The sequence below is a fragment of the Hydrogenophaga sp. 5NK40-0174 genome (assembly GCF_040372165.1).
Classification (GTDB): domain Bacteria; phylum Pseudomonadota; class Gammaproteobacteria; order Burkholderiales; family Burkholderiaceae_C; genus Hydrogenophaga.
The window spans coordinates 517,856-1,237,356 of sequence record NZ_BAABWG010000001.1; the positions used below are offsets into that span (position 1 = coordinate 517,856).

At 60.5% G+C, this 719,501-nt stretch carries 655 protein-coding genes, 15 tRNA genes, 1 other RNA gene, 1 pseudogene and 4 riboswitches (1 of these 676 cut by a window edge); of the genes and pseudogenes, 343 read left to right on the plus strand and 329 right to left on the minus strand.

From position 1 onward, the window contains the following. The 6 genes from ABWV89_RS02365 to ABWV89_RS02390 form a co-directional block, all read left to right on the plus strand. Nucleotides 1-176, plus strand: partial view of a DUF6985 domain-containing protein gene (locus tag ABWV89_RS02365; RefSeq protein ID WP_353393831.1) — the final stretch only. 295 nt of this gene lie to the left of the window's left edge; the window shows 176 of its 471 coding nt (coding positions 296-471); its start codon lies off the left edge, out of view; its stop codon occupies nucleotides 174-176. Between the two features lie 53 nt (nucleotides 177-229). Continuing rightward, a complete protein-coding gene (locus ABWV89_RS02370; protein ID WP_353393833.1) occupies nucleotides 230-634 on the plus strand; it encodes a hypothetical protein in 405 nt (134 codons plus the stop codon). 89 nt (nucleotides 635-723) lie between these two features. Beyond that, nucleotides 724-1,281, plus strand: coding sequence for a hypothetical protein (locus ABWV89_RS02375; RefSeq protein ID WP_353393835.1), 558 nt, complete (start codon nucleotides 724-726; stop codon nucleotides 1,279-1,281). A gap of 56 nt (nucleotides 1,282-1,337) precedes the next feature. Further along, nucleotides 1,338-1,940: a hypothetical protein gene (locus ABWV89_RS02380; RefSeq protein ID WP_353393836.1), complete on the plus strand. Its 603-nt coding sequence runs from the start codon at nucleotides 1,338-1,340 to the stop codon at nucleotides 1,938-1,940. 554 nt (nucleotides 1,941-2,494) lie between these two features. After that, on the plus strand, nucleotides 2,495-2,893 hold the full coding sequence (locus tag ABWV89_RS02385; protein ID WP_353393838.1) for a hypothetical protein: 399 nt from the start codon (nucleotides 2,495-2,497) through the stop codon (nucleotides 2,891-2,893). 64 nt (nucleotides 2,894-2,957) lie between these two features. Further along, nucleotides 2,958-3,413 (plus strand): DUF4262 domain-containing protein, encoded by a 456-nt coding sequence (locus ABWV89_RS02390; RefSeq protein WP_353393840.1) that lies wholly within the window; start codon nucleotides 2,958-2,960, stop codon nucleotides 3,411-3,413. Nucleotides 3,414-3,555: 142 nt separating this feature from the next. Here ABWV89_RS02390 and ABWV89_RS02395 read toward each other — a convergent pair whose 3' ends face one another. From ABWV89_RS02395 to ABWV89_RS02405, 3 genes are all read right to left on the minus strand, one after another. Further along, complete coding sequence (locus ABWV89_RS02395) at nucleotides 3,556-4,146, minus strand: lysophospholipid acyltransferase family protein (protein ID WP_353393842.1); 591 nt, start codon at nucleotides 4,144-4,146, stop codon at nucleotides 3,556-3,558. A 128-nt stretch (nucleotides 4,147-4,274) separates the two neighbouring features. After that, the gene (locus ABWV89_RS02400; protein ID WP_353393844.1) at nucleotides 4,275-5,837 is read right to left on the minus strand and encodes a cryptochrome/photolyase family protein; all 1,563 of its coding nucleotides are present in this window, start codon (nucleotides 5,835-5,837) and stop codon (nucleotides 4,275-4,277) included. Further along, nucleotides 5,830-6,048: a DUF2256 domain-containing protein gene (locus ABWV89_RS02405; RefSeq protein WP_353393846.1), complete on the minus strand. Its 219-nt coding sequence runs from the start codon at nucleotides 6,046-6,048 to the stop codon at nucleotides 5,830-5,832. The genes ABWV89_RS02400 and ABWV89_RS02405 overlap by 8 nt, the downstream gene beginning before the upstream one ends. A gap of 170 nt (nucleotides 6,049-6,218) precedes the next feature. Between ABWV89_RS02405 and ABWV89_RS02410 the strand changes: the two genes are divergently transcribed. Further along, nucleotides 6,219-6,773, plus strand: a complete 555-nt coding sequence (locus ABWV89_RS02410) for a hypothetical protein (protein WP_353393848.1) — start codon at nucleotides 6,219-6,221, stop codon at nucleotides 6,771-6,773. Between the two features lie 73 nt (nucleotides 6,774-6,846). Here the strand turns inward: ABWV89_RS02410 and ABWV89_RS02415 are convergent, their stop codons facing one another. From ABWV89_RS02415 to ABWV89_RS02470, 12 genes are all read right to left on the minus strand, one after another. Next, nucleotides 6,847-7,620: a sterol desaturase family protein gene (locus ABWV89_RS02415; RefSeq protein ID WP_353393850.1), complete on the minus strand. Its 774-nt coding sequence runs from the start codon at nucleotides 7,618-7,620 to the stop codon at nucleotides 6,847-6,849. Nucleotides 7,621-7,772: 152 nt separating this feature from the next. Then, entirely contained in the window at nucleotides 7,773-8,111 is a 339-nt protein-coding gene (locus tag ABWV89_RS02420) for an ArsR/SmtB family transcription factor (RefSeq protein WP_353393852.1), read from the minus strand. A gap of 57 nt (nucleotides 8,112-8,168) precedes the next feature. Continuing rightward, entirely contained in the window at nucleotides 8,169-10,106 is a 1,938-nt protein-coding gene (locus ABWV89_RS02425) for a B12-binding domain-containing radical SAM protein (protein ID WP_353393854.1), read from the minus strand. Nucleotides 10,107-10,174: 68 nt separating this feature from the next. Continuing rightward, nucleotides 10,175-11,161 (minus strand): lipase secretion chaperone, encoded by a 987-nt coding sequence (locus tag ABWV89_RS02430; RefSeq protein WP_353393856.1) that lies wholly within the window; start codon nucleotides 11,159-11,161, stop codon nucleotides 10,175-10,177. Further along, on the minus strand, nucleotides 11,158-12,096 hold the full coding sequence (locus ABWV89_RS02435; RefSeq protein WP_353393858.1) for a lipase family alpha/beta hydrolase: 939 nt from the start codon (nucleotides 12,094-12,096) through the stop codon (nucleotides 11,158-11,160). Before ABWV89_RS02435 ends, ABWV89_RS02430 begins: the two co-directional genes overlap by 4 nt. A 193-nt stretch (nucleotides 12,097-12,289) precedes the next feature. Continuing rightward, nucleotides 12,290-13,303, minus strand: a complete 1,014-nt coding sequence (locus tag ABWV89_RS02440) for a threonine aldolase family protein (protein WP_502903144.1) — start codon at nucleotides 13,301-13,303, stop codon at nucleotides 12,290-12,292. Nucleotides 13,304-13,386: 83 nt separating this feature from the next. Further along, on the minus strand, nucleotides 13,387-16,299 hold the full coding sequence (gene gcvP / locus ABWV89_RS02445; protein WP_353393862.1) for an aminomethyl-transferring glycine dehydrogenase: 2,913 nt from the start codon (nucleotides 16,297-16,299) through the stop codon (nucleotides 13,387-13,389). A gap of 204 nt (nucleotides 16,300-16,503) precedes the next feature. Beyond that, entirely contained in the window at nucleotides 16,504-16,875 is a 372-nt protein-coding gene (gcvH, locus tag ABWV89_RS02450) for a glycine cleavage system protein GcvH (protein ID WP_353393864.1), read from the minus strand. A gap of 91 nt (nucleotides 16,876-16,966) precedes the next feature. Beyond that, entirely contained in the window at nucleotides 16,967-18,133 is a 1,167-nt protein-coding gene (gene gcvT, locus ABWV89_RS02455) for a glycine cleavage system aminomethyltransferase GcvT (protein WP_353393866.1), read from the minus strand. Nucleotides 18,134-18,201: 68 nt separating this feature from the next. After that, nucleotides 18,202-18,304: riboswitch (glycine riboswitch) on the minus strand. 22 nt (nucleotides 18,305-18,326) lie between these two features. Continuing rightward, nucleotides 18,327-18,418, minus strand: a riboswitch (glycine riboswitch). Nucleotides 18,419-18,457: 39 nt separating this feature from the next. After that, on the minus strand, nucleotides 18,458-19,774 hold the full coding sequence (locus ABWV89_RS02460; RefSeq protein WP_353393868.1) for an ABC transporter substrate-binding protein: 1,317 nt from the start codon (nucleotides 19,772-19,774) through the stop codon (nucleotides 18,458-18,460). After that, nucleotides 19,771-21,090: a TAXI family TRAP transporter solute-binding subunit gene (locus ABWV89_RS02465; RefSeq protein WP_353393870.1), complete on the minus strand. Its 1,320-nt coding sequence runs from the start codon at nucleotides 21,088-21,090 to the stop codon at nucleotides 19,771-19,773. The genes ABWV89_RS02460 and ABWV89_RS02465 overlap by 4 nt, the downstream gene beginning before the upstream one ends. A gap of 177 nt (nucleotides 21,091-21,267) precedes the next feature. Beyond that, entirely contained in the window at nucleotides 21,268-22,956 is a 1,689-nt protein-coding gene (locus tag ABWV89_RS02470) for an electron transfer flavoprotein-ubiquinone oxidoreductase (protein ID WP_353393872.1), read from the minus strand. Nucleotides 22,957-23,317: 361 nt separating this feature from the next. Here ABWV89_RS02470 and ABWV89_RS02475 point away from each other — a divergent pair, with 361 nt between their 5' ends. From ABWV89_RS02475 to ABWV89_RS02485, 3 genes are read left to right on the plus strand one after another with little or no spacing between them, the layout of a single operon-like run. Further along, nucleotides 23,318-24,100 carry an SDR family oxidoreductase gene (locus ABWV89_RS02475; RefSeq protein WP_353393874.1) on the plus strand — a complete coding sequence of 261 codons (783 nt, stop codon included), beginning with the start codon at nucleotides 23,318-23,320 and terminating at the stop codon, nucleotides 24,098-24,100. Continuing rightward, the gene (locus tag ABWV89_RS02480; protein ID WP_353393875.1) at nucleotides 24,081-25,091 is read left to right on the plus strand and encodes a DMT family transporter; all 1,011 of its coding nucleotides are present in this window, start codon (nucleotides 24,081-24,083) and stop codon (nucleotides 25,089-25,091) included. Before ABWV89_RS02475 ends, ABWV89_RS02480 begins: the two co-directional genes overlap by 20 nt. A 43-nt stretch (nucleotides 25,092-25,134) precedes the next feature. Then, nucleotides 25,135-25,587 (plus strand): acyl-CoA thioesterase, encoded by a 453-nt coding sequence (locus ABWV89_RS02485; RefSeq protein WP_353393877.1) that lies wholly within the window; start codon nucleotides 25,135-25,137, stop codon nucleotides 25,585-25,587. Nucleotides 25,588-26,236: 649 nt separating this feature from the next. On the opposite strand, the gene ABWV89_RS02490 is transcribed toward ABWV89_RS02485, so the two are convergent. Further along, complete coding sequence (locus tag ABWV89_RS02490) at nucleotides 26,237-26,842, minus strand: peroxidase-related enzyme (protein WP_353393879.1); 606 nt, start codon at nucleotides 26,840-26,842, stop codon at nucleotides 26,237-26,239. Nucleotides 26,843-27,130: 288 nt separating this feature from the next. On the opposite strand from ABWV89_RS02490, the gene pcaC reads away from it, so the two are divergent. Next, on the plus strand, nucleotides 27,131-27,508 hold the full coding sequence (pcaC, locus tag ABWV89_RS02495) for a 4-carboxymuconolactone decarboxylase (RefSeq protein ID WP_353393881.1): 378 nt from the start codon (nucleotides 27,131-27,133) through the stop codon (nucleotides 27,506-27,508). 282 nt (nucleotides 27,509-27,790) lie between these two features. On the opposite strand, the gene ABWV89_RS02500 is transcribed toward pcaC, so the two are convergent. From ABWV89_RS02500 to ABWV89_RS02525, 6 genes are all read right to left on the minus strand, one after another. Then, a complete protein-coding gene (locus ABWV89_RS02500) occupies nucleotides 27,791-28,345 on the minus strand; it encodes a LuxR C-terminal-related transcriptional regulator (protein ID WP_353393883.1) in 555 nt (184 codons plus the stop codon). 84 nt (nucleotides 28,346-28,429) lie between these two features. Further along, the gene (betA, locus tag ABWV89_RS02505) at nucleotides 28,430-30,118 is read right to left on the minus strand and encodes a choline dehydrogenase (protein WP_353393885.1); all 1,689 of its coding nucleotides are present in this window, start codon (nucleotides 30,116-30,118) and stop codon (nucleotides 28,430-28,432) included. 55 nt (nucleotides 30,119-30,173) lie between these two features. After that, nucleotides 30,174-31,667, minus strand: coding sequence for a betaine-aldehyde dehydrogenase (betB, locus tag ABWV89_RS02510; RefSeq protein ID WP_353393887.1), 1,494 nt, complete (start codon nucleotides 31,665-31,667; stop codon nucleotides 30,174-30,176). Nucleotides 31,668-31,769: 102 nt separating this feature from the next. After that, a complete protein-coding gene (gene choV, locus ABWV89_RS02515) occupies nucleotides 31,770-32,948 on the minus strand; it encodes a choline ABC transporter ATP-binding protein (protein ID WP_353393889.1) in 1,179 nt (392 codons plus the stop codon). Further along, nucleotides 32,945-33,787 (minus strand): choline ABC transporter permease subunit, encoded by an 843-nt coding sequence (gene choW / locus ABWV89_RS02520; RefSeq protein WP_353393891.1) that lies wholly within the window; start codon nucleotides 33,785-33,787, stop codon nucleotides 32,945-32,947. The genes choV and choW overlap by 4 nt, the downstream gene beginning before the upstream one ends. Before the next feature lie 145 nt (nucleotides 33,788-33,932). Continuing rightward, complete coding sequence (locus tag ABWV89_RS02525) at nucleotides 33,933-34,871, minus strand: choline ABC transporter substrate-binding protein (protein WP_353393893.1); 939 nt, start codon at nucleotides 34,869-34,871, stop codon at nucleotides 33,933-33,935. Between the two features lie 664 nt (nucleotides 34,872-35,535). On the opposite strand from ABWV89_RS02525, the gene ABWV89_RS02530 reads away from it, so the two are divergent. From ABWV89_RS02530 to ABWV89_RS02540, 3 genes are all read left to right on the plus strand, one after another. After that, a complete protein-coding gene (locus ABWV89_RS02530) occupies nucleotides 35,536-36,240 on the plus strand; it encodes a CoA transferase subunit A (RefSeq protein WP_353393895.1) in 705 nt (234 codons plus the stop codon). A 12-nt stretch (nucleotides 36,241-36,252) separates the two neighbouring features. After that, nucleotides 36,253-36,891, plus strand: coding sequence for a 3-oxoacid CoA-transferase subunit B (locus ABWV89_RS02535; RefSeq protein WP_353393897.1), 639 nt, complete (start codon nucleotides 36,253-36,255; stop codon nucleotides 36,889-36,891). 336 nt (nucleotides 36,892-37,227) lie between these two features. Continuing rightward, on the plus strand, nucleotides 37,228-37,488 hold the full coding sequence (locus ABWV89_RS02540; protein ID WP_353393899.1) for a hypothetical protein: 261 nt from the start codon (nucleotides 37,228-37,230) through the stop codon (nucleotides 37,486-37,488). Between the two features lie 76 nt (nucleotides 37,489-37,564). Here the strand turns inward: ABWV89_RS02540 and ABWV89_RS02545 are convergent, their stop codons facing one another. From ABWV89_RS02545 to ABWV89_RS02555, 3 genes are all read right to left on the minus strand, one after another. Then, entirely contained in the window at nucleotides 37,565-39,082 is a 1,518-nt protein-coding gene (locus ABWV89_RS02545) for a TolC family protein (RefSeq protein WP_353393901.1), read from the minus strand. Between the two features lie 26 nt (nucleotides 39,083-39,108). Further along, a complete protein-coding gene (locus ABWV89_RS02550) occupies nucleotides 39,109-41,295 on the minus strand; it encodes a peptidase domain-containing ABC transporter (protein WP_353393903.1) in 2,187 nt (728 codons plus the stop codon). A 73-nt stretch (nucleotides 41,296-41,368) separates the two neighbouring features. Then, on the minus strand, nucleotides 41,369-42,652 hold the full coding sequence (locus ABWV89_RS02555; RefSeq protein ID WP_353393905.1) for an HlyD family secretion protein: 1,284 nt from the start codon (nucleotides 42,650-42,652) through the stop codon (nucleotides 41,369-41,371). Between the two features lie 191 nt (nucleotides 42,653-42,843). Here ABWV89_RS02555 and ABWV89_RS02560 point away from each other — a divergent pair, with 191 nt between their 5' ends. Continuing rightward, nucleotides 42,844-43,407 (plus strand): TMEM165/GDT1 family protein, encoded by a 564-nt coding sequence (locus ABWV89_RS02560; RefSeq protein ID WP_353395137.1) that lies wholly within the window; start codon nucleotides 42,844-42,846, stop codon nucleotides 43,405-43,407. A 148-nt stretch (nucleotides 43,408-43,555) separates the two neighbouring features. On the opposite strand, the gene ABWV89_RS02565 is transcribed toward ABWV89_RS02560, so the two are convergent. Beyond that, nucleotides 43,556-43,629: transfer RNA gene (locus ABWV89_RS02565), tRNA-Gly, on the minus strand. Between the two features lie 199 nt (nucleotides 43,630-43,828). Between ABWV89_RS02565 and ABWV89_RS02570 the strand changes: the two genes are divergently transcribed. From ABWV89_RS02570 to ABWV89_RS02580, 3 genes are all read left to right on the plus strand, one after another. Then, nucleotides 43,829-44,362, plus strand: a complete 534-nt coding sequence (locus ABWV89_RS02570; RefSeq protein ID WP_353393908.1) for a tetratricopeptide repeat protein — start codon at nucleotides 43,829-43,831, stop codon at nucleotides 44,360-44,362. Nucleotides 44,363-44,436: 74 nt separating this feature from the next. Further along, nucleotides 44,437-45,852 (plus strand): histidine kinase, encoded by a 1,416-nt coding sequence (locus ABWV89_RS02575; protein WP_353393910.1) that lies wholly within the window; start codon nucleotides 44,437-44,439, stop codon nucleotides 45,850-45,852. Next, a complete protein-coding gene (locus ABWV89_RS02580; RefSeq protein ID WP_353393912.1) occupies nucleotides 45,849-46,505 on the plus strand; it encodes a response regulator in 657 nt (218 codons plus the stop codon). The genes ABWV89_RS02575 and ABWV89_RS02580 overlap by 4 nt, the downstream gene beginning before the upstream one ends. Nucleotides 46,506-46,525: 20 nt before the next feature. Here ABWV89_RS02580 and ABWV89_RS02585 read toward each other — a convergent pair whose 3' ends face one another. From ABWV89_RS02585 to gabT, 9 genes are all read right to left on the minus strand, one after another. Next, the gene (locus ABWV89_RS02585; RefSeq protein WP_353393914.1) at nucleotides 46,526-48,004 is read right to left on the minus strand and encodes an NAD-dependent succinate-semialdehyde dehydrogenase; all 1,479 of its coding nucleotides are present in this window, start codon (nucleotides 48,002-48,004) and stop codon (nucleotides 46,526-46,528) included. A gap of 106 nt (nucleotides 48,005-48,110) precedes the next feature. Continuing rightward, nucleotides 48,111-49,196 (minus strand): ABC transporter substrate-binding protein, encoded by a 1,086-nt coding sequence (locus ABWV89_RS02590; RefSeq protein WP_353393915.1) that lies wholly within the window; start codon nucleotides 49,194-49,196, stop codon nucleotides 48,111-48,113. Between the two features lie 5 nt (nucleotides 49,197-49,201). After that, nucleotides 49,202-50,158 carry an agmatinase gene (speB, locus tag ABWV89_RS02595; protein WP_502903119.1) on the minus strand — a complete coding sequence of 319 codons (957 nt, stop codon included), beginning with the start codon at nucleotides 50,156-50,158 and terminating at the stop codon, nucleotides 49,202-49,204. Then, nucleotides 50,148-50,999 (minus strand): isocitrate lyase/PEP mutase family protein, encoded by an 852-nt coding sequence (locus ABWV89_RS02600; RefSeq protein WP_353393916.1) that lies wholly within the window; start codon nucleotides 50,997-50,999, stop codon nucleotides 50,148-50,150. The genes speB and ABWV89_RS02600 overlap by 11 nt, the downstream gene beginning before the upstream one ends. Nucleotides 51,000-51,042: 43 nt before the next feature. Next, nucleotides 51,043-51,861 carry an ABC transporter permease gene (locus ABWV89_RS02605; RefSeq protein WP_353393918.1) on the minus strand — a complete coding sequence of 273 codons (819 nt, stop codon included), beginning with the start codon at nucleotides 51,859-51,861 and terminating at the stop codon, nucleotides 51,043-51,045. Between the two features lie 165 nt (nucleotides 51,862-52,026). Continuing rightward, nucleotides 52,027-53,241, minus strand: coding sequence for an ABC transporter permease (locus tag ABWV89_RS02610; protein ID WP_353393920.1), 1,215 nt, complete (start codon nucleotides 53,239-53,241; stop codon nucleotides 52,027-52,029). A 26-nt stretch (nucleotides 53,242-53,267) separates the two neighbouring features. After that, nucleotides 53,268-54,296, minus strand: coding sequence for an ABC transporter substrate-binding protein (locus tag ABWV89_RS02615; RefSeq protein ID WP_353393922.1), 1,029 nt, complete (start codon nucleotides 54,294-54,296; stop codon nucleotides 53,268-53,270). Nucleotides 54,297-54,419: 123 nt separating this feature from the next. Then, nucleotides 54,420-55,502, minus strand: coding sequence for an ABC transporter ATP-binding protein (locus tag ABWV89_RS02620; protein WP_353393924.1), 1,083 nt, complete (start codon nucleotides 55,500-55,502; stop codon nucleotides 54,420-54,422). A 221-nt stretch (nucleotides 55,503-55,723) separates the two neighbouring features. After that, nucleotides 55,724-57,022 carry a 4-aminobutyrate--2-oxoglutarate transaminase gene (gabT, locus tag ABWV89_RS02625; protein WP_353393926.1) on the minus strand — a complete coding sequence of 433 codons (1,299 nt, stop codon included), beginning with the start codon at nucleotides 57,020-57,022 and terminating at the stop codon, nucleotides 55,724-55,726. A 143-nt stretch (nucleotides 57,023-57,165) separates the two neighbouring features. Here gabT and ABWV89_RS02630 point away from each other — a divergent pair, with 143 nt between their 5' ends. Together ABWV89_RS02630 and alaS are read left to right on the plus strand one after the other, a co-directional pair. After that, the gene (locus ABWV89_RS02630) at nucleotides 57,166-58,569 is read left to right on the plus strand and encodes an aminotransferase-like domain-containing protein (protein ID WP_353393928.1); all 1,404 of its coding nucleotides are present in this window, start codon (nucleotides 57,166-57,168) and stop codon (nucleotides 58,567-58,569) included. Between the two features lie 150 nt (nucleotides 58,570-58,719). Further along, nucleotides 58,720-61,341 (plus strand): alanine--tRNA ligase, encoded by a 2,622-nt coding sequence (gene alaS / locus ABWV89_RS02635; RefSeq protein ID WP_353393930.1) that lies wholly within the window; start codon nucleotides 58,720-58,722, stop codon nucleotides 61,339-61,341. Between the two features lie 3 nt (nucleotides 61,342-61,344). Here the strand turns inward: alaS and ABWV89_RS02640 are convergent, their stop codons facing one another. From ABWV89_RS02640 to ABWV89_RS02660, 5 genes are all read right to left on the minus strand, one after another. Then, nucleotides 61,345-62,235, minus strand: coding sequence for a pseudouridine synthase (locus ABWV89_RS02640; protein ID WP_353393932.1), 891 nt, complete (start codon nucleotides 62,233-62,235; stop codon nucleotides 61,345-61,347). 82 nt (nucleotides 62,236-62,317) lie between these two features. Next, nucleotides 62,318-63,055 (minus strand): tRNA (guanosine(46)-N7)-methyltransferase TrmB, encoded by a 738-nt coding sequence (trmB, locus tag ABWV89_RS02645; RefSeq protein ID WP_353393933.1) that lies wholly within the window; start codon nucleotides 63,053-63,055, stop codon nucleotides 62,318-62,320. A gap of 104 nt (nucleotides 63,056-63,159) precedes the next feature. After that, complete coding sequence (gene gluQRS, locus ABWV89_RS02650; RefSeq protein ID WP_353393935.1) at nucleotides 63,160-64,059, minus strand: tRNA glutamyl-Q(34) synthetase GluQRS; 900 nt, start codon at nucleotides 64,057-64,059, stop codon at nucleotides 63,160-63,162. Beyond that, the gene (locus ABWV89_RS02655) at nucleotides 64,059-65,147 is read right to left on the minus strand and encodes an NAD(P)/FAD-dependent oxidoreductase (RefSeq protein ID WP_353393937.1); all 1,089 of its coding nucleotides are present in this window, start codon (nucleotides 65,145-65,147) and stop codon (nucleotides 64,059-64,061) included. The genes gluQRS and ABWV89_RS02655 overlap by 1 nt, the downstream gene beginning before the upstream one ends. 151 nt (nucleotides 65,148-65,298) lie before the next feature. Further along, nucleotides 65,299-66,291: a LysR family transcriptional regulator gene (locus tag ABWV89_RS02660; RefSeq protein ID WP_353393938.1), complete on the minus strand. Its 993-nt coding sequence runs from the start codon at nucleotides 66,289-66,291 to the stop codon at nucleotides 65,299-65,301. A 133-nt stretch (nucleotides 66,292-66,424) separates the two neighbouring features. Here ABWV89_RS02660 and ABWV89_RS02665 point away from each other — a divergent pair, with 133 nt between their 5' ends. Together ABWV89_RS02665 and ABWV89_RS02670 are read left to right on the plus strand one after the other, a co-directional pair. Next, nucleotides 66,425-67,126, plus strand: a complete 702-nt coding sequence (locus tag ABWV89_RS02665) for a pirin family protein (protein ID WP_353393940.1) — start codon at nucleotides 66,425-66,427, stop codon at nucleotides 67,124-67,126. Nucleotides 67,127-67,326: 200 nt separating this feature from the next. Further along, nucleotides 67,327-67,881 carry a flavodoxin family protein gene (locus ABWV89_RS02670; protein ID WP_353393942.1) on the plus strand — a complete coding sequence of 185 codons (555 nt, stop codon included), beginning with the start codon at nucleotides 67,327-67,329 and terminating at the stop codon, nucleotides 67,879-67,881. A gap of 6 nt (nucleotides 67,882-67,887) precedes the next feature. On the opposite strand, the gene ABWV89_RS02675 is transcribed toward ABWV89_RS02670, so the two are convergent. Continuing rightward, nucleotides 67,888-69,507, minus strand: coding sequence for a DUF4139 domain-containing protein (locus ABWV89_RS02675; protein ID WP_353393944.1), 1,620 nt, complete (start codon nucleotides 69,505-69,507; stop codon nucleotides 67,888-67,890). A 47-nt stretch (nucleotides 69,508-69,554) separates the two neighbouring features. Between ABWV89_RS02675 and ABWV89_RS02680 the strand changes: the two genes are divergently transcribed. From ABWV89_RS02680 to ABWV89_RS02690, 3 genes are all read left to right on the plus strand, one after another. Continuing rightward, nucleotides 69,555-70,280, plus strand: coding sequence for a DUF599 domain-containing protein (locus ABWV89_RS02680; protein WP_353393945.1), 726 nt, complete (start codon nucleotides 69,555-69,557; stop codon nucleotides 70,278-70,280). 57 nt (nucleotides 70,281-70,337) lie between these two features. Further along, on the plus strand, nucleotides 70,338-73,910 hold the full coding sequence (gene dnaE / locus ABWV89_RS02685; RefSeq protein ID WP_353393947.1) for a DNA polymerase III subunit alpha: 3,573 nt from the start codon (nucleotides 70,338-70,340) through the stop codon (nucleotides 73,908-73,910). Between the two features lie 107 nt (nucleotides 73,911-74,017). After that, complete coding sequence (locus tag ABWV89_RS02690) at nucleotides 74,018-76,261, plus strand: ATP-binding protein (RefSeq protein WP_353393949.1); 2,244 nt, start codon at nucleotides 74,018-74,020, stop codon at nucleotides 76,259-76,261. A 49-nt stretch (nucleotides 76,262-76,310) separates the two neighbouring features. Here the strand turns inward: ABWV89_RS02690 and tolA are convergent, their stop codons facing one another. The 10 genes from tolA to ribD all read right to left on the minus strand — a co-directional run bounded on the left by tolA (nucleotide 76,311) and on the right by ribD (nucleotide 84,354). Beyond that, nucleotides 76,311-77,252 carry a cell envelope integrity protein TolA gene (gene tolA / locus ABWV89_RS02695; RefSeq protein WP_353393951.1) on the minus strand — a complete coding sequence of 314 codons (942 nt, stop codon included), beginning with the start codon at nucleotides 77,250-77,252 and terminating at the stop codon, nucleotides 76,311-76,313. 40 nt (nucleotides 77,253-77,292) lie between these two features. Next, nucleotides 77,293-77,736 carry an ExbD/TolR family protein gene (locus ABWV89_RS02700; RefSeq protein ID WP_353393953.1) on the minus strand — a complete coding sequence of 148 codons (444 nt, stop codon included), beginning with the start codon at nucleotides 77,734-77,736 and terminating at the stop codon, nucleotides 77,293-77,295. 29 nt (nucleotides 77,737-77,765) lie between these two features. Next, nucleotides 77,766-78,479, minus strand: coding sequence for a protein TolQ (tolQ, locus tag ABWV89_RS02705; RefSeq protein ID WP_353393954.1), 714 nt, complete (start codon nucleotides 78,477-78,479; stop codon nucleotides 77,766-77,768). 53 nt (nucleotides 78,480-78,532) lie between these two features. Further along, nucleotides 78,533-79,000: a tol-pal system-associated acyl-CoA thioesterase gene (gene ybgC / locus ABWV89_RS02710; protein WP_353393956.1), complete on the minus strand. Its 468-nt coding sequence runs from the start codon at nucleotides 78,998-79,000 to the stop codon at nucleotides 78,533-78,535. Between the two features lie 17 nt (nucleotides 79,001-79,017). After that, nucleotides 79,018-80,238, minus strand: coding sequence for a pyridoxal phosphate-dependent aminotransferase (locus tag ABWV89_RS02715; protein WP_353393957.1), 1,221 nt, complete (start codon nucleotides 80,236-80,238; stop codon nucleotides 79,018-79,020). A 3-nt stretch (nucleotides 80,239-80,241) separates the two neighbouring features. Further along, nucleotides 80,242-80,742, minus strand: coding sequence for a transcription antitermination factor NusB (nusB, locus tag ABWV89_RS02720; protein WP_353393959.1), 501 nt, complete (start codon nucleotides 80,740-80,742; stop codon nucleotides 80,242-80,244). A 12-nt stretch (nucleotides 80,743-80,754) separates the two neighbouring features. After that, complete coding sequence (gene ribH / locus ABWV89_RS02725; RefSeq protein WP_353393961.1) at nucleotides 80,755-81,225, minus strand: 6,7-dimethyl-8-ribityllumazine synthase; 471 nt, start codon at nucleotides 81,223-81,225, stop codon at nucleotides 80,755-80,757. A gap of 78 nt (nucleotides 81,226-81,303) precedes the next feature. After that, nucleotides 81,304-82,428, minus strand: a complete 1,125-nt coding sequence (gene ribBA, locus ABWV89_RS02730) for a bifunctional 3,4-dihydroxy-2-butanone-4-phosphate synthase/GTP cyclohydrolase II (protein ID WP_353393964.1) — start codon at nucleotides 82,426-82,428, stop codon at nucleotides 81,304-81,306. Beyond that, nucleotides 82,425-83,072 carry a riboflavin synthase gene (locus ABWV89_RS02735; RefSeq protein WP_353393967.1) on the minus strand — a complete coding sequence of 216 codons (648 nt, stop codon included), beginning with the start codon at nucleotides 83,070-83,072 and terminating at the stop codon, nucleotides 82,425-82,427. Before ABWV89_RS02735 ends, ribBA begins: the two co-directional genes overlap by 4 nt. A 100-nt stretch (nucleotides 83,073-83,172) precedes the next feature. Further along, the gene (ribD, locus tag ABWV89_RS02740; protein ID WP_353393968.1) at nucleotides 83,173-84,354 is read right to left on the minus strand and encodes a bifunctional diaminohydroxyphosphoribosylaminopyrimidine deaminase/5-amino-6-(5-phosphoribosylamino)uracil reductase RibD; all 1,182 of its coding nucleotides are present in this window, start codon (nucleotides 84,352-84,354) and stop codon (nucleotides 83,173-83,175) included. A gap of 294 nt (nucleotides 84,355-84,648) precedes the next feature. Here ribD and ABWV89_RS02745 point away from each other — a divergent pair, with 294 nt between their 5' ends. The 8 genes from ABWV89_RS02745 to ABWV89_RS02780 all read left to right on the plus strand — a co-directional run bounded on the left by ABWV89_RS02745 (nucleotide 84,649) and on the right by ABWV89_RS02780 (nucleotide 92,304). Further along, a complete protein-coding gene (locus tag ABWV89_RS02745; protein WP_353393970.1) occupies nucleotides 84,649-85,116 on the plus strand; it encodes a GspH/FimT family pseudopilin in 468 nt (155 codons plus the stop codon). A gap of 61 nt (nucleotides 85,117-85,177) precedes the next feature. Further along, nucleotides 85,178-85,729 carry a type IV pilus modification protein PilV gene (gene pilV, locus ABWV89_RS02750; RefSeq protein ID WP_353395140.1) on the plus strand — a complete coding sequence of 184 codons (552 nt, stop codon included), beginning with the start codon at nucleotides 85,178-85,180 and terminating at the stop codon, nucleotides 85,727-85,729. 1 nt (nucleotide 85,730) lies between these two features. Then, entirely contained in the window at nucleotides 85,731-86,561 is an 831-nt protein-coding gene (locus ABWV89_RS02755; protein ID WP_353393972.1) for a PilW family protein, read from the plus strand. 21 nt (nucleotides 86,562-86,582) lie between these two features. Beyond that, the gene (locus ABWV89_RS02760) at nucleotides 86,583-87,083 is read left to right on the plus strand and encodes a pilus assembly PilX family protein (protein WP_353393974.1); all 501 of its coding nucleotides are present in this window, start codon (nucleotides 86,583-86,585) and stop codon (nucleotides 87,081-87,083) included. Between the two features lie 78 nt (nucleotides 87,084-87,161). Continuing rightward, entirely contained in the window at nucleotides 87,162-90,818 is a 3,657-nt protein-coding gene (locus tag ABWV89_RS02765) for a pilus assembly protein (protein ID WP_353393976.1), read from the plus strand. A gap of 15 nt (nucleotides 90,819-90,833) precedes the next feature. Beyond that, entirely contained in the window at nucleotides 90,834-91,157 is a 324-nt protein-coding gene (locus ABWV89_RS02770) for a hypothetical protein (protein ID WP_353393979.1), read from the plus strand. Beyond that, nucleotides 91,154-91,603, plus strand: coding sequence for a type IV pilin protein (locus ABWV89_RS02775; protein ID WP_353393982.1), 450 nt, complete (start codon nucleotides 91,154-91,156; stop codon nucleotides 91,601-91,603). The genes ABWV89_RS02770 and ABWV89_RS02775 overlap by 4 nt, the downstream gene beginning before the upstream one ends. 131 nt (nucleotides 91,604-91,734) lie before the next feature. After that, entirely contained in the window at nucleotides 91,735-92,304 is a 570-nt protein-coding gene (locus tag ABWV89_RS02780) for a GspH/FimT family pseudopilin (protein WP_353393985.1), read from the plus strand. An 11-nt stretch (nucleotides 92,305-92,315) separates the two neighbouring features. Here ABWV89_RS02780 and nrdR read toward each other — a convergent pair whose 3' ends face one another. The 9 genes from nrdR to ABWV89_RS02825 form a co-directional block, all read right to left on the minus strand. Beyond that, nucleotides 92,316-92,768, minus strand: a complete 453-nt coding sequence (gene nrdR, locus ABWV89_RS02785; RefSeq protein ID WP_353393987.1) for a transcriptional regulator NrdR — start codon at nucleotides 92,766-92,768, stop codon at nucleotides 92,316-92,318. A 59-nt stretch (nucleotides 92,769-92,827) separates the two neighbouring features. Beyond that, a complete protein-coding gene (gene glyA, locus ABWV89_RS02790) occupies nucleotides 92,828-94,072 on the minus strand; it encodes a serine hydroxymethyltransferase (RefSeq protein WP_353393989.1) in 1,245 nt (414 codons plus the stop codon). 59 nt (nucleotides 94,073-94,131) lie between these two features. Continuing rightward, a riboswitch (ZMP/ZTP riboswitch) is annotated at nucleotides 94,132-94,313 on the minus strand. A 113-nt stretch (nucleotides 94,314-94,426) separates the two neighbouring features. After that, a complete protein-coding gene (locus ABWV89_RS02795) occupies nucleotides 94,427-95,443 on the minus strand; it encodes a lytic transglycosylase domain-containing protein (RefSeq protein ID WP_353393991.1) in 1,017 nt (338 codons plus the stop codon). 613 nt (nucleotides 95,444-96,056) lie between these two features. Continuing rightward, nucleotides 96,057-96,950, minus strand: a complete 894-nt coding sequence (locus ABWV89_RS02800; protein WP_353393994.1) for a M90 family metallopeptidase — start codon at nucleotides 96,948-96,950, stop codon at nucleotides 96,057-96,059. Then, a complete protein-coding gene (locus ABWV89_RS02805; protein ID WP_353393997.1) occupies nucleotides 96,947-97,735 on the minus strand; it encodes a UDP-2,3-diacylglucosamine diphosphatase in 789 nt (262 codons plus the stop codon). The genes ABWV89_RS02800 and ABWV89_RS02805 overlap by 4 nt, the downstream gene beginning before the upstream one ends. Nucleotides 97,736-97,871: 136 nt before the next feature. Then, nucleotides 97,872-98,378 (minus strand): peptidylprolyl isomerase, encoded by a 507-nt coding sequence (locus tag ABWV89_RS02810; RefSeq protein WP_353393999.1) that lies wholly within the window; start codon nucleotides 98,376-98,378, stop codon nucleotides 97,872-97,874. 3 nt (nucleotides 98,379-98,381) lie between these two features. Next, nucleotides 98,382-99,071 (minus strand): peptidylprolyl isomerase, encoded by a 690-nt coding sequence (locus ABWV89_RS02815; protein ID WP_353394001.1) that lies wholly within the window; start codon nucleotides 99,069-99,071, stop codon nucleotides 98,382-98,384. Nucleotides 99,072-99,073: 2 nt separating this feature from the next. After that, complete coding sequence (locus ABWV89_RS02820; RefSeq protein WP_353394004.1) at nucleotides 99,074-100,597, minus strand: L,D-transpeptidase family protein; 1,524 nt, start codon at nucleotides 100,595-100,597, stop codon at nucleotides 99,074-99,076. 8 nt (nucleotides 100,598-100,605) lie between these two features. Further along, a complete protein-coding gene (locus ABWV89_RS02825; RefSeq protein WP_353394006.1) occupies nucleotides 100,606-101,613 on the minus strand; it encodes a nuclear transport factor 2 family protein in 1,008 nt (335 codons plus the stop codon). A gap of 272 nt (nucleotides 101,614-101,885) precedes the next feature. On the opposite strand from ABWV89_RS02825, the gene cysS reads away from it, so the two are divergent. From cysS to ABWV89_RS02860, 7 genes are all read left to right on the plus strand, one after another. Continuing rightward, nucleotides 101,886-103,268, plus strand: coding sequence for a cysteine--tRNA ligase (cysS, locus tag ABWV89_RS02830; RefSeq protein ID WP_353394008.1), 1,383 nt, complete (start codon nucleotides 101,886-101,888; stop codon nucleotides 103,266-103,268). After that, nucleotides 103,268-103,915 (plus strand): DNA-3-methyladenine glycosylase family protein, encoded by a 648-nt coding sequence (locus ABWV89_RS02835; protein WP_353394010.1) that lies wholly within the window; start codon nucleotides 103,268-103,270, stop codon nucleotides 103,913-103,915. The genes cysS and ABWV89_RS02835 overlap by 1 nt, the downstream gene beginning before the upstream one ends. Nucleotides 103,916-103,993: 78 nt before the next feature. Then, nucleotides 103,994-104,977, plus strand: a complete 984-nt coding sequence (locus tag ABWV89_RS02840; protein WP_353394012.1) for an acetyl-CoA carboxylase carboxyltransferase subunit alpha — start codon at nucleotides 103,994-103,996, stop codon at nucleotides 104,975-104,977. Next, nucleotides 104,934-105,953 (plus strand): tRNA lysidine(34) synthetase TilS, encoded by a 1,020-nt coding sequence (gene tilS / locus ABWV89_RS02845; RefSeq protein WP_353395141.1) that lies wholly within the window; start codon nucleotides 104,934-104,936, stop codon nucleotides 105,951-105,953. Before ABWV89_RS02840 ends, tilS begins: the two co-directional genes overlap by 44 nt. Nucleotides 105,954-106,056: 103 nt before the next feature. Then, on the plus strand, nucleotides 106,057-107,337 hold the full coding sequence (locus ABWV89_RS02850) for an aspartate kinase (protein WP_353394014.1): 1,281 nt from the start codon (nucleotides 106,057-106,059) through the stop codon (nucleotides 107,335-107,337). A gap of 53 nt (nucleotides 107,338-107,390) precedes the next feature. Further along, nucleotides 107,391-107,483, plus strand: a tRNA-Ser gene (locus tag ABWV89_RS02855). Between the two features lie 131 nt (nucleotides 107,484-107,614). Continuing rightward, complete coding sequence (locus tag ABWV89_RS02860; RefSeq protein ID WP_353394016.1) at nucleotides 107,615-108,523, plus strand: EamA family transporter; 909 nt, start codon at nucleotides 107,615-107,617, stop codon at nucleotides 108,521-108,523. 27 nt (nucleotides 108,524-108,550) lie between these two features. On the opposite strand, the gene ABWV89_RS02865 is transcribed toward ABWV89_RS02860, so the two are convergent. After that, nucleotides 108,551-109,033 carry an RNA-binding S4 domain-containing protein gene (locus tag ABWV89_RS02865; RefSeq protein WP_353394018.1) on the minus strand — a complete coding sequence of 161 codons (483 nt, stop codon included), beginning with the start codon at nucleotides 109,031-109,033 and terminating at the stop codon, nucleotides 108,551-108,553. A 26-nt stretch (nucleotides 109,034-109,059) separates the two neighbouring features. Next, entirely contained in the window at nucleotides 109,060-110,151 is a 1,092-nt protein-coding gene (gene hemH, locus ABWV89_RS02870) for a ferrochelatase (protein ID WP_353394020.1), read from the minus strand. On the opposite strand from hemH, the gene ABWV89_RS02875 reads away from it, so the two are divergent. From ABWV89_RS02875 to ABWV89_RS02895, 5 genes are all read left to right on the plus strand, one after another. Next, complete coding sequence (locus ABWV89_RS02875) at nucleotides 110,150-110,905, plus strand: HAD-IA family hydrolase (RefSeq protein WP_353394022.1); 756 nt, start codon at nucleotides 110,150-110,152, stop codon at nucleotides 110,903-110,905. The genes hemH and ABWV89_RS02875 overlap by 2 nt on opposite strands. A gap of 50 nt (nucleotides 110,906-110,955) precedes the next feature. Then, nucleotides 110,956-111,621, plus strand: a complete 666-nt coding sequence (locus tag ABWV89_RS02880) for a glutathione S-transferase family protein (RefSeq protein WP_353394025.1) — start codon at nucleotides 110,956-110,958, stop codon at nucleotides 111,619-111,621. Between the two features lie 263 nt (nucleotides 111,622-111,884). After that, a complete protein-coding gene (locus ABWV89_RS02885) occupies nucleotides 111,885-112,955 on the plus strand; it encodes an ABC transporter substrate-binding protein (protein WP_353394027.1) in 1,071 nt (356 codons plus the stop codon). A gap of 3 nt (nucleotides 112,956-112,958) precedes the next feature. Beyond that, entirely contained in the window at nucleotides 112,959-113,846 is an 888-nt protein-coding gene (locus ABWV89_RS02890) for an ABC transporter permease (protein WP_353394029.1), read from the plus strand. Then, nucleotides 113,839-114,942 (plus strand): quaternary amine ABC transporter ATP-binding protein, encoded by a 1,104-nt coding sequence (locus ABWV89_RS02895; protein ID WP_353394031.1) that lies wholly within the window; start codon nucleotides 113,839-113,841, stop codon nucleotides 114,940-114,942. Before ABWV89_RS02890 ends, ABWV89_RS02895 begins: the two co-directional genes overlap by 8 nt. A gap of 93 nt (nucleotides 114,943-115,035) precedes the next feature. On the opposite strand, the gene ABWV89_RS02900 is transcribed toward ABWV89_RS02895, so the two are convergent. From ABWV89_RS02900 to hpnD, 3 genes are all read right to left on the minus strand, one after another. Next, nucleotides 115,036-115,482 (minus strand): SH3 domain-containing protein, encoded by a 447-nt coding sequence (locus ABWV89_RS02900; protein WP_353394033.1) that lies wholly within the window; start codon nucleotides 115,480-115,482, stop codon nucleotides 115,036-115,038. Nucleotides 115,483-115,573: 91 nt separating this feature from the next. Further along, the gene (gene hpnE, locus ABWV89_RS02905) at nucleotides 115,574-116,998 is read right to left on the minus strand and encodes a hydroxysqualene dehydroxylase HpnE (RefSeq protein WP_353394035.1); all 1,425 of its coding nucleotides are present in this window, start codon (nucleotides 116,996-116,998) and stop codon (nucleotides 115,574-115,576) included. Between the two features lies 1 nt (nucleotide 116,999). Continuing rightward, the gene (gene hpnD / locus ABWV89_RS02910; protein ID WP_353394037.1) at nucleotides 117,000-117,863 is read right to left on the minus strand and encodes a presqualene diphosphate synthase HpnD; all 864 of its coding nucleotides are present in this window, start codon (nucleotides 117,861-117,863) and stop codon (nucleotides 117,000-117,002) included. Nucleotides 117,864-118,064: 201 nt separating this feature from the next. Between hpnD and ABWV89_RS02915 the strand changes: the two genes are divergently transcribed. Continuing rightward, nucleotides 118,065-118,466, plus strand: a complete 402-nt coding sequence (locus ABWV89_RS02915) for a hypothetical protein (RefSeq protein WP_353394039.1) — start codon at nucleotides 118,065-118,067, stop codon at nucleotides 118,464-118,466. 36 nt (nucleotides 118,467-118,502) lie between these two features. On the opposite strand, the gene hpnC is transcribed toward ABWV89_RS02915, so the two are convergent. Then, on the minus strand, nucleotides 118,503-119,447 hold the full coding sequence (gene hpnC / locus ABWV89_RS02920; RefSeq protein ID WP_353394041.1) for a squalene synthase HpnC: 945 nt from the start codon (nucleotides 119,445-119,447) through the stop codon (nucleotides 118,503-118,505). Between the two features lie 285 nt (nucleotides 119,448-119,732). On the opposite strand from hpnC, the gene ABWV89_RS02925 reads away from it, so the two are divergent. From ABWV89_RS02925 to ABWV89_RS02970, 10 genes are all read left to right on the plus strand, one after another. Further along, nucleotides 119,733-119,820: transfer RNA gene (locus ABWV89_RS02925), tRNA-Leu, on the plus strand. A 68-nt stretch (nucleotides 119,821-119,888) separates the two neighbouring features. Next, nucleotides 119,889-121,202, plus strand: a complete 1,314-nt coding sequence (tig, locus tag ABWV89_RS02930; protein WP_353394043.1) for a trigger factor — start codon at nucleotides 119,889-119,891, stop codon at nucleotides 121,200-121,202. A gap of 240 nt (nucleotides 121,203-121,442) precedes the next feature. Further along, entirely contained in the window at nucleotides 121,443-122,066 is a 624-nt protein-coding gene (clpP, locus tag ABWV89_RS02935; RefSeq protein ID WP_353394045.1) for an ATP-dependent Clp endopeptidase proteolytic subunit ClpP, read from the plus strand. 157 nt (nucleotides 122,067-122,223) lie between these two features. Further along, the gene (gene clpX / locus ABWV89_RS02940) at nucleotides 122,224-123,489 is read left to right on the plus strand and encodes an ATP-dependent Clp protease ATP-binding subunit ClpX (RefSeq protein WP_353394047.1); all 1,266 of its coding nucleotides are present in this window, start codon (nucleotides 122,224-122,226) and stop codon (nucleotides 123,487-123,489) included. Nucleotides 123,490-123,588: 99 nt separating this feature from the next. After that, nucleotides 123,589-126,015, plus strand: coding sequence for an endopeptidase La (lon, locus tag ABWV89_RS02945; protein ID WP_353394049.1), 2,427 nt, complete (start codon nucleotides 123,589-123,591; stop codon nucleotides 126,013-126,015). Nucleotides 126,016-126,110: 95 nt separating this feature from the next. Then, nucleotides 126,111-126,186, plus strand: a tRNA-Gly gene (locus tag ABWV89_RS02950). Between the two features lie 87 nt (nucleotides 126,187-126,273). After that, nucleotides 126,274-126,347: transfer RNA gene (locus ABWV89_RS02955), tRNA-Cys, on the plus strand. A 191-nt stretch (nucleotides 126,348-126,538) separates the two neighbouring features. Beyond that, a tRNA-Leu gene (locus ABWV89_RS02960) sits at nucleotides 126,539-126,627 on the plus strand. Nucleotides 126,628-126,675: 48 nt separating this feature from the next. Then, the gene (locus ABWV89_RS02965; protein ID WP_353394051.1) at nucleotides 126,676-127,305 is read left to right on the plus strand and encodes a DUF6806 family protein; all 630 of its coding nucleotides are present in this window, start codon (nucleotides 126,676-126,678) and stop codon (nucleotides 127,303-127,305) included. A gap of 48 nt (nucleotides 127,306-127,353) precedes the next feature. Beyond that, the gene (locus ABWV89_RS02970; protein WP_353394053.1) at nucleotides 127,354-128,670 is read left to right on the plus strand and encodes an MFS transporter; all 1,317 of its coding nucleotides are present in this window, start codon (nucleotides 127,354-127,356) and stop codon (nucleotides 128,668-128,670) included. A 34-nt stretch (nucleotides 128,671-128,704) separates the two neighbouring features. Here the strand turns inward: ABWV89_RS02970 and ABWV89_RS02975 are convergent, their stop codons facing one another. The 4 genes from ABWV89_RS02975 to ABWV89_RS02990 all read right to left on the minus strand — a co-directional run bounded on the left by ABWV89_RS02975 (nucleotide 128,705) and on the right by ABWV89_RS02990 (nucleotide 132,334). Then, a complete protein-coding gene (locus tag ABWV89_RS02975) occupies nucleotides 128,705-129,115 on the minus strand; it encodes a DUF4332 domain-containing protein (RefSeq protein ID WP_353394054.1) in 411 nt (136 codons plus the stop codon). Between the two features lie 157 nt (nucleotides 129,116-129,272). After that, on the minus strand, nucleotides 129,273-130,091 hold the full coding sequence (murI, locus tag ABWV89_RS02980) for a glutamate racemase (RefSeq protein WP_353394056.1): 819 nt from the start codon (nucleotides 130,089-130,091) through the stop codon (nucleotides 129,273-129,275). Next, on the minus strand, nucleotides 130,088-131,641 hold the full coding sequence (locus ABWV89_RS02985; RefSeq protein WP_353394058.1) for a fumarate hydratase: 1,554 nt from the start codon (nucleotides 131,639-131,641) through the stop codon (nucleotides 130,088-130,090). The genes murI and ABWV89_RS02985 overlap by 4 nt, the downstream gene beginning before the upstream one ends. Before the next feature lie 84 nt (nucleotides 131,642-131,725). After that, nucleotides 131,726-132,334: a TIGR00645 family protein gene (locus tag ABWV89_RS02990; protein WP_353394060.1), complete on the minus strand. Its 609-nt coding sequence runs from the start codon at nucleotides 132,332-132,334 to the stop codon at nucleotides 131,726-131,728. 206 nt (nucleotides 132,335-132,540) lie between these two features. On the opposite strand from ABWV89_RS02990, the gene acs reads away from it, so the two are divergent. Further along, nucleotides 132,541-134,535: an acetate--CoA ligase gene (gene acs, locus ABWV89_RS02995; RefSeq protein ID WP_353394062.1), complete on the plus strand. Its 1,995-nt coding sequence runs from the start codon at nucleotides 132,541-132,543 to the stop codon at nucleotides 134,533-134,535. A 466-nt stretch (nucleotides 134,536-135,001) separates the two neighbouring features. Here acs and ABWV89_RS03000 read toward each other — a convergent pair whose 3' ends face one another. Next, entirely contained in the window at nucleotides 135,002-135,307 is a 306-nt protein-coding gene (locus ABWV89_RS03000; protein ID WP_353394064.1) for a c-type cytochrome, read from the minus strand. A gap of 121 nt (nucleotides 135,308-135,428) precedes the next feature. Here ABWV89_RS03000 and ABWV89_RS03005 point away from each other — a divergent pair, with 121 nt between their 5' ends. From ABWV89_RS03005 to ABWV89_RS03025, 5 genes are all read left to right on the plus strand, one after another. After that, the gene (locus tag ABWV89_RS03005; RefSeq protein ID WP_353395143.1) at nucleotides 135,429-135,671 is read left to right on the plus strand and encodes a TIGR04438 family Trp-rich protein; all 243 of its coding nucleotides are present in this window, start codon (nucleotides 135,429-135,431) and stop codon (nucleotides 135,669-135,671) included. Between the two features lie 118 nt (nucleotides 135,672-135,789). Beyond that, nucleotides 135,790-137,649 carry a dihydroxy-acid dehydratase gene (ilvD, locus tag ABWV89_RS03010; protein WP_353394066.1) on the plus strand — a complete coding sequence of 620 codons (1,860 nt, stop codon included), beginning with the start codon at nucleotides 135,790-135,792 and terminating at the stop codon, nucleotides 137,647-137,649. 48 nt (nucleotides 137,650-137,697) lie between these two features. Then, on the plus strand, nucleotides 137,698-138,519 hold the full coding sequence (lgt, locus tag ABWV89_RS03015; protein ID WP_353394068.1) for a prolipoprotein diacylglyceryl transferase: 822 nt from the start codon (nucleotides 137,698-137,700) through the stop codon (nucleotides 138,517-138,519). Next, nucleotides 138,516-139,310: an enoyl-CoA hydratase/isomerase family protein gene (locus tag ABWV89_RS03020; RefSeq protein WP_353394069.1), complete on the plus strand. Its 795-nt coding sequence runs from the start codon at nucleotides 138,516-138,518 to the stop codon at nucleotides 139,308-139,310. Before lgt ends, ABWV89_RS03020 begins: the two co-directional genes overlap by 4 nt. A 30-nt stretch (nucleotides 139,311-139,340) precedes the next feature. Next, entirely contained in the window at nucleotides 139,341-140,903 is a 1,563-nt protein-coding gene (locus ABWV89_RS03025) for a malonate--CoA ligase (RefSeq protein WP_353394071.1), read from the plus strand. Between the two features lie 92 nt (nucleotides 140,904-140,995). Here ABWV89_RS03025 and ABWV89_RS03030 read toward each other — a convergent pair whose 3' ends face one another. After that, nucleotides 140,996-141,439: a universal stress protein gene (locus tag ABWV89_RS03030; RefSeq protein ID WP_353394073.1), complete on the minus strand. Its 444-nt coding sequence runs from the start codon at nucleotides 141,437-141,439 to the stop codon at nucleotides 140,996-140,998. A 112-nt stretch (nucleotides 141,440-141,551) separates the two neighbouring features. Between ABWV89_RS03030 and ABWV89_RS03035 the strand changes: the two genes are divergently transcribed. From ABWV89_RS03035 to ABWV89_RS03075, 9 genes are all read left to right on the plus strand, one after another. Further along, nucleotides 141,552-143,966 carry a heavy metal translocating P-type ATPase gene (locus tag ABWV89_RS03035; RefSeq protein WP_353394076.1) on the plus strand — a complete coding sequence of 805 codons (2,415 nt, stop codon included), beginning with the start codon at nucleotides 141,552-141,554 and terminating at the stop codon, nucleotides 143,964-143,966. 48 nt (nucleotides 143,967-144,014) lie between these two features. Continuing rightward, nucleotides 144,015-144,152, plus strand: coding sequence for a cbb3-type cytochrome oxidase assembly protein CcoS (gene ccoS, locus ABWV89_RS03040; RefSeq protein ID WP_353394079.1), 138 nt, complete (start codon nucleotides 144,015-144,017; stop codon nucleotides 144,150-144,152). Between the two features lie 69 nt (nucleotides 144,153-144,221). Beyond that, on the plus strand, nucleotides 144,222-145,667 hold the full coding sequence (gene ccoN, locus ABWV89_RS03045; protein ID WP_353394081.1) for a cytochrome-c oxidase, cbb3-type subunit I: 1,446 nt from the start codon (nucleotides 144,222-144,224) through the stop codon (nucleotides 145,665-145,667). Between the two features lie 15 nt (nucleotides 145,668-145,682). Next, nucleotides 145,683-146,372: a cytochrome-c oxidase, cbb3-type subunit II gene (gene ccoO / locus ABWV89_RS03050; protein WP_353394083.1), complete on the plus strand. Its 690-nt coding sequence runs from the start codon at nucleotides 145,683-145,685 to the stop codon at nucleotides 146,370-146,372. A gap of 12 nt (nucleotides 146,373-146,384) precedes the next feature. Continuing rightward, complete coding sequence (locus ABWV89_RS03055; protein WP_353394085.1) at nucleotides 146,385-146,522, plus strand: cbb3-type cytochrome oxidase subunit 3; 138 nt, start codon at nucleotides 146,385-146,387, stop codon at nucleotides 146,520-146,522. A gap of 26 nt (nucleotides 146,523-146,548) precedes the next feature. Continuing rightward, nucleotides 146,549-147,460, plus strand: coding sequence for a cytochrome-c oxidase, cbb3-type subunit III (ccoP, locus tag ABWV89_RS03060; protein ID WP_353394087.1), 912 nt, complete (start codon nucleotides 146,549-146,551; stop codon nucleotides 147,458-147,460). A 158-nt stretch (nucleotides 147,461-147,618) separates the two neighbouring features. Beyond that, nucleotides 147,619-148,995, plus strand: coding sequence for a cytochrome c oxidase accessory protein CcoG (gene ccoG / locus ABWV89_RS03065; protein WP_353395144.1), 1,377 nt, complete (start codon nucleotides 147,619-147,621; stop codon nucleotides 148,993-148,995). A 47-nt stretch (nucleotides 148,996-149,042) separates the two neighbouring features. After that, entirely contained in the window at nucleotides 149,043-149,312 is a 270-nt protein-coding gene (locus tag ABWV89_RS03070; RefSeq protein ID WP_353394089.1) for a nitrogen fixation protein FixH, read from the plus strand. An 83-nt stretch (nucleotides 149,313-149,395) separates the two neighbouring features. Then, nucleotides 149,396-149,707, plus strand: a complete 312-nt coding sequence (locus ABWV89_RS03075) for a hypothetical protein (protein ID WP_353394091.1) — start codon at nucleotides 149,396-149,398, stop codon at nucleotides 149,705-149,707. Nucleotides 149,708-149,734: 27 nt separating this feature from the next. Here ABWV89_RS03075 and fnr read toward each other — a convergent pair whose 3' ends face one another. Then, nucleotides 149,735-150,454, minus strand: a complete 720-nt coding sequence (fnr, locus tag ABWV89_RS03080) for a fumarate/nitrate reduction transcriptional regulator Fnr (RefSeq protein ID WP_353394093.1) — start codon at nucleotides 150,452-150,454, stop codon at nucleotides 149,735-149,737. Nucleotides 150,455-150,661: 207 nt separating this feature from the next. Here fnr and hemN point away from each other — a divergent pair, with 207 nt between their 5' ends. Next, the gene (gene hemN, locus ABWV89_RS03085) at nucleotides 150,662-152,041 is read left to right on the plus strand and encodes an oxygen-independent coproporphyrinogen III oxidase (RefSeq protein WP_353394095.1); all 1,380 of its coding nucleotides are present in this window, start codon (nucleotides 150,662-150,664) and stop codon (nucleotides 152,039-152,041) included. Between the two features lie 52 nt (nucleotides 152,042-152,093). Then, entirely contained in the window at nucleotides 152,094-152,765 is a 672-nt protein-coding gene (locus ABWV89_RS03090; RefSeq protein WP_353394097.1) for a sulfite exporter TauE/SafE family protein, read from the plus strand. 26 nt (nucleotides 152,766-152,791) lie between these two features. Here the strand turns inward: ABWV89_RS03090 and ABWV89_RS03095 are convergent, their stop codons facing one another. Then, complete coding sequence (locus ABWV89_RS03095; protein WP_353394099.1) at nucleotides 152,792-153,736, minus strand: DMT family transporter; 945 nt, start codon at nucleotides 153,734-153,736, stop codon at nucleotides 152,792-152,794. A 311-nt stretch (nucleotides 153,737-154,047) separates the two neighbouring features. Here ABWV89_RS03095 and aceA point away from each other — a divergent pair, with 311 nt between their 5' ends. The 11 genes from aceA (at nucleotide 154,048) to ABWV89_RS03150 (ending at nucleotide 164,621) form a co-directional block, all read left to right on the plus strand. Then, a complete protein-coding gene (aceA, locus tag ABWV89_RS03100) occupies nucleotides 154,048-155,367 on the plus strand; it encodes an isocitrate lyase (RefSeq protein ID WP_353394101.1) in 1,320 nt (439 codons plus the stop codon). A gap of 231 nt (nucleotides 155,368-155,598) precedes the next feature. Then, nucleotides 155,599-155,976 carry a DUF4189 domain-containing protein gene (locus ABWV89_RS03105; protein WP_353394103.1) on the plus strand — a complete coding sequence of 126 codons (378 nt, stop codon included), beginning with the start codon at nucleotides 155,599-155,601 and terminating at the stop codon, nucleotides 155,974-155,976. Between the two features lie 237 nt (nucleotides 155,977-156,213). Further along, nucleotides 156,214-158,121, plus strand: coding sequence for a threonine--tRNA ligase (gene thrS / locus ABWV89_RS03110; RefSeq protein WP_353394105.1), 1,908 nt, complete (start codon nucleotides 156,214-156,216; stop codon nucleotides 158,119-158,121). A gap of 145 nt (nucleotides 158,122-158,266) precedes the next feature. Then, the gene (infC, locus tag ABWV89_RS03115; protein ID WP_353395146.1) at nucleotides 158,267-158,887 is read left to right on the plus strand and encodes a translation initiation factor IF-3; all 621 of its coding nucleotides are present in this window, start codon (nucleotides 158,267-158,269) and stop codon (nucleotides 158,885-158,887) included. Between the two features lie 173 nt (nucleotides 158,888-159,060). Next, a complete protein-coding gene (rpmI, locus tag ABWV89_RS03120; RefSeq protein WP_353394107.1) occupies nucleotides 159,061-159,264 on the plus strand; it encodes a 50S ribosomal protein L35 in 204 nt (67 codons plus the stop codon). 25 nt (nucleotides 159,265-159,289) lie between these two features. Further along, nucleotides 159,290-159,649 (plus strand): 50S ribosomal protein L20, encoded by a 360-nt coding sequence (rplT, locus tag ABWV89_RS03125; protein ID WP_353394109.1) that lies wholly within the window; start codon nucleotides 159,290-159,292, stop codon nucleotides 159,647-159,649. Between the two features lie 120 nt (nucleotides 159,650-159,769). After that, complete coding sequence (gene pheS / locus ABWV89_RS03130; protein WP_353394111.1) at nucleotides 159,770-160,825, plus strand: phenylalanine--tRNA ligase subunit alpha; 1,056 nt, start codon at nucleotides 159,770-159,772, stop codon at nucleotides 160,823-160,825. Nucleotides 160,826-160,937: 112 nt separating this feature from the next. Continuing rightward, nucleotides 160,938-163,364: a phenylalanine--tRNA ligase subunit beta gene (gene pheT / locus ABWV89_RS03135; protein ID WP_353394113.1), complete on the plus strand. Its 2,427-nt coding sequence runs from the start codon at nucleotides 160,938-160,940 to the stop codon at nucleotides 163,362-163,364. 52 nt (nucleotides 163,365-163,416) lie between these two features. After that, on the plus strand, nucleotides 163,417-163,749 hold the full coding sequence (locus ABWV89_RS03140) for an integration host factor subunit alpha (RefSeq protein WP_353394115.1): 333 nt from the start codon (nucleotides 163,417-163,419) through the stop codon (nucleotides 163,747-163,749). Between the two features lie 217 nt (nucleotides 163,750-163,966). Continuing rightward, complete coding sequence (locus tag ABWV89_RS03145; protein WP_353394117.1) at nucleotides 163,967-164,476, plus strand: MerR family transcriptional regulator; 510 nt, start codon at nucleotides 163,967-163,969, stop codon at nucleotides 164,474-164,476. A 68-nt stretch (nucleotides 164,477-164,544) separates the two neighbouring features. Then, a tRNA-Pro gene (locus tag ABWV89_RS03150) sits at nucleotides 164,545-164,621 on the plus strand. Between the two features lie 55 nt (nucleotides 164,622-164,676). On the opposite strand, the gene ABWV89_RS03155 is transcribed toward ABWV89_RS03150, so the two are convergent. Together ABWV89_RS03155 and ABWV89_RS03160 are read right to left on the minus strand one after the other, a co-directional pair. Then, nucleotides 164,677-165,270, minus strand: coding sequence for an NUDIX hydrolase (locus tag ABWV89_RS03155; protein ID WP_353394119.1), 594 nt, complete (start codon nucleotides 165,268-165,270; stop codon nucleotides 164,677-164,679). An 81-nt stretch (nucleotides 165,271-165,351) separates the two neighbouring features. Further along, complete coding sequence (locus ABWV89_RS03160; protein WP_353394121.1) at nucleotides 165,352-166,395, minus strand: TRAP transporter substrate-binding protein; 1,044 nt, start codon at nucleotides 166,393-166,395, stop codon at nucleotides 165,352-165,354. Nucleotides 166,396-166,576: 181 nt separating this feature from the next. On the opposite strand from ABWV89_RS03160, the gene ABWV89_RS03165 reads away from it, so the two are divergent. The 5 genes from ABWV89_RS03165 (at nucleotide 166,577) to pgeF (ending at nucleotide 171,252) form a co-directional block, all read left to right on the plus strand. After that, nucleotides 166,577-168,163 (plus strand): thymidine phosphorylase family protein, encoded by a 1,587-nt coding sequence (locus ABWV89_RS03165; RefSeq protein ID WP_353394124.1) that lies wholly within the window; start codon nucleotides 166,577-166,579, stop codon nucleotides 168,161-168,163. Next, nucleotides 168,163-169,044 (plus strand): ribose-phosphate diphosphokinase, encoded by an 882-nt coding sequence (locus ABWV89_RS03170; RefSeq protein ID WP_353394126.1) that lies wholly within the window; start codon nucleotides 168,163-168,165, stop codon nucleotides 169,042-169,044. The genes ABWV89_RS03165 and ABWV89_RS03170 overlap by 1 nt, the downstream gene beginning before the upstream one ends. 164 nt (nucleotides 169,045-169,208) lie before the next feature. Beyond that, a complete protein-coding gene (locus tag ABWV89_RS03175) occupies nucleotides 169,209-169,697 on the plus strand; it encodes a DUF5666 domain-containing protein (protein ID WP_353394128.1) in 489 nt (162 codons plus the stop codon). Nucleotides 169,698-169,784: 87 nt separating this feature from the next. Beyond that, complete coding sequence (gene maiA / locus ABWV89_RS03180) at nucleotides 169,785-170,429, plus strand: maleylacetoacetate isomerase (RefSeq protein WP_353395147.1); 645 nt, start codon at nucleotides 169,785-169,787, stop codon at nucleotides 170,427-170,429. A 13-nt stretch (nucleotides 170,430-170,442) separates the two neighbouring features. Next, a complete protein-coding gene (gene pgeF / locus ABWV89_RS03185) occupies nucleotides 170,443-171,252 on the plus strand; it encodes a peptidoglycan editing factor PgeF (protein WP_353394130.1) in 810 nt (269 codons plus the stop codon). Here the strand turns inward: pgeF and ABWV89_RS03190 are convergent. Then, complete coding sequence (locus tag ABWV89_RS03190; protein WP_353394132.1) at nucleotides 171,169-171,474, minus strand: hypothetical protein; 306 nt, start codon at nucleotides 171,472-171,474, stop codon at nucleotides 171,169-171,171. The genes pgeF and ABWV89_RS03190 overlap by 84 nt on opposite strands. Before the next feature lie 137 nt (nucleotides 171,475-171,611). Between ABWV89_RS03190 and ABWV89_RS03195 the strand changes: the two genes are divergently transcribed. The 5 genes from ABWV89_RS03195 (at nucleotide 171,612) to ABWV89_RS03215 (ending at nucleotide 177,135) form a co-directional block, all read left to right on the plus strand. Further along, entirely contained in the window at nucleotides 171,612-173,369 is a 1,758-nt protein-coding gene (locus ABWV89_RS03195; protein ID WP_353394134.1) for a PHA/PHB synthase family protein, read from the plus strand. Nucleotides 173,370-173,402: 33 nt separating this feature from the next. After that, the gene (locus ABWV89_RS03200; RefSeq protein WP_353394136.1) at nucleotides 173,403-174,581 is read left to right on the plus strand and encodes an acetyl-CoA C-acetyltransferase; all 1,179 of its coding nucleotides are present in this window, start codon (nucleotides 173,403-173,405) and stop codon (nucleotides 174,579-174,581) included. A 105-nt stretch (nucleotides 174,582-174,686) separates the two neighbouring features. Next, entirely contained in the window at nucleotides 174,687-175,424 is a 738-nt protein-coding gene (phbB, locus tag ABWV89_RS03205) for an acetoacetyl-CoA reductase (protein ID WP_353394138.1), read from the plus strand. Nucleotides 175,425-175,584: 160 nt separating this feature from the next. Beyond that, nucleotides 175,585-176,610 carry a tRNA dihydrouridine(20/20a) synthase DusA gene (gene dusA / locus ABWV89_RS03210; RefSeq protein WP_353395149.1) on the plus strand — a complete coding sequence of 342 codons (1,026 nt, stop codon included), beginning with the start codon at nucleotides 175,585-175,587 and terminating at the stop codon, nucleotides 176,608-176,610. A 141-nt stretch (nucleotides 176,611-176,751) separates the two neighbouring features. After that, nucleotides 176,752-177,135 (plus strand): FKBP-type peptidyl-prolyl cis-trans isomerase, encoded by a 384-nt coding sequence (locus tag ABWV89_RS03215; protein WP_353395150.1) that lies wholly within the window; start codon nucleotides 176,752-176,754, stop codon nucleotides 177,133-177,135. 147 nt (nucleotides 177,136-177,282) lie between these two features. Here the strand turns inward: ABWV89_RS03215 and ABWV89_RS03220 are convergent, their stop codons facing one another. The 5 genes from ABWV89_RS03220 to ABWV89_RS03240 all read right to left on the minus strand — a co-directional run bounded on the left by ABWV89_RS03220 (nucleotide 177,283) and on the right by ABWV89_RS03240 (nucleotide 183,440). Beyond that, nucleotides 177,283-178,572, minus strand: a complete 1,290-nt coding sequence (locus ABWV89_RS03220; protein ID WP_353394140.1) for an NAD(P)/FAD-dependent oxidoreductase — start codon at nucleotides 178,570-178,572, stop codon at nucleotides 177,283-177,285. A gap of 136 nt (nucleotides 178,573-178,708) precedes the next feature. Then, nucleotides 178,709-179,599: a Dyp-type peroxidase gene (locus tag ABWV89_RS03225; RefSeq protein ID WP_353394142.1), complete on the minus strand. Its 891-nt coding sequence runs from the start codon at nucleotides 179,597-179,599 to the stop codon at nucleotides 178,709-178,711. A 145-nt stretch (nucleotides 179,600-179,744) separates the two neighbouring features. Continuing rightward, nucleotides 179,745-181,487 carry a bifunctional protein-serine/threonine kinase/phosphatase gene (locus ABWV89_RS03230; RefSeq protein ID WP_353394144.1) on the minus strand — a complete coding sequence of 581 codons (1,743 nt, stop codon included), beginning with the start codon at nucleotides 181,485-181,487 and terminating at the stop codon, nucleotides 179,745-179,747. Between the two features lie 120 nt (nucleotides 181,488-181,607). Next, on the minus strand, nucleotides 181,608-182,420 hold the full coding sequence (locus tag ABWV89_RS03235; RefSeq protein ID WP_353394146.1) for a formate/nitrite transporter family protein: 813 nt from the start codon (nucleotides 182,418-182,420) through the stop codon (nucleotides 181,608-181,610). Nucleotides 182,421-182,804: 384 nt separating this feature from the next. Further along, entirely contained in the window at nucleotides 182,805-183,440 is a 636-nt protein-coding gene (locus ABWV89_RS03240; RefSeq protein ID WP_353394148.1) for a GntR family transcriptional regulator, read from the minus strand. A gap of 125 nt (nucleotides 183,441-183,565) precedes the next feature. On the opposite strand from ABWV89_RS03240, the gene scpA reads away from it, so the two are divergent. From scpA to ABWV89_RS03275, 7 genes are all read left to right on the plus strand, one after another. Next, nucleotides 183,566-185,722, plus strand: a complete 2,157-nt coding sequence (scpA, locus tag ABWV89_RS03245) for a methylmalonyl-CoA mutase (protein WP_353394150.1) — start codon at nucleotides 183,566-183,568, stop codon at nucleotides 185,720-185,722. A 99-nt stretch (nucleotides 185,723-185,821) separates the two neighbouring features. Continuing rightward, nucleotides 185,822-186,829 (plus strand): methylmalonyl Co-A mutase-associated GTPase MeaB, encoded by a 1,008-nt coding sequence (gene meaB, locus ABWV89_RS03250; RefSeq protein ID WP_353394152.1) that lies wholly within the window; start codon nucleotides 185,822-185,824, stop codon nucleotides 186,827-186,829. Between the two features lie 92 nt (nucleotides 186,830-186,921). Further along, nucleotides 186,922-188,454, plus strand: a complete 1,533-nt coding sequence (locus ABWV89_RS03255) for an acyl-CoA carboxylase subunit beta (RefSeq protein ID WP_353394154.1) — start codon at nucleotides 186,922-186,924, stop codon at nucleotides 188,452-188,454. 135 nt (nucleotides 188,455-188,589) lie between these two features. Next, nucleotides 188,590-190,653 carry an acetyl-CoA carboxylase biotin carboxylase subunit gene (locus ABWV89_RS03260; RefSeq protein WP_353394156.1) on the plus strand — a complete coding sequence of 688 codons (2,064 nt, stop codon included), beginning with the start codon at nucleotides 188,590-188,592 and terminating at the stop codon, nucleotides 190,651-190,653. An 11-nt stretch (nucleotides 190,654-190,664) separates the two neighbouring features. After that, entirely contained in the window at nucleotides 190,665-191,150 is a 486-nt protein-coding gene (locus ABWV89_RS03265) for a VOC family protein (protein WP_353395151.1), read from the plus strand. 287 nt (nucleotides 191,151-191,437) lie between these two features. Beyond that, nucleotides 191,438-191,827 (plus strand): hypothetical protein, encoded by a 390-nt coding sequence (locus ABWV89_RS03270; protein ID WP_353394158.1) that lies wholly within the window; start codon nucleotides 191,438-191,440, stop codon nucleotides 191,825-191,827. A 105-nt stretch (nucleotides 191,828-191,932) separates the two neighbouring features. Further along, nucleotides 191,933-194,248, plus strand: coding sequence for a methyl-accepting chemotaxis protein (locus ABWV89_RS03275; RefSeq protein ID WP_353394160.1), 2,316 nt, complete (start codon nucleotides 191,933-191,935; stop codon nucleotides 194,246-194,248). Between the two features lie 12 nt (nucleotides 194,249-194,260). Here the strand turns inward: ABWV89_RS03275 and rsxB are convergent, their stop codons facing one another. Together rsxB and ABWV89_RS03285 are read right to left on the minus strand one after the other, a co-directional pair. Continuing rightward, on the minus strand, nucleotides 194,261-194,950 hold the full coding sequence (gene rsxB, locus ABWV89_RS03280; protein WP_353394161.1) for an electron transport complex subunit RsxB: 690 nt from the start codon (nucleotides 194,948-194,950) through the stop codon (nucleotides 194,261-194,263). Beyond that, entirely contained in the window at nucleotides 194,947-196,380 is a 1,434-nt protein-coding gene (locus tag ABWV89_RS03285) for a polyhydroxyalkanoate depolymerase (RefSeq protein WP_353394163.1), read from the minus strand. The genes rsxB and ABWV89_RS03285 overlap by 4 nt, the downstream gene beginning before the upstream one ends. A gap of 336 nt (nucleotides 196,381-196,716) precedes the next feature. Here ABWV89_RS03285 and ygiD point away from each other — a divergent pair, with 336 nt between their 5' ends. Next, nucleotides 196,717-197,550 (plus strand): 4,5-DOPA-extradiol-dioxygenase, encoded by an 834-nt coding sequence (ygiD, locus tag ABWV89_RS03290; RefSeq protein WP_353395153.1) that lies wholly within the window; start codon nucleotides 196,717-196,719, stop codon nucleotides 197,548-197,550. An 87-nt stretch (nucleotides 197,551-197,637) separates the two neighbouring features. Here ygiD and ABWV89_RS03295 read toward each other — a convergent pair whose 3' ends face one another. After that, nucleotides 197,638-198,837 carry an amino acid aminotransferase gene (locus tag ABWV89_RS03295; protein ID WP_353394164.1) on the minus strand — a complete coding sequence of 400 codons (1,200 nt, stop codon included), beginning with the start codon at nucleotides 198,835-198,837 and terminating at the stop codon, nucleotides 197,638-197,640. A gap of 115 nt (nucleotides 198,838-198,952) precedes the next feature. On the opposite strand from ABWV89_RS03295, the gene uvrB reads away from it, so the two are divergent. From uvrB to ABWV89_RS03350, 11 genes are all read left to right on the plus strand, one after another. Further along, on the plus strand, nucleotides 198,953-201,112 hold the full coding sequence (uvrB, locus tag ABWV89_RS03300; RefSeq protein ID WP_353394167.1) for an excinuclease ABC subunit UvrB: 2,160 nt from the start codon (nucleotides 198,953-198,955) through the stop codon (nucleotides 201,110-201,112). A 204-nt stretch (nucleotides 201,113-201,316) separates the two neighbouring features. Then, entirely contained in the window at nucleotides 201,317-201,859 is a 543-nt protein-coding gene (gene iscR, locus ABWV89_RS03305) for a Fe-S cluster assembly transcriptional regulator IscR (protein WP_353394169.1), read from the plus strand. Between the two features lie 94 nt (nucleotides 201,860-201,953). Continuing rightward, complete coding sequence (locus ABWV89_RS03310; protein ID WP_353394171.1) at nucleotides 201,954-203,174, plus strand: IscS subfamily cysteine desulfurase; 1,221 nt, start codon at nucleotides 201,954-201,956, stop codon at nucleotides 203,172-203,174. An 84-nt stretch (nucleotides 203,175-203,258) separates the two neighbouring features. Further along, nucleotides 203,259-203,645: a Fe-S cluster assembly scaffold IscU gene (gene iscU, locus ABWV89_RS03315; protein WP_353394173.1), complete on the plus strand. Its 387-nt coding sequence runs from the start codon at nucleotides 203,259-203,261 to the stop codon at nucleotides 203,643-203,645. A gap of 47 nt (nucleotides 203,646-203,692) precedes the next feature. Further along, on the plus strand, nucleotides 203,693-204,016 hold the full coding sequence (gene iscA / locus ABWV89_RS03320) for an iron-sulfur cluster assembly protein IscA (protein WP_353394176.1): 324 nt from the start codon (nucleotides 203,693-203,695) through the stop codon (nucleotides 204,014-204,016). 20 nt (nucleotides 204,017-204,036) lie between these two features. After that, nucleotides 204,037-204,555 carry a Fe-S protein assembly co-chaperone HscB gene (gene hscB, locus ABWV89_RS03325; protein WP_353394178.1) on the plus strand — a complete coding sequence of 173 codons (519 nt, stop codon included), beginning with the start codon at nucleotides 204,037-204,039 and terminating at the stop codon, nucleotides 204,553-204,555. A 67-nt stretch (nucleotides 204,556-204,622) separates the two neighbouring features. Then, nucleotides 204,623-206,512: a Fe-S protein assembly chaperone HscA gene (gene hscA, locus ABWV89_RS03330; RefSeq protein WP_353394180.1), complete on the plus strand. Its 1,890-nt coding sequence runs from the start codon at nucleotides 204,623-204,625 to the stop codon at nucleotides 206,510-206,512. A 43-nt stretch (nucleotides 206,513-206,555) separates the two neighbouring features. Next, complete coding sequence (gene fdx / locus ABWV89_RS03335) at nucleotides 206,556-206,894, plus strand: ISC system 2Fe-2S type ferredoxin (RefSeq protein WP_353394182.1); 339 nt, start codon at nucleotides 206,556-206,558, stop codon at nucleotides 206,892-206,894. A 230-nt stretch (nucleotides 206,895-207,124) separates the two neighbouring features. Next, complete coding sequence (gene dnaQ, locus ABWV89_RS03340; protein ID WP_353394185.1) at nucleotides 207,125-207,829, plus strand: DNA polymerase III subunit epsilon; 705 nt, start codon at nucleotides 207,125-207,127, stop codon at nucleotides 207,827-207,829. 87 nt (nucleotides 207,830-207,916) lie between these two features. Beyond that, nucleotides 207,917-207,991, plus strand: a tRNA-Val gene (locus ABWV89_RS03345). A gap of 113 nt (nucleotides 207,992-208,104) precedes the next feature. Continuing rightward, nucleotides 208,105-209,235 (plus strand): NAD(P)/FAD-dependent oxidoreductase, encoded by a 1,131-nt coding sequence (locus tag ABWV89_RS03350; protein ID WP_353394187.1) that lies wholly within the window; start codon nucleotides 208,105-208,107, stop codon nucleotides 209,233-209,235. Between the two features lie 10 nt (nucleotides 209,236-209,245). Here ABWV89_RS03350 and ABWV89_RS03355 read toward each other — a convergent pair whose 3' ends face one another. Next, nucleotides 209,246-210,337, minus strand: coding sequence for a quinone-dependent dihydroorotate dehydrogenase (locus ABWV89_RS03355; RefSeq protein ID WP_353394189.1), 1,092 nt, complete (start codon nucleotides 210,335-210,337; stop codon nucleotides 209,246-209,248). Between the two features lie 80 nt (nucleotides 210,338-210,417). Here ABWV89_RS03355 and rpiA point away from each other — a divergent pair, with 80 nt between their 5' ends. Further along, nucleotides 210,418-211,089, plus strand: coding sequence for a ribose-5-phosphate isomerase RpiA (gene rpiA / locus ABWV89_RS03360; RefSeq protein ID WP_353394192.1), 672 nt, complete (start codon nucleotides 210,418-210,420; stop codon nucleotides 211,087-211,089). Between the two features lie 94 nt (nucleotides 211,090-211,183). On the opposite strand, the gene ABWV89_RS03365 is transcribed toward rpiA, so the two are convergent. Genes ABWV89_RS03365 through ABWV89_RS03375 form a run of 3 tightly spaced genes read right to left on the minus strand, consistent with a single transcriptional unit; the run spans nucleotide 211,184 to nucleotide 214,468 of the window. Then, nucleotides 211,184-211,816 (minus strand): DUF4124 domain-containing protein, encoded by a 633-nt coding sequence (locus tag ABWV89_RS03365; RefSeq protein WP_353394194.1) that lies wholly within the window; start codon nucleotides 211,814-211,816, stop codon nucleotides 211,184-211,186. A gap of 25 nt (nucleotides 211,817-211,841) precedes the next feature. Continuing rightward, complete coding sequence (locus tag ABWV89_RS03370) at nucleotides 211,842-213,941, minus strand: M3 family metallopeptidase (RefSeq protein WP_353394196.1); 2,100 nt, start codon at nucleotides 213,939-213,941, stop codon at nucleotides 211,842-211,844. Between the two features lie 53 nt (nucleotides 213,942-213,994). Further along, entirely contained in the window at nucleotides 213,995-214,468 is a 474-nt protein-coding gene (locus ABWV89_RS03375) for a YhbY family RNA-binding protein (RefSeq protein WP_353394198.1), read from the minus strand. A 142-nt stretch (nucleotides 214,469-214,610) separates the two neighbouring features. On the opposite strand from ABWV89_RS03375, the gene ABWV89_RS03380 reads away from it, so the two are divergent. The 15 genes from ABWV89_RS03380 to ABWV89_RS03450 all read left to right on the plus strand — a co-directional run bounded on the left by ABWV89_RS03380 (nucleotide 214,611) and on the right by ABWV89_RS03450 (nucleotide 229,425). Next, a complete protein-coding gene (locus ABWV89_RS03380) occupies nucleotides 214,611-215,273 on the plus strand; it encodes an RlmE family RNA methyltransferase (protein ID WP_353395154.1) in 663 nt (220 codons plus the stop codon). Between the two features lie 184 nt (nucleotides 215,274-215,457). Then, complete coding sequence (ftsH, locus tag ABWV89_RS03385) at nucleotides 215,458-217,374, plus strand: ATP-dependent zinc metalloprotease FtsH (RefSeq protein WP_353394200.1); 1,917 nt, start codon at nucleotides 215,458-215,460, stop codon at nucleotides 217,372-217,374. A gap of 201 nt (nucleotides 217,375-217,575) precedes the next feature. Next, on the plus strand, nucleotides 217,576-218,379 hold the full coding sequence (gene folP / locus ABWV89_RS03390) for a dihydropteroate synthase (protein ID WP_353395155.1): 804 nt from the start codon (nucleotides 217,576-217,578) through the stop codon (nucleotides 218,377-218,379). Between the two features lie 246 nt (nucleotides 218,380-218,625). After that, on the plus strand, nucleotides 218,626-220,074 hold the full coding sequence (locus ABWV89_RS03395) for a lytic transglycosylase domain-containing protein (RefSeq protein WP_353394202.1): 1,449 nt from the start codon (nucleotides 218,626-218,628) through the stop codon (nucleotides 220,072-220,074). A gap of 50 nt (nucleotides 220,075-220,124) precedes the next feature. Beyond that, on the plus strand, nucleotides 220,125-220,526 hold the full coding sequence (locus ABWV89_RS03400; RefSeq protein ID WP_353394204.1) for a TrbC/VirB2 family protein: 402 nt from the start codon (nucleotides 220,125-220,127) through the stop codon (nucleotides 220,524-220,526). A 4-nt stretch (nucleotides 220,527-220,530) separates the two neighbouring features. Further along, a complete protein-coding gene (locus ABWV89_RS03405) occupies nucleotides 220,531-220,851 on the plus strand; it encodes a VirB3 family type IV secretion system protein (RefSeq protein WP_353394206.1) in 321 nt (106 codons plus the stop codon). A gap of 96 nt (nucleotides 220,852-220,947) precedes the next feature. Beyond that, the gene (locus ABWV89_RS03410; RefSeq protein ID WP_353394209.1) at nucleotides 220,948-223,422 is read left to right on the plus strand and encodes a VirB4 family type IV secretion/conjugal transfer ATPase; all 2,475 of its coding nucleotides are present in this window, start codon (nucleotides 220,948-220,950) and stop codon (nucleotides 223,420-223,422) included. Nucleotides 223,423-223,472: 50 nt separating this feature from the next. Continuing rightward, complete coding sequence (locus tag ABWV89_RS03415; protein WP_353394212.1) at nucleotides 223,473-223,901, plus strand: hypothetical protein; 429 nt, start codon at nucleotides 223,473-223,475, stop codon at nucleotides 223,899-223,901. A gap of 173 nt (nucleotides 223,902-224,074) precedes the next feature. After that, on the plus strand, nucleotides 224,075-224,641 hold the full coding sequence (locus ABWV89_RS03420) for a hypothetical protein (protein ID WP_353394214.1): 567 nt from the start codon (nucleotides 224,075-224,077) through the stop codon (nucleotides 224,639-224,641). 137 nt (nucleotides 224,642-224,778) lie between these two features. Then, nucleotides 224,779-226,161, plus strand: coding sequence for a hypothetical protein (locus ABWV89_RS03425; RefSeq protein ID WP_353394216.1), 1,383 nt, complete (start codon nucleotides 224,779-224,781; stop codon nucleotides 226,159-226,161). Then, entirely contained in the window at nucleotides 226,151-226,396 is a 246-nt protein-coding gene (locus ABWV89_RS03430; protein ID WP_353394218.1) for a hypothetical protein, read from the plus strand. The genes ABWV89_RS03425 and ABWV89_RS03430 overlap by 11 nt, the downstream gene beginning before the upstream one ends. Nucleotides 226,397-226,463: 67 nt before the next feature. Beyond that, a complete protein-coding gene (locus ABWV89_RS03435) occupies nucleotides 226,464-226,889 on the plus strand; it encodes a hypothetical protein (protein ID WP_353394220.1) in 426 nt (141 codons plus the stop codon). After that, nucleotides 226,882-227,289, plus strand: coding sequence for a hypothetical protein (locus ABWV89_RS03440; RefSeq protein WP_353394222.1), 408 nt, complete (start codon nucleotides 226,882-226,884; stop codon nucleotides 227,287-227,289). The genes ABWV89_RS03435 and ABWV89_RS03440 overlap by 8 nt, the downstream gene beginning before the upstream one ends. Nucleotides 227,290-227,443: 154 nt before the next feature. Continuing rightward, entirely contained in the window at nucleotides 227,444-228,334 is an 891-nt protein-coding gene (locus ABWV89_RS03445) for an SEL1-like repeat protein (protein ID WP_353394224.1), read from the plus strand. A gap of 2 nt (nucleotides 228,335-228,336) precedes the next feature. Next, nucleotides 228,337-229,425 carry a hypothetical protein gene (locus ABWV89_RS03450; RefSeq protein WP_353394226.1) on the plus strand — a complete coding sequence of 363 codons (1,089 nt, stop codon included), beginning with the start codon at nucleotides 228,337-228,339 and terminating at the stop codon, nucleotides 229,423-229,425. Between the two features lie 731 nt (nucleotides 229,426-230,156). Here the strand turns inward: ABWV89_RS03450 and ABWV89_RS03455 are convergent. Next, the gene (locus ABWV89_RS03455) at nucleotides 230,157-230,342 is read right to left on the minus strand and encodes a hypothetical protein (RefSeq protein ID WP_353394228.1); all 186 of its coding nucleotides are present in this window, start codon (nucleotides 230,340-230,342) and stop codon (nucleotides 230,157-230,159) included. Between the two features lie 35 nt (nucleotides 230,343-230,377). On the opposite strand from ABWV89_RS03455, the gene ABWV89_RS03460 reads away from it, so the two are divergent. The 17 genes from ABWV89_RS03460 to ABWV89_RS03540 all read left to right on the plus strand — a co-directional run bounded on the left by ABWV89_RS03460 (nucleotide 230,378) and on the right by ABWV89_RS03540 (nucleotide 247,939). Next, on the plus strand, nucleotides 230,378-230,815 hold the full coding sequence (locus ABWV89_RS03460) for a hypothetical protein (RefSeq protein WP_353394231.1): 438 nt from the start codon (nucleotides 230,378-230,380) through the stop codon (nucleotides 230,813-230,815). 32 nt (nucleotides 230,816-230,847) lie between these two features. Then, the gene (locus tag ABWV89_RS03465) at nucleotides 230,848-231,543 is read left to right on the plus strand and encodes a TrbJ/VirB5 family protein (RefSeq protein WP_353394232.1); all 696 of its coding nucleotides are present in this window, start codon (nucleotides 230,848-230,850) and stop codon (nucleotides 231,541-231,543) included. Nucleotides 231,544-231,634: 91 nt separating this feature from the next. Then, nucleotides 231,635-231,805 (plus strand): hypothetical protein, encoded by a 171-nt coding sequence (locus ABWV89_RS03470; protein ID WP_353394234.1) that lies wholly within the window; start codon nucleotides 231,635-231,637, stop codon nucleotides 231,803-231,805. Next, nucleotides 231,796-233,427: a type IV secretion system protein gene (locus ABWV89_RS03475; RefSeq protein WP_353394236.1), complete on the plus strand. Its 1,632-nt coding sequence runs from the start codon at nucleotides 231,796-231,798 to the stop codon at nucleotides 233,425-233,427. The genes ABWV89_RS03470 and ABWV89_RS03475 overlap by 10 nt, the downstream gene beginning before the upstream one ends. A 63-nt stretch (nucleotides 233,428-233,490) precedes the next feature. After that, nucleotides 233,491-234,387, plus strand: a complete 897-nt coding sequence (locus ABWV89_RS03480) for a hypothetical protein (protein WP_353394237.1) — start codon at nucleotides 233,491-233,493, stop codon at nucleotides 234,385-234,387. 125 nt (nucleotides 234,388-234,512) lie between these two features. After that, nucleotides 234,513-235,403, plus strand: coding sequence for a VirB8 family type IV secretion system protein (locus tag ABWV89_RS03485; RefSeq protein WP_353395156.1), 891 nt, complete (start codon nucleotides 234,513-234,515; stop codon nucleotides 235,401-235,403). Between the two features lie 17 nt (nucleotides 235,404-235,420). Continuing rightward, on the plus strand, nucleotides 235,421-236,335 hold the full coding sequence (locus ABWV89_RS03490; RefSeq protein ID WP_353394239.1) for a TrbG/VirB9 family P-type conjugative transfer protein: 915 nt from the start codon (nucleotides 235,421-235,423) through the stop codon (nucleotides 236,333-236,335). Continuing rightward, a complete protein-coding gene (locus ABWV89_RS03495) occupies nucleotides 236,335-237,435 on the plus strand; it encodes a TrbI/VirB10 family protein (protein WP_353394242.1) in 1,101 nt (366 codons plus the stop codon). Before ABWV89_RS03490 ends, ABWV89_RS03495 begins: the two co-directional genes overlap by 1 nt. A 64-nt stretch (nucleotides 237,436-237,499) precedes the next feature. After that, a complete protein-coding gene (virB11, locus tag ABWV89_RS03500; RefSeq protein WP_353394244.1) occupies nucleotides 237,500-238,549 on the plus strand; it encodes a P-type DNA transfer ATPase VirB11 in 1,050 nt (349 codons plus the stop codon). A gap of 46 nt (nucleotides 238,550-238,595) precedes the next feature. Then, entirely contained in the window at nucleotides 238,596-239,057 is a 462-nt protein-coding gene (locus tag ABWV89_RS03505) for a hypothetical protein (RefSeq protein WP_353394246.1), read from the plus strand. Nucleotides 239,058-239,141: 84 nt separating this feature from the next. Beyond that, the gene (locus tag ABWV89_RS03510) at nucleotides 239,142-239,606 is read left to right on the plus strand and encodes a hypothetical protein (RefSeq protein ID WP_353394248.1); all 465 of its coding nucleotides are present in this window, start codon (nucleotides 239,142-239,144) and stop codon (nucleotides 239,604-239,606) included. Between the two features lie 148 nt (nucleotides 239,607-239,754). Further along, on the plus strand, nucleotides 239,755-240,897 hold the full coding sequence (locus ABWV89_RS03515) for a lysozyme inhibitor LprI family protein (RefSeq protein WP_353394251.1): 1,143 nt from the start codon (nucleotides 239,755-239,757) through the stop codon (nucleotides 240,895-240,897). 100 nt (nucleotides 240,898-240,997) lie between these two features. Further along, nucleotides 240,998-242,932, plus strand: coding sequence for a type IV secretory system conjugative DNA transfer family protein (locus ABWV89_RS03520; RefSeq protein WP_353394253.1), 1,935 nt, complete (start codon nucleotides 240,998-241,000; stop codon nucleotides 242,930-242,932). A gap of 239 nt (nucleotides 242,933-243,171) precedes the next feature. Further along, on the plus strand, nucleotides 243,172-243,702 hold the full coding sequence (locus ABWV89_RS03525; RefSeq protein ID WP_353394255.1) for a hypothetical protein: 531 nt from the start codon (nucleotides 243,172-243,174) through the stop codon (nucleotides 243,700-243,702). Further along, nucleotides 243,692-246,055 (plus strand): hypothetical protein, encoded by a 2,364-nt coding sequence (locus ABWV89_RS03530; protein WP_353394258.1) that lies wholly within the window; start codon nucleotides 243,692-243,694, stop codon nucleotides 246,053-246,055. The genes ABWV89_RS03525 and ABWV89_RS03530 overlap by 11 nt, the downstream gene beginning before the upstream one ends. A gap of 46 nt (nucleotides 246,056-246,101) precedes the next feature. After that, nucleotides 246,102-247,442: a phosphoglucosamine mutase gene (gene glmM / locus ABWV89_RS03535; protein WP_353394260.1), complete on the plus strand. Its 1,341-nt coding sequence runs from the start codon at nucleotides 246,102-246,104 to the stop codon at nucleotides 247,440-247,442. After that, nucleotides 247,439-247,939: a GNAT family N-acetyltransferase gene (locus ABWV89_RS03540; protein ID WP_353394262.1), complete on the plus strand. Its 501-nt coding sequence runs from the start codon at nucleotides 247,439-247,441 to the stop codon at nucleotides 247,937-247,939. The genes glmM and ABWV89_RS03540 overlap by 4 nt, the downstream gene beginning before the upstream one ends. Nucleotides 247,940-247,982: 43 nt before the next feature. Here ABWV89_RS03540 and ABWV89_RS03545 read toward each other — a convergent pair whose 3' ends face one another. The 7 genes from ABWV89_RS03545 to ABWV89_RS03575 are packed head-to-tail and all read right to left on the minus strand — an operon-like array spanning nucleotide 247,983 to nucleotide 252,973. Then, complete coding sequence (locus tag ABWV89_RS03545) at nucleotides 247,983-249,188, minus strand: exo-beta-N-acetylmuramidase NamZ family protein (protein WP_353394265.1); 1,206 nt, start codon at nucleotides 249,186-249,188, stop codon at nucleotides 247,983-247,985. A gap of 15 nt (nucleotides 249,189-249,203) precedes the next feature. Then, a complete protein-coding gene (locus ABWV89_RS03550; protein ID WP_353394267.1) occupies nucleotides 249,204-249,800 on the minus strand; it encodes a DOMON-like domain-containing protein in 597 nt (198 codons plus the stop codon). Nucleotides 249,801-249,822: 22 nt separating this feature from the next. After that, nucleotides 249,823-250,437, minus strand: a complete 615-nt coding sequence (locus tag ABWV89_RS03555) for a hypothetical protein (protein ID WP_353394269.1) — start codon at nucleotides 250,435-250,437, stop codon at nucleotides 249,823-249,825. Nucleotides 250,438-250,484: 47 nt separating this feature from the next. Further along, nucleotides 250,485-251,510, minus strand: a complete 1,026-nt coding sequence (gene arsB, locus ABWV89_RS03560) for an ACR3 family arsenite efflux transporter (protein ID WP_353394270.1) — start codon at nucleotides 251,508-251,510, stop codon at nucleotides 250,485-250,487. Between the two features lie 3 nt (nucleotides 251,511-251,513). Next, nucleotides 251,514-252,029, minus strand: coding sequence for an arsenate reductase ArsC (locus ABWV89_RS03565; protein ID WP_353394273.1), 516 nt, complete (start codon nucleotides 252,027-252,029; stop codon nucleotides 251,514-251,516). A 36-nt stretch (nucleotides 252,030-252,065) separates the two neighbouring features. Next, a complete protein-coding gene (locus tag ABWV89_RS03570) occupies nucleotides 252,066-252,569 on the minus strand; it encodes an ArsI/CadI family heavy metal resistance metalloenzyme (RefSeq protein ID WP_353394275.1) in 504 nt (167 codons plus the stop codon). A gap of 56 nt (nucleotides 252,570-252,625) precedes the next feature. Further along, nucleotides 252,626-252,973 carry an ArsR/SmtB family transcription factor gene (locus ABWV89_RS03575; protein WP_353394277.1) on the minus strand — a complete coding sequence of 116 codons (348 nt, stop codon included), beginning with the start codon at nucleotides 252,971-252,973 and terminating at the stop codon, nucleotides 252,626-252,628. Nucleotides 252,974-253,216: 243 nt separating this feature from the next. Here ABWV89_RS03575 and ABWV89_RS03580 point away from each other — a divergent pair, with 243 nt between their 5' ends. Genes ABWV89_RS03580 through ABWV89_RS03600 form a run of 5 tightly spaced genes read left to right on the plus strand, consistent with a single transcriptional unit; the run spans nucleotide 253,217 to nucleotide 258,755 of the window. Further along, on the plus strand, nucleotides 253,217-254,143 hold the full coding sequence (locus tag ABWV89_RS03580) for a GNAT family N-acetyltransferase (RefSeq protein WP_502903145.1): 927 nt from the start codon (nucleotides 253,217-253,219) through the stop codon (nucleotides 254,141-254,143). 2 nt (nucleotides 254,144-254,145) lie between these two features. After that, nucleotides 254,146-255,057 carry a UDP-2,3-diacylglucosamine diphosphatase gene (locus ABWV89_RS03585; RefSeq protein ID WP_353394283.1) on the plus strand — a complete coding sequence of 304 codons (912 nt, stop codon included), beginning with the start codon at nucleotides 254,146-254,148 and terminating at the stop codon, nucleotides 255,055-255,057. A gap of 3 nt (nucleotides 255,058-255,060) precedes the next feature. Then, nucleotides 255,061-256,128, plus strand: coding sequence for a glycosyltransferase family 4 protein (locus tag ABWV89_RS03590; RefSeq protein WP_353394285.1), 1,068 nt, complete (start codon nucleotides 255,061-255,063; stop codon nucleotides 256,126-256,128). Nucleotides 256,129-256,155: 27 nt separating this feature from the next. After that, nucleotides 256,156-258,252, plus strand: coding sequence for a polyphosphate kinase 1 (ppk1, locus tag ABWV89_RS03595; RefSeq protein WP_353394287.1), 2,097 nt, complete (start codon nucleotides 256,156-256,158; stop codon nucleotides 258,250-258,252). A 20-nt stretch (nucleotides 258,253-258,272) separates the two neighbouring features. Then, nucleotides 258,273-258,755 (plus strand): SixA phosphatase family protein, encoded by a 483-nt coding sequence (locus tag ABWV89_RS03600; protein WP_353394290.1) that lies wholly within the window; start codon nucleotides 258,273-258,275, stop codon nucleotides 258,753-258,755. 46 nt (nucleotides 258,756-258,801) lie between these two features. On the opposite strand, the gene ABWV89_RS03605 is transcribed toward ABWV89_RS03600, so the two are convergent. The 3 genes from ABWV89_RS03605 to ppx all read right to left on the minus strand — a co-directional run bounded on the left by ABWV89_RS03605 (nucleotide 258,802) and on the right by ppx (nucleotide 264,638). After that, the gene (locus ABWV89_RS03605) at nucleotides 258,802-261,789 is read right to left on the minus strand and encodes an ATP-binding protein (protein WP_353394292.1); all 2,988 of its coding nucleotides are present in this window, start codon (nucleotides 261,787-261,789) and stop codon (nucleotides 258,802-258,804) included. A gap of 39 nt (nucleotides 261,790-261,828) precedes the next feature. Further along, nucleotides 261,829-263,004: a response regulator gene (locus tag ABWV89_RS03610; protein WP_353394295.1), complete on the minus strand. Its 1,176-nt coding sequence runs from the start codon at nucleotides 263,002-263,004 to the stop codon at nucleotides 261,829-261,831. 149 nt (nucleotides 263,005-263,153) lie between these two features. Continuing rightward, the gene (ppx, locus tag ABWV89_RS03615) at nucleotides 263,154-264,638 is read right to left on the minus strand and encodes an exopolyphosphatase (RefSeq protein ID WP_353394297.1); all 1,485 of its coding nucleotides are present in this window, start codon (nucleotides 264,636-264,638) and stop codon (nucleotides 263,154-263,156) included. A 232-nt stretch (nucleotides 264,639-264,870) separates the two neighbouring features. On the opposite strand from ppx, the gene pstS reads away from it, so the two are divergent. From pstS to phoR, 7 genes are all read left to right on the plus strand, one after another. Further along, nucleotides 264,871-265,908, plus strand: coding sequence for a phosphate ABC transporter substrate-binding protein PstS (gene pstS / locus ABWV89_RS03620; protein ID WP_353394299.1), 1,038 nt, complete (start codon nucleotides 264,871-264,873; stop codon nucleotides 265,906-265,908). Between the two features lie 160 nt (nucleotides 265,909-266,068). After that, nucleotides 266,069-267,076, plus strand: a complete 1,008-nt coding sequence (gene pstC / locus ABWV89_RS03625; RefSeq protein WP_502903122.1) for a phosphate ABC transporter permease subunit PstC — start codon at nucleotides 266,069-266,071, stop codon at nucleotides 267,074-267,076. A gap of 22 nt (nucleotides 267,077-267,098) precedes the next feature. After that, nucleotides 267,099-267,956, plus strand: a complete 858-nt coding sequence (gene pstA / locus ABWV89_RS03630) for a phosphate ABC transporter permease PstA (protein ID WP_353394303.1) — start codon at nucleotides 267,099-267,101, stop codon at nucleotides 267,954-267,956. Next, nucleotides 267,956-268,771: a phosphate ABC transporter ATP-binding protein PstB gene (pstB, locus tag ABWV89_RS03635; protein WP_353394305.1), complete on the plus strand. Its 816-nt coding sequence runs from the start codon at nucleotides 267,956-267,958 to the stop codon at nucleotides 268,769-268,771. The genes pstA and pstB overlap by 1 nt, the downstream gene beginning before the upstream one ends. Before the next feature lie 3 nt (nucleotides 268,772-268,774). Beyond that, on the plus strand, nucleotides 268,775-269,476 hold the full coding sequence (gene phoU, locus ABWV89_RS03640; RefSeq protein WP_353394308.1) for a phosphate signaling complex protein PhoU: 702 nt from the start codon (nucleotides 268,775-268,777) through the stop codon (nucleotides 269,474-269,476). Beyond that, nucleotides 269,473-270,195, plus strand: a complete 723-nt coding sequence (phoB, locus tag ABWV89_RS03645; RefSeq protein WP_353394311.1) for a phosphate regulon transcriptional regulator PhoB — start codon at nucleotides 269,473-269,475, stop codon at nucleotides 270,193-270,195. The genes phoU and phoB overlap by 4 nt, the downstream gene beginning before the upstream one ends. Nucleotides 270,196-270,203: 8 nt before the next feature. Continuing rightward, complete coding sequence (gene phoR, locus ABWV89_RS03650; protein WP_353394313.1) at nucleotides 270,204-271,571, plus strand: phosphate regulon sensor histidine kinase PhoR; 1,368 nt, start codon at nucleotides 270,204-270,206, stop codon at nucleotides 271,569-271,571. Between the two features lie 52 nt (nucleotides 271,572-271,623). Here phoR and ABWV89_RS03655 read toward each other — a convergent pair whose 3' ends face one another. From ABWV89_RS03655 to trxA, 4 genes are all read right to left on the minus strand, one after another. Further along, complete coding sequence (locus tag ABWV89_RS03655; RefSeq protein ID WP_353394315.1) at nucleotides 271,624-273,336, minus strand: hypothetical protein; 1,713 nt, start codon at nucleotides 273,334-273,336, stop codon at nucleotides 271,624-271,626. Nucleotides 273,337-273,556: 220 nt separating this feature from the next. After that, entirely contained in the window at nucleotides 273,557-273,814 is a 258-nt protein-coding gene (locus ABWV89_RS03660; RefSeq protein WP_353394316.1) for a type B 50S ribosomal protein L31, read from the minus strand. An 899-nt stretch (nucleotides 273,815-274,713) separates the two neighbouring features. Further along, nucleotides 274,714-275,976, minus strand: coding sequence for a transcription termination factor Rho (gene rho / locus ABWV89_RS03665; RefSeq protein WP_353394318.1), 1,263 nt, complete (start codon nucleotides 275,974-275,976; stop codon nucleotides 274,714-274,716). Nucleotides 275,977-276,183: 207 nt separating this feature from the next. Next, nucleotides 276,184-276,516, minus strand: coding sequence for a thioredoxin TrxA (gene trxA, locus ABWV89_RS03670; protein WP_353394320.1), 333 nt, complete (start codon nucleotides 276,514-276,516; stop codon nucleotides 276,184-276,186). Between the two features lie 150 nt (nucleotides 276,517-276,666). Here trxA and ABWV89_RS03675 point away from each other — a divergent pair, with 150 nt between their 5' ends. Further along, nucleotides 276,667-279,417, plus strand: coding sequence for a PD-(D/E)XK nuclease family protein (locus tag ABWV89_RS03675; protein ID WP_353394322.1), 2,751 nt, complete (start codon nucleotides 276,667-276,669; stop codon nucleotides 279,415-279,417). After that, nucleotides 279,414-282,878 (plus strand): UvrD-helicase domain-containing protein, encoded by a 3,465-nt coding sequence (locus tag ABWV89_RS03680; RefSeq protein WP_353394324.1) that lies wholly within the window; start codon nucleotides 279,414-279,416, stop codon nucleotides 282,876-282,878. The genes ABWV89_RS03675 and ABWV89_RS03680 overlap by 4 nt, the downstream gene beginning before the upstream one ends. On the opposite strand, the gene ffs is transcribed toward ABWV89_RS03680, so the two are convergent. After that, nucleotides 282,864-282,960: signal recognition particle sRNA small type (ffs, locus tag ABWV89_RS03685), an RNA gene on the minus strand. The two genes, ABWV89_RS03680 and ffs, sit on opposite strands and share 15 nt — an antisense overlap. Nucleotides 282,961-283,026: 66 nt before the next feature. Between ffs and dnaX the strand changes: the two genes are divergently transcribed. The 4 genes from dnaX (at nucleotide 283,027) to ABWV89_RS03705 (ending at nucleotide 287,329) form a co-directional block, all read left to right on the plus strand. Then, nucleotides 283,027-285,027 carry a DNA polymerase III subunit gamma/tau gene (gene dnaX, locus ABWV89_RS03690; RefSeq protein WP_353394326.1) on the plus strand — a complete coding sequence of 667 codons (2,001 nt, stop codon included), beginning with the start codon at nucleotides 283,027-283,029 and terminating at the stop codon, nucleotides 285,025-285,027. Nucleotides 285,028-285,116: 89 nt separating this feature from the next. Further along, nucleotides 285,117-285,449 (plus strand): YbaB/EbfC family nucleoid-associated protein, encoded by a 333-nt coding sequence (locus tag ABWV89_RS03695; protein WP_353394328.1) that lies wholly within the window; start codon nucleotides 285,117-285,119, stop codon nucleotides 285,447-285,449. A 33-nt stretch (nucleotides 285,450-285,482) separates the two neighbouring features. Next, the gene (recR, locus tag ABWV89_RS03700; protein WP_353394330.1) at nucleotides 285,483-286,085 is read left to right on the plus strand and encodes a recombination mediator RecR; all 603 of its coding nucleotides are present in this window, start codon (nucleotides 285,483-285,485) and stop codon (nucleotides 286,083-286,085) included. A gap of 194 nt (nucleotides 286,086-286,279) precedes the next feature. Then, nucleotides 286,280-287,329: an ABC transporter substrate-binding protein gene (locus tag ABWV89_RS03705; protein WP_353394333.1), complete on the plus strand. Its 1,050-nt coding sequence runs from the start codon at nucleotides 286,280-286,282 to the stop codon at nucleotides 287,327-287,329. A 20-nt stretch (nucleotides 287,330-287,349) separates the two neighbouring features. Here the strand turns inward: ABWV89_RS03705 and ABWV89_RS03710 are convergent, their stop codons facing one another. Together ABWV89_RS03710 and gloB are read right to left on the minus strand one after the other, a co-directional pair. Beyond that, the gene (locus ABWV89_RS03710; protein WP_353394335.1) at nucleotides 287,350-288,927 is read right to left on the minus strand and encodes a transglycosylase SLT domain-containing protein; all 1,578 of its coding nucleotides are present in this window, start codon (nucleotides 288,925-288,927) and stop codon (nucleotides 287,350-287,352) included. Further along, the gene (gloB, locus tag ABWV89_RS03715; RefSeq protein WP_353395158.1) at nucleotides 288,909-289,679 is read right to left on the minus strand and encodes a hydroxyacylglutathione hydrolase; all 771 of its coding nucleotides are present in this window, start codon (nucleotides 289,677-289,679) and stop codon (nucleotides 288,909-288,911) included. The genes ABWV89_RS03710 and gloB overlap by 19 nt, the downstream gene beginning before the upstream one ends. Nucleotides 289,680-289,817: 138 nt before the next feature. Here gloB and ABWV89_RS03720 point away from each other — a divergent pair, with 138 nt between their 5' ends. The 4 genes from ABWV89_RS03720 (at nucleotide 289,818) to ABWV89_RS03735 (ending at nucleotide 295,612) form a co-directional block, all read left to right on the plus strand. Next, nucleotides 289,818-290,681, plus strand: coding sequence for a class I SAM-dependent methyltransferase (locus ABWV89_RS03720; RefSeq protein WP_353394337.1), 864 nt, complete (start codon nucleotides 289,818-289,820; stop codon nucleotides 290,679-290,681). A gap of 96 nt (nucleotides 290,682-290,777) precedes the next feature. Continuing rightward, nucleotides 290,778-291,212 carry a ribonuclease HI gene (gene rnhA, locus ABWV89_RS03725; protein WP_353394339.1) on the plus strand — a complete coding sequence of 145 codons (435 nt, stop codon included), beginning with the start codon at nucleotides 290,778-290,780 and terminating at the stop codon, nucleotides 291,210-291,212. Nucleotides 291,213-291,301: 89 nt separating this feature from the next. Beyond that, on the plus strand, nucleotides 291,302-292,480 hold the full coding sequence (locus ABWV89_RS03730) for an efflux RND transporter periplasmic adaptor subunit (protein ID WP_353394341.1): 1,179 nt from the start codon (nucleotides 291,302-291,304) through the stop codon (nucleotides 292,478-292,480). A gap of 66 nt (nucleotides 292,481-292,546) precedes the next feature. Next, a complete protein-coding gene (locus ABWV89_RS03735) occupies nucleotides 292,547-295,612 on the plus strand; it encodes an efflux RND transporter permease subunit (RefSeq protein WP_353394343.1) in 3,066 nt (1,021 codons plus the stop codon). Here the strand turns inward: ABWV89_RS03735 and ABWV89_RS03740 are convergent. Further along, nucleotides 295,596-296,213, minus strand: coding sequence for a TetR/AcrR family transcriptional regulator (locus tag ABWV89_RS03740; RefSeq protein ID WP_353395159.1), 618 nt, complete (start codon nucleotides 296,211-296,213; stop codon nucleotides 295,596-295,598). The genes ABWV89_RS03735 and ABWV89_RS03740 overlap by 17 nt on opposite strands. A gap of 170 nt (nucleotides 296,214-296,383) precedes the next feature. Here ABWV89_RS03740 and paaI point away from each other — a divergent pair, with 170 nt between their 5' ends. From paaI to ABWV89_RS03780, 8 genes are all read left to right on the plus strand, one after another. Next, nucleotides 296,384-296,821: a hydroxyphenylacetyl-CoA thioesterase PaaI gene (gene paaI / locus ABWV89_RS03745; RefSeq protein ID WP_353394344.1), complete on the plus strand. Its 438-nt coding sequence runs from the start codon at nucleotides 296,384-296,386 to the stop codon at nucleotides 296,819-296,821. A gap of 56 nt (nucleotides 296,822-296,877) precedes the next feature. Continuing rightward, on the plus strand, nucleotides 296,878-298,191 hold the full coding sequence (gene paaK, locus ABWV89_RS03750; protein ID WP_353394347.1) for a phenylacetate--CoA ligase PaaK: 1,314 nt from the start codon (nucleotides 296,878-296,880) through the stop codon (nucleotides 298,189-298,191). 29 nt (nucleotides 298,192-298,220) lie between these two features. After that, on the plus strand, nucleotides 298,221-299,237 hold the full coding sequence (gene paaA / locus ABWV89_RS03755; protein ID WP_353394349.1) for a 1,2-phenylacetyl-CoA epoxidase subunit PaaA: 1,017 nt from the start codon (nucleotides 298,221-298,223) through the stop codon (nucleotides 299,235-299,237). Nucleotides 299,238-299,269: 32 nt separating this feature from the next. Continuing rightward, entirely contained in the window at nucleotides 299,270-299,590 is a 321-nt protein-coding gene (paaB, locus tag ABWV89_RS03760; RefSeq protein WP_353394351.1) for a 1,2-phenylacetyl-CoA epoxidase subunit PaaB, read from the plus strand. Nucleotides 299,591-299,607: 17 nt separating this feature from the next. Further along, nucleotides 299,608-300,396 carry a 1,2-phenylacetyl-CoA epoxidase subunit PaaC gene (paaC, locus tag ABWV89_RS03765; RefSeq protein WP_353394354.1) on the plus strand — a complete coding sequence of 263 codons (789 nt, stop codon included), beginning with the start codon at nucleotides 299,608-299,610 and terminating at the stop codon, nucleotides 300,394-300,396. Further along, nucleotides 300,393-300,920 (plus strand): 1,2-phenylacetyl-CoA epoxidase subunit PaaD, encoded by a 528-nt coding sequence (gene paaD / locus ABWV89_RS03770; RefSeq protein ID WP_353394356.1) that lies wholly within the window; start codon nucleotides 300,393-300,395, stop codon nucleotides 300,918-300,920. The genes paaC and paaD overlap by 4 nt, the downstream gene beginning before the upstream one ends. Before the next feature lie 26 nt (nucleotides 300,921-300,946). Then, nucleotides 300,947-302,029, plus strand: a complete 1,083-nt coding sequence (gene paaE, locus ABWV89_RS03775) for a 1,2-phenylacetyl-CoA epoxidase subunit PaaE (RefSeq protein ID WP_353395161.1) — start codon at nucleotides 300,947-300,949, stop codon at nucleotides 302,027-302,029. 99 nt (nucleotides 302,030-302,128) lie between these two features. Further along, entirely contained in the window at nucleotides 302,129-302,416 is a 288-nt protein-coding gene (locus ABWV89_RS03780; protein WP_353394358.1) for an encapsulin-associated ferritin-like protein, read from the plus strand. A gap of 140 nt (nucleotides 302,417-302,556) precedes the next feature. Here ABWV89_RS03780 and moeA read toward each other — a convergent pair whose 3' ends face one another. From moeA to ABWV89_RS03800, 4 genes are all read right to left on the minus strand, one after another. Further along, entirely contained in the window at nucleotides 302,557-303,852 is a 1,296-nt protein-coding gene (gene moeA / locus ABWV89_RS03785; RefSeq protein WP_353394360.1) for a molybdopterin molybdotransferase MoeA, read from the minus strand. Further along, on the minus strand, nucleotides 303,849-304,508 hold the full coding sequence (gene mobA, locus ABWV89_RS03790; RefSeq protein ID WP_353394362.1) for a molybdenum cofactor guanylyltransferase MobA: 660 nt from the start codon (nucleotides 304,506-304,508) through the stop codon (nucleotides 303,849-303,851). Before mobA ends, moeA begins: the two co-directional genes overlap by 4 nt. After that, nucleotides 304,508-305,647: a GTP 3',8-cyclase MoaA gene (gene moaA / locus ABWV89_RS03795; protein ID WP_353394364.1), complete on the minus strand. Its 1,140-nt coding sequence runs from the start codon at nucleotides 305,645-305,647 to the stop codon at nucleotides 304,508-304,510. Before moaA ends, mobA begins: the two co-directional genes overlap by 1 nt. 76 nt (nucleotides 305,648-305,723) lie before the next feature. Continuing rightward, on the minus strand, nucleotides 305,724-306,557 hold the full coding sequence (locus ABWV89_RS03800) for a metal-dependent hydrolase (RefSeq protein ID WP_353395162.1): 834 nt from the start codon (nucleotides 306,555-306,557) through the stop codon (nucleotides 305,724-305,726). A 144-nt stretch (nucleotides 306,558-306,701) separates the two neighbouring features. Between ABWV89_RS03800 and ABWV89_RS03805 the strand changes: the two genes are divergently transcribed. After that, nucleotides 306,702-307,334, plus strand: a complete 633-nt coding sequence (locus ABWV89_RS03805) for a TetR/AcrR family transcriptional regulator (protein ID WP_353394366.1) — start codon at nucleotides 306,702-306,704, stop codon at nucleotides 307,332-307,334. A 279-nt stretch (nucleotides 307,335-307,613) separates the two neighbouring features. Then, nucleotides 307,614-308,150, plus strand: a complete 537-nt coding sequence (gene ppa / locus ABWV89_RS03810; RefSeq protein WP_353394368.1) for an inorganic diphosphatase — start codon at nucleotides 307,614-307,616, stop codon at nucleotides 308,148-308,150. An 85-nt stretch (nucleotides 308,151-308,235) separates the two neighbouring features. Here ppa and ABWV89_RS03815 read toward each other — a convergent pair whose 3' ends face one another. The 6 genes from ABWV89_RS03815 to ABWV89_RS03840 form a co-directional block, all read right to left on the minus strand. Next, nucleotides 308,236-308,706: a bactofilin family protein gene (locus ABWV89_RS03815; RefSeq protein WP_353394369.1), complete on the minus strand. Its 471-nt coding sequence runs from the start codon at nucleotides 308,704-308,706 to the stop codon at nucleotides 308,236-308,238. A 4-nt stretch (nucleotides 308,707-308,710) separates the two neighbouring features. Next, nucleotides 308,711-309,238 (minus strand): hypothetical protein, encoded by a 528-nt coding sequence (locus ABWV89_RS03820; protein WP_353394372.1) that lies wholly within the window; start codon nucleotides 309,236-309,238, stop codon nucleotides 308,711-308,713. A gap of 48 nt (nucleotides 309,239-309,286) precedes the next feature. Then, nucleotides 309,287-309,817 carry a bactofilin family protein gene (locus ABWV89_RS03825; RefSeq protein WP_353394375.1) on the minus strand — a complete coding sequence of 177 codons (531 nt, stop codon included), beginning with the start codon at nucleotides 309,815-309,817 and terminating at the stop codon, nucleotides 309,287-309,289. A 98-nt stretch (nucleotides 309,818-309,915) separates the two neighbouring features. Next, nucleotides 309,916-310,350: a bactofilin family protein gene (locus tag ABWV89_RS03830; protein WP_353394377.1), complete on the minus strand. Its 435-nt coding sequence runs from the start codon at nucleotides 310,348-310,350 to the stop codon at nucleotides 309,916-309,918. Next, nucleotides 310,347-310,670 carry a hypothetical protein gene (locus ABWV89_RS03835; protein ID WP_353394380.1) on the minus strand — a complete coding sequence of 108 codons (324 nt, stop codon included), beginning with the start codon at nucleotides 310,668-310,670 and terminating at the stop codon, nucleotides 310,347-310,349. The genes ABWV89_RS03830 and ABWV89_RS03835 overlap by 4 nt, the downstream gene beginning before the upstream one ends. Nucleotides 310,671-310,782: 112 nt before the next feature. Continuing rightward, nucleotides 310,783-311,949, minus strand: a complete 1,167-nt coding sequence (locus ABWV89_RS03840) for a GNAT family N-acetyltransferase (RefSeq protein WP_502903124.1) — start codon at nucleotides 311,947-311,949, stop codon at nucleotides 310,783-310,785. A gap of 102 nt (nucleotides 311,950-312,051) precedes the next feature. On the opposite strand from ABWV89_RS03840, the gene ABWV89_RS03845 reads away from it, so the two are divergent. Together ABWV89_RS03845 and ABWV89_RS03850 are read left to right on the plus strand one after the other, a co-directional pair. Further along, complete coding sequence (locus tag ABWV89_RS03845) at nucleotides 312,052-313,752, plus strand: NAD+ synthase (RefSeq protein WP_353394383.1); 1,701 nt, start codon at nucleotides 312,052-312,054, stop codon at nucleotides 313,750-313,752. Beyond that, on the plus strand, nucleotides 313,749-314,639 hold the full coding sequence (locus ABWV89_RS03850) for an ion transporter (RefSeq protein ID WP_353394385.1): 891 nt from the start codon (nucleotides 313,749-313,751) through the stop codon (nucleotides 314,637-314,639). Before ABWV89_RS03845 ends, ABWV89_RS03850 begins: the two co-directional genes overlap by 4 nt. Before the next feature lie 11 nt (nucleotides 314,640-314,650). Here the strand turns inward: ABWV89_RS03850 and ABWV89_RS03855 are convergent, their stop codons facing one another. The 3 genes from ABWV89_RS03855 to ABWV89_RS03865 are packed head-to-tail and all read right to left on the minus strand — an operon-like array spanning nucleotide 314,651 to nucleotide 318,972. Next, nucleotides 314,651-315,871, minus strand: coding sequence for an efflux RND transporter periplasmic adaptor subunit (locus ABWV89_RS03855; RefSeq protein WP_353394387.1), 1,221 nt, complete (start codon nucleotides 315,869-315,871; stop codon nucleotides 314,651-314,653). A 6-nt stretch (nucleotides 315,872-315,877) separates the two neighbouring features. Further along, entirely contained in the window at nucleotides 315,878-318,235 is a 2,358-nt protein-coding gene (locus tag ABWV89_RS03860) for an ABC transporter permease (protein ID WP_353394389.1), read from the minus strand. Further along, on the minus strand, nucleotides 318,232-318,972 hold the full coding sequence (locus ABWV89_RS03865) for an ABC transporter ATP-binding protein (protein WP_353394391.1): 741 nt from the start codon (nucleotides 318,970-318,972) through the stop codon (nucleotides 318,232-318,234). Before ABWV89_RS03865 ends, ABWV89_RS03860 begins: the two co-directional genes overlap by 4 nt. Before the next feature lie 135 nt (nucleotides 318,973-319,107). Here ABWV89_RS03865 and ABWV89_RS03870 point away from each other — a divergent pair, with 135 nt between their 5' ends. Then, entirely contained in the window at nucleotides 319,108-319,446 is a 339-nt protein-coding gene (locus tag ABWV89_RS03870) for a P-II family nitrogen regulator (RefSeq protein ID WP_353394393.1), read from the plus strand. Nucleotides 319,447-319,527: 81 nt separating this feature from the next. Here ABWV89_RS03870 and ABWV89_RS03875 read toward each other — a convergent pair whose 3' ends face one another. The 3 genes from ABWV89_RS03875 to ABWV89_RS03885 are packed head-to-tail and all read right to left on the minus strand — an operon-like array spanning nucleotide 319,528 to nucleotide 321,144. Further along, a complete protein-coding gene (locus tag ABWV89_RS03875) occupies nucleotides 319,528-320,115 on the minus strand; it encodes an LOG family protein (protein ID WP_353394395.1) in 588 nt (195 codons plus the stop codon). Between the two features lie 55 nt (nucleotides 320,116-320,170). Then, a complete protein-coding gene (locus ABWV89_RS03880; protein WP_502903125.1) occupies nucleotides 320,171-320,584 on the minus strand; it encodes a diacylglycerol kinase in 414 nt (137 codons plus the stop codon). Further along, nucleotides 320,581-321,144: an RDD family protein gene (locus ABWV89_RS03885; RefSeq protein ID WP_353394397.1), complete on the minus strand. Its 564-nt coding sequence runs from the start codon at nucleotides 321,142-321,144 to the stop codon at nucleotides 320,581-320,583. Before ABWV89_RS03885 ends, ABWV89_RS03880 begins: the two co-directional genes overlap by 4 nt. A gap of 277 nt (nucleotides 321,145-321,421) precedes the next feature. Between ABWV89_RS03885 and ABWV89_RS03890 the strand changes: the two genes are divergently transcribed. From ABWV89_RS03890 to ABWV89_RS03915, 6 genes are all read left to right on the plus strand, one after another. Continuing rightward, on the plus strand, nucleotides 321,422-323,197 hold the full coding sequence (locus ABWV89_RS03890) for an acetolactate synthase 3 catalytic subunit (protein ID WP_353394398.1): 1,776 nt from the start codon (nucleotides 321,422-321,424) through the stop codon (nucleotides 323,195-323,197). A gap of 161 nt (nucleotides 323,198-323,358) precedes the next feature. Next, entirely contained in the window at nucleotides 323,359-323,850 is a 492-nt protein-coding gene (gene ilvN / locus ABWV89_RS03895) for an acetolactate synthase small subunit (RefSeq protein WP_353394399.1), read from the plus strand. A 77-nt stretch (nucleotides 323,851-323,927) separates the two neighbouring features. Then, nucleotides 323,928-324,944, plus strand: coding sequence for a ketol-acid reductoisomerase (gene ilvC / locus ABWV89_RS03900; RefSeq protein ID WP_353394401.1), 1,017 nt, complete (start codon nucleotides 323,928-323,930; stop codon nucleotides 324,942-324,944). 160 nt (nucleotides 324,945-325,104) lie between these two features. After that, complete coding sequence (gene pssA, locus ABWV89_RS03905; protein ID WP_353394403.1) at nucleotides 325,105-325,932, plus strand: CDP-diacylglycerol--serine O-phosphatidyltransferase; 828 nt, start codon at nucleotides 325,105-325,107, stop codon at nucleotides 325,930-325,932. 235 nt (nucleotides 325,933-326,167) lie between these two features. Further along, nucleotides 326,168-327,706: a 2-isopropylmalate synthase gene (locus ABWV89_RS03910; protein WP_353394404.1), complete on the plus strand. Its 1,539-nt coding sequence runs from the start codon at nucleotides 326,168-326,170 to the stop codon at nucleotides 327,704-327,706. A 238-nt stretch (nucleotides 327,707-327,944) separates the two neighbouring features. Further along, entirely contained in the window at nucleotides 327,945-329,087 is a 1,143-nt protein-coding gene (locus ABWV89_RS03915; RefSeq protein ID WP_502903126.1) for a D-alanyl-D-alanine carboxypeptidase family protein, read from the plus strand. A gap of 115 nt (nucleotides 329,088-329,202) precedes the next feature. Here the strand turns inward: ABWV89_RS03915 and ABWV89_RS03920 are convergent, their stop codons facing one another. The 5 genes from ABWV89_RS03920 to ABWV89_RS03940 all read right to left on the minus strand — a co-directional run bounded on the left by ABWV89_RS03920 (nucleotide 329,203) and on the right by ABWV89_RS03940 (nucleotide 333,008). Further along, on the minus strand, nucleotides 329,203-330,006 hold the full coding sequence (locus tag ABWV89_RS03920; RefSeq protein WP_353394405.1) for an IclR family transcriptional regulator: 804 nt from the start codon (nucleotides 330,004-330,006) through the stop codon (nucleotides 329,203-329,205). Between the two features lie 84 nt (nucleotides 330,007-330,090). After that, nucleotides 330,091-330,837 (minus strand): arginyltransferase, encoded by a 747-nt coding sequence (locus ABWV89_RS03925; protein ID WP_353394407.1) that lies wholly within the window; start codon nucleotides 330,835-330,837, stop codon nucleotides 330,091-330,093. Further along, entirely contained in the window at nucleotides 330,834-331,601 is a 768-nt protein-coding gene (gene aat / locus ABWV89_RS03930) for a leucyl/phenylalanyl-tRNA--protein transferase (RefSeq protein WP_353394408.1), read from the minus strand. Before aat ends, ABWV89_RS03925 begins: the two co-directional genes overlap by 4 nt. Before the next feature lie 93 nt (nucleotides 331,602-331,694). Beyond that, the gene (locus tag ABWV89_RS03935) at nucleotides 331,695-332,075 is read right to left on the minus strand and encodes a VanZ family protein (RefSeq protein WP_353394410.1); all 381 of its coding nucleotides are present in this window, start codon (nucleotides 332,073-332,075) and stop codon (nucleotides 331,695-331,697) included. Nucleotides 332,076-332,255: 180 nt separating this feature from the next. Next, nucleotides 332,256-333,008 (minus strand): IclR family transcriptional regulator, encoded by a 753-nt coding sequence (locus tag ABWV89_RS03940; RefSeq protein WP_353394412.1) that lies wholly within the window; start codon nucleotides 333,006-333,008, stop codon nucleotides 332,256-332,258. 389 nt (nucleotides 333,009-333,397) lie between these two features. On the opposite strand from ABWV89_RS03940, the gene ABWV89_RS03945 reads away from it, so the two are divergent. The 12 genes from ABWV89_RS03945 (at nucleotide 333,398) to ABWV89_RS04000 (ending at nucleotide 346,481) form a co-directional block, all read left to right on the plus strand. Further along, on the plus strand, nucleotides 333,398-334,966 hold the full coding sequence (locus tag ABWV89_RS03945; RefSeq protein ID WP_353395167.1) for an acetolactate synthase large subunit: 1,569 nt from the start codon (nucleotides 333,398-333,400) through the stop codon (nucleotides 334,964-334,966). 72 nt (nucleotides 334,967-335,038) lie between these two features. Continuing rightward, nucleotides 335,039-335,833 carry an SDR family NAD(P)-dependent oxidoreductase gene (locus ABWV89_RS03950; RefSeq protein WP_353394414.1) on the plus strand — a complete coding sequence of 265 codons (795 nt, stop codon included), beginning with the start codon at nucleotides 335,039-335,041 and terminating at the stop codon, nucleotides 335,831-335,833. Nucleotides 335,834-335,862: 29 nt separating this feature from the next. After that, the gene (locus ABWV89_RS03955; RefSeq protein ID WP_353394415.1) at nucleotides 335,863-336,900 is read left to right on the plus strand and encodes a WD40/YVTN/BNR-like repeat-containing protein; all 1,038 of its coding nucleotides are present in this window, start codon (nucleotides 335,863-335,865) and stop codon (nucleotides 336,898-336,900) included. A gap of 14 nt (nucleotides 336,901-336,914) precedes the next feature. Then, a complete protein-coding gene (locus ABWV89_RS03960; RefSeq protein ID WP_353394416.1) occupies nucleotides 336,915-337,397 on the plus strand; it encodes a VOC family protein in 483 nt (160 codons plus the stop codon). Between the two features lie 33 nt (nucleotides 337,398-337,430). After that, nucleotides 337,431-338,033, plus strand: a complete 603-nt coding sequence (locus tag ABWV89_RS03965) for an amino acid synthesis family protein (protein ID WP_353394417.1) — start codon at nucleotides 337,431-337,433, stop codon at nucleotides 338,031-338,033. An 8-nt stretch (nucleotides 338,034-338,041) separates the two neighbouring features. Then, nucleotides 338,042-338,890, plus strand: coding sequence for an alpha/beta fold hydrolase (locus ABWV89_RS03970; RefSeq protein ID WP_353394419.1), 849 nt, complete (start codon nucleotides 338,042-338,044; stop codon nucleotides 338,888-338,890). A gap of 8 nt (nucleotides 338,891-338,898) precedes the next feature. Then, entirely contained in the window at nucleotides 338,899-339,195 is a 297-nt protein-coding gene (locus ABWV89_RS03975; protein ID WP_353394421.1) for an NIPSNAP family protein, read from the plus strand. 23 nt (nucleotides 339,196-339,218) lie between these two features. After that, a complete protein-coding gene (locus ABWV89_RS03980; RefSeq protein ID WP_353394424.1) occupies nucleotides 339,219-340,892 on the plus strand; it encodes a bifunctional 3-(3-hydroxy-phenyl)propionate/3-hydroxycinnamic acid hydroxylase in 1,674 nt (557 codons plus the stop codon). Between the two features lie 84 nt (nucleotides 340,893-340,976). Further along, a complete protein-coding gene (locus tag ABWV89_RS03985; RefSeq protein WP_353394426.1) occupies nucleotides 340,977-342,404 on the plus strand; it encodes an NAD-dependent succinate-semialdehyde dehydrogenase in 1,428 nt (475 codons plus the stop codon). Nucleotides 342,405-342,441: 37 nt separating this feature from the next. After that, entirely contained in the window at nucleotides 342,442-343,890 is a 1,449-nt protein-coding gene (locus ABWV89_RS03990) for an NAD-dependent succinate-semialdehyde dehydrogenase (RefSeq protein WP_353394428.1), read from the plus strand. 68 nt (nucleotides 343,891-343,958) lie between these two features. Continuing rightward, complete coding sequence (locus ABWV89_RS03995; RefSeq protein ID WP_353394431.1) at nucleotides 343,959-345,422, plus strand: aldehyde dehydrogenase family protein; 1,464 nt, start codon at nucleotides 343,959-343,961, stop codon at nucleotides 345,420-345,422. 57 nt (nucleotides 345,423-345,479) lie between these two features. Beyond that, entirely contained in the window at nucleotides 345,480-346,481 is a 1,002-nt protein-coding gene (locus ABWV89_RS04000) for a helix-turn-helix domain-containing protein (RefSeq protein WP_353394433.1), read from the plus strand. On the opposite strand, the gene ABWV89_RS04005 is transcribed toward ABWV89_RS04000, so the two are convergent. Then, the gene (locus ABWV89_RS04005) at nucleotides 346,468-347,142 is read right to left on the minus strand and encodes a TorF family putative porin (RefSeq protein WP_353394435.1); all 675 of its coding nucleotides are present in this window, start codon (nucleotides 347,140-347,142) and stop codon (nucleotides 346,468-346,470) included. The genes ABWV89_RS04000 and ABWV89_RS04005 overlap by 14 nt on opposite strands. A 221-nt stretch (nucleotides 347,143-347,363) precedes the next feature. Between ABWV89_RS04005 and ABWV89_RS04010 the strand changes: the two genes are divergently transcribed. Next, nucleotides 347,364-349,028, plus strand: a complete 1,665-nt coding sequence (locus ABWV89_RS04010) for a methyl-accepting chemotaxis protein (protein ID WP_353394437.1) — start codon at nucleotides 347,364-347,366, stop codon at nucleotides 349,026-349,028. A gap of 31 nt (nucleotides 349,029-349,059) precedes the next feature. Here ABWV89_RS04010 and ABWV89_RS04015 read toward each other — a convergent pair whose 3' ends face one another. After that, a complete protein-coding gene (locus tag ABWV89_RS04015; RefSeq protein ID WP_353394439.1) occupies nucleotides 349,060-350,151 on the minus strand; it encodes an ABC transporter substrate-binding protein in 1,092 nt (363 codons plus the stop codon). A gap of 344 nt (nucleotides 350,152-350,495) precedes the next feature. Here ABWV89_RS04015 and ABWV89_RS04020 point away from each other — a divergent pair, with 344 nt between their 5' ends. From ABWV89_RS04020 to ABWV89_RS04050, 7 genes are all read left to right on the plus strand, one after another. After that, on the plus strand, nucleotides 350,496-351,968 hold the full coding sequence (locus ABWV89_RS04020; protein ID WP_502903127.1) for an APC family permease: 1,473 nt from the start codon (nucleotides 350,496-350,498) through the stop codon (nucleotides 351,966-351,968). A gap of 252 nt (nucleotides 351,969-352,220) precedes the next feature. Next, complete coding sequence (locus ABWV89_RS04025) at nucleotides 352,221-353,558, plus strand: glutamine synthetase family protein (protein WP_353394441.1); 1,338 nt, start codon at nucleotides 352,221-352,223, stop codon at nucleotides 353,556-353,558. Between the two features lie 7 nt (nucleotides 353,559-353,565). After that, nucleotides 353,566-354,312: a type 1 glutamine amidotransferase gene (locus tag ABWV89_RS04030; RefSeq protein WP_353394443.1), complete on the plus strand. Its 747-nt coding sequence runs from the start codon at nucleotides 353,566-353,568 to the stop codon at nucleotides 354,310-354,312. Between the two features lie 10 nt (nucleotides 354,313-354,322). Beyond that, on the plus strand, nucleotides 354,323-355,588 hold the full coding sequence (locus ABWV89_RS04035; protein ID WP_353394445.1) for a cytochrome P450: 1,266 nt from the start codon (nucleotides 354,323-354,325) through the stop codon (nucleotides 355,586-355,588). Between the two features lie 7 nt (nucleotides 355,589-355,595). Further along, nucleotides 355,596-356,846, plus strand: a complete 1,251-nt coding sequence (locus tag ABWV89_RS04040; RefSeq protein ID WP_353394448.1) for an NAD(P)/FAD-dependent oxidoreductase — start codon at nucleotides 355,596-355,598, stop codon at nucleotides 356,844-356,846. Beyond that, a complete protein-coding gene (locus ABWV89_RS04045) occupies nucleotides 356,843-357,163 on the plus strand; it encodes a 2Fe-2S iron-sulfur cluster-binding protein (protein ID WP_353394450.1) in 321 nt (106 codons plus the stop codon). Before ABWV89_RS04040 ends, ABWV89_RS04045 begins: the two co-directional genes overlap by 4 nt. A 161-nt stretch (nucleotides 357,164-357,324) precedes the next feature. Further along, complete coding sequence (locus ABWV89_RS04050; RefSeq protein WP_353394453.1) at nucleotides 357,325-358,029, plus strand: helix-turn-helix transcriptional regulator; 705 nt, start codon at nucleotides 357,325-357,327, stop codon at nucleotides 358,027-358,029. A 17-nt stretch (nucleotides 358,030-358,046) separates the two neighbouring features. Here the strand turns inward: ABWV89_RS04050 and ABWV89_RS04055 are convergent, their stop codons facing one another. The 3 genes from ABWV89_RS04055 to ABWV89_RS04065 are packed head-to-tail and all read right to left on the minus strand — an operon-like array spanning nucleotide 358,047 to nucleotide 360,732. After that, nucleotides 358,047-358,682 carry a nitroreductase family protein gene (locus ABWV89_RS04055; protein WP_353394456.1) on the minus strand — a complete coding sequence of 212 codons (636 nt, stop codon included), beginning with the start codon at nucleotides 358,680-358,682 and terminating at the stop codon, nucleotides 358,047-358,049. A gap of 7 nt (nucleotides 358,683-358,689) precedes the next feature. After that, the gene (locus ABWV89_RS04060; RefSeq protein ID WP_353394459.1) at nucleotides 358,690-359,235 is read right to left on the minus strand and encodes a cytochrome b; all 546 of its coding nucleotides are present in this window, start codon (nucleotides 359,233-359,235) and stop codon (nucleotides 358,690-358,692) included. A gap of 45 nt (nucleotides 359,236-359,280) precedes the next feature. Then, a complete protein-coding gene (locus ABWV89_RS04065) occupies nucleotides 359,281-360,732 on the minus strand; it encodes an aldehyde dehydrogenase family protein (protein ID WP_353394462.1) in 1,452 nt (483 codons plus the stop codon). Between the two features lie 277 nt (nucleotides 360,733-361,009). Here ABWV89_RS04065 and ABWV89_RS04070 point away from each other — a divergent pair, with 277 nt between their 5' ends. Then, nucleotides 361,010-361,981, plus strand: coding sequence for a helix-turn-helix domain-containing protein (locus tag ABWV89_RS04070; RefSeq protein ID WP_353394465.1), 972 nt, complete (start codon nucleotides 361,010-361,012; stop codon nucleotides 361,979-361,981). 330 nt (nucleotides 361,982-362,311) lie between these two features. Then, on the plus strand, nucleotides 362,312-363,565 hold the full coding sequence (locus tag ABWV89_RS04075) for an aspartate aminotransferase family protein (RefSeq protein WP_353394468.1): 1,254 nt from the start codon (nucleotides 362,312-362,314) through the stop codon (nucleotides 363,563-363,565). Between the two features lies 1 nt (nucleotide 363,566). Here the strand turns inward: ABWV89_RS04075 and ABWV89_RS04080 are convergent, their stop codons facing one another. The 8 genes from ABWV89_RS04080 to ABWV89_RS04115 form a co-directional block, all read right to left on the minus strand. Continuing rightward, nucleotides 363,567-364,718, minus strand: coding sequence for an ABC transporter substrate-binding protein (locus ABWV89_RS04080; protein WP_353394470.1), 1,152 nt, complete (start codon nucleotides 364,716-364,718; stop codon nucleotides 363,567-363,569). Then, nucleotides 364,715-365,668 (minus strand): branched-chain amino acid ABC transporter permease, encoded by a 954-nt coding sequence (locus ABWV89_RS04085; protein WP_353394473.1) that lies wholly within the window; start codon nucleotides 365,666-365,668, stop codon nucleotides 364,715-364,717. Before ABWV89_RS04085 ends, ABWV89_RS04080 begins: the two co-directional genes overlap by 4 nt. Then, nucleotides 365,665-366,531 carry a branched-chain amino acid ABC transporter permease gene (locus ABWV89_RS04090; RefSeq protein WP_353394476.1) on the minus strand — a complete coding sequence of 289 codons (867 nt, stop codon included), beginning with the start codon at nucleotides 366,529-366,531 and terminating at the stop codon, nucleotides 365,665-365,667. The genes ABWV89_RS04085 and ABWV89_RS04090 overlap by 4 nt, the downstream gene beginning before the upstream one ends. A gap of 1 nt (nucleotide 366,532) precedes the next feature. Beyond that, nucleotides 366,533-367,231, minus strand: a complete 699-nt coding sequence (locus ABWV89_RS04095; protein WP_353394479.1) for an ABC transporter ATP-binding protein — start codon at nucleotides 367,229-367,231, stop codon at nucleotides 366,533-366,535. Next, nucleotides 367,218-367,943 carry an ABC transporter ATP-binding protein gene (locus tag ABWV89_RS04100; RefSeq protein ID WP_353394482.1) on the minus strand — a complete coding sequence of 242 codons (726 nt, stop codon included), beginning with the start codon at nucleotides 367,941-367,943 and terminating at the stop codon, nucleotides 367,218-367,220. The genes ABWV89_RS04095 and ABWV89_RS04100 overlap by 14 nt, the downstream gene beginning before the upstream one ends. Nucleotides 367,944-367,952: 9 nt before the next feature. Then, on the minus strand, nucleotides 367,953-369,275 hold the full coding sequence (locus tag ABWV89_RS04105; RefSeq protein WP_353394485.1) for an ABC transporter substrate-binding protein: 1,323 nt from the start codon (nucleotides 369,273-369,275) through the stop codon (nucleotides 367,953-367,955). Nucleotides 369,276-369,376: 101 nt separating this feature from the next. Beyond that, complete coding sequence (locus ABWV89_RS04110; RefSeq protein ID WP_353394487.1) at nucleotides 369,377-370,441, minus strand: CobW family GTP-binding protein; 1,065 nt, start codon at nucleotides 370,439-370,441, stop codon at nucleotides 369,377-369,379. After that, nucleotides 370,438-372,084, minus strand: a complete 1,647-nt coding sequence (locus ABWV89_RS04115; protein ID WP_353394489.1) for an amidohydrolase — start codon at nucleotides 372,082-372,084, stop codon at nucleotides 370,438-370,440. Before ABWV89_RS04115 ends, ABWV89_RS04110 begins: the two co-directional genes overlap by 4 nt. Nucleotides 372,085-372,173: 89 nt before the next feature. Between ABWV89_RS04115 and ABWV89_RS04120 the strand changes: the two genes are divergently transcribed. Continuing rightward, nucleotides 372,174-373,307: a helix-turn-helix transcriptional regulator gene (locus ABWV89_RS04120; RefSeq protein ID WP_353394492.1), complete on the plus strand. Its 1,134-nt coding sequence runs from the start codon at nucleotides 372,174-372,176 to the stop codon at nucleotides 373,305-373,307. Between the two features lie 2 nt (nucleotides 373,308-373,309). Here ABWV89_RS04120 and ABWV89_RS04125 read toward each other — a convergent pair whose 3' ends face one another. Further along, nucleotides 373,310-374,251: a SphA family protein gene (locus ABWV89_RS04125; RefSeq protein ID WP_353394495.1), complete on the minus strand. Its 942-nt coding sequence runs from the start codon at nucleotides 374,249-374,251 to the stop codon at nucleotides 373,310-373,312. A gap of 503 nt (nucleotides 374,252-374,754) precedes the next feature. Then, nucleotides 374,755-374,830: transfer RNA gene (locus ABWV89_RS04130), tRNA-Asn, on the minus strand. A gap of 180 nt (nucleotides 374,831-375,010) precedes the next feature. On the opposite strand from ABWV89_RS04130, the gene ABWV89_RS04135 reads away from it, so the two are divergent. Next, the gene (locus tag ABWV89_RS04135) at nucleotides 375,011-376,501 is read left to right on the plus strand and encodes a methyl-accepting chemotaxis protein (RefSeq protein ID WP_353394497.1); all 1,491 of its coding nucleotides are present in this window, start codon (nucleotides 375,011-375,013) and stop codon (nucleotides 376,499-376,501) included. A 30-nt stretch (nucleotides 376,502-376,531) separates the two neighbouring features. Here the strand turns inward: ABWV89_RS04135 and ABWV89_RS04140 are convergent, their stop codons facing one another. From ABWV89_RS04140 to ABWV89_RS04175, 8 genes are all read right to left on the minus strand, one after another. Further along, the gene (locus ABWV89_RS04140) at nucleotides 376,532-377,584 is read right to left on the minus strand and encodes an NAD(P)/FAD-dependent oxidoreductase (protein WP_353394500.1); all 1,053 of its coding nucleotides are present in this window, start codon (nucleotides 377,582-377,584) and stop codon (nucleotides 376,532-376,534) included. 45 nt (nucleotides 377,585-377,629) lie between these two features. Further along, complete coding sequence (gene fdxA / locus ABWV89_RS04145) at nucleotides 377,630-377,959, minus strand: ferredoxin FdxA (RefSeq protein WP_353394503.1); 330 nt, start codon at nucleotides 377,957-377,959, stop codon at nucleotides 377,630-377,632. A gap of 155 nt (nucleotides 377,960-378,114) precedes the next feature. Continuing rightward, the gene (locus ABWV89_RS04150) at nucleotides 378,115-379,422 is read right to left on the minus strand and encodes a sulfate adenylyltransferase subunit 1 (protein WP_353394506.1); all 1,308 of its coding nucleotides are present in this window, start codon (nucleotides 379,420-379,422) and stop codon (nucleotides 378,115-378,117) included. 67 nt (nucleotides 379,423-379,489) lie between these two features. Further along, nucleotides 379,490-380,449, minus strand: a complete 960-nt coding sequence (gene cysD, locus ABWV89_RS04155; RefSeq protein WP_353394509.1) for a sulfate adenylyltransferase subunit CysD — start codon at nucleotides 380,447-380,449, stop codon at nucleotides 379,490-379,492. A 36-nt stretch (nucleotides 380,450-380,485) separates the two neighbouring features. Continuing rightward, entirely contained in the window at nucleotides 380,486-381,202 is a 717-nt protein-coding gene (locus tag ABWV89_RS04160; RefSeq protein WP_353394512.1) for a phosphoadenylyl-sulfate reductase, read from the minus strand. Nucleotides 381,203-381,256: 54 nt separating this feature from the next. Further along, entirely contained in the window at nucleotides 381,257-381,652 is a 396-nt protein-coding gene (locus tag ABWV89_RS04165; RefSeq protein WP_353394515.1) for a DUF934 domain-containing protein, read from the minus strand. 40 nt (nucleotides 381,653-381,692) lie between these two features. Further along, the gene (locus ABWV89_RS04170) at nucleotides 381,693-383,468 is read right to left on the minus strand and encodes a nitrite/sulfite reductase (RefSeq protein ID WP_353394518.1); all 1,776 of its coding nucleotides are present in this window, start codon (nucleotides 383,466-383,468) and stop codon (nucleotides 381,693-381,695) included. A gap of 16 nt (nucleotides 383,469-383,484) precedes the next feature. Next, on the minus strand, nucleotides 383,485-384,276 hold the full coding sequence (locus ABWV89_RS04175) for a sulfite exporter TauE/SafE family protein (RefSeq protein ID WP_353394521.1): 792 nt from the start codon (nucleotides 384,274-384,276) through the stop codon (nucleotides 383,485-383,487). A gap of 182 nt (nucleotides 384,277-384,458) precedes the next feature. On the opposite strand from ABWV89_RS04175, the gene ABWV89_RS04180 reads away from it, so the two are divergent. Next, nucleotides 384,459-385,265: a hypothetical protein gene (locus ABWV89_RS04180; protein WP_353394524.1), complete on the plus strand. Its 807-nt coding sequence runs from the start codon at nucleotides 384,459-384,461 to the stop codon at nucleotides 385,263-385,265. Between the two features lie 6 nt (nucleotides 385,266-385,271). On the opposite strand, the gene ABWV89_RS04185 is transcribed toward ABWV89_RS04180, so the two are convergent. Next, the gene (locus ABWV89_RS04185; RefSeq protein ID WP_353394527.1) at nucleotides 385,272-386,447 is read right to left on the minus strand and encodes an FAD-dependent oxidoreductase; all 1,176 of its coding nucleotides are present in this window, start codon (nucleotides 386,445-386,447) and stop codon (nucleotides 385,272-385,274) included. After that, nucleotides 386,444-386,722 (minus strand): oxidative damage protection protein, encoded by a 279-nt coding sequence (locus tag ABWV89_RS04190; protein WP_353394530.1) that lies wholly within the window; start codon nucleotides 386,720-386,722, stop codon nucleotides 386,444-386,446. Before ABWV89_RS04190 ends, ABWV89_RS04185 begins: the two co-directional genes overlap by 4 nt. A gap of 292 nt (nucleotides 386,723-387,014) precedes the next feature. Here ABWV89_RS04190 and ABWV89_RS04195 point away from each other — a divergent pair, with 292 nt between their 5' ends. Together ABWV89_RS04195 and ABWV89_RS04200 are read left to right on the plus strand one after the other, a co-directional pair. Then, complete coding sequence (locus ABWV89_RS04195; protein WP_353394532.1) at nucleotides 387,015-387,788, plus strand: ferredoxin--NADP reductase; 774 nt, start codon at nucleotides 387,015-387,017, stop codon at nucleotides 387,786-387,788. A gap of 123 nt (nucleotides 387,789-387,911) precedes the next feature. Further along, nucleotides 387,912-388,424: a disulfide bond formation protein B gene (locus ABWV89_RS04200; RefSeq protein WP_353394535.1), complete on the plus strand. Its 513-nt coding sequence runs from the start codon at nucleotides 387,912-387,914 to the stop codon at nucleotides 388,422-388,424. A 72-nt stretch (nucleotides 388,425-388,496) separates the two neighbouring features. Here the strand turns inward: ABWV89_RS04200 and ppk2 are convergent, their stop codons facing one another. From ppk2 to ABWV89_RS04215, 3 genes are all read right to left on the minus strand, one after another. Beyond that, nucleotides 388,497-389,726: a polyphosphate kinase 2 gene (ppk2, locus tag ABWV89_RS04205; protein WP_353394538.1), complete on the minus strand. Its 1,230-nt coding sequence runs from the start codon at nucleotides 389,724-389,726 to the stop codon at nucleotides 388,497-388,499. A gap of 116 nt (nucleotides 389,727-389,842) precedes the next feature. Continuing rightward, the gene (gene argA / locus ABWV89_RS04210; RefSeq protein ID WP_353394541.1) at nucleotides 389,843-391,183 is read right to left on the minus strand and encodes an amino-acid N-acetyltransferase; all 1,341 of its coding nucleotides are present in this window, start codon (nucleotides 391,181-391,183) and stop codon (nucleotides 389,843-389,845) included. A 117-nt stretch (nucleotides 391,184-391,300) separates the two neighbouring features. Continuing rightward, complete coding sequence (locus ABWV89_RS04215) at nucleotides 391,301-391,483, minus strand: hypothetical protein (RefSeq protein ID WP_353394544.1); 183 nt, start codon at nucleotides 391,481-391,483, stop codon at nucleotides 391,301-391,303. A gap of 429 nt (nucleotides 391,484-391,912) precedes the next feature. Here ABWV89_RS04215 and hrpA point away from each other — a divergent pair, with 429 nt between their 5' ends. Continuing rightward, nucleotides 391,913-396,085 (plus strand): ATP-dependent RNA helicase HrpA, encoded by a 4,173-nt coding sequence (gene hrpA / locus ABWV89_RS04220; RefSeq protein WP_353394547.1) that lies wholly within the window; start codon nucleotides 391,913-391,915, stop codon nucleotides 396,083-396,085. Between the two features lie 24 nt (nucleotides 396,086-396,109). Here hrpA and ABWV89_RS04225 read toward each other — a convergent pair whose 3' ends face one another. From ABWV89_RS04225 to lptF, 5 genes are read right to left on the minus strand one after another with little or no spacing between them, the layout of a single operon-like run. Then, the gene (locus tag ABWV89_RS04225) at nucleotides 396,110-397,288 is read right to left on the minus strand and encodes a pyridoxal phosphate-dependent aminotransferase (protein ID WP_353394550.1); all 1,179 of its coding nucleotides are present in this window, start codon (nucleotides 397,286-397,288) and stop codon (nucleotides 396,110-396,112) included. 5 nt (nucleotides 397,289-397,293) lie between these two features. Further along, nucleotides 397,294-398,238, minus strand: a complete 945-nt coding sequence (locus tag ABWV89_RS04230) for a CysB family HTH-type transcriptional regulator (protein ID WP_353394552.1) — start codon at nucleotides 398,236-398,238, stop codon at nucleotides 397,294-397,296. Next, a complete protein-coding gene (locus tag ABWV89_RS04235; protein ID WP_353394555.1) occupies nucleotides 398,235-398,606 on the minus strand; it encodes a sirohydrochlorin chelatase in 372 nt (123 codons plus the stop codon). Before ABWV89_RS04235 ends, ABWV89_RS04230 begins: the two co-directional genes overlap by 4 nt. Nucleotides 398,607-398,611: 5 nt before the next feature. After that, nucleotides 398,612-399,730 (minus strand): LPS export ABC transporter permease LptG, encoded by a 1,119-nt coding sequence (gene lptG / locus ABWV89_RS04240; RefSeq protein WP_353394558.1) that lies wholly within the window; start codon nucleotides 399,728-399,730, stop codon nucleotides 398,612-398,614. After that, nucleotides 399,727-401,028 (minus strand): LPS export ABC transporter permease LptF, encoded by a 1,302-nt coding sequence (lptF, locus tag ABWV89_RS04245; protein ID WP_353394561.1) that lies wholly within the window; start codon nucleotides 401,026-401,028, stop codon nucleotides 399,727-399,729. Before lptF ends, lptG begins: the two co-directional genes overlap by 4 nt. A 25-nt stretch (nucleotides 401,029-401,053) precedes the next feature. Between lptF and ABWV89_RS04250 the strand changes: the two genes are divergently transcribed. The 3 genes from ABWV89_RS04250 (at nucleotide 401,054) to ABWV89_RS04260 (ending at nucleotide 404,344) form a co-directional block, all read left to right on the plus strand. Next, the gene (locus ABWV89_RS04250) at nucleotides 401,054-402,508 is read left to right on the plus strand and encodes a leucyl aminopeptidase (protein WP_353394564.1); all 1,455 of its coding nucleotides are present in this window, start codon (nucleotides 401,054-401,056) and stop codon (nucleotides 402,506-402,508) included. Nucleotides 402,509-402,513: 5 nt separating this feature from the next. After that, nucleotides 402,514-402,957: a DNA polymerase III subunit chi gene (locus ABWV89_RS04255; protein ID WP_353394567.1), complete on the plus strand. Its 444-nt coding sequence runs from the start codon at nucleotides 402,514-402,516 to the stop codon at nucleotides 402,955-402,957. A 187-nt stretch (nucleotides 402,958-403,144) separates the two neighbouring features. Next, complete coding sequence (locus tag ABWV89_RS04260; protein ID WP_353394570.1) at nucleotides 403,145-404,344, plus strand: branched-chain amino acid ABC transporter substrate-binding protein; 1,200 nt, start codon at nucleotides 403,145-403,147, stop codon at nucleotides 404,342-404,344. 101 nt (nucleotides 404,345-404,445) lie between these two features. On the opposite strand, the gene ABWV89_RS04265 is transcribed toward ABWV89_RS04260, so the two are convergent. The 4 genes from ABWV89_RS04265 to ABWV89_RS04280 all read right to left on the minus strand — a co-directional run bounded on the left by ABWV89_RS04265 (nucleotide 404,446) and on the right by ABWV89_RS04280 (nucleotide 407,790). Next, the gene (locus tag ABWV89_RS04265) at nucleotides 404,446-406,056 is read right to left on the minus strand and encodes an FkbM family methyltransferase (RefSeq protein WP_353394573.1); all 1,611 of its coding nucleotides are present in this window, start codon (nucleotides 406,054-406,056) and stop codon (nucleotides 404,446-404,448) included. 197 nt (nucleotides 406,057-406,253) lie between these two features. Then, a tRNA-Ser gene (locus ABWV89_RS04270) sits at nucleotides 406,254-406,344 on the minus strand. A gap of 36 nt (nucleotides 406,345-406,380) precedes the next feature. After that, nucleotides 406,381-407,262 carry an SPFH domain-containing protein gene (locus ABWV89_RS04275; RefSeq protein WP_353395169.1) on the minus strand — a complete coding sequence of 294 codons (882 nt, stop codon included), beginning with the start codon at nucleotides 407,260-407,262 and terminating at the stop codon, nucleotides 406,381-406,383. A 102-nt stretch (nucleotides 407,263-407,364) separates the two neighbouring features. Further along, entirely contained in the window at nucleotides 407,365-407,790 is a 426-nt protein-coding gene (locus ABWV89_RS04280; RefSeq protein WP_353394575.1) for an NfeD family protein, read from the minus strand. A 185-nt stretch (nucleotides 407,791-407,975) separates the two neighbouring features. On the opposite strand from ABWV89_RS04280, the gene ABWV89_RS04285 reads away from it, so the two are divergent. Both ABWV89_RS04285 and ABWV89_RS04290 read left to right on the plus strand, forming a co-directional pair. Next, on the plus strand, nucleotides 407,976-410,270 hold the full coding sequence (locus ABWV89_RS04285; RefSeq protein WP_353394578.1) for an Orn/Lys/Arg family decarboxylase: 2,295 nt from the start codon (nucleotides 407,976-407,978) through the stop codon (nucleotides 410,268-410,270). Nucleotides 410,271-410,312: 42 nt separating this feature from the next. Continuing rightward, entirely contained in the window at nucleotides 410,313-410,531 is a 219-nt protein-coding gene (locus tag ABWV89_RS04290) for an HP1242/YdcH family protein (protein WP_353394581.1), read from the plus strand. Between the two features lie 120 nt (nucleotides 410,532-410,651). On the opposite strand, the gene fabI is transcribed toward ABWV89_RS04290, so the two are convergent. Further along, a complete protein-coding gene (fabI, locus tag ABWV89_RS04295; RefSeq protein ID WP_353394584.1) occupies nucleotides 410,652-411,437 on the minus strand; it encodes an enoyl-ACP reductase FabI in 786 nt (261 codons plus the stop codon). 38 nt (nucleotides 411,438-411,475) lie between these two features. On the opposite strand from fabI, the gene ABWV89_RS04300 reads away from it, so the two are divergent. From ABWV89_RS04300 to ABWV89_RS04365, 14 genes are all read left to right on the plus strand, one after another. After that, on the plus strand, nucleotides 411,476-413,320 hold the full coding sequence (locus tag ABWV89_RS04300) for an extracellular solute-binding protein (protein ID WP_502903128.1): 1,845 nt from the start codon (nucleotides 411,476-411,478) through the stop codon (nucleotides 413,318-413,320). A gap of 42 nt (nucleotides 413,321-413,362) precedes the next feature. After that, a complete protein-coding gene (locus ABWV89_RS04305) occupies nucleotides 413,363-414,388 on the plus strand; it encodes a microcin C ABC transporter permease YejB (RefSeq protein ID WP_353394587.1) in 1,026 nt (341 codons plus the stop codon). Continuing rightward, complete coding sequence (locus ABWV89_RS04310; RefSeq protein ID WP_353394590.1) at nucleotides 414,354-415,439, plus strand: ABC transporter permease; 1,086 nt, start codon at nucleotides 414,354-414,356, stop codon at nucleotides 415,437-415,439. Before ABWV89_RS04305 ends, ABWV89_RS04310 begins: the two co-directional genes overlap by 35 nt. Then, complete coding sequence (locus tag ABWV89_RS04315; RefSeq protein WP_353394593.1) at nucleotides 415,436-417,046, plus strand: ABC transporter ATP-binding protein; 1,611 nt, start codon at nucleotides 415,436-415,438, stop codon at nucleotides 417,044-417,046. Before ABWV89_RS04310 ends, ABWV89_RS04315 begins: the two co-directional genes overlap by 4 nt. A gap of 179 nt (nucleotides 417,047-417,225) precedes the next feature. Beyond that, on the plus strand, nucleotides 417,226-418,026 hold the full coding sequence (locus ABWV89_RS04320; protein WP_353394596.1) for a DUF2189 domain-containing protein: 801 nt from the start codon (nucleotides 417,226-417,228) through the stop codon (nucleotides 418,024-418,026). 28 nt (nucleotides 418,027-418,054) lie between these two features. Further along, a complete protein-coding gene (locus tag ABWV89_RS04325; protein ID WP_353394599.1) occupies nucleotides 418,055-418,276 on the plus strand; it encodes a DUF2788 domain-containing protein in 222 nt (73 codons plus the stop codon). A gap of 372 nt (nucleotides 418,277-418,648) precedes the next feature. Continuing rightward, nucleotides 418,649-419,239, plus strand: a complete 591-nt coding sequence (gene rimP, locus ABWV89_RS04330) for a ribosome maturation factor RimP (RefSeq protein WP_353394602.1) — start codon at nucleotides 418,649-418,651, stop codon at nucleotides 419,237-419,239. A 126-nt stretch (nucleotides 419,240-419,365) separates the two neighbouring features. Next, nucleotides 419,366-420,868, plus strand: coding sequence for a transcription termination factor NusA (gene nusA / locus ABWV89_RS04335; RefSeq protein ID WP_353394604.1), 1,503 nt, complete (start codon nucleotides 419,366-419,368; stop codon nucleotides 420,866-420,868). 35 nt (nucleotides 420,869-420,903) lie between these two features. Next, nucleotides 420,904-423,744 carry a translation initiation factor IF-2 gene (gene infB / locus ABWV89_RS04340; RefSeq protein ID WP_353394607.1) on the plus strand — a complete coding sequence of 947 codons (2,841 nt, stop codon included), beginning with the start codon at nucleotides 420,904-420,906 and terminating at the stop codon, nucleotides 423,742-423,744. A 21-nt stretch (nucleotides 423,745-423,765) separates the two neighbouring features. Next, nucleotides 423,766-424,455 (plus strand): signal peptidase I, encoded by a 690-nt coding sequence (gene lepB, locus ABWV89_RS04345; protein WP_353394610.1) that lies wholly within the window; start codon nucleotides 423,766-423,768, stop codon nucleotides 424,453-424,455. 6 nt (nucleotides 424,456-424,461) lie between these two features. Next, on the plus strand, nucleotides 424,462-424,833 hold the full coding sequence (gene rbfA, locus ABWV89_RS04350; protein ID WP_353394613.1) for a 30S ribosome-binding factor RbfA: 372 nt from the start codon (nucleotides 424,462-424,464) through the stop codon (nucleotides 424,831-424,833). 2 nt (nucleotides 424,834-424,835) lie between these two features. Continuing rightward, nucleotides 424,836-425,810 (plus strand): tRNA pseudouridine(55) synthase TruB, encoded by a 975-nt coding sequence (gene truB / locus ABWV89_RS04355; RefSeq protein WP_353394616.1) that lies wholly within the window; start codon nucleotides 424,836-424,838, stop codon nucleotides 425,808-425,810. A gap of 23 nt (nucleotides 425,811-425,833) precedes the next feature. Beyond that, nucleotides 425,834-427,657, plus strand: coding sequence for a translational GTPase TypA (gene typA / locus ABWV89_RS04360; RefSeq protein ID WP_353394619.1), 1,824 nt, complete (start codon nucleotides 425,834-425,836; stop codon nucleotides 427,655-427,657). Between the two features lie 67 nt (nucleotides 427,658-427,724). Then, on the plus strand, nucleotides 427,725-428,828 hold the full coding sequence (locus ABWV89_RS04365) for an enoyl-CoA hydratase/isomerase family protein (protein WP_353394621.1): 1,104 nt from the start codon (nucleotides 427,725-427,727) through the stop codon (nucleotides 428,826-428,828). A gap of 30 nt (nucleotides 428,829-428,858) precedes the next feature. Here ABWV89_RS04365 and smpB read toward each other — a convergent pair whose 3' ends face one another. Continuing rightward, the gene (gene smpB, locus ABWV89_RS04370) at nucleotides 428,859-429,347 is read right to left on the minus strand and encodes an SsrA-binding protein SmpB (RefSeq protein ID WP_353394623.1); all 489 of its coding nucleotides are present in this window, start codon (nucleotides 429,345-429,347) and stop codon (nucleotides 428,859-428,861) included. A 149-nt stretch (nucleotides 429,348-429,496) separates the two neighbouring features. Between smpB and ABWV89_RS04375 the strand changes: the two genes are divergently transcribed. Together ABWV89_RS04375 and ABWV89_RS04380 are read left to right on the plus strand one after the other, a co-directional pair. Beyond that, entirely contained in the window at nucleotides 429,497-429,940 is a 444-nt protein-coding gene (locus ABWV89_RS04375; RefSeq protein ID WP_353394625.1) for a type II toxin-antitoxin system RatA family toxin, read from the plus strand. Then, complete coding sequence (locus ABWV89_RS04380) at nucleotides 429,937-430,248, plus strand: RnfH family protein (RefSeq protein ID WP_353394627.1); 312 nt, start codon at nucleotides 429,937-429,939, stop codon at nucleotides 430,246-430,248. The genes ABWV89_RS04375 and ABWV89_RS04380 overlap by 4 nt, the downstream gene beginning before the upstream one ends. Before the next feature lie 6 nt (nucleotides 430,249-430,254). Here the strand turns inward: ABWV89_RS04380 and ABWV89_RS04385 are convergent, their stop codons facing one another. Continuing rightward, complete coding sequence (locus ABWV89_RS04385; RefSeq protein WP_353394629.1) at nucleotides 430,255-430,803, minus strand: DUF4124 domain-containing protein; 549 nt, start codon at nucleotides 430,801-430,803, stop codon at nucleotides 430,255-430,257. 151 nt (nucleotides 430,804-430,954) lie between these two features. On the opposite strand from ABWV89_RS04385, the gene guaB reads away from it, so the two are divergent. The 5 genes from guaB to ABWV89_RS04410 all read left to right on the plus strand — a co-directional run bounded on the left by guaB (nucleotide 430,955) and on the right by ABWV89_RS04410 (nucleotide 436,848). Further along, entirely contained in the window at nucleotides 430,955-432,424 is a 1,470-nt protein-coding gene (gene guaB / locus ABWV89_RS04390) for an IMP dehydrogenase (RefSeq protein ID WP_353394631.1), read from the plus strand. Between the two features lie 84 nt (nucleotides 432,425-432,508). Continuing rightward, nucleotides 432,509-434,128 carry a glutamine-hydrolyzing GMP synthase gene (gene guaA, locus ABWV89_RS04395; RefSeq protein WP_353394633.1) on the plus strand — a complete coding sequence of 540 codons (1,620 nt, stop codon included), beginning with the start codon at nucleotides 432,509-432,511 and terminating at the stop codon, nucleotides 434,126-434,128. A gap of 60 nt (nucleotides 434,129-434,188) precedes the next feature. Then, a complete protein-coding gene (locus ABWV89_RS04400; RefSeq protein ID WP_353394635.1) occupies nucleotides 434,189-434,428 on the plus strand; it encodes a hypothetical protein in 240 nt (79 codons plus the stop codon). 10 nt (nucleotides 434,429-434,438) lie between these two features. After that, on the plus strand, nucleotides 434,439-435,830 hold the full coding sequence (tadA, locus tag ABWV89_RS04405; RefSeq protein WP_353394637.1) for a tRNA adenosine(34) deaminase TadA: 1,392 nt from the start codon (nucleotides 434,439-434,441) through the stop codon (nucleotides 435,828-435,830). Between the two features lie 58 nt (nucleotides 435,831-435,888). Then, nucleotides 435,889-436,848: an LD-carboxypeptidase gene (locus ABWV89_RS04410; protein ID WP_353394639.1), complete on the plus strand. Its 960-nt coding sequence runs from the start codon at nucleotides 435,889-435,891 to the stop codon at nucleotides 436,846-436,848. Nucleotides 436,849-436,934: 86 nt separating this feature from the next. Here ABWV89_RS04410 and ABWV89_RS04415 read toward each other — a convergent pair whose 3' ends face one another. After that, nucleotides 436,935-437,288, minus strand: a complete 354-nt coding sequence (locus tag ABWV89_RS04415) for a hypothetical protein (RefSeq protein WP_353394641.1) — start codon at nucleotides 437,286-437,288, stop codon at nucleotides 436,935-436,937. A gap of 409 nt (nucleotides 437,289-437,697) precedes the next feature. Here ABWV89_RS04415 and ABWV89_RS04420 point away from each other — a divergent pair, with 409 nt between their 5' ends. Continuing rightward, nucleotides 437,698-438,642, plus strand: coding sequence for an FHA domain-containing protein (locus ABWV89_RS04420; RefSeq protein ID WP_353394643.1), 945 nt, complete (start codon nucleotides 437,698-437,700; stop codon nucleotides 438,640-438,642). Nucleotides 438,643-438,797: 155 nt separating this feature from the next. Here the strand turns inward: ABWV89_RS04420 and ABWV89_RS04425 are convergent, their stop codons facing one another. The 13 genes from ABWV89_RS04425 to mltG all read right to left on the minus strand — a co-directional run bounded on the left by ABWV89_RS04425 (nucleotide 438,798) and on the right by mltG (nucleotide 450,302). Further along, a complete protein-coding gene (locus tag ABWV89_RS04425; RefSeq protein WP_353394645.1) occupies nucleotides 438,798-439,694 on the minus strand; it encodes an EF-hand domain-containing protein in 897 nt (298 codons plus the stop codon). Nucleotides 439,695-439,848: 154 nt separating this feature from the next. After that, nucleotides 439,849-440,664 carry an ABC transporter ATP-binding protein gene (locus ABWV89_RS04430; protein WP_353394647.1) on the minus strand — a complete coding sequence of 272 codons (816 nt, stop codon included), beginning with the start codon at nucleotides 440,662-440,664 and terminating at the stop codon, nucleotides 439,849-439,851. A 6-nt stretch (nucleotides 440,665-440,670) separates the two neighbouring features. Next, on the minus strand, nucleotides 440,671-441,384 hold the full coding sequence (locus ABWV89_RS04435; protein WP_353394649.1) for an ABC transporter permease: 714 nt from the start codon (nucleotides 441,382-441,384) through the stop codon (nucleotides 440,671-440,673). 5 nt (nucleotides 441,385-441,389) lie between these two features. Continuing rightward, nucleotides 441,390-442,082, minus strand: a complete 693-nt coding sequence (locus ABWV89_RS04440) for an ABC transporter permease (RefSeq protein WP_502903148.1) — start codon at nucleotides 442,080-442,082, stop codon at nucleotides 441,390-441,392. 91 nt (nucleotides 442,083-442,173) lie between these two features. After that, on the minus strand, nucleotides 442,174-443,031 hold the full coding sequence (aotJ, locus tag ABWV89_RS04445) for an L-arginine-binding protein AotJ (protein ID WP_353394653.1): 858 nt from the start codon (nucleotides 443,029-443,031) through the stop codon (nucleotides 442,174-442,176). A gap of 215 nt (nucleotides 443,032-443,246) precedes the next feature. Continuing rightward, a complete protein-coding gene (locus ABWV89_RS04450) occupies nucleotides 443,247-444,758 on the minus strand; it encodes a tripartite tricarboxylate transporter permease (protein WP_353394655.1) in 1,512 nt (503 codons plus the stop codon). A 21-nt stretch (nucleotides 444,759-444,779) separates the two neighbouring features. Further along, nucleotides 444,780-445,334 carry a tripartite tricarboxylate transporter TctB family protein gene (locus ABWV89_RS04455; RefSeq protein ID WP_353394657.1) on the minus strand — a complete coding sequence of 185 codons (555 nt, stop codon included), beginning with the start codon at nucleotides 445,332-445,334 and terminating at the stop codon, nucleotides 444,780-444,782. A gap of 68 nt (nucleotides 445,335-445,402) precedes the next feature. After that, nucleotides 445,403-446,065 carry an ankyrin repeat domain-containing protein gene (locus ABWV89_RS04460; RefSeq protein ID WP_353394658.1) on the minus strand — a complete coding sequence of 221 codons (663 nt, stop codon included), beginning with the start codon at nucleotides 446,063-446,065 and terminating at the stop codon, nucleotides 445,403-445,405. A gap of 190 nt (nucleotides 446,066-446,255) precedes the next feature. After that, nucleotides 446,256-447,071, minus strand: a complete 816-nt coding sequence (locus tag ABWV89_RS04465) for a TatD family hydrolase (protein ID WP_353394660.1) — start codon at nucleotides 447,069-447,071, stop codon at nucleotides 446,256-446,258. Nucleotides 447,072-447,197: 126 nt separating this feature from the next. Continuing rightward, nucleotides 447,198-447,560: a PilZ domain-containing protein gene (locus ABWV89_RS04470; RefSeq protein WP_353394662.1), complete on the minus strand. Its 363-nt coding sequence runs from the start codon at nucleotides 447,558-447,560 to the stop codon at nucleotides 447,198-447,200. An 11-nt stretch (nucleotides 447,561-447,571) separates the two neighbouring features. Beyond that, nucleotides 447,572-448,624: a DNA polymerase III delta subunit-related protein gene (locus tag ABWV89_RS04475; RefSeq protein WP_353394665.1), complete on the minus strand. Its 1,053-nt coding sequence runs from the start codon at nucleotides 448,622-448,624 to the stop codon at nucleotides 447,572-447,574. Further along, nucleotides 448,624-449,301, minus strand: a complete 678-nt coding sequence (gene tmk / locus ABWV89_RS04480) for a dTMP kinase (RefSeq protein WP_353394667.1) — start codon at nucleotides 449,299-449,301, stop codon at nucleotides 448,624-448,626. The genes ABWV89_RS04475 and tmk overlap by 1 nt, the downstream gene beginning before the upstream one ends. Next, the gene (gene mltG / locus ABWV89_RS04485; RefSeq protein ID WP_353394669.1) at nucleotides 449,298-450,302 is read right to left on the minus strand and encodes an endolytic transglycosylase MltG; all 1,005 of its coding nucleotides are present in this window, start codon (nucleotides 450,300-450,302) and stop codon (nucleotides 449,298-449,300) included. Before mltG ends, tmk begins: the two co-directional genes overlap by 4 nt. Before the next feature lie 202 nt (nucleotides 450,303-450,504). On the opposite strand from mltG, the gene ygfZ reads away from it, so the two are divergent. Next, entirely contained in the window at nucleotides 450,505-451,431 is a 927-nt protein-coding gene (ygfZ, locus tag ABWV89_RS04490) for a CAF17-like 4Fe-4S cluster assembly/insertion protein YgfZ (RefSeq protein ID WP_353394672.1), read from the plus strand. Nucleotides 451,432-451,464: 33 nt separating this feature from the next. Beyond that, nucleotides 451,465-452,331, plus strand: a complete 867-nt coding sequence (locus ABWV89_RS04495; protein ID WP_353394674.1) for an NRDE family protein — start codon at nucleotides 451,465-451,467, stop codon at nucleotides 452,329-452,331. Here ABWV89_RS04495 and ABWV89_RS04500 read toward each other — a convergent pair. From ABWV89_RS04500 to ABWV89_RS04515, 4 genes are all read right to left on the minus strand, one after another. After that, nucleotides 452,318-453,175, minus strand: a complete 858-nt coding sequence (locus tag ABWV89_RS04500) for a YbgC/FadM family acyl-CoA thioesterase (protein WP_353394676.1) — start codon at nucleotides 453,173-453,175, stop codon at nucleotides 452,318-452,320. The genes ABWV89_RS04495 and ABWV89_RS04500 overlap by 14 nt on opposite strands. A 78-nt stretch (nucleotides 453,176-453,253) precedes the next feature. Further along, a complete protein-coding gene (locus ABWV89_RS04505) occupies nucleotides 453,254-454,252 on the minus strand; it encodes an alpha/beta hydrolase (protein WP_353394679.1) in 999 nt (332 codons plus the stop codon). 193 nt (nucleotides 454,253-454,445) lie between these two features. Then, nucleotides 454,446-454,958 carry a hypothetical protein gene (locus ABWV89_RS04510; protein ID WP_353394681.1) on the minus strand — a complete coding sequence of 171 codons (513 nt, stop codon included), beginning with the start codon at nucleotides 454,956-454,958 and terminating at the stop codon, nucleotides 454,446-454,448. Between the two features lie 139 nt (nucleotides 454,959-455,097). Beyond that, the gene (locus ABWV89_RS04515) at nucleotides 455,098-455,550 is read right to left on the minus strand and encodes a hypothetical protein (protein ID WP_353394683.1); all 453 of its coding nucleotides are present in this window, start codon (nucleotides 455,548-455,550) and stop codon (nucleotides 455,098-455,100) included. A gap of 212 nt (nucleotides 455,551-455,762) precedes the next feature. Here ABWV89_RS04515 and ABWV89_RS04520 point away from each other — a divergent pair. The 4 genes and pseudogenes from ABWV89_RS04520 to ABWV89_RS04535 form a co-directional block, all read left to right on the plus strand. After that, a pseudogene (locus ABWV89_RS04520) lies at nucleotides 455,763-456,290 on the plus strand (septation protein A); the annotation flags it as partial. 86 nt (nucleotides 456,291-456,376) lie between these two features. Next, nucleotides 456,377-456,688, plus strand: a complete 312-nt coding sequence (locus tag ABWV89_RS04525; protein WP_353394685.1) for a BolA family protein — start codon at nucleotides 456,377-456,379, stop codon at nucleotides 456,686-456,688. 103 nt (nucleotides 456,689-456,791) lie between these two features. Further along, nucleotides 456,792-457,571, plus strand: a complete 780-nt coding sequence (locus tag ABWV89_RS04530) for a peptidylprolyl isomerase (protein WP_353394687.1) — start codon at nucleotides 456,792-456,794, stop codon at nucleotides 457,569-457,571. Nucleotides 457,572-457,733: 162 nt separating this feature from the next. Then, on the plus strand, nucleotides 457,734-459,158 hold the full coding sequence (locus tag ABWV89_RS04535; protein WP_502903149.1) for an aspartate aminotransferase family protein: 1,425 nt from the start codon (nucleotides 457,734-457,736) through the stop codon (nucleotides 459,156-459,158). On the opposite strand, the gene ABWV89_RS04540 is transcribed toward ABWV89_RS04535, so the two are convergent. Both ABWV89_RS04540 and ABWV89_RS04545 read right to left on the minus strand, forming a co-directional pair. Next, nucleotides 459,153-459,902: an acetyltransferase domain-containing protein gene (locus ABWV89_RS04540; protein WP_353394690.1), complete on the minus strand. Its 750-nt coding sequence runs from the start codon at nucleotides 459,900-459,902 to the stop codon at nucleotides 459,153-459,155. The two genes, ABWV89_RS04535 and ABWV89_RS04540, sit on opposite strands and share 6 nt — an antisense overlap. Continuing rightward, nucleotides 459,899-460,648 (minus strand): alpha/beta fold hydrolase, encoded by a 750-nt coding sequence (locus ABWV89_RS04545; protein ID WP_353394692.1) that lies wholly within the window; start codon nucleotides 460,646-460,648, stop codon nucleotides 459,899-459,901. The genes ABWV89_RS04540 and ABWV89_RS04545 overlap by 4 nt, the downstream gene beginning before the upstream one ends. A 111-nt stretch (nucleotides 460,649-460,759) precedes the next feature. Here ABWV89_RS04545 and ABWV89_RS04550 point away from each other — a divergent pair, with 111 nt between their 5' ends. Continuing rightward, nucleotides 460,760-462,736, plus strand: a complete 1,977-nt coding sequence (locus ABWV89_RS04550; RefSeq protein WP_353394694.1) for a peptidase U32 family protein — start codon at nucleotides 460,760-460,762, stop codon at nucleotides 462,734-462,736. 12 nt (nucleotides 462,737-462,748) lie between these two features. Here the strand turns inward: ABWV89_RS04550 and ABWV89_RS04555 are convergent, their stop codons facing one another. Beyond that, a complete protein-coding gene (locus ABWV89_RS04555; protein WP_353394695.1) occupies nucleotides 462,749-463,477 on the minus strand; it encodes a hypothetical protein in 729 nt (242 codons plus the stop codon). Between the two features lie 208 nt (nucleotides 463,478-463,685). Beyond that, nucleotides 463,686-464,051 carry a hypothetical protein gene (locus ABWV89_RS04560; RefSeq protein WP_353394697.1) on the minus strand — a complete coding sequence of 122 codons (366 nt, stop codon included), beginning with the start codon at nucleotides 464,049-464,051 and terminating at the stop codon, nucleotides 463,686-463,688. A 292-nt stretch (nucleotides 464,052-464,343) separates the two neighbouring features. Between ABWV89_RS04560 and ABWV89_RS04565 the strand changes: the two genes are divergently transcribed. Then, nucleotides 464,344-464,868: an Mpo1 family 2-hydroxy fatty acid dioxygenase gene (locus ABWV89_RS04565; protein ID WP_353394699.1), complete on the plus strand. Its 525-nt coding sequence runs from the start codon at nucleotides 464,344-464,346 to the stop codon at nucleotides 464,866-464,868. Nucleotides 464,869-464,907: 39 nt separating this feature from the next. Here the strand turns inward: ABWV89_RS04565 and ABWV89_RS04570 are convergent, their stop codons facing one another. From ABWV89_RS04570 to purL, 3 genes are all read right to left on the minus strand, one after another. Then, complete coding sequence (locus ABWV89_RS04570) at nucleotides 464,908-465,456, minus strand: hemerythrin domain-containing protein (protein ID WP_353394701.1); 549 nt, start codon at nucleotides 465,454-465,456, stop codon at nucleotides 464,908-464,910. 171 nt (nucleotides 465,457-465,627) lie between these two features. Further along, nucleotides 465,628-466,596 carry a DUF808 domain-containing protein gene (locus ABWV89_RS04575; RefSeq protein ID WP_353394704.1) on the minus strand — a complete coding sequence of 323 codons (969 nt, stop codon included), beginning with the start codon at nucleotides 466,594-466,596 and terminating at the stop codon, nucleotides 465,628-465,630. Between the two features lie 91 nt (nucleotides 466,597-466,687). After that, nucleotides 466,688-470,788: a phosphoribosylformylglycinamidine synthase gene (gene purL / locus ABWV89_RS04580; RefSeq protein WP_353394706.1), complete on the minus strand. Its 4,101-nt coding sequence runs from the start codon at nucleotides 470,786-470,788 to the stop codon at nucleotides 466,688-466,690. Nucleotides 470,789-470,916: 128 nt separating this feature from the next. Between purL and map the strand changes: the two genes are divergently transcribed. Then, the gene (gene map, locus ABWV89_RS04585; RefSeq protein WP_353394708.1) at nucleotides 470,917-471,744 is read left to right on the plus strand and encodes a type I methionyl aminopeptidase; all 828 of its coding nucleotides are present in this window, start codon (nucleotides 470,917-470,919) and stop codon (nucleotides 471,742-471,744) included. Continuing rightward, the gene (locus ABWV89_RS04590) at nucleotides 471,744-474,485 is read left to right on the plus strand and encodes a [protein-PII] uridylyltransferase (RefSeq protein WP_353394711.1); all 2,742 of its coding nucleotides are present in this window, start codon (nucleotides 471,744-471,746) and stop codon (nucleotides 474,483-474,485) included. The genes map and ABWV89_RS04590 overlap by 1 nt, the downstream gene beginning before the upstream one ends. 89 nt (nucleotides 474,486-474,574) lie before the next feature. On the opposite strand, the gene ABWV89_RS04595 is transcribed toward ABWV89_RS04590, so the two are convergent. From ABWV89_RS04595 to def, 4 genes are all read right to left on the minus strand, one after another. Continuing rightward, nucleotides 474,575-477,727 carry an efflux RND transporter permease subunit gene (locus ABWV89_RS04595; protein ID WP_353394714.1) on the minus strand — a complete coding sequence of 1,051 codons (3,153 nt, stop codon included), beginning with the start codon at nucleotides 477,725-477,727 and terminating at the stop codon, nucleotides 474,575-474,577. Between the two features lie 36 nt (nucleotides 477,728-477,763). After that, nucleotides 477,764-478,936, minus strand: coding sequence for an efflux RND transporter periplasmic adaptor subunit (locus tag ABWV89_RS04600; protein WP_353394716.1), 1,173 nt, complete (start codon nucleotides 478,934-478,936; stop codon nucleotides 477,764-477,766). Continuing rightward, nucleotides 478,933-480,369 (minus strand): efflux transporter outer membrane subunit, encoded by a 1,437-nt coding sequence (locus tag ABWV89_RS04605; RefSeq protein WP_353394718.1) that lies wholly within the window; start codon nucleotides 480,367-480,369, stop codon nucleotides 478,933-478,935. The genes ABWV89_RS04600 and ABWV89_RS04605 overlap by 4 nt, the downstream gene beginning before the upstream one ends. Before the next feature lie 64 nt (nucleotides 480,370-480,433). Next, a complete protein-coding gene (gene def / locus ABWV89_RS04610) occupies nucleotides 480,434-480,979 on the minus strand; it encodes a peptide deformylase (protein ID WP_353394720.1) in 546 nt (181 codons plus the stop codon). A 153-nt stretch (nucleotides 480,980-481,132) separates the two neighbouring features. Here def and ABWV89_RS04615 point away from each other — a divergent pair, with 153 nt between their 5' ends. From ABWV89_RS04615 to ABWV89_RS04625, 3 genes are all read left to right on the plus strand, one after another. After that, the gene (locus tag ABWV89_RS04615; RefSeq protein ID WP_353394723.1) at nucleotides 481,133-481,504 is read left to right on the plus strand and encodes a hypothetical protein; all 372 of its coding nucleotides are present in this window, start codon (nucleotides 481,133-481,135) and stop codon (nucleotides 481,502-481,504) included. A 120-nt stretch (nucleotides 481,505-481,624) separates the two neighbouring features. Next, nucleotides 481,625-483,010, plus strand: a complete 1,386-nt coding sequence (locus ABWV89_RS04620; RefSeq protein ID WP_353394726.1) for a S1 family peptidase — start codon at nucleotides 481,625-481,627, stop codon at nucleotides 483,008-483,010. Then, entirely contained in the window at nucleotides 483,007-483,954 is a 948-nt protein-coding gene (locus ABWV89_RS04625) for an FHA domain-containing protein (protein WP_353394728.1), read from the plus strand. The genes ABWV89_RS04620 and ABWV89_RS04625 overlap by 4 nt, the downstream gene beginning before the upstream one ends. A 36-nt stretch (nucleotides 483,955-483,990) precedes the next feature. Here the strand turns inward: ABWV89_RS04625 and ligA are convergent, their stop codons facing one another. The 3 genes from ligA to smc form a co-directional block, all read right to left on the minus strand. After that, complete coding sequence (ligA, locus tag ABWV89_RS04630) at nucleotides 483,991-486,102, minus strand: NAD-dependent DNA ligase LigA (protein ID WP_353394730.1); 2,112 nt, start codon at nucleotides 486,100-486,102, stop codon at nucleotides 483,991-483,993. A 67-nt stretch (nucleotides 486,103-486,169) separates the two neighbouring features. Beyond that, nucleotides 486,170-487,465, minus strand: coding sequence for a cell division protein FtsZ (locus ABWV89_RS04635; protein ID WP_353394732.1), 1,296 nt, complete (start codon nucleotides 487,463-487,465; stop codon nucleotides 486,170-486,172). Between the two features lie 53 nt (nucleotides 487,466-487,518). Further along, nucleotides 487,519-491,040, minus strand: coding sequence for a chromosome segregation protein SMC (smc, locus tag ABWV89_RS04640; protein WP_353394734.1), 3,522 nt, complete (start codon nucleotides 491,038-491,040; stop codon nucleotides 487,519-487,521). Between the two features lie 146 nt (nucleotides 491,041-491,186). Between smc and dapC the strand changes: the two genes are divergently transcribed. The 6 genes from dapC (at nucleotide 491,187) to ABWV89_RS04670 (ending at nucleotide 498,611) form a co-directional block, all read left to right on the plus strand. Further along, nucleotides 491,187-492,410, plus strand: coding sequence for a succinyldiaminopimelate transaminase (gene dapC, locus ABWV89_RS04645; protein WP_353394736.1), 1,224 nt, complete (start codon nucleotides 491,187-491,189; stop codon nucleotides 492,408-492,410). A gap of 66 nt (nucleotides 492,411-492,476) precedes the next feature. Continuing rightward, the gene (dapD, locus tag ABWV89_RS04650) at nucleotides 492,477-493,301 is read left to right on the plus strand and encodes a 2,3,4,5-tetrahydropyridine-2,6-dicarboxylate N-succinyltransferase (protein ID WP_353394738.1); all 825 of its coding nucleotides are present in this window, start codon (nucleotides 492,477-492,479) and stop codon (nucleotides 493,299-493,301) included. A gap of 63 nt (nucleotides 493,302-493,364) precedes the next feature. Beyond that, entirely contained in the window at nucleotides 493,365-494,531 is a 1,167-nt protein-coding gene (locus tag ABWV89_RS04655) for a PilT/PilU family type 4a pilus ATPase (RefSeq protein WP_353394740.1), read from the plus strand. After that, complete coding sequence (gene dapE, locus ABWV89_RS04660; protein WP_353394742.1) at nucleotides 494,528-495,712, plus strand: succinyl-diaminopimelate desuccinylase; 1,185 nt, start codon at nucleotides 494,528-494,530, stop codon at nucleotides 495,710-495,712. Before ABWV89_RS04655 ends, dapE begins: the two co-directional genes overlap by 4 nt. Further along, a complete protein-coding gene (gene prmB, locus ABWV89_RS04665) occupies nucleotides 495,709-496,593 on the plus strand; it encodes a 50S ribosomal protein L3 N(5)-glutamine methyltransferase (RefSeq protein WP_353394744.1) in 885 nt (294 codons plus the stop codon). The genes dapE and prmB overlap by 4 nt, the downstream gene beginning before the upstream one ends. Continuing rightward, nucleotides 496,590-498,611: an ATP-binding cassette domain-containing protein gene (locus ABWV89_RS04670; protein WP_353394746.1), complete on the plus strand. Its 2,022-nt coding sequence runs from the start codon at nucleotides 496,590-496,592 to the stop codon at nucleotides 498,609-498,611. The genes prmB and ABWV89_RS04670 overlap by 4 nt, the downstream gene beginning before the upstream one ends. 173 nt (nucleotides 498,612-498,784) lie before the next feature. On the opposite strand, the gene ABWV89_RS04675 is transcribed toward ABWV89_RS04670, so the two are convergent. The 6 genes from ABWV89_RS04675 to tolB all read right to left on the minus strand — a co-directional run bounded on the left by ABWV89_RS04675 (nucleotide 498,785) and on the right by tolB (nucleotide 503,781). Beyond that, nucleotides 498,785-498,860, minus strand: a tRNA-Lys gene (locus ABWV89_RS04675). 44 nt (nucleotides 498,861-498,904) lie between these two features. After that, nucleotides 498,905-499,753, minus strand: a complete 849-nt coding sequence (locus ABWV89_RS04680) for a tRNA threonylcarbamoyladenosine dehydratase (protein ID WP_353394748.1) — start codon at nucleotides 499,751-499,753, stop codon at nucleotides 498,905-498,907. Next, complete coding sequence (locus ABWV89_RS04685) at nucleotides 499,746-500,861, minus strand: YeeE/YedE family protein (protein WP_353394749.1); 1,116 nt, start codon at nucleotides 500,859-500,861, stop codon at nucleotides 499,746-499,748. The genes ABWV89_RS04680 and ABWV89_RS04685 overlap by 8 nt, the downstream gene beginning before the upstream one ends. 165 nt (nucleotides 500,862-501,026) lie before the next feature. Continuing rightward, nucleotides 501,027-501,809: a tol-pal system protein YbgF gene (ybgF, locus tag ABWV89_RS04690; protein ID WP_353394752.1), complete on the minus strand. Its 783-nt coding sequence runs from the start codon at nucleotides 501,807-501,809 to the stop codon at nucleotides 501,027-501,029. A gap of 20 nt (nucleotides 501,810-501,829) precedes the next feature. Continuing rightward, a complete protein-coding gene (gene pal, locus ABWV89_RS04695; protein ID WP_502903129.1) occupies nucleotides 501,830-502,387 on the minus strand; it encodes a peptidoglycan-associated lipoprotein Pal in 558 nt (185 codons plus the stop codon). Nucleotides 502,388-502,461: 74 nt separating this feature from the next. Continuing rightward, entirely contained in the window at nucleotides 502,462-503,781 is a 1,320-nt protein-coding gene (tolB, locus tag ABWV89_RS04700; RefSeq protein ID WP_353394754.1) for a Tol-Pal system beta propeller repeat protein TolB, read from the minus strand. Between the two features lie 193 nt (nucleotides 503,782-503,974). Here tolB and msbA point away from each other — a divergent pair, with 193 nt between their 5' ends. Next, nucleotides 503,975-505,810 (plus strand): lipid A export permease/ATP-binding protein MsbA, encoded by a 1,836-nt coding sequence (gene msbA / locus ABWV89_RS04705; protein WP_353394756.1) that lies wholly within the window; start codon nucleotides 503,975-503,977, stop codon nucleotides 505,808-505,810. 144 nt (nucleotides 505,811-505,954) lie between these two features. Here the strand turns inward: msbA and ABWV89_RS04710 are convergent, their stop codons facing one another. The 10 genes from ABWV89_RS04710 to ABWV89_RS04755 form a co-directional block, all read right to left on the minus strand. Further along, nucleotides 505,955-507,037, minus strand: coding sequence for an outer membrane beta-barrel protein (locus ABWV89_RS04710; RefSeq protein ID WP_353394758.1), 1,083 nt, complete (start codon nucleotides 507,035-507,037; stop codon nucleotides 505,955-505,957). Between the two features lie 221 nt (nucleotides 507,038-507,258). Then, the gene (locus ABWV89_RS04715; protein WP_353395173.1) at nucleotides 507,259-508,800 is read right to left on the minus strand and encodes an Rne/Rng family ribonuclease; all 1,542 of its coding nucleotides are present in this window, start codon (nucleotides 508,798-508,800) and stop codon (nucleotides 507,259-507,261) included. Between the two features lie 110 nt (nucleotides 508,801-508,910). Then, complete coding sequence (locus ABWV89_RS04720; RefSeq protein ID WP_353394760.1) at nucleotides 508,911-509,531, minus strand: Maf family protein; 621 nt, start codon at nucleotides 509,529-509,531, stop codon at nucleotides 508,911-508,913. Between the two features lie 39 nt (nucleotides 509,532-509,570). Beyond that, the gene (rlmH, locus tag ABWV89_RS04725) at nucleotides 509,571-510,041 is read right to left on the minus strand and encodes a 23S rRNA (pseudouridine(1915)-N(3))-methyltransferase RlmH (RefSeq protein ID WP_353394762.1); all 471 of its coding nucleotides are present in this window, start codon (nucleotides 510,039-510,041) and stop codon (nucleotides 509,571-509,573) included. A gap of 20 nt (nucleotides 510,042-510,061) precedes the next feature. After that, nucleotides 510,062-510,649 (minus strand): ribosome silencing factor, encoded by a 588-nt coding sequence (rsfS, locus tag ABWV89_RS04730; protein ID WP_353394764.1) that lies wholly within the window; start codon nucleotides 510,647-510,649, stop codon nucleotides 510,062-510,064. After that, entirely contained in the window at nucleotides 510,646-511,299 is a 654-nt protein-coding gene (nadD, locus tag ABWV89_RS04735; RefSeq protein ID WP_353394766.1) for a nicotinate (nicotinamide) nucleotide adenylyltransferase, read from the minus strand. The genes rsfS and nadD overlap by 4 nt, the downstream gene beginning before the upstream one ends. After that, on the minus strand, nucleotides 511,296-512,210 hold the full coding sequence (hemF, locus tag ABWV89_RS04740; protein WP_353394768.1) for an oxygen-dependent coproporphyrinogen oxidase: 915 nt from the start codon (nucleotides 512,208-512,210) through the stop codon (nucleotides 511,296-511,298). The genes nadD and hemF overlap by 4 nt, the downstream gene beginning before the upstream one ends. Beyond that, nucleotides 512,207-512,788, minus strand: a complete 582-nt coding sequence (locus ABWV89_RS04745; RefSeq protein WP_353394770.1) for a 1-acyl-sn-glycerol-3-phosphate acyltransferase — start codon at nucleotides 512,786-512,788, stop codon at nucleotides 512,207-512,209. The genes hemF and ABWV89_RS04745 overlap by 4 nt, the downstream gene beginning before the upstream one ends. 91 nt (nucleotides 512,789-512,879) lie before the next feature. Continuing rightward, nucleotides 512,880-514,157: a phosphoribosylamine--glycine ligase gene (gene purD / locus ABWV89_RS04750; protein WP_353394773.1), complete on the minus strand. Its 1,278-nt coding sequence runs from the start codon at nucleotides 514,155-514,157 to the stop codon at nucleotides 512,880-512,882. Nucleotides 514,158-514,246: 89 nt separating this feature from the next. Then, entirely contained in the window at nucleotides 514,247-514,966 is a 720-nt protein-coding gene (locus ABWV89_RS04755; protein ID WP_353394775.1) for a YebC/PmpR family DNA-binding transcriptional regulator, read from the minus strand. Between the two features lie 102 nt (nucleotides 514,967-515,068). On the opposite strand from ABWV89_RS04755, the gene ABWV89_RS04760 reads away from it, so the two are divergent. The 12 genes from ABWV89_RS04760 to ABWV89_RS04815 all read left to right on the plus strand — a co-directional run bounded on the left by ABWV89_RS04760 (nucleotide 515,069) and on the right by ABWV89_RS04815 (nucleotide 527,887). Next, complete coding sequence (locus tag ABWV89_RS04760; RefSeq protein WP_353394777.1) at nucleotides 515,069-516,631, plus strand: helicase HerA-like domain-containing protein; 1,563 nt, start codon at nucleotides 515,069-515,071, stop codon at nucleotides 516,629-516,631. A gap of 18 nt (nucleotides 516,632-516,649) precedes the next feature. After that, the gene (locus ABWV89_RS04765) at nucleotides 516,650-517,156 is read left to right on the plus strand and encodes a DUF1499 domain-containing protein (protein ID WP_353394779.1); all 507 of its coding nucleotides are present in this window, start codon (nucleotides 516,650-516,652) and stop codon (nucleotides 517,154-517,156) included. A gap of 89 nt (nucleotides 517,157-517,245) precedes the next feature. Next, nucleotides 517,246-518,547, plus strand: coding sequence for a GTP cyclohydrolase II (locus ABWV89_RS04770; RefSeq protein WP_353394781.1), 1,302 nt, complete (start codon nucleotides 517,246-517,248; stop codon nucleotides 518,545-518,547). After that, nucleotides 518,544-519,791 carry a URC4/urg3 family protein gene (locus ABWV89_RS04775; protein WP_353394783.1) on the plus strand — a complete coding sequence of 416 codons (1,248 nt, stop codon included), beginning with the start codon at nucleotides 518,544-518,546 and terminating at the stop codon, nucleotides 519,789-519,791. Before ABWV89_RS04770 ends, ABWV89_RS04775 begins: the two co-directional genes overlap by 4 nt. A 74-nt stretch (nucleotides 519,792-519,865) precedes the next feature. Continuing rightward, on the plus strand, nucleotides 519,866-520,495 hold the full coding sequence (gene upp / locus ABWV89_RS04780) for a uracil phosphoribosyltransferase (RefSeq protein ID WP_353394785.1): 630 nt from the start codon (nucleotides 519,866-519,868) through the stop codon (nucleotides 520,493-520,495). A 100-nt stretch (nucleotides 520,496-520,595) separates the two neighbouring features. Continuing rightward, a complete protein-coding gene (locus tag ABWV89_RS04785) occupies nucleotides 520,596-521,600 on the plus strand; it encodes a BMP family protein (RefSeq protein WP_353394787.1) in 1,005 nt (334 codons plus the stop codon). A 93-nt stretch (nucleotides 521,601-521,693) separates the two neighbouring features. After that, nucleotides 521,694-523,238 carry an ABC transporter ATP-binding protein gene (locus tag ABWV89_RS04790; RefSeq protein ID WP_353394788.1) on the plus strand — a complete coding sequence of 515 codons (1,545 nt, stop codon included), beginning with the start codon at nucleotides 521,694-521,696 and terminating at the stop codon, nucleotides 523,236-523,238. Next, the gene (locus ABWV89_RS04795) at nucleotides 523,228-524,289 is read left to right on the plus strand and encodes an ABC transporter permease (RefSeq protein ID WP_353394790.1); all 1,062 of its coding nucleotides are present in this window, start codon (nucleotides 523,228-523,230) and stop codon (nucleotides 524,287-524,289) included. Before ABWV89_RS04790 ends, ABWV89_RS04795 begins: the two co-directional genes overlap by 11 nt. Before the next feature lie 25 nt (nucleotides 524,290-524,314). Next, nucleotides 524,315-525,229 carry an ABC transporter permease gene (locus ABWV89_RS04800; RefSeq protein WP_353394793.1) on the plus strand — a complete coding sequence of 305 codons (915 nt, stop codon included), beginning with the start codon at nucleotides 524,315-524,317 and terminating at the stop codon, nucleotides 525,227-525,229. Continuing rightward, complete coding sequence (locus ABWV89_RS04805) at nucleotides 525,229-526,503, plus strand: amidohydrolase family protein (protein ID WP_353394796.1); 1,275 nt, start codon at nucleotides 525,229-525,231, stop codon at nucleotides 526,501-526,503. Before ABWV89_RS04800 ends, ABWV89_RS04805 begins: the two co-directional genes overlap by 1 nt. An 80-nt stretch (nucleotides 526,504-526,583) precedes the next feature. Next, the gene (locus tag ABWV89_RS04810; RefSeq protein ID WP_353395174.1) at nucleotides 526,584-527,045 is read left to right on the plus strand and encodes an EVE domain-containing protein; all 462 of its coding nucleotides are present in this window, start codon (nucleotides 526,584-526,586) and stop codon (nucleotides 527,043-527,045) included. 77 nt (nucleotides 527,046-527,122) lie between these two features. Next, nucleotides 527,123-527,887 (plus strand): SGNH/GDSL hydrolase family protein, encoded by a 765-nt coding sequence (locus tag ABWV89_RS04815; RefSeq protein WP_353394799.1) that lies wholly within the window; start codon nucleotides 527,123-527,125, stop codon nucleotides 527,885-527,887. Between the two features lie 107 nt (nucleotides 527,888-527,994). Here ABWV89_RS04815 and clpA read toward each other — a convergent pair whose 3' ends face one another. The 3 genes from clpA to icd form a co-directional block, all read right to left on the minus strand. Continuing rightward, nucleotides 527,995-530,331 carry an ATP-dependent Clp protease ATP-binding subunit ClpA gene (clpA, locus tag ABWV89_RS04820; RefSeq protein ID WP_353394802.1) on the minus strand — a complete coding sequence of 779 codons (2,337 nt, stop codon included), beginning with the start codon at nucleotides 530,329-530,331 and terminating at the stop codon, nucleotides 527,995-527,997. 102 nt (nucleotides 530,332-530,433) lie between these two features. Next, nucleotides 530,434-530,790: an ATP-dependent Clp protease adapter ClpS gene (gene clpS / locus ABWV89_RS04825; protein ID WP_353394804.1), complete on the minus strand. Its 357-nt coding sequence runs from the start codon at nucleotides 530,788-530,790 to the stop codon at nucleotides 530,434-530,436. A 232-nt stretch (nucleotides 530,791-531,022) separates the two neighbouring features. Then, nucleotides 531,023-532,276: an NADP-dependent isocitrate dehydrogenase gene (gene icd / locus ABWV89_RS04830; protein WP_353394806.1), complete on the minus strand. Its 1,254-nt coding sequence runs from the start codon at nucleotides 532,274-532,276 to the stop codon at nucleotides 531,023-531,025. A 248-nt stretch (nucleotides 532,277-532,524) separates the two neighbouring features. Here icd and ABWV89_RS04835 point away from each other — a divergent pair, with 248 nt between their 5' ends. Then, nucleotides 532,525-532,992 (plus strand): DUF192 domain-containing protein, encoded by a 468-nt coding sequence (locus ABWV89_RS04835; RefSeq protein WP_502903130.1) that lies wholly within the window; start codon nucleotides 532,525-532,527, stop codon nucleotides 532,990-532,992. Nucleotides 532,993-533,077: 85 nt separating this feature from the next. Here the strand turns inward: ABWV89_RS04835 and ABWV89_RS04840 are convergent, their stop codons facing one another. Further along, entirely contained in the window at nucleotides 533,078-533,659 is a 582-nt protein-coding gene (locus ABWV89_RS04840) for a superoxide dismutase (protein WP_353394808.1), read from the minus strand. 125 nt (nucleotides 533,660-533,784) lie between these two features. Then, nucleotides 533,785-535,116 (minus strand): exodeoxyribonuclease VII large subunit, encoded by a 1,332-nt coding sequence (gene xseA, locus ABWV89_RS04845; RefSeq protein ID WP_502903131.1) that lies wholly within the window; start codon nucleotides 535,114-535,116, stop codon nucleotides 533,785-533,787. Nucleotides 535,117-535,443: 327 nt separating this feature from the next. Between xseA and ABWV89_RS04850 the strand changes: the two genes are divergently transcribed. The 6 genes from ABWV89_RS04850 to adk all read left to right on the plus strand — a co-directional run bounded on the left by ABWV89_RS04850 (nucleotide 535,444) and on the right by adk (nucleotide 539,553). Beyond that, on the plus strand, nucleotides 535,444-536,079 hold the full coding sequence (locus tag ABWV89_RS04850) for a MotA/TolQ/ExbB proton channel family protein (protein ID WP_353394812.1): 636 nt from the start codon (nucleotides 535,444-535,446) through the stop codon (nucleotides 536,077-536,079). A 52-nt stretch (nucleotides 536,080-536,131) separates the two neighbouring features. Beyond that, nucleotides 536,132-536,560 (plus strand): ExbD/TolR family protein, encoded by a 429-nt coding sequence (locus ABWV89_RS04855; protein ID WP_353394813.1) that lies wholly within the window; start codon nucleotides 536,132-536,134, stop codon nucleotides 536,558-536,560. A 24-nt stretch (nucleotides 536,561-536,584) separates the two neighbouring features. Beyond that, nucleotides 536,585-537,679 (plus strand): tetraacyldisaccharide 4'-kinase, encoded by a 1,095-nt coding sequence (lpxK, locus tag ABWV89_RS04860; RefSeq protein WP_502903150.1) that lies wholly within the window; start codon nucleotides 536,585-536,587, stop codon nucleotides 537,677-537,679. Nucleotides 537,680-537,724: 45 nt separating this feature from the next. Then, on the plus strand, nucleotides 537,725-537,931 hold the full coding sequence (locus ABWV89_RS04865; protein WP_353394819.1) for a Trm112 family protein: 207 nt from the start codon (nucleotides 537,725-537,727) through the stop codon (nucleotides 537,929-537,931). Nucleotides 537,932-537,936: 5 nt separating this feature from the next. Next, nucleotides 537,937-538,728 carry a 3-deoxy-manno-octulosonate cytidylyltransferase gene (gene kdsB / locus ABWV89_RS04870; RefSeq protein ID WP_353394821.1) on the plus strand — a complete coding sequence of 264 codons (792 nt, stop codon included), beginning with the start codon at nucleotides 537,937-537,939 and terminating at the stop codon, nucleotides 538,726-538,728. Nucleotides 538,729-538,896: 168 nt separating this feature from the next. After that, the gene (adk, locus tag ABWV89_RS04875) at nucleotides 538,897-539,553 is read left to right on the plus strand and encodes an adenylate kinase (RefSeq protein WP_353394823.1); all 657 of its coding nucleotides are present in this window, start codon (nucleotides 538,897-538,899) and stop codon (nucleotides 539,551-539,553) included. 82 nt (nucleotides 539,554-539,635) lie between these two features. Here the strand turns inward: adk and ABWV89_RS04880 are convergent, their stop codons facing one another. Next, nucleotides 539,636-540,634 carry an asparaginase gene (locus ABWV89_RS04880; protein ID WP_353394825.1) on the minus strand — a complete coding sequence of 333 codons (999 nt, stop codon included), beginning with the start codon at nucleotides 540,632-540,634 and terminating at the stop codon, nucleotides 539,636-539,638. 115 nt (nucleotides 540,635-540,749) lie between these two features. Between ABWV89_RS04880 and lexA the strand changes: the two genes are divergently transcribed. From lexA to ABWV89_RS04895, 3 genes are all read left to right on the plus strand, one after another. Further along, on the plus strand, nucleotides 540,750-541,436 hold the full coding sequence (gene lexA / locus ABWV89_RS04885) for a transcriptional repressor LexA (protein WP_353394827.1): 687 nt from the start codon (nucleotides 540,750-540,752) through the stop codon (nucleotides 541,434-541,436). A 161-nt stretch (nucleotides 541,437-541,597) separates the two neighbouring features. Next, on the plus strand, nucleotides 541,598-541,966 hold the full coding sequence (locus ABWV89_RS04890; protein WP_353394829.1) for a hypothetical protein: 369 nt from the start codon (nucleotides 541,598-541,600) through the stop codon (nucleotides 541,964-541,966). A 166-nt stretch (nucleotides 541,967-542,132) separates the two neighbouring features. Continuing rightward, complete coding sequence (locus tag ABWV89_RS04895) at nucleotides 542,133-543,140, plus strand: D-2-hydroxyacid dehydrogenase family protein (RefSeq protein WP_353394832.1); 1,008 nt, start codon at nucleotides 542,133-542,135, stop codon at nucleotides 543,138-543,140. A 160-nt stretch (nucleotides 543,141-543,300) separates the two neighbouring features. Here ABWV89_RS04895 and ABWV89_RS04900 read toward each other — a convergent pair whose 3' ends face one another. Then, the gene (locus tag ABWV89_RS04900; protein WP_353394834.1) at nucleotides 543,301-545,298 is read right to left on the minus strand and encodes a hypothetical protein; all 1,998 of its coding nucleotides are present in this window, start codon (nucleotides 545,296-545,298) and stop codon (nucleotides 543,301-543,303) included. A 136-nt stretch (nucleotides 545,299-545,434) separates the two neighbouring features. Here ABWV89_RS04900 and ABWV89_RS04905 point away from each other — a divergent pair, with 136 nt between their 5' ends. The 5 genes from ABWV89_RS04905 to ABWV89_RS04925 all read left to right on the plus strand — a co-directional run bounded on the left by ABWV89_RS04905 (nucleotide 545,435) and on the right by ABWV89_RS04925 (nucleotide 551,083). Then, complete coding sequence (locus ABWV89_RS04905) at nucleotides 545,435-546,955, plus strand: 3-hydroxyacyl-CoA dehydrogenase (RefSeq protein ID WP_353394838.1); 1,521 nt, start codon at nucleotides 545,435-545,437, stop codon at nucleotides 546,953-546,955. A 58-nt stretch (nucleotides 546,956-547,013) separates the two neighbouring features. Then, a complete protein-coding gene (locus ABWV89_RS04910; RefSeq protein ID WP_353394841.1) occupies nucleotides 547,014-547,793 on the plus strand; it encodes an oxepin-CoA hydrolase, alternative type in 780 nt (259 codons plus the stop codon). A gap of 98 nt (nucleotides 547,794-547,891) precedes the next feature. Beyond that, the gene (locus ABWV89_RS04915; protein ID WP_353394845.1) at nucleotides 547,892-548,611 is read left to right on the plus strand and encodes a Crp/Fnr family transcriptional regulator; all 720 of its coding nucleotides are present in this window, start codon (nucleotides 547,892-547,894) and stop codon (nucleotides 548,609-548,611) included. A 66-nt stretch (nucleotides 548,612-548,677) separates the two neighbouring features. Continuing rightward, nucleotides 548,678-549,769 carry a phosphotransferase gene (locus tag ABWV89_RS04920; protein ID WP_353394848.1) on the plus strand — a complete coding sequence of 364 codons (1,092 nt, stop codon included), beginning with the start codon at nucleotides 548,678-548,680 and terminating at the stop codon, nucleotides 549,767-549,769. 54 nt (nucleotides 549,770-549,823) lie between these two features. Then, a complete protein-coding gene (locus tag ABWV89_RS04925) occupies nucleotides 549,824-551,083 on the plus strand; it encodes an acyl-CoA dehydrogenase family protein (RefSeq protein ID WP_353394851.1) in 1,260 nt (419 codons plus the stop codon). A gap of 100 nt (nucleotides 551,084-551,183) precedes the next feature. Here the strand turns inward: ABWV89_RS04925 and ABWV89_RS04930 are convergent, their stop codons facing one another. Further along, nucleotides 551,184-551,849, minus strand: coding sequence for a hypothetical protein (locus ABWV89_RS04930; RefSeq protein ID WP_353394853.1), 666 nt, complete (start codon nucleotides 551,847-551,849; stop codon nucleotides 551,184-551,186). Nucleotides 551,850-552,171: 322 nt separating this feature from the next. Here ABWV89_RS04930 and ABWV89_RS04935 point away from each other — a divergent pair. Together ABWV89_RS04935 and ABWV89_RS04940 are read left to right on the plus strand one after the other, a co-directional pair. Then, a tRNA-Pro gene (locus ABWV89_RS04935) sits at nucleotides 552,172-552,248 on the plus strand. A gap of 108 nt (nucleotides 552,249-552,356) precedes the next feature. Continuing rightward, nucleotides 552,357-552,433 (plus strand) — tRNA-Arg (locus tag ABWV89_RS04940). Between the two features lie 220 nt (nucleotides 552,434-552,653). Here ABWV89_RS04940 and ABWV89_RS04945 read toward each other — a convergent pair. Next, nucleotides 552,654-553,178 carry a MarR family winged helix-turn-helix transcriptional regulator gene (locus tag ABWV89_RS04945; RefSeq protein ID WP_353394857.1) on the minus strand — a complete coding sequence of 175 codons (525 nt, stop codon included), beginning with the start codon at nucleotides 553,176-553,178 and terminating at the stop codon, nucleotides 552,654-552,656. Nucleotides 553,179-553,308: 130 nt separating this feature from the next. On the opposite strand from ABWV89_RS04945, the gene ABWV89_RS04950 reads away from it, so the two are divergent. The 11 genes from ABWV89_RS04950 (at nucleotide 553,309) to ABWV89_RS05000 (ending at nucleotide 565,641) form a co-directional block, all read left to right on the plus strand. After that, the gene (locus tag ABWV89_RS04950) at nucleotides 553,309-555,630 is read left to right on the plus strand and encodes a bifunctional salicylyl-CoA 5-hydroxylase/oxidoreductase (protein WP_353394861.1); all 2,322 of its coding nucleotides are present in this window, start codon (nucleotides 553,309-553,311) and stop codon (nucleotides 555,628-555,630) included. Between the two features lie 15 nt (nucleotides 555,631-555,645). Beyond that, nucleotides 555,646-556,425, plus strand: coding sequence for an SDR family NAD(P)-dependent oxidoreductase (locus ABWV89_RS04955; RefSeq protein WP_353394864.1), 780 nt, complete (start codon nucleotides 555,646-555,648; stop codon nucleotides 556,423-556,425). A gap of 60 nt (nucleotides 556,426-556,485) precedes the next feature. Then, a complete protein-coding gene (locus tag ABWV89_RS04960; RefSeq protein WP_353394866.1) occupies nucleotides 556,486-557,352 on the plus strand; it encodes an enoyl-CoA hydratase family protein in 867 nt (288 codons plus the stop codon). Nucleotides 557,353-557,376: 24 nt separating this feature from the next. Beyond that, nucleotides 557,377-558,543 (plus strand): acyl-CoA dehydrogenase family protein, encoded by a 1,167-nt coding sequence (locus ABWV89_RS04965; RefSeq protein WP_353394868.1) that lies wholly within the window; start codon nucleotides 557,377-557,379, stop codon nucleotides 558,541-558,543. Nucleotides 558,544-558,557: 14 nt separating this feature from the next. Then, nucleotides 558,558-560,168, plus strand: coding sequence for a benzoate-CoA ligase family protein (locus tag ABWV89_RS04970; RefSeq protein ID WP_353394870.1), 1,611 nt, complete (start codon nucleotides 558,558-558,560; stop codon nucleotides 560,166-560,168). 83 nt (nucleotides 560,169-560,251) lie between these two features. Beyond that, nucleotides 560,252-560,644 carry a RidA family protein gene (locus ABWV89_RS04975; RefSeq protein WP_353394872.1) on the plus strand — a complete coding sequence of 131 codons (393 nt, stop codon included), beginning with the start codon at nucleotides 560,252-560,254 and terminating at the stop codon, nucleotides 560,642-560,644. Between the two features lie 282 nt (nucleotides 560,645-560,926). After that, the gene (locus ABWV89_RS04980; RefSeq protein WP_353394874.1) at nucleotides 560,927-562,114 is read left to right on the plus strand and encodes an ABC transporter substrate-binding protein; all 1,188 of its coding nucleotides are present in this window, start codon (nucleotides 560,927-560,929) and stop codon (nucleotides 562,112-562,114) included. Nucleotides 562,115-562,211: 97 nt separating this feature from the next. Continuing rightward, nucleotides 562,212-563,075 (plus strand): branched-chain amino acid ABC transporter permease, encoded by an 864-nt coding sequence (locus ABWV89_RS04985; RefSeq protein ID WP_353394876.1) that lies wholly within the window; start codon nucleotides 562,212-562,214, stop codon nucleotides 563,073-563,075. 48 nt (nucleotides 563,076-563,123) lie between these two features. Further along, nucleotides 563,124-564,161: a branched-chain amino acid ABC transporter permease gene (locus ABWV89_RS04990; RefSeq protein ID WP_353394878.1), complete on the plus strand. Its 1,038-nt coding sequence runs from the start codon at nucleotides 563,124-563,126 to the stop codon at nucleotides 564,159-564,161. Continuing rightward, nucleotides 564,158-564,928, plus strand: coding sequence for an ABC transporter ATP-binding protein (locus ABWV89_RS04995; protein WP_353394880.1), 771 nt, complete (start codon nucleotides 564,158-564,160; stop codon nucleotides 564,926-564,928). Before ABWV89_RS04990 ends, ABWV89_RS04995 begins: the two co-directional genes overlap by 4 nt. Next, the gene (locus ABWV89_RS05000; RefSeq protein ID WP_353394882.1) at nucleotides 564,925-565,641 is read left to right on the plus strand and encodes an ABC transporter ATP-binding protein; all 717 of its coding nucleotides are present in this window, start codon (nucleotides 564,925-564,927) and stop codon (nucleotides 565,639-565,641) included. The genes ABWV89_RS04995 and ABWV89_RS05000 overlap by 4 nt, the downstream gene beginning before the upstream one ends. A gap of 36 nt (nucleotides 565,642-565,677) precedes the next feature. Here ABWV89_RS05000 and ABWV89_RS05005 read toward each other — a convergent pair whose 3' ends face one another. Next, nucleotides 565,678-566,454: an IclR family transcriptional regulator domain-containing protein gene (locus tag ABWV89_RS05005; RefSeq protein ID WP_353395177.1), complete on the minus strand. Its 777-nt coding sequence runs from the start codon at nucleotides 566,452-566,454 to the stop codon at nucleotides 565,678-565,680. Between the two features lie 216 nt (nucleotides 566,455-566,670). Here ABWV89_RS05005 and pobA point away from each other — a divergent pair, with 216 nt between their 5' ends. Beyond that, the gene (gene pobA / locus ABWV89_RS05010) at nucleotides 566,671-567,855 is read left to right on the plus strand and encodes a 4-hydroxybenzoate 3-monooxygenase (RefSeq protein WP_353394884.1); all 1,185 of its coding nucleotides are present in this window, start codon (nucleotides 566,671-566,673) and stop codon (nucleotides 567,853-567,855) included. Between the two features lie 94 nt (nucleotides 567,856-567,949). Further along, complete coding sequence (locus ABWV89_RS05015) at nucleotides 567,950-568,888, plus strand: CoA transferase (RefSeq protein WP_353394889.1); 939 nt, start codon at nucleotides 567,950-567,952, stop codon at nucleotides 568,886-568,888. 16 nt (nucleotides 568,889-568,904) lie between these two features. On the opposite strand, the gene ABWV89_RS05020 is transcribed toward ABWV89_RS05015, so the two are convergent. The 4 genes from ABWV89_RS05020 to ABWV89_RS05035 all read right to left on the minus strand — a co-directional run bounded on the left by ABWV89_RS05020 (nucleotide 568,905) and on the right by ABWV89_RS05035 (nucleotide 573,394). Beyond that, nucleotides 568,905-569,546: an ATPase gene (locus ABWV89_RS05020; protein ID WP_353394891.1), complete on the minus strand. Its 642-nt coding sequence runs from the start codon at nucleotides 569,544-569,546 to the stop codon at nucleotides 568,905-568,907. Continuing rightward, a complete protein-coding gene (locus ABWV89_RS05025) occupies nucleotides 569,543-569,890 on the minus strand; it encodes a TA system antitoxin ParD family protein (RefSeq protein WP_353394893.1) in 348 nt (115 codons plus the stop codon). Before ABWV89_RS05025 ends, ABWV89_RS05020 begins: the two co-directional genes overlap by 4 nt. 65 nt (nucleotides 569,891-569,955) lie before the next feature. Then, nucleotides 569,956-570,786, minus strand: a complete 831-nt coding sequence (locus tag ABWV89_RS05030; RefSeq protein WP_353394895.1) for a TraB/GumN family protein — start codon at nucleotides 570,784-570,786, stop codon at nucleotides 569,956-569,958. A gap of 247 nt (nucleotides 570,787-571,033) precedes the next feature. Further along, complete coding sequence (locus ABWV89_RS05035) at nucleotides 571,034-573,394, minus strand: YgiQ family radical SAM protein (RefSeq protein WP_353394897.1); 2,361 nt, start codon at nucleotides 573,392-573,394, stop codon at nucleotides 571,034-571,036. 371 nt (nucleotides 573,395-573,765) lie between these two features. Between ABWV89_RS05035 and ABWV89_RS05040 the strand changes: the two genes are divergently transcribed. The 10 genes from ABWV89_RS05040 (at nucleotide 573,766) to ABWV89_RS05085 (ending at nucleotide 582,790) form a co-directional block, all read left to right on the plus strand. Further along, on the plus strand, nucleotides 573,766-574,341 hold the full coding sequence (locus ABWV89_RS05040) for a bactofilin family protein (protein ID WP_353394899.1): 576 nt from the start codon (nucleotides 573,766-573,768) through the stop codon (nucleotides 574,339-574,341). A gap of 213 nt (nucleotides 574,342-574,554) precedes the next feature. Beyond that, on the plus strand, nucleotides 574,555-576,216 hold the full coding sequence (locus ABWV89_RS05045; RefSeq protein WP_353394901.1) for an ExeA family protein: 1,662 nt from the start codon (nucleotides 574,555-574,557) through the stop codon (nucleotides 576,214-576,216). A gap of 37 nt (nucleotides 576,217-576,253) precedes the next feature. Next, entirely contained in the window at nucleotides 576,254-577,003 is a 750-nt protein-coding gene (locus tag ABWV89_RS05050) for a general secretion pathway protein GspB (protein ID WP_353394903.1), read from the plus strand. 20 nt (nucleotides 577,004-577,023) lie between these two features. After that, nucleotides 577,024-577,647 (plus strand): ABC transporter ATP-binding protein, encoded by a 624-nt coding sequence (locus ABWV89_RS05055; RefSeq protein WP_353394905.1) that lies wholly within the window; start codon nucleotides 577,024-577,026, stop codon nucleotides 577,645-577,647. 145 nt (nucleotides 577,648-577,792) lie between these two features. Continuing rightward, the gene (locus ABWV89_RS05060; protein ID WP_353394907.1) at nucleotides 577,793-578,776 is read left to right on the plus strand and encodes a TRAP transporter substrate-binding protein; all 984 of its coding nucleotides are present in this window, start codon (nucleotides 577,793-577,795) and stop codon (nucleotides 578,774-578,776) included. 81 nt (nucleotides 578,777-578,857) lie between these two features. After that, the gene (locus tag ABWV89_RS05065) at nucleotides 578,858-579,394 is read left to right on the plus strand and encodes a TRAP transporter small permease (RefSeq protein WP_353394909.1); all 537 of its coding nucleotides are present in this window, start codon (nucleotides 578,858-578,860) and stop codon (nucleotides 579,392-579,394) included. After that, nucleotides 579,391-580,671: a TRAP transporter large permease gene (locus ABWV89_RS05070; RefSeq protein ID WP_353394911.1), complete on the plus strand. Its 1,281-nt coding sequence runs from the start codon at nucleotides 579,391-579,393 to the stop codon at nucleotides 580,669-580,671. The genes ABWV89_RS05065 and ABWV89_RS05070 overlap by 4 nt, the downstream gene beginning before the upstream one ends. A 178-nt stretch (nucleotides 580,672-580,849) precedes the next feature. Continuing rightward, complete coding sequence (gene fabG, locus ABWV89_RS05075; protein WP_353394913.1) at nucleotides 580,850-581,593, plus strand: 3-oxoacyl-ACP reductase FabG; 744 nt, start codon at nucleotides 580,850-580,852, stop codon at nucleotides 581,591-581,593. Nucleotides 581,594-581,597: 4 nt separating this feature from the next. Then, entirely contained in the window at nucleotides 581,598-582,206 is a 609-nt protein-coding gene (locus ABWV89_RS05080; RefSeq protein WP_353394916.1) for a chromate transporter, read from the plus strand. Further along, complete coding sequence (locus ABWV89_RS05085; protein WP_353394919.1) at nucleotides 582,203-582,790, plus strand: chromate transporter; 588 nt, start codon at nucleotides 582,203-582,205, stop codon at nucleotides 582,788-582,790. The genes ABWV89_RS05080 and ABWV89_RS05085 overlap by 4 nt, the downstream gene beginning before the upstream one ends. A gap of 67 nt (nucleotides 582,791-582,857) precedes the next feature. On the opposite strand, the gene ABWV89_RS05090 is transcribed toward ABWV89_RS05085, so the two are convergent. The 6 genes from ABWV89_RS05090 to ABWV89_RS05115 all read right to left on the minus strand — a co-directional run bounded on the left by ABWV89_RS05090 (nucleotide 582,858) and on the right by ABWV89_RS05115 (nucleotide 588,085). Then, nucleotides 582,858-584,021, minus strand: a complete 1,164-nt coding sequence (locus ABWV89_RS05090; protein ID WP_353394921.1) for an ABC transporter substrate-binding protein — start codon at nucleotides 584,019-584,021, stop codon at nucleotides 582,858-582,860. Nucleotides 584,022-584,284: 263 nt separating this feature from the next. Continuing rightward, a complete protein-coding gene (locus ABWV89_RS05095; protein WP_353394923.1) occupies nucleotides 584,285-585,421 on the minus strand; it encodes a Yip1 family protein in 1,137 nt (378 codons plus the stop codon). 47 nt (nucleotides 585,422-585,468) lie between these two features. Next, nucleotides 585,469-585,834, minus strand: coding sequence for a hypothetical protein (locus tag ABWV89_RS05100; protein WP_353394926.1), 366 nt, complete (start codon nucleotides 585,832-585,834; stop codon nucleotides 585,469-585,471). Then, nucleotides 585,827-586,573 carry an SIR2 family NAD-dependent protein deacylase gene (locus ABWV89_RS05105; RefSeq protein ID WP_353394928.1) on the minus strand — a complete coding sequence of 249 codons (747 nt, stop codon included), beginning with the start codon at nucleotides 586,571-586,573 and terminating at the stop codon, nucleotides 585,827-585,829. The genes ABWV89_RS05100 and ABWV89_RS05105 overlap by 8 nt, the downstream gene beginning before the upstream one ends. Next, nucleotides 586,570-587,325 carry a 23S rRNA (guanosine(2251)-2'-O)-methyltransferase RlmB gene (gene rlmB, locus ABWV89_RS05110; protein WP_353394930.1) on the minus strand — a complete coding sequence of 252 codons (756 nt, stop codon included), beginning with the start codon at nucleotides 587,323-587,325 and terminating at the stop codon, nucleotides 586,570-586,572. Before rlmB ends, ABWV89_RS05105 begins: the two co-directional genes overlap by 4 nt. A gap of 61 nt (nucleotides 587,326-587,386) precedes the next feature. Beyond that, nucleotides 587,387-588,085, minus strand: coding sequence for an ABC transporter ATP-binding protein (locus ABWV89_RS05115; RefSeq protein WP_353394933.1), 699 nt, complete (start codon nucleotides 588,083-588,085; stop codon nucleotides 587,387-587,389). Between ABWV89_RS05115 and ABWV89_RS05120 the strand changes: the two genes are divergently transcribed. Both ABWV89_RS05120 and mnmH read left to right on the plus strand, forming a co-directional pair. Beyond that, entirely contained in the window at nucleotides 588,084-588,776 is a 693-nt protein-coding gene (locus ABWV89_RS05120; protein WP_353394936.1) for an arylesterase, read from the plus strand. The two genes, ABWV89_RS05115 and ABWV89_RS05120, sit on opposite strands and share 2 nt — an antisense overlap. A gap of 15 nt (nucleotides 588,777-588,791) precedes the next feature. After that, nucleotides 588,792-589,877: a tRNA 2-selenouridine(34) synthase MnmH gene (gene mnmH, locus ABWV89_RS05125; RefSeq protein ID WP_353394938.1), complete on the plus strand. Its 1,086-nt coding sequence runs from the start codon at nucleotides 588,792-588,794 to the stop codon at nucleotides 589,875-589,877. Between the two features lie 42 nt (nucleotides 589,878-589,919). Here mnmH and ABWV89_RS05130 read toward each other — a convergent pair whose 3' ends face one another. From ABWV89_RS05130 to ABWV89_RS05235, 22 genes are all read right to left on the minus strand, one after another. Then, nucleotides 589,920-590,111: a hypothetical protein gene (locus ABWV89_RS05130; protein ID WP_353394940.1), complete on the minus strand. Its 192-nt coding sequence runs from the start codon at nucleotides 590,109-590,111 to the stop codon at nucleotides 589,920-589,922. Nucleotides 590,112-590,157: 46 nt separating this feature from the next. Next, the gene (locus ABWV89_RS05135; protein ID WP_353394941.1) at nucleotides 590,158-591,363 is read right to left on the minus strand and encodes a PLP-dependent transferase; all 1,206 of its coding nucleotides are present in this window, start codon (nucleotides 591,361-591,363) and stop codon (nucleotides 590,158-590,160) included. A 10-nt stretch (nucleotides 591,364-591,373) separates the two neighbouring features. Continuing rightward, the gene (locus ABWV89_RS05140; protein ID WP_353394943.1) at nucleotides 591,374-591,898 is read right to left on the minus strand and encodes a phosphoribosyltransferase; all 525 of its coding nucleotides are present in this window, start codon (nucleotides 591,896-591,898) and stop codon (nucleotides 591,374-591,376) included. Nucleotides 591,899-591,970: 72 nt separating this feature from the next. After that, entirely contained in the window at nucleotides 591,971-593,359 is a 1,389-nt protein-coding gene (locus ABWV89_RS05145; protein WP_353394945.1) for an adenylosuccinate synthase, read from the minus strand. Nucleotides 593,360-593,372: 13 nt separating this feature from the next. Continuing rightward, a complete protein-coding gene (locus tag ABWV89_RS05150; RefSeq protein ID WP_353394947.1) occupies nucleotides 593,373-594,536 on the minus strand; it encodes an ATP phosphoribosyltransferase regulatory subunit in 1,164 nt (387 codons plus the stop codon). A 112-nt stretch (nucleotides 594,537-594,648) separates the two neighbouring features. Then, a complete protein-coding gene (locus ABWV89_RS05155) occupies nucleotides 594,649-594,867 on the minus strand; it encodes a DUF2065 domain-containing protein (protein ID WP_353394949.1) in 219 nt (72 codons plus the stop codon). Between the two features lie 14 nt (nucleotides 594,868-594,881). Beyond that, complete coding sequence (hflC, locus tag ABWV89_RS05160; RefSeq protein WP_353394951.1) at nucleotides 594,882-595,772, minus strand: protease modulator HflC; 891 nt, start codon at nucleotides 595,770-595,772, stop codon at nucleotides 594,882-594,884. Nucleotides 595,773-595,793: 21 nt separating this feature from the next. Next, on the minus strand, nucleotides 595,794-597,152 hold the full coding sequence (gene hflK / locus ABWV89_RS05165; protein ID WP_502903133.1) for an FtsH protease activity modulator HflK: 1,359 nt from the start codon (nucleotides 597,150-597,152) through the stop codon (nucleotides 595,794-595,796). Between the two features lie 32 nt (nucleotides 597,153-597,184). Beyond that, entirely contained in the window at nucleotides 597,185-598,372 is a 1,188-nt protein-coding gene (gene hflX / locus ABWV89_RS05170; RefSeq protein ID WP_353395178.1) for a GTPase HflX, read from the minus strand. Nucleotides 598,373-598,470: 98 nt separating this feature from the next. Beyond that, nucleotides 598,471-598,722: an RNA chaperone Hfq gene (hfq, locus tag ABWV89_RS05175; RefSeq protein ID WP_353394955.1), complete on the minus strand. Its 252-nt coding sequence runs from the start codon at nucleotides 598,720-598,722 to the stop codon at nucleotides 598,471-598,473. A gap of 65 nt (nucleotides 598,723-598,787) precedes the next feature. Beyond that, nucleotides 598,788-600,140 carry a ribosome biogenesis GTPase Der gene (gene der / locus ABWV89_RS05180; protein ID WP_353394957.1) on the minus strand — a complete coding sequence of 451 codons (1,353 nt, stop codon included), beginning with the start codon at nucleotides 600,138-600,140 and terminating at the stop codon, nucleotides 598,788-598,790. 54 nt (nucleotides 600,141-600,194) lie between these two features. Then, complete coding sequence (bamB, locus tag ABWV89_RS05185) at nucleotides 600,195-601,325, minus strand: outer membrane protein assembly factor BamB (protein WP_353395179.1); 1,131 nt, start codon at nucleotides 601,323-601,325, stop codon at nucleotides 600,195-600,197. A gap of 8 nt (nucleotides 601,326-601,333) precedes the next feature. Beyond that, nucleotides 601,334-601,999, minus strand: a complete 666-nt coding sequence (locus tag ABWV89_RS05190; protein WP_353394959.1) for a YfgM family protein — start codon at nucleotides 601,997-601,999, stop codon at nucleotides 601,334-601,336. 69 nt (nucleotides 602,000-602,068) lie between these two features. Beyond that, nucleotides 602,069-603,364, minus strand: a complete 1,296-nt coding sequence (gene hisS / locus ABWV89_RS05195) for a histidine--tRNA ligase (RefSeq protein ID WP_353394961.1) — start codon at nucleotides 603,362-603,364, stop codon at nucleotides 602,069-602,071. Nucleotides 603,365-603,439: 75 nt separating this feature from the next. Continuing rightward, on the minus strand, nucleotides 603,440-604,720 hold the full coding sequence (ispG, locus tag ABWV89_RS05200; RefSeq protein ID WP_353395180.1) for a flavodoxin-dependent (E)-4-hydroxy-3-methylbut-2-enyl-diphosphate synthase: 1,281 nt from the start codon (nucleotides 604,718-604,720) through the stop codon (nucleotides 603,440-603,442). Between the two features lie 29 nt (nucleotides 604,721-604,749). Further along, nucleotides 604,750-605,733: a RodZ domain-containing protein gene (locus ABWV89_RS05205; RefSeq protein ID WP_353394963.1), complete on the minus strand. Its 984-nt coding sequence runs from the start codon at nucleotides 605,731-605,733 to the stop codon at nucleotides 604,750-604,752. Further along, on the minus strand, nucleotides 605,726-606,580 hold the full coding sequence (gene pilW, locus ABWV89_RS05210; protein ID WP_353394965.1) for a type IV pilus biogenesis/stability protein PilW: 855 nt from the start codon (nucleotides 606,578-606,580) through the stop codon (nucleotides 605,726-605,728). Before pilW ends, ABWV89_RS05205 begins: the two co-directional genes overlap by 8 nt. A 54-nt stretch (nucleotides 606,581-606,634) precedes the next feature. After that, nucleotides 606,635-607,771 (minus strand): dual-specificity RNA methyltransferase RlmN, encoded by a 1,137-nt coding sequence (gene rlmN / locus ABWV89_RS05215; RefSeq protein ID WP_353394967.1) that lies wholly within the window; start codon nucleotides 607,769-607,771, stop codon nucleotides 606,635-606,637. A gap of 48 nt (nucleotides 607,772-607,819) precedes the next feature. After that, complete coding sequence (ndk, locus tag ABWV89_RS05220; protein ID WP_353394968.1) at nucleotides 607,820-608,245, minus strand: nucleoside-diphosphate kinase; 426 nt, start codon at nucleotides 608,243-608,245, stop codon at nucleotides 607,820-607,822. Nucleotides 608,246-608,346: 101 nt separating this feature from the next. Then, complete coding sequence (locus ABWV89_RS05225; protein ID WP_502903134.1) at nucleotides 608,347-609,666, minus strand: pseudouridine synthase; 1,320 nt, start codon at nucleotides 609,664-609,666, stop codon at nucleotides 608,347-608,349. Then, nucleotides 609,575-610,546, minus strand: coding sequence for an SMC-Scp complex subunit ScpB (gene scpB / locus ABWV89_RS05230; protein ID WP_353394970.1), 972 nt, complete (start codon nucleotides 610,544-610,546; stop codon nucleotides 609,575-609,577). Before scpB ends, ABWV89_RS05225 begins: the two co-directional genes overlap by 92 nt. A 122-nt stretch (nucleotides 610,547-610,668) precedes the next feature. After that, a complete protein-coding gene (locus ABWV89_RS05235) occupies nucleotides 610,669-611,718 on the minus strand; it encodes an RluA family pseudouridine synthase (RefSeq protein ID WP_502903135.1) in 1,050 nt (349 codons plus the stop codon). Nucleotides 611,719-611,762: 44 nt separating this feature from the next. Between ABWV89_RS05235 and ABWV89_RS05240 the strand changes: the two genes are divergently transcribed. Continuing rightward, nucleotides 611,763-612,560: an outer membrane protein assembly factor BamD gene (locus ABWV89_RS05240; RefSeq protein ID WP_353394972.1), complete on the plus strand. Its 798-nt coding sequence runs from the start codon at nucleotides 611,763-611,765 to the stop codon at nucleotides 612,558-612,560. 173 nt (nucleotides 612,561-612,733) lie between these two features. After that, nucleotides 612,734-613,498, plus strand: coding sequence for a PP2C family protein-serine/threonine phosphatase (locus tag ABWV89_RS05245; protein ID WP_353394974.1), 765 nt, complete (start codon nucleotides 612,734-612,736; stop codon nucleotides 613,496-613,498). 61 nt (nucleotides 613,499-613,559) lie between these two features. Here ABWV89_RS05245 and zapE read toward each other — a convergent pair whose 3' ends face one another. From zapE to ABWV89_RS05285, 8 genes are all read right to left on the minus strand, one after another. Next, complete coding sequence (zapE, locus tag ABWV89_RS05250; protein ID WP_353394976.1) at nucleotides 613,560-614,657, minus strand: cell division protein ZapE; 1,098 nt, start codon at nucleotides 614,655-614,657, stop codon at nucleotides 613,560-613,562. Nucleotides 614,658-614,720: 63 nt separating this feature from the next. Then, nucleotides 614,721-616,148, minus strand: a complete 1,428-nt coding sequence (gene lpdA, locus ABWV89_RS05255; protein WP_353394979.1) for a dihydrolipoyl dehydrogenase — start codon at nucleotides 616,146-616,148, stop codon at nucleotides 614,721-614,723. A 145-nt stretch (nucleotides 616,149-616,293) separates the two neighbouring features. After that, nucleotides 616,294-617,556, minus strand: coding sequence for a 2-oxoglutarate dehydrogenase complex dihydrolipoyllysine-residue succinyltransferase (gene odhB, locus ABWV89_RS05260; protein WP_353394981.1), 1,263 nt, complete (start codon nucleotides 617,554-617,556; stop codon nucleotides 616,294-616,296). Between the two features lie 98 nt (nucleotides 617,557-617,654). Continuing rightward, a complete protein-coding gene (locus tag ABWV89_RS05265; RefSeq protein ID WP_353394983.1) occupies nucleotides 617,655-620,546 on the minus strand; it encodes a 2-oxoglutarate dehydrogenase E1 component in 2,892 nt (963 codons plus the stop codon). 256 nt (nucleotides 620,547-620,802) lie between these two features. Next, the gene (locus tag ABWV89_RS05270) at nucleotides 620,803-621,177 is read right to left on the minus strand and encodes an ArsR/SmtB family transcription factor (protein ID WP_353394985.1); all 375 of its coding nucleotides are present in this window, start codon (nucleotides 621,175-621,177) and stop codon (nucleotides 620,803-620,805) included. Nucleotides 621,178-621,338: 161 nt separating this feature from the next. Further along, nucleotides 621,339-623,243 carry a propionate--CoA ligase gene (locus ABWV89_RS05275; protein ID WP_353394987.1) on the minus strand — a complete coding sequence of 635 codons (1,905 nt, stop codon included), beginning with the start codon at nucleotides 623,241-623,243 and terminating at the stop codon, nucleotides 621,339-621,341. A 166-nt stretch (nucleotides 623,244-623,409) separates the two neighbouring features. After that, nucleotides 623,410-624,012: an isochorismatase family protein gene (locus ABWV89_RS05280; RefSeq protein WP_353394988.1), complete on the minus strand. Its 603-nt coding sequence runs from the start codon at nucleotides 624,010-624,012 to the stop codon at nucleotides 623,410-623,412. A 116-nt stretch (nucleotides 624,013-624,128) separates the two neighbouring features. Continuing rightward, nucleotides 624,129-624,929: a TetR/AcrR family transcriptional regulator gene (locus ABWV89_RS05285; protein WP_353394990.1), complete on the minus strand. Its 801-nt coding sequence runs from the start codon at nucleotides 624,927-624,929 to the stop codon at nucleotides 624,129-624,131. A 273-nt stretch (nucleotides 624,930-625,202) separates the two neighbouring features. On the opposite strand from ABWV89_RS05285, the gene ABWV89_RS05290 reads away from it, so the two are divergent. Then, on the plus strand, nucleotides 625,203-625,850 hold the full coding sequence (locus tag ABWV89_RS05290; protein WP_353394992.1) for a C40 family peptidase: 648 nt from the start codon (nucleotides 625,203-625,205) through the stop codon (nucleotides 625,848-625,850). A gap of 27 nt (nucleotides 625,851-625,877) precedes the next feature. Here ABWV89_RS05290 and ABWV89_RS05295 read toward each other — a convergent pair whose 3' ends face one another. The 7 genes from ABWV89_RS05295 to aceE form a co-directional block, all read right to left on the minus strand. Beyond that, nucleotides 625,878-626,738, minus strand: a complete 861-nt coding sequence (locus tag ABWV89_RS05295; RefSeq protein WP_353394994.1) for a 2OG-Fe(II) oxygenase — start codon at nucleotides 626,736-626,738, stop codon at nucleotides 625,878-625,880. A gap of 401 nt (nucleotides 626,739-627,139) precedes the next feature. Continuing rightward, nucleotides 627,140-628,936, minus strand: coding sequence for a sensor domain-containing diguanylate cyclase (locus ABWV89_RS05300; protein WP_353394996.1), 1,797 nt, complete (start codon nucleotides 628,934-628,936; stop codon nucleotides 627,140-627,142). A gap of 32 nt (nucleotides 628,937-628,968) precedes the next feature. After that, nucleotides 628,969-630,234: an oxygenase MpaB family protein gene (locus ABWV89_RS05305; RefSeq protein ID WP_353395000.1), complete on the minus strand. Its 1,266-nt coding sequence runs from the start codon at nucleotides 630,232-630,234 to the stop codon at nucleotides 628,969-628,971. A 134-nt stretch (nucleotides 630,235-630,368) separates the two neighbouring features. Then, nucleotides 630,369-631,217 (minus strand): carotenoid biosynthesis protein, encoded by an 849-nt coding sequence (locus tag ABWV89_RS05310; protein ID WP_353395002.1) that lies wholly within the window; start codon nucleotides 631,215-631,217, stop codon nucleotides 630,369-630,371. 141 nt (nucleotides 631,218-631,358) lie between these two features. Next, entirely contained in the window at nucleotides 631,359-633,173 is a 1,815-nt protein-coding gene (gene lpdA / locus ABWV89_RS05315) for a dihydrolipoyl dehydrogenase (RefSeq protein ID WP_353395004.1), read from the minus strand. Between the two features lie 12 nt (nucleotides 633,174-633,185). Beyond that, nucleotides 633,186-634,865 (minus strand): dihydrolipoyllysine-residue acetyltransferase, encoded by a 1,680-nt coding sequence (aceF, locus tag ABWV89_RS05320; RefSeq protein ID WP_353395005.1) that lies wholly within the window; start codon nucleotides 634,863-634,865, stop codon nucleotides 633,186-633,188. Between the two features lie 18 nt (nucleotides 634,866-634,883). Next, complete coding sequence (aceE, locus tag ABWV89_RS05325; RefSeq protein ID WP_353395006.1) at nucleotides 634,884-637,577, minus strand: pyruvate dehydrogenase (acetyl-transferring), homodimeric type; 2,694 nt, start codon at nucleotides 637,575-637,577, stop codon at nucleotides 634,884-634,886. 290 nt (nucleotides 637,578-637,867) lie between these two features. Between aceE and ABWV89_RS05330 the strand changes: the two genes are divergently transcribed. From ABWV89_RS05330 to folD, 3 genes are all read left to right on the plus strand, one after another. Further along, nucleotides 637,868-640,426, plus strand: a complete 2,559-nt coding sequence (locus tag ABWV89_RS05330) for a PAS domain S-box protein (RefSeq protein ID WP_353395007.1) — start codon at nucleotides 637,868-637,870, stop codon at nucleotides 640,424-640,426. Further along, a complete protein-coding gene (locus tag ABWV89_RS05335; protein ID WP_353395008.1) occupies nucleotides 640,423-641,049 on the plus strand; it encodes a response regulator transcription factor in 627 nt (208 codons plus the stop codon). Before ABWV89_RS05330 ends, ABWV89_RS05335 begins: the two co-directional genes overlap by 4 nt. Nucleotides 641,050-641,139: 90 nt before the next feature. Next, nucleotides 641,140-641,997: a bifunctional methylenetetrahydrofolate dehydrogenase/methenyltetrahydrofolate cyclohydrolase FolD gene (gene folD / locus ABWV89_RS05340; protein WP_353395009.1), complete on the plus strand. Its 858-nt coding sequence runs from the start codon at nucleotides 641,140-641,142 to the stop codon at nucleotides 641,995-641,997. Nucleotides 641,998-642,132: 135 nt separating this feature from the next. On the opposite strand, the gene ABWV89_RS05345 is transcribed toward folD, so the two are convergent. The 22 genes from ABWV89_RS05345 to rpsB all read right to left on the minus strand — a co-directional run bounded on the left by ABWV89_RS05345 (nucleotide 642,133) and on the right by rpsB (nucleotide 664,487). Further along, nucleotides 642,133-642,951: a prohibitin family protein gene (locus tag ABWV89_RS05345; protein WP_353395010.1), complete on the minus strand. Its 819-nt coding sequence runs from the start codon at nucleotides 642,949-642,951 to the stop codon at nucleotides 642,133-642,135. A gap of 42 nt (nucleotides 642,952-642,993) precedes the next feature. After that, nucleotides 642,994-643,431: a DUF4149 domain-containing protein gene (locus tag ABWV89_RS05350; protein WP_353395011.1), complete on the minus strand. Its 438-nt coding sequence runs from the start codon at nucleotides 643,429-643,431 to the stop codon at nucleotides 642,994-642,996. Nucleotides 643,432-643,477: 46 nt separating this feature from the next. Further along, nucleotides 643,478-643,954 carry a transcription elongation factor GreA gene (gene greA / locus ABWV89_RS05355; RefSeq protein ID WP_353395012.1) on the minus strand — a complete coding sequence of 159 codons (477 nt, stop codon included), beginning with the start codon at nucleotides 643,952-643,954 and terminating at the stop codon, nucleotides 643,478-643,480. Between the two features lie 163 nt (nucleotides 643,955-644,117). Then, the gene (gene carB, locus ABWV89_RS05360) at nucleotides 644,118-647,402 is read right to left on the minus strand and encodes a carbamoyl-phosphate synthase large subunit (RefSeq protein WP_353395014.1); all 3,285 of its coding nucleotides are present in this window, start codon (nucleotides 647,400-647,402) and stop codon (nucleotides 644,118-644,120) included. 67 nt (nucleotides 647,403-647,469) lie between these two features. Further along, nucleotides 647,470-647,832: a hypothetical protein gene (locus ABWV89_RS05365; RefSeq protein ID WP_353395015.1), complete on the minus strand. Its 363-nt coding sequence runs from the start codon at nucleotides 647,830-647,832 to the stop codon at nucleotides 647,470-647,472. A 29-nt stretch (nucleotides 647,833-647,861) separates the two neighbouring features. Continuing rightward, nucleotides 647,862-649,025 carry a glutamine-hydrolyzing carbamoyl-phosphate synthase small subunit gene (gene carA, locus ABWV89_RS05370; RefSeq protein ID WP_353395016.1) on the minus strand — a complete coding sequence of 388 codons (1,164 nt, stop codon included), beginning with the start codon at nucleotides 649,023-649,025 and terminating at the stop codon, nucleotides 647,862-647,864. Between the two features lie 236 nt (nucleotides 649,026-649,261). After that, the gene (locus ABWV89_RS05375) at nucleotides 649,262-650,035 is read right to left on the minus strand and encodes a TrmH family RNA methyltransferase (protein WP_353395017.1); all 774 of its coding nucleotides are present in this window, start codon (nucleotides 650,033-650,035) and stop codon (nucleotides 649,262-649,264) included. After that, nucleotides 650,028-650,666 (minus strand): ribonuclease HII, encoded by a 639-nt coding sequence (rnhB, locus tag ABWV89_RS05380; RefSeq protein WP_353395018.1) that lies wholly within the window; start codon nucleotides 650,664-650,666, stop codon nucleotides 650,028-650,030. The genes ABWV89_RS05375 and rnhB overlap by 8 nt, the downstream gene beginning before the upstream one ends. Next, entirely contained in the window at nucleotides 650,638-651,789 is a 1,152-nt protein-coding gene (gene lpxB, locus ABWV89_RS05385) for a lipid-A-disaccharide synthase (protein ID WP_353395019.1), read from the minus strand. Before lpxB ends, rnhB begins: the two co-directional genes overlap by 29 nt. Further along, complete coding sequence (gene lpxA, locus ABWV89_RS05390; RefSeq protein ID WP_353395020.1) at nucleotides 651,786-652,568, minus strand: acyl-ACP--UDP-N-acetylglucosamine O-acyltransferase; 783 nt, start codon at nucleotides 652,566-652,568, stop codon at nucleotides 651,786-651,788. Before lpxA ends, lpxB begins: the two co-directional genes overlap by 4 nt. 18 nt (nucleotides 652,569-652,586) lie before the next feature. Continuing rightward, complete coding sequence (gene fabZ / locus ABWV89_RS05395; protein ID WP_502903151.1) at nucleotides 652,587-653,024, minus strand: 3-hydroxyacyl-ACP dehydratase FabZ; 438 nt, start codon at nucleotides 653,022-653,024, stop codon at nucleotides 652,587-652,589. A gap of 8 nt (nucleotides 653,025-653,032) precedes the next feature. Further along, the gene (gene lpxD / locus ABWV89_RS05400) at nucleotides 653,033-654,085 is read right to left on the minus strand and encodes a UDP-3-O-(3-hydroxymyristoyl)glucosamine N-acyltransferase (protein ID WP_353395023.1); all 1,053 of its coding nucleotides are present in this window, start codon (nucleotides 654,083-654,085) and stop codon (nucleotides 653,033-653,035) included. 40 nt (nucleotides 654,086-654,125) lie between these two features. Next, nucleotides 654,126-654,644 carry an OmpH/Skp family outer membrane protein gene (locus ABWV89_RS05405; protein WP_353395024.1) on the minus strand — a complete coding sequence of 173 codons (519 nt, stop codon included), beginning with the start codon at nucleotides 654,642-654,644 and terminating at the stop codon, nucleotides 654,126-654,128. After that, on the minus strand, nucleotides 654,644-656,944 hold the full coding sequence (gene bamA / locus ABWV89_RS05410) for an outer membrane protein assembly factor BamA (RefSeq protein WP_353395025.1): 2,301 nt from the start codon (nucleotides 656,942-656,944) through the stop codon (nucleotides 654,644-654,646). The genes ABWV89_RS05405 and bamA overlap by 1 nt, the downstream gene beginning before the upstream one ends. Nucleotides 656,945-656,957: 13 nt before the next feature. Continuing rightward, nucleotides 656,958-658,334: an RIP metalloprotease RseP gene (gene rseP, locus ABWV89_RS05415; RefSeq protein WP_353395026.1), complete on the minus strand. Its 1,377-nt coding sequence runs from the start codon at nucleotides 658,332-658,334 to the stop codon at nucleotides 656,958-656,960. Nucleotides 658,335-658,382: 48 nt separating this feature from the next. Then, nucleotides 658,383-659,567: a 1-deoxy-D-xylulose-5-phosphate reductoisomerase gene (ispC, locus tag ABWV89_RS05420; RefSeq protein ID WP_353395027.1), complete on the minus strand. Its 1,185-nt coding sequence runs from the start codon at nucleotides 659,565-659,567 to the stop codon at nucleotides 658,383-658,385. A gap of 16 nt (nucleotides 659,568-659,583) precedes the next feature. Next, nucleotides 659,584-660,417 (minus strand): phosphatidate cytidylyltransferase, encoded by an 834-nt coding sequence (locus ABWV89_RS05425; protein WP_353395028.1) that lies wholly within the window; start codon nucleotides 660,415-660,417, stop codon nucleotides 659,584-659,586. Then, nucleotides 660,410-661,165 (minus strand): polyprenyl diphosphate synthase, encoded by a 756-nt coding sequence (gene uppS / locus ABWV89_RS05430; RefSeq protein WP_353395030.1) that lies wholly within the window; start codon nucleotides 661,163-661,165, stop codon nucleotides 660,410-660,412. The genes ABWV89_RS05425 and uppS overlap by 8 nt, the downstream gene beginning before the upstream one ends. A 50-nt stretch (nucleotides 661,166-661,215) precedes the next feature. Next, nucleotides 661,216-661,776, minus strand: a complete 561-nt coding sequence (frr, locus tag ABWV89_RS05435; RefSeq protein WP_353395032.1) for a ribosome recycling factor — start codon at nucleotides 661,774-661,776, stop codon at nucleotides 661,216-661,218. Nucleotides 661,777-661,823: 47 nt separating this feature from the next. After that, the gene (pyrH, locus tag ABWV89_RS05440; protein ID WP_353395033.1) at nucleotides 661,824-662,534 is read right to left on the minus strand and encodes a UMP kinase; all 711 of its coding nucleotides are present in this window, start codon (nucleotides 662,532-662,534) and stop codon (nucleotides 661,824-661,826) included. 182 nt (nucleotides 662,535-662,716) lie between these two features. Beyond that, complete coding sequence (gene tsf / locus ABWV89_RS05445) at nucleotides 662,717-663,610, minus strand: translation elongation factor Ts (RefSeq protein WP_353395034.1); 894 nt, start codon at nucleotides 663,608-663,610, stop codon at nucleotides 662,717-662,719. Between the two features lie 118 nt (nucleotides 663,611-663,728). After that, nucleotides 663,729-664,487 (minus strand): 30S ribosomal protein S2, encoded by a 759-nt coding sequence (gene rpsB / locus ABWV89_RS05450; RefSeq protein WP_353395035.1) that lies wholly within the window; start codon nucleotides 664,485-664,487, stop codon nucleotides 663,729-663,731. A gap of 322 nt (nucleotides 664,488-664,809) precedes the next feature. Between rpsB and lysM the strand changes: the two genes are divergently transcribed. Then, a complete protein-coding gene (gene lysM, locus ABWV89_RS05455; protein ID WP_353395036.1) occupies nucleotides 664,810-665,310 on the plus strand; it encodes a peptidoglycan-binding protein LysM in 501 nt (166 codons plus the stop codon). Nucleotides 665,311-665,337: 27 nt separating this feature from the next. Beyond that, entirely contained in the window at nucleotides 665,338-666,930 is a 1,593-nt protein-coding gene (locus ABWV89_RS05460) for an NAD(P)H-hydrate dehydratase (protein ID WP_353395038.1), read from the plus strand. 37 nt (nucleotides 666,931-666,967) lie between these two features. On the opposite strand, the gene ABWV89_RS05465 is transcribed toward ABWV89_RS05460, so the two are convergent. Both ABWV89_RS05465 and rnr read right to left on the minus strand, forming a co-directional pair. Further along, the gene (locus tag ABWV89_RS05465; protein WP_353395039.1) at nucleotides 666,968-667,516 is read right to left on the minus strand and encodes a YggT family protein; all 549 of its coding nucleotides are present in this window, start codon (nucleotides 667,514-667,516) and stop codon (nucleotides 666,968-666,970) included. A 110-nt stretch (nucleotides 667,517-667,626) separates the two neighbouring features. After that, nucleotides 667,627-669,852, minus strand: a complete 2,226-nt coding sequence (gene rnr / locus ABWV89_RS05470) for a ribonuclease R (protein ID WP_502903137.1) — start codon at nucleotides 669,850-669,852, stop codon at nucleotides 667,627-667,629. Nucleotides 669,853-669,926: 74 nt separating this feature from the next. Between rnr and ABWV89_RS05475 the strand changes: the two genes are divergently transcribed. Further along, nucleotides 669,927-670,011, plus strand: a tRNA-Leu gene (locus tag ABWV89_RS05475). A 195-nt stretch (nucleotides 670,012-670,206) separates the two neighbouring features. Here the strand turns inward: ABWV89_RS05475 and rimO are convergent. The 5 genes from rimO to ABWV89_RS05500 form a co-directional block, all read right to left on the minus strand. Next, nucleotides 670,207-671,583, minus strand: coding sequence for a 30S ribosomal protein S12 methylthiotransferase RimO (rimO, locus tag ABWV89_RS05480; RefSeq protein WP_353395041.1), 1,377 nt, complete (start codon nucleotides 671,581-671,583; stop codon nucleotides 670,207-670,209). A 51-nt stretch (nucleotides 671,584-671,634) separates the two neighbouring features. After that, complete coding sequence (gene phaR / locus ABWV89_RS05485; protein WP_353395042.1) at nucleotides 671,635-672,183, minus strand: polyhydroxyalkanoate synthesis repressor PhaR; 549 nt, start codon at nucleotides 672,181-672,183, stop codon at nucleotides 671,635-671,637. Between the two features lie 204 nt (nucleotides 672,184-672,387). Then, a tRNA-Val gene (locus tag ABWV89_RS05490) sits at nucleotides 672,388-672,464 on the minus strand. Nucleotides 672,465-672,542: 78 nt separating this feature from the next. Continuing rightward, nucleotides 672,543-674,879, minus strand: coding sequence for a RelA/SpoT family protein (locus ABWV89_RS05495; protein ID WP_353395043.1), 2,337 nt, complete (start codon nucleotides 674,877-674,879; stop codon nucleotides 672,543-672,545). Nucleotides 674,880-674,927: 48 nt separating this feature from the next. Continuing rightward, nucleotides 674,928-675,848, minus strand: coding sequence for an alpha/beta fold hydrolase (locus tag ABWV89_RS05500; RefSeq protein ID WP_502903152.1), 921 nt, complete (start codon nucleotides 675,846-675,848; stop codon nucleotides 674,928-674,930). 83 nt (nucleotides 675,849-675,931) lie between these two features. Between ABWV89_RS05500 and ABWV89_RS05505 the strand changes: the two genes are divergently transcribed. Continuing rightward, nucleotides 675,932-676,702, plus strand: a complete 771-nt coding sequence (locus tag ABWV89_RS05505; RefSeq protein ID WP_353395045.1) for a 3-hydroxybutyrate dehydrogenase — start codon at nucleotides 675,932-675,934, stop codon at nucleotides 676,700-676,702. A gap of 76 nt (nucleotides 676,703-676,778) precedes the next feature. Here the strand turns inward: ABWV89_RS05505 and ABWV89_RS05510 are convergent, their stop codons facing one another. After that, nucleotides 676,779-677,213, minus strand: a complete 435-nt coding sequence (locus tag ABWV89_RS05510; protein ID WP_353395046.1) for a hypothetical protein — start codon at nucleotides 677,211-677,213, stop codon at nucleotides 676,779-676,781. A gap of 168 nt (nucleotides 677,214-677,381) precedes the next feature. Here ABWV89_RS05510 and ompR point away from each other — a divergent pair, with 168 nt between their 5' ends. Both ompR and ABWV89_RS05520 read left to right on the plus strand, forming a co-directional pair. After that, on the plus strand, nucleotides 677,382-678,113 hold the full coding sequence (ompR, locus tag ABWV89_RS05515) for an osmolarity response regulator transcription factor OmpR (protein ID WP_353395048.1): 732 nt from the start codon (nucleotides 677,382-677,384) through the stop codon (nucleotides 678,111-678,113). After that, complete coding sequence (locus ABWV89_RS05520) at nucleotides 678,113-679,534, plus strand: sensor histidine kinase family protein (protein WP_353395049.1); 1,422 nt, start codon at nucleotides 678,113-678,115, stop codon at nucleotides 679,532-679,534. The genes ompR and ABWV89_RS05520 overlap by 1 nt, the downstream gene beginning before the upstream one ends. 27 nt (nucleotides 679,535-679,561) lie before the next feature. Here the strand turns inward: ABWV89_RS05520 and ispF are convergent, their stop codons facing one another. Both ispF and ispD read right to left on the minus strand, forming a co-directional pair. Further along, nucleotides 679,562-680,080, minus strand: a complete 519-nt coding sequence (gene ispF / locus ABWV89_RS05525) for a 2-C-methyl-D-erythritol 2,4-cyclodiphosphate synthase (RefSeq protein WP_353395050.1) — start codon at nucleotides 680,078-680,080, stop codon at nucleotides 679,562-679,564. Continuing rightward, the gene (gene ispD / locus ABWV89_RS05530) at nucleotides 680,077-680,787 is read right to left on the minus strand and encodes a 2-C-methyl-D-erythritol 4-phosphate cytidylyltransferase (RefSeq protein ID WP_353395051.1); all 711 of its coding nucleotides are present in this window, start codon (nucleotides 680,785-680,787) and stop codon (nucleotides 680,077-680,079) included. Before ispD ends, ispF begins: the two co-directional genes overlap by 4 nt. Nucleotides 680,788-680,948: 161 nt before the next feature. On the opposite strand from ispD, the gene mfd reads away from it, so the two are divergent. Further along, a complete protein-coding gene (mfd, locus tag ABWV89_RS05535) occupies nucleotides 680,949-684,425 on the plus strand; it encodes a transcription-repair coupling factor (protein ID WP_353395053.1) in 3,477 nt (1,158 codons plus the stop codon). 102 nt (nucleotides 684,426-684,527) lie between these two features. Continuing rightward, the gene (locus ABWV89_RS05540) at nucleotides 684,528-685,040 is read left to right on the plus strand and encodes a DUF4405 domain-containing protein (protein ID WP_353395054.1); all 513 of its coding nucleotides are present in this window, start codon (nucleotides 684,528-684,530) and stop codon (nucleotides 685,038-685,040) included. Between the two features lie 48 nt (nucleotides 685,041-685,088). Here ABWV89_RS05540 and ABWV89_RS05545 read toward each other — a convergent pair whose 3' ends face one another. Continuing rightward, entirely contained in the window at nucleotides 685,089-685,706 is a 618-nt protein-coding gene (locus tag ABWV89_RS05545; RefSeq protein WP_353395055.1) for an NAD(P)H-dependent oxidoreductase, read from the minus strand. 160 nt (nucleotides 685,707-685,866) lie between these two features. On the opposite strand from ABWV89_RS05545, the gene ABWV89_RS05550 reads away from it, so the two are divergent. Together ABWV89_RS05550 and serB are read left to right on the plus strand one after the other, a co-directional pair. Then, the gene (locus ABWV89_RS05550) at nucleotides 685,867-686,493 is read left to right on the plus strand and encodes a TetR/AcrR family transcriptional regulator (protein WP_353395057.1); all 627 of its coding nucleotides are present in this window, start codon (nucleotides 685,867-685,869) and stop codon (nucleotides 686,491-686,493) included. A gap of 8 nt (nucleotides 686,494-686,501) precedes the next feature. Further along, nucleotides 686,502-687,230, plus strand: a complete 729-nt coding sequence (gene serB / locus ABWV89_RS05555; RefSeq protein ID WP_353395058.1) for a phosphoserine phosphatase SerB — start codon at nucleotides 686,502-686,504, stop codon at nucleotides 687,228-687,230. A 10-nt stretch (nucleotides 687,231-687,240) separates the two neighbouring features. Here serB and ABWV89_RS05560 read toward each other — a convergent pair whose 3' ends face one another. Continuing rightward, the gene (locus ABWV89_RS05560; RefSeq protein WP_353395060.1) at nucleotides 687,241-687,546 is read right to left on the minus strand and encodes a hypothetical protein; all 306 of its coding nucleotides are present in this window, start codon (nucleotides 687,544-687,546) and stop codon (nucleotides 687,241-687,243) included. 85 nt (nucleotides 687,547-687,631) lie between these two features. Here ABWV89_RS05560 and ABWV89_RS05565 point away from each other — a divergent pair, with 85 nt between their 5' ends. Next, a complete protein-coding gene (locus tag ABWV89_RS05565) occupies nucleotides 687,632-688,240 on the plus strand; it encodes a 3'-5' exonuclease (RefSeq protein WP_353395061.1) in 609 nt (202 codons plus the stop codon). On the opposite strand, the gene ABWV89_RS05570 is transcribed toward ABWV89_RS05565, so the two are convergent. The 3 genes from ABWV89_RS05570 to ABWV89_RS05580 all read right to left on the minus strand — a co-directional run bounded on the left by ABWV89_RS05570 (nucleotide 688,216) and on the right by ABWV89_RS05580 (nucleotide 690,623). Further along, nucleotides 688,216-688,485: a DUF3820 family protein gene (locus ABWV89_RS05570; RefSeq protein ID WP_353395063.1), complete on the minus strand. Its 270-nt coding sequence runs from the start codon at nucleotides 688,483-688,485 to the stop codon at nucleotides 688,216-688,218. The genes ABWV89_RS05565 and ABWV89_RS05570 overlap by 25 nt on opposite strands. 18 nt (nucleotides 688,486-688,503) lie before the next feature. Further along, nucleotides 688,504-689,343, minus strand: coding sequence for an alpha/beta fold hydrolase (locus ABWV89_RS05575; protein ID WP_353395064.1), 840 nt, complete (start codon nucleotides 689,341-689,343; stop codon nucleotides 688,504-688,506). Between the two features lie 77 nt (nucleotides 689,344-689,420). Continuing rightward, a complete protein-coding gene (locus tag ABWV89_RS05580) occupies nucleotides 689,421-690,623 on the minus strand; it encodes an aminotransferase-like domain-containing protein (RefSeq protein ID WP_353395066.1) in 1,203 nt (400 codons plus the stop codon). Nucleotides 690,624-690,896: 273 nt separating this feature from the next. On the opposite strand from ABWV89_RS05580, the gene ABWV89_RS05585 reads away from it, so the two are divergent. The 3 genes from ABWV89_RS05585 to nth all read left to right on the plus strand — a co-directional run bounded on the left by ABWV89_RS05585 (nucleotide 690,897) and on the right by nth (nucleotide 693,465). Next, nucleotides 690,897-691,709, plus strand: a complete 813-nt coding sequence (locus ABWV89_RS05585) for an HDOD domain-containing protein (protein WP_353395067.1) — start codon at nucleotides 690,897-690,899, stop codon at nucleotides 691,707-691,709. 144 nt (nucleotides 691,710-691,853) lie between these two features. Continuing rightward, complete coding sequence (locus ABWV89_RS05590; RefSeq protein ID WP_353395069.1) at nucleotides 691,854-692,705, plus strand: phosphate/phosphite/phosphonate ABC transporter substrate-binding protein; 852 nt, start codon at nucleotides 691,854-691,856, stop codon at nucleotides 692,703-692,705. Between the two features lie 124 nt (nucleotides 692,706-692,829). Further along, nucleotides 692,830-693,465 (plus strand): endonuclease III, encoded by a 636-nt coding sequence (gene nth / locus ABWV89_RS05595; protein ID WP_353395070.1) that lies wholly within the window; start codon nucleotides 692,830-692,832, stop codon nucleotides 693,463-693,465. Nucleotides 693,466-693,474: 9 nt separating this feature from the next. Here nth and ABWV89_RS05600 read toward each other — a convergent pair whose 3' ends face one another. The 16 genes from ABWV89_RS05600 to ABWV89_RS05675 form a co-directional block, all read right to left on the minus strand. Further along, nucleotides 693,475-694,752 (minus strand): DUF445 domain-containing protein, encoded by a 1,278-nt coding sequence (locus tag ABWV89_RS05600; RefSeq protein WP_353395071.1) that lies wholly within the window; start codon nucleotides 694,750-694,752, stop codon nucleotides 693,475-693,477. Nucleotides 694,753-694,802: 50 nt separating this feature from the next. Continuing rightward, nucleotides 694,803-695,357, minus strand: a complete 555-nt coding sequence (locus ABWV89_RS05605) for a histidine phosphatase family protein (protein WP_353395073.1) — start codon at nucleotides 695,355-695,357, stop codon at nucleotides 694,803-694,805. A gap of 48 nt (nucleotides 695,358-695,405) precedes the next feature. Next, nucleotides 695,406-696,227: an adenosylcobinamide-GDP ribazoletransferase gene (locus tag ABWV89_RS05610; RefSeq protein ID WP_353395075.1), complete on the minus strand. Its 822-nt coding sequence runs from the start codon at nucleotides 696,225-696,227 to the stop codon at nucleotides 695,406-695,408. 14 nt (nucleotides 696,228-696,241) lie between these two features. Next, complete coding sequence (cobT, locus tag ABWV89_RS05615) at nucleotides 696,242-697,303, minus strand: nicotinate-nucleotide--dimethylbenzimidazole phosphoribosyltransferase (protein WP_353395076.1); 1,062 nt, start codon at nucleotides 697,301-697,303, stop codon at nucleotides 696,242-696,244. Then, a complete protein-coding gene (locus ABWV89_RS05620) occupies nucleotides 697,300-698,871 on the minus strand; it encodes a cobyric acid synthase (protein ID WP_353395077.1) in 1,572 nt (523 codons plus the stop codon). The genes cobT and ABWV89_RS05620 overlap by 4 nt, the downstream gene beginning before the upstream one ends. Next, on the minus strand, nucleotides 698,868-699,875 hold the full coding sequence (locus tag ABWV89_RS05625; RefSeq protein WP_353395079.1) for an aminotransferase class I/II-fold pyridoxal phosphate-dependent enzyme: 1,008 nt from the start codon (nucleotides 699,873-699,875) through the stop codon (nucleotides 698,868-698,870). The genes ABWV89_RS05620 and ABWV89_RS05625 overlap by 4 nt, the downstream gene beginning before the upstream one ends. 10 nt (nucleotides 699,876-699,885) lie before the next feature. Continuing rightward, nucleotides 699,886-700,920, minus strand: coding sequence for an adenosylcobinamide-phosphate synthase CbiB (gene cbiB, locus ABWV89_RS05630; RefSeq protein WP_353395080.1), 1,035 nt, complete (start codon nucleotides 700,918-700,920; stop codon nucleotides 699,886-699,888). A gap of 3 nt (nucleotides 700,921-700,923) precedes the next feature. Next, on the minus strand, nucleotides 700,924-701,940 hold the full coding sequence (gene bioB, locus ABWV89_RS05635; RefSeq protein WP_353395082.1) for a biotin synthase BioB: 1,017 nt from the start codon (nucleotides 701,938-701,940) through the stop codon (nucleotides 700,924-700,926). A gap of 63 nt (nucleotides 701,941-702,003) precedes the next feature. Next, nucleotides 702,004-702,636: a cob(I)yrinic acid a,c-diamide adenosyltransferase gene (cobO, locus tag ABWV89_RS05640; RefSeq protein WP_353395084.1), complete on the minus strand. Its 633-nt coding sequence runs from the start codon at nucleotides 702,634-702,636 to the stop codon at nucleotides 702,004-702,006. An 83-nt stretch (nucleotides 702,637-702,719) separates the two neighbouring features. Continuing rightward, nucleotides 702,720-703,508: an ABC transporter ATP-binding protein gene (locus ABWV89_RS05645; RefSeq protein ID WP_353395085.1), complete on the minus strand. Its 789-nt coding sequence runs from the start codon at nucleotides 703,506-703,508 to the stop codon at nucleotides 702,720-702,722. Then, nucleotides 703,505-704,533 (minus strand): FecCD family ABC transporter permease, encoded by a 1,029-nt coding sequence (locus ABWV89_RS05650; protein ID WP_502903138.1) that lies wholly within the window; start codon nucleotides 704,531-704,533, stop codon nucleotides 703,505-703,507. Before ABWV89_RS05650 ends, ABWV89_RS05645 begins: the two co-directional genes overlap by 4 nt. Continuing rightward, a complete protein-coding gene (locus ABWV89_RS05655; RefSeq protein WP_502903139.1) occupies nucleotides 704,530-705,480 on the minus strand; it encodes an ABC transporter substrate-binding protein in 951 nt (316 codons plus the stop codon). The genes ABWV89_RS05650 and ABWV89_RS05655 overlap by 4 nt, the downstream gene beginning before the upstream one ends. Further along, complete coding sequence (gene cobU / locus ABWV89_RS05660; protein ID WP_353395186.1) at nucleotides 705,477-706,043, minus strand: bifunctional adenosylcobinamide kinase/adenosylcobinamide-phosphate guanylyltransferase; 567 nt, start codon at nucleotides 706,041-706,043, stop codon at nucleotides 705,477-705,479. The genes ABWV89_RS05655 and cobU overlap by 4 nt, the downstream gene beginning before the upstream one ends. Before the next feature lie 5 nt (nucleotides 706,044-706,048). Next, complete coding sequence (locus ABWV89_RS05665) at nucleotides 706,049-706,906, minus strand: cobalamin-binding protein (protein ID WP_353395187.1); 858 nt, start codon at nucleotides 706,904-706,906, stop codon at nucleotides 706,049-706,051. A gap of 14 nt (nucleotides 706,907-706,920) precedes the next feature. Continuing rightward, on the minus strand, nucleotides 706,921-708,252 hold the full coding sequence (locus ABWV89_RS05670) for a cobyrinic acid a,c-diamide synthase CobB (protein WP_353395086.1): 1,332 nt from the start codon (nucleotides 708,250-708,252) through the stop codon (nucleotides 706,921-706,923). Between the two features lie 48 nt (nucleotides 708,253-708,300). After that, complete coding sequence (locus ABWV89_RS05675) at nucleotides 708,301-710,166, minus strand: TonB-dependent receptor domain-containing protein (protein WP_353395087.1); 1,866 nt, start codon at nucleotides 710,164-710,166, stop codon at nucleotides 708,301-708,303. Nucleotides 710,167-710,270: 104 nt separating this feature from the next. Then, a riboswitch (cobalamin riboswitch) is annotated at nucleotides 710,271-710,557 on the minus strand. A 50-nt stretch (nucleotides 710,558-710,607) separates the two neighbouring features. On the opposite strand from ABWV89_RS05675, the gene ABWV89_RS05680 reads away from it, so the two are divergent. The 3 genes from ABWV89_RS05680 (at nucleotide 710,608) to ABWV89_RS05690 (ending at nucleotide 712,652) form a co-directional block, all read left to right on the plus strand. Then, a complete protein-coding gene (locus ABWV89_RS05680; RefSeq protein ID WP_353395088.1) occupies nucleotides 710,608-710,847 on the plus strand; it encodes a coiled-coil domain-containing protein in 240 nt (79 codons plus the stop codon). Beyond that, a complete protein-coding gene (locus ABWV89_RS05685) occupies nucleotides 710,844-711,242 on the plus strand; it encodes a cell division protein ZapA (RefSeq protein WP_353395089.1) in 399 nt (132 codons plus the stop codon). Before ABWV89_RS05680 ends, ABWV89_RS05685 begins: the two co-directional genes overlap by 4 nt. 594 nt (nucleotides 711,243-711,836) lie before the next feature. Further along, a complete protein-coding gene (locus ABWV89_RS05690) occupies nucleotides 711,837-712,652 on the plus strand; it encodes a sulfite exporter TauE/SafE family protein (protein ID WP_353395090.1) in 816 nt (271 codons plus the stop codon). Nucleotides 712,653-712,738: 86 nt separating this feature from the next. On the opposite strand, the gene rraA is transcribed toward ABWV89_RS05690, so the two are convergent. Then, the gene (rraA, locus tag ABWV89_RS05695; protein ID WP_353395091.1) at nucleotides 712,739-713,248 is read right to left on the minus strand and encodes a ribonuclease E activity regulator RraA; all 510 of its coding nucleotides are present in this window, start codon (nucleotides 713,246-713,248) and stop codon (nucleotides 712,739-712,741) included. Nucleotides 713,249-713,510: 262 nt separating this feature from the next. Between rraA and ABWV89_RS05700 the strand changes: the two genes are divergently transcribed. The 4 genes from ABWV89_RS05700 to ABWV89_RS05715 all read left to right on the plus strand — a co-directional run bounded on the left by ABWV89_RS05700 (nucleotide 713,511) and on the right by ABWV89_RS05715 (nucleotide 719,182). Continuing rightward, nucleotides 713,511-714,047, plus strand: a complete 537-nt coding sequence (locus tag ABWV89_RS05700; RefSeq protein ID WP_353395092.1) for an SWIB/MDM2 domain-containing protein — start codon at nucleotides 713,511-713,513, stop codon at nucleotides 714,045-714,047. A gap of 202 nt (nucleotides 714,048-714,249) precedes the next feature. Beyond that, nucleotides 714,250-716,058, plus strand: a complete 1,809-nt coding sequence (locus tag ABWV89_RS05705; protein WP_353395093.1) for an adenylate/guanylate cyclase domain-containing protein — start codon at nucleotides 714,250-714,252, stop codon at nucleotides 716,056-716,058. Nucleotides 716,059-716,108: 50 nt separating this feature from the next. Beyond that, entirely contained in the window at nucleotides 716,109-717,188 is a 1,080-nt protein-coding gene (locus tag ABWV89_RS05710; protein WP_353395094.1) for a phosphatase PAP2 family protein, read from the plus strand. After that, nucleotides 717,185-719,182, plus strand: a complete 1,998-nt coding sequence (locus ABWV89_RS05715) for a S8 family serine peptidase (protein ID WP_353395095.1) — start codon at nucleotides 717,185-717,187, stop codon at nucleotides 719,180-719,182. The genes ABWV89_RS05710 and ABWV89_RS05715 overlap by 4 nt, the downstream gene beginning before the upstream one ends. Nucleotides 719,183-719,303: 121 nt before the next feature. On the opposite strand, the gene ABWV89_RS05720 is transcribed toward ABWV89_RS05715, so the two are convergent. After that, on the minus strand, nucleotides 719,304-719,501 hold a 198-nt coding region (locus ABWV89_RS05720), incomplete at its 5' end, for a hypothetical protein (protein WP_353395096.1).

Here is a 719,501-nt window from a genome sequence, read left to right on the forward strand (position 1 = left end):
AAATATCCGAGGCTAGGGAAGTCTGGCAACATGTCTTCCCTTCACACGTAGCAATAGAGCCGTTGCAGGGCATCTCCACCGTTGAGATCGCATACCGAGTAGGATGGGATGAAGAACACACATTGGGTGTGCGCCTGCAAAATTGGCAGTTTATTGAGCTATGCGGCAGCGTCTGAATCCAATGTTTAACAAATCGACGCAGGATGAACGGCCTTAGTCGTTAGCCACCATGAAAACCTTTCGAATTAGCCTTGCATTATTTTTACTATGGCTGCTAGCAGGCTGTAGCGAAATTGACCCAGTCGAAATTAAGGAGGGCACTGTTGGATTTTATCGCAAAAGCGATGGCACTGTTATTGCCAAAACAAAGTCTGCCGCTCTATCAAAGCAGCAAATTCAGTTTGTGCAAGGCTGGCTTAACGACAATAGAAAAGACTGGTCATCTCATATCCCAATGGCCACATATCTTCCACTCTGGTGTATGTCGATTAGCACCATAAATGAAAAGCCTTTTGATCTTTGTCGCATCGGAGACCGACTTGTCTTGCGCGGGCCGGGAAAAGAAATTGAACACCCACTCTCAGAGAGTGACAGCTTGGCCTTTTCGCAAAATATCGACGCCGCTGGTGGCTAGCGTTGTGGTCAATCCATTGCGACCTGTGGCATCCACTGGACGTCCCGCAAGCGGGCCGCCTTTTACCTGCAACGTAAGGTGCTAAATGTATGAAAAGCACTAATCTGAAAATGTTCGAAGGAAAGCTAACGAAGGTTAGGCTTGAGAGAAAGTATCCGTCCGGCATTTATTCTAATGGTTTTGTTCATTTTGTTGGTAACGAAAGCATAATTTTGCAGCAGTATCACGATTTCTATTGCGAAGGTTATTGTGTTTTAAGGGTTGAAGATATTATTGGCCTTCGCTCAAGTGAATATGAGCGATTTTTTGAAAAAATGTTTAAAGATGAAGACCTATTGTCTAAAGTTTCCGCGCCGAGCATCCCTCCCGTCGATAGCTTGATGGATCTATTGGAGTACTTTAAGGACAATGAAACTAATATTGTCGTAGAGTGTGAATTTGAGGGCGAAGAGGAAGATGTCTTTTCTTGCGGGAAGGTATCAGGGATAGAAAATGAAATAATATGGATAAAGGAGTTTAATGCGCTTGGTGAATGGGAGGATGAAGAGGTAGGCGTTGAACTGGAAAGCGTAACAAAACTCCAGTTTGATACACCTTATATAAATGTATTTGCTAAGCACTTGCCAGATATTAAAAAAAGCACATAACATGGCGCTCTAGCCGACCGCTCAAAGCGGTGGCTGAGTTTAAAAATTGGTTCGCAATGGCACGCATCGCAGTTTCAATAGACGGGGTGACGCTGGTTGCAATCTCCTGTGACGGATTTGATGTGGTTTCTGTTGGGATCGGCGGCACCAGAGTGGATCAAGAATTTGCCACTGTGCATGTGTCAAGCTCTCGATACCCAGGTAATGGCGAATCCACATATTTGATTTGGACCGAAGAAGTGCTAAGCCCAGGACAAACAGTGACTGTCACCTTCGCCGAAGCTGGACCGACTCTCGGAACTGGAAAGACCATCGACGAACTTCATCCTGGTGGTGCTGGCAGTGAGGAATCGAACACGGAAGTCGATTTCAAGCTCTCACCAGCCGTGATGCAGGAATTGCGTGCGAAACCCAAGGTTCGCTCATCTTGGCGCTTTGCGTTGTGCGGTCCCGACGACAGTCGCCATAAGAGCCAGACGACGGATGCCGAACACGGCTTCGGATTCAACGTACTTTGGAATGTTCATCGACCTGATCGAGCTAGCTTTTCGCTCCACAGCTACGATTTGGATAGTCTTGAACAACGAACGCCCATGCGAGATCATGTACGGGGTAAGCTTGAATACGGAAAGGCGGTAGAGCTTGTCGTTGCTGACTAACATGTTGCTCGTCGTGGACACGCAGCCACAGGATGCCGCTTCACGGCGCGGGCTGCGCGCCGCATAGAGCCAACATTGGGTTCCTCATTCATGAACTCCACATTCCACTTCACCTTTCAATATGACTGGCGGACAGCGCCGCAGGCATTCTGGGTGCATGTGCCTGTTCCGGGAACCTCAGGACTCTGCGAGGCGCCCGCCCCGAATCGAGTGCCCCGCAAAGGCTACCTCGTTCTGCATGTGCAGTTTGATGAGTACGAACTTCAGTTCAGTGACCCCGCGCAACTCGACCACTTTATCGAGGTGCTCTCATCCAAACCGCTCCCAACCTCTCGGCAGCTGTCTTCTCGCCGTGGCCTTCCGGTTGGACCTAATGGCCATTGGTTAAGCCGCCTTCCTGCCAAGCTGAAGGCACCACGGAAGCGCCTCCAGCTAGGCCACGCCTTGACATCGGCGCGCGTAGAGTTCCCACGACCGTGGCCCAACGATTTGCTCCCAGGGGTGCTGCGCGATAAAGCCACGCAGCACCCCTGACGCCTGGACGTTAGTTTTCAATGTTGTCCCCGACTACGCTCGCTTTGCTTGAAGAGCTGCAGGCGCTTTCACACGCCGCGTATTCAGAGGGCGGCTTGTTGTACACGTATGTTGAGGCGGCAAGCCAAGCTCACTTCCGTTTTCCCCGCGATGGCAGCCGTTCGCTATGCGACAATCAACTCCGAGAGTTGGGACGTTTTCTTCAGTCGTCGCAGGGGAGCTACGCCGCATTGGCCCCGGCTCCTTCGTTTGAGCGACTTGCCCATCAACTTTTGGCGCAGTTGAAGGCCGATCTCAATTTCGAAGAAGCGTCGTGGTTGATGGATGACGGCGGCCACAACATGGACGGCACGTTAAAGATGGCAAGAAGGTCGGACAACCGCTACTTCGCATTGGAGCTAATGTGTTCGATCGACTGAAAACCAACTTTTTGCTGCAGCGGACGGCTTCGCCGCTTGCTGAGCGCCGACGGATAGCGGACTGATGGAAGAGTACGAGCGCAACATCCTCAATCACATCGATGTACATGGGTGCAGTGTCACCTCTGTCTTTGATCCGGATGAGAAGGAGCCCCCCTTCTCGTACTCCATTGGTGTGGCCAAATCGTCCGGCGCTCCCGAGGTCATTGTCCTTGGCCTCAACTCCAAGCTGTCGCACTGGATGGTCAATGAGTACAACCGCCGGTGCCAAGCGGGTGAGAGGTTTCAACTGGGTGTGCCGTATCTCGGCTTCCTGGACGGGTTTTCGATCCAATTTGGTCAAGTCGCACGTGAGCATCGCGCTGAGTACATGCGTTCCGCTTGCTGGCTTCACGGCGGGCCAGACTTTGACGCGGTCCAACTGGTCTGGCCAAGCACGTCCGGTGTGTGGCCATGGGACGCCGAGGCCTCAGACTGGTTCCGCAGTAACCAACCTTTGCTAGCGGGCGAGGCGGCGTGACGCCCGCTGACAATTCGCATATGAACTCCCCCTCAACAGCAAGTGACTGACCGATTGTTGACCTTGGGGTAGAGCACCTGCAGTCGTATATCCAGCGTCTGTAGCGGACTCTCTTGTGGTCGGTGGATGGCATCACGCCTGATCACCCATTCTCAAACTGCGCAGCATTCTTCCCTTTGAACGGCGCATAGAACGCCTTGATGGCGCTCATGTCGGCTTCCACGTCGCCGGTGGGCTCGAACAGTGGGCCCAGGCCGCTTCGCTTGGTGGCGTAGTCCATGTAGGCCATGACGATGGGCACTTCGGCGGTGCGGGCGATGTGATAGAAGCCGGTTTTCCAATAGCGCGTTTTGCTGCGGGTGCCTTCGGGCGGCACGATGAGTTGCAGCGGGCTGTCGGCGTCCCGGATGGCTTGCGCTGAGGCGGCCACCAGGTTGTTGGCCTGGTCCCGGTTGACGGCAATGCCGCCGAGCCAGCGCATCACCGGCCCGGCCAGCCCTTTGAACAAAGTGTGCTTGCCCATCCAGTACGGGTTCAGGCGCAGGGCGAAGGCCACCATGAGGGTGTAGGGCAGGTCCCAGTTGCTGGTGTGTGGCGCGGCAATGAAGACGCTCTTGGCGGCCTCGGCAGGCAGGGCTCCTTCAATTCTCCAGCCGGTCAGCTTCAGAAACGCCACGGAGAATGTGCGCAGCAGCGTGTTGACCACAGGAGTGGTGAAGATCGTTCGGTGCATGGAGAGGAATGTCAGTGGGAGCAGGCGCGTATGCTCCGCCCTGTGGCGGTTGCTCGCTGTTTGGGGGCGCGACGGTTTGCATGCGATTGGACCGCATTATGGCTGCCCGCGCTTTGATCTGGGTCGTGTCAGGCGCCTTGCTTCTTCAGCTCTTCGGCCCGTGAAGCTATGGTTTTTTGTTGCGCTGGCGTCAGCCGCTCCAGATTCTTGAGCTGCATGCGCATGCGCGGGTTGTCTTGCAGCGTCGCCCGGTGCCGCTGCAGAAAGTCCCAATACAAGGTAGTGTAGGGGCAGGCCGAGTCGCCAGTGGATTCAGTTGGGTCGTAGCGGCACCCCTGGCAGTAGTTGCTCATGCGCTGTACATATTTGCCGCTGGCGGCGTAGGGCTTGCTGCCCAACAGGCCACCGTCGCCAAACTGGCTCATGCCCAAGGTGTTGGGCAACTCCACCCATTCCACCGCATCCACGTACACGCTGAGGTACCACTCGTGCAAGGCCTGCGGCTTGACGCCGAGCAGCAAGGCGTACAGGCCGGTCACCATCAGCCGCTGGATGTGGTGGGCGTAGCCGTGGGTCAAGGTTTGGGTGATGACCTCGCGCAGGCAGGCCATGTCGGTTTCGCCCGTCCAGTACCAATCGGGCAGGCCTTTCTGGGCGTCGAGTGCGTTGCGCTCCAGGTAGCCAGGCATTTGCGTCCAGTAGATGCCTCGCACATACTCGCGCCAGCCCAGGATCTGGCGGATGAATCCTTCCACGGCGGCGATGGGCGCCTTGTCGTGCTGGAGGGCGTCTTCTGCGGCGGCCACCACCTCGCGTGGGTTGAGCAGCTTCAGGTTGAGCGCGGGGCTCAGGTGGGAATGCCACAGCCAGGCTTCGTCGGTCCACATGGCGTCTTCAAACTGGCCGAAGAGCGGCAGGCGGTGTTTGATGAAGTCGTCCAGGGCCTGGAGGGCGTCTTCGCGCGTGACGGGCCAGGCAAAGCTGTCCAGCTGGCCAGGGTGATCGGCAAAGCGTTCTTCCACCAGCGAGATGACTTCACGCGTCAGTTCGTCGGGCGCTATTTGAAAGCGCTTGGGCACATGCTTCGGGCCGTTCTTGCCAAAGTTGTCGCGGTTGTCGGCGTCGAAGTTCCACTGGCCGCCAACGGGTTGACCATCGTCATCCATGAGGATGTTGTGTTTCTTGCGCAGCGCCCGGTACCAGTATTCCAGCCGCAACTGTTTGCGCCCCTTGGCATGGGCGGCAAACTCGCGCACCGTGCTGAAGAAATGGGTGTCGTCTCGCAGGTCCAGGGGCAGCGAATGTTCTTTGGCGACTGTCTTGATGGCCTGGAGCACGCGCCAGTCGCCGGGCGCGGTGAGCACCAGACCCTCGGGGTGGAGCGCTTCAATGGCTTTCGCCAGCTCACCGGACAAGGTGCCTGTGTTGTCTTCATCGTCCAGTTGGGTGTAGTGCAAAGGCCAGTCGCGCTTGCGCAAGGCCTCAGCGAAGTGCCGCATGGCGCTCAGGAAGACGGCGATGCGTGGTTTGGAAGACCACACATGGGTGGACTCTTCAGCCACCTCGGCCATCCAGATGTGGTCTTGACCGGGGTCGAAGCCGTCGAAGGCTGACGATTCATGGTCCAACTGGTCACCGAGCACGATGACCAAGTTCCGGCGGCGTTGTGCTGTCGGCGAGGGCTCAATCATGCTTTGCCTCAGAGACGTCCTTTTTTAGCCCCTTCTTCGCCCGGCAGGCATCAGAGCAGTATTTCACTTCATCCCAGTTCCTGGCCCATGCCTTCCGCCACGTCATGGGGCGGCCGCAGACCACGCACGGCTTGCTGGGGAGGCTGGCTTTGTTGCCTTTGAAGGGTTTGTTGCTCACACGGACAGTTGTAGCGCAATGAGAGGTTTTCATCGCATGAACAATGGGCAAAACCCTCCACGTTCTCAAAGATTTGCGGGTGTCGCAACGAGGCTGGTTGTTGGCGCTTGAGTGGCAATGTTGCCGGGAGGCAGACCTGTTGTCTTCGTCCCGCGTGAGAAAATGGCGGGCTTCAAAAACTGTCTGTTATCAGGGAAATCAAGATGAAGTTTGCATTGACGGTCGCCAGCGCGTTGCTGTTGTTGTCGGGCTGTGCGTCGGCCCCCAAGGGTTATGAGTACGCACCAGCATCGCCACAGGATCCCCAGATCACCTTTGGCGACCGCTTGGGGGGCGGCAGGGTGAGGAGCCCGGCCAGGAATTTTCTGATCAACACGGCCCTGGGTAACCGCTGCGTTGACTACAAAGGCACAGGTGTGCTGTCGAACCACTGGATGGGCGTTGGTGAGAAGACGCGTTCTTACTATGTTCCCAAAGACGCCAAGGTGTATTTGATTGGCTCCTACGTTTTCTCCACTGGTTTCAGCACGTCCTCTTGCAACGTAGGGCCGGTGTCTTTCATGCCAGAGGCCGCCAAGCATTACTCCATTGATGTGGGCGTTGAAGACCGGAAGTGCTTCATGTCGATCGTCGAGATTGGACAAGACGGCAAGCATGCGGACGCGCAAGTGGCATTGACGCCGGAAACTGCATGCGTCCAAACGCCTGCAGAGCCTCAACCCCAGTCGCAGCCTGAAAGCCCAGCGAAGTCGCAGTAAGAGCTCTGCTGGGAGCGTTCAGCTTTCGTTAGCCCTCCCTTTCATACTGCGCGTGGCGGCGGCGCACAAAGTTCTAGCCAACTTCTCGGTGCACGTCCCGCATGAGCAGCATGTCCTTCACCCGGGTGGCGCGTGCGCCTTCAAAACCCACCTGACCTTCGAAGCTGGGCGGGTTGTAGTAGGTGCCGAACAGCCAGTCCCAGAAGGGCAGATCGCTGTAATTGCGGGCGTGCACATTGGCTTCGTGGTGGAAGGCATGCATTTCCGGGCGGGGAATGAACCAGCCCAGCCACCGAGGGGTGCGGATGTTCCAGTGCTGGAACAGGCTTATGAGTGTGAGGGCGGTGGTGACGGTGGCTGCGATGGCGGGGCTCAAGCCGAGCAGCCAGACGTTCGCCGTGATGCCCAGCAGGGTTTTGACGATCACTTCATTCGGGTGTGCGTAGAAGGCACCGGGAATGTCCACCCGCGTGGGGCTGTGATGCAGCTGGTGGCCGAAGCGCCATGCCAGATCACTGGCGTGCTCCAACCGGTGCCAACCGTAGTGGAGCAGGGACGTGAGCAGCAAGCCTGGAAGCAGACCCCAGCAGCCGAGGAAACGGCCGTCCCAGAGCCGCCATTCCGTCCAGCCAGCGGCGGCGATGGTGAGGGGAACGATGGACCCCACCACGGCGGTCAGAACAAAAAAGCCCCAGCCCCAGCGCACCCACTGGGGCATGTCGGCATAAGTGCGTGCGGGTCGGCGCCGTTCCCACCACCACATGGCCACGAAGGCCAAAGGCACGATGAGGCTGAGGTAGTCCGCAACAGCGGATTGAACAGTGGCGGCGTCAAACAGGTCTGACATGGGGAGTCCTTTCAATGGAGGCAAGGTGAAATGTTGTTTGGCTTTGATCTGTGGAAGCGTGTACACATATGCATATGAATGACCAAAAAAATTTGAGCAAAAATGAGGTCAAGAACAATTGGCAGACATGATCAGAAAGCTCCAGCCAATGATCAGCGCTTCCCTGGCGGACAGCACAAAGGCCCCAGGCTCTCAAACAGGTTGACCAGGTCCTTGAGCTGGGCCAGCACGCCCTCGTTGTCGATGGCGTAGTAGGTGTGGCGGCCTTCGGCTTCACTGCGCACGAGCCGGGCGCGCTCCATGACTTGCAAATGCCGCGTCACGACAGACCGTTCCTGCGGAACCATGTCGGCCAGGCTGCCCACGTCGGCGCGCTGCTTCAGGATCAAGGCCCGTAGCAATGCCACGCGCGCAGGCTCACCCAGGGCTTTGAAAAAACCTGAGTCCAGGCGCTCCAGGCAGGTGATGGCAGCTTTTTCTGCGGGTGTCATGGGTGCATTATATGTGCATTTTCATGCACATAATATTTCCTTCGTAGGAGTAGCGTGTCAGGTGTGCCGCGCCAGCGCCTTGGCAATGCGGGTGCGCTTGACGGTGGAGCGTGGCACAGGGCAGGGCAGGTGCTCGAACCAGCGGCGCACATCGTCTTCCACGCACAGGCCGTGCATGTAGTTGTAGATGGCCTTGCGCAGGCCTTGGCCCAGCACGTCGTGGTCCACACCGTCTGGCATGGGAGTGGGGTCGACAAACGCGATGTCGTTCTTGGCAAATCTCACTTCAGGCATGGGGGCCAGGGTGATGCCATATTCGGCCGGGTTCTGGCCCACGGGTGAGTGCACGGTGCAGGCAAAGCGGTGAAAGAAACCGCTCTGGATGCAGCCGTTTTCGAACAGCTGTCGCACGTACTCCAGCGCATCCACGGTGTCTTGCAGGGTCTGGGTCGGGAAGCCGTACATCAGGTAGGCGTGCACCAGAATGCCAGCGTCGGTAAAGCCTTTGGTGACGCGCGCCACCTGTTCCACCGACACGCCTTTTTTCATGAGGTCGAGCAGGCGGTCGCTGGCCACCTCCAGCCCGCCGCTCATGGCGATGCAACCGCTGGCGGCGAGCAGCTCGGCCAGTTCGGGAGTGAAGGTCTTTTCAAATCGGATGTTGCCCCACCAGCTGATTTGCAAATCGCGGCGCAGCAGCTCTTCCGCCAATGCCTTGAGCGACTTGGGCGGCGCGGCTTCGTCGACAAAGTGAAAGCCGGTCTGGCCGGTTTCTTCCACGATGCGTTGGATGCGGTCAGCCAGGGTGCTGGCCGCGGCGGTTTCGTAGCGGCCGATGTAATCGAGCCCCACATCGCAGAAGCTGCACTTCTTCCAGTAGCAGCCGTGCGCCACGGTGAGCTTGTTCCAGCGCCCGTCGCTCCATAGTCGGTGCATGGGGTTGAGCATGTCGAGCAGGCTCAGGTAGCGGTGAATCGGCAAGCCGTCCCAGGTGGGGGTGCCGACGTTTTCAAACGGGACGTCGGGTTCGGCCAGATTCAAGAACTTCACCTTGCCTGCGTCGTCGCGAACAAAGGTGCGCTGCAAGCGCTGCGGTCCACGCTCGCCCTGCAGGTGTTCGATGATGGACAGCACCGGGCGCTCGCCAGCGTCCAGCGTCACGAAATCCACGTGGTCGAACACGCGCGGTTCTTTGAGCTCGCGCAGCTCGGTGTTCACATAGCCGCCGCCCAGCACGACTTTCACATCAGGATGCTGGGCTTTGATGGCCTGGCCCATGCGAAAGGCCGCGTAGACCGAGCCGGGGAAGGGCACGGACAGCAGCACGATCTGCGGCTGGTGTTCCGCCACAGCCGCCAGGGTGAGCTCCGCCAGCCAGTCGTCGATGAGCGAGGGTGGCGCGGCCAAGGCCTGGGCCAGTGGGTCAAAGCTCGGCTGGCTGCTGGCCAGGGATTCGGCATAGCGCACGAACTCGAAACGTTCGTCCACCGCGTCGCGAATCACATCCGCCAAATCGTTCAGATAAAGCGTGGCCAGGTGGCGCGCCTTGTCTTGCGTGCCCAGGGCACCAAAGGCCCAGCCCAGCGGGTCTTCGCCTTCGCCCAGATCAGTTTCGGCATACACATCCAGCGGTGCAAAGCGCGGCCCCTCGGGCAGCAAGCCACGCGCCGCTATGCGGTAAGCGAGGGTGGCGTCGCTGCCTTGCAGAAACCGAATCACCGGCCCGATGGTGGCGCGGTAGTGGTCGAACTGATCCAGAAACGCGTGCACGCTGCGGCTGCGTTCTGCTTCCGGCATGGCGTCGGCATTGTCGCGCACCGCGTCCAGCCCCTCACGCGTGAACAGGCGCAACACCAGCGCCAGGGCAATGTCGGCCTGTCGTGCGTCAATGCCTTGCTCGCGCAGAAAGCCGGTGAGGTAGGCGGTAGAGGGGTAGGGCGTGTTCAGCTGCGTCATCGGCGGGATGAGGCTGAGCACGCGGGGAGATGAGCTCATTCGGGGGCAAAGGCTGTGATGGCGTGGGCCGGCGGCAGTGCTTTCACTGCCCGGCCGAAGCCTTCAGTTTACAGCCCGAGCAGTGCTTTCGCGCGCATTTGCTCTTCAGGTTTGAACTGCTGCGCCATGTACTGTTCAATGGCTTGTTGCCGCTGGGCATCTGACAATTCAGCTGCTTGCGCCAGTTCCCCCAAGGCTGCTCGGGCTGCTTGCAGACGCACCTGCCAAGCGGCTTCTTCTTGGTCGAGGGCCTCTAGCCTTTGCGCGGCTGCGGTTCCCAGCGCAGCCTCTCTCTGACGAAACCTATCGGCGGCATCTGCCGATGGGTCTGCATCCAGAAGCTGGCGGGGGCTTGGCTCTGCCGGGCTGGATGGTGCGGCGTTGGTCGTCATTGCCTGAACACGATCGACCAAAGCCTGTTCTTCGTCAGCGTAAAAAGCCCTTGCCCATTGAGGCCCGAGCGCTGCTGCGCGCAGCCGCTGCAGGCGTTGCAGCTCGGCCAGCCAGGACTGCGGATTTTGCAAATCCACCCGCGTCTCTCCCACACTGGCCAGCAGCTTCACATAGGCGTCCCACTGAGTCAGCACGGTCTGTGCGCCGGCCTCGCCCAGGTCTGTGGCGGCGAGGTGCTGAACCAGTGCGCGCAACTCTTCCAGCGTGGCTTCGCCTTGGGTGGTGAGGAGCTGATCAAAGCGCTGCCTTAGCGCCAGTGAAGGGTGCAACTGCTGGCCGTCCCAGTGGCCCCAACCGCCGTCAAGCGATGCGCCGCGCAGAGAGCCGTCTTCCATCAGCCGCTGACGCACGCCTTCGACATCCACACCGGCCGCCGTCGCGCCCGACTCGCTGCCCGTGGGGCCTTCCTCAGTGGCACCGCTGCCGGCCGACAGCAACGACCATCCTTGTGGGGTGGTGTTCGATGGAGCGGTCGGCGAGTGTGAGGCTGGCTGTGATGACGGTGGACGCGATGTCCACCATATGGTCAATGCCAGACTCAGAGCCAGGGCCACGCCCGTCAGTCCGACGCGCGGCAAGGGCTGTTGAGGTGAGTCGCTCACAGGCCAGCGTTTTTCAGGCGGTTGGCCTGGGTGCGGTAGAACGAGACGGGGCTGGGCGTGAACAGGCCGCGCAGCCCGAAGGTCTGGTTCACTTCGTCCAGGTGGTTCCAGGGGTAGTTGTCGCGCAGCACCGAACCCCAGTGCGACGAGCACCGCTCCACCAGGCCGTCATTGGCTTTGCCAACGAACAGCACGCCCGTCAGGCCCAGGGCGCTGTCGGGGTCGAAGATGTTGGTGACCACCGAAGTCCCACCGGCCGAGTAGTAGCGCACGCCGTTGGCGATGGCCGGGCCTTCTCCGCAACTGCTGCCGGGAGCGCCAGCAGGAAAACGCTGGTTGAAGCGTGCCGCGCCGCTGGTGGTGAGCGATGTCATGGCGGCAACCGCATCTTGGGGCAGGGTGCTTCCGCCAGAGAAGGCGCTGATGATGCTGGCCAGGCCATTGAAAATGGCGCCCGCCACGTTGGTGGTGCCGGTCAGGTCGGTCGCGGCCTGGATGGTGTCGGCCACTGCTGATCCCTTGTGTGGCGTGCCGACGGTGGTGACCGAAGCCACCAGCGACGGGTCCACCGCTGCCACATAGCGAATCGACTGGCCGCCATGGCTGTGGCCGATCAGGTTGAACTTCTGGTAGCCATAAGCGGCTTTCAGGCGACGCAACTCCGACAGCAATTGCTCGCCCCGGACTTCGCTGGCGTTGGCCGCCGACTGCTGTGTGGCGATGACGGTGGCGCCACTTCGCCGCAGCTCGCTGGCCACGCCGTGGAAATAGTTGATGGGCCCGACCGAATCAAAGCCAAACAGGCCATGTACCAGCACGATGGGATAGCGGGTTTGGGTATAGGTATCGGCCGCGAGTGCCGGGGTGGAGGCCAGTGTGGCGGCTGCGGCGAGGCCGAGCGCCATCAGGCCTTGGCGAAGGCGATGTCGAATCATGGGGTGTGTCTCCTCGTTGTTCCACGGTCTCGACCATTCGCTTCTTTTGCCTGTTCCAAATGTCGAACCGCGAACAAATTAGAACGAACGGTCGTTCGAAAAAACAGAGGGTTTATCCGCAGTGGATCGAGCGCTTGCCAGTGCTGATGGTTGCGCTCGCACAGCAGGAGCGCCCAGGAGAGTCAGATGAAAATCAGGCCGAGCAGTTGCTTCGCAAGTCAGCCAGAAGCAGGTCAACGTCAGCCTCGGACGTGTCCCAGGAACACATGAAGCGGCAACCACCACCCGCGATGAACTGGTAGAACCGCCAGCCTTTGTCGCGCAGCGCCTTCGCGGTGGCTTCGCTCATGTGCAGAAACACCGAGTTGGCCTGCGGCGCATGGGTACAGTCCACGCCCGCAATGTCTTGCACGCCCGCATGCAGACGCTGCGCCATGGCATTGGCCCGGCCAGCGTTGCGCAACCAGACACCTTCTTCGAGCAAGCCCAGCCAGGGGGCGGAGATGAAGCGCATCTTGGAGGCGAGTTGCCCGGCTTGCTTGACGCGGTAGGCGAAGTCTTCCGAGAGCTTGCGGTCAAAAAACACCACCGCTTCGCCAACCGGCAAGCCGTTCTTGGTACCGCCAAAGCACAGCACATCCACGCCGACCTTCCAGGTGATGTCGCCCGGATGGCAGCCCAGGCTGGCCACGGCGTTGGCAAATCGCGCGCCATCCATGTGGATGCGCAGACGGTGTTCGCGCGCCTTGGCGGTCACGGCCTTGAGTTCGTCCAGGCCGTAAACCGTGCCCAGCTCGGTGGCCTGCGTGATGCTGACCACTTTCGGCTTGGGATAGTGGATGTCGCTGCGCTTGGTGACGAGTTGCTCAATGCCTTCCGGCGTGAGCTTGCCCTGGCGCGCCGCCTGACTTTCGCTCTCGGCGATCAACAGCTTGGAACCGTTCGAGAAGAACTCAGGCCCGCCGCATTCGTCGGTCTCAATGTGGGCGACGGGTGAGCAGATCACCGAGTGATAGCTTTGGCACAAAGACGCCAGCGCCAGGGAGTTGGCCGCCGTGCCGTTGAACACGAAGTACACATCGCAATCGGTGTCAAACAGCTCGCGCATGCGGTCCGAGACTTTTTGGGTCCAGACATCTTCGCCGTAAGCCGGCTGTGGCCCGCTGCTGTTCGCCTCGGCCAGCCAGTGCATGGCTTCGCCACACATGCCGGCGTAGTTGTCGCTGGCGAAGTGCTGTCGAGAAGGATTGGCCTGGCTATTGGTGGGCACGATGTGTTCTTCGTTCAAGTTCAGTCGGGTTCGCCCAGTGGCACGCAGCTGCAGAACAGGTTGCGGTCGCCGTAGACGTTGTCGATACGGCCCACGGGCGGCCAATACTTGGCGTTGGCGCGTGTCGACTGCGAAGCGGCACCCACATCACGGCCGTAGGGGTGTGGCCAGTCTGCCTTCATCAGGCTGTCTGCGGTATGCGGTGCGTTCTTCAGCGGGTTGTCGTCCTGCGGCCACTCGCCACGCTCGATGCTGCGGATCTCTTCGCGAATGGCAATCATCGCGTCGATGAAGCGGTCCAGCTCTTCCAGTGTTTCGCTTTCGGTGGGTTCCACCATCAGCGTGTTGGCCACCGGGAATGACAGCGTTGGCGCGTGGAAGCCGTAGTCCATCAAGCGCTTGGCCACGTCTTCGGCCATCACACCACTGGTTTCTTTCAGGTCGCGCAGGTCCAGAATGCACTCGTGTGCCACATGGCCGTTGGCGCTGGCGTACAGCGTGGGGTAGTGGTCGGCCAGGCGCTTGCTGATGTAGTTCGCGCTCAGAATGGCGGTTTCGGTGGCGTGTTGCAGGCCTTCGGCACCCATCATGCGGATGTACATCCAGCTGATCGGCAGCACAGCGGCGTTCCCGTAGGGAGCTGCGGAAACTGCCCCAACCTTGCCCTGGGCACCGGTACTGGCGCCTTGAGCAGCTGCTGTGGCATGGCCCGGCAGGAATGGCACCAGATCTTCCACCACACACACAGGGCCAACACCCGGGCCGCCGCCGCCGTGCGGGATGCAGAAAGTCTTGTGCAGGTTCAGGTGGCTGACGTCGCCGCCGAATTCGCCCGGCGCGGCCACGCCCACCAGTGCGTTCATGTTGGCGCCGTCCACATACACGCGGCCGCCGTACTGGTGAACCATGGCGCACAGATCTTTCACCTGCGTTTCAAACACACCGTGGGTGGACGGGTAAGTGATCATCACCGCCGCCAGTTTGTCGGCGTGTTGCTCGCACTTGGCCTTGAGGTCGACCAGGTCAACGTTGCCTTCCGCGTCGCACTTGGTGACCACCACTTGCATGCCCACCATCTGGGCAGATGCCGGATTGGTGCCGTGCGCCGATTGCGGGATCAGGCAGATGTTGCGGTGGGCCTCACCACGTGAGGCATGCCAGGCCTGGATGGCCAGCAGGCCCGCGTATTCGCCCTGAGAGCCCGCGTTGGGCTGCAGGCTGATGCCGGCATAGCCGGTGGCCTGGCACAGCCAGTCGCGCAGCTGTGCGTCCAGCTCCTGGTAGCCCTGCAGCTGATCGGCCGGGGCGAAGGGGTGCACACCGGCAAACTCTGGCCAGGTGATGGGAATCATCTCGCTGGTCGCGTTGAGCTTCATCGTGCACGAGCCCAGCGGGATCATGCTGCGGTCCAGCGCCAGGTCTTTGTCGGAGAGGGCGCGGATGTAGCGCAGCATGCCGGTTTCGCTGTGGTAGCTGTTGAACACCGGGTGCGTCATGAAGTCGCTGGTGCGGCGCAGCTCGGCCGGGATCAGTGGCTCCACGCCTTTTTCGAAGCTGTCGAAAGTCGGCAGCTCCTGGCCGTCTTTGGCAAACACCGACCACAGCAGCGCGATGTCTTCGCGGGTGGTGGTTTCGTCAAGGGAGATGGTGATGTACTCACCCCAATAGACGCGCAGGTTGGCACCCTTGGCCACGGCCTTGGCGACCAGTGCCTGCGTGTTGGTGCCCGTGTGGAGCGAGAGCGTGTCAAACGCGCTGTCGGTACGCAGCGGTGCGCCCAGCTGCTTCAGGCCAGCGGCCAGGACTGCGGTGTAGGCGGCCACGCGCTGGGCAATGCGCTTGAGGCCTTGTGGGCCGTGGTACACGGCATACATGCTGGCCACCACAGCTGGCAGCACCTGCGCCGTGCAAATGTTGGAGGTGGCCTTCTCGCGGCGGATGTGTTGCTCGCGGGTCTGCAGGGCAAGGCGATAAGCCGGTTGGCCGTGCACGTCCACGCTCACGCCCACCAGCCGGCCGGGCAGGGAACGCTTGAACGCATCCTTGCAGGCCATGTAGGCAGCGTGCGGGCCACCGGCGCCCATGGGCATGCCGAAGCGCTGAGTGGTGCCGATGACGATTTCGGCGCCGAATTCGCCAGGAGACTTCAGCAGCGTCAGGGCCAGCAGGTCGGCGGCCACGATGAACGCGGCTTGCTTGCCGTGCACTTTCTCAGCGTCGGCGCCCAGGTCGTCGATGCGGCCGCTGGTGGTGGGGTAGGCCGCGAGCACGGCAAAGTAGTCGTCGGCGTCCAGTGCCGCCAGCCATTCCGCGTGGGAGTTGGCCAGCTTCACCTCGAAGCCCATCGGCGCCGCACGTGTCTGGATGACTTCGATGACTTGAGGGTGGCAGTCGCCCGCCACCACGAACACATTGCCCTTGGACTTGACCGAGCGCTTGGCCAGCGTCATGGCTTCGGCTGCTGCCGTGGCTTCGTCCAGCATCGACGCGTTGGCGATGTCCATGCCGGTGAGGTCCGTCACCATGGTCTGGAAGTTCACCAACGCTTCCATGCGGCCCTGGGAGATTTCGGCCTGGTAGGGCGTGTAGGCCGTGTACCAGGCGGGGTTCTCCAGGATGTTGCGCAGGATGACGCCCGGCGTGTGGGTGCCGTAGTAGCCCTGGCCGATGAAGCTCTTGAAGACCTTGTTCTTTGAAGCGATGGCCTTGAGTTCAGCCAGCGCCGCTGCTTCCGTGACGGCCGGCGGCAACTGCATGCCCTGGCTGCGTGCAATCGAACGCGGCACGATGCCGTCGATCAGGGCGCGACGCGATGCTTCACCGATGACGGACAGCATCAGGGATTCATCTTCGGCGCTCACGCCAATGTGGCGGGCAACAAATTCGGAAGGGTTCTCAAGCTCGCCGAGCGGGCGAACAGACGACATCAACATGGCGATACCTTGGAGAAAGGTGAGGGCAGGTGGCGCGCGCTACCGATAGCGGATAGCACAGGCAACACATCTGGCAGGCAATTGGCAAATCAAGGACCGAGCATCACAGGCGCCAGGCAAGGCGACCGCCGGTCCGGGTTTCCCGGCCGGCCACGTCGCGCCCCCTTGAGGGGGACGCGCGCAGCGCGGCGGGGGTGGCCTCTATCAACTGTTCTTCAGGAGCTCGTCGTAAGCGGTGGCGTCCATCAGCGCGTCGACTTGCGAAGCGTCCGACAGCTTGACCTTGAAGAACCAGCCGGCGGCGAGTGGATCGGTGTTGGCCAGGGCCGGGTCGTCGCGCAGGGCTTCGTTCACTTCGACGATTTGGCCCGAGATGGGCATGTACACGTCGGCAGCGGCCTTGACGGACTCCACCACGCCGGCCACTTCCTTCTGATCAAAGGTCTTGCCCACTTCGGGCAGATCCACAAACACCACATCGCCCAGGGCGTCTTGCGCGTGGACGGTGATGCCGACCGTGGCGATATCGCCTTCAACGGTGATCCATTCGTGGTCTTCGGTGTACTTGGTGGTCATGTGGGGCTCCGGTGAAAAAGGTTGAGATGAAAACGGTGTGTTTGCTTTGCAGCTTCCCTTATCCAGGGGGAGCCTCGAAGCGGCGCGGGGGTCAACCCCGGTAGTAGTGGTTCGGCACAAACGGCATCGCCGTCACTTCCATGGGCACGACTTTGCCGCGCACGATGGCGTTGATGCGGGTACCGACGGCGGCATGCTCAGGGTTCACGTAGCCCATGGCCACTGGTTTCTCTGCGCTGGGGCCGAGCAAGCCGCTGGTGACTTCGCCGATGCTCTGGCCGTCGGTGCTTTGCAGCTCGGTGTGTTCGCGCACCGGAATGCGCTCCAGCGCCACCAGGCCGACACGCTTGCGGGGCAGGGCCTCGGTGCCGTCGAGCTGGGCCAGTACGCGCGCAGCGCCCGGGAAGCCGCCGGCGCGCTCGCCACCGGTGCGGCGAACCTTTTGCATGGCCCAGTTCAGCGCGGCTTCCACTGGTGTCGTGGTGCCGTCGATGTCATTGCCATACAGGCACAGGCCGGCTTCCAGGCGCAGCGAGTTGCGGGCGCCCAGGCCGATGGCCTCGACTTCCGGCTCGGCCAGCAATGCGCGGGCGAACGCTTCGGCGGCATCGGCCGGCAAGGAGATCTCAAAGCCGTCTTCGCCGGTGTAGCCGCTGCGGGTGACGTAGAGATCCGCACCGTTCCAGGTGGCGGGCATGCCGGTCATGAAAACGAGTTTTTCAACGCCGGGGAGCAGTTGCTGCAGGGCATCCACGGCCTTGGGGCCTTGAAGCGCCAGCAGGGCGCGGTCGAACTGTTCGGTGATGGTGCAGCGGCTGCCGATGCGCTCACGAATGTGGGCAATGTCGCCGTGCTTGCAGGCGCCGTTCACGATAACAAAGATCTCTTGACCCCCACGCTCCCCGACTGAATGTGGGTCGCTACCCCGGTTCACGAACATCAGGTCGTCGATGATGCCGCCTTCGTCGTTGAGCAACAGGCCATAGCGCTGCTTGTTCACGCCCAGGCCCATCACGTCCACCGGCATCAGGCTTTCAAACGCTGCGGCGGCATCGGGGCCGGAGAGCGTGAGCTGGCCCATATGGGAGACGTCGAACAGGCCGGCCGATGCGCGGGTGTGATGGTGTTCCTTGAGCACGCCGAGCGGATATTGCACGGGCATGGAATAGCCGGCAAACGGCACCATGCGGGCACCTAGCTCCAGATGCAGGGCGTTCAAGGGGGTGGTCAGCAGATCGGTGGCGGCGGTGTCAGACATGGGCTGGCAGTGTCCTGAATGAGGGTTGAGCAGAGGGCGTGTCTTGACGCCTGCACAAAACACTTGTGCGCTGCCCCACTGTCCGCTTTACCTGAGAGATTCACACGGGCGATACCGCATTTGCTCCTTCGGTGGGCAACGCAGGGGTTGCCTCTCTCCAGCCGGGGACACCTCCATTGACGGCGATCAACGGGGGTGTTTGCCAGTCCTTTTGCCTGAGCGTTCAGTTGCTGCGCCTTCGGCGGCCGTCGCACCAAGGCGATGGCTCTCTCCTGACAATCCCGTAGTGTAGCGGATGCCGGGTCGGGAATCCAGAGCAGCTGCTTAACGTCTGGACGTGGTGGCCCAGTTCGGATGACTGATCTTGAACCTGTCCCGGACATGGTCCATGTGCTCGCGAAGCGTGTACCAGCGATCCACATAGTCGTCCGGGAAGTCCATTCCGGTGACTTGTCGCTCGAGTGCCTCGAGGCGCTGCATCAAGGGGCGCAAGTCTTTGGTGTTGGCATCTTCGGCCTGGATCAGTTCTTCCTCCAGAAACTTCAGCTCTCCGTAAAAGTGCTGAAGGATGGCGTCCACCCGCCCCTGGAAGAACCTGGGAGCTCGCGTGAAAATAAAGGCCGTGGCGAAGGCCAGCGGCACCAGGAGAAACAGCATCAACTGTGTCCACTGGGCTGTGCGATATGGCAGGACGGACTCCAGCCAGGGCTTGTTACCCCGGAACGCTTCACTGGCAACGCCAGAAACCGGGTAATCGCTTCCCAGCGTGGTGGGGTAGTCACCCTGGCGCTCCAGAAATCCGCCCATCACATGCAGCTCGGATGCGACGTTGATCAAGGCTCGCTGAAGGGCAGGATGCAGGCCTGTTCGGGCTACCAGATGGGTCTGGGTGACCAGGGTGGGAAGGTCGGACTCGGGCAGGTTGGCCCTGAGCTCGATGGACCCTTGCGGCATCACGACAGCGCGCAGGCGTGCATCTCTGGACGAGAGGGCCGCTGCGCGGTCGATCCCCAGCACATGGGCATTGGGCAGGCGCACCAGCGTGGCGGCCGTTTGCGACGAGCCGGTGGCCACATGAATGACGGCGTCAATCTCGCCTTTGGAGAATGCGCTGATGGCGGCATTGCCAACCAGGGGCAGCAGGGTGATCTCGCCAGGCTGAATCCGAAGATGCTGCATGAGCAGCAATGCGGCTCGCTGATTGGACGAATCCTCGACCGATACAGCCAGTGTCTTCTGACGAAGGTCGTCGGCAGAGTAGATGCCCTCCCGCGCGACGACCCAGACGATTTCGTGGCCCACGACAGCCAGCGCCTCGACCTGGGATGCCTGTGTGGCGTACAGGCCTTGCGCGAAGGTCACGTCGATCTGGCTGTCTTCGTTCTTCATGGCATAGAGCGGGTCCTGTGGCCGCTCGTGCGTGACGATGCGCACTTCGATCCCCATGGCCTCCAGGCGTTGCGCGTAGGCACGGGCCAGGCGCAGGTAGCTGCTTTGAGCAGGCCCGGTACCGATGGTCACGCTCCGTGGGGGGATTGGCTCCCACCAACGAAGTGCCGTAGCGACAAAGAGAAGCAGCAGAGCGAGAAACGGCAGATACAGGAGCCACCATCTCCGGCGGTAAAGCATGAGCAGCTTCATCGGCCTCTGTACCTCCTCAGATAGGTGCGCACATACGCGACGTGCTGATGCAGCGTGAACCAGCGATGGGCCAGCTCGGGCGGGAGCTTGATGGTAGACAGTGCTCTCTCGAGCTCCTTGAGGCGCGAGTTGATGCGGCTCATTTCCAGGCCGCCCGCTTCCAGAAGATTCTCGCGCAAGTCATTTTCGATGAAGCGCAGCTCCCCGTACCAGCGGCTGATGCGGCCTTCCAGCACGAGACGGATCCAGGCAGGGATCACGGCCATCAGCAGCCCGGTGATCAGGAAAACCGGAAGCCCGATGAGCAGAACACGCTGCAAGACCTGGGCGACCTTGAAGGGCAGGTGTGCTTCCATCCAGCCCAGGCCACTGGTCATGACCGTTCGTGACTCGGGCGAGGAGGGGAAGTCGGCAAAGCGGATGCTTGGCAATTCGCCCTGGCGATGGAATACGCCTTCTCCGCTGTGGATGGTGGTGGCGATGGAGGTGATCGTGCGGATCAGGGCAGGGTCGAGATCATGGCGGGCCACCAGGTGGGTGGGGGTGGTCAGGACGGACGTATCGATGGCGGGCCTGTCGGGCCCCAGCGCATCCTGCGCGAGCAACCGGTGACTGAGGTAGTTGTTCCGCTCGACAATCGCTCCCGTTTGCTCGAGTGCGGCCAGGCGAGCCCGAGGGCGCTTGAGCAGGGACTGGATCATGGGGGCGCCGGGCGAGGCGACGGCAAAAACCGCGTCGACCAGGCCGTCATCGAGCGCTTCGACTGCGGCCTGACCCGTCAAATCCATCAAAGTCAGGTCGTTGGCCGGTACGTCGGTTTGCTTGAGCAGGCGCATGAAGAGCACTCTGTGCCCGCTGCCCTCCGGACCAATGGCGACGCGTTTTCCTGTGAGCTGGATCAGGTCGGTGATGGCCACATCCGGTGTGAACAGCCAGAGACCTTCAAAGTCCACTGTGGCCATGGTCACGACGCGCCCCTGGGCTTCCGGCGGGGCATCAAAGGCCGACCAGCCAAACCCCCCTTGTACGAAAGCCAGATCTGCCGCTGGTGGAGCGGAGCGGATGCGGTCGAGGTTTTGCTCAGACCCGGCCGAGCCCAGCACTTCGGCTTCAATGCCGCGTTCTGCCAGGGCCTGCGCATATCGGTTCGCATAGGCCTGATAGGCCCCGTCCGGGATACCTGCCGAGATCACCAGCTGGGCTTTCGGCATGGGGTAGATCTTCCACCAGACCAGCAGGCACACGCCCAGGGCCAGCAGCATCAAGGGCAAGCGAATCAGTGGCCAGCGAAGGTGGTACAGCTTGGCAAGCGTCATTTTCAGGCGGGGTCTCCCTGGTACCGATCAAGCATAGGGGTTTTTGGGCCATTGGCAAACCATATGACTACCCAATGGTTTGGAAATGGAGTGCGAAGTGCACACACAGGCGAAAAAAAGGCCGCTCAAGGCGGCCTTTGCGATCGGTAGCCAGGAACATCCCGGCCAGGGCGGACTTCACATACCGGAGTAGTTCGGGCCGCCGCCGCCTTCCGGCGTCACCCAGACGATGTTTTGCGTCGGGTCCTTGATGTCGCAGGTCTTGCAGTGCACGCAGTTCTGGGCATTGATCTGCAGGCGCTCGCCGCTGCCGGCTTCATCTTCGACGAATTCATACACACCGGCAGGACAGTAGCGGCTCTCTGGGCCGGCGTACTTGGCCAGGTTGACCTTGACCGGCACGCTCGCGTCTTTGAGCGTGAGGTGGGCTGGCTGGTCTTCTTCGTGGTTGGTGTTGGAGATGAAGACGCTGGAGAGACGGTCGAAAGTGAGTTTGCCGTCCGGCTTGGGGTAGTCGATCTTGGGCATTTCCGACGCAGGGCGCAGGTACACATGATCGGGCTTGTCGTTGTGGATCGTCCAGGGAGGGGTGGACACGCCAACTTTGGGCAGGAACCACTGTTCGATGCCGGTCATGAGCTGGCCGACCATCGGTCCCTTCTTGAACCAGTTCTTGAAGTTGCGGGTCTTCTGCAGTTCTTCGTTGAGCCAGCTGTTTTCAAAGGCTTCGGGGTAGGCGGCAAGCTCATCATGAGCGCGGCCAGCTGCCAGGGCCGGGGCAATGGCCTCGGCGCAGAGCATGCCGCTCTTGATGGCCGCATGGCTGCCCTTGATGCGAGCTGCATTCATGTAGCCGGCATCACAGCCCACGAGTGCGCCACCCGGGAACACCGTCTTGGGCAATGCCTGCGGCGAGCCGTTGTTGATGGCGCGGGCACCGTAGGACAGGCGCTTACCGCCCTCGATGTGCTTGCGGATGTCCGGATGCGTTTTCCAGCGTTGCAGCTCTTCAAACGGGCTCATCCAGGGGTTGGCATAGTTCAGGCCAATCACCATGCCCAGCGTGACCTTGTTGTCCTCCAGGTGGTAGAGGAAGCCTCCGCCAAACGTGTTCGGGTCCATGGGCCAGCCGGAGGTGTGCACCACCAGACCTGGCTTGGCCTTGTCTGCAGGGACCTCCCACAGCTCCTTGATGCCGATGGCGAAAGTCTGGGGGTCCTTGCCTTCGTCCAGCTTGAACCTGGCGATCAGCTGCTTGCCCAGGTGGCCGCGGGCCCCTTCGGCGAAGATGGTGTACTTGCCCAGCAGTTCCATGCCCAGCTGGAAGTTGCCGGTGAGCTCACCTTCCTTGCCAATGCCCATGTTGCCGGTGGCCACACCCTTGACGCGACCTTGATCGTCGTACAGCACCTCCGCCGCGGCAAAGCCCGGGAAGATCTCGACGCCCATGGCCTCGGCCTGTTCGGCCAGCCATTTGGTGACGTTGCCCAGACTGATGACGTAGTTGCCATGGTTGTGGAAGTTGCGGGGCATCAGCCACTCGGGAACACGGGAGGAGCCGTCTTCCTTGAGGACCAGAAGGTCGTCGCCTGTGACGGGCTGGTTCAGCGGGGCGCCACGCTCTTTCCAGTCAGGGAACAGCTCGGTGATGGACTTGGGGTCCATGACGGCGCCCGAGAGGATGTGGCCGCCAGCTTCGGAGCCCTTTTCCAGCACCACCACCTCGATCGACTGGCCGTTCTTCTCTGCCAGCTGCTTCAGGCGGATGGCGGTGGACAGGCCGGCAGGGCCGCCACCGACGATCACCACGTCGTATTCCATGGATTCGCGTGGGCCGTGTTCTTGCAGGATCTGTTCTGGGGTCATGGTCTCTAGCTCTCTAGCTTTGTCTGATTCGTTATTGGTTTGCCGGCTTGAGCCAGCCGCGCCAGCGCAGGGGCCGTTGTGGCTGTGCGCCTTGGAGGCCGGTCTCGTGGGTCAGCCGCCCTGGGAAAGTTTCATGTCAGGCGATTGGTGCATGTCTGACAGGTCAACTGGCGATTTTAGACGGGCTTGACGGACAATGAGTGTCACCTATGGTGGTTCGCTGCCGTAGAGGCACGTATCTAATAGATGCCTGGTCATCTGATCGACACCCGATTCCCGCCCCGCGGGCTTGTCCGGCGCATCACGGAAAGCAGACTTCAAAGAACCTCAAGGCCCGAAGGGCAGCAAAACAGGAGCAGAAATGGCATACAGCTTGGATTTGTCCGGACGCGTGGCCCTGATCACCGGGGCATCCGGCGGCCTGGGCGAACAGTTCGCGAAAACCCTGACCAAGGCAGGGGCCGCAGTGGTGCTGGCTGGTCGGCGAACAGACCGCCTGATGGCCTTGCGTGCGCACCTCGAGGCCGATGGTGGCGACGCTCACGCAGTGGCCATGGACGTGACGGACCTGGCCTCCATCAAGGCGGCCATCGCACATGCTGAAACGCAGGTCGGTCCCATCGATATTCTGGTGAACAACTCCGGGGTCAGCACCACGCAACGCCTGCAGGACGTGACGGAAGAAGATTACGACTTCGTGCTCGACACCAACACCAAGGGGACCTTTTTTGTGGCCCAGGAAGTGGCCAAACGCATGCTGGCCCGAAGCAAAGGCTCGGCTCCTGGCACCTTCGTGGGTGGCCGCATCATCAATATCGCGTCCATGGCCGGCCTCAAAGTGCTGCCGCAGATCGGCATCTATTGCATGAGCAAGGCTGCTGTGGTGCACATGACCAAGGCCATGGCGGTGGAATGGGGCAGGTTCGGCATCAACGTGAATGCCATTTGCCCCGGTTATATCGATACCGAGATCAATCACCATCATTGGCAGACCGAGCAGGGGCAAAAGCTGATCAGCATGTTGCCGCGCAAACGCGTCGGGCAGCCGGCAGACCTGGATGCAGTGCTGGTGATGCTGGCCAGCAATGAGAGCCATTTTGTGAATGGTGCCGTGATTGCGGCAGATGACGGCTTCGGCGCCTGAGGCGGCGCTGTCCGCTGCGGCGCATGCTGCGCCTGGGCCGAGCGCAGTGCTTCCTGGTCGTCATGGTTTGGGCCTTGGCATTGCGGCCGGTCTGGGGGCGGGCGCCTTCTGGGGGCTGACCTTTGTGGCGCCTCTGGTCGTGCCTGAAGCCAGGGCGCTGGATGTCATGGTCGGGCGCTACCTGTCCTGCGGGGCGTTTGCGCTGTGTGTGCTGCTGCTGCAATGGTCGCGAGGAGGGCGCAGCAAGTGCGCACCCTCTGGATTACCTGCGTCTGCACCCTGGATAGCGCTGGCCCAAAGCGTCCTGGGCTACACGGGCTATTACTGGCTGTTGTTTCTGGCTGTCGAGGCGGCTGGCGCTGCCTTGCCTGTTCTGGTCATCGGGACGTTGCCCGTGTGGATGATGGTGCTGGGCAAGCCGGCTGGTGTGCTCTGGCGGCACCTGGCGGTGGGCATGGCCCTCACGCTCGGCGGACTCGTGCTGATGCACGCCGCCACCACAGGGGCTGCACAGGCCGGGGCGGTGTCGGGGCCTGAGCCTGCCAAAGGCCTGATGTTTGCAGCTGCTGCCATGCTCAGCTGGCTGGTGTTTGGCTTCTGGAACGCCGCCTGGTTGCGGCGCCATCCGCAGCTTTCTTCCACCACATGGGCCAACTGGCAGAGCGTGGCGGCGGGGGTGGGTGCCATCGCCTCGGTGCTGGTGTGGGGCTGGCCTGACTGGGCGGGGCTGGCCGCGCGAGACCAATTCCAGGCCTACGTCTGGGTTTGCCTGATCACTGGCATCGGGTCCGGCTGGGTAGCGTCCGTCTTGTGGAATGTCGCCAGCCGACGTCTCCCCGAGAGTCTGGCCGGCCAATTGATCGTGAGTGAAACCCTGTTTGGGCTGACCTATGCATTTGTCTGGACCATGCAATGGCCGGCTTGGACTCAAGGCCTCGCCGCACTGCTGTTCGTGACCGGTATTGTGGCGTCCATCCGGGCCCATCGATGAACACCCCGACCCTGCAGAATTTTCTGGATGGAGTGCCTGAGTAGTGAAACTTGAACTGCCCAATGAGAAACGCCTGGTGCACACAATGGTGGTGCCCATCCGCTGGGGCGACATGGACGCCATGGGCCATGTGAACAACACCATTTACTTCCGCTACATGGAAATCGCCCGGCTGGACTGGTTCTTCGGCATGGGACTGCCAGTAGACCCCAAAGGCGAAGGGCCCGTGATCGTCAACGCGTTCTGCAATTTCATCCAGCAGCTGGAGTTCCCGGGTGATGTGTTGGTCAAGACTTATCTGGGTGCGATGGGTAAGACCTCGTTCGACACCTACCACGAGCTGCTACGCACGGACGATCCGGACACGGTTTATGCCAATGGCGGTGCGACTTGTGTCTGGGTGAACTTCCCCCAGCAGAAATCGGTGCCGATGTCGGAGAAGGCGAGGGGGATGATTGAGGGGGCGGGGGTGGTGCCGAGGTTGCGAGGGGAGTAGGGCACTCCAAGTGCCATTGGCCTGGTTGGCGCGTTCCTTTTGCCGCCGGCGTTTTATTGCCTGTATCGAACGGCTTTTCTTTCCCCCCTATCCCCCCAACCCCCTTTCCACCCCGCCGGGCGGAAAGGGGGAGCTCTCATTTGGCTTCTGGTCTCCGACTCGGCTTCTACGGCTCGATGCGTCGCCACCGTGGTTTGGGGTACATGCATTTCGCTGAAGCAGTCGTAGGGGCCTCGGCATTGGTTTTCACGCCCACGGCGCCCAGCTGACTTTGCCGCTTTGCGGCTTGTCAGCTGGGCGCTGGCTTCGCGCGTTGCAAGTCCCTTTGACCTGAAATGTTTCGCTCGCAGGCAACCGGCGAGCCGCGCAGCGGCAACGCTGGTTGCCTGCCGTGGGCGCACCAAGGGGAGGTGAAGTCTCTACGACAGCGGTGGAGAAACCGTGGCGAGCCAGAAGCAGTGGCAACCTCCCGCCAGTAGCCGCCCGTCCAGACCGCAGAAGCCGAATGTTTAAAGGCTCCCCTTTCCGCCCCGGCGGGGGTGGAAAGGGGCGGGGGGGATAGGGGGGGAAGAAAAGGAGGAACGAGGAAGAACCCCCTGCCGGAGGCATAGCCATAGCCATAGCCATAGCCATCAGAGGATGGTCATCCTCATTTCCCCTTCGGCAATCTCCCCATCAAATAAAACTCCTCATTCGGCTGCATCCCACTGAAACTCGCCATCCGGTTCGACAGCCCAAAAAATGCGGTAATAGCGGCAATGTCCCAGGCATCCTCATCGGTGAATCCATGGGCATGCAGCGCTTCGAAGTCAGCATCTTCAATCTCGTCGGAGTGCTGGCAGACCTTCATCGCGAAGTCGAGCATGGCCTTCTGACGGGGGCTGATGTCGGCTTTGCGGTGGTTCACCGCCACCTGGTCGGCCACCAGGGGCTTCTTTTCATAGATGCGCAGGATGGCGCCGTGGGCGACGACGCAGTACAGGCAATGGTTGGCGGCGCTGGTCGTGGTGACGATCATCTCTCGGTCGCCTTTGGTCAAACCAGATTCACGTCCGGCCGTCTCCGGCAGCATCAAGGCGTCATGGTAGGCGAAAAATGCTCGCCATTCGGCAGGGCGCCGCGCCAGGCCAAGGAACACGTTGGGGATGAAACCGGCCTTTTCCTGCACCTCCAGGATCTTGGCCTTGATGTCCTCGGGGAGGCTGTTGAGGTCTGGCTGGGGGTAGCGTGGTGCTGTGGTCGCGGCTTCGGTCATTGGCGTTGCGCTTCTTTCTTCGTTTCGTTCGATGTCTCAGTTTGTCTTTTTCGCCGGTCAGAGCGGTGGCGGGCGAGGCCAGGTGCGGCCCCGCAGGGCCGAGACCATTATGCTCAGGCCATGCTGTTGAGTGACTGGCGAGAACCCTTGTATCGGTTGCTGCTTATTTTTGCGGTTTCGGTCGGAATTTCGAGCGCATTCACCCGCACGACCGCACCTCAATCCTCCCAATCCTGAATTCCAGAACCCTGGACTCCCTGACAGAAAGAAAGAGAAAGGAACTTCAACATGGCACAGAACGAGCAATACGAAAAAGGCCTGCAAACCCGCCGCGAGGTGATGGGCGATGCCTTCGTGGACAAGGCGCTGGCCGCTACCACGCCGTTCACTCAACCCATTCAGGACCACATCTGCCGTGCAGCCTGGGGCGAAACCTGGCAGCGCGATGGCCTGGACCGCAAAACCCGCAGCCTGGTCACGGTGGCCATGCTCACCGCGCTGAGCCGCCAGAACGAACTCAAGGGCCATGTTCGAGGCGCCCTGAACAACGGAGCCACGGTGGAGGAGATTCAAGAGGTTCTTCTTCATGCCGCGGTTTACTGCGGTGTGCCGGCGGCCGTGGAGGCATTTCGCAGTGCCGCGGAAGTGGTGGAATCTGGCCGGTGAGCTTGAATACCTCTACAAAAATAAACGATGTTCAAGTAAATAAACATTGAATGAATGTTTTGAGGCTGCTGCTGCAGCTTCATTTTTCTGACTTTGATCTGAACATTGTTTAATCGAGTCTTTCGTGCCTGAAAAGATAGTCATACCTCATTTCATTCAGCCCAGCTCACTGAATTTCTATTGTTCAAATAAATAAACAGTGTTCATTTATTTGTGAAGCATGAGCGGCAAATCGAATCCTGCAGCAGAGGAATCAACGGGTGAGACCAGCCTGATGCTGGTTCAGCCTTGGAGGAGTTTGTTGACCAGGTCCGGGGTGGAATGGGCCTGGTACTTGCGCATGAGGCGAGCTCTGTAGATTTCCACCGTGCGCGGGCTGATGGAAAGAGCTTTGCCGATTTCCTTGCTGGTCAGGCCGTTCATCACCAGGGCGGCCACTTCCCGTTCGCGAGGGGTCAGCTCTGCCTTGACCTGGCGGCGTGAGCTCAGGTCTTCAAAACTCCATATGCCGGCGGCGTGGGGCTGAGTAGGGTCCAGCGCCCGGCCGGTGACGTGGCACCAGAAGGTTTCACCGCGGAAGCGCCCGTCGACGCGGCGCATGATGCGTTCATCTGCATAGGTGCCGCTGCGTCCCATGATGGGTGCAATGCGCTCGCCCATGCGCTCGTACTCATCCGCGCTGGGGTACAGGATCTGAAAGCTCTGACCGATGAGCTGGTCGGGCGTGGCGCCGAACATGTCGCACAAGGCCTGGTTGCAGTCGGTCATGATGCGCTGGCGCGAGATGGCCAGGCCAACGGGGGCGAGCTGAAATGCCAGCTGATAGTCCGTGTCCATGAAGCTTTGCCTTGGTGCAAGCGCTCAGGATGAGCACTCTTCGCCAAGTGTAAACAGGGACCGATCGACGACCGGCCCTTTGGATCAGGCGGATTGGGTGCTGCGAGCGCCTCGCGCAGGGGTATTGCCGGCCACGAAATAGGCTGCGTTTGATCGGGGCAACGGGGCTTGGCCGCGGATCCGGTCGGCGATTTTCTCGGCCATCATGATGGTCGGGGCGTTCAGGTTGCCCGTCACGATCTCCGGCATGATGGACGCATCGACCACCCGCAGGCCCTCCAGACCGTGTACGAGGCCCTCGCCGTCAACCACGGCCATCTCGCCGATGCCCATGGCGTTGGTGCCGCAGGGGTGGTAGGCCGTTTCGGCGTGCTGGCGCACATAGGCGTCCAGCTCGGCATCCGATTGGGCGGGTTCGCCCGGCGTGATCTCGCGGCCCGCATACGGCTTGAGGGCGGGCTGGCGCATGATGTCGCGGGTGATGCGGATGCCGGCGCGAAACTCGGCCCAGTCCTGTTCGGTGGACATGTAGTTGAACAGGATGCTCGGGTGCTGGTGCGGGTCTTTGGATTTGAGCAGAACCCGGCCACGACTGGGTGAACGCATCGAACCCATGTGGGCCTGGAAGCCGTGGACCTTGATCGGGTTGGTGCCGTTGTAGTTGATGGCCACCGGCAGGAAGTGGTACTGAATGTTGGGCCACTCGAACTCGTCAGACGAGCGAATGAACCCACCGGCTTCGAATTGGTTGCTGGCGCCAATGCCGCGCTGGAGGAACAGCCATTCAGCACCGATGGCCGGCTGGTTCCACCACTTCAGCGCACCGACCAGCGAGACGGGCTTGAGGCACTCGTACTGCTGGTAGATCTCCAGGTGATCCTGCAGGTTGGCACCGACCCCCGGCAGGTCCAGCACCACAGGAATGTCCAGGCCGCGCAGATGATCGGCCGGCCCCACGCCCGAGCGCTGCAGGATCTGCGGCGAGGCGATGGCCCCGGAGCACAGCAGCACCTCGCGCCGGGCAGTGGCCTTGATGGCCTGCGTTCCCCGCAGGTAGCTTACCCCTGTCGCGCGCTTGCCCGAGAACAGGATGCTGTCGGTCATGGCGTGGGTGACGATGGTCAGATTGGGGCGACCCCGCGCCTGATCCAGGTACCCGCGCGCCGTGCTGGCGCGGCGGCCCTGCGGGGTGGTCGTGCGGTCCATGGGGCCGAAGCCCTCTTGCTGGTAGCCGTTGAGGTCATCCGTGCGGGGGTAGCCGGCCTGTACACCGGCTTCCACCATGGCATGGAAGAGTTCGTTGTTGCCGTTCTTGGGCGTGGTCACGCTCACCGGTCCGCTGTCGCCGTGGTAGTCATTGGCGCCAATGTCGCGCGTCTCGGCCTTGCGGAAATAGGGCAGGCAGTCGAGGTAGCTCCAGTCTTCCAGACCGGGGCGCTTGGCCCAGCTGTCGTAATCCATCGCATTGCCGCGGATGTAGCACATGCCGTTGATGAGCGACGATCCGCCGAGTCCCTTGCCACGCCCGCATTCCATGCGGCGGTTGTCCATGTGGGGCTCGGGCTCCGTTTCGTAGGCCCAGTTGTAGCGCCGGCCCTGCAGCGGGTAGGCAAGCGCCGCGGGCATCTGCGTGCGGAAATCGAGCCGGTAGTCGGGGCCGCCTGCTTCCAGCAGCAGCACGCTCACATCGGCGTCTTCGGTCAGGCGCGTGGCCAGCACGTTGCCGGCTGAGCCTGCGCCGATGACGATGTAGTCGAATTCGGTGGAGTTCATGGGGTGGTTCGCTTCCCGTGCATATTTGTCCAGTTCAAGCCTGTCGTGTTCCGTCTCAGAACACCGAGGCGTACTCGCCCATCTCCACCTGGATGGACTTGGTGCGGGTGTAGGCGTTCAGGGTTTCAATGCCGTTCTCGCGGCCTACGCCCGACTGCTTGTAGCCGCCCACCGGCATTTCGGCCGCTGACTCACCCCAGGTGTTGATCCAGCAGATACCGGCTTGCAGCTGGTGGATCACGCGGTGCGCACGATTGAGGTTCTGCGTGACCAGACCGGCAGCCAGGCCGTAGTCGGTGTGGTTGGCGCGGCAAATGACCTCATCCTCGTCGTCGAAGGCCAGAATCGCCATGACCGGGCCGAAGATCTCGTCCTGGACGATCTTCATGTGGTCTTCGCAGGCGGTGAACACGGTGGGTTTCACATAGGCGCCTTGGGCCAGTTCACCCTCGGTGGCGCGTTCACCACCGATCAGCAGCCTGGCGCCTTCGGCCTTGCCGGTCTCGATGTAGCCCAGCACCTTGTCCATGTGGGCCAGGCTCACCAGCGGGCCGAAGTTGGTGTCGTCCGCCGTCGGGTCACCCATGCGAATGCGCTGGACGCGTTCGATCACTTTGGCTTCGAAGGCGGGTTGAACGGAGCGATGCACGAACACCCGCGTGCCATTGGTGCAGACCTGGCCCGAGCTGTAGAAATTGGCCATGAGCGCGATGTCGGCAGCGCGATCGAGATCGGCATCGGCAAACACGATCAGCGGCGACTTGCCGCCCAGCTCCATGGTCACCTCTTTCAGCGTCGAGCCCGAGGCACTGGCCATCACCTTCTTGCCGGTGACCGTGCCGCCCGTGAACGACACCTTGTCGATGCCCGGGTGCTCGGTCAGCCAGGCACCCACCGTGGCGCCCGGGCCTTGCAAGACATTGAACACGCCGTCGGGCAGGCCGGCCTCGGTGTAAATCTCGGCGAGCTTGAGCGCCGTCAGCGGCGTGACTTCGCTGGGTTTGAAGATCATCGCGTTGCCCGCCGCCAGTGCCGGAGCCGATTTCCACAGCGCGATCTGGATGGGGTAGTTCCAGGCGCCGATGCCCGCCACCACACCCAGGGGCTCGCGTCGGGTGTACACGAATGAGGATTCGCGCAAGGGCACCTGCATGCCCTCGATGGCGGTGGCCAGACCAGCGTAGTACTCGAGCACGTCAGCGCCTGTGACGATGTCCACCGCGCGGGTTTCCGAGCGCGGCTTGCCAGTGTCCAGCGTTTCCAGGTCGGCCAGTTCATCGTTGCGCTCGCGCAGGATGTCCACCGCGCGTCGCAACACGCGTGAGCGCTGCATGGCGGTGTAGCCGGCCCAGACGCGTTGCCCGGCGCGGGCACTGGCCACGGCCTTGTCCACGTCGTCGCGGGATGCGGTTTGCACGGAGGCCAGGCGTTCGCCATTGGCCGGGTTGACCGTATCGAAGGTCTCGCCGCTGGTGGCGTCCGTGGTGGCGCCGCCGATGTAGAGCTTTTGCGTTGGAAGAGGAGTAGCAGAAGATGCAGGTGAAGACATGAAAGCCTCCGTCTAAATCGTTGGTTGGTGAGTGACAGAACCAAAGGCAGTACCAAAGGCAGAAGGGCAGGTAGGCACCGGCTTGTGTGCCGGTTGCCTTGGTCAGCCCATGGCTTTGCCCAGCAAGGCGTGATAGAGCTCGCGGTCGCCCAGGATGCCCGCGGGCTGGCTACCTTTGCCGAGCACCAGCTTCTGGCCGGTCTGGTAGCGAATGTGCAGCGCTTCGCGCATGCCGATGCTCACGTCGACCATGGTGGGCAGGGGTTTGAGGCTCTCGATGGCATCACTCGGCGTCCAGTGCTGAACGGGCAGCGACTCATCGCCGCGCCGTACGCCCACCAGCGTGCCCTGGCCGTCGACCTTGAGCCAGATGTCGGCCACGTCGTCGAGGCAGACTTCGCCGTCGCGTTGTTCGCAAGCGGCCAGAGGGCGCATCAGGCTCTTGCCACTGAGCACGTTGAGCGGATTGGTGTGAGCCACAAAGGCGCGCACATAGTCATTGGCCGGGTTGAGCACGATGTCTTCAGGGCGGCTGTGCTGGACGATCTGGCCTTCCTTCATGATCACGATGCTGTTGCCCAGCTTCAGGGCTTCATCGAGGTCGTGGCTCACGAACACAATGGTTTTGTCGAGCTTGCGTTGCAGCTCCAGCAGCTCATCCTGCAGTCCCTGGCGGATCAGAGGGTCTAGCGCTGAAAACGGCTCATCCATCAGCAGGATGTCGGCGTCCATGGCCAGTGCCCGGGCCAAACCCACGCGCTGCTGCATGCCGCCGGAGAGAGCGTCCGGTCGCTCATCGCGCCATTGGCTCAGGCCCACCAGTTCAAGCTTTTCATTGATGCGCTTCTTGCGCTCGCCGCTGGGCAAGCCCTGCATCTCCAGCCCCAGGCTCACGTTCTCGGCCACTGTGAGCCAGGGCATGAGCGCGAACTTCTGGAACACCATGGCGATGCGCTGTGTGCGCATGGCTTTGAGCTGGGCGGCGGAGCAGTTGGCAATGTCAACTTGAGAGCCTTCGTGCTCGACCAGCAGCCGGCCGCGGCTGACTGTATTGAGGCCGTTGATACAGCGAAGCAGGCTGGATTTGCCCGAGCCGGACAGCCCCATGAGCACGCAGATTTCGCCGCGGTCTACTGACAGATTGGCTTTCTCCACACCGACGATGAGGCCGGTCTGTTTGAAGATCTCATTGCGGGAAAGTCCCTGGTCCAGCAGGTCGAGTGCGGGCTTGGGCGAATTGGAGAAGACGACGTCGACGTCCTGGATATCGATCAGACTCATGCCGCACCTCCCTTCAGTGGGGTGCGCTGCTTGCACACACGGTCGAGCATGATGGCCAGCAGCACGATGGCCAGGCCGGCTTCGAAGCCGACGGCGATATCGGCCGTGTTCAGGGCCCGGACCACCGGTTTTCCAAGGCCGTCGGCACCCACCAGGGCAGCGACCACCACCATGGACAGCGACAGCATGATGCACTGTGTGATGCCTGCCGAGATGCTGGGCATGGCGTATGGCAACTCAACGCGGGTGAGCAGCTGGCGGCGCGAACAGCCGAAGGCCTTGCCGGCGTCGAGCAGCTCGGCGGGCACATCGTGAATGCCCAGGTAGGTCAGGCGGATAGGGGCCGCAATAGCGAACACCACTGTGGAGATCAGGCCGGGCACCACGCCCAGACCGAACAGTGTGAGGGTGGGGATCAGATAGACGAAAGTCGGCACCGTCTGCATCAGGTCCAGAACCGGCTGCATCGCGGTGTAGAAGCGGGGTTTGTGTGCGGCGAAGATGCCCAGCGGGACACCGATGACCACACAGACCAGGGTGGCGAACAGTACCTGCGCCAAAGTCTCGATCGTCTCCTGCCAGTAACCCAGATTCAGGATGAGCAGGAACGAGAGAACGCAAAAGATGGTCAGGGACCATTTGCGCTGGATGGTGTGCGCAATGATGGCAAACAAGGCAATCAGAGCGAGGGGGTGAAACCACAGCAGGCTGTTGGTGGCCGCGTGAATGGTGGTTTCGAGGACGTCGGCAATGGTGTCGAAGACATCGGTGCCGTGCAGGGTCAGCCAGTCGACGAAGTCGGCGGTGACGTCACCCAGAGGAATTTTCTTGATGTCCATGGGAGCAGTGGTTGTGGCCCGGGAGACTTGGCGCGCTTGGGCGGGGTCGCGCTGCAATGGCCTCTTGTGCCGCGCGTGGCGGCCAAGAGCCAATTGCGCCGGCGCCTGGTGGTGTTCAGGGGCCGGCGCTCAAGAGGTGCTGGCCTTACTTGGCCAGACCTGCCTTGACCACTTCAGCCGCAGGCTTGCCGTCACGGCTGGTCACGCCATCGAGCCAGGCGTCAATGGACTGGGGGTTGGCTTTGAGCCAGGCCTTGGCTGCAGCGTCGGGCTTTTTCTTGTCGGTGAGCACGGCGCCCATGAGCTCGTTCTCCATCTCCAGCGAGAACTTCAGGTTGCCCAGCAGCTTGCCGACGTTGGGGCACTCCTGCACATAGCCCTTGCGCACATTGGTATAGATGGTGGCACCGCCCAGGTTGGGGCCAAAGACGTCGTCACCGCCTTCGAGGTACTTCATCTTGAAGCGGCTGTTCATCGGGTGCGGCTCCCAGCCCAGGAACACCACCCACTTGCCGCGGCGCTCGGCACGCTGCACTTGGGAGAGCATGCCGGCTTCGCTGGATTCAACCAGTTTGAATTTGCCCAGATCGAACTTGTTTTCGTCGATCATCCCCTGGATCAGGCGGTTGCCGTCGTTGCCAGGCTCGATGCCGTAGATCTTGCTGTCGAGCTTTTTGGCGAACTTGGCGATGTCGGCAAAGGACTTCAGGCCAGCGTCATAGGCAGCGGCGGAGACGGCCAGGGTGTACTTGGCGCCTTCAAGGTTGGCGCGAACGGTCTCTACAGAGCCGTCATCGCGGTAAGGCTTGATGTCCGCTTCCATGGTGGGCATCCAGTTGCCCAGAAACACATCCAGATCCTTGTTCTGCAGGGACTTGTACGTCACGGGAACCGAGACCATCTGCGTTTCGGTGGTGTAGCCCAGTTGCTGAAGGATCTCGCTGGTCACGGCGGTGGTCACGGTGATGTCGGTCCAGCCGACGTCTGCAAAGCGAACCTTGGCACACGACTCGGGTTCTGCAGCATGAGCGAGGGTAGCGGCGCTCAAGGTGGTGGCGAGAAGCAGCGAATGGGCAATTTTCATGGATGAACTCCTTTGGAACGAAGGGACTTCCGGTGCCGGGTGCACCGGAGCCATGGACCCAAGCAAGCCCTTCATGACACCTGCAGGGCAGGGCGATGGTCTGAGCAGGATGATGGTGAGACAGTGTGGCGCACCATGTCCTGTCTGGCAGCGTCCGCGCCGGGCGCGGGTCATGCAGCGCTTTCCTGGGGCTGGAAAGCCATTGAGAGTGGCCGCGCAAGGTAACGAGCGATCGCCAACGGGGCTGGCGAGGTGAAACCGATGGGGCCCAATGGAGAGGCCGTTGAGGCGTAAGCACGCCTGAAATGGCCGACGAGCCGGCATCAATGGCACCTGTGAGAGTGCCTGCCGTCAGTGTGATATCCGCCAGCAGCAAAGGCCGGCGGAGCCTACAAAGTTTAACATACCTTTCATTCTTCGACGTGGGGATATGTCCCGCGTGTGATGTGAGAGGTGAATTCAGGGTTGCCCTTTAGGCAATACTACGTATGCGAATACGTAGTATCGTCTGGGGTGCCTCTGTACATGCTTCGGCATCGGCTCGCGCAGGCCTGCTCTGGTTCCGGATGCGGCCTGAAGGGCACCGACTTGAAGTCCGGTGCAGAGGGTCCCGAGAGGTCTTGGGACATGTGTGCATCTCTCACCCCGACTGGAGCGCAGCAAAGTGAACAAGGTATATCCCAGCGCGGCAGCCGCCCTTGAAGGCGTCGTGGCCGACGGACAGTTGATGGCAGTAGGCGGTTTTGGCCTCTGCGGCATTCCCGAAGCCCTGATCGACGCTTTGCGCGATTCGGGTGTGAAGGACTTGACCGTCATTTCCAACAATGCAGGAGTCGATGGCTTTGGCCTGGGCAAGCTGCTGGAGACCCGGCAGATCAAGAAGATGATCTCGTCGTACGTCGGCGAGAACAAGGAGTTCGAGCGGCAGTACCTGGCCGGCGAGCTCGAACTGGAGTTCACCCCCCAGGGAACACTGGCCGAGAAACTGCGTGCCGGCGGTGCTGGCATCCCTGCATTCTTCACCAAGACCGGCGTTGGCACACTCGTGGCAGAAGGCAAAGAGTTGCGGGATTTCGATGGCGAGACCTACGTGATGGAGCGGGCCCTGGTGCCCGAGGTGGCCCTGATCAAGGCGGACATTGCAGACCGCTCGGGCAACCTGAAGTTCAACCTGACCGCGCGCAATTTCAACCCCGCAGCGGCCACGGCCGGCAAGATCTGCATTGTGGAAGTGGAGCGTGTGGTGGCCACTGGCGAAATTGCGCCGGACGATGTTCACCTGCCGGGCATTTACGTGCACCGCATCGTGCACAACCCGACGCCCGAGAAGCGCATCGAGAAGCGCACTACTCGCGACCGCAAAGTTTGATGGAGTTTGATCATGGCCTGGACCAAAGATGAAATGGCCGCACGTGCGGCGCAAGAACTGCAGGACGGTTTTTATGTGAACCTGGGCATCGGCATCCCGACGCTGGTGGCCAACTATGTGCCCGACCACATGGAAGTGTGGCTGCAGAGCGAAAACGGCATGCTCGGCATTGGCCCGTTCCCATACGAAGACGAAGTCGACGCTGACCTGATCAACGCCGGCAAGCAAACCGTGACCACCCTCAAGGGCAGCTCGATCTTCGGCAGCGATCAGTCGTTTGCCATGATCCGTGGCGGCAAGATCAACCTGTCCATCCTGGGCGCGATGCAGGTGACCGACAAGGGCGACCTGGCCAACTGGATGATTCCGGGCAAGATGGTCAAGGGCATGGGCGGCGCCATGGACCTGGTGGCGGGCGTCAAGCGCGTGATCGTCCTGATGGAGCACACGGCCAAGAAGAAGGATGGCAGCGAAGACCTCAAGATCCTGGGTGAATGCACGCTGCCGCTGACCGGAAAAGGCGTCGTTGATCGCATCATCACAGACCTGGCGGTGATGGATGTGACACCAGAGGGCCTCAAGGTGGTCGAGATGGCGCCAGGGGTGACCCGCGAAGAGCTGGACGCCAAGACCGGTGTCAGCCTGGTCTGAGCGGCCCGCTCAGATCAGCGAGTCGCGATCGCGCAAAGAAACGGCGGAACAAGCAGGCAAACCAGGTGCAAATGAGTACTTAAGAGCTGTTTTCTCCGTGCCAGAATGGGAGCCACCTTTGAGGTCGCTCCCATTTTTTTACATGTGTCTCAACGGGATTTTTCGGTACTTTGGCATACTCCAGCTGGCTCTTCATGTAGTCATTTGTGCGATTTATCACGAAATTTCGTGGCCATCAGGACAAAAGGGGGCTGAATTTGACTGGTCGAAACCTTTCATTACACGTAAACTAAGGTTATCGACTGTGAGATGTTTCACGAATTTTCCGGAGAAAACATGCGTACCTTGACCCAAGAAGAAATGAGCGAAGTGGCCGGCGGCTTCTTCTTCCGACGCTCGCGTTGCGGCGGTTCTCGTACCCGCTACCGCAGCCACTATTCCTACGAAGGGCGATCCAGGGATTGCAATCCAGAGCCAGAGTGCCAGCCCGAGCCGCCACAGTGTGAGCCCGAGCCACCAAAGACCATGCCGGATCCTCCAGCATGTGGTGAGCCACCTGTCGACGAGACCCCGGCCGAGCCACCAGTGTCTGTCTGATTCGTCAGATGCTGACTGCCAAAAGCACCTCAGTGAGGTGCTTTTTTCTTGGCCGAAACTTCCCGGCGGTGTGGTTTCAGCGATCAGGCCCGGCAGCCGGTATGGCAGAGAGCCCGGGGCTTCGCGTTATCTTCAGGCGCGTCAGGGCCGTGACCCTTCCGACAAGCGCCTGTGTGCGTTGGCGTCGCGCATCCGCCAGTGCAGCCTGGGCGTCCAGAAGCTCGGGCATGGAGCCTACACCAGCCTTGTAGCGCCCATGGGCGACTTCGTAGGTGACTTCGGCGTTGGCCAGCAGTTCGGCACTCATGCGCAACTCTTCCTGGCTGGCCCGAAGGGCTTCCTGGGCCTCCCAGAGTTGCAGCCGCAACTGCCGGCGCTGCTCCTCCCTCTGCGCCAGCACCAGTGCCAGATCCTGCTCGGCTCGGCTGACTTCAGCGTTGGCCTGTTGTGTCGACAACAGGGGAAAGCTGGCGACGACAGACGCGCTTCCGTTGGGAATGGTGGTATTGCCGGCAGCCCCCCAGTTGCGCAAATTGCCGGCGCTCGCATTGAATGTGACCTCGCCCCGGTGACTGGCCTTGACAGCATCCAGGCGAGCTTGTGCTGCATCGATGGCGGCCTGGGATGCACGCATGCGGGGTAGCTGCATGAATGCTTCTTCAGCCAATGCCACGCGCGCACTGTCGAGCTCGGGGGCTTCGTACACCCATTGCTCCCAGCCGCTGAGGGTGATCGGCTGTTCGCTCGTTCCGCCAAGCGCCTGAGCCAGTCTTGCTCGGGCGTTGCTCCAGGCGCTGGAGGCTCTGACGTGCGCCAACCGGGCCTGGGCGAAAGCGGTTTGTGCCTGCAGCCGGTCGATGCGGCTCGACACCCTGGCTTCGTGGCGTGCCCGGGCGGCTTCAGCGGTTTGTGCACTTGTCGCACGTGCCTGTGCCGCCGCCTCACGGGCAGCCTGCGCCATCACCGCTTCACCGTACAGGCTCAGCAGCTCAAGGACCTGATCATCGACAGTGGCATCCCGACTGGCTTGCGCTGATGCCATCGCGAACCGGGTGGCTCGAAGATCTGCATTGCGGCGGCCATGGTCGAGCATGACCCAGGACAAACCGACCGAAGCACCGAGTGTGCTGCCGGCGCTTCCGCTCGAATTGAAATTGCGATAGTTGTTGTAGTCGATGTTGGCCCGCCAGGCTGGCCAGCGTGCCGCGTCGCTGATGATCACCTCGGCTTCGCGCTGGCTTGTCGTTGCAAGCGCCTGCCTCAGTGCAGGGCTGGTGCACAGCAGGTGGGTCATGGCATCGGCCAGGCCGAGCGAGTGCCATGGCGGTTCCGCCCTCGTGTCACAGGCTTCGGTGCTTGGCATCCACTGGCTGGCACTTTCAACCCATTTTGCGTAGCCGTCGGGCTGGCTCTGGTCGGCCGCGCCATCGTGAGCCGGGCCACTGTTGGAGGTCAGTGCGGTGGACAGCTTGAGCAAGGGATCGCTCGTGGCCGGTTGCCTGTCTGCGAATGCAGTTGAGGTCCAGCCAAGCGCCACAGTGGTCAGCACCATGGCCAGGTGGCGGCGCCCGAAGCCTGATCTCGAGAGACTCATCCTCATCCTCATCCTCATGCTCACCGTCATGCTGGATTGGTCGGGCGTCGAAACAGCCCTTTGCGTTCGAAATACCCATCGGGCGAGCCGTCGAAGACGACGCGCCCATTGTCGAGTTCAATGACGCGGTCGGCAGCGGCCAGCGTTTCGGGTCGGTGGGCGACAACAATGCGCGTGATGGGCAGAGAGCCAACGGCATCGTTCACCATGGCTTCTGACTCGATGTCGAGCTGACTGGTGGCTTCATCCAGAATCAGGACAGTGGGGTGCTTGTACAGCGCTCTTGCCAGCATGAGTCGTTGCTTCTGTCCACCCGACAGCGCCGTGCCCATGTCGCCGATGAGTGTCTGGTACCCCATGGGCATGCGTTCGATCTCATCATGAAGCGCAGCGAGGTCGGCACAGTCCATCATCCATTCGGTGTCAGGGCGGTCGTCGAAGAATGAGATGTTGTCGGCGATGGAGCCGGCAAACAAGGTGTCGTCCTGCATGACGGTGGCCACCTGCTGGCGCCACAGGTCTACCCCGGCAGGCGTCAATGGGTTCTGATCAATGCGGATGTGTCCATCGGTGGGGGCAAAGCTTCCCAGCAGCAGGTTGACCAGGGTGGTCTTTCCGCAACCGGAACGGCCCGCAATGGCCACCCGTTCGCCAGGCCTGAACTCAAGGGAGAGGCCATCGATGACCCAGGGGGCGGCATCTCCATAGCGATAGCGGACGTTTTCCAACACGATGGCAGGGGGTGTCGGGGCGCCGTTCTTGGCGACTTTGCCTGGGCGATGAGAGGGGGTGGTCTGCCCGCTGCCGGTGGTCGGTGTGAGCACCAGGTCTGCCAGTCGTTCGGCGTGCAGACGCAGCATCTTGAGGTCGACCAGTTTGTCGATCAGGGCAATGGTCCGGGCCTCGAATTGGCCGCGGTAGGCAAGGAACGCGATCAGCATGCCGACGGTCAGCTTCGTGTCGACAATTTCTCTTGCCCCCATCCAGACGAGCAGGAGCGTAAATCCTCCTCCAAGCAGCCCCCGGGCCAATCCGTACAGGATCTGGAGTTTCTGGGTTTTCAGGCGCGCGTTGGTGGCGCCCACCAGCAGTGTCTGCCAGGTGCCTTGCCTGTGATTCTGGCGGCCAAACAACTGGATGGCCCGCATGCCTCGAATCGATTCCAGAAAGTGGGTGGACTCGTTTGCACTGCGCACCAGTGCTTCTTCATTGGCAGCGTAGAGAGGCCGGTACCAGATCAGCCGGATGGCCAGGTAGAGCACGACCGAAAGAATGGCGACCCATGCCAGGGTGGCATCGTAGACAAACATGAGCACCAGGGTGAGCACCACCAGAAGGCCGTCGAACACGGCTTCGACGAACGCGGAGGTGAGCGTGGACTGGATATTGGAGACTGATCCTGCACGTGAGACCACATCGCCCAGGTGGCGGTTCTGGAAGTACGACAAGGGCAGTCTCGTCATGTGGGCAAACACATTGGCACGCCACTGAAGACCTACGGACGTATTGATCACCATCAGCAGCCAGGAGCGGGCCAGCCCGGTGGCTTGCTGCACCAGCATGAGCAGACCGAAGCCCAGCGCGAGAGTGGTCAGCAACTGCATGTCACGCGAGACAACCACTTCATCGAGAACCCATTGCATGAACAGCGGAGAGACCAGGCTGAACACCTCCAGCGCGAGAGAGAGCAACAGCACTTGCGTCAGAGATGGCCAGAAGCCCGATACCTGGCCAATCAGGCGGCTGAGCCGCACGGGTGTTTTCTCCTCCCGTGGCGAAAACCCCGGGTTGGGCCAGAGCTCCAGGGCGACACCGGTGAAATGGCTGGAAGCTTCCTGCATGGACAGCCGGCGTGCTCCGACCGCCGGATCATGGATGTCGATATGTGTGGCGCTGGCGGATCTCAGAACCACAAAGTGGTTGAGGTCCCAATGAAGAATGGCTGGCAGTCTGAGTTGAGGCAGCTCGCTGAGTTCGAGGCGCAAGCCACGCGATCCCATTTCCTCTCGCTCGGCGATCTGGCTGAGGTTTTCCAGCGTGACACCTGTCAGGGCGATGGAGTGACGCGAGCGCAGGGTGGGCAGATCGGTGACAACGCCATGGCGGCTGAGCACCATCGCCAGGCAGGCCAGTCCGCACTCAGCGGCCTCTGTCTGCAGGATGACGGGCAGTTTGCGCCTGAGGCCAAAGGAAAGTTGGTCGGTCCAGCTCAAGGTCGGATCTCCGGCACGGGGCTTCTCATGGGTGATGCAATTGATGTTGCAGGCATGTCGTCTTTGTGTTGCATCAACTCATGCGTCGTGTGACGCTGTACAAAGGCTCGAGAACCCACTCATAGAGCTTGCGTTTTTCCTGCAGGATGTCGGCTTCCAGTTGCATGCCGGTCTGCAGCGGCCTGACGCCGCCATAGGCTTGTACTTCATGCACTTCCAGTTTGACGGTGATGGCGTACACAGGCTCTGTCGGACTGGTGCTGACGGCAGGTACGGCACTGAGTTCACTGGGGGTGACGGCACTGGTTGAGACCGACTCCACGACGCCCCGGTAAGTGCCGAATTTCTGGTACGGAAACGCCTGATACCTCAGCAGCACCTCGTCTCCTTGTTTCACAAAGCCGATGCTGCTGCTCGGTGCATAGAGCCTTGCCTGCAAAGGGCTGTTGCTGGGGACGATGGTCAGTAGTGGCACAGAACCATCGACTCGCTGTCCTTTTTCCGCTGTCACCAGGGTCGCGCGCCCATCCTCCGGTGCTGTCACCACCACGCGGCGGCGACTCTCGACTTCGGTCAGCTGCTGCTCGGCGCCGAGCATCTCCCGCTCGAGCTCGGCCATCTGATTGTCGTACCGCAAAGCCGTGGATTCGATTTGCTGCTCCAGCTGGTTGCGCTCGCGCTCGAGCGCGAGAGCTTCTCGCTCCAGCGCCCGCATGCGAGCATTCTGCTCGGCCAGCGCCATGTCCTTCTGGACCAGCTCCTCGTGGGCAATGTAGTCCTGGTCGGCCAGGCCCTTGTAGCGGTTTCTCGTGTCTCGGGCGATCGCGACCAGGGCTTTTTGCTGGTCGACCTGTGCCGACATGGCGGTCGCTTCGCCTTGCGCGGCGACCAACCGGCGGCGCAAGCGCGCCAGTTCGTCGTCCTTCGCCGAGACCTGGCGCCGCAGCTCCTGTCCCAGCGAGTCCTTGCGTTGCTCCAGCTGGCTGGCAATGTCCGCCTGCAGCTCTCGGGAATCCTCGCCCATGCGGTCACTGCTGAGCACATAGAGCACATCGCCCTTGTGCACCATCCTGCCTTCGCTGACGTGCTTTTCCGTCACAACACCAGCCTGCGGGGTGTGCACGCGCAAGACGCCGCCGGCAGGCAGCAGCTGGCCGTTGACCGTGACCCGGCGCTGCAGGCTGCCGACAAAGCCGAAAACAATCACGGCGATGGCCAGCGTCGCGGCAATCAGGCTGACCCAGGTGGCCGAAAGCCGGGGCGTCAGAACAATCTGGCCCAATACCGGGGTTCGCTGGCCAGTCATGGCCTCGCTGCGAAACAGTGGGGCGTCTGAGGAGGGGGTCGGGGCATTCATGTTGGGCAGGCCCGCGCACGGTGGCTTGGGGCAGAATCTCGCTTTCGTGCCTGAAAACGGGCACAACACACAAAAGTGTACGTTTTTTCAACGTAACGCCCTGTCTCAGAGCTCGCCAAACGTGGGATTTGCACGACTTGGCAGAGATGCCTGGACGGGGTTTGAAGTTTGGTTTGATCGTGGATCTTGGTTTGGATGCATTCCTGATATCGACGGGCCTGGTGGCGCTGGCTGAAATGGGTGACAAGACCCAGCTCCTGTCACTGGTGCTGGCAACGCGCCACCGAAGGGCATGGCCCATCGTCTGGGGCATTCTCGTGGCGACATTGCTCAACCATTCGATTGCCGGAGCCCTGGGGGCGTGGATTGACCAACATGTGGACCCGGAATGGATGCGCTGGGTGCTGGGTGCCGGTTTCCTGGCGATGGCGTTGTGGATGCTGGTGCCGGACAAGCTGGAAGAAGAGGATGCAGGGGCAGCCTCATCGGGCTGGGGTGTGTTCTGTCTGACGGTCTGGGTGTTTTTCCTGGCAGAGATGGGCGACAAGACACAGGCGGCCACCGTTGCACTGGGGGCTCAGTACGAGCCGCTGTGGGCCGTGGTGTTGGGCACGACGTTTGGCATGCTGCTCGCCAACGTGCCAGTGGTGTTCCTGGGTGAGGCGATCACGCGCCGCATTCCGATTCGTCTGATACACCTGCTCACGGCAGTGCTGTTCGCCATCATCGGGCTTTGGGTTTTGCTGGCTGCTTGAGGCTGGGCAAGCCTGGTCGAATCACACCTCATCCCATCCCATCCCATTCCATCCCATTCCATCCCATTCCATCCCATTCCATCCCATTCCATCACCCTCCCCAGAACGCCAAAGGCCTTGCGCGAAAGCGCAAGGCCTTTGTCTTATCTGGAGCGGGCGATGGGAATCGAACCCACGTCTTGAGCTTGGGAAGCTCAGGTCCTACCATTGAACGACGCCCGCTTTTGGCGCCATTGTAGCCAGCTTTTTTGCTCGGGTGATTTGCCCGTTTTGGCCAGGGCAAATCACCCTGAGGGTTGCTCGCTGTCATCTGTGCTGGTTTTGGCTCGTACCATCCGTTTGTTCGCGATTCGGCTGCCTCGGAAGAGGTGACGGGTCATGGGCAAACCTGGTAGGAAGCAGAGAAAGCGAGACAAGCGATATGACGGGAATTCGATCGATGTGGGCAGTGGGTGGAGCGTTGGGTTTGTGCCTGGCCGTCGCTGGCGTGGCGTTGCACGCAGAACCTTCGCCAACGGCAGAGACCTTGGTGGACGAGAGACCAGAGAGTGACTTGAGCTACACGGCCTGGGTCGACAGCAACAAGCGGTTCAAGTGCCTCTATGGCTACGCAGCTGACAAGACGGGCGATCATGAAGCAGCGATCCGGATTTTTGAGGACTGTATCGATCGCTGGGAAGACGTGTACTCCATGATCTGGCTGGCGCAGATTCTGGAGAACGGGCAGGGCGGACCCAATGGGGTTGAGCGGGCCACGGCGCTGATGAAGCGCGGGGCTGCGCACCCCGATACATCCGGCTATGCCACCCTGGCTCGCTACCACTACGGCATGGCTTTGCTCAGCGGGCACGGGGTGGAGAAAGATGAAACTGGGGCGCGTCGGTGGCTGGAGCGGGCCGCCAGGGAGGGGCTGCCTGAAGCGCAGGAGCAGCTCGATCGCATGGCTGAGCACTGAATCTGTCTCAGGCTGGAACGGGCAAATCGCCCGGGCAGGTGGTTTTGGTGGCGCGCGCCCACTAAGATCCCCTCATGGAGACGAGCTCGGCCAGCAGTGAATACGACCTCAAGCGCAGGCTGGTGATCGGCTTGTGCGCCGGCGCTTTGTTGTTGTTTCTGCTGTCGGTGGTGTACTGGGTGCAGCAGGTCGGGCCGCGCATGGCGTCGGAACAAGCGCAACTGGCCCGCACCATGGTCGAGCTCAAGGTCAACTACCTCAGGGATGACTTTGGCGACGAGTCTGGCCCTTTCGTCAATTACAGGTTGGACCTGGAGCTGAAATCGTTGCAAGGCATCGGCATGCTGGTGCCGTTCTGTGCATCCCTGCATGACATTCATGACCGCGTGGTGGACGATGCCTGCTATGGCGATACGGCCTGGTCGCCCCAGTGGGTTTCGAAGGCGGTTGGTCACCTGGTAGCACCTGGCACTTCACACCAGATACCCGCCTTGCGTTACCCCGGTGTGCGCGTCGGGTGGATCCGATTGCGCCCGAATGAGGCTGCCGAAGCGAGTCGCTTGTGGGGGCAGCTCGAATGGAGTCTGCTCATGGTGCTGGGCATCATGCTCATGTCTGCGGGCGTATATGCGGTGGTGCGCAGGGCATTGCAGCCAACGCAAGCGATGATGACTGCCATCGACCAGCTGGAGCAGGGCGACCTCGCTGCGCGGATGCCGCCGTCGCGCATGCGCGAGCTGCATCGCATCGGGGAGCAGTTCAACCACATGGCAGCGCGATTGCAAAAGACCATCGGCGCGCAGCGCGTGCTGGCCGACCGGTTGCTCAAGGTACGGGAAGAAGAGCGGCGCAGGTTGGCACGCGAGCTGCACGACGAGCTCGGACAGCGGCTCACATCCATCAATGCGGAGGCCACCTATGCTGGCAATGTGTCTCAGACCAAGTTGCCAGAGCTGATGCCCAGCCTGGAAGCGATCGAGCGAGTGTCGGGCGAGACCATGGCTTCCGTTCAGCGCATCTTGCAGGGCTTGCGCCCTCCCGGCCTCGATACATTTGGTCTTGACCGTTGCCTGGAGCAGTTGGGCAAGACATGGGAGGGGCAGCGCAATGGAGCTCAAGGTGTCAAGGTCGACATGCGGGTCGACGTACAGGCGCAAGACTGGAACGATACGTTGACAGTCAGTGCCTATCGCCTGGTGCAGGAGGCGCTGACGAATGCGTTTCGGCACGGGCAGGCAACTCACGTGGCGGTTGATCTGAGTGAGAGCGACACACACATTCGCCTGACCATCGTTGACAACGGCCAGGCCAGCAGCCTGCCACCCACCGATTCAGAAGGTCACGGCATTCTGGGCATGCGAGAGCGCGTGGACGCTCTGGGCGGCCGGTTCGACATGGCGGTGGTGGAGCCGCACGGACTCAAGGTGGATATCCATCTTCCGAATGCAGTGGCGCGGGCATTGCCGAACAACGGAGAAGACAACACATGATTCGAGTGGCACTGGTCGATGATCATGCCGTGGTGCGAGAGGGCTATCGGCGTCTGCTGGAAAGCAAAGGCGACATCAGCATCGTGGGCGAAGCGGGCGCAGCCGACGAAGGCTATGCACTGTGTCTGGCGCAAAAGCCCGATGTCTTGCTGCTGGATTTGAGTCTGGGCCAATCCAGCGGATTGAACCTGCTCGACCGGGTGCAGCGGCGGCTGCCTGAAACGCGGGTGCTGGTGTTCTCCATGCACCAGGACCCGATGCACGCTGTGCAGGCGCTGCGCTCAGGAGCCCTGGGCTATGTGACCAAATCGAGCCCGGCCAGTGTGCTGGCTGAGGCGGTGTATCAGGTTGCGCTGGGCAAGCGAGCCCTGAGCCCGGACATTGCAGGCGAGGTGACGCATCTGTTGCTGACCGACAGCCCGGCTGCCAGGAATGAACTCACGCCGCGCGAATTCGACGTGCTCCGCTTGCTCATGCAAGGCTTGGAAGTGGACCAGATTGCAGAGGCCTTGCACATCAGCCCGAAGACTGTGCGCAATACCCATTACCAGCTCAAGGCCCGTTTGGGTGCCAAATCGGACATCGAGCTGACCAAAATGGCGATCCAGATGGAGCTGGTGGACGTGCCGCCTGCAGCCTCAGGAGACAGCTGACGGCCAGCCCACCCGGGTGATCACTTCTCGATGTCGGCCACGCAGAGGTACTTGATCTCGATGTAGTCATCCATGCCGTAGTGTGAACCCTCGCGGCCCATGCCGGATTGCTTCACGCCGCCGAAGGGGGCGTGTTCCACCGAGATGATGCCGGTGTTCACGCCGACCATGCCGTATTCCAGTGCCTCGCCCACGCGGAAGATGCGGCCGACATCGCGGCTGAAGAAGTAGCTGGCCAGACCGAACTCGGTGTTGTTGGCTGCGTCGATGGCTTCCTTCTCGGTCTTGAACTTGAACACTGGGGCGAACGGACCAAAGGTTTCCTCTCGGGCGCAGAGCATGTCTGGCGTGGCATCGGCCACCACGGTGGGCTCGAAGAACTGGCCTTCCAGGCGCTTGCCGCCGGCCACCACGCGGCCGCCCTTGGCCACCGCATCGTCCACATGGCGCTGAACCTTTTCCAGTGCGGCTTCCTCGATCAGCGGGCCCTGGTTCACGCCGTCTTCGAAACCGTTGCCCACCTTGGCTGTCTTGACCTTGGCGGCGAACTTCTCGACGAAGGCGTCGTACACGCTTTCCTGCACGTACAGGCGGTTGGAGCAGACGCAGGTCTGGCCGGCATTGCGGTATTTGCTGGCGAAGGCGCCTTCCACGGCGCTGTCGATGTCGGCATCGTCAAACACGATGAAGGGCGCATTGCCGCCCAGCTCCAGGGACACCTTGGTGATGGTAGGGGCGCACTGGGCCATCAGGATGCGGCCCACTTCCGTGGAGCCGGTGAAGGACAGGTGGCGAATGATGTCGTTCTCGCACAGCTCCTTGCCTACCTCAATGCTGCCCGCGCCATCAGCGGTCACGATGTTGAGCACGCCAGCAGGAATACCGGCACGCAAGGCCAGCTCACCTGCGGCCAGGGCTGTCAGCGGGGTCAGTTCAGCCGGCTTGATCACCACGGGGCAGCCTGCCGCCAGGGCAGGGGCCACTTTGCGGGTGATCATGGCCAGGGGGAAGTTCCACGGCGTGATGGCGGCGCACACACCGATGGGCTGCTTGAGCACGAACAGGCGGCGGTTGTTGTCGAAAGTGGGCAGGGTTTCACCATAGACGCGCTTGGCTTCTTCGGCGAACCATTCCACAAAGCTGGCGCCATAGGCGACTTCGCCTTTGGCTTCGGCCAGCGGCTTGCCTTGTTCTGCCGTCATCATTCGGCCCAGGTCTTCCTGGTTGGCCATCAGCAGGTCAAACCACTTGCGCAGGATGTTGGCGCGTGCCTTGGCATTGGTGTTGCGCCATCCAGCCCAGGCCGCGTTGGCAGCCTCAATGGCCTGGCGGGCTTCGGTGCGGCCAAGATTGGCCACATCGGCCAGGTGCTGCCCGGTGGCCGGGTCGTGCACTGCAAACTGGCTGTTGCCTGCCACCCACTCGCCGTTGATCAGGGCACCGGTCTTGAGCAGTGTCGGGTCGTTGAGCTGGGCCAGGGGGGAAGTCTTCATGTCCATGGGAGTCTCCTTCGTTGCAGTGGGAGGATTTTATTTAACTGGTTAAACAATTGATGGCGCCCGGGCGACGAAACACTACCCGTTGCCCGGGATTGAGCGGCTTCGATTATTGGAGCATTTGAGCCATCTGTGTCTCGATTCTGGCGCCTTTGGTCACCCAGAAAGTCGGGTCGAACCCCAAGGAGCGCAGCAGGTTGCCCGGGGCAGATGGCAGGTCGCTGGGGGCCATGGACAGATCGATCAGGTGTTCGTCAGCCACGGGGCGCTTGCGCACCTTGTCGTACTCGAGGATGGCGTTGAAGTGGGTAGGCCCGTAGGCAATCTCTTTCGAGAACGCCAGCTGGGCCGTGTCGGTGGTGGCAAAGCGGATGAAGGCTTTGGCCTGTGCGACATTGGGGGACCCTTTGACCACGGCCCAGTAGTCCATGTCATAGATCGCGTCGGTCCAGACCGTCTCGAGCGTGGCACCGTCATCGACTGCAGCGGAAATGCGCCCGTTGTAGGCCGTGCTCATCACCACCTCGTTGGCCGCCAGCATCTTGGGCGGCTGCGAGCCGGACTCCCACCACACGATGTGGGGTGCGAGCTGCTTGATCTTGTTCAGGGCCCGTTGCAGCCCGGACTCGGTGCTCAGCACCTGGTAGACGTCGCGACGGTGAACGCCGTCAGCCATGAGTGCAAACTCCAGGTTGTAACGCGCGCCTTTTCGCATGGCGCGTTTGCCTGGAAACTTCTCCACGTCCCAGAAGTCGGCCCAGTTGCGGGGTTTGTCCGTTGTGTAGGTGGCGCTGTTGTAGGCCATCACGGTAGACCATACAAAGGCACCGACACCGCAGTTGTGAATTGAGCCAGGCAAAGCCATCGCCGTGTTGCCCAGCTGGCGCTTGTCCAGTTGTTCGAAAAGGCCTTCGGTGCAGCCGATGGTCAGCTCGGAAGACTCCACCTCCACCACATCCCACTGGGTCTTGCGTGCCAGAACCATCTTGCGCACGGGCGCCAGGCTGCCGTCGTACTCGACGCCCCTGGTGACGGTTTTGCTGGCTTTGGCAAACGGTTTGAGAAACGCGACCTCCTGTGCCTTGCCGTTGGCGCCGCCAAAATTGGCAACAACCAGTTCGGACGCCTGTGCATGGGCAGCAGTGAATAGCAGGGCAGAGAGGGCGGAAGAAAGGAAGGGATGAACAGACTTCATGGGTATCACCGGTAGAGGACGCCGGGCAAGACGCACAGCATTTCAAACAACAGGTTGGCACCCAGCAAGGCGGTGTTGCCCGTCGTGTCGTAGGCCGGAGAGACCTCCACCAGATCGCAACCGACCAGATTGAGGCCTCGGCAGCCGCGGACGATCTCCAGTGCCTGAGGAACGCTCAAGCCACCGACCTCCGGGGTACCAGTGCCTCCTGCATAAGCAGGATCGATGCCATCGATATCGAAGCTGAGATAGGTTGGCGTGTCTGGTCCGATGGCTTCGCGGATGCGGTCCATCAAGGGGGCCAGTGACTGCCACCAGACCTCGTGTGCCGGCACGATGGTGAAGCCTTGCTGGCGGGGCCAGTCGAAGTCTTCGGCCGAGTAGCCGCTGCCGCGCAAGCCGATTTGCCAGACCTTGTCGTTGATGAGCAAGCCTTCTTCGACGGCGCGCCGAAACGGTGTGCCATGGGCAATGCGCTCGCCGAACATGTCCGGGTTCACATCGGCATGGGCGTCCACGTGAATGAGTGCCACTGGCCCATGCGTCGCCTTCATCGCCCGCAGAATGGGCAGGGCAATGGTGTGGTCACCACCGAGCGTCAGCGGGATGCAGCCGGAAGCGATGACCGGTTGATAGTGCTGTTCGATGATGTCGACCGAACGCTGCAGGTTGTAGGTGTTGATGGGCACATCGCCCAGGTCGGCGACTTGTAGCGCATCGAATGGCGCGGCGCCTGTCGCCATGTTGTAGGGGCGGATCAGGCAGGACTCCGCGCGGATCTGGCGGGGACCGAATCGGGCACCTGGGCGGTGACTGGTACCGATGTCGAGAGGTACACCGATGAAGCCGGCGTTGAGCCCTTCAGACGTGGCCGCGCCGGGCAGCCGCATCATGGTGGCGATGCCTCCAAAGCGCGGCATCTCGTTGCCGCCCTGGGGTTGGTTGAATGCGCTATCGCTCACTTGGGTACTCCAAAAAAAACCGGCTCAACTCCGCGTCCGGAATCTGCCGGTTCGCAAAACCAAAGCTGCCCCGGGTTTGGATTTCCCTGACCGCGTCTCGCAGGGCCCCAAAGCAGGTGCGCGCGATGCTGCCGCCAGTGCTGATGCGACGAACGCCGGACGCTGCCAGGTCGTTGACCGTCAGGGTGTTGCCTGTCAATCCCATGACAACGTTGAGGGGGCAGGCGAGACTCTCAACCAGATGGCGAATGGTGGTGATGTCGTTGATGCCGGGAACGAAGAGGCAGTCGGCGCCGGCTGCACGATATCGTTGGCATCGAGCGAGACTTTCCTCAAGTGCATCCGGAATGCCTAGGAGAAAGGCATCGCATCGCGCAGTCAATGTAAACGGGAGTCCTGCTGAATCTGCTGCGGCTCGCGCTGCTTCAATGCGCTCGGCCGCCGCGTCAACAGTGAACATTGCGGTGGTGCCATTGCTACTGTCGACATCTTCTATGTTGGCACCGCATGCCCCAGCCTCGATGGTCAAGCGGATGGTGTCACCAACTTCACGGGCGGTGGATCCGTAGCCCGATTCAAGATCGGCATTGACGGGGACATCGACCGATCGAGAGATGCGGTGTATGGCTTCGAGCATGCAGTCTCGATCGACAGCGTTTGCACCGTCAGGTAAGCCAAGCGAGTATGCGATACCGGCGCTTGTCGTTCCAATGGCCTTGAATCCCTCTGCTGCAAGGATGCGGGCACTGCCCGCGTCCCACGCGTTGGGCATCACGAAAGTACCTTGCTGGTGCAAGGCTTGCATTCTCAGACCGCGTTCTATGCGCTTGGCAGTGCTCATGGTTGACGTGGGCGATGGAAGACCCAAGGAGTCCAGGGTCCGCTCACTTGCGACGGCCGCGCAGCCACTCGAGCGTCAGCATCAGTGATGTCGTGAACAGGATGAGCAACGTGGCGACAGCCGCAATGGTGGGTGAAATGTTCTCGCGGATGCCGGTGAACATCTGGCGGGGCAGGGTGACCTGATCCGGCCCGGCCAGGAAAAGCGTGACCACCACTTCGTCGAAGGAGGTCGCAAAGGCGAACAGGGCGCCGGAGATGACGCCGGGCGCGATGACCGGGAGTGTCACGCGAAAGAACGTGGTGAGTGGGCTGGCGCCAAGGCTCAGGCTGGCCTTGACCAGGTTCTGGTTGAAGCTTTGCAGTGTGGCCAGCACTGTCGTGACCACAAAAGGTGCGCCCAGGGCAGCATGCACCAGGATCAGGCCCAGGTAGCTGTCGTTCAGGCCGAGCTTGGCGAAGTACAGGTAGGTGCTCACAGCCACCACCACCACCGGCACCACCATCGGTGAAATCAGCAGACTGGTGACGAAGCCTTTGGCCAGAAACCGGGTGTGTGCCAGCCCCATGGCTGCCAGCGTGCCGAGCACGGTCGCCAGCAGCGTGGACAGCGGCGCGACGATGAAGCTGTTTTTGGTGGCGCGAATCCATTCGTCTGCATGGAACATCTCTTCGTACCAGCGAAGAGACCAGCCTTCGATCGGGTAGGCCAGGAAGGTACTGTCGCTGAACGACAGCGGCATGATGACCAGCACCGGTAGCAGCAAAAAGACCAGTACCAGCAAGCTGCCAAGGCGCAGCGCCAGCCATCCGAGCTTGTCGAAGAAACCGTAGTAAGCGGGAAAGTCAGGAAGTTTGAACATCTCGGAAACCTGCTCGGAACTGATTCAGAAGGTCATGCATCGGTCATGCATCGGCGCATACATGCGAACCAAGCACACACCGTGGATCTGGCTTTGCCAGGCCACCGGTGTGGTCCCCCTTGTCAGGGGGGGAAGACGCAAAGCGACGCAGGGGGGTACTCATCTCTATCCCAGGCTGAGTTCAGCCTTGGCCACCTTGCGGTACACGCCGTACAGAATCATGGTGGTCAGCAAAAGCACGCCGCCCAATGCGCAGGCCATGCCCCAGTTGACTTCCACGTTGGTGTATTGCGCCACGTAGTAGCTCAGCATCTGATCGCTCGGGCCGCCCAGCAGGGCAGGCGTCAGGTAGTAGCCGATGCTGGTGATGAATACCAGCAACCCACCAGCGGCGATGCCAGGGTAGGTTTGCGGCAGGTATACGCGAACGAAGGCGGCCAGTGGTGCACTGCCCAGCGAAATGGCTGCGCGCAGGTAGTTTGGCGGTACCGACTTCATCACGCTGTAGAGCGGCAGGATGGCGAATGGCAACAGGATGTGCACCATGGCGATGATCACGCCAACGCGATTGAACAGCAATTGCAGGGGCGTGTCGGTCAAGCCGATCCACATCAGGAAACGGTTGATCAGGCCGTTGTTCTGCAGCAGCACGATCCAGGCGGCAATACGCACCAGGACAGATGTCCAGAATGGAAGCAGCACCAGAATCAGCATCATGTTGGCCCGCCGCTCACTCAACATGGAGAGCCAGTAGGCCAACGGGTAGGCAAGCAACAGCGCTGACAGCGTGACCACTGCGCTCATCTGGAACGTTCGTCCCAGAATGGTACGGAAGGCGGCAGCCTCCGCAGGGACTTCCTGGATCTCTCCCTGTGCATTGCGCCGCAGGTCGATGGAGGCGAGCAGGTAGTCGGGGGTCCAGCGGGAGCTGTTCTTGGCGATGGCCTGCCAGTAAGGCAACTCGGTCCATCGCTCGTCATGTTCGATGAGTTTTTCGCGGGCCTGTTCTGGGGAGAGGTTTTCGCCCAGTGGCAGTGCGCGGTAGGTGCCCATGACCAGTGATCGGCTGCCAGCCACTTCACTGTTCAGCCGGCGGGCCAGTGCACCCGCTTCGGCCGTTTCCTGCATGGCAGACAGGTCGTCGAGGATGCCTGCAAAAGCGTCGGCAGGCGGCTGGGACCGACGGTCCCAGCCTTTGAGGGCTTGCCCGGTGCGGGGCAGGGCGTCGGCCACCTCGGGGTTTTCGACTGCCCGCACCAGCAACGAGGCCAGCGGAACCAGAAAGAACACGACCAGAAACACAAGCAGAGGCACCGTCAGCGCAATGGCCCGCGCTTTTCGGCGACGCTCAGCCCGATGTAGCTGTGCGACAAGATCCATGGTTTCGGTTCCGTTGGCCATCGTCATTACTGCGCTGCCCAGGCGGCAAAGCGCTTCTCGAGGGCCTCACCCTGATCGGACCAGAAGCCGATGTTGAACTGCAGCGCGTCCTTGCTGTTGGCCTCAGAGGTCGGCAGTTGTGACAACACCTTGGCGTCAAGCTTGGCCAGTGCCTTGTTGTTGGTCGGGCCGTAGCTGATGTTCCTCGCGTACTCGGCCTGCGCGTCTGGCGTGCTGGCCATGGCGATGAACTTCATGGCAGCCTCTTTGTTTGGCGTGCCTTTCGGAATCACCCAGTAGTCCAGGTCGTAGATGCCGCCGGTCCAGGTGATCTTGAGGTTCTTGCCTTCGCGTTGGGCGGCGTCGATACGGCCGTTGTAGGCGGTGGTCATGGTCACGTCACCGGCAACCAGGAACTGGGGAGGCTGCGCGCCGGCTTCCCACCACTGGATGCTGGGCTTGAGTTCGCTCAGTTTCTTGAATGCGCGATCAGAGCCTTCTTTGGTGCGCAGAACCTTGTAGACGTCAGCAGGCTTCACGCCATCGGCCATCAGAGCGAACTCCAGGTTGTAGCGAGCGCCCTTGCGCAGGCCGCGTTTGCCCGGGAATTTCTTGACGTCCCAGAAATCGGCCCAGGTGGTGGGCGCTGTCTTGAGCTTGTCGCCATCGTAGGCCATGACGGTTGACCACACGAACGTGCCCACGCCGCACTCATGCACAGCGGCCTTCTGGAAGTCGGCCTTGTTGCCAATCTTGCTCCAGTCGATGGTCTCGAACAGACCTTCGTCGCAACCACGGGTCACGTCGGGGCTTTCCACTTCCACCACGTCCCAGGTGATTTTCTTGGCTTCGACCATGGCCTTGATCTTGGCCTGCTCGCCGTTGTACTCGACCGAAGTGATCTTGCCGCCAGCTTTCTCAAACGGCTCCACGTAGGCTTTCTTCTGTGCAGCACCGTTGGCGCCACCAAAGTTGACCACGGTCAGGGCCTCTTCAGCCATGGCGGGCATTGCCAGGGCAGCAGCCAGGGCAACAATTGCGGGAGTGAATTTCATGGGAAGCATCTCCTAGGGGTTGAAGGAAAGGAAGGGAACGAAAAGCGAAAGTGGATGCGCGGATGAGTGCGCGTGCGGATGCAAGGCCGTTCTGTTGAACGCGGTCTCAGGTGAGTCTGGCGATCAGCGATAGACGCGCAAGTGCTCGGGCGGCAAGTGCAGGCGAACAGTCTGACCGGCACTCATGTGCGCCTGTCGCTGCAGCGGAACCTTGACGCTCAGCTCAGCCTGTCCAGGCATGTGGCAACGCAATCGAAGATGGTCGCCGAAGTAAATGACATCGTCGACGTTGGTCTCGATCTGGTTGTCCGGCTGCTCCGAGGCGTCCACCAGTGCAATGCGTTCTGGCCGTACGCTGCACTGCACGCGATCGCCCACTGACGCCTGGTTGACATTGAGCCCGGTCAAGGCAACACCGTTGCCGGCATCGACTGTGCAGTGTTCGCCATTGGCAGAGACCACTGTTGCGTCCAGTACCGAGTTGTCGCCCACAAAACTGGCCACGAACCGATTGACCGGGGCCTCGTAGAGCTGGTCCACCACGTCGATCTGCTGGATCACGCCTTCATTGAAAACAGCCACACGGTCTGACATGGTGAGCGCTTCGGACTGGTCATGGGTCACATACACAAAAGTGATTCCGAGTTGCCGGTGCAGAGCCTTGAGCTCGATCTGCATGTGTTCGCGCAGCTGTTTGTCGAGTGCGCCCAGTGGTTCGTCCATCAGGACAAGTTGCGGATCGAACACCAAGGCACGGGCGAGCGCAACGCGCTGTTGCTGGCCGCCCGAAAGTTGTGCAGGGTAGCGCTCCCCCATGGGGCCCATCTGCACCATATCGAGCGCACGCTTGACTTTGTCTTCGAGCTCGCTCTTGCCCAGCTTGCGCACGGTGAGCGGGTAGGCGATGTTCTGTGCCACCGTCATGTGCGGGAACAGCGCGTAGTTCTGGAACACCATGCCGAAGTTGCGCTTGTGCGGCGGCGTGCGGGTGATGGGCACACCGTCGAGGAAGATGTCGCCGGCAGTCGGTGATTCAAAGCCGGCCAGCATCATCAGTGTGGTGGTCTTGCCAGAGCCGGAAGGCCCCAGCAAGGACAGGAACTCACCTCTTTGAATATCAAGGTTGAGATCCCTGACAACCAGTACGTGGCCGTCGTAGGTTTTTTGCACGCCATTGAATGTGACGAGAGCGGAGTCGGATGTCATGGGCACTGCAAGCGGATCGTCTGGTAGTCGTGGGATGGGTGTTGGGTTGGCATCCTGAAGGTGCATGCAACCTGTGTGCCTGATTTCATTCACTCGCAGGTGTGAAGTTCACCTTGTTGGGTGCATGAAAGCTTTGTGTTTTGTCGCGCAGGCAAGTCCGGTGAAAAACGCGCTGATGCCATGTGCATCGGCGCGCTTCCCTCATGGCAATGCCATGCACTTCAAGCGGATTTCGCGGCTTGCAGTGCAGCGCCAATGATGGCGATGCCTTCGTCGACGATCTCGTCCGATGCCGTCAGCGGCACCAGTACGCGAATGACGTTGCCGTAGGTTCCGCAGGTGAGCAGAATGAGGCCACGCTTGGTCGCTTCTGCCGCAATGGCTCGCGTCAGTTCTGCGTCGGGCTGCAGCGGCTCGCCGTCCTTGCACATTTCCATGGCTACCATGGCACCCATGCCACGAATTTCGGCCACGCAGCGCTGCCCGGTCGTCACGGCCTTGAGCCCGTCAGTCAGGCGTTGGCCCAGTTCGCGGCTGCGCTTGAGCAGGTCTTGCTTCTCGAATGCTTCGATCACGGCCAACGCTGCCGCACACGCCATGGGGCTGCCGGCATAGGTGCCACCCAACCCGCCGGGCGCTGGTGCATCCATGATGTCGGCGCGACCAATCACGGCGGAAATCGGGAAGCCGCCGGCGAGCGATTTGGCAGATGTGATCATGTCCGGTGCCACGCCACTTTGCTCCACGGCAAACCAGGTGCCCGTACGGCCAGCGCCGGTTTGCACTTCATCGGCGATCAGCACGATGCCATGCTGGTCACAAAGGGCGCGCAGGCGCTCCCACAACTCCTTGGGCGCGACGTTGAAGCCGCCTTCACCTTGTACTGGCTCCAGAATGATGGCCGCCACGCGGCTGGCCTCAATGTCGTTCTTGAAGATCTGTTCGATGGAGTCCATGGCGTCGTCCACCGACACACCACGCAGCGTGCTGGGAAACTTGGCATGGAAAATCTCGGCAGGGAAGGGGCCGAAGCCGGTCTTGTAGGGAGCGACCTTGCCGGTCAGGCCCAGCGTCATCATGGTGCGACCGTGGTAGCCGCCGCCGAATGCGATCACGCCAGAGCGACCGGTGTGCGCACGAGCAATCTTGATCGCGTTCTCCACGGCTTCGGCGCCAGTGGTCAGAAACAGCGTTTTCTTGGCGAACTTGCCCGGGGCCAGCGTGTTCAGGCGTTCGGCCAGCTCCACATATGGCTCGTAGGCCAATACCTGGAAGCAGGTGTGGGTGTACTGGTCGAGTTGTGCTTTGACAGCTTCCATCACACCTGGATGGCGGTGGCCGGTGTTGAGCACGGCAATACCGCCCGCGAAGTCGATGTAGCGTCGGCCTTCCACGTCCCAGACCTCTGCGTTGTCGCCTTTTGCGACAAATATGTGGTGACTTTGGCCAACCCCGCGTGGGATGGCTGCTTCGCGCCGTGCCATGAGCAGGGCGTTGGTGAGTTGGGCGTCGCGTTGCATGGTGTGCTCCAGGTCAACTGAAAGTATGAATCGGCTGACTGTAGGTGCGGTGACTGCTGGGTAACATATACAGACACCGTGCAACTCGAGGTGTACTGTGTAGCTCTCGCGACCAGTACAGTTTCGTCCTCTTACACTTGGCCATGTTCACCATCAACCCGAAAAGCTCCACCCCTCTGGTGGTTCAGATCGTCGACGGGTTTCGGGAGCTGATCCAGAGCGGGCACCTGAGACCTGGCGCCAAAGCGCCGTCGATCCGGCAGTTCGCCCACGCCCACGGCGTGAGCGTCTACACGGTGGTGGATGCCTACGACCGTCTGGTGGCACTGGGGTACTTCACTTCACGCCCGCATTCGGGCTTCTTCGTTCGTCAACGGGACCAGGCCAGTCGACGCCAGGCGCCACAAGCTTCCGAGTCAGGCGACTACAGCTTTGACTCCATGTGGTACCTGCGCCGGGTCTTCGAAGCACGTGGCCTGCGCCTGAAGCCCGGCTGTGGCTGGCTGCCCGGGGAGTGGCTTTTTCACCAGGGCATGCGGCGCAGCCTTCGCAGTCTGGCGGCCGAAGACGTTGAGCTTGGAGGATATGGAGAGCCCAAGGGTTTTGCTCCCTTGCGCCAGCTGGTCCGGGATGCCCTGTCGGAGCAGGAAATCGCCGTGAGTGCTGATCAGGTGCTGCTCACACAGGGCTCCAGCCAGGCCATGGACCTGGTGGCGAGGCGTCTCATCCGCCCGGGAGACGCCGTGCTGGTGGACAACCCCGGCTACCCCAACATGTTGTTCTCATTACGCTTTCTGGGCGCCAAGCTGATTGGTGTGCCGCGCACGCCAGACGGCTATGACCTGCAGGCGCTCGAAGCACTGGTCAAGACGCATCAGCCCAAGGTGTTTTTCACTCAGCCCCGCTTGCAAAGCCCCACCGGTTCGGTAGCCAGTCTGGCCCATTTGCACCGGGTGGTCTTGCTGGCTGAACAACACGGGTTCACCGTGGTGGAGAACGACATATACGTCGACCTCGATCCAGAGCCCAGACCGTCGCTGGCCAGTCTGGACCAGCTGCAGCGCGTGGTCTATGTGGGCAGCTATTCCAAGACCATTTCACCCAACATCCGTGTCGGCTACATGGCCGCGCCGCCCGACTTGCTCGAGGACCTGGCCCAGCTCAAGATGATCTCCGGGCTCACCTCATCAGAATTCAGCGAGCGCCTGGCTTATGGCGCGCTGGTGGACGGCCGGTGGCGCAAGCATCTTCGGGGGTTGCGGGACAGGCTGGCAGAGGCGCATCAGCGTGTGGCCCAGCAGCTTGAGGGTCTGGGTTTTGAGCTGTTCAGCGAGCCGGAGGCCGGCATGTTCCTCTGGGCGCGGCACCCCGACATCCAGAACGCCACCGAACTGGCCTACAAGGCGGCGGAGCAGGACATTCTGCTGGGACCAGGGCATTTGTTCGACCCGGACCTGGAGCCCAGCCCATGGATTCGGTTCAATGTGGCTTTTACCCAGGAACCGGCTGTGATGGCCTTCCTGCGCGAGCACGGCCACACTGGCTGACCCAGCCTGATTTCAGGGCTGCAATCGGCCTTCCATGGTCAAAAAGCCAGGCCGAAATGGGCTCTGCAGGCCAGGGGGTGCACAAGTTTGCGAAAATAGGCGTTTGGCCGGTGAAAATGCCGGTACCTCATTGCCAACTTGCAGCCCAACATGACCCGTCACGCCACCGTCGCCGAAATTCGTCAGACCTTCCTGGACTTCTTTGCCGAGCGCGGCCACACCGTCGTCGCCTCCAGCCCGTTGGTGCCCGGCAATGACCCCACGCTGATGTTCACCAACTCGGGCATGGTGCAGTTCAAGGACGTGTTCCTGGGCACGGACAAGCGCCCCTATGTGCGGGCGGCGTCGGTGCAGGCTTGCCTGCGCGCTGGCGGCAAGCACAACGACCTGGAGAACGTGGGTTACACCGCGCGCCACCACACCTTCTTCGAAATGCTGGGGAACTGGTCGTTTGGCGACTACTTCAAGCGCGAGAGCCTGAAGTGGGCCTGGGAGCTGCTGACCGAGGTGTACAAGCTGCCGGCTGATCGCCTGCTGGCCACGGTCTACCACGAAGACGACGAGGCCTTCGATATCTGGACAAAAGAAATCGGCCTGCCGCCCGAGCGCGTCATCCGCATTGGCGACAACAAGGGCGGCCGTTACAAGTCCGACAACTTCTGGATGATGGCCGACACCGGCCCTTGCGGCCCTTGCTCGGAGATCTTCTACGACCACGGCCCCGAGATTCCGGGTGGCCCTCCGGGCAGCCCCGATGAAGATGGCGACCGCTTCATCGAGATCTGGAACAACGTGTTCATGCAGTTCGACATGGACGAGCAGGGCAACGTCAAGCCACTGCCAGCCCCTTGCGTGGACACCGGCATGGGCCTGGAGCGACTGGCCGCCATCTTGCAGGGCGTGCACAGCAACTACGAGATCGACATCTTCGACGCGCTCATCAAGGCCGCTGCGCGCGAGACCGGCTGCGCCGATCTGAACAACCCGTCGCTCAAGGTCATTGCCGACCACATCCGCGCCACCTCTTTCCTGGTGGTGGACGGCGTGATCCCGTCCAACGAAGGCCGCGGTTATGTACAGCGTCGCATCGTGCGCCGCGCCATCCGCCACGGCTACAAGCTGGGCCAGAAGAAGCCGTTCTTCCACAAGCTGGTGGCTGACCTGGTCAAGCTCATGGGGGATGCCTATCCGAAGCTGGCTGCGGACGCACAGCGCATCACCGACGTGCTCAAGGCGGAGGAAGAGCGCTTCTACGAAACGCTGGCCAACGGCATGGAGATTCTTGACGCCGCCATGGGTGATGGTGCCAGGGAATTGCCGGGTGATGTGGCCTTCAAGCTGCACGACACCTATGGCTTCCCGCTAGACCTCACCAACGACGTCTGCCGCGAGCGCGGCGTGACCGTGGACGCCGCCGGCTTCGATACCGCCATGGAAAAGCAAAAGGCCCAGGCCCGTGCCGCTGGCAAGTTCAAGATGGACAAGGCGCTGGACTACGCTGGCGACGCGAACACGTTCGTAGGCTACGACGACCTCGAAGCCAAGGCGAAAGTGGTGGCTCTATATGTGGACGGCACTTCGGTGGCCGAGCTCAAGGCCGGCCAGCAAGGCATTGTGGTGCTCGACACCACCCCGTTCTATGCAGAGAGCGGCGGTCAGGTGGGCGATCAAGGCCATCTGGACACCGACTCGGCCCACTTTGAAGTGGCCGACACCCTGAAGATCAAGGCCGATGTGTTCGGTCACCATGGCGAACTCACGCAAGGCACGCTGGCGGTAGGCGATGCCGTCAAGGCCAGCGTCAACGGTGGCCTGCGCGCGGCCACCGTGCGCAACCACAGTGCTACACACTTGATGCACAAGGCGCTTCGCGAAGTGCTGGGCAGCCACGTGCAGCAAAAAGGCTCGTTGGTCAACGACGAGCGCACCCGTTTCGACTTTGCGCACAACGCACCCGTCACGGCAGATGAGATCCGCCGCATCGAAGCCATCGTCAACGCCGAAATCCTGGCCAATGCGGCCACGCAGGCGCGTGTGATGGACATCGAGTCGGCCCAGAAGTCCGGCGCCATGATGCTGTTCGGCGAAAAGTACGGCGATGTGGTGCGTGTGCTCGACATCGGCTCCAGCCGCGAACTCTGCGGCGGCACGCACGTGCAGCGCACGGGCGACATCGGCTTGTTCAAGGTCGTTTCCGAAGGCGGCGTGGCCGCAGGCGTGCGACGCATCGAAGCGGTCACCGGTGAGCACGCGCTGGCCTACCTGCAGTCGCTGGAGAGCCGCGTGAGCGAAGCCGCTGGTGTGCTCAAGGCGCCAGCGACCGAGCTGACCAGCCGCATCAGCCAGACGCTGGATCAAGTCAAGGCGCTGGAAAAGGAAGTGGTGGCGCTCAAGGGCAAGCTCGCCTCCAGCCAGGGCGACGAATTGGTCACCCAGGCCGTCGACGTGAATGGCATCAAGGTTCTGGCTGCGACGCTGCAAGGTGCCGACGCCAAGACCTTGCGCGACACCATGGACAAGCTCAAGGACAAACTCAAGACGGCAGCCATCGTGCTGGCCGCCGTGGATGGCGCCAAGGTGCAGATCGCGGCGGGTGTGACGGCTGACAGTAGCGGCAAGGTCAAGGCTGGCGAGCTGGTCAACTTTGTGGCCCAGCAAGTGGGCGGCAAGGGCGGCGGCAAGCCCGACATGGCCATGGCCGGCGGCACCGATGCGGCGGCGTTGCCACAAGCGCTGGCCTCTGTGCAAGGCTGGGTGGCCGAGCGCGTCTGAGCTTCAGGCAGTGGCCGGCGATCCGTCCGGCCACGTCAGGTGCATTCCACTGCTGAATGACCTTGGGCGGCCCGTGACCGGGTCGTCGAAGGCGATCCCTTGGGCCAGCAAGCGCAGAGGGGTACTGAAGTCGTCCTCGGCCGAACTCCCTCGAGCAACCTTCGGGTAGAACTGGTCTCCCAGCAAAGGCAGTCCCAAGCCTGCCATGTGAACACGCAACTGGTGGCGCCGGCCGGTCACAGGTGTCAAGCCATACAAGGCGTGATCTCCATTCGCGGTCAGTCGTTCGATGTGTGTCTCACTGTTGGGAGGCAGTTCCGTGCGTTCGATCATGCGGAAGAACTGCGTCGGGTCTTCGCTCAAATGGCTCATCCGCGTCTGGGGGAACGCTACGGACGTATCATGTCGTGCGACGGCCTGGTAGCGTTTTTGCACGGTGCGATCCCTGAACAATGCCTGGTACGCGGCTCGGTCCTCCGGTCGCTTGGAGAGCACAACCAGCCCCGCGGTCTCGCGGTCAATGCGGTGAACGGGGCTGAGGGTGTCGATGCCGGTTTTCCGCTTGAGCCGCACGAGCAGCGTTTCCTGAACAAACCGGCCCCCGGGCAGCACGGGCAGAAAATGCGGCTTGTCTGCCACGAGCAAGACATCGTCTTCGAAAACAATGTGAGCTTCAAACGGAACCGGCGTTTCGTCCGCCAGATACCGGTAGTAGTAGACGCGCAGACCGGACCTGAAAGCCTCGGTGTCGGCGAGCGCATGACCGTCTTCACCGAGAACTTCTCCTCGCGCAAACCGCTCTTGCCATTCAGATCGGGATACGGCAGGAACGCGCTCGCTCAGGTAGTCCAGTACGGTGGCCCAGGGCTGCAGCCCTTTGGGCGGGCTGGGCATGACCACACAACTCGGCGAAACGCCGTTGCGCGTCGGGATCAGGGGATTCTTGGCAGCAAAGGCCACGCCTGTGAGACGGGGCTCAGACCCGCTTGAACACCAGATCCCAGACACCATGCCCGAGCTTGATGCCACGGTTTTCGAACTTGGTCAGGGGTCGGTAGTCGGGTTTTTCTGCATAGCCGCTGCCACCAGCTTCTGCGGTGTTGGCCAGCATGGGCTCTGCGCTGAGCACTTCCAGCATCTGCTCGGCATACGGCTCCCAGTCCGTGGCCAGATGGATGTAGCCGCCAGGCTTGAGGTGGCCCGCAAGGCGGTTCACAAATGGCGCCTGAATCAGCCGGCGCTTGTGGTGGCGACTTTTGTGCCAAGGGTCGGGGAAGAAGACGTGCACTCCGTCCAGACTTTGCTCGGGCAGCATGTTGTCCAGCACCTCCACTGCGTCATGACGGAAGATGCGGATGTTCTCAATGTTTTGCTCGCCGCACAGCTTCAGCAATGCGCCCACGCCGGGTTCATGCACCTCGCAGCAAAGGAAGTTGTCATCCGGGCGCGTCTGGGCAATGGCTGCCGTGGCGCCACCCATGCCAAAGCCAATCTCCATGATCAGCGGCGCATCGCGACCAAACAGGTCCGCGGGATTGAGCTTCCGGTTCGCGTCGTAGGCCAGCAAGAAACGTGGGCCAAATTGCTCAAACGCGCGCGTCTGACCAGGTCCCATGCGGCCCGCTCTCAGCACATAGCTCTTGATGGTGCGGCGGTAAGGTGCCTCTTCGCCAGTGGCTTCGTTGGGGGCGGGCGTTGGTTCTGGAGTGGTCATGGGCAGGGAGAATGGGCTGCGGTCCTGCAAGCAGCAAGACAGATTGTCCCCCGTAAGGGGTGCTCCCATTGTAGAAGGGGTGCTCGGCTGCGCTTGGAGCAGACTCAGGCGGCGGGGTGAATTGCTTGCCACTGAGCGACCAGCCGGCTCAGCATGTCTGGAACCGCCCCCGGTTCTGTAGACAAGCCCAGCGCCTGAGCCGCCGACGCGAGCTTCCCAGGCAAGTCGTCCACCGGCAATTCGGGCGCCCCTGTTTGTTTGCTGAGCTTGTCGCCTCGCTCGTCCAGCACGAGTGGGGTGTGCAGGTAGCTCAGCGTCGGCGCGCCCAGCGATTGCTGCAACACGATTTGACGGGCCGTGTTGTCGGCGAGATCTTCACCGCGCACCACGTGCGTGATTTCCTGCCAGGCATCGTCAACCACCACAGCCAGCTGGTAGGCCCACAGGCCGTCAGAGCGTTTGACGGTGAAGTCGCCGATCTCGGCTTCCACATCTTGCTCTTGCTTGCCCAGCCTTCGGTCTGTCCAGTGGACCACGGGCTGTCCGTCCGGAATGGCGAAACGCCAGGCCACGCCAGGTTTGTCGAACAGGGCTTGGGGTGTCAACGGGGCGGGGCGACATGTGCCTGGGTACACCGGCGCGTGGAACCGTTCCGGTAGACGCCCCAGCGCTTCGAGTTTGGCGAGAATTTGCCGGCGTGAGCAGGTGCAGGGGTAGGCGCAAGCCGATTGGCACAGCTGCGTCAGTGCCGCCTCGTATGCAGCGAAACGGGTGGACTGCCAGACCACGGGTTCATCGCTGGTCAGCCCGAAGGCAGCCAACTGAGCCAGGATGCGTTGATCTGCGCCCGGCATGATGCGCCCGGTGTCCACGTCTTCCATTCGCACCAGCCATGTGCCGCATGCTGCACGGGCGTCTAGCCAGCTGGCCAGCGCCGCCACCAGTGATCCGGCGTGCAGGGGACCGGTGGGCGAGGGCGCGAAGCGTCCCCGGTAGCGCGGCATCAGATGAGAGCCAGCGCCATCTCCAGACCAGAGACGAACGCGTTCTCCACCCGGCAGCCCAGGCACCAGTCGCCGCACAGGCCAATGCCCAGCGATTTGTCGTACAGGTAGGGCTCACCCAGTGGCATGGTGGTCTGGGCAAAGCGCCAGCGGTGCACAGTGGCGTGGCTGGGCGTGACGCGAATACCGGTGATCTCCGCAAAACCCTTGAGCAGCTTGGCCTTGACGCGCTCTTCGCCGTCTTCCAGGTGTTTGGCAGACCATGCCGGGCTGGCCTGCACTGTCCAGCGCTCCACGGCTTCGCGGCCAGGTTTGCTGTTTTCGCGGGAAACCCAGCTGATTCGGTGGTGGGTACTGCGGGCCACATTCCATTGGGGCCCGAGGCTGTACAGGCCGGGTTGCATGGCCTGCGGGTAGGCCACCATCAGTGTCCAGCAAGGAGCGACTTCCACATCGGTGAGCGCTTTGCGCATCTCGGGTGCCAAGCCTGATGCCTGGAGCAGGTCGTGGGCCTGACCGTGTGGAATGGCCAGGATGACCCGGTCAAAGCCGCCGATGACACGTTGACCGCCTTCCTTGTCCTGCGAGCGCAACTGCCATTGCTCGGGCGTGATGGCGTCGCGCTCGATCTCGGTGACCTGCTGCTCTGTCCAGACCTTGCTGGCTGGCAGGCCGTGAGCTTCTGGCTCCGCCAGCGGCTCAGCCCAGTACTCGACCAGCGACCGCATGCCCGGGGACGGCACGAAATGCGGTTCGGCGTTGGGCGGCGCGCTGGTCAGCACATGCCCCATTTCGTCCAGCACCCTGACCGTATTGGCACTCCAGGGCCGGACCAGATGAACGGCTGTCTTGAGCGCCTGGGCAAAGCGGCCGTCGCGCACCGTGAAGTACTGGGCGCCGTGGTCAAAGCCGCCAAACGGAGAGGGGCGTGTCGCCATGCGGCCGCCCACGGACGCGCTCTTCTCGAACACCGTCACATGGTGACCGGCTTGTGCCAGTGTTCTGGCGCAACTCACGCCTGCCATTCCGGCGCCGATGATGGCAACTTGAAGGGGGGAATCGGTGGTTTGGGCGTGACCAGTAGGCATGGCAGCTTGTTGTTTGTGGCGTTGTCGGTATGTCTGGACCCCGCGACTGGCGCGGCGTGTCACTTGTCTCGTGTCTCTTTTCTTGCGCACCCCTGAATGTAGCAGCCTCAGCCAATCCTGCGGGCTCTGCCTTCAGGGGCAGCCGGCGGATTCATCCCTGGTGGTGGTGTGTGAGCAGTGCTTCGCGGGTGGCCGGGCTGTTCAGATGCTGCAGCCACCACTTCAGCGCACGGCCCATCTCGGATGCGTGCCGTGGCTGGCGCCAGGCGTACGCCGCTTGCAGCAGCAGGGTGGGGCGGTCCACTTGTTTGATCACAAGTCGGCCGGCGTCAATGTAGGGCTTGGCCAGGGGCAGTGGCAGGAATCCGGCGCCCAGGCCCCGCAACTGGGCTTCCAGCTTGTGCTGCATGGTCGGCACCGTGAGGACATCCTGGCCCGGCAGAATGTTCAGGGACAGGCCTCCTCCGCGAAGGGTGGTGTCCGAGACGGCCACTACCCTGTGGTCACGCAAGGTTTCATCACACAGGGCCACTTTGGCTGCAGCCAGGGGGTGATGAGGTGCCACCACAAACACAAACGACATTTCCCCCAGCGGGGCGATCTGAAGGTCGCCAGGCAATGCCTGGTTCGCAGGTACGCCCAGTGCAAGGTCTGCCACCCCCGCGCGCAACGCCTCTACCGTACCGCTCAGAGTCTCGGCGCGGAGCCTGACACGGGTGGGTGCGCCTTCTGCATAGAAGGCCTCGCACAGTTCGAACAGCGTCGAGCGCGCGATGATGGCATCAACGGCGATGGTGATCTGGGGCTCCCATCCGGTGGCCACACGTTTGACCCGTTCTGCCACGGCGTCCAGCTCATCGAGCAAATACTGGCCAGCGCGCAGCAGCTCTTCTCCAGCGGGTGTCAGCCTCGCCTTGCGTGCGCTGCGATCGAACAGGAGCACATCGAGTGCATCTTCAATCTGGCGCACACGGTACGTCAGTGCACTCGGCACCATGCCGAGCTCCCGAGCAGCGGCGGCCATGCTGCCCAAGCGGGAGACCGCTTCGATCAGGCCCAGGTTTTCAGGGGACAGTGCTGCCCGGGAATGGGTATGTGGCAAGGCCGGCTCCTTTGTCTGTTCAATTGAATTGAATGCTGCCATCAAATAGGTTTTAGCTCAATTGAACGATGGATGCCCACAATCCATACCAAGCTCATTGTTTTGCGGCCAGTAGCGGATGTCTTGAGAGCCCGCCCTGTGTCCGGCCCTTTCATCGTTCGAAAGCCCATTCACCATGTTGCAAGTTCGACCATCCGAAGCGCGAGGCTATGCCGATCACGGTTGGCTTCGCTCGCACCACTCGTTCTCTTTTGCCGGCTACCACGATCCGCAATGGATGGGCTGGGGGAACCTGCGCGTCATCAACGAAGACTACATTGCGCCCGGCATGGGGTTTGGCACCCATGGTCATCGCGACATGGAAATCGTCACCTACGTGCTCGAGGGCAACCTGGCGCACAAGGACAGCATGGGCAACATCGAAGGCATCCCGCCCGGCGACGTTCAACGCATGAGCGCTGGCAAAGGCGTGATGCACAGCGAGTTCAACCATGCGCCAGATGGAGTCACCCATTTGCTGCAAATCTGGATAGAGCCCAACGTGCAAGGCGTGGAACCCAGCTATGAGCAGAAATCCATCCCGACAGACCAGAAACGCGGAAAGCTGCGTCTGGTGGCTTCGCCAGACGGTGCTGAAGACTCGGTGCGCATGCACGCTGACGCACGGCTGTACGCAGGACTGTTTGATGGCACAGAGTCGGCCCGCATCGAACTGGCAGCAGGTCGCAAGGCGTACGTGCACCTCGTGCGCGGAGAACTGACCGTGAACGGGCAGGCCATTCAAGGCGGCGACGCCGTCCTGGCAGAAGACGAGTCAAGCATCGAAGTGACGGAAGGCAAAGGCGCCGAAGTCCTGGTGTTTGACCTGTCGGCCTGAGCTTTGCACCTCACGACCTACCGACGAACCGCCGTGCAGACTTGTCGGCGTTCTGGTGAACAGGCTTCTTGAGCTCCCCCTCCCCATAGGTGACTCGCTGGCTGCCTTGGGCAGTGGCAGTGCAGTACCCACTTTTTCTCATCGTTTCTCTAACGGTTTCTTTTTTTGTTTGCCACTTTCACTTCACTAGGAGAATGACCATGGCCAAGACTGTAGTTGTGTATCACTCGGGTTACGGACACACCCAGCGCATCGCGCAAATCGTGGCAGAAGGCGCAGGTGCTGACCTGCTGGCCATTGATGCGGAAGGCAATCTGCCTGAAGCCGATTGGGCTGCTCTGGACGCGGCAGACGCCATCATCCTGGGCACCCCCACCTACATGGGCGGCCCGAGCTGGCAGTTCAAGAAATTTGCGGACGCTTCGTCCAAGGCCTGGTTCACCCGCGCTTGGCAAGACAAGCTGTTTGCTGGCTTCTCGGTGAGCGCCAGCCTGAACGGTGATAAAGGCATGACCCTGGCCTACTTGAATACCCTCGCATCCCAGCACGGAGGCCTGTGGGTCAGCCTGGGCCTCGCGCCGGCCAACACGCTCGCTTCGACGCGTGCCGACGTGAACAATCTGGGGGGCTCTGTGGGCCTGCTGGTACAGGCACCATCCGACGCCGGGGCCGACAAGATCCCTCAAGGCGATATTGACACCGCCCGCCAGTTTGGCGAGCGGGTGGCGTCGGTGGCCAAGTCGGCCAAAGGCTGATCGCGCCTAGCGCGTCAGCGTGGCGTCTTCGGGCCAGCTATAGACATAGCTGGCTTCGAAGCGCGCTGTCTTGCCAGGTGCCAGCGGGGTTCGCCACTCCACGACGCCTGGCAGGTCCCGCCATTTGCCCGATTGTGGCTCTGGCTGGAATTTGAGCGCGACGTCCACGTCCTCGTGTCGGCTCGAAGGCGCCGCTTCCAGCACCTGCAAATCGATGGCGTCCTTGTGGCGGTTCTCGATTTCAAACACTCGCTTGATGGATCTTTCCATGCGTGAGCCAGTCAGGCCACGTGTGCCGTCCTTGACGTCTTCTGGCAGCACCGTGACAGCCACCCGCTCATCCTGACCAAACGGCATTTCCCACAGACCTTGCTTGTCGGGATCACCCAGACGGGCAGCGCCCACATAGGCCTGATCGCGGTACAGCTGAAGCTGGCCAGCCGGCCAGATGCCGTCCGGGGCCTTTGCCTCAGCCATCAGCCATGCGCTCGCGTCGCGAGAAGGCACGGTGCGAATGAACAGCTTGCTCTGCAGCTTTCGGGTTTCCAGGGTAAGTCCGACCCGTTCCCCGTTGGAAGGTATGTCCAGTCTTTGCGGCGCCACAAACTCCGTGCGGAAGGCCGTATCGATGGCTTCGACGGTGAAATCGCGCTCAAGCTCAGCAGGCGCCGGGCTGGCTGCAGCCATGGGTTCAGCCAGAGCAGCGTCTGCGGCGGCCAGCCCTCTTTGGCGGCTCATGAAGCCCGCGGCTTCCTGTTTGAGCGGCACGGCAATGCCAATGGTCCAGGGCGAAGGGTAGGGCGCTGAAGCACCGCGGCGTGGCTGCCCTGTGGACAGTCTCAGGGCGACACCCTTCCAGTCCTCGCCTGTGGACTGCTGCACCATGGCCTGCCGTTCCAACTGGATGGAAGAAGATGCCGAGTCCAGATACGCTCTGTAGGCTGACTGCCAGGTTGGACCACTGACCTGATAGATCAGTGCCAGGTTGGAGGGTTTGCTGGCCACCGTTCGAATGGTCACCCGGCTGATCTGGCGTCGGCTGTTGCCCAGGCGGTCCCGCTCAGCCGTGAGGGGAAGGAGTCGCTCATTGATGCGCTGCTTCTCGCGTTCAATGCTGTGCATACGTCTGAACGCATTGCCGGCCTCTGCCTTGACCGTGCCCAGCATGGATGCCAGCGACCCGGATGGCGCCACGGCTTGTTGATCCTTTCCACCGCCAAGCCCACGCAGGTAAGAGACGGAAAGTTCCAGGCCTTGCTTTTCGGCGTCCAGAACGGCCAGCTCGTCTTCGAGTCGTTCGATGTCCTTGTCGAGAGGCGAGTTCAGGCAATGCCGGGCTTGCTCGCTGTCCAATCGCTCAACGGAAATCTCGCCGACCTGGACACCGGCTCCAGCTTCGACCGTCAAGGCTTGCTGGTTGATGCCGGCTGGCAGGCAGTCAAACGTCAAAGCCTGCCCACCGGCTGCCAGCGATGCCTGGCGCGTCACCTGTGCCACGCCGGGAAAGACGGTCACACCGGTGATGACGGAGTCCGTGGCGGCCCAGGCCTGGCTGGCCAGCAGCGTGCTGGCAGCGGCACCCAGCGCCATGCTGGTAGCGATCTTCCCTTTGCGGGCATCAAACATTTGCTATCCCCTGTTCATGAATTCGTTGGCACCACTATAGTTCAGCCATGGACGCCAACAGTTCCCCCGATTCGGGCTTTTACCTACTGACCCTGCTGCCGGTGGCTGACTGGCTGGCATTGGGCTTCTTTTTTGCCCTCTGGCTGGGCTACGCCTGGTTTGCCAAGGCCAAAGGCGGGCAACAGGCCTCTTTGCTGGACGTGACCAACCGCTACAGGCGCTATTGGCTTGAGCAGGCCAGCGCTCGCGATCCTCGCATGCTGGACGGCATCATCACCCAGAACCTGTCCAATACGCCGGCTTTCTTTTCGTCGACGTCGATTCTGGTCATCGGCGCCTTGCTGGCCCTGCTCGGCACCATGGACAAGGCCGCAGAGCTGGTCAAGGAGATCCCCTTTGCCCAGGCCACCACAGTGGTTGTTTTCGAGGTCAAGGTGCTGGCATTGATTTCGGTCTTCGTTTATGCCTTTTTCCGGTTTTCCTGGTGCATGCGCCAATACACCTTTGTCGCTCTCATCATCGGCTCCATGCCGCCACCGGCAGAGTTCGATTCAGGGCGTTTCGAGCGGGAGAAGTTTGTCAAGCGTGGCGCGACGCTGGTAGGGGCGGCGGCCGAGACATTCAACGACGGTCTGAGGGCCTACTACTTCTCTTTTGCGCTGCTGTGCTGGTTCATTTCCCCGCTGGCGCTGGCCGTCGGCGCAGCGGGCGTGGTGGCGGTGCTATATCGCCGGGAGTTCCATTCCGAGGTGCTTCAGGTCCTTCGCGACTGACCTGATGATGTCGGCTTTTCGCCATTTGGAAGGGCGCTGATTCCCTACAATGGTGGCATGTTTGTCCACCTCCGACTCCACACCGAATTCTCCGTTGTCGACGGCACCGTTCGTATCGGTGACGTAGTGGGCAAAGCCGCCAAGGATGGCCAGCCTGCGCTGGGCATCAGCGACCTGAACAACACCTTCGGCGGCGTCAAGTTCTACCGCAAGGTGCGCGGCAAAGGCATGAAGGCCATCATGGGGGCAGAGATCATGCTCGATGGCCTGGCGGACGATGAAGGCAGTACGCTCGCTTCACCCATGGGGCACAAGCCCCCTCCGGCACCGCGTGTGATTTTGCTGGCCCAGAACAAGCAGGGCTACCTCAATCTGTGCGAATTGCTGGCCCGCGCGTGGACCAGCAATGTGGTCCGGGATCAGCCTCTGGTCAAGAAGGCATGGCTGGAGGAGCTCAACAGCGGGCTGATCATGCTGGCGGGTGCCCATGCAGGCCCGGTGGGGCAGGCGCTGCTGGCAGGTGACGAGCAGAAGGCCACCGACGCCGCACTGGTGCTGGCTGGCATCTTTACCCATCGCTTCTACATCGAGGTGCAGCGGGCAAGCCGACCTGACGACGAGCGCCACGTGATGGCGGCTGTGCAACTGGCCGCCCGCCTCAATCTTCCGGTGGTGGCCACGCACCCGGTGCAGTTTTTACGCCCTGAGGACTACGAAGCGCACGAGGCCCGCGTTTGCATTGCCGAAGGCGAAATCCTTGGCAACAGCCGGCGTGTTCGTCGTTTTACCCGTGAGCAGTACTTCAAGTCTGCCGTGGAAATGCGCGAGCTGTTCGCCGACCTGCCGTCAGCGATCGAGAACAGTCTGGAGATTGCCAAGCGTTGCAACCTCAATCTGGTGCTCGGCAAGCCGCAGCTGCCCAATTTCCCCATTCCGCCGGTCAACGGGCAGGTCATGTCCACGGAAGAGTATTTCCGCCATGTCTCGTTTGAAGGCCTGGAAGGGCGCCTCCAGCATCTGTTCCCCGATGAGGCCAAGCGGGAAGAGCAACGCCCCCGCTACGTTGAGCGCCTGGAGTTCGAGCTCAAGACCATTCTCAACATGGGCTTCCCGGGCTACTTCCTCATCGTCTCGGACTTCATCAAGTGGGCCAAGGAAAACGGCTGCCCGGTGGGCCCGGGCCGAGGCTCCGGTGCCGGTTCGCTGGTGGCCTATGCGCTCCTGATTACCGACCTGGACCCGCTGCAGTACAACCTGCTGTTCGAGCGATTCCTGAACCCGGAGCGGGTGTCCATGCCCGACTTCGATATCGACTTCTGCCAGTCCAACCGTGATCGTGTCATCGACTACGTGAAAGAGCGCTATGGCAAGAACGCGGTGAGCCAGATCGCCACTTTCGGCACCATGGCTGCCCGTGCGGCCATCCGTGACGTCGGCCGCGTACTCGACATGTCCTATGGTTTTTGCGATGGCATCTCCAAGCTGGTGCCCAACAAGCCCGGCATGTCCGTCACTCTGCAGTATCCGCCTGAGACCAAAAAGGAAGGCGACAAGAACAACTATGCCATCGAAATGGAGCCGGCACTGGCCGAGCGCATCGAGAAGGAAGAAGACGTCAGGACCCTGATCGAGCTGGCACAAAAGCTCGAAGGCATGACCCGCAACATCGGCATGCACGCCGGTGGTGTGCTCATTGCTCCGGGAAAGCTCACCGATTTCTGCCCGCTCTACATGCAGCCGGGCAGTGAATCAGCCGTGAGCCAGTACGACAAGGACGACGTCGAAGCCATTGGTCTGGTGAAGTTCGACTTTCTGGGTCTGGCCACGCTCACCATCCTGGAGATCGCGCGCGAATTCATCATGAAGCGCCACAAAGGCCAGGAGAACTTCCGCTTTGAAGACATCCCGCTCGACGACAAGGCTGTCTACGCCTTGTTCTCCAGAGGGCAGACAGAGTCCGTTTTCCAGTTTGAAAGTCGCGGTATGCAGGGCATGCTGCGGGATGCCAAGCCATCACGCCTGGAAGACCTGATCGCGCTGAACGCCCTTTACCGTCCGGGGCCAATGGACCTGATCCCCAGCTTCGTGGCGCGAAAGCACGGACGCGAAGAAGTGGAGTACCCGCATCCGCTTGTCGAGCCCGTGCTCTCCGAGACCTACGGCATCATGGTCTATCAGGAGCAGGTGATGCAAACAGCCCAGATTCTGGGCGGGTACTCACTGGGCGGTGCCGACATGCTTCGGCGTGCCATGGGCAAGAAAAAGGTCGAAGAGATGGCGCGGCATCGCCAGATCTTCCGCGAGGGTGCGGCCAAGAACAACATCAGCGAAGAGAAAGCCGACGAGGTTTTTGACCTGATGGAGAAGTTCGCGGGCTACGGCTTCAACAAGTCGCACGCCGCCGCGTACTCGCTGCTGGCCTATCACACGGCCTGGCTGAAAGTCCACTACACCGCCGAGTTCTTCTGCGCCAACATGACGGTGGAGATGGACGACACCGACAAGCTCAAGGTGCTGGTGGAAGACGCCCAGAAAATGGGCATCGAATTCGAATCGCCCGATGTCAACCGTGGCGTGCACCGCTTCGAGCCGGTGACCGACAAGTCCATCCGCTACGGCCTGGGAGCCATCAAGGGCACGGGTCAACAAGCCATTGAAGCCATCGTCGCCGCGCGCGAAGGCAAGGGCGAAGGCCCCAATGGCGGCGATACCGGCCCGTTCACCAGCCTGTTCAATTTCTGCCTGCGGGTGGACCGCCAACGCATGAACAAGCGCACGGTTGAAGCCCTGATCAAGGCCGGCGCTTTCGACAGCATGGACCGCAACCGTGCCTCCTTGCTGGCGTCGGTGGATCTGGCCTTTGAATACGCCAGCACCACTCAGGCCAATGCCAATCAGGGCGGCCTGTTCGACATGCTGGCCGACAGTCACGGCTCCAGTACCCAGGAACCCGAGCTGGTGGAAGCCACGCCTTGGGGGGTCAAGGAACGTCTGACGCAGGAAAAGACGGCGCTGGGCTTCTACTTCTCCGGGCATCTGTTTGATGAAGTTGAGCGTGAGGTGCGCCGCTTCGCCCGCACACCGCTGTCTCATGTGAAGGACAGCAAAGATCCGGTGGTACTGGCTGGCATCGTCAGTGACTTGCGTGTCATCAACGGGCAGCGTGGCCGTGTGTGCCTGTTCCGGCTGGACGACAAGAGCGGCACCATCGATGCATCGGTCGACGAGCAACTGATGGAACAGCATCGCCAGCAGCTCAGGGATGACGAGGTCGTCATCATCCAGGGGACGGTCCGTGAAGACCGCTTCTCTGGTGGCCTTCGTTTGCGGATTCAGCAGATCTGGGACATGCCGACCGCCCGATGCCGTTTTGGCAAGTACTTGCGCGTGGCCGTCAACGGTTCGGCGCCGGACATCGATGACCTGGTCCACTCATTCCCACCCAAGCGCGAGTTGTCGGAGCAGGGGGAGCTGCTTCGGGGCCTGCCTGTCAGGCTGGCGCTCGAGAGAGCTGGCGCCCAATGCGAATTGCAGCTTGACGACCGGGCGTTGTTTTATCCATCCGATGCTGCCCTGGCCAGCTGGATGGCTCAGGCACACCAGCAAAAAGCCGAAGTGGTTTTCGACTGACCTTCCCCCGGCGCTGCCCAGCGCGCCGGGCAGCGCGTCCTTCAGGCCGGAGTGGACCCGCTGGACGGTGCTCAAGCGCATGGCTTGCTGGTCGATATTGAAGTGTCATGAAGCTTCAATACAAAGCCTGGTTGCTCATCGTCGCGGCAGTCATTTTGTTGACCTTGTTGGCCGTGGGCGTGACCAGCTTGGCCTTGTCGAAATCACTTGCCGACCTGGAGCAGGAAGAGGCCACACAGGAAGGTGACCGCGCCAAGCAGCTACTGGATCTGCAGCTACAGGATTTGGTAGCCACCGTCAAAGACTACGGCTATTGGGACGACACCGTCCTGTTTGTCGAAGGCAAGGATGACGCCTTTCTGGCCGACAACATCACAGTAGAGAACCTGACAACGTTGCGCGTGGCCGAAGTCATGGTGCTCGATCGGCGCGCTCAAGTGAGGGCTGCCGCCCATATCGTGCCCGGGCAGGGCCTGGTGATGACAGCATCCCCGCTGCGCACTTTGCTGGTGGATCAGGCCGGAGACGTACTGGCCGATGCCAGCGGAATGAAAACGACAGGGACTTATGTGCGGCAGGGCGGCGAGCTGTACATGGTGGGGGTCGTCGCCATTCGCAGTCCTGCCAAGCCCAATGGCTCGCCGGTAGGGGCATTGGTGATGGTGCGCCGTTTCGACCATGCTGAACTGCTTCGTTTCAGCCATGTGCTGATGTCCTCGGTGTCTTTGCACTTGCTGGACGAGCATGAGCACGCACAGAAGGGGGCCATGATTCCGATCAGCAGCTCCCGGGCGGAAATCCATGCTGTCATAGAGGACAGCGCCGGGCGTCCCATTGCCGAGCTGGTGCAGATCATGGACAGATCCATCGCCCAGGAGGCCTCGCGTATCGTCCTGACCACTGGCGCTGAAGTGTTGCTGGCAGGGCTGATGATTGGCGGTCTTCTGGTCCTGCTGATGGATAGATGGGTGCTACGGCGCCTGAATCGGATGCACGACCAATTGGGTCAGATCACGGCACAGGGCGCAGAGGGCGACGCTCAGATCCGTATGGGTGGTCAGGACGAGCTCACCGTGGTCGCTCAAGGCATCAATGCCTTGCTGCAGCGGGTTCGCCACGATGCGGCCGTCCAGCGCGAAGCCCATGCGCGGCAGGAAGAGCTCCAGCTTCAGCTCATGCAGAGCCAGAAGATGGAGGCGATCGGCCGCTTCACGGGAGGCATTGCCCATGACATCAACAACTCTCTGGCAGGCATCAGTGGCTGGATCCGGGTCGCCATGGAGGATCTACCTTCCGATCACCCTGGCATGGAAGCTCTGGACCGGGCACTGAAGGGCTCCAGTTATGCCGGTGGCCTGATGCGACAGTTGCTGGCATTCAGCCGCCAGACGGAGCCGCGTCTGGAGCGTCTGAGCATGAGCGACCTGATTGAACGCGCTCGCTCGCTGACCGCAGCGGGAATGCTCAAGCGCACAGAAGTCGTCGTTACCAGCGATGTCGACCCTTCGCAAGACCAGGTCATGGCAGATCCGACCCAATTGCAGCAGGTATTGATGAACTTGCTGATCAACGCCTCAGACGCGATGGCAGGTGAAGGACGCATCCACATTGTCACCGAGCGTCGCCTGTGGTCGGGCAATGATGACGTGCATTCTTTGCCTGGTGTGGCGGGGTTGCCGGTGGGCGAGTATCTGCATGTGACGGTTCGCGACGAAGGGCCGGGCATCGCACCCGAGCACCTGGACCGCGTTTTCGAACCCTTCTTCACCACCAAGGACACGGGAAGAGGCACAGGCCTTGGCTTGTCGGTGGCCCACGGCATCATGGGGCGCCATCGAGGCAGCGTCGGGGTCAGCAGTCGCTTGGGCGAGGGCAGCACGTTCCATTTGATGATCCCGGTTGCCACAGCAGTCGCGTCAGGCGAGCCTGGCGAAGTCCAGCACGCTGCCGGAGATCAGGCGCGCCGCCGGATTCTCCTTGTGGATGATGACGATTCGTTGCGGCACGCGTGGGGCAGATTGCTTGAGCGCAAAGGCTGGGACGTCGTCCGCGCACGGGACGGTGAAGAGGCCTGGCTCCACTTTCAGCATTCGACCACGCCTTGGGATGTGGTCATGTCGGACCTGGCCATGCCCCATGTGGACGGCCGAGAACTGGCCACCCGAATACTGGCGACGCCAAACCCGCCACCCATCATCATCATCAGCGGTCATGTCGACGGTCCAGAGCGTGATTCTCTGTTGCACATGGGCATGTCCATGGTGTTGTCCAAGCCCGTTGACGCCGAAGAGCTTCTTGCAGCGCTACAGAGAATTGTGCGGCAAAAGCGGGATACGTCAGGCGCCGCTTGACATGATGCCTGACGTCTGGCCGCTTGGGGACGTCGACCCCAGGAAAGCCTCAGTACTCCCTGGGCGACATCTCGATGATCAGGTCCGACGGCACAGTGCCATCAACGTCCGGTGGCAGCTTGTTGGTGCGGCGCAAAGCCCGCTCGGCGGCACTGTCCCAGTCCGCGCTGCCACTGGAACGGACCAGGCGAACGCTGGTGATGGTGCCATCGCCGCGTGTGGTCACCCGCAGCTCTGCCCTGATGTTCTGTGAGGTGTCCCCGGTATAGAGCACATTGGGACGAATGTACGAGTTGAGCTTGCCTGCATAGCCTGCCGAAGGTCCGCTGGAGCGCTGAGCTGTGCCGCGGGAAGAGGGCGCACCCGTGGCCCCGGCCTGACCCATCATGCGGGCGATCTGGTCCTGGCGGCGCTTTTCAGCTTCACGCTCACGCTTTTGCTCTGCCAGCTTCTGTTGGCGTTCTTTCTCCTTCTTGGCGGCCAGCTCCTTCTTGCGCTTCTCTTCAGCCAGGCGCTTCTCACGCTCAGCCTTTTCTTTCTTCTCGCGCTCGGCTTTCTCTCGCTTTTTCTTCTCTTCCTGGCGCTTCTTGTCTTCTGCCAGCTTGCGCTTGCGCTCTTCTTCGGCCTTTTTCTTCTTGGCTTTCTCTACCGCAATGTCCGGGTCCTGCTTCGGTTCCGGCTTCGGTTCAGGTTTTGGCTCGGGCTTTGGCTCCGGTTTGGGTTCAGGTTTGGGCTCGGGCTTCGGCTCAGGTTTCGGTTCGGGCTTGGGTGCCGGCGGCGGTGTCTTGCCGCCCTTGGGTGCAGCCTCTTGCGGCAGGGCAGCCCAGAGTTCAGCTTCCACCGCACTGGCCTTCTGCGTGTTGTTCCACTGAACGCCAAAAGTCAGTGCAATGATCAGCAATGCGTGGATGATCAGCGCCAGAACGACTGGCGTGCTCCATCGCCCTTGTCTGGGTGGATTGAAATCGGAAGCGTCCGGCTTGTGCTGCATTGTCCCTGAGGTGGCCTGTCGTGTCGGTCGGTGGTGGCGATCAGTTGGTGGTCTGGACGGACAGGCCCACACGCTCGATACCGGCGCGGCGCAAGGTATCCATGACCTTTACCACGGTCTCGTACTTGATGTTCTTGTCTGCACTGATCACCACTGGCACGGCGGTGAGCTCTTGCTCACCCGTATCGGACTGCATGCGTTGGACCATCTCGACCAGACCCTTCATGTCGGTCTCCTGGGCGGTCTTGCTCGATGAGCCTTCCTGAACCTCGATTTTCTCGTCTTTGTCCACAATGACCTGAATAAAGGTCTTGGGCTGCGCGTTGGCCTGACCCACGCTGGGCAGGTCGATCTGGCTGGGGGCGATCAGGGGGGCTGTCACCATGAAGATGATGAGCAACACCAGCATCACATCAATGAACGGGACCATGTTGATCTCGTTCTTGGTGCGCCTGACACGTCGACCGGTACTTGCTGCTGCCATGACTGTGTTTCCTGTCCAGGCGTCCGTTGTCAGTGGCCTGCGGCGCTGGCGCCACCGGCTGCGGGAGCCTGATAGCCCAGGTTGCGCTGCAGGATGTTGGAGAACTCCTCCATGAAGGTCTCCAGGCGCAAGGCCACGCGATCGATTTCGTGCGTGAAGCGGTTGTAGGCGACCACAGCAGGAATGGCGGCAAACAGGCCAATGGCCGTGGCCACCAGAGCCTCTGCAATACCGGGAGCGACTGTCTGCAAGGTCACTTGCGCCAGAGCAGCGAGGCCAGTGAAGGCATGCATGATGCCCCAGACTGTTCCGAAAAGACCCACATACGGCGCCACCGACCCCACCGTTCCCAGGAAGGAGAGGTTGGACTCCAGCGCGTCCACTTCCCGCTGGTGGCTGGCGCGCATGGCGCGGCGGGCGCCATCCATGAGCGTGGCAGCGTCGTTGATCTGGCGTTCGCGCAGCTTCTGGAATTCGCGCATGCCGCTGGCGAAGATCCGCTCCATGGGGCCTACATGACGAGCGTTCTGTGCGGCAGCCAGGTAGAGATCGTTGAGGTTGGCGCCTGACCAGAAATCGCGCTCGAAGTCTTCATTCTTGGCTTTGACGCTCTTGAGGGCAAAGACTTTGCGGAAGATGGCGGCCCAGCTAATGATGGACACGGTCACCAGCAAGGCGACGACGGCTTGCACGACCCAGCTCGCATTGAGCATGAGCTGAACGATGGAAAAGTCGTGAGACATGATGTTGGTTCTGAGTGGGAAATTCTCGAAAAGTTCAGGGCGAATGCGTCAGGTCATGTGTCCAGGCTCTCGCCAGACAAGGCTGACAGGATCTGGGCGGGTATGCGTCCCGGGCGCATGCTGTCAGCCTGAACCCAGCCAATGCGAATGCTGCCTTCGCAAAGGCAGACGGCGGCGCCTGGCTCCTCTCCTTCAGCGGGCAGCTTCCAGGCGGACTGCTCAATGGTAAGTGACGCGCGACCGGCCTCGCGAACACGCGCTGTAACCAGAAGCAAATCATCGAGCCGGGCGGGCCGATGGTAGTTCACCTGAGTGGCGCTGACGATGAACATGCCACCGACATCGTCGCGCAATTGCTGCTGACCAATGCCAAGATGACGCAGCCACTCTGTGCGGGCGCGCTCGAAGAACTTCAGGTAGTTGGCATAAAAAACAATGCCACCGGCATCGGTGTCCTCCCAGTAGACACGAACCTTCCAGGTAAAGGCGTCTGCTGTGGCTTGTTCGAGCGGGCTAGGCATGTGTCGGGCTGATGTCGTCACAGCGCCGCTTTCAGTCTGGCCACGGCTTCCTGTAAATCGGGCAGGGCAGTCGACGTGGACAGGCGGATGTAGCGGCGCGTGTCGGCTTGCCCGAAGTCGCGCCCGGGGGTGACGGCAATCTGGCAACGATCCATGATCTCGTACGCCGCAGACCAGCTTCCTCCCTGGTCGGGCTGATCGCCTTTGAGCGGGATATCCCATTTCTCGCATAACGAGCTCACATTGGCCCACGCATAGAAAGCACCATCGGGTGCGACCGGCACCTTCAGACCCAGACTTTCCAGAGCGGGAATGAAGTAGTCCCGGCGCGCCTTGAACTCGGCTCTCCGGCGCTCATACTCTGCAAGGCTGTCAGCGTCGAAGCAGGCGATGGCCGCTTGCTGTGACACCACGTTGGGGCAGATGAACAGGTTCTGCGCCAGACGCTCCAGCGCAGGGACGAGGGCCTTGGGTGCCACCATCCAGCCCAGCCGCCATCCTGTCAGGTTGAAGTACTTGGAGAAGCTGTTGATGCTGATGACTTCTTCTCCCAGGCCATCGGGCAAGCCCAGAGCCGTGTGGCCATAGTCATCCTCGTAGCTCAAGCCCAGATAGATCTCGTCAACCAGGGTGACACCGCCACGCTCGCGCACCGCACGCGCAATCCGCTCGAGCTCTTCGCGGGCGATCGAGGTCCCTGTCGGGTTGGACGGCGAGGCCAGCAACACACCGCGTGTGGCCGTGTTCCAGGCGTCGTGTACCTGTCCCGAGTTGAGCTGGAAACGCTGCTCAGGGCCGCAAGCCAGCATCCGGGCACGGCCCTCGGCCACCCGCACAAAGTGCCGGTTGCAGGGGTAGCAGGGATCGGGCATCAGGATTTCGTCGCCTTGTTCGATCAGGGCCAGGCAGGCCAGCTGCAAAGCAGCAGAGGCACCAGCGGTGACGACGATGCGCTCTGGCTCCACTTTGGCACCAAAGCGCGTGGCATACCAGCGGCTGATCGCCTCGCGCAGGGCGGGCAGACCAGTGGCCATGGTGTATTGCGTGCGCCCCATGCGGACCGCACGCTCGGCCGCCTCCTGCACCAGCGGAGGCGCCGTGAAATCGGGTTCGCCGATGTTGAGGAACAGCATGCGCTGGTCGCCATCTCGAGGCGACTGGGAACGCTCGATGGCGGCTTTGGCCTGCTCCATGACGTAGAACGGCTCGACGTCCCGGGCGCGCGCTGAAATCCTCATGGGTCAGTCCTCGTCCGTCCTGGCATCCGCTTGCGTTTCCACGGGGCGGAGTTCGCGAGCCAGTTTGTGCAATACGCCATTGACGTATTTGTGGCCATCGGTCCCTCCAAAGGACTTGGCCAGCTCGATGCTCTCGTTGAGCACCACCCGCCAGGGCACGTCGAGACAATGCTTGAATTCGTACGCGCCAATCCACATCACGGCACGCTCAACAGGAGAAATCTCGGCCAGCGGACGGTCGAGCTGCGGCTCGATCAATGCATCCAGCGCCTCGGCTTCGTCCACGCACCCGTGGAGCAAGGCGTCATAGTGGGCACTGTCTGCCTTGTGAAAACCGCTGAGGTCACGGGTAAAGACGTCGATATCCGTGGCGGCGTTGCGACCCACCAGATGCTGGTACAGCGCCTGCAGGGCGAATTCGCGTGCGCGCGTCCGGGCTGATTTGTCAGACGCCTTGCGAGGGCGCTTGCCGCCGGCAGCGGGGGCGCTTGAACTGTTGCTCATGGTCAGGGCCTCTTAACCGATGTCTTCCAGCAGGTTGGCCATTTCGATGGCCACTTGCGCCGCGTCGCGGCCTTTCTCTTCCTGGCGCGCCACAGCCTGGGCCACGTTTTCGGTGGTCAGGATGGCATTGGCGATCGGGGTATTGGTTTCCAGGGACACTTGCGTGCATCCGGCGCCCGACTCGTTGGCGACCAGCTCGAAGTGATAGGTCTCGCCTCGAATGATGCAACCCAGGGCGATCAGTGCGTCAAAGTCGTCGCGCTCGGCCATGGCCTTGAGAATCAGCGGGACCTCCAGGGCACCCGGGACGGTGACGCGGGTGATGTTTTTCTCCTGCACGCCCAGAGCCAGAAGCTCCTGGTGGCAGGCATCGTACAACGCGTTGGTGATGCCCTCGTTGAAACGGGCCTGGACAATGCCGATGACCAGCTTCTTGCCGTCGAGCAGGCGGTTGTCGCTGCTGCCTTTTTCTGCGCCAAACATGTTTGAGTCCTGTCTGAAGTTTGAATCTTGTTCCGTCCGGCATTGGCCGGTGGTTTTGCCATCCTGGAGGGGGCGCCTTCAGCTTTCAACGAAGCCAGTGACTTCCAGTCCATAGCCAGCCATGCTGGGCATGCGGCGTGGCGTACCCAGCAGCTGCATCTTGCGCACGCCACATTCCCGAAGAATCTGGGCGCCCACACCATAGGTGCGCAAATCCATGCGACCTCGGCCAGGGGCATGTGCCGCCCGTGCAGTGCCTTCGAACTGGTCGAGCAACTGATCAGCCGTTTCTCCGCAGTTGAGCAGCACTGCCACGCCTTTGCCCGTCGTCTCGAGGTACCTCAGGCTGCGCTCCAGACTCCAGCTGTGCATGGATCGGCCCACTTCCAACGCGTCCAGGACAGACAGCGGCTCGTGCACGCGCACCGGAACGCTCTCGTCTTCACCCCAGGTCCCCTTGACCAGTGCCAGATGCAGTGCGCCGCTGGGTCCATCTCGGAAAGCAACGGCGTCGAATTCACCGAAGGCGGTTTGCATGGTCCGCTTGGCAGCACGGGTGATCAGGCTTTCGGTGCGACTGCGGTACTCGATCAGATCGGCAATAGTGCCAATCTTCAGGCCGTGCTCGGCTGCAAACAACTGCAGGTCGGGCAGGCGGGCCATGGTGCCGTCATCCTTCATGATCTCGCAGATCACCGATGCCGGCGAGCAGCCAGCCATGGCGGCCAGATCACAGCCTGCCTCCGTATGGCCGGCGCGCATCAGCACGCCACCTTCAACCGCTTGCAACGGAAACACGTGGCCAGGCTGAACCAGATCAGAGGCTTTGGCCTCCGGCGCCACGGCCACTTGCACGGTACGGGCACGGTCGGCGGCAGAGATGCCCGTTGTCACGCCTTCTGCAGCTTCAATGGACACAGTGAAAGCCGTGCCCATGGAGGTGCCATTGCGTTGCACCATGGGAGGGAGCTTCAGGCGCTCGCAGGCTTCCTTGCGCAAGGTCAGGCAGATCAGACCGCGACCGAAGCGAGCCATGAAGTTGATGGCTTCCGCGCTCACATGGTCAGCCGCCAGCACCAGATCACCTTCGTTCTCCCGGTCTTCTTCATCGACCAGCACCACCATCTTTCCAGCGGCCAGGTCGGCCACAATGTCTTCCACTGGCGAAATGGCCACTGGTGTCAGCTTGTCGGGGGCGTTCATGGATTCAAGTCCTTTGAAGTCGCGCCAGGTGCCGTGAGCATCCGCTCCACGTACCGGGCGACGGTGTCGATTTCGAGGTTGACCGGCGTCTCGGCCCTGAGCTGGCCCAGCGAGGTGTTTTCAACTGTGTGAGGGATGAGGTTGATGCTGAACTCGCAGCCATCCGGCACGTCGGCGATGCGGTTGACCGTCAGGCTCACACCATTGACAGTGATCGATCCTTTGTAGGCCAGGTATTTGCCCAGCTCCACAGGCGCCAGAATGCGCAGTTCCCAGCTCTCGCCCACGCGTTCAAATGACGCCACACGGCCCACGCCATCGACGTGGCCCGAGACGATGTGTCCCCCCAGGCGGTCGTGGGCGCGCAAAGCCTTTTCCAGGTTGATGCTCGCCCCGGCCTGGTCGAGGCCGGCGGTCTTGTCCAGAGACTCCGCTGAAATGTCGATGGTGAATTGCCGGGCAGGCATATCCAGAGTGGTGACGGTCATGCAGGCGCCGTTGAGCGCAATGCTGTCGCCCAGGCCCACGTCGTCGAGGTAGCCTGGCGGCGCCTCGATGGTGAGTCGCTTGCCATGATCCAAAGAGCTGCCCAGGTCGTTGAGGGCGGCGATGCGCCCCACGCCGGTGATGATGCCGGTAAACATGGCGTTATTTTCGCAGGGTTTCGGGTGGGGCCGGTCCGGCGAGGGACTTTCTCCACAAAAAATTGCTTGTGCAGTGCCTGGATGCCGGCATGCACAGGGGTCAGGTGCTCAAAAATGCGTCATTTCCTGCAAATCGGACCTGCAGACGCAGATCTGGCCCTATCTGCGTAACGTCGGAGAACTGCATTCGGCGGGCATTGGCCAGTTTGTCCAGTGCGGGCAGCGATAGCAAGGGCAGCCCCGGCCCGAGTACCACCGGCGCCTGATAGACAAGCAGCTCGTCCACCAGGCCGGCACAAAGCAGGGCGCCGCTGAGGGTCGGGCCTGCCTCTACATGCAATTCGTTGGTCTCGCCCTCGCCACCCAGCCAGGCCATGAGGGCGTGAAGATCCACCTTGCCGTCAGGGGAGGGCAGGTCCAGGTGGCTGATCAGCTGGTTTTGTTGTGCCTGCTCTTCCGCGGGAGGGGTGCTTCCCATGCCGTTTCGGGCCGCCGCTCCGCTGGCGCTACCCACCAGTGTTACCTGGCGAGGACTTCCCTGAGCGGAGGGGCCAAACAGCCGGGCAGATGCCGGCGTGCGCCGCTGACTGTCCACCACCACCAGGTGGGGTTGGCGCGGCGTGACGAAGTCCCGCACGTCCAGCATTGGATCGTCGGCCAGCACCGTGCCCACGCCGGTCAGCACGCGGCAGGCGCGAGCTCGCCAGGCATGGCCGTCAGCGCGTGCCTCCGGGCTGGTGATCCACTGGCTTTCCCCGTCTGGCAAGGCTGTCTTGCCGTCCAGTGAGCACGCCAGCTTCATGCGCACCCATGGGCGCTTGCGTACCATCCGGCTAAAAAAGCCGATGTTGAGCTCTTTCGCGGCGATCGCGACGGGATGGGAGACCGGTAACACCTCGACATCGATGCCTGCAGATCGCAGGCGCTCGACACCACTGCCGGCAACAAGCGGGTTCGGGTCCAGTGTGGCGACCACCACCTTGGCCACACCCGCCGCTATCAGGGCGTCGCAACAGGGTGGGGTGCGGCCATGGTGGGAGCAAGGCTCCAGGGTCACGTATGCGGTAGCGCCTTGTGTGTCATGACCCAGGGCACGTGCATTGCGCAGCGCCACCACCTCGGCATGGGCGCTCCCCGCTGCCTCTGTGGCGCCTTCCCCGATCAAGGCATTGGATGCCGAGATGAGCACGCAACCCACGCGGGGGTTGGGGCTAGGGACATGCTGGGTACGCTCCGCAAACTCGATCGCTGTGGCCCAATGTTTGGGGAGTGGGGGCTTCATGATGGGCGGCAACATGGTGACTTGATTCAAAGCAAGTCTAAATCCTACCGGGCGAAACAAGCCGAATAAACACTTCATCAGGTCATTCCGCCCAGGCTTTATGTCTGCATGGTCACCCGGCCGGAGTATGAGGTCCGTTCTCCTGTTTCTAAAGAAGACAACAAAAGGAGTACCGCCCGTCTTTAGGAATCCCCCACTCGTCTCGACGACCTCGCGCTGCGACTGCGAAGCACTATATTCGCTCTTAATGCAACGCAATTCAGCATATTCGCCGCTCCAAGCGGTTGTTATTCCATGAAGAAGCAGTCCGGCTTTACAGCGATCGAGATGATGGTTTCAGTGGCGATTCTCGCCATACTGGTTGGCATTGGGATCCCGAGTCTCCGTCTTCTTATTCAGAGCATGCAGATCTCGGCTGTGACCAACGATGTCGTGAGCACGCTTCAAGTCGCTCGTAGCGAAGCCGTCAAGCGCGGAGTCCCTGTGACAGTTTGCTCAAGCAATAACCAGGCTACATGTAGTGGCGGCTGGATCGATGGATGGGTCGTTCGAGACAATGCCGCCGCCGCCAATCCGCCGTTTCGAGTTTGGCCGGCTACGCGGGCTGGAGTGGGAATTGTGGTTGGGGGCGCAGTTGAGTTCAACGCCTTGGGCGGGGTGACCAATGCGCAGTGTTTCCAGATCACCTTGGATACCCTGACACGCTTTGTTGGCGTTGGGCCTTCTGGGCGAGTTGCTTCTTCCAATGTGGCATGTCCTTAGTAATGAATCGGTACTTGTGATGAATATTAATCAACCACGTCAAGCCCTTCGGGTTGCTTTGATGCGTCGGCAAGTGTCGAAGTTTCAGGCTGGGGCGACTTTGATTGAGGTTCTGGTCGCGATTGTTGTACTTGCGTTTGGCGTCATTGGAATGGCGGGAATGCAGTTCGCGGGAATCAAATACAACCACAGCGCGTCTCTTCGAACGCAGGCAACGAGTCTTGCATACGACTTGGCGGACAGGGCTCGCGCCAACCTCGCGGCCTGTGACGCTGCTGTCTGCGCGTATGAAACACCGCTCGGAGCCGCCTTTGACGGAAACGCTGCGGAAGCGTGTGGGCTGCCGCTGATGGCCGCTGGCGGTGCGGCGGCCTTGGCTGCCACTGACGTGAACCAGTGGAAGAGTTGTGTCGAGAATGCCCTTCCAGCTGGGCAAGGGCTGGCGGCACGTCTTGCGCCGAATACTGCGTTCGTTGATCAGTGTGGGGTCACGCATGCAGGGACGGGTATCGAGGTTTTCGTCGTAGAGATCAACTGGAACGATAGTCGCCTTCAAGCAGGCGCTAACGCGCGCGACTGCGTTGTTGTTCGCACTCAAGTGAGGCCTCTCTGATATGAATAAATTCAACAACCGCATTCGCTCGGTCAGGCGACAAGCTGGTCTGACGCTTGTGGAGTTGATGATCGGTGTGGCTTTGGGCTTGCTGATCCTCTCTGCGGTCTTGTACGTATTCGCCGGTAGCGTCACGAGTTATCGTCAGCAGGATTCCCTGTCGGTGGTTCAGGAGTCTGGCCGGATTGCGCTTGAGGTTGTCAATCGCGATCTTCGGATGGCTGGCAACCCAGGCTGTGGCAACTTGGCTTTTCTCGAGCATCAAACGCCGGCGGAATTTAGCGATGCGGTATCGCTGACGCCAGCGCCTTCTGGAGCGGCGGCAACGCCTGACTCTGTGACTATTGTGAGAGGCAGCGCCGAGTTTGCTGTGGTTTCCACTTCGCCTGCGACTAACCAGGTTCAGTTGGTCAGCGCAGCCCCGTTGGGCAATATCAACCCTGGCGACAAACTGCTTCTGTCAGACTGCATCACGACGGACGTCATGACGGTTGCTGCCATCGCAGGAAACCTGGTGTCGGGATCGGCAGTGTCCAAACAGTATCCCGCTGGTGCCCGCGTGATGCGGCTGGATACGGTGACATATTCGGTTGGCGGCGGTGAACTCTTGCGCAATGGTCAGGCGATTGCCACCTCAGTTGAAAACTTGAAGTTTTACTACGGAATTTCTAACGGAGTCCAAAGGGCCGCAGCTCGCTATGACGCTGCTCCCGCCGTTGCTGAACTGAGCAACATTGTGGCCGTCAAGCTATCTTTGTCTTTGGTCGAGGGACGCCCAGCCGCACGGCAGGTTTTTTCCTCTACTGTCGCGCTACGAAATCGGGCCCCCTGAGTCGCATCAAGGTCATTTTTTATGGACATCCGAACCAAACGTTTCCATCGCATGCAGGCGCGCCGCAATGCAAGCGCGAAGCTTCGCTCTGACCAAAAAGGCGCAGTTTTGGCCATTGGACTTATTTTGCTGGCAGTGTTGACGCTTTGGGGCGTTCAGGCCATGCGAAGCAATCTTTCGCAAGAGCGCATGGCCTTTAATATGCGTGATCGAAACGTGGCCTTTCAAGCTGCTGAGGCAGCGCTTCGTGTGGGAGAGGTAAACGGACCGTTTGATTCATCCGGGGTTGCTCTTGCCGATCCTATGAATTGGGGCGCTGGAGAAGAAACCGGGACGTTGGTCGACTTCGATGGTGATCTCTCTGCAGACCCGAAATACCATGTCGGTCCACCTCAGTATGTCAGGGTGGGGATTGTCATTCCCCCGGAATACCGCCTGATTTATCCCATTGGTGCGCAGGCCCAAGGATCGCAGCCTGGAAGTATCGTGATCCTCCAGTCTGGATTTGAACCGGCCAACTGATGTTTGGCACTGTCTAGAAACCATGCTTTGTAAAGGTCGTCTTGGCTTGTGAAGAGCTGGGACCGTTGGGAGCAAGAAATGAGTTTGAAGAGAATTTGCCGTATGGCTACACGTGGGTCGACAGGTGTGGCCGTATTCGCGGCACTCGTGTTGGGAGCGCACTTACCAGCGACGGCGCAGGTGAATCCAGCGGATAAACCGTTGTTTCTCTCATCAAGCGTCGATCCGAACATCATGTTCGTGCTGGATGACTCTGGTTCAATGCACTGGGAGGTGACGCCGGATGATTACATTCGTCCGCGCTTCGTCTTCAGACCTGTTGCCGGTATGTATGGTGGCGCTGACTACGACGAATTTACAACCTCAGTTCGCTACAACGCAGCGAACGCGGACGAACGCACCACTGCGCGTGCTTACCGCTCCTTTGCGCTGAACAAGTCTTACTACAATCCAGCCGTCACCTACAGGCCCTGGGCGCGGGAAGATGGGTCCCTCTTTCCCAATGCCAACCCGACCGCCGCATTTCACCATCCAATCCGGACGGGGCTTGGTACCCGCAACCTGACAGTCAACACCACTGAAAACACCCGGTGGATCTACCGTAATCAAACCGGTGGTCTATTCTGGTCGGAGGTGGGCTCCGGTTGGCGAAATGCCACGCACTATCCTGCAGTGTACTTCCGCCATAACGGCGGGGCACTTTGGGATGCGGCCAATTACACACAAGTCAACATCATTGCTTCTACCACAAACTATACGGGGGATGGACGCGAAAACCGAACCGACTGTGTGGCGGGCAACTGCACTTATGCCCAGGAAATCCAGAACTTCGCCAACTGGTACACCTATTACCGCTCGCGAATGCTGGCAGCCCAGGCAGGTATCGGTCGTGCCTTTTCGGCACAGTCGGACTCCATGCGAGTGGGCTTTGGGGCTATCAACAAGGACAGTTCGAGTGTTGATGGTGTAAACACGGAAACAGTGATCCGAGGCGTGCGCAAGTTTGACGGAGCGGATCGTACTGCCTTCTTCAACGAGCTGTATGGCGGGGTCTGGAATCCAGCGAACACACCATTGCGGCGCGCGCTGGACGATGTCGGGCAGTATTTCAGTCGAACGGACAACCGCGGTCCATGGGGCGCGAGGCCGGGGATCAATGACTCGTCTGATCATTTGCAATGTCGCCAGAGTTTCTCGATTCTCATGACCGATGGCTACTGGAACAGCTCTCAAGCATCTACAGCTGCTGCACGACAGAACGTGGACAATACCAGCGGTCCAACCATCACGGACGCAGGTCCACCTGTCCGGTCGTTCCAGTACTCTCCAGGCACTCCTTTCTCCGATGTTACTGACAACACGCTGGCGGATGTTGCCATGTATTACTGGAACCAGGACTTGCGCCCTTCGCTGCCCAACAAGGTTCCAACGACTGACGAAAACCCCGCCTTCTGGCAGCACATGGTGACCTATGGTGTCGGACTGGGGGTCTCCGGAACGATTGATCCAGATACCGCGTTTGGCGCTATTGATGCCTCGCCAGCAGTGAACATCACCTGGCCAGACCCTGAGTCGTCGAATCCTGCGAAGATTGACGATTTGCTGCACGCTGGGGTGAACAGTCGTGGTGGGTTCTTCTCAGCAGGGGACCCTGAGACGTTTGCCAATGAGCTGACCTCAGTTCTATCCAATATCGTGGCCAGAGTGACCTCCGCTGGTACGTCCGCGGCGGCCAGCTCTTCAACCCTTCAGACGGACACGCTGATCTATAACGCTAGCTTCCGTAGCACGGACTGGTCTGGAACTGTTGAGGCGCGCAACCTTGACGCCTATGGCGCACCTGATAAATCGGCAGCCGGGCTGGCATGGGATGCCGAGCAGGTTCTGGCTGCACGTACGCCAGCGTCGCGGAACATCTATACAAGTGCCGGACCGGGAAGCCCTGTTCCGTTGCTGCCTGCTGCTCTGAGCACTGCGCAAACGACTGCGTTGGGTATCAACCCTGGCGGAGCGCCAGCTTCTGCGGCGACGGCGAGCGATCGCGTCAACTGGCTACGTGGAGCGGATCATCCTGAGCTGCGATCGCGCGTGGTGGATGGCGTCATTCGCCGCGTGGGAGACATCATCAGCTCTGACCCTCAGTTCATGTACCAACGTGATTTTGGCTACACCTTGCTGCCGGGCACGGAAGGGACGAGCTACAAGACGTTCCGCAACAGTACTGCGTACAAGTCGCGCCCTGAAGTACTGATGGTGGGGACAAACGGCGGTATGTACCATGGGTTTGAAGCTGATACGGGCGTGGAGCTTTTTGCGTACGTGCCAAGCGAACTGCTGCTTCCCGGTAGCTCGGGCACGCATGCCCAGATCAATGATCTGATGCGCACCGACTATGACCATCGCTACTATGTTGATGGTGCGTCGATCGTCTCGGATGTGTACACGGGAGGACAGTGGCGTACAGCGGCGGTGGGCACAATGGGCGCTGGAGGTCGAACGGTCTTCGCGCTCGACGTCTCCGACCCGACGAGCTTCAGTGCGTCTGACGTCATGTGGGAGTTCAAGTACGCCCCCAACACGTGTGTTGCCGATCCATCCGGCACCGGTGGAAGTACTGCATGCCGCGATATTGGGTATGGCGTGACTAACCCCAAGGTCGTGCGTATGGCCAACGGACGATGGGCTGCAGTTTTTGGAAACGGCTACAACAGCTTCGATCACCGGGCCAGGTTGATGGTCGTGGACATGCAGTCAGGCAGGCTGATGTACAACCTGCTGGTGCCTGACAACGTGGCAAACGCCGGTTCTGCGAGTGCAACGAATCCGAACGGATTGTCTCCTGTTGAAACCACTGATTGGCCGAATAACAACCTGATGATGGCCAATGCGTATGCCGGTGACCTTCTCGGCAACATGTGGCGCTTTGATTTCACCGGCACGTCTCCATCAATTCGGCGCATTTTCACGGCAGTGGATGGTTCGGACGTTAGACAGCCGATTCTGGCTCGCCCCCGGCTGGCGTTGAAGCCTGGGTCAACTTCGGAGATCGTGGTTCTCTTTGGGACGGGAAGCTATTTCCGGCTGAGCGATGACACGTCGACTCAGGTTCAGACGTTCTACGGGATCTTTGACAGCCCTTCGTCGACCGGGTCGCCTCCAAGTCGGTCAAGCTTGCTTGCGCAGACGATTACATCGAACATGAGTGCGATGACAGTTGGGAGTATCACCTATGAGCCAGGAACTCTGCGCTCCCTGTCTCAGCTTGGGTTGACCAACCAACCGGGATGGAGAGTGGATCTCCCAGTATCTGGAGAGCGTGTGGTCAGTGAGGGAGTTTTCCCCAGTGGACCATTCCAGAAGAGCATTCGATTCACAACCCTGGTCCCAGAGCTCGATCCATGTGGCTCAGGACGATCTGGATACTTGATGGATATGGACCTTTTGAGCGGTGGCCGGTCTTCTGAAGCTGCCTTTGATATCAACGGTGATGGTGAGATCGACGGTTCCGATGCGGCCTACAGCGGTTTGAAGGGTGGTAGTGGACAGAAGCCCCTCGTGATCAGGAACGGAAATGGTGGCGACAATAACCCGCCGCCGCCGCCGCCCAACCCCAATCCGAATGATCCACCTCCCTGCACGCAGGATTGCATCTACGATGAGGATGGGAACCTGATCACGTCTGGTTCGAACACAGCAGGCCCGCTCGGCCGACAATCCTGGCGTCAATTGCGATAAGCGGAAGGAACGTCAATGAACAAGGTTTACTCAATTGCGGCTATTTCGCTTTCATTGCTCATGCCATTGCAGGGCGTGGCCCAGCAACCACTGAGCCCTGAGTCTGAGATTCGAGGCCGGGTAGAACAGTGGGCGCCCGGAGTGGGGCAAGTGAAAGTCAATGGCCAGACATACCGAATGTCGAAGAGTGTTCAGGTGATCGACAAGAAGGCTGCTCCTTTGCCGCGTCATGCGGTTCGAGCGGGGAGCCGTGTAAGCATCGTGGTCTCGGACAATGTTGTCACCCACGTAGTTGTCAATCCTGGCGAAGAGCCAACATTGGATGAGTCGCACAAATGAACTGCAGTGGACAACCCTATTGCTCGAGCCGTCGAGAGGCAGGCTTCACTCTGATCGAGGTCATGATCGTAGCTGCTGTGGTCGCTATTCTGGCCGCTGTGGCCTACCCGGCATATGAGGATTCGCGAAGGCGTGCTGCCAGGGCCGATGTGCAGTCAGACTTGATGGAGCTTGCTCAGGCCAGTGAGCGGTTTTTCTCTCAAAATAACCGCTACGATCAAACGCGAGCCGGGGCAGCATATGTACTGCCTTTTACCCAAAGCCCTCGGTCAGGCGTTGGCTTGAAATACAACATCCTTTTTGTTACGGCAGCGGCTGGGCAGACCTACACGCTGCAAGCCGTACCTGTTGGAAAGCAGGTGGCAGATGTTTGCGGCACATTGACGATCAACCAGTTGGGTGTTTCGACGCCTGCGCTTGGAACAAACGGCCGACCCTGTTGGTGAGAGCCCATTGGGCTAGGCACTATTGCGTACTCAACTCCTATGGTCAAGTTTGGGTAGCGTTTCTGAGTCAACCTGCTAGGGGGTTCTGGTAGATCACGTTGGTTTTATATTTTCTTCTCAGGGAGGAGAAAATGAGAACCAAAGAAACATCTTGCGGAGGCCAGACAGGCTTCACTCTTGTCGAGGTCATGGTAGCCGTCTGTGTGCTTGCCATTTTGCTTGGCGTGGCGATACCTCGATTTGAACGTCTAATCGAAAAGGCTCGCCTCAAGTCTATTGGGGCAGATTTCCTGGTTGACTTGCAGCTGGCCAGGTCTGAAGCGATCGTTCGCGGACGACGGGTGGCACTTTGTGCTGCTGCTTCAAGCGAAGCATGTAGCCCTAAAGGTGATTGGACGTCAGGGTGGATGCTGTTCGTTGACAGCAACAACAATGGTTCCAGAGAAATAGGTGAACTCGTTCTCCGATATCACACGGCTGTGCCGCCCGGGTGGCGCGTGGCAGGCAACCGGCCTGTCTCCAGGTACATTTCTTACAATGGTTTGGGTGCCACGCGTCTTACAAGCGGGGCGTTCCAAGCAGGCACGGTGACTGTCTGCAAAATTGCTTCGAATTCAAAGGAGGCAATCAAGGTCGTGATCAACAGCGTCGGCCGTCCGAGAATGGAGCTATCTCGGTATATAGAATGCGAGGCAGGTTAGGGCGATTCGAACTATCGCTTGCCAACCCCTTCCACGAAGGTCTTGAAGTCTTCAACGTCTTCGAAGCTGCGGTAGACGCTGGCAAAGCGCACGTAGGCGACCTTGTCCAGCTTCTTGAGCTCGCGCATGACCATCTCGCCAATCTTGTTCGCTGGAATTTCCCGGTCGCCCAGGTTGAGCAGTTTCTCCTCGATACGCTCAATGGCCGCATCCACCTTTTCTGTGCTCACCGGGCGCTTTCGCAGTGCCAGACTGAAAGAGCCACGGAGCTTGGCGGGCATGTAGTCGACACGTCGCCCATCCTTTTTGACCACGGCGGGGAAACTCACCTCAGGGCGCTCGTAGGTGGTGAAGCGCTTTTCGCAGTGGCCGCACTTGCGTCGGCGACGGATGAAGTCTGCCTCTTCAGAGACACGGGTTTCGACGACCTGGGTGTCGAGGTGGCCGCAGAACGGACATTTCATGATGGGGACTCCAATCAAACAAAGAGGGGGCCAAGCCCCCTCTTTGTGATGTCAGTCAATCATTTATAAACGGGGAATCGGGCGGTCAAAGCGTTGACCTTGGCGCGAACCGCTTCGATGTTGGCCTGATCGCGAGGATTGTCCAGCACGTCGGCCACCAGGTTGGCGGTCAGGCGGGCTTCTTCGTCCTTGAAACCGCGGGTGGTCATGGCAGGAGTGCCGATACGAACACCGCTGGTCACGAACGGCTTTTCCGGGTCGTTCGGAATGGCGTTCTTGTTGATCGTCATGTGGGCGCTGCCCAGCACGGCCTCGGCTTCCTTGCCGGTGATCCCTTTGGAGCGCAAGTCCACCAGCATGACGTGGCTTTCAGTGCGGCCTGAGATGATGCGCAGACCACGCTGGGTCAGGGTCTCGGCCACGATCTGGGCATTTTTCACCACTTGCTGCTGGTAGGCCTTGAACTCGGGGCTCAGGGCTTCTTTGAAGGCAACAGCCTTGGCGGCGATGACGTGCATCAGCGGTCCACCTTGCAAGCCAGGGAAGATGGCGCTGTTGATGGCTTTCTCATGCTCGGCTTTCATCAGGATGATGCCGCCGCGCGGGCCACGCAGGCTCTTGTGGGTGGTGGAGGTCACCACATCCGCGAAAGGCACGGGGTTGGGGTAGACGCCAGCGGCAATCAAGCCAGCGTAGTGCGCCATGTCGACCATGAAGATGGCGCCGACTTCCTTGGCGATGTTGGCGAAACGCTCGAAATCGATGCGCAGGCTGTAGGCTGAGGCACCGGCCACGATCAGCTTGGGCTTGTGCTCGCGGGCCTTGGCTTCCATCGCGTCGTAGTCGATCTCTTCCTTGTCGTTGAGGCCATAGGAGACGACGTTGAACCACTTGCCGGACATGTTCAGTGGCATACCGTGGGTCAGGTGACCGCCTTCGGCCAGGCTCATGCCCATGATGGTGTCGCCCGGCTTGAGGAAGGCCAGGAAGATGGCTTCGTTGGCCGAAGCGCCGCAATGGGGTTGCACGTTGGCAGCGTCGGCGCCAAACAGTTGCTTCACGCGGTCAATGGCCAGCTGCTCGGCCACGTCCACGTGTTCGCAACCGCCGTAGTAGCGCTTGCCTGGATAGCCTTCGGCGTACTTGTTGGTCAGCTGGGTGCCCTGGGCTGCCATCACGGCAGGAGAAGCGTAGTTCTCGCTGGCGATCAGTTCGATGTGGTGTTCCTGGCGGGCGTTCTCCGCCTGGATGGCAGCAAAGATCTCGGGGTCGGTTTGCTCGATGAGGATGTTGCGATCGTACATGTTGGGTTTGGCAGTCGATGGATGTTGACCCTGCGCGAACGCCAGTCTTGACGGTCGGCAGGTGCTGCCCAGGCGAACGGCGGATCACCTCGATCGAGGCGGTGCGCTTCCCAGTGGTTGTCCTGAATTGCTCTGCTGCATTTCATGCAGCGTACGATCAGGGGGCCACGTCAGCCGTCGGGCAGGTTGGGCTGTTGAACAAGCCAAGCTGCCTGGCCTATCGCCAGTTGCGCACGGCATGCATTTTAACGGACCTGAGCCGGTTTGGGCACCGCCTGGTCGCCGTAGAAACGAAAAATCCGCGCCAGTGGTGCGCGGATGGTCTGAACAAACGCCGGTGCTATTGCCGGTCAGTCAGTATGGCGTGGCATCTGCCACGGTGGCAGTGGCTTCGGAACGCTTGGGTTGAGGGTTTGCCGGCGCTTCCGTGGCTGCTTCGACTGGCGCTACCTTGTCCGTCGCTTCAATGGACTTGGCCTCGCTGTCACCCTTGGTTTGCACGAGAGAAGCACTTGCTGCATCGGACGCATCCGAAGTTTCGGGTTGGGGCGGCGCTTTGTTTGCTTTGGCCGTGAACGACGGGAAGTAGCGCGGAATCGGCTTGCCTTGTGCCACGGCCTGTAGCCGCAAGTGCTCGGTCATGACGCGCTTGATATAGAAGCTGCCGTCGGTGGACACAGCCCCCACGTAGAGACGCAGACCACCCTCCACAGAGCCGGCTCTACGGATGCAGTCACGCAGAACCTGTACACCGACATGAAGGTTGGATACCGGGTCGAAGGCGGCGAGTTGTCCGCCGTAGCCCTCATATTTTTCCTCGTGGATCCTGGTCATGACCTGCATGAGGCCTTGCGCACCCACCGGGCTTTGGGCATAGGGATTGAAGCGGGACTCCACAGCCATCACACCGAGGATCAGGGTGGGGTCAAGCCCGACCTTTTCGCCCGCATCATAGGCTTCGGCCACCAGTACACTCAGAGGCTCTGCTGCGACCCGGTATTTTTTGCTCAGCCAGAAAGCAACCCGTGCCTGCTCGCTCGGCAACTGGGATGGCGCCGCCGCAGTGACGCGTTCGACCGCCAGCGGGTCAGAAGCAATGCCTTCTGGGCTCAGGTTGGCTTCGTCCTGACGGGCTTGCAGCCATGCCAGGATCTCCGTTTCGAGATTGCTGCGAACATCGCCGCGGACGCCAAGCGCCAAGGCAGACACCACCACAGCCGCGCCAACCACGCTCAGCGTGGTGTGACCAACTTGCATCAGGCCTGCGTAGGTGTCGGCGCAGACAGCACGCACAGAGGCTGCGAGGCGTTGAAAGAGTTGAGCAGGCAAGGCGCGCAACCTGGCGCTAGCCGTTGTGGCTTTCTTTTCCATGTCCTTGTTGGATGGGTTGGCCTTCTTGGGGTTCCAACCGCTTGGCAGTTGGCAAGAAGTGGAAGCAACATCTGAAAGCTTCGGCTGGAAATCAGGATGCTTGACCGGGTTTTCCCCTAAAGGCTGGCCCGAATGTAGTGGCAATAAAATAACCCGTCAAGCATTTGGAGTGACGATGTTATTTCTTTTTGGTATTTGATGGGTGGTATGCATTCCGGAATATGAACCGCGTTCAGCCCACTCAGTGTTCTCGCGGGCTGGGCGCTCTCGGGTTTGATGAACGACCACTGGTCGGCTCGACTTTCCACTGCCAATGGCCAGACGAACGCATCAACCAGGAGCGGGCAGTGCATAGGAAAAAACCATCGATATAGGGGTTCTTCCTGCTTGTCGCTGGCGCAGGCCGGGCGTAGACTGAAGTCATCTGCTCAGAAGAGCAGATATCTGTCGGGAAGCAATCCAGTTGCGTTCCGACCTGACGAGGAGCAATCTGTTGCTCCCAGGCGGAAAGGACATCAAGCTCCTTTCTCCCGATGACGGCAAGTGCAGATTGCCCGCCGTCCAACCCCGGTAGGCTTGCCTGCCGGGGTTTCTTGCTTTCAGGCCGTGTAGCTCAGCGTTTTTTCGGCACTGACAAGGGTTTGGTGCGGGCCAAAGGCCTGAAAAAAGCGTCGAACATTGCGTGCACCGCAGGAAACTCGATGGCAAAGGCCTCCGGTTGCACAAAGAACGCTTCGGCACAAACCGCAAAGAACTCAGCTGGAGCCTTGGCTCCATAGGGGTCGAGCCAGGGTGCCGGTTGTCCGAAGCGCTCCGCCCGTGCCACAGCTTCCTGGAAATCGTTGTATGCCCGGCTCATGGTCTGGCGCCAGTGCGCCTGCGCGGCCTCGATGGAATCAGATCCAAGGGCTTTGGTATGCAATGGTGGCGCTCCGTCCGCTCCGGACCCGAACGCCATGCCACGCATATCGATTTTATGGACAAACTCGTGGATGACGACGTTGCGGCCTGAGGAGGCCAGGTCGGCCGCTTTCGAGACCTCATCCCAGCTGAGCATGACAGGGCCTCGGTCCATGGCCTCGCCTGCGAGGGCTTCTTCATACTGATGCACAACGCCCGCGGCGTCGCGCGTCTCACGGCGGGCGAGGGCCGCGCCTGGCTGGAGCACAATGCCGACAAAATCGTCATACCACTCCAGCGCACTGGCTGAGCGAGGCGGCTTGCGACCATCCGGCATGGCGATATGAAGCAGTGGAAGGCAGGCTTGTGCAGCCACGCTCATGGCCATTTCGTCTGTTACCTCCAGGCCGTGCGCGCCGTGGAACTCTTTTTCCTGCAGAAAATGAGCGCACAGTTTGTGCAGTTTGTTCTGCTCCCTCAGGTTGAGGCTTTCCAGAAAAGGGAGGCTGGCGACGGTACGGCGCCAAAGGCTATCGGGAATGGGGGTGCCTTTTCGCCAGGCACGCGGGAGCCACGGCTCCACCCAGCGCCGTATCCGGCGAATCATGCTGGCCTGACCTTTGCCGGAATGTCCTGGCGCTCCATGGCACCACTGTTCATCACTTTGAGGACCTGCGCCCGAGGGGGGCTTGCATTGGCATCCCAGTCGCTGAGCACGACGCGCATGCGTCCACCGGGAAGAGGGTGGTCATTCGCATGGTGTGTATGACCGTGAATGAGCGTGGTGGCGTTGGCCTGCTCGAGCCAGTCGAGCGCTGCCTCATCGTTGACATCAGCCCAGGATTTTTTCTCGGCATACTGTTTGGCCTGCTGAGCCTTGCTGGCTTCACGCAATCCGCGGGCGATCGCCGCTCTTTCCGTCAGAGGCTTGGCGAGGAAGTCACTTTGCCATTGGCTCGACCGTACCTGGCGACGAAACGCTTGATATGGGACATCATCGGTGCAAAGCGCATCTCCGTGGGTGAGGACAATTCGCTGGTCGCCGAGCGTCACAATGGCTGGATCGGGCAGCCAGGTCATGTTGGCCGCCTTGGCCGCGTCCGGCCCAAGCAGAAAGTCCCTGTTCCCGGCCATGAAGTAGACGGGGATTTGCGTCGCGCACTCCCGAATGGATTCGATGCAACTGCGCAGGAAATCGTTCTTGGCAGATGCGAGGCAGTCGTCTCCTATCCAGACTTCGAACAGGTCGCCGAGGATGAAAAGCGCATCTGCTGCGCTGGACGCACCCCCTGACATCCAGGTCTTCCACAGCCCGTGAGTGTGGCCGTCTTCCTCGTGCAGGTGGATATCCGAGATCAGCGCGATCGAACGCCAGTGGCCGGGGGTGGCCAACTCATGGAAGCGCGTCTGGGCTGTGGGCGGCAATGTAGAGGAGGGATGAAGCTTGGCCGGATCCGCGTTTCAGGCAGTGACCCGGCCAGCAAGGTTCCGGCGCCTTGTTTTGGCGGCTCTGGTTCTTGGGACAGGCTCAGACAGCGACAGCTTTTTCAATGACGACGTCCTGTTTGGGGACGTCTTCATGGAAGCCACTGCGCCCGGTGACAACGCCTTCGATCTGCTTGACGATGTCGGTGCCGTCGACCACCTTGCCAAACACTGCGTAGCCCCAGCCCTGAGCAGAGGGGGCCGTGTGGTTGAGGAAGCTGTTGTTGGTCACATTGATGAAGAACTGCGCCGTGGCAGAGTGCGGGTCACCGGTGCGAGCCATCGCGACCGTGTACACATCGTTCTTGAGGCCATTGTTGGCTTCGTTGGCGATGGGCGCGTCAGTGGATTTCTGGTTCATGCCAGGCTCGAACCCGCCTCCCTGAATCATGAAACCGGGAATGACACGGTGGAAGATGGTGTTGTCGTAGTGACCCTTGTTCACGTAGGCCAGAAAGTTCTCTGTGCTCTTGGGTGCGTTTTCTGCGTCGAGCTCGAGGGTGATCACGCCGAGGCCGGCCATGTGAAGTTCAACCTTTGGGTTGGCCATGCTTTATTTCTCCTGAATGGCTTTGATGATGGTGACAGGTTCCTTGGGAACGTCACTCCTGAATGGGCCGGCAGCCCCGGTGGGGACCGTCTTGATCCGGTTGACGACATCCATGCCTTCGATGACCTTGCCAAAGACGGTGTAGCCATAGAGTTCACCTGCAGCAAGCAAGCGCGCCCGAGGGACGTTCTTGTACTCCTTGCCGCGATAGGTGAAGCTGGGTACCGGGTCGCCGGGCGGGATGGGGGTGGGGTCCAAAAATGCGTTGTCTTTGACGTTGATGAAGAACTGAGCCGTTGCCGAGTGAGGGGCTGGTGTTCTTGCCATGGCCAACGTACCAACGACGTTGCGTGGCCCGCCTGCCGCCAAGGCGGCCTGGCCTTCGTGCTTCACTGGCGCACGTGTCGGCTTCTCGTTGAGCTTGGCGTCAAAGCCACCGCCCTGGATCATGAAGCCGTCGATCACGCGGTGAAAGACTGTCCCGTCGTAGTGATTGCCCTGAACATACTGAAGGAAGTTCTCGACGGTCTTGGGTGCCTTGTCCGGGTAGAGCTCCACAACAATGTCGCCCATGGATGTCTTCAGTCGAACCTGTGGCAGGCTGTCGGCCAGAGCCGCTGCAGAGATGCCCAGGCCGGCCACCAGGCCAGCAGCCAGCTTCAGCAAAGGGCGGCGAGAGAAAGTGAGGCACATGGTCAAACAGTTCCTTCGAAAAAGATCTTCCATTCGCCGTTGCGTCGGCTCCAGTACTGACGTCGCGTGACCCCCGACCGCTCTCCATCCCGGACTTCGCCAAACGTCACGACGAAGGTATCGTCGCCGTCGTTCCAGCGCAGCACCGAAACGTCCTTGAGGGCAACCCGTTTCGAACCCTTGCGGCGCATGTCCTTCATGGTGTTGCGCCACCAGCGCCGGGTCTCTCCGCCTTCGGCAGAGAAGTCATTCGCATAGAACTGCTTGAGCTGCTCGAGCTTGCCTTCACTCTTGGCCTGCTTCCACTGCTCCAGAAGCGGCTTGATGGAGGCTTGTTGCACATCCGCTTCAGCCGGGTCGACCCATTGAAGCTCGTTGGTGATCACAACGGGAGTTGTGCGAACGGAAACTGTCTCCAGCAAGTGCTCCAGGTCCTGGTTGGACAGAACCACGCAGCCGTCAGAGGCCTGGGGCGCCCTGACGAATTGCTCCCTGGGCGTGCCATGCAGCCAGATGCCACTGCCTGTCTTGCCCCGCTGGAGGTCCAGGGCATTGGGATAGTTGATGGGGAGTGCGCCTGCACCATAAAGATCGGGCAAGCTGTTGGGGTCGAGGTTGCTGGTGATGAAGTACACCCCCAGCGGGGTGCGCTTGTCACCTTCGACCTGCTTGTTGACACCTAGCAGCCCAACTGAAATGTAGTAGTCCCCGATCAGCTTGAGTTTGGGTGCGCTCAACTCGATGTCATGCAGCTTCTTGCTTGTGCGTTTGTATGCCTTGTTTTCGAAAAGGTAGAGCCGTGACCGGGATGTATCGATGGCAATGGCATGCCGGTTCTGTGGCGACAGTGCGAGGAACTGGCTGGGAATGGCGCCCACAGGTGGGCGCTCGGCGAGGGCCTGAAGCCGGCGCTGGGATTCCTCTCTCAAGGCCATCAGCTGGAGCTTGGCTTCTGGCGTCGGTGGATTGACCAGGCCACCAACGGAGACCAGAGTGTCAACGCCGGTTCGCATGTTGAGCAAGTCTCCCAGCACCAGCTGTGCCAGCTGATAGTTGGGATGGTCGGAGGCCAGCGATTCCGCTTCGGCCAGTGCCTGCCGGAGTTCGCCTTTTCCAATCCGTTGATAGACGCCGATCAGGCGAGCTTCGGCATTTCCGATCAGTGCATCGATCTTGCCCAGGTGCTCTGCATTGAGAGAGTGCTTGATGAGCCCGGAGCTGGTGTATGGCGTGGGCAGTGCCTCTGGCGTCTCAGCCAGAGGCGCGGGTGCGGTCGTAGTCGCATGTGCGGAGTCGATCAAGGACGGCGAGGGGCTGGCCAATGCAGCCGTATCCTCGGTCGATGTCTTTCCGGTGAAATCGAGCCATTTGCCCAGGGAGGGTCCAACCTTCCAGCCGCCCGCGATGACCAGGGCCGCAACAACGACGGCGCCCGAAAAAAGGCTGGCCCGCTTGAGCCTGCTGTTGTCGTATGGCCGGAAATCACCCGCTGCGAAGCCGGCGTGGCCCCGTTGCGAGGACCGCATTCTGCCCATCAAGAGCCCGATTGCTCGCTGACGATCAGCCAGCGATTCCCGGATTTGACCATCTCAAGCGTCTTGCGGCTGTCCACAGAAAGATGGTCAGACTTGTAGGCTTGATCGAAGGAGGCAGTCGCCCGGTTGCCGCGGACATCGACTGACAGGTTGGTGACGTCGACTTCGATGCTCTGGCGCGGAACGATGCGGGAATGGCGCTGCTTCTCCCAGGCCTGGCGTGACATGCCACCTTGTGGCGTGAAGTTGGGCGCATAGGCAGACAGGTAACCCTTCATGTCCTTGGTCGACCATGCTTTGGCCCAGGCCAGGACGGCAGAGTTGATATTTGTCTCGGCGTCTGCCGCGCCAGGTTCTGTTGTTGCAGTCTCCGTTGCCGGTGCAGGGCTTGCTGCCGCCGGGGCGGGTGCCGCTGCCGGCGCCGCAGGCGCAGCGGCGACTTGCGTTCCCTGGACGGCAGCTGCGTTGCCAGCGAAGAGTCCCCGGATGAGGCTCAGTTTGGGACCAACGCCAGAGTTGTTGGCATCAATCTGGAGTGCCTTGCTGTAGGCCTGGCTGGCCAGCTTGGCATACACATCGCCCAGGTTTTCATGCGCTGTGGCATAGCTGGGGTTGGTGCGAATGGCCATCTCGAGCGCTGCACGGGCCTTGTCAAACTGGCTCTGACCTGCATAAAGCACTGCCAGATTGTTGTAGGGCTCTGGCAGCTCTGGGTAGTCTTCCGTCAGCTTGAGGAAGGTGGCGATTGCGTCGCTGGTCTTGCCAGCTTCTGTCTGGATCACGCCCCGCAAGAACCGCATCTGGGGATCGGATGGCTTGCCGGCCAGGTGTTCGTCGGCCTTTGCGAGCGCTTCATTGAGTTGGCCCGCTTTGAGCAAGCGGTTGACGTCTGCATAGCTGCCGGATTGGGCCATGACGCCGGAGGCGGACATGGCGGCCACGATGGCAGCGGCCAGGGTCAGGCGCCGGAAGGTGTTACGGGTCGGACGTTTTGCAGAATGAAACATGTTGCCTCTGAATGTCTGTGGTCTCAGTTCAGTCGGATCCATTTTGGTCAAGCGCCCCCTCCCCGAAAATGGGTCCAGCCACTTGCCCTGTCTGGCTATACTTGCCCATTGTATCTGAGGGGGTGAGGGTTTTGACTTGCCGGAGGGCTGCGGACGCAATGTGTGCAGCGATTTTGGGAGCAAAAGCGCATTCTCATGCGGCCGGAAGCGGGGCGAGTGCCCATGTCCGGCCGTTTTGTCCTCTGATTCCCCCTGACCGTATCTGTGTTCCCATGGCCTTGCATATCTACAACACCCTCTCTCGCCAGCTTGAAGCCTTCAAGCCTATCGATCCTCGGCACGTCCGCATGTACGTGTGCGGAATGACGGTGTATGACCTCTGCCATCTGGGTCATGCGCGTTCCATGCTGTCGTTCGACATTCTCCAGCGGTGGCTCAAAGCAAGCGGATACCAGGTTACATATGTGCGAAACGTTACGGACATAGACGACAAGATCATCAAGCGCGCAGCCGAAAATGGCGAGTCCATCTCTTCCCTGACCAACCGAATGATCGACGCGCTGCATGAGGATGCAGATGCACTGGGTATCGAGAGGCCGACGCACGAGCCCCGCGCGACTGAATACGTCCCCCAGATGCTCAGCCTGATTGGCAACCTCGAAGCCAAGGGATTGGCCTACGCCTCTGGCGGCGACGTGAATTTTGCTGTTCGCAAATTTCCCGGATACGGCAAACTTTCCGGCAAGTCACTGGATGACTTGAGGGCTGGCGAGCGCGTGGCTGTGGGTGCCGAAAAGCAGGATCCGCTGGATTTCGTGCTCTGGAAATCAGCCAAGGACAGCGAACCTGACGAAGCCAAATGGGACAGCCCGTATGGCAGCGGTCGCCCGGGCTGGCACATCGAGTGCTCTGCCATGAGTTGCGAGTTGCTGGGCGAGAGTTTCGACATTCACGGCGGTGGCGCTGATTTGCAGTTTCCTCACCACGAAAACGAGATCGCGCAGTCTGAAGGTGCATCGGGAAAGGCACTGGCGAAGTACTGGATGCACAACGGCTTCGTGCGACTGGACAACGAAAAGATGTCCAAGAGTCTGGGAAACTTCTTCACCATTCGCGAGGTCCTGGAGAAGTACGATGCGGAGACGGTGCGTTTCTTTGTCATTCGCACACACTATCGCAGCCCTCTCAACTACAGCGACGTGCACCTCGACGATGCCAGGACGGCACTCAAGCGGATGTACACGACGCTGGAGGCCGTGCCGCCGGAAGGTGATGAGGCGCCTGACTGGAGCGAAGGCTATGCCGCCCGGTTCAAAGCGGCCATGGACGATGACCTCGCGACGCCGGAAGCCGTTGCCGTGATGTTTGAGTTGACGGCCGAAGTCAATCGCTCAGGCAATGGCAAGCTGTCCCGCCTGCTGAAGAGCCTCGGAGCGATCCTGGGTTTGTTGCAGGATGACCCGAAGCGCTACCTCCAAGGCGGAGGCGCTGGCTCAGGTGATGATGCAGCCGCGATCGAAGCCCTGATCGAGGATCGTGCTGCGGCCAAGGCAGCCAAGGATTTCGCGAGAGCGGACGCCATTCGACAACAACTGGCAGAGCAGGGCGTCGTGCTCAAGGACAGCCCGGCTGGCACCACCTGGGAGCGCGCCTGATGGCCGCCTCTGCCTCCGGCTCCGCTCTGCTCGTGCCACCCTATTGGGAAGAGGCATGCCGGCATCTGACACGCAAGGACCGTGTACTGAAGAAGCTCATCCCGCAGCATGCAGGGGCTTCGCTTGAGTCGCATGGGGACCCGTTTGTGACGCTGGCAAGGTCAATTGTGGGCCAACAGATTTCGGTCAAGGCTGCTCAGTCGGTATGGGACCGCTTCGCGAAACTCAACAGGCGCATGACGCCGGGCTCCGTGCTCAAGCTCAAGGTTGACGACATGCGCTCGGCAGGGTTGTCGGCGCGCAAGGTGGAATATCTGGTTGACCTCGCCTTGCACTTTGCCAACAAGCAGGTGCACGTGAAAGAGTGGGGGGCCATGGAGGATGAAGCCATCATTGTTGAACTGATGGCTATCAGGGGAATTGGTCGCTGGACGGCGGAAATGTTCCTGATGTTCCATCTCATGCGCCCCAATGTGCTGCCACTGGACGACATTGGCCTGCAAAAAGGCATCAGCTTGCGCTACTTCTCTGGCGAGCCAGTGAGCCGCAGTGACGTACGCGAAGTGGCTGCCGCTTGGGCGCCCTATTGCAGCGTGGCGACCTGGTACATCTGGCGCTCTCTGGACCCGCTGCCAGTGGCGTACTGAGGCGCTGACAGAAGGGCTTTGGGCCCGGCTTTCGGCAATCTGTCAAAATACCGCCCTTGAGCCCACAGGAGTTTGACCTTGGCAAAGAAGAATTTCCTCGACTTCGAGCAGCCGATTGCGGAACTCGAAAGCAAGATTGAAGAGTTGCGGTATGTCCAGACCGAATCAGCGGTGGACATTTCCGAAGAGATTGAGCAGTTGGCCACCAAGAGCCTGCAACTCACCAAAGATATCTATGGCAACCTGACACCCTGGCAGATCACCAAGATCGCCCGTCACGCTGACCGTCCTTACACACTCGACTATGTCAACCACATCTTCACGCATTTTGTGGAGTTGCATGGCGACCGCCATTTCTCGGATGACCTGAGCATCGTGGGAGGGTTGGCGCGCTTCAACGGGCAGCCATGCATGGTGCTGGGCCATCAGAAAGGGCGCGACACGAAAGAGCGCGGTCTGCGCAACTTCGGCATGACAAAGCCCGAAGGCTATCGCAAGGCATTGCGCCTGATGAAGCTGGCCGAGAAATTCAAGCTGCCGGTGTTCACCTTCGTTGACACGCCGGGCGCCTACCCTGGCATCGACGCAGAAGAGCGTGGCCAGTCAGAAGCCATTGGTCGCAACATCTTCGAGATGGCGCAACTGGAAGTACCCATCATTTCCACCATCATCGGTGAGGGCGGCTCCGGTGGCGCGCTGGCCATCGCTGTGGCGGACCAGGTCCTGATGCTGCAGTATTCGGTGTACTCGGTCATCAGCCCTGAAGGCTGTGCTTCGATTCTGTGGAAGACGAGCGATCGCGCCAGCGACGCGGCCGAAGCGCTGGGGATCACTGCCCATCGCCTCAAGGCCCTGGGGCTGGTGGACAAGATCGTCAATGAGCCGGTGGGTGGAGCTCACCGGGATCACAAGCAGATGGCAGCGTTTCTCAAGCGCGGCCTGAATGACGCATGGCGTCAGGTCAGTGACCTCAAGCCCAAGGAACTCCTTGAGCGTCGCTATGCCCGACTCAACAGCTATGGCCGGTTCTCCGACACCAAGGCCGACAACAACAAGCGCTGATTCCCGGCTCTTTGACCTTCCCTCTGAGTGGACACGCGCCCTGCATGCCACTTTCCCACAAGGTCATGACGATTCCTGTGCTGCGATAGGGGTTGCCCTCAGCGGGGGGCCGGACTCGGTGGCCTTGTTGCTCACAGCCGTTCAATGCTGGCCTGGCCGTGTGTGTGCGATTCATGTGCACCATGGGTTGCAGGCGGCCGGAGACGAATTTGAGCAGGTGTCGACCCGGCTGTGTGATGAACTGGGCGTGGATCTGATGACTGCCCGTCTGGATGGGAAGGTTCCGCCCGGGCGAAGCACGGAGGAATGGGCCAGAACCGAACGCTATCAATGCCTGGCAGAAACCGCCCTGGCCAGGCGATTGGGTGCCGTGCTGCTGGGCCAGCATGCCGATGATCAGGCTGAAACCGTGATCCTGGCTCTGAGCCGAGGGGCAGGACTGCCTGGGTTGGCGGCCATGCCAGCGAGTTTCGAGCGCCACGGCATGAGGTTTTTCCGCCCGTGGTTGACCCTGGAGAAGCAGGCTTTCAAAGCGCACCTGGACCAGTGGGGTGTCTCCTATGCACAGGACCCGGCCAACGATGACGAGCGTCTGGTGCGAAGCCGGATCAGGTCCAGGCTTGCTCCTGCGCTCAATGAGACCTTTCCCGGCTACAAGGCCATGTTCGCCCGCTCAGCCAGACACGCTGCGCAGGCGGCGGCCTTGCATGATGAGGTGGGGAAAGAGGATCTGGCTCGCCTGGGGGTGCCTCCCCGCATTGAAGGACTGCAAGCGATGAGTGCTCCTCGGCTGGCCAATGCGTTGCGACACTGGCTGAAGTCTGTACATCACACCCAGGCTACATCGGCTCAGCTGGATGAGTTGATGGCGCAGATCCGGGTTTGCAGGACGCGCGGCCATGAAATCTCGATTCGGGTGGGAGCAGGCCGTGTTGTTCGGGTCGGGGAAGTGCTTGAATACCGCGAAACGCTATAATTAAAGGCTTTGTGTCTGATCTGAGACAGGCTCAGGTCGTGACGCAGCCCGTTTCGGGCATGTATTGGCACCTTGCCAAGCAACCCAAAGTTTCCTTCCCCAAATGGCATTGATTGTTCACAAGTACGGTGGGACCTCGATGGGGTCCACCGAACGCATTCTCAACGTGGCCAAGCGAGTCGCCAAGTGGCATCGCGCTGGACACAAGATGGTCGTGGTGCCGAGCGCCATGAGTGGCGAAACCAACCGTTTGCTGGGCTTGGCCAAAGAGCTGTCTCCTGCGCAAAAGGGGGCTGGCTATGGGCGCGAGCTCGATGCGCTGGCGGCTACCGGTGAGCAGGCTTCGTCCGCTTTGCTGTCGATCGCATTGCAAGCTGAAGGCGTCGACGCCATCAGCTTCACGGGCTGGCAAGTGCCTGTGCGCACCAACAGTTCATTCACGAAGGCCCGGATCGAGTCGATTGAGGACGCGCGTATTCACGCTGCGCTCGAAGCCGGCAAGGTGGTCATCGTGACGGGTTTTCAGGGCATTGATCCTGATGGTCACATCACGACCCTGGGCCGTGGCGGCAGTGATACCTCTGCCGTGGCAGTGGCTGCCGCCCTCAAAGCCGATGAATGCCTGATCTTCACGGATGTGGATGGGGTGTACACGACCGATCCGCGCGTGGTGCCGGAAGCGCGCCGAATGGAGCGCGTGAGCTTTGAGGAGATGCTGGAAATGGCCAGCCTCGGGTCGAAAGTGCTGCAGATCCGCTCAGTGGAGTTTGCAGGCAAGTACAAGGTGCCGTTGCGCGTGCTCTCCAGCTTCACGCCCTGGGATATCGATGTTGAAACAGAGGCCAAGTCCGGGACTCTGATCACTCTTGAGGAAAGCGAAGAGATGGAACAAGCTGTTGTTTCGGGTATTGCCTTCAACCGTGATGAGGCGAAGATTTCTGTTCTGGGCGTTCCGGACAAGCCGGGTATCGCTTTCCAGATTCTGGGTGCAGTGGCTGCCGCCAATGTGGAAGTGGATGTGATCATCCAGAACCTGTCCAAAGACGGCAAGACCGACTTCAGCTTCACAGTCCACCGCAACGATTATCAGAAGTCTCTGGACTTGCTTAAGGGCGAGGTAGCCTCTGAGCTGGGTGCAGCGGACGTGGTGGGCGACCCCCGCATTTGCAAGGTCAGCATCGTTGGCATCGGCATGCGCAGTCACGTGGGTGTGGCCAGCCGCATGTTCAAATCCCTCAGCGACGAAGGCATCAATATCCAGATGATCTCGACGTCCGAGATCAAGACTTCGGTCGTGATTGACGAGAAGTACATGGAGCTGGCGGTGCGCGCGTTGCATCGCGAATTCGACCTGGACCAGCCGACCGATAGTTTGTCGTCCTGAATTGGAAAGCCCGCGCCAAAAGCATCCAAACTTGAGGCATAATAGAGGGCTACGGAGCGATGACCGAGTGGCCGAAGGTGCTCCCCTGCTAAGGGAGTATGGGGTGTAGAGCCTCATCGAGGGTTCGAATCCCTCTCGCTCCGCCAGACGTGAAAAGCCCGATCGCAAATGCGATCGGGCTTTTTCATTGGCGTTGCTGCCTGCCGTGTCACGTGTGGTCGACCGGCGGCCGACATTTGCCCCGAGAATGACTGCTCCTTCTTGATCAGCCATTTCCATGAATCCTCCCAATCAGCGCGCGCTCTCTGGCGTCGCGTTCGCCACCCTGATCATGATTGCCCTGATGATGGGGGCAAACCATGTGGCTGCCCGCGTCGCATTTGAAGATGGCGTGACTGTTGCCACGGCAGTGGTGTTTCGCAGCGCTGCGACGGCGCTGGTGGTGCTGGGCATTGTTCGTTACTACCGTTTGCCAGTGGGTATGACGGCAGCCCAGCGAACGGGTCTGCTCAAGGTTGGCCTGCTGGTCGGGTTTCAGAGTCTGTGTCTGTATTCGGCTGTGGCCCGCATGCCAGTGGCGCTGGCGCTGCTGGCCTTCAATTCCTACCCTCTCTGGACTGCTCTTTGGGCCCGTGTGCTCTATGGGGACCGCCCCGAGGCGGCGTTGCTCCGCGCGATGCCTGTGATTCTGTTCGGTCTGGCACTGGCACTGGATGTACTGGGCGCAGCATCTGGGCTGGGCGTCGCCGGACAGTGGGGACGCATTGGAGCGGGCCTGGCATTTGCGATGTCGGCCGCCGCAGCGTTCGGCTGTGCGCTGGTGTTGACACAACATGAGACAGCGGGCCTGGATGGCCGGGTCAGAACCGCAGGCACCATGACGATGGTGGCTGTAATGGCCCTCGCAGGCGTCGTCTGGCAGGGTGGGTTTCAGCTGCCAGTGTCAGGCGCTGGCTGGTGGGGATTGCTCGGGCTTACGCTGTTGTATGGCACCGCTTTTACAGTGATGTTCACTGTGCTGCCCAGGCTGGGAGTCGTGGGCAACTCGGCCATCATGAATGTTGAGCCCATCTTTTCTCTCGTGCTGGCCTGGTTTGTGCTGGGGCAGTCCATCGCTGCGGTGCAAGTCGTTGGCGGCCTGGTGGTGGTCGGTGCCGTGATCTGGCTGGGGTTGCGGCGAGCTTGAGTGTTGACGGGGCAGGTCTGCCCAGGCTCACTCATCCACCGAGGCGCTCCATCGATCGTTCCAGTTCTTGTCGTCGCCTGAGTCGCGCCCGCGCCCGCGCCAGGCACTGAGCGTGCGTCGGTCTCTCTTGGTGGGGCGGCCCTGGTCGATGGTGTGTGCAGGCTCTGGCGCAAGTCGCCGGTTTTCGGCTTCCCTGGTGCGACGCTCAATCGATGCCGCTGTCTCTTCATACAGCAGCGCGGCCACCGGGGCGGACCCTCTCACACCCGATATGGCTTTCACCACCACCGTTTTTTCAAATGCACTGGTCTTGACCTGAAGTGTGTCGCCAACACGGGCGTCCTTTCCAGCTTTGGATCCATGGCCGTTGACCAGCACTCGACCCTTCTCGATGGCCTCAGCGCTCAGTGCGCGCGTCTTGAAGAATCGGGCAGCCCACAGCCATTTGTCGAGTCTGACGCCGCTTGCCTTTTGTACTTCAGCGTCAGCTGCAGGCTTGTGCTTCTTCATGCCATGTTTCAGCTTGGATTGCTTGTTTATTGCGCTGCACCCAGAGCTCTGGCGCGCGCTTTACTCATCTCGAGCACTTGTGGGTCAGCCTGCTCGCGAGTGGGCCAGCCACTCATGTGTGACTCCGCCAGGTCCGCCATGGCTCGAATCCAGTCGGGGTGATCGTTGAGGCAGTCAATGTACTGGAAGTCCTGGCCACCTGCATGAACGAAGGCTTCACGTGCTTCCATGTTGATTTCCTCCAGCGTTTCCAGGCAATCGCTGGTGAAACCCGGGCAAAGCACGTCTACTTTCTTGACGCCAGTCCTGGCCAGCTCGACAAGCTTGGGTTCCGTGTATGGCTCAAGCCACTTCGCCTTTCCGAATCGGCTTTGAAAGGTGATGGAGTATTGCTCCTTTTTCAGGCCCAGTTGCTCGGCGAGCAGGCGCCCGGTTTTCTGGCATTCGCAATGGTAAGGGTCGCCCAGGTGCAGGGTTCGCTCTGGCACGCCGTGGAAGCTCATGACCACGTGCTCTCCCTGCCCGTAGCGAGTCCAGTGCTCGCGTACCCGTTTGGCCAGAGCGCGTATGTAGCCAGGGTGATCGTGATAGTGATTGATGAAGCGAAACTCTGGCAGGGAGCGAATTTTGAGCGACCAATGGCTCACTGCATCGATCACGCTCGCGGTCGTGGTTCCGCTGTACTGGGGGTAGGCAGGCAACAACAGGATGCGAGTGACGTTCTTTGCCTTGAGTTCATCCAGGACGGATGCGATGGAGGGGTTGCCGTAGCGCATGGCATACCGGACCGTGACATGGTGGCCACGTTCACCCAGATAGCCGGCCAGCAACTTTGACTGGGTGTCGGTCCAGTGCTTCAGAGGGGAGCCGTTTTCGGTCCAGATGGACTTGTACTTGGCCGCCGACTTGGCAGGGCGCGTGCGCAAGATGATGCCGTGGAGAATCAGCCACCAGACCGGCCGCGGAATTTCCACGACACGTGGGTCGCCCAGAAACTCGGCCAGGTATCTGCGCAGTGCGGGCGCCGTGGGTTCGTCCGGGGTGCCCAGGTTGCACAGGACAATGGCCGTGCGCGGCGCGTGGCCATGTGAAAAAGTGGGTTCTTGCTTGAATGCCATGCGCTATTCTCCCGCAGAGATGAATCCTGTTGCTACTTCCTCTGCACATTCCCTGGATCTGGCTCGAATTCGAGGCGTGTCCATCGACCTGGACGACACGCTTTGGCCGATCTGGCCCACGATTGAGCGAGCGGAACGCGTGCTCATCGAGTGGTTGCGGGCCCATGCGCCACAGACAGCCAGGAACTTCGCCGATCAGTCGGCCGTCAGGGCCATCCGTGTGGATATGCATCGCTTGAGACCTGACCTCCAGCACGACCTGAGCGCCATGCGCCGTGAGTCCATCCGGTTGATGCTGACCCGCAGTGATGAAGACCCGGGGCTGGCCGAGGCAGCGTTTGACGTGTTTTTCGCGGCCCGGCAGGAGGTCGAGTTCTTCGATGACGCCATGCCGGGCCTGAAGCGTCTGGGCCAGCGCTTTCCCATGGTGGCTGTCTCAAACGGCAATGCAGATGTCCATCTCATCGGGATTGGTGGCCATTTCAAGGCTGCACTGAGTGCTCGATCGGTGGGCGTGGCCAAGCCGCATGCAGGGATGTTCATGGCAGCGGCGCAGGCACTCGATCTTCCTCTGGACACCGTCTTGCACGTGGGTGATGATGCGCAGCTTGATGTCGCAGGTGCAGCCAGGGCCGGCATGCAAACCGCGTGGATTCACCGCGGGGAGGGCGGCTGGGACGAGGCCGTGCATGGCCAGGCGCCTGGAGTCCATGTGTCCAGTCTGCTGCAGCTGTGCGACATTCTTGGCTGCTGACGCTCGCCAGGGAGATGGACTGCCATTTTTGGACTTGAAGCAAGGAAATCATGGGGATCAGAATCTACGGAATCTTTGCGTCGCGCGCTGTGCGGCCTCTGTGGGCAGCACAGGAGCTCGGTCTGGCATTCGAGCATGTGCCCACGCCGTACGCCAACAAGGCGACGCGAACCAGTGACTTCATGTCCCTGAATCCGAACGGTCACATTCCGGTGCTCATCGATGAAAGGGAAGACGCTTCCAGGCCCATCGTGGTCTGGGAGAGCATGGCTTGCGCCCTCTACCTGGCCCGGCATCATGGACCTCCCGACGGCAAGAGCATCACACCGGCCAGCGCCGAGGAAGATGCGCAGGCGCTGCGATGGTCGTTCTGGTCGGTCACAGAACTGGAGGCTGATGCGCTGACAGTACTGATGCACCGTTTTGTCATGCCTGAGGAGCGCCGCAAACCCGAGCTCGCTGATGCTGCGTTGGCGAGGCTCCAGGCCCCATTGGGCGTACTCGATCAGGCGCTGGGCAGGAATGCACGTGGCGGTGAGCCGGTCTATCTGGCGGGAGACCGGTTCACGGTGGCAGATGTTTGCGTGGCCAGCGTTGTCAACTGGTTGCGACCCAGCCAGGGGCTGGAAGGCTTTGAACATGCCAATGCCTGGTTGCATACATGCTTAAAACGTCCGGCTTACAAGGCGCTCAAGAATCTGGAGGCGCGGCAGTAAATTGGATTTTTTCTTTGTTGCAATGTGAAATGTCTCAGTGTCCACCTGCGATTTCGGTGACTTTGTATGATAAAAGGCTAGCCCAATCCAGCGTCCTGATGACATCGACGGTGGGATTGAGCGGCTGGTCAACATGTCTTGCAGCAGCGTTCGGTTTCTCCTCTTGTTTCTATATCAGGCTGCTGATCGCACCTCGGTGCCAACACGATGGCCGGGCGAAGCACCCGGCCTTCACAAGAAAACCTGACTAGGAGAAATCCAATATGAACCGACTTCCCCAACTGACTCTGGCAGCCTTGGCGACAGCAGTGATGCTCGCCGCATGTGGCAAGAAGGAGGAGGCAGCTCCTGCAGCAACCGAAGCTGCAGCACCGGCGGCTGACACTGCAGCTGCCGCGCCTGTTGCCTGCGGGAAAGTCACCGTGGCCAGCATGAACTGGCAGTCTGCCGAAGTACTGGCGCAGATCGACCGGCTCATCCTGAGCGAAGGCTACGGCTGCGAGGTCGAAATCGTCCCTGGCGACACCATGCCCACGCTCACTTCCATGATGGAAAAGGGCCAGCCAGATGTGGCACCTGAGGCCTGGATCAATGCGGTTCGCCAGCCTCTCGATGCTGCCGTGAAGGAAGGTCGCCTCCACTATGCGGCCGAATCCCTCAAGGATGGCGGCGTCGAAGGTATCTGGATGCCCAAGTACATTGCAGACGCCAACCCCGAGATCAAGACGATCGAGGACGCTCTGAAGCATCCCGAGCTGTTCCCGTCTGCCGAGAACAAGGACAAGGGCGCTTTGCACAATTGCCCATCTGGCTGGAACTGCCAGATCACCACTGGCAATGCCTTCAAGGCCTGGGGCGCTGCTGACAACGGATTCGTTCTGGTGGATACCGGCTCGGCGGCGGGTCTGGATGGCTCCATCGCCAAGGCCTATGAGCGCAAGGAAGGCTGGCTGGGCTATTACTGGGCCCCAACCTCGATCCTGGGCAAGTACGAGATGGTCAAGCTCGATGCTGGCGTCCCGCACAACAAGGAAGCCTGGGAGAACTGCAACTCCAAGCAGGAGTGCACCGAACCGGTCAAGAGCGACTGGGCACGTGCAGAGGTTTACACCGTGGTGACCGACCGCTTCAAGAATGAGGGTGGTGCGGCTTACGAGTACCTGGCAGCGCGTGGCTGGGGCAACGACACCGTGAACGCTCTGCTGGCGTGGATGTCCGACAACCAGGCCACGGGCGAGGACGGCGCCAAGCACTTCCTGAAAAACCAGCCGGATGTCTGGAAGGCATGGGTGTCCGCAGATGCTGCACAGAAGATCGAAGCCAGCCTGCAGTAATTCATGAGCTGGTTGCAAGACTTCCCGGCGCTCGGGGCTGAGAAACTCAGCCTCTTGCGCCGGACGATCGACGCAGGTTTTCGCCAGTTCACCAGGGAATACGGGAGTGTGCTCGAACAAGTGTTCGAGCCGCTCAAGCAGTTCCTGCTGTTCTCGGAGCGCCTGCTGACGCAAACCCCATGGCCGATCGTCATGGGCGTTATCGCACTCATTGCCTGGCTGGCCTCACGATCCTGGAAGGTCGTGGTTGGCACAGTGATCACCCTCGCAGCCATTGGTTACTTTGGCATGTGGGACGACACGATGAAGACCATCTCCATGATCTTCGTCTGTACGGTCGTGGCCATTGCGTTGGGCCTGCCTATCGGCATTGTGATGAGCCGGTCTGACCGGATGCAACGCATCGTCAATCCTGTGCTGGACGTGATGCAGACCATGCCGAGCTTCGTCTACCTGATTCCAGTGGTGATGCTGCTGGGCATTGGGCGAGTTCCCGGCCTGATTGCGGTCGTGATCTACGCCATCCCGCCTGTCATCCGGTTCACGGATCTCGGAATTCGCCTGGTGGACAAGGACTTGCTGGAGGCTGCCGATGCATTTGGCTCGTCGGCCTGGCAGAAGATGCGCCAGGTGCAGTTGCCCCTGGCGCTGCCCACCATCATGGCTGGCATCAACCAGACCATCATGCTGTCACTGGCCATGGTGGTGATTGCCTCCATGATCGGTGTCCAGGGTCTTGGCCAACCAGTGTTGCGGGCCATCACGAACCAGTATTTCACCATGGGCCTTTTCAACGGCCTGGCCATCGTGGGCATTGCGATCATCTTCGATCGCGTGTCGCAGGCCTACGGCAAACGACTGCAACGTCATCTGGAGGTGCAGCATGGCTGAAGTCATTGAAGCACCAGCAGTTGGCACAAATGCGGGCAACAGCGAATCTGGCAGCACCGGTATTCGTATCCGAGGTCTGTACAAGATCTTTGGTGCCAACCCGGAGCAGTACCTGGATGCCGTTCGTAATGGCATGTCCAAACAGGAACTGCGTGACAACCACGGTCATGTCCTGGGTCTGCGCGATATCAATATCGACATGCCTGCGGGTGGGATCCAGGTCGTCATGGGCTTGTCGGGTTCGGGTAAGAGCACGTTGATTCGCCATATCAATCGTCTGATTGACCCGACGGCGGGTGAAGTTCTGGTGGACATTGACGGCCAGCAAGCCGACGTCGTCACCATGAATGCTGAACAACTCAGGCGATTCCGGCGCGAACAAACGGCGATGGTGTTCCAGAAGTTCGCTTTGTTTCCGCACTTCACAGTGCAGGAAAACACCGAGTACGGGCTTGAGATCCAGGGTGTGCCCGCCAAGATCAGACATGAGAAAGCAGCACGCTGGATCGAGCGCGTGGGGCTCAAAGGCTACGAAGAGAGCTATCCCAATCAGCTCTCAGGTGGCATGCAGCAGCGGGTCGGTCTGGCCAGGGCACTGACCAACGATGCACCGATTCTCCTGATGGATGAGGCATTCTCTGCACTGGATCCGCTGATCCGCAGTGACATGCAAGGCGTACTGCTCGATATCCAGCAAGAGATCAGCAAGACGATTGTGTTCATTACCCACGACCTGGACGAAGCACTTCGCCTGGGTGACCAGATTGCCATCCTCCGGGATGGCGAGGTCGTGCAGCAGGGCACTGGCCAGCAGATCGTTCTCAAGCCCGCTGATGATTACATCAGCAACTTCGTCAAGGACGTGAACCGAGGCCGGGTGATTCGCTCTCGAACACTCATGCAGAAGCTTGATCCAGTCGAGGGGCCGACCATTGACCAAAGCCTGATCATTGAAGAAGCAGCTCGTGAAATGAGTGCCTCGGGGCATGAAGCAGCCAATGTCGTCAACAGCAAAGGTCGCCATGTGGGCGTGATTGCCATGTCCGACATCATTGGTGCGATGGTGCCTCCTGCGCCGGAGTCGGGTCAGGATTAGCCCCGTCTTGAAGCGTCTTGCCTGCGGGCATGAAAAAAGGGCTGCACCATCCGGTACAGCCCTTTTGTTCTGAAAGCCGATGTGCAATGGAGATCAGAAGCCCCAGAGCAGCTTGCGGGAAATCCAGCCCTTGCGGTTGTTGGCCTTTCTCACTTGAACCCAGTTGCCTTTGCGCTTGAGTGTACGGACCAGCTCGCCGTATTCGGCCGAGGACACAATGCGGTATTTGGTACCGGGGCCGCTTCTCATATTGGCCTTGTTCACTTTCACCACATGGTGCGGCGTTCTGCCGGTCAGCCGCTTTGACACCCAGCCGGTGTCACCTTCGAAGTCCTTGACCTTGATCCACCGGCCCTTGCGCTGAATGATCTGAAGCGGGTAGCCCTTGTGGAGTTGCCACTGCACCTCGTATTTGGTGCCAGGGCCTGAGCGCATGTTCAGGATCTTTCCCTTGACGCTGACCATGCTCTGTGCGGCAGCGTGACCGACGAAGCCCAGGCTGGCCAACGCGATGGCTGCGCCCAGAAAAAAACGTTTCATTGCTTGTCGGGGCAGAATGCCTGGAATCATCCGCTCGTTCTCCTATTCTGTTCGGTGGACTGAATCAGTTTGCGTGACTGTGAGTTTTGGGTCAGTCGAAAGTTCCTGACGCCTCAAGCCTACATTGTGACGCATGCGTGTCAAGGCAGGCCAGCGCTGCCGACTTCCCGCTCAGCACAGCTCCCTCCAATGTGGCAGGGTAGGGGCCTTCCACATAGTCTCCCGCCGCATACAGGCCCGGCGCAATGCAGGGGGAAGGGCGCACCAGTGCCGGCGTGCAGGCGAAGGTCGCGCGCTTCTCGATCACTGTCTTGATGTGCGTGGGGCGCACGGGCAAACCAAGGGCCTGTGTTATCTGGTCCAGCGCGGCAGTGGTGAGGGTCGAGGTGTCTGTCATGCAGTTGCTGGCGACCATGGCCCAGTGAGGGCGGCTGCTGTGGTACCCCAAGCCTGTGCGGTCGAATACGAACTGGACAGGCGTCTTTGCCGGATCCCCCGAACAGGGTAGCGCGATCATTGGGGCTGGCAATGTGGTCACTGAGGACGGCACATCGACATACACCGTACCAATGGCCGTGTGCTGCAGCCCGGCAACGGAAGAGGCCCAGGCCCCCATGGTTTCCCTTGCTGGCCTGTTGTGATCCTGTGTCAGGCTTTGAGAGACGAGTTTGTGTGCTGCACTCGCGCCTGTAGCACAGATCACATGGTCGAAAGCCGGCCAGTCTCGATGCTCACCCAGACGCGAAGCCAGTGTCCAGGTACGTTCGTGGCCGGGGGATGCGAGCAGATGAGTGATCTGCGTTGCGCCCTCGATGCGAGTGCCTCTTCCATCAAGCCATTGCAAGGCTGGTGTCGGCAACAGGCAGCCCAGACCGACCTTGGGGACCAGCAGGTCCGATGCAGCATACGCATCAAATCCCTGGCCGAGCATGGCGTCGCGCATGACCCTGAGAAAGACCTGGCCGCTGGCCTGCTGTGGAGTCAAGTTGAGAGCCGACACGCACAGTGGATCGATGAGATCCTGCATGACCTGCTGGCTGACCCGTTGGCATACTTGTGCCGCAGTTGCTTGCGGCGAACATGAGAAGTCATTGGCCCGCCATGAACGCAGTGTTGCCAGGAGTGACCACTTGTCCGAGAGTCGCCAGCTGCGGCTCGTGATGATGGCTGCGATGGCTCCCCACGGTGCTGGCCATTGGGTCGCCCAGCTTGGCGTCGTGAAGCCGCTGCCATCCGGATAGGGCAAAGACAGAGGCAGGCGCTGCAGAACGTCCGCAGGCCTGACCCCTACCGACTGCATAAGCTCCAGCGTTGCCCGGTAGGCCCCAATGAGGATGTGCTGGCCGTTGTCAAGCTCGACCATGCCCTTATCCGTATCGTCTCTGGCATCCAGTGACCTCGCTCTTCCGCCAGGCTGACGGCTCATCTCGAACAGTGAGACGTCGGCCCCTGCCAGGGTCAGTTGCACAGCTGCAGACAGGCCGGCCCAGCCGGCTCCGATGACGGCGACCCTCACGTCACAGCCGTCCAAGGGCCTGGACCTTCCAGGCCAGCCATAGCTTTTTCATCGGCGAAAGACTGACGCGCTCGTGCAGCACTCGCACGGGGTCGCGCTCAATTCTGCGCAGGAGCTGACGGTAGATGCTGGCCATCATCAAGCCCGGCTTCTGCGGTCCGCGGTCCTGCGCGGGCAGTAGCGCAATCGCCTTGTCGTAAGTCTGCTGTGCACGCTGACACTGGAACGCCATCAAGGCGGAGAAGCGGAGCTCGAAGTCGGCTTTTTCTGCAGCGTCTTCTGGGGGGCGGAGCAGTTCGTGGGCTTTGACGTTGAACTGCTGAAGCTCGGAGATGGGAAGGTACACGCGACCCCGCCTGGCATCTTCTCCCACGTCGCGCGAGATGTTGGTCAGTTGCAAGGCCAGGCCCAGGGTGTGGGCATATTGGGTTGTCGTCACTTGCGACTGCCCGAAGATGCGTGCCGCCACTTCACCCACGATGCCGGCCACCAGATGGCAGTACTGCTGCAACTGCTGAAAGTCCAGATACCGATTCTGGTCCAGGTCCATCTGGCAGCCATCGATCACAGCGAGCAGATGACGGGGCTCGATGCCGAACGCTGACGCGTGCGGCATCAATGCTTGCATGGCTGGATGCTGCGGCCTGCCCTGAAAGGCCTGAGCAACCTCGTGCCGCCACCAGGCGAGTTTGGACTGCGCGACGCCCGGATCGCTGACTTCGTCAACCACATCGTCGACCTCGCGACAGAATGCATAGAAAGCAGTGATCGCTGCGCGCCTGTCAGGTGGCAGGAAAAGGAAAGCGTAATAGAAGCTGCTGCCAGAAGCGGCAGCTCTGTCCTGGGCGTACTTTTCGGGACTCATGTTTGGTGGCTCGTTAGCCCCAGAGTGTAAACAGGCTGCGATGCAGGCATTCGCCAACAGTCTGTACACCTGCATGAGCGGATTCGGGAATAGTTGGCAAAAAGAGGCGTTTTTCCGGATGGTGCTGCCGCGTTGCCTGTGCAAAATCAGGATACAGAGCCAGACCGCTTTGGTCTTTCGATACAACCCGCTGTTTTGAACATGTCCCCTGGGCAACCCCCCATGCGCAACGATGGTACCGGCGCTTCTGCCAGTCAGGCCCAGGAAGCGCTGGGCACCTTGGCTTCATCGGTCAGTCTGCGGATTGAATCCAGCAGCGCCAACGATGCCCGGGTTGAGCGCGACCCGCATCCGGGTGAAGCACCAAATGACCCGGTGGCGGACTCCGCTGCGCGTGCGGAGCCTGCAGCATGGAAGCAAGCAGGCTTGCTGCTCCTGGCAGTGGCCACGGTCTCGCTGGCCGTTACGCTGACGGTCAAGCAGCAATGGGTGTTCGCGGCCCTGACCTGGGTGGCAGTGATCGGGGTATGGGTCTGGCTATCGACCAAGCTTCGCAGAATGGGCGCTGAGCCGCTGTTCCCTGACGACGCATCGAGGCTCTGACTCGCCTGGGTGTGTCCGCCGCAAATTGATGCGGATTTACGGGTTCGTGACCTGGCCGGCCCAGTGTCTGTAGCGCATTACCCGCCATGCCATCACGGGGTAGTCCATTGCCTTCAGTCTTGGACGCTGTGCCCAAGTCTGGCCTGCCATGGCCTCGATGTGGTCAAGTATGCGGAGCCCCCCGTGAACCACCAGGCGTAGTTCCAGGCCAGCTCTGCCAGGCAGGCGAAGCGCGAGAGGGCTGCCGCTTTCCATCCGCGAGCGTGCTTGCCTGGCCAACGCCAGTATCGCTTCGGACAAGCGGGCGCCTTGCACGCTGCCGGCTTGCACTGCGAGCAGGTCCTTGGGGTCCAGGCCTGCATGTGCAAAGGCCGGAATCGGGAGGTAGAAGCGCCCTTGCTGAGCGTCTTCGCGAACGTCTTGCCAGAAATTGATCAACTGCAGTGCGCTGCAAATCTGGTCACTTTCAGCGATGGACGCCGTATCCGTCACCCCGTACAGGTGCAGCAAGAGTCGCCCGACGGGGTTGGCTGAGAGCTCGCAGTACCGCAGCAGCTCGGCTTCGTTGCGGTATATGCGTTGCGCTGCCGTGTAGCGAACATCCTGCTCAAAAGCGCTGATCAGATCGTGCAGGGGCTGCTCTGGCAAGCGGTACCTCTGAATGATGCCTGCCAGAGGGCCAAAGACCTGCGGCCATGCACTGCCCTGATAAGTGGAGCGACCCATGCACTGGTCCAGGGCGCGCCGGTACTGGCTAAGCGCTTCCAGTCGGGTGGTGGCTGCAATCTTCCCTTCGTCGGCCATGTCGTCCGCTGTCCTGGCAAACCTGTACAGAGCCTTGATGGCGGGGCGCAGGTATGGAGGGCTGAGCAGAGACGCGACCGGAAAGTTCTCATAGTGGCCAACACCGGACGTCAGGATACCGACGGGATCCGCGTCCGGGGTGGCTGCTTCGAGCTGAGGTTCCAGCGTTTCTCTCACTTGGCGGGCAGGGCAAGGGCTGCAAAAAAAGGGCTTGGTCAGTCCAAAGTAATGTATGGGAATACTCGTGGACTGGTAAAAAGTGAGTAATTGTAACGGTATAGGTGTGGGTGCCAGGGAGGCCAAAGCCTGTTGTCGCGTGGCTTTTGACACCGGATACAATAGAAGGTTGCCGTGAGTCAGGAGTTGCTGATTCTGGCCTGTTTGTCTGCACGTTGCGCAGGGTTGATGGGGTTCCCACCGGCTCATCGCGATGACGGAGCGCTCACCAGGCCGGTCGGTACTGCGCGGGTGGCGAAATTGGTAGACGCACCAGGTTTAGGTCCTGACGCCAGTTGATGGTGTGGGGGTTCGAGTCCCCCCCCGCGCACCAGAGAGACTCACCTGAATTTTTTTCTGGGGTACGCCGGCAGGCGTTCCCTGAACCCATCGGAGTAAACAATGACCGTCAATGTCGAGACACTGGAGAAGCTTGAGCGCAAGATCACGCTCACGCTGCCTGCTGAAACCATCACCAAGGAAGTCGAGAGTCGCCTCAAGCGTCTGGCTCGCCAGGTGAAGATGGATGGTTTCCGTCCAGGCAAGGTCCCGATGAACGTGGTGGCGCAACGCTACGGTTATTCAGTCCAGTATGAAGTGATGAACGACAAGGTGGGCGAAGCTTTTGCTGTTGCGGCCAATGAAGCCAAACTGCGTGTCGCCGGCCAGCCCCGCATCACCGAGAAGGAAGACGCACCTGAAGGCCAGCTGTCCTTCGATGCCGTTTTCGAGGTCTACCCGGACGTCAAGATCGCCGATCTGTCTGATGCCGAAGTCGAGCGCGTGAGCGCCGAGGTCAATGACGCAGCCATCGATCGCACCCTCGACATCCTGCGCAAGCAGCGCCGCACCTTCGAGCAGCGTGCACAGGACCAGGCGGCTGAAGATGGCGATCGTGCAACCATTGACTTTGCCGGCAAGATCGACGGTGAAGCCTTTGATGGCGGCAAAGCCGAAGGCTTCCAGTTCCTGGTCGGCGAAGGGCAGATGCTCAAGGAGTTCGAGGACGCTGTTCGCGGCATGAAGGCGGGCGAGTCCAAGACTTTCCCTCTGGCCTTCCCCGAGGACTACCACGGCAAGGACGTGGCAGGCAAGACAGCCGATTTCCTGGTCACCGTGCAGAAAATCGAAGCGGCCAAGCTGCCTGAAGTCGATGACGAGTTTGCCAAGTCTCTCGGCGTAGAGGGCGCAACGGTTGAAGCACTGCGCGCGGACATTCGCAAGAACCTTGAGCGCGAAGTGAAGTTCCGCGTGCTCGCCCGCAACAAGCAGGCCGTCATGGACGCCCTGGTGGCCAAGGCTGAGCTTGACCTGCCCAAGTCGGTGGTTCAGGCTGAAGTCGACCGCCTCGTTGAAGGTGCCCGTGCAGACCTGAAGCAGCGCGGCATTCCTGACGCTGACAAGGCGCCCATCCCGCAAGAGATGTTCACCGAGCAAGCCGAGCGCCGTGTGCGCCTGGGCCTGGTCGTGGCTGAGCTGGTGCGTGCCAACGATCTTGGCGCCAAGCCTGAGCAACTCAAGGCACACGTTGACGATCTGGCTGCCTCCTACGAAAAGCCGGAGGAAGTTGTTCGCTGGTACCAGGGTGACAACCGCCGCATGGCAGAGGTCGAAGCCGTTGTGATCGAAAACAACGTGACCGACTTTGTACTGGGCAAGGCCAAGGTCACCGACAAGTCGGTTGATTTTGACGAGTTGATGGGTCAGCAAGGCTGATTCTCCAGCTGGGCGCACCCGGGCTTTGAGTCCTGGCTGCGTCTGCAGCGCCACTTTGGATCGAGTTGTGCTGAAACCATGCAAAAAAAGGGCGGTATACCGCCCTTTTTTGCATCAGATGACCTGTTTTTTCGCGATTTCGGCCACAGATACTGGATTCCCAATCCCACTTGCCGATAAGGGGGGATTGGGTTGGTTACAGTAGTGCCATCAACCCAATTTTCAAACGGAGATAAAAGAATGAGCGCAATGGATATCCAGGGCCTGGGCATGGTGCCCATGGTCATTGAGCAGTCAGGTCGAGGAGAGCGCGCTTACGACATCTACTCCCGATTACTCAAGGAGCGCGTGGTTTTCCTCGTTGGCCCGGTCAATGACCAGTCGGCCAACCTGGTCGTGGCGCAGATGCTGTTCCTCGAGAGCGAAAACCCGGACAAAGACATCTCCCTCTACATCAACTCTCCCGGCGGCTCGGTCAGTGCAGGCATGGCGATTTTCGACACCATGAACTTCATCAAGCCGGATGTCTCGACGCTTTGCATCGGCATGGCGGCCAGCATGGGAGCATTCCTGCTGTCGGCCGGTACCAAGGGCAAGCGCTTTGCTTTGCCCAACTCCAAGGTGATGATCCACCAGCCGCTGGGCGGAGCGCAAGGTCAGGCGACCGAGATCGAAATCCATGCCCGCGAAATCCTGAAAACCCGCGAGCAGTTGAACAAGATCCTGGCCGAGAACACCGGTCAGCCGCTGGAAAAAATCGAGCGCGACACTGAGCGCGACTACTACCTCTCTGCTGCGGAGTCTGCCGAGTACGGTCTGATCGACAAGGTGATCGACAAACGCAGCGGAGCCGAATCGAGCTGATGGGCTTGAGTACCTGACGCCCTCAGGTAATGAGAAAGCACCATTTTTTGTGTGGGCAAATGAAGGAAAGGGGTGCTTTTCCCGCGTTTGGCCCATCGATGGCATGAACTATCATTGCCTTAACCACTATTTATGAATTGTCAGAGACAGCATCCACATGGGCGACAAAAAATCAGCTTCAGGTGAAAAGGCGCTGTATTGCTCCTTTTGTGGCAAGAGCCAGCATGAAGTCAAGAAGTTGATTGCCGGTCCTTCGGTTTTCATCTGCGACGAGTGCATTGACCTGTGCAACGACATCATCCGTGACGAATTGCCAGGGCTGGAAGCCGTCAAGACCGCTGGCGAGGAGTTGCCTACGCCTGCGGAGCTCAAGTCCAACCTGGACAACTATGTGATCGGACAGGAGGCCGCCAAGCGCGCCTTGTCCGTGGCGGTCTACAACCACTACAAGCGGCTTCGCCACAAGCAGGGCGCACGGAAGGAAGATGTCGAGCTCGCCAAGAGCAACATTCTCCTCATAGGTCCCACCGGGTCGGGCAAGACTTTGTTGGCCCAGACCATGGCCCGCATGCTCAATGTGCCTTTCGTCATGGCCGATGCGACGACCCTGACGGAAGCCGGCTACGTGGGTGAGGACGTCGAGAACATTGTTGCCAAGCTGCTCCAGAGCTGCAATTACGATGTCGAGCGTGCCCAGCAGGGCATTGTCTACATCGACGAAATCGACAAGATCACCCGTAAGGCAGACAACCCGTCGATCACCCGGGACGTCTCTGGCGAGGGTGTTCAGCAAGCCTTGCTCAAACTGGTCGAGGGAACCATGGCCTCTGTGCCGCCGCAGGGCGGGCGCAAGCACCCCAACCAGGATTTCCTGCAAGTGGACACGACCAACATCCTGTTCATCTGTGGTGGTGCGTTTGCCGGGCTGGAGAAGATCATCGAGAACCGGACCGAAGCCTCTGGCATCGGTTTTGGCGCCACGGTCAAGAGCAAACAGCAACGCAGCCTGACTGAAACCTTCAAGGACGTCGAACCAGAAGACCTGGTCAAGTACGGCCTGATCCCCGAGCTGGTTGGCCGGGTGCCCGTGCTGGCAACGCTGGCCGAACTCTCGGAGGAAGCGCTGGTCGAGATCCTGACGCAGCCCAAGAACGCTGTGGTCAAGCAGTTCTCGCAGCTCTTGTCCATGGAAGGCGTCGAGCTGGAAGTCCGTCCGGCAGCGCTGAAGGCGATCGCTCGCAAGGCGTTGCTGCGCAAGACGGGCGCTCGTGGTCTGCGCTCCATTCTGGAGAACGCATTGATCGACACGATGTTCGAGCTTCCCAGCCTGAGCAATGTGGAGAAAGTGGTGGTCGACGAATCCACCATCGATGAAAACAAGGCACCGCTACTGGTTTATCAGGAAGCGGCCAAAAAAGCCTGAAGGGCGCAAGCCGATTAGCCTTTGGGTAGGTCTGAGGGCGTCAGGGTGGTTGATTTTCACTCTCTGGCCCCCAGCTACCTGTTTTGATGAGGTAAAGCAATGTCTGGTCAAACCCCCTTGCCAAGCACTCCGGTGGAATTGCCGTTGCTCCCATTGCGGGACGTGGTGGTGTTCCCCCATATGGTCATTCCGCTGTTTGTGGGCCGGCCAAAGAGCATCAAGGCGCTGGAATCTGCCATGGAGTCGGAGCGCCGGATCATGCTGGTCGCCCAGAAAGCAGCGGCGAAGGATGAGCCCACGGCCGAAGACATGTTCGAAATGGGGTGTGTCGCGACCATTCTCCAGCTGCTCAAACTTCCAGACGGAACCGTCAAGGTGCTGGTTGAAGGTGTTCAGCGTGCCAAAGTGCTGGGTATCAGCGAGAACGAACAGCATTTCCTCGCCAATGTTGCGCCGACCGATCCCGCCCGGGAGCAGCGCGAAACGCAGGCAACTGAAGTGGAAGCGCTGCGCCGCGCAGTGATGCAGCAGTTTGACCAATACGTCAAACTCAACAAGAAGATTCCATCCGAGATCCTGACCTCGATCTCCAGCATTGATGATGCTGGCCGCCTGGCAGACACGATCGCAGCGCATTTGCCGCTGAAGCTCGAGTCCAAACAGGTCGTGCTCGACCTCGATCCGGTGACCAAGCGACTGGAGAACCTCTTCGAGCAACTCGAGCGCGAAGTCGACATCCTCAACGTCGACAAAAAGATCCGCGGACGGGTCAAGCGCCAGATGGAGAAGAACCAGCGCGACTTCTATCTCAACGAGCAGGTCAAGGCGATCCAGAAAGAGCTCGGCGAAGGAGAAGAGGGCGCCGACATCGAGGAGATCGAGAAAAAGATCAAAGCTGCCCGCATGCCGGCCGATGCCCGCAAGAAGGTGGAAGCCGAGCTCAAGAAGCTCAAACTGATGTCACCCATGTCGGCCGAGGCCACGGTGGTGCGCAACTACATCGACGTGCTGGTGGGTTTGCCGTGGCGCAAGAAGACCAAGATCAAGCATGACCTTGGCCATGCCGAGGAAGTGTTGAACGCCGATCACTATGGGCTGGAGAAGGTCAAGGACCGCATTCTCGAGTACCTGGCTGTGCAACAGCGCGTTGAAAAGGTCAAAGCGCCAATCCTCTGCCTTGTCGGGCCTCCAGGCGTTGGCAAGACGTCTCTTGGCCAGTCGGTGGCGAAGGCCACCGGGCGCAAGTACGTGCGCATGGCTCTGGGAGGGATGCGTGACGAGGCCGAGATCCGTGGGCACCGTCGTACCTACATTGGTGCCATGCCCGGCAAGGTGCTTCAAAGCCTGAACAAGGTTGGCACACGCAATCCGCTTTTCCTGCTTGACGAGATCGACAAGCTGGGAACGGATTTCCGTGGCGACCCGTCCAGCGCATTGCTGGAGGTGCTGGACCCGGAGCAAAACCACACCTTCGCTGATCACTACGTGGAAGTCGACTTTGACCTTTCTGATGTGATGTTCGTGGCCACCTCCAACTCCATGAACATTCCGCCGGCATTGCTGGACCGCATGGAGGTGATTCGCCTCTCGGGTTATACCGAGGACGAGAAGACCAACATCGCAGTGCGCTACCTGTTGCCCAAGCAGCTGAAGAACAACGGCATCAAGGAGGGTGAGCTGGAAGTGAGCGAAGAGGCCGTGCGGGATGTGGTGCGCTACTACACGCGTGAGGCTGGTGTGCGTTCGCTTGAGCGTGAGCTGTCCAAGATTTGCCGCAAGGTGGTCAAAGGCCTTTTGCTGAAAAACTATGAGCCAACGGTGAAAGTCACTGCGGAGAACCTCTCGGAGTTCCTCGGCGTGCGCAAGTACACCTATGGCCGTGCTGAAGCAGAGAACCAGGTCGGTCAGGTCGTGGGTCTTGCGTGGACGGAAGTCGGTGGTGACCTGCTCACCATTGAGGCCGCGCTCATGCCCGGCAAAGGCAATGTGACGCGAACCGGCCAGCTCGGCGACGTGATGAAAGAGTCGGTCGAGGCTGCCCGTACCGTCGTGCGCAGTCGCGCCAGCGTACTGGGCATCAAGGACGAGACCTTCGAGAAGCGCGACATCCATATTCACGTGCCTGATGGAGCCACGCCGAAAGATGGCCCGAGTGCCGGCATCGCCATGACAACCTCCATGGTCTCTGCAATGACCGGAATTCCGGTCCGTGCCGACGTCGCCATGACTGGCGAGATTACCTTGAGGGGTGAGGTGACGGCTATCGGCGGACTCAAGGAAAAGTTGCTCGCTGCGCTTCGCGGTGGCATCAAGACGGTGGTGATTCCGGAAGAGAACGTCAAGGATCTGGCGGAGATTCCCGAGAACGTGAAGAGTGGGCTTGAAATCGTGCCGGTGAAATGGATCGACAAAGTGTTGGCCATTGCACTCGAGCGTCAACCCGTCCCCTTGACCGAAGAGGAAGTGGAAGCTCAGATCAAGGCTCGTCGCTCGTCGGGGCCATCCCCAGATCCGCTGACACATTAAAAAAGTCGAAATTTTTTTGGGGGACTTGAAAACACGGCTTTTTTTGTTGTAGAATTTCAGCTTCTGAGGACGACGACAAGAACTCTTCAGGAAATGCGGGAATAGCTCAGTTGGTAGAGCGCAACCTTGCCAAGGTTGAGGTCGCGAGTTCGAACCTCGTTTCCCGCTCCACACATCCGAAAAAGGGAAGCAAGCCGCTTCCCTTTTTTTCCATCGGGTGCTGCACAATATGTGCGGTAGATCGGTGAATCGCATAGCGGCGCGATAGCAAAGCGGTTATGCAACGGATTGCAAATCCGTCTAGCCCGGTTCGACTCCGGGTCGCGCCTCCAGCCTCTTGCAAGGCCCCGTTCGTCGGGGCCTTTTCTTTTGTTTCATGCGGCCAGTGGCTCTTTGCGAAAATGCTCCGGAGCATTGTGCAAAATCGGGCATGACGAACCTGCGACAATCGCACCATGACCTTCGGTGGTTGGTGGCGTGGGCAAGCTGCCCGTTCACACGCTGCTTTCACCATGCAGGTCAGGCCTCGATGGTGAAATTGGTAGACACAGCGGACTTAAAATCCGCCGGCCGTAAAAGGTCGTACCGGTTCGATTCCGGTTCGAGGCACCACGTGCGGGCTTGCGGACCCGTGCCGAGCCGCTTTCTGAGTGAGATTGCATGACACGATTCAACGCGCCATTCGAGATTCACGTGCATGGGGACGTTCCTTTGCGTGAAGACATCGCGTACGAGCAGGTGGAAGAAGCGCTCAAGCCTCTCTGGCGCTATGCCGGTGCCTCGTCACTGGCTTCGGCTGCTGGCAGCCACTATGAGGATGAGCCTGGTATCCGGATCGATGTGCAGGCCCATGTGCTTCACATGTGCTGGACGGTGACAGGCGACGATGACTTCCGCCAGGCCGTCGAAGAGACCTGCATGGGCATCAATGATCTGGCGGCCTCAGGTGCTCCGATCGAGGTGTCTTTCTACGACGCCGAGTATGACGAGGACGACGAATCCAACCCCGCAGAAGCCAGAGATGACTTCATGATGTGCTTTGTCGGGCCGACGCCCGCTGCCATCATGCAGATCCAGCGAGACCTGCTGGTTCAGGACGTGGTGGGTCTGATGGAGCGCCACTTCGAAACCACCGAACTGACCGAGGTGGTCACGGCGATCGACAACCTGTTCACTCGCCGATTCGATGACCTGGTGAACTCCATGCAACTGGGCCGCCCACCGAGAGGAGGCCATGGCGGACCACCATCTGGCCACGGGGGGCCGCGCAAGCCTCGCCACTTGCACTGATCGCAGAGCCAGCTGAGCGCTCAGGTCTTCCTTCCGGAGATTCGCGTCATGTCCTTGTTTGCCCAGGCACACCTCAATCCAGGTGTGCGAAAGCGCGAAGTGTTTGGCTGGGCCATGTACGACTTCGCGAACTCCGGCTACACCACTGTCGTGCTGACAGCTGTGTTTGCCGCGTATTTTGTCGGTGGGGTGGCGGGCAATGCCGAATGGTCAACATTCGCCTGGACTTTGGCGCTAAGTGTTTCCAGCCTGATCGTCATGCTGACCGTTCCGGTCATTGGTACATGGGCGGACCAGCATGCAAGCAAGAAGCCGGTGCTGCTCCTGACCACTGTCGGCTGCGTCCTGGCAACCGCCGCGCTGGCCTGGGTCGGGCCGGGCGATGTCGCATTGGCGCTGGTGCTGGTGGTGCTGTCCAATACCTGCTTTGCGTGGGGGGAGTCCATCATTGCGGCTTTTCTTCCGGAGCTGGCCAAGGCTGACTCAATGGGAAAAGTCAGTGGCTGGGGATGGAGCTTCGGTTACCTGGGTGGCATGCTGTCTCTTGGCTTGTGCCTGGCCTATGTCCTCAAGGCTCAGGCCAATGATGTTCCTGCCGCCGAGTTCGTCCCCGTGACCATGCTGATCACTGCGGCCGTTTTTGCACTGGCTGCCGGTGTGACATTCGCATTGCTGCGCGAGCACGCCAAACCCAGTCTGCGTCAGGACGCCCGCAAGACCGGTTTGAGGGCCTCGTTTGCGCAGTTGCTGGAGACATTTCGCCGCGCGCGTTCCTACCCCGACTTCATGTGGCTGCTGGCTTGTACGGTGGCCTACCAGGGAGGGGTGGCCGTGACCATTGCGCTGGCGGCCATTTACGCGGAGCAGGTGATCGGGTTCGAGAAGCTCGAAACCATGGTGCTGATCTTCGTGCTCAACATCGCTGCAGCCCTGGGGGCCTTTGCCTTTGGCTACTGGCAGGACAGGATCGGCCACAAGCTGGCTCTGGGCAGTACTTTGGTGGGGTGGGTCGCCACCTGCATCATCGCTGCGCTGACCACGACCAAAGGCGGCTTCTGGTGGGCGGCCGCGATCGCCGGCGTGTGCATGGGGGCCAGCCAGTCATCCGGGCGAGCCATGGCAGGCATGTTTGCTCCACCGAAGCAACTGGCCGAGTTCTACGGTTTGTGGACTTTCGCAGTGAGACTGGCCAGCATCATTGGCCCTTTGAGCTATGGTCTGATCACCTGGGCAACGGGCGGCAACCATCGCATTGCCATTGCTTCGACAGCGGTGTTGTTTGCTGCCGGTTTGCTGATTCTGCTGCCCGTGCAGATGGAGCGGGGCCGAGCCCGGGCTCTGGCGTCAGACCCTCTCCAACTGTAGGCAAATGCAGGCTGCAGGCAAGCCTGAAGCCTGCTCAGTACTCAAGCATCCGGGGCAAACCCTTGGCCTGCTGGATCCAGCCCATGACTTCAGATTCGGTAGGCGTGCGGCGCACCAGCTTCTTGGTCTCGTTGAGCGTCGCCATCGTGCGCTGCAAATTCACTGCGTTGCGGCGGCGCAGCTCCGGCACGGTGTCCACGCCTGCTGCTTCGAGAAGCTCTGCATACTCTGAGCCGATGCCATTGACGCGATAGAGGTCGACCATATTGGCAAACTTGAGGATCTGCCTTGGCGACAGGCCTGTCTTGCCGGCCAGGCTTTTGCGCAAAGCCGGGGTTCGCGTCTGTGCCAACAGTGCATCCGTGTTCTTCACGCCGACGTCGCGCAGCTTGCCTCCCACTGTGGGTCCGATTCCTTCTACATCTTCGATTGGCTTATTGGCCATGACACGGCTCCTGTTCGTTGATGGTCCGAATTCGGGTCACGGCCTGTACTTCACAGGGGCGACCACCCTGATCCAATGTACTGAATTTGAATGAGTTGCCTTGTAACAACTCGAAACGAAGCGGAGCGTCTTTTCCTGTCAGGGGCGAGCCACGGGGTTACCAGCGAAGTTGCTGTGCCGGAATGTCAAGCTGTAGCCAGCGCGAGGCTGCAGCGCTCAGCCGTTCTCCAGTGCCTGTGCTGTGCAGGGTCACCGTTGGCAGGGATGGTGACATGTCGAAGTCCGTCAAGCCCAGCACACTGCGAACGCGTCGAGCGACTGGCTGACCGTTTTCCAGAATCGTCACCCCAGGACCGCAGAGGGATGAGACCACGTCGCTGGCGAAAGGGTAGTGCGTACAGCCGAGCACCACGACGTCGACACCGTTTTCCTGCGCTGCAGACGGAGAGTGTGGGAGGCCGGCTGCATCGAGGTAGCGCTGCAGCATGGCACGCACGTCAAGGTCGCGCCCGTTCTCGATCGCATCGGCCAGCCCATTGCACGCCACACTGTGAATATGCACGTGTGGACTCGCGCTCTGGACCTGGTCACACAGCTTGCGGTATCGTTGACTGCCAACAGTACCGGCTGTGCCAAGCATCGCGATGTGCCCCGACCGGGTCAGCGCTGCTGCAGGTTTGATCGCGGGCTCTACGCCAATGAAAGGGAGATCAGGGTAGAGCAGCCGCAGCGAGTCGATCGCGTGTGCAGTGGCCGTGTTGCATGCCACCACCAGTGCATCTATGGGCGCTTCCTCTCTCAGCCTTTGCGTGATGAAGTGCGCCCGGTCACGTATGACCGACTCGGGCTTTTCACCGTATGGCGCGAAGCCCGTATCTGCCACGTAGACATATTGGGCGTCAGGCACTTCGGCCATGAGCGCCTTGAGGACGCTCAGGCCGCCGACACCGCTGTCATAGACGCCGATGGTTTTCAAGCGCCAGCGATGTTGATGCCCTTGAACTCGCCAGAGGCAATGCGCTTCTCCCACTCGGCTGGGCCGGTGATGTGAGCACTGGTGCCGCCGGCATCCACTGCCACCGTCACAGGCATGTCGACCACGTCGAATTCGTAAATGGCTTCCATGCCGAGGTCTTCGAAGCCCACCACCTTGGCTTGCTTGATGGCTTTGGAGACCAGGTAGGCGGCACCGCCCACGGCCATCAGGTAGGCGCTCTTGTGGTTCTTGATGGATTCGATGGCGACCGGGCCGCGCTCGGCCTTGCCCACCATCGCAATCAGGCCAGTCTTCTCCAGCATCATGTCGGTGAACTTGTCCATGCGGGTGGCTGTGGTGGGGCCGGCAGGTCCGACCACTTCATCACCAACGGGGTCGACAGGGCCCACGTAGTAAATGACCCGGTTGGTGAAGTCGACCGGCAGCGGCTCGCCTTTGGCCAGCATGTCCTGGATGCGCTTGTGCGCAGCATCACGGCCGGTGAGCATCTTGCCGTTGAGCAGCAGGGTCTGGCCAGGCTTCCAGCTCGCCACTTGCTCTTTGGTCAGCGTGTTCAGGTCAACGCGCTGGCTCTTTTCGGTGTCAGGCGTCCAGTCCACCTTGGGCCACAGATCCAGGCTTGGGGCATCCAGGTACACCGGGCCTTCGCCCTTGAGAACGAAGTGCGCATGGCGGGTGGCTGCGCAGTTGGGGATCATGGCCACCGGTTTGGAGGCAGCGTGCGTCGGGTACATCTTGATCTTGATGTCCAGCACGGTGGTCAGTCCGCCCAGGCCTTGCGCGCCAATGCCCAGTGCATTGACCTTTTCGTAAAGCTCCAGACGCAGCTCTTCGACCTGTGAGAGCTTCTCACCCTTGGAGGCTTTGGCCTGCAGCTCGTACATGTCGATGTCGTCCATCAGGCTTTGCTTGGCCAGCAGCACCGCTTTTTCAGCCGTGCCGCCAATGCCAATGCCCAGCATGCCAGGCGGGCACCAGCCAGCGCCCATGGTGGGAACGGTCTTAAGCACCCAGTCGACCAGAGAGTCGCTGGGGTTCATCATGATCATCTTGGATTTGTTTTCGGAGCCACCGCCCTTGGCCGCCACCGTCACGTCGATGGTGTTGCCGGGGACGATTTCGACATTGATCACCGCAGGCGTGTTGTCCTTGGTGTTCTTGCGGGCGAACAAGGGGTCGTTCACGACGCTGGCTCGCAGCACATTGTCCGGGTGGTTGTAGCCACGACGCACACCTTCGTTCACGGCGTCTTCGAGGCTGCCGGTGAAGCCGTCCAGGCGAACATCCATTCCGATCTTCAGAAAGACGTTGACGATGCCGGTGTCCTGACAGATCGGACGGTGTCCCGTCGCACTCATCTTGCTGTTCGTCAGGATCTGTGCGATCGCGTCCTTGGCTGCCGGGCTTTGTTCCCGCTCGTAGGCGCGTGCGAGGTGGGCAATATAGTCAGCAGGATGGTAGTAGCTGATGTACTGCAGCGATGCGGCAATGGAGTCGATCAGGTCTTCTTGTTTGATGGATGTTGGCATGGTGGGGCTCCGGTTTTCAGGGGCGCTTCGCTTTTGGCTGGCGCCTTGAGGTGAATCGCAAATGTGTGCCAGGGCGCCGCCCGCTTAATGCGGGGCGTCGTGTTTCTGGCCAGCAGGGTGCAGGATGCGGTCGGTGGCCGCTATCGCCATGGCACTGAGCAGGAAGGTGACGTGAATGGCGGTTTGCCACATCAGCGTCTTCTGGTCATAGTTGGCCGCATTGATGAAAGTCTTGAGGAGGTGGATTGAGCTGATGCCGATGATGGCGGTGCCCAGCTTCACTTTCAGGACCGACGCGTTCACGTGGCTCAACCACTCTGGCTGGTCCGGATGGTTTTCAAGGTTCATCCGGCTGACGAAGGTCTCGTAGCCTCCGACGATCACCATGATGAGCAGGTTGCTGATCATGACCACGTCGATCAGGCCAAGCACCACCAGCATGATGATGGTCTCGTTCAGACCAGTGACTTCGGCCTCGCTCTGGTAGCCCACAGCCTTGATGAGGATAGCCAGGGCTTCCTTGTCGCCCAGTGCGGCTTCGACCAGATGGACCAGTTCAACCCAGAAATGCAAGACGTAGATTGCCTGTGCAGCGATCAGGCCGATGTAGAGCGGAAGTTGCAGCCAGCGGCTCGCAAAAATGAGGTTGGGAAGGGCTGCAAGACTGCGGGGAGCCTTTTGTGGGGCGGTCATGGCAAAAAAAGTGTGCAAGTTGAAACGGTTGTGCCGCGCCTGCAAAGGGCGGCTGCTGTATTGTAGGAGGGCTGAAACCGTCTTTGAGGTCGGCAGGTCAATCTGACCCGGCCCGGGCCAGCCGTTGCCCAATGTAAGTGGCTCGTAAGAGCGTTTGCGCACATTCGCAAACTCAATTGTTCCGAAAACATCCGAGGAGACTACCCATGTCCGCACCATCGTCGTCGATCGAATCCACATTGGTCGAGAACCGTGTGTTTGAACCGAGCGAAGCCACTGTCAAGGCTGCTCGCATTTCGGGCATGGAGGCCTATCAGGCCATGTGCGCTGAAGCTGACAAAGACTACGAAGGGTTCTGGGCCAAGCTGGCCAAAGAGACGCTGACCTGGAGCAAACCCTTTACCAAGGTGCTGGACGAGTCCAACAAGCCCTTCTACAAGTGGTTCGAAGACGGTGAGTTGAACGCTTCGTACAACTGCCTGGACCGTCACATGGGCACGCCGGTCGAGAACAAGACCGCTATTGTTTTTGAGTCCGATGACGGCACGGTAACCAAAGTGACCTACAAGGAGCTGCTGGCCAAGGTCAGCCAGTTCGCCAACGCGCTGAAGTCCAAGGGCGTGAAAAAGGGTGACCGTGTGGTCATCTACATGCCCATGACCATCGAAGGCGTGGTGGCCATGCAGGCGTGTGCCCGCATCGGTGCTACCCACAGCGTGGTGTTTGGTGGCTTTTCCAGCAAGGCATTGCAGGAGCGCATTCATGACGCCGGCGCTGTGGCCGTGGTCACGGCCAACTACCAGATGCGTGGTGGCAAAGAGCTGCCTCTGAAGTCCATCGTCGACGAAGCGATTGGCATGGGCGGCTGCGAATCCCTCAAGTCCGTCATCGTGTTCCAGCGCACCCAGACCGAAGTCAACATGGTCGAAGGTCGCGATGTGTTCATGCACGACGCGCTGACAGGTCAGTCGACAGAATGCCCGGCGGAAATGGTTGGTGCAGAGCATCCGCTGTTCGTGCTCTATACCTCCGGCTCCACCGGCAAGCCGAAAGGTGTGCAGCACGCCACTGGTGGCTACCTGCTGTGGGCCAACCTGACCATGCAGTGGACCTTCGACATCAAGCCTGATGACGTGTTCTGGTGTACGGCTGACATCGGCTGGATCACGGGCCACACTTATGTCGCCTACGGTCCACTGGCTGCTGGCGCAACCCAGATCGTTTTCGAGGGCGTGCCAACCTTCCCGAACGCTGGCCGTTTCTGGCAAATGATCGAGCGCCACAAGTGCACGATCTTCTACACCGCACCGACCGCGATCCGTTCGCTGATCAAGGCGGCCGAGGGCGACGAGAAGGTCCACCCCAAGAACTGGGATTTGACCAGCTTGCGCATCATGGGCTCGGTCGGCGAGCCGATCAACCCCGAAGCCTGGATGTGGTACTACCGCCATGTGGGCGGCGAGCGCTGCCCGATCGTGGACACATTCTGGCAAACCGAGACGGGCGGCCACATGATCACGCCGCTGCCAGGTGCCACCCCTCTGGTGCCAGGCTCTTGCACGCTGCCATTGCCAGGCATTCAGGCTGCCATCGTCGACGAAACCGGTGGTGATGTGGCCAATGGCGCTGGCGGCATTCTGGTGGTCAAGAAGCCATGGCCTTCCATGATCCGCACCATCTGGGGCGACCCTGAGCGCTTCAAGAAGAGTTACTTCCCGGAAGAGTTGGGTGGCTACTACCTGGCCGGCGACGGCGCCGTGCGCAGCGCGGATCGCGGGTACTTCCGCATCACCGGTCGTATTGACGACGTGCTGAACGTATCCGGTCACCGCATGGGCACCATGGAAATCGAGTCCGCACTGGTCGGCAAGACCGATCTGGTGGCAGAAGCTGCCGTGGTGGGCCGTCCGGATGACGTGACCGGCGAGGCCATCGTCGCTTTCGTGGTGCTCAAGCGCGCACGGCCATCGGGTGACGAAGCCAAGGCGATTGCCAAGGAGTTGCGCGACTGGGTCGGCAAGGAAATCGGCCCGATCGCCAAGCCCAAGGAAATCCGCTTCGGCGACAACTTGCCCAAGACCCGCTCCGGCAAGATCATGCGCCGCCTGCTGCGTTCAATCGCCAAAGGTGAAGAAGTCACCCAAGACACCTCGACCTTGGAGAACCCAGCCATTCTCGATCAGTTGGCCCAGACCAACTGATCGAGAGGCCGCCGAGAGGTGGCCAGTGCGCAGCGCCGATGGCTGGGGGCAGGGGAGCACTCATATGGCGAAGCCATGTGATGTGCTCACCAGAACCCCTCATCCCGAGCATCAGTTGGCCCAGACCAACTGATCGAGAGGCCGCCGAGAGGTGGCCAGTGCGCAGCGCCGATGGCTGGGGGCAGGGGAGTACTCATATGGCGAAGCCATGTGATGTGCTCACCAGAACCCACTCGATCTGATCATCAGTTGGCCCAGACCAACTGATCGAGAGGCCGCCGATAGGTGGCCAGTGCGCAGCGCCGATGGCTGTGGGCAGGGGAGCACTCATATGGCGAAGCCATGTGATGTGCTCACGCGGAAGAGCCTCTTCAGTGCATAGAAATGTGGGCTGCTTGCGACATAGAACAAAAAAAGCCCGCCTGAATTCAGGCGGGCTTTTTCGTGGGTAAAGACCTGTTCGGAGTCACTTGAGGCTCAGCACCCATGCAGCCAGCTTCTTGGCTTCTGCCTCATTGACCTGGGCATTGGCAGGCATCGGGATGGCTCCCCATACGCCCGATCCGCCTTTGATGATCTTGGCGGCCAGCATGTCTGCGGCTTTTGCGTCGCCTGCATATTTTTTGGCCACATCCTGGTATGAAGGGCCGACCAGCTTCTTGTCAACAGCGTGGCAAGCCATGCAGTTCTTGGCCTTGGCCAGAGCCTGATCGGCCATCGCAGGTGCCGAAACTGCCGCCACAGCGGCCATAATCAGAAGAGCGCGTTTCATCGTTGTGTCCTTAAAGTTCTCAATAGACAAGCTCACAGCGCAATTCTATCGAAATGGCGTGCCGAGAAACCTGCGGTTACAGTTTCTTTCTGGCTTCATCCGAGCTTTACTGGAGAGTGTGATGTATTTGTTGTTGCTTGGCTTGGTGCTGTTGGCAATGAAGTATTTTGGCGTCGGTTTTGCTGCCGATTGGTCTTGGTGGTGGATCTGGTCCCCATTTGCGGCTGCGGCCGTGTGGTGGGTATGGGCGGATGCAACCGGCTATACCAAACGCAAGGCCATGGAAAAAATGGAAAAGCGCAAGCAGGATCGACTCGACAAGCAACGCGAGTCGCTGGGGATGCGGGTCAAGAAGCGGCGCTAGGCCGCACGCTGCGCGATAATCCTCTGCTGCTTTTCCCATTCCCTACCGTTTTCAAGCCCCATGCGGCTGACGGCGATCGCTGATAGCTGACCCGCTTCCCGCAGGGCCCCAATTTCCGATGCCCATTTATCGCTCAAAGACTTCCACTGCTGGCCGTAACATGGCCGGTGCCCGTGCGCTGTGGCGTGCCACCGGCATGAAGGATGACGACTTTGCCAAGCCGATCATCGCCATTGCCAACTCGTTCACCCAGTTCGTGCCAGGTCACGTGCACCTGAAAGATCTGGGCCAGCTGGTTGCCCGTGAGATCGAAGCTGCTGGCGGCGTCGCCAAGGAGTTCAACACCATTGCGGTGGATGACGGCATTGCCATGGGGCATGACGGAATGCTGTATTCGCTGCCGTCTCGCGACATCATCGCCGACTCGGTCGAGTACATGGTCAACGCGCACTGTGCCGACGCCTTGGTGTGCATTTCCAACTGCGACAAGATCACGCCAGGCATGCTCATGGCAGCCATGCGGCTGAACATCCCGGTGGTTTTTGTCTCGGGAGGGCCGATGGAGGCGGGCAAGACGCGTCTGGCAGACGCGACGGGCAAAACCATTGAAATCAAGAAGCTGGATCTGATCGATGCCATGGTCATGGCGGCGGATGACAAGGTGTCTGACGAAACCGTGGCCCAGGTTGAGCGATCCGCGTGCCCGACGTGTGGCTCATGTTCAGGGATGTTCACAGCCAACTCCATGAACTGCCTGACGGAGGCCCTGGGCCTTTCCTTGCCTGGCAATGGCACGGTGGTCGCGACCCACGCCGATCGCGAGCAGCTATTCAAGCGTGCGGGTCGCCTGGCAGTTGGTCTCTGCCGTCGCTATTACGAGCAGGATGATGAATCGGTTCTGCCACGGTCTGTCGGCTTCAAGGCCTTCGAGAATGCCATTGCGCTGGACATCGCCATGGGTGGGTCAACGAACACTATTCTTCACCTTCTGGCCATCGCACAGGAAGCGGAAATCGACTTCACGATGAAAGACATCGATCGCCTCTCGCGCGAGATTCCTCAGTTGTGCAAGGTGGCGCCGAACACCAACAAGTACCACATTGAGGACGTGCATCGTGCCGGCGGCATCATGGCGATTCTGGGCGAGCTTGATCGGGCAGGCAAGTTGCACACGGATGTGCCGACGGTTCATTGCAAATCCATGAAAGAAGCACTCGATCAGTGGGATATTGCGCGCCAGCCATCAGATGAAGTGAAGAACTTCTACCTGGCCGGCCCGGCCGGGGTGCCATCGCAAGTGGCCTTCAGTCAGAACACCCGTTGGCCCAGCCTGGACGACAATCGCGCCGAAGGCTGTATTCGCTCTTACGAACACGCTTTTTCCAAAGAGGGCGGATTGGCTGTTCTCCACGGAAACATCGCGCTCGATGGCTGTGTGGTGAAAACGGCAGGTGTGGATGACGAACTGCTGGTATTCGAGGGGCCTGCCCATGTGGTGGAGTCGCAGGACGAGGCGGTGGAGCACATCCTCGACGACAAGGTCAAAGCAGGGGATGTGGTCATCGTGCGCTACGAAGGCCCCAAAGGCGGTCCAGGTATGCAGGAAATGCTCTACCCGACCTCGTACATCAAGTCCAAAGGCCTTGGCAAAGCATGTGCGCTGCTCACCGATGGCCGTTTCTCTGGTGGTACTTCCGGCTTGTCGATTGGCCATTGTTCCCCTGAGGCAGCAGCCGGCGGCGCGATTGGCCTGGTGCGCGATGGCGACATGATTCGGATCGATATTCCCAATCGCACTATCGACGTCCTCGTCTCCGAGGAAGAGATGGGGCAGCGCCGTCTCGAGCAGGACAAGCTGGGGTGGAAGCCCGTCAAGGCACGCCCGCGCAAGGTGTCGGCCGCACTCAAGGCTTATGCTTTGCTGGCGACCTCTGCTGACAAGGGCGCTGTGCGCGATCTCGGCCAACTCGGCGACTGAGTGCCTGCTCAAATGTGCCTGCACTGATTGCAGGCACAATGGACCACCATGTTGATCCATCCCGAAATTGATCCGGTTGCCATTCAGCTGGGGGCTATCAAGGTCCACTGGTACGGCATCACCTATCTCGCCGCTTTCCTGTTGTTCATGCTGCTGGGCGTGCAGCGGCTCAAGCACGAGCCGTATGCGTCCATTTCCAAGCCCGCACCGTGGACGCGAAGAGACGTGGAGGACATTCTCTTCCTTGGTGTGATGGGGGTAGTGGCTGGCGGACGACTCGGCTATTGCCTTTTCTACAAGCCGGCTTTTTACCTTGCTCACCCGCTTGACGTCTTCAAGGTCTGGGATGGCGGCATGAGTTTTCATGGGGGCCTGCTGGGCGTGGGCCTGGCGATGCTCTGGTTTGCCCGCACCCGCCACCGACAGTTCCTGGCCGTGGCGGACTTTATTGCCCCCTGTGTGCCCACGGGGCTGGCCGCGGGCCGCGTCGGCAACTTCATCAACGGTGAGCTTTGGGGGCGGGTTGCGGATCCTGCCCTGCCTTGGGGCATGGTATTTCGCGGAGCAGGAGATGCGCCGCGTCACCCCTCCCAGATCTATCAGTTCCTGATGGAAGGCCTGTTGCTGTTTGTCTTGCTCTGGCTGTACGCGCGCAAGCCTCGGCAACTGGGACAAGTGACCGGTGCTTTTCTCTTCGGCTACGGCGTGTTCCGTTTCATCGCGGAGTTTTTCCGCGAGCCTGATGCACACCTGAGCTATCTGGCGCTCGGCATGACGATGGGCCAGTGGCTGTGCGTGCCCATGATTCTTGGTGGCTTCGTGTTCTGGTGGCGTGGTCGCTCGCAGCCCATGGCAGGCGCGCACGCATGAGTGGGGTCGAGCCCAAGGGACAGGGTCCATCGGTCCAGTGTGCCGTTCAGGAGCGGGTCGCCACCGTCACCATTTCAAACCCGCCTCGCTTCAACGCCATGACCCGTGCCATGTGGCGCGACCTCAAGGCGGTGTTCGAGGGCATCCAGGCAGAAGCGGGCCTCAGACTGGTGGTTCTGGCGGGTGAGGGTCAGCATTTCTGCGCCGGGGGGGACATATCGGAGTATCCCGACTTTCGGTTTGATCCGGTGCGGTTGCGTGAATTCCACGAAGACGAAGTCTGGGGTGGCCTGCAGGCCATGCTGGCTTGTGATGTGCCCATCGCCGCGACGATTCGGGGCAATTGCATGGGTGCTGGTGTCGAAATGGCCAGCTGTTGCGATGTGCGGCTGTCCGAGCGGTCTGCGCGATTTGGGGCGCCTATCGCGAAGTTGGGGTTTCCGATGGCTCCTCGCGAGGCCCAACTCGTCGCAGGCGCTCTGGGTGAAGCGACGGCAAGAGAGATGCTGCTCACGGGTGCCATTCTCGACGCACCGGAGATGGCCGGTCGCGGCTTCTTGCAACATCTGGTCGAACCAGACCGCTTTGGGGATGCAGTGGAGCAGCTGGTCAAGCAAGTGGGAGCCCTGAGTCCGCAAGCTGCCCGGTTGAACAAGCAGACGCTTCGCGCCTTGCAAGCTGGTCGCACGATGGATGACATCTTGCGCACAGCCTATGACTACGCAGCATCGGCGGAGCATCGAGAGGGTATTTCGTCCTTCCTGGAGAAGCGTCCCGCCAAGTTCGGCTGACACTTGCGCACCATTTTTTTTCTACCGGTCATGACAGAAGCTGCTCAACACAACCTGTATGCCGCATTGCGTGCTGCCTTTCCGAGTGACCTCGATTCAGTGGCGGTGGAGGTGCTTGACGGACCGGGCGAAGGGCTCCGGTACAGCTGGCAGGATCTGGACAAGGCAGCGGCAAAGCTGGCCAATCTTCTGGACTCGCTTGATCTGCCTGCGGGTGCGCGGATCGCAGTGCAAGTGGAGAAGTCTGTCGAATGCCTGATGCTCTATCTGGCGGTGCTTCGCGCAGGCTATGTCTATCTGCCGTTGAATACGGCCTACACGGCCAAGGAACTCGAGTACTTCATCGGCGACGCCGAGCCCTCGGTCCTGGTCTGTACGCCTTGCAATCATGGCTGGGCCAGCAAGCTGGCGTTCAAGGCTGGTGTTGACTGGGTGTTCACACTGGGAGGCGACCGCGATGGTTCTCTTCTCCAGCGAGCTGCCCATTGCGCTGATGAGCATGAAACTGTGCCTCGCGAAGCTGACGACCTGGCCGTCATCATCTACACCAGCGGAACAACAGGGCGTAGCAAGGGTGCCATGCTCTCGCACGGCAACATGTTGTCGAACGCGCGCATGCTGAAGGACTACTGGGCTTGGACGCCTGGCGACGTCTTGATCCATGCGCTTCCGGTTTTTCACGTGCATGGCCTGTTTGTGGCCATTCACGGCGCCTTGCTCAACGCCAGCCCCATGTTGTGGCTCAACCGTTTCGATGCCGCGAAGGTGGTGGAGGCCATGCCGAGGGCGACCGTGTTCATGGGGGTGCCTACCTTGTACACGCGCATGTTGGCGCTGCCGGCGCTGACGCGCCAGCAGGCTTCCCATATGCGCCTTTTCGTGTCGGGTTCCGCTCCATTGCTGATGGACACGTTTCGTTCCTGGAAGGAGCGCACCGGGCACACGATTCTGGAGCGCTATGGGATGAGTGAGACGGTGATGCTCACGTCCAACCCTTGTGGCCCGGACGCGCGTCACGGCGGCCTGGCTGAGCGCAGGGGCGGGACGGTGGGATTTCCGCTGCCCGGCGTATCGCTTCGAGTGGTCGATGGAGAAGGAGGCCTCTTGCCGGCAGGAGCGGTCGGCGATATCCAGGTCTCCGGGCCAAACGTATTCCAGGGGTATTGGCGCATGCCTGAGAAGACTGCGCAGGAATTCACCGTGGATGGCTTCTTCAGGACCGGAGATGTCGGGCAGGTAGATGCCGATGGCTACGTCACCATTGTCGGACGGAGCAAGGATCTCATCATCTCAGGGGGGTACAACGTGTACCCGGCAGAGATCGAACAGATTCTCAACGAACTTCAGGGCATGGCAGAGAGCGCGGTCATTGGCATCCCTCATCCGGACTTTGGAGAGGTGGGAGTGGCCCTGCTGGTGCCGCGCGAAGGCGCATCTCTGAGCCCGTCAGAGGTTCTGGCTCACTTGAAGTCCTTGTTGGCGAACTACAAGGTCCCCAAGCGCTGCTATGTGGTGGACGAACTGCCCCGCAACACCATGGGGAAGGTCCAGAAGAACCTGCTGCGCGAACAATTCAAGAGTACGTTCGCCTGAAGGCAGACTGGCTGGCTGTGCGCATCAAGCGTGAGGCGCGCAGCCCACTGGGGTCTCTGCTGACTGCCGGGTGATACCGGCAGTACCAGGATTTACCTCAACACCAGCACGGGGATGTGCGAATGGGTGAGGACATGTTGCGTTTCGCTGCCGAGCAACAGGCGCTTGATGCCTTTGCGCCCATGCGATGCCATCACGACCAGATCACTCTTGCTGCGTTTGGCGGCAGAAATGATGGCTTCTGCCACCAAATCGGATTTGACGGTCATGGGCTTGACCTTGACCTGGCGCTTCTGCCCGAGCGCTTGCACCGCGTTGACGGCTTCCTGCGCTTCAGCCACCCACTGCTGCTCGATTTTGGCCACTTCCTTTGCCTCAACGGCAACACCACCCTCAAAATAGGTTTGGGGGTACTTGGGCACGACTTTGAGTGCGACCACTTCAGCGCCTGTGAGGTCGGCCAGGTCAATGGCGTGGTCGACGGCTTTCTTGGACAGTTTGCTGCCGTCAGTGGCAACCAGAATGCGTTTGTACATGTGCTCGAACTCCTCGAAAATCGGGTTGTGTTGTTATAGCCTATCTGGCCTGGCGCGGAGTCGATTGACGTAAATCAAGTGACCATGACTGTATCCCGTTTAAGCTCCCTGCATGAGCGAAGCCGTGTCCCTGTCCTCGTCGGAGATGACAGCAGCGATGTCTTCCACGGCTGACGCCCGTGGCGCGTCCGCACGCCAGGACGACGGCATATTTGGCGCTCATCGCGGGCCGCTCAATGTCGAGGACGATTTCGCGGTTCTGGACGACCCGGTAGAGCAGGGGGATTTCACGACCTTTGCCGAGCGAGACGGGCAAGCCACGGCGGAGTCGGTGCTGGTGGTGCAGGGAATGTACTGTGCGGCTTGCGCCGATACGGTTGAATGCGCCTTACAGGGTCTGCCCGGCGTGACATCTGCGCAGGTCCATGCGGCGACGAGGCGCCTGACACTCCGGTGGGATCCCTCGGCCACGCGAATGTCCTTGCTGGCGCAAGCGGTGGGGCAGACCGGGTATCGCCTGCTGCCTCTGCACCAGGCGCTCTCGATCAGCGAGCGGCTCAAAGAAACCCGAATGGCGCTCTGGCGCCTGTTTGTGGCGGGCATCTGCGCGATGCAGGTCATGATGTATGCGCTTCCGGCCTATGTCACCAGGCCAGGCGAGATTCCTGCCGATATTGATCAGCTGCTTCGTTTTGCCAGCTGGCTGCTGAGTCTGCCCGTGGTTTTCTTTGCCAGCGGACCGTTCTTTCGCAACGCCTGGAAAGACCTGAAGCGGGTGCGCGTGGGCATGGATACGCCCGTGTCGTTGGGCATTCTGGTGAGCTTCCTGACCAGTTCTGCTGCGACTTTCGACCCCTCGGGCCCATGGGGTGGTGAGGTCTGGTTCGATTCCATGTCCATGTTCGTGTTTTTTCTGCTCGGAGGGCGCTATCTCGAGCTGAAGGCTCGGGACCGCACTGCAGGGGCCCTGGACGAACTGATGAATCGCCTGCCGGAAGCGGCTGAGCGCCAGCGCGATGACGGGCAGTTTGAAACCGTTTCCGCCCGGCGACTGTTGGTTGGTGATGTGGTCAGGGTCGCGGCTGGCATGGCATTCCCTGGTGACGGGAAGCTGCTGAGCGAAGCAGCGACGGTGGACGAAGCACTGTTGACGGGGGAGTCTGATCCGTTGTCGCGCCATCGGGGTGACGGCGTCATTGCCGGCAGTCTGAACATCGAAGGCCCGGCGCTGGTTCAACTGGAGCGACTTGGCAAGGACACGCGTTTTTCGCAGATCGTCAGCCTGATGGAGAAGGCCTCTACGGAGAAGCCACGCCTGGCCGTGCTGGCCGATCGCATTGCCGGCCCCTTCCTGGTGCTGGTGCTGTTGTCTGCTTTGGTGGCTGGTGTCTATTGGTGGCAGGAAGACCAAAGCAAGGCGCTGGCCGTAGCGGTCTCGGTCCTGATCGTCACCTGTCCCTGCGCCTTGTCACTGGCCACACCTGCCGCCATGCTTTCTGCCGCGGGTGCTTTGGCCAAACGAGGGGTACTGGTGCGCAGGCTTCAGGGCTTTGAAGTTCTGGCGGGTGCAGATACGGTGGTGTTCGACAAAACGGGCACGCTGACCCATGATCAGCTCGCCCTGGGAGAGGTTCGGGTCAGGCCAGGCGAAGACCGGGACGCGATGACACTTGTGGCCGCGGCCATGGGGGGGCATTCCCGCCACCCTGTGTCACAGGCGATTGCGCGGTCAGCGCAGGATCTGGCAGAGCCGTTGCCTTCGCTGAGCGGCATGCGGGAGGTCGCAGGGCAGGGCCTGGAGGGTCGACTGGCCGATGGCACCCGGGTTCGCCTGGGGTCTGCAGCTTTTTGCGATGCCCCCAGTGACGCGACCGACGGCATGCCGGACGGCCCCAAAGCCCATTTGTGGCTGCAGCACACCGGCTGGGTTGCCAGCTTTGGCTTGGCCGAGTGCTTGCGCAAAGGCGCTGTGACGGCGGTCAAGGCGCTGGAGAGTGAGGGCGTCAAGAGCCTGCTTCTCTCGGGGGACCGTGCCGCAGCTGCTGAGCGAATCGGCAGGGCGGTCGGCATTGATGCCGTACTGGCTGATGCTTCGCCTGAGGCCAAGCTCCAGTATCTGGAGTCTTTGCAGTCAGAGGGACGCCAAGTGGTCATGGTGGGTGACGGGCTCAACGATGGCCCGGTACTGGCACGGGCTGACGCCGCATTTGCCATGGGGCATGCGGCCGCTTTGGCCCAGGCGCAATCGGATTTCGTCGTGCAAAACGGTGACATCGCGGAAATCGCGAACACCCATTGGCTCGCAAAACGCACCATGCGTGTTGTCAAGCAAAACCTGGCATGGGCGGGCGCCTATAACGCCATCACGGTACCACTGGCACTTGCAGGCATGATGCCGCCGTGGTTGGCCGGCCTGGGCATGGCGTCGAGCTCGCTGCTGGTTGTGGTCAATGCGATGCGCCTCTCGGGTGGATCGCCTGCCGATGCACGCCCAGCCGCAGCCAAGGCCGAAGCGACTGCGCCGTGATGGATGATGTCGGCCGAAACGATTTAACTGTCTTTCAGGAGTCATGACATGGACATTCTTTTCTTGTTGATCCCTCTGTCTTTGCTGCTTGTCTTTTTGATCATCGGGGTCTTCTGGTGGGCGCTTCAATCCGGCCAGTTCGACAACGTGGAGCGAGAGGGGGAGCGCATTCTGAAGAGCGATTGACTTAAGTCAAGGCGCCTCAGGGGCACTCTGGAGACACTTCAAAGCGGTGACATTTATGAGGAGTTCTGTATGTCCGGCATAACAAAGACCGACAGTTCGGCGGTCTATAACGACAGCGTTGTTCGCTGGTTTGCCATTGCGTCCGTCGTGTACGGCGTGGTTGGCATGCTGGTGGGCGTGATCATCGCTGCTCAGCTGACTTGGCCCGAGTTGAACATGGGCATTGAGTGGATCACTTACGGTCGTCTGCGACCGCTGCATACCAATGCGGTGATCTTTGCGTTCGGTGGTAGCGTTTTGTTCGCCACCAGCTACTACGTGGTGCAACGCACCTGTCATACAAAACTGTTCCTGAACTCGCTGGCCTGGTTCACCTTCATCGGCTGGAACCTTGCCATCGTCGGCGCGGTGATCACGCTGCCGCTGGGGATCACGACCGGTAAGGAATACGCTGAACTCGAGTGGCCGATCGACTTGCTGATCACCGTCACCTGGGTGGCCTATGCCATCGTGTTCTTCGGCACCATCGGCATCCGCAAGGTTCGTCACATCTATGTGGCCAACTGGTTCTTCGGTGCCTTCATCATCGCCGTGGCCCTGCTGCACATCGTGAACAGCGCTGAGCTGCCAGTGAGCGCATGGAAGTCCTACTCGGCCTACGCCGGCGTTCAGGATGCCATGGTGCAATGGTGGTACGGCCACAATGCGGTGGGCTTCTTCCTGACTGCAGCCTTCCTGGGCATGATGTATTACTTCATCCCCAAGCAGGCCGAGCGCCCCGTGTACTCGTATCGCCTGTCGATCGTGCACTTCTGGGCCCTGATCTTCACTTACATGTGGGCAGGTCCTCACCACCTTCACTACACCGCGCTGCCAGACTGGACCCAGTCCATCGGCATGGTCTTCTCGCTCATCCTGCTGGCTCCCAGCTGGGGCGGCATGATCAACGGCATCATGACCCTCTCCGGTGCATGGCACAAGCTGCGTGATGACCCCATCCTGCGCTTCCTGATTGTTTCCCTGTCTTTCTACGGCATGTCGACCTTCGAAGGCCCGATGATGTCCATCAAGACGGTGAACGCCCTGTCTCACTACACCGACTGGACCGTTGGTCACGTGCACTCTGGTGCCCTGGGCTGGGTGGGCCTGGTGTCCATGGGCTCCCTGTACTACCTGATTCCTCGCCTGTTCGGTCAGAAGAAGATGTACTCCGTGCCCGCCATTGAACTGCACTTCTGGGTGGCCACCATCGGTATCGTGCTGTACATCGCTGCGATGTGGATCGCCGGTGTGATGCAAGGCCTGATGTGGCGCTCCATCAACCCCGATGGCAGCCTTACCTACACCTTCGTCGAGTCCGTGAAAGCCACTTTCCCGTTCTACGTGATTCGCCTGCTTGGTGGTTTGCTGTACCTCGGCGGCATGGTGCTCATGCTCTGGAACGTGATCATGACAGCACTGCAAGGCCGAGCTGAGCCGGTGCGTATTCCCGCTCCCAGCGCAGCACAGGCTTAAAGAAGGAGAACAACAATGTCTGATCATTCGACACCAAAAGGCTTTACGCACGAGCGTATCGAGACCAGCAACTTCCTGATGATTGTCCTGGTGACCCTGGTGGTTGCCATCGGCGGCATCGTGGAAATCGTTCCGCTGTTCTTCCAGAAATCCACCACCCAGCCTATCGAGGGCCTCAAGCCCTACACGGCGCTGCAGGTGGCAGGCCGGGACATCTATGTGCGTGAAGGTTGCTACAACTGCCACTCGCAGATGATTCGTCCCTTCCAGGCGGAAACCCTCCGCTACGGTCCTTACTCCGTGGCTGGCGAGTTCGTGTACGACCACCCCTTTCAGTGGGGTTCCAAGCGTACCGGTCCTGATCTGGCCCGTGTGGGTGGGCGCTACTCTGACGAGTGGCACCGCGTTCACCTGAACAACCCACGCGATGTGGTCCCTGAGTCCAACATGCCGGCTTACCCCTGGCTGGCTGGTCGCAACGTGGACGCCGAGAGCCTGCCCAAGCACATGGAAGCCCTGCGCACGCTGGGTGCCCCCTATACCGATGAAGAAATCGCCGGTGCGACGGAGGCCGCCAAGGGCAAGACAGAGCTCGACGCACTGATCGCCTACCTGCAGGTTCTGGGTACTGCGCGCAGCGCATCCACTCTGGCGGCCCAGGAAAAAACCGCTGCAGCAGATGCTGCACCCGCAGCCAGCAACTAAAGGACAACGACCATGGATATCAATGATCTTCGGAGCATCGTCACCACGGTCAGCCTGCTGACATTTGTGGGTATCGTGATCTGGGCATGGTCGAAGCGCAATCAGGCGGCATTTGATGAGGCAGCACAGCTGCCCTTCAATGAAGACTGAGACGCGACAACTACGAGAGAAATATCATGAGCGATTTCACTAGCGATTTCTGGCATTGGTTCGTCATGCTCGCCAGCCTGGTCAGCATCCTCGCCTGCGCGGTCTTGCTGTGGGTAAGCGGCACGGCAAAAGTCAAGCCGGCTGCCGACAACACCACTGGCCACGTTTGGGACGGCGACCTGCAAGAGATGAACAACCCGCTGCCCAAGTGGTGGGTCTATCTGTTCATCATTACCGTGGTTTTTGCACTGGTCTATGGTGCGATGTACCCCATGTTCGGCAAGTTCGCCGGCGCCCTGGGCTGGTCCTCGGCTGGGCAGCACGCCACTGAAGTGACGAAGATGGAAGAGAACATCGCTCCCATCTACGCCAAGTTCGACGGCATGACGCCTGAGCAGATCGCAGGAGATGCACAGGCCCAGGCCATCGGTGAGCGCCTGTTCCTGAATTACTGCGCCCAGTGCCATGGCTCCGATGCTCGCGGCAGCAAGAGCTTCCCCAACCTCGCCGATGGTGACTGGCTGGGCGGCGAAGGTGCTGATTACATTCAGGCGACCATTGCCAACGGTCGCACCGGCGTCATGCCTCCCATGGCCGCAGCCCTGGGCACTGCGGACGACGTTCGCAACGTGGCCAACTACGTGCTCAGCCTCTCTGGAAGCCCGCACGACGAAGTCGCTGCAACTGCCGGCAAGGCCAAGTTTGCCGCCTGCGCTGCCTGCCACGGCATGGACGGCAAGGGCATGCAGGCGGTGGGTGCTCCCAACCTGACCGATGACACCTGGCTCCATGGCTGGGGCGAGGATGCGGTTGTTCGGGCCATCACCGACGGTTTCAACAACAACATGCCGCCTCAGGCTGCTCTGCTCAACGAGTCTCAGATCAAGGTGCTCGGCGCCTATGTCTGGGGTCTGTCGAACAGTCCATCGGCCAACTGATACTGGCACCAAGCCCGGGGCCATCCCCGGGCTTTTTTGATATCCGTCCAGATACTCCCGAGAGTTCCAACGTGACCAACGCCAATCCAACTGCCAACGCGGACAAGACCACCGATCTCGCTGATGTGCCCAAAGGGGTGCCCGCAGACGACGAAGTCATGGTGTCGTTGTACGCCTCGCGCAAGAAGATCTATCCCCGGGCAGTGTTCGGGTTCTTCTCGAAGTGGCGATGGTTGCTGGTTTGGGCAACGCAGCTTCTGTTCTATGGCCTGCCCTGGCTGGAGTGGAATGCCCGCCAGGCAGTCCTGTTTGATCTGGAAGCCCGGCGGTTTTATCTCTTTGGTGTGGTTCTGTACCCGCAGGACTTCATCTTCCTGACAGGCCTGCTGGTCATTTCTGCACTGGCCTTGTTCCTGTTCACGGCAGTGGCGGGGCGCCTTTGGTGCGGCTACGCTTGCCCACAGACCGTCTACACCGAGATCTTTCTCTGGATCGAGAAGAAGGTGGAGGGTGATCGTTCGGCGCGCATGCGACTGGACAAGTCCGACCTCTCAGCTGGCAAGGCAGGCAAGAAGTGGCTCAAGCACGCGTTGTGGATCCTGTTTGCATTGTGGACAGGTTTCACTTTCGTCGGCTACTTCACCCCGATTCGAGAGTTGGCCAGTCTTTCCGTCGCTGGCGCGCTCGGTCCCTGGCAAACCTTCTGGATCTTCTTCTACGGTTTTGCCACCTATGGCAATGCTGGCTGGATGCGCGAGCAGGTTTGCAAATACATGTGTCCTTACGCACGCTTCCAGAGCGCGATGTTCGACAAGGACACCATGATCGTGACTTACGATGCTGCCCGTGGAGAACCGAGAGGTCCACGGTCGAAAAAGGCCGATCCCAAGGAGCTGGGTCTGGGCGCTTGCGTCGATTGCACCTTGTGTGTGCAAGTCTGTCCGACGGGTATCGATATTCGCAATGGCCTGCAATATGAGTGCATCGGTTGCGGAGCCTGCATTGACGTGTGCAACGAGGTGATGGACAAGGTCGGGTATCCGCGCGGGCTGGTTCGCTATGCCACCGAAAACGGTGTCGCCAAAGGCTGGACCACCCAGGAGATGGTCAAGCATGCCTTCCGGCCTCGCGTTCTTGTGTACACGTCCATCCTGATGGCCATCACGGCAGCCATTGTGATCGGACTGTTTGTGCGCACCCCCCTCAAGGTCAACGTGATCCGGGACCGGGGCGCGCTGGCGCGCATGGTCGAGCGAGGGCGGATTGAAAACGTGTTCCGTCTGCAGGTGATGAATGCCACGGAGACCGCACAGAACTACGTGGTGTCGGTGGAGGGCCTGCCGGACATCATGATTGCCTCCGGGAATGAAATCGAAGTTCAGCCAACGGAAGCTCGCGCGGTGGCCGTTCGGGTGCAGATTCCGCCCAATACGGCAGAGCCGGGTTCTCACCCGATTCGCTTCACTGTTCGGGCCGCCTCTGGTGATGATCCGGACGAGGTCGTTGAAAAGGCTGCCTTCCTGGTTCCCCGCTAAACTGTTTCATTGGAGTGACCCAGCATATGTCTTCCGGAGTCCTGAACATGCCTTCCCAATCAACTACCCCTGTGCCAGCCAGCACGCCGCGCCCTTGGTGGAAGGAACCCATCATGTGGCTGGTTGTTGGCGGCCCTGCCGCTGCCGTGATCGCCGGCGTGACCACCGTCATCATTGCGGCCAGCAACCCTGACCCCGTGCTGGATCGCACGGAAGCCGGTACTGCCAACATGGTGCCGGCCCATCAGGCGCGCAACCATGCGGCCTCACCGACAGTTGCGCCTGCCGGCAAGAGTGCCGGGCAAGACAGTCAATGACCAAGGTGCAGGTCCTGGGGCTCGCACCTTGAGGCCTCCGAACCTGGCACGACCATTTCACACGGATCTGAGGAGACACACACATGAAAGCGCAACGTTGGATGTGGATCGCCTGGCCAGCATTCCTCGTGGCGGGTGTACTGGAGATTCTGGTGTTTGCCATGGTGGATCCCAGTGATCTGCAGTGGTTTGGTGAGCCGCTCGAGCTGTCGCGGCAAGCCGTCTACACGATCGGCTTTTTTGTGTTCTGGGCCATCACCATGGCTTCGAGTGCCCTGACGACCTTGCTGGCCATGTCTCCGTTTGAAGTGAATCGCTGCCCAGTGCCTGCGGACGAGCGACCTCGGAATTGCGTGAAGAACGGCGGGGCAGGGGACTGCAGCAGCTGCGGCTGACGACTGGTCAGCCCGACGCAAGCCATTTCAGGAGCACTGCTGCGGGTTGACGATCTGTTTGAGGCCGTCCGTGTCCTTGATGTGGACGTAGCGCTGTTTGACGTCGATGATGCCTTCGTCCACGAACTTGGAAAAGGTGCGGCTCACTGTCTCGAGCTTCATGCCCAGATAGCTGCCGATCTCTTCTCTCGTCATGCGAAGAATGAGCTCTGATTGCGAGAAGCCCCGGGCGTGCAGGCGCTGGACCAGGTTGAGCAAGAACGCCGCCAGCCGCTCTTCGGCGCGCATGCTACCCAGAAGCAGCATGACGCTGTGGTCACGCACGATTTCGCGACTCATGATCTTGTGCACGTGGTGCTGCAGCGTCGTGAACTCACGTGAAAGCTCTTCCACCTGGTCGAAAGGCATCACGCAGACTTCAGCATCTTCAAGTGCCACGGCATCGCAGGAATGGCGGTCGCTGACGATGCCATCGAGGCCGATGATCTCGCCCGTCATTTGAAAACCGGTCACCTGGTCGCGTCCATCGGCGCTGGTGACGCAGGTTTTGAAAAAGCCGGAGCGGACCGCGTACAAGGAAGTGAACTTGTCCCCCACGCTGAACAGGGACTGGCCCCGCTTGATCCGCTTGCGTGTGGTGATCACGCTGTCGAGCTTGGTCATTTCCTCTTCGTTGAGGCCCATGGGCAAGCAGAGCTCGCGAAGGTTGCAGCTCGAACAGGCGACTTTGATGCTGGTTCCGTCCATACGTATATTCATCGTTGAGGTGGCAAGCTTAACCCAAAGACACATTGGCGGCTGCAATCCCCCTGTCTGGAAACCGCTCTCACGGCCTTTGCACCTCATCCAATGTCAGTCAGGGCAAACCCGGGGAAGGTCGCAGGGCTTGATGAAGATCAATGGGATCGTTCTCACATTGAGGCAAAGTGCCATGCCATCAATGGAGAATTCTCAGTGAGCCACGCGATTTCCGACGATTTGCTCAAGCGTTTTGACGTTCCAGGGCCTCGTTACACGTCCTACCCCACAGCAGACAGGTTTGTGGAAGCCTTTACAGAAGGCGACTACATCCAGGCGCTGGAGCAGCGGCGCGCCGGGTCCATGGCCCTGCCTTTGTCCCTGTACGTGCATATTCCGTTTTGCGAGTCGGTCTGCTACTACTGCGCCTGCAACAAGGTCATTACCAAGCACCACGACAAGGCTGCCGAGTATCTGCGTTACCTGTCGCGTGAAGTCGAGTTGCAGGTTCAGCACTTTGGCAAGGGGCACAACGTATCGCAGCTCCATCTGGGCGGCGGTACGCCGACCTTCCTCTCGGACGAGGAGCTCGAAGACCTGATGTCAATGATCCGCCGGAACTTCACCCTGGTGCCTGGCGGCGAGTATTCGGTGGAGGTTGATCCGCGCACAGTGACCGACCAGAGGCTGCAAACACTTGCCCGGCTCGGGTTCAATCGCCTGAGCTTTGGTGTGCAGGATTTTGATCCTGCGGTTCAGAAAGCCGTGCACCGCGTGCAGCCGGCCGAGCAGGTGTTCGATCTGGTCAAGGCGGCGCGTGAAATCGGCTTCGAATCCGTCAACGTCGACCTGATCTACGGCCTGCCGCTGCAAACGCCGGAGAGTTTTGCACGAACGCTGTCCCAGCTCAACGATCTGCGGCCCGACAGGGTGGCCTTGTACGCGTACGCTCATCTGCCGGCTCGATTCAAACCCCAGCGCCGGATTGCCGCCGCTGAGCTGCCCAGTCCTGCAGACAAGCTCACCATGCTGTCCAGATCGCTCGACGCCATGAGCGAAGCCGGCTACGTGTATGTCGGGATGGACCATTTCGCGCTGCCAAGCGATGCGCTGGCCGTGGCAAAAAGGCAGGGACGCCTGCACCGCAATTTTCAGGGCTACAGCACGCAGCCGGATTGTGATCTGATTGCACTGGGCGTATCGGCCATTGGGCGCATTGGTGCGACCTACAGCCAGAACGCCAAAACGCTCGATGAGTACTACGACGCGCTCAACCAGGGGCGACTTCCCATTGTGCGTGGCCTTGCACTGACCCGTGACGACTTGCTGCGCCGCTCAGTGATCATGTCTGTGATGTGCCAGGGTGAGGTGCAGTTTGAGTCGATCGAACTGGGGCATCTCATCGATTTCAAGTCCTACTTTGCGCGCGAAATCGAATCGCTGGCCGATTTTGAAGCCAATGGTCTTGTCGAAGTGGATGACAGCAGCATCCGCGTGACCGCCCAGGGCTGGTACCTGGTCAGAGCCATCGCCATGGTGTTCGACAAGTACATCCAGACCGATCTGGACCGGGCACGCTTCTCCAAGATCATCTGAGCCCGCCGGGCGATGGCCCCTAGCGGGCCCGCCGCGCTGATACAGTCCAGCTATGCAAACTTCGATGGCCATGACGGCGCTTTTCATGGGCCTGGTGGGAGGACCCCATTGCGTGGCCATGTGCGGCGCTGCTTGTGCTGGCATTGGCCATGCAGCAGGGGAGCGCAGCACCCAGGCACTGTGGCTTTTCCAGCTCAGCCGGGTGGCGGGCTACGCCTTGCTGGGTGCATTGGCTGCAGGCTCCGTGCAAGGGCTTGCCTGGCTTGGTCAGAATACCGCTGTTGTCCGACCCGTCTGGACCACTTTCCATGTCGCTGCGCTGGCCTTGGGACTGGCGCTGCTGATTCGAGGGCGCCAACCTGGCTGGATCGATGACCTCGGGCAGAGCATCTGGCGCAAAGCACGGCCGGTGCTCACCCGGATGGGGGCAGGCGCGCCCATTGTGCTGGGCGCTGCTTGGGCCTTGATGCCCTGCGGCCTGCTGTACTCAGCCTTGTTGATGGCATCCTTGTCGGCAGACGCGTTTCAAGGGGCCGGCATCATGGCTCTGTTTGCTGCGGGCACGGCAGTGTCCCTGACAGCCGGGCCCTGGCTCCTGCTCAAACTCAGGGGAGGGCGCTCAGGCGCCTGGGCCATCCGGCTGGCAGGGCTGGCCCTGGCAGGCGCCTCTGGGTGGGCTTTATGGATGGGCATCACTCAGCCTACGGGTCTGTGGTGCGCCTGAAGGCTCAAGGCCGTTGAGTCGTTTCATCACAATGGGGCCGCCAGAGGGTTGCGTGTCTTGCGGGTAGCCACCCAGAGGCCAAGCATGGCCAGCCCGAAGGCCACCCACTGAGGCAGGCTGGGGCGCTCACCCAGAAGCAGGACACCAATGGCCGCCGCCGAGACGGGCAGCATCACGGTGAAGACACCCGCCCTGGCGGCCGGTACATGCTGCAGGCCTTTCATCCAGAGCCACACCGTCCAGACGCTCGCCGCCATGCCGTAGAACAGGACCAGCAGCCAAAGTGGCGCGGCCACCGTGCCAAAGTCGAAATGCCATGCGGCGTACAGGCCCATGGGCGTGACAAGCAGCAAGCCCCAGAGATTGATGATGGCTGAGATGCGGCGAGGGGAAATGCGAGCCGTCAGGCGTTTGCCAATGACCACGTAGGAGGCTTCGCACACGACAGCAGCGAAAACAAGCAGCGGGCCGAGCCAATGCGCTTGAAAGGCATCTGCATGAGCCGGCTCCTGGCGCCCGTAGGCAAACAGGCCGATGCCCATGGCGGAGAGCGCAATCGCCGCTATGGTCTGACGCTGCAACTGTTCCTTCAGAAAAGTCCTGCTGAGAATGGCGACAACGCCGGGTAGGGCGGACATGATCAGGCCGGCAGTAACGGCAGATGTCATGGCCACGCCAAAGAGCATGAAGGTCGAGAACAGGAAATTGCCGAGAAATGACTGCAGGAACAGCAGCTGTCGCTCGCGCCTTTCCAGAGTGGGCTCGTGCTCCGGCCGCTTGATCCAGCGCGCCATGGCCAGGGCGCCGATGCCGAAGCGGAGCCAGGCAAGCAGAAACACCGGGAACACCACCAGCAGAGGCTTGGAAAGGGCCACATAGCTGCCGACCAGCGACATGCTCAGCCCGAGTGCGCCATAGGCCCACCAGGGTGGCTGATGGAGGTGGGTGGGGCTGGTGGTGGAGGCTGTCATCACAGTGGGCGATCATGCCGCATATTGGGTGGACACGCAGACGGTTTGGTTTTGTATGACAAGAATATATTTTCGATATATGAAAATCAACAATGCTGCGGTGCGAAATATTTTCTCAATACAAGAAAGATTAATTCACATTGAGAAATGTCCATTTAAGTCTATGATTTTCAATGTGAAAATATTTCTCTTATATAAGACATAAGAGCTTCACAAAGTCTTCTATAAGACTTAAAGTCTTGTCATCGGATGGCCTGGATGCCATCCCTGAGTCGATTGTCCTTTTCATTCAACTACCGGAGAGCCATTTCATGTCTCAACAACTGACCCGCGAACAGCAAATCGAAGCCCTGAAGAAAGACTGGGCAGAGAACCCACGTTGGAAGAACGTCAAGCGTGGCTACAGCGCCGAGGACGTCGTCCGCCTGCGCGGCAGCCTGCAGCCCGAGTACACGCTCGCCAAGCGTGGTGCCGAGAAGCTGTGGGAAAAGGTCAACGGTGGTGCCAAGAAGGGCTACGTGAACGCGTTCGGCGCCATCACTGCCGGTCAGGCCATGCAGCAAGCCAAGGCTGGCCTCGAAGCCGTGTACCTGTCTGGCTGGCAGGTTGCCGCAGACGGCAACACGTCGGAAACCATGTACCCCGACCAGTCGCTGTACGCCTACGACTCCGTGCCAACCATGGTTCGCCGCATCAACAACACCTTCAAGCGCGCTGACGAAATTCAGTGGGCCAAGGGTGTGAATCCTGGTGACGCCGAGTTTGTCGACTACTTCCTGCCGATCGTTGCTGACGCTGAAGCCGGTTTCGGTGGCGTTCTCAACGCTTTCGAACTGATGAAGAACATGATTGGCGCTGGTGCTGCCGGCGTTCACTTCGAAGATCAGCTCGCTGCTGTGAAGAAGTGTGGCCACATGGGCGGCAAAGTCCTGGTGCCTACCCGTGAAGCCTGCGAGAAGCTGATCGCTGCCCGTTTCGCCGCCGACGTGATGGGCGTGCCCACCATCGTTCTGGCCCGTACCGACGCAGAAGCTGCCAACCTGATCACCAGCGACTACGATGAGAATGACAAGCCATTCCTGACCGGTGAGCGCACCCAGGAAGGTTTCTACCGCGTCAAGAACGGCCTGGAGCAATCCATCTCCCGCGGTGTTGCATACGCACCTTACGCTGACCTCGTGTGGTGCGAGACCGGTGTGCCAGATATTGGCTTTGCCCGTGAATTCGCTCAGGCTGTTCACGCTGCCTGCCCAGGCAAGCTGCTGTCCTACAACTGCTCGCCATCTTTCAACTGGAAGAAGAACCTGGACGACAAGCAAATTGCCAGCTTCCAGGAAGACCTGGCTGCGCTGGGCTACAAGTACCAGTTCATCACGCTGGCCGGTATCCACGTCAACTGGTACAACACGTTCCAGTTTGCGCACGCCTACGCTCGTGGCGAGGGCATGAAGCACTACACCGAGATGGTGCAGGAGCCAGAATTCGCTGCTCGCGAGAAGGGCTACACCTTCGTGTCGCACCAGCAGGAAGTTGGCGCTGGTTACTTCGACGACGTGACCACCGTGATCCAGGGCGGCTCTTCCTCCGTGAAGGCCCTGGCCGGCTCTACCGAAGAAGAACAGTTCCATTGATGATGGAAGGGGCGTCGGTCAGCTGATGCCCCACTCCTGCATGACCTGCAGGGAAGAGGAGACAGCCTCGAGGCGATTTCGCTTCGAGGCTTTTTGTTTGTCTTCTTGTTTGTGTCAGGCGCTGCTTCCGGTGACAACGGTCTGGCAGGGTGGCAGTTATGGCTGCTGAAATGCCGCCGTACAATGATTCATTGTGTTGAATCAAAGTTGGGGATACGAAGAATGGCAAAGATGACGCGTTGGATTCGTGTGGCGACCCTGGTCGCGGCAACGGCGGCACTGAGTGCATGTGGTGGCAATGATGACCTGTATGGTGCCATTGCCTACAGCTCGGACACCGGCGTCGCAGCCGGTGCATACAACTACGAAACTTCCGTGGAAGCCGCCAATGCAGCGATGAGCAAGTGTGGAACTGGCTGCGCTCTGGTGTTGCAGTTCGATGGTGAAGACACCTGTGGCGCATTTGTCGCTTCCTCCAACGGCCAGTGGGGCGTCGGTGCCGACGACAACAAGTCCGATGCCATTGAAAAGGCCACGCGCTCCTGCGAGGGCAAGGGCGGGGTGGACTGCGAAGTTCTGGAAGACCTGCCCGCAGTCTGTCTGGGCTGAAGACGCTGCTGGAGTTGCCCCGTTCGCCGCTGCGCGGCGAATGTGGGACAATGACGGTTTTCAAGAACCCATCAAGAGCGAGAAAGGCAGCACGGGTTATGACACCGCGAACTACGGCAACCTGGATCGAGACCCCTCACGGGTCGGCTGTGTCGCGCCTGCATTGATTGGCTTTTCAAATCTTGATACAGCGCGGCCCAGGCCGCGTTTTTTGTTTCTGCTTCACTCACAACAGTCATGATCAACATCACGCTCCCAGACGGTTCACAGCGCCAGTTTCCCGCCTCTGTCACCGTTGCTGATGTCGCTGCATCCATTGGCAGCGGTCTTGCAAAGGCTGCGCTTGGCGGCAAGGTTGATGGCCATCTGGTCGACACCAGTTTTCTCATCGAAGGTGACGCGCAACTCGCCATCGTGACCGCCAAGGACCCGGAAGGCCTTGAGCTGATTCGTCACTCCACGGCTCACCTGTTGGCCTATGCCGTCAAGGAACTGTTTCCGGATGCCCAGGTCACCATTGGCCCGGTGATCGAGAACGGCTTCTACTACGACTTTTCCTACAAGCGCCCGTTCACGCCTGAAGACCTGGCGGCCATCGAAAAGAAGATGAGCGAACTGGCCGGCAAGGATGAGCCTGTGGTTCGCCGCGTGCTGCCCCGTGACGAAGCTGTGTCGTATTTCAAGGGCCTGGGCGAGAACTACAAGGCAGAGATCATTGCGAGCATTCCGTCCAATGAAGATGTTTCACTCTACCGCGAAGGTGGTTTTGAGGACCTGTGCCGTGGCCCGCACGTGCCCAGCACGGGCAAGCTCAAGCACTTCAAACTGATGAAGGTGGCGGGCGCTTATTGGCGTGGCGACCACCGCAACGAGATGCTCCAGCGCATCTACGGTACGGCCTGGGCGTCCAAAGATGAGCTCAAGCAGTATCTGCACATGCTGGAAGAGGCAGAGAAGCGAGATCACCGCAAGCTCGGCCGCGAGCTCGATCTGTTCCACCTGGACGAACACTCGCCCGGTACCGTGTTCTGGCACCCCAAGGGCTGGACGCTGTGGCAGGAGGTGGAGCAGTACATGCGCCGCGTGTACCGCGAAAACGGCTACCAGGAGGTCAAGGGACCACAGATTCTGGACAAGCACCTGTGGGAGAAAACCGGCCACTGGGACAAGTACCGCGAGAACATGTTCGTGACGGAGTCGGAAAAGCGCGACTATGCGCTCAAGCCGATGAACTGCCCGGGGCACATTCTCATCTTCAACCAGGGCATCAAGAGCTACCGCGACCTGCCGCTGCGCTATGGTGAGTTCGGGCAATGCCATCGCAACGAACCCTCTGGTGGTTTGCACGGCATCATGCGTGTGCGTGGCTTCACGCAAGACGACGGGCATATTTTTTGTACCGAGGGCCAGATTCAGGCTGAAGTGGCTTCGTTCACCAAACTGCTGCAGCAGGTCTACAAGGATTTCGGCTTCGAGAACATCATTTACAAGCTCTCGACGCGGCCCGAGAAGCGCATCGGCTCCGAAGAAAGCTGGGATCGTGCCGAAGAGGCACTGGCCGAGGGCCTGCGCGCATCAGGTTGCGAGTTCACCTACTTGCCAGGCGAGGGCGCTTTCTACGGGCCTAAGATCGAATACACGCTCAAGGACGCCCTGGGGCGCGAATGGCAGTGCGGCACGATCCAGGTCGACCCGAACTTGCCAGAGCGGCTGGACGCCGAGTTTGTGGGGGAGGATGGTGCCCGTCACCGGCCCATCATGCTGCACCGTGCCATCGTGGGCAGCCTGGAGCGATTCATTGGTATTTTGATCGAGCAATACGCTGGTGCTCTGCCTGTCTGGCTGTCTCCAGTGCAGGTTTCGGTGCTCAATATCACCGATTCACAGGCCGAATATTGCCAAGAAGTGGCCAAATCGCTGCAAAATCAAGGGCTTAGGGTTGAATTGGACCTGCGCAACGAGAAAATTACGTATAAAATACGAGAGCATGCGCTGAAAAAGGTGCCTTACATCCTTGTCGTGGGTGACAAAGAGAAGGCGGCTGGCAGCGTTGCTGTGCGTGCCAGGGGCAATCAGGACCTGGGTGTGATGTCTCTTGATGACTTCACCCAGCTGGTGGTTTCGGACCGGACCAACAAGCGTTGATCGCTGTTGACTGGCCCAACCTTCATCCCGAAATGGCGCGTGTCGGTGGGTGACTGCCGGCGTTTAACCTGAATCAACAGGCTGTGGCCTCCCGTGGGAGGCTCGCGGCCTTTTGTGTGTTTGCTGTTTCTGAATCAAAGAGGGAATCACCATCGCTACCAATTTCCGCGACCGCCGCCAACGTGAAGAGCGTGCTCATCGCCTGAACCGGGAAATCATGGCCCCTGAGGTCCGCCTCAATGGCCCCGAGAACGAACCACTGGGTATTGTCAGTCTGCAGGAAGCCCTGCGCATGGCTGGCGAACTGGATGTTGACCTTGTCCAGATCGCTGCCAATGCGACGCCGCCTGTGTGCCGATTGATGGACTACGGCAAGTTCAAGTACCAGGAACAGAAGAAGGCCGCGGAAGCCAAATCGAAGCAGAAGACCATCGACGTCAAGGAAGTCAAGTTCCGTCCGGGCACGGACGAAGGTGACTACAACATCAAGATGCGCAACATCCGGCGCTTTCTTGAGGACGGCGACAAGTGCAAGGTCACGCTTCGCTTCCGTGGTCGCGAGATCACGCACCAGGAACTCGGCCTCGCATTGCTCAACCGCATTCGCGACGAGCTGGGAGACACGGTGCTGATCGAGCAGTTTCCCAAGCTCGAAGGCCGCCAGATGGTGATGATGATCGCCCCGGCTCGCAAGAAGAGCGGTGGTGGTGGCGCTGGCAAGTCGGCCAAGAGTGCTGACGCTTCGCAGGAAACAGCATCCACATGACCGGTTCGAGCCGGTTGTTCGTGGCAACACGAACAGTCGGCGCGAGGCAAATGGCGAAAGCCTGCTGCCGTACAGACTGCTCTCGGGCGGTCTGTCTAAAAGTGGCTCGGGGCCCTCAAGTCCGCGGATGGTTCGCGGCGCCTCACGAGCACAAATCAAGAAGGAGCATTTAAATGCCCAAAATGAAAACGAAGAGCAGCGCGAAAAAGCGTTTTCGTGTTCGTCCAGGTGGAACCGTCAAGCGCGGTCAAGCCTTCAAACGTCACATCCTGACCAAGAAGACCACCAAGAACAAGCGTCACCTGCGTGGTGCAGTGAATGTGCATGAGTCCAACATGGGACAAATGGCACAGATGCTGCCGATGGCTGGCCTGTAATCACTGACGAACAAGGAGAACTCATATGCCTCGCGTCAAACGTGGTGTCACGGCTCGCGCCCGACACAAGAAAGTTCTGGCTCTGGCCAAAGGTTTCCGCGGCCGCCGCGGTAACGTCTATCGCATCGCCAAACAGGCGGTGATGAAAGCTGGTCAGTACGCCTACCGTGATCGCCGTACAAAGAAACGCGTGTTCCGCCAGTTGTGGATCGCTCGTATCAACGCCGGTGCTCGCGCTTGTGGTCTGACCTACAGCCAGTTCGCCAATGGCCTGAAGAAGGCCCAGATCGAAATCGACCGTAAGGTTCTGGCTGATCTGGCCGTCAACGACCCGGCTGCTTTTGGCAGCATCGTGGAGCAAGTCAAAGCCAAGCTGGCCGCTTGATTCACGACGCAAGGCGTGCAGATGTGCGCCTTGCCAGTCGCTCAAAGGGGTTGAAGCTTGAGAGGGAACTCCCTCGCTGGCTTCGGCCCCTTTTTTGTTTTTCCGAACCAGACAATTGACATGAACGACGAGTTGGAAGTCCTGATTGGCAATGCCACCACCGCATTCGCGGCCGCTGGCACGCCCAGTGACCTGGAGAATGCCAAAGCCCAGTTTCTGGGCAAGTCCGGCCGGATCACCGAGCTGATGAAGGGCATGGCCAGCCTGAGTGTGGACGAGAAGAAGTCCCGGGGCGCCGCCATCAACAAAGCCAAGCAGGCCATCGAAGCCGCCTTGAATGGCCGCCGTCAGGCCCTGGCCGATGAAGAGCTGGCCAAGCAACTCAAGCAGGAGGCGCTTGACGTGACCCTGCCTGGGCGCGAACGCGGCAATGGCGGCTTGCACCCGGTGAGCCTGACGCTGGAGCGCATTGAAGGCATCTTCGGCTCCATGGGGTTCGACGTGGCTGAAGGCCCCGAAATCGAGTCGGACTGGTTCAACTTCACGGCATTGAATACGCCTGCGGATCACCCCGCGCGTTCGATGCATGATACGTTTTATGTCGAAGGCGGCTCGGCCGAGGCGCCCAACCTTTTGCGCACGCACACCAGCCCCATGCAGATCCGCCACGCGGTGCAGCATGTCAAGCGGTACAAGAGCGTGATTGAAGCGGGTGAATCCATGCCCGAAATTCGCGTCATTGCGCCGGGCCGTACCTACCGGGTCGACAGTGATGCCACGCATTCGCCCATGTTTCACCAGTGCGAGGGCCTGTGGATTGGGGAGAACATCAGCTTCAAGGATCTGAAGTTCGTTTTCACCGACTTCTGCCGCACGTTTTTTGAGTCAGACGATCTGGTGCTGCGCTTCAGGCCCAGCTACTTTCCGTTCACAGAGCCGAGTGCAGAGATCGACATTCAGTTCCAGGCAGGCCCTCTGGCGGGCAAGTGGCTGGAGGTCGCCGGTTCCGGACAGGTTCACCCCAATGTGGTCCGCAACATGGGGCTCGATCCAGAGCGCTACATTGGTTTTGCGTTTGGCATGGGCCCGGATCGTTTGACGATGCTGCGTTATGGCGTCAACGACTTGCGTCTGTTTTTTGATGGCGACGTTCGATTCCTGTCACAGTTCAATTGATCGAATCGCACCACAGCCGCGTTGAACATGCGGAACACCTGATTTCTGGCCCGTTGAACCTTCCTGGAAGGGAAGGGGCCACAAACCCATACTGAACGGTTGAGTTAAGACCATGCAATTTCCCGAGTCCTGGCTACGTGCCTTCTGCAATCCGCCCTTGTCCAGTCAGGCGCTGGCGGACACCCTGACCATGGCGGGTCTGGAGGTTGAAGAACTGGAGCCTGCGGCGCCTCCGTTTACCGGTGTGGTCGTCGGTCAGATTCTCAAGGCTGAGCAACACCCCGACGCTGACCGCTTGCGTGTTTGCGCAGTGGATGTTGGTGCGGCAGAACCACTGAGCATCGTCTGCGGTGCGCCCAATGCTCGAGTGGGCATCAAGGTTCCCTGCGCGACGGTCGGCGCGCAATTGCCGCCAGGGGAGGACGGCAAGCCTTTCAAGATCAAGAAGGGCAAGCTTCGTGGCGTTGAGAGCTTCGGCATGCTTTGCTCGGCCCGAGAACTGGGTATTTCGCAGGATGCTGATGGCCTGCTGGAACTGGCTGACGATGCCGTACCTGGCAAGGATATCCGTGAACAGCTCAATCTGGACGACATGTTGTTCACGCTCAAGCTCACGCCGAACCTGGCGCATTGCCTGAGTGTTTACGGCGTGGCCCGCGAGCTTTCTGCCCTGACCGGTGCGCCGCTTCAGGACCCGTCCTTCCCGGCAGTGGCTGCAAGCATCGGCGATACGCTGGCGGTGGACGTTCAGGATGCCGATTTGTGTGGCCGCTTCTCTGGCCGCGTGGTCAAGGGTGTGAACACCCAGGTCAGGACGCCAGCCTGGATGGTGGATCGACTGGCTCGTTGCGGCCAGCGCAGCGTGTCGCCGCTGGTGGACATTTCCAATTATGTGATGTTCGAGTTCGGTCGCCCCTCGCATATTTTCGATCTGGACAAGATTCACGGTGGTCTGCAGGTTCGGTGGGGCAAGAAGGGTGAACAGCTCAAGCTCCTCAATGGCAACACCATCGAAGTGGATGAGCAGGTTGGCGTGATTGCTGACGATCGCGAAGTCGAATCGCTGGCTGGCATCATGGGGGGCGATGCCACAGCCGTTTCTGACGACACAAAGAACATCTATATCGAAGCAGCATTCTGGTGGCCAAAGGCCGTGGCAGGCCGCTCGCGCCGTTTCAACTTCTCTACCGATGCCGGTCATCGCTTCGAACGTGGCGTCGATCCGGCGCAGACGGTCGAACACATTGAGCGCATTACCCAGTTGGTGCTGGACGTCTGCGGCGGCCAGGCCGGGCCGATTGTCGATCAGACGACCGAGTTGCCAAAGGCCAAGCCTGTCAGTCTCCGGGTCGCGCGAGCCTGCAAAGTGCTGGGCATGCCGCTCACACAGGATCAATGCCTCAAGGCGCTTCAAGGGCTCGGTCTGGATGCGACGGCCGAGGGGCAGGGGGCGTCTGCTTCCGTGACGGTTGTTCCACCATCTTTCCGCTTCGACCTTGAAATCGAAGAAGACCTGATCGAGGAGGTGGCACGTGTGGTGGGTTACGACAACCTGCCGGCCACACCGCCACAGGCGCCCGTGACGGCAAAGGTCCGCAAGGAGGCGCGCCGGGGGCCTTATGCATTGCGCCGGGAGCTGGCGCATCTGGGCTACCAGGAAACCATCAACTTCAGCTTTGTCGAAGAGAAGTGGGAGCGGGATCTCGCCGGTAACGCTGATCCGGTCCGGCTGCTCAACCCGATCGCGAGCCAGATGAGCGTGATGCGCTCTTCACTTCTTGGCAGCCTGGTCGCAGCATTGAAGTACAACCTCGACCGCAAGGCGTCGCGCGTTCGTGTCTTTGAGTTGGGCCGGGTTTTTCGCAAGGACTCATCGGTCCAGGAATCGGACACTACAGTGGCGGGTTTCGATCAGCCCACGCGCGTTGCCGCACTTGCCTATGGCGCCAACGATGAGCTTCAGTGGGGCACGGCTGACCGCAAAGTCGACTTCTTTGACGTCAAAGGCGATGTCGAGGCCTTGCTCAGTCCGCGCAGGCCAGAATTCAAAGTTGGCGAGCACCCGGCCATGCATCCTGGACGATGTGCCGAAGTCTGGCTGGGGGACCGTTGCATTGGTCACGTTGGCGAGCTCCATCCCAAATGGCGCCAAGAGTATGATCTGCCCTTGGCACCCGTCATGTTCGAGCTCGACCAGGAGGTCTTGCTCGATCGCGAAGTGCCCACGTTTGAGCGTGTGAGTCGCTACCAGCCGGTGGAACGCGACCTGGCCATTGTGGTCACAGAAAGCGTGACACATGCTCAGGTCATGGAAGCAGTCAAAGCCGGTGGCGGACAGTGGTTGCGCCACGCAGTGCTGTTTGATGTCTACCGACCCAAAGCTGCTGGCGGTGGCCTGGCTGAGGACGAAAAGAGTCTGGCGGTGCGCTTGGTGCTCAACCGTGACGATGCGACGCTCACCGAAGAGGAGATCGACGCAACGGTCAAGAAGGTACTGTCGTCGCTTGGCGATTGTGTGGGTGCACGTTTGAGGGCCTGAGTGTCAGCTTGCGCCGAAAGCAAGTTGTGCAACTGGTAGGAGGATGCAAGAGATGGAATTGGCAGTCGAGAGTCTGGAAACCCCGGCGCTTACCAAAGCGCAACTGGCCGAAATGCTGTTTGAGCAGATTGGTTTGAACAAGCGCGAGTCCAAGGACATGATCGATGCGTTCTTCGACCTCATCACCGACAGTCTGGTGGACGGACAGGATGTGAAGATTTCCGGTTTTGGCAATTTTCAGATCCGGACCAAGGCGGCCAGACCAGGTCGTAACCCGCGCACCGGTGAACCGGTCAATATCGCCGCACGTCGTGTGGTGACGTTTCACGCGAGCCCCAAACTCAAAGAGCAGGTTCAGGCCGCTGTCATCGGCGGCGGGGCCTGACACTGCCGCCGGTTGCCCGCGGGAGGCGGGCCTGGGGCGTATCAGCCATTTGTGACTTGTGGTCAGACCATGAAGGCGGCTCGTCCTGGCTTCTGCATGGGTGGGGCTTTGAGTCGCGCTGTTTGCAACAAAAAGTAGAGGAAATCAGTCCGGGGGGGTGGTATTCGCCTGAACTTGGAGTAAATTCATCGGTTCAGGCTCTACTGCCTTGATTTCTATGGAAAAAGCGCTCCCACCTATTCCGGCCAAACGATATTTCACCATTGGTGAGGTAGGGGAGCTCTGTGGCGTCAAGCCTCACGTGCTGCGGTACTGGGAGCAGGAGTTCACTCAGCTGCGCCCCATGAAGCGGCGCGGAAACCGCCGCTACTACCAGCATCATGAGGTGTTGATGATCCGGCGTATCAGGGAGCTCCTGTATGAGCAGGGCTTCACGATCAGCGGTGCGAGGAACAAGCTCCAGGAAATTGCGCAAGCCGAAAAGGAAAAGGAAAAGGACAAAACCAACGGAGAGGACGATGCGTTCGACATCAGTACCTTGCCCGCAGGTGAGGTGGAGGTGATCGAACTGAACGCGGATGGTGCTTCGACTCAGGCGAATCCTCCGAGCGGCTCGCAGGCCTCCGAGGCAGCACTCGGTTCAGTGTCCCTGGTGCACCTTAGGCGCGAACTGAGCGAAATTCGTGCGTTGTTGATGGCTGGGCAATCAGACCATCCGACACGTTGAGCAGTCGGTAAATTTGTTGGTCACGCCATCATCGAGATGAAGTTTTCGCGCTATAATGTGAGGCTTGTCGGCGCGTAGCGCAGCCTGGTAGCGCACTTGCATGGGGTGCAAGGGGTCGCGAGTTCGAATCCCGCCGCGCCGACCATTGATACGAAAAAGCCCGAAGCTTGTCTGCTTCGGGCTTTTTTCATTTCAGGCGTTCAGCCTGATGGCGATGGCGATGGCGATGTGGTTCTGCGGTGGACAATGTCAAACACATGCACGCCAAACTGCCCCTTGGCGCGGTCGTCGAAATAGTGTTCCAGCGTGTGCCTGACCGTATGGAAGGCGATCTCATCCCAGGGGATTTCGTGCTGCTGGAACAGGCGGGCCTCAATGGTCTCGGGGCCAGGTGCAAGGCTCGTGTCTCGCATCCTGGCGCGGAAATACATGTGAACCTGACCGATGTCGGGCACGCTCATGAGGGTGATCAGATCGCCAAGCTCGATGTTGGCGCCGGCTTCCTCGCGGGTTTCGCGCATGGCGCCTTCCTCTGTTGACTCGCCCAGTTCCATGAAGCCTGCGGGCAGCGTCCATTTGCCCCAGCGTGGCTCAATGTTGCGCCTGCACAGCAGGACGAACTCTCCCGAATCGCCCCAGACGGGAACAGTGCCGACGACATTGAGCGGGTTCTGGTAGTGGATCGTCTCGCATTCGACGCAGATGGCACGCTCTCTTTCATCGCCGTCTGGAGGGTGACGATACTCCACTGCGGAGCCGCAACTGCGGCAGAACTTGATGGGCGCATGTGACATGAAGGAGAGTTTACGGGATGGCCCATGAAAAAGGGGCCTCAAGGGCCCCTCGATCCATCGCCTTCGGTGTTTCGAATGGCGTCACTTCTTGCCGTACTTGGCAATCAGGTCTTTGGCCGTCTTGAGCAGCTCTTCGCCCTTGAAACCTCGACGATCCATGTCCTTGACCCATTCGACCTCGACCAGGCGCGCCTTGCGGCGGAACTCCTGAGCGTCTGAGGCGGGGATGGTGTAGATGTTGTTTCCGCGCTTGACGGCGGCTTCCCGGCCGGGGGTATCCCCGCCTTGCTGCACCTGACCCAGCCAGGCAGAGGTCTCCATTCCGCTGTTCTTGTCGATGATGGCCTTGAGGTCGGCGGGCATGGAATCGTACTTGGCCTGGTTCATGGCCATGATGAAAGTCGTGGTGTAGAGGGCGCCACCTGCAGGATCGAATTCGCTGTGGTTGGGGGCGAGCTCATGGACCTTGACGGCAGGCACCACTTCCCAGGGGATGACACACCCGTCGATGACGCCCTTGGACAGGGCATCGGGGATCTGCGGCAGTGGCATGCCTACCGGCGCAGCGCCCAGGTAGCCGAGCATCTTGGTGACCTGCCGGGTGGGGCCGCGCAGTTTCATGCCCTTGAGATCATCTGCCGTTTTGATGATTTTGCTGCGCGTGTGGAACATGCCGGGTCCGTGCACTTGCAGGGCGAGCGGCTTGACGCCACGGAACTCGTCGGCCGCCATGGTCTGGGTGTACTCCCAGAAGGCACGCGACGTGGCCTCGGCATTGTTCATGATGAAAGGCAGCTCGAACACTTCGATTCGCGGGAACCGCCCTGCGGTGAGGCCTGGCAAGGTCCAAATGATGTCGGCGACGCCATCCTTGGCCTGGTCGAAAAGCTGAACGGGTGAGCCCCCGAGCTGCATGGCAGGGTAGGGCTCGAACTTGATACGCCCTTCGGACTCCTTGGTCACCTTCTCCATCCAGGCCTGGTGCATGTTCTTCCAGACGTTGGACTGGGGAGACATGAAGGTGTGGAACTTGAGTGTGACCGTCTGCTGGGCAAAGCCCACCAGGGCCGGTGCGCCAAAGGCGACTGCTGCGCCCGACTGCAGCAGGGTGCGTCTCTGAATCATTGCTTCTAACTCCTTTGTATTTCCTTGATCGGCCCGTGAGACTACGTTTGCCAGATGTTCAACCGTAACGCTTGAACGCAGGCACGTCCTCCGGTATTACCCTCGAGCCCTGTATTGTGTGGCATTTGCGCTATGAAAGCTGAAGGTGCTGGAGCTGGCCGGACAGGTGTATCGTCAGGGGATGGAGAACACAGAAATCGTCACCGGCTGTGGATCAGCTGCGCAGGAAGGAGCATCTCTTTCGCTCAAGCGCGTGGCCATCGATACCTACCGCGAAAACGTCGCCTACCTGCACAGGGATTGTGCGGTGTACAGGGCTGAGGGTTTCCAGGCCTTGTCAAAAGTGGAGGTGCGTGCCAACGGCAAACGGATTCTGGCGACCCTGAATGTGGTGGATGACACTTCCATCGTCGGGTGCCATGAGTTGGGGGTATCCGAAGATGCTTTCGAACAGCTCGAAGTGCCCAATGGACATCAGGCCTTCATTGCACAGGCCGAGCCGGCAGAGTCCATTCCCGCATTGTTTCGCAAGATCAATGGCGAGCGGCTGGGGCGGGATGATTTCGGCGCCATCGTCCGCGACATTGCGCAGCATCGCTACTCCAAGATCGAGCTGACGGCTTTTGTGGTGGCCTGCAACCGGTCCGAGCTGGACAGGGAGGAGGTGTACTTCCTCACCGATGCCATGGTGGAGAGTGGGCGTCGCCTTGATTGGCACGAATCGCTGGTCGTGGACAAGCACTGCATTGGCGGTATTCCCGGCAACCGCACGTCCATGCTCGTTGTGCCGATTGTCTCTGCGTATGGACTGGTTTTCCCCAAAACCTCATCGCGCGCCATCACTTCGCCCGCGGGCACGGCTGACACGATGGAGGTGCTCAGCCGGGTGGAGCTGCCGTTCGAAGAACTCACCCGCATCGTTCAACAGCATCGCGGCTGTCTGGCCTGGGGCGGCACAGCCGACCTTTCTCCTGCAGATGACGTCCTCATCTCGGTCGAGCGGCCTCTGTCCATTGATTCGCCCGGGCAGATGATTGCTTCCATTCTGTCCAAGAAGATCGCCGCTGGCGCTACCCATCTGGTGCTGGACATTCCGATTGGCCCGAGCGCCAAGGTGCGATCGATGCCAGAAGCTCAGCGGCTCAGGCGTCTGTTCGAGTACGTGGCAGACCGCATGCAGCTGTCCCTTGATGTCGTGATCACTGATGGTCGCCAGCCGGTGGGGCGGGGCGTTGGGCCTGTCCTCGAGGCGCGCGATGTGATGCAGGTGCTCGAGTGTGATCCCGATGCACCCAACGATCTGCGCCAGAAGTCGTTGAGACTGGCTGGCCGTCTGATCGAGTGCAGCCCTGATGTGCGTGGGGGTGACGGTTTTGCCATTGCCAGAGACATCCTGGACTCCGGCCGGGCCCTCGCTCAGATGCAGGCCATCGTCAAGGCACAAGGCGCTCAGGGTTTTGACTGGAAGCACCCGTCGCTGGGCAGGCTGACCTTGGAGGTCAAGGCTGTCTCGGATGGCGTGGTGACGAGAATCGACAACCTGCAGATGGCGCGTATCGCAAGGCTGGCAGGAGCGCCCAAGGTCAGGGAGGCGGGGGTCGACATCTTCCGGAAACTGGGCGATCCGGTGCAAGTGGGCGATGTGCTCTACCGCATTTACGCCAGCTACCCGTCAGATCTGGCGTTTGCCTCGCAAGCCAGTGAAGCAGACAGTGGATTCAGCATCGGAGTAGAGGGAGACGTACCCAAAGTGTTCGTGGAGTTTTGATGACTGAGAAAGTATTAGTCCTCTCCGATGAGGGGGCACAGGCGAGCGCGTCGCATTGCGCAGGGCTCAACGGCTGGGCGTTCGGCCGCATGGCTGTGCACAGATTCCCTGATGGCGAAGTGAAAGTGCGCCTGCCACCAAACCTTCCCGAGCATGTGGTGATCTGGCAGTCGTTGAACCAACCCAACGACAAGCTGGTCACGCTCATGCTCGCGGCCCGGACTGCGCGGCAGCTGGGCGCCAGGGAGTTGACGCTGGTGGCTCCGTACATGGCCTATATGCGGCAGGACATGGCGTTTGAGCCAGGGGAAGCTGTCAGTCAGAGGATCGTGGGGGATTGGTTGGCCAGCCTGTTCGATCGCGTCGTGACCATCGACCCGCATTTGCATCGTGTGCACGACTTGCAGGAGGCCATTCCTGTGGCCAAGGCCATTGCGCTGAGCGGAGCACCTTTGCTGGCCGGGCACATTGCTTCGCGTCTGGAAGACCCGGTGATCGTCGGCCCGGACGAAGAGTCGGCGCAATGGGTGGCTCAGGCGGCGCAATCACGTGCCTGGGCCTCGTGGGTTTGCACGAAAGTGCGCCGTGGCGACCGGGACGTGACCATCGATTTGCCCGCAGGCATTGCGGTGGCAGGTCGGGATGTGGTGCTGATGGACGACGTGGCCAGTTCCGGGCGTACGCTGGTGGTGGCTGCTTCATTGCTGCTAGCAGCTGGCGCCCGCCAGGTGGATGTTGCAGTCACGCATGCCTTGTTTGCGGGCAATGCTCTGGAGCTGTTGAAGCAGGCTGGCGTGGCCAATGTGTGGAGCACGGATGCCGTACCGCATGCGACGAATGTTGTTTCCGTCGCATCCATGGTCGCCGAATCACTGCGGTGATCCTGGTCGGGCGACGGGCTGCGTTGCGTTTGCTTGCAGTGCGCTTAAGGTGGACGTAATGTTTGGCGCCGAGACTGCCAGTTGACGGTGACAGGTCGCATTGCGTTGGGCAATGCGCACGTTGCCGTGAAGACAACCCACGCAAGGAACGCAAAGGAGAAGCCATGAATGTATCCGTCCGAACCCACTCGAAAAGCCATCGCCTGGCCCGGCTGGCTGCAGCGGTCTCACTGGTGCTGGGCATGGCAGCATGTGGTGGCTCAGGCTCGGATGAAGCGTCCATTGACGCGGACCCGAAGGATGGCGACCTGACCGGGCTGGTGACTTCCTATACCGACGCTACCCATTTCAGTGTGGAAGGGGTTCCGGTGGATGCCACGGGGGCAGCTGCGATCCCTGCCAACCTGGCGCAAGGCAGCTATGTCGAGGTGGAGGGAGCATTTGTAGACGGCACACTGGTGGCGGACTCGGTCAAGTACGACGATGACCATTGCGACGATGACGATCGAGATGATGATTGCAGCGGACACGTTGAGGACGATGAGCTGGAAGACGAGTCCGATGACGATCATGATGACGACCATGACAGCGATGACGACGACGATGACGATCACGACAGTGACGACGACGATGACAAGGAAGACGACGACTGATCGTCTCCGGGGCAAAGGCGCCGGCGGCGCCATGGGCAAAGCATGAAGGGCTCCGGGAGGAGCCCTTCTCGCGTTATGCTTGCGCGCATGAAGCTCTACAACTATTTCCGCTCATCAGCCTCTTTCCGCGTTCGCATTGCGCTCAATCTCAAAGGCCTGGACTACGAGTACGTCTCCGTGCACCTGGCCAAGGGCGAGCACAAGGACAGCGCGTTTCGGGATATCGCCGTTGAAGGCATGGTGCCGCTGCTCGAGATGCCGGACGGCACGCGCTTGTCCCAGTCCATGTCCATCATGGAGTACCTGGACGAGACCTGCCCGGGAGGCGCCCGACTGGTGCCGGCTGAAGCGCTGGACAGAGCGAGAGTCAGGGCACTGTCGCAAGTGGTGGCCTGTGAGATCCATCCGCTCAACAATCTGCGTGTCCTCCAGTACCTCAAGCGTGAGCTGAAAGTGCCGGATGAGCAGCGAGACACCTGGTACCGTCACTGGGTACGCGAGGGGCTGGAAGCGTTTGAGCGGCAATTGGCGGCGGGGCCCAGGTCGACCTATTGCTTTGGCGAGTCACCCACCATGGCAGACTGTTGCCTGGTGCCGCAGATCTTCAATGCCCGCCGGTTCGAAACGCCCCTCGACGGCTTGCCTCTGACCATGGCTGCCTTCGATGCCTGCATGTCACTGGAAGCCTTTCAGAAGGCACAACCTTCAGCTTGCCCTGACGCGGCGGAATAAGCCGCTGAGCCCGGTGAGTCAGGATTGGATCGTCCCTCAGTGGCCAGCGCCGGACGGCGTCGGCGCCTTGTTCACGACCCGGGCCGGGGGCATTTCCAGCGCTCCCTATGACACCCTGAACCTGGGGGGTCATGTGGGGGACGATGCGGCAGCAGTTCAGCACAACCGCCAAATCCTCACAGCCCGCATCCCCGCCCGGCCAGTGTTTCTGCGCCAGGTGCATGGGCTTCGTGTGAGCCGGCTGAACAAGAGTAGCGAAGACGGCCAGGAGGCGGATGCCTGTTTCAGCACAGAAATGGGGATGGCGTGCACCATCATGGTCGCCGACTGTCTGCCCGTGCTGTTCAGCGACCGCCAGGGGCGTGTGGTCGGTGCGGCGCATGCGGGCTGGCGCGGGCTGGCAGGGAACGAGGGCGTAGGCATTCTGGAGACCTGTGTCTCGGCCATGAAAGAAACCATGGGTCAGGCATCGGACGATCAAGGTCAGGGCCTTGCGTCAGGTGACTTGCTGGCATGGTTGGGGCCTTGCATTGGACCAGGTGAGTTCGAAGTGGGCGATGACGTCCGGCTGGCGATGATGGAAGCGCACCCGGCGCATGTAGATGCCTTCAAGCCCTTGCCCAGAGGGGGAAAGTGGCTATGCGATCTGCAGCAGATCGCGCGCTGGCGACTGGCCGAGATGGGTGTGACATCGGTCTCTGGCAATGATGGCAGCGATGCCTGGTGCACCGTGCGGCAGTCAGCGCGGTTCTTTTCCCACCGGCGGGACGCTGTCCGCCTCGGCAGCAGTGGGCGGATGGCTGCCTGTGTCTGGCTGGCCTGAACCTTGCTCATTCTGGGTCGCGGCACGTTCCGCGGCTTCCTTGTCGCGCAGGGTCTTGCGCCGGACCGGTGTGCGCAGCAGATAGAGCAGGATCGATATCGGCAGCAGGCCGTAGAGGACAAAGGTCATGATGGCGCCAATGACGGTGCCATTGCTGTTGGTGGCTTCAGCGACGGCCATCATGAGCACGACATAAAGCCATGCGATAACGATCAAATGCATGCGGGACGAAGGCTTCGTTTGATAAACGTCAGGTTTCTGGAAGGCATCAAGCCGACACTGAACGGAAAAGCGTTATCGTAGACAGTAGACTGGTTTCAACGCGATGATACGTCGCACGTGGAAGGACGGAGACAGACATGGACAATGCGTCAAACGCATCCGAGGCATGGCTCAACGCCACGCAGGCTTTTCAGCAGCAATGGATGCAGCAGTGGGGTCAGATGGCCCAGCAATGGGCGCCAACAGGACAGTGGGCTCCGCCGGGAATGGGGGGCAGTGCGGTTTCGCAGCTTGAGGACTGGTTTTCCAAGGCGTCGGGCGGATCCGTTCAGTTGGACCCGGCCAAGGCCATTGAGATCCAGAAAACCTATCTGAGCGAACTCGCCTCGATCTGGAACCAGGGCATCGATGTCAAGCCCCCGAAAGACCGGCGTTTCTCTGCTGACGCGTGGGCCAGCAATCCGGTGTCTGCATTTGCGGCCGCTCTGTACCTGCTCAATGCGCGCACCTTGATGTCCCTGGCCGAAGCGGTGGAAGGGGACGAGAAGACGCGCGCCCGTGTCCGCTTCGCAGTCCAGCAATGGGTGGACGCCAGCGCGCCGAGCAACTTTCTGGCGTTCAATGCGGAAGCGCAGCGCAAGGCACTGGAAACCAAGGGCGAGAGCATTGCCCAAGGGGTACAGAACCTGCTGCATGACATTCGCCAGGGCCACGTGTCCATGACCGATGAAAGCGTGTTCGAGGTGGGCAAGAACGTGGCCACCACCGAAGGCGCCGTGGTCTATGAAAACGAACTGTTTCAGCTGATCGAATACAAGCCGCTGACGGCCAAGGTTTACGAGCGCCCGTTCCTGATGGTGCCTCCGTGCATCAACAAGTTCTACATTCTGGATCTTCAGCCCGAGAATTCACTCATCCGCTATGCAGTGGAGCAGGGGCACCGCACCTTCGTGGTCAGCTGGCGCAATCCCGACGAATCGCTTGGCGACAAGACATGGGACGACTACATCGAAGGCGCTGTGATCGAGGCCATCAATGTGGTGCAGGACATCACCCGTGCGAAGGACATCAATGCGCTGGGCTTCTGTGTGGGCGGCACGATGCTGGGCACCGCACTGGCTGTACTGGCAGCACGAGGCGAGCATCCCGTGCACTGCGCAACGTTCCTCACCACGTTGCTGGACTTCACCGACACCGGCATTCTGGACGTGTTCATTGACGAGAACTTCGTGAAGTTCAGGGAGATGCAGTTTGCCGAGGGCGGCATCATGCCCGGCCGGGATCTGGCCACCACGTTCAGCTTTTTGCGCCCCAATGATCTGGTCTGGAACTATGTGGTGGGCAACTACCTCAAGGGTGAGACACCGCCACCGTTTGACTTGCTCTACTGGAACTCGGACAGCACCAACCTGCCTGGACCTTATTACGCCTGGTACCTGCGCAACACGTACCTGGAAAACAACCTCATCCAGCCAGGCAAAGCGGTCGTGTGTGGCGAGAAGGTGGATTTCACCAAGGTGAAGCTGCCGGTCTACATCTACGGGTCGCGCGAGGACCATATCGTGCCAATCGCCGCCGCTTACGCCAGCACCCATGTGCTGCCGGGCAAGAAGCGGTTTGTCATGGGCGCATCTGGCCACATTGCGGGCGTGATCAATCCGCCGGCCAAGGGCAAGCGCAGTCACTGGACGGGGCCCGCCAACAAGTTCCCGGAGACGGTGGACGAGTGGGTGGATGGTGCCAAGGAGCACCCGGGCAGCTGGTGGGACGATTGGGCCGCTTGGCTCAAGCCGCAAGCCGGAAAACAGATAGCCGCACCCAAGACGTATGGCCGCGCGAAAGCCTATGCGGCAATCGAGCCAGCCCCTGGCAGCTACGTCAAAGTCAAAGCCTGATTTTCATATCGAATTTTTCATAGGAGACCTGTAATGGAAGACATCGTGATCGTTTCGGCGGTTCGCACCGCGATTGGCAAGTTCGGCGGCAGCCTGGCCAAGGTGTCTGCGCCCGAACTGGGCAGCGTGGTGATCAAAGAGTTGCTGGAGCGCACAGGCGTCGCGCCAGATGCCGTGGGCGAAGTCATCATGGGTCAGGTGCTGGCAGCAGGTGTCGGCCAGAACCCGGCTCGCCAGGCCATGATGAAAGCGGGCATCGCCAAGGAAACGCCTGCGCTGACCATCAACGCTGTTTGCGGGTCCGGCCTCAAGGCTGTGATGCTGGCGGCTCAGGCGGTGGCCTGGGGTGATAGCGACATCGTGATCGCAGGCGGCCAGGAGAACATGAGTGCCAGCCCGCACGTGGTGCCCAATAGTCGCAACGGCCAGCGAATGGGTGACTGGAAGATGGTCGACACCATGATCGTCGATGGTCTCTGGGACGTCTACAACCAGTACCACATGGGCATCACTGCCGAGAACGTCGCCAAGGAGCATGAGATCACCCGTGGCATGCAGGACGAGCTGGCGCTCAAGAGCCAGCAAAAAGCCGGGGCTGCGCAAGAGGCTGGCAAATTCAAGGAGGAGATCGTTCCTGTCAATATCCCGCAGCGCAAGGGCGATCCGGTGGTGTTCAAGGACGATGAATTCATCAACAAGAAGACCAGCTCCGAGGCGCTTGGTGGCCTCAAACCAGCGTTCGCCAAAGACGGCACGGTGACGGCGGGCAATGCGTCTGGCATCAACGATGGTGCGGCGGCCGTGATGGTCATGAGCGCGAAGAAAGCGGCGGAACTGGGCCTCAAGCCCATGGCGCGCATTGTCTCCTTCGGCACCAGTGGCCTGGATCCGGCCACCATGGGTATGGGCCCGGTGCCGGCGACTCAAAAGGCGCTGGCACGTGCTGGCTGGACGGCTGAAGACGTGGACCTGTTTGAGCTCAATGAAGCGTTTGCAGCGCAGGCCTGTGCTGTGAACAAAGTGCTGGGCGTCGACGCATCCAAGGTCAACGTCAACGGTGGCGCCATTGCCATCGGTCACCCGATCGGTGCATCTGGTTGCCGCATTCTCGTCACCCTCTTGCACGAGATGGCGCGCCGCGACGCCAAGAAGGGCGTTGCAGCCCTCTGCATTGGCGGTGGCATGGGGGTTTCCCTCGCTATCGAGCGCTGATTGCGCATTACATTGGTCAGCAGTGCGGCGTGCAATGGCGTGCCGTGTGCTGGACCGCAGACCTGACAGTTTTTTGTTTATCCAAGGGTAAGAGGAGAGAAAATCATGACTCAACGCATCGCATATGTCACCGGTGGCATGGGTGGCATCGGTACTGCCATTTGCCAGCGCCTGCACAAAGAGGGCTTCAAGGTCATCGCTGGTTGCGGACCAACCCGCGACTTCCAGAAGTGGCTTGACGAGCAGAAGGCTCAGGGCTTTACTTTTTATGCTTCTGTCGGCAACGTGGCCGAGTGGGAGTCCACCGTGGATGCATTTGCGAAAGCCAAGGCAGAGCATGGCCCGATCGACGTTCTGGTCAACAACGCCGGTATCACCAAGGACCGGATGTTCCTGAAAATGACCAAGGAAGACTGGGATGCCGTGATGAGCACCAACCTGGACTCCATGTTCAACGTGACCAAGCAGGTTGTGCCTGACATGGTGGAAAGAGGCTGGGGCCGCATCATCAACATTTCTTCGGTCAACGGCGAAAAGGGCCAGGCTGGCCAGACCAACTATTCGGCTGCCAAGGCAGGCATGCACGGCTTTACCATGGCACTGGCGCAGGAGCTGGCCACCAAGGGAGTGACGGTCAACACCGTGAGCCCTGGCTATATTGGCACCGACATGGTTCGTGCCATTCGCCCTGACGTGCTGGAGAAAATCGTGGCCACCGTACCCGTCAAGCGACTGGGCGAACCGAGCGAAATCGCGTCCATCATTGCCTGGCTGGCCAGTGAAGAAGGCGGCTACTCCACTGGTGCCGATTTCTCGGTCAACGGTGGATTGCACATGGGCTGAAGCGGCTTTTGCCCTGCCATCCGGCACTCGGCACATACAAGGAGAACCCCGCTTTGGCGGGGTTTTTTCGTGGCGCTGGGATAATCGGGGAATGTCGACCTGTGCTGCCTCCTCTACTGCTTCCTCCGCTTTGCTGCCTGTGACCGCCACGGGGCACAGCCTGTGGCGTCTGTCCGTTGCGCCCATGATGGGCTGGACCGACAGGCACTGCCGGTTTTTTCATCGGCTGCTGACGCGCCATACCTTGCTCTATACGGAGATGGTGACCAGCAGTGCGCTCATCCATGGCGACACGGACCAGCTGTTGGCCTATAACGATGAAGAACATCCCGTGGCGTTGCAACTGGGGGGGAGCGAACCTGCTGATCTGGCCAGAGCGGCCAGGATGGGGCAGGAGCGCGGCTATGACGAGATCAACCTCAACTGCGGTTGCCCCAGTGAGCGCGTGCTCAAGGGGGCTTTTGGCGCTTGCCTGATGGGTGAAGCCGAGCTGGTGCGAGATTGCGTCAAGGCCATGGCCGACGTTGTGGATGTGCCGGTCACAGTCAAGCATCGGATCGGCATTGACAAGATCGAAAGTTATGACTTTGTGAGGGACTTCATCGGGACCGTGGCCGAGGGCGGCTGCCAGGTCTTCATCGTGCATGCACGCAACGCTTGGCTCAAGGGTTTGTCTCCCAAGGAAAACCGCGAGATTCCGCCGCTGAGGTATGAGCTGGTGCATCGCCTCAAACAGGAGTTTCCACACCTGACCATTGCCATCAATGGTGGCTTCAAGACCAACGACGACATCGCCCCTCAGCTGGAGCAGGTGGACGGCGTCATGGTGGGGCGCGAGGCTTACCACAACCCCTGGCTCATGGTGGACTGGGATCGTCGTTTCTATGGAGACACCGCCTCGCTGGTGCCGGACCGCGAAGCGATTGAGCTGGCCATGGTGGACTACATGGAGCGCGCTGCCGCCGAAGATGGGGTCAACTGGTATTCCATCGCCAGCCACATGCTGGGTCTGCGTCACGGTCTTCGTGGCGCGCGCAAGTGGCGGCAAGTGTGGAGTGACCACCGGCTCAAGCCTCTGCCGGCGCGCGAAGTCTGGGCGATGGCTCAGGCACATGTGAGCCGGAGTGCCAGTGATGGCGGCATGCATGCCGGCGCAAAAGAACAGGTTTCCGTTTCTCACAATTGATGGCCGCTGGCATGGCCTTTGGCGCGTATGCTCGTGGCCTCAACATTTGAATCCACTTTGACCTACACAATGACTTTCCCGAACACCTTTCTTCTTCGCTCTTTCGTGCTGGCATGCGGTCTCGCATCAGGCGTCAATGCCATGGCCCAGAACGCCACCTTGGATGCTGCGGCTGCCGAGCAGGGCGCCGTGGTCACGGCAAGTGGACTTGTCTACCTGCCAATGAAAGAGGGCACCGGCGCCAGCCCGGCTGCGAGTGACAAGGTTCGAGTGCACTACAAAGGCACTTTCCCGGACGGCAAGGAGTTCGACAGTTCGTACTCCCGTGGCACGCCCATCGACTTCCCGCTCAATCGCGTCATCCCTTGCTGGACAGAAGGCGTGCAGCTGATGAAGGTGGGGGGCAAGGCCAAGCTGACCTGCCCGAGTCAACTGGCCTATGGCTCTCGGGGAGCCGGCGGCGTGATCCCGCCCAATGCAACCCTGGTGTTTGAGGTTGAACTGCTGGGCGTGGCTGGCAAGTAATCGCAAGTCACGTATCGGCACTGGCAGTCGCGCCCGATCGAGGAAGCTGCCAACAGAAAAAAAGAAAGAAGAACAAGAGAAAAAGCCCTCCCTGATCAAGGTCAGCAGAGGGTTTTTCTGTTCCGGAGCCGTCGGGCTGCGGGTACTTCACTTGCCAGTGATTTTTCCCTTGAGTTTGGTGATGCCGATGAAGTCCATGACGATCTTCTCGTAGATCGGCTCAGAGGTTCCCTTGCGCATTTTTCGCATGAAGTACTTCTCGAAGGCCACTTTGGCCAGGTGTACCCATTTGCCTTCGCTGAACCAGCTCACATTGCGCGGGGGAATCTGCGGCAGGGCCACGAAGGCAGCACCGGTGTCGCCGAAATCGGCCAGGCAGACGGTGTTCCAGGTGGCATGGTGTGTGGGCTCCTTTCCATCCATGAGTTCCCGGATGTTGTGGGCGGTGGCCGTGACCATGGATTCGATCATGTAGCCGGTCTTCGGCGTCCCGCAGGGAATAGGGGTGGCTTCCACGGGCGGAATCGCCACACACACACCTACGCTGAAGATATTGCGGTACTTGGGGTTTCGCTGGTGTTCGTCAATGGTGATGAAGCCACGTGGATTGGTCAGCCCTTCGATACCAAAAACAGCATCCACACCCTTGAAGGCGGGCAACATCATCGAGTGCTTGAATGGAAGCTCGTGGTCTTGCACAGGTTTGCCGCGCTCGTCGTGCTCGGTGATGAACATCTTGCCCGCTTCGATCTTGTTGACCTTGGCGTTGCAGATCCATTTGATGTGGCGCTGTCGCATGGCCGATTCCAGCATGCCCTTGGAGTCGCCCACGCCGCCCAGGCCCAGGTGCCCGATATAGGGCTCGGAGGTGACGAAGGTCATGGGCACCTTGTCCCGGATCTTGCGCTTGCGCAGATCCGTGTCCATGATCATGGCGAACTCATAGGCGGGGCCAAAACAGGATGCACCTTGCACGGCACCGACCACGATGGGGCCTGGCTCCCGCACGAATTTGTCCCAGGCGCTCTTGGCCCCCTCGGCATGGTTCACATGGCAAATCGATTCAGTATGGCCGCCGTGCGGGCCAAGGCCTTCGATCTCATCAAACGCCAGCTTGGGGCCCGTGGCGATGACCAGGTAGTCGTAGTCCACCCGCGTGCCGTCCATGAGCTCAACCTGATTTTCTTCCGGGTGAACGCGCTTGGCCGCCTGGATGAAGGTCTCAATCCTCTTCTTGCCCAGCGCCTCGGCAATATCGACCTCAATGTCGCCACGGGTTCGCCAGTCCACGGCAACCCAGGGATTGGAAGGGACAAAGTGAAACTTGGGGCTTTCGCTGATGACAGTGACCGTATCGGACGGACCGACCAGATCTTTCATCTCATAAGCCATGGGCATGCCGCCGATGCCGGCGCCCAGAATGACGATACGGGCCATGGGGTTGAACTCCTCAGGTGTGATACGTGACGAGTTCATAATACTCCCAGGGGTTTATGGGAGCATGACAAATATCAAATTTTCACATGGGGAAAACCCGTGACTCGATCATTCCCGTCAGTGAAAAGACCACAACTCAGATGCCAAGAGCCGAAAAGTCCATCCAGCCTTCCTTGACCGGCGGGCACCATAGGTAGGCCGTGGTACGTGGCTCGGAGAAGCTGAACAGCGCGTCCACAATGCCGTCTTCCGCACCGGTCATGCGGGTGAGCAGGCGTTCAAATGGATCGAATGAAGGGGCGAAGCAGGCAAAGGCAAAGCCGCCCTCATTGCCATCGACGTATGGCATCGAACGTCGCAGCAACACGGCTGGCGGGCTGAAACTCCGGTGATTCACCCGGTTCGCGTGAGCAGAGGGCGGCGCATCAGGGATCGCTTCACCGGTATCCCGCTCCCGTCCGAACGTATGGTCCTGCTGCGATCGGGACATGGCCTCAAAACGGCTGAGCCGATGGTGCCATCGCATGGCTGTGGCAAAGCAGCTGCCGGCCAGGACACCAGCTGTCGATGGCAGCATGGCCGCTTCGGCAGCCGATTCGCCCACGAGCCGCTCGGCCTGGTTTTTGTAACCCGTCAGATCACGTCCGTCGCCGTGACGGATGGCGTCTGTGATGTACACCACTTCAAACGAAGGGGCCAGCAGCGTTTCGAGATGACGGCTTCTCAGCAAAAGCTCGCCGCGCTCGCTGCCACGCAGCCACAGCAACAGGTCGACAGGTGTTGAAGGCAGTTTGACCCGTGCGCCGTCAATGCCCCTGAACTCGCGCAAGCCTGGAATCTCCTTGCCCAGGACGCGTACCAGTGATGGCCCGATGGCCACAACCGTCTCATCCCCATCGGCTTGCGTTGCCAGGCGGCGCAGCGCCGTGGTCGGATCAGCGCCGACACGCAACTGAAGGCTCAGATAGCGTGCGTGCGAGGGAATCGGGGCGAGTATGCCGGGTTGGGCGAGGTGGGCAACGGTCATGCGCGGGCACTCCGGGGAATGGGCAACGGGCCGGACCCGGGTCAATCCGGGCCACGACTGGCTCTGCGCCATCATGCCCCGTCTGATGACGCGTGTGCGACAGTCAGTATGCTGGCTCGGTGCTTTTTCACGGAAAGCGCCCGATTCAAAGCTCGCGAACCCAGGGATGAGTGGACAAAAGCAACAGCACCAGCAGCAGAAGGGTCAGCGAGATGCCCTTCCAGAGCAGAACAGGATGCCGCTCTGCCAAAGGTGGCCGACGTGCGTGAAGCAGGCCTTCGGGCGGGTGCCGCAGCTCATGGGTGAACTCGCTGATCTCCTGGTGGCGCCGGAATGGGTCGATGTGCAGTGCTTTTCGAAAGACGCCATCGAGCCACAACGGGATGGGGCGGTTGTCGTCCACGACGCTGCGATAAGTCAGCTTGCGTTGCTCTCCACGGGTTCTGGTTTTGGCCAGGTCGAGCCCATAGGGCAGGCGGCCACTGAGCATCTCATAGCTCATGACGGCCAGGGAGAAGAGGTCTGAGGCGGCTGATCCACCGTCTCCGGTGAAGTACTCTGGCGCCGCATACTGGACGAACCCGGGGACGGGAGCGTGCTCTGGGGCAACCTGTCCCAGCCCGGCGACCCTGACAGTGCCGTAGTCGATGATCTTGACGGTACCGCTTTGATCAATCATGACATTGGCCGGGCGTATGTCCTGGTGGATCATTTCCATGCGGTGCAACGCCTGCAATCCCTTGCCGGTCTGCTCGATGATGCTTCGGACCTCTTCGAGCGACGGTGCCGGGTGGTCAGTCATCCACTGCTCAAGCGTCTGGCCTTCGATGTATTCCATGGCCACAAACAGGTGCTTGCGCTCACGGCCGCTGGTGTGAGGTTTGAGCAGGTGCAGGTTGTCCACCCTGCGGGCGATCCATTCCTCCATTTGCAGGTGCTCGAGCTCTGCCGCCTTGTCTTTCATTTCGGTTGAGGGCACCTTGATGACCACTTTCACACCAGTCTCGTCATCGGTGGCGAGAAACAGCTGACTGCGGTGCGTCTGGTGAAGTTGCCGAACAATGGTGTAGCCCTCGAAGCGCATGCGCGGCTGCAGGGTGGGAGGCATCGCCAGCATGGCCTCGGGCGGGCGTGAGCCGAGATCGCCGGCACCGGGGGCGGCCTCTACCGCGACGATCTGGATGGTCAGGTTGTCCTCGCTGCCCTGCGCATACGCCTGCTCGACCACGTGCTTTGCTGCGGCATCCAGATCCTCCGGGTGCGAGGCAATGGCCTCATGGATGAGCTTGGCGTCGACATGTTCGTAGACACCATCAGTGGCCAGGACAAAGACATCGCCCGTGGCCATGTCGACCTGGCGATGGTCGATTTCGAGTTGTGAATGGGCCCCCATGGCGCGCGCCAGATAGCTTTGGTCTCCACCAAGCCAGACGCGGTGGTCGTCGGTCAGCTGTTCCAGGCTGCGCTCGTGCAGCTTGTAAATGCGTGAGTCGCCCACATGGAACAGGTGTGCTGTGTTCTGGCGCAGCACCATCACGCTGAGAGTGCAAACATAGCCACGGTCCTTGTCGAAGCGGTACTGACTTTGCTGTGTCTGCGAGTGCAGCCAGGAGTTGGCAGCAGAGATGACCCTTTCGGCCGAGCGCTTGACACTCCAGGCTTCGGATGTGCAGTAGTAGTCGGCCAGAAAGCTGGCAACGGCAGATTCGGCGGCGACGTGACTGACTTTGCTTGAGCTGATGCCATCGGCGATGGCGATGGCGATCCCTTTGGATGTCAGCTGTGGGTCATCGGGCACACACAGACCGTGGAAATCCTGGTTCTGGAGCTTGCGTCCCTTGTCTGAATACTGGCCAACCCTGACCCTCAGTTTGTGCTGGTTGTTCATGGGTAATCACGCGAACCAATTGGGCGGAAATAGAACAGGGGTCGTGACCGGGGTGACCCTTTCACGACCCCTGGTGGGGCATGCGCCCGGCTTCGAGGCCAGGCAGATGCTCAGACCGAATCAGGCGACGGCGCGCTTGGGTGCGGTTTTGTAATGGGTGGAGTACAGGGTGGCCCCGACGAAGGTCAGTCCACCAACCAGGTTGCCCAGCACCGTCGGGATTTCGTTCCAGAAGAGATAGTCCATCACGGTGAAATGGCCGCCAAGCATCAGGCCGGACGGGAACAGGAACATGTTCACGATGGAATGTTCGAAGCCAAGGTAGAAGAACACCAGAATCGGCATCCACATGGCGATCACCTTACCCGAGACGGAAGTGGACATCATGGCTGCCACCACACCGGTGGACACCATCCAGTTGCACATCACAGCCCGGACAAACAGGGTCAGCATGCCGGCAAATCCGTGTTCGGCGTAGCCAACCGTTCGTGATTCACCGATGGTGCCGATCTTCATGCCGACCGCATTGGGGGCCTCGCTGAAGCCGTTGGTGAAAATGATCGCCATGAAGACGGCCGTGGTCATGGCGCCGGCAAAGTTGCCGATGAAGACCAGCGACCAGTTGCGCATGACGCTGCTCCAGGTGGCGCCCGGGCGTTTGTCCAACACAGCGAGCGGTGCCAGCGTGAACACACCGGTCAGCAGGTCAAATCCGAGCAGGTACAGCATGCAGAAGCCGACCGGGAACAGAAGGGCGCCGATCAGGAAGTTGCCGGTGTTGACGGCAATGGTGACGGCAAAAGCGGCGGCGAGGGCGAGAATCGCGCCTGCCATGTAGGCACGGATGAGTGTGTCGCGCGTCGACATCATGAGCTTGGACTCGCCTGCGTCGACCATTTTGGTCACGAATTCCGCTGGTGCTAGGTATGCCATGGTGCGTTTCCTTCATTGCTGGGTTGATAGCCGGTCCGTTGGTTGCGGTCCGCTTTTGGCGGAGCACATCACAGCGTTCCCTCGGTTCAAACAAAAAAGAAACGGCGGCCCCATCTCTTGAGTGGGCTCGAAGGCCATCGAAGAGCAGGGACGCCGTTGTCCTTAAATGCAGCGGTGAATGCGGGACTGCTGCATCAGCACCTGTCCGCCATTGGACCGTTGCTGACAATCAGTTCCAAGCAGATCGCGTGCCAGGCGAAAAGTCGGCTGCCGCTTGAAGGAAATGCACCGAATTGGTACCTGAGGAGATGAGCCAAAAGGCGCGCAGTGCCTTTTTGGTGCGGCGCAATATCGAAGGGGCCGGAGCATGCCCGGCAAGTGGGCTCAGGCTGCGGCTTCCAGGCCGTTGGTGAAGTGCTCACGCATGCGTTGCGCAGCCAGTGTGCTGTCGCGCCCCGCAATGGCTGCCATGATGGCCGCGTGCTCTTTCAGGGAGTCGTGCAGGCGGCCTGTCTTGAAGAGGGAGTGGTGACGGTTGAGCTTCATCACCTTTCGCAGGTCCGCCACCATTTGCTGGCGCCAGCGGTTGTCCGCCATTTCCAGCAGTCTGAGGTGAAACTGCTCGTTGATGGCAAAGAAGCGCTCTCGGTCGTCTACCGCAGCGGCCAGATCCTCGTGCATGTCCTGCAGCTCCTTGAGCTGAGCGTCGTCCGCCCGGGAGGCCACCACGCCCGCCGCATCAGACTCCAGCAGGCTGAGGAGGTGATAGACGTCGGCCAGGTCCTTCTCCGAGACTTCTGTGACATAGGCGCCGCGGCGGACCTTCATGGTGACAAGCCCCTCGGCGGCCAGGACCTTCAGGGCTTCCCTCAGCGGCGTGCGGCTGATACCGTATTCCTCGGCGATCTTGAGCTCGTCAATCCAGCTCCCTGGCTGAAGCTCGCGCTTGAAGATGCGCTGCCGGAGCAGCTCAGCAACTTCCTGATAAAGGGCGCGGGGGGCAAGGGACACAGCGGACATGCAGACGGGGTAGGGATCGGGAGAGTGGAGTCTGATTGTAAGCGACCCTGAATATTTTGCATCAATAATTATGAATGACGTAAAATGAACAGTCCTTATTTGTTGCACTTGCACACCTATTCGCCATGAGCCAAAAGCCCACCGAATTCAATCCGCCATCCATGGAAGCCTGGACCAAGCTGGCCCAGAAGTCTGCACCGGGTGGAGACGTTGACGCCCTGAACTGGCAAACCCCTGAAGGCATCACCGTCAAGCCTCTGTACACCGCGGATGATCTCAGCGGCCTGCCTTATGCCAATACATTGCCGGGCATGGAGCCGTTTGTCCGTGGCCCACAGGCCACCATGTACTCGGTTCGGCCCTGGACGATTCGCCAATACGCCGGTTTTTCCACTGCCGAAGAGTCCAACGCCTTTTATCGCAAAGCGCTGGCAGCGGGCGGGCAGGGCGTGTCGGTGGCATTCGATCTGGCCACCCACCGTGGTTACGACAGTGACCACCCGCGTGTCACGGGCGACGTGGGCAAGGCAGGCGTGGCCATCGACAGTGTCGAGGACATGAAAGTCCTGTTCGATGGCATCCCGCTCGACAAGATTTCGGTCTCCATGACCATGAACGGTGCCGTGCTGCCGGTGCTGGCTGGCTACGTGATTGCTGCTGAAGAGCAGGGCGTGACGCAGGACAAGCTCTCGGGGACCATCCAGAACGACATCCTCAAGGAGTTCATGGTCCGCAACACCTATATCTACCCGCCGGAGCCGTCGATGAAGATCATCGGCGACATCATCGAGTACACGGCGCAGAACATGCCCAAGTTCAACTCGATCTCCATCTCGGGCTATCACATGCAGGAAGCCGGCGCCAATCAGGCGCTGGAGCTGGCTTTCACCCTGGCTGACGGCAAGGAGTATGTGAAGACTGCCATGGCCAAGGGGCTGGACGTGGACGCCTTTGCGCCGCGGCTTTCCTTCTTCTGGGCGGTGGGCATGAACTTCTATCTGGAGATCGCCAAGATGCGCGCCGGCCGTCTGCTGTGGGCACGCATCATGAAGGGCTTTGACGCAAAGAACCCCAAGAGCATGATGCTTCGCACGCACAGCCAGACCTCAGGCTGGTCACTCACCGAGCAAGACCCATACAACAATGTGGTGCGCACCACCATCGAGGCCATGGCTGCCGTGTTCGGTGGCACCCAGTCGCTGCACACCAACTCGTTTGACGAAGCCATTGCGTTGCCCACCGAGTTCTCGGCCCGCATTGCCCGCAACACGCAGCTCATCATTCAGGAAGAGACCCACATCACCAATGTGGTGGACCCCTGGGCTGGCTCCTACATGATGGAGAAGCTGACCCAGGACATGGCCGACAAGGCGTGGGCCATCATTGAAGAGGTCGAGTCCATGGGCGGCATGACCAAGGCCGTGGACAGCGGCTGGGCCAAGCTGAAGATCGAAGCCAGTGCCGCAGAGAAACAGGCACGGATCGACTCCGGCAAGGACGTCATTGTGGGCGTCAACAAATACAAGCTGGCCAAGGAAGACCCGGTCGAGATCCTGGAGGTCGACAACGTCAAGGTGCGCGATTCGCAGATCGCCCGGCTCCAGAAGCTGCGTGCCGATCGTGACGACGCGGCAGTCGCGGCGGCGCTGGAAGCGCTGACCGCAGCAGCAGAATCAGGCGAGGGCAACTTGCTTGACCTCTCCATCAAAGCCACGCGCCTGCGCGCGACTGTGGGCGAAATCTCCGACGCGCTGGAAAAGGTCTTCGGGCGCCACCGCGCCGATACGCAAAAGGTGACTGGTGTGTACGCTGCCGCTTACGACTCCGCCGAAGGCTGGGAACAACTCAAGAAGGAAATCGCCGATTTCGCTGACGCCCAGGGCCGTCGCCCGCGCGTGATGATCGCCAAGCTCGGCCAGGATGGTCACGACCGAGGTGCCAAAGTGGTGGCCACGGCCTACGCAGACCTCGGTTTCGACGTCGACATGGGCCCTCTGTTCCAGACGCCCGAAGAATGCGCGCGGCAGGCCATCGAGAACGATGTGCATGCAGTCGGCGTGTCCACGCTGGCGGCAGGCCACAAGACACTGGTGCCGGCCATCATCGCCGAGCTCAAGAAGCAAGGTGCTGACGACATCATCGTGTTTGTCGGCGGAGTGGTGCCGCGTCAGGACTACGACTTTCTGTACGAAGCAGGGGTCAAAGGCGTCTACGGTCCGGGTACACCGATTCCGGCGAGTGCCAAGGACGTGCTCGAGCAGATCAAAAAGGCCATCTCTTGATTCACCCCCGCGGCGCGGCGCGCCACCCCCTCAAGGGGGCGGCACCAGCGGCCTGGCAGAGCCAGTTCCGCGGTGTCCTGGGTTGTTGACATGCTGGGTATGACCACATCAAGCACTTATCTGGACGGGATTCTTCATGGCAACGCAGCCGTGCAGCGCCGTGCCATGGCCAAGGCCATCACGCTGCTGGAATCCACCCGTGCTGACCACCGGGCCCAGGGCGACGAGTTGCTCACGGCATTGCTGCCACACACGGGCAACAGTCTGCGCCTGGGGATCAGCGGTGTACCAGGCGTGGGCAAGAGCACCTTCATCGAAGCGCTTGGCCTGCACCTGATCGGGCAAGGGCATCGCGTGGCAGTGCTTGCCGTCGACCCGACCTCGTCGGTCTCGGGCGGCTCCATTCTGGGTGACAAGACCCGCATGGAGCAGCTCTCCGTCAAGGCCGAGGCCTATATACGCCCCAGCCCCAGCAGCGGCACGCTCGGTGGCGTGGCCGAGAAAACGCGCGAAGCCATGCTGGTGTGCGAGGCGGCAGGCTATGACGTCGTCATCGTCGAGACCGTGGGTGTGGGCCAGAGCGAGACGGCCGTGCATGGCATGACCGACATGTTCTGCCTGCTGCAACTGCCCAATGCCGGCGACGACCTGCAGGCGATCAAAAAAGGCGTAATGGAACTGGCCGACCTGGTCGTCATCAACAAGGCCGATATCGACCCGGATGCCGCGACGCGTGCGCGTGCGCAGATCACTTCGTCGGTGCGGCTCCTTGGATTGCACGGCAACCCTGACCACATTCATCACGACGAGAAGATCTGGCACCCGCAAGTCATCCAGATCAGCGCACTGCGCGGTGACGGTGTGGGCAGCTTCTGGGACGCTGTTTCCAACTTCAAACAACTGCAAACCGCCAACGGCCGAGTGGCCAGCCGGCGACAACAACAAGCCAAAGCCTGGATGTGGGAACGCATCGAGGCGGGCCTCAAGGCACGCTTTCGAGAGCACCCGCAAGTGCGCTCCCAGCTGGCCAACGTTTCACAGGCCGTCATTGACGGCCACATGCCGGCGTCCACTGCGGCGCGGCAGCTGCTGGAGCTGTTTGACTGATCAGGGCATACCGCCCGGTCGCTCCACTCCATACATCCAACACGATCAACCCAACGGCATTTCAAGCCTCGCATCCATCTGGAGAGCACAACATGCAAGACATCCTGGAACAACTCGAGAAAAAGCGCGCCGCAGCCCGACTGGGCGGTGGTGAGCGCCGCATCGAAGCGCAACACAAGAAGGGCAAGCTTACCGCCCGTGAGCGCCTTGAGCTGCTGCTGGACGAGGGCAGCTTCGAAGAGTGGGACATGTTCGTCGAGCACCGCTGCACCGATTTCGGCATGGCCGAGAACAAGATCCCGGGCGACGGCGTGGTGACCGGCTACGGCATGATCAACGGCCGCCTGGTCTTCGTCTTCAGCCAGGACTTCACCGTCTTCGGTGGCGCCCTGTCCGAGGCCCATGCCGAAAAGATCTGCAAGGTGATGGACCAGGCCATGAAGGTGGGCGCACCCGTCATCGGCCTGAACGACTCCGGTGGTGCTCGCATTCAGGAGGGCGTGGCCTCTCTGGGCGGCTACGCGGAGGTGTTCCAGCGCAACGTCATGGCCTCCGGAGTTGTGCCGCAGATCAGCATGATCATGGGCCCCAGCGCGGGCGGCGCGGTGTACTCACCGGCCATGACCGATTTCATCTTCATGGTCAAGGACAGCTCCTACATGTTCGTGACCGGTCCGGAAGTGGTCAAGACTGTCACACACGAGGAGGTGACCGCAGAAGAGCTGGGTGGGGCCGTGACCCATACCAGCCGCAGTGGTGTCGCCGATCTGGCCTTTGAGAACGACGTGGAAGCGCTGCTGATGCTGCGCCGGCTGTTCAATTACCTGCCATTGAGCAACCGCGAGAAAGCGCCCGTGCGCCCCAGCGGTGATCCGATCGATCGCATGGAGATGAGCCTGGACACTCTGGTGCCAGAGAACCCCAACAAGGCCTACGACATGAAGGAGCTGATCCTCAAGACGGTCGACGATGGGGACTTCTTCGAACTGCAGCCTGACTATGCCAAGAACATCCTGATCGGCTTTGCCCGCATGGACGGCCAGACCGTTGGCATCGTGGCCAATCAACCGCTGGTGCTGGCGGGCTGCCTGGACATCAAGAGCTCCATCAAGGCCGCGCGCTTTGTGCGCTTCTGCGATGCGTTCAATATCCCGGTGGTCACTTTTGTGGACGTGCCCGGCTTCATGCCCGGCACCAGCCAGGAATATGGCGGCATCATCAAACACGGTGCCAAGCTCTTGTATGCGTATGCGGAATGCACGGTGCCCAAGATCACCGTCATTACCCGCAAGGCCTACGGCGGTGCCTATGACGTGATGGCCTCCAAGCACTTGCGTGGCGACGTCAACCTGGCCTGGCCCAACGCTGAAATTGCGGTGATGGGAGCCAAAGGTGCGGTGGAAATCATCTTCCGTGAAGAGAAGAAAGATCCGGAGAAGCTCGCCCAGCGCGAAGCCGAATACAAAGCCCGTTTTGCCAACCCGTTCGTCGCCGGTGCCCGTGGCTTCATCGATGACGTCGTCCTGCCGCACGAGACCCGCAAGCGCATCTGCCGCTCGCTGGTGATGCTCAAGGACAAGAAGATAGAGAACCCATGGCGCAAGCACGGCAATATCCCTCTGTGAACCTGCCCACCCCCGCGCCGCTTCGCGCCACCCCCTCAAGGGGGCAACACCAGCAGCCCGGCGAAGCCGGTTCTGCGGTGTTCTCGAAACTGCGGCCCTTGTGCACCCACATTTGTTGAGAAGTAGGACATCCCCATGTTCAAAAAGATTCTGATTGCGAACCGTGGCGAGATTGCTTGCCGCGTGATTGCCACCGCCCGCAAGATGGGCATCGCCACAGTGGCGGTTTACTCCGAAGCCGACAAGGAAGCGCGCCATGTGCGCCTGGCCGACGAAGGCGTGTTGCTCGGCCCGGCACCCAGCCGCGAGTCTTACCTGGTTGCTGACAAGATCATTGAAGCCGCCAAGAAAACCGGCGCTGAAGCCATTCACCCCGGCTACGGGTTCCTGTCCGAGAACGAGGCTTTCGCCGAGCGTTGCGAAAAGGAGGGCATTGCCTTCATCGGCCCCAAAGCCCATTCCATCGCCGCCATGGGCGACAAGATCGCGTCGAAGAAACTGGCCAACGAAGCCAAGGTCAACACCATTCCCGGCTACAACGACCCCATCGAGTCGGCCGAGAAAGCGGTGGATATCGCCAAAGGCATTGGTTACCCCGTCATGATCAAGGCGTCTGCCGGCGGTGGCGGCAAAGGCCTGCGCGTGGCCTTCAACGACAAGGAGGCGCTGGAGGGCTTTACCGCCTGCCAGAACGAAGCCCGCAACAGCTTCGGCGACGACCGCATCTTCATCGAGAAGTTTGTGGAGCAGCCGCGGCACATCGAGATCCAGGTGGTCGGCGACAGCCATGGCAACGTGGTCTACCTGAACGAACGCGAGTGCTCGATCCAGCGTCGCCACCAGAAGGTGATCGAAGAGGCACCATCGCCTTTCATCAGTGACGACACCCGCAAGGCCATGGGCGAGCAGGCGGTGGCACTGGCCAAGGCGGTGAAGTACGAGAGCGCCGGTACGGTGGAGTTCGTGGTCGGCAAAGACCAGGACTTCTACTTCCTGGAAATGAACACCCGCCTGCAGGTGGAGCATCCGGTCACCGAGTGCATCACCGGCCTGGACCTGGTGGAGCTGATGATCCGCGTGGCTGCTGGCGAGAAGCTGCCGCTCACGCAAGCCGACGTCAAGCGCGATGGCTGGGCCATCGAATGCCGTATCAATGCTGAAGACCCGTTCCGCAGCTTTCTGCCTTCCACGGGTCGGCTCGTTCGCTTCACCACACCGGAAGAAACCATGTGGCAGGCCGATACGGCGCATACCCATGGCGTGCGTGTGGACACGGGTGTGTTTGAAGGCGGCGAAATTCCGATGTTCTACGACTCGATGATCGCCAAGCTCATCGTGCACGGAAAAGACCGCAACGACGCCATCGCCAAGATGCGCGAAGCCCTCAACGGATTTGTCATTCGCGGCATCAACAGCAATATCCCGTTCCAGGCGGCATTGCTGGCGCACCCGAACTTCGTCTCTGGCCAGTTCAACACCGGCTTCATTGCGCAGCACTATGCCGATGGCTTCCGCGCGGAAGATGTCCCGCACTCGGACCCGGATTTTCTCATCGCTCTGGCTGCCTTCGTCAGGCGTAAATCCCGTGAGCGGGCGCTGGGCATCTCGGGGCAACTGCCCGGCTATGGTGTCAAGGTCGGCAAGGACTACACCGTGATCAGTCTGGCCACCGACGGCCAGCACAAGTACACACCTGTCCACGTAGACGAGTTCGTGGGAGAAACCGGTTACGCGTCCGTTGTCGTGGGCAAGGGCGACAACGTCAAGCGCTACAAGATCAACTCGCCATCGCGCCTGAACGACATCGTCATTCTGGGTGATTGCAATGGCGAACCATTCACCGCGCAGATGGAACGCGGATCGCCTGCCAATCCTCTGTCGCTGGTGGTGCAGCACAACGGCACCAAGCTGGAGACCATGGTGGTCTCCCCGCGCATGGCTCAGCTGCACCAGCTCATGCCGTTCAAGGCGCCGCCAGACATGAGCAAATTCGTGCTCTCACCCATGCCTGGCCTCCTGGTGGATGTGTCGGTGGAAGTGGGTCAGAAGGTGCAGGCCGGTGAGCGTGTCGCCGTGATCGAAGCCATGAAGATGGAGAACGTGCTGTTCGCCTCCGCCGATGGTGTGGTGGCCAAGGTCATGGCCAAGAAGGGTGAAAGCCTTGTCGTCGACCAGCCCATCGTGGAGTTTGAATCATGAGCAAGACCGCAATGCAGCGTCCATTCAAGGTGCTGGGTATCCAGCAAATCGCCATTGGCGGCCCGAGCAAGCAGCGCTTGCAAAAGCTGTGGGTCGAGATGCTTGGCCTGGAGCTCACCGGTACGTTCAAGAGTGAACGTGAAAACGTGGACGAGGACATCTGCGCGATTGGGCAGGGGCCCTTCAAGGTAGAGGTAGACCTCATGCAGCCCATGGACCCGGACAAGAAGCCGGCCGTGCACACCACGCCGCTGAACCATGTGGGCTTGTGGATCGACGACCTGCCCGTTGCTGTGGAGTGGCTCACTGTGCAGGGCGTGCGCTTTGCACCTGGCGGTATTCGCAGAGGCGCTGCCGGCTTCGACATCACCTTCTTGCATCCCAAGAGCAATGAAGAATTCCCCATCAGTGGGGAAGGGGTGCTGGTTGAGCTGGTACAGGCGCCACCAGAAGTCGTCGATGCGTTTGCCAGGCTGGAGGCATCGGTGATGGCGTGAAGCCCTGAATCAGTTTGCATGCCTGGGCGCACACTGCCCACGCACGAGCCCACTTCACCGGACGGGAAGTGGGTTTTTTTGTGCTGTAGGTCATTGGTACAAGGTACTGAGGAGTCCGGCAGTTCGGGGTGGAGTTGGCCCTGAATCCGTGCATTTATCGGGCTTTTGCGTCGCAACCGTGTGCCTACATTTGATCTTGCAGGATCCGGGGTTTGGCATGGGTCCTTTGTCCCAGTCAGTCCAACCCCGGGAAGTCAGGAAATCATCTGTACTTCGCGGAGGCGAACATGAATCAGCCAACTCCATTCTCGGGTCAGCAGCCATCGTCGCAACATCTACACGCCCAGTATTTGCCCACCATGCCGGGCGATCTGCATCAGGAGGCGAGTGACGGGTCCACAGACGCGCATCTCTCTCGCTGGGAGCGGGCCAGTGCTGCCTGGCAGGAGCGTCGTGTAGGAGTGCCCTGGCCTCCGGGGCTGCTCGAGGCGTTCTGCCTTCGCATGTCCAGTCACGGCATGCCTGTCAGCCAGGTGATGATGATCGGCGACCGGCAATATGCGCTCAAGCAGCTGGTGGACGCGCACAGTCTGGCCGACGACGGCCTGCGCTTGATCGCTGTGCAGCTGTTCCGCTTTTTTGAAGCACACCAGGCGGGCAGGAACTGGCGCCACTGAACTGCGGGTTAGCAGGGGGTCAAGATCCATAACCACTGGCCGATGAAAGAACAATAACCATATGTCAGATCATCGCTGAGGCAACTCACCACTCGAGTCCAATCTATGTTTTCTTTCAAGCCATTCAAGCCCGGTGTCATGCTCATGAGGCAGCTTCGTCTGCCTGTCAAGCTGGGCACTCTGGGCCTGACGCTGACCCTGCCCATGGTGGTCATCACCATCGTCCTGGTCAATCGCCTTTCTGCAGACATCGCCTTTACCGAGTCCGAGGTGGTTGGCGTGGATCTTCTGGCTGAAGCCTCGGATGTGATCCATTCAGTGCAGCGACACCGGGGCATGAGCGCCATGCTCCATGGCGGCAACACCGGTGTGGCAGACAAGCTGGAGGCCGAGCGGGATACGCTGGCCAAGGAAACGCAAGCCGTTGGCGATATGCTCAAGGCCAACCCGGCACTTGATCTTCAGGAAGAGTGGGGGTCCATCGTCTCCCAGATCAAGGTACTGGAAGAAACGGGCAGCATGACGGGCCCGCAGTCGTTCAAGCGCCATTCCGACATCGTCATCGATCTTCGCCATTTTGTGTATGCGATTGGCGAGCGTTCGCAATTGCTGTTTGATCCGGAGCCGGGCAGCTACTTCCTCATGGACATGATCGTCTCCCAGACGCCCAACTGGGCCGAACTGCTCGGCCAGGTCCGAGGCATGGGGGCTGGCTACCTTGCGAGTGGAGCCAATGATCCGGATGTTCGGGCGAAACTCCAGGCCATTGTGGCCGAGGCCGAGGTGGCGACGGCAGACGTGCGCTATCACCGGCGCTTCACGGCGAGGTATCAGGTCGACAACCCCACCGGCCCCAAGGCCGTGGAAGATGCATCCGCATTTCTCGCCATGGCCCGAAAGGTGATCAATGGCGACACCAGTGCCACAGGCGAGGCGTACTTCCAGGCAGGTACGCAAGCCATCGCCAGTGTCGGCGCCTTCGAAATCGAGGCACGCAAGCACCTGCACCAGATTCTGGATGATCGCCTTGCGAGTGACACATGGCTTCGCCAGGTGGCAGTGGTTGCCTCTGTGCTGGGTGTGGTGACGGTGGTCTACCTCATCATGAGCTTCCTGCTCAGCTTTGTGATCGATTTCCGCCAGCTGGTGGAGGTCATGCGGAAAGTCGCCTCCGGCAACCTGCAGGCCACCATCGCTTCGCGAGGCAAGGACGAGCTGGCCGAGCTGACCGGGCTGCTCGACAAGATGATCCGCAACCTCTCGGCCATGGTGGCCGACGTGAGAAGCAACTCGGCTCTGGTCGCGTTCGCAGGCAAGAGCCTGGCCAATGGCAACCGTGAGCTGTCTGACCGAACCGAGCAGCAGGCCGCCAACCTGGAGCAGACCGCAGCCAGCGTGCAAGAGCTTTCGTCGACGGTGGAGCAAAACTCCCAGACCGCCGTCGATTCGGATGGTCAGGCCTCCAAGGTTCGCGACGTTGCAGAAGGCGGCGTGGCCACCATGCGCGAAGCTGTGGAATCGGTGGAGATCATTCAGCGCCACGCCCAGCAGATGAACGAGATCATCGGCGTCATCGACAGCCTGGCTTTCCAGACCAATATCCTGGCGCTCAATGCGGCAGTGGAAGCAGCACGTGCTGGTGAACAGGGCAGAGGCTTTGCAGTGGTGGCCACTGAGGTCCGCACACTGGCTCAGCGATCCGCTGCCTCAGCCCGCGAGATTCGTGAGTTGATCGAGACTTCTTCTAAACAGGTCGGAACCAGTGTCGGCCAGATCCGTACCGCTGGCGAGAACATCAATCAGATTGTCAACGGTGTTCGGGGGGTGGCCTCGAACATGTCGCTGATCTCCGCAGCCAGTGCAGAGCAAAGCAGCAACCTGACCGAAATTTCGTCGGCTGTGCGCCAGCTCGACGAGATCACACAGCGCAATGCCCAGATGGTCGAACGCGCCGTGAACCAGGCCGTGCAGCTGGAAGACCAGGCGGCCAATCTGGCCAAGGCGGTCTCTTCATTCAAACTTCAGCAGGGCACAGCCGAAGAAGCCATGGATCTGGTCAAGCTGGCGGTGCAGATGCGCAGCGAGCGTGGTCGCGATGGCTTTCTTTCGTCCCTGACCGACCCCGATGGGCCGTTCTACGATCGTGACATGTATGTGTTTGCGCTCGACCGTTCAGGTCAGTACGTGGCCTTCGGTGGCAACCCTGCCAAGGTCGGCAGCCGGGTACAGGACATCCCCGGGGTCGACGGCGAATCGCTCTTGCAGGCCATTGTCAAGCAAAGCGAGAACGAACCCGGATGGGTGCAGTACGACATCGTCAACCCGACGACCAAGGCCGTGCAGACCAAGATGTCGTTCGTATCCAAAGTCGACGACGTGTATGTCGGCTGCGGCGTCTACAAGACTGTGGTCGCTGCCTGAAGAGCACTTCGCTCAGTGGTCGTCTGCTGAGCGTCGTGCCTTGGCTCGTTTGAGCGCTGCTTCAATGATGGCGCGCTTTCGGTCCAGCGTGGCTGGGTCGGTATGCTTGGAGTGCGATTCCAGGTTCGCCAGTTTGTCTTCGGCTTTGGCAGTCTGGCGAGCCTCATGTTCGGCCCTTTCGCGGCCCAGGCGCGTCTGGCGATCGCGGTAGCGCTCCAGCGCCTGCTGGGCGAGCGCCTCGCTCCAGCCAGCCCAGCCCGAGAGCGATGCATTGACCGGCTCAAGTGAAATGCAATCGACCGGACACACCGGAATACACAGCTCGCAACCGGTGCAATAGGGCTCCATCACGGTGTGCATCATTTTGTTGGTGCCCAGAATGGCATCCGTCGGGCAGGCCTTGATGCACAAGGTACAGCCGATGCACCACTCCTCATCAATCACGGCCAGGGTGACCGGCCCCTCATACCCACAGTCGGGGTCCAGCTCGGTGGCGGGCTGCCCGGTGATCGAGGCCAGGCGGCCGACACCTTCGGCACCGCCCGGCGGACATCGGTTGATGGTGGTGGTGCCGGACGCAATCGCCTCTGCGTAGGCGCGGCAATCAGCAAAGCCGCAGCGCTGGCATTGCGTCTGCGGCAGTGCGGCGTCTATCCGGTCTGCCAGGGACCCCGCCTTTTCAGGCGAGTGCACCTCGCTCATGACTTGCTGGCTTTTTTGGCTGCTGTGCGCTTGCGAGGAGCGGTAGACGCCTTGGTGGCGGGAGCTTTCGCGTTTGTGGATCTTCGTGCAGTGACTGCCCGTTTGCGGGCAGGAGCGGCTGCTGTGCTCGCCTTGGCCGAAGGCTGGCCTTTGCCTGCCACTTCTGCTGCCTCGTGCGAGGCAATGAAATCCTTGACCACTGGGTAGACAAACTCTCGCCAGCGGCGGCCGCTGAAGATGCCGTAGTGCCCCGCACCCTTGGCTTCGTAGTGAATCTGGTGCTTTTCGGGAATGCTGGTGCACAGATTGTGCGCCGCCTTGGTCTGGCCAGAGCCGGAAATGTCGTCCAGTTCTCCCTCGACCGTCAGCAGCCCAGCGTGCCTTATGTCGGCAGGCTTGACATGCTCTGACTTGCCCTTTTCGTTGACCACATGCCATGTGCCCATTGGCAGCCGGAAATCCTGGAAGACGGCGGCAATGGTTTCCAGGTAATAGTCGGCATCCATGTCGAGTACCGCGTTGTACTCGTCATAAAACTGACGATGTGCTTCCGCACTTTCGTTGTCACCCTTGATCAGGTCCTGGAAGTAGTCGTAGTGACTGTTCGCGTGCCGGTCGGGATTCATGGCCACAAAGCCGGAATGCTGCAGGAAACCAGGGTAAACGCGTCGGCCTGCGCCCGGGAATTTGTCCGGCACGCGGTAGATCACATTGTTCTCGAACCAGGCGTGGCTGCGCTGCGTGGCCAGATTGTTCACCGCTGTGGGAGACTTGCGTGCGTCAATCGGGCCTCCCATCATGATCATGGAAAGTGGCTCTTTTTCCTTGCGCGATGCCATCAGGGAAATGGCTGCCAGCACAGGGACGGTGGGCTGGCACACGCTCATCACGTGGCAATTGCCGTAGTTGTCCTGCAGATAGCGAATGAACTCCTGGACGTTGTTCACATAGTCGTCCAGATGGAACTCGCCTTCGCTCATGGGCACCAGACGAGCGTTCTTCCAGTCGGTGATGTAGACCTTGTGGTCCTTGAGCATGGTGCGCACGGTATCGCGCAGCAAGGTGGCGTAGTGGCCAGAGAGGGGCGCCACGATGAGGACCACGGGCTGACCCTTGAGCTTCTCCAGCGTGGCTGGATCGTCCGTGAACCGTTTGAAGCGACGCAACTCGCAGAAGGGCTTGTCCACTTCAATCCGCTCGTAGATGGCCACATCCACACCATCGACGTCCACCGTGCGAATGCCGAACTCGGGCTTTTCGTAGTCCTTGCCCAGTCGGTGCATCAGGTCATAGGCTGCAGAGATCCGCGGCGCCATGGGCAGCTGGCCGGCAGGCAGCAGCGGATTGCTGAACATCTTGGATGCCACTTCTGCCAAATCGGCAAAGGGCTCCATGATCGAACGCTGGGTTTCGTAGATCTGGTAGAGCATGGCTGGGACCGTTCCGAAATCGTTATGTTGCAGTGCAATATAGCAGTATGTCCGGGGTTGCGTCAGGGGAGAAACACCTAATCCCTACGTCAGTTGTCACCTTCGTGAAAGAATCGGGGGTAAACGCCGGGAAGCGGCGGTTCTGTTTCTCAATATGCAACAGGTTCAAGGAGGCTTGACGTGCAGCGAAGGACAGCCTTGCACATGGTACTCGGCAGTACGCTTGGCGCAATGGTGGCCAAAGCCGTCAGCGCCTCGCCAGCTCAAACCGGCCCCCAGGGACAAGACATGACCCAATCCGTCCATCCGAATCAGCGCGAGCGCCGTCAGACAGGCATGTCGTGGGAAGAATGGCCTTCCAGCCCACGCATGCCAGTGCTGTTTCTGGGCCACGGCAGCCCCATGAACGCGATCGAGGACAACGCATGGCGCCGCAGTTGGCAAGCGATGGGTCAGCGTCTGCTTGGTGCGCCGGCCAGACCACGGCTCATCCTCTGTGTGTCTGCCCATTGGATGACCATGGGGTGGCAGCTCACAGCGATGGAGCAGCCACGCACCATTCACGATTTTTACGGTTTTCCGCAGTCGTTGTTTGACCAGCAATACCCTGCGCCAGGGGCTCCAGGTCTGGCTGCCGATATCAGCGCCGGAGTCACCCAGCCGGACTCGGGTAAACCGCTGGTGCTGGATGACTTGGAGTGGGGTCTTGACCATGGCGCATGGAGCGTGCTCAAGCCGATGTTCCCTGCCGCCGACATCCCGGTGATTCAGCTCAGCATTGACCTCAACCGCCCGGCATCTGAGCATTTCGCCCTGGGTCGTCAGCTTGCGGCCCTGCGCGACAAAGGGGTATTGATCATTGGCAGCGGCAATGTGGTGCACAACCTGCGGGCCCTGCAGCGCCAGGCGGCCGACAATCAGGCCTATGACTGGGCACGGGCCTTTGATGACTGGGTGGCTTCACGCGTCGATAGCGGCAACCTGGCTGACCTGGGCAAGGCGCAACAGCAAGGGGAGACTGCCCGCTTGTCGCATCCGTCATGGGATCACTTTCTGCCACTGGCCACAGTGGCAGGCGCCATCGATGCAGACCAGGACAAGCCGCAGATGTTCAACACCGGTTTTCAGCTGGCGTCCATCTCCATGCGCTCTGTGATCTGGGGCGCTTGAGCCCCTGGCGATCCGGGCCGCGTCAGGCCAAAGAAAAAGCCGCTGCGTTGGCAGCGGCTTTTATCTGACAGGGCACCCGTCAACAGGTCAGGCCACCACGGCGGCAATGGCCTTGCAGACGTGATCGATGTTCTTGCTGTTCAAAGCGGCAACGCACATGCGACCGGTGTCGGTGCCGTAAACGCCAAACTCGCTGCGCAGGCGCACCATCTGGTCTTTGGACAGGCCTGAATAGCTGAACATGCCTCGCTGGGTGGTGATAAAGCCCATGTCCTGCGTCACGCCGGCCGCTTTCAGGCCGTCGACCAGCTTCTGGCGCATTTCCTTGATGCGTACACGCATGCCGGCCAGCTCCTTCTCCCACATGTCGCGCAAGGCTGGCGTGCTCAGCACCTTGGTGACCACGGCACCACCATGGGTGGGCGGGTTGGAGTAGTTGGTGCGAATGACAATCTTCAGTTGGGACAATACCCGGCCAGCTTCTTCTTTGTCGGCGCACAGTACGGAGAGGGCACCGACGCGTTCGCCGTAGAGACTGAAGCTCTTGGAGAAAGACGTGGCGACGAGAAAGTTCAGGCCTGCTGCCGTGAACTTGCCGATCACAGCGCCGTCTTCGGCGATGCCGTCGCCGAAACCCTGATATGCCATGTCCAGGAACGGGGTCAGCTCACCCGCCTTGATGACCTCGATGACCTGGTCCCACTGTTCGGCAGTGATGTCGTAGCCGGTCGGGTTGTGGCAGCAGGCGTGCAGTACGACCACGGTGCCTGGTGCTGCGGCCTTGAGGTCGGCCAGCATGCCTTCGAAATTCACGCCGCGCTTCTCTGCGTCGTAGTAGGCGTAGGTCTCGACGGTGAATCCGGCGCGCATGAACAGCGCGCGGTGGTTTTCCCAGCTGGGGTCGGAAATCAGGACCTTGGCGGAGGGGTTGAGGCCACGCAGGAAGTCTGCGCCGACCTTCAGGCCGCCCGTTCCGCCGACGGCCTGGATGGTGGCAACACGGCCACTGCTGACCACGTCACTGCCAGCACCGAACACAAGATCCTTCACGGCGGCGTCGTAGGCCGCAATACCGTCGATGGGCAGGTAGCCCCGGGCGGCCGGTGTTTCCATCATGGCTTCCTCGGCCGCCTTCACGCAGTCAAGCAGAGGCAGTTTGCCTGCGTCGTCGAAGTACACACCGACGCCGAGGTTGACCTTGTTGGGGTTGGTGTCAGCGGCAAATTGTTCATTCAGGCCCAGGATGGGGTCGCGGGGGGCCATTTCGACGGCGGAAAAGACAGACATGTTGATCCGGAGGAGGGAGGAGGTTAAGAGGAAGGAGGCGAAGCGGAATCCCGGGCCTGCGCCATCTGGAGAAATGGGGTAGTCTTTCGGGTTTCCCCTGAGATTTTATCGTCCCATGGCAACTTCCAAGCGCGCCCCCCGACAAAACCCAGCGCAAGCGTCTGAAGTCGACCACACCGCCGTGGCGGCGCCGGTAGATGTAGCTCCTCAGGAAGAGCCTCCTCAAGGGGAGTTTGTGGGTTTTCCCGACTCGCCGTTTGAGCTGTTCCAGCCGTTCCCACCTGCGGGCGACCAGCCCGAAGCCATTCGGCTGCTCACTGAAGGCATTGAAGACGGTGAGGTCTTTCAGACCCTGCTGGGTGTGACCGGCTCAGGCAAGACCTTCACCATGGCCAACGTGATTGCGCGACTGGGGCGCCCGGCCATCATCTTTGCCCCGAACAAAACGCTCGCCGCGCAGCTCTACAGCGAGTTTCGCGAATTCTTCCCGCGCAACGCGGTCGAGTACTTCGTCAGCTATTACGACTACTACCAGCCTGAAGCCTATGTGCCGCAGCGCGACCTGTTCATCGAAAAGGACAGCGCGATCAACGAGCACATCGAGCAGATGCGGCTGTCCTGTACCAAGAGCATTCTGGAGCGCCGCGATGTGGTCATCGTGGCCACGGTCTCTGCCATCTACGGCATTGGCCGCCCGGAGGCTTACCACCAGATGGTGCTCACCTTGCGGGAAGGCGACGAAGTAGGGCAGCGCGACCTGATCGCCCAGCTCGTGCGCATGCAATACGCCCGCAATGACCATGACTTCTCCCGTGGCTCGTTCCGGGTGCGTGGCGACACCATCGACATCTTCCCGGCCGAGCACTCCGAGATGGCGGTGCGGGTCGAGCTGTTCGACGATGAGGTCGAAACCCTCCAGTTGTTCGATCCCCTCACCGGCAGGGTCAAGCAAAAGCTCAAGCGATTTACCGTTTTCCCCAGCAGTCACTATGTGACCCCGCGCGAGCAGGTGGTCAAGGCGGTGGAGTCCATCAAGGACGAGCTGGACCAGCGCCTCAAGGAACTGGTGGGCATGGGCAAGCTCGTTGAAGCCCAGCGACTGGAGCAGCGCACCCGCTTCGATCTGGAAATGCTCAGCGAGGTGGGTCACTGCAAAGGCATCGAGAACTACTCGCGCCACCTGGCGGGCAGTCTGCCGGGCGAGCCACCGGCCACCTTGACGGACTATCTGCCGCGGGACGCCATCATGTTCCTGGACGAGAGCCACCAGATGATCGGGCAGCTCAACGCCATGTACAACGGCGACCGCCAGCGCAAGACCACCTTGGTCGAGTACGGGTTCCGTCTGCCCAGTGCGCTGGACAACCGGCCGCTCAAATTCGAGGAGTTCGAGCAGAGGATGCGCCAGTGCGTGTTTGTCTCCGCCACGCCCGCCGACTATGAGAAAAACCATGCCGGTCAGGTGGTGGAGCAGGTGGTGCGGCCCACGGGCCTGGTCGACCCGGTGGTGGAGGTGCGCCCTGCTACCCACCAGGTGGACGATGTCCTGCAGGAAATCCACAGCCGAGTGGAGCAAGGCGAACGCGTTCTGATCACGGTATTGACCAAGCGCATGGCTGAACAGCTCACCGACTACCTGGCAGAAAACGGGGTCAAGGTGCGCTACCTGCACTCGGATGTCGACACGGTTGAACGGGTCGAAATCATCCGGGACCTGCGCATCGGTACCTTTGACGTGGTGGTGGGGATCAACTTGCTGCGCGAGGGTCTGGACATCCCGGAGGTTTCGCTGGTTGCCATTCTGGACGCCGACAAGGAGGGCTTTCTCCGTGCCGAGCGCAGCCTGATACAGACCATTGGCCGTGCCGCCCGAAACCTCAACGGGAAGGCCATCCTGTATGCAGACCGCATGACCGAGTCGATGAAGAAAGCCATCGGCGAGACCGAGCGACGCCGTGCCAAACAGATGGCCTTCAACGAAGAAAACGGCATCACCCCGAAGGGGGTTGTCAAACGCATCAAGGACCTGATCGACGGGGTCTACAGCGAAAAGGCCGGGGAAGAGGCAGAGCGACTGGCCAACCAGGCACAGGCCCGCGAGCAGGCCGAGGCCCTGAGCGAGAAGGATCTGGCCAAAGAGATCAAGCGCATCGAGAAGCAAATGCTCGAGCACGCCCGAAATCTGGAGTTCGAACAGGCGGCCCGGCTGCGCGATCAGCTACACGAACTCAAGCAACGTGTGCTTGGCGCACCGGGGTCCGACGCACCTGTCTGAGCGGTACCAAACCGTTCACTTTTGACTTAGCCGACAAAAGCAGTCGGACTTTTGCTATAATCGACAAAAACAGTCGGGAACACTTCTGTCGGAGGCCACCTCACGGTGGTCGGGCGGGTGGAAAAGCAGGGCAGCATGCCGTGTCATCGCTGCCCTTCTGGTAACACGACAGTGACTATAGCCAGTCAATAAAAGGAGCTTGTAATGCGCCTCACGACCAAAGGCCGCTTTGCGGTCACCGCCATGATCGATCTGGCCCTGCGCCAGAACAATGGTCCCGTCACGCTCGCCGCGATCAGCCAGCGTCAGCAAATTTCGCTCTCCTACCTGGAGCAGCTCTTCGGCAAGTTGCGCCGCCATGAGCTGGTGGAGTCCACCCGCGGGCCGGGCGGAGGCTACTCGCTCGGACGCAAGCCCGAGAGCATCACCGTGGCTGACATCATCGTCTCGGTCGACGAGCCCATCGACGCCACCCAGTGCGGCGGCAAGGAAAACTGCCTGGGCGAAGGCAACCGTTGCATGACGCACGAGCTCTGGGCCACGCTCAACGCCAAGATGGTGGACTTCCTCGACTCGGTCACCTTGCAGTCACTGGTCGACGACCAGATCGCCAAAGGCGTAGTGGTCGAAAGCGCGCCCACCATCAAAAAGGCCATCTCCAGTGCACCGGTCGTCAAGCCGATCCGGGTGAACGCGCCGAACTCGGTGTTTGCGCTGGGCGGCATGGCCGCTGGCTCCAGCAAGTGACCGGCGACCTCTGGCGCTCTTCGGGCGCCAGATTGCTCAGCCAAGACAAAAGAACCGACAAAGACAGCCCCACAACCCTGACAGATTCATCGTCATGAGCTCCACTCCACATTTCCCTGTCTATATGGACTACAGCGCCACCAACCCCTGCGATCCGCGGGTGGTGGATGCCATGATTCCCTGGTTGCGTGAGCACTTTGGCAACCCGGCTTCCCGCAGTCATGCCTGGGGATGGGAGGCTGAAAAGGCGGTCGAGAACGCTCGTGCTCAGGTGGCCGACCTCATCGGCGCTGATCCGCGCGAAATCGTCTGGACCAGCGGTGCCACCGAATCCGACAACCTCGCCCTCAAGGGCGCGGCGCACTTCTACCAGTCCAAGGGCAAGCACCTGATCACGGTCAAAACCGAACACAAAGCCGTGCTCGACACTTGCCGCGAGCTGGAGCGCCAGGGCTTTGAAGTGACCTACATGGACGTCAAAGACGACGGCCTGCTGGACCTCGACGCTTTCAAGGCCGCTATTCGCCCAGACACCATTCTGGCCAGCGTCATGTTCGTCAACAACGAGATTGGCGTCATCCAGGACATCGCCGCCATCGGTGCCATCTGCCGAGAGAAAGGCGTGATCTTCCACGTCGACGCAGCACAGGCCACCGGGCGTGTCGATATCGACCTCAAAACCCTGCCGGTCGACCTCATGAGCCTGACTGCTCACAAGGTCTATGGCCCCAAGGGTATTGGCGCGCTGTACGTTCGCCGCAAGCCTCGTATCCGCCTGGAAGCCCAGATGCACGGCGGTGGCCACGAGCGCGGCATGCGCTCCGGCACCTTGCCCACGCACCAGTGTGTCGGCATGGGGATGGCTTACGCCATTGCCAAGGCAGAAATGCACGACGAGAACAAGCGCATCAAGGCCTTGCATGACCGCATGCTCGCCGGCCTCAAAGATGTGGAGCAGGTGTTCATCAACGGTCATGAAGACCAGCGTGTGCCACACAACCTGAACATGAGCTTCAACTACGTCGAAGGCGAATCGCTCATCATGGGCATCAAGGGCCTGGCGGTGTCGTCTGGCTCTGCCTGTACGTCGGCCAGTCTGGAGCCCAGCTACGTGTTGCGTGCCCTTGGACGCAGCGACGAACTCGCTCACAGCAGCCTGCGCATGACCATCGGCCGCTGGACCACCGAAGAAGAGATCGACTACGCCGTCAACACCATCAAGGAAAACGTGGCCAAGCTGCGCGAGCTCTCTCCCCTGTGGGAGATGTACAAGGACGGCATCGATCTCTCCACCATCCAGTGGGCTGCGCACTGATCCTGCTTGCCCAGAACACGCAGATTGAATTGATTTGACACGCGCCGGAAGCAATTGTCCCCCGGCTGGTGAAAGGAAACGAACATGGCTTACTCAGAAAAAGTCGTTGACCACTACGAAAACCCCCGCAATGTCGGCTCTTTCGACAAGGGCGACGACACCGTTGGCACCGGCATGGTGGGAGCCCCCGCCTGTGGTGACGTCATGAAGCTGCAGATCAAGGTCAACAGCGAGACCGGCGTGATCGAAGACGCACGCTTCAAGACCTACGGTTGTGGTTCTGCCATCGCTTCTTCGTCGCTCGTGACCGAATGGGTCAAGGGCAAGACGCTGGATGAGGCGGCGGGGCTCAAGAACAGCACCATCGCTGAAGAGCTGGAACTGCCGCCGGTGAAAGTGCATTGCTCCATCCTCGCTGAAGACGCCATCAAGGCCGCCATCGACGACTACCGCAAGAAGCACACCGGCTGATCGGGCGTTTGTATCTCGTTCAGCCCGGCCAACAGAAAAAAGAAACCATGTCCATCACGATTTCCGATTCAGCTGCCCGTCACGTCAACCGGTACCTTGCCAAGCGAGGCAAGGGCATTGGTGTTCGCCTTGGTGTCAAGACCACCGGATGCTCCGGCCTGGCCTACAAGATCGAATACGCGGACGAATCAGCACCGGAGGACATCGTGTTCGAGGACAACGGTGTCAAGGTGCTGGTGGACCCCAAGAGCCTGCCGTACATCGATGGCACGCAGCTGGACTTCGTGCGAGAGGGCCTCAACGAGGGCTTTCGCTTCAACAATCCCAACGAGCGTGACCGCTGTGGCTGCGGTGAGAGCTTCCGCGTCTGACGCTTCGCGGCTCCACTGACATGAACCTTCAGTCCAACGACTTCGAACTGTTTGATTTGCCTCAGGTCTTCGGCCTGGACCGGCAGCAGCTCGACGAACGCTGGAAGCAGCTGCAACGTGAAGTCCACCCCGACCGTCACACCACGGCCGATGCGCAAACCCAGCGTCAGGCCATGCAATGGTCGGTGCGCATCAATGAGGCCTATCAACGACTCAAAGATCCGCTCAAGCGCGCCACCTACCTCTGTGAGCTCAACGGGCAGGCCGTGGATGCGGAGAGCAACACCAGCATGCCGCCTGAGTTTCTGATGCAACAGATGGAGTGGCGTGAAGCGCTGGAAGAGGCGGATGGCGTTGAGCAAATGGAGTCCCTGGCAGACGAAGTGGCCGCCAGACGCCGCAGCATGCTCAATGACATGGGCAGGCTCGCTGACGATGAACACGACTTTGCCAGTCTGGCGCAGCAGGTGCGGGCAATGATGTTCGTACAGCGTTTCGCTCAGGACGTGGACAACCGGCTGGAGCAGATGGACGCCTGAAGCTCATACGGAGTGAGTGAGAGGGTGGCGCCTGCGTTCAGCAGACCCTAAAGAATTCAGAGTTTTCATGGCACTTCTGCAGATTTCCGAACCCGGACAGTCTCTCGACCCCCATCAGCGCCGCGTGGCAGTGGGCATCGATCTGGGTACGACGCACTCCCTGGTGGCTTCGGTGCGCCATGGCGTGGCCGAATGCCTGCCCGACGAACAGGGCAAGGTCATTCTGCCCAGCGTGGTTCGCTACCTCGATCCGGCGCAAGGTGGGGCAGGCCGCCAGATCGGTCATGACGCGCTCTCTGCACAAGCCCAAGACCCTGCCAACACCATCAGCTCGGTCAAACGCCTCATGGGCCGCACGCGTGCCCAGGTGGCCGATGTGGAGAAGCTCTCCTATGATGTCGTTGATGCCGATGGCATGGCTGTGGTCAAGACGGTGGCCGGCAACAAGACCCCCATGGAGGTCAGTGCCGAGATCCTGGCCACACTTCGCTTTCGAGCAGAAGACAGCTTTGACGATGACCTGTTCGGCGCCGTGATCACGGTGCCAGCCTATTTTGATGACGCACAGCGTCAGGCCACCAAGGATGCGGCCCAGCTCGCTGGCATCGAAGTGCTGCGGCTGATCAACGAACCCACTGCTGCAGCCATCGCCTATGGGCTGGACAACGGGGCGGAAGGTGTCTACGCCATTTACGATCTCGGTGGAGGCACTTTCGATGTGTCCATTCTTCGTCTGACACAAGGCGTGTTTGAGGTGCTGGCAACGGGCGGGGATTCCGCACTTGGTGGCGACGATTACGACCAGGCGCTTGCCGCCTGGGTGCTGGAGCAGGCTGGTCAGGGCGCTGGTGCGCTCGATGCATCGGACCGTGCCCGACTTCACCGCGAAGCGCGCCGGGTCAAGGAGGCGCTCTCCGGCGAAGACGTGGAGAGCGAGACCTTCGCGGTGAACTTGTCTTCCGGTACTGCCATCGGGCAAGCCGTGACGCCAGGCGAGTTCGAGTCGTGCACCAAACCCCTGACCGATCGCACCATGCGCGCTGTGCGCAAGGTGCTGCGCGATGCCGATGTGGACGCGCAGGACATCAAGGGCGTGGTTCTGGTGGGCGGCTCCACTCGCATGCCGGTGATTCGTCGCACGGTGGGTGAGTTCTTTGGCCAGACGCCGCTGACCAATCTCAACCCGGACGAAGTGGTTGCCCTGGGTGCTGCCATCCAGGCCAACGCGCTGGCCGGCAACAGTCAGGAAGGTGACCTGCTGCTGCTCGACGTCATCCCACTGTCCCTTGGCATTGAAACCATGGGAGGGCTGGTCGAACGCATCGTCCCGCGCAACAGCACCATCCCGACCGCACTGGCTCAGGACTTCACCACCTATCAGGACGGCCAGACCGCCATGTCGCTGCATGTGGTTCAAGGCGAGCGCGATCTGGTGGCTGATTGCCGCAGCCTCGCCAAATTCACACTCCGCGGCATTCCTCCCATGGCCGCCGGTGCAGCCCGCATTCGGGTGACCTTTACTGTCGATGCCGACGGCTTGCTGTCGGTTGCCGCCAAGGAGCAGATCTCGGGCGTCGAAGCCAGCATCGAAGTCAAGCCGTCCTATGGCCTGAGCGACGAGCAGATCGCCAGCATGCTGCAAGAGAGCTTTGCCACGGCGGAAGAAGACATGGCTGCTCGGGCAGTGGTGGAAGCTCGCGTGGACGGTCAGCGCATGATTGTGGCCACCCAGAGCGCACTGACGGCCGACGCCGGCCTGCTCAGCGAGAAAGAGCGGCAGAACATCGACGAACGCATGAAAGTGCTGCAGGCATTTCTCGACAATCAGGCAGCTTCAGCTGCCGAGATCGAAGCCGCCACCGAGTCACTGGCCAAAGGCACCGAGGCCTTTGCCGCCATGCGCATGAACAAGGGCATCCAGCAAGCACTCTCTGGCCGCAAGGTTGAAGAAGTCTGAGAGCCGCTGTTGACGCCACGCAATAGAACACACCATCCAGAAAATGCCCAAGATCAAGATTCTTCCCCACGCAGAGCTGCTTCCTGAAGGTGGCGTGATCGAAGCCCCCGCAGGGACGTCCATTTGCGAAGCTCTGCTCGACAACGACATCCACATCGAGCACGCATGCGAAATGAGCTGCGCCTGCACCACCTGCCACGTGGTCGTGCGCGAGGGCTTCAACAGCTTGGACGACGCCGAAGAAGAGGAAGAAGATCTGCTCGACCGAGCCTGGGGTCTGGAGCCCAATTCCCGTCTGTCCTGCCAGGCCATCCTCGCCCAGCAAGACCTGACGATCGAGATTCCGAAGTACACGATCAATCACGCAAAAGAGAACCATTGAGAATTTTGGCCCCCACGCTCCGCCGCTGACGCGGGTCGCTGCCCCCCGAGGGGGCGCGTTTCACCTTGGGGCGGACCGGCGGTGAAACTGCTGGCGTTGATTGAAACCTCGCTTGAAGTAGCGCATCAAGACCGCTAACCGATCCGGCGCAGGGCCGCCCCAAGCCGGATCAGCCCCCTCTGGGGGCAGCGACCCGCGTCAGCGGCGGAGCGTGGGGGTACACTGCTTTCATGAGACAAATCGTCCTGGACACGGAAACCACTGGCCTGTCGGCGGAAGATGGTGACCGCATCATCGAAATCGGTTGCGTAGAGCTGCTCCATCGCAAGCTCACGGGCAACAATCTGCACCACTACATCAACCCTGAGCGCAAGAGCCATGAGGACGCGCTCAAGGTGCACGGCATCAGCAACGAGTTTCTGGCGGACAAGCCCAAGTTCGCCGCGCTCGCCGATGAAATTGTGGAGTACCTTCGCGGTGCCGAGCTCATCATCCACAACGCTCCGTTCGACATTGGCTTCCTGAACAAGGAGATGGAATTGCTGGGCCTGCCGCCCATCACGTCCATCGTTGGCAATGTCATCGACAGCCTGGCCATGGCCAAGGAAATGTTCCCGGGCAAGCGCAATGGCCTCGATGCCTTGTGCGATCGTCTGGAAGTGGACAACTCTGGCCGAACGCTGCACGGCGCCTTGCTCGACGCCGAACTGCTGGCCGACGTCTACATCAACATGACGCGCGGTCAGGACGCGCTTTTGATGGACGTGCAGGAGCAGGGCGGAGAAGGCGAGCAGGTGGCGCGCGTGGATCTGCGCAGCCTTGTATTGCCGGTTCTCAAGGCCAATGAAGCCGAGGCGCTGGCCCATGAAGAAATGCTGGCTTTGCTCGACAAGGAAAGTGAAGGTGCCACGGTCTGGCGCCAACTGGGCAACTGAACAAAAACCGCCGGCCCTCTGTTCAGGAGGTGTTTTTTCAGGCTATAATCCCAGCTTCCCCGATTTTCGGTGACACAAGCGAATATCGGGCGGTTAGCTCAGTGGTAGAGCACTGCCTTCACACGGCAGGGGTCGCAGGTTCGAACCCTGCACCGCCCACCAGTCAAAGCCCCAAGCGCCAGCTTGGGGCTTTTTCTTTGGTTTGTCGCAAAGTCTTTCACGCCGGCATTCCCTGAAGGGCTCTGGCGAACAGCATTGCGGCGCACAATTTATCCATGCAAGTTCTGGAACGAGTCGATACGGTCGTGGTAGGCGCAGGTGCCGTGGGCCTGGCCGTTGCGCGCTCGCTCGCACTGCAAGGACTTGAGGTCATGGTGCTGGAGTCGCAAGCGGCGATCGGGCAGGGCGTCAGTTCGCGCAACAGCGAGGTGATCCATGCCGGCATCTACTACCCGCTTGGCTCAAAGAAGGCGAGCCTGTGCATTCGCGGCAGGCATTTGCTCTATGCCTACTGTCGCGACAGGCATGTGCCTCATCGCCGTACAGGCAAGCTGATTGTTGCCACCACCGGAGCGCAGCAAGGCGCGCTTTCTCAGCTGCAGTCCAAGGGCCAGGACAACGGTGCCGAAGGCCTGGTCATGCTGACGCGTGCGCAGGCCCGCGTTCTGGAGCCTGAACTGGCCTGCGTCGCGGCCTTGTACTCCCCGGAGACCGGCATTCTTGACGCCCACAGTTTCATGCTCGCCTTGCAGGGCGACCTCGAGCGCGATGGTGGACAGGTGGTCTGCCATACGAGAGTGGAACGGCTCACGCCGGATGAGGGGCGCGGATGGGTGGTTCACACCGCTGACGGCACTTTGCTGGGCGCACGATGGGTGATCAATGCTGCGGGGCTGGGGGCTTGCGAGTTGGCGGCTGCCACCGAAGGCCTTCACTCTGGCCGTATCCCGCAAGCACATTTTGGCAAAGGCCAGTACTTTGCCTATCCAGGCCGATCGCCGTTTTCTCACCTGATCTATCCTGTGCCAGATCCTGAAGCCCCGCCGGGCTGGCTCGGCGTGCACCTGACGCTGGACATGGCCGGGCAGGCAAGGTTTGGCCCCGACATGCACTGGACAGAGGAACCTGACGACTTGACGGTGGATGCGTCGCACGCGATCGCTTTTGAGCGCGCCGTCCGCCACTACTGGCCGGGATTGCCTCAAGGCAGCCTGGTACCCGCCTATGCGGGCATGCGCCCCAAGATCCACGGGCCAGGGCAGGCTGCACCCGATTTTCGGCTCGATGGCCCGGCGCAACACGGCCTGCCGGGCCTGGTCAACCTGATGGGCATTGAATCGCCGGGGCTGACCAGTGCACTCGCCATTGGTGAGCGGGTGGCGGCCATGGTGGCTGAGGCTGCCTGAATTAGCCGCTTCAGCGGCTTACCTGGCATTCACGCTGAATCGCTTGCGCCGATGACTTGACCAGTGCCGCGCCTTTGTAGATGAGGCCGGTATAAATCTGGACAAGGTCAGCCCCCGCGCGAATCTTGCTGACTGCGTCCGCGCCACTGAGCACGCCGCCCACGCCAATGATGGGAAAGCCCTTGCCGAGGTCATCGCGAAGGCGTTTGATCACGCGGTTGCTCGCCTCCAGCACGGGGCCGCCAGACAAGCCGCCGGCTTCATCCGCATGCGCCATGCCTGCGACAGCGTCGCGGCTCAATGTCGTGTTGGTGGCGATCACACCGAGCGCATCGTTGGCCTTTCCGTCCGCGCCCAGTCCATAGCGCCGCAAGGTCTGCGCGATCACGCCGATCTGGGCATCGTCCAGATCGGGCGCAATCTTCACAAACACCGGAATGCGCTTGCCGCTGCTGCTGATCAGGCTCTCGCGCCGCTCCATGACGGCGCCCAGCAAGGCATCCAGCGCTTCATCGCTTTGCAGCTCTCGCAGGTTCTTGGTGTTCGGGCTTGAAATATTGACCGTCACATAGTCGGCATGCGGGTAGACGCCGTCCAGGCAGGTCAGGTAGTCGCTGGTGGCTGCCTCGATGGGGGTGGCTGCATTCTTGCCAATGTTCAGGCCCAGCACCATGGGCGTGCTCTCGCCCGAGCTCCGGAATCTGGCTTTTTGCACATTGCGGATGAAACTATCCAGACCTTCGTTGTTGAAGCCAAGGCGATTGATCAGTGCATTGGCCTGCGGCAGGCGAAACATGCGTGGCTTGGGGTTGCCTGGCTGAGCCTTGGGTGTGACGGTGCCTACCTCGACAAATCCGAATCCCATCGCTGCCAGTCCGTCGATGCACCGGGCATTCTTGTCCAGGCCTGCGGCCAGTCCCACACGGTTGGGAAAGCGCACACCCGCAACAGTGACCGGATCATCGACCCGGCTTTCACTGTAAAGGCATGTCAGAGGTGTGTTCTGAAAGCGCGCGATGCTGTCCAGCGTCAATTCATGTGCATGTTCAGGGTCGAGAGTGAAGAGTGCTTTGCGGGCAAGTGCGTATGGAATGAGCGACATGGATAAACTCGGAGCGTCGGAGCTGTGTTTCTGATGTTTCTTTTGATTTTTGTTTCTGCCTAACCCGCATATTGTCGCAAATGACCCAAGACGAACTCAAAGCCCTGGTTGGCCAGGCAGCCCTGCAATACGTCACCCCTGGAGAAATCGTGGGCGTTGGCACCGGCTCCACGGTCAACAAGTTCATCGATGCCCTCGCAGGTATCAAGGACCAGATCAAAGGCGCAGTCTCCAGCTCGGAGGCGTCCACAGCGCGGCTCAAGGCTGCCGGCATTCCCGTCTTCGAGGCCGAAGCCGTTGATGCGTTGTCCGTGTACATCGACGGCGCCGACGAAATCGATCATCAGGGCTACATGATCAAAGGCGGAGGCGCTGCGCTCACCCGCGAGAAGATCGTCGCTGCGCAGTCCAGCCGCTTCGTCTGCATCGCGGACGAGTCCAAGCTGGTCAAGGCCCTCGGCGCCTTTCCGCTGCCGGTAGAAGTCATTCCCATGTCGGCGGCTCGTGTGGCCCGGCAATTCGAAGCCAAGGGTGGTAAGGCGGTGCTTCGCCTCAAGGACGGCCAGCCTCTGGTGACTGACAACGGGCAGCACATCCTGGATGTCACAGGTCTGAGCATCACCGACCCGCTCGGCTTCGAATCCGAGGTCAACCAGTGGCCAGGCGTGGTCACGGTGGGGGTCTTCGCGCACCAGAAAGCCAGCGTCTGTTTGCTGGGGACCAGCGAAGGCGTGAAAACGCTGTCATTCTGATCGGCGCACAACGAAGAAGCCGCGGTCAACCGCGGCTTCTTTTCTGGGATTAAAGGGGCTTACTCGCCTGTGCAAACAGGCTTCCCAGCTGGCGTCAGAACCGAAAGCCGCCCGGCGCCTCCGGCAGCTTGTTTTCAGCTGGCTCAGGTTCACCCTTTGGTGCCTCCGGAGCAGTGTTCGCTGTCGTGAGCGGTTCGGCTGGCAAAGGCCTGTAACTTTGCGGCAGCTCTGAATCTTTTGGGTAGCCCGCTGCCGACAAATACTTGTGCACAGTGTCCCCCGACGGAGCTGGCAGCACCTTGGATCCAATCCGGATCACCGGCGTGCTTGCTGTCCCGGCGATTTTCTTGAGCTCTGCGGCGTCTTTCTGCGTCAGAACCGACTTTTCCGAAAAAGGTATTCCTCGGGTTTGCAGAAGGTCACGAACGCTGTCGCAAGCCGTGCAGTCTTTGGTGGCAAAGAGCGTTACGGGGAAGTCGCCTGCAGCTTTTCGCAGGGTCGCTGGGAAGTTGGAAGGTACGTTGGCACGGCCTGTGGAGCCGACTACCTCTGCATTTTTCAACCCCTTGCCCTGGACCGGCGGCTTGTCCGTGAATGTGACAGTGCCATCCGGGTTCTTGATCTTGTAGATCTCGGCCTGGGCAGGCGCAACAAACAAACTGGTCGCCAAAGCCAGGGCAGAGGCCAGTGCCAGTGAAGTCTTGCGGTAGGTGTTGGCTGTTCTCATCGCGTGAAAAACTCCTTAGCCCGCATTATGCGGCGGAAGTGCTTTCAGACATGCCCTGGTGTTGCAACAGGGCGTCAATGCTCGGCTCGCGCCCCCGAAACGCCTTGAACGACTCCATGGCCGGCCGGCTGCCGCCTGCCTCCAGAATGGTGGTTCTGAATCGCGCGCCGGTATCCGGGTCGACCGTGCTGCCTGCGCCGCCCCTGGCCGCTTCCTCGAAGGCAGCGTAAGCATCCGCCGACAGCACTTCAGCCCACTTGTAGCTGTAGTAGCCGGCCGAGTAGCCACCGGCAAAGATGTGACTGAACGTATGCGCAGTGCGGTTGTAGGCGGGCGGCAGCATCACAGCCACTTCCTCGCGTACCTCGGTCAGCAGGCCCAGGATGTCCGCGCCGTCTGCTGGCGGCACCATTCGGCTGTGCAGCAGCATGTCGAACAGGCCAAACTCCACCTGGCGCAGCGTCTGCAGACCGCTTTGGAAATTGCGCGCCCGCACCATCTTGTCGAACAGTTCGCGCGGCAGCGGTTCGCCTGTCTCCACGTGGGCGGTCATGTGCTGCAGCACATCCCATTCCCAGCAGAAGTTCTCCATGAACTGGCTGGGCAGCTCCACGGCATCCCATTCCACGCCACTGATGCCCGAAACGCTGGACTCGTCCACCTGTGTGAGCATGTGGTGCAGACCGTGCCCAAATTCGTGGAAGAGGGTGGTCACGTCGTCGTGGGTGAGCAAAGGCGGCTGACGAACGCCATTTTTGACCAGCCCCTCGGCAAAGTTGCAGACCAGATGGGCCACAGGCGTTTGCAGCTTTCCTGTGTCGGGACGCAGCCAGCGGCCGCGAACATCGTCCATCCAGGCGCCACCGCGTTTGCCCTTGCGTGCAGACGGGTCCAGGTAGAACTGGCCTACCAGTTCACCCGCTTGGGTACCTGTGCGCTCGATCCGGTAGAAGCTCACCCCTTCGTGCCATACCGGCGCGGTGTCACTCTTGATCTGAACGCCAAAGAGCTTCTCTGCGATCCCGAACAGGCCGGCCAGCACCTTGGGCGCCGTGAAGTACGGCTTGACCTCCTGCTCACTGAACGCATAGCGAGCCTCTTTGAGCTTTTCGCCAATGAACGGCCAGTCCCAGGGCTGAGGGTCAGCCAGGTTCAGCTGCTGGGCGGCAAATGAGCGCATGTCGGCCAGGTCTTTTTCCGCATAAGGCCGCGCCTTGGTGGACAGGTCGCGCAAAAACTGGGCAACCTGCTCAGGCGTGTCTGCCATCTTGGGCACCAGTGACACGTCGGCGAAATGCCGATGACCCAGCAACTGGGCTTCTTCGTGGCGCAAGGCAAGCAGCTCCACCATGATGGCGGTGTTGTCGTACTGCGTGCCGTCACCCTCGGCCTGGTCGCTGGCGCGGGTCACATACGCCTTGTACATCTTCTCGCGCAAGGCACTGCTCCTGGCAAACTGCATCACCGGGAGGTAGCAAGGCATCTTCAGCGTGAGCTTGAATCCGCTTTTGCCGTCTGCTTCGGCAGCAGCCCTAGCGGCGCCCTTGACGTCTTCCGGCAGACCTTCGAGCTCGCTTTCCTCCACCAGAAGCCCAAAGGCATCCGTGGCGTCCAGTGCGTTCTCGCTGAACTTCTGCGTCAGTTCAGCCTGCCGCTCCTGCAGCTGGGCAAACCGTGTTCTGGCTTCGCCCTGCAGCTCGGCACCGCCGAGCACAAAGGCGCGCAGCGAGTTCTTCAGTGCCTGCTTTTGCTCGTCTGTCAGGGAAGAGGGGTCAATGGCCTTGTACTTGGCAAAAAGGCGCTCATCGGCGCCCAGCCGTGTCCAGTAATCTGTCACCTTGGGCAGCGCTGCGTTGTAGGCCTCCCGCAGTTCCGGAGAGTCGGCCACGCCATTGAGGTGGCTCACCGCGCCCCATGCTTCACCCAGGCGTTCGGTCGCTACGCCAAGCTCCTTGGACAATGCCGTCCAGTCCGCCGGAAAGTCCGCCGCCGTCACTTTCTCCAATGACTGGTCGGCTTGAGCCAGCAGCGCGTCAATGCCCGGCACGACATGCTCAGGCCTGATGACATCAAAAGCCGGAAGGTCGCGGATGGCAAGCAGCGGGTTGGTGTTTTCTGTGGTCATTCGGATTCGTCAGTGTCTGGCTCGGCAGGGGCGGGAAGGTGGTGAGGGCGGGGTCAGGCGTTTCCGCCTTTTTTCAGGCTTTTCTGGCGTTGCTTGGCGCGCTTGACCTGGCCACCCTTGGTCAGACGCTGGTTGCCCAGTACGCGCACCACTTTCATTTCCGGCTTCTGGCCACCGCGCTTGCTGAACTTGAGGATCTTCACATCCTTGGGGCCGCGCATGCGGTCTTCATCCAGTTCGCGCTCCTTCTCTTCCACCGGGCGCCACAGCACCAGCAATTTGCCGATGTGCTGAATCGGAGCGGCAGAGAGCGAATCGGCCAGTTGCTGCAGCATGGCTTCGCGGCCGGCGCGGTCGTCGCTGAAGACACGCACCTTGATCAGGCCGTGCGCCTTGAGCGCAGCGTCCACTTCCTTGGACACGTTGGGCGTCAGGCCATCGGCGCCGATCATCACCACCGGATTGAGGTGGTGGGCATCAGCGCGAAAGGCTTTGCGCTGGGCTGGGGTCAGTTGAATTTGAGGCATGGGACAATTATCGGTGAACGCCACCGCCAAACCCGGTGAATGGCGCTTTTTTCCACGTTTGCGGGCATGCTATCTCTGGCAAGCTTGGCAATCTTCGTATTTCTACGCATCCGTTCGATCCTTCCTATCTGGCGCCATGGGCATCAAAGTCAAGACCAACAGCAAAAAGGTCAACAAAGCCTGGCTCAACCAGCACGTGACCGACCCGTACGTGCGCCAGGCGCAGAAAGACGGCTACCGTGCTCGCGCCGCCTACAAGCTCAAGGAGATCGACGAGACCTTCGGCTTGATCAAGCCCGGCGACTGTGTGGTGGACCTGGGTTCGGCGCCTGGTGCCTGGAGCCAGTACGTGCGCCGCCGCTTCAACCCCGACGGAGCAGCCGTGGGTGCGCTCAACGGCACCATCATCTCGCTCGACCTCCTGCCCATGGAACCCATCGAGGGTGTGCATTTCATTCAGGGTGACTTCCGGGATGACGACGTCCTCGCCCAGCTTGAGGAGACGCTCAAGGCCAAGGGCATGGAGGCTGTCAACGTGGTGGTCTCCGATATGGCACCCAATCTCTCAGGCATTGCCGACGCAGATGCCGCCCGCATCAGCCACCTGGTCGAGCTCGCTGTGGATTTCGCATCGCGGCATCTGGTGCCCGATGGCGCTCTGGTGGTCAAACTGTTTCATGGCGCAGGTTACGACGACATGGTCAAGCTGTTCCGCCAGACCTTCAAGACCGTCAAGCCGCTCAAGCCCAAGTCATCCCGGGACCGGTCTTCGGAAACCTTTCTGATCGGAAAGGGACTCAAGTAGCATGACCGCATCCAGTCACTGGTTCCAGCCGGCCGCCAGCCAGCCAGGCGTCAGCTGGGCCGCCACTTACCCTTTTGGAGACAGGGCATTGATCAAATGCAAGCCTTCCATCTCTTGAAAAGCCTAAAATGACCCCAAATTGCTGGATTTCCAGCCCTTACCTACGAAATTCAAGGAGCCGCACTTGAACAACCAGTGGTTCTCCAAAATCGCCATCTGGCTCGTCATTCTCATGGCGATGTTCGTCCTCTTCCGCACTGTGGAAGGCCGGGTGAACGTTGCCGCCAGCCCGGTGGGCTATTCCGACTTCCTGTCGGATGTGCGGAACAACCGCATCAAGAGCGCCACCATCGTCGAGGGCAGCAACGGCACCGAGATCGTCGCGACCACACAGGATGGCAAGAAGATCAAGACCAGCGCGACCGAGTTGGATCGCGGTCTGGTTGGCGACCTCATCAACAGTGACGTCAAGTTCGACGTGCAGCAGCGCGAGGAAGGCTCCTTCCTCACCACCCTCCTGATCAGCTGGGGGCCCATGCTGCTGCTCATCGGCGTCTGGATCTACTTCATGCGCCAGATGCAAGGCGGCGGCAAGGGCGGGGCGTTCAGTTTCGGCAAGAGCAAGGCCCGCATGCTGGACGAGAACAACAACTCGGTCACCTTTGCTGACGTTGCTGGCTGCGACGAAGCCAAGGAAGAGGTCAAGGAGGTCGTGGACTTCCTCAAGGACCCTCAGAAGTTCCAGAAGCTCGGCGGACGCATTCCGCGCGGCCTGCTGCTGGTTGGCCCTCCAGGCACCGGTAAGACGCTGTTGGCCAAGTCCATTGCTGGCGAAGCCAAGGTGCCGTTCTTCAGCATTTCCGGCTCTGATTTCGTTGAAATGTTCGTCGGTGTGGGTGCAGCCCGTGTCCGCGACATGTTCGAGAACGCCAAGAAGAACGCTCCATGCATCATCTTCATCGACGAGATTGACGCCGTCGGCCGCCAGCGTGGCGCTGGCCTGGGTGGCGGCAACGACGAACGCGAGCAAACCCTCAACCAGATGCTGGTCGAGATGGACGGCTTTGAAACCAACCTCGGCGTGATCGTCGTGGCGGCCACCAACCGCCCCGACATTCTCGACGCCGCGCTGCTGCGTCCCGGCCGTTTCGACCGCCAGGTGTACGTCACGCTGCCCGACATTCGCGGCCGCGAGCAGATCCTCAACGTCCATATGCGCAAGGTCCCCCTGGGCACCGACGTCAATGCCAGCATCATTGCCCGGGGTACGCCCGGCATGAGTGGCGCTGACCTGGCCAACTTGTGCAACGAAGCTGCCCTCATGGCTGCGCGCCGCAATGCGCGTCTGGTCGAGATGCAGGACTTCGAAAAGGCCAAGGACAAGATCTTCATGGGCCCCGAGCGCAAGAGCATGGTCATGCCCGAAGAAGAGCGCCGCAACACCGCCTACCACGAGGCAGGCCACGCGCTCATCGGCAAGCTGTTGCCCAAGTGCGACCCGGTCCACAAGGTCACCATCATTCCGCGTGGTCGCGCTCTGGGCGTGACCATGAGCCTGCCTGAGCAAGACCGCTACAGCCAGGACAAGGAATACATGCTCAACCAGATCGCCATGCTGTTCGGCGGGCGTATCGCGGAAGAGGTGTTCATGAACCAGATGACCACTGGCGCCAGCAACGACTTCGAGCGTGCAACCCACATTGCCCGTGACATGGTCATGCGCTACGGCATGAGCGAGGCGCTGGGCCCGATGGTGTATGCAGAGAATGAAGGTGAAGTCTTCCTGGGCCGCTCGGTCACCAAGACCACCAACATCTCCGAGCAGACCATGCAACTGGTTGATGGCGAGGTGCGCAGCATCATCGACGAGCAATACACCCTGGCACGCAACCTGATCGAAGAGCATTCGGACAAGATGCACGCCATGGCCAAGGCTTTGCTCGAGTGGGAGACCATCGATGCTGAGCAGATCGACGACATCATGGCCGGCAAGCCGCCACGCCCACCGAAAGACTGGACACCGCCCAGCCCCACCGGGGACGACAGCGGTGGTGGCGGTACCCCGGCAGTGACCACCGATCCAGCACCGACCACGGCCTGATCCATGGCCTCACTCAACATCAAAACGCCTGCCTCACCGTAGGCGTTTTTTTGTTTCCAGAATGCAGGGCGCACCTGATCCCCAACCCGTTCCCGTTATCGTTCACCTCTTTACAGCTGCCTGATCTCCGTGCCCTTCCGTCATCTCTCTTCCATCTGGCAAACCACCCGTCACCGTATCGATCTCAGCGAGCCCCGCATCATGGGCATCGTCAACGTCACCCCCGATTCCTTCTCGGATGGCGGCAAATATCTGGGCGTGAAGGCAGCATTGGCCCATGCGGAGCGCCTGCTGGACGAAGGGGCACACATTCTCGACATCGGCGGCGAGTCCACCCGGCCCGGAAGTCCGCCAGTTCCGCTGGAAGCAGAGCGCGAGCGGGTGATGCCGGTGCTGGAGCAACTGCTCAAGCTGGGCGCCGCGGTGTCTCTGGATACCTACAAGGCTGAGCTCATGCAGGAGGCGCTGGACATGGGCGTCGACATCATCAACGACATATGGGCCCTGCGGCAGCCGCATGCAGCGGAAGTCATTGCACAGCATCCCAATTGCGGTGTGTGCCTCATGCACATGCACCGCAACCCCCAAACCATGCAGAGCGCACCCATGAGCGGCAACGCGGTGGGAGAAGTGGTGCGCTTTCTGCAGGAGCGCGCAGCTTCGCTGACCGGTGCGGGCGTCCAGGCCAACCGCATTGTTCTGGACCCTGGCATCGGCTTTGGCAAGACGGTGGAGCAGAACTTCGAGCTGCTGGCGCGTCAGCGCGAGCTCCGGACGCTCGGGTTTCCCGTGTTGGCGGGTTGGTCCCGCAAGTCGTCGCTGGGGGTGGTCACGGGGCGCGACAGCGCCTCATCGCGTGTTACGGCCAGTGTGGCAGCTGCATTGATCGCCGTTCAGAACGGGGCGTCCGTGGTTCGGGTCCACGACGTTCGCGCCACGGCCGATGCGCTGGCGGTGTGGGCTGCCACTCGCGGAGAGCGACAGAACGCCCAATTTCCCGCATAGTGGAAATTCGGGCGCTGATTTCCTGCCAATTTTGAGGGGGCACCCTGTCAGATCTCCCAGTGAGGTGTGACATTTCTCATAGTACATAAGTTACAATACCTCGCAAAACCCAACTGTCAGGAAAAACAGGAAATAACAGGAAGAAGGGGTGCGACATGGGAGGACGCAGAGAAGTCCAAGCCGCAGCTTCACTGTCTATTTGGTGCTTGCATACGCCTTGCACCATGGCCGCAGCCCTTGCAAATCATGCTTGATTGCCCGGATCTTGCCGTTCCGCAAGAGGTGATGCAGCACGTCGTGCACGTGGAATCCTCGCGCAACCCCTACGCCATTGGCGTGGTGGGCGGGTATCTGGCGCGCCAGCCGCGTAACCTCAATGAAGCACTGGCCACAGTCAAAATGCTTAAATCCGAGGGCTACAACTTCTCGGTAGGCATCGCGCAGGTCAATCGCTACAACCTCGCCAAATATGGCCTGCCAAGCTATGCGCAGGCCTTCGACGTCTGCTCCAACCTGCGGGCCGGTTCTCGCATTCTTCGCGAGTGCTACGACCGGGCACAGGACTGGGGCAAAGCCTTCAGCTGTTATTACTCTGGCAACTTCGTCACCGGTTTCGAGCACGGCTACGTGCAAAAGATCTTCGCCTCCATGCGCAAGGGCAGTGCACCGGCCATCGCCGCCGCACCCGCCGGCATCGAGGTCATTCCCTACAAGAACAGCAAGGGCAATGCCCGCAAGAAAGGCGCCCGGGACGATGGGGTGGCTCTGCGCGCATCCGTGCCGGCATCACCAGCGCCACAGGCATCCGCGCCGGCCCTGCCTGCCACGCCCGAGCCTGAAGTTGTCACCATGTTTGGGGGCCTGGCCGTCACCGTGCCCGGAGCCTATCCGGAGCCCTATGCGGTGCGCCAGCACCAGCCAGCCGCCGGGATTCAAAGCCCCAACGTCTCCGCAAAGGCTGGTGCCGTAGAAGACATCGACACCACTGAAGACCGCCCGGCCATTCCGGTGCCAGGCCCCGGAGCAGTCATGCCTGCACTTTCTGCCAGCCGCTCTGCGCAGGCTGCACAGCCCGGCCAGGCGCCGGCTGCCACCCTTGGCGCTGCTGCTCGAGCAGGTGCGGCGCCAGCCAAGCCCAGCAGCTCCCTGGCCGATTTGCTCGCCAAGGTTCCGGTGGAAGTCGTCGGCGTCAACGGCGATCCGCGCCAGACACGCCTGATTGGCCCTGTGCCACGGTCGGGCCACAACCCCGGCGCAGAGTCAGCCGAAGCGGCGGGCTCGGCCAGGGCGTCCGGAAGCGGTACAGCTGGCCTGCCGGCCGACCAGTTGCCTTTGCCAGACCCCAACGCTTTGCCTGCCTCGGCCTCAGCTGCCCGGTCTGAGGAGAAGGGTGCGGCGCCTGAGAAGGCCGGCGGCGTGGAAGACGTCGGCAAGCTGGTCGTCTCCAGCCGCAACGCACGCGCTTCACGCAATGCCGGGTCGGCCCAATCCCGCAAGGGAGGAAGTCTGCTGAGCACAACAGATGCCCCCACACCCCAAGCACCGGAAGCCTCGGCCCCGGTGTTCAACGAGTCTTCAGCCATGCCTGAAAAGACAGCTGTCACGGCCGTGCCCACCAGGGCGCAGCCGGACAGCTCGACCACACCGTCAGCCACCCCGCCATCAGACGGGTCTGACAAATCGTTTGTTTTCTAACCCAGCTTCACAACATTCATCTTCGAGAGAGAAAGAAAGAGAGCGTCAACATGAACTTCGGGAAACTGTCCAAATCCTCCGCATTCCGCGTCCTGTCACTGGCACTGCTGGCTTCCGCAGCCATCGCCGCTGCCCCCGAGACCTTCGCCCAGACGGTGGAGGGCTTCCAGGGAGCGTGCGAGAACGTTGAAGGTTTCTTCAAGAACTTTGAGACCATGCTGCGCGTGGCCTCGGTGTCCATCGTCACCATTGCCATCGTGTTTGCCGGCTATCAGATCGCCTTTGCCCACAAGCGCCTGACCGAAGTGGCGCCCATCCTGGTGGGCGGCCTGCTCATCGGCGGCGCTGCCACCATCGCTGGCTGGTTCGTGGAAGAGTGGACCTCTGCCGATGCCTCCTGTGCGTTCAACGACATTCACGTGCCGGGCATGGTGATCATCCGCACCGCCTGATCACATGAAGAAAGACGCCTTGTTCCGGGGGTGCACACGCCCCCCGATGATTCTCGGGGTGCCCTACATCCCGTTTCTCATCGGGGCTGGCGGGCCCTTGCTGCTCGCCATGTACTTCCACCTGGCGCTCCTCTTGCTCATCCCGTTCACCATTTTCGTGATGCGGATGATGGCCAAGAAGGACGAGATGATCTTCCGCTTGCTGGGCCTGAATCTCGTGTTCCGTTTTTTGCCCCGCAACCACGAGCTCTACGGCAAGGCCTGGGTCTTCACGCCGCACAAGTACCGCAAGGATGCGGTACGCATGCGCGGCTATGACCAATAGGTTTGCCACTACCGGTTCAGGCATTGCACCCCAGGTCTTGCCCGCCGGTCTCCGTCCGCCTTTGCTTTCACCCTGTTTTCCTGTTGAGTCGCCACCATGTTCAGTCCTGATGCCAACTACAGCAACTTCATTCCGCTGAGCACGCACGTGGACACCCACGTGATCAAAACCCGCGAGGGCGACTACATGATCACCTGGCTGCTCAGCGGTTTCCCGTTCGTTGGCCGGGAAGACTGGGAGCTGGAGCATCGTCACAAGACCTTCAACGCGCTGCTGCAAAGCCTGCGTGCGCCGGATTTCGAGAATCTCTCGTTCTGGTCGCACGACGTGCGCCGTCGCCGGCCCATCAAGGATGACGCGTCTTTCCGCGCCACATTCAGCCAGCAGCTTCACTCCAAGTATTACGAGCGCCTGTCCACTCAGCGCCTGATGCAAAACGAGTTGTACCTGACCATGATTTATCGCCCCATGGTCAGTGGCAAGAAATTCGCCGGGCTCTCGCGCGATACCGAGGTGCTCAAGCAGCAGGAAAAAACCGCACTCGACAAAATCTACGAACTCGCTGGCAACGTCGAAGCCCTGCTGGTCGACTATTCGCCGTACCGCCTCGGCCTTTACGAGAGCGTGCACGGCCAGCTGTTCTCTGAGAACCTCGAGTTCTACAGCTACCTGCTCAACCATGTGGACGAGCCGGTGCCAGTGCTGCCGTCACCCATTTACGACTACCTGCCGGTCAGCCGTCACATGTTCCAGCCGGGCAGTGGCGACTTCGCCATCCGCACCCCCGATGGCGACAACCATTACGGCGCCATGCTCAACATCAAGGAGTATGCCGACAGCTCTTACCCCGGCATTCTCAATGGCCTGAAGTACCTCGATTTCGAGTACATCGTCACCCACTCGTTCTCGCCCATGAGTCGCTTTGACTCCATGAAAGCGCTGCAGCGAACCAAGGGCGCGATGATCTCCTCGGAAGACAAGGCCGTCAGCCAGATCGTCGAGCTCGACCACGCCATGGACCAGCTGGCCTCGGGCAACTTCGTGCTGGGCCAGTACCACTTCAATCTGGCCATCTTCGCTCCCACGCAAGACGACCTGTACCTGTACGTAGCGCAGGCCCGGGCGCAGCTCTCCGGTGCCAGCTTCGTCACCGTCAAGGAAGACGTGGCCGTGGCTGCGGCTTTCTATGCGCAGTTGCCGGCCAACTGGCGCTTCCGCCCACGCCTGGCCAACCTCAGCTCGCTCAACTTCCTGGGCCTGAGCCCGCTGCACAACTTCGCCACCGGCAAGGCCAACTTCAACCCCTGGGGACCGTCCATCACGGTGCTGCAGTCCCTGAACAACCAGGCCTTCCACTTCAACTTCCACGCGACCAAGCCGCACGAATACTCCATCGGTGAAAAGGCCATTGCCAACACCATGGTGATCGGCAAGTCCGGTACCGGCAAGACTGCGCTGATCAACTTCCTGCTCGCCGAGCTGCAAAAGCTCGACCCGGAGCCCACCGTGTTCTTCTTTGACAAGGACAAAGGCGCCCAGATCTTCATCCAGGCCTGTGGTGGCCGCTACTTCACGCTGGAAAAAGGCAAGCCCACCGGTTTCAACCCGCTGCAGTGCGAAAACACACCTGAGAACGAGCAGTTCATCATCGAGCTGCTGCAAACCCTTTGTGGCAAAGACCGCTACACCGCCACCGAGCAGGAAGACCTCATTCGTGCGGTGCGGGCCATCCTCGACACGCCCATGCACTTGCGCACCATGACCAACCTGCGCAAGAGTCTGCCCAACATGGGCGAGGGCAGCCTGTACGAGGCACTCTCCTTGTGGTGTCAGGGCGGGCCGTCGGGCTGGGTGTTTGACAACCCCGTCGACAACATCGATTTCGGCAACGCCAACATCATCGGCTTCGACTACACCGAGGTCATTGAAGACGACCGCACCCGCGAGCCCATCATCGAATACCTGCTGCATCGCATGGAATCGCTCATCGATGGCCGACCGTTCATCTACGTGATGGACGAATTCTGGAAAGTGCTCGAAGGCAAGGGTGGCCTCAAAGACTTCGCCAAGAACAAGCAGAAAACCATCCGTAAGCAGAACGGCCTGGGCATCTTCGCCACGCAAAGCCCACAGGACGCCATCAACACCGACATCTCGGCAGCGCTCATCGAGCAGACCGCCACCATGATCCTGCTGCCCAACCCGAACGCCGACGAGCGCGACTATCTGGAGGGGCTCAAGCTCACGCGCGCCGAGTACGAGCTCATCGTCAAGCTGGACGAGCGCAGCCGCTGCTTCCTGGTCAAGCAAGGCCACAACGCCGTGCTGTGCCAGCTCAACCTCAACGGCATGGACGACGAACTCGCCGTGCTCTCGGGCTCCAGCGACAACGTCGAAATTCTCAACGAGCTGCTGGCGAGTCACCCCACACCCGAAGACCCGGATTCCTGGTTGCCCGAATTCCATGCGCGCCGCAAAGGCCTCAAGCGCCGCCGCGACATGCACATGGCCAACAACCACGAGTTCTTGCGTCACGCCGAGACGGCCGAAGTCCTGCCGGATGAAGGCTGACCTCACCCGAGTGATTTCCGAGAAACATGCATCAGAGAGGTAGCTTCAACATGTCCATTGCACCGACCGGTTTCCCCGCGCCCAGAAGAGCGTCTGCCTGGCTGGCCACTGCTTTGGTGGCCGTCGCTTCGCTGCTGGCCAGCGGCGGCGCCATGGCTCAGGGCAACAAATGCGATGCGCTGGCGCAGGGCAAAGGGCAGGGCGCTTTTCTCATGCCGCTGCCTTACGAGCAGGACGTCTTCAGTTTCTGCAAGTTCGGCTATCCAGCGCACTGCTGGGCCGCAACCGTTCCCCCAGCCTGGACGCCGGTGTGCTACCCGGTCAACCCTCAGTGGATTCCCTCTTACGAAGCCATTTGCGCCGCAGGTGTACGTGCCGACAAGCCCAACCGCGAATGGGAAGGCCCGGGCTCGCCCCTGCAGTACAAGGGAGACCCGAACAGCGCCAATGGTCTGGCCACTTGCGAGCACTATCAGTGACGCGGCAGCTTGAATTGTCTTTCGTCTGGTTACATCAGATTGGCCGTTGCATCGGATGGCGCTGATTCGGGCGCCTAAACTGCGGGCATGCTGAGACGTCGGCCCAACCTTTCTACACTCACGACATGCGCAAATCTCTCTTCTTTCTTTTGATCCCTATCCTGAGCTTTACCATGGGAACACAAACCGCTTGTTCGACAACCAACCAGCCAACCTTCGCTGTTCACACGGTGAGCGCGGATTTTCGTGGCGACTCGCCCGATCTGGAAGTGCTGGAGTTCCACTACGGCCAGGCGAAGAAAGGCCCAGGTGGTTTGCAACGCTCGGCCGCGCCCGGATCTGGTGGCGTGCCCAGCCCGAGCATTGGCGGTGACTTGCCCTTGCCTGACCAGGTGACGGTCAAATGGCGCGACAAGCGCACCGACAAGGTCTACGAGGAAACCGTGGACATGGCATCCCGCTTGCCTGGTGCGAAAGCGATGAATGAGACAACCGTTTATTTCCTCGTCGACCAGTTTGAGAACAAGCTGTACGTGTATCTGGTCCCTGCCACTGACTACAAAGATCGCAGTGTCGGCAGGCGTCCGGAGGGTACGGTCCCCAATGGGCCGAGCAAGACAGCGCACTTGGATGTCAAGACACTCTACCCAGACAACTCACCTCCCCGTCCACGTGGGAGGTTTTCCAAATCGCTGCTGAAACTGTGGGGTGTTTCACCCGAAGGGCTGATTGTGCCGTGACGAAGGTTTAAGGGCGAATGCCAAAGAGTTAAAGAACAAACAAGGAGGGGCTCATGGTCACGGAAGTAATACATACCCTAACGCCATCAGAAGTTGAGTCGGCGAGGCAGCAGACAAGCGCAATCGGAGCTTCACCTGTGGCTGAGCTTGATGCGAGTAGTGGCGCCCATTTTGTATTCCTGGCCCACTTTGATGGGACGAACAACGACAAGAACAACCTCGCGCTAGCCGACTCTCAGTTCAGCACCAATGTGGGCTTGATCTCCGACTTGGCGGAACCCATTGCCGAGAGTAATCCCAATTTCGGAAGCTACTATCAAGTTGGGGTTGGCGCCAATCCTGGCGAAGGAGGGTGGGCTGCAGGCGTCGATCCCAATGGCAGCATGCGAGGCACAGCGGAACGCGCCTATGACAAGTTCGCCGTCGATGCCTCTGCTTGGTTGCGAGAGCATCCTGACGCCAACCCGGAAGAGGCACTGCAAGTTGTAGCGACTGGTTTCAGCCGAGGCAGTGGTACGGCCGCCTTGTTCAGCCAATTGCTCTACGAACGTGGATTGGCAGACGCCACTTCGGGTGAAGTCCTCGTTCCTCCCGGCCGCTTGGGCTTGTCGGCTGCCATGATCTACGACCCCGTCACCACGGGTCAGCGTGGCAACGATGCGTTTTCCCCGACCTCGCAAAACATCACAGTGGTGCAAGCGCAAAACGAGTACCGCACGCCGTTTCAAGGGGTGGATCACAGTGATCACCCAGGCGTTACCGTGGTGCCTGTCATGGGCAACCATTGCGACATTGGTGGCGGCTATGACCAGGGAATCGCTGCCATGGTGGCGGAGGACTCCCTGGGCTGGCTCAAACGATCAGGTCTGGATCTGGGCGACTTGCCCGCCGACCGTCAGTTCGACGGGCAGGCAGTGGTTCACCATGAACGCGACATGCCGATCTGGGGCTCGCCGGACTATCCCGTGACGCATGAGCCCACAGATGGGCTCGACGCACCCCGGCAGTTGACGGGTGACGCCAGAGAGGCCAGCACGTCGCCATCGGGATGGCGGCAGTTTGAAGGCATGGACGGGACGGTCTATACCAAGTCGTTCACACATCCCAATACAGGTGAGCCACTGGAGGTGACGCTGGTTCAGCAGAACGGTGTCGCCGGATACGTAGAGATGTACACCAGCCGCCTGGACGACCAGGGGAGGGTAGAGGCCACAGAGCACCGAACACTCAAGTCGGCACCCGTGTGGGACATCATGGACGTGGCAGACCAGAGGATGGCACCTCGCGCGCCTGAAGGCAGAAGCCATGCAGCAGCGGGGGAGGAGGCGGCCAGGCAGACGCAACAGGCCGATGAGGCGGCCAATGAACGCGCAGAAGCCGATCCCAACGCCGATGTTGACCTGCCTCCTCACTTGCGGCCGCTGCCCATCACCCCTCAAGGGAGCAGCGCAGACAACGTAGCGCAGGCGCAGGAGCAAGACAGTCATCAGACGGTTGCAGAAGAGGCTCTTGCGCGGTAGCGGAAATCTGTGTGAGCCCGCCGCGGCTGCGGTCACGGCGGGCAAGCTGTATGCCAACGTCCGCGGAACCAAAGGCGTCTTTGCCACGGTCACGAGCAGTGGCCAGAAACCGGACACCTATGCTGTCAGCCTGGTACGCGGCCGGCTGCCCAAGGGCTGGTATCTGACCAAGGCAGATGTTCAGGTCGGCTGTGTGGTTGTCACCGGCGCCAGCCTCGGCAAGAAGCGGCCCTGAATGTCCTTCTACTTCTTCTTCTTCTTTCACGTACTTATCTTCACCGCAAACAAAGGGAGCCGATTCCATGTCCGAACGCCACAGCACCAAGAAGCTTGACCTCAACAGCTCGGCAGTCGATGCCGCTACCACCACCACCATCACCAACCGTCGCCGTTTCTTTGGCCATGTGGTGCTGGCCGGTGCGGCGAGTGCAGTGCTGGCCGCGTGTGGTGGTGGAAGCGATCCGCTGGAACCTACCGGTAGCAGTTCAGACGACAAGTTTGACTTGAAAAGCGCATTCAACCGCCTTAAGGATGGGATGCGAAGTGGAGACGTTGTTGCTCTGGTTGGCGCCGAACCGAACACCACTAGCACGAGTACGACTCACATCTGGACAGACGATGATGGAGAGCGCCTGTTGGTAACTTTTACGCAAGAAGGAGTGGTGAATGGCGCAAAGTACAACTCAAACGACAGTGCCGAACTCGAGTGGGTGGCGGGTAATGTTTAAGGAGCTGGTTGGGGCCTTTATCCTGGCGAGCTTTGTATCGTCGTCAGCACACGCCCAATGGGCCGTGTATGACGAATCTGTGCATCTAGAGGTAGAAAAGGTAAACAACATTTCAGGGATTGGAGATAGAGCAAATCTGGATGGGAGTTTCAAGGCCTACACGGAGAACAGCGACCTCAAGCTCAAGTTGCTAGAGGAGGACTTTTTCGCCCTAGATAAGGGAGGAATTGAATCCGACGACGAACTCAAGAAGTTCATCAAGACCAAGCCCACCTGCGGCGACAAGAAAGCGAACGAACGGCTTTACGAAGCTTGTATTGGGCTGCGGAACATGCGGCTGAACACGCTGCGTCAGGCCAAAGTCACTTTTGACAACGTCAAGGAGCGTCGGTCAGCTTGACCGAGAAGACCGGCGAGCGCACATGCGCGCACCCGGCTGAAACCAGCAGGCGCATGGTTCTGCATTTTTGTCAAAACTGGTCTGTATACTTTGGACCTCATTGTCGAACAGGTGATCCTCGAGTCCATGCACTGAATTCGACAGGCCTCGTTAGATGCGATCGCTTCGCTGCGGAAAGGTGGGAGAGTTGAAGGCTATCGAACTGTTGTTCATTGTCGTGTTGCTGGCTGTTACTGCTTGCACCTCACGGCAGCCGGAGTCAACGCCACTGCCGCTGCGCCCTGGCGTCAAGGCGTTTGACGCCAGCAAGGTAGCCCAACTGAGTGCCGAGCGCCGTGCAGCGCTGGAGCAGGAACTCTTCAGCGAGCTTCAGGTGTGGAACATGGGCAGCCGCCAGTACCCGGACCAAGCCGGCATTGCTGCCCGGGAACAACGCTGGCAGGCCATGGCCGATGAAGGGCTGGAGCTGGCGCACATCACACTCACCGTGCTGGAGCCGCGCACAGGCAAGGCGCACGAACTCACGCCTGCGATCAAGCGTCTGGAGGTGCTGGCAGAGCAGGGCGATGCGGGCGCCATGTGTTTGATTGACCGTTTGGTGAACGTCACGGCCGCTCAGCTCGACTGGAAGCAGTACGAAGCCACGGCCAGGAAGTGGCTGGAGCGTGGCGCGGAGCTGGGGCACCCAGAGTGTTTGATTTCTTTGGGTGGTCGAACACTACGCGGGGTTGGCTACACGAAGGACACAGCTCGCGGCCTGGAGTTGATTTTTCGGGGTCGGAAGGCCGGTTACGCGCACGGAGTTGGCAGTCTTATCCTTTTCTACAAATCAAAGGGCTTCGAGGATGACGCCAACGTGAAGCGACTGTATTGCTGGATGGTGATGGAAGACCGTTTCTACTTCCGAGACCCCATCGATGAAATCGCCCGCATGATGCGAAAGCAGTCAAATAGCCTGTACGAGCACAACAGGGAGACTTTAAGCGAGCTGGCAGCATGGGAGCCCAACTTGCAAGATTGTGTTGATCTAGGGAAGGGCGAGTGAGTATGTCAGAAACACGAAGCAGCTCGTTGCCTGCCAACTTTGATGCGATCAAAGAGGGGTGGGCTGGAGAGGTAGGGGCTTTGCAGTCTGCTTTGAGAGGGGCAACCGCTACCCAACGAGATCTGACGCGAGCAGTTCAAGATGATCCGTCACTCGCCCCCCAAGCCACAGCCGCCGCCCTGGAAGAGCTCAAAGCCGCCAAGGCCTACAACGACTTTCTGGACAAAGACAAGGAATACTGGGCCAAGGGCGACCAGTACGATCAGCAACTCAAGAACGGAGCGGGCTACGACCGTCGTACCGGCACCGTCAGAGAGCTGCCGGGTTACGACCGCTTGGCACTGGAGCACAGCCGGGACAAAAACTGGGCGCTGGCAGGCGAGTTTCAGATGTTCAAGACGGAACATGGTCTCAAGCACGTTCACCTTGCGCCCGTGAACACGCCCACCGAGACGCACCATGTCGACGGCGCTGTTGAGCGGCGCGAGACAGTGCAAGGGCACGTGCATTCGGCCAAAGAATGGGCAAAAGAATTTGCCGGCGATTATGTGGACACAGCTGCGGACATTGTGAAGAACGGCCCGCTGACGCCTGAGCAAAACCGGCTTCTGTGCAAATCCACTGTGGGTGCGGTGCTTGGCCTGGCCGGCGCGAAGATGATGCCGGCACCCGGTGGTGGCCCTGGGGCCACTGTCTTTGACGATGCAGTGGGGAACGCCATCAATGCCAGCGACCCCGCGAGCACGATTTGCGACCCGATCTATCGCGGCCGCCGCAAGGTCGATGTGCATGGTGCTGCAACGGCTGAAGATTCACCTGCTCTGGCCGCTGCCCCGGGGGAGTTCGGCAGCTTCGGCAATCTCGACACCTGGCTCGACCAGACCCTGGCAGCGGCCAGCATGCCAGGGCAGGAGGCTCAGTTTGATCGCCTGATGCAAGCGGCGGCCAACGACCCAGCCGGGCACGCACTGCTGAGCGAGGCGGTGCAGGCCGAAGACCAGCGGGAGATGTCGGCGCACCAGAGGGCGCTCACCCCGGCAGCCGCCGAGCACGGCAACGACTACAGCCATGGCGCTTTGTCTTTGGGCTGATGTGATGGCGGCAGCTCATTCCTGAGCCATCGGTCTGCCGCCGAACCCTCTGGCTAACGAAACAGGCCGCCCCTGGCGAGGCAAGGCAAGGCTCAAAAACGAGCCAAGAACGAGCCAAGAACAAGGCGTTTGACGGCCCGAAAGCGAGTATTTGCGGTCCGGAGCCCCGGATTTGACGGTTTTGCCACAGGGCTTAAGCCTTATGCATGCTGGCCTGGTCGCAGTATGTAACAAATTTGTGTATAGATTTTGGCAATTTTGACAGGGTGGGCGCGGCCTTTGCGTCTAGTCTGTGAGAAAATGCACGAACAACGAAATACTACTGCTTAGGTACCTGTTTTCAGGGCAATGGCCGTGCAGAAAGTAGGTCGTGAGATTTCGGGGTTCGCCCGGTGTGACGAGCATCGTGGCATGTGCTTTGAACCAGTGGGTGAATGCGTACGAAGGCCATGTGGGCGGCGCATCGATTCACCTGGGCGGAGGGTGCATGCCGGTTCGGCAACACAAGGTCCCCGGGTCCGAAAAATTGAAGATTTGACCAATCAACGTCGGGGAGGGCGTGGTCTCAGGCGCGGTGTGTACCGGGCCAAAAATTGCCAACTTTCATTTTTCATCGTCTTCGTCATCGTTGCCGTCACCTCGGTTTGGTTTGGCTTCGGTTGGTTTCGGATGGCCTCGTGTTGTCTTTGTGTTGAGCCTGCGTCCCTTCTTTGTTGTTTGTGCGCCAGCGCTCAGGACTCGGCAGCTCTTCGCAGGTCAAACCAAGCCAAACCAAAACAAACCAAGTTGAACGGCGCACCCGGTAGCGAAGCGAACACCAGCCGGCGAGTGCCGAAAGAGAAGATCCGCCACAGGGCGCTCGACTCCTGGTTGTCTTTATTGCTTGCATTGTTTTTCTCGTTCTTCATCTTTTTCATTCACTGACTTGTCACCGCTCAAAGGAACCGACTCCATGTCCGAACGCAACAGCGCCAAGAAGCTTGACCTCAACAGCTCGGCAGTCGATGCCGTCACCACCACCACCATCGCCAGCCGTCGCCGTTTCTTTGGCCATGTAGTGTTGGCCGGTGCGGCGAGTGCGGTGCTGGCCGCGTGTGGCGGTGGAAGCGATCCGCTGGATGTGACGGATTCGAACGATGGGACGAATGGCTATCGGTTGAAGTACACCTATGACAACTTGCCGGCCGGTGTAGGCGTTCGAAGTGCTGACGTTGAAAAAATGGTTGGGGGCCCGCCCAACGACGTTGACAAAGACTCATCGCAGGTGTGGACGAACTCCGAAGGAAGGCTCTGGGTGTCCTATGGAACGGAAGGTGAGAACAATCGCGAGGCTAAAGGTATCGAGTTCAATCCTACCAATGGGCCTACCGTCTCACGAAGCTTGTTGTGAAACCAGGTGGGGAAGCGGAAATAGGTGGGAACATGAATAAAGCTATGCACTATCTGTTCAGTCTGGCTGGTCTGGTTTATTGTTGCGCACTCGCCAGTTTGTCGTCCCCCGCGCATGCTCAGTGGGCAGTGTACGACCACGAAGCCAACCTAAAGCTCGAGCAAATCAACAATACAAGGGAGCTCGGAGGAGATAAAGCCAACCTTGGAGGAAGCTTCAAGGCCTACACCGAGAACGACGATCTCAAGCTCAAGTTGCTGGACGAAGATTTCTTTGCCCTGGAGAAAGGTGGCTTCGAGTCTGAGGAAGAGCTGAAGAAGTTCATCAAGACCAAACCCACCTGCGGAGACAAGAAAGCGAACGAACAGCTTTACGAAGCTTGTATTGGGCTGCGGAACATGCGGCTGAACACGCTGCGCCAGGCCAAGGTGATCTTCGACAACGTCAAAGAGCGCCGGTCGCAGATCAAGACGCTGATTGAAGACTCGCGTGGCGTAAATGACAGCGCCGGTCAGCTCGCCCGCTACCAGTTCGAACTGCAAGGTCTTCAGGCCTTGATGCAGACCGACGCCATGCAGCTGCAGGTGCTGATGGATGGTTACAAGCAGCGCGAGAAGATGTACGAGACGCAGCAGCAGGAAGCGAGAAACGCGCAGATTGGTGCCGGTGACGATGAGAAAGCGGCAGACGCCAAGGCGCCGGTGTTCAATCCGTTGGGACTGTTCTGAGGTAAGGCGCGCGAGTCAGAGCAAGACCACTACACAGCGTTCCGCAGCCATTAGTTCAGAACAACGATCAGGGAAAGCAAGCGTCAGCATCATGAGCAAGTTGAGGACAAAAGCGAAGACAAGCATCGAATGCAGCCCTGCTGCAGGGGCTGCCGATCGTCTTCGCGCCACAGTGGCCGCATTGATCACAGTGTTGCTGGGGCGGGAGCCTGATGCAGCCAGCCTGGCAGAGAGCACAGGCAAGGAGTTCGCATGGCTCTGACGGTTGATGATCTCGGCATTGACAAGCCGGACTGCGGTGCGCTGGCTGTGGGTGACATGTTGGCGGGTTCGATTCAGAACCTGACCAGCACGTTCATGCCCGCTCGGTACGCGAATGCCTTGTCGGACGCAGCGTTCTATTGCGAGATCCGCAATTACGTCTTGTACGACTCCATGATCGACTTCTGGATGGGAGAAGTGATCGGCCGCATTTCCACCGTGATCATGGTGTTGGCGGTGGTTTTTGTCACGCTCTGGATCGTCTGGGCGGGCATCAAGCTCGTCTCAGGTACCAGCAAAGAGCCTGCAATGATGCTGGTGGCCCAGGGTGTCAAGATTGTCGTTGTCATGACCTTGATCGTCGGTATCAGCAGTGAAACCGACACGGTGATTCATACCGCGTACCAATGGCGAGACGACATCACGGCCATTGTCACGGGTGACGACGCCAACCTGGTGGAGTTGATCGACATGAACATGGCCGTGAGCCAGATTCTCAGTCTGGTCAAAGACAACATGATCCAGGGTGGCTCGGTCGACCGTCAGGGCGGTACGTCTGACTGGCTGGCGATTGCCGGGCAGTCCGGCCCGCCGATCATGACCTCCATTCTGGTCATGATTTCCGAGGTGGCCATTGCGGTGTGCATGATGCTGGCGCCGCTGTTTCTGTTTTTCCTGCTGTTCAAATCCACTTCGCAGATGTTCTGGAGCTGGTTGAAGTTTGTGGCCGGCACGTTTGTGACGATGGCTTTCCTGTGCATCGTGGCCAAGATCGCCCTTGAGGGGACGTTCCGCTACGGCATCCTGGTGGTGCTGTCGTCCGTGCTCAACGCTGCAGCCAGCGTGGCGGGCGGCAACTCGCTGGCCGAGGGCGGGCTGATCATCCTCACCGGCGGCGCTTCGCGTGCGGACGTTGCCGCCGGGATGACGCGCCTCGGCGCCATGGGGGCTTTGTTCTCGGTTCTGATCATCGCGGTGCCGCCTGTGGTGATGCAGTTGTTTGGCTCGGCCATGGGCTATGCGCAGAGTATCTTGTCGGGCATCTACAGCCCGATGGCTGGCATGGCGGCCCGCGGCGGTGCAGGCGGCGCGGCAGGTGCCAACGGCGCGGCAGGCCCAGCAGGTGCGCCCGGCTATAGCGCGGCCCCCCAGTTGGGCATGGCAGGCATGAACGGTGCGCCGGGCGAGAGAGGCTCCGTGAACCTGGCCAGCCAGAACGCGCAATATCTGGCCAACGCCGCCAACAGCAATGTCATGTCCCAGGACGACGCCATCACGCGGCAAGCGAGCCGCTTCGATGCAGATGGCGGCCGGCGGCCTTTCCTTAACCGGCTCACAGAAAACTATGATCCGGATCGAGGAGCAGCAAGACAGCAGTTGATTGATCAAGGGATGCGAGAACAACGCCCGCAGTTGTCGTACTCTGCAACACGCTCCACAGGTGGATACGCCTCAGACAATTTTTCCCGCGTGCAAGCAAGCACGGCGGCCATTGACCAGACCAATAGCGGCACGACGGTGGGAGGCAGTGCGCCTGCAGACCGCGCGCGAACCTTGGGAAATCAACCACCGGTTGAGTCCTTCACCGGTGATAACCGCAGGGCTAAGCCACACGGTTCTTAGGCGTAGTGCTGTACATGTACCGAGCTGCTCACTACCAGAGACCGAACGCGCAGAACTAGCTAGATGAAGAACCACAAGATGAAGAACAACACAGCCAGCAACGCTATGGACAACAGTCATCAGGGAACCGAATCCATGAACCCCAGCACGAATAGCAACACCAGCCGTTCTTCTTCGATTTCGCGCCGCGCCCGCGTGGCCACGATGGCGCTGGCGGTGGCGTTGACCGGCGGCATTCTGCAGGGTTGCGCCACCCAGGCGCCGCCTCCGCCACCCCCGCCGGCCATTCCCACCAACTGGAAACCGGTGAACACGCGCGACACCACGCCGCAGGCGATTCCGTTGGCGGAAGAAGAGGCGTTGCACAAGTTCCAGATGCTGCCGACCGATGTGACGCTGCGTTCCATGCTGCAGCGCTGGGCGGATGAAAACGGTGGTGAGCTCGAGTGGCAGTACCCGAGCGACCTCACGCTGGTGCGCGACTTGCGCGATGTGAAGGAAAACAACCTGAACAAGGCGCTGCGCGTGGTGCGCAAGGTGTATGCCGACCAGTTTGTTCGGGTGCGCCTGTTCTCCAGCAAGAAGATGCTGGTGACCGAGCTGCCGGGCCGCAAGGCGGCCATGGCCAAGAAGCGCAAGGCAGAAGAAGCCGCGGAGCGCGCTGAAGAAGAACGCGAAGCGCGTGAGGCAGCGGCCGAGGAGAAGCGCCTGGAGGAAGAAGAGGCTGCCAAGGCACGCCGCGCTGCTGAAGAAGCAGAGAAGGAAAAGGCAGAGAAAGCGAAGAAGGCCGAGCAGGCTGCCGCTGCTGATGCGGCTGCTCAGCGTGAAGCCGAGCAAGCCAGGGCTGCAGCAGATGCTGCTGAAGCTGCGAAGGCGGAAGCGAACGCCGCTGCGAAGGCCAAGGCCGAAGCCGACCAGAAAGTGGCGGCCAAGCCCGCCCGCCCGCTGGAAATCTGGTGAGCGGGCCAGCCACGGCCAGGAACAGGAAAGAACAGCAAGTCCCCAAACAGAACAACAACAACTGATTCGGGCCGCATGAGCAGCCCATCTAAGTCAGGGAACAGGTGAGCCAAGTAGTGACCAAGATGCCCATTTTCAAACGCGACCTCTCAGAGGCCAATCAGGAGATCATCAAGAAATCGGTGAACTTCGAGACGGCCCAGATCACCATGGTCAAGCGCAGCGAGCGCCTGGCCTGGTGGGTGGCGGCATGCTCTCTGGTGGTGACCATTGCCCTGGTCGGCGCCATTGTGTACATGCTGCCGCTCAAGGAGAAGGTCCCCTATCTGGTGACCGTGGACCTCAAGCGAAGCACCAGCACGATTTCGCATCTGCGCGACAACGTGGCCATGACTGGTATCTACGCCAGCGAGGCACTCAACCGCAGCCATGTGGCGCGCTTTGTGCAGGCGCGTGAAGGCTATGACTGGGACACCATTCAGGAGCATGAATGGGAATTCGTGGCTGCCATGTCGAACGATCGCGTCAAGCAGTTGTTCGTCAAGCAGTTTGACGGCACGCCCAACTCGCCCGACAAGCGCTGGGGCCGGGACAAGGCCATTCGGGTCAAGGTCAACAGCATCGTGTTCCACGGGCTGAACGAAGAACAGCGCATCCGGCCCACGGGCGCCACCGTCCGGTTCGAGAAGTGGCAGTTCGACAAGCGCTCGGGTGTGAGCAAGTACATGAGCAGCCATGTGGCGACCATGCACTATGAATACAAGACCAACCTGCGCATGAATGAAAACCTGCGCCTGCGCAACCCGCTGGGCTTCCAGGTGACGACTTACAAGGTGGATGACGAGTTCAACGCGCCGACCTTCAAGCGCGAGGAAATGACGGGTGGCGTGCCTCTGATCGAGGAAAGCGACGGCCAGCTCAACCGGGGTGAGGGGTCGGACATTTCCAGCAGCACTGATGAGGCATCCGGCCAGCCGGATCTTCCCGGTGCGGCGCCGACACCGTCCACACGCTGAGCGGGGAGGGCAAAGCAATGACGAATCAGCAGCAAGGCAAGCGACTCGCGAACAACAGCAGCAGAAGCAGAAGCAACAACAACGGCAACAGCCAGGAAGTGACGATGCAAGGCAAACAGCAAGGCAACGATCAGCAACACGGGAAATCCACCGCCGGGCGCGGCATCTGGAGGGCAACGAGCAAGGCCATGACCGGCATGCTCATGGCTTTCGGCATGTTCGCCGCCGTGCCTTCCGTGCAGGCGCAATCACAAGTGCAGGAAGTGCGCGAAGTGGTGTACCGGCGCGACGCGGTGGTGCGGGTCAACACGGGCCTGGGCATCGCCACCCAGATCGAGATCAGCCCACAGGAGCAGATCAAGGACTTCGGCACCGGATTCACCGATGGCTGGGAGCTGGTGCGCCGTGACAACGTGTTCTACATCCGCCCCAAGAACGTGGATGTGGACACCAATATGTACATCCGCACCAACATGCGTTCGTACCTGATCGACCTGCGGGTCTCGGCGACGAAGTGGCGCACGCTGGACGAGGCCAAGAAGGCCGGCGTGTACTACAAGGTGCGCTTCATCTACCCGAGCGAGCAACCCGAGCAGGGGAGCCAGGCACAACAGGTCAATCAGGTGCTTTCGCCTTCGGCTGCTGCACTGGACTCACAAGGCGACTATCACCTGAACTATGACTACGCCAGCTCTCTGGGTGATGCATCCGTGATCGTTCCGCTTCGCGTGTACGACAACGGCCAGTTCACCTATATCCATTTCCCCAAGCTGGCCAATTTCCCGGCGGTTTTCGGCCGCAACGGGGAGGTGGCTGAGGAATACATCGTGAACCAGCACAGCGAAGGCGACGTGATGATCGTGCAAGGGGTCTACCCCTACATCGTCATGCGCCTCGGTGCAGACGTGGTGGCCCTTCGGAGGAACAAGTGATGATGAACAACGGAAACAACGCCATGCAAATGCCTGACCAGAACGGTGCAGCGGCGCCGCAAATGAATGACACCATGCCGCGTCTGAACAGCGGCGTTGGCCGGGGCGTCAACAAGATGGCTCTGGGCTACATCGGTGCAGTCGCCATCGGTGTGGTGGCGATGAGCATGTGGGTTGCCAATGTGGCTTTCTCCGCCGACGACAAGGAAAAGAACCGGGTGGTGTTCGAAGACGTGGAAGTGCCGAACAAGCCGGTGCTGCGTTTGCCGGAAGAGCCCATGCTGGCCGAGCCTCCCGTGCAGATGGCGGCCATCAAGCCGCCTCCAGTGCCCAAGCCAGCCGGACCGGAAAAGCCGGACGACCTGCTCATGCGTCGCATGGCGAGCCAGAACAACCTGATCCCGGAGACCGAAGGGCGCAACACCGAGAACCGTTTCTTCGAAGACGAGTTCTCGTCTGTGAAGCGTGGCGCGGTGCAAGTCATGGCCAATGCCGACATGATGCTCACCCGTGGCACCTTCATCCGCTGCGCGCTGCAGACCCGTGTGGTCTCTACCTTGCCGGGCATGACGTCCTGCGTGGTCACGGAACCCATCTACTCCACCAACGGCCGACGACTCCTGATCGACAAGGGCTCCAAGGTCACGGGCGAGTACAAGTATGTGGACGAGAACTACGACCGCATCGGCATTGTCTGGACGCGGATTCTCACCACCACCGGCCTGGATGTTCGCATTGACAGCGCTGGCACCGACACTCTGGGCGGCGCTGGCGTTCCCGGCGAGTACGACGGCCATTGGGGCGAGCGTATCGGTTCGGCCATGCTGGTGAGCTTGCTGGCCGACACCATCGATGTGGCGTCGCAGAAGATTGCCGAGAAGAATGACATCAAGGGCCAGTCGAGCACGGTGTACGGTAACGGCTACGTGGCGCAGACCTACGATCCGTGGAAGTCGCGCACGGCCGACACTGCGCAGGCAGCCGCCACCCAGATGCTGGCCCGCTCTGCCAACCGCAAGGCCACTGTGACGGTCATGAACGGTACGGTGATCAATATCTTCACCGCGCGGGACGTCGACTTCTCCACGGTGTTGCAGTGACACACCGCGCGCCAGCCAAGAACATGTACAAGGGAACCGGTCCGGGTATGAGGGAGTCAGGGGTTTGATCGAGGAAATCGCTGAACCGATCGCCAATATCTCGACCGAGTTCCTTGAGTACCAGTACCACGTGCTGGGCATCACGGAGTACCTCAACAACCCTGAGGTGACCGAGATCTGCATCAACCGGCCAGGGGAGGTGTTCCTGGAAACGGTGCATGGCTGGCAGCGGCTGGAAGTGCCGCAGCTCACCTTCGACCGGGCGCGGCAGTTCTGTACCACGGTGGTCAACGAGAGCAAGACCGGCCAGCGCATCACGTCGGTCGACCCGGTGGTCTCGCTGACCTTTCCGACCGGTCAGCGTGCGCAGTTTGTCTTGCCGCCCGCGGTGCCCGCGGACACGGCGTCCATCACCATTCGCCTCCCATCGCGCTGGACGAAAACGCTCAACCAGTACCAGGAAGACGGCTTCTTCAACGAGATCCTTGACGACACCGACGAGCTGACGGACATGGACAAGGAGTTGCTCGAGCTGAAGAAGGCTCGCGACTTCCATGGCTTTTTCAGCAAGGCGGTGCACTACAAGAAGAACATTGTGGTCAGCGGCGCCACCGGCAGCGGCAAGACGACGTTCATGAAGTCTCTGGTCACGCACATTCCGCAGGATGAGCGGCTGATCACCATTGAGGATGCGCGCGAACTGTTCATTGACCAGCCCAATGCTGTGCACCTGATCTATTCGCGTGGGGGGCAGGGGGCTGCCAACGTCACTGCCAAGGGTTGCATGGAGGCCTGTCTCCGGATGAAGCCCGACCGCATCATCCTCGCCGAGATCCGGGGTGACGAATCCTTCTACTACATCCGCAATTGCGCATCCGGTCACCCGGGCTCCATCACCAGCTGCCACGCGGGCAGCTGCGACCAGACCTGGGATCAGATGGCTCTGATGGTGAAAGCATCTCCCGAAGGCTCGGGCCTCGCGTTTCCGGAGATCAAGCGCCTGCTGCTGCTCACCATTGATGTGGTGGTGCACATCAAGGCCCATGCAGGCAAGCGGTACATCACCGGCATTGATTTTGATCCGGTGCGCAGGATGCGCCTGAGTGCCACCTGATGCGTTGGCATGCCTGCCCCAAATGGCTGGCACAAGAAAGAACCTGATGAAAATTTTGAAATCACTTTTCGTTCGTTCAGCCCTTCTGGTGGCGAGCCTGTCTGCTGTGACCCTCTCGACGGCTCTGGCCGCAGGCAAGGTGCTGACGCCCACGCCACTGCGTGGAATCTGGTTCGAGGACAGCGACATGGGCCAGCACCTGTGCCTGACCTACAAGCTGCGCCAGAACGGTGAGCATGTACCGGGTGCGATTGTTGTTTCCGACGTGCAGATCATGAAGCTCAGGGAAGCGCATGAAGACGAGATCCTGTTTGTCACCAAGGTGGAGCCTGCGACGGCTGCAGCCTGGCGCATGCAGGCGCTCAGCGACGTGTTTCCGTACGAAGCAGCCAAAGAGCTCAAGAGCTTCGGCCTCTCGACCCGCAATGGAAAGCTGTACTGGTCAACACCGGTGGTGGTGGATGGCAAGGACACCATGAACACGGACGTGTTCGTGCGCTGCATCTGAGCCAGGTTGCGCTGACTGGCTGATATCACTGACTCCGCTCACATTATGGAAGAGGCTCCGGCATTCCCTGACTCTGGTGCAGCCATGCCTGGCTCGCCAGAGATGCCTGCGCCGGTGCCCGATGTGCTGCCTGAGCCTCTGCCGGTCCTGGCCGGGATCCCGGGGCTGTTTCAGGCCCATGCGGAGGATCGTCTGGGCGCGGCGCTGATGGCGCATGAAATGGAACCGTCCATGGTGGAGCAGGTGCAGGCCTATGCGGTGCGGGTGGCCATGGAAAAGCACATGGGGCCCGGCGTGGCATGGATGGGGGTGAGCCTGGACGGCCAGCGCGTGGGCATGCGGGACACGGTGGGGGTGATGTGGGATTTTGCGGTCGGCGAGGCCTTTTCGTCGAGTGCACATGAGCACCTGAATCAAGCCATGGTGCATGCGCAGGGCAAGGCGCCCGCCGTCCCCGGCGTATCCAAACAGAGCGCCGGGCCGGCCATGCAAATGGCCTCGGGTGGGTCGGCTGGCGGCAGCAGTGGTGCCGAAGGCGGTGCGACCTGATAGCGCAATGCTGGCCGGACCGAGACTGAGGCTGGGAAGAAGACCGGGATAGCGCCAGAGATAGCGCCAGAGATGGCGCTAGAAATATCGATAGAGATCGAACTTGAAATTGAACGCCAGTTTAAAGATTGGGGAAATGAGAAAGGACATGACAGCCATGCAAGACATGACACCAACCAGGGCAGCATCCTCGCTGCGCAAAACAGCTTCACGTGCCAGCGCTTCTCTTCGTATGGGGGGCGTGGTTCTGGCGCTGGGCGTGCTGGGCGGATGCGTATCCCTGCCCGGCATGCAGGCCAATGTGGCGCCAGCCGAGCCCACGAAAGGTCTGGAGCCCCAGAAGGTCAATGTGGCGTCTGACGCCGTGACCTATCACTTCGACTTCGTCTTCGGCGATGGTGCTGGCACCGCCAGCTCCAAGCATTTCGGCGCCGGCTTCATCGTCGTGACGCAGGATGGCAAAGAGGTGCAGGCCATTGCCCACAACTTTGAATTGCCACGCAGCGCGCTCGACCGCCAGGGCTGGATGCAGTTTGGCGATCTGAACAACGATGGCTGGCAGGACTTCATGGTGCCGCATCGCATGACCAACGGCGTGACGGTCATGAGCCTGTACGAGTACGACAGCAAGGCCGAGCGTTTTGCGCCGGTTGGCAAACTCTCCGGCCTGGGTGAGATTTCTCGCGCCGCGCCCGGCTGTGTTCAGGTCACTCGCGCGCTCACAGCGGAGGGTGCTGCCGATCGCCAGAACTTCTGCTACTCGAAGCAGACAGGCCAGTGGGTGGCTCAGATCGCTCCGCTGTCGGCTGACGACGTGCTCGATGCCGATGCCGGCTGTGCAGGTGCAACCCCTGATGCCAAGGCTTGCCGCAAGTCCCGCATGGCTTTGGAGAAGACGCTCAAGGGTGAACTTCAAACCTATGGCAAGTCTTACCAGGGCGTGCTGACGGAGAGCAAGAACAAGCAGTATGCTGCGCGCTTTGTGCGCAACACCAATGTGGAGCATCGCGCATGGCTGCGCTACCGCGATGCGCGATGCAACGCCTATGTGCGCGAGCAGGGGTTTGATCGCAAGCTGTTTGACTCAGCGATCGAAGCGTGCCGCTATGACCTGTCGGTCGCTCAGCTGCACGAGTACCGTTTGCGCAATGCCCGCCTGGCAGAGACGATGGCGGCCGATGATGCCGGTGAAGAGGCGACTGCGAAGCCCGCCGCTGAAGCAGCGCCCGAGGCAGCAGCTGCAACCGCTGCTGAGCCTGCAGATGCCGACAAGGCTGTGGCCAAGCAGTAAGACCTGGACGTGAAAGCGATGGGTCACAGCGTGACAATGCGCGTCGAATCGAGGGAGAGCCTGCCGGGTACGCATGCTCTTCGCTCCAAGGAGTGACACCGTGAACGCAAAGCTCAAGTGGACCCTGGCAGTGTTCGCACTGGTGGTGGCGCTGCTGTTCGGCGCCTGGTTCAGCGGCCTGATCATGCTGTGGCGGCTGGACATGGCGACCGACGATCTGGGCCTGACGACGTATGCCCGCTACTGGTGGGCACACGGCGACAGTGCGGCCTTTGGCCGAACCATCCGCAACAGTGGACTTGTCGGCTTTGGTGTTCCGCTTCTGATCTTCGCCGCGGGCGCGCTGTGGGCGCTGATCAACCGAAAGCAGAACATCTATGGCGATGCCCGGTTTGCCACGCTGGCTGACCTGAAGAAGAAGAAAATGCTCGACCCGGACGACACCGCACTGGTGGTCGGCCGCAAGAACGGCAAGTACATCTACTTCAATGGCCAGCAGTTCGCGTTGCTGGCTGCCCCGACCCGGTCGGGCAAGGGTGTCGGCATTGTCATCCCCAACCTGCTGAGCTACCAGGGCTCTGTGGTGGTGCTGGACATCAAGCAGGAAAACTTCGACCTCACCAGTGGCTTCCGAGCCAAGTATGGGCAGGACGTTTTCCTGTTCAACCCGTTTGCCGAAGACCTGCGCACACACCGCTGGAACCCGCTGAGCTATGTCTCGGACGACCCCCATTTCCGGGTGAGCGACGTGCAGAGCATTGCCGCCATGCTGTATCCGGTGCATGAAGGCGCCAAAGACCCGTTCTGGTCCAACCAGGCTCAGAACGCTTTTGTGGCATTTGCCTTGTACGGTTTTGAGCAAGCCGAATACCTGACAAAGAACTTTGGCCCGGAAGCCGCGGAGACGCCCACGATTGGCAGCCTGTTCAGGCTGGCTTCCGGCAGGCCCGGGCAGGACTTCCGGGAGTACCTCAACGAGCTGGCCAGCTGGCCGCACCTGAGCCAGAGTGCACGGTCCGCCTTCGCCACCTTGCAAGGCCAGGCCAAGGAAACCTTTGCCTCCATCATGGGCACGTTCAAGGAGCCTTTGAACCCCTGGCTGAACCCTGTAGTGGACGCTGCCACCAGTGGCAACGATTTCGATCTGCGCGATGTGCGCAAGCGGAAGATGACGATCTATGTGGCAATTCAGCCCAACAAGCTGGCCGAAAGCCGCCTGATTCTCAATCTGTTCTTCAGTCAGCTCATCAACCAGAACGTCAAGGAGTTGCCGCAGGCCAACCCCGAGCTCAAGCACCAGTGCCTGCTGCTCATGGACGAGTTCACCAGCATCGGCCGGGTGGACATCATTGCAAGCGCAGTGAGCTTCATGGCTGGCTACAACATGCGCTTGCTGCCCATCATCCAGAGTCTGTCTCAGCTGGAGTCGACCTATGGCCCCGAGGTGGCGCGGACCCTGATCACCAACCATGCCTTGCAGATTCTCTATGCGCCACGTGAACAGCGCGACGCCAACGAATACAGTGAAATGCTGGGCTATGTGGGCGTGAAGAAGGACAGTATCAGCCGCAACCGCGGGCGCGAAAAGAGTGTGACCAAGAGCACCGCAGAAGAGCGCAGGGCGCTGATGCTGCCGCAGGAGCTCAAGGCGATGGGAGACAACAAGGAGATCCTGATGGTCGAAGGCATGGCCCACCCGGTCATGGCCGACAAGATTCGCTACTACCAGGACAAGGATTTCACAGTTCGGCTGGAGCCCAAACTGACGGTGCCCAAGCTCAAGCTGCCGGGAGGCAGCGCCTCAGCGCCGACCGGCTTTCCCAAGCGGCGAAGCACAGCCGCGCCAGCCACTGCTGGCGGCATGAACACGGGCAGGGCAGGGCTGGCCGCTGCGAGCAGCGCTGTGGCGGCTTCAGCCCGACCGGCATCAGCGCCTGCTCCGACCGCCACTGCGGCACCTCCCAAAGAGTACACGGGACTGGCGGGAATCCAGGAAGAGTTCAGTGACGTTCTGGGTAAACTGGATCGACGTTGACCCTCAGAGGTGTTAGCCAGCGCCGGCGTGGCCGGCTTCTTCAGACGCGGAGCAGCAGATTCATTCATGACCTATCTGGTCGAACAAGCTTGGACAACGAGTACTGGAGAGCGAACCATGGTGCCTGAACCGAACGATCAACGCCGCCCGCACGCGGCAGGACTCAACGACGCGCCGGGTAGTTTGAGCCTGAGCCGTCGAACCAACTCCTTTCAAGATTCCCCCAGGAGCAGTCTTTCATGACCTACCTCGTTGACCAAGCCAAAGCCCCGTCCAATTTTGTGGTGGAAGACGTTCCACCTGGGGTGAAAGACAACTGGGACTTTGAGAAGGCGCCGCTCTATTCCCCGTTGCATTTGAACCGGTGGCCCTTGGGGCCATGGACCATCGACAAACAACGTCAGGTGGCATTGGCCGGAGGAGAGACCGATGCGCGCGCTGCTGGCGAAGCGAACACCGAGGTGACGCACTGGACCACGTTTCTGATGGAGGGGCAGTCGGTTGGCATTGTTCATCAGACAGGCGTCGAGATGCTGGAGGGCGCTGACGAGAGAACGGGCAGCCAAAACAGAATTGAGCTCCTGACCAATGTGTACCTGTATTTGCCGCCTACCTTGTACCCACGCAAGGACGAGATCATTGCGATGATTGAAGAGGCCCACTATGTCAGGGACGATGGGCCAAACCTTCCCTGGGTCAAAGGTGTTCGGCTTGAATTGAAAGACGCTCGGTTAGATACCGAGTACTGGAGAGCGAAGCATGGCGCGTGAACTGAATGATCAACAGACCGCCGTCATTGACTGGCTGAACCAAGTTCGGCGGGACGGCGGTGTTGATCGCTATCCAGGCGGTTTCGAAGCCTTCAAGGCAGACTTGTTCGATCGGCTGGATGGGCTCTCCACGCGAGTTCCGGACCAAGCGGCTGATGCTGTCACGCTGTTGTACAGCGGCAATGCAGGAAATGTTCAAGGCAACTGGCAGTTGGCTGAGAGCATTGGCACGGATTCTCATGGCCGTGTTGTCACCATTGGCAATACGGATATCGGGCTTCTGCAGAATGACGATCGATTCACGTCCGCGCTGAAAGGAACCATCGGTTCTGGGCATCCGGAGTTGTTCGCGGAACTTAACGCGGGTGTCCGTCCCGACGGCAGCAAGGTCGAGAGCATCTGGGACCGGGCCAGCCGGCGTCTGGCCGAGGGAGCCACAGGCGATGTGCGCACCCTGACTTCACTGGCGGAAGATCACAAGGTGTTTGCCAGTGTGGAGTTGCCTGCACTGCTGAAGAACCCCAACGTGACGCACATCAATGGTGTTCCGCTGGAGGCCTATCAGCGCATCTATGCGTCGACCCCCGGTGATGTCTCAGCCAAGCTCAGCGAAGTGAACAAGGCTGTGCAGGCCTCCTCGCGCGGACTGATGTCGGAGATGCGATGGGCAGATGCGGGTGACCACGTCAAAGGTGCCGATCGCTATCGCGTGGACCCCGGGCAGCTGTTTGAGGGTACGCCCTACACCGAGCCACCCCGGGTGGCGGCCAATGATGTCGCGTTTGACATGGCCAAGGGACCACACCCGTACGAGTCGGCGGATCAGTTGGCGCGCATCGAGCAGGGGCAGAGTCGCCTGAAGCTGGAGGTGGATGAACTGCTCTCTCGCGAGGCAGCGCGAGCGGCTGCGGCAGGTGCCGACGATGCGCCGAGCCGCTTGAGACTCCCTAGCCCCGCTGTGCTCAAAGGTCTGGGCTACGCGGGCACGGCGTATGGCCTGTACCAGGGCTATGGCGAGTTCAAGGATGCGATCGACAGTGCCACTTCGACCCGGGATTTGCACGTCAGGGCTTATGAGTCTGGAGCAGACCTGGCAGTACGCAGTGGTGTCTCGGGTACGGCGGCTGTGGCTGGTGGTGCCGTGGGTGGATTGGGCGGGTCGGCATTGGCGCCTGGGCCGGGCACGGTTGCTGGTGCTGTCCTGGGGGGAGGTGCGGCAGCCTATGGTGCTGAAAAGGCCTATGAAGATTCGCGCTTGCAGCAATGGACCCGTGCGGTGGGGCGGGAGTTGGGGGCGCTCAGCTACGACCACATTTCACGCGAAGGCCGCTTGCTGGGGCGACTTGAGTCGCTGAAAGAAGATCTGGCCGAATCGACAGATGCTTCGGAGCGGGCAGAAATTCAGGCTGAATTGGCGGCAGTTGGGGCCGAGTTCAAGGCTGAGGTCGACAAGAACAACGCGTATTACGAGGGGCGTGGTCTGATTGAATCGCAATGGCAGGCCATGTCGACGCGGTTTCCTGACCTGGACAAGGATGACGTGGTCGATGCGTACGAGACGCGACTGGAAGCGGGTTTGAAACCTGCTGACGCTGTTCGCGCAGGTTACAGCGACGCCGTCCACGAAGAAGTGGAGGCACGAGGCTTGCCCTATGTGCCAGAAGCCAGGTACGGCGAATATTCCGACGCTGCCTTGCAAGCGGCATGGCGACGCTTCAGCTCAGAGGTGGCAGAGGGCACTCGAGAGATTGATTTGCTGAGCGTGCGGGGGCCTGAGCCCTCCAAGATCCCGTTGGTCGGCAGCATGATCAGCGAGCACCATCACGAAGCCACACTGGAACGCTTGAAAACAGAGCGTTGGCGCGACAGCGGGCATGTCTCTGCGGTGGAAGCGGAGATGCAGCGCAGGGGGTTGACTCCGCCTCGGACCGAGCGTGGGGTAGCGCCCCATACCAGCCTGGATGCCAGCCGGCCCGAAACACGACAGGTGCTGGCCGACTCTCGTGATGCAGTGGCGGCGACGGCCTGCCGAGGGGGTCTTGAGTGGGACCGTGGCCTGAGTGCCACCAGCTACCGGGTGGCTGCTTTAGCCAGGGCCAACGAGATGACGTGTCTGAATGCCTTCAAGGTCGACGGTGGCGAGATACGCTTCGCCCAAACAGATGGACCACAGCCCAAGGTGGCTTCCGTGCCTGCGACTCAGGCGGCCAATCAGGGCATGGCAGAGTCAGCAGAAGCGCTGGCGCAGGCAGATGCTCGCGACGCTGACCGGGAGGCGCAAGCCGCCGCGGAAGAGCAGCAAAGAACTGCTGCATGGCAGGCCGAGGCGGAGAGCGATCGAGCGGTGGGCTGACGGGAGTTGACGAAGGCTGAGGAGGGCTGACGCCTACAATAGGCGCATGACCCGACAATTCTTCGGTACCGACGGCATCCGCGGTACGGTGGGCCAGGCGCCCATCACCCCTGACTTCGTTCTCAAGCTGGCCCACGCGGTGGGTCGGGTGCTGCGCCGCACGGAAGAGCGTCCCAGGGTGTTGATCGGAAAGGACACGCGTATTTCCGGCTACATGCTGGAGTCTGCGCTGGAATCGGGCTTCAACTCTGCCGGTGTGGATGTGGTGTTGCTCGGTCCGGTGCCCACACCGGCTGTGGCCTATCTGACCCGTGCGCAGCGGGCAAGTCTGGGCGTGGTGATCAGTGCCAGCCACAACCCGTTCATGGACAACGGGATCAAATTCTTCAGTGCACAGGGCACGAAGTTGCCCGACGACTGGGAGCTGGCGGTGGAAGAGGCGCTGGCCCAGGACCCTGTCTGGGCGGATTCTGCTCATCTGGGCAAGACGCGGCGGCTTGATGATGCAGCCGGCCGATACATCGAATTCTGCAAGAGCACCTGCCCTTCGCCGTTCACGCTAAAGGGGATGAAGCTGGTGGTGGACAGCGCGCATGGCGCGGCCTATCACATTGCCCCGGATGTTTTTCACGAGCTGGGGGCGGAGGTGATCCGAATCGGATGCTCCCCCGACGGACTGAACATCAACGAGGGCGTGGGAGCCACGCATCCCGAGGCGTTGGTCGAAGCCGTGAAAGCGAACAAGGCTGATTACGGGGTCGCGCTTGATGGTGACGCTGACCGGCTCCAGATGGTGGACGCGGATGGTCGCCTCTACAACGGCGACGAGCTTCTCTACCTCATAGCCAAAGACCGGCTCAGCCATGGCCATGTGGTCCCGGGTGTGGTGGGGACCCTGATGACGAACATGGCGATCGAGATCGCCTTCGGTCATCTGGCCGTCCGTTTTGTCCGGGCCAAGGTGGGCGACCGCTACGTGCTGGAAGCGCTGGAGCACCATGGGTGGACGCTGGGCGGGGAGGGATCGGGGCACTTGCTGGTGCTGGACCGACACACCACCGGCGACGGATTGGTCTCGGCTTTGCAGGTGTTGCAAGCCTGTGTAGGCAGTGGCAAGCCGATGAAGCAGTTGCTCGACGGCGTGGACCTGTTTCCACAGACATTGATCAACGTGCGGCTCAAGCCTGGCCAGGACTGGCAGGCCAGCGCGGCACTCAAGGCTGCACGCGCCGAGGCGGAGAAGGCCCTGGGAGACGATGGTCGTGTGTTGATTCGCGCCAGCGGTACCGAGCCGGTGGTGCGGGTAATGGTTGAAGCGCGCGATGCCAATCTGGCACACCGTTGCGCGCAGTCCATGGCCGATGCCTTGACAGGTGAACAGGCATGAGCGGGCCAGTAGCCGACATCTCGGTCCGGGCAGTGAACTACCGCGACGCCGGGGATGCGCTGGCGCTGGTCGCTTTGCTCGACGCCTATGCCCGTGACCCGGCGGGTGGAGGCGAAGGGTTGAGTGACGAGGTCAAAACGAAGCTGGCCGGTGCACTGGCTGTGCGCCCCGAAGCATTCAGTGTGATGGCATTTGCCGGAGACGATCCGGTCGGCTTGATCAATTGCTTCGAAGGTTTTTCCACGTTTGCCTGTGCGCCTTTGGTGAACGTGCACGACGTGGTGGTGGTGCCCGGTTGGCGGGGCAAACGGATTGCCGAGCGCATGCTGGAGGCGGTAGAGCAAATGGCGCGCGAGCGTGGCGCCTGCAAGCTCACGCTGGAAGTGCTGTCACTGAACACACCTGCCAAGCGGCTGTATGAGCGGGTGGGTTTTGCCGGCTATGCGCTGGACCCGGCCAAGGGTGTGGCCGAGTTCATGCAGAAGTGGTTGCGCTGAGGCAGGCCGCTTAACGGTGCCCGTGTTCCCGCACAGGCATCGGTCAGTACAGCAGATGCGGCCGGCGGGTTTCTTCCCAGGCCTGTTCATCTGGCGCCGTGATGGCATCCAGCTGCTCGGGCCCTGCCTGAACGTCGTCCACCCATTCCCTGAGCAAAGGGCTGCCGTTGATGAGATCGATGGCGAGCCGATCGTGCTCGTATTCGTAGGGGAAGTCGCGCCAGAGCGGGTAATCTGGTAACTGAAGGCGGATGGCCCGGAAGGCCAGCGCCTGCAACCGCCAGGGTCTGAACGCACCGTGGTCGTAGTGCAAAGGGTCTTCCACATGAATCTGCAGGCCCGAACACAACTGTCCGACGTGTTTGTGGAATGTGGGCTCGAACCAGCATTCGCGCAGCACGCAGCCTTCGAGCCACTGTGGGGCCAATGAGCGCATGTCGGCCAGCAAGCGTCGGGTGTCGATGTCCGGGGCGCCGAAAAGCTCCAGCGGGCGCGTCGTGCCGCGCCCTTCAGACAGCGTGGTGCCTTCAAGCATGACGGTACCGGCGTAGGCGCGTGCCATGGACAGGTTGGGCGCGTTGGGGCTGGGGTTGATCCAGCTGCGTTCGCCCGATGGCCAGCCGAAGCCGGGCGCATCATCTGGCGCCCAGCCTTCCATGGCGATGACGCGGTAGTCGACGTTCAGGCCCAGGTGGGCAATGAACCAGTGACCGAGCTCGCCCATGGTCATGCCGTGGCGCATGGGCATGGGGCCTGCGCCGACGAAACTCTCCCAGCCTTCGCGCAGCGTGAGGCCTTCCACCGGACGGCCGGCGGGGTTGGGCCGATCGAGCACCCAGACCGACTTGCCCAGCCGTGAAGCCGCCTCGAGCACATAGCGCAATGTGGTGATGAAAGTGTAGATGCGGCAGCCGAGGTCTTGCAGATCCACCAGCAGGACATCGAAGCTGTCCAGCATGGCATCGGTGGGGCGACGCACCTCTCCGTACAGGCTGAAAACGGGAATACCCAGACGCGGATCGGTGTCATCGGGCGACTCCACCATGTTGTCCTGCTTGTCGCCGCGCAGACCATGCTGGGGGCCGAAAGCAGCCGTGAGGTTGATGTCTTGCAACGTGGCCAGAGCGTCCAGGCTGTGCGTCAATGAACGGGTGACGGAAGCGGGGTGGGCGAGCAGTGCCACGCGGCGACCTTTCAGGGGCGCGCGGAGCGAGGCGTCTTCGAGCAGGCGTTCGATGCCGAATTTCATGTCGGTGGCGAAGGTTCAGGGGCAGGGTGCAATGGACGGTGTCGTCAGCGCACGTGCCTGGGGATGGTGGAAGTCGGGCTTGTCTGCCGGATGGGCCAGGGCCCAATAGCTCAATTGTCCATCATGGTCCTCGAGCACGGCGCTGAGGTTCCATTGCAGTGACGGACCTGAGGGCACATCTGCGAATGGCACCCGTGCGGTCAGCAACAAGGTGCTCTCGCGTGGCGTGCAGGCTATGGCGGGCGCCAGCGCGGGCAAGGCCGAAGTCGTGCGTTCACGGCAGCGAGAGAAGTCATAGATGGCCCAATCGCCAGACGGGGAGAAGTTGAACTCCCGATAGGCTTCGCTGCCTGCCGCACCCACGAAAGCCTCCATGCAAGTGTGTTGCCAGAGGCCGTCCGTGAATTCTGCCTGCGGGTTGGGCTCTGGCCATTTCAAGCGGGCGATGGGCCCCTGCAGAAGGTACTCCAGCTGAAGATGGGGGCCTTCTGGCGTCTCGACCAGGGCAATGTGGACGCTGAGTCCGCCGGACCATGGGGCAGACGTGACCGGGTGCGCTTGCAGGGCCAGCGGCACCTCAGGCCAGCTGGCGGCATGGTGTGAATCCATCATGTCCGGGTCAGCGCGGACAACATCAGGGCTGGTAGCAGCTGCCGGACGGGTCGACTTCGATCCGGATGAGCTCGTTGGCGCCCCAGCCGAGCTTGTTGCCGCCCGTGAAAGTCAGGCAACCCTCGCCCGGATACAGCGCAATAATGCGGCTGGCGTCATTGCCGTAGTAGAACGGGATCCAGGCTTTGCCGGTCTCCTGCGTGTAGACCCGCTGAGGAGCGCCAATGAGGGTCTGCACGAACTGGAACTCGTGTCCGATCCTGATCTTGGAGAAGGCGGTCCCTTCTGCCGGGCGACCGACCATCTCACCCTGAAAACTCCCATCGGTGGAGTAGGGGTAGGTCTTCTCGCGGTTGAGAGGGGCGTTGTAGACGGGGGCAGCAGCGGGTGCACTGGCTGGCGCGTCCAGCGATCGCTCTTCGAGGCGGCTTTGTGCAACTGGTGCGGTCTGGCTGGTGGAAGCCGACGGATAGTCGCGGCTGATCACCGGGGCCGGGGAGTTGGCGCGCCCGGGGCGCTGGACGGAACGGTCCTCGACGGGTGCCGGCGGATCGAGCGAGACGCTTGTACAGCCGGCAAGCACGGTAAGGCTTGCCAGCAGCTGGAGGCTTGAATGCTTGAAGAATCGTGGGCTCATGTGCACATTATGGCGCGGCGAGCCCTGCGGTCCTTATTGGCCAAGCGTCAGGTGGATGCGGGAAACCAGTGGCGGGTGCGATTGACAAAGCTCACGAGCGACAACATGACGGGAACCTCGACCAGCACGCCCACCACGGTGGCCAGTGCAGCACCTGAATGCAAGCCAAACAGCGAGATCGCCACAGCCACTGCGAGCTCGAAGAAGTTTGAAGTGCCGATCAGGCATGCGGGAGCGGCTATCTGGTGCGGCAGGTGCATCCAGCGTGCAGCAATGTATCCGATGGCAAAAATGCCGTAAGTCTGTATGAGCAGTGGTATCGCTATGAGACCGATGTCCTGGGGCTGGGCCACAATGGTCTCGGCCTGGAAGCCGAACAGAAGCACCACAGTGGCGATCAGCCCGACAACTGACCAGGGCTTGAGTCTGCCCACAAATTGGTTCACCCCTTCGTCGCCTCGGCTGGACTTGAGCTTCTGCCGGGTGGCGATACCTGCGACCAGTGGGAGCACGACGTACAGCAAAGTGGAGAGCAACAGGGTTTCCCACGGAACAGTGAGGTCGGTCACGCCCAGCAGAAATGCAGCAATCGGGGCGAAGGCAAAGACCATGATGATGTCGTTGACCGAGACCTGGACCAGAGTGTAGTTGGGGTCACCCTTGGTGAGCTGACTCCAGACAAACACCATGGCGGTGCACGGGGCCACACCCAGCAGGATCATGCCGGCGATGTACTCGCTGGCCGTTTCCGGGCTGACCCAACCGGCAAAAACGTACTGGAAAAACAGGACGCCGAGCCCGGCCATGGTAAAGGGCTTGATGAGCCAGTTGATGACAACGGTGAGCAGCAAACCATGGGGGCGCTTGCCAACGTCTTTCACTGCAGCGAAGTCGATCTGGATCATCATGGGGTAAATCATGATCCAGATGAGCACGGCCACCACCAGGTTGACGTGAGCCAGCTCGAGCGATGCGATGGTGGCGAAAGTGCCGGGCATGATCAGGCCAAGGCCAACCCCGGCCAGAATGCCCAGCCCGACCCAGACGGTGAGATAGCGTTCAAACAGTCCCATGGTTCAACCCTTTCCGGCCAGTTCACGTGCGGATTGGGCCAGAGCCTCTGCCTCGAGGGCATGCTCGGGCAACTGCACAAGCAGCTCCAGCCGCTGACCGATCATTTGCAGTGTTTTCCTGAATGCGTCCAGTCGCTGCTCGTGACTGCCCTGAACGAGGGAAGGGTCGGCATAGCCCCAGTGCGCTGTGGCCGGGTGTCCGGGCCAAACCGGGCAGACCTCATTGGCGGCGTTGTCGCATACGGTGATGATCAAGTCCATGTGCGGTGCATTCTCGCCAGCAAAGGCGTCCCAGCTCTTGCTGGTGAGGTAGTTGGTTTCGATGCCCGCTGCATTCAGCGCCTCGATGGCCAGCGGATTGGGCTGCTGGTTTTCACGTGGGCTGCTGCCGGCCGAGTAGGCCTTGAAGCGACCGCTGGCCTGACGCTGAGAGAGGTGGTTCAGCACGGCTTCCGAGAGGATGCTCCGGGCAGAGTTGTGCGTGCACAAGAACAGCACGTTCAGAGGGGCGTGGCTCATGGTGGAAGGCGTAGGAAGGAAGGCTTGGGGAATGGTTCAGCAGCAGGAAGACTTGGCGCTGGAGGGCGTGGCAGGCTTGGCGCAGCAACCGGCCGCTGCCGGTGATGGTGCAGGAGCGGAGGCACAGCAAGCTGGTTGAGCGGCTGCGTCGCCGGCCACCTCCCGGTCGTTGAACGTGGGGATCTGGTCCAGGGTGAGGAAGTGCTCCCAAGGAAGCCCCTGAGGATCCTGAATCCAGTGTTTGTCGCTGCGTGCATAGCAGCAGGTGGTTTCGCCTTCGTCCAGCATGGCCAGGTCGGCCTTTTGTGCGCGTTGCTTGAGTTCGGAGAGTTGCTCGGGGGCGTCGACCTGAAAGCCCAGGTGGTCAAGACCTTCGGTTCCTGCCCGAGTGGAGATGGCAAAGTTGACGGCCGGATCGTCGAGCAGCCATTTGGCGTAGTCCTGTTCGATGCGCACAGGTTCAGCGCCAAAAAGCGCACTGTAGAAGCGGACATTGGCGTCGAGGTCTTTGACGTTGAGATGGACGTGGAGGCGGTTCATGGGGAGTCCTGTTCGATGTGAATGGTGTAGCAGAGGTGGCGGGTCTTCTTGAAAGGTCAGCAACCGCGTTTGGCTGCGCGCGGCGGCATGCAAGCCTGACCGGCACAGCAGTGCTCTGTGAGGTAGTCGAGCAGCCCGTTCATGGTGTCGAAACGGGCGCGATACAGCATGTTGCGGCCTTGAGGCTCGACATCCACGAGCTGGGCATGAGCGAGCTCCTTGAGATGAAAGGACAGGGCGCTGGGGCTGAGGTCGAGCGCAGCCGCGATTTCACCTGCGGTCATGCCTTGTGGCCCGGCGACGACCAGTGCGCGGAAGGCGCGCAGGCGCTGACGCTGAGCCAGTGCCGCCAGGCTGGCGATGGCTTGGTCTTCCAGGGCTGCGGCTTTGATCGTTCTAGGCATGGCAAGCAGGGGTATTTATTTCAATGATTCTTGAATGATTGAAATATATCAGACCGATGTTTGAAAGGCAACAGCGTGTACTGAGCTGCTCAATGACGAGGTGTTTGCGCCAGTCCCTGTCACGCAAAATTCATCAAATTGCCATGTGGTTGACACTGCAACGGTGAAAACTGCAGTCTCATGAAGACACAAGACACACATCCATCGAAACTGATTTCTCAGGCCATTCAGGACAGCCCCAGCATTCGCGAGCTGCCAACGCCCACCTTTGACCTGTCACCACAGGCGCAGGCAGTGAGCGTGATCAAGCGGATCACAGCGCTGGCGGCCGGCAACAAGAAGCCGGCTTCATCAGAATCCAAAACAGTCAGTGGCGCTCCAGCGGTCCTCCCTGCACCTGCGGTCAAGACACGCCCGCGCGACGGCTCTGTGGCAGGCATTGAAGTGCGCTGGGCCAAGCATCAGGACGAGGTGCGCGAAGCGCAGCGTTTGCGCCACCAGGTGTTTGCGGGCGAAATGGGCGCGATCCTCTCCCGTGAGCTGCCCGGGCACGATGTGGACCTGTTCGACGACTACTGCGAGCATCTTCTGGTGCGCGATACACAGACGCGCGAAGTCATTGGCACCTACAGGGTGCTGACGCCCGTCCAGGCCCGACGCGCCGGCAGTACTTATTCAGACACCGAGTTTGACTTGACGCGGCTGCGCTTCCTTCGCGACCGCATGGTTGAGCTGGGCAGGAGTTGTGTGCACAAGGACCACCGACATGGCGGTGTGGTCATGGCACTGTGGGGGGCACTGGCGGAGTTCATGCACCGCAATCAGCTGGACATCATGGTCGGCTGCGCCAGCGTACCCATGCACCATGAGGGCCCACATGGGCGTATCGATGGTGGACATGCCGCAGCGAGCATCTGGCGTCAGGTGCGAGAGAAGCACCTGGCCTCCGTCGAGTACCACGTGTTGCCGCGCTTGCCGCTGCCAGTGGATCAGCTCGATGACACACTGGATGTGGAGCCACCTGCGCTGGTCAAAGGTTACCTCCGGCTGGGCGCGAAGGTGCTGGGAGCGCCTGCCTGGGACCCGGACTTCAATACGGCGGACCTGCCGATGATGATGCGTCTGGCAGATCTGCCTGCACGTTACCGCAAGCACTTTCTGGGACTGTGACCATGATGACGCCAGCGCAAACCGTGCAAACCTGGCGCATGGGGACGGCAGGGGGCGCTGAGCCGCCGCCGGGCCCTTTTGTCCCCGGTGGCACTGCTGCCAATCCACGGCCTGATGAGCGTTGGCGCTATCGGGCCGTTTTCATATCTGACCTTCATCTCGGTACGCCCGGTTGCCAGGCGGGGGCCCTGCTGGACTTTATCAAGTACAACCCTGCCCAGACCATCTACCTGGTGGGCGACATTGTCGACGGCTGGCAGCTTCGCAGAAAGTGGTTCTGGCCGCAGGCACACAACGATGTGCTGCAAAAGCTGCTGAGGCTGGCCCGCAAGGGAACAAAGGTAGTGTTCGTGCCGGGCAATCACGACGAGTTTGCGCGCCAGTTCGACGGCCATCATTTTGGGGGCATCGAGGTGCGCAATGAAGCGACCCATGTGACGGCCAATGGTCGTCGCCTGTGGGTGGTGCACGGCGATCAGTTTGACGGCGTTGTGCAATGTGCGCCCTGGCTGGCTCATCTGGGGGATCACCTGTATGGGCTTGCGCTGCGCCTCAACCGGCATTTCAACTCTGCGCGTGCGCGCATGGGGCTGCCCTACTGGTCGCTCTCGCAGTACCTCAAGCACAAGGTCAAGAAGGCGGTGAACTATGTTTCCGACTTCGAAGTCGCGGTGGCCAAAGAGGCGCAGAACAGAGGCTACGACGGGGTGGTCTGCGGGCACATTCACCGGCCAGAAATGCGCGATATCAACGGCGTCCTGTATGTGAATGACGGCGACTGGGTGGAGAGTCTTTCCGCCGCTGCTGAGACGCATTCGGGCGAGATGCGCCTGATTCACTGGGCGCAAGAGAGCCAGCTGCCTGCGGGTGTTGGCACAGATGTTCCCGTCAGTGTGGCGGCAGGAGGGGCTTGAAGCATGCGCATTGTTCTGGTCACGGATGCCTGGATGCCGCAAGTCAACGGCGTTGTTACCACCCTGGTCGAGCTGGTCAGGCATGTTCGCTCACTCGGCCACGAAGTGACCGTGATCGAGCCCAGTGGATTCCGCACCATGCCTTGCCCGGGCTACGCCGGGATCGACCTGGCGGTATTGCCCGGCAGGCAAATGTACAGGCGACTGCGATCTCTCAAGGCAGATGCCATTCACATTGCCACCGAAGGTCCCCTGGGCTGGGCGGCGCGGCGTGAATGCAAGCGCCGAGGGCTGGCCTTTACCACCGCGTTTCACACGCGGTTTCCAGAGGTGGTCGAGGCGGCGACTGGCATTCCGGCGAGCTGGGGCTATGCCTTGCTGCGTCGCTTTCACGCTGCCAGTTCGGCAGTCATGGTGCCGACCCGTGGCATGAGCAAGTTCTTGCGTGAACGCCGCTTCGAGAGGCTGGTGGACTGGACCCATGGCGTCGATACGGATCTGTTCAGCTTTCATGAGACACCCACGGAGTATGCGAGGCTCGGGCGGCTGGCCAGGCCTGTGAGCCTGTATGTGGGCAGGGTGTCGTACGAGAAGGATGTGCAGGCGTTTCTCGAGATGGATATCCCGGGCAGCAAGGTCGTGTGTGGGGAGGGGCCGCTGAGGCGTCGTCTGCAGGACAGTTTCCCTGCGGCACATTGGCTGGGCGTACTGCCACGCCATGAGCTGGCCAAGGTCTATGCGAGCGCCGACGTGCTGGTCTTCCCTAGCCCCAACGAAACTTTCGGGCTGGTGATGGTGGAGTCCATGTCGGCTGGGACGCCCGTGGCCGCGCTGCCGGTGGAAGGACCTACGGAAGTCATTGGTGAGAGCCAGGCCGGAGCGCTGAGCACCGACTTGCATGAAGCCTGGGCGGCGGCACTCAAGTGTTCCCGGGTCCGTGCCAGGCAGCGGGCGGAGAAGTTCAGCTGGCGAGCAGCCACTCACCTGTTTCTGGCGTCTCTGGTTCCGGCCGGCCCGCAGCACCGATCAGCGGTGTTCAGTACACGGATGACAGGTAGGGCCCAGCACTGAAACGCGACTGTTGAATAGAATGGGCCAATGAGCCAGAACCCAACCAACCGCATTCCATTTCTTGATCGCGATCACAGCATTCTGGCCTTCAATGAGCGGGTCATGGACTGGGCCCGCAGAGATGATGTCCCCTTGCTCGAGCGCCTGCGCTACCTGGCCATTGTGTCGTCCAATCTTGACGAGTTTTTCGAGGTGCGCATGGCGCCGCAGCTGGCCGCCCGCAAGACCAACGAGACCCATGGGCAGTACACCGCACAAAGCTATCAGTCGCTGAGCGAGCAGGTGCACCGCATGGTGGCTGAGCAATACGTTATCTACAACGAGCAGGTATTGCCTGCGCTGGAGAAGAAGGGCATCAAGCTCATCAGCCACGGCGAGCGCAATGCCCGGCAGCGCAAATGGGTCAAGGAGACTTTTCAGCGCGAAATCCAGCCCCTGCTCATGCCGGTGGGCCTGGACCCCGCGCACCCGTTTCCCCAGGTGGCCAACAAAAGCCTGAACTTCATCGTGCGGCTCACCGGCAAGGACGCGTTCGGCCGGGAGAATGAGGTCGCCATTGTCAAGATTCCGCGCATTCTGCCCCGCTTTTACAAGCTGCCCGTGGTGCGGGGGTCCAGGCAGATTCACTTTGTTTCGATCTCGAGCCTGATCCGCTCGCACCTGTCGGACCTTTTTCCTGGCCGCCAGGTCACCGAGTTTTCGCAGTTCCGGGTGACACGTCATTCCGACCTGGCTGTGGACGAGGAAGAGGTGAAGAACCTTCGTACGGCTTTGCGCAAAGGCTTGCAAAGCCGTCACTATGGCGAAGCGCTGCGCCTGGAGGTCTCTGCAGGCTGCTCGGAGTACCTCTCAGATTTTCTGCTGCGCCAGTTTGCTTTGCCGCCGGAAGCGCTCTACCGCGTCAGCGGGCCCGTGAATCTGGTACGGCTGAACCAGCTGATCGACAATGCCGGGGCCGCTGCACTGCGGTTTGAACCTTATGAGGCTGGCTGGCCTGCGGATCTGGTGCCAGGGCAATCGTTCTTCGAGCGTTTGCAACAGGGAGATGTGTTGCTGCACCACCCGTATGAGAGCTTCGATGCCGTTCTGGCCTTTCTGAGGGAGGCGGTTGAAGACCCCAACGTGCTTGCCATCAAGCAGACCATTTACCGTACCGGTGCCAAGTCGCAAATGATGGAGTTGCTGCGCGAGGCGGTGCGTCGCGGCAAGGAAGTGACGGCCGTGGTGGAACTCAAGGCGCGGTTCGATGAGGAAGCCAACATCAGCTACGCCGAACGTCTGGAATCGGTCGGTGCACAGGTGGTGTATGGCGTGGTGGGGCTCAAGACGCACGCGAAGATGATGCTGATCACTCGGCGCGAACGAGGGCGCCTCAAGCGCTATGCCCATATGTCCACAGGCAACTACAACGCGGGTACGGCCCGGCTGTATACAGACCTGGGCTATCTGACAGCCGATGACGCGCTGACAGCCGACGTCGACAACGTGTTCCTGCACCTGGCCAGCCAGAACCGACTGACGAAGCTGGGCAAGTCGGTCATCGCGCCGTTTCACCTGCACAAACTGATGCTGGACAAGGTCGAGAAGGCGGGGGCAGCGGCAGCGGCCGGAAAACCGGTGCGCATTGTGCTGAAGATGAACTCGCTGACCGATGTGCCTTTGGCTCGCTCGCTGGCCCTGGCATCCCAGCAAGGGGTGCAGGTGGATGCGATTGTGCGTGGTGCCTGTATCCTGCCTGCCGGTGTGCCAGGCGTGACCGAGAACGTCAGGGTGCGATCGGTCATCGGGCGCTTGCTTGAGCACTCGCGCGTGTTCTTCTTTGAAGTGGATGGCAAACAGGAGCTCTGGCTGTCCAGCGCCGACTGGATGAACCGGAACATGCTTCGCCGGGTCGAACTGGCGTGGCCGGTGACGGACGCCGACCTGAGGCAGCGAATCATCGACGAATGCCTGACGCTGTACCTGCAGGACGACCGGGATTCCTGGCTGCTCCAGCCGGATGGTCGCTACGTGCGGGCCACTGAGCGCCCGGGAGGACGCGGCGCAAGAGGGCGCTCCAGGTCCAAGGCGAAGATCTCTGCCCAGGACACATTGATGGCACGGTATGGCAGCTCGCTGAGCTGAACTCAACTGAGCTGATTCCAATGGACCTGATTCTCTGGCGCCATGCGGAAGCTCAGGACCACCCGATGGGTGCTGCTGGCGATCAGGGCGACCACGCAGACATGGCACGGCGCCTGACGCCCAAAGGCGAGAAACAAGCCGCGCGAATGGCACGCTGGCTGGACGGCTTGCTGCCACAGGGTACCCGCATCATTTCGAGCCCTGCGCGCCGGGCCGAGCAGACGGTGGCTGCATTGGGGCGCAAGTACAGGCTCGACGATCAGATCCGCCCGGGGGCTTCAGCAGATGCATTGCTGGACGCCTGTCGCTGGCCTGAGTCCAGGCTGCCCGTTTTGCTGGTGGGGCATCAGCCATCCCTGGGTCAGGTGGTGGCGCGCCTGCTGGACATGGCACCCGGGGAGTGCTCGGTGCGCAAGGGCGCTGTGTGGTGGCTGCGCTATCGCGAGCGGGATGATGAGTCGACCGTGGTGGTGCGTTGCGTGATGGCACCGGACATGCTTTGATCGGCTGAGTGACAGCCACAAGCCCGGCATATTTCCTTGCTCGGCCTCAAGCCTGCTTGAGCGTTTGAAGGATGGCGTCCCGGGTGTGCTCCACCATGGTCGTCAAAGCCAGCAGGTCCGCATGAAGGAATTTGCCCGCTGCAGCCTGCATCTCCAGCTCCGAACACCGCTGGCCGAGGCGTTTGGCACCAACGTTTTCTGCGGCGCCAATGAGTGCGTGGATCGCCTTGGAGAGCTGGGCCGGTGAGGCATCGGGCGCAGTCAGGGCTTGGCCAATATGGAGCAAATGGGCTTCCTGGACACGAAGAAAATCGGTCAGCACCTCTCGGCGCAGGGTCCCGTTCTCGTCGTCGAAAGCCGCAAAGTCATCAAGGCGGCTTGTGTCGATCCAGGGCAGAAGGGAAGAGGGGAGGTTCCCATTGCTGGCTGGCATGGCAGATTTCTGCCATTTGCCGCTCAGTGCGTTGGCCAGCACATTGAGGGAAAGCGGCTTGCTCAGGTAGGCGGACATGCCTGCTTCAAGGCACTTGTTCTGATCTTCACCAAGAGACGAGGCCGACATCCCGATGATCACCGGAACCTGATCGCCCAGCACCGACCGCATGCGCCTGGCGGCTTCCAGGCCATCGAGCTTGGGCATGTGCCGGTCGATGAGCACATGGGTGTACGGCTGCATGGTCTCACCGGTTTGAGCCATGGCCAGGAGTGAGATGGCCTCGCTCGCTCTGGAGACTGACGCATGGGCGTGCCCCAGTTGCTCAATCATGGCGCCTGCCACACGGCAATTGGTCTCGTCATCATCAACAATCAGGACTCGCAGATCGCGTGTTGTGCTGTCATGATCGGCGTTCGAGGCAGACGGGGCCAGCCTCACAGGTGCCCTGGCAGCAGGCAGGTCGATGTCGAACCAGAAATGGCTTCCTTGGCCCGGCGTGCTTCTGACTTGCAACTGGCCGCCCATCATGGCGACGAGGTGGTGGCAAATGGCCAGGCCGAGACCGGAGCCACCAAACATGCGCGTGGTAGATGAATCACCCTGTGCGAACGGATGAAACAGGCGGGACATGCTCTCTGCACTGATGCCCATGCCCGTGTCGGACACCTCGAAATGCACCTGCGGCCCGCTCTGGCCATCGGCTGGTGACGTGGCCTGCACCGTCAGCGTGACGCCTCCGCTGGACGTGAACTTGACGGCGTTGTTCAGCAGGTTCAGAAGGATTTGTTTGATGCGTATGGCGTCACCCATGACAAATCCGGGCAAGCGCTCGTCGATATCAACCGTCAGGGGCAATTGCTTTTCGGCTGCCTGCAGCTCGACCATGCGCATGACGTCCTGTATGCAGGGAGCCAAGGCAAACGGATGGAGGTCCAGCTCCAGCTTTCCGGCTTCGATTCTCGAGAAATCAAGGATATCGTTTACAACGGCAAGCAACTGAACGCCAGAGGTGCGCACCACGTCCAGCATTTCGGTCTGTGTCGCATCGAGCTTTGACTGCCCCAGTAGCTCGGACATGCCAAGCACGCCGTTGAGCGGGTTGCGGATTTCGTGGCTCATCACGGCGAGGAAACCCGCTTTGGCCTCGGCCGCAGCCAGTGCGTCCGCGCGGGACGCTGTGAGCTCAGCTGTTCGAGCCTGGACACGGGCTTCGAGTGTCTTGGCTGCCCGGCGCAAGGCCTCATTCTTCTCCTGAACTTCCTGCGCGGTCTGCTGAAGCTGAACCGCACTGGCGTGCATCACGCCTGACAGGTCGTGGACTTCTTCGAAGGGCGTGCGCTCCAGGATGTCTGGCACTTCACCTGATCCCAGCCTGCTGGCCGCCTGGCTCAGGTTCCTGAACTGCCGGGAAAGGCCGTTGGCAACCAGATAGGCGATCAGGCCGCTGATGACAAGAAGAGATGCCAGCACGGTGAACGACCACCTTCGTGCATTGAGAACCTGAGCGGTGAAGTCAAGCTCCGGAGCCACCACGACGAGTCGCCAGTTGAGCCCATATTCCTGGCCAAAGGGCTGGCTCATGGCGAGCAGGCGCCGGTCATTGAGGGCCAGATCGGTCAGCCAGCTGCCTTCCTGTGCATTGAGCACTTGCATGCCACCTGCTTGCGCCGGAGCGATCGACCGCAACTGGGCCCAGGATGTCTGGACGAGCGCGTTGCGGCTTTGGTCGGGCGACAGACGGCTTCTCTTTCCTTCCTGCTCGATGGTCAGTGCTTCATCCACTGATGACGCCACGATGAGCCCCTGGCTGTCCACCAGGTAACTCACGGCGTTGTCGCTGATGGGGGTGCTGCGCACGAGCTGGTTGACCAGGTCGAGGCTGAGGTCAGTGGCGACGACACCCAGCAGCCTTCCGCTGCGAGTGTCGAAGATGGGTTGTGCCAGTGTGAGGTCGAACTGTTGTTTGACGGCGGACCTGTATACGTCCGTGAAGACGCGGTTACCCCGCGATAGTGCGAGTTGATACCAGGGGCGTTCCCGTGGGTCGTAGACACCCCCTTCAGTCAGCAGTGGTTTCGTGCGGTCTCCTGGCGTTCTGGCGAGAAAATGCTGCCTGTTGCCCTGGCCAGGCCGAATGATCCGGACCACATGACCGGCTTCTTCTCGCTCGACACCGATGAAAGTGCCATCCGGCTTGCCAAAGTACACATAGGGCACATGCCGGGCCTGTTCGGTCAATGAGAAGGCAAGCCGTTCAAAGCCCTCGTCGTCATTCAGCCAGTGCGTGCCACGGGCAGACGCCTGGTGGGGCGAGACCTGTGGGTCAGCCAGCGCATTGAGCACTGTCTGTGCCTGGCGAAGGTGGTTCAGAGCGCCCAGATCCATCCGTCTGACGGCTTGGCGCATGGTGTTTTCCGCGAGGGTCTGAATGGCCTCGGCACTGCTGTTGGACAGCGTCCAGGTCACGGCAACAGCAGGCAGCAGTGCAGCGATGAGCAGCAGGGCGACCAGGGACGGACCCAACGGCAAACGGCGCTTGGCCTTGGCGGCGATGTTGTGCGCCTGAGCTGTCTCTGAGGGGGCTGTATTCAATGGCACGGAGAGGAAAGAGCGAGGTCAGGCCGGCAACTGGAGGCGTCAGGAGGGTTGTGCAGGGGCTGTGACCCAACACACATCCAGCTTTTTGGCCTGCCCTGCGATTGTCACCAGCTCCCGTTTGACGACTTTGGTGGCGCCAGTGACCTGGCGCAGCGTATCGGCCGTCATGGTGATTGTCCCACGGTGGCGCAGCGACAGCTTCTGCAGAAGCGTCGCCTGGTTGACCGTGTGCCCGACAGGCACCGTGATCACCGCGCCCCCGGAAAGCCCGTGCAGTCTGGACAGGCCCACGGCGCCGGAATGCAGCCCGACGGCCAAGGCAGGTGGAGGGAGATCCAGCTCTGGCCATTCGCGTTTGACGAAGTCGCGGATGCCTGCCATCGAGCGACTGAGGGCGTATGCCGCTTTCAAGGCTCTGAGTTCACCCTTGATGGTGGCAGTCCCCACTGCGTGGCCTGACGAGGCGGTTTCGCTACTCGCGTTGAGCGCAGGGTCGTCCTCATCCGTCGCGAAGACAGCCACGGCTCCTTCATTGAGAAAATGCACATTGAGCGCCCCGAAGAGTGAGGCCGCATCGCCGCAAGCTTCGTGGAACCGCTTGAGCCAACGCGCCATCTGGTCGGGTGGCATGTGCTCGACGTATGCCTCGTGGTCAACCAGTCCGAACGAGGCCACACAGGCGTGGTCCAGACGCTCCGTTTCAGCGTCCTTTGTGGCACTGGCCCATTGCTCGCTGAGCGTATGTGCCAGCTGCAGCTCGTAGTTCTCGCCGAGCGTCTGTGCCTGCTCCTGCAAGGCACGTTCCATGCTGGCGCGGCTCTTGAGCTCCTGCGCAGCATTGCGCACATTCTGGCGGTTGAGCTGGGCGCGCACCGCTTCGACGATCTCGGGTCCACGAAACGGTTTGGTGATGTAATCATCGGCGCCCAATTGCATGCCTGAGCGCATGTGCTGCCGGTCATTCAGGGAGGTCAGGAGAATCACGGGGCAGAGTGTGTGGCGCATGTCGCCCCGAATGCGGGCCAGCAAGTCCAGGCCACTGGCACTGGGCAGATGAATGTCCGATATGACGAGATCCGGTGGCTGGCTGTTGAACTTGTCCCAGGCCTGTTCGGCTGTCTCTGCCGTGTCGACGCCATAGCCCTGGTGCCGCAGCACCACTGTCAGCAGCTTGAGCGTTCCGGGGTCGTCATCGACGATCAGAAGGTGTGACATGAAGCGGGCAGGGCGGAGCAAACCAGAGGTAGGCGGTTACTACATGATACGGAGGTGTACTTTTTGTGCTACCTGATTGCGCCCAATCCATGCCCAATCGTGGGGTAAGCGGGGTCAAGATGTGACCGATTACCGCCTGGTGTGGTGATTCAGCGGATATCTGCGCTGTATTGCCAGTCGGTTTTTCGCCAGGCGTTGGCTTCTTCGCTGAGCAGCCAGGCCGATTGCGGATAGCGTTTGGCCCAGCCGGACAAGGTGCCCAGCCTGAATTTGCCGCCGTCGAAGCCCAGGGTCACGGCTTCGTATTCAGGCATCTGGCGCGCATGGCACAGGATGACGGCCAGCCTGAGGCAGGCGAGCTGTTTGGCAAACAGCTCCTCGCGAAGGACGGGGCCGACTTTTTTGAGCTTTCCTCTTTGGCCGAGGACCAGCTGACTCATGCGGTGCAGTTCGGGCATGGAGAAGCCGGGGGCATCGACATTGTCCAGAATGTAGGCACCGTGGTGATACGAGCGCTCGTGTGAAATGTGGGTCCCGATTTCGTGCAGGCGGGATGCCCACTCCAACTTGCGCGAATAGCGGCCGTCTCCGGCGTCGTCCTGGGCAATTTGCACGAACAGGGCTTTCGCCACCTTGGAGACCCGGTCCGCCTGTGCAGCATCAATGGAAAATCGCTGAGCGAGCCATTGCACGGTTCGCTCGCGGACATCGCCGCCCTCGGTGTCCCGCTCAATCAGGTCGTACAGGGCTCCCTGCCGCAGGGCACCCTGCGCCGGCAGCATCTGATCGATCCCGAAGAGGTCGAATATGGCCTGCAGCACGCTCAGGCCGCCCGCGATGACAGCTTTTCGCTCCGGCTTGATGCCTTCGAGCTTCAGGCGGTCAACGTTGCCGGCCTTGATCAGCTTTTCCTGTAGCCATTCCAGGCCCGAACGGGTAATGACGCCAGCTGCCCATCCGTTGGATGCCAGCGCGTCCGCAACGGCTCCCACTGTGCCGGAAGAGCCATAGGCCACTTCCCATTCAGTGGGCGGAAACCGGTCCAGCGCTTCATCCAGCACGGCTTTGGCCGCCACTTCGGCGGTGCGAAAGGCAGAGTTCGTGAATTGCCCCTTGGGAAAGTAACGCGCGGACCAGGCCACACTGCCCAGCCGATAGCTTTCCATGGCACGGGCTTCATAGCCCTGACCCAGCATCATTTCGGTGGAGCGGCCTCCGATATCGACCACCAGACGGCGTTCTTCAGACTGCGGCAGCAGATGGGACACCCCCTGGTAGATGAGTCGAGCTTCCTCCTGCCCGGATATCACCTCGATCGGAAAGCCCAGCACAGCCTGAGCTTCACTGAGAAAATCCTCGCGGTTCCGGGCTTCGCGCAGTGTTTGTGTGGCCACGGCACGGACCTGGGCTTTCTTGAAACCATGAAGCCGCTCGGCGAAGCGGGCAAGGCAGTCCCAGCCCCGCTGCATGGCCTCCTGGCTCAGGACTTTGTTTTCGTCCAGCCCGCTGCCTTGCCGCACCGTCTCCTTGAGGTATTCCACCCGTTCCACATGACCAACCTGCACGCGGCCGATCTCCAGGCGAAAACTGTTGGATCCGAGGTCAATGGCGGCAAGAAGGGTGCCGTTTTGCATAGGGTGAGCTGTGCTGGGAGCAGCGCAGCCGCCCCGTATCGATGGAAGGGATTACCCGGATTGTGACTGATTTGCGTCCCATTCGGCCGTATGGGCCCGAAAGAAGACGGCTTGGCGCCCCAGATGTCGCATGACGAAAAAATGACAATTGTTTTGTGTCACAAGGCTGTCACATTGCCTTTTTAAAGTCCATCTTGTGATTGATTTTTCACCAAACTTCAAGAGGACATCCATGATCACGAAACGCCAAATGCTCAAGTCTGTTGCTGCAGCCGCACTGAGCACGATGGCCATGGGCGCCGCCCTGGCCGCTGACATCACCGGCGCCGGCGCCACCTTCCCATACCCTGTTTACGCCAAGTGGGCCGAGGCCTACAAAGCAGAGACCGGCACGGGCCTGAACTACCAGTCCATCGGTTCTTCCGGTGGCATCAAGCAAATCAAGGCCAAGACCGTGACTTTCGGTGCCTCCGATGCCCCTCTCGGCGGCAAAGAGCTGGACGAAATCGGTCTGGCCCAGTTCCCCGCCATCATCGGTGGCACGGTGCCTGTGTTCAACCTCGAAGGCTTCAAGCCTGGTGAGCTGCGCATCGACGGCGTCACCCTGGCCGACATGTTCCTGGGCAAGATCACCATGTGGAACGACCCCAAGCTGGCTGCCCTGAACCCAGGCAAGAAGCTGCCTGCGACGGCTGTGACCATCGTTCACCGGGCCGACGGCTCTGGCACGACCTACAACTTCACCGACTACCTCTCTTCCGTGAGCAAGGAGTGGGCCGATTCCGTGGGCACGAACAAGTCGGTCAAGTGGCCTGCTGACAGCTCCATGGGTGGCAAGGGCAACGAAGGCGTGTCCGCCAACGTCAGCCGCCTCAAGGGTGCTCTGGGCTATGTGGAGTACGCATACGCCAAGAAGAACAACATTCCTTACCTGATGCTCAAGAACGCTGACGGCAACTTCGTCTCCCCTGACGACAAGACCTTTGCTGCCGCCGCCGCTGGCGTGGACTGGAACTCTGCTCCTGGCATGGGCGCTTCCATGGTCAACGCCAAGGGTGCGCAGAGCTGGCCGATCACGACCGCTTCTTTTATCCTGATGTACAAGAAGCCTGAGAGCAAGGCGCAGTCTGACGAAGTGCTCAAGTTCTTTGACTGGGCGTTCAAGAGCGGCAAGCAACTGGCGACCGATCTGGACTACGTGCCACTGCCAGACTCCCTCGTCGGCGAAATCCGTACCAAAGTGTGGAGCACGATTGGTGCCAGCAACTGATGGCGCTTAGCTAGATAGTTGATAGCATGCGGGTAGCAGATGGCCCTTTGTTTGGCCCTGCTACCCGCTCCGTTGTTAGCGCTATTGCAAAAAACAGGTCTGAACGGCTTGGGATGAAATCCCACAAGCTGAACCAGACCACTGGAAAGTGGGCATCGCCATGAGTCTTGGAACCACCATGAATTCGCCGGCTGCAACCATTGCTCCTCAAGAGGTTGATAATCCCGGCATGGAATCCATTGCAAGACGTCAACGTATCGAGGATGCGATTTTTCATCGCGTGACTCAAGGTTTCTCCTTGCTGGTGCTCTTTGCACTGGCAGGCATTCTCGTTTCCCTTTTTGTCAATGCGTGGCCCGCGTTCCAGAAATTTGGCTTGCCGTTTGTGTGGCGAGTCGAATGGGATGTGGTCAACGAGGAGTTTGGTGCGGCGATCGCCATCGTCGGTACCCTGGTCAGCGCGGCATTGGCCATGTTGATGGCGGTTCCTCTGGCCTTCGGCATCGCACTGTTCCTCACGGAGACCTGCCCGACCTGGCTGCGCAGGCCGCTGGGTACAGCCATTGAGCTGCTCGCCGCAGTGCCATCCATCATCTTCGGCATGTTCGGCCTTTTCGTTTTCGCGCCGCTTTTTGCCGACTATGTGCAGATCCCGGCCAAAGAGCTTCTGGGGGGCATTCCAATTGTTGGCACGCTGGTCGGTGGTGCTCCGACCGGTGTCGGCATTCTCACAGCGGGCATCATCCTGGCGTTCATGGTCCTGCCATTCATCGCCGCCGTGATGCGCGATGTCTTCGAGATCGTTCCTTCCATCCTGCGCGAATCGGCCTACGGACTCGGGTGCACCACATGGGAAGTGGTGCGCAAGATCGTGTGGCCCTATACGCAAAAGGGCGTGATTGGTGGCGTCATGCTGGGCATGGGGCGTGCCTTGGGCGAGACCATGGCCGTGACCTTCGTCATCGGCAATGCAACGCGCTTGCCGAAGTCTCTTTTCTCCAATGGCACATCCATTGCCTCCCTGCTGGCCAACGAGTTTGGCGAAGCGGCCGATTTCCACCTGTCCACATTGTTTGCGCTCGGCTTCCTGCTGTTCGTGATCACGTTTGTCGTCCTGGCCTTGGCCAAGGTGATGATCAAGCGTGGCGAGCGGGCCAAGGGTGTATGAGGGAAGGGCAGAAGGTACTCAAATGACCCAGATTGACCAGTCCCTTTACAAACGCCGCCGCCGCGCCAACGCCGTGGGCCTGACACTGTCCATGGGAGCGATGGCGCTCGGCCTCTCGGTGCTGTTGTGGATCCTGTATGTTCTGTTTTCCAATGGCCTGGCGGCCGTGGACATGAACATGTTTGTTCAGGACACGCCTGCGCCTGGCACCGAAGGTGGCGGCTTGCGCAACGCGATTGTCGGTAGTTTGCTCATGGTTGCGCTGACCGTGGCGGTCAGCACGCCGATCGGTATTCTCGCAGGCGTCTACCTGTGCGAATACGGTGATCAGAGCAAGCTGGCCAGTGCCACACGCTTCGTGACGGACATCATGTTGTCCGCACCATCCATCGTGCTGGGCCTGTTCGTCTACGCCATTGCAGTGGCCACGGTCGGCAACTTCTCGGGTTATGCCGGTAGCCTTGCGCTTTCGCTTATCGCCGTGCCTGTGGTGGTGCGTACCACGGAGAACATGTTGCGCCTGGTGCCTGGCAGCCTGCGCGAGGCCGCTTTTGCGCTGGGTGCGCCGCGCTGGAAGGTCTCCACCATGGTGACATTGCGCGCCGCCAAGAGCGGTGTCATGACCGGCTTGCTGCTGGCTGTGGCACGAATCAGCGGCGAGACGGCACCCTTGCTGTTCACGGCGCTGAACAACCAGTTCTACAGCACCGACATGTCTCAGCCCATGGCCAACCTGCCTGTGGTGATCTACCAGTTCGCCATGAGCCCGTATGACAACTGGATTCGCCTGGCATGGGGCGGTGCTCTGCTGATCACCCTGACCGTGCTGGCCCTCAATATTCTTGCCCGAGTCTTCTTCCGCGAAAAGGTCAAAGTCTGATGCTTGCCGATACCGAAACCACTGTTGAATCCGCGAGGGCGGACCAGCCTGAAACGCCGCTTCGCAATGCGATCGAAGTGCGCAACCTGAATTTCTTCTACGGCGACTTCCAGGGTCTGAAGAACATCAACATGGACATTGCAGAACGCAAGGTGACCGCATTCATCGGTCCGTCCGGCTGCGGAAAGTCCACGTTGCTGCGCACGCTCAACCGCATGTACTCGCTCTACCCGGGGCAGCGGGCGGAAGGCCAGATCAGCTTCTATGGCGAGAACATTCTTGACGCCAAGCAGGATCTGAACCTGCTGCGCGCCCGCATCGGCATGGTGTTCCAGAAACCGACGCCGTTTCCGATGACCATTTATGACAACATTGCCTTTGGCGTCCGTTTGTACGAGAAGCTGAGCAAGAGCGAGATGGACGACCGGGTGGAATGGGCGTTGTCAAAAGCCGCACTCTGGGGCGAAGTCAAAGACAAGCTCAATCAGAGCGGTCTTTCACTCTCGGGTGGTCAGCAGCAGCGCCTGTGCATTGCGCGCAGTGTGGCCGTCAAGCCATCGGTGCTGCTGCTTGATGAGCCGACCTCGGCTCTGGATCCGATATCGACAGGCAAGATCGAAGAGCTGGTGCATGAGCTCAAGCAGGACTACACCATCGCCATCGTGACACACAACATGCAGCAGGCCGCCCGCTGCAGCGATTTCACGGCCTACATGTACCTGGGGGAGCTGATCGAATTTGGCTCCACGGAACAGATCTTCTTCAAGCCCACCAAGACGGCTACCGAAGACTACATCACAGGAAGGTTCGGTTGATCCATGCCAGACAAACACATATCCAGTCAGTTTGACGCCGAGCTCAATTCCATTTCCACCCATGTGCTGGAAATGGGGGGGCTGGTCGAGAGTCAATTGCATCAGGCCGTTTATGCGCTCGTGCATTTCAGCGAAGAGACTGCCGATCAGGTGCTGGAGAACGAAAAGCGCCTCAACGAGATGGAAGTACACATTGATCACGAGATCATCTCGACGATCGGGCGGCGTCAGCCGACCGCTCGTGACCTGCGCTTCCTGATGGCGATATCCCGCACGACCCAGAACCTGGAGCGCGCCGGTGACGAGGTGGCCCGTGTGGCACGCATGGTCAAGCGGCTCACCAGCGGCAACACACCACGTTCGCTGCCAGTGGCCGAACTGGGCATGGCCGCAGACTTGGCAGCGAGCATGCTGCGCAAGACGCTTGACGCGTTTGCGCGTCTGGATACGGAGATGGCCGTCTCCATCATCAAGGAAGACGACCGCATGGACAGCGAGTACGAAGGTGCTTTGCGCATGCTGATCACCTACATGATGGAAGACCCACGTGCCATTTCACCCAGCCTGAACCTTCTGTTCCTGGCCAAGGCACTGGAACGCGTGGGTGACCATGCAAAGAACATTGCCGAGCAGATCATCTTCATCGTCAAAGGCGAGGATGTTCGTCACACCCCTCTGGTCGAAGTGGAGTCTGTTGTTCGATGAGAAAGCTGCCCCGCGTCCTGGTTGTGGAAGATGAGCCGCCGATCGCCGAACTGATCGCGGTGAATTTGCGGCACAACGGCTTTGCACCCACAGTGGCGTATGACGGTGAAATGGCTCAGCGCGAAGTGGACGCCGTTCTGCCCGACCTGATCCTGCTGGACTGGATGCTGCCGGGCAAGAGCGGGGCTACTTTGGCCCGTGAATGGCGTGCCCAGGAGCGAACAAGAGGTGTGCCCATCATCATGCTGACGGCTCGCAGTGAGGAGTCAGACAAGGTGCAGGGCCTCGATGCCGGCGCGGACGACTACATCACCAAGCCGTTTTCGACCAACGAACTGCTGGCACGCATTCGCGCTGTGCTGCGCCGGCGCGCCCCTGAGATCACCAGCGAGACGGTGGAAGTCGGAGACTTGACACTGGACGCCGGCACCTATCGCGTGACATTCAAGGGCGACGAACTCAAAGTCGGACCGACGGAGTTCAAGCTGCTACTTTATTTCATGAAGCATTCCGAACGGGTCCACACCCGTGGTACGCTCCTTGACAAGGTCTGGGGAGACCATGTTTTCATCGAGGAGCGCACAGTGGATGTTCATGTCAAACGCCTGAGAGAGTCTCTGAAAGAGGCTGCCAAGATGGTCGAGACCGTGCGCGGCGCGGGTTATCGGCTCACCGCCAACATTCCTGCCGAAACTGCCAGCAACGACGCAGCCAGCTAACCGGTGGCATGATTCTCCGCGCAGTTGAGCTGCTTCTCCTGATCGTTCTGGGAGGGGTGTGGGGCTGGACCCAGGACGCCGCCGGGTGGGCTTTCGCCGGCGCCTTTGGCGGCGCTGTGGTGTGGCTGGTCCATGACAGCCTGCGAGCCAAGCGCGTGCTGGCCTGGCTTTCCAAGGGCGACCTGTCTCGTCAGCCCACTTTTTCTGGCGTGTGGGGCGACATACTGGATCGCTCGCGCAAGCTGGTCAAGAAGCTCGAGAAGAAGTCGGCCAACAGCGAGGCCAGGCTCGAGAATTTTCTAGCTGCCATCCAGGCGTCGCCGAATGGCGTCATTTTGCTGGACGCACAAGGCCGCATCGAATGGTCCAACGAAACCGCTGCTGCCCACCTGGGCATCGATCCTCAGCGCGATCTGGGCCAGTACATTCGCAACCTCTTGCGCGCGCCCGCGTTCAGCGAGTACATGAGTGAGGGGGATTTCGATCACGAAGTGCAGATTGACGGGCCTGGTTCGCGTCCGGCGCATCCGGTGCGCCTTTCTGTTCAGGTCCACCCATACGGGAAGAAACGCAAGCTGCTGCTGACCCGTGACGTGACAGCCGTGCAGCTGGCTGAAGCCATGCGCCGCGATTTTGTGGCCAATGTTTCGCACGAAATCCGAACACCTCTGACCGTACTGAGTGGTTTTGTCGAAACCATGCAGAGCATTGCGCTGGAGGAGGACGAGCGGGAAAAGTACCTGGGCATGATGAGTCAGCAGGCCAAGCGCATGCAAACCCTGGTCAGTGACTTGCTGACCTTGTCTCGCCTGGAGGGGAGTCCGTCGCCCGGCAGCGGTGACTGGAATGACGGTGATGAGCTCCTGGCACATGTGCTGCAAGAAGCTCGCGGATTGAGTGCAGCCATCGCCAGCCCGGTCCATGAGCTCGCCAGCGTGGGCGAGGCCGGTATCTGGGTGGCCGGCGCCAAGACCGAGATTCTCAGCGCCATGTCGAACCTTCTGAGCAATGCGGTGCGCTATACGCCTGCCGGAGGCCACATCGAGGCGGGGTGGCGTTTGCGCGACGATGGCTGGGCAGAGTTCTCGGTCAAGGATTCCGGACCTGGCATTGCGATGGAGCACTTGCCACGACTGACCGAGCGCTTTTATCGCATTGATCGCAGCCGCTCACGCGAGACCGGCGGCACGGGCCTTGGTCTGGCCATCGTCAAACATGTGACGCAACGCCATGGCGGCCGTCTGGATGTTGTCAGCGAACTCGGCAAGGGCGCTACCTTCACGCTGGTGTTTCCGCCGTCCCGTGTCCGGGAAAAGGGCATGGGCCAGGCACCAGCTGCTCGGGTGATGGTTCACGACGACATGGACGACCGCTAGAGGGCCCTTGCATCCGTTGATGCGGGCGGGCCAGTCACGGAGAGGGGCTGGGTCAGGGGCTGAGCCTGATGTACACGAGGATGGCTTCCTGCCGGCTATTGAGCCGGTGAACCTTGGCCCGATAAGCCCATTCAGTCAGTTCGATCCGCTCACTCAGGCTGGGCTGCTGCTCTTCGGCCACCACCAGAGCCTGGCAGTCCTGGGCATCCGGCGTCTCGATTCGACGGATGTCCATGTTGCCCTGGTAGATCAGCGAGGCCATCTGAGCCTGTGAGAGTCCGTCTGCAGCCACGCAGCTGATCTTGGGGAGGATCAACGCGACCCGGCGCGCGATGGGGCCATAGCTGCGTGCGAAGTCCAGCATCGGTAACCACAGTGTCATGAGCAGCAACCAGCACAGGGTCGCGCCAGCGGCAGGCAGGACCAGGCTCTTCCAGATCGCCTGTCGGTGGCGCCCCACACGCCAGCTCACCAGCCACAGCCAGGCTAGGGTAGCCAGAGCACCAAAGAAGAAGAGCCAGAAGGAAAAGCTGGGTGTGAAGCCTGGAGCCAGACGAGCCACGTTGGCAGCGGGTTTGGCAGGGAACCCTGTCATCATCGACATCCAGACAACCCAGATCACCAGGGCACATCCTGTAAAGAAGATCAGGGTGAACCAGTCGATGAGGGCTGAGAAACTCCGGCGCAACGTGGGCAGGGCAAACGCGGCCAGGGCAGCGAAGCCAGGCAGACCCAGCAGGAGCGCACGGTCAAAAGCGGGGTTGACGGCGCTGGTGAAGATGCTGGTCAGAGCCGTCCACAGAGGCAGAACCACATGCGCCCGAAGCAACTGCCGGCGCCACCCCCAGAGGGTCCACATGGCCAGTGGCCAGGCGGGCCACGTGAACCAGACCAACAGCCGCAACCATCGTTGCCATTCACTGAAGTCCGTCGGGAAGCGCACCGGAGGGGTGTTGATCTGGCCAGTCTGGTGGGCCAGTCCAACGCACACGGCAAGGATGCCAAGGGCCAGAACAAGGGGCGTGGCGGTGGAAGCCGTGGCTTCCCGCTGCTGCTGTTGCTGCAGTGTCAAATAGGAAAACACCAGCAGGCCGGTGCCGAGGAAGCCTGCCAGTACAGCGCCACCACCCATGGCCAGTGCGGCGGAAGAGGCCGCCCAGATGAGCATGGCCAACCAGTCGGTTCTCCCGTTGCCAGGCAAAGCGAAGCGGCTGGCCGCGAAGAGAAGGCCGGCGACGGGCGCCAAACGTGCCATTGCCGGGGTGGTCTCGTGTGACAGTTGCGCGAGACCAAGACAGGCCACCAGCGCAAGCAACCCGGCATCCGCCAATGCCCGTGCGTAGTCGGTGGGGTGCGCTTCGCCTCCGAAGGCAAACATGACCGGCTGGGCTGCCTTTTGGCGCGCCAGGTTGAAAATGGCGTACCAGGTGCCGGAGAGGGTGAGTATCAGCAGAAGCAGAAACGGCAGCCGGGCGGCCAGATCCGCCGGCAGGAAGCTGAAGACCTGGATGGACAGGGCGCCCAGCCAATACGGAAGAGCGCCTGCATCCTCCAGTGGAGCACCCAGAAAGCTCGGATGCCACCATGACGTGTTGCCCTGGGCCAGCTGGTACATGACGCCGAACGCGCTGACATCGGCGTTTTTCCAGGGCTCGCGACCGATGAAGCCAGGCAGCACGTAAGCCGCGCAGAACAGCAGCAAGGCCAGGCGCGGAAGCCGGCGAACGGCCGTCTGACTGACAATGGCGGGAGACGTGTGGTTCACGAAAAGCAGGCGAAAGGTAGGTGGGAGACGTGTTCAGAGGTGCCGGTGTGCGAAGACGCAGCTGCCACGCCGAATTGCCCCTGAGTCTACGGGGAAAGAAGATGGAATAAAAAAAGCAGCCGAAGTCCGGCTGCTTTTCTTCTCGCCGGGCGAGGCAGTTGGACCGTGATCAGTCCAGACTGCGACGCTGGCAGCGGGCATGAATCGCTTCTTCAGTGCCTTACTTGGAAGCGGTCTTGCCGTAGCGGTTGCGGAAGCGCTCCACGCGACCACCCATGCTGTCGACACTCTTCTGGGTGCCGGTGTAGAAGGGGTGGGACTCGCTGGAGGTATCCAGCTTGTACAGGGGCAGCTCGCGGCCGTCATCCATCTTGACGGTCTCTTTCGTGTTCACGCAAGAGCGGGTCACGAATTTGAATTCGTTCGAAAGGTCCACGAAGCAGACTTCGCGGTAGTTGGGGTGAATGCCTTCTTTCATGGCAAGTCCTTAAGGTCAGGTGCGGCAGCCGCGGCGAACCCATTTCGCCGTACTTGCTGCAAGTTGCAAAGCCTTGAATTATATGTTTTTTTGGGGGTGGAGGGAATGGGGTTGGAGGGGGAGGGTGGGCGACCCTCTTGGCGCCTCAAATTTCACTAGAAATCGATATGAACGACATTATTTCTGGTGTTTTGGGCTCCTTGAAACAATATTTGTTCTCAATTCATCCTTTTCTTTCCCCCCCTATCCCCCCAGCCCCCTTTCCACCCCGCCGGGCGGAAAGGGGGAGCTCTCATTTGGCTTCTGGTCGCCGACTGGGTGTCTACGGCTCGATGCGTCGCCACCGTGGTTGGGGGTACATGCATTTCGCTGAGGCTGTCGTAGGAGCCTCGGCTTTGGTCTTCAGGCCCACGGCGCCCATCTGACGTTGCCGCTTTGCGGCTTGTCAGTTGGGCGCTTGCTTCACGCGCTGCCAATCTCGTTGGCCTGCAATGTCTCGCTCGCAGGCAACCGGCGAGCCGCGCAGCGGCAATGCTGGTTGACTGCCGTGGGCGTACCAAGGGCAGGCGAAGTCTCTACGACAGCGGTGGAGAAACCGTGGCGAGCCAGAAGCAGAGGCAACCTCCCGCCAGTAGCCGCCCGTCCAGAAACCAGTAGCCGAATGTTTAAAGGCTCCCCTTTCCGCCCCGGCGGGGGTGGAAAGGGGCGGGGGGGATAGGGGGGGAGAAAAAGGTAGGTTGAAAGAGGTGGCAAGTACGCAGAGACGTGTCCGCTGCCCGTGGCACTGCTGCATAACGCAGAAACAAAAAAGGCCATCTCACCAGAGACAGCCTTTCTCAAAAGAGCTCAAACCCGAAACCAGCCTCGCAGCCGGTCAGGCAGCAACAGGTGCAAGAAGCTCAGCCCCCTCGTCGCATCATGTCAAAGAACTCTGAATTATTCTTCGTTGCCTTCATGCTCTTGAGCACCGTTTCCATGGCCTCGATTTCGTCCATGTTGTACATGAACTGACGCAGGATACGGGTCTTTTGCAGGATTTCGGGGGCCAGCAGCAGCTCTTCGCGGCGGGTGCCGGAGCGGTTGAGCTGGATGGAGGGGAAGACGCGCTTTTCGTACAGGCGGCGATCCAGGTGGATTTCGCAGTTGCCAGTGCCCTTGAATTCTTCAAAGATCACTTCGTCCATGCGGCTGCCGGTGTCGACCAGGGCCGTGGCGATGATGGTCAGCGAGCCGCCTTCTTCGACATTGCGGGCTGCACCGAAGAAGCGCTTGGGGCGCTGCAGGGCGTTGGCGTCCACACCGCCGGTGAGCACTTTGCCGGAAGAGGGCAGCACGTTGTTGTACGCGCGGGCCAGGCGGGTGATGGAGTCCAGCAGGATGACCACGTCTTTCTTGAGCTCAACCAGGCGCTTGGCGCGCTCGATCACCATTTCAGCGACGTGCACGTGGCGGGCGGCAGGCTCGTCAAAAGTGGAGGCGATCACGTCACCGCGGACAGTGCGCTGCATTTCGGTCACTTCTTCCGGGCGCTCGTCGACCAGCAACACCAGCAGCTCCACCTCGGGGTGGTTGGCGGTGATGGCGTGGCAGATGTGCTGCATCATCACCGTCTTGCCGCTCTTGGGCGGTGCCACGATCAGGGCGCGCTGGCCTTTGCCGATCGGTGAGATGATGTCGATGATGCGACCGGTGATGTTCTCGTCGCTCTTGATGTCGCGTTCCAGGCGCATCTGTTCCTTGGGGAACAGGGGCGTCAGGTTCTCGAACATGATCTTGTGCTTGTTCTGCTCCGGGGGCAGACCATTGACCTTGTCGAGCTTGTTCAGGGCGAAGTAGCGCTCACCGTCTTTGGGGATACGCACTTCGCCTTCAATCATGTCACCTGTGTGCAGGTTGAAGCGTCGAATCTGGCTCGGCGAGATGTAGATGTCGTCCGTGCTGGCCGTGAAGCTGGTGTCCATGGCGCGCAGGAAACCGAACCCGTCCGGCAGCACTTCCAGAATGCCGTCGGCGAACACCTGTTCGCCGGCCTTGGCGCGCTTCTTGATGATGGCAAACATCAGTTCCTGTTTGCGCATGCGGCCAGTGTTGTCGATTTCGAGGGCTTCGGCCTGCTTCAGGACTTCAGACACATGCAGTGCCTTGAGCTCATTAAGGTGCATGGAATTCACTCCAGATGGAGTTCACACAAGTGGTTTGATTGGGGGGTATGGCGCTGTGGTCCTGCGGGAGGACGCTGCGCGGCTGTCAGAGGGGTCGTCGGGCTTGGCTGGCCGACTCAGGCCGGATTATGACAGGATTCTGCCCGGACTTGTAACGGGGGTAAACCGCATGCACCGGATCCTGTCGATCCGGTGCGGGGACGGAGATCAGCCCAGTTGCTGGTCGATGAAGTCGGTCAGCTGGGATTTGTTGACGGCGCCAACCTTGGTAGCGGCGAGCTGACCATCCTTGAAGATCATCAGCGTAGGGATGCCGCGAATGCCGAATTTGGCTGGCACTTCACGGTTTTCGTCCACATTGATCTTGGTGACCTGCAGCTTGCCCTGGTAGTCGCCAGCGATCTCGTCGAGGACCGGCGCGATCATCTTGCAGGGGCCGCACCATTCGGCCCAGAAATCCACCAGTACCGGTGCGCTGGAATCGAGGACGTCAGCCTGGAAGCTGGTGTCGGAAACGTGTTTGATCAGGTCGCTAGCCATGAGTCATCCTAGGGGTCGAGAAAAATTCGGTTGGTGGCAAGCCTCGGGGGTGGCCGGTGGCGGCATACTCGGTAGAGAGACGCCAATGACCATCACAGCCCAGTGCTTGCGTGCTGTTGGAACGCCCATTGTGACAGAAACCGACGGAACATGATGTCGCCAGAAGATTCACCACAGTTTGATTTGCCCTTTGCCGGTGCAGCTGCTGCTGTGCCCGAGGTGACAGCTGTCCCAGGCTATCCGGTGCCAGGCAGTCTGGGGAAAGCACTGGAGCAAGCCTTTGATGTGATCTCTGCCAAGGAGGTGGAGCCGGCAAGAACGCTGGTGTTGCTTCCATACACACAGTTACTTGAGCCCGCCAGGCGGCTTTGGGCAAGCCTGCATCCAGCCGGCTTTCCTCCCAGGTTTGAGACCACCCGCAGTTGGGCAATGGCCACAGGCCCCTACGTTGCCTCGCCCACTGACTGGACGGGTGATGCCGCCCGCGATGCCCTGGTGGCCCAGACGCTGATACGGCAGTCGACCCAGCAGCGACTGAACGGGACCATGCGCGCCGCTCTTGTTGAAAGGGTACTGGAAGGCTCCAGACAACTGGCGCCTTTGGCCGCTGCCCAGGCCCCTGCCTTGCGCAGCGGCTGGTCCCAGTCGCACAAGGCGCTGGTTTCTTCTTCCATGCAGAGCCTTTACTGGGAGAGCCTGAGCGCCACTGTGGCTCTGACATGGGTCGGGCTTTCCTCGTTTGTGACCGACTGGCTCTGGATGCCACAGTCAGGTCCCGGGGTGGGCGCGGACTGTCTGCTGGTGATCCCAGGCCTGCAACATGACCCGTTGACCCTGGCTTTGGTCAAGCGTTGGGGCGAAGCCGCACTCGTGCTGCCCGGGCTTGCGCCGCGTGCTGCCGAGCTGGTGCCGGCGCAGGTTCGCGCCATTTCCTGTGCAGACGTCGACGAGGAGGCGAGGCAGGCTGCAGCCTGCGCCGTGACACACATCAACGCGGGGCGCTCACCCGTGGCGCTCGTGGCCCAGGACCGGGTGCTGACCCGGCGGGTGAGCGCGTTGCTCAGTGGTGCGGGGGTTCGGTTGCGCGACGAAACCGGCTGGAAACTGTCGACCACACACGCTGCTGCGCAGCTGATGGCCTTGTTGCGCGCCGCCCAGTCCTCGGCCAAAGTTGACGATGTGCTCGACTTTCTCAAGCTCTGTGAACCCTCTGCGCCCTGGCTGCTCGAATCCATGCCCTTGGCGAACGATAGGGTGGCTGGCGATGACCTGTCTGGTGGGGGAGCGGAGGGCTGGGTGTGTGCCCTGGAGGCGCGCGCTCGCCAGTACCAGGTGAGCCGCTGGAGCTCCCTGATCGCCCATCCGGATTTTCAGGACATGCTGCCGTCCGGCTTGATGACGGCCCTTCAGGATTTCTCAGCCCCGAAACCACTGGTTCGCTGGCTGGAGGCCATGCACCAATGGCTTGCTGCGACCGGGTGGGAAAAGCGATGGGCAGAGGATGCTGCAGGAGAGAGAGTCATGGCGAGTCTGCGGCTCGATGGCGACGGCGCCCAGGAGTGGCGGCTGACGCTGGGAGATGAGCTCTTGCCGCAGCGCATGTCACTGGGGGGCTTTACCGCCTGGGTGAGGCAGGCGCTGGAGAGTGCCACGTTCGTGCCTGGAGATGACCGGCAGGCCCAGGTGGTGGTTCTTCCCATGGCGCAGCTTCCCGGGCGTGTCTTCGCCGCTTGCGTCATGGCGGGATGCGATGAAGCCCACCTCAGCGCCAGCCCGGATCCGGTGGGCACATGGACCCAGGAGCAGCGAGAGACTTTGGGCCTGCCCGACCGGTCCGCGCTGGCCACGCAGGCGCGCGAGGCCTGGCGACACGTGCTAGGGCAGGCCTGGCTGGATGTCCTGTGGAGGACTGCCGAAGGCAGTGAGCACCTCGGACCGGCTGTATGGGTGCAGGACTTGCAGACTCAGTTGCGAGAGAGTGGCGTGCCGTCTGTCTCACCGAGTGCATGCCAGCGAATCGAAGTGTTGGCAGAGGCCGTAGAACGCCAGCCAGCGCCAGAGGCATCAGGGCTGAGGGTACCTCGTGTATCTGCGACGCACTACCAGGATTTGCGGGACTGCCCCTATCGTTATTTCGCCATTCGGTTGCTGGATCTGCAGCCGGTACAAGAGCTGGAGCAGGCGCCGGGAAAGCGGGAGTGGGGCACGGTGTTGCATGCTGTGCTGCGCCGATTTCACGAGGAGAGGCGCGATGGCTCCCTAGCGCCGGCAATTGAAGCAGCCAGGCTGGATGAGCTGCTGCTGGACGAAATGTCTCGAGCAGGGCTTGCATCAGATGGGCAGGCAGGTGAGTTCCACCCATTTGTGGCGGCATGGCCAAGGGTGAGGGATGGTTATCTTGGCTGGCTGTCCAGGACGATGAAAGAAGGTGGTGGCTCGGAGTTGGTCTTTCAGCAAGGCGAAGCCAGGTTCCAGGGACGAGCAGGCCCTTACGAACTGGTTGGTGTGATCGACCGGATCGATCGCGGGCCAGATGGGTGCCCATGGGTCATTGACTACAAGACTGGCTCACTGCAAAGCCTGCGAGAAAAGGTGGCTGATCCGACGGAGGACACCCAGACGGCGTTCTACGCCGCGCTTCTCGGGAACGAACCCAGGGTGCGAGCCGCCTACCTGTGTGTCTCAGACGCCAGAGATGAAGGGGCCAGGAAGAGGTCAACAACCATGGTCGAGCAAGCGGATGTGATGGCTGTGCGAGACGATTTGCTGACAGGTATCGCCGCTGACTTGTCGCGCATCGAGGGCGGGCACCCGCTCAAGGCCATGGGTGAAGGCTCAGTCTGCGATTACTGTCAGGCGCGGGGGCTGTGCCGGCGTGACTTCTGGGAGCAGGTGTCATGAAAGAGTCCCTGGCTTATCACGTCAACGGACGACTGTCGTCGCCTTCAGATTTCTATGCGATCGCGTGTGACCCCTCGCGCAGTGTGGCTGTGGAGGCCTGTGCGGGCGCCGGCAAGACCTGGATGCTGGTCTCGCGCATGCTCAGGGCGCTGCTTGAAGGCTGTCCGCCGCAGGATATTCTGGCCATCACATTTACCCGCAAGGCCGCGGGCGAGATGCGCGAGCGGCTGCAAGACTGGTTGGCGACGTTTTCCGAGGCAGAGCTGGAGAAATGCGAATCGGAGCTGCGAAGTAGAGGCCTGGACGCGGATCAGGCCAGGAAGCTGGCGCCTGCGTTGAAAGGGCTGCGGGCAAAGGTTCAGACCACTGGCCGGGCGGTGCAGGTTCGAACTTTTCACAGCTGGTTTGCCGCCTTGCTCAAGGCGGCGCCCCTTTCGCTGTTGCACGACCTGTCGCTGCCAGCCGATTATGAATTACTGGAAGATGAGGCGCCTGCTGTGGCCGTTGCCATGCGCCGGTTCATGGTGCGAGTGGCCTCTGACCCCGAGCTCAAGCAGGCTTTCGATGACTCGGTGATGACCTTTGGCCGCAGCGCCACGCTCGATGCCCTCGCCAAGACGCTGTCCAAGCGCGTCGAGTTTGCCCTGGCTGATCGCGAGGGGGTTGTGCAGCGGTCGGTGGGGACTTTTGCCGAGCGGTTTCCTGCTTTGGCAGGGCTGACCGAGCCGGAGCAGGCACTGATGGGTGATGCATGCCGAGAGCGTTGGCTTGCCAGAGCCCGCATCCTCGGGGCCGAGAAGAACAAGACGCCTCAGACCGCGGCCAACCAGATCGTCGATGCGTTTGAGCTGCCTGACGAAGCCGGGTACATGTCTCAGCGCCTGGCCATGCTGCGCAGTGCCGTCATGGTGGCCACGGAAGACCGGATCACCAAAAACCTCGAGAAGTTCGACGCAGCGCTTGAGGCCGAAGCGGAGTTGCAGCCGATACTTGCGGCGGTGCGCCAGCATGCGGCGTGGCGCCACCAGCAGCGCATGATGACCCTGGCACGGTCCTTGATTGATATCTATGCCCAGGTCAAGCGTGACCACGGATGGGTCGACATGAGCGATGTGGAGCTCGCGGCCAGCCGTTTGCTGACGGATCCTGAGCTGTCGGGCTGGCTTCAGCAACGATTGGACGCCCAGGTGCGGCATTTGCTCATTGACGAGTTTCAGGACACCAACCCTCTGCAGTGGCAGACCTTGTATGGCTGGTTGTCCGGGTATGCGGGTGCGGGTGCAGGCCAGCAAGCCCCAAGTGTGTTTCTCGTGGGAGATCCCAAACAGTCCATTTACCGCTTCAGGCGGGCCGAGCCACAAGTGTTCCTGGCGGCCCAGCGGTTTGTTGTCGAGGCGCTGGAGGGGGCGGTGCTCAGTTGCGACCACACAAGACGGTGTGCGAGCGGGGTGGTCGCAACGTTGAATTCCGTGATGGCGCAGGCTGAACTCGATACTGGCTATCAGGGGTTTCGTGCACACACGACGGGCAGCGAATCGGAGGGCGAAGTCCTTTGCTTTGCACCACTGGAAGCCGAAAAGGGCGACGCACACCAGGACGAAGGTGAGGCCGATGATTCGCACAGCCATGGACAGGAGTGGCGAGACAGCCTCAATGTGCCCAGGCGTGAGGTGGAAGCCTCGGTGGCGGCGTTGGAGGGCGAGCGGGTCGCAAAGTGGATTCACCAGAGGATGGTGATCGAAGGGAGGCCTCCGGAAAGCTTCATGGTGCTTTCCCGTCGGCGCAGTCGGCTCGCTGGTGTGGATGCGGCCCTGCGAGCGCTTCACATTCCCAGTGAGCAACCTGAGAAAAACGGGCTTGCCGACTTGCCCGCTGCGCAAGACGTGTTGGCGCTGCTGGATGCACTCGTTTCCCCCGGCCATGACCTTTCCCTGGCAAGAGCATTGCGTTCGCCTTTGTTCGGGTGGGACGACAGCGCTCTCACAGCTCTGGCACTGCGTGTTCAAAGCCCATCGGGCAACTCCTTCGAACCGGCCACTTCGGAGAAGGTGCGCTGGTGGGCCGCTTTGCAAAGATGGTCCCGCTCCGAAGGTGCTCCCGCCTGGGCGGTCGACTCGGCGCGACGTCTGCAGAGGTACCAGCAGTGGGCGCAGGCGCTGCCGCCACATGACGTTCTTTCGCTGATTTTTTCCGATTCGGACGTTTATGCAGCCTATGCTCGCCGCTCGGAGGCTGCCACGGTCCCCGCCATACATGCACAGCTACAGGCCATGCTTGGCGAGGCGCTGGCGTTCGAAGGTGGGCGCTACCTGAGCGTGTACCGGTTTGTGCACCAGATGCGCCAAACCAATCCCACGATGAGCTCCACCGCCCAGACGGGGGCCGTGCGCCTTCTGACGATTCACGGTGCCAAAGGCCTTGAGGCTCACACCGTGGTCCTGATGGACACAGATGCTGCGCCACCCAGGGCCAACACGATGGACGTGCTGGTGGACTGGCCCGGGGAGAGTCCGCATCCGGTCCAGCTGGTGTTTCTGGCCAGTGAAAAGCACCCGCCAGTGTGTTCGGAAGACCTTCTGGCCACGGAGCAACAGGCCAGGGGGCTGGAAGAACTCAATGCCCTCTATGTGGCACTCACGCGCGCCGAGGAGCGGCTGGTGATATCCAGCGTTCAATCCCGGCGCAAGAGTGCAACGGTACCGAGCTGGTATGCACGCCTTGCGCCACATGGTGAGCCAGCCGAGCTGGTCGACGACACTCCGATGCGGGCAGTCGGCGAGGACGGACAGGTAGCGAAGGAGAAGCTCGAGAACGAGAAGGACCCGCACCGACACCTTCTGTGGGCGCTGCCAGATCTGACAGCTGTTGTGGAAGCGGAGGCTGCCCTGATGTCGGCGGAGGAAACCGGCAAAGCGTCTCAGTCGGACGGGACTGCAGAAGCCGCAGAGCGAGAGCGAACGGCGGCTATGGGTCAGGCCCTCCATCGGGCGCTGCAGTGGGTTCCGACTCCGTCCAAAGGTTTCGAGTGGGACGAGCGACACTGGACGGCTGTTCGCCGCGAGTTTGGCGTTCAACCGGCTGACATGCCCCATGTCCGCCAGATGGCAGCTGCCATGATTGGAGGGGAGGCTGCATGGGCCTGGGACGATCAGGCGGTGGACTTCGCCGCCAACGAAATGGAGCTCAGGGATGCGGGCGCAGTGGTGCGCCTGGATCGGCTGGTCAAACGCCGCGGAACGAATGAATGGTGGGTGCTTGACTACAAGAGCGCCTTGCGGCCCGAGTCATCAGAGAGCTTGAGGGGGCAGCTGAACCGGTATCGGGTGCTGGTTCAGGTCGCCAAGCCCGGCGCTGCGGTGCGGGCAGGCTTTGTGAACGCGAAGGGGCGGCTGATAGAGCTGACCGACAGCGGTGGCGAAGAAGCCATGGCCGGCAGAAAAGAAAAGGGTGACGAGCCTTGACCCCGGCACTGACGCCACAGTTAGGGCTGCTTGGTTCCCCACCTGACCCGGTTGGCTGCTTTGCCATGCGGGAAGGCCCGTCACCCACTATTGTAGGCGATGCGGGACTCCGGTGACGGACAGTTCGCTTCCCGTAGAATCCTTTTCCATGTCCTACGTCGTTCTTGCCCGCAAGTACCGGCCCCGCATCTTCAGCGAGATGGTGGGGCAGGAGCACGTTGTGCAGGCTTTGACCAATGCGCTGGAGACCCAGCGTCTGCACCACGCCTACCTGTTCACAGGGACGCGAGGGGTGGGCAAGACCACGGTCTCGCGGATTCTGGCCAAGTCGCTCAACTGCGTGGGACCGGACGGGCAAGGTGGCATCACCGCTGAGCCTTGTGGGGTTTGCCAGGCCTGTACCGATATCGATTCGGGCCGATTTGTGGACTACACCGAGCTGGATGCCGCGTCCAACCGTGGCGTTGAAGAAGTGCAGTCTTTGCTGGAGCAGGCGGTCTACAAACCGGTGCAGGGGCGCTTCAAGGTCTTCATGATCGACGAGGTGCACATGCTCACCAACCATGCGTTCAATGCCATGTTGAAAACGCTGGAAGAGCCGCCTGAGTATCTGAAATTTGTGCTGGCGACGACGGATCCGCAAAAAGTACCAGTGACGGTGCTCTCTCGCTGCCTGCAGTTCAACTTGCGCCCCATGGCGCCAGAAACGGTCAGCGAGCATCTGCAGAGCGTTCTGCAGGCGGAGTCGGTGAACGCCGACCCGACATCTTTGCGACTGATTGCCCGCGCTGCGCGTGGCTCCATGCGAGATGCGCTGTCGCTGACCGACCAGGCGATTGCCTTTGGCGGCGGGCAGCTCCAGGATGCAACCGTGCGCCAGATGCTGGGGGCGGTGGATCGGACCTATGTCTTCCGCCTGATCGAAGCTCTGGCCGCCTCGGACGGTGCTGGAGTGGTCGGGACTGTGGATACCCTTCGGGACAATGGCCTGAATGCGGCTTCCACCCTTGAGGAACTGGTGACGGTATTGCAGCGCATGGCAGTGAGTCAGGCTGTGCCAGCTTCCCAGCGAACCGAGGACAGCTCGGACCCGGATCAGGCCGAAATCGACCGGCTGGCCGACTTGCTGCCAAGCGACGAAACGCAATTGCTCTACAGCATGTGTCTGCATGGCCGAGGCGAACTGGGGCTGGCTCCCGATGAATACGCGGCCCTGACCATGGTGTTGCTGCGTTTGCTGGCCTTCAAGCCTGCCGGCAACGTCGCCACCACGGAAAAAAAAACTCTGAAACCGGCCACTGAGCCGGTCAGAACGGCTCCGGTAGCGCCTGAAAGAGCGCCCGCGGCACTTCCCGCCAGCGCACGGCCACCGGAAAACCTGCCTTCGAATGCGCCCGCTCTTGCTCAGCGGAAGGCGCCTGTGCCGGCCGACCCGCCGCCTGCAGTGAGTGCTTCATCATCTGCTCCGCCCTGGGAAGACATGGGGTCAGACGTGATCTCCGAGGCTGAAATGGAGGATGACGCCGCCTTGATGGGGCGCCAAAACCATGGCAGTGGCCAGGTGGTGGCTGTTCCGGTTCGCCGGCACCCACCCGAGCACCCGCCTGGAGCGGCTGCCGACGCGGATCAGAGAGTCAGGTCGCTACCCGTCAGAGATGAGGCGGATAGACAGCAGCGTGCCGAGAAACGCAGTGGCCCTTCTGATAGCGGGGTGACCCGAGCGCAAAAACTTCGCCCGACGGACGAGGGCGCGTTCTGGTTTGCATTGGTCAGCGAGTTGGCAGCAGCTGAAGCCATCACGGCGCTGGTGCGGCAACTGGCTTTGCAGTCCCAGCTGGTGGCCAGGGATACCGACCAATGGCATCTGCGGATCGAGAACGGTTCATTGAACAACACCAATGCCCGGGAGCGGCTCTGTGCTGCACTGGCTGGCGCAGGTCATGCAGTGCGCCTGACGATTGAGATCGGACCTGTGCACGACAGCCCTTCGCTTCGACAGGAGGCGCAAGCTGCCGCACGGTTGGAAGAGGCCGAGCGGGTCTTCAGGGATGATCCGTTCGTTCAGCGCATGATGCGTGACTTTGGCGGCAAAATTGTGCCTGGGTCGCTCAAGGCTGCGGCTGATGGGCCTGATGGGCGCGTGGCATGAACTGACTTGCCATCCGTCCTCGTCTTCGCAGCACAAGCTTGCGATTCTTGTTTTCGTTTTCGTATCAACTGGTATCCACAAGGAAGCACATGTTCAACAAAGGACAACTCGCCGGCCTCATGAAGCAGGCCCAGGCCATGCAGGACAACCTGAAGAAAGCCCAGGACGAGCTGGCCACCATCGAGGTGGAAGGCGAGGCCGGAGCGGGCCTGGTCAAGGTACTCATGACCTGCAAACACGACGTCAAACGGGTGACCATTGACCCCAGCCTGCTCGAAGATGACAAGGACATGCTCGAAGACCTGGTTGCTGCGGCGTTCAATGCCGCCGTGCGCAAGGCAGAAGAGACTTCCAACGAAAAGATGGGCAAGCTCACGGCCGGCATGCCTGGACTGCCAGGCGGGATGAAGTTCCCATTCTGATGTTCCGGGAGACCGGGGCTGCCCGGAGGACCTATGGCCGATAACCAGTCGCTTGAGCGGCTGATTCAGGCGCTGCGGCGTTTGCCAGGTGTTGGCGTCCGGTCGGCACAGAGAATGGCTTTCCATATGCTCCAGCACGACCGGGAGGGCGCGCGCGCACTGGCTTCCGCGCTCGAAGGGGCCGTGGACCAGGTGCAGCACTGTGCGCAATGCCATACCTTCACTGAGGCTGAGGTCTGTGCCACCTGCCTCGATCCCCGCCGTGACCACAGCCAGCTCTGTGTGGTGGAAACCCCGGCAGACCAGTCGGCGCTGGAGCGCACCGGGGCTTACAAGGGTGTGTACTTTGTGCTCCAGGGCAAACTTAGCCCAATGGACAACATCGGCCCTCGGGACATCGGCCTCGACAAGCTTTTCGACCGGATCGATGGCGTGGTGGGTGCGGAGCCCATCAGAGAAGTGATTCTCGCGACGAACTTCACCGCTGAGGGCGAAACCACTGCCCACGTAATCCAGCAGGGCCTCAAACAACGTGGCGTAAAAGTCACACGGCTGGCGCGGGGAGTGCCTGTCGGCAGCGAGCTTGAATACGTCGATCTGGGCACCATTGCCCATGCCCTGGTCGATCGCCGTTGAGCTGTAGCGAATTGCGACGAAATGCCTCGGTACAAACCCGTTTGGGATAGGCCCTGATTCCCAACCGTTGACCACACCGTTAGCTTTGAGTCTGACGCATTCGGTGAATGCGTTGTCGGAGCGTGGCAGTGCCCGTGCTCCTGGCCAATAGGTCATCAACGGAAGGGGCGGATGTGCAGACCAGACGATCGGTTATGGCGGGAGGCCTGCTCGCTGCGCTTGGCGCGGTAGAGGTGGCTTCGCTTGCCTCGGCCGCATCGCGCTGGTCGCGAAACATTTCCATTGCAACCGTTGACCCCTCATCCTTCAGCGAGCTGCCTTTGGTGCTGGCACAGCGATTGGGCTTTTTCGCTGACGAAGGCCTGAGTGTCCAGCTGGTGCAGGCCCAGAGCCACGCCCATGCCGTCGGACTGCTCAGAAGAGGCCAGGTGCAGGTCATCTCCAGCCGCTTCAGCGATTTGCTTATCAACCGGGCCAACAGCGACTATCGAGGCATCGCGCGGCGAGAGTCCCTGCAGTCGTTTGTGGTGCAGGGGCGCTCCCCTTCAATGTTGCTGGGCGCCAAGGCGACGGCAGTCGGGGCCGATGGGGAAATGGACTGGCGCGGCAAGACCGTGGCCGTGGCGGCTCTGGGGTCCGATGCGCACAGGCTTGCCCGGTATCTGGTCGATCGCCAGCAGACTGTGCAGGGCAGGCGCGGACCGGCCACGCAGTACAAGGCCATAGCGAGCCCCAGCAGCGCGATGGCGGCGTTTCAGTCCGGGCAGGTGGATGCGATTTGCTACCCGGACCCGGTGGCTACGCTGTTCGAGCGCAGAGGCACCATGCGCATTCTGGCTGACCTGCGAACCACAGACGGCTGCAAGGCTGCGTTGGGGGGGCTTGTGGCCACCGGGTGCCTGATTGCAAGTGCACGAACCATTGAGGCCAGTCCTGCGGTTTGTCAGGGCCTGACCAATGGCGTCGTGCGGGCGCTCCGCTGGATTCAGACTGCCGGTCCGCTTGATGTGGTCAAGACTGTGCCAGAGAGCTATTTCGGGGGCGACCGGGGTGTCTATCTGGCGGCCTTTGTCAGGTCCCGGCAGGCCTGGTCAAATGATGGCGCCATGCCGCCAGACGCGGCGCTGACGCTGGCAAAAGTGATGGCGCGCACGGAGGTCTCTCTACCGGTGCAACGCCTGGCGCTGGACAGCACGTTCACCAACCTGTTCGCCGAAAAGGCGATGGAGCTGGTGCGCAGCTGACGGCCCAGGCCCTCCAGCCGTTACTTCACTTTGACCTTCGATGGCACACGGCGCTTGGAGGTGCTTTTCTTCCGGGATGACTTGGAGGACACACGGCGCTTGGCGCTTGACTTGGACGTCGATGCCAGGCGCACGCTCTTGGGCAGATGGACTTTGAGGCGCTGGCCGATCTTCAGGTGTGACCTGGGCGAAAGCCCATTCCAGCTCGCCAGGCTTGCCGTACTGATGCCGTGGCGGCGTGCGATGCCACTGAGTGTGTCGCCTCTGCGCACGCGGATCTGTGTGCTCTGCAGAACGCTGTCTGGCTGTAGCGAAATCGTGCCGTTGTCGGCGACATGCTCGGGGACGTCCCCGTTGTGCTTGCCATTGCGGTGAATCAGCAAGCTGGATCCACGGCGAATTCGCATGCGCGGAGGTATGTCGTTGGCCCGGCGCAGTTCCAGCTCGTCCATGCCAACGGATTTGGCCGCATCCTTGACGCTCATGGTCCTGGGAGCGACCCATGCAGTCCACGAGGCCAGTGGACCGCTGTAGTGGCGCAGGTTGTCCTGGAAGATTCCGATATTGTCCCAGGGCAGCAGAACGTGAGGTGTCCCAGCTGCCATGACGATGGGCTGCTTGATGGAGGGGTTGAGCACTCTGAAGTCCTGCTCGCTGATGTTGGCGAGCCTGGCAATGACATCGACGTCCATGTCGCGGTCAAGTGCGATCGTGTCGAAGAACGGATGGTTGCCAATGGTTGGTAGCTGGACACCATAGCGCACCGGGCTGGCCACGATGTTCTTCATGGCCTGAAGCTTGGGCACGTAATGCTGCGTCTCACGCGGCATCTCCATGGCCTGGTAGGTCAGGGGTATGTTGGCTCGCTCATTGCGCGAGAGAGCGCGGCCCACGTTGCCCGGCCCCCAGTTGTAGGCTGCCAGGGCAAGGTGCCAGTCACCAAAGCGTTCGTGCAGCTGTGTGAGGTAGTCCAGCGCCGCGTTGGTGGATGCCAGCACGTCACGGCGGTCGTCGCGGAATGCGTTCTGCTTCAGGTCGAAATGCTGACCCGTTGCAGGCATGAACTGCCACATGCCCGCAGCGCGCGCGCTGGAGACAGCCTCAGGGTTGAAGGCGCTTTCAATGAAGGGCAGCAAAGCCAGCTCCATGGGAAGCTCGCGCCGTTCAATCTCCTCGACGATGTGGAACAGATAGCGCTCGGAGCGCGCCGTCATGCGCTGCATGTAGTCGTGTCGACTGGCGTAGAACTGCTCCTTGTCACGGACGATGTCGTTTTCCAGATCCGGCATCTTGAAGCCGCGTCGGATGCGTTCCCAGACGTCCGCAGGCGGTGTCAGTGCCGTCACCTCCGGTGAGTGAATGGTTGCCGTGGTGATCTGGTTCAGCGGTCCCTTGGGGATGTCTGACTCGGATCCTCGGGTCACATTGACTCTGGGTTCGCCGACCGGTTCGGCCGGGCGTGGCGCTGGCGCATTGGGTGCAACGGTGCTACATCCCGCCAGAATGACAATGGACGCAGCGCCAAACAGGGTTCGGCAGCGCCGGATCAGCGGCCCGGGGGCCGTCAACAGAGATTTGTTCAAAATTGGTTCTTCCATTCGCGCAATGCGGTCCAGACGCTGATCTCGTCAGCGCTGGTGGCCGGCGCATGTTTTTGGGCCGACTGGATCACTTCCGCTTGTGAGGCACGAAGAAACGGGTTGATGTGTCGTTCGGTGTCTATCGTGCTGGGCACCGTCGGGATGCCCTGGGAACGCTTGCTCTTGCATTGCGCGATATAGGCTTGCAAGTCGGCATTGCCTGGCTCCACGGCCTCGGCAAAAGCCAGGTTGGCAAGCGTGTATTCGTGCGCACAGCAAACCCGGGTTTCAGCGGGCAGGGACGACAGCGCAGCCAGTGAAGCGTGCATCTGCTGAGGCGTTTCCTCGAACAGCCGGCCACAACCGCCGCTGAAGAGCGTATCACCACAGAAGACGAGCGGGCCGCTGTCGAGCTGATCGCAAAAGTAAGCAATGTGGCCGGCAGTGTGGCCCGGCACGTCCATGACCTTGAACTCGAGTCCCAGCAGCCCGATGCGCTGCCCACCCTGAACGCGGGTCAGCGGCTCGGGCATCTTCTCCAGGGCAGGCCCGAATACCTGGCAGCCCATCGCCTCGCGCAGCTCGGCCACGCCACCGGTATGGTCCCCATGATGGTGGGTGATCAAGACGGCTTCAAGGGTGAGCTTGTGCTCCTTGAGGTAGGAAATGACGCCCGCAGTTTCGCCTGGATCGACCACCAGCGCGTGGCTGGCGTCATGCAGTACCCAGATGTAGTTGTCGTTGAAAGCCGGGACCGGGTGGAGGGTCATTCCGGTTACTGGAGAAGAATGCATGCTGACGGTCAAGGGCGTGTAGAGTACGTTGGTACAGGCGAACAGCTGGGTGGTGGATTCCGTGCGCAGGCAGGAGTTCCCAACGGACATTTGGCCTGAATCCACGCTAAGCCCATGAATCCATCCATTATAGGTTTGCAGCATTGGTTCCAGACGCCGCCAGGACAGTACCTGCTCGAGTGGGAGCAGGCGCAGTTCGATGTGGCTGTGGCCGATATTTTTGGCTTCAATGCCCTGCAAATGGGCGTGCCGCAACTGGATACCTTGCAGGCCAACCGAATGCCGCACCGCTGGCTGGCGTTGCCTGAGCCACCGCCGAGCTTTGTCGGAGGAGAAGCGGATGAAGCGCATGCTTCGTCCAGGTCTCTGGGTGACGGGCGAAAGCCCGTGGCAGCACTGATGACGGACCCCGCTGCCATGCCTTTTCCTGCTGGCAGCCTGGACCTGCTCGTACTGCCCCATACCCTGGAACTCAGCGCCGATCCACACCAGGTCTTGCGCGAAGCAGAACGAGTGCTGATGCCGGAGGGGCGGCTGGTGATCTCTGGCCTGAATCCGACCAGCCTCTGGGGTTTGCGGCAAGCGCGTGGAAGATTGCTGTCAGGCCTGGGTCTGGGCGCAACGCGCGCAGGTGCGCTGTATCTGCCTGAAGCAGGCGATTTCATCGGTACTCGTCGGCTGCGTGACTGGCTCAAGCTCATGAGCTTCGATGTCGAGTCTGAGCGTTATGGTTGCTACCGGCCAGCGGTCCGGTCTGAGAAATGGCTGACCCGCTGGGCCTGGATGGACCGGATGGGTGCAAGATGGTGGCCGATCTTCGGCGCCGTGTTTTTCCTGGTGGCTGTCAAACGGGTTCGTGGCATGCACCTGCTCGGTCCGGCGTGGAAACCGAGGCCGGCACGTGCAGCAGCCCAGGTTCCCATCGCCAACAAAACGCTGGCGCCTGTCAGCGAGCCTGTACAGGCCAAGAGAGAATGACAGCAAAGGCCTGGCCAGTGACCCGGGTCGACTGGCATCGCTTTATTCTTCGATAGCAAACACAACTGAACTGAACAGAACAGAACGGACAACGAGTTGAACACAGTGGTGATGTATACCGATGGCGCCTGCAAAGGCAATCCCGGGCCTGGTGGTTGGGGCGTGCTCTTGCAATCGGGTGGGCACGAAAAAGAGTTGTGGGGCGGTGAAGCGGAGACAACCAACAACCGCATGGAGTTGATGGCGGTGATCGAAGGCCTGTCTGCGCTCAAGCGCCCTTGCCGGATTGATCTGCATCTGGACAGCCAGTATGTTCGAAAGGGCATCACGGAATGGATACATGGCTGGAAGGCCAAGGGCTGGAAAACGGCTTCGAAGCAACCGGTCAAGAATGCCGACCTGTGGCGAAGACTGGACGAGCTGGTGCACGATGGTGTACACGACATACATTGGCACTGGGTCAAGGGGCACTCCGGTCATCCCGGTAACGAGCGCGCTGACGCCCTGGCCAACCGGGGCGTGCCCCTATAGTGCATCTGCGGGCGCCCGTTGAGGCTGGCATCGCGTTTAGGACTGATCTTTGTCCGATTGTCTTGACTGATTGAAAACCGGAAGAACCCATGGCCCAGAAATCGACGCTGACATGGCTGCTCGCCGCTGGCATCGCTGTCGCAGGCGCCGTCGCATGGTGGACGCAGTCTCAGGGCCATACTGCCGGGCCACAGGGAGGCAGTGCAGCGGCCAAACGTGGTGCCTGGGGGGCTTCGGCAGTCGAGGTGGCCGAGGTTCAGGCAGAAAACCTGCGTGACGAAGCCCAGGCTGTCGGAACTTTGCGCGCGGTCAGGAGTGTCACGCTCAAGCCTGAGACGGGTGGGCGGATTGCCCATATCGGCTTCGATGACGGCGCTCCAGTGAAGAAGGGACAGTTGCTGGTGGGGCTGGACGACAGCCTGCAGCGCGCCGAGCTGCGGCAGGCACAGGCACGACTCTCCATCGCCCGGGCCAATCATGTTCGCAACCAGGAACTGGTGGCGCAGCGATTTGTGGCGCAGCGAGTGCTGGAAGAGAGCAAAGCTGCACTGGAAGTGGCTGAGGCCGAAGTGGTGCTGACGCAGGCGCGGCTGGATCGCATGCGCGTTCTCGCTCCGTTTGACGGGACCGTGGGCCTCCGGTCCATCAACCTTGGCGAGTTTGTGACCGCTGGGGCTGATCTGGTGGGACTGCAGGATACTTCCGAGCTCACGGTCGACTTTCGTTTGCCAGAGCGGTATCTGGACAAGTTGGCCGTGGGGCAACCGGTGGATGTTCGCTTTGACGCCCTGGCTGGTCAGGCGTTTGCCGCGCAAGTCAAGGCGATCGACCCTTTGCTGGACGCCGATGGCCGTGCGGTGGCTGTGCGAGCCTCTTTGCCTGCTGCTAAAAACACACCATTGCGACCAGGCATGTTTGCCCGGGTGACCGTCGTCTTCGGCGAGCAAACAGGCGTGCTGATGGTGCCTGAAGAGGCGGTGGTGCCGGACGACGGCCAGCAGTTTGTGTACCGGGTAGAAGCCTCACAAGCTGCGGATGCCACCAGTCCGACCCTGGCTCGTCGAACCGCAGTGACGCTGGGCATCCGTCAGGCGGGCAAAGTGCAGGTCACTCAAGGGCTATCCGCCGGGCAGCAAGTGGTGGTCGCTGGTCAGCAGCGGCTCAAGGGAGAAAAAGCGGAGGTGAAAGTGGTGGATCTGCAGTCCCTGACGCCGGCTCGAGATGTCGTAGAGGGGGCAGCCGCCGACAAGGACAAGGCCAAGCCATGACATTTCACCGCCATGAGATTTCGCCGCCAACACATTTCGCCCGTGTCTTGATGATGGCTCTCGGACATGCAGCTGGCTGAAATCTCCATTCGCCGTCCGGTGCTGGCCACCGTACTGTCCGTGCTGATCGTGCTGGTCGGCCTGGTCGCCTACAGCGGCCTGGCGGTGCGGGAGTATCCCAAGATCGAGGAGCCGCGCGTGACCGTCAGTACCACTTTCAGTGGTGCGTCCAGCGAGGTGGTCGAGTCCCAGGTGACCAAGACGCTGGAAGATTCACTGGCGGCCATTGAGGGCGTGGAAGTCATCACCTCCACCAGCCGCCCGGAGAGCAGTCGGATCAGCGTGGAGTTCCGGTTGGACCGCGACCCTGATGCGGCGGCGGCCGATGTGCGAGACAAGGTCAGCCGCGTGAGACAGCGCTTGCCTCAGGGCATCGACGAGCCCGTGATTGCGAAGGTCGAGGCCGATGCCTTTCCTGTGATCTGGCTCTCGCTCAGCTCGGACAGCCATGGTCCACTCGAACTCTCCGACTTTGCCAACCGGCTGGTCAAGCCGGTACTGCAAACAGCACCCGGCGCCGCAGATGTGCGCGTGTACGGCGAACGCAAGTATGCGATGCGGGTGTGGATTGACCCTGACCGACTGGCCGCCTACCGCCTGACGGTGCAGGATGTCGAAGAGGCGCTCAGGCGCTCGAATCTGGAGGTGCCGGCTGGACGGATCGAAAGCCAGTTGCGTGAGTTCAACGTCACTGCTTCGACGGACTTGAGGTCGACCGAGGACTTTCGAGCCATCACCATCCGGCGCATCAATGGTTTGCCTGTTCGACTGGTCGATGTGGCACGGGTAGAGCAGGGACCGCAGGATGAGCGAAGCAAAGTTCGCCTCGATGGGCAGGATACGGTGGCACTGGGTGTCATCAAACAGGCCACCGCCAACCCTCTGGATCTGTCGGCGGGGGTTCGCGGTTTGCTGGACAAGATCCAGAAGGACCTGCCGCCAGGGGTGACCATCCGCATTGCGAACGACACCTCTGTGTTCATCGAAGAATCCATCGAGGCGGTCTACAAGACAATCGGCGAAGCGGTGCTTCTGGTGGCCCTGGTCATCTTTGTGTTTCTGCGCACCCTGCGGGCATCCATCATTCCGCTGGTGACAATTCCGGTCAGTCTCATCGGCTCATTTGCCTTGATGGCCTTGTTTGGCTTCTCGGTCAATACACTGACCTTGCTGGCGCTGGTTCTGGCGATTGGCCTGGTCGTGGACGATGCCATCGTGGTGCTGGAGAATATCTTCCGGCACATCGAGGAAGGCATGGCTCCACTGCAGGCAGCCTTCAAGGGAGCCCGCGAAATTGCATTTGCCGTGGTCGCCATGACCCTGACGCTGGCGGCTGTCTATGCGCCCCTGGCGTTCACGCCTGGCCGCACTGGTCGACTGTTTGCCGAGTTTGCGCTGGCTCTGGCTGGTGCTGTGGTGGTTTCTGGCTTTGTCGCGCTGACGCTCTCGCCCCTGATGTGCTCCAGGCTGTTGCGGCATCAATCCCACCCAGGCCGGTTTGACCGATTCATGGAAGGCGCATTGAGCGGGCTGACCAGGTCCTATGAGCGTGCCCTTGGCGTCGTGATGCGAGGGAGGCCAGTGGTCGTGGTGTTCATGGTGATGCTGGCCGCTGGCGGCTATTGGTTGTTCAACCAGACCAAGCAGGAGCTGGCACCCAAGGAAGACAGAGGGCTGGTGCTGGTCAGTATCAACGGCCCCGACGGTGCCACGCTGGCCTATACCGAACGGTACGCCCGCGTGATCGAGCGCATAGGGCAGCAATATGAGGAACTGACCACCATCTTCAGCAGTGTGGGTAACCCGTCGGTGGCCCAGGGCCTGATGTTCATGCGGGCCAAGCCATGGGGCGAGCGGACTCGCAGCACGCAAGACATTGCTCGCGACATGATGCCCAAGGTGGCAGGCCTTCCGGGTGTGAGTGCGTTCCCGATCACACCCGCGTCGTTGGGTCAACGTTTTCGTTCACGGCCAGTGACGTACCTCATCGTTACCTCGGACAGTTACGACAACCTCTCCAAAGTGGTCAGCCAGTTCCAGGAACGACTGGAGCAAAACCCGGGCTTCCAACAAGTAGATACCGACCTTCGCCTGAACAAGCCCGAGATCCGACTTGACGTGGACCGAGAGCGCGCAGCGGACATGGGCGTCAACGTGGACGCCATTGCACGCACCGTGGAGACGCTGCTGGGCGGACGAACGGTGACGCGCTACAAGCGTGGTGGCGAGCAGTATGACGTGGTGGTACAAACCGAGAGCGACGAGCGCAACGCACCACAGGACATTGATCGCCTGTTTGTGCGGGGGCGTGGCGATGCGATGATTCCACTGGCCTCGCTTGTTCATGTCCGTGAGGTGGTTGTTCCGCGAGAGCTGAACCACTTCTCGCAACGCCGCAGCGCCGAAATCACCGCTGACTTGAGCCCGGACTTTTCTCTGGGTGAGGCACTGCAGGCCATGGATGCCATTGCGGCGGACGTATTGCCAGCCGGGTACACCACGGATCTGGGTGGACAGAGTCGCGAGTTTCGCAGCTCTTCGGGCTCGCTCGCACTGGTGTTTGGCCTGTCTCTGTTGTTCATTTTCCTGGTGCTGGCTGCGCAGTTCGAGAGCTTTGTCGACCCGCTGGTGATCATGCTCAGCGTTCCCTTGTCAATGCTGGGCGCCTTGCTGGCCATGCGTCTGACCGGCGGCACGCTCAATGTGTACAGCCAGATTGGTCTGGTGACGCTGGTCGGATTGATTACAAAGCACGGAATTTTGATTGTGGAGTTTGCCAACCAGCTGCGAGACCAGGGCGTGGACAAGCTGGAGGCGGTGAGTCGTTCAGCCTCCATGCGCCTGCGTCCGATCTTGATGACCACTGGCGCCATGGTGCTGGGGGCCATCCCGCTGGCACTGGCCTCTGGCGCAGGCGCGGAGAGTCGTCAGCAGATCGGCTGGGTCATTGTGGGCGGCATGTCGCTTGGCACGCTGCTGACCATCTTTGTGGTGCCGCCGATGTACATGATGCTGTCCCGCCCCCGCAAGCTCATGAACGAGCCAGTGGAGACCGTTACCGCTTCCGCTTGATGGCAGGCAGCCCAACGGCAGGCAGACCACCAAAGAACAGGTCGGCCACCATGGGTGCAAGCTGTTCATGGGTGACGTGTCCATCGGCGCGGACCCAGGTGAACATCCAGTTGATCATGCCGAAAAGCAGCATGGTCAAAGGCTTGGTCAGGTGGGCTTTGTCCAGCTCAGGGCGGAGCAGGGCGATGGCATCGGCGAAGCCTTCCACCACTTTGCGTTCGTGCCCGAGGATGCGCTGACGGTCGGGCTCTTGCAGAAAGCGCACGTCTTCTGTCAGGACCCGGTGGGCATCGGCGGCGCCCGCGTACTCCATGACAAAACGCTCGATCATTTCGCGTAGGGCAGCGTCCGGCTTCAATTTCATAGCTTCCACTTCCATGACCACTTGCTCCAGCACCTTGACGTGGCCCTCGGCAATGTGGACCAGCAGAGCGTATTTGTCCTTGAAGTAGTGATAGAGCGTGGGTTTGGAAAGGCCGGAAGCCGCGGCTACCTGATTCATGGACGTGCCAGGGTAGCCCTGGCTCGCAAAGAGTGCCGCAGCCTGGGCCAGGATGGCTTCGCGCTGGTCTTCGTAGTTGGCGGATCGGTTGCGGCCCATGTCAGGAGAGGTGGATGCGGAGATCATGCGAGGGACCTAGGGTTTTCCAGAGGCGCTCGCTGCTTGAGGACTCAAGCGTATCAGTTTATTATCGACCGACCGGTCGGTCAAAGACTTTTCACGGATCGTTTTACCGGTGCACCGAACACCGAAGGGACATTGCCAACACCATGACACCGCAGCAAACCGCCGAACATGTCCGCGAGCAAATGTTGGCCAACGATGCCGCCACCCGGTGGCTGGGCATCGACGTTATCGCCATTGGCCCTGGCACAGCCACTGCAACCATGACGGTTCGCAAAGAAATGCTCAATGGCCATGCGACCTGTCATGGTGGTTTGATTACCGCACTGGCCGACAGCGCGTTTGCCTTTGCGTGCAATGCCTGCAACGAGCTGACGGTGGCCTCCGGACTTTCAGTGGATTTCCTGGCGCCCGGCCGGGAAGGTGATGTGCTGACTGCCAAGGCGGTCGAGGTGAGCGCCAAAGGCCGCACTGGTGTTTACGACGTGTCGGTGCACAACCAGGATGGCGTCGCAATAGCCGTGTTTCGCGGGCGCTCCTATCGTGCCAAGGGAAGGCCGGCGGTGGGCGACAACGCTCAATGAGAAACAGAAAAAACCACAACAAGATCACCAGCAAGATCCATCGAAGGAGACAACAAATGACTGTTCGCGCGCCCGCTCCCGGCGAGCTCGAGCCGATTGAAACGGCCAGCCGGGATGAAGTTCAGGCCTTGCAAATCGAACGCCTGCGGTGGTCGCTCGCCCATGCTTACGAGAACGTGCCGCATTACCGGCAAGCCTTTGATGCCAAGGGCGTGCATCCGAATGACCTGAAGTCTCTGGACGATCTGCGGCACTTCCCGTTCACCACCAAGGCGGACTTGCGCGCGAACTATCCGTTTGGCATGTTTGCCGTGCCCAGAGAGCAGGTGGCGCGCGTGCACGCTTCGTCGGGCACCACCGGCAAGCCCACAGTGGTGGGCTACACCTTGCAGGACATCGACACCTGGGCGACGCTCGTGGCGCGCTCCATTCGGGCGTCGGGCGGGCGCGCTGGCGACATTGTTCATGTGGCCTACGGCTATGGCTTGTTCACCGGGGGGCTGGGCGCGCACTATGGCGCGGAGAAGCTCGGCTGCACGGTGATTCCGATGTCGGGCGGGCAGACCGAAAAGCAGGTCCAGCTGATCCAGGACTTCAAGCCGGACATCATCATGGTCACGCCGTCGTACATGCAGGTGATCGTTGAAGAGTTTCAACGCCAGGGCCTGGACCCGGCGGCCAGCTCGCTCAAGGTCGGCATCTTCGGTGCAGAGCCCTGGACCGAGGCCATGCGTGCCGAAATCGAAGCCAAAGCCGGCATTGATGCGGTGGATATTTACGGCCTGTCCGAGGTCATTGGCCCCGGCGTGGCCAATGAGTGCATTGAGGCCAAGGACGGCCCTGTGATCTGGGAAGACCATTTCTACCCCGAGATCATCGACCCGGAAACCGGCGAAGTGCTGCCCGATGGCGAGGAGGGCGAACTGGTGTTCACCTCCCTGACCAAGCAGGCCATGCCCATCGTCCGCTACCGAACGCGCGACCTCACGCGACTGCTGCCGCCCACGGCCCGGTCTTTCAGGCGCATGGGAAAGATCGTCGGCCGCAGCGACGACATGCTCATCATCCGCGGCGTCAATCTGTTCCCGATGCAGGTGGAAGAGATCGTGCTTTCGCACGAACACCTCTCCGGCCAATACCAGATCCAGGTCTCACGCGACGGTACCCTGGACGAAATGAGTGTTCGATGCGAACTGCAGCCCGGTGCTTCAACGGCGCCAGCCGATGTCGACAGCGTTGCCGAATGGGTGCGCCACCGCATCAAGACTTTGATTGGTGTCTCAGCCAGCGTCGACGTGCTGCCGCCCGACAGCATCGAGCGAACCCTCACCGGTAAGGCGCGGCGGGTGTTTGACATGCGCAAGCGCTGAGACATCGCATCCCAGACAGGAGAACCCCTATGTACACCCAAGCCATGGACATTCCGGGCGGCAAGCCCGCCGGCGATGACGCCCATGCCGAGCCAGCCGAGCTGCAAACGCGGTTCGATGCGCGCATCGACGACGGTGGTTTCATCGAAGCCAAAGACTGGATGCCGGAGAAATACCGCAAGACGCTGCTGCGCCAGATCAGTCAGCACGCGCACAGTGAGATCGTGGGCATGTTGCCCGAAGGGAACTGGGTCAGCCGGGCCCCGACGCTCAAACGCAAAGCCATTTTGCTGGCCAAGATCCAGGATGAGGGTGGCCACGGCCTCTACCTCTACGCCGCGGCCGAAACGCTGGGGCAAAGCCGCGACCAGATGCTCGATGCGCTTCACACCGGCAAGGCCAAGTACAGCTCCATCTTCAACTACCCCACGCTGACCTGGGCAGATGTGGGCGTGATCGGCTGGCTGGTCGATGGCGCTGCCATCATGAACCAGGTGCCCATCTGCCGCTGTTCGTACGCCCCGTATGCGCGGGCCATGGTCCGCATTTGCCGCGAGGAGAGCTTTCACCAGCGCCAGGGTTACGACAGTCTGCTGGCCATGATGCAAGGCGGCACCGAAGCGCAAAAGGCCATGGTGCAGGACGCAGTGAACCGCTGGTGGTGGCCTTGCCTGATGATGTTCGGCCCGCCGGACGACCAGTCACCCAACTCTGCGCAATCCATGCGCTGGGGCATCAAGCGCGTTTCCAACGACACCTTGCGTCAGAAATTCATTGACGCCACGGTGGAGCAGGCCAAGGTACTGGGGGTAACGCTGCCAGACCCGGACTTGCGCTGGAACGAAGAGCGCGAAGCACATGATCACGGCGCCATCGACTGGGACGAGTTCTGGCGCGTGATTGGTGGAGACGGCCCGTGCAATCGTGAACGTCTGCAAGCAAGGGTGGACGCATGGGACGACGGTGCCTGGGTGCGCGATGCCGCCATGGCCCACGCGCGCAAGCAAGAAGAGGCCGAGGCCGCCTCCATGCGCAAAGCCGCCTGACGTGAGAAGAGACAGATCAAGAGAGCCAAACGATGAGTGAACAGACAAATGACCGCAGCACCAGTGGCAGCCAGGTGGAATGGCCGCTTTGGGAAGTTTTCGTCCGCAGCAAAGCTGGACTGGATCACAAGCATTGCGGCAGCCTGCATGCAGCTGACGGCCAGATGGCCGTGAAGATGGCCCGCGAGGTATACACCCGCCGTCAGGAAGGTTGCAGTGTGTGGGTTGTGCGTGCCGATCAGATCGTGGCCAGCGACCCGGGTGACAAAGACATGTATTTCGACCCGATGGAAGACAAGGTGTACCGCCACCCCACCTTCTATCAGCTGCCCCCCGAAGTCGACCACATGTGAGCGCCGGAGCCAAGACGATGACAACACCATCCATTGCACCCAGTCGTCGCGCCGACGTCCAGTACCTGCTGCGCCTGGGCGACACCTGCCTCATCCTGGCCCAGCGCCTGGGCGAGTGGTGTGGGCACGCACCCATCCTCGAGGAGGACATTGCGCTGACCAACATGTCGCTCGACCTGGTCGGGCAGGCCCGTGCCGTGCTGACGCGGGCAGGGCAACTCAATGCCGAGGACACCGGCACTGCGTTTGATGAGGACCAGCTGGCGTTCCTGCGGGAGGAGCGTGACTATCGCAATCCTACGCTGGTTGAACTGCCGCGCGGGGATTTTGCATTCACCGTGCTTCGCAACGCGATGGTGGGCACATTGCTCAAACTGCTGTGGCAAAGGCTGCAGAGCTCAAGTGACGCAGAGCTGGCAGCCATTGCCGGCAAGGCTGTGAAAGAGGCGCGCTATCACCAGTCGCATGCGGGCGACTGGGTGGTGCGCCTGGGCGACGGCACGGACGAATCGGCACGCCGCATGCGCGATGCTGTGGCTGTGCTCTGGCCATATGCCGCAGAGCTGTTCGAAGACGATGAGGTGGACGGCGCAGCCGCACAGGCAGGGCTTGGCCCGCGCTCGAGTGATCTGCGCGAGGCGTGGGAAGCCGAGATGGGGTCCATGCTGACACAGGCCGGTTTGCAGGTGCCCGCGCCCCGCGCGTTTCGCAGCGCGGGCAAGCAAGGCGTGCATTCAGAGCACATGGGCTTCCTGCTGGCAGAGATGCAGTACCTGCAGCGTGCCTATCCTGGAGGCGCCTGGTGAACCAGGCCGCCACTGAGCGCTGCGAGCAGGCCTGGGCGGCACTGAAGTTGGTGCCCGACCCGGAAGTGCCCGCCATCTCTCTGTGTGAGCTGGGCATTGTCCGTGATGTTCAGGTGGCAGAGGATGGCGTTCTCGAGGCCATCCTCACGCCCACGTATTCTGGCTGTCCGGCGACAGAGCTGATCGAGGAGCAGGCGCTTGCTGCTCTGAACGCGGCAGGTCTGGGGCCATCACGCATTGTGTTGCGCCGCGCACCGGCCTGGACCACCGACTGGATATCAGAAGAAGGTCGGCAGAAATTGCGTGCCTATGGCATCGCTCCACCCGGTCGGACCGCCTCCATGCTTGCTGCTGGCGAGGCCCCCATTCACGTTTACGGCAGGCGCAGCGCTTCGGCCGTGCCCTGTCCTCGCTGCGGCAGCGACCGCACCGAACAGCTCTCTCCGTTTGGCTCTACGGCGTGCAAAGCGCTGCACCGATGCCTGAGTTGTCTGGAGCCTTTCGAGCACTTCAAGCCCATCTGATGGATACACAGAACCCTCAACACCGCATGAGCAGTTTGCACTTTCACCCATTGCGTGTCAGCGCCGTCCGCCCCGAGACAGCCGACTCCGTCACCATTTCATTCGAGGTGCCCGAAGACTTGCGCCAGGCCTTCACCTGGCAGCCGGGCCAGTACCTCACACTGCGCAAGCTCATTGGCGACGAAGACGTTCGACGCTCCTATTCCATCTGTGCGGGCCCGGACGAACCCGAGCTGCGCATCGGCGTGAGGAAGGTGGAGGGGGGCGTCTTCTCGACCTGGGCCAATGAAGCCCTCAAGGCCGGCGACAGCATTGAGGTCATTGAGCCACAGGGTCATTTCGTCTCACAGGCAAGTGACAAGCCAGGCCGCCACGTGGTGGGGCTCGCAGCAGGCAGCGGCATCACGCCCATCCTGTCCATCATGAAGAGTGTGCTGACGCGCGAGCCTGAAGGCCGATTCACGCTGATCTATGGCAACCGGAACACGGCCTCCACCATGTTCAAGGAAGAGATAGAGGACCTCAAGAACCGGTACATGAGCCGCCTGAGCCTGCATCACGTGTTTTCGCGGGAGCACATGGATTCCCCTTTGAGCAGCGGGCGTCTGGATCAGGACAAGCTGGCCACTTTTTTTGCGGCACTGGTTCCTTTGTCTCAGGTCGACGAAGCCTTTGTCTGCGGCCCGCACGGGTTCAATGATGATGCGCATGCAGCATTGCTGGCGGGCGGGCTGAAGGAAGACAGAATCAAGGTGGAGCGCTTCGGCGTGCCGGATGCCAAGCCGGGCCAGTTGCCAGAGCACAAGGTGCAGGCGGGTGACGCCGTGCATGCCCGCATTGCCATCATCCGCGATGGATTGCGGCGTGATGTGGACTTCACTGAATCAGACCCCAGTGTTCTCGACGCGGCATCGAGAGCCGGTCTGGATGTGCCGTATTCGTGCAAGTCGGGCGTGTGCAGCACTTGTCGCGCAAAAGTCCTGGAGGGCAAAGTGCGTATGGATCGCAACCATGCTCTGGACAAGGCTGAGGTGGCTCAGGGTTTTGTCTTGGCTTGCCAGGCCCACCCGCTCACGGAAAAGGTCGTTCTATCCTTCGATGAACGATGACCGCTCCCCCGGCTGAGGTATCACAGGGGGTATGTCGCACGTAGCTCTGCGGCAGGCTTAAGATGTGATTTCCACGAACAATTTGCACAGGAGAAGCATATGTCGAATGAGGGCTACCATGAGCCAGTGAGCGAGCTGTCCGATGAGACGCGCGACATGCATCGCGCCATCGTTTCATTGATGGAAGAGCTGGAGGCCGTGGACTGGTACCAGCAACGCGTAGACGCATGCAAGGACAAGGAGCTTGCGGCTATCCTGGCGCATAACCGCGATGAAGAAAAGGAACACGCAGCCATGGTGCTGGAGTGGATTCGTCGCAAGGATCCTGCCTTCAACAAGGAACTCAAGGACTACCTGTTCACGGACAAGCCTCTCACGCACGACTGATTCCCAAGCGCTGGGGCTGGCCCTGGCGCCAGATTGCACCAACAGAAGGCCGGAGTCCTGCACCGAGATTCAGTGCAGGACCGGGTCTTTTTTCTTGTGGAACTGGTCAGTGGAGCTGGGCGGGGAGAGGCGAACGAATGTCAGATCGCGCCGTCAAACATCATCACGTCCACTTCACCTCCGGCAACGATGTTGCCCTGGTCGTGGTGCAGCACGATCAAACCGTTGGCTTCCACCATCGAGCGCAGCACGCCTGAACCCTGGTTGCCCGTGATGCGGACAGTGAGTCCTCCATCGGGTTCGCGAGTCACCACGCCACGCTGATACTCCGTGCGACCTGGTTTCTTGCGCAAAGCCTCTGCACTGCGAGCCTTGAGGTAGACCGGCGCTGGTGCCTCGCTGCCCATCAGCTTGAGCAACGCGGGACGCACGAAAGCCAGGAACGTGACCATCACCGCCACGGGATTGCCGGGCAGACCGAAGAGAGCCGCAGAGCGACCATTCTCTTCAAGCCGGCCGACTGCCATGGGCCGTCCCGGTCGCATGGCAATGCGCCAGAATGCCACGTCACCGAGCTTCTTCATCATGGCTTTGGTGTAATCCGCCTCGCCCATGCTCACTCCACCACTGGTGATGATGGCGTCAGCGTTGGCGGCAGCAGAACGGAACGCGGCTTCCAGTGCCTTGGGTTCATCGGCGATAACACCCATGTCCAGCACATCCACATTCATCCGCTTGAGGAGCCCAAAGACGGTGTAGCGGTTGCTGTCGTACACGGCGCCCTCACGCGGTGCTTCACCCAGGCTGAGGATTTCATCGCCGGTCGAGAAGTAGGCCACTTTGACCTTGCGCCACACCTTCACTCCAGGCAAGCCCAGGCTGGCGATCAGACCCAGCGCAGCAGGGCCGATTCGGTCTCCCTTGCGCAGGGCTGGCTGGCCGGCCATGAGGTCTTCTCCCAGGCATCGGCGGTTGTCGCCCTGGCGAACCACGTCGGCGGCGAAAGAAAGCACCTCACCCTCGATCTGTGTGAACTCCACTGGAATGACGGTGTCCAGCCCTTCAGGCATGACCGCCCCTGTCATGATCTTCACGCACTCACCCGCGCCCACCGGCTCTGCATAGGCCTTGCCAGCGTAGGCGGTACCGACCACGCGCAAGCTGGTCGACTGTCCGGCCTTCAGCTCGGAGCCCCGAAAGGCGAAGCCGTCCATGGCGGAGTTGTCGTGCGGCGGCACGCTGATTGGTGAAATCACGTCTTCAGCCAGCACCCGGTCGAGTGCGTCAAACACGCCAACGTCCTCGGATGCCTGCACGGGAGAGACCAGCTTTGCGAGAAAAGCGTTGACGGTATCTGCGCGCAAGGCCTTGGGGTCGTAGCCTTGCAAGGCAGCAGCGATCTCGTCCAGACTGGGAGGGGTGGGCTTGTAGGTCATGGGTTGGGAGTCTCTGTCAGATGCGGCTTCAGGCGTGCCAGTTCTTCAAAGGTATTGGCGTTGGCAAAGGGTCCGATGCCGGATTCGAGGTTGTCTTCAAAATGGGCAAACGCCAGCCGATGCTGACGCCCCCACCCCAGAACACGGCGCTCCCCGTTGGCCAGAGCCTCGCGGGCGCTGTCCAGCAGGCGCTGGTGAATGAGGCTGAAGACGGGTTGAGGTTGTTCACGGCCTGTGGCGGCATCCTGGCTACATGCCATGGCGATGTCCGCGTTCGAGCGGGTGGCTGCTTCCAACAGGCGATCTGCCAGATCCAGCGGTAGCAGAGGTGCATCGCATGGCACGACCAGCAACCAGGGGGTCTGGCATCGCTCCAGTCCGGTGATGATGCCGGCCATTGGGCCCGGCCTGTCTGCTGCGTCGTCGGGCCACAAGGGGAGGCCAAAGGCGCCGTATTCGTTCTCGTGCCGGTTGGCGTTGATGGCGGTCGATGCAATGGCGACCTGTGCACTGAGACGATCGATCACATGGTGCACCAAGGTGCGCTTGCCAAGCAGTTGCAAGCCTTTGTCCGCACCGCCCATGCGAGAGCTCTGGCCACCAGCGAGGACCAGAGCGGTGATCAGTGCCTTGTGATCCAAATTGGATTCGCCCATCACCCGCCGATGTAGCTCATCTCGATGCGACGTCCGCTTTTGGCCGCCTGGTCGGGCGGCATGCTGGCGCGCAACTGGGAATACCGGTCGGCACGACCTTCCCAGATGGCGGCGATGGCACCGGCGAGCGCGGCGTCATCGGCACCACCACGCACCAACTCGCGCAGGTCGTACCCCTGATGAGCGAACAGGCACAGGTAAAGCTTGCCTTCGGTCGACAGCCTGGCACGGTTGCAATCGCTGCAAAACGCCTGCGTCACGCTGCTGATGACGCCCACTTCGCCCAGGGACGGGTCGTATTGGCCGTCAGCGCCCGCATAGCCCCAACGCTGCGCGGTTTCACCGGGCGCAGTCGCTTCCAGTGGCACCACAGGCATGGATTCGTTGATGTGAGCCATGACCTCGGCGCTGGGCATGACTTCGTCCATGCGCCAGCCGTTGGTGGCGCCGACGTCCATGTACTCGATGAACCGCACTACCACACCAGTCCCGCGGAAATGGCGGGCCATGGGCAGGATTTCCTGTTCGTTGGTTCCTCGCTTGACCACCATGTTGACCTTGATCGGGCCGAGTCCCGCTTCCTGGGCTGCCTCAATCCCATCGAGCACATCAGCCACCGGGAAGTCCACATCGTTCATGCGGCGAAAGATCGCGTCATTGAGACCGTCGAGACTGACGGTGACCCGGTCGAGCCCGGCATCCTTGAGCACCCGGGCCTTCTTGCGCAACAAGGAGCCGTTGGTGGTCAGTGTCAGATCGAGCTTTTGGCCTTCTGGTGTGCGCAGCGCAGCGAGTTGCTCAATCAGTATTTCGACATTCTTGCGCAGCAGCGGCTCGCCTCCGGTCAGACGGATCTTCTGCACGCCATGGGCAACGAATTGACGGGCGACACGCGTGACTTCTTCAAAGCTCAGCAAAGAGCTGTGTGGCAAGTACTGATAGTCCTTGTCGAACACTTCCTTGGGCATGCAATAACTGCAGCGGAAGTTGCAGCGGTCAGTCACGCTGATGCGAAGGTCGCGCAGGGGCCGCTTGAGCCCATCGAGGACCAGGCCTGAGGGGGCTGTTGCATGTGGCCGTACAGGTGCTCGCAGGCCTTGGCGGCTTTCATCCAGCAAGGGGATCACACGATCTGTCATTTGTCGATTATCGCCCTTGGTGGCAAGCCCACGTTGCTATCTTCGGTGAAACACAGGCTTGGGGCATGGAATGTTCTCAGGCAGAGGCACCTACGGGCTTGAGCGAGTCCGCGTTTTCTGCCAGCCAGCGGCGCGAAGGCTCATCGCTTTGCCTGGAGGGGTGGAAATCAGGCGAGAAATACGCGCGCCATCCGGCATATGTCTGCCGCAAGAGGCCCTGCTTTGAGAGCAGGTGCCTGTAGGCGCTGCGCCATGTGCTCCATTTCCACAAAGTCCCATCGCGGCGGAGGTTGTCTGCTGTCTGGCGAAAGACGTCGGCCAGAAAGAAGAAAGTGGTGCTCCGCATCCAGCGTGTTCGCCACTTGTGGTTGCCCCCGAGCGCCTGGTACAGATCGAATGCTGTGCAGCGATGCTCTGACTCCTCTGCGCTGTGCCACTCCCATAGCAAGCGCAATCGAGGCTCGCAATCTTGCAGCAAAGACGGGTGTGTGAGCAGCCAGTGAGCGAACAAGGCGGTGAAATGTTCGTTCGCGGCGGTGATGCCGAGTGTGTGGCGCGTATCCAGCATGTTCATTTGCTTGAGGCGAGCCTGGCGTCGTTCAATGCGCGCTTCCCATCCTTTGTGCAGGCCTTGCTTTTCCAGGTGCGCATTGAATTTGGCGTGGATGTGCCGGTGAGTGGCCTCTTGCCCGATGAAGCCTTTGACCTCGTCTTCGAAGCGTACGCTGGAATCGGCTGTCAATGCGGAGAAACCACTTCGTACCGAATCAATGAAAAACTGTTCACCTTTGGGGAAGCTCATCGACAAGGCATTGAACCAGGCTGTCAGAAAAGCGTCCCCATTACACCAGTGCCGCGGCAAAGGAGGTTCCAGGTCAATCAAAAGTTTTCGAATCGTCAGCTGAGACATTCGTGACATCTTTCATCTCAAGGGGTACGTGCAAGTACCGATATTTAGAGGTTGAATAGATGAAATTTTGTATGCATTTGCACATTCACGTCAGCAGAAAAACAGCAAATGCCAACTATCATGTGGAGAAGGAGTCACTGGACAATGAAAACAATATCCAGCTCCAGGGAGGTCACCGATCACCGGGCTCGCTTGCTCAAGGCAATGGCGGTCTCGGTTGGAGCAAAAGGATACGCATCTGTCACGATCGCAGACATCGTCCGTCATGCGTGCGTATCCAAGCGTACCTTCTACGAGCACTTTGAGTCAAAAGAGGCCTGCTTTCTGGCGCTGTTTCGCGCGGCCAGCCAGTCGGGCCTGCGCGTCCTGCGCGACTCTGTCGTCCCCGACAAGCCATGGCAACCTCAACTGGAGGAGGCACTGACGCGCTATTTCGAACACCTGTCATCCACGCCGGGCATGCTGCGCACCCTGCATGTCGAGGTCTTCCAGCTGGGTCATCAAGGGGAAGAGGCGCGCCGTCAGGTCATCAACGACATGGCGAATTTCATGTGTTCAACGGTCAACCGGGAGCATCCTGGTGCGCCCAAGCAGAAAACCCTGTCCCACGACATGGCCACGGCGGCGGTTGGCGCCATCAACGAGCTGGTGTTGAGGATGATCGAGCGCGACACCATGGATAGCCTGCCCACACTCACGCCACTGGCCGCCAAGGTCGTGCGGGCGCTGGTGCTGTCGGTTGATACGCCAGAGGCAGTACCGGAGAGGGCCTCATAGGCCTCGCCACTGCGATTTGTGCAGATCTCCCCAAATGGCCCTTGCGAGGGCCATTTTTGCAGCTTGAACCGCCTCGGCAAGCGGGTGTCAGGCTCATATCAGTAAAATCAGGGTTAATCCCGAGCGGTCATCCCGTCTCGGGAGGCGGCGTGTGTTGGCGCCTTGTCAAGTGCTGACGGGTGCCAGTGGGGGCCATATGGCTCCCTGAACGTCTGCCCGACGTCCGCCGATTCTCGACAGCTTTTTTCAATTCCAGTTAAACCAAGAGACGAAACAACCATGTCCCTCGACAAAGTCACCCCCGGCGACAAAGCCCCAGAAGCGTTCAACGTTGTGATCGAAATCCCGATGAACGCCGACCCGATCAAGTACGAAGTCGACAAGGACACCGGCGCCGTGTTCGTGGATCGTTTCATGGGCACAGCCATGCATTACCCCACGAACTACGGTTATGTGCCGCAAACCATTGCTGGCGACGGCGATCCGGTGGATGTGCTGGTGGTGACGCCTTTCCCGCTGATGCCTGGCGTTGTGATCCCATGCCGTGCCATCGGCATCTTGCGCATGACTGACGAAGGCGGCGAGGACGGCAAGGTGCTGGCTGTTCCCACCACCAAAATTCTGCCTTTGTACAAGGCCTGGGAAAAGCCTGAAGACGTGGAGCCCATGCGCCTGCGCGCCATCGAGCACTTCTTCGAGCACTACAAGGATCTGGAAGAGGGCAAGTGGGTCAAGGTCGAGAGCTGGGAAGGTCTTGACGCTGCTCGCAAGGAAATCGTGGACGGCATGGCTGCCTACCAGAAGTCGCTGGGCTGATCGACGTTTGCAAAGCGGACAGAAACAAAAAAACCTGCCCTATGCGGCAGGTTTTTTTTATGGGCAGAGGCGGGCGACTGAACGGTCAGTAGGCGTTGTTGCTGAAGTCGCCGTTGTTGTCGCCTGACCCACCAGAGGCAGCAGCAGGCGCTGGCAAAGGCTCTGAATCGATGTCGCCACGGTAATCGATCTTGCCGCGGACCCGCGCTCGGGGGTGCATGTCGATCAGTTCGTCGTAGCTGGCATCGCCGATGAGCGTTGCCGTGCCGGTAATCTCCAGCGCTTTGCGGGCAATGACCTGACCGATGACTTTTCCTTCAATGAAGACATAGTCGGCTTCGAGGCAGGTGTTCTCGATCACACCGGTCGGGCCGATGTGAAGTGTGCCCCCGGTCTCAAAGGTGATATTGCCCTTGAGCTGGCCGTCGACCTTGATGCCCTGGTCGCGGGAGGTGTGGAAGTTGCCGTCAAAAACGGCGCCTTCTGCGATCAGGCTGGTGATGGCCGACAGGCGTTCTGCGGGAACAAGCCGGGTAGAGGTTGGTTTTTGGCTCATGATTTCAAGGCTCCTTGCTGTGCAGCCAGATTTCGGTTTGGAGTAGTGGCTCGCCAACTGGGCTGACAGGCGCCCGGTTGGCAGTTGCGGAAGAGGGTGAAGATGTCTTGCCGGCGCCCCAGGCGCTGAATTTCAGCGCGACAGGGTCTGCCAGTGGCGTTTCTCGGGGCAGTGCTTGCTCGAGGCTTGCAATGGACGGATCGCTTCCCGGTTGCTGGGCAGTCGCCGTCTCTGGAGACGGTTGGTCGACGGGAGTCGCCGTTGCTGCCGCTGGCGCTGTATCCGAGCCTTCGGACGGGACGTCTTGTCGGGGCGATGGTGCCGAAGCAGGGGTTTGCTGCCAAGTCCACAGGCCATAGCCTGCTGCCGCAAACAACAGCAGGTACAGGCCGTACTTGGCAAAAAACCAGGCCACCCAGCGCCACGCCAGGCGGCGACGCACAACACGCCGATCTCGTCGCCAGCTGGCTTCGAGCACGGCCCGGCGCAGAGCGTCGGGATCGTGCTCTGGCGGAAAAACGACGGGACTCACTGACAACTCGCGAAGCCGGCAAACAGTTCACTGCATTGGTTGGGCGCGTCAAGCGCCTTTTTTGGCAGGGCCGCCAACGCGTTCCAGCGTGGCGTTGAGGTCGGCGCCGTTGACCTGAATGCGCCCATAGCGCACCAGACCATGAACGCTGGCAGAGTCATGAAGGGCGACTTCGCCAGGGCCGGAATCCAGCACACCTTCGGTACGGCCCATCACGGAAATCTTGTGGGCTGTGATGTCGCCCTTGACTTCGCCTGTCTCGGTCACAACCACGGAAACCTGAGTGTCCGAGGCCTGCTCCAGGTTGCCTTCGATCTGCCCGGCCACGCTGAACGGGCCTCGGAGTTTGGCGTTGCCCACAAAGTGCATCCCCTCGGCCAGCATGCTGCGCGAATGAGTGGCCTCTGTGGCGTCGATCATGGTGCCTGGGGCAGCACTGGCGCCCAGTGTCGGGATGTTCTGAGCCTGCGTGGTCGGCATGGATTTGCCCACATCGACCTCAATGGCCGAAGGCATGTCAGCGTCGCCTGATGCGTCGGCGTTCTGGTTGTCCGGTGAATCGATGTTCTCGTCGGTCATTGGCTCTGCGCTTTCCTGAGATGCAGGTGGACTGGGTGGGTTGGATTTGTGTGATTTGATGTGTCGTCGTGCTTTCATTGCTTTGGTCCTTGAGCGCTTCAGGCTTTCGGTTGCTGCACTTCTTGCAACACGGGTAGGTTACTACCCAACTTGAGCGTCTTGAACGGACCACGCAGGTCAGCACCGTCGTATAGCTGGAGTCGGCGGGCCATGAGGGTGCCGGTTGATACACCAGTTTGCGAAACGTAAGCCATGCCAAGGCATTCGAGATAGGTGTCCGACGGACCGCCTTCTTCAGCGCCCAGATGGCCAAACAGAAACAGATCGCCTTGCACCCGGATGCGGCCGCGAACTGCGCCGCCTTTCCAGACGATGAGCGGACCATTGACGCGAAGCTGCCCATGAATGTCGCCCTGAACGAGCAGGCCGCCCTCAAAGTGCAGCTCGCCATTGAGCCGCGCGCCAGGGGCGACACGGTTCACGACGCCCATGGCAATGGGGTCGATGGTCAGGGTGTCCTGCAGTGCCTTCATCGTGCGAATACCCCGGGCAGATAGGTCAATGCCAGCGCCGCTGCGATGGCGATCAGTCCAGCCATCGCAATGAGCAGGGCATAGCGCTCCATGAATCGTCGCGCCGCGCCGGGACGGGGGCGAGGGGTGCCTGGCGCGTCGTCATCGTGCCTGAGAATGATCCAGTCCTGCCAGGCCTGGCTCAAGCGAGGCGGGTGAAGCTCCATGGGAACCTCGACGCCGTGTTCGCTGAGCTGCGCAGGGCGCAGCCGCCTGCCAAGCAGGAGTGACCGGGGCTCTCCGACAATCGTGTGGGTGAAGAACGCATCTGTATCGTCCATAGGCCCAAGTGTAGCCATGTTGTAACCAGTTATTACGTTGTACATGCGTCTCGCATTGAGAAAGCATGGAGATTGTCACTTTGTAGTGACATGTATGCCTCAAGTGTTGTGCCTAGTCGCCGATATGGCGCTCCCGCATGGGAGATCTCTTTTGCAATGCTTCGAGGTACATGTCGACCCCTTCGCCCTCACGTTCCAGAAAGCGCTCGACGGCGTCAGCAAAAGCGGGGTGGGCCAGCCAGTGAGCGCTGCCGGTCATGACGGGCATGAGAGCTCTGGCCATTTTGTGCTCGCCTTGGGCGCCTCCCTCGAAACGTTTGTAACCGTTGCCCATACACCACTGCAATGGCTGGTAGTAGCAAGCCTCGAAGTGCAGGCAGCTGATGGCAGCCAGACTTCCCCAGTACCTGCCGTACGCCACGCGATTGACCGGATCGATGGCGATCAGGCTGGCTGCAACCCGTTCACCGTCAATGTCTGCGATGAACAGTACCCAGTTCTCTGGCATGGTGGTTCGCATGCGTTCGAAGAAATCCGGACTCAGGTAGGGTGGGTTGCCATGCTCCAGATAGGTTTGCCGGTAGCACCGGTAGAAGAAGGCCCAGTCGGTTTCAGTGATCTCGCTCCCCTCATGGACGGAGAAACGCACGCCGGCTTCTTCCACCTTTCGGCGCTCTTGTCGGATCTTCTTGCGCTTGGCTTGCCTGAGGCTGGAGAGGAAGTCTTCGAACGTGGCCGGAGGCGCATCGTCTTCCCAGTGGAACTGCACGGTCTGGCGTCGCATCATTCCGGCCTCCTGGCAGGCCTGAAGCTCATTCTCTGTGGCAAACAGGATGTGCAAGGAAGACAGGTTCTGGTTCTGTGCCGTCGCCAGCAGCGCTTCAATGAGAGCCTTGCGTGCCTGTTCGCATCTGGCCATCAGCCTTGGCCCGGGGACTGGAGTAAAGGGGATCGCAACAAGCCCTTTGGGGTAGTAGTCCAGGCCGTGCTGCTGATATGCGTTGGCCCAGGCCCAGTCAAACACATATTCTCCGTAGGAGTGGTGCTTGATGTAGAGCGGGGCGGCTGCTGCGAGTTCATCCCCTGCCCAGAGCGTTACATACTGGGGCGTCCAGCCGGTATCGTCACAAGCGCTTGCGCTGGCATGCATGGCGTCGAGGTACTCGTGGCGCATGAACGGGCTCCATGTTGCCTGTTGCGCCAGCAGCTCATTCCACGCATTGGCCGGAATTCCTTCCAGACCATGGTGCAGCGCGATGCCATAATCCATTTTTGTCATTGGTGGTTCCGGTTTGGCCGCGTGCCACCGCCGGCCCGGGCGCGGCAGCGAGGCCCGGGCCAGGTTCCGTTTTGCACGCCGGCCGGCAGGGCCGTTGAATCCATGACTCTCAAAATCAGTGTGGCCCAGCTCAATTTTGTGGTGGGTGACATGAAAGGCAATGCACAGCGCATTGTCACGGCCGCTCGCGAGGCACACGCCAATGGCGTCACTTTGCTGCTGACCCCGGAACTCGCGTTATGCGGCTATGCAGCAGAAGACTTGTTTCTGCGTGCTGCTTTCATCGATGCCTGTGATGATGCCCTGAAATGGGTAAGTGAGCAGACGGCAGACCTCAAAGGCCTTTACCTGGTGGTGGGTCACCCTGACCGGCCAGCCTCTCATGTGGGTTCAAGCCTGCGCAAGCGAAGCGTTTCAGTGGTCGGACTGCACAACGCCGCCTCGGTAATTCATCATGGGCGGGTCATCCACACCTATGCCAAGCGGCACTTGCCGAACTACCAGGTATTTGATGAACGGCGCTATTTTGTGCCGGGTGACCGGGAGTGCGTGTTCGAGATGGCGGTCGAAGGCGGTTCTGCCATCAAGGTAGGCTTGCTTATCTGTGAAGACGCCTGGTTCGAGGAGCCTGCCGCTGAATGCGTGTCTGCCGGAGCAGACGTCCTGGCCGTGATCAATGCTTCGCCTTTCCACGCTGGCAAAGGCAACGAGCGCGAAGAACAGATGCGTGCACGTGTCAAAGCCACTGGCAAGCCCCTGATCTATGCCCACCTGGTAGGCGGACAGGACGAGATCGTATTTGAGGGGCGGAGCTTTGCACTCGATGCTGCTGGCCAGCTGGTGGCCCGGGCGGTCAGCTTTGAGGAGTCGGTATTCGAGGTTCAGGTGGCGAATGCGCCAAGGGGCGGACTGACGATTTCCGGTGAGATTGACCGGCCGCACAGCGACGAGGCCGATCTCTGGCACGCGCTGGTCCTGGGTGTGCGCGACTACATTGGAAAGAACGGATTTCCCGGCGCGGTACTTGGCCTCTCCGGCGGCATTGACTCGGCTCTGGTGCTGGCCATTGCTGTGGACGCACTGGGCGCGGACAAGGTCAGGGTGCTGATGATGCCTTCACCCTACACGGCGGGCATATCCGTTCAGGATGCCCGCGACATGGCACAACGCGTCGGGGTGCGCTATGACGAAGTGGACATTCTTCCCGAGTTCGAGGCTTTCAAGTCATCGCTGGCGCCGTTTTTTGACGGGCTGGAAGAGGACACCACCGAGGAGAACCTGCAGGCGCGGATCAGAGGGGTGTTGCTCATGGCCTTGTCCAACAAGTTCGGTTCCATCGTGCTGACCACGGGCAACAAGAGCGAAATGGCAACGGGGTATTGCACCCTCTACGGTGACATGGCTGGCGGTTTCGCCGTGATCAAGGATGTGGCCAAAACCCAGGTGTTCCGCCTGGCCAGGTGGCGCAATCAGCACAATCCCTATCGCACGGCGGACAATCCGATTCCGGAGCGCATCATCACCCGGCCACCCAGTGCCGAGCTGCGACCGGACCAGACCGACCAGGACAGCTTGCCAGCGTATGAGGTGCTCGATGCCATCATTGAGCACTACATGGAAAACGACCGAAGCCCCGCCGAGCTGATCGGGCTGGGTTATCGGCAGGAAGATGTCGACAAGGTGGTTCGGCTGATCCGGATCAACGAATACAAGCGGCGCCAGGCGCCAGTGGGTATACGCGTGACCCACCGCAGCTTCGGCAAGGACTGGCGTTACCCGATCACGAGCAAGTGGCGTGCATGACCCACGGTGACGAGACGCACGAGCAGCGCGACCACCGACGTGCCGACTTCGGCCGGCCGCTCGATGGCTGGCGGCTCAAAGCCTACACGGTCATTTTCGAAGCAGACACCCGTGCTGGAAAGGTGTTCGACGTTTCGCTGCTGCTGGCCATCGTGGCCAGCGTCGCCGTGGTGTTTGCCGATTCGGTCGCTGATCTGCATGCGCGCTACGGTGCCGTTTTCTGGAAGCTCGAGCTGTTTTTCACAGGGCTGTTCACGCTCGAGTACCTGATCCGCCTCGCGTGTGTCCGCCATCCGTTGCACTACGCGAGGAGCTTCTTCGGCGTGGTTGACCTGCTGTCGGCATTGCCGACATACCTGGCTTTTCTCTTTCCGGGCCTGCATGCGCTGATTGATGTGCGCGTGCTGCGCCTGCTGAGGATATTTCGCATTTTCGGCCTCAGCGCCTACGTCAGCGAATACTATGGGCTGGCCATGGCGATTCGGCAAAGCGCACGCAAGATCCTGATCTTTCTGTCGTTTGTGGTGATTGTGACCATCATTCTGGGCACCGTGATGTATGTGGTGGAGGGCCCGGAGAACGGCTTCACGAGCATTCCGACCGCCATTTACTGGGCAGTTACCACGATGACGACCGTGGGGTACGGCGACATTTCGCCGGCGACGAGCGTAGGGCGCCTGATCGCGACCTTGATGATGCTCGTCGGCTGGGGAACGTTGGCGGTGCCCACAGGCATCGTGACGGTTGAAATGGGAAATGTCAGCCGTCTGAAGGACACGGCCACCACCCGAACCTGCCACGCCTGCCTGACCGAGGGACACCTCCCCGATGCCCACTTCTGTCGCAACTGTGGCGACCGGCTGCCTCCGTACAAACGTTCAGACTGACAGGTGCCATCTCAAGGCACCGTGACGCGAGTGCCACTGGCCAGATCTCTTGGCGGATGAACAATGACCACATCGCCTTCATTCAGGCCTTCTTTCACCGAACGATAGCCCTCTCCGGTAAGGCCAATGGTCACGGGCGTCAGCTCGGCCTTCCCGTTGACCAGACGGAAGACGGCTGCCGAATCACCATGCTTGAACACGGCACTTCCCGGTGCCCGAAGCGCTTCCTCGGCTTGCTCCAGAACAAAGCGCGCGTGGACACGGTAGCCCTCGCCGAGCTTTGCCCATTCGGCGCGCGGGCTGTTGATGCCGATGATGACCCAGACGCGTTGCTCCTCCACGCCCAGTGCCGAGACCTTCGTGAATGCGGCCGGCTCGATTCGTGTGATGACGCCCTGGAGGACGCCCTGTGCACCGGTCCTGAGCAACTCTGCCTGCATGCCCTCACGCAACCTGACGGCATCTGCGGACAGAACGTCGACCTGGACTTCCATGTTGGCAATGTCACCGAGCTCCAGCAGGGGGGCTCCGGTAGCGACGGGTTGGTCGCTGTCAATGTGGCGACGGATCACGACGCCGTCGATGGGGGCGTAGAGTCGGACCACGCCAGCCGACGCCTCTGCATTTGCAGATACGTCCGGCCCGGCCTGGCCAGGCTGGGTGAGCAGGGCGCTGACAGCCTCGGCCTGAGCCTTGGCCGTTGACGCACGGAAATCGGCGCTGCGCAGCGACAAGGCTGCTTGCTTCTGGGCGGTCTTCGCCTGATCGTATGCGCTGGCGGACACCATGCCCTGGTCTGCCAGTGGAGACAGTCGCTCAAGCTCTTTGCTTGCCTGAGCGGCCTGCGCCGTGGCCAGGGCCACCTCGGTCAGCGCTGCCTTCTCGGCGGCCCTGGCTGCAGCCAGCCGTGCCTGCGCTTCGGCGCGGCTGCGTGCGTCAAGCGCCACTGCCTGTACCGGTTCCAGTTCGACCAGAAGGTCGCCCTTTTTGACGGCGTCGCCTGGGGAGAGCCGAATGCGGCGCGCGTTTGCCGCGGCCGGCGCAGTGATCAGATACGGGGTCTGGAGTCTTGTCTGGCCTTGCGCCTCAAGGACCTGTCGCACGCGCCCCTTGTCAATGGTGGCGGCATCCACTTTCAGGGAAGTCGGCCACAGCGCCATGGCGATCAGGCCAAGCAGCACGGCGAACACAAGGGCATAGCGAAACCAGCGGGCGGTCTGTCTGTTTTGCATTGGGGGTCACTCGCGTGTCTTGAGTACAGCAATCAGGTCCAGTTTGTCCAGTCGGCGCAGCACCAGCCAGGCAGAAGCGGCGCTGGCCACGATCAGTACGGTGGCGGCGAAAGCGAACCCGGAGGGCCGGATCACCAGTGGTATCCGATACAGGTCGGACTGCATGCCTTCCACCAGCAGATAGCTCAGTCCGAAGCCCATGCCAAACCCCGGCAACAGAGCCAGCAAGGTCAGGGTGGCCAGTTCGCCAAGCAGCAAGCCTCTGACCTCTGCTCGGGTGTACCCCAGGATTCGAAGGCTGGCGAGATCGCGAGCGCGCTCGGAGAGGATGATACGGGCCGAGTTGTACACGACGCCTGCGGCGATGCTGGCTGCCATGAGCGTGGCGACGAACGTGAATGCCAGAATATTCTCGGCCATGGTGTCGCGAAAACTGTCGATGCTGGCCTGTCGGTCACTGACGGCCGCCACCAGTGGGCGATTTCGCAGGTCGGCTACCACTCTGGCCTGGTGGACTTCTGGCACGCGTAAATAGGCGCCTGAGAGCAAGTCCCCATCTTGGCGGATTCGGTTGAGCCAGTCACGCCGTGCGTAGGCTCCGACACCCAGGTATTCAGTCACGGTGGCTGCCAGGGGAACTTCCAGGTGTTCGCGGCGACCATCCATGAATTCGACTTCGATCATGTCTCCCGGCTTCGCGCCAATGTCGTCGGCCAGATAGTCCGTGAGCAGCAGGCCTTCTTCTGGCAGCTGCTCGGTTCTCAATCGGGTATCGAGAACCCGGCGCAGGTCGCTGCGCTCCTCAAGGCCCAGAATGGAAGTGGTGTACTCGCGATGCCCCAGGCGTAGCTTGACGGCAGTCGTTCTGAATGGCTCAGCGGCTTCAACGCCTTCGATGGACTGGAGTTCGTGAAGGGTGCGTCGGTCACGCGGATCCGAAAAATGCACGCTCAGGTCGTCACGCAAGGCCAGCCCGAACTGGACGGCAAGCATCTCTTCAATCGCGTTCTCCTGCAGGCTGGACATGACCAGAATGCCGCAGGACAGCCCCATTCCAATGATGGAGAACAGCGAGCGAAGAGGGCGACGTTCCAGGTTGCGCAGGACCATTCGTGCCGCGGCATCCAGCCAGTGGCCCAAGCCAAGGCGCTCCGACAGGGTGCGACGGAAGGTCGGTGGAGCCTCGGGACGCATGGCCTCTGCCGGAGGGAGTCGAAAGGCCCGCCACAAACCTTGTGCCGTGCCCAGTGCACCGGCGGAAACGGCAAAGGCCAGCGCCATGAGCCAGACCACGGGTGAGATCTCCCACTCGAGGTAGGGGAACCGGTAGAAAGTCATGTACATGTTGGCCATTCCATTGCCCATCCATGACCCGATGACCATCCCTGGAAGCACCCCCACACTCACCATCAGCAAGACCAGCTCGACGTAATGGAGGCTCACTTGCCAGCGCGTATAGCCAAACGCCTTGAGAACTGCAATCTGCTCGCGCTGGGTGCCGATGAGGCGGCCAATGACCACGCTGAGCAAAAAGGCCACCACAGCGAGAAAGATGGTGCTGAACAGGCGAGTCATGGTGGCCAGTTGCTTGAGCTCTTCATCCAGAAACCGGTGCGACATCTGAAGGTGACGGTCGTGGGCGCCGACGCCACCATAGGGCTTGAGCACATCATCGAGCCGGTCGATCACGGACTGGGCGCTACTGTCATGCGTCAGAGTGAGTGAAACCTGATTGAATGCGCCTTCGAGGTCAAAAGCCGTCGACAGGGCCGTCTTTTGCATCCAGAGAATCGAGAAACGCTCGAAGTCCGGAAACATGTCGCCTGAGCGGATCTGGTAGATGTATTCGGGCGAAAGCCCGATGCCACTGATGCGAAGGATTTGCCTGCGTCCGTTGAAGTTCGCTGGCAAGGTGTCGCCAGGGTGCAGGCCGTGTGCCTCGGCAAACGCCTCTCCCACCACCACTTCGTCGGGAAGAGAGGGCAAATCGCCCTCACGCAGATAAATGTTGTTGAGCGGGTCGTCGCCGGGCTCCGGCAGGGATATGGCCAAGCCTGTGACAGCATCGTCAAAGTCAGCCATGTCGATCGTGACGTAGGCGAAAACGCGCGTCAGCACGCGGTCAACGCCCGGGATCTCCCGAATCTCCTGCTCTATCGAATTGGGTGCCCGTTTGAGGTTGGCAAAGACTTGCGCAAAGTGATAACTCTCGTAGAAGCTGGCACGGGTCTGCAACAAGGCGTCCCGGTTGGTCACCGCCATGACCATGGTCGCAATTCCGCCGATCACCACCAGTGCAATCGCCAGTGACTGCCCGCGCAACTGCCAGAAGTCACGCAGCAGTTTGCGATGCAGGGCCTTCACCACTTGAGCTCCTCGGCACGCTTGGGCTGGGCGTTGCGCTGTTCGTCGACGATGGCGCCATCGCTGAGGTGAATGACCCTGTCAGCCATGTCGGCGATGCCGGCGTTGTGGGTGATGATGACCGTCAATGCGCCTGTGGCCTCGTGTATGCGCTCCAGAGCCTGGAGCACCAGCACACCTGTGCGCGAATCAAGCGCGCCGGTGGGTTCGTCGCACAACAGCACTGCCGGGCGCTTGGCGATGGCGCGAGCGATGGCCACACGTTGCTGCTCACCTCCAGACATCTGTGCCGGAAAGTGGTGCATCCTCTCTTTGAGCCCCACAATCTCCAAAGCCTCTTCAGGGGGCATCGGGCTGTCGGCAATGTCGGTGACCAGTGCGACATTCTCAAGGGCGGTCAGACTCGGAATCAGGTTGTAGAACTGAAACACGAACCCCACCGACTCACGCCTGAAGGCGGTCAAGGCATCATCACCGGCCCCGGTCAGGCGATGCCCTTGGCAGGTTACCTCGCCGCTGGTGGGGATGTCCAGGCCGCCCAGGATGTTGAGCAAGGTGGATTTGCCGCTGCCGGAAGCGCCCAAAAGCACGACAAACTCGCCGGCATGCAGATCCAGGTCGACCCCGCGCAACGCACGCACTTCGACCTCACCCATGGTGTAGGTCTTGGTCAGCCCTCTTGCGCGGAACACCACTTCCGCGTCGTCTTCAGCGACGACCACCGTTTGTGCGCTCATGAAACTACTGTACGCCTAAAGCATGACGACCCCATTTGACCGACCGCAAAAAGATGCAGCCTGGCGGCCGCGGATTCGCGACGTGATACATTCAGATCTCTATTCAATAGCCCGAGTGTCCGAGGAGTCGTTTGCATGAAGCAAATCACCGCTGTTATCAAGCCATTCAAGCTCGAAGAAGTCCGCGAAGCGCTGGCTGAGCAAGGCGTTACTGGTCTGACCGTGACGGAAGTCAAAGGGTTCGGACGCCAAAAGGGGCATACCGAGCTGTATCGGGGGGCCGAGTACGTGGTCGACTTCCTGCCCAAAGTGAAAATTGAAGTCACGGTGGCGTCTGCCGATGCCGAGCGCTGTGTGGACGCGATCGTGCGCTCCGCCCGAACCGGCAAGATCGGCGACGGCAAGATTTTTGTCACGCCAGTTGAAAAAGTCGTCCGTATCCGCACCGGAGAGGAAGACGAGTCCGCTATCTGAGTGCATGCTTCAGGCGAAAAAGCCCGGCTCACAGGCCGGGCTTTTTTTTGTGCTGAGCCTTGTCTGGCGGCGAGAGGGCCGTCAGATTTCCGAGGTATCCACCGGGTCCGAGAGACCTGCGGCCTGAACCAATGCTGGCAGCAGCACCAGTGGATCGGCCTCGCTGCGAATCAGGTCTGATTGCCACTCGCCCATGAAGCCCTGGGTGGTGCAATGGCGCATGAAGCCCAGCAAGCCGTCGTAAAACCCGCCTGCGTTGAGCAGTCCGATGGGCTTGTCGTGGTAGCCGAGCTGGCGCCAAGTCCATACCTCAAAGAACTCTTCCAGCGTGCCGATGCCGCCGGGCAATGCCAAAAAGCAGTCGGCCCGCTCCGCCATCATGCGTTTGCGGTCGTGCATGTTCTCCACCACATGCAACTCTGTGCAGTCGTTCTTGGCCCACTCCTTCTCCACCAGAGCCTTGGGAATGATGCCCACCACCCGGCCACCGGTGGCCAGGGTTGCCGCCGCCACGGCCCCCATGAGGCCTCCACTTCCTCCGCCGTAGACCAGTTGACCGCCATGCTGCGCAATCCATTGCCCAACGACCTCCGCCAACCGGGTGTATTGCTCGTCGTGCCCGGCACGCGAACCGCAATAGACGCAAACAGAAAAGCTCGGTCGACTCATGCAGGGAATCCGTAGATTGAGTGAAACAGACGGAGAAAGTTGGCCAGGAACAGACTCAGCTGACAAATCGTTGCCATAGCGCAGCGACCCAGATGCCGCCGCACAAGAGCAGCGACAGCAGTACGGCAGCGCTGCCCATGTCTTTGGCCTGTTTGGAGAGTGTGTGCCATTCCGGACCCATGCGGTCAATTGCCGCTTCAATGCCGGTATTGAGCAGCTCCACCACCATGACCATCACGACCGACCCGGCCAGCAAGGCTACTTCTGTCCAGTGCTGACCAAGCCAGAACGATAGGGGTACGAGCACCATGGCCAGTATGGCCTCCTGGCGAAAGGCTGTCTCGTGCCAGGCGGCCCGAAGGCCCGCCAGCGAGTAGCCAAAAGCGTGAAAAATCCTGTGCAGGCCGCGTCGCTTCTTCTGTGCATCCACCGCTTCCTGGCCGGTGCTCTGGTCATTCATCTGGGTCATGCTCTCTCGTTGCTCTTGTCAGTTTTTTTGCGTTTGGCCGGCTCTGGTGGCTTGTAGTGAACCAGGCGAGTACCCGAAAGCAGGTCGTGGATGAACTGCTGCTCAGGGTTGAAGCGGCTGAGCAGGGCCCACACGGTGACCCAGCCCAGCGTCAGCACAGTGATGCCATAGCCATCAAGATGGAACTGACCGGCAGCAGCCAGAGGAGGGAGGAACCAGACCCACGACAGCACATAGCGAAGGACGGCGCGCCACTGGGAGAGCTTGCGCCCCGAACGGTCCACGACTCGGATATGCCAGGTTTTCATGGCCAGCGTCTGGCCGCGCGACCAGAACCAGCCGAAATAGATGCCCAGCACCACAAAAAGAAACGCTTGCTGCATGTGCCGGTTCTCAAGCGCGTGCTTGGTCTGTGTCAGTGTCGAGAACAGGTAACCGGCAATGAACACCACACCGAAGAGCAAAACGCCTTCGTACATCCAGCACGCCATGCGGCGCTTCAATGGGGGGGCCAGAAAGCCCATCCGGGCTTCAGTGGCAGGGGTGTCAGTGGAACTCATTCGATGAAGGAAAACGGGATTTCTGGCAAAAAACAGGCCCGTATTGTCTCATCTGGCCCCCTATAGAACGTGAAACGCAAGATTTTGGTGGACGGATCTTATTGCAGTGCACGATAATGGTGGGCTGCAATTCAAAACAAGGCAAACGGGCCTTGGTCCGGCGAGTTAACGTTTTCGCCCATGTCCACTGGCCTTAAGTCCCGACAGCGCTTCACAAGAGTGGTTGAAGGGGCACCCTAGGTTTTTCGCTTCCGAAATTCTCGAAAGGTTCATCGAAATGGAAATCAACAAGGCCGAAATGGCATCGGCAGCGGCTGCTGCATCCTCTGGCGCTCCTGAACTGCGCGGCGCCGAGATCCTCGTCAAATCCCTCCAGGCTGAAAACGTCCAGTACATCTGGGGCTACCCAGGCGGCGCTGTGCTGCACATCTACGACGCGTTTTACAAGCAGGAGACCATCCAGCACGTCCTGGTGCGTCATGAACAGGCTGCTGTGCACGCTGCCGACGGTTATGCCCGTGCCACTGGCGACGTTGGCGTCGCTCTGGTCACTTCCGGCCCGGGGCTGACCAACGCAGTGACCGGTATTGCCACTGCCTACATGGACAGCATCCCGATGGTCATCATCTCGGGACAGGTCCCCACGGCCGCCATCGGTCTGGACGCCTTCCAGGAGTGCGACACCGTAGGTATCACCCGCCCGATCGTCAAGCACAATTTCCTGGTCAAGGATGTGCGTGACATGGCTGAAGTGGTCAAAAAGGCGTTTCACATTGCCCGCAGCGGCCGTCCAGGCCCTGTGGTCATCGACATCCCCAAGGACGTCTCCTTCAACAAGACGGCGTGGAACGGGTACCCCGAGAGCGTGGAAATGCGCTCCTACAACCCGGTGCGCAAGGGCCACGGCGGCCAGATCCGCAAGGCACTGCAGCTGTTGCTGAGCGCCAAGCGCCCCTACATCTATACCGGTGGTGGTGTGCTGCTGGGCAATGCGGTGCAAGAGCTGCGCACGCTGGTGGATCGCCTGGGCTATCCGGTCACCAACACCTTGATGGGCCTGGGTGCATACCCGGCCACGGAGCGCAAGTTCCTGGGCATGCTGGGCATGCACGGTACGCTCGAAGCCAACAACGCGATGCAGAACTGCGACGTGCTGCTGGCAGTGGGTGCCCGTTTCGACGACCGCGTCATCGGCAACCCCAAGCACTTCGCGCAAAACGACCGCAAAATCATCCACATCGATATCGATCCTTCCAGCATCTCCAAGCGTGTGAAGGTGGATGTGCCTATCGTAGGCGACGTCAAGGACGTGCTGACCGAGCTGCTCAAGATGCTCGACGAGACGGACGCCAAGCCCGACGAAGGTGCACTGTCCGCCTGGTGGGAGACCATCGAAGGCTGGCGTTCGCGCGACTGCCTCAGCTACGACCGCAACAACAAGGACGTGATCAAGCCCCAGATGGTGGTTGAAACCCTGTGGAACATGACCAGGGAGGCGGATGCCTACATCACATCCGACGTTGGCCAGCACCAGATGTGGGCTGCGCAGTTCTACAAGTTCGACCAGCCGCGTCGCTGGATCAATTCGGGTGGCCTGGGCACCATGGGCGTGGGTATTCCCTACGCCATGGGCATCAAGCTGGCCAAACCCGAGAGCGAGGTCTACTGTGTGACGGGTGAGGGGTCCGTACAGATGTGCATTCAGGAGCTCTCCACCTGCTTGCAGTACAACACTCCGATCAAGATCCTGTCTCTGAACAACCGCTATCTGGGCATGGTGCGCCAGTGGCAAGAGATCGAGTACTCCGGTCGCTACAGCCACAGCTACATGGATGCTTTGCCCAATTTCGTGAAACTGGCGGAGGCTTACGGCCACGTCGGCATGCTGATCGAACGTCCACAAGATGTCGAGCCGGCACTGCGCGAGGCCCGCAAGCTCAAGGACCGCACGGTGTTCATGGATTTCCGTACCGACCCGACCGAGAACGTCTTCCCGATGGTTCAGGCTGGCAAGGGCATCACGGAAATGCTGCTGGGCGGCGAGGATCTCTGATCCTGCTCCGCTTCAGACCAGACAGGCGCCAGCCTCACGAATTGACTGCCGGGCGCAGGCGCACAGCGTCCGCCCCGGCAACCCCTAAGACGAATCTATTGCCCGCCAAGTCCGTCACTTACCGGTGACGGGGGAGGGCGGCGAGAAGAGGAATCGACGACATGAAACACATCATTGCAGTCCTGCTCGAGAACGAAGCAGGTGCTCTTTCCCGCGTGGTAGGCCTGTTTTCGGCTCGTGGCTACAACATCGAGTCCCTGACTGTGGCCCCCACCGAAGACCCCAGCCTCTCTCGCATGACCATCCAGACCACCGGTTCGGATGATGTCATCGAGCAGATCACAAAACACCTGAACCGCCTCATCGAAGTGGTCAAGGTGGTCGACCTGACAGAAGGCGCCTATACAGAGCGCGAACTCATGCTGGTCAAAGTCCGCGCCGTGGGCAAGGAGCGCGAAGAGATGAAGCGCATGACGGACATCTTCCGTGGCCGCATCATCGACGTGACGGAAAAAAGCTACACGGTCGAGCTCACGGGCGACCAGGCCAAGAACGATGCCTTCCTGCAGGCCATCGACCGCAGCGCCATTCTTGAAACCGTCCGTACCGGCCCTTGCGGCATTGGCCGCGGGGAACGAATTCTGCGGGTTTGAGGCCCGTAGGCCGAACGCGCTAACATACACGGTTTACCGCACAACACCACCATCCAGATTTCAAACGGAGCAAGCTCATGAAAGTTTTTTACGACAAGGACTGCGACCTCAGCCTCATCAAAGGCAAGAAGGTTGCCATCATCGGTTACGGCTCTCAGGGCCACGCACATGCGCAGAACCTGAACGACAGCGGCGTCAACGTCGTGGTCGGTCTGCGCAAGGGCGGCGCTTCCTGGGACAAGGTTGGCAAGGCTGGCCTGACCGTGATGGAAGTCAACGACGCTGTCTCCAGCGCCGATGTCGTCATGATTCTGCTGCCCGACGAGCAGATCGCCGAGGTCTACAAGAACAACGTTGAGCCCAACATCAAGCAGGGCGCTTCACTGGCCTTTGCACACGGCTTCAACGTGCACTACAACCAGGTCGTGCCCCGCGCTGACCTGGACGTGTGGATGGTCGCCCCCAAGGCGCCGGGCCACACCGTGCGCAACACCTACACCCAGGGTGGCGGTGTGCCTCACCTCGTGGCTGTGCACCAGGACAAGTCCGGCAAGGCCCGTGACCTGGCCCTGAGCTACGCCATGGCCAACGGTGGCGGCAAGGCCGGCATCATCGAGACCAACTTCAAGGAAGAGACCGAGACCGACCTGTTCGGCGAGCAGGCTGTCCTCTGCGGTGGCGCCGTCGAGCTGATCAAGATGGGCTTCGAAACCCTGACTGAAGCCGGCTACGCTCCGGAAATGGCTTACTTCGAGTGCCTGCACGAGCTCAAGCTGATCGTCGACCTGATCTACGAAGGCGGTATCGCCAACATGAACTACTCGATCTCCAACAACGCGGAGTTCGGTGAGTACGTGACCGGCCCAGAGGTGGTGAACGAAGAGTCCCGCGCTGCCATGCGCAACGCACTCAAGCGCATCCAGAACGGTGACTACGCCAAGATGTTCATCCAGGAAGGTCGCCTGAACTACCCATCCATGACCGCTCGCCGCCGCAACACGGCAGATCACCAGATCGAAGTGGTCGGTGCTCAGCTGCGCGCCATGATGCCCTGGATCGCCAAGAACAAGTTGGTTGACCAGTCACGCAACTGATTGCCGCGTATAGGCGGGTGGCCTTGCAGGTCACTCGTGTCAGGAAGGGCCACCTTGTCGGTGGCCTTTCTTTTCTGGTCAGGGGAGGTGGCCTGGCGTAAACTGCGCGAACCGGTCGCCTTTGTGGCACCGGTAGATCTGAGTTTCCAGACCGAGAAGAATGCACGACGGAACCCAACCCAACTTTGACTCCGACTCCGACTTCGAGTTGGACAAACCCAAGCGACGCAAGGGCATCTATGTCTTGCCCAACATGATCACGCTGGCGGCCCTGTTTGGCGGCTTTTTTTCGGTGGTCATGGCCATGAATGGGCGTTTCGATCTCGCCTCGCTGGGTATTTTCGCTGCCATGGTGCTCGATAGCCTCGACGGGCGTGTGGCGCGTATGACGAACACCCAGAGCGCGTTTGGTGAGCAGATGGATTCCCTTTCAGACATGGTGTCCTTCGGCGCTGCGCCTGCACTGGTCGCCTATGAGTGGGCATTGCGCGACATTGGTCGTTGGGGCTGGTTTGCCGCCTTTGTGTACTGCGCCTGTGCGGCGCTTCGCCTGGCCCGCTTCAACGTGAACACATCGGTGGTGGATAAGCGGTATTTCCAGGGCTTGCCGTCGCCTTCTGCCGCAGCTCTGGTCAGTGGTTTCGTCTGGTTGATGACCGAAGCCGAGGTGCCCGGTGCGGAACTGTCCTGGGTGGTCTTTGGCTTGACGCTGTTTGCCGGTCTCACGATGGTGACGAATGTACCTTTCTACAGCTTCAAAGACATCAGCCTCAAGCGCAGCGTGCCGTTTGCTGCCATTGTCCTTGTTGCACTCGGGATTGCCGTCATCAACATTCACCCGCCAACAGTACTGTTCGGCCTGTTCGTGCTGTACTCCGTTTCCGGCTATGCCGTGTACGGCTGGCGCAAGGCCAAAGGCCGCCCCACCAGCGTGATAAGCACATCAACGGATGAGCCGGAGGAGCGAGGCCTTCACGAAGACGCCTGAGGCTATGGCGGAGATGCATTTCTTTTATGGGATGAATCCGACAGAGTGTGATACATTTCCTGCCATGCATTTCATCAACCACGCTCTACTACTGGGTTTGCCATACGGGCAGGCGCTATAGCGCGCGCGGTTGACACCACACACGGCCCGTTTGCACCTCTGCAGCGGGCCGTTTGTTTTGGAACTGTGGGGGCATTCAAGAGCAGTTCAAAAGACTGCACACCGGAGAAATACGATGAGCGACCAATTGATCATTTTTGACACCACCTTGCGCGATGGCGAACAGTCGCCCGGCGCCTCCATGACCAAAGACGAGAAGCTGCGCATTGCACGTCAGCTGGAGCGACTGAAGGTGGACGTGATCGAAGCCGGTTTTGCTGCAAGCTCCAATGGTGATTTCGATTGCGTTCAGGCGATCGCCAACACCATCAAGGATTCCACGGTGTGCTCGCTGGCGCGAGCCAATGATCGCGATATTTCGAGGGCGGCCGAAGCGCTCAAGGACGCCAATCGCGCTCGTATCCATACCTTCATTGCCACCAGCCCGCTTCACATGGAAAAGAAGTTGCGCATGAGCCCTGAGCAGGTCCTTGAGCAGGCGAAGCAATCGGTTCGCTTTGCGCGCAACCTTTGCGGCGACATCGAGTTCAGCCCCGAAGACGGCTATCGCAGCGAGGTGGACTTTCTCTGCCGCGTCCTTGAAGCCGTGATTGCTGAAGGCGCGACCACCATCAACATCCCCGACACCGTGGGCTATGCGGTTCCTGAGCTCTATGGCGAGTTCATCAAGACACTGCGCGAGCGCATCCCCAACTCCGACAAGGCGATCTGGAGTGTTCACTGCCATAACGATCTCGGCATGGCCGTGGCGAATTCGCTCGCTGGTGTGAAGATTGGCGGTGCCCGGCAGGTGGAGTGCACCATCAATGGCCTGGGTGAGCGGGCGGGCAACTGCTCGCTCGAAGAAGTGGTCATGGCCGTCAAGACGCGACGCGACTATTTTGGCCTCGACGTGGCCATTGATACGAGTCAGATCGTGCCTGCCTCACGCATGGTCAGCCAAACCACTGGTTTTGTGGTGCAGCCCAACAAGGCTGTGGTGGGTGCCAACGCCTTTGCCCATGCCTCCGGTATTCACCAGGACGGCGTTCTCAAGGCGCGCGACACCTACGAGATCATGCGCGCGGAAGATGTCGGCTGGAGCGCCAACAAGATCGTGCTCGGCAAGCTTTCCGGTCGCAATGCGTTCAAGCAGCGCTTGCAGGAGCTTGGCATCGAGATGGAATCCGAGAGTGATATCAACCACGCGTTTGCACGGTTCAAGGAACTGGCAGATCGCAAGAGCGAAATCTTCGATGAAGACATCATCGCCTTGTGCAGCGACGAGAGCAGGGCATCGGAGAAGGAGAAATTTCAGCTCGTATCCTTGTCCCAGCGCAGCGAGACGGGCGAGCGCCCGCATGCCAGCGTGGTGTTTACCTCGAATGGTAAAGAGCTGACCGGCGAAGCCGAGGGCAATGGACCGGTGGACGCCTCCCTCAAAGCCATTGAATCGCATGTGAACAGTGGTGCCGAAATGCAGTTGTATCTGGTCAATGCCATCAGTGGCTCAACGGAAAGCCAGGGCGAAGTCACCGTGCGCCTGCAGCATGGCGGCCGTATCGTCAACGGCGTGGGCGCCGATCCGGATATTGTGGTGGCCTCGGCGAAGGCCTACCTCAGCGCCTTGAACAAGTTGCATGCACAAGACGATCGGGTTGCCGCCCAGGGCTGACGTGAAACACCTTGTGACGGCCTTGCTGCTTTGGCAGCAAGGCCTTTTGTTTTTCAAAAAAGATTAACAAAATCAAGCACTTGAGCAATACATTTGCTCAAACCGAAAAACAAGAGCGTTTTTCGCCGGTTTTTATCGCGATGAATGAGGACTCTCATACAAGCGATTGATATTGCTAGTTTTTTCAATGCAGCTTATACTCCGACACTAGACATCTAATGCTGTTGGGGGCTGCGATATGCTGTTACAAATCCGCCGGATTCGAAACCTCGTCAAGCTCGCGCTTTGCGCGGTGACGCTGGGCGCGCTGGCCATGGGCACAGCGCCGAGTCTTGCGGCTTCAGGCAGCCCTGCCAAGGTCAAGGTTTCGAAGTCCGCTTCTGCCAAGAAGGCGGCCAAGCGCAAGACCGCACGCAAGTCTTCGCGCAAACGGGTGACGCTGACTGCACAGCGCAAACGCGAAGCCAATGCCGCCACCCGACGTCTCTCGGCCCGCTACGCAAAACGTCCCGTCTCGAGCAAGGCACGCCATGTTCAGCAAGTAGCCATTTCTCGTCCTGCCCCGCGGTCGGTGGGCGAAGTCAGTGGCCTGCGCTCTGGTGACGACTCTCTGGATCTGAGCTCTTCAGTGGCATTGGTACTCGACCAGGACACCAACGAAGTGCTCTTCAGCAAGAATGACTCTGCGGTACTGCCGATTGCGTCGCTGACCAAGTTGATGACCGGTCTCGTGATTGCCGAGTCGGATCTGGACATGCGTCAGCGCATCCGAATCACCCGGGCCGATGTCGATACCTACAAGGGAAGTCGTTCGCGCCTGGCTGTTGGGGCACGCCTCACTCGTGGTGAGATGCTGCATCTGGCCCTGATGTCCAGCGAGAATCGCGCAGCTCACGCCTTGGGTCGCACCTACCCCGGTGGCATGAGGGCCTTTGTCCGTCGCATGAATGAAAAGGCACGTCAGCTCGGCATGTATGACACGCGCTATGTCGAGCCGACGGGACTGCGAAGCCAGAACAAGTCCAGCGCGCGTGATCTGGCCACTCTGGTGTCAGCCGCCTACCAGCACCCGGTGCTGCGCAAGCTCTCTACCGACCCCAGCCATCAGGTCTCGGTGGGCCGACGCACCCTCAAGTACGTCAACTCGAATCGTCTTGTGCGTGGATCGGACTGGGACATCGGCCTTCAGAAGACGGGTTACATCTCTGAAGCAGGCCGCTGCCTGGTCATGCAGGCCAACGTGGCCAGCCGACGCATCATCATGGTATTTCTGGATTCCTCGGGCAAGCGAGCGCGCATTCAGGACGCTCAGCGGGTTCGCCGCTATGTCGAATCGCTGCCACTGCCCGTTCAAGCGAACGCAGGTCGCGTGCAGAGTTGATACTGCTCAAACAAAAATTGCGCCCCCATTGAAGAAGGCCTCTGAAAGGCCTTCTTTTTTTTGTGTGAAGCGAGGGGGAACTGACTATGGCTTGTAGTACGAGTCAATGAACGGCTCAGGGCATGGCCTGATGCCTTGCCTGAGGTTCCGGGCAGCCCAGGGCGATCGAAATTTCAGCCGCAGTTTCCCTCAGCTTGGGTAGCCAGGACTCATCGATCCTGTCAGCCGGCGCCGAGATAGAGAGTCCTGCTACCAGGCGGGACTGATCGTCGTAGATGCCGGCAGCCATGCAGCGAACGCCCATCTCGAGTTCCTCGTTGTCGCGTGCAATACCGGCCAGCCGACACTGATGGAGTTCGTGCTCGAGGGTGTTGAGCTGTGTGAGGCTGTTTCGTGTGTTGCCAGCGAGCCCGGTGCGGGTGGCGTAGGCGCGCACGCGCTGAGGCTCGTCAGCGGCTAGAAACAGCTTGCCGGTCGAGGTGAGGTGCAACGGAGCGCGGCCACCAATGGCACGAACCACTTGCATGCCACTGCGTTCTGAATAGGCGCGCTCCACATACACGATCTCGTCGCCTTGACGTACGCTGAGATTGACGGGTTGCTGGATCTGCTTGTGCAGGTCCCTCATGGGGCCCATGGCGGCATCCCGTACGTTCAACCGGGCCTTCACCAGATTACCCAGTTCCAGCAGCCGCATGCCGAGCCTGTAGCTACCGGCTTCTGGGCGATCTACGAACCGGCCAATGGTGAGGTCATTGAGAATCCGGTGTGCCGTTGACGGGTGCAAGCCAGTCTTCTCGCTGATTTCCTTGAGGGAGACGGGGTCTTCTTTTGAAGCGAGCACCTCCAGAAGATTGAACATGCGTTCAATGACCTGGACCGTTGGTGCCGCGGGGAGGGAATCGTTTCTTTTGCTCATGGTTTCAACCTTGAGCGCATTTTACAGGATGAAATTCAGCTTCGCTGCCGCAAGGTCGTCGGCAAGCATGAATTTCGACACGGCTCAGCCACCGCCAGCGCGTTGCCACTGTCCATTCTGGTAGAGCTCATGAGGCTGAAAGCCGGACTTATAGTCCATCTTGCTGCTCTCGGAGATCCAGTAGCCCAGGTACACGTGCGGCAGCCGAAGCTGCTTTGCCTGTTCAACCTGCCAGAGCACACCATAAGTGCCATAGCTGGCATTGGGCGTGTCCGGGTCGAAGAATGTGTAGACCGCCGAGAGGCCGCCGTTGAGCACATCGACAATCGAGACCATCTTCAGTTGTGGTTCGCTGCCATCTCCGAGATCCTCGTGAAACTCCACCAGACGGGAGTTCACTCGGCTTTGCAGGAGAAACTGGGTGTATTGGTCGATGCTGTCTTGGTCCATGCCGCCACCTGAGTGGCGGCTGCGTTGATAGCGCAGGTAGAGCTCGTAATGGGCCGGAACAAAGCACAGGTTCAAGACCCTGGAACGCAAAGAAGCGTGTCGCTTGAGACAGCGTTTTTGCGCCCGGTTGGGTCGGAACTCGTCGACCGGAATGCGCAGCGGAACACAGGCCTGGCACCCATCGCAGTAAGGGCGGTAAGTGAACATCCCGCTCCGGCGAAACCCGTGCTCGACCAGATCGGAGTAAGCGTCGTTGTGAACGAGATGGCTCGGCGTGGCGACCTGGGAGCGAGCCAGCCTGCCCTCGAGGTAGCTGCAAGGGTAAGGTGCAGTGGCATAGAACTGCAGCGATTCGAGGGGTAAGTCCTTCGGGTACGTCACGCCTGATCTGTGCTCGGTGGCAGGAGCTTCGACCAGTATACGGGGTCAAAGTGCCAGCGTGGCGATCTCAGATGAGAGGCTTGTCGCATCCGACGGACAAAGTCCTGGCGACTGATGGGGCGGGCTCCAAGCGATGCCAGATGTGGTGTGTCCTGCTGGCAGTCAATCACGGGCAGGTGGTGGGTTCGGGCAAAGGCAACCAGTGCGGCAAGCGCCATCTTTGATGCGTCGGGTGACTTGGCAAACATCGATTCGCCAAAGATGGTTCCCGCGAGGTTGATGCAGTAGAGTCCGCCGGCCAGTTCGCCGTCAATCCAGGTCTCAACGCTGTGGGCGATGCCGGCACGATTGAGCCTGGTATAGGCCTGAACCATCGCCGGCAGAATCCATGTGCCGGTTTGGCCATTTCTGGGCACCTGAGCGCAATGGCGAATCACTCGGTCAAAGCTGTGATTCATCCGGATTTCGATCCGCTGCTCACGCAGCAGTTTTCGCAAGGTTTTACGCAGGGACCGATGCAGTTTGAATTCGAGTGGGTCGAGCACCATGCGCGGGTCGGTACACCACCACAGAATGGGTTGGCCCTCCCCATACCAGGGAAAGATGCCCTTGCTGTATGCAGAAATGAGCGTCTCCACATCGAGCACACCGCCAGCAGCGAGCAGTCCTGGCGCGGGGTCGTTCGGCCCCCAGGCCTGGTCGACTGGCGGAAATGGCTGACCAGGTTCAAGCCAGGGCAGGGGTGAGGGAGGGGCCAACGACATCCCTCGATTTTTCCGCAAATCCGAATGCTTGTGTGGTCAATGCCTGTGGAACTTGCCGGGCGGGTTGGTGATTTGACTGTAGTTTGCCAATGATCACACACGAAAGAGCGCCGGCCAGTACTTTTGAATGACAGCGAGGAGGATCATGGCCAGCGCAATGCCTGCTAGGTCGGACAACCAATCCATGATGTCCCCGTAACGCCATCCGGTGAAAGCCTGTGCCAACTCGATCAACATGCCATAGATGGCTAGCCATACCGCGACCAACGTGGTCTTCTTTGCAAAGGCCGCAAAACCCAGCGTGGCAAGAACGAGGAATCCTAGTGCATGTTGCGCCTTGTCCCACCAGTTGAGGAGGGGTGAGGGCAGCGCCTCAACCGGTAGGAGCGAGAGAATGCCGACCGCAACGACAGCTGCCCAAAATGCCAAGATCAATGCTTTGATCCAAAGATTCGTCTGGTCGGTATGGTGCATGCTGTGATCCCAAGCTAAGAACTATGTGAGTAGACAAGGTCCTTGTCCATCCGCGCGGCCATGACTCACCTCCGGCGCAGGTGCGGCTCCAGATCCTCCCGTTTCACGCGCCCCAACAGCATTTGGCCGGTCCGGTCGATACTAGCGCTCTTGAGCGAAACTCGGCGCTATTGACTCCATTCAGTCCGCTGGCTGCTCGGCGGCGATGCGAGCCGTGATGGCAGAGGCAGCATTGGTGACCAGTTTGACGAGGTACTCCTGGGAAAATGCGCCGAATCGCTCGTTGCTACCCACCAATGTGACTGCCCCAAGGATGCGCGACTTCTCGTCGAAGATGGGCGCTGCCAAGCCTGTCTTTCCAGGATCCAGCTCTCCGGCACTGATGCAGTAGCCTTGCTTTCGGATGACTTGCATAGCCTTGGAAAACTCCTTCCAACTTGGTCCAAGTCGCTTCAACTCTGGTTCGGTTGCATTGTTTTCATACACACGTTTGAGTTGCCTGGGCAGCAAATAGGCCAGGATGGCTTTGGACGTGGCACTGCGGAACAGGGCCATGGGTCGGCCGCGGCCGAAATTCAAGGCCTCGGTCTCGCTGCCATGCTCTTGAAGGATGTTGATCACCGTTGAGCTGTAGAGCTCGCTGATGAGGGCATGCATGCCGGTGCGCGCGACAAGTTCGTCCAGCAGATCACGGCTGCAGGTGATCAAAGGATCGTACTCGGTCATGTGGCGGTCGAGTTCGATCACTCGCGGGCCCAAAGCGTAGCCCCTCGGGAGTCTTACCAGCAACCCGGCATGGCTGAGTTCTCGTACGTAGCGGTAGGCACTGGCCTGCGCGTAGCCCAACTGCGAGCAGATGGTCTCGACATCGATAACTGGCTGTCCAGGCTTGAACAGATTGAGGATGTCGAGCATGCGGCGAAGGCTATTCATACGGGTGGTTCTGTTGTTGCAAAGGAGGGGAGGGAGCTTATCCGAGGAAAGCTGGAGTTTGGCCCTTACCCGTGGGCGTCATTTGTGCCTCGCCCGTTACGGCAGGTGCCGATCGGGTTGTGCGCGATGAGGGCTGGGGGCTTGTGTCTGTACTGCATGGCTCGATTGTGCCGTCCTGCCGCACGACCAGATCCTTGTCTCACGGCCTCATCTTGTGCGTGATGCCTCTACAGGCTTGAGCAGGTTTTCATCCAGAGCGAGGCTGTGGCCGCACCGTTGATGAGAGATCCCATACAACAATATTCTATAAAGATAAATAGGCATCGAAAAGACTATAAGAAGATATCAAGATTTGCCACATTATCAAAAAATGATAAAGTAGCATCATGATGAATCGCAAACACATGACCGGTGGAGATGCTCTCGTCTCCGCGCTGGCCGACGAGAAGGTCGGCGTCTGCTTCGCCAATCCAGGCACCACGGAGCTGGACCTGGTCCGCTCGCTGGAGCGCGAGGAGCGGATTCGCTGCGTGATCGGCTTGCAGGAAAACGTCTGCACCGGTGGCGCAGATGGCTATGGGCGAATGACAGGGCGGCCATCGGCCACGCTTTTGCATCTCGGCCCGGGCTTTGCAAACGGCATCGCCAACTTGCATAACGCTAGGCGGGCGCACACGCCCATCGTCAACTTGATCGGAGACCACACCACGTGGCATCTGCCTTACGACGCGCCGCTTACGTCTGACATCGAGTCTTTGGCTCGGCCGGTATCTGGATGGGTTCACCGCATCGGTGCAGTGGAGCAGAGTGACGCGGTTGCACGCGAAGCCGTCAAGCGAAGCCTTTCAGGTGGCGGGCAAGGCGCGACCCTTATCGTTCCCGCCGACTTCCAAGCGCAGCCCGCCGGTGAGCAGGTCCCGCTGATTCTGCCGGCATCCGAGGGCAAACCGTCCGTTCGATCTGACTTCAACGCTGATGCCGCTGTGCAGCGCTTGAAGAAGGCCGGGCGAATCGTCTTCCTCCTCGGCGGTGGGGGTGAGCTCAGTGGTCTGGGCGCTCGCGCTCAAAAGGCTGTTCAGCGAATCTGCACTGCTTTGGGCGCAAGCGCTTTCGCCGAGACCTTCCCATCTCGTTCGGAGCGCGGTCAGGGGCTGCCAGCCTTCGATCGCCTGCCGTACTTCCCTGAGCCTGCCCGTGACGTGTTGGATCCAGCGGACTTGGTGGTGTTGGTGGGCGCGCTGCCGCCAGTGACCTATTTTGGGTACGAAGGGCATCCCAGCCTGCTGGTGACATCCGATCGTCTGCTCACCTTGGCGGAGGTGGGGGAAGATGCTGCTGAGCGCCTGGAATCGGTGGCTCGACTATTGGGTGCGGGCGAGGCAGAAGCGCCTGCGGTCACATTGAGCCCGCCCGAAGATGGCCCCTTGACGCCTGCGCGCATCGCTTTGGCTCTGGCCAATGAGCTGCCCGCGCAGGCCATCGTGTCGGTTGAGGGCGGCACATGTGGCTACCCGTTTTATGCAGCCTCGGCCGGTGCTCGGCCGCACACCACGCTGACCAACACAGGTGGCGCCATTGGCCAGGGTTTGCCAGTCGCAATGGGTGCTGCTGTCGCTTGCCCGGATCGCAAGGTGGTGGCACTTCTCTCAGATGGAAGTACGCAGTACACGATCCAGACTTTGTGGTCTTTGGCCCATGAGGATCTGGATGTGCTGGTGCTCATTGCTGCCAACCACCAATATGCGATTTTGCGCAACGAGTTGCGTCGAGGGGGCGCGGAACTGGGGCGTCGTGCCGCCGAAATGACCAGTCTGGAGAACCCCTGCATCGACTGGGTGATGCTCGCCGGCTCTTATGGCGTGCCTGGCGGCAGAGCCAGCACCACAGCGGAGTTGCTCGCGTTGCTGCGGCAGGGCTTCTCCACGCGCGGTCCGATGCTGATTGAGATGGCGCTCTGACGTCACCCGCGAGTCGAACTATTTTTTGGTCGGCATCGTGCCGACCCTTCCCATTCATTTGAAGGAGACGTTGTGGATCTGAATCTCAAAGGCAAGGTGGCAGTGGTCACGGGGGGCAGTCTTGGTATTGGTCGAGCTGTGACCGAAGCGCTGTCAAAGGAAGGTGTTCGGGTGGCCATCGTCGCTCGCAGTCGGGATGCGCTTGAAAAGGCCGCCAGCGAGATTTCCAGTGAAACGGGCGTGGAGGTCCTGGCGGCCCCTGCTGATGTCAGCAAGACGGACGAAGTGCAGGCCATGATGGACAAGGTCGCCAGTCAGTTTGGACGCCTGGACATTCTGATCAACGGCGCTGCACATCCGGGCGGCCTGGTGCGAAGCGAGATTGAAAACGCCGATCCCGAAGGGCTGCTGGAAGACATCAACATCAAGGTGGTGGGCTATATGCGATGCGCCAAGGCCGCGGCTGCTCATATGAAGAAGATGGGCTACGGTCGCATCATCAACATCGGTGGTCTCACCGGCCGCGGCAGCAAGCAACTCTCGGGAATGCGCAATGTGGCGATTTGCCATTTGACCAAGACCTTGTCTGACCAGCTAGGCCCTTCGGGTATCACTGTCAACGTAATTCATCCCGGCGTGGTGGAGACCCCGCATATCCACGAGCTGTACGCGAAAGAGGCCAAGTTGCAGGGCCTGACCCCGGAAGTGGTGGAGGCCAACTACGCCAAGGTCACCCCGATTCGGCGCGTGCTGCAACCCAACGAGATTGCCGACACCGTGCTGTTCCTGGCTTCTGAGCGTGCGTCGGCCATCACCGGCGAATCGATCGCGGTGGATGGCGGCATCACTCGCGGCATCTTCATTTGACACCTATCAGCTCATACAGGAACTGCAACATGAACGGAACCATTTTGGTAGGCACTGCAGGCCAAGGCATCCTGCGCAGTGTGGACAACGGCACCTCCTGGCATCGCTTGGGGCTCAAGGAAGCGATCGAATTTGACGGCGTGGTGCGAAGCCTCGCGGTCGATCCCTCCGACCCTTCGCGAGTTCTGGCTGGCGCAGACGCCGGCCTTTGTATCAGCCTCAACGGCGGTGCTCATTTCAAGCGGGTAGATTCGCCCTTGAACAACCAAACGGTCTGGGCCATTGCCTTTGATCCCAGCAACCCGCAAATTGTGTTCGCTGGCTCCGGGGCACCATCGCGAGCGCGCATGTACAGATCCGTTGATGGCGGACAGTCCTGGGAGCAGCTGGGCATTGAGCTCCCAGAGTTCTGCCAGGGCGTGAACCGGCCCCGTATTTTAACCATTTGCGTGAATCCGGTGCGCAGCGGGGAAGTGTGGTTTGGAGTGGAAGAGGGTGGCGCCTGGCGCAGCCAGGACAACGGCAACTCCTGGGTGCGTGTGGATAAGCCTGAGAGTGCGATCAGCAACTCAGATATCCATGCCATTGCCGTGTTGCCTCCCGTCGATGGCCATCCGCAGCGAAACCTGGTGTTGACGGTGAATACGGTCTATACAAGCAACGATGATGGCCAAAGCTGGGTGGGCAAAGCCTCAAAGGAGCGCTTTGACGGCATGTATTACACCCGGACCGTGCAAGTGGTCGACGCTGACGGAAAAGAGCTCTTGCTGGCGATTGGTGATGGCACGCCAGGTACTCGAACCCGTATCTACCGATCGGATGACAGAGGCGAGACCTGGACGCCCGCATTGCTCCACACCGCCCCAAATTCGACTGTGTGGGCTTTTGGGGGCCACGCCTCCGATCCTTCGCTGCTGTTTGCGGGGACGAAGTATGGCCATTTGCTGCGCTCAACGGACGGGGGCAAGACATGGTTCAAGGAATGGCGGGACTTTAGCGAGATCACTGCAGTCGCCTGGACGCCTTTCGTGGCTCCCGTGAAGGCACACCCGCAATCCATCAACTGAAGGAGGACCTGGGTATGAGCACGACGTCGATGAACGTCAAACCGCGCATCATTCGCACCCATCTTGCGCTGTATGTCAAGGATCCGGAGGCCAGCGCTCGCTGGTATGAGGAGGTCCTGGACATGGAGGTGACGGCGCGAGAGCCGCGCTGGGTCTTCATGTCTTTCGGCAAGAAGCACCATGACATCGCCTTGATCAAGGCCGACCCGGCGATGCTGCGAGCTCAGCAACTGGGCGACATCAACATGCAGCACTATGGGCTGGAGATCGACGGAGATCTGGACGACCTTCGTCGTCTCTACGGCATGTTGCTGGCGCGCAATGTGCCGGTGGTCAAGACGACAGACCACAAGGTCGGCTACGGACTCTATTTCACCGACCCTGACGGACATCGATTCGAGTTCTTCCTAGAAACCATTCACGACGACGACGAAGGCAAGCGTGTGATCGGGCAATACAACGCTCCGAGCGACCCCTTCGATTTGCAGCCACTCTGACGTTTTTTTTCAGTCTTAGCGAGACGACACAACATGAAATCTCCAAATTTCGGTATCTATCACATCCGCAAGTGGTTCCTGCAGGTAGAGGACAGCCTCGCCGGCGAAACCGGCGCACCTGCCGACGGTGAACCGCTGCGAAAAATTGTGATTGCAGCATGTATCCACAACCCGTATGCCGGCCGATATGAGCAGGACCTGAGTACCTGGATTAAAGGTTCTCCAGAGTTGGGCCGCGAGTTTGGGCGTCGCATCCAGGAGGCAGCGGGCTCTCAGAAGATTGAGAGTTATGGAAAGGCTGTTTTGGTGGGCCTGGATGGCGAGTACGAGCATGGCAATGCACTGCTCACCAATCCGGCGGCTGACCCCATTCGCGCTGCACTCGGCGGCGGCAAGGCTTGGGTGCCTTCCAGTGGCAAGCGTGGTGTGCCCGGGACGGTGCTCGACATTCCGCTGGCTTACAAGGACGCGCTGTACGTTCGCTCGCACTACGACACGATCAGCGCCAGCTTCAGTGACGCCCCCAACCGTGACGAGGTGTTGGTGTGCTGGGCTTTCGCGACACGAGGCCGTTTGAATGCCCGACTCGGCGGGCTCAAGGCCGCTGACGTCAAGGGCGTCGACGGACTGGTCTGAGCGTTGTGATGGAACGCCGTGAACAAACCGTATTGACGCGCGATGGGCTGCGTTTGCACGTTACACAGTGGGGCGCAGAAACGGCACCGCCTGTCGTGATGCTGCACGGCATTCGCGGCTATGCCGAGACGTTTGCCGGTATCGCTGCTGCGCTGCAGCCCGACTGCCGAGTGGTCGCGTTCGACCAGCGAGGACGTGGCCGATCAGATTGGGATCCGCAACACAACTACTACACCGATACATACGTCGATGATGTGGATTCGGTGGCGGATGCTTTGGGGCTTGGTCGATTCGACTTGCTGGGCCACTCCATGGGGGGCATCAATGCGATTGTCTATGCCGCCCGATATCCGTCTCGGGTGAACCGACTCCTGATTGAAGATGCGGGTCCTGGTGCGTTTGAGGCCAGTCCCGGGGCGGTTCGAATTTGTCGAGAGCTGACCAATACCCCTGCTCACTTTGCCAGTTGGGAGGAAGCACGAGTGTTCATGCGTGGCTTGCGCCCGAGCGTGAGTGAAGACGCTCGCGAACAGCGTCTGAACAGCATGCTGCGTGCCGATTCCGGTGGGGGCTTCACCTGGCAATACGATCACGTCGGCATCGCGGCGACCCGCCTCAACCCGGACCCTCAGCGCGTGGTGGACCTGCGCCTCTACGTGGCGCAGTTGACTTGCGACACTTTGGTGGTCAGGGGCGGAGCGTCCGACTATCTGCAGGCGCAGATGGTCAATGAGATGCAACGGTTGAACCCTCGCATTCGCAGTGTCGTCGTTCCCGGGGCAGGGCACTACATCCACGACGATCAACCTGCGTTGTTCCACAAGCTGGCACGTGCCTTTCTGACCCTTACTCGGTGATTCCATTCATGCTTCACGAACTCAGAACTTACACACTTGTGCCCGGTGGCGTGCGCGAGTACCTGCGTCTCTACAACGATGCCGGTCGCACTGTGCAAACCGAATTGCTTGGCAATCTCGTCAGCCTCATGTATCCGGAAAGCGGCGACCTCAACCAACTGGTGTACCTCTGGGCATTTGAAGATTTCGAGGATCGGCGTCAGCGCCGTGCGCGTTTGATGGCAGATGAGCGATTCACGGCTTTTCGCAAGTCGGTGCGCCATCTGCTCGTGCGCCAGGAGAGTCAACTGATGACTCCGGCCTGAACAACAACGTGGGAGACAACACGATGAACGAACTAGTCGATACCGAGGTGCTGATTGTGGGAGCTGGCCCGGTGGGCGTGTCCATGGCGAATTTGCTGGGCCACTACGGCGTCAAGACACTGCTGGTGGATCGCAGCCCGAAGGTCCTGGACTATCCGCGTGCGGTAGGACTGGATGACGAGGCGCTGCGGACGTTTCAGGCCGTGGGCCTGGCCGACATCATGCTCAAGGACATGATCCAGAACGTACCGATGCGCATGTACACGGCGGACAAACGCTGCTTTGCGGAGATATTGCCCAGTACGCGCGAATTTGGCTGGTTCAGGCGAAACCTGTTCTCTCAGCCTTTGGGTGAGCATACTTTGCGCCAAGGCCTCGAACGCTACCCCCATGTCACCACGCAGCTTGGTGTCGCTTTGCAATCCATCGAACAGGATGAGACCGGGGTCACAGCGATACTGCAGGATGAGCGCGGAGGCTCCACGGGCGTTCGCGCGCAGTATCTGGTGGGGGCGGACGGCGGTCGAAGCACCGTCCGCGAAGGCTTGCTCAAGATTCCTTACGAGGGACAGACCCACCCGAACAAATGGGTGGTGATCGAGTGCGATCAAGATCCTCTGGACGCGCCCTACACCGCACTCCATTGTGAGCCGCGCCGTCCGTACGTTTGTTTGCGCTTGCCCTATGGTTTGCGGCGGTGGGAGTTCATGCTGTTTCCTGGCGAGGATGGCGAGCAAATGCTAGCACCCGAGAAGGTCCAGGATCTTCTGCGCAACCATGTAGCGGATCCCTCTCGCCTCAATGTGATCAGGGCTCGTGTGTATACGCACAACTCCCGCGTCGCCAAGTCGTTTGTGGTTGGACGGGTCTGCATTGCCGGTGATGCTGCCCATATCACGCCACCGTGGATCGGCCAGGGGCTCAATGCTGGTCTGCGCGACGCTTTCAACCTGTCGTGGAAGCTCGCCTGGATCGTAAAAGGGCGAATGAAGCCTGAGCTTCTCCAAAGCTACCATGAAGAACGGCATGCCCACACCAAGGCCATGATCGATCTGGCGGATCTGTTTGGAGCGGTGCTCTCGCAGCGCAACCGCTTTGTGGCCTGGATGCGGGATCGTTTCTTCTTGACCATTCGCCATCTGCCGAAAGTCCGGGACTATGTTTTGCAGATGAAGTTCAAGCCCATGCCACGGTTCTCGGCGGGGGTGGTGCTCAACAGCGGCAAGACAGCTCAAGACGAGTTGGTTGGTCGAATGTTCATTCAGCCCAACGTCGAGCGCGAACTCGGCGTCTGCGAGAAGATGGACGACGTGATTGGAGGGCGGTTTGCCCTGCTGTCATGGCGAGGGAACCCTTTGGCCCAGGCGCCAGCCGAACTGCTGGAACGTCTCAACGCGCTGGGTTGCGCCCGTCTGGTGGGAGTTCGAGCCCGCAGCGGCGCGAGCGAGCCGGGCATGTCAAGTGGTCCTGAAGTGACGGTGATCCAAGACCTGGAAAACCAGCTTCAACTTTGGTTTCAGCAGCGCAAAGTGGATTGGGTCTTGATTCGGCCAGACCGTTTTGTGGCGGCAGCCGGAAGTGCTGAAGATGCAGTCGACCAACTGCGCCGTTTTTGTGACCTTGTGTTGCCTGCCCATGCCGTGCAACCGGAAGCACATGCAGCAGGCCCGTTGGCTCCGGCCCAGCTTGCCACGTAAGGCCGGCGCGTTCTCGCGTCGGCCATGTGCCTGCGCAACCGGCGGTAAAGCCATGCCAGTGAGGTCATACCAATGAAAGATCCCATGTATCCCAAGCTTGTTCTGTATATCGATGGTCAGTTCATCGAGCGGGGAAGCCGCTCGACCATGGCAGTGACTGATCCGGCAACGCGTGATCATCTGGGCGACTTGCCATGTGCGACTACAACCGACCTGGACGCTGCCGTTTCGGCAGCAGAGAAGGCGTTTTCTCTTTGGCGCAATGCATCACCCATGGAGCGGTCGGCTGTTTTGCGAAAGACTGCCGAGTTGCTACGGGAGCGGGCTGAGATCATCGCCCGCGGCATCACGCGTGACAACGGAAAACCATTGGCAGACGCTCGTGCAGAGGTGCTCAACAGCGCTGAGCATGTTGAATGGCATGCGGAGGAATGTCGGCGCATCTACGGGCGAGTGGTGCCGTCGCGAGACCCGCGGGTGCGTCAGATGGTGTTGCGAGAGCCTGTCGGCGTCTGTGTGGCGTTCAGCCCCTGGAATTTTCCGCTGGGACAGGCCATCAAGAAGGTCTCTGCTGCGATCGGGGCCGGCTGCAGTCTGATTCTCAAAGGGCCAGAGGAATCCCCGAGCGCCATCGTCGAGATGGCGCGCGCATTCCATGATGCGGGTCTACCGCCGGGGGTGTTCAATGTCGTCTTCGGTCAGCCTGCCGAGATATCTCGCCATTTGATCGAATCGCCAGTCGTGAGGCAGGTTTCGTTCACCGGCTCCGTCCCGGTAGGCAAACAGCTCGCCGCTCTGGCTGGCCAACACATGAAGCGCGCGAGCATGGAGCTGGGTGGACATTCTCCAGTGCTGGTCTTCAATGATGCGGACGTGGATGCGGCGGCTGCGCTGGTGGCCCGGATGAAGGTCCGCAACGCGGGTCAGGTTTGTGTATCGCCCTCGCGCGTGTTCGTGCAAGCAGGTGTCTACGACCGCTTCGTCAAGCGTTTCGTTGACGTCATTGAGAGCGTACAAGTCGGACACGGCCTCGCTCCCGAGACGCAGATGGGCCCGCTGATCCATGATCGACGGCTGCAAGCGGTACGGGAGTTGGTGCAAGACGCAATGGACTCCGGAGGGCGATTGCTTACGGGCGGTGCGCGGCTGGGCGAGGCCGGTCACTTTTTCTCGCCGACCGTTGTTGCCGACGTGCCGACCCACGCCCGAATCATGCGAGAAGAGCCGTTCGGCCCTGTTGCTTCCGTGGTGAAGTTCGACCAAACCGATCAGGCTCTTCAGGTAGCCAATAGCGTCCCCTACGGTTTGGCGTCCTACGTTTTCACTGAATCTCACAAGACGGCCACTCAGGTCATGAGCGGGCTGGAGGTGGGGATGGTGAATATCAATCACTCTGGTATGGCCCACCCCGAACTGCCCTTTGGCGGCGTCAAGGACAGTGGAATCGGCAGCGAGGGTGGCACTGAGACTTTTGATGGATTCCTGGTGACCAAGATGGTCACGCAGATCTGATCTCGACTCGATTTCCTTTTCTTGAACGGTTCCTTACATGTTTGAACTCAAAGATCCATCCTTGCTTCCTGGCCAATGCTATTTGGGCGGCCGATGGGTGTCCGGCAAAGAGCATATTGATGTCACCAATCCTGCGACGGGAGCGGTGATCGCCTCTGTTCCTCGGCTGGGGGGCGCTGAGACTCGCGAGGCAATCGAAGCCGCGAATCGGGCCTGGCCTGCCTGGCGTGCGTTGACTGCCAAGGAGCGTTCCGGCATCTTGTCGCAGTGGTACGGTTTGGTGTTGGCCAACCAGGATGATCTGGCGCTCATCATGACCTCCGAGCAGGGCAAACCTCTGGCAGAGGCCCGTGGTGAGATTGCCTATGCCGCCTCATTCATTCAGTGGTTCTCCGAAGAAGCCAAGCGCGTCTACGGTGACACCATTCCTGCGCCGGTGGCTTCCCAGCGAATCGTGGTGACCAAAGAGCCGATCGGCGTCTGCGCAGCCATCACCCCCTGGAACTTTCCCGCGGCCATGATCACGCGCAAGGCCGGACCGGCGCTTGCAGCGGGTTGTGCCATGGTGGTGAAGCCGGCGAGCCAGACCCCGCTCACCGCGTTGGCATTGGCGGTTCTGGCCGAACGTGCGGGCATACCTGCCGGTGTTTTCTCCGTCATCACCGGTTCTGCCAGGGATGTCGGCGACGAATTGGCGGACAACCCGCTGGTGCGAAAGCTCTCTTTTACCGGATCCACCGAGGTAGGCCGTCAGCTGATGGCGCGCACGGCAGCGACCATCAAGAAAGTGTCGATGGAGTTGGGCGGCAACGCACCTTTCATCGTGTTTGCGGACGCTGACCTCGATGCTGCAGTCGAAGGTGCCATCGTCTCCAAATACCGCAATGCAGGTCAGACATGCGTCTGTGCCAACCGGCTGTACGTGCACACCAAGGTGTATGACGCGTTTGTCGAGAAGCTTGCCACTGCCGTCTCGACGCTGCAGGTTGGAGAAGGAACCGCAAGCGACGTCCGCATAGGCCCTTTGATTGATGACAAGGCAGTGGCCAAGGTGGAGCAGCATGTTTCAGACGCTATGTCCAAGGGGGCGAGGCTGGTCATTGGTGGCCATCGGCATGCGCTGGGCCAGACGTTTTTCGAGCCCACTGTGCTGGCCGACGTGACTCAAGAGATGCTGGTGGCCCGAGAAGAAACGTTTGGCCCTCTGGCGCCGGTGTTCAGGTTCGAGACGGAAGAGGAAGTGGTGTCCATGGCCAATGACACCGAGTTTGGCTTGGCGAGCTATTTCTATGCTCGCGATTTGGGGCGGGTCTGGCGTGTGGCCGAACGCCTCGAGTACGGCATGGTTGGCGTGAACACCGGTTTGATCTCGAACGAGGTCGCACCTTTCGGAGGTGTCAAACAGTCAGGCATTGGCCGCGAAGGATCACACCTCGGCATGGATGACTACCTCGTGGTCAAGTACATCAACATGGCCGGAATTTGATCTTGGTCCAGGTCGAACACAGCGCAGCCAGCACTTAAAAAAGAAATCAGGATAACAGGAGACTCCACATGAGCAATCACACCATTCCCACTCTGCATAATTTCATCAATGGTCAGTATCAGCCGGCATTGTCGGGAGCCAGCTTCGAGAAGATCGCGCCCGCCTCGGGTCGACCCTGTGCAGTCGTGAGTGCGTCGAATGCAGACGACATCAACGCCGCCGTTCTGGCCGCCAAGCAAGCCCTTCAGGCTGGCGCTTGGGCGACGATGCCAGCCCAGGAAAGGGGTCGTTGCCTCTCTCGCCTGGCGGATCTCCTGGAGGCCAACGCCGCCGATTTCATCACCACTTTGGCGGAAGAGCAAGGACGCCCGCGATTGGACATGACCATGATGGACTTGCCCATGTCCGTCGATACGCTTCGCTATTTCGCAGGGTGGGCTGATAAGCTGGAAGGTCGCACAGTGCCGACCGCAGGCTTCATGGGTCGAGCCATGCACAACTACACCCGACTGGACCCGGTCGGTGTGGCCGCCCTGATTGTGCCCTGGAACGCCCCTTTGATGATCGCTATCTGGAAGCTTGCGCCCGCGTTGACGGCCGGATGCACCGTGGTGATCAAGACGTCTGAAGAAGCGCCAGTGGCGGTGGGACAGCTCGGCCGCCTGGTCGCTGAGGCTGGTTTCCCCCCAGGAGTGGTCAATATTGTGCATGGCATGGGAACCGAGGCGGGTTCGGCACTCACAGCGCATCCGGATGTCAGCAAGATCAGTTTCACCGGCAGCACTGGCGTCGGCCGGATCATTGCGCGGGATGCGGCTTCTTCATTCAAGCGAGTCACCTTGGAGCTAGGCGGCAAGGCTGCGCAGATCTTGCTGGAAGACGCTGATCTCGAAGAGGCCATCCCTGGCCTGGTCATGGGAGCGTTTGTGAATCAAGGCCAAACCTGTGCGGCCGGCTCAAGAATCCTCGTGCATCGTTCCCTTTTGTCACAGGTGGAGCAGGCTCTGGCTGCGGCGGCGGACGCCATGCGGCTGGGTGGCGCTGATGTGGAGGGGGCTCAGATGGGCGCCTTGATCAGCGCTCGGCATCTTCAGCGCGTCCAGGCGTGTATCGACACAGCGGTTTCGCAGGGGGCTCGCCGTCTCAGCGGTGATAAGGCTGAACAGCCTACCAAGGGCTACTTCCTGAGGCCCACCGTCTTCACGGATGTGACGCCAGACATGCAGATTGCCAAGGAAGAGGTGTTCGGGCCGGTGTGCGCGATCATTCCGTTCGATACCGAGGAAGAAGCGATTGCGCTGGCCAACGACAACCGCTATGGCTTGTCCGCCAGCCTTTGGACCCGTGATGTATCAGCGGCGCACCGGGTGGCCGCATGTCTAGAGGCCGGAGCCGTGGCAGTCAACTGCTGGAGCCCGCTGGATGCCAGACTGCCATGGGGTGGAGTGAAAGACAGTGGCATTGGTACCGATCTCTCGCGCAAGGCCCTGGACGCCTATCTGGAAGAAAAGTTGGTGTCGATCGCGCTGTGATCTGAGCACAGTTCACGTTCGCTAACGGTCCTTGGGGCCCCATTGTCGAGCCGTTCAATGAACGTCGATTTGCGCCTTTTCAACGATGTGAACCTGCATGCCCAGGCAGTGCCTGGGTGGGCACAAGACTACTGCCAGCTGGGCCGAGGGGCCCTGGTCAGCAGCCTGCAGCAGGTGTCGACCAGCTCATTCCTGGTGTTTCGTGAAACCTTCAGCCGGCAGGTCGCACAGTTTGGCGCATGTCCGGACCGCCGGCTGTGCCTAGCTGTTTCGGACAGTGAGCCCAGGGACGTCTCTTCCGGATGGGCATGGCGCCCAGATTCCCAGGTGGTGATGCTGCGCAATTGCGAAGAGTTCATGCTCCACGCCCCGCAGGGTCTCAGCCTCGTGGCGGCTAACGTCGACTACGAGCGGTTCTTGCAACTGGCCGACCTGCACTTGTCAAAGGCGCAAAAGGCTTTGGCTCTTAGTGCTCGCAGCCTGGACTTGAGTGAAGCAGCTGTCTGGCGGCTGAGACAAGCCCTGCTGCGGATAGTGGCACAGCCGACAGGTGTGCGGCGTACATCTCGTGCACCGGACATGGTCGACAGTGTGCTTGACGAGATGGTCTTCAGCACTGTGCTGGATCTTTTCGAAGCAGCAGAGCATGTGCGCAGCACCACGCGCTACGGTGGATCGGTTCGCAGTTACATCGTGCGGCGCAGCCGTGAGCTAATGGAAGACTGCAGGGGTAGAGCTATGAGCGTGCTTGATCTTTGTGCGCATTTGCGCGTCAGCCGTCGCACTCTTCAGGCCTCGTTTCAAAGCGAGGTAGGTATCGGTCCGCTCGAATACCAGCGCAATCTGCGGCTCAATGCCGTGCGACGCCGATTGACCGAAACAACGTCCCAAGTGCTTGCGGTCGGCGATGCTGCGGCTGAGATGGGCTTCTTTCATCTCAGTCACTTCGCGCGTCATTACCGAGAGCTGTTCGGTGAGCGGCCCTCTGACACGCTTCGCGCCGATGGCCGTCCCACGATTGCGCAGGCCGGCCATCGCGAATCGATCAGAATACCTTGATCAGGCTGACGGCCAAACGCGTCTTGCCAGCGGGACCTGCCTTGGCCGTCTCAGCACCGCTGATGCGTCCGGAAGCCATCAGCCCGGAGCCGAGGTCGTAGACCACACCGAGGTGGGCATCTGTCGCGCCGCCCATGTTCTCCTTGTTGCGAAAGCCCATGCCCGCTTCGATCGTCAGCTGCTCTGTGATGGGGTGAGCCAGAGAAAGTCCGAGGCGGGCTGCCTTGTTGCCGTTGCCAAAGCCGTGGCCGAATTGCGCGGTGAAGATGCCGTAGCCCAAGCGAACGTACATTTCGTTGGCATTCCAGGTGTTGTCTTTCGGGAAGATGAAGCGGATCGCGCCGACGTCGTAGCGCCAGCCTTCACCAAATTCACCACGATAGCCTCCATACACGTCGATCTCCAGGTCGGCTTTGCCCATGGCACCGAACTGGCCTGTGGAGTTCCAGTTTCCCACGTATAGTCCGTTGCCGAAGTCATAGTCGACGCCACCTTGCAGGGCTGGCCGAACGTTCTTGGATGCGCGAACGTCCTGGTCAATACCGTTGAATTTGTACAACGAGGTGATGCCTACGTTGTAGGAAATCCCTTCAGCAGACGCAGATGCGGCAGTGGCCGCCAATGCGATGGCAACAGCGATGTGGGGAAAAGCTTTGATCATTTGTCTCTCTCGTGGAATAGGCATGGCTAAGCCCTGTCTTGGGTGAATTGAAACCTTTGCCGGACCGCAAGGGCCTGCATCAGGTGATTTGTATGCTAGGGATACAGGTCGCGATGGGTGAGCCCAAAACGGCACGACTGTGCCGTCCACCTGTTGCCGTTTTGGGCTGCTGATGTGCTGGGAAGCGGTTTAAGCTGAGCAAAGAAGGAGGCGAGTCTTTGATGGGCTGGTTAAAACGCAATCGCGGCGTCAGCACGCGAACTGGTGAGTTGGCGTCCGAAGGTGAGGCAGACCGGGTGAGCGGGATCGATGTCATGCTGGGGAATGCATTGCAGGTGACTGTGCAGCTGGAGCTGGCTGCCCAACGCTGCTTGGACAGCATGCGCATTGCCATGCTGGAAGTCAGCAGTCGTGCGGGTGCGTTCGATCAGACGCTCGGTGGCTCGCTCGAGCGCATGAGAGGAAGCAAAGCACTGGCCGACAAGGTGAAGCGAACCTTGGTGGCTGAGACCCAAGGCGTCTCCGATCGATTGCAGCAGGCCAGCGCCGAGGCTTCGGTCGCCCTGCGGGCAAGTGATCAGGCGGTGCAGGAAGTCATGGACGCCATCAGCCGCATTGCGCGAGAAATCAATGTGTTGGCGATCAATGCGGCCATCGAGGCGGCGCGAGCTGGAGACGCTGGGCGCGGCTTCGCCGTGGTGGCCAACGAGATTCGCCGCCTGGCAGCGGATGCGCTTGGTTTCGCGAAAGAAGCCGTCGACAAGATGGATCTCAAGCCTGTTCAGGAGAGCTTTCAGCGAGTGGGAGCGGACAGCGAAACCCAACTTGGCCAACTGTCCGAGCGGATTGGGGAGAGCCTGACGGAGATGAACGACTTGCTTGACGGCATCTCCTTCGACTTCGACCAACTTCGATCCGCCAACCGAGTGATATCGGAGACGGTGCCAGAACTGGGGCGACGCATCCATATCGCGCAGCAGCGCCTGGTCGATTCCTCGTCCTTCATGGAGGAGTTGCAGCCGTTTCTGCTGCAACCGTCGTCCGAAGGACCGAAGGCTGTGTCCGACGCTATGCGCCGACGGCATTTGCCCTTTGGAAGGGAAAGCGATTTGCTGGCCAGTGTGCTGAGCAGAGGTTATCTCCGGGTGGCTGTCGATCCCTCTTTCGTTGGCTTGTCATTCCGATTGAAGTCGGCAGAGCCCTTGCAAGGCATGGATGTGGCCTATGCCAGTGCATTTGCCAAGTCCCTGGGCGTCGGCATTGAGTTTGTAGAGCAGAGCTGGGATCAGTGCCTCGGTCTTCCGTTCCATGGCCGGAGTTTCGATGAACCGCCTGTCGATGTGATCTGGAGCGCGTTGCCTCCCATCGAGGATTTTCGCGGACTGGCCTACTCCAAGCCATACACCCGGCACCCGATGATTCTGGCTAAACGCAGGGGCGACACGAGCATCGGCGGACTGACAGATCTGAAGGGGAAGGTGCTGGGTTGCGGTTATGACTTGGGCGCGATGCAAGCCCTTGAGGAGGCGGGCGTGCGCTGGGAGGCCAACCGACAACGCCCTGGAGGTCGGATCACGCTTGGCAACCTGGTTTCATACGCTGACCCGCAACTGATCTATGACGCTCTGGTCAACGGGAAGGTCGATGCTTTCTTTGCTGAGCGGCCCATCTTCCATTGGGCAGCGGTCCACCCCTCGAGTCCCTGGTGTGATCGCATCGAGCTCGTACCCAACGGCTTGATTTCTGATGAGTTGGTCTATGTCGTCGGGGTCAAGGACGCGGTGGCCAGTGCATCACTGTTGAAACGAGTCAATGCATTCATTTCGGGGTTCGGCTCCTCTGACAATCGAGCGGCCATTGAACGTCTGTGGCAGGGCCGTCCTTGAGCATGCCCGACATGAGGTGCCGCTGGGTCGGTCAGTAGCGCAATCGCCCGCCGAAGGTGACCACTCCGATATCCAGGAAGTCCAGGCCCACATGGTCAGTGTCCGAGAAGGTAGCTCGCAAGCCGCCAAGGTCAAATGGGCCGCGTTGCTCCAAGGTGTCTCGCAAACTTCCGGCGGAGACGGGGCGGGGCGTCTGACGCAACGCTTCGACCAGCAGCCTCGCAGCAAGAAAGCCTTCCATGGAAAGTGTGCCATGCTGAGCATCCTTGGGGCCATGCTTCTTCATCTGCGCATGATAGTCACGCACCAGAGACAGGGAGCCGCCAAACGGATTGGGTACCACCTGCGTCACCGTCATCCCCCGCGATGCTTTCTCACCCGCATACTCGAAAAGGCGTCTCGACTCGTTGTAGGAGGCCCCATAGACCGGCGTGAACACGCCTTCGCTGCGCAGGTGTTTGAGCAGCTTGGCAGTCTCTTCGACTGGCAGCATGGAAATGATGGCATCTGCGCGGGTTTGAGCTATCTGTTTAAAAGCCTTGTCCAACTGACCGCTGCTGGCGGGCACCGCCGCCCGAGCCACCACCTCGATGGGCTGGTCTTTGGCCGCTGATTGTTCGAAGAAGCTGACCTCGCCCATCGTGGCCGGGTCATCCCAATGGATCAGCGATACCCTGCGAAGCCGGATGGTTCGAAGCTGTTGGGCGAGCTTCTCATACTCACTGTCCTCCCCACGGGTGAGGTGAAAGACATGCGGCCGGGTTGGCGAGCGCAGTTGCACGGCGGCAGGAGATGTGCCAATCAGCGGAATGCCCAACTGGTCAAAGATATTGGCTTCGAACGTGGTTGCGATGGTCTCAGGCCCTATGAGGTACATGAAGGCCACAGGGTTCAAGGACGATGCAGCCTGCCTGATCTGTTGAAGCGCCTCCTCGGGCTTGGCTTGGTCGTCCAATGACACGAGTCGAACGGTGTCGCCGCGGATTCCACCGTTGGCGTTCACATGATCCAGGTGGACCTGCATGCCCGTGCGCAACTCACGCGTGTAGTGAGCCAACTCTCCTGTTTGGGGGGCGACTTGAACCACCACCAATTCCGCTGCGTTTGCAGTGTTCAGGAACATGGCTGCAACCATCACGCCAAGAGTGAAGACGAATCGGGTTAACCCTGATATGACCTGGCGAAAATACGGCGAAGGATGTGTATGTCTGACCACGGCTATTTCTCCAAAGTGCCTATGCGTGAAATCATGCTACGGGTCGGCCGGAACGGTGCCATAGCCCGAATCGGCAAAGTCGGGGCCGCAGGCAGGATCCCTTGGCAATAGCGTGAGAAAAGTTGCCGATCCGGGCTAACTCCTGTCATTCAGGCGCCAATAGAGTCGCAACAGTTGCGGGGGGTTCCGCGACACCCCCTGTGCCGGCGCGGGGTTTCGTATTCGGCAGTTCAAAGACAGTGACAACAACTATGGCAGACAACCGTACCTCCGCGCAGGAGACTCCTGCGTATCCTCCTCATGGCGGGCCCCACGAGCTTCGCAAGAATTCACTGGGCCTGATTGCAGTGACTTTCATGGTCATTTCGGCCGCAGCTCCACTGACTGGCGTGGCCGGGGCGGTGCCCATTGCTTTCTTGCTAGGCAACGGAGCAGGGGTGCCGGCAACCTTCCTGCTCATGACTTTGATCATGCTGGCATTCTCGGTGGGATACGTGGCGATGTCGCGCTATGTGCGCAACGCTGGCGCGTTCTATGCCTACGCGGCGCGCGGACTCGGCGGGCGATGGGGTGGCGCCACAGCGATGATGGCATTGGTGGCCTACAACGCATTGCAGTTCGGCCTGATTGGCCTGCTCGGCGGCGTCTCGGCGGGCGTGTTTTCCCAGTTCGGTCTTGACGTGCCCTGGTGGATCTACAGCCTGGTGGCGGTGATTCTGGTGGGCGTTCTCGGCTATCGCCAGGTTGATCTCTCGGCAAAAGTGCTGGTGCTTCTGGTGTTGTTGGAGTATCTGATCGTGCTGCTGGTGGACTTCGCCATTCTTGGCTCCGGTGGTGCCAGCGGCTTGTCGCTGAACATCTTCGACATGTCGGCCATCACCTCCGGCTCTTTCACCGTGGCGGTACTGTTCTGCCTGGGCTCTTTCATGGGCTTCGAGGCGACCACAATCTATGCAGAAGAGGCACGAGATCCGGACGTGACGATTCCGCGTGCAACATACTTGTCGGTTCTTTTGATTGGGTTGTTCTTCGTGTTCACCACCTGGTTGATGGTTGTGGGTGTTGGCGCAGCGGATCTGTTGCCGACGTTGCAAGGGCTCGAAGACCCCACCACCTACTTCTTTGAACTTGCAGGTCGCTACGTCGGAGGGCCGGTCCCTGCTATTGCCGGCGTGCTGCTGGTGTCGAGCTTGTTCGCCGCACTTTCCGCTTTCCACAACTACATTGCCCGATACAGCTATGTGGCTGGGCGCGAGGGCCTGCTGCCAGCCGCTTTTGGACGCACGCACTCAGCGCATCAGAGTCCTCATATCGGTTCGGTGGCGCAAAGCATTGGTGCTCTGATCGTGTTGGCCGTGTTTGCAGGCCTGGGGCTTGACCCGGTACTCAACATGTTCACCTGGGTGTCTCAGGTGGGGGTCTTGGGCGTGCTCGGCATGATGTCGGTGACATCTCTGGCGGTGGTCTCGTTCTTTCGCCGGCAAGGGGAGGCCACACTTTTGACTGCTTGGGTCATGCCGGTCGCATCGGGCCTGGTGATGGCCGCCCTCTTTGTCTACATCTTCATCAACTTCGGTGACTTGACGGGGACAGACGGCGCTGGCTTGGGCGTGCTGCTTCCGTCCCTGATTCCGCTGGCAGCATTGGTTGGCTGGTTCCTGGCCAACCGACTGAGGTCATCCAATCCGGAGGTGTTCGCCAACATGGGCGCCAGCCGCTCATAGGACCGCGGCCCAAAGAATGGTCGTGACTGTGTCCAAGGTTGATGGGGGGGAGGAATCCCCCCCTTTTTTTATTTGCCGACGAGGGCTGCTGCTGATGTTCGCTGCCTGATCAAAGCCATCTCATCTCATCTCATCTCATCTCATTAGACGATGGTGAATTTTTTCAGGTCTTTCTACACTGAATTGCTTAACACGATATGGAGGCAAATGCAGTGATCCATGTCATGTCTTCTCCTCTTCAAGCCATCGAACATGAACACGAAACAAGAAAGCCCGGACCGCTTTGTCTCCATTGCCGTGGTTGATACCAATGGTTTGCTGCGCGGCCAGAAGGTGGCCGCCAGCGAGTTGCCCGGCATTCTGGATGGAGGCATGGGCATGTCGCCCGCTCAGTTGGCGCTCGACCCGACTGACGTCTTCCTTGAGATGCCGGGCGTGACCGACGGTACTGGTGACTTTCACGACAGCGTGTTGGCCGTGGACGCTACCAGCCGACGGTCAATCCCTTGGGAAGCGCTGTCCGACCAGGGCTTGTACCTGGCCGAGTTTACAGGCGACGCAAAGGCGTTCTGTCCTCGCAGTGTCTTAGGTCGCGTGCTCGAACGCGCTGCCGGCATGGGCATTGTGCCCAAGCTGGGCTATGAGTTGGAGTTCACGCTTTTCAACGAAACGCCTGAGACGCTTCAGGCCAAGCAATACGATGGATTGCGCACAGCCACTGTTCACCCAAGCCATGACCTGATCATCTACCAGGCCGCACAATCGGATTTCTACAACGAAGTCGCCGACTTTTGTGGACCGCTGCAGATTCAGCTGGCCAAGATGCACGAGGAGATCGGCGGAGGTTTTATGGAGGCTTGCATTGCAGCCAACTCAGCCTTGCAGGCATCGGACCAAGCTGTTCTGCTGAAGAACTTTCTGCGCGTCTGCGCCATGCGCCGCGGCCAAACCGCTTCCTTTATGCCGCGCTGGTCGGAAGACGCCGACAGTCAGTCCAGTCACATTCACATCTCACTACTGGACAGCAAGGGAAAGCCTTTGTTCTGGGACGCCGAGGCAAAGAACCAGATGTCCAGGTGGTTTCGCCATTTCATTGCCGGTGCTCAGCGCTACCTGCCCGAGTTGATGCTGATCTTCGCGCCGTCGGTGAACAGCTGGCGTCGATTTGCAGAAGGTACGTTTGCACCGCCAGCTTTCACTTGGGGCATTGAGAACCGGACCACCTGCCTGCGCGTGGTCGGTCGAAGCCCGCAGTCGATACGGGTTGAAAACCGCTTGCCGTGTTCCGACGCCAACCACTACCTCGCGGCGGCGGCCAGCATTGCAGCCGGTTTGGCTGGCATCGAAGAAGAGCTGGAGCCAACGGAGGCTACAGTCGGCAATGGCTTCTTGGCGGACGCTCGCCATGGCCCTTCGCTGCAGCCCAGCATGCAGGCGGCGGTGGGCGCTCTGCGCCAATCAGCCTGTGCAAAGAACTGGTTGGGCGAGCGATTTGTGGAGACTTTCAGTGCCACCCGTGAGTCGCAACAGAAATCATTCGTGGGCAAGTCCCTGATCGACGAACGCCGTCGCTTCCTTGAACTGGGTTGAGAGCGACATGTTGATCGGAATACTCGAATGCGGGCAAACCAGCCCCGACTGGATTGAAGAACACGGAGAGATGGCTGCCCCGTTTCCGCCGTTTCTGCGCACCGCTGACGCATCGCTCGATTTCACGGTTTACAAGGCTCACCGGCATGAGTTACCGGCGCACCCCGAAGGGTGTGATGCGTGGTTGATCACTGGCAGCCCGTCGAGCGTGCATGAACGGCTGCCTTGGCAACCTGCGCTGTCGGACTTTCTGAGGGCCGCTGCGCTTTGCCGACCGGTGATTGGCATCTGCTTTGGTCATCAATTGATGCATGACGCGCTGGGTGGTGAGGTGCAGAGGTCGGACAAGGGCTGGGGGATAGGCGTGCAGGACTATCCGCTTGATGTGACGCCCGACTGGGCTCCCGACGACCTGCCAGACGACAACACCTTTCGTTTGATTGCTCTGCATCAGGATCAGGTGACAACGGGAGCACCGGGCACCAAAGTCCTCGCAGGCAATGGATTTTGTCCGTTTGGGATCACCACCATCGGTGACAACGTTCTCACCATCCAGGCACATCCGGAAATGACCACACGCCTTGCCCGGGACATTTATGAGTCGCAGCGCGCAGAGCAGGGCAAGGAGGCCACTGATGCTGCGGTGCAGAGCTTGCAAACACGCATCGACAGCCTACCGGCAGCGCATTGGGTTCTGGCGTTTCTGCGCCACCGAATGGTTCGCCTGAACGACCACTCTCCATCTGCCTACTGAAGGGAACCACATGACGACGATTTCCGCCCACCGCCCCCAGACCCGAGTCGATCTGACTGATCCCGGCATATGGCACCAGGCCGTACCTGCCGACGAGTTCGCACGTTTACGCCGTGATTCACCTGTGGCCTGGAACGAGCGTTGCGATGGCCAAAAGGGTTTTTGGGCCGTCACCCGATATGACGATATTTTGGCCGTGTCGGGCAACACCACGGTGTTTTCCTCTCGCAATGGTGTGATCAGTCTTGACGACTTTGACGATGAGCAAAACGATGCACGTCGGACGCTGCTGGAGATGGACGCGCCCCAGCATCCGGAGATGCGCATGATCACTGTTCCTGGCTTCATGCCGCGGGCAGTGGCATTGCTCGAGACCTTTGTTCGTGGCACCGCCGTGCGTTTGCTGGATGAGGTGTTGCAAAGCGGGCAGGTGGACGTGGTGGACGTCCTGGCCAAGCAGTTGCCCATCGTTACCTTGTGCAGGGTGCTGGGCATCCCTGAGGCTCGCCGCGACGACATGATCCGCTGGAGTGACCAGCTGATCGGGTCTGATGACCCGGAGTTTGTGGACCCTGCGGTAGCAGTCGTTCCTGAAGCGCAACGTCGGTTGATGCCCTTCGGTCACCCGGCCTCGCTCGACGCGTTTGATCTGGGCCTTCAATTGGCACAGGATCGAAGACGCGAAGCTTCCGATGACATCGTGACCCGACTTGCGCTGGGTGTGTACGATGGCCGTCCCCTGACCGATGCGGAGTTTTGCAACTACTTTTTGATGCTGGTCGTGGCGGGCAACGAGACAACGCGCCATTCCATTTCGCACGGCATCAAGGCTTTCTGCGACTTTCCGGATCAATGGTCGCGCTTTCGCGCGGGTGGTGTCGACGCGCGGGTCGCTGCCGATGAGATCTTTCGCTGGGCCAGTCCGGTCCACTTTGTTCGCCGCATCGCTACCACGGACACGGAGCTGGGTGGCGCAGAGATCGCGAGGGGCGATAAAGTCGCGATGTATTACGCGTCGGGCAATCGGGACGAAGCTCACTTCGATGCGCCTCACCAGTTCCGAATCGACAGAACACCCAACCAGCACATGGCATTTGGCCGAGGTGGGCCTCATTTTTGCCTGGGCAATCATGTGGCCAAGCTGCAGGTGAGCGTGCTCTTGGAAGAGATGGCCAAACGGGTGGCTTCCATTTCGCTCACGGGGCCAGTTGATCGCCTTCGAAGCAACCACGTGCACGGTATCAAGCGTCTGCCAGTGGCCTTCACTCCAGCCTGAGGTGTTTATGCATGAATCTCGTGTGGTGGTGGTAGGAGCGGGTCATGCCGCGGCGCAACTGGTGGTCGGCTTGCGCCAGCAGGGCTGGCAAGGTGAGATCGTGCTCGTTGGCGACGAGGCGCATTTGCCCTACCAGCGTCCTCCGCTCTCCAAGGGCTATCTGTCTGGCAACATGACTGCCGAGCAACTGCTCATCCGCCAGGCGGCCGCTTACGAGAAGGCGGGGGTGACACTGCGTCTCGGGGTGCGCGCCGAGCGCATTGACCGGGCGCAACAGAGAGTGATCCTGAGCACGGGCGAAGTGCTTGGTTACAGCGGATTGGCTTTGACCCTGGGCGCACGAGCGCGCAAGCTTCCTGTGCCTGGGGGTGAACTGCGCGGTGTTTGCTTGCTGCGGTCTCTGGCTGATCTGGAACAGATCAAGGCCTGTACCGACAACAGGGCGCCTGGGCACGCCGTGATGGTGGGAGGGGGATACATCGGCCTGGAAACCGCCGCAAGCCTGCGCCATCTCGGATGGAGCGTCACCTTGTTGGAAGCCATGCCGCGACTGCTGCAACGCGTGACCTGCGCAGAGGTATCAGATTTCTATCACCGGGTACACAAGGAAGAAGGTGTGGACGTGCGCTGTGGCAAAGGAGTGGTTCGCATTCTCGGCGAGTCGGATGTCACCGGGGTTCAATGCGACGACGATAACGTTTTGCCGGCGGATCTGGTGATCGTAGGTATAGGTGTCGACCCCAACGTTGAACTGGCTGTTGCAGCCGATCTTGAGGTCGGGCACGGCATCCGTGTCAACGCGCATGCGCAGACCAGCGACCCGAAGATCGTCGCAGCGGGCGACTGCACAGAGTTCTTCAGCCCAACTCATGGCAGGTTCTTGCACATTGAATCGGTCCCACATGCGATGGCGCAGGCCAATTGCGCGGCCGCTACTTTGTGCGGCAAGCCCTCTGAGTACCATGCGCAGCCGTGGTTCTGGTCAGATCAGTTTGACTTGAAGCTGCAGATGGTCGGTCTGTCACAAGGGCATGATCAGGTCGTCGTTCGTGGTGACATTCGCTACGGACGAAGCTTCTCCGTGTTCTACCTGGCCGGCAGTCGCCTGCTCGCCGCCGACTGTGTCAATCGTCCGAAAGACTTCATGTTGTGCAAAAAACTGGTCGCGGCGTCCGTCGAGGTACCCGTGGCCGTGCTGGCGGATGATTCACAGGATCTGGGTCTCTGGGCGCAACCTTCACATGACAAATCCATATGATTGACATTGTCTTCATCGATCACCTTCAACAGGCCACCACCGTGCAAGCTGAACCAGGCGTTTCGCTGATGCAGGCGGCGGTGGACAATCAGATTGTCGGCGTCGTCGGCGAATGCGGGGGCTCATGCTCTTGTGCGACTTGCGTGTGCGGTGTCGATCCTGCCTGGGCGGATCGGCTGACGCCGCCCGATGCGTTGGAAAGTGCCATGTTGGAATCCGCTGCATTCAGTCACCCGAACAGCCGATTGTGTTGTCAAATCACCTTGCGTGAAGATCACCATGGCCTGACAGTGCACTTGCCGGAGAGTCAGTTCTGACAGGTCTGGGGCGGATTACACTGACTCCTCATGATGCCGTGAACGTCATGAAGGGTATGGCCCCCACCGCACTCCTCGTTGGAGGAATCGTTTGAACAAGCCCCTGCCAGTGCGTCCATGGTGTACATGGCCATTCTTCGTCGGGGTCGGGAGCCAATCGGGTGACGAAGAAAACTGATGTCCTGGACGATTTCAAACAGGCCATGTTTGACTTGGTTCACCGTCTGCTGCCGGTGGATGGTATCCGCTTCTTCATCTACGTGCCATGGGCACAGCTTCTGCAGGACAGCGCATCCAATGAAAGGCTGGATGCCATGTTGCGGCAGTACACGGAAACATGGTGGTCCGTCGACCCCATGCATCCTTCCCGGTACGAAGGACAGGACACCGTTGTGGTGACCAACTCGATGTTGGCATCTGATGCCGAATGGCGTGAAAGTGAAATCTACCAGGGCTTCTACCGCCCCAACGGATATTTCCACAACTGCGATGTGTTCTTCAGGCAGCAGGGGCGCATCGTCGCGGTGTTGTCGCTGGTGCGCTGTGAGCCTGACCAGGCATTCTCGGCAGACGAGGTGGCCGAGCTCAACAAGATTCAGCCCTTCCTTGAGTACAGCCTGGAAGCCATCCATGTGTCCAGCCGCATCATCAGTCGGACGGGTTTGTCAGCGCAGTTTCATTTGACAGCCCGCGAGCTGGATGTCGTGGAGATCGCTGTCACAGGGCTGAGCAACAAGGCGATGTGTCGGCACCTGAATGTCTCGCTGCCGACGCTGCGTAGTCATGTGCAGAGTATTTACGCGAAGGTCGGCGTCCGTTCCAGTTCGGAGCTGATTGCGAAATTGGCCTCGATCCAGATGACCTGAATGCAGAGGCCTCTGGGTCAAACAAAGGTCAGGACGTCATTGACAGGTCGACGAGGCTTCCTGGGCCAGTTGCCGGCGGCAGCGCGCCCGATGGCCACCAGCATCACAGGCACTTCGGTGGAAACGATACCGAACGCCGTGCTCACCGCCGCTGCGTCAAATCCCCCCATGGGTGCACTGGCCAGGCCGATGGCTTGAGCCGCTGTCATCAGGTTCATGGCGGCCAGTGCGCCGGATCGGATGGCCTCATCACGCTGCTTGGCTGGCTTGCCGCTCATGCCGCGATGGGTGTCATCGGCCCAGGCGTTCAGGTCATCGGCCGTCATGAGGCCGGCTTTGAGCAAAGGCTGCAAGTTGTCCCGGATGCGTTCGTGTCCGTCCAGCGTGCCAACCACGATGATTGTCACGGCGGCGTCGAACACCTGATGCTGGCCATACGCCAACTCGCGCAGCTTCTGTTTGTTCTCAGGCGACTGCACCGCGATGAATCGCCAGTTTTGCAGATGATAGGCACTGGGCGCCTCACAGGCATAGCCGATCAGTTCTGCAATGACCGCTTCATCCATGGAGTATGTCGGATCGAAGTGGCTGGCCGAGACGCGTTCGCGGATCACGGCCAGAGTTTCATGGCTTGTTTGGATGGGTGTCGTCATGTGGGTCTCACAGCATGCGTTGCAGCACGTCGTTGTTGGGGTTTTTGTCAAAGAAGCGGTGTTTCACCACACCAGCGAGGTGCAATGCCACCACCGCCAGAAGTGTGTAGGCCAAGATCACGTGCAGCCAATCGGCGGCTTCGTAGACCGTCACGCTTTTCGGAAACAGCTCGGGGACATGAATGCCAAAAAACGTGATGCCATCGCTGTATTCGAACGTGCTTGACAAGGTGTAGCCCGTGATCGGCAACAGTACGATGAGTGCATAGATGGCCCAGTGCGCAAAATGCGCCAGCTTTCGGTCGAAGGTGGGCAAGCTGGCGGGCAGCTTGGGCGGCACATACCGCAGGCGGTTGCTCAACCGTATGAAAACGAGCATGAAAACCAGCAGGCCGAATGACTTGTGCCACCAGTAGAGTTGGCTGACAAGGGGCTCGCGAGTTTCATCGTAGGGCGTCATGAACCACCCCCCGAATATCTGGCCCAGAATGATGATGGCCATCAACCAGTGCAGCACACGCATGCTGACTGGATACTTCTCCTGCTGCTTCATGTTGTTGTCTCCTGTCAAGGTAGTGGGTCGAAGAGGGAAGAGGGCTCAGGGCAATAGCACGGAGATGACTTTTTCTTCGGTGTAGGAAAGCGCCCCGGGCAGCCCCCCTTCGCGACCGATGCCGCTGCTTTTGAGACCGCCCCAAGGGAGGTTGGCATCGAGTGGGCTCCAGCAGTTCACTCCAACCGCGCCCACTCGCATCGAGCCAGCAACTTTGTGCGCTCGTTCAAGGTTGCTTGTCCACACAGTGGCAGCCAGGCCATAGGATGAATCGTTGGCCAGCTCGATGGCTTCATCCTCGGTCTCGAAGGTGAGAACCGTGCCTACTGGACCGAAGATCTCCTCGCGCGCGATGCTCATTTCGTTGTTGGCGTTGCTGAAAATGGTGGGTTGCACGAACCAGCCTTGGATGGGTTCAGAAACACCGCCAGCCAGAAGCTCGGCCCCTTCGGCAATACCTTGCCGGATGTAGCGGTTGACGCGCTCGTACTGAGCCTTCTTGGCCACAGGACCCATCTGCACGCCGGCGAGTGATGGGTCGCCCACAGTCACAGACTTGGCGGCTTGTGCCAATGCCTCGCTGAACTTCTGTGCAATGTTCTTTTGCACAAGAATGCGGGAGCCTGCAGCGCAAACCTGTCCCTGATTGACGAAAAGCCCCATGGCGCAGCCGCGGACAGCGTCGTCAAAGCGAGCATCGTCGAAGACGATTTGGGGGCTCTTGCCACCGAGCTCCAACGTGACCCGCTTGAATAGTGGTGCCGCCACTCGTTGAATCGTGGCCCCTGCCTCTGGACTGCCAGTGAAGCTGATCTTGGCCACTTTCGGGTGCGCACACAGCGCTCTGCCCACTACTTCACCGACACCCATCACGACGTTGACTACGCCGTCTGGAAAGCCCGCCTCCTGGCACAGGGCAGCCAGATGCAATGCCGACTGTGGCGTCTCCTCGGAGGGCTTGATCACGACAGTACAGCCCGCGGCCAGCAAGGCGGCGACTTTCCATGTCGTGATCATCAGCGGAGCGTTCCAGGGAACAATGGCCGCCACTACGCCGACCGGTTCGCGCACGGTGTAGGACAAAGTGCGCATGCCCATGTAGCCATCAGTGGGGATGGTTCTGCCTTCCAGCTGAGTGGCCCACCCGGCAGCGGCACGCAGGTTGGCGATGGCGTTGGGAACATCGAGCATGCGCGGCTCCATGGGGGAGCGACCAATGGCCCGCGCATCCATGTCTGCCAAGAGCTCGAGATCCCGCTCGACGAGGTTCGCCAACTGGTTCAAGAGCGCTGCCCGATGAGTACCGTTGAGCTTGCTCCACGCACCGCCATAGAGCTGGAAATTTGCCGCAGATACGGCGCGATCCACGTCTTGCGCCGTACCGCTTGCTGCGGTGGCATACACCTGTTCGTTGACGGGGTTGACCAATTCCAGGCGGCCGGCGTCCGACGATTCGGTGTGCGCGCCCTCAATGAAGTGTTTGAAATGCTGGGTCATCGTGTCTGGTGTGCGTGTTTGCTTGTGTGCGGAATAGGTGGGGGATCGCTTCTGGGTCGAGCCGCAGTGGTCGATCCGGATCGAGAGGCGAGTGTGGGGGGGAGGCGCCTCGGCTGAGTAGCCCAAATCAGCAAATCGTCACATTCGAAGCCCCAAATTGCGGGTTAGCACGGGTACATCCCCCTCCGGTTGCGGGGGCACACTTCTTGCAGCGACAGGGAGCGCGATCAAAAGGCCGGCAGACGCCTGTATTCGCACTACTTTGAACAGACGCCTCATGAATACCCGTAGAGATCGCTTCAATGATGTGCACCTGCACGCTACATCGGTGCACGGCTGGGGTCAGACCTACAGCCAGATTTCGGCAGGTGCCGTGCAGTGCGAGCTATCGCAGTGGTCCACTGCTCGCATGCATGCCTTCCGCGAACACATCAACCAGCGCGTGGTGCAGCACGGAGAAGCACCGCGAGACCATATTTGCTTTGCGGTGCCGCTGTCCGTCCCAGGGGAAGCACGAGTTCAGGGACGCTCCGCAGACGACAAATGCATATTTGTTCTGCAGGGCGGCGACGAGTTCATGTTTCATATGCCGATGGACATGGACATGCTGTCCCTGACGTTCGAACGCGAAGCGTTCGAACAGGTGATGTCAGGTGCTCCCTGGCCCACTGGCATTGATTCGCTCTTGAAGCAACCGGTGGTGCAGGTGCCGGGCCACCGGCTCGCACAAAGTCGCAAGCGTTTGCTGGCGATGTTCGATACGGTGATTGCTTCCCCAATGGGCGTGTCAACGGTGGAGGAGCGCGGGATCGAGCAAGCCATGCTTGGCGAGTTGCTGCGTCTGATCTCGGATCCCGGTTGCGACAGATCTCAGCGCCACGGAAGCTCGTCTCGCAGTTTCATTGTCGAGAAATGTCATAGGATGACCCTCTCGGATGCCGCCCACGCCCCCAGCGTCGTCGACTTGTGCAAGCGACTGCGGGTCAGCCGCCGCACGGTGCAGAACAGCTTCAAAAGCGTGACAGAGACCAACCCGGTGAGCTACATGCGCAGTGTGAGGCTCAACGGTGTGCGACGGGAGCTGATGGCCACCACGCCGCAGCAACTCTCCATCGGAGACGCTGCGGCCAAATGGGGGTTCTTCCACCTGAGCCACTTCGCGTCGGAGTACCACGATCTGTTCGCAGAGTTGCCATCACAGACACAGCGGGCGGTAAGAGAGTCGTCCCCGCAGTTTACTTCGGCCTGATCGTCCAGACGCCGGGACATCAAGCCAACGCCTTCTGGGCTACCCGCGGAGGCTCCTGAGGCACGCGAGCAACGCTTGCCGATTCGGGCTAACTCTGCGTACGTTCACACCAACAGAATCTTGTTCACCAGAGCCCATTGGCTCTGTGTTCTTCGATGCGCCAACTGCTTGCACTGGCGCATCGCCGACCACAAGTTTCTCCAAGGTTTCTCCGTGAACGAAATTCAATTTGAATCCCTCAGCTTTGCCGATGCTCCGAAAATGATTTCGGCAACTTTCCCTGGGCCCAAGGCGCAACAGGCTTTGGCACTGTCAGCGCGGACAGAGTCGATGGCACGAGGTGGCGGTCGCATGCCGGTCGTCATGGACCGAGCTTTCGGTGTCACCATTCAGGACCCGGACGGAAATACATTTGTTGATCTCTCTGCCGGTGTGGGCGTAAGCAGCGTTGGACGCTGTCACCCGAAGGTGGTTGAGGCGATTCGAAAGCAGTCGGAAGTCCTAATGCACGCGATGGAGGTCAACAGCACCAAACGCACGGAGCTGGCGTCCAAGATCTCGGAGATCATGCCCGACGGATTGCGCAATGACTGCATCACCTTTTTTGCTCAGAGCGGCAGTGATGCACTGGAGGCAGCAGTCAAGTTTGCCAAACGCGTGACCGGTCGCCATCAGATCGTTGCTTTTCATGGCGGCTATCACGGCGTGTGGAACGCTTCCAATGCGCTCACCACAGGAACGGCTTATCGCAAAGGCTATGGACCGTTCATGGGCGGCGTCATCCATGCTCCCTATCCCTACGCCTATCGTTTCCCGTTCGATACCTCTCACAAAAGTGCAGAGCAAATTGCGGGAGAATACGTGGATTACTTGCTCAACACGCCGTATACAGCCGCCGATGACGTGGCTGCCGTGATCGTGGAGCCTGTACAGGGCGAGGGGGGCTATGTGCCGCCCTCACCAGAGTTCCTGCAATTGCTGCGCAAGGCCTGCGACAAGAGCGGCACGCTGTTGATCGTGGATGAGGTGCAATGTGGCGCAGGCCGCACAGGGAAGATGTGGGCCGTGGAGCATTCTGGCGTGAAGCCCGACATGCTGACCTTCGGTAAGGGCATGGGTGGTGATGTGCCAATGGCGGGCTTGGTCATGCGCTCTGACCTGGCCGCCAAGATCCCTGACGGTTCGGTGCCCAATACGTTTGCAGCCAACTCACTGTCGGCCGCCGTTGCACTGACCAACATCAGCCTGTTGCAGGACCTGGAACTCGATCTCATCAACCGCGCCCAGCAGTTGGGTGAGGAGGCCAAGGAGTACATTCGTGGCTTCAACAGCCCATACATCGGCGAGGTGCGGGGTCGGGGTCTGATGATCGGTATCGAGCTGGTTGAGGACCAGGCGACCAAAGAGCCGCTGACAGGCGAGAAGCTGGGCAAGCTGATGGGCCACGTACTCAGCCATGGCGTACTGATGGTGCCTTGCGGGCGTTACACGAACGTGATGCGTGTCATGCCTTCTCTGACTATTCCGCGCAAGCTGCTATTCAAATCCTTGGACGTCTTCGGTGAAGGTTTGCGCAGCCTCTGATTCATTCGCGGATCCAGCGGGTATGTGCAATGCGCCACTTGCCCGCTTCCAGTTTCATCGGTAGGGCGCTGCGGTTGAGCTGTCGGTTTCCGTCAGTGCCTACTCGAAACGGCTGATGCATCATGCCACTGCGCCAGGGAGGCATGTTGGACAACGCCGCCGAGACGCTGGCCCTCGTGATCGGACCTTGAATCCCCCTCAACGCATGCACGAGAGCTCTCGCTGCGAGGTAACCACCCTGTGAAAGTGCGCTGGTCTCGACGTTCTGAGCGATGAGCAGTTGGCGCCAGCGCATGATCTGCAAGGAGCCGCTTGACCACGGGTCGAACTCTGCCATCGCGTAGAGATCGTCACCGACTGCGTTCAAGGCTTTGGCCGCCTGCGTGGTGTATGCCGGCGTGAGCATGATGACTGGCACCTTGGGCATGGCTGGCCGACTCGACAACACCCATTCGATGGCTGGGCCTCCAGGCACTGTATAGATCACTGCGTCGCAGTCTCGTCGGGTCACACGCTCAATGATGGGTTGCAGGCTTTCGCCAAGTTGGTACATGTCCAGCGACGGTTCAGGCACCTGTGTTCGTTTTGCCCAGTCCCGAGCCGTTTTTTGAAACGCCTCGGTCATGCCCGGAAGCGCAGGAGAGACCACGCACAAGCGTTGGTGCTCCAGCACCTGGTGAGCGAAGGTCAAGGCGGTGGCAGTTGCCACATATGGGCCCGTGTTTAGCGGCGCGATATGGCTTGCTGAAAAGCAGGCCGGATCGCCGCCAGCGCCCGGTAGATTGAAGATGTTGGCTTGGGCATAACGTTCCTGGTTGATGCCGCATTGCAGGGCGCTTGAGCCTCCGACTATGGCCACAGTCCGTGGATCGTTGATCAGCTCAGACGCTGCGTGGGCCGCCTGTGGTGGAGACATCTGGTCATCGATGACGCGGTACTCAATGTGTCTTCCCTGGATACCGCCTGCCTCATTGATGGAATCAAAGTAGATCTTCGCGGCCTGGACGCTGGCATCAGAAGCGCCTGGGCCAGTGAGGCTGCTGACTGCACCTACCACGATGGGTGGTAGGCCTTTCTTCTGGGCATAGGCAATAGAGGTGCTCGCAGTAGCGATGGCAGCCGCCAACGTGATGGCGCAAGTGACAGCTTTCATGAAATGGCCTTTCTCAGAGTGGATAAGGGTCGCAGGCCGAGCAAGCCGCGCGGCGCCCACAGGCTGACCAGTACCGCGACCGCGCCCATGGCGATGAGCGTCCACCCGCCGGAGATTCCGAGCGAGGTGGCGAGTAGCTCGCGAAGTGCGAACCAGACCAGCACACCTAAGACCGGTCCGCCAATCGTGCCTATGCCTCCGATGAGCGTGGCAAAGAGCATCATCACCACCCAATTGACGTCAAACGCTGCCGTGGGTGTGAGGAACAAGCCACCCATGAAGTACACAGCGCCGGCCAGAGCACTCAAGCTGCCAGAGATGATGAAGGCCACCAACCGGACTCGCTGCACATCAATACCCACGCTGCGTGCCGCGACTTCGTTGTCGCGCACCGCCGTCATCGCCAGGCCAAGGCGTGAGCGCATCAGCAGCTGAAGGCCAGCGATCGATGCGATGCCAAGCGCGGCAGCCAGCCAGAAACTGATCTGGCCAAAGCGCTCGATGTCCTCCAGTGCGGACATATCCAGCGTGATGCCGGCGTTGCCACCCAGTGCCTGGGACTTGGAAACCAACAGGGCAACCACCTCGGCCATGACCCATATGCCGATCGCAAAGTAGGCTTCTCGCAAACGGAACAAGGCAGGCGCAATCAGACAGGCGCTCAGCGCTCCGCCGACGGCAGACAAAGGCAGCAGCATGTAAGGCGAAAGGCCCGTCTTCTCGCCAAGGTAAAACAGGAGGTAGGCGCCGACGCCAATGAACAACTGATGACCCAGCGACATCAGGCCACCGTAGCCCGCCAGAAGGTTCCACATCTGTGCGAGGCAGATGGCCAATAGCACCTCGCTGGCCAGGCGCATCAGGCCAGCGTCCAGCCAAAGCGGCGCCAGCGCTGTGGCGATGACGCAGGGAATGGTCCAACCCATTGAGAGCAAGTCGCAAGCCTTCATGATCGGCCTCCCGCCAAACCTCTGGGGCGAATCATCAAGGTCGCCAGGAACAGCAAGTGCGCGTACAGTGATCCGGAGTTGGAGTCGAAACGCTGGCCAAACAGCTGAGCGACTCCCAACACCAGACCGCCAGCCACCGCTCCCCAGAACGAGCCCAGGCCGCCAATGATGACCACTTCAAAGGCAACCAGCATGCGTTCGATTCCAGAGAACGGCGTGAACAAGGTTCGCTGAGCGAGCAGAAATCCGGCGCACATGGCGAAGGCCGCCGCCAGTCCCATGACCTGGCAGAAGATGCGCTCGGATCTGACGCCCATGAGCCTGACCACATCCGGGTAGTCAGCTGTCGCCCTGACGGTGCGCCCGAACTGCGTGTGATGCAGTACCCATTGAAGCGTGGCAAACAGAGCCAGTGCGAGCAGGAGCATCATCACTGGGTAGACGCCCACCGAGAGACCCAGCAAGTCCATGCTGGCGCTGCCCAGTTCACCGGCATCCACAGCGCGCGAGTCAGCGCCGAACACTTCCACCATGCCGTTGCGAAGGAGCACTGACAGCCCGAAGGTGAGCATGAGTGGCGTCAACACATTGCCAGTGCGCACAGCGCGGTTCAGCAACGTGGCTTGCAGGAGCCAGCCGAAAGCGTACCCAATCAAGGCCACTGGCAAGAGCATGGCCCAGACGGGAACGGTGCTGAACCAGCCCACCAGGAAGAAGCCAGCGTAAGCGCCGAGCACGATGAGTTCGCCGTGAGCCAGGTTCACCACCCGCATCACACCGAACACCAGCGCCAGCCCCAGGCCAAACAGAGCGTAGAGCCCACCCAACAGCAAGCCATTGATTAACGTCGATACCCAGTCCATTTCATTCCCCGAAGTAGGCTGCCGTGACCTCTGGCAGCGTGATTTCCCGGCTTTCGCCCTGTAGAGTGACCTGCCCCTCGAGCAGGCACGTCAACTGGTCTGATGTCGCAAGTGCTCGTGCTACATCCTGCTCAACGAGCACGATGGCCAGTTCTGCGCCCCGGATGCGTTCGAAAGTCCGATAGATTTCCTCTACTACAACGGGGGCCAGCCCCAGGGACAACTCATCGCAAATCAGCAAGCGCGGATTGCTCAAAAGAGCCCTGCCAATGGCGACCATCTGTTGCTGTCCGCCCGAGAGTTGGGTGGCATTGCGTTGTCGCAAGTCTTTCAAGGCGGGGAAGATGTCATAGACAGCGTCGAGCTTCCAGGGACCAACTCGACGAGTGAGCGTGCCCATTTGCAGGTTTTCTTCCACCGTCAGGGAAGGAAAGAGCATTCGGCCCTCTGGCACCATGGAGATGCCTCGACAGGCCAATGCCTCCGCTGGCAGGCCGGTGACGTCCTCGCCGTCAAACCGGATACGGCCAGCGCGGGGTCTCAGCAGGCCCGTGATCGTGCGCAGTAGCGTCGTCTTGCCGGCACCGTTGGCGCCGATCAGGGCCTCCACCTGGCCGCTCGCCAGCGAGAAGCTGACGCCGGAGACGGCTTTGAAGTCACCGTAGTAGACTTCAACGCGGTCGACTTCAAGCAGCGGCATTGGCTGGCACCCCCATGTAGATCTCACGCACGATGTCGCTGTCCATGACCTTGGCCGGAGAGTCTTCCAGCAGCTTCCGACCAAAGTGCAGCACCATGATCCGATCGGCCACCGCGTGCAGCGCGTGAGCGATGTGCTCGATCCAGATCACTGCGTAACGCTGCTTCAGTTGCTGCACCAGGTCCACAATTTCATGGACTTCGCGCTCAGTCAAACCGCCAGCGACTTCGTCGAGTAGCAGGAGGCGAGGTTGCGCAGCCACCGCTTTGGCCATTTCCAGGCGCTTGCGATCCAGCAAGGGCAGGGCCCCTGCCAGCTTGTCGGCGGCTGAAGCGAGCCCACAAACCCTCAAGGCGTCCTGTGCTGCCGCGGCGGCCGCTTCCCCATGTAGACCGGCTGCAAAGCTTGAGGCCGTCAAGGCGTTTTGAAACACGCTGAGATGTGCAAACGGTTGCGGCACCTGGAAAGCGCGCGCGACCCCCAGACGGGCTCGACGATGAGCGGGCAGGCCCGAAAGCTCGTTTCCATCCAAGGAGATGGCACCTGCATCGGGCATCACGGTCCCCGTGAGCAAGTGAAAGAGCGAACTCTTGCCTGCCCCGTTGGGGCCTATAACACCCAGACATTGGCCGGTCTGCAATTCAATATCAATGTGGTCGGCCACCACAACCTGACCATATGACTTGGTCAGGCCCCTGACTTCCAGACTCATGAGGTAGTCCTACTTGTCTTGTTTGATCTGGGAGAGCAGCTCCAGCTTGCCGCCCAATGGAATCGAGGGGGCGAGCGAATTGTTCACCACGACGAGCTCATAAGGATGCTTGGAACCCGCCGCTGACCGGCGCCACTGTCCACCGGCCAACGAGGTCTTGGCAACGCTTTTGATCGGGCTGTTTTTGAAGTCCACCTTGCCGACGACGGTGTCCAGCGTCATGCCCTGGATGGCGTCTCGCACAGCCTTTCGGTTGAAGGGATCGCCAGCGGTCTTGAGTGCGTGCAGCCCCACCTCCCACATGGCGTGGACATAGCCCAGCGGTTGCGTCCACTGATTGCCCGTGGAGGTCTCCCACTCCGCAGCGAGCTCGGCAGCGGACTGCTGGGTCAAGGAAGAGCGAAACGGGAACGCAGGCGTCCACCAGACCTCCGTCGACATGCCATTTCCAGCAGATCCCAAGGCCTTGAGGGCACTGGGGAACAGAAAAGCGGCAGCAACTGTACATATCTCGGGTTTGAAGCCTTGTTGCTGTGCCTGTTTCCAGAAGGTCGCAAAGTGGCTCTCGTACATGAAGCCCGAGACGATATCGGCCTCAGCCTTTTTGAAGTTGGCGATGGGGTTGCTGAAATCGTCTGTTGCCACCTTGAAGAAGCCGCCGGTGGACTCGGAGTATCCAGCCTTTCTGAGGGCGGATGGCATGCCCGAGAGCGGATCGGCAAATGCGGCGCCAGGAGGGTTGTCAATGTAAAGCGTGCCGACCGACTTCTTCGTCTCCACACTGTCCCAAAGTGCGGTAAAGGTCTTCACCACATCGTCGGCACCCCAGAAGAAGTGAAAGGAATATGGAAAGCCCTTGCTGATCTTCCCGTTGCGAGCGAAGAGAAAAGCCTGCCACGGCGCCATGGTGCTGATCATGGGCACCCCATGCACATCACACAACTGACCTGCGGGCGTTGACGCGTCGCCGTCTTCAACCAGCATCAGATCAACCTTCTCGCGCAGCACCAGATCGCTGGCCACTTGAACTGATCGGTTGGGGTCCGATTGATTGTCTCGCAGCAGTATCTCCAACGGAACGCGTTGGCCTCCCACGTCGAGTCCGTTCTTGAGCAGTTCTCGCATTTTGGTCAGGTGCCATTGATCCGCCACGCCGAACGGCGCACGCGGTCCCGACAATGCAGTGATGTACCCCACTCGCAAAGGTTTTCGCTGAGCGATGGCAAACCCGGGGAACGCACTTGCAGCGGCGATGGCAGCCGAACTGCGTAGGAAGTTCCGGCGCGGATAGACCGTCTGCGGGCAGTCAGGGGGCACTGTGTGGTGTTTCATATGGCAGGCTCCAGAAATGGAAGATGGAAGATGGAAGACGAAAGACGAAAGACGAGAGGGGAGGGATATTTGGGAGAAAAAGGAAGAGGACCAAGAACGCTTCAAAGCACTTCGGGAACCGCCAGGGAACCCGTGAATTTGTGCAGCGTGCGCTCAATCACGTCAGGGTCCATCCCTTGTGTGATGAAGACCAGGTGTGAGCGCCGGTCAGGACCGGGCCAGGCAGGGAGCGCGAGTGGGGGATGCACCAAGTGCTGAGCGGCATGCACGACCAGCGGACGATCAGGTTTCTCCGCGATGTGGATCAACCCTTTGAAGCGCAGCAGGTGCTCTCCTCGCATCGCGGTGAGCAGGCTCAGCCAATGCTGAAACGGCTGTTCTTCAAAGGGCTCAGACGCGGTCAGGCACAAGGTCTGGATGTCGGCAGTGTGGGACGTGTGGCTACCGTCGAACAAAGACGCTTTGCGTCCCGTGCTTGCCATGAACAGCCAACTGGACGCCTTGGGTGACGAGGAAACTTTCGGACGCCAGGCCGGGTAGGGGTGGTCAAGGTGGTCCAAAACGAGATGGTCGTCCGGGCTCAAAGCGCCATGAGCGACTCGCAACATGGCGGCACTAGGATTCATGAGCGAGAGACGCTTCTCCAGCCGATCACGGGTTGAACGGGGCGTCAGATCGCATTTGCTCAGCAGCACTGCGTCTGCTGTGGCCACCTGTCGCCGGGCCTCCTCATGATGATCAATCGTAGCGAGACCATTGAAGGCATCGACCACCGTCACCGTGCCGGAGAGCCTGAACGTCGGTGCGAGCGTCTCGTGTGTCATCAGGGTATGCGTCACCGGCAGTGGGTCAGCCATACCCGTGGTCTCCACCACCACCCGGTCAAACGAGACTTCCTTTCGCTGACGCAGATCGTTCAGATCGGAGAGTGTTTGCGTGAGATCCTCGCGTACCGAGCAGCACACGCATCCGCTTTTGAGCAATCGAACATGAGGGCTGACGTGTTGCACCAGCAGGTGGTCCAGAGCGGTCTCTCCCAGCTCGTTGATGACCACGGCTGTGCCTCGCCACTGCTCGTTCTGCAACAATTGCTGCAAAAAGGTGGTCTTGCCGCTACCCAGGAACCCGGTGAGGACTGTGACGGGTGTGCGAGCGTCATTTGTCATGGACGGGCCTCGTGAACAAGTCGACCTTCGAACCAGGTTTGCAGCACCTGCGTTTGCCCCAGCTCGTCTGCACCCGTCTCGAATATCTGACGATCAAGGACCGCGAGATCAGCGGACTTCCCTGGCGAGAGGGATCCAGCATGAGCGGACAAACCAGTGGCCGAGGCCGAGTTGATGGTGTAGGCACGCAACGCATCGTGCACGCTGATGGCCTGCTCAGGTGCGAGCGCACCTTCTAGACTTCCGGAAGGATCTCGCCGGGTCACCATGCCTTGCATCGCAGGCCATGGGTTCGGGTCAGGCACGACTGGCCAGTCCGACCCTCCCGCTGTCACGGCGCCAGCTTCGATCAATGAGCGAATCGGCGCCATTCGGTCCACGACTGACTGGGCCACCGTCGTCCGGATGGCCTCGACGATCACATTGGGAAACCAGAGCGGAGGGGAAAGGTCTGCCACCACGTCCAGTGCAGCGAAGCGAGGAATTTCCGCCGGATCAATGAAGGTGGCGTGGGCAATATGGTGCTGCAATCCTGGACCATTGAAGCTGCGCAAGACGTCGATGGCATCCAGCGCTGCACGCGTCGAGGCATCTCCGGTGCAATGAATCTTGACTCTGATGTTCTTTTGTTCGCAATCAGACAACACGCGAGCCAGCTGTGGCACAGTCAGTGTGGTGCCGCCTCGAAAGCAGCAACCATGCAAGGCGTCGGGAAGGTAAGGCTCCAGCATGGCTGCCGTGCGTGCAGTGGGGACCCCATCCAGAAATATTTTCCCGGCATCGGGAAGGAAGTGCCGTGTTCGGAAGTCGTCGCGCAGGGCTTGCAGCTCGTCTGGTACCTCTCCGGGCGCCAGCGGAGCCTCCGTCATGGGCAGGGAGCCCATCACCCAAGCCGTCAGCCGCCCCTCATCGTCAAGGCTCTTGAGGGCGCGCATCACGGCGCGAGTGGTCAGAGCCTCTTGCATGCCGGTGACGCCAACGGCGTTCAGGCGCTTGACGGCATGCGCCGCCGCTTCCACGTCCAGGTGAGGAGATGCCGCCAACGCGCGCGAGACAGCTATCTCCACCAGACTGCAGGCAGACTCCAGCAGCAGGCCAGTGGCTTCCCCAGTGGCCGTATCGCGGACGATCTGTCCATTGAGCGGATCGGGTGTGCCGTGGTCGATGCCTGCTGCCGCCAACGCCGCACTGCTTACAAAGCGATTGTGATGAGAGTCGTCGCGCAGCATCACAGGCCGTCCTCCAGCCGCCTCATCGAGGCGCAGCCGCGCGTTCACGTCGATCTCGGCGATCAATCCGGAACCCCAGATTCCACCCACAATCCATTCGCCGGGGGGCTTGTTGGCTGCAGCTGCTCGCACGGCGTCCAGCACTTGGTCGAGAGAGAAGACAGGCGGTACGAAGACCTCGTAAAGCTCTGCACGACCGGCCCACACGAAATGGTTGTGCACGTCCACCAGGCCGGGAATCACCATCGCCCCACTCAGTTCTTGCACTTCTGAGTCAGGCAGGGCGGCGCGGGCCTCCTCCAGCGAACCGACGGTGACGATTCTTCCGTCGCTGACTGCGATGGCCTGAACCCAGGGCTTTTCCGAGTCCATGGTGCAGATGTGGGGGTGGTGCAAGATGGTTGTCTCAGGCATGAGGATTGCTTAAAAGTTCACAAGAGCGCATGGCACGGGGGATAACCTCCCTTGCCGCGCAGGCGGTCGATCGCTAATCTCTGTCACATATGTCGAACATCCCTGTCGCCTTTCTCAGACAACCGGACGAAATGCTGCTTGACCTCTACGCAGGGGCAGCGCAGCCCCAGCGTTGGGTCGCGTCGATGGACCGGCTTTGCCGGTTGACTGGTGCCCAATCTGCAGTTGTGCAGGCGTTCCGTTTCGAACACGGTCAGGCGCATGTCCTCTGGTCCGCGCAGGACTCTCGAACGAGCGAGGTGACTGCCTCGCAGTTGCCCGAGCTCAACACCGGTCACAACCCGCGCCTGGAGCCACAGCGCGTGCTGCGAGGTCTGGATCGGGTGGCCAGCGACGAGCTGCTGTTTGACCCCGATGACGAGGCTCGCCCCCGCTTGCAGCAGCAACTGGCCATGCTGGGCCTGGGGCGATTCATTGGCACCTTGCAGGACGTGGGGCGCGGCGTGTACCTTGGCTTGGCCTTGCACCGGCCAGTGCAAGACAGCAGCGACTTCTCCGTCGATGACATCAACCGTCTGGCGGACTTGGCGCCGCACGTTGGCCAAGCCTTTCTGTTGACCGATCAACTCCAGACGTCCTTGGAGCGCGACGAGCGCTTGCGTGGCTTGCTCGATAAGCTCTCGTTCGGTGTGGTGCTTTGCGGTGAAACCGGTCGTGTCCAATGGCTCAACCAGCCAGCGTCGGCCCTCTTGAATGCTCGTTCTCCATTGCGTCTGCGAGGCGAGCATCTTTGTGGGCGCACCCCGCGTGACACGCAGACGTTGTTGGCTGAATTGTCCGCCGCGCAGCGTGGCGGCGGGCACCAGATCGGCTACTTGCGACTGGGCGAAGAGGACAGCACCTTGCACCTGGTCATCCGTCCTGGTGATGCTCCTGGTTCGTTGATGCTGGTGATTTCCTCTGCCTCTGTGGTGAAGCAGCTTCCCGCAGATGCCCTGGAAAACCTGTTTGGGCTGACGCCGACCGAGGCGAGGCTGCTGGGAGCAATTGCCACCGGCAGCACCGTTGAGGAATACGCCCAGTTTCGCGGTGTCTCGGTTGGAACGGCAAGGGTGCAACTCAAGCAGGTCCAGGCCAAGACCGGGCAACGTCGTCAATCCGATCTGGTTCGCATGGTGCTCTCGTCCGCCGCAGCTCATCTTTCGTTTCCCGGGCAGGTCTGAACTCAGAACGACCAGGCTGCACGAAGCGCGAACTGTGTGCCTTGGGTCCTGTTGCGGGCGCCAAATTCTTTGTAGACATGTGCCCAAAGAGCTGGCCAGTCGGAGCCCAGATCGAAGAAGCTGACGGCTGGGCCCAGTGCCATCACGCGTGAGCGGTTGCCGTCGGCAAAACGCGAGCCGTTGAGTCTGTCATCTGTCAGCTGCTGGTTCAGGTATCCGCCGACGCCAATGGTCCAGGGGCCAACGTGTTGACCCATGGCGAAGTCCTGTTGGTATTCGATGCCAGAGCGGTAGCCCGTGTCCTTGTTTTTGCCGTGGAAGTTGAGTTGGATGTTCGAGGACACTTCCAGGCCTCCGGCCCCGATCCAGGTAAAAGACACTGCTGGCGTCGCCGTCCAGTGGTTGGAGCTGGTATTGATTAGACGGTCGGCCCTGTAAGAACCCGTCGGTAGCTGGAGCTCGAGTCGGCTGTTGACGAACAGACCCGGCGACGGTGTCCACTTGACCATGACCGGTGTCAGCGTGACGTCTCCAATGGTGGCGTTCTTCCCCTTGAGAGGCATGAGGCCGGCAGGGGTCGGTATGGACAGGTTGTTGCTCATGTCCAGATAGGGAACGACCGCCATGAAGCCGTAAGTTCCTCCCAAGAGCGGCACGTCCGTCGTCTTGACGATGGCGACCGATCCGCTTTGGACCTTGAGCTTAATCCCCACCGGAGAGCGATCACCTGATGTGTCGCGCAACTCGCTGCTGCTGTAGCTTGCGCCCCGCAGGCCGACAGTGACGTCGACAGAAGGGGGGGGCAGGGTACCTGCGCCAAAGTCGTAAATGCCGATGGGCGTGGTCGGAGCACCGTTCTCGACACTGTGCGCAAAAGAGGCAGAACAAACCAATGAGACGGCGATCAGCGAGCGGGTGCTTTGTGAAATGAGGTGACGTTGCATGTGCTGGCCTTTTGACTGACTGACTGACTGAATGACGGGAAGAGAGGCGGGTTGAGCGCCGCAGATCAAAGGTTAAGGAGCACGGGGGTTCTGAACACCTACCAAATGGGATGTCTGGACGCTGGGGTTTGTATGGGGGGCAGGCGCATGAGGCATCCCGCATTTGTCGTGTGCAAGCCGCTCTTGGTGGGACCGCTCTTTGCAGGTCAGGCGTGTCCGGCTCGTGTGGAAGTCAGTGGGCTGTCCAGCCCCCGTCCTTTTCCAGGTTCTGGCCAAAGCGGGCATCTGCCCCACCTGTTCCCTTGCACAGACCTCCCGACCACACGGCGTACCAAGCAGGCATGCCATCCATATTGTTTTGACCGCGAACTCGGATGGCAGAGGCCATGCAGAGGGTCCTAAGCCCTGGAACGCGAGAAATTTTGTGGGTTGGGATGTCCATAAGGGAGGCACAAGACGCAAAAAAGGCCAGCTGGCGCTTGCCAACTGGCCTCTAAATGTCTTGGCTCCCCGACCTGGACTCGAACCAGGGACCTGCGGATTAACAGTCCGTCGCTCTACCAACTGAGCTATCAGGGAACAGTCTCAGATTATAGCTACTTTTTTTGGCTTTTGACAAGTTGATGAAAAAAAGTTGAAAGAAAGGTAGCGATGCCTGTGAATCCCGCTTCCTCAGGTCCGCTTGGGCTGGCGGTGTTCAGAATGACCGGCATCGGTCGATAAGCAGGAGAGATTTGATACACCCCGGAGTTCAAACCCATGTCAAGACAGATGACGTTGAAGAGCAAGTTCACAATCGGACTGATCGCCGTGGCCCTGGTGGCGGTGGTTCTGATGGTCGGTGTTCGCCTGCTGAGCAAGACGGCTCGGTTTCACTACCTCGAAAGAGAGCATCTGGCGCAGATCCTGACATTGCAGCACCGGTTTGACACGGTGACAGAAGGCGGAAGAAGCGCAGGCGAAGTTCGAAAGGACGAGGTGCTCAGTTTGCTGGACGAGGCCATCCGTATCTCGGGCAGTGTCGATGAGGAGTTGTTTGCGCCTGAGGTCACGGCATTCCGCTTGCTGGGCTTTTCGCCTGTCGTGGACTTGCCCGTGGAGAACATGGTCTACCTGAAGAGGGTCAGGGGTGTCGTGACAGCTCAGGAAGGTGAGTTCATCACGCCGCTGACAGCCACGCGTGTCGCGCAAGACGTTGCGACCTCACGCAGACTGGGAGACAGCTTCGGTCCTTTGGTCGCCGGGGCTACCGACTTCGTCAAAGTGCTGGTCGTTGGGCTCAACCTGGCAGGAATTGCCGTGGTGCTTGGCACCTTTGTGATGATCCGGCGGGCGACTCTCAAGCCGATCGCTCAGGCGGTGGAGGCTGCCCGGCTTGTGGCAGAGGGTGATCTGTCTGGCCGGAACCTCCGTACTGCGAATGACGAAATTGGACAACTCAACGACGCCATCAACGAGATGCGCAAGAGCCTGACCTCCGTGGTGGGCGATGTGCGAGAGCGTTCTCATGCCGTGGCGAGTAGCATGAAGGAGGTGTCGCAGGGCAGTGGAGATCTCTCGTCACGTACCGAGCAGCAGGCCGCGACGCTCCAGCAGGCCGTGGGCAGCGTGAGCCAACTGAGTGAGTCGATTCGCCACATTGGTCAGCAGATCCGTGAGGTCAATGGTCAGGCGCGTGAAACCGGCTCGGTGGCGGGAGATGGTGGTCGCTCGGTTGAGGAACTGGTGGCCAGAATGGATGAGATCCTGGCTGCGACGCACAAAGTCGCGGACATCAACGGAGTCATCGATGGCATCGCCTTCCAGACCAATATTCTCGCGCTCAACGCGGCGGTGGAAGCCGCGCGCGCCGGAGAGCAGGGCAGGGGATTTGCCGTTGTGGCTTCCGAGGTGCGCTCTCTGGCCAAGCGGAGTGCTGAAGCGGCCAAGGAGATCGCTTCGCTGATCGCTGACACTGTGGAAAAGGTGGAGCAAGGTGCCAGGGAAGCTGGCGCAGCGGGCCAGACGATTGGGCAGGTCGTCACGTCGGTGGATCGCGTCAGCCAGCTGGTCGCCGAGGTCGACAATGTTCTTTCCGCGCAGGAGCATGGGCTTGGTCAGATTGACCAGGCGATGAGTGCTCTGGAATCGGGAACCCAGCAAAACGCGTCCATGGCCGAGCAGTCGGCCGCTGCCGCTGAATCAGTCAACGCGTTGACCGAGAGACTGGTCAATTCGGTTGGTCGCTTCCGACTGAGTCAGGAAGGCTGACCTTCTCTCTTTGCTGCTGGTGAGTGCGGGCTATCTGCCGAGCAGCTCGTGCAGGCGAGGGCTGGTGGTGGTGTATTGGAGCTGCGGCGGCTGGTCAGGGCGTAGCTGGGTGGCCACGGCAAAGGCAGCCATCACTGCTTCGTGGAATCCGCAGACAAGCAATTTGCGTTTTCCCGGGTAGGTGATGACATCGCCTACCGCATAGATACCCGCCTCGCTGGTTTGAAAGCGCTCGACATCGACAAGCAGCTGCTTGCGTTCCATGGCCAGTGACCACTGGGCGACCGGACCGAGCTTGGGTGAGAGACCTTGCAACACCCAGAGCTCGTTCAGTGCCAGCAGGTGAACACCCATTTCAGGATCAGTGACCTCCAGCGTTTCCAGGCGCCCATCGACACCACATTCGAAGGCAGTGGCCTGGCCTACCTGGAAATGGATGGCACCCGAGTCACACAGGTCTCGGAAACGGGCCACGGTGGCTTCGTCTGCCTTGAAGCCGTCCCGGCGGTGCACGAGGGTGACAGTGGACCCAGTGTCGCTCTGGTCAGACCTCTGTTCGGCGAGCTCAATGGCAGCTTCAAGTGCCTGATCCTCACCGCCGATGATGACAACGTGTCCACGGGTGTTCGCCATGACGGAAGGTGGCACCCGATAGCGAACAGCGTCAGCGGGCATGCGCTCCAGGCCATCGAGCTTGAGTCGCTTGGGTTCGAAGGCACCGATGCCGGCCGCGAGTACGACCACACGGGTGAGAAAACTCAAGCCCTGGCGCGTACCAACCAGAAAGCGGCCATCTGCTTGCCGCTCCAGGGCCTCGACCGTCTGGCCCAGGTGCATGGCTTGACCCAGTGGCTCGATCTGGGTCAATAACGCTGATGCGAGCTCTTCTCCCGTACAGGCTGGAATGCCCGGCAGGTCGTAAATAGGTTTGCCAGGATAGATTTCTGCCGGCTGGCCACCTGCGACCGGCAATGCATCGACAATTTGGGTCTCTATTTCCAGCAGGCCCAGCTGAAACGCCTGGTACATCCCGACAGGGCCGGCACCAATGACAAGCGCTTCAGTCTCGATGGTCTGGGTCATGCTGGCTTGTTTCTCCTGCTTGTGTGCAGGGAAACCAGGCGCTGGTCAGCGCTTGAGCTCGGGCAGCTTGCCGGTGCGGTCTTTCCAGTCGTCTGCGTCGGGCAACGGGTCCTTTCGCTTGGTGATGCTCTTCCAGTTCGGAAGCAGGGCCAGCTCCGCGTTGAGAGCGATCATATGCATCTGATCCTTGGGCAGGTCTTCTTCCGCGAAGATGGCGCTCACCGGGCACTCAGGGATGCAGACAGCGCAGTCAATGCACTCATCAGGATCGATGGTCAGGAAGTTGGGGCCTTCGCGGAAGCAGTCCACAGGGCACACATCGACACAGTCGGTGTATTTGCAGGCGATACAGGATTCGGTGACTACGTGGGTCATGGTGGAGCGGATCGGATTGCAAAAAAAGAAACCGTCAATTGTAGGACGGACGAGACCTCCACATGGCCTTAGGCCACAGGGCGCGTCTGGAAATCGGACTTTTTTGGCTGCCTGGCGGCCCCGGCCGTTGCAGGGCGGCCTCGCCAGGGCCTTGCTCAGGCGACCATCAGGGCGCCTGCGGTCTTGTGGCTGGCGGTATCTACCAGTACCAGAGCGCCCAGCGCCCGGGATTGTTGATATGGCAGGGCTGCGACTGGCTCCTGAAGGGCCAGCTCGATACGGCCAATGTCATTGGGGGCCAGCGATTGGGCGTCTTGCTCGCCCAGCGTATGGATGTCGATGCGATGAACAATGCGCTGGACCTTGGCCTTGATCCACCGGTGCCCATGCAGTGCCCAGTAGACACGGCCGGGAACCAGTGTCTCATCGTCCAGCCATGCCACGGTGGCGCTGATCTGGCGCTCTGGCGAGAGCGCTTCGCCGGCATCAGCTGCCACGAGCCAGTCGCCTCGCGAGACGTCGACCTCGCGGTCGAGCACCACCCCCGCGCTGTGGTTGGCGGCTACGTCGCCCGGCTGGCGAACATGATCCAGCACCTGGGAGACGGTGGCCGTCTGTCCACTGGGCAGGACCTTGATGTCCTGACCGGGTTGGGCGATTCCTGTGGCCACGCGGCCCCAGAACACACGCCGGCCCTGGGACGTGTCAGCGGATCCGCTGAACTTCTCTACCCATTGAACCGGAAATGCAAGGGGAAGCCCCGTGTCGGCTTGAGTCACTGGCAGGTGCTCCAGCAATGACAGAAGGGTGGGGCCCTCGTAGCCGCACCAGTTGGCTGTCTCTGGCGCGTCGACCACATTCCAGCCTTTGAGCGCCGAGACCGGAACAATGCCAACAGCGGTGATGCCGGCGTCTTCGGCAAAACGGGTCAGCGCATCGCGGATGTGCACGAATGCGGTGGCACTGTCTTCAACGGCATCGAGCTTGTTGACGGCAAACACCACGGACGGCACGCGCAACAGCTTGAGCAACAGGCTGTGGCGGCGGGTTTGTGGCAGCAAGGCCAGCCCCGCATCCTGCCAGGGCAGTTTGGTGGCGTCGACCATGACCACCGCGGCATCGGCGCTGGAGGCCGCGGTGACCATGTTGCGGGTGTATTGCTCATGGCCGGGGGCATCGCCAATGATGAACTTGCGTTCTTCGGTGCTGAAGTAGCGATAAGCCACATCGATGGTGATGCCTTGTTCGCGCTCGGCAGAGAGGCCGTCGGTGAGCTGGGCCAGGTCGACTTCGCCCTGGCGCTGAACGCCGGCGAGGTGGTCCTGCAAAACGGCCTTGCTGTCGACCAGCAGACGGCCAATAAGCGTGCTTTTGCCGTCGTCGACACTGCCGCAGGTGATCAGGCGCAGCGCTGCGCGGGTATCGGTGTCAGTGTCGGAAGGGGCGAGGGTGGCGGTGTTCATATTCGATCAGACGTTCAGTGGGTTTCGGCGGGTGCACAGAGGATTGGCGAACCTGAGACGTTCATGCTCAGAAGTAGCCATCCTTCTTGCGCTTCTCCATGGAAGCTTCCGAGGTCTTGTCGTCCATGCGGGTCGCACCGCGTTCGCTGACCTCGACGGCCAGTGTTTCAATGACGATGTCCTGTGGGGTAGCGGCTGAGCTGGCCACCGGGCAGGTGCAGGTGATGTCGCCTACTGTGCGGAAGCGCACTTCGCGTTCCACGACGGTCTCGCCGTCCTTTGGCGGGGTCAGCTCTGTCACGGGCACCAGCAGGCCCTTGCGCTCAATCACCTTACGCTGGTGGGCGTAGTACAGCTCAGGCAGTTCGATATTCTCGCGCGCGATGTACTGCCACACATCCAGTTCAGTCCAGTTGCTGATCGGGAACACGCGGAAGTGCTCGCCTGGCTGCAAGCGGGTGTTGAACAGCGTCCAGAGTTCGGGGCGCTGGGCCTTGGGCTGCCACTGGCCGAAGCTGTCGCGGTGGGAGAAGATGCGCTCCTTGGCCCGGGCTTTCTCCTCGTCGCGTCGCGCGCCACCGATCAGGGCATCGAAACGGAATTCCTCGATGGCTTCGAGCAGGGTGACCGACTGGTGGGCGTTGCGGCTTTCACCTGGGTGGGACAGACGCACAGTGCCACGCTTCATGGAGTCTTCGACACTGCGGACAATCAGCTCGGCGCCCAGTTCCTTGGCGCGCTTGTCCCTGAAGTTGGTGACTTCGGGGAAGTTGTGCCCGGTGTCGATCATCAGCAAAGGGTAGGGGATGCGCCCCGCGCCAAACGCTTTCTCGGCGCACTTGAGCATCACCAGCGAGTCTTTGCCGCCCGAGAAAAGAAGCGTTGGGCGCTCGAATGCTGCAGCCACTTCGCGCAGGATGAAGATGGTTTCTTCTTCCAGCGCGTCAAGGTGAGAGTTGCTGAGGGTGTGGCCATGGGCCTGGACAAGAGCGGACTGGATCACTTCGGGTTCTGTACGTGCGTTCATGATGCAAAGACGAGTGGGGTGCTGGCTGACCAGCACTTATTGACCGATGGGCTGAACGTGAAGGCCACATTCCTTGGCGCTTTCCTGCTCCCACCACCAGCGGCCGGCGCGGAAATCCTCACCAACGCTGATGGCGCGGGTGCATGGTTCACAACCGATACTGGGGAAGAACTGGTCGTGCAGTTCGTTGTAGTCGATGCCTTCGAGGCGGATGTAGTGCCATACATCGCCCCATGTCCACTCGACCAAAGGGTTGATTTTGACACGCAGGGGTTCCTGGACGACTTCCGCCACATCGGACCGGGCGCCCGATTGCTCACGGCGCAGGCCGGTGATCCAGGCATCCTTGCCTTCCAGGGCACGGGCAAGCGGCTCCATTTTTCGGATGTCGCAGCACTGCTTGCGCAGGTCGATGCTTTCGTACATCGCTTTTTCACCATGCTTGCCCACGAACTGTACGACCGCTTCGTTCCTGGGGGTGTACACGTTCAGCTTGATACCGTAGCGCTGTTCGATTCTGGGCATCAGCGCCAGAGTCTGTTCATGCAGCTTTCCCGTCTCGAGCACAAACACGCCGGCATTCACCGCTGCTTGATGCAGCAGATGGGTAACGACCATGTCTTCTGCGCCCAGGCTGGATGCCTGTGCGATGTTCTGTCGAATGGCTGACTGTTCCTTGAGCAACTCCAGTGAGCGCTCAAGCTTGGCATCGAAGTCGGCACTGGGGCGGGCGTAAAGGTCGATGGCACTCATGATGTGGACTCTTGGCTTGACGGGTGGATCAGCGAAAGGGGACAGAGGCAGCGTTCAGGCGAGCTCGACAAAGCGTGGCGTCGCACGGACGGCATCTCCCTGGTAGTGGGACGCGTAGCGTTCGATCTGGCGTGCGCCAACAGAGAGGTCCTGATCAGCGCGAAGCACTGCTTCGGAGAATCCGGTACGTGCCATTTGCGGCAGCTGGTCGACCAGCACATCGCCGATGGCGCGGATCGAGCCTTTGAAGCCCAGCCGGCGGCGAAGCAGAAAGGCCTGGCTGAATGCGCGTCCGTCAGAGAACTTGGGAAACTGCAGTTCGACAACCGTGATGCCTTCAAGCGATGAGTCCCTCGGGTCCGCATCGTTGGCCAATACCAGGCGTTCGGCCTGAGGTTCGGCGGGCTCAAATGTGTCCTGGCGAAAGAGGGTGAGCGTGGAGTTGGTCATGGTTTGGGCGTTCAGTGTTTTCTGGCAAATGCGGACGGCGTCAGGCAGCGACGCGCGCGGTATCGGACCGCACGGCATTGGTCGCATCTTTGAAGGGCTCCAGTCCGACGCGGCGGACCGTCTCCACGAACGCTTCTCCGGTTTCGCGCTGATCCCGGTAAGTGCTCAGAATGGCCTCGATCACATCGGGCATTTCGCCTGCAGCGAACGATGGGCCAATGACCTTGCCTGGAACAGCCTGACCACTCTGGCGAGAACCATCTGAGCCACCAAGCGTTACCTGGTACCACTCCTGTCCGTCTTTGTCGACGCCCAGCACGCCAATGTGGCCGCTGTGATGGTGTCCACAGGAATTCATGCAGCCACTGATGTGCAGGTCGATCTGGCCAATATCGTCCAGCTCGTCCAGATCAAGGTAGCGCTCGAGCAGCGCCTGGGCAATGGGCAGTGAGCGAGCGTTGGCCAGGCTGCAGAAATCTCCGCCCGGGCAGGCAATGATGTCGGACATGAGGCCGATGTTGGGACGTGCCAGGCCCAGGCGGCGTGCTTCACGCCAGAGCTCGGGCAAGGCGTCGCAGCGAACCCACGGCAGTACCAGGTTCTGTTCATGCGTCACGCGTACCTCGCCGGCACTGAAGCGGTCCGCCAGCTCAGCGGCACGCTCAAGCTGCTCTGCCGTGGCATCTCCCGGGGCTTGGCCCAAGCGCTTGAACGACAGCGTGACGGCGCGCAGGTCCGGATTTCGGTGAGCCGTCACGTTGCGCTGGAGCCAGCGTCCGAACTCGATGTCGTCTTCCGCAGCGGCCTTGAGCACATGGGCGATCTTGTCGTCGGCACTCTTGCGATCGCAAGTCAGGTCGGGGGCGGCAAAGCCGGCGCTGACCCGGGCCAGTTCGGCGTCGCTCAACGTGTGCTGTCCACCGTCGTGCGCCTGAATGTCCGCGAACTCCGCTTCGACTTCGTCGATGAACGTCTGTCCCTCGGCCTTGACGAGAATCTTGATCCGGGCTTTATACATGTTGTCGCGCCGGCCAAACCGGTTGTAGACACGTACCACGGCTTCGAGGTAGTTGAGGATTTCCTGCCAGGGCAGGAAGTCGCGGATGACGCGGCCCACGATGGGCGTCCGGCCCATCCCGCCGCCGACCCTTACCTGAAAGCCCAGGTCGCCGTCGACATTTCGAACAAGGCGCAGACCCACGTCGTGCCATGGCGTCGCGGCGCGGTCGTCGGTCGCACCGGTGATCGCAATCTTGAACTTGCGCGGCAGGAAAGCAAACTCCGGGTGCAAGGTACTCCACTGGCGGATGATTTCGGCATAAGGACGAGGATCAGCCACCTCATCCACGGCCACACCGGCCAGCGCATCGCTGGTGACATTGCGGATGCAATTGCCGCTGGTCTGAATGCCATGAAGATTCACGGAGGCAAGCAGGTCCATCACGTCGGCCGAGCGGGCCAGTGGAATCCAGTTGTACTGGACGTTCTGGCGCGTGGTGAAGTGAGCGCAACGGTCGGGCAGGGTGCTCAGGTCGGACAGGCCAGCATCTGCGGCACCAAGGTCGTGCGCTTCCTTATGGTCGAACTCACGCGCAATGCGTGCCAGAACACGAATCTGGTCTGAATTGAGCTCACCGTACGGCACGGCGACACGCAGCATGGGTGCGAAGCGTTGCACATACCATCCGTTCTGCAAGCGCAGGGGCTTGAACTCGTCCTCGGCCAGCTGTCCCGCCAAATAGCGCTCAAGCTGGTCCCGGTGCTGTGCGGCACGCAATTGCACAAACTCGCGGTCAAAATCGGTGTACTGGTACATCGTGGGAAGTGTTCAATCAGAGGGTAAACAGTTTGGTGCCGGCGTAAGCCAGCAGCACGGACAGCGCCGAGCGGACAAGGCGTTCGGGGGCTCGCTGAATCAGGCGGCTGCCCAGCCAGATGCCTGGCAGTGAGCCGGCGAGGAGCTGAATCAGCAGTGCCCAATCCACAGACCCGAGAGAGGCGTGGCCAAGCCCGGCGAGTAGCGTCATCGGGACGGCATAGGCGATGTCTGCTGCGACGATGCGTGGCAAAGGCAGCAGGGGATAAAGCAGCAGGAGGACGGAGACACCAATGGCGCCAGCACCCACGGAGGTCAGGGTGACCAGAGAGCCGATCACTGCACCAAACAGTACCGGAAGCGTCCAATGACGCGCCTTGGTGGCTGAATCTGCCAAAGCTCCGTCAACATTGCGCTGAAGGCGTTTTCCCCGGACAGCCTTGTAGAACATGGCAACTGCCGTCAGAAGCAGCGCTACGCCCAGCGTGTTGGTCATCAGGCTTTGAACCTGGGGGCTGGCGGGGCCGAGCCGGTGCAACGCCGTGAGGGTCAGGAGTGCGGCCGGGATGCTTCCCGCACTGAGTTGCCCCACGACTTTCCAGGGCACAAGGCCGCGTCGGGCCATGGAGACCGTGCCGCCGGCCTTGGTGAACGCAGCGAACAGCAGGTCAGTTCCCACCGCCATGTAGGGTTTGATGCCAAAGAAAAAAATCAGGATTGGCGTCATGAGCGAGCCGCCTCCCACCCCGGTCAGTCCCACAATGAGACCGACCGCAAATCCGGCAAAGATGATGGCTGCATCAGGCATAGCCGCGACTGTAGAGGTGCGGCTTTATATTCCAAACTATTTTTTGATAATTCGCTTATTCTGCTGTGGAATAAAGTGCTTCTGAAATGACGACCGCCTGTCGCAACCACTCACAGATCGCTCCAGTTTGAGTTGCCCCTGTTTCACTTTCTGAAAAGATCAAATGGGCTTAACATTCGGCCATGTCCAGCAACCAGGTTTATGTCAGCGTGGTCGGGTTCTCCGACGTGGAGCGACACGCGCTCAACACAATCTTCCGGTTGTCGGAAGAGCATGAGCCGACTTATGTCCCCTGGCAGTCAGGGGGCGCCGGACGTCGTACCGGTATGACAGTTCCTGACGCAGAAGTGGCACTGGTGGACGGCGAGTGCGCAGAGGCGGTGGTACACCGTGCCCGAGAGGCACATGAGAGCCAACGACTGATCTGGGTGGGGGCCAACCCGCCGGAACACGCCTGGCGCGTTCTGGAGCGTCCAATACACTGGGCCAGCCTGTTGAGCGACCTCGACATGGTTTACGCGGCCAAACAGGCCGACTCAGGGCATATCGACCTGGATATTTCCTCGCCAAGCCCGCTGGCAGATGATTCACTCGGCTTGCGGCCGTCAAGGTTCCGGCGAGCGCTGATCGTGGGTGCGAATGCGGATGAGCGTCTGTATCTCAAAGGGCGGCTGGCGCTGGCAGCCGTGATCGAGATCGACGAAGCACAAACCAACGAACAAGCCATGGAACGCATGAAGCGCTACGAGTATGTATGCGCGGTGTTCAACATGGACGATTCGCAACTGGATGCCTGGATGCTCGCTCACACCTTCCGGCAACGCAATCCTCAAGCCATTACGCTGGGTATGAGTGCACACGCCGGGCCGCTCGGGGACTGGTGGAGTCGCCGGCGTATGGAAAAGAGCTCAAGAAGAACCGGTGTTCATGCTCTGGTGGCCAAGCCTCCACGCCCGTGGGAGCTGGCGCGCTGGCTGGAAGACCTTTGACAGGCCTCAGACGGGCCGGATTTGCTGGCGCAGCTGGCGCCACCCGAATCGTGCCGGATCCACTGCGAGCTGCAAGTCCGCCTCGAAGCCCATGGTGCTGCCACTGATCAGGGCTGCGAGCTCTTTGCCCGCCCAGTGAGCGAGGGTCAGGCCCCGGGAGCCGAGGGCGGTCAGGACATAGAAGCCAGGCAGACGGGGAACCCGTTCGGGCTGGAGCTTTCTTGGCCAGCCTCTGTTGCTTCTGGGGGCTGCAGCCCACCGCACCAGATCCGGCATTTGGCCGATGAGAGGGACGCGATCCAGCGACGCACAACGCACGCCTGCCCAGCCACGCAAGGTTGCGGGAGGCTCCATGGCGTGGGCCATGGTGGCCGCCGCTTGCGTTGAAAGTGCCCGCAGGCTCGTCAGGTTGCGCAGATGCCCTTCCCATGTGACGGAGGCATCATCAGCACCGCGCTCGTAAGTCGAACCCATGGCCCATATCCGCTCAGCTGGCTGCCCATCTCGAGGCAGATGACTGAAATCAGGAACGAACACGCCGTTGTTGCGCATGGGGTTGGCTGCCAATGGCGTGCCATAGAGTGATGCAAAGGACATCTGGCCTTTGACCGGACGGAGTGGGAACAGGTCAAGGTTGTCGGGGAGAAAACCTGACCGCTTCAGCAGCTGAACGCTGCGCCAGGCGCCGGCAAGGACGACTGCGTCAGCGCTGCACAGCACCTGACCGTTGGCGTCGAGTGCTTCCCAACCTGGCCCAGATGCCTGCTCCGATTGGCTGAGGCGGTCCACAGGGGTGTTCAGCCTTGTCTCCAGGCTGCCCGTTGCGCGGGCTTCCTTTAGCCAGGCGTCGATGACGACTGACGGCTGGACCATCGCGGCAGGCCACTGTCCTGGCGCATGCCCAAGGTTCTGGATCTGGCAAGACTGCCAGCCCTGGCCTTCCGGAAGAAGACGTGCGAGCTCCTTGTGCATGGCCGCCGCACCCAGTTCGGACAGGCGTGAGAGCGTTGTCGGAGCGCGGGTCAGCAATGGACTGAGGATGCCGACGGGCAGGGCGGATGCTGCACAGGCGGGCGTGTCCCCGCTTTCCAGAAGGCTGACCCGCCAGCCTTTGTGGACGAGGGCGCTGGCCGAAGCAGTGCCTGCCAGGCCTGCGCCAATGACCAGCGCGTGGTGGCTCACCCGTTATCGGCCGGAGGCACGAAGCCTGCCGCCTGGTCTGCACCTTCGCCAAAGAAGTGCTTCTCCATCTGGCGCGTCAGGTATTGGCGGGCGCGTGCATCGGCCAGATTCAGACGGTTTTCGTTCAGAAGCATGGTCTGAAGGCGGACCCATTCGGCCCATGCCTCCTTGCTGACGTTTTCAAAGATTCGCTTGCCCAGTTCGCCCGGGTATGGCGGGAAGTCGAGTCCTTCTGCTTCCTTGCCGAGTTTGATGCATTGAACGGTACGTGCCATGTCTTGTCCTGTCTATATTCTTAATTAGGCATAATTACATGAGAAAAATGTCGTTCTTCGTTATGAAGAAATGCGGCACCATCTCGAGTCTGTTGCGCCAGTGGACGTCACTGTAACAAGGTTCAGGGACGAACAGCCCTGTCAGGGCCTTTGGAGATGACGAATCTCAAATGTTTGGCTGTGCGTGACTCCTACAATCGAGCCTTCTGTTTCACCCTTGGCTGAAGCACCGGCGCTTTGTGTTCCGATGCAAGGCAGGTGTGGGCCAACCGTCGAACCAATATCTGAATTCATGAGTGCATTTATCGAAGAGCGCGTGCTCAGCGTCCATCATTGGACCGATCGTCTGTTCAGCTTTACCACGACGCGCGACCAGGCGCTGCGGTTTTCCAACGGCCACTTTACGATGATTGGCCTGAAAGTGGATGGCAAGCCGCTTCTGAGAGCCTACAGTATCGCCAGCGCGAACTATGAGGAGCACCTGGAGTTTCTCAGCATCAAGGTTCAGGATGGTCCGCTGACCTCACGTCTGCAGCACATCCAGCCTGGAGATACCGTGATTGTGGGCCGAAAGCCCACCGGAACCCTGCTGATTGACTATCTGCTGCCGGCCAAACGGCTGTACCTGCTGGCTACCGGCACAGGTCTTGCGCCGTTTCTGTCCATCGTGCGCGACCCCGAAACCTACGAGAAATTTGAACAGGTCGTTCTGGTGCATGGTGTGAGAGAGGTCAAGGAGCTCGCTTACCGCGAGATGTTCGAGAAGACGCTGAAGGAGCACGAGTTCCTGGGCGAGATCATCGACAAGCAACTGCTCTACTACCCCACAGTGACGCGTGAGCCCTTCGTGCACCAGGGGCGTATTCCTCAGTTGCTCGAGAGTGGCCAGATTGCCAAGGATCTCGGCATTCCGATGCTCAGCCCGGCCGAAGACCGCATCATGATCTGCGGCAGCCCCGCCATGCTTCGTGATTTGAAGGCTCTTTCAGAGAAGCTCGGCTTCGACGAAGGCAACACCAGCCGTCCAGGCCAGTTCGTGATCGAGCGGGCCTTTGCTGACAGCTGATCACCACAGCGATGCAGAGAGGCGGGAACTCCTGAAGTGTCTCGCGCTCTCACTCCCCTATTGAGGGTGGCACAGGCGCGCTTTGCCTGTACGATCAAGTCTTAGAGGAGGTCCGAGTCTGCCATGTCTTTTCCGCTGAACATGATGCGCGATTACCCGCGCCTGGTCTTGCTCGCTTTGGCGGTGGCCTCTTTTTCCATGCTGGGTTTCGGGCTCTACCTGCAACATGTTGAAGGGCTGGAGCCTTGCCCCATGTGCGTGGTGCAACGGTATGCCTTCATTCTTGTGGCAGTGGTCGCTCTGCTGCTGTCGCTGCTGTCCAGCCAATCTGTCCGCGTGGGCGGCTTGCTTCTGATGGTTTTGCTGGCGGGTTTTGGTGCGTTTGTCGCAGCCCGGCAGACATGGCTGCAGTGGTACCCGCCAGAGATACTCAGTTGCGGGCGAGACTTTTACGGGATGATCGAGTCATTCCCGCTCAAACGGGCCATTCCCATGATTTTTCGTGGCAGTGGTGACTGCTCTGTGGTGGACTGGACCTTTCTGGGACTCTCCATCGCCAACTGGTCCTTTATCTATTTTGCAAGCGTGATCGTGCTCGCGCTTGTGATGCTGACTCAGCGTCGCGGCTGGCATTGAGCAGACAGAAGGCGTCCCTTCCTCACGCGCAGGAGGCAAGGGACGCGAGTCCGGCTTGTCTATCTGATCTGGTCAGAGCAGGGCGTTGCCGGGCATTTCACCCACTTCGTACACCACATGCGCACGGCCAACGATGAGTGAATCCAGGCCGCCAATGTTCTTCAGATTCTTGTTGTCGTAGGGAATCTTGTGAAGCACGTAGCGCATGGCGTTCAGACGCGCACGCTTCTTGCAGTCACTCTTGATCACTGTCCAGGGGGCATCGGCCGTGTCGGTCTCGAAGAACATGGCTTCTTTGGCTTTCGTGTAGTCATCCCACTTGTCGAGTGATGCCTTGTCGACGGGGCTGAGCTTCCACTGCTTGAGGGGGTGGGTTTCGCGCTCCTTGAAGCGACGGCGCTGCTCCTTGCGGCTGACTGAAAACCAGAACTTGATCAGATGTGTGCCACTGCGCACCAGATGCCGCTCGAACTGAGGCGCCTGGCGCATGAACTCGGCGTATTCTTCCTGATCGCAAAAGCCCATCACGCGCTCGACGCCGGCACGGTTGTACCAGCTGCGATCGAAAAGGACAATTTCACCAGCGGTGGGCAAGTGCTCTACATAGCGCTGGAAGTACCACTGGCCCCGCTCGATGTCGGTAGGTTTCTCCAGTGCAACCACTCGCGCACCCCGGGGGTTGAGGTGCTCCATGAACCGCTTGATGGTGCCACCCTTGCCAGCGGCATCCCGGCCCTCGAAACAGATGACCAGACGCTGCTTGTTCTCTTTGACCCAGGCCTGGAGCTTGAGCAACTCGACTTGCAACAGGTACTTCTGGGCCTCATAGGCCTTGCGGGACATGAGGTTGCGGTAAGGGTATCCACCGCTTCGCCAGTCAGCGGCCAATACCTCGTCCGGATGCTGAATGACCTTGGCCTTGTTGCGCTTGCTCTCAGCCTCTTCCCTGAGCAATCGCCGGATGGCCTTGGCGTCGTCGGGCGCTGCACCTTCGAGGATGGCTCTCAGGCTGGCTGCCTTGTCCTTGCGGCTCGACTTCTTGTCGGACATGATGTCCTTGACAGCTGCATAGTGGGATTCCTGCCGGGCATTCGTGATGCGGTCCACGGTGACTTTGGCGATCGACTTGGGGGCAGAGGCGCCGTCCACGTCACCGCGCGCTACCGTCCTCGTCTTCTCTGACGGCGCTGTCTTTCGATTGGCGACAGTTTTGCGCGACGCGGCACGCTTGCGGGCAGGCGTCGCGCTGGAACGGGAATTCCCGGTCGCACTGGGTGAGTTGGCAGTGTTTCGGTCGGTCATGTCTTTTCCCTTTCCTCAAGCCAAAACTCCAGTATGACGAGGATGGGAAAAATTGTCTTGACCCGTGTCAAAACGCGCCGATGCCGGCTATCCACCCGGCGGCGGGCGAGTTTTCTTCAGGACAGCTTCTTGACCAGTACCTGGCTGCGGCGGTCCCAGTTGTATTTGCGCTTGCGCGCCTCGGGAAGCCAGTCGGGATTGACTTGCTGGAAGCCGCGTTTGAGGAACCAGTGCATGGTTCGGGTGGTCAACACAAAAATGCTCTCCAGCCCTTGTGCTCGAGCACGGGATTCGATGCGCTTGAGCAGGCGTTCACCGTCGCCTTGGCTCTGGGCCTGGGCAGAGACTGTGAGGGCTGCCATTTCTCCGGTGCGCGTTTCCGGGTAAGGGTAGAGCGCCGCACAACCGAAGATCACGCCGTCGTGCTCAATGATGGTGTAGTTTCCGGCATCGCGTTCGATCTCTGTGCGATCGCGCTTGACCAGCGTTCCATCGGTCTCCAGCGGCTCGATGATGGCGAGGATGCCGCTGACGTCGTCCATGGTGGCTTCGCGCAGGCTCTCCAGCTTCTCGTCGACCACCATGGTGCCAATGCCATCGTGGGTGTAGATCTCCAGCAGCAAGGCGCCATCGACGGCAAACGGAAGAATGTGGCTGCGATCCACGCCACCTTCGCATGCCCGAATGCAGTGCTTGAGATAGAAGCCAGGCTCTGAGGGCTGGGTAGCCGGCGGCCATTCGGCGAGCATCTTCTTGGCATTGGCCAAAGGCAGCTCGGTGTCGATTTCACTCTCCGGATCGTTCATGTCGACGCGAACACCGGGGGATTCAGCCAGGAACACCAGCTTGTCGGCCTGCAAAGAGATGGCCACGGATGTGGCCACATCTTCCATGGTCAGGTTGAACGCTTCGCCGGTGGGTGAAAAGCCAAACGGCGAGAGCAGGACCAATGCGCCAAAATCCAGCGAGCGCTGAAGTCCCAACGTATCGACCTTGCGCACGAGCCCTGAATGCATGAAATCAACTCCGTCAATCAGGCCGACGGGACGTGCAGTGATGAAGTTGCCCGAAATGACCCGCACAGTCGCGCCTGCCATGGGCGTGTTTGGCAGGCCCTGGCTGAATGCAGCCTCGATCTCGTAGCGCAACTGTCCGGCGGCTTCCTGTGCGCAATCGAGCGTCACGGAGTCGGTGATCCGCATCCCATGCGAATACTTGGACGTGTGTCCCTTGGCCTGCAGCTGCTCCGTCACTTGCGGGCGAAAGCCATGAACCAGCACGATCCGGACACCCATGCTCTGGATCAGGGCCAGGTCCTGGGCGATCAGTGCGAGCTTGCCCGCCGCGATCGCTTCTCCCGACACCCCCACCACCAGCGTATTGCCTCGGTGCTTGTGGATGTACGGAGCAACGGAGCGAAACCAGGGGACAAAGGTGAAATTGAAAACGTCAGACATGTCGGGGTTCAGGTGAGGCATGGAGGGAAGGCGGAACGACCTCCCAGGCAACATTGTGGCGCAAGTTCGAAACCGGCGAAGGCCTCGAGGCAAATGGGAAGAGGGCGCGGCATCGGGTCAGAGCTGATCGTTGCCAAAGCGCCATTCTTTGCGCAAAGCGATCTTCTCCGCACGACGGCGAGCTGACTCGGGCTTTTCGTGTTTGCCGCCAGCGCCCGAAGAGGCGCGCTGAGCCAAAGCAACGGTGACCGGGTTGCGCGGTCGGCGAGCAGCTAGTGTGACGGTGGTGGAACGTTTCATGTGGGGCACTCCAAAAAACAAAAAAGCCCGGCAAAAGAGCCTGGGCTTCTGGGTGCGCCAACGCGCTGAGCCAAGGCTGGAAAGCATGCGCACATTCCAGCCGGGCGGTGGAGTGCCATCAACAGATTGAGGATCGTCGGAGCGTCATTTGGGTCACTGAATGCGCCTGCGGCATTCGTGGGAAAAGCTGTACTGATAAGCGGCAGACTTCAGTCGCCACCGGCAATCCATTATTTTGGCGTGCATGGCAGGCACTTCGCAAGCCAGCACGGGCGTGATGCGCCTGTGTTGTCGCTAATTGTGGACACCCCTGGGGCTTCTCTGTCCGAAGGCCTGATGTGAATGAAGGTGCATCCTCGGTGCTGTCGTGTCTTACTCGTGCATGTGGTTGGCGAACGGATGCCCGGCATCCCGGAGATAATTCATGCCATGTCAGTTTCCGGCCAGCCATCTGAGGGTAGGGCGTCCGACGCCGTCCGCCCGGTCCTTGAGTTTCCCGAATCCCTGCCCGTCTCCGCCCGTCGCGCCGAGATAGAGGCTGCCCTGCGCGAGCACCAGGTCATCATTGTCTGCGGCGAAACCGGCTCCGGAAAGACCACGCAGTTACCCAAGATCGCTTTGGCCATGGGTCGAGGCAAGCTCAATGCCAAGCCTGGCCAGAGGCCGCGCTTGATCGGCCATACCCAGCCTCGCCGCCTGGCAGCGACGTCAGTTGCCAAGCGCATTGCTGAAGAGACCCAAACCGAACTGGGCGAGGTAGTGGGCTACAAGATCCGGTTCCAGGATCGGTTGTCGCGCCAGGCCAGTGTCAAGCTCATGACCGATGGCATTTTGCTGGCCGAGACCATGAGCGACCCCAACCTGGACGCTTATGACACGCTCATCATCGACGAAGCCCACGAGCGCAGCCTGAACATCGACTTTCTCCTCGGCTACATTCGCCAGCTTCTGCCAAGACGGCCGGATCTGAAAGTCATCGTCACCTCCGCCACGATCGATGCCGACCGCTTTGCCGAGTACTTTGCCGAGTACTTTGCCCAGCCTGCACGCAGCGGCGGAGCGTGGGGGCCAACCGATTCACCGAAGGGCCGCCCCCAAGGTGAATCAGCCCCCCCGGGGGGCAGCGACCCGCGCAGCGACGGAGCGTGGGGGCCAACCGATTCACCGAAGGGCCGCTCCCAAGGTGAATCAGCCCCCCCGGGGGGCAGCGACCCGCGCAGCGGCGGAGCGTGGGGGCCAACCACCAAAGCCCCTGTGCTCATGGTATCGGGCCGGACCTACCCGGTTGAGGTACGGTGGCGGCCTTTCGAAGAAAGCCGTGACTACGACTTGAACGCTGCCATCGCTGACGGCGTGGACGAGCTCTGGCGCGACCCGAGGGCAGGCGATGTGCTGGTGTTTTTGCCCGGCGAAAGGGAGATCCGCGAAGCCGCCGACCATTTGCGCAAACACTTGAGCCATCAGCCAGCGTTCAGGTCGGCAGAAGTACTGCCATTGTTCGCGCGCTTGAGTCAGGCGGAACAAGAGAAGATCTTTCACCCTCACGGCAATCGCCGGATTGTGCTGGCCACCAATGTGGCTGAGACGTCTTTGACGGTTCCTGGTATCCGGTGCGTGATCGATGCCGGCACCGCCAGGGTCAAGCGATACAGCTTGCGCCAGAAGGTGGAGCAGCTGCTGGTGGAGCCTATCAGCCAGGCCGCCGCGAATCAGCGCGCTGGCCGTTGTGGTCGTGTGGCTGAAGGCATTTGCATCCGGCTCTATGACGAACAGGGCTTTGCTGCCCGTCCGCGCTTCACTGATCCAGAAATTCTGCGCAGTTCGCTCGCTGGCGTGATCCTTCGCATGACGGCGCTGCACCTGGGAGCTGTGGAGGAGTTTGCCTTTATCGAACCACCTTCCAGGCGCGCCATCACCGATGGCTACCAATTGCTTGGGGAATTGGGCGCTGTAGATGAGCAGCTTCGCCTCACGCCGATCGGAAAAACGCTGGCCAGGTTGCCTCTGGACCCACGTGTGGGCCGAATGATTCTGGAAGCCAGGGAGCGTGGAGCGCTCTCTGAGGTGCTCGTGCTGGCGGCCGCCTTGTCGGTGCAAGACGTGCGTGACAGGCCGATGGACAAACAGGCACAGGCCGATCAGGCCCACGCGCGGTTTGACGATGACAAGAGCGAGTTTGTAGGGACCTTGCGGCTGTGGAACTGGCTGGAGGAAGCCAGGGGCGGCCATGGCAAGGATCACAAGCTCAGCCACCGGCAATATGAAAATCTGCTGCGCCAGCATTTCATACACGTGCGTCGGGTGCGCGAGTGGCGTGATACCCATACGCAGTTGAAAACTGTCGTGGCCGAGCACGGCTGGAAGCTGGGCACCGAACCAGCCAGCTATGAGCAATTGCATTTGTCCATGCTGTCTGGCCTGCTGGGTAATGTGGGCTGCAAGAGCGACAGCGAGGACTGGTATCTGGGGGCTCGTGGTATCAAATTTCATCGGCACCCCGGCGCGCACCTGAAGAAACGGCCCGGCAAATGGATTGTCTGTGCCGAGCTGGTGGAAACCAGCAGACTGTTCGGCCGTGGAATCGCCGCCATCGAGCCGCAATGGCTGGAGACGGTGGGGCGCCACCTTCTGAAGAAGCAGCTCCTCGACCCGCATTGGGAGAAAAAGGCGGCCAGGGTCAACGCGCTGGAGCGGGCGACCCTGTATGGGCTACCGGTGTATCAGCAGCGGCGCGTCGACTTTGCCAAGGTGGACGCTCCGGCAGCAAGGGAGATATTCATCAGGGAAGCGCTGGTCGCCAACCTGACGGACGACACATGGGACAGCAAGCTGCCCTTTTTGGCCGCCAACCGCAAGGTAGTGAGGTCAGTGCAGGACCTGGAGCACAAATCCCGCCGACAAGACGTGCTGGTTGATGAGGAGCTGATTTTCGGTTTCTACGACAAGCAGTTGCCCAGACATGTCTCCAGTGGCATTGCATGCGAACGGTGGTACCGCCAGGCGTCCAAAGACCAACCGCGTCTTCTCCATCTGAGCAAAGATGAGTTGATGCGCCACGAGGCGGCGGGCGTGACCACGCAAGCCTTCCCCAGGACCATCCGCATGGGCGGTGTCGACTGCGCGGCCAGCTATCTGCACGACCCGAAAGATCCGCGCGACGGCTTGTCCATCACTGTCCCGATCTTCGCGCTCAACCAGGTCAGTGAGGCCCGTTGTGACTGGCTGGTGCCCGGCATGCTCAAGGAGAAAGTACAGGCCTTGCTGAAATCCTTGCACCAGCGTCCTCGTTCCAGGCTTGTCCCTCTGCCACAGACGGCCGAGGCCATGTCTGAACAACTGATGAGCTCGGATGCCTTTGGTCAGGAGCCATTGGTCGATGCGCTGCTCAAGCTGGTGCGCGAGAAGACACAACTCCCGGTGCAACGCAACGATTTCAAGCCGGACATGCTTTCACCTCACCACCTGATGCACTTCAGGGTGGTGGACGAACATGGGCGCCAGCTGGGGCAGGGGCGCAACCTGGGAGCGCTCAAGAGTGAGCTGGGTGGGAAAGCGCGCGGTGCGTTTCAGGCCCTGGCCGCCCTCAAGATGCAGGACTTGCGCAAGGCCGAACCAGCGGCCGCGCAGGCGCAAGCGCAAGCGTCTGACAAGAAGCAGGCCCGATATGCGGGTCAAGAGCCAGGTCAACATGCCCGGAAACAAGGCAAGAACAGCGCTCGCGATGTCGCCGATACCTTCACGGACTGGCAGTTCGGCCAGCTGCCTGAACTGATGGAAATCAGCAAGGGCAGCCAGACCCTGGTCGGGTTCCCGGCACTGATCGACAACGGCGACTCGGTTCACATCGAAGTTTTCGACGAACCAGAGCTCGCCGCCGGCAAGCACCGGAACGGCCTTAGACGCCTGTTTGCCCTTCAGGTCAAAGATGCCCTGAAATACCTGGACAAAAACTTGCCCGGACTTCAGTCGCTCCCTCTGGCCTACCTGCAGGCGGGCAAGGGCAAGGATGCCGGCAGTGACTGGTCGCTCGAAACCATCCGGGAACAGATCCTGCTGCTGGCACTTGAGCGGGCATTTCTCGTCGACCCACTGCCCACCGACGCTCCGTCGTTCGAGAAGCGGGTGGACGAGGGGCGTTCGCGTTTGACCCTCATCGCCAATGAGATTGCCCGCCTGGTTGGGGAGATCATGGGCGAATTCGCGGCTGCGGTCCGCAAACTCAGGGACGCCAGGGTTGATGAAGGCGTTCAAAGCGATGTTCAGCAGCAGTTGCAGCGGTTGATGCACAAGCAATTCCTGATGCAGACGTCATACACGCAGCTTCAGCATTTCCCGAGGTACCTCAAAGCAGTTCAGTTGCGCCTGGAGAAGTGGCGCGCTGACCCGGCCAGGGACCTGTCGCGCATGAGTGATCTCCGCCCGCAGGAACAGCGTTATTGGCGACTGGTCAGCGAACGCAAGGGCGTGATCGATGAGCGCATGAGCACCTTGCGCTGGATGCTGGAAGAGCTGCGCGTGAGCTTTTTTGCTCAGGAGTTGCGCACGCCGCAACCTGTGAGCATCAAGCGGCTGGAGAAAGCCTGGGCGCAGATCAGCTTGTAGCCAGGCACTGCTGGCAGGCGGTCGTCAGAGTCTGGCCAGCCGCTCCAGCGCCTTGAGCAGTGTTTCATCCTTCTTGGCGAAGCAGAAGCGAATCACGCGCTGATCGAAGCCTTCGCCATAGAACGGCGAGAGCGGAATGGCTGCGACACCTATTTCACGGGTCAGCCATTGACAGAAATCGGCATCCCCCAGTTCGCGTTCAGGTACCGCGAGCGACTCAATGCCAACGCACTGGAAGTAAGTGCCCTGACCCGGGAGCAGCCGAAAGCGTGTCTTCTCCAGACCTTGGCGGAACAGGTCGCGCTTTCGCTGATAGAACGCGGGCAGATTCAGGTAAGGAGCCGGGTCTGTCAGGTAATCGGCCAGGCCATGCTGCATAGGCGTGTTCACCGTGAACACGTTGAACTGGTGAACCTTTCGGAATTCAGCTGTCAGGGAAGGAGGCGCGACCACATAGCCCACCTTCCATCCAGTGACATGGAACGTCTTGCCAAAACTGCTGACGATAAACGCCCGGGCCGCGAGCCCGGGAAAACGGGCAGCGCTCTGGTGAGCCAGGTCATCGAACACCATGTGCTCATAAACCTCGTCACTGATCAGCAGTACGTCGGTAGGAGCCAGAAGCGCTTCGAGCTGATGCATGTCAGCTTCCGTCCAGCATTGTCCACTCGGATTGTGGGGGCTGTTGATGATGATCGCCCGGGTTTTCTCGCTCAGGGCCGAGGCAATGGCGTCAAAATCCGGCCGGAACCCATCCGGGGTCAGTGGCACACGCACAGCAACGCCGCCAGCAAGCTCGATGTTCGGCACGTAGCTGTCGTAGCAGGGCTCCAGAACGATGACTTCATCGCCTGGGTGAACAACGGCGAGGATGGCAGTGAGAATGGCCTGCGTCGCGCCGGCTGTCACCGTCACCTCGGCGTTGGCGTCACAAGGCAGTCCGTACAACGCCGTGGTCTTGGCAGCGATGGCCTCGCGAAGCGCGGGCACACCGGTCATGGGTGGGTACTGGTTGTACCCGGCATCCATTGCTGACTTGACGCTGTCGATCAGCGCAGGATCACAGGCAAAATCAGGAAAGCCTTGGCCCAGGTTGACGGCACCGGTCTCAACCGCCAGGGCCGACATCACGGTGAAGACAGTAGTGCCCACATTGGGGAAACGGGATTCAAGAGCAGGTGTGGCAGGGGTATCTGCAGGCATGATTCTCAGAGTTCGTAGTCGTCGTAATGCCCGTTCATGGCTTTTTCGACCAGGTCAGCTGACAGGCGGTCACTCAGGTATTCCGCAAATCGCAAAACAAAGTGCCGTAAATAGGCGCCACGCTTGAACGCCACCCGTGCAACATTTCGCCCGAATAATTGCGCCCCATCTCGTGCCACCAGATCCGGGCTCCGGTTTTCCCCCTGCACGGCCATCTCGGCCACAATGCCCACGCCCATTCCCAGCTTGACATAAGTCTTGATGACGTCCGAATCGATCGCCTCAAGGACCACACTCGGCGCCAGCTTGCGTTGTTCGAAGGCCTGGTCGATGCGCGTTCTGCCCGTGAAGCTCGGGTGGTAGGTGATGAGAGGCTCCTTGGCGAGATCCTCGAGTGTGATGTGCTCTTTGGCCAGCAAAGGGTGGTCAAAAGGAAAGACCAGCACGTGCTGCCACTCATAGCAGGGCAGCGTCACAAGATCGGCGTATTGCGAAAGGGACTCGGTAGCAATGCCGATCTCTGCCGTCTCATCGAGCAACATGCGGGCGACCTGATCCGGAGACCCCTGGTGCAGGCTGACGCCCACCTTCGGGTATGCCTGTCGCAGTCGGGCGACCGGTCCGGGTAATACATAGCGGGCCTGTGTGTGGGTCGTGGCGATGGACAGCGTGCCACTGTCCTGGGCAGAGAACTGCTCACCAATCCGCTTGAGATTGTTGACTTCACGCAGGATGATGTCGATGCTCTTGAGCACTTGCTGGCCAGGCTCGGTCACACGCTTGATGCGTTTTCCGTGCCGGACGAAGATGTCGATGCCCAGCTCATCCTCCAGCTCAATGATGGCCTTGGAGACGCCAGGCTGTGACGTGTGCAAGGCCTTGGCGGCTTCTGTGAGGTTGAGGTTGCGCCGTACAGCTTCCTGAACGAACCGGAACTGGTGGAGATTCATGCCTGTGCCTCGTCATTGAGCGCAATGTCTGCCAGCAATGCGGCCAAACGCTCGCTTTCACCTGCAGCGGGCAGGCATTGAATGTTGACGGCCGGGAACTGGCGCTGCAGGGTGGAGACCAGCGCCGGCAGGTCGGTTCTTGCATGTTTGCCCATGCCAAAGAAAAGTGGAAGTATCCGCAGTTGCCGGCATCCTTCGCCTACCAGCTGCGCAGCTGCCGTTGGCAGGTCGGGCTCGCTGAGCTCGAGGTAGGCGCATCGCACCCGCGACGCAGGATCCCTGCGTCTGACCGCGTCGGCGACGGCCTCGACGGGCTGCCGCCACATCGGATCACGTGATCCATGGGCAAATATCACCACTCCCAGCATCTTTGCTACCTCCTGAACACCAGCCACAAGAAGGCGCCAAGCGAGAGCACTGAGTAGATCATCGCCGGTGCCGCTGCCGCCAGCCACGGCTGCCACTGGTTGAGGTTGCCAATGTAGCCAAACACGTTGTTGAGCAGAAAAAAACTGATCCCGATCATCACGCCCAGAAATACGTAGCCCATGACGCCCCCGCTACGGAAGTGCAGGTAGGCAAAGGGCAGGGCGAGAACGACCATCACCAGGCAACTCAAGGGATAGAACACCTTGCGCCAGAACTCGATTTCATACCGTTGTGCCGTTTGCCCGTTCGCTTCCAGATGCTGGATGTATTCGAACAGGTCGGTTGTGCGCATGCGGTCTGGCTTGAGCAGCGCCACTGAGACCATTTCGGCCGTGATTTCGCTTGGCCAGCTGTAGGTGGGCATATCGCTGTGACGCACATCATCGGCTTTGAGCTTGACTCGACGAAACTCCATTCGCTTGACGTCAATGAGCGTCCAGGACCCGGTGGTCTCGATCTGCCCCTCTGCCGCATCCAGCGTGGAGAGCATGACCCCGTTCTCGTCGAACTCGAAAATGCGCACACCGCCCATGTGGCCCTGAGTGGTGAGAGTACGGACATTGACCAGGTAATTGGCCTGTCCCTGGCGCTCCTTGAGCCATGCACCTGTCTCGCCTGCCACCAGGTTGCCCTTGAACCTGGCCTTGAGCAACTGCGCCGAGCGGTCCGCTGGCGGGGCCGCATAGTCACCCATGGCAAACGTCAGGATGGTGAACAAGAGCCCAAGCCCCAGCAATGTCTTCAATGCACGAGTCGGCCCCAGACCGCTGGTTCTCAGAATGGTGTACTCGGAGCTGTGTGCCAGCCGCGTCAGCACAGTGACCGAGCCGATCAATACTGCGATCGGCATGAGTTCGTACATCCGGTTGGGCATCATCAACGCCACATACATCAGGGCGTGGCGGATGCCATAGACCAGCTCAGGGTTGGAGCGAGGAGCCTTGCCCAGTGCACTCAGCTCTTCGACAAAGTCAAAGAAGAAAAACAGTGCGAGAAAGGCCAGCAGCACGTAGGCAAAGGAAGTGATGACCTCGCCATAGATGAGGCGTCGGATGGTCTTCATCGAGCCGGCTCCTCCTGTCCATCGCCTTGATGCTCTGTAGGCCGCGCGTCCGTTTCGGCCCCCAGCATGTGCCGCGTCTCGGCCGGGCTGTCTGGCACATCAATGGGCGAGAGCGCTGCCCAGGCGGGGTCGGTTTCGCTCTCCGGCCCCGAATTGGCGGCCATTGCGGCCATGGCAGCGGGACGCCCTTGGGATGGGTCACGCCCTGGCCGCCAGCGCGTCAGGATATCCGCCCAGCTCAGCGCATAGTGGCGTTTGTAGAGCCAGCCCAGCGCCAGCATGAACACGGTGCCGTGGGTCAGCAACAGCAGAACAGGCATGCTCATCTTGCCCGAAGCAATCCAGCGCTGGCTGAAGTTGAGCATGTTGAAGTAGGCCATGAACGCGAAGAGGGTAAAGATCAGGTTGCCGCCACGCCCGGCCCTGGGGTTGTTGATGGTGACGGCCAAGGCGATCAGCACCAGGTTCAGGGCTGTCAGGGCCACGCCCAGTCGCCAGCCCAGCTCACCCATGTTGGGTGGCGTCGGGTCCTTGAGGAGGTCAATTGTGTCCACCGCTCGCAGCCGCTGCAGGCCGCTTGCATATCCAATCTGGCTTCCGATCTGGGCGGCATACTCATCAAATTCACTGATCTTGACTGAACCTGTTTCCGGGTCGCGTTCCAGGCGCTGCCCGTTGACCAGTACAAGGTAGCGTCGCCCGTCGATGGTCTGAATATGGCCAGAGCTGGCGGATGTCACCGTTTCCCGGCCATCGTCCTCAATACTGGAGATGAACACGTTCTTGCCTTCCAGGTCGTCATTGGTGTCCTTGTCGATGTAGAACACCCGTCGCCCACTGGAAGACTCCTGGAATTCACCCGGTTGCACCCGTTGCAAATCGCCACGGTTCTCAAAACGGCCTCTGAGCTCGTCAGTCTGCTGGTTGGCCCATGGCCAGGCAAACAGAATGAGAACGACAATTACCAGAAGGACTGGCCAGGAGAATCGCAGAAGCGGGCTGAGAAAGCCACCGAGCGAGCGGCCACAAGCAAACCAGACAATCATTTCGCTCTCCCGGTACATACGGGAAAGCGTGGAAACGATGCTGATGAACAGGGCGAGTGTCAAAATGGTGGGCATTCGTCCCAGGACGGTGTAGCCCAGAACGAGCATGATCTCCTCCGGGTTGACACTGCCGCGGGACGCGGCGCCAAGCGTTCGGATGAGAAGCATCGTCAGCACAATGGTGAACAACACCACCAGGGTTGCGCCAAAACTTCGTGCGAGCTCTTTGCGGATGGAAGAATGGAATAACATTGATTCAACTCAGGACCCCCCGATTATGAACTTTGAAATCAAGACCCTGTCACCCGAGCAAGCCGTCCAGGCTGCTGTCGATGCTCTGATTGTTCTGATTCCGGACGATTTCTCCCTCAAACGGGGTCAGAGAAACGCCCTGACCGAGCTTGTGCACGACACCACCACCCGCAAGGAGGTTGAGGCGGGCGTCGGAAAGAGCCTCATGCTTTATCGCGCTCCCGGCTTCAAGGCCTCCCGCCTGGTGCTCGTCCGCTGCGGCGATGCCACCCCTGCCCAGGTGCGCAGTGCTGTATCCGCTGCGATGGGGCATGTCCGTCATGCATCCACTCGCAAGGTTGCAATCCTGTTGAGCCTCCTGCCCGACAGCAACGCAGCCATTCAGGCGGCCATGATGGCCGCTGCGGATGCAACCTACACCTACACGGAGACCAAACCCTCTGCCAAGGCCTCAGCCATCAAGACGTTGCAACTGGGCGTGCCCGCTGTCGCCAGCGCCAAAGCTGCTTTTGCCAAGGCTCAGGCTGCCGTCGTGGGGGTCACCACTGCCCGCGAATGGGCGAACCGCCCAGGGAACCATGCCACGCCGACCATGCTGGCCAAGGCCGCGGTCGCGCTGGGCAAGAAGCCAGGCATCAAGACCGAAGTTCTTGGTCCGAAAGAGGTGGAAAAGCTGGGCATGGGCAGCTTCATGGCCGTCGCCCAAGGGTCGGCGGAGCCGCTCCGCTTCATCATCATGCGGTACAACGGCGGCAAGAAATCAGATGCGCCTGTGGTGCTGGTGGGCAAAGGCATCACTTTCGACACCGGCGGCATTTCGCTCAAGCCCGGCGCGGGCATGGATGAAATGAAGTTCGACATGGGCGGCGCGGCCAGCGTCCTCGGGACCTTCGCCGCGCTGGCAGAACTCAAGCCTTCTGTCAATGTGGTCGGACTTATCCCCACATGTGAAAACATGCCCGACGGCAAGGCCATCAAGCCTGGAGACGTTGTCACCAGCATGAGCGGGCAGACGATCGAAATTCTCAATACGGATGCAGAAGGGCGCCTGATTCTCTGCGATGCCCTGACCTATGCTGCACGCTTCAAACCTGCCTGTATTGTGGACATCGCCACCCTGACAGGTGCTTGCGTCATCGCGCTGGGCAGCATCCGCACAGGCATGTATGCGACGACAGACGCGTTGGCGCAGTCTCTCTCGGATGCAGGCGAGCGATCGCTCGACCTGTGCTGGAGGATGCCGCTGGATGAGGCATACGCCGATGGCCTGAAGTCCAACTTCGCCGACATGGCCAACGTGGCCGACCGCAAGGCCGGGTCCGTGACAGCTGCCAAGTTTCTGCAGAAGTTTGTCGGTGAGCATGAATGGGCTCACCTGGACATCGCGGGATCAGCGTGGAACAGTGGTGGTGCCAAGGGGGCCACAGGTCGTCCTGTGCCTCTGCTGCTCGAGTTTCTGGTCAGCAGGAACTCGGTCTGACACCCGTGGCCGATCCGCAGGTTGCATTCCACTTCAATGCCGACGACAAGTTGGCATATGGCGCCCGCCTGGTGCGCAAGGGGTACCTGAGAGGGGCTCGCATGCTGGTATGGGGCGACCCGCGCCAGCTGGAGCAACTCTCCCACATTTTGTGGACGCAGACCCCAGGGGATTTCGTGGGCCATGCGTGCCCGACCGATCCGGCCGCCGTGCAGACGCATTCGAAAGTCCGCCTGGTTGCACAGTTGCCTGAACAGGCGCCTGAAGCCACCATGCTCGTCAACCTCACGGATGCCTTTCCTGGCGACGCCATCGACGGGTACGAGCGGGTATTCGAGATCGTCACGGCAGCTCCTGAAGACAGGCAGGGAGGCAGGCAACGCTGGATGGCCTACCGGCAGGCCGGCATCGAGCCCGACCGGCATGACCTTGGAGGCAGCTCCGCCTGAGGGGCCGCAACACGTCTCGCGCATGCAAAGGGCCGCTGGATGCAACCCTTTGTCACCTGTGAAGCAGGCCAAAGATGGCAACTGTTTGAAAAACCGCCCGGATTTGGAGTATCGTTAGGGTTGGATGCAGGAAATATCCTGTTTTCCGACTGATTTGTTTATTTCCTTTCCGAGGGTATCTATGCACATGAACATCAAACTCGCCGTGCTCGCATCGGCCGTTGCTCTGGCCGCTTGCGGCAAGAAGGAAGAGGCTGCACCGGCCGCTGAGACCGCCGCACCAGCAACATCTGCCGCCGCTCCAGCACCTGCTGAGGCGATGGTGATCAAAATCGGCCACGTCGGCCCAACCAGTGGTGCCATTGCCCACCTCGGCAAGGACAACGAGAACGGTGCCCGCATGGCCATTGAAGAGCTCAATGGTGCTGGCCTGACCATCGAAGGCAAGCCTGTCCAGTTCGAGCTGCTGGCCGAAGACGACGCAGCTGATCCCAAGCAGGGCACCGCTGCTGCACAGAAGCTGGTCGATGCCAAAGTGGCTGGCGTGATCGGTCACCTGAACTCCGGAACCACGATTCCAGCCTCGCAGATCTATAACGACGCTGGCATTCCACAGATTTCCCCATCCGCCACGAACCCCACCTACACCCGCCAGGGCTACACCGGTGTGTTCCGTGTGGTGGCTGACGACGTGCACCTGGGCGGTACGCTGGGCAAGTACGCAGTGGAGCAGCTCGGTGGCAAGGCCGTGGCGGTCATCGATGACCGCACGGCTTATGGTCAGGGCGTGGCTGACGAGTTCGAGAAAGGCGTGAAGGCCGCTGGCGGCAACATCGTCGGCCGCGAATTCACCAACGACAAAGCCACCGACTTCAACGCCATCCTGACCACCCTGAAGGCACAGAAGCCTGATGTCGTGTTCTTTGGCGGCATGGACGCCGTGGCTGGCCCGATGCTCAAGCAAATGAAGCAGCTGGGTATCGAAGCCAAGTTCATGGGCGGCGACGGTATCTGCACCAGCAAGTTGCCTGAGCTGGCTGGCGACGGCATGTCCGACGAGCAGGTTTACTGCGCGGAAGCTGGTGGCGTCGAAGGCGAGCAGAAAGTTGGCATGGACAAGTTCCGCGCTGACTTCAAGGCCAAGTTCGGTGAAGAAGTGCAGGTGTACGCACCTTACGTCTACGACGCCGTCAAGGTCATGGCAGACGCCATGGTCAAGGCCCAGTCTTCTGATCCTGTGAAGTACCTGCCAGCACTGAAGGCCACGGAGTACGAGGGTGTGACCGGCAAGATCGCCTTTGACGAGAAGGGTGACATCAAGAACGGTGCTCTGACCCTCATGACCTACAAGGGCGGTGCTCGCACCCAGATCGCTGTGATCCGCTGATAGCAGCCACTTTGGTCGCAGCGTCCCGGGTTGATCAACTGCCCGGGACCCACCAAAAAAAGCCACCTTCGGGTGGCTTTTTTTTGGCCAAGTCGTTGCCCTCAGCCCAGTCGAAGCAGGGTGGCAGTCACGTCCTTGTGATCCATGCCGTATGCGTATCCGTGGCGCTCCAGCCAGGACAGAGCCTGGCTGAGCTCCCCCGGGCCGAGGTTGTAATATTCGAAATTGATCACCAGCGGCTTGATCCTGTCCAGCGGGAAGGTCTGGAGAATGGCCCAGTCGTGCCCTTCGGTGTCGATCTGCAGCAGGTCGAGGGAGGCAAACCCCAGTTCGTCCAGGGCTGTCTGGAACGACTTGCACAACACGGTTTCCTCGACCCGAACCGACTTGAGAACGTCGTGTGTTGCCTCGTCCACCTTCTTGCCGCCGATGGCGTTGCGGTCGGTATAAAAGGACGAGATACCGAGTGCCCAGTCGGGCAACGTCCCATCCTCGACCACCTGCGCCGGGATTCGATACATCACTCGCTCGCCATCGCAGGCATCAATGGCTGCGTTGACGAAGACCAGGCCCTCGCAATCGTCATAGTTGGCCACCAGACGCTCGTACATGTCGGTCAGGGGCTCGAACAGGGCGCCGTGCCATTGCTGGGCGCGAATGCGTTTGTACAGGGGATCGAACTTCACCCCATCCATGGCGCCCACCTGGAGAAACTGCACGGATTGGTCCTGGCCGTCTCGTAGCGCGTGCACATAGTCCATCAATCCGCCAAGATCCGTTTGAATGCTTGGCCAGGACCGTGTTGACGCCTCTCCGTCTGCCTGGGCGCTTTCCGAGGCAACGTCATACTGAAAAGGTTGAGCGCAAGCCAGACGCCGCAGGTCAACCACTGTCTTCGGAATGTCGGGCTTTGGCCGCTTGTTGGGGACAGCCCGGGAGGCCTGGTAATGCGTGATGACAGGCGCCTGCTGCTCTCTGGACATGACCTGCGTGTCAAAGACGTGTGTATAGCGCTCTGGTAGCCATCCCGTGACGAGATCATGGGTCTGGGAATACTCGGCCCAGGCCTGATCGAGCAGCATCTGATCCCAGACCATGGGGCGCATCTGGCACAGCTCGATCCACCGCTCAAGCAAGCCGATTGCTCGTTCGTTGTAGGCAAAGTAGACCGTACCGCTGGCAAACTCCCAGCCGTCATACCGGTGCACAGCGAAGTCGAATCCGGCCGGGATGTGGGGCGGACGCTGAAGTTTGGCGTCGGCATCGACCCACAGCACGGGGCGCTGAAGTTCTTTCAGGCAGTTGAGTATGAAGCTTGGCTTGAGGCTGCAGTTGGCCTCCCACGTGCCGGCGCTCTCGATGCCAACGACGCAGTACGGCTGCTCAGCTCCAAGTGCCTCGATGGAAGCAATCAGCTCTTTGGCGCAGGCTTCATAAGGCGTACCGGTGGTGTAGTAGCTGACAACGACGGGGCTGGGATGTGGCTCGTACAGGCGTTCAGTCGAATCCACGCCGATCCAGAAGTGCTCGCCATTGATGTCGATGTTGCACAGGTCTTCGAAGCTCTGCTTGAGTTCAGCCTGACTCTCATCATGGTTGCGGATGACGCAAAGAGAACTCGACCGCAGCACTTGTGCCCGGCCATGCTCTTGCCAGTCCATCGATTGTTCCTTGTGCCCCAGCTGGGCCAGGAGCCCCATGAGCTCGTCCATCTTGCGTCTTGCCTTTCATAAGCTGCAGGTGAAACCCGTTCAAAAGCAGCTTAGGTGGCAATTGGCTGGCCCGGTCGCCAAAAAAGGGACCGCAAAGACCTCCAGTCCTGAGGATGAGCGCCCGCGGCGCGCGGTGTTCTTCAGGGTCCGGGCACAAAAAAGCCGTCACGCTGGACGGCCTTGATGCTAGTTCTTCGTGGCGGAGAGGGCGGGATTCGAACCCGCGGTAGGCTATGAACCTACACACGCTTTCCAGGCGTGCGACTTAAACCACTCATCCACCTCTCCGCGAAGCCTTCAATTATAGCAGGCAATTTTCCTGTTTCAGGCGTTGTTGCGCCCGGTGCTGATCATTTTCATGGCAGATGTGACCAATGCAGACACCTCCGTCATGTTGCTCGGCACCACCAGAGTGGTCTGCGCCTCATTGGCCAGCTTGCCGTAAGCTTCCACAGCCTGCTCGGCCACCTTGAGCTGGACGGCTTCCTGCCCGCCTGGCAGCTGGATGGCCTGCGCCACCCGCGCGATGGCGTGAGCCGTGGCGTCAGCCACTGCCTTGATGGCCTCGGCCTCACCCTGAGCCTTGTTGATTTCCGCTTGTTTTTCGCCTTCGGAGCGGGCGATGAAGGCTTCGCGCTCGCCGGTTGCGATGTTGATCTGCTCCTGCCGGCGGCCCTCGGAGGCCGCGATGAGGGCGCGCTTTTCGCGCTCTGCGGTGATCTGGGCCTGCATGGCGCGCAGAATCTCTGCTGGCGGGGTCAGGTCCTTGATCTCGTAGCGCAGCACCTTCACACCCCAGTTGAGCGCAGCCTCGTCGATGGCCGCCACAACCTGGGCATTGATCATGTCGCGCTCTTCAAAGGTCTTGTCCAGCTCCAGCTTGCCGATCACCGAGCGCAACGAGGTCTGGGCCAGCTGAGTCACTGCCATGACGTAGTTGGAGGAACCATAAGAGGCGCGCATGGGGTCCGTCACCTGAAAATACAGAATGCCGTCGACCTGCAGCTGCGTGTTGTCGCGCGTGATGCACACCTGACTGGGCACATCGAGCGGAATCTCCTTGAGACTGTGCTTGTAGGCGACGCGCTCAATGAATGGCACCAGAAATTTCAGCCCCGGGCTGAGCGTTCCACTGTATTTGCCCAGTCGCTCGACCACCCAGGCGTTCTGTTGCGGCACGATCTTGACTGACCGGATCACGAACATGACCGCGATCACGAGAATGACGATCGATACGATTGAAGTTCCCACTGTGAATATCCCTTCTTTCAGATGAAAAGCTGCGGCGCTGATGTTGCGCGTGGCAGCTCAGGTTTTCTCGACCACCAGGCGGCTGCCCTCCAGCTCGACCACCTTGTAAATGCCGGGCTGCGGCTCAGGGGTGTTGCGTGCCACTGCCAGCCACTGGGCGCCGCGGTAGTGCACGCGGGCAGTGCCATCGGCTTGCCAGGTGGTCACATGCACAGTACTGCCAATGTCCAGATTGACATCAGGTGACGCTGTGGCGGGCGATTTGTCCTCATGCCGCTTTCGCCACTGGTGCAGGCCAACGGTAAAAAAGAACCCCAGAATGCCTGCGGTGGCGATTTGCCCCGTCACCGACAAGCCCATATGGGCCGCCAGGGCACCTGCCACAGCGCCCAAGGCCAGCATCAGCAGGTAAAACGTTCCTGTGGCCAGTTCCAGGGCAACCAGGCCTCCCGCCAGTACCCACCACAGCGTTGCATCGCTCATTGTGTGTTCTCCTGATCTTGTGCGTTGTTGTTCAGCTCTGCCGCGCACGGGCGCGAGCACCTTGAATACACGCATTTTGCTTCAACACTGAATGTTATCCGCTAACAGCACCCAGTTTTACTTACACTCGAGTCCACATTGTCCAATGGTTTAGGCTTGGGTAGATATCAAGCCCGGAGATCGCCATGAAATTTCGCTTCCCCATCGTCATCATTGATGAGGACTTTCGCTCGGAAAACACGTCAGGCCTGGGGATTCGTGCCCTTGCGCAAGCCATTGAGAGCGAGGGCTTTGAAGTCGTCGGTGTGACCAGTTACGGCGACCTGAGCCAGTTTGCGCAACAGCAAAGCCGCGCCTCGGCCTTTATCCTTTCGATCGATGACGAGGAGTTTTCCAACGGGCCTGACCTGGATCCGGCCGTACTGAATCTTCGCAATTTCATCGGCGAGGTGCGGCGCAAGAATGCCGAGGTGCCGATCTACGTTTACGGCGAGACGGCCACGAGCCGGCATTTGCCCAACGACATTCTTCGCGAACTGCACGGCTTCATCCACATGTTCGAGGACACGCCCGAGTTCGTGGCGCGGCACATCATCAGGGAAGCCAAGAGCTACCTTGAAGGTATCCAACCGCCATTCTTCCGGGCCTTGCTCGACTATGCGGAAGACGGCTCCTACTCCTGGCACTGTCCGGGTCACTCGGGTGGCGTGGCGTTTCTGAAGTCGCCCGTCGGGCAGATGTTCCACCAGTTTTTCGGTGAAAACATGTTGCGAGCCGATGTGTGCAATGCCGTCGAGGAGCTGGGCCAGCTACTTGACCACAATGGCGCCATCGGCGCGTCTGAGCGCAATGCAGCCCGGATCTTCAACTCCGACCATTGCTTTTTCGTCACCAATGGCACGTCCACGTCCAACAAAATGGTCTGGCACCACACGGTGGCACCGGGCGATGTGGTCGTGGTAGACCGCAATTGCCACAAGTCGATTCTGCACAGCATCATCATGACGGGAGCCATCCCGGTCTTTCTCAAGCCGACGCGGAACCACTACGGCATCATTGGCCCGATTCCGCAAAGCGAGTTCGAGCCAGAGAGCATCAAGGCCAAGATGCGGGCCAACCCGCTTCTCAAGGGGCGTGACCCGGAGAAGATCAAGCCGCGCATCCTGACGCTGACCCAGTCCACCTATGACGGCGTTCTCTACAACACCGAGACGATCAAGGGCTTGCTCGACGGCTATGTCGACAATCTGCATTTTGACGAAGCCTGGCTCCCGCACGCAGCGTTTCACCCTTTCTACGGCACTTTCCACGCGATGGGCCGCAAGCGCAACCGGCCACAGCACACCGTGGTGTATTCCACCCAGTCAATTCACAAGCTGCTCGCCGGCATCAGCCAGGCCAGTCATGTGCTGGTTCAGGATTCACAGGAGACGAAGCTCGACAGGCATCTGTTCAACGAGTCCTACCTCATGCACACGTCGACTTCACCTCAGTACAGCATCATTGCCAGCTGCGACGTTGCAGCGGCCATGATGGAGCCTCCGGGCGGTACAGCGCTGGTCGAGGAAAGCCTTGCCGAAACCCTGGATTTCCGTCGTGCCATGCGCAAGGTGGAAGCCGAATACGGTAGCGATGACTGGTGGTTTGAGGTGTGGGGGCCCGAAAAGCTCGCAGAAGAGGGCATTGGCCGCGCCAACGACTGGGTGCTCAAGCGCACCGATGCCGACGGCGTTCAGACCTCCGATGGCGAGGATTCCTGGCATGGTTTCGGGAGCATGGCGCCCGGCTTCAACATGCTTGATCCGATCAAGTCGACCATCGTCACGCCGGGCCTGAACCTCAATGGTGACTTTGCCGACTGGGGAATCCCGGCCTCCATCGTGACCAAGTTCCTGGCGGAACATGGTGTCGTGGTGGAGAAGACCGGGCTCTACAGCTTCTTCATCATGTTCACCATTGGCATCACCAAAGGCCGATGGAACACGCTCCTGACGGCCTTGCAGCAGTTCAAGGACGACTACGACAAGAATCAGCCAATGTGGCGAATCATGCCGGAGTTCTGTGCCAAGCAACCCCGCTACGAGAAGATGGGTCTGCGCGACCTTTGCCAGCACGTGCACCAGATGTACGCCAAGTACGACGTGGCCCGCTTGACGACGGAGATGTATCTGAGCGACCTGCAGCCTGCCATGAAGCCGACAGACGCTTTCTCGCACATTGCGCACCGGACCACCGAGCGGGTACCGATCGACGAGCTGGAAGGCCGCATCACGACCAGTCTGGTCACGCCATACCCACCAGGCATTCCGCTGCTGATTCCCGGCGAGGTCTTCAACAAGAAAATCGTCGACTACCTCAAGTTCAACCGGGAGTTTGCGCGCGAATGTTCTGGTTTCGAGACCGACATCCATGGTCTGGTGGTTGAGACAGCGGTGGACGGATCAGTCGGTTACTTTGCCGACTGCGTCAAAAAAGGGTAATCTGGCAATGCGTCCCGCAACCCTGAGATACAAGGAGATTCAATGTTTCCAGAATTTCGTGAGTTGATCACCCAGCTCAAGGGCCACGATCACCATTTCACGCGGCTCTTCGACAAGCACAACGAACTGGATCAGAAGATCAGCAACATGGAGGAGCACATCCAGCCGGGCACCCAGCTGGAGATTGAGGCGCTCAAGAAGGAAAAGCTCGCGCTCAAGGACGAGTTGTACGAACACCTGAAGAAGAAGGCGGCTGCGTAGGCCTCGGGGCACCGTGGCACTGCACGCAAAGAAAAAGGCACCCAAGCGGTGCCTTTTGCATTCCTGCGGTTGCCAAGCAGGAAATAGTGAAGCAGGCGAGGGATCGCCTGCCCAGGGAAGTCAATCTTCCTCGCTGAACCCGCCGGTGGCAGCGAATCCCCCATCCACATACATGATCTCTGCAGAAATGCCCGATGAGAGATCAGACAGCAAGAATGCCGCGGCGTTGCCCACATCGTCGATGGTCACGTTGCGGCGGATAGCCGAGGCATCTGCCGTGTGCTTGAGAATCTTGCCGAAATCCTTGATGCCGCTGGCGGCGAGGGTCTTGATCGGGCCCGCACTGATGCCGTTGGCACGCATGCCGTGCTTGCCCACTGCCGTGGCCAGATAGCGAACCGACGCTTCCAGGCTGGCCTTGGCCAAACCCATGGTGTTGTAGTGGGGAATCGCGCGCATGGCACCCAGATACGAGAGCGTCAGAAGGGATGACTTCTCGTTGAGGTATGGCATGGCGGCTTTGGCCATGGCAGGAAAGCTGTACGCACTGATGTCGTGTGCGATCCGGAAGCTCTCTCTGGAGAGGCCGTCGAGGAGGTCACCGGCAATGGCCTCACGCGGAGCAAAACCGATCGCATGCACAAATCCGTCAAACTTGGGCCAGGATTGCGACAGGTCGGCGAAGAGCTTCTCGATCTGTGCGTCGTCCCCCACATCGCAGTCAAAGACAAGGCTGGAGCCAAACTCCGCGGCATACTCGGTGATGCGGTCCTTGAATCGCTCGCCCACATAGCTGAATGCCAGCTCGGCGCCCTGAGCGTGGCATGCTTTGGCGATACCGTATGCAATTGAGCGGTTGGACAATACGCCGGTGATCAGCAATTTTTTGCCGGCAAGAAAACCCATGGTGCTATCTCCGTTGAAAATTCCAGCAGAATTGTCTCATGCCTGAACGAACGTTCTTTTTTCACCATTTGAAGCGCTGGTTTGTCCTGGGCGTCCTGTCACTGCCTGCCATGGCTTTCGCTGGGCATGGGTACGCCTTGTGGGGGGATCTGAAGTATGGCCCGGATTTCAGGCATTTCGACTATGTCAACCCGGATGCGCCCAAGGGTGGGGAGTTGCGCCTGGTCAGCAACGTGCGCAGCTCCACTTTCGACAAGTACAACCCTTTCACCTTGAGAGGCAGCGCGCCGGCGTACCTGTCGGGCATGTTGTTCGACACGCTGTTGGCCGGCTCTGCAGACGAGTTGGGCAGTGCCTACGGTTTGCTCGCTGAAGACGTGGAAGTTCCGGCGGACAGGTTGTCTGCGACGTTTCGCCTCCGTCCCGAAGCCAGATTCCACAACGGGGATCCGGTGCTCGCCAAAGACGTCAAGCACAGCTTCGAGACGCTGCTGGGCCCGCATACCTCTCCCGGCTACAAGTTCATCTACCAGGACGTGGCCAGTCTGGAGGTGGTGGACGATAGAACAGTTCGCTTCCATTTCAAGAAGCCCAACCGGGAGCTGCCTCTCACCGTCGGGGGGCTGCCAGTGTTCAGCCACAAATGGGGTGATGAAATCGACCCCGAGACAGGCGAGCGTAAGACCTTTGACAAGGTCGTGATGGATATCCCGATTGGCAGTGGCGCCTACAAGATCGGCCCTGTGCGCTTCGGCAAAGACATCACCTATGTGCGCGATCCCGACTACTGGGGCCGGGACCTGCCCATGAATGTCGGCGCCAACAATTTCGACCGTGTGACAGTCAAAATCTACAAGGATTCAACCACCAAACTGGAGGCCCTGAAAGCCGGCGAAATCGACTGGATGCGGTTCTTCTCTGCAGGAGACTGGGCAAGGAGGGTTGAAGGAAAGCGCTTCGATTCCGGCGAACTTGTGAAGCAGGAGTTCCAGCACTCGTTGCCGGCGGGGTTTCAGAGCTATTTTCTGAACACCAGACGCCCCCCTCTGGACGATCGAAACGTTCGGATGGCGCTGGATCTGGCCCTGGACTACGAGTGGATGAACCGCCGGCTGTTCTACGGGTCATATACCCGCGTTCGTAGTCTGTTCGGCAATACGCCGTGCGAGGCGAAGGCCATGCCGGACAGTGCGCAGGTGGAATTGATGAAGGCCTACGGGGATCAGATTCCTTCCGATGCGCGGGGGCCAGCCTATGAGGCGCCACGGACAGATGGAAACCGCTCGCTGCGGCAAAATCTGCTGGAAGCACGCGAGCTGCTGGCCAGGTCAGGGTGGAAGATCCAGGACGGCGTGCTGCGTAATGCGCAGGGAAAGGCGATGGAGCTGGAAATGCTCGAAAGCGGAGAGGGTCGTATCAGGACCATCACACCCTGGATTCGCGCACTGGAGAAGCTGGGTATCCGGCTGAATTTCAGACAAGTGGACTTTGCCCTCTATCAGCAACGCCTGCGGACCTTCGACTACGATATCGTGTCGCTGGCATTCGGCGGAACCGCCAACCCGGGCATCGAATATCTGGACCTGTTCGGCAGCAAGGCGGCATCCACCGAGGATTCCAGCAATTTCTCGGGCATGTCTTCCAAGGCGGTTGACGGTCTGATCAACACGATGGTTCAGGCTGAGACCAAGGACGACTACCTGGCCGCGTGTCGGGCGCTTGACAGGACCATCATGCATTCGCACGTTCTGGTGCCCGCCTGGTATGCGAGTACCCATCGCGTTGCATATGATCAGACCAGACTGGCTACACCCACTGCGATGCCGCCGTATGCACAGGCCGAATCCTGGGCCATCGGCAACTGGTGGGCACGCCAGCCCTGACCCGCGTCACTCACCGATCGAGCAACCCACCGCCTACAGGATATGTGGTCCTACATCTTCAAACGTTTATTGCTGATGATCCCCACGCTGCTGGGGGTGTTGCTGGTGACGTTTACCGTGATTCAGTTCGTCCCGGGCGGGCCGGTAGAGCAGTACCTAGCGGAAGCTCGAGCAGCCACCAGAGGCGGCGCAGAAGGCGGCAGTGTCTACCGGGGAGATAGCGGCGTGGACGCGAAACGGCTGGAGGAGATCAAGGCACTCTATGGTTTCGACAAGCCTGCCCATGTCCGGTTCATCGAGATGCTGGGCCGATTTGCGCGGCTGGACCTGGGGACCAGCTTCATGCAGAACAAATCGGTGGGCGATCTGATTCTGGAAAAATTGCCGGTCTCCATCAGCCTTGGAATGTGGACGTTTCTCATCAGCTATGCCGTCGCGGTGCCGCTGGGTGTCGCAAAAGCCGTGCGCGCAGGCTCCCGCTTTGACCTGGTGACCACCATCATCGTCCTGGTCGGCTACGCCATTCCCGGTTTTGTGCTCGGGCTGTTTCTGCTGGTGGTCTTTGGTGGTCAACTTCAGTGGTTTCCGTTGCGGGGTCTGACGTCGGCCAACTGGGATGAGCTCACACTCTGGGCAAAGGTCACTGACTACCTCTGGCACATCGCGCTGCCAGTCACTGCCATGGTGCTTGGCAGCTTCGCAGTGACGGCGATGCTGACCAAGAACAGTTTTCTGGAAGAGATCCGCAAGCAATATGTGATCACCGCCCGCGCGAAAGGACTGACAGAGCGACAGGTTCTCTGGAAGCATGTGTTTCGCAATGCCCTGATTCCCATCGTCACAGGCTTCCCCGCAGCGTTTGTGGGCGCCTTTTTTGCCGGGTCATTGCTCATCGAAACGCTGTTCTCGCTCGACGGTCTGGGCTATCTGAGCTATGAAAGCGTCATCCGCCGGGACTACCCTGTGGTGATGGGTTCATTATTCCTGTTCACGGTCATCGGACTGGTGACCAAGCTTGTCTCCGATTTGTGCTATGTCTGGGTGGATCCTCGTGTCAAATTCGACTGAAGCCAAGATCGCTCACGCTTCCAGTGGCCCGTGGGCGAGGGCCTGGCACCGCTTTCGTCGCCATCGGCTGGGCTACTGGAGCCTTGTCCTGTTTTGTGCACTGGTCGCTTTGAGCACCATTGCCGAGCTCATTTCAAATGATCGCCCACTGGTGGTGCGCTATGAGAACGAATGGTATTTTCCCGTTGCTGTGGAGTACCCGGAAAGCGCTTTTGGAGGAGATTTTCAGACACCAGCCGACTACCTGGACCCTGATATCCAGAAGCGAATCAGCCATGGCAGCAACTGGGCATTGTTTGCACCCAATCGCTACGGGCAGAAAACCATCAATTACTTCGCGACATTGCCAGACCCAGCCCCACCTTCAGCCGAGAACTGGCTGGGCACTGATGACCGGGGCCGGGATTTGCTGGCCCAGCTGATTTATGGCTTTCGCCTGAGCGTCTACTTCGGCTTGGCGCTGACTGCTGTGGGCGTGATGCTCGGTGTCGTTGCTGGTGCCATCCAGGGCTTCTTCGGTGGCAAGCTGGATCTGACCATGCAGCGCCTGATCGAGATCTGGGGTGCCATGCCTGAACTGTATTTGCTGATCATTCTGTCAGCTTTGTTCAGTCCCAGCATCGCGCTTCTTCTCATCCTGCTCAGCCTCTTTGGGTGGATGGGCCTGGCCGACTATGTACGTGCGGAGTTTCTCCGCAATCGACAGCTCGATTACGTGCGCTCCGCGAAAGCCATGGGGCTGAGCAACTGGCAGATCATCTGGCGGCATGTGCTGCCCAACAGTCTGACGCCTGTGGTGACATTTCTGCCGTTTCGCATGAGTGCCGCAGTGCTTGCACTGACCTCGCTGGACTTCCTCGGCCTGGGTGTGCCACCGGGCACCCCATCGCTGGGCGAACTGTTGAGCCAGGGGAAGGACAACATTGATGCATGGTGGATTTCGCTGGCGACCTTTGCCGTCCTTGTCGTCACGATGCTGCTGCTGACCTTCATGGGTGACGCCTTGCGCGATGCGCTCGATCCCCGCAAGCAGCTGGAGACCGACGCATGAGTGTCTTGCTCGATGTTCGCGGCCTGACCGTGCGGTTCGGGGCCCGAGAGGTGGTCCGAGACATTTCCTTCTCCATCGGCGCCGGAGAGAAGGTGGCGGTGGTTGGTGAAAGCGGGTCGGGGAAGTCTGTTTCGGCCATGTCTTTGCTGCGCCTCGTTCCTGATGCCCGGGTCAGCGGTCAGGCGCTGCTTGACGGCAAAGATCTGCTCGCGCTCCCTGAGCGCGAGCTTCGTGGGGTGCGCGGTGGAGAAGTCGCTGTGGTGTTTCAGGAGCCCATGACCGCCCTGAATCCCTTGTACACCGTTGGCAACCAGATCACAGAAGTCCTGGAGCTCAAGCAAGGTCTTGGCAAGGCACAGGCCTGGCAGGCGGCCATCGAGCTGCTCGCCGCAACCGGGATTCAGGAGCCACAACGCAGAGTGTCGGCCTATCCGCATCAACTCAGTGGCGGACAGCGGCAGCGGGCCATGATTGCCATGGCGCTCGCGTGCAAACCCAGGTTGCTGTTGGCGGATGAGCCGACGACAGCGCTGGATGTGACTGTTCGCGGTCAGATTCTGCGGCTCCTCGAAGACCTTCAGCGCGAATACGGCATGGCCGTCATGTTGATCAGCCACGATCTGCACATGGTGCGCGGTTTTGCCGATCGTGTCCTGGTCATGCAAGATGGCGTTCTGGTCGAAGAAGGCAGCGTGGAGGAGGTGTTCACGTCCCCCAGACACGAGTACACCCGGCATCTGCTGAGCAGCCGCCCTGAACGCAATGTGGTGGAAGCGAACGAATCGGCGGGAGCGCAGCCAGAACCTGTGGTGAAAGGTCGAGGCGTCGGCGTGAGCTACCCCGTTCCGATTCCTGGATTCAAGGGTTGGTTTCGGAAGGGCAGCTTTGAAGCCTTGCAGGGCGTGGACTTTGCGCTTCAGCCGGGCCAGACCATTGGCGTAGTGGGTGAGTCCGGGTCTGGAAAGTCCACACTGGCACTGTCGGCGCTGGGCTTGGTCCGCCATTCGGGGGATCTGACCGTTGGCGGCACGGACTGGGCTGCCGTGCATGGCCGCAACGAGGAAAGGCAGCTTCGACAACGCGTCCAGGTGGTCTTCCAGGATCCGTTTTCCTCCTTGTCGCCGCGACTGAGCATTGCCGAAATTGTGGGGGAGGGACTGAGCATCCATCACCCATCGGTCCCCACCAGCGAGCGCATGGCGCGGGTAGCTCAGGCGCTGGTCGATGTCGGCCTGGCCGAGACGGTCGACGATGCCGACCACCTCCTGAGCCGCTATCCGCATGAATTTTCCGGCGGTCAACGGCAGCGGATCGCCATTGCGCGTGCATTGGTCGTTGAGCCTGAGATCCTGGTCCTCGATGAGCCCACGAGCGCTCTGGATGTGACGGTGCAGCGGCAGGTGCTTTCCTTGCTCCAGCAACTGCAGCGGGACCGAGGCCTTGCCTATCTCCTGATCACTCACGACATGGATGTGATCCGGGCCATGGCGCATGAGGTGCTTGTCCTCAAGGATGGTCGGGTGGTGGAGGCCGGGCAGTGGCAGCAAGTCCTGCAGTCACCGCAGCAAGCCTATACCCAGGAGCTGGTTCGCGCCAGCATGGATTGATCAAGCGTGGCCATTCAGGACATGCGCCTTGGCGCTACATTCCATCAGGGTCTGCCATGTTGTCTTCGGCCTGATGCTTGCTTGACAATTGTCAAGCTGCCCGCTTGCAGCCCGCTCTATAAAAGGGCTTGCACCGGGATATATGCGCTTTTACAGCTCCCTGATTCCGGATTGCATTCATGAGCACACACAGTTTGTCCACTCACTCGCCCAATGGCGAAACGCCCTCCGTTGACCTTTTTTCTCCTCTGCGCTGGTTGGCGGCAGGGTGGGCAGATCTGCGCCGAAACCCTGTGCCAGGCCTGGTCCACGGAGCGTTGCTGGCAGTGTTTGGCTGGATCCTGCTGGCCGTGGCCTGGAATCACTTCTGGCTGCTGGCGGGAGCGTTTTCCGGCTTCCTCATCGTAGCGCCCATTCTTGCCACAGGCCTCTACCACGTCAGCCGTTCGTGCCATCAGGGGCGCTGCGTCGGCATGAAAGACGTTTTTGCGCTCTGGACGTCGGGGGACGGGCGACTGATCCGCTTCGGCCTTCTGCTGGGTCTGGCTGGTACTGGCTGGGTTCTGACATCTGCCGGGCTGATCACACTCTGGTCAGAGGCACCGATCACCAAGCCGGCCGACTTCCTGCGGCATGTATTTCTCAACCCGAAGGTCGGCCTTTTCGAGGTGTGGGTGCTGCTCGGGGCGTTGCTTGCCGCTCCGATGTTTGCCTCCAGCGTCGTCGCCTTGCCCATGCTGGTGGATACCTCCGTTCCCGTGAGCATGGCGGTTGCCACCAGCTGGCGCGCCGTGGCCGAATACCCCGGTCCGATGGTTGTTTGGGCGTTGACCATCGCCGGCTGCATGGGGCTTGGCATGGCAACAGGACTGATCGGTCTGGTGGTGCTGGTTCCGGTGGTGGCACATGCCAGCTGGCACGCCTACTGCGATCTCACCAATCGGCCACACGATGGCCACCAGAAAGCCAACCCGACCTGATCGAGGCTGGCCGCGCATTGATTTCACGATGGAAAACACGATATTTGGTTACACGGAAGCTCAGATCGCCCAGTTTGGCCTGACATTTGGCGTTGGCGCGTTCATTCTGTACATGCTGTTTATCGTGTTGAACCTCGCGCTGGAGTCCAAAGCAGGGAAGTTCGGCACCTTCATTCTTTTTCTGGTGCTCTCACTTGGCATGCTTGGATTCATTGCCAAGAGCGTGATTCAGTGGGTGCTCGGCATCTGAGGGGCAGGCTGTGATGTGCACCAACTTGGGGCGCAGTCGCAGTGCCTTTGATGTCGCTTACTGGAGTCGCTTCGCAGTGCAGCAATTCTGTCTTTGCAACTTGCAAATCAGTGCTTAAAAGCGGTACAATCATTGCTTCACGACCAAATGGGCGGGTTACAACCGGCCCATTTTTTTTGGCTGAACCGAATTCACAGGTCAATAGCGAGAGCGTTGACGTGATGAATGGCACGCAAAACGCGTCCCACGGTATGCGTTTTGCGCAAGCCAGGCGTCGTTGGACACATTGAAGATCAGGCCTGCGTTCTGTTTTCCTGCAGGAGGAAACAGAGGACGTGGGCCGTTGAATACAGGAAGCGCGATTCGGCAAACATGGGTTGGCAAGAAACGGTGGCACAAACAGTGACCGGCATGGGATTTGACCTGGTTGATCTTGAGCGATCGACCGGCGGTCTGCTGCGCGTCACCATTGACTGGCCCTGGCAGCCGCCGTCACCGGAAGAATCATCCCAGCCTGAGCGCTTTGTGACTGTTGAAGACTGCGAGCTCGTCACCCGACAGCTCCAGTACCTGCTCGAGGTGGAAGGTGTCGACTACAAGCGGCTTGAGGTCGGGTCGCCAGGTATCGATCGCCCGCTTCGACACGAAAACGATTTCATCCGGTTCTCGGGCGAGGTCGTCGACATCACGTTGAAGGAGCCTATCGGCGTGACTGACGCCGGGGTGTCGGCCAATCGAAAGAAGTTTCGCGGCGAACTCGAGCGGGCAGAAGATGGAGAGCAATGGCAGGTGGTCTGGACCGACGCGCCGCCGGTAAAGCCAGGCGTTCGTGTCAGCAAGAAGCGGCCGCCGCCGCCGACGCAGGCTCTGGCATTCAGGCTGGACGAAATTTCCCAGGCTCGACTGGCCCCGATTGTGAATTTCAAGGGTCGCCAGGCAGTGCCAAAGAAGTCCGACGACTGACATTGAAGCAGATTTGAAGTTGAAGGCGTGAAACAACCTCAGGGCGGCTAGCCAAGTGTTGATCACACCGGTGAGTGAATTTTTTGAATAACTTGCAGAAGACGCACGGAAAGGTGGGCGAGTGAAATGAACCGCGAAATGTTGATGCTGATCGATGCCATCTCGCGCGAGAAGAACGTTGAGCGAGATGTGGTCATGGGCGCAGTGGAACAGGCGCTCGCCTCCGCAACCAAGAAGCTCTACAAAGGTGATGTCGAAATCCGTGTGGCCATTGACCCGGATTCCGGCGCCTATGAAACTTTCCGTCGCTGGCTGGTGGTGCCTGATGAAGCAGGCCTGCAGAACCCGGACGCCGAAGAGCTGCTGACTGACGCCAAAGACGACCTGCCCGATATCGAGGTGGGTGACTACATCGAGAAGGGCGTTGAAAGCGTGCCGATCGGCCGCATCGGCGCCATGGCAGCCAAGCAGGTCATTCTTCAGCGCATCCGCGACGCCGAACGCGAAATGCTGCTCAACGATTTCATGTCGCGTGGCGACAAAGTCTTCGTGGGCACCGTCAAGCGCATGGACAAAGGCGACATGATTGTCGAGAGTGGCCGTGTTGAAGGTCGCCTGCGTCGCAGCGAAATGATCCCCAAGGAGAATTTCCGCAGCGGAGACCGCGTGCGCGCCATGATCATGGAAGTGGACCTCACGCTGCGTGGCGCGCCCATTCTGCTCTCGCGTTCTGCTCCGGAGTTCATGGTCGAGCTGTTCCGCCAGGAAGTGCCTGAAATCGAGCAAGGCCTGCTGGAGATCAAGTCCTGCTCGCGTGACGCTGGCTCCCGTGCCAAGATCGCGGTGCTGTCGCATGACAAGCGGATCGACCCCATCGGCACCTGTGTCGGTGTTCGCGGTACGCGCGTCAATGCAGTGACCAATGAACTCGCCGGCGAGCGTGTGGACATCGTTCTCTGGAGCGAAGACCCTGCCCAGTTTGTCATTGGCGCCCTGGCTCCCGCCAACGTCGTCTCCATTGTGGTCGACGAAGAGCGCCACGCCATGGATGTCGTGGTAGATGAAGACAACCTGGCCATTGCCATTGGACGCGGTGGACAAAACGTTCGCCTGGCTTCCGATCTGACAGGCTGGCGCATCAACATCATGACGGCTGACGAGTCGGCGCAGAAGCAGGCCGAAGAAGCAGAAGGCATCCGCTCACTGTTCATGAGCAAGCTCGATGTTGACCAGGAAATCGCTGACATCCTGATCGAGGAAGGCTTCACCAGCCTGGAAGAGGTGGCCTATGTGCCGCTGCAGGAAATGCTGGAAATCGAGGCGTTTGACGAGGAGACCGTCAACGAGCTGCGTGCTCGCGCCAAAGACGCCCTCCTGACGATGGAAATTGCCCACGAGGAAAACGTTGACGAAGTTTCCCAGGATCTTCGCGACCTTGAGGGCATGAATGCGGACCTCATTGGCAAGCTGGCCGATGGTGGCATCCATACAAGAGACGACCTCGCAGATCTTGCGACCGATGAGCTTACCGAGTTGACCGGCCTGAGCGAAGACGAGGCCACTGAAATGATCATGAAGGCCCGCGCCCACTGGTTTACCGACGATGAGTCGCCTGCTGCAACCAACTGATTGCAGCGGAGGCCTGAGCGGAGAGAGATACCCATATGTCAAGTACCACAGTCGCTGAACTCGCAGCCGAGCTCAACAAGCCAACGTCTCAGTTGCTCGAGCAACTGACGGCCGCAGGCGTGAGCAAGCGCGCCGCGACCGATTCCGTATCCGAAGCAGACAAGCAGTCTTTGCTGAACTACCTGAAAGCCAGCCACGGCACATCCACTGGCGGCCGCAAGAAGATCACGCTGACGAAGAAGTCCACGACGGAAATCAAGCAAGCTGACGCCAGCGGACGCGCTCGCACCATTCAGGTGGAGGTGCGCAAGAAGCGCACTTTCATCAAGCGTGACGAAGAAGCCGTCGCTGCGCCAGCTGCAGATACGCCTGCAGAAGAGGTGCCGGTAGCTGCTGCCCCTGTCGTCGATGATGCCGAGCTGGCACGTCGCGAAGAAGAAGCGCGCCGCCAGGCCGAGCTCCTTCGCCGTCAGGAAGAGGAGCTGGCGCAGAAACGGCGTGAACGCGAAGAACAAGAGGCCAAGGAGGCCGCGCAGCAAGCTGCTGCACAGGCAGAGGCAGATGCCGCTGCATCCAAGGCAGCAGAAGAGCAGGCGTCCAGCGAGACTTCTGCCCAAGCCGATGCACCTGCCTCAGAAGCTGCCACAGAGGATTCTGCGCCCGCACCTGAGGTTGCCGCTGCACCGAAAGCAGCCAAAGCCAGCAACAAGTCCAGCAAGGCTGCCCAGAAAGCGGAGGAAGACGCTCGCGCCAAGGAACTTGAGGCTCGCCGCCGCAAGGCTGAAGCGGAGGCAGCGAGCATCCGCGCCATGATGGCAGCCCCTGCCAAGACCCTGGTGGCCAAGAAGGAAGGTGAGCAAGGTATCAAGGGCACTTTGCACAAGCCCTCGGGCACCGGCGCTCGCTCCGGCGGCGCCGGCACCAAGAAGGAAATCCGGTCGGAAAACCTGTCATCTACCTGGAAGGAAGATGCGAGCCGCAAGCGCGAGATCAAAACGCGTGGTGATACCGGTGCTGGCCGTCCAGGCTGGCGCAGTGGGCCGCGTGGTGGCAAGCGGGGTGACCGCAATGCTGCACGAGGCGCATCTCAATCCAACTTCGTGCCACCGACCGAAGTCAAGGTCATCGAAGTCCATGTGCCTGAGACCATCACGGTTGCTGAGCTTTCCCACAAGATGGCGGTCAAGTCATCCGAGGTGATCAAGCATTTGATGAAGCTCGGCCAGATGGTCACCATCAACCAGTCGCTGGACCAGGACACGGCCATGATTGTGGTCGAAGAAATGGGCCACAAGGCCATCCAGGCAGCGCTGGACGACCCGGAGGCATTCACCGAAGAGGAAGTGCAAGGTCAGCAAGCCGAGCAGATGCCCCGTGCGCCCGTGGTCACTGTCATGGGTCACGTTGACCACGGCAAGACCTCGCTGCTGGACTACATTCGCCGGTCCAAAGTGGCCGCAGGCGAAGCGGGTGGCATTACGCAGCACATTGGTGCCTACCACGTGGATACCCCGCGCGGGATGGTGACATTCCTCGATACCCCGGGTCACGAGGCGTTCACCGCCATGCGTGCCCGTGGTGCACAGGCAACTGATATTGTTATCCTGGTTTGTGCGGCAGACGATGGCGTCATGCCTCAGACCAAGGAAGCCATCAAGCACGCCAAGGCTGCCGGAGTACCCATCGTCGTGGCGCTGACCAAGGCAGACAAGCCTGACGCCAACCCGGACCGCGTTCGCGACGAGCTGGTAAGCGAAGAGGTGCTGCCCGAGGAGTACGGTGGTGATTCACCGTTCATCTCGGTTTCGGCCAAGACCGGGCAGGGCATCGACGACTTGCTGGAGCAGGTTCTCCTCCAGGCCGAAGTGCTGGAGCTGAAGGCGCCAGTTGAAGCCATGGCCAAGGGTATTGTGGTTGAAGCACGACTGGACAAAGGTCGCGGTTCGGTGGCCACGATCCTGGTTCAATCCGGCACGCTCAAGGTGGGCGACGTTGTCCTGGCAGGTCAGACCTCGGGCCGTGTTCGCGCCATGCTCGACGAAGACGGTCGCCAGACCAAAGAAGCTGGCCCTTCCATCCCTGTGGAGATTCAGGGCCTCAACGAGGTGCCGCAGGCCGGTGACGAGTTCATGGTGCTGGCGGACGAGCGTCGGGCTCGCGAGATTGCCACGTACCGTGCTGGCAAGTACCGCAGCACCAAGCTGGCCAAACAGCAAGCGGCCAAGCTCGAAAACATGTTTGCCGAGATGACAGCTGGCGAGGTCAAGACCCTGCCCATCATCATCAAGGCCGACGTTCAAGGCTCGCAGGAAGCGCTGGCAGCTTCGCTCCAGAAACTCTCGACCGACGAAGTCAAGATCCAGCTGGTCTATGCCGGTGTGGGTGGTATCAGCGAATCCGACATCAACCTGGCCATTGCGTCCGGCGCCGTGGTGATTGGCTTCAACACCCGTGCCGACGCAGGCGCACGCAAGCTCGCCGAGCACAACGAAGTGGATGTTCGTTACTACAACATCATCTACGACGCAGTGGACGAGCTCAAGGCAGCCATGTCCGGCATGTTGGCTCCGGAGAAGAAGGAAGAGGTCATCGGTATGGCCGAGATCCGGACCGTCTTCGTGGCTTCGAAGATCGGCACGGTGGCAGGCTGCATGATCACGCAAGGCCAGGCAACGCGTTCTGCGCATTTCCGCCTGCTGCGCGACAACGTGGTGGTCTACACCGGCGAGATCGAATCCCTCAAGCGCCTCAAGGACGACGTTCGCGAAGTCAAGGAAGGCTTCGAGTGCGGTATCAAGCTCAAGAACTACAACGACATCAAAGAAGGTGATCAGCTGGAGTTCTTCGAGGTCAAGGAGATCGCCCGCTCGCTGTAAGGCAGAGCAGGGAGAACGAACATGGGCAAGATCTGGAATCAGCACAAGCGGTTTCTGACCTTTGTCGCGCTCATGTTCGTCTTCCGTTCGGCCATCGCCGACTGGAACTACATCCCCAGCTCGTCCATGAACCCGACGCTGGTGGCCGGCGATCGTGTCCTTGTCAACAAGCTCGCCTACAGTCTCAGGGTTCCTTTTACCCTGGTGGAGATCCTGCGATGGTCGAAGCCCAAGGCTGGCGATGTGGTCATTCTGGTGTCTCCCGAAGATGGCAAGACACTCATCAAACGGGTAGTCGCCGTGGGCGGAGACACCATCAGCATGAAAGACAACGTCCTGTACCTGAACGGGCAGGCGCAAACGCGCTCGCTCAAGAGCGAGGACGCCTGGGTGCCAACAGAAAGCGGCATGCTGCAGATCGAGGTGTGGCGTGAGCAGCTCGGGGATGCCAGATACGAGACTGCGCGTATCCCCATGTTCAACCATCGAGTCGATTTTTCCGCTGTGGAAGTCCCCGCGGGTCAGGTGATGGTCATGGGCGACAGCCGGGACAACAGCCGGGATTCACGCTTTTTCGGGTTGGTCGATACCAGCCTGATCACAGGACGCGCAGAGAGAGTCGTCATGTCCCACAACCCCGACGCCCTCTATATGCCCAGGAAGCAGCGCTGGTGGCTGCCAATGGTCCAGCCGCAGAATGCAGGAGGCTGAGGCAGCATGCCAGCCAGAAAGAAATCCACCCCCAATCGCAGCTTTCGTGTTGCCGATCAGATTCAGCGGGATCTGTCGGAGTTGATCGCTCGCGAACTGAAGGACCCCAGGGTCGGAATGGTCACCATCAATGCGGTGGAGGTGACACCAGACTATGCGCACGCCAAGGTCTACTTCAGCTTGCTCACGGGTGAGCCTGACGAAACCGAAGAAGCACTCAATGCCGGAGCAGGCTTTCTGCGCAATGGACTGTTCAAGCGGCTGCATATTCATACTGTGCCGACGCTGCATTTCATTTTTGACCGAACCACGGAACGAGCCGCGGACATGAATGCCCTGATTGCCAAGGCAGTGTCCTCGCGCTCCAAAGACGACTAAACATGAACGCGCCACGCACCAGGGTGCAGCGGCGCCCTGTGCATGGGGTGTTGCTGCTCGACAAGCCCATTGGTCTGTCCAGCAACCAGGCGTTGCAGAAGGCCAAGTGGCTGCTGCGCGCCGAAAAAGCCGGCCACACCGGAACTCTCGACCCATTGGCAACCGGCGTTTTGCCGCTTTGCTTCGGAGCAGCCACCAAGTTCAGTCAGCTGTACCTCGACGCTGACAAGACCTATGAAACAGTGCTGCGCCTCGGTGTGCGCACAAGCACTGGTGATGCTGAGGGAGACATTCTCGAAGAGAAGCCAGTGCAGTGCTCGATGGGCACCGTCGTGCAGGTTTTGGACGACTTCACCGGACCGATCGAACAGGTCCCTCCCATGTACAGCGCGCTCAAAAAAGACGGCAAAGCGCTCTATGAATACGCCAGGGAAGGCAAGACCGTCGAACGTGCGGCCCGACCGGTACAGATACACGAGCTCGAGTTGCTCGATGCAGACCTGGTCAGCGATGCACCGAGTCTGACGCTGCGCATCAAGTGCAGCAAAGGGACTTACATCCGCGTACTGGGTGAAGATATTGGCGCAGCCTTGGGCTGTGGCGCACACTTGTCCAGCTTGCGCAGGACGGAAACAGGTCCTTTCGCCGCCTCAGCGTGCACTTCCCTGGACACTCTGGAATCCTTGCCTGAGCAGGAGCGAGTCGCCCGATTGTTGCCAGTAGAAGCCTTGCTGGCCGAACATGTCCGCATTGAGCTGACGGCCGAAGACAGTGCCCGCTTCCTCAGCGGTATGCGCCGGAGAGGCGAATGGGCTGATGCGGACAAGGTGGCGGTTTTTGACCCCGGCGATCAGTTGCTGGGCGCCGCCAAAGTCGTCTCGGGTGAGTTGATCCCCGTTCGACTGCTCAGTCCAACCGATATCCAACAGATTCAACAGCTTCAAGAAACCCGAACCGTCAGCCAGGCAGCTGCCTGAACGACTGGATTGAGAAAGAAACCATGACCCAACAGATTCGCAATATCGCCATCATTGCCCACGTTGACCACGGCAAGACCACACTGGTCGACCAGTTGCTGCGCCAATCCGGCACCTTCGCCGAGCACGAGAAAGTGGTCGACACAGTGATGGACAACAATGCCATCGAGCGCGAGCGCGGCATCACCATTCTGGCCAAAAACTGTGCCGTGCGCTGGAAGGGAACCCATATCAACATCGTTGACACACCCGGCCACGCGGACTTTGGTGGGGAAGTGGAGCGTGCGCTGTCCATGGTTGATGGCGTGCTGCTGCTCATCGACGCCCAGGAAGGTCCGATGCCCCAGACCCGCTTCGTGACGAAGAAGGCACTGGCTCTCGGCCTCAAGCCGATTGTTGTCGTCAACAAGGTGGACAAGCCTGGTGCCAACCCGGACAAGGTCATCAACGCCGCATTCGACCTGTTTGACAAACTCGGTGCCACCGATGAACAGCTTGATTTCCCTGTGGTGTACGCCTCCGGCATCAACGGCTGGTCGTCGATGGAAGAAGGCGCTCCGGGCGAACAGTGGGGCCCCGACATGGCCGCCCTGTTTGACACAGTGCTCGAGCACGTACCTGCCCACAAGGGGGACCCGGCTGCACCTTTGCAACTTCAGATCTCCGCTCTGGACTTCTCGACCTTCGTCGGCCGGATCGGCGTCGGCCGGGTCAACGCTGGCGTGTTGAAGCCGGGCATGGACGTCCTGGTGGCTGAAGGCCCGGAAGGCAAGTCTTTTAAAGGCCGCATCAATCAAGTGCTGACTTTCCAGGGACTTGACCGCATGCAAACCCAGGAGGCCGGTCCTGGCGAGATCGTCTTGATCAACGGCATCGCCGACATCGGCATTGGCGTCACGGTCACAGACATCGAGAATCCGGCACCGCTGCCCATGCTCACCGTCGATGAACCGACGCTGACCATGAATTTCTGCGTCAACACCAGTCCACTGGCAGGTCGCGAAGGTAAATTCGTGACCAGCCGTCAGATCTGGGAACGTCTCCAGAAAGAGCTCCAGTCCAACGTGGCTCTGCGCGTCCGCGAAACCGATGAGGACGGTATCTTCGAGGTCTCCGGTCGGGGCGAACTGCACTTGACCATCTTGCTGGAAAACATGCGCCGCGAGGGGTACGAGCTGGCTGTTTCCAAGCCCCGCGTTGTCTTCCAGGACATCGATGGTGAGCGGTGCGAGCCCATCGAGCTGGTCACCGCGGATGTGGAAGAAGGCCACCAAGGTGCGGTCATGCAGGCGCTTGGCGAGCGAAAAGGTGAGCTCACGAACATGGAGCCGGACGGTCATGGTCGTGTGCGGCTGGAGTACCGCATTCCAGCCCGTGGTCTGATCGGCTTCTCCAATGAATTCCTGAACCTCACGCGCGGCACGGGCCTCATTTCCAATATCTTCGACAGCTACGAGCCTTACAAAGGCGAGATCGGAGGGCGCAAGAACGGGGTGCTCATCTCCATGGATGACGGAGAGATCTTTGCCTACGCCCTCGGAAAACTGGATGATCGCGGTCGTATGTTCGTCCGGCCGGGCGATGCGGTTTACGAAGGCATGATTGTCGGCATCCACAGCCGTGAGAATGATCTGGTGGTCAATGCCACACGCACCAAGCAGCTGACGAACTTCCGGGTCTCCGGCAAGGAAGACGCCATCAAGATCACGCCGCCTATCGAGCTGACGCTCGAATATGGGGTCGAGTTCATCGACGATGACGAACTGGTCGAGATCACCCCGAAGAGCATTCGCCTGCGCAAGCGGTTCCTCAAGGAGCACGAGCGCAAGCGCGCAGCCAAAGGCTAAATCAAGCAGGCGCTGCGGCACGGGAGCCGTGGCTCATATCAAGTTTTGCCAGTCAGGAGGCCAGAACATGTCCCATGAAGACGCGGTGGAAACCATGGTCGTAGCGGAAATGCGCGGCAGGGTAGGGTGCATAACGCTGAACCGGCCCCAGGCGCTCAATGCTCTGTCTTTGCCCATGATCAGGTCCCTGACCCAGATCCTGAAATCGTGGGCACAGGACGATGATGTTCTGGCCGTGGTGGTCAGGGGCATGAGCAAGCAGGGCGCTTTCGGTGCATTCTGTGCCGGCGGGGATATCCGCTTCTTCCACCGTGCAGCATTGACCGGCGACGACGATCTTTCTGCGTTCTTCACCGAAGAATACGCACTCAACCACCTGATCCACCGCTATGCAAAGCCCTACATCGCGCTGATGGACGGGATTGTCATGGGTGGAGGAATGGGCATCAGTCAGGGCGCCAGTCTGCGTGTCGTCACCGAACGAAGCAAGCTTGCCATGCCTGAGACCGGTATTGGCTTGTTTCCTGACGTAGGCGGCGGCTACTTTCTCAGCCGCTGTCCACAGCACATGGGCGAATACCTGGCACTGACCGGGCAGGTCATCGGGGCGCCAGAAGCCCTCTCCGTTGGACTGGCTGACATGTGCATGGACAGCCACCGCCTGGTCAAGCTCTGGGACTCGTTGGCCAACACGCCTTTCACCACAGGAGAGGCCGTGGAGCGATGGGTGCAGACCTATGCGTTGAAGTCGGTTGAAAAGCCGGCCTGGCCTGCTTCAGTCATCAACGATGTTTTCGGGCTACCGGGCGTGATGGCCATCATCGAGCGCCTTGAGGCGGAGCCCGGCGACTGGGAGCAGAAGACAGCAGAACTGCTCCGCAAGCGCTCTCCGACGATGCTGCATGTGGTCCTTGAGCAGGTCCGCCGGGCCCGACAAATGAGTCTGGCCGAGGACTTGCGCATGGAGCGCGACATGGTTCATCAGTGTTTCCATCTTCGGCCGGGCGAAAATAGCGAAACCGTAGAAGGAATTCGCGCACTGGCGATTGACAAGGACCATCAACCGCAATGGAATCCGGCCAAAGCTGAAGAGGTTGATCAGGCCCAGGTCTCCCGGTACTTTGAAAGCCCCTGGTCAGCGGATCAGCACCCTTTGCGACACCTCGACTGAACACCGGGACAACGGTGTCGCCCGAAGCTATCAGCGGCTACGGTGTTTGAGCGCGCGCTCCACCTCGCGCTTGCCTTCGCGGTCCTTGATGGTGTCGCGCTTGTCGTGTTCGGCCTTGCCACGGGCCAACGCGATTTCGCATTTGACGCGGCGGTTCTTCCAATGGAGGTTCAGGGGCACGAGTGTAAAACCACGCTGCTCTACCTTGCCAATCAAGCGTCGAATCTGGTCTTTTTGCATGAGCAGCTTCTTGGTTCTAACCGCATCAGGGCTGACATGGGTTGAGGCCGTTCGCAGCGGATTGATCTGACACCCCACCAGGAACAGCTCGCCTTCACGGATCACCACATAGCCGTCAGTCAGCTGCACTTTGCCCTCGCGAAGGGCTTTGACCTCCCAGCCCTGGAGGACCATGCCAGCCTCAAAGCGCTCTTCGATGTGGTAGTTGAACAGTGCTTTCTTGTTCTCGGCAATCCGGCTATCTCCCGGCTTGGTTTTCTTGTCTGTTTTCTTGGACATGGATCTGACGCCTGACGTCTGAAGGCCAGGTCTTTACAATCAAATGATGCGAGGCGGCAAGAGTTGCCAGTTGGGGGCAACGACAGCAGTTGCAAGAGTGCGATCAGTGCTCGGTGGTGGCTGCGTTGCGTCGCCAAGATATCAATTCTATGAAAACCATTGAAAAGTCGGTCTTGCTCTGGCACAGCCCACACGAAATGTTCGCCCTGGTGACGGACGTCCAGCACTATCCCGATTTCCTTCCCTGGTGCGACCATGGGAAAGTCATCGAGCGAACCGATGATGGCATGGTGGCCGAAGTGGGCATGGCCATCAGTGGCCTCAAGCAGAGCTTCACCACTCGAAACCGCCACATTGAAGACCGGGAAGTGCACCTGGAGCTGGTCGACGGGCCATTCTCGCAGCTTGAAGGACAGTGGATCTTCACGCCGCTTGGCGACGGGCAGCAACGGGCCTGCAAGGTTGAATTCAAGCTCAGCTATGGCTTCGCCAGCGCAACGCTGGCCAAGCTGGTTGGTCCGGTTTTCGACAAAATTGCATCGAGCCTGGTGGACGCGTTCGTCAAGCGGGCTGATCAGGTGTACGGCGAGTGAAAGTCCTGCTGGTTCATTCTCCCGGCCCCAGGCGGGTGGAGGAAATTCCGCTTGATCTTCCTCCAGGAAGCACTCTGGCCGAGGCACTCGAGGCGTCAGGCGTAACGCTAGCCATCGATGCGCCTGTGGGCATATGGGGAAGAAAGCAGGGTCGAGACGCGGTGCTCAGGGAGGGAGACCGAATCGAGGTATACCGCGTGTTGCGGGTGGACCCCAAAGTCGCCAGGCGTGAACGCTTCGCAGGGCAGGGCAGCCGCGGCGCCGGGCTGTTCTCCAAAAAAAGACCCGGCGCGAAGGCCGGGTACTGATCTGCTTTATGGCTGTTTGGCCATCGGGTCTGGACCGCACTCGCTCTTGATGATCTGGTCAGCCCTCTTCTTCTCGGCAGCGAGCTCCTGCTCATCGAGGTACACACGCTCGCCCTGCGCATTCGTCTTGCTGATCCTCAAACCGGACCCCAGAGTCGCTTTGGCTTCTTTGGCGCGAGAACAGTTCTCAGCACGCTCGACTTTGCGCTTGGCAAGTAGGGCTTTTCGCTCGTCTTCGGCTTTTTCTTTGGCTTCATCCTCCTGACTCGCAACCTTCTCGTCAAGAAAGCTCTTTGCCGGATCTCCAGGCTGTGCCTTCGCAGCAGCCGTGGCTGGCTCCCCGTCTACCCGAACGGCAGCGCCTCCACTGGGGCGCATGAAAATCTTGTCCTCCGGTACGCTTTGCGGAGGGGGACGGTCGCTGAACTCCTTCTTGCCCGCAGAGTTGGTCCATCCCCACTGCCCCCAGGCGTTGCCGGCCAGGAACGTCGCACAACCGAGCGCCAGCACAAACTGTCGCCACGGCAACCTCTTCTTGAGCGGTAGTGTATTCATGTGCTCAGTGTAGCCCGATTGCACGCTCATCCCCCGGTTTCCACTGCCTGCCCAACCCCATTTGTCCCCCCGGGAGTTGCGTTTATCGAACAGTGGAGCCTCATCACCGAGGGTCAACCCGAGTACAATGGTGTTTTTGGAGCTTTCCCTTATGCGCCTACTTGGCAAAGCACTGACGTTCGACGACGTCTTGCTGGTCCCCGCGTACTCGCAAGTCCTTCCAAAGGACACTTCGCTGGCGACTCAGTTTTCCCGAAACATCCAGCTGAACCTGCCCATTGTGTCGGCCGCCATGGATACGGTGACCGAAGCACGGCTTGCGATTGCGATTGCGCAGGAAGGTGGTATTGGCATCATCCACAAGAACCTGACGGCCAAGGAGCAGGCCGCACAGGTGGCCAAGGTCAAGCGGTATGAATCCGGTGTCCTCAGGGATCCTGTGGTCATCTCCCCCCAGACCACGGTGCGCCAGGTCATGCAGCTTTCGGAAGAGCTGGGTGTTTCCGGTTTCCCGGTGGTGGATGCAGGAAAGGTTGCCGGGATTGTCACCGGGCGGGACCTTCGTTTTGAAAACCGTCATGACCTGGCCGTATCGGAGATCATGACGCCGCGGGACCGGTTGATCACCGTGCCGGAAGGCACCACGCCAGAGGAGGCCAAGGCGCTTCTGAACAAGCACAAGCTTGAGCGTCTTCTTGTCGTCAATGACGCGTTTGAGCTCAAGGGTCTGATCACCGTCAAGGACATCACCAAGCAGCTGAACTTCCCCAATGCTGCCCGGGACGCTTCCGGCCGCCTCCGCGTAGGTGCAGCCGTCGGCGTGGGAGCAGGCACCGAAGAGCGTGTCGAAGCGCTGGTCAAGGCTGGCGTGGACGCCATCATTGTGGATACCGCTCACGGGCACAGCAAAGGCGTGATTGATCGCGTGCGCTGGGTCAAGGAAAACTACCCCCAGGTCGACGTGATCGGCGGCAACATCGCGACAGCAGCTGCCGCACTCGCGCTGGTCGAAGCCGGCGCAGATGCCGTCAAGGTCGGAATTGGCCCTGGCTCGATTTGTACCACCCGCATTGTTGCTGGCGTGGGTGTCCCCCAGATCATGGCCATTGACAGCGTCTCTACCGCACTCCAGACCACAGGCGTTCCCATGATTGCCGACGGAGGCATCCGTTACAGCGGTGATGTGGCCAAAGCCATTGCAGCAGGCGCCAATTCCGTGATGATGGGTGGCGTTTTTGCGGGTACTGAGGAAGCGCCGGGCGAGGTCATTCTGTACCAGGGCCGCAGCTACAAGAGCTACCGTGGCATGGGCTCCATCGGAGCCATGCAGCAAGGCAGTGCAGATCGCTATTTTCAGGAATCCAGCACTGGCAACCCCAATGCAGACAAGCTGGTGCCTGAAGGTATTGAAGGACGGGTTCCCTACAAGGGCTCAGTGGTCTCCATCATCTATCAGATGGCTGGCGGCTTGCGCGCCGCGATGGGCTATTGCGGCTGCCCGACCGTTGAGCACATGCGCGCACGTGCCGAGTTTGTGGAGATCACGTCAGCCGGTGTTCGCGAAAGCCACGTCCACGACGTGCAGATCACCAAGGAAGCTCCCAACTACCGCGCAGACTGAGGCCTGAGGTTACTGCAGACCAGTCAAGACCAGGCCGTCCAGCGTGACGGCCTTTTCCGTTTATTTCCTCCCGCCGGAACCAACATGCAACACCAGAAAATCCTGATCCTCGACTTCGGCTCACAGGTGACACAGCTCATTGCCCGCCGGATTCGAGAGGCCCATGTCTACTGTGAAGTGCACCCTTGCGACGTGACCGACGAGTGGGTGCGCGAGTTCGCGGCGGATGGCATGCTCAAGGGTGTGGTGCTTTCCGGCAGCCATGCCAGCGCCTTTGAAGAGACGACCGACAAGGCTCCCCAGGCTGTTTTCGAACTCGGTGTTCCGGTCCTCGGGATCTGCTACGGGATGCAGACCATGGCCCAGCAGCTGGGCGGAAAAGTGGAGGGCGGCCATCACCGTGAGTTTGGATACGCGGAAGTTCGCGCCCGTGGTCACACGAGCCTGCTCAAGGACATCGCTGACTTCACGACGCCCGAAGGGCACGGCATGCTCAAGGTCTGGATGAGCCACGGCGACAAGGTGGTCGAGTTGCCACCGGGCTTCAAGCTGATGGCCAGCACGGACAGTTGCCCGATTGCCGGCATGGCGGACGAAGAGCGTCACTACTACGCCGTTCAGTTCCACCCGGAAGTGACCCACACGGTGCAAGGGCGAGCCATTCTCGAGCGCTTTGTGCTGGACATTTGTGCGGCGGAGCCGGACTGGGTGATGCGCGACCACATCGAGGAGGCCGTCGAGCAGATCCGGGCACAGGTCGGAGACGAGGAAGTCATTCTTGGGCTGTCGGGTGGTGTGGACTCATCTGTCGCAGCGGCATTGATCCATCGCGCCATCGGAGACCAGTTGACATGCGTGTTCGTCGATCATGGTCTGCTTCGCCTCAATGAGGGCGACATGGTCATGGAGATGTTTGCTGGCAAGCTTCACGCACGGGTCATCCGGGTCGATGCCAGCGACGTGTTCTTGACGGAGCTGGCAGGCGTCGCCGATCCTGAGCAGAAGCGCAAGATCATTGGCCGACTGTTTGTCGACGTCTTCAAGGCGGAAGCTGAAAAGCTCAAGTCAGGTGATGGTGGACACAAGGGCGCGACTTTTCTTGCCCAGGGCACCATCTACCCGGATGTGATCGAGTCCGGCGGAGCCAAGAGCAAGAAAGCTGTCACGATCAAGAGTCACCACAACGTCGGCGGTCTGCCAGAGCAGCTGGGCCTGAAACTGCTTGAACCACTGCGCGACCTGTTCAAGGACGAGGTCCGGGAGCTGGGCGTTGCCCTGGGTCTCCCGCACGACATGGTATACCGCCACCCCTTCCCCGGTCCGGGGCTGGGCGTGCGAATCTTGGGAGAGGTCAAGAAGGAGTACGCCGACCTGCTGCGCCAGGCCGATGCCATCTTCATCGAAGAACTGCGCTCGACCATCGACAAGAACAGTGGCAAGAGCTGGTATGACCTGACCAGTCAGGCATTCACCGTCTTTTTGCCGGTCAAGAGTGTCGGCGTGATGGGTGATGGACGCACGTACGAGTATGTTGTGGCACTGAGAGCCGTTCAGACCAGCGATTTCATGACCGCAGACTGGGCTGAACTGCCGTACGCGCTCCTCAAACGCACGTCTGGCCGGATCATCAATGAAGTCAAGGGCATCAACCGGGTAACCTACGACGTTTCCAGCAAGCCACCGGCGACCATCGAGTGGGAATGACCCGGAAAGGGGCGGTCCCCTCCATGTAAGCCGACCTGAGCTTCACAGGACCAGTGACCCATGAGAATCATTTTTGGATTGATCAGCCTTGTTTGCGCCTTGTTCATTGTCATGTGGCTTGCCAAGTCACAGGTTGAGCCTCGGCAGGCTGAACTGCCGGAGGTGCTCAAGGAAACAGCTGCCGAGGACTTGGCCAAGGACATCAACCAAGGTGCTACTCCCGCCCAGATTCAGGAAAAGTACCGGGATCAGATCAACGATCTGGTGAAGTCCCGCGATCAGCAACTCAAGGACTACTGAGGGTCTTGAAGTGACACGCGCCTGGAGTGAACAGGACGAGCATTTCATGCAAGCGGCGCTGGCTCAGGCGGCCGAAGCTGAAGCCAGGGGAGAAGTGCCTGTCGGTGCTGTAGTGGTGCTTGACGGCGCGATCATTGGGCGTGGCCACAATCAGCCCATTACGTCGAACGATCCCAGTGCGCATGCCGAGATGGTCGCCTTGCGTGATGCAGCCAAGTATCTTGGCAACTATCGGCTCGAAGATTGCACCCTTTATGTGACCCTTGAGCCTTGCGCAATGTGTTCGGGCGCAGCCTTGCATGCCAGGCTCAAGCGCGTGGTCTACGGTGCACCCGAGCCCAAGACCGGGGCTGCGGGCTCGGTGCTGGACCTCTTTGCCTTCAACGCCATCAACCATCGCACAAAGGTAGAGCAGGGGCTGCTCGCACAAGCTTGCTCAGAACTCCTTAGACGCTTCTTCGAGAAGCGGCGGCTGTCGAAGGCTGCCGCACGTGAGCCACTTCGCGATGATGCGCTCAGAACGCCTGATTCAGCCTTCGAGGGCATACCTGACTACCCCTGGAAGCCCAACTACACCAGTGAGCTTCCCAGTCTGCAAGGCTTGCGCCTTCACTACATTGACGAGGGACCGGGCGATGCGGCACGAACCTGGCTATGCCTTCATGGCAATCCGGCGTGGAGCTACCTGTACCGCAAAATGATCCCCGGGTTTCTCGCCAATGGAGACCGTGTGGTGGCACCGGATCTGATCGGCTTTGGACGAAGCGACAAGCCGAAAAGGTCCGCCGAGCACAGCTTCGTCTGGCATCGCCGGGTTCTGCTCGAACTGGTCGAGCAACTGGGACTGACCAACGTCATCCTGGTGGTGCAGGATTGGGGGGGATTGCTTGGCCTGACGCTTCCCATGGAGGCTCCAGGTCGTTACAAGGGTTTGCTGGCGATGAACACGTATCTCGCGACAGCAGAGAACGCCTTGCCCGATGGATTTGTCGCCTGGCGGGATATGTGCCGTCGAAAACCGGACTTTGACATTGGGCGCCTGCTTCTCAGAGGGAATCGGCACATGTCCGCGCGCGAAGCACTGGCGTACGATGCGCCTTTCCTCGACAAAGGCTATCGTGCTGCCACCCGGGCGTTTCCCGAGATGGTTCCACACAACGCTGACGATCCGGGTGCCCAGCTCAGCCGAAAGGCCAGTGCATTCTGGCGGAATGAATGGCAGGGAAAAAGCCTGGTGGTCTGTGGGGCACAGGACCCTGTATTCACCCCGGAGGCCATGGCTGTGCTGGCCGATGGTATTCGAGGCTGTCCGGAACCCATCGTGATGGCTGAGGCCGGGCATTTTGTTCAAGAGCATGGACTGAAGATCGCAGCCTTGGCCTGCGACCATTTCCGGTCATGAAGCAGTCGTAGCAAAGACTGCCCGACCAGTATCAACAACCATCATCCGTTTTGCGCAAATGAGCCACATTTACGTTTTTTCTCCGTCAAGTGCCATCAGAGACCGCAAAGCCTTCCAGCGCGGGATCAGGCATTTGCGTTCGCTTGGTCATGAGGTAGAGGTGGATGCCGCCGCGCTCGCCCACCACATGCGCTTCGCAGGCGAGGATCAAGTTCGACTCGAGGCTGTCTCACGCGCGGCTTGCAGCGGTGCAGATATCGCATTGATATCCAGGGGTGGCTATGGACTGACGCGCATTCTCGGCGGTTTGCCTTACCGCGTGCTGGACAAGGCGGTTTCAAAGGGCTTGAAACTGGTTGGCCTGAGTGACTTCACGGCCATGCAAACGGCCATGTTGGCCAAGACCGGGACGCCAAGCTGGGCAGGTCCGTCGCTGATCGAGGATTTTGGCGCGGAAGAGGGTGTCGACGAGATTGCCCAGGCTTGTTTCGACGACGTTATCTGCGGACAGGCAGAGGGCACTGGCTGGCGCCTGCCCGCCAAGAGTGTCGCAGCACTGGCCAAATCGGTGAAAGGCGATGTCCAGGAAGGCGTCATGCTGGCCAACCGTGCCACCCTGTGGGGCGGCAACCTCTCGGTGCTCTGCTCCTTGCTGGGCACACCCTGGTTTCCTCAGGTCAAGGGGGGTGTGCTTTTCATCGAAGACGTGAACGAGCACCCCTATCGCGTCGAGCGTTCACTGAGCCAGCTGCACATGGCCGGCGTTCTCAAGCAGCAAAAGGCCATCCTCTTCGGGTCATTCACTGGATTCAAGCCTGTTGCGGGCTACGACCGTGGGTTTGGCCTGGACAGTGTGATGGATCGGGTCAGACGTGAAGCAAAAGTGCCCGTCCTGGCGGGCTTGCCATTCGGGCACGTGCGCACAAAGGTGATGTTGCCGGTTGGCCGGAAAGTTGATCTGGTGGTGCAGGGGAGAGAGGCCCTCATGTTCTGGGAACACGACCATCACAGCCACTGAGCCTCGGAGGCGAGTCGGATCACTGCAGGTGCCAAAAAAAACAGGCCTCCATACCGCGTCGGCTGGAGGCCTTGGTTCAGGCGAGTTCAGTACAGTGCTGTCGGTGCGGGTGAAGATGCACCGCTGCTTTCGAGCAGGCCGCGAGGTATGGAGCCTTGAAAATAAGGTGTCAGGCCACGCACTTTGCTCACCGCAATGGCCTCACCGTGAATCCGGCTGAGTACGGCCACCATCTCCGAGCGGGCATACCATAGCCCTTGCGCATCGCCGCTGTACTGGAGCTTGCGCTTCAAGCGCGGGTTGAGTTCGGCACCATCATCTCCCAGAACGTCAAGCATGGCCTGCCTGATGGGTTCCAGCGATTCGGGTGATTTGCGGCGCACATCGGTACCAAGTAGTGCCGAGATGCTGTGCCGGAGATTGGGTTTGATCCAACGCATGGTGTTTCACCTGTTATCGGTTTCAGGCCCCACGACCCTCTACCCTGTTTAGGGTACGCCTCATGTGGGGCTTCCGCAATGACTTACTTGCTATTGAACCCGAAAAAACAACATTGGAATCAAGTATTTACCCCAAGTCTTTAAGATTGAGCGTGAAGGATTGAATACCTTTGGGATATCTGAGCACAATAGCGGGTAGTACAGCGAGTACCAAAGGCAACGATATCCGCGTCTCATCTTCGCTTTATGTCGCAAAAGCAGACAGAAAATCGAGATTTACGGGCAATTGGGTAGAAACCAACTGTGACAAAATGCTCAGTTGTCCACCAAATCTGGAAAGCGCCTGGCGCTTGCAAGTGCCGAAACCCAGCCGGGTAAGCACAACGAGGAAAACTGGCACAGACAAACAATGGCAGAGTTGACGATCGCTTTTGTCGACCTCACAGGCAGCGTTTCGGTCTTCGAGACGCTGGGGAACGACCGCGCCACCAAAGCGGTGACCCGCCTGACCCAGTGGATCGGGGCCAAGGGGCAGGAATTCGACGGAAAAGTCGTCAAGATGCTTGGCGACGGCGTGCTGCTGTCCTTCACCAACAACCAGCTCGCTGTGGAATGCATGATGCATATCCAGCAAGAGCATGCCCAGCGAGTGGCGCAATGGCCTAGCCGTCTCAAGCTGCTGATGCAGGTCGGGATGGCCAGAGGGCAGGTTGTGCAGGTTGATGGTGATTGCTTTGGCGATGCCGTCAACGTCGCAGCTCGTCTGAGTGACCTTGCTGGGCCAGAGCAGATCCTGGTGACAGACCAGGTCATTCGAAACCTCACGTCACGCCAGGCCGTTCGTAGCCGCAGTCTGGGCCCCATGCGCATCAAGGGCAGGGTTGAGCCTTGCGAAGTCTTTCGCATCGAGTGGCAGCCGGAGATGCTCTCCGAGTTTCTGACCTTGCCCTCCGATCTGCATGCCATCAGGGATGCTGGCGAATCGGTTTTCGGCGGGATTGAAGTGTTCTGGCTGGATGACAAGCGTGTGTTCAAGATGACTGACCTGCCAATCAAGATTGGCAGGATTCCGGAGGCCGAGTTCGTCGTCAACGACCCGCGTGTCTCCCGCCTGCATGCCACACTCGACATCCGCTCAGGCAATTACGTGCTGGAGGATACGAGCAGCTACGGTACATGGGTTCGCTTTTCGGGCTCGGATTCGGTGGTCTCGTTGAGGCGCCAGGAATGCCTGTTGCATAGCGATGGTGAGATCGCCATGGGTGCGCCGTTCTCGGATTTCAGCAGCCCGATGATCAAGTTCCGGCTGCTCGACGGGAGCATGAACCTCAACAACAACGTGCTGTTCTCCTGAACCCGGGTTCATTACCCTGCTCATCCTGGATGTGTATCGCGGATCGTTGAGCGCGCATCGCGTGTTCACATCCCGCCAGAAAATGCGAAGGCCCGTGACAGCATGCTGCACGGGCCATTGTTCAGCTGGAAGCTGATGGGTTCGAGGATAAGCGGTCAAGCCATGTTGTCGAGCATTGCATCCTGAGCGTTGCCAGCCAATGTGGTTCCGTTGTAGTCGCTCACCATGGTCTCCATCTGGGCCACGAACTGGTTGAGCTCGTCGGCGCTGACTTCTCCGTCTCCATCGCTGTCAAGGCCTGCGACAAGAGAGGCCAGCGGATCGGCTTCCTGCTCGGCGATGCTGGTAGCGGCTTCATCCGAGCCTGCGACGACAGTGCCAGTGTCGCTTGCATGCTCAGTGCTGGCTTCTGCAACCGAGGTGGCATTGGTATCACTTGTGGCACTGGAAGTGGTTGCCCCGTCACCTTCAACGAAGGAGCTGGTTACCGTGGAGTCAACGCCAGAGACCGCTGTGGTCCCGCCCATCCCTGCCACTGGGGTTGCCACCGGTGCTGGCATTGGCGCCGGCATGCCATAACCGTACATTCCACCCATAGGGCTGCCATACGTGCCCATGCCCATGCCCATCGCCTGCATGCTCTGGAACTCACCACGGGAGAGAAAACCGTCCATGTTGGCGTCTGCCATGTCGAAAGGACTGGCGCCATGTCCACAGTGGCCGCAAGCAGCCCGGGTCTGGAGAAACGACTGTGTGTTGTCCTGCGACGGAAAGAAGCCACCAACCAGCTGACCCAGCTCACTGCCATTGAGCTCGCCGTCGGCGTCACCATCAGCGGCACTGAACATGGCCGCACCTTCGGCAGACAGATCCATGTCCATCTTTTCGGACATCTTGTCCAATGCGAGCTGGAACTCTTCCTGACCCACGCCGCCACTGCCGTCAACGTCCATCTTGCTGACGAGCTTTTCCTGGATCTTGCTCACCAGCATTCCCATCAGGGAGGTGTTCAGCTGGGAGCCTGCAGCAGCTGTGCTCTCGGTAGTACTCATGACCATTCCTTTCAAAGCATGCGACCGAACCACGATCTATGCCCTCAATGGTGCGCGAGACTTGAGGCGAGCAAACCCGTCAACAACGTAGCGGATTCCCGCCAATTCTGACGATTGCTTGCTGCCGAACAGGCAACTGGGGAGAGACTGGGAGCTACTTCAGGTTGCCGCGCAAAAACTGCGAAAGTCGCTCACTGCGGGGCTGAACCAGAACCTGAGAAGGATCGCCCTGTTCTTCTACCAGCCCTTGATGGAGAAACACCACTTTGGACGACACCTCTCGGGCGAACCCCATTTCATGCGTTACCACCAGCATGGTGCGACCTTCTTCTGCCAGCTGCTTCATGACGCGGAGCACTTCTGTGACCAGCTCAGGGTCCAGAGCGCTTGTGGGCTCATCAAACAGCATCACCGCCGGCTCTACCGCCAGCGCGCGGGCGATGGCGACACGCTGTTGCTGCCCTCCGCTGAGCTGTGAAGGGTAGCGGTCTTCCACACCACTGAGGCCCACCTTTTCGAGATAGCGGCGCGCGCGCTCAACGGCCTCATCCCTGGCCGTCCCCAGAACGTGTACCGGTGCCTCGATCACGTTCTGCAGGACGGTCATGTGGGCCCACAGGTTGAAATGCTGGAAGACCATGGCCAGGCGGGTTCGCAGCTTTTGCAGCTGTTTGGGGTCCGAGGCCTGCAGTTCTCCCTGCCGGTTCCGCGTCAAGGCCAGTTGCTCACCGGCAAGCCGGATATCTCCCTCATTGGGCCGCTCCAGAAGGTTGATGCAGCGAAGCAAGGTGCTCTTTCCAGAGCCAGAGCTGCCGATCAGGCTGATCACGTCGCCCGCACGCGCCTGGAGGGAGACGCCCTTGAGAACCTGGTTGTCGCCGAATCGCTTCTGGATCCCTGCGACCTCGAGAAGAAGAGGGCGATCACCCTGAGATGGTGTCGAGCTTTCGGTTTGGTTGGCTGTCGTCATGCGGAATCAGGCTTTGGCGGGACGCAAATGGGCGAGGAAGTGGCGTTCGGCCAGGCGAAACAGGCCAACCAGGGTAAATGTGGCCAGCAAATAGAGGACCGCCGCGAAGATGAAGGCTTCAAACGGCAAATAGAACTTGGAATAGATGCGACTGGCCGCGCCAGTGATATCCATGAGCGACGGCACAGCCGACGCAAGGCTGGTCGCGTGGAGCATCATCACCACTTCGTTGCTGTACGCCGGCATCGTGCGTCGCATGGCACTGGGCAGCACGATTCGGCGCGTGATTTGCCAAGGGGTCATTCCCATGGCTTTGGCCGCCTCGACCTCTCCCGCATGGGTCTCACGGATCGAACCGGCCAACAACTCGGCCGTGTAGCCAGCCGTGTTGAGGCTGAATGCCAGCAGTGCACAAAACGAGGCATCCTTGAACCAGGTCCATGGCCAGACTTCATCCCATCGCGCCTGGATCCAGTCGAGCTGGGCGATGCCGTAGTAGATGAGATAGACCTGTATCAGCAATGGCGTGCCGCGGATCACAAAGGTATACGCGCCAACGATCCAGCGCAGGATGGACCACCGGCCGGTCAGAGCCAGCGCAAACAGGATGGACAGGATGCCGCCTACCGCCAGCGATGACAACAGGAGGGTGACTGTTGTCACCGCACCTTCTGCATAGAGGGCCAGAGAGGACTCACGGAACAGGACTTCCCAGCGCATGACGGTCAGGCTCCGAGTCGGACGGCGCCGAGACTGTATCGACGCTCCAGGCGCTTGAGCACCCACAGGGAGATCGATGTGAAGATCAGGAACAGGGCAGCGGCAAACAGGAAGAACGTAAACGGTTCACGTGTTGCTGCACTGGCCTGCTTGGCCAGGTACGTCATTTCCTTGAGGCCGATGAGGCTGGCCAGCGATGTGGTCTTGATCAGGACCAGCCAGTTGTTGGTGAAGCCGGGCAACGCATAGCGCACCATTTGAGGGATGGTGATGCGCATGAAGGTACGAAAACGCCCCATGCCAAAGGCCCACGCCGCTTCCACCTGTCCATGCGGAATGGCCATGATGGCGCCCCGGAAGGTTTCCGTCATGTAGGCGCCATAGATGAAGCCGATGGTCAGGACCGCGGCGGCAAACGGGTTGATATCCACCGTGGCCTTGCTGCCAGCCCATTCCAGGAGGTTGTTCAGGCCGATGGTCCCCCCGTAGAAGACCAGCAGCATCAGCACCAGATCCGGGACACCCCGAATCAGGGTGGTGTAGAGGGTGGCCACACCTTTGATCAACGGGTTGCCAGACAGTTTGGCCGCCGCACCAAGCATGCCAAGCAACACCGACACTACCAGCGCAGCCAGAGACAGGGCTACGGTCCACATGGCGCCGTAGAGGATGGATTCGTAGTAACCGGACACGCTGATCTTGAAAACAGTCAACCGGCCCGAAGGAGCCGGTTGACAGGGAAGGGCATCAAAGGCGGATCAAGCCGCCCATTGATCCGTTCGACGATTATCAGTCGCCGTAGACGTCGAAATTGAAGTACTTCTTCTGGATCGTATCGTAGGTGCCGTTGGCGCGGATGGCCTTGATGGCGGCGTTGAGCTTGTCCTTGAGCTCGGTTTCACCCTGACGCAACGCCACGCCCACGCCGATACCGTAATACTTCTCGTCATTGAGCACAGGGCCGACAAAGCCATAACCTTCGCCTTCCGGCTTGCTCAGGAATCCGCCGGTGACTTCCACCGAGTCGGCCACCGTGCCGTCCAGACGACCGGCCTTGATATCCAGGTAAACCTGGTCCTGTGCCTCGTATGAGACGACTTCCACACCAGCTGGCTTGAGCTCGCCCATGGCGTAGTTTTCCTGGGTACTGCCCTTGAGCACGCCGATTTTCTTGCCCGACAGGGAGGCCAGGTCCGAGAAGCTGGTGTCTGCCTTGACGACGATGCGGCTCGGCGTGTTGTAGTACTTGTCCGTGAAGTCGACCACTTGCTTGCGCTCTTCGGTGATGGACATCGAGCTGATGATGGCGTCGTATTTCTTGGCCTGCAAGCCGGGGATCATGCTGTCCCAGACCTGTTCGACGTATTCGCACTTGTACTGGATTTCAGCGCAAAGGGCTTCAGCGATGTCCACGTCGAAACCCGTGGGCTTACCGTCCGGTGTCTTGTAGGTGAACGGCTCGTAGGTGGGGTCGATCGCAACGCGCAGGACGGGCATCTCTGCGGGAGCTGCTGCCGGAGCAGATTCAGCAGCGGCAGGAGCCGGAGTCGCTGCAGCCGGCTCGCTCGCTGGCGGCTCGGATTTTCCACAAGCGGAAAGGGCAACGGCAGCTGTCAGGAGGCTGAGGCGGATCAAGTTGGTGTTCATGGCGATGGACCTTTGTGTGAACGTGAAAATCTGATGACGAAAGATTGTATGTATCCTACGCAGTTCTTGTGCCAAACGGATTGCCTCAGGTCAATACATATTTGCAGGAGACCGGTGAAATCCGGTGGCGCATGCTACTTAACATAATATACATTGTAGAACTTAAATGGATGCCAAACGCAGTCACACTGATCACAGATGCCTGATTCAGCGTATCAGGACTCTTCTGCAAAAGCTTCCTCACGGGTCCGCTTGATGGCCGGAACCATCACCATCGCCAACAGTACCGCCGCAACGACTAGCAAAGCCGCCGAATAGCCGCGCGTCAAGAACAGGCTCCAGTCACCCCGGCCGATCAGCATCGCGCGTCGCAGGTTGTCTTCAAGCATCGGACCCAGAATGAGCCCCAGCAACAAGGGCGCTGGCTCACATCGCAAGCGGATCAGCACATAGCCCACCAGCCCGAACAAGGCCACCATCCAGATGTCGAAGCTGTTGTAGTTGCGACTGAACACCCCAATGGCGCAAAACAGGACGATGGAAGGAAACAGCCAACGATACGGCACGGTCAGCAACTTCACCCATATCCCGACCAGTGGCAGGTTGAGAATGACGAGCATCAGGTTGCCTACCCACATGGACACAATCAATCCCCAGAACAGATCCGGGTTGCTTGTCATGACTTGCGGCCCCGGCTGAATGCCATGGAGAATCATTGCCCCCACCATCATGGCCATGACCGGATTGGACGGAATGCCCAGAGACAGCAATGGGATGAATGAAGACTGCGAGCCAGCGTTGTTCGCCGCCTCAGGGGCCGCGACCCCACGGATGTTGCCCTGACCAAACGGCACCTCGTCAGCCCGGGTTCCGAGCTTCTTTTCCATGGTGTATGCAGTGAATGAAGCGAGCAACGCGCCACCACCGGGCAAGACACCCAGAAACGACCCCAAGGCCGTGCCCCTGAATATGGCGGGCGCCATGGCCTTGAGGTCAGCACGGTTCGGCATCAGGCGGCCGACCTTTGTGCTGAGCCGTGCCCGGTCGACGCTGCCTGGCGCAGACAGGTTCTTGATGATCTCGCCATAGCCGAAAATTCCCATGGCAATGGGCAGCAGACCAATGCCGTCAGACAATTCCGGAATGCCAAAGGTAAAGCGGGTGGCACCGGAGATGGCGTCCGTTCCCACCGTTCCCAACAGCAGCCCAAGAAGCGTCATGGCCGTGGCTTTGAGCAAAGAGCCGGAAGCGAGCACGACGGCTCCGATCAACCCGAGGAGCATCAAGGCGCAATACTCCCAGGGGCCGAAGTCCAGCGCCACCTGAACCAGCGCCGGAGCAAAAGCGGCGACCACCAAGGTACTGACGCAACCCGCAAAGAACGAGCCAATCCCCGCACTGGCCAGGGCAGGCCCCGCCCTGCCCTGACGCGCCATCTGATGGCCGTCAATCACCGTCACCACAGACGCGGCTTCGCCAGGAAGGTTCACCAAAATGGCTGTGGTGGAGCCTCCATACTGCGCCCCGTAGTAGATGCCGGCCAGCATGATCAGGGCTGCAACCGGATCGAGGCCATAGGTCGCTGGAAGCAACATCGCGATGGTGGCCAATGGGCCAATGCCCGGCAGAACACCGATCAGTGTGCCGAGAACACAGCCTGCAAATGCATAGACGATGTTCTGCCAGCTGACGGCGACGTCAAATCCGAGCCAGAGATTGTCAAGCATGTTCTCGACTGCTATTGAGACTCAATGGAGCAGAAACTCGGGCCACACCGGAATCTGCAAACCCAGCAAATGGACAAACATCAGGTAGCTGCCCAGCGTGAGAATGAGGCTCAACCAGACCACTTCCCGCCAACTTGCGCCTGTCTGGGCCAGGCTGGCAGTCGCCACCAGTGCAGGCACAGCCACCAACATGCCGAGGGAGGGAAGACCCAAAGCAGGCAAGCCCGCCAAGAGCACGCCAAACAACAGGTTGGCACCCAGAACAAAGATCACTGGACGCCAATGCCCCGCCGCCGTGTTGCCAGCCACTCCACCGGGAGGTGCGTTGCCCTCTTCCACTGGCGCAACGGCAGTTCGCAGTGCACGCCCCTGGCTTCGCCGGTCACGCCAAATGGCGCGCAGTGTCAGCGCGAGACCGACCACGGCCAACGCGCCGCCAAGCATCACGGGAAAATAGCCGGTCTGCATCCTGGCCGCGCTGCCGACCGGGTACGCACTGGCACCCCAAGCGAAGGCGATGCCCAGAATGGAGAACAACAGGCCGGACAAAAAGTCGTGGCGCTGCGTATGGGGCATGGCGTGGTCTCCTGTTGGCTTGCGATGGCGGGCTGCGGCCTCAGGGTGTCAGAGGCATTGCGAGCAATTTACCAGCGGCCCTTGATGGGTTGGGCGCCTTTCATGGCATTGGCGAGCGCCTCAGCCAGGCCTGAACGCTCAGCCTTGAGCGCAAAGTCAATGGCGGTCATCCCCAAGTCATTGCGCAGGCTCGCATCGGCACCCTCCTCCAGCAACAGGCGCGCCGCGTCTTCACTCCCGTAAAACGCAGCCATCATCAATGGGGTCGTTTTGTTTGGGGACGCGGCATCGATATAGGCATGATGCTCGAGCATGAGACTCACCATTTGAGCACTGCCTGGATCGGGGTTGGAAGTCGCATAATGCAACGGCGTCCAGCCCGGCTTGTTGACGGCAGCCCCCCTGGCGATCAGTTGGCGGGCAATGTCGAGCTCCCCTTTGATCGCCGCCAGCATCAGCGGTGTTTCTCCTTGCTGGTTGGGCAGGTCCACCTTGAGGATGCGCTGCTTGAGCAGAAAGGCGGCGACTCTGTGTGACCCCTGCGCCAGCGCCACATGGAGCGCGTGTTCACCCTTCTCGTTGAGAACATTCAGGTCGAAGTTGAACAAGGCCAGTTCGATCACCGCCGACTCATTGTCGACCGAAATGGCCCTGAAATAGTCCGTTTGGGCATCAGCTTGCGCAATGGGCGAAAAGAACAGACAAACCCAAGCAAAAACAATGCTCTTCATGGAATTCTTAAAGTAAATTCTCATGTCGTTTGTCTCTATGGTGTTGTCATGCAAACGCAGGGGAGGATCATGCGTTTCCGAGCGCTTTCACGATGCCGAGTCACAAAGTCATCCCGAGTAAACCCATTATAAATCAGTGCGCTATGATGGTTTTTTCAAGTGATTTATGAGAATCGGGGTTGGCTCCGGATCAGGCATCAGCCACGATACGGGAGAACAGGCAATCAACGTTCTCACTGGTTGCCTCCGCCACGGCTTCCATTGTCACACCTTTGATTTCCGCCACCATGGCAGCCACGTGGGGCACCCATGCCGGAGAGTTGGTCTTCCCCCGATGCGGGACTGGCGCCAGGTAAGGGCTGTCAGTCTCGATCAGCATGCGGTCGAGCGGCACGAATCTGACCACTTCACGCAAGTCCGCCGCATTTTTGAACGTGATGATGCCGGAGAAAGAGACAAAGAAGTCCAGCTCGAGCGCAGCTCTTGCCACAGCTTCGGTCTCGGTAAAGCAGTGAAAAACACCTCTGGCCACGCCGCCGGCGTTGTCAGAGACAGACGAAAAGCCCCCTTCGTCCCGCAAGATTCGCAGCGTGTCATCTGACGCGCTGCGGGTGTGGATCACCAGCGGAAGATCCGTCTTTCGGGCCGCCTGAATGTGCGCAGCAAAGCGATCCCGCTGCCATTGCATGTCAGCCACACTGCGCCCGTTGAGCCTGTAGTAGTCAAGTCCGGTCTCGCCAATGCCGACCACGCGATTTTTGGCCGACAGCTCCACCAATCGATCAGCGCTCGGCTCGATCACGTCCTCATTGTCGGGATGAACGCCAACCGTCGCCCACAGCTGCGGATATTGGGCCGCCAGAGCATGAACGGCCTCGAATTCCTCGAGGGTCGTGCATATGCATATGGCTCGGGTAACCCTGGCCTCCTCCATTCGCTGCAGGATCTGCGGCAAATGCTCACTGAGCTCCGGAAAAGAAAGATGGCAATGGGAATCGGTAAACATGATGGCAATCCAACACGGCGCCATCGACATCTTGCTCTGGGTGCAAGTATCAGAGGCGCGCAATCCATGAATTCAATGACGTCGGCTTCAGCGCCAACGCAAAAGCACCAGAACCGTGCTGACCTGTCAGATGGTCTGTGTGGGACGGTCAGAAGCCAGATGAGAGCCAAGCACTTCTTCAATTTTGTGCTTGAGCAAACGGGACTTCTCATCATCAGGGAACCGGATGCCGACCCCCTGGGTGCGACCGCCAGCGGCCTTGGCCGGCGTGACCCATGCAACCTTGCCCGCGACCGGGTAGCGCTGCGGATCGTCAGGAAGGCTCAACAGCACATACACATCGTCGCCAAGCTTGTAGTCACGCGTGGAGGGAATGAAAATGCCGCCGTCCGAGAACAGAGGAATGTAGGCAGCATACAGTGCGGCCTTCTCTTTGATGGACAGCTGGATAACGCTCGGGCGTGCGCTGGACGAAGATGCAGTGCTCATGAAGCCTTAGTTTAGCGGGAAAGCACGTCTTTTGCGCGAGCAGCCCACGCTTCCTGCATGAGCTGGGCGTTGTATGGATGCTCCACTGACCGGGCCTGTTGTGACAAATCTCTCGCCCAGGCAGCCAGCACAGGCAAGCGACCTGCCGCTGGCAGGCTTCGGGCATCGAAGAAGCGAGGCTCTGCACCTGAAGCGCAAGCCAGCAAGTCGTGACACAGTTTTTGCATCACATCCAGTTGGCGAGCGGCAGGCCAATCGGCAAGGTCTGACCAGTCGCCTTTGGCCAGTGCGCCCGGAATGCCTGCCCAGGCAGCACTTGTCAGCCCACTCTCGGCCAGGGCGAGTGCGTCGTTGGGGCGCCCACCTGCTGCTTTGAGCCAAGAGTGTGCTTCGGTTTCATTCGCGCCTTTGATGTCGAGTGCCCTCGCCGCATCCAATAGCCAGCTCGTTGCCTCTTCAGCCTTCGGCCAGCTCATGGCATGGCTCTGGCACCGGCTGCGGATGGTCGGCAGCAGCTGGTGTGAGGCTTCTGTTGCCAGAACGAAACGGACTTCGCCTGTGGGCTCCTCCAGCGTCTTGAGCAAGGTGTTGGCCGACTCATGGTTCATGCGCTCCGCGGGATAGACCAGGACAACCTTGGTCGCCGAGCGGGAACGTGTCAGCTGGGTGAATGCCACCGCTTCGCGCGTTGCTTCTACCCGGATGAACTTGCTCGGTTTGAGTTCTTTCTTGTCGATTTTGTCCTGTGTCTTGGGGTCGATCGGCCAGCCATGTGCCAAGGCCATGACGTCGGGCAACAGCACCCTCATGTCGGGATGGGTATGCACGTCCACTGCGTGGCAGCTCTCGCACTCACCACATGCCCCTGAGGGAACGGGACGCTCACACAGCCAAGCGCGGGCCAATGAGAGCGCCAGATCGAACTGGCCAAGCCCGGACGGCCCGGTCAGGAGCAAAGCATGGCCCTTCTGGGCCAGCAGCCGCTCCAGCTGTGCTTGCAGCCAGGGTGGCGTGGGCAGCACCACCGGGGCAGCGGCTTTGGGCTGACTTCCTCGCGTTGCCATCAGGCAGCACCCCGGGCCCAGCCGCGAGACTCCACGGCGTGGCGCACGGCCATCCAGACCGCTTGCAAGGGCTGGTCGGCTGGGATGCGCGCAAACCGATGAGGTGCGGCGTTGGCACGTGCCTCATAACCTTTGGCGACCTGTTCAAAGAAGGCTGCCGGCAGAGCCTCAAACCGGTCCGGAATGCGGGCATCTGCCAGACGTTGCGCCGCCACGGCTGGATCCAGGTCAAACCAGATGGTCATGTCCGGCTCGATGATGCCCCGCGGCCTGGACACGTCGGCCTGAACCCATTGCTCCAGTTGTGCCAGCACTTTCAGGTCGAAACCACGCCCGTAGCCCTGATACGCCATGGTGGCATCGGTAAAGCGATCACACAGAACCACTTCGCCTCGCTCCAGCGCGGGCTGAATCACCTGCTGAAGATGGTCACGCCGGGCGGCAAACATCAGCAATGCTTCACTCAGAGGATCCATGGGGTCATTGAGCACCATCTCACGAAGCTTTTCTGCCAGTTCGGTGCCTCCTGGCTCACGGGTCAGCGTGACCACGCGCCCCTGACCACGAAACAGATCGGCCAAGCCGGATATGTGCGTGGATTTGCCGGCACCGTCGATGCCTTCGAAGGAAATGAACAGGCCTGGCTGCTGCTGGGGAGACTCCATCATGACGGTCATTGGCGCTTGAGAATGTAGCGACGCACCGCCGCGTTGTGCTCGCCCAGCGAGTTGCTGAAATGGCTGCTGCCATCACCCTTGGCCACGAAATACAAGGCCTTGGTGCTAGCGGGCCTCACAGCGGCTTCCAGGGAGGCCCATCCGGGCATGGATATGGGCGTGGGCGGCAGGCCGGCACGGGTGTAGGTGTTGTAAGGCGTGTCCGACTCCAGGTCACGGCGCCGGAGGTTGCCATCGAACTGCTCCCCCAGCCCATAAATGACGGTAGGGTCTGTTTGCAGCCTCATGCCGATACGCAGCCGATTGGCGAAAACGCCGCCAATCATGGGGCGATCAGCTGGTGCTCCCGTTTCCTTTTCGATGATGCTGGCCAGGATCAGCAGTTCGTCCTTGGATTTCAGCGGGGTGCCCTCGGCGCGCATGCCCCATGCCTCGTCCAGCTTCTCGTCCATCATCCTGGCCGCCTGGCGCAACACGTCCGAGGCCTTCGCATGCTTGGGTACATGGTAGGTCTCGGGAAAGAAGCGCCCTTCGGGATGCACGCCTTCCCGGTCAATCTTGGCCATGATCTGGACTGGCGTCAGGCCTTCAATGTCCTGCTCCAGATCAGGGTGTTCGCCAATGGCGCGCAGCACATCGCGCACGTTCCAGCCTTCGACCAGGGTGACGCTTTGCAGTATCTGGTCACCTCTGACGAGTTTGTCGAGAAGGCTCTTGGGTGTCAGCCCGCGCTCCAGCGCATAGGTGCCCGCCTTGATGTCGCGGCCTTTTCCGGACAAGCGAAACCATGCGTAAAGGAAGTCTGACCTGGTCTGAACACCGGAACTGACAGCAGCGCTGGCCACTGCCTTGGCACTCATGCCGGGAACGACAGTCAGCTCATGGGTTTGTGCGCCTTCGCCGAGCGTCAGAGGTTGGTCCAGCCACCAAACAGCATACGCACCAGCGGCCAGTACCAGAATGGTCAGGATGCTGAGAAGACGTGCGAAGGTTCGGAACACTGCGAGCTGCCTCGGGAGAATATTGTTTTAGCCAAAGAAGCCCACATACTGGGCGGGTGCACAGCAGCCTGCGTCAGCGGCCATGGTCATTGGGAATGATAATCGACACTGTCGCAGGGCTTGCAGACGCGATGCAACAGCTTGTCAGTCTTGCGGGCTGCAGCCCTCCTCCGTTTGAACCCAAGACCACCCCAGAGACCCCATGACCCAGGAAACGCCCATCATCCCCGCCGGCTATGCCACGCTCCAAGGCTGGGGAGTCATTCGTGTCGAAGGGGAAGACGCTGCCTCTTTTCTTCACGGGCAGCTGACCCAGGACTTCAGCCTCCTGGGTTCAGAGCAGGCCCGGCTGGCGGCCTACTGCTCTCCCAAAGGGCGCATGCTCGCGAGCTTTGTCGGCTTCAAACGCTCAGCTAATGAGATCGTTCTCGTTGCGGACAAGTCTGTCATCGCTGCCACTGTGAAACGCCTGTCGATGTTTGTCATGCGGGCCAAAGTCAAACTCTCTGACGCCTCCGACGAGTTCACTCTGCTCGGAGAGATCCTGCCCGGAGACACCAGCGTCTGCACGCCGTGGTCACTGACATCCACTGAAGATGGGCGTGCCAGTGTCGAGCTATACCCTTCTCTTGGCGCCCGCCGCCTCCTTCACGTGGTTCCCAACAACGCCGAAGGTCCTGCCAGCCCACCCGCCAGTGCAACGGCGTTGACCGAGTTGCTGTGGCGATGGGCGGAGGTTCGAAGCGGCGTTGCCCTGATCACGGCTCCATTGGCCGACGCACTGGTGCCCCAAATGCTCAACTACGAGTCTGTCGGAGGCGTGAGCTTCAAGAAGGGTTGCTACCCGGGCCAGGAAGTGGTGGCGCGAAGCCAGTTCAGGGGCACGCGCAAGCGCTGCGCGTACATCATCCGAAGCGAAGCGGAGATGAGCCCTGGACAGGAGGTGTTTGCCAGCAGTGACCCTGAGCAGCCTTGTGGGGTGGTTGCAGCTGCAGCGGCAGCACCCGACGGACAGTGGGAGGCACTGGCCTCGTTGCAGATGGCGGCAGCGACGGACGACACTTTGCAGGTCAATGGCCATGAAGCCGTGGTGCTGCCATTGCCCTACACGTTGCTCGAAGACATCTGAGGGCGACTGTCCCGCTCACTGGCCTCATCGATCATGTGCCTGCTCGCCTTCGCCATTGCTTCAGACACTTTGCGGCCTTTTGTCATGGCGTCGAACCGGGATGAGTTCTTTGCCAGACCCACGCAAGGCCTGCACACCTGGTCGACAGCGAGTGGCGTCCGCATCCATGCAGGTCGCGACGAAAAGGACGGCGGAACCTGGCTTGGGGTCAATGACCACGGCCGTATCGCCATGCTGACCAACGTGCGCTCAGGCTTGCCCGAGCAGGGGCAGCGCAGTCGAGGCGAACTCACAACGGGCTGGCTTTCAGGTGAGATCACGGCAACGCAATGGCTCAATGAAATCGAGCCAGCAAACTATGGCGGGTTCAATCTGGTGATAGGCGATGTCTTCACTCAAAACTGGTTCTGGTGCAGTAACCGTAGCCCGGCCGACCCCCATCAGCCTGCCACCACGGAACTCCATGTCCAGGCTCTCAGGCCTGGCACCTATGGCTTGTCGAATGCTGCCCTGGATACACCATGGCCCAAGACAGCCACGCTTCGCAACGCACTTCGCTCAGCCGTAGCCGAGAACCGCGACGACCTGGCATCACAACCCGGCCCGCTGACGGATGCCCTGGCCAGCCGGTATGTGGATCCCTACGAGCCCTTGCCGCAAACCGGTGTGTCACCAGAAGCTGAGCGAGCATTGGCCAGCGCCTTCATCAGCATCCCGACGCAAGGCTATGGCACACGATGCAGCACCGTGGTGCAGGTGACGGGATCAGCGCAACATGGCACGCTACAGCTGCAAATGGACGAATGGACCCACCCACCGAGCCCTGAGACGGCTGCAGAGACGGCCAGCTGGGCCAATAGCGAACACCGGCAGTTGAAGCAGGTACTCAGAGGTCGGTGACCATGTCCTGGTGCTCGATACCTGCCACCAGGTAGGGTGCATCACGGCGCTGGTATCCCTGGCGAAGATAGAACCCCACCGCAGTTCGCTGGGCACTGAGCGTGACCTGTCTGGCACCCTGCCCGCGCGCTGCAGCAGACAGCGCCTTGAGCAAAGCCTGTCCGATGCCTGCCCCACGCACCGCACGGTCCACGGCCATTCGGCCCACCTTCACCTCACCTTTATTCAGCTGCACCATTCGGCCTGTGCCCACTGCCTGACCCAGGCGGTTGTAGGCCACGGCATGCACGGCATGGGTATCTTGCTCGTCGGCTTCGAGGTCAGCCGGGATGCCCTGTTCTTCGACAAAAACCGCAGACCGAATTGCCTGCGCTTCCGCACCCAGCTCAGCCCAGTTCCCCACGCGCACCGTCAGCATGTCATCTCCGGCCTCGTAACCCATGAGCATGGATCGGAACACATCAGGCACAGGCCGCGATTTCTGTGACACCGGGTCGGCAAACACGTAAACAATGTCTGCGCTGATCAAGTGGTTCTCACCCCGGAAGATGGCGCCTTTGAACGCAATCGAGGAATGGCCGACCCGCTCGCAGCGCATCGCCACGTCCAGTTCATCTTCGTATCTGGCCGAGCCATGAAAGTCCAGGCTGGCTTTGGCGACGAACAAATCTCCGTCCAGCGACTTCAGCCCTGTTTCATAGGGCAAGCCGAGCGCCTTCCAGTAGTCCGCCACTGCAGTATCGAAATACATCAGGTAGTGGGCATTGAAGACGATTTTTTGCATGTCGACCTCAGCCCAACGAACCCGAAGACGGTGAGTAAAACGAAAATCCTGGCGCTGCATGCCCGTCTCCTGTCTGCCTTGGCTGTTCAGTCGATAAAAGGAAAAGGCATCAAGCACCCTTTCTGTCTTCTGGTCGCGTCATTCACCCATTTCCCAGACTTTTTTCAGGGCCCGGGCAGCATCTTCCTGGACCCTGAGCGCTTCAGGAATGACTCGCCCTTGATTGAGAAAGCCGTGTATGACACCTCGGTAAATCTCCAGGTCAACCGGTACACCGGCCATGCGCAAGGCGTCGCCAAATGCCACACCCTCGTCGACCAGTGGATCGCATTCGGCCAGTCCAATCCAGGCAGGCGCCACGCCGTCGAGATCTCGACGGTGGCCGGACTCATCCGCGCCATCGAGTGGAGCGAAGCGCCAGTCGTCCCTGTCCGAGGCTGAGCGCAAATATTGCTCGAAAAAATAGGTGATGTGGGCCTCTTCAAGCAGAAAGCCCCTGGCAAACGTATGGTGGGACTCCGTGTCTTGATGGCCAATACAACCAGGATAGAACAGCACTTGGAGACTCAAGGGAATCTGAGCGTCCCGCGCAGAGATGGCAGTGACGATGGCCAGGGTGCCGCCGGCACTGTCGCCGGATACCGCAATCTTCTGCGCATTCAGACCCAGCCGGGCGGCATGCTCACGCAGCCACAGAAGTCCGTCCCAGGCGTCATTCACAGCCGTGGGGAATTTCGCTTCTGGCGCCAGCCGGTACTCGAGTGAGACCACCGCTGCTCCGCTGAGGTGAGCCAGACGACGGCATACAGGCTCGTGCGTTTTCACGCTGCCGACGGTGAATCCGCCGCCATGCAGGAAATAGAGGACAGGGAGGGCGTCCTTCTGAGCTGCCTGCTCCAGGGGCGCATAGAGGCGTGCATGAAGCTCGAAGCCATCGCGTGCCGGTATGACCAGATCTTCCACACGTGGGAGTTTATGGCTGGGTATGTCTATCAACCCTGCACCCACTTCGTAGGATTGCTTGGCCTGCGCCGGATTCAGGGCGTGCAAGGGTACATGGCCAGAACGTTCGATGCGATCGAGCAAGTGGCGTGTTTCGCTGGTCAGCTGAAAGCGGGGATTGTGGTGATGCGACATCTTGCAGCTGATGCTAACCGCAAAGCTGCACGACATCTGTCACGCTGTCGATGTTGAATGCGCCCGAGGTGCGGCCCGAGCTCAGGAATCAGAACAACAAAGGCGGCCCGAAGACCGCCTGATGAGTACCGCCACTCACGCCAGGAGGATTCACACTCCTTGGGCAATGACGTGATGGTCCACAGTGCGTCAGTTACTCAATGCGCTGGAGTGTCTCGTCATAGAAATGGCGCGGATAGCCAGCATCGTCTGTGGAGTCGGACACATCGCCAAGGTACAGGGTATTGCCCTCGACACGCATCACGAGCTTGCCCTCGTCCTCGTCAGACTTGCCGCGGAAACGGTCAGCTTCTTTGCCATCCACCGTAGACGTGCCCACATGGCTCATTTCCAGGTTGGTCAGGACGCGCCTGGTGGCCACGATCGGACCCGAGCAAGAGGTTCCGACGAAGCCGTAGATCACCACATCGCCCTTGAGCGTCTGGGCGTCGGCCTTCTTGAAGTCCGCCCGCATCTCAGCCGAGGCACTGCCGTCCTTGATGCACTCCGAGAGCCAGGAGCCCACGTATTTGGCCACCAAGTCTTCAGAGGTATCGGCATCGATCGGATCGTCATCGCTGCCGCCACAAGCTGCCACCGACATGGCCATCGCGCCGGCCACCAGCCAGGCAGCCCAACGGGTATGTGTCTCCCTGCTTGTCAACATATTCAATACTCCTTCCAGCTTGTGCGTTTCAATGTCTCAACAGAGCATTTTGCACCGCAATGGCCTTCATGTGGAGTTCAAGTTGACACAGCAGGTAACTGCGACTTGTTCGCGCACCTGCCCGCAGCATCGAACGAAGTCAGCTTCGAGCCACGTCGATGGCGTCCTGGGTTGAGCGCAGGATGCCGCGAACCAGCGGGAACATCTCCCCGATGGCGTCGAGCAAACTTCCAACCGTGAAGCTGCACACCTCGAGCAGGTGGAGGTGGATCTCGCTCGTGGCACCGCTGTCCGGCGCCAACGACTGGCTCACGGCCTCGCTCAGCCCGTCAAGCTCCATGATCTTCAGGCGTGCAGGGGTCGACGTCTCCGTCATGCCCATGCGCGACCAATACGCCAGCGCGACTTTCTCGACAAACTCGCGCTCCATGGACGCAGACATGACTTCGGAAACCCATGGCACGAGTGGGCTGAGATGGCCTTTGGCCGATTCATCTGCCAGCACCCTGTCCACCAGCCCCGTGGTTTGCTGGAGGCAGCGTGCCAACGAGGCTTTGAAGGTTTCGAACTGCTGATCGTCTTTTTGGCTCATTTTGGATTCCCTGCAAGTGGAAGTGGATGCTCTGGGCCCTCCTTCTTGAATTCTTTCGTATTCATCAAGGAGCGATTCCTCGAGGTTTTTGCCCATTGCATTGCCTATCGGCAGTTCGGCCGGCGAAATTGAACCTTCTCACTTCATGACCCGCTTTTCCGGCTTTTGGGCGCTGACAAAGCCAGGTGCCGCACACCCGCGATAATCAGCGCATGCGAATCCTTCTCGACTTCTTTCCCATTGCCTTGTTTGTGGCGGCGTACAAGATGCACGACATCTACATCGCCACGGCAGTGCTGATGGCCGCCACCGTCGTTCAGACCGGGGTGATGTATGTCATCGACCGTCGACTCCAGACCATTCAGAAGGTCACCCTGGGGATGATTCTGGTCTTTGGCACGCTGACGCTTGTGCTGCAGGACGACCGCTTCATCAAATGGAAGCCGACGGTACTGTACGGCGCCATGGCCTTGGTTCTGGGCGCGGCGCTGCTCATCTGGAAAAAGAACCTGTTGCAGATGCTGCTTGGCAGCCAACTGAAGCTACCGGAGATCGCCTGGCACAGGTCAACCCTGATGTGGACCGCCTATTTCCTGTTCATGGCCGGCATTAACGCCTATGTGGCCGCCTACTATTCCACGGAAGACTGGGTGAATTTCAAGCTGTGGGGCTATGTATTCCCCATTGTTTTTCTCGTCGGTCAGGGGCTGTACCTTGCCAAGTACCTCAAGGATGACGAGGACAACGCCGACAGCAGCGGCCAGTCTCCCGACACCGCCAACGCTGGAGCCAAGCAGGCGCCGGCGAGCAGCAAAGGAGATGAATCATGACGAGTCCGGGTTCAGCGACAGATAACGCCATCCCCTCGGCAGAGGCATTGACCAATGCGCTTGAGCGTGCCCTCTCGCCCAGCCGCCTCCAAGTACTGGACGAAAGCGCCGCCCATGCCGGCCACGCAGGAGCCAACGGGACCGGCTTTGGCACCCACTTCCGGGTCCGGATCGCCTCTTCCGCCTTCGAAGGCCTGTCACGTGTGGCTGCCCACCGGCTTGTGTATGATGCCTTGCGTCCATTCACGGACGCCGGTTTGCATGCGTTGGCCATAGAGGTGCTCCCCCTGAGCGCTCCTTCGACCTGAATCGGTGCCCTGATACGATCTGACACCATCCCAGAGCCAAGACTGGGGCACTATTTCGGGTTTGGTCGCTCAAACCCTTTTTTCTGATTGCATGAGGACATTCATGAAAGCTTCCCTGACCGCCATCGCAGCGGCCCTGCTGATTTCCGCCACCCCTTGGGCTGCTGCCCAGAACATTGCCATTGTCAACGGTAAGCCCGTGCCGACCTCACGCCTGGATGCTCTGGTGGCCCATTTCGAGAAAACCCGTGGGCCCGTGGACGACAATGCCCGTGAAGCTCTCAAGCAGGAAGCCATTCTCCGCGAAGTTTTCATGCAGGAAGCCGAGCGCCGCGGTGTCGCCAAGACCGCTGAATATGCTCAGCAAATGGAGCTCGCACGCCAGGGCATCATGATCCAGGCGATGTTCGAGAACTACAAGAAGACCAATCCTGTCACTGATGAGGAAGTCAAGGCGGAGTACGACAAGTTTGTCGAAGCCAATGCCGGCAAGGAATATCGCGCCCGTCATATCCTCGTACCGACGGAGAAGGAAGCCAAGGACCTGATCGCGCAGATCAAGAAGGGGGCCAAGTTCGAGGCACTGGCCAAGTCCAAGTCCAAAGACCCTGGGTCCGGCGCGAACGGTGGAGACCTTGATTGGGCAAGTGCTTCCAGCTACGTCACCGAGTTTTCCGAAGCCATGGTCAAGCTGGACAAGGGCCAGATGACCGAAGAGCCGGTCAAGAGCCAGTTTGGCTGGCACATCATCCGGGTCGATGACGTGCGGGAGGCGCAAATGCCCTCTTTTGACGAAGTCAAGCCCACCATCGCGGAACAGATGGGCAAGCAGAAGCTGATGGCTTTCCAGCGCGAACTGGAAGAAAAGGCCAAGGTGGAGTGATCCATCCACGCCGGCATTCGTGCTGAATGCCGCAGCCGAAAGCCGAAAAAGGGCGCCACTGATGTGGCGCCTTTTTTTCATGTCGTTTTGCTGGACAATGCGGCATGAGCAGGCGAACCTCGCCACCGCACGACTCCAACCTTGACCCTGTCATCAATCGCCATGGACGGAAACGCCACCCCCTCGGTACACGAAGCAGCCCGCACCAGCAGAATCGGACTGGACTGGAGCCGTGCTGTCCAGTTCCTTATGGACGAACAACAGTTGTTTCGCGCCCGAAACCCTCTGTCGGAGCAAATGGCCACAAGGGCGCGAGGGCACTTGTTGTTTGGCGTGCCCCTTCATTGGATGAACGACTGGGGCACTCCGTTTGCCCTGCATGTGGCAAAGGCCAAGGGGGCGGTGGTGACCGACGTCGATGGACATGAGCTCATCGACTTCTGCCTGGGCGACACGGGCGCCATGTTCGGCCACTGCCCGGAACCTGTCGCACGGGCATTGGCCAGCCAGGGAGCGAAAGGGCTGACGACGATGCTCGCCACTGAAGACGCCGGCGTGGTCGGCGAGCTACTGGCCGAGCGCTTTGGCTTGCCTTTTTGGCAGTTTGCGATGAGTGCCACAGATGCCAACCGCTACCTTCTGCGTTGGGTCCGGGCCGCCACAGGCCGGAAAAAGCTGCTGGTTTTCAACGGCTGCTACCACGGGACGATCGAAGACGTCTTCGTGGACCTGATCGATGGCCGCCCGCACCAGCGGGACAGCCTGCTGGGTCAGGTTCATGACCTCCTCGAACACACAGTTGTCGTGGAATTCAATGACCTGGCAGGCTTGGAGCGTGCTTTGCAGGGAGGCGATGTGGCGTGCGTGCTGGCCGAGCCGGTGATGACCAACATCGGTATGGTCCTGCCGGCAGAAGGTTTCTGGGACGCTGCGCAAGAAGTCATCCGCCGCCACGGCACGCTGCTCATACTCGACGAGACCCACACCATCAGCACCGGCCCGGGTGGTTACGGGCGCGAACACGGCATCCGCGCGGATGCCGTCGTCATGGGCAAACCACTGGGCGGCGGCGTACCCTGCGCGGCCTACGGCATGACTGCTGAACTGGCACAACGCGCCGCCAGTGCCAAACAGAAAGCGCCACCCGGACACAGCGGCATTGGCACCACACTGACCGGCAACATGCTGGCCTTGGCCGCCATGCGAGCCACGCTCAGCGAAGTCATGACGCCCAAGGCCTATGAAGGCATGAACCAGCAGTCCTGTCGGCTGGCAGACGGCTTGCGTCAGCTGATCGCCAAGCGTCGGCTTCCGTGGTGTGTGACACAGGTGGGTGCGCGGGTGGAATTCCAGTTCTGCGAATCTCCTCCGATGAGCGGTGCGGAAGCTGGCGAGGTTCTGGACGGCACGCTGGAGCACATCATTCACTTGGGCCTGCTCAATCGGGGCGTGATGATCACCCCGTTTCACAACATGTTGCTCGTTTGCCCGCAAACCACTGAGGCTCATGTCAACCGGCTGTTGGACGCCCTTGATGACGTGGTATCCCACCTCCTGCCAGAGTCCCTCATTGCCGAAGGATCATGACAGCTGCAGACCCAGCCAGAGACACCCGATCATGATTGGCTGGTGAAGCAGGTAGTAGGTCAGACTCCACCTGCCCATGACCGCCAGAGGTGAGGTGATGCTGCCAGCCCCTTGTCCACCCAGCCATTGCGGCTGATGCCGCAAGATCCACTGCCCCGCCGCCATCCCCCACCATATGGCGGCCAGCCACGGCAGCAGTGGAACATAGTCTTCTGTGACCGGCTTGTGTGTGACCCATCCGAGCCAGTTCAGCATCGGCCCGTCAAAGAGGTCTCTCCAGCTGCTGTTTTCCAGTGCGAGAGGGGCATACCTGGCCGCAGCGACACACCCGGCTCCCGCCAGCCAGAGCCACTGACCCCAATGCGCGGTCAGCCTGACGACGATCAGCATCACGGCTATCCCATGCAATACCCCGAAGAAAATGAAACTCCTGGGGAACATCACCATGGTAGCCAGCGTCACCAGCATGGCGGCACCGGCCACCTGCCACCACCGGCGCCAGAACCGCGCCCAGCCCTGACCTTGTTCCAGGGCAACGGCCTGTGACAGTCCGGCCGTGAACAGAAATGTTCCCAGAATGATGGTTCGTTGCGTGGTCCAGAAAGGGTCGCCGAAGATGTCCTGCTCGATCAGGCCGAAGTAATCCAGGTCGTAGCAGAAATGGTAGACCGTCATCCAGACCATGGCCAGCGCACGCAGGATGTCTATCCGGTCAAAGCGCTCCTTGACGCGAGGAAGACTCATCCCTGCGCGCCCACCTTGAGCAGCAAGCTGGCCAGCTCTTCTGGACGATTGATCATGGGGTCGTGCCCGCAGTTCATCTCGAAGACCTGCCAACCAGGCTCCTGACGCACCCGGACGCGTGATGCATCGATGGTCGCCAAGGGTGGATTGGTGCAGTCGATGAAGGTGCGTGGCATTTTGGCCACCCGCCCGGCATCGAAATCCAGGCTGTCCTGATACAGCCGGAACGGTTGGGGCGTCTGGCGGCGATTGACCCAATCCCGGTCCGCTCCCTCCAGCCCAAACACACTGGCATCGGGCGGCGGAAAGCTCAGGCCGTCGGTGGCTTTGGCTTCCTCGATCCGGGCAGCGACCACTTCTGGCGGGTGTGGGCTGCTCCAGCTGCCCCCTGGGTCAGGGATACCGGCATCCAGATACACCAGGTGGCGCAGAATGCCCGGGCTGCGTTGCTCGAGCTGATCGGCCACCAAGGTGATGACGTTGCCGGCATAGCTGTGGCCGACCAGGACCACACTTGAAAGCTCCTCTGCCTCAATGAGCCCCAAAACATCGTCGACATGGGTCTGCACGCGAATATCGCGGCTCATCAGGTGCGCGCGCTCGCCCACACCGGTCAGTGTGGGCGCGTAGGCGTCATGTCCTTGCGCCAGAAGCAGGGGTAGCACCCGCTTCCAGCACCAGCCACCGTGCCAGGAGCCATGCACCAGCACAAATGCCGGTTTTGCGGTGGATGGGGCTGCGTTCATGGTCAATCTCCGGGACAATACGGGTTTGGGGATGCGCTCCCCGACTCACCGATTTTGCCTTGTCTGGCACCCGCCCTCCTCTGCTGCCATTTCCTTGCCCTCTCGCCGCCCATGCTGCCTCATCAAATTGAACTGCTATCGCCAGCACGCACGGCGGACATCGGCATCGAAGCCGTGAACCACGGCGCGGATGCTGTCTACATCGGTGGGCCTTCGTTTGGTGCCAGGGCCACAGCAGACAACAGCGTGGAAGACATCGCGCGGCTGGTCATGCACGCCCACCGCTTCAACAGCCGAGTCTTTGTCACCATCAACACGATTCTTCGTGACGACGAACTCGAACCTGCCCGGCAACTGGCATGGCAGCTCTACGACGCGGGCGTCGATGCGCTGATCGTTCAGGACATGGGCCTGCTGATGCTGGAGGACTTTCCGCCCATCCAGCTGCACGCCAGCACACAAACCGACATACGAACGCCAGAGAAAGCCCGGTTCCTGCAGGATGCGGGCTTCTCGCAGATCGTGCTGGCGCGGGAGCTGACCTTGCAGCAGATCGAGGCCATTCGCGCTGCCACTGACCCGGATCGCTGCATTCTGGAGTACTTCGTGCACGGCGCCTTGTGCGTGGCCTACAGCGGTCAGTGCTACATCAGCCATGCCCATACCGGACGCAGTGCCAACCGTGGCGACTGTTCCCAGGCCTGCCGCCTGCCCTACGAGGTCAAGGACAGCCAGGGGCGGGTCGTGGCTCACGACAAGCACGTCCTGTCCATGAAGGACAACAACCAGTCGGACAACCTTCGGGCACTCATCGACACGGGTGTGCGCAGTTTCAAGATTGAAGGCCGCTACAAGGACATGGCCTACGTCAAGAACATCACGGCCCACTACCGGCTGCTGATTGACGAAATTCTGGCGGAACGACCAGAGCTGGCCCGCGCCAGCAGCGGCCACACCAGGTTTGCCTTCACGCCCGACCCGGACCAGAACTTCAACCGCGAGTTCACAGACTATTTCACCAATGGGCGCCAGGTCGACATTGGCGCCTTCGATACGCCAAAGAACCCCGGCCGCCCGATCGGCTGGGTAACGCAGCTCGGCGCGAATTTTGTCGAACTGCAGTGCGAGGACCCTGCCACTGTTTTGCACAACGGCGATGGCCTTTGCTACCTCGACCTGCAAAAAGAGCTCGTTGGCCTGCAAGCGAACCGCGTCGAAGCCCTGGATGAAGCCGCTGGCCTTTGGCGCGTCTTCCCCAAGGACCCGATGGCCAGTTTCAAGGATTTGCGAAAGAACACGCAGATCAACCGCAACCGCGACATGGACTGGGTGCGTGGGCTGGACAAGAAGTCATCCGATCGGCACATCGGGGTCTGGGCGGACCTGGTCGAAACCGACACGGGCCTGTCGCTCACCCTCACTGATGAGGACGGTCACACTGCCACGGCCGACATCACGGGTTCGCTGGACGACGCGCGCGACACAGCACAAGCCGAAGCCAAATTGCGTCAAAGCCTGGACCGATTTGGAGGCACCCTGTTTGAGCCACTGGACATCCGGCTGCAACTGCGCGGCCCACGCTTTGTGCCCGCTTCGCAACTCAATGCTCTGCGCCGAGAAGCCGTTGCCGCGCTTGAAGCCGCACGCGCTGAGCAATGGCAACGCCTGGAACGAGCGCCAGCCACTGAACCACCGGCACCCTACCCTGAGGACTCGCTGACCTATCTGGCCAATGTGTACAACCACAAGGCCCGCGACTTCTATGCCGCTCACGGGGTCAAGGTGATCGATGCCGCCTACGAAAGCCAGGAAGAACATGGCGAGGTGAGCCTCATGATTACCAAGCACTGCGTCCGCTTCAGCTTGAGCCTGTGCCCTAAACAGGCCAAAGGCGTGACGGGCGTTCAGGGAACCGTGCGAGCCGAGCCACTTCAACTGATCAACGGCAAGGAAAAGCTCACGCTTCGTTTTGACTGCAAACCCTGCGAAATGCACGTGGTGGGCAAGATCAAACGCGGCGTTATCAATGCGCCAGCCGCCGTGCCCATGACCTTCTACAGACAGCGACCAGCCGCCTCAAAGGCCTGAGGGCACAAACTGTCAGCCTCGCCAACGCCTGAACAAGTAGGCAAACGCGAGGAAGATGAGTGAGCCCAAAGCCAGTACAGCCCTCGGGTTTGTCGGCTCTTCCGGCGGGGCATTGGCGGATGCGAAGACATCCAGGTATTTGGCAGGAATTTCCCCCTGGCCCATCGTGGCCTGTAGCACCAGGGGATAAACGTTGCCTTCATGGCCTTTCACAGTGACCCGATAGACAAGATCGCGGCGATTGGCCGCCGGGTAACGGAACGCATAGGTTCGCCCCAGTGCTTTCCCCCCTCCCTTGGCGTATGTCCGCATCGCGCGGGAAAGTGCAACGCCCATACGCTCCTCGAGTTCGCTCTCAGGGAGCTGTTCGAGACTGGTTTCCAGCTCTGCCTTGAGCTTGTCCGACCTGGGCAAGGTATTTTCTTCGCTGGCCTCAAGCGTGAGATGGCGCGGAATCAGTACAGGAACCGGCAATGAGTCCGGAAACATCTCAACGCTGACCTTGCCTTGCGGTGTGTCGCTGTCGGACAGGGCGATCAGCGAAATGGACACCCAGAAGCCCTCATCAGCCACCAGCGTGCTGGTCCGCAGGCTGATTCGCTGCTCGTCCGCCAAGGGGACCAGAACCTTCTCTTCGCTCACGACGCCGGCATTGGCCGTGATCGATGCCAGCGCCAGCAACGCCCCTGTGGTCGCCCGGCGGGATGAAATGCCGAGCCAACTGGCCCATGCTGATGTCATTTCTTGTTTCTCCCTGCAATCGAACCAATAGATGCGATCGATGTCATTTTATTGCCCAGCCGGTGGAGACTTGGCCGGCCCAACCTCCTGCCAAATTGCACTTTAGCTCCATCATGCGTGTCCTAGCCCCAGAAAAGCGGTCTGACCGTGACACAAAGTGCCACCCTGCCCTTCCCGTGTGCGCTCCTGGCCCGAATAGATCCGCGCTTCAGTGGGGGTCTTCCACCGCCTCGATCACCAACTGCTTCACAGCAACGCCCGCTGCCCTCACCATTGCCCTGACGCGCAGATCCTGCTCAACCTCGAGGCGCACCCTCTGGTGATAATCCAGGCCATCCGTGCTCCCCGCGTTGTGTGATTCGACTCGGCGTGTCCACTGGGTCAAGCCGTCGAACTCGACCGTCAGCTCGTGCCATGCACCGTTCGCACCCTCCGGGACGTTCACGAGCAAAGTGACATCCACATCCAGAATCCGTCGCCGTTCCAGCAAGGTGGGAATGTGCAGATGCGCAACAGAATCACTGCCTGCGTCAACTCGCCAGACCTCGGGAGGGTGATTTTGCGAAGAGACCACTGTGTTTCAGCCAAGAACAAGACGAAAAGAAGGTGGCGGCACAATGTGCAGCCGCGGTGAAAGGACCATATTTTAGAAAGTGCGGCTCAAGCCTCGGCCTCAGCCGACGAAACACAAGTAGCAGGTGATGCTTCTCACGCTTGAGGGAAGTACCTAAGGGCTTGCCCCGCTGCGCAATGGCTCAGCTTGGGGCTAAGATGCGTGACGTGGGAAATCTCCCAACGGTTCACAGTCGATAGCTGCTTGCCTGGCCGTGCCGGCACACAAGAACGGAGAAGGGATTGGAGCCAACATGAAGAGCCTGACCGACCACCTCACGGCGTACGCCGCCTATCACCGGGACGAACGCAATATTGCCACCCACATGGTTGGCGTTCCGTTGATCGTTCTGGCCATTGCGACATTGCTGTCACGCCCTGTGCTATGGGAGGGACCGTTCCTTCCCCTGACGCCGGCCTTTGTGGTGGCCGCGGCCATCCTGCTTTTCTATTGTCTGCTCAACGCTGGCCTGGCCATCGTCATGGGGCTGGCCCTGGCACTTGCACTGGCTGGCGCCAGCTGGATTGCCCGTCAGGAAACCGTTTGGTGGCTGTCTGCAGGTATTGGCACGTTTGTGGTCGGCTGGGCGATCCAGTTTGTGGGGCACCTCTACGAAGGCCGCAAACCGGCTTTCATGGACGACGTTCGCAGTCTCCTGATTGGCCCGTTGTTCGTGATGGTCGAATGGCTCAACAAACTGGGCCTCTATCGCGGCGTTTTCCAGGAAATGGAAAGGCGCGCCGGGCCGGCAAAGTTCGACAGCTGCGGTGTGGCCTGACCCCAGCCACCACCCGCACTGCTGCGACTCAATCCTGATTCAGACGTAAGCGGCCATTGGCTTGACGTGGCGCATGTGCAAGCTCAGACCCAAAGCTGCCATGTGTGTACTCTTTCGCCCCAGTATCTGCTCGGCCAAAGGCAGAAACTCGGTCTCTTCATAGTTGGCATGATCGGTGTAGTGCTGCACCAGTCTGTGAACATCCGAGACATCCAGCGTGGTGCTGTGGCCTTTTGACACCTGTTTCAAGCCCTTCTCCAGGCTCTTCCACAGGGTTTCGATCGACCGGTGCTCTTCAGTCAGGCGTTTGGCCATGGCCTTGACCTTTTCACGCTCTTCTCCTGCCTCGGCTGCTGCCATCACTGCAGGAAACAGCTCCCGCTCTTCCTCCAGGTGGTGCTCAAAGATTGCTTCCCGAAAAAACTCGAGAGACTCCTCTGCGATCTGACGCGCACGTGCGGCAGGCTCCAGCAGTGCAGGCAGCTCGTCCAACGACCGCAAACGCTTGGTAATGCCGGCATGGCAGTTGGAAAAATTGTTCAGGGGAGCCTGGGTGTCCAGGCCGGTGCTCTGATCAGGATGGGTCATGGTGCTGCCTCCTTGCGTCCGGGGAACGAACATGAATCTGGTCTGGCTGCACGCGCCACCTCGGCGCACGCTCATCCAGACTGCTGATTCAGTGTACGGATTGCACTGGACGCCTGCTTGATGCAGGTCAAGCGCCGGCGCGAAAAGTCACCCGAAAGGTGACGACAGGCATCAATGGGCAGGTTTGCCGCGCAGACGATTGAAGGTGTTCAGACCAAAGACCAGCGCCGCACCGGCGATGAAACCGGCCACCCCACCTGTGGCATTGCTGACCAGACCGCCGAGCGCTCCGAGCCCCTCGGACCAATGCTCCACTGCATGCCCCAGTGAGGGAATTCCGTGCAGGATGATCCCCCCGCCGACCAGAAACATGGCAATCGTGCCCACCACGGAAAGCGTCTTCATCAGCTTCGGGGCCAGGGCCAGCAACGCTCTTCCTGCAGCCTGCGCTGCGCCGGACGCTTTCCGTGTGAGCGCCAGGCCAGCATCGTCGATCTTGACAATGCCTGCGACAAGACCATACACACCAAACGTCATGATCACGGCGATGCCCGCCACCACCGCCAGCCGCTGCATGAAGCTGGCGTCTGTCACCGTCCCGAGCGTGATCACAATGATCTCCGCAGAGAGGATGAAATCGGTTCGAATGGCGCCTTTGACCTTGGCTTTCTCGAAGGCGACCATATCCAGATCGGCGTTGGCGACCGCTTTGACCCGCTCTTCACGATGCGCGTCATCTTCGTGCTTGGGATGAAAGAAGGTGTGCAGCACTTTTTCGGCACCTTCAAAACACAGGAACAAGCCGCCGAGCATCAGCAAAGGCGTGATGGCCCAGGGCGCAACGGCACTGATGGCCAGGGCCGCCGGCACGAGAATCGCCTTGTTGAGCATGGAGCCTTTGAAGACGGCCCATACCACTGGCAACTCCCGGTCTGCCTTGACGCCTGTGACTTGCTGCGCATTGAGCGCCAGGTCATCCCCCAGCACGCCGGCTGTCTTCTTGGCGGCGACCTGGGTCATGGCCGAGACATCGTCAGCAGCAGCAATGCCTTGTCGGGCCGCCACCTTGGTCATGGTGGCGATGTCGTCAAGCAAAGTGGCGATATCGTCAATGAGAGCGAGCAGACTGGAGGCGGCCATGGTATTTCGGGCTCGAAGAGAGCCAAAACAGAGTCAGAACAGAGTCAAAGCCAAGTCAACGCTGATCCAAAAGAATCAACCTCGTCCAAGCTTACCCTACCCAACGGCGGGCATTGCGCCACAGCCGCATCCATGGGCTAAGGGCATCAATGTCACCTGCTGCAACATGGTCCACCCAGCTCATCTGGATATTGCGGAAGACACGCTCGGGGTGCGGCATCATGGCCGTGAAACGACCATCGGCCGTGGTCACGCCCGTGAGGCCTGCCGGGCTGCCGTTCGGATTGAACGGATAGCGCTCGGTCGCGGCACCCGTGTTGTCCACGTAGCGCATGGCGTTGATGACCTTGGTCTGGTCACCCCGGTGCTTGAAGTTGGCATAGCCTTCACCATGCGCCACCGCAATGGGCAATCGGCTGCCAGCCATGTCCTGCAGGAAGATGCTGGGAGACTCCAGCACCTCTACCATGGACAGTCGTGCCTCAAAACGCTCACTCTCGTTGGTGGTGAAACGTGGCCAGTCCTGGGCGCCCGGGATGATGTCGGCCAATTCGGCAAACATCTGGCAGCCGTTGCACACGCCCAGGCCAAAGGTGTCGCTCCGACCAAAGAAGGCCTTGAACTGGTCTGACAAGCCAGCGTTGAAGGTGATGCTGCGGGCCCAGCCGATACCGGCACCCAGCGTGTCACCATAACTGAAGCCACCGCAAGCCACCACGCCCTTGAATTGGTCGAGGTTGGCGCGGCCGCTTTGCAGGTCTGTCATATGGACGTCCACTGACTCGAAGCCCGCCTTGTCAAAGGCATAAGCCATCTCGACGTGCGAGTTGACACCCTGCTCTCGCAGAATCGCCACCTTGGGGCGTGCCAGGTTCAGAAATGGCGCTGCCACGTCTTCGCGCGGATCAAAACTCAGCGCCACGTGCATGCCGGGATCGGTGGCGTCACCGGCAGCAGCATGCTCGGAATCGGCACACGCCGGGTTGTCGCGCTGCTGGTTGATCTTCCAGCTCACGCTGTCCCAGACTTGTTGGAGGTCGGTCAGGCTGGCGCTGAACACGGCTTTGGTGTCGCGCCACACCTGAAGCTGGCCCTTGCCTGCATCCATGGATGACGATGCGGGGCGCGTTTTGCCGACAAAGTGGCTGTGCTTGGACAGGCCGTGCTCGCGCAAGGTCTGCATGACCTCGTTGCGCACCGCCGTGGGCACCTGCAGCACCACGCCCAGCTCCTCGCTGAACAAGGCCTTGAGCGTGAGCTCTTCGCGGCGTGCGCTGACCTGGGACGCCCAGTTCTTCGCATCGCCGGCGTCCATGCGGCTGTCAGAAATGCCGTCGCCTTCGGTGACCAGCATGTCCACGTTCAGCGCCACGCCCACCTGGCCAGCAAAGGCCATTTCAGCCACGGCGGCCAGCAGGCCACCGTCGGAGCGGTCGTGGTAGGCCAGGATTTGGCCCTTGGCACGCAAGGCGTTCACGGCGTCGACCAGATGGATCAGGTCTTGCGCATCGTCCAGGTCAGGAACGGCATCGCCCGGCTGGCCCAGGGTCTGACCCAGGATGGAGCCACCCATGCGGTTCTGGCCCTTGCCCAGGTCCACCAGGACCAAGGTGGTGTCTTCGGTTTCGCGGTCCAGCTGTGGCGTCAAAGTGCCGCGCACGTCGGCCAGTGTGGCGAAGGCGGTGATGATCAAACTGACAGGAGACGTGACCTTTCGGCGCTCGCCGGTGCTGTCGGTCCATTGGGTGCGCATGGACAGGCTGTCCTTGCCCACCGGGATACTGATCCCCAGCGTCGGGCACAACTCCATGCCCACCGCCTTGACCGTGGCATACAGGTCGGCATCTTCGCCCTCTTCTCCGCAGGCAGCCATCCAGTTCGCGCTCAGCTTGACGCGGGACAGCTCAATCGGTGCTGCCAGCAGGTTGGTGATGGATTCGGCCACCGACATGCGGCCGGAAGCTGCCGCGTCAAACGCGGCCAGCGGCGTGCGCTCGCCCATGCTCATGGCCTCGCCCGCAAAGCCAGCATAGTCGGCCAGCGTCACGGCGCAGTCGGCCACAGGAACCTGCCAGGGACCGACCATCTGGTCACGATGGGACAAGCCACCCACAGCACGGTCGCCAATGGTGACGAGGAAGCGCTTGGACGCGACCGTGGGGTGGCTGAGCACATCGATCACGGCCTTTTGCAGATCGACGCCGGTAAGATCCATCGGCTGGAGCGCACGTTCGACCGTTTTCACGTCGCGGTGCATCTTGGGCGGCTTGCCCAGGAGAACATCCATAGGCATGTTCACCGCGGCCCCCACGCTCCCCACTGCGTGTGGTTCGCTGCCCCCCGAGGGGGCTGTGCTTGCTTGGGACGGCCCGGCGCTGCGCACGGCCTCTTCATTTGCCACAGTAAGATGGCGCTCTTCTGTGGCCACCCCCACCACCGCGAACGGGCAACGCTCACGCTCGCAGAAGGCCTTGAACTGTTCCAGAGACTCAGGTGCAATCGCCAGCACATAACGTTCCTGGCTTTCGTTGCACCAGATCTCCTTGGGCGCCAGGCCGCTCTCTTCCAGTGGCACGGCACGCAGATCAAAGCGCGCACCACGGCCGGCGTCGTTCACCAGCTCGGGGAAAGCATTGGACAAGCCTCCCGCACCCACGTCGTGGATGAACAGCACCGGGTTCTTCTCGCCCTGCGCCCAGCAGTGGTTGATAACCTCCTGCGCGCGCCTTTCAATTTCGGGGTTGCCGCGTTGGACCGAATCAAAGTCCAGCGAAGCGGCGTTGGTGCCGGTGGCCATGGAGCTGGCTGCACCACCACCCATGCCGATCTTCATGCCCGGGCCGCCGAGCTGGATCAGCAACGTGCCGGCCGGAAAATCGATTTTCTTGGTCTGACCGGCGTCGATCTGGCCCAGACCGCCCGCGATCATGATGGGCTTGTGGTAGCCGCGCTGCACCCCTGCCACTTCCTGTTCGTACTCGCGGAAATAGCCCAGCAGGTTGGGTCGACCGAACTCATTGTTGAAGGCCGCTCCACCCAGCGGGCCTTCCGTCATGATTTGCAGTGGGCTGGCAATGTGCTCTGGCTTGCCGTCCGCGTTGTCGCTCAGACCGCCCCAGAGTTTGGAGACGGTGAAACCGGTCAAACCGGCCTTGGGCTTGGAGCCACGGCCAGTCGCGCCTTCGTCGCGGATCTCGCCGCCGGCACCAGTGGCGGCGCCGGGGAACGGGGAAATGGCGGTGGGATGGTTGTGCGTCTCCACCTTCATGAGCACATGGTGCTCTGCCGGCTCGGCCACATAGCTGGGCGCGGCAGACGTATCCGTGATGCGCGCCACATAGCGCTCCATCTGGTGCCCGGTCATGATGGAGGCGTTGTCGGAATAGGCCACCACCGTGTGCTGTGGGCTCGTCTGGTGCGTATGCCGGATCATGCCGAACAGGCTCTTGTCCTGCAGCACGCCATCGATCGTGAACTGGGCGTTGAAGATCTTGTGGCGGCAGTGCTCGCTGTTCGCCTGGGCAAACATCATCAGCTCAACGTCCGTGGGATTACGCCCCAGACCCTTGAAAGCGTCCACCAGGTAATCGATTTCGTCATCCGCCAGCGCCAGCCCCCACTCGACGTTGGCCTTTTCCAGCGCCGTGCGGCCACCGGCCAACACGTCCACATGTTCCATGGGCGCAGGGTGCAACTCGGTGAATAAGGCCTCAGCCTGCGCCTTGTCGGTGCTGACGTTTTCGGTCATGCGGTCGTGCAACAGTCCGGCCACGGCTTGCAGTTGTGCCTCGGTCAGCGCTGCCTTGGACAACAAGCCCTTTTTCAGGCCAATGCGAAACTCCACCAGCCGCTCCACCCGGTGCAGTGCAATGCCGCAATTGTGGGCAATATCCGTGGCCTTGGACGCCCAGGGCGAAACCGTACCCAGGCGGGGCATGACATACAGGGATGGCGCCCCGCCCTCGCCCGCTGTCAGGTGCGCAGGCGAAGCCGGTTCGCCGTACGTCAGCAGATTGCCCAGGTGATCCAGCGTATCGGCGTCGGGCTCGCTGTCGAACGAGGCCAGATGGACAAAGCGGGCGCTCAGGTCGGTGATCTTGTCGGAAATGGCTGCAAGACGAGGCAGCAGTTGCTGGACTTTGAAGTCACTGATGGCGTTACCACCATCGAAAAAGCGCAGGTGCAGGGACACGTTGGGGCCTGTGTAGCGTGGGAGATGGAACCGGCGGGCGGGAAAACCCCGATTTTACCCGCGCCGACTGCACTGCTTTGCATGTCGACCCGTGAAACGCGGTCTACACAATGGGATAATTTGCAACCATGAGCATTACCTACAAAGACGCAGCCGGCATCGAAGCCATGCGAGTGGCCTGCCGCCTGGCTTCCGAAGTTCTCGACTACCTCACACCCCTGATCCAGCCGGGTATCACGACCGGAGAGATCGATCGCCTGGCGGCCGAGTACATGAAGAAGCAAGGCACGGTCTCTGCCACCATCGGCTATGCCCCGCCGGGTTACCCACCCTTTCCCGGCCACCTGTGCACATCGGTCAATCAGGTGGTCTGCCACGGCATTCCGGGCGACAAGGTGCTCAAGAAGGGCGACATCGTCAACGTTGATGTCACCGTCATCAAGGATGGCTGGTTTGGCGACACCAGCCGGATGTTCCTGATCGGAGGTGAAGATGCTGCCAGTATCCAGGCCAAACGTCTTTGCCAAATCACCTTCGATGCCATGTGGAAAGGTATTGAAGTTGTCCGCCCGGGCGCACGCCTCGGTGACATCGGCCATGTCATTCAGACGTTTGCAGAAGGCGCTGGCTTTTCAGTGGTGCGTGAATTTTGCGGCCATGGCATTGGCCAGAAATTCCATGAAGAGCCCCAGGTTCTGCACTACGGCAAGCCAGGCACGCTGACCGAGCTCAAGCCCGGCATGATCTTCACCATCGAGCCCATGATCAATGCTGGCAAGCGTGACATCAAGGAAATGAACGACGGCTGGACGATCACCACTCGCGACCGTTCGCTTTCGGCACAATGGGAGCACACGGTGCTGGTCACAGAGACCGGCTACGACGTCCTGACGGTTTCCGAAGGGGCTCCACCACCACCAGCCTTTATTGGAGCCACCGCTGGATCGGGGGCCTGATGGATCAAGACGTCACGACCGAGCCGCTCGTCATCGACGTCGGCGACCTCCGCGCAAACCATCGCGAGGCCAAGGCGAAGCTGCTGGAGCGGCTCCGCGCCCCCAGCTTCAACACGCGTGGCGTCATGGCCACGCTGCGCGAGCTGGCCAGCATCACGGACAAGACACTGCGCGCACTTTGGCAACGAGCACAGTTGCCTTCCGGCTTTGCGCTGGTAGCAGTGGGTGGCTATGGTCGTGGCGAGCTCTTTCCCTATTCCGATGTCGACGTACTCGTCCTCATGCCGGACGGCACCTCGTTGGACGATGGCTCAGATACTGCCCGTCAGGTCAAGCCGCGCCTGGAGGCATTCATCGGCGCCTGCTGGGATCTGGGACTGGATATCGGCTCCAGCGTCCGCACGGCGGCAGAATGTGTTGACGAAGCGTCGCGCGACATCACCATCCAGACCGCTCTGGTGGAACGGCGACTGATTGCCGGATCAAAGAAGGCGTTCGAAGATGTCAGCCATCGGCTGGACATGGCCATGGACCCCAAGGCCTTCTTCACAGCCAAGATGCTGGAGATGCGCCAGCGTCACAACAAGTTTGAGAACACAGCCTATTCGCTCGAACCCAACTGCAAGGAATCGCCGGGCGGATTGCGTGATCTGCAGATCATTCTGTGGGTTTCCCGTGCTGCCGGGCTGGGCAACTCCTGGGACGACCTGGAGCGCCACGACGTGGCCAATGCGCGCGAAGTGCGTCAGGCTCGGGCCAATGAGGCCATGCTCAGCCTGATTCGTGCACGGCTGCATGTCACGGCAGGCCGTCGGGAAGACAGACTGGTCTTCGACCTGCAAACGGCCCTGGCAGAGTCGCTGGGACTGAAGGCAACACCTGCCTCAGGCGGCAAGGCAACCACCCGTGGCGCCCGACGGGCCAGCGAGCTGCTGATGAAGCGCTACTACTGGGCAGCCAAGGCTGTTCGCCAGCTCAGTCGCATCCTTCTGCTCAACATCGAAGAGGCCATTTACACCGATCCGGACAAACCGTTCGAACCCGCTGCCAAGTTGCGGCCGCTCAATGAACGCTTCTTCGAGAAGGCTGGCATGCTGGAGGTTTCCAGCGATGACCTCTACGAGCGCGAGCCCCACGCCATTCTGGAGACCTTTCTTCTCTACCAGACTACCCTGGGCATCAAAGGTCTGTCCGCCCGAACCATGCGGGCGCTGTACAACGCCCGCCCACTCATGAACGCGGCCTTCCGTGCCGATCCGGTCAACCGCGCGACGTTCATGAAAATACTGCGCGAGCCGGAAGGCATCACGCACGCGTTCAGGCTGATGAACCAGACGTCTGTTCTGGGACGATATCTGTGGGCGTTCCGCAATACCGTCGGGCAGATGCAGCACGACCTGTTCCATGTTTACACCGTGGACCAGCACATCCTGATGGTGTTGCGCAACGTGCGGCGTTTCTTCATTGCAGAGCACTCCCACGAGTACCCTTTCTGCTCGCAGTTGGCCGCAGGCTGGGACAAGCCATGGATTCTCTACGCTGCCGCGCTGTTCCACGACATTGGCAAAGGCCGCGGCGGCGACCATTCTGAAGTCGGGGCCCGGGAGGTGCGCAGTTTTTGCCGCCAGCACGGCGTCTCCAAAGACGATGCGCAGCTCATTGAGTTCCTGGTCGCAGAGCACCTGACCATGAGCCATGTCGCGCAAAAGCAGGATTTAAGTGATCCCGATGTCATCGAGGCTTTCGCCAAGCGCATCGGCAGCGAGCGCCGCCTGACAGGACTGTATCTGCTCACCGTCGCCGATATCCGGGGTACCAGCCCCAAGGTGTGGAATGGCTGGAAAGCCAAACTTCTGGAAGACCTGTACAAGTACACCTCACGGGCGCTGGGCGGCGGTGTGCCCGACCCGACGGCCATGGTCGAGGGACGAAAGATCGAAGCCATTACCCGCCTGGCGCTGCATTCCATGCCGGCGCGATCTCACGAGGCGTTGTGGGAAACCCTCGATGTCAGCTATTTCATGCGGCACCATGCGGACGACATTGCCTGGCATACCCGCGTACTGAGCAAGGAGCTATTACGCAGGGCAGATGAAAAATCGACCCGCGAGAACACCACCGAGGAGGTGGCGCAAGCCATTCATGACGGTGACTCCCCTCCTATCGTGAGTGCACGCCCTTCCCCGGATGGCGACGGGCTCCAGGTGCTGGTCTACGCGTGCGACAGGCCTGAACTGTTCGCCCGGATCTGCCACTACTTTGACCGGTCCGATTTCTGCATCATTGATGCACGGATTCACACCACCAAGGACGGCAACGCGCTGGACACCTTCGAGGTGGTCGCACCAGACCTGGAAGACCACTATCGCTCGCTGGTGGCCATGGTGGAGAAGGACCTCGCTGACCACCTCAAGGGTGTGAAAATCGGCGAAATGCCCGAACCGGTCAAAGGCCGGCTTTCCCGGCGTGTCAAGAGTTTCCCGGTGACCCCACGTGTGGACCTCCGCCCGGATGAGAAAGGCCAGCGCTGGGTGCTCAGCGTCTCGGCCAGCGACCGGGCCGGTCTGCTGTACGCCATCACCCGCGTCATGGCACGTCACGAGGTCAGTGTGGAGCTGGCCAAGATTTCGACGCTGGGTGAACGCGCAGAGGACACCTTTCTTGTCAGCGGCCCGAGCCTGCAAGTCAACAGGCAGCAGATTGCCTTTGAAACCGAGCTGCTGGAAGCGATCAAGGACTGAGCGACTCACGCCTTCCGGGCCAGACACAAGAAGAAGGGGCAGCCCTGGGCTGCCCCTTTTCTCATTCAGCTCACATTGTCTGCGCCCTCTTACACCGCGACGACCTGCTGTGCTGCTGGCTTGGGCCGGCGCCACAGACGGGCAAAGAAGTCGCCCAGATCATCCACCATCGTGTAGACGGCGGGGATGACCAGAAGACTCAGGAATGTAGAGGTCATGAGCCCCCCAATGACGGCCACAGCCATGGGCGCGCGGAAACTGCTGTCAGCAGAACTCCAGCCCGCCGCAATGGGCAGCATGCCTGCCGACATGGCGATGGTCGTCATGATGATGGGGCGGGCCCGCTTGCGACAGGCATCAATGATCGCATCAAAGCGGCTCATGTCGTGCTCCCGCCGGGCCTCGATGGCGTACTCCACCAGCAGAATCGAGTTTTTGGTCGCAACACCCATCAGCATCACCAGTCCGATCAGGGATGGCATCGAAAACGCCATGTTGACTGCCAGCAGAGAGACGAAGGCTCCTCCCAGAGAGAGCGGCAACGCCGCCAGGATGGTAAACGGTTGCAAGAACGCCTTGAACAGCAGAACGAGCACGATATAGATGCACAGAACGCCAGTGATCATGGCCAGGCCAAAGCTGGCAAAGAGCTCACCCTGAACTTCCGCATCACCCACTTCCCTGACGGAGACACCCGCGGGCAGGTTCTTGATGGAAGACAACTGCTCGACCTGGAGTTTGAGATCACCCAGCGCGATACCCGCCAGCTCAACTTCGAAGTTGATGTTTCGTGACCGGTCGTACCGGTCGATAACCGCAGGGCCGCCGCCAAAAGAGAGATCCGCTACCTGACCCAGCATCACCGGCCCCTTGGTGCCGGGCACGGCCAGTCGACGCAGAACGTCGAGGTCTTCCCTTGCCTTTGGATCGAGCTTGACGACGATCGGAATCTGCCGCTGCGGGAGGTTCAGCTTGGGCAAGGCGGCGTCATAGTCGCCCACTGTCGCCACACGCAAGGTGTCGGCAATGGCTGCACTGGTCACGCCCAGATCTGCCGCGCGGGCAAGATCCGGTTTGACGTAGATCTCCGTGCGAACCAGTGCGGCTGTCGACTGGATGCTGCCCACCCCATCGATGGTGCGCAAGTCTTTTTCGATGGCGCGCGCCGCTATCTGCAAGGCAGCAGGGTCATTGCCAGTAATGGTCAGGATGTACTTCTCGCCAGAGCCACCCAGCCCCACCTTGAAGCGGGCACCTGGCAAGTTGGCCATCACGGCCCGGATGTCGTTTTCGATCACCTGCTTGCGGGGACGCTCACCCCGTGTGGCCAGCTGAATCGTCAATGCGGCCTTGCGGGACTCAGCGGCCCCTTGCGGCGCAAACGGATCGCTTCCTGCAGCGCCGGAACCAATCGTCGTGTATACGCTTTCGACGTGATTGACTCCTGTTACCAGCTGGCGCGCCTGCTCGGCCGCCTTGACGGTCTGCGCCAGAGTGGAGCCTGGCGGCAGCTCCATGTAAACCTGCGTCTGAGAGTTGTCGTCAGCCGGGATGAACCCCTGGGGCAGCAAAGGAGCAATGCCGAAGATGGAAACAGCGAAGAATGCAATCGCCCCAAGCAGCGTCATCCACCTGTGCTTGATGCACCAGGCGGCCCATTTCACGTAGGTGTGGATCCAGCCCGGCTCATCCTGGTTGGTTCCCCAGCGCCACAAGGCATTGAGCAGCCTGTTGTTGCGAGCCCAGCCTGGTTCATCCTTTTCGGTCACGAAAGGTTTGAGCATGTAGGCCGCCATCATGGGCGTCAGCATGCGGGCCACGACCAGTGATGCAAACACGGCCAGCGAGGCTGTCCAGCCAAACTGCTTGAAGAACTTGCCCGGGATGCCTGCCATGAATGCTGTCGGCAGGAACACCGCGATCAGACTGAATGTGGTGGCGATGACGGCCATACCGATTTCATCTGCAGCCTCCATCGCGGCCTGGTAGGGCGACTTGCCCATGCGCATGTGGCGGACAATGTTCTCCACCTCCACAATGGCATCGTCAACCAGGATACCGATCACCAGCGACATGGCCAACAAGGTCACCACGTTGATGGAGAACCCCATGTACTGCATGCCAATAAAAGCCGGAATGGCCGACAAAGGCAAGGCCACCGCCGAAACAATGGTGGCACGAAGATCACGCAGGAACAGCCAGACCACCAGAACGGCGAGCAATGCACCTTCGTACAGCAGCGTCATGGAGGCGTTGAAATCCTCCTCCACTGGTGTCACGAAATCGAAGGATTCGGTGATTTTCAGATCGGAACGGGAGGCCTGCAGCTCTCTGAGCTTTTCGCGAACCCCATGACCGACTTCGACCTCACTGGCACCACGGCTTCGCGCCACCTCAAAGCCCACTACCGGCTTGCCATCGAGGAAAGCTGCTGCGGTCGGCTCGGCGATGGTATCCCTGACGTCTGCAACCTGATCGAGCCGGATGCTGCGCCCATCCGGAAGTGCCACCTGCATGGCAGCGATATCCTGAGCCGACTGCATGGCAGACAGGGTTCTCAGTGGCTGCTGACTGCCACCCAGGTCGGCACGTCCGCCCGCACTTTCGATCTGGACACGGGCCAGCTGACGCGAAATGTCAGCTGCCGTCGCGCCCAGAGCCTGCAGCTTCAGGGGATCGAGCAGGATCTGGACTTCCCTGTCTACACCGCCCACACGGTTGACGGCGCCGACGCCGCGCACCGAAAGAAGCAGCTTGGCGATGTCATTGTCGACAAACCAGGAGATGGCTTCGTCATCCATGCGCTCCGAACTGACCGTGTACGCCAGCACCGGACCACCGGCGAGCTCAATCTTGTTGACGATGGGCTCATTCAGGTCCGTCGGCAAGTCTCCGCGGATCTTGGCCACGGCGGACCGAACATCGTCCAGCGCTTCCTGCGTGTCTTTCTCGATCCGGAATTCGGCGGTGAGCGTCACCACACCGTCCTGAATCTTGGTGTAGATGTGTTTGAGCCCCTGAAGCGCAGCCAGGCTGTTTTCAATCTTGCGCGCAACATCGTTTTCCAGCTGGTTCGGCGAAGCACCGGGCAATGTGGCGACAACGGTGATGTTGGGCACATCCAGATCGGGAAAGTTCTGCACCTTCATCGTTGAGAAGGAGAACAGACCGACCAGCGTCAGCATCACGAAGATCATGACGGTGGGAATCGGATTTCGGATGGACCAGGACGAGACGTTCATAGTGGTTGTTCCCTTGAAAGAACCGGTGTTTCGCGATTACTGAACGACCTTGACCTGGTCACCGTCATTGAGGAAGCCTGCACCTTGCACGGCCACTCGCTCACCCGGCTTGAGCCCGTCGATGATCTCCACCCGAACACCACTGTGGCGCCCGGTTCGAACCTTGCGCTGCTGTGCCTGGTTTTCTTCGTTCACCACGAAGACGAAAGCGGTACCGTCCCGCATCACCACGGCCTGGCTGTCGACCGTCAAGGCCTGGGTTTCCCCCACCTGGAACAGGCCGCGGGCAAACGTACCTGCCTTGAGGCCGCTGTCGGTCGGCAGGTCCACATACACCGTGATGTTGCGGGTCTTGGTATCGGCCGCCGGTGCGATGGCCCGGACCTTGCCTTCCACTTCCCTTCCGTCGGCGCCTGTGACTTTGGTGATCTGGCCTGCCTCGATCTGACCAATTTCATCTGGCGTGACTTCGGCTCGCCATTCCACACGCCCCTGGCGAATCAGCCGGAACAGCTCCTGACCAGCGCCCACCACAGCGCCGACCGTCGCCGGGCGTGCGGATATGACGCCATCATCGGGAGAACGGACTTGTGTATTACCGAGCCGAACCTGCGCAGCGTCGTAAGCGGCCTTGGCGGCTTCGAACTGTGACTGTGCCACCTTCTCCTGGGTCAGGTACTGCGCGATCTGGGAGGCAGACAGAGCCCCCGAGTCGGCAATGGATCGCACACGGTCGGCATCGGCCTTTGCATTGTCCAGGCTGGCCTTGGCCTGCATCAATGCTGCCTTGCTCTGCAGGTTTTCTGCCTTGGTGGTGGCGCCAGCCAGCTGAGCGAGCACCTGCCCTTTCCTGACCACATCACCCACGTTGACATTGACCGATGCCAGCCTCAGGCCAGAGAGCTCAGCCCCCACACTGGCTTCCTGCCATGCAGCAACGTCACCATTGGCTTCCACCTGCACTTGCAGCTTGGCCGAAGTCGGCTCTTCAATGCTGACCGTCATCGCCGCCTTGGCTTTCTGCTGGGCCTGTGCCCCCTTACCTGGCTGTGCCGACGATTCCTGGCTGGCTGCATCGCTGGTCTTGGCAGGCGCTTCCTCGCCGCCTGAACATGCAGCGAGAACCAGCACCAGGCTCAGTGCCGCTGCTTTGGCGACCATGCTCAGATGAGGGAGTTGACGGACTGAAGTTTCTTTGACGCTTCTCATGTTGGATCTTTCGGCGATTCGATGTGTTCTGGATCAAAGCCGCCGCCGAGGGCGACATAGAGGTCGATCCATGCGTTGATGCGTTCAAGTCGGAGACCGACCACGGCGCTTGCAGACGCCAGGCGCAAGCGGCGGGCTTCTTCCAGGTCGGACAGGCTCGCCAGTCCGACGCTGTACCTGGCTTCGGTACCATTGAAGGACTGTGCATAGCCTTCGAAAGACACCTGTGTTTGCTCGCTGCGTTCGTTCAGGCTGTCCAGTGTGACGAGCGACTGCTCCACCTCGGCCACAGCCTGGCGAAGTGCGCCGGCATATGCCGAGGCCGCGGCCTCATATTTCGCTTTCGATGCCCGAACATCCGCGTGCAATGCCGAGCGTCCGAGCAACGGAATTTCCAGCTGAATCGGGCCCACCGTCCAGGTGTTGTAGTTCAGGCTCACGCCGTCCACACTCGTGCGATTGCGCAATGCACTGCCGGACAGGCTGATGCTGGGCCACAAGGCAGCCCTGGATACGTTCACGCCATCGGCCGCCGCCATCAGGCTGCGTTGCGCTCGGAAGATGTCAGGCCGCTGCCTCAACACAGAGGCGGGGACCTCCGTGACCGCCAGTGCTCCCTGCACAGCGGCGGGATCAGGCCAGGCGGTTTCCTGGGAAAGCAATGCCCTCAGGTCAGTTTCGGCCATGCCCGTCATCGCCACCATGGCCTTGACCTGCGCTTCACACGTCGCTGCCTGCAAGGCGTAGCGAGCGATGCCCTCCGATCTACTGGCGCGTGCCAGAGCAGCGACGGCAGGTGCGGTGAGGCCTGCCTTCTCCGTGATTTCACTGCTTTGCGCTGTCGCCGTGCGTGAATCACGATCGGCGCCGGCCACCGACAACTGCTCCTGGCACACACGATAGCCAAAATAGCTTCTGGCGGCCTGTGCCGCCACCAGCACGCGAGCTTCATGCCAGCCTGCCAGCGTCTGGTCCGCCTGCGCATTGGCCTGCCGAGCGGAAGCAGAGCGTCCGCCCATCAGGTCCAGCACCCAGCGTGCCTGCAGTCCTGCGCTCACCGTCGTATTCAGTGGGGTGGTCGGATCGGGCACGCCGCGCAGGGCCGATGCAGACAGGCCAACGCGAGGGTAAAGCTCGTCGCGACTGGCTGCGGCAGCCACACGCGCTTCAAAAACGCGGCTGCGTGCGGTCGCAATGTCAGGACTGGCCGCCTGTGCAGCCGAGAGCACCTGATTGAGCGCGGGGTCATTGAACTGACCCCACCAGTTCTGAAGCTGTGCGTTGTCGCCCTGGTGTGCGAACACTGGCGCATGCCAGCCAGCTGGCGTGGCCTCTTCAATCACTGGAATGCCTGGACTGGCACAGCCGGCAATCAGCAGTGCCATCCCGGCGACCAACGTGGCCCGGCGCATCGTGACAAATCCTGCCTTCATGGCAAACCTCAAACCGTTTCTATTTGCATTGGAGAAAACCGTTGACGGTAGCATCAAGCTACTGTCAACGTCCTGTCAGCTGATCTTGCCCGGACAAACCTTCCGGCAATGCGTCCGTGAAGCCCCATTGCCGCATGTCCTGCATCCGCGCCGGGTAGAGAACTCCGTCCAGGTGATCGCATTCGTGCTGAACCACGCGAGCGTGAAAGCCTTGCGCCTCTCGCTCGAACCAGGCGCCTTGCGCATCCTGAGCCCGATAACGTACCCGCAAGTACCGTGGGACCGATCCCCGCAGGCCCGGCACGGACAGGCACCCTTCCCAGCCTGACTCCTGGGTTCTGTCCAGCACTTCGACCTCCGGGTTGACGAGCACCGTCCTCTCGATGACCGGTGCCTCGGGGTAGCGCGGATTGGGTTGTCCCGAGCCAAAGATGACAACGCGGAGATCGACGCCAATCTGGGGGGCAGCCAAGCCTGCGCCATCAGCCGCCCGCATCGTATCGAGCATGTCCTGCAGCAGGTCTTGCAGGCCTGCATCAAATTCTGTCACCGGGCGGGCAATCCGCAATAACCGCGGATCACCCATCTTGAGTATGGTCTTGACTGCCATTGTTGAGCGTAGAAAGGGCCGTGACTTCCCCGATCGAGGGGTGTAAGCTCAGGGCTGATGAGGAAACCTGTCAGCGTGACAGCTGCTGATTTTGGCTCATCTGTGTTTCGAAATATGTCAGTCCGATATCAATCCGTTTCATGGAGGGCGCGTATGCAACACATCAACCCCACTCGCATGGGCAGCTGTGCAAAGGCTCTTGCTCCTGCTGCCATGGCCATGTGCATGTCGATGGCTGCCGGTCATGCCTCGGCCCAGGGTGCCGAGATCTTCAAAGACCTCAGTCCGGCCGACTATGTTCACGGAGAGACGCTGATCAAACAGCACCAATGCACTGAGTGCCATGCACGCAAGATGAATGGCGATGGAGCGGCCATCTACCGCCCCGATGGCCGCATCAACTCGGCTCCCCTTTTGCGCGGCATGGTGGAGCAATGCAATTCGACACTCAATCTGCAGCTTTGGCCAGAGGATGTCAACGCAGTGGCCGGCGTTCTGAACCGAGATCACTACAAGTTCAAGTAGCATGGATCCATCAGGAATGCACTGATCAGTTCTTTCTTCATTGGCCCATGGCTGGGCAGAACCGGGAGCGGCGGCAGGAAGGGCCGCCAGCTGGCCTTAGCGCCAGCAACGTCAACACACATGAGAACAACACCCCAAGGGAGACTGGCTGCCATGCTGCTGGCTGCCTGTGCACTCACACCCCTGAGCTGGGCACAAGAAGACAACACACCGGCCCCAGAGCAGCCAGCCCCGGTACAGGAGGAACCACCGCTTCCCCCGCCTTCGCCCTCCGCCCGTGACCTGTTCGAGCGGTCCAAGGACGCCATCGTTCAGGTCAGACTCTTGCTGAAATCGGCCAACGAGCAATCGTCCATCGGCTCAGGGTTCGTGGTGCGTACCGAGAGTGATGGCAGTGCGTGGGTGGTGACCAACTACCATGTTGTTTCAGAATTGGCATTGCAGCCGCACGCCTATCAGATAGAGCTCAGAGGCACTGACCAGACACGGGCACCCGCCACGCTCGTGGCCATCGATGTCATTCACGACCTTGCCGTCCTGCGCACCAGCTCCAGCACGCCGCAGAGAAAGTGGCCTACGCTAGAGATTCGCTCGACACCCATCGCGCAAGGCACCAGCGTCTATTCACTGGGAAACCCGCTGGAGCTCGGCTTCCTCATATCGGATGGCATTTACAACGGTGCGGTGGAAAACCGGCTCTACGAACAAATGCTGTTTTCCGGCGCCCTCAATCCTGGCATGAGTGGCGGTCCGGCGCTGGACAGCACAGGCGAGGTGGTCGGCGTCAATGTGGCGACCCGCCGCGACGGGGACTTGCTGAGCTTTCTGGTCCCGGTGCGATACCTGAGACCACTGCTCGAACGAGCCTGGACGAGCACCAAACCCTCTGACTGGCAGAAAGAGATTGGCCAGCAGTTGGTCGCTCACCAGGGGTTTCTCACGCAGGCCTTGCTTGGCCCTGATGCTTCTGCGGCCGCACAAGCGGCCAAGCTGCCCGGCTTCTCCACCCAGCGCATTGAGGGCCGGGAAGTCATGACGCTGGACAGCGCCATCACGCGGTGCTGGGCCAATGGCGACAATGAGCCGGGAAGCCGCTATCTTGAAGACCGCATTCAGTGCGCCCTCAACGACGAGGTGTATGTCTCACGCCGGATGTACACCGGCTCTCTGAACATTTCGCATGTCCTCATTCGCAACCAGACGCTCGCAACACCCCAGTTTCTGGAGGTGAGCGGCTACAACAGCTCACGCAATACGTACGTCGCCCAGGACGAGCTCACTCCTGACCGGTGTCACTCGGACTATTTGCAGGGCAAGTCCAGGGTCTACAGGGTATCCTCCTGCCTCCAGACCTATCGAGAGTTTCCTGGCATCTTCAATTTCAGCATTCGCGCCACCCAGGTCGACAGCACCAGTGAAAGGCTCTACAGCCAGATGACCATGAGTGGATTCAGCTTCGACAACGCTCGCCGGCTGGGTGATCAATTTCTGCGGAGGTTGCCGTGAGCTGGTTTGTTGAAATTCTGCACAGAGACGGCACAGTCGCCACCAGAAGCGCGCTCGGTGCAAAGCCGCTGACCGTCGGTCGATCACCCGAGTGTGATCTCGTCGTCGACGATCCATACGTTGCCGCTCACCACGCCAGTGTCACGCTTGACGAGGATGGCAAGGTCCTGATCCGCGATCTGGATACCGTCAATGGCATCCGGGATGTCAAAGGCAAGCGTTATCGCTTCTGGCGTATCGAAGATGCCAGGCCGATCCGTCTCGGCCATACGCAGTTGCGCGTGCGGTCCACCCAGTGGGCCCTGGCTGACGAGCGCCCTCTTCCCAACCCCTGGGGCTGGCTCTGGGCCGCGATTGCACTGGCGGCATGCATGGCAACATTTGCCTGGGACCAGTGGGTTGGAGCCGTTGGACAAGATGCACCTGAATACCTTGTGGATCTCAGTGCGGGCGCACTGGTTCTTGGGATCTGGGCGGGCTTTTTCGCCTTGCTCGGCCGCCTGCTCAGAGGTGCCTCGAAGTTCAACAGCCATCTGCTCATCGTTTGCTGCGCCACGCTGGCCATGTACGCCATCGGCGCCGTCCTCGACACGCTGGCGTTTTCGTTTGGCTGGGTCTGGCCCAAGCAGATCACTGTTCAAGTGGCCATTGTCATTCTCGCCTTTGCGGTCGCTGCGAACCTGCACATGGCCGACCCGCGCCACTGGAAGGTCACGAGGTGGGTTGTCACGCTGGTCGCCGCTGGCGCGATCGCCATTCCGCCGCTGCAGCTCTGGATGAAGGACGGTCGCCTCACACGCATCGATGCCGTGGAAGTGATCTCCTATCCAGAATTGCGCGTCGCCGAGCCGGTCAGCGTCGAAACCTATGAAGGGCAATGGTCTGCATTGCGAGAGAAGGTCGCCAACGACAAGCAGCGCATGGCCGACAAGAAGCGGCCCTGATGCTTCGAGTCCGGGCCAGTCGATGGGGCGGTGAGCTCACTCGCCCATCGGTGGGCTTGAGGTGGCGAGCAAGGCCTTCATTCCCTCTTCATCGAGCACGGTGATGCCCAGCGCCTGAGCCTTGTCGAGCTTGCTGCCCGCCTCTGCGCCAGCCACCACGTACGCAGTTTTCTTGCTCACCGAGCCACTCACCTTGGCGCCTGCCGCCTCCAGCATGGCTTTGGCCTCGTCCCTGCCCATGGTCGGCAAGGTGCCGGTCAGCACGACAGTGAGACCAGCCAGGGGCTTCGGCGCATCGTGATCAACAGCTTCCTCTGGCCAGTGAACGCCGCATGCAACCAGCTGCTCCACCACTTCCCGGTTGTGCGCCTGAGCGAAGAAAGTATGGACGCTGGCTGCCACCACCGGTCCGACATCTGCAACGGCAAGCAGCGCTTCCTCATCCGCCTGCATGACCGCGTCCAGCGTGCCGAAATGGCGGGCCAGATCTTTGGCAGTGGCTTCTCCCACGTGCCGGATGCCCAGACCGAACAAGAAGCGGGGCAGTGTCGTGGACTTGGACTTTTCGAGACCATCGAGCACGTTCTGCGCAGACTTTTCGGCCATGCGCTCCAATGCAACCAGTGAACTCAGTCCGAGGCGGTACAAATCGGCCAGTGTCTTGACCACACCGGCATCCACGAGCTGCTCGACCAGTTTGTCGCCAAGCCCTTCAACGTCCATGGCCCGACGCTGCGCGAAATGCAAAATCGACTGTTTGCGCTGAGCAGGACAGAAAAGACCACCAGTACAGCGGAAATCTGCCTCGCCTTCTTCTCTGACAGCATCACTGCCGCAAATCGGGCAATGGCGTGGCATCGAGAAGACCTCCGCCCCCGGCTGACGCTTTTCTGGCAAGGTCGAAACCACTTCAGGGATCACGTCCCCGGCGCGACGCACGACAACGGTATCGCCCACGCGGACGTCTTTGCGCCGCGCTTCGTCCTCATTGTGCAAGGTGGCGTTCGTGACCGTGACGCCTCCGACGAACACCGGTGCCAGCTTCGCCACCGGGGTGAGCTTTCCAGTGCGTCCGACCTGCACGTCGATGGCCTCCACGGTGGTGAGCTGCTCCTGCGCAGGGTACTTGTGGGCTACCGCCCACCTCGGTTCGCGTGTCACAAACCCCAGGCGGCGCTGGAGGCTCAGGGAGTTGACCTTGTAGACCACGCCATCGATGTCAAATGGCAAGTCGTCTCGCTGCGCACCGATGGACTGGTGAAAATCGATCAGTCCCCGCGCGCCTTTGACCACAGCGGTTTCTTTTGCCACGGGCAAGCCCCATTCCCGCAAGCGCATCAGCAGCTCGTAGTGGGTCTCGAATGGCTGCCAACCCTCACCTGGCGCGGTGACGTCCCCAACGCCGTAGGCAAAGAAGCTCAGGGGCCGCTGCGCCGCAATGGCGGAATCGAGTTGCCGAACCGCCCCTGCTGCTGCATTGCGCGGGTTGACAAAGGTCTTCTCGCCCTTTTCCCCTGCCGCGATTCTGGCGCGCTGGCGCTCGTTGAGCGACTCGAAATCATCCCTGCGCATGTACACCTCGCCGCGCACCTCCAGCACGGGCGGCGCATCGCCTTTGAGTCTCAGCGGAATCTGGCCAATGGTGCGAATGTTCTCGGTCACGTCCTCGCCCACTTCACCATCTCCGCGCGTTGCAGCCTGTACAAGCACACCGTCTTCATAGCGAAGACTCATGGCCAGACCGTCGAATTTCAACTCGCACACATACTCCAGCTCGGGCTGCTCAGGCGCCAGCTCCAGCTCTCGTCTGATCCGGGTATCAAAATTCTCCGCGCCAGAGGGTTCGGTATCGGTCTCGGTTCTGATACTGAGCATGGGCACCGCGTGCCTGACCGTCTCGAACCCGTCCAGCGCTTTCGCGCCCACTCTTTGAGTAGGTGAATCTGCAGATCTCAGCGCCGGGTTGGCCTTTTCCAGAGCCACCAGCTCCTGGAAGAGCTTGTCGTATTCCGCATCGGGCAGGACCGGCGCATCAAGCGTGTAGTAAAGGTAGGCGTGATGATTGAGCTCATCACGCAGCTCAATGGCTCGTTGAGCTGCGCCGTCCTGGCCATTTTCCGGCTCGGCGAACATGTCTTGGGTGCTCATGTGATTGCAAAGTTGAGGCTGTCCCGGCACCAGGCCAAATGGCCTGCCTACCCGGTGCACGTGCCTTTCAGGAGAACAGCCGGCGGGCCTGCGGGCTGCCCGCGGCGAGGTCCCGGTCCTCCAGCGCCTCGTACAGATTCTCGACGTCGGCTCCGATGCCGTCCATGGTCTCGGCAGTGAGTACCTGTCCGGCATCGTCCGACACAATACCGTCCATCTCCTCTGCCAGCGCTGTCGACGCCTGACGCAGTTTGCCGAACGGCTGGTCTTCCCGTGGCACATGCGTCAGCTCCAGCGACAGCCGGATCTCGCGAAGCGCACTCTGCTCGGGGTCTTCAGCCATGGCTGCCTGGGGATCAAAACCGAGAACCAGAATAGGCGCGGCCCCTGGCGTACTGCCGGCCAGCACCATCCGGCCAGGCAAGGCACCGGCCACAAAGCCAAGTTTGGCCGCATGTTGCTGAACGTAGCCTGGGCTCCAGGCTGCCCGCCGGGCCCTCAGGGTGATGCTCAACTGCGCATCATGGCCGCTGGCAAAAGCATCCAGTTCCCGGGCACGAGCGACCTCGCCGCGCATGTCCGGGAAATCGGGCGCTGCATTGACCGCATCGGCAAATGCCTGTGTCTTCATGACATATTCGGAGAACTCGATGTCATTGAGCGCACCGGAACGGTTTGCCAGCTGCACCCCCGCTTGCAGCGCGACGTAGCGCTCGCCTGGTTTGGGGCTTACCCAATCGGTGCCCGGCGCCTTCTGGCCCTCAATGGCAAAAGCCTTGCTCCCGACACGCCGTGTACTGGGGTAGGCCGCGAGCACGGCTTCGCCAGAAACGGGCGCATCCAGCTGCAGCGGCGTGATCGAGTCGATCAGTGCATCCAGTCCCGGGCGAGATTCCACCACGGTGTTCAGCGTCACGGCCACACGGCCGGCTTGCTTGCCGGCCTCCTGGGCAGGTTCGGCGGCGACGCGTTGCCCAGAGGGCCTTTCTGCCGCGTCCTCAGCAGTGGCCTCACGCACTGGTGCGTTGCGCTGGTTTGGCTGAGGCATGTGATCCAATGCGGTCAGCGAAGCTTCGCTGCTGGACTGATCCATTGTCATCACAGGGTCGCTGCGCTGCTCCTCCTGCCCGGCAGGCATGTCACCCAGTACCGGTTCTATGCGCTCGTGATAGTCGGCAGGCGCAAGCGAGTCTTGCGTCGAACCGGCCATGGGTGCCGCGGCAGACGCAGCTGACTCATCGGTTTCTGGCTCTTCACGAGCCGTGCGCGGCGCGTTGCGACTTGTCAGCCAGGCGTTGTAGGCCACTACGCCGGCGAGAATCAAACCTCCTGCAATGCCGAGGCTGACGACAAATGAATTCATGCTTGCTCAGGCTGAATAGTCAGGTTTTCAACACATCCGGGGCATTCACACCATCAGGCCGCTTCCATCATGCCTGTCGCGGCTTCCAGGTCCACGGCAACAATACGTGAAACACCCTGCTCCTGCATGGTCACGCCAATGAGTTGCTCGGCCATTTCCATGGCGATCTTGTTGTGACTGATGAAAAGAAACTGTGTTTCCCTGGACATGGCCGTCACCAGTTTGGCATATCGCTCGGTATTGGCATCGTCCAGTGGCGCATCCACCTCGTCGAGCAAACAGAACGGAGCCGGGTTCAGCTGGAAGATCGCAAACACCAGCGCGATGGCTGTCAGCGCCTTCTCGCCACCGGACAACAGGTGAATGGTCTGGTTCTTCTTGCCGGGCGGCTGCGCCATGACCTGAACGCCTGCGTCCAGGATCTCCTCACCAGTCATGACAAGCTTGGCATTGCCGCCACCGAACAACTCGGGGAACATCTTTCCAAAGTGCTGATTCACCGTGTTGAAGGTGTTGCCCAGCAACTCTCTTGTCTCGTTGTCGATCTTGCGAATGGCATCTTCCAGGGTGGTGATGGCTTCCATCAGGTCGGCCGACTGGGCATCGAGAAAATCCTTGCGCTCGCGAGCGGCTGTCAGCTCGTCAAGGGCGGCCAGGTTCACCGCTCCAAGCGCCTGGATCTCCCGGTGTAGGCGGTCAATCTCGCCTTGCAGGCCGCTGAGCTTGACGTTCTCTTCAGCGATGCTCTGTGAGACAGCGGCCAGATCGGCTTCAGCTTCTTCCAGTTGTTGCGTGTACTGCTCCACTCCCAGGCGGGCAGCCTGCTCTTTGAGCTGAAACTGGGTGATGCGCTGGCGCATGGGATCCAGCGCTCTTTCCAGCTGCAGCCGGCGTTCATCGCTGGCACGGAGCTTGTTCGTCAGGTCGTCGTATTCGCTGCGCAGCGCACCCAAGGCCGACTCGCGCTCAGCCTTGACCTCAAGCGCTGATTGCAGTCCCGCCTGCGCTGCGGCATCGGTCAGGCGTGCGAGCTCTTCGTTGGCGCGGACCTGTTCGTCGGCTAACGAGGTCTCCTGGCTTGAGGATGTTTCAAGCGAACGCTGAAGCTCACCCTGACGGGCCTGCAAGGTTCGCAGCGCAAACACGGCTTCCTGCGCCGAACGCTCCAGTGAACGTTGCTGTTCTCGCGCCTGTGTGAGCTGGCGCTCAGCTTCGATCACGGTGTCATCCAGCTGCGCGTGCCGCTCCTGGCTGTCTGCCAGCTGCATGTCCAGCTCCTCAAAGCGCGCCTCGGCTGTGACCCTGCGCTCCTGCAAGCCTTCCAGCTGCACATCGATTTCGCCCAGATCCGATTCGATCTGCTGACTGCGTGAGCGGGTCTGCTCGGCAGCCTGTGTCAGTCGCATGGCTTCGACCTGCAACTCGTGCGCCTTGGTCTTGGCCTCCCCGGCTTCGCGCCGCGCGGCTGTCAGCCGCTGGGATGCGTCGGTATAGGCTGCCTCAGCTCGCACAAGCGCGGTCCGGCTCTCTTCGCAGATCAGGGCCTGCGCCTTGAGTTGCCGGTCCAGGTTCTCGATTTCCTGCGCTCGGGCCAGCATGCCAGCCTGTTCACTGTCAGGCGCATAGAAGCTCACGCTGGAGAGCGTCACCATGTGACCGGCCGGCACAAAAATGGCCTCGCCCGCGCGCAGCTTGTCCCGCAAGCCCATGGCCTCCTCCAGCGAGGCAACCGTGTAGCAACCTGCCAACCAGTCATTCATCAGCGCTTTGAGCCCTGCATCCCCCAGCCGGAGCATGTCTGCCAGTGGCCTGAGGCCGTCGCGTGAAGCCGTCTCTTCGGCACCTCCAGCAGCGAGCGAGTAGAACGCCAGTTTCGCCGGCGGTGCGTCATTGCCGAACGAGCGCACCATCTCCAGGCGCGAGACCTCCAGTGCGTTCATGCGTTCGCGCATGGCAGATTCCAAGGCGGATTCCCAACCTTGCTCTACATGCAGCCGACTCCACAAAGCCTGCAGGCCATCGAGGCCATGCTTGGCCAGCCAGGGCTGCAGCTTGCCATCGGTCTTCACCTTCTCCTGAAGCGCTTTGAGTGCCTCCAGGCGGGCGGAGAGATCAGCCTGTTTGCCTGACTCGGCGTTCACGGCCCGTTGCGCCTCGCGACGCTGCTCGTCAAGCGTCGGCGCACTCTCCTGCAGTTCGACCAGTACCGCTTCAGCCACCTCGGCTGCTTCGCTGGCAGCTTCGTGCTGCTCACGGGCCATGGCCAGCTTTTCATCATCCGGAGTGGCCAGGGCGTTGCGGTCGTTGGTCAGACGTTCGCGACGCGATGTCAGTTGTTGGGACTGCTCTTCGATGCTGCGCTGCTCGGCTGCCAGCACCTGAATCTGCTGCTGCACCTGAGAGACGCTGCTGCGTTGTTCGTTGGCTGCATTCTGGGCCTGTCGCAGCTTGTCTTCCATGGCTGGGAGGCTTGAGGACTGCTCCTCGCCCTGCGCAGCCAGGAGTTCGTTCTTCTCTTCCGCTTCAACAATTGCTCCAGCGATGGTCTCGAGCTCCACGTTGGCTTCGTCTCGGCGGGTGGCCCAGGATGCAATCTGCTCGGTCAGCTGCACCAGCCGCTGCTCGATACGGGTTCGCCCTTCCACCACAAAGCGGATCTCCGCCTCAAGCTTGCCGACTTCTGCGCTCGCCTCGTAGAGGTGGCCTTGTGCCTGGTTCACCTTGTCGCCGGCGGCATAGTGGCTCTGGCGAATGGACTCCAGCTCGGACTCCACCTTGCGCAGATCGGCCATGCGGCTTTCCAGATCGGTGGCAGCCTGTGCCGCTTCGGTCTTGATCTTGGCCTGCTCGGCATCTGCTTCGGCCCGTTTGAGGAACCACAGCTGGTGCTGGCGAAGCGTGGCGCGCGCCTGCAAGTCGTTGTACTTGGCTGCCACTTCGGCCTGGCGCTCAAGCTTCTCCAGGTTGGCGTTGAGTTCGCGCAGGATGTCTTCCACACGCGTGAGGTTCTCTCGCGTGTCGTTCAGGCGGTTGGCCGTTTCGCGACGGCGTTCCTTGTATTTGGATACCCCGGCCGCTTCCTCCAGGAACAGTCGCAGCTCTTCCGGCTTGGATTCAATGATCCGGCTGATCGTGCCCTGTCCGATGATGGCGTAGGCACGCGGGCCAAGACCCGTGCCCAGGAACACGTCCTGCACATCTCGACGACGAACCGGCTGGTTGTTGATGTAGTAGCTGCTGTTGCCGTCCCGCGTGAGCACACGCTTGACCGCAATTTCACCAAACTGGCCCCACTGGCCACCTGCACGATGGTCTGAGTTGTCAAAGACCAGCTCCACGCTCGAGCGGCTGGCAGGCTTGCGGTTGTTGGTGCCGTTGAAGATCACGTCCTGCATGGACTCGCCACGCAGCTCAGACGCCTTGGACTCGCCCAGCACCCAGCGTACTGCGTCCATGATGTTGGACTTGCCACAGCCGTTGGGACCCACCACACCCACCAATTGACCTGGCAGCATGAAGTTGGTGGGCTCGGCAAATGACTTGAAGCCGGACAGCTTGATGGAGTTGAGACGCACGTCGATCCGAAAGCGTTTGTAACCGCTTGATTTATATAGAGAAACCCTCGCCGGGGCCACAATGGCGCAGCCAGCATGATAACCCGACACGGGCCCCGGAATCCCGCGAGAAGGCAGGCACTCGCCGGCTTGGGATAATCGCGTCCATGAACCCGCAACTATCCCTGCTTCAGCCCTATCCCTTTGAGCGCCTGCGCCGCCTTTTTGCGGACGTGACGCCCAGCCCTGCCCACAGCCCGATCAGCCTGGGCATTGGCGAACCACGCCACGCGGCACCGGACCTCCTCAAGAAAGCGCTGGCAGACGCCATCGACGGCGGCCTGAGCAGCTATCCCGCCACAGGGGGCACTCCGGCTTTGCGCCAGGCCTGCGCGGCGTGGCTGCAGCGGCGCTATCAGGTCAATCTGGACCCGGCGACTCAGGTCCTGCCCGTCAACGGCACGCGCGAAGCACTGTTTGCCTTTGCCCAGACGGTGCTTGACGCCAGTGGGTCAGGGGCCACGCTGATGCTGCCCAACCCGTTCTATCAAATCTACGAAGGCGCGGCCTTTCTCGGCGGGGCCCAACCCCACTACGTCCCAAGTGACCCGGCCCGCAATTTCGCCATGGACTGGAACAGCGTACCGGCCGACGTCTGGAAACGCACCCAGTTGCTCTATGTCTGCTCCCCGGGCAACCCCACCGGTGCTGTGATGCCCCTCGAAGAGTGGCAGCGCCTGTTCGACCTGAGCGACGAGCACGGCTTCATCATTGCCTCGGACGAGTGCTACAGCGAAATCTACTTCAGGGACGAGCCCCCCCTGGGTGGCCTTGAGGCTGCCACCCGACTCGGCCGGCACGATTTCAGGCGCCTGCTGATGTTCACCAGCCTTTCCAAGCGCAGCAACGTGCCTGGCCTCCGCAGCGGTTTTGTCGCGGGCGACGCCGATCTGGTCAAGTCCTTCCTTCTCTATCGCACCTACCATGGCGGCGCCATGAGTCCCGTGGTACAGGCCGCCAGCGTGGCTGCCTGGGATGATGAAGAGCACGTCATCGACAATCGTCGGCAATACCGGGAAAAGTTTGCCCAGGTCACGCCCATGTTGGCCCCGCATCTGGACGTCAGCCTGCCGGACGCCGGTTTCTACCTCTGGGCAGGCGTTCCGGAGCGGTTTGCAGATCCGGACAAAGGCCTTACGTCAGATGAAGGCTTCGCCAAGGCGCTGCTGGCTCAATACAATGTCACTGTGTTGCCCGGAAGTTACCTGGCAAGACGTGTGAACGGTATCAATCCCGGCGAAGGCAGGGTCCGCATGGCCTTGGTGGCAGAGCCCGCCGAATGCCTGGAAGCCGCTGGCCGGATCGTTGAGTTCCTCAACGCCTCTGCCTGACCGGTCAGCCGCCGCACTCCCCCTAGAACTCTAGCCATCCAGCGAATTCAGACCTCTGACTTACACATGACCCAACAACTTCAAACCCTGATCGACAACGCCTGGGACAACCGCGCCGAACTCTCTCCTGCATCGGCTCCAAAGGAAGTTCAGGATGCTGTCGAGCACGTGATTGCAGAACTCGACGCCGGCAACTTGCGCGTCGCTACCCGCGAAGGCGTTGGGCAATGGACCGTCCACCAGTGGATCAAGAAGGCTGTTTTGTTGTCTTTTCGCCTCAAAGACAATGAGTTGATGCGCAGCGGCAATCTGGCCTTCTTCGACAAGGTCCAGACCAAGTTTTCCGATATGTCGGAAGCCGACCTCAAGGCCTCGGGCGTGCGCGTGGTCCCCCCTGCAGTGGCACGCCGCGGCAGCTTTGTGGCCAAAGGCGCGGTGCTGATGCCCAGCTACGTCAACATTGGCGCCTACGTGGATGAAGGCACGATGGTCGACACATGGGCCACCGTCGGCTCCTGCGCCCAGGTGGGCAAAAACGTGCACCTCTCCGGTGGCGTGGGCCTTGGCGGCGTGCTCGAACCACTGCAAGCCAACCCGACCATCATTGAAGACAACTGCTTCATCGGCGCCCGATCGGAAATCGTCGAAGGTGTGATCGTGGAAGAAAATTCGGTTGTCTCCATGGGCGTCTACATTGGCCAGAGCACCCCGATCTATGACCGCACCACCGGTGAAGTGACCTACGGCCGCGTCCCTGCCGGCTCGGTCGTGATCAGCGGCAGCCTGCCCAAAGACGACGGGAAATACAGCCTCTACGCGGCCATCATCGTCAAGCGCGTCGACGCACAGACCCGTGCCAAGACCAGCCTCAACGAATTGCTGCGCCCCTGAAGCCAGCTTTTCCTGATATCGCACTGACCCCGAACCCACATCCAATCACAACAGGAGGACGGCATGAGCAGCAATGGAACCATGGAGCGCATCTTGCGCCTGATGGCAGAGAAGAAAGCGTCAGACGTTTACCTCTCGGCCCATGCGCCAGCCATGATCAAGATCAATGGTCAAACCGTCCCCATCAACAGCCAGATTCTCCCTCCCGAGGCGCCGCGCAATCTCATCAACGAGGTCATGCCCGCTTCGCGCATGGAAGAGCTCAACGAAACCGGTGAGCTCAATACGGCTGTTCCACTGGAGGGCGTGGGCAACTTCCGGGTCAGTGCATTTCGTCAGCGGGGACTGTACTCGGTTGTGATCCGGTACGTTCCCAATGAAATTCCTGCTCTCGACTCCCTGAACGTGGCGCCTGTGCTGGCAGACCTGGTCATGGAAAAGCGCGGCCTTTTCCTGATGGTGGGTTCCACCGGTGCCGGCAAGTCCACCACGCTGGCGGCCATGCTCGATCACCGCAATGAGCGACAGAGCGGTCACATCCTCACCATCGAGGACCCGATCGAATACAACTTCCGCAACAAGAAGGCGGTGGTCAACCAGCGCGAAATCGGCACCGACACCATTTCCTTGCAGGTCGGCCTGAAAAATGCCCTGCGTCAGGCGCCGGACGTCATTCTCATCGGCGAGATCCGCGACCGCGAGACCATGTCCGCCGCCATTGCCTATGCGCAATCCGGCCACCTTTGCCTGGCCACACTGCACGCCAACAACAGCTACCAGGCGCTCAACCGTATCCTGAGCTTCTACCCCGTGGAAGTGCGCCCGACCATGCTGGGTGACCTCGCTGCTGCCCTGCGTGCCATCTGCTCGCAGCGCTTGCTGCGCACCCATGCGGGCGGCCGCGTACCGGCCATGGAAGTCATGCTCAACACGGCACTGGTCTCCGACCTGGTCCAGAAGGCCGACTTCTCCGGCGTCCGCGAGGCCATGGAGAAGTCTCTGGCGGAAGGCTCTCAAACCTTCGAGCAGGATCTGGCCCGCCTGGTCAGCGATGGTCTCGTCACCCGTGATGAAGCCATGACCCATGCCGATTCGCCCAACAACCTGTTGTGGCGCCTGCAAAACGACTTTCAAGCTGGTCGCACATCGGCTCACGCGCCGCTGGCGGAAGAAGATCACAGCGATCAGGCCACGTTCACCGAGTTCTCACTGGACGTCAAACACGAATGACCGCTACGCTGCGGCTGACCGAGCAACTCATCTCCCTGCCCTCCGTGACACCAGACGACGCCGGCTGCCTGCCGGTGATCGTCGAACGACTGCGCCCACTCGGCTTCGAGTGCGACGTCTCACAGAGTGGCCCTGATGACTTCCGAGTCACCAACCTATGGGCCCGTCGTGGCTCGGGTCAACGCCCTACCCTGATTTTTGCCGGCCACACCGATGTAGTGCCCACCGGCCCGCTCACTGCGTGGACGAGCGACCCGTTCGTGCCCACACACCGCGAAGGCAAACTGTTCGGGCGCGGCGCGAGCGACATGAAGGCATCACTGGCCGCCATGGTGGTGGCATGCGAGGAGTTCTTCGCCGAGCACCCTGATGCGCCTATCGATGTCGCCTTCCTCCTCACCAGTGACGAAGAAGGTCCGGCCAATGACGGTACAGTGGTGGTTTGCGAAGCACTCAAGGCCAGAGGAGAACGCCTGGACTGGTGCATCGTCGGCGAACCGACTTCGGTCGAGCGCACTGGCGACATGATCAAGAACGGTCGTCGAGGCTCCATGGGGTGCAAGCTCACCGTCAAGGGCATTCAAGGCCATATTGCCTATCCGCACCTGGCCAGAAACCCGGTCCACATGGCCGCACCAGCGCTGGCTGAACTGGCTGCCACGGAATGGGACAAGGGCAACGAGTTCTTCCCACCGACTACCTGGCAGATCAGCAACATCCACGCAGGCACGGGCGCCACCAATGTGATCCCTGGTTCGCTGGAGGTCATTTTCAACTTCCGCTTTTGCACCGAGTCGACCCCCGAGGGCCTGCAAGGCAGGGTGGCAGACATTCTCGCCAGCCACGACCTCCATGCTGGCGAGGACTACGACATCGAGTGGACCGTCAGCGGCCTGCCTTTTCTCACCGGGCGCGGCACCCTGGTGAATGCGGTCAGCATGGCCATTGCCGAAGTCACTGGCATTGACACCGAGCTTTCGACGTCCGGTGGCACCAGCGACGGACGGTTCATCGCTCGAATATGTCCCGAGGTTGTCGAGTTCGGGCCGCCCAATGCCACCATTCACAAGATCGACGAACACGTGTGCCTGAACGACATCGAGCCACTCAAGAACGCCTACCGGCAAGTACTCGTCAATCTGTCTGAGGCCGTCAACGCCGCCGAAGCGGAGCAGGCATGACGCTTGAGGAACTCCATCAGGCGGTGACCCAACGCCTTGAATCCGCTGGCGTGTCCTATGGCCATGGCACCACCTGCGCGCGCGACGAAGCAGCCTGGCTGGTCTTGTGGAAGCTGGACCTTCCTCTGGACACCAACCTCGACGAGGCCGGAGCTTTGAGCGTTTCACAAGAGCAGATCGCCTCGGTTGACGCACTCATCGAACAACGCATCGCAACCCGAAAGCCTGCGGCCTACCTGACCCATGAAGCCTGGCTGCAAGGCGTTTCTTTCTATGTCGATGAACGCGCCATCGTGCCTCGAAGTTTCATTGGCGAGCTGATCGCCGATGCCACCATCGACCCTTGGCTGTCGGACGAGACCCTCAACGTTCTGGACCTGTGCACCGGCAATGGAAGCCTGGCCGTACTGGCCTCCATGGCCTGGCCAGACATCAAGGTGACAGCAGCAGACATCTCCCAGGATGCGTTGGCGGTGGCCCGCATCAACGTGGATCGCCATGACCTCCAGGAGCGCATCACCCTCGTCCACTCCGATGGGCTCGCCCACTGCCCGGGGCCATACGATCTGGTGCTGTGCAATCCGCCGTATGTCAATGCCGCCAGCATGGAGGCTTTGCCGGCCGAATACCGCGCCGAGCCCGAGCTGGCCCTTGCCGGCGGAGAAGACGGCATGGACTTCATTCGCCAGCTGCTGGCTGACCTGCCCGGGCGCTTGTCCGTGCAAGGTGTGGTCGTGCTCGAGATTGGCAACGAACAAACCCATTTTGAAGCAGCCTTCCCTGGACTGGAGGTGTTCTGGCTCGATACCTCCATCGGAGACGATCAGGTCTTGCTGCTGACGGCGGACGCCTTGCGCCGCTGGTCCCAACTTTCATCATGATTCAACTACGAGACATCGTGCTGCGTCGCGGCACCAAGGTGTTGCTTGACCATGCCAGCTGCACCATCAACCCCGGTGAGAGCGTTGGCCTGGTTGGCCGCAATGGCGCCGGCAAGTCCAGCCTCTTCCGCTTGCTTGACGGGACCTTGCACGAAGACAGCGGAGACTTCTCCGTTCCGCAACACTGGCGTGTGGCCCAGGTCGCCCAGAACATGCCCGAAACGGATGAGAGCGCCACGCGCTTTGTGCTCGACGGGGACACGCGCCTGACCGAAGCAGAAGCCGAGGTGGCAGCAGCCGAAGCCAGTGGTGATGGCGAGCGCATGGCCACGGCCTACATGCATGCTCAGGATGCTGGCGTCCACGACGCGCCTGCCCGCGCGCAAGCACTGATTCTGGGCCTTGGCTTCAAGGTCGACGAGCTGGACCGACCGGTCAACAGTTTCTCCGGTGGCTGGCGAATGCGCCTCCAGCTGGCCCGCGCACTCATGTGCCCCAGCGACTTGCTGCTACTCGACGAGCCCACCAACCACCTGGACCTGGATGCTCTGGTCTGGCTGGAAGCGTGGCTCAAGCGCTACGAGGGCACGCTTCTTGTGATCAGCCACGACCGCGAATTCCTCGATGCCATCACTCAGGTCACGGTCCACATCGAGCGCTCCACCCTGCACCGCTACGGCGGCAACTACAGCCGCTTCGAAGAGATGCGTGCCGAACAGCTGAGCCAACAGCAAGCTGCTTTCGAGCGCCAACAGGAGAAGATGGCCCACCTGCAGCGCTTCATCGACCGCTTCAAAGCCAAGGCCACCAAAGCCAAACAGGCGCAAAGCCGGGTCAAGGCACTGGAGCGCATGGAAAAGATCGCACCTGTGCTGGCCGATGCAGAATTCCAGTTCGAGTTCGCCGAGCCACAGAACCTTCCGAATCCGATGCTGGCCATCACCGGAGGTGAGTTCGGCTACCCCGGAGCAGACGGTGCGGCGCCAACGGTCATTGTGCGCAATGTGACCCGCTCCGTCATGGCCGGGCAACGCATTGGTATTCTGGGCGCCAATGGGCAGGGCAAGTCCACGCTGGTCAAGTCCATCGCTGGCGACCTCCAGGCCGTAGCAGGAGAGATCACCCCGGGCAAGGGCCTGCGGATTGGCTATTTCGCCCAGCAAGAACTCGACGTTCTCCATGCTGATGACACGCCACTGACGCACATGATTCGACTTGCGCGTGAGAGTGACAAGGCAGGAACGCTGGTGGGTCAACCCACACGTGAGCTCGACTTGCGCACATTCCTGGGCAGCTTTCAGTTCACTGGCGAACAGGTCAATCAGGCCGTCGGCAGCATGAGCGGCGGCGAAAAGGCGCGACTGGTGCTCTGCATGCTGGTGTGGCAGCGCCCCAACCTGCTGCTGCTGGACGAACCGACCAACCACCTTGACCTCGCCACACGCGAAGCATTGGCTGTTGCACTCAATGAGTTCGAAGGCACCGTCATGCTGGTCAGCCACGACCGTGCATTGCTGCGCTCTGTCTGCGACGAATTCTGGCTGGTCTCCCGCGGAGGCATTGCTCCCTTCGATGGCGATCTCGACGACTACCAACGCTACCTGCTCGATGTCGCCAAACAGGCGCGCGAAGGGGCCAGCAAGAAGCAGCAGGCACCGGTGACGGCAACAGCCATCAGCCAAGCACCTTCTGAGCCAGCAGCCGCGTCCCCCGATCCGGCCGAACCCGCCCAGAAGCGCACTGCGCAGCAGAAAAAGGAAGACGCTCAGCGACGACAACAGCTGGCAGAAAAGCTCAAGCCTCTGAAAAAGGCACTGGCCGCCTGCGAGAAGGAAATGGAGACGCTGGCGACAGAGAAAACCGGCATTGAAGCCAAACTGTGCGAGCCAGCTTCCCCTGCCGATATTGCCGACATGGGCAAAAGGCTCAAGCAGGTGCAGGACAAGCTCGATACCAACGAAGCGCAATGGCTTGAGCTGACTGACGCCATCGAAGCCGCACAGTCAGGAGGCGACTGAAAAAGCAAAGGGCGCGACGCAGCCACTGCTGAACCAAGGCTGCCCTGCCCCCTTCGGCCCCCTTGCCGGCCACAACGCCGTTGCGCCAAAAGCTGCCAGTTGCCGCGCACCAGGCCCAAACAAAAAAGCCCCGATCTTTCGATCAGGGCTTTTTCAGGCTTTCGCCTTGTCTCTGGTAGGACGTGTAGGGTTCGAACCTACGACCAACGGATTAAAAGTCCGCTGCTCTACCAACTGAGCTAACGTCCCACTCACTTCAATGAATCAAGATATGAATTCATTGCTGCGAAGCCTCAGATTATAGCGTCTTTTTTGCCGTTTTGGAAAGACGCCGGAATTTTTTTCGTCCCGGTCGCGATTTGATCCATCAACCATCCGGCCGCACACATGCCAAAGCCTGCTGTCACCGCCACGGACGATCCGTAGCCATGGCAATTGAGTGAAACGTCCGCCGAGCCTCCGTCCACAGCACACGACGCATCCGGAGGCGCGACCGCTTCGCGACTGAACACACAAGTCACGCCCATACGCCCATGGCGTGCGAGCCCGTGGTGCCTACGCAGCTGATAGCGCAAAGAAGCAAGCAAGGGATCGTGTGTCACCTCCCCGAGGTCCAGCATCTCGACCTTGTGGGCAAGACGCTTGCCACCCGCAGCACCCACACTCACGAATGGCACGCGCGAAGTTGCTGCCCACGCAGCCATCGTGGCTTTGGCGCGCACCTGGTCACAGGCATCGATCACTGCGTCGGGCTTGTCTCCGGCTTCGCTCAACAGTGAAGACCAGTTGTCAGGTTCTACAAATGCATCGAGGCACACGACCTCACAATCGGGGTGATAAGACGCAATGCGTTCTTTCAGCGCATCTGCCTTGGACTTGCCAAGGTTCTCGTCTGTGGCCTGAATCTGGCGATTGATGTTGGACTCGGCCACATGATCAAGGTCGATGAGTGTCAGACGCCGAACCCCGGATCGAGCCAGTGCCTCTACGCACCAGGAACCGACCCCACCAAGGCCAGCGATCATCACGTGCGCACGGAACAGGCGCTGCGCACCTTCGACCCCGTACAGACGTCTGAGGCCACCGAATCGCCGCTCATGATCGGGCGAAGGCAGCGGAAAATCAACAAGAGGCTCACTCACGCTCGAGCAACCACATCTGAAACTTGAAACCGCCCAGTGCGCCCAGCACGATGCCGACGACCGCCAACACGCTGGTCAGGCTCATTGTCGACAGACCAGACAAGCCCTGGCCCACCGTGCAGCCCAAAGCGGTGACGCCACCAATACCCATGCAGGTAGCCCCAGCGATATGCAGCGCTGTGTCCTGCGTGTCCCGAAACCCCTCCCAGCGAAAACTGCCATCGAGACGCGACTGAAGAAATGAGCCTGCCACGACGCCCGCCACGGTCGCGACGCTGACCGTCAGCACCTTGTTGGTGTCGCTGAAATAGATCAGCCAGTCCAGGGCATAGGCCATTGGTGCCGTGAACGTCAGCGACTCCATGCGCCCGGTGTTCGTCGCCACGTACACGGCCTCAAGCGTCTGGGGATGCTCGGACACGAATCCCATTGAGCCGCTGACCCACCACATCAGGACAATGACCAGACCCAGACCGAGACCGGCCACCCAGTTGTTCAGCTCGCTGCGGAACTCAGCATCCTTGAGAACCCAAACCAGCATCACCGCCGACAGCACCAGCCCAGACCCCAACGTGGCTTCCGACGGCGCCAGACCTGCCAGGCTCCCCAACCAGGCACCCACATGGCTACCGCCTTGCATGTCAAACGCGATGTTGTCGACTGTCGCCACTCGCCATACCGCAGTCACGCCTCGTAGCGTCGCAAAAGCGGCTAGCCCCATCACGGCAAACACCACGACCGATTTGAGGTTGCCCGCGCCAATGCGAACCAGTGTCTTGCTGCCGCAGCCGGACGCCAGCACCATGCCAAACCCGAACATGGCACCTCCGAGAAGAGCCGACAACCAGAGGATGTGCCCCGAGGCATAGATCGATTGGGAAGGGTCGATCACGCCAAAGTACCCGAGCAAGTGATATCCCGCCATGGCAACCGCCACGGCCATGACCCACTGGCGCACGCGGATCCATGACCCGATGTTCACGGCATCGCTGATCGCACCCATGGTGCAGAAATGCGTGCGTTGCACGATCAGGCCAAACAGCCCACCTACCCCAAAGGCCGCCCATAGCACCCATTGGCGAAGTTGTTCGAATTCAGCGATGTCCATTCAGGGAGATTGTAGGAGAGCAGTCACCCGTTCCGGCACAAAACGGGCGACAACACAATTGAGGGCGGTCACGCAGCAGCAGGCGACAGGCGAGAAAAAAGCCGTATTGGCGACCACCATACGGCTTTCGGGAGAATCCGGCAGACAGCAGCCAATCCGGACACTTTACCTCATGGATTGAAGTCGCTCCTTGGCAACCCCTGCGGCCTCGGCATCCGGATACCGCTTGACCAAGTCCTGAAGCGTCTGTTTGGCCGTCGACTTTTCCTTGAGCTCCAGCAGGCTGTTGGCGGAGGCCAACATGGCTTCAGGTGCTCGTGGATGATCCGGGTAGGTGTTGATCAGGCGGCGATGGGTTCCCACGGCTTCCCTGTAGGCACGGTTCGCAAACTGTGCATTGCCGAGCCAGTAGAGCACCGACGGGGTGTACCCACTGTTCGGGTAGACACGCAGAAAACTGGAAAACGCCATCTCGGCGCGATCAAACTCGGACTTGCGGATGAGGTCGAGGCCCACCGAATAGTCGCGTTGCTCGTCTGGCGTGGCTTCAAACTCACGTCCGTCCAGTACCACGGCCCCACCCTGTCCTTGTGGTCCGGCTGGTGCAGTGGATGCAGGTGGCTGTTGAACGCGCGCCTGCTCCTGCTGTTGCTTGAGCTCATTGAGCTGACGCTGCAGCTCTTCGTTCTGGCCTCGAAGCTGGGCCATCTCGCCTCTCAACTGCTCCAGCTGGCCTGAAAGGTCCAGCATGGAGCGGCGCATGTTCGCGTTGTCCTGCGTCGTCTGGAGGAACTGCTCCTTGGTCGCGTTGAAGTCCTGTCTGAGTTCAATGATGGCCTTGCGGGCCTCATCGTCGCCAAACAGGGCGTGAGCCTGGAGCGGCCAGAGACCGGCCAGAACAACTGTAGAAGTGGCCAGCCACAGGCTGGCCCTTTGAGACGATTTCATGCGCATAGACAGCCAGCAGATCAACGATAAGTCAGCTCAACGCGACGGTTCTTGGCGAACGAGTCTTCGTCGTAGCCCATCACCGCAGGCTTTTCCTCACCAAAGCTGACTGGCTCCATTTGCTCGTCTGCCACGCCCATCAGGGACAGTGCACGGCGAACAGCTTCTGCACGCTTCTGGCCCAGTGCCAGGTTGTATTCGCGGCTGCCGCGCTCATCGGTGTGGCCTTCCAGAGCCACCGAGCGTCCGGCGTTGCCACGCAGGTAGGTCGCATTGGCTTCCAGAATGGAGGTGGCTTCTGCGCGAACCTCGAAGCTGTCGTAGTCGAAATAGACCACACGCTCCATCTCGCCTGGCTGGCCAAGCGTGCTGCCATCGACGCTGCCGCCATTGGCGCCGCCTACGCCCCCACCGTTGACGCCACCATTGGCGCCAGCGGCGTTGCGGTCTTCCACGGCTGCCTGCTCGTCAAGTTTGACGTTCGAGCCACATGCTGCCAGTGTCAAAGTCATCAGCAGCCCGGCCGTGCGCAGCTTCCAGTTGGCGGCGCTGCGAGAGGAGGTTTGCTTCTGTGTCATGGGTTTTTCCCTTTCCTGAGGTTGGGAGTTGCTGGTTGAATAAACTGAAAAATAACGGGTAGCAGCCGAAGGCATCACACGCGAGAGGTAAACGGACCCCAGGCCGGCTCGAAGATATCGCCACTGGCACGAGCCAGCTGCGTCCGAATGCGGCCATCAAGGGTGGTGGTCATCAGTGCCTCTCGGCCCTGGACACGGGTCGCGTACATGATCAGACGACCGTTGGGCGCGAAGCTCGGGCTCTCGTCGTCTGAGGTGTTGGTCAGGGCCGTCACGTTGCCGCTGGCCAGATCCATCAGGTGGAGACGGTCACCACCGCTCACGCGGGAGATGAACGCCATGTATTTGCCGTCGGGGCTGATCGTCGGCGATACGTTGTAGTTGCCACCAAAGGTAATGCGCTGTGCAGCACCGCCGTTGGCACCCATGCGGTAGATCTGCGCCGATCCTCCGCGGTTGCTCACGAAATAGATGCTGCTGCCGTCGCCGCTGAAAGCGGGCTCGGTATCGATGTCGCTGCTCTGGCTCAGGCGCCGAGGCGAGCCTCCACCGGCTGGAATGCTATAGAGCTGGGAGTTTCCGGAAAGCGATAGCGTTGCCACCACGCTGTTGCCATCGGGTGACCAGGCAGGCGCACTGTTGGACCCCCGGAAGCTGGCCAGCAAGCGCCGGGTCTGCGCACCGATATTCTGGGTACGGATCACCGGCTTGCGAGCTTCGAAGGACACATAGGCCACGTTGCGGCCGTCTGGCGCCCACGCAGGCGAAATGATCGACTGGTTGCTGTTGAAGATGGATGCTGAGTTCTCGCCATCAGCGTCAGCGATCCGCAACTGGTAGTTGCGACCGTTCTTCGCCACATAGGCAATGCGCGTGGAGAACACGCCCTTGACCCCTGTGAGCTTCTCGTAGACAAAATCTGAGGTGCGGTGGGCACCGATTCGAAGTCCTCGCTCGTCGACCGTAAAGCCCATGCCGCCAAGGTTGACGCCGCGAACCACATCCCAAAGGCGAGCCGTGATGTCAAAGCGCCCGTCGGCCAGCCGCTTGACGCTGCCAACAACCAGCGCGTCCGTAGAGCGCTCGCGCCACGGCACCATGTCTGGCCGCGAAGTTTCATCGAAACCGCCTGCAACCGGTGGAACAAAGCGGAACTCCCCGCTGCGCTCCAGATCTGCCTGGATGATGGCCGCCACATCCTGGCTGAGTCCTTCATTGCCGCTGAAAGGCGCAATGGAAAAAGGAATCTGCTTCATGCCCACACCAGTGACCTCAACCCGGAACTGGGCCAGGGCTTCAAGTGCAGGGACAGTCAGGAGGGAGGCAGTGGCGGCTTGCTTGAGAAGCGTGCGCCGGGAAGGAGAGGAAGCGTCGGAGCGAGTCTGGTGATGCATTCTGAAGGCAGGAGTCTTGGTGCCAGAAGCGGGCGCAGCTCCCTGAAGAACTGCACAATCCACTGGAGCAGATAATAACGGAACCTGAAGCCACATCCGTGACAAGATGTGCATTGCCATCAGATCAGACATCAGTATTTCACAATTGGCTTACGGGCTACAGAGGCAGAGCCTCCAAAGACCAACAAGTTCCATGCCGTCAGACAATTCGAACAACACTTTGCTGCAGCGACTCAAACGGCTGTGGCCCTATTTCGCTACCGCCAAAGGCGCCATGACCATGGCAGCGGTCGCCACCGTCATCGGCGCTTCCACCGAGCCTCTGATACCGGCGTTGCTCAAGCAGCTGCTGGACAGGGGCTTTTCGGATGGCCATCTCGAGCTGTGGATGGTGCCTGTGGCTCTCATGGGCCTGTTTGGCATCCGTGGCATTGCGGTCTTTCTGGGTCAGTACGCACTGGCCTATACCGCCAACCTGGGCTTGTTCAACATGCGCAAGGCCATGTTCCGAACGCTCAATGAGGCCGACCTGTCGCTGTTCAGCCAGCAAAGCGCCAGCAAACTGTCCAACACACTCGTCTACGAGGTGCAGTCCGGCTCCACCATGCTCGTCAACGCCATGCTGACGGCAACAAAGGACAGCCTCAGCCTCGTCGCCCTGCTCGGCTACCTGCTCTACCTGAACTGGCGGCTGACACTGATTGTGCTGGCCATTGTCCCTGCGCTGGTATTTGTGATGCGGGTGCTTTCAAAACGGCTCTACCGCCTGACACGCACCAGCCAGACTGCAACAGATGAGCTGGCGTACGTGGTGGAAGAAAACGCCCTCGCGCACCGCATGGTTCGCTTGCACGGTGCTCAAGAGCAGCAGACCGACCGTTTCGACGTCCTGGCTCGATCACTGCAGCGACTGGCGCTCAAGTCCACGGTGGCCTTCGCCGCCATGACACCTATCACACAATTGCTGGCGGCCGGTGCCCTGTCTGCCGTGGTGACCATTGCGCTCTGGCAAAGCAGCAGCTCCGGGGTGACGGTGGGCAACTTCGTCGCCTTCGTCACCGCCATGCTGATGCTGATCGCTCCGGTGCGGCACTTGGCCAGCATTGCCGGCCCCATCACACGCGGATTGGCGGCGCTGGAGCGCGCGCAGGAACTCATCGAGCTCACACCCAGCCAGCATGGTGGCACACACCGCGCAGATGCAGTGGCCGGCGACATCGAACTGCGCAATGTCTGGGTCAGATATGCGACGTCCAAGGCTGAGCACGAAGACGGCCTTGGCCGCGCAGCTCTCGCGGGCCTGAGCCTGCATCTGAGCCCGGGCAAGGTCACGGCGCTTGTTGGCCCCTCAGGCTCAGGAAAGAGCACGCTGGCCAATCTGCTGCCCCGTTTTGTTGAAGTGTCGAACGGAGAAATCACGCTTGATGGCACACCTCTGCCTCAATGGGACCTGAACAACCTGCGCCAGCAGATGGCCATGGTCAGCCAGGATGTGGTCATGCTCAACGACTCCCTGGCGGCCAACGTCGCGCTCGGGCAGCAATCCGGCGACATGGATGAGGAGCGGGTTCTCGCGGCACTGCGCTCGGCCAATCTTGGCGAACTGCTGTCCAGCCTGCCCGACGGCATTCACACTGGCGTGGGACACAACGCCACTGAGCTTTCCGGCGGCCAGCGGCAACGGTTGGCGATTGCGCGAGCCATCTACAAGGACGCCCCCATTCTCATCCTCGACGAAGCCACTTCCGCGCTGGACAATGAGTCCGAACGACTGGTTCAGGATGCCCTTTCACGGCTCATGCAGGGCAGGACGACGCTCGTGATCGCCCACCGTTTGAGCACGATCGAACATGCCGACCGGGTCGTGGTGCTTGATCAGGGACGCATCGTGGAAGAAGGCTCGCACCTGGAGCTGCTCAGGGCCAACGGCTTGTATGCCAGGCTGCATGCCCAGGGGTTTGAAAGCCCAGCACCCGACAGCGCCGAGCCCCCCACCGAACAGACTGCGGTCCCGCCGCAAGGACGGTGATGTCACGCTGCCGTTGACTCTCGAGCGTCTCAGGCAGCCCCAAAGAAAAAGCCGCCACGCATGCAGCGCAGCGGCTTTTTTCTCGTGCCCGGAACAGACAACGCAGCCTCACCGGAGGTGAGGCCACTCAGGCCTGAAGTGGCTTCAGAAGCTGAACTGAAGACCCACACCCACGTAGGTAGCGTCTTTCCAGTTCGGGTTGGCTGAGCCGGTCTTGAAGTAGTGGTCAAGGTCGGCGCGCAGCGCAAGGCTGCTGTTCAGGTCATAGGTGAAGCCGACGCCCAAGGTCGGGCGAACCTTGGACTCGTCGTACTCGATCAACCCATTTTGCTGTGTCCAGTGAGTCGAGCGACCCGAGCTGTTGTGGTGATTCACGTTGGCCAGGCCCGCCTTGCCGAACACACGCGCAGCATCGGAGAGTTGCTTGCCAACCGTGGCGCGCAAACCGAAGATGCGTGTCCCCATGGACGCGACATAGTCGTTGGCAGCGGTGTACTCAAGGCGCTTGCCGCCCTGATAAAAGACTTCCCCGCCCCACATGTCATTGAACTGGTAGCCAAAACCGAACTGCGCGCCGATCTTGTTGTCCTTGTCATTGATGTCGTGGCCTGCAAGGGCACCGTCATAGCGCACAGAGTCAAACACGCTGCCGGCAGTGCCGAAAACGTACATGTTCTTGCGTGGAGCTGCCTTGGGCTCGACGGGTGCTGGCGCAGCAGCAGCGGGCGCGGGTGCCGCAGGTGCCGCCGCCGGAGCCGGAGCAGCCTTGGGTGCTGGGGCCGGCACTGGGCGCGGTTTGTCCTCAGAGAAACGGTTGTCGCAGAAACGCATGCTTACCCGCACGGTCTCGCCGTCCTTGTTCAGGTACTTGTTGACCGGCATGTCAGGGCTGTAGGGGACATACTTGCCCTGCAGCGCTTTGGCCACACCATTGCGGCCCATGCCACGGGCGACGCCCAGATCGCAGGCACCGCGCTCGTAGTCGGGACCCAGGTCTGACAGCTTGCCTGGGACAACCTTGACCTCACCCTTGCGGCGCTTTGGCGGCATCTTGGTGGAAGGCTCGTAGAACTTGGCAGAGCCATCGATGACGGCGGCATCACATTCTGCGGCAGTGTCATAGCCGACGTTACCGTGGGAATCCTTCACCATGCCTGCATGGGCTTGCATGCTGAATACGGCCGACCCGATGACGGACAGGGCGAATGCGCTTTGCTTGAGGTTCATTGCAAGTACCTTTTTCTTTCAATGGGAACACATAAATACCGTTGAGTACCCAAGGAGTCTAACGGGACAAAAAGAGCACCTTTGTAGGACATGGCGCCTTTTGATGCGCTGCCGCATCAGTATGCACAGATTTTTCACGCAAAGGCGCGAAACAATTTGTGCGCGTCCCCAGAAAAGGCATATCCAGGCCGATTCAGGCCATTTGACCCCGCCGCTTGGGCTCAGAGCAGCACAATATCGTATTGTTCCTGCGTCATGGAGCCCTCGGCCTGAAGCGAAATCGGCTTTCCAATGAAGTCGGACAGGCCTGCCAGGTGTTGGCTTTCTTCATCAAGAAACAGCTCGATCACGGCAGATGAGGCAATGACCCGGAACTCCAGCGGGTTGAACGCTCTGGCCTCGCGCAGAATCTCTCGCAGAATGTCATAGCAGACGCTGCGCGCCGTCTTGACGATGCCTTTGCCTGTACAGGCACCGCACGGCTCGCACAATACGTGCGCCAGCGATTCGCGCGTGCGTTTGCGAGTCATCTCCACCAGCCCAAGCTGCGAGAAACCCCCAATCATGGTTTTGACACGGTCGCGCCCCAACTGCTTGCGGAACTCAGCGAGCACGGCTTCCCGGTGCTCGTCCCGGTTCATATCGATGAAGTCGACAATGATGATGCCGCCCAGGTTGCGAAGCCGCAGCTGGCGGGCTATGGCTTGGGCCGCCTCAAGATTGGTCCGGAATACCGTATCGTCAAAATTGCGAGCACCGACATATCCGCCAGTGTTCACGTCCACCGTGGTCAGAGCTTCCGTCTGGTCAATGACAAGGTAGCCGCCCGATTTGAGGTCGACACGGCGGCTCAGCGCCCTGGCAATGTCCTCATCGATGTTGAAAAGGTCAAAAATGGGCCGTTCGCCGCTGTAATGCTCGAGCTTGCCTTCGGTATCCGGCATGAACTCCGATGCGTATTCGCGCAACAAGTCGTATTGCTCTCTGGAGTCGACTTGGATGGACGCGGTATCGGCACTCACCAGATCGCGCAGTACCCGTTGCATCAGGCTCAGGTCCTGGTGCAGGACGCTGGCAGGCGGTTTGCGCGCGGCTCCATCGCGAATTTTCTGCCAGGTCTTGCGCAGGTAAGCGATGTCATCCGACAGTTCTTCATCGGTCGCGTCTTCCGCGTTGGTGCGCAGAATGAATCCACCTCCGCCTTCGGCGGCAAGCCGCCCCACCCTGGTGCGAAGGGACTCACGCTGCGCATGGGGGATCTTCTGCGACACGCCGATATGGTCGTCCTGTGGCAGAAACACCAGCAGGCGACCAGCAATGCTGATTTGTGCAGTCAGGCGAGCGCCCTTGGTGCCAAGAGGGTCCTTGAGCACCTGCACCATGAGCGCCTGCCCTTCGAAGATCTGGCGCTCGATGGGTTGTACAGGGTCAGGCGCCAGAACTTTGATGTTGCTACCACCCTCGCCTTCGCCCTTGCCTTCTCCTGGCTTGCCTACGCCTGCCGCAGTACGCGGGGTTGCATGGCGGGCAGCGATGTTGGGCATCAGGTCCGCCACGTGAAGAAAGGCGGCACGGTCAAGACCGATGTCGATGAACGCTGACTGCATGCCAGGAAGCACACGCGAGACTTTGCCCAGGTAGATGTTCCCCACCAGGCCTCTCTCGAGCGTGCGCTCCATGTGCACTTCTTGCACTGCGCCTTGTTCAACGACTGCCACCCGGGTTTCCTGCGGCGACCAGTTGATGAGAATGTCCTGACTCATGGGGTGCAGATAGCGCTGGGCTTTGGCAGGCGGCTGGTGGCTGCCCTCTGAAGCGCCACTTTCACCTGATTGGTCCTTTGCATCGCTGTTCGTCATCGGATGGGTATTGCTCATAAAACTCTGATTCCCGCCTGCTCCAGCAGTTTCGCGGTTTCGTGAGCAGGAAGGCCCATGATGCCGGAATAACTGCCAGTCATGTGGCTGACCCAGGTCGCCGCCAGCCCCTGAATGGCATAGGCGCCAGCTTTTCCCATGGGTTCGCCCGTGTTCACGTAGCGCTTGATACGCGCAGGCGCCAAGGCTTCAAACGTGACCGTCGATCGTGATGTGGCCTGCCATGCCTGGTCTTTTCGGGATCTGACTACCCCGACGGCCACCGACGTCAGAACCCGATGCTGCTGGCCCGACAGGCGCCCAAGCATTCTCGCTGCATCAATGGGAGACTCGGGTTTGCCAAGAATCTCGCGACCCAGCGCGACCGTGGTGTCGGCGCAAAGCACCGGCGCAGGCGGAAGGCCTCTGCGACGCAGGCGTGCCAGCGCAGCATCGAGCTTCAGTCGGGTCACGCGCTCGACATAGCGCAGAGGGGATTCACCAGGAAGGACTTCCTCCAGTGCTTCCGCATCGGTGTCATCGTCATCGCCGGGCAGCAGCAACTCGCATTGAACGTTCCATTGCTCCAGCAGTTGCCGGCGACGAGGGCTCTGAGAGGCAAGGTAGATCCAGGACATAGGCTTCAAAGTGACCACGCAGCGAAGGCGACGGGTGAGTCACTCACGATGATAGGGGTGGTTGGCGTTGATGGACCACGCTCGATAAACCTGCTCGATGAGCAGTACTCGCACCATGGCATGAGGCAGCGTCATGTCGGAGAGCCTGATGCGCTGATGGGCGCTCTCGCGCAGGGCGGGATCAAGCCCATCGGGGCCACCGATGATGAGTGCCACATCATCTCCGCCCAGTTGCCATTGCTGAACCTGCTTGGCCAGCGCTTTGGTGTTCAGTGCTTTCCCCCGCTCATCCAGCACCACCTTGCGGCACCCTTTGGGAAGGGCTGCTTCAATGCGATCGCGCTCTGCCGCCATCAGCACCTCTGGTGTCTTGCCTCCGCCACGCGCCTCGGTCTTGACGGCGCGCAGCTCGACCTTGAAGTCGAGCGGAAAGCGCTTGGCATAGTCGTCGTAGGCTTCTTGCGCCCAGCTCGGCACACGCTGTCCTACGGCAACGATCACAATCTTCATCGGACTGCGACGCCAGCCGATCAGGCTTTCTTGCGAGGGGCCGACTTGGCCGCGGCTTTCTTGGCAGGTGCCTTCTTGGCGGCAGGCTTCTTCACGGGTGCCTTTTTGGCAGCGGCCTTTTTGGTGGCGGGTGCTTTCGCCGGCGCTTTCTTGACTGGACTCTTGGACGCGGCCTTCTTCGCCGGCGTCTTGCCCTCTCCTGCTGCGGCCTTGGTAGCTGCAGGCTTGGCACGCTTGGCCGACGCATTCTTGAGGCGCACCGGTTTGTCGCCCCAGATCTCTTCCAGGCGGTAGTACTGGCGAATCACGGGCTGCATGATGTGGGCAACGGCCGCACCGCAGTCGACGATGATCCACTCGCCTACATCTTCACCTTCAATGCGCGGTTTGTCGAAACCGGCGTCCTTGACGGCATCGCGCACGCTGGCGGCCAGCGCCTTGGTTTGCCGGTTGGAGTTTCCGCTGGCGATGATGACGCGCTCGAACAAGGGCGAGAGATCCAGCGTGTTGAACACCTGGATATCGTGGGCCTTGACGTCTTCGAGGCCGTCAACAATGGCCTTCTGCAGTCGCTGGATCTCTTTCTTTGCCGCTGTTTCGCTGCTCATGTATGGGTCTGGTAAAGGTGATGTTGAGAAATATAGTCTGCAACGGCAGGTTGCACCAGCGCTTCATGCGCCGAATGCGGCCCCACCGGCCTCGAGAACCGCGCCCGGACGGCCGTGGCACTGACATTGGTCGGGGGCATGTCGAGCTGGACAAACGGGAGGTCGACACCTGAGAGGTCTGTCATTGGATGCCCCTCGGAAACTGCATCCACCCCGATGTGTACAGCACGATTGGCCACCGCCAACGTTGCCTTGCTCATGACGTCCTGCCAACGCATCCAGGTCTTGAACGCGAGCAACTGATCCGCCCCAAGTACTAGGAACAGCTGGGCCCCCGGGTATTCGCGCGCCAGCTCACCCAGCGTATCGGCAGTATACGTGGCCCCTTCCCGCCTTGTCTCCCGGGGATCCACCCGGGTGTTGGGCAAGTCACCAAAGGCCAGCAGGCTCATGGCCAGGCGATGGTCTGCTTCCGTCAGGGTTCGGGCCTTGTGCCAGGCCTGCCCTGTTGGAAGCACCAGCAGCAAATCCAGATTCAACTGCGCCAGAGCGGATTCCGCCAGACTTCTGTGCGCCAGATGGGGCGGATCAAATGCCCCCCCGAACATTCCCACACGGCGAATGTCCGGGCGTGAAGATGCAGTGGTCACACCCAGTCCTTGCGCACCAGAAATGTCTTGTAGAGCGCCTCTTCCGGCGTCCCTGGTCGAGACACACGGTTGTATGCCCAGCTCACCAGAGGCGGCATGGAAAGGAGAATGGACTCAGTCCGTCCCCCCGATTGCAGACCGAAGTGGGTGCCCCGGTCCCAGACCAGGTTGAACTCCACATAGCGCCCACGACGATAGAGCTGGAAACTGCGCTCGCGCTCGCCCCATTCCATGCCTTTGCGCCGGTCGACGATGGGTAAGTAGGCATCCAGGAACGCATCGCCTACAGAAGACATCATGGCGAATCCGCCATCTGCTCCCAGTTCGGAAAAATCATCAAAAAACACGCCACCGATGCCGCGCTGTTCATTGCGGTGCTTGAGGTAAAAGTACTCATCGCACCAGGTCTTGAACCGCGGATACTTGTCGACACCGAACGGATCCAGCGCGTTCTTGCACGTCTGGTGGAAGTGCACCGCATCTTCTTCAAACCCATAGTAGGGTGTGAGATCCATGCCGCCACCGTACCAGCTCACTGCAGGCCCCTTGGCGGGTTTGGCCTGGATCATGCGCACGTTCATGTGAACGGTGGGCACATAAGGGTTGCGGGGGTGGAACACGAGCGAAACACCCATTGCCTCAAACGGTGCGCCGGCAAGCTCCGGGCGGTGCTGTGTGGCAGACGGAGGCAACTGCGGTCCGCTGACATGCGAAAAACCGCACCCTGCCCGCTCAAAGACGGGGCCATCCTCGAGAATCTGGGTAATCCCCGTCCCCTGCAGCTGCTCTCCCTTGGGTTTCTTCCACTGGTCCACCGTAAATCCGGAACCATCAACCATCGCCACGGTTGTGGTGATGCGGGATTGCAGATCCTTCAGGTACTGACCTACCTTTTTGGCGTGATCGCTCATGTTGCTCCGTTTGAGTCCCAAAAACTGACCGGGGTGCGTGGCTGGACAGGGCTGGCATGGCGAGGCCTGAAGCCCTTGACGGCGCCATAGGCGTCAGCGATCCGCTTGAACTCGGCGTCCAGGTTGTCGCCCATGTGCAAGATGCCAGCCACTTCCAGTGCGTGCCGCTCATAGTCAAGTGCAGCCAGTATGACGGGTACGTCTGCTCCCTGTGCCACTCGGTAGAACCCGTCAAACCATCCGTTTGCCTCGCGTCGTCCCCCTTCGGGAAACATGACTACCCACAGCCGGGCATCGCTTTGCCGGGCCGCCGCGAATCTGGCCAGCAGTTCGCCAACCATGGCATGGCGGTTCTCCTGGGTGACCACGATCCCGCCCATTTTTCGTAACCATCGGCCAATGACCGGCAGACGTGTGATCCGTCCCTCCATGAGGAAACTCACCGGCATGTCCAGCGCAACAAGTACCAGCATCAGGACCACATAGTCCGTGTAGCACGTGTGCGGGTAGAGCGTGACCACCCCACGGCGGATGCCGCCGACATCAAAGTGAACCTCCCAGCCGAGTCGGCGAAGCATGCGCCGCGCCCAGCGAGCACGCTTGGATGTCTCTGGGTCAAGCTGACTGATGGGCATCTTGGGGAGCAGACTTCAGTTCGCGCTGTAATGCTCAGACGGCGCGGTAACCGATGTCCTTGCGGAACTGGACACCATCAAACTGGATGCCTTCGGCCAGAGCATAGGCTTTTTTCTGGGCAGCAGCCACAGAGTCGGCCAGTGCAGTCACGCACAAGACGCGCCCGCCAGATGTCTCCACCTGCTCTTGATCACCCTGGCGGGTTCCGGCGTGAAAAACCATTTCGTCCTGAGCGTCCGCAGGCAAGCCAGTGATGACATCGCCTTTGCGGGGGTTCATCGGGTAGCCGGCTGAGGCCATCACCACGCCCAGGGCCACGCGCTCATCCCACTCCAGAGACACTTTGTCGAGCTCGACTCTGGTCGCTGCCAGCAGCACCTGCACCAGATCGCTCTTGAAGCGCATCATGATGGGCTGAGTTTCGGGGTCACCCATGCGGCAGTTGAATTCCAGCGTCTTGATGCTGCCGTCCGGGCTGATCATCAGGCCTGCGTACAGGAAGCCGCTGAACGGGATGCCGTCCTTCTTCATCCCTTCAAGCGTGGGAAGGATCACCTGCTCCATGGCGCGCTGGTGAATCTCTGGCGTGACCACAGGCGCCGGAGAGTATGCACCCATGCCGCCGGTATTGGGCCCCTGGTCTGCGTCCAGCAGCCGCTTGTGATCCTGGCTGGAAGCCAGGGCCAAGGCATGGTCGCCGTCACAGATGGCAATGAAGCTGGCTTCCTCACCAGAGAGGAAATCCTCAATCACGACACGGGCTCCGCCGGCGTTGTGCGCGACCCCGAGTTTGTTGTCCACCAGCATGAAGTCGATGGCTTCATGAGCCTCTGCCAGCGTCATCGCCACAACCACGCCCTTGCCCGCTGCCAGGCCATCAGCCTTGACCACGATAGGCGCCCCTTTGGCGTCGACGTAGTCATGAGCTGCCTTGGGGTCGGTGAAGCTCTCGTACTCTGCGGTCGGAATACCATGGCGCTTCATGAACGCCTTGGAAAAGTCCTTGGAACTTTCCAGTTGAGCAGCGGCCTGGCGGGGACCAAAAATCGGCAGGCCATGTGCCTGGAACTCGTCCACCACGCCGTCGGCCAGGGGTGCCTCAGGCCCCACCACGGTGAGCGCGACCTGATGGCCCTGAGCCCATTCGCGCAGAGCCACCTTGTCGGTGATGGCAAGGTTTGTCAGCTTGGGATCGCGCGCCGTGCCTGCATTGCCCGGGGCCACAAAAACCTGCTGGACGCCTTCGGACTGGGCCAGTCGCCATGCCAATGCGTGCTCGCGGCCACCGCCGCCAATGACAAGAATGTTCATGAAGATTCAGCTATTGATCAGAATTCAACAAAAAGTGGCGGCCCGCACGGAGCGAGGCCGCCATGGACACCCGGCGAAGCCGGGCGGCCTCAGATTTCAGCGTTGTGGTAGATCTCCTGAACGTCGTCCAGGTCTTCCAGCACGTCCAGCAGCTTTTGCATGCGCTCGGCGTCTTCGCCTTCCAGCGCAATGGTGTTTTCAGGACGCATGGTCACCTCGGCCAGCTCTGCCGTGAGGCCTGCCGCTTCGAGTGCCTTTTGTACCGCTTCGAAATCGCCCGGCTCGCAGATGACCTCAACAGCACCGTCTTCACCGGTGATCACGTCTTCGGCGCCAGCCTCCAGAGCGGCCTCCATGACGGCATCTTCGCTGGTACCGGGCGCAAAGACGAACTGACCACAATGCTTGAACTGGAATGCCACCGATCCGTCCGTACCGAGGTTTCCACCGGCCTTGGAAAAGGCGTGGCGTACCTCCGCCACAGTACGGACCCGGTTGTCGGTCATGGTGTCCACGATCACCGCCACGCCACCAATGCCATAGCCCTCGTAGCGAATTTCCTCGTAGTTGACGCCGTCGAGGTTGCCAGTGGCCTTGTCGACATTTCGCTTGATGGTGTCCGCGGGCATGTTGGCGGCTTTGGCCTTGTCAATGGCCATGCGCAGGCGGGGATTGGCACTCGCATCACCGCCACCATCGCGCGCAGCGACAATGATCTCGCGAATCACCCTCGTCCAGATCTTGCCGCGTTTGGCGTCCTGCCGGCCCTTGCGGTGCTGAATATTGGCCCATTTGCTGTGTCCAGCCACGAGTAAATCCTTCTTTCTGCTTCAGACGGGAATTTGGTCTAATAGCCTTGATTTTACTTTTCCTGACACCGCCTCTCAAAAGCCCATAGAAGGAACCGCCCGATGGCCGACCCCATGCTGATCGCCAAGAACGCCGCTGCCCAGTGTCACCTGCTGCCCAATCTTGCCAACCGGCATGGTTTGATCACTGGCGCCACGGGTACAGGCAAGACCGTCACGCTGCAGAAGCTGGCAGAGAGTTTCGCGGATATTGGTGTTCCCGTGTTCATGGCTGACGTCAAGGGTGACCTGACCGGTATCAGCCAGAAGGGCAACCTGTCAGGGAAGATTGCGCAGATTCTCGAGCAGCGTGGCATTGAGCTGCCTGCCCCCGACCAGTGCCCGACGGCACTATGGGATGTGTTTGGCGAGCAGGGACACCCGGTGCGAGCGACCATCAGCGACATGGGGCCCTTGCTCCTCTCCCGCATGCTGGACCTCAATGACACCCAGTCCGGCGTGCTGAACCTGGTCTTCAAGATCGCCGACGACCACGGATTGCTGCTGCTCGACCTCAAGGATCTGCGGTCGATGCTGCAGCACGTTGGAGACAACGCCAAGGAGTTCCGCACCGAATACGGCAACATTTCAGCGGCCAGCGTCGGCGCCATTCAGCGCGGATTGCTCCAGATTGAAGAGCAAGGTGGCGACAAGTTCTTCGGCGAGCCCATGCTCGACATTCAGGATTTCATGCAGACCGTGGATGGCAAGGGTGTGATCAATATCCTGGCGGCCGACAAGCTCATGAACGCCCCAAGGCTTTACGCCACCTTCCTGCTCTGGATGCTCTCGGAACTTTTTGAGCAATTGCCGGAGATCGGTGACCCGGACAAGCCCAAGCTGGTGTTCTTTTTCGATGAGGCCCATCTGCTGTTCAATGACGCACCGAAGGTGCTCATCGAGCGAATCGAGCTCGTGGTACGACTGGTGCGGTCCAAAGGTGTGGGCGTCTATTTCGTGACCCAGAATCCCCTGGACATTCCGGACAGTGTGCTGGGTCAGCTGGGCAACCGGGTGCAACATGCCCTGCGCGCCTTCACGCCTCGCGACCAGAAGGCTGTCAAGGCCACCGCTGAAACCATGCGTCCGAAAGCTGGTCTGGACATCGAAGCGGCCATCACCGAGCTGGCCGTTGGCGAAGCCCTGGTGAGCTTTCTGGACAAGAAGGGCAGCCCAAGCGAGACAGAGCGGGTTTTCGTCATTCCACCGGGCAGCCAGCTGGGTCCTATCACTGAATCCCAGAGGGCTGAACTCATCAAAGGCTCTCTGGTCGCTGGTGTTTACGAAAAGGTCGTGGACCGCGAGAGCGCCTATGAAATGTTCCGCGCCCATGCGGGTCAACGCGGAGAGGGCGAGACAGCCGACAGCGAAGAATCCCAGAAGCCCCGGATTCCTGGTGTGGCCAAGAGCGATGACAAGTCATCGGAAGACGGTGAAGGCGGCATGGGTGGCATGCTCAATGACATGCTTTTTGGCAGTACCGGGCCGCGTGGCGGAAAGCGCGACGGACTGGTGCAGACCATGGCCAAGTCTGCCGCGAGAAGCGTGGCCAGCGGCCTAGGGCGGCAGCTCGTTCGCGGCATTCTGGGTGGACTGCTCGGTGGCAGCACCCGACGCCGTCGCTGAGCCTGCCCGGAGTCGACCATGAGCCGTACCTGGCACCGCTGGCTCTCGCGCACTGTCGCTGGCGCAGCGATGCTGGTGGCAGCACTGCTGATGGCCGGACAGCTCGGGCTTCTGGCGGGAAGCCCGCCCGATGACCTGGGCGTGACGGACGGCCGCCTCAAGCCGCCTTCACTGACTGAAAACAGTGTCAGCAGTCAGGCTCGACTCTACCCTGAGCATCCGCAAGGCGACTATGCGACCATTGCTCCTTTGATGCCGCGCGACGGTGAAACGGCAGCAACAGCCATGAAGCGGCTGACCGTGTTGTTGACCGAGCTGCCAGGCATCGCGGTAAGCGTTTCTGACGAACACTACATTCGTGCCGAGGCGCGGACACCATGGCTGGGGTTTGTCGATGACATGGAATTCTGGTTCAACCAGGAGACTGGGATCATTGAACTGCGCAGCGCCAGCCGACTGGGGCGCAAGGATTTCGGCGTCAACCGGTCGCGGATAGAAACCGTGCGCGCCGCATTCGAAGGCTGAACCACCTGCGCACGACTTCGGTGCATTGACATCTGGCACCGACCTTGCTATTGAAGGAAATTGAAAACTTCGATACCAAGGTTGACTGCATGCCAGATTCCACTTCCGTGTCTCCTGGTGCCTCTCCTGAGGGGCAACGCGGCAAAGCCGGCACACCGTCACGCCACATTCGGCTGACTTCCCACCATCAGGCGCATGGCGCCATCCCCATCCACTGGGGTGCACAGGACGCAGCCACCCGCGGCCCCCTGGTCGGAACCACCACCAACCGGTCGCATCGCAACGTCATCGGCACGCACAGCGGCAGCTACAGCGTCTACCGGGCACTGGCCGTCGCGGCCGGTGCACTCAAGCGCGAGCACAAGGCCGACCTGACCAACACCAGCCCCACCGACTGCATAGGCCCATATCCGCAATGGAGTGATCCGGAAAAGATCGTCAGCCTTGATCCGTGGGGAGCAGAGGTGGCCGGCGTGTTTGCGGGCGATCTGGAAGACGGGTATGACATCCGGCCCACCATTGCGGTCACCAAAGCCCACGTGTTGCTGCCTGAGGTCATCGATGCAGTGCTGAAGAAACGGCTGTTGCCCGATGGCAAGCTGCTCACAGAAGGCGGAGCTGCCGTGGTGACCAAAGTGGCCGTCGAACCCGTGTGGTACTTGCCGGGCGTGGCCAGGCGCTTTGGCTGCAGCGAATCTGACCTTCGCCGAGTGCTGTTCGAGGAGACGGGCGGCATGTACCCCGAACTGGTCACACGCTCTGACCTGGAGGTGTTCCTGCCGCCCATAGGAGGCCAGACGCTCTACATTTTTGGCAACCCGGCAGACCTGGCCAATCCCGAGGTAGAGCTGACCGCCCGTGTTCACGACGAATGCAACGGTTCAGATGTATTTGGCTCGGACATCTGCACTTGTCGCCCCTACCTCACCCATGCCATCGAGGAGTGCGTTCGTGGTGCGCAGGCCGGTGGCGTGGGCCTCGTCGCCTACTCTCGCAAGGAGGGACGCGCTCTGGGTGAGGTCACCAAATTCCTTGTCTACAACGCGCGCAAGCGTCAGGTGGGCGGCGATACCGCAGCCCAGTACTTTGCGCGAACCGAATGCGTGGCAGGCGTGCAGGACATGCGCTTTCAGGAGCTGATGCCCGACGTGTTGCACTGGCTGGGCATACGCAAGATTCACCGTCTGGTTTCCATGAGCAACATGAAGTACGACGCCATCACCGGCTCCGGCATTGAAGTCGGTGAACGTGTCGACATTCCAGCGGAGCTGATCCCGGAAGACGCTCGTGTTGAGATCGACGCCAAGATGGCAGCCGGGTATTTCACCCCTGGCCCTGTGCCAAACGAGGCTGAGCTGGCGAAGGCCAAAGGTCGAGGCCTTAACCCATGACGGTGGTTCTCACGCCGTCTCCATCGCCACGGGTCGACCTGCTTCGCCAAACCTCGACCATCCGGGCTCGATCCCGGATCTTGCTTGAGAGAGCTCGCACCGGCCAGTCTGTCCACTTTGCCGTTCACGATGAGGCCATGGCACCATTGGCCCGGCAGGTGGCCGAGATTACCCGGCAACGCTACCCCGACCTGAAGGTGCCGTTTCACAGCCGCTGGCGGCATTTCGAAGCGGGCGGTTTTGATCGCGTGGCAGCGCTCCAGACCGACTTCCCGGTCGATGCCGAAGAAGGCGCACGGCGACACATCGATCTGGCTGTCGTCAGCGTCTTGCTTGATGCGGGCGCTGGACCTGAATGGTCCTATGAAGAGTCCGGATCCGCGCAAAGGTATTCCCGCTCGGAAGGTCTGGGCGTGGCCAGTTTGCATGCCTTTCGCAACGGGCTTTTCTCCAGTGACGAAGGTACCCCTCTACGTGCTGATGCCAAGGGGTTGCGGTCTGTCGATGAAGCGGCACTCGCTTCTGCTTTTCAGGTCCGCGACAGCAACCCCTTGATCGGAGTGAGCTCGCGCGCCGCTCTGCTTCGAAAACTGGGAGACGCCACTGCCGCCGCCCCTCAGGTCTTTGGGGAAGATGGCCGCCCCGGCCACCTCTACGACTACCTCACAGCGGCAGCCCGCGGCCGAGGAGACGCCGTCACGGCGCAGGGCATCCTGACCGCGTTGCTGACCCATTTTTCCAGCATATGGCCCAGCGACAACTGCCTTGACGGGCAGTCCATGGGTGACTGTTGGAAGGTGGGCATAGACGTTGGCGACGCTGACACCCAAGGGTGGGTGCCATTTCACAAACTCTCCCAGTGGCTCACCTACTCGCTGCTGGAACCGTTTGAGTGGGCCGGCTCTACTGTGGCCGGGCAAGAAGCGCTCACCGCCCTTCCCGAGTACCGCAACGGTGGCCTGTTGATTGACGGAGGCGTCCTTGAGCCACTGGCACCCAATGCACTGACGCATCCCTGGTATGCAGGTGATCCACTCATCGTTGAATGGCGCGCCCTCACCATTGCCCTGCTCGACGAGCTAGCCCCCTTGGTTAGCGGCGCTTTGGGATGCCCCCCTGACAAGCCGCTTCCGCTGGCCTGCATTCTGGAAGGTGGCACCTGGGCCGCGGGAAGGGCGTTGGCAGCAGAGAAGCGAGATGGCCTTCCGCCTTTGAACATCGTCAGCGACGGCACCGTTTTCTGAGTATCCCACTGACCCGCCAGGCCTTGACTCCCCATCCACATTGCAACAACACATCTAAGTTCGAGAAAGCAAACATGAGCACTGTCCACCTCATCGACCATCCCTTGGTTCAACACAAGCTGACGCTCATGCGCCGCAAGGATGCCAGCACCAATACCTTCAGGCGGCTGTTGAACGAACTCGCCATGCTCATGGCCTATGAGGTCACACGGGACATGCCACTGCAGGATGTGGAAGTGGAAACACCGCTGGAGACCATGACCGGCAAAGCCATTGATGGCAAGAAGCTTGTCTTCGTTTCCATCCTGCGTGCTGGCACCGGCATCCTCGATGGCATGCTCAGCATTGTTCCTGGCGCGAGGGTTGGTCACATTGGCCTGTACCGCGACCCCAAAACACTGACAGCCGTCGAGTACTACTTCAAGATGCCTTCCGAGATGCATGAGCGGGATGTGGTGGTGGTCGACCCCATGCTCGCCACAGGCAACTCAGCCATTGCCGCCATCGACCGCCTCAAGGAGATGTCGCCCAAATCGATCAAGTTTGCCTGCCTCCTCGGCTGCCCGGAAGGCGTCAAGGCCATGCAGGAGGCCCACCCCGACGTCGACATTTACACCGCTGCGGTCGACCGCGAGCTCAACAGCCACGGATACATCCTCCCTGGCCTCGGCGATGCGGGCGACCGCATCTTTGGCACCAAGTAGGACTGCTTCGGTGCGAGATCTGGCGCACCATTTCCGAGCTGATCCCCCAATCTCTTCGCCCCATCCCTTCGCCCCTTCCCTTGATCACAGGAGTCCGTTCATGCCTGCTTCATTCATCTCACGCCGTCACCTCCTGGCCGTCGCCGCTCTCAGTGCCAGTGTGGCCACGCCGTCCATTTCCTGGGCACAGGCCAAACTCAAGGTGGCAGCCATCTACACGGTGCCTTTCGAGCAGCAGTGGGTCAGCCGGATCCACAAGGCACTCAAGGCCGCCGAAGCACGCGGGGAAATCGAGTACAAAGCCAGCGAGAACGTCTCGAACGCCGACTATGAACGCGTCATGCGCGAATATGCCACCGCTGGCAATCAGCTCATTGTGGGCGAGGCGTTTGCCGTTGAACGTGCCGCCCGCAAGGTGGCACAGGACTTTCCCAAGACCTCTTTCCTTCTTGGCTCGTCCGGTAAACCGCAGGCACCCAACTTCAGCGTTTTCGACAACTTCATTCAAGAGCCCGCGTATCTCACGGGCATGATTGCCGGCGGCATGACCAAATCCAACAAAATCGGCATGGTTGGCGGCTACCCCATCCCCGAGGTCAACCGCCTCATGAACGCTTTCATGATGGGCGCCAAGGAAGTCAACCCCAAGGTGTCGTTCAGCGTCACCTTCATCAACAGCTGGTTTGACCCACCGAAAGCCAAGGAAGCCGCATACGCGATGATCGCTGCCGGAGCTGACGTGATGTACGCCGAGCGCTTCGGCGTCTCGGACGCAGCCAAGGAAAAAGGCAAACTGGCCATCGGCAATGTCATCAACACCCAGGACCAGTACCCTGACACCGTGGTGGCCTCCGCCATCTGGAACATGGAGCCCACCATCGACCGCGCCATCTCCCTCGCACGGGAAGGGAAGTTCAAGGCAGAAGACTATGGCCAGTACTCCATGATGAAGTACAAGGGTTCCGAACTGGCACCACTGGGCTCCTTCGAGGGCAAAGTGCCCGCAGAACTCATGACCAGGGTCAGCACCAAACAAGCCGATATCCTTGCTGGCAAATTCACCGTGAAGATCGATGACGGACAACCCAAGTCCAGCAAACAGTGATGCAAGCCTTGCGAGTCAGGGTGGCTTGAAGTGGCCACTCCGCTCGCAGCTTTTGTCATGCTGCCCCAACCAGCGACCTGTCCCGACCCCGCCATGACAGACGAGGAAAGTCCGCCCGTCCTCGTGCTCGATGGCATCACCAAACGGTTTGGCCATCTGCTCGCCAACGACAGCATTTCGCTGCGCCTGCACCAGGGGGAGATCCTGGCTCTACTCGGAGAAAACGGCGCCGGGAAGTCGACACTTGTATCGATTCTCTTCGGTCACTACCTGGCGGATGAGGGACACATCCAGGCTTTTGGCCGACGCTTGCCTGCCGGCCATCCTGCCGCAGCCCTGGCGGCAGGTATCGGCATGGTGCACCAGCACTTCACGCTGGCGGACAACCTCAGCGTGCTGGACAACGTGACCATGGGCACTGAAGCCATGTGGCGCCCCTGGACTTCCCGCAAGAACGCGCGCGAGCGACTGTTGACCGTTGCTGCCCGCTTTGGCTTGCCGGTAGACCCCGACGCACGCGTCGCCGATCTGGGTGTCGGAGAAAGGCAGCGCGTCGAGATCCTGAAGGCCTTGTATCGTGATGCCCGCATTCTCATACTGGATGAGCCCACCGCCGTGCTCACGCCCCAGGAGAGCGAATCCTTGTTCGAGACACTGGCCAAGCTTGTGGCCGAGGGCCTGTCCATCATTTTCATCAGCCACAAGCTGCCAGAAGTGTTGCGCGTCTCGGACCGGGTAGCCGTCCTGCGTGGCGGAAGACTGGTGGCGGAGGCCAATGCGGCAGACACCGACATTGCCCAGCTGACCCACTGGATGGTGGGCGAGTCCGTGACCGAGGCGCAGCGCCGGCCATCCAACTCGGTCGGGCAAATCGTCTGCGAGTTGCGCAATGTCTGCGCAGCACAAGGTGCAAGAGAGCGCTTGCAAAACGTCTCTCTCGCCCTGCACAAGGGCGAAATTGTGGCGGTGGCAGGCGTATCCGGCAACGGTCAAGGTGCCCTCGCCGCCCTTCTGTGTGGTATGTACCGCCCTGACTCAGGGTCGTTGATGCTCAACGGCGAGCCGTTGCGTGCATCTCCTGCCTGGCTGGTCGGGCAAGGGGTGGCACGCATACCTGAAGATCGCCATGGCATCGGCATTGTTGGAGACCTTCCCGTCTGGGAAAACGCGGTCTCCGAGCATCTGCTCGGCCGCCGCCTCTCCCGTGGCCCGCTCATCCGCCGCAACGCTGCACGGCGCCAGGCCGCTGCGATCGAGAACGCTTATGACGTCAGGGGCGCCGGACTGGACACCCCCGCCAGAGCGCTTTCCGGGGGCAACATGCAAAAGCTCATTCTCGGGCGTGCGCTCATGGGAGGCATGCCTGAAGGCAGCCATACCCCCACATTGATCGTCGCGCACCAGCCGACCTGGGGCCTCGACATTGGAGCGGTCGCCTACGTGCAAAAGCAGCTCATGGCGGCGCGGGATCAGGGTGCCGCTGTCCTGATGATCTCGGACGACCTGGATGAAGTCATGACCATGGGAGACCGCATTGCCGTGATGCACCATGGCAGCCTGACCGAGGCCCGCCCTGCGCAAGAATGGAGCAGGAAGAGCATTGGACTGGCCATGGCCGGAGTCTCGCATGCGGCTTGAACGTCGGCAGTCACCCTCTCCAGCGGCGATCCTGATCGCACCGCTCTCAGCACTGTCTTTCACCTTCCTTGTCGCCAGCGTGCTCGTCTGGTGGGCAGGTGCTCCCGTCGGGCAGACCTACAACCTGCTCTTCAAGGGTGCGTTCGGGTCCGTGTTCGCCTTGAGTGAGACGCTGACACGTGCCATACCGCTGACACTCACGGGCCTGGCTGCCGCCATTGCATTTCGGGCAAGACTGTTCAACATCGGCGCCGAGGGGCAGTTGTATGCCGGAGCAATGGCTGCCGTCGCTGTCGGTGGAATGCAGGGCGGCGATGACCTTCTGATGTCGCCCTGGGCACTGTTTGTCGCCATGATGATTGCCGCTGCATTGACCGGGGCGCTTTTGCTGCTGATACCTGCATTGCTGAAATCGCGGCTGGGCGTTGACGAAGTGGTCACCACCTTGCTGCTCAACTTCATCGTGCTGCTGCTCGTCTCAGCGCTGCTCGACGGCCCCATGAAAGACCCTCTGGCCATGGGGTGGCCGCAGAGCGCGCCAATTCACCCCGAGCTGGAGCTGGACAAAGTGATCGCCCAAACGCGGGCACACAGTGGCCTGTGGTGGGCGCTGGGGCTATCGCTGATGTTGTGGGGACTGCTCAAATGGACGGTGTGGGGGTTCTCCATCCGTGCTGCCGGTGCCAACCCGAATGCCTCTCGCTTCGCTGGCGTGTCGGTCACACGCACGGTGGTGATGGTCGCCATGATCTCTGGTGCGGTGGCCGGGCTGGCAGGCGCCATCGAGGTGGCAGGCCGCACCGGCTACGTGACACTGGACATGTCACCCGGCTACGGTTACACGGGCATTGTCATCGCCATGCTCGCAGGCCTTCATCCCCTGGCCGTTCCGCTCGCCGCCCTTTGGGTGGCCGGCATCCTGGTCGGCGCCGACAGCATGAGCCGCGCCATCGGCGTTCCGACCTATCTGGCCGACGTGATGGTGGCGATATCGCTGCTGACCGTGCTCGCAGCATCCTGGCTGACCCAATACCGGGTCCGGCGACACTGACTTCCGGAACGCCCACTCACCGAGCATGCTTGAACTTCTTGTCAGCCCCGATTTCTGGAGCGCCGTGCTGCGCATCGGAACCCCGTTGATTCTGGGCACCCTGGGCGTTCTCTGGTGCGAGCGAGCAGGTGTGCTCAACCTTGGCATCGAAGGCATCATGGTCGCCGGTGCACTGACTGGATGGCTGAGCGTCTATCACGGTGCCAGCCTCTGGGCGGGAGTTGCCACGGCCGCCACCACTGGCGCCGTGTTCGGCCTCTTGCACGCTTTCATGACAGTGGTCCTGCCGCTCTCCCAGCACGTCGTTGGCCTGGGCATCACCATGCTGGCCACAGCCATGAGCCAGTACACCTACCGGATGGTGTTTCCGAAGGTGGACAGCCCTCCCACCATCGAAGCGTTTGCACCCATGGACTGGCTGGCCCTGCCCGCTTTGTCCAGCCAGACGCCCATGACATGGCTGGCTTTCGCCCTGGTACCGGTGACAGCCTGGGTTCTCTACCGAACGCCTGCAGGGTTGGCTGTGCGCATGGTGGGAGAAAACCCGCAAGCGGCGGAAGGTCAAGGCGTGTCGGTGGCGATGGTGCGCACGAGTGCCATCGTGGTCGGCTCCGCCCTGATGGGCGTTGCCGGTGCGTTCCTCACCCTGTCGGCGTTCAACACGTTCTATTTCAACATGGTCAACGGCCGCGGCTGGATCTGTGTCGCTCTGGTGGTCTTCGCCTCCTGGCGCCCAGGAAAGGCCTTGCTGGGCGCATTGCTGTTCGCCTTCTTTGATGCCTTGCAGCTCAGGCTTCAGCAATCCGGGAGCGCCTGGCTTCCGTATCAGGTCTACCTCACGCTGCCCTACTTTCTGTCCATCGTGGCACTGATACTGGTCGCTCGCCGCGCAAGCTATCCGCAAGCCCTCATGAAACCCTACCGCAAGGGAGAGCGTTGATGCTCGATTTGCTCATTCACAATGCCACCTTGCCCGACGGCCGGGAGAACATGTCCGTCGCGGTTCAGGATGGCCGCATCGTCGACATCCAGTCTCAACTGGTCGCTGAGGCCGCTGACAGGGTGGATGCCGGTGGCATGCTGCTCAGCCCACCGTTTTGCGACCCACACTTCCACATGGACGCGACGCTCAGCTATGGCCTGCCCCGGGTCAACCAGAGCGGAACCCTGCTAGAAGGCATCGCACTCTGGGGCGAACTCAAACCACATCTCACAGAAGAAGCGCTCGTCAGCCGCGCATTGCAATACTGCGATTGGGCGGTCGCCAAAGGTCTGCTGGCCATCCGCAGTCACGTCGACACCAGTGACCCCAGCCTCTTGCCCGTTCGCGCCATGCTGGAGGTCAAGCGACGCGTTGCCCCCTACCTGGATCTGCAACTCGTCGCCTTTCCACAGGATGGTGTCTTGCGGGCACCAGGTGGGCTGGACAATCTGACGCAGGCGCTCGACCTCGGCGTCGATGTGGTGGGCGGCATTCCGCACTTTGAGCGCACCATGGCCGAGGGTGCACAGAGCGTGCGGCTATTGTGCGAGCTGGCGGCAGAGCGCGGCCTTCCCGTCGACATGCACTGCGACGAGAGCGACGACCCCCTGTCTCGACACATTGAAACCCTCGCCTTTGAAGCCCGGCGGCTGGGCATGCAGGGCAGGGTCAACGGCTCGCACCTGACGTCCATGCACAGCATGGACAACTACTACGTCTCCAAGTTGATCCCGCTCATCGCCGAAGCCCAGGTAAGCGCCGTGGCCAACCCCTTGATCAACATCACACTGCAAGGCCGGCATGACAGTTATCCCAAACGGCGCGGGATGACACGTGTCCCCGAGCTGATGGCCGCTGGCATCACCGTCGCGTTTGGACATGATTGCGTCATGGACCCTTGGTATTCAATGGGTAGCGGCGACATGCTGGAGGTAGCCTCTATGGGCATGCATGTGGCTCAGATGACCAGTCAGGCAGGCATGCTGGCCTGTTTCGAAGCCGTGACCACACAGGCAGCCAAAGTCATGCAACTCGACGGCTACGGGCTTCGCCGGGGCGCCAGGGCTTCCATGGTGCTGCTACAGGCACGGAATCCCGTCGAAGCCATGCGGCTGCGGGCCACACGCCTGAAAGTGTGGAAGGATGGCCAGTTGCTGGCAGAGTCCGCTCCGTCCAGCACCCTGCTCCATCTCCCGGGGCGGTCAGGGACCACTTCCTTCATGCGCGACTGAGGTGTCTCCGGACTGGGCTATCCTCAACACTCCCGTCCACCACGGGTGGACCCGTGCAAGCGCCCATGACGGAGACACGAATGGCCAATTACTGGCTGATGAAATCCGAGCCCGACGAGTGCTCCATTGACGATGTCCTGGCGGCACCGAATGCAACCGTGCCGTGGACTGGCGTGCGTAACTACCAGGCGCGCAACTTCATGCGCGATGACATGCAGCCCGGCGATGGCGTGCTGTTCTACCATTCCAGCTGCCCGGAGCCCGGGGTTGCCGGCCTGGCCAGAGTCGCATCGGTGGCCTACCCGGACCCTACCCAGTTCGACCCGACATCGCCCTACCATGACCCGAAATCCCAAAGGGAACATCCCCGTTGGCTGCTGGTAGACATCAAGGCAACGCACAAAATTCCGCTGGTCTCTCTCACCCGGATGCGAGAAGAAAAAGCACTGGAAGATATGATCGTCCTCAGGAAAGGCAATCGCCTCTCCATCACCCCCGTGGAGCCTGAACACTGGCACTACTTCGCTGACAGAGTCAGCTGAGCGGCCACAAATCTCCAATCCGACACAACCTTGCCTCCATTGATCGGGCAAGCACACCCCCAGAAAGGACTCGACCGATGCGCTTGAGAAACATTGCCACCCCTATCGCCCTTGCCTGCCTGCTAGCCGCCTGTGGCGGTGGTGGCGGTGACGACGAAAGCTCAAGTGGATCTGTGGCCTCCTCAAGCAAAGTGAGCAGCTGTGGCACGACCGACGGACCGCTGCGCATCATGCCGCTGGGCGACTCCATCACGGAAGGGGAAGCCGGGCACAACAGTTATCGTCGCTCCTTCTTCAAGAACCTCGTGGCCGCAGGCTGCAACGTGGACCTGGTGGGTAGCAAAACGGGCGTCTCCCGTCTCGGCAAACGCAATTCCGGCTCGGCCTCGGCACCCAATGCCGACTTCGACCAGAACCACGAAGGCTACTGGGACTACAACACCCAGGAAGTCACAGGACTTGCCGCCTCACGTGTGGCCGCCGCCAGACCGGACATTGTGTTGATTCACCTGGGCTCCAACGACATCATTCGTGGCCAGGATGCAGGCAGTGCCGCAAGCGAAATCGGAGCACTGATCGACACCATTCGAAGTGCCAACCCCGATGTCCACATTGTTCTGGCCAAGATCATTCCGAACAGCAAGAGCAATGTGACCGCCTTCAACAACGCGCTGGACGGTGTCGCCTCGTCACGCCAGCAATCGCGCTCGCCCATCGTGGTGGTCAATCAGGCAGCGGGCTATTCGGTTGGGGACAACTACGACGGCGTCCACCCCAACCCGCTTGGCGAAACCAAGATCGCCAACAAATTCTCCAACGCGGTGCTGTCCTGGCGCGAATGACCCCGCGCGGGCTATGCCGGACTGCTCAGCCCGGCAAAACAAAAAACCCGACCTGAAAAGGCCGGGTTTTTTGTTGGATGGATCGATCCTGCCAAGGATCAGGCAGGTCAACCTGCAGGCGCCTCTTCGGGCTTGGCCTTGTCCTTCTTGCCAGGCAAAGGCTGAATATCCAGGGTCACCTCTTCGGTTTCCTTGCCATCCTCGCCCTTCTTGCTTTCCAGGTCGACTGTCAGGCGCCCACCATCGGTCAGCCGCCCGAAGAGCAGTTCGTCTGCCAGGGCACGGCGAATCATGTCCTGGATCAGGCGCTGCATCGGCCGAGCCCCCATGAGCGGGTCGAAACCCTTCTTGGCCAGGTGCTTGCGCAGAGCGTCGGTGAAAGTCACTTCCACCTTCTTCTCTCCCAGCTGTCCCTCGAGCTGCAACAGGAATTTGTCCACGACGCGCAGAATGATCTTCTCGTCCAGCGCACGGAAGCTGACAATGGCATCCAGGCGGTTGCGGAACTCAGGCGTGAACAGACGCTTGATATCGGCCATCTCGTCGCCCGACTCGCGCGGGTTGGTAAAGCCAATGGTCGCCTTGTTCATGGTCTCGGCACCCGCGTTCGTCGTCATGATGATGATGACGTTGCGGAAGTCGGCCTTGCGTCCGTTGTTGTCCGTCAGGGTTCCGTGGTCCATGACCTGCAGCAGCACGTTGAAGATGTCCGGATGCGCTTTCTCGATCTCGTCGAGCAGCAGCACACAGTGCGGCTTCTTGGTCACAGCTTCAGTCAGCAAACCACCCTGGTCGAAGCCCACGTAGCCCGGAGGCGCACCAATCAGGCGACTGACCGCATGGCGCTCCATGTACTCCGACATGTCAAAGCGGATCAGGTCGATGCCCAGGATATAGGCCAGCTGACGAGCCGCTTCGGTCTTGCCAACGCCCGTGGGGCCGCTGAACAGGAAAGAACCAATCGGTTTGTCTGCCTTGCCCAGTCCAGAGCGTGCCATCTTGACGGCAGAGGACAGCACCTCCAGAGCCTTGTCCTGGCCAAACACCACGCTCTTGAGATCGCGCTCAAGCGTTTGCAGCTTGCTGCGGTCGTCATTGGAAACGTTGGCAGGCGGAATGCGGGCAATTTTCGCCACGATTTCCTCGACCTCGTTCTTGCCGATCGTCTTCTTGCGCTTGGACGGCGCCAAAACACGTTGCGCAGCACCTGCTTCGTCGATCACGTCGATGGCCTTGTCTGGCAGGTGACGGTCGTTGATGTACTTGGCAGACAGCTCAGCCGCCGCCTGCAGCGCTGCTTGGGCGTAGCGAACGTTGTGGTGCTCCTCGAAGCGGGACTTCAGGCCCTTGAGGATGTCCACGGTCTGCTCCACCGTTGGCTCGACCACATCCACCTTCTGGAAACGGCGAGACAAGGCCGCATCCTTTTCAAAGATGCCGCGGTATTCGGTGAACGTGGTGGCCCCGATGCATTTGAGCTGTCCGCTGGACAGCGCTGGCTTGAGCAGGTTGGATGCGTCCAGTGTGCCGCCCGAAGCCGCACCCGCACCAATGAGGGTATGGATTTCGTCGATGAAGAGCACCGCGTGCGGCTTCTCCCGCAGGGATTTCAGAACGGCCTTGAGGCGCTGTTCAAAATCACCACGGTACTTGGTGCCTGCCAGCAGCGCCCCCATGTCGAGCGAATACACGGTCGACTCAGCCAACACTTCAGGCACGTCTTCCTGCGTGATTCGCCATGCAAGACCTTCTGCAATGGCTGTCTTGCCCACGCCAGCCTCGCCCACCAGCAGCGGGTTGTTCTTGCGGCGACGGCACAAGACCTGAATCACACGCTCGACCTCGTAATCGCGGCCGATCAGCGGATCGATCTTGCCTTCCTTGGCAGCCTGATTCAGGTTCTGGGTGAACTGCTCGAGCGGTGAAGCCTTTTCGTTGCTCTTGACCTCACCAGCTTCCTCGTTTTCGATCGCACTCTCGTTGCCCTTCGCAGGTTCCTGAGGTTCGTTCTTGCGGATGCCATGGGCAATGAAGTTCACCACATCGAGGCGCGTCACGCCTTGCTGATGCAGGTAGTACACGGCGTGCGAGTCCTTTTCGCCAAAGATGGCCACCAGCACATTGGCGCCCGTGACCTCTTTCTTGCCGTTGCCGGTGGACTGCACATGCATGATGGCTCGCTGGATCACGCGCTGGAAACCCAGCGTAGGCTGCGTGTCCACCTCTTCTGTGCCAGCCACCTGGGGCGTGTTGTCCTTGATGAAATTCGTCAGGGACTTGCGCAGATCGTCGATGTTGGCGGAACACGCACGCAGGACCTCTGCCGCGCTGGGGTTGTCCAGCAGGGCCAGGAGCAAGTGCTCAACAGTAATGAATTCGTGTCGCTGCTGACGGGCCTCGACGAAGGCCATGTGCAAGCTGACTTCTAGTTCCTGGGCAATCATGGACAAATCCTTTGATGGCGATAGGTTTCAGGTTTCAAGCCTAAACCAGTTTCGAGCCGTTCGGTGGGAGAACAATGGGGCTCAGATTGGGTTGATCTCGCTTTATTCAACGGGTTCACTCAAACATTGCAAGGGATGTCCTGCATGCCTCGAAGCTTGCAAGACCTGTTCCACCTTCGTATGGGCCACGTCTCTTGTGTAAACACCACAAATCCCTTTGCCCTCGAGGTGAATTTTCAGCATGATCTGCGTCGCCGTTTCGCGGTCCTTCCCGAAAAACTCCTGGATGACTTGCACCACGAACTCCATCGGAGTGAAGTCGTCGTTTAGCAACACCACCTGGTACATCTGGGGCGGCTTGACGCGCTGCGTGAGCCGCTCGACAACCATGGAGTCGTCGGAGCTGGTGCCGGGAGGCGCAGCCGGCAACTCCGGCTTCTTGGGTTTTTGCGTGGCCATAGGAAGATTCTAGCGGCGCGTGAAGGAACACAGGCGCAGTGTTCCGATGTCCCGCCCATCGGTGGGGGCGACTGGCTGGCCAAGATGCATGAACCGCAGACATGGAAACATTCTGCACCTCCCGCCAAACAAAAAACCGCCAAACTGGCCAGCCAGTCAGCGGTTTCTTGACGTATTTCTCATCTGTTGGCGGAAAGTTGTTTCCGCCAACAGATGGTACGGGTCAGACCAGTCACATGTTGTCGATCATGACCTGGCCAAAGCCGGAGCAGGACACCTGCGTCGCACCGTCCATCAGACGCGCGAAATCATAGGTGACCTGCTTGCTCTGGATCGACTTTTCCATGGAGGAGATGATCAGGTCCGCAGCTTCCGTCCAACCCATGTGGCGAAGCATCATTTCGGCGGACAGGATCTCGGAACCAGGGTTCACATAATCTTTGCCAGCATATTTGGGTGCCGTGCCGTGCGTGGCCTCGAAACAGGCAACAGAGTCGGACAGGTTGGCGCCAGGAGCGATGCCGATACCACCCACCTGTGCTGCCAGCGCGTCAGAGATGTAGTCGCCGTTGAGGTTCAGCGTCGCCACCACCGAATACTCGGCAGGACGGGTCAGGATCTGCTGCAGGAATGCATCGGCGATGACGTCCTTGACCACGATCTCATTGCCCGTCTTGGGGTTCTTGAATTTGCACCATGGGCCACCGTCGATAGGCTCGGCACCAAACTCTTTTTGAGCCAGCGCGTAACCCCAGTCACGGAAACCACCCTCGGTGAACTTCATGATGTTGCCCTTGTGGACCAGCGTCACGCTTGGCTTGTCATTGTCGATGGCGTACTGGATGGCCTTGCGCACCAGACGCTCTGTCCCCTCGACGGACACAGGCTTGATACCAATGCCGGAGGTTTCCGGGAAGCGGATCTTGGTCACGCCCATCTCGTCCTGCAGGAATTTGATCAGCTTCTTGGCCTGCTCGCCTTGCGACTGGTACTCGATGCCGGCATAAATGTCTTCGGAGTTCTCGCGGAAGATCACCATGTTGGTCTTCTGCGGCTCTTTCACAGGAGAAGGCACGCCTTCGAAATACTGCACGGGGCGCAGACACACATACAGATCCAGCTCCTGACGCAGCGCCACGTTCAGCGAACGGATACCGCCGCCAACAGGCGTGGTCAGTGGGCCCTTGATGGACACAACGTACTCTTTGAGGGCTTCAAGCGTTTCCTCAGGCAGCCACACGTCCGGGCCATAGACCTGGGTCGACTTCTCACCCGCGAAAACCTCCATCCAGTGGATCTTCTTCTTGCCACCATAGGCCTTGGCCACAGCAGCGTCCACCACCTTGAGCATCACCGGAGTGATGTCCATGCCCGTGCCATCGCCCTCGATGTAGGGAACGATCGGCTCGTCAGGAACGGTGAGCGACATGTCAGCGTTGACGGTAATCTTCTGGCCTTCGGTGGGCACCTTGATGTGCTTGTACATGGAAGCGGGTCTCCGGTAAGAGCTGTTGTGATGGCGTGCAATGGCGGGATCAGCCGCTGCACTGGCTGAAACATCATTTCATATGATGCACAAACGTACATTTTAGCCTGTCTGACTGTACGAAGCCTGACGCGCACTGTCATCCCTCAGGTGACAAGCGGAAATAGCTGATATGCCGCAGCGGTCTGCTCACGAACCCATTCTTCTCAAGCTAACATCCCGCCATGAGAATGCGTCAACCCCAACCAATGCGAACGAACACGACGTCCGCCTTGATGGCCGCTGCCTGCGCAGTCGCCCTGCTGACCACATCGGTTCATGCCCAGCAAACACCCCAGACGGACCTTCCCCGGGTGGAGCTGCGCGCAGGCATGTACCGCATTCATGCGCAAGTGGCCTCAACCCATGAGCAGGTCATGACCGGCCTGATGTATCGAGACAGCATGCCGGATCAGGAAGGCATGCTGTTCGTGTTTCCAAGAGCCAGCGTGCAGTGCTTCTGGATGCGCAATACCCGCATACCGCTGACGGCAGCCTTTGTGGCAGACGATGGCACCATCGTCAACCTGGCGAAAATGAGCCCCATGAGCGAAGCCCAGCATTGCTCGGACAAGCCTGTCCGCTTTGTGCTGGAAATGAACCAGGGCTGGTTTGAAAAGCGCAAGTTTGGACCTGACACCCGATTGCAAGGCCCGCCCTTCAATACCAAGCAGTAAGACCCGGTCCCCCCTGAGTCCACCAAGAAAAAAGCGACCATGCGGTCGCTTTTTTCTCTTGCGGGGCATCGCGGCCCCGCCCTGGTCAGGCAAAGTTCTTTTCTGCAAAAGACCAGTTCACGAGCTTGTCGAGGAATGTCTCCACAAACTTTGGACGCGCATTGCGGTAATCGATGTAGTAAGCGTGCTCCCACACATCGACGGTCAGCAGCGCCTTGTCATCGGTCGTCAGCGGCGTGCCGGCAGGGCCGGTGTTGACGATGTCAACGCTGCCATCGGCCTTCTTGACCAGCCAGGTCCAACCTGAACCAAAGTTGCCCACAGCGCTCTTGGTGAAGGCTTCCTTGAAGGCGTCATAGCTGCCCCACTTGGCATTGATGGCGTCGGCCAGCGCGCCGGATGGAGCGCCGCCGCCATTGGGCTTCATGCAGCTCCAGAAGAAGGCGTGATTCCAGATCTGGGCAGCGTTGTTGTAGACGCCGCCGCTGGACTTCTTGATGATGGACTCCAGGTCCATGCTTTCAAACTCAGTACCCTTTTGCAGGTTGTTGAGGTTGACCACATAGGCGTTGTGGTGCTTGCCATGGTGGAATTCGAGGGTCTCACGGCTGTAGTGAGGGGCGAGATCGTCCAGGCCGTAAGGCAGCGCGGGCAAGGTGTGTTCCATGTGGGGATTCCTCTTGGTTTGAAGTTGTCAGGATCAGAATCATCGGCGAAACGGCCCTCGTCCTCAGGACAAAGCGCTCACGCCAAAACAACGCATTGTAGAAAAGCTGAAAGCCAAAGTAGGGATCAGGGTTTATCCCGGTGAATCTTCTTCACGCCGAGGTCCAGCACACCATCCGAGAGTCGCGCCGTCACCGACTGCTCTTCGGTCACCCCCACCACGCTGGTAATGGTCTGCCCTTCACTGTCGGTCAGGTAGGAAAACCCGCGGGCAAGCACCAGCTGGGGGTCCAGATGCTTCAGCGCGCCGCCCAGCCGATCAAGGCGCGCAGCCTGGCGTTCCATCAACCAGCCCACAGCCTTTGGCATTCGCTGCCCCATCTGGGCCAACCGGGCCCTGTCCCGTTCCAGCGATACTGCAACAGACTGTTGCAACCCATGCGAAAGGTCAGCCAGCCTGCGCTGGGCTTCATGCACCCTGGATGACGGCTTGCCCAGCCTCATGCCGAGCTGATCTAGCCGCTGCGCGCGCATGTCCAGCTGCCCCCAGACTGCCGCCTGCAACTGCTCGCTCAAAGCTTCCAGTCGATCCATCTCCTCCAGCCGCGTGGGTGAAGCCATCTCTGCCGCAGCCGTTGGCGTGGGTGCCCTGACATCAGCGACAAAGTCCGACAGGGTGAAGTCGGTCTCATGGCCGACACCACACAGCACAGGCATGGGCGAGCGAGCAATGGTCCTCACCACCTGCTCATCGTTGAAGGACCACAAGTCCTCCAGTGACCCACCTCCCCGGACGAGGAGCAGCACGTCCCCTTCCCCGCTGTCCAGGTACCGCCTGTATGCCTTGTCGAGGGCAGCACAGATCTCACGTGGGGCGGACTGCCCCTGAACAGCAGCGGGAAAGAGCATCACCGGCACATGGGGTGCACGCCGACGGAGCGCCGTTGCCACATCGCGCAAGGCGGCCGCGCCAGCCGAAGTAACCAACGCGATCGAACGGGGGCGGACTGGCAGGTCACGCTTGCGTGCTGCATCGAACAGCCCCTCTCCTTCCAGTTTGGCCTTGAGACGCAGGAATTGTTCGTACAGTGCACCCTGACCTGCCTGTTCAAGACTCTCGACGATCAACTGGAGGTCGCCTCGCGCACCATAGACATCCAGGCGGCCGACCGCCTCGACCATCTGACCTTCCCGAGGAGAGAACTGCAGACCGGTCGCCGACCGCCGGAACATCGCGCAGCGCAGCTGCCCGCCCTCATCCTTGAGGGAGAAATAGCAGTGGCCACTGGCAGCTCGGGCAAAGCCGGAAATTTCCCCACGCACCACCACCGGATTGAAGCGCGCGGACAGAGCATCAGCGATGGCGCGCAACAGCGGGCCAACTCCCCACACACGCCTCGTCGATACAGGCGCTTCGTTCAAAAATTCATCATTCACGCGGCTCTCCGGGCCAAACATGTCCACAGCACCAGCAACATTGGGCGTTTTGGTACAAAAGTGTTGGAAACACGAAACGAATTCGCCAAGCTATTGATTTCACAGCTCTTCTGCCTGCTCAATTTCTCATCGATCCACCGAATCCGCCGCCCCACCGGGCTTTTCGCACCTTCCGAAGCGGGTTCTTCACATACTTATCCACAGATTTTGTGAACAGGCCGCGACAGTCAGCAACACTCTGTCAGCAGCGGCGGTCGAACTTGAAAACGAGGTGAGCCATAATGCCCGGGGACTGAAATTTTGCAGTGGCGCCTTTGCGCCAAGCTGCCCAACATCGGAGCTACAAACTTGCTTTCCATCATATATGCCGCAGGTTGGCCGATCTGGCCCCTGATCATCTGTTCCATCCTTGGGCTGGCCTTGATCATCGAGCGCTTCATCAGCCTCAAACCGGCAAAGGTGGCTCCACCCAAACTGCTGGACGAGGCCATGATGGTCTCCCGAAACGGCATCCCGGGCCCCGATGTCGTGGCCCAGCTTGAACAAAACTCGGTTCTGGGCGAGGTGCTGGCCAGTGGCTTCCGCACCTTTAACTCCGATCCGCGCGCCTCGGAAGAAGACCTGCGCCGTAACATGGAAGCAGCAGGCCGGCTGGCGGCCGCCAAGCTGCAAAAATACCTTGGCGCGCTGGCCACCATCGCTTCCGCGGCGCCGTTGCTGGGCCTGCTTGGCACCGTGATCGGCATGATCGAGATCTTTGGCTCCCAGAGCACGGAAGGCGCCATCAGCGCTGGCGGCGGCGATCCGGAGAAGTTGGCCCACGGTATTTCCGTTGCACTCTACAACACGGCTTTCGGCCTCATGGTTGCTATTCCCGCCCTGATTTTCTGGCGCTACTTCCGGGCGCGCGTCGACGAGTTCCTTCTGGGCATGGAGCTGGCGTCGGACCGGTTTGCACGTCACCTGCTGAGCTTGCGCCGCTGAACATGCGGATTCCCCCAATCCAACCATCCGGACGGAGAACCGAGGAGTTTTCATGAACTTTCGCAGCGGATCGCGGGAAGAACCGGAGATCAATCTGATCCCGTTCATCGACATCCTGCTGGTCATCCTGATTTTCCTGATGCTGACCACCACCTACAACAAGTTCACAGAGTTGAAGGTGAACCTGCCAGTGGCCAATGCCGAAACCATGGAAAACAAGCCACAGGAGATCATCGTCGCCATCAGTGCGGATGGCCGCTACTCGGTAGACCAGGACCTGCTTCCCGGCGCCGATGTGCCGGCCCTGACCTCTGCGCTGACCGAAGCGGCCAGCTCGCGCAAGAACGCGATCATCGTCATCAGCGCCGATGCCGCCGCGACCCACCAGTCGGTCATCAACGTGATGGATGCGGCTCGACGCGCGGACCTCGTGCAGATCACCTTCGCCACCCAAAACGCCGGCAAGCAAGGCGGCAACTGAGGCCCAAGGACTGCCAAGGTGCCAGTGCCCGCGTCGCAAAGCCATGGCTGGCACACCAAGTGGCGGAACAGCGCAGAGCGAGGCGGCTGGCTCAGCTGGGTCCTGTGGCCCTTCTCGCTGATTTATCGCCTGCTGGTAGCGGGACGCCATTGGGGCTACCGTCTGGGGTGGCTTGCTGCCGAGCCCATGCCTGTCCCGGTCATCGTGGTGGGCAATGTGGTCGCTGGAGGCGCCGGCAAAACCCCGACCACCATTGAGCTTGTCCGCCACCTGCGTCTCAAGGGGTGGCACCCGGGTGTTGTCTCCCGTGGCTACGGTCGCCATGAGCTGGAAGCAAACCTGCCCGTCACACCAGAGTCCGACCCTGCGCAATGTGGAGATGAACCACTTCTGATCGCCACCCGCACCGCCGCCCCGGTGTTTGTCGGCGCCGAGCGCCCTGCCGCTGCGCGGGCATTGCTGGCGGCGCACCCGGGTGTCAACATCATCGTCTGTGACGACGGGCTGCAGCACTACGCCCTGCACCGGGATGTGTCCATCGTGGTCTTTGACGACCGGGGCATTGGCAATGGCATGCTCTTACCTGCTGGCTTGCTGAGAGAGCCATGGCCTCCAGCGTCTCGCTCTCCCTATGCCCCGGACCTCGCACTTGTTCAGCGGCGCGATGCGATGCCGGGCATCGACATCCTGGCCATTGGCGGCATCGCTGCCTACCAGGCATCGAGGACGCTGTCGAATGTAGCCATCAGCGCCAACGGCACCGTCCAGGCGCTGGCGTCCATGACGTCGCAGGACATCATCGCTGTGGCTGGCATTGCACGCCCGGAAGTGTTCTTCGACATGCTCGAAGGCGCTGGCGTGCACATCAAGCAACGCCACCCACTGCCGGACCACGCCAGTGCAAGCGAATACGCTGCGGTTCTTGAGCTCCCCGCTGAGTCTCACGTCCTCTGTACGGAAAAGGACGCCGTCAAACTCAACGCGCTGGCCAGGGCCAGAGATCTGAAGGGTGCAGCCCATCCGACCATCTGGAGCGTGGGCCTCCAACTCTCCATCGCGCCAGACTTTTTTGAAGCACTGGACGACAAGCTCCGCTCTCTCACCCGCTTTCCGCAGTGAAATATGGTGCGTCGGTGACGCGCAGACTCCACTATCATTGTCACCATGGATTCGAATCTGCTCAATTTGCTGGTCTGCCCGGTCACCAAAGGACCGCTGGTGTTTGACAAGGACCATCAGGAACTGTTGTCGCGTACAGCGCGACTGGCCTACCCGGTGCGCGACGGCATTCCGGTATTGCTCGAACACGAGGCCAGAACGCTCACCGCTGAAGAGGCTGAAGCCATTCCTGTGCCAGCCCCTGCCATTTGAGCCCCATGGCATCCTACGTCGCCCTCATTCCGGCGAGGATGGCCTCTTCCCGGCTTCCAGGCAAACCCTTGCTCGATATCGGCGGTCTGCCGATGGTGGTGAGAGTCGCCAGGCAGGTTGCCAAGTCAGGCGCTGAAGCCACCGTTGTCGCGACGGACGATGACCGGATCGCCACGGTTTGCGCGGCCCATGGGGTTGACTGCGTGATGACATCTTCGCATCACCCCAGTGGCAGCGACCGGCTGGCAGAAGCCTGCGGACTGCTGGACCTGCACGGCGACAGGCTGGTCGTCAATGTTCAGGGCGACGAACCCTTGATCGAGCCAGCGCTCATCGATGCCGTGGCAGACGCTCTGGTTCGACACCCCGCTTGCGACGTGAGCACCGCCGCGCACCCCATCGACAACATGGCCGATTTTCTCAACCCCAATGTGGTGAAAGTCGTCACCGACCAGACCGGCGTAGCAAGCTACTTCAGCCGGGCCCCCATCCCCTGGAGCCGCGAGGGTATGTCAGACCTGTCGAAACCGGCGGCGACAAACCCGAATGCACTCCCCCGGCCAGCGCCATTGCGGCACATCGGCCTATACGCCTATAAAGCGGGGTTTCTCCGTCAATTTCCGACGTTGGCCGAGGCCCCGACCGAGCGCCTGGAGGCTTTGGAGCAATTGCGGGCCCTCTGGCATGGCCACCGGATTGCCGTTCATGTCACGGACACCGTGCCAAGCCCCGGCGTCGATACCCAGGCCGACCTCGAGCGGGTTCGGCAGATTGTCGCCAATACCCACAATTGCTGACCGGCTATCCACCGGTTTTGCGCCGGCCGCCCTGTAAGCCACAGGCGAGCCATGCGTGCTATCCTCGGCTGTTTTCTCTTGCAGGGTGCCCCGAGGAGTATGCCCCTGCCGAGATCAGCCGCTGGAGACAAGCGGCCCTACCAGACACTATTTGATTGAAGGATTCCGATGAGACTGATTCTGTTGGGCGCACCTGGCGCTGGCAAAGGCACTCAAGCCACGTTCATCTGCCAGAAGTACGGCATCCCCCAGATCTCTACAGGTGACATGCTGCGTGCTGCAGTCAAGGCAGGCACACCACTGGGACTCGAAGCCAAATCCGTCATGGAATCTGGTGGACTGGTGAGCGACGACCTCATCATCAACCTCGTCAAGGAACGCATCGCCCAGCCAGACTGCGCCAACGGTTTCCTGTTTGACGGCTTCCCCCGCACCATCCCGCAGGCCGACGCCATGAAGGCCGCCGGCGTCAAGCTGGACTACGTTCTTGAGATCGATGTTCCGTTCGACTCCATCATCGAGCGCATGAGCGGTCGCCGCTCGCATCCGGCTTCCGGCCGGACCTACCACGTCAAGTTCAATCCGCCAAAGGCAGAAGGCAAGGACGACGTGACTGGCGAACCCCTGATCCAACGCGAAGACGACAAGGAAGAGACCGTCAAGAAGCGCTTGCAGGTGTACAGCGACCAGACACGCCCTCTCGTGGACTACTACAGCAACTGGGCCAAGTCTGAGCCTGAGCAGGCACCCAAGTACCGGGCCATCAGCGGCGTGGGTTCTGTCGAGGACATCACGGCGAGCGCGCTTCAGGCACTGGCTTCCTGAGCCCAGCCCATCTGACTTTCAGCCCGGCGCATGCCGGGCTTTTTCGTTTCAGGCCGGCATGCGACAGCCCGGTCATCACCTCCTACCCGACCGCCTCGCCACGACCCAAACCCATCAAATGCAAAGCCAGGGCAATCCTTGCCTTGACCGGAGGCAAATCGCCAGCCGAAGGGAACAAGTCAAGCGACGTTGGCAATACAGCGCCCTGGCAGCACCGGCTCGCACGCCACACGGTGACACCACACTCAGAAGCCTGAGAGAGGGCAGCCGACAAGCCTTCACTGCAGGTTCCGTTGCCCGTGCCGGCCAGCACCAGACCCGCGAGTGGCTCTGCGCCGTCCTGCCGGCTTGCCCATAGCAAGGCGGTCACTACCTGGCCGTCCGCCTGGGCGTGATTGAGCACGATCTCCACACGCGGCCAAGGCTTGCCAAGGGTGCTCAGCACAGTCTTCTCTTCCCGGGAATGTTCCGTGGGCTCCGAGCGTGGCCAGGGACGAACGCAACGCACCCGGCCTTCCTCCACATAGCCGATGACTCCCGCTTCTCCGGAATCAAAGGGGTCGAGCCTGTAGGTGTGTACTTTTGAGAAATGTTGTCCGTCATGGATGCGGCCCGCACACACCGCCATCACCCCGCGCGCACCGGGGCATGCAGCCACTTGAAGAGCATCGGCAAGGTTCTGCGGTCCGTCCGGATAGGCGGCAGTAGCAGGTCGCATCGCGCAGGTCAGAACAACAGGTTTGTCGGCTTGCAAAAGGCTCGAAAGCAGAAAGCCCGTTTCTTCCAGCGTGTCTGTTCCATGCGTGATCACGACACCCTGTACATCCGGCCGGTTCAAGGCAGCGACCGCTGCTTCAAACAGGTCCCGCCAGACTGAGGAAGACATGTTCTTGCTGTCGATCTGCGCCACCTGCCGCGTCTCGAGTACCACGCCCGACGGCGCAGGCAAGCCACCGACCAGCGTCTCGACCGACACCAGGCCGGCTGTGTATCCCAGGTTCTCGCCCTCACGGTTGCCGCCCCCGGAAATGGTGCCCCCGGTTCCCAGCACCACCAAAACAGGTTTTTTTTCCTCAACCACTTGTCAAACTCCAAAAACTGGCTAAAAATACAGGTACTGGATATGAAAACAGTATTTCGCTCACAGCGCTTTCCCGCGCCAAAGAGCAAGTATCCAACGAATCCGAGAGGATCACATGCTTGATTCGAATAGTCTTACCCCGAAGCTGACCGCCCGGCAACAACAGATTCTGGAGCTGATCCAGAACACGATTGCCCGCACCGGTGCACCGCCAACGCGTGCCGAGATCGCTCGCGAGCTGGGCTTCAAGTCCGCCAATGCAGCCGAAGAGCACCTTCAGGCGCTGGCCAGAAAAGGGGTCATCGAACTCGTCAGCGGCACTTCACGAGGCATTCGGCTTCGGTCCGAAGACCTGATGTCCATCAACGCCACGCGCGGCCGGCAGCTCAACCTTCCCATCCCCGGGCTGGCACAGCTGGCTCTCCCATTGATTGGCCGTGTGGCAGCAGGCTCACCCATTCTGGCCCAGGAGCACGTTGACCAGACCTACCATGTCGAACGCCATATGTTTCAGCGTGAGCCAGACTATCTTCTCAAGGTACGAGGCATGTCCATGCGGGATGTCGGCATCCTCGATGGTGATCTGCTGGCAGTGAAGTCCGGCAAGGAAGCCAAGAATGGCCAGATTGTCGTGGCGCGGCTGGGAGACGACGTGACCGTCAAGCGCTTCATGCGAAAGCCTGACGCCATCGAACTCCATGCGGAAAACCCGGACTACAAGACCATCGTGGTCCATCCGGGAGAGCCCTTCGAGATTGAAGGCCTGGCTGTCGGACTGATCCGGAACAGCTTCAACCTCTAAACCCTGCTTTCCTCACTGTTTTTACCCTCCCCTGCAGGTGGCGGGCGGTTGAGTTCGCCCTGAAACAGGCCTCCAAGGCCACTCAGGTCCACTCACATCCCTGCAGAACGGAGTCTCAGACACCAATCCTGCCTATGTTCAGCCCCTCACAGGAGTTTCACATGGGAATCCGCTTCAACCGCAAGTCTTGGCGCGCGCCACTCCAACTCATCGACAGCCTGCTGCCTCAACCGAGCCAGCCTCGCCCGCAAGCCGTCACCGCCAACCGGACGACGCTGGCCTTTGCCCGCGCTGGATGGCTTGGGCGCGGCCGTGCCCGCGACAACCCGGTCGCACCGACGGCAGGTGCGGCCAATGGTGAGCCCAAATCCAAGCCTGCCCCCTGCCGGCTGGCCACAGTCATGGGCCAGCGAGTGCAAGATGCTGCACCCAGCGCGCGCATTGCCCTCTCTGGTCGAATGAGTGACGTTTGTGCGGAGCTCGATCGTTTGGCAGCACTGGAGAGTGCAGGCTTGCCACAAGCCGCCTGACGCACATCGCCAGACACCTTTTTTCGCAGTTGCCCATCGCATGGTTTTGTGCACGGGCTTGTTGGCCTGTCAGCCCTGGTTGCTGGCAGGCTTTTTTTGCGCTTACCCCAGTCGCTTTTGGTCCCCGTTCTGGCTGGCTCTCTGCAAGAGCAGGCACAATATGGGCATGAACATTGTGATTCTGGACGACTACCAAGACGCCGTACGAAAGCTTCGATGCGCAGAAAAGCTCGAACCCTATCCGGCCAAAGTCTTCACCAACACCGTCAAGGGTGTCGGTCAGCTGTCCGTTCGCCTGCGCGATGCCGACATACTGGTCCTGATTCGCGACCGGACTCCGGTCACCAAGCTGCTTATCGACAAGCTGCCCAAGCTGAAAATGATCGCTCAAACCGGCAAGGTTGGTGACCACATCGACATCAATGCCTGTACGTCCAAAGGCGTGGCTGTCAGTGAAGGAGGCAGCTCTTCTGTGGCTGCGGCTGAACTGACCTGGGCGCTGATCATGGCATCCATGCGCCGGGTTCCCCAGTACGTAGCCAACCTCAAGCACGGCGCCTGGCAGCAGTCCGGTCTCAAGACAGCATCCATGCCAGCCAACTTCGGGCTGGGCATGGTGCTACAGGGCAAGACACTTGGCGTATGGAGCTACGGGCAGATAGGCCGAATGGTCGCTCATTACGGCAAGGCCTTTGGCATGCGGGTGCAAGTATGGGGCAGCGAAGAAGCCAGGGCCAGAGCAGCCGCCGACGGATTTGATATCGCCGCCAACCGGGAGAGCCTTTTCGCCACGGCCGATGTGCTCACGCTCCACCTGCGCCTCGGGTCGACCAGCGCAGGATGTGTGACCCTGGAAGACCTCTCTCGCATGAAGCCGACTGCCTTGTTGGTCAACACGTCGCGTGCCGAGGTTATCCAGCCGGAGGCCTTGCTGGCTGCTCTGAACAGAGGGCGACCCGGCATGGCCGCCATCGACGTGTTCGAATCGGAGCCCATTCTTCAAGGGCACGCCTTGCTCCGGCTGGAGAATTGCGTCTGTACGCCGCACATCGGGTACGTGGAACAGGATCACTATGAAACCCTGTTCTCGTCGGCATTCGACAACGTCGTGAACTTCATCAAGGGCACACCTACCAATATCGTCAACCCCGGCGCTCTCCAGGTGCGTCGCTAATGTCGCCCCCTTGGCGGGCGGGTCAGTCAGACCGCCAACACCATGAAAAAAGCTCTCCAAAGGAGAGCTTTTTCATTTGAGACGTCTTGCTCAGTTCCCCGGATCGACAGGCCAGAGAACTGCCCACTCCCCTAGGAGCCAGGACGTGGTCAGGGCATGGTCAGGACTTCTTGTCCTCATCATCTGGAAGCGCCCCCAGGTCGAGCACTTCGAAGTCGATCAGGTTACCCTCGTTTTTGGCCTCTTCCCTGGCAATCTCGGAGGTCGACCGCACAGGTGGGTCCATGGCCTCGGGCAAGGAATCTTCGAACTCAGCATCCTTGACCATCTTGTCCAGGTCGATGTCCAGTCCCAGCTTGGACGAAGCCGGAACAATCCCCATTGGCTCGGTCACCCGATCTTCGCCCCGCCTTCCAACTGCTTTCAGCGGCTTGATGGCGGTATGCTCGAAATCGTTTTCGGGCGGCTCTGAGTCTGAAGCATCATGCTTGACGAGCTCCTTGGCCATCGAGTGCAGCAGCAGCAATTCGCGGTATGCCTCGAGGTCGAAGACTTCGCCCTCGGTATCTGCGGGATCCCTGAAGATGGACTGCTCGATCACCTCGAGCACTTTCCGCTGTGGCCACAAGGCCTGGATACGGCTGAATGCGGTTTCATAGTCCGCCAGACCATGACTGCCTGCCGAGTAGTCGTCAAAAGCAGGCGCACCAGCGTTGAACTGGCGGTTGAATTCATCCCGCAGGTACTCGTAGTCGCTCTTGCGTCCGAGGTCGTGGTAGATCGCAAGCAAGTCCAGGAACGCCAGTGGGCTGGGCTCACTGCTCTCATTGAGGTGGTTCTCCAGCACCTCGACTGCTTTGTCAGGCTCGCCAAGGGACAAGAAAAAGTCGGTCTGTTGCTGAATATCGAACAGCTCTTCCGTTGCCATGGATCGCGCCATTGCCGACGGATTTGCGCTGTCTTCACGCAAGCGGGAAGTCCTTCCCACAGAAGACACTTCCCCGATGGACGCATCAGAGTCAAGCGGTTGCAGATCGCTGTCGTCGTCGAGTTCGTCATCCAGATCGAGATCCAGCTCATGCAGACTGACGCCTGTCGCCTGCGACCGAGCCGCTGCAGCACCAGCAGGCTTGCCTTCGTACCAGAACGGCTCTGCATTCACGGCCGCTTCGGCCTCACCTTTGCGACGCCACGCCAGCAAAAGACCGCCCAGCGTCAGAAGCAGCAACCCGCCCAGGAGGTAGGTCGCATATCGGTATGTCTTGTTATCGCCGGCCTCTGCCTTGAGCGCTTCAATGGTGGCCAGGTTGGAGGCTTCCTGCTCGCGCAGCCCCTTGGCTTCTGCCTCAAGCACTGCCAGCTTTTGCGCGTCGCGCATGATTTCTTCAGGCGACGCATTGATGGCTTTCCACAAGCGCGCTGCAGCCTCTCTGGCTTCAGGCGTCGATGCGGGCGTGCTCAGCAACTCGGTAGACAGGCGAAGAACAGGGTCTCTGTCAATACCAAGATTGATATCAATCGGCTCCAGCGTCAGGCGCGGCCCTTCCGGTTTGGGCGGCTCCGGCTTGCGAACCACACTCGCACTGGATGGAGGCTTGGCACCCTCGGTGCTCGCCAGCCGCTGACGCGTCTGGCGTGTTTTGGCTTCGCCGGAAGATGCCGATTGCCCACCAGTCTGACGGCGAGCTTCGCTGCCAGACGGCTGCTTTCGAGCGGCTTCTGCAGCAGAAGCCTCGCTGCTTCGACGGTCACTGCCCAGCCGGCGGCTTTCCACACTTGGGGCCGTGGCAGCCTGGGCCGCGCGAGCAGCTTCCTGGGCAGCTGCAGCTTTTTCAGCGGCTGCCACTGCCGGTGCCGGATCGGCCAGCAGCACGTAACGCCGGGCAAAGGGTGCGTTGCATCCAACCGTCAACTCGAGTGTGACGATGGGTTCGTTGACAATTCGGGTGGTGCGGATACGAAGGGAGGGGCGAGCATCGGGGGCCGTTTGCTGCACCGAGGCGTCCACCTCGCTGGAGGGCACCATGGACTCACCGAAATACACTTGGGGTTTGACGCACAAGGTGCCGGCGCTGTCTTCTGGGCCCAAAATGGCCTGTACCCGAACGTCCAGCGGATTGCCCAGCACAGCCGCCCCGCTATGGCGACCCAAAGTCACCGCGGAGCTGCTTACCACGCTTGAAAGCAAAATACACCCTAGCCAGAGATGGCGCACGTCAAATTCCCCTCTCTCGTAATCCGGAACATTTTGTCATAGTTTTTGAAGCTTCTGGCTTAAATAGTACTTTATTTATATGTTTCAGCTGTTTTCCAAAGTAGCGGTCATCGGCACAGGCGCCATGGGCCGCGGCATCGCTCAAGTCCTGGCCCAAGCTGGCACCACGGTGCTGCTTTTTGATTCCGCCCCTGGCGCCACCGATCAGGCCATACAACACATTAACGGCATGTGGGAAAAAATGGCAGCGAAGGGCAAGATCCCTTCTGAGGCCGTTGCAGAACACACAAAACGGTTGCATACCGCAGACACACTGCAAGCCCTCTCGGGCTGCGACATGGTGATTGAGGCCATTGTCGAGAAGCTCGACGCCAAACAGTTGCTGTTTGGCGAGCTGGAGGCCATTGTGGGCCCGCAATGCGTCCTGGCCACCAACACTTCCTCTTTGTCGGTGACGGCCATAGCTGCTGCACTGAAGCACCCTGAAAGGGTCGCGGGCTACCATTTCTTCAATCCTGTTCCAGTGATGAGGCTGGTTGAGGTCATTGCCGGCATCAAGACCGACCCAGCCATTTGCGAACGTCTGACCGAATACACGAAATCTTTCGGTCACACTCCTGTATCGGCATCAGATACCCCCGGCTTTATCGTTAACCACGCTGGAAGAGGCCTGACGACCGAAGCTTTGCGCATCGTGAGTGAGCAAGTTGCCGATTTCGTCACGGTTGACCGCATCGTTCGGGATCAGCTCGGATTCAAGATCGGCCCTTTCGAACTGATGGATCTGACCGCGCTGGATGTCTCGCACCCTGTCATGGAATCGGTCTACAGGCAGTACTTTGACGAGCCCAGGTACCGCCCTACTGTGATCACTGCTCAGCGCCTGGCCGGTGGCCTGCTCGGCCGCAAAACCGGAGAGGGCTTCTATCGCTACGCCGATGGCAAAGCAGTCCAGGCCGAGGAGGCTTCTCCCCCGATGGTGACCAACAAGCCACCGGTGTGGGTTTCGCCCAAGGCGGCCCGTCGGGCCGAGCTCTACCAGCTTCTCAAAGACTTTGGCGCCAGCATCGAAACCGGCACTGCACCATCAGACAAGGCACTGATCCTCGTGGCACCACTGGGGCTGGACGTGACCACAATCTCTGCGGTGGAGCGGCTGGATCCGACGCGAACCGTCGGTATCGACATGATGCTCGATGATGCAGCCACCAAGCGCCGAGTGCTGGCCACCAACCCGGCCACCCGCTCCGACATGAAGGCAGCGGCTCACGCTCTTTTCGCCTCGGATGGCAAGGCTGTGAGTGTCATTCGCGACAGTGGAGGATTTGTCAGCCAACGCATACTCGGCCACATCATCAACATTGCGTCGGACATGTGCCAACAAGGCATTTGCTCACCCAGGGACCTCGATCAGGCGGTCACCCTCGCTCTCGGATACCCTGCCGGCCCGCTGGCGCTCGGCGACGCTGTAGGCCCGACCAACGTGCTGGAGATTCTGTTCAACCTTCAGACTGTCTACGGTGACATGCGGTATCGTCCATCACCCTGGCTGCGTCGCCGGGGAGCGCTGGGACTGAGCCTGCGCCACGTTGAAGCCTGACTCACCCCATACCTGGTGTCGAGATAGACACCCTGCATCCACCGGAGAGACGCCCGTCATGGCAGCCAGCCTCAAGAGTCACAGTGAAGGTCAGACAATGGTGCTGACCATTTCCAACCCCGACCATCGAAACGCCCTTGGGCCGGAGATGTATGCGGCGGGCGTCGAAGCCCTCAACGCTGCAGAGAGCAACCCCGATGTGCGCAGTGTGGTCATTTGTGGCGATGGTGCGCATTTTTGCGCCGGCGGAAATCTGCAGCGCTTGCTGGGCAACCGCGACAAGGGAAGGGACGTCCAGGCTGCCAGCATCGATGGCTTGCATTCCTGGATAGAGACCATCCGGTCATCCTCCAAACCTGTCATCGCTGCTGTCGAGGGTGCTTGCGCAGGCGCAGGATTTTCTCTGGCGCTGACTTGCGACCTGATCGTTGCAGCGCGCAATGCTGTGTTCGTCATGGCCTACAGCAATGTCGGCCTGTCCCCTGACGGCGGCGCCACTTGGAGCATCCCTCACCTGCTGCCGCGTGCCACAGCCATGCGTCTGCTCCTTCTCGGCGACCGATGTTCCAGCGATGAACTGGAGCGGCTGGGCGTGGTGTCGGCCGTTTGCGACCCTGGCGAAGCGGTTGCATCTGCCCTGGGCATGGCAGAACGCGTCAATGGGCGCGCGCCCAATACGCTGGCCAGCATCAAGGAGCTGGTCAACGATGCGCCCGCGACCCCGCTGCACGCACACCTGAACAACGAACGCGATCATTTTGTGCGCAACCTTTTCCACGACAACGGTGGCGAAGGTATCTCGGCGTTTCTCGAGAAGCGAACTCCGCGTTATCGCTAAGTGCCAAGAATGCGCTGCAGTGCAACAATGAGCGCCCACGCGGTGCCAGGTCTCCGCGGCGACACAAACCCGACAATCAGTCACTCATAAGACAGCAGATGGACGAGCCGATTCTGACAATGGAAGAGCGCGAGGCAATCAACGGTGGCCGTTGGTTCAGCAACCTCTCTCCCTCCTTGCGCCACGACATACTTCGATGCGCCTACGTCAAACGATACAAAGATGGCGAGCTCTTGGTCGCTCGCGGCGACCCGCCCCAGGAATGGACGGCGGTGGCCAAGGGTGCCGTGCGTGTGAGTTCGACATCACTGTCGGGCAAGCAGATCACGCTGACATACGTCGAGCCAGGCGTGTGGTTCGGCGACGTGGCGATGTTCGATGGAGACAGGCGCACGCACGATGCGTATGCACACGGACCCACCACGATTCTCTGTGTGGCTCGCAACGATTTCCAGAAGATTCTCAGCAGCCATGTCGAGTTGTGCGAGGCGCTGCTTCAGTTGCAGGCGCGTCGCATCCGCACATTGTTTGGCCTGGTCGAGGATCTCAACACCCTGCCCTTGCGCTCCCGCCTGGCCAAGCAGTTGCTCCATCTGGTGAGAAGCTACGGCATTCCCTGCCTCAACAACGGCAACGAAGTACGGATCGGCTTGCAGCTGGCGCAGGAAGAACTGGCACAACTGCTGGGCGCATCGCGACAGCGCGTCAACCAGGAACTCAAATCCATGGAGCGCGAAGATGCGATCCGGATCGAACCAGGCGGACTGGTGGTGCGCGACCGCGAAATGCTGATGCGCATTGCCGAATTCGAGAACTGAGCGACGCCGCAAGAGGGCAATTCCTGCCCTCGCGTGAAGTCGCCGCCAAGGAGACGACTTTCACGCATGAGTGATACGCAGAACTTCACCGGCACGCGACCGGTTTCAGAACAGCACGCTGTCGATGTCGGCGTGCTGCAATCCTGGCTGGAGCAGCACCTCGACGGGTTCAAGGGCCCCTTGTCCGTCGAGATGTTCAAAGGCGGGCAATCCAACCCGACATACAAGCTCATCACACCCGGCTGCGAATATGTGATGCGTGCCAAGCCCGGGCCGGCAGCCAAACTGCTCCCCTCCGCCCATGCCATCGACCGCGAGTTTCGCGTGATGGGCGCGTTGCATGGCACGGGGGTCCCTGTGGCAAAAATGCACGTGCTGTGTGAGGACGAATCGGTCATCGGCCGTGCGTTCTATGTCATGGAATGCGTCAAAGGGCGGGTACTCTGGGACCAGGCTCTGCCAGGCATGACGCCAGCCCAACGGGGCGAAATCTACGATGAGATGAACCGCGTGCAAGCGGCCTTGCATTCGGTCAAACCTGACCAGATAGGACTTGCCGACTACGGCAAACCCGGCAATTACTTCGCTCGCCAGATTGGCCGCTGGAGCAAGCAGTACGTCGCCTCCATCACGCAACCGATAGACGAGATGGATCGCCTGATTGAATGGCTTCCCCAGAGCATTCCTGCCATGGCGCAGGACGAAGGCCTGGTGTCTGTCGTTCATGGCGACTACCGCCTGGACAACCTGATGTTCCACCCCACCGAGCCGAAGGTGCTGGCCATCCTGGACTGGGAGCTGTCAACGCTGGGGCATCCACTGGCCGATTTCAGCTACCACTGCATGTCCTGGCACATCCCGCCTGGCGCCTTCCGAGGCATTGGCGGGCTGGACATCGCAGCGCTGGGCATTCCCAGCGAGGCGGAGTACATCGCACGCTATTGCGAACGCACAGGATTTGCCACGCCAGAAGCACTGGCAGGCGACTGGAATTTCTACCTGGCCTACAACCTTTTTCGCATCGCGGCCATCCTGCAGGGCATCGCCAAGCGGGTGGAAGACGGCACGGCCTCCAGTGCACAAGCGAAGGCGTCTGGCGCAGGCGCCCGCCCCATGGCCGAACTGGCCTGGCACTTTGCCAAACGTGCCGGCGCCTGACACAGCACCCCTGAACACCCAAGAGAAGCAATACAGACTCAACAAGGAGCACTTATGGATTTCGAGTACAGCGACAAGGTCAAAGACATGCGCGAACGCCTGCTGGCGTTCATGGACGAACACATCTACCCCAACGAAAAGCGCTGTGCCGACGAGCTGGCTGCCAACCGTGCAGCTGGCAACGCCTGGGTGCCCCTGAAGGTCATCGAAGAGCTCAAGCCCAAGGCCCGCGAGCAAGGCTTGTGGAACCTGTTCCTGCCCAAGAGCGACCGTGCGCCGGAAGGCCTGTCCAACCTCGAATACGCGCCCATGTGCGAAATCATGGGTCGCGTGCCTTTCGCTTCCGAGGTGTTCAACTGCTCCGCGCCTGACACAGGCAATATGGAAACATTGGAGCGCTACGCATCGGAAGAGCTGAAGGACCAATGGCTGGAGCCACTGCTCAAGGGTGAGATTCGTTCCGCCTTCCTGATGACCGAACCGGCAGTGGCTTCGTCTGACGCGACCAACATTCAGTGCGACATCCGCCGCGACGGTGACGAATACGTCATCAATGGTCGCAAGTGGTGGTCCTCCGGCGCTGGCGACCCACGCTGCGCCGTCTACATCGTGATGGGCAAGACCGATCCCGAGGCCCCTCGCCACTCACAGCAAAGCATGATTGTGGTGCCAGCCAACACGCCTGGCATCAAGGTGCTGCGTCACCTGCCGGTGTTCGGCTATGACGATGCACCGCACGGCCACATGGAAGTACTGCTGGAGAATGTGCGCGTGCCAGCGGCCAACATCCTCCTCGGCGAAGGCCGTGGCTTCGAGATCGCCCAAGGCCGCCTTGGCCCTGGCCGCATCCACCACTGCATGCGCTCCATCGGCGCGGCCGAGCGCGCACTGGAATCCATGTGCAAGCGCCTGAACAGCCGCGTGGCATTCGGCAAGCCGATTTCCTCTCACTCGGTTTGGCACGAGCGCATTGCTGACGCGCGCTGCAAGATCGAAATGGCGCGGCTGTTGACGCTCAAGGCTGCTTACATGATGGACACCGTGGGCAACAAGGTGGCCAAGGCTGAGATCGCGATGATCAAAGTGGTGGCACCGAATGTGGCATGCGAAGTGCTGGACATGGCCATTCAGGCCCATGGCGGCGCTGGCGTCAGCAGCGATTTCCATCTGGCCCAGGCCTATGCCGGCCAGCGCACGCTTCGCCTGGCCGATGGCCCGGACGAAGTGCATCGCGCCTCCATCGCCAAACTGGAGCTGGCCAAGCACATGGTCAAGAAGGAAGACGTGGACATGCCTGTGACACGCGGTTGCTGACTGACGTTCAGGGCTTCTTTGGCCCGAGCAAGTTCAAGAAAAGGAAAGCCCTATCAAGGGCTTTCCTTTTTTTTTATGCCGACCAGAGTCCCCCTCAGGCTCAGCGTTTGCTCTGATCCATCAAAGCAAGCGCTCTGCCACTGAGGAACTCCATGGTGTCGAGCGCATGCAAGGCCACGGCCGGGTCTGCAGCGGGCATGGCCTGCATCCGCATGTAGAGCTTGCCCCGCACCAGCATGTACATCAAAGGGGTTTCCTGTGTCACGGCCGAAGGCCAGGACATGAGTCTGTCCACTGCTTCCTCGTTGATCCAACGTCGTACCACTTCGCGCACATCGGTGAGCACCGCATACCGGTCCCAGAAAAAGTCGTCCGGACCGCTCCATCCCTGATCCGGAAATTCGTCCGTCCAGATAAGTTCTTCGGCCACTGGCGGCGGCTTGCCCGCACCCACTGCTGACGCCTGTGCCCTCATCTCCTCGATCTCGCCTTCAAAGCGCCGCTTGAGGGGGCGGTTGAGCACCACCGCCTCCACTTCAGGGCTCAGGCCAAGGTCACACCTGGCCATCCAGGCTGTGCCCTTCATGTACGGGCGGCGGGTCGATATGCGTTCCGCCCTGAACGCTCGGCCAAACAGCTCTCCCCCCATCGCGTGCTGGCCGTCAAACAGCTCGGCGTAGTCCAGCCCCCTGAGGCTGGCCCACTCGGCAAGGCTGGTGGCTTTGCTGAAATGGTGGGTACGCTTCCTCAACAGAGATTCGAACATGCGATGGCTGGCTGGAGACTGATTTGGCAAAAAGTGGCTTGGCTTGTCCGGCACCGGCTGTGTCAAACACCGGCGCCGCATGGTGCTCATGATTGCGCCTTGACCAGTATCTTGCAGGGAATCAACGGCAGACAAAACGGGCATCTGACCACCGGAAATTTGCATCGACTCAGTGGTGGTGGGTCTTGCCCAAGCATGCGTGTGACGGCACCCACAATGTGCACAGCTGGCTGCTACTTTCCGACGAAAGTGAAGTCCATCATAATTTTTTTTGAGGGGCTTCAAAAATATCTGAAATTCAATGTAGAATCTTGGATTCAGTCGGAGCGTAGCGCAGCCTGGTAGCGCATCTGCTTTGGGAGCAGAGGGTCGCGAGTTCGAATCCCGCCGCTCCGACCATTTCATAAAGAAAGAAAAAGGCCCACCCTAAACCCGTGGGCCTTTTTTCTATCGAAACCGGCCACATCGATTGGTGTAGGCGACCGGTACAGGCATTTCACAGCCTGTCTGCCCGTAGCTCAACTGGATAGAGCAACTGCCTTCTAAGCAGTAGGTCGGGGGTTCGAGTCCCTCCGGGCAGGCCATCATTCTGGCCAGAAAACCCCTCCTCTCGAGAACAATTCCAATTCGACCTGTTGGCCATTGCGCTCTGTGTCATGTCACTGATGACTTTGGCGAGTCGCCTTTTGGCAAGGCGTCTTTCCTGCGTTGAAACGTCTCTCCGTGGGTCGCCTAGGGTGAAGACGCGTGCTCTTCCTTATGGCTCTATATTCATTTGATTCAGTGGATTCGGCAGGCGTCACATCAGTCTTCCTGCGCCAGGACCGAACGCAAATGCCCCAGCAAGCGGTAAAGCTCCTCCTGCTCCACTTGCCCAAGCCCTGCAAACAGGCCGTTCAGCCATTGTTCGTGCTCGGCTGCCATCTTTTTGAACTGCACAGCGCCTTCCGGCGTCAGCTTCACGACCAGCGCGCGCCGGTCATCGGGGTCTTCTTCGCGCTGCACCCAGCCCTCTGACACCAGCTGATCGGTCAGACCGGTCACGTTGCCCCCGGTGACCATGAGGTACCGGGACAGCAGCTTCATGCGCAGCCCCTTGGGATGCCGGTTCAACTGGGCAAGGTAATCGAAGCGGGCCAGGGTCGTACCGAAGTTGCTGCGCAGGCGCTGGCTGATTTCCCGTTCGATCTGGGTGCTGCAGGCCAGCAAGCGCAGCCAGAGGCGAATGGCCTGATGGTCATCACCGGACACACCGGCTTCTTTGCCGATGTGAACATCGCTGAGCGAAGGGGCGTGGTCTCGCTGACGCCTTGGAGTGGCTTGTTTCATACGTGGCTCCGACTGTAAGCCCTGTTCACACGTCTCATGCCCGACCTGGGGAGACCGAGGGTTTGCACTAGGATCGTCATTTTAGTTTAGTTCTAAACTATTTATAGCTGAACTAAATTCGACCTGCAACATGAAAATCGTCTGCATTGGCGGCGGCCCGGCTGGTTTGTATTTCGCCCTGCTCATGAAGCAGCAGGACCCGGCGAACGACATCACGGTCGTTGAGCGCAACAAGCCATATGACACCTTCGGCTGGGGCGTGGTGTTCTCGGACGCCACCATGGACAACATGCGCGAATGGGACCCGGAGACCGCGGGAGAGATCCAGGAATCCTTCAACCACTGGGACGACATCGAACTGCTGTTCAAGGGACGAACCATCCGCTCCGGTGGCCACGGATTCGTCGGGATCGGGCGCAAGAAGCTGCTCAACATCCTCCAGGCCCGGTGCGAACGGCTGGGCGTGAATCTGGTGTTCGAAACAGAGGTCACCTCCGATGCCGATTACGCGGACGCCGACTTGATCATCGCCAGTGACGGCATCAACTCCCGGATTCGCACGCAGCACGCCGATGTCTTCAAACCCGATATCGTCACCCGCCCCAACCGCTACATCTGGCTGGGCACGAAGAAGCTGTACGACGCCTTCACCTTTGATTTCGTTCGGACCGAACACGGCTGGTTCCAGGCGCACATCTACAAGTTCGACGAGTCGACCACCACGTTCATCGTCGAATGCACTGAAGCCACCTGGCTGGCCCACGGGCTGGACAAGGCTGACCAGGATGCCTCGGTCGCCTTTTGCGAGCAACTCTTCGCCGAGAACCTGCAAGGCGAAAAGCTCCTCACCAACTCACGCCACCTGAGAGGCTCGGCCTGGCTGAACTTCCAGCGTGTGGCCTGCGAGCAGTGGTGGCTTCAGAACCCCCACGGCAGCCACCTGGTGCTGATGGGCGATGCCGTGCACACGGCCCACTTTGCGATTGGTTCGGGAACCAAGCTCGCCATTGAAGACGCCATCGAACTGACGCGCCAATTCAAACAGCACGGAAACGACCCATCGCAGATTGCCGAGGTGCTTAACACCTATCAGGCCTTGCGCCGCGTCGAGACCCTGCGCCTTCAGAACGCCGCCTGGAATGCCATGGAATGGTTCGAGGTGTGCGGCCAGCGCTACTGCGACCAGCTGCCTCCGGACCAGTTCATGTATTCGATGCTGACCCGCAGCCAGCGCATCAGCCATGAGAACCTGCGCCTGCGCGACGCCAATTGGCTTGGGGGCTATGAGCGCTGGTTTGCCGAACAGGCCGGTATGCACCTGAGCACCGACGCACAGGTGCCACCGCCCATGTTCACACCCTACACCGTGCGCAGCGTGACGCTGAAGAACCGCATCGTGGTCTCGCCCATGGCGCAGTACTCTGCCGTTGACGGATTGGTCGGCGACTACCACCTGGTTCACCTGGGCGCTCGCGCCATGGGCGGTGCCGGGCTGGTGTTTGCCGAGATGACCTGTGTGAGCGCCCAGGGGCGTATCACGCCGGGTTGCCCGGGCCTCTACGCCCCCGAACACACGAAGGCCTTCAGGCGGATCGCGGACTGGATCCACCGCCACACGGATGCGAAGTTCGCGATCCAGATCGGGCATGCCGGTGCCAAGGCGTCGACACGGGTGGCCTGGGAAGGTATCGACCAGCCGCTGGAAAGTGGCAACTGGCCCATCATTTCGGCGTCTGAGCAGCAGTACCTGGAAGGCGTGAGCCAGACTTCCAAAGCGATGACGCGCGCCGACATGGACCATGTGACGGCCGAGTTTGTGGCCGCCACCCTGGCGGCAGCCGAAGCCGGGGCTGACTGGCTGGAGTTGCATTGCGCACACGGCTACCTGCTCTCCAGCTTCATTTCACCGCTCACGAACCAGCGGACGGATGAATACGGTGGCAGCCTGGAAAACCGGCTGCGCTACCCGCTGGAGGTGTTTGCTGCGGTGCGCGCGGCGTGGCCGAACCCTCTGCCGATGTCGGTGCGCATTTCAGCGCACGACTGGGTGGAAGGCGGCATCACACCGGAAGACGCCGTCCTCATCGCGAAGGCGTTCAAGGCTGCTGGCGCCGACATGATCGATTGCTCTTCAGGACAGGTGAGCAAGAAGGAGCAGCCGGTGTACGGACGGATGTTCCAGACGCCATTTGCCGATCGCGTTCGCCAGGAAGCCGGCATTCCGACGATTGCCGTGGGTGCCATCAGCGAAGCGGACCACGCCAACTCCATCCTCGCGGCCGGACGTGCCGACCTTTGCGCCGTGGCGCGGCCACACCTGGCCAACCCTGCCTGGACGCTGACCGAGGCCGCCAAGATCGGCTACACCCTGATCGACTGGCCCAAGCAATACCGCTCGGGCAAGACGCAAATGGAAGCGAACTTCGCCCGCGAAAAGGCGATGGGGCAATGAGGAAGGACACCTGACGTGACGACCTCTTCTACTGCATCTTGGGTTCGACACGCACTGGTCACCGGTGGTGGCCAGGGTATTGGGGCAGCCATCGCGCGTCGTCTGGTCGAACAGGGATGCACGGTCACCGTTCTGGGCCGCCGGCTCGACGTGGTGCAGGCGATAGCCCGGCAACACCCCGACCGGATGCAGGCAGTGGCCGCCGACGTGACGGACGCCGCACAGGTCGCCCAGGCATTTGAGTTGGCGCGCGAGCGTTTCGGCCCCATCCACATTCTGGTGAACAACGCCGGGCAAGCGGCCAGCGCACCGTTCATGAAAACGGAGCAGACGCTGTGGGATCAGATGCTGGCAGTGAACCTCACCGGCACCATGCTCTGCACGCAGGCTGCCCTGCCCGACATGCTGAATGCCGGATGGGGGCGCGTCGTCAATGTCGCGAGCACCGCCGGCCAGACCGGCTACGCCTATGTATCGGCCTACTGCGCCGCCAAGCATGGGGTCATCGGCCTGACGCGCTCCCTGGCGCTCGAATTTGCACGCAAAGGCATCACCTTCAATGCGGTTTGCCCTGGCTACACCGAAACCGACATCGTGGCCACCAGCATCGCCAACATCGTCGCCAAGACCGGTCGCACGGAAGCCGAAGCGCGCGCCGAACTGGTCAAGTCCAACCCCCAGGCGCGGCTGGTCCAGCCCGACGAGGTGGCCGACGCCGTGTCCTGGCTGTGTGGCCCCCATGCCGGCGCCGTGAATGGTCAGGCCATTTCGGTGGCCGGCGGCGAAGTCATGTAGTCCCTCCATCTCTCTCGTTCGACATTCTCCATTTCAGCCATACGAATACACAACAGCCTCATGAACAACGACACCAACGCCAACATGGTCGACCCTTCCCTGCTGGCTGGAAACCGCAAGCTTCTCGCAAGCTACCAGGCCAGGCACTTCCAGTGGGAAGTGAGCAACCAGGTTGGCACCATCACGCTGAACCGGCCCGAGCGCAAGAACCCCCTCACCTTCGACAGCTACGCCGAACTGCGCGATTTCTTCCATGCGCTCAAGTGGGCCGATGACGTCAAGGCCATCGTCATCACGGGCGCAGGCGACAACTTCTGTTCAGGCGGCGACGTGCATGAAATCATCGGCCCGCTGGTCAAGCTCAAGGCGCCAGAGCTGCTGATGTTCACCCGCATGACGGGCGAGCTGGTGAAGAACATGCGCGGGTGCCCGCAACCCATCGTGGCTGCCATCGATGGCGTTTGTGCCGGTGCCGGCGCCATCATGGCCATGTCGTCCGACATTCGCTTCGGAACCGCACGCAGCAAGACGGCCTTTCTGTTCAACCGCGTCGGCCTGGCCGGCTGCGACATGGGTGCTTGCGCGATCTTGCCCCGCATCATCGGCCAGGGCCGAGCCAGCGAGCTGCTGTTCAGCGGTCGATCGCTGGGCGGTGAAGAAGGCGAGCGCTGGGGATTCTTCAACCGCCTGTGCGCGCCCGAAACGTTGCTGGCCGATGCCCAGTCGATGGCGTCCGACCTGGCGGCTGGTCCCACCTTCGCCAACGGCGTCACCAAGACGATGCTGCATCAGGAATGGGCCATGACCATCGAGCAGGCCATCGAGGCCGAAGCCCAGGCACAGGCGATCTGCATGTTGACCGAAGACTTCAACCGTGCCTATGAAGCCTTTGTGGCCAAGCAAAGGCCCGTGTTTCAGGGCAACTGATTCCAGCGACCACAACACATCTCCATGAGCGACACCTCCTACCTCGACTGGCCCTTTTTCGAGTCACACCATGGCGAGCTCGCAAGGCAGCTGGATGCCTGGGCGAAGGACCACATTTCTCCATCGCACAGTCACGACGTCGATGCTGAATGCAAGGCCCTGGTCACTGCTCTTGGCAAAGCCGGCTGGCTGCGCCATGCCATCGCCGGCAAGGATGCCGGTGGCGCAAGCGATGTCATCGACACGCGCGCTATCTGCCTGATTCGCGAGACGCTCGCACGCCACAGTGGGCTCGCCGACTTTGCCTTTGCCATGCAGGGCCTCGGTTCGGGTGCCATTTCGCTGCACGGCACGCCCGAACAGCGCAACCGCTACCTCACCCGTGTTGCCAACGGTGAGGCCATCGCGGCGTTCGCACTGTCTGAGCCCGATGCAGGCTCGGATGTCGCCGCCATGGCCTGTTCGGCCGAGGTCGATGGGAGCGACTACATCCTCAATGGCGAAAAGACCTGGATCTCCAACGGTGGCATCGCTGACTTCTATGTGGTGTTCGCAAGAACCGGCGAAGCCCCGGGAGCGCGTGGCATCTCGGCGTTCATCGTGGACGCCGGCACCCCCGGCTTTTCCATCGCCGAACGCATCGAGGTGATCGCACCGCATCCGCTGGCGCGCCTGCGCTTCGACAACTGCCGCATTCCGGCCAACCAGCGGGTGGGTGCCGCGGGCGAAGGCTTCAAGGTCGCCATGCGCACCCTCGACGTGTTCCGCACTTCGGTGGCCGCCGCGTCGCTCGGCTTCGCCCGCCTCGCCCTGGACGAAGCCTTGAAGCGAGCAGCTTCCCGCAAGATGTTCAACGGTGTGCTGGCCGACTTCCAGCTCACCCAGGCCAAGCTCGCCCAGATGGCCACCGCCATCGACAGCGCGGCCCTGCTCACCTACCGGGCAGCCTGGCTGCGCGACCAGGGCAAGAACGTGACCCGTGAGGCCGCCATGGCCAAGATGACCGCCACCGAAAGCGCCCAGCAAGTCATTGATGCGGCCGTTCAGATCTGGGGCGGCTTGGGCGTGGTGAGTGAAATGCCGGTGGAGCGCCTGTACCGCGAAATCCGGGCGCTGCGCATCTACGAAGGCGCGACCGAGGTGCAGCAACTCATCATCGGCCGCGACTTGTTGAAGACCCCCCTCGTCTGACCTGGAGCCAGCCCATGCCCACTGCCCACGTTGACACCTTCACTCGCGACAACCTGCCACCGCGGGAAGACCAGCCCGAGTACCGGTTTGATTTCCCGGGCCTGCAGTTTCCCGACCAACTGAACTGCGCAACGGAGCTGCTGGACCGCCATGTTGCAGAAGGCCGTGGCGATCGTCTGTGCATTCGCGCCCCGGGCTTGAGATGGACGTATGCCGACTTGCAGGAGAAGGCGAACCGCATCGCCAATGTGCTGGTAGTAGAGATGGGGCTGGTGCCTGGTCAGCGCGTCTTGCTGCGTGCACCCAACAACCCGATGCTCGCGGCTTGCTGGTTTGCGGTGATGAAGGCTGGCGGCGTTGCCGTGGCCACGATGCCCTTGCTTCGGGCCAAGGAGCTCAAGGCCATTGTGGAAATCAGCCAGGCGACCCACGCCCTGTGCGATGCCTCGCTGGAAGAAGAGCTGCGTCTGACCCTGCCCGACACCCCAGGGCTTCGGCAAGTCCGCCATTTCAATGGTGCAGGCCCCGATGGGCTGGAAGCCGCCATGGCTCGGGTATCTGCCGAGTTTCACAATGTCGACACCGCTGCCGACGACACCTGCCTGCTGGGTTTCACCTCGGGCACCACTGGCGTGCCCAAGGCCACGATGCATTTCCACCGCGACGTCATGGCCATCTGCCAATGCTGGCCGCCACACATGCTTCGCCCCGAGCCTGACGACGTGTTCATCGGCAGCCCCCCGCTGGCCTTCACCTTTGGTCTGGGCGGATTGCTGCTCTTTCCGATGGCGGTGGGGGCATCGACGGTGCTGCTGGAAAAGGCCAGCCCACCCCAACTGCTGGAAGGGATCGAGGCATTTGGCGCCACCGTGCTCTTCACGGCACCAACCTCGTATCGCACGCTGGCGGCACGCAACGTGGAACTTCGCCGCACCCCGCTGCGCAAATGCGTGTCGGCTGGCGAAGCCCTGCCGGCATCGACGCGGGCCCTGTGGAAGGAAGCCACTGGTATCGAGCTGATCGATGGCATCGGGGCCACCGAAATGCTGCACATCTTCATCTCGCACGACGAGGCCAGCGCCCGGCCCGGCGCCACGGGCAAACCGGTTCCCGGCTACCGGGCCAAGGTGGTCGATGATGCCGGCCAGGAAGTGCCCCCGGGCACCGTGGGCAAGCTGGCGGTGCAGGGGCCGACCGGCTGCCGCTACCTGAACGACGAGCGTCAGAAAAATTATGTGAAGGACGGCTGGAACATCACGGGCGATACCTACCTGATGGACGATGACGGGTACTTCTTCTACCAGGCCCGAACCGACGACATGATCATTTCGGCCGGCTACAACATCGCCGCGCCAGAAGTGGAAGACGCGTTGATGGGCCACCCTGCCGTTGCCGAATGCGCGGTGATCGGCGTGCCAGACGAAGAACGCGGCCAGATCGTCAAGGCATTTGTGGTGTTGAGGCCGGGCCAGACAGGCGACGCCACCATGGTCAAGACGCTTCAGGACCATGTGAAGCAGGAAGTCGCTCCTTACAAGTATCCCCGCGCCGTGCAGTTCATCGATCGCCTGCCGCGCACCCAGACAGGCAAGTTGCAGCGGTTCAAGTTGCACGACGCGGCCTGACGATAGCCGCTCACCCGGCCACTATCGCTATCGCTGTACCCATACGTTTAACCCTTTACCTATTCCTGTACCGGAGACACCTCATGCAAGTTCTGCTTCCCCCCGGCTGGCCTCGCCCACGCGGTTATGCCAATGGCGTTGCCGCCCGCGGCCAACAGGTCTACGTGGCCGGTATGGTGGGCTGGGACGCACAAGGCGTCTTCCATAGCGACGACATGGCAGACCAGACCCGGCAAGCGCTGGAGAACGTCGTTGCTGTCCTCAAAGAGGCCGGGGCCCGTCCCGAACACATCGTGCGCATGACCTGGTACGTCACCAGCAAGAAGGAATACCTGGAGGCATCCCGGGCCATCGGTGCTGCCTTCAAAGAGCTGATCGGGTGCTTCACCGCCGCCATGACGGCCGTTGAAGTCAGTGCTCTGATCGAAGACCGGGCCAAGGTGGAGATCGAGGTCACTGCCGTCATCCCGGATTGACCGCGCGACCAAGGACAGAGCCATAGGGCTTGACCCGAGACATGAACAAAGACCCCCTTGATTCGAGCTTTTGCCATCCAACCAGAGAACTGTCACCCATATGAACACAAGTTCTCATTCAAAGGGTTTTCCCCTGTTCTAACGCCGAATACATGCACTATAGTGCAACCAACATTCAACGCTATTGAACCTTTCACACAAGCCCAAATCCGCTGAAATCACCCCGATCCACGGGAAATGACGCTTTCCTCACGACCGCAAGAAAGACAGGAGACCTGATCCATGACTACCCGCCGCCAACTCATTGCCCGCAGCGCAGCTCTCTGGGGCGCAACTTCTTCAGGGCTGTTGCTACCGCAGCTTGTGCGGGCACAGTCCGACAAGCTGCGCGTTGGATTCATGCTCCCCTACACGGGCACATTTGCCAAACTGGGCGTGGCCATTGAAAACGGCTTCATGCTGGCGTTGAATGAGCAAGGCGGCAAGCTTGGCGGCCGAGAGATTGAGTTCTACAAGGTGGACGACGAATCCAACCCGGCCAAAGGCGTGGAAAACGCCAACAAGCTGGTTCAGCGTGACAAGGTTGATGTTGTGATTGGCACGGTTCACTCCGGCGTACAAATGGGCATCCACAAAGTGGCCCGTGACTCTGGTGTGCTCAACATCATCCCCAACGCAGGCGTTCATGCCGCTACCCGTGCGCTTTGCGCCCCCAATGTCTACCGCACGTCTTTCACAAATTCCCAGCCAACGCTCGCCCTGGGCAAGGCCATGGTGGAGCGCGGCCACAAGAAGGCCGTCTGGATCACATGGAACTACGCCGCTGGTGAAGAGGCCATGGAAGGCTTCGAAGCCGGTTATACAGCTGCCGGTGGCACCATCATCAAGAAGCTGGGTGTACCTTTCCCCAACGTCGAGTTCCAGGCCATGCTCACCGAAATCGCCGCGCTCAAGCCCGACGCTGTGGCCTGCTTCTTTGCCGGCGGCGGTGCGGTGAAGTTCCTCAAGGATTTCAAAGCCGCCGGGCTGGACAAGAGCATCCAGCTTTACGGCTCCGGCTTCCTGACCGAGGGTGTGCTGGACGCAGCGGGAGATGCTGCGCAAGGCGTGCTGACCACCATGCACTACAGCGACGCGCTGGACATTCCTCGCAACAAGCAGTTCCGTCTGGACTTCGCCAAAGCGTTCAAGACGCAGCCCGATGTATACGCGGTTCAAGGCTACGACGCTGGCCAGTTGCTCATCAAGGGCGCCAACGCTGTCAAAGGCGACCTGTCGAACAAGAAGGCACTCTACGGTGCCATGGACGGAGCCTCGATCGACAGTCCCCGAGGCATGTGGACGATGAGCAAGGCCCACAACCCGATTCAGGACATGTACCTGCGTGAAGTTGTTGGCAAGGAGAACAAGGTCCTGGGCGTGGCCGGCAAGGCTGTCGAGGACTCCGGCAAAGGCTGCCGCCTGGGCTGATCTAGCCTCGCTTGTCCCGATGACACCGCACTGGAGGCAGCCCCTCAGGCCGCCGCCAGGCGGTAGTTTGCGTCCTGGTTCTTCCTGACCCGAATCAATGGATTTCGCTACCTTCCTGATTCAGTTGCTCAACAGTGTCCAGTATGGACTGCTGCTCTTCATGCTGGCGGCCGGCCTGACGCTGATCTTCGGCATCATGGGCGTGGTCAACCTTGCACATGGCAGCTTCTACATGCTGGGCGCCTATCTGGCCTGGTCACTCTCGTCCCATCTGGGCAACCTGGCACTGGCTTTGGTTGTGGGCACATTGCTCACAGTGGCCATGGGCTGGCTGCTGGAGGTGCTGCTGTTCCGGCATTTCTACCACCGAGACCACCTCGACCAGGTGCTGATGACCTTCGGTCTGATCTACATCTTTGAAGAGACGCGCTCGATTCTGTGGGGCGACGACGTTCATTCTGTCGCCATTCCCGAATCCCTCAACGGTGCCATTGCCCTGACTGACACCCTCTCCTACCCGGTCTACCGTCTGGTGGTCTGTGGCGTCTGCATCGTCCTGGCCATTGCGCTGTATCTGCTCATCACCAAAACCCGCCTGGGCATGAAGATCCGTGCCGGCGCCTTCAACCACGAAATGACCGAGGCACTGGGCATCAATGTCAAGCGCATTCATGCACTGGTCTTCGCCATGGGCGTCGGGTTGGCGGCACTGGCCGGCATGGTGGCATCCCCCTTGTCCAGCGTCTATCCCGGCATGGGCGGCTCGGTACTCATCATGTGTTTTGTGGTGGTCGTCATAGGTGGCATCGGATCGGTGCGAGGCGCACTGGTAGCTGCCTTGCTTGTTGGCCTGGTCGACACCTTTGGCAAGGTGCTGGCACCACAAGTAGCCGGTATGGCGGTCTACATTCTGATGGCAGCGGTTCTGCTGTTCCGCCCTGAAGGCCTGTTCAAGCAATAAGTTTCTTTCCTCGGGGTCGGCCATGGCCAGTCCACCGAAACCTCGCCCATGAGTCATCCTCGCTCACAGTTGGAACACTTTCCTGCCGCCGTCAAGGCCATTCTTGCCCTTGGTGCTGCGGCCTTGCTTGTGTTCCCTTTCATTCCAGGCGACAGCATGGACTTCTATGTCCAGCTCGTCACGCAGATGATGATCGTCGCCATCTTCGCCATGAGCCTGGACCTGCTTCAGGGCGTCACCGGCCTGGTCTCACTCGGCCATGCGGCTTTCTTCGGCCTGGCCGGGTATGCGCTGGCTTTCAGCACACCAAACGACACGCCGGCCAGCCTGCTGACCAGCCTGCCCCTGGCCATGCTGGCATCGGGCGCAGCGGCCGTCGTCATTGGCGCACTCGTGGTCAGGACCAAAGGCATCTACTTCATCATGGTGACGATGGCCTTTGCCCAGATGGTGTTCTACCTTTTCCACGACAACAAAGACCTCGGTGGCTCGGACGGCCTTTACGTGTACTTCCGGCCAGACGCGACGATGCTGGGGTTTGATCTGGAAAACAAGCTGCACTTCTACTTTTTCACCCTGGCCTGCATGCTGGTGGTTTACGCACTGCTGCGACGCCTGCTGTTCTCGCCATTCGGCCGTGCATTGGGCGGCATTCGCATCAACGAGCACCGCATGCGTGCCGTGGGCTATGGCACCTACAGCTACAAGCTGACGGCCTTTGGCCTCTCGGGCATGCTGGCCGGCCTGGCTGGCTACTTGTGGGCGGCTCAAACCGGCTACGTCAACCCTGAGCTGATGGGTTTTCACATGAGCGCCCACGCCGTGATGATGCTCATCCTGGGCGGCATGGGCAATTTTGCCGGCGCCATCATCGGCGCCTTTGCATTCGAATACCTGATCCATCTGTTCAAAGACATGACCAAGCACTGGCAGCTTGTCATGGGTGTTTTCATTGTGCTCGTGGTGATCGTTGCGCCGCAGGGTTTGCTTGGACTTCTGAGCAAATTCCTGGGAGGCAACAAAGCCAGCACAAAGGGCCAACAAGACTCGGCGTCTGAGAGCAATGACCAGGAGGCTGCATCATGAAGGGCATTCCTGTTCTGCAAGCCAAAGGTCTGGTGAAGCGATTTGGCGGTCTGGCGGCCGTCAACAACGTTGATGTCGATTTGTACCGAGACCAGATCACGGCGGTGATCGGCCCCAACGGGGCTGGCAAATCCACGCTCACCAACCTGCTCTCGGGCGATTTGCCACCCACCGAAGGGCGTATCACACTCAATGGCAACATCATCGGTGGCCACAGCCCTGAGTCGATTGCCCGGCTGGGCTTGGGCCGCAGCTACCAGAAGACCAACATCTTCCTGCCCTTGACCGTGTGGGACAACATTCGTCTGGCGGCACAGGCCAAGGAGCAACACCTGCCTTTCAATCCGCTGCACTGGCTGACCCGTGCCGATCGCAATGCCCGCGTTCAGGCGCGCTGCGAAAAAGCTTTGCAGTTGGCGCGGCTGGAGCACCGCAGGCACCAGGTGGCAGCAACTATCAGCCATGGCGAGCAGCGCCAACTCGAGATCGCCATGACTTTGGCCACCGAACCCACCGTGTTGTTGCTGGACGAGCCCTTGGCGGGCATGGGTCAGGCCGAGGCCGAGCGCATGGTCGAGCTGCTGCTGGCGCTGAAGGCGGAGCACGCGATGATGCTGGTGGAACACGACATGGAAGCGGTTTTTGCGCTGGCCGACAACCTGACCGTGATGGTCAATGGCCAGGTCATCGCAGCAGGAACACCTGAAGAAGTCCGAAACGATGCCGGCGTTCAGGCCGCATACCTGGGCGAGGAGGCAGAAGCATGAGCAACGCAAACCTGCTGGACGTCTCGGGCCTTCACACCCACTACGGCGCAAGCCACATCTTGCGCGGCGTGGATTTTCGTGTCGCCAAAGGCGAGACCATCGGCCTCATGGGCCGCAATGGCATGGGCAAATCGACCTTGCTCAAGTCCATCATGGGCATCGTCAAACCGACGAATGGCACAGTCCAGATCAAGGGCCAGAACATGACGGGCCGCAGCCCGTACGATGTGGCGCGCCTGGGCATTGCTTACGTGCCAGAAGGCCGCGGCATCTTTGGCAACCTGAGCGTGCGGGAGAACCTGATCATGGCCGCGCGCCCGGGCACCGAAGGCCAGCGCGAATGGACGTTCGAGCGCGTCATGGAGACCTTCCCTCGCCTGGGTGAGCGCATCAACCACGGAGGGCAGCAGCTCAGTGGAGGCGAGCAGCAAATGCTGACCATTGGCCGCGCGCTCATGACCAACCCTGATCTGCTCATCCTGGATGAAGCCACTGAAGGGCTGGCGCCACTGATTGCCAAGGACATCTGGCGCATCTGCGGCCTGATCCGAGAGACCGGCATCAGCAGCGTCATCGTGGACAAGAACTGGAAGCATGTGACCCAGATCACCGACCGCAACGTGATTCTGGTCAAAGGCGAGGTGGTGTTCGAAGGCGAAACCGCAAAGCTGCTCGCAGAGCCCGATCTGCTGGCAACCCATCTGAGCCTCTGAAAGGCTTGGCTTTCGACTCCGATTCCTCCACCGTTTCTACAGCAAAGGCCTCAGCTCTCTTGCCGCATCCAGCAGCAGCGGCAGATGGTCTTGCAGCAAGTCCGAAGCGCTGAGCCGGTCGGCGGCCACCACCACATTCAGCGCCGCCACGGTATGGCCACGCATGTCCCGCAATGGCACAGCCAGCGCCGTGACGCCCAGTTCGTGCTCTTCGCTGGCCAAAGCGAAATCATCCTTGCGCACCTGGTCCAACGCGGCTGAAAAACGCTTTGCCTCTACAGTGGTTTGCGCGGTGAGCCGCCGCAGCTCCCTGCCTCTCATCCACTCCCGAAGCTCTTGCCGTGTTTTGGCGGCCAGCAGCACCCGCCCGGTCGACGTGGCATGGGCCGGCAGGCGCGCGCCCAGATGCAAACCATGTGCCAGGAATCGCTGACCACCTACCGACGCACTGCGCGCCACGATGACAACCTCGTCGGCGTCCAGCACAACGGCTGAGAAGGATTCGCGCGTTTGGACCGCGAGGCGATTGAGCGTGGGCTGCAGCAAGCGAGGCAGGCGTGCCGACGAGAGGTAACTGCCCGAAAAGCGCAACACCTTGGCCGACAGCCAATAGTGGCTGCCATCAGTATCCAGGTAGCCAAGATGCGCCAGTGTCAGCAGATGCCGCCTGGCCGCTGCGCGCGTCAGGCCCGCGCGCTCGGCCGCCTGGGTGGCATTGAGGCGTTGGCGCTCGGTATCGAAGGACTCCAGCACGGCCATACCTTTGGCCATCCCTGCAATGAAGTCTGCTTTGGCAATGCCCTTGTCCGTCATGGGTTTCGTGTGGATGAAATGGTTGGCGTTGTGCTGCACCGCATCACAATCGATGCGCGATTATCGCGCAGTGCATCTGATTATCGCGCAAGGCCGTGAATCCCGGGTAGGCACTGCTCGGGTGGCAATTTACGCTCAGTCCAACATCAAAAGCCTTCGAGGAGTCACTTCACTCCTGCCGGCTTTCAGCACTGAAACTCTTCAAGACACCTCACCATGCGTACCCAAGTCGCCATCATCGGAGCAGGCCCATCCGGCCTGCTGCTCGGCCAGCTGCTCCACAAGTCAGGCATTGACGCCATCATTCTCGAACGCCAGACCGGCGACTACGTCCTCTCCCGCATTCGCGCTGGCGTTCTGGAGCAAGTCTGCATCGACCTCATGGACGAAGCCGGCGTGGGCAAACGCATGCATGAAGAAGGCCTGATCCACGGCGGCTTTGATCTGCTGGTTGACGGGCAGCGTCATCGCATTGACATGAACAAGCTCACCGGCGGCCAGAACGTCATGGTGTATGGCCAAACCGAGCTGACGCGCGATCTGATGGAAGCCCGCGAAGCGCAAGGCCTGCCCACGGTGTACAGCGCGGACAACGTGCAAGTGCACGACTTCGACACCGACAAACCACGCGTCACCTACGAGAAGGATGGACAGACGCATACCATCGAGTGCGATTTCATTGCGGGTTGCGACGGCTTCCACGGCGTGTGCCGCAAGAGCGCGCCACGCAGTGCCATCAAAGAGTACGAGAAGGTCTACCCCTTCGGCTGGCTGGGCATGCTCTCCGACACACCGCCCGTGCACCATGAGCTGATTTACGCCAACAGCCCGCGCGGCTTCGCCTTGTGCTCCCAGCGCAGCCTGACCCGCAGCCGCTACTACGTGCAGGTTCCGTTGACCGACAAGGTTGAGGAGTGGAGCGACGACGCCTTCTGGAACGAACTGCGCCTGCGACTGGACGACGAAGCCAATGAGCAACTCGTGACCGGCCCCAGCATCGAGAAGAGCATCGCCCCCCTGCGCAGCTTTGTGACCGAACCCCTGCGCTTCGGCCGCATGTTCCTGGCAGGCGACGCTGGCCACATCGTGCCACCCACAGGCGCCAAAGGTCTCAACCTCGCGGCCACCGATGTGAAGTACCTGCACAACGCACTCAAGGAGTTCTACGAAGAGAAGTCCGAAGCAGGCATTGACCGGTATTCGGAAATTGCCCTCAAACGCATCTGGCGTGCCGAGCGCTTCTCCTGGTGGTTTACCCAGCTCATGCACAAGTTTCCGGACGACGGCGAGATCGTGAGCAAGTTCCAGCGTGCTGAAATCGACTACCTGCTCAACTCCGAATCCGGCCAGAAGACGATTGCGGAAAACTACGTGGGTCTGCCGCTCGACTTCGGGCAGTGACGCATGGGCGCACACCGGACTGACAAATCCGTGTGACCACACTAAAGTGAAGGGCTGACCAAGACTGGTCAGCCCTTTCTTCATTTTGCGCACCATGACCCGACAAACCCAGTCTTCAATCAAAGCGTCCACCACCATCGCGCCCGCCACAGAAGCCAACCTGGGCATCAAGGCGCTGAAAGGCGTTCGGGTGTTGAGCCTGGCCTTGAACCTCCCCGGCCCCGCGGCATTGCAGCGATTGAGGACCATGGGTGCGAACTGCACCAAGCTGGAGCCGCCAGGTGTGGGGGACCCCATGGCCCACTACAACACGCAGGCCTATGGTGAACTCCATGAAGGCATCAAGGTGCTGACAGCGGATCTGAAGGCGCCTGAAGGGCAGCGCGCCCTGCACAAGGCCCTCGCCAAAACCGACATCCTGCTCACCTCGTTTCGGCCTGCCGCACTCAAGCGGCTTGGCCTCGGGTGGAAGGAGTTGCACAAGGACTACCCCGGCTTGTCCATGGTACGTGTGGTGGGCGCCCCAGGCCCTGAGGCCGACCTCGCCGGCCATGACCTGACCTACATGGCAGAAGCCGGCCTGGTGCCCTCTTTGGCTTTGCCGCCCACCCTGTATGCCGACATGGCGGGCAGCTTGCTGGCCAGCGAAGCGGCGCTTCAGGTCATGCTGCGCAGGCAATCCTCAGGCAAAGGCAGCGAAATGGAGGTGGCCTTGTCGGAGGCAGCCCAATGGCTGGGCTTGCCGCGCCGTTGGGGCATGACGCAACCCAAGGGGGTGGTGGGCGGTGCGCACGCTGGTTATCAGGTCTATGCCTGCATCAAAGGGCGTGTGGCCGTGGCGGCTTTGGAACCCCACTTTGCACAGCGCCTGTGCGAAGCGGCAGGCCTCCGTGCGGGCGCCCACCTCAAGATGACATCGCCTGCCACGCGCAAAGCCCTTGAATCGTTTTTCGCTGGCAAGAGCCGGCGTGAGGTGGATGCCTTGGCCAAGGCGGCGGATCTGCCGGTACACACGCTGCCGCCGGGTCGATAGACCCACCAACCACTCATCAATGCGTTGATTGCCCACCCGGCATGTTGGCGATCAAGGTTTTTGTCCATGCAGGCAAGCGTTTGACCACCGATTGCACCTTGCCGGCGCGGCTGCGCGCCACGAGGCGGTGAGGTGAAACACCTTGGCGTCCCTTGCCCGATGTGTCGTAGAGCAGCGCGAGGTCAGCCATGGCCACGGCTTGCGCCAAATTGGCCATGGTTCTGGGGTAGCGTGAGAGCACTCGCTCTGGCGGCACGGGGTGCCCGCCTTCCAGAACCCGCTGTGCGACGCGCTCCGGCAGTTGCGCCGGATCATTGACGGAAACGACCAGCAGCACAACCTTGAAACCTGCAGCTTGTGCAGAGGCGATCAGGTCCAGCTTCGAATGGTGCGAGAACACCGTCTCGCTCACAAACGTCTCGCCTGTTTTCAGCAGCCAGGCTCTTCGCTCGTCTGCCCATCGGCGGGCCTCCTGGGAGCGAGCGCTTGGGTCGACCATGTGCTGCAGGTTCGCCGCCTCGTACAGGTCTGCATTGACGAATTCAGCCTCCGATGGAATAAGCCCTTCGGCGACGGATGCAGCGTAAAGCGTGGATTTGCCGGCACCGTTGGGGCCAGCAAGCAAAAAGAAGATCGGTGGTGTAGAGGGCGAAGTCAAATCGCGCTGACGCCCTCTTCCTGCACCTTGCGGCGGCGGCCTTGGACGGTTTGCCGCACCGCCTGGGCCAGGCGCCCTGTGGACTCAGCTTCCAGAAACCGCGCCTCAATGGCATCCAGCGGATCGACCACTTCGGCAGATTGCTGTGCGTCATGTCGCGCAATCGCGTCTCGGGCTTCCTGAACGGTCAGGCCCGAGGCCTCGGCAATTCGACCGAGCGTGGCCCAATACTCAATCTGGCCGGCCACAGACCGACGCATGGGTTGCGCTGCTTCACGGGCTTGTTGCACCAAGCCGGACGGAAGCTTGACCGAGGAGAAGGTGTTGGCGGACGGGTTCGACATAGCAGACTCCTTTATGGCGCATTTTGCGCCATAAAGTGAGTTTTTGCAACCAAACCACCACCATATCAAAACACCCGCTGAACCTCGTACCCCTTGGCCTTGAGCAACGCCGGCACGCCCTTGGGCCCGATCATGTGGAGCGCCCCAACGGCAGCAAACAGCAAATGACCTTGCTCATGTGCGGCCGCAATCCCGTCGGCAAGCCCAGGATTCCGGTCATCCAGCAGACGCTTCATCTGCTCGCGCTCCTGCTCGGTATTCAGGCATTCACACCATGTCTCGAATGCCTCCAAAGACATGAGGTCGCGGTTCGCCCATGCGTTGATGAGCCGCATGGCGCGCTCGCCGCTTTCATCGTCAGCCATGTCATTGAGCATACTGTCGATCAACTTCACGGCAGACGCGTTGTCGGGCGCACTCAATGCCGCCACCTGTGTGTCCACGTCTTCGAGCGACACAATGGGCAGTTGGCGCGCATGGCCGACTGAAAGCAACAGGAACTCCGAACCGTACATGGCATGGAAACCGGATCGCGCCAAGCGAGCCACTTCCAGCTGCGCGACAAGCACTTCCGTCGGACCGCGCTCCAGTGCCTGTGCAGGCAGGCATTCGGCCTCCCATGCTGCAGTCACACGTTGCCTGAGACCGTCGGGCAGGTCACGAGGCGCGCTGTCCATGCTGCTGGCCATCGCGTTTTGCACCTTGGTGTTGCTGATGTCGACTTCCACCGCAATCGCCGTCGCGGACATCAGGGCGCTTCGCAGCTTGGGGCCAGGTGCCAGCCACTCGGCCCGGCCAGCGTGCGAGGTGCCGTACAAATACGACACGCGTCCTTTGTGGCCAAAGCGCCAGAGAAACCCTCGGTCCTGCGCCGTTTCAGCGGCGGCCCTGAACATGGCCGGGGACGGTGGTTCAGGCTTGGGCGGACAACTGGGCGAGGCTGACTCTGCATAGGCCGTCGATAAACCGCCAAACGCGCAAAGCAGCACAGACGCAACGCTGCGCTTCCAACCCAAACTGACACTCGACGTAGATGTCGATGTTGATATCGATTCAACTTTCGATTTCAAACGCGATCGCAAACGTAAACGCACGACACGCCTCCCTTCAAATTGTTCTTCGCAACTTGCCCTCAGGCTGGTATCACCGGCCGCCTCGACCTTTCCCCGGGCGTGCGGGCTTGCCACCGCCCCCTTTCTTTCCACCAGCGGGTTTGGCGCCGGTTTCTCGCGGCGGCAGACCCGTGTGCTGCGTCAGCACACGCCCCTTGGGCGGGGCCACCCCCGTCTTGGTCCGCTGCACTGCGGAAGGTGTGCTGTTCTTGCGGCGAGCGCTCTGGTAGCTACCATCGCCCACCGGCTGGTAATTGGGAATGAGGTGTTTTTTGCCGTTGCCAATCAGGTCGGCACGTCCCATGGCCTTGAGCGCGTCGCGCAAGAGCGGCCAATTGTTCGGGTCGTGGTAACGCAGAAAAGCCTTGTGCAGTCGCCGACGGCGCTCACCCCGAACAACATCCACCTTCTCAGCCCGCTCGTCACGGTGAATCCCTTTGAGCGTGTTCAGGCCCGAGTGGTACATGGCCGTGGCGGTCGCCATGGGGCTGGGGTAAAAGGTTTGCACCTGATCGGCCCTGAAACCATTGTCCTTGAGCCAGACCGCCAGATTCATCATGTCTTCGTCGCGCGTGCCAGGGTGCGCCGCGATGAAATAGGGAATCAGGTATTGCTTCTTGCCCGCTTCTTCGCTGTACTTCTCGAACATGGTCTTGAAGCGGTCGTAGGTGCCGATGCCCGGCTTCATCATCTTGGACAGCGGCGCGTCTTCAGTGTGCTCTGGGGCGATCTTCAGGTAGCCGCCCACGTGGTGCTGCACCAGTTCTTTGACGTACTCCGGGCTCTTGACCGCCAGGTCGTAGCGCAGGCCAGAGCCGATCAGCACTTTCTTGACGCCACGCAACTCGCGCGCCCGACGATACAGCCGCACCAGCGGGCCATGGTTGGTGGTCAGGTTCTGGCAAATGCCGGGATAGACGCAACTGGGCTTGCGGCAGGCCGCTTCAATCTCGGGGCTGCGGCAGCCCAGTCGGTACATGTTGGCGGTGGGTCCGCCCAGGTCGGAAATGACGCCGGTAAAGCCCTCCACCTTGTCGCGGATTTCTTCCAGCTCGTGCAGGATAGAGGCCTCTGAGCGGCTCTGGATGATGCGGCCCTCGTGCTCGGTGATCGAGCAAAAGGTGCAGCCGCCAAAGCAGCCGCGCATGATGTTCACGCTGAAGCGAATCATCTCCCAGGCCGGGATTTTGGTGGTGCCGTCGTGCCGCCCGTTTTCGTCCGCATAGCGCGGATGCGGGCCGCGCGCGTACGGCAAGCCGAACACGTAGTCCATCTCGGCCGTGGTTAACGGAATCGGCGGCGGATTGATCCAGACATCTCGCGCCGTATGTCCCTCGCCATGAGCCTGCACCAGCGCCCGTGCGTTGCCAGGGTTGGTTTCCAGGTGCAACACCCGGTTGGCGTGTGCGTACAGCACAGGGTCGCTCTTGACCTTCTCGTAGCTGGGCAGGCGAATCACCGTGCGTTCGCGCGGCAGCCGTGCGACGCCGCCCGGCCCTTGCGGGCGATGAATGGTGATGGGCTTTACCCCGCCGTCCTTTGGCGAAGGCGTTGCACCGGCATCGCAGCTCTGGCCTTGGGACTTGGCCTGCTCGCTCGTCGTCTGGTAGGGGTTGATGTGGTCTTCCACATGGCCCGGCGTGTCCACCTCCGTGGAATCCAGCTCAATCCACCCTTCGGATGTGGGGTCGTCCGAGCGGCGAATGAAAGCCGTGCCTCGCACATCGGTGATCGACTCCACCGGATCTTTTTGCGCCAGGCGGTGCGCCACTTCCACCAAGGCACGCTCGGCGTTGCCGTACAGGAGCAGATCGCACTTGCTGTCCACCACGACAGAGCGGCGCACCTTGTCGCTCCAGTAGTCGTAATGCGCGATGCGGCGCAGGCTGCCTTCGATGCCGCCCAGCACAATCGGCACATCCTTGAACGCCTCGCGGCAGCGCTGGCTGTAGACGATGGCTGCCCGGTCGGGCCGCTTGCCACCTTCGTCACCCGGCGTGTAGGCGTCGTCGCTGCGGATCTTCCGGTCAGCGGTGTACCGGTTGATCATCGAATCCATGTTGCCCGCCGTCACACCCCAGAACAGATTGGGCTTGCCCAGCACCTTGAACGGGTCAGCGCTCTGCCAGTCGGGCTGGGCAATGATGCCCACACGAAAGCCCTGCGCTTCCAGCACGCGGCCGATCACCGCCATGCCAAAGCTGGGGTGGTCCACGTAAGCGTCCCCGGTCACCAGCACGATGTCGCAACTGTCCCAGCCGAGCGCGTCCATCTCCTCCCGACTGGTCGGCAGAAATGGCGCTACACCGAAACGCTTGGCCCAATAGGGGCGATAGCTGGAGATCGGTTTGGCTTGGCGGGGGAACTGGGAGACGTCGACGAAGGCGTTCATGGGGAAAGCAATCAGCCAGGCAGCAACAGCGCTGCCGGCATAGCCGTGAGGCACCTCTCAAGTGTAGGGCTTTGGCGTCTTCCATGAGCGCTGTAGGGACGCTTTTGCCCTCGGCAAGAGCTCTGGCGCCTTGACTGTGCCGTGCGGCCCGGGTATCGGTGAAAAGGCAGCCATTGGCGATTTCGTGGCTTTGTCGATGAGATCACCCCGGTTTGAGCCACTAGCATTGCCCCGGCCTGAGTTCAACCGCCCAAGCCGCAACACCCGCAACAAAGCGTACCGTTCATCCCGTTACGGCTCTTACGGGCCTCGCCGGAATGTAATGACCTACGCCGATAGCATGAAAACCGCAATTTTTTAAAGGAGATGTCATGGCACTGCACTTCGGCAAACGCGAACCCGAACAACCCAAGGTTTTCAGCAATTCCAACACCAGCGGCACGGCTGCCACGCGATACGGCAACGCCAGTACGCCCAGCACCCCAGGCGCCACATCTTCGAGTACCGACACCGTGAACACCAAACCCAATACGCCTGTCACTGACACCAACAGCTCCACTCCTGAAGGCGGCAGCAAGCTCACCGTCGGGCCAAACATCAAGCTCAAGGGCGTCGAGATCACCGATTGCGACACCTTGGTGGTTGAAGGCCTGGTCGAAGCAACCATGGATTCCCGCGTGATCCAGATCGCCGAGCAAGGTGCCTTCAAAGGCTCTGTGGAGATCGATATTGCCGAAATCCGCGGCAAGTTCGATGGCAATCTGACCGTGCGCCAGAAATTGGTGATCTTCTCCACCGGCAAGGTGACTGGCAAGATCCGCTACGGCAAGGTGGTCATCGAAGAAGGTGGCCAGCTCTCCGGAGACATCCAGTGCAGCGAAGCACCTGAGAGCAGCAAGTCCAGCGCAAAGGAAGCCGGCAAACCGGCCATGGCTCTGGCTGCCTGATCGCCGCCAAGCCCTCTCTGGCTCAGGCCAGATGGCCCAGAGGCCCCCGCAGCCTGGCTGCCGGAGGGCCTTTTTTGCGCCACAGACTCCTCCGTATGCGCGCAGTTCTTGTCGCCTTCGGCGCGCTCCCGTTATGCTCTTGGAATGTACGCCGAATTCTTTGGTCTGAAGCAAGCGCCTTTCACGATCGCGCCAGACCCGCAATTCCTATTCATGAGCTCGCGCCACCGGGAGGCGCTGGCTCACCTGCTCTTTGGTGTACAGGGCAACGGGGGCTTCGTCCTGCTCACAGGCGATATTGGCGCTGGCAAGACAACCATTTGCAGACGCTTTCTCAGCCGTTTGCCCCGTGCCTGCCACGTCGCCTACATCTTCAACCCCAAGCTCACAGCCAGGGAACTGCTTCAGACCATCTGCGACGAGTTCGGCATCAAGGTTGCCGTGCCCGCATCTACCTCCGACCACGGCACCAAAGCCTACGTTGACGCACTGAATCAGTACCTGCTCACCCTGCACGCCGCAGGGCATCACGCCATTCTCATCATCGACGAAGCCCAAAATTTGTCGGTAGATGTATTGGAGCAGCTTCGCTTGCTCACCAATCTGGAGACCAATGAGAGCAAATTGTTGCAAATCATGCTCATTGGACAGCCGGAGCTGAGGGAGGTACTGCAGCGTCCTGACATGGAGCAGCTGGCGCAAAGGGTGGTGGCTCGCTACCACCTCGGACCCCTGAGTCCGGATGAGACAAAGGCCTATATTCGCCAGCGGCTGAAAGTAGCCGGACGAACAGGCCCCTTGCCTTTCAACGACAAGGCCGTGGAGCGAATTCACAGCCTGTCTGGCGGCGTCCCTCGCCGCATCAACCTGCTTTGCGACCGCGCCATGCTGGGCGCCTTCGGGCGGTCCATGGACGTGATCGACGAAACCATGATTGCCACTGCCGCCAGGGAGGCGTTCGAGCTGTCCACCTCACCGCGTGCAGGTGCGCTCGGCGCCATGGCATCTGGCCCTGGCGGCCGACCTCGCGGATTCAACTGGCACTGGATCGGCTATGCCATGACAGCGCTAGGCGCCGCCGCCGCCGCTTGGTGGGCCATGAACCAGTCAGCCACAGTGGTGGCAAAGTCGCCTCCGGAACCCACTCAGCAGCTCGCCAGCATCTCCCCTGCCCCCGTTCAGCGTGCTGTGCAGCCGGTCTCGGCCCCCAGGGTGGCGATGGCCGAGCGTCTTGATGATGCAGTGTTCAGCGATCTGATGCAGGATGAAGAACAAGCCTGGCGTTCGCTGGGGGCTTACTGGGGAAAAACCTCTCTCGGGGAAGGCCCGGCTTGCGAGTCCCTTCAGGCCAAAGGTGTTCAGTGCTTTACCACCGGCAGAATGTCGGACCGAGGCCTGGTGACACTGGACAGGCCTGCAATTCTGAAGATTGCGGCCGAGGCCAGTGGGACAGGAACACCTCGCTGGGCCCTGCTTCTGGGCATCACCGCTGAAAAAGCCCTGCTTGCAGGATCGAGCAAACAGTGGTGGCTGCCATTGGCCGAACTCACCCGTCATTGGCATGGTTCATACGCCACGCTCTGGGTCACACCGCCTGGCACCACAGAGCGCATCGCCCGGGTCACGGATGAAAAGGGCAAAAGGTGGGTTGACCAGCAACTGCGAGCGCTTCAACTGGCCAACAAACTGACCGCCGAGGCGAGCGACCTGGACGCTCGCGTCAAGGCGTTTCAAGGCGAGTACGGCATCGATATCAATGGCAGCATCAACACGCTCACGCTGATGCGCCTGAACATGGTCATTGGCGTGAAGGAGCCGCGCCTTCTCCATACCGAGTCGCCTCTTGCGCCGTCCTCTCCCGGCAGCGCGGCCTGACCAAGCAGCTTGCCGAACGCACACCTGATCCGCCCACATGTCTTACATCCTTGACGCCCTGCAGAAAGCCGAAGCTGACCGCCGTATGGAAGCCGGCGACGACTTCGAGTCTGTGGCCTTCTCGGCTGGAGCCCCCTCCGTCGGGACAGAGGGCAAGCCAATGCTGCGCAAATGGTGGGCAATGGGCGCGATGGGACTGCTGGTGATCGTTGCGGCCGCCTCCGCGGGATGGTGGATTTCGAAGCGTCAGCCGCAGACCGACGTCAGCGTCGACGAAGCCAACCGGACATCCACAGGCTCAGTCGGCTCACCGGACACGGAAGCGACCCGGGATGCCAAGGGACGCCCCCACCCCACGACGGCGCAGCCTGAAGTCGACGCCCAAGAATCGGGCCCGACGCCGCCCATACTGGTCGCACCTGACCCTCCACCACGGCCGCGCCCGGCAACGGCCACGGCGTCGGTCAAACCGGCCACGGCCGTCGAGCCGCAGTCTGCACCCGCTCTTTCGGCGACGTCAGAGGTGACGACACCGGCCACTTCCGCCAAGGCCGCTCCCCGGCCGGGCGAACAGGTTTTGCCCAATTTCGAGCGCACCTCAGGCCTGCCACAGCTCAGCATTTCCGGCGCCTCGTACTCCGACAATCCTGCGCACCGCATGATCATTGTCAATGGAGAAGTGATCAAGGAAGGCCAGCAGGTCGCCCCCGGGGTCGTGGTCGAAGTCATTGGTGCCCGTTCCGCCATCCTCAAGCACGGCGGAAAGCGCTACAACGTCAACTACTGACTGAAAGCACCCCACCCCTGATGGCACAGACCCCGCAATGGCTGGTTGTCCGGCATCTCACTGTGCCCCTTGGTGGGCAGGCAGTTCTTCAGGATTTGAGCTTCTCCGTGTCCAGCGGAGTCCAGTTGATCACGGGCGACGAAGGTTCAGGAAAGACGACACTGGCCAGAACGCTGGCTGGAATGCAGGCGGTCAAAAAAGGGACTGCCACCGTCCAGGGGCAGCCCCTGACTCTTGCCAAACTGGACAACGGTGTACTGCTCGCCGACGCGGTGGTGGCCGAGAGCCAATACGACCTGACCGGCGAGGCCACCTGGGACAGGCTGCGACAACAGTGGAAAGACTTTCACGACGGCGCCATGCAGGATCTGCTCGCTCTGTTCGGGCTGGAAGAGCACATGGCAAAGCCATTGTTCCAATGGTCGACCGGTAGTCGCCGAAAGCTCGGCTTGTGTGCAGCGTTCGCAGCTGGAGCGCCGTTGGCGGTCCTGGACACGCCCTATGCGGCACTGGACGCACGATCTTGTGGAGCACTCGACGAAGTCCTGCAAGACCTTGCCGACCACCCCCATCGCTGCTGGCTCCTTCTCGACCATGAGCCACCTGCGGGCCTCGGCCAGACGGCAGCCTTTCAGCTGCCCTGAAACCTATCCGCCTGGTACCCGTCTGATGTGAATCTGACGGGATCCCGCTGGTATTCCGGCGAAATCACGTAGTTTCCACAACGCGAGGCGCTCCCCGGCGCCCATAGACTGCGGGCTCACCCATTCCAACCAGAGGAGCCAAATCATGCAGCTCAAGCAACTTTCCTTCGCGGTCGCTCTCGTCGTGGCCAGCACCGCCGCCATGGCAGAACCCATGGTCATCAAGTACAGCCACGTGGTGGCCGAGCAGACCCCCAAGGGTCAGGCCGCCATCAAGTTCAAGGAACTGGCCGAGAAAGCCTTGCCAGGCAAGGTTGAAGTCCAGGTGTTCCCGAACAGCCAGCTGTTTGGCGACGGCAAAGAAATGGAAGCCCTGTTGCTGGGCGACGTGCACATCATTGCACCGTCCCTGGCCAAGTTCGGCAAGTACACCCCCAAGCTGCAAGTGTTCGACCTGCCTTTCCTGTTTGACGACATCCACGCCGTGGACCGTTTCCAGGACGGCCCCAAGGGCCAGGAGCTGCTCGACTCCATGAAGAAGAAGGGCATCAAGGGTCTGGGCTATCTGCACAACGGCATGAAGCAGCTGTCGGCTCAGAAACCACTGAAGACGCCTGCTGATGCAGAAGGTCTCAAGTTCCGCATTCAGAGCTCCGACGTTCTGGAAGCACAGTTCAAGGCTGTTGGCGGAAACCCCCAGAAGCTGGCGTTCGCCGAGGTCTACCAGGCACTGCAGACGGGCGTGGTTGACGGTACCGAGAACCCATGGTCCAACATCTACACCAAGAAATTCCACGAAGTACAGAAGTACATCATGGAGTCCGACCACGGCGTGCTCGACTACATGGTCATCACCAACACCGGCTGGTGGGACGGTCTGCCTGACGACGTGCGCACCGCACTGAACAAGGCCATGGTCGAGTCCATCAAGTACGGCAACAAGGTCGCCTTTGACGAAGCCGCCAACTACCGCCAGAAGGTCATCGACGACAAGAAGGCTGAAGTGGTCAAGCTGAGCAAGGACGAGGTCGCTCAGTGGCGCAAGGCCATGCAGCCCGTGTGGAAGAAGTTTGAAGGTGACATCGGCAAAGACGTGGTCGACGCCGCCATCGCTGCCAACAAGAACTGATCCACCACTTGGTCATTCGGCCGCGAGAGCAGCGTAACGAACGCGCTGGCCTCGCGGCCGATTTCACGACAGGAACCTGCTATGCGCTGGCTCGACAAATTCGAAGAGTGGACCGTCATGCTGATGCTGGCGGCCATGACTGGCCTCACCTTTGTTCAGGTGGTCTTGCGGTACGGCTTCAACTCCGGCTTCAGCTGGGCGCTGGAACTGACCACCGTGTTTTTCGCGGCAATGATTTTTGTGGGCGCCTCCTACGGCGTTCGTGTCGGCGCTCATATCGGCGTTGATGCACTGGTGAAGCTCATGCCACCAGGGCCACGACGCTTCATCTCCATCATCGTGGTGGCGCTTTGCCTGGGCTATACGGGCATCGTGCTCTATGGCTCCATCACCTATGTGATGAAGATGAAAATGGTTGGCGTTGAAATGGAAGACATGCCTATTCCCATCTGGATGGTGCGCTCTCTGCTGCCCCTGGGATTTGGCTTGATTGCTTTCCGTTTTCTCCAGGTGCTGTGGCAATTGGTTACCGGCCAGTCCGACAGCCTGCACCTCGGCGACGAAGCCGCTGATGCCATGAAACTCAAAGCCGACGACTCCGAAGGAGCACAGGCATGAACACCGCCATTCTCTTTACCACCCTCTTCATCCTGATGGCCCTGGGCATGCCCGTGTCCATCTCACTCGGCCTGTCCAGTCTCTTGACCATTGTCCTGGTCGGACAAGACTCGCTGGCCAGCATGTCCATCAAGATTTTCGAGACCAGCGAACACTACACGCTGCTGGCCATTCCGTTCTTCGTGTTGGCCGGAGCGCTGATGAGCACCGGCGGCGTCGCCAAACGCATGGTGACCTTCGCCATTGCGGCGGTGGGCCACTTGCGCGGCGGCCTGGCCATCGCCAGTATCCTGGCCTGTACGTTGTTTGCTGCCGTTTCAGGCTCCAGCCCTGCTACGGTTGTCGCAGTGGGTTCCATCGTCATTGCCGGCATGGTCAAAAGCGGCTACCCCAAGGAGTTCGCTGCTGGCGCTATCTGCAATGCCGGCACCTTGGGTATCCTCATTCCGCCCTCTATCGTGATGGTGGTCTACGCGGCGGTGACCGAGGTTTCCGTTGGCCGAATGTTCATGGCCGGCGTCGTTCCTGGTATTTTGCTGGCACTGATGATGGCTTTCGCCGTCTGGTGGCGAGCAGGCAAGCTGACCCTGACCAAGACCGAACGCGCGAGCTTTGGCGAAGTCATGAGCAAGTTCCGGGATTCTGCCTGGGGCTTGATGTTGCTGGTCATCATCATGGGCGGCATCTATGGCGGCATCTTCACGCCAACCGAGGCAGCAGCGGTCTCGGCGGTATACGCCGTCTTTGTCGCTGTCGTGATCTACCGCGATATCGGTGTCAAGGATCTGCCCCATGTGTTCCTGGACGCAGGCAAAACCACCGTGATGCTGATGTTCATCATCGCCAATGCCCTGCTCTTCGCCCACGTGCTGACCACCGAACGCATTCCGCAAACCATTGCCCAGGCCATTCTGGAAGCAGGCATGCAGCCCTGGATGTTCTTGCTGGTGGTGAACATCATTTTGCTGATTGCGGGCAACTTCATGGAGCCCACGGGCATCATCCTGATCCTGGCACCGATCTTCTTCCCCATCGCCAACCACCTGGGCATCGACCCGATCCACCTGGGCATCATCATGGTGGTGAACATGGAGATCGGGATGATCACACCGCCTGTCGGGTTAAACCTGTTCGTGACCAGTGGCATAACTGGGATGAGTCTGGTGCAGGTGTCTCGTGCTGCGCTTCCCTGGCTGGCGCTACTGCTCGGCTTCCTGTTGCTGGTCACCTACATCCCGGCGATTTCGCTCACTCTGCCGAACCTGTTGTTCAATTGAGGTGCATGAACTGATAGCGCCAGGCTTCTCTTGTCTGGCACTCCAAGGCGACCCAAGTGGTCGCCTTTTTCATGCCCTGCAACACCCCTCGCCGGGATTGGCGTATCGGCGCAGGACCGCATCAGTCGAACGGTATTGGAGATAATGATTTCAGACATTCCTCTTCCAGAAAGCCAACATGACAAGACTCCAGAACAAGGTTTGCATCGTCACCGGCGGTGCACAGGGTATCGGGCTGGCAACGGCCAGAAAATTCGCTGCCGAGGGAGCGATCGTTGTATTGAGCGACCTCAGGCAAAGTGCAGTTGACGAGGCTGTCGCGGGCTGCGCAGGCCTGCCAGGTCAGGTGCAAGGGGAAGTGCTGGATGTGACCCAGCGCGAAAGCGTCGATCGCGTGGTGCAGAAAGTCATGGCAACCCACGGACGCATCGATGTACTGGTGAACAACGCCGGCATCACACAGGACGCCCGGCTGCAGAAAATGTCAGAAGCCCAGTTCGACAACGTCATCGACGTGAACCTCAAGGGCGTTTTCCACTGTGCCCAGGCCGTGGCTGACGTCATGGTTGAACAAGGCAGCGGCGTCATCCTCAATGCCAGCTCGGTGGTGGGCATTTACGGCAACTTCGGCCAGACCAACTACGCTGCAACCAAGTTCGGCGTGATCGGCTTTACCAAGACGTGGAGCCGCGAACTTGGCCCCAAAGGCGTACGAGTGAACGCGGTGGCACCCGGCTTCATTGCCACTCCCATTCTTTCGTCCATGCCTGAGAAGGTCATCGAAGACCTGGAGCACCGCGTCCCCCTCAAGCGGCTGGGGCGTCCTGAAGAAATCGCCAATGCCTACGCATTTCTCGCCAGCGACGAAGCCAGCTACATCAACGGCGCCGTCCTTGAGGTCAGCGGCGGCCTGACGGTATAAGCCTGTGTCGAGCACGGATCAGGACACCCCGCTCGACGGCGCCGCCAGGCGTCCGCACTCCCGCACGGAGCTGTTTGTCGCCTTCACCATACTGGCGCTTCAGGGTTTCGGCGGCGTACTGGCCGTGGTCCAGCGCGAGCTTGTCGAGAAGCGCCAATGGCTCACATCGGCCCAGTTCGTTGAAGACTGGGCTGTCGCGCAAATTCTGCCGGGCCCCAACGTCGTCAACCTGTCCATGATGATTGGTGGCCGCTACTACGGCCTCTCCGGTGCGCTTTCAGCCCTGTGCGGCATGCTGCTGGCTCCAACCCTGGTCGCGCTGGTCATGGCCGCCTTCTATGACTCCTTCTCCGACCTGGAAGCCGTTCAGGGTGCGTTGCGAGGCATGAGCGCGGTAGCCGCCGGCATGATCATTGCCACTGGTCTCAAACTGATCGCAGCACTTCGCACCAACCCCATGGGCATTGCCACCTGTGTGGCCCTGGCTGCAGCCAGCTTCCTCGCGATTGGCGTGATTCGATGGCCTCTTCTGGCTGTTCTTCCTGTGCTGGGCATTCTCGGCTGGGCCATCGCCTTTGAGCGCCTGAAGCCTTCAGAGGGGAGCCGGTCATGACGCTCGCATGGGACGACTGGCTGTCCATGTTCGTGCATTTCCTGTCACTGTCGCTGCTGGCTGTCGGAGGTGCCATCACCACCGCACCGGAGATGCACCGCTACCTGGTTGGCGAACGCGGCTGGCTCACGGACGGTGATTTTGGTGCTTCCATCGCTCTGGCACAGGCAGCCCCCGGCCCCAACGTGCTGTTCGTGCCATTGCTGGGCTGGCACCTGGGCATGGGCGCCAGTGCTGCCCTCCCCGATTGGCACCCGTGGTGGCTGGCCGGCGCTGGCGCATTCGTCGCCATGTTCGCCACTTTGCTGCCCTCATCCATCCTGACCTATTCCGCAACCCAATGGGGTCACCGAAACCGGCACCTTCGGTCCGTCCGAGCTTTCAAGGCCGGACTGGCGCCCATCGTGATCGCTCTGCTGGTCGCCACGGGATGGCTCATCGCCGTGTCCTCGGAAACTGCGCAGCCCCGTTGGCATGGACTGATGGTCACAGCCGTGGCCGCTGTGCTGGTATGGAAGACCCGCCTGCACCTGCTCGTGGTGCTGGCTGGAGGGGCTGTCGCTGGCATGCTCGGGTTCGTCTGACAGAGCAAAAAAAAGCCGGTCAGTGCGCCTGACCGGCCCTTGAACAGCTCAACCTCACTCACCCCTGTCAGTTCACCGGACGGCCCCCCGAGCCGTAAATCGTCAGGTCAATCGCATCAGAGGCCACAAATGGTGCCGACTGGCCATAGCCCAGGTTCAACTCACCCAGGCGAAGGCTGTCGATCGAGGCCAACGCGCTGCGCAAGCTGCTTCTCGAGGGTGATTTACCTGCTCGCTTGAGGCCCTCGACCATCATGTGCATGTTCAGCCACGACTCCAGCGAGCTACCGCTGGTCTGGAACGGCTCCGGCGCCCCCGCCTTCTTCATCGATGCATGGAACAGTCGAGACGTCGCAGACTTCATGGACCGAGCGTCCGGCCAGAGACTGACCGCTGCGTATCCACGCATCGCATCACCCAGCTTGTCGAATTCGGATGAAATGACGGACACCGAAAGTCCTGCCACCGGAATCGCGGCCGCCAGCTCCCGGAACGGTTTCATGAATGCCGTGTTGGCCGTACCGGTGGTCGCCAGCATCACCGCACCAACCTTGTCGGCCACCAGTTGCTGAGCCAGAGCAGCACCGTTGCTGCCATCGAGTGCCAGCTTGTACTCGCCTGCGGTGCTGACGCGAGCCTTGTCGAGCTCTGCGGCCATGAGGCCCTTGACCTCTTCGCCGAACCCGTTATCCAGATAGACGATGGCAATGCGCTGCAACCCCATGCCAGTCATCTGCTGCACCATTCGCTTGGCTTCATCGCCATAGCTGGGACGCACAAAAAAGATGTTCTGAGCGGCATCGGTGCGAAGAGATGGTGCACCAGTGACAGGACCAACCAGTGGAACGCCTTTTTCCTCCAGCATCTTGGCCACAGCCGCTGTGGTCGGCGTGCCCAGAATGGATATCAGCGCAAACACTTCGTCCTTCTCCAGCCAGGCGCTGACGTTCTCGGCGGTTTTCTTGGGGTTGTAGGCATCGTCGGCCACCACCAGCTTGATTTCGCGCCCATAGATTCCGCCGCGACCGTTGACCTCAGCCAGAACGGCCTTGAGCCCTTCCAGATGCGCCTTTCCGGCCCCGGCCAGAATTCCGGTCAGTGGAACACTCACACCCAGATTGATGTGGTTGTTCGAAATCGCGTTCCCGGCATAGGCCTGGACACCAAAGGTGCCCATGCCCGCCATGGCCAAGGCCTGAACCGAACGAAGGAGAAATTGGCGACGACTCATAAGCGGAAGTTCCAGTAAGAAAGACTGACCACCTCGCCCTGGCAGCAGCTTGTACAAAAACCGGAATCTTCGACTGCTGTGCAGGACGCGTGTACTTATGACCGCCATTCTAAGAACCCGAAGCCATTCGGGAGAAGGCGTAAATTCTCACTTCGTGAAACCACCCGCCGGGCGGTCCATTTCCCTGACAACCGGTTCAACAAGGGCTTTTCATTGCAAGATCTGCTACTAAAGCACTCATACCACCCCTGTTGAGAGCCTTATCAGGGTCGCGACAGACCCGCCAATCCCTTGATATCTATCGCCTCGGCGACACCTTTGAGCTCTTCGATGCCCACCCGCGTACCTGACAGCTCGACCATCACACCGTTCGGAAGCAGCATGGCCATCTCCGCCGACTGACCGCTTTTTCGGTATTGCTCCTTGATGGCATACCCATCGGCCTGATAGATGTTCGTCACCTCATCACCCTCTTCCTGGTGCAAGGTGACACTGGACCAGGCAGCCGCTGCCATCTTGAGCACAGGCGCCGCCCCGATGTCCATGACCTTCAGCTCGAGGCGCTTGTCCCCGTCCTGCGTGTAGCGTGCCTCGACACTGCTAAAAGCCATACCGACGTTTCCGTGGGTGGACTTGAAGGACTTGCGCGTCCAGTCCGCCACGCTCTCCGGCACAAATGGCTGCAAAGCCTCCGTCGACATCGCCTTGGCCTGCACACCTTCCTCTTCAGCCTTTTCCAGCGCCTCCTGCGCCGCCTCCATCTTGCCGGTATCCACCGAGATGTTCATTCCTGGAAGGTTGATGTCGACTTTGGCATGGTCGCCATCTTCATGCACGTCTACGTCATCGCGCCCGACGTCGGAGACCCCAAAGATCGCAGCCATGATCAGCCCGACCACAATGCCGCTGACCACCAAAGCCGCCGTGTAGCCCACGGTCTTCGACTTGGAGGCGATCATCATCAGCACAGGGGCACCGAGGTAAAGCGTATAAATCGTCCAGCACATCGCTCCCAGCGCGACCAGAAACCCCAGCACAGGCACCACACTCACCAGCGCGGCCAACCAGACCGCTGTCGATGCGTAGACCACCAGGCGGTACGCGCTGTCAAACGAACCCCGTCCGCCAAAAATCGGCGCCAGCGCCTTGGCCAGCCAGGCCAGCACAAATGTCCCTGCAACCAGCAAGATGAAATCCCGGACAAAGCCAAGCAAGGCTCCACCAAATGAATCAATGCCCCATACCCAGGCGGCCAGAAACTGGCCAAATGCCGAAATGCCAGCGAGCACCAGAACGTAGCCAAACAGCACGTCCTTGAAACCGGCGTTTTCTCCTTCAATCGAGGGCCAGGCTTTGCCCGGCTCCATGATCACCTGTTTGACGCGATCAACCACATTCATTACTCACTCCTCATCACAGAACCAAAAGACTGTTGCCGACCACAGCGTCAGCGAGGATTCTCGAAGAACACCGCGTTGGTGTAGTCACTGATCTCGAAATAGACTTTCTTCTCCCCGGGGTCCGCCACCATGTTCAGGTTCTCGTCCAGGACGCCGTAGCCATACCGGTAGTGTCTTGGCAGCCCGTCATCTGTCCCCAGGGCAGTGCTGATCTTGTCAATCTTGACAAAACGGCGCACCAGCTTGTCGCCAGCATATATCTCCAGCACACCATTGGTGCCCGTCCAGTTCTGGATCGAACGGCTGATCTTGTTTTGCTGTTCCTGGGTACAGGCAGCAAGGCCAATTACCAGTGCTGCTGAAACCACGGTCAGACAGAATCGCTTGAGCGTCTGTTGTGAATCGTCAGTCATCTTCATTCTCCATGTCCAATAGTTGGGGAAGCAGTTCTGCCGCAGGCCCACGCAGGCAAGCGGCGGCCAGGCTGTCGAGCTCGGTCGCCTCAGGGTTGACACAGACAACGCGCGCACCCGCCTGGGCCGCCACGCGTGCCAGTCCAGCCGCCGGATACACCACACCTGACGTGCCGATCACGAGCATGATGCTGCAACTTCTGGCCAGAATCTCGGCGGTCTCCAGTGCTTGCAGCGGGAGGTTCTCGCCAAACCACACCACGGCAGGTCGCAAAAGGTTGCCACAGCTTCGGCAGGCGGGAGGTTCCTCCTGGTTCAGGTTCTCCATGGAGCAACAGGAACGCTCTGCATCCAGCCATTTGTCCGCCATCAGGTCGCCATGCAAGGCAATCACCTCAGACTGACCTGCACGCTGATGCAAGCCGTCGACATTCTGGGTCACGACCCGCAGTCGGCCAGGGTGAGCCAGCTCGAACGCCTTCAGCGCGAGGTGCCCGGCATTGGGTTCAACTTTGGCCACCATTTCCCGCCGAGTCATGTACCAGCGCCATACCCGCTGCGGGTGAGCCCTGAAGGCCTGTTCAGTGGCCAGTTCCATGGGATCGTACTTCGCCCAGACGCCTGTATGGGCATCGCGAAACGTCGGTACGCCAGACTCCGCGCTGATCCCCGCGCCCGTCAAAGCCACCACAGATCTGGCCTGCGACAACCATCGACGGGCATTGGCCAGATCACTCATCGGCCGGCCGGACGCCTCTGTCTCAGTGCTTCGTACAGGCAAACGCCACTGGCAACCGACACATTCAGACTTTCGACGGCGCCCTGCATGGGAATGCTGACCAGCTCATCGCATGTCTTCCTCGTCAGCTGGCGCATGCCATCGCCTTCTGCGCCGAGCACCAGAGCCACCGGGCCATCAAGGTCCACGTCGTAAATGGTCTTCTCAGCGTCGCCACTGGTGCCGATCACCCAGACGTTGCGCTCCTTGAGTTCGCGCAGGGTTCGGGCCAGATTGGTGACCATGAGGTAGGGGACCGTCTCGGAAGCCCCGCTGGCCACTTTGGCCACGGTGGCATTGATCCCTGCTGCATGGTCCTTGGGGGCTACCACCGCATGAACACCAGCGCCATCGGCCACGCGCAAACAGGCGCCCAGATTGTGCGGGTCGGTGACACCATCGAGCACCAGCACCAGTGGTGCCTGCCCGGCGCCCTCGGCCTGATCAAGCACATCGTCCAGCGATCGCGCCTGAGCCTGGGCTTTTACGCGGGCAGCAACGCCTTGATGCCCATGGCTGCCTGCCAGTTTGGACAAACGCAGCCCATCCGCCTCAATCAGGCGGACGCCAGCCTCCTTGGCACGGGCAACAAACTGGCGCATGCGCGCGTCGCGCCGGCTGGCATCGAAATAGACTTCCTCTACCGTGTCAGGCGCCGCCTTGATGCGAACACTGACGGCATGAAAGCCGAAAAGAACTTTGGTCGAAGACATACGGTCATTATCGCCCCAGACCACCACTCACACCGCACCGCGTCAGCGGTTTGCTGCACATTCAGCTCACCAGGCGACCGGCATCGATCACCAGGCGTCGCTCGCACCTTCCTGCAATCATCTCGTCGTGCGTGACCAGCACCAGCGTCGTCTGCTGTTCCCGGTTGAGCTCGAACATCAGCTCCATCACTTTTGCCCCAGATGCGTGATCCAGGCTGCCTGTGGGTTCGTCGGCGAGAAGTACCTGTGGCCGTGTCACAAAGGCCCGAGCCAGGGCAACCCGCTGCTGCTCGCCCCCGGAGAGCACTTTGGGGTAATGCCCCAACCGCTGCCCCAGGCCGACACGCTCGAGCATGCTGGTTGCCCTTAAGCGGGCATCCCTGGCGCCCTCCAGTTCCAGCGGCAGCATCACGTTCTCCAGAGCGCTCAGGTTGCCCAGCAACTGGAAGCTCTGGAACACAAACCCCACCTTGCGCGCCCTCAGTGCGGCACGCTGATCCTCATCCAGGGCAAAAATGTCCTGCCGGTCGATCAAAACGGTTCCGGAACTGGGGGTATCCAGCCCTGCAATAATGGACAGCAATGTGCTTTTGCCTGAGCCAGAGGCGCCCACAATGGCCGCCGTTTGCCCGGACAGAAGCGAGAAGTTCACATCCAGCAAGATATCCAGGGAACCCGACGCGTCCTGAACGGTCTTGTTCACATGACGCACTTCAATCATGGACGACGGTTGGGGTGTATTCGAAGGATCAACAGACATGCGTATTCATAACCCGATGACTTGGACCAGACGCCACTTTACCGCGTCACTGACGGTGGCCATGCTGGCAGGGCCATTCGGATTCGGGCATGGCTTCGCACAAGCGGAGTCTGCGCCGCCGAACGGCAGCCAGGAGACCATTCTGGTGGTGGGTGACTCGCTCAGCGCCGAGTATGGTGTGGAGCGTGGTCGTGGCTGGGTGTCACTTCTGGCGCAGAAGCTGGCAAAGGAGCAGCCCGGTCTGAAGGTACACAATGCGGGCATCAGCGCCGACACCACCGCAGGAGGGCTGGGTCGCCTGCCGTCTCTCCTGCGTCGTCACCAGCCTGCCGTCGTGATCCTGGAGCTCGGTGCCAACGATGCGCTTAGGGGGCTGCCACTGTCAGCCACCGAACAAAACCTCGTCCGGATGATTGACCTGGCCAAGGGCGCTGGCGCCAAGGTACTGCTCGTGGGCATGCAGGTCCCACCAAACTATGGCCAGAAGTACACGGACGAGTTTCGGGACCTGTTTCCACGCCTGGCCAAGGATCAGCGTGTGCCTCTGGTGCCCTTTCTCCTCAAGAACGTGGCAGATGCCCAGAACCCGGCGGACCTGTTCCAAAGCGACCGCATGCACCCCAACGAGGATGCGCAACCACTGCTGCTGGACAATGTCTGGCCCGAGTTGAGCAAGTTGCTGCCCGCGTGAGCGGATAATCCGAGCATGCCAGTTCATACATTGCCCGCGTCAGAGGCCATCAAACGCCTTGATAGCTTTGACGAGATCATCGACGCCCGCACCGAAGACGAATTCGCCCTGGACCACGTCCCCGGCGCCATCAACTGGCCCACCCTGGACAGCCAGGAGCGGATCACCATTGGCACCATGTACAAGCAGGTCAATCCATTCGAGGCCAAGAAGCGCGGTGCAGCCCTCTCGGCGAGAAACATCGCCGACCACATAGAGCGATTTGTCATCGACAAACCCCGCGACTGGAAGCCCCTCGTGTACTGCTGGCGCGGCGGCAATCGCAGTGGTGCACTGGCCACCATACTGGGCGCGATCGGTTTCCACGTCACCTTGATCGAAGGCGGATACCGTTCATGGCGTGCCTCACTGGTGGACGACATTGCCCGCATCGCACCCCGGTTTCAGTACCGCGTGATCTGCGGCCCAACCGGCAGTGGCAAGACACGGCTGCTCAAGTCCTTGTCGGCCCTCGGCGCTCAGGCTCTCGATCTCGAAGATCTGGCTTGTCACCGCAGTTCCGTTCTGGGTCATATTCCGGGTGTTCCGCAGCCGAGCCAGAAGCACTTCGACAGCCTGATCTGGGATTTCCTGCGTCAGCTTGATCCGTCAAGACCCGTGTTTGTCGAGAGCGAAAGCAAGAAAGTTGGCAATGTCAGGGTCCCCGACGCCCTCATCGAAGCCATGCGTGGCAGCCCGTGCGTGGATGTCCAGTTGCCGGACGACGAAAGGGTGGAGTTGCTGCTGGAAGACTATCCGTTCTTCGTGACGGACACCGATCTGTTCTGCCAGCGTCTGGACGCCCTGGTGCAGCGACGTGGCCACGAAGCTGTCGACGGATGGAAAGAGGATGCGCGCAATGGAAAGACACGAGCCGTGGTCAAGGCATTGCTCACCGACCATTACGACCCGATGTACGCGGCGTCCATCAAGCGAAACTTCACGCAATACAGCCAGGCCTGGCCCTGTGAGGTGCCCAGCCGCACGCCCGAGGCCATGACCAAAGCCGCGACCAGCATGATTCGGTGGGCGGAAAAGGCTCAAGCCTCAACGCAAAGCTGATTCTCCCTGCCCACTTGTGAGTCGAGGGCGTCCGGTCAACGCTCAATCGTCATCGTCGGCGAACCCGTCATCGCTGTCCGAATCAATGTCGGCGTCCGATCCGTCATAGGAATCAGCATCGTCGCCTTGTGGATTCTGCTTGCGCTCGGCCTTCTGTCGCGCCTTCTCTTCCTTTTTGCGCTTCTTGGCCAGTTCACGCTGACGTTTCTCATACCCGTAGTTCGGTGTAGCCAACTGCAACCTCCTTCAAATGAATCGAATACGTGCGAACGCCCGGGCTCTACCGGGGTGCGCCCATGGCATCGAGTGCCTGTGACAGGTCTGCCTTGAGATCATCCACCGATTCCAGTCCGATGGCAAAGCGCACCAGATGTCCTGCATGCGCCCATGGACGGGTCCTCATCCGGGACATGGCGTAGGGTGCGCACAGACTCACAGGCCCGGCCCAGCTCCATCCCAGCCTGAAAAGCGACAGGCGGTCACAAAAAGCGTCCACTTCGCTCTGGCCATAACTTTCGTCAAAAACGACGCTGAACAGGCAGGCAGCCCCTTGCGCATCGCGCTGCCAGAACGCATGTCCTGGTGACCCTTCCAGCGCCGGGTGAAATACCTTCACCACCGGGGCCTGCTGTTGCATCCACAGGGCCAGCGCCCGTGTGGTCGCATCCTGGGCCGCGTACCGGGTCTTGATGGATGCCAGCCCACGAAGAACAAGCTCCGCATCGTTGGCACCGACACCCAGACCCAGCCGCATGTGGGTCAGCAATATCTGACGGTGCAAGCCGGGATCGCGCGTAACGACCGAGCCCATGAGGACATCGGCCCCGCCACTGGGGTACTTCGTGAGTGCCTGCATGACAATGTCGGCGCCCAGCTCGAACCCGTTGAATGCCAGACCGGCACCCCAGGTGTTGTCCAGGGCTCCCAGCACTTGGCGACTGCCCTTGGCGCGCCGGGAATTGGCGTCGCGAATGACAGCTGTCAATGCAGGCAGATCCGGGTACTCCAGCGATACCGAGCCAGGCACCTCCAGCCACACCAGTCGCGTCTTGTCGCTGATCATGCCGGCCAGATCCGCTGGATCCATCGGATCGTAGAAGCGGTGACTGATGCCCCATGCGAGAAGCTCGCCTTCTGCGAACGCCCGGTTCGGCCCGTACACATTGTCCGGCAGCAGCAATTCATCGCCTTGCTGCAGGAAGCTCATGTCCACCAGCGAGATGGCAGCCAATCCGCTGGGCGCCAGCACGCAATGCGCGCCACCTTCGAGCGTGGCTATGCGCTCTTCCAGCGTAAACGTCGTGGGCGTGCCGTGTAGCCCGTAGGTGTAGCCGCTCTTGTCCTTCCACTCGCGCTCACGCAAGGCCTTGACACTGTCAAAGAAGACGGTGGAAGCCTTGTGTACGCCTGGCGCACTGGCATCAAAACCCTCGGGAGGTTTATAGGGGTGGTGAATCAGGGTGGTGGAAATGTCCTGCTGGGTCATGCTGCCTCGCTCAAACCTTCCATTTGTCCAGCAACTGCTGAGGGCGAAGGCTGTCATAGCTCTCAAACGGCTGGTGAATCCAGGGGTTGGAGGGCAGAAACTCCACCGTGTAGTCCGGCGTGAAGATGGATGCCTGTTTGGTCCAGATCACTGCACTGCGCAGTTCGGTAATGGGCGGGTAGTTGTTGCGAAGCTGATCCATCACCGCCTTGAGCGTGTGGCCGGAGTCCGCCAGGTCGTCCACCAGCAGCACCTTGCCAGCGATCTCTCCCTTGGGGGTGGTGATATAGCGCGCAATGTCCAGGTGGCCCTGGACCGTACCGGCATTGGCCCGGTAGGAGCTGGTTGACATGATCGCCAGCGGCTTGTCAAACACTCGCGAGAGGATGTCTCCCGGGCGCATGCCCCCGCGCGCAAGGCAGAGAATGGTGTCAAACTCCCAACCCGATTGATGGACCTTGATGGCCAGCTTCTCGATCAGGTTGTGGTATTCGTCGTAGGAAACGTAGAGGTGCTTGCCGTCGTCAGTGAGCATGTGAAGTTGTGGTCGGGGGAAAAGGCCTTGCGGCAAAGTCCCATTCTGCCCCAAACCACGGGCAAACTCACCTCAGGACTGGTACGGATGGTGCAGCAAGATCGTGTGATCGCGATCAGGGCTGGTCGAGACCACGTGAATGGGTACGCCCGTGACCTCCTCAATGCGACGCAGATACTTCTGCGCATTGCGTGGCAGGTCTTCGTACTGGGTCACGCCCACAGACGACTCGCTCCACCCCGGCAGTGTTTCATAGATAGGCTGGCAGCGCTCGATATCGTCGGCGCCCATCGGCAGGATATCGATGGTTTCGCCGTCCAGCTCATAGCCCGTGCACAGCTTGAGCTCGGTCAGGCCATCGAGCACATCCAGCTTGGTCAGGCACAGGCCCGAGAGGCCGTTGACCTGGGCTGAGCGCTTGAGCAGCGCCGCATCGAACCATCCGCAGCGGCGGTCCCGGCCAGTGGTCACGCCCTTCTCGGCACCCACGGTCGACATGTGCCAACCCGGCGTCCCTTTGGTCTGCCAGTCCAGCTCCGTCGGGAACGGTCCACCGCCCACGCGTGTGCAGTAGGCCTTGGTGATGCCCAGCACGTAGTGCAGCATGCCCGGGCCCACGCCAGCGCCAGCGGCGGCATTGCCGGCCACGCAGTTGCTGGAGGTGACAAACGGATAGGTCCCGTGGTCAATATCCAGCAGCGTGCCCTGTGCGCCTTCAAACAGAAGGTTGACACCTTGCCTGTTGGCTTCGTTCAATTCGCGCGAGACATCGGCAATCATGGGTTTGAGGCGTTCGGCCTGCTCCATGGCTTCATCAAACACGGGTTGGAACTGGATTTCGCCGTCCACCATGTACTTGGCCATCTTTTCGTCCCACTGCAGGTCCGCAGAACCCAGGTAGGTCTTGAGCAGGTGATTGTGAACGGCCAGCAGCTCGCGCAACTTGGTCGCAAAGCGCTCGGGGTGCTTCAGGTCCTGCACTCGCAGCGCGCGGCGGGCGATCTTGTCCTCATAAGCCGGACCAATGCCACGACCCGTTGTGCCGATCTTGGCAGAGCCGGCGCGTTCCTTGGCCGCCTCACGGGCCACGTCGATGGCCACGTGGAACGGCAGGATCAGCGGGCAGCTCTCGCTCACACGCAGGCGATCGCAGACACTGACGCCAGCCTTCTCCAGCCCTTCAATTTCCTCGAAGAGCTTGCCGACCGACAGCACGACGCCGTTGCCGATGTAGCACTTGACGCCAGGCCGCATGATCCCGCTGGGAATCAGGTGAAGTGCTGTCTTGACGCCATTGATGACGAGGGTGTGGCCCGCATTGTGGCCGCCCTGGAAGCGAACGACACCGCGCGCGGTTTCCGTCAGCCAGTCGACCAGCTTGCCTTTGCCCTCGTCGCCCCATTGCGTACCGACGACCACCACGTTGCGCCCGGGTTGCACGGGGCTGCTGAGTTTGCTCATTGGAGACTTCCGTTCAGAGATCTTTGACGACCCAATCGCCGCTGGCGCCTGACTGCACCAACTCACGGTCACACTGGAATTCGTCGACTTCGTGTTCGTGTCCTGGCAGAACACACACCACGGTGTGGCCCTCAGAGCGCAACTGCCTGACTGCAGCTCTCAACTCGGGGTCGTTACCCCAGGGCGCGCGCACGGCCTGACCGAGCGCTTGTGGTGCCACCGCCAGCACCAGTTCTTTCACATCAAGGCTGAAGCCCACTGCCGGACGCTTGCGTCCGAACACAGCTCCCACCTCGTCATAACGGCCACCTCGGGCGACCTCGACCGCTTCACCACGACGCCCCTGGCTGAAGATCGCAAAGCGCATCCCGGTGTAGTAGGCATAACCCCGAAGATCAGCCAAGTCAATCGAAACGGACATGCCATCGGCATGCTGCGCCAGCCAGTCCATTTCGTCCAGCGCCTGATGCAGGGCTGGCGAAGGCTGCAATTGCGCTCGCGCGCGCTGCAGTACGTCCACGCCACCGAACAAATCGGTCAGCGCCAGCAAATCGGACCGGACAGCGCCCGGAAGAGGCTGAGCCAGAACAGCCAGCTCGGCTCGATCCTTGGCAGCCAACGCTGCATGGAATGCAGCCAGGGTCGTGTCGTCCAGCTCGACGGATGCCAGCACGGCGTCCACCACGCGAACATCGGAAATGTCGAGCTGCAGATCACTCAGACCAGCGTCGACCAGGCAGCGATGTGCCAGTTCAACCACTTCGGCATCGGCTTCCAAGCCTCCATGGCCGTAGATCTCGGCACCGAACTGCAGCGGTTCGCGCGTACCCGTCGGCCGATCGAGCCGGGTGTGCACCACCGGCCCGCAGTAGCACAGACGGGCCACGCCCTTTCGGTTGAGCAGATGCGCATCAATACGCGCAACCTGGGGCGTGCTGTCCGCACGCAGGCCCAAGGTGCGACCAGAGAGCTGGTCGACCAGTTTGAAGGTGTGCAGATCCAGCGCTTCGCCTGTTCCTGTCAGAAGCGAGTCGAGATGCTCAACCATGGGCGGCATGACCAATTCATAGCCATAGCTGCGGGCGGCGTCGAGCAGTCCCCGGCGAAGTTCTTCGATGTGCCGTGCCTCGGAGGGCAGGACATCGGCAATGTGATCCGGAAGGATCCAGGCAGACATGTAAAACCAGTGGGGTGCTGTTAAAACCGTGATTTTACAGATGTTGGAGACGCCACTTCCAAATGGGTGGCCGAGAACCTTTTCCGAGCGACTTTCGGCCCCTTGTCGGCAGTCAATCCAGCCATATCAGCAGTGCAGCGCCGATGCCTACAAGCAGGAGGCCGTAAAAACGAAGCTGGCCATCCTTGAACTGCAGCAGGTCGGTCAGCATGCGTCGCCAAGCGCGTGGCACCAGAAGCGGCAGCGCGCCCTCAAAGATGAGCATGAGCGCCACCGCCGTCCAGAACACCTCACCCATGGCGGGCCAGACCGTTCTGCAGGCCAGTGTCACTCAAAGACGGCACCTCACTTCCGGGACGCACTCTCACGCATGGCCTCGAAGAATTCCGTTGTGGACGGGTCGAGCACCAGCACATCTGAGTTTTGACCAAAGCTGTCGCGGTAGGCGTCCAGGCTACGGTAGAACTTGGCAAATGCCGGATCTTTGCCGAAGGCCTCTGCATAGGCCGCAGCAGCCTTGGCATCAGCCTCACCGCGAATCGCCTGAGAGGTGCGCGTCGCATCAGCCACAATTTCCTCGACCTCGCGGTCTGCCTCGGCTCGAATCTTCTCGCCCTCCGCAAAGCCCGTGGCCCGTTCTTCGTTCGCTGCACGCTTTCGCTCGGCAGACATCCTCTTGTAGACCTCGCCAGTGACGGCTTCCGCATAGTCCACGCGGGTAATGCGAACGTCGATGACATCCATGCCCCATGGCTTCTCTGCGTTGCCGACTGCCTTGACCACCTGACTCTTGACGTCTGACATCAGCTGTTCGCGACCCGAGGCCAGCAACTGGCTCAGGGTGCGCTTGTTCACTTCTTGCTGGAACGAGTCCCGAACCACACGCTGGAGTTGCCGACGGCCAGCATCTTCGGAGCGACCAACGTTTCGGATGTAGTCCTGAGGCTTGCTGATGCGCCAGCGGACGAACCAGTCGATCACCACACGCTGCTTCTCAGCCGTCAGCTGAGGTTCGGTGTCATCACTCTCCAGCGTCAGCAGGCGCTTGTCCACGTACACCACGTTCTGTAGCGGAGGCGGCAGCTTGAAATTCAGGCCCGGTTCTGTGACGACCTTCTTGATCTGACCCAACTGCAGCAGCACACCGAACTGGCGCTGATCCACCACAAAGAGCATGGAACTGCCGATAGCGGCCAGCACCAACAGGCTCACGATAAAGAAACCCAATCTGTTCATGATCACTTTCCCCCGTTGTGCTCAGCGGCCGCCACGGTCACGCGACCGCAGGTCATCACGGAGTGAGTTGTTGCTGTTCTGACTGCCCGACCCGGCACTCGTCCCTGCCGAAGTGTTGGACGAGCCGCTGTCGTTCGCTGCGGGCGCGCTCGCACCGGCAGCTCGCCGCGAGGACATTTCAGCGATTTTGTCCAGCGGCAGGTACATCACGTTCGAGCCGCTTCGCGTGTCGACCATGACCTTGGTCGTGTTGCGGTACACGTCCTTCATGGCATCGATATAGAGACGCTCGCGGGTGACCTGGGGTGCCTTGGCATACTCGGCCTGAATGGCGGCAAATCGCCTGGCATCACCTTCGGCCTGGGCCACGATTCGGGCGCGGTAGCCTTCTGCGTCTTCCACCATGCGTGAGGCCGTGCCTCGAGCCTTGGGCACCACATTGTTGGCATACGCCCGGGCTTCGTTCTTCTGGCGATCCCGTTCTTGCCTGGCCTTGAGAACGTCATCGAATGCGTCTTGCACCTGCACGGGCGGACGCACCAGCTGGATGTTCACGCCAACCACCTCAATGCCCACCTTGTAACGATCCAGGATCGTCTGCATCAGACCGCGCACGCGAGGAGCGATCTGGTCGCGTTCCTCAACCAGAGCATCATCCATCTTCATCTTGCCCACCACCTCGCGCACCGAGGTTTCCGCGGCCTTGACGACAGCGGTGACCGGGTCACTGGTTTCAAACAGGTAGGCACGAGCGTCATTCAGGCGGTACTGAACCACGAACCGGATGTCCACGATGTTCTCGTCGGCCGTCAACATGGAGGAGTCCCGCAGACCTGTGGCAGGAATCAGTCTGTCACCCCCAATGTCCACGGAGCGAAGTTGCGTCGTGGAAACTGTTTCGTGCCGCTCGAACGGATAAGGCAGACGCCACTGGAAGCCGGCATCGACGGTCTTACTGTACTTACCAAACCGCGTGATCACCGCCTGCTCACCTTCTTGCACGATGAAGATGCCGGTCCCTGCCCAGATCAGCAAAGCAATGACAACGATCATGCCAATGCCAAAGCGGGAAGCACCACTGCCGCCAGCGCCACCAGTGCCATGTCCGCCATTCTGGCGTCCACCGCCCTGACCGCCACCACCGAGAATGCCTCCCAGCTTGCGATTGAAATCGCGCCAGAGCTCATCCAGGTCTGGAGGACCCTGGTTAGGCCCCTGCCCTGGACGCTGTCCGCCAGGACGGTCCTCCTGTTGCGGGCGATCGCCCTGATCCGAAGGCTTGTCGTCTTGCCCCCAGCGCGGATCATTGAGGTTGTAAACCTCTGTATCAGAGGCCTCCACTGAGGGGCGCGCGGGCCGTCTATGCCAATTCACGTCCATTGTTGAATCACTTTTTGATCAGCTTTCGATAACTACATTGTGCCCAAATGGGAGTCGGGCTGTGCAGAGCCTTCGCCTTCCCCTGGGTCTGCGTCCGGATCTGCCCTGAACCGCGGATCATCCGTCTGCGCTTCGTCTCTGTTCAGGACCCGTTCTGCCAAGAGGTGTCGCAACTCGGTGAGCCCCATGCCCTCCTTGGCACTGACAAATATCCGAGGCAGGGTACGCCCGTCAAGTTCCATCAAATCCATCGATTGCCTTGGCCTGAGGTCTGGCGCAATGGCGTCAAGCTTGTTGAACACCAGAACCTGCGGAACCTCATCTGCACCGATTTCACGCAACACTTCAAAGACCGACTCGATCTGCTCGGGATGGCCCGGGTTGGACGCATCGACGACGTGAAGCAGCAGGTCGGCATCGATCGACTCCTGCAAGGTGGCCGCAAACGCCTCCACAAGCCCGTGGGGCAGATCACGGATGAACCCGACAGTGTCCGAGAGCGATATCCCGCACTGGGCCTCTTCGAGGTAGAGCTGGCGCGTAGTGGTGTCCAGGGTAGCAAACAACTGATCGGCGGCGTAGGAGCGTGCCTTGACCAGCGCGTTGAACAAGGAAGACTTGCCAGCGTTGGTATAGCCCACGAGTGAGACGCTGAATGTCTGGGTCCGTGTACGTCTGCGACGCTGAGTCGACCGCTGCCGCTTGACCTTCTCAAGCCTCTCCCGGGTTCGCTTGATGGCCTGACCAATCATCCGCCTGTCCAGCTCGATCTGGGTTTCACCTGGGCCACCGCGCATGCCGATACCACCGCTTTGCCGCTCCAGGTGGGACCAACGGCGAACCAGGCGAGTCGACAAATACTGAAGCCGCGCCAGCTCGACTTGCAACTTGCCTTCATGGCTGCGTGCTCGCTGGGCAAATATCTCGAGAATCAGCAATGTGCGGTCATTGACCGGAAGGCCAATGGCTCGCTCAAGGTTGCGTTGCTGCGCCGGACTGAGCGACTGATCGAACAGCACTTCAGAAGCACCCGTCGATTCCGCCAGCATCCGAATTTCGTCTGCCTTGCCCGAGCCGATGAACAGCGCGGCATCGGGTGCGCGCCGCTTGCAGGTGACGCGTTCGGCCACCTGATAGCCCGCGGTCTCAGCGAGCAGGCCCAACTCTTCGAGCTCACCGTCGAAATTGGGCAGGCCGAGGTCAACACCCACCAGAATCACCTTCGGTGATGCTGGTTTGGAGTGAGAGGTCTGTGTCAAGTTTTGCTAGTGGGGTGACTGCCGAGCCCTGCGAAGCAGGGCTCTTGCCGAGAAGAGACTCAGCTGGCAGATCCACCGTCCTGAGAGGCGACCGAAAACTGGATCGGACGGCCCGGAACGATGGTAGAGATGGCGTGCTTGTAAACCATCTGGGTCACAGTATTGCGAAGGAGAACCACGTACTGGTCAAAAGACTCGATCTGTCCTTGCAGCTTGATGCCGTTGACCAGGTAGATGGAAACGGGAACATGTTCCCTGCGAAGCTGGTTGAGGAATGGGTCCTGAAGAAGCTGGCCTTTGTTATTGCTCACGATATGCTCCGTGTTTGGAAAGTTGAGTAAGAATGGCACCTTAACACAGCCGGATGCCCCGGAACTCAGCGTTTCGCTGAATCCTGCTCGGCATAGGGGTTGTGGGATGTCTTGAATTCAATCCGCAGCGGTGTACCAACGAGGTTGAAAGCTTTACGAAAGCGCCCCTCCAGGAATCGCCTGTAGACCTCAGGTATCTTTTCCAGCGAATTTCCGTGGATGACGATGATTGGCGGATTCATGCCGCCCTGGTGGGCATACCGCATCTTGGGGCGATACATGCCTGAGCGTGGCGGCGCCTGGAAGGCCACAGACTCCTGCAGGAGCCGCGTCAACGCTGGAGTAGACATCTTGCGCATCGCGGCAGCATGCGCCTGTGCGATGGACTTCCAGACCGGCCCCAACCCCTGTCGCTTGCGCGCGGAAATATGGTGGATCGGAGCAAATTTGAGAAACGCCAGTCGGTTCTCGATCTGTCTGAGCAATTGCTCGCGCTGATAGCTGTCGACTGCATCCCATTTGTTCACCGCCAGCACCACGGCACGGCCACTTTCCAGCACAAAGCCGGCAATGTGGGCATCCTGGTCGGTCACGCCCTGAGTCGCGTCGAGCAGCAGCAGAACGACATGCGCCTTCTCGATGGCCTGCAAGGTCTTGACCACCGAGAACTTTTCGATGGCCTCAAACACCTTGCCTTTGCGGCGCAAACCAGCCGTGTCGATGAGTTCGAACTGCTTGCCATCGCGTTCAAACGGCACACTGATGGCATCGCGAGTCGTTCCGGGTAGATCGAAGGCCACCAGACGCTCCTCACCCAGCCAGGCATTGATCAGCGTCGATTTGCCCACATTCGGCCGGCCCGCAACGGCCAGCCGGATCGTCCCGTCTTCCTCGGCATCCTCGTCAAGATCGTCTTCTGAGGCCCCTGGCAACATGTCCAGTGCAGCATCCAGCATCGTGCGGACGCCCTGCCCGTGCGCGCTGGAAACCGGAAGCACCTCACCGAGCCCGAGTTCGTAGAACTCGCTGAGCTGCATGCCCTGCGTCATGCCTTCAGATTTGTTAGCCACCAACAGGCATGGTTTGCCAAGGCGCCGAAGGTAGTTGGCGATATCGTGATCCTGCGCGCTGACACCCGCCCGGGCATCAACGACGAAGATCACTGCGTCAGACTCGGCGACAGCTTGCTGGGTCTGCTTGGCCATTTCCTTGAAGATGCCATCTCCCGCGTCCGGCTCGAATCCACCGGTGTCAATCACGATGAATTCGCGACCGCCTGCCTTGCCTGTGCCGTAGTGCCTGTCGCGGGTCAGCCCGGAGAAGTCGGCGACGATGGCATCGCGCGTACCGGTCAACCGGTTGTAGAGCGTCGATTTGCCCACATTGGGACGACCGACCAAGGCGATGATGGGCTTCACTTTGAACCTGCTGACGCGTACAAGAAATGGCTGGAAATCAATCCGGGGACAGGCTTACTCAGGCCGCCAGGCAAAGAGGCCACCCTTTTGGGTCTGGACCACGAGGACATCGCCAGCCAATACAGGGGACCCCACCACAGGAGATCCGTCGGTCGAAAGGCGATTGAGTTCACTGCCGTCCTTGCGGGAAACCAGGTGCACCCATCCGTCTGCGTCTCCAATGGCCACCGACTGCCCAAGCAGCCTTGGCGCCGTGAGCTGGCGGTACTTGAGACGTGCATTGGACCAGAGTTCTGCTCCGGTGGCACGGTTCCAGGCCCGTACAACGCCGTCGGCGTCCGAACCAATCACCATTTCTGCATCGCCACTCACGCCAGCTGCGCCCTGGTCTGCATTCGACCAGATGGTCCTTCCGGCCACAGCATCGACGCAGCCTACACGAGACGAGAAAGACCGGACACAGACCGACTCACCCAGACGGGCGTACGGCGCGACCAGATCGACCAGACGCTCCACCTCATTGGTGCCACGCGGATTGGCGACAGTGGCTGTCCAGCGGATGCGCCCTGCATCGGGGTCGATACCTGCGAGGTAGCCGGACAAGCCGACAACCAGCGTATTGCCGACGGCGAGCATCACGCCTGGCTGCTGCAGGACGAGTGGCTCGCCTGGCCGTGACAACGCCCAGAGTCTGGCACCGTTGCCAGCGTCGAAAGCCGCCACGGATCGGTCGGCCTGGTGAACAAACACTCGGCCACCAGCAACCACAGGGCGCGTGAAGGAACGAGCAGGCAGTCGCTTGCGCCATGCCTCTTTGCCCTCTTCGACGACCACCAGGTCATTTTCTGCGGTGATGATGGCGGCAGTCCGGCCATCGTAGCCAGCAGGCGAAGAGGCTGGCGCCCCCAAGTCAACCCGCCACATGGACTTTCCTGACCCCGAGTCCAGTGCCAACAGTGCGTCGTCGGCGCCTGCCACCAGCAAAAGACCATGCTCAACCGTCGGTGCGACGGAACTGCCGCTGGCGCCCACATTGCCTTTCCATGCCAGCTTGACACCCATCAGCGGAGAGACGGCGGCCAGAGGGGCAGGCTCCGGCCGCTTGGCACTGGGTGAACAGGCAGCCATGACCAAGCAGGACAAGACGGCCAGGGCCGCGCGGCTGGCAGAAAGAGTTGGGATCATCTTGGAGTTCACGATGCGTTTGCCTTGCCTTCAGCTGGCTCCACACCGAGAGCGTTCAGCTTGATCTTGACCAGGCGCCGGTAATCGGCGCGGTCACCAAACAGCGACCAGGCTTTCTCGTACTCGGCCTTTGCCTCTTCCGTTTTGCCCTGCGCCATGTAGATGTCGCCACGACGGTCCGCAGCCAGTGCCTTGAAGTCCTCGGCAATGCTGTCCCCGAGCAATCCCAATGCCTTGTCATAGTCCTTGGCCTGCATGTCGATCGCCGACATTCTCAGCGCAGCTACCGAGCGGAAGCCAGCGTCGGGCGCATTGTCGCTTACCCATTGCAGTGCTTCCCGGGCTTGCTCAGGCTTTCCGTGCCCCAACAGGGATTTGGCCACCAACAGTCCGCCCTGCGCAGCCACCACGTTCCCTGACAGCCGTTCTTTCATTTGCCCGAACGCAGCCTCGACGCGGGCCGCATCGTCCGACACCACGGCGCGCTCGAGCTCGTCATACATGGCTGAGGCCTTTTCTGCCTCGCTTCGCTGCCACCAGTTCCAGCCATTCCATGCGGCCATGGCTACCAGCACCGCAATGGCAGCCCAGGAAATGAGGTTCCCGTACTTGGCCCAGAAGTGCTTGAGCTGATCGAGTTGTTCCTGTTCTTCAAGGTCGAGATGGGTTGCCATGTGTCGTTCTCAGTGTGCTAACTTGCTCTGATTGTAGGCGCGCGAGCTCGAGTCGCCGCGCCAGTCGGTTCAGTGCTTGAGTTTGGCGGCCCAGGCCGCGGGATTGTCAAGCGACTCGATGAATTGATCCGCCGGCGCGGCATCAGGTTCCGCGCGAAGCGGTTTCACAGCCACATTTCCTGCCGCCAGCTCCTGTTCGCCAAAAATCAGCGCATAGCGGGCTCCGCTGCCATCGGCTTTCTTGAATTGGGATTTCATGCTGCCCATGCCGTCACCAACGGCGGCATGCATCACCGCAGAGACACCCTGGCCACGCAAGGCGCGCAACACCTTCATGGCCACCGGGACAGCCTCCACAGCCGGAATCACGGCATAGACATCAGGCGTCGGCGCCTGGGACATGGCGCCCTCCTCGCGGACCAGCTCAAGCAGTCGCTCAATGCCCATCGCCCAGCCAACGGCTGGTGTCGGCTTGCCGCCAATCTGCTCAAACAGACCGTCATATCGCCCGCCAGCACAGATCGTTCCCTGCGCACCCAGTTTGGTGGTCACAAACTCGAAGACACTCAGGTTGTAGTAATCAAGTCCCCGGACCAGACGCGGATTGATGCGATAACCCACTTCATGTGCGTCGAGCAACGCCCGCAGGCGATCGAAGTGCGCAAGTGACCCCTCGCCCAGGTACTCCATGAGTTTGGGGGCTTCGTTGACCAGACCCTGCATGTCGGGATTCTTGGTGTCCAGAATTCGCAGCGGATTCGAGTGCAAGCGGCGTTTCGCGTCTTCGTCGAGCTCTGACTCATGCTCTTGCAGATACGCCACCAGTGCCTGGCGGTGGGCTTTTCGCTCCTCGAGCTGACCCAGGCTGTTGATTTCCAGTGTCACGTCCTGCAATCCAAGCTGCTGCCACAGATCAGCGGCCAGAACAATGAGTTCAGCGTCGACGTCGGGTCCCACAAAACCAAGGGCTTCGGCTCCAAACTGGTGGAACTGCCGATACCGGCCACGCTGTGGTCGCTCATGCCGGAACATGGGGCCCATGTAGAAGAGCCGCTTGGGGCCGTCGTGGACGAGCGAATGTTCAACCGCCGCACGTACGACCCCTGCCGTGTTCTCGGGGCGCAACGCAAGCTGCTCTCCATTGAGGCGGTCTTCAAAGGCATACATCTCCTTTTCCACCACATCAGTGACTTCGCCCAGGCTGCGCACAAACAGGCCGGTGTGCTCCACGATCGGCGTGCGAATATTGCGATAGCCGTAGCGGGCCATCAGATCGCGCAAAGTGGATTCGAGCCATTCCCATTCAGAAGAGAGAGGTGGCAGTATGTCGTTCATGCCTTTGACGGCATTGATTTTTGCGCTCATTGCTTTATCGATTCAAATTACTTGGGTGACCAGCAAGGCATGCGCCTGCTCAGGTCCCTGCTCGGTCCCGCGGCGTCAGCCTACGACCGGCGACTGGGCAGCCTGATGCTGACCGTAGCGGCGCCGAACGTAGTCATCAACAATCTTCTGAAAATCGCGGGCTATACCCTCCCCTCTGAGGGTCATGGCTTTCTCGCCATCGATGAACACTGGCGCAGCCGGCGCCTCACCAGTGCCGGGAAGGCTGATCCCGATGTCCGCATGTTTGCTTTCGCCCGGGCCATTGACGATACACCCCATGACAGCGACCTTGAGGTTCTCTACGCCGGGAAACTCTGCACGCCAGACCGGCATGGAGGCACGCAGATAGTCGTCGATGTCTTTGGCCAGCTCCTGGAAGACTGTGCTTGTGGTTCGTCCGCACCCCGGACATGCCGTCACACTGGGCACAAATGTTCTCAGGCCCAGCGCCTGCAGAATTTCTGACGCAACCACTACTTCCTGAGTTCTTGCCTCGCCAGGCTGTGGCGTGAGCGACACCCGAATCGTATCCCCGATACCCTGCTGCAAAAGCACAGACAATGCCGCTGCGGAAGCTACCGTTCCCTTGGTTCCCATGCCCGCCTCGGTCAGGCCCAGATGCAGCGGATGGTCGGTTCGCCGCGCGAGCTCCTGATACACAGCAATCAAGTCCTGCACGCCGCTGACCTTGCAGGAGAGAACAATGGCTTCTCGAGGCAGGCCAAGCCGCTCCGCACGCTCAGCTGAGCCCAGGGCCGAGGCAATGAGTGCCTCGTACATGACCTGCCGGGCCTCCCAAGGTGCCGCGCGTCCGGCATTCTCATCCATCAGCCGTGCGAGCAAGTCCTGGTCAAGACTGCCCCAGTTCACACCAATGCGGATGGGTTTCTCGTAGCGGGCCGCAATTTCCACCATCTGCGCAAACTGCTTGTCCCCCTTGTCACCGCGCCCGACATTGCCCGGGTTGATCCTGTACTTTGACAGAGCCTGAGCGCATGCAGGGTGGTCTGAGAGGAGCTTGTGTCCGTTGTAGTGAAAATCACCGATCAGCGGAACCTTGATGCCCATCCGGTCGAGTTGGTCACGGATATGGGGAACCGCAGCAGCAGCAGCGTCATTGTTCACCGTGATACGAACAAGCTCAGAGCCAGCCTGCGCCAGTTCTTTGATCTGCACAGCCGTCTCGATCGCCTCCGCGGTGTCCGTATTCGTCATGGACTGGACACGCACCGGGGCGTCTCCGCCGACCGTCACGAAGTTGTCGTCCCAGCGAACGACGCCTGTGAGGCTCCGACGAGCTCGCGCCTGGCCAAGCGGGACAGGTTGCCCGCTCATCTCGGATGCAGAAAGGTCCGCGCGATCGTTCATTTGACCTTGAAGCGCGCAACTCGGTTGCGCGCATAGCTGGAAGTGTCAAACGGCTCACCACGCACTTCGACCTCTGCCGCGGCAGCGTTGCCAATCACAACCGAGTAAGGGGGCGAAGACGAAAAACTCAGCACATCGCCTTCCCGGAGCACCCGCTGAACCACCACCGCACCAGAGCCATTGATCACCTCGATCCAGGTCTCCCCGACGGCACTGACTTGAAGCAAAGGCGAGCCAGCCGTGGCGTCGACGGGCTGGTTGTCCTGCGTCCCCTGATCGCCGTCACCGTCGGCCGCAGATTCCACAGTGCCCCCGCTCGTCTCATCAGGACTTGCCACTTCAGACGGGCTATCCTCAGGTGTAGTCACCGCTGTCGCGATCTCGGATGCAGACTGCAGCGATGGCGCAATGGGTGACATGGGAACATCCTGACCCGCAGCACTGTCGCTGGAAGAGACAGACTCGATCACCGTACCGTCCTCGCCCACCGCCTCAGTGCTGACGCCCAGCGATCCGACCCATTCTTTCCACTCGATTTCAGTGACACTGGGCACGAACAGCAGACCTGCTGTGGCTGCCATCAACGCCAGCACCCCGAGCACAACCGGTTTCGAAAACACGGCGCCCAATGAGAGACTGGGCCCATCTTCGGGTGATTTGAACGGCGCATTGATGGTTTGCGGAGAGTCTCCAAGGTCTGGCAGGGATCCAACCGGAATCTCGGCCAATATGGGGGCTGAATCGATCTTCAGCGTGCGACAGGCGCTGGATGCCAGTGCCCTGGCAAATGTCAGATCTGGCAGTTCGTCGTATCGCCCCTCTTCTAGCGCTTCGAGCTTGCGCACCGGCACCTTGAGTGCTGCAGCAAGCGCCGCAATGTGCATTCCCGCGGCTTCGCGCGCTTCACGAAGAAGGACCGGAGCCGCGTGGACAGGTGCCTGCGGGGCCTCACCTTGCTCCATCGTGGTTCCCTCAGTCATTGAACTGCCCATTCTTGTACTTCTGAAGCTCGTCAGACTCTGGGTATCGCCGCTGCAACTGGTCGCCAAGCTGCTTCACGGCCACGTCATTGCCCAAGGCTCGCTCCACACGAATCCCCAGCCACAGACTCTCAGCATTCGCCAACTCTGAATTGTTGATCCGCCGGATATAGAACTGCGCGCGCTTGGCATCTCCTTTACGCAGCAAAAGAGAAGCCAGGTTGTAACCTGAAATGGGGTTGGACGCATCGAGCTCGTATGACCGCGCAAAGCTCCCTTCTGCTTCATCAAAACGACCCAGGGAAACCTCGCAAATCCCCTTGGTCATCAGCGTCTTGGCCTTCCCACCGTAGATGGGGAGTTTCAACGCCTCCTCAAACAGCTCGATCGATCGAAGGTAGTTGCCACGCTGACATTCGAACCAACCGTAGTTGTGCAACGCGTCACCATCCCTTGGATTGAGGCGTAAGGCTCTTTGAAAGCTCTCCTCGGCTCGCACGGGGTCGCGCAGACGCATGTAGACGAGGCCTCGAAGCAGGTAGGCGCTTCCATAGGTGGGGTCAGCGGCAAGCGATTGCTTGACTTCGTCGAGCGCAATTTCAGTCTTGCCCTGCTCGAAGTAACCCGAAGCCAATTCGAGACGCAAGCGCGCACGACGCCGCTGCTCCGGCTCGTCTGACTCCGTCACCGGCTCCGCACGGGAAGACTCTGTCGCCCCCAACCCGCCACCAGTTGTCGCGCAACCTGTCACCATCAAGGCACAGGCCCCAAGCATGCAAGCGACAAGAAACCGCGAAAAGCCCACGCCTGATGGATGGTCGAGCGCTGGCAGTTGCCGGTGGATCATGATGAGGGCTCCTTCTTTATGCTTTTCTGACGTTGATAGGTCCTTGAGTTTCACTCACGTGCGGTGAAACGTCACGGGGACTTCGCGTGCCTCGACACGACGCCTTGACATTCGCTCCGAAGCGTTGGTGCGGTCCAACACATCGCCAGCCAGCTGCCCGCATGCTGCATCGATATCGTCGCCACGCGTCTTGCGAACAGTGGTCACGATACCCGCATCATTGAGCAGCCGGGCAAACTTCAGTACGGCCTGTCGTGGCGAGCATGCGAGTCCTGAATCCGGAAACGGGTTGAATGGAATGAGGTTCAGCTTGCAAGGCACGCCATTGCCGCCGTGACGACGCAACAAGGCAATCAGGGCCTGCGCGTCCTCGGGGCGGTCATTGACGCCATCAAGCATGCAGTACTCGAAGGTCACAAAATCCCGGGGCGCATGAGGAAGATAGCGCCCACAGGCATCCAGCAGCTCTCCAAGCGGGTATTTCCTGTTCAGGGGAACCAGCTCATCGCGCAAAGCATCTGTCGGCGCGTGGAGCGACACGGCCAATGCCACAGGGCAATCCTTGGCCAGCCGGTCCATCATCGGTACCACACCTGAAGTTGACACCGTCAGCCGCCGCCGGGAAAGCCCGTAGCCATGGTCATCCAGCATCGTCCTGAGCGCTGGAACCAAGGCAGAGTAATTCTGCAGTGGCTCACCCATTCCCATCATCACGACGTTGGAAATGACGCGCTCCTGTGACCCCTGGCGCTGACGCAGGAAATGCTCGGCAAACCACAGCTGCGCCACGATTTCGCCGGTGCTCAGATTGCGTGAGAAGCCCTGGTGTCCCGTCGAGCAGAACCGGCATCCCACCGCGCACCCCGCCTGGGACGAAACACATAGCGTTCCGCGGTTGTCCTCGGGGATGTACACGGACTCGACAGCGTTTCCGTCGCCCACGTCAAACAGCCATTTGATCGTGCCGTCGGCCGACTCCTGCTGCGAAAGCACCTGAAGCCCCCGGATCTCGCATTGCCCGGGAAGGCGCTCACGCAGGCTCTTGGCCAGATCTGTCATCTGGTCAAAGCGGGATGCACCTTTCTGGTGGATCCAGCGAAACAGCTGGACAGCGCGAAACCGCTTCTCGCCCAGCCGCTCACAAAACGCGGTCAGGCCTTCCAGATCGAAGTCGAGAAGATTGACCGTCATATGTACTTCTTGCCCGGCCCAGGCTTCAAGCTCAGGCCGGGGGCCGAATTATCGGCTGTAGACTTCCATGCCGGGGAAAAAGAAGCCCACTTCCACAGCAGCGGTTTCTGGCGCATCCGAGCCGTGTACGGCGTTGGCATCGATGCTGTCAGCAAAGTCTGCACGGATAGTGCCTGCCTCTGCCTTCTTGGGGTCAGTTGCGCCCATCAGGTCGCGGTTCTTGAGGATGGCGCCTTCGCCTTCCAGAGCCTGAATCATGACAGGGCCGGAAATCATGAAGTCCACCAGGTCCTTGAAGAAAGGACGCTCCTTGTGCACTGCATAGAAAGCCTCTGCCTCCTGGCGCGAGAGGTGCTTCATGCGGGCAGCCACCACCTTGAGGCCTGCTGCTTCGAAGCGGGCGTAGATCTGGCCGATCACGTTCTTGGCGACGGCATCAGGTTTGATGATGGAAAGGGTGCGTTCGATAGCCATGGTCATCCTTGGGTAGAAGGTCTAAAAGAGTAGATTTAGCAAAGCTCTTGATTTTACATCGCCGGTGCCTGAGCCTTGAGACACCGCCGCATTGATGAAGTTCAACGCCGGCCGCCACCTGGCTTGCCACGCTTTCCCTTGCGATTGGGTTGCTGACGCTGACGCTGCAAGGCATCTTGTCCGATATAGCCAAAACTGGTCTTCATCGGATCCGGCTGCTCGGATCGCCCGGTCGCCCCACCCTTGGCACCACCTTTCCCGCCACCCTTTCGGCGCTCTTTGTCTGCGGAGGGCATGGAGCCACCGGGAGGCAGGTCTGCCTTCCCACTGACTCGGGTCCGTGCCGCAGGGTGACGACCTCCCGAACGACCGGGCTTCCCGCCACGGGCGCCCTCTCCGAGCCCAGCAGCCACTGAGAGCTTCTCGACATCACGACGATCCAGCTCGACCCAGGTACCACGCCTGAGCCCCCTGGGCAGCACAACTGCGCCATACCGGATACGGATCAGCCGGCTGACAGCATGACCCACCGCATCAAACATCCGGCGCACTTCTCGATTGCGTCCTTCCCCGATGGTGACCCGGTACCAGCAATTGGCACCCTCACCTCCACCGTCATCTATGGAGCCAAAGCGAGCCACGCCATCTTCGAGCATGACGCCCTCCAGAAGGCGATCCTTCTCTTCATCCGACAGGGCGCCCAGTACCCGAACAGCATACTCACGCTGAAGGCCAAACCGGGGGTGCATCAAGCGGTTGGCCAGTTCGCCCGAGCTGGTCAGAAGGAGCAGCCCTTCGGTGTTGATATCCAAACGTCCCACGGATTGCCACTTGCCCTGATGCAACCTGGGCAAGCGTCGAAAGACAGTCGGACGGTTCTGAGGGTCATCATGTGTCACCACCTCACCCGCTGGCTTGTGATAGGCCAGAACGCGCGTCGGTGGAGGTGCCAGGCGAAGCTTGACCGGCTTGCCATTGATCTTGATGCTGTCACCATGCTGGATGCGCTGCCCGATGTGGGCAGGCTGGTTGTTGACCGAAATACGGCCTTCCAGAATGAGCTGCTCCATTTCGAGGCGGGAACCCATGCCTGCCTGTGCCAGGACCTTGTGCAATTTGGGGGCATCGGGCTGGGGCAACAACACGCGCTTTTCCGGCTTGCCATGACCGTCGGGCGCATCCTGTGCCTCGTCGAAGGCGCCTGACACCACGTCGCCAAATTCCAGCCGTTCTCCTGCGCTCGTATCGTCACCAGCCGGATCGACAGAGTCGTGACTATCGTGCGCTTCGCCTGTGCCGATGTTCACGCCGGCTTCCCGGCCTTTGCCCTTAGGCGATGTTGGGTCGTTCTCCGCGCTCATCATTGTCCTGCTCGTTGTTGGGGCCATCTTCAGCGCCTGGACCCTGGGCGGATGGCGCATTGAAAGCGCTGGCTTCCGGTGTCACCATGGATATGGTTTCTGATGCTTGTTGCTGTGCGTCGGCCTCTTGACCTGCAAGGTCGTCCGCCCTGGTCTCAGCGATATCTGATGCATCGGAGGGAGCGTCGGCAGTGGCAACGGTCTCCGGCAAGTCTTCCAGCACGACTTCATCGCCTTGTCCGTCGGGGTTGTCCTGGTCGACACCGGTCTGATCCGCGTCCTGCGAAAGCGTTTCGCCGGCGTCGAGAGCCATCGTCTCCTGCCCGTCATCTGTTGGCAGGGTCCCGACTCCAGCCTCTGCATCGGCACCACCGTCAGCCGACGCAGGCACATCCAGCGCCAGCTTGTCCAACGCAGACTCCTGCAAGTCACCACCTTCAAGCGGTGGCAACTGGTCCAAAGAGGTCAGACCCAGATCATCGAGGAACTGGCGGGTCGTGGCGAACAAGGCCGGGCGACCCACAGTTTCGCGGTGGCCAATGACTTCGATCCACCCGCGGTCCTCGAGCTGTTTGATGATCAGCGAGTTGACCGTCACACCGCGAATGTCCTCCATATCCCCCCTGGTGACCGGCTGGCGATAGGCAATGATTGCCAGCGTCTCCATGGTGGCACGCGAGTACTTGGGCGGCTTTTCGGGGTTCAGGCGGTCAAGATATGGTCGCATCTCGGGGCGGCTCTGAAACCGCCAGCCGGACGCAACCTGAATCAGCTCGACGCCTCGCTGGGCCCATTCGTCCTGAAGCCCGCCCAGGAGCGACTTGAGGGTATCCGCTGAAACTTCTTGTTCGAACAAGGCCCCCATGTCCCTGACCGTGAGTGGCTGTTGCGCACAGATCAAGGCCGTCTCGAGGACCCGACGAGCTTCCGTCGTGTTCATGGCAGAAAGATGTGTGAAATAGAGGTGGGCTGGATGTGCAACTCTGGCCAACTCAGCAACTGGGCATGGCACGAACCGGAGCAACCCGTTTGTGCCGGGAGCGCTCGCAGCGTCTCACGACGTCACGATTCGAGCATGTTGACCCCATTGTAATGGAGGCCGGCCTCTTGAACAGCGTGCACGAAATCTCCTGGTGGCTCCCAGTCAAAGCACATGCTCTCGCCCGTCACGGGATGCACCAGCGCGAGGCGTACTGCGTGCAGGGCCTGGCGCCTCATCCCCCAGCGAACAGCCCCTCCGTAGAGGGCATCCCCCACCAGTGGCAGGCCGATATGAGCCATGTGCACCCGGATCTGATGCGTTCGTCCCGTGTGCAGCTGGCAGGCCACCAGACTGGCCATCTCGTTGCTGTCCAGCCGGCTGATGGTGGTTCTGGCTGGCTTTCCGTAAGTTGACTCGGGTGGAATAACCGCCATTCGCAGCCGGTTGCGGGAATCCCTGCCAATCGGCTCATCGACCTCAAGCACAGACATCCCGCGCCAGACACCGAGCGCCAGGGCCAGATACTGGCGTTTGACGCGCCGCTCAGCAATGGCAGCCGTCAAGCCATCCATGCCCTGGCGTGAGCGCCCAACCAGCATCAACCCGGAGGTGTCCTTGTCCAGCCGGTGAACAATGCCTGCGCGAGGCAAGCCTGCAGCCACAGCGTCCCGCCCGAGCAGCCCGTTGAGAAGGGTTCCGGTCCAGTTGCCTGCGCCAGGGTGAACCACCAGGCCGGCCGGTTTGCGCACGACCATGAAATGCTCATCCTCGTAGGCCACATCGATATCCATGGGTTCGGGCACGAATGCCCTGGCCTGCTCTGTCGGTCTCAGCTCGACCGACAGCACCTGCATGGCACGCACTTTCGCTGCCTGTTTGCCCGCAGGTGCTCCATCCAGGGTCACAGCACCGTCTTGAACCAGCTGCTGAAGGTAGCTTCGCGAAACGTCCGGAACCAATTGCGCCATTACCTTGTCCAACCGCAGGCCGTGGCACTTGCTGTCGAGCGTGAAAGTGCGCATCTCTGCCTGCTGGCCAAGATCATCGTCCCGCTCACTCGAGGACTCTGGCTCAGCACCACCTTTGGCCACGGCTGAGAGCACCTTGCTCGATATAATTTCCCGATTCAAACTAGGCTTTCCCGACTATTTGTAAAGGCTTGCGTGTGAAGCAAATGCTCAGATTATCGGCTGTGGCACTGGCAATGGCGGCGCTTGGCGCTGGCCTGACCGGTTGCAGCAGCACGCCCGAAGACGAAACAGCAGGCTGGAGCCCGAACAAAATCTACACCGAAGCGCAGGACGAGCGCGACTCCGGCAATACCGACAAGGCTGTCAAGCTTCTGGAAAAGCTCGAAGGCAGGGCTGCCGGCACGCCACTGGCTGAGCAGGCTCAGCTGGAAAAAGCTTACACCCACTACAAGGCCGGAGAGCAGGCACAGGCGCTGGCAGCCATCGACCGGTTCCTGAAGCTCCACCCCGCCAGCCCGGCGCTGGACTACGCCCTGTACCTTCGCGGGTTGATCAACTTCAACGACAACCTGGGGCTCTTCGGCAGCCTGTCACGGCAGGACCTCTCTGAGCGGGACCAGAATGCTGCCAAGGAGTCGTTCGAGTCATTCAGGGAACTGGCTACCCGGTTCCCTGCCTCACGCTACGCAGCCGATGCACGCCTGAGGATGAAGTACATCGTCAACTCACTGGCGCAGTCCGAAGTTCACGTCGCGCGCTACTACTATGACCGTGGCGCTTACCTCGCAGCCGTCAACCGTGCCCAGGCGGCCATCGCCGAGTACCCGGACGCTCCTGCGAACGAGGCGGCTCTGTACCTTATGTTCAAGTCATACGATGCATTGGGGATGACCGACCTGCGTGATGACGCGCTTCGCGTACTCAAGGCATCCTACCCGGACAGTCAGGTGCTCAAGACAGGCAACCTCACAGGTGAAGACCCGTGGTGGAAACTCTGGTGACCGGCTTCGGCAGGTCCGGCCAATAACTTGGTTGGGTGAAAGCAACGATTGCCCAACCAGGCAGTCGTTTGAGGCCTGGTACCACTGAATACCAATCAAACCCCGCCGAGAATTAGCCAGAAATTGTTACCATGAGTCAGTTTCTCGTCTGATCAGCAGTTGAACGCCAAAAAATGTCCAAGGCCAAAGGGTTCCGTATCAATGCATCGACCGGTATTCACCGGGGCGATCGCGACTACCAACAAGATCAAGTCTGCCTTCTGCACCATCCCCGTGCGCAAGGCTGTCTGCTTGCCGTGGTGGCTGATGGCATGGGCGGTCGAAGCGGCGGGCGCAAGGCTTCGGATCAGGTCATGCTCACAGCGCGCCAGCTGTTTGAGCGATATGACCCCAATTCCGACGACCCGGCTGCCATTCTCAAGCAGATCGTCGAAGAGTCTCACCTCGTCATCAAGCTGACAGCGGTTTCGGCAGAGCAGGAGCCGCACAGCACCATTGCGGCCTTTCTCATCAATCCCGCCGGGGACTGCCACTGGGCCCATGCAGGAGACTCCCGTATCTACCAGTTCAAGGGCGAAAAAATGGTCTGCCGCACGAAAGACCATTCTTATGTTCAGACGCTGGTTGACCAGGGCGAGATCACCGAAGAAGAGGCACTGGAGCACCCGCACGGCAACATTCTGATGGGCTGCCTGGGCACAGAGAACGAGCCTCCTATTGATCTGCACGTCATTCCCAAGCTGCTGATCGGTGATGCCTTGCTGGCGTGCAGCGATGGCATCTGGCACTACTTCACGCCAGAAGAGCTGGCCAGTACCGTAGAAATGCTCTCGCCACGCGAGGCCTGTGAGTTTCTCATCCAGAAGGCCCGCACGCGTGCCAAAGGCATGGGCGACAACCTTTCACTGGTCATCGTCAAGGTTGAGGCACTCACCTGAGTCCCAAGGCCACTGCGACGGCCGGACCTTGATCACTGGCGCTGGCGCCCCGGGAACTGCCTCATGTCAGGCCCGTATCCACAACCCTGTGCTCCAGCGCAAGGTATTCCGCTGACTGCATTTCGTTCAGGCGCGAAACCGTTCGAGGAAACTCATGTGACATGGGGCCGTCGAGATACAGGGCGTCTGGCTGCACTTCCGCGGACATGATCAGTTTCACATGACGGTCGTACAAGACATCGATCAGCCAGGTGAAGCGTCTGGCCTCTGAAGCGTGGCGAACGGCCATCTGAGGAACGTTGGACAGCAGCACCGTGTGGAACTGAGTCGCAATCTCCAGATAGTCGTTTTGTGAGCGAGGCCCACCACACAATGACTTGAAGTCGAACCAGATCACCCCTCCCGCCTTTCGACGGGCTGGAATACACCGACTCTCGATCCTGACCTCCGGCACCTCGTCGGCCGCCTCCGCCAGCTGACCAAATGCTTCCGCCATGGCGGTTTCCGCCGCATTGCCCAATGGACAGTGGTACAGCGCCACCTGACTCAGCGTGCGCTGCCGGTAGTCGGTACCGTTGTCGACATTGATGACTTCGAGCTTTTTGTTGAGCAACTCGATGGCCGGCAGAATTCTGTCCCGGTGCAAACCGTCGGGATAGAGTCCGTCCGGATGAAAGTTGGAAGTGGTGACAAACCCGACGCCCGAGCGAAACAGTGATTCGAGCAGACGGTGAAGAATCATGGCATCCGTCACGTCCGCCACATGAAACTCATCGAAGCAGACCAGCTTGTACCGCTTGGCCATGCGCCTGCCAAGCTCGTCAAGCGGGTTCATGGTCCCTTGCAGCTCGCGCAGCTCGCGGTGCACCTCACGCATGAACTCGTGAAAGTGCAAACGCGTTTTTCGCTGGATGGGTACAGCCTGATAGAAGCAGTCCATCAGGAAGCTCTTGCCCCGCCCCACTCCGCCGAACATGTACACCCCGCGCGGCACATCAGGGTTGTTGAAGACCTTCTTCAGCGCGTTTGAGCGTCGCTGCTTGTATGTAGCCCACTCTGAAGCGCAGCGCTCTAGCGCATCAATGGCACGCAACTGCGCAGGGTCAGAAGAAAAGCCGCGCTCCTTGAGCGCGGCCTCATAAAACGAACGGACGGACATGTTCGGCACTGTAACGGGGTCAGCGAGGAGCAACTGTCTCTCGCGCAACCCCGATCGTCGCTTTCAGAAGTTCAGCGTCCGCTTGTCCACGGCCAGAGCCGCTTCCTTGGTCGCTTCAGACAGTGAGGGGTGTGCATGGCAGATCCGGGCGATGTCCTCGCTGCTCGCACGGAACTCCATGGCAACCACAGCCTCGGAAATCAACTCGGACGCCATGGGACCAACAATGTGAACACCCAGGATTTCGTCGGTTTCGGCGTCAGCCAGGAATTTCACCATGCCAGTGGTATCGCCGAGCGCGCGGGCGCGACCATTGGCCATGAACGGAAAAGTGCCAGCCTTGTACTTGACGCCGTCAGCCTTGAGCTGCTGCTCGGTGCGACCGACCCAGGCGATCTCAGGGCTGGTGTAGATCACCCATGGGATGGTGCCGAAATTGACGTGCCCGTGCTGGCCCGCCATGCGCTCGGCCACCGCAACGCCCTCTTCCTCGGCCTTGTGTGCCAGCATGGGGCCACGCACAACGTCACCCACAGCCCAGACGCCGGGAAGGTTGGTCTTGCAGTCGGCATCGACAACGATGGCACCACGATCATCCAGTTGCAGGCCTACGGCTTCAGCATTGAGTCCCGTGGTATTGGGCACACGACCAATGGAGACGATGAGTTTGTCGACGCTGAGCTTCTGCTCTGCGCCTTTCGCATCCGTGTAGGTGATGTTGACTTTTGTCTTGGTGGATTTGACCTCGCCTACTTTCACACCCAGTTCGACCTTCAGGCCCTGCTTGTCGAAGGCTTTCTTGGCTTCCTTGGCAATCTGGTCGTCCACTGCAGACAGGAAGGCTGGCATGGCCTCGAGGATGGTCACTTCCGTGCCGAGACGGCGCCAGACCGAGCCCATTTCCAGGCCAATCACACCGGAGCCGATCATGGCCATTTTCTTGGGCACAGCGCCAAGACGCAGTGCACCATCGTTGGACAGCACGTTGACTTCGTCGAACTCGACACCCGGCAGCTGGCGGGCGCTGGAACCGGTGGCCACAACGACCTGCTTGCCTGTCAGGGTCTCTTCCTTGGCGCCTGAGACCTTGATCTCATACCCACCGTCGACAGCCTTGCCAAAAGAGCCGCGCCCGTGGAAAAAAGTGACCTTGTTCTTCTTGAACAGGTACAGGATGCCGTCGTTATTCTGCTTGACCACTTCGTCTTTGCGCGCAACCATCTTGGCGACGTCCATCTTGACGTCCTTGACGGAAATGCCATGGTCGGCAAAGTGCTTGTTGGCGTGTTCAAAGTGCTCGGACGACTGCAGCAATGCCTTGGACGGAATGCAGCCGACATTGGTGCAGGTGCCGCCCGGGGCCGGGCCGCCGGCGGCGTTTTTCCACTCATCGATACAGGCGACCTTGAAGCCGAGCTGGGCGGCGCGAATGGCAGCGATGTAACCGCCTGGGCCGGCACCAATCACGACAACGTCAAATGCTTGGGACATGATGTGCTTTCTTTCTGGTTGACGTCATAGCCGGATGACGGCGTCTGACGTGTATCCGATTCCCTTCGGGCGCGCCGCCGGTCCGGTGTTGCCGGCTCAGCGGGCGCTGTCCCTCCGGGCGTCGCTCAAGGCGACAGGGGATGGATCAAATGTCGAACAACAGGCGGGAAGGATCTTCCAGCGCTTCCTTCATGGCCACCAGACCCAGTACAGCTTCGCGGCCGTCAATGATTCGGTGGTCGTACGACATCGCCAGATAGTTCATCGGACGGATCACGATTTCGCCGTTCTCCACCACAGCACGGTCCTTGGTGGCGTGCACGCCCAGAATGGCCGCTTGTGGGGGGTTGATGATGGGCGTCGAGAGCATAGAGCCAAAGACGCCGCCGTTGGAGATGGAGAAGGTGCCGCCCGTGAGGTCGTCAAGACCGATCTTTCCGTCTTTGGCTTTCTGGCCAAACTCGGCAATCTTCTTCTCGATATCGGAGAAGCTCATCTGGTCGGCATTGCGCAAGATGGGCACCACCAGGCCGCGTGGCGAGCCAACAGCGATACCGACGTCGAAGTAGCCGTGGTAAACGATGTCATTGCCATCGACAGATGCGTTGAGCACAGGGTATTTCTTGAGCGCATGCACCGCCGCCTTGACGAAGAAGCTCATGAAGCCAAGTCGGACGCCATGCTCTTTCTCGAACTTGTCCTGAAAACGCTTGCGCATCTGCATCACCGGCGCCATGTTCACCTCGTTGAACGTGGTGAGAATGGCGTTGGTTGCCTGCGACTGCAGCAGACGCTCTGCCACACGTGCGCGCAGGCGGGACATCGGCACGCGCTCTTCTGGACGGTCGCCCAGATCCGGGGTGATGGTCTGCACCTGCGGCAGCACCTTGGTCGGTGCTCCGGTTGGAATGGCAGCAGCCGGTGCGGCGGGCTTGTTGCCGGCAGCGAGAACATCACCCTTGGTGATGCGGCCGTCCTTGCCAGTGCCCTGAACCGTACCGGGTGCCATGCCCTTGTCCGCCATGATCTTTGCCGCGGCAGGCATGGCCACGCCAGACATGCTTCCGCCTGCAGCAGCAGCTGGTGCTGCTGCGGGTGCGGGTGAAGCAGCTGCGGCTGGCGCTGCAGCAGCGGCTGCAGGTGCGGGAGCAGCTGCACCAGCGCTGGCTTCCGTGTCGATTTTGGCGATGACCTGGTCGGCAGCCACGGTTGCACCGTCGCCTTCCACGATTTCAACGATCACACCAGCTGAAGGCGCAGGGCACTCCAGCACGACCTTGTCCGTTTCGATTTCAATGAGGATTTCGTCGACTGCGACGGCTTCACCAACCTTTTTCTTCCACTCCAGCAGCGTGGCCTCGGCCACAGATTCGGAGAGCTGGGGAACTTTGACTTCTACGATTGCCATTTTTGTGGGTATCCTGAATTACGTTGTGCGTTGCGGCTGAGCGGCGTCCGGCTTGTTCTTGACGGTGCCAGACCTTGTCCGCTCAGTGACCGCCAGAATTACTTGCTGAGAACAAAGCCTTTGAGCTTGCCGAAGGCAGCCTCGATGAGGGCCTTCTGTTGCTCCTGGTGCAGGTGGGCATAGCCCACTGCAGGCGATGCAGATGCAGCGCGCCCGGCATAGCCGAGGCGCTGACCGTCCAGCATGTTTTCGTGAATCTGGTGCTGCACAAAGAACCAGGCACCCTGGTTTTGCGGCTCGTCCTGACACCAGACAACGTCTTTCGCGTTCGAAAAGCGCTTCATTTCCGCAGAGAAAGCCTTGTGCGGGAATGGGTACAGCTGCTCGACACGGATGATGGCAACATCGTCCGCACCGCTGGCTTCGCGCTTCTTGACCAGGTCGTAATAAACCTTGCCAGAGCAGCAGATCACGCGCTTGACCTTCGCGGCGTTCTTGACCACGGTTTCGTCATGCTCAGGAATCACCGTCTGGAAACCACCTGTGGTGAACTCGGAGATCGGCGAGGTCGCGTCCTTGTTACGCAGAAGCGACTTCGGCGTAAAGATGATCAGCGGCTTGCGCAGCTCACGCAGCATCTGACGACGCAGAACGTGGAAGATCTGGCTGGCTGTGGTGGGTTGCACCACCTGCATGTTGGCGTCGGCCGCCAGCTGCATGAAACGCTCCACACGGGCAGAGCTGTGCTCTGGTCCCTGCCCTTCATATCCATGCGGCAGCATCAGGGTGATGCCGTTGACGCGTCCCCACTTCACTTCTCCGGAAGCGATGAACTGATCGATCACCACCTGTGCACCGTTGGCAAAGTCGCCAAACTGAGCTTCCCAGATCACCAGGGTGTTGGGATCGTTGGAGGCGTAGCCATATTCAAAGCCCAGGACAGCCTCCTCGGAGAGGATAGAGTCGATGACAGTGAATGGTGCCTGCTTGTCGGAGACGTGTTGCAGCGGGATATAGCTGCCGTGATGCCAGGTCTCGCGATTCTGGTCATGAATGACTGAATGGCGGTGCGAGAAGGTTCCACGACCCGAATCCTCGCCAGAGAGGCGAACCGGGTAGCCACTGGCCACCAGGGAGGCAAAGGCCATGTGTTCACCCATACCCCAGTCGACGTTGATGTCGCCACGACCCATCGCTGCGCGATCGTCGTAAACCTTCTTGACCAGGTTGTGCGGATGCGCTTCCTCGGGCAAGGTGGTGATGCGCTCGGCCAAACGCTGCCACTCAGCCATCGGAATGGCAGTTTCGGCATAGTCCGTCCATTTCTTGCCAAGGAATGGCGACCAGTCAACGGCGTACTTGCTCTTGAAGTTGGTCAGCACTGGGTCAACGGTGTGCTTGCCCGCATCCATGGCGGCACGGTATGCCTTGACCATGTCGTCACCCAGCGTCTCGCCAAGACCTTGCGCCGCGAGCTTGTCCGCGTAAATCTTGCGGGTGCCCGGGTGTTTGTTGATCTTGCTGTACATCAGCGGCTGCGTCAGGCCGGGAGTGTCCTGCTCGTTGTGGCCAAGCTTGCGGAAACACACCAGATCGACCACCACGTCCTTGCCGAAGGTCATGCGGTACTCAAGTGCCAGTTGGGTCGCGAACACCACAGCTTCAGGATCGTCGCCATTGACATGCAGCACCGGGCACTCGACGCCTTTGACGATGTCGGTGCAGTACAGGGTAGAACGCAGATCCCGGGGATCGGAGGTGGTGAATCCGATCTGGTTGTTGATGATGATGTGCACCGTGCCGCCCGTGCGGTAGCCTCGGGTCTGGGACAGCGCCAGCGTCTCCATGTTGACGCCCTGCCCTGCGAATGCTGCATCGCCGTGCACCAGCACCGGCAGAACGGTAGCGCCCTTGTCGTCGCCACGACGATCCATGCGAGCGCGAACCGAACCTTCGACCACCGGGTTCACGATCTCCAGATGCGAAGGGTTGAAAGCCAGGGACAGGTGGACCGGTCCGCCACTGGTGGAAACATCGGAACTGAAGCCTTGGTGGTATTTGACGTCACCTGCTGGCAGGTCTTCCGGAGCCGTGTGGTCAAACTCGGCGAACAGATCCTTGGGCATCTTGCCCAGGGTGTTCACCAGCACGTTCAGGCGTCCACGGTGGGCCATGCCGATCACGATTTCCTGCACGCCCTGGGCACCGGCCTGCTGGATCAGTTCATCCATGGAGGCGATGAAACTCTCGCCGCCCTCCAGCGAGAACCGCTTCTGCCCCACGTATCTGGTGTGAAGGAAACGCTCCAGCCCTTCAGCGGCAGTGAGTCTTTCCAGAATGTGCTTCTTCTTCTCGACCGTCAGCGGGCCCTTGCCGCGGGACGACTCGAGCTTCTCCTGCCACCAGCGCTTTTGCGTCTGATCGGTGATGAACATGTACTCGGCAGCAATGGTGCCGCAGTAGGTGTCGCGCAGGGCATTGAGCAAATCGCGCAAGGACATGACTTCCTTGCCGAAGAAGGTATTGCTCGTGTTGAAGACGGTCTCGAAATCCGCGTCAGCGAATCCGTAGTAGCTGGGATCGAGCTCCTGGATGTGCTCGCGCTCCGTACGCTTGAGTGGATCGAGGTCGGCCCAGCGGGAACCGATGTTGCGATAAGCCGCAATCAGCTGCTGGACGGCCACCCGCTTTCGCCCCAGGTCGGAGTCGGCGCCGGCGGCGATGACGACCTGCGTGCCACCCTGCTTCGCGCGCTCGGCGAAAGCATTGATGACAGGCATGTGGGGAATGTCCTTGGTGTCGCTGCCATCGGCAGCCGGGACGTTTTGCAGGGCGTCAAAGTACTGACGCAGGTTGTCTGGAACGCTACTGGGGTTGTCCAGGTATCGCTCGTACATCTCTTCGACGTAGGGCGCGTTGCCCCCGAAAAGATACGAGTTGGTCTTGTAGGCGACGTAGACGCCACCCCCGTTAGCTTGGGTATCGCTCATGGATGCGCTGACCTCCGCTCCCCTTCGGGAAGCATTAGCTGGTTAGAAGAAACCTTCCGCGACACGGCTTGACCGGTTGGCGGATGCGACAGTGACTTTGGAAGGACCTGACTGCAATTCGCATTGTGCCATCCGATGGCGGCCTGCGGGAAATTATTTGCAGATCCCGCCGACCTTTGCTGCATGTGCAACGTTGAATCGGCAAAAAAAGACCCGCTCTGAAGCGGGTCCTGCTGTTCAGTGACGTAACGGTCTCTCAGGAGGAAACCCGAGGCGACAGTCGCTCAGAGGCGGGCACCGAGCCTGGCTCGTCCATCTCGATGGCAATCTGGGTACAAACAGTGCGGCAAAGTGTCACGGCCTTCTCGCTCTGCACGCGATAAATCACCTGCGTGCCCTCCTTGCGCTTGGCCAGCACGCCTGCCCTGTACAACAGGTTCAGGTGCTGCGAGAGGTTGGGCTGAGTGGTCTCGATTTCCTTGAGCAACTGAGAAACAGACTTCTCCTTGTCGCACAACGCACTGAGAATGCGCAAGCGCATCGGGGTCGCCAGAACACCAAAGAGCTCTGCTGCCATTTCAAACACCCTGGCTTTTTCCACCTGGGCATTGCCGCTGATCATCTCTTCCATTTGAGCTGTACCTTAGACCAATATAAGCATGAATCCAGAGACGGATCATACTTACAAATCCTGACAGCCACCAACTGCGGACCGGACAATCTGCTTCTGAATGAGACAATTCCCAGGAACAGCAAGCTGTTCCGTGGAAAATTGCCTCATTTTTCAACCGCTCAGTTTGAGACGAGATCCTTGACCTGCTGAAGCGCAGCCGGATCCTCCATGGTAGTGAGATCACCGGGGTCACGCCCCTCGCAGACAGCCTGAATGGCACGGCGCAGCAGCTTGCCAGACCGGGTCTTGGGCAGAACGCTGACGAAGCGCACGCGCGCCGGACGGGCAACCGCTCCAAGCTGACTATCGACCACTTTCATGATCTCGCCTTCCAGCTTGAGCGCAGCTTCAGGGGTATCAGCAACCGAGGCATCCTTGAGCACGGCAAATGCAACGGCCACCTGCCCCTTGAGCTGATCGGCCACGCCGACAACGGCCACCTCGGCCACATTGGCATGACTGGAGATGCTCTCTTCGATTTCACGGGTACCCAGCCGGTGGCCCGCGACGTTGATCACATCGTCGGTGCGGCCAAGGATGAAGAAATACCCGTCTTCATCGCGAACGCCCCAGTCAAAGGTGCTGTACATGACCCTGTTGTGGATGCTGGACCAATACGTCTTCACGTAGCGATCATCGTCGCCCCAGACGGTCTGGAGGCACCCCGGCGGCAGCGGACCCTCAACGGCAATCACGCCTTTTTTGTTGGGTTCCTTGATCTCTTCACCAGTCGTCTCGTCGATCAGACGGACGTCATAGCCGTACACGGCCTTTCCAGGCGAGCCAAACTTCGTCGGCGCGTCCTCCACCCCGTTGCAAATGGCCATGATTGGCCAGCCCGTCTCGGTCTGCCAGTAGTTGTCAATGATGGGGCGCTTGATGGCGTCCGCGATCCAGGTGGCCGTGGGCTCGTCGAGCGGCTCTCCGGCCAGAAACAGGGCCTTGAGGCTCGAAAGGTCGTATTTGGAAAGGTAGGCCGGGTCTTGCTTCTTGAGAACGCGAGCAGCCGTGGGCGCACTGAACATGACGGTGACCTTGTACTTTTCAACCAGGCTCCACCAGATGCCGGCATCGGGCCGAACGGGCAGGCCTTCGTACATGATGGTGGCCATTCCGCGAATCAAAGGGCCATAGATGATGTAGCTGTGCCCCACCACCCATCCGATGTCGCTGGTGGAGAAATATGTCTCGCCTGGCTCTCCCATGTAGATGTGTTTCATGGACGCCGCCAGCGCCACGGCATAGCCCGCCGTGTCACGCTGAACCCCCTTGGGCTTTCCGGTCGTTCCACTCGTGTACAAGATGTAGCTGGGGTGTGTGCTGTCGACCCACTCACAGGGAACCTGGGCGTCCATGTTCGCTTCGCGCAAGCTCGCATAGTCCTCGTCGCGGCCAGCGACGGGTGACAGGTCGGCCAGCCCCCGGTTGACCATCAGGACTTTCGCCGGCTTGTGTTTGGATTGGTTGATGGCCTCATCCAGAAGGTGCTTGTATGGCACCACTTTGCCCCCACGCATGCCCGCATCCGAGCTGACAATCAGGGAGGGCTGGGCGTCATCGATACGGCTGGCCAGGGAATGGCTTGCGAACCCACCAAACACGACCGAGTGGATGGCTCCAATCCGTGCACATGCCAGCATGGCAAAGCAGGCCTCGGCAATCATGGGCATGTAGATCAGGACCCGGTCGCCCTTTTTGACCCCCAGCTGCTGATAGATGGCCGCCATGCGACTGACCTCGGCATGCAACTCCTTGAAGGTGTAGGCCTTCTCGGTATCGGTTTCGGTGGACACAAAGATCAGCGCGTTCTGATCGGCGCGATCCTTGAGGTGCCGGTCCACAGCGTTGTGGCAAAGGTTGGTTTGCCCTCCCACGAACCACTTGGCAAATGGCGGGTTGGTGTAGTCGCAGACCTGATCGAATGGCTTGTGCCAATCGATCATCTCGGCCTGCTCGCGCCAGAAACCGTCACGGTCTTCGATGGATCGGCGATGGAACTCGGCATAACTCTGGTCTTGACTCATCGTGATGTCTCCTCGACTTCTTGCGTGCGCATGGGATGGCCGCACCTGCCCTGTGGGCGGGGCGGCCATCATACAGAATTCATAATTATGAATCCAAGACTTTCGGGCGCCTGACAAAACTGGCTTCAAGCCCTGAACGCCTCGCCCGGGAATCACCCGGGCAGCATCACTTCACCAGCGCCTGTACATCCTTGAATGCTGGATGCTCCGCCGAACCCAGCCATTCGAACAACACCATTTCCGTGGTCACCAGCTCAACACCCGCCCCGGCCAGCCGGTCGAATGCTGCATCGCGATTGCGCTCAGTGCGAGAGCCACATGCATCGACCACCACGCATACGTCGAACTCTTCCTCCAGCAACTCCAGTGCTGTCTGCATCAGGCAGATATGGGCCTCGCAACCAGCGACCACAATGGTGGAACGGTCCTGGCGCTGCTCCTGCTGGCGCTTTTGCAGGTGCTTGGGGAGGCTTCGTGCGTTGCCCGCAGGCTTGCTGGCCTCTCGCAGCATATCCCCCAGACCCTCGGCCACAGCGCTAAAGCACTGCTTGCTCAATACCTCTCGGCATTCGCCAGCAAGCTCCGGAACCAGCTCTCCGAGCTTGGCAGGCGCCTGCTGAGTGCCCCACACGGGAACCTTGAAAAGGCGAGCGCCCCTGGCCAGCGCAACGGCCTGGGACTGGACCTTCGAGCCATCTGAGATAGCCTTCATCAGCCGGGGCTGGAAATCGACCAGCACCAGCTGGCAGTCTTGAGCATTGAGCAGCATACAGATAAATAAGAACGCCGTTGTCAGCCTGCCTGTGGCGAGGAAAAACAAACACAAACGCCTGACAGAAGAGTCACATAGTCTCGGAACGAATCATCCTTGAAGTCAAGGTGCAGTCAACCGAAAAGGTCCGATTGTGCTTCATCCTGATCATCAGCCCGATTGGCAATGTCTCCCGAGGCCAAATCTGCCCCGGGCTTGGCGGCTTCAAGCTTGAGCAGAAGGAGAAGATAGGCATCGAATTGCGCCTGGAGGTCGGTCAATTCAGCCTCCTTCAATTGCTGCCCGGCAGTCGCGCACTGACCCACGGCCCAGAGCACCAGATTGACCTGCAGTGCCTTCGCCCCCGCTGCCGAGAAGCCCGCTTGCTCAAGGAGCGAAGTTGCGGGTGTCAGTGCAGCCATCAGCTCAGAGAGCACCAGAGCGCCGCCGGCATCGCCGTCTGTTGCCGCACCTTGGTCAGGGGACACAGGCGCTCTGAGCAGCAACGTTCGCCGGTGCGGATCCGCCATGAGTGCAGCCCACCAATGGCGGCTCATTTGCTGGAAATGTGACAGCACATCGCGCCGCTCAGGTGCGACGGCACGCCGCCCTCCGAACTTGGCCCGCCAGGCCTTGATTTCCTGTGCCAGAACTTCCAGTGCCTGGCCCCGCAGCGCATCCAGCAATGCATCTCGATCCCGGAAATACATGTAAAGCGCACCGGCGGTATAACCACAGCGTTCGGCCAGATCACGCATTCGCAGGCCATCGTCACCTTGTTCGGCGTACAGCGATTGGGCCTGTTCAAGGATTTGCCGACGGCGCGTTTCGGCGCCGCGAAGCTTTCTTTGCTCCCGCATCTGTGCCCTGGCCGTAGCAGCCTCCAGAGCTCGGTTCGTCGGTACTTCCGCGATGGAATCGAATGGAAGATTCATAAATTAAACATCGTTCAACTTCATAAACGTTGGCCACATTTTAAATCATGGTTGTGTTTTACAACGACACTTCAATTGAAACAACTTGGTTTGCATCACTGACGTTCTACCGGTTGCACGCCGGCGGTCGAGCAGACCCCAGCGACGCAAACTGAGGTTGTTCATACCAACATCTCGAAACATAGCGCGGCTCAAAAACGCTTTGAATTCAACGGATTAGATGGTATTTTTCACTTGACTTGGCAGCATCCATGCCCTAAGCTTCACCACAGTATGAAATTTGTGGCGTCATCCCTTCTGCTGATCCTGGCACTGTCAGTGAATGCCGAGCCAGTGGAGCAACCGTTTAACAGCATGGAAGCGCTGCTGTCGAGTCATGGACTGGCTGGTGACCGGCATCAGGAGACCATTCAAACGGCATCGGTTTCCATGCCGCCGGCCGGGGGCGACTATCGCTCACCCAGTGCATTGGTCGTGATGAATGCGATGGCGTACCTGGGCACGCCGTACCAATATGGCGGCAATACAGTTGAGACCGGCTTTGATTGCAGCGGTTTCGTTCGGGCCGTTTTCAGCGAAACCCTGGGCAAGAACCTCCCCCGACGCTCGCATCAGCAAGCGGATCATGGCGCCTCTGTTGGCAAACAGTCGCTTCAGCCAGGTGATCTCGTGTTCTTCAATACGCAACGGCGGCGCAACAGCCATGTCGGCATCTACATTGGCGACGGACGCTTTGTTCATGCACCTCGCACAGGGGCCCGAGTACGTGTCGAAGACATGAACGTCTCCTATTGGAGCAGACGCTATGACGGCGCAAGGCGCCTGACAGGCGAAGGCGAAAGCACTGGGACATTGCCGGAGCCGAACCACGTCACATCAGAACCCTATGAGTTCAGCATGGTTCCCGATCTCGCGTTCTGACAATCCCCCACACCTCTTTCCACCAGGTCAGTCCTTTTTCACCACCGTCTTCGGAAAGAAGCGATCTCGGGTGCGCCGTGCCATGCGCCACATGACCGGTGGCAGCCAATCATGGGCCAGACTCACACCGGAGGTGGCGATTCTCTCATCTGGCCGACCACGCCAGGTGGTCGAGTGCATGCCAACAGCCTCGCCCTTGGGGCGCCCATTGGTGTAGTAGAAGAGCGCCAACGACTTTCTGGATTCTTCCTCCGGACACTCCAGAGGGTCGGGGTGTCCATGAAAGGAGTGACTGGTGGTTGAGAAAAGTGCCAGGCGGTTGAACACTGGTGCGATCTTGTCGTAGCACTTCGTCGTGTCTTTGTCCCAGCATTCAAAGTGCCCGCCATACTCATCCTTCCAGTCCTTGTTCAGGTAAAGCAGCACGTTGATACGGCGATCCAGAAAGTACTGGTCATGGTGCGAGAAATCCGCATGGAGTTTCAGAAAGCCTCCACGGCGGGTCTGATGCAGTCCACCGCCTCGCATGTGGGGGTCGGGGATCAGGTGTTCGATACCAGTGAGCTTCTCAAGAAACCGAAGAAATGGCACGGAATTGAACTGGTGCAGCATGTGACGGGTCACGGGCCCGAACTGCGATTCGTCGGCGCACACTTGCTTGAGTTCAGCCGGACGACGGTAGGATGTCCAGTCAATCTTGCCTGGCTTGGGAAACTCCTCCAGCATGGCTTCAGCAACCGCCGGAGGAAGAAAGTTGTCGAAGTAAATGTGCGGGTAAGGCTCGGCATTCAGATAACGCTGCCGGTTTTCCACTGCCAGGTTCAGATACCGGGCGTCATCGAAGACATATGAGCTGGTCAGCTCGTGTGTGCTGCTTACTTGTTCCATGCTGGGGTCCTTGCCTCACTTCCGCAGGACTCCACCAAGAACCTGGCGTACCACCAAGGTCTGTCCGAGCCCTACCCAACATGGGAGTCTCGATAACAAAGGTTTAAGAATGACTTAAGGAGACCACATCTCCTGTACCCAATTGTGGGTAACATGCCACGCAACGCCCTACCGAGAGGAACGGCATTCGCGCAAGCCCCAGCGAAAGCGCGAACTGCCGACAGCGACGAGAACTGTTTCTTGCGGCAGCTTCTCCATTGGGACAGTCACGCAATCCAGAAGATTGCAAACAAGGCGCCGCAGTGACAGGCGGCATCACCTTACGACTGGCGCCTGGGCGCAGATGGCGATCGGCTACCAGCTAGCCCATGGTACGTCCAGGCCGCCATTGCGGGCCCCGCTCACGAGACTGGCTCGCCTGGCACACGCCCTTCCGGCGAGGTTGGAAGCGGGATTTTTCTTGGCAAGTGGATCACGACACGGCCTGAGCCCTCAGCCATGTTGCCAAACTCCTTGCCCAGACGTTCAATCAGGCGCATGTCTTCCCCATCGACGTCTTCGATACCGTCCAGGGAAGCATGAGGCAGCAGTGCCGTGACGACACGAAACCGCATGGTGAGGTTTCGGGGCAATGTCGATGCCGTCTCCAGCCCTCTGGCCACGATATGCTGCGCAAGCAACTTGAGTTCGGCCTGTTGCTGTGGGCCCTCTACGAGAATCACAAACCGGGCATCCGATATGCGGCAGACCGTATCCACTTCCCGAACGAGACGGGAAAGGCGGGTGGCTGCCACCACGAGTGCCCGTTCCCCGGACTCGCGGCCCATCGAATCGACCGTGTCCTGGTAGTTGGAAAAGTCCACCACCAGAAGTCCAAAATGGTGGCCATAACGCTTTGCCCGGCGCACGGCGTCGCGCAGCCGCAAACGCATGACAGGCAAGATGGGCAGGCCCGTGAGCACGTCGCTCGTATCAAGCGCCCGATATCGGCTGCTGTTCTCGTTGAACTCCTTGGCTCTCCGGTGAAGAAAGTACAGCAGCAGCGGGATTTCGATGGCAGAGCCGATCAGCACAGCGTATTGCGTGGCCCAACTGTCGGCCAGCACCCCAGCCGCCCTGAGTGCAGGGAAAGGATAGCCCAGGTGCACCGGGAGAAAACCCAGAAACATCCATCCGGCGTAACGCTCTCCCTGGCGCCAGGTCCAAAGACACAGGAAGATGCTCAACAGGACCGAGATCAAACCATAGAGATTGAGCACCATCAAGGTGAACGTGTTGGTTGCTGACAGATAGACGGCAGGCAACACAAAACCAAACAGCGACCATCCCAGCGCAAATCGGTCCAGCAACCGGTGGTAGCGCGATACGGCACATACCTCCCGCACAAACCAGATGCCGCTGGCTGACATCCAGAGCATGAAGATGGCCGGTGAGGCGCTGGTCCACCAGGCCGAGTTCGGCCAGAGGTACTGCCCTCCCACTCCGGTGAAGCTCAGCTGGAAACCCATCATGAAAGCCACATAGCCCATATAGGCCAGGAACACCTTGTCGCCATACAAGCGCAAGTGCGTCCACCCCAGGAAAAGAACAAGCAGACCAAAACCTGTGTAGGCACCAACGAGCAACAGGTTCCAAGCCCTGCTCTCGCCCAGGGAAACTTCATCGATCAGCGTGAAGTCGGGGTTGATCGCCGTCGGATAGTTGCCCAGGCGAAGCCAGCCCACCTGGGCCTGCCCAGCCTGGGAAATTTCGAACAGCGGACTTTTGTCTGGATGAGACCACTGGCTGACGGCCAGCTGTGCACCCGCCTGCTGCCGGACCCATTGCCCGGTTCCAGGATCCTTGAGATACAACGCAGCCTGACGGATGAAAGCCGTTGCATCCAGCTGCAGGTACCACCGGGTTGATGTATCGAAAGCCGGGAGGTCCAGCCTCAACCACAAAGCGCCGTCTGGCAACTGAAATGGCTCCGGAGCCAGCAGTGGTTTGAGCGCCGAACCTGGAAGGCTCTCTACGTGGCGAATGTCCGCCTCTCCGTTCTCATCGACCCAGTAACTGGTTGCGATGCGGGCGTTTCCGTCAGACAGCGCCGCTCGGGCACCACTGTGCCCAAACCACAGCGCAAAGGCCAGCGCGGCCATCAGCAACAGAGTCAACCATGAGCGAAATTGCACTCCCCCCTCGGTGGCGACAGGCATCGGGTCTGGCGATCTGGATGGGCTATGGTGCATCAGTCCCGACCTTCGCCACCTGCCACAGGTGCTGGTGCCTGCCCCAGCGGAAGGTGCCAGTAACCTGCGGTCGTGAGCCGGTCCTCGAGCCGGTTGACCCAGTCAGGCTGGCGCGTGTCTTCATGCCAGTCGGCAGCCGCAAGACGCAATGGATGAAGGACTCGTTCAGGCAAACTCAATGCAATCGTCTGGTTCAACAAGAATCTGGTCAGCAGATGGTAGCCAACAACGCGTGTGAGCATGCGCGACAAAGCGAAATGGGGCAGGAAAAGCTGCACCACAGCATCGACGCTGCGCGCAAACCCCAGGGTCAACCAAAATGCTGCCTGGGTGAACCATGAGAGGTGCTCGTTGACGCCCACGGTGTCTGCCGCCTTCTCACCGATCAGCATTCGCGTCATGGGTACCGGGAAATGCTTGATCACGGGCAGCTGTATCGAGCTTGCCAGTGCTGCGATCAAAGCACGCCCCAGACCAGGCCTGGCATCTTCCTGACTCGGATGCAATCTGCCCGACTTCTGTATGGCAGCGAACATGGCCTCGGCATCCTGCATGGAGTGCGCCATCAGCGACTCGTCGATACCCAGGATGTACCCCACCACGTTCCAGGTGTGCAGGAACGCCTCCTCGTCCGAGGCAGAGAAACCCAGGCCGAGTTTTCGCATGCCACGCAGGAAAACATAGCTGAACGTCAGCAAGGTATAGGCCAGCTCAATCTGATTGCAGGGCAGGCCCTGCACCCCGACGTCCCACCCGTGACGCCAAAGGGCCGTGTGCAAGTCCGCGTGCTGTCCCGGCAAGTGCTGGAGCCGGTCAACCTTTCCCGTGACTGCCGACGGATTTCCACGCAGAATCATGTGGCGAATCGTCGCGTGGATCAGTCGCACGCGAAGAATCTGCGCCACCCCTGATCCGCCAGAATCTGTCAGGCCGCCTTTGACCATGACCGGAAAGATCATGGCAGCCGTTTGGCGAATACGGTGTTCGGTGTGGTCCTCAAGCTGACCGGCAATGTGCAGCACTTCGGCCAGGTCGGGCAATACGTAGCACTCTGGCAGACTGGCGCAAAACAGCAACGCGCACGACATGGGCCCGTAATCAATGAAAAGCGATTCAGCCCGCTCGATCTTTGCAGCATCCGCCCATGCCGGAAGCGCCATGCCTTGGGACACATAGTCACGCAAGGCATCTGCAACCACCGGGTCCGCACCCTGCACTCCGGGTACCCAAGCTGCAAGTGCGCCATTGGTGGTCCACTCCGCCATGAGTCTGTTTGCCTGTGAAAGACGCGTTGCATCAAACATACTCTGGGAAGTTTTGTGCCCCATCAACCTGGCAACGGTATCGTCGGCCAGAGGGTCCGCCGTCTTGTCGTAGGTATCGATTCTCTCTGCCCAGCTCACTGCACTGCCTCCTGTGCCTGCTCGCCACCCTTGTCAGACGGTGAACGAGCCCACCGCCACGCGTTGGAGAGGCAAACCAGCAACGGTATACCCATGGCGAACACAGCCACCGCCCGAACCTCTATGGGATCACCTTCGATCACCTGGAAAACCAGTTCGCCGCCATACGTCAGCAAAGGGACCAGGACAGCCAAGCGATTGACCTTCAGGGGCGCCGGCTCATCAAGTTGCCTGATGCGCGACATCCAGGCAGCGGCAATGACGCTGGCGATGAACATCCAACCGACAAAGCCTTGCAGGGTTTCGCCAAACCACCCTCCATCGCGCTTCTCCATGATCCATGCCTTGAGCACGAAAACAAAGTAAGGGTCTGCGCCGAGATCGAAAGCCGTGACCACCATGGCAGTCAGGAGGATAGTGAGCAACCCCGAACCCATACTGGGGCGAGACAAGACAGGTTTTTGCCACAAAAGCAAGGACGCCATCACGTAGCCGATGAACACGAGGGCAAACCACATCAGCGGGATCACCACCGGCACGTTGGCCAACTGCCAGCCGAGGACGTCGGTATAGGTGTAGCGACCGAAAAACCAGCCTCGGGATGACCCCATTTGTTCGGCAAACCATCCGATGGGCAAGGCAACGGCGACGAACCATTGCGTCGGCCACGCGCCGAGCAGCTTGAGCGCTGACCACAGGCTCGCCATGAACATCACCACGGATGCCACCACCAACGATGTGGTGATGAGTCCCCGGCCACTGAATAACGACTCGGTCACCAGGACGACCGATACGGTCAACCCCAAGCCGAGCAACGCGCGATCGGGCAAACGCAATGATCCCACCGCTGCCTCCTCCAGACCAGATGTTGCTCCCCTCCTTCTCCTTCGCGACATTCTATGCCACGGTACTGAGCCACCAAATGACAACGCCGTGCAAATTACACGGCGTTGTCAATCGGTTCATCAGGGTTAGTCTCTAGCGCGCTATCGCTTTTGCGGAGGCAAGTCAGTACACGACCCGTGCGCCACCTCCGCCGCCATGCCGATGCTCTCGCCCAGCGTGGGGTGTGGGTGGATGGTCTTGCCGACGTCGACGGCGTCTGCGCCCATCTCGATGGCCAATGCAATCTCGCCAATCATGTCACCCGCATGGGTACCCACAATGCCGCCGCCAAGAATCTTGCCGTGGCCATGAGCTTCGGGCGAGTCGTCGAACAACAGCTTGGTGAAGCCCTCATCGCGGCCGTTGGCAATCGCACGTCCCGAAGCCGCCCAGGGGAACAAGCCCTTCTTGACCTTGATGCCCTGAGCCTTGGCCTGCTCCTCTGTCAGGCCCACCCACGCCACTTCCGGATCGGTGTAGGCCACGCTCGGAATCACTCGGGCATTGAAGGCGCTCGAGGCCAAGGCCTTGTCGCCCTTGAGTTCACCGGCGATCACTTCCGCCGCCACGTGCGCCTCGTGCACCGCCTTGTGCGCCAGCATGGGTTGGCCCACGATGTCGCCGATGGCGAAGATGTGCGGCACATTGGTGCGCATCTGGATGTCGACATCGATGAAGCCGCGGTCGGTTACTGAAACCCCGGCCTTGTCGGCCGCGATCTTCTTGCCATTGGGCGAGCGACCCACAGCTTGCAGGACGAGGTCGTAAACGCCTTCGCTCTTGGTGCCATCAAGCCCTTCGAACTGGACTTTGATGCCTTCAGGCGTAGCCTCGGCACCCACGGTCTTGGTCTTGAGCATGATGTTGTCGAAGCGGCCCTTGTTCATCTTCTCCCAGACCTTGACGAGATCTCGGTCAGCGCCTTGCATCAGACCGTCCATCATCTCAACCACATCCAGGCGGGCGCCCAGTGTGCTGTAGACCGTGCCCATCTCCAGGCCGATGATGCCGCCGCCGACGATCAGCATTTTCTTGGGCACTGCCTGCAATCCCAGTGCGCCAGTAGAGTCCACCACGCGCGGGTCTTCTGGCAGGAATGGCAGGCGCACCGCTTGTGAGCCAGCCGCAATGATGCAGTGCTTGAACTCGACAGTTTGCTTCTGCCCTGTCTTGTCCTGGGCAGCGCCTTCCGTCATTTCGACTTCAAGATGATGGCTGCCGACGAAGGCACCGTAGCCGCGCACCACCGTGACCTTGCGCATCTTGGCCATGCCGGCCAGGCCGCCGGTGAGCTTGCCGATGACTTTTTCCTTGTGCGTGCGCAGCTTGTCAATGTCCAGCTTGGGAGCGCCGAAGTCCACGCCCAGATCAGACAGGTGGCTCACTTCATCCATGACGGCCGCTACGTGGAGCAATGCCTTGGAAGGGATACACCCGACGTTCAGGCAAACGCCGCCCAGCGTGGCGTAGCGCTCGACGATGACGACCTTAAGGCCCAGGTCAGCCGCACGGAAAGCCGCCGAGTAACCACCGGGGCCGCCGCCGAGCACGAGCACGTCGCAGGACACATCGGCACCACCTGCGTAGGACGCTGCCTGCGGGGCGGGCGCAGAGGCTGGCGCAACTGCAGGCGCTGCTGGAGCGGCCGCCGGGGCTGGCGCTGCCGCAGCACCCTCTTCCTGCGCATCAAGCATCAGCAAAACCGACCCTTCACTGACCTTGTCGCCGAGCTTCACCTTGAGCGATTTGATCACGCCGCCATGTGAGGATGGAATCTCCATCGACGCCTTGTCAGACTCGACAGTGATCAGCGACTGCTCAGGCGCGATGGTGTCGCCCTCTGCCACCAACACCTCGATCACAGCCACTTCGCTGAAGTCACCAATGTCGGGAACCTTGATTTCAATCTGTGCCATGTCTTGCCCCTCTTACAGCATCACCCGACGGAAGTCGGCAAGGATCTGGCCCAGATAGGCATTGAAGCGCGCTGCAGCAGCCCCGTCGATCACGCGGTGGTCCCATGTCAATGACAAAGGCAGCATCAGGCGTGGCTTGAACTCCTTGCCGTCCCACACGGGTTCCATCTGACTGCGGCAAACGCCCAGAATGGCCACCTCTGGCGCGTTGATGATGGGCGTGAAGTAGCGTCCACCAATGCCGCCCAGGCTGGAAATGGTGAAGGTAGCACCGCTCATGTCGGCCGGGCCGAGTTTGCCGTCACGGGCCTTGGCAGCGAGTTCGCTCATCTCCTTGCTGATCTCGAAAACACCTTTTTCATCGGCATTCTTGATCACGGGCACCACCAGACCGTTGGGCGTGTCGGCAGCAAAACCGATGTGCCAGTAGTTCTTGTAAATCAGTGCTGAACTGTCGTTCTCGACGTCGAGCGAGCTGTTGAACTCGGGGAATTTCTTGAGCGCAGCCACGCAGGCCTTGATCAGGAAAGCGAGCATGGTGACCTTGATGCCCTTCTTCTCGTTTTCCTTGTTCAGCTGAACGCGCAAGGCCTCCAGGTCCGTGATGTCGGCGTCGTCATGGTTGGTGACGGCCGGAATCATCACGGCATTGCGCAGCAGGTTGGCGCCGGAGATCTTCTTGATGCGTGAAAGCTCTTTTCGCTCCACCGGACCGAACTTGGCGAAGTCGACCTTTGGCCAGGGGATCAGACCCAAAGCGGCTCCATTGGCACCACCGGCTCCTGAGCTGGATGCACTTTGCTGCGCCTTTGTGCTTTGTTGGCCGGCCATCACCGCACGGGTGAAGTTCTCAATGTCCTCGCGCGTGATGCGATCTTTGGCGCCAGACCCTTTCACTTCAGCCAGCGGCACACCCAGTTCGCGAGCGAACTTGCGCACCGAAGGGGAAGCGTGCGGCAGCCCTGTCATTTGGGCCGTGGCAGGTTGGTGTGCAGCGGCTAGCTGAGCGTTGGACACCGCAGCAGCAGGTGCAGGCGCTGCGGCTGCCGACGGGGCAGACGCTGGAGCGGCGGCAGCGGGTGCAGGTGAAGTTGTAGAGCCGGCAGCGCCAGACAGAACTGCCACGAGGTCACCCATATTGACCTTGTCACCCACCTTCACAGCCAGGCGCACCACCGTGCCCGCAGCGGACGACGGAATCTCCATCGAAGCCTTGTCGGACTCCACGGTGATCAGCGACTGTTCTTCCTGCACTTCGTCGCCGGGTTGGACCAGCACTTCAATGACGGCCACGTCGGCGAAATCGCCAATGTCGGGGACTTTCACCTCAACCTCTCCGTCAGCCTGGGCAGGAGCGGCTGCGGGCATCGCCGCCGGGGAGGCAGCGGCGGGTGCAGGTGCAGGTGCGGGAGTCGTGGCTGCTGGCGCAGGTGCAGGCGCTTCAGCGGCAGACTCCGCTGAGTCCAGCATGAGCAGCACAGAGCCTTCGCTCACCGTATCGCCCAGCTTGACTTTCAGTTCCTTGACCACGCCAGCATGTGAGCATGGGATTTCCATGGAAGCCTTGTCAGACTCCACCGTCACCAGCGATTGCTCTGCCTTGACGGTATCGCCTGGCTGGACCAGGACTTCGATCACCGCCACATCGGAGAAATCGCCGATGTCCGGTACCTTGATTTCAATCGTTGCCATGTTCTTGTCTCCGGGCCATCAGGCATTGAGCGGGTTGACTTTATCGACGTTGAGGCCGTACTTCCGGATAGCTTCCGTCACCTTGGCCACCGGGATCGAGCCCTCGTCTGCCAGCGAACGCAGCGCCGAGACCACGATGTAGTAGCGGTTGATCTCGAAGTGCTCGCGCAGCTTGCTGCGGAAATCACTGCGACCGAACCCGTCGGTGCCCAGCACCTTGTAGCTGCGGCCCTTGGGCATGAAGGGGCGAATCTGTTCCGCGTAGTTCTTGATGTAATCGGTCGATGCCACCACAGGACCCGCGTGCTTTTCGAGCTGTTGCGCGACAAACGGCACCTTCTGCTCAGCTTCTGGGTGCAACAGGTTCCAGCGCTCCACATCCTGACCATCGCGTGCCAGCTGGTTGAAGCTGGGGCAGCTCCACACATTGGCAGCAACACCCCAGTCCTTCTCCAGCAGCTTCTGCGCTTCCATGGACTCGCGCAAGATGGAGCCAGAGCCCAGCAATTGCACGCGCGGCGTGAGCTTCGGGCCCTCGCTGCAGAGATACATGCCTTTGATGATCTGCTCTTCGGTGCCCTCCTTGAGGCCAGGCATCGCGTAGTTCTCGTTGAGCAGCGTCAGGTAGAAGAACACGTTGTCCTGCTGCTCCACCATGCGCTTGAGACCATGGTGCAGGATGACGCCCACTTCGTGTGCGAAGGTCGGGTCGTAGCTGATGCAGTTGGGAATCGTGCCCGCCAGGATATGGCTGTGGCCGTCTTCGTGTTGCAAGCCCTCACCGTTGAGCGTGGTCCGCCCCGAGGTGCCCCCCAGCAGGAAGCCACGAGCCTGCATGTCGCCAGCCGCCCATGCCAGGTCGCCAATGCGCTGGAAGCCGAACATGGAGTAGTACACATAGAACGGCACCATGACGCGGTTGGACGTGCTGTAGGACGTGGCCGCAGCAATCCAGCTGCTCATGCCGCCTGCTTCGTTGATGCCCTCCTGCAGAATCTGGCCAGCCTTGTCTTCCTTGTAGTACATGACCTGGTCCTTGTCGACCGGGGTGTACTGCTGACCCGCAGGGTTGTAGATGCCGATCTGGCGGAACAGGCCTTCCATACCGAAAGTACGGGCTTCGTCCACCAGAATGGGCACCACGCGCGGTCCAACGCTCTTGTCGCGAAGCAGCTGCGTCAGGAATCGCACATAGGCCTGTGTCGTGGATATCTCGCGGCCTTCGGCAGTGGGCTCCAGCACCGCCTTGAACGTGTCCAGCGAAGGAATGGCCAACGCCTCGTCAGCCTTGACGCGCCGCTTGGGCAGATAGCCACCCAGCGCCTGACGGCGTTCGTGCAAATAGCGCATCTCAGGCGTGTCTTCTGCCGGCTTGTAAAACGGAATCTTGGGCAACTCGCTGTCCGGAATCGGCAGGTTGAAGCGGTCGCGGAAGGCCTTGATGTCCTCGTCCGTGAGCTTCTTGGTCTGGTGAACCGTGTTCTTTCCCTCACCGGCCTTGCCCATACCGAAGCCTTTGACCGTCTTGATCAGCATCACCGTCGGCTGGCCCTTGTGGTTCACAGCGCGGTGGTAGGCTGCATAGACTTTCTGGGGGTCGTGGCCACCGCGGCGCAGGCTCCAGATGTCTTCGTCGCTGAGCTTGGACACCAGCTCCAGAGCCTTGGGGTCGCGCCCGAAGAAATGCTTGCGGACGTAAGCACCGTCATTGGCCTTGAAAGCCTGATAGTCGCCGTCAAGCGTTTCCATCATGATCTTGCGCAGCGCTCCGTCCTTGTCGCGCGCCAGCAGCGGATCCCAGTTGGACCCCCATAGCAGCTTGATCACGTTCCAGCCAGAGCCGCGAAACTCGCCTTCGAGCTCCTGGACAATCTTGCCGTTGCCGCGCACCGGGCCGTCAAGGCGCTGGAGGTTGCAGTTGACGACAAAGATCAGGTTATCCAGGTTCTCGCGGGCTGCCAGGCTGATGGCACCCAGGGATTCCACCTCGTCCATTTCGCCGTCGCCACAGAAGCACCAGACCTTGCGATTGCTGGTGTCGGCAATGCCACGTGCGTGCAGGTACTTCAGGAAGCGTGCCTGGTAGATGGCCATCAGCGGGCCCAGGCCCATGGACACCGTCGGGAATTGCCAGAACTCGGGCATCAGCTTGGGGTGTGGATAGCTCGACAAGCCCTTGCCGTCCACTTCCTGTCGGAAGTTGAGCAGTTGCTCCTCTGTCAGGCGCCCCTCCAGGAATGCCCGCGCATACACGCCGGGCGCCACATGCCCCTGGATGTAGAGGCAGTCGCCACCATGGTTTTCGCTCTCAGCGTGCCAGAAGTGGTTGAAGCCAGCCCCAAACAGGTGGGCCAACGAGGCAAAAGAGCCAATGTGGCCACCCAGATCACCACCGTCTTCCGGATGGTGGCGGTTGGCCTTGACCACCATGGCCATCGCGTTCCAGCGCATGTAGGCACGCAGACGCTCTTCAATCTCGATGTTGCCCGGACAGCGCTCTTCTTCATCCGGCTCAATCGTGTTCACGTACCCCGTCGTGGCGGAAAACGGCAAATCAATGCTGTGCTGGCGTGCCTCTTCAAGCAACTGCTCGAGCAAGGCATGCGCCCTCTCCGGGCCTTCTCGTTCAATGACGGCAGTCAGTGCGTCCAGCCATTCGCGGGTTTCCTGCGGGTCCATGTCATCGCGTTCCACGGGGGTGAGAGTGGACATGTTTGTCTCCTGTTTGAGCGTACAAAGCGGGCTTTTGGCCCGTGCATGTTCGCATTCTCACACAAAAAAATGTTGATTTCAATATGTGCACTTGTTTTTCATATTGTGGTTCTCGAAAAAAATGGCACCAGGCCGCATCCCGGATTGGCGACAGGCTGGCTGCCCATACTGAACTTGCTGAGTGAGCCATGAAGTCCGCATCGGCGGCACCAGTGCCTGTGTACGCATGCCTTGGATGACAAGCAGATTCCCAGGCAGCTGGGCCATGTTCACGTAGACTTGGCAGCGAAATGGACAAGCCCACCACGCCCACCGCCCCTTCCGCTCCACGCGCCTCCACCCCTCCCTGGTGGAAGCGCTGGTGGCGCGCCCTGCCTCCGAGCCGGCAGGACCGTGTCGCCACACTGGCTCCTGTGCTGGCCGTCTTGCTTTTCCTCACGGTCATCGGACTGGCCATGACCTACCTGCACCTGGAGGAGCAGGACAGGGAGCAAGAAGCCGTCACACAGGACGTGGAATACGCCCAACAGCGCTTGCGCCTACGCCTGCTCGAGCGGCAGGAGCAATTGATGCGGCTGGCCCGAGACCTGAGCAGCAAAGAAATCGAACTGGCAGATTTCGTCTTCCAGGCCGAATCACTCATCAACCAGTACCCTGAGTTGCAGGCCGTCACATGGGTCGACAACAAGCGGACGGTGGTCGCCAGCTACGCGTCCCCCAGCGCACCCATCCGCATGATGCGGGCCGCTGGCGCCACCCTGAGTGCCGAAGACACAGACGGATCCTTTGATCTGGCGCGCGACTTGCGACAGCCGATCTATTCGAGGCCGCTCGGTGATGAGCCTCACCAGACCGTGCTGCTGCTCCAGGTCCCCCTGAGCGATCAGGGCAAGTTCACCGGCACCATCATGGGTGAGTACTCCATCGACGGACTGCTGCGCTTTGGCGTGCCGCCTGAAGTGATGGCGAAATATGCTGTAGCCCTCATGGATGACGAAGGGCGAGTCCTGGCGGGCAACCTTCAGACACCATCGACCGTGCAGAATCTGATGCCGTGGTCGAAGAGCCCGCAGGAACACCAGGCCCTGGTATCACCGGTTGGCAACGGCCTGGTGATCAAGGCACAGGCCTACCGGACCTCGCAAGACATGGTGGGCAACGGTCTGGTCTGGCTCATTGGCGCCTTGAGTGCACTGACCGTATGGATGCTGCTGGGAACCTGGCGCCACACTCGACGAAGGGTTCAGGCGCAACAGGCGCTGATCACGGAAACCAACTTCCGCCGCGCAATGGAAAACTCCATGCTCACCGGCATGCGGGCCCTGGACATGAACGGGTGCATTACCTACGTGAACCCGGCATTCTGTTCCATGACAGGCTGGACAGAGGACGAACTGGTGGGCTGCACCGCCCCCTTCCCATACTGGCCAGAAGAAGACCACGAGATGCTGATGTCCCGCCTGCAGGACGAAATCCAGGGGCGATCCATGCCCGGCGGCTTTGAGGTTCGGGTCAGGCGGAGAAACGGCAGCATTTTCGATGCACGCATGTACGTCTCCCCGCTGATCGATCCGGATGGCATTCAGTCTGGCTGGATGACATCCATGACAGACATCACCGAGCCCAAGCGGATTCGCGAAGAGCTCACTGCGTCCTACGATCGCTTCACAACCGTTCTGGAGAGTCTGGATGCGGCGGTCTCGGTGGCGCCACTGGGCAGCGATGAGCTGCTGTTTGCCAACAAGATGTATCGCCTGTGGTTCGGCACCAAGGGCGGCGGACATCGTCGCCTGATCGACACGGCTGGAAACCTCCCCAGCACAACACATGACCACGACGATACGGTCGACGTGTTTGCCGGCATGCCCACCGAGTCACTGACCGATGCAGGCGCGGAGAACGCCGAGATATTTGTAGAAGATCTGGACCGGTGGCTCGAAGTGCGCAGCCGCTACCTGACCTGGGTGGATGGCCGGCTGGCACAGATGATCATCGCCACCGACATCACACCCCGTCGCAAGGCAGAAGAACAGGCCGCCCGACAGGCCGAGCGTGCACAGGCGGCCAGCCGCCTGATCACCATGGGCGAAATGGCGTCGAGCGTAGCCCATGAGCTCAACCAGCCACTGACCGCCATCAACAACTACTGCACGGGCATGATCTCGCGCCTGACCGAGAAGCGCATCACGGAGGACGAGTTGATCGGGGCACTGGGCAAGACGGCCAAGCAGGCCCATCGGGCGGGTCAGATCATCCAGCGCATCCGTGCCTTCGTCAAACGCAGTGAGCCCAATCCATCGCCTTCAGATGTCCCACAGATGGTCAGCAACGCCATCGAGCTGGCCGACATCGAGCTGCGCCGTCAACACGTACGGATGAGCTCCTACGTCGCTGCCAGGCTGCCCAAGTTGATGGTCGACCCGATTCTCATTGAACAGGTCCTCATCAACTTGCTCAAGAACGCCGGCGAAGCCATCAACCAGGCAGCCCGCCCGCCAGGAGAGAGATGGGTGGAGCTGCGCGTGGCGCCACGACAGGTTGAAGGGCAGGAAGTCATTGATTTTGCCGTGCGGGATTCCGGCAAAGGTGTCCCCGACGAAATGATCGGACGCATCTATGAGGCCTTCTACAGCACCAAGAGTGAGGGCATGGGTATCGGCCTCAAACTGTGCCGGAGCATCGTCGAATCGCACCAGGGAAGGATGCTTGTCGAGAACATCTACAATGGAGAGGAAGTTACAGGGTGCTGCTTCAGCTTCTGGATACCGGTTCACTCCAAATTGCGGCCGGGTGACAGACTTGAGGACGGCACGGATACCTCTGATTCCGATAGAGAGAGAGCATCATGAGCCTGATTCCCAAAAAAGGTACGGTCTACGTTGTTGACGACGACGAAGCAGTCAGGGATTCCCTGCAGTGGTTGCTGGAGGGCAAGGATTTCCGGGTCAGCTGTTTTGATTCCGCAGAGTCTTTTCTCAGCCGCTACGACCCACGTGAAGTGGCTTGCCTGATCGCTGACATCCGCATGGACGGTATGAGCGGCATGGAGCTGCAGGATCGCTTGATCGAGCGCCACTCTCCCCTGCCCATCGTTTTCATCACGGGCCACGGTGACGTTCCCATGGCGGTGGAGACCATGAAGAAGGGTGCACTGGACTTCATTCAGAAGCCATTCAAGGAAGACCAGCTGGTAGCACTGGTCGAACGCATGCTGGAGACTGCCCGCGAGGCATTCGAGTCTCATCAGCAGGCTGCCAGCCGCGATGCCCTGCTCTCCAAGCTCACAGGTCGGGAGTCACAAGTGCTCGAGCGCATTGTTGCCGGCCGACTGAACAAGCAGATTGCCGATGACCTGGGCATCAGCATCAAGACGGTGGAGGCGCACCGCGCCAACATCATGGAGAAGCTCGGTGCCAATACGGTCGCCGACCTGCTCAAGATTGCCTTGGGGCAGCCAGCGCCAAAAGGCTGACAGACTCCAAAGGACTGAAACTCAGGGCCACACCAGCAGTGGCCCTTTGTTGTTTATAGATTGCCTCATTTTTTGCAGACACCTCGAACCATGACAGCACAACTCATCGATGGAAAGGCGCTCTCCCAAAAACTTCGTCAGGAAGTCAGCGGCCGGGTCAAAGCACTCAAGGCAGGGGGCATTGTCCCTGGACTGGCCGTCATTCTGGTCGGTGAAGACCCTGCCAGCCAGGTCTATGTGAGAAACAAGGTGCGTGCGTGCGAGGAGACTGGCATGTATTCGGTGCTCGAAAAGTGGCCCGACACACTGACAGAAGCCGAGCTGCTGGCACGGGTCCAGGAGCTCAATGAAGACAAGAACATCCACGGCATCCTGGTTCAGCTCCCTCTACCAAGACAGATCGATGCCACCAAGGTGATCGAATCGATTGCGCCTGAAAAGGACGTCGATGGGTTCCACGTCGCCAGTGCGGGCGCCCTCATGACAGGTCTTCCCGGCTTCTGGCCGTGCACCCCGTACGGCTGCATGAAAATGCTCGAGCACATCGGCTACGACCTCAAGGGCAAGCACGCTGTTGTCATCGGTCGCAGCAATATCGTGGGAAAGCCTGTGGCCATGATGCTCCTGCAGCAAAACGCCACCGTCACGATCTGCCACAGTGCCACCAAGAATCTCAAGGACATGACGCTGCAAGCCGACGTGATCGTCGCAGCCGTGGGCAAGCGCAAGCTCCTCACTGCGGACATGGTCAAACCGGGCGCGGTGGTTCTGGACGTGGGCATGAACCGCACTGAAGAAGGCAAGCTCTGTGGCGACGTTGACTTTGATGGCGTCAAGGAAGTCGCTGGCTGGATCACTCCGGTTCCAGGTGGCGTGGGACCGATGACCATCACCATGTTGATGGTCAACACATGCGAATCAGCCGAGCGCTCGGCCGGTCAACGCTGAGCCACATTGTCAAGACACCCCGAGCTGAAACTCCGGCTGCCCCCAAAAAGAAAGAGCCTGCCATTTCAATGAGCAGGCTCTTTCGGTCTTCGGCCAGCCAGAGTCAGGACGCTGTCATCACCTCAGAGCGTGCTGCTACTGCTGTGCATTGAGCTGCACAAAGGGCGTTGCGCCGCCAGTGACCTGAGGCAAACGGCCATCCCACTTGCTGATGGCATCGGCCTCGTTTTCAAGCTGCTTCAAACGAAGCAACTCAGGCGTGACTTCCAGCCGCTTGGCTTTCAGTGCCTCGGCCTCCCCCTGTGCCTTGGCCAGGGCCTGGGCCGCTTCCACCTTGATGCGCTCAAGGTCTCGCTCAGCGGTCAGCTTCTTCTGCTCCGCTTCGACTTTTGCCTCAATGGCACGGTCGAACACGTCCGAGAAATCGTAATTGACCGCCGCCAGTGAGTCGATCTCCACGCCGTGGCGCTTGAGACGCTCTTCCAGCGAGCTGCGAATTCGCTGACTGACCTCAATGCGTTTGGTCACCAGCTCTTCGGCGGTGTACTGCGCAGCAATGGCTTTGGTGGCTTCCTGCGCGGCAGGCTCGATCACACGGACCGCAACCGCTTCTTCATTGCCAATTTTCTGAAACACATCCGCCACCTGCGAGGTGTTCAGGCGCCAGTTCAGCACGGCCGATATCTGCACCCGTTGAAGGTCACGCGAGGCGGCTTCGCCTCGACCCTGGCTCTTTTGCAGGCGAACGTCAATGATGTGGACACGGCTGATCAGGGGCATCACAAAGTGAATGCCCTCTTCCAGTGGTACTGGATCCACCTTGCCAAAGGTAGTCAGCACCCCTCTTGTCCCGGCATCGACGATGCGCATCGGATTGATCAGCACCAAGGCAATGATCAGAACAACCGGAATGGCGATCAGCTTGCCAAGCCATTTGATATTGCTGGTATTCATGCGTGTCACTCCTCTTCAACCCTTGAGCCGAGCCTTGGGTGTTCAGCTGGCTCGATCCTGCCCGTGTGCCGGTGCGTGGTTCAGGCTTCGCCACAATGTCATCCCGGCGCCAACCCACTGGAGAAACACCAGCGCAGTCCCCAGCCCGTGCCACAGCCTGACGCTTTCGCCGGCGGCGCGTGCCGTGAGGATTTTGTGCGCTACGCCGAACTCCTGCACCATCGCTGCCAGCATGGCCAGCAAGACCCAGCCCATGGACACCAGGGCCGCCTGCAACGCGGCCGAGTTGTCGCTGTTTTCCCGTCGCCTGAGCAAAACCAGGAGAACAACGCCGAGCACAAGACCTGCCATGGACTGCAAAGAGAACAAGCGGGCAGCCACTGGCCCTGCCACCGCCGGGCTTCCCAGCTTTGCGAACAACATGGGGACCGCCACAAAGCTGATCCCGCTGATCCCGCCCCACCAAAGGGCTGCGATCATGGCTTGAAGCCGGTGAGCTCTCATGCTTGCCACAGACGCCAACGGTTCATTCGTAGCGCACGGCCACGATTTCGTAGTGACGAACACCGCCAGGCGCCTGAACCTCGGCCACATCACCCTCTTCCTTGCCGATCAATGCTCGGGCAATCGGGCTGCTGATGTTGATCAGTCCAAGCTTGAGGTCGGCTTCATCTTCACCCACGATCTGATAGGTCACGGACTGACCGCTGTCCTCGTCTTCGAGGTCGACCGTCGAACCGAACACGACCTTGCCTCCGGCATCGAGTGAAGAAGGATCGATCACCTGGGCTGTTGAAAGCTTGCCTTCAATCTCGGCAATGCGGCCTTCAACAAAACCCTGACGGTCTTTGGCAGCCTCGTACTCGGCGTTTTCGCTGAGATCGCCTTGCGCACGGGCTTCGGCGATGGCGTTGATCACGGCCGGGCGCTCGACCGTTTTGAGCTGATGCAGTTCTGTCTTGAGTTTCTCTGCGCCGCGCTTGGTAATGGGAATGGTGGCCATTGATGGTCTCCAGACATGGCACATGCCCCGGCGGGGGCATGCGTTGATGTAGGGGCGAGCCCTGTTAAAAAGCAAACCGCCGAGCGTTTCCGTTCGGCGGTGTATGAGTGCATTATGCACTGAAAACGGCCATGGCAGTACCCGGCACCTGGCCGGGCCACGTTCAGGCCGGGAGCTCCGCGTGCATGTCCTGAACAGACATCACGTCCAGCTTGTCAAGGAACTGAAGTCCTTCGACCGCCGCTTCGGCGCCAGCAATCGTCGTGAAAGTGGTCACACGCGCCAGCAGGGCCGAGGTGCGAATCGCCCTCGAGTCGGCAATGGCGTTTCGTCGCTCTTCCACGGTGTTGATCACCAGGTCGATTTCGCCGTTCTTGATCATGTCCACAATATGAGGGCGACCTTCGGCCACCTTGTTGACCGTCTCGACCGGGATGCCGGCTTCAGCGATTGCGGCCGCAGTGCCACGAGTGGCCACGAGTGAGAAACCGATATCGACCAGCTGACGAGCGACCTCAACTGCACGGGACTTGTCGCCGTTCTTGACCGTCAGAAAGGCTTTGCCGGAGGTGGGCAAGCGCGTTCCGGCGCCAAGCTGGCTCTTGACGAAGGCTTCGCCAAAGGTCCGGCCAACACCCATGACCTCACCGGTTGACTTCATCTCTGGGCCCAGGATGGTGTCAACACCAGGGAATTTCACAAACGGGAACACCGCCTCCTTGACGCTGAAATAGGGCGGCGTGACCTCTGCGCCAACCGCCTGATCGTCCAGGCTGCGCCCGGCCATGCAGCGTGCAGCAACCTTGGCCAACTGGATGCCCGTGGCCTTGGAGACGAACGGAACCGTGCGCGATGCGCGGGGGTTGACCTCCAGTACGTAGATCACATCCTTCTTCTGACCGCCCTCTTCCACTTCCTGTATCGCGAACTGGACGTTCATGAGGCCCACCACGTTCAGGCCAGCAGCCATGGCTGCCGTCTGACGCTTGAGTTCGTCGACCGTTCCCTGGGAGAGGTAATACGGTGGCAGTGAGCAACCTGAGTCACCACTGTGAACCCCTGCTTGTTCGATGTGCTCCATCACGCCGCCGATGAAAACGCGTCCGCTGGCATCACGGATGGCATCCACATCACACTCGATGGCGTCGTTGAGGAAGCGGTCCAGCAGCACAGGCGAATCGTTGCTCACCTTCACGGCCTCGCGCATGTAGCGCTCCAGGTCGCGTTGCTCGTGCACGATTTCCATCGCGCGGCCACCCAGCACGTAGCTAGGGCGCACAACCAGTGGGTAGCCCAGCTTTTCAGCCTTCTCAAGAGCCTCTGGCTCGGTGCGCGCGGTGGCATTGGGTGGCTGCAGGAGGTTGAGCTGGTTCAGCAAGGCCTGGAAGCGCTCGCGATCCTCTGCCGCGTCGATCATGTCTGGTGTTGTACCGATGATGGGCACGCCAGCCTTCTCCAGCCCCAGCGCGAGCTTCAGCGGGGTCTGACCACCATACTGAACGATCACGCCCTCGGGCTTTTCCTTTTCGACAATCTCCAGCACATCTTCCAGCGTCAGCGGTTCGAAGTACAGGCGATCTGAGGTGTCGTAGTCGGTGGACACGGTTTCCGGGTTGCAGTTGACCATGATGGTCTCGAACCCATCCTCACGCATGGCCAGCGCCGCGTGCACACAGCAGTAATCGAACTCGATGCCCTGGCCAATGCGGTTGGGCCCGCCGCCAAGTACCATGATCTTGCGCTTGTCGGTCGGCTCCGCCTCGCACTGGCCGTCGCCATGCCCTTCATAGGTGGAGTACATGTAGGCCGTGTTCGTGGCGAACTCCGCCGCGCAAGTGTCCACGCGCTTGTACACCGGGCGAACGCCCAGAGCCTTGCGCTGGTCGCGAACGGCTTGCTCGTTGGTCTTGAGCAACTTGGCCAGACGGCGATCCGAGAAACCCTTCTTCTTCAGGCCGCGCAGCGTGGTGGCGTCCAGCGAAGCCAGCGCACCATCGCCCTTTTGAGCGGTCAACTCGTCCATCGCCAGTTCAAGCTTGACGATCTCTTCAATCTGGATGAGGAACCATTTGTCGATCTTGGTGAACTGGTGCACTTCGTCCACAGACCAACCAGCGGCAAAAGCATCGCCGACGTACCAGATGCGCTCTGGTCCGGGCTCACCCAGTTCGCGCTCGAGCGTTTCACGGTCCTGCGTTTTCTCGTTCATGCCGTCCACGCCAACTTCCAGGCCGCGCAGGGCTTTCTGGAAGCTCTCCTGGAACGTACGGCCCATGGCCATCACCTCACCCACCGACTTCATCTGGGTGGTCAGGCGGTTGTCGGCAGTGGGGAACTTCTCAAAGGCAAAACGTGGGATCTTGGTGACCACGTAGTCGATGGATGGTTCGAAACTGGCAGGTGTTGCGCCGCCCGTGATTTCGTTGCGCAACTCGTCCAGCGTGAACCCCACAGCCAGCTTGGCAGCCACCTTGGCGATCGGGAAGCCGGTTGCCTTGGATGCCAGCGCAGAAGAACGCGAGACGCGCGGATTCATCTCGATCACGATCATGCGCCCATCTTTCGGGTTGACCGAAAACTGGACGTTTGATCCACCCGTATCGACACCAATCTCACGCAGGACCGCCAGGCTGGCGTCGCGCATGATCTGGTATTCCTTGTCGGTCAGTGTCTGTGCCGGGGCTACCGTGATCGAGTCTCCCGTGTGGACCCCCATGGGGTCGAGGTTCTCGATCGAGCAGATGATGATGCAGTTGTCCGCCTTGTCGCGCACCACTTCCATCTCGTACTCTTTCCACCCGAGCAGAGACTCTTCAATCAGCAGCTCATTGGTGGGCGAAGCTTCGATACCGCGCTTGCAGATGGTCTCGAACTCTTCGTTGTTGTAGGCAATGCCGCCGCCGGTGCCTCCGAGGGTAAAGCTTGGACGGATGACGACCGGGAAGCCCACCGTCTTTTGCACCGCCCACGCTTCGTCCATCGTGTGCGCGATACCGGAGCGGGCAGAACCAAGCCCAATCTTGGTCATCGCGTCCTTGAACTTGAGCCGGTCTTCCGCCTTGTCAATGGACTCAGGCTTGGCGCCGATCAGCTCGATGTCATATTTCTCGAGCACGCCATTGCGCCACAAGTCCAGCGCACAGTTGAGTGCCGTCTGCCCACCCATCGTCGGGAGCACAGCGAACCCACCCGGACACCGGGGACGCTCACGCGCAATGATCTTCTCGACGACCTGCCAGGAAATCGGCTCGATGTAGGTCACATCCGCCGTGTCCGGGTCAGTCATGATCGTGGCGGGGTTGCTGTTGATCAGAATGACCTTGTAGCCCTCTTCACGCAGCGCCTTGCAGGCCTGCACGCCCGAATAGTCGAACTCGCAGGCTTGCCCGATGATGATGGGGCCAGCACCGATGATGAGAACGGTTTTGATGTCTGAGCGTTTGGGCATGGTGTTTGCAGTGAGGCTATGTACGTTGGAGTTGTAGTTGGGGAGGGAGACTGGACGCAGTGTGCAATCAGCTCGAAAGCACCGGCTTGATGTGCTCCAGCAGCTTCTGCACACGCTCGGCCGGAACGTTCTTCTGCATCAGCTGCAACAGGCCATCGCCTTCAACCATGGGGCGCAGGACTTCAGTCTCGGCGGGCTGAAATGTGGCATCCCAGTCGGCCAGCTCGGCATCAAAGGTCTCGTCGTCCCAGCTCTTGCCTTTGGCAATCAGCGTGATCAAAGGCATTGCCTTGTTCTCGATGAAAGACTTGCGGTATGGCTTTTGTGCCCAGCGCTGCGCGAACCACTCCTTGTGTGGTGACTCAAGCGTCATCATGCGTTTGGCAATGGCCTTTTCAACGGCAAAAGCGGGAAAACTGTAGAGCTTCATGCGGCTGGTCCTTCCTTTTTCGTGCGAGATCAGGCTTCGGCCATCTGGGATTGCATGCTGTCGACAAATCGGTCAAACAGATAGCCAATGTCGTGCGGCCCGGGGGACGCTTCCGGGTGGCCCTGGAAACAGAACGCTGGCTTGTCCGTGCGCGCAAGGCCTTGCAATGTGCCGTCAAAAAGGCTGACATGCGTGGCGCGCAAGTTGTCGGGCAGCGACTTTTCATCAACCGCAAATCCGTGGTTCTGGCTGGTGATGGAGACTTTGCCGGTATCCAGGTCCTTGACCGGGTGGTTCGCACCGTGGTGACCGAACTTCATCTTGAACGTCCTGGCGCCGGACGCCAATGCCATGATCTGGTGCCCCAGGCAAATGCCGAAGGTCGGTACGCCGCTGTCGATGATGTCTTTCGCAGCCGCGATTGCGTAGTCGCACGGCTCTGGATCGCCAGGCCCGTTGGACAGGAAAACCCCGTTGGGCTTGAGTTTGAACACGTCTTCAGCACTGGTTTGCGCCGGCACCACGGTGACCTTGCAACCACGTGCGGCCAACATGCGAAGAATGTTCTTCTTGACGCCGAAGTCCAGCGCCACCACATGAAAGCGTGGTGCGATCTGCTCGCCGTAACCGAAGCCAAGCTGCCATTCGGTCTGTGTCCAGGCATAGGGCGTTGCGGTGGTGACCACCTTGGCCAGGTCACTCCCGGCCATATTGGGAGCAGCCTTGGCCGCCGCAATGGCTCGGGCACGCACTTCGTCGGTGATTTCCTGACCGGCTTCCAGGGCGACAATGCAGCCGTTCTGGGCGCCTTGTGTCCGCAGCAGTCGCGTCAGCGCGCGCGTATCGAGGTCGGCGATGGCAACGGTACCCTGAGACTTGAGGTATTCACTCAGGGTTTGCTCGCTGCGAAAATTGGACGCGAGCAAAGGCAGGTCTTTGATGATCAGTCCAGCCGCCTGGATGCGGTCGGCCTCGACGTCTTCGCTGTTCACACCAGTGTTGCCAATGTGTGGGTAGGTCAGCGTGACGATCTGCTGGCAGTAGCTGGGATCTGTCAGGATTTCCTGGTAGCCGGTGATGGAAGTGTTGAACACCACCTCCCCCGTCGTCTGGCCGGCTGCGCCAATGGAAATGCCTGTAAAGACCGTGCCGTCGGCGAGCGCAAGAAGGGCTTTCGGGTGGACGGGAAGCACGGTGTTCTCCAGAAGGTGTTTGGACGCACCCGCGCCCGCCTGGAGGGCACATCCGGAAGAGGAGAGGCACGCGCTCACAAGGGCTTTCACGCGGGGTGAAAACCGCCGAGGCGGTACAGAACCTGGGTAGGCAGCCGTGGCGGGCGCAGCAAATGCGCCGATTGCGGGTAAACCCGGCAATTATAGCCTGCGCAAAGACCGATTAAGACCCGCGTAAGGGTTTTTCCTCGAGAAAATCAGTGGCGTCCAACCGCACTGGCGTGCAAGCAGATGGCAGCAGCGGCGGCCACGTTGAGGGACTCTTCCCCGCCCGGCTGGCCGATCCTCACTGACTGGGCTGCCCTGGCTTCCAGCGCTGTCTGCAAGCCCTGCCCCTCGTGCCCCAACATCCAGGCGCACGGCCAGGGCAAAGCCGACTCGTGCAGCCATTGGCCGCGGTGAGAGCTGGTCGCCAGCAAGGGGATTGACAGTTGATTCACGTCGTCCGCACTGAGGCCTTCGTGCAGGGTCAGGCCAAAATGTGCGCCCATTCCCGCCCTGACCACTTTCGGTGACCACAGGCCCGCGGTGCCCTTGATGGCCAACACCTGCTTGAACCCGAAGGCAGCAGCGCTGCGCAAGATGGACCCCACGTTGCCGGCATCCTGCAACCGATCGAGTACAACGCTTGGCTCGGAAAGCCCGAGGGAAGGAGGCTGCGGAACCGCCAGGAGAAAGCCGATGGGCGCGGGTGAATCCAGCCCTGATAAGCCATCCCACAACTCGTCCGCCACAATGGCCAGCCTCGGCGCGCTGGCAAGCAGTTCGCTATCCATGCGCCCATGGGCCGATGCCTTGACGACAACCACCTCGGGGCGGCCTCCGCGCTCGAGCAGCGCCCTGCAAAGGTGATCACCCTCGAGAAATACCTGCCCCAGCTTGCGATAGGCAGTAGTGTCACGGGCCAACTGGCGCAAGCGCTTGAGCAGCGCATTCTCGCGTGACTGAATCAGGGTGTGCTCTTCACTCATGCGCCGTCCCCTTCTGTGCAGCGGCACGAGCGACAGGTGCGTAGCTGCGCCGGTGAGCCGGCAAAGGCCCGAACTCATCAAGTGCGGCCAGGTGCTGGGCGGTGCCATACCCTTTGTGACGGTCAAACCCGTAAGCCGGGTGCAACTCGTGCAACTCCGTCATCATGCGGTCCCGGGTCACCTTGGCGAGAATGGAGGCTGCAGAGATGGCTTTGACCTTGGCATCCCCCTGGACGATGGCTTCGGCCAGCACATCCAGTTTTGGCAGTCGATTTCCGTCCACAAGCACCTTGACCGGTTTGAGCCGCAAGCCATTGACGGCCCGCTGCATGGCGAGCATCGTGGCCTGCAGGATGTTGAGCTGATCGATTTCCTCTACGGTGGCCTGTGCGATGCTGCAGCACAAGGCTTTCGCCCGAATTTCATCGAAGAGTTTTTCGCGGCGCCGCTCTGTCAGGGCTTTGGAGTCCGCCAGACCAGCGATCGGCTTCTGGTCGTCAAGAATGACTGCAGCGGCCACCACCGGCCCCGCCAGAGGTCCACGCCCGGCCTCATCGACCCCGGCGATCAACCCCGGCGTATCCCAGGCCAGAGAGACCTGCTCAGCCTTCAAGAACTTTTTGGATCGCATGGGCAGACAAATGTGCGGTATCGCGCCGCAAAGACTCATGCAGCGCCCGAAATCGATTCTGGACTGCCTCCATTTTCTCAGGGTCAGACAGCCAGCCTGTCACAGCCCCGGCCAGAGCTTCCGGTGTCGCTGCATCCTGGATTAGCTCCGGCACCACAAACTCGCGGGCGAGTATGTTGGGCAAGCCCACCCACGGCTGCAAGGACTTGCGCTTCATCGATTGCCACGACAGCCAGCCCATGTTGTAGGCGATGACCATCGGTCGCTTGAACAATGCGGCTTCCAGCGTCGCGGTACCGCTGGCCATCAGCGCGACGTCACAAGCGGCCAGAACCTCATGAGATTGACCTCTGACCACTTTGAGTCGCTGACCCAGTCCCAAAGACAAGGCCATTGCCGAGAGTCGCTCGAACTGCGCTGGAACCGCCGGGATGACAAACACTGCGTCAGGCAGCTGGCTTGACAGCAAACGAATGGCAGCCATGAACCTCGGCGCAATGTGCTCGATCTCCGAGGAGCGACTCCCCGGCATGACAGCCACCACCTGGCCCTGCCCCGGCAATTGCAGTGCGAGTCTCGCCGCCTTGGCATCGGGCTCCATGGGAATGACGCTGGCCAGTGGGTGTCCGACATAGGTCGCATCTATCCCGTTGGCGCGCAAGAGTTCCGGTTCAAAGGGAAACAGGCACAAGACATGATCGATGGCCTCGGCCATCTTCAGGAGCCTCTCGCTTCGCCATGCCCATACGGAAGGGCATACAAAGTGCACTGTCTTGATGCCACCTTTGCGCAATCGCCGCTCAAGGCCGAAATTGAAGTCCGGGGCATCGATCCCGATGAACACATCGGGCCTTTCAGCCAGCACACGGTCGCCAAGCTCACGGCGGATACGCAATAGCTCAGGCAGGCGCTTGAGAGCGTCCACATAGCCAAAAACGGAAAGCCGCTCCATCGGCCACAGGCTGTGCATGCCCTGCTCTGCCATGCGCGGCCCACCAATCCCCCAGGCCGTCAACGATGGCCAGGTCTGGCGCAAGCCTCCCAGCAGCAAGCCGCCGAGCAGATCTCCCGAAGTCTCGCCTGCCACCAGGCCAGCCCGCAATGCACCCGCAGGCGCGCTCAACGGATCAGCCCGCGAGTCGCGCCGGCCAGGAAATCCAGCATGAGATCAATGTCCTCATCGCCACCTTGCCCTCGCAGGTTGTCAAACTCCGCCTTGGCCTGCTCAACGGTCAGGCCACGTCGGAACAGCGCTTTGTGCATGGACCGGATAACCCCGATCCGCTCAGCAGAGAAGCCACGTCGCTTCAGGCCAATCAGGTTGACCGCACGAGTGACCAGCGGCTGGCCATCTACCGTCATGTAGGGGGCCACGTCTTGCGCCACATGCCCCTGAAAACCGATCATCGAATGAGCACCCACGTGCACCCACTGGTGTATGCCAGTCAGGCCGCCAATGACTGCCCAGTCACCCACGTGTACATGACCTGCAAGGGTCACATTGTTGGCAAGAATGGTGTGATTTCCCAGACGCGAATCATGGGCGATGTGCACATAGGCCATGATCCAGTTGTCACTGCCCACGCGGGTCACGCCCTCTTCCTTGAACGTGCCGGTGTTGAACGTGCAGTACTCGCGCACGGTGTTTCGGTCGCCGATCTCAAGGCGGGTCACTTCTCCGTTGTGACTGATGTCTTGCGGCATGCCGCCAATCGAGCTGAACGGATGGAAGTGATTGTCAGTGCCAATGCTGGTTTCGCCCTGAATCACGCAGTGTGCATCGACGCGCGTGCGTTCACCGATCCTGACCTTGGGGCCAATGACGGCATAGGGACCGACCTGAACCCCTTCAGCCAGCTCTGCGCCCGGGTCGACAATGGCAGTTGGATGAATCTGCGGCATGCGCAAAGTCCTCCTGCCTCAGCTGACTTTGCGCATGGTGCACATCAGCTCGGCTTCGACGGCGAGCTCACCGTCCACACTGGCTGTGGCCTTGTATTTGTAGATACCTGCCTTGGCGCGTTCGATCGTGGCCTCGAGAATGAGCTGGTCGCCGGGCTCCACCACACGCTTGAAGCGTGCCCCGTCAATGCCCAGGAAGTAGACCACCGTGTTCTCGTCCGGCTCCTGCCCCATGGAATGAAAACTGAGCAACGCCGCTGTCTGGGCTAGCGCCTCAAGCATCAGCACCCCTGGCATCACGGGCCTGTTCGGAAAATGACCATTGAAAAACGGCTCGTTGATGGACACGTTTTTCAGCGCCTTGATGCGCACGTTGTCTTCCAGCTCCAGTACCCGGTCGACCAGAAGAATCGGGTAGCGGTGAGGAAGCAGCTTGAGAATTCGGTGAATGTCCATCGTCATGATCAGTCCGGGCTATCGTTCTTGTCGAGTTGTTTGATGTTCTGTTCTAGGGCTCGAATACGTTCGCGCAGGCGGCTGAGCTGCCTGAGGGAGACCGCATTTTTCTCCCACGCCGCATTGGTATCCAGAGGAAACATGCCAGTGTACAACCCGGGCTCCCGCACCGATCGCGTCACGACCGATGCCGCCGAGATATTCACTCCGTCTGCCAGGTTGAGGTGTCCAAGAACAATCGCTCCGCCGCCAACTGTGCAATGGCGGCCGATGTCAGCACTGCCAGCGACCCCGACGCAGCCGGCCATCGCGCTGTGCGCACCCACGCGCACGTTGTGACCGATCTGTATCAGGTTGTCGAGCTTGACGCCGTCCTCGATGACGGTGTCATCCAGCGCTCCGCGGTCAATGCAGGTATTGGCGCCAATTTCGACATCATTGCCGATACGCACGGCGCCAAGCTGCTCGATCTTGACCCACTGCCCCTTGTGTGGCGCAAAACCGAAGCCATCCGCACCAATCACCACTCCACTGTGGACGATGCAGCGCGCGCCGATCTGGCAGGCCTGGCCCACTGTGACCCGAGGGGACAGGCGAGAACCTGCACCGACAATGGCGCCGGCCTCCAGCACACAGCCGGCTCCAATGACCGCGCCATCACCGATTTCCGCACCTTCGCCAACAACAGCAAAATCGCCAATGGAAACCGCTTGACCAAGGCGCGCCGTCGGGTGAATGCTGGCGCGCTCGCTCACGCCAGCGGAGACACCACTTCGCTGCCGCGCACGCCACCATTGCGACAGGCGCGCATAGTAAAGGTAGGGGTCATCTGTGACCACCAGCACCTTGCTGGCGTCCAGCTGGGATGCCAGGCCTTCATTGACAATCAGTGCACTGGCTGCCGACTGCGATGCCTGCGACACATATCGGGCCTGGGCCACAAAGCTGATCTCGCCCTCACCGGCATTGGCCAGCGAAGCAATTCTGCGAACAGCAGTGGATGGGTCACCCCGGAGCTCGCCGCCCAGGGCATCAACGATGTCGCCCAGGGTGGTGGACACGGGGGCTCTCTCCTCTTGTTTGGCGTCTCTGAAGACGGGCTTACTTGCTGTCGTTCAGACGGTCGATCACACGTTCGGTAATGTCGAGCTTCGGGTTGATATAGGCGGCCTCCTGGATGATGAGGTCGTACTTTTCCTCTTCAGCCATGGTCTTGAGGACCTTGTTCACCTTTTCGATGACCAACTGCACGCCTTCGTTCTTGCGCAATGCCAGGTCTTCATGGAAAGCCCGCTGCTTGCGCTGCAACTCCCGCTCCTCTTCAACCAGGCTGCGTTGCTTGGACACGCGTTGGCTCTCGGGCAGGGTTGGTGCTGTGCGCTCGAAATCTGCAAAAGCCTTTTTCAGGGCATCGAGCTGATTCTGCAGCTCTTTCTCACGCTTGGAGAAGTCCTGCTCCAGTTTTGCCGTGATGGACTTTGCCATCGCCGAATCGCGCATGATGCGGTCGACGTTGACGGCGCCAATCTTGACTCCTTGTGCAAGAGCAGAGGTGGCAACGCATGCGGTCAGGACCAGCATGGAAAGCGGCTTGGCCGCCCGGGAAATGATTGATTTCATCAAAACGAGGTTCCGATCTGAAACTGGAATTTCTGGATTTTATCGCCATCAAACTTGCGCACCGGGTGGGCATATGCAAACCGAAGAGGGCCGATGGGCGAGATCCAGCTGATACCGAAGCCCACCGATGAGCGAAGCTGAGACATGTCGATGCTCTCGTCCTCGCCATAGATATTGCCGGCATCGACAAAGCCGAACCAGCGCAGCGTGCGGTCATTGCCCGCCCCCGGGAACGGGGCTATGAACTCGGCGTTGAGCACCAGCTTGCGCGCGCCGCCAATGCTGACCGTCTCACCCGTGGTCGACCCGACCACGGCGGATTTGGGTCCCAGGGTGCCCTGGTCAAAACCTCGGACAGAGCCCAGACCACCACCGGTGAAGTTGCGCAAAACCGGGAACGGATCACCACCGAGTCCCTTGCCCGCACCCAGTTCTGTGTTGAAAGCCAGCGTGTACTGCTTGTTCAGCGGAATGTACTGCTGGAACTGGTAGCTGAGCTTGGCATAACGGCGATCACCACCGATACCCAGCTCGGTATTGAAGCGCTGCATGCGCCCTGTGGTCGGCACGAGCGCGCTGTCCCGCTCGTCGCGCGTCCAGCCCACTGTGGCGGGAATGTAGGTGCCGTCCTGCCCCAGATAGGCTTCCGGCAACTCATTGCCCTCTTCGATCTCGACCTTTTCGCCGCCAATACCGAAATAGACCGTGTCCCGCTCGGTGAACGGCACACCAAACTTCACCCCAAGGCCTTTGGTGGTGATGGTGTAGTCACCGCCCTGCGCATCGTATGGCTGCTGCGTCTTGTAATACGCGTCAAAGGTGCGGGATACGCCGTCCTTGGTGAAGTAAGGGTCGGTCGTGCTCAACACAAACTGACGGCTGTAATCACTGGTATTGAGGTCCAGCGCCACGTAGTTGCCCGTACCGAACACGTTCTCGACGTTGATGTTGGCGATCAGGGACAGCTTGTCAGCCTGAGAGTAGCCAGCGCCAATGGCGAGGTTGCCGGTGGGGCGCTCCACCACTGTGACAGTCAGATCGACCTGGTCATTGGAACCTGGCACGGGCTCGGTACCAATGCTGACCTCGGTAAAGAAGCCCAGGCGATCCACCCGGTCGCGTGACAGGCGAATCCGGTCGCTGTCATACCACGAAGACTCCAGCTGCCGGAACTCGCGTCGGATCACTTCGTCTCGCGTCCGGTTGTTGCCTTCGATGTTGATTCGGCGAACATACACACGCCTTGCCGGCTGGGCCTGCAGAGAAAAGCTCACCTGATTGGTGGCACGGTCGATCGTGGGCACCGCCTCCACCCGGGCAAAAGCATAGCCGAACGAGCCGAAGAAATCAGTGAAGTTCTTGATCGTGCGCGATACCTCTTCCGCGTTGTAGGCCTGGCCCACTTCGATCTCCACCAGCGACTTGAAGTCTTCTTCCTTGCCGAAATACTGGCCTTCAAGCTTCACTTCGGAAACGACAAAACGTTCCCCTTCGGTGATATTGATGGTGACGGACATTTTCTCCTTGTCTGGAGAAATGGCCACCTGAGTGGAATCGATCTTGAAGTCGAGATAGCCACGCTGGAGATAGTAGGAGCGCAGCGATTCAAGATCGGCATTGAGCTTGGAGCGCTCGTAGCGATCGCTCTTGGTGTACCAGGACAGCCAGCCGCCTGTATCCAGGTCGAACAGGTTGCGCAGGGTGGACTCGGCGAAAGCCTTGTTGCCCACCACGCGAATTTCGTGAATCTTGGCAACGTCTCCCTCGCTGACGCTGAAGTTGAGGTTGACGCGGTTGCGGTCGATAGGGGTCACCGTGGTGACCACCTGGGTGGTGTACATGCTGCGGTTGATGTACTGGCGCTTGAGCTCCTGCTCAGCACGATCCGCGAGGGCCTTGTCAAATGGGCGCCCTTCAGCCAGACCCACATCACGCAGCGAGGCCAGCAACGCATCCTTGTCGAATTCACGAACTCCGGAGAAGCTGACATCGGCGACCGTGGGGCGTTCTTCGACGATCACGACGAGCACGTCGTCATTGACTTGCAGGCGAACGTCGTTGAAAAGGCCCAGACCAAACAGCGCGCGAATGGCTGCTGTTCCCTTGTCGTCGCTGTAGGTATCACCAATGCGAAACGGCAAGGAGGCGAAAACAGTTCCGGGCTCAACCCTTTGCAAGCCCTCGACACGAATGTCCTTGAGCATGAAAGGTTCGACAGCCCAGGCTGGCAATGCCGCCAGTACACTCGAAGCAATGGCCGTCAGCGTCAGACCACGTACGCAGTTTTTGAGTTTTTTCATGTATGGAGCGGGTTCAACCCAGCATTCGGGTCAAATCATTGAATAGCGCGACAGCCATCAGTGCCATCAGGACGGCGACGCCTCCTCGCTGCAGGCGTTCGAGCCAAGCGTCGGAGACTCCTCGCCCAGTCACACCCTCCCAAAGATAATACATCAGGTGCCCTCCATCGAGGACCGGCAGGGGCAACAAGTTGAGTACACCCAGGCTGACACTGATGAGTGCCAGGAACACCAAGTATTGTGTCATGCCACGCTCGGCAGATTTGCCTGCAAACTCGGCAATGGTCAGTGGACCGCTGATGTTCTTGATCGATGCTTGCCCGATCACCATTCGCCCCATCATTTTCAGGGTCAGCCAGGACACATCCCAGGCACGTTCCAGACCGCCTGCAAAGCCTCGCCAGAGACCGTACTGAACCTCTTTCATGGCCGGAGGTTCGCCAATGTTCGCTCCGATGCGCCCTTCCCAGCCGTCTTCGACCTTCTCTGGCCGTACTGTCAGCGCCAGGCTGAGCCGCTGATCTTCCCTGAGCACATCCCAGCTGGCAGGAATGGCCTCGCCATTGCCTGAGACAGACGCCTCGATACGGCGCCGAAGATCAATCGCATCCAGGACGGGCTCTCCGCCGATGGACAACACCCGGTCGCCCTCGCGCAAGCCCGCGGCCATCGCGGCTCCGTCGGGCAGCACCTCACCAATCATGGGCGCCATGTATGGGGCCACGACACCGATCCGTTCGAACATCTTGCGATCGGCTTCCGGCTCTACCAGCTGGCTCAATCCAAGCGTCACCGTCGATGCCTGGCCACCTTCACGCTTGGCCACCCACAAGGTCATGTCCTGCCCGTCGAGGGCAGCCTGCGTCATGCGCCAGCGCAGGTCATCGAAAGAGGCCACCGGGATCATCTCTCCCCGGTCGAAGGCCACACCCTCGACCCAGTCGCCGCTTTGCAGGCCTGCCTGGGCAGCAAGAGACGCAGGGGGTGGGGAGGAAAGGACAGCCTTGGGCTCCATCACGCCCAGCCAGTTGACCGCGGCATAGAGCACGACAGCCAGGGCCAGGTTGGCCAGAGGACCGGCGGCGACCACAGCCGCCCGCGCCCGCAGTGGCTGGGTGTTGAACGCCAGATGCCGCTCAGCGGCGTCAACAGGCGCTTCACGCTCATCGAGCATGCGCACGTAGCCGCCCAGCGGCAACGCTGCAATGACAAACTCGGTCTCGCTGCCCTGGCGGCGCCAGCTCAGCAGAGGTTTGCCAAAGCCAATGGAGAAGCGCAGCACCTTGATGCCACACATCACGGCCACCTTGTAATGGCCGTACTCATGGATGGCAATCAGCAAGCCAAGGGCCACGACGAAAGAAATCGCCGTCTGCAGAAAATCCAGCATCTGCAAGTCACTCCGTGTGAGAACGCCGCCAGCCCGGAAAGGGTCTGATCACGGCTTCAGATTGTCGATTTCATTCCGGGCGAAAGCCCTTGCCTGACCATCAAGCGCCATCAAGTCTTCCACCGACCTCGGGTTGGAGGGCAAAACGCCCTCCAAAGTTGCAAGGTTGATGCGATAAATCTGGTCAAAGCGCAGCTGCCTGTCCAGAAATGCACCCACCGCTTCTTCGTTGGCCGCATTGAGCACTGCCGTGCTGCCCTCCGCGCCTTCCATGGCATTCCATGCCAGGCGCAAGCAAGGGAAGCGCTCAAAGCTGGGCGGCTCGAACGTCAGGCTGCCCATGGCCGTGAAATCCAGCGGCGCAGCACCCGAGGTCATGCGCTCTGGCCAGGACAGGCCGTAGGCAATCGGTACCCGCATGTCCGGTGTACCCAGCTGGGCCACGATGGACGCATCATGAAACTGCACCATGGAGTGCACAACGCTCTGCGGATGGATCACCACCTCTATGCGATCGCCTGGCATGCTGAACAGATGGTGGGCTTCAATGACTTCCAGCCCTTTGTTCATCATGGTGGCGGAGTCGACCGAGATCTTTCGACCCATGTCCCAATTGGGGTGCGCGCAAGCCTCCTCGGGCGTCACCGAAGACAACGTCGCCGGATCGCGCTGGCGAAACGGTCCCCCCGAGGCGGTAAGAATGATCTTCTGCACCCTCCGCTCCCACGTAGCGGCATCATCGGGCAGCGACTGGAAGATCGCGGAATGCTCGCTGTCGATCGGCAGCAGCGTGGCGCCGCCACGCCGCACGGCCTCCATGAACAGCCCGCCGCCAACGACCAGTGCCTCCTTGTTGGCCAGCAGGAGCTTTTTGCCTGCCCTTGCCGCCGCGAGGCTGGGCGCGAGACCTGCAGCGCCCACAATGGCCGCCATCACTGCATCGACTTCTGGGGCGCTTGCGACCTCGCACAGCGGCTCAGTGCCGCAAAGGACTTCCGTGGCCAGCCCCTCGGCACGGACCGCCTCACGCAGACGGTCTGCCGCGCCCTGGTCCTGCATCACGGCAATCGAAGGCGAAAAGGCCTTGATCTGCTTGAGCATCAAGCCATCCTGGCGAGCTGCCGTCAAGGCGAACACCCTGTATCGCTCAGGGTGCCTGGCCACCACATCGAGGGTGTTGGTGCCGATGGAGCCCGTCGAGCCCAGAACCGCCACCGTTTCAATTGCGCTCATGTTCTTGATTTTTGTTTCAGAGGCTGATCAGCCACATCGCCACAGGCAGCACCGGCAGCAGGGCATCCACCCGATCGAGAACGCCTCCATGACCTGGCAGCAGCCGGGAAGAGTCCTTGACGCCGGCGCTGCGCTTGACCAATGACTCGATGAGGTCTCCCACGACACTCATGGCAACCAGAGCAGCAACTGCGGCCACAAACCATGGCCAGCCCAGATTTCGGAGGTGGCTGAAAAGACTAAGGCCATCGAGCCATCCCTGGCCGTCAAACCAGAGCCAGCCGAATGCCAGTGCCAATACCCCGACCGCGCCGGTGATCGCACCTTCCCATGTCTTGCCCGGGCTGATGGAAGGCGCCAGCTTGTGGCGCCCCATTGTCTTGCCACCAACGTAGGCAAAGATATCGGCTGCCCACACCAGGGTGAGGACCGACAGCAGAAATGGCAAGCCATGTGCTTTGGCCTGAACCAGGGCCAGCCAGGCAGCCCCCAGCAGGAACAGACCCAGAACCAGGCGTATGGCAACGGGCCAGGTCTGCCAGGCAGTCACGCCTTTGATGGGCAACACAATGGAAAGTACAGCCCACAACACCGCCGTCACCCACCAGATCACGGTCCAATCGGCATCCAGCCCACCTGACCACCACATCAGTGCCAGGCCTGCGGTCGTAACCGCGGCCCAAGCCAATGCCCGACCACCTTTCTGGCCGTTGAGTCTTGCCCACTCCCACGCGCCCGCACAGATCAGGACAAGAGCCACAACGACAAAGGGGGCTGGAGCCGGATAGAAAAGCGCTGGCAGCAGCACGAGCAAGAGCAGCACTGCAGTGATGATCCGCTGCTTAAGCATGCTCACGCCCCTCCGACTTCCCTTGCGCCGACGGATTCGGGCGAGTGACCTGCTCGGACGTCAGGCCAAACCGGCGCTCTCGGCCGGCGAAGTCGGCCAGTGCTTCATCGAGCGCAGCTTCATCGAAATCGGGCCACAGGCGATTGGAAAAATAGAGCTCTGCATACGCAGCCTGCCAGATCAGGAAGTTGCTGATGCGCTTTTCGCCACCCGTTCTGATCAGGAGGTCGGGATCAGGAACATGGGCCAGAGCCATGTAGCGGTCAAGCACGGCTTCGGTCAACGCCTCTCCTGCCTCAGCGGCACGGCGGGCAGCTTGGGCAATGTCCCATCGGCCGCCGTAGTTGAAGCAGACATTGAGAATCAGTTTGTCGTTCTGTTGCGTCTGGGTTTCGGCTTGTTCGAGTCCTGCTCTGAGCTTGTCGGACAACCCCGAACGTTCGCCGATGAAATGAATGCGAACGCCTGCGCGGCTCAGGGACGGCACTTCTTTGGCCAGCGCTGTTGCCAGCAGTTGCATCAACCCTGAGACTTCCTCGTCCGGGCGGTTCCAGTTCTCGGACGAAAAAGCAAAGACAGACAGGACTCGGACACCCCGCGCACCCACGGCTTCCACCATGCGCCGCAAGGAGGTGACTCCCTGCTTGTGTCCTGCGACACGCGGCAGCATCCTTTTCTTGGCCCATCGTCCGTTGCCATCCATGACGATGGCAATGTGATGAGGGCGAAAGGCGGGCTGCTCTGGCATCGAGGCGGTCAAATCTGCGTCTGTTGAATGATCGATCAGCTGGCGGAGGGTCAGACCTCCATGATGTCCTTTTCCTTGGAAGCGACCAGCTCGTCGATCTCGGAAATCCGCTTGTCAGTCATCTTCTGAATATCGTCCTGGGAACGACGGTCATCATCCTCCGTCACTTCCTTGTCCTTGAGCATGCGCTTGACCGCTTCGTTCGCGTCGCGGCGGATATTGCGCACGGCCACCTTGGCGTGCTCACCCTCGGACCGCACCAGCTTGGTCATTTCGCGACGACGCTCTTCCGTCATTGGTGGCATGGGGACCCGGATCAGGTCACCCTGGGCGGCCGGGTTCAGGCCGAGGTCCGAGTCACGAATGGCTTTTTCGATCTTTGCACCCATGCCCTTCTCCCATGGGGATACACCGATGGTGCGGGCATCGAGCAGAGACAGGTTGGCCACCTGGGAAATGGGCACCATGGAGCCGTAGTAGTCCACCTCGACCGTGTCCAGAATCTGGGGATTGGCGCGTCCCGTCCGGATTTTGGTGAGGTTACCTTTGAAAGTCTCAATGGACTGCTGCATTTTTCGTTCAGCAGTGGATCGGATATCGGAAATGCTCATGGTGGCTAACTCCTCGAATACTCAGTTATTGTCTTGACGCGGCCGACTCAAACGTGCACCAGCGTTCCTTCATCCCCACCCAGCACCACGTTGCGCAGCGCTCCTGGTTTGAAGATCGAAAACACCTTGACGGGCAAATTCTGGTCGCGGCAAAGGGCAAATGCGGTGGCATCCATGACAGCCAGGTTCTTGGCCATGGCTTCGTCAAAGGAGATGGTCTGGTAGCGTGTTGCCTCGGGATCCTTCTTCGGATCAGCGGTGTACACGCCGTCGACCTTGGTGGCCTTGAGCACCACTTCAGCGCCTATCTCCGAGCCGCGCAGTGCTGCTGCCGTGTCGGTTGTGAAAAACGGGTTGCCGGTACCTGCCGCAAACACCACCACCTTGCCTTCTTCGAGGTATTGCAGTGCCTTGGGCCGGACATAGGGCTCAACGACCTGCTCGATACCGATGGCCGACATCACGCGGGCCACGACGCCGGCGTTTTCCAACGCATCAGCCAAAGCCAGTGAGTTCATGACTGTCGCCAGCATCCCCATGTAGTCGGCTGTGGCACGGTCCATGCCGACCGAACCACCAGCGACGCCACGGAAGATATTTCCACCACCGATGACAACGGCAACTTCCACCCCGAGCCGGGTCACTTCGCCAATCTCTTCGACGATCCTGACGATGGTCTCGCGATTGATGCCGAAGGCATCATCACCCATCAGGGCCTCGCCCGACAATTTCAACAGAATCCGTTTATAGGCAGGCATGTAGGCTTTCCTGGGAAATATTGGAGTTTTGAGTTGGCAACTTGGGTAGTGTAGCGAGCACGAGCACCATTTTCGTGCTACCCCGTCAATTTTCCGTCAGTTCGAGACGGGTACATAGCACAACGGGCCACTAGGGCCCGTTGTGCTTTTTGCAGTGTGGAAGCGGACAAACCGCTTCTGCATCAGCTGCCTTGGGCGGCAGCAACCTGGGCGGCGACCTCAGCGGCGAAGTCGTCAACCTTCTTCTCGATGCCTTCACCCACGACATACAGCGTGAAGCGCTTGACTTCGGTGTTGGAGGCCTTGAGGTACTGACCAACGGTTTGCTTGCCGTCAGCGGCTTTGACAAACACCTGGTCCACCAGAGAAACCTCCTTGAGGTACTTGGTCACCGAGCCTTCCACCATCTTGGCGACGATGTCGGCAGGCTTGCCAGATTCGGCAGCCTTGGCAGATGCGACAGAGCGCTCACGCTCGATCAGTTCTGCTGGCACGTCGGCGCTGGACAGAGCCACAGGTTTCATGGCCGCGATGTGCATGGCAACGTCTTTCGCAGCCGTGGCATCACCGGTGTACTCCACCATCACACCAATGCGGTCGCCGTGAACATAGGATGCGACCTGACCACCGTCAGCGAAGCGCTCAAAGCGGCGGAAGCTCATGTTCTCACCGATCTTGCCAATCAGGCCTTTGCGAACGTCTTCCAGCGTCGGGCCGTAGCTGTCCTGGCTGTGGGCGAGCGCAGACAGTGCTTCGATGTCGCCAGGGTTGTTCTTGGCCACCAGCTCGGCAGCGGCGCTGGCCATGCCCAGGAAGCTCTCGTTCTTGGTGACGAAGTCGGTTTCGCAGTTGACTTCGAGCAAGGCACCAGTGGCGCCATCGACGAAGGAAGCGATCACGCCTTCAGCAGTGACGCGGGAGGCGGCCTTGCCAGCCTTGGTACCGAGCTTGACGCGCAGGATTTCTTCAGCCTTGGCCATGTCGCCGTCGGCTTCGGTCAGTGCTTTCTTGCACTCCATCATTGGGGCGTCGGTCTTGGCGCGCAGTTCGCCGACCATGCTTGCGGTAATTGCCATGTTCAGTTCTCCATTGACCACAGCACCTGAAGCAGGGGCTGTGGAAGATTGAAATTGCGGTTTGAGGCGGCTGTGAAAAAGGGGCTACTCGAGCCCCTCTTTTCAGACAGATGGGCGATCAGGCAGACGCTTCGTCTTGCACTTCGACGAACTCGTCTTCGCCTTCTGCGCTCTTGACAGCTTCCACCACGTCGTTGACAGCGCTGTTACGACCCTCGAGCACTGCATCGGCAATGCCACGGGCGTACAGGGCCACGGCACGAGCGGAGTCGTCGTTGCCAGGGATGACGTAATCGATTCCGACAGGCGAGTGGTTGGTATCGACAACACCCACGAGCGGGATGCCCAGCTTCTGGGCTTCAGCCACAGCAATCTTGTGGAAACCGACGTCGATCAGGAAGATGGCGTCCGGCAGAGCAGCCATGTCCTGGATGCCGCCGATATCCTTCTCCAGCTTCTCCATTTCACGCGAGAACATGAGCTGCTCTTTCTTGCTCATGTTCTCGAGGCCGGCTTCTTTCTGAGCCTGCATGTCCTTCAGTCGCTTGATGGAGGTCTTGACCGTCTTGAAGTTGGTCAGCATGCCGCCCAGCCAGCGCTGGTCAACGTAGGGCATACCTGCACGACGGGCTTCCTGGGCCACGATATCGCGGGACTGGCGCTTGGTGCCGACCATCAGGACGGTACCGCCGTTGGCGATGATCTGACGCACGTACTTGGCAGCGTCCTGGAACATCGGCAACGTCTTCTCGAGGTTGACGATGTGAATCTTGTTGCGATGGCCGTAGATGAAGGGGGCCATCTTGGGGTTCCAGAAGCGGGTTTGGTGGCCAAAGTGGACACCGGCTTCCAGCATTTCACGCATGGAAATCGACATGATGATGTTTCCTGAGGTTAGGTCTTAAATCCGGCCCCGATCGCTGAGCGCTCCCGGTTTGAGAGCGGCAGCAACACCCGGATGGGCCGGTTTGCGATTTTTGCCCCGCGCTGGATCTCCTGACGCTCAGGCAGCAAAGCCGCCTAAAGACACAGGTGAACGCAAAACGCGGAACCGAACGAGTATAGCACGCCTACGGCAGTGCAGCATAGCCACTGGCCGACCGGTCAAAAGTCACCGAAATGCAGTACGCTCAAACGGAAATTCCTGCTCAGGCCAATGTTGGCCTGCAGCATTCCCACCCTTATCAGGAGAACACCTCATGGGTATGTTTACGTTCATCAAGGAAGCTGGCGAAAAGCTGTTCGGGATTGGCGAGGCCAAAGCAGATCCGGCACCGGCCGCAGCCCCGGCAACGAAACCCGACCTGACAGAGGTGAACCAGAAGGCAGGAAAGGCCATCGAGGCATACATCGACTCCATGAACCTCAAGGTCGAAGGCCTGGATGTCGGCTATGACGGGGCCACCGGCACTGTCACAGTGGCCGGTATCGCCCCGGATCAGGCCACACGTGAGAAAGTGGTGCTGTGCTGCGGCAACGTCGCCAACGTCACCCAGGTCAGCGATCTGATGAGTGTCAGCTCTCCTGAGCCGGAGTCGAAGATGTACATCGTGGTCAAGGGCGACAATCTCTCCAAGATCAGCAAGATGTTCTATGGCACTCCCAACAAGTACATGCAGATCTTCGAGGCCAACAAGCCCATGCTCAAGCACCCGGACAAGATTTACCCGGGTCAGGCATTGCGTATTCCGGCCGAGTGACCTGAGAACTGCCGCGATCGTCTCAAGGTGACAAGCGACACCGATTCCCGCCCCTCAGCGCGATTGCTGGACGTTTTCGCCGGAGGCACGCCCCTGCCCCTGCATGACGTCGCCGCCTCCCGAGCCTGGGAAGCCGCCAGCGCCAAAGTGCTGCCTCCACACACACTGATGGCGCGCGCAGGCTTGGCTATCGCGCGCGTGGCTCTGGCGGTATGCCCTCACGCTCGCCACATCTGGGTTGCCTGCGGACCGGGCAACAACGGAGGTGACGGCTTTGTGGCCGCAACCCATTTGCACCAATGGTCCCGATCCAAGGGGCTTGGCCAGCAGATCACGGTCAGCCTGCACGGCCGGGAAGAGACGCTCCCCGAAGACGCCAGGTGGGCTCTGACCCAAATGAGAGAAGCCGGGCTGGACCTCAGCCCTCCTCCTTCCGCCGGCGGGTGGGACATGTGCATAGACGCCCTCCTCGGCATCGGTGGCAACCGCATACCGGCAGGCGATCTACTGGCGCCATGGGAAGCTTTGCGCAAAAGCGCCAAGCCGGTGATCCAGGTCGATATACCGAGCGGGCTGCTGGCTGACAGTGGCGCATGGCCACCTGGCGACATCCCTCTCACTCCACCGGGTGCTGAGCGGCACACTTTGTGCCTGCTGAGTCTGAAGCCCGGCGTGTTCACCGCGTCTGGGCGGGATGCAGCCGGTCGCGTCTGGTACGACGACCTCGGCACACAACCGCCCGCCAGCCTCGCACCAACAGCCTGGCTGTGCGGACAAGGATCGGCACTGCGACCGGACCGGCCACACGCGTCGCACAAAGGCAGCTTCGGTGATGTGCTGGTTGCAGGAGGGCAGCGCCCTTCCGCGGACAAGGCCGGCATGGCAGGTGCTGCGATGTTGGCGGCCCGGGCAGCCCTGCACGCTGGCGCTGGCCGGGTCTATGTCTGCTCGATCGGCGGCGACACTTCGCCCGGCGAGATTTCATGGGACCCCGCTTGCCCGGAGCTGATGTTCAGACGCGTGGAGCAATGCCTGGCTGACCCGCAACAGCTGGCCTCGCCACGCACGGCCGTGGTCTGTGGATGCGGTGGAGGCCACAGCATTCGGCAGCATTTGCCCGCCTTGCTCTCGCGGACTGCCAGACTGGTGCTGGACGCAGATGCGCTCAATGCCATTGCTGACGATCCGGGCCTGCAGGCCCTGCTCAGCCAAAGGCGGGACCGCCCCGACCGGCTGACCGTCCTGACGCCCCACCCTTTGGAAGCCGCCCGGCTTCTGGGAATGGGCATCGCAGATATTCAGGAAAACCGTTTGACCCGGGCGACCGAGTTGAGCCAACGGTATGGCGCACTGGTGGTGCTCAAGGGGTCGGGAAGCATCGTGGCAGCCCCGGGCGAGGCACCATGGATCAACCGCAGCGGAAATGCCCGCCTGGCGACCGCGGGCACTGGCGATGTGCTGGCCGGCATGATCGGCGCTGCACTGGCGGCTTGCGAGCTGGCGGAGGACATGCCTTCCCTGGTTCGGGATGCCGTCTGGCGCCACGGGCATCTGGCAGACACCTGGCCCGATCACGGCGCCCGCCTGACCGCTGGCGCCCTGGCCGTTCTCGCAGGCTAGCTCAACACTCGCCCGCGGTGTTCGGCCAAACCAGGCATCAGAGGTTAAGCGCCATCATGATGACCTGCAGCAGGATCACAAGGATCAGGACGCTCAGGTCAACCCCTCCAATGGCAGGCACCACCTTGCGGATAGGCCTGAGCAGTGGCTCGGAGAATCGATGCAGCACACCCATGGCTGGTGCCTGGGGTTGCACCCACGACAGCACGGCATAGATCAGCAAGATGATCATCAGGCCGCGCAGGACGACCATCAGCAAGAACTTGCCTGCCTGGAGCAGGATGGCCAGCAGCCACGCAACGGGCGAGACCATGGTCGATGGAGCCCACAAAGACAGCACAATGCCCGAGAAGGCGATGGACAGCAAAATGGCGGACATCAGGCTGCCCCAGTCCAGCCGGCTGTCGAGCAGCGGCTTGGGCAACACCTTGCGCACCGGCTTGACAACCCAGTCGGTAACGGCCATGACAAACCGGCCGGGCTGAACCGACATCTGGATTCGCAGATAGTTCATCCACGAGCGCATCAGGGCTGCGCCCACCAGAATGAAAAAGAAGGTCTCAAGCAGGAAATGGACAATGTTCATTGGGTAGCGTTCAGATCGTTTCCGTTCAGATGGATACCGGACTCAAAGGCAAATTGGAAAATTGGAAAATTGGAAAATTGGAAACAGGCTATCAAGGCAGGTGAAATTGCTCACTTGCGACGTGACTTGCGGGCCTTGCCCAATGCAGGTCTGCTCCCCTTGGTCGACTTTGCAGCTTTGGCCGATTTCTTGTCGGCGGCTTTCTTGACTGAAGCGCGCAAGTCCTGCTTTTCTCCATCCCGGTGAGGTCGTTTGCGGCCTGCCGAGCCATTGCCGCCGTTCTTGTCGCGCATGGCCCTGAGGATGAGCTCTTCTTCATCGTTGACAAGGCGGAAGTCGATGCGCCGCCCATCCAGATCGACCCTGCTGACCTGAACTTGAACCTTGGTGCCCAAGGCGTAGCGGATACCGGTGCGCTCACCGCGCAGTTCCTGCCGAGCTTCATCGAAGCGGAAGTACTCGCCCCCCAGCTCTGTGATATGGACCAGCCCTTCCACGTACATGGCGTCGAGCGTCACGAAAAGACCGAAGCTGGTGACGGACGTGACCGTGCCCGAAAACTCTTCGCCCAGATGCTCGCGCATGTACTTGCACTTGAGCCAGGCTTCGACGTCGCGGCTGGCCTCGTCAGCGCGTCGCTCGTTGGCGCTGCAGTGAAGACCCGCAGCCTGCCACGCAAGCGTATCTGCCGAGAGCTTGCGCGCCGGCTTGGCCGGCATACTGGCGGAACGGCTGGCCAGACGCTTGCTCAGCTTGGCATGCGCTTCGCCCGGCTTGGGCAGCTCAGGCAATTCGTAGCGCTCTTTGCCCAGAATGGCCTTGATCACCCGATGGACCAGCAGATCGGGATACCGCCGGATCGGACTGGTGAAGTGCGTATAGGCGTCATAGGAAAGGCCGAAATGCCCGCTGTTGATCGGCGTGTAGATGGCCTGCTGCATGGAGCGCAGCAGCATGGTGTGGATCTGCTGTGACTCTGGTCGGTCTTTCGTGGCTTCAGCGATCCGCTGAAACTCGGACGGATGCGGGTCCTCGCTGATGGTTTGCGGCACACCCATGGTGCGCAGGTAGTTGCGCAAGATCTCCTGCTTCTCCGGTGTTGGACCTTCGTGCACACGGAACAGGCCCGCGTGCTTGCTTTGGGAGATGAAGTCAGCCGAACAAACGTTGGCCGCCAGCATGGCTTCTTCGATGACCTTGTGAGCATCATTGCGTGTACGAGGCACGATCTTCTCGATGCGACCCGCATCATCACAGACGATTTGCGTCTCGACCGTTTCGAAATCGACCGCCCCTCTTGCCTGGCGTGCAGAGAGCAACGCCCGGTAGACATCGTGCAAGTTCAGCAAGTGAGGCACCAGCGGCTTGCGCTGGGCAGCTTCAGGCCCTCTGGTGTTCTGAAGAATGGCTGCCACTTCGGTATAGGTCAATCGTGCATGGCTGTGCATGACCGCCGGATAGAACTGGTAGGCATGGACTTCGCCTTTGGCGTCAATCAGCATGTCACACACCATGCAGACGCGGTCTACGTCCGGGTTCAGCGAACACAAGCCGTTGGAGAGTTTTTCCGGCAGCATGGGAATGACCCGCCGCGGAAAATACACGGATGTGGCGCGGTCATAGGCGTCGATATCGATGGCCGAACCTGTTTCCACGTAGTGACTCACGTCCGCAATGGCCACCAGCAATCGCCAGCCTTTGCCCCTGCCGACCTTGTCTGGCTGGCAGAACACGGCGTCGTCAAAGTCACGCGCGTCTTCGCCATCGATGGTAACCAGAGGCACATCGCGCAGGTCAACCCTGGCGCGCCGGTCGCTGGCGCGGACCTTGGTTGGCAGCGCGCGGGCCTGAGCCATCGCCGCTTCGGAGAACTCGTGGGGCACACCGTACTTGCGTACGGCAATCTCGATTTCCATGCCCGGGTCATCGATATCACCCAGCACTTCCTTGACCCTGCCCACCGGCTGTCCATAGAGCGCAGGTGGCTCGGTCAGTTCGACGACGACCACCTGGCCCGGGTTGGCCGACCCTGTGGCGCCCTTGGGCACCAGCACGTCCTGTCCATACCTTTTGTCTTCGGGCGCGACCAGCCATACGCCACTTTCCTGCAGCAGGCGGCCAATGATCGGCGAGTCCGAGCGCGAGACAATCTCGGTCACCCGTCCCTCTGGGCGCCCCCGGCGGTCTGTGCGCACCACCCGGGCCTTGACCCGGTCCTTGTGGAGCACGGCGCGCATTTCGTTGGGCGGCAAATAGACATCGGGTTGCCCGTCATCACGGACCACAAAACCGTGCCCGTCACGGTGGCCAGCGACCACCCCTTCAAACTCGGACAAAAGATCAGATTTTTGATTCTGGTTCACTTGCACTTGGTGTTTTTTCTATGTTATACTTCCAGCTTCCCTGAGATGCCCAGGTGGCGGAATTGGTAGACGCACTAGTTTCAGGTACTAGCGCCGAGAGGCGTGGAGGTTCGAGTCCTCTCTTGGGCACCAATGATAAAGATAAAGGCTTGCAATCCATCGGTTGCAGGCCTTTTTTCTTTGCCTGTGCCAAAGAGGTGTTTTCTGAGGCGTTGTCTGCGCATGCTGCCCGGTGCGTGGCGCCGCTCACGGCATGCGCAACCGGGCCACCAGACACTGGAAGGGAGCCACCCTGCATCAAGTCAAGAGCATGTCGCCGATGTGGACTCAAACCGGCTGCCCTATGAGATCGTGCCCTTCGGTTCCCACGATCAAGGCCTTGGTGAACTCACCGACTTTCATTGTCTTGCTGACCTTTTGCGGAGGAAGCAGTTTGACCACCCCATCGATTTCAGGGGCATCAGCGAAACTGCGCCCCACCCCGCCTTTGCGACCCATGGCCGGCGCCGAGTCAACCAGCACCTGCATGGTGGCACCAACACGGCGCTCCAGCTTGGCAATGGAGACAGCCTCAGCCACCTCCATGAACCGGGCTTGCCGCTCGTTTCTCAGCTCGTCAGGCAATGCACCGGGCAGCTCGTTGGCCTTGGCACCTTCCACCGGCGAATAGGCAAAACAACCAGCCCTGTCGATCTGGGCTTCTTTCACGAAGCTCAGCAGGTCATCAAACTCCGCCTCGGTTTCACCCGGAAAGCCCGCAATGAACGTACTGCGGATCACCAGTTCCGGGCAGAGCTCGCGCCAGCGTGCAATGCGCTCGAGATTTTTCTCACCACTGGCTGGGCGTTTCATGCGCTTGAGCACATCGGGGTGACTGTGTTGCAGCGGGACGTCCAGGTAAGGCAGGCACAAGCCCTGGGCCATCAAGGGAATGACATCGTCCACATGCGGATATGGGTAGACGTAGTGCAGACGCACCCATGCGCCATACCCGTCCGCCAGCTTGCCCAGGGCTTCGACCAGGTCGTACATGCGGGTCTTGACCGGGCGACCATCCCAGAAACCGGTGCGGTACTGGATGTCCACGCCATAGGCTGAAGTGTCCTGGCTGACCACCAGCAACTCTCTGACGCCCGCCTCGAACAGCTTCCGAGCCTCGCTCAGCACGTCGCCAATCGGACGGCTGACGAGATCCCCTCGCATGGAGGGAATGATGCAGAAGGTGCAGCGGTGGTTACAGCCCTCACTGATTTTCAGATAGGCATAGTGTTTGGGCGTGAGCTTGATGCCTTGCGCAGGCACGAGATCCACGAACGGATCGTGAGGCTTGGGCAAGTGGGCATGGACCGCGTCCATCACCTCCTGCGTTGCATGGGGCCCCGTCACGGCCAGCACGCTGGGGTGCACCTGCGAGACCATGTTTCCCCCGTCTTCGCCAGCACGAGCCCCGAGGCAACCTGTCACGATGACTTTGCCGTTCTCGGCCAGGGCTTCACCGATGGTGTCCAGGCTCTCCTTGACCGCATCATCGATGAAACCACAGGTGTTGACGATGACAAGGTCAGCGCCGGCAAACGACTTGGATGTCGCATAGCCTTCTGCGCTGAGCTGGGTCAGGATCAGCTCGGAGTCTGTCAGGGCCTTGGGGCAACCCAGACTGACAAAGCCCACTTTGGGGCTGGAGGAAATTTGCTTTTCGGTCATGGTTCCGATTGTCTCAGACCCGGCCGCACCGGACTGAAGCAATCGGCTCAATTACCGCTTCAGTCCAAACGCAGCCAGCACCTGCTCGCTGTTTTTTTGCATCTGCTCCTGCATCTGGGTAAATGCATTGCGCGACTGCTCAAGATAGGTTCCCATCATGCCCTGCATCATGGGAGATTGCATGTTCATGAACTGCTGCCACATTTCCGGCGTCACGGACTGGGACTGCTCGCTCATCTTGTTTTGCAGGTCCATGAAAATCTGGACGTTCTTCTCCAGGTAGGAGCCCATGAAATCCTGCATGGAATGGCCGTAGAAACGGATGATGTTGGCCAGCACCTGCTCCGAGAAGATCGGTACGCCAGCCGTTTCCTCTTCCAGAATGATCTGCAGCAGGATGCTTCGCGTGAGATCTTCATTGGTCTTCGCATCACGCACCACGAAGGGCTCGTTGCTCATGACCAGACCCTTGACTTCGGCCAGGGTGATGTACGAGGAGGTGTCGGTATCGTAGAGACGACGGTTCGGGTACTTCTTGATGACCCTGATGCCATCCTCGCTCTTCTTGGCCGTGCCGGCCTTCTTTTTCTGCACGCTCATGTGGCTCCAGCTCGTTTTCACCCCCGGAGGATCCCGTGGGCTTCGGACACCATTGTAGAAAGAGCGACGCCGCAGTGCAGCATGGGTTTTCCCTGTGAGTTTCCCCGCAATCACTGGAACATTGGCATTGACGCCAAGCCTTGGAGCGGCCCACAAAAAAGCCCGCTGACAGCGGGCCTGCATGCTGCGAATCTGAATACAAGCTGGTAGGCGCGATTGGATTCGAACCAACGACCCCCACCATGTCAAGGTGGTGCTCTAACCAACTGAGCTACGCGCCTGCTTGCGATCAGTTCGAAGACATAGATTATAGCATTGATTTTTTGGCTGTGTCCATCTTTTGAGTGGTCAGGCCAAACTCATTTGCGCCGTACCGATCGGACACCGTCAACATCCCCCACCACCGCCATGGCTCGGCCCACCTGTCGGGCATCGGAGACTTCGATGGTGAAAGTCATCCACGCGGTGCCCTTGGACGAGATGGTCTGCACCCCCACCACATTCATCTTCTCCCGGGCGAATACGTCGGAAATGTCCCTGAGCAAGCCGGACCGGTCGACAGCCTCTACCGCCACATCGACAGGAAAGACGACGCCATTGGCAGCGCCTGGCTGGGCATCGAGCCCCGCCCACTGCACTTCGATCACACGGTCCGGCGACTTGTGCCGCAAGTGCTGATAGTCTGAGCAATCGCTGCGATGGACGGCCACTCCCCTGCCACGCGTGACAAAGCCGCAAATGTCGTCCGGAGGCGCCGGTTTGCAGCACTTGGCCAGTTGTGTCATGAGCGAATCCACACCCACGACGAGTACTTTTCCCTGGCCGGTGGAGGCATCGCGACGAGGCTTCCTGGGCACAAAGACAGGCTCGGCCTCGACTTCAGGCTCGGCCGGCTTGAGGCAATTCTCCAGCGTTCGCAGCGACAGCTCGTCCTTTCCGACCTGCTCGAACAGCTCCTGGGCCGACTCCAACCCGACCATGGCGGCCAGCTCCTCGTGCTTGAGGCTGGTCCTGCCCTCGCGCTGCAACAGTTTTTCCACCGCTTCACGGCCTTTGGCCACGGTGACTTCCAGCGCCTGGGCATTGAACCACGCCCGCACCTTGCTCTTGGCCCTGTGCCCGACGAGGTACCCCAGCTCGGGGTTGAGCCAGTCACGGGACGGCCCACCCTCCTTGGCTGCCACGATTTCCACCGTCTGACCATTCTGCAGCGGCGTATTGAGGGTGACCATGGCGCCATCCACCTTGGCTCCTCTGCAGCGATGCCCCAGCTGAGTATGTACCGCGTAGGCGAAATCGACCGGGGTGGCACCGCGGCTCAGCTCGACAATCGCTGCATCCGGGGTCAGGACATAGATTCGGTCATCGAACAGGCCTTCAGCTTTTCCGCTGAGATCCCGCTCCCAGGCAAGCAGTTGCCGCAGAACAGCAATCTTGGCGTCGTACTCGGTATTGGCCGTGACCCCGGAATAGCCCTTGGCGCCGGCTTCCTTGTATGCCCAGTGGGCCGCCACCCCATGCTCGGCATGGTCGTGCATGGACTGAGAGCGGATCTGAATTTCGAATGCGCGTCCCTGAGCGTCACGCACCACCGTATGAAGCGACTGGTAGCCGTTGGGCTTGGGCTTGGCGATGTAGTCGTCAAACTCTTCGGCAATGGGTGCATAGTGCTCATGCACATAAGCAAGCGCAGCGTAGCAGTCCTCCAGGCTCGGGACCACCACCCTCAAGGCCCGGATGTCAAACACTTGTTCGAAATCGAGCGACTTGCCACGCATCTTCTTGACGATGCTGTAGATGTGCTTGGGGCGTCCCTGCACCACTGCCTTGACTCCCTGCTCACGCAGCGCCAGCTCGAGCGCCTCCCGGACCTGCTCGACGTGCGCTTCGCGTTCCACCCTCTTCTCGTCGAGAAGCTTGGCAACTTCCTTGTAGGTCTCCGGCTCCAGGAAGCGAAAGGAGAGGTCTTCCATTTCCCACTTGATTTGCCAGATACCCAGGCGGTTGGCCAGGGGTGCAAACACATGCAATGATTCGCTGGCAATGGCCGCACCCGGGTCGCCTTTGGTCGCCGCGAAGAATCGCAACGTCTGAAGGCGCGATGCCAGGCGAAGCATGACCACGCGAAGGTCGCGAGAGAAGGCGAGCAGCATCTTCCGCACGTTCTCCGTCTGGCTGGCAGCCAGCTCGGTCACAGGCGCCTTGGCCGCATGATGGTGCAAGCCTTCGAGCGCACGCTCTTCTTCCTTGCGCGCCTGCGCCTCGGCCGCCTTGATCCTGGCCTGCCGCTGAAGCTGAACCAGCTTTGTCGACTCCATCGCCAACGCGGCAAAGTCGGCTCCAAATGCCTTGGTGATCGTTTCCTGCGGGCGATTGAGGTGCTGACAGGCATAGACCAGATAGGCCGCCGCCTGCATCTGTTCAGAACCGCCAATGGATTTGAGAATCTCTGCCACAGCGTCCGCGTGCGCCAGGATGTTCTCACCAGTGTCGAGTTGCTCACAGTCGAGCAGCGGCTCGGCAAAAGCACGCGCGCGACTCAGTGCCTGACGGCCTTTGCCGTCAAAGACCACTGTGGCTGCCGCCACGATGGCCGCCGAGGCCTCCGGCTCGCCTGCCCCGGGTCGGCGGGCTGGCTCGGCCTGAGCAGCATCCGCCAGGGCTTCTGGCTGGTGATTTGATTCCAGTGTTTTCATCGGGTCCGAAGGGCCATGCTCATACCGCCTCAGTGAGCCAGGGAACGCTCAGCTGCCGCAGAGAAAATCAAGGACGACCTTTTTCTGGTCGTCTGCCACCAGTGTAGGCGCATGCCCCACCCCAGCGAATTCCACGCACCTGGCCTTGGGTCCGCGACGCGCCATCTCCATGGCAGTCTCCGGCGCCAGAAGGTCCGATTCAGCCCCACGCAACAACAGCGTTTCAGAGGAAATGGCATCGTAGAGCGACCACAGCTTTTCTTCGCCCTGACGCGTCACGGCCAACGCCACATCCTCCGGCTGAGCCAGCAAGGCCTTGATCGGCGTGCCAATGGCCGGATCGTAGTGAAACCACCAGCGCCCGTCCCGCTGGCGCAGCATGGGGCGGGACAGACGTGCCCACTCATCCGGTGTGTGAGGGCCAAATCCCTCTGAAATGCTGGCCATGTAGTCGAACGCCTCCTGCTCGACACCAAAGGACCGGTTGGTCCCCACATAGGCACCAATGCGCTGCAAGGACGACCACTGCACCACCGGTCCGACATCGTTGAGGACGAGCTTGCGCGGCGCCAGTGCCGCCTGGGATGCGACGGCAATCCCGATCAGGCCGCCCATGCTGGTACCGACCCAGTCAATGACAGCACCTGGCACCTGCTGACGCAAGTGCGTGAGCAGCAATGCCATGTCCCTGGCGTAGGTTTCAACCTGATAGCCCATCGGGTCTGCGAGCCAGTCACTCTCCCCCCGGCCAGCCACATCGACGCTCACGACCCGCGCATGTCGGCTCAAAAGGGATGCGAGTGCGTCGAAATCCCGCCCCTGGCGAGAAAGGCCATGAACGCAAACCACGATGTGCGATGGATCACCCCCGTCCTGCACAGGCCAGTCCCACCAGGCCATTCGGCGAGGTTGACCTGTCTTGGCCGCCGGATCGCCGACATCGAGAAAGCGCAGGATGGGTTCAGAGATAGCACTCATGCTTGTGTTGCTCCGCGATAATGAATTCAACTGTCGAATATTTGATTCAATCCTAAAGGAACCGGAGCTCAAAAATGCTAGCGAACAAAACCGCACTTGTGACAGGGTCCACCAGCGGCATCGGCCTTGGCATCGCCAAAGCCCTGGCCGCACAAGGCGCCAACATCGTCCTGAACGGGTTTGGCGACACTGAGGGCCCGCTCAAGGAGGTTGCCGATCTGGGTGCGGAGGTGGCTTATCACGGCGCAGACATGAGCAACCCGGCCGAAATCGAAGCCATGATGGCTTTTGCAGCCCAGCGCTTTGGCCAGATCGACATCCTGGTCAACAACGCAGGTATTCAGCATGTTGCCCAGGTAGAGGACTTTCCGGTCGAGCGCTGGGATGCCGTCATCGCCATCAACCTCACGAGTGCCTTTCATACCACGCGCCTGGCCTTGCCCGCGATGAAGGCCGCGGGTTGGGGCCGAATCATCAATGTGGCCTCCGTCCATGGGCTGGTGGCCTCTGCGCAGAAATCCGCCTATGTGGCGGCCAAACATGGCGTCGTGGGCCTGACCAAGGTGGTGGCACTGGAGACAGCGACTACCGGCGTCACCTGCAATGCCATCTGTCCAGGCTGGGTGCTGACGCCACTGGTACAGAAACAGGTCGACGCCAAGGCGGACGCTGGCGGAATATCCATCGAGGAAGCAACCAGGCAGCTCCTGGGCGAAAAGGAGCCCTCACTGCAATTCACCACGCCGGAAGAGCTGGGTGCGCTGGCGGTCTTCTTCTGCTCGCCTGCGGCGAACAACGTCCGCGGAGCCGCCTGGAACATGGATGGTGGCTGGGCTGCGCAGTGATGCGCTGCATCAGCTGAAGGCACGCAACGGTCCGGCCATCGAAGCCTCGCCTGCCGCAGAGCCGGACTGACTGGTGTCAGCGGCCCTCTGAGTCCGGGGTGAGTGACGCCTGGGCCTTGCGAAGCATGTCCCGTATGGCTTGCCGTTCGGCATCGGACAAGCGAAACGGCTCCGGACCATCGCCTTCTTGTGGCGAGACATCCCACGTGGTCAGAACGGCATCCTTGAGACCCAGCGGCGCATGCTCATGCAAAGCGTCGCTTCCGCCTTCCGGCACGTTGCCGACGACCGGCACCATGCCGTCATGGCTCCCGATTTCAGGTACCTCCAATGCCTGTGATGGTGCTTCTGAAGCGGCCTGCGCCCCGGCCACAGGATCAGGAAGAACAGCTGGCGCGGGAGAAACCTCCACAGCCATGACGGCGGGGATGGCGTCAGGAATGACTGCCCCCTGGGCGAAAGCCAGAGAGCCCGGGACCAGAAGCGCTGCTGCGAACGATCGGTGTTTCATGCAGGTAAGTATGCCCATGGCCCCCGATTTTGACTGCCCAATGAATGGTAAGTCGCCTGCCTGTGAGGGCAACAGATGTAACATGCTGTCAGGATTCGGAAAAACGGCGCCGATCGCAGTGTTTGCGCTGCCACAATCGGGCTTGTTACATTTTCGGGAGTTGTACTCATGCCACAAGCCAATAGTCGACCCAACAAGATCCTGGTCGTAGATGACGACGTCCGCATCCGCGACCTGCTTCGCCGCTACCTGATGCAGGAAGGCTTTGAAGTCATGCTGGCCGAAGACGGCAAGGCGTTGAACCGGGTCCTTCAACGTGAATCCGTCGACATGATCGTGCTGGACCTGATGATGCCTGGCGAAGACGGCCTGTCCATCTGCCGCCGCCTGCGCGCCAATGGCGACCGCACCCCGATCATCATGCTCACGGCCAAGAGCGAGGATGTGGACCGGATCGTGGGCCTGGAAGTCGGCGCTGACGACTATCTGGGCAAACCATTCAACCCGCGCGAACTGCTCGCCCGTATCCATGCCGTGCTGCGCCGCCGCCCGCCTGCAGAAGTGCCCGGAGCTCCTTCTCAGGAAGCAGAGACGGTCACCTTTGGCCCGTTCGAGTTCGACCTGAGCCTGCGCACCCTGCGCAAGGACGGTCAGGACCTGCCGCTGACCACAGGCGAATTCGCCATGCTCAAGGCATTGGTTCGTCACCCCCGCCAACCACTGTCCCGCGAAAAACTGGCCCAGCTGGCACGTGGCCGCGAGTTCGAGCCGTTCGATCGAAGCCTGGACGTGCAGGTATCCCGCTTGCGCAAGCTGATCGAGGAAGACGCTGCGTCGCCTCGCTATCTGCAAACCGTGTGGGGTGTGGGCTATGTTTTTGTACCTGACGGAAACGGTTGATGGCCCTGGAGTCGCAGGTCGCGTTCGAAACGAACCCGACCCCGCTGGAGACGGCTCCAGCCCCCCTGGAAGTCAGGCGCCCACGCGAGGTCAGCCTTTTTTGGCGCACCTTCCTGATGTTGTCCCTGCTGCTGCTGGGATGCTTTACTGCGTGGTTGCAGACTTTCAGGGCACTTGAATTTGAACCCAGGGTGCTGCAAAGCGCCCAGCAGCTCGCCTCGCTCGTCAACCTGAGCCGGGCGGCGCTGGTCCATTCGGACTCCATTGCACGCGTGTCGCTCGTCAAGACACTGGCAGACGAGGAAGACGTGCGCATCACGCCGCGCGAGCCCGAGGACAACTACAAGCTCTACAACGAAGACTCGCTGAGCCTGAGCGTGAGCCAGGAGCTGGCCAGCCGGCTCGGCCCTGGCACCATCGTCGCCCGCGAGGTCAACGGCACCACCGGCTTGTGGATTGGCTTCACCATTGACGGTGACCCGTACTGGCTGCTCACTGACCCTTCGCGCGTCCGCCTGGTCACGGGTGCCACTTGGCTGATCTGGATCGGCACGGGTGCCGTGCTTTCGCTGATGGGCGCTGCGTTCATTGCGCGCCTGATCAACCGCCCGCTCAAGCGACTGTCGTTTGCGGCCGGCCGTGTCCGCGAAGGCGATTTCACGGCCAGCCAGCTGAGCGAGGCGGTGGCCACAGCAGAGATTCGCGAGGTGAACATCGGGTTCAACCGAATGGCGCAGCGCCTGTCCAAGATCGAGCAGGACCGCGCGCTCATGCTCGCTGGCATCTCGCATGACCTGCGCACCCCCCTGGCCCGGCTGCGCCTGGAAATGGAAATGAGCGTGGCAGATGAGACAGCGCGCGAGCACATGTCCGCCGACATTGACCAGGTCACGGCCATCATCGACAAGTTTCTGGATTACGCTCGGCCCGATGAGCTCAAGCCCGAGCCGATCTCTCTCAATGAGGTGGTCGATGCCGCGGTGTACGCGCTGGGCAGCGACCCGAACACCATTGTCATCACCAGCATTCCGGACAACACCTTTGTGTATGGCGACGGCGTGGAGCTGCAGCGGGTGTTTTCCAACTTGCTGGAGAATGCTCACCGCTATGGACGCGACCCCATCACCGGTGTGACCCGGGTGGAGATCGCGGCGCAGCCCAAAGACGACAACGTGCTGATCAAGCTGCGTGACCATGGGCAAGGTGTCCCTGAAGACACGCTGGCGCAGCTGACTCAGCCGTTCTTCAGGGCCGACGCATCCCGAACATCGGCCAAGGGCACAGGCCTGGGTCTGGCCATTGTTGACCGGGCCGTGGCACGCATGGGTGGGCGCTTTGCCCTGACCAACAGCTCCACAGGCGGGCTGGCCGCCCACATCAAGCTGCGAAAGGCCATGCCTGAGGAAAGCAAAAAGGCTTGACGGCCAGCGACTGGCGGTTGCGTTGTGTCAGCCGGCGCGGATCAGCAGCGCAGCCGCCCTGGCTTCAATGCAAAGCCCTTCTCCTGCCGGGCCCAGCTTTTCTGCGGTTTTTGCTTTGACATTGACTTGCGAGGGCTGCAGATCCAGTACTTGCGCCACCCTGGCGACCATGGCGGGAATATGTGGTGCCAGCTTGGGCGCCTGCGCCACCACCGTGCTGTCAACATTGCCGATCTCATAGCCCGTCGCCCGCACCCTGCGAGCCGCTTCCTGAAGCAGGCGGGCCGAGTCCGCGCCTTTGAACTCGGCATCGGTATCGGGGAAATGACGGCCGATGTCACCCAGGCCCGCAGCGCCCAGGAGAGCATCGGTGATGGCGTGCAGCAAGGCGTCCGCGTCAGAGTGCCCGAGCAATCCCATGTGGTGTGGAACCGTCACACCACCGAGCACAAGAGCACGACCCGGCACCAGCGCATGAACATCCCAGCCCTCGCCAATGCGAAACGGGATCAGCGCTTCTGTCTTTTGGTTGGCGTTGTCTGTCATGCGCGTCCTTCCAGCAGGGCTTTGGCCACCAGGAAATCCTGCGGATAGGTGACCTTGAGGTTGTGAGATCCGCCCTCGACCAGCAACGGACAATGTCCAGCCAGTTCCATGGCACTTGCTTCGTCGGTGATTCCCTCATAGCCATTGGCCGCGTGAGGCGCCAGTGCGGCTTGCAATGCCCCGATCCGGAACATTTGCGGCGTTTGGGCCAGCCATTTTCCTGCGCGGGCAAGCGTCTGAGCCGATCGGCCGTCCGAGGCCTGCTTGAGGGTGTCGGCCAGGGGAACGGCCAGCAAGCCGCCAACCGCATCGCCACGGCAAGCATCGATCAACCGCTGAATGTCGCCAGGGAGAACAAGACAGCGAGCGGCATCGTGAACCAGCACCCATTCATCCGCCGAAGCCCCCGTGGCCAGCAGCGCTGCCAGACCATTGGACACGCTCTCGGCACGACTGGCACCGCCCACTGCCTGCGTGTCAACGCGCTCGGGTGCGTTCTTGATGAAGTCGTCTCCGGGCGAGACCACCACCAGAATGCGATGGATGTCCGGCACGCTGGACAGCGCATGCAAGGTATGCCAGACCAGCGGCTGTCCACCGAGCATCTCATACTGCTTGGGTCCTTTCGCCCCTGACCGGCTACCCACACCGGCACATGGCACAAGAGCATGGCAACGCGAAGGGGAAACAGGCATATCTGGGGACATGTGGAACTTGTCAGGGGTATCCGGGGCATTCTATGGCTTCTTGCCACGGGCTCAGCGAGAGGCGTGCGCAGACTCTAAAATATGCAGCAACACCCCCCATCTGGCGCGATGGGGGGTATTTGCATTTGTACGCCACTCAATGGCCTTGAACGCTCAACTCCATGGACCTGCCAAAACTCAGCCCGGGCAAGCGCTTTGCCCTCCCCAAGCCCTTTGGCGCGGCAGACGCGCTGCTGCTCTCCCAGCTGACCCAGCGTGACAAGGCACAGGGGAGGCTTGTCGCGATTGTCACGGCAGACGCCGCGGATGCCCAGCGGCTGATCGACGAGCTGGCCTTCTTTGCTCCCGACCTGCGCTGCGCCCTTTTTCCGGATTGGGAGACCCTGCCCTATGACACCTTTTCGCCGCACCAGGACCTGATCAGCGAGCGACTGGCAACGTTGTGGCGCATCCATAGCCGCAGCCATGGTGGGGATGACGTGGCAGACGTGGTGCTGGTACCTGCCACCACTGCCCTGTACCGACTGGCACCCCCGGCGTTCCTGGCGGGCTACACCTTCCACTTCAAGGTCAAACAGCAGCTCGACGAAGCCAAACTCAAGTCGCAGTTGACACTGGCAGGCTACAACCATGTCTCGCAAGTGGTGAGCCCGGGCGAATACGCGGTTCGGGGTGGACTGATCGACCTGTTCCCCATGGGCAGCGTCGTACCCTACCGCGTGGACTTGTTCGACGACGAGATCGACAGCATCCGCACCTTTGACCCGGACACCCAGCGCAGCCTCTACCCGGTGGAAGAGGTGCGCTTGCTGCCCGGCCGCGAGTTCCCCATGGACGACGATGCCCGCGCGCGGTTTCGCAGCCGATGGAGGGAGCTGCTCGAAGGCGACCCCACCAAGAGCCGCATCTACAAGGACATGGGCAACGGCGTTGCCACGGCAGGCATCGAGTACTACCTCCCTCTGTTCTTCGACGAGACGGCAACCGTCTTCGACTATTTGGGCGACGATGCCACCGTGGTGCTGCACGGCGACCTGGAGCAGGCGTTTCAGGGCTTCTGGCAAGACACCCAGGATCGCTACCGCCTGGTCCGTGGCGATCCGGACCGCCCGGCACTGCCGCCCGAGGCACTGTTTCTGAGTGCGGAGCAGTTCTTTGCCCTGGGCAAGCCCCACGCGCAACTCGCGCTACGCAGTGACACGCAAGATGTGGCCGACAACGCCTTCGCGCAGGCGCTCCCGGACATCGGTGTCAGCCGCGGTGCGGAGGATCCCCTGGCCCGGCTGGAGGCGCACCTGGCACAAAGCCCGAACCGTGCGCTGATCCTGGCCGAGAGCGACGGGCGCCGGGAAAGCCTGCTGGACTTCCTGGGCGCAAGCGGCTTGCGTCCACCGGCTTTCGACAGTCTCGAGGAGTTTGAACAAAGCCCGGAGAAGCTGGGCATTGCCACTGCGGCACTCGCCCAGGGCTTTGTCTGGCCCGCGCAAGGCTTGGAGTTCATCACCGAAACCGAGCTGTTTGCCGCCGGACCGACAACGCGCCGGCGACGCAAGCAGGAGCAAGTCAGTGACGTTGATGCGCTGATCAAAGATCTCTCGGAGCTCAATGTGGGCGATCCGGTGGTGCATGCGGCGCACGGGATTGGGCGATACCGCGGCCTGATCAACATGGACATGGGGGAGACCAATCCCGACGGCAGCCCTGCTCTTCAGGAGTTTCTGCATCTGGAGTATGCCCAGGATGCCGTGCTGTACGTGCCGGTCAGCCAGTTGCACCTGATCGGGCGCTATACCGGTGTCAGTGCGGACGAAGCGCCTTTGCACAAACTGGGCAGCGGCCAGTGGGAAAAGGCCAAACGCAAAGCGGCGGAGCAGGTGCGGGATGCCGCGGCGGAATTGCTCAACATCTATGCCCGCCGCGCGGCCCGTGAAGGGCACGCGTTCCGGTTCTCCGCTCAGGACTACGAAGTTTTCTCCAACGACTTCGGCTTTGACGAAACAGCCGACCAGCGCGCGGCCATCCATGCCGTGATCCAGGACATGATCAGCCCGCAGCCCATGGACCGGCTGGTATGTGGCGACGTGGGCTTTGGCAAGACCGAAGTGGCACTGCGCGCGGCGTTTGTCGCGGTCACAGGCGGCAAGCAAGTGGCTTTTCTCGCGCCAACCACCCTGCTCGCAGAACAGCATTTCCAGACCCTGACCGACCGCTTCGCCAAATGGCCGGTCAAGGTGGCAGAAATGAGCCGTTTCCGCTCGCAAAAGGAAATCACAGCGGCGGCCAAGGGACTGGCGGACGGCACCATCGACATCGTGGTGGGAACGCACAAACTGCTGTCCAACAAGGTCGACTTCAAGAACCTGGGCCTGCTCATCATCGACGAGGAGCACCGGTTCGGCGTACGCCACAAAGAGGCGATGAAGCAGATGCGTGCCGAGGTGGATGTGCTCACCCTGACCGCCACTCCGATTCCGCGCACCATGGGCATGGCACTTGAAGGTCTTCGGGACCTGTCCGTCATTGCGACTGCGCCACAGCGCCGACTGGCGATCAAGACCTTTGTCCGCAACGAAGGCCAGGGCGTGATTCGTGAAGCAGTGCTGCGCGAACTCAAGCGCGGCGGGCAGGCCTACTTCCTGCACAACGAAGTCGAGACAATCGAGAACCGAAAACAGCAGCTGGAAGAGTACCTGCCTGAGGCGCGCATCGCGATCGCACACGGCCAGATGCCGGAACGCGAACTTGAACGTGTCATGCGGGACTTTGTGGCCCAGCGATACAACATACTGCTGTGCTCGACCATCATCGAAACGGGCATTGACGTGCCCACCGCCAACACCATTGTCATCAGCCGGGCCGACCGATTCGGCCTTGCCCAGTTGCATCAGCTGCGTGGCCGTGTGGGGCGCAGTCACCATCAGGCATATGCCTACTTGCTGGTGCCGGAAATCGAATCGCTGACCAAGCAGGCTGCGCAGCGACTGGAAGCCATTCAGGCCATGGAAGAGCTGGGCAGTGGCTTCTACCTGGCCATGCACGACCTCGAAATCCGGGGAGCCGGAGAGGTGCTGGGTGACAACCAGAGCGGCAACATGATGGAGATCGGCTTTCAGCTCTACAACGAGATGCTGGCCGAAGCGGTTCGCTCGCTCAAGGCAGGCAAGGAGCCGGACCTGCTCTCGCCCATGTCTGCCACCACAGACATCAACCTCCATTCCCCGGCACTCCTGCCCAACGACTACTGCGGCGATGTGCACCTGCGCCTTTCCTTCTACAAGAAGCTGGCCACCGCGAAGTCGACCGACCAGATCGACACGCTGCTAGAAGAGATCGTGGACCGGTTCGGCAAGCTGCCTGCCCAGACACAGACCCTGATTGACGTGCACCGTCTGCGTTGCATCAGCGAGCCCTACGGCGTGATCAAGATCGATGCCGCGCCGGGTGTCATCAACATCACGTTCAAACCCAACCCGCCGGTGGAGCCGATGAAGATCATCGAGCTCATCCAGAAGAACCGCCACATCAAGCTGGCCGGAAACGAAAAGCTGCGGATTGAGAGAGAGCTGCCGGAGGTGAAGGATCGGGTCAAACTCGTGAGGGATGTGCTGCGTTCGCTGGGACAGCCCGGCCGGGCATAGGGTGCTGCAGCTTTACAAAGCGTTTACAAACCGGCTCAGCCGGGTTAACACCGGGACCGGACACTCCGTGCAGCGACCACATGATCTCGAGAGGAAAAAAACATGAACATGAATCTCAACGCACAACGTCCCTGGGTCACGCCTTTGGTGATTGGCTCCTTCCTGCTCTCTGCCGTGACCGGCGTCCTGATGTTCTTCCACCTGGACACGGGGCTGAACAAAGCCGCCCACGAGTGGCTGGGCTGGGCCATGGTCATCGGCGTTGTGTTGCACGTACTGCTCAACTTCCCGGCCTTCAAGCGTTATTTCACCCAGACCACCGCACGCGTGGTCATGGGCGTTTTCGCCATTGTGCTGGCGCTGAGCTTTTTCTCGCTGGGCAGCGAAGGTGGTGGAGACCCAGGCTGGGCCGGGCCGATTCGTGCCATGGCTGATGCACCGGTCCCTGCCCTGGCCCAGGTGGCCGGCGTGAGCACAGAGGACATGCGCGAGCGTCTGGAGGCTGCAGGCCTGCATGTGGTCAGCGATGAGCAGACCGTGGCCGAACTGGCAGGCCCGGACCTGCGTGCGCAGATCAACGCGCTGACGCAGGCCTTGGGAAAAGCACCTCACTGAACGTCAGCGGCCGATGAGCACCTTTCGGGCAGCCAGCCCGAGGCATGCTCAGGCGTTCGCCGTCCGTGCGCTTGTCGGCTGCAGCTGACGCGCGTCTTTTTCCGCCACTCGTTCAACTTCCTGAAGCCATCGGGCACGCTGCTCCTGCGTACTGCTGTGGACCGGCCCGATGCGCGTGAAGCCCACCGGTTTGAAACCACAGAACTTCAGGGTGCTGCGCACCAGCTGATTTTGCGTAGGGTTGCCCTGAAACAGGCGCAGGTACCAGCCCGGTGAGTCTGAGGTCATCACCACCCGAGCGCTGCGTCCGGCCAGCAAACCTTCAGGCATTCCTTTCTCTGTGTAGCGGTACGCCCAGCCCTTCTCCAGAGTGCGATCGAAGAATCCCTTGAGCAGGGCAGGCACAGAGCCCCACCACAGCGGCGTCACGATCACCACATGGTCTGCCGCTTCAATGGCTGCCTGCGCCATCTGCAGGTCGGGCTCCAGCGCCTGCCGGTCGTCATAACCCACACGAAGAATGGGGTCGAACTGCATGTCGCGCAGGGCGAGCGTTCGCACCGTGACCCCTCCTCTTTCACTTGCGCCTTGTGCGTAGGAATGGGCCAATGCGGCACACAGCGAAGTGGCCTGAGGGTGCGCGTCGATCAACAGAATTCGGGACATGAGTGTTTCCTTGATAGGTGGTCGATTGGTTGGCGTGGTTCGGGTACCGCTTGAGCGACCTGCGGGACATCCATACCCGCGATCTAATTTCTTATCGCCTTAGCGGCTTAATCTTTACATCGTAAAGATATGGCTTGAAGTGTGGAATAGAATCTTTTCCATGTCAAGATCAGATGGCGATTCAGCCCATTCCAAGAAGAACTACCACCATGGAAATCTCCGTGAGGCCTTGCTGGACGCGGGTTTACGCCTCCTGTCGGACAGCCCGCCGGCGACCATCAGCTTGCGTCAATTGGCCAGGGAAGCCGCCGTCAGTCACGCAGCGCCCTACCATTACTTTGAAGACAAGCAGGACCTCATTCACGCGCTGGGCGTCGAGGCCATGCGCCGTTTTGTTCAGGCACAAAAGGACGCCGCTCGGCCTGACCTCGCCCCGGCCGAACGCCTCCTCGCCATGGGTCTGGCCTACATTCACTATGCGTCCAGCCATCCCCACGCGTTCAGCCTGATCTTCGACCCCGCCTACTGCGAACCGGGCAACCCGTCAGAAGACATGGCCCCATTGATTGCAGAGAACGAAGCCCTGCTGGGTCAATGCACTTCCGATGCTCAGGCCGCTGGCGTCCTGCCCCCTGATGCGGATGGCTCCGCCGCAGCCGCCATGTGGGCCGCCGTCCACGGCCTTGCCCAGCTCGTCACCGCAGGCCATATGCCCGTGTCGGTGGCAGAGCCCGCCATGCGCTCATTGCTGCGCATGCCGCCAGCGCAAAAGCGCGGCAAGAGATAATCGAGCTCATGACTGAAAACACCACTGAATTCGCACCAGGGCTGATGGTTCGCGGTGCGACCCCTCCGCTGCGCCTGTCTGAGTTCAAGCTCATTGCCTTCGACATGGACTCCACCCTGATCAACATCGAGTGCGTGGACGAGATCGCAGATGCAGTGGGGCGCAAGGACGAGGTGGCAGCGATCACGGAAGCCGCCATGCGTGGCGAGATCACGGACTTCAAAGACAGCTTGCGCCGCCGCGTGGCATTGCTCAAGGGCGTGACGGTGGCTGACATGGAGCGAGTGCTCGCCGAACGCCTGCGCCTGAACCCGGGTGCCGATTCCCTGGTCAAGGCCTGCAAGGCCGCAGGCATGAAAGTCCTGCTTGTCTCCGGTGGTTTCACCTTCTTTGCCCACCGCGTCCGGGATATGCTGGACATCGATTTCACCCGCTCGAACGTGCTGGAGCTGGAAGACGGCGCCAACTGCGGACAGCTCACCGGCCGCCTGGTGACACAGAGCTGGGGAGACATCTGTGACGGCGCCGAGAAGCGCCGTACTTTGCTGGAAGTGGCCTCGCTGATGAATATCGAGCCATCTCAGTGCATCGCCATGGGCGACGGCGCCAATGATCTGCCCATGATGGGCGCGGCAGGCCTGTCAGTGGCCTACCACGCCAAGCCCAAAGTCCGAGAGCAAGCCATGGTGGCCATCAATGAAGGCGGACTGGACCGCCTGCTGGAATTGTTTGCCTGAGCGCAACCAATCAGGCTGGCTCAATACTGAAGCCGCCTTCATCGAGGTGACGATGGGGGCCGAATACGGCCTCCATGGCAGCCGCTTCTGCCGCCTGCCAGTGCTCGAACACGGTTCGCTCATCCACGCTGAGAAGCTCCATGTCAGGCTGTTCACCATAGATGCCCGCCAGGCGCTGGTAGGCCTGATAGACGGGCAACACCATTTCAGGGCTGCCAAGAGCAGCGTCCAGGGTTTGACGAAACAGACGTTCTGCGGCCTGCTGCTGCGCAGCAGTTGCCCCTTCTGGGGTGTACAGTCGAACGGAATAGCTCACAACGAAACGGCTCCATTGGCACGGAGGTGACCCGCTGTCACCCGCAGACCTATTGTGCCAAGGCTTTGACCATTCCACTGCCACCATGCAACGCCCCACTCCGGCCAGACCCATTCCTGACAAAGACGCGATCAATGCCCTGCCAGCATTTGCCCGGTTGAACCTGAAGCAAATCACGGTGGTGACTGAAGTGAATGCTGCACGAGAAGCTGCAGCCGCATTGCGCGACCACCAGGCATGGGGTTTTGATACGGAGAGCAAACCCACGTTTCGCAAGGATGAAGTCTCCGACGGTCCGCATGTGCTGCAACTGGCCACGCGCGATCACGCCTGGGTGATTCTCTTGCATGACACCGCCTGCCGTGACGTGGCCTGTGAGCTACTGGCTGCGCCTGCCCATGTCAAAGCGGGCTTCGGTCTGGGAGATGACAAGCGCCGCATTGAGTCCAAGCTGGGGGTGACGCCCGCCAACGTGCTGGAACTCAATACGGTATTCCACGACCGGGGCTACCGCAAAGACATGGGCGTCAAAGCCGCCGTTGCAGTGCTGTTTGATCAGCGTTTCATGAAGAGCAAGAAGGCCGCCACCTCCAACTGGGCGGCGCCACGTTTGACGGAGTCGCAAGTGCTGTACGCGGCCAACGATGCCTGGGCGGCCATCGAAGTATTTCACGCCTTGCGGGCGTTGGACTGAGCCGATGTTCCGCCCGCCTCTGACGGTTTTCCTGCAGCCTCCCGCAACGGTGCAAGCAACTCGCTCAAACCGTTGTGATCGATTTCCTGCATCAGCTGCAGCAAGCGACCGATATCGCCCTTGGGAAAGCCCTCACGCGCAAACCAGTTGAGGTAGTTCCCAGGCAGATCGGCGATGAAGCGGCCCTTGTATTTGCCGTATGGCATGGGCGTGTTCAGCAATCGTTGCAGGTCTTCGGGTTTCATTGCACCGTCATCGCTCCTTCAAGCCACGGTCCCGTGGTCCAGCCACTGTCGCACGGTGGCGTTGAACTCGTCCCTAGCCTGCATCATGATCCAGTGACCAGTGGCAAATCCCTTGGCGCCGCAGCCCGGCAGTTTCTGGAGCGATTCGATCCACTCTGGAGAATGGAACAAAAAGGGCTTGCGCTGGCCATACAGATACAGCATGGGCATCTTGTGTCCCAACACCTTCTCTGCACGCGTCATCCCTTTGACGCCACCAGCCACGCCGAACCAAACCACCGCATAGGGGTAGTTCATCTGCCAGCCAAGCTGTTCCGGTTTGCCATACCAGCGCGCCCAACGGGCTGTGCCTCGCGTCATGGCGTTGGCCAGTCCTGGCAAAAGCCCACCCAGCTTCCAGGCGATGGCCAGCCACAACTGGTAACCCACCAGGCCCATTTTCTGGGTCAACGAGAGCGATGCCAGAAACGCTTTTGACGACGCGTCGCCAATGTCCACTCCCACCACTCGCGCCACCTTGTCGCTGTGCTTGGCGGCGAACTCGTAGCCATAGAAGCATCCCCAGTCGTGCACCAGGAGACTCACCTTCTCGCCCGGGCTGAGCTCTTCGGCGACTTGTGCAATCAAAGCGGTGATGTCCTTGACCGAAGTCGCCTTGGGCGGGCGACTCAGGTCATACCCTGGCAAGTCAAAGCGTACGCAGCGATATGCATCGGACAGAGCAGGCACCACACCATCCCAAAGCCGGTGCGAATCAGGCCAGCCATGGAGCATGATGAGCACCGGGCCCTGTCCTTCGATGTGGACATCGGCGCCCCCGATGGAGCGGACTTCAGAATGGACGACGTTGGTATTCATATCGGGCATTCTGGCACGCAGGCGTTTTCCGCCGCTGTCTCACATCCGACTGCCGCGTGGCAGATGAACCTGCCGCCCTACAAAGCTCTGGCCAGTTTCTGAACGCCCTCTTCGATGCGCTGCAGATCGGCAGTAGCAAAGCTCAGCCTCAACGTGGCTTTGTCGGCATCGGCCGCAAAAAACGGAGTGCCAGGAACGAATGCCACCCCTTGCTCGATTGCCCGTTTGGCGAATTCGTTGCCGTCGGCCACTTTGCCACCTTGCCCGGTCAGGCGCCCCCACACGAACAGCCCGCCACCCGGCCTCACGAAGGACAAGGCTGTTCCCAGTTCACGCTCCAGCGCGTCGCACATCGTGCGCGCCCGCTCCGCATAAACTTTGCGGACCTTGGCGAGGGTGTCGGGCATCCGCCCCGAGTGCAAGTACTGCGCCGCCGTGGCCTGCGCAAACGTGCTGGTATGTGCGTCGCTGAACTGCTTGCACATCACCGCATTGGCCATCAGTGACTTCGGCCCGACCAGCCATCCCACCCGCAAGCCCGGGCTGAGCACCTTGCTCAAGGAACCACAATGGACGAGCCAGTCGCGACTGCCATCCACCTCCGATGAAAGGGCGAGCATGCTCGGCGGTGGCGGCGCATCAAAGTACAGATCACCGTAGGGATCGTCCTCCACAAACAGAGTCTGGTACTTTGCAGCCAGGGCCAACACCCGCTTGCGGCGCTCCAGTGTGAGCGTCGCTCCGGTCGGGTTGCCGAACGTGGGAATGAGATACACAAGCTTGGGCTGGTGCTCACGGATGAGGTCTTCCAATGCGTCCGGCTGTACGCCTTCGCCATCGACCGGCGCGCTGATCAACTCCGCGCCGTAGAGGCGAAAACACTGAATGGTGGCCAGAAAGGTCGGGCCCTCGACAATCACCTTGTCGCCGGGCGAGATCATGGTCTTTCCGATCAGGTCCAGCGCTTGCTGGCTTCCGGTCGTGACAATGAGGTCGTTTGCCTGGACGCCGCGCACCCCTTTACCAGCCATCATCGAAGCGATCTGCTCCCGCAGCGGCCCATAGCCTTCCGTGGCGCCGTATTGCAGCGCGGCGCCCGGCTCCTGCTCCAGGGCAGCATTGGCGGCCTCGCGGATGCCATCCACGTCAAACATGGCAGCATCAGGGAAACCGCCCGCAAAACTGATGATGCCCGGCTTGCCGAGCAGTTTGAAAAGCTCCCGGATAGCTGAGGTCTCCACTTTGCTCAAGCGGCTGGCAAACGGCAGGGATGCGGTCATGGTTGTGAAACTTTGAAGGTCTGAACGGTGAAGAGCCTGTGCGATATGCGTAGCAATGGCGCCGGGACAAACAAGCATGTTAGCGCGATTTGAAGCCATATCAGGCTCCGGGCGCGATGCCAGCGCGCCAATATCTGCACAGCATGTCATGCCCGCTGACAACAGGGAAAACGCTCGCTAAAGAAATCGGGCAGGACGTCGAATGAACAGACGGGGGTGCGGTCCACAGCTGGAGCAGGACCGCGGCCCGCCAGCGATTGAAAAGGACTACCCATGGCGTCACTCAATGATTTCCTTGCATCCGTTCAGCTGCCAACCATGCCGCAGGTGGCTCACGAACTGATTCACTCCCTCAACGACGAGGATGTGCCTCTGGCCCGGATCCGGGATGCTGTGTGTCAGGACCCGACTCTGGCATTGAAGCTGATGCGCCTGGCCAATAGCGCCAGATACGGACTTCAACGTCAGGTAGGCACAGTCGACGAGGCCATTGCCATCGTCGGCGCCAACCAGGTTCGCACCCTGGTGCTGGCATCCTGCCTGAGCGACAACTTCCCGACCCTCCCTGGCCTGGACCAGAACGCGTTCTGGGCCGAGAGCCAGATGTGCGGTGGCTACGCACAGTGGCTGGCCCAGCACATGGGGTCGGATTCGGACCAGGCCTGGCTCACCGGGTTCATGGTGCGGCTGGGTGAGCTGATCGTGGGCCAGGCCGCACCGCAGTTCCTGCCGGACATCGAGCGACTGCCCAGCTATCCAGGGGCTCGCTGGCAGCGGGAAATGGCGGCCCTGGGCTTCACCGAAGGCCAGGTCATTGCGGAACTGGCTCGCCGCTGGAACTTTCCCGAAGCCATTGTCCGTGCACTGGAAACCGCAGCAGACCCGCTCGCCGCGAAGCCATTCTCACGGCTGGGTGCGATCCTATACATGGCTGAACTGCTGGCTGAATCGGGCACCACCGTCTCGCAGGAACTGATCGATGAGCTGCCTCCCGAGTTGCTGATGGCCTTGCAGGTGGACAGCAACTGGCTCGCGGCACACCTGCCGGAAGCCCAGGCCCACGCGGGTCACAGCCTCATTCACTGACACTTGCCAACCCTGTACAGCAGGGGAAACTTTCACGCATGGACGCAGCTGTTGCGTCCATGCATGGGCTCAGCACACAAGACGTGACATCTGAGCCTCTCCCGGCCTACAGTAGTCGCTCTATCATTCATTAAGGATGGAGCGATGAACAAATCAACGCCATCGATACGCGTGCGCTCGTTGCGAGCACTGGCCGCGATCACACTTGCCGCACTCTCACTGACCACCGGCGCCAACGCCGTCGCAGCCGATCTGGTGTTCGCCATCAGCGAAGGCTCTTCTGGCGGAACAGATCATGGGCGCGTCATTGCCAAGTACCAGGGCCTGGCCCAAGTCCTCGGAAAAGCCATTGGCCAGAAGGTCAACGTGGTATTCGTGCGTGAATTCAAATTTCTCGAAGATGGCCTGCAGAAGAACATCTACGATCTGGCCATGGCCAGGCCCAGCGACTATCCGGCCAGAGGCATGCGCGACTATGGCTACCAGTACGTGGCCAGCGCCAAACCGGAAGGGCGCTGCCTCATCATCGTGCCCAAAGATGCCCCCATCGAGCGGCTGGACCAGATCAAGGGCAAGCGCATAGCGCTGCCAAGCCCCGCTGCGTACATGACGAAGTTCTGCACGGCCATGCTCCGCAGCGAGGGCATCGACGTCGAGAAAGAGACCGTGACGCGCGTCCGTGAACAGGGAGCCGTTCCCTTCTTTCTCAACAACAGGTTTGCCGACGTGGGTGGCGTGGCCTCTTACTCCGGCGTGGCCAAGCGCCTCGAGCAGGACAACATGCGCATTCTGCATGCCAGCATTCCGCAGCCATATTTCCCCATGGTGGCTTCATCCAAGCTCAAGCCCGAACAGGTCAAGGCCATGCAAGGCGCCTTGGCACAGATGGAGTCCACCGCTGAAGGAAGAAAAGTGCTGGCCACCATTGGTATCGAAGGGTTTGATACCGGAACCGAGCAGCGCCTCAAAGAACTGCTTGGCTGGCTGGGTCAGTAGCACCAAGCGAGGTTGGATGACCTGGCGCGGCGAGACGAGGCGTGGAGAGAGATCCGGCTGCAGGCACAATGATGGTGTTCCGCTGCGATGGCGGCAAGACAAAAGACAGCCCCCTACGCTCACCATGAATCGCGCCAGCATCGAGTCCTTCTTCGCCACTCTCCAGCAAGCCAACCCCAATCCGGTCACCGAGCTGGAGTACACGAGCGTTTTCGAGCTGCTGGCAGCGGTACTCCTCTCGGCGCAGGCAACCGATGTGGGAGTGAACAAGGCAACCCGGCTTCTGTTCCCGGTGGCCAACACGCCGCAGAACATCCTCAACCTGGGACTGGCTGGTCTGGAGAGCTACATCAAGACCATTGGCCTGTACCGAAGCAAGGCCAAACACCTGATGCAAGCCTGCGAAATCCTCGTCAGGGAACACGGCGGGAAGGTGCCGCGCTCTCGCGAGGCGCTGGAGGCCTTGCCGGGCGTTGGTCGCAAAACCGCGAACGTGGTGCTCAACGTGGCTTTTGGGGAGCCCACCATGGCGGTGGATACCCACATCTTTCGCGTGAGCAACCGCACCGGTCTGGCTCCGGGCAAGACACCTCTGGAGGTGGAAAAGCAATTGCTCAGGCGGGTTCCCAAGGCCTACCTGGTCGACGCCCACCACTGGATCATTCTGCATGGTCGCTATGTGTGCCAGGCGCGCAAGCCTAAATGCCCCGAGTGCGCCGTGGCTCAGTGGTGCGACTTCAAGCCCAAGACCAGGGCCTGAGAGCAGTGCTCAGTGCAGCCATGCCTGCACCGCCGGAAATGACAGCACGCCCATGGTGACGGCATGCAGGGCAAGACCGACCATGGCACCCACCACCGTGCCATTGACGCGAATGAACTGCAAGTCCCGTCCGATGTGACTCTCCAGAACGTCACTGAGCTCGCGTGCATCCCAGGCGTGAACCCGCTCAGAGACGAAACCCACAATGCGCCCCCGATTGACCTGGAGCAAGGTTTGCAAGACCTGCCGGGCCTGGACATTGACCCAGTCTCTGAGCGAAGCGTCATCCTTCAGGCGCTGGCCCAGCATGGCGGCCAGCTCGGCGCACTTGCTCTGCCAGCGGCCATCCGGCTGCTGCGCTTCGTCGCGAAGCTTGAGCATCAGCTCATGCCACCCTTTTTCAATCGGCGTCTGCCAGCCCGGCTGTGCCAGCCAGGTGTCACGCCATAGCGCCACCCGGGCTTGCCACGCCTGGTCATGCTGCAGGCGCTCCGCTGTCTCGATCATCCATTGGTCGAACCGCTTGCGCATCGGATGTACAGCATCTTGCGCCACCTCGTCGAGCATGGTGCTCAAAGCCGCCACCAGTTTGCGCGTGGCCAGACGTGCAGCGGCCTGGTCCAGGCCCACGTATTTGAGCTGACGCAACTCCTTGGCGATGGCATCGGTGAAGTGCTCCTGCACGTTGTCCTGCGCAGCCCAGTCGGCCAGTTGCTGCAGCAACTGGTCCAGCCACTGCTGGTGATGCTGGTGAGCAACCAGCGCCTCCAGCGCCTGCCCGCCAAGCGTTGCCAGCTCCACTCGCTCAAGCACCTTGCGAGCCAGGTCGGCAGCCCATTCGCGCACCGCCGTCTGGTCCAGCACCTCGAGCATGCCGGGTGCTGCCTCCCGCATCCATGAAGCCAGTCGCTGCGTGTTTTCATCCCTTTGCAGCCAGTCCGACATGGCCGACGAAACATCCACGCGTGCCAGAGACAGGGCCAGGTGATCGGGCGCCAGAAAATGCTCGTCGAGAAAACGGGCCAACTGGTCGCCCAGCCGGTCCTTGTTGGCCATGATGATGGCCGTGTGCGGCACTGGCAAACCCAGGGGATGCCGAAACAGGGCGACAACGGCAAACCAGTCGGCCAGCGCCCCCACCATGGCGGCCTCGGCTGCGGCGCCGAGATAGCCCCAGGCAAGGTGCCGGCCTTCCATGGCAGTCGCCAGAACGTAGAGCGCAAATGCGCCAAACAGCAGCCCCAGGGCCACCGCTTTCATCTGTGCAAGGCTCAATCGGTTTGGCAAGTGAAGCTTCTCGTCGAGGTCGTCTGCGGTCCGTCGGGAAGCCACAACACTCAGACGTCAATGCACAAGTATCCACCCGGAGATGGCGCCAGTTCAGGCCAGTGTGACACGTCCGAAATATCGGTAGCCCCCTTGCTCACAATGTACTGCACCGCCCGGATCACTCCCGCATGGGTGACCCATACCGCATGCGCCACTCCGGTATTGCGCACGTCTTGCAGCAGGCTGGCCACGCGAATGAGGACGTCGCCTGTGCTTTCCTTGCCGCCAAACCGGTGGTGGCCAAAGTCCGCCATCCAGCGATCGAAGGCAGGGCGCGGCACATCTTCCCAGCGCTGCATCTCCCATATGCCAAAGTCCATCTCGTTGATGCGTGCATCTGCCCCTGCAAAAGCCAGATCCGGGCGGCGCTGCAGCGCCGCATCTGCCAGCTGCTGTGCACGCACCAGGGCCGAGACCCACAAGGATGCACCCTGCGGCACCAGTGCGGCCAGTTCATTGGCAGCCTTGTCCGTCAGCGACTCATTGGATCGCACATCGGTGGCTCCATAGCAAAGCCCCGCGTCCAGCAAGACAGGTGCGTGTCTCCACAGCCATAGTTTCATCGTCGTGTCTGCCGCGCAGTGATGCACTGGCAGTCCATGTGGAATGCGTCAGTGGCCCGGCGCCCAGGCCAGGACCATACCCAGGTAAAAGAACACTTCGCACAGCTGCTGTGTCGCCCCCAGCGCATCCCCCGTGAAGCCCTGAAGCCTTCGCGCCAGCAGGCGCCACATCCAGGCCCAGGCCAGAGCAGCGCCCACCGCGCCGCTCCACCATGGCAAAGAGGGCCAGACCGAGTGCAGGCTGATGGCGGCCGGCAGCATCCACAGAACCGCCACAGCCAGCGCGGGCGCGGAGATCTGGTCAGCCAGCGGTTTGGACTTGGACCCGCCTTCATTGCCAACGTGAGGCAAGAGCCGGATCAGCCAGAGAGGCATGAAGCGTGAAACCACGGCCGCAGCCACCAACACTGCGGTCGCTGCCACTGCGCCCAAGGCCTGCATCAGCAAGGCCAGCAAGCCGACCTTTGCCAGCAGGCTGAGCACCAAAGCCACCGCCCCGAACGAGCCAATGCGCGAGTCCTTCATGATCTCCAGCGCGCGGCCGCGGTCCATGCTTCCCCCCAGGCCATCGGCCAGATCCGCCAGGCCGTCCTCGTGAAAAGCACCCGTCAGGTATGCACCCAGTGCAGTGGCAGCGGTGGCCGCCACCCAGGGGCTGGCCGCCAGATCCGGCAAAGCCAAGCCCATCAGGCAAAACAGTGCACCGGTCATGCCTCCGAGCAGGTAGCCCACGCCAGGAAAGTGCGCCGCACTCGCCCGCAGCATTTGCGGCGAATAGCCGACCCATTCCGCCAGCCGCCCGTTCACCGGAATCCGGGTGAAGAACTGGACAGCGAGCAGAAAGTGCCGGATCGGCTGCGCGAAGCGCATGAATGCCAGGCGGGTTATGACTGAGATGCCTCAGCGCCCTCTTCCTCGCGCGAGACACCCGCGGACTCGAAGGAGGCCATTTCACGGACGACGGCGCAGGCAGACTGCAGCAACGGCCAGGCCAAGGCGCCACCCGACCCTTCCCCAAGACGAAGGCCCAGGTCCAGCAGTGGCTCTGCCCGAAGGTGCGCCAGCATCAGCGCATGGCCTCGCTCGCCTGAGCGGTGGGCAAAGACACAGCGCTGCAAGACGTGTGGCTGCAACTTGGCCGCCACCAGCACTGCAGACGTCGCGATAAAGCCGTCGACCACAATCACCCGCCGGTCATGGGCGGCTTGCAGCACCGCGCCCACCATGGTGGCGATTTCCAGACCACCCAGAGCGGCCAAGGCAGCCAGTGGGCTGGTGGCCGCCGCGTGGCGGGCCAGCACCTCCCGCAAGATGCCGATTTTTCGGCTCACCCGCTCTGCATCCAGCCCTGTACCTGCGCCCGTGCAATCGGCAATGCTGAGATTGGCCAGACGCGCCAGCAGCATCGCAGCAGCCGACGTATTGCCGATGCCCATTTCGCCGAGCAGCAAGGCATTGCCAGGCAAACCGCGCACCACCTCCGCGCCATTGTCGATGGCCTCCTGGCACTGTGCGTCCGTCATGGCTGGCGCTTCGCTGGCATCCCGTGTGCCGTGCGCCACCTTGCGCACCAGCAGTCCCTCGCGCGGAGCGAAGTCCTTGTTGACGCCGCAATCGACCACCGTGAGGCCCAGCCCATGCTGGCGTGCCAGCACGCTGACAGCGGCGCCACCCGCCAGGAAGTTCTCCACCATTTGCCAGGTCACGTCACTGGGATAGGCAGATACACCTTTCGCAGCCAGACCATGGTCTGCGGCAAACACAACCATCTGCGGTTGCCGAATATCAGGCGCCTCGGTGCCCAGCACCATTCCGATGTCCACCGCGAGCCGCTCCAGGCGCCCCAATGAGCCCAACGGCTTGGTCTTGTTGTCAACGATGTGCTGCAGCCGCTCACGCAGGGCAGCATTGTCAACACTCTCAATCTTCAACGTCAAAGCGTTCATTTGTCTTTTTTTCCTTGAGGTTCATCTCCCGGGGTACTTGGATTTCCCTGCCGGACCAGTGCGTCGAGAAAGCCGGGGCGGAAATGTTCGCCCACAAAATCGGCCAAGCCCTCGAACACCTGATCCATGATTTGTGCACGGTCACCGAAGAGCGCGCGCATCACGCGCTCGTCTTCAAACAGGCCATGCACATAGATGCCCATCACGTTGCCGGCACCATTGTGCCAAGCCAGTTCAGGTACCGATGAAAACACCTGCTCACCTGCCGCGATCATGGCCGGGTGCGCCTGTGTCTCGCCATGGTGAATCTCGTAGCCGCTTGCGGTGACGCCGCTCAGTGCGGCCCATTCGCCATGCATATCGCCAAAACAGATGCTCGCCTTCCGCACGGTTTTTGCGGCAGCGAAGGCTGTCACCAAGGGCAACAAACCCAGGCCTGGCGCATTGCCGTCCACACCATGGGTATCGATGAGCGCCTCGCCCAGCATCTGCAATCCGCCACAAATGCCCAGGACCCGACGGCCTGCTCTGGCGTGGCTGGCTATGGCCGCATCCAGCCCCTGAGCCCGCAGCCATGCGAGATCTGCACTGGTGTGTTTGGAGCCGGGCAAGATGATCCAGTCCGCGGCAGCGCAATCAGCCGGCGTTCGAGCCCAGACCAGTCGCAGCCCGTTGACATTCTTGAGCGGCTGAAATTCGTCCAGGTTGCTGATGCGGGGATAGGCCACCACGGCCACCGTCGTGCGAACTTCCCCAGCCACCCGCGTCCGGTCGTCGAAAACGCCATCTTCCTCTGGCAAGCCGTGATGCCACCACATGGGCAGTGTGGCCACCAGCGGGATACCCGTGCGGGCCTCGAGCATATCTGGCCCGGGCGCCAGGAGTTCCGCATCGCCACGAAACTTGTTGAACACAAAGCCCTTGATCAAGGCTTGCTCATCATCCGGCAGAAGTGCCCAGGTGCCATACAGGTGGGCAAATGCGCCACCACGATCGATGTCGGTCACCAACAGGCAACTGGCGTGGGCATGGCGCGCCACGCGCATGTTGACGATATCGCTCTCATGCAGGTTGATCTCGGCCGGAGAGCCCGCGCCTTCGATCACCACCACATCAAACGAACGCCGCAAATCATCCAGTGCTTCGCAGATGTGTGGCCACACCCGTTCACTGCGGCCGCGCCAAGGCATCTGGCTCAGTTCCTGACTTACCTGCCCCATCAGCACCACCTGGCTGCGCGTGTCTGCTTCCGGCTTGAGCAGCAAAGGATTCATGCGCACGTCCGGCTCGACGCCAGCGGCCAGTGCCTGGAAATACTGGGCAGAACCGATCTCACCCATCGACGAGAATTGGCCATCCGCGCCCAGCGACCCACGCAAACGGCGGAATGTGGGAGGAATCGCCTCAACTACCCGTGCGTTGTTGCTCATGTTCTGCGCCTTGAACGGCGCCACTCGCAAGCCTTGCCGAGCGTAGTAGCGGCACAAGGCCGTGGTCAGCCAGCTCTTGCCGGCGCCACTCGTGGTGCCCAGCACCATCACGCATTGGGCGAGCGATGCCTGGCTCATGCTTCGCACCCACGCGCTGCCTTGGCGCCAATCAACCAGCGATACAGCGCGGTCACCGCTTCCTCTGGCTGGGCGCTCAAACGCCAGTAGCCAGGCAGCCCGAAAGAGGTCGCATCGCGCAACCGAAAACCGGCCATCGCAGCGCTCTCACCGTTGACCGGTCGCAGCGGCATGGCACACAGGAAATGGGTGTTCGTCGGCAGGCATGTCCACCCTGCCATGTTCAGATGTTGCAGCAGCAACTCTCGCCAGTCGCGCAAGGTAGCTTTGGATGCCTCAACCCACGCTTGGACCTCTGGTCTCGTCCATTGCAGCAGCATGGCCTCGCCGTGAACACCCAGGGGCCACGAAGGTGCCAAGGCTGAAAGCCGCTCCGCCATGGCTTCAGCACCCTCTGGTGCAATGACATAAGCACCGCGCACGCCCGTCTGGCCCAAAGCCTTGTTGGGTGACCACAGCTGCCACACCTTGTCCATTTGTGCAGATGGAACAGGCTCGCCATCGAGCCGCAATGGCGCGTAAGCACAATCGAGCACGGAGACACGCCCTGGCAACGATGCGCTCAGCGCCTGCCTGCCCCGTTCCATTTCTCCTGTCGGGCTGGCCGGGTCGCACCACCACACCAGCTCTGCGTCTTCTGGGTGTTCGACCTCCGTCAAATGCCATTGGTTCGAAAAATGACGGTAGTCGCCATAAGCGTGCGCCGGGGCCCAAAAAGATTGCCCACCGTCCCGGGCCACCCAGGCGGTGATGCGTGCGATGGCCTCACTCCCACTTGCCGCGACGACGATGCGCTCGTATGCCACACCGTGCAAGTCGGCCAGGGCGTGACGTACGCGAGCCGATGCAGGGTCGGGATAGGCCCTTGCATCGAGATTCTTCAGTGCATCCACTACGAGAGGGCACGGCCCAACAGCATTCGCATTGGTCGAGAAATCCCAGCGGACTGCAGCACCGCCGTTGGGTCCACCATGAATTCGTCGATCGGGCAGTTGATTCATCATCGGCCTGGGTTCATCCCATCGAAAGACTGATCGCCACCATGGCCGAGGCCAGGCTGGCACTGGCCAACCAGGCCGCGCGCGCCGCCAGCGTGATCGCACGGGCTGTGTCATTTGCTGTTGGTGCCCGGCCACCGGCATGCAAGGTGTACACGCCGGCTTTGTTCAAGGTGATGCCAACGCACATCGCCATGGCTCCCATGGTCCATCCCCCGTTGGGCGATGGGGTCAGCCGCGCTTGCGAAGACAAGCCCCGCACGGACGCAGGATGACTCACCAGCCATACCAAGATGGCTGTGAATCGTGCCGGTATCCAGTTGAGCGCATCATCGGTGCGAGCGGCCCAGTGGCCGGCATGTGTCCACACACGCCCGCCCCTTGCACCACGGTAGCCCCACATGGCGTCTGCGGTGTTGGCCCAACGGTAGACCACGGCACCGGGCAATCCCGCCACGGCAAACCAGAACAGCGGTGCCACCACAGAATCGCACAGGTTCTCTGCCAAGGTGGAAATGGCAGCAGACCGTACGCCCGACGCGTCCAGCGCTGATGCGTCACGGCTCACCAGCCATTTCACGCGCTCGCGGCCTGCATCCAGGGACGTTGCCAGCGCCTGCTCCACGGCAGCCGACTCGTCCCGCAACATGCGCCAGGCCAGCATCGGTTTCAACAGCAAGGCCAGCAGCAAGCATTGCCAGCCCCAATGCAGCGTCAACAACATCGACTGAACAAAACACGCGAGGACTAACCACGGAAGCAATCCCAAACACCAACCCGCCGCGCCCCTCATCCACTGAAAGGTCGGCGAGGGTGACGTTGCTGGAGGCTGTGCTTCTTGATGTGCTTGAGCTTCGTGAGGTTCTCGAGGTGCCATCCAGCGCCCCAGCTTGGCTTGCATCGTCCCCATCCACGCGACAGGATGCCAGCGGCTGGCTGGCTCACCCCAAAGGGCATCCACCGCCATGGCGCCCAGCATGGCCACACCCAACACCCAGGCCTGGGGCCAGAGTATTGTCGAAGCGTCAGCCATGCGGGCCCACTCTGTCATGGTTCAGGCGTGACCTTGTGAGGTCGTCATGCCAGCGCGTGCCAGCAAGGCCTGGTCTGCCTCGATGTCGGCATTGCCGGTCACCAGCAACCGATCGCCATAGAAGATGGAGTTGGCACCAGCCAGAAAGCACAGGACCTGCGTCGAATCGTCCATCTGGCGGCGGCCGGCTGACAGCCGAACCTTGGCCTTTGGCATGGTGATGCGCGCCACGGCCACGGTGCGAACAAACTCCAGTGGATCCAGGTCTTCTTCATCCGCCAACGGCGTACCTGGCACCTTAACGAGTTGGTTGATGGGCACCGACTCCGGATACGGAGACAGGTTCGCCAGTTGAGCGATCAGGCCAGCACGCTGATCGCGCGACTCGCCCATGCCCACGATGCCGCCGCTGCACACTTTCACCCCGGCGTGACGCACGCTGTCCAGCGTATCGAGCCGGTCCTGGTAGTCGCGGGTGCTGATGATGTCGCCATACAACTCTGGCGCAGTGTCCAGGTTGTGGTTGTAGTAATCCAGTCCGGCATCGGCCAGGCGCTGCGCCTGACCGTCGCTGAGCATGCCCAAGGTGCAGCAGGCCTCCAGGCCCTCTTCCTTGACCACGCGAACCAGTGCTTCCACTTTTTCAATGTCGCGGTCGTTCGGTGCGCGCCACGCTGCGCCCATGCAGAAGCGCGATGCCCCGGCAGCCTTGGCGCCGAGTACTGCTTCGCGAACCATATCGGGCGTCATCATTTTGGTCGCCTCCACCCCGGTTTCATGGTGAACCGATTGCGGGCAATAGCCACAGTCTTCTGGGCAACCACCGGTCTTGATCGAGAGCAAAGTGGCCAGCTCCATGTGCAGCGGGTTGTGGTTGGCGCGGTGCACCTCTTGCGCACGAAACATCAGTTCCGGCAGTGGCAAGTTCAGCAGTGCCTTCACCGCATCCCGGCTCCACCGCTCTTCACCTGCCTCGGCAGCTTCATGGGTCACGCGGCGCGACACCGGGCCGCGCACTTTTTGCTCTGCAACTTTCATGTCCAAGGGTGTTTCCTCCTTATGCGTATTCAAATGAGCCATGACGGGCCTGTTGCGGACGGCTCAGTCCTCAATACCGCGCTGTGCGGGAATGCCCGCTTTGTAGGCGTGTTTGACCATGGTCATCTCCGTCACCGTGTCCGCCAGGTCGATGATTTCCTGCGGGCAACGGCGCCCGGTCAGGCAAACCGTCACATCACGTGGCCTGTCTTTAAGCGTCTGAAGAACGTCTTCCAGCGGCAGCCATCCGTAGATGAGTGGGTAGGTAATTTCGTCAAGCACCACCAGAAAATGCTCGCCATCCATGATGGCGGCCTTGGCGCGCTCCCAGCCATCGCGCGCCAATTGCGCGGAATGATCCAGATCTTTGCTTTTCCAGCTGAAACCATCCCCAAGCCCCTGGATGATGGGTTCTCTTTCTTTGTCTCGTTTGATCTCTTCGGCCACAGGCGGCCCCATTTCCGAAAGCATCTCAAAAACGCGGTGTTCACCAAACCGTGCCGATGGCACTTTCATGAACTGAAAGATCTTGACCTTCTTGCCGTGCACGTGGGTGCGACCAAAGGCGCGCATGGCCAAACCAAACGCGGCCGTGCTCTTGCCTTTGCCGTCACCGGTGTGCACCATCACCAGCCCACGGCGCTCGCCGTCGGGCTTGGGTTCGTTTCGATCGGTAGGTGGCGTCTCTATTTCCATAAATCGTTTCGCTTCGCTTGGCTTCGTTAACTTGTTGTCTGTGTTCTGGTTCGCGTTCTCGCGCGAGTCTTGCAAGTGCGAGATCAATCCGGTAGCGCTACCCACCGGCCGCCCACCTCGACGATGTTCAGCCTTTGCTCAAACACCGACATCAAGGCCGCTCGAGCAGCAGGTTCACTGGCTGGCCCGGCATGCAACACCTGGCCGTTGTTGACGACCACGAGGTCGTCGGCTTGCAAGGCCAGGCTGACCTCATGCAGCACGCTCACCACGGTGTGGCCGGCGGCAACCTGTTGGCGCACCAGCCGTACCCAGTCCGCCTGTTGTGGCGGGTCGAGGTTGGCCAGAGGTTCGTCCATGAGCATGATGGGCGCGCCCACCGCCAGCACCCTGGCGAGCAGCACGCGTTGGCGTTCGCCACCCGAGAGCTGCCCCAACGGACGATCGCGCCAGGCCCACGCCTTGGTGGATTCCATGGCTGCCCGCACGGTCGCATGGTCTTCGGCCGAAGGCGGTGCGAGCCAGGCTTGATGCGGCAAGCGCCCCAACATGACCACGTCGTAAGCGCTCAGATCTTCTGCCCCCGCTTCGCTGGCGCCGCCCTGTGCGAGCCAGGCCATCAAGCGTGCACGCTCGCGGTGTCCGTAGGCGTGGCTCGGCTTGCCCTGCAGCCATACATCACCACTGGCAGGCAGGAGGCCAGCCAAGGCTTTGAGCAAGGTGGACTTGCCCGCGCCGTTGGGGCCAACCACGCAAGTCCAGCGTCCTCTGGCCAGGCTCAGATCGACGTCTTTGAGGACACGATGCGCATGGCGGCCGACTCCCAGCGTCACGGACAGCTTGCGCGCCTCAAGCGCGTGATCGCCACTCACCCGTGCCTCCTATGCATCAACCACAACAGGTAGCCGCCGCCGAGCACGGCGGTGAGCACACCCACCGGAATCTCCTGCGGCGCCATCACGCCCCGCGCCATCACATCGGCCCCCAGCAGCAAAGTGCCGCCCATGGCCGCCGACAACACCACCAGCCTCGCGTGCGTGGTTTTCACCACCGCTCGAACCAGATGTGGCGCGGCCAGACCGACAAAGGCAATCAACCCTGTTTGGGCCACGGCTGTGCCTGTGGCCATGGCAAGCACGCCCACCAGCGCGGCGCGCAAAGGCGCCAGCGGCAAGCCCAGGCTTTGCGCGGTGGCCTCGCCCAGGCTCAAACCATCGAGCACGCGCGACATGCCCCAGGCGAGCACCAGCCCCACGGCCAGTGCCACCGCCATCAGCCACCACGCACTCCAGGCCACAAAACCGGTCGAGCCCAGCATGAACGCTTGCATGGCCGGAAGGATTTCCGGCACGCGCAAAGTCAACAATGACGTCAGTGCCCCCAACACCATGCTCACCACCACGCCAGCCAGCAGCAAACGCATGGTGTGCTGAACGCCCTTGGCCAGCGCCAGCGTGAGCAGCACGGCACCCACAGCGCCGGCAAAAGCAGCCCCGGTCAGGCCCAGGCGCACCATCCACTCGCCAGCAAATGGCGATACGCCCAGAAATGCCAGCACAAGAGCCACGCCCAGTGACGCACCCGACGCGCTGCCCAGCAAGAACGGGTCAGCCAGGGGGTTGCGAAACAGGCCCTGCGCCACAGCACCCGCCAAGCCCAGCAAAGCGCCCGCCGTCCAGGCGCCCAAAGTGCGCGGTGCACGGATATCGACCACGATCTGCCAGGCCAAGTCGTCAGACCAAAGGCTGAGCAAGGACTCCATACCGGTGCTGCCCACCGCCAGACCCAGCAAACCGAGCGCACCAGACACCACCAATAGCATCAGGCCCAGGCCCCATACGCGGCGGCGCACCACTGGCGCGCTCATCGACGAAGTGGCCATGGCCCAGGCATTCATCGCTGCGACTCCACTGCCGAGGCTGGCACCAGCGCAGGCGCAAAACGGCGAATGCAATCAGCCAGCGCTTCCGCACCCTCGGCCATTCGCGGGCCCGGACGCACCACGGTGTCTGACATGGCATCGGGCAACACGCAGATCCGGCCCTGCTTGACTGCGCGCATGCGCTGCCAGCCCGGGCGTGCCGTCATGCCATCAAAATTGCGCCGGCCCACCATGATGATGTCCGGATCGGCGCGCACGACAAACTCCGGGTTGAGCTTGGGGAACGGGCCCAGCGCGGTAGGCACCACATTGCGCGCGCCCAGACGCGTCAAAGTTTCGCCGATGAAAGACGATTCACCTGCAGCGTACGGCGCACGGTTGACTTCGAAGTACACCGTTGTGCCTGCAGCGGGCGGTGGCAATGAAGACGTGGCCTCGGTCACGCCCTGGTCAATCTGCTGCCAAACCTTCGCGGCATCCGCCTGCGGGTCTGGCAAGCGGAGCAAATACGCCAGCTTGAACATCACCTTCTGCACATCGGCGTGGGTTTTGGGCTCCAGCGCCACCACGGGAATGCCCAATGAGGCCAGACGCTCAAGGCCGCGAGATTTGACTGAGGCCACCACCACGTCCGGCCTGAGCGCAACAATGGCTTCAATGTTCGGGTCGATACCGCCCCCCACCTTGGGCAAAGGCTTCACAGCATCAGGCCAGTTCGTGTACCGGTCGGTGCCCACCAGTCGCTGGCATTCGCCCAAAGCGCAAATGGTCTCGGCCAATGACGGCAACAAGCTGACAATGCGCTTGGGCACCTTGCCGTTGGGGAGCACAAGCGCTTCGCCACGGTCGTCCACCGGCGCATCGGCGTTTGCGCCTTGCGCCACAACGGCTTGGCACAGCAGGGTCGCAGCCAGTGCCAACGATGCCAATGGCCGCAGGGAACGGAGCAACTTCTGCTTCACGCGTCATCCCCGGTCACACGCAGGGGCAGGCCAGCCACCATCAGCGTCACCTGCCTGGCCCTGCGGGCCACAGCCTGGTTCAGCTGGCCCAGCTCGTCCACATATTGGCGCACGCCTTCCCCCATGGGGATCACGCCCAGCCCAATCTCGTTGCTCACCACCACCACCGGCCCGGTCGACTCCGACAACGCGTGCAGAAACGCTTGTTTCTCCTTCTGCCAAGCGGCCGGATCAGCTTGTGCGGGCGCCACGGGCATCAGCCAGTTGGTCAACCACAAGGTCAGGCAATCCACCACCATCAGCGTGGACGGCGCACTGTACGCACTGATCGCACCCGACAAAGCCATGTGCTCTTCCACCGTGTGAACCCCCGGCATGCGCTCTGCCCTGTCCTGCCGATGGCGCTCGATGCGCTGTTGCATTTCGTCGTCGTGCGCCATGGCCGTGGCCACAAACACCACGCGGGCATCTTGGCTGGATTCCAGCCACTGCTCAGCCAAAGACTCCGCCTGCCGGGACTTGCCACTTCGCTGCCCGCCAAGAACCAGTTGAACACCTGTCATGTTCTTCATGCTTGTCTCCTTGTGCTGCTTGTCGACTCTGCCCATTTGACGACAATCTCGTGCAACTGTCGCGCCCCGTCGGTCAATGCAGCAGGCCCCGGCTGCAGAATGTCTGCCGACTTGATCTCGTACAAGTGCCCGTTGCGAACAGCGGGCACATCTGCCCAGCCTGGGCGCGCCGCGACCTTCTCGGGCCGAAATTTCTTGCCGCACCAGGAGCCCACCACGATGTCGGGCTGACGGCGCACGATCTCCATCGGGTCCGCAATGATGCGGTCCTTGCCCAAAGGCATGGCGCCCAACTCAGCGAAGCAGTCTCGCCCGCCGGCCAGCGCAATCAGCTCGGACACCCAGCGAATCGCGCTGATGGGAGGCTCGTCCCATTCTTCAAAATAAACCACGGGCGCCGGTAGCCCCTTGGCATCCAGCAACGCCTCCGCCGCATCGCGCATCGCAGCCAATTGCTCGCGCATGCTGCCCAACAATGCCTTGCCTTGCTGTGCGCACCCCACCATCGCAGCGATTTGCAACAACACTTGGCAGATATCGTCCACGCTGCGCTGGTTGAATATCACCACTTGCACGCCGGCCTTGATCAGTTGGGCCGCGATGTCTGCCTGCAAATCCGAAAACCCGATCACGCAGTCCGGCTCCAAAGCCAGGATCTTGTCGATCTTGGCGCTGAGGAACGCACTCACCTTGGGCTTTTCGTCCCGTGCCCGGCGCGGGCGAACCGTGTAGCCCGAGATGCCCACGATGCGATGCTCTTGCCCGAGCAAGTACAGCCACTCCGTGGTCTCCTCCGTGAGGCAAACAATTCGTTGCGGCCCCTCCGGCCAGGCCGAGGGTGTCCAGTTGCGCATGGCCGTCAGCTCACTCACGCTTGGGCCTCCGGCAAAAACAGCGCGGCCGTTGCCTGCGGGTTGGACGCAAACCACGGGTGGAAATAGCTGGCCTGCAAACTGCCCAAGCGGTAAATCGACTCACCTGCAGACTCGCGCCCACCCCGATGTTTCGTTGTCTGCCCGATTGGGGTCTGCGCGGTTTCAATGGTCGAGTAATGGAAAGCGTGGCCGCGCAACATGCCCAACGCGGTGGTCCAGCCTTGGGAACCCAGGGCCGCCAGACGCTGGTGCACCACCGCTTCACCCGGGAATAGCCCCCACATTTCGACCTTCTGGCCATCTTGCTGGACGATGCGCTCGCACAGCGTCATCCACCCGCCGCATTCGGCCCATACCGGCGTTCCCCGCTCCAGCGCCAAAGCCACGCCTTGCGCGGTTCGGGTGGCCGATTGCAGCGCCTGCACATGCAGCTCCGGATAGCCACCAGGCAACCAGACGGCGTCGCAGGTGGGCACAGCGTCATTCGCCAACGGCGAGAAGCGCACCACCTGCGCACCCAGCGCTTGCAGCGTTTGCACGTTCGACTCATACACAAAGCAGAACGCATCATCTTCTGCCAGCGCAATGGTCTTGCCTTGCAGCAACGGTTCGATGGCGGGAAAACCCGCTGGCGAAAGCGCCACCTCGCAGCGAGACCACTGCGCTGCGTCCCAGTCCGCCAAAGCCGTGTCGGCCAAGGCGTCGGCCGCCGCATCCATCACTGCCAAAGCATCTGCCCGCTCGCGCGCGAGCTTCAGCCCCAAGTGCCTCTCGCCAAGTGTGATGCCCGCTTCGCGAGGCATGCGCCCCCACCAGTCCGCGGCATTCGGCAGTGCCTCGGCCAACATCTCGCCGTGGCCTGCACTGGCCACCCGGTTGGCCAACACGCCTGCCCAAGGCAAACTGGGCCGGTAGTGCTGCAAGCCATGGGCCAGCGCACCAAAGGTCCCCGCCATGGCCGACGCATCAATCACCGCCAGCACGGGAATGCCGAACCGCTCCGCCAGATCGGCAGCGCTGGGGTTGCCATCAAACAGACCCATCACCCCTTCAATGAGGATCAGGTCCGCATCATCGGCAGCGTCGTAAAGGCGAGCACGGGCATCGTCTTCGCCGCACAGCCAGAGATCGACGTTATGCACCGGATGTCCGCTGGCCACCGACAGCCATTGTGGGTCGATGAAGTCAGGGCCGCACTTGAACACCCGCACCTTGCGCCCGGCCCGGCTGTGCAGGCGGGCAATCGCCGCTGTCACCGTGGTCTTGCCCTGCCCGGACGCCGGCGCAGCGATCAGAAGCGCACGGCAACGGCGTGGTGCTGTCATGTCAGGCCCTGTGTTCATCTTCAATCGATCATCGGCAATCACCGGCGATCAACGCATTTCCCACACCAGACCCACGTACAACGTGCGGCCCTCGGTCACGTAGCCGCGCACCGATTCGTAGGACTTGTCAGTCAGGTTGTTGATGCGGGCGCGCAGCTTCCACTGGTCGCCCAGCGGCTTGCTCACGCTCACGTGCAACAACTGGTAGGAAGGCAGCTTCACCGTGTTGGCAGCGTCGTCATATCGGTCGCCCACATACTCCAGCTCGCCGCCCAGCGTCCACCCCGCCACATCGGTCGATGCATTGAAGTTCGCCTGCGTCTTGGCGCGGCGCGGCAAACGCATGCCCGTGTTCAGGTTCTCCGGGTTCATGAAGTCCAGGGTTGCGCCCAGGACCACATTGCCCACGCGGGAACCACCACCGAGCGACAGACCGGTGTAACGTGCCAGCCCGACGTTCGCGTAGCAGCCTGCATAGTCGCCGCTGCCATTGATGCAGTCGCCAGGGCCTGCCACGTAGTCGATCAGGTTCTTGACCTTGTTGCGGTACGCAATGGCCTTGAAGTGGTTCGCACCCTGCCGGAACCGGACGCCGGCTTCCACGTTGCGCGCTTCTTCGGCCTTCAGATCAGACGAGCCGTAGATGCTAAAGCGGTGGAACAACGTGGGCGCGCGGAAGGCCGTACCCACCGATGCTGTCGCTTGCCAGCCTGCGCCCAGGTCGTAGCCGTAGGCCACAGCACCCGTGTTGTGGCCACCAAACTCACTGTCGTTGTCGTGGCGCACATTGAGCTGCAGGGTATGCAAGCCACTGCGCAATCCGTAGCCCAGGGCCAACGCATTCTGGGTACGCTTGGTGGACTCAGGTGTGGTGGACGCATTGTTCAGGCGGTCTTCGCGACGCTCCAGGTCGGCCGTCAGGGTGGCAGCACCCATGGCCCACTCATTTCGCAGCAGATAGCTCGTGATATCGGTCTTGGTCTTGTAGGGTGAAGGGTCGGTTTCGTACTTGTCCACGCCTTGCGTCACCGACACACGGGTCTTGTACGTATCCGACCAGGTCGCCTTCCAGTCGGCTCCCACGGTCTGCAGATCATGCGAAGCAACATCGTCCTGACCGTCGGTGAAGCCGTCATAGTCGCTGTCGAGCTGGCTCACCAGTGCATTGACGCCCAGCACATGGGCAGGGCTCAGCGTCCAGTCCAGACGGCCAGAGAACGACTGGCGCTTGTAGCCGTCGTCATCAGGGTTGCTGTCGAGCTTGATGTCATAGCCATCACTGCGCTCGGCATTGAGGCCCACCGCATAGCGAACGGAATCATTGCCGCCACGGAGGGAAGCCCCCACCTCGCGGGTGTTGTGCGTGGCCAGCCCCACGTGGGCGCTGGCTTGAAGGCCCGAAGCACCTTCGCGGGTGAAGATCTGCACCACACCGGCCATGGCATCAGAGCCATAGATGGCAGCCGCCGGACCACGCAGGATTTCCACGCGGTCCACTTCGCTCAGCGGCACCGCTTCCCAGGGCGCACCACCGGTGGACTGGGAGTCCACCCGCACACCATCGATGAACACGGAAGTGAAGCGGGTTTCCGCGCCCCGCATGTACACACTGGTGGTGCCGGTAGGCCCACCGTTGTGGTTCATCATGATGCCACCCGAGCGGGTCAGCACTTCCGCCAGCGTCGTGGCGCCACTGCGCTCAATCTCGGCGCGATCGACCAGGGTGACATCGGCCACCACATCAGTGATCGGCACCTCGGAGCGCGTTGCCGCGACCACAACCGGCGCCAGCTCGGGCGCGCGCGCCTGATTGGCAGAGGGAGCTTCAGCTTGAGATTGCGCAAAGGCAAACGGAGACGAGAATGCGGCGGCCACAGCCATGGACAACGCGGCGTGCGAGAAAGGTACCTTCATGTGATTCTTCAAATGGGTCAGCGCCCATACCGCCTTCCCCGACGGTCCATGGGCAGAACACGAACGGCCAGGGCGTCTGCTCTGGAAAAGCTGACGCCAAGGCGAGTTCACCTTGCTTGCTGGCCGGTATCCGGGCTGGCAGAAACAACCTCCAAGACCTTCCCGGGTACCAGAGCATCCCAGTGGTCGAGGGTTGGAGGCGAAGCTACAACTGACTGTTTGTCCGTTCGTGTCATGCGACACACATGGACGAAAGAGGCAGCCGTGACGCTTGTCTGCTTACCGTTGCGGGGGCAGCGCAGGTTAGGATTGGCCTGTGGCACATCCCTCCTGCTTCCCGTTTAACTGCGGTGGGAGAACCACACCGCGAGCACCAACAGATACATTCTACCGCCCGCCGGCTGTCACCAAGCCTACAATGGGGGGCAAACCGATCTCACCATGGCCGATTCCAAGCACCTCGAACAACTGACCGAGCGCGTAGAGCGGCTGCTCTTGCGTCACGAAGAGCTGCAGCGCACCAACAACCTCCTCATGGAGCAAGTGCAATCCCTGCAGTCGGAGCGGGACTCCCTCAAATCCCGCTTGAACGCGGCGCGCGCCCGGATCGATGCCCTGCTCGACCGCCTGCCGCAAAGCGGCGCCGACGGTGCACTGGAGAGCCCCAAGGAGCATGAATGAACAAGTCCTCCAAGAAACAGATGGAAGTTCAGATCATGGGCCAGAGCTACCTGCTCGCCTGCCCGCCCGGTGGAGAAGCTGCCTTGCTCGACGCCGTTGAGCGCGTTGACACCGCCATGTGCCGCATCAGAGATGCCGGCAAGGTCAAGGCCCGTGACCGCATCGCTGTGCTCGCGTCACTCAATCTGGCCTTCGAGCTCTCTCAAAAAGAATCGGAAGAAATGCACGCACAATCGTTTGCCAACTCTTCGTTCGGCAACTCGGAATCTGCGCCGCTGGAAGATCCAGCCCGAAGCACTTCTGCCGACTGGGACGACCCACAGGCACAATCCCGCGTCGACGACCTGATTCGCCGCCTGGACAACACGCTCGGCAACGACGGTCAACTCCTCTGAGCCATCCCTCTTCCGCTGCTCGACCGCTTGTCATTTCTCCCTCGACAAGCTCGCGACAAGAGTAGAATTGATCCGGTCTGCAGTGCATGCCGGGCTTTATATTTCCTTGAACCAATGCTCACTGAGCTCGGGCCTGGAAAATTGCTTGGCGGGCGCGATCGTCTCGCGTCAGACGAACCCGAAGCCCAGCTGACCTAGCCCACCTGAACCCCCGGTTCAGGATGACGGTCCGGTGGCACTCGCAGACACCTCATTTCGGTCTCCCCCCTGCGGCGCTTCGCGCCTTCCCCCCTCTCTGGCGGCGAAGGGCGCCAAAGCGCCGTTCGCCTTGGAGGGGGGACGCAGTCTTGGACCGGCGGAGCCGGATCCTCGCCTGCCCTGGTAGCGGTCGACTGGCTATCAAACGTTTTTCCAAGTAGACGGGTATCTTTGCGGCTCATCGGCTGTGCCATCGGCATTTGCCTCGCGTGCCTCAGGCGCTACTACCAGGGCTTTGAGCGCGCAGGACATACAGCACACCCCAAACGCGGTACGCTTCAGGCATTCGGGCTTCCGCCCTCCTCGTTCTTTCTTCTTCTCCCTCTCTCCTTCCCAATGACCCTCGAACCGCTTCTGTTTGTTGAGCTGGCTGTGCTCGGCCTTTTCACTGGTTTTCTCGCCGGCCTGCTGGGCATCGGGGGCGGGATGATCATGGTGCCGTTCATCACGGCCATCCTCACGCATCGGGGTGTGGAGCCTGGTCTGGCGGTGAAGATGGCGATTGCCACCTCCATGGCCACCATTGTGTTCACCTCGATCTCCAGCGTAAGAGCGCATCACAAGCGCGGGGCCGTGCGCTGGGACATCGTGGTTCGTCTGGCACCCGGCATCGTCATCGGCGCGGCCATCGCCAGCCTGGGCGCCTTCGCTGTCATCAAGGGCACCTCGCTGGCCATCCTGTTTGCGGTGTTCGTCGGCTTCTCTGCCACGCAAATGCTGTTCAACAAGAAACCGTCGGCCTCGCGCACGCTGCCGGGCACTGCAGGTCAGCTCGGCGCAGGCACCGGCATTGGTTTTCTCTCAGGCATGGTGGGTGCAGGCGGCGGCTTCGTCAGCGTGCCCTTCATGACCTGGTGCAATGTCAGCATCCACAACGCGGTGGCCACCAGCGCAGCACTGGGCTTTCCCATTGCGCTGTCCAACGCAGTGGGCTATGTCGTCTCGGGCCAGCAAGTCGAGAACCTGCCGCCGTGGTCGTTCGGCTATATCTTCCTTCCAGCACTCGTTGCCATCGCCAGTGCCAGCGTGATCATGGCACCGCTGGGAGCCAAGGCCACCCACTCGCTGCCAGTGGATTCCCTCAAACGCGTCTTCGCCACCACGCTCTACGCCCTGGCCGGCTACATGCTCTACAAAGGGCTCACCTCCTGAGAAGCCCCTCAAAACTGACACGGCCTGCGTCACACCAGTGGTGACTCAGGCCGTTGTCATTTCTGCTTCGTGTCGATGTCACATGATCAGGCAAGCAGGTCGCGGCTGGCCACCACAATGCCGTCTTCATCGGCGTAGAGCCAGTCGCCCGGCCGCACCCACACGCCCTGGATCTGTACGGCCACATCGCGCAGCCCATCCACCTTGCGCTCCGTCGGCAACGGCATGGACGCCAGTGCGCGAATGCCCACCTCGCTCTCGATCAGTTCGCCCACATCACGCACGCAGCCGTCAATCACCACGCCGGCCCACCCGTTGCGCGCCGCCGCTGCGCCCAGGTTGCCACCCAGTAATGCACGGCGCAATGAGCCGCCACCATCGACCACCAGCACGCGTCCCTGCCCTTCGCTCTCCACCATCGCCTTGACCGGTGTGTTGTCCTCGAAGCACTTCACCGTCACCACAGGTCCGGCGAACTTGCGCACTGCACCGAAGTCCTTGAACACAGGAGGAAGCACACGAAAATCGCCGCTGCCATCGCCCTTGTGGGCATCACAAAAATCGCAAGTGGCAAACTGTTTTTGGTTCTGAGACATGGTCGAATTCACTGCAAGAAAGTCGTTAAACAAAGGCTCCAACAATCAGCCTGATTTGCGCCCCTGACACAGCGCTTTCATCAAGCACTGTCCCGAGTGTTGTTTTCCGGGCGACAAAACTGCGTTTTCCCTCTGAAAACCCGCAAAAAAGCTGGTCTTCCTTATTGGAATGCGGACATAAGTCTATTAGCATCCAAATGCCGGCATACAAAGCATGAGACTTGGTCGGCGAAACATTCCACACAGAGAAGGAACCCCAACCATGGCAACTGCAAAGAAAGCGGCAGCGAAGAAAGCTGCAGCGAAGAAGGCTCCAGCAAAGAAAGCTGTAGCCAAGAAAGCTCCGGCTAAGAAAGCCGTCGTGAAGAAAGCCCCGGCAAAGAAAGCTGCCGCCAAGAAAGCTCCGGCCAAGAAAGCCGCAGTGAAGAAGGCACCAGCGAAGAAAGCCGCTGCCAAGAAAGCCCCGGCCAAGAAAGCCGCAGCGAAGAAGGCCCCTGCCAAGAAAGCTGCCGCCAAAAAGCCAGCCAAGAAAAAGGCTGCGGCCAAAAAGCGCACACCCAACGCAGCCTTCATGAAGGCCATGACCCCAAGCGAAGCACTGGCTGCCATCGTTGGCAAGAACCCACTGCCACGCACGGAAGTCACCAAGAAGGTCTGGGCTTACATCAAGAAGAACAAGCTGCAAGACGAAATGAACAAGCGCATGATCAATGCCGACGCCAAGCTGAAGGAAGTCTTCAAGAAGGCACAGGCATCCATGTTCGAGATGACCAAGATGATCAACGATCACCTCAAGTGATTCTCGTCATGGGCGCCGGCGCTGCACCAAAGCAGTGCCCGCCTTGCGAAAAGACCGGCCCACGTGGCCGGTTTTTTTATGGAAATTTCCATATTTGTTGGGAAAACCCTCCCTGAATGGGAGATGTCGCACACACCTAAGTGTGAGAAACTGAAACTCTTCCCCCATAAAAGGTATGACAATGGTTTCGTCATCGCGGAACATGACTTTTGTTACACGCGACGGCCAGACTCATTCCAATCCGGTGACCGCCGACGCAATGCAAGAGAAGGTGGTCTTGGTGATGGATCTGGTCGAATCGGTTCGATTGATGGCAGGCGACGAAGCCGGCACTGTCGAGCGTTGGCGATCCTTTCTTCACCATGCCCGCGACGAAGTCCTGCCTCCTCTGCAAGGGCGCATGGTGAAAAGTCTGGGTGACGGCTTCCTGGCCGAGTTCGATTCGGCGTCCGAAGCAGTCAAGGCAGCACTAACGCTGCACGAGTACTTTCCCCCTCTCAACAAGAAGCTCGACGCGTCCTCCCGCATGTATTTGCGGGCCGGGCTCAATGCCACGCACCTCTACGTTGACGAGCAGGACGTGTTCGGCCATGGCGTGAATCTCGCCGCGAGGGTGACGACACTGGCAGCTCCCGGCGAGACAGTCGTGACCGCCAACGTCCGCGATGCCATCGTCGACGGGCTCGATGGCGAGACTGAGGACATGGGCGAGAGTTATCTCAAACATTGGCCCGAACCAGTGCGCACATGGCGCGTCTGGTCTGCCAGCAAAGCGAAGCTGGAGCCAGCGGCTCGCCGCCCCATGCCCCCGCCTCAGCAAGATCTCAGGCCGACCATCGCTGTCATTCCATTCACTGCAAGTGCATCGCTCTCGGAACACAAGGTCGTCGGTGAGTTGGTGGCCGACGGCGTCATCGCACGGCTTTCCAAGAGCCAGCAACTCAAGGTGATATCGCGTCTGACGACTACCGCACTTCGCGGCCGAAGTGTTGAAAGCAGCGCCCTGCAAGAACGGCTCAACGCCCAATACGCTCTTAGTGGCTCGTATGCCGTCATTTCAAACAAGGTCGTTCTAACAGCTGAGCTCACTGATGTCAGAGCGGGCGAAGTGATTTGGTCAGAACGAATGGCCGGTTCGATAGACGACTTGCTGCAGGCTGATAGCGATTTGATCAACTCACTGACCAATGCCAGCGCGCAGGCTGTCCTAAGCACCACACTGCAAAGATCACTGATTCTTCCCGTTCCTCAGCTGGACAGCAATGCATTGCTGCTGGGCGGCATTGCTCTCATGCACCGCTCCACTGAGCGCGACCTCGACCGCAGCAAGGAACTCCTCGATGCCGTCGTTGAACGCCACCAGCGTGTCGCAACGCCTTGGGCATGGCTAGCCAAGTGGCATATTCTGCAAGTGATGCAAGGGCGCACACAAGACCCCGCCAGCGAATTTCGCAAAGCCATTGATATCGCCGACCGATCCATGGACCTGGATCCTGGTTGCTCACTGGCCATTGCTGTGAAAGGGCATGCCTTGTGTCATCTGGGCAAAGAAGTTGACGAGGCTCGCCATCTGCTGGATCTGGCGACCCAGGCCAATCCCAACGAACCGATGGCCTGGCTCTACAGCGGTTTATGGTCCAGCATGTGGGGAGCTCCCAAAGATGCCATCCAGCAAGTCACCACTGCGTTGAGCTTGTCGCCGCTTGACCCGCAGCGCTACTACTTCGAGATGATGCTGGCCAACAGCTACGGCGCGCTCAAGGATTGGAACACGACGGCAACGCTATGCCGGGAATCCTTGCGCCGCAACCGCTATCACCTGCCCACCATCAGAACCCAGATGATTGCCGAGTTCGAACGAGGAGAGCTCGACGAAGCAAAGCGCCTATTTGGCCTCGTTCAGACCTTGCAGCCGGGTCTCACACTGAGCAAATACATGGCAGTGGGTGGAAACAGCTCACTCAAGCAAATTGGCTCTCGGGTATTCAAGGCATTGGGCCTGCCTGACTGATTGACTTACTGCCGGCTGATCAAACAGAAAATTTTCAAGAGGAGAACGTAATGAGTGGTGGTTTCAGTGGTGGTTTCAGTGGTGGTTTCAGTGGTGGATTCAGTGGTGGATTCAGTGGAGGTTTCAGTGGTGGGTTCAGCCAGCAAGGCGGCGTAGGCCCTGTCGCCCTTGCCACGAGTCGCGCCGGCATCGTGGGGCCATTCGAAGGCCCCACGCTCAACCCGCCGCTTCACCCCTTTGCCAACCCGGACAACCTCGCGCTTTGGGCGGAAGGCCCACGATTGACCGCCTGCCTTCAGGAGCTCATGGAAGGGCTGACCATCACTGCTGATGGAGAGAGTCGCGAAGGCGAAATGGCATTTGCCGATCTCAACGCCAGTCGAATCCGTCGCCACAAGTTGCTTACCCTCAAGGGGCCCACAAAGAACCAGTTGAAACACCAGCTACAGTTGGTGGCAGCCTATGCCGACTTGCGAAGCGATCGCGCCGCCGAAATCATCGATCAGCTGGCTCCACCACTGATGTTTTGGGCCCAGATCACGGGTATGCTGGAGCACCGGCACAAGAAGACAGCACAAATTGTCGAGCTGGCTCTCGCACTGGCAGTTCAGGTCGAGATGCGATTCAAGAGCATGTTTGCTGTGGTTCGACCTGTCGAGTTCTCGCCTCAAATTCAGCCCATCATTCCAACCCCAGGCCACGGTAGCTGGCCAAGCGGCCACGCAACAGAAGCTTTCGTGGCAGCGACAGTACTCGAAGCCCTGTTGGACGAAGCACGGGGGCGCAAACACGATGGCAGAGAAAGCCACGTTCAACTCCAGCGTCTTGCCGCCCGCATCGCGATCAATCGGACGGTCGCCGGCGTTCACTACCCCATCGACTCCGCCGTCGGACGCCTTATAGGCACCAGCCTTGGCGACTATTTCCTCGCTCGTGCAAAAGGTGGCTACACCCACCCACGAAGTTTCGACAGCGACAAGTTCGTATCAGCAGACGGAACGCCCAAAGACTTTGACCTGCATGACCCAATGGACAAAGGCGCGTACGGCCTGTCTCGAAGCAAGGTTGAAATGCCCAAAGCCGCCAATCTGGGCTGGCTGTGGAGTGAGGCCGTCAAGGAGTGGAAATGACACGCGCCACATGGGCAAGCCTGCCCAAAGGCGTTGTGACCGGAATTGATTGGTCCAAGCGGCACGCCATCGACGGTGTTGACCCCTATCTGATTTGGGCAGAGGTCGATGAATTCCACGATTTCCGGCTACCTGGTCACAAGCCGCCCGAGTGGCTGCCTGTCATCATCGAAACCCAGCCCGGCACCGGCATCAGAGACCTTCTTCGGGCTTCCAGCACCCGCTGGTTGCAGGTTCCACGTGTGTACCTTTGCTATCCAGGCCTCCGCTATTGCACAGCACGCGTCAAAGCAGACTTCTTCCGAAAGCTGAACGAAGGCATGGGCCTGGCAGACGTGGTCTCCCGATATGAATTGGGCCTTCCTGTAGAAGACAGGGTTGGTCCACTCAAAGACCCCGCGACGCCACGATCGACGGCACCCAGGATTGCCGGCAGGGTGCCTGGCACCGTACTGGGCGTGATCGACGGCGGACTTGCGGTCGCCCACGAGGCATTTCGGGACGCCAGCGGCAAGTCACGGATCAAGCACTTCTGGCGCCAGGATGAACGAACCGGGCCATCCGACAGCTGGGACAGTGCCAAAAACCGCTGGCCAATCGATTCCAGGCGAGCCGGGCCAGCGCCACGGGACCTGTCATATGGACATGAACTCAGTGGAAAAGCCATCAACGATGCGATGCGAAGCTTCACTGCCGGAGCCCAGGTCGACGAAGCCGCAGTCTACGAGCATTTCCAGATGTGGGATCTCAAACATGCCATCAACCATGGTACGCACGTTGCGGCCATCGCGGCGGCTCCGCAAGCGCTCAACGACAGAATGGTCAGGGCTGGCGAAGCACCCTCATGGAACAAGCCACGAGATCAGGCCGCCAAGGCGGACATCGTAGCTGTGCAACTGGACTGGGCCAACGTGCTCGACACCTCGGGCGGGGCCATGACCGTCAGCATACTGGACGCCCTGCTCTACACCTTCACGCGATGCACCGACGAAGCGCAACTGGTGGTCAACCTTAGCTGGGGGACCTTGGCGGGCCCACACGACGGAACTTCCATTCTGGAAGCAGCGATGGACCAGTTAACGCTATTGCGTGGCTCACAAATCACTCAGATCGTGGTGCCTTCGGGCAATGGCTACCAGGCGCAGACGCACGGCAACGCGTTCTTGCCTCCGCAAGAATCAGCCGTTCTGGACTGGTATGTGCAGCCAGATGACCTCACGCCCAGCTTCGTCGAACTATGGCTGGCCGACCCGGAACTCCCGCAAGAGGCCATTCAGAGCGTGGAGCTGAAACTGACACCACCTGGCTGTACCACAGCGCTTCCGCCACTCAAACTGGGCAGCGGAGGGAGTTGGCCCAATGCGAAGGAGCCCTATCTCACTGTCATTTTCCCTCGGCGTTCTGCGCTCGGCCGCAACGGTACTTGCGCACTGCTTGCCTTGTGCCCCACCTTCAGTTTTCACGCCCATGAGCGTGTTGCGCCTGCCGGCAAATGGACCATCGAAGTGGTCAACAAAGGTCTCAACCCACTGGTACTCGACGCCTACATTGAGCGAGATGACATCGCCATTGGCACACACACCGGTGCGCGGCAGTCCTATTTCAACGACCAACACTACAACAGCAGCGGGAACATTGACGGCTTTGTCGACCAACCGGGCAACCCAACGCTCATTCGCCGCAGCGGCACCTTCAACAGTCTGGCTACTGGGCGTCAGACAGTCGATGTTGGTGGGCTCATGCTGGAAGGCGTCAAAGAAAACCTGCCCAGCAGGTACAGCCCTCGAAAGCCCGACCCAGACGCCAGCAGACTGCCCCAGCGCAGTGATGTTCGGAAGGTACCTGAAACTCTGGCATTCAGTGATGAGAACTCTGTACTGTGGGGAGTGCTCGCAGCCGGAAGCCTCAGTGGTTCAATGGTGCGACTGGTGGGTACCAGCTCAGCCGCTCCGCAACTCGCAAGGCGCGTGCTGAATCGAACCACGCCGGTCTGAAATGGTTCTGCATCAGGCACCGGGAGGGGACATTGATCGCCAGCCAACCTCGCTGATAGCAAAATAAATGGCCTATGTCCGCCCAGGCGGACATAGGCCAATGAAACTACATCAGAGCCAGTCAGGCCTTACGACCAGCCGCTGCCACGTGCTTGCGAACGTCTGGCGTCACATAGCCGCTGCCCATGGTTACTCCGCCTGCACTCTTGCCCGCCGGCTTGGCCGCTGCCACGTGCTTACGTACATCTGGCGTCACATAGCCGCTGCCCATGGTTATTCCGCCTGCACTCTTGCCCGCCGGCTTGGCCGCTGCCACGTG

Coding starts and splice junctions, on each gene's coding strand:
- carB (WP_353395014.1), bottom strand. CDS start 647,402: ATGCCCAAACGCTCAGACATCAAAACCGTTCTCATCATCGGTGCTGGC.
- ABWV89_RS03265 (WP_353395151.1), top strand. CDS start 190,665: ATGCAGCGTCCATTCAAGGTGCTGGGTATCCAGCAAATCGCCATTGGC.
- ABWV89_RS03540 (WP_353394262.1), top strand. CDS start 247,439: ATGAGCGGGCCAGTAGCCGACATCTCGGTCCGGGCAGTGAACTACCGC.
- ABWV89_RS03025 (WP_353394071.1), top strand. CDS start 139,341: ATGACAGAAGCTGCTCAACACAACCTGTATGCCGCATTGCGTGCTGCC.
- ABWV89_RS03415 (WP_353394212.1), top strand. CDS start 223,473: ATGTCCATTGCACCGACCGGTTTCCCCGCGCCCAGAAGAGCGTCTGCC.
- ABWV89_RS03865 (WP_353394391.1), bottom strand. CDS start 318,972: ATGAGCGCACAAACGGTGGTCGTCGCTGAAGACGACGCGGAAGTGGTG.
- fabZ (WP_502903151.1), bottom strand. CDS start 653,024: ATGGACATTCACCGAATTCTCAAGCTGCTTCCTCACCGCTACCCGATT.
- guaA (WP_353394633.1), top strand. CDS start 432,509: ATGCAACACCAGAAAATCCTGATCCTCGACTTCGGCTCACAGGTGACA.
- glmM (WP_353394260.1), top strand. CDS start 246,102: ATGACCCGACAATTCTTCGGTACCGACGGCATCCGCGGTACGGTGGGC.
- ABWV89_RS03945 (WP_353395167.1), top strand. CDS start 333,398: ATGAATCGCAAACACATGACCGGTGGAGATGCTCTCGTCTCCGCGCTG.
- ABWV89_RS03240 (WP_353394148.1), bottom strand. CDS start 183,440: ATGTCCGCTGTGTCCCTTGCCCCCCGCGCCCTTTATCAGGAAGTTGCT.
- ABWV89_RS04005 (WP_353394435.1), bottom strand. CDS start 347,142: ATGATCAAAGCTTTTCCCCACATCGCTGTTGCCATCGCATTGGCGGCC.
- ABWV89_RS03850 (WP_353394385.1), top strand. CDS start 313,749: ATGACCCACGGTGACGAGACGCACGAGCAGCGCGACCACCGACGTGCC.
- ABWV89_RS04805 (WP_353394796.1), top strand. CDS start 525,229: ATGCTCGATTTGCTCATTCACAATGCCACCTTGCCCGACGGCCGGGAG.
- nrdR (WP_353393987.1), bottom strand. CDS start 92,768: ATGAAATGTCCGTTCTGCGGCCACCTCGACACCCAGGTCGTCGAAACC.
- ABWV89_RS02975 (WP_353394054.1), bottom strand. CDS start 129,115: ATGGCCAATAAGCCAATCGAAGATGTAGAAGGAATCGGACCCACAGTG.
- ABWV89_RS03980 (WP_353394424.1), top strand. CDS start 339,219: ATGAACGAACTAGTCGATACCGAGGTGCTGATTGTGGGAGCTGGCCCG.
- ABWV89_RS03575 (WP_353394277.1), bottom strand. CDS start 252,973: ATGCCTAGAACGATCAAAGCCGCAGCCCTGGAAGACCAAGCCATCGCC.
- ABWV89_RS02670 (WP_353393942.1), top strand. CDS start 67,327: ATGGCCAAGACTGTAGTTGTGTATCACTCGGGTTACGGACACACCCAG.
- ABWV89_RS05590 (WP_353395069.1), top strand. CDS start 691,854: ATGAACAAATCAACGCCATCGATACGCGTGCGCTCGTTGCGAGCACTG.
- ABWV89_RS05585 (WP_353395067.1), top strand. CDS start 690,897: ATGGCGTCACTCAATGATTTCCTTGCATCCGTTCAGCTGCCAACCATG.
- ABWV89_RS05665 (WP_353395187.1), bottom strand. CDS start 706,906: ATGCGCAACTGGACACCCTCGGCCTGGCCGGAGGGGCCGCAACGAATT.
- ABWV89_RS02400 (WP_353393844.1), bottom strand. CDS start 5,837: ATGATTGAGCCCTCGCCGACAGCACAACGCCGCCGGAACTTGGTCATC.
- rpmI (WP_353394107.1), top strand. CDS start 159,061: ATGCCCAAAATGAAAACGAAGAGCAGCGCGAAAAAGCGTTTTCGTGTT.
- ccoG (WP_353395144.1), top strand. CDS start 147,619: ATGGTGTCGTTGTACGCCTCGCGCAAGAAGATCTATCCCCGGGCAGTG.
- ABWV89_RS04810 (WP_353395174.1), top strand. CDS start 526,584: ATGGCCAATTACTGGCTGATGAAATCCGAGCCCGACGAGTGCTCCATT.
- ABWV89_RS04305 (WP_353394587.1), top strand. CDS start 413,363: ATGTGGTCCTACATCTTCAAACGTTTATTGCTGATGATCCCCACGCTG.
- ABWV89_RS04985 (WP_353394876.1), top strand. CDS start 562,212: ATGGATTTCGCTACCTTCCTGATTCAGTTGCTCAACAGTGTCCAGTAT.
- ABWV89_RS03680 (WP_353394324.1), top strand. CDS start 279,414: ATGAAAGAGTCCCTGGCTTATCACGTCAACGGACGACTGTCGTCGCCT.
- ABWV89_RS05540 (WP_353395054.1), top strand. CDS start 684,528: ATGAACATGAATCTCAACGCACAACGTCCCTGGGTCACGCCTTTGGTG.
- dnaQ (WP_353394185.1), top strand. CDS start 207,125: ATGAGACAAATCGTCCTGGACACGGAAACCACTGGCCTGTCGGCGGAA.
- dapD (WP_353394738.1), top strand. CDS start 492,477: ATGACCCAACAACTTCAAACCCTGATCGACAACGCCTGGGACAACCGC.
- ABWV89_RS04470 (WP_353394662.1), bottom strand. CDS start 447,560: ATGAGCACTGCATCTTCGTCCAGCGCACGCCCGAGCGTTATCCAGCTG.
- fdxA (WP_353394503.1), bottom strand. CDS start 377,959: ATGACCCACGTAGTCACCGAATCCTGTATCGCCTGCAAATACACCGAC.
- ABWV89_RS02675 (WP_353393944.1), bottom strand. CDS start 69,507: ATGTTTGATGCCCGCAAAGGGAAGATCGCTACCAGCATGGCGCTGGGT.
- ABWV89_RS04115 (WP_353394489.1), bottom strand. CDS start 372,084: ATGCCTGAGACAACCATCTTGCACCACCCCCACATCTGCACCATGGAC.
- ABWV89_RS02500 (WP_353393883.1), bottom strand. CDS start 28,345: ATGGACACGGACTATCAGCTGGCATTTCAGCTCGCCCCCGTTGGCCTG.
- ABWV89_RS02600 (WP_353393916.1), bottom strand. CDS start 50,999: ATGAGCACTGCCAAGCGCATAGAACGCGGTCTGAGAATGCAAGCCTTG.
- ABWV89_RS04980 (WP_353394874.1), top strand. CDS start 560,927: ATGACTACCCGCCGCCAACTCATTGCCCGCAGCGCAGCTCTCTGGGGC.
- ABWV89_RS04600 (WP_353394716.1), bottom strand. CDS start 478,936: ATGAGAAGCGTCAAAGAAACTTCAGTCCGTCAACTCCCTCATCTGAGC.
- ABWV89_RS04090 (WP_353394476.1), bottom strand. CDS start 366,531: ATGGACTGGGTATCGACGTTAATCAATGGCTTGCTGTTGGGTGGGCTC.
- ABWV89_RS03450 (WP_353394226.1), top strand. CDS start 228,337: ATGTCAGAAACACGAAGCAGCTCGTTGCCTGCCAACTTTGATGCGATC.
- ABWV89_RS05705 (WP_353395093.1), top strand. CDS start 714,250: ATGACTTTTGTTACACGCGACGGCCAGACTCATTCCAATCCGGTGACC.
- ABWV89_RS05710 (WP_353395094.1), top strand. CDS start 716,109: ATGAGTGGTGGTTTCAGTGGTGGTTTCAGTGGTGGTTTCAGTGGTGGA.
- ygiD (WP_353395153.1), top strand. CDS start 196,717: ATGTCGTGGGAAGAATGGCCTTCCAGCCCACGCATGCCAGTGCTGTTT.
- phoB (WP_353394311.1), top strand. CDS start 269,473: ATGAGAAAGCTGCCCCGCGTCCTGGTTGTGGAAGATGAGCCGCCGATC.
- pstA (WP_353394303.1), top strand. CDS start 267,099: ATGACCCAGATTGACCAGTCCCTTTACAAACGCCGCCGCCGCGCCAAC.
- clpP (WP_353394045.1), top strand. CDS start 121,443: ATGAGCGCAATGGATATCCAGGGCCTGGGCATGGTGCCCATGGTCATT.
- ccoN (WP_353394081.1), top strand. CDS start 144,222: ATGTCCGGCATAACAAAGACCGACAGTTCGGCGGTCTATAACGACAGC.
- ABWV89_RS04225 (WP_353394550.1), bottom strand. CDS start 397,288: ATGCCTGCAGATACCCCTGCCACACCTGCTCTTGAATCCCGTTTCCCC.
- ABWV89_RS04770 (WP_353394781.1), top strand. CDS start 517,246: ATGCCAGATTCCACTTCCGTGTCTCCTGGTGCCTCTCCTGAGGGGCAA.
- ABWV89_RS04030 (WP_353394443.1), top strand. CDS start 353,566: ATGTTGATCGGAATACTCGAATGCGGGCAAACCAGCCCCGACTGGATT.
- gabT (WP_353393926.1), bottom strand. CDS start 57,022: ATGCAACGCGACGCCCAACTCACCAACGCCCTGCTCATGGCACGGCGC.
- ligA (WP_353394730.1), bottom strand. CDS start 486,102: ATGAGCACCCAAGACATGTTCGCCGAGCCGGAAAATGGCCAGGACGGC.
- ABWV89_RS05280 (WP_353394988.1), bottom strand. CDS start 624,012: ATGCTGCTCAATGCTCAAGACTGCCAGCTGGTGCTGGTCGATTTCCAG.
- hflK (WP_502903133.1), bottom strand. CDS start 597,152: ATGGACGTGAATTGGCATAGACGGCCCGCGCGCCCCTCAGTGGAGGCC.
- ABWV89_RS03160 (WP_353394121.1), bottom strand. CDS start 166,395: ATGATTCAGAGACGCACCCTGCTGCAGTCGGGCGCAGCAGTCGCCTTT.
- ABWV89_RS03855 (WP_353394387.1), bottom strand. CDS start 315,871: ATGCAAAACAGACAGACCGCCCGCTGGTTTCGCTATGCCCTTGTGTTC.
- frr (WP_353395032.1), bottom strand. CDS start 661,776: ATGAGCATTTCCGATATCCGATCCACTGCTGAACGAAAAATGCAGCAG.
- def (WP_353394720.1), bottom strand. CDS start 480,979: ATGGCAGTCAAGACCATACTCAAGATGGGTGATCCGCGGTTATTGCGG.
- scpB (WP_353394970.1), bottom strand. CDS start 610,546: ATGAACACGACGGAAGCTCGTCGGGTCCTCGAGACGGCCTTGATCTGT.
- ABWV89_RS03885 (WP_353394397.1), bottom strand. CDS start 321,144: ATGAGTTCCACTGACACCCCTGCCACTGAAGCCCGGATGGGCTTTCTG.
- ABWV89_RS04865 (WP_353394819.1), top strand. CDS start 537,725: ATGGATTCGAATCTGCTCAATTTGCTGGTCTGCCCGGTCACCAAAGGA.
- ABWV89_RS04505 (WP_353394679.1), bottom strand. CDS start 454,252: ATGTCGCATCACCACAATCCCCGCTTTCAGCTGACCAGCGAAACACGC.
- ABWV89_RS04410 (WP_353394639.1), top strand. CDS start 435,889: ATGAGCCACATTTACGTTTTTTCTCCGTCAAGTGCCATCAGAGACCGC.
- ABWV89_RS05270 (WP_353394985.1), bottom strand. CDS start 621,177: ATGGAAGAGATGATCAGCGGCAATGCCCAGGTGGAAAAAGCCAGGGTG.
- ABWV89_RS04895 (WP_353394832.1), top strand. CDS start 542,133: ATGAACATTGTGATTCTGGACGACTACCAAGACGCCGTACGAAAGCTT.
- dapE (WP_353394742.1), top strand. CDS start 494,528: ATGACCGCTACGCTGCGGCTGACCGAGCAACTCATCTCCCTGCCCTCC.
- ABWV89_RS03545 (WP_353394265.1), bottom strand. CDS start 249,188: ATGAAATTCGGCATCGAACGCCTGCTCGAAGACGCCTCGCTCCGCGCG.
- ABWV89_RS02470 (WP_353393872.1), bottom strand. CDS start 22,956: ATGACCCCAGAACAGATCCTGCAAGAACACGGCCCACGCGAATCCATG.
- ABWV89_RS05025 (WP_353394893.1), bottom strand. CDS start 569,890: ATGTCGAACCCGTCCGCCAACACCTTCTCCTCGGTCAAGCTTCCGTCC.
- ABWV89_RS03470 (WP_353394234.1), top strand. CDS start 231,635: ATGAGCAAGTTGAGGACAAAAGCGAAGACAAGCATCGAATGCAGCCCT.
- ABWV89_RS02410 (WP_353393848.1), top strand. CDS start 6,219: ATGAAGTTTGCATTGACGGTCGCCAGCGCGTTGCTGTTGTTGTCGGGC.
- ABWV89_RS02545 (WP_353393901.1), bottom strand. CDS start 39,082: ATGAGTCTCTCGAGATCAGGCTTCGGGCGCCGCCACCTGGCCATGGTG.
- ABWV89_RS02425 (WP_353393854.1), bottom strand. CDS start 10,106: ATGAGCTCATCTCCCCGCGTGCTCAGCCTCATCCCGCCGATGACGCAG.
- ABWV89_RS04425 (WP_353394645.1), bottom strand. CDS start 439,694: ATGAGTACTACCGAGAGCACAGCTGCTGCAGGCTCCCAGCTGAACACC.
- ABWV89_RS04165 (WP_353394515.1), bottom strand. CDS start 381,652: ATGACCAACTCCACGCTCACCCTCTTTCGCCAGGACACATTTGAGCCC.
- ABWV89_RS02775 (WP_353393982.1), top strand. CDS start 91,154: ATGAACTGCAGTGGACAACCCTATTGCTCGAGCCGTCGAGAGGCAGGC.
- ABWV89_RS03960 (WP_353394416.1), top strand. CDS start 336,915: ATGAGCACGACGTCGATGAACGTCAAACCGCGCATCATTCGCACCCAT.
- ABWV89_RS05570 (WP_353395063.1), bottom strand. CDS start 688,485: ATGAAACCCGAAGACCTGCAACGATTGCTGAACACGCCCATGCCATAC.
- lptG (WP_353394558.1), bottom strand. CDS start 399,730: ATGAAGACCATCCGACGCCTCATCTATGGCGAGGTCATCACTTCCTTT.
- ABWV89_RS04070 (WP_353394465.1), top strand. CDS start 361,010: ATGAATACCCGTAGAGATCGCTTCAATGATGTGCACCTGCACGCTACA.
- tmk (WP_353394667.1), bottom strand. CDS start 449,301: ATGACCGTCATGATGGAGTCTCCCCAGCAGCAGCCAGGCCTGTTCATT.
- ABWV89_RS04325 (WP_353394599.1), top strand. CDS start 418,055: ATGGAAAACACGATATTTGGTTACACGGAAGCTCAGATCGCCCAGTTT.
- ABWV89_RS02615 (WP_353393922.1), bottom strand. CDS start 54,296: ATGAAATTCACTCCCGCAATTGTTGCCCTGGCTGCTGCCCTGGCAATG.
- ABWV89_RS02680 (WP_353393945.1), top strand. CDS start 69,555: ATGGACGCCAACAGTTCCCCCGATTCGGGCTTTTACCTACTGACCCTG.
- scpA (WP_353394150.1), top strand. CDS start 183,566: ATGAGCCAAAAGCCCACCGAATTCAATCCGCCATCCATGGAAGCCTGG.
- aotJ (WP_353394653.1), bottom strand. CDS start 443,031: ATGAACACCAACTTGATCCGCCTCAGCCTCCTGACAGCTGCCGTTGCC.
- ABWV89_RS04530 (WP_353394687.1), top strand. CDS start 456,792: ATGAAAGCTTCCCTGACCGCCATCGCAGCGGCCCTGCTGATTTCCGCC.
- ABWV89_RS04455 (WP_353394657.1), bottom strand. CDS start 445,334: ATGCCCCATACGCAGCGCCACGACTTTTTGTCCGGCCTGTTGTTCTCC.
- kdsB (WP_353394821.1), top strand. CDS start 537,937: ATGGCATCCTACGTCGCCCTCATTCCGGCGAGGATGGCCTCTTCCCGG.
- rsfS (WP_353394764.1), bottom strand. CDS start 510,649: ATGAGCAGCGAAACAGCGGCAAAGAAAGAGATCCAGCGACTGCAGAAG.
- ABWV89_RS02660 (WP_353393938.1), bottom strand. CDS start 66,291: ATGGCAGCATTCAATTCAATTGAACAGACAAAGGAGCCGGCCTTGCCA.
- ABWV89_RS03000 (WP_353394064.1), bottom strand. CDS start 135,307: ATGAAACGCGCTCTTCTGATTATGGCCGCTGTGGCGGCAGTTTCGGCA.
- ABWV89_RS05305 (WP_353395000.1), bottom strand. CDS start 630,234: ATGGCGGAGTGGACCACCAATGGCGCACTTGCAGCTTGGGTACCCGGA.
- ABWV89_RS03155 (WP_353394119.1), bottom strand. CDS start 165,270: ATGTCACATGCGCCCATCAAGTTCTGCCGCAGTTGCGGCTCCGCAGTG.
- fabI (WP_353394584.1), bottom strand. CDS start 411,437: ATGGGTTTTCTTGCCGGCAAAAAATTGCTGATCACCGGCGTATTGTCC.
- typA (WP_353394619.1), top strand. CDS start 425,834: ATGACCCAACAGATTCGCAATATCGCCATCATTGCCCACGTTGACCAC.
- ABWV89_RS03460 (WP_353394231.1), top strand. CDS start 230,378: ATGTCCGAACGCAACAGCGCCAAGAAGCTTGACCTCAACAGCTCGGCA.
- ABWV89_RS03475 (WP_353394236.1), top strand. CDS start 231,796: ATGGCTCTGACGGTTGATGATCTCGGCATTGACAAGCCGGACTGCGGT.
- ABWV89_RS02585 (WP_353393914.1), bottom strand. CDS start 48,004: ATGGACATGAAGACTTCCCCCCTGGCCCAGCTCAACGACCCGACACTG.
- ABWV89_RS05335 (WP_353395008.1), top strand. CDS start 640,423: ATGAGCCTGATTCCCAAAAAAGGTACGGTCTACGTTGTTGACGACGAC.
- ABWV89_RS03800 (WP_353395162.1), bottom strand. CDS start 306,557: ATGTCTCAGCTGACGATTCGAAAACTTTTGATTGACCTGGAACCTCCT.
- lpxA (WP_353395020.1), bottom strand. CDS start 652,568: ATGCCGCAGATTCATCCAACTGCCATTGTCGACCCGGGCGCAGAGCTG.
- nusA (WP_353394604.1), top strand. CDS start 419,366: ATGAACCGCGAAATGTTGATGCTGATCGATGCCATCTCGCGCGAGAAG.
- hrpA (WP_353394547.1), top strand. CDS start 391,913: ATGTCAGTTTCCGGCCAGCCATCTGAGGGTAGGGCGTCCGACGCCGTC.
- ABWV89_RS04550 (WP_353394694.1), top strand. CDS start 460,760: ATGCTGCCTCATCAAATTGAACTGCTATCGCCAGCACGCACGGCGGAC.
- dapC (WP_353394736.1), top strand. CDS start 491,187: ATGAACCCGCAACTATCCCTGCTTCAGCCCTATCCCTTTGAGCGCCTG.
- ABWV89_RS03780 (WP_353394358.1), top strand. CDS start 302,129: ATGTCGAATGAGGGCTACCATGAGCCAGTGAGCGAGCTGTCCGATGAG.
- ABWV89_RS04320 (WP_353394596.1), top strand. CDS start 417,226: ATGAGCACACACAGTTTGTCCACTCACTCGCCCAATGGCGAAACGCCC.
- ilvD (WP_353394066.1), top strand. CDS start 135,790: ATGCCCATTTATCGCTCAAAGACTTCCACTGCTGGCCGTAACATGGCC.
- ABWV89_RS02630 (WP_353393928.1), top strand. CDS start 57,166: ATGTTCACCATCAACCCGAAAAGCTCCACCCCTCTGGTGGTTCAGATC.
- ABWV89_RS03735 (WP_353394343.1), top strand. CDS start 292,547: ATGCAGCTGGCTGAAATCTCCATTCGCCGTCCGGTGCTGGCCACCGTA.
- ABWV89_RS02370 (WP_353393833.1), top strand. CDS start 230: ATGAAAACCTTTCGAATTAGCCTTGCATTATTTTTACTATGGCTGCTA.
- ABWV89_RS02815 (WP_353394001.1), bottom strand. CDS start 99,071: ATGTGCCTCACTTTCTCTCGCCGCCCTTTGCTGAAGCTGGCTGCTGGC.
- ABWV89_RS05650 (WP_502903138.1), bottom strand. CDS start 704,533: ATGAATGCCTGGGCCATGGCCACTTCGTCGATGAGCGCGCCAGTGGTG.
- pobA (WP_353394884.1), top strand. CDS start 566,671: ATGCGTACCCAAGTCGCCATCATCGGAGCAGGCCCATCCGGCCTGCTG.
- ABWV89_RS04945 (WP_353394857.1), bottom strand. CDS start 553,178: ATGAAACAAGCCACTCCAAGGCGTCAGCGAGACCACGCCCCTTCGCTC.
- hscB (WP_353394178.1), top strand. CDS start 204,037: ATGAACCTTCAGTCCAACGACTTCGAACTGTTTGATTTGCCTCAGGTC.
- ABWV89_RS03140 (WP_353394115.1), top strand. CDS start 163,417: ATGGAATTGGCAGTCGAGAGTCTGGAAACCCCGGCGCTTACCAAAGCG.
- ABWV89_RS04775 (WP_353394783.1), top strand. CDS start 518,544: ATGACGGTGGTTCTCACGCCGTCTCCATCGCCACGGGTCGACCTGCTT.
- ABWV89_RS03990 (WP_353394428.1), top strand. CDS start 342,442: ATGTTTGAACTCAAAGATCCATCCTTGCTTCCTGGCCAATGCTATTTG.
- ABWV89_RS03070 (WP_353394089.1), top strand. CDS start 149,043: ATGCCTTCCCAATCAACTACCCCTGTGCCAGCCAGCACGCCGCGCCCT.
- ABWV89_RS02375 (WP_353393835.1), top strand. CDS start 724: ATGAAAAGCACTAATCTGAAAATGTTCGAAGGAAAGCTAACGAAGGTT.
- choV (WP_353393889.1), bottom strand. CDS start 32,948: ATGAGTCTGATCGATATCCAGGACGTCGACGTCGTCTTCTCCAATTCG.
- ABWV89_RS03915 (WP_502903126.1), top strand. CDS start 327,945: ATGCTGTTACAAATCCGCCGGATTCGAAACCTCGTCAAGCTCGCGCTT.
- dnaE (WP_353393947.1), top strand. CDS start 70,338: ATGTTTGTCCACCTCCGACTCCACACCGAATTCTCCGTTGTCGACGGC.
- ABWV89_RS04040 (WP_353394448.1), top strand. CDS start 355,596: ATGCATGAATCTCGTGTGGTGGTGGTAGGAGCGGGTCATGCCGCGGCG.
- ABWV89_RS02440 (WP_502903144.1), bottom strand. CDS start 13,303: ATGTGTGGCGAAGCCATGCACTGGCTGGCCGAGGCGAACAGCAGCGGG.
- adk (WP_353394823.1), top strand. CDS start 538,897: ATGAGACTGATTCTGTTGGGCGCACCTGGCGCTGGCAAAGGCACTCAA.
- ispD (WP_353395051.1), bottom strand. CDS start 680,787: ATGTCCCCAGATATGCCTGTTTCCCCTTCGCGTTGCCATGCTCTTGTG.
- iscU (WP_353394173.1), top strand. CDS start 203,259: ATGGCTTACTCAGAAAAAGTCGTTGACCACTACGAAAACCCCCGCAAT.
- ABWV89_RS03490 (WP_353394239.1), top strand. CDS start 235,421: ATGACGAATCAGCAGCAAGGCAAGCGACTCGCGAACAACAGCAGCAGA.
- ABWV89_RS03310 (WP_353394171.1), top strand. CDS start 201,954: ATGAGCTCCACTCCACATTTCCCTGTCTATATGGACTACAGCGCCACC.
- ABWV89_RS05405 (WP_353395024.1), bottom strand. CDS start 654,644: ATGAAATCAATCATTTCCCGGGCGGCCAAGCCGCTTTCCATGCTGGTC.
- ABWV89_RS05150 (WP_353394947.1), bottom strand. CDS start 594,536: ATGTCTGCCTGGATCCTTCCGGATCACATTGCCGATGTCCTGCCCTCC.
- ppx (WP_353394297.1), bottom strand. CDS start 264,638: ATGCAAAACGGCACCCTTCTTGCCGCCATTGACCTCGGATCCAACAGT.
- ABWV89_RS03935 (WP_353394410.1), bottom strand. CDS start 332,075: ATGCACCATACCGACCAGACGAATCTTTGGATCAAAGCATTGATCTTG.
- ABWV89_RS03005 (WP_353395143.1), top strand. CDS start 135,429: ATGTATTTGTTGTTGCTTGGCTTGGTGCTGTTGGCAATGAAGTATTTT.
- ABWV89_RS03585 (WP_353394283.1), top strand. CDS start 254,146: ATGATGACGCCAGCGCAAACCGTGCAAACCTGGCGCATGGGGACGGCA.
- ABWV89_RS04140 (WP_353394500.1), bottom strand. CDS start 377,584: ATGACCCAGACCATCGAGACTGAAGCGCTTGTCATTGGTGCCGGCCCT.
- tolQ (WP_353393954.1), bottom strand. CDS start 78,479: ATGTCTCACGACTTTTCCATCGTTCAGCTCATGCTCAATGCGAGCTGG.
- ABWV89_RS03890 (WP_353394398.1), top strand. CDS start 321,422: ATGGAAATCAACAAGGCCGAAATGGCATCGGCAGCGGCTGCTGCATCC.
- ompR (WP_353395048.1), top strand. CDS start 677,382: ATGCCACAAGCCAATAGTCGACCCAACAAGATCCTGGTCGTAGATGAC.
- hisS (WP_353394961.1), bottom strand. CDS start 603,364: ATGAGCGCAAAAATCAATGCCGTCAAAGGCATGAACGACATACTGCCA.
- ybgC (WP_353393956.1), bottom strand. CDS start 79,000: ATGCCTAGCCCGCTCGAACAAGCCACAGCAGACGCCTTTACCTGGAAG.
- ABWV89_RS02985 (WP_353394058.1), bottom strand. CDS start 131,641: ATGCCAACATCCATCAAACAAGAAGACCTGATCGACTCCATTGCCGCA.
- dnaX (WP_353394326.1), top strand. CDS start 283,027: ATGTCCTACGTCGTTCTTGCCCGCAAGTACCGGCCCCGCATCTTCAGC.
- ABWV89_RS05070 (WP_353394911.1), top strand. CDS start 579,391: ATGAACACCGCCATTCTCTTTACCACCCTCTTCATCCTGATGGCCCTG.
- paaI (WP_353394344.1), top strand. CDS start 296,384: ATGACACCGCAGCAAACCGCCGAACATGTCCGCGAGCAAATGTTGGCC.
- ABWV89_RS05035 (WP_353394897.1), bottom strand. CDS start 573,394: ATGAACGCCTTCGTCGACGTCTCCCAGTTCCCCCGCCAAGCCAAACCG.
- ABWV89_RS04000 (WP_353394433.1), top strand. CDS start 345,480: ATGAACGTCGATTTGCGCCTTTTCAACGATGTGAACCTGCATGCCCAG.
- lpdA (WP_353394979.1), bottom strand. CDS start 616,148: ATGTCCCAAGCATTTGACGTTGTCGTGATTGGTGCCGGCCCAGGCGGT.
- ribD (WP_353393968.1), bottom strand. CDS start 84,354: ATGAAGCCCCCACTCCCCAAACATTGGGCCACAGCGATCGAGTTTGCG.
- ABWV89_RS03225 (WP_353394142.1), bottom strand. CDS start 179,599: ATGACCGTTGCCCACCTCGCCCAACCCGGCATACTCGCCCCGATTCCC.
- aat (WP_353394408.1), bottom strand. CDS start 331,601: ATGTCGTTGGCCCCTCCCTCACCCCTGCCCTGGCTTGAACCTGGTCAG.
- ABWV89_RS04065 (WP_353394462.1), bottom strand. CDS start 360,732: ATGACCCAGCATTTCAAACACTTCATTGAGGGCGCGCACACCGAATCG.
- ABWV89_RS04430 (WP_353394647.1), bottom strand. CDS start 440,664: ATGACGACAGCCAACCAAACCGAAAGCTCGACACCATCTCAGGGTGAT.
- paaC (WP_353394354.1), top strand. CDS start 299,608: ATGACAACACCATCCATTGCACCCAGTCGTCGCGCCGACGTCCAGTAC.
- ABWV89_RS04785 (WP_353394787.1), top strand. CDS start 520,596: ATGCCTGCTTCATTCATCTCACGCCGTCACCTCCTGGCCGTCGCCGCT.
- moeA (WP_353394360.1), bottom strand. CDS start 303,852: ATGACCTACAAGCCCACCCCTCCCAGTCTGGACGAGATCGCTGCTGCC.
- gloB (WP_353395158.1), bottom strand. CDS start 289,679: ATGACCCTCCACCCGGTCCCGGCTTTCAACGACAACTACATCTGGGTA.
- ABWV89_RS04970 (WP_353394870.1), top strand. CDS start 558,558: ATGCCCACTGCCCACGTTGACACCTTCACTCGCGACAACCTGCCACCG.
- ABWV89_RS03095 (WP_353394099.1), bottom strand. CDS start 153,736: ATGACAGCCTCCACCACCAGCCCCACCCACCTCCATCAGCCACCCTGG.
- ABWV89_RS02590 (WP_353393915.1), bottom strand. CDS start 49,196: ATGAAGTCTGTTCATCCCTTCCTTTCTTCCGCCCTCTCTGCCCTGCTA.
- ABWV89_RS04310 (WP_353394590.1), top strand. CDS start 414,354: ATGTCTGGGTGGATCCTCGTGTCAAATTCGACTGAAGCCAAGATCGCT.
- ABWV89_RS05055 (WP_353394905.1), top strand. CDS start 577,024: ATGGCACAGACCCCGCAATGGCTGGTTGTCCGGCATCTCACTGTGCCC.
- ABWV89_RS03590 (WP_353394285.1), top strand. CDS start 255,061: ATGCGCATTGTTCTGGTCACGGATGCCTGGATGCCGCAAGTCAACGGC.
- map (WP_353394708.1), top strand. CDS start 470,917: ATGAGCATTACCTACAAAGACGCAGCCGGCATCGAAGCCATGCGAGTG.
- ABWV89_RS05365 (WP_353395015.1), bottom strand. CDS start 647,832: ATGAAGCTCTACAGTTTTCCCGCTTTTGCCGTTGAAAAGGCCATTGCC.
- ABWV89_RS03830 (WP_353394377.1), bottom strand. CDS start 310,350: ATGAAGGCACTGCAGGACACCCTGACCATCGACCCCATTGCCATGGGC.
- pstC (WP_502903122.1), top strand. CDS start 266,069: ATGAGTCTTGGAACCACCATGAATTCGCCGGCTGCAACCATTGCTCCT.
- upp (WP_353394785.1), top strand. CDS start 519,866: ATGAGCACTGTCCACCTCATCGACCATCCCTTGGTTCAACACAAGCTG.
- bamB (WP_353395179.1), bottom strand. CDS start 601,325: ATGATCCCAACTCTTTCTGCCAGCCGCGCGGCCCTGGCCGTCTTGTCC.
- ABWV89_RS05605 (WP_353395073.1), bottom strand. CDS start 695,357: ATGAAACTATGGCTGTGGAGACACGCACCTGTCTTGCTGGACGCGGGG.
- ABWV89_RS04840 (WP_353394808.1), bottom strand. CDS start 533,659: ATGGAACACACCTTGCCCGCGCTGCCTTACGGCCTGGACGATCTCGCC.
- folP (WP_353395155.1), top strand. CDS start 217,576: ATGGGCATCGTCAACGTCACCCCCGATTCCTTCTCGGATGGCGGCAAA.
- glyA (WP_353393989.1), bottom strand. CDS start 94,072: ATGTACGATCGCAACATCCTCATCGAGCAAACCGACCCCGAGATCTTT.
- ABWV89_RS05550 (WP_353395057.1), top strand. CDS start 685,867: ATGTCAAGATCAGATGGCGATTCAGCCCATTCCAAGAAGAACTACCAC.
- ABWV89_RS05505 (WP_353395045.1), top strand. CDS start 675,932: ATGCTAGCGAACAAAACCGCACTTGTGACAGGGTCCACCAGCGGCATC.
- ABWV89_RS04195 (WP_353394532.1), top strand. CDS start 387,015: ATGAGTGCATTTATCGAAGAGCGCGTGCTCAGCGTCCATCATTGGACC.
- ABWV89_RS02965 (WP_353394051.1), top strand. CDS start 126,676: ATGACACGATTCAACGCGCCATTCGAGATTCACGTGCATGGGGACGTT.
- pyrH (WP_353395033.1), bottom strand. CDS start 662,534: ATGCCTGCCTATAAACGGATTCTGTTGAAATTGTCGGGCGAGGCCCTG.
- ABWV89_RS03815 (WP_353394369.1), bottom strand. CDS start 308,706: ATGAGCCAAAAACCAACCTCTACCCGGCTTGTTCCCGCAGAACGCCTG.
- ABWV89_RS03105 (WP_353394103.1), top strand. CDS start 155,599: ATGACGCGTTGGATTCGTGTGGCGACCCTGGTCGCGGCAACGGCGGCA.
- ABWV89_RS05290 (WP_353394992.1), top strand. CDS start 625,203: ATGAAATTTGTGGCGTCATCCCTTCTGCTGATCCTGGCACTGTCAGTG.
- ABWV89_RS04010 (WP_353394437.1), top strand. CDS start 347,364: ATGGGCTGGTTAAAACGCAATCGCGGCGTCAGCACGCGAACTGGTGAG.
- ABWV89_RS03525 (WP_353394255.1), top strand. CDS start 243,172: ATGACCTACCTCGTTGACCAAGCCAAAGCCCCGTCCAATTTTGTGGTG.
- tilS (WP_353395141.1), top strand. CDS start 104,934: ATGGCCGGTTCTCCGACACCAAGGCCGACAACAACAAGCGCTGATTCC.
- ABWV89_RS02405 (WP_353393846.1), bottom strand. CDS start 6,048: ATGAAAACCTCTCATTGCGCTACAACTGTCCGTGTGAGCAACAAACCC.
- ABWV89_RS04540 (WP_353394690.1), bottom strand. CDS start 459,902: ATGAGTCTTCCTCGCGTCAAGGAGCGCTTTGACCGGATAGACATCCTG.
- ABWV89_RS03675 (WP_353394322.1), top strand. CDS start 276,667: ATGATGTCGCCAGAAGATTCACCACAGTTTGATTTGCCCTTTGCCGGT.
- ccoS (WP_353394079.1), top strand. CDS start 144,015: ATGGACATTCTTTTCTTGTTGATCCCTCTGTCTTTGCTGCTTGTCTTT.
- ABWV89_RS02900 (WP_353394033.1), bottom strand. CDS start 115,482: ATGAAACGTTTTTTTCTGGGCGCAGCCATCGCGTTGGCCAGCCTGGGC.
- aceE (WP_353395006.1), bottom strand. CDS start 637,577: ATGTCCACTCTCACCCCCGTGGAACGCGATGACATGGACCCGCAGGAA.
- ABWV89_RS04055 (WP_353394456.1), bottom strand. CDS start 358,682: ATGACGACACCCATCCAAACAAGCCATGAAACTCTGGCCGTGATCCGC.
- ABWV89_RS03230 (WP_353394144.1), bottom strand. CDS start 181,487: ATGAACAACCAGCACAAACTGAGGGTCAGGGTTGGCCAGTATTCAGAC.
- ABWV89_RS02420 (WP_353393852.1), bottom strand. CDS start 8,111: ATGACACCCGCAGAAAAAGCTGCCATCACCTGCCTGGAGCGCCTGGAC.
- ABWV89_RS03515 (WP_353394251.1), top strand. CDS start 239,755: ATGACAGCCATGCAAGACATGACACCAACCAGGGCAGCATCCTCGCTG.
- betA (WP_353393885.1), bottom strand. CDS start 30,118: ATGAACTCCACCGAATTCGACTACATCGTCATCGGCGCAGGCTCAGCC.
- paaA (WP_353394349.1), top strand. CDS start 298,221: ATGTACACCCAAGCCATGGACATTCCGGGCGGCAAGCCCGCCGGCGAT.
- ABWV89_RS04385 (WP_353394629.1), bottom strand. CDS start 430,803: ATGAATACACTACCGCTCAAGAAGAGGTTGCCGTGGCGACAGTTTGTG.
- ABWV89_RS04930 (WP_353394853.1), bottom strand. CDS start 551,849: ATGTTCGAATCTCTGTTGAGGAAGCGTACCCACCATTTCAGCAAAGCC.
- ABWV89_RS03835 (WP_353394380.1), bottom strand. CDS start 310,670: ATGGACGATACAGATGCGTTCTTCACCCACACGATTGTCGGAGAGCCC.
- ABWV89_RS02435 (WP_353393858.1), bottom strand. CDS start 12,096: ATGATTCGACATCGCCTTCGCCAAGGCCTGATGGCGCTCGGCCTCGCC.
- ABWV89_RS03170 (WP_353394126.1), top strand. CDS start 168,163: ATGACTGAGAAAGTATTAGTCCTCTCCGATGAGGGGGCACAGGCGAGC.
- ABWV89_RS05205 (WP_353394963.1), bottom strand. CDS start 605,733: ATGACTGAGGGAACCACGATGGAGCAAGGTGAGGCCCCGCAGGCACCT.
- choW (WP_353393891.1), bottom strand. CDS start 33,787: ATGGACATCAAGAAAATTCCTCTGGGTGACGTCACCGCCGACTTCGTC.
- tig (WP_353394043.1), top strand. CDS start 119,889: ATGACCGTCAATGTCGAGACACTGGAGAAGCTTGAGCGCAAGATCACG.
- lexA (WP_353394827.1), top strand. CDS start 540,750: ATGCTTGATTCGAATAGTCTTACCCCGAAGCTGACCGCCCGGCAACAA.
- ABWV89_RS03445 (WP_353394224.1), top strand. CDS start 227,444: ATGCGATCGCTTCGCTGCGGAAAGGTGGGAGAGTTGAAGGCTATCGAA.
- ABWV89_RS04495 (WP_353394674.1), top strand. CDS start 451,465: ATGTGCCTGCTCGCCTTCGCCATTGCTTCAGACACTTTGCGGCCTTTT.
- ABWV89_RS03485 (WP_353395156.1), top strand. CDS start 234,513: ATGCCCATTTTCAAACGCGACCTCTCAGAGGCCAATCAGGAGATCATC.
- ABWV89_RS04975 (WP_353394872.1), top strand. CDS start 560,252: ATGCAAGTTCTGCTTCCCCCCGGCTGGCCTCGCCCACGCGGTTATGCC.
- ABWV89_RS05495 (WP_353395043.1), bottom strand. CDS start 674,879: ATGAAAACACTGGAATCAAATCACCAGCCAGAAGCCCTGGCGGATGCT.
- ABWV89_RS04965 (WP_353394868.1), top strand. CDS start 557,377: ATGAGCGACACCTCCTACCTCGACTGGCCCTTTTTCGAGTCACACCAT.
- ABWV89_RS04760 (WP_353394777.1), top strand. CDS start 515,069: ATGGCCGACCCCATGCTGATCGCCAAGAACGCCGCTGCCCAGTGTCAC.
- ABWV89_RS04475 (WP_353394665.1), bottom strand. CDS start 448,624: ATGGCAACGCGAGGAAGTCAGCCCAAAGCCGCTGCCCCGGTGGTGCTG.
- ABWV89_RS02535 (WP_353393897.1), top strand. CDS start 36,253: ATGGCCTGGACCAAAGATGAAATGGCCGCACGTGCGGCGCAAGAACTG.
- ABWV89_RS04300 (WP_502903128.1), top strand. CDS start 411,476: ATGCCTGAACGAACGTTCTTTTTTCACCATTTGAAGCGCTGGTTTGTC.
- odhB (WP_353394981.1), bottom strand. CDS start 617,556: ATGGCAATCGTAGAAGTCAAAGTTCCCCAGCTCTCCGAATCTGTGGCC.
- ABWV89_RS04575 (WP_353394704.1), bottom strand. CDS start 466,596: ATGGCCGCCTCCAGTCTGCTCGCTCTCATTGACGATATCGCCACTTTG.
- ABWV89_RS02700 (WP_353393953.1), bottom strand. CDS start 77,736: ATGGCAGCAGCAAGTACCGGTCGACGTGTCAGGCGCACCAAGAACGAG.
- ABWV89_RS04715 (WP_353395173.1), bottom strand. CDS start 508,800: ATGAGTCAGGACATTCTCATCAACTGGTCGCCGCAGGAAACCCGGGTG.
- ABWV89_RS02415 (WP_353393850.1), bottom strand. CDS start 7,620: ATGTCAGACCTGTTTGACGCCGCCACTGTTCAATCCGCTGTTGCGGAC.
- ABWV89_RS03190 (WP_353394132.1), bottom strand. CDS start 171,474: ATGCATTTGATCGTTATCGCATGGCTTTATGTCGTGCTCATGATGGCC.
- ABWV89_RS04615 (WP_353394723.1), top strand. CDS start 481,133: ATGCAACACATCAACCCCACTCGCATGGGCAGCTGTGCAAAGGCTCTT.
- ABWV89_RS04835 (WP_502903130.1), top strand. CDS start 532,525: ATGCGAACGAACACGACGTCCGCCTTGATGGCCGCTGCCTGCGCAGTC.
- ABWV89_RS05520 (WP_353395049.1), top strand. CDS start 678,113: ATGGCCCTGGAGTCGCAGGTCGCGTTCGAAACGAACCCGACCCCGCTG.
- ABWV89_RS03435 (WP_353394220.1), top strand. CDS start 226,464: ATGTCCGAACGCCACAGCACCAAGAAGCTTGACCTCAACAGCTCGGCA.
- ABWV89_RS04265 (WP_353394573.1), bottom strand. CDS start 406,056: ATGGACGAGCTCATGGGGCTCCTGGCCCAGCTGGGGCACAAGGAACAA.
- ABWV89_RS03200 (WP_353394136.1), top strand. CDS start 173,403: ATGGAAGACATCGTGATCGTTTCGGCGGTTCGCACCGCGATTGGCAAG.
- ABWV89_RS03465 (WP_353394232.1), top strand. CDS start 230,848: ATGAATAAAGCTATGCACTATCTGTTCAGTCTGGCTGGTCTGGTTTAT.
- ABWV89_RS05300 (WP_353394996.1), bottom strand. CDS start 628,936: ATGCCTGTCGCCACCGAGGGGGGAGTGCAATTTCGCTCATGGTTGACT.
- ABWV89_RS04960 (WP_353394866.1), top strand. CDS start 556,486: ATGAACAACGACACCAACGCCAACATGGTCGACCCTTCCCTGCTGGCT.
- ABWV89_RS05700 (WP_353395092.1), top strand. CDS start 713,511: ATGGCAACTGCAAAGAAAGCGGCAGCGAAGAAAGCTGCAGCGAAGAAG.
- rseP (WP_353395026.1), bottom strand. CDS start 658,334: ATGCTGGATTTTCTGCAGACGGCGATTTCTTTCGTCGTGGCCCTTGGC.
- ABWV89_RS04710 (WP_353394758.1), bottom strand. CDS start 507,037: ATGAACCTCAAGCAAAGCGCATTCGCCCTGTCCGTCATCGGGTCGGCC.
- ABWV89_RS04060 (WP_353394459.1), bottom strand. CDS start 359,235: ATGAAGCAGCAGGAGAAGTATCCAGTCAGCATGCGTGTGCTGCACTGG.
- ABWV89_RS04535 (WP_502903149.1), top strand. CDS start 457,734: ATGGACGGAAACGCCACCCCCTCGGTACACGAAGCAGCCCGCACCAGC.
- ABWV89_RS03730 (WP_353394341.1), top strand. CDS start 291,302: ATGGCCCAGAAATCGACGCTGACATGGCTGCTCGCCGCTGGCATCGCT.
- cysS (WP_353394008.1), top strand. CDS start 101,886: ATGGCCTTGCATATCTACAACACCCTCTCTCGCCAGCTTGAAGCCTTC.
- lon (WP_353394049.1), top strand. CDS start 123,589: ATGTCTGGTCAAACCCCCTTGCCAAGCACTCCGGTGGAATTGCCGTTG.
- cobU (WP_353395186.1), bottom strand. CDS start 706,043: ATGACAGGTGTTCAACTGGTTCTTGGCGGGCAGCGAAGTGGCAAGTCC.
- ABWV89_RS04125 (WP_353394495.1), bottom strand. CDS start 374,251: ATGCAACGTCACCTCATTTCACAAAGCACCCGCTCGCTGATCGCCGTC.
- ABWV89_RS04230 (WP_353394552.1), bottom strand. CDS start 398,238: ATGAATCTCCACCAGTTCCGGTTCGTTCAGGAAGCTGTACGGCGCAAC.
- truB (WP_353394616.1), top strand. CDS start 424,836: ATGAACGCGCCACGCACCAGGGTGCAGCGGCGCCCTGTGCATGGGGTG.
- ABWV89_RS02880 (WP_353394025.1), top strand. CDS start 110,956: ATGGGGATCAGAATCTACGGAATCTTTGCGTCGCGCGCTGTGCGGCCT.
- rpsB (WP_353395035.1), bottom strand. CDS start 664,487: ATGTCGATTTCCATGCGTGAAATGCTGGAAGCCGGTGTCCACTTTGGC.
- ABWV89_RS04925 (WP_353394851.1), top strand. CDS start 549,824: ATGGATTTCGAGTACAGCGACAAGGTCAAAGACATGCGCGAACGCCTG.
- clpA (WP_353394802.1), bottom strand. CDS start 530,331: ATGATTGCCCAGGAACTAGAAGTCAGCTTGCACATGGCCTTCGTCGAG.
- ABWV89_RS05120 (WP_353394936.1), top strand. CDS start 588,084: ATGCGTATTCATAACCCGATGACTTGGACCAGACGCCACTTTACCGCG.
- ABWV89_RS03600 (WP_353394290.1), top strand. CDS start 258,273: ATGGACCTGATTCTCTGGCGCCATGCGGAAGCTCAGGACCACCCGATG.
- ABWV89_RS04235 (WP_353394555.1), bottom strand. CDS start 398,606: ATGCTGGGAGTGGTGATATTTGCCCATGGATCACGTGATCCGATGTGG.
- pal (WP_502903129.1), bottom strand. CDS start 502,387: ATGACACAGAAGCAAACCTCCTCTCGCAGCGCCGCCAACTGGAAGCTG.
- ABWV89_RS05330 (WP_353395007.1), top strand. CDS start 637,868: ATGGACAAGCCCACCACGCCCACCGCCCCTTCCGCTCCACGCGCCTCC.
- rho (WP_353394318.1), bottom strand. CDS start 275,976: ATGCACCTTAATGAGCTCAAGGCACTGCATGTGTCTGAAGTCCTGAAG.
- rbfA (WP_353394613.1), top strand. CDS start 424,462: ATGCCAGCCAGAAAGAAATCCACCCCCAATCGCAGCTTTCGTGTTGCC.
- ABWV89_RS04465 (WP_353394660.1), bottom strand. CDS start 447,071: ATGTTTACCGATTCCCATTGCCATCTTTCTTTTCCGGAGCTCAGTGAG.
- bioB (WP_353395082.1), bottom strand. CDS start 701,940: ATGAAAGTTGCAGAGCAAAAAGTGCGCGGCCCGGTGTCGCGCCGCGTG.
- phoR (WP_353394313.1), top strand. CDS start 270,204: ATGATTCTCCGCGCAGTTGAGCTGCTTCTCCTGATCGTTCTGGGAGGG.
- ABWV89_RS03970 (WP_353394419.1), top strand. CDS start 338,042: ATGGAACGCCGTGAACAAACCGTATTGACGCGCGATGGGCTGCGTTTG.
- rimO (WP_353395041.1), bottom strand. CDS start 671,583: ATGACCGAAAAGCAAATTTCCTCCAGCCCCAAAGTGGGCTTTGTCAGT.
- ABWV89_RS04075 (WP_353394468.1), top strand. CDS start 362,312: ATGGCACGAGGTGGCGGTCGCATGCCGGTCGTCATGGACCGAGCTTTC.
- ppk1 (WP_353394287.1), top strand. CDS start 256,156: ATGAGCCAGAACCCAACCAACCGCATTCCATTTCTTGATCGCGATCAC.
- ABWV89_RS04180 (WP_353394524.1), top strand. CDS start 384,459: ATGTCCAGCAACCAGGTTTATGTCAGCGTGGTCGGGTTCTCCGACGTG.
- ilvN (WP_353394399.1), top strand. CDS start 323,359: ATGAAACACATCATTGCAGTCCTGCTCGAGAACGAAGCAGGTGCTCTT.
- trxA (WP_353394320.1), bottom strand. CDS start 276,516: ATGGCTAGCGACCTGATCAAACACGTTTCCGACACCAGCTTCCAGGCT.
- ABWV89_RS03355 (WP_353394189.1), bottom strand. CDS start 210,337: ATGTCGCTCATTCCATACGCACTTGCCCGCAAAGCACTCTTCACTCTC.
- ABWV89_RS04420 (WP_353394643.1), top strand. CDS start 437,698: ATGGCAGAGTTGACGATCGCTTTTGTCGACCTCACAGGCAGCGTTTCG.
- ABWV89_RS02970 (WP_353394053.1), top strand. CDS start 127,354: ATGTCCTTGTTTGCCCAGGCACACCTCAATCCAGGTGTGCGAAAGCGC.
- ABWV89_RS04170 (WP_353394518.1), bottom strand. CDS start 383,468: ATGTACCAGTACACCGATTTTGACCGCGAGTTTGTGCAATTGCGTGCC.
- uvrB (WP_353394167.1), top strand. CDS start 198,953: ATGGCAACTTCCAAGCGCGCCCCCCGACAAAACCCAGCGCAAGCGTCT.
- lysM (WP_353395036.1), top strand. CDS start 664,810: ATGGGTATGTTTACGTTCATCAAGGAAGCTGGCGAAAAGCTGTTCGGG.
- ABWV89_RS03920 (WP_353394405.1), bottom strand. CDS start 330,006: ATGAGCAAAAGAAACGATTCCCTCCCCGCGGCACCAACGGTCCAGGTC.
- ABWV89_RS02735 (WP_353393967.1), bottom strand. CDS start 83,072: ATGTTTACCGGCATCATCACCGGCGTGGGGCGCATCGCCGCCCTCAAC.
- ABWV89_RS03220 (WP_353394140.1), bottom strand. CDS start 178,572: ATGGCCCGTATCGTCATTCTGGGCGCCGGCATCGGCGGCATGCCCATG.
- ABWV89_RS05625 (WP_353395079.1), bottom strand. CDS start 699,875: ATGATGAATCAACTGCCCGATCGACGAATTCATGGTGGACCCAACGGC.
- ABWV89_RS05100 (WP_353394926.1), bottom strand. CDS start 585,834: ATGACTGACGATTCACAACAGACGCTCAAGCGATTCTGTCTGACCGTG.
- fdx (WP_353394182.1), top strand. CDS start 206,556: ATGCCCAAGATCAAGATTCTTCCCCACGCAGAGCTGCTTCCTGAAGGT.
- ABWV89_RS04605 (WP_353394718.1), bottom strand. CDS start 480,369: ATGAAGGCAGGATTTGTCACGATGCGCCGGGCCACGTTGGTCGCCGGG.
- ABWV89_RS04815 (WP_353394799.1), top strand. CDS start 527,123: ATGCGCTTGAGAAACATTGCCACCCCTATCGCCCTTGCCTGCCTGCTA.
- ABWV89_RS04765 (WP_353394779.1), top strand. CDS start 516,650: ATGAGCCGTACCTGGCACCGCTGGCTCTCGCGCACTGTCGCTGGCGCA.
- ABWV89_RS03840 (WP_502903124.1), bottom strand. CDS start 311,949: ATGACAAAAATGGATTATGGCATCGCGCTGCACCATGGTCTGGAAGGA.
- pstS (WP_353394299.1), top strand. CDS start 264,871: ATGATCACGAAACGCCAAATGCTCAAGTCTGTTGCTGCAGCCGCACTG.
- mnmH (WP_353394938.1), top strand. CDS start 588,792: ATGCCAGTTCATACATTGCCCGCGTCAGAGGCCATCAAACGCCTTGAT.
- ABWV89_RS02475 (WP_353393874.1), top strand. CDS start 23,318: ATGGCATACAGCTTGGATTTGTCCGGACGCGTGGCCCTGATCACCGGG.
- ABWV89_RS03710 (WP_353394335.1), bottom strand. CDS start 288,927: ATGGAAGAACCAATTTTGAACAAATCTCTGTTGACGGCCCCCGGGCCG.
- ABWV89_RS04670 (WP_353394746.1), top strand. CDS start 496,590: ATGATTCAACTACGAGACATCGTGCTGCGTCGCGGCACCAAGGTGTTG.
- ABWV89_RS04045 (WP_353394450.1), top strand. CDS start 356,843: ATGATTGACATTGTCTTCATCGATCACCTTCAACAGGCCACCACCGTG.
- ABWV89_RS03035 (WP_353394076.1), top strand. CDS start 141,552: ATGAGCGAAGCCGTGTCCCTGTCCTCGTCGGAGATGACAGCAGCGATG.
- ABWV89_RS05190 (WP_353394959.1), bottom strand. CDS start 601,999: ATGGCAACCCATCTCGACCTTGAAGAACAGGAACAACTCGATCAGCTC.
- ABWV89_RS04500 (WP_353394676.1), bottom strand. CDS start 453,175: ATGCAGCGCCAGGATTTTCGTTTTACTCACCGTCTTCGGGTTCGTTGG.
- lepB (WP_353394610.1), top strand. CDS start 423,766: ATGGGCAAGATCTGGAATCAGCACAAGCGGTTTCTGACCTTTGTCGCG.
- ABWV89_RS02890 (WP_353394029.1), top strand. CDS start 112,959: ATGAGCTGGTTGCAAGACTTCCCGGCGCTCGGGGCTGAGAAACTCAGC.
- purD (WP_353394773.1), bottom strand. CDS start 514,157: ATGAACATTCTTGTCATTGGCGGCGGTGGCCGCGAGCACGCATTGGCA.
- ABWV89_RS02605 (WP_353393918.1), bottom strand. CDS start 51,861: ATGTTCAAACTTCCTGACTTTCCCGCTTACTACGGTTTCTTCGACAAG.
- ABWV89_RS05425 (WP_353395028.1), bottom strand. CDS start 660,417: ATGCTTAAGCAGCGGATCATCACTGCAGTGCTGCTCTTGCTCGTGCTG.
- ABWV89_RS03505 (WP_353394246.1), top strand. CDS start 238,596: ATGAAAATTTTGAAATCACTTTTCGTTCGTTCAGCCCTTCTGGTGGCG.
- fabG (WP_353394913.1), top strand. CDS start 580,850: ATGACAAGACTCCAGAACAAGGTTTGCATCGTCACCGGCGGTGCACAG.
- ABWV89_RS03985 (WP_353394426.1), top strand. CDS start 340,977: ATGTATCCCAAGCTTGTTCTGTATATCGATGGTCAGTTCATCGAGCGG.
- ABWV89_RS03295 (WP_353394164.1), bottom strand. CDS start 198,837: ATGTCTGTCTTTTCCGCCGTCGAAATGGCCCCCCGCGACCCCATCCTG.
- ABWV89_RS04285 (WP_353394578.1), top strand. CDS start 407,976: ATGAAATTTCGCTTCCCCATCGTCATCATTGATGAGGACTTTCGCTCG.
- gcvT (WP_353393866.1), bottom strand. CDS start 18,133: ATGTCTGACACCGCCGCCACCGATCTGCTGACCACCCCCTTGAACGCC.
- ABWV89_RS05620 (WP_353395077.1), bottom strand. CDS start 698,871: ATGAGCCAGGCATCGCTCGCCCAATGCGTGATGGTGCTGGGCACCACG.
- ABWV89_RS03440 (WP_353394222.1), top strand. CDS start 226,882: ATGTTTAAGGAGCTGGTTGGGGCCTTTATCCTGGCGAGCTTTGTATCG.
- pcaC (WP_353393881.1), top strand. CDS start 27,131: ATGGCACAGAACGAGCAATACGAAAAAGGCCTGCAAACCCGCCGCGAG.
- ABWV89_RS04950 (WP_353394861.1), top strand. CDS start 553,309: ATGAAAATCGTCTGCATTGGCGGCGGCCCGGCTGGTTTGTATTTCGCC.
- ABWV89_RS02540 (WP_353393899.1), top strand. CDS start 37,228: ATGCGTACCTTGACCCAAGAAGAAATGAGCGAAGTGGCCGGCGGCTTC.
- ABWV89_RS02395 (WP_353393842.1), bottom strand. CDS start 4,146: ATGCACCGAACGATCTTCACCACTCCTGTGGTCAACACGCTGCTGCGC.
- rlmH (WP_353394762.1), bottom strand. CDS start 510,041: ATGAAGATTGTGATCGTTGCCGTAGGACAGCGTGTGCCGAGCTGGGCG.
- mobA (WP_353394362.1), bottom strand. CDS start 304,508: ATGGGCGAATCCAATTTGGATCACAAGGCACTGATCACCGCTCTGGTC.
- phbB (WP_353394138.1), top strand. CDS start 174,687: ATGACTCAACGCATCGCATATGTCACCGGTGGCATGGGTGGCATCGGT.
- ABWV89_RS05670 (WP_353395086.1), bottom strand. CDS start 708,252: ATGACAGCACCACGCCGTTGCCGTGCGCTTCTGATCGCTGCGCCGGCG.
- iscA (WP_353394176.1), top strand. CDS start 203,693: ATGTCCATCACGATTTCCGATTCAGCTGCCCGTCACGTCAACCGGTAC.
- clpS (WP_353394804.1), bottom strand. CDS start 530,790: ATGGCCACGCAAAAACCCAAGAAGCCGGAGTTGCCGGCTGCGCCTCCC.
- ABWV89_RS04510 (WP_353394681.1), bottom strand. CDS start 454,958: ATGTTGACAAGCAGGGAGACACATACCCGTTGGGCTGCCTGGCTGGTG.
- ABWV89_RS04160 (WP_353394512.1), bottom strand. CDS start 381,202: ATGAGTGCCATCGACCTTTACGCCCGCCCCAGTGCCGACTTCGATGCC.
- ABWV89_RS05045 (WP_353394901.1), top strand. CDS start 574,555: ATGAGCTCGCGCCACCGGGAGGCGCTGGCTCACCTGCTCTTTGGTGTA.
- rlmN (WP_353394967.1), bottom strand. CDS start 607,771: ATGACGGTCAATCTTCTCGACTTCGATCTGGAAGGCCTGACCGCGTTT.
- ABWV89_RS05265 (WP_353394983.1), bottom strand. CDS start 620,546: ATGAGCGATACCCAAGCTAACGGGGGTGGCGTCTACGTCGCCTACAAG.
- recR (WP_353394330.1), top strand. CDS start 285,483: ATGGCCGATAACCAGTCGCTTGAGCGGCTGATTCAGGCGCTGCGGCGT.
- ABWV89_RS05275 (WP_353394987.1), bottom strand. CDS start 623,243: ATGAGTCAAGACCAGAGTTATGCCGAGTTCCATCGCCGATCCATCGAA.
- ABWV89_RS03350 (WP_353394187.1), top strand. CDS start 208,105: ATGCAAGTTCTGGAACGAGTCGATACGGTCGTGGTAGGCGCAGGTGCC.
- lgt (WP_353394068.1), top strand. CDS start 137,698: ATGTTGATCCATCCCGAAATTGATCCGGTTGCCATTCAGCTGGGGGCT.
- ABWV89_RS05050 (WP_353394903.1), top strand. CDS start 576,254: ATGTCTTACATCCTTGACGCCCTGCAGAAAGCCGAAGCTGACCGCCGT.
- xseA (WP_502903131.1), bottom strand. CDS start 535,116: ATGTTTGGCCCGGAGAGCCGCGTGAATGATGAATTTTTGAACGAAGCG.
- ABWV89_RS04120 (WP_353394492.1), top strand. CDS start 372,174: ATGTCGAACATCCCTGTCGCCTTTCTCAGACAACCGGACGAAATGCTG.
- arsB (WP_353394270.1), bottom strand. CDS start 251,510: ATGGGACTGTTTGAACGCTATCTCACCGTCTGGGTCGGGCTGGGCATT.
- ABWV89_RS04890 (WP_353394829.1), top strand. CDS start 541,598: ATGGGAATCCGCTTCAACCGCAAGTCTTGGCGCGCGCCACTCCAACTC.
- ABWV89_RS02390 (WP_353393840.1), top strand. CDS start 2,958: ATGGAAGAGTACGAGCGCAACATCCTCAATCACATCGATGTACATGGG.
- ABWV89_RS03260 (WP_353394156.1), top strand. CDS start 188,590: ATGTTCAAAAAGATTCTGATTGCGAACCGTGGCGAGATTGCTTGCCGC.
- ABWV89_RS04110 (WP_353394487.1), bottom strand. CDS start 370,441: ATGACAAATGACGCTCGCACACCCGTCACAGTCCTCACCGGGTTCCTG.
- ABWV89_RS03285 (WP_353394163.1), bottom strand. CDS start 196,380: ATGCTCTACCAGATCTACGAAACCCAGCGTTCGATCATGGAGCCCTTT.
- ABWV89_RS04215 (WP_353394544.1), bottom strand. CDS start 391,483: ATGAAACGTTCCACCACCGTCACACTAGCTGCTCGCCGACCGCGCAAC.
- ABWV89_RS03825 (WP_353394375.1), bottom strand. CDS start 309,817: ATGACCGACGAGAACATCGATTCACCGGACAACCAGAACGCCGACGCA.
- ribH (WP_353393961.1), bottom strand. CDS start 81,225: ATGTTTGGCGCAGAAAAAGGCAGCAGCGACAACCGCCTGCTCGACGGC.
- ABWV89_RS04525 (WP_353394685.1), top strand. CDS start 456,377: ATGACGAGTCCGGGTTCAGCGACAGATAACGCCATCCCCTCGGCAGAG.
- ABWV89_RS03420 (WP_353394214.1), top strand. CDS start 224,075: ATGGGAACACAAACCGCTTGTTCGACAACCAACCAGCCAACCTTCGCT.
- ABWV89_RS03455 (WP_353394228.1), bottom strand. CDS start 230,342: ATGAAAAAGATGAAGAACGAGAAAAACAATGCAAGCAATAAAGACAAC.
- ABWV89_RS02580 (WP_353393912.1), top strand. CDS start 45,849: ATGATTCGAGTGGCACTGGTCGATGATCATGCCGTGGTGCGAGAGGGC.
- ABWV89_RS05005 (WP_353395177.1), bottom strand. CDS start 566,454: ATGACGGACAAGGGCATTGCCAAAGCAGACTTCATTGCAGGGATGGCC.
- aceF (WP_353395005.1), bottom strand. CDS start 634,865: ATGGCAACGATTGAAATCAAGGTACCGGACATCGGCGATTTCTCCGAT.
- ABWV89_RS05345 (WP_353395010.1), bottom strand. CDS start 642,951: ATGAATACCAGCAATATCAAATGGCTTGGCAAGCTGATCGCCATTCCG.
- ABWV89_RS04635 (WP_353394732.1), bottom strand. CDS start 487,465: ATGAATTCATTTGTCGTCAGCCTCGGCATTGCAGGAGGTTTGATTCTC.
- ABWV89_RS05285 (WP_353394990.1), bottom strand. CDS start 624,929: ATGAATCTTCCATTCGATTCCATCGCGGAAGTACCGACGAACCGAGCT.
- thrS (WP_353394105.1), top strand. CDS start 156,214: ATGATCAACATCACGCTCCCAGACGGTTCACAGCGCCAGTTTCCCGCC.
- tolB (WP_353394754.1), bottom strand. CDS start 503,781: ATGCATCACCAGACTCGCTCCGACGCTTCCTCTCCTTCCCGGCGCACG.
- ABWV89_RS05240 (WP_353394972.1), top strand. CDS start 611,763: ATGCTCAGATTATCGGCTGTGGCACTGGCAATGGCGGCGCTTGGCGCT.
- clpX (WP_353394047.1), top strand. CDS start 122,224: ATGGGCGACAAAAAATCAGCTTCAGGTGAAAAGGCGCTGTATTGCTCC.
- ABWV89_RS05510 (WP_353395046.1), bottom strand. CDS start 677,213: ATGAAACACCGATCGTTCGCAGCAGCGCTTCTGGTCCCGGGCTCTCTG.
- nusB (WP_353393959.1), bottom strand. CDS start 80,742: ATGAGCAACAGTTCAAGCGCCCCCGCTGCCGGCGGCAAGCGCCCTCGC.
- ABWV89_RS05675 (WP_353395087.1), bottom strand. CDS start 710,166: ATGAAGGTACCTTTCTCGCACGCCGCGTTGTCCATGGCTGTGGCCGCC.
- ilvC (WP_353394401.1), top strand. CDS start 323,928: ATGAAAGTTTTTTACGACAAGGACTGCGACCTCAGCCTCATCAAAGGC.
- cbiB (WP_353395080.1), bottom strand. CDS start 700,920: ATGACAGAGTGGGCCCGCATGGCTGACGCTTCGACAATACTCTGGCCC.
- ABWV89_RS03410 (WP_353394209.1), top strand. CDS start 220,948: ATGTTCAGTCCTGATGCCAACTACAGCAACTTCATTCCGCTGAGCACG.
- ABWV89_RS02915 (WP_353394039.1), top strand. CDS start 118,065: ATGTCCCCTGGGCAACCCCCCATGCGCAACGATGGTACCGGCGCTTCT.
- fnr (WP_353394093.1), bottom strand. CDS start 150,454: ATGGACGGAACCAGCATCAAAGTCGCCTGTTCGAGCTGCAACCTTCGC.
- guaB (WP_353394631.1), top strand. CDS start 430,955: ATGCGCCTACTTGGCAAAGCACTGACGTTCGACGACGTCTTGCTGGTC.
- infB (WP_353394607.1), top strand. CDS start 420,904: ATGTCAAGTACCACAGTCGCTGAACTCGCAGCCGAGCTCAACAAGCCA.
- ABWV89_RS02555 (WP_353393905.1), bottom strand. CDS start 42,652: ATGAATGCCCCGACCCCCTCCTCAGACGCCCCACTGTTTCGCAGCGAG.
- ABWV89_RS03090 (WP_353394097.1), top strand. CDS start 152,094: ATGCAAACTTCGATGGCCATGACGGCGCTTTTCATGGGCCTGGTGGGA.
- ABWV89_RS02770 (WP_353393979.1), top strand. CDS start 90,834: ATGAACAAGGTTTACTCAATTGCGGCTATTTCGCTTTCATTGCTCATG.
- nth (WP_353395070.1), top strand. CDS start 692,830: ATGAATCGCGCCAGCATCGAGTCCTTCTTCGCCACTCTCCAGCAAGCC.
- ABWV89_RS04595 (WP_353394714.1), bottom strand. CDS start 477,727: ATGAACGTCTCGTCCTGGTCCATCCGAAATCCGATTCCCACCGTCATG.
- ABWV89_RS05465 (WP_353395039.1), bottom strand. CDS start 667,516: ATGAACATTGTCCATTTCCTGCTTGAGACCTTCTTTTTCATTCTGGTG.
- ABWV89_RS03480 (WP_353394237.1), top strand. CDS start 233,491: ATGAAGAACCACAAGATGAAGAACAACACAGCCAGCAACGCTATGGAC.
- ABWV89_RS02765 (WP_353393976.1), top strand. CDS start 87,162: ATGAGTTTGAAGAGAATTTGCCGTATGGCTACACGTGGGTCGACAGGT.
- ABWV89_RS03195 (WP_353394134.1), top strand. CDS start 171,612: ATGGACAATGCGTCAAACGCATCCGAGGCATGGCTCAACGCCACGCAG.
- ABWV89_RS05575 (WP_353395064.1), bottom strand. CDS start 689,343: ATGAATACCAACGTCGTCCATTCTGAAGTCCGCTCCATCGGGGGCGCC.
- ABWV89_RS02465 (WP_353393870.1), bottom strand. CDS start 21,090: ATGACGCTTGCCAAGCTGTACCACCTTCGCTGGCCACTGATTCGCTTG.
- ABWV89_RS04795 (WP_353394790.1), top strand. CDS start 523,228: ATGCGGCTTGAACGTCGGCAGTCACCCTCTCCAGCGGCGATCCTGATC.
- ABWV89_RS03845 (WP_353394383.1), top strand. CDS start 312,052: ATGACTCTCAAAATCAGTGTGGCCCAGCTCAATTTTGTGGTGGGTGAC.
- ABWV89_RS05085 (WP_353394919.1), top strand. CDS start 582,203: ATGACGCTCGCATGGGACGACTGGCTGTCCATGTTCGTGCATTTCCTG.
- ABWV89_RS03165 (WP_353394124.1), top strand. CDS start 166,577: ATGGAGAACACAGAAATCGTCACCGGCTGTGGATCAGCTGCGCAGGAA.
- ABWV89_RS05105 (WP_353394928.1), bottom strand. CDS start 586,573: ATGAGTGATCTGGCCAATGCCCGTCGATGGTTGTCGCAGGCCAGATCT.
- ABWV89_RS04620 (WP_353394726.1), top strand. CDS start 481,625: ATGAGAACAACACCCCAAGGGAGACTGGCTGCCATGCTGCTGGCTGCC.
- ABWV89_RS05295 (WP_353394994.1), bottom strand. CDS start 626,738: ATGGAACAAGTAAGCAGCACACACGAGCTGACCAGCTCATATGTCTTC.
- aceA (WP_353394101.1), top strand. CDS start 154,048: ATGTCTCAACAACTGACCCGCGAACAGCAAATCGAAGCCCTGAAGAAA.
- msbA (WP_353394756.1), top strand. CDS start 503,975: ATGCCGTCAGACAATTCGAACAACACTTTGCTGCAGCGACTCAAACGG.
- ABWV89_RS04990 (WP_353394878.1), top strand. CDS start 563,124: ATGAGTCATCCTCGCTCACAGTTGGAACACTTTCCTGCCGCCGTCAAG.
- ABWV89_RS03495 (WP_353394242.1), top strand. CDS start 236,335: ATGATGAACAACGGAAACAACGCCATGCAAATGCCTGACCAGAACGGT.
- ABWV89_RS02835 (WP_353394010.1), top strand. CDS start 103,268: ATGGCCGCCTCTGCCTCCGGCTCCGCTCTGCTCGTGCCACCCTATTGG.
- ABWV89_RS05715 (WP_353395095.1), top strand. CDS start 717,185: ATGACACGCGCCACATGGGCAAGCCTGCCCAAAGGCGTTGTGACCGGA.
- ABWV89_RS04015 (WP_353394439.1), bottom strand. CDS start 350,151: ATGTTCCTGAACACTGCAAACGCAGCGGAATTGGTGGTGGTTCAAGTC.
- pilW (WP_353394965.1), bottom strand. CDS start 606,580: ATGATCCACCGGCAACTGCCAGCGCTCGACCATCCATCAGGCGTGGGC.
- ABWV89_RS03395 (WP_353394202.1), top strand. CDS start 218,626: ATGCTTGATTGCCCGGATCTTGCCGTTCCGCAAGAGGTGATGCAGCAC.
- hemH (WP_353394020.1), bottom strand. CDS start 110,151: ATGGCATTCAAGCAAGAACCCACTTTTTCACATGGCCACGCGCCGCGC.
- paaB (WP_353394351.1), top strand. CDS start 299,270: ATGAGTGAACAGACAAATGACCGCAGCACCAGTGGCAGCCAGGTGGAA.
- ndk (WP_353394968.1), bottom strand. CDS start 608,245: ATGGCTATCGAACGCACCCTTTCCATCATCAAACCTGATGCCGTCGCC.
- ABWV89_RS04020 (WP_502903127.1), top strand. CDS start 350,496: ATGGCAGACAACCGTACCTCCGCGCAGGAGACTCCTGCGTATCCTCCT.
- ABWV89_RS04105 (WP_353394485.1), bottom strand. CDS start 369,275: ATGAAACACCACACAGTGCCCCCTGACTGCCCGCAGACGGTCTATCCG.
- bamA (WP_353395025.1), bottom strand. CDS start 656,944: ATGAAAAAACTCAAAAACTGCGTACGTGGTCTGACGCTGACGGCCATT.
- ABWV89_RS04905 (WP_353394838.1), top strand. CDS start 545,435: ATGTTTCAGCTGTTTTCCAAAGTAGCGGTCATCGGCACAGGCGCCATG.
- ABWV89_RS02570 (WP_353393908.1), top strand. CDS start 43,829: ATGACGGGAATTCGATCGATGTGGGCAGTGGGTGGAGCGTTGGGTTTG.
- ABWV89_RS05225 (WP_502903134.1), bottom strand. CDS start 609,666: ATGCGCCATCCGCCCAGGGTCCAGGCGCTGAAGATGGCCCCAACAACG.
- iscR (WP_353394169.1), top strand. CDS start 201,317: ATGCGCCTCACGACCAAAGGCCGCTTTGCGGTCACCGCCATGATCGAT.
- ABWV89_RS05000 (WP_353394882.1), top strand. CDS start 564,925: ATGAGCAACGCAAACCTGCTGGACGTCTCGGGCCTTCACACCCACTAC.
- prmB (WP_353394744.1), top strand. CDS start 495,709: ATGACGCTTGAGGAACTCCATCAGGCGGTGACCCAACGCCTTGAATCC.
- ABWV89_RS02755 (WP_353393972.1), top strand. CDS start 85,731: ATGAATAAATTCAACAACCGCATTCGCTCGGTCAGGCGACAAGCTGGT.
- ABWV89_RS02610 (WP_353393920.1), bottom strand. CDS start 53,241: ATGGATCTTGTCGCACAGCTACATCGGGCTGAGCGTCGCCGAAAAGCG.
- ABWV89_RS04915 (WP_353394845.1), top strand. CDS start 547,892: ATGGACGAGCCGATTCTGACAATGGAAGAGCGCGAGGCAATCAACGGT.
- ABWV89_RS05680 (WP_353395088.1), top strand. CDS start 710,608: ATGGCCGATTCCAAGCACCTCGAACAACTGACCGAGCGCGTAGAGCGG.
- ABWV89_RS03400 (WP_353394204.1), top strand. CDS start 220,125: ATGAACTTCGGGAAACTGTCCAAATCCTCCGCATTCCGCGTCCTGTCA.
- ABWV89_RS03020 (WP_353394069.1), top strand. CDS start 138,516: ATGAGTGGGGTCGAGCCCAAGGGACAGGGTCCATCGGTCCAGTGTGCC.
- ABWV89_RS03550 (WP_353394267.1), bottom strand. CDS start 249,800: ATGATGGATTCACACCATGCCGCCAGCTGGCCTGAGGTGCCGCTGGCC.
- ppa (WP_353394368.1), top strand. CDS start 307,614: ATGTCCCTCGACAAAGTCACCCCCGGCGACAAAGCCCCAGAAGCGTTC.
- ABWV89_RS04135 (WP_353394497.1), top strand. CDS start 375,011: ATGTCAAGACAGATGACGTTGAAGAGCAAGTTCACAATCGGACTGATC.
- ABWV89_RS05610 (WP_353395075.1), bottom strand. CDS start 696,227: ATGCGCTTCGCGCAGCCGATCCGGCACTTTCTGCTCGCTGTCCAGTTC.
- ABWV89_RS02800 (WP_353393994.1), bottom strand. CDS start 96,950: ATGATTCGCCGGATACGGCGCTGGGTGGAGCCGTGGCTCCCGCGTGCC.
- ABWV89_RS05245 (WP_353394974.1), top strand. CDS start 612,734: ATGTCCAAGGCCAAAGGGTTCCGTATCAATGCATCGACCGGTATTCAC.
- ABWV89_RS03365 (WP_353394194.1), bottom strand. CDS start 211,816: ATGAGAACAGCCAACACCTACCGCAAGACTTCACTGGCACTGGCCTCT.
- ABWV89_RS03965 (WP_353394417.1), top strand. CDS start 337,431: ATGAAATCTCCAAATTTCGGTATCTATCACATCCGCAAGTGGTTCCTG.
- ABWV89_RS03880 (WP_502903125.1), bottom strand. CDS start 320,584: ATGACCCAGATGAATGACCAGAGCACCGGCCAGGAAGCGGTGGATGCA.
- ABWV89_RS05685 (WP_353395089.1), top strand. CDS start 710,844: ATGAACAAGTCCTCCAAGAAACAGATGGAAGTTCAGATCATGGGCCAG.
- ABWV89_RS05135 (WP_353394941.1), bottom strand. CDS start 591,363: ATGACCCAGCAGGACATTTCCACCACCCTGATTCACCACCCCTATAAA.
- ABWV89_RS02810 (WP_353393999.1), bottom strand. CDS start 98,378: ATGGCCAACCCAAAGGTTGAACTTCACATGGCCGGCCTCGGCGTGATC.
- ABWV89_RS03530 (WP_353394258.1), top strand. CDS start 243,692: ATGGCGCGTGAACTGAATGATCAACAGACCGCCGTCATTGACTGGCTG.
- pilV (WP_353395140.1), top strand. CDS start 85,178: ATGCGTCGGCAAGTGTCGAAGTTTCAGGCTGGGGCGACTTTGATTGAG.
- ABWV89_RS03370 (WP_353394196.1), bottom strand. CDS start 213,941: ATGACCACAGAAAACACCAACCCGCTGCTTGCCATCCGCGACCTTCCG.
- smpB (WP_353394623.1), bottom strand. CDS start 429,347: ATGTCCAAGAAAACAGACAAGAAAACCAAGCCGGGAGATAGCCGGATT.
- ABWV89_RS03610 (WP_353394295.1), bottom strand. CDS start 263,004: ATGTCACACCTTCTGATCGTCGATGACGACCCCGGAACGCTCAAGCTG.
- rsxB (WP_353394161.1), bottom strand. CDS start 194,950: ATGAGCGAGGTGCACTCGCCTGAAAAGGCGGGGTCCCTGGCAGACCGG.
- ABWV89_RS02895 (WP_353394031.1), top strand. CDS start 113,839: ATGGCTGAAGTCATTGAAGCACCAGCAGTTGGCACAAATGCGGGCAAC.
- moaA (WP_353394364.1), bottom strand. CDS start 305,647: ATGACAGATCGTGTGATCCCCTTGCTGGATGAAAGCCGCCAAGGCCTG.
- ABWV89_RS05375 (WP_353395017.1), bottom strand. CDS start 650,035: ATGAGTGAAGAGCACACCCTGATTCAGTCACGCGAGAATGCGCTGCTC.
- ABWV89_RS04790 (WP_353394788.1), top strand. CDS start 521,694: ATGACAGACGAGGAAAGTCCGCCCGTCCTCGTGCTCGATGGCATCACC.
- ABWV89_RS04100 (WP_353394482.1), bottom strand. CDS start 367,943: ATGAGTCTGGAAGTCAGGGGCCTGACCAAGTCATATGGTCAGGTTGTG.
- hpnD (WP_353394037.1), bottom strand. CDS start 117,863: ATGAGTCCCGAAAAGTACGCCCAGGACAGAGCTGCCGCTTCTGGCAGC.
- hemF (WP_353394768.1), bottom strand. CDS start 512,210: ATGAGCGATCACGCCAAAAAGGTAGGTCAGTACCTGAAGGATCTGCAA.
- ABWV89_RS05690 (WP_353395090.1), top strand. CDS start 711,837: ATGACCCTCGAACCGCTTCTGTTTGTTGAGCTGGCTGTGCTCGGCCTT.
- ABWV89_RS05030 (WP_353394895.1), bottom strand. CDS start 570,786: ATGTTCAGGGCCGCCGCTGAAACGGCGCAGGACCGAGGGTTTCTCTGG.
- ABWV89_RS04685 (WP_353394749.1), bottom strand. CDS start 500,861: ATGGACATCGCTGAATTCGAACAACTTCGCCAATGGGTGCTATGGGCG.
- ABWV89_RS02640 (WP_353393932.1), bottom strand. CDS start 62,235: ATGCCCAGCCCGCCCAAAGGGCTGCAGCCCTGGGCCACCGTACTGGAC.
- ABWV89_RS03660 (WP_353394316.1), bottom strand. CDS start 273,814: ATGAAAGAAGGCATTCACCCCAACTACCGCGAAGTCTGCTTCGTGGAC.
- ABWV89_RS05015 (WP_353394889.1), top strand. CDS start 567,950: ATGACCCGACAAACCCAGTCTTCAATCAAAGCGTCCACCACCATCGCG.
- ABWV89_RS04280 (WP_353394575.1), bottom strand. CDS start 407,790: ATGAGCGATGCAACGCTGTGGTGGGTACTGGCGGGAGGCCTGGTTGCC.
- ABWV89_RS02480 (WP_353393875.1), top strand. CDS start 24,081: ATGACGGCTTCGGCGCCTGAGGCGGCGCTGTCCGCTGCGGCGCATGCT.
- phoU (WP_353394308.1), top strand. CDS start 268,775: ATGCCAGACAAACACATATCCAGTCAGTTTGACGCCGAGCTCAATTCC.
- ABWV89_RS03910 (WP_353394404.1), top strand. CDS start 326,168: ATGAGCGACCAATTGATCATTTTTGACACCACCTTGCGCGATGGCGAA.
- cysD (WP_353394509.1), bottom strand. CDS start 380,449: ATGAACGCACGTACAGAACCCGAAGTGATCCAGTCCGCTCTTGTCCAG.
- ABWV89_RS04655 (WP_353394740.1), top strand. CDS start 493,365: ATGAGCAGCAATGGAACCATGGAGCGCATCTTGCGCCTGATGGCAGAG.
- ABWV89_RS05145 (WP_353394945.1), bottom strand. CDS start 593,359: ATGAGCAAACTCAGCAGCCCCGTGCAACCCGGGCGCAACGTGGTGGTC.
- gluQRS (WP_353393935.1), bottom strand. CDS start 64,059: ATGCCGCGCTACCGGGGACGCTTCGCGCCCTCGCCCACCGGTCCCCTG.
- ABWV89_RS04590 (WP_353394711.1), top strand. CDS start 471,744: ATGGATCAAGACGTCACGACCGAGCCGCTCGTCATCGACGTCGGCGAC.
- paaK (WP_353394347.1), top strand. CDS start 296,878: ATGACTGTTCGCGCGCCCGCTCCCGGCGAGCTCGAGCCGATTGAAACG.
- icd (WP_353394806.1), bottom strand. CDS start 532,276: ATGTACAAGCACATCAAGGTGCCCACCGAAGGCCAGAAGATTACCGTC.
- greA (WP_353395012.1), bottom strand. CDS start 643,954: ATGGCCACCATTCCCATTACCAAGCGCGGCGCAGAGAAACTCAAGACA.
- rraA (WP_353395091.1), bottom strand. CDS start 713,248: ATGTCTCAGAACCAAAAACAGTTTGCCACTTGCGATTTTTGTGATGCC.
- ABWV89_RS03405 (WP_353394206.1), top strand. CDS start 220,531: ATGAAGAAAGACGCCTTGTTCCGGGGGTGCACACGCCCCCCGATGATT.
- ABWV89_RS04400 (WP_353394635.1), top strand. CDS start 434,189: ATGAGAATCATTTTTGGATTGATCAGCCTTGTTTGCGCCTTGTTCATT.
- meaB (WP_353394152.1), top strand. CDS start 185,822: ATGACCACATCAAGCACTTATCTGGACGGGATTCTTCATGGCAACGCA.
- ABWV89_RS05140 (WP_353394943.1), bottom strand. CDS start 591,898: ATGCTCACTGACGACGGCAAGCACCTCTACGTTTCCTACGACGAATAC.
- ABWV89_RS04250 (WP_353394564.1), top strand. CDS start 401,054: ATGAACTTTGAAATCAAGACCCTGTCACCCGAGCAAGCCGTCCAGGCT.
- ABWV89_RS02655 (WP_353393937.1), bottom strand. CDS start 65,147: ATGCCTACTGGTCACGCCCAAACCACCGATTCCCCCCTTCAAGTTGCC.
- ABWV89_RS02380 (WP_353393836.1), top strand. CDS start 1,338: ATGGCACGCATCGCAGTTTCAATAGACGGGGTGACGCTGGTTGCAATC.
- ABWV89_RS04415 (WP_353394641.1), bottom strand. CDS start 437,288: ATGCGTTGGATCAAACCCAATCTCCGGCACAGCATCTCGGCACTACTT.
- ABWV89_RS02885 (WP_353394027.1), top strand. CDS start 111,885: ATGAACCGACTTCCCCAACTGACTCTGGCAGCCTTGGCGACAGCAGTG.
- ABWV89_RS05115 (WP_353394933.1), bottom strand. CDS start 588,085: ATGTCTGTTGATCCTTCGAATACACCCCAACCGTCGTCCATGATTGAA.
- ABWV89_RS04515 (WP_353394683.1), bottom strand. CDS start 455,550: ATGAGCCAAAAAGACGATCAGCAGTTCGAAACCTTCAAAGCCTCGTTG.
- ABWV89_RS04190 (WP_353394530.1), bottom strand. CDS start 386,722: ATGGCACGTACCGTTCAATGCATCAAACTCGGCAAGGAAGCAGAAGGA.
- ABWV89_RS03215 (WP_353395150.1), top strand. CDS start 176,752: ATGGCCCAGAACGCCACCTTGGATGCTGCGGCTGCCGAGCAGGGCGCC.
- ABWV89_RS02460 (WP_353393868.1), bottom strand. CDS start 19,774: ATGAAGCTGCTCATGCTTTACCGCCGGAGATGGTGGCTCCTGTATCTG.
- argA (WP_353394541.1), bottom strand. CDS start 391,183: ATGTCTGACGTTTTCAATTTCACCTTTGTCCCCTGGTTTCGCTCCGTT.
- pheS (WP_353394111.1), top strand. CDS start 159,770: ATGAACGACGAGTTGGAAGTCCTGATTGGCAATGCCACCACCGCATTC.
- ABWV89_RS04545 (WP_353394692.1), bottom strand. CDS start 460,648: ATGAACGCAGCCCCATCCACCGCAAAACCGGCATTTGTGCTGGTGCAT.
- ccoP (WP_353394087.1), top strand. CDS start 146,549: ATGAGCGATTTCACTAGCGATTTCTGGCATTGGTTCGTCATGCTCGCC.
- ABWV89_RS05095 (WP_353394923.1), bottom strand. CDS start 585,421: ATGAATGTGGTTGATCGCGTCAAACAGGTGATCATGGAGCCGGGCAAA.
- ispF (WP_353395050.1), bottom strand. CDS start 680,080: ATGACAGACAACGCCAACCAAAAGACAGAAGCGCTGATCCCGTTTCGC.
- ABWV89_RS02620 (WP_353393924.1), bottom strand. CDS start 55,502: ATGACATCCGACTCCGCTCTCGTCACATTCAATGGCGTGCAAAAAACC.
- ABWV89_RS04565 (WP_353394699.1), top strand. CDS start 464,344: ATGAAGAGCCTGACCGACCACCTCACGGCGTACGCCGCCTATCACCGG.
- cobT (WP_353395076.1), bottom strand. CDS start 697,303: ATGAACGCTTTGACGTTGAAGATTGAGAGTGTTGACAATGCTGCCCTG.
- ispC (WP_353395027.1), bottom strand. CDS start 659,567: ATGAGCGCAATTGAAACGGTGGCGGTTCTGGGCTCGACGGGCTCCATC.
- mfd (WP_353395053.1), top strand. CDS start 680,949: ATGGACCTGCCAAAACTCAGCCCGGGCAAGCGCTTTGCCCTCCCCAAG.
- ABWV89_RS03955 (WP_353394415.1), top strand. CDS start 335,863: ATGAACGGAACCATTTTGGTAGGCACTGCAGGCCAAGGCATCCTGCGC.
- ABWV89_RS02575 (WP_353393910.1), top strand. CDS start 44,437: ATGGAGACGAGCTCGGCCAGCAGTGAATACGACCTCAAGCGCAGGCTG.
- rimP (WP_353394602.1), top strand. CDS start 418,649: ATGGGTTGGCAAGAAACGGTGGCACAAACAGTGACCGGCATGGGATTT.
- ABWV89_RS03940 (WP_353394412.1), bottom strand. CDS start 333,008: ATGAATAGCCTTCGCCGCATGCTCGACATCCTCAATCTGTTCAAGCCT.
- rpiA (WP_353394192.1), top strand. CDS start 210,418: ATGACCCAAGACGAACTCAAAGCCCTGGTTGGCCAGGCAGCCCTGCAA.
- ABWV89_RS02865 (WP_353394018.1), bottom strand. CDS start 109,033: ATGAAGAAGCACAAGCCTGCAGCTGACGCTGAAGTACAAAAGGCAAGC.
- betB (WP_353393887.1), bottom strand. CDS start 31,667: ATGTCTTCACCTGCATCTTCTGCTACTCCTCTTCCAACGCAAAAGCTC.
- serB (WP_353395058.1), top strand. CDS start 686,502: ATGACTGAAAACACCACTGAATTCGCACCAGGGCTGATGGTTCGCGGT.
- ABWV89_RS02990 (WP_353394060.1), bottom strand. CDS start 132,334: ATGACCGCCCCACAAAAGGCTCCCCGCAGTCTTGCAGCCCTTCCCAAC.
- ABWV89_RS04450 (WP_353394655.1), bottom strand. CDS start 444,758: ATGCTTGACAATCTCTGGCTCGGATTTGACGTCGCCGTCAGCTGGCAG.
- ABWV89_RS04080 (WP_353394470.1), bottom strand. CDS start 364,718: ATGAAAGCTGTCACTTGCGCCATCACGTTGGCGGCTGCCATCGCTACT.
- rnhB (WP_353395018.1), bottom strand. CDS start 650,666: ATGCGATCCAAAAAGTTCTTGAAGGCTGAGCAGGTCTCTCTGGCCTGG.
- ABWV89_RS04200 (WP_353394535.1), top strand. CDS start 387,912: ATGTCTTTTCCGCTGAACATGATGCGCGATTACCCGCGCCTGGTCTTG.
- ABWV89_RS02780 (WP_353393985.1), top strand. CDS start 91,735: ATGAGAACCAAAGAAACATCTTGCGGAGGCCAGACAGGCTTCACTCTT.
- ABWV89_RS04435 (WP_353394649.1), bottom strand. CDS start 441,384: ATGCGCTGGGAAGTCCTGTTCCGTGAGTCCTCTCTGGCCCTCTATGCA.
- ABWV89_RS03030 (WP_353394073.1), bottom strand. CDS start 141,439: ATGTACAAACGCATTCTGGTTGCCACTGACGGCAGCAAACTGTCCAAG.
- hflC (WP_353394951.1), bottom strand. CDS start 595,772: ATGAACAGATTGGGTTTCTTTATCGTGAGCCTGTTGGTGCTGGCCGCT.
- ABWV89_RS02860 (WP_353394016.1), top strand. CDS start 107,615: ATGAATCCTCCCAATCAGCGCGCGCTCTCTGGCGTCGCGTTCGCCACC.
- ABWV89_RS04035 (WP_353394445.1), top strand. CDS start 354,323: ATGACGACGATTTCCGCCCACCGCCCCCAGACCCGAGTCGATCTGACT.
- ABWV89_RS03740 (WP_353395159.1), bottom strand. CDS start 296,213: ATGGGCCGCAACCGATCCGCCAACTACGAAGACCAGCGCGAAGCCATC.
- ABWV89_RS04800 (WP_353394793.1), top strand. CDS start 524,315: ATGCTTGAACTTCTTGTCAGCCCCGATTTCTGGAGCGCCGTGCTGCGC.
- ABWV89_RS03805 (WP_353394366.1), top strand. CDS start 306,702: ATGAAAACAATATCCAGCTCCAGGGAGGTCACCGATCACCGGGCTCGC.
- ABWV89_RS02665 (WP_353393940.1), top strand. CDS start 66,425: ATGTTGCAAGTTCGACCATCCGAAGCGCGAGGCTATGCCGATCACGGT.
- pstB (WP_353394305.1), top strand. CDS start 267,956: ATGCTTGCCGATACCGAAACCACTGTTGAATCCGCGAGGGCGGACCAG.
- folD (WP_353395009.1), top strand. CDS start 641,140: ATGACAGCACAACTCATCGATGGAAAGGCGCTCTCCCAAAAACTTCGT.
- ygfZ (WP_353394672.1), top strand. CDS start 450,505: ATGACCCAGGAAACGCCCATCATCCCCGCCGGCTATGCCACGCTCCAA.
- ABWV89_RS03695 (WP_353394328.1), top strand. CDS start 285,117: ATGTTCAACAAAGGACAACTCGCCGGCCTCATGAAGCAGGCCCAGGCC.
- ABWV89_RS04745 (WP_353394770.1), bottom strand. CDS start 512,788: ATGCTTCGCCGACTCGGCTGGGAGGTTCACTTTGATGTCGGCGGCATC.
- ABWV89_RS03375 (WP_353394198.1), bottom strand. CDS start 214,468: ATGCCTCAAATTCAACTGACCCCAGCCCAGCGCAAAGCCTTTCGCGCT.
- ABWV89_RS03270 (WP_353394158.1), top strand. CDS start 191,438: ATGAATCAGCCAACTCCATTCTCGGGTCAGCAGCCATCGTCGCAACAT.
- ABWV89_RS03235 (WP_353394146.1), bottom strand. CDS start 182,420: ATGGCATACCTAGCACCAGCGGAATTCGTGACCAAAATGGTCGACGCA.
- ABWV89_RS02850 (WP_353394014.1), top strand. CDS start 106,057: ATGGCATTGATTGTTCACAAGTACGGTGGGACCTCGATGGGGTCCACC.
- ABWV89_RS02875 (WP_353394022.1), top strand. CDS start 110,150: ATGCGCTATTCTCCCGCAGAGATGAATCCTGTTGCTACTTCCTCTGCA.
- trmB (WP_353393933.1), bottom strand. CDS start 63,055: ATGACCACTCCAGAACCAACGCCCGCCCCCAACGAAGCCACTGGCGAA.
- ABWV89_RS04150 (WP_353394506.1), bottom strand. CDS start 379,422: ATGAACACCGCCACCCTCGCCCCTTCCGACACTGACACCGATACCCGC.
- ABWV89_RS04290 (WP_353394581.1), top strand. CDS start 410,313: ATGTTTCCAGAATTTCGTGAGTTGATCACCCAGCTCAAGGGCCACGAT.
- ABWV89_RS02525 (WP_353393893.1), bottom strand. CDS start 34,871: ATGAAAATTGCCCATTCGCTGCTTCTCGCCACCACCTTGAGCGCCGCT.
- rplT (WP_353394109.1), top strand. CDS start 159,290: ATGCCTCGCGTCAAACGTGGTGTCACGGCTCGCGCCCGACACAAGAAA.
- ABWV89_RS04375 (WP_353394625.1), top strand. CDS start 429,497: ATGAAAACCATTGAAAAGTCGGTCTTGCTCTGGCACAGCCCACACGAA.
- ABWV89_RS02745 (WP_353393970.1), top strand. CDS start 84,649: ATGAAGAAGCAGTCCGGCTTTACAGCGATCGAGATGATGGTTTCAGTG.
- ABWV89_RS03975 (WP_353394421.1), top strand. CDS start 338,899: ATGCTTCACGAACTCAGAACTTACACACTTGTGCCCGGTGGCGTGCGC.
- ABWV89_RS05565 (WP_353395061.1), top strand. CDS start 687,632: ATGCAACGCCCCACTCCGGCCAGACCCATTCCTGACAAAGACGCGATC.
- ABWV89_RS04175 (WP_353394521.1), bottom strand. CDS start 384,276: ATGCCTGATGCAGCCATCATCTTTGCCGGATTTGCGGTCGGTCTCATT.
- ABWV89_RS04315 (WP_353394593.1), top strand. CDS start 415,436: ATGAGTGTCTTGCTCGATGTTCGCGGCCTGACCGTGCGGTTCGGGGCC.
- ABWV89_RS03255 (WP_353394154.1), top strand. CDS start 186,922: ATGCAAGACATCCTGGAACAACTCGAGAAAAAGCGCGCCGCAGCCCGA.
- gcvP (WP_353393862.1), bottom strand. CDS start 16,299: ATGTTGATGTCGTCTGTTCGCCCGCTCGGCGAGCTTGAGAACCCTTCC.
- tolA (WP_353393951.1), bottom strand. CDS start 77,252: ATGCAGCACAAGCCGGACGCTTCCGATTTCAATCCACCCAGACAAGGG.
- ABWV89_RS05040 (WP_353394899.1), top strand. CDS start 573,766: ATGGCACTGCACTTCGGCAAACGCGAACCCGAACAACCCAAGGTTTTC.
- ABWV89_RS02490 (WP_353393879.1), bottom strand. CDS start 26,842: ATGACCGAAGCCGCGACCACAGCACCACGCTACCCCCAGCCAGACCTC.
- acs (WP_353394062.1), top strand. CDS start 132,541: ATGTCCGCACCATCGTCGTCGATCGAATCCACATTGGTCGAGAACCGT.
- ABWV89_RS04920 (WP_353394848.1), top strand. CDS start 548,678: ATGAGTGATACGCAGAACTTCACCGGCACGCGACCGGTTTCAGAACAG.
- lptF (WP_353394561.1), bottom strand. CDS start 401,028: ATGTTATTCCATTCTTCCATCCGCAAAGAGCTCGCACGAAGTTTTGGC.
- tsf (WP_353395034.1), bottom strand. CDS start 663,610: ATGGCAATTACCGCAAGCATGGTCGGCGAACTGCGCGCCAAGACCGAC.
- zapE (WP_353394976.1), bottom strand. CDS start 614,657: ATGTCCGTCCGTTCGTTTTATGAGGCCGCGCTCAAGGAGCGCGGCTTT.
- ispG (WP_353395180.1), bottom strand. CDS start 604,720: ATGAGCGGGCAACCTGTCCCGCTTGGCCAGGCGCGAGCTCGTCGGAGC.
- ABWV89_RS05060 (WP_353394907.1), top strand. CDS start 577,793: ATGCAGCTCAAGCAACTTTCCTTCGCGGTCGCTCTCGTCGTGGCCAGC.
- rlmB (WP_353394930.1), bottom strand. CDS start 587,325: ATGTCTTCGACCAAAGTTCTTTTCGGCTTTCATGCCGTCAGTGTTCGC.
- ABWV89_RS02690 (WP_353393949.1), top strand. CDS start 74,018: ATGAAGCTTCAATACAAAGCCTGGTTGCTCATCGTCGCGGCAGTCATT.
- ABWV89_RS04855 (WP_353394813.1), top strand. CDS start 536,132: ATGAACTTTCGCAGCGGATCGCGGGAAGAACCGGAGATCAATCTGATC.
- ABWV89_RS04095 (WP_353394479.1), bottom strand. CDS start 367,231: ATGCCGCTGCTTGAAGTCGACCGCGTTGAAGTCTACTACGGTGACTTC.
- ABWV89_RS03565 (WP_353394273.1), bottom strand. CDS start 252,029: ATGAGCCACGCCCCTCTGAACGTGCTGTTCTTGTGCACGCACAACTCT.
- ABWV89_RS05065 (WP_353394909.1), top strand. CDS start 578,858: ATGCGCTGGCTCGACAAATTCGAAGAGTGGACCGTCATGCTGATGCTG.
- ABWV89_RS03055 (WP_353394085.1), top strand. CDS start 146,385: ATGGATATCAATGATCTTCGGAGCATCGTCACCACGGTCAGCCTGCTG.
- ABWV89_RS03570 (WP_353394275.1), bottom strand. CDS start 252,569: ATGAACCGCCTCCACGTCCATCTCAACGTCAAAGACCTCGACGCCAAT.
- alaS (WP_353393930.1), top strand. CDS start 58,720: ATGACCCGTCACGCCACCGTCGCCGAAATTCGTCAGACCTTCCTGGAC.
- ABWV89_RS04365 (WP_353394621.1), top strand. CDS start 427,725: ATGTCCCATGAAGACGCGGTGGAAACCATGGTCGTAGCGGAAATGCGC.
- ABWV89_RS05090 (WP_353394921.1), bottom strand. CDS start 584,021: ATGAGTCGTCGCCAATTTCTCCTTCGTTCGGTTCAGGCCTTGGCCATG.
- ccoO (WP_353394083.1), top strand. CDS start 145,683: ATGTCTGATCATTCGACACCAAAAGGCTTTACGCACGAGCGTATCGAG.
- ABWV89_RS04995 (WP_353394880.1), top strand. CDS start 564,158: ATGAAGGGCATTCCTGTTCTGCAAGCCAAAGGTCTGGTGAAGCGATTT.
- ABWV89_RS03510 (WP_353394248.1), top strand. CDS start 239,142: ATGCCTGGCTCGCCAGAGATGCCTGCGCCGGTGCCCGATGTGCTGCCT.
- ABWV89_RS03555 (WP_353394269.1), bottom strand. CDS start 250,437: ATGAGCCCACGATTCTTCAAGCATTCAAGCCTCCAGCTGCTGGCAAGC.
- gcvH (WP_353393864.1), bottom strand. CDS start 16,875: ATGACCACCAAGTACACCGAAGACCACGAATGGATCACCGTTGAAGGC.
- ABWV89_RS04910 (WP_353394841.1), top strand. CDS start 547,014: ATGGCAGCCAGCCTCAAGAGTCACAGTGAAGGTCAGACAATGGTGCTG.
- ABWV89_RS03875 (WP_353394395.1), bottom strand. CDS start 320,115: ATGAGTCGACCGAGCTTTTCTGTTTGCGTCTATTGCGGTTCGCGTGCC.
- ppk2 (WP_353394538.1), bottom strand. CDS start 389,726: ATGACCGACCGAAACACTGCCAACTCACCCAGTGCGACCGGGAATTCC.
- ABWV89_RS03075 (WP_353394091.1), top strand. CDS start 149,396: ATGAAAGCGCAACGTTGGATGTGGATCGCCTGGCCAGCATTCCTCGTG.
- ABWV89_RS02820 (WP_353394004.1), bottom strand. CDS start 100,597: ATGCGGTCCTCGCAACGGGGCCACGCCGGCTTCGCAGCGGGTGATTTC.
- pheT (WP_353394113.1), top strand. CDS start 160,938: ATGCAATTTCCCGAGTCCTGGCTACGTGCCTTCTGCAATCCGCCCTTG.
- maiA (WP_353395147.1), top strand. CDS start 169,785: ATGAAGCTCTACAACTATTTCCGCTCATCAGCCTCTTTCCGCGTTCGC.
- ribBA (WP_353393964.1), bottom strand. CDS start 82,428: ATGAACGCCCCCGACAAGCTGACACCAGTGGCCATTTCGCCAGTGGAA.
- ABWV89_RS02825 (WP_353394006.1), bottom strand. CDS start 101,613: ATGTTTCATTCTGCAAAACGTCCGACCCGTAACACCTTCCGGCGCCTG.
- lpdA (WP_353395004.1), bottom strand. CDS start 633,173: ATGGCACAGATTGAAATCAAGGTTCCCGACATTGGTGACTTCAGCGAA.
- ABWV89_RS03870 (WP_353394393.1), top strand. CDS start 319,108: ATGAAGCAAATCACCGCTGTTATCAAGCCATTCAAGCTCGAAGAAGTC.
- ABWV89_RS03720 (WP_353394337.1), top strand. CDS start 289,818: ATGAATCCATCCATTATAGGTTTGCAGCATTGGTTCCAGACGCCGCCA.
- ABWV89_RS02760 (WP_353393974.1), top strand. CDS start 86,583: ATGGACATCCGAACCAAACGTTTCCATCGCATGCAGGCGCGCCGCAAT.
- ABWV89_RS04260 (WP_353394570.1), top strand. CDS start 403,145: ATGAACATCAAACTCGCCGTGCTCGCATCGGCCGTTGCTCTGGCCGCT.
- ABWV89_RS04025 (WP_353394441.1), top strand. CDS start 352,221: ATGAACACGAAACAAGAAAGCCCGGACCGCTTTGTCTCCATTGCCGTG.
- ABWV89_RS03175 (WP_353394128.1), top strand. CDS start 169,209: ATGAATGTATCCGTCCGAACCCACTCGAAAAGCCATCGCCTGGCCCGG.
- ABWV89_RS04555 (WP_353394695.1), bottom strand. CDS start 463,477: ATGACATCAGCATGGGCCAGTTGGCTCGGCATTTCATCCCGCCGGGCG.
- ABWV89_RS02795 (WP_353393991.1), bottom strand. CDS start 95,443: ATGGAAAAGAAAGCCACAACGGCTAGCGCCAGGTTGCGCGCCTTGCCT.
- hscA (WP_353394180.1), top strand. CDS start 204,623: ATGGCACTTCTGCAGATTTCCGAACCCGGACAGTCTCTCGACCCCCAT.
- phaR (WP_353395042.1), bottom strand. CDS start 672,183: ATGAGCGTGCAGAAAAAGAAGGCCGGCACGGCCAAGAAGAGCGAGGAT.
- uppS (WP_353395030.1), bottom strand. CDS start 661,165: ATGCCAGAGCAGCCCGCCTTTCGCCCTCATCACATTGCCATCGTCATG.
- ABWV89_RS04460 (WP_353394658.1), bottom strand. CDS start 446,065: ATGAAGAGCATTGTTTTTGCTTGGGTTTGTCTGTTCTTTTCGCCCATT.
- cobO (WP_353395084.1), bottom strand. CDS start 702,636: ATGGAAATAGAGACGCCACCTACCGATCGAAACGAACCCAAGCCCGAC.
- paaE (WP_353395161.1), top strand. CDS start 300,947: ATGAGCAGTTTGCACTTTCACCCATTGCGTGTCAGCGCCGTCCGCCCC.
- ABWV89_RS04570 (WP_353394701.1), bottom strand. CDS start 465,456: ATGACCCATCCTGATCAGAGCACCGGCCTGGACACCCAGGCTCCCCTG.
- ABWV89_RS03275 (WP_353394160.1), top strand. CDS start 191,933: ATGTTTTCTTTCAAGCCATTCAAGCCCGGTGTCATGCTCATGAGGCAG.
- ABWV89_RS04720 (WP_353394760.1), bottom strand. CDS start 509,531: ATGTCCTGGATCTACCTTGCCTCTCAGAGCCCTCGTCGCCGGCAACTG.
- ABWV89_RS02715 (WP_353393957.1), bottom strand. CDS start 80,238: ATGAGGATTTCAGCGCGCGCCCGGGACGTCGAGCCGTTCTACGTCATG.
- ABWV89_RS04275 (WP_353395169.1), bottom strand. CDS start 407,262: ATGTTCGTGATCCGGTCAGTCAAGATCGTGCCGCAACAGAACGCCTGG.
- pssA (WP_353394403.1), top strand. CDS start 325,105: ATGCACGACGGAACCCAACCCAACTTTGACTCCGACTCCGACTTCGAG.
- ABWV89_RS03995 (WP_353394431.1), top strand. CDS start 343,959: ATGAGCAATCACACCATTCCCACTCTGCATAATTTCATCAATGGTCAG.
- ABWV89_RS04085 (WP_353394473.1), bottom strand. CDS start 365,668: ATGAAGGCTTGCGACTTGCTCTCAATGGGTTGGACCATTCCCTGCGTC.
- ybgF (WP_353394752.1), bottom strand. CDS start 501,809: ATGAAATCGTCTCAAAGGGCCAGCCTGTGGCTGGCCACTTCTACAGTT.
- ABWV89_RS05350 (WP_353395011.1), bottom strand. CDS start 643,431: ATGATCGCAGCCCTTTGGTGGGGCGGGATCAGCGGGATCAGCTTTGTG.
- ABWV89_RS05545 (WP_353395055.1), bottom strand. CDS start 685,706: ATGTCCCGAATTCTGTTGATCGACGCGCACCCTCAGGCCACTTCGCTG.
- ABWV89_RS03145 (WP_353394117.1), top strand. CDS start 163,967: ATGGAAAAAGCGCTCCCACCTATTCCGGCCAAACGATATTTCACCATT.
- ABWV89_RS02385 (WP_353393838.1), top strand. CDS start 2,495: ATGTTGTCCCCGACTACGCTCGCTTTGCTTGAAGAGCTGCAGGCGCTT.
- ABWV89_RS03705 (WP_353394333.1), top strand. CDS start 286,280: ATGGCGGGAGGCCTGCTCGCTGCGCTTGGCGCGGTAGAGGTGGCTTCG.
- ABWV89_RS05580 (WP_353395066.1), bottom strand. CDS start 690,623: ATGACCGCATCCCTGCCGTTTGCCAGCCGCTTGAGCAAAGTGGAGACC.